The sequence below is a fragment of the Fusobacterium ulcerans genome (genome assembly GCF_003019675.1).
GTDB classification, from domain to species: domain Bacteria; phylum Fusobacteriota; class Fusobacteriia; order Fusobacteriales; family Fusobacteriaceae; genus Fusobacterium_A; species Fusobacterium_A ulcerans.
Map to the genome: position 1 here is coordinate 576,714 of NZ_CP028105.1, position 922,746 is coordinate 1,499,459.

Here is a 922,746-nt window from a genome sequence, read left to right on the forward strand (position 1 = left end):
AAGATATTCACTTGGATATTCTTTAAGTATATTTTTAAATTTTTCATCTGAATTAATTTTCTTTTCTATATCTCTTATTATTCCTGTTATTGTATCATCAAATGGAAGTGAATATTTTTTTATTTTCTCTTTTTTAGCTGCTAATTCTATTATTGAATCCAATAATTCTTCAATCCCAGTTCCTTTCAGAGCTGAAACTGAAATAGCTTTTAATTCTATCAATTGCTGAAACTCTTCCATGTTCAATTTATAGTTCAACTTAGTAAACTCATCATAGAAGTTCAAAGCCATAATAGTTGGTTTTTCTAATTCTTTCAAAAGATAAGTTAAATAAAGATTTCTTTCTAAGTTAGTAGAATCAATTACATTAATAACTACATCTGGATCTTCATCAAGAATAAAATCTCTAGTTATTTTTTCTTCCAGAGTATATGGACTTAAACTATAAACTCCTGGAAGGTCAACAAGTTTTATCTCTTCTCCCTTGTAGTTAAATATTGCTTCTTTCTTTTCTACTGTTACTCCAGGCCAGTTTCCTACTTTAAGTTTTGACCCTGCTATTGCATTGATAAGTGCCGATTTTCCTACGTTCGGATTTCCTGTAAAAGCTAGCTTTATCATCTTCTATCTACCCCTCTATCTTTTCAACTTCTATATTTTTAGCATCTTCTTTTCTTATAGCTATACCTGTAGACTTTATTATGTATTCTTGCGGATCACCTAATGGAGCATTTCTTTCTAATTTTATTATTTCACCTGCTGTTATCCCCATATCTACTAATCTTTTTTTTAGTTCTCCAATTTTTCCGATTTTTACAATCTTTGCTTTCTCTCCATTTTTTAAATCACATAATTTCATAATCTGCCTCCATATATAATAATTAAAAATAGAAATCTTTTGTATATCAAAGTATTTTTTCTAAAGAATAGCAGCCTATATAGGCTGCATGCTTATATTTCTATTTATTTTCCACCAATATTTTATTAGCCAGTCCAAAGTTAAGAGCATATTTACAATTATTAATTTTCACAACAATAGAATCACTGCCATCTCTTAAAACACAGATCTTATTTCCTATACAGAAACCTTTTTCAAGCAGTCTTCCTTTACAGCATCCTGCTCCTTTTATATCTTTTATGATTAATTCTTTATTAGGTTCAGCAAAAGCTAATGGTAACATAACTACCCCTCCCAATGAAACAAAATCCTTCTATCCACATTTTATATAATATATTATACCAAAAAAGAAAAATTTGTCAATAGAAAAGGTTTGATTATTAAAATATGTTTTTAATAAACTATTTTAATTAAAAAAGATCAGATTAAGAACAAAACTTATAATTCTCAAGCTGATCTATATAGAAAATTTAGTATTTTTTTAATATTATCTAAATTATCAAAATTTTTTTATTTGTATAATTCCAAAACTTCTAAATACTCATTCTTTATTTCTTCTCTCAAACTTTTGGGCTCTAATATCTCTGCTTCCTTTGAAAACTGCCTGAAATACAGTTTGGCATTTTCATTTGCCACTTCAAAAAAATATATATCCCCCTCTTTTTTTATAAGCTTGGGACGATAGTTAGTAAAACTTTTTAAAAGGCTGTCTCCCTCTTCTGTCAATCTCACTTTTACTATATTTCCATTTCCTAGAAATGGATCAAAATTCTTACGAACATTTTCTATATATTTTTTATCCTTACCTTTTATTTTTTCATCCAGTATAGAAATTATTTCTAATTCCTTTAATTTAAAGTTAGCATAATTCTTTTTCTCTTCATCATAACAAAAAAGAAAGTTTTCGTCTCCTCTTTCCTCTCTCTTTATAAAATAAGGCTCTACATTGAATACTCTTTTCAGATATTTTATTTTTATTTTCTTTTTTTCCTTTATACCTTCCAATATCATTTTAACTCTGTCTTCAAATATAAATATCTCTCTTTGATATTTGAATTTAGAAGTATATAACTCAAAAAGATCTCTAAAATATTCAGCCTCTATATCTACTTCATTGGCTTTTAATACATCATAATATATTTCTCTGTTAGAAACATTCAAGTCAAACTGAATTATTTTTTTAAGTGGTCTTCCCTGTGTTTCTAAAAGTTTTTCAACATCCATTTTTCTATTATATTTAAATCTTTCAAGGATATAGTTGCAAAGTTTATTATTGTTTATTCCAAATTCTTCAATGTCATTTTTCATAAGACGCCAGATATCTTCTGGTACTGTCACCCTGATTTTCTTCATCTTCCTTTGCTCCTTTTTTAGAATATCTTTAGATATTATACCACAAAGGCAGAAATATGAAAACCAGATAAAATTAATTTCTACAATTCAAAATAGGAGATTGAGTTAATAACCAATCTCCTATTTTATATTTTTTAGTTTATGCTGAAAAAAGTTCACTGTCTTTTAATCCAGCCTCTTTTTTATTGAATATTCTCAATAGCTTTTCAGAAGTAAGATTTTTCTTTTCATCCCCTCTTACATCTATCAATATCTCTCCCTCATGAAGCATAATAAGTCTATTTCCATAATTTATCGCATCTTGCAGATTATGAGTTATCATAAGAGTAGATATATTATTTTTCTCCACTATCTCTTTTGTTTTATCCATTATTATTTTAGATGTCTTAGGATCAAGAGCTGCTGTGTGCTCATCTAAAAGAAGAACTTGCGGTTTATTTAATGTTGCCATTATCAAAGCAAGGCATTGTCTTTGTCCCCCTGATAACGATCCAACTTCAGTATCCATTTGGTCTTCTATTCCTAAATCAAGTTCTTTCAATAATGATCTATAGTATTCTTTTCTCTTTTTATTTAATCCCAATGTGAACCCAAATCTTTTTCCTTTGTTATCTGCCATTGAAAGATTTTCAAATACTGTCATAGATGGAGCTGTTCCCATTGCTGGATTTTGATATACTTTAGAAATGAAGCTTCCTCTTTTATATCTTGGAAGGTTTGTTATATCTTTTCCATCTATATCTATTGTCCCGCTGTCAGGAACAATATTTCCAGTTATAGTATCCAAAAGAGTAGATTTTCCTGCTCCATTACTTCCTATGATAGAGATAAAATCTCCTTTTTCAACATGAAGTTCCAAACCTTTAAATACTCTTTTTATACTTCCAAGCTCAGTCTGGAAACTCTTCTTCACATTATTTATGTTAAGCATTTACAATCCCTCCTTTTAACAAATGTTTTTTCTCTTTCAAGAAGATTATTATTACTACAAGCGCTGAAGTTATAAGTTTTAAGTCACTTGCATTCATTCCTACTTTTAAAGACAGTGCTATTATAGTTCTATAGATTATAGTTCCAAATATTACCATCATTGATATTTTTATTACTTTTTTCTTTCCAAACAACGCATCTCCAATTATTATAGATGCCAGACCTGTGATAATAGTTCCTGTTCCCATTCCTACATCAGCAAATCCTTGGTACTGTGCAAGTACTGCTCCTGAAAGAGCTACAAGACTATTTGCAAGCATAAGTCCATATATCTTCAATGTTTTTTCATTTAATCCCAATGAAATTATAAGGCTTTCATTATCTCCAAGTGCTTTAAGTGCAAAACCAAATTTTGTTTTAAGAAGAAAGTCCATTCCTAATTTTACAATAAGAAGGATAACAGCTACCACAACAATAGCTGAAACATTTCCATTAAATAGATGTTTTACTGAAAATAGAGGTATATTAGATTTTCCCATTATTCTTAAATTTATGCTGTAAAGACCCGTCATAACAATGATACCAGCCAGAAGATTTGTAACTCTCAGCTTTACATGGATCATTCCTGTAATAAATCCTGCTGCTGCTCCTGCTACCATAGCCAGAATAAGTGCCAGTACAGGATTTACCCCCTTTACTATAGAAGCTGCTGCTACTGCTGCTCCTAAAGGAAAGCTCCCATCCACTGTCATATCTGGAAAATCCAGTATCTTGTATGATATATAAACTCCCAATACCATTACTGCAAAAATAAAACTTTGTTCTAATGTTCCTAATAACATCTCTATCTCCTTTTCTTCCTTCATCAATGAAGCATTAATATTGTTTAGCTCCTTCTAAAGCTTTTGATGAAAGATCTACATTATATTTTTCTGCTGCCTTTTTATTTATTATTAATTGAGTATCTTTTAAAGTTTCTATTGGTATAGTATTTGGTGCAGTTCCTTTTAAAACCTGTACAGCAACTTCTCCAGTTTGATATCCCAATTTTTCATAATTTATTGTTTCAGTAACTAAAGCTCCCTGCATAACCTGATCTTCAACACTTCCTATAACTGGTTTTCCTGCTTTATTAGCTTTTTCCAACAAAAGAGGAGTTGATGCAACTACTAAGTTATCTGTTGGTGTATAAAGAACATCTACCTTTGGAAGAAGTGAATCTAGTCCAATAGCCATATCATTTATTGTTGTAATTCCTGTTTCTACTATTTCCAGTCCTAATTTTGCTGCTTCTACTTTTGCCTGTGCTACTTGTACTTGTGAATTTTGTTCACTTGTATTATAGATAATTCCTACTTTTTTAGCATTTGGTAAAAGCTTTGTTATTATTTCAAGCTGCTTGTATATTGGAGCTGCATCACTTGTTCCTGTGATATTGTCTCCAACTAATCCTGCACTTTCAGCATCTGTTACTGCTGTTATAAGGATAGGAATTTTTTTAGTTGCATTATATGCCGCCTGAGCACTTGGTGTAGATATTGCCAGAATAATATCTTTTTTATCTTGAACAAATGAATTTGCTATCATTTGAGCTGTTCCAAAATCTCCCTGTGCATTTTGATAATCTATTTTTGCATCACCATAACCGCCATCTTTAAGTGCTTTGATAAATCCTTCTCTAGCTGAGTCCAAAGCCTGATGTTCCATTATTTGAGTAATTCCTACTTTTATTTTTGCTGGTTCCTTTCCAAAAGCTACCATTGAAAGTCCCATTAATAACATAATTATCTTTTTCATCTTTGCATTCCCCCTGTGAACTAACTTTTATTTCATAGGGTTATAATACCACTAAAACCGTTATTCTTATAGATAACAATTAAAATACTTATTTGTTCCACATTGTATTTCTAAAACCCTTATTTTATAAGGATTTGAAAATATTATTTTCTAAAATCTGTTCGTACTATTCTCCCTTTATGCCAAATTTTTCTGCAACATCTTTATTTATATACATTTCTGACTTCTCCACAACCTCATAAGGAATGTTCTCTATCTTCTCTCCAGACAGATATCTAGCTGCCATTTCTCCTGTCTGATATCCAACTTGATAATCAGATATTCCATCTACTGCCAAAGCTCCCTGATCTGCAAAACTTTTTGTTGCTCCTATTATTGGTTTATTAGCTTTATTGCATTTTTCCACAATAAGAGGATATGTAGAAGCAATTGTATTGTCTATTGAAGTATAAAGAACATCTATTGTTGGTAAAAGTGTATCTAAAGCTGAAGCCATTTCACTTATATTATTTATTCCTTTTATTTTTACTGTATACCCTTCCTCTTCTGCTGCCTTAGTAAATGCATCTGTCAGATAAAAAGAATTTTGTTCGCTTGTATTATATACAATTCCTATATTTTTAGCTTCTGGTAAAAGTTTTTTTATAAGCTGTACCTGTTTTTTAACTGGTGACTTATCACTTACCCCTGTTACATTTTTTCTAAGTATCCCAGCACTTTCTGGATTAGTTATAGCTGAGAAAAATATAGGTTTATCTTTTATATTATTTGCAGCTGCCTGAGCACTTGGTGTAGATATAGCAATTATTATATCACTCTTATTATTAAATTCCTGAGCTATTACCTGTGCTGTTCCAAAATCTCCCTGTGCATTTTTATAATCAATATTTACTTTATTTTCATCATAACCTTTTTCTTTAAGAGCATCTATCACTCCTCTTCTCACATCATCCAATGAAGAATGCTCCACTATTTGAGTAATTCCTATCTCTATCTTTTTCTGCTTTTCTGTTCCACATGCTGTACATAAAATAACTAAAAGTAAAATAAATAATTTTTTCATTTTTTTCCTCCCTGAAATGTATTAAAAATAAAAAGCCCTGTCAAAATCAGACAAGGCTTACTAAACAAATATTTTTTATATAAAATAAAAAACCTGTTCACTTGGAACAGGTTTAAATACATACTAAAATAAATAAAAGTATCTATATTTTAAAATGAACATCTATGACAAAACCTGATCCACCTGTCTGGTATTAAATTTGTGAAGTCTGTTTTGCCACCACCAAGTAAATCTATTCATCATTTTTGTTCACCTCCATTTTTTATTTTTTTTTCTTATAAAAGAGAATACACCATTTTTTTTAGAATGTCAAATTTATTTTTATTGGTTAATAGTTATTCTTGTTCCATCAGACAATTCTATTATTTGAGTTCTTCCATCTGAATAAACTACTTTCCCACTTCTTTGTGGAGCTTGCTGATTGTTGTATCTATTATTATAATTTCCATTATAATTATTATTATATCCACCACTATAATTATTAGCTGTAACTGTGTTTAATCTTGCAGGTACTCCTGAATTTCCATATTTATAACGAGCATTCTGAGCAACTGCCTGTCTTTCATAATCTCTTCTTATATTTGTATCCAACTGATCCAAATCTCTCTGGTGTTTTATCTCACTATTTTGATAACTGTTATTTAATATAAGTGCTGAACCTCCTATGATAGCTGCTCTTGTTCCACCACTCATACTTCCCCACCAGCTCGCATTAGCTATAGCTGATACTGCTAACATTCCTATTATTATTAATTTTTTCATATATATCCCTCCAGTATTTCCAACCATGTATGAAATAAAAAATTATATGCAAACACACAACTGACCACTTGGTCAATTTATTCTACCACATTTTTTTAAGAATGAAAAGATATTATTTTAGGGCAATAAAAATTTCTACCTTACCATCTGGATAATATTTCTCATAATCAACTGTATAAGCTCTGTTTAAAAGTCCTTTTTCTTCCATCTCCCATATTTTCTGCCACGTTTTTACAATTCCATCAGAAGATGAACCCTCTACAGAAAAAATCTGATAATTTTCTTCTTCAATTATTATTTCTTTATGAGAATTTATATTGTCAGCTCCTATGAAAAGTGTGTAATCACCTTTATAATCACTTTCATATTCAGAATAGACAGCATATTTATTCAGGTCCTTTTCAGGGAGCTTCATACTTGTTTCATGCCATAATTTTTGTATTTTGCTGGTAATATCCGGATCTTTAAAATTATTCAATCTTTTTTCTGATACTACACACACTTTTTCCATAAGATAACTCTCCTTTTAATGTAATTTCAATAGCTGAAATATTTTTCCTTTTATATATTTTAATATATTTTTTAAAAAAAGGCAAAAAAAGAAAGCAGCCAAATAACTGCCTTCACTATTTTTCAACTTTTTAATTATTATAATTTCCTTCTAATTCAGCACTTCCAAGAACATGACCTTTCATTTCTCTGTACACTTCATTTAGATAGAATGTTCCATCAATTTTTATCTCTTTATCTAAAGCATATAATCTGAAAATGTATGTATGCTCTTTATCTGGTGGTGCAGGTCCTCCATAGAATGAAGCTTTTTCTCTATCTAATCCACCCATTGATGATACCCAGCTGTTTATTCCCTGCAATATTTTCTTATCATCTCTGCTGGCATTTTCTTTTAATTCTGTATAATCTCCTGGAATTAAAGCTACCCAGTGTATCCATGAAAATCCCGAAACAGGTACTGCATCATAGTCTTCCATTACAAGTACAAAAGATTTTGTTCCTTTTGGCACGTCTTTCCATTTCAAAGGAATTGAAAGAGCTGGCATTCCATCTATAAATTTCTCTCCATGTTGTCCATATTCTACAGAAATATTACCATTTTTTATCCCTTTGCTTTCAAGTGTCATTGCCATAGAATTCACCCCCAATAAAACCATCAAAATTAATATAAATTTTTTCATTTATAACCTCCTCATTTAATCTTCTTGATTAGATTATAAATGTATATCAATTTAATGTAAATAACTCACTTTTTTGTTAGTATTATTCTTCGTCAGAATTTTTATCAAGCAGATATTTAGCTCCAAAGCTCTGCATTTTTTCAAGTATAGGAAGAAGCTCTCTCCCCATTTCAGTCAATAGATATTCACTATGTTTTGGGTATGTATCTTCATGCTCAATCTTTGTTATTAATCCTGTTTTCAAAAGCTCATTAAGATGATCTATGAGCATTTTCTCATTACATCCCTTTATATCTTTTTTAAAATCTCTTATCCTCATTGCCCCTAATCTCAATCTCCAAAGTATCATTGAAACCCATTTTTTCTTTAGTATCTCCTGTGTAAGTTCAAGAGGACATGTTATCACTTTTTTAGCCACTCCTTACTCCTTTACTTCAAATATTTCTACTACTCTATCTAATATTCCTGTGAGCTCTGCTATAATAAGCCCAAAATTAGTTATCTCTGAACATCTTTCTATTCTGCTCATAGTTTCTGCTCGATTGAGCATACATGATCCACAGTGTATAACTAAAGAATAACTCTCTAAATCTTTTGGAAAATCTTTTCCTGAGCAATTTTCTATAATTATTCCTGGTATTTTTTTCTTGAGAAGCATAGGTATTTTCTCTCTTGCTATATCACCTTTCAGCTGGTGATGTGTACAAGCTTCAGCAATCAGAACTTTATCTCCTGATTTTAAATCATTTATTTTTTTTGCACCTGCATAGAGAGTTTTTAAATCCCCCTTTGATCTTGCCATTATTATAGAAAATGATGTCAAAGGAACACTTCTGTCTAATTTTTCATTGACTGTTTTAAATACCTGTGAGTCTGTTATTACTAAATCCGGCTTTCCATTAAATATCTTCAAAGCTTCTTCTAGCTGATTCAATGTAGTCATCACAGGAATTCCACCAAAATCAAGTATATCTCTCAATACCTGTACCTGTGGAAGTATCAGCCTTCCCTTAGGAGCCTGTATATCCTGTGGAGCTACCAGAAGAATTTTATCTCCTGCTTTTATTTTATCTCCAATGAGGATTTCCCCCTCAATAAATTTAGGAGATTTTTCCACTATCTCTTTTTTTAATATATCTACATTAAAAGAATTTTCAGTACTAAGCTGAATGAAATCTATTCCTAATTTTTTTTCTGCTTTTGATGCCTTCTCTTTAAAATCTTCTTTATCTTTAACTATGTCTATTTTATTTAATACAGCTATAAAAGGTTTCTTTTTGTCTTTTATTTTTTTTATCCACTCTTGTTCAAAAGACAAAATTTCATCTTCTAAAATAGTTTCTGCTGATATTACCAAAATAGATATATCCATCTTATCTAAAACTTCTGTGGTCTTTTCAATTCTGAGGGCGCCAATGGCACTTATATCATCTATTCCAGCTGTATCTATAAAGACTACAGGTCCTATGGGCAAAAGCTCCATAGCCTTATACACAGGGTCTGTAGTAGTTCCTTTCACATCAGATACAAGTGATATATTTTGATTGGTTATACAATTTATCAAACTTGATTTACCTGCATTGGTTCTTCCAAATATTGCTATATGGACTCTGTTTCCTCTAGGTGTTTCTACCATTTCTCCCTCCTCTACACTTCATGTCTTCCATCTAAAGCTTTAGAAATAGTTGCAGTGTCTGCAAATTCAATATTTCCTCCTATTGGAATTCCACTTGCTATTTTAGTTATTTTTACTCCAAAAGGTTTTAAAAGCTTTGTGAGATAAAGGGAAGTTGTTTCTCCTTCCAAGTCGGGATTAAGTGCAAGTATCACTTCGTTTATATCTGTTGCTGCCACTCTCTCCAAAAGAGATTTTATATTGAGCTTATCTGGTGTCATCCCATTTAATGGAGCTATTTTTCCATTTAATACATGGTAAGTTCCATTATATTTTCCAGTTTTTTCAAAAGATATTATATCTCTGCTGTCTTCTACAACACATACTATCTCTTTATCTCTTGTTTCATCTGCACATATATTGCATAAATCATTTTCACAAAAATCTCCACATACTGGACATTTTTTAATAGTCTTTTTAACCTCTTTCATAGCTTCTGAAAATTTTTCTACCTGTTCCTCACTCATTTCAAGGATATGGAAAGCTAATCTTGTTGCACTTTTCCTTCCTATTCCAGGAAGTTTATTAAATTCATCAATTAATCTTTCCAAACTTTTAGTTGCCATAAATCCCTCTCCTTACAAAAAAAGCTGGAGTAATCCAGCTTTCCCTTAAATTAATTATTTGTTACAGCTTCTTTAAAAGATTTTTTCAAATCTTTTATAGTTTTATTGATATCTCTTCTTTCTTTTCCTAACTCTGCATTTCTTATGATATAGTCATCTACTCTATCTTCATAATCAGACTGCATATTTTCTACGATATCCATTATTTCTTCATAACTCATATCAGGTTTAAGGTACTCTTTAAGATTCAAAAGAAGTTCTACTCTTTTTCTGTTATCTCTTACTTTTCTGTCATTGTCTTCAATTTCTCTTTTGATTTTATTTTTTCTTCTAGTTTTTCTTACAAGTTCTAATACGCTGTCCATAGTTCCCTCCCTAAAGATTAGAGTTTTTCTACCTCTATATTGTATAATAATATGAAAAAAATTTCAATACCATTGATTATTTTGCTAAAGTTAAAGCTAATTCATAGTCGTCATTTATAGAATAGTTTCTTTCTCCATCCCATGCATAAGATATTGGATGAGTAACAAGCTTGTTGTTTTCAAGTCCTACCATTACTCCACCTTCATCATTTTCAAGAATTTCAATCGCCTTTGCTCCCATTCTTGTAGCCAGCATTCTGTCAAATCCTGATGGTGTTCCACCTCTTTGAACGTGTCCAAGAACTACGCTTCTTACTTCTGTAGTTATTCTCTCTTTTAAAGCTTCTTCTATATCCTGTACTTTTCCTACACCTTCAGCAACTAAAACTATATCATGAAGTTTTCCATGTTTTCTTCTTTCTTTTATCTGCAATGCAAGCAGTTCAATAGGATTATCCATTTCTGGAATAAGTACTCCATCTCCTCCACCTGCTATACAAGCTTGAAGAGCTAAGTCTCCTGCATGTCTTCCCATTACCTCGATAAGAATAGTTCTTTCATGAGAAGTAGCTGTATCTCTGATTTTTGATATAGCATCAAGAATAGTATTAAGACATGTATCAAACCCAAGAGTAAAATCTGTTCCTTTGATGTCATTATCTATTGTACCTGGTATTCCTACTACTTTTATTCCATGCTCTTTAGAAAGTGCATCAGCTCCACGGTATGATCCGTCTCCTCCAATTACTACTATTCCTTCAATTTCTCTTTTTTTAAGATTATGTGCTGCAATAGCTCTAAATTTAGGGTCTTTAAATTCAAGACATCTTGCTGTTAATAAACGAGTTCCTCCTCTGTCTATTATTCCAGATACAAAACGATCATCCATAGGGAAAATTTCATCATTAAGCATTCCAAGATATCCTCTTTGAATCCCATATACTTTTATCCCTTTGCTCATTGCTATTTTAGCCGCAGATCTGATAGCAGCATTCATTCCTGGAGAATCTCCACCGCTTGTCAATATTGCTATTTTTTTCATTATCTATCAATCTCCTTTAAATCTCAGTCCCAATAAAAGAACCCATCTTTCTAAACTTATTATATCTATTTTCTACTAGTTCTTCCACTGATATTTTTTCTAATTCAGAAAATGATGATAAAATGATATTTTTTAGGTTAAGAGCTATACATTTATGATCTCTGTGAGCTCCTCCTAAAGGTTCTTCTATGATACCATCAATAACTCCAAGTTTGAATAAGCTTTGGGCAGATATTTTTAAACTCTCTGCTGCTTCTTCAGCTCTTGAAGCATCTTTATATAATATTGCTGCACATCCTTCTGGAGAAATAACTGAGTATACAGAGTTTTCTAGCATGAATATTTTGTCAGAAACTCCAAGTCCAAGAGCTCCCCCACTTCCACCTTCTCCAATAACTACAGAAATAACAGGAACTTTAAGTCCACTCATCTCCATAAGATTTCTGGCAATGGCTTCTCCCTGTCCATGTTCTTCAGCTTCCAATCCTGGATATGCTCCTGGAGTATCTATAAACGTAAGAATAGGAATCGAGAATCTTTCAGCCATTTTAAAAAGTCTTAACGCCTTTCTATAGCCTTCTGGATTAGCCATTCCAAAATTTCTGTATATTTTTTCATCAGTTGTTCTTCCTTTTTGATGTCCAACTATCAGTACTTTTTTTCCATCAATTTTACAGAATCCTCCAACTATAGCAGGATCATCTTTAAATAATCTGTCTCCATGAAGTTCAAGAAAATCTGTAGTCATATTTTCAATATAATCTAATGTATATGGTCTTTCAGGATGTCTTGCTACAAAGACCTTATCCCATGAACTTAGATTTTTATATATTGTCTTTAATTTTTCATTTCTAGCTGTTTTAAATTTTTCTATCTCTCCAGATAAATCTATACCTTTTTCTTCGGAAAATTTTTGTAATTCCTCTATTTTTTTCTCAATTTCAATTATTTCTTTTTCAAATTCAAATTCCATTTTTCCCTCCTACCTAAGTTTATATTAAATTACTTAGAATAGTATGTAATGTATTTTTCATGTCTTCCCTCTTAGTTATTACATCAACCATTCCGCTTTTTTGTAAAAATTCACTTGTTTGAAACTCATCAGGAAGTTTTTGTTTGATAGTTTGTTCTATAACTCTTTTTCCTGCAAATCCGATCATAGCTTTAGGTTCACTTACTATTATATCTCCAAGCATAGCAAAAGAAGCTGTTACTCCCCCAGTAGTAGGGTTTACAGGAACAGCTATAAAAGGTACTCCAGCCATTCTCAATTTTTCAGCAGCAGCAGAAGTTTTTGCCATCTGCATTAAAGATAATATTCCTTCATGCATTCTTGCTCCACCAGATGTAGCAACAACAATTACAGGAATTCTTTCTTTTAGTCCTCTTTCCATAGCTCTTGTAATTTTTTCTCCAACTACAGAACCCATACTTCCACCCATGAATTTAAAATCCATAGCTGCAATACTTACTCTTATTCCAGAAAGATCCCCAGTTCCAGATATAGCTCCTTCTCTCATATCACATTCATTTCTGGCTTTTCTATTTTTTTCCTCATATCCTGGGAAATTAAGAGGATTTACAGATTCAAGATCTGAATCTTCCTCTTTGAAAGTTCCTTCATCTATTAATAGAGATATTCTTTCTCTTGCTGTCATCTCAAAATAATAATCACAATGACTGCATTTTTTCAAATTTCCTTCTATGTCAACTTTATATAATATTTCCTGACAATGAGGGCATTTTACCCACAAACCTGTTGACTTGTTATCTATATGCTTTGTATCCTTCTGTTCTACTTGATCTTCTGTACTTTCTACTGTTAAAGTTACATATTTTTTTCTGCTTTTATTTAATGAAAAATTCTTTTTATTCAAAGAAAAAAAACCCATTTCTTCCTCCTCGTTCACTTTTCTCTAATAACTAATTTTATAAGATTTTTTGAATTATTTCAATAAATATTTGATTTTACTTTCTTTATATTATAAAATATATAGTAATATATAATCTTCTAACGACTTAAAAATGAATGATAGAGGGAAATTTTAGAATTAAAAATTACAAAAATAATTTTTTGAAAAAATTAAAATTATTTTTTCTCCGGGAGGTTTTTCATGAAAAAAATCAATTTTACACTGTTTTTATTTCTTATTATTTTGGCAACTGGTTGCAGCAGCTTAGATAATGCATTATCTAGTGTACTTCCTAGCAAATCCAATGCTGTTCCTTTAGAATTACAGGAACAAATGGCAACTAGAGTAAATCCTGAACAGGAATTATTTGCTCTTGGATCAGCAGAAGTAGAAACAAGCGGTGCTATTATTGCCCAAGCAAAAGCTAATAAAAATGCTAAAGATCTACTAAAAGGAAAAATAAAAAAAGAAGTGGCTATTCACTTCAATTCTTTTATGCTTAACATGGATTCATATTCAAAAGGGCTGGCATCTCCAGTGCTTCCTGATCTTACTGAATATGCATCTGAACTTATACTTAAAAACGCTTCTCAAAAGGGAGCATGGGAAAATAATAAAAAAGTTTATTCTCTTTTTGTTGTAGAGAGAGATGATGTAGCTGTTCAATCAAAAAATGTATTCTCGACATTCTTAGAAGACATCTCAGGAAGACTTCTGAATACAAAAGATAAATTATCTGAAGGGGAATAATTTATAAAAATAATATCAGGAGTGCGATACTAATGAATATAGAAAAAGTCAATTTAAGCAATCCTTTTGAAAAAAAGGAAGTTGTGGATTTTTTAGCTGGTTTTGATCTTAAATATGATGAAAATATCGACTATACTGTTGTCATCAGAGAAAATGATAAAATTATAGCTACTGCTTCAAAAGGAAAAAATATTATAAAATGTTTTGCCATTGATAAAAATCATCAAGGTGAAGGAATTTCTGGTTCTATTCTTACAAATGTAACTAATAAAATGTTTGATCAGGGATATCTTCACAGTATGGTATTTACAAAAACAAGCAATCAGGACATATTTTCTGGAATAGGTTACAAAGAAGTAGCTCATACTGATAAAGTTATTCTTATGGAAATGGGTATCAACAGTATTGACAAAACTATAAATAAAATAAAAAAAGATTTTGATGTAAAAACTGAAACTCAAAAAGCTATGCTTGTTATGAATTGCAATCCATTTACTTATGGACATCAATTTCTTATAGAAAAGGCTGCTTCAGAAAATGAAGAAGTCCTCATTTTTGTAGTTCAGGAAGATAAATCTGTTTTTCCTTTTAAAACAAGATATAACCTTGTTAAAAAAGGAACTGCTCACCTTGGAAATGTAAAAGTAATTCCTGGAACTGAGTATATAATTTCTTCTGCTACTTTCCCTAATTATTTTCTTCGTAAAGAAGATGATTCTCTTATGGAATATACAAAATTAGATGCTACTATAGCTGGAAAACAGTTTGGAGAAAAACTAAACATAAACAGAAGATATATAGGAGAAGAACCTTATTGCCCTGTAACTAAAAAATATAATGATGCTTTAATGGAAATACTTCCTGAATATGGAATGGAAGTTGTTCTTGTTCCTAGAAAAGAACTGCATCATACAGCAATCAGCGCTTCTATTGTCAGAGAAAAACTAAAAGAGGGTAAAATTGAGGAATTAAAAGAATTTGTTCCTCCTACAACTTTCGAATTTTTAATCAGCCCAGAAGGAAAGGAGATAGAAGAGAAACTGAAAAACAGTAACTCTCCTCATTAATACCAATGTTTGACTTAAATAAATTTTTAGAATTTCGAGAAGAGAGAGTAGAACTTCAAAATTCACTTATTAAAAAATATTCTCTTCCTCTTATTGCTGTGAGGACTAACTATCCAGGAGAAAATAAACTTGAAGCTCTAGCTGTAAGAATAGCTGATATAGCTGCTGGAGAGATGGAAGAATGTTTCTCTGAAAAGATAGTATATCGTGAAACTTTAGAAAATCTTGAAGGAAAAATATATCTTTTTGTAATAGATGAAAAAGCTGAAAATATAAAAAAAACTACTGTATATTTTGAAGAAAACCATATTCTTGGAAGATGTGTAGACATAGATGTCTATGATACAGAGGGAAATGGTCTTTCTCGAAGCCAGTTTGGATATGAAAAAAGAAAATGTCTTATTTGTGATGAAATGGCTTTCATATGCGGAAGAGCCATGAAACATTCTCATCAAGAGATAAAAAATGTCCTCATGGAAAAATATATACAATATGATAATTATATTATCCAAAGAGAAAAAATAGTAAAAAAACTTGGAGATATTGCTGTTGAAGCTATGATATTTGAAGCTGCTACTTCTCCATCTTTTGGTCTTGTTTCTCCTCTTACTCAAGGATCTCATGATGACATGGACTTCTTTACTTTCTTAAAAAGTTCATTCGCTATCAAAGAGGGATTTGAAAAAATGGCAAGAGTTTCATATTCTTACCTTACCCTTGAAAAAGCTTTTTTAAGAACAAGAAAAATAGGAATTGAAACTGAAAAAACTATGTTTGAAGCTACTGAAAATATTAATACCCACAAAGGAATGATCTTCCTTCTTGGTATAGCTGTAGTTACAGCTTCACGAGCATTATATGAAGGAATTTCTTTTAACGATATTCAGCCTATGATAAAAAATATGTGCAAAGATATATTAAAAGATTTTGAAAATATTAAAGACAAAACTAACCTCACTCATGGAGAAAAATTATATAAAAATTATGGCTTCACAGGAGTAAGAGGTGAAGTAAGAGAAGGTCTTGATATAATTTTTAATGGTTCTCTTAATGTTTTTGAAAAATCTATTGAAAAAAGTAATGATATGAATCTTGCATCTCTTCAAACACTTATTTTCCTTATGGGAAAAGTTATGGATAGTACTATTGTTCACAGGCATGATATCCACATGCTCCGCAGAGTAAAAAGAGAAGCAGAGGAATTCTTTGCTGCTGGTGGAGTCTATAGTGAACTAGGAAGAGAAACTGCTGAAAATATTGAAAAGACCTATATAAAAGAAAGAATAAGCCCAGGAGGAAGTGCTGATCTTCTTGCTGTTACAATTTTTCTATATAAATTAAAAAATCTTTTCTTTTGAATATTTTTCTCATATAAATATTCAAATATAAACACAATAAAAACAATATATTATTAAAAGGCATAAATATTTTAAACATTGTTTATCTTTTAAATAGAAATTGAATATATATAATGCTATGATATAATATATGTAGAAATTATTAATGTCTGGAGGTTCAGATTTGGAAAATCATAAGGACTTATACTATGAAGAAATTGTTGATAAATGGGTCAGCATGGATGAAAGTGAAGAAATAGTAAATAAAAGATTCAAATCTCTAAATAAAAAATCAGAGATATTATATAATTTTGTTATTGCTTATACAAATTATATGAATGCAAAAAGAGATTATGGAACTGGTGAAGAGCTGTCTATGACAGAGGCTCATATACTTACTGATATAGTTGATTTTGAAGGTATTACAGTTACTGAGCTTTCAAAAAAATGGAGAAAAACAAGAAGTGCTATCTCACAAACTATAAAGAGTTTATTAAAAAAAGAATATATTTACAGAGTAAATTCTAAGGATGATGCTAAGTTTTTTTATCTTTATCCTTATGATAAAGCAAAAGATTTTGCTCTTGCTCACAAAAGATATGATAATATAGATATAGTTAAAACTAATAAATCACTTTTAGAAAAATTTTCTGTTGATGATCTTGTTACTTTTGATAATATTCTTGAAGAATATACTTCTATTTTATTAAAAGGTGAAACAAAAAAAGAAAATAAAGAATAATTTTTATACAAAAACAGACCTGAAAAAATTTCAGGCCTGTTTTTTTAGGATATTATGACTCAAAAATGATTCAATTCTATTTTGTACAAATATGATTATATACCATATCTAACACTTCTTTGGCTCGGGGAATATCTGCTCCATCTTTTGCATAATGAGAATATATCACCTTATTATTTCCATCTACAATGAACATTGCTGGAAGCTGAAGCTCATTTCCTTCATATTCTCCATGAGAAAGCCCCATACTTTTAGCATCTGCTACTTTTTCAGCTATATTTCCCGCTTTTAATCCCTCTAAAGATTCTGCTGCTTTTATTTCAAATTTTTCATATAATTCCTGTTTAGGATCACATATTATTTCAAATTTCAGTTTTGCTTTTTTATCAGCTTCTTTTATTACATCTGGGGTTGATTGCAGTACTATTTTAATATCTGCTCCCATTTCTTCAAATTTCTCATATAATTTATTAAATTCCATAATATCCAGCTGACATATTGTACAGCCGTAATATCTTAAAAATGCTAACACTCCTATTTTACTTCCTTTGCTTTTAAAATAGTCCTTTCCTATTTCATATGCTGTATTATATACAAAATTCTCAAGAAATTCATTTTTTCTTACTATCATGGCATCACTCCCATATCAAATTATTTTATCTTTTTATTCTACTTTTTCCTCCTCTTCTTTTGTATCTTCAACTTCATAACTTATGTCACATTTTATTTTTCCACTGTTATATCTTACATTTGCATATGTGAAAGCAAAAATTATAACACATCCATTTCCTATTAGTAACGGTAATGATAAGCTTGTTCCAAGAAGTATCGCCTGTACTATAAATATCATTACAGCTGCTGTTACCAAAGCTTTTGCTGCTCCTTCTTTTATATGCAGTGGTGAATTTTCCCATTGTTTAGGAAGTTTTTTTGCTACATTTAATAAACATAAAGCTATCATAGAATTTGTAACACTTTGTACAGTTGTTACTATTTTTGATATTATACTTATATTAAGATTGAAAACTATTGGTAATAATCCTACAAAGAAGAATATTGTCAACAGATACATTGGTGTCTTATAATTTCTATGCAGTGTTGCAAGTTTTGCTGGAAGCCATCCATCATTTGCTGCCTGCATCAATGGTTTTGTTGCAGAAGCAAGCTGTGAATTTAGTGTTGAAATAAGGGCTGCCCATGCTCCACCTATAATAAAGAATACATATAACTGTTTTGGAAGTATCTCTTTAGCCACATGAGTAAGAGGTTCATTAGCTACATGTGCTACTGGAAATACTCCTGCTGCAACTGTTGCCATAAATCCATAGAGAACTGCAACTGCCAGAGTTGATGTTACCATAACTCTAGGAATGTCCCTAGTCGGATTTTTAGCCTCTCCAGATAAGTTAGCTATTACCTGTGCCCCTCCTGTTGCAAAAGTCAATTGAGCAGTAGCTCTAAGCAGTCCTAACCATCCTCCAGTCATAAAGCTTGCTGGATCCATATAGTTAGGATCTATTTTTCCAAATCCATAAACTGTAAACGTAGTAAGTGCAACCACTAAAGAAACTACTATAACATTCTGGAATTTTGCAAACTTATCTATTCCTAAAAAATTTAATCCATATAATATTATCAAAATTCCAATAGCCAAAAGTTTTCTTGGTACAAATGGCAAAAATGGCAATGCATAATCTGCAAATGAAAGACAATACATTGATAATGATATATTTGTTAAAATAAATATTATTATATATGCCCCAGTATATTTTTCCCCAAGAAGTGAACCGATTATTGAATACTGCCCACCTCTAAATCTTGCAGTAGTATTGATAAGAGTTAAAGGATACCATGAAATAAGTACCATCACTGCTGATAATACAAATGCCAGAGGTGCTGATCTTCCAGTCATTCCTATTGCCACCCCAGTCAGAGACATTATTCCAGCTCCTATTATCTGCCCCACAGATGCTCCCATCAAATCCCAAAAGCCAAGTGTTCTTTTTAGTTCTTTTGTTGAAGTCAGATTGCTCATTTTTATACCTCCAAATAATTTATGGAGAAATATTTTAATAAGCTGCCTTTTTCTCTTCCCTCCTGTTGTTTCATATCTTTCTAACCCTTGAAAATATGAATTTTTTACCCCTAAATATTTTTATTTTTAACTATGATTCTAATTGATCTATAATATAATTTCCCACATATTTACTTATAGATTTTTTCTAATGCTTTTCCAAGTCTTTCCAATTCAGCTTCTATTACCCAAGTAGGAGCTGCCAGATTTATTCTTTCATAACCGCTTCCCTCTTCTCCAAAAATATATCCTTCATCAGTAAAGAACTGAGCATCCATATGCATAAATCTTTCTAATTCTTCATCACTAATTTCTAATGCTTTAAAATCCAACCATTGAAGATATGTTCCCTCTATTAATCTGGCCTTGATTTTAGGGAATTTCTTCTCAAAGAATTCTTTTACTACCTTTTGATTAATATCTAATACTGTAATTAATTCTTCAAGCCATTTTTCTCCTTGGTTATATGCTATTTCACATGCTTTAAAACCTAGTATATTTACAGATGAACTTCTCATAATCTGAAGCATTTCTGAATATTTTTCTCTTATTTCCTTGTTCTTTATAATAATACTAGATGTTGCCAATCCAGCAAGATTAAATGTTTTTGAAGGAGCTGTACATGTAATAAGTCTTTCCTCTATCTCTCCACCTAATCTTCCCATCATATAATGCTCATATCCTGGCATAATAAGATCTGCCCAGATTTCATCAGATACTACTACTAAATCATTTTTAACTGATATTTCAGCTACTTTTTCTAATTCTTCCTTTGTCCATACTCTTCCTACTGGATTATGAGGACTACAGAAAATAAGAAGTTTATTCTTAGGATCTTTTGAAATCTCATCAAACTTCTCAAAATCTATAGTATAATATCCGTCATTTTCTATTAAAGGACAATTTATAATATTTCTCTCATTTTTTTCTATTGCCATAGAAAATGGATAATACACTGGTTTGAATATTATTACTCCTTCTCCTGGCTCTGTAAAAGCATTAACTGCTGCATAGAAAGCATTAACTACTCCAGGAGTATTTAATATCCATTCTTTTTCCACCTTGTACTTATGTTTTCTGCCCATCCATGATATTACTGAATCAAGAAAATCTGGATAAGCTTTTGTATATCCCAATATAGCAGTGTCTAAATGTTTTTTTAATCCTTCCACAATTTCAGGAGCTGGTTTAAATTCCATATCTGCCACTGATAAAGGTACTACATCATCTGCCACATTTGGATTCCAGCTGTACATTTGTTCCCACTTTGATGCCCCAGTATTTTTTCTAGATACAAGTGTTGTAAAGTCATAACTCATTTTTATTCCTCCTTTTTTCTAAATATAAGATATTTGTTCTCTATAAAAACTTTTGTAAAATATTTATGTCAACATGAAAAGCAGATAACTGTATACTGCTGTTATTGCTGTAAATATAATCAATATAGGAAAAGTTTTCTTAACTAATTCTATAAAAGATACATCAAATGCTTCCGTCACTATCGCAAGACATATATGAGTTGGAGATACCTGCATTGCTATATAAGTCATACACATGAGAAGTATCATCAATGCAAGTCCTCCATCAGGTATAGTTGCAAAAGCAAGTGGCAAAGCCAGAGCTATTATTGCCTGTGATCCTGCTACTAGAGTTCCTATCACAAATATCAAAGAAAATATTATTGCTGGATGTATTGGAAGTTTTTCAAAATATTCAGGTAATCTTCCTATTACTCCTGTAAAAGTAAGAAGTTCTTTAAATATCATTATCATTACTGTACTTACTATCAATTTTGTTTCAAATGCTGTTTTTACCATAGGAATAAGTTCATCAACTGAAAATTTATTTAAGATCGCTGATACTATTATCACTGGTATAACTGCCATGTATACAGGTATTTTTAATGTCAATATTATAGTTATAGTTACTGCTATTGGCCATAAACTTATTATAAGATTTATTATGTCATCTTTTTTATCTTTTGATTGGCTGATTCCATTAGATTTAGGTATCTTTCTAACATAAAATACATATCCTAGAATAAATAATATTGCTACCATAGGAAGCATTCCAACAACAAATTTCGTCATATCTACTCCTGATAAATCAAGAGCTAGAAGTATTGAGGAATATGTTGGAAGAAAGGCCTCTGATATATGTCTGTAATAACTTGTTACAAAAGTTTGTTCCTCTCTTGTTAAATAATCCCCACTAGCATTTTGAACTATCGGTGCTGCTATAAGTACAGCTCCAGCAGATGGAAGCAGCCCTATAACAAATGGTGCTATCATTGCATTTATTCTTCTGCTGTTGAATATATTATCCAAAGATTTTTCTGCTAATAAAAGATGTCCTCTTTTCTCCATCATTCTCTGCACATATGTTATCGTATAAAAGGCAAGGACCAAAGATATTGTATCTTTGCTGGTACAAGATTTAAATGCAAGCTGAAAAGAAGTTATTATAGGAATTCTATAGAGGATAACACTTATTACTGCTCCAACTAATATAGATATATACAGAGGTTTTTTTAATTTTATGAAAAATACTATCCCTGTAAATATGATAATTAATTTTATAATGTCCAAATTCATCACCCCAATATATTTTATGTTTAATGATTAAGTGTATTAACTATTTAATATCTTATACCACTTATCAACAATTATTTCAAGTTATTTTTCAACTCTTTTTGTTCTATTTTTATATTTTAAGTATTTATAAAGTAAATATAAGTATAAGCAAAATTAATTTTATTAGTTTTGAACACTGGTACGGTTTATACGTAAATAGATAATATTATATAAATAAAAATGAGGCCAACCAAAAAGTAGAGCAATTCTTAACAGTTATTAATTAAAAACTGCCAAAAATTAATTTTACTTACAAGTTAGCCTCATTTAATTTAGTATTATTTATTTTAGATCATAAGATTGACTAAGCAAAGTACTCCTATGAACATTAAAGTAATATTTATTTTTTTGAAATCACCAGTTACTAAGTGAAGAATTATATAAGTAAGAAATCCTAAACTCAATCCTATACTGATACTATATGTTAAAGGCATCATTACAATAATAATAAATGCTGAAAATAAAGATTTCATATCTGTAAAATCTAAATCTTTAACATTTTTAAACATATATCCTCCAACTATGATAAGAGCTGGTGCAGTTGCATATGCAGGAACTACTCCTACTATTGGTGAAAAGAATAATGCCCCTATAAACATCAGAGCTGTAACCACAGAAGCTAGACCAGTTCTTGCACCAACAGCTATTCCTGCTGCTGATTCAACGAAAGTAGTTACTGTACTTGTTCCAAGCATAGATCCAAATATTGTAGCACTTACATCTGTGTAAAGCATTCTTCCAAGACCTTTAATATGTCCTTTCTCATCTACCATTCCTATTTGTTTAGAACAAGAAATAAGAGTTCCCAATGTGTCAAATAAATCAACAAACATAAATGAGAATATTGGTCCTATCAAAGAAAGTTTTAAAGCTGATAATATATCTAACTTCATAGCTATTGGAGCAATACTTGGAGGAAGAGATATTATTTGTTTAGGAACTTCTACATTTCCAGTTATAAAAGCTAGAATAGTAGAAACCATTATTCCGATAAGAATTCCACCTTTTACTTGTTCTATTTCCAATACCATAGCTACAACAAGTCCAACTATTCCTATTATTACAGGAACTGTTATTGGTCCTAGTGCTACTAAAGTTGCTGGACTTGCTACTACTAATCCAAGATTTTTAAGTCCTATCAAAGTAATGAACATTCCAATTCCTCCACCTACTGCTATTTTAAGTGGAAGAGGTATAGCATTTGCAATTCTTTCTCTTATTCCACCTATTGAAAGTAAAAGGAAAAAGAATCCAGAAATAAATACAATACCAAGTGCTGTTTCCCAAGGCACTCCTTTACCTAATACAAGAGTATAAGTAAAAAATGCGTTTAATCCCATTCCAGGAGCCAATGCAAATGGAGCATTTGCCCAAACTCCAGATAATAAAGTTGCTACTGCTGACGCCAGACAAGTTACTGTTATCAAAGCTCCAACATCCATCCCTGCATCCCCAAGTATAGATGGATTTACAAAGATAATATAAGACATTGCCAAAAATGTTGTTACTCCTCCAATGACTTCTTGTCTTATTGTGCTTCCTCTTTCAGATATTTTAAACATTCCTTCTAAAATACCATTGTTTTGTGACATTTTCTTTCCTCCTATGTTAAAATTTAATTACTACCAAGTCTTTTAATATACTCATCTGGAATAGGGAGGTCTATCTCTATTCCGTATTTATTTATTTTTAAGTAGTGAGAAAACAGATACATTATTTTCTCTTTTCCTTTTCCATATTTAGTGTCACCTATTATTGCATTTCCCATATTAGCTAATTGAACTCTTAGCTGGTGTGTTCTTCCACTTCCAAGAGTTCCTTCAAGAAGAGTACAGTCCTTTCCATATTTTTTCACTTTAAAAAAACTTAGGCTTTCCTTTGCTCCCTCTTCAAATTTTTCCACTTCTATTACTTTATCTTCTATTTTTTTCAAATAACTTTTTATAGTAAACTCTTTATCCTTTACTTTTCCTTCTACAAGTATATAATACCTCTTGTCTATATTCCTGTTTCTTATCTCTTCAGCAAGTTCTCTAGCTGTCACCAAAGATTTAGCTCCTATAATCAATCCAGAAGTTGCCTTATCAATTCTATTTACAAAATTAAAATTAGGATTTTTCAAATATCCTTTTAATAGCTCTGATATTCCAAAATCATAACCGCTTCCTTTATGCATGACCATATTATTTTTTTTATTGAAAATAAGAACATTTTCATTTTCATAAACAATAGATTTTTTTATTTTTTCAATTTCTTTATCTTCAACTTCTAGTAATTTTTCTTCTTTTGTTTCTCCGCCTTTGAAGAAAACTTTTATCTCATCATTGAGCTGAAGCCTATAATTTTCTTTGCTTTTCTTACCATTAACTTTTATCTTCCCAGTTCTTATTCCTTTAAAAATTTCAGTTAAAGGTATATCTTCATATTTCTTTCTAAGAAATTTATCCAGCCTTACATCTTCAAACTCTTTATCTACTATATATTCCATATTACTCCTAATCTCTATACATTTTTACACTTTGAACTATTCCAAGCATCATAAAACTTATCAAAAGAGATGTTCCTCCATAGCTCATTAAAAGAAGAGGTTTTCCAGTTACTGGCATTATTCCCATTATCATTCCAACATTTATTATCAGATGGAACAAAAATATAGATGCTATTCCATAACAAACCAGTCTTCCATATTTATCTTCTGTAGTATCTGCTATATAGACTATCTGTAAAATCAGAATAAGATACAGTCCTAATAAAACAATTCCTCCAATAAATCCTCTCTCCTCCAGAAATACTGAACCTATAAAGTCTGTATGTGCTTCTGGAAGGAATCTCAATTTACTTTGAGTACTGTTCAGAAATCCTTTTCCATAAAGACCTCCTGAACCTATAGCTATCATAGACTGTGTAACATTCCAACCACTTCCTAAAAGATCTGCTTCAGGATTTAGAAATGTAAGCACCCTTTGTTTTTGATAATCTTTTAAAAAGAAGAAAAAGGCTGTTGGCACAGAAACTATTCCTGTGATAACCATTATTATTATTGATTTCCAGTCTATTCCATGTATAAATATAAGGACAAAATAAGTCATCATAAGTATCAGAGCTGTTCCCAAATCAGGCTGTTTTAATATCAATAAAAATACTGGAAGAATATGAAGAAATGATATCAAAACACTTTTTAATCCAATAAACCTATCTCTATATTTTGAAACAAGAAATTCTGAAAAAGTCAAGATAACCAGTATCTTTCCAATTTCAGAAGGCTGTATACTTATAGGACCAAGATCTATCCATCTTTGAGCTCCAAGTCTCTTTACTCCAACTACATATACTGAAAGCAGAATTAAAATATTAAGTATGTAGATTAATTTATAATATTTTGCATATTTTCTATAATCTATAAAAGAGAAAAATAGATATACAAATATACCTATGATCCCCCAAAAAGCTTCTCTTTTATAAAAAAGAGTAGTTTTATGTATAGTAGCACTGTAGATTGTCAGTACACTTATCACAACGATAATCACTGCATTAAGCAGAAGAAGATTGTTCATTTTTTTTATCTTTTTTAAAATCAAAGCTGTATCTCTGCTTTTTCCCATATACTGCTACTCCTTACTTTCCTGTATGACCAAATCCCCCTGCTCCTCTTTCAGTTTCATCTAAAGAATCCACTTCTACAAATTCCATTTGTGCAACTTTATTTAAAACAAGCTGTCCTATTCTCTCTTGAGGATTTATTACATATTCATCTTTACTAAGATTTACCATTATTACTTTTAATTCCCCTCTGTAATCGCTGTCGATAGTTCCAGGAGTATTCAAAAGAGTTATTCCATGTTTGATTGCAAGTCCGCTTCTAGGTCTTACCTGTACCTCATATCCTTCTGGTATAGCTATTTTAAGTCCTGTTGGAACTAATACTCTCTCTAGTGAACCCATTACTATTGGTTCCTCTATATTTGCTCTTACATCCATTCCTGCTGATCCTGACGTTTCATATTTAGGAAGTGATACATTTTCTTCTCTTACTACTTTAACTATAACTTTTTCCATTATTAATCTCCTTTATATATCTCCAAGTATCGTGCAAGAATAGAATTCCTCTTGGAATAAATATTCTGCTGTCTTTTTTATATCTTCTAATGTTATATTTTCTATTTTTGATATTATCTCATCAATTTCAGTTACTCTTCCATAGAGCATATAAGTACTTGCCATTCTTGTCATTTTTCCTTTACTGTTTTCAAGGCTGAAAGTAAGCATACTTAAAAATTGATTTTTAGATTTTTGAAGCTCATATGGAGTTATTCCATTTTTCTTTATATCTTCAAATTCATCTTTGATTATATCTATAACTTCCTGATAACTTTCTTTAGTAGTCCCTGCATATATAGTGAAAAGTCCTCCCTCTATAAATGCTGTTCCATAGCTGTAAACTGAATAAGCTAATCCTCTTTCTTCTCTTATCTTTTGAAACAATCTTGAACTCATATTTCCTGCCAGTACACTTGAAATTATAGCTCCTGGATATTTCATATCTTCTATCTGGCTGTTTCCTCTTGTATTAAAACAAAGATGTACTTGATTAGTTTCCCTCTTTATTCTATTTTCTCCATGATTTATTGTAAAAGAGGCATCCATCTCTCTTTTGAAATTACTGTCTCTGAATTTTCCCAAACTTTTATTCAATTCTGCTACTACATGATCAAAATCTATTTTTCCTGCAACAGATACTACTATATTTGATGCCACATACTGTTCATCAAAATATTTTAGAAATTTTTCTCTAGTAATATTATTAAGGCTCTCTATAGTTCCCAATACTATATTTGACTGAACTCCAGTTATTGCATATTTTACATTTTCATCATGTACTATCTCTTCTGGAATATCATCATACATTCTTATCTCTTCTATTATTACATTTCTCTCTTTATCTAAATTTTCCTGTGTAAAAGTAGAATTTAAAAACATATCTGACAATACATCTATACCAGTATCAATTTTACTTGAAAGCATCTGAATATAGTAAGCAGTCATATCTCTGCTTGTATAGGCATTTATTAATCCACCTTCATTATCTATCAACTCAGATATTTCTTTTGCACTTCTAGTTTTTGTCCCTTTGAACATCATATGTTCTATAAAATGAGAAACTCCGCTTTCATCTGGATATTCGTTCCTTGACCCAGTATTAACAAATATCCCTAGACTTACAGTACTTACACTGTCTATATTTTCCATTAAAACAGGTATACCGTTGTCTAATTTTCTTATTTCTATATTCATTTACTCACTCCACTCTTAATATTCTGCTCTATACATAAAATATATTCCAATTCCTAGAAAAATTATGTTAGGAATCCATCCGCTTATAAATGGATTTAAAAATCCATTTATACTTAAAGCTTCAAAAGAAGCCTGTACTATATAATACCCATAACCTAAAGCTACAGACAGTGCCATACTTATTGCTGAAGCTCCTCTTACATATCTGCTTCCAAGAGATAAACCTAAGAAAGAAATTATGAAACTTGAAAATGGAAAAGAATATCTATTTCCTATCTCAACAAGAAGCTCTCTTGTATCTCCACCTATACTTTTTATTTCTCTTACAGATTTTTTTAATTCTTTTATTGTAAGGGTTTTAGGCTCTACACTTTTAGTTATAAATTTTTCTGGTTCATCATCATATTTATTTTCTGTAAAAATCTTAACTTCTTTTGGCTTTTCAAGTTTTTCACCATCATAAATATTGGCATCTTTCAATACCCATACTTTTTTACTAAAATTATATCTTCCTTCTTTTGCAGTTATTATTCTTTCAACTTTATTAAATTCTTCATTTAAATCAACTATCTCTATATTTTCACCAAAACCAGTTTCTCTGTTTATTTTTCCCATGAGATAAACATAATTAGAATTTTCACCTCTCAGAAAAGCATTTTTCTTTTCTACTGGCATCTCTCTTTTTGCTCTTTCTCCATCTTTTATCTCTCTATTTTTTCTTACTGAATATGGATAAAGACTGTCATTTATATAGAACACCATTACAGCTATCACTGCTGAAATACAAATAGGAAACAGCACTATTCTTTTAAAGCTTATTCCAGCTGTTTTCAATGATATTATTTCTAGGTTTGAAGCCATAGAACTCACTGTCATTAATGATCCCAAAAGCACTGCCAGAGGGGCCACATCTATTAATATCTTTGGTATCATTGTAAGAATATAAGTTATAGATTCATTTGCTGAAAATCTTCCGTCACTTACATATCTTATAACCTTAAATAACTGACTTACTAAAAATATTCCTACAAAAGCGATCAAACTAAGGAAAAATGATTTTATAAAATTTTTACTTATGTATTTATCTATTATTTTTATTTTCATTTATATCCCCCTAGATTTTTTCTTATAGAAATAGAAAGTCACTAAAAATAAAATTATATTTGGTGTCCATACTCCTACAAATGGAGGAATTTTACCTCTGTTAGCCATAACCATTCCTATATTCAGGAATGTTATATATGAAAATATTACTACAAGGCTCAAAGCAAAGTTAGCTCCTTTTCCACTTCTGTGATGTCCTATGGAAATAAATACTCCCAATAGAGAAAGCATTATTGTGGATAATGGAAGAGCCAGTTTTCTATTTATTTCTACTTTATATGGTATTTTTTCATTTTGAGGCAGATCTTTCATTTCTTTAAGAAGCATACTTATACTCATAGCTTCAATATCTTTTACTTTTATATCTATTCCATCAAAGTAAGCATCAAGAGGAACTTTTTTATCATCAAATTCTCCTCTCAATTTTTCTTTTCCATCTTTATCAAAATCGTAAAATTTAGAATCTGTTATCACCATTGAAGAATCTTTCCAGTAGGCTTCCTTTCCAACCAACACAGTAGGAAATTCTACATCTTCATTTTTCTGAAATATAAGCACTCCCTGAGCAACTCTGTCTTTTCCTTCTATTCTGTCTATATAGAGATTATATTCCTCAACTTCATCTATAAAAGTTTTCTCTTTTAACTGAAATACAGGATTTTCATAAGCTATCTTAGTAGTTATATATTGTAGTTTACTAAAAGATCTTGGAATTATACTTTCTTGAAGAAAAAATATAAAAAGTGTAGTAGCACAAGCTAATATAAATATAGGTTTTACAATCCCTCTAAGGTCCATACCTATTGAACTCATAGCTGTTGCTTCACTGGTTCTTGTAAATTTTGAAAATGTCAGCATTACCCCTAAAAATATTCCCATAGGAATAGTCTGTGATAAAATAGGAGGAAGATAAAACGACAATATCCTCATTATATCAATTATTGATATCCCTTTTACTATTATATTTTCCATCATAGCCACTATGATATCTATCAGGAAAATAAATGTAAAGAGCGAGATACCAAATAATATTGGCATTTTCACCTCTTCTAAAATATATTTTTCTATTATTTTCATAAATTTCTCCTAAAAAAGTTTATTGACATATCTATTAATTAATTCCAAATTTTTCAATTCCTTTATTTTATCTTGAAAAACTTCAGGTACATATTTTTCTATATTTGGAACCACTTCTAGAAAAATTTCATTTGTATAACTTCCTTTAGAATATTTCTTTAGACTTGTATACATGTCTGTTGAATAATTATAAATTAAAAGAATAAGAACAGAAAGAAGTACTCCTTTTGCTATTCCAATTACTCCTCCTAATACCCTTGTTGCAATTCCTTTGCTCTGATTTTTAAGTATATTTCTCACTAGATGTATCACTATTCCAAGTAAAATATACACTGCCCAGAAAGTTATTATATACGTCACAAAATAACGATCTTTATCTTTTGACAGTCCTAAAAACTCTATTACAGCTGGAGTATATTTTTTAGCAATAATAAAATTTACTACCAGTCCAAAGATAGCCAAAAATTCAACAAACAATCCATTTCTTAATCCATAAAGAAGAGAAAAAACTATTATGATTCCTATTATTATATCTAAATACATCCCCTATCACCTTTCTTTTTTAGTTATCTACTATTTTTACCCATAAAGCTTTTAAATACAAAGTTTCTGGCACATGAAGTATCCATGGGTGATCCTCTGGCTGATAATTTATTCCTATTACTTGAAGAAGTTTTCCATTTTTAGATGCTGCCATTCTTGTTACTTCTATCAAATCTTGAAGAGTTATATGATATGCACAAGTTATTACTCCAAGTATTCCCCCATCATTTAAAAGTTTAAAACTATCATCACAAAGATCAAAGAAAAAATCTCTTCCTCTGTGAATATCTGCTTTTCTTTTTATTAAAGATGGCGGGTCCAATGTAACTACATCAAATTTTTCTCCTCTTCCTACTAGAGTTTTCAGCAGAAGAAAAGCATCTCCTTCCATAGTAACAAAATCTCCTGTAAATTCATTTAAAGCATAGTTTTCTCTGCACAGTTCCAATGCATGAGGTTCTTTGTCTATAGCTGTTACTTTTTTACAGTTTTCTTTCAAAGCAGCCATTGAAAATCCTCCACTGCTTGAAAATACATCTAAAAATTTTGTATCCTTTGTAAGATATTTTCTTATAAATTTTCTTGAATCTCTCTGATCTAGAAAAAATCCAGTTTTTTGTCCATCTATTATATCTATACTATATTTAAGACCATTGTCTTCCATTATAACTCTTTCTGGTATCTCTCCAAAAACAATTCCTGTTTTTTGCTCTACTCCTTCAAGAGTTCTATTTTCAACATCACTTCTTTCATATATACCCCTTGGCTTCATTACTTTTTTGATGCTGTTTATTATATCCTGTCTAAAAGTTTCTACTCCAGAATTTCTAAACTGTACAGATACATACTTATCAAATTTATCTATAATTAAACCTGGGATTCCATCTCCTTCTGAGAAGAAAGCTCTTATACAATTAGTTTCAGTAAAAAGATGTTCTCTTTTTTTATAAGCTTTTCTGATTTTTTCAAGAATAAAATTTTTATCTATTTTTTCATCTTTTGTAGTAAGTACTCTTACAAAAGCTGATGTAGAATCTGTTACGTATCCTCTTCCTACAAAGGTCATATCAGATGAACATACATCTACTATATCTCCAGTTTTTGCCTCTCCTATTATAGTTTTTATCTCATCTTTAAAAACATTGGGATAGAAATTTATTATTTTCTTTTCCTTCCCGCTTATTAATATTATTTTCGTCATTAGCTCTCCTTTTTATCTTGTTATTAAATATGGAGTACCATTCTTTTTGTAGACTCTATATACTCTTCTTCCTATTCCTGTCAGTATATCCCAAGTTGATTTATGTACAGAATTTATTTCTTCTATTATATCATCTCTTATAACAATTGCTTCAGTACCTATATTTATTTTTTTCAAAATTGACTCTGGTATCTTTACCATGCACATATCCATACATATCTCCCCAACTATTGGACATTTTTCTCCTTCGATTAAAGCATATGTTTTATTGGAAAATTCTTTTTTCATACCATCAGCATATCCTATTGCAAGAGTGGCAAATGTTTCCCCCTCTTTCAATTTTACAGTTCTTCCATAAGATATATATGAATCCTCTTCAAGAGTTCTTATAAAAAGTATTCTTGTCTTCATTGTAAAAACCCTTTTGAATCCTGGCATTCTTTCATTTCCCAACATCCCATACATACATATACCAGCTCTTACCAGATTTCCTTTAAATCCATCATTGAATCTAAGGATTCCTCCACTGTTTAAAATATGTATATATTTTATATTTTTATACTCTTCAAATATTTTAAATTTATTTATCTGCTCTTTAGTATAATTATATGCTTCATCACTCATTCCATCTGCATCAGAAAGATGTGAATAAATACCAACTGCTTTTATACCTTTTTCTATACAATAATCTACAGCTTTTTTCCCTTTTTCAGGAGTAAAACCTAATCTTCCCATTCCTGTATCTATTTTAATATGTATTTCTGCATTTATTTTATTAGACTCTAAAAATTCTATCTGTCTCATGCTGCTTATAGTTATTTGAAAATTTTTCTCAGCAGCTATTTCTATTTCATCATTAAAAAGTGAACCTAGTATAAGGATTTCTTCTTCTATTCCTCCCTCTCTCAGTTCCATTGCTTCTTCCAAAGAGGCTACTCCAAAGATTTCTACCCCATTTTTCGAAAGCTCTTTAGCTGTTTCGATAGCTCCAAACCCGTAACTATTAGCTTTTATTACTCCTAATACATTTGTGCCTTGGACCAATTCTTTAATTTTATTCAGATTATATTTTAAATTGTCCATATCGATTTCTAACCAAGCTCTCATTTTTTCTATGCTCCCTTTCCTATTATGAATTAAATTTATAGAGGGCGACTTTAAAATTTTTCATTTTTAGCTGCCCTCTTATATTATATATTATCTTTTATTATTAAACTAATATTTTTTCTTCATTCTTTGACTCTTTCTTTTTTTCCTCTCCAAAAATATGAAGTCCCTTATTTGGTCCTTTTTTATTTTTATCTAGGAAATATACCAATGGTGTTGCAATAAATACTGAACTGTAAGTTCCTGCAAGAATACCGATCAAAAGAGTTACTATAAATGTTTTTAAACTGTCTCCACCAAAAACAAGTATAGCAATGATTGCAAATAATGTAGTCACAGATGTATTGATAGATCTTATCATTACCTGATTTACACTTTTATCCAAACAAGCTTCAAAAGAAATTTTATTCTTACGCTTCATATTTTCTCTTATTCTGTCAAATACAACTATTGTATCATTGATAGAATATCCAAGTATAGTCAATATGGCTGCTATAAATGGTGTATCTACTTCGTAACCTAAAAGTGAAATTACTCCAACAGCTATAATCAGATCATGGAATAATGCTGCTACTGCTGCTACTGCAAATGTAAATTCAAATCTGAAAGTTATGTAAAGGATTATAAGGAAAGCTCCTATTCCTAATGCATATATTGCTGAAGTTTTTAGTTCTTCTCCAACACTTGCTCCTACTTTCTCTTCTTTATTTACATCAAAGTTTCCAATTTTTTTTAAACTGTCTAAAACTTCTGTTTTTTCTGTTTCAGTAAGTTCAGGCGTTCTTATGATAACAGTATTATCTTCAGAAATCTGTACTTTTCTACTGTTAGGATTTACCTGATTTATCTCTTTAGAAATTTCATCTAAATTATTATTAATATCATTTAATGTTATTGGGTTTTCAAATCTCAACTGGAATAAGTTTCCTCCAGAGAAGTCAATACCATAGTTAAGCCCTTTTGTGAAAAAAGCTCCAAGAGAAAGAACAACAATAACTAATGATAGTCCTACAAATTTTTTACTATTTTCTATAATTTTTATTTGCATGCTGTTTTCCCCCTAACTCCAAATAATTCTGGTCTGTTTAATTTAAATACTGTAATGAAAGTAAGTAAAATTATCTTAGTAATTGTGATAGCTGTAAACATAGATGCCAATGTACCTATTGTTAATGTTACAGCAAATCCTTTTACAGGACCAGTTCCAAAAGTAAAAAGAATAACAGTAATTATAAGTGTTGTAAGGTTTGAGTCGAATATAGCCACGAATCCTTTGCTGAATCCTGCATCTATAGCATTACGTACTGTATTTCCCATTCTAAGTTCTTCTTTTATTCTCTCAAAAATTATAACGTTTGCGTCAACTGCCATACCTGCTGACAGGATAAGACCTGCTATACCTGGCAGAGTTAATGTTGCATCAATGAAGTTAAGACATCCAAAAGTTATAAGTCCAAATATTACAAGAGCTATATCAGCAACTATTCCAGGGAGTCTGTAGAATACTATCATAAATACTCCTATAAGCATCATTGCAAATACTCCTGCCTGTTTACTTTGAGCTATTGATTCATCTCCAAGAGATGCTCCAACAGTTCTTGTTTCAACTATTTCAGCTTTTACTGGAAGAGCTCCTGCATTCAGCAATGTAGCTGTTGCTTTTGCTTCTTCTACAGTATAGTTTCCTGTAATTACTCCGTTTCCACTTGGTATTTCTGAATTGATCATAGGAGCTGTCTGTACTTTTCCATCTAGTGTGATAGCAAGTTTTCTTCCTATGTTATTTCTTGTAATCTCAGCAAATCTTACTGCTCCCTCTTGGTTCATTTCAAATTGAATTTGAGGTCTTCCCAAGTTGTCATAAGATACATCTGCTTTCTTTAATGCTCCTCCAGTTAGAAGAGTTTCTCCTAAAGTTCCATCTGGATTTTCAAGTTTAAATTCTAATAGAGCTGTTTTCCCTATCATTTTTATAGCATCTTCTGTATTGCTTATTCCTGGAAGTTCTATTATTACTCTATTGCTTCCTGCTTTTTGTACAAGAGATTCTGCTACCCCTAATCCATTTATTCTTCTGTCCAGAACTTCAATCAGTCTGTTCATTGCTGCATCATCAAGAGTTACCCCTTCGTCTGGTACAGCTTCCAATACTACATACACTCCACCTTTTAAGTCCAGTCCCAGTTTAGTTGGTTTAAAAAAGCTAAGCCATATAGCTCCTATTACCACAACTATAACAAGAGACAATCTCATTAATAATTTTGATCCCATTTCTCCTCCAAAATATTAGTTTATCTTTTTGTATCTAAGAAAGTTTGAAGTATTATAGCAGCAGCTATTTTATCAACTACCTTTCTCTTTTCCAAAGCGCCCTTTTTGTTTGATTCATTCAGCATTCTGTCTGCTGACACAGTAGTAAGTCTTTCATCAACTTCTATTATTTCCAAGCCTTCAATCTCTTTGTTTAATTTAGCTATAAACTCTCTGACTTTCTCTGCCTGTCTTTTTTCAGTTCCATCCAGACTTTTAGGGATACCTACTACTAATGCTTTTGTATTTTCTTGAATACAAAGTTCTTTAATTCTTTTTACTGCTTTTGTTTTTTTTCTGTCTATTACTTCAAGGGGAGTAGCTACTATCCCCATTATATCTGATTTCGCTACTCCTATCCTCACATCTCCCACATCTAAGGAAATATATTTTTTATACATTCATTACCTCTTATAAAGAATTTTTTAAAGTTTCTTTTACTGCATTCATAGCTTCCTGTATTTTAGTTGCATCTTTTCCACCAGCTTGAGCGAAGTCAGGTCTTCCTCCACCATTTCCCCCAGTGATTACAGCAGCTTCTTTTACAAGATTTCCAGCTTTTACTTTAGAAGTAAGTTCTTTAGTTACTCCAGCAGCAAATATAGCTTTATCTGCTCCAGATGCTAAAACTACAACTGTATTAGCCATTTTATCTTTTACATAATCGACCATTTTTCTTAAATCATCAGCTGTTGTAGTTTTAAAAGTTTTCATGATAACTGTTACTCCATTGATAACCTCAGAATTTTCTGCTAAAGCCTGAGCTTCTATTTGAGTAAATCTGCTTTTTAATTCTTCAAGTTCTTTGCTGTTTTCTTTAATTGTTTCTACCATTTTTTCAACTCTGTCCAGAAGATTAGCTTCATCAGACTTTACAACTTTTTCTACATTTTTTAGAAGCATTTCAATGTTTTTAACTGCTTTGTATGCTCCTTTTCCAGTTACAGCTTCAATTCTTCTTATTCCAGCAGCAATACCAGCTTCACTTTCTATTTTAAATAATCCTATCTTACCTATATTATCTATATGAGTTCCTCCACAAAGTTCTATAGAGAATCCTTCTACAGATACTACTCTTACTACATCTCCATATTTGTCTCCAAATAGAGCTGTAGCTCCAGCTTTTTTAGCTTCATCCATACTCATATCAGCAACTGAGACATTTATAGCTTCAGCTATTTTTTCATTTACTAACTCTTCTACTTTTTCAAGCTCTTCACCAGTCATAGCTTCATAATGGTTAAAGTCAAATCTTAATCTTTCCCCATTTACAAATGACCCTGCCTGTTGTACATGAGAACCTAATACTTCTCTCAATGCTTCATGAAGCAGATGAGTTGCTGTATGATTTTTAGCTGTTGCCATTCTGTTAGCTTCATCAACTTCTAAGAAATATTCCTCTCCTTCAATTGGAGTTCCTTTTAATACTTCAACAGTATGTGTAAATATTCCTTTTTGTTTTTGAACATCTATAACTTTACCTTCAAATCCATTTCCAGTAATAATACCAATATCTGCTGCCTGTCCTCCAGACTCACCATAGAATGGAGTTGTATCAAATATCATAAGTTTCTTGCCATCTTTTCCATCTCTTGCACTTAAAAGTTTTCCTGTATCTTTAAGAGTTGTGTATCCAGTAAATTCAGTAGCTCCATATTTATCATAGAACTCCTCGATAAAACTGTCTTGTCCCTTTTCCATTACAACTTCTCTGGCAGCTCTTGCTTTTTCTTTCTGCTCAGTCATTTTTGCTTCAAATTCTTCTTTAGATATTTCTATCTCTTTTTCCTGACATATTTCTTCAGTTAGCTCATATGGGAATCCGTATGTATCATAAAGTTTAAATGTAACTTCTCCATCAAGTTTAGTAATTCCTGCTGCTTTTAATTTTTCAATTTCCTGATTTACAAGCTGCATACCTTGATCAAGAGTACGAGAGAATTTTTCCTCTTCTATTTTTACAACTTTTTTAATATGATCAATATTACTTCTAAGATCTGGATAAGCATTTTCCATCATACTTACTACTTTATCAACCATCTTATATAGGAATAACTCTGATTGTCCTAAAAGTCTTCCATGTCTTACTGCTCTTCTCAATATTCTTCTCAGAACATATCCTCTTCCTTCGTTTGATGGTATAACTCCATCATTGATCAAGAAAGTAACTGCTCTTGAATGGTCTGTTATTACTTTTAATGAGAAGTTTTCTTCCTCATCTCTTCCATATTGCGAGTTAGTAAGTTTTACTGCTTCCTCTACCAATGGGAATAAAAGATCTGTTTCAAAGTTATTTGATTTTCCTTGCACCATAGCAGCTATTCTTTCAAGTCCAGCTCCCGTATCTATATTTTTCTTAGGAAGAGGCTCAAGGCTTCCATCTTCCATTCTGTTCCATTCAGTAAATACAAGGTTCCATATTTCAATAAAACGATTATCTGTTCCTTCATCACCAAGTTTAGAGTTTTCATCTCCACCATAAGCTGGTCCCAAATCCACATGAATTTCTGAACAAGGTCCGCATGATCCAGTAGGTCCTGCTGCCCACCAGTTTTCATCTTCTCCAAGTCTTACAAGTCTTTCTTTTGGAAAATTACATTTTTCTATCCAGATCTGTTCCGCTTCATCATCTGTTGTAAATACTGATACCCAAAGTTTATCTTTATCTATTTTTAATACCTCAGTAACAAACTCCCAAGACCATTCTATCGCTTCTTTTTTGAAATAATCTCCAAAAGAGAAATTTCCAAGCATTTCAAAGAATGTGTGGTGTCTTGCTGTTCTTCCAACATTTTCAAGGTCATTTGTTCTGATACATTTTTGATAAGTAGTTACTCTTGGATATGGTGCTTCCTTCTGTCCTAAAAAATATGGCTTAAAAGGAACCATTCCTGCTACCGTTAGTAATAAAGTTGCATCATCAGGAATAAGTGATGCACTTTCGAAGTGTTTATGATGTTTTGCTTCAAAAAACTCAATAAACTCTTTTCTAATTTGATTTCCTGTTAACATGTTCTCCTCCAACTATTTAAAATTTAATCTAATTTAAACTTTTCACCTAAATAAATTTTTCTTGCTGTTTCATCATTAGATATTTCTTCTGGCGTACCACTGATCAAAACTTTTCCATTTGCCATTATATATGCCTTCTCTGTAATACGCAATGTTTCTCTTACGCTGTGGTCAGTTATCAGTATTCCCAATCCTCTATTTCTCAAATATCTTATTATCTGCTGTATATCTTCAACTGCTATTGGGTCAACCCCAGCAAAGGGTTCATCCAGAAGTATAAAGCTTGGGTTATTTGCTATTGTTCTGGCTATCTCTATTCTTCTTCTTTCTCCTCCAGAGAGTGAATAACCTAAAGATTTTCTTACATGAGTAAGTTTGAACTCTTCCATAAGCTTTTCAATTATTTCCTGTTGTTCTTTAGGAGCTATTCCTTTCATCTCAAGAACTGCTGCTATATTTTCCTCTACTGTAAGATTTCTAAAAACAGATGGCTCCTGTGCCAGATATCCTATTCCAAGATTGGCTCTTTTAAACATAGGATAAGTTGTTACATCAGCATTGTCACAGTAAACTTTACCGCTTTCAGGCTTTATTATTCCTGTTATCATATAGAAAGTAGTCGTTTTTCCTGCTCCGTTAGGTCCAAGAAGCCCCACTATCTCTCCCTTATTTACTTCAAGGCTGACATTATCCACTACTGTTCTTTTTTTATAGCTTTTACAAAGATTTTGAGCTACTAAACTTCTCATTAGCTCCTCCTTAATTATTTTTATGGTTTATAAATACATGTCCTCTTGCTTTTACTTTTCTTGTGTTCATATCATAAGTACCTTCATCTGCTTCTATTATGGAATCTTTATTTTCAATTTTTACATTTCCCATAAGATCAAGTATACCAGTTTTTTGTCTGACTATTCCCTTTTCAGCAGTAATAATAGTTATTCCCTGTTCTGGGTTTTTATTCTCAATATAAACATTTCCTACTAAAGTAGCTATATCTTTATTAATATCTATTTCAGCAGTATCAGAAGTTACAACTGTATTTCCATTTTTAGCATCAGTTACTGTTAATTTTGTATTATCTCTTGAGAAAACAAGATTTCTTTCTATATCTGCTTCAATATAATCAGATTGAAGCTTCTTATCTTCTTGAATAAACACTGCATTTTTTTTGATTTCACTTCTTATTGCTTTGTATCCACCATCATTTTTAAAGTAAACTCTTGCAAAATCTCCTGTAAAATCTGTACGTTTTCCTTGATGCATCATGTTTCCTTTTGCATTCCCTATGAAATCTATTCTCATCTCTCTCATATTTCCATCAGCTATATCTGATTTGAATCTATCTCCAGACTTAGAAGTTATATCTGCATTTGTACTTTTTAATAATCCTTGCTTATTATCAAAAGTTCCTTCACTTCCGATTATAGTAAAATCTCCATAATCTATTGTATATTTTTCAGGAGAAACAACTACTTCAGTCTTAAGATTGTAGTCAAGTCTATTTCCTCTCAATCTGCTTTCTGGAGTTACTATCACAGTATTTTTTCCGAATTCTACCTTATCTTCATTTGTAAAATATTTCATTTTGTCACTTTTTATATCGTTTTCTACATTTTTACCTTTAAAATTATCTCCAGTAAATACTGAAGATTTTACATCAAATACTCCATTTGACATAGTTCCTGATGTAGCTTTATCATGACTTTCAAAATTTATAGTTTCAGGTATATATACTTTTTCATCTTTTAAATTATACTTTCCTCTTGCTGATTTTGCTACTATTTTTTCACTATTTATTACAAGATTTCCAATTAGCTCCATATAATTATCTTTTTGGAATAAGAGTTTATCCCCAGTTACAGTAGTTCCATTTTCTGTATTTTTAAATGAAATTTTACTTTGAAGTTCTCCTGTTCCATTTTTATTATTGTATGTAAGATTCTCTCCACTGGCAACAAAGTTTCTTCCAGCAGCATTTATTGTTCCATTACTTACAAGCTCCCCAGTATTTTCATCATATACAGCTCCAATTCCTGTAAAAGATGTTCCATCTTTTAAAGCTGTCACTTTATATTTATTTGGAGTTTCTACTTTACCAGTAGCTCCATTATATGTTATATCATTGCTTTCTAATCTATAGTCTTGATTCTCAAATACAGCATTTTCTTTTACTTTATATATTTGTGCTTCTGTATTGAAATCCATTCTTTTACCTTTAGCAGTTTGTTTTTTGATTTTGTCATACATAGTTCCATTTACTATATATCCATCTTTTGTTATATCATTAAAATAGAACTTATCTCCAACACTGTCATATTTCTGACTTTTGTAATCATACTTTTTATCAGCAAACATTTCCTTTGTTTCATTGTTATATCTAAATTCCCTGCTTCTTAATTCTCCATTATTTGAAATATACACTGCATCTCTATTTGTTCCATAGGCAGTTATAAATTTAGTAGCATTATTATATACTATTTTATCTGCTATAAGCTCTTCACCTTTTGTTGATGTCATTTTTACATCCCCATAAAAAGTCAGTTCTTCTGTAGCTATATCATATACTGCTTCTTTTCCAGAAAAAGAATATACTCCATTGCTTCCAGTTATTTTTCCAAAAAACTTAACTATATTGCTGTTGGCTTCTCTTTGTATTTTATCAACATATATCTTGTATCCATTAGTTTCTATCATTACATTTTTAGTAATTAAAAACGCCTCTGTACCATCTTGGTACCACAGATTTCCTGCTGATAATTCAGCTCCATTATATGTTACATCATAAGGTTCCCATGCTTCAAGAATTTTATCATTTATTGAATATTTCAAGTTAAGAAAATTTCCAGATATTTTAGCATTTTGCTCATCTGCCCCATCAATAACTATATTTCCTGAAAGAGTAACTATCTTATTAGCATCACTGTATCTCCCAATATCTCCTTTCAGTTTTATTTTCTCATTTTCCAGAACTACATTATCTTTCAATTCTATATAACTCATTTTACTGTCTGTTATGAAATTTTTTCCTGAAATTTTTACTTTTTTCTCATCATTTTCTGCTGTTACTCCAGCATCAGATGTTATTTCATCCTTCAGTTTATCATAATGAGCTGCTTCTGTATTGAATTTCCACCCATTTGGACTAACTCCAAGTATATTATTTTTCAATGCAAGGTTTCTTACTTTATCAATAAATACATTATCCCCACTAAGTACCATATCTTTTACTAGAGCCTTTGCTTTTTCAAAGTTTGTTTCATTATCATCTACATAATCTACCTGCTTATCAGCCTCAACGTGATAATCTTCACTATCATAAGTAACATTAGTAGTTTCTATAGCTTTTTTTACATCTGAAAGATCACTTTCATCTTTAAAATAGTTCAGGTAACCTAATATTATTATAACTGCAAAAATAATTATATAGATTTTCTTTTTATTCATAGTTAACTCCTATTTAATATTTTTTTCAGCTCATTAAGCTTTAATAGTGCTTCCAAAGGTGTCATTCCATTAGGATCCAATTCTTCTAGTACTCTCATAACTATTTTTTGTTCTTTTGTCAGTTCTTTTCCTTTTAAATTATTTTTATCCTCTTCTACTGGTTCTTCTTTTTGAGGAGTTCCAAAAAGTATAAGCTGCTCTCCTTTTAGTTTCTTCTCAATTATCTGTTTTCTATCTTCTAAATTTTTCAGTACAGATTTTGATCTATCAAGTATCTCTTTAGGGAGTCCCGCAAGTCTGGCTACTTCTATTCCATAAGACTTATCTGCTCCGCCTTTTACTATCTCTCTCAAGAAAACTATTTCCTTATCATTTTCTTTTACTTCTATTCTATAGTTTTCAGCTCTGTCCAGTTTATCTTCCAGCTGAGTCAGTTCGTGATAATGTGTAGCGAATATTGTTTTTGCTCCTATTCTTTCATGAATATACTCTGTAATAGCTGTTGCTATTGAAATTCCATCAAATGTAGAAGTCCCTCTTCCTATTTCATCAAGTATGATAAATGATCTGTCAGTTGCACTATTAACTATATTAGCCACTTCACTCATTTCGAGCATAAATGTAGACTGACCTGTAAGAAGATCATCACTTGCACCTATTCTTGTAAATATCTTGTCTACCAATCCTATTTTAGCATAATTTGCTGGTACATAAGATCCCATATGAGCCATGATTATAATCAAAGCTACCTGCTTCATATAAGTAGACTTTCCTGACATATTAGGTCCAGTAAGTATTATCATTTCTTTATTGTCATCAAGCACTATATTATTTTTTACATATTCTCCTGAAGGAATAAGCTTTTCCACTATTGGATGTCTTCCAGCAATTATTTCTATCTCCTTCCCACCATGCATTTCAGGCTGAATATATGAATTTTTAATTGCTATATGTGCCAAATTGCTCATAACATCAAGATATGCTATCTTATATGCCAGATCCTGAAGTATTCCTTTGTGACTTTTTATCTCATAGGATACCTCTTTAAATAACTGATATTCAAGATTTTCTATCTTATCTTTGGCATTTAATACCTTTTCTTCATACTCTTTCAAATCAGGTACTATGTATCTTTCAGCATTAGCAAGAGTCTGCTTTCTGATATAGTCTGCTGGTACTAGATGAGAGTTAGCTCTTGTTACTTCAATAAAATATCCAAATACTTTATTGTATTTTATTTTAAGCCCTTTTATCCCAGTTCTTTCTCTTTCTCTATTTTCTATTTCAAGGATATAGTCCTTTCCATCTTTTGATAAACCATGAAGCTCATCAAGCATTTCATTATATCCCTGTCTTATGATTCCTCCTTCTCTCACTGAGAAAGGGGGCTCATCTACAATAGTTTTTTCTATCAAGTTGTAGATATCAATAAGAGTTTTTACTTCAATAGAAAATATAGAATTTCCCTGTAAAAGCTTTAATATTTCCAATGAATTTTTTATAGAAATTTTTAATGAAATCAGATCTCTTCCATTTTCAGTTTCAAGAACAAGCTTTCCAATTATTCTTTCTATATCATATATATTTTTTAATCTTTCTCTGACCTCTTCTCTGAGAAGTACATTTTCTATAAAGAAAGCTATATCTTTTTGTCTTTCATTTATTTTTTCTATATCAAGAAGAGGATTTTTTATAAATTTTTTCAGGAGTCTGCTTCCCATAGAAGTCATACATTCGTCCATCACCCATAAAAGTGTTCCTGCTCCATTTTTTTCTCTGTAATTATCAACTATATCCAGATTTTTTTGAGTAGTTATATTCAACTCCATAATATTTTCACTGCTAGTGTATAATATATTATTTACAGGAAGCTCTTTTCCCTTTTGCAGTTCTGCTACATAGTTTAAAACAGTCGCTGATATTGTAACAGCCATCTTTTTATCTTTCAGTCCAAAACTTTCCAGTGATATTACCTTAAAATAATCTTTCAAATAATCTTCGCATTTTCTTTTTTCAGTTATTTTACTTATATTTACATCTGATAAAGAATTATGTTTTTTTAATTCATTATAATATTTATCGTAAGTTCTCTCTTCAAGCAATATCTCTTTAGGAGCAGTTTTATTTATCTCTCCCAAAAGCTTAAATATTATATCTTCCCCTTCCAGTTCACTTGCTTTAAATTCACCAGTTGTAATATCCACATAAGCTATCGCCCCTCTATTTCCATCTATTTTTATCCCCATAAGATAGTTGTTGCTTTTTTCATCAAGATAATCAGTATCAATTACTGTACCAGGGGTTATAACTCTTACAACCTCTCTCTTAACTATTCCTTTAACACTTTTAGGATCTTCTACCTGCTCACATATTGCTACTTTATAGCCTTTGTTGACCAGTTTAGCTATATAAGAAGATACTGAATGATAAGGAACTCCTGCAAGGGGGACATCCTGACCTTTTTCTCTGTTTCTGCTTGTCAATGTCAATCCTAGTTCCTTAGAAGCTATCACTGCATCATCAAAAAACATTTCATAAAAATCTCCTAGTCTGAAAAATAGAAGATTATCCTTATTCTGTTCTTTTATTTCTTTGTACTGACTCATTAAAGGCGTATCTCCAGCCACTTTCTCAACTCCTTACATAGTTACTATTTCTGGTTCTGAAAGAAGATTATCTTTCACTCTATTTAAAAGTTCTACTATTTCATTATAATTATCTGTATGATTTATTTTGTCTTTTATTTCAGCAGTATTTCTTATTCCCTTTAAATACCAGCATAAATGTTTTCTAAGTTCAAAAATAAATGGTCTTTCTGGGTGTTCTATCTCAGTTCTTCTAGTGTGTTCAATAGCCATGTCTATTTTTTCAATATCAGTTACTGGATGAAGAATTTTTCCATGTTCAAAGTATTCTCTGATATCTCTTATAAGCCACGGATTTCCAAATATACCTCTGGCAAGCATGATTCCATCTACTCCTGAATAATCTACTCTCTCTTTAGCATCTTCAGCAGTAAATATATCTCCATTTCCTATTACTGGAATATCTACACTTTCCTTTACCTGTTTTATAAGACTCCAGTCAGCTTTTCCAGTATACATCTGCTCTCTTGTTCTTCCATGAACTGTTATATGTTTACATCCAGTTTCCTGAGCTATTTTAGCTATTTCAACAGGATTTTTACTTTCCTTGTAACCTACTCTTATTTTTATAGAGAGGTCAGTCTTATCATCTAAGGCGCTTCTCATTTCAGAAAGCATAGCTCTCACAAGTTCAGGCTGCTCCATAAGAGCTGCTCCATATCCATTGTTGACTATTTTTTTCATAGGACATCCTGAATTTATATCTATATGTTTTACTCCAAGACTCTCTACAAATTTTGCACTTTCTACCATCTTTTTTATATCTTTACCAAAAAGCTGTACAGAATCTCCTTCTCTCAATCTTAAAATAACTTTGAGAGTTTTTTCACAAGCAACCTCCAAAGCATTTATACTTACCATTTCTGTAAATAAAAGATCTGGTTTAAATTCTTTTAAAATTCCTCTATATGTATAATCTGTAACTCCTGCAATAGGAGCAGTATATATTTTTATCATAAATTTTTCTTCCTCCGACATCAAATAAAAAAAGGTATCTCAATCTAAAAATTTTACCATATTTATGATATTTTTTCAATATAACTAGACATATTAGAGTAAAAAAATTATTTTTAAAAAAATAAAAGCCCTGAACAAGTCAAGGCTTTTACTGTGAACTATTTGTCAAATCTTATTTTAGCTTCATCTACAATAATATCTAAGAATTCATCCAGCTTCATAGATTCTTGTTGTTGAGAACCGAATTTTCTTATATTCACTTCTCTGTTTTCAACTTCATTTTTACCTAAAATAAGCTGTACAGGAACTTTATATTTTCCGTTAGCTTCTCTGATTTTATATCCAATAGATTCTGCTCTGTCATCAATTTCTGCTCTGATTCCTCTTTCTTGAAGAGCTTTAAATATCTCTTTAGCATAAGGAACTACTTCATCATTGATAGTTAATATTTTTACTTGAGTAGGTGCCAACCATAATGGGAAAGCTCCTGCAAAGTGTTCAATAAGGATTCCGATAAATCTTTCGATCGAACCATAAACAACTCTGTGAATCATTACTGGTCTATGTTTTTCACCATCTTCTCCAATATAGCTGATATCAAATCTTTCAGGAAGATTGAAGTCTAACTGGATAGTTCCACATTGCCAAGTTCTTCCAATAGCATCTTTGATTTTGAAGTCTAATTTAGGTCCGTAGAAAGCTCCATCTCCAGGATTTAATTTATATGGTTTTCCAATTTTATCAAGAGCTCCAGCAAGTGCAGCTTCTGCTTTTTCCCATATTTCATTTGAACCAATTGCTTTTTCTGGTTTAGTTGATAATTCAATATGATATTCAAATCCGAATAGTTTGCTGTAGAATTTATCTATCAGTTCAACTACTCCAATGATTTCTTCTTCTATTTGATCTGGAGTCATAAATATATGAGCATCATCCTGAGTGAATGATCTTACTCTCATAAGTCCATGTAAAGCTCCTGAAAATTCATGTCTGTGAACTGTTCCTAATTCTCCACATCTGATTGGGAAATCTTTATATGAATGTAATTGATATTTATATGCTAAGATCCCACCTGGGCAGTTCATAGGTTTTATAGCAAATTCAGTCTCATCTATTGTTGAAGTATACATATTTTCTCTATAATTAAACCAGTGACCTGAAATTTCCCATAATTCTTTATTAAGCATTATTGGAGTAGTGATTTCCTGATATCCAGCAAGAGTATGCTCTCTTCTCCAAAGGTCTATAAGAGTATTTCTTATAACCATTCCTTTTGGAAGAAATATTGGGAATCCTGGTCCATATTCGCTTACAAAGAATAAATCTAATTCTTTTCCTAATTTTCTATGGTCTCTTCTTTCCGCTTCTTCTAATAGAGTTAAATAAGCTTTTAATTTAGCTTCATCAGAGAAAGCAAATCCGTATATTCTTTGAAGCATTTTATTGTTAGAGTCTCCTCTCCAATAAGCTCCAGCAACTGATTTTAATTTGAAAGCTTTCAAGTATGATGTAGAAGGTACATGAGGTCCTCTACATAGATCCATAAATTCTCCCTGTTTGTAGAAAGAAAGTATTTCTCCTTGAGCTATTTCTTTTATGATTTCCACTTTATAGATTTCACCTAATTTTTCAAAGTGCTCTATAGCTTCCTCTCTAGTCATCATAACTCTTTCAATTTTTTCATTTTCTTTTACTATTTTCTTCATTTCAGCTTCAATTTTTACTAAATCTTCTTCTGTAAACTGCTCCTTTGGATCAAAGTCATAATAGAATCCATTTTCTATAGCTGGTCCTATTGCTACTTTTGTTCCTGGGAATAATCTGATAACAGCTTGAGCCATCAAGTGAGCTGTTGAGTGTCTTATTACCTCTTCTCCCTCTTCACTGTCAGCTGGTATAAATTCTACTTTTGCATCTCTGTCTAAAATTGTTGCCATATCCATTAGTGTTCCATCTATTTTAACAGCTACTGCTTTTTTTGCTAAAGAGTTGCTGATACTCTTTGCTACTTCAAACATATTAACTTGCCCTTCAAATTCTTTTATATCTCCGCTTGGTAATTCTACTTTCATAATTTCCTCCTATTTATATACATTCAAATTTTTAATCTACTATATCTTGTGGTTTCAATCCATCAAATAAGTAAGTTTGAGGGCTTGTTTTTTGCTTAGCATCTGTATCTGCTCCAAGACCAAATATAGGTTTGTCTGGGAATGCAAGTAATGTAAATTGAAGAGCTACTCTCCACTCATAATCTCTTGTTCCTAGATCATATTCTCTCTCATAAGCTACCGCCCATTCATAATATCCAAACTCTTTACCTATTTCTACTCCTAAACCATCAAGTGAACTTTTTCTTCTGTTCTTACTAGAAGTATCTTTAAAGTTCTCATAAAATTTAGCATAAGTTTTTACATTCCATCCTTCACTTGGTTTCCCAATTTTTGCCATCAGACTTACTTTATGCTCTCTATTCAATCTATCCCAGCTTCCACTGTTCCATCCTGAATTTTCTTCCACTTCGTATCCAAATCCAACTCTATTTTGAGAATAGAATATTCTCGCTTTTACTTCTTCTAGAGAATCCCATAAATCTCCAGTTTTATCATATCTTGCCTCATTTCTCTGCATCATAAGATGTATCTTGAAGTTACGTTTGTAATCTCCAAGACTATTAAATCTATCATACATTATACTGTTAAGATTGAAATTTACACTATTTCTTTCTCTATCTCTCAAGATATCCCTTACTCTGTAAAGTTCTGCCTGTGTCAGCTGATTAGAATCTTTATTAAATTCAAGCTCAGCATATTTTTTTAATTCTTCATCTGTAAATCTTTTATCTCTGTATTCATAGGTAAATGACAATACATCTGAATTATTAATGTTTCTAATTCTTCCATCTGTTAAAAGTACTTTTGCTCCATCTTCTTTATGCTTATAATCTTCATATGTAACTCTATAATAATTTTCTACATCTCCACCATCTAAAAATGAAACTCCATAGATTTTATTATCTACATCTATTTCTTTAAGATCATGTGTATAATTTCTTCTTACATCTGTACCTTGACTGAAATCAAATCCTAGTCTATTGTCTCCAAAAGAATATTGATATGCATATGTATTTGCTCTGATTTTTTCTTTAGCATTATCTACATTTTTCATATCCCATATTTTAGAATCTATTCCCTGATTTTGATAAGATAATCTATGTCCTTCATAGTTATATACTGCTCCATAATTTCTGAAAGTTAAATCATTGTAGTTTCTGTCTCTTTCATTTTCACTTGTGTATTGTCTATCCTGTCCATAGTTCAATGATAGTGATTGTCTATCATCAATTTTAAAGTTTACATCATTTTTAAATGTCTGCCCATTAAGCTCGCTTGTGTCAGCAGGATTTTCTCTTCTCTTATATTCAATGTTATATGCTGTTTCTGTATTGCCTATCATTGCATTGATAGTATCTTTAATTTCATAGATATTATCTTTGTTTTTTAATCTGATATCTTCAGGGTTCATAGTTTTCTTTCTAATATCATTATAGGCAGTACCAAATTTAACATCTCCAGAATCATAATCATATCTTTGATAGAAAAGATTCAAATCATTACTTAAAGCAAAATCCATTTTTCTATTTTTGTTGTCTGTATTATCAAAAAGCTGTATTGTATGATTAAGTTTTAATTGAGTTCTAAGAGTTGAATCTTCCCCATTTGTATAATGTCTAGTATATGGGTTATATCCTTTATCATACTTATCATATCTCACACCACCAAATAGTGCTAATTCTCCAAAAGCTCCAAGAGGTATTTCATTTCTTTCAGCTCCAAATTCATAGAATTTAGACTCATTTACATATTGTCTGTATGAATTAACTGAAAAAGCCGGTTCATAATAGATTCCATCTCTATCCCAGAATTTTTCCTTTGTCTGTCCAGTTGCAAAGGTAAATTTAGTAGTATCATTATAGAAATCTACATATGCTCTTTCTTCTCTGAAATCGCTGTATATTATATTTTCAAATCTATTGTACTCTTTATCTCTTTCATTAGATCCCTTTACAACCTTTTCTCTTAAAGGATCATCCATCAAATCAAGCTTTCTTTCATGTTCATTGATGTTATATCCAGCTTTTATTCTGTAGTCTCCCCAGAAATCATAGTCACCAAAAGATACTCTCAAATCTCTGCTGTCATATTGAGAATATTCTCTGATTGTACTTGGATTATATTTATAGTAGAAGTTTCCTCCTAAAAGACTGTTGTATTGAATCATAGAATCTAAGTTTGGATCTCTCTCCCATAGTCCTAGTTTTCTAAATTTATCCCCATTTTTTTCATCATAGCTAAATCCTATATTATTTTTCTTTTCAAAAAATTCAAATCCAAAATCTTCAGCTCTTGACTGTGTATCTTTTAATGTTGAACCTGGGTCCATGTCATATAAATAATTATAATATCCACCAACTCTGTATCTGCTGTTATCTTTATACAATTCAATCTGTGAATAAAGATCATTATCTATATTACTTCCATAGTCTATATCATCTATATCATCATAGACCATAAGAGCATAAGCTTCCTTATCATCAGTCAATTTTAATCTGGTTTTCAATGTTATATCTTTATCTGGTCCCAATTCCTTTAAGTCTGAATTCATTGAGAAGAAACTTATTGTAGAATCAAGTTTTGGTCTGGTATTATTTAAGAATCTTCCATTTCCCTCATAGTCAGTTATTATATCTTCCAACTTAGGAATCATATTATATGTTCCATTGATAGCATTAAATTGTAAAATTCCCTTTTCACCATTATATTCATGAGAATAATTCAGTCTATATCTTTTATTTTTTTCCTCATAATCAACAGGGTCATTATATTTTTCTTTATTATCAGCTTTTGACCAAATCAGAGCATCATCTATATTTAATTTTGCTGTTCCAAATTTATCTGTTTTATACCAGTTTTCCCATCTTCCTATTAATAGTCCCATTTGATCAGCAAATTTAGGAGCAAATCCTCCTTTAAATTTACTGTCTTTATCTCCATAAAGAACTCCCCATGAAGTCTGCCATCCATAGTAATCTTTTGTTCCCCATTCTGGGAATAAAGGAACTTCTGAATCCTGTCTTATATTAACTCTATACCATGGTATACTGAAAGGAAAAATATCATTATCCCCTAAGTATAGGTCACTCCCTTTTAAAGTAAGCTGTTTATCTGGCTCAACTATTATTTCCTTAGAAAGAAGATGATATCCTGCTTGATTTGGATCTGCTGTTTCAACTACATTGTAGTCAGTTGTCAGCCATCCATTATTTATATAAAGATTTCCATTTGCATATTCAAATACTTTTCCACCAAAATATATTTTATCATTTGGTGCTTCTCCTCCAGTTACCTTTCCAATTTCAAGATATCCAAAGTTATTGTAAAAAACTCCTTGGTCTCCATCTAAAGATACATCTCCATTGGTTGACTCTAATTTAAGTATACCTGTAGGCTGATCTACCTGTGTTATTATGTTCCCTTTAAGATACGCTCTATTTTTTTCTTTATCTCTCTGCATATCAAAAACTTTTAATTTTAAATCTCCATACTTTACATTAACACCACTTTGAGAAGTAACTGTATCATTAAGAAGGTCAACTTCTATCTCATCAGCTCCACCTAATATTCTGTCACTGGTGTTGTTAATATTTCCCGTGGGAACACTACTCATTCCCAGAATATTTAAAGAAATTATAATATATGCTGCTGTAAGATAAATTTTTCTCCTCATAATCTCAATCCTTCTCCTTAATTAATGTTTGAAATAATTATATCACAAATATGAACAAATTAGAATAACAGAGCAATATTTTATTTAAAGAAAAAGAGACTGTCCTTTTAGAAAACAACAGTCTCTTTAAAATATCTAATTAATATGCAGCTAGCTTTTCTTTTATTTCTTCTTTAGGTCTTAATCCAACTACCTGGTCTACTCTTATCCCATTTTCAAAAACTACCATCGTTGGGATACTCTTTATTCCAAATTGTCCTGCCAAGCTTGGATTTTCATCAACATTAACTTTGTATATCTTTACTTTTCCCTCTTCAGAAATTTCTTCTAAAATTGGAGCAAGCACTTTGCAAGGTCCACACCATTCAGCCCAAAAATCCACAATTACAATCCCTTTATTATTTATAACTTCTTCTTTAAAAGTAATCTCATTCAGATTGATTAAACTGCTCACTATTTATCCTCCCTGCTTTAAGAAAATTCTTATCTGCAAATCCATACTATTATATCATACATACTTAATATATTGTACAAATTTATTCAGGAAAAATCAAGTTTTTTTAAGAGTATAGCTTTCCTAAAAGAATGTTCTTTTCAGTGTTTTCTCTGACACTTTTTATTATTGTGATACCTTTTGAAACATCTCCTATCAATATAGCACCTTTTAGCTTATTTTCCTCAAAATATAATTTTTTATAAATACTTTTTTTAGTGTCTATATCTTCAATAAACTCTTCACACTCTTTTCCATTTCCAATCAAACCGATAGAAATAAGTTTGATATTCATTCCATCAAAATTAAGCGGCTGAATTTGTTCCTTATAAACAGCACTATCTCCACTTGCATTTATTCCTGCTGTTTTTCCCTGTTCCATAGCTATCTGCCAAAGTCCTATTACTTTTCCTTCATATTCTGCTGCATCTCCACAAGCATAAATATCTTTTTCAGAAGTTTCCATTTTTTCATTTACGATTATTCCTCTTCCAGTTTGAAGCCCCATATCCACAGCTAGTTGTTTATTAGGAAGTATTCCTGCACTTATAACTACTAAATCTGCCATAATATGTTCTCCTTTTTCAAGAACAACAGAAGATACTTTTCCTTCTCCCTCCAAATGATCAACAACTACACCTTTATATACCTTTACTCCTGAACGCACTATTGCCTGCTCTAATATTTTAGATCCTTTTTCATCTAGCTGTCTAGGTAAAATTCTCTGCATCATTTCTATTACTGAAACTTCCATTCCCAGCTCTTTCAGTCCCCATGCTGCCTCCAGTCCAAGAACTCCTCCACCAATAACAACTGCTCTTTTACATTTCTTTACATATTCTTTTACATTTTCTGTATCTTTCATACTTCTAATAGTAAAAACTCCATCTAAAGAAGCATTTTTTATAGGCGGGATAAAACATTCTGATCCAGTAGCCAATATCAATTTATCATATAAGTACTCTTTTCCGCTTTCTAAAGTTACTTTTTTATCCTTAGCTGATACAGATTTCACTGCATCTCCTATAGTTATCTTTATATTTTTTTCCTCATACCATTTATCTTTTTTTATTTTCAATTTTTCTTCTGGCATATCAGCATAAAGATGCTCTGTCAACATAGTTCTATAATATGGCATTACACTTTCTTTTCCTATAATTTGAATATCTGCCAGTTTATTTTTACTTCTCACAGCATCTGCTGCTGATACTGCGGCTACTCCTCCACCAATTATAATTACTTTTTCCTCTTTATTTAAATTCTCTTCTTTTTTATTTTCTATTTTTATAAAGGCTTCTTTTCCTGCTCCACATACAGGACATACAGCTGGGCACTCTTCTCCATCTATTACTTCACTGCATACTGTACACTTCCAGCTTGTTTCTGAAACTGGTTTAATCTCTATTTCTTCAAAAAGTTCTTTTCCTACTCCACACACAGGACAGGTATCAGGCACTTCACCATCAGGAAATATTTCATCACATACTGTACATTTCCATGCTTTTCCTGAAATAACTTTTTTCTTTTCATCTCTATTTATAGAAGGTGTTGTTTTTTCTTCAGCTTTTACTTCTTCAAAAAATTCACTTCCTACATTGCATACAGGACATACCTCTGGTGGATTCTCTCCTTCAAATTCTTCTCCACATATTGTACATCTCCATTTTTTCATTTCCATATTCTCCTCCCTTTCCTGCTATATACCCTTTTTCTAATTTTAACACATTAAATTCTTTTTTTCAATTGTAATTATTACAAAACTAACATTCATACAATATGAAAAAAGATGACCCATAATTTAGAAATATAATTTTAAAACTTTTTCAGTAGAAATATTTACCATTAATTTTCAAAGCTCTAAAATTTACTCTAACTTTTCAGTCATCTATTTATATTTTAATTATTCTTTTTTTCTCTTTCTTCCTTTTCTCTCTCTGCCTGTGATTTATTTAAATAGAAAGGTTCCAGTGTATATATGTTGTCATCTTCATGATGCAAAGCTATTTGAGCCGCCATAGCTGCTCTTGGTATAGAGTTTGCTTTAGAGAATACAATATTGTCTTCTTCCATAATCTCTTTTATAAGTTCTTGGTTCACTATAGCTCCATCTCCTATAAATACAACCTTTTCTCCTTTTAATTTTTCAAGTATATCTCTTAATTCTCCATCTTTATATTCTTCTTTTCTAACTAATTTTCTATTTTCATATTTATATTGAGAATAGTATACTCTCTCTTTTCTTGCATCAATAAGAGGAACAATTAACCCTTCTCTTTCTTCCCCTGTCTCAGCTAAAACATCTAATTCATTTATTCCAATGATTGGTTTTTCCAAAGAATATGCAAGTCCTTTAGCTATTGCCACTCCTATTCTTATTCCTGTAAAAGATCCAGGCCCTGTTGTTACAGCTATTTTATCAACATCTTTTATAGTATATCCAGATAAATCAAATAGGGAATCTACAGCCTTCATTATGACATTTGAATGGTTCACTTTTACATATAAGTTTATTTCTCCTATTATTCCAGTTTTATCCTCATACAAAGCTACACTTCCTATTTTTGTAGCAGTATCAATTGCTAAAATCAACATACTTCAACATCTCCTTCTCTTTTGCAGGATTTCCCACATAACTCAATTCTATTTCACGAGTTTCATCTCCATGATAGAATAATTTTATTTCAATATATTCTTTTGGAAGCTCGCTTTTTATTATGTCTGCCCATTCTATCAGGACTATTCCTCCACTGTTAAGATAATCCTCATACCCTACCTCATATATTTCTTCTGCTTCAGATAAACGGTACACATCAAAATGATATAGGGGAAGTCTTCCACTGAAATATTCAAGTACATAGTTAAAAGTAGGACTTTTCAGGCTTTCTTCTACACCTAATTTTTTAGCAAAAGTTTTAGTAAATGTAGTTTTTCCTGTACCAAGATCTCCTATGAGAGCTATAGTAGTATTTTCTTCAGCATAATCAGAAAGTTTTTCTGCTAAAGTGTCAAGCTCCTTAAAGCTCATTATTTTTTTCATTTTCTCCTCCATCTTTAAACTGTATCTTATTTACAATATTTGTAGTTGATTTTCCTTCTATAAAAGAAAGAATTCTAACTTCTCCACCATTTTTTTCTACTGTTGAAGTCTCAGGAAGAGTATTTTTATCATAGTCTCCCCCTTTTACATGGATAGATGGTTTTAATTTATCTAATGTCTCTATTGGCGTCAGCTCATCAAATATAACTGTAAAATCTACAGCTTTTAATCCTGAAAGCATTTCAGCTCTGTCTATTTCATTATTTATAGGTCTTGTAGGTCCTTTCAGCTGCTTTACAGAAGCATCTGAATTAACTCCTACTATCAATATATCTCCCTGTCTCTTTGCCTCATTCAAGTATCTCAAATGTCCTACATGAAGGATATCAAAACATCCATTTGTAAATACTACTTTTTTGCCTTGTAATTTTAACTCCTCTATAAGTTTTGCTGCGGTTTCCTTGCTTAAAATCATTTAACTACCTCCATATCTTTTCTCAACATTTTTATAAAATCCAATATGATTTCTGCTGTCATTCCCCAGACTATGTCTCCATGAAAATTATAAAAATATACTTCTCTTGGATTTCCCTGCCAAGGTCCATGATATCTCGTTGGCAGTCCAAGCTCCTCAGATGAAAATTGAGGAACATTTTCTATTCCAATTTTTTCTATTCTAGGCTCATTTTTCAAAAAAAATTCAATTGGTGCAAAGATTACTCTTTCCACTTCATCTTTATTATACTTGATATCTTCTCTATTTTCCAGTCTGACAAATCCTACATATACTTCCAATATCATTCCTGAAGGATTTACAAGTATTCCTAATTTTCCAGATATTTCAATTTTTTCTCTAGGTATTCCTAATTCCTCTATCGTTTCTCTTATTGCTGTTTCTTCAGAATTTTTGTCTTTTTTATCACATTTTCCACCTGGAAGAGAAATCTCTCCTCCCTGCCTTATTTCAATTGCCCTTTTCTCCAGAACTATATATTCTTTTTTATCAAGTTCAGCTATGGCAATAAGGACTGCCGAGTTTACATATCTATCTTGTCCAATTATTCTTTCGTTAGTATTTTTTAATAACTCTACGATTTTTTCTCTCATATCCTTTACACCTCAATAAAAATTATACCATTTTCCAAAAAAAGAGCAACTGAATTAGCAAATTTTTTTTGCTTTCAGATGCTCTTGATAAGGTTTAATTCTTTATAGCTTATTTAGTTCCGAATATTCTGTCTCCACAATCTCCAAGTCCAGGATAAATATATCCCTCTTTTGTTAATCCTTGGTCGATTTTAGCTGTGTAGATAGATACATCTGGATGTTTGTTAAGAAGTTTTGCTATTCCTTCTGGAGCAGCTACCAGACACATAAAGATAATATCTTTAACTCCTTCAGATTTTAAATAGTCTATTGCATAAACTGCTGATCCTCCAGTTGCCAACATTGGATCTACAACAATAACTTTTCTAGATGTTATATCTACAGGAAGTTTGCAATAGTAGTAAACAGGTTCTAATGTCTCCTCATTTCTGTATACTCCAATATGTCCTACTTTTGCAGTTGGGATAAGATCTTGTATCCCGTCTACCATTCCCAATCCAGCTCTTAAAATAGGTACAATAGCAAGTCTGTCTTGAAGTGTATGTCCTATAGTAGACATTAAAGGAGTTGTTACCTCTGTTTCTTCTAGCTTAAGATTTTTTGTTGCTTCATATGTCATAAGTTTTGCTATTTCATTTAGATTCTCTCTAAAATCTTTTGTATCTGTTCCTATATTTCTAAGTATTGTCAGTTTGTGTTGAATTAAGGGATGATTAATTTCTATTACTGCCATTTTTTCCTCCTGTTTTACTAAATTTTTTTCTCATATATTATACCAAAAAACTTAGAGTTTTTCAAAATTAAATTCTGTCATAAAAAAACAGGACTATAAAGTCCTGTTCTGATACGACTATTTATTAATATTGTATCTTTTGTTGAATTTGTCAACTCTACCAGCAGCATCAATAAATTTAGCTTTCCCTGTATAGAATGGGTGGCATTTTGAGCAAACAGCTATTTTAAGTTCGCTCCCTTTAGCATAAGTTGATCTTGTTTCAAATTTTTCTCCACATGTACATTCAACAGTTATAATGTTGTATTGTGGATGAATATTTTTTTTCATTGATTTTCACCTTCCTAACAAAAATTTTCTTAATATCACAAGAGATTTTATCATAAATATATAAGTTTTGCAACTTTTTTTTAAGTGCGTTTATTAAAAATTTTCTATCATTAATTTGTTTATAAAATATATTTCAATAAATATATTTGTAAAATTTCTTTTTATAAGTTAAGATATTCTATATGATTATTTTTTCAGGAGGAATTGTGGGTAAAAAATTTTATGCTTACTTCTTAGAAGATGAAAATATCAAGGGGATGGTTGATAACTGGGATAAATGCAAAAGCCTTGTTCATGGCAAAAAAGCCAGATATAAATCTTTTCCAACAGAAAAAGAAGGAAAGCAGTGGCTTGAAGCAGGAGCTCATTATGAAAAGAAAACAGGTGATCAGGCTCCTAAAGTAAAAAAAGAAAAATTAAAAGAATCACTTGTTGATGGAATATATTTTGACTCTGGTACAGGGCGTGGAATTGGTGTAGAAGTAAGAGTTACTGATCTGAAAGGAACCTCTCTCCTAGAGAAAAATTCTTTTGGACTTTCTGTTAATTCCTATGGAAATATCCATCTTGGTACTGATAAAACAAACAACTATGGAGAACTTCTCGGATTATATCTGGCTATGGATATAGCTTCACAGACTGGAGAAAAAAAAATATTTGGTGACAGCAATCTGGTTATTTTCTTTTGGTCTAAAGGATTATTTCGAAAAGACTCATTAAACGAGGATACAATATCTTTAATCCTCAAAGTTACAGAAAAAAGAAAAAATTTTGAAAAAACAGGTGGGAAAATTGAATATGTCTCTGGGGATATAAACCCTGCTGACTTAGGATTCCACAAATAGGAGGAAAACATGGATACTTTTACACTTTTTAGTACTGAACATTTTTGGTTTATAGGTGGAGGATTTTTAGCAGTATTCGCTTTTATCATTATTGCAGCATTTCTTCCTAGATATAGATTTGCTCAGGTTTCTGCTTTAATAATCCTGATCATAAAAGTCAGTGAGTTAAGTTACAGACATTTTTATTTTGGGGAACCTATCAAAGGTCTTCTTCCTCTTCATTTGTGTAACCTTACATTGATTTTTGCCCTGCTTATGATGTTTACTAAATCACCATCATTATTTCAGGTAACTTATTATTGGAGTTTAGGTGCTATTTTTGCAATCCTTACCCCTGATGTAAAATACTCTTTTCCTCATCCATTGACATTGAGTTTTTACATCACACATTTTTATCTAATATTTGCAGCTATTTACGGAGTAATTTTCTTTGAGTTTAAACCTACCTTCAGAGGCTGGGTAGATTCATTTGTATTCTTAAATGTCCTTGCAGTAATTATATTTTTTATAAATTCAAATCTTGGAACAAATTATCTTTATGTCAATAGAATTCCAGATTTTACTTCTCCACTGGATCATTTTGGAAAGTGGCCATACTACATTGCAGTTGTAGAAGGTATATATTTGATATTGACATATGCAATTTATTTTCCATTTAGAAGAAAGACTTTTAGATACAGCACAAAATATTTTTAGAAATCACAAACCACCACTTCAAGTGGTGGTTTGCTCCACCCTATAAGGGTATGGTACTAGCTTAGGCTTAAGCCTTACTGAATGGTTTGCCAACCGCGTAATTCTTCATTCAGCTACTTAAGTAGCTGGTGTGCTTTAGTTTGTTTTTTCTCCGAAAGGATCTATATACTCTTTCAATGTCAATTGATCATTCGCTATATCTTCTTGCAACTGTTCTCTTATATATTTTGCGATCCTTTCTTTATTTCTTCCTACTGTATCAACATAATATCCTCTACACCAAAAATGTCTATTCCCATATTTATATTTTAAATTTGCATGTTTATCAAATATCATCAATGAACTTTTCCCTTTCAAATATCCCATAAAACTTGATATGCTTATTTTCGGAGGTATACTTACCAACATATGTATATGGTCTTTACAGGCATTAGCCTCTATTATTTCTACTCCTTTAAATTCGCAGAGTTTTCTTAATATCTGCCCTATATCTCCTTTGATTTTTCCATATATTACCTGCCTTCTATATTTTGGTGCGAATATGATATGATATTTACAATTCCATGTTGTATGTGATAGACTATTATTGTCATACATTTTATGACCTCCTTTGATTAGTTAATCGGCCGGCAAACCTAATTAATTATATCAAAGGAGCTTTTATTTTCTAAGCATAGCCTTCCGGCTTTTTTGTACCACTCGCTTAGCAAGTGGTTTTTTTATACAATTATAAAGAGGGCTTGTTGTTCATGCCCTCTTTTTATATTACAATTCAATTATAAGCAGTCCTTTTACTTCTTTCAGAGCTTCAAAAGTTTCAATATTTGTTCTTATTTTATATGTTACTCTCTCATTGAATCCCTTATCTAAATATCCACCATTCAGACTGTCTATTATAGTTTCTACATCACTTATTTTCTCATAAGGAAAATCTATCATATATGTTTTTTTCTCTATATATTCTGCTATTCCAGCTTCCTGTATAGCTAATTTTGCCGTCTTGGCATAATTTCTTACAAGTCCTCCAGCTCCCAGTTTTATTCCGCCAAAATATCTTGTAGCAATCACTACCAGATTGGTAACATCCATATATGTTATTATATCCCCCATTGGCTTTCCTGCTGTTCCACTAGGCTCCCCATCATCATCAGTTTTAAAATATTCCTGCCCATTATCAACAACTTTGTATGCAGTGCAGTTATGAGTTGCATCTCTATGCTTTTCTCTTATTTCAGCTATAAAGTCTTCAGCTTCCTGCTTGCTTCCTATAGGTTTTACATACCCAATAAATTTTGATTTTCTCTCTTCAAATTCTATTGAACATTCTCTTTCTACACTTTTCATTCTTTCCCTGCCTATATCAATTTTTCCAGAATATAAAGTATTCCCGAATATGCTGGAGCAATTATTCTCCATAACACCCCTGTCATATTTAGAAGAAGTATGATTATTATTCCATATCTATCCATATAAAAAATTGTATTTCTTAAATCATCATTTCCTAAAGAAGCTAAAACCCTCGATCCATCTAATGGAGGAATAGGTATAAGGTTAAATACTCCAAGAAGTATATTCAATCTTATCATATAAATCACAGCTGCATAAACATATCTGTTTCCTAAATGAGGTGCTGCATATTTAAAAAGAAATAGTCCTATGGCAGCTAGAATAAAGTTTGAAGCTACTCCTGCTATTGCCACTAAAAATTCTCCCAATCTTCCATATTTTAATCTCCAGTAATTGATTGGAACTGGTTTTGCCCATCCAAATATAAAAGATGAACCAGAAAGTATCAATAAGATAGGAAACAATGTCCCTAATGGATCTAAATGTTTCAGGGGATTCAAACTCAATCTCCCATAATTTTTTGCTGTAGGGTCTCCACATATGTATGCCATTACTCCATGAGCCACTTCATGTATCAAAAGAGACAAAAGAAGTATAGCTATATTTAAAAATATCATTGGATTTGTAAGGATATTCCCTCCAGTTCCAAAAATAAAATATAAAACAATAACTGCTAAAATAATTTTTGTCACATTAGACATTCCGCTATTTAAATATTTTAGTTCTTCCAGAAATCTCTTCATCTTTTTTACCTTCCGTTTTAAATTTATTATAAAATACTATCCCAAATATTATAACATAAAAAATTAAAAATAGGGCATTATCCTTGCTCCCATTATATCTCAAAGTCAACCCTGGAATTTTAGAAAAAATCTCCACTAATTTCATAAATATTTCAAAAACTATATTGGTTATTGGAAAAACAATAAAGCCAAGTCCCAAATTTTCAAGAAAAAGCCCAACAAATGCCAGCAGTATATATAAAGTCCCAACTGGCAGAATAATTAAATTACTAAAGAATGAGAGAAACTGAATAGTTCCAAATTCTTTTATCAATATGGGGGTAAGGAAAAACTGGATAGTTGTAAGAAGTATCAGCTTCTCCACAAATTTAGATTTTCCTTTATATATAACTTTTCTTATTAATGGATATATACATATTATAGCAAATACAGCTAAATATGATAATATAAACGATACTTCATTCATGGATATGGGGCTTATAAATATTCCCCCTATAAATGCTGCCGCCAAAGATTTTGACGCATCTATATCCTCATAAAATATTTTTCCAGCAATAAATATCCCTGCCATTATATAAGCTCTGGTTAGTGATGGTGAATGTTTTACTCCTAAATAATAAATAGTCAATGCTCCCAGCATAAAAATATATCTATTCTTTCTAGAAATAGGAAGTTTTTTAGAAATAAAACCGCATATTGCCAAAATTATTCCTATATGCAGTCCTGAAAGTGCCATAAGATGAGATATTCCCACATAGTTGAATTCTTTTCTCATACTTCTGCTTAACTGCTTTCCTTCACCAAGTATTACCGCTCTGTAAACTCTTTTAAATTCAGGGCTTCCATTGGCAATAAATTTTTTCACATTATTTTCAAAATAGTTTTTAAGCCAACTCTTTTCTATTTTTTCATCTGTTATTTTATTAATATAAAAATACTGCATATCATCTCTATCTTCAATCTTAGCTATCTCTGCTAAAACCATATATTTTCCATCTGGTATCTCTGGAATAAATGTATAACTTTTTATTTTAGGATACCTGTTATCTATTTTTATTATTTTTCCCATTCCATTATTTACTTCTACTTTCATTTTTACTATATCCAGTCTTTCACAATCATTGAAATGCACACAGAAAAGTATTCTTATTACCAGTAGAATTGGAATTATATAAATAAATTTATCTTTTTTCTTAAAAAACAACCATATTCCACTTATTACCATTACAGTTAAAAATATAGAAATCCACAAGGAGAAGATATTAAAAATAGTCATAATTATAAAAACTTCTAAAGCTAGAATATAGATTAGTTCCAAATTTTGCCTCCGATTTTTGAATATTTCTATTCCTCATACTTATAATAAAATATGAATGATATAATAAATGAAATCGTAGACACAATAGAAGTAAGGTATATACCACTCTTTTCCACTCCCTTAGGAGTACCTGTTATCGCTGATAAAATATCTCCATTTCCTGAAACTAAAATTATAGGTAAAATAAGTATTGATACTAAAAATGCCATTTTTAAGAAAAAACCTTGTATTCCAAAACATACTCCTTCTATTCTATGACCTGTTTCATCACTTATCCTGCTTCCTATCTCACTAAGCATAGCTGGTGGGAAAATAAATCCTGCCCCTGCTATTGGTATTCCAATTAGAGCAAATAATATAAATCCAAATTTTGCTGGAATTGCTTTTCCTAAGAAAAATAAAGCTATTGTAAATACTATAAGCATAGCCAGACAGCTGAGCATAACTTTTCTATATCCATATTTTCTTGAAAGAAGATTTGTAGGATAAAAACATATTGCTGACATTCCAAATAGAAGAGCAGATGCTAAAGTTATAGCTCCCTTTCCATATCCCATTATATCTTCTACAAAATAGTTCATAACTGCTCTCAAATTATTAAATCCTATAAAGAAAAATAAAAGTCCTAAAAGATATAATACAAAAGACTTATTTTTAAATAATATTCCCATAGTATCTTTAAAACCTGCATCTGAACTTTGCCCTAAGGAATATTTTCTCTCAGGAACTAAAAACACTGTTATAAAGCCTCCAATTACAGCAATAACGCATAAAGAGATAACCATTCCTCTTACTCCAAAAAGAACATCTCCCTTTCCAATAACTTTTATCAATACTCCAGGAATTATCATTGCCACAGCAGTGTATAAAAGTCTGAAGATAGACTGCCATGTTGATAGGTTGAGTCTTTCTTCCTGTGTTTGCCCTATCTCTGGTATAAGGGCATTATAAGGAGCCCCTACTACTGTATAAAATGAAAAGAACAGAGACCCTACTACTGCAAGATAAATAAATGCTGCTTTTTCATTTCCCATTGGTGGATAAAAAAATGCTGTTGTACATATTGCCAGTGGAATAGTCCCCACTGCTATAAAAGGTATCCTTCTTCCCCACTTTGTATTGACTTTATCTGATAAGAATCCAACTACTGGATCTGTTACCATATCCACAAGTCTTGATATTACAAGTGCCAGTGAAATAAATAATGGTGCCATCACTGGTTTTAATCCTGAGTTTTCAGGTGGAAGATAGAAATATAATATCCATTGTGCAAAAATCTGATCTACAATGGCATAACTTACTCCCAACCCATAAAATATCTGTATACTTAAAGGTATTCTTTTGCTCATCACTCTCTCCTTTTTATTTAGCATTTATTATTATCGGTATTTAAAATTTTCAATTAATTATACCAATATTATTACATTAAATTAATATTGATATTTTTATTTATTTCCCTTTTATCATCAATGGTATCTTTGAATCTTCATAAAAATTCACCATTTTATATATAAGAGAAGCTCTCTCATTAAATTCTACAAGTTCTCTCACATCATCAGAAAATTTATCTTTAATATTTTTCATAGATGTAATAATTTTATTATTTTCTTCTTTTTTTAAATAATTAAGATATTCCCTTCCCTTGTCAGTAAATCCTAATATTTTTATATAAGGTACCTCTTTTTTTACCCTTTGGGTAAGTTCCTGTGTTATTCCAGTCAAAATATGAATTAACACTCTTTGGGTTCTCCCATGAGTAAATCTTTTACTTACTATCTCTTCATAAAATTTTCTAAAATCATAATTTTTTACAGCCATTTCATAGAGTCGGTTCTCATATCCTTTTTCCATATCCTGAATATCAGATAATATATCTTTATTTCTTATTATTTCATATCTTAATAGTGGATAAAAATTTTCTAAATACACCAGTCTATTATTTTCATTCTCTTCTTTTAATATTTTAAAGCTTTCTCCTGGTACCAAATCTGTTATATCTTTATTCTCTTTCAAGAATTTTCTTATAGCTGTAGCACTGGCAAAACCTTCATCTATATTTTCCCCATAATATCCTATTTTTTCTCTTTTTATAAGCAAAGGCTCCATACTGCTGTTCCAATACTTTATAGCCTTTATATATTCCAGTCCTAAAATGTCATTTGAAGCAAAAGTTATATCGTTTCCTTTCAGCTCTTTTAAAGCTCTTGAATGTGCTGTTGGATATGATTCGCCATTGGAAAGATATTCTTTTATTTTATTTTTAAATTCAGCATTCTCTTCTATCTCTGCAATTTCTTTTAAAGCATTTATATTTGAAGTTTCTGATCCAAATATTATATTATTGCATTTTAATTCATTGAGAATTCCCACTGCTCCTATGGCAAAAATTTCTGCACTCTGACATGAATAAAATATTGGAAGCTCTGCTGCTATATCTATTCCATTTTTTAAAGCCATTTCTGCTCTTTTCCATCTGTTAACAACAGCTGGTTCACCTCTCTGGACAAAATCTCCACTCATGACAGCAATCTTTACACTTTCTTTATCTATTTCACACGCCTTTTCCAAATGAAATCTATGTCCATTATGAAAAGGATTATACTCTACAACTAATCCAGATGCTCTCATTCTCTGCTCCTTTCTTTTTCCTATTATAATCATATCAGTTGTTTATTAACAAATCAATCAATATTTATTCCTTTCCTATTGCTTTTTTAAAATTTTAGTTTATAATTAATTATATACAAGATACTAAGGAGGAAATCATATGCTTTTAGCAATTGATATTGGAAACACTCATATAGTTACAGGACTGTTAGATGATGCAGGAAATGTCTTATTGACTTTTAGGGTCGCTTCTAATGATAAATTAACTGAAGATGAATATTTTTCATACTTAAGAAATATTTCAAAATTTAATAAAATAGATATTGAAAAAATAGATGGGATGATAGTTGCATCTGTAGTTCCCAATCTTATTACTATATTTCATTTCCTAGGAAAAAAATATTTTAATATAGAGCCTATGATTGTTAATTCTGAGCTGAAAAAACCTTTTACTTTTGCTTCAAACCTTAATCCAACTGGTTTTGGTGCTGACAGAATAATAGATATAGTACAATCTTTAACTGAATATCCAGATAAAAATCTTGTTATTTTTGACTTTGGAAGTGCCACTACCTATGAAGTACTTGAAAAAAATGTCTATATAGGAGGAGGTATCCTTCCAGGAATAGAAATGTCCATCAACGCTCTATTTGCAAATACAGCAAAATTACCAAAAGTAAAATTCAGTACTCCTGACTCTGTTCTTGGAAAAAATACTATTGAGCAGATTCAAGCTGGTATTTTCTATGGTTATGCTGGACAGATAAAACATATAATAAAAAAAATCAAAGAGTTAGTTGATAATCCATTTATTATTGCAACAGGAGGACTTGGTAAAATTCTCTCTGCTGAAATTGAAGAAATTGATGTCTACTCTCCTGATCTAAGTATAAAAGGTCTTCATACTCTTTATGAATATAATAAAAGTCACAACTAAATCAAAAAGCCTGACTATAAGTTTTATACTTTGTCAGGCTTGATTTTTTAATTTAATACTTTTTTATTTTTCTTTACAAAATCTATTATTTTGAAGTAATCTTCCATTGCAGCATTGATATATGCTTTTTGCCCTACATAGTTATCTGGATAAAGTTTTGCAGCTGATTCTTTAAATATTTCTACAACTTCAGCTGGAACTTTAGAAGAAGCTATCTCCTTAGCCATCTGCTCTTTAGCTGCATTATTTTTCTCTTCAGTCACTACTGCACTTTTCAATGTTTCTACTTTTACTCTTTCTACAAGTTCATTATAGTTTGCTATTTCACTTGGCAATACTTGATATTGTTTTACAAAGTTTGATCCATACATTTGTCTTAATCTTTGCTTTATTCTATCAAATTCTACTGCTGGTATTCCAGACTCTGCTCCCATTTTTTCCATTTTTAAATATGATTCAGTCTGCCATCTTCTAAAAGATATTCTGTCGCTTCCTTCAAATGACTGAGACTCTCTGATTATAGCTTTTTCAATATCCTCTGGTACTTCCTGCTTTATAGCAGCGAAAACTGAAATATTCAAAGCTATCAATCCTAATATTACTGCTTTTTTCATTCTTTCCTCCTCTGATTTACAGACATATTCCATGTCATATTTTATATTTTTTTACTATTCATATACTTTTCTTTGTATTTTACAGGACTCATTCCATCAAGCTTCAACTGTATCCTTTCATTATTATAAAAATGGATATACTCTTTTATCTTTTGAGCTAGATTTTCATATGTCATTCCTCTATCTAATAAGTATATCAGTTCTGCTTTAAAATGTCCAAAGAATATCTCAATAGGTACATTATCCCAACAGTTGCCCCGTCTTGACATAGATTGAATAATTCCTCTCTCTCTTAGCATATCACAATATTTTTCTCCTGTATACTGAAAACCTTGATCAGTATGTAAAATACACTTTTCTTTCAATGGAAATTCAAATATTTTATCCAAAGTTTTTACAACAAGCTCAAAGCCATCAGTGAGTCCTAAGTCATAAGCAATTATTTCATCATTAAAAATATCTTTCACAGCATTCATATACACAGTGAAATTATACATTTTTATCTCTGTAATATCCATACATAACTTTTCCAGAGGGCTACCAGAATTAAAATCCCTGTTCAGTATATTATCAACAACTTTCCCAGCCCAACTCTTCCCTTTGTAGCTTTGATTTCTTATTATTGATTTTACCCCCAGTTCTCTCATTATTCTATATATTCTCTTATGATTTACTTTAAATTCTGTATTGCTGTTTATATATGAACATAACCTTCTTACTCCATATGTCCCATTGTATTTTTCATTTATTTCTATAATCAGTTCTTCTATTTTTCTATTTTCTTCTTCCCTTTGACTTGTACTGCCTTTTCTTTTCTTCCATTTATAATAAGCACTCCTAGAAATTCCTGCAACCCAGCATAAAGACGTTACCGAGTATTCATCTTCCAACATCTCTATAGCTCTGTATTTGATTCTTCCAGTTGCAGAATATACAACTTTTTTAAGTACTCATTCTCCATTCTTAGATATTTATTTTCCTTTTTTATTGATATATTTTTTTCAGTGGAAGCTGTTTTTATCTTTTTTAAAATCACATTTTTACTGATTTTTCTCCTGTCAAAAGCCCTCTCTCCTAATTTTTTGTATTTTTTTACCCAATCCAATATCTGTGTGTCAGATTTAACTCCATATTCTTTTGCTAACATTTCAGCACTTACATTAGATTTTAAATATGTTTTTACAACTGATAATTTTAAATTTTTATCATATCTACTGTACTCTTTGCACATAATAAAACCTCCTGAACAAATTATTTATTTGAAAGATAATATCTGAGATTTTTCAAAAAATTTTTAAGGATGACCTCTCAAGTCATCCTATCTTTACTTAATCTCCTTATTTACCTTAAAAATACTATACTAAAACTGATACACTATTTTTTATATTATACCTTGATTTTTCTCAAAAAAAAAGTGCCTACCTGAGGTAAGCACTAAAAATTTTTTATTTAATTTTTTAAATTTAACTAGAATGTAGATTTAAATCCTACAATTCCAAATGGTTGCCATCTCCAGTTTGATGCTCCACTTTCAGAAGTTTTCATCCAGTTTCTATATTCAGCACCAACAGTTGCATATACTTTGAAAGTTGGTGTTGCAGAATAAGTTAAAGTAACTTGTGGATCAGTTTTTAAACTATAACCTAAATGATCATCATTTTCTTTTACTTTATCTGACCAAGTATAAGAGTCGTATCCTGATTCAGCAAAGAAATCTACTGAAATTTTTTCATTTGAGTATAAATTTGCTCCATAAGTTAAATAAACATTTACTGCTGCATCAGTATTACTATCAGATTTTTTATTACCATTATCCACTCCATGAACTTTATCTCCATATTTGTGGAAACCTAATGTATCTAATTCAACTTGGAACCCAAATCCATATGGTAACTCATTTACAAAGTTTGCATATAATCCTACTTCATTATCATAATTGTCCCCTGAACCTTCTTCACCTTCTCTATTCCATGTATATTCGTAGTAAGGAGCAACTACCATTTCTGTAGTTTTTATAAAGTCATTGTTAAACATATAATCAACAAAATCAAATCTTGCTTCATATCTCAATGCATAACTACTGTCTTTTATATATTGAACTCTTGAAGTAAAGTTAACTTTAGAATCTCCAAGATTTCCATGATTGAAGTTATATCTCAATCTTAATTGATCATCTTTATTAGAAGTAAGATCAGAATTTAAAGAATCATAAGTTCTTAATCTGTACTCAAATGATTGTTTTTCAGTCATGTTAATTTTTCCTTGTAATTGAAGTCTTCCATAATTGTTATTTTTATTCCAATTATCTCCTCCAACTTTATCCTGACCTTCAGTTTCTCCATATACTCTGTATTGAAGATCTACAAAACCGTTAGGTCTGAATCCTTCTTCTTTGTCTCTGTAAACGATAACTTCTTTTTCGATTACTTGAACTGGAGCTTCTTCAACTACAACTGGAGCTGGAACAACTTCTTTTGCAGATGCAGATGCTACAACAAGTAAAGAACCTAGTAAAAGTGCTAATTTTCTCATAATTATCTCCCCTTTTAAAAAGATTTTTTTATACCTTCCCCCTTGCTTCCAAGGAGTTAGATTTCCCATTACCAATGTTATACATTATTTTTGACGTTTTGTAAATACTTTTTTTAAAAAAACTTCACAAAACTTTCATATTCCAATCACAAATCTCCTAAATATAATACTTTAAATCCCCCAATAAAAGAGGATAGAAAAAGGATAGACATACCCCCTTTTAGTAGACAACTTTTTTTTGTGATTATTTGGTGAAGAAGTAAAAATAAAAAGAGGCTGAACTTTTTAGAACAGCCTCAACCTCGGGGAGAGATTTTTTATATAAAATTTTATTATTAGCGTTTCCCTCTTATTGGGAGGGCTCATAAGATTTCTGGGAAAATCTTTTATTTAATGGGGGTATTAACAATTTTACTAGATTCTTTATTATTTTTTATATCTGATATTTAGACTTCTTTTTTTTCTAAAAAGTTTAAATATTTTTTTATTTTTTGTTTTCTCCTCTCTTTTTTATCAGAGAGGAGAACATTTCTTCTGGGGGAGAAAAAATCTTTATTATTTGTTGTTTTATTTCTATGATATTTAGACTCTCAGTTGTTAGAAAAAGTTTAAAAGTTTTTTAATTATTTTATTTTTATTTATTAATTTCATATTTTAATATTTCTCTTGCTAATTCTAAAGCATCTTCTAAGTGATTTTCAATAATTTTTTGTAATATATCTAAACTTATAGCTTGATAGTCATGAACTGCAATATTTCTAAATCCTCCCATTCCTTGAAGATTTTTACTGAGTTCTTTAGAAATAATATTATTTTTTTCTAATATTTGAAATGTTTCTTTGCTGCTTTGAAAAAATCCATATTTATTTATTCTTATTACATGAGTCGCAAGATCTATCTCTGCTTCACATAATCTCTGAATATTTAAAATTATTGAATCCTGTTTTGTACAATTTTTCAAATTTAATGAATCATTTTCATATTCCTCATTTACTCTTTTTATACATTTTTTAATTGTTTCAATTTTATTAATTATAATATCATCTTTCATAATTCCACACCCCCAAAGAATAATTATTTTCAACATAAATATCATAATTATTATATCACAGCTAAAAAAAGTGCCCACAAATGTGAGCACTAAAAATTTTTATTTAATTTTTTAAACCAAACTAGAATGTAGTTCTGAATCCTGCAAATACAGTTGGCTGCCATCTCCAGTTAGTCGCTGAACTTTCATTTTTTATCGCCCAGTTTCTATACTCAGCACCAGCTGCTACATATACTTTTACAGATGGTGTTGCTTGATAGTTAAGTTGAACTGTTGGTAATGCATATAGTGAATAAGATTCATTATCTGTTCCTATTCCCTTAGCTAAGACTTTTTTTCCTGTTAAAGAACTATATGAGTCATTAGCAGCATGATATTCTGCATCATATTTTCCATTACAATAAGGTGTTCCATATTTTTTATTAGATGACCATTCATAAGTATCATATCCACCTTCAAAGTTAAAATCAACTGATACTTTTCCATCTGCACTTGTATAAAGGTTTTGAGTATTGTAAAGGAATGCCTCTACTGATACAGTAAAGTTTTTATCATCCATTTTGTTAGTTCCATTAAAAAACTGATCTTTACCATAGAAGTGTTGATCTGCATACACATTAAGTTCAAATGAGAATCCCCATGGGAACTCGTGCATTGTATATAAATCTACTCCCAATCTATTATCATAATCATCGTCATTTCCCTCTCCCCATACATATTTGTATTTTGGAGCTACCATAAAGTTAGTAGTTTTCACAAAATCATTATTGAACATATATTCAGCAAAATTAAATCTTGCTTGGTATTCTACTTCTTGTGCTCCAGCTACATCCTCTCTATCTCTATAATGAAGTCTTGAAGTTAAATTAACTTTAGAATCTCCAAGATTTCCATGGTTATAGAAATATCTTAATCTTGTGTCTGTTCCATCTTCTCCATTAGCATGAGTTGAAGTACTATTATATTCTCTTATTCTGTATTCTAAAGCTTGTTTTTCAGTTAAATTAATTTTTCCTTGTAATTGGATTCTTGAATAGTTATTTGCTCCATTCCAGTTTCCATTTCCAGCAGTTGTTCCATTGGCTGATTTAAATGCATCTTCCTGACCTTCAGTTTCACCATACCATCTGTATTGTAAATCTACATATCCGTTAGGTCTGAATCCTTCTTCTTTGTCTCTGTAAACGATAACTTCTTTTTCGATTACTTGAACTGGAGCTTCTTCAACAACAACTGGAGCTGGAACAACTTCTTTTGCAGATGCAGATGCTACAACAAGTAAAGAACCTAGTAAAAGTGCTAATTTTCTCATAATTATCTCCCCTTTTAAAAAGATTTTTTTATACCTTCCCCCTTGCTTCCAAGGAGTTAGATTTCCCATTACCAATGGGTAGGGGAGGGTTGACAAATCTTTATATCAGAACCCCAATAAAAGAGGATAGAAAAAGGATAGACATACCCCCTTTTAGTAGACAAAAAAATATTTCAAAAAATTAAAAAAGTTCACTGTAAAAAGCAAACTTTTTCAAATATATTTAATTATATTTTCCAGCCATTCAGGAATATTTTCATTCCATATGATATCACCATTTTCTACAAGAAGACACTCTCTTATATATTCGCTATTATCATATACAGTTATTTTATCACATATCTTAAAAACTTTTTTTAGATTTTCAAATGATTCAACATATCTTTTTTCTATGTCTTTATCTGGTATTCCATGACCACCATTTCTTACTCTTATTCTTACTCTTTCTTTTGCAATTTCTACATTTTTTACTCCAATATAGTGAAGATATATTTTAAAACCTTTTTCTTTAGCTTTTAAAATTCCTTTTAAAACAGTATTCCCTGTTAAAGTAGTCTCTTGATTAAAAGAAATTCCTTTTTCTATAAATTCATTTCTCCATTGAATTCCAATTCTAGCAGCTTTTATCTGATCAGATGAGTTTTTCCATTCTCCAATCTCTTTTACTATTTCATCAGTATTGATTCTTTTTCCTAAATCATTATTCTTTATTATTTCAATATTATATAAAGTTGATTTTCCAGCTCCATTTACTCCTGCAAAAATAGTATATACCTTCATATTAATATATTCCTTCTTCTATAATCTTCTTCTGCTCTTCTTGAAGTAAAAAGTTTCTTGCATTAAAGTAAAATTCCTTTTCTTCTTTTGTTTTAGCTGATTTTATCAATTCAAAGTACTCATCTATTTTTAAAGTTTTAAAATATTCATATATATTTACATTTTTTATTTCCATAATTATGACCTCCATTATTATAGTCTTATTATATATGTTACCCTTTTTTTCAAATAAAATCAATTAATATTTATCTATAAGCAAAAAAAGTGCCCACAAATGTGAGCACTAAAAATTTATTATTTAATTTTTTAAATTTGACTAGAATGAAGTTCTGAATCCAGCACCAACATATGGTTGCCATCTCCAGTTAGAAGCTGTGTTCTCAGTAGTGTTAGTCCAGTTTCTATATTCTCCTCCAACATATCCATAAACTTTTACAGATGGAGTTGCTTGGTAAGAAACAGTTACAGTAGTATCAATATACGCTTCATAGTTTGCATCATCGTATCTTGTAGCTTCGTCTCTAGCATCTAAAGCATATCCATATATATCTTCACTATGCCATTCATAAGTATCGTATCCTCCAGCTGATTTCCAATCTACAGACACTTTATCATTAGCATATAGATTCATTCCATGATATAAATAAGCTCCAACTTGTATTCTGAAATCATCATCAACAGTATCGTTTTTCTTAGTTCCAACTCTTTGATCTTGTCCATACATATTGTATTCAAGTCCATCAATTTCTAATTGAGTACTGAATCCCCATGGTAATTGATGCTCAATATTTACATATAATCCAAATCTATTAACATATGCATCATTATTAGATGACCATTCATAAGTATATCTAGGTGCTACTGTAAAGTCAGTAGTTTTTATATAATCATTGCTGAACATATATTCAACAAAATTAAATGCCGCAAAATATTGGATTTTTTGAGTTCCAGTATATCCATCTTCATACCATACTCTTGAATTAAAATTAACTTTAGAATCTCCAAGATATCCATGATCATATGCATATCTTAATCTTGTTTGAGTTCCCATATCATTTTTTTCAGTTTCTGATGCATTCCAATCATGTCTAGTTCTTACTCTGAAATATAATGATTGATTTTCTGTCATATTAAGATTTCCAACTAATTGAGTTTGTGAATAATCTTGTCTAGTATGCCAATCAGCATAATCATGATTTTCAGTTTTTCCCATAAATTTTAATGAAAGATCAACATACCCGTTAGGTCTGAATCCTTCTTCTTTGTCTCTGTAAACGATAACTTCTTTTTCGATTACTTGAACTGGAGCTTCTTCAACAACAACTGGAGCTGGAACAACTTCTTTTGCAGATGCAGATGCTACAACAAGTAAAGAACCTAGTAAAAGTGCTAATTTTCTCATAATTATCTCCCCTTTTAAAAAGATTTTTTTATACCTTCCCCCTTGCTTCCAAGGAGTTAGATTTCCCATTACCAATGGGTAGGGGAGGGTTGACAAATCTTTATATCAGAACCCCAATAAAAGAGGATAGAAAAAGGATAGACATACCCCCTTTTAGTAGACAACTTTTTTTTGCAAGTAATTTACAAAGAGGATGGCATAAAAAGAAATTTCCCCCTTTATTTTATATTTTTTAATTTTGGAAACATATGAATCTTGTGCTATAATTATCTCATACTAAAAATTAATATAATTATATTTTTAAATAGGAGTATGGTATGAAAATTACGATTGTTGGTGCAGGAAAAATAGGGGAACTGCTCTGCAAAGACCTTGCTATAGAAGGAAATGATATAACGCTTATTGAAGAGGATCCAAAAATATTAGACAGAATTCTTTCATCTTCTGATATTATGGGATTAGTTGGAAACGGAGCTAACTGTGAAGTATTAAGAGAAGCTTCTGTAGAGACAGCAGATATTTTTATAGCTGTTACACATTCTGATGAGATCAATATTATTTCATCAGTAATAGCAAAAAAAATGGGAGCACAATATACAATAGCCAGAGTCAGAAATCCTGAATATTCTTCTCAAATGAAATTTATGAGTGATTCTTTAGGAATAGATATAATGCTGAATCCTGAAGCAGAAGCTGCTTATTTTATAGCTAGAAATCTAGAATTTCCTAATGCTTTAAATGTTGAAACTTTTGCTGGAAATAAAGTGAATCTTGTAGAAGTTCTTGTAGAAAAAGATACCTATTTAGATGGAATAAAGTTAGTAGAATTTAAAAATAAATATTTTGCAAGTATTTTAGTCTGTATTGTAAAAAGAGGACAGGAAGTGTATATTCCAACAGGTAATTTTATCTTACAGGCTGGAGACAGAATCTATGTAACTGGCATTCAAAGTGAACTTTCTAAATTTTACAAGTCTCTTGGACATAAAGAAGAGCGTATAAAATCTGTTGTTATAATTGGTGGTGGGCGTATTACTTACTACTTAACAGAGATACTTTTAGAAAGAATGATGGATGTAAAAATAATTGAAATTGACGAAGAAAAAGCTCAAGAATTGAGCGGTATATATGAAAACGCTGTTGTAGTTCATGGAGATGGAACTGACAGTGAACTTCTTGATGAAGAAAGATTTGGTGAATATGATGCCTGTGTATCTCTTACTGGGATAGATGAAGAAAATATTATTCTCTCTATGTATGCCAATAAATTAGGAATCAAAAAAACTATTACAAAAATAAATGGTATATCTCTATTTAATGTTCTGGAGCTTGTAGGTCTCCAATCTATTGTTACTCCTAAAAAAATAATTGCTGACTATATAGTAAGAATAGTCAGATCATTGGTAAGTTCTCAAGGAGAAAATATTGAAACACTTTACAGACTTGTGGACAACAATGTTGAAGCTATTGAATTTAAAGTTCCTGAAAACAGTAATGTTATTAATATCCCATTGAAAGATTTGGATATAAAAGATAATCTTCTTATTGCCTATATTCTAAGAAAAGGTCAGCTGATATTCCCTGGAGGGCTTGATGTATTAAAACCTCAGGACAGAGTCATTATTGTTACTACTGAAAAATTCTTAGATGATATCAATAAAATACTAAAGTAATGGGGAATGAAATATGAATAATAAAATGGTTAGATATGTAATTGGGCATATTCTAAAAATAGAAACTGGATTTATGCTGATTCCATTGGCATTAAGTTTTTTTTATCATGAAGATATTATAGTCAAAAAAGCTTATTTTTTCACAATAATATTACTTTTATTTTCCAGTATCCTTATTTCTAAGAAAGTTCCTGAAAATCAAAAGATTTATGCTAAAGAAGGACTCGTTATAGTATCAGCTTCATGGATAGCCTTGTCACTCTTTGGTGCTCTTCCTTTTGTATTCAGTAAAAGAATACCTTCTTTTATAGATGCTTTTTTTGAAATAGTAAGTGGTTTTACTACAACAGGAGCCAGCATATTAACTAATGTTGAAGCTCTGGAAAAATCTCTCCTATTTTGGAGAAGTTTTACACATCTTGTAGGAGGAATGGGTGTACTGGTTCTAGCACTAGCTATACTGCCTAAAAATAATAACCAGTCTCTTCACATAATGAAAGCTGAAGTCCCTGGTCCTACATTTGGTAAATTAGTTGCAAAAATGTCTTATAATTCAAGAATTCTTTACATGATATATATTTTTATCACCATTGTTATTACTATATTGTTGAAGCTTGGTGGTATGCCTCTCTTTGATGCTGTGGTTCATGCTTTCGGTACAGTAGGAACTGGAGGATTCGGAATAAAAAACAGCAGTATTGCTTATTATCACAGCTCATATATTGATTATGTTCTTGGAATAGGAATGCTTCTATGTGGTATGAATTTTAACCTTTTCTATGCTTTGCTTTTAAAAAACTATAAGCAAGTATTCAAAAATGAAGAATTAAAATATTATTGCGGTATAGTTGCAATAGCTATAATTGCTATTTCAGTAAATATATCATCTTCATATACAAGTATCAGCCGTTTATTTAGAGATGTATTTTTCACTGTTTCATCAGTAATTACTACAACAGGATATTCTACTGTGGATTTTGATACATGGCCTGTATTTTCTAAAACAGTTCTTCTCCTTCTTATGTTTGTAGGTGGATGTGCTGGTTCTACGGCTGGAGGATTAAAGGTTTCAAGAATAGCAATACTTTTTAAAACAGTTGTTGGAGAATTTAAAAAAATAGGTACTCCCAATAGAGTTACAAATATAAAGATGGATAATAAAGTTATTACAAAAGAACTATCTAGTGGAATAAGTACTTATTTAATGTTGTATATCACTATATTCCTGATAGCTATTTTATTTGTAGCCTGGGATTCTCCCGATTTTCTATCTGCTTTCAGTGCTGTTGCCGCCACATTTAACAACATAGGGCCAGGAATGGGAATAGTTGGACCAACTTCCAATTATGCATCTTTCTCTGCTATCAATAAAGTTATATTGTCTCTGGTAATGCTTTTAGGAAGACTGGAAATTTTCCCTATATTAATACTTTTTTCACCTAGTTTATATGGAAAATCTAATTAGAATAAAATAACTTAAAGCTGGCTGGAAATTTTCTTTCTTGTCAGCTTTTTTAAAATAAAAAGAGGCTGTGTAAATTAGTTTATCACTAACTTGCAGCAACCCCATTTCTCTTTTCTTATTTAATTTTTTTTATCTTTGTTAAAACATGATGTCCATTTGGTCTGAATATAAAGTTAGTTATATTTTTTCTCATTCCTACTAACTCGTTTTTTCTAAGAATAGGTATCAATGGAAGATCTTCTTCCAATATAGCTTGAGCTTCTCTATAGATTTCAGCTCTCTTATCCATATCAGTTTCAAGTCTGCCTTGTTCTGCTAATTTATCATATTCAGGATTGCTGTAAAAACTTCTGTTTCCAGCTGCTCCTCTTGCATCTGTGTGATAAAGTGGATATAAGACAATATCAGAGTCATTAGTTCCTGGGAACCATCCACCTAAAATCAATTCATGTTGTCCAATAGCACTCTTTTCAAGATAAGTTCCCCATTCAACTGGCTCTATTATCAAATCTATTCCTAACTCTTTTAAGTTAGCCTGTATAATCTGAGCAGTCTGAATGTTGGCTGGAGTAGAATCTGTCATTATTTTCATCTCTTTAGGAATATCTCCAACTTTGTTTAAAAGTTCTTTTGCTTTATCTAAATTCAAGCTGATATCCCCTGTTGGTTTTCCTCCTATCATGTTAGGACTTACCATAGAAGTAGCCGGCTCTCCTGCATTGTCATAAACAGCACTCAATATTCCTTCTCTGTCTAAAACATTATTTACAGCCTGTCTAAATTCTTTTTTATTAAATGGAGCTTTTTCAGTATTAAATCCTACATATTCAGTTCTCATAGAAGGTCTGTTTACTAGAGTAAGATCTTTATTTTCCTCTACAAATTTTATGTCAGATGGACTAAGATTATATGCTATATCCACTTCTCCAGTTTCAAGAGCTATAAGTCTGTTGTTCCCTTCAGGTATAACTTTAAATACAAGCTCATCTATTTCAGGTTTTCCCATAAAGCTATCCTCAAATGGCTCAAATCTTAATACATCTCCACTATTCCAATAAGTAAGTCTGAAAGGTCCTGTTCCATTTGGATTTACAGCTATTTCACTTTCTCCTCTTTTCAATGTATCCTCTTTATTTATTATTCCACAAAGAGAAAGAGTCATATTATACAGCAATGGCGAAAATTCACTAGATAAAAGTACTCTCACATGAGTATCATCCACTATTTCAACACCACTTATTTTTTCTAAAAGTATACGAGTTCCAGCTTTTTCTCTCATTCTTTCCACAGAAAAAGCTACATCTTCCACTGTAAGTTCAGCACCATTATGAAATTTTATTCCTTTTTTTATAGTAAAAAGAATAGATTTTGGATTTTCAAATTCCCATTTTTCTGCTATTTCAGGAATAAGATTTCCTTCATCATCTACAGCTAAAAGAGTATTGAATACCTGTCTTGCTACAGTCATAGATGCTACCTGATTAGCAAGAGGCGGATCTAAAGTTTTAGGTTTTGCTGCCTGAGCTACAGTTACAGTTACCTTTTCATTTTTAGTCTCCTTCTTTTCCTCAGTTTTTCCTCCACATCCCAATAAAAATAGTGATAATGTTAATGCTGCTATCTTTTTTATCATATCTTTCCTCCAAGATTTTTTTTATATATCTCTTTATCTTCTACCATTTTTATTCATTTCTGTCCAGATTTTATTTTACATACAATAATTTTAATATCTCTTTTTTACTCAAAACACTCAACTCTTCATTTTGATCTAATATTTCTCTTATTAATTCTTCTTTTCCCTCTTTTATCGTATTTATTTTTTCCTCAATAGTTCCCTTAGCTACCATTTTAAAAACATTTACATTCTTTTTTTGTCCTAATCTATAAGCTCTGGCAGTAGCCTGATCTTCAACTGAGCTATTCCACCATGGATCAAAATGTATTACAGTATCTGCTCCAGTAATATTGAGACCGCTTCCTCCAGCTTTTAACGAGATAATAAACACATCTTCATTTCCCGAATTAAAGTTTTCTACTAATTCTATTCTTTCTTTTGCTTTTGTTTTACCATCTAAATATAAATATGTCATATTTTCAGGCATATTTTTTTTAATTATTTCCAGCATTTCAGTAAATTGAGAAAACACTAATACCCTGTGTCCTCCACTTTTACATTCTTCTAAAAGCTCCAATAGTGCTTCTAATTTTGAACTTTTACCACTATAGTCTTCTAAAAAAAGTTGCGGATGATTGCACAACTGTCTCAATCTTGTAATGTAGAGAAATATTTTCAATGAATTTTTTTCACTAGCAATTTCTCTTTTATATTTTTTTAAATAAGCTAGATAAAGCTTTTTTTCCTCTGTTCCTAATTCAACAATAATATCAGTTTCAATCTTATCTGGCAGTTCACTGAGGACCTCTCTTTTTAGTCTTCTCAAAATAAACGGCGCTATTACTTCTTTTAAACTTTTTAAGTCATTCCTATATTGCCTTTTAAATTTTATATGTTTCCCTAAATATCCAGGAAAAACAAAATCAAAAATACTCCACAATTCCAAAGCATTATTTTCTATTGGAGTTCCTGTTAAAGCTATTCTTATATCTGCTTTTATTTCTTTTACACAACTAGCAGTTTTAGACATATAGTTTTTTATATTCTGAGCTTCATCAATTACCAATGTGTCAATAGAAATATCCTTATAGAAATCCATATCTTTATTTAAAAAACCATATGTACTTATGAGAATATCTCCAGGTTTAGAATTTTCTATTTTTCTTTTTCTTGCTGCTATTTCCCCTTCTATAATCTTTACAGAAAGATGTGGAGCAAATTTTTTAAACTCATTTCTCCAGTTGTACATAAGAGCCTTTGGTGCTATTACGAGTTTTAAGCCTTTTTGTTCTTCTATTGCAGAAAAATATGATATTATCTGTAAAGTTTTTCCAAGCCCCATATCATCTGCTAATATACCTCCCATTCCTAATTCCCTTAAGAATAAAAGCCACTGTAGCCCTAGTTTTTGATATTCTCTTAATATTGGAAAGTTTTTGTCTATGTCTGGATTATTATTTTTTTCCTTACACTGTATAATTTTTTTATAGACAGTTTCAAGATTTTTTGTCTTCTCCATGCTAGTCAACCTATTTAAAAATTTTGCTAAAAAGTATCCATAATTTCTTTCTCTTTTTATTTTTCCTGAAAGTATCTCATCCCTTTTTGCTTCGGTTTTTTCCAACAATTCTGAAAATTCTTCCATATTCTTATTTTCTCCTAAAAAAAGTATATCTCCATTTTTAAGAATATAGTATTTTTTCTTTTCTTTAACAGCTTTTAATACACCTAAAATTTCTTCTTTTGCAATTCCATCTATTTCAAAGTTTATTTCAAAAAGATCAGTTATTTTAGTTGACGCACAATAACTTACTGTTTCATATTTTCTTAATTTAAAATCTTTTGAATAAAAGATTTTATATTTCATATTTAGCTTAGGAATACCTTCTTTTACAAAAAGATAAATTTTATCATGATTATCTAAGACATATTTTTCATTGTCTTTAAAAAATCTATAATTTTCTAATATTTTAACAATGTCTTTTGTTTCTATTTCTTTATCTGATTCTTTATCTAAAATAATAAGTTTATCTATGTTTTTCTTTTCTTTTCCATCATATAATTTTTTTATAGTTAGTTCTATTCCTTTTTTTGCATTTGAATCTATAAATATTCCAATATCCATTAGCTTAGGTTTATATACTCTTTCTTTTAATCTTTTGCTTATATTTACTTTAGCGAATCTTGATATTTTATTCACTATATCTTTCAAGTGCTCTTCCTTTAAACTTAAATTCCAATTTTTCAATTTCATTATTCTTTCAAATTCTCTGAATTCTTCCAATTTTTCTGGAGATACCTTGTATATTTTCACATCAATAATATCTCTATACCCAATATAACTATATCCCATGCTCAGATATTTTATAGGTTCTGAAAAAGTTATATTGATTTTTTCATTATAATAATCTAAATCAACTTTTATAAGTTTTTCTAACTTTTCTTTTTTAATATTTATTTGTTCATTCTTTTCTAATATATTAAGAAGTCTTTCAGCAGATTTTTTTCTTTCAAATATTTTCTCGATAGAAAACTCTTCCCTTTGATTATTAGAAGTATAAAATTCATAAATTTCTTTTAATGAATCAAGAAATTCCTTTTCCCAACCAATGAAATATTCTCTTTGAGGATCATACGTATACAATGCTCCAAATCTCATAGAATTTTCTTCATAATTTTCTAAGAATTCTGAAATCTTCTCATTAAGTTTATATTTTCTTCCACCTATCAAGAGTGTTAAATCTATATCAACACTTGATTCAGTATCATTTTTATTAACTATCCATAAGTCAGCATCTAAACCGATTTTTTCTTTAGGTGCCTTTTCTTTTCTAAAGTATTCTATTATTTCTCTTTCTTTTTCTGTTTCTAATCCCTCTAAAAAATTATTTCCTTCAAATGCCATAGCTACTATATGTTTACATATACTTTTATTTAAATTATAGTAAATACAATTACAATGGTAATCCATAAGTTCATCTTTAGTAAAGTTAATGCTGGGCTTGTATACATCTACACTTCCATTGAATTTTCCTTCCATCTCAAATATAGTTTTACCTTTTTTTTGAGTTTTTTCTATTCGGTAATCAAGGAGCTGCTTATTATCATAGCAATCTCTTCCTTTATCAATTATCTTTTCATTTTTAGTTTTTCTGAATACATTCAGTAAGAATCTTGCCACTTTATATTTAGAATCTTTTTATATTAAAACAGATTCTATCCTCCTTCATATTAATTTATCTACATCTAACCACAAAGAACAGAATCAAAATAATTCAATTCTGTTCTTTAAATTAAAATTTTTTATTGAATAAAAATATATTTTTTCAGAAAAATAATAGCTAATTTCACCATTGTTCTATGAAAGTATATAAAAATAAATATAGTTCCCATGCCAAACAAAATTCCTGTAATAATTCTTCTAATATTATTACTTTCTTTTATTCCTAATGATTGTATTACACCATCAGCTATTAAAGGAAGAAGGATTGAGATAGTAATATATCCCTGTGGAACTTCTGATAAAATACCATATATTATTCCAAGCACCCATCCTAAAAGTATTCCTGTACATCTTGCACATATAGGAAATTGCTCTCCTTTGAAGTAAAAACTTCTCTCTGGTCTCGAATGACACATAAACAGTATTTTTAAAAATTTTCCTGCTTTATGCATTAGCTTGTTGTAGCAATAGTCATTCCTATAATAAAAACAAGAAATATAAAATAAATAACAACAAATACTGCTCCTATAATTGCACTGACCAAAGCTCCTATTCCTACTGCTTTTGCTGTTTTAGGTTTTTCATCTCTCCATACCAGCCATAATATTAAACCAACTATTGGAATACAAAAACCTAGACATCCCCAGGCAAATCCTCCTCTATCTTGATCTTTTCTCTGAATTTTTACTTCTTCTACTATCTCTAATTCATCTTTGTTCTCATCCATTATTATGTATCCCCCTTGGTGCTCTAATGTAGTTATATTTTAACACAGCTATTTAAGTATTTCCAGATTATTTCCTCTTTTTCTTCAAATTTACTACTTTAATATTTATATTTTTGAAAAAATTCTTTTTATAGTTGTGTTTATAAAAGAAATTGCTGTTTTATTTAATAAAATGTGAAATAAAATTATACTTTTTTAAGAAATCATATCTTTAGCATTTTGAATATAAAATTCTAATTTACAAAATATATCTGTAGCTATTTTCACATCATATTCGAAACTATTTCTTCTTTTATTAAGTTCATTTTTTAAATCATTTATAAGCTCTCCTGCTCTATCCATTCCCGTTTTCCTGCATAAATTTTCTATTTGTTCAAGTTTTTCAAAAGTTGCAGGCTGCACTGTATGAAAACCACTTAGAAAAATATCATTCATAATATTTTCTGTATCATTTATTATTGTTTCTACAACATTACTATTTTTCATCTTTTCACCTGCTTAAAAAAATATATTTTTTATCTGACCACTCTGCATTCCACTTAAAAATCTTCCATTCATTATACCGTTTTTTTCACTAATACTTCCAAGTATATATTCAAAATAAAGTCCTGTTTTATTTTTTTCAAAATATTTTATAGCATTTTCCGACACAGAACTATATTTTATATCAAATGTTATAATATTGCCATTTGAATCACAAGAATCAAATTTAAGCTTCTGCTCTATTTTATCATATTCTATATTTTTTATCTCTTCTGCTTTTATTAAAAATATATTTTTAGTTGCTGAATATGGTTCAAAATACTTAAATTTGTGTTTTCTTAACTCTTCTCCTATGAAAGAGTAATCAGAAACTGCTATTTCCTGTACATCCTCTTCTGAAGTTTTTCCTTTTATACTGCAAACTGTAGATTTTGCAGAAGATACTTTTCCAGTAGATAATTTTGCATCTCTTAAAGTCATTTTTGACATGGATACTTCTTTGAAAGAAAGATCGTTTGACCATACCTGTCCCATATTGTACAAAGTCCCCAATTGTGAACTATTTTCATAAGGTCTGAGAGTGCTCATAGATAAAATAGTTTTTATATCCTTACAATAAAAATAAGCTGTTACTAAAAGATCATTTCTTTTAGTCAGTCCTCCAGAAGCTCCCAATCCCATTAATTCAATGTTATCAAGATTAAATTTCTCTTCCTGTCTCTGTCCTGCCAGCATCAGTTTCTTTCTGTTATTTTCTGTCACAAGAAGAGCTGATGTCCTATTATAGACAGAACATAATATATGCATCAATCTTTTATTAGAAAAAGATATATTTTTAGAAAAATAAAATCCCAGTTCACTTGAAAGATTTTTTAATTCATCTGCTGCTGCAAAAAATTTTATTCCATAAGTCTGTATATAGAATTTTTCTGCCTGGCTTATTTCATTTCCAGTTAATCCAGATATTCCTCTATCAAATATAGAACTTATAAAAAGATGGAGATTTTGTATAATTTCTCTCTCCTTTTCTCCTATTTCTATTTTATCATACTCTGTGTCTTCCTCTGTTATTTTTCCTTCCTTTATCAAGTAAGATATCAGAGCATATGCTTTATGTGAACATATTCCTTTTTCTTTACAAGAACACATAGCATTTTCTATAGAGTTTTCCTTTGGAAAATATACTTTTACACTTTGACTGGCAATAGATACAGTAAGCATATCTCCATATTCAAACACTGCTTCATTTCTTATAAAAATTGAATTGATAAGAGAATTATAATTTTTCTTTCCAACTAGTTCTAATACCTTTTCTCCAGTAAGTTTTTTTAATTCCTCATAGAATACTGTTTCATCAATTTCTTCTTTTGCCTCTTCTTTTATCTCTTCAGCTCCATCTTGATTATTATCATAGAATTCCTTTAAATAAAGGAGAGCCATTACAATATGTTTACAGATGCTGGAAGATGGACATGTACATTTACTGTTTTGAATATTTACATTTAACTCCACCACTGCATCTTCTATTTTTACTTCTATGAGCCCAGTATCTTTTACTGCCAATGAAATATTCTCTCTGGCTTTTTCCAAATCTTTTATAGAACGTTTATATATTCCTTTATTTGAAATGCTCACTATAAATTCTTCATTAATAAAAGGAAGAAAAGATTTTATTTCATTTATAATACTATTTTTGCTATCCATTGTGCCAACTCCTTTGGTGTGATAGCTGCCACATCAGCACCTAGATTTGCCATTTTCTGAGCAGCATTTTTATCATAACTTCCCTGAGCACTGTAATCCAAAGCAGGAAGTACAAACATTCTCGCTCCAGTTTCTATGATATCAAATACTCTTTTGTACATCTGTCTATAATCATACCCATCATAGAGGTCACTTACTAATACAACAATAGTTTTTTGAGGCTGTGTTATTTTAGAAGCAGCATAATCAAGTGCCTTTGAAATATCTGTTCCTCCTCCTAGCTGTACACTGAGAAGAGTTTCTACTGGGTCGCTTACATAATCAGTAAGATCTACTACATTTGTATCAAAGACTATGAGCTTTGTATCTATCATAGATAATTTAGAAAATATTCCAGCCATAACAGCACTATATATTACAGAGGAAACCATACTTCCACTCTGATCCACTACTATTATTATATGATATTCATTCTGCTTTTTTATACGAGAAGAAAAATACAATCTTGATGGAACAAGAACTTTTCTTTCTACATCATAATTTTTTAAATTTCTTCTTACAGTTTTTTTAAAATCAAAATTTCTCATTGTACGAAGTACTCCACTTTTATATGGATTTTTCTTTCCATGAAAAGCTTCAATTATCTCTTTTCTTAATTTCTCCTCTATCTCTTTTACTACTTCTCCTATTATGTTTCTAGCAGTCTGAAGCACCTGAGGGCTCATCATTCTTTTAAAAGCCAATATATTTTTTAATAATTCCATATCTGGCTGCATCTGTTTAAGAATTTTTTCATCAGTAAGAAGTTCTGTCAATTTATATTTAGAAATTGCCTGTTTCTGCATTATTTCCACTGTCTCTTCTGGAAAGAGCTCTCTCACTTTTCCTATCCATTCTGGAACAGTAAGGCTTGAACCGCCTCTTCCTCCCTCTTTACGTATTCCTTGTTCTTCTGAATATTCCCTTGAGTAAAGAAAGTCAAGAACAGAATCCATACTGGCATATTGAGGGTCAAGACTCATACTATCCTGAGCAAATTCTCCCAGAACAAGCCTCCACTTATTCAGTGTCTTTTTATCTTCCATCTTCTCCCCCTTTTTCCAGAAGCCATTCATCTAGTTTTCCAGCACAATATTTATCTATATCCAGTGCTTTTTCCATTTCTTTTTGATCAAAAACATCTCCATAGAGCAAAGATTCTCCTGATATATCATAAAATGAAGATACCTGTTTAGCTATTTTATCTGTTTCAAAAGGAAGAAAATATGTAAATGCAAATCTTAAATCTGGAAGTATTTCTAAAAACAGATCTCCATCAGTTTCTTTTAATATGTTGTCTAAAGAGTGAAGCATTCTGTCATCTACAAATACTATATCTTTAGCTATCTTAAAAAATCCTTTAAGAAAAGAAGCTGACATTTTTTTAGAAATATCAGAACCATTAAGATATGAATTAAATTTATTCATAGCTTCTTCCAGAGATATTTTTCCTTTCTTAAAAAGAACTGCACTCCCAGCTCCAGATAAAGCTGTATTAGCTGAGTTATCTTCATATATTGAAAACATACTTTGAATAAAAGATTCCTCTTCCTCTTTATTTATACTGTCTATAAAATAAGTATATAGGAATTTTATTCCATCGCAGATACTGTCTTCATCTTCTTTTTTAGAATTTATAACAGTATATATCAGTGTCAGCATACGAGTCAAACTTAACTCTATTACTTTATCCAGTATTGGAATATCTATTCCAGCAAAACTTGTATTATATGTTTTTACTTCACAAAGATTTTTAAAGCAGTCAGATACACTTAAAAAATCCATATCATTACCTATAATATCCATGAGTTTTTCAAAAATAATTCCATATATAGAATTCAATCCCATACGATTTGCTTGTAAAAGTCTCTCTGAAATCTCTCTGGCATTATTATGTTCAGATGCTATTCCTTTTATTATCAAAGACATACATGCTTCTTCTACAGTTCCACCATATGCAGAATTTGTAATAAGAGCTACCTGTACACCTGGGAAAAAACGATATTCCCAAGTCTCTCTAAGGAGTATCCTTCCTTTTCCTGTATTAGAGTCTTGCCCTTTTAAATAATTACAGAAATTTGTCTCTAAAAAATTCATCTGATGAAAAAATCTGCTCTTCTCTCTATGACTTTCGTTATTAAATACATCCAGCTTTGTTTCCTTTTTCATACTTACTGTTGTAGATATTTTAAACTTTTTACATTTAACAAAAAAATCGTTTACTAAAGGTGGAACTCCACAGTCTGGATCTATTGTCCCCATTTCCATTCCCGTAAGAAGTCTGTAGAGATTCTTTAATGCTGGCTGGTGATATGAATTTATCTCTCCCTTTACAAAAGATGACTTCACTCCATCTATCAGTTCAAATACTCCGCATTCTTTCTTTTCCCTTAGCTCTCCCAGTCCTCTTGCCATATAGTATGACTGCATTTCATCAGCTATTGAAAGGGGCTGTTTTTTTCTCACTGCCCCTGCTGTATTGATAATAAAACGCAGTACTGTCTCTTCAAAAGGCTTCTTTCTCTTTTTACTTATATTTTCCCAGACTTTCTGATAAAAAAATGGAAAGACCATTCCTGATTCATATCCAGAATTTCTGTCAGATTCTTCAAAAGAATATGGCATAAGATAACTTGGTGAATCCTCTTCCTTTATTTTTTCTATTTTAAATGTAGGAAGCTTCTCTGCTGTAATAAGATTTACAAGTTCTATTGTATGAATTCCTCCTGTTACAACTAAAACTTTCTTATATTTTTTCATAGCTTCACGAATATTTTCAGCCATGTAATACTCTCTGATTATATCTCCATGATAAATCAATTCATCTTGAGAAGTATTCTCTCTGCTATAATAGCAATAATAAAAGAGACTTTTTATAAAATTTTCAGTTTCCATATGAAAACCTTCTATTTCAAAAAGCATTTCCCAAAGTTCATTGAAATTTTTGCAGCCCATTTTTTCTACAAGCATTTTGTAATAGCTGCTCTGTAGAAATATTCTGTCATCTTCATAATTTTCTGCTGTTTTCTGTTCTGGGTCAGGAGTATTCAAAAGTTTTTCTCCATAACCAAGATCTATAAACTCACAAGGTGTTCCTCTCTTTGCTCCCTCTTTTAAAGCAGTGAGTTCAGGTGAATAATCCAAGAAGGGATAAAATGCTCTGTATTTTCCCTTCTCTTCATTTATTTTTCCCTGCTTGTCATCATAGCTTAAATATATACAAAAAGGAGTCTTTGTTTTATCAGATACAGCATATTCTATAAGATGACCTGCATTTCTTGGCCCCTCTATCAATATAGCCTCTGGCTGATATTCCTCTATTACTTTTTCCAAATGAAAAGAACAGACAGGACTGTGATGTCTTACAGGAAACAATACGAAATCAGAAGATAAATCATAGCTTCTTTTAAAAAGTTTATCTATTTTTTTTACTTCTTCATCTATTTCAGATTGTTTCTCGCCTCGTAATAATCTATCCATAATGACCCCTCTTTTTCTGCTCTTTTTTTCACTACAGTTCCAAAATAATTTCTAAGTTTTGATAAATCATCTCTATTTTCTTTAATTACTGCTCCTTTAATATTCTGTACAAGTTTATCAGCAGTTATTTTTCCATCACTGTAATAATATGAATCAATAGCAGTCTGGAAATATACTGATACTGCCTCTGCTGTACTCATTACTGAAGATGGAACATCTACTTTTATATTTTCATAAGTTATACCTTCTCTCAATTCTCTAAAAGTTAGAGCCAATATCTCAATAACATTATGATCTATCTTCATTTCTATGTTAGCTTCATTAAACATTTTTTCACATTCCTGCTCTATTATTTTAGCCTCTATAGTTACACTACTCACTGGAAGAACAGTTTCAAAGTTAAATCTTCTCTTTAGTGCACTACTCATCTCGTTAATCCCCTTATCTCTTGTGTTGGCAGTAGCTATCACATTGAATCCAGGTCTTGCATACAGTACAGGTTCTTCTGCAAATTCAGGTATATTAAGCATTTTATCACTCATAACACTTATCATACTGTCCTGCATCTCTAATGGACATCTAGTTATCTCTTCAAAACGAGTTATCATTCCCTCTTTCATTCCAATATACAAAGGAGCTGGAACAAGAGCTTCTCTTACAGGTCCTTTTGCCAAAAGCATTGCATAGTTCCATGAATACTTTATCATATCCTCTGTAGTTCCTGCTGTTCCTTGAATAGTGTTTGTACTTGTTCCGCAAATAGCAGCAGATAAAAGTTCGCTCAACATAGTTTTTGCTGTTCCGGGATCTCCCACCAGCATAAGCCCTCTATTTCCTGCCAGAGTTATTATACTTCTTTCTACAAGAGAATCATCTCCATAAAATTTCTTAGTTATTTTTATTTTTTTCCCATTGTGCTCTATTGCTTTATCGCTTCCAAGGATGAATGTTCTCACTGCCTTTGGAGACATAAGCCAGTTTTCTGGCTTTTTCCCTGTATCTATACTTTTCAATGCTTCTAGCTCTTCAGCGTACTTCATCTCCATAGTAGGTTTTAAAATTTTTACTTCCACAACTATTCCTCCCTGTTTTCAATAGCTTTTTCTGTTATCATCTTTCCTGCAAGATATGCAAGACTTATAAGTTTTTTAGGTACTTTTCTAAGAACTACTTCACTGTTGCTTTCTCTTGAAATAAAGCTTATTTTAAGTATACTTATAATAGTACTGTAATCTCCCGGATAGAAATTATTTGTAGATATGAACATTCTCAAATTACTTGATTCATCTAGGAAAGTACATCCACAGCATTCACCATATTCAGCAAATTCCATATTAAATCCAAGTTTATTTGCTGCACTTTTGAAAGTTGAAGCATATATCTTCTTAGTTTTAAATTCTGATATTTCTTTTTCTTCAAGCTCTTCATCTTTAAGAATATATACAGGAATATTCAGCTGATCTACTGGCTGTACTATTTCATAATCTTCAAGCTGTTCTGTCCATGCTGCCAATTCCTCTTCATTTATATCAGCTGGATGCAGTGGAAGTATATATGTTCCATTTTCCACTTCATACTCTTCTTCTTCTACTGTATTAAAAGTCCCGTCTTCCATATATCTGAAAGTTTTTATAATATTTCCTTTATCATCTGTTTCTTCCCAAACTAATTTTGTTGCAAAACTGTTCATTATAGGATTTTCTATAAACAGTTCTTTCCATTTGTCTATACTCCATTTTCTTCCTACAATAACTGCTTTAGCTATTCTTAATTTTTGAGATTCTACAACAATTTTTATCTGTTTCTTTATATTTTTCAGTTCCTCTTTACATTCTGCTGCCATATCCTCATTGTCGTTATTTTTAGCAGACGCCTTTGGAAGAGATTTTATCTGTTTTCCAGTATTATCAAAAAGTGTTATTTCCATCTTATCATCTAATACTGCTTTAAATTCTCTCTCTCCATAATTGAATATTCTTGTTCTGTCTTTTCCAAAACCTAAATCAGGAACAATTATATCATCAAGTTCATCTCTAGACATTCCCATAGCCTCTGCTGCAATATCCATGGCTTCAAGGGCTGCTCTTTTTACTCTTTTATTTTTATGTTTTCTTGACATACTATCCACAGTAAGAAGTGCCATTTTACTTCCATTCATACATAGAGATTGGATAGCAAAAGTAGCAAGTCCCGGTTTGCTGTTTTCTGCCCAAAAGTCTATCTGTTTTTTAATCATAGGTATTTGAGCTTCTCCAGCTGTAAGAGCCAGAGGAAGCAGGATGTTTCTGTATTTTGTAGTAGAACCTTCAGCTACCCACATATCAAAAATACTTTTCATTAGAAGTCTCAAATCAAAGATATTTACTACTTCCTGTATTCTTTTACATCCCTTTATTATATACAAATCTTTTAAAACTATATATTCTGATACAAAATATTTCATTACTTTTTCTGAAATCTTCTCTTCTGAATCTTTTATTCTCACACTTCCATAATCTATCTCTTTTGCATATGGAGTATTTTTATCATTAGTTTTAGTATATAGGTTTTCTATATATTCTGTTATTTCAGCAATATTTTCTATATTTCTTAAATCTTTTTCTATTTTATCATTATCCCATATTCTTATTAAACGCATAGCTGTATCAGCAGTTATCTTGCTCTTAGCCCCTGCCAGTTCCTCTATCTTAGAACGTACTTCCTTTTCTTTAGACTTAAGCATATCTTCTACCATACTTGTTACACTTTTTATTTTTTTCTCAAATACATTAGTTAACTCTACATAATCAAATCCATTATTTTCTTTATAAAGAACATTGATAAATTTTTTCAAATCTTCTATTTCAAAAGAATTGTCTTTTAATAACTCATAGATTTCTTTTTCATATTTATGAGCAAATTGCAGAAACTCTTTTTTCTCAGTTTCTTCTTCTGAAAATCTATAGTCCAAATATCCCTGACATACATCTTCAAATGAAATTCTCATTTTATCATAAAGTCTTATATAGACATTTTCAGTATTTATAGGACATACACACTTATAATTTATTATAAAATGGAAAAGATATCTCACATATCCTTTTATTTTCAGTGATACTTCTACAGCATTTCTTGCTATTGTAGAGTATTCAATCAATGAAAGTGCTGAAACGTTTATTTTATTTGCTGGAGTTCTATATTTATATGCATTTCCAACTTCAGATATTTTTATCCCATTTAATGCTGCATTTTCATCTCTTAAAAATTCAAAATCCTCCATTCCTATTTCAGGAAATTCATAACTATATACATCTTGATTTGTGTACATTTCTTTGTATGATTTTATTATAAGGTTTTCAGCCTTTCTTAAATATGCTGCCCTTTCTTCTTCAGTCAGATGATTATTTTTTAGAAGAAGGCTTAAAAGTACACTTCCCATTACATCTTCTTCATCTATCTCTCTTTTCATTATAGATTTCACATATTCTGGAGAAGCCTTTATACTTTCTTCTATACTTTTATAAAAATATTTTTCATTATATCTGTAATCGCTTGAAATACGCTCCAGACAGAAGTCCAATTTATATTTATCAGAAAGTTTTAATTCTGCTATATTTTTCATTGTCTGTTCATCATTATTATGAATATAAAGGAATGTTACAGGTTCTGCCATTGCTGCTATCCTAGCCCCTTGAAAAATAATATTTGAAGTCATTTTTATTTCCTTTATTATTCTGCTGATTAAGATAACTTCATGCATTTCAGAGGTAAAAACCAGTTTTATCGGATCAAGTTCATTATAGTATTGATCTATTTGTGGATCTTTTATATCATTTTCAAGAATTCTTTTTATAGCTTTCTCTTTTATTCTTTTCTTTAATATGCTATAAAAAAATCTCTCTAATTTCTCTACTGTTTTTTCTTTTTTTCCAAAGAAAATATTACCTAATTTTTCTATTGGATTGCTGTTTTTTTCATTAATTAATTTTACTATAAGAAGCATTCCTGCTGCAAAAGCTGCATTTCCATTAACTTTATCATATTCATCTATATATTCATCTGCAATATCCTTATAATTTTCAATAAACTTATCTACTGCATCTTTTTCTGTCTGCCACCAGTATCTTGTAGTATATAACAGAGTTTTTTGAAAATCTTCCTTTACAAAAGCCTTACTGAGTCCCATTTTTTTATAAAGGCTGTACTTACCACTAAAAAGTTGAAATTGAGTACTTAATTTATCTGGAGCTTCTTTGTACATCAATTCTGTATATCTTTTTAATACCTCCCCATCTTCATTATCTATGAAATTTTTATTTTCATCAAAACAACTCATATTTTCAAAACCATAAGCTTGATACATTGACATTTTCTGCCTGATATCATTTCCTGATGGAGCTATATTTGTTTCCCCTAATATATAACTCTCCAGCTGCTCTCTTACTTGTGGATCCTTGTAAGAATAAACATTTCTTAAAATAATTTCTGCTACTTCTCTTTTTGCCATTTTTACCCCCTATATTTTATAATAGCTTTATTTTTTTGTTTATCTGAATAGATAAGTATTGATTGTCCTGTTTCTATTATACTTCAAAATTTCAAATAATGAAACAGCCTCCTATATATATTTACAGATAATTTTTTTCGCAACTATAAGTAAACAATTATTATCCTTGCTTTCTACAATGTTTTTAAAAATTAACGCATTTGCTGGTTTCGTAGAAAAAAAGAAGCATTTTAAAAAGAAATAGCATTTTAAAACTTCTCTATCCTTTTTATACAGCTTCTTTGAATTAAAATCTTTAATTTAAAATATGTAAATGCAGTGTTATTAATAAAATAACAGGTGAATTCAATATCAAACTGTCTACACGGTCTAGTATTCCTCCATGTCCTGCAAGTATTGTTCCTGAATCTTTTTTATTTGCTTTTCTTTTAAAATATGAAATTAAAATATCTCCCAAAAATCCAAATATAGATATTATTGGCCCCATCCAGATACCTAACTTGTATCCATAGACCGTATTGAAAAAAAGTATAGTTACAGTAGTCAAAACTACTCCTCCAATTACTCCTTCTAAAGTTTTACTTGGACTTATTCTTGGAACTATCTTTCTTTTTCCAAAAATATTCCCAGTAATATACTGATAAACATCATTTAATTCTATGAGTATAACATATCCTACAATCAATGAAATTCCAGATTTTATATTTACTAGATATGCAATAAAGCTTATCAGGTAAATGCTCAGAAAAAAGCTTACAGCTGTCTCCTTTTTTCTTTTAACAAACATACTTATAGCTATTACCATACATGGAACGAAGAAATAGAAAACATAGAGCATATTTCTATAGATAATAAGATAATTGCTTCCTATTATTAATATACTCAGTATTTTCATCTCAGAAGTTATTTCTATATCAAAAAGTTTAAAAAATTCCATTACTGATAAATATGATATCACAGCAAAGAGAATAAGCATGGATACTCTGTTTATGCTCCCTAAATAAAATATGACAATTATTATAAGCCATGTTTTTATTCTTTCACAAAGATTTATATATCTCTCTTTACTGAATTTATTTTTTAATAAATAAACCAATATATAAGCTCCTATTGCCATAAAAAAGAAAAAAATAAGTATAGGAATTTTTTGAAATATTTCCATATAATATTTTCCTCCTTTATGAAATATTTTTCAAAGAATTTTTTATTCTATTATATATAGTAAGAAGGAGCAACCCTACTCCTAAAATTAGAAGATATTCTATACATCTGCTATCTAATTTAAAAAATACAAAAATTGACAGTAAACTTATAAATAATGCTCTGTCACTTTTCCCCATAGGTCCTTCATAATGTCTTTTCCCATCTACCTGTATAGCTGTGATTCCTGTATATTCTGAAAGTATCCCTAAAAAAATAAACAACATAGATAATACTACATTTATATTTAAAACAGAAAAAAAGCAAAAGTAAAAAACTGTATCTGCAACTATATCTCCAATTTCATTAAGAAAAATTCCCAGATTTGTTTTCTTGTTAAATCTACTGGCAATCATTCCATCTAAAGCATTTAAAGCCATTCTCTTTAAGAAAAACAGAGGAACTATTAAAAATAGTATCCTATATTTAGAAAGCTTATAAAATAACAGAGAAAATACAATGCTTCCAATCATTGTTCCAATAGTTATTTGATTGGGAGTTATTCCTAATAAATTCAGTTTTTTACATAGGGGCATCAATAAGTCCTGAAATTTTTTCTTTAAGTTATATACTGATATATTCATTCCCCTCCCCCTTTCTCAGCTAAAGAAACTGTAAAAATACCAAAATTATCTATAAGCATTTTTCTTTTTCTTAATCCATTATAATTAAAAATGTTATCAAGTTCTTTTTGACTTCTTCTCCTCATTACCCAATCTTTTTCTCTATGATTATTCAGAACAAAAGCTATTTTATGAAGCTGTGGATGCCATGGCTGTCCAGTATATATAATACACCCATCTTTTTCAAGTATTTCACCTGCTCCCTTTACTGCCTCATTTAACATTTCATTATTATTGAACAATTCAAATATTCCAGAAATTATTATTATATCAGGATTAAAATTCAACTCTTTATAAGTTTCAAACTTAAAACAGTCTAAATTACTAAATTTTATATTTTCCCAGCCATTTTCCTCAATAACCTTTTCTCCTGCCTTTATATTTTCCTCTTTAAATTCATTTATTAAAATTTCAGTATCTGGAAATTCTCTTTTGATATCAAAAAGATAATTCCCAACCCCTCCAGCAATATCCAGTATTTTTATACTTTTTTCAGATGATGATATTCTCTCTCTAACCAAGCTCAAAAGATTTTTCTTTCTTTCTCTTATTCCTCTCCACCCTATCTCGTTTAAATAGCATCTGTCCATAAGCTTTCCTATACCTAATTTTCCAGCAGTTTCATTTTTATATACATAATCAAGAGAAGGCCCTGAGTCAAATCCATGTTGTAGGCCTACACTCATTCCTCTGCTCAGCCATCCTAATCTGTTCAGCATAAACTTCTGTATTCCAAAAGATATTTTTTCATGAAAGGGAATCATTTTTAATAAAATACTCTCATATTCCTTTTGGGAAAATTTTTCAGGGAGTATGTCTATAGATTTCTTTTTTACAGCAAAGCTTTTTATAATAAAGTTATCTATTTTTTCATAAACCTCTTCTCTTCCTTCTTCAAACATTATCCCATGATAAAATTCTTTCAACTCTATAAATTCTTTTAACTCAGATTCAAGGTTCAGATAAAACCTTTTCTGTGAATCATTTTTTACTACATAATCTTTTCCAGCAGAAAAGATTAACACAGGAATATCAATAGCAGCAGAATCATCAGCTAATCTTTTTCCAGCATCTAAAAGATCCACAAGAAGTCTGGCATTTATATCTTTAGTTATCAATCTATCTGAATCATACTTTTCCTGCTCCTTTACATCATGAGTCAATACCTTTGATTTTACATAACTTGGAACTTTAGCATTTTTATTGAGTTTTGTTAAAAGTATAATAGATTCCTTGGCAAAAGGAACATACAACTTTATTTCAAATGCAGGAGCGAGGAGTGCCATTCCAGCAATCTCAGGAGCATAATCATGCACCCATGCAGTTAAAATAACTCCCCCTATACTGTTAGCCACCACAAATATATCTTTTTCTGATATTCCATATTCTTTTTTTATAAATTTTACAAAAGCATCTAAGTCTCTCACATAATCCATAAATATTGGAGAACTTTTTTCCTTTGTACATCCATGTCCTCTCAAATCATAAGAAAAAACATTGTACTTTTTAAATTTTTCATCAGATGCAAAATCATTTAACCTTTCTGAATGCTCATGTCCTCTATGAATTACAACTAAAGTTTTTTTATTTTTTTCAAAATTCCAGCTTCTATAAAATATATCTGTATTATCAAAGCTTTTAAAATAATTCATTTCCATAGAATTCTCCTTATTTGAATGCACTAGCATTCTTTGATATTATCCAGTATATAGTCTGGAATTACAGCATTTTTTACTAATTTCTTTATTCTAAAAACAGCCTCCTTGCTTTCAATGTGATAATTCTTTCTTAAAAAAGCACTTCCTAAGGCTGCACTTCTTGAATATCCCATTAAACAGTGTATATATATTTTTTCATTTTCTTTTAAATCCTTATATTTCTCTACTGCTAATTCTAAAGCTGATAAGAATATATCTTCTTTTAAATTGCAGATATCCAAAAGAGGAAAGGAATGATATTCTCTACTCCCTCTTTTTAATATATTATTCTCCTCTGATTCTGCTGCCAGATCTATTACAATGACTTTTTTATCAGAAAGAAAAATCTCTGCCTCTTCATTATTTAATTTCGAACCAATAAAGATATCAGGAGCAATCTCCCTCCAAGGTTCATTCTCATATTTTCTAAAATATCTCCATAAAATATTATAGCAAAGCAGATAAGGTAAATGTATTATTTTATTGTGAAGAGCTATTTTTCCATCTTTCTTCAAAAATTCAGAATTATTCTCTGCATAAGCTTTTCCCACAAGAAAAAAAGATAGAGAGCTCCATAATAATATCCTAGTCCAATTAAAAAATATCAATCCTATTGTAAATAATATAAAACTAAGTAAAAAATATATAAACCCTACTTTTCTATTTCTTTTATTATCTCTTTCAGGAAAAATAAAAATGGTAAAAAGAGTAAGACCCAGAGAAAATATTACATCTATTACATGATGCTGATAAATAAAAATAGTAGATAATCCCAGCAGAAAAAACCAAACACAGAACGGATATTTTGCTTTGCTTTTTATCTCCTTATAAAATACTATTGTAAATATTACTGCATAGCTGATATGCAAAGAGGGGCACTGATTAAAATCTGTATCCATTCTTTCAAGAAACTGAAAAAAGAAATTGAAAAAAATATTTTTTACTTCAGGTTTTTCAAATGCAAATTTCAAAGGAAAAACAAAAAAAGAAACTGCTGACACTATTGTTATAAAATTTATTCGTTTTACTAATGTGTACAGGCTTTCTTTTGTTTTACAGACAAAGAATACACATATAAAAAATATCCCTGAGCTTATATATGGAATTATCATCCATGAAATAAATGGAATATCTTCTTCCCATCTAAAATAAAATGATGGCACTGAGCTCAAAGCAGAACTATACTTTCCAGCCATTTCATAAAGAAATAAAAAAATTATATAACTTAAAGACATCCATAAAAAACTCTGTACTTTCAGATTTATATTTTTATTTTTCATTCTTTTTCCTCAATAATATCATACTTAATATTTTTTTAGGAAACATTGAAAGAATAGATACTGCTATTTTCATTTTCTTTGGAAATATTATTTTATCTCTATTTTCTTCAATACTTTTAATTATAATATCAGCTGCATATTCCTCTGTCATTATAAAAGGTTTTTTAGATACATCATTATTATTCAATTCTCTCAATTTTAAAGTGTCTATATATCCTGGAATAACAGCAGTCACTCCTATTCCAAAATCTGATAAAGCTTCTCTGTATGCTTCACATAAATTTATAACAACTCTCTTTGATTTGCTGTATACAGATGCTCCAGAATATTCCAGCAGAGCTGCCACTGAAGAAATTGCAGCAATATGCCCCTTTCCATTTTTCAGCATAATTTCTCTGGCTATTTCAAAAGCATTTAAAGTTCCAGATATATTCACCTTCAGCATATTTACAGCTTCATCTTGAGTCAGTCTTCCAGTACGGCTGTTTGAATAGCTCCCTGCTGAAGCTATCATTATATCCAGTTCCCCTTTTGAAAAATCTTTTACTGCTGCTTCAAAAGACAGTTTATTATATATATCAAGTCTGTATATTTTCAGTTTTTCATGTTTTTCTATTGCATCTATTTTTTCCTGGCTTCTCCCGCAAACTCCTACTTCATGACCTTGTTCTAAGTATTTTCTGGCAACTGCCAGCCCTATTCCCGATGTTCCCCCTGCAATAAATATTTTCATTATACTCCTCCAGTATTCATTTTTCTCAATGTTTCAGAGGTATTATATATATTTTTGTTTCTCATATTTTCCTTATTATTTTTTTTATTTGATAATGCTTCCACTGTACGTTCATAACCATATTTCCATTGAAGTTCTACATCATTTTTAAATTTTTCATAGTCATCAGGAACAGATAATTCAACTTGTAATTTAAACAGATTCAGTTTAGCTGTTACATAATGTCCTTTCAATTTTTTAGGGACATCAGATGTATCTATCCAATAGTCTCCATAGGAGTCATGTATTTCTCTCAACCTCTCATTTCCACTATATCCTAGAACTGATCTTACAGAAGAATCCTCTACTTTGTCATATTCCTGTTTTAATTCTAAAACTACTTCATCAGCCAATATTTTTGCTAATTCTATTGGTATAAGATCTACTGCTCCCCCAGCAAAATATTCACCATTGTATAATACAGGCTTAGTATAAAACATATCTGATGCAGATATTCTTGCTGCCTTCAATAAATCAACATCAGTCATAACTGCTGTTTTTTCCATTATTGTACTTTTCTGAAAAATCTTAGAGTTTCTATACAGCTCATCTTTTAATAACTTTTCTGTTTTCTTATCAGTAAAAATAATTTTTTGGTAGAGCTTCCTGTTTTCACATTTTTTCCCTGTTTCATCTTTGCTAAACAATATTTTTGAACCAATAATAGCAGTTCCAGTAATAGAATTTTTCTGTCTATTTAATGAAGGAAGATATTTTTCTAAATCTTCAGGTATATCCACTAGATACTTGTCAAAAATATTTTCTATATATAGATTTTTTCTTAATTCTCTTAATTTACAGTCGATTCCTATTCTATAGAGCATTTTCTCTTTTGTGAGTTTTAGCGATTTTATAAAATTATATAATTCCAATGATTTCATATACTCTTTTCTCTCATTATTCGTTTCAAAAGAATTTATAATAGCAGATGCCATTGCCCCACCACAAGTTCCTATAATAAGATCAGGTATATATCCCCTGTCTTCCATTGCAGAAAATATTCCACCATAAATAGCAAATCTGGAACCTCCTCCAGAAAAAATAACTGCTCTTTTATATTTCTGTAATTTTTCCATATATTATTCTCCTCAAAATTTCTGCTTTAGATACAGGATAACTCTTATTAAATTCTACCATATTAATAGTTACTGTGCTATTTATTTATTTACCTAAAAAAAGCCCACTGGTTTTCCAGTGAGCTTTTCTCTACTATTAAATTAATTTTTTTCTTTCATTGATTCAAGTATGCTGTTAACAAAAATATTCATTTCCTCATCTGTGCTTTCATTCATAGAAGAAGCTAATGTAACTCTTTCATTCAGTACTGTCATTTCTCTCATACCTTCTAAGAATTCCTGCATCAATTTACCAGATTCACATGCCCATGAACCATTTTCCAGAATACCAAAAGTTCTCTTTTGTAAATTCAGAGCTTTCATATCCATCAGATAGTTATGCATCAATGGATAAATTCCAAGGTTGTATGTTACTGAAGCCAGTACCACATGGCTGTATTTAAATGTTTCAGATATTAATTGTGATACATGAGTTTTAGAAACATCATACATTACCACATTAGTCATTCCTTTTTCTACAAGCTTAGAAGCTAGTACAGAAACAGCATTTTCTGTATTTCCATACATAGAAGCATATACAATCATTACTCCTTTTTCTTCAGGCTCATATCTGCTCCATTTATCATATTTTTCAAGGAAATATCCTAGATCACTACGCCAAACTGGACCATGCAGTGGACATATGATTTTTATATCTATTCCAGCAGCTTTCTTTAAAAGCGACTGTACATGAGGTCCGTATTTTCCAACTATATTTGTATAATAACGTCTTGCATCATCAAGCCATTCTCTATCAAATTTTACTTCATCATTAAATAGTTTTCCATCTAAAGATCCAAAAGATCCAAAAGCATCTGCACTGAACAATACTCCATTAGTCAGATCAAAACTTACCATAGCTTCTGGCCAGTGAACCATTGGTGCTGCAACAAACAGAATTTCATGTTTTCCAAAAGATATCTTATCTCCCTCTTTTACTTCCTGAGTTTTTGAGCTATCTATATGGAATCCAAATTGATTCATAAGATAAAAAGCTTTTTCATTGCTGATAACTTTAACTTTAGGATAACGAAGCATTACTTCTTCAATCATAGCAGCATGGTCAGGCTCCATATGATTGATAACCATATAGTCCAAAGGTCTTCCATCTAAAACTGCTTGTATATTTTCTATAAATTGACGTCCTATTGACCAGTCTACAGTATCAAATAAAACAGTTTTTTTATCTAATAAAAGGTATGAATTATATGAAACTCCTCTAGGAATGGGATGTATATTTTCAAATAAATGAAGGCGATGATCATCTCCTCCTACCCAATATAAATCTTCAGTTACTTTTCTAACATTATGCATGAATTACTCCTCCTTTATGCTTAAAACAGCTTAAATTTTTTACTCATATCTTAAACTTCAATAAACATATCCTTACTTTCTCCACATATTGGACAGATCCACTCTTCAGGAAGAGCTTCAAAAAGTGTTCCTGGTTTAATATCATTCTCTTCGTCTCCTACAGCTGGATCATATTCATATCCGCATCCATTACAAACGTGACGTTTCCAAGTAGGAATTTCTTTTTTAGGAATTGCTCTCTTCATTTTTTTCATTGGAGGAGCTTCTTTTTTAGGTTCTCCATCATCTAACGCAGCAGTAAGTAAAGGAAGTATTTCTTCTACATTTCCTATTATTCCATAGTCAGCATTTTTAAATATTGGTGCATTTGGATTATTATTAATAGCTACTATTGTTGTAGCATCTTTTATTCCTTTCAGATGCTGTCCTGCTCCTGAAATTCCACAAGCTATATACAAGTTACCATTAAACTTTTGTCCTGACATTCCAACATAACGATTTAATGGAAGATATTTTAAAGTTTCAGCCACTGGTCTAGATGATCCTATTGCAGCTCCAGCTTGTATAGCCAGATTTTTAATAAGCTCCATATTCTCTTTTGGTCCAATTCCTTTTCCAGCACTTACTACACGATCAGCCTGTGATATAGGTGTATCTAAATCTATTCCTACAGTAAAGTCATAACCATCAGCTTTTAACGCTTCTACTAATGCCTCTACTCTCTCTTTCGCACTACCTTCTTTTAATATCATATTTTTACGAATACCTGTTGCATGACCTTTTGATGATGGTTTCTTAGATCCCCCATCGCTCTTAGGCATTTTTCCAATCAAATGAGAAGCTATAACTACTCTTTGTATTTCATTTGTTCCCTCATATATAGTACAGATTTTTGCATCACGATAAGCACGTTCCACTTCCATACCTTTAAGATATCCAGTTCCTCCAAAAATTTGAAGTGCTTCATTTACTATTTCCAGACATACATCTGAAGCATATTGTTTTGCCATAGCAGATTCCATAGCATAATCTTCGTGATTTTCTTTTAATTCAGCAGCACTGTATACTAAGAATCTTGCTGCTCTTAATTTTGTTGCCATATCAGCTAATTTAAAAGAAATTACCTGTTGGAAAGCGATAGGTTTTCCAAACTGTTCTCTTTCTTTTGCATAAGCAAGAGCATTTTCAAAAGCACCCTGAGCGATTCCCAAAGCTTGAGAAGCTATTCCTATTCTTCCACCATCCAGTGTAAACATAGCAATTTTAAATCCTTCTCCCTCTTTCCCTAAAAGGTTTTCTTTCGGCACTTTTACATTATTAAATATCAATTCAGCAGTTGATGATGAACGGATACCCATTTTGTCATAGTGATCTCCAAATGTAAATCCTTCCCATCCTTTTTCAACTATGAAAGCACTTATTCCTCTTGTTCCTATATCAGGAGTTGTAACTGCAAAAACTATATATGTTTCAGCTTTATCAGCATTTGTTATAAATATTTTTCCACCATTAAGAATGTAGTAATCTCCTTCTAATACTGCTGTTGTTTCAGTTCCACCAGCATCACTTCCAGCATTTGGTTCTGTAAGTCCAAAAGCTCCCAATTTTTCACCTTTTGCTAATGGTACCAAGTATTTTTGTTTCTGTTCCTCAGTTCCATAAGCAAAAATAGGATAAGATCCTAAAGAAACATGGGCTGATAAAATTACTCCTGTTCCTCCATCTACTCTTGATAACTCTTCAACAGCGATTGCATAACTGATCATATCCAATCCTGCTCCACCATACTCTTTTGGAAATGGTATTCCAAGCACTCCCATTTCTCCAAGTTTTTTTACAGCTTCTGTTGGAAATTCATTCTCCTTATCTAACATAAAAGCTATCGGCTTTACCTCTGTTTCGGCAAATTCCCTTATCTTCATACGCAAATTTTCATGATCTTCTGTTGTTTTAAAAAACATATACTGCCTCCTTCTGTTTTAATGTTCAAAATAACTCTTAAAACTTTTTTATAATGGATACAAAATTAAATTTAATGTTTTTTTACTATATATTCATAATACCATCGTGGACCTTTAATGTCAACTATATTTTTGTTTTTTAAACGGGAATTTTTATTTTAAATAGAACAGTTTATAATGAATTTTTATTATTTTTATTAAAAATATCCAAAAACTTTTAATAAAAATTTATCTGAACAGATTTATGGTATTCATGAATTATAGTTTGAATAATATTTTGGCTTTATATTATATCTTTACAACATTATACGGTCAGTCCTCTTCATTTCATTTTTTTATTTATAATTTTTTTTAATTATAATAAAAAAACAGCCCTGAAAGACTCAAAGCTGTTTAAAATCATTTATTTTCTTTTATCTGCTGAAAATATTAAATATAATACTTCCTTTTTTAACCTTTCTTTCTTCTTTATCCTCATTATCTAATTTACTTGTTCCTATTTCTGTTATATTAAAAAATAAATTTACTACTAATAAAGCTATTGGAAAGAACAGGTAAGGAATTACTTTAGCCATGTCTACCCCTAAAGTTCCTGCTATAAATATTCCCGGAACACTCCATGGAACAAGAGTTATTCCAACAGTTCCAGTTGCTTCTACTATTCTTGTTATATTTTTATTTTTTAAATTAAATTTCTCAAAAAGTGGAAGAAATATAGATATTGGCAGAATAATTGCTAGAAGCTGTGCCCCTGTTACAAATCCTACTCCAAGAGAAACTAAAAATACTGTTACAGTAAGTTGTCTTGAACTTTTTATTCCCTGCTGTATCTTATTTAAAAGATTATCAAAAGAATGACATTCATTTATTATTCCAACAAGACATCCTATAAATATTATGATTATCACAGTTCCACTTACTTCATTCATTCCCCCTCTGGCAAATAATTTTGTTACTGAAGGATCATTAAATTTCTGATTTACTCCCAATATAGTACTTCTCATTATATCTACTGTTTTAAAATTCTGAAATACAAAACTGCTTAATACTCCCATTATCACTGAGGAGAAAAGAACTATATTTGATGGTATTTTTTTTATCCCTAAAATTATAACAGCAAGTGGAATTAAAAGAAGCGCTGGAGTTACATTAAAAACTGTTTCCATCTCTGTTAAAAATCCATTTATATTATCCATATTTATATTTTCTACTGCTATATTATTTCCAACTATTGTAAATCCTATCATAGCTATAATAAAAGCTGGAATTGTGTCCATAAGCATATATTGTATATGTTCAAAAAGATCAGTTTTTCCAAGAGCAGCAGATATATTTGTTGTATCAGATAAAGGAGACATTTTATCTCCAAGAAAAGCTCCTGATACTATTGCCCCTGCTGTTATTTCAAGAGGAATTCCTACTTGTTTGGCTATTATGATGAATGATACTCCAATAGTTCCAATAGATGTAAAAGATGTTCCTGTTATAATTGCCACAGCACCAGTCATAGCCATAACAATAGGAACAAAAAATCTAAAATCTATCACTTTAAATCCCCAGTAAACCATAGATGGAATTATTCCTCCGATTATCCAGCTGCTGACAATAAGCCCAACCAGAATAACTGTAAGAAGTGCTGGAAATACTCTTTTTACTCCGCTTCCCATTGCATCTTCAATATTTCTAAGAGTTTCTCCTCTCATAAATGCTATTGTTCCAGACACTACTACTCCTGCTAATATAGGAGGAACTACCCCTGTTCTCCATTGAAGTATTGATATTTCTCCAAATACAATAATAAAAATTATTGGAAGAATATCCAAAACCAAGCTGTTCTTAAATTTTTCTCTCATTTTCATCTCTCCTCTTTTTTGCATAAAAAAAGCCTTCCTACATAAAATTGTAAAAAGGCAAAATAATACAAAAAGATATTTCCTGAAAAGGAGATACTTTGATATATCATTAAATTAATTATTTTCCTATCCTACAATCCTACTATTCTACATAATCTTACTTTTTTACTGCTTCTACTATTCTACTATATTACTTGTATATGATTATAAATAATTTAATTCATTTTGTCAAGTCCTATCCTATACCACCATAGATAAGACCCAGAATTATTATTATAACTGTTCCCGGAATAAATATATATCTTCCAAACCATACTATTATACTTCCAGTTTTAAAATTGCTTCCTTTATTAATTTCAGCAATTACTTTATTTTTATCTATGCAGTAAAAATATATTCCTAGAGATATAACTGCCCCTAATGGAATAAGAATAACTGATACAAAATCAGCAAATTTACCAAAGTAATTCATATTTAAATCTAAAACTAATCCTATAGCAAGGGCTACTACCCCTACCACCACAGCAGATTTTTTTCTTGAAAATCCAAATCTGTCCATAACTGATTCTACTGGTACTTCCAGCTGATTGATAGCAGATGAAAGAGCTGCAAATATAACACTTAGGAAAAATATTCCTCCAAGGAATGTTCCCCCTGGAATATGTGAAAATATTGCTGGTATAGTTATAAATAGAAGTGAAGGACCTGCTCCAGCATCTAATCCAAAAGCAAAAGCTGCTGGTATTATTATGAATCCAGCCATAAGAGCTGCCATTGTATCAAGAAAACAAGTCTGTACTACACTTTCAAATATATTTACATCATCACCAAGATAACTTCCATACACCAGAAGTGCTGATCCACTAAGTCCCACTGTGAAAAATGCCTGTCCCAGTGCCATTATCCATGTCATTGGATCTTTAAGCATACTCCAGTCAGGCTGAAGAAGAAAATGAACTCCAGTTATTGCATTTGGCAAAGTAAGAGATCTTACCATAAGCCCTAAAAATATTACAAACATCAAAGGCATTATTATTTTATTTATCTTTTCTATTCCTTTTACAACTCCCAGTGATATAACCACTACACTGAAAACTATCCCTATTACATGCCATGGTATAGATGCTGTCTGCCCTGCAAGCTGTCCAAAATATTCTCCATACTCAACATGATTTATAGCTCCAGTAAGATATGAAAAGAAATATCTTATTACCCATCCAAAAACTATAACATAGAATATAAATACTCCTGTTACTGATATTATAGGAATTACTGGAAGACACTTTTTGAAAGGTATCTTTGTATTTTTTATTATTTCAGGCAATCCAAATATTCCTTTTTTCATCATTCTTCCAAATGATATTTCCCCTACAAGACCAACTACTGCAAATAATGCAATAAATATAAAATATGGTATAAGGAAGGCTGCTCCTCCATATTTTCCTAATTTCCAAGAAAATAACCATATATTTCCAAGTCCAATAGCTGCTCCTACACATGAAAGCATAAACCCTATTTTTCCTGTAAAACTCTCTCTCTTCTCACTCATAGTGTTCCCCCATTTAAAATAAATAGAAAAAGAGGCAGGTCGAAAAATCCATCTGCCTCTTCAACTTCACTTCAATTAATATTTTTTCATCAGTTCTCTTACTGTTGAAACTACATCATCTTTAGATATTTCAAGAGTTTCTCCAGTTCTTCTGATTTTAAGTTCTACTATTCCTTCTCCAGCTCTTTTTCCAGAAACAACTTTGAATGGGAATCCAATAAGATCTGCATCTTTAAATTTGAATCCAGGTCTCTCATCTCTGTCATCTATCATAGAATCTATTCCATCATTTAAAAGAGCTTCATATATTTCTTCTGCTACTTTTACTTGCTCTTCATTTTTTACATTAGCTGGAATTACATCAACAATGTAAGGAGCTAAAGCTGTAGGCCAGATAATTCCAAATTCATCATTATTTTGTTCTATTGCAGAAGCAAGAGTTCTTGATACTCCTATTCCGTAACATCCCATCAACATTACTTTACTTTCTCCCTTATCATCAAGGAAAGTAGCATTCAAAGCTTTAGAATATTTATCTCCAAGTTTGAAGATATGTCCTACTTCTATTCCTCTTGCACTATGAAGTTTTCCTCCACATCTTTCACAAGTTTCTCCAACTTTTACAGTTTTAATATCTGCTACTATGTCAGCTTTGTAATCTCTTCCATAATTTACATTTATGTAGTGAGTATCCATCTTGTTTCCACCAGCTGTATGGTTGTTTATTTCAGTTACAGCAGTGTCTGCTATTACTTTTATATCTCCTAATTCTATTCCATATGGTCCAATAAATCCTTTTATCAATCCATGTTTTTCAAGTTCTTCATCTGTAAGAAGAGCAACTTCTACAGCATTTACTATATTTTTAAGTTTTGTTTCGTTTACTTCATAATCTCCTCTCATTAAAACCATGTATACCTGATCATTTCCCATATCTCTATACATCATAGCTTTTACAGTTTTGCTGTAAGGAATATTAAGGAATTGTACGATATCATCTATTTTAGAAACATTTGGAGTATCTATTAATTCTGCATTTTTAAGTTCTTCCACTGGAGACGCTTCCACTCTGCTCACAGCAGTTTCCACATTTGCAGCATATGAACAAGAATCACAATAGATAATTTCATCTTCTCCAGAATCAGCTAGTACATGAAATTCTTGAGATCCGCTTCCTCCGATTGCTCCTGAATCTGCTTCTACTGGTCTGAATTTAAGTCCGCATCTTGAGAATATTCTTGAATAAGTATCTCTCATATTTAAAAATTCTTCATCTAAAGATTCAGCAGTTGCATGGAAAGAATAAGCATCTTTCATAACAAACTCTCTTCCTCTCATAAGTCCAAATCTTGGTCTTATCTCATCTCTGAATTTAGTTTGAATTTGATAAAGACTCAATGGAAGAGCTTTATATGATGAGATATCATTTCTTATTAAGTCAGTAACAACTTCCTCATGAGTTGGTCCTAATACGAAATCTCTTTTATTTCTATCTTGAAGCTTCATCATTAGAGGCCCCATTACGTCCCATCTTCCGCTTTCTTTCCATAATTCAGCTGGCTGAAGAACTGGCATCAATATTTCCTGTGAACCTGCTCTGTCCATTTCTTCTCTTACTATATTTTCTACTTTTTTCAAAGCTTTATACCCTAGTGGTAAGTATGTATAAACTCCACTTGTAAGTTTTTTTATCATGCTTGCTCTCAATAGAAGTTTATGACTTGCTGTTTCCGCTTCTTTTGGAGTTTCTTTAAGTGTTTTTATATAACTCTTGCTAAATCTCATTTTACCCTCCGAATTTTCTATAATTTACTCTATATTTTATCACATTTTAATTTTTTTTTCTAATTTTCTTTAAATTTTTCTTCAATATCATATTTCAGATATCTATTTTTTATTATCCCTTTATTTTCTTTAAGATAATCTGTACAGATATCCTTTACAAGTTTGATAGTTTTCACATCATGAACTATATCTGTAAATTTAAGATCACTGAATCCACTTTGTTTTGTTCCAAATATCTCTCCTGATTTTCTAAGCTTCAAATCTTCCTCTGCTATTTTAAATCCATCCTGTGTTTCTTCCATTACCTGAAGTCTTGATTTAGAAACGGCATTATCTGTCCTAGACACTAAAAAACAGTATGACTGATATTCTCCTCTTCCTACTCTTCCTCTCAACTGGTGGAGAGCAGAAAGTCCAAATCTTTCAGCATTATTTATTACCATAACTGTAGCATTAGGCACATCTACTCCTACTTCAATAACAGTAGTTGAAACCATTATGTCCAGTTCCTTATTTTTAAATCTGCTCATTACTTCATCTTTTTCAGCATTCTTCATTCTTCCATGAAGTACTCCTATTCTATAATCAGGAAGATATTTGCTCACTTCCTCAAGTAGTTCTTCAGTAGATTTAGCTGCCAGCTTTTCACTTTCTTCTATAAGGGGAGCAACAAAATATGCCTGTCTTCCTTGAGAAAGTTTCTTCCCAATAAATTCATACATAGTTTTTGTTTCATCTATTGTTGCTATCCATTTAGTTTTAATAGGTTTTCTTCCTGGAGGAAGTTCATCTATTACTGATACATCTAAATCTCCGTATATACTTAATGCAAGAGATCTTGGAATAGGTGTTGCACTCATTACCACAAGATTGGCAAGAACTCCCTTATCTCTCAGTAATTTTCTCTGTACTACTCCAAACCTATGTTGCTCATCTATTATTATCAGGCCAAGTCTTTCAAATTCTACGTTCTCTTCTATAAGAGCATGAGTTCCTATAACTATATCCACTTCTCCCTCTTTTATTGAGTCCAGAAGCTTCTGTTTAGCTTTCCCTTTAAAACTTCCTGTAAGAAGTTCCACTCTTACTCCAAGTTTTTCAAATTTATCCTTTACAGAAAGATAGTGCTGTACTGCAAGTATTTCTGTTGGTGCCATCAATACCCCTTGGTATGAATTTTCTACCATGTAAAGCAGAAGTACCATGGACACTATTGTCTTTCCACTTCCAACATCCCCCTGTATAAGTCTATTGATTATTCTTCCATTTGAAAGGTCTCTGTATATTTCTGTTATGACTTTTTTTTGTGCTTTAGTAAGAGAAAATGTCAAATTTTCAAGATACTGTTTTACTAAAGTTTTCTTATCTTCCAGCTCATACTTGCTTGTATTCTGGCTGTCCATTTCAAATCTTTTTTGAAGTATTCCCATTTCCAGTACCAGCAGCTCCTCTATAGCAAATCTTCTCTTTGCTTCTTCAAGATTTTTGCTGTTGCTTGGAAAATGTATCTCTTTCATAGCACGTTCTCTGTCCATTACTTTATATTTTTTCAATATCTCTTCTGGAATATTCTCCTGAAAAATATACAATTTACTTTTCATAGCTTCTTTCATAAGCTTACGAAGAGTATTCTGGGGGATCTCTTTGCTTGTACTGTATATAGGAAGTATTTCTCCAGCCTCAAGTTTTTGTTGATTGCTGCTCAATTTGAATTCTGGATTTACCAGTTGATATACATAACCTCTTTTTATCTGACCAATGAATATATACTCCTCTCCTATCTTCAGAGTTTTTCTGAGATAGGGCATTTGAAACCATACCAGTTCTAATATCCCTGTGTTGTCGGTAGCTGTCGCCTTGACCATCTTCAGCCCCGACCTAGTGGGGGGTGCACTCACTGTAAGAAGTGTTGCTTTAAGAACTACATATTCATCTCCACGAAGGTCTCCTATCTTCATGATATTAGTTCTGTCATCATATGCTCTTGGGAAATAATAGAATAGATCATACAAAGATTTTATTCCCAGTCTTTTCAGCTTATTTGTATTTTTTTCATCGAAATACTTTATTTCAGCATCTTCTATAGGCTGATACATATCTCTGTATTCTTCTTTCCTCATTAAAATTTCCCTCCTTCTATATAAAAATTATGAGGCAGCTCAAAACTAAAATAATCTTGAGCCCCCTCACTATATTTTTTCTAATCTAATTGATCTAATAGTTCATCTGCAATATCAAAGTTAGCATAAACATCTTGAACATCATCAAGATCATCTAGTGCATCATAAAGAACCATTACTTTTTTAGCAGTTTCAAGATCAGTGATCTCAACTTTATTTTCTGGGTTCATTGAAATTTCAGCTTCCTCATAAGCATATCCAGCTGTTTTTAGATTTTCAAGAACAGTTTGGAATTCAGTATAGTCAGTGATAACTTCAAATACTCCATCCTCTTCAGATACATCCTCTGCTCCTGCTTCTAAAGCTGCCATCATAAATTCATCAGGATCTATTCCTTCTGACTTTACAGTGATAACTCCCTGTTTCTTAAACATCCATGCAACAGCACCATCAGTTCCAAGATTTCCACCTTTTCTAGTGAAAGTCATTCTCACTTCTGAAGCTGATCTATTTTTATTGTCTGTAACTACATCAACTATAAAAGCTGTTCCTGCTGGACCATATCCTTCATATCTGATTTCAGAGAATTCTACACCTTCCAATTCTCCAGTTCCTTTTTTAATAGCTCTGTCTAATATATCTTTAGGCATATTTCCAGCTTTTGCTTTCTCTATTGCAAGTCTAAGTCTAGGGTTAAAAGATGGATCTCCTCCACCCTCTTTAGCTGCTATTGTTAATTCTCTTCCAAATTTAGTGAATAATTTTGCTCTTTTTTTATCTTGAGCACCTTTTCTATGTTGGATGTTATTCCATTTACTATGTCCTGACACAAGAAACCTCCTAATTTTTTCTTAATAATATAAAATTTTATCACATTAGCTCAGATTTTTCAATATTTCTTAGCTTCAATCAAATTATTTTTTAAAAAAATGATGTCCACTTTCTTATCATGTTTCTCAGCTTCTATTTTTTCTACTAATTGAAAATCATAAGCTATGGATATTTTCACAGAATCTGAATAATTTTCTAAAAACCTGTCATAATATCCTCTTCCAAATCCTATTCTGTTTCCTTCTTTATCAAAAGCTACCCCTGGAACTATTATCAAATCTATTTTCCCAGTATATTCTTCTCCAATAGGTTCTTCTATTCCCATAGCTCCTCTTTTAAGACCTTTTCCATATTCTACAGCTTCCATTTTTTCTTTTCCTACTGTTCTTGGAAGTATAAGTTTTTTTCCTGAACTCAATACAGCATTATTTATTTCATGAGTATCTATTTCATTTTTAAAGCTCATGTAGCTCATTACTGTTTCAGCTTCCTCAAAATAACTGCTCTTCAATAATGCTTCTGTTATTTTTTCACTTGTTTCTTCCACTTCTGAATATGAAAGGGATTCTCTTTTTTCTCTTATATAATTTCTAATACTCTTCTTCTCCATACCCTTTCGACATCTCCTCTTTCAAAAGTTTAAGATCAGCCCAGAATTCTATAGCTACTTTTGATTTTTTACCACTGTCATTTCTGGATTTTTTTACAAAATTCACATCATAAGTAAGTAAAAGTTTTATTCCTCCAGTCCATTGTATAAACTTTCCTCTTTCCTCTCCTATCTTTACTTCTCTTTTAAGGAGAGCTCTTGCTGCTTCTGGCCCTAAAGCCACAACTATTTCAGGATTTATAAGAGCTATCTGCATATCCAGCATTTCCATCAATTCATTTTGATCATCTTCCATATAGTCTCTGAACTTACAGTCTTTTTTAGCAAGTGTAGTTATGTAATATTCATCTGGAAGTATTCCTTCTATGTCACATAGCTTTATAAGAAATTCTCCACTAGAACCAGAAGCAACTTTCAAATCTTCATTTTGATAAAGATCTGGGTCATCTCCTATGAAAAGAACAGAAGCGTCTTTGTTTCCACTTCCTATAAGAAGTTTTCTGTCAGCTCCCTCTCCATAATTGCTTCCAAGACCTCCAACTTCAAACTTTATCGTCTCCCAAAGTTCTTCTACTTCTTCATTTATCATCATCTACACCTCCTTACAACTCAAAGACATCTGTTACTTTGTCCTGCATAGCTATTTCAAAATCAAGTTTTATGTTATTAGTTAAAAGTTCATCTCTTACAGTATTTTTTACTATGTCGTAATTATTACTGTCTTTACTGATATGAGCAAGATATACTTTTCTCAATCTTTCAGTATACATATCTTTTATAAATTTAGCTGCATCATTATTAGAAAGATGTCCGTTTCTTCCCTTTACCCTTGCTTTCAGATCCCATGGATAACTGCATTTCATCAGCATATTATAGTCATAATTACATTCAATAACCATTATATCCACTTCTTTAAAATATTCTCTCACTGTATTGCTCACATACCCTATATCTGTTGATATAGCCATTCTTTTACCACATTCAGTTTCCAATCTATATCCTATAGTTCTTTCTGCGTCATGCATCACATCAAAAGGACGTACTTTTATCCCATCTTTCAGAAAAAAGTCCTTTGTTATAAGCTTTAGATTTTTATCAGAAATTTTCCCAAGCTTAGTCTCCCCAGCAGCATAACTTTCTGGTGTTATATATATTGGAATGTCATATTTCCTTGATATTATTCCTGCTCCCTGTATATGATCTGTATGTTCATGCGTTATCAACAGAGCATCTATTTCATTTATATTTCTATCTATACATTTTAATTTTTCCTCTATTTTTTTACAGCTGAAACCTGCATCAACCAAAAGTTTGATACCATCATTCTCTACAAAAATAGAGTTTCCACTGCTTCCACTTCCTAAAATTGAAACTTTCATTCGCTATTTCCCTTCTAAAATAAAAAATTATTAACACTTAAATTATATCGTAAATTACTTTTTTATACAACTGTTATTCTTATTGTGAAAATTCTCAGTTAATTTTCCCAATTTTGAAATTTTATTTTTCTCTTTGTAACATTTCTGACACAATTACTTGGTATATTAAATATATAAAATCTTTCCCCAAGATGTTTTATATATAGATGGAAATAGCAGAACAAACTTCCCCAGTTTGCTCTGCTATTTTCATTTTCTCTATTTTTTCTATTTCTCAGATAAATTATATTTATTTTTTATTTCTTTTGATTTATAAAAAAACCTGTCTGTATTTTTAAATAGTTCTTCATAGATTTTTTAATATTTTTCACTAAAGGAAAAAATATTTTTTTCTTTGTAACATTCCTGACACAATTACTTGATATATTAAACATATAAAATCTTTCCCCAAGATGTTTTATATATAGATGAAAATAGCAGAGCAAACTTCCCCGTTTGTTCTGCTATTTTTATTTTACAATTAATTATTTGCTTACATATATTAAACGATGCTCACTTTCAGCATCCAGTATAAATCCTTTTATTGTTTTTTGTAATCCAACATTATCATATGGATATACAAGAACAAGCATAGGAACTTCTTCCTGAACTATATCTTGTGCTTCTTTATAATAGTTGATTCTATCTTCTGGAACTGTACTTTCTCTTCCCATATCCAGAAGCTGATCCATTCTTTGGTTAGTGAAATATGTTCTATTTCCTGAGCTTCCATGATTTTTAGAATGGAATAAAGCATATAGAGCTGAGTCAGCATCTGGACTTGAAGTCCATCCCAGCAAGAACATATCATGTTCCCCTCTTGCTAATCTGTCAAGATATGAACCCCACTCTAATATTTCTATTTGAAGATCTATTCCTACTTGTTTTAATTGATCTTGAAGTATAACAGCTATATCTCTTCTTACTGTATTGTCATTTAACCATATTTTTGTTTTAAATCCATTCGGATATCCAGCCTGTGCCAAAAGTTCCTTAGCCTTAGCCACATTAAAAGAATATTTTTTTGCATCTTTGCTATATCCAAATACGCTAGGAGATACTGGTGAGTTAGCCTCATTAGCTGCTCCTAAATATACTGCATCTATAATACTTTGTCTGTCTACAGCATATGCTATTGCCTGTCTTACAAGTTTATTATCAAAAGGAGCTTTTTTAGTATTAAATCCAAGATAATTAATATTCATTGCTGGTTCTTGAATAAGGTTTAATCCTGAATGTTCTTTCACCATTCTTAAATCCACCGGATCTATATCATAAGCTATATCTGCTTCTTTTGTCTCCAGAGATATTGTTCTATTTACCCCTTCTGGGATAACTCTAAATACTAATGTATCTATCGCTGGTTTTCCCTTGAAATAATTAGGGTTTGCTTTTAAAGTAACTCTGTCTCCTGATCTCCAAGAATCAAATACAAATGGCCCTGTTCCTACTGGATGTTGTCCATAATCATTTCCGGCTGCTTTTACTGCTTTTTCATTTAAAATAGCAGCACCTTTATGAGCTAAGTAATTTGTTAATGGCCCAAAAGGTTTTTTAGTTGTTATTTTAACTGTATTATCATCTACAGCTTCCACTTTATCTACATCATAAAAGAAACTCATCAGACTTGGAGATTCTTTAGCTCTTGTCAAACTAAATACAACGTCTGATGCCTTTAATGGATCTCCATTATGAAATTTAACATCTTTTCTCAAATGCAGTACTAGAGTCAATGGATCAATTTGCTCCCAACTTTCTGCCAATGCTGGAACCAGTTTCATACTTGGATCTCTTTCAATCAAAGTATCATAAATATTAAGATATACTCTGTGAGATGGAACATCATTTGATGCTGTTGGATCCATACTTTTAGCATCTGCATTTTGTGCCACTACAACAGTTGTCTCAGCATATATAGTGTTGAAACTAAATAAAGCAATCATCATAAACATTAAGATTGTAAATATTTTTTTCTTCATAAAACACTCTCCTCCTGATATTTTAATCTCTAACATTATAAGTATACCCCATTAATTCCTAAAATCAAGATTTTTTTTGAAATTTTATTTTTTTCTTTGTAACATTTTTGTCACAATTACTTGGTATATTAAACATATAAAATCTTTCCCCAAGATGTTTTAATATATAATATATAAAAATAGCAGGTAGCTTATACAGCCATCCTGCTATTTTTATATTCTCCTATTTACTTACTGGATAAAGATTATGTTGATTTTCAGGATCAAGTTCAAATCCTTTTATAGTTTTCTGCATTCCAACATTGTTATCTGGATAAACTAATGGAATTAATGGAACCTCATCCATAATTATATCTTGTGCTTCTTTATAACTTTCTATTCTGTCTGCTTCTACAGTAGTCTCTCTTCCTTTATCAAGAAGCTCGTCTACTCTTGCATTTGTATAATAAGTTCTGTTTCCAGCACTTCCATGATTTTTAGAATGAAAAACTGCGTATAGAGCTGAGTCAGCATCTGGACTTGGTGTCCATCCTAATAAAAACATATCATGTTCTTTTCTTATTAATCTGTCTAAGTAAGAACCCCATTCCAAAATTTCTATTGTAGCATCTATTCCTATTTGTTTTAATTGGTCTTGTAAAATAACTGCGGTATCTCTTCTGATTCCATTATCATTAGTCCATATTTTTGCTTTAAATCCATTTGGATATCCAGCCTGTGCCAAAAGTTCTTTAGCTTTAGCTACATTATAATCATATCCTTTAGTATCTTTATTGTATCCGAATACTTCAGGTGATACTGGAGAATTTGCTTTAGAAGCTGCTCCTAAATATACTGCTGCAATCATGCTGTCCATATCTATTGCATAAGCTATTGCCTGTCTTACCTCTTTTTTGTTAAAAGGAGCTTTTTCAGTATTAAATCCTAAATAGTTCATTGTTAAAGCTGATTTTTGAAGAAGAGTAAGATTTGAATGGTGTTTTACCATATCATGATCAATAGGATCTATATCATAAGCAATATCTGCTTCTTTTGTTTCCAGAGCTATTGTTCTATTTACTCCTTCAGGTATAACTCTGAATACTAATGTATCTATTGCAGGCTTTCCTTTGTAATAATCTGGATTTGCTTTTAAAACTATTCTGTCTGCTGATACCCAAGAATCAAACATGAATGGTCCTGTTCCAATTGGATGCTGTCCATAGTTGTCTCCAGCAGCTTTTACTGCTTTTTCACTCATTATTCCTGCACCTTTATGAGCAAGATAATTTACAAGCGGTCCAAAAGGTTTTTTTGTTGTTATTCTTACTGTTTCATCATCAATAGCTTCTATTTTATCTATATCAGAATAAAAACTCATCATGCTTGGAGCATCTTTAGCTTTTTGAAGACTGAATACAACATCTCCAACAGTCATTGGATCTCCATTGTGGAATTTTATATTCTTTCTTATTTTTACATCTAAAGTTAAAGGATCTACCTGTGTCCAGCTCTCTGCCAACCCTGGAACAAGTTTTCCATGATCTCTGTCTACCAGATTATCATATATTTGAAGAGTTACTCTGTGAGAAGGTACATCATTAGATGCTGTAGGATCTAATGTTTTTGCATCTGCATTTTGAGCAACTGTCACAGTTGTTTCAGCATAAATATTTACTGATAATAAAGCCATTACTAATAAAAGAAAAATCATTGATAACTTCTTTTTCATATTTTTTTAACCCCCTGTTTAGTTATGAGCATATTATACTACAAAACTTTCTAAAATTAAAGATTAATTACGAAAATAATACATTTTCATTTAATCGTAAAATGAAAAATATTTTTCGATTTAGTTCCCAAAAATAAAAGACAGCTCAAAATCATATTAAGATTTTAAAAGCTGTCTATAATTTTTATATTCTAAGGCTTCATTAAATTGTTGGGCTTTCTAAAAAAGTTATTGTTTTTCTTTCACAATTTAATTCTGTTGTAATTCCATATGGAATTATTCCAATTGGCTTAGCATGTCCAAAATTTACATTGTAAAAAATTGGGAGATTAAATAATTTTTCCTCATTTACTATAACATGTTTAATTACTTTTTTATATTCTTCATAGAATACTTCACCTTGTGGTTTTCCTACAATAATACCTTTTAGCTCTTTCAATATTCCTTGTGCAGCAAGATTTCTAAAAGTCCATTTGATAAATTCTGGTGATGGTTTATCTTCACTTGTTTCAATAAATAATACTGCGTTTTTCCACTCTTCTAAAGATGGCCAGATTTTTGTAGAATTAGCCATCATAAATACATCAATACATCCACCTAAAAGATGGCCTTTTACAATTCCAGAGCCGTTTATAATTTCATAACCATGCTTATCTTTTTTCATTATATGCGGCGTATCTATATTTTTCTCTTCCCACAAGATATAATCATCTGTCCATTCAGGACTTGGAAGAAGAGAATATTGATTCCATTCACTAAATAATATGTCCTTAACAGCCTTCTCAGTGTAATCAAATATTTTTACATATTCTCCAAACTCACACATTACAGATGGCCCATAAAATGATACAAGCCCTGCCTTATACATCATAAAATGGTTTATTGTGGTGTCAGAATATCCCATAAATATTTTAGGATTATTTTTTATTACTTCTAAATCAATATATGGAAGCGTACGTACTGTATCATCTCCTCCAATAGCACAAAATACAGCTGAAATTGATTTTTCTAGAAATGCACACATCAAATCCTCAGCTCTCAATTCAGGATGGGTTGCTATAAATTCACTTCCTTTTAAAGTATGTGGCATACAAATAACTTCTAGTCCAAAATTCTTTTCTAATCTATTTTTGGCAATATGAAATTTGTGAATGAAATTATCATCCCCTAAGCCACCCCATGAAAGACTGACAATAGCAACTTTATCTCCTTTTTTTAATCGCCTTGGCTTTATCATTTTAGTGTCCTTTCTTTAAAATAAGATAATCAATATATTATTTATATTTCTTACATAATTCTTCAAAATCTTTTAGAAATTCATCCACATGTTCTTTCTTAGTTGCCCAAGATGTTACAAAACGTATAGCAGAATGTTTTTCATCTACTTTTTCCCAGAATTCATATCTGTATTTTTTTCCTATTTCCTCTATCATTTCTACTGGGAATATTGGAAACTGTTGATTTGTATATGAATCTGTTTTTAATTCAAACCCTTTATCTAAAAATGCTTTTTTTAATGTCATAGCCATTTCATTAGAGTGTTTTCCTACTTGATAGTAGTTATCTCCTTTGAATAATTCAGCAAACTGTACTCCTAAAAGTCTTCCTTTTGCTAAAGTAGCCCCTTTTTGTTTTGTGATACGTATAAACTGACTTTTTCTCAATTCTTTATTCACTATAACCAAAGCTTCTCCAAATAAAAGTCCACATTTTGTTCCTCCAATATAGAAAACATCTGAATATTTTGGATAGTCTTCAAGCTGAAGATCATTTTTTTCAGAAGCCAGAGCTGAAGCTAATCTCGCTCCATCAATGTATAAATAAAGATCCCTAGATTTGCAGTATTCATAAAGATCAATAAGTTCCTGTTTACTGTAAAGAGTTCCTATTTCTGTAGGATTTGATATGTACACCATTTTAGGTTGAACCATATGAGTATCTTCATGAAGATCCACTGATTTTCTTACAATCTCCACATTTAATTTTCCGTCTCCAGAAGTTTTTAATTCAATTACTTTATGACCAGTAGCTTCTATTGCTCCACCTTCATGCACACTTATATGTCCTGTATCAGCAGCTATTACCGCCTCATGAGGACGTAAAGAATGAGCTATTGTAAGCAGATTTGTTTGAGTCCCTCCTACTAAAAGACGTACATAACAATCGTCACATTTGATGCTTTTCTTTATTGCTTCTACAGCCTGAGCTGTATACTCATCTTCACCATATCCAACTGTCTGTTCCATATTTGTTTTTAATAAAGCTTCCATTATATATGGCAATGCCCCTTCACTGTAGTCATTCTTAAAACTTATCATTTTATTCCTCCTTATGCAGCCTTTTTATTTTCATAAAAATTCATACCCTACTAAGAAAATTATAGTAAGTTTATTTCCATTTGTAAAGATTTCTTTTCTATATATTTGTTTGTATATTTTGAAATATTTTCTATTATTTTCCATATTAATTAAATTTTTCTAAATTATTTTCAGACATATTTTTCGAAATAATTTATTTTTCTTCACCTCTATCTTATCCTTAAATTCTTTTATTAACAAAAGTATTTTTTAATCATCACTTTCACTAATGCTAATTATTTAAACAATTGTCTTGAATTTTTAGTCAAAATATGGTATTTTTCTTTATAATAAGTAAAGTTTTCTTTGTTCTTTATTTTTTCCTAAAAAACTAAAAACAACAGGAAATTTTTCAAAATCTTTTAATTAAGATTATAAAGGGGGAATTTGTATGGCAATGAACAGTTTACAAGCTTTTATTGTACTGGCTATAGTATATTATGCTGGTGAATTTATTGGAACAAGAACGAAAGCGTGGATACCATCAGTTTTCGTCACTGCATGTTTATTTTTATTTGGATATTGGACATTTTTTCCAAAAAATATAGTTGATATCGCTGGTTTAGGGGCTCCACTTGGAGGATTATTAGCAATCATGCTTTGTATCACTCATATGGGTACTATTATCAGTATTGAGCAGTTGAAATCTCAATGGAAGATTATCTGCGTCACACTTGCTGGACTTTTAGGAATGGTAGTTTTCTGTTGGTTCATCTGCATACCTCTAGTAGGTCGTGCTTTTGTTATTGCTGGTCTTCCATCTCTTACTGGTGGAATCGTGGCTGCTACAATGATGAATCAGGCTGCTGCTGCTAAAGGGTTAAATGTCGCTGCTGTTCTTGCTATTGCAATGTATGCTATTCAAGGATTTGTTGGATATCCATTGACAGCTATTGTATTGAAAAAAGAAGGAAAAATGCTTCTTGAAAGATATCACAAAGGTGAAAGAGGAGTTCTTGGAAACGAAGGTGTAGATGCTGGTACAGGAAATATGGCTGTAAAAGAAGAGACTAAGAAAACACTTATTCCTCCTATGCCTGAAAAATATTCAACTACTGCATTTATCTTATTAAAACTTATGCTTGTTTCTTACCTTTCTACACTTATTTCTGGATGGACTGGTGGAAAGCTTAATGCAGCAGTTATTACTCTTGTTCTAGGTATAGTTTTCACTGAACTTGGATTCTTAGATAAAAACTCGCTTCAAAAATCTGGTTCTTATGGATTCTTGATGTATGTTCTTATGATATTCGTTTTCTCTGGTCTTAAAGATGCTACTCCTGAAATGCTTCTAGAGTGTATTGGACCAATGTTTGTAATAATTGTTGTTGGAGTTATTGGAATGGGTATTCTTTCAATAGCAGTTGGAAAATTCCTTAATGTAAGCTGGAGAATGGCTCTTGCTACTTCACTTACAGCTCTTTATGGATTCCCACCTAACTATATTCTTACTGAAGAAGCTGCAAAAGCTTTGGCACAAACACCAGAAGAAAAACAATTCCTTATGGATAACACTCTTCCTCAAATGATCGTTGGAGGATTTGTAACAGTAACTATTACTTCTGTTATTATAGCTGGAATATTTGTAAACTTAATTTAAACAATTCACATCAATTTTAATAAAAAGGAGATTTTTTCATGGATATAAAAAAACTTGCTGAAAAATATGATGATTATATCATTGAACAAAGAAGATATTTTCATCAACGCCCAGAACTTTCTTTTGAAGAAAAAGAAACTACTCAAGCCTTGAAAAAACAGCTTGAAGATATGGGAATAGAAGTTACTACTTTTGATGATTACTACGGTCTTGTAGGTATGATCCGTGGTGGAAAAAAATCAGGAAAGACTGTAATGCTCAGAGCTGATATAGATGCTCTTCCTATTGAAGAACATGCTGATGTTCCTTTTGCTTCTACAAATGGTAAAATGCACGCCTGCGGACATGACTGCCATATGGCTATGCTGTTAGGAGCTGTTAAAATATTAAATGAAATAAAAGATGAACTTGATGGAGATGTAAAAATATTATTCCAATCAGCAGAAGAATCTTGCTATGGAGCTAAATACTATGTAGAAAAAGGAATTCTTGATGATGTAGATGCTGTATTTGGTATGCACATCTGGGGAACTTTAGATGCTCCATATTTCAATCTGGAAGCTGGTGGAAGAATGGCTTCTTGTGATAACTTTAAAATAACTGTAAAAGGTACAAGTGCTCATGGCTCTGCTCCTCATCTAGGACATGATGCTATTGTAGCTGCTGCTTCAATGATTATGAATCTTCAAACTTTTGTAAGCAGAATGAATGATCCTCTAAATACTCTGGTACTTTCTATTGGTACTTTTAAAGGTGGTCAAAGATTCAATATAATTCCTAACTATGTAGAAATGGAAGGAACTATACGTACTTATTCAAGAGAATTAAGAAAGAAAATGGAAGCAAATATAAAAGCAATTATTGAAAATGTAGCCAATATTTTTGGCTGCCAAGTAGAATTGGAATATGATGCCTTCCCTAACCCTGTTATCAATGAGCACAAAGATTTAAACAGACTTGCTCATGATGCTGCTGTAAAATTATATGGTGAAGAATCTCTTACTACTATGTCTAAACTTACAGGATCAGAAGACTTTGCATATTTTATGGATAAAGTCCCTGGATTTTTTGGATTCTTAGGATGTGCAAATGAAGAGATAGGAGCTTGTTACTCTAACCACAATGACAAATTTAAAGTGGATGAGACTGTACTGCACAGAGGTTCTGCCCTATATGCTCAATTTGCAGTTGATTTCCTTGCTGAAAAATCTAAAAATGAGGGAGGGAATAAATAATGTTAATCAAAGAACTTTCTGAAAAATATAATGACTATATTATAGATCGTAGAAGATATTACCATCAATATCCTGAACTTACTCTTCAAGAAATTGAAACTACAAAGTCTATAATCAAGGACTTAAAAGAAATAGGAATAGAAGATATTAAAACATTTAAAGATTTTCATGGATGTGTAGGAATATTGAAAGGTGGAAAGCCAGGTAAAACTGTTCTTTTACGTGCAGATATTGATGCTCTTCCTGTACTTGAAAAAACTGAGCTTCCTTTTGCTTCAAAAATTGAAGGAAAAATGCATGCTTGTGGTCATGATAATCACATAGCTATGCTGTTGGGAGCTGCTAAAATATTATTTGATATGAAAGATGAAGTAGCTGGAACTGTTAAATTCTTATTCCAGCCAGCAGAAGAACTTGCTGTAGGAGCAAAGGCTGTAGTTGAACAAGGTGTCATGGACGATGTTGATGCCTGCTATGGTATTCATATCTGGTCTATGGTAGATTCTCCAAAAATCAATATGGAAATTGGAGAGAGAATGGCTTCTTGTGACAATTTCAAAGTTACTATTAAAGGATTTGGATCTCACGGATCTGCTCCACATTTAGGACATGACGCTATTGTTGCTGCCAGTGCTGTTATAATGGGACTTCAAACTATTGTCAGCCGTATCAATAATCCATTGAACGCTGCTGTTGTTACTATTGGAGTAGTTGATGCTGGACAAAGATTTAATATAATTGCTGACAAAGCTGTATTAGAAGGAACTGTACGTACTTTCAATAAGAAATTCAGAATGGAAATTGAAGGACTTATCAGACAGATATCTGAAGATATAGCTGCTGGATATCAATGTACTGCTGAAACTGAGTACTCATATCTGACTGGTGCTGTTATCAATGAGGATCAGCATCTAGTTGATTTAGCTCAAAATGCAGTTAAAAAACTATATGGTGAAGATGGATTAGCTGAACTTGAAAAAATGACAGGTTCTGAAGATTTCGCCTACCTTATGGAAAAAGCTCCGGGAGTATATGGTTTCATTGGTGCTAGAAGTGCTGCTATCCCTGGTTCTGAAAAAAGTAACCATCACGAATGTTTCACAGTTGATGAAGCTGCTTTACAAAGAGGAGCAGCTGTTGCTGCACAATTTGCCTTTGACTTCTTAGGTGGAAAATAATAGAGAATAATTTAATAGGGCAGCTGAAATTTTCAGCTGCCTTGTTTTTTTACTTTTTCTTTGCTGATACTAAAAGCATCATAGGACGACGAAGTTCATCTTTCATTTCAGGAATTATTTTCAGCATCTCTTCTGATGGCTGTGCTTCTACAATCCCTGTTATTTCAAATCCTGTTTTTAAAAGTGTATTGAGATAAGTAGTCAATGTCTTATGATATTTTACTACCTTTTCTCCTAAAAAAATCGACTCTCTTTTTCCCTCTAAATAATAGCTGTCTACAGGCCAATGAAGTATATTCCCACTTTCATCACAATACCAGTCTTCCCTACCTTGAGCAGTAAAAACTGGATGTTCAGCAGAAAATATAAATTCCCCACCCTTTACTAGACAGTTATTTACTTTTTTACATATATTTTCAAAAGATTCTACATAATGAAAAGCTAAAGAACTTATCACGACATCAAAAGAATCAGCTTCAAAATTAATATCCTCTATTGGCATTTGTATGTATTCTACATTAGAAAATTTAGTTTTCTTTTTTGCTTCTTCCAACATTTTTGAAGAGATATCTATTCCAACAGCTGAATCTGCCCCCTGCTCCATAGCATATATACAATGCCAGCCAAATCCACATCCTAAATCAAGTACTTTTTTCCCTTTAAAATCAGGAAGCATTTTTTTCAATTCATGCCATTCTCCTGCTCCTGCCAATCCCTTTTTTGATCTATCCATCTGACTGTATTTTTCAAAAAATATTTCATCATCATATTTATTTTCTTTCATTTTTCCTCCAACCATATACTTTTTTCTATTATACTTTACTTCTTCACTGGTTACAAGATAAAAGACTTTTCCATCATAATTTTTATACAGCAATACAAAAAGAGGATGATTATAAATCATCCTCCAAATTTAACCTACTAAAGTTAAAAATTATTTACCAAAGTATCTGTTTAATAACCCAACAAATGCTTTTCCATGTCTAGCTTCATCTTTAGCCATTTCATGAACTGTATCGTGGATAGCATCAAATCCTAACATTTTAGCTCTTTTAGCAAGATCGAATTTTCCTGATGTAGCTCCATATTCAGCTTCAACTCTCTTAGTTAAGTTTTCTTCTGAAGATGCACTTACACATTCTCCTAATAACTCAGCGAATTTAGCAGCATGCTCAGCTTCTTCGAAAGCTATTCTTTTGTAAGCTTCAGCAATTTCTGGATATCCTTCTCTGTCAGCAGCTCTAGACATAGCTAAGTACATTCCAACCTCTGTACATTCTCCTTCAAAGTTAGCTCTTAGACCCATTATGATTTCTTCATCTCCACAAGCTAATCCTTCTCCGATTATATGCTCAGTAGCCCAAACTTTTTCAGTTCCCTCTACTACTAATTCCCATTTGTCTTTTCCTGCTTTACATACTGGACATTTGTCAATACTCTCATCAGTTATAATTTCTCCACATACTTTACATCTGTATTTTGCCATTTTTCATTTCCTCCCTTGATATTACATTATTTAATTTCTACATTTCATTTCTTTTTTGTAACCATTACATTTTTATTACACTATTAATATACTATACTTTACATTTTATGTCAATAGCTTTTTTATTTTTTTTTATTAATTAAATGCCTTTGCGGCTGAAGAGTTATATCTGTCACTACAGTTCCCTCTCTTTGAGATAAAACCATCTCTACAGCTCCTGCTACACATTCAGGAGTAATATAGCTATTTTCATCATCTCCCTGACAAAAATCTAAGTGATTATAGAATGAAGTTTTTGTAATATCTGGATGAATGGTTATAACTTTTACTCCAGTTTTTCTCACTTCATCAAAAAGCCCTTTTGAAAAATGAGATAATCCCGCTTTTGTTGCTGAATAAGCACACCCATAAGTACTTGATTTTTTAGCTGTAATAGATGATATATTTATGATAGTTCCTCTTTTCTTCTTCAATTCCCTCAAAAAAAGCTGTGTAAGAACAAGAGGAGCTTCAAGATTAAGAGTTATCATATTATGTATTTTATTTACATTTATCTCTTCATGAGGACCAAAATACCCAACCCCTGCACAGTTTATAAGGAGTTCTATCTCCCCTTCTTTTTTTATCTCTTTTACAGTTTTTTCTATATCAAAAACTCTTGTGAGATCACACACTATTTTTTTAAATTTCTCATTTGATACTGCCTTGTCAAAATTTCTTCCTATTCCATAGACAGTATACCCCATTTCTATTAATTTTTCTGTTACTGCTAATCCTATTCCTGATGTAGCTCCTGTTACAACAGCATTTTTCATATTCATTCTCCTATCAGATAAATATTTTTCCGTCTTCTATATATTTTCCTGTTTCTTCTTTCATAAAATCTATCATTTTCTTTATATGTTGAGGATAATAGCTATATATCCCCTCTTCACAGAAAAATGGATAAGATAATATTTCAGAATTTTCTCTATATTTTCTCATTCTTTTAAGATATTCCTTAGATATCCTGAATGTTCCTATGCTTACATCTAAAATATTTTCAGAAACAAGTTCATTAAAAGTTCTTTTTACAAGTTCACCATACTCTTTTTCAAAATTTTCTATATATATTACAGGATCAAAACATATTCTTACTTTCCAACCTTTTTCCAGCATTTCCTTTGCGGCTTTCAATCTCTGCTCTAAAGAAACTGCTCCTTTTTCATGTTCTACAGCAAAATTTTCTGGAGAAAGTGTCCAAGCAAGTATAAAATTATCCAGCGGTTTTAGATTTTTTAATGCCTTTATACTGCTGCTTTTGGTTCTCAGCTCTATTTTCAAATTGCGGTTTTTACTCACAAAATCATACCATTGCTCTACTAAGCCTGTAATCCCTTCCAGTGCTAATAGATCTGTGTCATATGAAATGCATATATACATGGACTTTTCTTGAAGAATTTTTTCTATTTCATGAAAACAGTCCTCTATATTTACAAAAATTACTATATTAGCTGAGGTATACACTCCCTGTAAATAACAATACTCACAATTATAAATGCAATTTATTACAGAAGATGTATAATAGAAATTATCATTCCCAAAACTCTCACAAACCTTTGCTCCCTCATAGAGATAATTTTCTTTTTTTACTGCGAGTATAAGTTTAGGCGATTTTTTTTGCATAATAAAATTTTGATTTCCTTTAGAAAAAATTTCTTTGTATGTATCTAATTCTATAATTTTAGAATTAGGAAATTTTTCCAATATTTTTTTAGTGAGAGGATATCCAAAAGCTTCTTTTTCAACATATATATGTGAAAAACTAGAGTTTAATAATTTCTTTTCTAATTCTTTCAAAGTTTATCTTCCCCTCTCTTTTATCTTTTATTTCAATATTGTAATATTTTAAAATTATATCTTCAATACTTTTATTTTTAAGTTTATGATATTTCATAAACTCTATAAATTCATAGTGCATACTTTCAGTGAGCCTTAAATTTTTTTCTACCTTATTTATAGCCTCTTTCTCTTTTAATGTAAAAATTTCTTTATCATTGATATTAATATTTTTTCTCTCATCCAGCCATTCTTTTATTTTAAAGATTGCATTTTCTACAAGCTGGCTGACCTTATTTGGTGTAATCCCTCTGCTGTCAAGATGATCAGATACAATCTTTATTATATTTATCTGATGTTGGGAAAAGAAAAGAGAAGCAGCTTCATATATCCCTGCTCCCTCCATGTCTACCAGTTCTCCTTTTATTTCTGAATCCATACTCTTATCTACTGTGTGAAAGAAACTTTCCAAAGTTCCTTCTTTAAATTTATGTTTAAATAACATATCTGGATAAAAACTTTTTCCATTTCCATTATTAGTAATCTTACTGCACAGAACTATATCTCCTACCTGAAATATATCCCTCACAGCTCCACACACGCCTAAATTAACAAAAATATCCTGTTCCCCTATATTTAGTCTACTCAATACATAGGTTGTTCCTATAGCCCCCTGCATCATTCCTGTTCCAGTTATTATTAATGTAATTTCTTCATTTTTAAATATCTGGTATTTTTTTATCTTATTATCTCTTTTTAGTTTAAAATATGTTATCAATGGTCTGGCTTCTGCTGTTAAAGCTGCCGCTATATATATCATATTCTTTACCTCATTCCTGATTTACTGCCACACACTTTTAAAGTTTTTTATCATAACAATAAAATTCTTTTTCCTTTCCTAAGAAATTCATATTTCCTCTATGAATATACCCAAGCTTCAATAAAAGAGCATTCATTTTTTTATTTATTGAGTATGTATCAGTTTTTATATAGTTTACTCCATTTTCTTTAGCTATTTTTTCTGCAAATTCAATAAGTTTTGTAGCTGTTCCTTGGTTTCTATATTTAGGATTTATTGACATTCTATGAAGTATCAGACACTTTTCATCTAATGCCCATTGAATGTCTTTGTACTCATCAGGCTCTACAAAATTAGCACATATAAATCCATACAGTTCTCCATTTTCCTCATTTACATAAAGAGAAACACTTTCTATATCTCCTGTAAAGTCTTGTTTCTGAGGATAATTTTCATCCCATTGTGTATTTCCATATGTTTTCATTTCAGCTATTGTAGCTTTTATTATCTCCATTATTCTATCTAAATCTTTTGCTTCTGCTTTTCTTATCATTCTTTTCCTCCTTTTACTTTCAGCCAGTCTTTAGCTGCGTTTTCACTCATTTTTTCCAATAAATTCTCCACAATTTCTCTTTCTTTTTTAGTCAGTCCTTCCATACATATATCTATATTCCTATTTTCTTCAGTGATTATTAGTTCATATACTTCTAAGGCTTTCTTAGTTGGATAAAGTTTATACTCCCTCTTATCCTTTTCATCCTGCTCTTTGCTTATATACCCAGCTTCTATTAATTTTTTTACTGCTTTAGTTGTAGTACTTTTATCCACAGTAAGAATTTTAGATAGATCTATAAAATTTATTCCTTGATTTTCACATATTCTTGTAAGAAATATAAACTGGCCTTTTTGTAGAGACAATTCTCTATATTTCATGTCACTTGTGGAATGTATGGCTCTTGAAAGAGTTCCTATTTTTCTCAGTATATGGCTGTTTAATTTTTTTATCTCTTTCACCTCCTTATATTAGTTGAACTTTCAATTATATATTATCTCAATTTAGTTGAACTGTCAACTAAAATTTTGCTCTTTATTTTTGAATAAATATAATTTTCCGGCATAGAGAAACCATTGGAAATAATAAAAAATATTTACTGGCTGAACTGATAAGAAATTATTTATGTATAGAAAAAAGAGTGAAGCATAATTTGATTTTTTTTGCCAAATTATAATTTAAAAATAATTTCTATTTTTATATATTTTAGGGGAAAAAAGTATTAAGACAGGAAATATTTCTAATCTTCCTAATAACATACTAATTGATAATACTATTTTACTTATATTTGAGAGAGAAGAGTAATCAAATGTATCTCCAAGTGTTCCTACTCCTGTTCCTATATTATTAAATGTTGCTGAAACAACACTAAAGGCTGATGTAAAATCAGAAAATTCCATTGATATGAGCAACATAATTCCTAAAAATATAAATATGTATATAACAAGATATGTTGATATCTTAGAAAACATCTCCTCTGGTATCTTTTTTCCATCCATTTTAACTGCAATAACTCTATTGGGAGTTCCTACTTTTTTAACTTCTCCCATTACCTTTTTAAATACAATAACAATTCTTGAAACTTTTATTCCTCCAGTTGTAGAACCAGCACATCCTCCAACAAAAGTTAATATCATAAGAACAGTCTTTGAAAACATAGGCCATGTATTAAAATCTACTGTAGAATATCCTGTTGTTGTAATAATTGAAGAAACTGTAAAAAATACATCTCTCACCATATAAATATTATTTTGATAGAACGGATAAATATTTATACAGATAATTATAATCGACATAAAGATAATTAATAAATAGGCTCTTAACTCCTCATTCCTGTAAACTTGTTTATAATTTTTTAAAATCAAAGCATAAAAAAGATTAAAATTTACAGCACAGAGCAGCATTCCAGTTCCCAGAATAAAATGTATATAAGTACTATTATAAAAACCTACACTACTATTTTTTATATTTGCTCCTCCTGTACTCACTGTACCAAAAGCATGTATAACAGAGTCAAAAAGAGGCATACCTCCCACTCTCAACAAGATAATCATTATAATAGTTATACAAATGTACATTATATATAATATCTTAGAGTTATGAGAAATTTTAGCTACCATCTTTCCAACAGATGGCCCTGGCACTTCAGCTTTCATTATGTAAAGAGATTGATTGCTGCTCTTTGGCAGTATAGCTAGAGCCAGTACCAGTATTCCCATTCCACCTATAAAATGAGAAAATCCAACCCAAAACAGAAGTGATTTCTCTATTATTTCTATATCAGCTATAACACTAGCTCCTGTTGTTGTAAATCCTGCTACTGTTTCAAAAAAAGCATCTATAAAAGAAGGAATCCGTTCACTGAAAACAAAAGGAAGAGATCCAAAAAAAGACAGAGCTATCCATGAAACAGAAACTATAACCATTCCTTCTTGAGTATATATTCTTTGATCTTCTGGTATTTTTCTTGATAAAAGAAAACTTGAAACAATGAGAAGTATGATCGTCAACAAGTATGCTCCATTTAATTTAAATCCTTCTTTATAAAAGAAACTAAGAGCAAGTGGAACAAGCATAAATCCCGCTTCTAATTTAAGAATATATCCTATTACATATTTTACCATTTTGCTATTCATTCTATCCCTCGATGTACATTAATTTTTGTAGTTTATTAATATATCATAATATAAATAAAGGATAAGTCAACAATATAATACTTTTGTATTTCCCACTATATTCTTTTATTTTAAAAAAAATTAAATATTTTTGATAATTACTCAATCTTTGAGGAAGCAATCATGTTTTAAAGGTTTTATTAAAATATTCTATTTATTTTTATGTTTCCAATAAAAAAGTGACACATAAGAAAGAATCTCTTCCAACTTCTGAGTCACTATCTTTTATTTTATTTCCATGAAATTTCTGCTTGTTTTCTAGGTACAGTTCTTCTGAATTTTATATCAGGATATCCCATGAGCATACATGAAATTACCTCTTTTTTATCTATTCCAAGAATTTTTTTAGCTTCCTTACTATTTTTTATAGCTCTCTCAATAAATCCTGTAAATAAAACTCCCAAGCCCTCTGCATTTGCCATAAGTTCAATATTAGATGATGCCAGCCCTCCATTTAATGGAGAAAGAGCTGTAACCACCAAGAGTACTGGTGCCTTAAAGAATAATGTATCTTTCTCTGGATCTTTTTTATAATCTTCATACATCTTTATCCATCTAGGTGCATATGCTCCAATAACACCCTTTTCATTTAAATTTTCCAATGCAAATTCATATAGACTTTCCCATATAACTGGTTTTATTTTCTCTAATGTTTCTTGAATCACTATATAAGATACATCCTGCATATTTGATCCAGTAGCTGTATAACGTCCTGCTTCAATAACTTTTTCCAGCTTCTCTTTTTCTACTGGTTTATTTTTATAGTGACGCACACTTCTTCTGAATTTTATAAAATTCAAAAGTCTCTCAGGAGAAATATTAAATTCCTCTTTGTTATATTCTTCTATTCCTTCCTTTGGATAATTAGTAATAGAAACTGCATTTACTGGACATACTGCTATACAGTGCCCACACTGCATACATCTCCCTTTGATTTCTGCTTTTCCATTTTCTAAAAAGAGATTTTCTGGAAAACAGTCTTCAACACAGGCTCTACAACCTATACACTTTTCCTTGTCAATACTTACCATACCATTCTCCTTATGATAATTTAATTTCTACTATCCTAATTATATACTTTTATAAAAAAAATTTCTATTTTTTATAAAAAAACTTTTTTTTAGATTGCTAGTTGTGGTTTTTTATAAATTCATATCCATTTCTAATATGTTTTGACATAAGTTCAGATACTTTCTTTTCATCTTTTTTCTTTAAATATTTAAGTATATCCAAATGCTCAGCTACTATTTCCTTTCTTCTCACTGAATATCTCCCTGAAATATCTCTATCATAAAGAATAACTACCATAAGCTCATTAAGAAGCTTGCTTAATCTCTCATTTCTTGCTATTCTCAACAGTTCATTATGAAATTCTGTATTTAATTCTATTAGAATTTCTGGTGTTTCTGCATCATTGCATCTCTCCAGTATTCCTTCCAGTATTTCTATATCTTCTTCAGTTATATTTCTAACTGCCAGTTTACCTACCATACCTTCCAAAGCTTCTCTGCATTCATATATTTCCAGCAGATCTTTTTGTTCTATCCCTTTTACAATTACACCTTTCCATGAAGCTACTTCTATAAGCCCATCTGAAGCAAGCCTTCTAAAAGCTTCTCTTACTGGAGTAGGGCTTACATCAAACATTTTAGCTATAGAAGTCTCAGTTATTTTTGTTCCTCTCTCTAATTCTCCATCCATTATAAGCTCTTTTAATCTATCATAGACTTTCTCACTTAAAGTTCTTTTATCATCTAATTTGATAACCTTCATAATTCCCCCTAATAAAACTTTATCTTACAAAGATATTCTACTATATAAAATTAATAAATACAATTTTAAAATAGAATATATTCTACAGAATAAAATTATATTTTAAAATAAAAAAAGATATCCTGCTGTTAGAATATCCTTTTCTCCTAATTCTTTATTTTATTATTCATTCAGTTTTTATTTATCTCAAATAACCCTTTGCTTTTAATTCTTTCTCTATCAGTTCTAAAACCTCTTCACTGTCTGAATAGACTGTATGAAAATGTTTATCATATGTTAAATTTTTTAGTGGAGTTGATTCTCCATTTTCAATAGCTTTTATAAGCTCCTGAACTTTTCTTCTGGAATTAATTCCTAATTCAGCTTTTAAATTCCCATAAATTTCATGCTGAACAAAAACATCATCTACTATTCCACCTAAATCAACAATAGTATTAAGTTCATCTTCTATTTGATTATCAGAATGACATACAGGAAATACCTTACTGAAAAATTTAGTTGCTTTATAAATATATCCTCTTGTTGTTGAAAAAATATCATAATTTTCTGCACGAAGAAGAGCTATATCCTGAACTATTACCTGACGACTCACATCAAATTTTTTAGCTAGTTCAGTTCCGGATATAGGTTCTTTCATTGATTTTATTAAATTTAAAATTTCATAACGTCTTTCTTTTCCAATCATAATATTTCCTCTTTTCACTAATTTTTATAGGACACAAAGATTTTTCAAGGATACATCAAGTATTGGGGCAGAATGAGTAAGAGCTCCACTGGAAATATAGTCAACTCCTGTTTCTATAACAGTTTTTATATTTTCTTTGGTGATATTTCCAGAGCATTCTGTTTCAGCTTTTCTAGCAGCCATAGCCACAGCTTTTTTCATCATTTCAGGAGTCATATTATCAAGCATAATTATATCTGCTCCTGCATCCAAAGCTTCCTTCATCATTTCCAGATTTTCAACCTCTACCTCTATTTTTCTCACAAAAGAAGTATATTCCTTTGCCATTTTTATAGCTTCTGCTACTCCTCCAGCTGCATTTATATGATTATCCTTTAATAGTATTCCATCTGAAAGATTATAACGATGATTATATCCCCCACCCATTTTTACTGCATATTTTTCAAAGATACGCATATTGGGAGTAGTTTTTCTTGTATCCAGAAGTTTTACTGAACTTCCTTCCAGTAATTTTACCACATTATTTGTATAAGTTGCAATACCACTCATACGTTGAAGAAAATTAAGTGCTGTTCTTTCCCCAGAAAGAAGTACTCTTACATCCCCTTCAATTTCTGCAATAATATCTTTATTTTTTACACTGTCTCCATCTTTAAAATACATTTTAACAGAAATATTTTCATCTAAAAGTTCAAAAGTACGTTTGAATATATGAAGTCCAGCAACAATACCATCCTGTTTACATATAAGCTGGACTCTTCCATTTTTCTTTTCTCTCATAACAGAATTGGTAGTTATATCCTCACTTGATATATCTTCTCTAAGAGCCATCAAAATTAACTCATCAACATTTAATTTTGTTGTTATCATATTCATAGATTTTTCTCCTTTTGAATTTTATCTTTTTCTATCTCTTCAAAAATTATCTCTTTATATTCCCTGATTAACTTATCTGTATCTTTATATTTTTTCTCATTAAACTCAAATTTCTCTAATACTGATTCATTTTTCTGAGAGCACACATCTTCTGCTGCTCTTTTTCCAAAGACAAGAGTCTCAAGAAGTGAATTACTTGCAAGACGATTAGCTCCATGTACTCCATTACAGCTTGTTTCTCCTACTGCATACAGATTTTTCATAGATGTCCTGCTGTTTAGATCTACTTCTATTCCTCCCATGAAATAATGCTGGGCAGGGACTACAGGAATACATTCCTTTTCTACATCATAACCTTCTTCCAGACATTTTTTTACAATATTTGGAAATCTCTTTTTAATATCTATTCCTTTTTTTATAACAGGTCTCATATCAAGCCAGACATGATTAGTTCCATCTTTTTCCATTTGTTCCAGTATTTTCTTTGTAAGCTTGTCTCTTGGTATAAGTTCATCAGCAAAACGATTATATTCTTTGTCATATAGAAAAGCCCCTTCTCCTCTTACTGATTCTGAAATCAAAAATTTTCTCTCATGTTTTTTAGAATAAAGAGTTGTTGGATGGATTTGTATATAACTTATATCTTTTAATTTTATATCATTTTTTATTGCTATTCCTAAAGCATCTCCAGTTAAATGAGGAAAATTTGTAGAGTTTTCATATATTCCCCCTAAACCTCCTGTTGCAAGAACTGTATATTTTGAATAAACAGGGAATATTTTTCCCTGTTCATTCTTCAAAACAACTCCCCCGCATATATTATTTTCAGAAATGATATCAACCATCATGATTTTTGTTAAAATTGTAATATTTTTTCTTTCCCTTACTTTTTTCAGTAACTTTTCTGTTATCTCTTTTCCTGTTACATCTTTATGATAGAGTATGCGAGGCTTAGAATGAGCCCCTTCACGAGTATATAAAAGTTCTCCATCTTTATTTGTAAAATCAACCCCAAAGTCTATTAATTCATTTATAATATTTCTAGATGAATTTATCATTAATTTTACAGCATCTTCACTGTTTTTATAGTGTCCTGCTTCCAATGTATCTTCCAGAAAACTTTCAAAATCATCTTTATCTTTTAAAACACATATTCCCCCTTGTGCCAGAAAAGAATCGCTCTCTTCAAGTTCTGATTTTGTAACCATTAAAATATTTTTATCTTCAGGAAAATGAAGAGCTGTAAAACATCCTCCTGCTCCTGTTCCAACAATAACAACATCATAATTATTTTTCATTTCCTGCCTCTCTATTTTGCCAATTCAAGCATTTTTTCTAAACTTTTATTTGCACTTTCTATAAATTTTGAATCAAGATGTACTTGAGGTTCGTTAGTTTCCAATACTTTTATTATTTTATCCAAATCTATTTTTTTCATATTTGAACATATCATTTCTTTTGCTGGTGAATAGAATTTTTTATTAGGGTTATTTTTTTTAAGTTCATACATTATCCCAACTTCTGTACATATTATAAATTCTTCTTTCTGACTCTTCTCAGCATACTTCAATATTCCAGATGTACTTCCTACATAATCTCCCATATCAGCAATTTCTTTTCTGCATTCTGGATGGACTAAAATCTCTGTATTAGGATGTTTTTCCTTTATTTTTTCTACATCTTCCTTTGTTACAGCAGCATGTACATAACAGCATCCATTATTAAAAATAAAATTCTTTTCTGGAATTTGTGAAGCTACATATCTTCCCAAATGTTCGTCTGGTATAAAATAAATATTTTTATTTGGAAGTTTTTTTACTATTTTAAGGGCATTGGCTGAAGTTACACATATATCTGAAGCTGCTTTTAATTCAGCAGTAGAATTTACATAACATACAACAGCTACATCTTCATATTTTTCTCTAACTTCTTTTACTTTATCTATATCTGCCATATGTGCCATGGGGCAGTCTGCATTCTCATCAGGTACAAGGACTGTCTTTTCAGGATTTAAAATTTTTACACTTTCTCCCATGAAAAAAACTCCACACATTACAATTACTTTTTCATCTAATCTTTGGGCTATTTCACTTAAATAATATGAATCCCCTACATAATCTGCAATCTCCTGTACTTCATCATTTACATAATAGTGAGCAAGTATTGCTGCTCCTTTCTCTTTTTTTAATTCAAGAATTTTCTTGATTTTATCTTTCATTTCTCCTCCTGCATTTACATAAACTTTTACAACTGTCTTGTCATTAAAAACAAGTATAACATAAGTAAATATATCTTTCAAGAAATTTTAAAAAAAGAATGTTCAAAAAAAATTAAGACAGCCAGCTTTTTAGTGAAGTAATTTTACTACATCCTTTTTTCTAAATACTGTGAAGTTTTGTCAGCCAAATTAGAACTCTTATTATCTCTCCTCAATATCCCAGTAAATAAGCTTCTAAATAAAGTAATGAAAAGTTTTCTCAAATATAAAAGTGGGAAGTTTTGTCAAAAAAATAGACCCAAAAGATAGATTGATTTTTAGTTAAAAATACTAAATACCATTTCTACTTTTGAGTCTATTTTTGTTTGAGGTTCATATATAGGATGTCGGTTAAATCATTAATTCTCCATCTTTTAGTATAACTACACCATCAGCAGTAAGAGTTGGTTTTGTCATTATAAGATCATAGTGGCAAGCTGCTTTTATTACTCCTCCTAGAGTTATACTTGTTCCTACACCTATATGAAGTGATCCAAATACTCCTTCATCTTCCAGCATACTTCCTGTAAATTTACATTCTGGGTTTAGCCCTACTCCAACCTCAGCTATATTATATACTTCTGGATCTTTTTTATCTATCCAGTCAGCTGCAAGTTTTTTAGCTTCTTCCCCACCAGAAATAGATTCAGGAATTATATATCCGTCTTTTACATCAACTTTTACAGGAGTTTTCAATAATCCTATTCCGATATATGGTATACTGGCATCTGCAACTATTACCCCGTTTGCAGTCCCCTCCACTGGCGATACATTTGCTTCTACAGTAGGGATAGGTCCGAATTTACCTGGTTCTACCAGTCCAGTCATGGCATTTCCTCTTCTTCCTTTTCCAGAAAGTTTAAGGTTAGTTCCCATAGGAGTTGTTATTGTTATAACTTCTGCTCCTGCCATTGCTGCTGCTACTTTTTTGCAATTTTCTGCTGCTTCATAAAAGTTTGCATTTACTCCACCAGTTATCATTTGGTCTTCATTGAACTGTGTAAGCATTACTCCTCTTGAACCAGCTGCACAGGCATCTTTTACAGCATGAGTATGAGTTATTGATGTAAATACTGCTCCTATAAAGGCATCTGACTCTTTCATAGCTGCTGCTATTGTTTTAGGCGGTTCCTGTCCATCTCTTTCTCTAGGTGTCATTATATGTATAGTTGGTTCTGCTCCTGTTGCTATTACTGCTGCTGCAAGAGCTTCTGCTATTCTCATTTGTTTAGGTTCTGTAACTATAACTACATTTTCTCCAGCTTTTACCCCTAAATTTATTTCTACTATTGATCTTGCTCCCTTAGCCATTAGTATTTTTTTCATGTTTACCTCCTAATATTTTATATGTTTCTATGTTATATTTATATTATTTGTATATATTTATGAAAGCTACTATTATTGCTGAGTTGAAAAAGTTTATAAACAAACTTCCTACTAATGGAAGTATAAAGAATGCTGTAGGTGCTGGTCCATATTTTTCTTCAACAGACTGCATATTTGCCATAGCTGTTGGTACTGCTCCAAGTCCAAATCCACAATGTCCTACTGCCATCATTGCAGCTTCATAATTTTTTCCCATCACTTTATATGTTAAGAATACTGCACACAGTCCCATCAATATAGTTTGAGCTATCAGTAGTATTATCATTGGAATTGCAAGATCTGTAAGCTGCCATAATTTTAAACTCATCATAGAGAATGCTAAGAATAGTATCAACGAAATATCTCCTATTATTCTTATTTCAGTTTCTTTTATTTTCAGCCAAGTTGAGTAGTCTGCAATATTTCTTACTATTGCTGCTGCTATCATTGCTCCAACTGATGCTGGGAATGTAAGCCCTGTTTTCTTCAAAAGCATTGATATTATACTTCCAAGAGCCATAGATACTAATAATTGATAAACAGCTGAATATATTCTTTTTTCATCAAGTTTTTCATTTCCCTTTTCAACTTTTTCTATTCCTTCTACTTTTTCTGTTTCCTTACCTGTTATAAGTTTATATTTTTCAATCAGAAACTTACCTGTAGGTCCACCTATTAAACTTCCTGCTACCAGCCCAAATGTAGCTGCTGCTAGAGTTATAGTCAAAGCATTTTGAAGTCCTGCCTCTTCCAATACTGGAGCAAATGCTGCTGATGTTCCATGTCCTCCTGTCATTGGTATAGATGCTGTTGCCAGCCCTACTAAAGGACTTAATCCTAATAGTTTTGCAAGGTATACTCCTAAGAAGTTCTGTAGAATAACTACTATTATAGAAACTATAAGGAATTTTATAACTTTAGGTCCACCTTTTTTCAATAATTTATAGCTTGCAGTAAATCCTATACTTGAATAAAACGCAAGCATAAATACATCACTGAGGGCAAAATTGAGCTTGAATGTAAATAATTGTGTACTGTAACCAATTGATACCAAAATTGTAAAAATAAGTCCTCCAATTACTGGTATAGGTATACAAAACTTTCTAAGTATTTCTACTCTTTTCTTAACAAAATCTCCCACTAATAAAACAATAACAGCCAACGCAGTTGTAAGAAACAAGTTTAAATCGATTACCATAATTTCCTCCTTTATTCTCAGTGAGTTATCTATAGAACTGCCTCTGGCTTATTATAATGTCATAGTCATTTCCCTTTTTCTAAACATTATACATTCTATAGAATATATTATATTTTAAATTTACACTTTTTTATCCAAAAAGTCAATAGAAAATCTTATTTCCCTACATAAAAATAAATGAGCCCAAAAGTTGAATAGCTTTTGAGCTCATTTTGACAAAAATATTTTTTTGAGTTATTTGAGTTAAATACATCTTCCTGTTGTTTCTCCAGTAAATACACCTTTATCTACTGCTATTTTTCCATTGACTATAACATATTCGATTCCTTCTGATTTTATAAAAGGATCTTCAAATCCTGCTCTATCTTCAACTTTTTCATAGTTAAATATAGTTATATCTGCAAAATATCCTTTCTCTATCTTTCCTCTTTCCTTAATAGAAAAGATGTTGGCGGTTTTAGATGTTATTTTATTTACCATTTCCTCAATAGTGAACATATTTTTCTCTCTATTTATTTTTATAAATTTAGGAAAAGTTGCAAAATTCCTTGGATGCGGAATACCAAATTTTTGATTTTTTTCTGCTGGTACAGAACTTCCATCACTTCCAATAACCCCTATGGAAGTCCTCATGAAATTATACATATCCTCTTCTCCAATAGAAAAATATATCGCCTTTGCTCTTCCACCACTTTCTTTTATCAAATAAAGAATTGTCTCTATATCTTCCAGTCCTTTTTCTTCTTTAATTTCTAATACAGTTTTTCCAGAAAATTTATTATCTGGAAGGAAGCTGTTAGATATTAATATATTAGATATTCCCCCCCTTTTATAAACAATATCTATAATCTCTTCTTTTTCTTCCTTTGTAAGAGTGTCTATTCTCTCAATAAATTTTTTTACATCTCCATCAAATATTTTTTCTGGAAGAAGCACCATCAGTGTAGTAGATGTAGCTGTATATGGATATTGATCATATGTTATATCCATCCCTTTTTCTCTTGCCTCTATAATCAAACTTAAAATCTCATCTGATTTTCCCCAGAGTCTTCTGTCCATTATTTTCAAATGAGATATATTTACTCTGCATCTGCTCTTTTCAGTACATTCCAATACTTCTTTTATAGATTCTATAACATATTCTCCCTCATTTCTTATGTGAAATGAAGCTACTTTGTCATATTTAGCTGTAACTTTTAATATTTCTGTTATTTCATCTTTATCCATAAAATTTCCTGGTTGATATACAAGTCCAAAAGATACTCCATATGCCCCCTCCTGAAGCTCTTTTTCTAAAGCTTCAAGCATATTTTTCATCTCTTCTTCATTTAACTTTTTAGTACTGAAACCTACACTATCAATTCTTATACACCCTGTTCCTACCAAGTATGCCTGATTTGTAATAAACCCTTTTTTATTGATTGACTCTTTTAAATCTTTCATACTTTTTATATTTTTCAGTTCAGAATTTTCCTCTGGCAATACAAAATGATCTCTTACATATTGAGCTAATTCTCTATTATACTTCTCTTTTATTGGAGATATTCCTATCCCACAGTTTCCGTTTACTTCTGTAGTTACCCCCTGAAGTATCTTGCTTGTCATCTCCTCAGAAAAAAATGCTGCCAAATCAGAATGGCAATGGGGATCTATAAAGCCTGGTGAAACAATTTTTCCAGAAGCATCTATCACCTTTTTTCCATCTAATTTCTCAAATGATATCTCTGCTATTCTATCTCCAGTTATTCCTATATTTACATTTTCAGCTGCTCTTTCTCCTCCAAAAACAACTTTTCCGTTTTCTATAACTAAATCAAACTCCATTGCTCCTCCAATTCCCTATTTACAATAGTTATCAAAGATTACTTTCCCTATTAAACTATTTATCTTGATTCCATCTTCATTTTTTTCTAAATCCTTTGTAAGAACTATGATATCTACCCATCCTCCATCATAGAACAATCTTCCTGTATCATGTTCTATATACATAAGCTCTCCTGTCTTATGGGCAAAGTCTACTTCTCTTGCAAAATAAAGAGGTATCTTGTTATTGTATGCCTGATTTCTCAGCATATCTAAATCATCTGAATTTTCACATAACATTTCCAATACTCCTAATACATCTTTTGGAGTAGTAAAATTATCCTTTCCAGCTTTTCTAGCTTCTGCATCCATCATTTTTCTTCCAAGTACAGTCCCTGTAAAACCTTTTTCCTTTATACATTCATTTATTTTATCCATTCCAATATAATCTATAAGGATATTTGTTGCAGTATTATCACTGAGGCATATCATGAGATATGCTGCATCTTTTACTGTAAGAGGAAGTCCATCTCCCATCACTTTCAGTATCCCACATCCTCCAACTTTATCTTCTTTTTTTAATTCTATCTTTTTATTATACTCATCTTTATTCAGTGCCATAAGAATAAAAAGCTTAATTATACTGGCTGAAGGAAAAACTACCTCCTCATTTATTGTTATCATTTTTCCAGATGAATCTCTTATTATTACTCCAGTTACACCACTATTTTCTTCTATTATTTTTTTTATTCTCTCTTCCATTATTCAACCCCTCCATATTTTATTTTAAATTGAATAAATAATTGCTCTAGCTATTACATATACTATCATTACTACTGTTATTGTCATTCCATTTCTTATCATACTTTTCAAGTCTTTTGAACGTGCCAGTCCCATCTGCCCTATCATATCCCCTGTTGGATAAGCAAAAGATGTTATCTGTGAACCAATCAAAAGTACAGTTCCCCATATAGTCATAGGTAAATTTATATCCACGACTATATTTTTAAACAAGTCATTTAATACAACTGATTGTGCAACTGCTGCTCCTGATACTCCAAATATTCCTACCAGAGTACTTATTATTATAAATCCTATATCTCCACTTACTTCAATCAATGGTTTCAGCATATCTCCAAGTGTAGTAAATGCTCCTGTCATTGTAACAAATTTCAGGAATGGATCATACAATACAAACATGAAAAACAGCCAGAACATTCTTGTTGCACCTTTTGTAAGGCTTCCTATAATATCCATCATACTTCTTCCAGCTGCAAGTCCAGTAGTAAAAGCTACTGTCAGCATAACTACTATTGCATAAGCTGCTCCTGCTTTTGCATATATTCCATATGCCAGCATTCCTATCATTACCAAAGCAAATACCATTGTTGCTTTATTTATTTCAGGAGTAGATACAAATTCTACATCTTTATCCATATCCTCTGTTGAATACATTTCAATTCCTTCATACTGCTTTTGTACTTTTTTTCCAGTATAATAAGTAGATACAAGTACAAGAGCTGCTACAGGCATCCCTATATTTGCAAGATATGTTCCATATGTAAGACCTGTAAGTCCCATCAATGTAATTACTGGAGGAACAAATGGCCCTAGGAACAATCCACATGCTCCTGCTCCATGAAGAATAACTGCCAATGCATTAGGTGTTAATCCAAAACTTGCAACTATTGGAATCAATATTGGTGCTATCATAGCGTTTGCTCCTGCCAGAGTTCCCAATAAAGAAACCAGCAGAGTTGAAGCTCCCATAGTCACTATTATAGCTTGATTCTGACTTTTTATTCCTACTTTCTTTATCAGTATTTCTACTAGATTTCTAGCAACCTTTGTTTCTGTAAGAACTTCCCCCAATCCTGCTCCCATCATAATGATAAATCCAATAAGTCCTAAAAATGATTTCAGTCCATTTGCTATTTCATTTGACAAGCTTACAGGTGTTTGTCCTGTCAGTACTGCCCCTACTAAAACGCAGATGATAACTGTTGATAGTAGATTTTTCCCTTTAAAAGCAAGGTACAAATAAATAACTAGTGGTAAAAAACCTATTAATGCTGGTAATCCGAATATCATAAAATCCCTCCTCTGTGTTTTATAAATAAAAAAGATCTAAAATTCACACATTCAAAAAAGAAATGGTAGAATTTTAGACCTTACTTACTTAAATGTATAACTGTAAACAAGTGTTTTAATTCTTAGATTTTATATATTTTTTTATCGCATCTTTATATGCTACTATTATCGACTTCTGTGAACTTCCTAAATAAGTTCTTTCTACTTCAGCAATTATTTTATCCTGATCTTTTATAAAATTTTTTCCTACAAATATCTCTCTTACAAAAGAATTAGTTATTTTTAGGATCGATGACATTTCTGTTTCTAATATAATGTCGTCTTTATCTGACACTATAAAAGCTAAAAAAAATTTATTATAATTTTTAGTTATAGGATTGTCTAAGTTAGTTTTAGCATTTCCTACAATATATTTTTTATCCATTTTGCTGTTCTCCAAATAGCTATATATTTTAATTAAGAAATCAATTTGTAATTTATTCTAACACACTAAATTTTAAAAATCAAACTTTTATCCCTATTCCATTATATATATTTTAAATATATCAATCATAAACAACAGATAATTTTTGTATATTATTTGAACTTCAAAAATTTTATTAGTCTTATAGAAAAAATTTGACTAAAAAATGGTCTTAGTTCTTTTTTTAATGTAATTTTATATTCTAAATGCTCTATAATAATTATTATCTTTAAATCCAAATAGTCTTAAATCGATATTTGTATATTCACCTGGAAAAAATAAAAGAACTTTAGTATGATCAAAAATATTCTGTAAATTATTCAAAATGGTGTGAGTTCGTACTATAGGAAATATTTTCCCTACTCCTGTTAAAATTATAAAATTTTTATTTTCACTTTTTTGTTCAATATATTTTACAATAACCTCACTATTAAAACTTTTTTTTAATTTTTCATATAAAAATCTAGTTCCTTTTTTTTCTTCTATTTTAAAAGAAACATCTAAAATATCATCATTTTTCATACTTTCAAGCAGCAATTCAAATATATCTATTTCTACAGTTCTTAATCTTTCATTATTTTCTAAAGACGGTAAAAATTCATTTTTAATAAGATCTCTAACCTCTAACTCAGTTTCTGGAGAATAGTCAAATATATAAAAAGGAACTTCATTCGCTAACCCTTTATTATTATAAAATTCTTCACTTTTTACTTTTTTTATTAATCTTTTAAATTTTTCATTTATATTTTCCATAATTTCCACCATTTCTAATAAAGCATTATTTTTAGTATTGATTTACTCCCATTTTCTTTAATTTCATCTATGACCTCAGAAATAATAAGAGGTTTTAATATTTTATATAATTTCTCCTTCTCCTTTTTAATAAAACCACTCTCTGTTAAAAAATTTTTTAATTTTAAAATTATTTTCTTTTTTGTAGGATCACTCCAATTTTCAATAATTTCTGATTGCTCAGCTTTATTCTCTAAAAATTTTATAAATTCACTATCTTTTAGATAGTAATCATAATTATTATACTTTTCTCTTATTACTTCATCCATAAATTCTGCCACAATTCTTTCATTGCATAAAATGCTATAAAATATTATAAATTTAGTAGTATTAGTATCACTATTTACTAAATAATATTTTAAAATAGATGTCAAAGAATTTAATCTTTTATTAACAGTTTGAAACTTTCTATTAAAATTATTTTTACTAATACAATCTAAGATGTCCCTTTCCTTAAATATTTCCTTTAAATTTTCTGTAATTTGGTTTTCTACTAAAAATTTACCAGCATTTTTCATTTCAGTAAAATAAAAATTTTCTCCAGTTATTGCTCTATATTCCATTTTTACCTCTTTTCAAAATATTATAAAAATCCTAGAGCTTTTTGAACAGCATCAATAGGATCTTGATAAAAAATAAGCTGGACATCTCCTAAGATATCTGGAGGAAGACTCCCCATATCTTTCGCATTTAATATTGGTATTAATGCTTTTTTAGCTCCAGCTTCTCTAGCTATTTGAAGGGTATTTGCTAATTCTGAAACTACTAATACAGAGCCTGAAAGAGCCATTTCACCTAATATAACAGTTTGTCCTAATACTTGTCTATTAAGTGAATTAGAACACATAGATATAAATCCACCTAATGTAAGATTATCAGACAATCCAACATTTTTTTCATCAGAAACAGACAAATAAAATTCTTTCTCTGAAATATTAATAGCTCCACTTATTCTTCTAGAATTTATTTTTAAATAACTAAAAGCATTTTCAAAAGTTTTTCTATATTTATTATCTGAAACTGTAACTCTTCCTTTTCCAGAAGATACTTGACACTCTATTTTATAAAGTCCTTTTATACTACTATTACAAGATGCAATTGTATAGAGAGACCCTACTTTTAATTGACCCTCTGGTATAAGTTTTCCTCCCCCTTGCTCTTTTAAATTAACATATTTTTCTTCACCTATTTCTTTATCAATATAAGAGAAATTAGTTGCAAAAAATTCCATTCCAGCCATTTTTTTAAGTTGTTCTTTGACTCTTCTTCTATATTCTAAAGCTCTTACTAATATCTCCTCTACTTCTTCCTTGCCAAACTCTCCATCTGGATAAATTAATTTAATAAAGGCTGATACCGTTTTTCTTACTGCAATTGTATCCCTTTGATTTAAATCTCTACCTAAAACAAAGTATTTATCTATTGCATCACCATAAGATATCTTCCTAAGTTCCCTAAAAACTTCTGCCATATAATCTACTATCAATCCATATTCTTTTGTAAAACAATGTGGAGAAAGTTTTGGTATTTCCCATCCAGGTATATAACTATGCATCCTATCAAAAAATGCAGAATCATTATTCATTTCTGGAGGAAAATCTACAAGAAGATGTGCTGTTTTTACTAAAACATCTATACTTTGATTTATATTTCCTATAAAAACCATTGATGCATTAGCATTTTTTTCTTCTTTTCCTCTTGCAAAAGAGCCACTTGCCATAAAATCTTTCATTATTTGAATACCATCTTTATCCTTAAATTTAATCCCTGCAATTTCATCAAAAGCTACTACATCCCAATATCCAACTAAGCCAATTTGTTTTTTTGACATGTTATAAAATAAATTGGCAACTGTGGTCTGTCCTCCTGAAAGAAGAATGGAATTTGGACTGATCTCTTTATAAATATAAGATTTTCCTGTTCCTCTTGGTCCTAACTCACAAAGGTTATAATTATTTTCTACTAAAGGGGCCATTCTTCCTAAAAGATGCCAAATTGCATCTTTATCAAAAATTTCTGGTTCCATTCCTGTTGATCTTAACAAAAAATTGATCCATTGATTCTTGGTAAACTTTTTTCTTCCATCATAAACATCTAACATATTTAAATTTGCAATCTGAATAGGTCTTAATTTTTCCAATTTAAATGGTGAATCTCCTACACTTAATTCATCAAATTCATAACTTAGAGTAAGAATACACCATATTCCTCCGCTTAAAAGTTTTTCAAATTCTTTTATATAAGCACCTGGAATTTCTATATTCCCCACTCCTAGATTTGAAAGTTCCCCTTCATATCTATCTTTTTTTTCATTCAATTTTACATTTACTTTATCTATGACAGTATAACTTCCTATTTCTTTTATTTTTGATTTTACCTTTTCAGCTTCATCAGGACGAACATAGTTTTCCGCCAATATTTTTTTTACTTTTTCCATACCTATTTCTATATTTTCTTTATCTATTTGGTTGCAATACATTCCTAATAAATATTCCAATACATATATAGGTACATTGGCCCCACCTTTTATTTTAGAAACTAAGTCTTTCTTTACTATTTTTCCTTCAAAAGCCTCATTTCCAATTTCGTTTATTATATCCATAAACCTTCCTCTCTAAAAATCAAAATCTGATGCAATACCTAAATTTACATTATATTCTTTTGAGTCTAAAATATCTCCACTTTCAATATCTGATATTTTTAAAAATACTTTTTTATGCTCTCCGCTCAAAGTTAATCTAAAATTATATTGAAAATTTTCTTCCGTTGCATTTAATCTAACTTTGAATTCATCACTTACCTTAATCCCAAGCTCTGTATATAAAGCAGCAACAATATCTCTTTCAATGATTTTTCCCTTTATACTTACAGGTTCTAATTGATATATAGTAAATTTTGTTAAATTAGAAGTTATTTTCCACACACTTTCTTTTATTCTAACCCCAACCTTTGAAGATTTTTTAGAATTTACTCCACTTTTATAGTGAATTAATGGAACTATCATTTCTTGTGGACTTATCCCACCATGAACAAACTGTAATCCATTTCCAAGACTCTTTATTCTTTGATTTTTTATGGGAAATATTCCATATAAATCATTTACATTTAAAGTAATACACCCTTTTTCTTCTACATAATTGGAATATAATGCGTATCTCTTCCCTATACTAAAATATTCCTGATTACTTAATTCAATTTTATCATATTCTGCTATCTCTTTTCTCTCATAAAGAAAACCATGGTCACTTGTTATATAAATATTTACAATTCCAAGACTAGAAAGTGTTTTAGACAATCCTGTTATGTCCTCTATGGTTATATGGCATGCTTCAAATGCTCTATTTTCAGTTTTCCCCTTATCTCCAATAGCATCAATGTTATCATGATATATATATATTACTTTTTTACCTTTAATATATTCTTCTTGTTCTCCTCTGCTCTTATTTTTAAACCTATCAAATGTAATAGCAACTGATTCTCCACAACTAAGCTTTAATATTTTTTCTCTATTTTCAGTATTTAAAGTATTTATATTTTTTATGAAAATTTTCTTTTCAATTAAATCAATTTTTTTCTGTGACCCAAATGGAAGAAGATTTGCCATTCCTATTGAAGTTATACTTGGAAGTTCTGTAATCATTGAATTTAAAATTATTTCTTTTGTATTAGCTTCTTTCATTAATTTTTTAGCTATTTCATTTCCCACTTCAAATCTTAGTGCATCAGAAATAATAACTGCAACTCTTGTATCAGCCTTTGTTATATGTTCCTTATAGAAGTTTTTTTGTTGTGGCAATTTTTCCCTTTCACTAATATGATTAGACCAAATTTCTAATAAAATTTCCAAATATTCTTTTTCATAAAAATATGCTATTCTATCTTCAAGTTCGTCTAAAATCCCATATAGTTCATTATTTTTCCCATTATCATAAGAATAATAAAATTCTCTATAATATTTATCTATCATATAATATTCACTTGTATAGTCAATAAATACTTCATTTATATTACTTCTTTCTTTAACCGTTACTGTTTCTTTTAGTCTAAGAATATTTATTGCAGCAAATAATGCTTTATAAAAATAGAAATACTTTTCTCGCCATAAACTATTATCTAACCTTATTTCAATATACTTTTGATATATATCAAATTCTTTAAATCCAAGAGTTAATCTTTCTACAATGTCTTTAATAACAATTTGATCAAAATATTCAATTCCTATCCCTTGAACACTGCTTTCTAATTCTAACTCATCTATTCTATCTTTTATATTTATCTCTAGACTTAGATTATAAAACTCTTCTTTTATCATTTTATTAATTTGATTATTTTGTAATAAAGATTCCACAAAAAGATAAATTTCATTTGTTTTACCTATATAATATTTTTCTAAATTTATATGAGGTTTTTGTTGTATCCCCCTATAGAAGTGTACTACTAAAAGTATTTTTAAAAATTGTTTAAAATTATTTACATCTATATCAAATTTTTTCTTTATTTGATTATATAGATATTTTAGTCCCATCCATTTTTCTACTATTTCTAATTTATTCTTATTTATAATCAAATTCTTCAATATCTCCAGTATCTCTATGCTTTTAGATCCAGAAATACTAGCTAATATAGACATTTTTAATTTATTTTCGTTCATATTATCTATATCATTTATCACTTTTTTTAATTTTTCTTTTCTTTCTTTGCTAGCAAAAAATTCTAAATGGTCTTTAATAATTTTACTTAATTTATAATCTGTTCTATCTAATTTTAATTCCTCTATTATCATTGCAGATTTATCAGCTTCAAAAAATTCTGAATAAAATTCTATATCCAAAAGATAATTTTCATTATCTTTTGGCTTTGGATACTCACTATATATTAAATAATTTGATTCAATATCTGCTATTTCTAATGTATACTTTGTTTTAAATATATTAGTATCAATCATTTCCCCTTTTTTATTCATTTCTTTTGTCAAAATAATGATTTTTATATTTTCTAACCTTAATTCTTCCATTACATCTTTAAATGCTCTATCATTATCATACCAAAAAATTATATGTCTTTTTTTAGGGTATACTGGAGTTAGACTAAATCTATATTCAAGCATCTCTTTTATCTTTTCAATTTCCATGATAATATCCTTTCATCATTTTTTCTATAATTTAGTATATCTAAAACTACAAAAATAAGCAAGGAAAAGAAGCACTTCTAATCACACTTTTTAAAATAAAATAAAACCTAATAGAATAAGAAATTTTCCCTTATTATTAGGTTTTATTTAACAATATAGAATTATTTTTATTGTTTTCTATAATCATTCAAAAGTTTTCCTTCAAAAGTTTTCCATTCAGTCCATCCATTTGCTGATCTTCCTAAAATTAATGCTGCTGCTGCACTTGGTGATGTCATTTTATAATTTTCTTTAAAAATATATTTATTTTCTAAATCTTCTATTATATTTTCTTTTAATAAAGTTTCAATATTTTTTTATTTTGTTTTTCAACTGATTCATAAATTATTTTGCTAATTGTACTTCCTTTTAAAGTTTCTATTAGACAACTATTTTCCTGTTCCTGAAAAATTTACTCCTTTTAATAAAATGATTTATTCAACATCTCCTATTTTTCTCATTTCTGGTCTTCTCCAAATTTGAATTATATCTTTATAAAGATTTTCAAATCTCTCTGCCATTTTTAGAAGATCCCATTCATCTAACTTTCCTAAATATCCATTTAAATATAGTTTGCTATTTTTATATCCATAGATAATATCATCTCTTTTACAAGAAAAGGACTTACTTCTTAGATTAGAGTCACTTCTAATTAAAGTAAGATTTGAAATTGTATCTTTAACTCTTTTCATATATTCAAACTCAGTCTTTGAATATTTTTCTTTCCAATCTTTATTAGGTTTTTGAGGAAATATATGTCCAATTATAATTTTTCCATTATGAAAATCTATTGGTTCATTATGATAATAATTTTCTAATCTTTGAAAAACATAATTTAATTTATCTTTGTCTTTATAGAGTGGTTTTAATTTTAAAGACTGTTTTAACTCTTCATCTGTTGGAAAGCCTTGGTTTAATAAAATACTTTCTAAAACATTATAATACTTTCCATCTTTAGATGTTTTAGAATACATCCCTTGAAATAATTTACTTAAAGCATTTGATGGTTCTCCTGTTATATATCTTCTCCATATATAACTTTGAAGTAGTTTCAGAATATTAATAGTTTCTTTTTTAGATATTTTCTCTTCTTTACAGTCTCTTAGTACCCCTATAAGAAAAGGGGTAATAACTGTTTGATCTAAAATTTTTAAGTATTCTAATTCTTTTCTTAATTGTAAATCTTTTTCTAATTTAGGTTTTCTAATAATAGCATAAAAATATGAATATATTTTTATATCTTCAAGTATATCATCAGTTTTTCCTTGATAGAATTTTTTAAATTCCTCAAATACTTTTGATTTTGTAGGAATTTTACTATTTTTTAATGTCAAATAATCTCTTATAAAGTCAGATATATAACTTATTATTTTGCTTCCATCACTAACTTTACAGTTATTCTCAATAGGTAGCCATATGTCTTTATATATTTTATTTTGCTCAGTTTTTTCTAAATCCATCAATATATAATTTTTAATCAAATCCCCCTGAGATAAATCTAATCCTGTTGAGTTCAAACTTTCAAATATCTTTTGTGGATCGTCCTTTCCCTTTTCCAAAGCTATATCAACATATATCAACTTTTCTATTCCCTTTAAAAAACATTCTATCTCTTCTCCCGATAAATTTTCTACTGAATTTTTAAAAAATATATAATTTTTTAACATATTTCTATCTTGATACTCTTCCAATTCATTAAAAAAATTTTTAGATATTTTATTTAAGATAATTAAATTTTCTTCTGGAGGCAATAATTTTAAATTCATCTCTTTTTCTGAATACTTATTTATTATATATTGCTCATATATTTTATCAGCTGCTCTTTTATTTGTTTCTTTCAATTTATAATAAAGTGCTAAAAATAAAAGAGTTATAGTAGTCATTCTTTGTTGTCCATCAATTACATAAAATTCCTTTTCTCCAATACTATATACTCCATCATGAATGTACACTATACTCCCAATAAAATGAGAACTCACATTCATATCTTTACCTACCTTTAATATATTATCAAAAAGTAGTTGGCAATGTTTTTCTTGCCAATTATAATCTCTTTGATAAACTGGTATAGAAAAAACTGTGTCTACCTCTGAAAATAAATCTATAATCTTTTTTTCACTAGCCTTCATTAAATTTAATCTCCTGTTTTATATTTATTTTATATTTTTCTTAATATTTTTCCAAATTTTTCATAATTAACTTTTACTCCATCGTCTAAATCTAATACAATTTTTTGCTCAGCTATATGTTTTACCTCATTTGCATATTCTCTTAGTTCTTTCAGGTTATTTTCTAATTCTTTTAATTTTTTCTCAGCAATTTTTTTATCCTTTGGAATAGTTTTACCATCTATAACTATTTTTTCATAATAAGATCTTTGATTTTCTATTATTTCTTGATAAGGTGTAAGATAATCAGTTCTCATTCTAGCAATAGTATTTTCTTCATATCTATGTAGATATACAAGACATGAAAAAGAATTTTTCTTACCACTGTTCAGCATCCAATAAATTGGCCTTTTTTTGTATCTTTGAAGATGATCATCATAAAAATCTTTTATAAAGTATTTTCTTAATACTTCTTCAGCTGTTTCATCTTTCTTCTTTCCTAGAGCTTCAGCTATAAATTCAAGATTTTTTTTCAAGTTCTTTTCTCCATATAGAATTTTCACAAATTCTATTACCTTCTTCACAATATCATTTTCAAAAACTTCTTCTTCTGTTACAGGAATAATTCCATAGACATCAGCAAAAAATCTTGATTCCTCTATTTCATGTCTAATTTCTCCATCTGTCCCTTTTATAACGACTTTATTTCCTTCAATAATCAAGTTATCATCGGAATTAGCAATTATAAGTCCAGGTTTATCTATTGAATATCTTCCCATAATACAACCTATAGTATATGATAAAAATTGTTTTACTAATTCTTCTTTATTAAATTCCAGTTCTACTCCTCTATTAAATAGATATCCTTCTGAAGTTTTTTCCATTTCTTCAAATCCTTCTTCTATTTGTATGGAATTAGTAACTATTTTTTTTATAGTTGCCTCTTTTTTTAATAATGTAATATCTTCAAATTCTACTTTCTCATCCATTTCATCTTGTAATTCATATATATTTATAAAAATCCTGTTTAGCTCTTCCTCATTTTTATGCATTTGGACAAATTGATTTCTCCAATAATTACAGTAAGAATCGTATGCTGATTCTAAATTTTCCCCATCAATTAAAGAAAGCTTTTCAAAATCCCAAGAAGTTTCACGAAAGTCCCATTCTTGTTTAGATATATTTATACATTTTTCTGTTAGACAATTAATTTTTTTGAAAACTTCTAAATCTTCAGTAAAATAAATGGGTATTTCTTTAACAGTTCCAGATGTCAAATTTAAAGTAGGTGCTATAAACTCGAAAATTCTTTTCATAATTTTCATATTAAAAAAACTCATTGTATATAAAAAGTTTTTATCCTGTTTAAGAAAAACAGAATCAGCAGCTTGATCAAAAATAAAATCTGGTTTTAAAAGTCTAATTGTATTTACCCCAGAAGTAATCCTTTTCCAACTAAATCCTTTTTTGAAAAAAAATTTCTCGTTTCTTATAACAGCACTTTTTTCATTTTTTACTTCCTTACCGTTATCCTTCCAGTTAATAAGGCTATCCAAGTTACCATACCATTTTCTTGAATCTCCTCCCATTTGATATAAAGCCCATTTTTTATCTCTAAAATCATATCCACTAGGTTTAAAATTTATATTATTTATAGAGACTTCACTCCAATCTCTTGTATAATAAGAATTATTCCCTGTTTGCATTCCTGTTGCGGGATATGATATAGTTTCCATTGTTTCCGAAGATGAAATAATTTTCACTTCTTTTTTACTCAACCAATATCCTAAACGATTTCCTGGGATTTTTTCAAAATCTTTTTGATATGCTTTATATTTATTGAGGGGATTAAAAAATTCATTTTCCTTCCATTCAGCACTATTATAATCTACTAATCTTATATAATTTCCTGATATTTCTGGCATTTTATTCTTACTTACCCAAGCAACAGTTTGAAGTACTTCTCCTCCAATATCTGCAAATGCCCTTGTCCCCAAATGAGTTAAATTTTGTATCTCTGTATTTTCTATAATATTTTTTCTTAAATTTTCAAAGCTACTTAAAAACATCCAAGAGTGCATTGTTATCATTGAGGTATACATATTTTCCTTAGTAAATTCCTCACATTTCTCTATAAATAGAGAGAACATATCACTTTTACTATTCTTATAATTCTTTTCAACATACTTTTTTAATTTTTCATCCATTCCACTACTACTCATATATGGGGGGTTAGTTATAACTACCTCATACTTATCTGCCATTATTTTTTGCTGATGTATCATTCCTTTTATTTTTTTAAAATCTTCATCTATATTTCCATCTAAAATGTCATTTCCTCTGAACATGGATGTTTGACCTTGATTTTTTAATATTTCATTTAAAGATTTAAATTCTTCTTCTAACTTTTTTGTATCTATATCTTCTATTTTTAAAATACTTCCATATTCTTTAGCATCATAAAAATTATCAAGCATTATAGCTAAATTTTTTAATGAATTTTCAGCTATTAATTTTCTTGTTCTTGTAGATATATTATTACTTTCTTTTATCACTAATATGTTTAACTTAAATTTTTCTTCACCATCTAATTTTTCCAATACTTTGAATAGTCTAGGAAACTTTTCTTTTGCCTTCATCATTATTGCAAATGAAGCAAGTTGAGCAGCTCTCTCATCTATTTCTAATCCCAATATATTGTTTTTCATTATAGATAATACTGCATCTTTTTTACTCCAACCAAGATTCTCATATATTTCAAAAAGTATGTCAAAAGAATAAGTAAGCATATGGCCGCTCCCCATCGCTGGATCAAGTATTTTTATATCTTCTATTTTTATTTTTTCAACATTTATATCTTTTTCAGTTTCTATATAGTATTTCCAATTTTTTTTAATTTCTGAGTCTACTCCTAATGATTCTATAGCTAACTTTCCCAATGAATTTTCTACCATATATTTAACTATCCATTTAGGTGTAAATAATTGTGTTGCTGCTGGTATATTCTCCTTTGTTATTTTTTTATTTTTTTTCAATCCCTCAAAAACTTCATTTTTCTTTTCAGAGTTATAATATTGGTACAACCAACCTATTAATTCTATTGGCACCAAACCATTTTCTTTAGATTCCTCTATTTCATATCTTAGTTTTACAAGAACAGAATTATCCATTAATAATCCTGAAGGAAAGAGTATATCAGAATATCCCCCCTTTTTTGAAAATATAAATGGCATAATAGATGAAAGTTCCTCACATTTTTCTTCTACCAATATAGAATACATCTTTTCTAGAGATTCTAGAGTATTTTTATCTTTCAATTCATGTATTTTTTTCTGTTCTTCTCTTTCTAATTTTTGAAAAAAATTAGCTTCAAGATATTCATCTATAATTGCTGGCTCTATTTTTGAGCCATTACTAAATACCATTTTTTCATCTATATATTTATTTGCTTCCATATATGCCAAGGCTATAAGCCTATTGAACCATATATATGCACTTTCCTCTATTAATTCATCATATCCAAGTTCCTTATATTTTTCAATCAACTTATTATAACTTGATTTAGAGTATAGATTTCCTTTTACTTCTACTTGACTTCCTAATATTACTGGAATATCTAAATTATTTTTATTTATTCCAAGTATTTTCAATCTAACTTCCATTTTTCTCATAAGTTCTTTTCTAGCTTCTATAGCAAATATTTTTAGGCTATTCTTATTCACTCTTTCCTCCCAAAAATTGTCATAGCTCTACTATGACAATTTTATTTTATCAATTTATATCTACTATCTTATTTTTTTTAATAGCTTCTAACATTTTAAATTTTAATTCTTCTATTTCTCTTTCTAATTCAGTTATATAAAGTTGTACTTGCTCTTCTGTTTCTAAATTATATTTTGAAGTTACATTTATCCTTCTTAGTTTAATTCTTTCCTTTTTTTTAGCTTTTCCATTACTTTGTTGAATGAATCCATCTTTATCTTTTTTTGCCATTTCTATTATTTTCTCTAAATTTTCTAATTCTTTTTTTTCTACTTCTTCCTTAAAACTATTATATGTTACTTTTATCTCTTTTACAAGTTCTTCTATATCTGTCTTATCTTCTAATATACTAATAAGCTCTTTTTCTATACTATTAATTTCTTCTTTAATACTATTTCTATATTCTGTTTCTATATTAAATATAATATTTTCTAACTTTCTTCCTCTCAAAAAAATATTTGTATCTTTTATTTTATTTATTTCTTCAATAAAATCTTGCAGATTATTGTTAACCCTATTTAAAATAGCATCTCTATCTTTTAATACTTCTGAGAAAAACTCATTTTTTTTCTCTACTTTTTTCTTTAAATTATTTTTTTCATTTTCAATCAATATATTTTCTTCTAAATTTATAGCAGATATCAAATCATCTATTTCTCTTATTCTTGAATACGGATTATTATCCCTAACTATTTCTAAAAGAATATTATAGGCAGAATTATCTTTCAAACTCCCAACAAAATCAATATATTCTTCAATTCTTTTTATTTTATCAAGAGCTTCATCATATTTTCTTTTTTTAGAATTAGTAAAAAAATCTACTACAGTTGATTGCTTTTCATATAAATCATACAACTCTTCTTCCATATCTAAAAAATCTTGTAATACTTTTTCCGCTTTTCCTTTAGAAAAAAGTATCTCTTTTAATAACTCTTTCCATTCTTTCAATTCTTTTTTTCCTGGATAATTTTTTTCGTTATATTCACTTTCATATTTGCTAACACAACCTATTTTTTCCTTAAGAATAACAAATAATTCTTCCTTGGGTGAATTATTGGTAATCTCAACTCCATTTCCAAAAAAACTTTTTAATATATTATTCACTTTTTTTATAAGTTCTATATCTATTTCTTCTTTTAAAGTTATTACCACTCTCTCTAAATTTCTATTTTGAGATTTTATCAAAAGTTCTTTTGCTTCTTTTGCTTCTGTAACTATTACTTTTGATTCTTCTAAATTAATATATTTATATGTCCATAGTTCTGCTATTATTCCATTGATTGAAAATTGATCCCATCCATAAGGTATTTTTGTAAAATAATCAGATAAATCCTTTAATGTTATATTCATCCCTCTTTTTTCTTGTATTGTAATCTTATTTAAAACTTCTTTAATTGCTTCACAATTTACATTAGTCTCTAAATCTTTTTCTATTTTAATAAGTTGATCATTTCCAGAAAAATCATATGTTAATACTTCTTTTATTTTATTTTCATCATATTTTTTTACAATTAATCTTGCATTTTTAAATCTATAATTAGCAGCAGCTTTAAGTGCTTCCTCTATTACTTTCCCAGCATCTTTTGCTTTTATACTGATTTTATGTCCATATATAAATACTTCTGCTTCTTGTAAAGCTATTTCTATATTATTTTGTATTCTTCTTTTTCTATTTTGATTTTCTCTTTGTTTGCTTTCTAGTATTCTAATTACAGCTTCTCTTACATTTTCTCTTTGTTTTCTCTTTATATATGACTCAATTTTTAAAGATTTTTTTATTTCTTCCATATATCCTTCTTGATTTTCTGGAAGCTTAATAATAAGATCATACCCTTCTCTCAAACCAATAAATTCTATATTATTATAATTATCTGCACTAGGGGTAAAAATAACTATATCAATTTGCCCTCCTAGCTTACCAAAAGGATATTCATCTATTTTTCTACTAAAGCTGTATTTATTTCCTGTTTCCTCAATTGAAATATTATTTTTATTAAAAATCTCCTTAAAAATATATGAATCAAGTTCCTTATATATATCATTAAAATCTATTTCTTCTTGATTTACTTCTCTGTTTATATCTTGCTCTTCATTTGTAAGAAAATAATAATTATCTCCATCTTTTTGGATTAATACTTGTTGTTCTAATTTTTCTAAAGCTTTTTTTATTTTTGCTTCAAGATTAATTCTATCACATTCTATTGAATTAATCATAAAACTAGCTAAAGTATTTAAATTGGGTTCTATTCCATTGATTCCTTTTAATAAGAATAATAATTTTAAAACTTCTAATCCGAATTCATCAATACCTCTTTCATTCTTAGCATGAATAATAGGTCTTCTAGCGTTATCTTCTAAAAATTGTTCTATTGATTCATAAAAATAATTAAATGGAACTATTGTTCCCAATGACATATCTTTTACTCTAATTCCTGCTTCTTGAAATGAACTCAATAACGATCTTTCCCCTCTTGACATATGTTGCCCAGAATGTCCCATTTCTCTAACTTTTTCAAATACTTTTTGTAATAAATTAAATTGATACCCTACAAAAGGATAAGTCTCAGCAAAATCAAACTTATCTTTATACAAAGAAAGAGTCATTCCTTTTTTATCAAAACTTATTAAATTTTCAATATCAATTCTCTTTTTTTCGTATAAATTTTCAATATCTTCTCTTTCAATTTCTCTTTTTTCTAATAATCTTTTCTTTATTACTTCATCTATGTTCCCACTTGATAATGGTAAAATAGTTTTAAACCTATCTTGAATTTTTGAAAAATCATTTCTTCTACTATCGTTTGCAGTTAAAATTGTTCCTAAATCTTGTTGTGATGTTACTCCTATCCATACTCTTCCTTGAAATTTTACTCCCAAAGTTTCTACTAAAGTTTGTAAGTTTAACATAAGTTGAGAATTTTCACCTATATATTGCCCTATTTCATCTACCAAAAATACTATTCTTTGCTTAGCTCCTTTTATTTTTAAATATCCTTCTATTAAATCTCTAAAACTTTCTGCACTAACAGATTTTATACTTTCTTTGTCAAGCCATCTCTCTGCACTTTCTCTAGTCATAATCTGCATCTTTTCTATAACATCAAGAAATTCATCAGCATGAAAATCTAAATTTCTACTTCCATCTTTCCAAGTTTTCCCTGATTCTTCTTCAAAAAACTTTTTAAATTCTTCAAATTTTCCTTCTTCCCAAAGCATTCTTTCAAATTCAGCTACTTTTATATCATCTCTTGAAAAGCCTAAATATTCATTAAATTTTTTTAAAAATGCTACTGCAATACTATCTTTATTTTGATAAGTATCCTGATCACTAACATTATCTATATTAAAAAGAATTACATCAGTTGGAACTTCAGATGCTTTTTCTATATTTCCTTGCAATATTGCATCTTTTAATTTACTTTCAAAAAATTCTGTTACTTTTTTCTCTCCATATTTCTTATTTTCTAATATACGACCAATCATTTTTAAAAGATGAGATTTTCCTGATCCAAAAAAACCTGAAATCCATACTCCTATATCTTCAGTTGAACTATTTAAAGAATCTACATATTTATCAAAAAATTTTGTTAAATGTTTTCTTATTTCTTCAGTTACCACATATTCACTTAACTCTGTTATTATAGTTTCTTCTTGATTACTTTCTGCTTTTACTACTCCATTTATTTTTCTTGTAATATCTTTTTGAAGTATATCTTTTATACTCAAATCACTTTTCATAAACATTCTCTCCTTACAAACTTAAGTTATTTTCTTTATATTTTATCATAAACATTTAATTAATTTAATATTAAAATTCCTTTACTAATTTTACTTTTTATTGTTTTCTTTTTAGATATCAAAATCTTAATTTTTATTTTTCTAACTTCTTCACTACTTTTAATTGTATCATTTTTTAAAAAGGATTAATAGTTCTTCTTTACCTTAATTTTAGATATTGTCACAATTTTTATATATTATTTTAAAGCAAAAAAATACTACAGATTTCTCTGTAGCATTCACAATAATATTTTTCACAATAAAAATTCTATTTATAATCTACTAACAAGTTTTTTTTGTAAAAAGCTATACCTATTTTAACTATATCTTTTATTCCTCTTTCTTCTAATATAGCAGTATATTTTTTCTTTTCTATTTGATCCAAAGCTTCTTTTACATGATATTCTAATTTTTCCTCTGATTCTACTTTAGACAACTTAAATTCAAATATATAACCAGTATGATTTTTATGTCTAGGTTCTAATATTATATCTGCTCTTCCATCTCCTGTTTCTGTATTAGAAAGAACTACATATTCTTTTTCCAGTATTACCATCAAACCTAATACAAATCCATGATAAAAAGCTTCTTTGTTATCATAAGAACTCATTGCCACCTGTAGTATTCTTCTTAAATTAGATTCAAATGAATTTTCTCCTATAATTCTTTTTTTCTTTAAATTAGTAATCATATCTTCAAAATATCTTGTATTCTTATTAGAAATTTTTTCTAAGAACACCTTTCTAAAAAATGAATATATTTCTCTATTAGGTATTTTCATAGAAATTTTTTCAGAAGTTATTATTTTATCAAGAGAAAGATATCCAGTGTATAGGAGTAAAGACCATAAACTATTCTGTACAGTCAAATCATCAAACAGTAAATTTTCATCTATATATTGTTCTACACTTTCTCCTGAAAATAATTTTTTTAAATCTTCAAAAATTTCATTGTCAGCTTCTTTTAAAACCTCGTTTATTAAAAAGTTATCTGAGCTATTTACCCAATATGATTTTAATAATCTACTTTCTATATAGTACAAAATTGACCACGGATTATATATTTCTGTATTTCCAAACTTATACCCATTATACCAGTTTCTTACTTCTTCCAATTTATATTCAATTTGATAATATTTTAAAGCTGATTCAACTTCATCTTCTGTAAGCCCAAAATATTGTGAATAGTTATCATCTAATATACTGTAAACCATTAGATTATTCAATCCAGAAAATATTCCTTCTTTGGCTACTCTTAATATTCCTGTCATTACACCAATATAGAGATACTTATTTCCTTTTAAAGTTGAACTATACAATCCTCTAAAAAATTCCATAGCTTCTTTATAGTAACCATTTTCATATGCTGAAACAATAGCTGTATCATATTCATCAATTAAGACAACTACTTTTTTTCCATATTGATCATACAATAATTGTGACAAAAATTTCAAAGAATTAATTGCTTCAACTTCGTTTACCTCTTTTTTTAAATAATTAATAAACAGCTCTTTATCAATTGGATTCAAGTCATCTAAAATATCAATATTTTCTCTGTACACTTCACTTATCAATATTTTAACCTGTTCAAACAATTTTTCATAAGTATTAAATTTAACTTCTTTAAAAGAAATAAATATGACTGGATATTGACCTTGTTCAACCATTGTTGAAGTTTTTTCTATATTTAGACTTTTAAATAATTCTCTATTTTTTTTATTTCCTTTTATATCATAAAAATATTTCAGCATAGACATATTTAAAGTTTTTCCAAATCTTCTTGGTCTTGTAAATAACAGTGTTTTCCCTATATTTTTAGATATCTCTTCAATAAACAGACTCTTATCTGCATAAAAATAATCATTATCTATTATATTTTTAAAATCATCTATTCCTATTGGCAGCTCCTTCATAAATCTACACCTCTCTTTCATCTCATTCTTTTATATTATACCATATCTCTTTCTGCTTTTATATTTAATCTCTAATCTCATTTTCACCTTTTTTTAATTTACAAGTCCCAGTTTATTTTTTTAATATCTTCCTTCATTTTATCAAGAATTAATTCTTGATACCCTGCTCTTTTTTTATTTTTTACTTCTTCTATAAGCTCAATAAAGCAATCACTTTTTATCTTTTCTAATTTTTTCATACTTTCTTCTGAAATAATTTTTTCTGATATATTTAATTTATAATCTTCTATTGTAAAGCACCATGGAATTATTTTACTTCCTCTTCTTTGAATAAGCTTATCTGCTATCTCAATTCCTTCAGGATCAATATCTCCAGAATAATAAAGAGTACATCCTTTTCGACATAACATGTCTATTAAAATTAAAGAAGCTGTTTTTAGCTGACCTGAAGTGCATAATAAAGCTATTTCTTTATCTTTAAAATATTCACATAAGTATGAAAATACCATCTGATTTTCCACAATAAAAACCTTTTTTCTTTTACAGTCAGCTTTTATTACTTTCTTCAAGTTAGACATAGTGATTATATATTCTTCTGATTGTTTTATAAATTCTTCATATGCTTGGTGAATTCCTTTTTCTGTATGAAGACTTATTCCAAAAGCAGTGGTGAAACTAGAGATAGTATCTACTTCTATTCCTGAAATATAGTACAGCTCAAGAACTTTTTCCGCTTCTTTTGTATATTCCATATTATTAATATGAAACAGTAAATTTAAAAGGAGTTGTCCTGCTGGCATACCACGATCAAAATAGTGTGGATTAGAAGTTATTTCAGCTCCTAATATGGCTATTTTTATTCTTTCCTTTGATTTTTTTAAAAAATTTATAGCTTTTATTGTAAAATATATCATATTTTCTGTTTCTGTATTATCAGCATCATGTTTATAAAATGATCCCTTATCCCTAATTATTTTTTCTAATAATTCAGCAGCAGTTTCATTATACTCTTCTGCTATTTTTAATCTCTCTTTTATATTTTGAAAAAAAATTTCCTTAGACATTTCTTTTTCTATCTTTTTTTCTTTTTTAGTAATAATGCTCTCTGAAAAGTATCCCTCTAAAAGATCCATCAGTTCAATTTCTCTAAACCTTGATTCTTTTAAAACTTTTTCAAATTCAGATATTTTAAATTTTATCTTATTTCCTTCCATTACTCTTCCCAGCAATCCTTTTATAGCTTCTACTTCAATTTTTTCTGGATTATCTATTACTATATTTCCAGAAAGTTTCCCATAAGATATATATTTATCTTTTAGTTGCTGAAATATACGTTTATATCCTTTACTTTCTTTGAAATATCTAATACATTCATTCAACATTAACATTTGCTCCTTTTACATCTCTAGAGTTTTTTTCTTTCCATCCCAATAGAAATGATTAACTTTTACCATTTTTAAATCTCTTCTATTTATTAATTCTGCTATTCTTAATTTTTTTACAGTTTCATAACATCCCCATAATATTTGTGAATTCATGATATAATCAAAATCAAGTTTGTCTATCAACTCAAACATACTGCTTATATTTTTATCATCTATTCCTGCAAAAGCTTCGTCTAAAGCTATTATCCTTGGACAATCCTCTTTTGCTTTTTTATACTGAGCAGATGCTGCTGCTAATAAAGGAATATATATTGACATCGCCTTTTCTCCACCACTAAATCTATTAAAAGCATTATTAGTCAGTTCTTTTTTATTCTCCCCTTCTCTATGATAATATATTCTAAATTCAAACCATTCTCTATAGTCTAGAATCTCTCTTATAGAATCTATATAGTTTACTTCTTCGCCTTTAATTTCCATCTCTTCTCTAATTAAATTTAGTTTGCTTTTAAAATGTTCTGATATTTTCTGTAAGTCTTCAGCTGGCAATAACTTTCCATCTTTTCTTAATAATATTTCCAGCTCATTTATTTCTAATTCAGATTCATTAAGTTTTTCTTTAGGTTTCCATTCCATAGAAAATTTCATTTTCATAGATGTTTCCATTTCTGACATTATTTTAGACATTTCTTTTATCCATTTTCTACTCTCATAAATCTGATCATTTAATTTATGTCCTATATTTCCTGATAAAATGTCTACTATAAGCTTTCTATCTTCTCTTTCAATAGCATATTCTCTCTGCTCAATTTCTTCACTAAGAATTTTTTCAAACTCATACAAAGATAATTTTTTACCATTATTAATCATTCTTATATATATTCTCTTCCTACAATACTCATAATCATCTTCAAAAATTTCTTCAGTAGCTGCCATGTATTCATACAATCTACTGCTGTTATCATTAAATTTTTTCATCAGAGATACAGTTATCCCCTCTGTTGTTTTTTCACTATCTTTTACATTTTTGAGAATTTCTTCAAGAAGTTTTTCCTCTTCTCCTTTTTCATATTGCACTACATATCCTAAAGAAAGTTCTTCTTTGTAATATTCAAGTGTTTTTTCTACTGCTCTTTCTTTTGCTTCAACCTTTTTATTTTCAGAATTTAATATTTCTTCTCTTCCTTGAATAGTTGTATCAACTCTAATAATATTTCTATCTGCTTTATCATATTGTTCTTTTAGTTCTAACTTTTCTTCTTTAAGATTTTTTAATTTCTCTGCTGCTGCAACATTTTTAGGACTATTTAAAACTTCTTGCAGTTTTTCTATAGCTTTTTGATATTTTTCTAATTCATTTTTCCCTTTTCTTATTTTATCTCTATAAAAATCTATTAATTCTTCCGATTTTCCTTCCATTTCTTCAGTTCTTATTATTTCATATTTAGAACTTTGATAGTTTCTTAATTGATTTTCAAGTTCATATATACTTTTCAGATATTCTTTTGAAGCTGTTTCTGCTTCTTTATACTCTGCTACCTTTTTCTCAAAAGGAAGTATTCTACATCTAGTTATTACCTTTTGATTCCATTCTCTATATTCGGTTTTAATTCTATTTAATTTATCTTCTCTTATTTCTAATTCATTTTTAATTTTTTGAAAAGCATATTCTATATCTTTTTTTAATTTTATACTTGTATCTAAATCATCATACAGAGGTACATTTTTATATTCTTCAATTAAAGCTGATATTTTATTAGATATATCTTCTATCATAAGATCAAAATTTTCTATTTCATGTAACAACTCTGCACATTTTTCTTCTTTTTCTAAAATATATTTCTGTAATTTTTCTTTTCTTGTTTGAACCCCTATATATGAAGCTTCTTCTTTACTGCTACTGTACCCTTCTAAAACTCCATTTTTAAAATATCCATCTTTTTCTAAAATAATAATATCCTCATTTTTTTCTTGCTCTGATGGAGATATATTCTTAAAAAAGTCTTCTATAACTTCTTTTACATTTTCCCTTATATTTTCAGCAACAAGTTTATTGTATTTAAAATTCTTGTCAGAATTTTTTTTACTAGTGATTATAATATCTGAATATTTACTTATTATGTCCTTTGCTCTTTCTCTCTCTTCGTATGGAATAACTAAGGAATCAAGTATTCCACTATCTTTTAGTTGTGCTTCCAGTGTATTTCTTTCAATCTCAGATAAATTTTCTGCAAAATCTACTGTTTCATAAAAAGCCATAAACTCTATGCCTGCCTTTTTCAAGTCTTTTCTGCATTGAATTACTTCATCTTTTCTCATTGGAACACTATCTTCCATATTCTTTAATTCCTCTAATTCTTTTAGTTCAATTTTATATTCTCTTGTTTTAACTGTTTTTATATGTCCTAACTCTATTTTTTCTTGCTGAAGTTCTTGGTTTTTCAAATTATAGTTTTTCTCTAATATTTTTTTTATTTCTCCAGCTTCTATCAATCCTTCATATTTTTTTATTAATTCAATAATTTTATCCAAATCACTTTTCGAAATTTTTAAAAACTCATTTTTCTCTTTTAAAATATAAAAATTTTCTACTAGATTATCTCTGGCTCTTTCTTCCATTCCTTGAGCCTTTAACATTTCATCTTCTATTCTATCTCTCTCGTTTCTATAACTATTTACTTCTTCCTCTTCTTTCTCTAAATCTTCTGACAATTTTTTCATTTTCTCTAATGCTTCAAGACCTAGATTTATATTTTTTTGATAAACTTCCAAATTATTTTTTATGGACTCTAATTTTTCTGCTATTTCTTTCTGAAATATTTCATTTTCATCTTTTAAATGTCCTTCAAATAAAAGAGTTTCATTTATATCTTTCAATTCCTGATATATTTTTTTTATTTTATACTTTACACTTTCTATTCTATTTTCTTCTTCTCTTTTTCTAATTCCTTGTCTCTTTAGCTCTGTATTGTGTTCTTCTAACTTGTCTTCCTCTTCTTTTATTTCTTTTTCTTTATTTTGAAATTCTCTTTTAGTAATCAACATTTCATTTACAGTTTTTTCTAAGTCAATAGATTCTAAAATTCTATTTTCCTGTTCTATATCTTCAATTCTTTTTTCTATTTTTACTTTAATTTCACTATTATCTTTAGATTCTTTTTCCAATTTTTCTATTTCTTTTATTAATTTATCTATGTTTTTTTTTAATATTTCATACTCTTTCTTTGCTTCAAAATATGTTATAGCTTTCTTCCCTAAAATAAATCTATTATATTTATCGTATTCTTTTTTTATAATATTTATACTTTTCTGAGCTTCTTTTTGCTCTTCATTTCTCTTCTGCATACTATCCATTTTTTCAAGGCTCTCTACAAGTACTCTCAAGTCTCTTTCTTCCAACACTTGTAATGAATCATTCAGTATTTCGTAAACATTCATTGGCTTTATATCTGTAGATAGTTTAGATGTTCTTATTTTCAATAAAAATTTTATAAGCTTTTTATAATAGTTGATATCACTAAAACCAAAAAGTTCTTTATTTATCATATCCATATAATCCCTTTGACCATATGCTATTTTATTCTTATCTCCCAATAATCTTTCTAATTCATTTTTAGATAGAGGGATTCTTTTATTTCCAATTTCTCTGTATAGTTTAAATTTTTCTCCTACTCTTCTTCCATCTGATAAAATAAATCCCCAAAAAGACATCTGCTTTCCTTTTTGTGCTCTCTGCCCTATTCCAATAGTAAGATATTGTTCCACATTTTCTTTTTTTAATTCAAGAAAAATATATCCTGTTTCGTCCTCTTTCTCTCCATCTCCTAAAAAATAGTATTCCATTTTTCTACTAGTAGAACCAAAAGTATCTAATCTTTCAGGGCTTCTATCCCCATCCAATATAAAACTTACCACGCTTTGTGTTGTTATAGATTTTCCAGAACCATTAGTTCCTCTTATTAATATTTTCCCATTTTCCAAATTGAATATTTCTTCATCATATAACCAGAAATTTATAAATCCTATTCTGTTCATTTTCCAACGATTATTCATCTTTTTCCCCTTTTATTGGCTTTAATCTTTTAGAGTATGCTCCTGTTATCTTTCCAACTGCTGGATATATAGCTATCTTTTCTCCCTCTACTTCAGCCAGCATCCAGCTTTCCATATATTCTATAATATTATCAAATATTTTTTCAATTTTCATCTCTCTATATTCTTTGCTCCAATTTATTCCGTATCTATTTTTACATTCTTCCATCATATCTTCCATTTCTTTTTTAGAAATATATACAATATCATTTAATTCTTTTTTCACTTCTTTATTAATTACTTTTTTTCTTACTTCATTACATAGTAAAAGTACTAATTCTGCCAGCATAGTTCCTTTAGGGTGGATTTCTCCAATCTTATCCTTATTATCAAATATCAGAAAAGCTCCATTTTTATGTATATGAAGTTTTCCATTAAAAAATTTACCCAATCCTTTTTCAATAACAGGTTTTTGATTTTTTATATAGATTCTATCCTGATCGTTTGTTTCATTCCAATAGATTGCAGGTGTAGTCAATAGTTTTCTATATACTCTATTAGTTCTAAAATCTCCTCTATTTATATCTATATTTTCATTTCTTTCTATTTCAAAATCTTCATATGAAGTGTATTTCATTATATCTTTTTCGAAATTAACTGAAAAATATCTTGAAAGACCTGTTTTTTCATATAGAACTTCTATTTCTTCATCCTCTCCATATTTTTTTATATTTCCCTCAGTCTTATCTATTACTCTTATTCTTTCAGCATATTCAAAAACTCTTACTAAAGATTTTCTATGTGTAAATTTTGTCCAATCTATCTCTAGCAAATCTTTTAAATAAAATTCTATTCTGTCAGTCATCTCTTTTAAAAGAAATTGTTCTCCATCTTCTCTGTCTTCAAGAAACATCAATAGTCCACATAATATACAATAGTCCATCTTATCTTGAAATTCATTTATTCCCATAAAAGATTCCGCTTTTGCAGGTATTTTTTCTACTTTTATTACCTTTTCAGTAAAAAGTGTTTTCCAACCAGTTCTTTCTATATAGAACTTTTCTATTTCCTTTCTTTCTTTTTTAATTTCAAAATATTCTTCTTTATTTTTATCTCTATCTATCCAAAAATTTTCCAGTAAAAGTCTTATTTCTTTCACTCTAATCCTCCAAAAATTCAAATATATATTTAGACATTTCCAAGTTACCATCTTCACACTTCAATACAAATTTTTCTTTCATTTCTGACATTTTATATTTTTGACCATACTCTGTTCTTCCTGTTTTTTCTACAGATATATTTGCACTTGTTATAAGATTTAATATAAATATTCTGAATTCTGAAGATATATTTTCATCTATTTTTGAAATATCTAAAATTCCATTTTGTAAGTACTTCATTATCATTTCTCTATCTTCTTCTAATTTTTTCTTATAGAGTAATGACAATTCTTCTTTAAGCTTTTTTCTATCTTCAAAACCTGTTTTCTCTATCTTTGGTTTATATGTTCTATTATGCGATTCTAAAATATATTCCATATACTCTTCATCGTAAGCACTATTTTCAGAACTATCTGTACTTCTAGGAATATCCATTCCATAATGTCTTATATTTTGTATTCCAAAAATATGTGCCGAAAGTTTATGAGCTTCATCCATGTCTTCACATTCTATAAACATTTTAATAAATTTTTTATATTCCTCTTTCTTGTTTACTCCCCAATTTTGCTTTTGAGTTATAAAAAAAGCATTTTGAATTATTTTTCCTATTATCTCCTCAGTTATATCCATTACCTGTCTGTATTCACTTTTTCTCATTCCGCTGGATCCAAACCAATTTTTTAACGACTCCCATTTCCCTCTAATATTCTCTCCAATTTCATCTTCAAATTCTTTATCTTTTTTTAATTCTTTGCTCAAATTTAATTCTTGGTTTTTTACCTCATTTTTTATTATATAATCTAAAATTCCCTTTTCCATATCATCTTTTATATTATCTATAGTAGTTTCCATTTTACTGCTGTTTATTTGTAATTCTCTTACAAAATTTCTTAAAATAGATATAAATTTTTCTTTATATACAATAAACTCTATAGTTTTCATTAAATTTTCTGTTTTCTTAGTATAAAATTCTCTTAAATAATCTTGATAATTTTGATTTAATTTTCTAAAATCTTCTTGAAGATTCTCCCAATATTCATAAATTTCATCATAATTTTCTTTTTTATTAAAAAGTAATCTTATTTTTTCTAATGCTTCCTGCATTCTAGGAATATAATTAGTAGATAAATTTCCTGTTTCAAAATAAAGATTTTCTAGACTCACAGTCATTCTTTCTATGATTACTGATTTTTCACTCATAGAATATCTATATTCTCTATTTTTAAATTCTGCTATAGTATAAACTTTTCTAGAATCCTGTATAGCGGTTAAATTTTTCCATTCTACCAATATATCCAAATCTGATTTCAACTCATCTATTGTATAACCATCAAATTCTGAATACTTTTTTATTTCTTCAAAAATATCTTCTTTATATAATTGAAATTTCATTTTTTCGTATTCACGAAAAAATACTCTCATTATTCTTCTGTAATAAATTGTTTTTTGAGTAGAAAGATATGAAGTTTCTTTTATCTGATCTAAAATATCCATTTATTTTCTCCTCTTTACTATAAGCTAATTATTAATCATTATATCATAATTTTATAAATAATACTCTTAATACAAAAAGGCCATAGACAAATTAAATTATCTACAGCCATTAAAAATTTTACTTTTTAATTATATGAAACATAGTCATTTTTATTTTTACTTGAAGCAGTTTCACATTCTACCTTGTTAACTTTGTATCCCTTCTTTATTTCAAGAGCACCTTTCAAGATAGGATCATCAGTCTTTACCTGTTTTTCATACAATACTTTTCTTAACTTTTCCAAAACTTCTTGGTATTTAGAATCATCTGCTAGATTATTTCTTTCTGTTGGATCAAAATAAAGATCAAAAAGTCCTTCTTTGTATTTAATCTTCTCTTTTAATCCATTTTTCATCAAGAAATCTTTTGGTACAGATTCATCCATGTTTGAAAGATTTACTTTATTCCAAGTTTCATCATAGTATTTTATATATTTGTAACGTTTTGTTCTTACACATCTTATAGGCTCATATGATGTATGAAAATTAACTTCAGCAAATATATATTCATCAAGAACAGCTTTGTTATCTGCAAAAGCTTCAGCAAAAGATTTCCCTTCTAAGTATTCAGGTTTATCCAGATTTAGAAGTTCACAAAGTGTAGGAAATACATCTATCTGTGAAACAAGACTATCTACAATCTTTCCATTAGAAGCAGCTTCAGGAACTTTCATTATCAATGATACTCCGATTCCAGTATCAGTAAGATTACATTTGTTAAATGGAACAGCCAGTCCATGATCTGTTGTAAAAATTATAATAGAATTTTCATAAAGATTATTTCTCTTTAAAGCATCTACTATCATTTTTATATTTTCATCTGCATAGTGAGCAGTTGTCATATACTGTGCATGATCATGCCTATTTTCCTCATTGTTAGTAATTGGATAAGGAGGAACTACATATCTTTCATCTATGAAATCAGCTACCTCCATAGGATATGGCCTGTGAGTGCTGTGCATTCCAAAAGACAGAAGAAATGGTTTGTCATTCTCATAGTTATCCAGCCATTTAACTACTTCTACAGCATTATTTCTATCCCACAAATGAAGTTCTTCTTTCTTAAATGGTTTAGAATCAGTTGTAATAATTTCATTATATCCTAAATTATGCAGTCCATTTTTTTCTAAATCAAGATACCATCCATATTCATGCTGTATTCCACATAAACATGTATTATATCCATTATTTTTTAAAAAATTGGCTAAATGCTTCTCTGGATTATAAAGAGAAAATCCTCTTTGAGCCAATCCAAGCATTCCATTTTGATGGGGAAAAATTCCTGTCAAAAGAGCAGCTCTGCTTGGTGAACAAGTAGGTCCTGCACAGAAAGCATTTGTAAAGACTACAGAATCTTCTGCAAGTTTTTTTAAATTTTCAGTAGGAATATCATATCCATAAGGGCTTAACATTCTTCCACTGTCATGTGTATTTATATATATAACATTCATCTGTTACTGATAGCCTCCTTTATTTTACAAATATAGGTGAACTCCATGCAGCTCCACCATCTTTCTGCCACACTCTCACTCTAATATTTGAAACATTAGTAGTATCTATAGTTTTTTCTATTTTTCTTGTGTATCCTGAAACAGGAACAGCTTTAGAAAGTTTTATCTTATATGCATTGTGCCACCAAGGATCAGTTCTGTAATACTCAGTGAAGTTAAAGCTGTCTTTCAAAAGAGCTTCTGCCTCTTCCAATAATGGTATCAGTCTAGAAGATTCAAACAGTTCCTTCACTTCGAGTTTATACTCTTTTCCATCAACTATTAAAGTAACAAAACTATCAATAGGAGCTGATATTTCAAATATAAATCCTTCTGTAGTAACTGCACTAGGCCCCATCCATTTTCCTGTAGCTGTTGTTTTATATGAAGTCAAATCAAATTTACAGCTGTTTTCTGTCACATCATAAAGACGCTGACCGAAGTTGCTCCAACATTTCTCAATAGATAGAATTTTTCCTTCTGTTGAAAGAGAACCTCTCCAGTTTCTTGAATTTATATCAGGAAATATCCTTCTGTCTGGTCCCCATCCAAATTCTGCTTTAAATTTAAATCGAACATTTTTACCAAGAGATTCCTTTTCCCATGTTGAAGTATGAGGAATCATTTCAGTTGTGATGTTGTCTTCTATAATTTCTATTCTATCTATTGCATTTGAAGCTTCTACATTAAGTACAAGTTTAGAGTCTTTTTTTGGAGTTACACTCCCCCCCATAGTAGTATCATCTATTAAAAAATCTACTTTTATTCTATCTTTGCTTACTCCATAGACTCTTTTATTTATAAAGGCATCCCAAATACTTTCTTTTGTATTATCCTCAGCAAGTACAGCAATGTAACCAAAACCATATACTCCAGGAACAGAATGGTTATCACCAGAAGCTATAACTCCAAATTGATGCCCTTTCTCCCATCCTTTTTCTACAGCTGTTACTCCTGTTCTAGGTCCCATATGAATATGTCTGTCCATTGTAAATTGACTTTCATCATTTTCACTTGAACCATGTGATGAGTAAATTTCTACAAATGGCGAAAACTTATCATTATGTGTTTCCCAGTTTTTTCCTCTATGACCAAGTTCATAAGCTAGGTGATGCGGAATAGCTATAGAACTTATTTCTCTGAAGTTTTTTTCAAGCTCTGAATATCTAAGAGGAAAATATGGATTTTGATCATTTCCTAAAAAGAAAACATTATGATCTCCATCTTTTCCAGCTCCCTGCCATTCATACCCCATGAACATAGGAAACCCTTCTTTATTAACTTTTTCAGTAAACTCTCTTATATATTCCCAATCAGCCTGTACTTTATCCATAGGATAAATATCCTCTACTCCCAGTCCACACTCATCTTTTCTCATATAATATGGATAATATGCAAATGGCCAGAAATCAAAAATATCTTTTACCTGTTCAAACCATGCAGGTAATTTATCTATGCTTTCGTGATGCAGATTACTATGCATATCACTCCATAATATTTTGTATTTGTTCATAACTTTTCACCAACCTATCTAGTATTTTAATGGAATTTTTCTTTTATATTTATTCATAATACTTGTAAATCTCAATGTTGTCAGATGAGGTCTTGTGATTGCACTTCCAATTACAACAGCATGAGCTCCAAGATAAAGGCTCTGAATCGCTTCTTCTGGAGAAGAAATTTTTCCTTCCATAATTACAAGTCCAAGTCCTTCACAAGCTTCTACAATTCTTGCTAATTCTTCAAAATCTGGAGAATCAGTAGATTTTGGATTATCATTAAATCTATACAGTGTAGGAGCAACCATATGAGCCCCCATCTTTAATGCCTCTCTTGCTTCTTCAGCATTTCTGATATCTGCAAGTATCAGTAGCTCTGGATATTTTTCTTTTATTTCAGAAATGATTTCATAGGTTTTTTTTCCATAGCTGTTCACCCTATTTGTAGCATCAACTGCTATGATATCAGCTCCAGCTTTTACTATTTCATCTACTTCTCTCATTGTTGGAGTGATAAATACATCTTCTGTTTCAATATTTATCTTCCACAAACCAATAATTGGTTTATTAGTAATTTTTCTTATTTTTGCTATATTTTCAGGTGTATCTATTCTATATCCACAGGCATCTCCCCATTCACCACACATTACCAGTTTTTCAATTATTTCTGGGAGATAAAGTGGGTCAGTCTTTTTTACCTGACAAGATAAAATCAAACCATTTTTTATATCTTCTATTATTTTTTTATTTTTATCATTCATAAGAATCACTATCCTCGTATGTATTATGGATTATAATGTAGCAACATATTCATCAATTTCTGTTCTTATTAAGTTTACTGTCGGTCCATAAATTATTTGAAGATTTTTTCCTCTAGTAACAACATTGTGTGCCCCTGTTTGTTTTAATAGATCAATATTTACTTTATCAAGTTTCTTAACTGATACTCTCAATCTAGTAGCACAGTTATCAAGGTCAGCAATATTTTCCATTCCTCCAAGAGCTTCAATTATAGTTTTTGCTTCTCCAGAAGTATATTTTCCTTTTAGGCTTTTCTCTTGTTCTTCATCATCTTCTCTTCCTGGAGTTTTAGCATTTAATTTTTCTATCAGAAATTTGAATAAGAAATAGTTTACTACAAATATAGGAATTCCTAAGATAAGTATCCATATATAATTAGTTTTCGAATTTCCTTGGAAAACTCCAAATAGTAAGAACTCAACTAATCCAGCTGAGAAAGTAGAACCTATTGTAATCTTAGCTATTGCTGCAATAACGAAAGATATTGCGAAAGATACTGCTTCTGCTACGAAAAGTAAAGGTGACGCAAATAACAGAGCAAATGATATAGGTTCAGTAACTCCAGTTAGGAAACTTGTAAGTCCAATAGAAAGCAGGAATCCAAATGTAGCTTTTCTTTTTGATCCTTTTGGAATTGCTGTATACATAGCTAAACAAATAGCTGGCATTGTGAATATCATATGGAAATATCTTCCACTATTATAAAGAGCAATATTTGAGAAATAACGAACTGTATTGTGGTCTGCTAATTGAGCAAGGAAAATACTCTGCCATCCTTCAATAACTTTTCCACCTACTTCTAAAGTTCCTCCAGCTGCTGTAGTCCAGAATGGAAGATAGAATACATGATGAAGTCCCAGAACATAGAATCCTCTAAGAACCAGTCCATACATAAATGCTCCAAATATTCCTAAACCTTGAGTCATAACTCCAAAATAAGCTATCATGGCAGCTATTGCTGGCCAAACAAAAACCATAATTAAAGATACAAACATAAACACAACAGTATTAACTATAGGAACAAATCTAGCTCCACCAAAGAAAGCTAATACATCAGGAAGTTTAGTCTTGTAGTATTTATTATGAACTACACCAGTTACAATACCAGCAAGAACTCCTCCAAAAACATTCATATTAAGGGTTTTTATTCCAAATTGTACAGCTTGTCCATAAAGACGGATATCTGCCCCAGCAGGAGCTTCCTTTCCAAATATACTGATGAATGCTCCTGTTCCTGTTAAAAGAACAAAATAACCAACAACTGCTGAAAGTCCAGCAGAACCTTTTTCATTTTTTGCTAACCCAGCAGCAATACCCACAGCAAAAATTAATGGCAATGCAGCAAAAACCCCATTTCCTACAGCATTCATCAACTTAAGCAAACCTTGCAGCACTGAATTATCCAAAACAGAATAAGCTTTTATAACCGCTCCAGATGATAGTGCAGCAGAAATTCCAAGTAAAAGCCCTGCTACTGGTAAAATTGAAATAGGCATCATTATTGCCTTACCCAGTTGTTGTCCCAAGTTAAAAAGATTGTCTTTTAAACTAACTTTCCCTTCCATAATCAACCTCCACATTTTATTTATGTACTTCATTTCATTTGTGTACTCTAATTTATTTGATTATAATTCATAAAAAATAACTTGTCAATACAAATTATATGTTGTATTATACATTATATAAAACTTGTATCATTTTTCTAAAAGTTGTAAATAAAAACAAGGAGATAATATTATGGAAGATAAAAAAGTTTCAAAATATCAAATGGTAGAAAGTTACATAGTGGAAGGAATTCAAAGCAATCATTACAAAGTTAATGATATTCTTCCAACAGAGGCAGAATTAGCTGAAAAATTTAATTGTTCCAGAGTTACAGTTCGTCAAGCCCTAAGTAATCTGGCATATAAAGGAATTATATACAGAATACAGGGAAAAGGTTCTTTTGTATCTAAAGAAAATACTCTAAAGCGTTCCCCTCTTTTGAAAAGTTTTACAGAAGATATTCTTGATATGGGAAAAAAACCATGGTCTGTAGTGGAAACTTTTTATATAACAAAAGTTGGAGAGCATATAGGAAGAATAATGGGATTGAAACCTACAGATAAGATTTATTATATTGAAAGAGTCAGATTTGCAGATAATGACCCTATCCTATTTGAAAAAACATATATGGAAATATCTAAACATCCCGAGATTTCTGTTAAAATATTGGAAGGCTCTAAGTATGAATATGCAAAAGAACATGGAATGGAAATAGCTATTTCATATCAAAATATAACTCCTGTATTTCCTCCAGAAAGTATAGCTGAAAAATTAAAAATTTCTGCTAAAACACCTATTTTAAAGCTATCAAATGTTACTTATTTATCTAATGGAGAACTTTTTGATTACAATGAATTATATATGAATACAGAGTTATATCAACTCAATATAGTAAAAAAAGTAGAAAAATAATACCTCTTTTCTATAAAAATAAATTAAATAATAAAAACTCTAAAACCATTTGCCCAGCAAGTGGTTTTTTTATATAGAAATATTTCCTCTGCTCATCTTCTATTTATTTCTTATTTTTTACATACCAATATTCTTAAAAATTATGCTTTATTCAAATTAATTTTATTTATTTTTTTACATACATTTTTTATCTTGCTTTTCAAATATTATTATATTCAAAATATTTGTTGACAAAATAAAATAAAAATATTATTATAAAAAAGATGAAATCAATTTATTCGTTAACATACATATTTAATTCAATTTACAAAATTATAGTCACAAATATGACTAAGGGGAAATTCAGTCTTACTTTATTAAAGTAAGTGTACACACAATTACATAATTTTATAGAAGGAGAAATAAATGAATTTTAAAAGACTAGCTCTACATTCTTTGTTAATTTCAACTACAGTTTTTGCTAATTCAAATTCTGATAATTCTAGTGGAATAAATCTAGGAAATACTGTTATTTATTCCAGTACTGGTTTCGAGACTACTGTAAGGGATGTAGCAAGTAATCCAACTATTGTAGTAAGCGAAACAATTGAAGAAAAACATTATCCATCAATTGAAGATGTTTTGAAAGATGTTCCTACAGTTAATGTTCAGTACCAAATGGGAATGCCTGTAATAGATATGAGAGGACAGGGAATGGCAAAAGCTATGACTAATGTACAGCTTTTAGTTGATGGTATCCGTGCAAATGCTTCAGATACTTCCCATGTAGGGACTCCTGTAAATACTGTTTCTGTCAGCCAGATAGAAAGAATTGAAGTAATTCCTGGTGGTGGAGCAGTTCTCTATGGAAGCGGAACTTCTGGAGGAGTAATAAATGTCATAACTAAAAAACAGACTGGACCAAGAGCAACTGCTGGATATAGTTATGGGAACTATAGAGGAAATACTTATGAAGTTTCTGCTGGACATACAATTGGAAAACTTGATATAGATTTAGGCTATACAAGAAAAGAAGTTAAGGGATACAGAAAGTATAATGAAGAAGATTCAGATTATTTCAGTGGTAAACTTAGATATGATATATCAGATGATCATTCTCTTACTTTTAGATATTCAAAATACAACAGTGATTCTGAAATTCCTAACTCTTTAACTAAAGCTCAGTTAGAAGATAGCAGAAAACAACATGGAAAAAAACCTGGAGATATTGATGAGTGGGATAGAGATAAAGATGAGTTTTCACTAGAATATGCAGGAAAAATAAATGATAATATTGAATTGAACTTAGTAGGATATTTCCAAGATACTGATATGCACTATAAAATGCTCACTGCTGCAACTAACATGAATATGAAAGCTGCCTTTGATGATGAAAAAAAAGGTGCAATAGCAAAGTTAAAATATAAATATGGAAATGACAGCAGTGTTATCTTTGGACTGGAATATATCGATAATGAACTTCACAGAAAACAAAATATGTATATGGAAAGAATGGGTACTACAATCCCTATGGCTAATATCGATCTAAAAGCTACTAAAGAATCTATTAGCGGCTTTGTGTTAAATACATATAAATATCAGGATTTTGAATTTATTCAAGGATTCAGATATGAAAAAGCTGACTATGATATGAAGAGAAAAAGTTTTGGGAATAAATTGGATCTTGATGGTAATACAAAAGATGCAGATAATTTTGCAGTTGAGTTAGCAGTAAATTATCTATACTCTGACACTGGTAATGTATATTTAAAATATGAGAGAGGGTTTACTTCCCCTGCTCCTGCTTTAATCACAAATAGATATGCTACTACTCATCCAGATCCTACAAAAGCTGGTGTATACTACTTTAATGACCTTGATTCTGAAACTTACAATACTTTTGAGTTAGGATTCAGAGATACATTTGGAATTTCAGAATTAAATGGAGCTGTTTTCTATACTCTGACAAATGATGAAATCAGAAGTTCAGGACATGCTTCTAATACTCAGCATTCAATAGAAAATATAAATCTGGATAAAACAGAAAGATATGGTTTTGAACTTTCAGCTAAACAGGAAGTAGGGAAATTTACTTTTAATGAAAGTTATAATTATGTCCATGCAAAAGTAAAAAAAGCTGATGATAATGGAGAAAAATTAGATGGAAAGAGAATTGCTTATGTCCCTAATCATAAACTTTCTTTAGGTGTATTATATTCTTTCAATGAGAGATTCAATATTGGTGGAGATGTTGTTTATAAGAGTGCAACTTATCTAACAAACAATAATGAAGGCGGAAAGAAAAATGCTCATGTTGTAGCTAATATCAGAGCTAACTTTAAAGCAACTGAAAGCCTTAATCTATATGCTGGTGTAAACAATGTATTTGATAAAAAATACTATGATTATGTTTCATATAGTTCTTCTACTAATGAATTTTTATATGACCCTGCATATGAAAGAAATTATTATGTAGGATTTAAATTCCAGTTTTAATAAGATTTTACCCCTTTAATTATAAAATTAATTGTTTATAAAAATAGAATTTATAGAAGAAAAAAATACCTTGTATTGTAAAATACAGGGTATTTTTTTAAATTTATATTTTTTAATTTATATAACTATCTTCCTCATTCATATTAATTTTAACTATTTGCATTTTTTAATTTTATATATCTATTTCTTGTTGCTGCAAGTCCTATGATATATATAACTAAAATCACTCCAAAACCTATTGCACCTTCTGAAATCATTTTATTATTAAATGCAGCAGTTACTAAATATGTTATTGGTGATCCTCCCTGATCCAGTGAAGCTACTTCTATAGTATCTTTTATTCCTGCATTTTCAGCAAGTATAGTATGATACTGAATAGTCTTATTAGATATCCAGATAGTTATGTACATAATAATACTTCCAGAAATTATTGTTCTAAATAGATTTCCTTTATGAACTCCTACTGCCATCGCTACAAAGAATCCTATTGTTGCCAAATCTCCAAATGGAAGTATTCTATTTCCAGGAACAATTAAAGCAATTATCAATGATAAAGGAATAAATAAAAGTCCTGCTGATACAACTGATGGATCTCCCAGTAATAAAGCTGGATCCAATCCGATTAAAAATTCTTCTCCCTTAAATTTAGAAGATAACTTTTTTCTAGCTATTTCAGATACTGGTGCTAAACCTTCCATAATAGGTTTCACTACTTTAGGCATCAAATACATTACAGCTGCTACTTCTACTCCTAACTGAAGTATTCTTTTTACATCATATTTTGCTAAAGCTCCTATTATCATTCCTAATAAAAGTCCTATCATAACTGGCTGTCCAAGTACACCAAATTTTCTTTCTATATCATCTGAATTAAAGTTTATCTTATTAAGTCCTGGTACTTTATCTATAATCATATCTACTAATACAGCAAATGGTCCACAGTAAGCTGATGTTCCATGAGGAACTGCTATTCCTTCCAATTCAAAATATTCTGCTGAATCATAAGAGAACCAATCTCCAAGTTTATATGCTAAAGCCGCATGAATAGCAACTCCTAAAAGCCCAATCCAATAATTACCAGTAGCAATATATGCTATTGCCCCTGTAAATGTCATATGCCAGATATTCCAGATGTCCACATTTACTACTCTTGTCATCTTTGTTACCAACATTACCACATTCACACCTATAGCCAATGGTATAGCAGTCAAAGCAATACTAGATGCCCATGTCATTGGGGAAGCTCCCGGCCACCCTACATCTACAATATCCAATGATAAATTAAAATTATTTGTCATTGCCGCCGCTGCTGGACCTAAGCTTCTCTGCATAAGTCCTACAACAAGTGAAATTCCTACAAATCCTATTCCTATATTTATAGATGTAGAAAAAGATTTTCCAGGCTTAAGTCCTAAAGCAATTCCAAAAAGGAATATTACAAGAGGTAGCATTACTGTTGGCCCTAAATCCAATATATACTTAATAAAATTCATATTTTTCCTCCCTAATTATACTTTATAATTAATTTTTCAAATAATCTTCCAATATACACTTCATCTCTTTTGCATCTTTTGCTGTATAAATCTGTTCCAACAAGTTTTCATCTTGAATTAATCTAGAAATTTGAACTAGAAAATCTATATGTGAATCGTGACTTTTTATGATTATTCCAAAAATTATCTTAGCATTTATATTTCTGTCCTCTTCTGAGTCTTCAAATTCAATTCCATCTTTTGAAGTAATCACATACATTGTATTAGTCTTTGCATATTTTGCATCTACATGTGGAATAGCAACAGCATAAGAAGAAGTAGATATTCCAGTAGGATACAGTTTTTCTCTGTCTTTTATTGCCTCTATATAATCAGAGCTGACATATTTTTTACTTATCAAAACTTTTCCAAATTCTTCAAATAGAGAATTCTGATTTTTAAAATTTGAATTTTTTATAAATAGATCTTGGTCTAAAAAGAAGTTATCTATCATCTTAGTTTTCTCCTTTTAAAACTTTAGTGATTTTTTCTTCTAATGCTTCTACTCCTATTCCAGAAACAAACGGCATTCCATGTAAAAGAGGAATTCCATATTCTTTTCTTACTTTTGAAGTTGTGATTATAAGATCTATGCCATTTAAAAATGCATCTATTTCACTGATTCTGCATTGTACTATTTCTACTGGAATATTTATTTTAGCTGATAATTCTTTTACTTTTTGTCCTGCTATTGTTGATGTTGCTATTGCTCCCCCACATGCTACTATTACTTTTTTCATAATTGACCTCCATTTTTCTTACTATTCACATCAGTTAATTTCTTTAACAATTCTTTTTCTGTTTTACAATTATGGATACTTTTTTCTAGTTTATATTTATCTATCATATTTTTTAAATCAAGAAGTGAGTTACGATGATTCTTTCCATCTGAACTTGCTAACAATATAATATTTTCAATATTCAAAAGATTTTCATCATCTTGTTCCACTATTATTGGTTTTTTAAGTTTTAGAAAACTATATCCTGTCTTTATTACACTTTTAAAATTATCTGAATGAGGCAGTACTGTATTTCCTCCAATAATCATATATGCCCCTTGATCATTAAAAGCTTTTATACAGCTTTTAATATAATCTTCAGTTATATATCCTGATTCTATCAACATTTCTCCAGCAATTTTAATCCCTTCTTCAAAACTGCTGATTTCTTCCATTACTTTAATATTTTTCATATTTATAAAATCTATAAATTCTTTATTTTCTTCACCCATGTTCAGCTTATTTCCCATATTTAACCCTAGTAAGATTGATATTTCCCTCTTCAACTCCTCTTCATTTCTAATATCACAGTTCTTATTTATTATATTCATCAGAGAAGAGTAGTATTCACTTACTTTTAAATCTTTCAGTCCATATTTTTTCAAAAGCTCTATATCCTCTGCTCCCAATAGAGGGCTTACTTTTAAAACAGGAACACTCAGATTTGCATTTTCTAAAGATGTAGTAGTTATTATTAAATCAATTTCATCTTCTATTATTTTTTCTTCTGTCAGTTTATTTTGAGGAAGTGTTTCTATAATTGAAATATTGAATTTATCCTTTAGTCTTGCTTCAAGTACTCTTGATATTCCATAACCAAAGCTGCATACTATTATTGCTCTAGGTATTGAATTAGGATAATGTTTTTTCAATGCCAGTTTAAAGAAAACACATAGATAGCTCAATTCATCATCGTCTACTTTACATTTTATAAAGTTTTCTAAAATTCCAATATTCTTTTTAAGTGATAAAAATATTTTAGGTGACTCTTCTATAATTTCCCTTGTAATAGTATTTTCTAATTTTATCCCTTTTCTTATTCTATAAATCATTGGCTTTATATGATTTAAAACTCCTTCAAATAATTCAGAATCCTTTTGAAAATTTACTTCTAAGTCTTCTCCTATACTTTTTATCAACTTATCTATGATAGATTCTATATGTATCCAGTTTTCATAGAAAGAATACTTAAAATTATATGAGTGGCTTCCTAGCAAATATTCAGTCATATTCAATATTTCTGAAAGATTACTTTTTTTCCTGAATGAGCTGTTAAAATCTTCTAAAACTCTGCTTACTAACTTATATTCCTCAGTACTTTTTAAAAATTCAATATTCTTTATATTTTTTATATCTAGTGGTGACTGTTCTATCCTCTTTAAAGCTATTGCAAGATTAAATTTTATTATATTATATGCATCATCTGACATAGTTATATTTAATTTTCTTGATATTTCTTCCAACAGATTTTCTAAATCATTAAAATTGATTTCTTTAAAATAATTATCAATAAACATATTAATTATTTTATTGGTTAAAATAAGATTATTTGAATTTATTTTATATTTAACAATATTTTTAAGAAGGTTATTTCTTATATTTTCCTCATCTGCTTCCAAGGCTGTATAATATTTACGATTGATTATTTTTATATCTAAATCATCAAATTTCTCTCTCAATAGTTTCCAGTCTTTTTTAAAAGTAGACTCACTTATTCCTACCAAATCTTGATATTCTTCTATCTGGAATTTTTTTTCACTAAAGAACAGCATATTTGTGAGTACTTCTAATCTTTCATCTTGAGAAAAAATATATGAATTAAACTTTGAAAATGTAATTTTATCTAAAAGATTCAAATCTCCAATCATTTCTACTATATTCTTTTTTAGAATAACTTCTATTTCAATTTTTTCATCTTTAAGAAAATCATTCAAATCTTTGATTTTATATCTTATTGATCTTTCAGATAAATTCATAAGTTTTGATAATTCCTCCAAAGTCCTTGGTTTAATAGAAATTTCTTTTAATAAATTTTCTTCTTTTATCCCTATCATTTTCAAAATCACCTCCTAGAAGAATATTATAACATTTTAATTTTCATTTAAATAATCTTAACTTAAAACTCTATAACTACTTTTCCTTGAATTTCTTTATTTTCAAGTTTATTTACTACTTCTGGAAATTCATCCAATGTACATAATTTCGCAATTAATTTATCTATTTTTACTTTATTTTCTTTAAACAATGAATTTGCCATTTCCCATTCTTCCCCTGGAAAAATATTAGAATAATTCATCCATGAACCAGTTAATGTCAATTCTTTTCTATTTATATTTTCAAATTCTACTGGAGTATATTCAACATTTCCATGAGGTGTTCCTATAAACAATACATTTCCCTTATTTCCTGCTATTTCCAATGCCTTTTTAAAATTTTCTGGCACTCCTGAAGTTTCAATAACCAAGTCATAGTCATTTAATTTTCCTGTAGCTTTAAGCGGGTTGTATGTGTTATCAGCTCCTAGTTCTATAGAAAACTCTAACTTCTCATCATTTATGTCCACTGCTGTAATTTCTTTTTGAATAGAAGATTTCACACATTGAAGTACAAGCTGTCCTATTGTTCCCATTCCTAAAATAGCTATTTTCTTATTAACTGGATAATCTAAAAGACTCAATCCATGAAGTGCTACTGTCAATGGTTCAAAGAAGGCTCCTTCCTTTAAGCTTACTCCCTCTGGAAGTTTTACTGCATTTTTAGCTGGAACTGTAACATATTCAGCCCATGCTCCCTGTTTTCTCGACCCTATAAATGAGTAATGCTTACATTGAGAAAAATGCCCTTTTATACAATCGCTGCATTTCATACATGGTTCTAAAGGAGCCACTGCTACTTTATCTCCTACTACAATATTTTCAACTTTACTTCCTACCTTTGTAACAATTCCTGAAAATTCATGTCCAAGTATTATTGGATAAAATCTAGCACCATTATTAAATAGTCTTGGTATGTCTGAACCACATACTCCAGAATATTTTACCTGTACTAAAACATCTTCATCTTTTATTTCTGGCATTTCAATTTCTTGAATCTTTACAACATTATTTTCTTCCAAAATTGCTGCTCTCAATTTTAACCCTCCTTTTTTTATTTTAATTTTCTTAATCTGATTATAATCAAAATAAAAAAAATAAAAAAGTTCTATCTTTTTCATTTTTTTTGAAACATTTCATCCTAAAAAAATACTTTTTTCTGTGATAATATTTCCTTAAAAATAAAATATCCACTATATAGGAGGTAAAGATGGAAGTTTTAATAAGTAATAAAAATCTTGAAGTAAAAATAAACAGCTTTGGTGCTGAACTAATCAGCTTGAAAAATCTAGATAAGAATATTGAGTATATGTGGCAGAAAAACCCTCAATACTGGAATAAATGTTCTCCTATCCTATTCCCTTTTGTAGGAGCAATAAAAAACAATCAATATTTTTATAATGGAGATAAATATTTCTTTTTTCCTAAGCATGGTTTTGCTAGAGATAACGAATTTGAACTTTTAGCTCAACAAAAAGACTGTGCTGAATTTATTTTTAGAGCAAATGAAAATACTAAAAAAATCTATCCCTTTAATTTTAATTTTTACATAAAGTATATTTTAAAAGAGAATTCTCTTCAAATAGAATACAAAATTGAAAATTTAGAAAATAAAAAGATGTATTTTTCTCTTGGAGTACACCCAGCATTCAATACTCCTCTTGATAGTAATACTAAATATTCTGACTATTTTATTGAATTTGAAAATCAGGAAAATGATGATGTATATTTTCTTGAAGATTCTTTGTTCAATACAGATAAAAAGAAAAGTCTTCTTACTAAAAATATTCTTCAGCTTACTGAAAATATCTTTGAAGATGATGTTCTGATTTTAAAAAATACTAACTCTAAAAAAGTATATTTAAAAAACAAAAATGGTAGTTTTGCTTTAGGTTTTAAATTTGAAGGTTTTAAACATTTAGCATTCTGGAACAAACCAAATGCTCCATATATTTGTCTTGAGCCTTGGAATGGCCTTCCAGATTACAAAGAGTGTACAGGAAATCTTGAAGAAAAAGCAGATATTGAAAGTATTGAAGCTAAAGAAACGTACACAAGAAATATAGAAATTGAAGTTTTTTAATAATAATGTGAGGAGGAAATTAATATGATACTGACTATTACTCTAAATCCATCTATTGACATTAGATATAATCTTGCACATTTTAATCTTGGGGAAGTTCATAGAGCTTTAGAATGTGAAAAAACAGCTGGAGGAAAGGGACTTAATGTTGCTAGAGTAATTAATAAATTAGGTACTGATGTTCTGACTACTGGCTTTTTAGGTGGAAAGCTTGGAGAAGATCTAGCTGGGAAACTTAATAATCAAGGAATTAAAAATGATTTTGAAAAAATACAGGGGGAAACTAGAAATTGTATAAATATTCTTCATGAACAAATGAGTACTGAAGTTCTTGAAAGCGGCCCAGTAATTCTTGAAGAAGAATGGGAAAATTTTAAAAAGAAATTCAAAGATTTGACAAAACAATATAAATTTATCAGTGCATCTGGCAGTCTCCCTTCAGGACTAAAAAGTTCAAGTTATTGCGAGTTGATAAAAATAGCTAAAGAAAATGGATGTAAATTTTTTCTTGATACCAGTGGACAGCCTCTAAAGGAAAGTTTAGATTATCCTCCATATTTCATAAAACCTAATCTGGAAGAATTAGAAAAACTTACTGGAAAATCTCTTAAAAATATGGATGAAATTGTTGCAGAAGCTAAAAAATTAAATTCCTCTGGAGTAAATATAGTTGCTGTTACTCTTGGAGCAAAGGGCTCTCTTATTGCCACTGAAAACAAAGTATTTATAGCTAAAATTCCTAAGGTAGAAATCTTGAATACTGTCGGCTGTGGAGATTCTTTTGTTGCTGGATTTATTACAGGTATCTCTAAAGACATGTCCTTAACAGAGGCGTTTAAATTAGCAATTGGATGTAGCATTTCAAATGCTTTGCTCCCTGGAACTGGAAGTATAAATATAGATATAGTTAATGAGTTAATGAAAAAAATAGAAATTACTATAAAAGAATAAATTAATTTTTAAAATATATTAAATATAAAAGGAGAAGATAATTTATGAAAAATTCAAAAGAAATACTTTTAAAAGCTCAGAAAGAGGGATATGCAGTTCCAGCTTTCAACTGTCATAATCTTGAAACAATTCAGGTAATTGCAGAAACAGCAAGTGAATTAAAATCCCCAGTTATAATAGCAGGAACTCCTGGGACATTTGATTATGCAGGAAGGGACTATATTCAATCTATAATTGAAATAGCAGCTAAAAAATACAATGTTCCAATAATTATTCATCTTGATCATCATACAGATATCAATAGTATTAAAGAATCTTTAGAACTTGGAACTAAATCTGTAATGATAGATGCTTCTCACTATTCTTATGAAGAAAATATTAAAATAGTAAGTGATGTTGTAAAATTAGCTCATAGCTATGGAGCAACTGTTGAAGCTGAACTAGGTATGCTTGGAGGACAGGAAGATGATTTGATTGTTGATGAAAAAGACAGCAAGTATACTAACCCTTCACAAGCAGCTGACTTTGTAAAGAGAACTGGAATTGATTCTTTGGCAGTAGCAATAGGAACTGCTCATGGATTATATAAAGAAGAACCAAAACTTGATTTTGAAAGATTGAAAGAAATAAGAGAAGTTGTAGATATTCCATTGGTATTGCATGGAGCTTCAGGAGTTCCAGAGGAATCTGTAAGAAAAGCTATATCTTTAGGAATAACAAAAGTTAATATAGCTACTGAATTGAAGATTCCATTTTCAAATGAATTAAGAAAATATTTAATAGAGCACCCAGAAGCAAATGATCCAAGAAAATATATGGCTGATGCCAAAAAAGCTATGGCTGATGTTGTTAGAGAAAAAATATTAATGTGTATGAGTGAAAATAGATATTAATATAATTTTCTATCAAATCCACATAACTATAAAAGGGACTGTTACAAATTTAAAATAGCCCAATTATAAAAAAAGTTGACTTGAAGTTTTCTTCTTGTCAGCTTTTTCTTTTAAAATAAAAAACATTATCTTTTCACATTCTTAATCTCATTTATTTTGAAAAACGATCTTTATACATAATTTTAAGTTCTCCATAAATTCTTTCCTTATTTTTGAATGTTGAAGCCTTTTTTAACTTCTTTTTTCTTTAATAATCTTCTTGCTGTAATAAATACTCATTCCAATAATCTTCATCTCCCTCATAACTATGTAACCAAATATACATCATTAATATTTCCAGCTGTTTTTTTCGCCCTTTAATAAAAGGTTTATGTGCCAATCTAGCATATAAAATATCTACATTAAATAAATTAGTCTTTCTTTGATAATTATATCTATACTTTTTATCTATGATAGGATATTCTAATTTAATTCTTGTTTTTGCAGGCCATGCCTCTTGATTATCATCAAAAATTTTCAAATAATATTCCAATCCCATAAAAATATTTACATTATATAAATGTAATACATCTTGAAGCCATTTTGAAATTTTTGGTGAAATATCTGGAATAAATGGTGCATGAGTATTTGTTTCTTTTATATGATGTTCTTTGATAAATTTATAAAGCATTTCAGTTTGATTCTTTAAAAATGGATATTGTTTTATCAAGTTGGCATAACAATCATATGACAAAGATCTAAACTCAGATTCTTCATACATAAAAGAAAAATCATCTACTTTTTTTAGAAAATTATCAATAATTCTATTAGTCTGTTTCCCATAAGTATCATAAATTGCTATAATCCATTCACGAATATCAGATGTATAATCTCTCAAAGTTTTTTCATATTTCATTATTTTTTCATTTTCTGCTGTAGTTCTTTTCTCTGCCCCTTGAATAGGTAAATATTGATCAAAATATTCAAAAATATAATTAATACAGCTTCTAATATTGTTCATTTTTTGTGAGTTATCAAACTCATTTATTCCATCTTCCAATTTCCTTTTTTCTATATATTCTTCTAATTTCAGCATATTTACTCCTACTCTCATATTTTTTTATTAAAATCATAGACAAAATACTGCATACAAAGGAATACTTTTTATATTATTTTCAAATCCAAAATTCTTACTTGAAATCTTTACAGCATATTCAGGCTGGTATTTTTTCATATATACATCCAAACTCTTAGCCCTTGTATTATCTGCTGACTTCACTTCTACTGGAATTATCTTGCCCTCTCTCATTATTATAAAATCAACTTCAGCAGTTCCTCTAGGTGCTTTCCAATAATATTGAGTATATTCATTAATATTCAAATGTATATTCACGTAATTTTCTGTCATGCCCCCTTTAAAATCATTCAACTCCATAGATAAATAAAGAATATCCTCTGGTACTATCTCTTTCTTGGCACATAAAAGCCCTATATCAGAAATATATATTTTAAAAGAATCTATATTCTTATAGTTTTCCAATGGTTTTTGTATGTCTTCAAGTCCATAAATTTTTGAAGTAATTCCTGATAATGTCAACCATTCTATTGCATTTTCAAATTCAGCAGCTCTTCCCCCAGATTTTACCAACTTATACTGAAATCTAGTATTCTCTTTAGAAAGTTGTACTGTTATGTTATCATAAACAAGCCTTGTTTTTTTTATCTCATTAGTTATATTATATTTACTCATATCATTTAGGTAGCTCAATAAAATCATATCTTGTGTATGACGGATTAATGTATAGTTCTGTGTTTCTTTAAATTTACTTACACATTCAGGCATTCCACCTACTACCAAATATTTTCTGTAATACTCCATAGCTATATTATGTAAAGCTGATGGCATTGGTAAATTGTCATTAAAAGAATTCTTTATAGCTGTTACCAACTCCTTTTCTCCCATTGCTATCAAAAATTCTTCCATGTCCATAGGATACAAAGTTTTCATATCTACTTTACCAACAGGAAAAGAAAACTTTTGTCTATTTACAGCTATTCCTAATAGACTTCCTGCTACTATTATATGATACTCTGGAGCCTGTTCACAAAAATATTTTAACGACGTTAAAGCTCTTTCACACAACTGTATCTCATCAAAAAAGATAAGAGTTTTTTCTTTAACAATTGTCTGACTAGAAATTCTTGAAAGAATAGGTATCAAATACTCTGGATTTATATTTTCCTCAAAGGTATCTTTTAGTCTAGCATCTGTTTCAAAGTTAAAATATGCTACATTTTCATATTCCTTTTTTCCAAATGCAAGAATAGAATAAGTCTTCCCTACTTGCCTTGCTCCTTGTAAAATGAGAGGTTTTCTATATGGACTATTTTTCCATTCCTTTAAATATTTAAATATTTTTCTGTACACTACATATTCCTCCTTTTTACATTTTCTTTTATTATATCATTTACACCAAAAGGTGTAAATATTTTTATATTTTCAGCACTAATTCAAATGAATTTATTTCATTTTTGCAATTTTTCAACAAAAAATACCACAGATTTCTCTATGGTATTGATAAATCCAACTAATTATCCTTTTGAAAAATAAAAACTTTCCATAAACATATATTCTCACATATAATTACATGTAATTCCTATTCTTATTCTTCAAAAAGACTCAGCAACTTTTTAAAGTCATCTTGTGCAGATAAACAAGTATCTCCCAAATATTCTCTCTCATTTTCATACTCTTTTAATCCTCTATAATAAAAAACTTTATGTTTCTCATCTATTATAAATGGAATTATATTATGTTTTAAGCACTCTTTAAACATTATTAATCTTCCTACTCTACCATTTCCATCTTGGAATGGATGTATGCTTTCAAATCTATAATGAAAATCTATTATATCATCAAAAGTTATATTTTTCTTTTCATTATAATCACTTAATAATTTTTGTACCTCTCCTTTTACTTTTTTAGGAGGGGTAGTTTTCTTATCTCCTACTACATTAGATTTCAATTTATAATCCCCAACTTTAAACCACTCTTTCATACTATCAGAAGTATTAGTCTTTAAAATTTTATGTAACTCTTTTATTAACTCTTCGTTTAAAATATTTACATTCTCTAATATATAGTCAAAACATCTAAAGTGATTTAAGGTTTCATTTATATCATTTAAAGATAATGCTTCTTCCTCGTTTGAAATAATAGAATGTGTTTCATAAATATATCTTGTTTGTTCTTCTGAAAGCTTACTTCCTTCAATGTGATTAGAATTATAAGCAAATTTCACTTGAACCAAGTTATATATTCCACCTTTTAGTTTCATATCTTTTTCTTCTAAAAATTGCTCTAATAATTTATTTTCATTCTCTTTTTTAAACTCAACTATATCTCCAACTTGACAATTTAAATATTGGCATATTTTCTCTAATACCTCTAAAGATAGAGGTTCATTTTTAGAAAGTTTTGCAATAGTTGTTGAAGATAATCCTATATTCTTTTGTAAATCTATTTTTTTTATATTTTTATTTTCCAATACTTTAAAAAGTTTTTCATATGATATAGCCATACTACCTCCAGTAAAATTCTTTATATATATAAATATTATAGCATTTTTCTTTATTTTCATAAAGATATAACGTAAAAATAAAGAAAATATAAATATTTCAATAGAATTTTTAGCAGTTTACTACCATTCAAAAAGATTCTAGCAGCTTAAACTTACTACTAAAATCTTAATAAAATTTTTATTTATTTTTCTATCAACATCATTTAACAAAGAGTTTTTTAAACAAAAAAATACCACAGATTTCTCTGTGGCATTGATAAACAAGTTTTGGTAAATCCAACCAATTATCTTTTTGAGAATTGAGGACTTCTTCTTGCTTTTTTCTTTCCATATTTCTTTCTTTCTACCATTCTTGAGTCTCTAGTTAGGAATCCAGCTTCTCTTAGAGCTGCTTTTAAAGTTTCATCAGAAAGTAGTAAAGCTCTTGCTACACCATGTCTAATAGCTCCAGCTTGTCCAGAGTTTCCTCCTCCAACTACATTAACTCTTACTTCAAATTTGTCTAAAGTTTCAGTTAAAACTAATGGTTGCTCTACTATTCTAGAAAGAATTTGTCTTCCTCCAAAGTATTCAGCCATTGATTTTCCATTTATTTCAATTCCTTTTCCTCCAGGAATTAGTCTTACTCTTGCTACAGAAGTTTTTCTTCTACCAGTTCCTCTATATTGAATCATTTCAGCCACTGTCATTTACCCCCTATTAAAATTCTACCTTTACTGGTTTTTGTGCTGTATGTGCATGCTCTGCACCTGCAAACACTCTTAATCTTGTTAGTTGTTCTCTTCCTAATTTATTTTTTGGAAGCATTCTTTTAACAGCTAGCATTAATAGTTCTTCTGGTTTCTTATCTAAGATTTCTCCTAGTTTTCTTTCTCTTAATCCACCTGGGAATCCAGAGTGATTGTAATATGTTTTATCAGTTAACTTCTTTCCAGTAACCATTATTTTAGCTACATTAGTAACTACTACAAAATCTCCTCCATCAATGTGTGGAGTGAAAGTTAATTTGTCTTTACCCATTAATTTTTTAGCAACTTCAACTGCTAATCTACCTAATATTTGTCCTTCTGCGTCGTAATGATGCCATTCTCTAACAACATCTTCTTTTCTTTGCATAAAAGTATACTTTTTCACTTTAATTTTTCCTCCTCAAATGTTATATCTTCATAATATAACGCAACGGTCCTTTTGTGGGAAAGGTTTAATATACCTAACTATTATATTCATTTTCCCTTACTATGTCAAGCTTTTTCTTTATTTTTCCTCAGTTTTTTCAACATTTTCTTCTTCCTGCTTTTCTGGATCAGCTTCAGGCTGTTTAGGAATAGGATTTCCAAACATCCATTCAATTTGTCTTCTTATTCCAGTAAGATCAAATATCTTATCTCCAACAGTTATTCTGTCATTTTCTGGTATAGCAATATGCCCTTCTTCCAATGGAGCATTTTTATCAAGACTTATTTGAATTTTTACAGGCTCTGCATCTTCAACTGGTTTAAATTCAGTTTTAACAGTTTTGATTACTCCTTCAGCAGCTAGTATATGAGCTATTTCTTCATCAGCAAATCTTCTTTGAGGTGGATAGTCAGCTATAAATAGATCTGCTGTCTCAATAAATTTAACTTTATCTTCTGCTATTTTTTCAAATATATCTATTGTATATTTTCCTCTTTCTGTTATTAAGAATTTTTCTAAATCAAGTATTTTTTTACCTACTCCAAATGGATCTAAGTATACTCCAAATTCTCCTTTTGTAATTAATGTATCATCAGGTGCATTTAATCTTACTTCAAACATTGTTGGTCTTTCTAAATCAGAAAAAGTTAAGACTATTGATAAGTTTGCCATTGGAAATGGAAACATAGGTTGAATCAGATTATCAAAAGCTCCAAATATATCTACCATTCCTGAAACTTGTGGATTTACTTGTGCTTTGTATGCAGTTACAATACTTTTTAATTTTGCCATTTTCTTACCCCTTTTTTTGTTTTTTATTTTTACACTCAACTTTAATATACCATATTTTTATTTATTTTGTAAATAGTAATGGGGATATTTTAAAATATTTCCTTCCTTTAAAATTCCATTAAAGAGAAAAATGAGAAGAGCTTGTTACCTGCCCCTCTCATTTTATTTAATTTTTATTTCTCTTTAGCTGCATTTTCTCCAGCTATTCTACCAAATACAGTTATATCTGTTAAAGCGTTTCCACCAAGTCTGTTAGTTCCATGGATTCCTCCAGTTACTTCTCCAGCTGCATACAGTCCAGGAATTGGATTCCCTTTAGTATTTATTACCTGAGCTTTCTCATTGATTTCTACTCCACCCATAGTATGGTGTACAGTAGGAATACGTGGCCCTGCATAATAAGGTGCTTTATCAAATTTTATACCAAAAAGTTTTCTTCCAAATGGATCTTTTTTAGCATCTACACATTTATTATAGTCTGCAATAGTCTTTTTAAGAGTATCAGCAGGAACTCCTATTTTCTCTGCAAGTTCATCTAATGTATCTGCCTTCACAGCTCTTCCAGCTTTTATTAAATCTCCAATAGGTTCATTAAAATTATTTTTAGTTTCTAATGTAGGATAAACTTTTGAATCTACTATTACCCACATATAGGCATCTTTCTGTTTGAAAAGAGCATTTGTCATAACATCTCTTCTCTCATCTTCTGCCACAAAACGTCTTCCATCTTTATTTACAAATATTCTGTCTTCAACAGTAGTTTCTATATTTCCACTTAAACTTCCAGTCACAGGATCTCCCATAGGAAGAAGTTGAATATCTTCCATCCCTATTAATTTAGCTCCTATTTTCTCAGCCATTTTCACTCCTGATCCATCTCCACCAGGGTGATTAGTTGTAAGAATATTTTCTGTCAAATTAGAATTGAACTGCTGTCTATATTCTACATCTCCAGCAAATCCTCCAGTTGCAAGAATTACAGCTTTTTTAGCATTAAATACAATTTTATTTTTTGCATCTTCAGCTTCTACTCCAGCTACTTTTCCATCTTTTACAATAAAATCTTTTGCTTCAGTTTCATAGAAAATCATTATTCCATTTTGTTCAGCAAAATCTTTATGAGCAATAATCATTCCAGTTCCAACTGGTGTAGTTGGTTTATGACTTCTTGGATAAAGAGCTCCCAATACTGTAAACACTTCATCTTTGAAAGTTACTCCCAAACTTTCTAACCACTCTAATGCTGGATAAGCATTTTCAACAAGTATTCTTACAAGTTTTGGATTTCCTTTCTTATCTCCACCTTCATATGTATGTTGATAGTGAAGATCTACAGAATCCTCTATTCCTTGAGCTTTTTGTCTTTTAGTGTCTACAGCATTATATGCTCCCCCTGCCAGTACTGTATTTCCACCTAATCTAGGCATTTTTTCTATAAGTATAACACTTGCTCCATTTTGTTTAGCTGAAGTAGCAGCAGCAAGTCCTGCTCCTCCACCACCAATAACTACAACATCAGCAATATATTCTCTGTTTCCTTTTTTGATTTCTGGAGCTGGAACTCTTTTTCTAAGTTCTCTTACATCTCCTCCAGCTGCTTTCACTGCATTAGTAATAGCAGTAAGAACTCCTCTGCTGCTCACAGTAGCTCCTGCTACTGTATCTACACCAAGGCTTTGTTTCTCCAATACCATTGCTGGTATTCTTTCAATTGCCACACTTGATATAAATGGCGTCTCTTTGTTAGGAAGAACTTTTATATTCTCTATTCTATCCTTTGACACAGTTACTTCTACCTCTACTTTTCCCCCATAACCAGCAGCTTCCCCTTTATAGCTTCCTGGCTCATAAGAAAATGAAAAGGCTGAAAGAATCATCATAAATACAACTAATAAAATACTTCTTATCTTTCCCATATTCCCTCCTGATATTTTAATATACTCTTCTAATATTATATTAGGTTTAAAATATTTGGTCAAGGATTATTATTGCCCCTTTTTCGTTATTTGGAAATGTAAAATTCAAATGTCGTTCCTTTTCCTTCCTCTGAAACTACAGATATCTTTCCACCGTATTTCTCTATAAGGCTTTTTACAATTGCAAGACCTAATCCTGTTCCGCCAAGATTACTTGTTCTTGCTCTGTCCACTCTATAAAATCTTTCAAAAACTTTATATTGCTCAGCTGCTGGTATTCCTATTCCATTATCTGAAACAGAAAAATTATATCTGTCCTGCCCTTCTGATATTTTTACTTTTATCTCAGGAGTTTCAGACTTGTTATATATAATTCCATTTTCAATAAGATTCTTTAATATCATTGTTATTTTATCAAAATCAACTCTTATATAATTATTTTCATCTAACACATCTATTTCATATTCAATAGAAGCATTTTTCTTTTTAAGAAGCATTTCCATAGTTGAATGAATATTATTTTTTATTTTTTCAATGCTTACCTGTGTTACATTTAATATATTTGAATTTTCAATTTTTGATATGTTCAGGAAATCCAACACTATATTTTCCAGTTTTTCCACATTGCTTTTAATCACACTTAAAAACTTTTCCCTCATAGGATCTGGGGCATCTTCAAGAGCTATCAGATATCCTTTTATATTAGTGAGGGGAGTTTTTAATTCATGACTTACATTGCTGATAAAGTTTTTCTGAACTTCAACTGCTTTTCTCGTACTTGTGATGTCTTTTATAGTAATGAGAACCTGATTACTAAATTCTAACTGTTTCAATGTAACTATAAAATATCTTTTTAATCCCTGCACATAAATTTCTTCTTTTACATTTGTTTTTTCATTGATACCTTTTTTTATTATATCTATTATTTCTATATATCTTATACATTCTAAATATTTCTCTCTAGTTGAGTCTACAAGATAGCTGAGCACATCATTCTTTACAACAAACTTTCCTTCATTGTTTAATAATCCTATAAAAATATCCACTGATGATACCACTAAAGACAGTGTTTTCCTTTCTCTCTCTAATCTCTCAATATTTTTCAGGTTTCTTCCCTGCCACTCTTTCAAAATATCCCAAAATTCAAAAAACCATTTTTCCTCTTTAAGATAGTTGATTTTTTCCTTTTCTCCAACTTCCAGAAATCTTTTCATCTTTTTAATCTTATTGTAAAAATCTCTCTTAATATAGTTCTTATAGAAAAAATGAATAGCAAAATTCAGTGCAAGAAAAAACATTATCTGAACTAATAAAAACTCTCTTATCTGTCTGATTTCCTTTGAATAATCACTGGATGTTCTTATTATATACTTTTCACCAAAATCATTTGTAAAGCTTGTTGTATAATAAGCAAGCTGATATCCTAAAGTTTTGCTTTTTCTAATAGCAAATCCTTCTTCTCCATTGATAGCCTCCTGCACTTCTTCTCTTTTCAAATGGTTGTCCATATGTTCTTCTCTGTCCACATTTTTAGAGTCAAATACAACATTGCCATCATAGTCTATCATTGTAAATCTAAGATCACTTTCTGAAAATACATCTTTGTACTTGTCATGTCTATAATCTTCTGCCAGCCTCTTAATTAAGATATTATCCTGTTTTAAATTCTGCTTCATTCTCTGTTGATAAAGATTTGAAAGAATAGTTGAATTGAGGCCGATAAATATCCCTTCTATAATCAATATCATTATCAAAGTGATTATTTCTTTTCTTCTAATTTGTATCCCACTCCTTTCACTGTCTTTATACATCCAGATAGTTCAGGGATTTTATCCCTCAGTTTTGATATATACACATCCACAGTTCTGTCTCCTGTATAGTAGTTGCTGTTCCAAACTTTATCCAGTATTCTTTCCCTTGTAATAACCAGATCTCTGTTTTTTATGAGAAGTAAAAGCAAATCATATTCTTTTTTAGAAAGTTCTACCTCTTCTCCATTAGCTGTTACCATATGCCTGCTTTCATCAATTTCTATATCTTTAAATCTATATTTTTCATTTTTTATTTCTCTATCTGTTGTTTTAAGGAACTTTTTTATTCTCAAAACAAGTTCTCTAGGGTCAAAAGGTTTTTTCATATAGTCATCTGCCCCTATTTCCAGTCCATCTAATACATCTTCTATCTCTGTTTTGGCAGTAAGCATTATTATCACTGGTTCTCCATATTCAGAAGATATATCTCTCACTATCTTTGTAAAGTTTTTTCCATCTAAATTAGGCAGCATCAAATCTAGGACAACTAAATCATTTTTATTTTCTTTTAAAAGCTTTAGTCCTTCTAATCCATCAGAGGCTCTATCTACTTCATATCCTTCTTTTGTTAAAAAATATGTTATCAGTTCCTGTATCTCTTTATCGTCTTCTACAACTAGAATTCTCATCTGAGTCCCCCTGTTTTATTTTTTATTTCTATCTTAATTATATCATAAAAAAGAGACTAACTAAAAGATAGATTGAGTTTTAGAAATTTGAAAACTAGAGAAATCAATAATAAATATTTCTGCTGGAAAAGTTCTAAAACTTTATTTCTATTTAATAAGTCAGTCTCTTTTATAATAATCTCATTTTTCAGTCAATGCTATTTTACAGGTACAAATCCTTCATTTTTGATTATTTCCTGTCCCTTTGGAGATATTGCATAATCAACTAGGCTTTTTACAACTCCCTCTCTAGCACTGTCAGCATACCAGAAAACTTCTCTAGCTATTGGATATGTTTTATTCAGAACATTTTCTGGAGTAGCTGCTACACCATCTACTGTTACAGCTTCCACTGATGAATCCATATATCCCATACCAATGTATCCTACAGCATATTTATTAGCTTTTACTTCTTGTTTTATTGCTTCGTTAGAAGGCATATACAAAGTTTTAGCTCCATATTCCTGAGTTCCTTTAGAGTTTCCTTCTCTGATTATATGTTCTTTAAAAAATTCATGTGTTCCTGATGAAGAATCTCTTGACAGAACCACTATTTCTGCATCATCTCCACCTAATTCTTTCCAGTTAGTGATTTCCCCTCTGAATACTTTTCCCAGAGTTTTATCATCAATATCTTTTATTGGATTGCTCTTATTAGCTATGATTGTAATTCCATCAAATCCAACTACTATTTCATCTACATTTATTCCTTTAGCCTTAGCCTGTTCAATCTCTTTGTCTTTAATATTTCTTGATGCCATTGCTATATCAGTAGTTTTGTTTATCAAAGCTGATATTCCTACTCCTGATCCTCCACCAGTTACTGCTATTCTTGCTCCTTTGTTCTCACTCATAAATTTTTCTGCTATAGCTTGTGAAGCATTTAATATAGTATCTGATCCTTTTACCTGTACAACACTTGATCTTGCTTCAGCCTTTTGTCCTAATCCCATACCTCCCATAACTATTAAAGCTGCTATTAAACCCTTCTTTAAAAAACTTTTTTTCATAATCTTTACCTCCTCAATATATCTTAAATTAATTTTCTTTCACTTTACAACATCACTATATCTCTCTATTGTTAATCAATTATTAAATTACTGTAAAATTAGCGTAAAATTTTTTTTACACCATTTTTACATTGGATTAATACTGATTTTACACATTGGCTTTAAGATTATTTTAAATGAACAATATTAACTGCATAATGTATGTAAATTTTTTATTCATATAGGAGGTATTATGTTTTCCATAAGAAAGGTCAAAGATTCAGGTATGAGACATGCCTTATTCGGAATAGGAGTCTCAAATATCATAATCATATTCCTTATTTTTCTTTTTATATTTTTAAATGGAATAAAGTTCTTTAAGCACTATCCTCTATCAGAGTTTCTCTTTGGAACAAGATGGATATCACTTTCAGAGTTTTATGGACTGCTTCCATTACTGGCAGGATCTTTCTGGGTAACATTGGTAGCCCTAATGATTTCTATTCCTGTAGGAATTTCTACAGCAGTATATATCTCAGAATATGCCTCTCCTAAAACAAGAACTATGCTAAAAGTAACGATTGAAACAATGTCTGCAATACCATCAGTTGTTCTTGGATTTATAGGCCTATATGTTCTTTCTGGCCCTATAAAGAATCTATTTAATCTAAACAGTGGTCTTACTGCTCTTACTGGTGGAATAATGCTGGCTTTCATGGCAATTCCTACTATAGTAAGTATTGCTGATGATTCATTAAATGCTCTAGATAAATCATATAAAGAAGCTTCTTTAGCTCTTGGAGCAAATAAGATTGAAACTATATTCAATGTTCTTCTTCCTGCTGCTTTTCCAGGTATATTTGCTGGAATAATGCTGGGATTTGGAAGAATAATTGGGGAAACACTGACAGTTTTAATGGTTACAGGAAACTCACCAATACTTGCACTTTCTCCTCTTTCTCCAGTGAGAACTCTTACAGCTACTATTGCAGCTGAAATGGGAGAAGTAGTTCAGGGAAGCACACACTACTATGCTTTATTTGCAATAGGTATTGTCCTGTTCCTGATAAGTTTTATAACTAACAGTGTGGCAGATAATTTTATACAAAAATCTAGAAAAATGAATTAATCACAGAGGAGAAAATTATGCTTATAATTAAAAAAAATGGAGAAAAAATATTTGAAAATATAATAAAAGCAATTGGAATAATTTCTATACTCCCTGTCTTTCTGATTATTGGATATATAATATATAAAGGTATCCCAGCTATTTCTTGGGAATTTCTTACTGAAATGCCCAGAAATGGAATGAGAGAGGGAGGAATCTTTCCAGCTATTATAGGTACAATCTACCTAACTATTGGTACTATTGTTGTTTCAGTTCCCTTCGGAATCTTTACAGGAATATATCTTGTAGAATATGCAAAGGATAATCTTCTTACAAGGATAATAAACCTTACAATCATTAACCTTGCAGGAATACCAAGTATAATATATGGACTTTTTGGAATGGCTCTTTTCGTAATATTTCTGGGATTTGGTGTTTCTATAATCTCTGGTTCTCTTACTCTGGGAATTATGTGTCTCCCTGTAATTATCACTTCTACAAGAGAATCTTTGCTGGCTATTCCTAATCATCTGAGAGAAGCTTCTCTAGCTCTTGGAGCTACAAAATGGGAAACTATTACTAAAGTAGTTCTTCCTGCCGCTCTTCCTGGAATACTTACAGGAGTTATTTTAAGTATATCCAGAGCAGCTGGGGAGACAGCTCCTATAATGTTTACAGCAGTGGCGTTCTATCTTCCTTTTCTCCCAGAAACACCTTGGGATCAGGTAATGGCTCTGCCGTATCACTTATATGTAATCTCTACACAGGTTCCTAATATGCCGGTAAGTTATATGAATGGTACTCTTTTCGTTCTTGTGGTAATAACTATCAGCTTCAATTTGATCGGAGCTGTAATCAGACAGAAATTTAACAACAAATAATCTTTTATAATTCATAAACTTAGGAGGAAAAATATAATATGAGTAACGAAGATATCAGAATACTGGTAAAAGATTTCAATTTCTATTATGGCAGTTTTCAGGCTCTAAAAAATATAAATATGGAAATCAAAAGAAATAAAGTAACTGCACTTATAGGTCCATCAGGATGTGGTAAATCAACTTTTTTAAGATCAATAAACAGGATGAATGACCTAATCACTGGTGCAAAATATGAAGGAGAAATCCTATTTGATGGAAAAAATATTTTTGATAAAGATTATGATATAGTTGAACTTAGAAAAAATATTGGAATGGTATTTCAAAAACCAAATCCATTCCCTAAAACAATATATGAAAATCTTGTATATGCTCCTAAACTTCATGGAGAAAAGGACAAAGATAAACTTGAAGAGATTGTTGAAAGCTCTTTAAAGTCTGTTGCTCTATGGAATGAGGTAAAAGATAAACTTCATCAGTCATCTCTTGGACTTTCTGGAGGACAGCAGCAGAGATTGTGTATAGCCAGAGCTATCTCAGTAAGTCCTGAAATACTTTTGATGGACGAGCCCACATCAGCTCTCGACCCAATTTCAACAGCTAAAATAGAAGAACTTATCAGACAGCTTGAAAAACAATACAGCATAATTATTGTTACACACAATATGCAACAGGCTTCCAGAATATCAGAATATACTGGATTTTTCTATCAGGGAGTGTTGGAAGAATTTGACAAGACAGAAATAATATTTACAGCTCCAAACAACAAAAAAACAGAGGATTATATTACAGGAAAATTTGGATAAAATACTTTCTGATTCCAAATTTATATTTTCTCTATCACAAATCTAACTAGGAGGAATAAAATGAAAAACTTGCAAGAAAGTCTTGAAGGACTTAACCAGCACTACTTGGAACTTTTAAAAAACCTTAACAGAGTACTTGATGTAAATATAGAAATGTTGTATAAACAAAAATTAGATTCTGCTCTATATGGTGAATGTGTAGTGGTGGAAGATGTTATAAATGCTTTTGAAGTAAAATTAAAAGAGGATTCTATAATATCAATAGCTAGATTCCAACCAGCAGCTGGAAATTTAAGACTGCTTATTATGCTTATTAATAGTGCTCGTCTTTTAGAGAGAATGGGTGATCTTCTTAAAGCTAATTTTAAAATAATAAAAGATATTGAAAAAAGTTCTCCACAAGTATCAAAATATCTAAAAGAAACTCTTTACCCTATGGTATTAAAAATTAAAACTATCTATGAAACTTATATCTCCGCTTTTATAAATAGTGATGAAAAAGCTCTTTATCTCCTTCTTACACAAGATGAAGAAATTGATGAAATGGCTGAAAAAAATATGACTACTCTTATTGATTTGATGAAAGCTTCTCCAGATAATGTAGAAGGAGGAACTTATTTAGTACTTCTGAATAAAAAATACGAAAGGTTCTCAGATCATGTTATGCATTTGGCAGTTGACCTTGTATATATTTTAAAAGGAGAAAACCTCAGAAAGCTGGAACTTCTTGAAGAAAAGAAAATAAAAAAATAAAAATTTATTGACAATTATATTTTCATATGATATACCTAAAACAATAAGAAATTAAAAAAAGGGGGAAGTTCAGAATGTTATTTAACAAACTAAGGATAAGGAACAGGAAAAGCAATAAAAATATTGAATACCTTATCTCTTTTGTCTGCTAAACGACATTATGACTTTTTGATGAATAAATTTTAGATCATATCTTGATTATTTTTGAAGATTTGGGCTTATATTTTTTTATATAACCCATGATCATATTTTTTAAATCAATGTCAGTGTAGCATTCATATGTTATACTGACTTTTTATTTTACAAAAAATTATATAAATATAAAATATCAATGGAGGGAAAAATGGAAAACATGTCAGCAAAACTTTCAAAACTTTTTTCAAAATACGCAGAGGAATTTAAAGAATTAAATGAATATCTATATAACAACCCTGAACTGGGATTACAGGAATTCAAAGCTTGTGCAGCTCACACTGAAATGCTTAAAAAACACGGATTTACAGTTGAAACAAACTTTGCAGGACTTCCTACTTCTTTTATGGGAAAATACAGCACTGGTAAACCTGGACCAAAAGTAGCTATTCTTGCTGAATATGATGCTCTTCCTGGAATAGGACATGGATGCGGACATAATATATTTGGTGTTACAAGTGTAGCAGCTGGTATTCTTACTAAAGAGATCATGGGAGATGTAGCTGGTGAAATAATGGTAATAGGTACTCCTGCTGAGGAAACAAACGGAGCTAAAGTTCAAATGGCTGCTCTGGGAGTTTTTGATGATATAGATGTAGCTATGGCTGCTCATCCTACTGGTGAAGCTCATCACAGAAGTGGTACTTCTCAAGCTATGGAAGCTATCCAATTTACATTTAAAGGTAAAACTGCTCATGCTGCTGGAGCTCCTCATGAAGGAATAAATGCTCTTGATGGAGTATTAATACTTTTCAACTCTATCAATGCTCTTAGACAGCAAACTTTAGAAACAGCAAGAATTCATGGAGTAATATCTAATGGTGGAAAAGCTGCTAATATAATTCCTGATTTAGCTGTAGCTAACTTCTATGTAAGAGCTAAAACATTAGACTACTTAAAAGGTCTTGTAGAAAGAGTAAAAAATTGTGCTAAGGGAGCTGCTCTTGCCAGTGGAACTACTTTAGAGATAATAAACTATGAAACTAGCTTTGCTGATCTTGTTACTAATGAAAAACTTTCAGCAGCTTATGAAAAAAATCTAAAATCTTTAGGTGTTACTGACATCAGAAGCAAAGAATCAGGAGGATCGACAGATATGGGAGATGTAAGCCACTGCTGCCCAGCTATACATCCATATTTCCCACTTACAACAGCACACTTGACTGGTCACAGTGTAGAATTTGCAAGTGCATCTATAGCTCCAGAAGCTTACAAAGGAATGGAAGAATCTGCTATATCAATGGCACTTACAGCTATGGATATTTTCACTGATGCTGAATTATTAAAAGAAATAAAAGATGAATTTAACAAAAATGTTAAAAAAATGTAGAGGATAAAATTTAAACTATAAAATCTTGGGAGGAAAATTTATGAAAAAACTTATTATATTATTTATGATGATTTTATCAACACTTTCTTTTGCAGCTAAAAAACTTTATGTGGGAACTAATGCTGAATTTAAGCCTTACGAATATCTTGAAGGAGATAAAATAACTGGATTCGATATTGACTTTATGGATGCTATTGGAAAAGAAATTGGATATGAAGTTCATTGGGTAAATATGGGATTTGACGGACTGCTTCCTGCCCTTCAAATGAAAAAAGTAGATGCTGTTATCGCTGGTATGTCTCAAACTCCTGAAAGACAAAAAGCTGTTGATTTTTCAATGCCATATATGTTCACAAAATCTGAGCACTATGTTATAGTTAATGAAAATAGTCCTATTGTCAAAAAAGAGGAGTTAAAAGATAAAAAAGTAGGAGTTCAGATTGGAACTATTCAGGAAGAATTTACTATTGCATTAGATGGAATACCTCAAATATATAATGCATGGACTGGAGCTTTAATGGATCTTCAACAGGATAAAATCTCTGCTGTCATCATTGCAGATGTATCTGGGAATGCTTATCTTGAAAATATGAAAGGTCTTAAAAAAGTTGACATTGTTATAGACAGTCAGCCTGGAGCTTCTATAGCTTTTAGAAAAGGTGAAACTGACCTTGTAAAAGCTGTAAATGAAGCTATTTTAAAATTAAGAGATGATGGAACTTACCTTCAATTATTAGAAAAGTATTTTCCTGAAAGAGCTGAAGAATTTAAAGAAACATTTAAAAAATAGGGGGATAAAAAATGAAAAAACTTGTACTTATATTTACACTGCTTTTATCAACACTTTCTTTTGCAGCTAAAAAACTTTATGTGGGGACTAACGCTGAATTTAAACCTTATGAATATCTTGAAGATGGTAAAATGGTTGGATTTGATATTGGAGTAATGGATGAACTTGGAAAAAAATTAGGTTATGAAATAGAATGGGTAAACATGTCTTTTGATGGACTGCTTCCTGCCCTTCAAATGAAAAAAATAGATGCTGTTATTGCTGGTATGTCTCAAACTCCTGAAAGACAAAAAGCTGTATCTTTCTCTATACCATATATTTTCTTTACTTCTGAACACTATGTTATAGTTAATGAAAACAGTACTTTTAAAACAAAAGAGGATTTAAAAGGAAAAACTGCTGGAGTTCAAATGGGAAGTATGCAGGAGCAATTTGCTATAAATAATGGAAGTGTTCCTAAATTATATAATACTTTCACTAATGCTTTAATGGACCTTCAAAATGGAAAGGTTGACTGTGTAATTATTGCAGACAACTCTGGAAAAGAATATCTTAACACTATGGACAGAATTAAAAAAATAGATTCTATTATTGATCCTAAACCAGGTGCTTCTATAGCATTTAGAAAATCTGATAAAGAACTTGCAGAAAAATTCAGCGACGCTATAGTTGAATTAAAGACTACTAAAGAATATTCTGACCTTGTAGAAAAATATTTTCCTGAAAGATTTGAAGATTTTAAAGCGCAAAATTTGACAAAATAGGTTATAATATAATTACTGATACGCCTATTCTAATTTTGCTATCATATAAAAAATCCCTCAGCCCTAACTGAGGGGTTTTTTATTTATTCTATATCCAATGGAATTTTTCTGTTAGGAGCAGGAAATTCACTATTTAAAAGCTTCATATCCTCTTCATCTAATTTTATATCCAAGCATTGAATATTTTCTTTCATATGTTTTAATTTTGATGCTTTAGGTATCGATATCATATTTTCCTGACTTAATGTGAAGCAGAGAAGTACCTGAATCGGAGATATTCCATATTTCTCACTTATTTTTGCAACAGATTTTGATCTTAAAAGTTTATCTTTTAGTCTCCCTCCCTGTGCCAGAGGACAATATGCCATTGTTGGAATATTTCTGGAATCAGTAAAAGGTTTTAAAGAATATTCTATACCACGAGAACCTAAGTGGTACAGCACCTGATTTACTTGACATTGATCCCCTTTTGCTGCATGAGTTATTTCAAACATATCATCTATATCCATATTTGATACTCCCCAACGTTTTATTTTCCCTGAAGCTTTTAATTCCTCCATGCACTCAATAGTTTCATCAAGGGGAACTATTCCTCTCCAATGAAGTAGATACATATCTAAATAGTCTGTTCCCAATCTTTTAAGAGTATTCTCACATGACTGAAATATCCTGTTTCTCCCTGCATTGCTCGGAAGAACTTTTGATACAATAAACAAAGAATCCCTGTCATACCCCTTTATAGCTTCTCCTACCAGATATTCACTGTTCCCATTCCCATACATTTCAGCTGTATCTATCAAATTTACTCCATTATCAATAGCATATCTTATGCATTCTATCTCTTCTTTACGAGCTGATGATGAGTCTCCCATATACCAAGTTCCTATCCCCAGATTTCCAGTTATTATTCCATCTGGCAGCATTATCTTTTTTCTCATTTTCTCCCTCCTAAATTATTTTTGAATAATAAAAATAGAGTGACTTGTAAGTAAAATACCTTTTAGTCACTCCTATTTTTATTTAATGATCTCCTCTTAGGAAAAATGCTCTCATAGCCTTTTCTCCTGCAAATTCCAACAACTCTTTTACATCATGAATAGCTCTCTCCAGATTCATTGGTTCATTGATTATATCCATTACCAAATCTATTCCATTTGCATAGATATCATCAAGATTTCTGGCAGAGCTTCCTACTATTGCTATAACAGGAATATCATATTTTTTAGCAGTCTTAGCGATACCTACTGGGGCTTTCCCATTGACAGATTGGTTATCGATTCTTCCTTCTCCAGTAATCACAAGATCTGCATCTTTTATCAGATTTTCAAGCTCTATAAGTTCCATTATTTTAACGATGCCTTCTTTAAATTCTGCCCCGCATATGCTTAGCAATGCATATCCAAGACCTCCAGCAGCACCGCTTCCAGGTTCTTTAGAGAATGACTTTCCTACTATATTATCTATAATATTTCCATAATTTTCAAGAATTTTATCAAGAATTTTTACATCTTCAGGTTTTGCACCTTTTTGAGGTCCGTAAATATACGAAGCTCCATTTTCTCCACACAAACAATTACGTACATCTGATAAAACTGTTATGTGAGCCTCAGATATTCTTGGATCTAATCCAGAAATATCTACTTTAGCCACATTTTTTAATTCTTCAGGTGTATATCCTATTCTTTCCCCAATTGAATTATAGAATTTCACCCCTAATGATGTAAGCATTCCTGCTCCACCATCATTAGTTGCACTCCCTCCCAAACCTATATAGATATCTCTTATTCCCATATCTAATATAGCTTTAAGCATCTCCCCTACTCCATATGTATTTGCCTTGTATGGATTAAGATTTTCACGTTTTACCAGATTCAATCCAGAAGATTCAGCCATTTCAAGAACAGCAGCATTTCCTCGTATCACTCCAAACCTTGCTTTGACTTTATCTCCAAAAGGTCCAGGTACTTCTAAAAATTTGTATTCTCCATTGACAGCTTCAACGATGGCTTCTACTGTTCCTTCTCCGCCATCTGCAATAGAAACTTTTTTTGTAACAATATTATTTCTGTCGAATTTCTTTATACCCTTTTCAATACTTTCTGCAACTTCTCTCGAAGATGCACTTCCCTTAAAAGAATCAACTGCTATAATGACTTTTATCTCTTTCATAAGTTACCTCTTTATTTGACCAGCTTCTGCCATCTTTCCTGCCATAAAATCTACAACAGTTTTACTAGATGGAAGGCTTGGTTTTATAGGTTCCCCTACATTCATCTTATTGATATTTGCCATATCTTTTGTAGCTACAGGGAAACTTGCCTTGTCCATAGACAATCTAACAGGATTAAGCTTGAATTGAAGTTCTAAAGATTCTTTAAGATCTCCTTCTCTATATTTATTGTATATAGATGCTACAAGTTCAGGGAATATATTAGCCGCAGTACATACCCCTCCCACTGCTCCAACTGTAAGTGAAGAGAATAATAGAGTATCTTTTCCACCAAATATTTTAAATTCTATATCTCTTGTTCTTCTTATAAATTCAAGTAATTGATTTATATCTCCACTTGAATCTTTTATCCCAACAATATTTTTTACATTTCTTGCCAGTCTTTCTACTAAGTCAGCAGACAGTGTATATCCTATTCTAGGATTATTATATATCAAAAGCGGAAGTTCTTCAATAGATTCTGCTACTGTTTTATAATGAAGAAATAGTTCTTCCTCTGTAGGTTTTAAAAACATAGGCTGTAAAAGAGCAACTCCATCTACACCTATTCTTTTTCCCATTTGAGCCAATTTTATACATTTAGATGTTCTTATAGCTCCTATCCCCATTATTACTGGAACTCTTCCATTTACTTCTTCAACTATAGTCTTTGTAATAAGTTCATAGTCTTCATCATCAAACATATAGAATTCACTATTGCTTCCATGAGCCAGTATTCCACTGACTCCTCCATCTATTACAAAATTTATCTGCTTTTTTAATTTTTCTATATCTACATTCTCATTCTCATCCATTGGAGTAAGAATTGGAACATATATCCCTTTTAATAAATTTAAATCCATATTGTATTTCCCCCTAATCCCTGTCTAAACAAGGTCTTTTATTATCAAATTTCCAGTCTTTTATTAAATACTGCATAGCCACAGAGTCATCTCTTGCTCCTAAATTTTTCTCTACATATAATTTATGAGCTGCCATAATTTTATCCATATCTATTTCAATTCCAAGACCTGGAACATCTTTAGGGACTGTTATTTCTCCACCAACTATTTTATGAGCGTTTTTAGTTAAATCTTGTCCATCCTGCCATATCCAGTGAGTATCGATAGCTGTAATATTTCCAGGAGCTGCTGCTGCAACATGACTGAACATTGCAAGAGAGATGTCAAAGTGATTGTTTGAGTGTGATCCCCAAGTCAATCCAAATTCATTACACATTTGTGCAACTCTTACAGATCCTTCCATAGTCCAGAAATGAGGATCTGCAAGAGGAATAGAAACACTGTTCAGAGCTATTGAATGCTGCATTTGTCTCCAGTCAGTAGCTATCATATTTGTTGCTGTAGGAAGACCTGTTGCCTTTCTGAATTCAGCCATAACTTCCCTTCCAGAGAATCCATTTTCTGCACCACATGGATCTTCAGCATAAGCAAGTATTCCATGCATATCTTTACATAAAGATATTGCTTCCTTTAGAGACCAAGCTCCATTTGGATCAAGTGTTATCCTTGCTTCTGGAAATGCTTCATGAAGAGCTTTTATAGCTTTAATTTCCTCTGCTCCCTTCAGCACTCCTCCTTTTAATTTAAAGTCTTCAAATCCATATCTCTTGTGAGCTGCTTTTGCTAACTCAACAACAGCTTCTGGTGTCATTGCTTCTTTTCTTCTAACTTTTCCCCAGTCATCTGAATTATCATCATTATCTAAATAAGGAAGATCAGTTTTATCTTTATCTCCTATGTAGAATAGATATCCTAATACTTTTACTTTTTCTCTTTGCTGTCCTTCTCCTAATAATGCTGCTACTGGCACATTTAAGAATTTTCCTAAAAGGTCCAATAGAGGAGCTTCAACTGCTGTCATTACATGAACAGTAGTTCTAAGGTCAAATGTTTGATTTCCTCTTCCAGAAGAATCTCTGTCTTTAAATGTATCATAAATATTTTTTATTATATTTTTATATTCTCCAATACTTTTTCCTACTACTAATTCTTTTGCATCTTCCAAAGTTTTTCTTATTTTTTCCCCACCTGGAACTTCTCCCACTCCGATAGCTCCATTGTCTGCTTTTAAAATAACTACATTTCTTGTGAAGTAAGGCCCATGAGCTCCACTTAGATTAAGCAGCATGCTGTCATATCCAGCTACTGGAATTACATTCATTTCTACAATTTTAGGTATCATATGTACTCTCTCCCTTTTATTATTTTTTTTCTCCAACTGTTACATTGTTTATTTTTTCATAGTAATTCAAGATTGCTGCATGATCTTTCTTTTCTCTTCCATCTATTTTTAAAGCCTGCATTATTTCCATTACTTGAGCAGTTAATGGCAGAGATGCATTTATTGAATGAGATGTATCAAGTGCATTTTGAAGATCTTTTATATGTAATTCAATTCTAAATCCTGGCTCAAAGTTTCTTGATATCATCATAGGAGCTTTTGCATTCATTACAGTACTTCCTGCAAGTCCTCCTTTTATTGCGTCAAATACTAACTGAGGATCTACCCCTGCTTTTTCACAAAGAACAAAAGCTTCACTTAATGCTGCAATATTAAGAGCAACTATCATTTGGTTTGCTAATTTTGTAGTATTTCCTGCTCCTACATTTCCTACTCTTACTACTGATCCTGCCATAGTTTTCATAAGATCATAGTATTTATTAAATATCTCTTCTTTTCCTCCAACCATAACAGATATAGTTCCATCTATTGCTTTTGGCTCTCCTCCTGAAACTGGTGCATCTAAAAGTTCTACTCCTGTTTCAGCTAATTTTGCTGCTATACTTTGGCTTTCTACTGGATTGATAGAACTCATGTCTATAACAGTAGTTCCTGCTTTTAACCCTTCAGCTGCTCCATTTTCATTAAAAAGAACTGCTTTTACATGAGGAGAATTTGGAAGCATTGTTATCAATACATCACAGTTTGCTCCAACCTCTTTAGCTGATCCAGCTGCTTTTGCTCCTGCTGCTGCTACATCATCCAGAGCTGCTTTATTCATATCAAATGCTACTACATCATATCCCGCTTTTAATACATTTTTACACATTGGTCTTCCCATGATACCTAATCCGATAAATCCTACTTTCATTTTTTACCTCCATTTTTATATTTTTAATGTTATTCTTACTTATTCTCTATAATATATTTTAGAATTATTTTCACTGGTAAACAATGTTATATGTGCTAAATTTCCAGCTTATTAATTGTTATATAAAACATCTGTCTTCTGATTATTTTATAAATATACTTGCTATAAGGACTACTGCCAGTGCTGCTCCAGATCCAACAAATGAAATCATTGTCTTAGCCCAGAACTGATCTTTGATATCTTCCAAACCATACAATCCGTTAAATACCCAGAATCCACTGTCATTAAAGTAACTGAATGCAACTCCCCCAGCACATGTAGACATTGCTGCAAGTACAGGACTGATTCCTAATTGTGATAATAGCGGAGCTGTCAAAGTAGCTGCTGTAGTAAGTGCTACTGTTGCTGATCCCAATGCTATTCTCATCAAAGCTGCTATTATGAATGGAATCAGTAATCCAGGAATACCTATGTATATTACTGCATTTCCTAAAGCATTTCCTATTCCTGACTCTCTCACTACAAATCCTAAAGCTCCTCCTGCTCCTGTTATAAGCATGATCATTCCTGTAGATTGAATAGCTTCATTCATAGCATCATGAACTTCTTTTTTAGTCATTTTAGCTCCAAGCCCATAAATAGAGATTAATGTTCCTATTATCAGAGCTGTTATAGGGCTTCCAAATAATTCTACTGCTGTCATGTAGCTTCCTTTTAAACCAATAAATTTAGTTATTGTATTTATAAATATCAAGATTAAAGGAACTATAACTGGTGCAAAAGATAAACCAACTGATGGTAAATTTCTAGCTTTATGAAGTTCTTCAATATTTTCTATTGATTTTAAATACTCTTTTTTGAAATCCATTCTTGTAAATTCATTTTCACCACAAGCTGGATCATCTGATGGTACTTGATAAATTTTTGTTCCCAACCATTTACAATAAAGCATAGAAACTATATAAACTGGTATTGTACATAGAATACCTGCCATTATCATAACTCCAACATCTATTCCCAAGATACCTGCTACTGTTAAAGGTCCAGGTGTAGGTGGAACAAATACATGTGTCAGCTGTAATCCAGTTGCAAGTGCAAGTCCTAGTCCAACTACTGATTTCCCACTAAGTTTAGATAAAGCTTTTGCTATTGGTGTTAAAATAACTAATGCTGAATCTGAGAAAACTGGTATAGATACTATATAACCTGTAAGTCCCAATGCCCATTCCTCTTTATTCTTTCCAATCAGCTTGATTACAGTGAACGCCATTTGCTCTGCTGCTCCTGATTTTTCCAGAATTATCCCCATCATAACTCCAAGACCAATAATTATCCCTGTACTTCCCAATGTGTTTCCAAAACCTGTTGTTATACTTTTCATGACTACTGTAACTTCCATTCCTCCAATTAACCCTGTTACAATAGTTGCTATTATTAAAGCTATAAATGTGTGAATTTTTGTTTTTAATGATAGTGCTATCAATATTCCTATTCCTATTGCTAGTCCAACAAGCATTTGTGTACTGCTTACTGCTCCCATTAAACTTCCTCCTTACAATTTGTTTTATTTTTGATTATATTAATAATATCACTTATTGTTTTAAGTTTCTATGTTACACAAGCTATTATTTTTAAATTTTTTTTTATTTTTTTTGTTCTATGTAATAAAAAACATTTTAAAATTCCAGACTTTAATGGTATAATTAAATAAAATCATGATCTTAGAGAGGGGGAAAAGATGAATATATCAGTGAGTCTGGCAACCAATATTTTAAATAAAATGAAAGAGATAATACATCAGGATTTGAATTATATAGATAAGAGTGGTATTATCATTGCCAGTACAGACCCAAACAGAACTGGTACTTTTCATGCTGCTGCTCTAAAATGTATAAAAGAAAAAGCTCCTCTTATTATCAGCAGTGATGATGAGTTTCAAGGAAGCAGAAAAGGAATCAACATGCCTATTTACTTTAACAATGCAATTATAGGAGTAATAGGAATAACTGGAGATAAAAATGAAGTAGAGAAATATGGTGAAATTATAAGAATGATGACTGAAATTCTTATAAAAGAAGCATGGATAAAAGATTCAGATATAAGAACAAAAGAAATTAACAGAACTTTTATAGAGCGTATTGTTTTAGGATATGATTATGATTTTTTCCCTACAGCAGACTTTACATTTCCTTATGCTGTCATAGTTGGAAAACTTAATAAAAACAGCAGTTTCTTAATGAATGATAAAATTTATGATATCTTAAAAAACTCTCTTTCATACAATAAAAACAATGTTTATACTATATCAAGAAATGAAATTATTATCCTGTATCATTTCCATAAAGATGAAAATATATCTAAAACAATACTTCAGCTTCAAGAAAAACTTTTAGAAAAAACAAAGCTGGATTTTAGATTTGGAATAGGAACAAAAGCACTTGAATACAATGCCTTAAAAGATTCATATAAGGCTGCAAAGGAAATTTTAAACTTTATGATAAAGTTTTCTTTAAAGAAACCTGTCTCTGAATATGAAAAAATGGATCTTGAATTTATATTTTTAAATTTAAAAAAATCAGATATTGATAATTTCACAAATAAAATTTTAAAAAACTTTACTCCAAAAGAGGTAGAGGAATTTTCTACTTTAATGAATTCTTATGAAGAAAATAATGGAAGTATTCTCCACACATCTGAAGATCTTTTCATGCACAAGAATACTCTCCAATATAAACTCAATAAAATAAAACAGCTAAGTGGCTATGATCCCAGACAGCTCAAAGACTTTATTGTTTTAAGTCTGGCTTTTAAACTTCAGAGAACTATTTAGTATTATTTTTCCAATAGTCTTCAGCTAGTTTTATAAAGCTTTTTGCTGCCTTGCTGAGATAGGCTCCCTTTCTATATACTGTGCATAACTCCCATGAAGGAGATTCTGGAAGAGAAAAATAAGTTATCTTGTCATTTTTCTTTGCATATGTTTCAGAAATAAATGTACAAGCTAAATGGCTTGAAGCCATTTGATATAATGTTCTGCTGCTCTTTGTCTCAAATAATATATTTGGAGCAAACCCAGCTTTTTCAAAGAGTGGATCTATTATTTCTCTCATTGTTGTATTTTTAGACAGCAAAACAAAAGTGTCATTTTTAAATAATTTTAAATCTGTTCTCTGAACATTTTTTTCTTTAACTGATTTAGCTAAAGGATGAATAGATGGAACAGCCATTATTATATTTTCTTCAAGGATAGGAATATATGTATTATTTCCTGTCCTTTGTTCTTCTGACAAAGTCATAAATCCAATATCCATCTGCCCATTCTCTATCATTTTCTCCTGCATTTTTACATTCATCTCTACAGGTTCTACAGATACATTTGGAAACATCTCATAAAATTTAGGATATACAGAAGCAAACATCGATATTCCTCTTTCTGGTGTAAGCCCTATTCTTAAATTCCCCTTATGTTTTTCCAGCAGATCATTTATTTGATCATAAGTTTCCTTCTTTATGTTCAATATCTTTTCTGCATTTTTTATATATATTTCCCCTATCTCTGTAAGTTTCCAATTAGTTCTCGAACGATAGAATAACTGGCTTCCAAGCTCTTTCTCCAATTTTAAAAGCTGCTGGTTCAATGCTGATTGTGTAATATACATTTTTTCTGCTGCCTTTGTTACATTTCTCTCTTCTGCTATTTTTACTATATACTCTAACTGTTTTAATTCCATTTCCCCTCCATTACTCTTAAAAAAATTAAGAGAAATCTAATTATAATGAATTTGACTTATTTGTAATTATTTTATACACTAAAATCAATAAGAATACAAGTAATTATTTGAAAGGAGTTGTTTTCATGGGAAAAAATTTATACATTAAAGTCAATGAAAAAGACAATGTAGCAATTGCAGTTGATAAAATATCAGCTGGTGTAGAGATCATGAAGGGAATATTTACAACTGAGGAAATTCCACAAGGTCATAAAATAGCTCTATGCGACATTGCAAAAGATTCTCCTATTATTCGTTATGGTGTAGAATTGGGATATGCCATCAATGATATAAAAAAAGGAGCATGGATTAATGAGCATATGCTAAAACTTCCTACACCCCCTGCTTTAGATGAAATGAAGTTTGGAGTTAATATTGTAACTTCTCTTCCTAAAGCACCTGTCAGAACTTTCGAAGGGTATCGTAATCCAAATGGAGGCTACGCTGGTACTAGAAATATTTTGGGGATAAGTACAACAGTACAATGTGTAACTGGCGTATTAAATGTAGCTGTAAAAAAAATTAAAGAGGAGCTTTTACCAAAATATCCTAATGTAGATGATGTAATTCCCATCAACCATGCTTATGGATGTGGAGTTGCCATCAATGCCCCTGAAGCTGTCATCCCTATACGTGCACTGCGTAATCTTGCTAAACATCCAAATTTTGGCGGTGAACTTATGGTAGTAGCTTTAGGATGTGAAAAATTAACTGTAGAAATGCTTATTGATGAAGCTAATATTTCTCCAGAAAATGTAATCACTCTTCAGGAAATTAAAGGCTTCACTGCAATGATAGATGCTGTTATGAATATGGCAGATAAAAAACTGGCTCGTTTAAATGCAAGAAAAAGAGAAACTCTTCCTTTATCTGATCTTCTTGTGGGAATGCAGTGTGGAGGAAGCGATGCCTTTTCTGGAGTAACTGCTAATCCTAGTGCTGGATATGCTGCTGATATGCTGGTTGAAGGTGGAGCTACTGTCATGTTTTCAGAGGTGACAGAGGTTAGAGATGGAGTACATATGATTGCAGAACGTTGTATCAATGAAGATGTAATGAAAAAATTAGCTTCTGAAATGAAATGGTATGATAATTATTTAGAGAATGGGCAAGTGGACAGAAGTGCTAATCCTACTCCTGGAAATAAGAAGGGGGGACTTTCAAATATAGTAGAAAAAGCTATGGGATCTATTGCAAAGTCTGGTAGCTCTCCAATAGTTGAAGTATTATCTCCTGCTGAAACTCCTACTAAAAAAGGATTGATATATGCTGCTACTCCTGCAAGTGATATTGTATGCGGACCTTGTCAGCTGGCTTCTGGAATTGGGCTTCAAGTATTTATGACAGGAAGAGGTACTCCATATGGACTGGCTCTTGCACCTGTTATCAAAGTATGTTCAAGAAATGATATGAAAGATATGTGGAGTGATCTAATAGATGTAAGTGCAGGGCCTATTGCTGCTGGGGATGCCACTATTAAAGATATAGGTACAGATATTTTTAATATGATAATCGATGTTGCAAGTGGAAGAAAACAACCTTGGGCTGAGAAATACAAACTTCATAATGACTTCTGTATTTTCAATCCAGCACCAATCACATAATTTTATAGGATAAACAAAAAAGAAGTTGATTTATTAAATTAAAATACAGTCTTTAAAATTTTCCAGTAGAAATATTTATTATTGATTTTGCTCATAAAACTAAAAATGGTGAACTCGCTTCACTCAAACAGCACCATTTTTTAAGTTTTACTTGCTTCATCAATTACATAAATTTTTCTAATTTCCAAATTTCAAAAACTTATTTGTTTTTAATCAACTTCTTTTTATTTTAATTATTTATTTCTATTTCCAATATAATCAGCTAACTCTAAAAGAATATTGCTTTTTTCTACACCAAACTTTTCTGCAACTATTGTCTTAGCTTCAGCTATTGTTTCTTTTAAAAGAGCTTTGCTTTCTGCCATTCCAATCAATGCAGGATATGTTGATTTTCCAAGCTCAATATCGCTTCCTACTGGTTTTCCAAGAGTAGAGAAATCTCCTTCAATATCAAGAATATCATCTTTTATTTGGAATGCAAGACCTATAAGGTCAGCAAATTTCACAAGAATCTCTTTTTCCTCTTTATCAGCATCTCCTATTATACAAGCTAATTCTACAGGAAGCTTCATTAATTTTCCTGTCTTGTTAGAATGGATATATTTAAGAGTTTCCAAGTCTATTTTTTTACCCTCACTTGCTATATCTATCATCTGTCCGCCGATCATGCCGTTTATACCTGCATAGCTTGATGTCAGTCTAACTATTTCAATTACTTTTTCAGCTGGAAGATGTTTATTCTTATCTGTAAGTATATAGAAGGCATGTGTTAAAAGAGCATCTCCTATCAATATTCCTTCTGCTTCTCCAAATTTCTTATGAGTAGTAAGTTTTCCTCTTCTGTAGTCATCATTATCAAGAGCTGGAAGATCATCATGTACCAATGAATATGAATGTATCATTTCAATGGCAGCAGCTGAAGCTATTCCATTTTCTTTTTCACACCCGAGTATATCCAATATCATGAAAAGCAGAATAGGTCTTAATCTTTTTCCGCCATTTAAAACTGCATATTTCATTCCTTCGGCTATAACCTCTGGATAGTTAAGCTCACTTAAATATGTATCCATACTTGATTCTATTAACTTTTTATTACTATCTAAATAATTTTTAAAAAACATTTTAGACCTCCTCAGTCAGAATATTGCCACTATCTTCTGTTACTTTTAAAATTTTTCCTTCTGCTTTATTCAATAAATCTGAGGATTTTTTTAAAAGCTTCATAGCATTTTCATATTCTTTTATAGACTCAGTCAGTGTAAGTTCGCCATTTTCCAGTTTTTCTATTATTTCATCTACTTCCAAAAGATTATCTTCAAAACTTCCGCTTCTCTTTACCATCTTATCACCCCAGAAATTTTTATAATTAAAATTATCTTGTATAAAAAGTTATACACTTTTTACCATATTTTCTTTCATCAGCTCTTTTAAACTCTCCGATTTCTTCTTCCAGTTCTTCAAAAACATGATGTTCACTGATAATAAGTCCGCCATCTGCAAGTATCCCGTTTTTTTCTATTGCTTTTATTACTCTGGTACAGATTTCTTCTTTGTAAGGAGGATCCATGAATATTATATCAAATTTTTCCCCTTTTCTTCCTAGTATTTCAATAGCTCTCAAAGCATCATTTTTGTATGCTCTGCATCTATCTTCATATTCTAAGGTATTTACATTTTCTATTATATATTTTAAAGCTTCAGTGTCCTTCTCTATCATTACTGCTCTCTTTGCCCCTCTGCTAAGAGCTTCAAGAGATATACTTCCACTTCCGCTGAAAAGATCTAAAAATACACTGTCAGGTACATATGGTGCTATGATAGAAAAAAGAGATTCCTTCATGCTTCCCAAAGTAGGTCTTGTATCTGTTCCTTTCCTGCTTTTTATTCTCTTATTTTTTGCATCTCCTGCAATTATTTTCATCTATATCAACTCCTAATAGATAAACATAGCATCCCCAAAACTAAAGAAATGATACTCCTCTTTTACAGCTATATCATATACTTTCAACATGAACTCTCTTGATGAAAGTGCTGAAACAAGCATAAGAAGTGTTGACTTAGGAAGATGGAAATTAGTAATGAGGGCATCTATCACTTTAAATTCAAAGCCGGGATAAATAAATATCTCTGTGCTTCCTTTTAGTGCCTTTACCAGTCCATTTTCATCTACAGCAGATTCTAATGCTCTTGTGCTGGTAGTTCCTACTGAAATTATTCTTTTCCCGTTTTTCTTTCCTTCATTGATTATATCAGCTGCTTCCTGAGGTATTTCATATACTTCTTCATGCATCTTGTGTTCCAATACATTTTCAGTTTGTACAGGTCTGAATGTTCCTAACCCTACCTCTAAAAATATATCTACTATCTTTATCCCTTTTTTCTCTATTTTTTCTAAAAGTTCTTTTGTAAAATGAAGTCCAGCAGTAGGGGCTGCAACAGACTCTCCTTTGATAGCATAGACAGTCTGATACCTGTCTTTTTCTTTCAAAGCTTCCACAATATATGGAGGAAGAGGCATTTTTCCCAATCTATCCAGAACTTCTTCAAAAGCTCCCTCATATGTAAATTTTATAATTCTGTTTCCATCATCTTTTATCTCTAAAAGCTCTCCTATCAGCTCATTTCCATGACCAATAAAAAGCTTTTGTCCTACTTTTAACTTTTTAGCTGGCTTCAAAAGACATTCCCAAGTATCAAGATCTATTCTTTTAATAAGAAGTATCTCTAAAACTCCACCTGTTTCTTTATGACCAAAAAGTCTTGCTGGGATAACTTTTGTAGAATTTCTTACTAATATATCCCCTTCATTTAGATAATCTATTATATCATAAAATTTTTTATGTTCTATACTCTCATTTTTTCTATTCACCAGCATAAGTCTCGCATGATCTCTAGGTTCTCTAGGCTGCTGACCAATCAATTTTTCTGGCAGATGATAATCATAATCACTCAATAATGTAGACACTATTTGTCACCACTCTTCTTTCCAATCACTACTCTATCTATTCCTCCATAGTCTTTTACTATAGAAAGAACATCAAATCCATTTTCTTCCATTAATTCTTTAACAACTTCAGCCTGATTATATCCAACTTCAAAAGCTAAGAATCCACCTTCATTTAAATAATCACATGCCTCTTTTGAGATTTTAGAATAGAAATAATATCCATTTCCATTGTCTGTAAGAGCTGATGAAGGTTCATAGTTTAACACTTCAGGCATCAATTCGTTATATTCTTCCAAAGGTATATAAGGAGGATTTGAAACTATCAGATCAAATTTCATGTCTTTAAAAGATGAAAATACATCTGATTTTATAAATTTCACATTCTCAATTTTATTCAGTTCTCCATTTGCCTTAGCTACTTCTAAAGCTCCCTCACTTATATCAGCTCCAGTTATATCACTGTGAGCACATTCTTTTCCAAGGGATATTGCTATTGCACCGCTTCCAGTACCTATATCCAGAACTTTAGGAGCTTCCAGCTCATTTAAAATAATTTTACATTGTTCCACTAATATTTCTGTATCGCTTCTAGGTATTAAAACTCTCTCATCTACCTTAAATGGATATCCATAAAATTCCCATTCTCCAAGAAGATATTGAAGAGGTTTTCTGTTTTTACCTCTAAGCTTTAGATATTCTCTTATTTTTTCTTTTTTTTCTTCTTCTATTTTTTTATTAAAATTTAGAGTCAATGTCAGCCTGTTTACATCTAGTATATGAGCAAATATGTATTCTGCATCCAGCTTTGGACTGGCTACACCATATTTTTTCAGATATTCTGCTGATTTATTAAGAAGCTCTAAATTTTCATCTCTATAGTTTGCAGTTTCAACTTTGATATCTTCACTTTTTAAAAGTTCATCAAATCCTATTCTTTTTCTAGCCATTTCTTTAAGATATGTTTTTACCTTTTCTTTCTGCTCAGAAGAAAGTTCCATATCAAAATAAGCATACAATGTTATCCTATCCAGCTTTAAAACATTAGATATAACCTTTTCACTTTCCAGACGTGGTTTTGAAAAAGAGTATTTTTGCAAATACTCTTTTGAAAAATTCAATATCTCAAGTAAATTCATGATTACTCTTCTGAAACACTTGAAAGCATTTCTGCCTGGCTGAATGTGATTAATGCATCAATCATTTCATCAAGGTCTCCATCTAAATATGCTTCAAGCTGATATACTGTAAATTTTATTCTGTGGTCTGTAATTCTTCCTTGAGGATAGTTGTATGTTCTGATTTTTTCAGATCTGTCTCCAGTTCCTACTTGAAGTCTTCTTTCACTTTCCACTTGGCTTCTTTGTTTTTCACATTCCATTTCAAAAAGCTTTGAAGCTAGATGTTTCATTGCCTTTTCTCTGTTTTTAAGCTGTGATCTCTCATCCTGACATTGAACTATAATACCAGTAGGAAGGTGAGTAATTCTAACTGCTGAGTCAGTCATATTTACGTGCTGTCCTCCTGCTCCTCCTGATCTGTATGTATCTATTTTAAGATCTCTTGGATCAATTTTTACTTCTTTTACATCTTCTACTTCTGGAAGTACTGCTACTGTAGCAGTAGAAGTGTGTACTCTACCAGCTGATTCAGTTTCAGGAACTCTTTGTACTCTGTGTACCCCTGATTCAAATTTTAATCTTGAATAAGCTCCAAATCCATTTATACTGAATACTGCTTCCTTTATTCCACCAATACCCATTTCCTGCTTTTCGATTATTTCCATTTTCCATTTTTTTCTTTCAGCATATCTTGAATACATTCTGAATAAGTTTCCAGCAAAAAGAGCTGCTTCATCTCCTCCTGCTCCTCCTCTTATTTCTATGATAACGTTTTTATCATCATTTTCATCTTTTGGAAGTAAAAGTACTTTTAACTCTTTTTCAAGTTCTGGAATAGATTCTTCAAGTTCTTTTAACTCTTCATGCATCATTTCTCTCATGTCTTGATCTTTTTCAGTTTTAAGATTTTCTTTGATAAAATCAAAATCTTCTACAACCCTTTTATACTCTTTATATTTTTCAACTATTGGAGTTATTTCACTCAATGATTTGTTGCATTCCATCATTTTTTTAGGGTCTGCCAGTACCTCTGGGGAACCGAGCAATTCATTCAATTCATCGAATCTTTTTACTACTTCTTCTAATTTTCCGAACACTATTTCTCATCTCCTTTTTCACACTATAACTTTATAATTATATCATAAACATATAAAAAAATCAATTTTCCTTAGACTATAACATAAAAAAGGACTGATTTTTTTCTCAGTCCATTAGTTTCTAGCTAATTATTATTGGGGAAAATATCCTTTGCTGTTTCTTCATCATTATCATATTGAAATCTTACTATGTCACCATTGTTTTTATAAAATATTCTTTCTTTTATTCTTCCATTCTCATAGAATTTAAAAGCAACTCCAGTTTTTTTACCTTCAGTGAAATGTCCCAATTCCTGTAATCTGGAATTTTTATCAAAGATTATATAATTTCCTTCTTCTTTATCATTATTATACATAACTCTATATTTCAACTGACCATTTTCATAAAAATAGAAATATTCTCCATCTTTCTTATCCTCTTTATATGAAATTTTTTCTTTCATATTTCCATTTTTATAAAATATAAACCAGTCCCCTAATTTTTTATTGTTCTTATAAACTCCTTTTTCATGAACTTTACCATTTGTATAATATGAAAAATATTCTCCTGTAGTCTTATCCCAAGAGACTTTATAGGTTTCTCTTCCAAAAGCAATACTGCTCATAACGAATGAAGCTGCAATGAGTATCGCACATATAATTCTTTTCACTGAAATACACCTCATTCTGGTTATTTGTTGTTTAGTAATCTCTGCTCATCATTTATTCTTCTGATAGCTATATCTCTAGCTTTCATGTATTGCTCCTGAGTTATATATTTCTGCATTTCTATCTGACTTCTTATTCTGTCTTTTAGTATAGAAGCTTCTATTTGTCCCATTTTATCAAAAAGCTTATCTATTTGCTCAATATTGTTTTCTGGTCCTTCCAATACATATTTATTTACTTCTAATTCAAGTTGTTTTTTTTCTAATAGTAACATTTTGTAATTTGTACTTACTTTTCCTACCATTCCTTTTGCTTTCTCTATATTCTCTTGAGAAACTCCAACTTTCTTAAAATCTTCGTCAGATACTATCCCTAATCCATCATTATTTGCAAATACTAGGGAAGAAAAGATAACTACAAACACGCTGCTTAAAAATTTTCTCATTCCTGTCCTCCACTAAATTTGTACTTCTAATCCAAATAAGTCATCTGTATTTAAATCTATTTTTTTATCATCAAAAATTGAATTATTAAAAATATGATCTAATGTAATATCTTCTTTTATTGCTTTATTATCAGCAAAACTTCTATTAACCACATACTTATCCATACCAGTCATAGGAACTTCCTTGAAAAGCATCTGATAAGTTGAACTTGTAAAAATTCCCAATACAAACAAAGATAATGAGAATACTCCCCTTCTCCTGTTTTTCCTTTTTTCCTCTTCTAAAAGAGTTTTATATATATTAGCTCTTACTCTGTCTTTAGGCGTCATTCTAACTTCCTCCCATATCTTTAATAGCTTTATAGTATACTGATTTTACCGTGGATATATTCATATCCTTCATATCAGCTATTTCTTTAAGCTTATAACCATATATGTCTTTTAAAACTACGATCTCTCGTTCCTGGAGAGAGAGTTCTTTAAGCCGTTCCTCTAGTATAAGAGGCGTGTCCACATCTGAATTACATTCAAGGGCAAGTATTTCTTCATTTATATCCAGTTCTACTTTCCTTTTTCTGAAAAAATCATATATTTTGTTGATAGCAATTTTATATATCCAAGTATATATATTACTGTCAGCTCTGAATTTTTTCAGATTTTTGTAAACACTTATAAAGACCTCCTGAGATATATCCTCGGCATCTTCAGGATTCTTTACCACACCTAATATTTTGTAATATATCCTATCAAAATACTGTTCAAAAATCTCATCAAAGTCCATTATATTTTTATCCCTCACAAACTGTTATATTTAATTAGACGACATAAGTTGTAAAAAAGTTTAGTTTTAAAAAGATTTTTTGCTGTTTATTCTTCCGCCTACACTTATTTCAAATTTATTTCCTACCAAATCCACTACTGTATCCTCTTGAACATTTATTATCTTAGTCATAGCCATATTTCTTTCTAAATGACTTCTTCCACTTTCGCTGTCACGATCCCCTTTTCCTCTCCTGAAAGAAAAATCCATAATCCCTCTTACCATTGGAGTTTCAATATATTTAAGCCTGTATTCTCCAAGCTCTACATAATAAGGAACTCCTGAATCTAGGAAAATTCTATTTATTTCTACACTTTGTATTTCACTTCTATCGTAATTTACAATAAGAGTTTTTCTTCCTTCTATTTTATCAAGAGATATTTCATGACTGCTCTTTATTGACGTGCATCCTATTACCAGTATTATAATTAATAGGCTAATCAGATATCTTACCTTCATTTTCTTCATCCTCCATTATTAATTTTTTTAATTCTATCAATATTTCAGACTCTTTTACTTTTTTTACAATCTGCCCTTTTTTGAAAAGTACACCTTCTCCTTTTCCACCAGCTACACCATAATCAGCTTCTCTAGCTTCTCCAGGTCCGTTTACTACACATCCCATAACAGCTATCTTTATTTTACGGTTTTCTTTTTCAAATTCCTTTTCTACTTTTTTAGCAAGACCTATCAAATCTATTTCAGTTCTTCCACAAGTAGGACAAGAAACAATTTCCACTCCTGCTTCCATCAATCCCAACACTTTGAGAATTTCTTTTGCTACTTTTATCTCTTCTACTGGATCTTCTGTCAAAGATACTCTGATTGTATTTCCAATTCCATCTACTAAAAGCGATCCTATCCCAATGGCTGATTTTACTGTTCCCTGAAATGCTGTTCCTGCTTCTGTTACTCCTAAATGAAGTGGATAATTCACTTTTTCACTTATTTTTCTATATGCCTCTACCATCATTTTTACATTGCTTGACTTTAGAGACACAATTATATCATGAAAATCATTTTTTTCCAATAAACCAATATGGTACATTGCACTTTCTACCATAGCATCAGCAGTTGGACTTCCATATTTCTTTAATATTTCTTTTTCCAACGAACCAGAGTTTACTCCTATTCTTATTGGTATATTTTTTTCTTTTGCCTTTTGAACTACTTTTGCTACATTTTCATCAGCACCAATGTTTCCGGGATTTATTCTAAGTTTATCTATTCCATTTTCCATAGCTGCTAAAGCAAGCTTATAATCAAAATGTATATCTGCCGCCAATGGAATTGTTACTTTTTTCTTTATTTCTTTTATAGCCTCTGCTGCTTCCATATTATTTATAGTCATTCTTACAAGCTGGCATCCTGCTTCTTCCAGTCTTTTTATTTGGGCTACAGTAGCTTCTACATCACTTGTCATAGTATTTGTCATAGATTGAATAACAATATTATTCTCTCCACCTATTATTATATTCCCCACTTTTACTGCTCTTGTCTTTTTCATTATTCCATCTCCTAAACAAAGAAGTCCTGTTAAAAAACAGGACTTTTCTTATTTTTATTTTCTTGTTAAGTAACTCATAGGGTTCTCTGTTTTACCATTTTTTCTAACTTCAAAATGAAGGTGAGGTCCTGTCACTCTTCCAGACATTCCTGTTTTCCCTATTAATTCACCTTTATTAACATTCTGCCCAACTTTTACACCAATTTTATCTAAATGAGCATATCTAGTTTCATAACCATTAGAATGTTTCAGTATTATTATTTTTCCATATCCATTCATATATCCAGCATAACTTACTTTTCCAGTTTGAGCTGCACGTAAAGGTACATATCTTGCTTTTAAGTCTACTCCTGCATGGAATATATATCTTTTTAACACTGGATGGAATCTACTTCCATATGGACTGCTTACTCCTTTATATTCAACTGGGAATCTAAATCCTGCACTTGCAGTTACTGTCACTCCACCTCTTCCAGAATTAGCAAGAACTCTTACATCAGGATTTTTCAGGAAAATATCCTGTCCAACTTTAAGACTTTTTGCATCTACATCATTAAAAGCAGTTATATCATCAAGCTTCATTTTAAATTTTGAAGCTATCTTAGATAAAGAATCACCTTTTTGAACTTTATAAAATATTCCATTTTCAGAAACAATAGTTAATTTCTGCCCTATTTTTAAATTTTTTACAGAAACATTAGGGTTATTAGCAAGAAGCATAGTCATAGTCATCCCATTTGCTTCAGCTATTTCAGAAATTGTATCTCCCTGCTTGACTACATATTCGCTTTTTACAGGCAGCTTTTTTTCAGGTGTGACAACCTGATCAATAACTGTTTCTCTAATTCCTTCTTTATCTGTTTCAGAACTTCCTTCATCTTTTTTATCAAAACCTAATGGTTTATATTCATTTGCAAAATTATATTCTTTTTCAAATGTATAAAAACTATCTTTAAGCAGAGCTACTCCACCATTTTGTTCTTCAGTAGCATCATAATAATCTGTAAACTTCTTTAAATCCACCACTTCCTCTTTGAAAGGACTGGCAAGCTCTATTCCAAAATAAAAAACAACTGCTAATATTATAAAAACTTTTATTTTAGATTTCATTTTTAGTCCTCTTCTCCCCTTTTTCATAAAATTCTAAAAGCTTTTTATTGCTTTCTGTATTGAGTATGGTGTCTATAAGTTTTCTCGAAGCTGTGGCCCTGTCATACTGTGCCAAATATCTTCTTATACTCCAGATACTTTCTAATTCATTCTTTGGTATTAGAAGTTCCTCTTTTCTAGTTCCTGAACGCTGAATATCTATGGCTGGAAATATTCTTAATTCAGCTAGATTTCTGTCTAAATGTATATCACAGTTTCCTGTTGACTTAAACTCCTCATATATTATATCGTCCATCTTACTTCCTGTATCTACAAGAACTGTTGCTATAATTGTAAGACTTCCTCCCCCTCTTATATTTCTGGCAGTTCCAAAAAAATTCTTAGGATAATATAATGCTGTTGGGTCTATTCCTCCTGATATTAATTTTCCGCTTGAAGGAATAACTATATTATATGCTCTTGCAAGCCTTGTTAGAGAGTCCATAAGTATAACTATATTTTCTCCGTTTTCTACTTTTCTTTTTGCTCTTTCCAATATCATCTCTGTGACTTTTATATGATTTCTTGGGTCTTCATCAAATGTAGAAGCGAATACCTGTGCTCCTATTACTGATTCTTTTATATCTGTAACTTCTTCTGGTCTTTCATCTATCAGAAGTATCCATACTTCTGTTTCTTTATTCTGCTCTATCATTGAATTTGCTATACTGCTTATAAGCATAGTTTTTCCAGCTTTTGGAGGAGCTATTATCAAAGCTCTCTGCCCTTTTCCTATTGGTGCAACAAGGTCTATTATCCTTCCTGAAACATTTTTTCTGTCAGTCTCCAGAATAAATCTCTCAGTTGGATAAGCTGGTACAAGATCCTCAAATGGTACTCTTGACTCAGCAGCTTCCAGCGTTCCGCTGTTTACTAACAGCACTCTTCTTAGAGCATAGTTTTTTTCATCTCCAGAAGGTTCTCTCACCTCTCCAACTACTATATCTTCAGTTCTTAATTTAAATTTTCTTACTTGCGAGGCTGATACATAGACATCTTTTTCTACACTGGTATTTCTCAAAAATCCATAACCGTCAGGCAGAACTTCCAAGCTTCCCCAAGCAATATCTAATCCTTCTTTTTCTTCAATATCTTTTTCTATCAATTCTTTCAGTTCAGATTTTTTTATTCCATTTTTATATTCTATCCCCAATTGCTTTGCTATTTCTTGAAGTTCTTTTAAAAGAAATCTATCCAACTTATCCATATTCACCTCAGTTAATTTTAGTCTACAATATCACCATATAAAGTCCATGTTTTGCAATCATATATCTTTACATTTACAAAAGTTCCCTCTAAGGCTTTATCTCCTTTAAAAAGAACTATTTTATTAGTTGAAGTTCTTCCAGTAAGAACATCTTTATTCTTTCTGCTTTCTCCTTCTACTAAGATTCTCACTGTTTTACCCATATAAGTTTCACTTTCTGCTAATGAGCAGCTATTTTGAACTTCTATTAATCTCTGAAGTCTCTCTTTTTTAACTTCTGAGTCTATCTGTTCATCCATCTCAGCCGCTTTTGTTCCTTGTCTTATTGAGTACATAAACATAAATGAATTTTCAAATTGTATTCTTTTTACTACATCTAAAGTATCTAAGAAGTCTTCTTCAGTCTCTCCTGGGAATCCAACTATTATATCAGCAGTCAGAGCTACTCCAGGTATTCTTTCTTTTATTTTTTCAGCAAGAGCTATATACTGCTCTTTTGTATATCCTCTGTTCATCATTTTCAAAATTCTTGTAGAACCTGATTGCAATGGAAGATGCAGTGATTTTGCTATCTTATCATTTTTAGCTATAACATCTATTACTTCATCTGAAAAATCTCTTGGGTGAGGAGAAATAAATCTTACTAAGAAATCTCCTTCTACTTTGCATATTTCTTCTAAAAGTTTTGCAAAGTTGTCTCCATTTTTAAAATCTTTTCCATAAGAATTTACATTTTGCCCTAAAAGTATTATCTCTTTATATCCTTTTTCTGCATATTGTTTTACATCGTGTATTATTTCATCTAAAGGTACTGATCTTTCTCTTCCCCTTACATAGGGTACAATACAATATGTACAAAAATTATTGCATCCATAAGTTATTGAAATTGAAGCTGTTTTCTTCGAATCAAAGTCAGCATCCAATCTTGGAGGCAATTCATCTTCACAGTCAGTATAAATGACATGTTTATTTGTTTTATGTTCTATGTCATCTATTGCCTGAGGTATTCTTCCTATATTTTGATTTCCCATTATTATATCTATCTGAGGGAATTTTTTTAGTAGTTCTTTTCCCTGCTCCTGAGCAAAACATCCAGTAATTCCTATGATGCTTCCTCTTCTTTCTTTTATATGTTTTAGTTCTCCTAATTTTCCATATATTTGTGTTGCTGCTCCTTCTCTTACTGTACATGTATTAAGAAAAATTGCGTCTGATTCCTCTATATTTTCAGTTATTTCATATCCTATATTTTGAAAGATTTTCTTTATCTTAGCACTTTCATTTACGTTCATCTGACATCCATATGTTATAATCGATGCTTTTTTCACTCTATTCCTCCTAAAACTATTGCTGCTTATGTCTATTTTTTATTATAACAATTTTTTTACTGTTTTACAAACAATAAAATAAAAAAAGTATTATCTTTTCATAATAATTACTCAGATTTTTTCTGAACAAAAGAATATTAGGACAACCTTTTAAATTTTATCATTTCTTTATGACCTGAATGTGTCAAAAGCTTTTATCAAATAAAAAATTTCTTGAAGATTTAAATAAATATTCTTCAATGTTGTTATGTGCATTATGAATGATATAATATAAAAAAAGGAGATGATAAAAGCATGATTTATCAAGGAAAAATATTTAATAATCGAAAAATTGTAATCAGCCATTTATTAGCATATGGCTTTGTTAAAAAAGATGAACAATATATTTACTCAATAAATTTAATGGAAAACTCTTTTAATTTAAATGTAATTATAAAAGAAACAAATGAAATAGAGATAAAAATTATAGATATAGAAACTAATGATGAGTATACTCCAGTTTATGTCCAAAGTATAAATGGAGGATTTGTTGGAAAAATACGAAAAGAATATGAAGCAATACTTAGTGATATTGTTGAAAAATGTACAATAAAAGATATATTTAAAAGTGATTATGCAAAAAAAATTATAAAATACATTGCAGAAAAATATAAGGATGAACCTGAATACTTATGGGATAAAACTCCAAACAATGCAGTTTTTCGTGAAAAATCAACTGAAAAATGGTATGCAGCTTTATTAGAAGTTGAAAAAAGTAAAATTGGGATAAATGAAGAGGGAAAAATTGAAATTATTGATTTGAAAGCAGCACCAGATAAAATATTTTCTCTTGTGGATAATGTCAATTATCTTCCCGGCTACCACATGAACAAAAAACATTGGTTTACTATTAAATTAGATGGTTCTATTTCAATTAAAACAATTTATACATTGATAGATGAAAGCTTTAATATTATTAAGAAAAAATAAATTTTAATTTTTTTATTAAACTTAATCATCTATAATTTTTGCATTATGGGAAATAATTAAAAGAAAAAATCTCCCTTTTAAATAATTCTAAAAGGGAGACTCATATCAAACCTACTCAATTAAAGTGATAAGATTTTTACATCATCAGCAACTTTTAATTCTGCTCCTGTTGATGCTTTTATATCTTCGATTGAAGAATATGGACTTACTTCAATAAGAAGTAATCCTTCTGGAGTTACTTTTATAACACCTTTTTCAGTGATTATTAAGTTTACTTGTCCAGCAGCTGTTAATGGAAGATCACATTTATCAAGGATTTTTACTGCTCCTTTAGCTGTATGTTCCATAGCAACTATAACTTCTTTAGCTCCAACTACAAGGTCCATAGCTCCACCCATTCCCGGAACCATTTTTCCAGGAACCATCCAGTTTGCTAGGTTTCCTTCTTTATCTACTTGAAGAGCTCCAAGAACAGTAGCATCTACGTGTCCTCCTCTTATGATTCCAAATGAAGTACAAGAATCAAAGAATTGTGCTCCTGGAAGAACAGTTACAAACCCTGCTCCAGCGTTTACTATATCTTTATCTTCTTTTCCAGGTTCTGGAGCTGGTCCTACTCCAATAATTCCATTTTCTGATTGGAACACAACCTCTATTCCTTCTGGTACATAGTTAGCTACTAGAGTAGGAAGTCCTATTCCTAAGTTTACTACATATCCATCTTTAAATTCTTGTGCAACTCTTTTTGCAATATATTCTCTTACTAATTTTTTATCTAATTCCATTTCTTGCTTCACCTCTCCTATTTAACTATGTAGTCTACGAATATTCTAGATGTCATTACATGATCTGGGTCGATTTCTCCCACTTTTACTAATTTTTCTGCAAAAACTATAACTGTATCTGCTGCTGTTGCCATCATTGGGTTAAAGTTTTTAGTTGTTTTAGCATAAATAACATTTCCTAATTCATCAACCACAGAACCGTTTAAAAGTGCTACATCAGCTCTTAGAGGTTTTTCTAAAATATATTTTTTTCCATCTACTGTAATAATTTCTTTTCCTTCTTCAACAATAGTTCCTATTCCTGTTGGTGTTAAGATTCCTCCAAGTCCATTTCCTCCAGCTCTTACTCTTTCAGCTAATGTTCCTTGAGGTGCTAATTCAACTTCCATTTCACCAGTCTGCATTCTTCTTCCAGTTTCTGGGTTTGTTCCGATATGAGAAGCAATTACTTTTTTAACTTGATTGTTAACAACAAGTCTTCCAATTCCTCTGTCTGGGAATCCTGTATCATTACCTATAACAGTAAGGTCTTTTACACCTTTAGCTACTAAAGCATCTATTATTTTTTCTGGTGTTCCTACTCCTAGGAATCCTCCAATAAAAACTGTCATTCCATCTTTTACATGAGATACAGCTTCTTCCATTGAAACTAATTTGTTTTTCATTTTGCCCTCCTAACACTTTTTTTATTTAAATATTTCTCCGGCTTCCTTGTACCATAGAAGTAAATCTAAACTATCCATAGATATATCTATATAATCACAATAAGCTTTCATCTTTTCTTCGATCTCTAAATATAATTTAGGAGTCAGAGATTTGGGAATTTCTTCCAACACTTCTAATTTTACTAAATTTTTCAGGATATGTCTATCTAAAATCGAAATTTTCTTTCCGAATCCGACGTTTCTCAGAAAATGACTGGCTTCTTTATAGGCCATCCCTTTAATATTTTTTACTATCCATTCTCTCTTTTCATTTACATCAGAAATACTTTCGAAAAAATCTTTTGTTACTATTTTTCCGTTTTTATCTTTCATCTGTTCCCTGAGAGTAACAAGATATTTTGCTTTATTATTTTTAAATCTTACTATATTTAAATATTCCACCATCTCTTCAGCAGTTCCATTAAATAAAAGTCCGTTATCTCTAAGAGTTGTAATAGCCTTCCATGCATTTACTGCTTTAGACTGAGGTGTAAGGATACAGAAAGAAAGCTCTGTATGAATCTCCTCATTGCTTCCTTTCTCCCATACATTCTTAAAATCTTTTAATCTTTTTTCTATTTCATCTTTTTTTTCTTCGTATATTTTTTTTATTTCATAAAAATATTCATTTTTTTTCATTCTATACCTAGAACAACAAGAATCCTGCTGAGATAATTACTCCTGAACATAGAAGTACTATCAGACAGTATCCCATGATATCTTTAGCCCCTAGTCCTGCTATACCTAAAGCTGGTAAAGCCCAGAACGGCTGAATCATATTTGTCCAAGCATCTCCCCAAGCAATAGCCATAGCTGATTTTGCTGTAGTTACACCTATAGCAACACCTGCCGGCATTACAATTGGAGCTTGAACTGCCCATTGTCCTCCTCCAGAAGGTACGAAGAAGTTTACTATTCCTGCACTTAAGAATGAGAATAGTGGGAATGTTTTTGGTGTAGAAATATTTACGAAGAAATTAGACATTAATATAGCCAATGATGAACCATCAGCATTTGCTCCTGTCATGATACCCATAATTCCAGCATAGAATGGGAATTGTAAAAGTATTCCTGCTGCCCCTTTAGTTGCTTCACCAAAGGCATTTATGAATTTTCTAGGTGTTCCATGAAGGATGATTCCTGTAAATAGGAATATAAAGTTAACTAGGTTAAGGTTAAGATTGAATCCTTTAGTAACAAAATATTGAAGGATATAAGCCCAACCCATAACTCCTAAAATTATAGAAACAACTTTACTGTTTTCTATTTTTTCAGCTGGAGTCATATTTTCACGAATTAAAACTTTTTCTTCAGGTTCTTCCAATAATTTTGGATCAACAGTAACAACTTCATTTTCAGCTGGATACATAGCTCTGTTTACTAATGGAAGCATTATGATAAGTGCTCCAAGAATAAATAAGTTCATTGGTGAAAATATAGTTAAACTTGTTGGAATATTTTCAGTTACAGCACCAGCAGTTTGTTTAGAAAGAGCTGCAACACTGTCACTTGCCACTTGTAAAGGAATAGATCCAGATAATCCTCCATGCCACACTAAGAATCCTGTGTAAGCTGAAGCTATAAGAAGTCTGTAGTCTACACCTTTTACTTTTTTAGCTATTTCTTTTGCAAAAATAGCTCCTATAACCAATCCAAATCCCCAGTTCAATATACATGCTATAGTAGAAACTAAAGTTACTACAACAATAGCCTGTCTCGGACTAGATAATTTAGATGCCATATTTGATAATATCTTTTTAAATACACTTGAGCTAGCCATTGTATGTCCAGTTACAAGCACTAATGCCATCTGCATTGAGAATGCCAGTAATGACCAGAATCCATTTGTCCAGTGACCAATAACTCTCATTGGTGATTGTTTAGTGAAAATAACTGCTCCTGCAAATACAATAAATGTCAGCATTGCACAGAAAATATATGGATCTGGCAAATACTTTTGCATTAAAGAAACACAGAAAGATGTAAATCTTTTAAATGCTCCTTGTTTAGTTTGTTGATTGTTCATTTCTTTCCTCCCTCATAATCTTTAAATTTGAAACCGAAATTTCCTATTATAAGTATATACTCATCACTATCCAAAGTCAATATATTTAATCACATCTATGACACGATTGGTCCACAATACGTGAAATGCCTCTATTATTTATTTATACTTTCTCTGCTTCCAGTGCTTCATCATCATAAACATCTTTTATATCCTCAGCTTTTTTAGCCAACTCAAACCAGAAGTTTACAACTTTATCTTCAGAAAAATATACTCCAAATTTACTCTTATGATTTTCAAGTATCCCTCTTACAATAGACAGACCTAATCCATGCCCGTCTCTGTCTCTAACTTTATCTAATCTATAGAATGGTGTCCAGATACTGTCCAAATCCCCTTCTGTCAATCGATCTGTTTCATTACTTACAATTATTCTTTCCTTGTTTCCAAGATCTTCTGTACTGATAATTACATCTCTTTCTCCAGAAGAATATTTAAGAGCATTTACCACAAGATTATCCAATACTCTTTCAATATATTTTTCATCACATAAAACAAAAATTTCCTTGCTTCCATTATAAATTATTTTCTTGTATTTAGAAGAATATTTGTCTCTTATATCCTTTATCATAGGATAAAAATTAACTTCCTCTATATCCATTTTAAAATATCCTGATTCCATTTGTGATATAAGCAGAAGCTCTTTAACAAGAGAATCCATTTTCAAACTTTCTTCCATAATGACTTCACAATAGAAATTTTTATCCTCTTCATTTGCAACATTTTCTACCAGTCCCTGAGCATATCCTTGTATTATTGATATAGGTGTTTTCAGTTCATGGCTGACACTTGCTATAAATTCTTTTCTTAATTTATCCAATCTTTTCTCATTTTCAATGTCTATCATAAGCTTCTTATTGACTTTGTTTAGCTCGTCTATACTTTTTTCCAGTGTTTCTCCCATTCGGTTAATAGAATAACCTAGTTCTCCAATTTCATCCTTGCTGTCTTTTTCAAACTTCCTGTTGAAATCAAGTTCTGATATTTTCTGAGTTATCTCTTTTATTTCCAGTATAGGATCAGTCATTTTTTTAGAAAATATAAAGGACATGGATGACCCTATTATCAGAGCCAGTACAATTATTAAAAGGTGATATCTTGTAGATATCTCTAGTCCTTCCTGAATAAAACTTAGAGGCGTTATTATCTCAATATACCTGTCACTTCTGTAAGGCATAAAAAGTATTAGGACTTTTCCTCTATAATCAAGAAGAGTTATTTCTTCAAAAACATATTCGTTACCTTTAAGTTTTTCTGCTATGCTGTCTATTTCACCTTTGGAAAGTATTGATTCTGTCTCCAGTCTGTAAAGTTCTTGATTTTTTTTTATAAGTATGGCAACATTTGAATGCATTTCAAGATTTTGAAAATCTATGACATATTTAGGATCGACAAGTATTTTTCCCAGTTCTACAAGTTTTTCTTTCTTGTTTTTTATATAGAATTTTTCCAGATATATACTATTTGTTACTAATAATCCTAGAATTATCATAACTACTACACTGAACATCAGGAAAAATATCTTCCATCTTATCTTCATTTGTCTCCCTCGAATTTATATCCAAATCCTCTTACTGTCTGAATAAAATTATCTCCTATTTTCTTTCTCAATCTTTTTATATGTGTATCTACAGTTCTTGAATCACCAAAGTAATCCCATCCCCATACTGAGTTCAAAATCTTTTCTCTGGACAGAGCCAGTCCTTTGTTCTCTATAAAGAAATATAAAAGGTCATATTCTTTAGGAGTTAGCTCCAGCACTACATCCCCTAATTTTACTTCTCTCTTAGAAGTATCAATAACAAGATCTCCAAATTCTAAATATGTTTTATCTACTATTTTCCCATCTCTTCTCAGCAAGGCTTTTACTTTTGCTACTAACAATTTAGGATTGAAAGGCTTTATCATATATTCATCAGTTTCAAGTTCAAATCCAAATAACTGATCACTTTCATCAGCTCTAGCTGTAAGCATGATAATAGGAACCTGAGATTCTTCTCTTATTTTTCTGCATACACTCCAACCATCTATTTTCGGCATCATTATATCCAGAATAACAATATCATATGTAGTCTGGAAAAAGAGTTCAAGTCCCTCTTCTCCGTCTCCAGCTTCATCTACACTATATCCTTCTCTCACAAGGTAATCCTTTATGAGCTTTCTTATTTTCCATTCATCATCTACTACGAGTATCTTTTTCATAAAGCCCCCCAATCAAAAATCTTTTCCTTACTTAATCATTTTATTCAAAGTGTATAAAAGTTCTGTGATGACTCTGTCTTCATTTCCTGATTTTATATCCCTTACTATACAATTTTTTATATGTGATTCAAGTACTAATTTTGACACTCCATCAAGTTCTCCTTTTACTAGAGATATCTCATTTAATACTTCGTTGCAATGTTCTTCTTCTACAAGCTCTTTTATCTTTCCTACCTGTATTTCTATCTTTTTTATCATTTCAGGCAGATCTTCCTTTATTTTTTTACTTGTTTTATCAATCATTTTATTTAGTGTCTGTACAAGTTCAGAGATTATTTCATCTTCAGCTCCTGCTTTTATATCATTGACTACACAATTTCTTATGTGAGATTCAAGTATTAATTTTGACACTCCATTTAAGGCAGATTTTACAGATGATATCTGATTAAGAACATCATCACATCCGACTTTATTACCAAGCATTTTTCCTATTCCTCTTATTTGTCCCTCTATCCTGTTTATCCTCGCTTCTAATTTCCTTTTGAATGCTGGACATTCTTTGCTCATACATTCGTCAGATATGCAGGTTCTCTTTAGCTTCTCCATCTTTGATCCCCCTTGTTACTGCTTTTTAAAGTTTTTAAGCCTCAATGCATTAGTTACTACTGAAACAGAACTCATAGCCATTGCTCCTCCTGCTATCATAGGATTCAAAAGATGTCCTGTGAAAGGATAAAGCACTCCAGCAGCTATTGGTATTCCTAAAGTATTGTAAATGAAAGCCCAGAATAAATTTTGCTTTATATTTCTTATAGTAGCATTGCTTAAATCCATTGCTGTAAGTACATCTTTTAGATTTCTCTTCATCAATACAATATCTGCACTTTCCATAGCAATATCAGTTCCGCCTCCTATAGCTATTCCTACATCAGCTTGTACCAAAGCTGGAGAGTCATTTATTCCATCTCCTACCATAGCTACATTATATCCTTCTTCCTGTAATTCTTTTACTTTCAAATATTTATCTTCTGGTGTTACTTCAGCAAATATCATATCTATTCCAACTTGTTTTCCTATTGCTTCAGCTGTTATCTTATTATCTCCAGTAATCATCCCAATTTTATATCCTTTTTCTTTCAATTCTTTGATAGTGTCCACAGCTTCTTCTTTCATTACATCAGCAACTGCTATTATACCTAAGAATTTTCCATCTATAGCCATATACATTGGAGTTTTTCCTTGTGATGCCAGTTCATCCAATTCTTTTTTCATAGTTATTTCTATATTTTTAGCTTTCATCAGTTTGACATTTCCTATCAAAACTTCACTTTCTTCTATTTTACCATATACTCCCTGTCCAGTTATAGAAATAAAATCATTTACTTGTGGAAATATAAGTCCTCTATTTTTTGCCTCTTCTACAATAGCCTCTCCTAATGGGTGCTCTGAGTGTAATTCAAGAGCTCCAGCTATTTGTAAAGTATCATTTTCTTTGTACCCTTCCATAGTCAAAATATCTGTAACTTTTGGTTTTCCTTCTGTCAATGTTCCTGTTTTGTCAAAAACTACAGTATTTACTTTGTGAGCTTTTTCCAGAGCTTCTCCAGATTTTATCAATATTCCCAATTCTGCTCCTCTTCCTGTTCCTACCATTATAGCTGTAGGAGTAGCAAGTCCTAATGAACATGGGCATGCAATTACCATTACAGAAATAAAAATAGTAAGTGCAAAGATAGAAGGAGTATTATTTATTTCTACAATACCACGACTTCCTAGATAATACCAGATAATTCCTGCTGCTGTTGCTATAATCATTACTATTGGAACAAAATAAGCTGATACCTTATCTGCTATTTTAGCAATAGGAGCTTTTGAACCTTGAGCATTTTCTACCAGTTTTATTATTTTAGATATCACAGTATCTTTACCAACTGCTGTTGCCTCTATTTTAAGACTTCCATTTTTGTTGATACTTGCACCATAGACTATATCTCCTGCTGCTTTATCTATTGGAATACTCTCTCCAGTAAGCATAGATTCATCTACTGTACTGTTTCCATCTATTACTTTTCCATCTACTGGGATACTTTCTCCAGGTTTTACTAAAAGAACCTCGCCTTTTTCAACTTCTTCTATATCTACCTGTACTATCTCGCCATTTCTTACAAGGTTGGCTTTTTTGCTTTTTAAACTCATAAGTTTTTTTATAGCCTCTGAAGTTTTTCCTTTACTTACACCTTCCAGATATTTCCCTAAAAGTATAAGAGCAAGAATAACTACTGCTGATTCATAGTATAGAGAATGTACATAATGATAATTCCCTTCTGCTATCTTAAAAGTTCCATAAATACTATAAAGCAAAGCTGATCCTGTTCCTGTAGCTATCAAAGAATCCATACTTGGACTTCTCATAAATAATTGTTTAATTCCTACAGTATAGAATCTTCTTCCTATATATACCACTGGCAGAGCAAGTATAAACTGTATAATTGCAAAATTCAGTGGATTGATATCAGGTGAAATAATAGAAGGAACTGGAAGTCCTACCATTGTTCCCATTGCTATGTAAAAAACAATAGCAGAAAAAACAATTGCTATTTTAAATTCTAAAAACTCCCTTTTTAGATGTTCTTCCTTTTCTTTGTCCTTTAGGTTTTCAGAAGATTCCTCATGCTTTGTTCCAGTATATCCCATTTTTTTCATTACTTCAAGGATTTCTGAAAGTTTAATAACATCTGAATCATAAACAATTTTTCCTCTGCTGTTTGCTAAGTTTACTATTACTGATTTTACTCCATTAAGCTTTGAAACTTTTTTTTCTATTTTATTAACACAGACCTGACAGCTTATTCCGTCTATATCTAGCTCCACATCTTTCAAGTCTGATTCTTCTTCTATTTCATATCCTAATTTTTTTACAACTTCCATTATTGTCTCATCTTTCAATAGAGATTCATCATAATCCACTGAAAGTTTTTCTGTAGAAAGATTTACTACGGCTTCTTTCATTCCATCTAATTTAGATAGTTTCTTTTCTATCTTATTGACACAAACTTGGCAGCTCACGCCGCCAAGCTGATAACTCTTTTTCATTATTCCTCAACCTCATATCCCGCATCATCCAGCGCTTCAACTATTTTTTTAAAATCATATCCCTCTGGGATATCAACAGATGCTTCTCCAATTTTTACATCTAACAATTCTACTCCATCTAATCCCTCTAAAGCTTCCTTTACATGTGCCACACATTTCTGACAACCCATTCCATCTATTTTTATTACTTTTTTCATAAATTATCCCTCCTGATTTTTCATTATAGGGTATACCCCTATTTCATAGTAACTCAATTTTATATAAAAGTCAATATGTTTTAATGAATTTTAACCATATACCCCTATATTAACCTTCAGAAAAAATTAAATTTTATTTTTTCACTATTCTATATTAATTATTTGAAATATGTTGTTATTATCCTCTTATTTTTTTATTTTTATATAAACTTTAATTAAGAAAAATAAATTTTAAAACTTTATTTTTGTTTCAATTTGCTCTATAAATTTTATTTTTATTTTTGACAAATTTGATTCTTTTTGGTACAATTTCAATCATTAAGTATTAATTTAATATGTTGGCGGAGAAAAGTGAAAGCTAAGATAAATCTATGGAAAGCCATGGACTTATTTTAGTTTATTTTTTTTGTAAAAATATTGTAAAAAAACTGGTAAAAATTTGAAAAATATATTATTATCTAAAAGGTGATTTTTAAGAATTGGAGGAAGATAAAATGACAAAGAATTTTGCTCATAGAGGATTTAGTGGAAAATACCCTGAAAATACCATGCTTGCTTTTGAAAAAGCTATAGAAGCTGGTGCTGATGGAATAGAACTTGATGTTCAGCTCACTAAAGATGGAGAGGTAATTATTATCCATGATGAAACAATAGATCGTACTACAGATGGAAAAGGATTAGCAGCAGATTATACTTATGAAGAGTTATGCAGATTTGATGCTTCATTTATCTATCGTGGTCAAATGGGATTTAATAAGATTCCTACACTGAGAGAGTATTTAGAACTTGTAAAAGATAAAAATATTGTAACTAACATTGAACTTAAAACAGGAATTCTTGAATACATTGGTATTGAAGAAAAAGTATGGGAACTTATACAGGAATATAAATTGGAGAAAAAAGTTATAATATCAAGCTTCAACCATTACAGTATCCTTCGTATGAAAAAAATAGCTCCTGATTTAAAATATGGACTTTTATCTGAAACTTGGTTTGTAGATGCTGGTAAATATACTCATGAGCTAGGTATTCAATGCTACCATCCTGTTCACTATAATTTAGTTCCTGAAGTTATAGAGGAAATCAAAAAATATGGAATAGAAATAAATACATATACTGTAAATAAAGAAAAAGATATGCGTTATCTTATTGAAAAAGGAATAGATATTATCATTGGAAATTTTCCTGATCTGGCAGGAAAAATAATTAAAGAATATAAATAAATTTTTATATAAAAACACTGGGAGGAGTTAATATGGACCAATTTGAATTTCTATTGGAGAGAATCAATGGAATAATATGGGGAAAATGGCTTGTTTTTATTTTATTGGGACTTGGAATACTTTATACTTTTACAAATGGTTTTATCCAAGTAAGATACTTTGGGTTTATCATGAAGAAAACACTTATTGAATCTTTTAAATCTAGAAATGAGGAAAAAGGTGAAGGATCTATCCCTTCTTTCAAAGCAATGATGGTAACTCTTGCTGGAAATGTAGGTGGAGGAAATGTTGTTGGTATAGCTACTGCTATCACTGCTGGTGGTATGGGTGCTGTATTCTGGATGTGGGTAGCTGCATTTTTCGGAATGGCTTTGAAATATGGAGAAATCGTTCTTTCTCAGCTGTATCGTGGAAAAGACTCAGAAGGAAATATCTTGAGTGGACCTATGTATTATATCAGAGATGGACTGAAAATGCCTTGGCTTGGAGTAGTTATTGCTGTACTTATGTGTACAAAAATGATGGGAGCAAACCTTGTTCAGTCTAATACTATTGCTGGAATTTTAAATTCTAACTACAATATTCCTACTTATATTACTGGAATAATTTTGATCTGCCTCCTAATGGCTATTACTCTTGGAGGACTAAAAAGAGTTGCTAATATAGCTACTGCTCTTGTTCCAATAATGTCGATTTTCTATATATGTGCTGGAATTTTAGTTATTTTATTAAATGCACATCAGGTTCCTGCTATATTTGCTACTATTTTCAGAGAAGCATTTTCTTTAAAAGCTGCTGCTGGAGGTACTGGTGGATATGTTATGGCAAGAGCTCTTCAATATGGTATCACTCGTGGTATGTATTCTAATGAGGCTGGAGAAGGAACTGCACCTTTTGCCCATGGTTCTGCAATAGTTGAACATCCTTGCAGAGAGGGAATTGCTGGTGTTACAGAAGTTTTCCTAGACACTATCATAGTTTGTACTATCACAGCTCTTATTGTTGGAGTTACTGGACTTTACAAAACAGATACTCCTGGTTCTGTTATGGCTATTGAAGCATTTGGTACTGTATGGTCACCATTGAAGCATGCTGCAACATTATCTTTATTGATTTTCTGTTTCACTACTTTAATGGGACAATGGTTCAATGCTGCTAAAAGTTTTACTTATGCTTTTGGTCCTGAAGTAACTGCTAAATGCAGATATGTGTTCCCTTTCCTATGCATTATTGGATCAATCACTAAAATCAGCCTTGTTTGGACTATTCAAGACTTGGCTATGGGATTAGTTGTTATTCCTAACATGATAGCATTGGTTGTTTTATTCCCTAAAGTTGTTGAGCAGACTAAAGATTATTTCTCAAATCCAAAATTTTATCCGGGAGATAAATAACTAACAATAAAAATGGATGTCTTCTAATATAAACATAATTTAGAAGTCATCCGTTTTTTATTTTATATTTATGTAAAAGAAAAAAGGGCTTAAACCCTTTTTTCAATATACAAAAAGATTATTTTTTTATACTCAGTATGTGATTTACTGCCTTTTCTATTCTCTGTAACCCATCTTCTACTTTTTTAATAGAGCATCCTACATTAAGCCTCAAGAAGTATCTTCCCTCTTCTCCGTAAGTCAGTCCCGGCATTATTGCTACTCCCCCAATATCAATAAGATGCTTTTGAAACTCTTCATTTGAAATCCCTAATCCTGAAAAATCTATCCATGCAAAATATGAACCTTGTGGAATTTCACATTTTAATAATGGAATATTTTTTTCCAGATACTCTTTTACATATTTTATATTATTTTCTGTATATTTTACCAGTTCATCTACCCAGTATCCACACTTGTCATATGCTGCTATTGTAGCTATTACTGCAAGTATTGAAGGTGATGAAAGAGCATCTCTATTTTTTAATATTCTTAAAAATTCATCTCTGTCACTTTGATTTGTTATAAACAGATATGATCCGCACAATGCTGGTATATTAAAAGTTTTTGAAGCTGATGTACATAAAACTATATTATCTATATAATCTCCTGCCTGTGATAAAATAGGTTTATGTTTCCCTCTATAAATTATATCCATATGTATCTCATCTGAAATTATGAAAACATTGTACTTTTTACATATCTCTATCATTTTTTTTAGTTCTTTTTCAGTCCATACTTTACCAGTAGGGTTATGAGGACTACATAAAAGAAATATTTTTGCTTCTTTGCATTTAGATTCAAAATCATCAAAATCTATTTCATATCCATTTTCAACTTTTTTCAATGATGAAGTGAGAAGTTTTCTCTCATTATCTCCTATCACTTTAAAAAATCCGTCATATCCCGGAGTATTTATCAACACTCCATCACCTTTTTTAGACTTCATTTCAATAAATTTTGATACTGCATAGATTACGCTCGGGCTGTATACTATCCACTCTTTATCTATCTGAAAATCAAATCTTCTGTTATACCATCCCTCAATGGAATTTTTAAAATCATCATGATTCCATCTGCTGTATCCAAATATTCTGTGATTTATTCTTTTTATAAGAGCATCTACTATCTCTTCTGGAGATTCCAGATCCATATCTGATATAGTGAAAGGAAGAAGATCATCCTTTCCGAATCTGTCTTTTACATAATCCCATTGAGTACAGTAAGTCCCTCTTCTATCCTTTACTTCATCAAATCTCATTATTCTCACCATTCTGATTATTTTTTCATTAATTTTTCTAATTTATTTTTTACAACATGTACTTGAGGTCCTATTACTACCTGAAGATTTGTATCATCTAATTTTACTACTGCTATTGCTCCAGTTGCTTTTATTTCATCTGAATCTACAACTGACATATCTTTTACAACCATTCTAAGTCTTGTGATACAGTTATCAAGAGAAACAATGTTATCTTTTCCACCTAGAGCTTTTAACATTCTTTCTTCATCATATCCACCTAATTTTACATTATCTCCTTCAGTTATAGCTTCTCTTCCTGGAGTTTTTAAATTAAATTTCAATATTGCATATTTGAATACTGTATAATAAACTGCAAACCACACAGCACCTACTAAAAGAACTAAGTACCATTTTGTTCTTGTTCCCTGTAATACTCCAAATACTATAAAGTCTATAAGGTTTCCATCAGTATTTCCAATTGCTACTTTTAATATTCCCATCATCATAAATCCAAGTCCAACCATGATACAGTGGAAAACATATAAAACTGGTGATAAGAAAAGGAATATAAATTCTAACGGCTCTGTTATTCCACCAATTACACATGCTACAAGTCCAGAAGCAAGAAGTCCTTTTATTTTTTTTCTGTTTTCAGGTCTTGCAGTATTATATATTGCTAAAGCTATTGCTGGAAGTCCAAACATATATGAAGGCATTTTTCCTTGAGAAAGGAATTTTGTTACATTAGGATCAAGTATTCCATCAGCAAACTGTTTGTAGAATATTGTAAGAGCTCCTGAAACAACCTCTCCGTTTACTACTGCCTCTCCACCAGCTGGTGTAAATCTTATCATAGCAACTAATATATGATGTAATCCAAATGGTCTTAGCAACCCTTCTCCAGCTCCAAAAAGGAATGGTCCGAAAGCTCCAGCTTTTCCTATCATTTTTCCTACACCCATAATCATATTATTAAAGAAAGGCCAGATGAATGGAATTAATAAACTGATAACTCCAACTATTACTGCTGTAGCAATAGGTACAAATCTTGCTCCACCAAAGAATGCAAGTGCATCAGGAAGTTTGATTTCGCAGTATCTGTCATGAATTTTATAAACGATTATACCGATTAAAACTCCACCAAGAACTCCTACATCAATACTTTGAATACCAAGAACCATAGACTGCCCTGCTGCTTTCATATTTTCAGGTGTAGCTAAAGTCCCAGTTGCTTTTAAGAAGAAGTTAACTGATAAGCTCGACATAGCAAATCCCACATATCCAGAAAATGCTGCTACCCCTTTATCTTGTCTAGCAAGTCCTAATGGTATAGCCATTGCAAACATAACTGGTAAATTTGAAAATGCAAATGAACCTATTGTTGCCATAAATTCAAAGAATATTTTTAGAATAGGATTCTTTAAAAATGGAAGTATTTCAGCTGTTACTGAACTTGCAAATGAACTTCCTATCCCTAACATGATACCACAAGCTGCTAATAGTGATACTGGCAGCATAAATGTTTTTCCTAATCCTTGAAAAAATTCCCAAAAACTAACTTTTTTATTCATCTTTTCCTCCAAAGTCTTTTATTTTATAGCTATTATATCTCAATAAACTCCTAAAGTTAATATACATACTTTTTCATATTTTTTTGAAAAAAAGTTTTACCATAAAATTATATAAAAAAGAGACAGCTACTACAGATCATTCTAATCTATTTCAGCTGTCTCCTATTTATTTTTTTATTCTTTTAAAAGTTTTTTTATTTTATTTCTTATATCATCAGATTTTTCCAATCCAATTATTTCATTGAGAAGTTTTTTCTTCTCTATCAATCTTATTAATTCAGATATAACTTTCAAATGTTCTATTTTGTTTCTGGCTGCAAGAAGAAATAAGATATCTGCATCTTCCTCTTCATCTACTTTTATTCCTTGTTTTGAAACTATAAGAGTTATTCCCGGCTTCAAACAATTTTCTTTTTCCTTGTCATAACAAAATAATATTCTTTTATCTATGAAGAGATATCTTCCAAATTTTTCTACCATATCCTTTAGATTATATATACTCTTCTCCTTTATACATTTTTCTTTCAATAAAATATTCAGACCAGTTTCTAAAGCTTCACTGAAAGTTATTCTCTCATGGGAAACATATATACGATTTCTTCCTAAAAGTCTTATCAATCCATAGTCTGTCTCTTCTTCTCTGTCATCATCTATAAACATGCCAAATTTTTCTTTTATATCCTCAGCTAAAAGGTCGTCATCTACATCCCTTGCATTTTGCTGTACCAATTTTAAAAGCTCTTTTAAAGATATTTTTTTATTTTTTTTCTGCTCTAAATATTCCTCTATATATTTTGAAACATAGAATATCTCTTCATCTCTCAATGGTTCTTTGAGATGATGCTGGTTTTTCTCTGCAATCTCTTTTACCTTATTAAAAATTTCTATATTTATTTCATTAAAATCAAGAGATTTATTTAAATAAAAATTATTCTTTATTCTATAAATAGCTGGAAGAAGATACTTCAAAAGTTTATCTATTAATTCTCTCTCTTTAAGAAGATTTGTTTTCATTTCCATATCTAGATTTTCCAAAACTTTAGAAATGAATCTTTCCAATATGAGAATATTCTCAGAAAAAGTATCATTATAAAATCCACTCAAAAAATATTCTGTAAGATGGAGCATTTCATATTCTTGATTTTTGTCTATAACTTTTTCAAGAACCTCCTTTATTTTCTTATACTCTTCAAGTTTTCTTAAAAAATCACTGTTATTTTTTTGTGTAATTATATGTCCATTTTTTATTCTTTCAAATGTAGCTATAAAATATATTGCTATTATATTTTTAAATTCGTTGGTAAAGTGAGCTTCAAGTTTTTCCTCTATCTCATCAATTACATCAGCTATTTTTTTTACATCATATCCTTTTACATACTCAGCTATTACTTTTTGCTCCTCTTTCTCACTGAGATACTTTTTCTTTATAAAAGCTATCTCTCTATTTTTTATCTCAATATGATCCAACATTTTTAATAATTTTAAATGTCTTAACTTTTTTTCTTTTCCTGCTATATCCATTTTATTTTCATCTCTATGGAAATAAAGTTCAAATTCAGCAAGATAATTTTCTAAATCTTTGATATCCTTTTTTATAGTGGTTCTGCTGACTTTTAAGTCTGCTTCCATCTCTGATATTTTTACATTATCTCTAAACAGATAATTTATAAGAATATATTCTTCTCTTTCTTCTTGAGAAAAAACATACATACTCATATCTAAAGCCTCTACAAATTTTTCAAGTTCAATATCAGTTATAGAAAATTCAAGATTTCCTTTTTTTATCATTACTTCTGGAAGCTTCATTTTTTTAAGATAAAAATTTATATTTTCTACACTGTATCTTATATTTCGTTCGCTGACATTATATTTTTCTGCCAGAGAACTTATAGGGAAAATATTATTATTTATTTTTTCTAAAAGTTTTATATCTTTTCTATTTAAACTCATATTTTTCCCTCCATTATATAATTTATATCTATATATTAAAGCATTTTTTGAAACTTAGCAAGCTTAAAAAAAAGAAAGAGATTGACTAAAAAACTAAAATAAATTTTAGAAATCTGAAAAAATTCTAAAATTATATTTCTAGTAGTTATAAGTCAATCTCAAATCTTATTTTATTTAACTTTATTTATGATATCAAAACTTGCTGACACTCTCGCTGTTATCTTCATTTCCTGAGCAGTTGAAAATGGTATATCTGTAGAGTCTGAATCTGCTTGACTTACAAAATATTTAGCATTAACTCTGTTTTGATTCATCATAACAGCTGGAGCTGGAACAGGAAGATAATCTCTTCCACTTTGAGTTCTGTCCCAAACAGTTACATCTCCAAGTTCATAACCTCTGTTCTTTATTATAACCTTTGCTTTTTCATACAAATTATTCATAGCTTTTTCATAAGCTTCCATTGTAGCTTTATCCCTTAATTCTTCAGAAATATCATAAGTCATACTTCCCGGATTTTTTATTCTAAGAGTTTCACATTTTTTCAGTAATTTTCCCATATCTACTGATGAACTCATTTTTACTTTAAAAGCATGAGTTATTGTATAAGTTTTTTTCTTCTCAGTTTCCTTTGTTTCCTCTACATTATAGTTGAATATAGACACATCCTGAACTCCTAATTTTTTCAATGATGATTCTATTCTGTCATACTTTTCTTTTGCAAGTTTTCTCGATGTTTCTCTATTTTTATCAAATGATTCTATCACAAAATAGAAGTTTTTCTTGTAGTCGCTGTTTATATTTTTAAGCTCTATAATATTTTCTTTGCTCAGTATATCTGTTGCTGGATAGAATTTATCATTTTCCATAGTAATAATTACCTGAAATGTTGTTTTATATATATTTGATTTTTCATCTTTTAATTTTTCTTCTACCTTTTCTCCTTTAGCATATCTTGAAGTTTCAATATCATTTTCTTTTACTCCTATTGAAAGAAGATATTTTTTCAGATCATTCATAGACTTTGCATTTTCTTCTGAAGCTTTCTCCAATGTATCAGCCTCTGTCATAAGTTCAAAATTTGTAATTATTATATCTGGCTTCACTGTTACTTCTCCCACCCCAGATACATCATTTATCTTTCCAGTTACAATATATTCCTTTCCATACTGTAATCTTTCTCTTTCCAACCCGTTATCTTCTCCCGGAGCTGAATAAACAGCACTAGTTAAAAGAAGAGCAAACAATATCATTAAAGTTTTTTTATACATAACTACCCCCTATTTCAATTCAAAATACAATAAAAATTATCTCAGTCTATTTTTTAAAATTATATCTAAATTTTATCATCTTTATATACATATTACAAATACAATAAATATTATATATAAATAAAAAGGGAAACTACAAAACAAATGAAATGTTTTTAGCTTCCCCAATATTTATTATTTTATATTTTTAAGTATATTTTCTCCAGCTTTCACCTGTTCATCAAGATGTCTGCCGAATTTATAAAGCTGATAATATGTTCCAATAGTAGGAGTTCCTTTTCTTATACTTCCTATATGAAACTCTATCATCTCTTTGGAATTTTTCATTCCATTAGATTTAAAAGCTTTATACATTCCTGTTAATTCTTTTATTTCATTTTTTGTTTCTTCTGATATCTTTTCATCATTCAGAAGAGTATCAAACTTTTCCATATTTTTCTCATAAAATGTAGAATAGTTTTTAAATGATGAGATATTTGCCTGTTTAAAATATGATACTCCTATAAAGTTAATCAAAGCTGCTGCTATAAAAACAGCAGACAGTATAGAAATCAATTTTTTCATCAGATCACTCTCACATAAATATAAAGAACAATACTACTATTCCTAATACTATTCTATATATTCCAAAAGAAACAAAATCTCTTTTTTTGATGTACTGCATAAACCATCTGATAACAAGATATGCCACAACAAAAGAAACTACAGAACCCACTCCTAATAACTGCCATTCAACAGGAGAAAATTTAAGCCCGTTTTTCATAAGCTTTAGCAATGTAGCTCCAAACATAGTTGGTATTGCTAAAAAGAATGAAAATTCTGTTGCTACTCCTCTTGAAAGCCCTAAAAGCAAACTTCCTATGATAGTTGCTCCTGATCTTGAAGTTCCAGGAATCATAGCAAGACATTGGAAAAGTCCAACTGTAAATGCTGTTTTGTATCCCAATTTTTGAAAGGAATCTATATGAGCTGTTCCTGTATAGCATTTCTCTACAACTATAAGTATTATTCCATAAAATATCAGTGTCATAGCTACTACCACTACATTTCCCATAAAATATTCAGAAATATAGTCATCCAAAAGAAGTCCAATTACAGCAGCTGGAAATACTCCAACCACTACCTTTGCCCAAAGTCTGAATCTCTGCACAAATACTTCCTTCTCTCTTACAAAAGGATTTATATCCTTCCAAAAATATATTACCACTGCAAGTATTGCCCCAAGCTGAACTATTATTAAAAAACTATCCATAAAATTTTTAGAGAAAAAACTGCTGTTTATAAATTTTTCCACTAATATCATATGCCCTGTACTGCTTACAGGAAGAAACTCTGTCATCCCTTCTACTATTCCTAGAATTATGACAATCAAAAATGGATTCATCTAATTTTTTCCTCCTATAAGTATGGATCTTCTTTAGCCATATAGTTCTGTACATAATCCTTTACTCCATCTTCTAATGAATGAAATTTTTTTACATATCCTGCTCTTCTTAATTTTTCCATAGTTGCCTGAGTGAAATATTGATATCTTCCTCTCAAATCCTCTGGCATAGGTACAAACTCAATTACTTCTTCCTGAGCAAGTTCAGGATTATTTGATGCTGCTCTCATTGTAGCCATAGATAAATCCAAGAAACTTCTAGCTTCTCCTGTTCCTATATTATATACTCCAGATTCTATTTTTTCTGTCAATAAGAAATACAGAACATCTACTACATCTTTCAAATAAACGAAATCTCTTAGCTGTTCCCCATCTTTATATCCCTCTTTATGCGATTTAAAAAGTTTTACTCCACCATTTTCTTTGTACTGGTTGAATGTATGGAATACCATTGAAGCCATTCTTCCTTTGTGATATTCCTGTGGTCCATATACATTAAAGAATTTAGTTCCTGCCCATTGTTTTGGAGCTATTTTTTGTTTAAATGCCCAGTCGTCAAATATTTTTTTAGAATATCCATATTTATTTAAAGGCATAAGTTTTTTTAACTCTTCAGGTGTTACATCATCATTATATCCAAGTTCTCCAGCTCCATAAGTTGCTGCTGATGAAGCATAGACATAATTTATCTGTCTTGCAGCACAAAATTCCCACAATTTTTTGCTGTATCCATAATTGTTTGACATAAGGTAGTCTCCATCTTTCTCTGTTGTTGCAGAGCAAGCCCCCATATGTACTACTCCTGTTATTTTTTCAGCATTTGCAGGATTTGAAAGCCATTCAAAAAGATCATCTCTATCCACCCAATCAGCATAATCTCTTTTTCTTAAATTAAGCCATTTCTCTTCTGTTCTGAATTTATCAACTACTATAATGTCATTGATTCCCATTTCATTCAGCTTCCAGACAAATGCACTTCCAATCATTCCAGCTGCTCCAGTTACTATAATCATAAGTTCCTCCCATATATTCAAAAAATTATCTGCTGTTTCTTTCTTTTATCAATCTGAATTGTGAATATTCCAATCCAGTGTCTCCTATATCTACACCTTCTCTGTTAGCTCCATGGAAATCTGATCCTCCAGTTACTAAGAGAGAATGTCTTTTTGCCATTTTCTTATATTTTCTTTTTTCTGCTGGAGTGAAAGTACCATAAATTGCTTCCAGTCCTCCAAGCCCCAGTTTTTTAAGTTCTGATATCATATTTTCTAAAAGCCCATCATTTTGTGTAATCAGCTTTGGATGAGCCATAGATATAAAAGCTCCATTTGCATGAAGCATTCTTACTGCTCTCTCTGGTGGAAAATTTTCTTTTGGAATATATGCTGCTTCATTTTTTCCAAGATACTTTTCAAAAGCATCATTTTTAGAAGCAGCTGCCCCTATCTCTACTAGATAGTTTGCTATATGGACTCTGCTAATAATATTTCCAGGTGCCATATTTTTAACCTTTTCCATATCCATCACTATACCACATTTTTCTAATTTTTCCACTACTTTTTTATTTCTATTTTCCCTTGCCTTTTTTAATTCTTCCAGTTCAGCAAGAAATTCCTCATCTTCGAGATTAAGAAAATATCCCAGTATATGCACTTCCAAATTATCAACATTACATGATATTTCTATTCCTTGTATAAATTCTATTCCCACTTCATCAGCAGTTTTTTTACCCTCTGCCAGTCCATCTACTGTATCATGATCTGTTATAGCTATTGTTTTCATACCAAATGATTTTGCTCTTTTTACAACTTCCTCTGGTGTGAAAGTTCCATCAGAAGCTATTGTATGTATATGCATATCCACTTCCATAAACTCTCACCTCTTGTATATTTAGTAAAGAAAGGCGTCTATTTTCCCACAGACGCCCCACCTTTTTGTTATATTATTCTTTTATTTATTAGTTATCCCATTTATCCAATTTTGAGAAATATTCAGGGTAAGCAATATATAATGCTTTAGCATTTATATTATTTTTTTCTATAGCAGTTTTATTATCTTTTGCATTAATATTAGCTATTTTTATCATTCTAGCAGAAACTTCTCTGTTGTACCATACTTCTGTAGAGAAGAATTCATCTCTTTTGATGAATTTGTTAAGAAGTTTTCTTAACTGCTTAGTATCTTTTTCATTTAGATCTGTTTGTTTTGAAAATGCAACTATTTTATTCCACTCATCTTCAGTAGCAACTACATCTTTAATATGATTAGATGGATTTTGCATTCTAACAAATGATTCTCTTACCATTCTATCAACTAATCCTTTTGGATCTTTGATATTTTCATTTTCCAAGAAGAATTTTCTAGGCATTTTTTTATTATATTTTGTTACTAAACCTAAAAATTGATCGTACTCATCATCAGTTATCTCAGTTACATCTTTTTTCTCTAATGACAATAAGAATTGGAAATCCTTTTCACTCATTTTTCCAGTTTTTCTCAAATACATAATAGGATTTTCGTCTCCATACCAGTCTTCAATAAGTGCTTCTCCCTCAATAACGTTGATTATAGTTTTATCCCATTCTTTAGCTGAAGCTTTTGTTATGTTGTATTTTTGTTCTAAAGAGCTTCCTTTTTCCATAGAGCTACAAGAAATAAAAAACATTGAAATCAATAAACCTAAAAATAACTTTTTCATTTAGTTCCTCCTAATTTTTGATTACACTCTTCCACAGCAGTTTTTATGTTTTTTTCCGCTTCCACAAGGACAAGGATCATTTCTTCCTATTTTTTCAGAAGTTCTTGGTTGATTATTATCCTCTTCTTCATCCTCAGTATTATAATTTACTTTACCCAGCGATTCTTCCTTTGGCTTTAATTCTTCCTCTTCTGGACTCTTAATTATAACTTTAAACAGGAATGAAGTTGTTTGTTCCTTTATTGTTTCAAGCATTTGCTCATAAAGTTCTCCAGAAAGAAGTTTATATTCTACTATTGGATCTCTTTGTCCATATGCTCTCAGGTAAATTCCTTCTCTCAATCCATCTAATGATTTCAAATGCTCTCTCCATCTTGAGTCAACTACTTCAAACAGTATATATTTCTCAAGTCTTCTCATTAGATCAGAACCTATTCTATTTTCTTTTTCATCATATTCTTTTACAATATCATTATACAATTTTTCTGCATAATTTTCTATACTTGTAGATTTATATTCAGTTAAATCTGTTATTTCATATCCGTATTTTTCATTTAAGAACTCTGCAAGCCCTATAATATCCCAGTCATCTTTAAATTCTCCAACAAATCTCTCTGTTACTTGTGAATGAATAGTATCTTTAAGCATATGTAAAACTGTTTCTTTAAGATCATCTTTTACCATAGCTTCATTTCTGCTTGCATAGATAGCTCCTCTTTGTTTGTTCATAACATCATCAAACTCAAGAAGATTTTTTCTGATTCCAAAGTTTCTAGATTCTATTTTATTTTGCGCATTAGCTATTGCCTTATTGATCATTGAGTGAGTAATAGGCTCTCCCTCTGGAAGTCCTAATTTTTCCATTACAGTTTTAACTCTGTCTGAACCAAACAATCTCATTAAGTCATCTTCAAGAGATAGATAGAATTCTGATTCTCCAGGGTCTCCCTGTCTACCTGCTCTTCCTCTTAATTGATTATCTATTCTTCTAGATTCATGTCTTTCAGTTCCAAGGATAAATAATCCTCCTTGCTCCATAACTTTTTCTCTTTCTTCTTCACATTGTACTCTGTATTTTTCCAGTACTTCAGCATAATTTTCAGCATCTCTGCTTCCTACTTCTTCTACAGCAAGGAATTCAGGATTTCCTCCAAGCATGATGTCAGTACCTCTACCTGCCATGTTAGTAGCAATAGTTACAGTTCCAAATCTTCCAGCCTGTGCTACTATTTCTGCCTCTTGAGCATGGAATTTAGCATTTAATACATTATGAGGTATTTTTCTTGCTTTAAGAAGTTCAGAAAGATCTTCAGAACTTTTTATTGAAATAGTTCCCACAAGTACTGGCTGTCCTTTTCTATGTAATTCTTCTATTCTATTTATTATTGCATCTATTTTCTCTTTATGTGTCTTGAAAACCAAGTCTGGATGATCTTTTCTCATTACTGGTTTATTTGTAGGGATAACTACAACTTCCAATCCATATGTATGGACAAACTCTGCCGCTTCTGTTTCAGCAGTACCAGTCATTCCAGATAATTTCTCATACATTCTGAAATAGTTTTGAAGTGTGATTGATGCAAGAGTTTGGTTTTCTCCAGCTATGTTCACTCCTTCTTTTGCTTCTATAGCTTGGTGAAGACCATCTGAATATCTTCTTCCTTCCATAGCTCTTCCAGTAAATTCATCTATTATTATTACCTGTCCTTCACCATTTACCAGATAATCTCTGTCTCTTTTGAAAAGTTCTTTAGCTTTTAAAGCCTGATTCAGATAATGAGTAAGTTCTACATTTTCTGGAGAATAAAGGTTGTCTATTTTCAATAGTTTTTCAACTTTTGTTACACCTTTTTCAGTAAGAACAATGTTCTTAGCTTTCTCATCAACTTCATAGTCTCCCCATTTTTCAGGTGGAATATCCATTTCTTTTTTAGCTTTTACATCTTTGATTCCTTCAGTTTCATAGCTTCTGCTTAACATTGAAACTATTTGATAGAACACTTTATACCATTTGATAGATTCAGTAGCAGCACCAGATATAATAAGTGGTGTTCTTGCTTCGTCTATAAGGATAGAGTCAACCTCATCCACTATACAGTAGTTAAGTTCTCTTTGTACTCTCTCTTCTATACTTCCTACCATGTTGTCTCTCAAGTAGTCAAATCCAAATTCTGAGTTTGTACCATATGTAATATCACTGTTATAAGCTTGTTTTCTCTGCTCTGTTGATATACCATTTAATATTACTCCAGAATTTAATCCAAGGAAGTCATAAACTCTTCCCATCATATCTCTGTCTCTTGAAGCAAGATAATCATTTACAGTTATAATATGTACACCTTTTCCAGTAAGGGCATTTAAGTATACAGGACATGTTGCCACAAGAGTTTTTCCTTCTCCTGTTTTCATTTCAGTGATTTTTCCTTCATGAAGTACTATTCCACCAATAAGCTGAACATCGTAATGTCTAAGTCCTAAAACTCTCTTAGATGTTTCTCTTACTGTTGCAAATGCTTCAGGTAGAATATCATCTAAAGTTTCACCTTTAGCTAATCTTTCTTTGAAGTAAGCAGTTTTTGCTTTTAGCTGCTCATCAGTAAGTTTTTCAAAATCAGGCTCAAGCTGATTGATAACATCTACTATCTTCCTTATCCTCTTTATTTCTCTATCGTTTTTAGTACCAAATATCTTTTTTAACAAATCTCCTATCATCTACAATTTTCCTCTCTTTAAATTATTATTCTGACACTTTATCAAGATATATGCTACCATAAATCTTCTCGATAGTCAATTAAAGGTGCCTGTTTTTATATTAATTTTTGTTATTGTTTTTACATATCTCCACAAATTCTTCCTCTGTAAGAATTTTTACAGTCCCTAACTCTTGAGCTTTTTTTAATTTACTTCCAGCTTTCTCTCCAATGATAAGATAATCAAGATTTTTGCTCACTGCTGACAGATTTTTTCCTCCAAGTTTTTCTATCTCTTCTTTTATCTCTTCTCTTTTGAAATTTTTAAGAGTTCCTGTAAAAAGGAAAGTTTTTCCAGAAAAAATCTTTTCTGACTGATCTTCCTCTTCTTTTTCCTCCATAGCGAACTGTAGTCCATGACCTTTTAAAATATTTATAAGCTCAATATTTTCTTCATCTCTAAGGAAATCATATACAGCCTTTGCTCCCTTATCTCCAATTCCATCTATCTCTATTAATTCCTCTATTTCCATTTTCATAAGATTATCTATATTTCTGCTTGCTTCTGCTAAAAGTTTTCCAGAATATTTTCCAATAAAAGGTATTCCTAAAGCATAAATAACTTTTGAGTAATCTCTTTTTTTACTGGCCTCAATAGAATCTAAAAGATTTTCTACACTTCTTTTTCCCATTTTTTCTATGTTTTCAAGATCTTCTTTATGATCTTTCAAATCATATATATCTCCAACATTTTTTATAAAACTTAGTTCCAGCATTTTTTCCACCATTTTGCTTCCAAATCCACCTATATTCATGGCATCTCTTGATACAAAATATTCTATTCTTCCCTTTACTTTTCCGGGACATACTGGGTTGGTACATTTTATATCTACCTGTCCCTCTTCTCTGGCAACTGGACTTCCACATACAGGACATTTATCTGGTTCAGTTATCATCTTTTCACTGCCGTCTCTAAACTCTTTTATAGATTTTACTACCTGCGGTATTATCTCAGCAGCTTTTTCTATAAATACTTTATCTCCTATTCTTATATCTTTTCTTTCTATTTCATGGAAATTATGAAGACTGGCTCTTTTTACCTTGCTTCCAGATAATGCTACCTCTTCAAGTTCAGCAACTGGAGTAACCTTCCCAGTTCTTCCCACCTGCCATGTAATTCCCAATAGAGTAGTTGTTACCTGTTTAGCAGGAAACTTATATGCTATGGCCCATCTAGGACTTTTAGTAGTATTTCCAAGTTCATCCCAAAGATCAAGATTATCTACTTTTATTACCATTCCATCTGTTTCATAGTCCAGTTTCTCTTTTTCCTGTTCCCAGTAATCTATTCTCTTTTTCAAAGCAGAAGCTGTGTCCAGCACCTCACATACTCCTGTAGTTTTTATTCCTAAAGATTCCAGATATTTTATACTTTCACTATGAGTCTGTATTCCATAATTCTTAGCATCTACTATAAAATAAAAATAGCAGTCCAGTCCTCTTTCTTTTATTATACTGGCGTCTATCTGTCTAAGCGTCCCGCTTGCAGCATTTCTTGGATTGGCAAACACTTCCTCTCCAGCTTCCATTCTTCTCTCATTCAGACTTTCAAATCTGCTTATAGGAAGAACTATCTCCCCTCTTATCTCCATATCTAAAGGTTCTTTTAATGTATGAGGAATTGTTTCTATCTCCATTATATTTTCTGTAACATCTTCCCCGATAGCTCCATCTCCTCTGGTTACACCTCTTACCAGCTTTCCTTTTTCATATTGGATGCTTATAGAAAGTCCATCTAGTTTTAATTCAAGAGCATATTTTATGTCCTCTCTTTCAGGAAGAAGTCTTTTTATTCTATCTATAAAATCTCCTATCTCTTCTTCATTATATGTATTAGAAAGACTTAACATAGGTTTTTTATGTGTTACTTTCTGAAACTTATTCTCTCTAAGATTTGAAGCTCCTACTATAACTGTTGGTGAAGCTTCGCTTTTATACTCTGGATATTTTTCCTCCAGCTCTTTAAGTTCATTCATCAGCATGTCATATTCCACATCAGAAATAAGGCTCTCATTATTTGTATAGTAATACTGGTTGTACTTTAAGAGGTCTGCTCTCAGCTTCTCTATTCTCTCCTTATCCTTTTTCATGTCATTCTCCTCAAAAAAATTTAATTTCATCTCTTTCATTATTTCTGCTCCAATTTCTAAATTTAATTATCTACATTTTTCATACTGACATTATATCATTTTTTTCAAAGATTTTTTCCAAAAATATTATTTGTTCATATGATAAAAAAATGTTAATATATTTGAAACAGCAATTTAAGAAAAATAAGGAGGTTTTTTCGAATGGAGCCTATTTTGATTTTTGGACATAGACATCCAGATACAGATTCTATCTGTTCTTCAATTGCCTTAGCTGAACTAAAAAAAGAGATGGGAATAAATGCTATTCCTTACAGACTTGGTGATATAAATAAAGAAACAGAATATGTCTTAAAATATTTTGGTGTAAAAGTTCCTAAACTTTTAAAAACAGTTAGTGCTCAGATATCTGACCTGACTAGAGTGGAAAAAAAGACTTTATCTATAGATGATTCTTTGAGGTCAGCTTTGGATATAATGACAGTGGAAAATTTTTCCAGTCTTCCTGTAGTAGATGACAAAAAACAGCTTAAAGGTATGATTCATATCTCTGATATTGCTAATACTTACCTTAATCTTGAACATTCAGATCTTTTTGGAAAATATAAGACAACATATGAAAACCTGAAAGATGTTCTTGATGGAATAATTGTAAGCGGTACTTATCCAAGTGGTATTATCACTGGAAATCTAAAAGCTGTATCTGAACTGGAAAATGTTACTCAGGGAGATATAGTTGTAACTACATCTATGGTAGATGGTATCGACAGATCAATCAAAGCTGGAGCAAAGGTTATAATCGTTGCTTGTGATGAGGATGATTTTATCAGCCCAAGAGTAACTTCTGACTGTGCTATTATGAGGGTTCACGCTAACCTTTTCAAGACAATAAGTCTTGTAAGCCAGTCGCTTTCATTATCATCTATAATGAATAATACAAAGTTCTATTCATTTAAAAAAGATGATTTTTTACATGATATAAAAGATATAATGAAAGAAGCAACACAGACAAACTTCCCAGTTACTGAAAAAGATGGAACAGTATATGGAACTATTAGAACTAAAAACCTGATTAATTTTACAAGAAAACAGGTTATTTTAGTTGACCATAATGAACTGGCTCATTCAGTAGAGGGATTACAAGATGCAAAAATATTACAGGTTATTGACCACCACAAATTTGGAAATTTCATTACTGATGAACCTGTAAAAATAAATGCTGAAATAGTTGGATGTACTTGTACTATTGTCTATGAATTATTCAGAGAGGCGAGAATTACTCCATCTAAAAAAGCTGCTGGACTTATGATGAGTGCTATTCTTTCAGATACACTTATGTTCAAGTCTCCTACTTGTACTCAGAAAGATATAGATACAGTTAAAGAACTTGCCCTTATCTGTGAAGAGCTTGATTATGAAGAGTATGGAATGAATATGCTTATAGCAGGAACTTCTCTTGCTAACAGATCTCCATATGAAATACTTACTACAGATATGAAGGAATTCTCTATGAATGGAATTAATATGGGAATTGCTCAAGTAAATACTGTAGACGTAGCTGGGCTTTTAAATAAACAGGCTGATTTGGAAAGAGTTATGAAAGAGATAAATAAAAATTCTGAATTCTCAATGTTTATACTTATTATTACAGATATAATAAAATCTGGTTCTTATGCTATGGTAGCTGGAGATTTCCCTGAACTTATAGAGAGAGCTTTTAATGTTCAGCTGGAAAATAACCTTACATGGCTGGAAGGAGTAGTTTCAAGAAAGAAACAGATAGTTCCTTTCCTTATGGCTGCAAGTCAGAGTTTAGATTAATACAAAACAGACTATTATTAAAGAATAGAGATTGATTAAAAAACTAAGATAAATTTTAGAAATTTGGAAATTGGAGGAGTTTGTGTACTTAATGAAGTAAGTAAAATGTAAAAAACAGTATGTCTGAGTGAAAACGAGTTTCCAGTAATTAAGCAGTTAGAATTTTAACTGCTATAATTACTGAGATGCAACAGTGGAACTGTTGTAATCCTTCATCTATTCTTTTATGTTTTATGAACAAAATTAATAACAAACTTCTCCACTGGAAAAGTTCCAAAATTTTTATTTTAGGAATCAATCTCTATATTTTTTTCTCCCCATCTAATGTATATTTTTTCATAAAATCCTTCTTAATTTCAAGAAATTCTTCTATGTCATTAAAAAATTGCAACAATACTGCCCTGCTTTCAAATTCAACTCTGCTCTTTGGAAGAGGCATGCTTTTAAATTTTTCTCTCAATGCCTCCAATTCCTCCAAAGCTTCAAGATAAAGTTTATCTACTCCTATTGAGCTTCCAACTTTTCTTGTAAATTCTGAAACAATAAATGTATGCTCACTACTTATGAAAAAATTATAAAAATGTCTTCTCATTCTCATTAAAACTTTGTATTGAGCTCTTTTCATGTTAAAAACTTCTATCTCATATCTCGAACCATAGAACAAAGCATTATTATAGTCCTTATATGCTAAATCTCTTCCTATGTCCAGTTCTTTTCTCAAATCTTTAAATACTTTATCTTCATCAACAAATATAGCTCCAGTTATCAGTTCATCACTCATATAACTTAGAATTTTTTTCATAAAATTATCTACATTTTCCTGAGTATGCTTTATTTTTTTAGTCACATCAGGCATATATAGATTTAAAACTATAGCTATCACTGCCCCAAGTACTAATATCAATATTTCATTTGAAAGTATTTTTAAGGATATATTTTTTTCTGTCAAAATATGAGTTGCAAGTACTACTGTTACTAAAAATCCTTGAAACAAATTAAATTTTAAACATACTGGCATAAATATCAAGATAAAAAGTCCAAATACAAATGGTGTATATCCCCAGAAATAAAAAAACATTGCTGCTATAAAAAGCCCCACAAGGGAAGCTATAAATCTTTCTATAGCTATTTTCACTGATTCTTTTTTAGTTGTCTGTATACTTATTATTGTAACTATCCCAGCTGTTACTCCATAACTTATTCCCATAACCTGAGCCAGATATATTGCCAAAAATGTCCCCAAAGCAGTTTTTATAACTCTATGATCAAAATAATTCAAAGTATCCCTCCTTTAAATTTTTTTATAATATTTTTATACTTCTGAAACCTTACTTTTCTTTTTTTCTATTTTAACAAAAAAAGGCGGATAGCCGCCTTATCTATTTTTTTCTCTTATATCATTTATTTCCTCAGCTAACTTTTCAGCTTTCAGTCCAATAATAATATGAATCTTTGTATCTGTAAGTTTTATAACTTTATGAGCCCCTAAAACAATTATTCTCTTTTCATCCAACAGAGAACCATCTTTCATTATTACTCTTATTCTTGTCATACATGGGTCTACACTTACTATATTTTTCTCTCCACCTAAAGCTTTGATATATAGTTTCCCCATTCCTGAAAATTTCTTTTCTTCAAGTTTATCCAAATCAACACAATTTACTCTTTTCATTTTAGTGATCAGTTTATATTTTCTGATAATTATTGCTGCTACAACTAGTATAATTATCCCAATTATCCAATATAACCACTTGGTCGATTCCATAACTCCCTCCCTTATTAATTAATCATCACCTATAATATAACGATTTTAACAAAAGTTGTCAAGTTATGATATTATTCCCCCACCTAGTACCAAATTTTTGTAATACAACACCAAATGCTGTCCAGGAGCAGTCTGAGGATTCTCTTCATCAAACTCAAAAAAAAGTTTTTCATTCTCAAATAAAATTTTTCCACTTGCACCAAAGCTAGAAAATCTCGGTCTTCCAATAATTTTTTTATCTAAAATATCAGTTATTTTTACAGATAATTTAAATTTTTTTAGTTCTACTCTTTTTTGGTACAGTTCTTCATATTCTCCGATAGTTATTTCATTTTTTTCTTTATTTATTTTTGTTATAAAATATGCCCTTGGAAGTTTAAGTCCCAGACCTCTTCTTTGACCAATAGTATATAGTTGATACCCTTCATGCTCTCCCATAATATTCCCATTGCTGTCTATGAAATTGCCTTTTTTTATCTTATCTCCTAAATTTTTTCTAAGAAATTCTATATACCCTTCCTTAGCAAAACATATTCCCTGACTGTCTTCTTTATCATGTACTTCCAATCCAATATTCTTCGCTATCTCTCTTATCTGTTTTTTTTCATAAGAATGAAGTGGAAAAAGAAGTCTTGATATTTTATCATTATCCAGTCTGTAAAGCATATAGCTTTGATCTTTTCTGGGATCATATGAAACTTTCAACAGATCTCTTTTGAATTCTTCTGAATATTCTACCGAACTATAATGCCCTGTAGCTACAAAATATGCTCCTTCTTTGTCTGCTGTTTCAAAAAGAACTCTCATTTTTACTCTTTCATCACAGATGACACAGGGAGAAGGAGTTATTCCCTGAGAATATCCCTCAAGGAAATCGTCTATAACTTCCTTTTGAAATAATTCTTCTATATCTATTATTTTATGTTCAATTCCAAGAAAATCACATATCCTTTGAGCAGCTTTTATCTCTTCATTGAGAGATTTTTCTTTTTTATGATTCAGTGTTACACCTATGACTTCATATCCCTGTTCCTTCAAAAGATATGCTCCCACAGAAGAATCTACTCCTCCGCTCATTCCTATGACTGCCTTTTTTCTATTCATTACTCTTTTCTCCTGATTTATCAGTTTCCTTTGTCTTATCTCCATCATCTTTTTGAACTATTTGAAAATTCAGTATTCCTGAACTTAAAGTTATTCCTAGAGAAAAATTCAAAAGGAATATTCCAGTCAGTGCTTCTATTATAACAAAAAATTGTCCCAGAAATTTCAATGGATATATATCTCCATATCCCAAAGTTGTCAAAGTAACAAAGCTGAAATAAATATGTTTAAAGTAGAAATACAAAGTAGTATTTACATCTTCCATTCCATGAAAAGCTGTTCCATCATAATAGATATTTATTACTGAATAAAGTGCACCAAAACTTATCCCTAGAGTTATATATGTCATCAGAGTAATTATTACATCACTGCTTTTTACTTTTCTCTTTCTAAGGATTATATCTGTTACACAATATTTTATAAGAACAATGTGGCTGGTAAAAAGAAGCATTATATTTACAGCAAAAACGAGATAATATACATCTTCATATTCATTCCCTATTTTTCCTATATTAAGCCCAAAAATAACTATTGTAATAGGAATGCATACTATGTAGTAAAGTATCAGAATTATTGCTTTAAATGCTCCATCTTTGAAGATAAGATTTTTTCTTCCTATGACGATTATTGGAAATATACTCACAAATAATACTGGAATCTGTTTGAAAGTCTGGAAATTCAGTTTAAATATATTTATAGATTTCATACTGCACAGCTGTGAAATTATAGGAAGAAAAATAGATATAGCTGCTGTCATCTTTATTAAGAAAATTATAAAATCATAATTTTCACTTTTTCTAGCTATATCTATTATCATCTTCATCTTAGATTTAAAATCAAGATTCTTTTTTACTATCTCCACTACATATCCAAGATCTAAATCCTCAGCCAGCATTTTGAATAACTTATCTTTTATACTATTCAGTTTCATTTTTCATCCTGCTTATATGTACTTCTCCTATATTGAAGAGTTGTTTTATTCCAGATACTTCTACTTCCAATCTTCCATCTTGTGCTATCTCATTCACTATTCCAGCAGCTGTTCCATTTATACTTACAATATCCACTGTTTTCCCTTTGAGATAATTTTTGCTGTTAATTTCATCCAGTATATATTCCCATTCTCCATCACAAAATCTTTTGTAATATTTTTTAAATTCATCTATTACAGTAAATATAATATCTTCAATTATATAACTGTTCTTTGTTTTATTTGTAAGGGATATGGCTGTTTCTTCAGCCAATCCCAATTCTTTATTATTTACATTTATTCCTATTCCTATGATAAAAAAATCATCTACTTTTTCTACAAGTATCCCTGACAATTTTTTATCATCAAGATAGATATCGTTTGTCCATTTAAATTTTAAATCCAGTTCCTCTATTCTTCTGATTCCTCTTAATACAGAAATCCCTGTGACAAGGGGAAGCTTGGAATACTCTTCTATTGAGATATTTTTTTCAGCTTTTAGAGCGAAACTAAAGAGAGCCATTCCCTTGCTTGAAAACCAATTATTTCCTCTTCTGCCTCTTCCCTTAGTCTGAATTTCAGCTATTGCCAGATCATAATTTTCAATATCTTTTTTATTTTTAAGATAATCACTTGTAGAATCTATACTTTCAAATCGGAATATTCGCATATTTCCTCCTCTTTTTTCTACATATATCTTACATATAGATAAATTGTAGCTAATAACAATGTTTGAAAAGCTATAAGTCCTCCAAATTTAAAGAATTTAAAGAAATCTATTTTACATCCAGCTTTAGCAGCAGCTCCTACAGCAACAACATTTGTAGCTGATCCTAGCATAGTTATATTTCCACCTAAACATGATCCAAATGAAAGAGCCCACCAAAAAGCTTTTGGATCTCCTATCTTATCAAATGTAGGTACCATTACTCCAAGTATTTTAGAAACAGTAGCTGCATTGGCAACATTTCCTATTATAGAAGTAAATCCAGCAGAAAGCCAAGTTACAGCTATAACAGCAAGGTCGAATTTACCTGAAGTTATTTTTATAAGTTTATCTCCAATCATGTTTATTATATTCAAATTCTCTATCCCTTTTATCATCATAAACAAACCTATAAAGAAAAACAGAGTTTCCCATTCTACATTCTCAAATATCTCTTTTGGTTTTCTTTTTGCTATAACTACTAAGAATATTGCTCCAGACAGAGATATTATTGCAAGTCCTTTGTTGATGAAGTTATTTAAAATAAATCCTATCAATACAAGAGTAAATATTACTGCTGCTTGTTTCAACAGTTTTGGATCTTTCAAACTTCTTGATGAATCCAATTCCATTATTCTTGCTTTTAATTCATTTGGCACTACCATATGTCTTCCATAAATGAAATAAACATTTGCTATAAGCAATGCCATTGAAAGTACAGCTACTGGTGCTGTATTGAAAAGAAATTCATTGAACCCAAGATTTCCCTCTGCTCCTATGATCAACTGAGTAGGGTCACCAATCAATGTAGCCAGACCACCAATATTAGCAGACATGACCTCTGTTATTATGAATGGAAAAGGATCCAGTTTTAATTGTTTTGCCAACAATATAGATACTGGCGCCATCAAAAGTATAGTTGTAACATTGTCTAAGAACGCAGAGCAAAGAGCTGTCACTATTGCCAGCAGAACTATCAATCTAAAAGGTTCTCCCCTTACCAACTGAGCTACTTTAATAGCAAACCACTGGAACACACCTGTTTCAGATACCAACAGAACTATTATCATCATACCTATCAAAAGAAATAAAATTTCCAGTCTTTCAGAAATAGCTGTCAAAGCATCTTCTTCATTTATTATCCCTACCAGCGCCATAATAAGTCCACCTATCATTGTTGCCCATGGTCCAGGGATTTTATCTGTTATCATCAAATAGAATACTGCAAAAAACACAATTAATCCTATCAGCATATATATCATAATTTTTCCTCCTTATTTTAACTCTCTCCCCAAAGATCGAAATTTTAAATATGAAGTACTTTTTTGATTATATCTGATCTTCTTATCATTCCATAATATTTTCCTTCGTCCAGTACATATAATCTTGTAAGTCCCTTATTAACCATAATAAAACATATCTCCATGATAGGAGTTTTTCTATCTATTTTTACTCTCTCATCTACTCTGTACAATTTTTCAATAGTAGTTGTAGTTTCATTTACTAAATATTCCTCAAAAGGTTCTCCCACTGTCAAAAAGTTAAGATCTCCCATCAATGAAAGATAATCAGGCATACCAAAATCTATAAGCTCTCTCTCAGTTATCTCTCCTAAAAATACTCCATCTTTATCTACAACTGGAAGTCCGCTTATCTGTTCAAGTATAAGTCTCTTTGCTATTTCTTCCAGAGTATTGTCTGGTGTAGCTGGCTCTATATCTGGACTCAACACATCTTCAGCAATTATTCTGTGATCTATTTCGATATTTGATTCTTGGATATATTCCACTATTTTGCTTGGATTTTTTTCCTGCTTTATCTCTTCTAAAAGATTTTTTCTCTTTAAAACCATCTTAGAAACAGCACTCATTACTTTTAATATATTTTTGTTTTTCAATACATCTGAAATAATTAAAAATACAACTTTAACCTTATCTGTTTTATGAGTAGCTGCAATTTCCATCTCTATAGGCTCTTCCAGTACTCCAATAGCAACAACAAAGTCATTAAAATTTTCTATTCTGGCATGTGGTATAGCTATACCATTTCCCATACCAGTAGATATTTCCTCTTCTCTTTTAATTACCGACTTCACAATTACATCTTTTAACTCATTTATCTTCTTATCTTTCAGAGATAATCTATCTATCATCTCTGTGATAATTTCTTCAGGAGTTGTTCCTTTTAAATCAGTAAAAATAAACTGTGGATCTAAATAACTTGAAAACTTCATATATTCCTCCTTTAAAACTTTAATACCTTAGATTAATGTAAATAACGCTTAAAATCATTGATTGAATAACAATCAGTATCCCCAATTTGAAGAAATCCATAAAACTTATTTTTACTCCTGCTTTTTCTGCGATAGATACTCCAACTATATTAGCTGGTGCCCCTACCAATGTCATATTACCTCCAAGACAAGCTCCTAAAGATAATGCCCACCACAGTACATCTGTATGTCCTGTAAAATTTGGTGCTATGTTTGCTATGATTTTCGAGAAAGACAGAGTATATGGTACTGATCCCAGTATTGGAGATAATAGTGACGAAATTAATACCACTACTGTTCCAGTTTTTTCCAGATTTCCATCTGTAAATTTAACTATTGCTTCCCCAAGCTGTGCAATCACTCCAAGTTTGTCTACCCCTTCAACTAAAACAAATAACCCTCCAAAGAAGAATAGAGTTTCCCATTCTACTTTCTTGTATATCTCTTCTGGACTTTTCTTACTTATAGTAAGAAGAATAACTGATCCAGTTATAGAGATAACTGCAAGTCCTATGTTGGTTACCATATTTGTTAGAAATCCAATAAGGATTATTCCAAATAAAGCACATGACTGCATTAGAAGTTTTTTGTTTTTTATACTTCTGTTAGGCTCCAAATCCATTATACTGGCTCTTAATTCTCTGGATACAGTAAACTTTTTTCCAAAAAGAAGTTTAGCTGTAATTAAAAGCACTATCATATTTACTACTACAATAGGTGTCAGATTTATTAGAAATTCATTGAAATCTAAACCTCCAAGACTGGCTATGATAAGATTTGGTGGATCTCCTATCATCGTTGCCGTTCCTCCTATGTTACAGGCAAATATCTGTACCATTATAAATGGAAATGGATCTATCTTCAGCTTTTTAGCCAATAAGATAGTTATGGGTACTATTAGAAGAATAGTTGTAACATTGTCCAGAAAAGCTGAACATACAGCAGTTACTACTGATAACATCATCAATATCTTCATAGGCTCCCCTTTGGCCTGCTGAGCAACTTTTATTGCCACCCATTGAAAAATACCGGTCTCAGACATTATCTCCACTACCATCATTAGTCCCATCAAAAGTAACAAAATCTCTAAATTTCTTCCTATGGATTCCAAAGCCTCTTCCTGATCCATTACTCCTATCAGTACCATTAGACTTCCTCCAATGATAGCTGTAAGCGACTTAGGCTGCTTTCCAAAAAGAATAAAATAAAAAGATACCATGAAAATCAATAAACCTGCAATAAGTTTGATGTTTATCACCTTATGCCCCCTTATATATAAAAAATTTTTAAAACTTTTCACATGGTTTATTTTACCATTTTCAATAAATAGAAATATTTATAAAAAGAAGTAAGGATTCTCTATATAGATATACTAACCTAATAAAGAATCCCCTGCTTTCAATTATCTTATTTTTGACATCATTCCAAAACCAAATACAGGACCTGAATGAGATCCAATAGTAGCTCCTATTTCAAATCTTCCTCTATATTCAACTTTTTTAGAATTGTCACACATATTTTTTATTGCATCAGCTTTAGAAAGTTCCTTATTTGTTCCTCCCCATGCTGTATACAGGATTATACTATTTTTCTTGCTTTCTGTTCTTATTAATTTGTCCATATATGAGAATGCACCTCTGTCACCAAAAGTTTTAGCTTCAATAGTCACTTCTCCATTTTCCAGCTTCAATATAGGTTTTACTTTTAAAAGTCCTCCAATAACAGAAGAAGCTCTTCCTATTCTTCCACCTTTTTCTAAAAATGAAAGGTCATTTACAACAAAGTACAGCTTCATTTTTTCCTGCATCTCATCAAGTCTTTCAAGTATAGTTTCATACTTTGCCCCAGCCTTTACCATTCTTGCTGCTTCCAATACCTGATGTCCAAGTACAAGTGTCACAGCTTTTGAATCTATAATAGCTATGTCATCTGCTCTGTTCAGCATACCCTTTGCCACTCTGGCAGCCTGCTGTGTACCACTTAGTCTGCTTGAAATATGGATAGATATAATTTTTTTGTAACCTTTATTGAAAAGTCTTTCATATAACTCTTTAAACTCAGCTGGTGAAGGCTGAGAAGTTTTTGGTGCTACATTTTCTGTAAGAAGTCTCTTCCAGAATTCTCTTTTAGAAATGTCTATTCCATCTCTATAATAATTGTCATTTAATTTTATTTTTAATGGAATAATATTTATAGATAAATCTCCTATAAATTCTTTAGTTAAATCTGATGTAGAATCAGTAACTATTGCCACTTCCGGCATATCAGGATCTCTATTTTCTATATAGATATAATAGGGATAATTCCCCTGATTTGCTCTAAATTCATTATATCTCAATCCATTAGTTTCTTTTAATGTTTCATCTGCTTCCTCAGTTGATCCATCTCCAATTACAGCAAATATATTCAATGTATTTTCATTTATATATGTTTTATAAACTTCTTTTATAAGAGAAGATAAATCTTTTGATTTTGCTTTTATTTTTCCATTTACAAGAGCTATATAATTCCCCTCTTCTATCTGGATTTCATCAACTTTTGTATTTCTTACAGCTTTTGTTATTTCAATAGAATAGTTTCTAGCTGTCTGCTTCAAAATTTCTTCAATTTTTTCATCTTTATTCTTTATAACATAATGCCCTTCCAACATTGATTTTGTTTCAAGGACCATGATTTCTTTCTTAGATCTTTCTGCTGCTATTTTTGCCGCCGCTATAATATTTTTATTATTTGGAAGAAGAACTACTCTTTCAGCACTTATTCTTTTCAGTCCATCTTCTATATCTGCTACACTTGGATTCTGTGTTTGTCCTCCAATAAGTACAGCAGCTGCTCCATCATCTAGGAATAAATTTCCTAATTCTTTATTATCCACAATAGCATAGAAAGCAACTGGCTCAGCATTTTCACTTCTTACAAATACTTTTTCTGTAGATTCCATCTGATAAGCTTCATTTTCAGAAATAAGAAGATTTTGGTGCTGTATTTCCATATTTTCTATTTTTATATTATTAAGGTTTCCAAGTACTCCAGCAATCTCCAATATCTGACCTGGATGATTTGTATGTATATGTGTCTTTGTCTTTTTAGCAGTTTGTGCACATACAAGAGAATCTCCTAAAGGACTTATTTTCCCTTTATATTCTTCTAAATCAAAACTTCCTGATTCAATTATAAATTCTGTACAATATTTAAACTTTATATCTTCTATTACCTGTGTTGTATTTTCAAGTCTTTCTTTTCTTTTTGCTCTTGATTTTACTATTCTTTCCAGATCTTTCAGCATTTCTGGATCAGTTACAGATTTTTCAAAACCTTCAAGAACATAGAATATTCCTTTTCCCCCAGCATCAACTACCCCTGCTTCTTTTAATTTAGGAAGCTGATTTGGTGTATTTTCCACTGCTTCATAAGCTACATTTTTTAGATGTACAAGAAAAAGGATAAAGTCATCTTTATCTCCTTTATAAGCTACTGCTTCCTCTGCCACTCTTCTGATAACAGTAAGCATTGTTCCCTCTACTGGTTCAGAAACAGCCTGATATGCTTTTTCTTTTGCCAAAACAAAAGCTTGAATAGTATCATCTACTGTAATTTCTTCTTTATCTCTTACTCCATTTAAAAAACCCTGTATAATTTGAGACAGAATAGTTCCCGAATTTCCCCTTGCTCCTAACAAGACAGCCTCTGATACTCTGTCAGCAAGTTCTTTCATACTTGGTTCATGGTTCATTTTTATCAATTCATTTTCCACTGCCTGAAGGGTCATAGACATATTTGTTCCTGTATCACCATCTGGCACTGGATAAACATTTAAATCATTCAATACATCTGCATACTTTGAAAGCCATCTGCTTGCGGCTATTAAAAGTTTAGTTAATCTTATAGAGTTAAGTACCTTTACCTCTATCTTCATATATAATTTACCTCCGAAATCTTCTTTTTATTTTTCTCTAAAATGTTGGAGGATTTACAACCCATATAGCCCTTGTAAGTTTATCCGTGGTATTTTTAAATCTATGTTTCTGGCTAGATTTAAAATACAGGCTATCTCCCTCATTTAAACTATACACAGTTTCATCTATATATACATCCAGTTTTCCTTCAATAATAAAGATGAATTCCTCTCCATTATGAGTATAGAAACTTCTTCCACTCTCACCATTTGGACCTATCTCATAAAGAATAGGCTCCATTGTCTTATCAATATTTGATGTTGTAAGAAGGGCCATTTTAGTATTTGAATCTATACTTTCTATATATTTTCTCTCATCTTTTTTTACAACTTCCATGTTTCTAGTTTCTTCTTCGTCTTCAATAAGGTAGCTTACCTTTACATCTAATGAAGTAGCTATTTTCTTTAAATTTTCAATAGAAGGAGAAGCTTTTCCCTGCTCTATTTGAGATAAAAAACTGGCAGATAAGTCTACTTTTGAAGCTAGCTCTCTCAAAGACAGACCTCTCTCGTTTCTACTTTTCTTTATTCTTTCTCCTATACTACTCATCATTCTCTCCTTTATCTAATATTTTTATCAGACTAAAAAGACTTTGAGAAACTGCTCTTTCTCTGATTTTCATTCTATCCCCATTGAAAAATCTTTTTTCTATATAGACATCATTTCTAACTCTTATTCCTATATAGACAAGTCCTACAGGTTTTTCAGGCGTTCCTCCATCTGGACCTGCTATTCCTGTAGTAGCAATAGCTACATCAGAATCAAGTCCCATGACCATCTCCCTGGCAGTTTCTTCACTTACTGCTCCATATTTTTCCAACGTTTCTTTTTTTACTCCAAGTCTTTTCATCTTAGCATCATTACTATATGAAACTATTCCCTCTTTGAATATCTCTGATACTCCTGGCACATCTATCAAACGACTGGCAATCATACCGCCTGTACATGATTCTGCTGTTGAAATATTCATTCCAAGTTTTTTTACAAGTTCCACTGTTTTCTTCTCTAGTCTGTCGGCATTCTCACCAAACACATAATTACCTATTTTATTATATATCTTTTCTACTATTTTTTCTACTTTATTTTTATTACTCTCTTTACTTTGGAGTCTCACTATTGTTCCATAATTTTTTACAAGAAACTCATAATAAATTCCATCTTCTGTGAAAAAGTCTCTTATTTCCTGATCTAAAAGAGATTCTGCTAATCCGAAAGTGAGTATGTCTCTTATATAAATTTCATCAGTATCAATATTTTTTTCTTTGCTGTACCACTTTAAAAATTTTGGAAGCATATCATATAATTCTTTAGGAACTCCCGGGAAAGCTGCTATTCCATCAATATATACAGCTGGTGCCATTCCAGCATCATTCCTAAAAGTTATAGCTCCCTTTGGTTTTTCTACTTCTTTTACATTTATATCTACAAAATTTATTTTTGCTCTCTGAAATTTTTCTTTTAATTCTGACAATTCATTTTCTTCTACTATAAGGGGTCTGTCCAGATACTTTGCAATAGCTTCTTTTGTTATATCATCTATTGTAGGTCCAAGGCCTCCTGACATTATAATAAGATCGACATTTCTTTTTCCATAATCTATAGTTTTGATGATCTCATCCATAAAATCTCTGATTGTTACTTTAAATTCTATCTCTATTCCATACTTGTTCAGTTCTTCTGCTATATAGAGGCTGTTGGTATCTAGCATACCTCCATTTAAAAGTTCAGTACCTACAAGGATCAAACCTGCTTTCATCTAAATCCCCCTGTTATCTAAAAAAATACACTCCAGATACATACCATTAAAAAATTCCCTATTATTCCAGCTAAAAAATCATCTAATACTACTCCTATACCTCTTTCAAAATGCTGTGATTTATCTATAGGCCCCAGTTTTGTTATATCAAAAAATCTAAATATTACAAATGCAATTACCATAGCTTTTATATTTTGAGATACCCCTACTGGATTTATCAGAAATAGAGTAGTCAAATATCCTAATACCTCATCTATAACAACATTTTGAGGATCTTTTTTCTTAAATATCTCTCTTTCACATATATCACTTACATATACTGCTACAGCGAAAAATGTTATTAAAAACATAAAATAAAAAGAATTATATACCATATTGTTTGGAAAAAACTTTCTTATATAAGAAAGAAGCATAAATACTGGTACTCCTCCTAGTGTTCCAAATGTTCCCGGTGCTTTAGGCATATCTCCAAGTCCAAACCATGTTCCCAGATCTCTTACCCATTTTTTATTTTTATTCATAAGATTAATACACCCCTCTTTCATAGTTAAATGCTCTATATATTCCCGCTCTTGTTTCCATGTTCTCAAGGATTTCTCTTACTTCTTCTGGTGTTTCAATAGTAAATTCTGCAACTATTTCATCAATATGTAGTTTTTTCATTCTGCTCATATCATTCAATATATTTAGAGGTCTTTCAAAGAATATTTCACTGTTCCCTATATTGTTCTGAACAACAGTAAATCTATCACCTTCACTATTTTCTATTGTTTCTCTGCTCCTGTCAAAAAGAGGTATTTCAACATACATTCCCTTTAATCTTGAATATCCCAATATAGCTTTTCTTAAACTTGTTTTACCTATTTCCTTTATTTTTTCAAAACTTATTTCAGGAGAGAGTATTACAGTTTCAGCTTTTCCAAGTTTAGACAATTCTTCAATAGTATATCTATTAGATACATTCAAATTCCAGTTTATAGTTGTATCATTATTTTTATTTTCAATAAGCTGATAGAGGTTTGAAGCAAGTTTATTATTTAAATCTTGCTCTTTCAACATTCCCTCTCTTGCTATATCATATCCTCTTCTGTATATTTTTTCTATTCCATATGATTTCACTGCTTTTTCCTGTGCATCATTTGATACTATTACTGACAGGATAACTTCTCTTTCCTCATCTTCTTCATAAGGAATTTCATACTTTCTTCCTGTTTTTCTTCTGTAGCTTTCCACAAGAAGTTCTTCCAATTCTGCTGCTGCTTCTCTTCTTAAAGATTTTATCACTGATACAGGAAGGAATATTCCCTCTGATATATGACAGTCAACATTTACTATATTAAATGTGCTGTCACCAGATTCTTTCAATTTTTCTACAATATCTTCTGGAGTTGCTGCTCTTTTAGCTGCTGTTTCAATTTCATTTTCTCCTAGTTTTTCCACTCTGATTTTTTTCCCTTGATTGCTCACTGCTTCAAGTATCAATACAGGCTTCTCTCCTAGATTTCCAAAAAACTCTCCTGTTATATCCAATTTTTGATCATATTTCTTCAATTTATTCTCAACATCATCATTTACTTCTTTAGCAAAACTTCTGAATATGTATTTGCTTCCTCTTGGTACATCTTTTAAAAATATAGTCTCTCCAGATTCAGCTGATTTTCTAGCCTCTTTTGAACCCTTCACTTCTATCTTATTCAGATATCCTCCACCAAGTTTTTCATAATCCTTAGAAAGATATATTATTCCATCTCCCAAGACTACCCTGTCTTTAAGCTTTAACTCTCTTCCAAATATTAATCCTATCTCTTTACCTAAATTATATGAATAATTTTTATTAATAAGCGATGAATCTGCTCCATGAAAATACCCTTTGCTGTATCCTCTGTTGAATATTTCAGATACTCTCTCTTCTGCTTTTTCTCCATTTATCATCTGAGAATAGTACCCTACAGTTTCAAATACATAGTTAGGATCTTTCATTCTTCCTTCAACTTTTATACTTTCTATTCCAATCTCTTTTAATTTCTGTATCTCATCATATCCCATCAGCTGATCTTTAGGACTTAAAAGATACCCTTTATTTCCCTTGCTGTCAGTATATTCTTTTCTGCATGGCTGTGCACACATACCTCTATTACCGCTTCTGCTTCCTATAAAACTGCTCATATAGCAGTTGCCAGAATAACATATACATAGTGCTCCTGACACAAATATTTCTAATTCTATGCTTGTATTTTCTCTGATTTTTTTTATCTCTTCAAATGTCATCTCTCTTGGAAGTACCACTCTTTTGAATCCTATTTTTCTAAGATATTCAGCTTCTATATGATTTCCTACTGTCATCTGTGTACTTCCATGATATTCCATATCTGGAAAATTTTCTTTCATATATCTGAAATATCCCAAGTCCTGAACAATAACTGCATCAAGTCCATGTTCATAAAGAGCCTTCAAATTTTCATAAAGAAAATCCATCTCTTTTTCCATCATTATTGTATTTAGTGTAAGAAATATTCTTACTCCTCTTTTATGAGCATAATCAAGCGCTTCTTTGTATTCCTCTAATGTAAAATTTTCAGCATTTCTTCTTGCTCCAAATCCTTTTAGTCCCATATATATCTCTTGGGCTCCTGCTTTTACAGCAGCATAAAATCTCTCCATATTTCCTGCTGGAGCTACTATTTTCATAATTTACCTCACATTTTTATTTTTTGCAGATTACAGTATACCACATTTACCTGATTTTTTAAATCTTCCAGTGTACTATTATTATTTATTACAATATCTGCTCTCTTTACTTTCTCTTCCAAATCCATTTGTGCTTCTATTATTTTTTCTGCCAGTTCTCTGCTGTTATTATCTCTTTCCATTACTCTCTTTGTCTGTAATTCTCTTTCCACATATACTACAATTATTTTATCACATAAATTTTCCATTTCAGCTTCATACAAAAGAGGAATATCAAAAATGACAATAGATTCTTTCGGCGTCTCTTTCTTTTTTTCTACAAATATTTCTATAACCTGTGGATGTATTATTCCATTTAACTTTTTTAACAGCTCTCTGTTTTCAAAAGCTTTTTCTCTCAATTTTTCTCTTATTATTTTACCTTCTCCATCAAGAATGTCCCTTCCAAAAACCTCTGCTATTTTATCAATGGTATCCTTTCTTTGACTGACTTCCTTTACTAATTCATCAGCATCTAATATCTCAAGACCTAATTCCTTAAAAAATTTGCTTACTGTGGATTTTCCACTTGCTATTCCACCTGTCAGACCCACAATCATTCTGTCCACCTCATTTAAATTTCTATGTAAATAATACCATATTTTTCTCTTGAATTTAATTGAATATTAATTATTTTTTTACCTTCCGTTTATTATACTACATTTCATAAATTACAACAATTATAAAAAGGCAGAATGTATAACTCTGCCCTTCCATCATTTTATTATATTTTCCACTCAAACCCCGCAGGGTTGAGGCTTAGTTTAGTAAACTAAGAGATAAATCCATATAACAGCAATAATAATGATTAAGAGAACAGCTATAAAAGTACCTCCCTCAATCTTATTGTTGTTAAAATGAAACTCCAGTTTAAACATACTAAACCTCCTTGTTAAGATAGATTCTACTACTAATAAGAAACGCTAATTACTTATTAGTATGAAAAAAGCTTCCACTAGTGTGAAAGCTTATCTCATAGCGTTTTATCTATCTTAACAAGTACCCTTTCAGGTACTATTATTATACCATATTTTATAGAAAAGTCAATTTTACACTTTTATATCCCTAGACTAATCTAAAAAGTTTTCATTAAAATAAGCTACCAGTGATTTCATCACCTTTTCTGTTCCACCTACTGTATATAGATCTATTCCAGCCACTCCTTTTTCACATTTATATTCTAAGCTTACTATCATCTGTTCATGATAATTTTGAGCTAGAGAAAATTTAGAAAAAGCTATATTTCTGTCTGGATTATAATATACAACTTTTAATTTTTCAACATATGGTGAACATTTCAATGAATTTACTATATTTTCCAACTCATCAGTTACTGGTATACTTCCAGGCATCTCTTTATCTGATGGTGAATGTTTGCTTGTACTTAAAGGAAGATTGCTTGTTGAGGTCATTCTCTTCATGTAAAATTCTCCCATAGCTGAAAATTCTGCATAAACTTCTCCATCTTCCTCATCAAATTCTATAAAATTTTTCAAATAAGGACTTTTTACTAAAATATCCTTAATCTCAGATTCTTTAACTTTTTCTTTTCTTTCTATCAATTTAAAAAATTCTTTATTCTCTAAATAAAAGTCATAATCTATCTTCATTGGCAAAGGAGATATTTCTGTCACTTCATTAAATTCATCAAACATAAAGTATGATTTCAAGTGTAAAAGCTGTGCCATAAGCCCTACTAGAAATATTTCTGCCTTGTATCCTCCCACTGTGCACACACTGACATTTAAACTATTTCCTATTTTATTAACTATGTTTCTTATCTCTTCTGTAAGCCCTTTAAGACCAATAGTTTTAAATTCTTTATGATTTCTTTTGTTCAAATTATGAATAATTCTTTTTTCTACTATTTTAGCTATATTCTTTTTAAGAATGAACTCTTCAAGGACATCTCCAGCCAATTTTCCATTTTCAGTTTCATGAATTATTAAAAATATTCTCTTTCCAGAAAATATTTTTTTCTCTGTAAGATTTTCAAGAGCCATTATTTCTGCTCCATATCTTCTATCTCTTAAGTCATTCATATTTTCTTTTTCATAGTACCCAAGTATATCTTCTTTGGTTATATTTTCTTTCTTTGGGTTGTTAGCAATGTAGTTTTCTACAAGACTAGTTCCCACAGTCATAATAATGTTATCCATTATGAGTTCCTCCATTCTGAATGTTTTTCTACCTAATTTATTACCCTCTTAAAAGTCATTTGTCAATAGTTACTCCTGTATTTTTTTTAATTTCACGAAATAGTGAATCTTTGTATTTTTTAATTTATCAAAAGATCAGAGATTTTTTCTGCTCTTGTTTGCCAGTTCTTGTATGATTATATGCTGAATTTTCAATTTTTGTAATTTCATTTTGTATATGCTAGTATTACCTGATCTTCTCCTGTTTCTATTTTACTTCCCCCTGTGTTTTTTATTTTTCCTAGGAATATAATACCCTTTTGAGAAAAAATAAACCAGTGCACTAATGTGTAGATTTGTGCAAGTTTGTGCATTTAAAATTTATTCCAGTAAAAATCAAGATTTCTGTACAGATTAAAATATTATTTTTATTTTTGAATTTCATACTTTTTCTTACACCCCTGTGTGTGTATTATTTATATCTTTTACTCTTTTATTATCTTCTAAAAGAAACTATCTTCTGATGGCTCCAAAAATCCACTAACGGTTTTGCCATGATTGATTCTTCCATTAATAGTTTTTATCCAAATATTTTTTAATTTATTTTTTATCAAAACTAGTCCGTCATTTTTTTAAATATTTTTACTTGCTTTTTAAAATTCGTTTTTCAATTTAAACGCGAACTTTTTTATTGAAATAAAAAATGGAGAAAAATCTTAAAGATCTTCTCCACTTTTTTCTATGCTATAAGACTTACTACTTTTGATTCTGCTACATCAATAAGTCCTTTATCTGTTATCTTTAATGCTGGTGATACAGGAAGAGACAGAGTACATAGAGACATTATAGGATTATAGTGCTTATATCCAAGAGCTTTCATAGCACCTCTCAATTTCTCTACTTCTTTTCCTAATTCCTCTACACTTTTTTCTGATAATATTCCAGCCACTGGCAATTCAACCTCAGCAAGAATATTTCCATTTTCCACAGCACATATTCCACCTTGAATTTCAATTATTCTGTTGGCAGCTTTAATTATATCTACAGCAGTTTTTCCTATCACCATCAAATTATGATGATCGTGAGCATAAGTTGTTGCTATTGCTCCTTTTTTTATTGAATCTCCAGTCACAAGACCAAAGCCTATATTTCCATTTTTTCCATGTCTTTCAAATACTGCTATCAAGCAATACTCACTGCTTTCCCAATCTAGATATCCATCTTTTACTGGAACAGGTCTGATAAGTTCTTTAGTTCTTGTGCTTCCATCACTTACTTCTATAACTCTGCACATAACTTCTTTTTCAGTAGTTTCTACTGGTATTTTTATATCTTCAGCTTTTATATTTTTTACATGAACACTTCTATAAAAATCCTCTGGAAATCTGTATGTTGTAGGAATATATTTTTTCTCCTCTGAAGAGTTATATACTTCCTTTCCGTCAATAAAAGTATTTTTTATCTCAAATTTTTCCAAATCTTCTACAAATAAAAAGTCTGCTTTTTTTCCAGGTGCTAATACTCCTCTGTCTAAAAGGTGCATTCTTCTAGCTGGAGTATATGTTGCTGAATATATAGCGTCTTCTATTCTAAACCCCTCTTTAACAGCTTTTTTCATAACTACATTTAAGTGCCCTTCATTAAGAAAAGTATCAGCCATTACATCATCAGTTACAAAAGAAAAATGCTCATAAAGATTATTTTCTTTAATGTAGTCTATCAATTCTTTTTCAATAGATTTTGCCTGTATTTCAACAAACATACCATTTTCAAATCTTTGCTTAAATTCTTCCATTGTATGTTCTGTATGATCTCCATTTATTCCAAGATATAGGAATTTTGAAAGTTCAAGATCAAGAAGTTTTGGGCAATGTCCTTCAATAGCATATGTTGGTTTTTCCTTTTTCACATATTCTATAAATCTGCATATCTCCAAAGTATCATCTACTATAACTTTTCTGTAATTCATTACTTCTCCAACACAGATAACATTTGGATTTTCAGCAATTTTCTTCATTCCTTCACAATCAATTACTGCTCCTGTTGTCTCCAATTCCTCAGAAGTAGAGGGAACACTGCTAGGTATTCCATAAAATATACTTGTATCAATATTATCTTCTGCCTTTATCATAGCATATATACCTCTGTCGCCAAAGACATTGGCTATTTCATGAGGTTCAGCTACTATAGTAGTAACTCCGTTCTTTGCAAGCTGATGGCAGAATGGTGCTGGTGTCATCATAGAACTCTCTATGTGCATATGAATATCTATCAAGCCAGGTACCATGTATTGATTTTTTCCATCTATAATTTTTTCAGCATCAAATTCTATCTCTTTTTTAGTATCTACATGAAGTATTTTTTTATCCAATATAGCTACATTGGCTTCTTTAAATTTTTTTAAATATGAATTGTAGATTTTTACATTTTTGATCAATAAATCTATTTTCATTCTTTTCTCCTGTTTTTATTTTCTATATTGTCAATGTATAGAAATAGTAGCAAAGAATTGCTGCAAAAGGATACATAGCTGCTGGTACTTCTTTGCTTCTTCCACTTGCTAATTTTAATATTACATAAACGATTATTGCTGCGGATATACCATTTGCAACGTTAAATGTAAATATTGTTAAAGCCACTGATAAAAATGCTGGTATACATTCTGTAGCATCATCATAATTTATGTTTCTCATTCCGCTAAGCATTTTTACCCCAATAAGCATTAATGTCGGAGCAGTTGCTGCTGCTGGTATCATTAAAGCTAATGGTGTTATCAGGAACATAAGTAAAAATACTACTGATGTAGATATAGAAGTAAGCCCTGTTTTTCCTCCAGCTTCTACTCCACTTGCTGATTCCAAGTATGTAGTCATACATGGCATACAGAAGAAGCTTCCCAATACAGTAGAAATAGAATCTACATAGAAGCATTTTTCTATTCCTGGAAGATTTCCATCTTTATCTAAAAGCCCTGCCTTTGCTCCTACACCTATAACAGTTCCAAAAGTAGAGAAAAAGTCAGGTATGAAAAGAGCAAATAAGAACGGAATATATTTTATATTCAATGCTCCAATTATATCAATATTAAATGCCATTTCTGCAACACTTCCAGGAGCTGCAAAGATAGTAGTAGGTATTTTAGTAACTCCTAAAGGGATTCCTATTATTGTTGTAAGAATTATTGCAAGAATAACTCCTCCATTTACTTTTCTTATCTCTAATACTAAAAGTATAACAAGTCCTATAACTGCAAGAATTGCTGCTGGACTTGTAAGATCTCCAAATCCAAGTACATTCTTCTTCGCATTTGCAACTATTATTCCAGCATTTTTAAATCCAAGGAGAGATATGAATAATCCAATACCTGCACTGATAGATATTTTTATACTCAATGGAATAAGTTTTACAATAAGGTCTCTAAGTCCTACAAATGAAATGATAACAAATAAAATTCCTTCCCAGAATATAACTCCTGAAGCCACTGCTGGAGACATTTCCTCTCCAACTATCATAGTTATTGCATAAACTCCTACACTTCCAAGCCCTGGTCCCAATACAAATGGTCTGTTAGTTACAAGTCCCATTGCTGTAGATGTTACAGCACATAATATGATGACCATAGTAAGAACTGCTGCTTTGCTGAACCCTGCTGCCCCCATCATAGATGGCACAGTTGCCAGTACATATGCCATTGTTGCAAATGTAGTTATTCCCGCTAATATTTCAGTTTTCACATCAGTTCCATGTTCTTTCAGCTTAAATTGCTTCTCTAAAAAATCCATTTTAAAAATTTCCCCCTTAAATTTTATAAATTAATATGAAGTAGTATAACACAAATTCTGGTTTTTTCAAACTATTTTATATACCCAGTCTATACTGTTTATATGCTCATTTTATAGAACTTTTTTAATCTGTTTTCATGTTCTAAAAAACATTGACTTTTTTAATGAAGTATAGTATTCTTTAATTGAACATAGTCGCTAAAAAAACGATTCAAACATTTTTTATGGCAAAGTAATGGAAACATTACGACGCAAAGCTATAGGGCCTGTAAAGTGGCAGCCAGTTGCAATTCTAAAAATACAGAGCTACTCTGTCTTTTTGTGATTGCACTTTTTTTATCTAAATTACTAATTTAGTTATTTATATATTTTGGAGGAAAATTTATGAAAAAAATATTAATTTTTTTAGGAATATTTACATTTTCTATCCTTGCATTTGGTGTGAATGATAAGGACGAAAAAGAAGTAATAGTTACTGCTGAATTTATGGCCCCTATTAGTGTTAATGTAATTCGACATGCCGATTTTGGAACTGTTATAGCACAAAACTATAGTTCTAAAAATAGACCTTCAACAAGTTCTGGGCATCACGGAGAAATAAAAATATCTGGTGATGGAGATATAAAAATACAATGGGCTGATATAACGCAAGGAGAACCACAAGATGTGAAAAATACTCGCAATCTTAAGGTGGTTTTAACTAATGAAAACAATCCAGCTCAACAAATAAATTCAGAATTCATGTTAGTGGAGAATGAAGAGGACTTTAAAAACATTGAAAATTTAAAATTAACAGAAAGTTCTCCTGCAACTCTTTTTGTTACTGGAACTTTAACTGATATTTCATCTAATACTCCTTCTGGAGTTTATAAAGGTTCTATTGTCTTCAGAGTTGAATATACTGATGATGCTAGCAATTAAATATATTTTAAAAAATAAGTTTACAATTTTTTCACAATACTTTTGGTTAAATAATAAAATAATATAAAAATGGTGGTGCTAATGAAAAAACTAATTACAATTTTCTTTGTATTCTTAACCTCTTTTGCTTTTGGGAAAGACTCTTTGACTATAAAGATACCTCTTAATCTTACAGATATGTATCTGTATAAAAATTTAGAAACTGGTAAATATGAGGGTGTTTATGGTGAGTTATTTGAAAAAATCAATGCTGAAAAACTAGATTCTAAATATGATCTGGATTACAAACTGGAAAGTGAAGACCCTGAAATCATGATAAGGGTAGTTGACTCTCATCAAAATGAACATTACAATTACATTCCTACATCTATTACATACAGAGTTGCAATTCTAGTAAAAAGCAACAGCAGTATTAGAAAAGTAAGTGATCTTAATGGATTAAAAATCGCATTTATTCCTAACTCTCGTGGTTTGGCAGAATTTGAAGAAAGATTTTCAAATGTAGCATTTGAAAAAGTTACTGCTCCAAATGAAGATAAAGGATTGGAATATTTGGAAACTGGAGAAGCTGACGCTTTTGTTGTTGTAGACTGGGCTGAAAGCAATTCTTTTGAAAGTCATATAAGAATGATAGAAACGCTTCAATACAGAGAACAGATAGCTGTAAGAGAAGATAAAACTGAAGTATATAATGCTGTAAAAAATTATATAACTTCTCTTCCACCTTCTAATTTTACAGATATTATAAAAAGAAACAGAATAAATTACTATACATATCTTTTGAAAGATACTCCTAATCAAGAAATTGTAAAAAATAAATTTAAAGAAATAAAAGTACAGCTTCCTGATACAAAATATCTGCTTCCTCTTTTCTATGAAAAAGGCGATGGATATAAAGGACTTCTTCCTGATATATTAAAAGATTTAGAAACTATCATTGGAGTTCCTTTTAAAATAACTAAAACTGATGGTGATATAAATGCGTATATCATAAAAAATCAGAGAAAAATGAATGATTATATATTCAGCACTCCATATTATTCAAGTGACATAGGTATAGCAAATAAAAAACTTGATTCATATAGAGCAAGTATAAGTGATTTAGATAATAAAAAAGTATTAGTAGTTGAAAATAGTTATTTTTCTGAATATCTTCCTCATGTAGCTAAAGATGTCATCATTGTTCCTGTAAAATCTGTTCAAGAGGGACTTAAAAAATTAGCCAGTGGAAATGGAGATTATTTTGTTGGATTTTCAAGTGTTATCAGAGGAGCTATAACTAATGAGTTTTTAGATGATGAAGTAAAAATAGCCGGAACTATAAATGAAAATATGGCTATCAGCCTTGGAGTAAAAAAAGGTGATGAAGAATTAAGTCAGCTTGTAAACACTGTAATGAAAAGTTTTGCTGTAGATAAAACTCTTACTGACCCTGAAGCAAACAAGAATATTCTTATAGAAAAGAACTACAAACTAATGATGAAAATAGCTATTCCAACAATAATATTTATCATTATTTTGATAATTGTTCTTATCAAATCTGAAAAGAATAGAAAGAGAGCAGAGGTATTAAGTAATGCTCTGGTAGAAACATTGGAAATGATTAATCAGTTAGATCAAGAAGAAGCTGGAGATCACGCTAAAAGATTATCTCTCTATTCTGAACTTCTTGCTGATAAATCTGGTGTGGATAAAAAACTTGTATCTGAGATCAAAAAGTTTGCTATTCTTCATGACTTAGGTAAAGTTATTGTCCCTAATGAAATACTTAACAAACCAGGAAAATTGACTCCTGAAGAATTTAATAAAATAAAAGAGCATGCTATTGTAGGACACAAACTTGCTGAAAAGTTAGGACTTGGAAAAGCTGCTGAAAATCTTGTTAAATTCCACCATGAAAAATGGAATGGATTAGGTTATCCAATGGGATTAAAAGAAAAAGAAATTCCAATTGAAGGAAGAATTGTAGCTTTAGCAGATACTTACGATACATTGAGACAAGATAAAGCTTATAGACCTGGTTTCTCACATGAACAAGCTGTACAGATCATAGTTGAAGAAAGTGGTATCAGTTTTGATCCTGAATTAGTAAGTATTTTCTTGGCAAACAGCAATCTATTTAAAAAGATTTATGAAGAAAATACAAAGGCTATATATCTTGCTGATGAAATCTATTCAGCTATAAAAAACAAATAAAATACTGCAAGAGGTGAATTTTTTGAGAAAATATTTATTATTATTGATATTTAATTTTTCTTTGATCTTTAGCTTTAGCAGTACTACCAATGATGTAGAAAATATTTTTGCTGATGAATATGGATATCAAAACGAAAAAACTAGTGAGATTCCTGAAACTTTAAATATCCTTCAAGGAATGAGGGTTTCAATTATTGATCCTGCTATGATAAAGGATAACTACTCTAAAAGAGCTATCTCTTTAATATATGATACTCTTTTCACTTTTGATAAAAATGGAGATGTAAAACCTCATCTAGTTAAAAACTATAAATGGCTCAACGAAAGAGAGCTCCTTATAGAATTAAAAAGTGGTATTAAATTTCATGACAAAAGTATTCTAACTGCCAAAGACGTTAAAGATTCATTAGAATATCTAAGAAAAAATGGAACATTAAAAAACTTTTATTCAGAAATCACAGATATAAAAGTTTTGAATAACAAGGAACTGGTAATAAAAATTGCTGAAAAAGACAGTTTGTTTTTAGCATCATTAAGTTATGAAATCAGTTCAATAGCCAAAAGAACTGGAAAGTATACAGTTGGTACTGGTCCATTCTTTGCAAAAAGCTTCAATGGAAAAACTTTAAAATTAGAAAACTTCTCAGATTATTTTGATGGGGCTTCTAATATAAAAAAAGTAAATATTGGAGAAGAAGTTAATGAAACGCAAAGACTTATTGCTCTATTCAATGAAAAAGCAAACATTGCCTTGGATGTAACAGAGAAAGCTTTTAATAGTGCAAAAGAATATGGAATAATTGATGAAGATATCTCTGTTAAAAAAAGTGGAGAAACAGAAACTACTGCACTTATGTTTGGAAAGCAGAAAAATTACTCTATTGAAAGCAGAAGAGCTATAGAGAGTGCTATCCAAAGAACAGCAGATTCTTTCTTCCCAAGCACAATGTTTACTCCAAGACTTTCTAAAGTAGACACTGACTACAGTACTTCAAAAGCTAAAGATAATATAAACAAAGCAGGGTTAAAAAATAGAGAAGTTAATATTATGGTTCTTAATACAAACACTAACATGGAACAGGCTGAAAAAATAAAAGCTTCTCTTGAAAGCACTGGAATGAAAGTAAATATTCTTCCTCATCAGGCAGATTCATATTACATTAAATTCCAGAATAAAGATTTTGATCTTGCTATATTTGATGTAACATTTAATAGAAATTATACTGTATTTAATCTGGGAAAAGTTCTTCTTTACGATATAGGAGATATGGAAATGTACAATGCTTTACAGCCTTTCCTTAAAATCATAAAAGAAGAAAAAGATAAGGAGAAAAGGGATCAGGTATTCGATAAAATAGTTCAGCTTATTTATAAAGAACTTCCATATATCCCTATTTCTCATGGCAGAACTCTCGTAGTGGGAGCCGAAAAATATAAATATATAGAAAGATAAGAGGGAGGGGATTAAAATATATAAGAGACTAAATTTTATAATAGGACTTATGTTTGTTGTATTTTCTTTTTCTTATTCTAGCAGCAATCTTAAAGATGTTTCAGCGAGGGGATTATTTTTAAATGGCGACGTTATTAAAGTTTCAGGTTCAAGTTCAGTAGGATTTGAGATAAATGAAATAACAATAAAAAGAAATGGTGGTGGGGGTCACAAGAATGACTATTTTACTATTTCTGGAGTTGAAGATTCTAATCAAGCTAAAAATAAATTTATTCAAGTAACTGACTTAAAAATCACAAGAGTAGATGTAGGAAGCCAAACTGCTAATGGTGTAGCTTTTTCTGATGGGGATACTATTAAATTTGCTTTAAGTGGCACACTTATATTTAACTGGCCTATATACAACACTAACCCTGATTTCAATATAATTATTGGATATAGAGCCAAAAATGATGAAGTTAATAAAAATCCTATTCCTTTGAATCTTAAAAGTGATATTGAAGTTGTAACACCACTTAATCTTAAAGTTGCTGAAAATATGGATCTTGGAAAGGGAATTGCTGGCAATGCCCTTGATACTTCAAGAGGTGATGGGCACCCTGCAAAAATAGAGGCTACTGGTGAGCGAGGAAAAAATGTTAAATTTAAGATTATAAATCCTAATGATATAAAAATTATAAATTCTAAGGGAAATTCTCTAAATGTAAATGTATGGTTTGAAGAAAATAAACAAGTTGAATTAGTAAGAAATTTACGTGAGAAGTCTACAGGCAACTCTCTTTATGAAGGAAAGGTGTCTGATATAAAAATCCATGGAAGATGCCAATCAGAAACAACTAGCCGTGGAAAATATAGGGGAACATTTATAGTAAGAGCGGAGTATGATGATTAAAAAAAGAAGGGTTCTGCCTTTCTTAATATTTTTAATTCTTATTTCTAAATCTCTTTATTCTGTAGAAAATTATGAAAACTTTGAAGATTCATACATACAGATAAATGCAAAAAAAATCAAAGATGACTTTTTTCTGGTAAAATATGATTATGATAATGAAGAAGTCTACATAGGAATGAATGCTCTATTTTATTTTATGGAGCTCTATGGACTTGAAGTAAATACTGAAAATAAATCTATATCTGGAAAACTCGAGGGGAAAAATATAAACGTTTCTTTTTCAGATGATGAAGCTTATGTCTTAGATGGTGAACTATATGTCAATTCGAAAGCTTTAGAAAAGAAGATGGACTTTACTTCAATAAAATATGATTTTTCATCTTTAAGGTTGAATTTAGAACCAAATTTTACACTGCCTTATGAAGAAAGAGAAAAAGGAAAAGTAGAAAGATTAAGACTGGATAGCAGAAAAGAAGAAGAAGAAGAAAGAAAAATTGACATTGAAGCACCTAGAAAGCTTATAACTCCTGGACTAGTAAAATTAGATTATTCTCAATCTGATATTAAAGGACCTGAGAATCGTCTTTCATACGAATATGCTTCACAGCTCCTGTATGGAGAGCTATATTTATCTGGTGAAATAAGACCTGAATCTGAGCTTACTTATGGTAATCTTACTTATTCAGATATTGTTGGAGATAATGACCTTGTCTTTGGTAATTTCTCCCTTATAACACCTGGATTTCTTAGCATAGACGGTAATATTCTGGGAGTAAGCTTTAACAACGAAGAAACATATGTAACAAAAGATGGTGCTATCACTGTTATTAAAGGGGAAGCTTTTGATGCTGATATCATTGAGCTATATAGAAATGGTATGCTTTTAAGTTATATTTCTCCTCAAACAAAAGATTTTGAATTTAGAATAGATGATGGTATACTTAGTTCTAACTACACATTAAAAATTTACTATAAAAATGGTGGAGTGGAAGAAAGAATAGTTTACTCTCTTTCAGACTCTGAACTATTAAAAAAGGGAAGATACAGATTCTCAGCACAAAGTGGTAAAAATGCTGATAATGGCGACCCTCAAAGTATTGTAAGAACTTTCTATGGACTAGCTAATAATCTTACTATTGGGGTAGGAGGAAATGATCTGATAAGTACTTCTGGAAGAAAATACAGATTTTTAGAAAACACTTTCTTGTGGAGTACAGGACTCAACAGCTTTCCTACTTTGATTAACTATAAGAACTACTACGAAATAGAAAAACAGGAAAACAACTACAATCTGTCAGTGGAGCAAAAACTATTTTCATACAATTTAAGATTTACTGAAAATAAGTATTCTCCATATGTCTATGAAGACACAAATTTAAAGAAATATAATTCATTATCTCTTGGAAAAAGTTTTGATAGAAACTCTTTTGAGTTTGGACTTAATAGATATATTTATTACGATACTGATATAGAAAGCAAAAATATATATGGTACTTGGTACTCTTCAATGCTTAATCCTGTTTCCTTCTCTCTGAGAATGGAAAAAGAATTAACAAAAGGGAGTGAAGGTATATCTTTTTATCCATCCTTTGCTTATTCAGGATTTCAAAGTCTGAATATGATGCTGGATGGTGAAATAAGCAAAAAGAAAACTGATGATGAATATAAGCAGGAATACACATTTAAGGTAAATAAAAGAAACCTGGAATTGATAAAAGATACTCTGTATGCTGATTTTGGAATAGAAGCAAAATATTCCAGTGAAACAGAAAAATTCAGATACGGTATTAGTTTCTCTATTGAACTGGATGACTTTATCTATCTTGAAGTTCCTACTGATATCACTATAGATGAGGATAATAATCGTGAAACAACTACAAGCCTTCATGCCAGCAAGATTATTGATCTCAGCAACCCTCTTAGAAAAATCAAAAGTAATGTTTCTATTACTGGTGCTTGGATACATGGTAAAGTATTCCTTGATAAGAATGGAAATGGTATATTTGATGAGGGAGATATTCCTATCCCTGAAGCTGGAGTTATGGTAAACAACAGAACATTCATAGCTGATGAAGATGGAAATTATGTGGCTGAAGGTGTAGCTACTAACGAGGTTATAGATCTTACAATCAATAGAAAAACTATTGACCCTATGATGAAAAATTCTAAGGGTGCTCTAAAGATTAAAACAAGAAAATCTTCTGGACTTAAAGTTGATGTACCTATTGAAGTTGTTTCAATGGTTACAGGAAATATCTGGAATACATCTGAATTTACAGAAAGACAATTTATACAAGCTGTATCTATGACTACTATAGTCCTTGAAAAAGATGGGCAAGTGCAATATGAAGTCGATCCTGAATTTGATGGAATGTTCTTCTTTGAAGATATCCCACCAGGACAATATAAAATGAAATTTATATATCTTGGTCAGGAAAATTTCGGCTTTACCATCCCTGAATTAGATGTTGATGTTACTCTATCAGATACAGAAACTGGAGAGTATTTTGAAGGTTATGATACTCAGTTAATGAGAACTGCTGTTGAAGAACCAACTCAAACAACACCAACTGATACGGATGAAGATGACATAGATGACATCTTAAATAATTACTAAAAAATCAAAGGAGAAGGGTTATTTTGAAAAAATCGAAGCTATTATTGATAATTATGATTTTATGTTTTAGTATATTCGAACTTTCATACTCTGATGCTAAACGAGTAGAGAAGATTGAAAATAAGCAAATAAAAAATAATATCGTCTATTTCAAAAATGAATCTGTCCCTTTTACTGGTGAATTCAGAGGTCCTGGTATCAATGAAGAATATAAATCAGGTATAAAAGACGGGTTTTTTAAAGGCGTTATTTTAGATGGAGGAAAAAACTTCATCTATGAAGGAAGATATGTAGAAGGAATCAAACATGGACAATGGGTTATCAAATACCCCACTGGAAGCAACAGAGCTATCCTCAGATATAATTATGATAAGCCTCATGGGCAATGGGCATATTTCTATGAAACAAATAAAATAGAGAGTTATGAAAATTTTGAAGATGGTATACTTTCAGGAAGAGTTGTAAGTTATGATCCAAAAGGAAATGTAAAAACACAAGTAACATACAGAAGTGGACTATTGGATGGAGAAGCTGTCTTCTTCCATAGTCCAAACGTATTAGATACTACAACTGTTTTCTCTTATGGAAAACTTAATGGTTCAATAAAAATGTTTTCAACTGACAATATTCCTCTAATAGAGGGGACATATAAAAATAACAGAAGAGAAAATATCTGGAAATTTTTCTACAAAACTGGCGATATCAAAACTACAGTTCCATACAAGAATGGTTTAAAAGATGGAAAAGTCATCATCTATGATAAAGGTGGAGGAGTAGTACTTGTATCTTTATTTAAAAATGGAAATGAAGTTGATGATAAGGGAAATATAATTGAAAAAAGCCAGCCATTTAAAGATGCTATTGTAGAGAGATTTAAGAAATTCAACAGAAATCTAAAATTTGAAAAATATGATAAATTATTATCAGAACTTTAATTTAGGGGTGATCTAGTGAAAAAAATATTTGCATTTTTAATGACTTTCATCATTGGAACTGCTGCTTATGCTCTTAACTTTTCTGTAGCTCCCACAGGTTTCAAAGTTGAACTGCAAAAACCTGTAACTCAGGAAGTGTATATCATCAATAATACTCCAGCTCCACTGAGAATAGAAACTTATATGGAAGCTGCTGAGTCTTTTGAAGATTTTAACTTAAATAATAATATCACTGTATTTCCAAAGATGATATCTATTAAACCAGGTTCTAAGCAGACGATAAGATTCAGAGTAAAACCTGATGCTAATATGACAGATGGAGAATATAGAAGTTTGCTGATATTCAAAGAAGTTCCCCAAGAAATAAAGACAGTAATTGTCAATGATAAAAATAATAAGGGACTTTCTACTGAACTTACTTTTATCACAGAGGTAGCTATAGGAGTATCTGGAATAAAAGGAAAACCTGTAATTGATGGTACAGCACAAAATATAAAAGTATCTTATGCTGAACAAATTCTTTCTCTTAAATGTGATACAACTTCTAAAGGCAACACAGCTATGAGAATAGATTATGTATTGGAAAATGAAAGTGGAAAAGTTATCTCTGAAGGAAGACTTGGAACAAGTGCAAGAACTGGAGAAAAGAAACTTTCAACTAGTATAGAAGCTCCTGAATTAAAAGGAAAAAAAGTAAAACTTATCCTGAAAGATCAAAACAACAAAACAATTTATAGTGGAACAAATTCTTTATAAATTTAAAATAAGGGAAGGAGAAATTAATCTCCTTCCCTTTATTTCTACTGTTCCGTTTTATATTTGATACCTTTTCAATATACTTTTTATATCATGAACAAAAAATATCTTCTATTCGTATTTTTTTCTTGATAAAATAAAAATATTTCATTGACACACATTAATTAATGATGTATAATTATATTACATAAAACTAGTATATTATATCCTTGGCAAAATAACAGAAATGTTATGACGCAAAGCTATAGGGCCTGTAAAATGGCAGCCAGTTGCAATTATTATTTGAGAACATGATTATCAGGATCATGTATTTGAGTAATAGTTGCATTTTTAATATACAGGGGTTATATAAAAAATATTAAGATATTTTTAGGAGGGATAGATATGAAAAAATTATTATTATTAGCAGGATTATTGGTTATAGCTGGTTCAGCTTTTACTGCTGACATTCAAACAGAAGCAAGTGGAGAAGTTGAAATTTTTGCTCAAGTTCTTACTGATTTAAATATTGAGACTGAGCCATTAAATTTTGGTATTCTTGGGTTAAATGATAATAAAACTGTAAATCCAAGTCAGACTGAAGCTGGTAAATTTATTATTAAAGGAGCATCAAATACAAATATTTCTTTGACAATAGAGGATACTATTGATGCAGAGAATAAATTTAAAAATGGTCAAATTACAGCTAGATTATTGAGAGAAGGTGGGTCAAATGGTGCTGCTTATAATGATCGTTTAGTTCCTATTATAAAAATATATGATAATGGTAAACAATTAAGTGATAGTGATCTTTCTTTCAATATAGCTGCTACTGGAAATTTACATGAAGTAAAATCAAAAGAATTTAGGGTTGCAGGAGATATTGAGACTAGACCTGAACAAAATACTGGTAGTTATAAAGGTGCTATAAAAGTTACTGCTAAATATGATTCTTGGCCTGCTGCCACTCCTGCTAAATAACTAGTTCTATAAATCAATAATAAATTTTTACTGGAACAGCAGCATTTATTTGCTGCTGTTTTTTAACTAAATTCTTTGGAGGAACAGCTATGAAAAAACTTTCTTTTTTTACTCTTTTGGTAATACTTTCTGTCATTTCTTATTCTCTTAATTTTTCTGTTATGCCTACTGGTTTTGTAGTAGATTTGGATAAGGTTTCTACCCAAGAAGTCTACATTACTAATAATACTTCTGCACCACTTAGATTAGAAGCATATTTTCAAGGTGATCCTAATTTTGGAGAAAATTTTAACCTTAATTCTAATTCTGTAATATTTCCCAAAATAATTGCTATGAAACCTGGTGCTAAACAAACTATAAGATTTAGAACAAAGCCTGATGCTAATATGAAAGATGGTGAATATAAGAGTTATCTTACTTTCAAAGAAATTCCTCAAGAAATAAAAACTATTCTTAGTGAAGATGGTAGTAATAAAACTGCAATGTCAACTAATTTGCAAATGATTACTGAAATTAGTATAAGTGTATTTGGCCAAAGAGGAAAGCAAATATCAAAAGGAACTTTAAATAATTTGAAACTAAATTATGTTGGAAACGCAATAACTGCTACTGCTGTAACTTCATCTGTAGGAAATGCTTCTATAAAATTCTACTATAATTTAAAAGTTCTAAATTCTGATGTTGAATTAGAAGGAATGCTTGGAATGTCTGCCAGAGAAGGAAAAAAAGATATCAAAGTTTCAATAGACCCTACAATAGATCTAAAGGGTAAAAAAATAAAATTTACAGTGATAGATCAAGATGGAGAAGTATATTATGATAAAATTCATAATTTATAATTACAATTAAAAATTTATAAATCCATATTTTATGAAGGGTTCTATAAAGTAGAACTCTTTTTTTATTCAAATAATATCTTTGAATCGTAAATTTAAGCTTTTTTATATTGACATACATTATTTGCTGGAGTATAATGTATTAAAGAAGTATATATTATAATTTAGCAAAATAACAGAAATGCTATGACGCAAAGCTATAGGGCCTGTAAGATGGCAGCCAGTTGCAATTATTTTTAAAGAGATCGCCTGTCCTTTCACTTTAATAATAGTTGCTTTTTTATTATATAAGTTATTGTTATTATAAAATATTTTATATTCTGGGAGGGATAGATATGAAAAAATTATTATTATTAGCTAGTATCTTAACAGTGTCAGGAGTTGCTGTAGCAGCTGAAGATGGAAAATCAGCTTCAGATGACTTAAAAGTTAAAGCTCAAATTATTAAGCCATTAAAAATCACTACTAAAGAAGTAGATTTTGGAGTAGTAGCAATTGGACAAAGTGCTTCTGCTTCTGATGGAGAAATCTCTATTTCTGGAGAAGCGGGATCAAATTTTTCAATAGAATTTTCTGATTTAAATAATACTACAAATTCTGGTGAATCTTTCACAAGTACAGGGATAGTATTAGTAGAACCAAGTTCTAAAGGTACATTACTGGCAAATTTAGTGATTAGTGATGAGTATGGTACAGGACAATCAGGTAATGCTGGTGGACCTAGTAAATTTGAAGATTTCAAAACAACTGCTATTCCAACAAGTGGGGAATTAAAATATCCTATTTATGGTTATCTTCCTACTGTTCCTGAGGGTACTGCTTCAGGTTTTTATGAAGGAGCTATTAAAGTAACAGCTACATATACTTCATTTCCAGTAGAAGTAAAGTAGAATAAAATATTAAAATAAAAACAGTAGCAAATTGCTACTGTTTTTCAACTTGTTTAATTGGAGGATTTTATGAAAAAATTACTTTTTATCATATTATTATTAAATATCTCAATATTATCATATTCCCTTAATTTCTCAGTAGCTCCTACTGGTTTTTCTGTAGGATTGAATAAAACTTCTACACATGAAATTACAATTTTAAATAATACAACTGAACCACTAAGGTTAAATGCAGTTTTTCACTCTGACCCTACATTTGGAGAAAAATATAACCTTGATTCTAATCTTACTATTTTTCCCAAAACAATATCTTTAAAACCTGCTGCTCAACAAGTCATAAGATTTAGAGTAAAGCCAGATTCTAAGCTTGAAAATGGCGAATATAAAAGTCTGCTCACATTTACAGAAATTCCTGCTGAAATAAAAACTACTGCTAAAAATAATGAAACAGCTTCAAATTTGAAATTTATAACAGAAATCAATATTAGTGTCTATGGATATAAAGGAAATCTTACTCATAAAGGAACTTTATCTGATGTTAAATTAGCTTATAATGGAGTTTCTGCTATTATTTCTGCTTCTTCTTTCTCTGAAGGAAATACATCTTTAAAGTTTTCATATAGTCTGAAAGTTCAAGGTTCTAATGTTGAAGCCTCTGGTCTATTTGGAATATCAGCTAGAGAAGGAAACAAAGAATTAAATTTATCTACTCAATTAGCTCCTAACTTAAAAGGTAAAAAAGCTAAATTAGTAATTACTGATCAAAATGGAAAAGTTTATTACGATAAAGTACACACTTTATAGCAAAAAATTAAATAGAAATTTCTGAGGCTGCTCTTGAAGAGCAGTCTCTTTTTTTAAATTTTTTTTTATCTTTAAATCGCATTTTTCGGTTTGACAATATCTGATTTTGGAGATATACTTGTATTAATATATAAACAGTTAAGTATAAAATCTTTAATTCAAATTTTTATTCTAATAATGAAATAAAATTTAACTTAGAATATAAGGAGTAGTTATGTACAATGCAACTTTAAAAATTTTGTACCCTAATAACTCTCAACTTGACACAGCGATGAATAACTTAAAAATGAGAGAAAATTTTAGTTATGATTTAATCAAATATCATAATTTAAAAGATGAGGATATTGAAAAAGCTAATATTATTCTAGTTCTTCATTCTGATGGTTATGAAGCAGAAAAATTAAAAAAATTTATGAACCCTAATGCAATATTAATCTATATCCTGGAGCATAGTATTCTCACTGACAAAGATGCTCTTTTTAATTTTGTAGATGATATCTGGTTTTCTCCACTATCTGAAATTGAAATACTATTTAGAATAGAAAAAATAATTGATGGAGTAAAGCTGAAAAAAGATAAAAATCTAGCTGAAAATTATCTTAATACACTAATAAATAGTATTCCTGATATGGTATGGTTTAAAGATAATGCTGGTATTCATCTAAAAGTTAATGACGCTTTTTGTAGTATCATAGGAAAATCAAGAGAAAAAATAGAGGGACAAGATCACTTCACTATCTGGGATATTCCAAGACCTGAGTATGAAAAAGGTGGATATATTTGTATGGAAAGCGAAGAAGATGTTCGTAAAGCTGGAAAAACTATTTTACTGTATGAAAAGGTTAAAAATAGAAATGGATTCCGCCGTCTAAATACATATAAATCTCCCTTGTATGATGAAGATGGAGAAATGATGGGGACTGTAGGAATAGCTCATGATATTACAGATCTTGAAAATATAGATATAGAGTTGCAGCTTATTATTAATACTATGCAGTTTGCTATACTGATTTGCAATGAACATGGAGAAATAATTAATGTAAATAACAAATTTGTTGAATATTTTAAAATTGAAAAAGATGTTATTGTCAAGCATAACTACAGAAACTGGTTAAAAGAAAACTTAACTTTAGTCACTATAGTAGATGAAAACGGATGTTTTGAATGTAATAATCAAAAGAATTCAAAACTCCAGGTATTAAATTGTCATGAAAAAATAATTTTAGATACATTCCAAAAAGAAATAGGAAAATTGTGTGTTTTTCGTGATATAACTAAAGAAAGAGAATTAGAAAGTGAGCTCATTCATACTTCTAATACTGATTATCTCACTGGATTATACAATCGTCGTTACTTATATGAATATATGAAGCACTTTACAAAAGTCAATCAAATCATTGTTTTATATATGGATCTTGATAATTTCAAATCTGTAAATGACATATATGGCCATCAAATGGGAGATGAGATATTAGTACTCACATCATCTATTCTTAAAAAAATTTTCCCTGGAGATTTAATAGCTCGTATTGGAGGAGATGAATTTCTCATAGTTTCATTTGGAGAATGGAGTATAGAGGAAATAATGGATAAAGCTTCTCTCTTAATAAAAGACTTGAAAGAAGCTTACATAAATAAAACTAATTTCATTCATTTAAGCTCAAGTATAGGTATAACAGTTGCCTATGATAAAGTAATTGATTTAGATGAACTTATCAAACAAAGTGATATAGCTTTGTATGAAGCAAAAAAAAGAGGAAAGTCGCAAATCTATTTTTTACCATTAGAGTAATTCAGAATAACAAACCTTCCCTTTATTATAGAAAAGAAGCCCTTATTTTTGAGCTTCTTTTTTATTTACTTCTACTTTTTTAGATACATATATACTGTCTGTTATGTAAAATCTCCATGGCTTCAAAGCATCTTCTCCTGCATAATCTATTCCAATTCTAGTAGTTTCAGTTATTTTTTCTGGAATATATCCATCATCTTCTATCCACAGACTTTTTTTATCTGTCAAATCAATACCATTATCTTCTTTAGTTATTCCCAAAGCCTTTGTTAATTTCCCTGGCCCATTAGATATATCTTTTTCTTTCTTCACTTTTCTCTCTGCCATCATCAATTCCCTGTTATCAAGAGGTTCTACACCTCTGATAAGAACAGCCTGAGGATTATCTTTTACAGAAGCTGTCACATTAAAACAGTCATACATTCCATATATCAAAAATACATAGGAATATCCTCCCTCTTTATACATAACTTCTGTTCTGGCAGTTCTCCTGTTATTATGTGAATGACTGGCTTTATCCTCTGCTCCCAGATATGCTTCTACCTCTGTTATTCTCCCCTTAAATAGTTTTCTCCCTCTTTTCTTAACCAATACCTTGCCTAAAAGTTCTTTAGCCACTGTTACAGCATCTCGTGTATAAAATTCTCTATTCAGTATCATCTATTTCTCCTGTTATGCTTTTCTTTAATTATACCAAAACTTTTGCTGGAAAACATTTATTTTTTTAGTAATAAACATAATTTTATATTTATTACAGTATCTATATATTTTATTTATACTTCTGTATACACTCAAATTTTTTTAAAGTATTTATATTTCTATTTTTTAAAACAATTTATGTATTTTTTATTATTAAACTTCTATTAATAAGTATATATATTTTGTATTTTATATAACTTTCATTGATTTACTACAGTTTTTTATATATAATTTAAGTATATTTTATTCTAATTTCAACCAAGGAGGATGTATGTTAAAAAAATCAATTTATACTCTTTTAGCTGGAAGTCTATTTTTAGGAATGAGCTTCAATCTTTCAGCTGAAGCAAAAGTATATCAAGGGCTTGGTAAAGCTGCCAATTTTCGTGTAGGTCCTGGAAAAGACAGCAAAGGAGTAGAAGTCTACAGTCTTAACTATGTAACTGCTTCTGGGCTATTTGATGAAAATGGAAGGATAATCAATATTATAGTAGATGCTCTTGAATTAAGCACACCAAATTATGATGGTGCATCAATGCCTCATTTTTCTGGTTGGCCTGGAACAGCTGGGTACAATGTAACTGATCATGAATCTGGAAATGTTACTGGAATATCTGAAAATACAGTGGAAAATATAACTGCTGAAGTAAATGGATGGAAAACTAAACGTGAACGTGGAAAAGATTATGGAATGAATCCTAGAAACGAATGGGATAAACAAATGAATTTCTATCAGGAATTTTTCAAAGGAAAAACTGTAGCTGAAATAGAAGCATGGTTTGCAAAATCATCATCTGATGTAAATGGAAGACCTTTAAAAGAAAAAAGCAAAAACGAAAAAGACAAAGAAAAATTCAACAAATTGTCTGATTCAGAGAAAAAAGAACTTGTTGATTTAGTGGCTGGAGCTACTATGAGTATAAGAGATGCTCATGGAGATATTCTCGGAGCTATCAAAAATGCTTATGATAATCGTGTAGAAATTACTCTTCCAGCTTCAAAATAATTACAAAAAAAAGATGGTTTTTACGCCATCTTTTTTATTTTCATATGCAATATTGGAAAAGGATTTCCCATGCTGTCAAATTCATCTCTTGATAATACTTCAAATCCCATATGGAGATAAAATTTTAGAGCTTTATCATTTTGCTCATTTACATCTACTTCATCTATTTCTCTATTTTCCATAACATATTTAATAAGAGTTTTTCCAAAAGACATTCCAAAATATTCTGGATCTACAAAAAGCATTTCTATTTTTTTGTCTGCGGTTCCTATAAATCCAGTTATCCTTCCTTCACTGTTTTTAGTACAGTGCATTTCCACTGCATTAAAATACATAGGAATTTCTTTTTTTATATCTTCTATGTTTTTCTCACTAAGAAAATCATGAGTAGCTCTCACAGATTTCTCCCATACTTCTATGAGTTCTCCATGACATTTCTTATCTACCTTAAAAATCATTTTAAACCTCCCTTCCCATTATATAGTTATCATAGTATATTCCATCTATAAGGAGGCATTTTTTTATAGTTCCTTCTTTTTCAAATCCAAACTTTTCATATAGATGAATAGCTTTTTCATTGTCTACTCTTACATCAAGATTTACTTTAGTAAGTCCGCCTTCTTTAGCTTTTTCCAGAACATATTCCATCAAATAATTTCCTACACCAAGCCCCCAAGCTTTCTTTTGAACACATATACCTAAATTTCCCATATGCTTCAATCTTACTCTTTCTTCCCTTGATCCTATGCTGCAACTTGCTATTATTTCTCCATCTATTACAGCTACAAGCATAAAGTTTTTAGGAGTAAATGATTTTATTACTGCTTTTTCCTGTTCAACATTCTTATCATATCCCTCTTTTCCAAATCCAAGAAAATCAGTTTCTCTTCCAGCTTGATTTATATGTATCAAAAGCCCTTCTGCATCTTTTTCTTCAGCCAGTTTTATTACAAGTTTTTTCCCATTTTTCAATATATATTCTTTCATAGTCATTCCTCCAACAATAGTATTAAAAAATCCATACTGAACCCAGCATGGACTTGACTGCGAACTACTCACCACTTTAAGAAGTGGGAGCTTCTTGGGAAGTAGTTAGTAATCTAACTATATTTACCAAGCTCTATGGATAGTCCCTATCCTGACTTTATAGAATAACTAGTATTTAATTAAATTTCCTCAGACAGCTTCCAGATAAGCTCATCCTTCATTTCCTGAAAACCTTTCAGTATTGATATTTTCCAGTTATCTCCATAAAGCTTCACTTCAAAGTTTCTTATTTCTCTTTCAAGATTGCTTTTGGTCACTGCCTTTTTATCAAATAAAAGAGCTCTTTTTTCTTCTTTTCCCTCTATATTAATTAGAAGCATTCCTTTATTATACCCTAATATAGCTACTTCTGATATTTTATCTATAGATTCTTTTTCTATAGCTCTCTCTTTTCTGCTCTCAGCATTTTTTCTTTTATTCTCAGTCAGTCTCTTGAATTTTTTCTCTTCTTCAAGTCTTTTTGCTTTTTTTAATTTTTTATTTTTTGAGTAAGCCAGCCCTTTTGGTTTATCCTTGCTTATTATTTCCATTTTCTTTTCCTCGCTTTATCTTTATATTACTGAATATTATAGCATATCTGTTAAAAAATAGAAATAAAAACTATTATATCCCTTTCAAATACAAAAAGTCAAATTTTTAGAAGATTTCATGGTATTTAAAGGGAAATTAAAAATTTTATAGCTTATTTTCCAGAAATGCTATAAAATACTGTCATATAATATTATGAATAAAAATAATGGGGAGATTTTTAAATGGAAAAAATTAAAATTAAATCGCTTATGTCTTTGACTATACCGATTTTTTTAGAACTTCTGCTGGTAAATATTGTAGGAAACATTGACACTATCATGCTGGGAAAATATAGTGATAAAGCCGTTGGAGCTGTTGGAGGTATCAGTCAGGTACTGAATATTCAAAACGTAATATTTGGTTTTATCTCACTTGCTACCAGTATTCTTATAGCTCAATATATTGGTGCCAGAAACAGAAAAAAAATTAAAGAAGTTATCAGTGTGTCTGTCCTTTTTAATATTGCTTTAGGTATAGTTATGGGGCTTATCTATTTTATATTCTGGAACAGTATCCTAATAAAAATAAAACTCCCTACAGAACTTATTGGCATGGGAAAAACTTATTTTAAACTGGTTGGAGGTCTCTGTGTATTTCAGGCTGTAACTCTTACTTGCGGAGCCATAATGAAAAGTCATGGAAATCCTAAGCCAATGCTTTTTGTAAATATAGGAGTCAATCTGCTGAACATTCTTGGAAATGGTATGTTCATCTTTGGATGGTTTGGAATGCCTATACTTGGAACTACTGGGGTAGGAATATCTACTGTTGTTTCAAGAGGTCTGGGATGTATTGTAGGTCTTGTAGTTATGATGAGATATTGTAAATTCAGATTCAAGAAAAAATATATATCTCCATTTCCATTTACTGTTATAAAAAATCTTCTCTCTATTGGAATACCAACAGCTGGTGAAAACCTTGCATGGAATGTAGGACAGCTTATGATACTTTCTATGGTAAATGCTCTAGGTACAAACTATATAGCTTCTCGTACTTATCTCATGCTTGTGGCTACCTTTGTAATGACTTTCTCCATCTCACTGGGGCAGGGAACTGCAATTCAGGTAGGGCAATTAGTTGGAGCTCATGAACCAGAAGAAGCCTACAAGAAATGCTTTAAAAGTTTAAAACTGTCAATAGTCTTAGCCTTTGTTGTTACTTCTATAGTTGTAATTTTTAAAAGAAATATAATGGGAATTTTTACAAGCGATCCTGCAATACTGGAGATATCTTTAAAAGTATTCCCTTTGATGATAATACTGGAAGTAGGAAGAGTATTCAACATTGTTATAATCAACTCTCTCCACGCTGCTGGAGATATAAAGTTCCCTATGTTCATGGGAATAATATTTATTTTTATTGTTGCCGTCCTTTTCTCATATATACTGGGAATAAAATTAGGATGGGGACTTGTTGGAATCTGGATAGCCAATGCTGCTGATGAATGGTGCCGAGCTATAGCTATGCTCCTTAGATGGAAGAGCAGAAAATGGGAAAGCAAACGTTTTGTATAAGGGGGAAATATGAAACTACTTTTTAGTGATTTTGACAGGACACTTTATGTAAACAGAGATATCACACAGGAAAATCTTGATGCTGTAAACAAATGGCAAAGTGAAGGAAATCTTTTTATCATTACTACTGGAAGACATAAAAGATCTATCATTGAACAGATGAAAAATTTTAATTTAAAGCCTGATTATTATATCTGTAATAATGGAGCTGTAATTCTTGATAAAGAAAAAAATACAATCTTTTCTAAATGTATTTCAAATCAAAAGATAGAAGAAATTGTAAAATATATCTGCGAAAATTATGAAAATTCTTTTGAAATAATAGAGAAAGAAAGAGTAATAAAAATTATGAATGATGCTGGAATTGATAATCACAATCCAGCTGATATTATTTTGGACAAAGCACATATTTCATCTATAAAAGATGTAATTCAGCTTCATAAAAAATTTGATACAGAAAAAAGAGTCACTGAACTTGTAAGCGACCTTAATACCAGATTTCGTAGTTCACTTGCAGCTTATGCAAATGTTCTCAATGTAGATATTGTTTCTAATGGTGTAAATAAATCTACTGGAATAGACTTTGTTTGTAAAGAATTAAATGATATAGATGATATCCTAGTCATTGGAGATTCATACAATGATATAGAGATGGTTCAAAAATATAATGGATTCACTGTGGAACACGGAAATGAAGACATAAAGAAAATAGCCAGAGAGATATTTCCTGATGTTGCCTCTCTATTAAAAAAATATAGCTAACTTTTACTTATTCTAAAAAATCAAAATATAGAAAATTTATTTTTTAGACATTTATAAGAATCATTTAAAAGGGTTAATTCCTGTATTGTATAGAGATTAATCCTTTTAATTTTATCTTTAATAATTTTTATATAAAAATGTGTTGTGAATACACTTTTTATAATTTTACCTTTAAAAAGGAGTGGGGTGGTCAATGACCACCCCTTTATATTATTTTGGTTGTGCAGACTATTTATCTAATTCTTCTCCACATCTTTTAAGAAGTCTTTCCCATTTCAAATCTACATCTTTTTGAATTCTATCTATGATGTGTCTGTTTTGTGGTTTAAATAGATGCTTGAATCTTCCTTGTTTCTTTAAGAACTCTTCTACAGGTAGTTTTACTTTTGGTCTGTAGCTTAATTTCCATTCTCCATCTATTACTTCAAATAGTGGCCAGTAGCAAGTTTCTACTGCTAATTTACACATTTCCATTAGGTCTTCACCTTCATATCTCCATCCTCTTGGGCATGGTGCTAATATGTTTAGGAATGCTGCTCCTTCTGTATAGATTGCCTTTTCTGCTTTCTCATGAAGGTCTTTAAAGTTTCCTATAAATGTTGTCTGTGCAACATATGCTACATTGTGAGCTGATATTACATCTGTAAGATCTTTTCTTCCTTGTGGTTTTCCAGCACTTTCTTTTCCTATTGGAGTTGTAGTTGTATCTGCTCCTATAGGTGTTGCTGATGATCTTTGGATACCTGTATTCATGTATGCTTCGTTATCGTAACATACATAAACCATGTCATGTCCTCTTTCCATTGCTCCAGAAAGTGATTGGAATCCTATGTCATAAGTTCCTCCGTCTCCTCCAAAAGCTATGAATTTATATGACTCGTCTATTTTACCTTTTTTCTTTAATACTTTGTATGCAGTCTGCGCTCCACTTATTGTTGCTGCTGCGTTTTCAAATGCTGAGTGAATAAATGAATCTTTCCATGCTGTATATGGATAAAGGAAAGTTGATACTTCAAGACAGCTTGTTGCACTGCATATTACTGCCTCATCTTCCTCTTTTAATGCTCTTAATACTCCTCTTACTGCTACTGGTGCTCCACACCCTGCACACATTCTGTGTCCTCCAGTAAGTCTTTCAGGTTTTTCCATTTCTTTTTTGAAATTATATGCCATATCCTTTCCTCCTACCCTCTTACACCAAAATGTCTATATGTATCTTTTACTTCTTGATCTTTCTCTGCCAATAGAGTATTAAAGATCTCTTTTATATGATTTACAGTTATATCTCTTCCTCCAAGTCCGTATACATAGTTGATCATTTTAGGTCTTGGGCTACAGTCATAAAGTGCTGATCTTACCTCTGCAAAAACTGGTCCTCCAGCTGCTGAGAATCCTTCACATTTATCCATTACTGCTACCATTTTTACATTTTTAAGCGCTTGTGCTATTTCTTCCATTGGGAATGGTCTGAATACTCTGATTTTTAGAAGTCCAACTTTTTTACCTTCTTTTCTCATTTCTTCTATAGCTGCTTTAGCTGTTCCAGCAGTTGAGTTAATAACTACTATTGCAACTTCTGCATCGTCCAATTTATATTCTTCAAATAGTCCATATTTTCTTCCAGTAAGTTTTTCATATTCTGCTGCTACTTCAAGAATTACTTTTTTAGCATTCATCATAGCATGAGCCTGACTTACTTTATGTTCCATATAGTAAGAAACGATATCATATGGTCCTACTGCTGTAGGTCTTTTTGCATTTAGAAGATAATCTTCTGGGTTGTATTCTCCAACAAAAGCTTTAGCTTTGTCATCTTCTAATAATTCTATATTTTCAACAGCGTGGCTTGTGATAAATCCATCTTGACATACCATTACAGGAAGCTGAACATCTGGATGCTCTCCTATTCTGTTAGCTTGAAGCATATTATCATAAGCTTCTTGGTTTGTTTCACTATATAGCTGAATCCATCCAGCATCTCTTGCACCCATAGAGTCACTATGATCTGCATTGATATTGATAGGTCCTGTAAGGGCTCTGTTTACACAAGCTAAAGTTACAGGTAATCTTGCTGAAGATACTACATAAAGCATTTCCCACATCAATGCAAGTCCGCATGATGAAGTAGCAGTCATAGTTCTTGCTCCTGCTGCCTGTGATCCCATTGCAGCTGACATAGCGCTGTGCTCTGATTCCACTGGAATAAATTCACTGTCTACTGAACCATCAGCAACATATTGAGAGAAATATTGTGGTATTTCTGTCGATGGAGTGATTGGAAAAGCAGGCACTACATCTGGATTTATTTGTCTCATTGCTATTGCAATAGCTTCGTTTCCTGACATTCTTTCTCTTATACTCATTAATTCTACCTCCGAACTACTCTTTTATCAATTCTATTGCTTTGAATGGACATGCTTTAACGCAGATTCCACATCCTTTGCAATGATCCATATCGAAATCTAATCTCTTTCCATCTTTTACAGGTATCGCTGAATCTGGGCAGCAAGGAACACATAAAAGACAGTCAATACATTTATCTCTCAAAAGAACTGGCTTCATTGATCTCCAGTCTCCAGTTCTGAAGTGCTGAGCACTTCCAGCTTCATAAACCACTCCACCAGGAGTTATATCTCTCCAGCTAATATCTTCAGTAATTGGTACACCAGCTTTATTTTTCATTATTCTTTCACCTCATTCATAGAACGTACTAATGCAGCCATATTTCCTTTTAGTACTTCTGGTTTACTTGCAAATTTGTGCGCAAAAGAGTTTTCCATTGCTTCAAGGAAAGCTTTCTCTTCCATAACTCCACTTACTTTTACTACTGCTCCAAGCATAGGAGTGTTAGGGAAGTTCTTACCAAGAGTTTCCTCAGAAATAGTTCTTGCATCACAAGTACATACTCTTCCTTTGTATCCTTTTAAAAGAGCTTTAAATTCAGAAGCAGGTTTAGAACTATTGATAATGATAGCTCCATCCTCTTTAAGACCTTTAGTAACATCTACACTTTCGATAAGAGTTTCATCAACAACAACTACGAAATCAGGTTCATAAATGTTAGAATGAACAGTAACTCTTTCTTTAGAGATACGATTGTAAGCTGTAATAGGAGCACCCATTCTCTCAGGTCCATACTCTGGGAACCCTTGAACGAACATTCCACCACTGAATGCTGCATCTGCCAATAGTAGAGAAGCTGTTTTTGCTCCTTGCCCACCTCTTCCATGCCATCTTATTTCACAAATTTCTTTCATAAATACCCTTCCTTTGCATATTTATTTATTAAGAACGGATTCCATTCTTGATATCTTAATATTTATCCATTTACAAATTTTCTGACAAAATCGTTTTTAGGATTTTTAATAATATTTTCAGGAGTATCATACTGCATTATCTCTCCATTGTTTAAAAGACATATTTTATCAGCTATTTTTACTGCCTCCTGAATATCATGAGTTACAAAAACAATTGTTTTCTCAAGTTTTTTCTGAATAGCTACCAGTTCATCTTGAAGCTGCCTTCTGCTTATTGGATCAACTGCACTAAAGGGTTCATCCATAAGTATTATAGCTGGATCAAGAGCAAAAGCTCTGGCTACTCCCACTCTCTGCTGCTGTCCTCCGCTTAGTTCCAAAGGATATCTTTCAGAGAATTTTTCATAATCAAGATTTATCATTTTCATAAGCTCTCTTGTTCTCATATTCATTTTATTTTTATCTATATTTTCTATTTTAGCTATGAGTTCTATATTTTCTTTTACAGTCATATGTGGAAAAAGTCCTGTCTGCTGTATTACATAGCCTATATTTCTTCTTAATTTAATAGTATCTTTTTGGGAAATATCCTCTCCATCTATATATATTTTACCAGAAGTAGGAATAATAAGCTTATTTATCATTTTTAAAGTTGTAGTCTTTCCACAGCCGCTGGAACCTATTATCACAGTTATTTTTCCTTTTTCTATTTTCATGGAAAGGTTTTTGATTATATGATATTCTCCAAAATTTTTATTTATATCAACGAATTCTATCATTTTATATCCCTTCCTATTTCAAAAGATTATACTCTTCTATGAATTCCAATGCTGCTTCCTTTGGTTTTTTCCCAAGATTTTCTACTTTGTAATTAAGAGAAGATATCACTGTATCATTTAATACATTTTGTAGTTCTTCTATTATAGGTACTATCTCTGGATACTTTTCTATAGTTTCCTCTCTTACAAGAGGGATGGCATAATATGGAGGAAAGAAATGTCTGTCATCTTCCAATACTACTAGATCAAGCTTTTGAAGAAGAGCATCTGTAGTATATACATCTATTACATCACTCTCTTTATTTGTCAAAGCAAGATATTTAGAACTTCCATCTATCCCTATTATTTTTCTAAAATCCAGTTTATATTTTTTATTTAATCCTACAAAACAGTCTTCTCTATTTAAAAACTCAAGGCTTGCTGACAAAGTAAGATTTCTTGCTGCCTTTTCCAGATCGCTTATTGTTTTCAGATTATATTTTTCAGCTGTATCTTTTCTCACTGCTAAAGCATAAGTATTGTTAAACCCCAGCTGCTGTAAAACTTCTATATTATATTTCTCTTTCATATCTTTTTTCACTGTATTATATACCTCTTCCATATCCTGAATAGGTGGATATTTCAAAGTATCTCCATATACAGTTCCTGTATAATCAACATACATATCTATCTCTTTGCTCTTTAGGGCATTAAAACATATTTGAGTTCCCCCTAAAGCAAACCTTCTGTCAACAGATATATCTGTTTTTTCCTCTATCATTACAGCCATTACATTTGCCAGTATCTCTCCTTCAGTAAACTCTTTGCTCCCCATGACAATAACTTTTTCGCTGGAAGGTTTATACATAGTCACCATTCCTGAAAAAATCACTGTAAGAAATATTCCCACAAACATTGCAACAGCCAGTATTCTTTTCTTTTTTCTGTTATTAAAAATAGATCTTTTCTTGTTAAGCTGAATCCCTGTTGGGATAACTGCTTTCTCTAAAACTCCAGTGAGATAGTCTATCAGCAGTGCCAGTATACATGCTGGTATAGCTCCTGCCAGAATCTGATAATTATTTATTGTTCTTATTCCCGAAAATACCAGATAACCTAGTCCCCCTGCTCCTACAAAAGCAGCTATAGTCATAAGTCCCACAGAAGTTACTACTGCTATTCTTACTCCCCCCATTATTACTGGAAGAGCCAGAGGAAGCTGAACTTTCTGTAAAATCTGAAATTTTGTCATTCCTATTCCCTCAGCTGCTTCAATAGTGAGAGGATTTATTCCATCTAAGCCTATGTATGTATTTTTTACTATTGGAAGAAGTGAATAGAGGACAACAATTATTATTGCGGGGAGTTTTCCTATTCCTATGAGGGGAATAAGAAAACCAAAAAGTGCCATGCTTGGTACTGCCTGTATAACATTTGTTGCTCCAAGTATTGTCTTTCTCGCCTTTTGGTAGTAAGTTATGACTATTCCCATTGGTATCCCTATAACCACTGCCATTATAATAGACATAAAAGACAGAAATATATGTTCACAGGAAAAGAAGAAGATCTCTCTATGTATTTTTAAAATATATTCTAAAAACTCCATAATTATTCTCCCCCCTTCCCCTGTTAAACATAGATATAATATCTATTATTGATTTACAATCTCTTCTTTTTTCTCTCTGCTCACTATTCTTAACAATGCATAAGAGGCTATTATTCCTAAAATACTACAAGCTAATGAAAGTGAGAAAACATATTTATATGCTGTATTTCCATATTTATCCAACCAGCTTCCAACTAATGTATAGTAGAAAGCATCTGGAAGGAATCCAATAACTGATACAAATCCTACTACTATTCCTGTTACATTAAGAGGAATATTTGACTCGTCTACAGTTGCGAAATAAATTCCTCTGAAAGCAAACATCAATATTGTAAGAACAAGCATATTTACAAGAGCTACATATACTAATGATGGGTTTCCTGGTGTGATTAAAAATACTGCCTGTGTTATTGTTACTAAAATGAATCCTCCAAAAAGACATTTTGTTGAAGATCCTATTTTATCTGCTATTACCCCAGCCAATGGAGAAGCTATGAATTTTATAACATATGTTCTACCAATAGCAACGAATGAAACCAGTGCCATAGACATTTTAAATACCTCTGTCATATATGGGTTAAGATAAGTCAAACTTGAGAATACCATATACGCTGAGAAGATTATTGCACTTATAAGCCATGCTTTCGGCATTCTTACTGCTTTTATCAAACTTGTAAATTTTACCTGTTCTTTCTTTTCTACTTCTCTTTCTTTTATTGCTATGAAAAGTATAACTCCGCAAATCATTGAACAAACTGAATACATTATAGTAGCTGCTTTAAATCCTTCTACAATGTTTTCAAATTTTGAGAAGAAGTATAGTCCTCCAAATGAAAGTACAGTTCCTGCTACTCCACCAAAACCTTCATAAAGTCCAAATAATCTTCCTTGCTCTGAACTGTCTCCAAGCATTCTTATTACTTTAATTATTGCAGCGAAATATGTAAGAATAGTAGTTATTCCAAAAAGGAAGAATATCATACATAGTATAGGATAACTTGGTGCCATTGCCATCCACATACCCAAAATTCCCGTTGATATCAGTGAAAAAGAAACAAGCTTTTTAGCTGAATACTTGTCAGCAAGCCATCCACCTGGAAAGTATGAAACTGTTGCTACTATTCCATATATACTCAATAAATTTCCCAACTGCTTATGGTTCAAACTTAATGCCTCTCTCATTGGATCATAAAATACTGATTTCATATAAGGTAGGCTATACATAGCTGTTGTTGCAAATCCTATCATAAACACGATCATAATTTTTTTAAATCTATCGTTCATAATTATCTTTCCCCCTCATTCATTTCATTCAATGCATTTCTTAAATCTTCTATCAGATCACTGTCTTTTTCCAGTCCTACTGCTATTCTTACAAGTCCACCATCATATAGAGATATAAGAGTATGTCCCTCTCCCAGACTTGTAGCAATAGTTATTAATTTTACTTTATTTATAAATCTTTTTGTCATAGCCACTGTTTCTTCATCTGTTCCAGTCTTTTTCAATGTGAATGAAAGCATTCCTCCACCCATTCCATTCATTTGCTTTTGACATAATTCATAGTCTGGACTAGATTTTAGCCCTGGATAATTTACTTTTTCAACAAGTGGATGATTCTCTAAGAATTCAGCTATTGCTAAAGCATTTTTACAATGTCTTTCTACTCTCATATCCAGTGTTCTTATTCCTCTAAGGATAAGCCAAGCTGTCATTGGTGCAAGACATGCTCCTGTAAAACAAGGCATAGACGGCCATTTTATTTTATGAATAAGTTCTCTTTTTCCAAGAACTGCTCCTCCTATTGCATCTCCATGTCCATTAAGGAACTTTGTAAGACTGTGAACAACAAGGTCAGCTCCTAATTTTGTTGGATATTGTATAGGATTTGGAGCAAATGTAGAGTCAACTACAAATATAAAGTCTTGTTTTTCCTTTAGTTTTGCAATCTTTTCTATATCTACTAATCTCAATGAAGGGTTCAATGGTGATTCTACATATACTATCTTTGTATTTGGCTTTAAGCATTTCTCTATATTTTTATAATCTGTAGCATCTACGAAATCAGCTTCTACCCCAAAATTCATAAGACATTCTTTTACAAAAAGTGTTGTGTGGGAAAACATTCCATTTGCACAAATTATGTGATCTCCACTTTTTACCTGACTGAAGAACATAGAAGTTACTGCTCCCATTCCAGAAGATGTTACTACCCCAGTTTCACATCCTTCTATTAAGGCAAGAGTTCTTGCAAGTTCATCAGTTGTAGGATTTGATTCTCTGGCATAAACGTGCCCCCAGTTGTAACACAGATCCTCAAAATTTTCCTGACTGACAGCTCCATATGTTGCTGTTTGATATATAGGTGAAGTGAGTGATCTTGTTTCACTGTCTGGAGTATGACATCCATGAGCTAGTTTTGTTTCTAATTCCATTTCTTTTATAGACATATAACCATCTCCCATGATATTTTTATTTATCTTTGAAATAATTATATATCAAATTAACTCCAATAATATCAAAAAAGAACAAAAACAACTATTTATTTCCCAAAAACTTTGTTTTTTTCCCCAGAATTTATTTTTTATTATAATCTGTAAAAATTCTCAAAGTAATTTTCACTTATTTTTTTGAGGATACTTCTTCCCAGATATATCTTCTGTCCACTATTAGTCATTACATATTCCTCTTTATAATCTATTTCCTTTACCTTCTTTATATTGAGAATTATACCTCTTTCAATTCTAATAAAGTCAGAATCTTCCATAAATTTTTCTATCTCTGTAAGTGATTTTTTTAGGAAATAGGGATTTCCATCAATAACAGCAAAAGATTTTTTTTGATTTCTGTCATATGAAAAATATTCAATATCCTCCATAGGAATTATCACATCTTTAAAGCTGTCAGATAATATAACCTTGTTCTTTCTATCCAGCTTCACTTTTTCCTGCTCTGGTGTAAAGAATTTCTCAAAAAATATATACTCGTCTCTTCCATGAAAAGACATCTTATTTATAAAGTCACTGTATCTCTTTAAAAATTTCGTCTCTACTCTGTCTGAATAAATATATATTTTCTTTAAATTTTCAAGGGATATATTTTCCACATTAAAAATATTATTATCTGTTATAAGTATACTTTCTTCTGCAAAGCCATTTTCAAAACTTTCCACTCTTCCAATATCAAAAGTAAAAGTTTCTTTTAAAAGGTAGAAAAACAAATCATCTCCATAAAATAGAAATCTCATTATTTTTCACCTCCACTATCTTCAGTTAATTTTTTCCTGATTATACTTACTATCTCCATTTTTTTTCTGTCATCAACTTTTTCTAAAAGACCAGCCAGTTCTTTTATATAGAACAAATCCTTTTCAAGAACTTCTATCTTTTTATTAAGCTCTTTTTCTATTTTTTTATAGTGATGTATCTGGAGATTTTTCAGCAGAAGATTTTCAATTACAGGAGCCACTTCCAAAGTAAGCTTCTTAAAGTTTTTCAATTTTCTTCTATACAGCAGCATACGAGGATCTTTTATACAGATAAATCCTAAAAGTTTTTTTCTATTCTGTATTTTTATTCTCACATCATATTTTTTTCCTTCAAAAACAGGAGAAAAGGTTATCAGTGGTTCATCCTCATATTCACTGGAATCAAAATCAAGATCGAATACTACCATTTTAAATTCTATAAGTCTAAATATTCTCATATATCCATCTTCTAAGAAAATATAAAATTCATTTAAAGATTCTATTCCCTTTAATTTATTAAGAAAATTATCAAAATTTACCTCTTCCTGCTCTGAAAAAAATAGAAAAACAAAAGAGATAATCTCTACAGATATAATTATTGCAAGCATTCCTGTTACATATCCAGTAAGTATATTTTTCTTAATAAAATAACTTATAGTTATAAAAGTTATCAGTATTCTTATTACATTGAAATTTATAGTTCTAAAAAACTGATTGTCTGTTGTAAGCTTAATATCTTCAAGCTGTACATGAACAAAAAGTATATTAAGCATAAAGTGAGCCATAAATTCAAAGTTTCCATATAAATTAAGCTCGTTATAAATATATATGCTGCATAAAAGCTGTATTGAAAAAAGTATGAAATAGTAAAAAGATTCTTTTTTCTTGTTTTTATTTTTATTGTAGAAAATTGAAATAAAACTGAATATCATTATTATGACAATAAAGCCATTCTTAAAATAATCAAAAAATATCTGAAGTCCCAGAGTAGGACTCATGAAATCTTCAGTGAAATATATAGTATGAAATTCTTTAATAGCAAGGGAAAGAGGAAAAACTGTTGCAATTATAAGAATAAGATTTATTATATTTATTATCTTAGACTGCTTGTTAAACAACAGTTCCCAGAAATATTTTATAAATCTTATATAACCGCAAAATACAAATATCCAGCTCAAAATAGTAAGAAATACTTTAGTATTATCAAATGGCAGTACATAGCTTAAAATTTCCGTTCCTATGGCAAATGAAAAATAAAGAGAGCCTATGTACAATATGCTTTCTTTGCAAGTTTTATGAAAAAGTATAGTAAGAAGTATCAGATATGTCAGATACCCGCTTCCTAAAAATAATATAATATATCTTTTATAGGCATAGATAAGAGACATATTTACATTTTCTGTCACTACATCTACCTTTAAAAGCTGTATTAAATCCGATACTCTTGAATAGTCTGAAAACTCTTCTTTGAGAGGTATATCTCCTATAAAATTTAAACATATAAATGATAAAAAAAGAAAAAATATTATCAGTATTATTTCAGATACATGATTCTTTCTTACTATTTCTATTATTTTCATCTTCCACCAATCCTTATAAATCTTATTTTTTTTTATTATAGCATTTTTTATTAAAAAGTATTTTAAATTTTAAGACTTTTTTCCTTTTCATATTTTCTTCTGTCTTTTTTACTATATAATAATTTAGTAATTCTCTAAAAATTTTTTCTCTGCTTTTTCATTTACAGCTTCAATCTATTCTAAAAATGAATCTCTAGCTTTTCCTATTTTTTAAATTTCAAAAAAACTTTCTTTTTAAAATTATTTTATTTAAAAATATCTTGATTTTCAAAATAAAATGTTTTATAATTCTATTAGCAGAAAAAATAAAATGAAAAAAGGAGAGTTATAATTATGAAAACTGGAATTTTTTATGGAAGCACAACTGGAGTTACTCAAGATATTTCTGAAAGAGTAGGTAAACTATTAAATGCAGATGTTATGCCAGCATCTGATATTGATAAAATAAAAGATTATGATCTAGCTATCCTTGCTACATCTACATGGGGTATGGGAGATCTTCAAGATGACTGGTTTGATCCTCTTGATAAATTAAAAACAATGGATCTTGCTGGAAAGAAAATAGCTTTCATAGGAGTAGGAGACCAAGAAGGATTTGGAGATACTTTTGTTGACGGAATAGGAATAATCTATGATGAAATAAAAGGTAAGGGAATCACTCTTGTAGGAAAAACTTCTACTGATGGATATTCATTCTCAGATTCAAAAGGTGCAGATGATGGCGAGTTCTTAGGACTTGTTATTGATGAAAATAATCAAAGCAACCTTACTGATGAAAGAATAGCTGCATGGGTTGAAAAATTAAAATAATTATATAAATAAAAAAGACTGTAGGATTTATTTTTCATCTACAGTCTTTTTTATTATTTATCTTCTATTTTGTATGCCAAAATCTCCAACTGCTATTCCTTCAGCTATCATGAAATTTCCAGAAATATCTAAATTATATACTCTTCCATTGTACTCAATGCAGCTTATTGAAGCAATTTTATATTTTTCTCCATAAGCAACTAATATTTCATCATCTTCATTTATTTCATCTGCTTTTTTTACTTCTGATACAGTTTTTACAGGGTGGTTTTTAGTAAGTGTAATTTTTGAACCATTTTTCAGTTCTATACACATCATATGTTCCTCCCTTCCCTGCCATACATTCATTACTCTTTGAGTTTTGCCAGAATCACTCATTACTTCTTCTCCTATTCTTATCTCCCTAATAGGTTTTTGTGATCCATCAGCCATAAATATTCTAGTATTTTCTTCTAAGCACATTCCACATCATCCTCCATAAAGTAAATAAAATATGACCCCATTTCCCTTAATACAATTATAACTTATTTCCCGTTATTTTCAAAAGAATAATACTATTTTTTTACAGGTATCTGAATTTCAGTGACATATTCATTTATATTATCGGTAATATGTATCTCTATATGGTAGATTTCAATTATATCTCCTGTCACAGTGAGATTATTTTCCTTTATATACTTTTTTAAAAAAGTATAATGCTCCCTTACTTTTTCATAGCTTCCCTTAAATACAAAAGTAAGATACATTCCTCCTTCTATTATATTTTCTGTTTTATCAGCAGTTATTACAAATGTACTGCTGTAATCAAGATATTTATTATTTTCCCAATTTTCTTTGAGAATAGTAGTTCCAACTTCACTTTCAGTAAAAATAAAATCATTGTCATCTGGAAGTTTCTTTTTAAGTTTTTTAAGTTCAAAGTCTATCTCCCATTCTTCGTGAAAATTTCCCTTTTTATACAGAATATATCTTTTATTTATCTCTCTTAATACAGGTTTTTCATATTCCTGAAAATCTTCAAAATATTCTATATTCTTTTTTTTATCTTCAAGTTCTTTTTTTAATTCAGAAAGCCTTTTCAATTTTTCTTCTATTTTTATAAGCTGAAAATCTATTACCTCTTTTGTTTTTATTAAGCTTCTGTCCTCCATAAAATCTGTTATTTCTTTTAAGCCAACTCCCAAATTTCTTAAATTTCTTATATTATTCAGTTTCCATATCTGTTTTTGAGAATAATATCTGTATCCATTTTCATCTCTTGCATCTGGAATAATCAGACCTATTTTTTCATAATGTCTCAAAATATCACTACTTATATTATACAGTTTGCTTATCTCTCCAATCTTATATAGTTTCTTCATAATAACTCCCTAAAAAAATTTTCTTTTAAACTTTTCTCTCTAATTATACCACATTTCTCTTGACCTTAGAATCGTTCTAAGGTTTAAAATGTATATAACTATTAAAAGGAGTGATTTATATGAAAGAAAAAAAATCGTTAATAAGGACCATACTGAGGTATAGTATACCCTCTGTAATCTCTATGTGGATGTTCACTATTTATACTATGGTAGATGGTATCTTCATTGGAAAATATGTTGGTCCTTTAGGTCTTGCAGGAGTAAATATTACTATGCCTCTTATCAATTTTACATTTGCCATTGGAATAATGATAGCTGTTGGAAGTTCAACAATGATAGCTATACATTTTGGTGAAGGTGACTGAACAGCTGGGAATAAAATATTTACTACAGCAACTTTGTCTTTGGCTGTCTTTGGAATAATCCTCTCTGTTCTTATAACAATATTTATAGAGCCTGTTATCCATTTTTTAGGTGGTGGTGGAGTATTATTCCCATATGTAAAAGATTATATGAGTGTTGTTATTTTATTCTGTACTTGTTATATGGTTGGTTATGCTCTTGAAATATATATAAAAGTAGATGGCAATCCAGTGTATCCCGCTATTTGTGTTATGACTGGAGGTCTTATCAATATAGTTTTAGATTATCTTTTTGTGGTAGTATATCCCTATGGGATAAAAGGAGCTGCTTTTGCTACTGGTATGTCACAGCTTACTTCTACTTCTATGCTTCTTTTTTACATACTATTTAAAACTAAAAAAATAAAATTTGTAAAATTAAAATTCTCATTTAAAGAGTTATTGAAAATTTCCAAGGTAGGTTTTGCTGAATTTCTAGCAGAAGTTTCTACTGGTATTGCTATTTTTGTTTTTAATATTATTATTCTGAGAGAATTAGGAGAAAAGGGAGTATCCGCTTTTGGTATAATTGGATATATCTCATCCTTTGTTGTTATGACTATGATAGGATTCAGTCAAGGAATACAGCCTATTGTCAGTTTTAATCTAGGAGCAAAGAAATATGCCAATGTAATAAAAACATTAAAAATAAGTCTTTTGATGATAATTGCCACTGGAGTTGTTTTTTATGGAAGTATCAATTTCTTCTCCAATAAAATAATTTCTACTTTCTTAAATGATACTGAAACATTTAAGATGACTAAATACGCTCTTGCAGCTTACAGTTTTGCCTATATAATTACTGGACTGAATATAGTTACAGCTGGATATTTTACCGCTGTAAAAAAAGTTAAAATATCTACTATAATAACTATTTTAAGGGGAGTTGTTCTTATAATTGTCTTCCTTGAAATTCTTCCTAAAATATTTGGTACAGCAGGTATTTGGTGGTCTGTTCCTGCTGCTGAATTAGTAACCCTTGCTTCATCAATATACTTCATAAAAAAATATATCCATAAATATGAAGCTCTTAGAGTGTAATTTTTCCTATATACACTCTACTCAAAATATAGACTTTTAGTTCTTAAAGCATTCAATGAAAATTAAATTTTCCCTATATATCAAAATTATTCCAACTTTTCTATTTAGTATGATAAAATAAAGAAAAATTATATGGAAAGGTTGATATAAATGGTAAAACTGATTATTACAGATATGGATGGAACTTTGCTCGATGATAACAATAATATAAATGAAGAGTTCTGGAATATTGAAAAAGAACTTAATAAGAAAGGGATCATCTTTGCTGCTGCAAGTGGAAGACAGTACTACAATCTTCTTCACAGATTTTCTCCTATTAAAGATGATATGCTTTTTATAGCTGAAAATGGTACTTATGTTATGTATAAAAATGAAGAGTTGTACATAAATACTATTCCTAAAGAGGAAGCTGTTGAACTTATAAATGCTTCCAGAGGAATAAAAGAAACACGTGTAGTTCTATGTGGAAAAAAATCTGCATATATAGAGCCTGGAAATGAAAAATTTATGAATGAAGTTAATAAGTACTATACTGAATTAAAAATAGTTGATGATCTTACTAAAGTAGATGATGATATTTTAAAATTAGCTGTATGTGATTTCATTGGTTCAGAAGAAAACAGCTATACTCATTATAAAAAATTTGAAGAAAGATATAAAGTAGTTATTTCAGGAAAAATATGGCTGGATTTAATGATGCCTGATGCTAACAAGGGAAAAGCAGTAGAAATGATTCAGAAAAAACTTGGAATATCATATGATGAAACAATGGTATTTGGAGACTATTTAAATGATTTAGAAATGATGTCTACAGGAAAATACAGTTTTGCCATGAAAAATGCTCATCCTCTTCTGAAAGAGCACTGCAATTTTACAGCTGAGAGCAATAATGATAATGGAGTAATAAAAGCTATAAAAAAATATGTTTTATAAATATTATTATTTCTTTTGTCTGTAACAGAATTGCCATAAAGTAATGGTATATTTTAAACATAAATAAATCTTTCCCCAAGATGTTTTATATATAGATAAAAAAGAGAGCTGTTCATGTTGGAACTGCTCTTTTTTTTATTGTCTTTTATTTTTTACTGCTTTTTATTCTACATTGTTCTTTCTTCTTTGTTACCTTTTTTCTTTGTTATTCTCTCTCTGTTACTCTTTCTTTAAAAGTTTTTTATAACTATAATCTATTGCAAATGCCCCCAATGGAGCAGTTATTAATATAGAAAGAACTGCAACTGTCAAAGTGAGCTCTCCACAAGCAAACCCCATAGCCAGAGGTATTCCTCCAATAGCTGCCTGTACTGTAGCCTTTGGAGTATATGCCATCATTGTAAAAGCTCTTTCTTTTGTATTGAGTCTGCTTCCTAGCAGACAGCAGAAAACTCCTGCCATTCTGAATATCAGTACTCCCAGTATCAATATCACAGCCAGTAATCCTGCTGCAACAGCATATTTTATATCCACAGTTGCTCCGACTAATACAAAAAGAAGTATCTCCGCAGCCACCCATAGTTTTGAAAACTTTGCTGAAAGCCTTTTAGCAAGAACATCATAGTTTTTCAAAATACCTATTCCTATACTCATAACTGCTATCAAGGCAGAGAAAGGAACCTTTTCTCCTATTCTTTTTTCAAGTTCAAGAAGTAAAAATGACATACTCAACAAAATAACTACTTTCACAGAATCTCTCATATGAAACTTTTTAAAAAATTTCACTAAAATATATCCCACAATCAAACCAGTTATTATTCCAACTATTATTGAAACAGGGACATATACCAGTTTTACTGCTGACAGTCCTCCTCCTTTTTCAAATCCCAAAAATGAAGTAAATAATACAATAACAAATACATCATCTACAGAAGCTCCTGCCATTATAAGCTGAGGTATACTTTTTCCTGTTCCCCTTTTTTCCTCTATTAATTTCAGCATTCTGGGAACTACAACTGCTGGAGAGACTGCTGCTATTACGCTTCCTATTATGGCAGCTTCCAATACTGTTATTCCTAAAAGTTTAGGAGCTATAAGTACTGTTCCTGTTATCTCAAAGAGTGCTGGTAAAAAACACATAAGAAGAGCTGGTCTCCCTGCCCTCTTCAGATCTTCTATATTCATTGCCAGCCCTGCTCTTGTAAGTATTATAACCAGAGCTAGCTGTCTAAGGCTTGGAGATATTGAAAGTATTGAATTGTCCAAAAGATTTAAAGCATACGGTCCTAATATTATTCCAGTTAATATCATTCCTAAAAGAGCTGGAAGCTTCAGCTTGGTAAATAAAGCCCCTAATATTAATCCCAATAAAAATATAAATGCCAGACTTGTTAACATTTTTCCTCCTTTAATAAAAAAACTGATGATCTGCATAACAAAAAAATGCAGAAGTCATCAGCTTATAAGCGGTTTTTGTGTTGCCACAAAGGGAGAACCTCATTCCCAAAGTATTAAATTTTCAATTTATCCTATCACTTTTATTTGTTCTTGTCAACTATTCTTATTACAAAGCCAGATGAGCTTGTAATATTCCCATAAGCCCACTGAAAAATATTCTTATTCCTATAGACATAATAAATATCTGCATCACCCTAGAAAGTATATATAGGACAAGAGTTCCAACTATTTTCTCCAGATAATTTCCAATAATAAAAGTAATATATATAAATATAAAAGCTATTAAAATTGAAAAGCTTGTCATCATAACCCCTTTTTCTGCTTTAAGTATAAGGACAGTCGTCAGACTTCCAGGACCTACCATCATAGGAAAAGCCATTGGTATTACAGCTCTTTTTATCTGATCTTCTGGTGAAATTTCTTCAAGGGGGGTATTTTGTTTACCTGATGAAAAGATCAAATTTCTAAAAGCCATTACAACAAGAATCATTCCTCCTGCCATTTTCAATTCTTTCATATCTATTTTATAGAAATTTGTCATTAAAAATTCCCCTACCAGACTGAACAGCCACATTATAAAAAATCCTGTTACAGCAATAGTTTTAAAAAGTTTATCCCTTGTTTCTTTTTCCATATTTGCCGTCATTCCTACAAAAAGAGGAACATTTCCAAATGGATTGAGCACTGCTATAAGCATTAAAGTTTCAGTAAATATCCCATAAATATTCATTTCTCTTCCTCCATTAAAATTAGTCTCTATATAAGTTCTTATATAATTTCCATCTGTTTTCCTTTTTTAATTTACACTTCAAATACTTTCATATTTGGGTTATAATTATAATAATTGTAAGCTGGAGGTAATTATGGGAATAGAAAATTTTAATATAAAAATAGGAGAATTTCCTTCTGGAAAAAATAATCTGATAACTGATGTAGAGGGAATAAAAGTCGGACACACTACTTTAGATGAAGAAAAAATAAAAACAGGAGTTACTGCTCTGATTCCCCATGGTGGAAATATATTCAGAGAAAAGCTTATGTGCTCTTCTTATGTAATAAACGGCTTTGGAAAAAGCTGCGGTCTGGTACAGATTGATGAACTTGGAACTCTGGAAACTCCCATTATTCTCACTAATACTTTGAGTGTTGGAACTGCTTCCACTGCACTTATCAGATATATGCTTGAAAATAATGAAGATATAGGAAAAACTACTGGAACTGTAAATCCTGTTATCTGTGAATGTAATGATGGTTTTCTGAATGATATAAGAGGACTTCATATAAAAGAGGAACATATTTTTCAAGCTATTGAAAATGCTCATATAAAATTTCAAGAAGGAAATGTAGGGGCTGGAACAGGAATGAGTTGTTACCAGTTAAAAGGTGGTATTGGTTCAGCTTCAAGAGTAATAAAATTAGATGATGAAGAATACATAATTGGCGCTCTGGTTCTTTCCAACTGCGGTTTAAAAAAAGATCTTATGGTAGATGGAAAGAAAATAGGAGAAAAGATTATCTCTTTAGAGAATGAAGAGGAGTTGGAAAAGGGATCTATTATAATTATAGTTGCCACTGATATCCCTTTAAGTGAAAGACAATTAAAAAGAATTTCTAAAAGAGTTCCTGTTTCTCTTGCTAGAACTGGTTCACATATTGGAAACGGAAGCGGTGATATTGTTATTACTTTTACCACTGCAAATAAAATTAATCATTATGAAGAAAAAGATATTGTAAATATGAAAATGATCAATGAAAATAAAATAGACACTATCTTCAGAGCTGTCATTGAAACTGTGGAGGAATCCATTCTGAGTTCTCTCCTTCATAGTACTGCAACAACTGGCAGAGATGGGAATACAAGGGAATCATTAAATAAATATATTGATTTTATACTCAAATAATCCCTAGCAATTCTTTAATAAATATGTTAAAATATAAAGTCGTTTAAATTACAATAATTAATTTTTTTATTTTTATAATTTTAAAGGAGAGATGAATGAAGATAGGATTTGATCATAACAAATATCTTGAAGAACAGTCAAAATATATTCTTGAAAGAGTAAATAATTTCGATAAATTATACCTTGAGTTTGGAGGAAAACTTTTGTTTGACCTTCATGCTAAAAGAGTTCTTCCTGGTTTTGATGAAAATGCCAAAATAAAACTATTGCACAGATTAAAAGAAAAAGTAGAAATTGTTATCTGTGTATACTCTGGAGATATAGAGAGAAACAAAATCAGAGGAGACTTTGGAATTACTTATGATATGGATGTCTTCAGATTGATAGATGATCTTAGAGAGTATCAATTAGCAGTAAACAGTGTAGTTATTACAAGATATGATGATCAGCCTGCTACAACTCTATTTATCAATAAATTAGAGCGTAGAGGTATCAAAGTATATAAACACAGATCAACTAAAGGATATCCTACAGATATAGATACTATTGTTAGTGATGAAGGTTATGGAAAAAATCCTTATATAGAAACAACTAAACCTATAGTTGTTGTAACTGCTCCTGGACCTGGAAGTGGAAAGCTTGCCACTTGCCTAAGTCAGTTATACCATGAATACAGAAGAGGAACTTTTGCAGGATACTCAAAATTTGAAACTTTCCCAGTATGGAATGTACCTCTTAAACACCCATTAAACATTGCATATGAAGCTGCTACTGTAGATCTTAAAGATGTAAATATGATTGATCCTTTCCATTTGGAAGCTTATGGAGAAACAGCAGTAAACTACAATCGTGATATTGAAGCTTTTCCTTTGTTAAAAAGAATAATAGAAAAAATAACAGGAAAAGAATCTATGTATAAATCTCCTACAGATATGGGAGTAAACAGAGTAGGTTATGGAATAATTGATGATGAAGTTGTAAAAGAAGCCTCTAAGCAGGAAATAATAAGAAGATATTTTAAAACTGGATGTGAATATAAAAAAGGTTATGTAGATAAAGAGACTTTCCAAAGAACACAAATGATAATGGAATCTCTAAATTTAAAAGAGGAAGACAGAAAAGTTGTATCTGTTGCCAGAGAAAGATTAGCTAAATTAAAAACAGAGCACAATGATAAAAATGGTATCTGTTCTGCTATTGCTTTAGAACTTTCTGATGGAACTATTGTTACTGGAAAGAAATCAGCCTTAATGGATGCTGCTTCTGCTGCTATCCTTAATGCTATTAAACATTTTGCAAATATAAATGATGAGATACTTCTTATCTCTCCAGTTATACTTGAGCCAATTATCAATCTAAAATCTAAAACATTCAAAAGCAAAAATATAGCTCTTGACTGTGAAGAAATATTAATAGCTCTAAGTATCTCTGCTGCAACTAATCCTATGGCTCAGGTAGCTATGGATAAAATACATATGCTCACAGGAGCTCAAGCTCACAGTACTAATATTCTTGGAAGAAATGATGAACAAACTCTAAGAAAATTAGGTATTGATCTTACTTGTGATCAAGTATTCCCAACTGAAAATCTTTATTATAATATTTAGATAAATTTAAAGGATAACCAAAAAGACAGATTAATTTCTTCTTAGAGGTTATCCTCTTTTTATTTTTATTAAAATTTTAATATCTTGGACTCATAATGCAACTATCCTATGACAAAATGGAAAGAAAGATTTCTTGTATTCAAATTAAGTTTATGATATATTTGTTATTACACATATTAACGATCTGAACATCAAGGGGGAAAAAATGAATAGAGAAAAAGCATATTTTTTTGTAGCTGTTTTAGGTATTATTACATTAATGATTATTTTTCTTATTTCAAAACTTATGTCTAAAGTTTTAGAAAATAAAAAATATCCTAAGGATAATTTAATTGAAATATTATTTACAACTTCTAAAGCTGGAGGCAATTCTAAGGGAAATCTAAAAAAATCCTATTCTGGAAAAAATAATTCTATATTGAAGATATTTGAGAATGCTTTGGTTATTTCAGGAAAAGACAGAGAAAAAGTTTATTTCTTTTCTGAAATAGCTCTTATCAGTTCTTTTATAATTATGAACAGCTGGGGAAAAATATATGGTTATGGCTACCATATTTACAATAATAAAGGAATTCTTATTGAAACAATAACTAATAGCGAGAACAATCTTGGAGCTGATACTTCATCTCATACAAGTTTTGAAAATCTGGATGATTTTGAAATTGAACTATTAAAAAATAATAACTGGGTACTTGATATACAATGTCTAAAGCCTCATGATGGAAAATTTAAGCTGCCTTACGCTGCTGTTGATAAAGCTTTTAAACGTCGTGATGAAATGTTAAAAGCTGTAGTTTAGAATTTAAAGCTGTTATAAATTCAAAATAACTCAAAGCTGACTTGAAGTTTTCTTTCTTGTCAGCTTTTTTTAAAAGAAAAAGGCTGTTTAAATTAGTTTATAAATCCCTAATTTGCAACAGCCTCTTTTTATATTTTTCTATAAAATTGTTCCTAGTTTTTTCACTTCACTGCATTTCATTCTAATAAAATGTAAAAAATCTACATAATCACCTGAATAAAATCCATTTTTCTTTAATATAATTCCATTTGTTTTTCCAATCATCAAAATACAAATACCTTTAAGGTTGTATAGAGAAGTTATATCTTCATAATCAAAGTATTCTTTATTTTCACCAATTTTTACTGTTATTCTGTCTGTAAAATCTACCTCTGTTTCTAAAAGTCCTTTTTCTTCTAATGAATTTTTATATATTATCTCACTCTCTAAAGTATAGAGGAAATTTATCAAAGCAAGAAGTACAATCATTCCAATCATACAGATAACAAATTTTGCATCTGCTACTCCAAATTTATTAGCTATAGCCAGACAAAATACAGTCATTATAGTAAGAAATACAATTCCACCATGTAAATATCTATATTTACAGTATTTTACAAACTCTCTAAACATCTGCTGGGTATAAATATATTTATTTTTAAATTCCATTTTTACCCCTCCTTCTGTCCTTTATAGAAAATACTTATTTATATAATTATTCTAGAAAGAGTTAACATTTCTTCTTTTTTTACTAAATTTATCTTATAAAAAAATACCAGATCACCTCTGGTATTTTAATTTCTTATTTAGTTGAGAACAATATTTTATCTCCAACTTTTAATATTACATCTCCTCTTGGAGTTATATCTTCATCTCCACGTCTGATAGATATAATATGCATACTTTTTGGCAGCTGAAGATCCTTTATTCTTTTATCCACATACTCTGAATGCTTGTCCAGATAAAGCTTCTTAATAGAGAGCTCTTCTAATTCTTCTAAATCTATTTCATTTGCTTTATCATCTACTACATCTTCTACTAATCCAAGATATTTTGCAAGGGGCTTCAACGTCATTCCCTGTATCAATACTGAGAAAACAACCAGATAGAATACCATATTAAATATCCCCTGAGAATTATCTATTCCCGCTGTGATTGCTGTTGTAGAAAATATAATTGGCACAGCACCTTTCAGTCCTGCCCATGACATAAAGAATTTCTCCTTTTTACTGTAATTGAATGGTGCCATAAGGGAAAATACAACTGCTGTTCTGGCAACAATAGTTATCATTATTGCTAGAATACTTCCAGTTATCATAACCATTTTTAACTGGCTTGGAAAAACAAGAAGTCCAAGGATAATAAACATTGTTATCTGCATCAGCCATGAAGCTACTCTCATATTTCTGATAGTATTCATCCTGAAATCAAATCTTTCATTTCCTACTATTATTCCCATAAGATATATTGCAAGGAATCCATTTCCTCCAATAAGGTTAGTTGCAGAAAAACATATAAATAACACTGCAATCATATGAATAGTAAGAAATTCTTCTCTCTCTATCCGAAGAAGTCTTCCCATTGGAAGTGTTATTTTACCAAATAATACTCCCATAAGAGCTCCTACTATTATTTGCTGAATAAGGAACAGTATACTCATGAAGATATTTGAATCTCCAGCTTGAAACATAGATAGGACAAAGAGGATTAGTGCATATGCCATAGGGTCATTACTTCCTGATTCTATCTCTATTACTGTTCTTATTCTTTTCTTTAAATTGGAACCTCCCAGCATAGATATAACTGCTGCTGCATCTGTCGAAGAAACTATTGCTCCAAAAAGAAAAGCTTCTTTCAGAGTAAAGTCTGTTATCATATATGCTGCAAAGGCTGCCAGTACTGCTGTAAGAAAAACTCCTGCTGTTGCTAATATACCACTGGGGTAAAGTGCCATCATGGCATCTGATTTTTTAGTTTCCAAAGCTCCTGCAAAAAGAATAAATAATAATGCAAAGTTCCCTATATTCTGAGTTAATCTTGCATCATCAAATTCAATTTTTCCAATTCCTTCTGAACCTGCTGCCATTCCTATAAAAAGGAACATTATCAGCAAAGGTACCTGTACTTTTTTCGTTACTCTTATTGAGAGTAAACTTATTAATAACAAAATTCCACATACTAAAATTTTATAATCCATAGCTCAACTCCTTTAGCTTAAAGGTTTATACTATATTTTATAATATATTTAAAAAACATACAACTTAATTTACTTTATAAACAAAATTACTTGAAATTAGTACGGAAATCGAACCTTATTACTTCTTTTTAAAGATAATACTGAACAAAACAGCAAATATTAAACTTGGCATTACCCATGCAAGTCCAAAAGTTTGCAATGGAAGTTTTATATATATTTTATTCAAAAATTGAAGGTTAATTCCAAGAGTCTGAGTCATTTCAAAAAAACCTATTATCCCTGCTCCTATTACTGCTCCAAGATAAGTTTTATCTGAAGAGATATATTTCTTGAAACAGTTAAGTACTATCAAGACTATTGCTATTGGATAAAGAAATGTAAGTATTGGAGCTGAAACCTTTACTATTGCATCCACTCCAAAACCAGCAAAAACAAAGCTCAATATAACTGTACCTATAACTATCTTTTCATAAGAAACTTTTAAAAGACCACTGAAATAATCTCCAACTGTAGCTGTAAGCCCTATTGCTGTAGTAAGACAGGCTCCTGCTACACATATTCCCAATGCTAGATTTCCTTCTTTACCTAATAATTTATTTACTATATCTGTAAGAAGCTGAGTAGTTCCTGTACTATGAAGCACTCCATAAGATGTCGCTCCTATATATAAAAGTCCTCCATATACAATTGACAATCCACATACTGCTATCATACTTGAATTGCTTAAAAAACTCATCTCTTGTTTTGCAGTGAGGGTTCTTCCATTTCTTATTGCTTTCAATATTATGCTTGAAAAGATTATAGCTGCAAGAGTATCCATGGTCTGATATCCATTATAGAATCCATATCTGAATGTATTGCTTATCTCTTTAGCTGCTGGTTCTCCCATTGGGAAAAATACTCCTTTTACAACAATCACTGCCAATATTATTAATAATATTGGAGTAAGAATCTTTCCTATTCTCTCTATTACTGCATTTGCTTTTATAGAGAATAAAAATACAATTATAAAGTAACAAGCTAAAAAACCATATTTATACATTTCATTATTCCCATCTACATGGGGAAGAAGCATTAATTCAAAAGCTGTGGCTCCTGTTCTGGGAATCGCAAGAAAAGGTCCTATAGCTAAGATTAATACTACATTAAATATTTTACTAAATAGAGGTGATACTTTATCAGCAAAATCATCCAGCTCTTTTCCTGCTAATGCTGAAGACAATATAGCAAGAAGAGGGAATCCTATTCCTGTTATGAAAAAACCTGCTGCTGCTGATACCCATTTATCTCCTACCACATATCCTACCATAGGAGGAAATATAAGGTTTCCTGCTCCAAATAACATTGCAAATAAAGCAAATCCTGTCAATATGACATCTTTCTTCTTATAAATATAAACCACTCCAATCTTAAAAATTATCTTATTCATAAAAAATAGTATGCCTTAAAAGGAATATTTATCTTTTCCACCTGCTTTAAGGCATACTTATTTATTTTTAGTTATTAAATTGTAACATTTTTTATAAAAAAATATCAATGTTTTTTGAAAAAACTAAATATTACTCCACCTAATATTCCTGGAAGTACCCAAGACAGACCAAAACTTTCTAAAGGAAGTTTTGAATAAATAGTATTAAATAATTCAATATTTATTCCCATAGCCTGCATAGCTTCATAAGCACTTACTATTCCAGTTCCCACAACAGTTCCTACATACACATTATCATTCTTTATCATATTTTTCATAAAGTTTAAGAATATAAGAGCAATAGATATTGGATAAATAAATACCAATACAGGTACTGCCAGCTTAACTATAACATCTACTCCAAAGCTTGCAAAAATAAAACTGATTATTACTGTTATTATTGCTAACTTTTCATATGCTATTTTCAGAAGTCCGCTGAAATAATCTGCTACTGTTGCAGTAAGTCCAATAGCTGTAGTCAGACAAGCTCCTGCTACACATATTCCAAGTACGACTTTTCCTATTTTTCCTAAAAGAAGAGTCACTACAGTAGAAAGAAGTTCTGTACTTCCAATTCCCTGTGCTAATACTCCTGTTGCTGTTCCACCAATATATACCAACCCTCCATATACTATTGTAAGTCCCCCAATAGCTATGAAACTTGCTTTTATCAGAAATGAAAACTCTGCTTTAGCACCTAGATTTCTTCCTTTTCTTATTGATTTTAATATAATTTCTGAAAATACTATTGCTGCAAGAGTATCCATTGTCTGATATCCATTAAGAAATCCATATTTAAATGGTGTTGATGTTCCCATTACTTTTGGATCCCCCAGTGGAGAAAATACTCCTTTGAATATTATTATTGCCAATACTACTAAAAGTATTGGAGTAAGAATTGCTCCTACTCTATCTACAACCTTACTTGACTTTAATGAAAACATAATAGTTATTGCAAAGAATACTGTTAAAAATCCAAATTTATACATTTGAAAATTCTCTATATTTTGAGGAACCATCATTTCAAAAGCTGTAGCTCCTGTTCTAGGTAAAGCTAAAAGAGGTCCAATAGATAAAATAAGTGCTATATTGAAAACCTTACTAAACAAAGGAGAAACCCTTGTAGCAAAACTATCAAGATCTTTTCCTGCCACTGCTGCTGCTATTATTGCTAAAAGTGGAAATCCAGCTCCTGTCAATATAAATCCTATAGCTGAAACTATCCAATTATCTCCATTAGTAAATCCTACAACTGGTGGAAATATTAGATTCCCTGCTCCAAACAGCATTGCAAATAAGGCAAATCCTGTCAATATAACATCCTTCTTTTTATACATTTCTTCCTCCTAAAAATTATATATCTTTACTTCAATATATCAAGCCTTTAAATTCCTATCTTCAAGTTTAAATTTTAGACTTAATGGTTAATAAGTGTACTAACAAAAATTATATCAACATTTTTATTCTATGTCAATATAATAATATTAACAGACTATTTTTTTAGTATAAAATTCATATATAATTTTTACTATTTTCTCTTCATTTCTTTAGAGAATATCTGTATATAAATATTAAAATTTGTTGTATAATAGTCGTAGTAAATAAAAACAAATTTTTAAGGAGGATATTTATGTCAGTACTATTTATTAATTACCCTAAATGCAGCACTTGTATCAATGCTAGAAAATGGCTTGAAGAAAATAATATTAAATTTACAAGCAGACATATTGTAGAGGATAATCCAAAAGAAGATGAATTAAAAAAATATATAAAACTAAGTGGACTTCCTGTAAAAAAATTCTTTAATACAAGTGGTATGCTTTACAGAGAAATGAACCTAAAAGAAAAAACTGCTTCAGCTACTGATGATGAAATGATAAAAATACTAGCTACTAATGGTATGCTTGTAAAAAGACCTTTAGTTGTAACTGAGGATGGAGTTTTGATTGGTTTCAAAGCTGATCAATGGAAAGAGTTTTTTAATAAATAATAATAAATTTTGGGGAGTGAAATATGAATATAAAAAAGTTAGCAATTTCCTTTATTGCTGGTACTTTTCTCTTAGCTGGATGCAGCAGCCTTCAATCTAATCCAGATGGGAAATATGAACTTGTTGTCATTCATCTGAATGATGTACATGGAAGAGCTGAAGAGGGAAATTATAATGGAATGGGGTATCCTAAAGTTGCCTCTATAATCAATGAGTACAGAAAAGTTTTAGGACAGGAAAATGTTCTTTATCTTGATGCTGGAGATAATACTCATGGAACTACCTTTGCAACACTTGAAAAAGGTGAATCTATGATAAAACTCTCAAACGAAATGAAACTTAATGCCATGACTCTGGGAAATCATGACTTTAATTATGGAATGGAACAATTGTATAAATTAGAAAATTTGGCAGATTTTAAATTCCTTACATCTAATGTATTGAATAAAAATGGAAAACCTATTGGTGAAAAATATATAATAAAGAAAATTCGTGGTGTAAAAGTTGGAATATTTGGTCTGATTACTCCTGAAACTATGTATAAAGCTAATCCTCAAATTGTTAAAGATTTGACTTTCAGTGGCCCAATAGACACTGCTAAGAAAATAACTGAAGAACTTAAAGGAAAAGGTGTTCAATTTATTATTGCTGTCACTCATCTGGGAGATGATCCTGCTACAAAACATGAATGGCAGAGTATAGGTCTGGCGGAAGCTGTCCCTGCTATAAACCTCATTGTTGATGGACATAGTCATACAGCTTTAAAAGATAAAACTGTAGTCAATGGTGTAACTATAGTACAGACAGGTGAATATGATAAAAATCTTGGCATTGTAAAAATAGATTTTGATGAACTTGCGTATGGAGAAAAGGCTATTTATCCTGTTCTTTTATCTAAAGCTGAAGTAGAGAACGGAAAAGATTTATCTGTAAAAATGGAGTTAAACGAAAAATTTGTAGCTAAAGATGATGCAAAAATAGCTTCACTAATATATGATATAAAAGAGAGACAGGAGAAAATAATATCAGAAGTAATTGGAAAGACACCTGTATTATTAGAAGCAAGCAGAGAACTGGTAAGAACAAGTGAAACTAATCTTGGGAACCTTGTTGCTGATGCTATCCTTGAGAAAAGCGAAGCTGACATAGCTATAACAAGTGGGGGAAGTATAAGAAGCTCTATTGGTGCAGGAGATATAACAGTTGGAAATATCATAAGTGTTCTTCCTTTTGGAAACTATGTTATAGTAAAAGAACTCACTGGAAAACAGGTATGGGATATGTTTGAGAATGGATTCAGTAAATATCCTGAAACTGATGGAAGATTCCCTCAATTCTCTGGAGCTGTAGTTACTTTCAATCCTAAAAAACCAGCTGGTAAGAGAGTAGAGAAAATAACACTGAAAGATGGAACTTCTCTTGATTTAAATAAGACATATAAAGTAGCCAGTGATGACTATATTGCTGTAGGTGGAGATGAATATAATATGTTTATTAATGCCAAAACAATTGCTAATTATCCTGCTCTTTCTGAAATAGTTATAGAAAATATAAAGAAAAATGGTGTAACTAATCTCACAACTGATAATAGATTAATAAGAAAATAGTATTTTCAATTAGAAAATCCCTCTGTAATAATATACAGAAGGGATTTTTTTAGTTTATTTCTAATATTTTTGATTGTACAAATTTTATTGTTTTTTTAGGAACTATTTCTCTTACTTCTTTTGAGGTTGGACTGCCTATTCTTCTCTTTTTTCTTTTTAAAAGTGAAAATATTCCTCTATTTCTAAATTTTACCTCTTCATCCATAGCTATTACTTCTGCTATAAGATTAAATATCTCTTCTATTTCCTCTCTTGCCTCTTCATATTCTACTATTTCATCCTGTTCTTTTCTCAATTTCTTGTAATATGATACAAATTCTCTAGTGTTCATATTCTTCCTCCATTAGAGTATTGAGCTCATTTACTTTATCTATCATTTTCATTCTGGGTCTAAATTTAATAACTTTCTTTTCTTCTGTCACCATCATTTCTCTTGTTGCTAAATTTAATATCTTTCTGGGTTTTACTTCCCTTTTCTCAAATATTCCCCAGTCTTTTATTATTACTTTTTCTTCTTCTTCTAAAACATCAAAAAGAGCTTTCCAGAAAGAATCTAATCTTTCTTTTGCCTCTCTTATGCTTTTTAGATTCCTTCTTTCTTTGTATAAGGTTAAAAACTCTTTTTCTGTCATTTTTCTCTCCTCATCAAAAAAATACTACTCTTTATTTTTAAAATTTTTTCTTAAAAATTTATTTATTATTTCATTTATTATTTTAATTTCAGAAATTTTTAGTTTATATGTTTCTTGTCTATTTTGATTTATCATAGTTAAAAACTCTGCTATTTCATACCTTAAGCCTTCTCCTTGAAAAGAATAAAAATATTTTCTATTCTTACTAAAATTTTCAAATCTTAATTCAAAATATTCTGTTTTCCACCAAGGAGAAGGAGCATATATATATCCTTTTGTTCCTGAAATAATTAACTCTCCTTCTGATTTCACTCCTAATCCAACTTTTGCTACTGGAGTTACTCCATTTTGATATCTTAACAAAATTTTAGTATATAAATCTATTTTTTTCTCTTTATCAATATAGGAATAAAATTTTACATTTTCTGGCTTACCTAATAGCTTTACTATTGCTAAAAGTGGATAGGAGGCTAGCTCTGTCACACTTCCTCCAGATTCTTTACAGCTAAGTTCTCTTATCTCCCCTTCTACTAATTTCGTAAAACAAGCTTCCACATCCTTAATTTCTCCTATTATTCCTGATTTAGCAATACTTATCAATTTTTCAAATCCTGGACAAAATGCTGTTTTTATTGCTTCCAATAATACTAATTTATATTCTTTAGTTATCTCATATAATTCATTAGTTTCTTTTGATGATAATGTGATTGGTTTTTCACAAAGAACATGCTTTTTATTTTCTAAAGATCTTTTTATGTAATAATAATGAGTATTATGAGGAGTCGCTATATATACTGCATCTACTTTTTCTATAAATTCTTCAAAGTTATTTGTATAAAATTCTAATTCAAATTTTTCTGCAAATTTTTTTGAATTCTCTATATTTCTGCTCATTACACCTTCTACATTAACTCCACTAACATATTTAGATTCTGTTACAAATCTCCTTGCTATTCTTCCAGCTCCTATAATTCCAATTTTTAGAATTTTATTTTTATCTTCTCTAATTTGAGTACTGGATATTCCCTTTGTTCTTTCTAAATAAACTACTTCACAAAATTCCTTCAAATAATCAAATTTACCTTTCCAATCTGACCCTATAATAAAAGTATCTATATTATATTTTTGAATATCTTCAACCTTTTGTCCTTCATATTCTTCAATTATTATTTCATCAACATAACCAGTTTTTTTTATATTTTCTATTCTATTAATTATTGAATCATTAACATTTAATTTCCCTCTAGTTTTATCATAAGAATCTGTTGTTACCCCTACTATTAAATAATCTCCATATTCTTTTGCTCTTTTTAATAAGTTAATATGTCCCTGATGTAATAAATCAAAAGTTCCATATGTTATTACTTTTTTCATTTTAATTTCTCCTAGTTAATAATATCTTTATTTTCTTTACTCCTAAACTAATAAAATATTCTCTAAACATTAGTAAAACACTCATATATATAACTCCAAAAACTACTAAAATAAATAAAAATTCAAGGTATATGTCTAAAATTTTACTAAAGTATTTTAAAAAAATGCATATAATAAAAGATAATAATGATGTTATTATATATATACTCCTTTCTTTAGTAAACATGTTATATTCTTTAAAGATCTTTTTTACTTTATAAAATCTAAATATACATACTAAAAATTCTGTTATTAGAGTTGCTGTTCCTGCTCCTAATATTCCATATTTTGGTATCAATAAAAAATTTAATAAAAAATTACTGCCTAATCCTATTAATGAAACTTTAAAAACTATACTTTCTTTATCATATGGAATTAAAATTTGACCAGCACTAAATCCACTTATTGGAATAAATATTATTATTGGTAACATTATTTGCATTGGTAATATTGATTCTAAATATTTTTTCCCTGAAAAAATTAAAACTATATTGTTTGATAAAATAAACAATACACATACCGTAGGTATTGAAATAAAAAATATAAAATTTAAATATAAATCCATGTCTTTTATCAAAGATTCTTTTTCTTTATTTTTTATTTTCTCTATCATCCTAGGAGCAAGAACAAGTCCTAATGAAGTAATCAATGGAATAATTATTTTAGTCATTTTTACTGCTACATTATAATATCCTACTTCTTTATCCCCCTTCATTATTCCTATCATAGTTGAATCTATATTTAGATAAATATTAGTAGATATTACATAGAAAAAAATTACTATCAATGGTTTAATATGTTTTTTTAAAGTTAAATTTTTTATATCAAATAGTAAATATTTTCTTACTGAAATAAAATCTATTATTTTAGCAATTATTTCAGGTAAAGCCATAATCAAAGCAAACTTTAAATAATCTTCTGGTTTTTTAACTAATGAAAATAAAAATATCATTGATATAATTCTTACTATTAATAATCTTATTGTTCTTCTTTTATGATTTTCTATAGTTATAAAAAAATAATCCAATGTTGAAAAAGAAAATATAATAGACATTCCCAGAATTAAAAATAAAACATACTCTTTTTTCAATTTATCAAAATATATTATTGTTATAAAAAAAATAATACTACTTATAAAACTTGAAATAATTGAAATTATTATTATTTCTGTAAAATTTTTTTTGAATTGATTTTCTCCATTAACTTTGCTTCTCGATAATTCTCTAATTCCATATATGGGTATTCCTAAATTAGCAATAGTTACAAAATATGAAATTATAGATAATGCAAAAGTATATTTTCCATAATAGACTGGTGTTAAAATCCTTGATGAATATGGAAAAAATAATACTGGAAATAATATTGAAGTAAAAACAATTCCTACATTATATACATAATTTTCTAAAAGTTTTGATTTCATTTCTTATCCAATCTTAAATATTTAATTATTCTTTCACAAGATTTATTATCTTTATATTTATTATATTTATTTGTAAATTCTCTATTGTTCATATCAATATTTTCATAATTTTCTAAAAATCCTATAAATTTTTCATAAGTATCAATTACTGGATATGGAGAAATATTTATAAAGTCTTCGAATAATAACCCTCTTGTATTTTTATATTCTTCATAATCATGAATAGCAAAAAATATTGGTTTATTCAAAATTTCATAATCAATCCAAACAGATGAATAATCTGTAATCAATGCATCTGTTGTTCCTAGTAAAGGATATAAGTGTTCATCTATATTTTCTAAATCCTCATTTTTTAGAATAATAATATTAGTAAATTCTTTAAATTTTTCTTCTTGTAAGATATCAAATGGATGTAGTTTTAATATTAATAGAAACTGTTTTTTTTCTAATAATTTATTCAAATTACTTAATTTACTAAAAGGTAATATTGAAATATAGTTTTCCACATACTTACCATCTTTAGCCCAACTACTCTCAGAATCAACTATAGATTTTCTAAATGTAGGCATCCACATTAATATTTTTTTAAACTTTTCTTTCTTTAAGTTAATTTTACAAAAAAAATCTGTCTCCTCATAAAGCAAATCATTTCTTGGTTGTCCTGTTATTATAACTTTATTTATATCAATATTAAATGCTTTTGCCATAAAACATTGAAATAATTCAGATGTAGCAATTATCATATCATATTTTGTTTCAATCGTTTTATTGGTACGTTTATCTAGATTTCCTATTGGTTTTAGAGGCATTCCATGCCATAAATTTATTATTTTTCTATTCTTATTTGAAGAAAAATTAGAATATAATCCATGAGTTGTAAAAATATATTTTGATCTTAAAAAATAATATATTCCTGCCAAGCTTATTTTAGGATAAATTTTTGTTCTACTATTTTCTCTCTTATTTGAATTTATACTTTTATTTTCAGTTATCCAGATATATTTATAAGCTGGAAGTTTTTCTTTCAAGTACTTATAGATAGCAAAACTATTATCTGTTAATTCTATAAAACTATTAAAGATAATAATATTACTCTTTGGAATAAATTTATCTAATAAAATCATAAATTTCTTAATAATTTTCATTTTTAACTCCTATTCTTTTTCAGTGAAAATATAATCAGGTATTATAAAATAAATTATATTAAAGTAATAAAATAATGCTGTGCTTTCCATAAAACCAAAAATTAATACTATCGAAAAGATCTTAACTGCTTTATAATCTTTATTTCTAAATAGTATTTTCATTACATAAAAAATTAAAATATTTAATGAGATAAAACCTATTATTCCATTTTCAAATAATGTTCTTAAATAAACATTGTCTAAAGGATATATTTTATAACATTCTATAATTTCCTTATTTCCAAAAATCGTTATTTGAGATTTAGTTAAATAATTGTAAAATAAAATAAGTCTTCCACTAAAAAGTTTATTCAAAAACGTATTTCTAAAATAATATGGAAGAAAAAATGTAAAAAATATAATTATTCCTCCCTCTAATAAAAATATTCTTTTTAATTTTTCTATATATTTTTCATCTACTAAAATAAGAAAAATAAATAATAATATCAATAAAAATGTTGTTCTTGAATAAGTATAATTAAATACTATTTTTCCAATAAGAAAAATAAATATAGAAATTAAAATCTTTACTTTATCATAATATAAATAATATAATAAGAAAAATATTGGTAATAGTAATGACATAGCTGTATTAGGATGAACAAATCCTAAAGTATATCTAAAGACTTTAAAATCTTCAAAGTACCTTATTGCTGATTTGAGATTATTTGTTTCTAAATATCCAAGTTTGTTCAATAGTAATGTCAACAAATAGAAAAATACTGATAAAAATAATAAAAATTTTAATCTTTTATTATTTTTTATAAACTTAGAAATAATTATTATATAAAAAGAAATATAAAATTTGGGTAAAATCAATATAAAGATAATTAAAAAAATTATTATTTTTAAATCTTTTTTCTTAATTTTTTCATCTATAAAAAAAGGTATTAAAGAAAAAAATAATAAAATTACTATGCTAATTAGTTTTATCATTCTATATTCTTCCCATAAATAAATACTAAACATATAAAAATTAAAGAATATTATTAGCAATAAAAAACCACAATTTATTTCATTTAATTTTTTTTTTACCATCTCTTTTTCCTCTTTATATTACTAACAATTTTATTTAAAAATTTTATAAGAAATTTTTTTGGAAAGAGCTTAATAATATTAAATAAAATTATTTTTTTCCATTCTTCATCTTTCAATACTTCATCATACCTGTTGAATATAAAATTATTTTTTTTTATCTCTTTCAAATATTCTTTTAAATATTTATCAAAATTAGAATTTTTATAAAATTTTTCTCCTAGCAACATTCCTATTAGCCTTAAATTTTTCTTTCTGGAAACTAGATTTCTAATCTTCTCTTCATTATTTTTTGTATAAAAGTTTTCCAAATTTTTAAAACAATTAATTGTATCTGTTAAATGTTTTAATTTTATATTATTAAATGAACCATTATTTTTTCCTATTATATAATGGTAAAAAGCTTTATTTATTTTTCCTATTTTTTCAGCAAAATATCCTAATCTTCCCACTACTTCAACATCTTCTAATAAAAAAATTTCTTCATTATAAATAATTTTATTTTTAAAGTACAATTCTCTCTTTATTAATTTATTTACAGTGTATCCTAAAAAATTTTGTGTATAAAATTTTTTTAAATAAGTTATATTACTTATTACATCATTTTCATTAATATTTAAATCTTTTCTATATTCAGTTTTATTTTTATTTAAATAATCAATTTTTATATCTGAAATAGTTATGTCTAGATTATCCTTTTCTGCTCTTTCATATATTGCTTTAAAGTACCCCTGTTCTATCCAATCATCACTATCTATATTTAAGCAATATTTCCCTCTAGCTATTTTTAAAGCAGCATTTCTAGCACTACTTGAGCCTCCATTTTTTTTATTTACTATAACTATTCTTTCATCTTCTTTTTGAAGACTTTCTAATATTTCTAAACTCTTATCTTCAGAACCATCATTAACACATATTATTTCTATATTTTCAAAGTCTTGTTCTATTACACTTCTAATACACTTCTCTAAATGTTTTTCTCTATTATATATTGGTATTATTATACTAATTTCAGGACTTTTTTGTTTTTCTTTAAATAAAAAGTAATCTTCAGGTACTCCTATATCTATAAAGTATCCCTTACTTTCATACGAATACTTTTCTATTTTTTTATCTTCTAATACCTCTTTTTCAAATGAAAAATTTTCTTTCTCCACTCTATTCAATAAATCTTTTTTTATTAGATATATTCCTCCATTTATTTTTCCTTTAGCTTTCTTCTTTTTTTCTTCAAATTCTATTATTTTATTTCCTTTTATTATTAAAGAGCCATATCTATCAAAATTTTCCATTTCTTTTACTGTAACTGTTAAGATACTTTTATTTTCAGTGTGAAATTCTTTCATTCTTTTTAAATCAATATCAAAGAAAGTATCTCCATTAACTATAAAAACATCTTCTTCTTTAGCTAACTTTAAAGCTTTTTTTATAGCTCCTCCTGTTCCTAGAGGAGTTAATTCTTCTGAATATGTTATTTCAATACTTTCATATCTATTTTTAAAATATTCTTTTATTATTTTCTTTTTATAACCAACCGCTAAAATAATATGTCTTATTCCTTTTTCTCCTAAATCTTTTATTAAATATTCTAAGAAAGGCTTTCCATTTACTGGAGCCATCGGTTTAGGAACATCTGATACCACTTCTTTTAATCTTGTTCCAAAACCTCCAGCTAGTACTATAGCTTCCAATTTTTATTCCTCCCCAAACATTTCATTTTCTACTCCTAAACATAGAGTATGGTAAATCGGCAAATGATATTCTTGAATAATATATGTTTCCTCTTCTTCAACATTTATATTTATATCTGATATATCTTTTAATTTTCCACCAAACTTTCCTGTCAACGAAATTATTTTCATCCCTTTAATTTTAGATATTTGCGAAGCATAAATAACATTTTTTGAATTTCCTGATGTACTTATAGCTATTAATATATCTCCTTCATTCCCATAACCTAATACCTGTTGAGCAAAAACAAGTTCAGAATTATTATCATTGCTATAAGCTGTTATCAATGAAATTTCACTTACCAAAGCTATTGCAGGTAATGAGCTCTGTAAGTTATTTATAAAATATTCTGCTTCTTGTGGAAATGTATTTTTAATTTTATCTATATATTTATTTTCTAATTTTCTTGGAAGAACAAAGCTTTTCATGAGTTCTCCTACTATATGTAAAGAATCTGAAGCACTTCCACCGTTGCCACAAATTAGCAATTTCCCTTTATTTTTATAGCAATTTACTATCTCTAATATTGAATTCTCTATTTCTACCTTACAATTAGATAATTTAGGAAATCTTATAATTAAATTCTCTATTAATATATTTGTAGATTTTTTCAATTTTATACACCTCTTATTCATATAAAGTCCAAGCCTGTGCCCCTTTTTCTGAAAATTGTGCCAATATAACTTTCCCTTCTTTTCTTCTTAATTTTTCTATTAGAGCATATCTTTCTTTTGGATCACAAAGTATCATCATAAAACCCCCTCCACCTGCTCCTGATACTTTAGCTGCTTTTCCACCATTATTCATTATAAAATCATAAGTTTCATTTATAAAATTATTAGAAATTGCATTTGACATTTTCTTTTTAGATATCCATCCATTTTTTAGACACTCAGCAAACCTTTTGAAGTCACCTCTTAAAATTGCATTTTTCATCTCAATGGCTGATTCCTTTAATTCATGCATTCCTTCTAAACTTTTTTCAGACTTTTCTTTTACATTTTTGATTTGCTCATCAATTATTTTTGCAGATTCTCTTGAAGTTCCTGTATAATATAGAATAAGTGAACTTTCTATCTCATTTTTTATCCATTTTTTCAATCTTAATGGATTTACTATCACTCTATTTTCTGAATAAAATTCCATAAAGTTAAATCCACCAAATGTAGCAGAAAATTGGTCTTGTTTCCCTCCACTTAAATTCAAATCTATTCTTTCTATCTCATATGCCAAATTAGCTATATCATATTCCCCTAATGGTAAATTTAACCATTCCATATATGCTTTTATTATAGCTACTACCATTGTTGAAGAAGAGCCTAAACCTGAACCTGCTGGAGCATCTGAATAAGTTGTCATTTTAAAAGATAATGGTTTCCCATCATTGTACCTTTTAACGATTTTATTATAGACTCCTTTATGAAGCAAAAGATTATTATCTATTTCTAAATAATCCTTACTCTCTCCTTCAAATATTTCATGTCTATCAGTTGAATTAAAAATTATCCTATTATCAGCAGTAGGCTCAATAGTACAATAGGCATACATATCTACTGTAACATTAAGCACAACTCCTCCATATTCATCACAATATGGAGATACATCTGTTCCTCCTCCAGCAAGTCCTAATCTTAAAGGTGCTTTAGATCGTATTATCATTTGTATTTCCTTTCACTTCTAGTTCTTCAAATAATTTTTTAAATTTTTTTATTGAAGAATTATAGCTATATTTTTCTATAAAAATTTCATTTGTATATTTATTTATTTTAGGCATTCCATTATTTTTCCAATATTTTATATAATTATTTATTTTTTCTATAAATTCTTTTGAAGAATTACAAATACCGCCAACTTTGTCATAATCCATTTCATAACCTTGAAAGGATTCTATAGTTCCAAAGATAGTTTTTCCATAAGATAGCGCTTCTCCAGTTTTTACTTTCATCCCTCCTCCAGCAAAAATAGGAGCTATTACTGCATCAGCATCTAAATAGTAATTATCTAAATTTTCAACTGTTCCAATAACTTTTACTTTTTTATTTAATTTTTCAAATTTTTCTTTATATTTTTCCATTCCCTTGCCTACAATATATAAATCTGCTTCTACTCCTTCTAAAACATTTTTTATAAAAAATTCTACTCCATTTAAATTAGGTTTTAAACTTGCTGTTCCCACAAAAAGTAAATTAAATTCTACTGAATTAAATAATTTCTTTAATTCTTTTTCTATTTTAGGTATAGGTAAAGTTACTTCTATCTCTGCATTAGATTTATACCCATACTCTTTTTCTAATAATTTTGTATCTCTGCTATTAAGAGTTATAATCTTATCTGAATTTTTAAAAGATTTATTTTCATTTATTTTTGCATTAAAGATTTCTTTTTTAGCTTTTAATATTCTAAAAAAGCTTTTTAAATTAAATTTATCTTTTTTATATTCAATAAGTATAGAAGAGAAAAAGCAATAATTAATATCATGGCAAAATATTATTATTTTCTTTTCAGGAAATTTTTTTTTAATTTTTTCTGCTAAATAACCAAATCCACTATTATCTAAAAAAATAATATTATAATTTTCTATTTCTATTTTCTTAATTATTTTATTTTCTATAATTAATGAACTGGATTCTAATCTATTAAAAAAAGTTATACTCACAATTCTTGAAAAAATATTTTTAGATATAACATCATAGATATCAACTTTTTCTTTTCCAAAAATAGTTACTATATTTTCTAAATTTCTTTTAGATCCTAAATAACCTCCACTTTTATTATCTTTTTTTAATCTATTCGTTATAAATAAAATTTCTTTCATTTTCACCTCTTTTTTAACTCTTTTCTTAGAAAGTTTTTATAAATTATTTTTCTTAGCCTATTTCCACAAATTCTTACCCCTGATCTAATTACAATATTTGTTAGATAATAATAAGTATTCATATATCCTTCTTTATAAAACTTTGTTAAAGCTTTTATTTCATTTTTGATATATGAAATCCCTCCTCTTCTGTCATAAACATCCAAATTACTCCTTATGTAAAGTAAATTTTCTTGAATATTATATCCTTTGCCTAACTTCAACATTCTTAAAAATAAATCATAATCTTCAAACCAAAAACAATCATGATAATTTCCTACTTTTATTACATAACTTTTTTTAAAACCTATTCCTGCATGTATAAATGGACATCTTCTTTTTGAAAATTTTAAAATTTCTTCATTCTTTTCAGGTAAAATTCTTTCTGAGATAATATCATTTTTATCTTTATCAAAATCATATCCATTAGTTCCAACTAAGATTAAATCTTTTTTTTCAGTAAAAATTTTTACTTGTTCAAATATTTTCTTAGGATGCATAATATCATCTGTATCCATTCTTATTATTATTTCATTTGAACAATTTAGTACTCCTTCTCTTAATGCTAGTCCTAATCCTTTATTTTTTTCTAAAGGAACTGTTTTCATGTTTATCTTATTTTTATACTCTTTTATTACTTGTTCTAATTCCTCTGTTAAAGGCCCATCTTTTACCAAAACTATTTCATCTGGCAAATAAGTTTGCTCCAATATACTATTCAAACTTTTTCTAAAATACTCAGCTTTTTCTTTAGAGTATATTGACATCAAAACTGATACTTTTGTTTTCTCCATCAATATGCCCCCTTTTTCCCAACAACATTCTTTATTGTTTTCACTGTTATTATTATGTCCAGCCACAATGACCAGTTTCTTATATAGTAAAGATCCAGCGCTATTCTTTCATCATAGTTCTCAACATCTGACCTTCCATTTGCCTGCCACATTCCTGTTATTCCTGGTTTTACTCCAAATATCTTTTTGCTATTTTCTTCCCCATAATATAAATCTACTTCTTTTTGTACTACTGGTCTTGGACCTACAAATGACATTTCTCCTCTTATTACATTTATAAATTGTGGAAACTCATCTAATGATGTCTTTCTTAAAAACTTTCCTACCTCTGTTATTCTTGGATCATCTTTTAACTTAAAGTTCTTATAGAACTCCTCTTTTAGTTTTTTATCTTTAGATAGCATCTCTTCCAATCTTTTCTCTGCATCAGCATACATAGTCCTAAACTTATACATCTTAAAAGTCTTTAGATATTGCCCTATCCTTGTATGGAAAAATATTGCTTTTCCACCATCCTTTTTTATCTTTGGAGCATATATTAAATAGAGCATTCCTAAAACTATGCACCCTACTGTTCCTGTCGCTATATCAAAGCTTCTTTTTAAAAACTTATTAGTTCTTCTATTCATTCCATTGTATGAAGATACAAGCATTATTCCATCATAGTCTTCTATAGTTGCGTTAAAAGTATATGTTCCATTTAACTCTGGTGTAAATTTTATCTTATTTACTTTTCCATCCAATCTATTTATTATCTCTGACATCTGTTTATTATCTGCTAGCGGGAGAGCTATTATTACTTCATTTATTTTATTTTCTTCTATTACTCTCTCAATATCACAGCAGTTCCCCAGTATCTTTTCTTCTTCTACTTTTATACTTTGATTAACTCCCTCTAAAGAATTAGCTGATATATATCCCAGTAAGTTGTACATTGTAAAATTATTTTCTTTTATTACATGAGTTAATTCTCTAGCTGTATTTCCTACTCCTATAATAAGAAGCCTTTTTTCCAATGATTTTCTAAATATATTTCTTATAATTTTTATTATAATTAAGTTAAAGAAAGTAAATGTTATTCCCACTATCAGATGAACTGGTATATACTTGCTTCCCCAGAATGCTGCATCATTTATCAGCATTATTATGAGATATTCTGTATGAACAAAAAGTTGTTTTTTCAGTTCTTCCCATATAAGTATAGTTTTAAAGGAATACATATTCTTAGTAAGATTTAATGCAAGATAGATAAAGAAAGTGTTGTACATAATTCTATCTGGAACTTTAAATATTTTATTTATTAAAAAATAGAATATGAATTGTAATACTATCATTAAAATCTTTGAACTCTGTCTTTTCACTTTCCCCTTGCTCCTTGACTTTTATTTTAAGATGTTTTTTTTTATATTTTTATCCGAATTATTTATTTTATATTTTAAATTTATCTATTTTATATATTTTGTAATATTTTTTATTCAAAATATACATTTAATAGTTTTATTTATAAAAATTAGATTTTTACTTATATTTATTAATCCTTATCTCTTTTATTTCTAATATTTTCTAAATTTTGATTTCTATATTTTTTCCAGCTTTCAAAATTAAATATCAATTTTCAATTTTTGTAAAAATTATTATTTTCAACTAATTTAAAAAAGTTCGCATTATTACAAAAAGGCGTCCTGTAGAAATTTTTTTCAAAAAATTTATTCGTGAAACTTTTTAGAATTATAGATTGGTATAGTGAAATAATACTACTAAAATAGAATATTGTCAATACTAAAAAAACCTATAATTTGACATTTTTAAGAAATCTTAGAACGATTTTATTGAGTTTTGGAAGAGAAAAAGTTCTCATTATTGTAATAATGCGAACATTTACACCTCATAACTTCCCATTTTTTAAGAAGTCATTTTTTTACCTCTCTCTTTTAGACATCTTTCCTTTTCTCTTCTCTTGTGTAATTTTTTTCTTTTTCTACATGTCAATTATTAATTTTTTATATATTGCATCATACTTTATTTGTTTTTCTATATTTCAATTTCTTATTTTTTCTATATCCAGCTCCCATTTATTTAGTCATATTTAAAAATTATTAAATAGTGTCATTTTCTCTATATTTTCTCTTACAATTTTCTTTTTATTTTTATCAATTTTTCTTAGTTTAATATTATAATTAATTTTTTTATACTCTCTTTCAAAAATATATATTATATTTCATCAAAATATATACTTTAAAAATTTTACAAATAAAAAAAGACCAGCTTATATTTCAAAACTGATCTCACTATTATTTCTATTTTCCTCTACATATTTTCTTATTCTTTTCACAGCCTTCTCTAATTTAGGTATATCCACTGTAAGTGATATTCTAAAATATTTTTCTGTCCCAAAAGATATCCCAGGAACTACTGCCACCTGCACCTTTTTCAGCATATCCATTGCAAAGTCAAAAGAATTTAACTCTGAAACTGCTGAATACTCTGCAAATATGTAGAAAGCTCCTTTAGGTTCAACTACATTAAATCCCAGCTCTGTCAGAGCATTTTTCATATACAGAGCTCTTTCTTTATAGATATTCATAAGCTCACTTCTATCTTCAAACTTTTCCAATGCAACTTCTCCTGCTACAATAGACAGAGCCATTGGAGAGCTTAAAGTATACAATGTAGTATTTAAAAAATTTCTTCTATATTCAAGTGGAAAAATAGTATACCCTATTCTCCATCCTGTCATTGAATGAGATTTTGAAAATCCATTTATTACAATGAGCTTATCTTTTATTCTGTCAAAAGAGCTGAAAGAATGAAAATTATAAAATGCAAGCTCACTATATATCTCATCAGCTATGAGAAAAATATCTCTCTTCTCTACAAAATCTACCACTATATTCATCTCTTCAAGAGTCAGCACATTTCCAGTGGGGTTACATGGGTTGCTCAAAAGGATAGCTTTTGCTTTATCAGAATAATTTTCTTCCAACAGTTCTGCTGTTATTTTAAAATCTGTTTTTGTTATATCCATAAAAATAGTTTTGGCATAGCACAGATTTATCATTGGGGGGTATCCCGGATAAAAAGGTGCTGGTATCATTACTTCCTCTTCTGGATTCAATATTGTCCTCAAACATGAAGACAAAGCTTCTGATGCTCCTACATTTATTATCACATTATCAGGTATATAGCTGGAACCATATTTTCTATTATAGTAATCAGCTACTAACAGTCTGATTTTTTCTCCACCCCCAGTAGGAGGATATCGCAGCTGATGTTCTGTTCCATACTGCAATGCCTCTGTTATCAGTTCTTTTGGGGAAGGAATATCTGGCTCTCCTATTGTCAGATCTACTGCATCTGAATATTTCCTTGATTCCTCATTGAGAGCTCTGATAAGGGAATATTGAAGTTTTGATACTTCTCTGCTTATCTCCATTTTTCCCTCCTATTTTCTCAAATCATCTACTAGCTGTGTCTTTCCTAATGTTTTTTCATCTACATTTTTTATTATTCTAGCTGGGTTTCCTGTAACCACTGCTCCAGCAGGCACATCTTCAAGAACTACTGCCCCTGCTCCTACCACTGCTCCTGTTCCTATTCTTACTCCTTCTATAATTACAGCATTAGCTCCCACAAGGACTCCATCTTCTACTACTACTGGCTTAGCTGAAGGTGGCTCTACTACTCCTGCAAGAACTGCCCCTGCTCCTATGTGGCAGTTTTTTCCAACTGTAGCTCTTCCACCAAGGACTGCTCCCATGTCTATCATAGTATTATCTCCAATGACAGCTCCTATATTTATTACTGCTCCCATCATGATAACAGCATTATTTCCTATAGTTACTTTATCTCTTATTACTGCTCCTGGTTCTATTCTTGCATTTATATTTCTATAGTCTAAAGTTGGCACTCCTGAATTTCTTCTGTCATTTTCAATATAGTAATCTGTTATGTCAGATGCATATACTTCTAAAATTCTATTTATTTCATCTGATTCTCCAATCAAAATATATGAGCCGTTTCCTCTAAAAACTTGTGCTGTAGTTTCTAAATTCTCTATATTTCCATTTATATATGCTTTTACTGGCGTCCTTTTTTGTGAATTTTTTATAAAGGCTATTATCTCTTCTGCTGTATTTAAATTTGTCATTTTTCCTCCTTAGATATGTAAATATGAGCTAGTTTTTATATTTACTTTTCTCTTAAAATTATTTTTTCTTTAGGTACTATGTATTAGTTTTTTTCTAATTTCTAAAAATATCTTTCATAGTATATAGCCCAGCTTCTTTTCCAACAAGAAATCTAGCTGCTTTTAAAGCTCCCATAGCAAATATCTTTTTAGACATTGCTGTATGTCTTATCTCTATAATTTCATCTTCTCCACAGAAAAGAACTGAATGTTCTCCAACAATAGTTCCCCCTCTCAATGAATGAATTCCTATCTCATTTTTCTCTCTTTTACTATTCCCTTCTCTTCCATATTGTTCTATCATCTCTTCAGGACAACTTCTCTCTATAGTTTCAACTAAAGTTTTAGCTGTACCACTTGGAGAGTCTACTTTTTTATTATGATGTTTTTCTATTACTTCTATATCATAATTTCCATAGAGTACTGGAACTATTCTTTCGAGAATATCATTTAAAAGATTTACTCCTAAAGACATATTTGAAGATAGAAATATAGGTATTTCCTTGGCAGTCTCTTCCACTTTTCTCAATGTTTCATCTGAATATCCAGTAGTAGCTACAATCAAAGGAATTTTTTTATTCTTTGAATAATCTAAAAGAGTGTCCAGCCTTGAATAATGAGAAAAATCTATTATTATATCTCCTGCTTCATCAGTAAGCTCATCTGTAAAACCTGTAACTTTTATATCTTCATAACCTTCTGCCATTTCCTTCAGCAGTCTTCCCATTGCTCCTGTTCCATGTATTATTATTTCCATCCTGTCACCTCATGAGCAGTTAAGATATCTGTTAATCTTGCTCTATTTGATTCATTCATTGCTCCTAGAGGAAGCCTGCAATTTCCTACTTCATATCCTAGAAAATTCATAGCTTCTTTTACTGGAACTGGATTTGTTTCAAGAAAGAGAGCATTTACAAGATCATTATATTTCAGCTGTAATTCTCTAGCTTTTTTTATATCTCCCTTTAGAAATGAAACTGTCATATCATGACTTATGTCAGGAATTATATTAGCTGATACAGAAATGACTCCCTTTCCTCCCAATGAAAGAACTGGTACCACCATATCATCATTTCCAGAATAAATATCAAGCTCTGGGACTTCTCTTGCTACCTCTGCAACATATGAGATATTCCCACTGGCTTCTTTCAATGCTGTGATATTTTCTATCTGTGCCAATCTTTTCAAAAGCGGTATAGAAAGATTTACCCCTGTTCTTGAAGGAACATTATACAGTATCACAGGAATTTTAACTCCTTCTGCTATTGCTTTGTAATGTTCATATATTCCATTTTCATTTCCCTTGTTATAGTAAGGAGTAACTACTAAAAGTCCATCTACTCCCAATTTCTCTACTCTTTTGCTGAATTCCACAGCATGTCTTGTATCATTTGATCCAGTTCCTGCTATTACAGGTATTCTGCTATTTATTATATCTACTGTAAATTCTATTACTGAAATTTTTTCTTCGTCACTGAGAGTGCTCCCTTCACCAGTAGTCCCAGTTACTATTATTGCATCTGTATGATTTATTACATGAAATTCAAGTATCTCTCTAAGTCTTGAGTAATTTACATCACCATTTTCATCAAAGGGAGTTATGAGGGCAACTCCCGATCCTGTAAACAATTCCATCTATTTCCTCCTAGGTTACATTCTTCTATAATATTGCTCTATTTTCTTCAACAATCACATTTTTCACTCTTCTTTTTTGATCATATTTCCTAATTATATATTTCTGTCTTCCTTTGTAATTAAATTTTTTAATCATATTTTTTCTTTTCTTCCTCACCCATATTTCTCAATTATATCTTTCTTCTTTAGCAATTAAATTTCTTAATTATATTTTCTCTCTTATTCTCCATTAAATTTCTCTATTACATCCCTCTAAAAAGTTCTGCAATTTGAACAGCGTTTGTAGCTGCTCCTTTTCTTATATTATCAGCAACTACCCACAAATTTATTCCTTTTTCTGTGCTGAAATCTCTTCTCACTCTTCCTACCAATACCTTATCCTGTCCAGTAGCATCAGAAGCCAATGGATACTCATTAGAATTTACATCATCTACAAGCACCATTCCAGCAAAATTTCCCAGAGCCTCTTTCAATTCTTCCAAATCAAAATCTCTTTCCAACTCTGCTGTAATAGAAACAGAATGTGAATTCATTACTGGAACTCTTACACAAGTAGCTGTTACAGGAAGGTCTGGTATTCCCAATATCTTTCTTGTTTCATCTATCATTTTTATCTCTTCTTTTGTGTACCCATTCTCCAAAAATTTATCTATGTGTGGAAGGCAGTTATTTACTATTGGGTGAGGATAAGTCTTTGGTTCCTCTCCCCTAAGTCCATTTTCTAAATCTTCTATTCCCTTATGACCGCTTCCAGATACAGCTTGATAAGTACTGTAAATAACTCTTTTTAAACCATATTTTTCTTCTAACACTTTTAGAGGAAGCATACACTGAATAGTCGAACAGTTAGGATTTGCTATTATCCCACTATTTTTAAAGGCTGTCTCAGGATTTACTTCTGGTACTACCAGAGGAACTCCACTTTCCATTCTCCAAGCAGATGAATTATCTATAACTAGCACCCCTTTTTCTGCTGCTATTGGAGCAAATTTCTTACTTATATCTCCCCCAGCTGAAAATAGTGCTATGTCTATATTTCTGTCAAAACTACTCTCTGTAAGTTCTTCCACTGTATATTCTTTACTTTTAAATATCACTTTATTTCCTGCACTTCTCTTTGATGCAAAAAGATAAAGTTCTGTTATATCAAAATCTCTTTCTTCCAATACTTTTAAAAATGTTCCCCCTACTAATCCAGTAGCCCCTACTATAGCTATTCTCATCATTTCCTCCTAAAGTCCAAATTCTACAGCAGCTGACTCTACCGCTCTATTTATTAAATTTCTGTCTACACTGCATGATATACTTATTTCAGAAGTAGTCACCTGATAAAATTCCACTCCAGCACTGCTCAATGCTGAGAAAAATCTTCCTGCTATTCCTGAATTATTTATCATTCCAATTCCCACAACTGATATCATTCCTAAATTATCCTGATACTCTATCTCAATTTCTGGGTATCTGTTTCTTATCTGCTCTACTACCTGATCCAACAGATATTTTTCTCCAAGAGTGCAGCTGAATGATATATCTGTCTTTCTATCTCTGCTTATATTTTGAGTGATCATATTTATATTCAGTCCGCAATTATTTATTGTAGAAAATATCTCTGCTATCTTCTCTGCTGAGTAATCTATATTTGAGATTGTTGTTACAATTATTTCATTTGCTATGCTAAGTCCAGTTACTAATTTTTCTTCTAAAGCACTATTTTTTTCCATGATATATGTTCCTCCTGTTTCACTTAAACTTCTTCCTACAAAAATTGGTATATTAAATTTTTTCCCTAATTCCACTGCTCTTGTTTCCATTACTCCTGCACCAAGGTGTGCCATCTCCATCATCTCCTCATATGAAATTTTATCCAGTAATTTTGCATCTCTATATCTTCTGGGATCTACACTGTATATCCCTTCCACATCTGTATATATTCTGCATTCACACCCTAGAGCAGCTGCCAGAGCCACAGCACTTGTGTCTGACCCTCCTCTCCCTAGAGTTGTTATATCTCCATCGTCATTAACTCCCTGAAAGCCAGTTACTATGACAATCTTCCCATCTTTCAGATGATTTTCTATTCTCTCTACATCTATACTTTTTATCTTACTCTTTGTATGAATCCCCATAGTTTTTACATTTGCCTGAGATCCAGTAAGTGATACTGCCTTTTCTCCTTCTGCATTCAATGCTATAGATAAAAGCGTCACTGTCTGCTGTTCTCCAGTTGATAGTAGAGAATCAAGTTCTCTCTGATCAGGATTTGAAGAAATTTCATTAGCCATCTTTATTAAAGCATCTGTTGTCTTTCCCATTGCTGAAGCAACAACAACGATTTCATCATACTTTTCCCTCTTCAGCTTACTGATATATCCAGAAATCGCTTTTATTTTTTCTATCGTTGCTACACTTGAACCACCATACTTTAATACTACTCTCATAAAAAAATCTCCTTTAAAAAATATTTTGTAATAAAAAAAACCAGCAGATTGCAGTCCGCTGGTCGATATTCATCACAAAAAAATTAAAATAAGGCTACTATTAAAATTTTCCATTAGAAAAAAGACTCAACAGAAAGCACAACATTGGTTCCCCAATGACAGTTATACAGATGTTATCTGCATTCCAAAAATCAATTTGTCAGCCTCACAAAATCGAAATTTCGGCAATCTCCCCTTTCACTGTGTTTCATAGCTGGCTAGCTCCACATAGTTACTCTTGTTGATTGCTCCTCAATCTGTTTATTTATTTAAGTGAGATTTTACAACACAATTTAAAAATTTAATAATTCAAAAAATATATATAAAGAGTATAAAAAATATATTATTATTTTTTCCTAAATTGCTATATACTTCTTTAAATATAACTTAAATAATTTGATAGAGGTGCAGAGAACATCAGTAAAAATACTTAGTCTGGCAAACTGTGAGGTATTTTGAAAGGGAACTTTGCCGAAATGAAGGTATCAAGCCCTGATATTTTTGTTGGCAGTATGGAAAATATTTATACTGTTGTCATTGATTTTTATCAATGGAGTGCTGTCTGGAAATAGATTTTTTTTGATGCTTTTTGTTGTCAAAAATTTTTATCACAGCTCTCATAGCTGTGATTTTTTTATTACATAACTTGGAGGTTAGGAAATGAATTTGAAAAATATTTTTTTTGATGGTATAGAAAATTCTGAACAATGGTTCATAAGTGTGAGAAGAGAGCTTCATGAGCATCCTGAACTGGACTTTGATCTGCCGGAAACTACTGGTATAATATGCAGATATCTTGATGAAATTGGAATTCCATACAAGACAGGTATCGGAAAAAGTGGTATAGTTGCTGATCTTACAGGGAAAAACAGTAATATTACCATAGCATTGAGAGCTGATATTGATGCTCTTCCAATTCTCGAAAATACAGGTTGTGAATATTCATCAAAAAACACTGGAAAAATGCATGCATGCAGTCATGATGTTCATACATCCATTCTTTTAGGTACTGCTAAAATTTTAGCTGATAAAAAAGAAGAACTTCCATGTAATGTGAGATTTATATTCCAGCCTGCTGAGGAAACTACTGGAGGAGCTGTTCCAATGATAGAAGATGGTGTACTTGAAGGGGTAAATTGTATATTTGGACTCCATGTAGATCCTTCTACAGAATCAGGGAAAATAGCTGTTAAATATGGAGCAATGAATGCCTCGGCTACAGATGTAAATATTAAAATTACAGGAAAAAGCTGTCATGGTGCATATCCAAGTGGAGGAGTAGATGCAGTAGTTACAGCTGCTTATGTCATTACAGCATTGCAGAGTATTGTGAGCCGAAATATTGATTCAAGAGATTCTCTTGTATTGACTTTTGGAACTATGCAGAGTGGTACAAAAGAAAATATTGTAGCTCAGGAAGCTTTTTGCTGTGGTACTATGAGAAGTCTTTCAAACTCTGTAAGAGATAAGGCTAAAAAAAGAGTAAATACTATAGTTGAATTGGTAAGTGCTGCCTATGAAGCTAAAGGAGAGGTTTTCTATCGTGACAGTTACAATGCTCTTATTAACCACAATGAGTATATTGATTTGGTTAAATCTAATGGTGAAAATATTCTTGGAATAGACAAGGTAAAAGTAAAAGAACTTCCTGATATGGGAGTAGAGGACTTTGCATATTTCCTTGAAAAAATTCCTGGTGCTTTTTTTAATTTAGGCGTTGGAAACAGAGAGAAGAAAATCACTGCTCCTCTTCATAATGATAAGTTTAATATTGATGAGTCAGCTTTAATTATTGGAGTAAAAATGCAGATAGCTAATATTCTTTCAGCTTATGAAAAATTAAATAAATAGAAAAATTAATTTTTTTAGAAATTGATATTCTTTTTATACAACTCTCTCTTTATTATAAGTTTTTTATAGGAAATATTTGTGATATAATAATTACAAGATAAGACATTAAATAAATATTTTTAAGGGAGATTTTTTATGAAGATACTTTTTGTAGATACAGAAACTGGAGGAATAACTGAAAGATCAGCACTTATTCAACTCTCAGGAATAGTACAGATAGGAAAAGAAGTTGCAGAAGAATTTAATTTCTATATAAAGCCCTTTCCAGGTTCAGAAGTCACAGATGAAGCTTTAAAGATTCAAGGAAGAACCAGAGAAGAAGTTGAAACATACGATTCTGAAGAAGAAGTCTTCATAAAATTTATGAAAATTTTAAATAAACATATTGATAAATACAACAAAGAGGATAAGTTTCTTGTGGGAGGCTATAATGTCAGATTTGATATAGATGTTATAAACAGGTTTCTAAAGAGAAATGGAGAAAAATATCTTTTCAGCTATATTCAGGCAACAACACTGGATCCACTTCAATGGATTGCAGCATTGCAGCTTTTGAAAAAAATTCCTGTACTTAAAGATAACAAGCTTGAAACTTGGTGCAATCATTTTGGAATAGAATTGAAAGCTCATGATTCTTTAGAAGATATTAAGGCAACAAAAGCTCTTACTAAAAAAATGATGTTATTAATGAGATAAAAATAAAAAGGGGGAACCCCCTTTTTATTTTATAATATTTTTTATTGCATTAAATACTCTTACATATACAGCTCTATTATTAAATTTCATAGGCTCAATGTCTGGAAAATAAAGGTACATTCTCACTATCCATACTCCTATAAAAATTATTCCAAGAAGATATATAATCTTTTTATTCTTATACCCAAGTAAAATAAATGGCACACTCCAGAAAAGAGGGTGATAATAAAATGCTCCTCTTATATCTAAATGAGCAAGGGACATATAGGCTCTTGTCATTCCACATGCTGGACATGGTATTCCAAATATATTGATAAAGAGGCATATGCTTTTATTGAAAAAAACTACCACTAAAAAACTTATAACTGCTCCAATTAATATTACTCCTATAAGTTCTCTATTTTTGGACATAATTCATTTTCCTGATGCTGGATAAGAGCCATTGCTATTATTCCAAAACCAAAAAGACTTAAAAGAAGATAAGCTATACCTTCATTTTTTCCTCCTGCTTTTTCTATCTCTTCTCCCATTCTATATATCCATACGAAATAATATATTCCACATGTAATTATGCTTAAAAATATCATCATCCAACCATTTTTTTCTTTCCCATTATGTTCAGCAAAATCATTATTAAGATTTACATTCCAAAATAAACTGTAAATTCCACAAGTTACAAATGTTAAAATTATGCACAAAGCTATGTTTCTATTTTTCACTTTTTCTCTCCTTTTTCTAGTTTTATATTCTAGTATATCGTGTATTCTCAAGGGTTGTCAAATTATTATTTAATGGAATTATTTCCTTCCAAAGCTATAACTCCTATTTTATATCTATATTCCTTCAGATTACCTCTGTTTTTTCTGATAAATCAAAAAGATGGACAAAAGAATTCTTTCTCAGACCTTCTTTTTTATCCATCCTTTTATATAAAACTATTTGTCTTTTTTGCTCATCTCTTTAGATTTGTTTATAGTTTCTATAACTGCTTTAATTATAGCCCCTCTAAATCCATTCTCCTCTAAAGATTTTACCCCAACTATAGTAGTTCCTCCTGGAGAACATACATTGTCCTTTAATTCTCCTGGATGTTTTCCACTTTCAAGAAAAAGCTTTCCACATCCTATAAGAGTCTGTCCTACAAGTTTATAAGCTGCTGCTCTAGGAAGTCCTTCCAATACTGCTGCATCTGCAAGAGCTTCTATAAACATAAACATAAATGCTGGAGATGACCCCGATGCTCCTATTACAGCATCAAAAAGTTCCTCTTTAATCTCTATTGCCATTCCAATTTTTTCAAAAAGTTCCTTAAAGAAATCTTTTTCTTCATCTTCAAGATTCTCATTGAATGAATAAGCTATACATCCTTCCTGTACCATCAATGGAAGGTTAGGCATAGTTCTTACTATTTTGCTGTTTCTATTTTCTGTTTCTTCAAGAATATCTTCCATAGTTATTCCCGGTGCCATTGCTACTAATATTTTGCTGCTGTTGATACTATCTTTGATTTCATCAATTACATCAAAGTAAATATTAGGTTTTACAGCAAGAAAAATTATATCACTGTTGTGAATTACATCAAGATCACTTTCTAGAGACTTCACTCCATACTTATTTTCTATCTCTTTTCCTCTTGCTAAATCATAAACACTTATATCACTTATTTCAACCATGAGAGAATTGATTATTCCTTTCAGAAAAGCTTCTCCCATATTTCCGCAGCCGATAAATCCTACTCTTTTCATTTTCATCTCTCCTATTTTATGTATAAAATTAAACTATTTTAGTTCCCAGTTCAATTTCCTTCTCTGGTGTCAAAAGGATACTTTCTGATGCATCTTCTGTTTCTGCACATAAAAGCATGCATTGAGAAAGTTCTCCTCTCATTTTTGCAGGTTCAAGATTTACTAAAACAACTACTACTTTTCCTAAAAGTTCTTCCTGAGTGTAATAATCTACAAGACTTGTAACAGTTTGGACAGTATTTTCTCTTCCAATATCTATTTGTACTTTATACAATTTATCAGCAGTAGGTACTTTTTCCACATGAACTATTTTTCCAACTCTCATTTCAAGTTTAGCAAAATCTGAATATTTGATTGTCTCCATATCTCATCCCCCACAAATATACTATTTATCTATATATATATTAAATCTGTCAGTGATTTCCTTTAATTTGTCAAATCTATTCATAACATTTTCTTTGTCTTCCATTCCAAGCTTTACTAGAAGGGCATTTATTAAAACTATTCCTGGAACAAAAGTATATGCTTTTTCACCATTTTTAGTAGTCAGTACAAGATCAGATATATTTCCCAGTGTTGAATCTTTTTTATCTGTTACTGTAATTACTTTATTTCCATGTTCCTTGAAGAAGTCTGTTACTTGACATGTAAAATTTGTATATGGATGGAAAGAAATTGTAAACAGTAAATCTTCCTTTTGTGAATAAAGAAGTTTATCAGTAAAATCAGATGCACCTGATATCATCAATTCTACTCCCTCTCTAAATTCTTTCAGCATAAAATAAAGATAATATGCAAGAGCATATGATCCTCTAGCCCCTAATACATATAGTTTTCTACTGCTCTTTATCCATTCTACAGCCTGATCTAAAGATTTTTCCAATTCTACTATATCCATTTCCTGAAGAAGCTCTATATTAGTATCAATAATATCTTTGATTATATTACTTCCAGTAGCTGCCTCTCCTATACTATTTTTAAGACCTTTCATATATGATGTCTCTTTTTCTACTTCCTTTTGGAATATCTTTTGAAAATCCGGATATCCCTTAAACCCAAGATTTTTTGAAAATCTTGTGATAGTAGCCGGACTTGTTTCTGTTTCTATTGCTAATTGATTTATTGAAATGAAAGATATTATACTTTGATTATATTTGATATAATCAGCTATTTTCTTAAAACTTTTACTGAAGCTTTCATAATTTCCATCCAAATAATTTAGTATTTTTTTCTTCATAGTTTTTCCCCTCTTATTTAAATGATTTTATTTTAATTATAAACTATAATTTATATAAAAGCAAAGTAAAATATTATAATTTTTTCACAAACTTAGGTAATTTACCTTTCATTTTTTCTAAGTTTTTTATACATATCAGTCTAATACCAAAAGAAGTACAAAAACTCTTTATAATTTCTTATTAATTTTTTAAATAAATATTTAAAATAAAAAACAGATAGCTCTTAAATAGAAATATAAATTTCTGGCTGCCTGTCCTAGATAATTTTTATTTATGCTTTTGCCTTTTCAAATTTCTGAGCCTCTGCTCCCTCTAAAATTTCTCCTTCACTTTTAGCAATTACTAAAGTACACACAGCATCTCCAGTAACATTTACAGTCGTTCTGAACATGTCCACAAATCTATCTATTCCCATTACAAGACCAATTCCTTCTAGAGGAAGTCCTACCTGCACAAGAACCATTCCAAGCATGATTACCCCTACACCAGGAACTCCAGCTGTTCCTATAGAAGCAAGAGTTGCTGTCAGTATTATAGTTATATAATTTCCCATTGTTAAATCAATGCCATATATCTGAGCTATAAATATTGTAGCCACTCCCTGCATAACTGCTGTTCCATCCATGTTGATTGTATTCCCAAGAGGAATAGTGAAAGATGAAATACTCTTAGATACTCCAAATCCTTCCTGCATACATTTCAAAGAAGATGGAAGACATGCACTGCTTGATGCTGTAGAAAATGCTACCATCATTGTTGGAGAGAATTTTTTAAAGAATTTTATTGGGTTGTATTTTCCTATTAACACAAGTATTCCTTGATAAGTAACCAAACAATGTACAAGAAGAATTATAACAACACCTATGAAATATTTAAATAATGGAAGTATAGCTGAATATCCCATAGTGGCAAAAGTTTTAGAAATCAGCCCATATACCCCCAATGGAGCAAAGAGCATTATTATTTCAACAAGTTTTAAACTTATATTATTTCCTTCTTCAAATAGTTTTTTTATTCCAGCTGCCTTTTCTCCAAGAAGCGATAATGCTACTCCTAAAAGAATTGCAAATACTATTATCTGAAGCATATTTCCTGTTGCCAAAGCTTCAACTGGGTTTATAGGAATCATATCTAAAAGTATATCTACAAATGGTTTGCTCTCAGCAACTTTTACTGACCCTACTGCTATATCTGATACTCTTACACCAAGCCCAGGATTTATTATATTTCCTCCTATCAGTGCCAGAGTTACTGCTGCTGCTGTAGTTCCAAGATAAAAAGTAAGAGTTTTTATTCCTACTCTTCCCAGCTTAGTTATATCTTCTATCCCTGCTGCTCCCACTACAAGAGAGCAAAGAACTAGAGGTACCACTACCATTCTGATTGCTCTTACAAATCCGTTTCCTAAAAAGTGAAATAAAAATCCTATCAAATATGTTTTAACAAAAGCATTTTCCCTCATTGGGTAAAGAATCAGCCCTGTTGCCATTCCTAACAGAAGTGCTATAAATATTTTGTTGGTTAAACTTATTGTTTTGGTACTTTTCATAAAATTCCTCCAGATATATTTAAAATTATTTTTTATTTTTATTTTTTTAGAAAATTTTATTTTAAAAACATTTTAATTATACTACATATTTTCTTTTTTTCAAGTATTTTTTAAATTTTTTTTTCTTTTACGATGAAAATAAAATTATTTTATCATTAAAAATAAAAAAATTACACCTTAATTTTAGCTGTAATATATTTTAGTTATTTTATTTTTATAGATTTTGGTGAAACTTTTGCTCAAACTATCCTATTATAAATACAAAAATCCCCAATAATTGCATATCGGGGATTTTTTAATTTTATTCTTTTTTATGTGAAAAATTTTTTATACTATTGTTGATTTCTTATATGCCCCTTCAGAGCCAAATACATTGATAATTTTAGTTTTGTAATAGGCTTTCATTTCTTCTTTAGCTGCTCCTAAATATTTTTTCAAATCAAATTCTTCTGGTTTTTCTGCTAAAGCTTTTCTCAATGCTCCTGTAAAAGCTAGAGAACCATCTGTACTGACATTAATTTTAGCAACAGCTGATCTTGTAGCTTTTCTTAATTCTGTATCTGGTATTCCAATAGCATCTTTTATTATTCCTCCATATTGTTTTATCATTTCAATATATTGCTTTGGTACTGCTGAAGAACCATGAAGAACTATTGGAAATCCTGGTATCTTTCTTTCAATTTCTGCCAATACCTCTAACTTTAATTTGGGATCATCTCCTGGTTTAAACTTATGAGCTCCATGAGAAGTTCCTATGGCGATGGCAAGAGAATCAACTCCTGTTTGTTTAACAAAATTTTCTACTTCCTCAGGTCTTGTAAATTCATGTTTTTCTACTTTCTTTCCCTCTTCTACTCCTGCTAATACCCCAAGTTCAGCTTCTACTGTGACATTTTTTAAATGAGCATACTCTACAATTTCCTTTGTTTTAGCTATATTTTCATCAAAGGGATAATGAGATCCGTCAAACATTACAGATGAAAAACCAATATCTATACATTTTTTAGTCATTTCAAAGTTTGAACCATGATCTAAATGCAATGCTACTGGAATCTCTGACCCTGATGCTTTTACATAGTCCACTGCCCCTTTTGCTATCAAGGGTATCATTGTTGCTCCTATATATTCTATAACCTCTTTTGAACATTGAAGTATCACTGGCGACCCTGTTTCTGCACAAGCTTCTATTATTGCCAAAGCCTGTTCTAAATTATTAAAATTGAAAGCTGGAACTGCATATCCATTTTCATTAGCTTTCTTAAACATCTCTCTAGTGTTTACCAGCCCTAATTCTTTATAATTATAAGACATTTCCCCTCCTGATTAAATAATTTAGCAATCTTTCTATTTTCTATTTAATAAAATTTCCACAGCTTCTTTTAATGTTGTTACTTCTCCTACATTTCCCGGAAAAATAATATATGGTATCATTGGGAATTTGCTCTCTGCTCCTGTCTGCCAAACTGGTATTCCTGGACATATCTGCCCCAGCACATTAGCTTTTCTTACTTGAAGAGCCTTTGTTCCCACATCACTGGAAGTTATTCCCCCTTTTGCTATTACAAAAGCTGGAGTTACTTTAAGTTTTCCAACTAAAGACTGCACTGCATCAGAAATTTTTACAGAACGTATAAGAGCATCTTCCTTAGTGTCATTTTCCACAACAAGCAATTTTCTTTTTGTATATACTACAACTGTTTTTCCAGAAGATATCAACTCTTCCTCAGTTTTTAGTGTATTCTCTATCTCTTTTTGAAAAGCTGCTTCATCTAGTACCAGATCAGAATCAAATTCCATAAAAACAAGATCCTTCAATTTTTTCAATTCCTCTACCTGACTTGTTGTTTTTTGAGTATGTGAACCAACTACAATTATTCCTCCATTTTTTGTTTCTTTAACTACCATATCTTTTCTTGTAAGAAGAGGTTGATCAGAAATTCCACCAATAACTTTAACAATCGCTGCTGCTACACGAAACATGAAATTCTTCCCTTGTTCCATTGCTTTATACAAAGCTATTACAAAAACTTTTAAGTCGCAGTAGTCCACTGCATTGACTACCACTTTTCCAAAATTTTCCACTTTTAATAGCTTTTCTGTTATTTCATCAATTTTAATTCCACGAAGTTCTTCCAAAGAAATACAAGTTACTTCATCAGCCTGATACTTTCCTTCTGTTTTTTCCTCAATATATTCACATAAATTTGAAGATGTATATCCAAATGTTTTATCCTTAGAAAATTCTGTCTGCCCTGCTGGTACTAAAAGATTTTCATTTTTAACATAGTGAATATTTCCTATGGTAAATCTTCCTCCCTCTTTAAAAAATGGACACATAATCTCACCATCTACATGTTTTGCCTCATCGGCTTCAAACCCTTTACGAAGCAGTTCTGTTTCTAAGGGATAATGCCCTCTTAAAGTGGAGTCTCCTCTACTTATAATCATATATTCTTTCTTAGTTTCTTTAGAAATCTTATTTACATTCTGAATTATCTCTGTATGACATTTTGTAGTCTGCTCCACAGTAAATCCTCTGGAATTAGTTAATATATAGAAGAGTTTCCCAGCTTCATTAAATCCTTCACGAATACTCTCTTCTGACCAGTCTGTATATACAGACACATCATGCACTGTCTGTACTCCAGTAGGATCATCATCTAAAACAATGATTTTTTTCTCATTTTTTTCTACGCATTCTAAAAGCTCTTTATTTAGTTCTTCTTCATTCATTGATTTGTATGAGTCTAATATTTCAATCCCCAGTGCAATCTCTTTCATTCTTTTTCCCCCTACATATTCAGCATTTTTCTTGCTTCATCTGGCGTCATTGCTTCCTTATCCATTGCATGAAGAAGTTTCACTACTTTTTCTACCAATGGAACATTCGTATCTACTCTAGTTTCTGGATCTAAATAGTCGCTGTCTTCAAAACCAATACGTACTGTCTTAGCTCCCAGTCCAAGAGCCCCTGCTATAATTCCAAAATCTTTTCTATGAGCATGTGTAATTCCCCATATTGCATCCTTAGGAATAAAATTTACCATTGCCATTAAAGCTTCTGGTGTTCCTGGAGCTTCCCCAGGATGACCAAGTACGACACTGAATAAAAGCGGCATCTTCATATTATATTCTTTGCAAAGCTCTGTTGTTTGATGTGTATGTCCTATCTCAAATACTTCTATCTCTGGTGTTTTACCTGTTTTTATAATTTCTTCTATACAATATTTTACCTCTGGAATAGGGTTGCAGTAAACTGCATTTCCAAGATTTGTAGATCCTACATTTAAAGAACAAGCTTCAACTTTATCATAGTATAAAGGGGCGCAACGTTCCTCTATAGTGAGATTAGATATTCCACCAGTTGATGCTTGAATAATAATATCTGATTCAGCTCTTATTAATTCTACTGTCTCTTTCAATACAGTAAGATCAGGTGTCAAACTTCCATCTTTCTCACGTACATGAAGGTGAACCATTGCTGCTCCTGCCTTTGCACATTCAATTACATCTTTTGCTATTTTTTTTGGATCTATATGTTTATCCGCAGCGGAAACTGGTGCCACAGAAATTAATACTTTATTTGTCATTTTTTCCTCCTGATCAATTTTTATTCATATAATACTTGAGCTATTACTACTAAGGGTTCCTCTCCCTCGCACGCGCTATACTGTGAGTATCTCCTGGCATTGCTCCGATAATATCTCCAGCTTCTAAATGCTGTATTTCTCCATTGACAATATGTGTAGCTTTCCCTGATACTACCACCATTGTTTCCATTTCTTTTTCATGAGTATGCATTCCTATACTTACTCCTGAATTAAGTGTATGACGTACGTATGCTCTCCCTTTTCCCAGCATTTCATCTGGAGCATTTAAAAGTTTTTCCATCATTACAATTCCTTCTCCACCCATACAATGTTCTATTGGTACAGGTTTTATTTCTTTTGCTTTTCTATAAATCATAATATTCTCCTCTATCCCAAAAATAAAAGCGGACTTCAAGTTAAAGCCCGCTTTCCAGGCCGCATTATTTTCGCGGCTATTTTTTATTTTTCCCAGTATTTATAGTGTTTTTCAACTATTTCATGAATTTTTTCTGCTTGTTTTTCTCTGAACATTTCAATTATTTCTCTATGAAGTGCTATAAAGTCTTCTTGATGCCCATGATCTAAAATATATTCATTTGCAACTATACGACTGGATTTTGTGATTTTATCTACATAATATCCTATGCTTTCCAGAAGACGATTATCTAATATTCCTACAATAACTGCATGGAATTTTACATCAGCTTCAAACATTTCCTGTGATGATGGAGTCTCTTTATTAATCTTTTCCTCCATCTTTGCCAGTTCATCTTCCAGCTGTTTGAAATCTTCTTTAGTCATTCTTTTCATAGCTTCCTGAAAAATTCCCACATCAATTACTTTTCTCAGTTCTACTATCTGCTCTTTAGAATCTTTTTGTAAAATAATTCCATACAAGATTGGATACAGCATCTTATCATCATAACCTTGGCGTATATATGTTCCATCTGCACGTCTTATTTCCAAAACTCCATAAGCTTCTAAAACTTTTATTGCTTCACGTACAGAATTTCTTCCTACACCAAATGATTCACACAGCTCCACTTCAGTAGGGATTTTATCTCCAGGTTTCAATTCTCCATTAATAATTGCATTTGTAATTTGATCAGTTATCCGTTCCACCACTGACTTATTAGCTAATGAAACTGACATAAATTTATTCTCTTTCATTATTATTACTACCCCTTCTATATAACATGCCTATAGTTAAGTATATAACAAACTTAATTTTTGTGCAATTATTATATTAAACATGTTGTCAGCCAAGGAACAAATGTAATAATTAAAAGTGCTACTAAAGACATTATTAACAATGGAACCATCTTACGACAAATTACTTCAAATTTGACCTTACCTATATCAGCCGCGACATAAAGATTTGGTCCTACTGGAGGTGTAACCTGTCCAATTGATAAGTTCAATACTAAAATTACTCCTAAATGAACTAGATTAATATCTAATGCTCTTGCTATTGGAAGAATTATTGGTACAATTATGTAAAGTGCACTTGTGTTATCCATAACACATCCTGCCATTAAGAATACAACGTTTATTATTAGAAGCATTACATATTTATTTGTTGTAAATCCTATTGCCAATTCTGTTAATTGAGTTGCAATTCCCTGTTGTGTCAATATCCAAGAGAAAATTCCTGCATTCATTATAATCAACAGAATAATTCCAGTAGTTTTTGCTGTACTGAATAATGTTTCTCTTAAAGCTCCAAAAGTTAGTTCTTTATATACGAATTTTCCTACAATAAAACTATATATTACAGCTACTGCTGCTGCTTCTGTTGGTGTAAAGAAACCAGAGTAGATACCACCTAGCACAATAACTGGACTTAAAAATCCTGGCAGTGTTCCCCAGAAAATCTTCATAATTTCCTGTCTAGTTGCTTTTGGCTTATCCCCTTTCCAGCCATTCTTTTTAGAATAGATAAACACAGTCAGACAAAGCATCGCTGCAAATATTATTCCTGGAACTATTCCTGAAAGAAACAGATCACTTATAGATTCCCCTGTAATCATTCCATAGATTATAAATGTAATACTTGGTGGAATTACAGTTCCCAATGACCCCGATATTGCTGATAATGCACTTGAAAATCCTTTATCATATCCCTGCTTTACCATTGCTGGTATTAAAATTGATCCCATTGCAGCTACTGTAGCTGTTCCTGATCCTGATATTGCAGCAAAGAACAAAGCACTTATAACTGCTACATACCCAAGACCTCCATGAATAGGACCCATCATACTATCTGCAAGATTAATAAGCCTTTTTGAAATTCCTCCTTTGTCCATCAATACTCCTGCCAGTACAAATAATGGAATTGTAAGCAGTGAGAATTTCTGTACAGTTGCCTGCATCATTGAAGGAATTACTCCTAATGGCGATCCTGTAGCCATCAAAGTCAAAGCACTTGATAGCCCCAAAGAGATAGAGATAGGAATATTTAAAAATATAAAAACCGCTAATGATATAAATAATATTGCTGCTGCCATCTATTTATTCCCCCTTTCTCTTAGCCTGTTCTTCAGGACCTTTACTTATAGCTACCTCATACTGAATCATTCTGATGATAGAAAATACTGCTGATAATGGAATTGCCAGTCCTATCAGCCAGCTTGGCATCTCTAAAACTCCAGTAAGCAGTCCATATTTATATTGTCTATACACCATAACTGTTCCCCAAACGACCCAGATACCATAGTTTGCACAGCAGATAATCAGACGGAACCAGGCATGTACTACTCTTGTGTTTCCTCTAAATTTATCTGTTATATAGGCAAATCCCATATGAGAGTCTGTTTTAAAAGCACTTGCTGCCGCCAGGCAACATACCCATACAAACATTGTTGTTACCAACTCTTGACTGAATGACATATTGAACCAAGTAATTTTACGTGAAAATACATTCATAAATGTTACCACTGCCATTACTACCAGGGCTATGGAACATAAATATTCTTCGAAATTATCCCAAAATTCTTTTAAGAAACCTTGTGATTTACTCATAACAATATCCTCCTCCTATTATTTGCCCTGGAACAAATCGATAACATCTGGTCCTACCACATCTACATACTTAACAAAAATTCCTGCACAGGCTTCTTTAAATTCCTGTCTCTCTTCATCTGTCAATCTTGCAAACTTTGTACCATTCTTTTCCAGATTTTCTATGATTGAAGATTCATTTGCTGCAAGGTAATCATTTCCCCATTGAAGAGCTTCTGCTGCACTTTCTTGAATAATTTTTGCATCTTCAGGTGATAATTTTTCCAATGTCTTATTGCTTATTACCCAAATATTTGTGTCACGAACTCCATCCCACAACAATACATTTGACTGAACCTCAGCAAATTTTGATGAGTTGAAAACTGCAATTGGATTTTCCTGTCCATCAATAGTTTTCTGCTGAAGAGAAGTATATACTTCTGAGAAGTCCATAGCTGTTGGATTTGCCTTAAAGTAATCTCTATACAAGTCTATAAATACATTTGCCCCTGGAACACGAATATTCATTCCTTTTAAATCTTTAGGTGAATGTATCTCTTTATTACTTGAAATCTGTCTAGATCCTGCATTATTTATTCCTAGCATTGTCATTTCCAAATCATTGCACCATTTATTTATTTCATTTTTAGCTCTTTCACTGTTTACAAATCTAACTAGATCCTCTGTTGAATCAAATAGAAATGGAAGCCAGAAAGCATAAAATTTTGGATTATAGTTTGCAATATTTGCTGGTGCACATGCATGAATATCTATATTTCCTGCCTGAACTAATTCAATGGCCTTAGTTAAATCTCCCCCAGAAAGTCCGCAGTTTTGATAAATTTCAATACGAATTCTTCCATCTGATTTTTTATCTACATATTTTTGAAACTCTTTTGCTGTTAAATCACTAATAGATTCTGGCTGTTGTGTATGAGTCATACGAATGATTATTTTCCCATCCTGAGAACTGTCTCCACATCCCATTAAGGAAAAAAGCATTATTCCTGCTGCTGCTATTGAGAAAATCTTTGTTAATTTTTCTTTAAACATTTCTATTTCCTCCTAGTTTTTATTTATTCCCTATTTTATCATTCCTTTTGCTATTAATGCATCTCTCAAAGCTGGAGCTCCATATCTAGGACTTGATGCAACCATTTTACCATATTTTTCTCTGATTATGTCTTCACAATATGCCATAGACCCTTGAGCAAATAGTATAACATCTGCTTCATCAGCTACTTTACCTGCATATTCTGTCATCAATGTTTTAAATTGTTCTTGGTCTAAACCGAATGCTCCGTCTACTAGACAATCTATTAATTCAACATGTTTGTTCATTTCTCTCGCTACACGCTTTATAGTATTTTTTGTAGGTTCAAGTGTTGTAGAAAGCGTTGCCATAACTACAATCTTATTTCCGTTTCTAACTGCATCTCTGCACATTTCTTCATCTATTCTTACAATTGGAATTCCTGTATACTTAGCAACGTCCTGTGCTGAATCTGCTACCTCTCCTACTGAAGAACAAATATTTAAAACTGCATCTGCCCCTGCGCTTACCGCTTCCATATACATCCCTATCAAGCGAGCTGCTGGAGCTGGAGTCACATATCCTGCTGCTCTTACATCTGCTAATATGCTAGGATCCTGATATGATAAAATTTCTGTTCCCTCTGGAAGTACTTTTCCTACTTCTTCCTCTACTAATTCTATTAATTCTGGTGTAGTACTTGTATAAACTAAAGCTACTTTCATATAATCCCCCTGCTTTTTCATCCTTTGTATAACGTAGGATGTTTAATGTTGATAAATGTATTATACTACCTTTTTATTTTTTTGTAAATAGTGTTTTTAAAAAAATATAATTGTACTATTTAAATTCATATAAAACTTTTTTAGCATTAAAATTTTAAAATTATCAAACCTTATCTCCAGGCTATTTTTAGAATACAATTCAAATTAAAATGTTCATTCAATTTAATTATATAAAAAAATGAGAGTGCTATATTAGGATAAATTCCTATTATTTCATCTCTCATTCTTTACTTATTCAATATTGCTTTTGTATTTAACTTTTTCAAGGACAAGTTTTATTCCCTCTATCCTTAGAATTTTTACTTTATCTCCAATTTCTAACTCTTCATCAGACTTTCCAATCCAATGTTTTCCATCAAAATAGATTTCATAGTTTCCATTTGGAGCTATTCCTTTTACTTCAACAACACTTCCAATTATACGGTCTACACTACCATCTTTTCTTTCAAGCATCTTTTTAGAAAATTTTCTAGTTGATGCAAGAAGTACAGCTGATAGTATTACAAAGAAATATCCTTGATATAATCCACTGTCTACTGCCATAGAAAAGAATATGGTAATAGCTGCTGCCAAAGCAAACCAAATAGAAATAAGTCCAGGAACTATAAGTTCCACCACTGCAAAAAACACTGCTCCTGCTAGCCAGTATACTGCCATACGTATCCCCCCTATTCAGCTTTTTGTTGTTCTTCCTCTACACTTTCAGTCTCTTTCTCTTCTACATCTTTTTTAACTTCTTTATCTTTAGTTAAAAGTTTTTCTATTTTCTTTACTCTTCTATCCACTTCATTGATCCTATATTCCAATGAGTTTAAAATCCAAAATTGAAAATGACTTGCTCTCTGTGCTTCATAGAACATCCATATAAGTTTGAATATTCCTAGAAGTACAGCTACTTCTAAAGTTAAAAACAATGTTATCTTTTGAAGTACTACTCCCAAGATAAGAAGAGCTATTATCAATACAACAAACAAAAGGTTTATTATCTTATGTTGTGAATTATTTGCTCCTCCAATTTGCCCAACGATACTTCTGATTCTTTCTTTCTCCTTCTGAAATTCATCTAATTCTTCTCTAAATTGCGCTTCTTTTTTTGGCAATAAAATCACTCCCTCTGTATATAAGATAATTTGCTATACTCCCCAATCTCTAGGATATCTAAATTCCATTCCCATAGTTCTTTTTGATACCTTAGCTATTGTTGGTAGTTTTCTTTTATATTGTGAAAGTTTTATTTTTTTAATTATTTTTTCTACAGTATCTTTTAGAAATCCTTCTTGAATTATCTCTTCTGGAGTCATTCTTTCATCTATAAGTCTGTACAATATTTCATCTGCCATCTTGTATGAAAATCCAAGTTCCTGTTCATCAGTTTGCCCTTCCCAAAGATCAGCACTTGGTTTTTTCTCAATAAGTTCTCTAGGAACTCCCATATGTTTTGATAAGTTCCATACATGAGTCTTGTATAAATCTCCAATAGGATTTACTGCTGAAGCTGAGTCTCCAAATTGTGTACTGTACCCCAGCATTATTTCTGTCTTATTTGAAGTTCCCAGTACTAAAGATTTTTCTTTAGCTGAGTGATCAAAAAGTATAGACATTCTTTCCCTTGCCATTTTATTTCCTTTTCTAAGACTATTCATATCTGGATCTAAAGCAAAGTAAGCATCTACCATAGGTGTTATCTCAATTTTTTTGCTTCTTATTCCAGAAGCTTTTACTACAAGCTCAGCATGTTCTACACTTTCTTTACTTGAAGTTTTATATGGCATCATTATTCCCAAAACATTTTCAGGTCCAAACGCTTTTGCTGCAAGAAATGCTACAAGAGCTGAGTCTATTCCTCCAGACAAGCCTAATACCACTTTATTAAACCCTACTTTTCCTACTTCTTCCCTCAAAAAATTGACTAGTGTTTCCTCTAAAACATTCAAGTCTATATTTAGTTTTTCCATTATTCCTCCATTACTTGTCCAAACCAAATTTGCTCAATCTACAGTTTCTGTAATCTCTAAGGACTGTATATGCTGCCTGCTGTATATTAAGACTTTCCCCTTTATTGAACATTTTATTTCTAAGTGCTATCTTTTCAAGAATTTCTCCCATGATCTCACTTTTATCCTCATCTAAAAGTTTATATCTTTCTTTAAGAATATTCCATAATCCATATTTAATCATTTTTGAAATCAAAATACAAGAAATATCTTCTATAGGAAGTATTTCATCTCTGATTGCTCCAGTTATTGCCAGATTTTGCCCTACTTCATCACTTTCAAATTTAGGCCATAAAATTCCTGGAGTATCTAACAGCTCCAATCCCTCTTTTATTCTTACCCATTGTTTTCCTTTAGTGAAGCCTGGCTTATTTCCAACTCCAGCACTGCTTTTTCCAACAATTCTATTAATAAGTCTAGATTTCCCAACATTTGGTATACCTACTACCATCAGTCTTGTATTTACTTTTCTCAAACCTTTAGCTTTCATTTTTTCTTTTTTTTCAGCTGATACTTTATCTATAATAGAATAAAGTGCTTTTATATTAAAACCTGTTTCAGCACTTATTTCAAGAACTTCATCAGCCAGATTATTTTCTTTAAAATATTTTTTCCAGTATAATATTTCTGATTTTTCTACAAGATCAGATTTATTTAAAACTATAACTCTTTTCTTATTTTTAGCAAAAACTGAGATATCTGGATTTTTACTAGACAGAGGTATTCTTGCATCTACCACTTCTAAAACGATATCTATCAGCTGCATATTTTCTTTTATCAGGTCTTTTGTTTTTTTCATATGACCTGGATACCAGTTTATTTTTGTCATTGACATGATTTACACTACTCCCTTAAATTAATCTTCTTGCCCCTTGATAAGAAGAACTATCTCACCTTTTATTGGATTTTTGGCAAGTCTTTCTATAAGCTCTGTAGTTGTTCCTCTCAATATTTCTTCATAGATCTTTGTAATCTCTCTTATAATTACTACTTCTTTTACTCCCATAAACTGCTCTATATCTCTCAGAGTTTTCTCTATTCTGAAAGGAGATTCATATATTACTATTGTTCTTTCTTCCTCTGCCAGAGCTTTTAAAAGTGTCTGTCTTCCTTTTTTCTTAGGAAGAAAACCTTCAAAACAGAATCTTCTCATAGTTATTCCTGCTGCTGAAGCTGCTGCTGTTAAAGCACTTGCTCCTGGAATAGGGACTACTCTTATTCCCTCATTATGAGCTGCATCTACCAACTCATAACCAGGGTCTGATATACATGGTGTCCCTGCATCTGTTACCAGTGCAATCTCTTTTCCTTCTTTTAATAGATTTATTATATTTGCAATTTGATGCATCTTTGTATGTTCATCATATCTATATACTGTATTTTCTATTTCATAATGATTCAGAAGCTTTCTTGTAACTCTCGTATCCTCAGCAAAGATGTAGTTTACCTCTTTTAGAGTACGAACAGCCCTGAAAGTCATATCCTCAAGATTACCTATTGGAGTTGCTACTATATAAAGCATATTTTTCACCTTTCTACTTACTGTTTTCTTTATTCAGAAGAAGTCCTTTAAGTATTCCTACTGCTGTATCTAATTGTACATCTTTGTGTTGAGCATATTTTTCTGCTTCTTCTTCACCTTTAATTTCTTTTATTATCTCTTTTTTATTTTCTTTTGTTCCAGCTTCATCTATGTTAGTTACCATACTATCAAAAAGCATATATCCTTCTTTTTCTTCTACTACTACATCTGGCTCTATTCCTTTTCCATGGATAGATATTCCACTTGGAGTATAGTATTTAGCAATAGTAAGTTTCATTCCATCTCCATCTGGTAATGGAATAAGAGTTTGTACACTTCCTTTACCAAAAGATTTTTCTCCTACCAGTATACCTCTTTTATTATCTTTTATAGCCCCAGCTACAATCTCAGATGCAGAGGCACTTCCTCCATTGATAAGGATAACAAGTGGGAAATCTCCATAATATTTACCCTCTCTGTTAGATACTTGTTCAGCTCCCTCTTTAGATTTTACGCTTACTACTCTTCCTTCTTTTAGGAACATAGAAGATATTTTTATAGCTTGATCCAATGCTCCACCTGGATTGCTTCTCAAGTCAAACACAAGAGCTTTCATATTATTCTTCTGTAAATCTTCCATAGCTTTTTTCACATCTGGATATACATTTTCTCCAAATTGAGTAAGTCTTAAATAACCAATTTTATCATCAAGCATTCTATGTTTTACATATTTAAGTTCAACAACAGCTCTTTCTATTTCTATATCTTTAGTTTCTTTTGTAGCTTCTCTATACACTGTTACTTTTACTTTTGTATTAGGTTCACCTTTAAGTTTTTTTACACTTTCTTCACTTGTAAGTTTATATGTAGCTTCACCATCAATAGCTATTATTTTATCTTTTGGTTTCACTCCAACTTTAAAAGCTGGTCCATCTTCTATAGGAGATACTACTGTAAGAGGTTCATTAACTCTTTTTTGTACTACCATTCCAACACCTACATAAGTTCCTTTCAAATCTTCTTTGAAACTTTCCAGTTCACTTTTAGTAAAATAATTTGAATGAGGATCATCTAAAGATTCCAACATTCCTTTTACTGCACCTTGAAGGAGGATTTTCTTATCTATTTTCTTTTCACCTACATAATTTTCATTAAGTATATCCATAATATCAGAAAGTTCTTTTAACTCTCTTATGTTTGAAAGAAATCCACTTTTATCTTCATTTGCTGAAAAACAATTAGAGAAAATAATCATTGAAAATAACAGCACTATTACCTTGTTCTTAAACAATTTTTTCATACAGCTCCTCCTAAATTCCTACCATTTTCCACGGTCCCATCTATATCTATATTTTTTTTGTTTTCAACTTTAAGTCCAAATATTGATATATACTCTACATTTCCCTTTGTTCCTGTTATTGGAGAAAAATCTAATCCTTCAATAAAAAAGCCATTCTTTTCTCCCTCTTCAATAACTTTTTTCACAGCTTCTGCATGGTGCTTAGTATCTTTTACTATTCCACCTTTTTCTATATATTCTCTGTCTGTCTCAAATTGAGGCTTGATTAATGCCATGAGTTTAGTCTCAGGGTGACAGAACTTTACCAAATGTTCCAATACCTTTGTTATAGATATAAAGGAAACATCCATTACTATATAATCTACTCTCTTATTCTCCAAATCCTTTTCTGTTAAATCTTTTATATGAGTATTTTCTATTGATTTTACTCTTTTATCATTTCGAATCTTCCAGTCCAGCTGATTAGTTCCAACATCCATCGCATATACAAATTCAGCTCCATTTTGAAGTGAACAGTCTGTAAATCCTCCAGTTGAAGCTCCTACATCCAATATTATCTTCCCAGTGAAATTAAGTTCAAAAACCTGCAAGGCTTTTTCAAGTTTCAAACCTCCTCTGCTCACATATTTAGACATTTCTCCTTTGATTCTTATAACAGGATCTTTATCCAGCTTTATGAGAGTTCCACTCTTGTCTATTTTTTTGTCATCTACTATTACCAGTCCAGCCATTATAGCTCTTTGAGCTTTCTCCTTGCTTTCAAAAAAACCATTTTTCACTAAGAGAATGTCTAATCTCTCTTTCATTTTCCACCTCTAAAAATATCGTCTATTTATCTTCATTTTTTTTGAAAATAACATTGTCATCAAAATATGGAAGAAGAGGACTTTCAAGCATTATATTTTTGAACCCTTTTCTATCTACCATTCTTTTTAATTTTTCTGTTTCTCTTACCCTTTGGATAAAGAAATTATCTCCAATTGGAATTTTTTTATTTTTCTTATAATAATTTATAAGCTGTTTTGTATTTTTTAGATTGAGCTCCTGTTTAGCTCTCTTTAATCTATCTTTTACAACTCCCTGAGTACAATTCAATTTCTCAGCTATCTCTTCAAGCTGAGCTCCCTGAGCCATAAGTTCAAGTATTTTATCAGCACCTATAGGATTTATTCTATGATACTTCGCAGAATACATATCTGCTCTGTGAACTATATGAGCTTCTTTACTGTTTGGCTGTATTTTTCCCCACTTCCCATGGTGAGATAATACTATATGAATTATATTTTTTCTTATAGCATCATTAAGCTCTGCTCCAATAATCTCTTCTACCTCTTTTAATACTCTGTCTGCTTCCTTTGTTATATACTCAGGTTTTTTAAGCATCATCTGTGAATGTGAAAATTTTTCCTCAGTTTTTCTGATACTTCCTTTGCTGAGATCATGGATTATTATTCCCACTGTCATTGCAAAAAAATCTACTCTCTGTTTTGCTTCAGAAAAATTTTTATAGTCTCTTTTGAGTTCATCGATAGATATTTTTAAGACGTCATAGGTATGAGTTGATACTTTCACACCCTGGTCATCAAAAAGTTCCAAATCTTTTACCATTTCTGATTCTAAAAGATTTTCTATGAATTCCAATGCTTTCTTATTTTTTTCCTGCATCTATTTTTTCCTCAATTCTTTTAATTAAATTTTCTCCTTTTAAACCGAACTCTTCCAAAAGTTCTCCCCGCTTTCCATGTGGCACGATTCCATTTTCTATTGCTATTTTATTTATCAGTTTTTTCTTCCCCATTTCATTAATAAAATCTAGTATGCTGCTTCCAAATGAATTTTTTTCGTAAGCTTCTTCCATAACAAAAATATTATCATATTTATCCAGATTGTCCAATAAGTATTTTTCATCAAAAGGTTTTATTGAAGCCGCGCTTACTATTGTTCCATCAATTCCTTTTGATTTTAACTGCTCATCTATACTTAAAATCTCTTTCAGCATACTTCCTGTTGCTATAAAAAGATATTTTTTCCCTTTTTTTATCTCTTTCCATTTACCTATCTGAAACTTTTCATCATTTTCCAACAAAAAAGATATCTCTCTAGGTATTCTTATCATCATAGGTCCATCATTAAAATCTTTTGATATTTCCAGAGCCTCTACAAGTTCATCACAAGTAGTAGGAGCAATGACTGTATAATTAGGTATAGAAGTAAACATAGAAATATCATAAAGTCCATTATGAGTTTTTCCGTCTTCTCCTACAATACCTGCCCTATCTATTATGAATCGAACTGGTAGTTTTTGAATGGAGATATCGTGAATAAGCTGGCTGAATCCTCTCTGCATAAAAGTAGAATAAATTGCTACATATGGTTTTTTCCCCATAGAAGCAAGCCCCCCTGCAAAAGTTACAGCATGTCCTTCAGCAATTCCTACATCTACACCTCTTTTAGGAAATTTTTCAAAAAATTCCCCAAGTCCTGTTCCTTTTACCATTCCAGCTGAAATGGCATAAATATCTTCATCCTCTTCTCCAAGCTTCACCATTTCTTCCCCTAGTATGCTTGAGTAAGTTTTTGTTTTGCAAGGGATAGAACCTGTTTTCATATCAAAAGGTGATATTCCATGAAACTTTTCCTGATCTTTTTCAGCAAACGAATAACCTTTTCCTTTTTGAGTTTTTATATGTATAAAGATTGGTCCTTCCATATCTTTTACTTTATTAAATGTATCAGTCAATTCTTCTATATTGTGTCCATCTATGACTCCCAAAAACTTTAATCCAAGGCTTTCAAGAATACTCAATGGAAGAAAGAAATTTTTTACAGAAAATTCCATTCTTTCAAGTGTATCAGATACTCTGTTTACTATTCTTATCTTATTTATAATGGCTTTTACATCGTCTCTAAAACTCATATATTTTTCACTTACCATTAATTTTCCAAAAAACCTAGAAAGAGATCCCACATTTTTTCCAATAGACATCTCATTATCATTTAATATTATGATAAGGTTTTTAAGTTTAGCGCCAATGTTGTTCAAAGCCTCCAGAGAATGTCCATTAGAGATAGAAGCATCTCCAATAACTACTATTACTTTTTTGCTGGGATCAGCTAATGCTATCCCTGCTGCTGCTGAAAGAGCTGTTCCTGCATGTCCGGATATAAATGGGTCATAAGAACTTTCTTTAGGATCCATAAATGGTCCAATACCATTTCTCTGCCTCAATGTAGAAAATCTTTCCTCTCTCCCTGTCAATATTTTATGTACATATGACTGGTGTCCTACATCAAAAAGCAATTTGTCTTTGGAAAAATCAAAAACTTTATGTAGACATAGAGTAAGTTCTACTACTCCTAGATTCGGACCAAGATGCCCCCCGTTTTTGCTTACGGTCTCTATTAACATTTTTCTTATCTCTTCAGCTCTTTTTTCAATTTCACCTACACTTGCATCTTTCAAATTTTCCATATTCCTTCCTTACCCTTGTAGATATGCTTTAAATATCAATCCAACTATTATTCCAAGAGCACATCCCACTACTACCTCAACAGGTGTATGTCCCAGGAGTTCCTTTAATTTTGCTTCTTTTTCCTTACTAAAATGTTTATTATATTGATCTCTTCCAATAAATAATGGTATTTTTTCTACAAGAGAGTTTATTATCCCTGCCTGTTTTCCAGCTGCTCTTCTTATTCCAGCAGAGTCGTACATAACTATTCCAGAAAAAATAATAGTTATTGCAAAAATATCACTTCTTATACCATAACGTATTGCTATGCATGTAGTCAGACAAGATACTGTAGAACTGTGAGAACTTGGCATTCCTCCAGTATCCCACAGCCTTGTTATATCAAATTTTCTTTTTTTAAATATAGGTGTCAGTACTTTATAAAATTGAGCTATAAACCATGCTATAAATACTACATCTAATACTCGATTATTAAAAATTATTCCGGGACTCATAACTTCCCTCCTAAATACATTTTCTATCTAATGCTTTTTAATTCCAATGAAATAGTTGGCTTATCTTTATTCTCTCTAAATAATATAATAGTTCTTCCAATTATTCCTACAACTTCAAATTCACTGCATTTTGAAAGCTCTTCCAATACTTCATTTTTTTCTTTTTCACAATTTTGAAGTATTTTTACTTTCAATAATTCTCTAGAGTCTATAGCCTCCAATATACTTTGAATAAGGCTGTCAGTTATTCCATCTTTTCCAATTCTTACTAGAGGATCCAATTCATGAGCCTTCTTCTTTAAAAATGCTCTTTGTTTGCTTGTTAATGCCATATTTTTTCTCCTTTTATATTTCCATGATTATCGGTAGTACTACCGGATTTCTTTTTGTTTTATTATAAAAATATTTTGATGCTATATCTCTAGTAGTGTTTTTGAATGTATTCCAGTCTTTTGTTGAATGACCTTCTATGTTGCTTAATTTAGCTTTTATTGCTTCAATAGCTTCTTTTATTATATCATCAGATTCTTTAGAATATACAAATCCTCTTGTTACAATATCAGGACCTGCTATTATTTTACCAGTTTCTTTGCTAGTTGTAAAAACTATTACTACTACTCCATCTTGTGATAATTGCTGTCTGTCTTTTAAAACTATATTTCCTATATCCCCTACACCTAATCCGTCTACAAGTGTAGAACCAGCGTTTACTTTTCCTTTAATTTTTACTGCTGATTTTGTTACTTCTACTTTACTTCCATTTTGAGCAATTATAACATTATTTTTTGGCACTCCTGTTTCTATTGCTGTATCTTTATGAGCTTTCAGCATTTTATGCTCTCCATGTACCGGCATAAAATATCTTGGTTTTATAAGATTAAGCATAAGTTTCTGCTCATCTTTGCTTCCATGTCCTGAAACGTGTATTCCAGCTATTTTCTTAAATACAACTTCAGCATCATATTTCAGAAGATTATTTATATTATTAGAAACAGCTTTCTCATTTCCTGGTATTGGAGTTGCAGAAATTATTACTGTATCTCCCTCTTTTATTTTTATATGCTTATGCATATTTTTAGCTATTCTAGATAGAGCAGCCATTGGCTCTCCCTGTGTTCCTGTACATAAGATAACTACTTTATTATCTTTCAAGCCATCTACTTCTGATAATGCTACCATCATTCCTTCTGGAATTCTAAGATATCCAAGATTAGAAGCTATTTCAAATACTTTTACCAAACTTCTTCCATCAATAGCTATCCTTCTTCCATACTCTTCTGCTGTATTTATTATCTGCTGCAATCTATGAACATGTGATGCAAAAGCTGCCACAATTATTCTTCCTTTAGCTTTTGAGAATTCCTGCTTAAATGCTTCTCCTACACTTCTTTCTGATGGTGTAAATCCTTCTACTTCTGAGTTTGTTGAGTCAGAAAGCATTAAGTCTACTCCCTGCTCTCCTATTTGAGAAAGTCTTGCAAAGTCTACTCCTTCACTGTCCACAGGAGTAAGATCTATTTTAAAGTCTCCTGTATGAAATACTACTCCTGCTGGTGATGATATTGCTAATGAGTAAGCATCAGTTATAGAGTGAGTTACCTTTATAAATTCAACTGTAAAGTATTTTCCTACTTTTACTTTACTTCTTCCTTTTACTTCTTTCATTTTTGGAAGTTCTTTTGAAAATCCTGGGTTATCGAATTTTGATTTAGCTAGAGCTAATGTAAGCTTCCCTCCAAACATTGGAACGCTTTTATCTATTTTTTGATAAAGATATGGAATTGATCCTATATGATCTTCATGTCCATGAGTTATAAAAAGACCTTTTACTTTATCTTTATTATTCTCTATAAATGAAAAGTCAGGTATTACCAAATCTATTCCCAACAAATTATCATCTGGGAAAGTTACCCCTGAATCTATTATTATTATTTCATCTCTATATTGGATGACTGTCATATTTTTTCCTACTTCTTCAAGACCACCTAGAGGAATAACATACATTTTCTCTTCTTTAGTTCCTTTTGTCTCTTTTACTTCAATAGTTTTTTCTGCTTTAACTTCAGCTTTACTTTCTTCTTTATCTTCTTTTAATTCTTTTATTCCAGCTTTTATCGCTTTTAATTTTTCTTTTATATCTTTTACTTCCTTTATTCCACTAGTTTCTGTTTTTTTCTTTTTTGAATATTCTTTTTCTGTATCTTTGTTTCTTCTTATCATCTGTTCTCCTTATTCTAATAGTATTTTTTCTGTACCTCCACTACTTCGAAATTACTATAACACTAAAATATACCTAATTAATTTTCTCTCCATTATTAGTTGGATTTCCATTTATAGCATTATCCCTATCTTTTATCTCTAAATATTTATCTATGAATTTTCTAGCCATAGCCCCACCCATAGCTCCTCCTCCTCCAGCTCCTTCCAGTATAACTGAAAAGACTATCTCAGGATTGTCAGCAGGGAAATAGCCTGCTACCCATGCATGTGTAGTTTTAGAATGAGGGTTCTGTGCCGAACCGCTTTTTGCTGCAACTTTCATCCCAGGAGTTCTAAGTATTTTTGTTGTCCCATTATCCTGTGCAACTGTTGCTATCAAAGCTTCATTTAATTCATCATAATATTTTTTAGGAAATTTTGTTATTTCATGTTTTTCTCCTGTTATTGGAGTTACATTCTTTCCGCTAAAATCCACTAACTCTTTTACTAAATGAGGAGAATACACATATCCTTTATTTGCAATTGTAGCATAAAGAACAGCTATCTGTAGAGGAGTTACTGTAAGATACCCCTGCCCAATTGATAAAAGTATTGTGTCTCCCTTGTACCATCCGCTTCCCATTACTTTCTTTTTCCATTCAGTATCTGGAAGCAGTCCTCTTTTTTCTCCAGGAATATCTATTCCTGTTTTTTCATTAATTCCAAATAAACGAGCTGTATCTACTATCGGCTTATGACCTACTTGATCAGATAGTCTATAGTAGTAAGGGTTGGCTGACTCAACAATAGATTTTTTCATATCAACATATCCGTGTCCCCCAACTTTCCAAGCTCTCCATCTCCATTTACCTATTTCATAATACCCAGTTTTATCTAGATATTTTTCTTTAGGGTCAATTCCGCTGTCAAGAAATGCCATTGCTGACACTACTTTAAATACCGATCCTGGAGGATACTCCCCTGCTATTGCTTTATTAGTCAGCGGCCTTCCCGGATCAGTTATTATTTTTTGCCAGTCCTCATTTAAGATTTGAGAACTAAACATATTTAAAGAGTATGTAGGATAACTTACCATAGTAATTATTCCCCCAGTCTTAGGGTCCATAGCTATAAAAGCTCCTACTCTCCCATCTTCTTTAAATTGCTCTTCCATATATTCTTGAAGTTCCATATCCAATGTCATATATAGATCTTTTCCAGGCACTGGATCTTTTTCTTCTGCAACTCTTCTTTGCACTTTGTTAAAAGCATTTACTTCTATATATTCATATCCATCTTCACCTTGAAGCTGTTTATCATAAGCTCTTTCTATTCCATCTTTACCAACTATATCTCTTGGTGAGTATCCCTCATCTTTCAATTTCTCATACTCTTTTTCTGATATTTTTTTTACATAGCCTATACTGTGAGAAGCTACTGAATCATAAAGATATCTTCTTTTAGAATAAGTCTGTACTTGAAGATATGGATAATCAACTATCTTTTCCATTAATTTATGTGCTGTTTCTTCATCAAGACTTTCTATTAATACATTCTCTCTGGTATAAGGAAATATTTCTCCATTTCTTATTCTTTTCTTTATATAGTCTTCATCGTATCCAGTTACTTCACTGATCTCTCTGACTATTTCAGGATCATTGTCCCTCTCTTTTAAATATACAAGCCTATATCCAGCACCATTTGTTACTACTAATCTCCCATCTCTATCATATATTTTTCCTCTTGGAGATTCTATTTTCTTTAATTTAAATCTATTCTTTTCAGAAAGATATGCATATCTATCCCCTCTTACAAGCTGAAGATACATCATTCTTGAACCAAGTCCTAAAAATACAAGCAAAATAAAAACTTTAAATATCACATCTCTTTTGCTATTATCTGACCCTAATTTTATTTGAATTTTTCCATTTTTCATAGTCATTATCCTCTAGTATTTTTCTTCTTTCGCATAATTGCCACATACAAGTAATTAAATATTACAAACCCAATAAAATTAAATATCAAATAATGTAGGTTATAATTTTTATACACCATTATAAAATACATTCCAAGCTGCACTATAGAAATGCTTAGAATATTTTCTTTGCTATAAACAAAATTTAAAAATATAAAGTTAAACAGATAGTAAAATACTGCCATTATCAAAAACAATCTTACAAAATCATGAGTCTGTAATGAAAGAATTACAGTCATCAAAAATATACAGCTCACTGAACGAATCCTCTTCAAAGTTACTAAATAAGTAAAAAATGGAACCGCTATTATTAATACAGGGCTGTTAAAAGGTAAGCTTGCTTCTATTATTATTCCTAAAAAAGACAATATATAAATCATCAGTCCATCCTCTATTTAGCAAATATCATTATTTTGTTCTTTAGACTATCTTTTTCTATCATATCTTTTATATCAAGCTTTTGAGCTATTTTATATGCTATAAAGTAATCTTCGGAATTATATTCTATTACTGAACTTTCAACTTTTGAATCATTTTTTACATTTTTAATATTTTTATATCCCAATTTTTTTAGTTCTTTTCCCATTTCATCTGCTGTACCAGTATTTCCAACTACTTCTACAGTAAAATCTACGTTTTGCTCTTTTCCTAAAACAACTACTACGTTAGCAAGAGTCGGGATAGATGGAACATCTTTAATTTTAAAATATTTTTCATCTAACTGCATTAAGACTTCCTGTGTTTTTTCTTTAGAAATATCATTCATTATTACATAACTTTCTTCAAGGAATGTCTCATAGTTTGCAGCATTATATTTCATTGAAAGATTTTTCTTTAAAACTTCTCCAGTTTTTCTTGCATAACCTGCTCTTCCATTAGCATTTAATATATCTACTATTATATTTTCATTTACTTCATTAGCTCTGTTAGTGTCTGTGTATAAAGTATCAAACATTGAATATAAACTTGATGTAAGGATATATCTTTTATCCCCTATATTTGTTTCAGGGATATTTTTAGCATTTTTTACATTAAGTTTTATATCTCCAAATTTTATTACTTTATAGTTATCAACCTTTTCAGGAAGAATTTTATTTATTGTTGCCATTATCTCTTCTTTATTTTTATCTTTTACAAGATCTTCCACAGTCTCATCTTTACTGATGTTTATTTCATAAGGTATTTTTACAGCAAGCTTATCCTCATATACAGCTATAAGGTTGCTTTTTCCAATTATAAGATATCTGCTGTTTTTATCTAAATCTCTATTTCCATCATTCATATTTATAACTAAAAAAACTGCTAACGCTATTATTATTCCTACTACAAATATTATTAGTTTTAATTTCCCTATTCCTTTATTCATCAGCTATCAACATCTCCTTTTCTAAAGAATTTATTTTCACATTAATAATACTGTTGAGCTTTATTTCGTTATCTTTAACTTTTACTCTAAGGTAGTTTTCACTATAACCATATAAGTATCCATTTTCTCTTTCTTCCAAGAGAACATTTAAATGTTTTCCTATGTATTTTTCTCTTTCTTTTTCAGCCATTTTCATTTTAAGAGCTTCTAATCTATCAGCTCTCTCTTTTTTTATTTTGGCATCTATTTTATCTGTAAAACTGCTTGCAAGAGTATTTTCTCTATCAGAATACTGAAATATATGAATTCCTGAAAACCCTATTTTTTCTATAAGATCATATGACTTTTGAAACATTTCTTCAGTTTCTCCTGGAAATCCTACTATTACATCAGCTGTATATTCCATATCCTCTACTTTTTCTTTTAATTTCAGAAGTCTATCTTCAATAAGAGAACTTCCATATTTTCTTCTCATTCTTTTTAATACATCATCATCACACGACTGCAAAGAAATATGAAGATGAGGCATAAGTTTTTTATTCTTAAACATATCCATAAATTCATCAGAAATTTTATCAGGATAAACTGATCCTATTCTTACTCTTTCCAATTTATTTATTTCTAATATTGATTTTAAAAGTGATTCAAAATTTTCTCCTTCATCAAGATCTTCTCCATAAGCTCCTAAATTTATCCCTATAAGAATAACCTCTTTGAATCCTTCTTCTACTAATTTTTCTATTTCTTTGATTATATTATATTTCTTCCTTGACCTGCTTTTTCCTCTTGCAAAAGGTATTTTGCAATAAGAACAGAAATTATTACACCCATCTTGAATTTTAACATAGGCTCTAGACATCTCTCTCAATGTTGCAAACTCATATTCTGTATATTCATTATCTAAAAATATATTGTGATTTTTCACTTTTTCCATAGTCCTGTTTTCTATATCTTCTATAAAATTAACTATGGCATTTTTATCACTGTTTCCAATGACATAATCTATTTCTTCCATCTCCAGAAGTTCTTTGCTGTTAGTTTGAGCATAACATCCAGTAACTATTACTATTCCTTCTGGATTTATTTTTTTTGCTCTTCTCAGCATATTTCTTGTTTTTCTGTCTGCTACGCTGGTAACAGTACATGAATTAACTATATAAATATCAGCTTCCTCTTCAAAAGCTGTTTCTGTATACTCTTTTTTTAATAACTGGTTCTTTATACTTTCAGTCTCATACTGATTTACTTTACATCCTAAAGTATAAAAAGCAACTCTTTTATTGAAACTCATTTATTAATATTCCTCCTACTACAATAGAGGCTGTTTCTGCTCTTAGTATCCTTCTTCCTAAAGTAACTATATCTGCTTTTTTACTTTTCAAAAATTCTATTTCTTCTGGGGCAAATCCCCCTTCTGATCCAATTATATATAGAACTCTCTCTGGAAGTTTTTCTCTGTTTCTCAATAAATTTTTAAGTGTATATTCCTCTTCGCATTCATAAGGAACAATCACAAGATCATATTTTTCAAACTCTATCTCTTCAAGTTTTTTCACTTCATCTATCTCAGTAGCTTTAACTGCCTGGCATTGTTTTAAAGCTTCTCTTACTATAAGATCCCACTTATCTTTCTTTTCTGTTATTTTAGCAACACCTCTCTTTACAGATAGAGGTATTATTTTATTAATTCCGATTTCTGTGAGTTTTTGAATAGCAAGATCCATTTTATCATTTTTTAATATTCCTAATGCGGCATCTATTTTTACTTTATGAGAATATCTGTCTTCAAATATCTGTTCTATTTCTAGAATTATCTCTTTTTTATCTATAGAAACAACTTTACAGAAATACTCTTTTTCGCCATCTACAGCTCTTATTTCTTCATCTAGTTTTATTCTGAAAACATTTTTCAAATGATTTATATCGCTTTTTTCATTAACTGTAATCCTGCTTCCGCTAATATTCTCACCTGTTATTATAACACTTATCACTCTAAACTCCTATATCATATCTTTATTTTTTATAAATTCATTTAAAGTAGTTTCTTTTAATATTTTTGTCATAGCACTGTCAAGTTTACTCCATATGCAAGTAGTACCACAAGTTTGTTCGCTGCATGTAGCCTTGTGCTCTTCACTTTCATTGCAATCAATGACTTTGTCCTCTTCGTCAAGTATTTTATATAACTGATGCAGTGTTATTTCAGTTGGTTCCTTTGCCAATCTGTATCCACCGTTAGGTCCTCTTTTACCTTCTATTATATTTTCATTTTTTAATTTAAAAAGAATCTGCTCAAGATATTGTACAGAAATATTCTGATCATCAGCAATCTCTTTTATCCTTACTAATTTTTCTTCTCCGCTTTTCTCAGCTATGTATGCTAAAGCTCTTAGACCATATCTAACTTTTGTGCTTATCTTCATTTTCTCCCAGCTCCTTAACACCTTTAAAATGTTCATATGCTTTTTCAGTTACCATTCTTCCTCTGTTAGTTCTTTTTAGATAACCGATTTTTACCAGATAAGGTTCATAAACCTCTTCCAGAGTTCTTTTGTCTTCTCCTAACATAAGAGAAAGAGTATCTATACCTACAGGACCTCCCCCGTAGTTATCAATGATGGCATTTACTATATCTCTATCTAAATCATCCAGCCCTGCTGAATCTATTCCTAGTATATCCAGCGCCTTTAAAGAAATATCTCTGTCTATAATTCCGTTACCTCTTATTTCACAAAAATCTCTCACTCTCTTCAAAAGACGATTTGCTATTCTTGGAGTTCCTCTGCTTCTGCTTGCAAGCTCCTTTGCTCCATCCAGCTCGATTTTTACTCCCAGTATATTTCCTCCTCTAAGGATAATATCTGTTATTTCTTCTTCACTGTAGTATTCCATTCTGTGAGTCACTCCAAATCTATCTCTCAGTGGAGAACTCAAAAGTCCTGCTCTTGTCGTCGCTCCTATGAGAGTAAAACTTGGAAGCTCTATTCTTATAGAACGTGCAGAAGGTCCTTTACCTATGATGATATCAAGCTCTTTATCTTCCATAGCAGGATACAATATTTCTTCAACAGTGTTGTTCAGTCTATGTATCTCATCTATAAAAAGTATATCATTCTCTTCAAGAGAAGTAAGTATAGCTGCAAGGTCCCCTGCTCTTTCCAGTACAGGTCCTGAAGTTATTTTTAAATTTGCCCCCATCTCTGTAGCTATAACCCCTGCAAGAGTAGTCTTTCCTAACCCCGGAGGCCCGTATAAAAGAATATGATCAATAGATCCTCCTCTTTTTTTGGCAGCTTCTATAGATATCGACATTTTTTCTTTCAGAGAAACCTGTCCAATATACTCTTTAAAACATCTCGGTCTGAGAGTTCTTTGAATTTCTATATCATTCTCCATTTCTGAAGTTGTTATTACTCTATCCACTTTCCTCTCCTTATATAAACAGACTTACTCCAAATTGAAAAAACCCTATTATTCCTCCTAATACAGCTCCTACCACTTCTATATGCTTCAATTCCTTTCTAGCAAGAGAATATGTTATGTCTTCAAGTTTTTCAAGAGAAAATCCATCTACATTTTTTATTATTATCTCTCTGAAATCTACTTTTTCCTCTAAGTAGTTAGAAAACATTTCTATGATAGTATCTTTATTTTCAAGAATAGAAGTTTTTATCATACTTTTTATTTTTCTAAGCATATCATCACTCATAAACATAGCAAGCATAGGAAATTTTTTTACCAATTCCCCTTCTAATTTTGCATCAAGAATTTTATCAATCATATTTCCCATTCTTATTTCTAACTCTTCTCCATCTAAACTGCTTGTTACATCTTTTAAAGAGATGAGTTCTTTTTGTACTGTATCCGCTATGCTTACAGCTATTTCATGTTTTCTTTTGGGAATAAGCCCCTGTATCTTAAATAATCCAAAGTTTATTTCTTTATATGGTCTAAAAAGCATTTTGATGGCTACATAGTTAGTTATCCATCCGATCATTGCTCCTATTCCTACTATAAGAGCTAATTTTATTAACATTGCATTCAATTCTGTCATTGTATTTCACCTTCAAATTTCATTAAAATTTCATTACTTCTCTAGTAAACTATTTTATCATAAATATTGTATTTTTTCAATTATTATAACCATAAACATTACAATTATCATCATTTTTTTCCGCTTTATGTTCAGAAATAAAAAGAAGATGCCTCAAAAAATTTAAAAATAAGATTTTTACTTTTGTGTCATCCCCTAAGTATATTTTATTTTTTTACAGTTTTTTGCAATACACTAATACCATTTTATGATGAATATAGAAAATTGTCAATACAGGCATTCTCTTTTGCTGATTTTTATTTATTTTCTACCAACACCATTTTGCAAATATTCAATCAAAAAAACTCTAGCAGCTTAAATTTACTACTAGAGTCTTAATAAATTTTTTATTTATTTTCCAACAACACCATTTGATAAATGTTTATCATTTCTTATTCAAGAATATATTTTTCCCTTAAATCATTGTATTTATCATATCCTATAATATTTTCTTTTTGTAATCTTCCTACAACTATTCCTGAATGAATATTTATTGATTTAGCAAATCTACAAATTGAATCCTTACTAAAATCAGACTTTAAAACAAAATCTTCATATTCCTCTTTAGAAATTAAAGTATTTTTTGAAAATTCATCAGCTTCATTTTCAAGAGTTTTATCTAAATTTTGCAAAGTTTCTTCAGTATACCCATCAGATAAAATAGTCATAGCAATTTTCTTTTGTAAAACATGTTTTATTTCATGGAAAAGTGAAAACCAAAATATATCTGCAAATTTTCTTCTTACGTTTATAGCTAAAATTACCTTTTCTTTATTTATCCATTTTACTGCACCATTAATTTTAGAATTTTTTAAATGAGGTAATAAAATAAAACTTACTCCGCATTCTTTAAAAATTTCTTTTAGTCTAGGATAAAATACCTTTGGAGATTGTAATGTCATTTTTCTTATTTCAGGAATACTTTTTAATAATTTTTCTTTATCAAAATGTTGACTTATATTTAATTTTACTCCCTCATTAATTGCTGTTTGGACCCAAAGATTTGAATTTATTATATTTTTTTCATAAATTTTTGTATTTTCTTTTCTATAGCTAGTAAAATAATCAATTCTATCAAAACTTTTTAAAGATGCAACATTAAAATAACTGCATAAATTTTCTATTTTTTCTTTTTTTGTTTTTGCTGGCTCTACTAATTTTTGCTCTACAAAAAAATTATAATCAATATAATCTAAAACAACTATTTGTTTTTTAATATCTTCATTTTTTTTTATTTCATTCATTACATCTTCATATTTTCTTTGTAAATTTTTCCACACTTCAACAGATGTCTTATACATAATGGCCAAGCCTATTGCCACTTCATCTGAAAGATTAATTTCTCCATTTAATAATTTGCTTATAGTCTTAGGAGTAGTCCCAATTTTTTTTGCAAATTCTTGCTGTGTTAACTCTTCCTCTTCTATCAATTCTTTAATGTAATATCCAGGATGAAAGGCAATCATATTCTTATATTCTACTATCAAATTATTCATAATGATTGCTCACCTCCAAAATTATTATTATTTTTGTACATTTATATATTAATTGCATATCACTATGATCTTTAATTATATTTTCTTCATCATCTAAAGGTTGTATTATTAGTCTAAAACCTGAAGTTTTTCCTAAATCAATAGCGTATGTTCCTTTTCTATTCCCCATAAGAGGATGCAGTCTATAACTAGGGACATTTGCTATATCAGATAAATTTGCAGCACTCAAAATAAAATTTATAGTAGAATGTAATTTTAATGCCACATTTTGTGAATATTCTTTTTTAGCTTCTTTGAAATCTGTGCATCTTTTTTCTAATTTCTTCCCACTATACTTTATTTTCATTATCTACCTTCTTAATAAAATTACCTTTTTGGTAATTTATTTTATCATATTTGCTATAAAAAGTAAAATATAATTTTACTTTTTATACTTTCAATCACTTCAAAATTCAATTCAATTTTTTATTCAGACTCAAAAACAATTTTTATTTCAGAAAAAAAGCTGACTTGAAGTTTTACTTCTTGTCAGCTTTTTTAAGTAATTGAGCCATTCTAACTTTACAGCAATTACTTTTTATTTTTTTTATATTTTAGTTCTCTTCTCCTGAAGTTCCATATTTACTAAGAAGTTCTTGATTTTCTCTTTTCTCTTCTTCAATTTCTATTTTTTTAATAGATAGTTTGATTCTTTGTTTTTCTTTGTCTATCTCAACTATTTGAGCTTTTACTACTTGACCTACTGTAAATTTATCTTTAAGATTTTTTACGAAATCTTTAGAAGCCATTTGAGCAGGAACAAATCCGTCTATTCCTTTGCTTAGGTTAACAAATAGTCCAAAGTCCATGATGTTTTTGATTTCTTTTTCTACAGTTTCTCCAACTTTGTAAGTTTCAAGAGCTACTTCCCAAGGACTTTTTCTTAAAGCTTTAATGCTTCCTTTGATTTTATTATCTTCAGTATTAAGTTCAATAACTTTAAATTCTACTACATCTCCAGCAGCGAATTTTTTATTTTCTTCTCCTTGCCAGTTGAAGTCAGATTGGTGAATGAATACATCTACTCCTGGTTCTACTTCAGCAAAGATTCCGAAAGGTTTAACTTCAAGAACTTTTCCTTTTAATTCAGTTCCAACAGCATATCTTTCAGCTGCACTGTCCCAAGGATTTGCACTTAATTGTTTTATTCCAAGTTTTAATTTTCTTTCAGCTGGTTGGAATTCGATTATTTTAACTTTTACAGTATCCCCTAATTGAACAAATTCATTTAGGCTTACTCTTTTCTTGTTCCATGTGAAGTCAGACATGTGTACAAGTCCTTCTACCCCATCAGCTATTTCTACAAATACTCCATATGGAAGTATTTTAGTTACTTTTCCTTCTACTACTGAATCAACTGCATATTGCTCAGCTGCTACTTCCCAAGGATTTCTTGTAAGAACTTTTATAGATAATTTAACATTTTTCTTTTCAGGCTCTAAAGAGATTATTTTAGCTTCTACTTTATCTCCTTTTTTGTATTTATCTGTTAATTTATCAAGTTTTTTCCAAGATACTTCAGAAATATGAACGAATCCTCTTAGGTGCTGTAATCTTAAAGAAAGTCCAAAATCTAATACATCTGCAACTTCAGCTTCTACTACATCTCCTACTTTTAATTCAGCAAATTCTTTTTCTTCTTTTTGAAGAGTGATATCTTTCTTAGAGAAAGTGATTTTCTTACCTTTTTTATCTTTATCAGGTTTGATATCTTTTATCATTACTGTGATATCTTGCCCAACTACTTTATCTCCATCTTTCATAGAAATTTCAGATAGAGAGTTAGGAAGAAATCCTTGATGGAACATAGCTTCTACCATATATCCACCTTTTACTCTTTTTACTATTTTTCCAGTTACAGTTTCTTTATTTTCAAATGCGTCTTCTAATTTTTTCCAGTTATCTTCCATATCTATTCTTTTTCTAGAACCGATTATGAATTCTCCTTCGTCAGTTTCTCCAATAAGAAGTACTTCTACTTCGTCTCCTATATTATAGTTTGCTAGTTCTTCACTTCTTACTCTTACACTTGTTGGTTGTCCTGGTACATCTAAGTAAGCAAAGTTTCTATCTACCTGAGATAATACTCCTGTTACCCTTACTTTTGATTTCTCCTCTGTTGGTAAGTACTCGTTCAACAGAGCTTCAAATTCTTCATAATATTCGTTATTAGACATTAAAGATCCCCCTTATTTTATTTTCTATATTAATTACTATTTCTTCTGGTGTTGATGCTCCAGCTGTGATACCTATCTTTTCACAGCCTCTGAACCACTCTTTTTCTACTTCACTCTCATCTTGTACTAAATAAGTGGATTCATTTATTGATTTTGATATATCATATAGTTTTTTAGTATTAGAGCTGTTTTTACCTCCAATAACCAATAATATATCTACATCCTTTGATAATTCCTCTACTGCTTGTTGTCTTACTTGCGTTGCTCCACATACCTTATCTGATATCTTAACATTTGAATAGTGATTTTCCAAGAAACTTTTTATTTTTTCTAAAATTTTTTTATTTAAAGTTGTCTGAGTCAAAAGACAATATTTTTTATCCCTGTCTATTTCAGCATTTGTGATTTCTTCAAGATTTTTAAAAACTCTAATATTTTTTCCAAATGATATTATTCCTTTTACCTCTGGATGCTCTTTGTCTCCCACAAATAAAATTTCATATCCTTTGCTTTCCATTTCTATAAGAGTCTTTCTTATCTGAGTTACAAAAATACAAGTTGCATCATATATTTTTATATTTTTTTTCTTCAATATATTATATACTTTTTCAGATGTTCCATGAGCTCTGATTATAACTATGTCTCCATCTTTTAGTTTGTCTTTTTTCTCTAAAATATCCTCTTCTTCTATTATTTCAAAGCCTTCTTTTTCAAGCTTCTTTACTACATATTCATTATGAACAAGCATTCCAAGAATATATATTTTTTTCTCTGAGTTCTCAGGTTCCTTTAATACATTATAGCATGTTTCAATAGCACCTGATACTCCAAAGCAGAATCCCATATGTTTAGCTCTTATTATCTCCATGATTTATTCCTCATTAAACTTTTCAACTTCAATTAACTTTACTAATGCATCCAGCATCTCATCTTCATCCGGTCCATCAGCAATTAATTCTAATGTTCTTCCCTGCTCAGCTGCAAGGAGCATAAGACCCATTATACTTTTTCCATTTATCTCTTCATCATCACATTTAACTGTTATATCAGAATCATATCCTGTTACTAACTGTACAAATAATGATGAGGGTCTTGCATGGAGTCCTGCCTTGTTTTTTATTTGAACTTTTCTGCTTTTCATAAAAATATCACTTTCCTTATCTTGTTCTATATATATTTTTTTAAAATTTCTTTTATTTTATTTGAATCACTGCATTGAAGAATTTGCTCTTTTACATTTTTTAGAGAAGTGTAGTCAAGACTTCTTACTAAAGCTCTAGCTGCAAGTATTGAACCTCCCACCATACTCAGATTAGTAATTCCCATACTTAAAAATGCTACTATAGCTTTCTGTTCTCCTGCCATTTCTCCACAAATTGATACAGATTTTCCATATTTATCTGCTGCTTGTTTTACAATATATATAGCCCTTAATACAGCTGGATTATAACTGTCATACATATCTGAAACCGTTTCTGATAAACGGTCAGCTGCCAGTATATATTGTGTTAAATCATTTGTTCCTATACTGAAAAAATCAACCTCCTGAGCAAAAGCATCAGCCATCATTACTGCTGAAGGAACTTCAATCATTATTCCTACTTCTATATCATCTTTAAATTTTTTATCTTCCTGTCTCAGTTCCTCTTTCACTTCTTTTAAAAGTTCATTTGCTTCTCTTATTTCATTTATATTAGTAATCATCGGATACATAATTTTTACATTTCTTCCATAAGCTGTTCTTAGTATAGCTCTCAATTGTGTTTTAAATATATTTTTTTCACTTAGAGAAAATCTTATACCCCTTAAACCTAAAAATGAATTTGTCTCATTTTTCATTTGAAAATATGGAAGCTGTTTATCTGCTCCTATGTCTAATGTTCTTATAATAATAGGATCTTTTTCATCAAAATTTTTAATTATATCATTATATGAAGCGATTTGTTCTTCTTCATCAGGAAAGCTGTTATTTTTCATATAAAGAAGTTCTGTCCTTAAAAGTCCTATTCCATCAGGTGTGACAGCATCTATTTCTTCTTTTGTTGTTTTTCCACTGATATTCATATTCAGAGAGACATTTACTCCATCTAATGTTACAGCTGGAAGAAAAGCAGACTTTTCTATTTCCTCTCTTTTACAATTAAACTTTTCTATTTTATCCTTGTATTCTTCTAAAGTTTTTTCATCTGGTTCTATTATAACACAAGAATTCTGTTCAGTAGTATCTAAAATTACATCTTTTTTCCAATCATAACTGAAAATATTTTTTATGCCCATTAAAGTAGGTATTTCCAGAGCTTTTGCAAGAATTGCAAGATGAGAGGTCTCCCCTCCATACTCCATAACTATCCCTTTTAATTTTATATTTTCCTGGCACATATTTAATAATTCAGTTGGAAGTATCTCTTCTGTTATAAGTATTTTTCCATTGAGATCAGCCCATTCATTTTTTTTTGAATTCAAATTTTTAATTATACGTTTTTCTACATCTTTTATATCCAGTACTTTTTGTCTATATATAGGATTTTCCAGCTTATTGAACAAAGAAATATATTTATCTGTGACTATTTTTACAGAATCCTCAGCCTTTGTTCTATTCTTTTGTATATATTTCTCTATATCAGAAATATATACAGGATCATCCAGAATCATAAGATGTGCTGTAATTATTTCAAGATCTTTCTCTCCTATTTTTCCAGCAAGGCTTGTTTTCAGACGTTCTAAAGATTCTTTTGATAATTCTAAACTATCCCTGAATCTTTCGATTTCACCATCTATTTCTCTCTCATCTAAGAGCGCAGTTATCCCCTTGTTAGACAACTCTTTTTTATCTAAAAATATTCTTCCTACTACAATTCCTTCAAAAGCAAAAGTTCCCTTTAAAATTTCCACTTTATACCACTCCCTTGTTATATCTTTAGTGGACTATATTAAATTATATCTCATTTTAATTCATTTTTCAATTTATTTACTTTTTTAAAAAAATTTTTTTAAAAATTTTATTGATTATCATGTTCACTTGTGCTACAATCATAAAATAAAAATTAATACAATAAATTTTATACTCCATATAAATTTAATTCTATATATACAACATATATAATTGTGTACTGGACACATATTTATAGAAAATATTTTTATCTTTTTTAAAGGGGAGGCGTTATAAAAATGAACACTATGCTAGAAGTATTTGGTATCCATTATTTTTCCGAGCTTGAATTAAAGAGCAGAGTACCTAGCTCAATTTTCAAAAAATTTAAATCTGTTCAACTTGGAGAGGCAGAAATGTCTTTAGAGGTAGCAGATATTATTGCCAGCGCCGTAAAAAGCTGGGCAACTGAAAAAGGTGCCACTCACTTCACACACTGGTTCCAGCCACTGACTGAACTTACTGCTGAAAAACACGAATCATTCATTTCTATTACTTCTGATGGGTCTATCATGTCTCAATTTTCTGGAAAAGATCTTATAAAAGGGGAAGCTGATACATCTTCATTCCCAAATGGTGGACTTAGATCTACTTTCGAAGCACGTGGATATACTGCTTGGGATACAAGCTCTCCTATGTTTTTAAAAGGTGAGGGAATATCTAAATCACTATATATTCCTACTGCTTTTGTTGGTTACAATGGTGAAGCTCTGGATAAAAAAGTACCTCTTTTAAAATCTATCAAATCTGTTGAAGCACAAGCTTTAAGAATACAGAGACTTCTTGGTGATGACCAGACTAGACATATCGATGTAACATTAGGTGCTGAACAGGAATACTTCTTAGTGGAAAAAGAGTTCTGGGATAAACGTTTAGATCTTGCTCTTGCTGGAAGAACTCTATTTGGTAACCTCCCTCCAAAAGGTCAGGAAATGAATGACCATTACTATGGAACAATTAAAGAAAGAGTAGAATGTTTCATGGCTGAACTTGATGCTGAACTTTGGAAAGTTGGAGTTATGGCAAAAACTAAACATAATGAAGTTGCTCCTAACCAGTTTGAACTTGCACTTATGTTTACTTCTGCCAATGTAGCTGTAGATCAAAATCATCTGACTATGGATATAATCAAAAAAGTGGCAAACAGACATCATCTTGCTGCTCTTCTTCACGAAAAACCTTTCCAAGGGGTAAACGGTTCTGGAAAACACTGTAACTGGTCTCTTGCAACTGATACAGGAATAAATCTTTTTAACCCTGATAATTTATCTAAAAATAATTTACAATTCCTTCTTTATATGATGGCTGTAGTTGAAGGAATAGATAGATATGCAGACATCCTTAGAGCATGTACTGCTACTCCTGGAAACGACCACAGACTTGGAGGACATGAAGCTCCCCCTGCTGTAATATCTGTATTCCTTGGAGAACAATTACAAGAACTTTTAGAAAATATAGGAAATACTGAATTTAATGAATCTGCTGATGGAGGTACTCTTGATATAGGAGTTCATATTCCTAAAATTGCAAAAGACCTTTCAGACAGAAACAGAACTTCTCCATTTGCATTCACAGGAAACAAATTTGAATTTAGAATGCCTGGATCAAGTGCTTCTGCATCTACACCAGTATTCATGATAAATACTATTGTGGCAGATATTTTAAGAGAGTATGCTGACTATCTTGAAAAAACTGACCCTACAAAACATATAAATAAATATATAATTAAACTTATTAAAGACAGATATCCTAAACATAAAAGAATCATATTCAATGGAAATGGATATGAGAGCACTTGGATTGAAAAAGCAAAAGAACTTGGTCTTTCAAATTTAAAAAACACTATTGAAGGAATTCCTGTATTTATAAGAGAAGAGACTATTGATCTTTTTGAAAGAAATGAAGTTCTATCTAGAAATGAACTTTATTCAAGATTTAAAGTTTATAGTGAAAGATATAACAAACAAACAAATATAGAAATATCTACTGCTATAAGAATGGCAAGAAATGAGATATATCCTTGTATCTCTAGATATATAACTAATATCTCTCAAATGATAAACAGTGTGAGAGAGGCTCTTGGTGAAGAACAATTCATTCAGTATGACAAAGAGCATCTAATTAAAGTAATAGGATATAAAAATCAACTTAAAGATACTATCACTGAATTAAATGAAGGATTGAAAACAGCTGTTGCAATTCCTGATGAATATGAAAGAGCATGCTATTACAACAATGAACTTATACCTGTACTTACTCGTATGAGAACTATTGTAGATGCCCTTGAGTTATTGGTAGAAAAATCTGTTTGGCCTATACCTACTTACTACGATTTATTATTCAGATTATAAAAAAATATACTTCTATAATCCTGAGGAATCTCTGAAAGTCCTAAACTTTCAAGGGATTCCTCTTGTTTTATTTTACATTTCCATGATAGAATATAGCAAAAATACAAAGGGGTAAACAATGAAAAAACTGGATTTTATTATACTTATTTTTCTTTTTATATGCAGCCTGTTGGTTAAATCGTCTTTCGGATTTAGATTCCTCTTTTTATTTTACGCCTCTTTAATAATTTATAAAAATATAGTACTCAAAGCTGATAAAAATAAATTCTTTAAATTTTTAAAAAAAATCTGCAAACTTGGATACTGCTTATTTTTCTTTTCTTTTATTATTGTAGAGGGAATAATCTTAAAAGATATCTTAGTCAACAGAAATAATAGTCCTAAAGTAAAATATCTTATTGTTCTGGGAGCTGGACTAAAAGGGGATATTCCATCAGAAGTATTAAAATATAGACTAAACAAAGCTGTGAAATATTTTAAAGAGAACCCTGACACTATATTTATAGTTTCTGGGGGGCAGGGAAAGGATGAATTAATATCTGAAGCTGAAGCTATGGAAATATATCTTTCAGAAAGAGGAATCCCTATAAAAAATATTATCAAAGAAGATAAATCTACATCTACTTATGAAAATTTAAAATTCTCTGATAAAATAATCAAAGAAAAAGAAATAACTGGAGATATAGCTGTTATGTTCAACAGTTTTCACATGTACAGAGTAAAAATGATATCTAAGAAATTAAATTTTCCTTTAAAAACTGTCTATGCAGAAACTCCAGCAATAGTTTTTCCTAACTATATGCTTAGAGAATATTTTGCTTTCTTCAATGAATATAGAAAAAAAGAGGTTTAGTATGCAAATTAACAGACTATTTGAAATGCTCTATATTTTAATCAACAGAAAACATATAACAGCTAAAGAACTGGCTCTGCATTTTGAAGTATCTGTGCGGACTATATATCGTGATATAGATATTCTCTGCTCCTCTGGCATCCCTGTCTATACTTCTCAAGGGAGCGGTGGTGGAATATTTATAGAAAAAAATTATGTTCTAAACAACTCTGTTTTTACTGATGAGGAGCAGGAAAAAATAATAACATCTCTTCAAAGTATTCCTTCATTAAATGCCACTGATAATTCAAAGCTCATATCTAAATTATCAGGACTTTTTAAAAAAAATTACCTCAACTGGATAGAAATAGATTTTTCCAGATGGGGTGACAGTGACCACGATAACCAGAATTACATCCTCATCAAGAATTCCATCATTGGGCATACTATAATTTCCTTTGCATATATCAGTTCATATGGAGAAGTTACTTTAAGAAAAATTTGTCCTGTAAAACTTTTTTTCAAATCTTCTTCTTGGTATCTACAGGGATTTTGCCTTGATAAAAAAGACTACAGAACATTTAAAATCAGCAGAATGTCTTCTTTGAAAGCAAGTCCAGAAATATTTAATATTAACGAACTTCCTTTGCCTCCATCATTAGAAGTAAAAAGAGAAGATTGTCCATCACTTGTGAACTTAAAATTAGAATTTCCTTCTCATTTAGGCTACAGAGTTTATGACGGCTTTTCCTCTGAAGAAATAGAAAAAACAAAAGATGGAAATTATGTAGTAACTACATCTTTTCCACATGATAAATGGGTATATAGCTTTCTTCTCTCTTTTGGTTCAGATGTGAAAGTTTTAGAACCAGAAGAAATAAGAATAAATCTTCTAAATGAAATAGAAAAAATAAAAAAAATTTATAAAGAGTAATATGACACGCAGTTGTCAGGTTTCAAATGCTACAATGAAATATCTAAAGCATACAGGAGGGATAAATAATGGAAGAGAAATATTGTCAAAGTTGTGGAATGCCTATGGGAAATACTGGCGAATTTTATGGGACTAATGCAGATGGGAGTAAAAATACTGAATATTGCAGCTACTGTTTTGATAGTGGAAAGTTTACTGGTGAGATGACAATGGATGAAATGATTGAATTATGTGTTCCTCATATGGCTGAGGCTCATCCTGAAATGACTGAAGAAAAAGCAAGACAGATGATGAAAGAATTTTTCCCTCATCTAAAGCGTTGGAAAAAAGATTAAAAAATTAAATGAGTGACTAGATGTTAAGTTAATTTCTAGTCACCCATTTTATTAAAATTCTATATCTTCAATATCTATTACTTGTGCAAAACGATTTTTCCAGATATTATTCATATAAAAATCATTCAAGTCCATAGCACTAAATTTTCCATTATCACAAGTAGTTACTGTATCTTTAGGAATAATCAATTCATATCCATATTCAAAAGCTGCTTTGCAAGTGGCATCTATACAATATTCTGTCTGCATTCCTGTGAGAATTATTCTTTCAATTTCCTTGCTTTCAAGATATTCTTTCAATCCTGTTTTTCTCAAAGCACTGTTATAAATTTTATCAAATATTTTTTCATTTTCAGCAGGTTGAATTTTGCTGTATATCTCCCACCCAAAAGTCCCATGCTCTAATTCACTGCCTTTCCCACTGTCATGTCTTACAAAAATAACTTCTATCCCTTTTTTTCTGCACATTTCAATAAGAGAATTGATATTATCTGTTACTTTTTCAGCATCATACATACCATACAAAACCAAAGCTGTCTGAACATCTACTACTAGTAATACTGTTTTTTTCATTTTTCCTCCTAAAAAATTAAAAATACTTTACAAAAGGCCAAATTATTTCCATATAGTATATCATAATTTTTTAGAATTCATCTATTTTTTATCTGAATCTTCCACATATTTCAGATAAAGATTATTTATTATGTAATTTGTTGCTATCTCTTGTATCAAAGGAGATTCAAATTCTTTATACACTTTTGAAGATACCATTAAAAATATCTCATTTATATTTTTAGAATCTTTTTTAGAGGTTATAAATATAGTGTTTATTCTTTTCTCTCTTAAATATTTTTTTATTCTATTCATTTGAAAGTTATTATTTGAAAAACTTATTATAAATGCCAAATCATCTTCTTTTATTTTTTTGACCTCAATATTTTGTGAAGAAGCTGCAAGAGGACATATAGTATTTTTCCCTAATCTCATAAACTTTTCACTAGCATTTTGAGCCAATATATTCGAAAATGAAGTGCCAAAGAAATATATTTTTTTAGATTCTTTAATCAATTTTATTGCCTGGTTATATATTTCTTCATTATTTAATTTTTCAGTTTCTAATAATGAATCATTAAGATCTATAAAATAATTCTTTTTTTCATTTTTTCTATGAACTTCTTTTTCTTTAAGAAAACTATTGTATATTCTACATTCTTCCTTTAATGTTTTAAAATCACTGTCATTTATTCTTCGACAAAATCTTGATACAGTAGATATTGAGGTATTACATTTTTTAGCAAACTCTTTTATAGATATCTCTGGGATAAAGTCATGATTTTCTAATATGTAATTAGCAATTACAACTTCTACACTTGGATACAAATCACTGTTATCTCTACATTTTTTTAGATTTGAAAAAAATGAATACATCTCAACACACCTCTGTAGTTTATTTATTCATGTTTTAAAAATTCTCTAAGTTCTATTTTAAATAAATTAGCCTTATTACCATATATTATCTGAATTCCATTGTCAACAATTATAGCTCCACTTGCCCCCAGTTGTTTTTCAAATATTTTTTGATCTATTATTTTAGAATTATCCTTTAATGTAAGTCTTAATCTTGTAAAACAAGCATCAACTTTTAAAATGTTAGAACTTCCCCCAACATTTTCTACTATCTTTTCAAGTATATCATTAGAAATAGTTTTAGTCGATACTATTTCTGTATCTTCATATTCATCTTCTTCTCTTCCAGGAGTTTTAAGATTTCTTCTTTCAATATACAATTTAAACATATAATAGTAAATTACAAAATATACAGGTCCTACAAAAAGTAAATTATACCAGTGAGAACCTTTATTTGAGTTTAAAATTCCATTAAAAATAAAAGAAAGAAATGGTCCTCCAAAACTTGATGGTCCTGGAATATTTATCTGTAATATATATGTTATAACATAAGCTATCCCTGCTAAAAGTGCATGTAAACAAAATAATATTGGTGAAATAAATAAAAATGAAAATTCCAGTGGTTCAGTAATACCCATCAGCGCACAAGGAAGAACAGCTGCCATCATTAAAGCTGCTACTTTCTTTTTATTTTTAGGCAATGCTGTTTTATATATAGCCAATGCTGCTCCCGGCAGCCCAAACATTGCAAAAAGTACCTTTCCATTCATTACAAATCTTGTTATATTCACATCAAAAACTGCTGTTGGTGAACTTAACATAGCATTATATATATTTACTGCACCTTCTACCATTTTTCCATCAATTTCTACAAGTCCACCTAGCTGAGTAAAAAAGAAAGGAAGATAAATAAAGTGATGAAGTCCAAATGGAAGTAATAACCTCTCTGAAAGTCCATAAAGAAAAGCTCCAGATGCCCCTGTTGAATTAATAATCTCTGATGATTTTATCAACAACCCCTGAACAGATGGAAAAATAAAGGCTAATACTATTCCAAGAAGACTTGAAAAAATTATTGTTAGTGCTGGTATAGATCTTGTTCCATTAAAAATTGATAAAATTGGTGGAAGCTGTATCTTATAAAATTTATTATGTATAGCTGCTACTAAAAATCCTACTAATATACCTCCAAAAACTCCTGTATCTAAAGTTAATACCCCTAACACTTGTTTCTGCCCTATTAAAAGACTTGCAGGGTTAAGTTTATGAGTGTATATTAAAAAACTTCCTAAAATAGTATTCATAGTCATATAACCTAAAAACCCACTTAATGCTGCTGTTGCCTTCTCACTTTTTACAAATCCATATGCTATACAGATTGCGAATATTACTGGTATATTATTATTCACAACATTTCCTGCATCTTTTAAAATATTAAACAGTAATCCAAGATGCTTTAAAAATGGAAATATCTCTGTTATTCTTGGGTTAGTAAATCCACTCCCAACTCCAACTAATATTCCTGCAATGGGTAATATAAGAACTGGAGCCATCAATACTTTTCCCAACTTTTGAAACTCACTAAATACTCTGTTTTTATCCATTATTCCTCCCCAAATATTTCTAATAAGATTTCTTTTCTAATTTTGGCCAATATTCTCCATTTGCTTCTATTAAATCATCTAAGATAGCTTTTGCTATTGAAGTTGATGAAACTGTCTTATTCACTGCTATAGCTTGAAGAGCTTTATCATATGAATTTTCAAAATAAGCATCTACAGCTAACTTTTCTGATGATAATTGATTTTCTATCAACCCTTTATAAAATGATGAAATAGGTTTTCTAGCTACTGGTTCAGGACCCCAACTTCTTAAATATGCTGGAACTTCTACCATTGCATCTGCTGGAAGATTAGGAATAGCTCCATTATTTTCTACAATAACTAAATATCTGTATCCTTTATTATATGCTATTGAAGCCGCTGCATCTACTATAAAGTCTCCGAATACAGTAAATTCTTGTACAGGGCTTTTATAATTATCAGGGTCTGCTAAAAATTTATTGTATTCTTCTTTTAGCTCTTTTTCTCTTCCTTCTATTACCATATCTGCTCTAGTATGAGTTAAGTCCATTTTTTTTACTACATCTGATGAATATAGATAATATTGTAAGTAACTGTTAGGAAGATATTCTGGATAATCTTTTACAATTTCAGCATATTGTTTCCAAGTTTTTTGCCAATCTTTATCTTTATGATGTCTATCACTGCAAGCTTCCATTCCAGTTGATATTATTTTTTCTCTCAATTCTGGCAATCTATCTTTTCCTGTTTGGTCATATAATGCTGTAAACCATCCGAAATGATTTAGTCCAAAATATTCTGGGTCTAATTCTGTCCAATCACTCAATCCCAGCATTTTACTGTAAGAAAGAAGTATTGCTACTGGCATATCACATATATTTAATATTCTTTCATTATTAAATTTTCTTCTTGTTGCTTCTGCTACTACAGCAGCTGGGTTTGAATAATTAAGTATCCAGCAGTCAGGCGAATATTTTTTAGCCTCTTCTATTATTTTTATAACTCCAGGAATTGATCTTATCCCATATGAAATTGAACCTCCAGGTCCACAAGTTTCCTGACCTATAACTCCATATTTTAAAGGTATTTTTTCATCATCCCTTCTCATTTCAAGTCCCCCTTGTCTTATTTGAGCAAAAACAAAATCTACTCCTGTAAAAGCCTCAGCATAATCTAATGTAGCTATAACTTCTAATTCTTTATCATAATTATCTTTTATGAATTGAGTCATTACAGCTTTTACTCTATCTAATCTGTCTTCATCTATATCAAATAAAATTAATTTTTTCAAAGGAAGTGTATCTTTCTTTTGAATTAAACTTTGAATTATTCCTGGAGTATGAGTACTTCCAGCTCCTGCTATTACAACTGTATTCTTTTTCATCTTTTTTCTCCTTTTTAAAATAAAATATCTTTATTACAAGCAAAGTATAGCATATTAAAATTTTTAAAATAAAAATTTTCATTTTTTGAAAATTTTATTTGTTTTTTCATTCAAAATTTAGTTTTTTACACATTTTTAAGAAATAAAAAAATACCTCCCTAACATAAGGTATTTCTTATATTAGAAAGGTATTTATATTTTTGTTAGAATACTGGTACAAATCCGCCTTTAAAAGTTTCATTGATATAGTTTCTTACTTTATCACTTTGGAAATGTTTTACAAAAGTTTTTATATCTTCTCTGTTTTCATCTCCTGCCCTTACAGCTATGATATTGATATATGGTGAGTCTTTATCTTCAAGAAGTATGCTGTCTCTAGTAGGATAGAATCCTGCATTAAGAGCATATCCTCCATTGATAATAGCTGCATCTACATCATCTATTACTCTAGGAAGCTGAGCTGCTTCTAATTGTTTAAATTTTAGCTTCTTTGGATTTTCTACAATATCAAATGCTGTAGCATGAAGATCTGTAGGGTCTTTAAGTTTTATCAGCCCTATTCTATGAAAAAGAAGAAGTGCTCTTCCACTGTTTGTAGGGTCATTAGGTATAGCTATTGTAGCTTTATCAGGAAGTTCCTCTATTGTTTTGTATTTTTTAGAGTAAAGTCCTAATGGAGCTATATATGTTGCCCCTGCTGAAACAAGATCAAGATTTCTATCTTTTTTAAACTGCTCTAAATATGGAAGATGCTGGAAAGAGTTCAGATCAATATCTCCTTCTGCAAGAGCTATATTAGGAGTTACATAGTCATTCATTTCAACTATTTGAAGTTCTATTCCCTCAGCTTTCAGATCATCTTTTATAAGTTCCATAATCTCTGCTCCTGGATAAGAAGTTGTCCCTATCTTCAAAGTTTTCCCAAAACATATTGTCGTTAACAGTATAAACAGTATAAATATTTTTTTCATCTTTTCAGCTCCCCTTATTATTTATGTATTTTCATTAGAATGTAGGTACTACTCCACCTTTATAGTTATTTAAAATATAGTCGCTTACTTTTTTACTTTGAAGTGCTTTTATAAGTTTTACTATATCTTCCTTATTTTCATCTCCAGCTTTTACAGCTATAATATTTGCATATGGAGATTCTTTCCCCTCTAATAGAAGAGAATCTTCTACTGGTGAGAATCCAGCTTCTAGTGCATAGTTTCCATTGATAACTGCTGCATCTACATCTGGCAGAACTCTTGGAAGCTGTGCTGCTTCAATTGGTTTAAATTTTAATTTTTTAGGATTCTTAACTATATCAAACTCTGTAACATATAGATTTGTTGGGTCATTTAAAGTTATTATTCCATTGTTATGTAAAAGAATAAGAGCTCTTCCTCCATTTGATGGGTCACTTGGTATAGCTATTGTTGCTTTATCAGGCAGCTGTCCTATTTCTTTATATTTTTTTGAGAAAACTCCAAGAGGTTCAACATGAATCTTAGCTGCTGATACAAGTTTTAATCCTCTTTCTGTTACAAATTTTTCAAGATATGGATAATGCTGAAAGAAGTTTGCATCTATTTCTCCTTCTGCCAGTGCTAAGTTAGGAGTTACATAATCTGTAAATTCAATAATTTTAAGATCTACTCCTTCTGCTTTCAAATCATCTTTTACAAGATTTAAAAGTTCTGCATGAGGGACAGGTGTTGCTCCGACTTTCAATTCCCCTGCGAATATTGTTGTTCCTACCAATACAAATGCTGCTGCTAATAATGTTTTTAATGATCTTTTCATAAATATTCACTCCCTTTATAATTTAATTTTTTTATCTGTTCTTTTTTGCTCTATATACAAGATAGTTTCCTAATGATTGTAGTACCTGTACCAGAAGAATTATAACGATTACTGAGTATATCATTATATCTGTCTTGAATCTCTGATATCCGAATCTTATAGCCAGATCTCCAAGTCCTCCAGCACCGATAGTTCCTGCCATTGCTGAGAATCCTATCAAGCTTATTACTGTAACTGTTATTCCATGTATGATATGAGGCATAGTTTCAGGAATCATCACTTTCCATATTATTGTAGAATTACTTGCTCCCATACTTGAGCTTGCCTCAATAAGCCCTCTGTCAACTTCATTCAATGCTCCCTCTATCATTCTTGCAACAAATGGTGCTGCTGATATTGATAATGGAACTATTGCTGCTGTACTTCCTATTGTTGTCCCTACTATTATCCTTGAAAGAGGAAACAGACAAATCATTAAAATGATAAAAGGAAATGACCTCAAAGTGTTGATTATAATTTCAAGAACTTTATTTAATTTAGGTTTTTCTAAAATATTTCCCTCTTTAGTAATTACTAAAAGTATTCCTATTGGGAATCCCATGAGCAATGAGAAGAATGTTGAGAAAAATACCATGTACAATGTTTCCAATGTCGAATCTAAAATCATACTAAATACCATTATAAATCACCTCTACTATAACTCCTGATTCATTGAACCATTCTATTGCTTCCTGCTGCTGCTCCATATCTCCTGACAATTCAATAAACAGATGTCCTACTTTCATTGTAGAAAGATGATCTATCGATCCTCCAATTATACTGAAATCTATATCAAATTTTCTCAGTGCCTGTGATATTATTGGTTCTTCTGCTATAGTTCCTAAGAATTTAAGTTTTACTATATACTTTCCTTTTGTTTTCATTATCTCTACTCCTCTTTCTTCTGTGCTTGGAAGATAAGAGATAAGCTCTTTTGTTATTTCTGCCTGAGGGTTTGAAAAGATATGGTGTACTCCCCCTGTTTCGACTATTTCTCCGTCAGACATTACTGCTACTCTGTTACAGATATCTCTGATAACTTCCATCTGGTGAGTTATCATAACTACTGTAAGTCCAAATTTATGCTGGATATTTTTTATAAGTTCCAATATAGAGTTTGTAGTTTTAGGGTCAAGAGCTGATGTAGCCTCATCTGATAAAAGTATATCAGGGTTATTAGCTAAGGCTCTTGCTATTGCCACCCTTTGTTTCTGTCCTCCACTCAACTGACTAGGGTATGAATCTATTTTATCTGAAAGTTCTACTACTTCCAGAAGCTCCCTTACCCTGTCTTTCATTTTCGCTTTATCCCAGCCAGCTATCTCCAGTGCAAATGCCACATTTTCTCCAACTGTTCTTGATGCTAAAAGATTAAAATGCTGGAATATCATTCCTATTTTTTTTCTTCTCTCTAAGAGTTCATCTTTAGAAAGTTTTGTTATATCTACTCCATCTATTACTATACTTCCACTCGTAGGTTCCTCTAATCTGTTTAAAAGTCTGATGAGGGAAGATTTACCTGCTCCGCTTAGACCTATTATCCCAAATATATCCCCTTTTTTTACTTCAAGGCTGACATCTTTTACTGCATGAAAGCCATTAGAGTATACTTTGTTGATTTTTTCTATTTTGATCATTCCTGTGCTCCTCCATATCTATATTTGAGTAAAAAAAAATCTCTACTGCCATCAAGGAATAGAGATAAATTACACTAATTTTATTAGTCTATCCATCTGTCTGGAATTAGCACCACACCATAACGGCAGGTTGCTGAAACATCACAGGGCCAGTCCCTCAGTCTCTCTTGATGGTTGATTCATTTGTTAGGAGTATATTATAACTTTTTTCAATTTATGTCAATACATTTTTTAAAATTTTTATAGACTGGAAAAAAAATTTCATATACAATACTATATAAAGCTAAATAAACTGGAGGAAGTTATGACTTTTAAATATTTTAATATTATAAAAAATGATGTAATAACCATAACAGGAGCAGGTGGAAAAACTTCTCTTCTATTTTTTCTTGCAGAAAAACTTTCTGAATATGGAAAAGTTCTTGTAACTACCACTACAAAAATTTACTGCCCCTTTGAAGAAAAATATGAATCACTTATTATTGGGAATAATATATCTACTGGAAAAAACAAAAATATAACTGTGGCTGGGAGCAGAATAGAAGATGATAAACTTCACTCTCTGCCTTATGGCGAGATAAATAATATGAGAAAAAATTATGATTTTGTTTTAATAGAGGGAGATGGAGCAAAGGAAAAATTATTAAAAGAATGGAATGATTATGAGCCTTGTATTCCTGAATTTTCTACAAAAATAATTGGAGTAATCAATATGGATATACTTGATTTAAATATTTCCGAAGAAAATATTCATAGATTTAAGCTTCTAAAAGAAAAATTTCCAAAGGATATAAATAAAAAAATAACTTCTGATTTTTTACAAAGATATATTTTATCAGCTGATTATTTTAAAAATTCCAGTAAAGATTCAGAAAAATATCTTTTTTTTAATGGAATTGATGGAGAAAATTATCTCTCTAAATTCCAAGCAGCTATAAAAACAGCATATAAATTATCTGAAAATAGTTTTCTGCCAAAAATATTTATAGGAAGTCTTAAAGAAAAAATGATTTATCCTTTTAAAAAATTAGATGCTGTTGTTATGGCTTCTGGTTTTTCTAAAAGAATGGGAAAAAATAAACTGTCTCTCTCATACAAAGGGAGAACTCTTTTAGAAGCAACCTTAGAGAAAATTTCTCATATCCCTTTTAATGAGGTTATTATCTGCGGAAGAGAGGAATGGGTTGAAGATCTTGCTGATAAATATAATTTTAAATATTGCTATAACTCTTTTGCTGATCTTGGGCAGAGTGAAAGTATAAAGCTTGGTACAGAAAATTCTTTTGGAGAGGGGATAGCCTTTTTCCCTGGAGATCAGCCTCTGCTGACTGAGGATACAATTTTAAATCTCTATTATGAATTTCAGAAAACTAATCTTATAACTATCCCAACAGTTGAAGAAGATAGATTTTCCCCTGTATTTTTTCCAGAAGATAAAAAAGCTGAACTATTGAAATTGGAAGGAGACACTGGAGGGAAAACTATTATTAAAAAGACTCCAGTTATCAATCTTGTTAAGTTTTCTTCAAAAGAGGAGTTTAAAGATATTGATACCATCGAAGATTATATGTATATACTTAATAATAAAAAATAATCTAACCTTTTCTTTTATATCTTACTGATTAATCAGTGGTCAAAAGCTAGATTATATTTTGGAAATCAGAAAAATTTTTGTAATTAATAAAGCAGGTAAAATGTAGTTTGAACAAAGCAAATTTCCAGTAATTAAGCAGTTGATTTTTAACTGCTTAATTACTGAGATGAAACAGGGGAGCTTTTATTTAAATATATTATATTTTTTCATTGCCTCTTCCAGCCCTAATTCAATGACGCTATCCCAAAATTCTCCTCTAGTTTCAGGATAAGATATTGGGTAGCTCAATCTCTGCTGATGTTTCACAGATTCTGAACTTTTCCTTTTCTCCATTTCCATATCATTTTTCATTTTATTAAGAATCTCTTCTCCTTTTTCATTGTTGACAATAACTAATGAAAGTCCTCTCTTATCATATTTTTCTGGAGCAAATTCCTCTATTCCAAAATAATCTGCTATTGTTATATCAGAAACTCTAAGAGTGTCAGTAAATCTACATGCTGAACAAGATGGACGGCTTATTGAAAGCAGCCCAAAGAACATTTTATAAAATCTCTCATCTCCTTGGACTTCATTCATTGCAGTTGTAGAAAAATGAAAAGATTTGTTGCTGTTGGTTCTGTTCCAGTCTAATTTTTTAGTTCTAAAATGAACTTCATCAATAGTCCCCCCATTTTCTTTTTCCAGTACTTTTTTCAGTTCTTCCCAAATAAAAGGACTTGTGACACTGTGACATATAAGGTCGCAAATATATAGATTTTCTCTCAATGGTGTATTTCCTATAAAAGCTTTAAGTCCTGCACATTGACATGGAGTTCCAGAAAATAAGACTTTTCTTCCTTCTGCCAATTTCTCTTTTATTTTAGGAAAAATATCACCTAATCTACTCTGTACATACTTGGAAAATCTAAATCTATCTCTTCCTTCTTTTGTTTCTGCCATTTCATGTACTACACAAAAGTTATCATCAAAATCAACTCCACATATTATTCCACCCTCTTTTAAGAAAACATCTGAAATAGCTGTAAATGCTCCTCCAGAGGTAGAATTTTTAAGTGTATCCTCACTTTTGTGCTTTGATAGATAAAAATCTCCTTCTATTTTATTTTTTAGAGATTTTTCATTTATAACAGGGCAGACTTTTTTACATAATTGACAATCTATACACAGTGACTGATCAATTTTAGGATATAGAAATCCCTCTCTGTCAGGTTCCATTTTTATCGCTTCTTTAGGACAGATATTATAACAAGCAGTGCACCCACAGCAATCTTCTTTTTTCTCAAATATGTACTCCATTTAATTCCCTCCTTCTGTTTCTGTATCTCATATATAAATATCCTTCATATGACGCCATAAATATCCAGCCTATTCCCATTCCAACAGCTACTCCTGATATTCCCATATATTTTGTAAGCATGTATGACAAGACTACTCTAATAGGAATTTGAATAAATGTTGCTATAAGAGTCACATCCATTCTTCCGAATCCCCTGAAAAAACCTTGCAGAGTATTGCATAAAGCTGTAAGTATATAGAAGAATGCTATTGTTTTTAAATATGTTCTTCCTAAAAATATAGCTTCTGTTTCTGATGATTCAATAAATATTTTCATTATTGAACCTGAAAAAATAAATATAAGTATTGCAGTTGCAACGCAATAAAGCAATGACATTGTTAAGGCACTTTTAAACCCTTTAAATATTCTTTCATCTTTTCCAGCTCCTCTATTTTGAGAAATAAAAGTAGTAAGAGCTGCTCCCATACTGTCTCCTGGTGTAAGTATAAACCCATCTATTCTGCTTCCAGAATTAAAAGCAGCTATTGAATCGATTCCCAAAGGATTTACTGCTCCCTGTACAAATACAGCTCCTGTAAAAATTATAGTCTGTTGAACTGCATAAGACAAGCTATATGACATAGTTTTTTTCAATAAAGTCAGATCTATCGCAAACTCTTTTAAAGTTAATCTAAGAACAGGCATTCTGAAATAAATATTTAAAAGGGAAATAACAACAGCTGCTATTTGAGATATTACAGTTGCATAAGCTGCACCCTTTACTCCCATTCCTAAATTTTTTATAAAATATATATCTAACTCAATATTTAAAACAACTGCTATTACAAGTATTCCCAATGGCGTCTTTGAATCTCCAACTGCCCTCATCTCAGCAGACAATATATTGTAGAGAAAGGAAAATATCAACCCTATTATTATTATTCTCAAATATCCCTCTGCCATTTCCATTATTTCTATGGGGGTATTCATTAAAATAAGTATATATTTTACGCTGAATAATGCCACAGCAGAAAGTAAAAAAATAAAAACTGCTCCTGCTTTTATTGTTGTAGCTATCTCTTTTTTTAATTTTTCTATATCTTCAGCACCATAAAATTCAGCCATAAGTATAGCAGATCCCAATGAAAACCCAACAACAAAAAATATCAGTATATTCATTATAGGGCCAGCTGTTCCTACTGCGGCTAAGGCTTCTTTTCCACTAAATCTTCCTACTATTACTGCATCAGCAGTATTGTACATCTGCTGAAAAATATTTCCCAGAAATATAGGAATTGTGAAGAAAAAAATATTTTTTGTTACATTTCCCTCTGTCATTTTTTTCATAATTTATCCTTCGTTAGATTTTATATAATCATTATTAATTTTATTTTGGTTTTTCAAAATCATTTTAACACCATAAGATTTCTTTGTCAATAAAATTATCATTGACATTACTCTTTCAGCACTCTAAAATATTGTTATAATAATTCTAACAGGAGTAATCTTATGAAAACTACTATTGAAAATTCTTCATACAAATCTGATCTTACCAATAAAGATAAAATAATATTAGATTATATACTTCGTAATAAGAAAACAGCCTGTTTTCTTACCTCTAACGAAATAGCTGAACTTCTTAATGTCAGCCCTTCATCTGTTGTGAGATTATCAAAAAAAATTGGCTTTGAAAATTTTTCAGCATTTAAAAAAGCTTTACAAATGGAAATAGCTGAGCAGGAACCATCTCTTGATGCAAATGAAATTCCTTATGAAAAGATAGAACAATATGATAAACTTTCTGATATTGAATTGATTAAAGCTTTCCGACAGAATGTATTAAAAAATATTACTGCTGATATCTCCAGTAAAGAAGACAAAAAGTTTATAGAAAGTGCTGATATAATTTCAAAAGCAAAGAGAGTATTCATTGTAGGATATCGTGCTTGTGCAGGGCTTGCCTCTACATTTGGAATAATGCTTTCATGTATAAGACCTGATGTTTTCGTCTTAAATAATAATGGACCTATTGTTGACAGACTCATTGATCTTGGAAAAAATGATGTAGTTGTTGCCATATCTTTTAACCGTTATTCTGGAAATACAAAATTTGCTGTTCAAATAGCAAGGGATGCTGGAGCCAAAATAATATCATTCACTGATTTTTATACTTCTCCAATTGCACAGGGAGTTGATAAGGTTATAATCAACAGTGTAGAAAATTTCAGTTTCTACAATTCATATGCCAGTTCTATGATGAATATAGAGACAATTGTAGCTCTTGTGAGCAAAAAAAACATGGCAGCTAATAAAAAGCGGCTTATGAAAATGGAAACATACTTAGAACAGAATGGAGAATACTAAAAAAAGAGGATAACCCCTAGAGTTAAGATAATTTTAGAAATTTCTAAGATTCTCTTTTCTGCTTTTTGGTTATCCTCTTATATTTTTTTATCTTTACTTATTTTTTCTATCTATGTAATGTGTATGGAAAAGTTTATGTGTCATAACTCCATAAGGTTTTCCTAATGATTCTCTATAAAGATCTATAACATATCTGTTATTATGAGATGTTCTTATTTCTTTATGATAATCTATATTTTGAATAGCTGCTGCTCTTGTCTTAACAATGTCAAAGTTTCCATGATGGTAAGGTTGTCCTCCTCCACCTACACATCCACCTTTACATGCCATTACTTCTACAGCATGGAAATTCTCTTCCCCTGCTTTTATCTTCTCTACAACTTTTCTAGCAGCTCCCAATCCGTGAACTACAGCAAGTCTAAGAACTTCATTTCCAACTTTTACTTCTGCTACTCTCACTTCTTCGAATCCTCTCATAGGAACAAAATCTACATCTTCCAGTTTAGTTCCAGTAGCCCACTCATATAGTGTTCTTGAAGCAGCTTCCATAACTCCTCCAGTTCTACCGAAAATATCAGCAGCTCCTGTAGATTTACCCATAGGTGAGTCAAACTCGCTCTCTTGAAGCGAATTAAAGTCTATATTATATTGTTTTAAAATTCTTCCAAGCTCTCTTGTAGTTAATGAATAATCTACATCTGGATTTTGTTCAACTGTAAACTCTTCTCTTGATGCTTCATATTTTTTAGAAATACAAGGCATTATAGATACACACACAAGATCTTTTTTGTCTATTCCCATTTTTTCAGCCCATACATGTTTAGCTAAAGAACCAAATATTTGCTGAGGTGATCTTGTAGTTGAAAGATTATCCAGTATTTCAGGGAAGTTAAGCTCAGCAAATCTTACCCATGATGGACAACAAGAAGTATACAATGGAAGTTTTACATCTTGCTTTCCAGCTAAATAATCATCTAGTCTATGCTTTAACTCTGTAGCTTCTTCCATTATAGTGATATCTGCTGCAAAGTTTGTATCGAATACTCCATCAAAGCCTAATTTTTTAAGAGCAGTTACCATTTTTCCAGTTGAGTTAGTTCCAGCAGGTATTCCAAAAAGTTCCCCAATAGCTACTCTCACTGCTGGTGCTACTTGAACTATAACTTTTTTATTAGGGTTTATAAGATCACGAGATAATTTAAAACTGTTGTCAGTTTCATATAATGCTCCAACAGGGCATACAGCCACACATTGACCACAGAAAGTACAGTCAGTTTCAATAAGATTTCTATTGAAAGCTGTATTAACTACAACGTTAAATCCTCTGTCTATTCCTGTAAGAATACCACAAGTCTGGATATCTCCACACATAGTTTCACATCTTCTGCACATGATGCATTTTGTAATATCTCTAGTTATAGAGATAGAATGCTGCATATCATGAACTGCCTCTTTTCCTTCAAATCTCATTTCTCTTAATCCGAAAGAAATAGCAAGTTTTTGAAGTTCACATTCTCCATTTTTTCCACATATCAAACAATCTTTCGGATGGTCAGAAAGCATAAGCTCCACTACCATTCTTCTTTTCTGCATTACTTGAAGAGAGTTAGTTACAACTTCCATTCCTTCAACTATTGGAGTAGTACAAGAAGGAAGAAGTCTATTCATTCCTTTTACTTCAACTACACAAACTCTGCATGAAGCACAGTTATTTTTATAGCCTATATCATCCATTTGCATATAGCACAAGTGAGGAATATGTATACCAGCTTTTAATGCTGCATTAAGTATAGTTGTTCCTTCTGGTGCCAATACTATTTTACCATCTATCTTAAGTCTTATCATTCTCATTTTATTCGTTCACCTCATCAGAAATATTATAGTTTTACAATTGCACCGAATTTACAAGTCTCATAACAAGCTCCACATTTTATACAGATCTCATTATCTATTTCATGTCTATGTTTTACAGTACCTGTAATAGCATCTATTGGACATACTCTAGCACAAGCTGTACATCCTATACATTTATCTGTAATAGAGTATGTGATAAGTTTTTGACATGCTCCAGCAGCACATCTCTTATCTACCACGTGCTCAACATATTCATCATAGAATTGAGCTAATGTAGATAGAACTGGGTTAGCTGATGTTTGTCCCAATCCGCATAGAGAAGTTGCTTTAATACCTTCAGATAACTCTTGCAGAAGATGAAGATCTTCTAATGTTCCTCTTCCCTGAGTTATTTTATCAAGCATTTCATAAAGTCTTGTATTTCCGACTCTGCAAGGTGTACATTTTCCACAAGATTCATCAAGAGTAAATTCAAGGAAGAATTTTGCAATGGCAACCATACAGTCATCTTCGTCCATTACTACCATTCCCCCAGATCCCATGATAGAACCTTTTTTACTTAAAGTATCAAAATCTATCGGAGTATCAAGGTCTTTCTCAGTTAGACATCCACCAGATGGTCCTCCTGTTTGTACTGCCTTGAATTTTTTATTATCTTTAATTCCTCCGCCAATTTCAAATATTATTTCTCTTAAGCTTATTCCCATAGGAACTTCAACAAGTCCCACATTATTAATTTTTCCAGCTAGAGCAAATACTTTTGTTCCAGGAGATTTTTCAGTTCCAACTTCTCTGAACCATTCTTTACCGTATAAAAGTATTCCTGGTACATTTACTAAAGTTTCTACGTTGTTTACAACTGTAGGTTTATCCCAGAACCCTTTTTCTGCTGGGTACGGCGGTTTAGAAGTAGGCTCTCCTCTTCTTCCCTCCATTGAATGTATAAGAGCAGTTTCCTCTCCACATACAAATGCTCCTGCACCAAATTTTAGTTCAATATCAAATTCAAAATCAGTTCCTAGTATATTTTTTCCTAAGAAGCCTTTTTTTCTTGCTGCTTCAATAGCAACTGACAATCTGTGAATAGCCAAAGGATATTCAGCTCTGATATATACCAGCCCTTTTGTAGCTCCAATAGCATATCCTGCTATCATCATTCCTTCTATTACTGAATGGGGGTCTCCTTCCAGTATAGATCTATCCATAAATGCTCCTGGGTCTCCCTCGTCAGCATTACATACAATATATTTTTGTTCAGCTTCTATGTTAGAAGCAATCTCCCATTTGATTCCAGTAAAGAATCCTCCTCCACCTCTTCCTCTAAGGCCAGAAGCGAATATTTCTTTTATTACATCTCTATTGCTCATAGTTTTTAAAACTTTTTCAATTCCCTTATATCCATCATTTTTCAAGAAATCTTCTATATTTTCAGGGTCAATCACTCCACAATTTTTAAGAGCTCTTCTTTCTTGCTTTTGATAGAATTCCATATCTTTAGAGTCATGAATACGTTCTTCTGTTTTTGGATCTATGTAAAGTAATCTTTCAATCTTTTCCCCATCTACGATATCAACTTTAATTATTTCTTCTGCATCTTCTGGTTTTACTTCAATATAGAAAGTATTTTCAGGTACTATTTTAACTATTGGTCCTTTCTCACAGAACCCAAAACACCCTGTAAGTACTACTTCTACATCTTTCACATTGTATTCAGCTATATATTTTTCTAAATTTTTCTTTATCTCATCACTTTTAGACGATAAGCAACCTGTTCCACCACATATCAAAATTTTCTTATTGCAGTTCATTAGTCCCTCCTGAATAATTACTTGTATTTCCCAAATTTAAGCGTTTTCTTGTCTTTCCTTTTCCATGTATTCTTCAATTAATTTTTTTACATCAGTTGGTTTTACCTTTCCATGAACTTCTTTACCAACGATAACTACTGGAGCCAGTCCGCATGCCCCAACACATCTTAAACAGTCAAGAGAGAAAAGTCCATCTTTCGTAACTCCTCCCACTTCTATGTTAAGTTCTTTTTCAAGACTTTCTAAGACTTTCCCTGCTCCTCTAACATAACATGCTGTTCCTGTACAAACAGATATTTGATATTTTCCTTTTGGCTCCATAGAAAAGAAGTTATAGAAACTTACTACCCCATATACCTTTGCTACTGGAACTTCTAATTCTTCTGCTATAAACTCTTGAACTTCTGCTGGAATATATCCAAAAATTTCTTGAGCTTTGTGTAAAACTATAATAAGAGAACTCTTTTTATCCTCGAATGTTGATATATAACTCTTTAGTTCTTTAAACCCAATATTATCTTTACATATCATTTTTTTGACCCCTCCTCATTTATATTATGTAAGATTTTAATTCTATTTATATTATAATAACATAGAAACTATTAAAACTAAATAGTTTTTTTACTAATGAACAATACAAATTTTTAATGTTTAAAGAATTCAAATGGCTCTATTAATATCATTCTTCCCTTCTCATTTCAGTAATGGAAAACAGATTTCAAAAAATAAAAAAATTCCAGTAAAATGGAATTCTTTTTTTCATTTATTGAGCAAATTTTTCAATTTTTTTCATATTTCTTCATTTTATATATTATATATTAATAGTTATTATTTCTTTTTTATATAGAAATAAAAAAGCTTAGCGAATTCCTATCCTCCCGGGAGGCTTCCCTCCAAGTACTTTCAGCGTTTATGGGCTTAACTTCTGGGTTCGGAATGGGACCAGGTGTACCTCCATAGCTATCTTCACTAAGCATATATATATAAATTATTTATTTTCAGTTAAAAAGCTTGGCAAGTTCCTATCCTCCCGGGAGGCTTCCCTCCAAGTACTTTCAGCGTTTACGGGCTTAACTTCTGGGTTCGGAATGGGACCAGGTGTACCCCCGCAGCTATTCTTACCAAGCTGTGTGTGTATTATTTCTAATAGACACTTGAAACTATATAGTAGCATACGCTTTCGCGCTTTCAATCTTTAGGTTAAAACTTTGACTTATTAGTATTGGTCAGCTAAAAGCCTCGCAGCTCTTACACCCCCAACCTATCAACCTTCTAGTCTCGAAGGAGTCTTAAAGAATACTTATCTTGAAGCTGGTTTCCCGCTTAGATGCTTTCAGCGGTTATCCGTTCCAAACGTGACTACCCAGCTGTGCCACTGGCGTGACAACTGGTACATCAGAGGTTTGTCCATCCCGGTCCTCTCGTACTAAGGACAGATCTTCTCAATATTCTAACGCCTACAGTGGATAGGGACCGAACTGTCTCACGACGTTCTGAACCCAGCTCACGTACCGCTTTAATGGGCGAACAGCCCAACCCTTGGGACCTTCTCCAGCCCCAGGATGCGATGAGCCGACATCGAGGTGCCAAACTTTGCCGTCGATATGGACTCTCGGGCAAAATCAGCCTGTTATCCCCAGGGTAGCTTTTATCCGTTGAGCGACGACCCTTCCATTCGGAATCGCCGGATCACTATGTCCTGCTTTCGCACCTGCTCGACCCGTCAGTCTCGCAGTTAAGCTCTCTTATGCCATTGCACTCTGCGGTTGATTTCCATCCAACCTGAGAGAACCTTTGAACGCCTCCGTTACTCTTTCGGAGGCGACCGCCCCAGTCAAACTGCCCACCTAGCACTGTTTCCGTGGCTACAAACCACAGATTAGAATTTCGACATTGAATGGTTGGTATTCCACCGACAACTCCAATACAGCTAGCGCCATATCTTCATAGTTTCCCAACTATCCTATACATGCAATGCCAAAACCCAATACCAAGCTACAGTAAAGCTCCATGGGGTCTTTCCGTCCTACTGTAGGTAACCGGTATCTTCACCGGTAGTACAATTTCACCAGGCCTCCCGTCAAGACAGCGCTCAAATCATTACACCATTCGTGCAGGTCGGAACTTACCCGACAAGGAATTTCGCTACCTTAGGACCGTTATAGTTACGGCCGCCGTTCACCGGGGCTTCAATTCGGAGCTCTCACTCCTCCTCTTAACCTTCCGGCACTGGGCAGGTGTCAGCCCATATACATCGCCTTACAGCTTAGCATAGACCTGTGTTTTTGTTAAACAGTTGCTTGAGCCTCTTCACTGCGACCCCCAAATGCTTTACAGCGCGTAGCTGTTAACATCCAGGGGCACCCCTTCTCCCAAAGTTACGGGGCAATTTTGCAGAGTTCCTTAACGAGAGTTAGCCTGTCCGCCTTAGATTTCTCATCCTGACCACCTGTGTCGGTTTCGGGTACGGGCAGTTATACCTTAACGTTAGAAGCTTTTCTCGGCAGCGTGGGATTTGTGCATTCATCTTACGACTATATATCACACCTCAAGTCTAATCTAGCGGATTTTCCTACTAGACCACTCTACATGCTTTTACGGGAACTTCCGTTCTCCCGCGCACATACCCTTCTGCGTCCCTCCATCACAAAATATAACTGGCACAGAAATATTAATCTGTTTTCCATTCGCCTACGCATTTTAGCCTCGGCTTAGGTCCCGGCTTACTCAGGGAAGACAAGCTTTACCCTGAAAACCTTGGTCTTCCGGCGAGGGGGATTCTCGCCCCCTTTCTCGCTACTTATTCCTGCATTCTCACTTCTGATACCTCCAGAGTTGCTTACGCTTCTCCTTCAACGGCCTACAGAACGCTCTCCTACCAATTGCTTACGCAATTCCACAGCTTCGGTTTATAACTTAGCCCCGTTACATTGTCGGCGCAGAGACTCTCGACCAGTGAGCTATTACGCACTCTTTAAAGGTATGGCTGCTTCTAAGCCAACCTCCTGGTTGTTTGTGAATCTCCACCTCCTTTCCCACTTAGTTATAATTAGGGACCTTAGCTGGTGGTCTGGGTTGTTTCCCTTTTGACAATGGAAGTTAATTCCCATAGTCTCACTCCTGAGCTTTGAATTATGGTATTCGGAGTTTGATTGAATTCAGTAAGCAATATGCCCCCTAGTTCATTCAGTGCTCTACCCCCATAATTAAACACTCAAGGCTGCACCTAAATGCATTTCGGAGAGAACGAGCTATCTCCTAGTTCGATTGGCTTTTCACCCCTAAACCTACCTCATCTCCCAACTTTTCAACGGCGGTGAGTTCGGGCCTCCACTGTGTCTTACCACAGCTTCACCCTGGACAGGCTTAGATCACCAGGTTTCGCGTCTACGCCCAGCGACTATGTCGCCCTGTTCAGACTCGGTTTCCCTTCGGCTCCGTTATACTTAACCTCGCCACTGAACGTAACTCGCAGGATCATTCTCCAAAAGGCACGCCATCACTCCGAAGAGCTCTGACCGCTTGTAAGCACACAGTTTCAGGTTCTATTTCACTCCCCTCCCGGGGTTCTTTTCACCTTTCCCTCACGGTACTATACGCTATCGGTTAGTAAGAGTATTTAGCCTTACGAGATATGGTCCTCGCAGATTCACACAGAATTCCTCGTGTTCCATGTTACTTGGGAGAGAACATACATTCTAATGAGTTTACCTGTACAGGATTATCACCTTCTACGATCTAGCTTTCCAACTAGTTCCAGTTCGGTCATTAGATATGTTGAATATCTTACAGTTCTTCAAACGTTCTTCCCACAACCCCATATAAGCAACGGCTGTATCCTTGACACTTATATGGTTTAGGCTCATCCCCGTTCGCTCGCCGCTACTTGGGGAATCGTTTTTACTTTCTTTTCCTCGAGTTACTTAGATGTTTCAGTTCACTCGGTACCCTCTTTCGTGCTAAGACTCCATCTTAGCAGATTGCTCCATTCGGAAATCTTGGGGTTGGCGCTCGTTTGCAGCTAACCCAAGCTTATCGCAGCTTACCACGTCCTTCATCGGCTCTTACTACCTAGGCATTCCCTGTGTGCCCTTAATTATTTTAACCTATTTTGTTTTTGTTTAATTTGATTGACAGCTAACTCTGTTTATATAAACAAGAGTTAAAATTGTATTTAATCTACTATATAGTTTCCAATGTCCATTTGATAAGTTATCCAGCGCTTAATACGCTGTAAGAACATTATCAATAGAATAGAGAAAGAGAAATGATCTCCTTAGAAAGGAGGTGATCCATCCGCACGTTCCCGTACGGATACCTTGTTACGACTTCACCCCAATCGCTAATCACACCCTCGGAACATCCCTCCTTACGGTTAGGCCTGTTACTTCAGGTGCAACCAACTCTCGTGGTGTGACGGGCGGTGTGTACAAGACCCGAGAACGTATTCACCGCAACATAGCTGATTTGCGATTACTAGCGATTCCAACTTCATGTACTCGAGTTGCAGAGTACAATCCGAACTAAGAATAGTTTTATGAGATTAGCTTACCCTCGCAGGTTTGCAGCTCTCTGTACTACCCATTGTAGCACGTGTGTAGCCCAGCGTATAAGGGGCATGATGACTTGACGTCATCCCCACCTTCCTCCTGCTCATCGCAGGCAGTCTCGCATGAGTCCCCAACTTAATGATGGTAACATACGAAAGGGGTTGCGCTCGTTGCGGGACTTAACCCAACATCTCACGACACGAGCTGACGACAGCCATGCACCACCTGTCACCAAGTTCCTCCGAAGAGGCACGAAAACATCTCTGTTAACTTCTTGGGATGTCAAACGCTGGTAAGGTTCCTCGCGTTGCGTCGAATTAAACCACATGCTCCACCGCTTGTGCGGGTCCCCGTCAATTCCTTTGAGTTTCATACTTGCGTACGTACTCCCCAGGCGGATTACTTATCGCGTTAGCTTGGGCGCTGAGGTTCGACCCCCAACACCTAGTAATCATCGTTTACGGCGTGGACTACCAGGGTATCTAATCCTGTTTGCTACCCACGCTTTCGCGCTTTAGCGTCAGTATCTGTCCAGTAGGCTGGCTTCCCCATCGGCATTCCTACAAATATCTACGAATTTCACCTCTACACTTGTAGTTCCGCCTACCTCTCCAGTACTCTAGTTTAGCAGTTTCCAACGCAATACGGGGTTGAGCCCCGCATTTTCACATCAGACTTACTAAGCCGCCTAGACGCGCTTTACGCCCAATAAATCCGGATAACGCTTGCGACATACGTATTACCGCGGCTGCTGGCACGTATTTAGCCGTCGCTTCTTCTGTTGGTACCGTCACTGACTTCTTCCCAACTGAAAGCACTTTACATTCCGAAAAACTTCATCGTGCACACAGAATTGCTGGATCAGACTTTTGGTCCATTGTCCAATATTCCCCACTGCTGCCTCCCGTAGGAGTAAGGGCCGTGTCTCAGTCCCCTTGTGGCCGTTCACCCTCTCAGGCCGGCTACCCATCATCGTCTTGGTGAGCCGTTACCTCACCAACTAACTAATGGGACGCAAAGCTCTCTCACAGCGCATATAGCTTTCATAACCAGATCATGCGACCCAATCATAATATCCGGTATTAGCATTCGTTTCCAAATGTTGTCCCAGTCTGTAAGGCAAGTTCTTTACGCGTTACTCACCCGTCCGCCACCTTCACCCGAAGGATCAAGTAGACTTGCATGTGTTAAGCATTCTGTCAGCGTTCATCCTGAGCCAGGATCAAACTCTTCGTTCAATCTATTTACTCAGTTATATAACTGATTGTTTACACCTATTTATTGTTTGTTGATTTTTTCATCTCTCTCTATTCTGTTGTTAATGTCCTTTTTTATTGTTTTTCTTTTCCGTCCCCTTTTCTCGTGGACAAGGATTATAATACCATAATTAATACTTCTCGTCAACAACTTTTTTTAAATATTTTAAAAATATTTTTTCTGCATTGAAAATCCCTTTATTTTATTGAGCTCTCAATCTATCCATATCAATTATTTTATATCTTCCTTTCTCAATTTTTTCTAAAATATTTTCTTCTAAAAAATTTTTTATTACTCTGGAAAGTGATGGACGACTCACATCAAAATATTCTGCCAAATCTTTTACAGATATTTTCATTTGAAAAAAACCATTTTTTTGATTTTCTAAAATATATTGACTAAATTTTTCTCCAATAGTCTTATTGGTAAAATTATTCCAAAGATGATTAGACAGAAATTGTGCTTTACAACTTATTCCATCTAAAAATTTTTTTAACAGTCTGTCATCTTTTTTCAATAATTGTATAAGTTCATTTTTTTCTATATAAAATACAGATGTAGAAGTTGTTGCATTTAAATCTACAGGAAATCTATTCTTATCACCAAAAATAAATGCTGTAGCTAAGAGAGAAAAACTTTCTATCTCTTCTATTCTCTTTACTTCTCCACTTTCTTTCAACATTTCTGTAGCTGCTTTTCCTTCCAAATTAATATATAGACCTTTTACCTCATCTCCTCTGAAAGCTATATTTTCATCTTGTGAATATTTTTTAATTTCATATTTTATTCCTGTAAAATATTTTTCTATATCTTTTTCTTCTATATCACAAAACAACTCTGTTCTTTTTAATTTTTTTATTATATCTAAGTTCATTATGCCTCCTAGTGACTACTCATACTTATTATTTTTTATCTTATCATATTTTTAAGCTTGAAAACATTATATTTCTCTGTTAAAATTACTACATCAAATAAATTAATTTTAGGGAGATATTATGAAAAAAATAGTTATTGTCTGTCCTTCTTGTCAAAAAAAGATGAAGATATCAGATAAAACAGCTAAATATAAATGTCCACATTGTGGAAACATATATAAATATACTTTTAATAAAAAAATCGTCCATGATGTAAAAGATGTAGCTGTTGGTTTTGTTACTACTTTAAAAGACATCAAGAACAACACAGTCAAAAAATACAATGACACAAAAGCAACTTATAAATATATGAGCCAGCTTAAAAAAAATATGAAAAATGATCCTAACTGGTCAAACTATAGAAAGCAGCAGGAAGAAATGAAGGATGTAACTCCTAAAAGATCATTTAAAGATCTTTTCAAAAAGAAAAAATAATAAAAAACAGGCTGATCAAAAAAGTTGGAATAGTCCTATCTCACTTTTCAGATCAGTCTTTTTATTTTTCAATCAAAAATTTTATTTCCTTTTCTATTAAATTTTTTATATCATTATTCTTTTCAAATGCATCTTCTTCTCTGCTCAGCATTTCCATTAAACTTACTATATTACACAGAACTCCCATTTCTATCCAATTTTCATCAAGGGAAATTTCCGCGTTTCTATTATATTCTTCACAGAATATTTCCATATCCTTTTTTGTAAAATAGTTTTTATATCTGAAAAATAGTCCTATATCAAAATATCTGTTTCCACATCCTAAATATTCCCAATCTGTAACATATATTTTTTCATCTTTATCCATTATTAGATTAGAAGTTTTAAAATCACAATGAACAAGAAAATTCTCTCTTTTTTTCTCTATCTCTTCTTTATATTTTCCTATTACTGCATCTAACTTTTTCATTGAATCTATTCCCATCCTCTTTCTAAGAACAGAATTTTCCATCAACATTTCAAAACATTCTTTTAAACTTGGAAGAGAATTTATTCCTTTCAAACTTAAAATTTTTATATTATGCAGTTCAGCTAAAATGAAAGCTATGTTTTTCAATAATTTTTCTGAAAATCTATTATTTTTTTCTAAATATTCATCTCCAGTTATAGAGTCTATATATTCATATATCATTATCCTCTTTTTTTGGCTTTTTACTATTTGAGAAAAAGTTAAGACAAGTCTTGGCATTGTAATTTTTCCTTTAATATTTTAAAAGCTGCTTCTTCATTCTTGCTCAAATTTTCATCAGCACATATTCTGAGAAAAAGTTTATCTGTTAAAGTATTAACCATATAGTTTGTATTTCGCTGTCCTTTAGATATTAATTTATAACCAGTTATTTTTATATCTTTCTCCATATTTTTCATAATATCTGTTACTTCTCCTATATTTACTTTTTCTACTTTTACAAATCTCTCCCAGTTTTTTTCCATGCTTTCTCCTTATCCTATTGCTCTTCTTTTTAAAAGTTTAGGAAATCTGATGCTGAATACTGTAGCTGTTATTGAAGCTGCTATTATTCCTGCTACTGGTTCTGCCAAAAATACTGCAAAGACTTTATTTTCAAAGAAAAGTGGAAATATTAAAGCAAAGGGAACTAAAAGTATTATTTTCTTTAATAATGAAAGTATAAGAGAAACTTTAGCCTCTCCCAAAGCAACAAATGTCTGCTGACATGGTACTTGAACTCCCATCATAAAAAGTCCTGCTCCATATATATTTAATGCCCAGACAGTAAACTTTATAAGTTCCTGATCTTCTGTAAACATAGTTACAAACATAGCTGGAAATAGAATTTCTATAAGCCATGCTACTGCACAATATCCCATACTCATAAATAAAAGTATTTTATAAGCTTTCTTTACTCTGTCTATATTTCTAGCTCCATAGTTATAACTTACTATTGGCTGAACTCCCTGTGCAAGTCCAAAAACTGGCATTTGAAGTACCTGAATAACACTTCCGCATATAGTCATAGCTCCTACTCCTAAATCTCCTCCAAACTTTTGAAGTGATGAGTTGAGCACTACATTTACTACACTGTTTGTACTCTGCATAACAAATGGAGAGAGCCCAAGTCCTATTATTGGAATTATTACTGATTTTTTTATTTTGAAATATTCTTTTTTTATCTTTATCTTTGTATTTTTTCCTGTTAAAAATTTTGTTACCCAAATTGCTGAAACAGCCTGTGATACAACAGTTGCAATGGCTGCTCCCTGCACTCCCATTTTAAAATAAAAGATTAAAATCGGATCAAGAACTATATTCAATACTGCTCCTATAAGCACAGTAAGCATTCCTGTTCTTGCAAATCCCTGAGCAGTTATAAAACTATTAAGAACTAATGTAGCCTGAACAAAAATTGTCCCGCATACATAGATATTAAGATATTTAAGTCCATATATAACTGTTCTGTCACTTGCACCAAACATCATCAACAAAGGCTTCTGAAATAAAAGAAAGAAAACAGTAAGAATTACTGCCATTACTATCATCCCAGAAAAACAGTTTCCTAATATTTCCTCTGCTGAATCATTGTCCTTTTCTCCCATTTTTATAGCAGCCTTTGGTGCTCCTCCCATTCCCAATAGAGCTCCAAAAGCAGATATAAGCATTACAATTGGAAATGTTACTCCTACCCCTGTAAGAGCTGCACCTCCAACCTCTGGTATTCTTCCAATATATATTCTGTCTACTATATTGTATAAAGCATTTATTAATTGAGCTGTGATTGCTGGAATAGTCAGATTAACTATTAATTTTCCAATACTATCTTTTCCCAGATCATTTTTTTTCATTTGTTCCATTTACTCTCCCCCATTTTGTTTTCTATATTATTCTTAATAATCTGAAGCTTTAAAAGATAATTCTAGTTTTTCTAATTTTGATTCAAGTTTTCTATATTTTACTCCTGCTGCATCCAACATTCTTTTTGATGCCATGTCAGATTTTGTTCCGCAATATTTATCTGAAAGATATACAAGTTCTTTTATTCCACTTTGAATAATAGCTTTGCTGCATTCATGACATGGAAAAAGTGCTACATACAGTGTACAGTTTTTCAATGTTTTTGTGCTGTTCAATATTGCATTTAATTCTGCATGACATACAAATGGGTATTTTGTATCAAGAAATTCCCCTTCTCTCTCCCAAGGAAATTCATCATCACTGCATCCCTTAGGAAGCCCATTATACCCCACACCAATTATCCTTCTTTCTTCATTTACAATACAGGCTCCCACTTGAGTATTAGGGTCTTTACTCCTTTTTGCTGAAAGAAGAGCTACTCCCATAAAATATTCATCCCATTCTATATAATCTTCTCTCTTCATGATCTTCTCCTTATAAAATATTTTTTATCATATATACCAATATATCACAACTGTCTCATTTTTTTCAAAATTTTATTTGTTATATCTGAAATTTTAAAGTAAAATAACCTATAAGTACATTACTAGGAGGCTATTTATGAAAAAAATAATATTTTTATTTCTATGTTTATACAGCTTGGCTTTTGGAATTGTTGATTTTAATGAAGTAAACTGGGGCGACAGCAAGAGCAGTCTTGACCTCATATTTCCAAAATTGAAAGAAGAACCATCTCTTTATCCTGACATGAAAATATATGCTTTTGAAAAACCAAATGCTAATGTCAGTAAATATACTTTCTATCTTACTAATGGAAGACTTTTTAAAATAGAAGTTCTTTTCAATAAAGAAACTGTAGGAAGAAATGAAATCAAGCAAATATATGATGATCTTGTACAAAAAATGGGAAAACCTATTTCAAAAAATCCAATTGACCAAAAATTCAATGGACTTAATTTAAAAGGTAATTCTTTAAAATTTGTCCCTAATATTTCTACTTCAGTTTATTATAAAGGTGTTGATACTGTAGACGACCTTGGAAAAATGATAGATTCTAATCTGATTATAGAATATGTAGATGCTACAAAAGAGTAAAATCAAAAAGCTGACTGAAAATTATAATGCTTTCTAGTCAGCTTTTTTTATTATTTTTTTCATATTACTCTCTTAATTTATGAAAAAATACCCATACTTTTTAAGATTTCAATAGTTATTATAAGAAACGGTATCATTGCTACACTAAATATTGAAGACATTAAAGAGCAGCTTGATGTAAGAACCGGCTCTTTATTAAAATGTATAGTGTATGTTGCAATTACTGTAGCTGCTGGTGTCGCCATCATCAATACAATAGTTGCCAAAGCTATATATGACGTCGTCAATACTCCTGTCATATTCATAATAGTATATAAAGCTACAAGAAATACTGGAATTACAACTACTTTTACAACACTATATCCCCATGATATTTTAGATTTCAATATATCATTAAAAGATACCCCTGCTAAAGTAATCCCTATAGACAGCCAAGACAAAGGTGCATTTAAAGAGGCTAGATACTGCATAGGTTTAAAAAGCCAGTATGCAGTCTTATCTATTCTTAAAAAAGCATATTTTCTTATTATATCTCCTTCAATAACTGATACCTGAAAAAAATAATTTTGAAACATCCACACAAACATTCCTAAAAAAGTTGCTACTATTATTGGATTGCTTATTATTTTACCCATGTTTTCTTTTTTTAATTTTACCCCTGCAATTGTCATATACCCATAAGTATATAAAAGAGCTCTATATGGAATATTAAATACTGAGGCATACATTGCTCCTGTATCCCCATATACAGCTTGTATTACTGGAATTCCAAAGACAGTAGTTGAGCCGAAAATTGTCATCATTCTCAAGACATCATTCCTGTCACCTGAATAATTTTTATAAAATATTTTAGTAAGAAAAATAAGTACCAAATGAATAACAATACCCCAAACAAGTATACTTAAACTTTGCTCCAGTTTCCTGCTGTCTATATCCTGCATAAAAGCATTATATGACAATGTAGGAATAGCCAGATTTAAAATAACCTTGCTCAAACTCCCTGCACAATTAGAAGGAATTACTTTTTTCTTAGTGAAGAAAAAGCCAGCTCCTATTATAACTATAACAGAAGATATTGTTCCTACTATATTATTATTTCTCATGATACTTTCAAGTATTTTTCCTATCTCCATATACATTCCCTCTTAATTTTTATATTCAAGTAAGTTTATCTTAGTTTTTCATAAATTTCAAGGAAAATTTACAAAATATATTCTTTTATATATTAGCTTCAATATTTCTATCTTTTCACTTCATAAGTCCAGTTAAATTTATCTTCTGCTTTTCCCCATTGGATATCTGTCAATGTATCATAAAGTTTTTGAGTAAGTTCTCCAGTTTTAAAATCATTGATCATAGCTATTTCCCCTTTGTAGTTCAACTCTCCTACTGGAGAAATAACAGCTGCTGTCCCTGTTCCAAAAGCTTCCTCTAATTTTCCTTCTCTTGCTGCTTCCATCAGAAAATCAATAGTAAAGTGTTCTTCATGAACTTTGTATCCCCATTCTTTTAAAAGAGCTATACATGAATCACGAGTTACTCCCGGAAGAACTGTTCCATCTATAGGAGCAGTATAGATTTCATTATCTATTTTAAACATTACATTCATCGTTCCAACTTCTTCTACATATTTTCTTTCTACTCCATCCAGCCATAATACTTGAGTATACCCCAGTTTCCCGGCTTTTTCCTGAGCTGCAATACTGGAAGCATAGTTTCCTCCGCATTTTGTAAACCCTGTTCCTCCTTTTGTTGCACGAACATATTCATCTTCAACATATATTTTTATAGGATTTACTCCCTCTGGGTAATAATTTCCTACAGGAGAAAGAATAATAATAAACTTATATGAAATTGCAGGATGTACTCCTACAGCAACTTCAGTAGCAAACATAAATGGACGAATGTACAAAGATGTTCCCTCTAAGTGAGGTATCCATTCCTTTTCATGAGCTACAAGAGTTTCTACTGCCTCAACAAACATTTCTTCTGGAATCTCTGCCATACAAAGTCTTTTATTAGAATTCCTCATTCTTTTTGCATTCATTTCTGGACGAAATAAAAGAATACGATCATCTGGTGTACGATATGCTTTTAACCCTTCAAATGTTTCCTGAGCATAGTGAAGCACCATAGAAGCCGGACTCATAGAAATAGGCCCAAATGGAACTATTCTTGCATCATGCCACCCTTGCCCTTCGTCATAGTCCATAACAAACATATAATCAGTAAAATGTTTTCCAAAGCCAAGTTTATCTTCGTCTGGTTTTACCTTTAACTGTTCTGCTTTTTCTACTCTTATTTTCATGTTTTTTCCCCCTTAAAATATATATTATTTTCTTTGATTTTAAATTTTTTTGTATAAAAAAAACAGCCCGTCAGGCTGTCTCTAATCAACATTATCAAAATATTCACAAAATTATTATAAATAAATATTACTATTTTCCATTTAGAATCTATTCAAATGAAATAAATTTATTCTTTATAACAAGAGGATTGTGGAATAATGTCGCAACTCTTCCTAACATAAATATCTGTATATAGTTTTTTTCTCTGCATATGAGTAGTATATATATGACAAATATTATGTTTATTATCACGAACATCTTTTTTCCTCCTCTTTCTAAAATCTTTTTTATAGGTTTGAGTATAAACCTAAATTTAAAAAAAATCAAGCATTTTTTGAAAAATTTTTTTTATTACATACTTTTTGAAAGATATTTTTCATCTATGATTACTTCATTTTTTTAGAAGCTCTGAATTTTACTGTCTTTTTAGGGTAAATCTCCATCTGCTCCCTTGTTACAGGATTTGACACCATTCGCGGCTGTCTTGTGAGTATTTCAAATATTCCTCTTTCTTGAAATTTTACCCCTCCATCTATAGCTATCGCTTCCTCTACTGTTTCAAGAAACTTTTCTATCTCTTCTCTTGCTTTTGTTATTGTTATTTTTTCTGAACTCATTTTTTGATATAGTTTTGCCAGCTCTTTTCTATTCATCTGCATCACCATTAGCTATTTTTATAAGTCTCTTCCCTGCTCGAAATTTTATTACTTTTTTAGGCTCTGTATATCTTGCCTCTTTCCAAATTGGTACTAATACTTTTCTGGACTTTACTTCTTTTTCTTCAAATACACCCCAGTATTTAAATACTACTTTTTTCTCTTCATCTAAAGCTTTCAGCAGTACATCCCAGAATAAATCTATCTTCTTTTTTACTTCTTTATGGCTTTTGCTTTTATTTCTCTTTTTGTAAAATCTTACGAACTCCCCTTCTGTCATATCTTCCCCTTTAAGTATTATATTTCCAAGTAAAAGACTGGCTATATGAGCCAGCCCTTCACTTGTAATTTAAAATAATTTCTTAGTAATTCGGTAGTTAAAAATTTTCATTATTGTTTTTGCAATTAGAACTTGTAACCTATTCCTGCTCCTACTATCCATTCACCTTTAGTTTTGTTTTTAGCAGAACCATTGTGTGAATCTCTTTCTACTGAATAAGTTCCCTTTACATCAAAGATTACTCCACTTTCAAGCTCCAGGGCATATTTAGCATTTAGCCCTATACTATGTTCATTTTTGTGAGCCACTAAAATATCAAAGTCTGTTGTTGAACCTTTAAATCTTCCTGTGATATATTCCTCATCTGCTCCATCAAGTATTTTAGTATAGCTGACTCCTGCTGAAAGTGTACTCTTTCCTTTTTCATGAGGTATTACTTTTTTCAAGTCTACTCCCACTTTTCCAACTGTATAATCAAATGATTTTGAATCTGTCTCAATAGCTAGAGTTTTATTTCCCTCATTAGCTCCATCTTGGTCTACATATGTATATGACAAAGTTGCATAAGGCTCTAAGAATAAGTTGTCTCCAACTTGATGCGAATATCTTCCATTTAAGTAGATATCGTAAGTCATATCTGAATATTTATCACTGTAGGCATTTCCTAATGTTCTTCTGTCTGCATCATATTCTGAGTACTGTATCCCTGCTCCTGCTTTCAATGTAAGGTTTCCTCTATAGTTTTCAGCAAATGCACCTAAGTACCCGCTATTTCCTTTTACCTTTGCCATATCTAGTTTTGCTTCACTTTTATTTCCTCCAAGTGTTACCCCTAGAGAAAGATTTTCTGAATATCCGTATTTAGCCAGCATATATGCTCCAGTTAGTTTCATATCTGCACTTGTATCTGCTGTTCCTACATCTATTCCATGATAATTCTGTCCATAGTATGTATCTTTAGTTCCTCCATCAGCGTGAGTAAGTCCACCCATTATCATCCATTTATTTGTCTCTGGTCTGAAAATATTATCAACAACTATATCTCTGAACATTCCCACTGATCTTCTTGATAACTCTGAACTATATGAGTAAGGAGTTCCTGTATATATATCATTTAGGTAGCTTAAAAGAATTTTTAACTGGTCTTCTGAAGAACTGTTGTAGTCATAATTTTTTCCAAGGAAAGTCATACCTAATATATCTCTTAACCCATCAAGATTTTTTTCATCTGTACTGTTGTAAATACTTTTATATATCTTATTTAAAGAATTGTATTTATTTACTTTAGGATTTACAATTCCATCTAAATCTGAACCTGCTCCTAAGTATATATATCCTTCATCTTTATATGTATCAAGGTCTACCTTATCTATGATAGAATTTGTCTTGACCTTTATATTATTAAGTTCTATATTTTTCATATTAACTAATACTTTTTTTCCTATTCCATTTGTTATGAAATTCAAAGTTCCTGCTTCTTCTGGAGAGATTCCCTCTATTGTCATTCCATCAGTTCCTGAAAAAGCATGAGTTGCTGTAGATATTGAAGTCGATGAAGCAATAGCTGCTGGTGATAAATCTCCATCTTTCTTCAATCTAAGGCTTAGTACCCCTGATTTCTCCACTGTAACTTTATCTGTTCCTGTTACTTTCATATCTTCAAAGAATGTTACATTATTGTCTATACTTATATCAGTAAAACCAGATATATCATAAAACATATTCATACTTCCATCAGCTTTTCCATAAAGATTAAGAATATTATTTCCTTTAGATTCCATCTTTCCATTTACTATTGCATTTCCCTCTAAGGTAACAGCATTGTCATTTCTATCTACTGTTATAGCAACCCCTTTATCTCTAGTATTTATTACAGAATCTCCTTTTATAGTAAGAGTACTTCCATTTTCAGTTATACTTATTGTTGTACTACCATCTGCAACTCCTCCATTTACTACTGTATTATCAAGAGTAAGCATTGACATTTCTTGATCCATTACAACTGCTGTCTTATATGCATTAACTACACTGTTATTTAATTCATTCTTTCTTCCACTAATTTTAAGAGTATCCTCTATTCCATTTAAAATATATTTTTTATCTGGAGAAATACTTTCCTCTTTATCAGAAGCTCCATTAGAATCATAATATGTTAACTTTCCTTCTTCTAAAGTTAAACTCTTCCAGTTTTTTATTTCTTTGCTAGCAGCATCTACCTCTGCGTCAACATTTATGATATCATAGCTAACTCCATCAATACTTATCTGATGTATTTCCCCAAAATTATTATGATAATCAACAGGAGAGCCACTATCACTGCCCCCTCCAATATATTTATTACTATCTGCTATAAAAGCTAGTCCATAGTTTTTTATTTCGTTATTATTCAGAGTACTACTTGTAGAAGAATCAACTATTGTTAAATTATTTACTACATTCTGAGAAGTATTACTAGATACAAGAAGCCCATAGTTATTTGCATTACTAATTATTTCACTAGAGTCATAGTTAGATATAGCATTAAACTGCCCATAAATTATTCCACTATTTTTTAATTTCCCTATACTACTTGAACTTTCATTGTCAATTCCAGTACTAGCAGATATAGTTCCACTATTTATTATCTCTCCTATACTACTTGAACTAGCGTTATAAATTCCCCTCATACTAGCAGATATACTTCCAGTATTTATTAAACTTGTTATACTGCTTGTACCACCTGAGCTTGAATAATTACCAATTCCATAATTAGAACTAGATATACTTCCACTATTTTTTAAACTTGTTATACTGCTTGTACTTCCTGAGCTTGAATTAGAATTATAAATTGCATAGTAATTACCAAATATCCTTCCTGTATTTGTTATACTTCCTACGCTTCCATCCTTATTATAAATTCCATATCCATACTCAGAATATGCCCCTATTCCTATAGCTGATATTGAACTGTTATTTACAAAACTCAAATTACTTAAATCTCCACTTAATTTCAGCCCATAAACACCTTCATCGCCATTATTCTCAAGAGATATTGTAGTGTTGTTTGTATAAGTTGTTGATCCTACATCCCATTTATTATCGGGATATGTACCTTCATCAATACCTGGTGTAAATGTTATATTGCCATCACTTTCTTTTATTTCCAACCCTACTACATCTGCCCCCATTGCCACTGTACAAGAGAGAAGCATTCCCACTACTGCCCCTATGGTAATATTTCTCCCTCTTTTTTTGTTCCCGCTTTTTACTGCCTTCATAATCTTTTCTATCATCTTTCCCCTCCTCAAAATATTTTTTCATCATTTTAATAAATGCAAGATTCACTAATAATTACTGTGTAGATCCTCTGTAAACTTTTATAAAATTCAGAGCATCTTCTTTCTGTACGCATTTATATACTTTTGCGAATAGTCATTTATTTATTAATTTTAGAGAAGGTTATTTAAATATAAAATATTGACTTTTTTGGGGAAATAATGTATCATCTATCATGTAAGTATAGCGTGTTAAATTATGAGTTAAAGAAATTTTTGGTATAAGCAAAAATGCAAGTGTTCGCCTTTGTATATAAAAGAGAACTTTTTTAAAGTATTCTTAAATTTAAAAATCCCCAGTAAATTTATACTGAGGACTTTTTTATTTTATTCTCTTTTTTTTAAAGAATGAAAATATATATTTATTATTTAATTTTATTTTCACTTTATTTTTTATAATTTCCTAAGAAAAAATAAAAAAACAGCAGTTAAGGTTGATTAGCCTCTTCTGCTGTTTTCTTTCATTTTTATCAATAAATATTTTCAATATTTTTTATTGAAGTTTCATTAACACTCCACCAATAACGAATAATGAACCAAATAGGAAAAGCCATCCTTGGAATTTAATTTGGAATTTTGCCCAAATTCCCCATTCTAATTTAGCAATACCTAATATAGCCATTAAGATTCCTGATGTAGGAACTATAAGGTTAGTGAATCCATCTCCTAATTGGAAGGCAAGAACTGCAACCTGTCTAGGAACTCCAACTAAATCTGATAGGGGAGCCATGATAGGCATTGTTAAAGCTGCTTGTCCAGAACCTGATACAACAAAGAAGTTGAATACAGATTGGAATATATACATTACCCAAGCTGATACAGCTGCTGGCAGCCCTCCAAGTCCGTTTGCAACCCAGTTAAGAACTGTATTAAGAACACTCGGTGTTCCAGCTTCTGTTCCACCTAGTACAAGAACTATTCCTTTAGCCATTCCAACTACTAAAGCTGCTCCGATCAAATCTTCTGCACCTTTTCTAAATGAAGTAGCTATGTCATTTACAGTCATATCATTAAGTTTGAAAACTACACCTATTATTCCTGCTACAATACCCATTATTACAAACTGAGTAGCTATTTCAGGAAGGTAGTAACCAAATACAACAACCCCATATATTATCCAAGCCATTCCTAAAAGAACAACTAATAAAACTAATTTATGTCCAAATTTGAAATCTACATCTTGCTGATCTTCTAATTTGAATTCTTCTCTATAGTATCTGTCAGCTTCATAAGAAATAGAACTTTGCGGATTAGCCTTTACTTTATTTGCATATCTAATAGTATAGAATATTCCAAATGCTGTAAAGAATGTCCACATAACCATTCTGAACCCTGCTGCTGAAAGTACAGGAATTCCTGCTACCCCTTGTGCTATAGCAACACTGAAAGGGTTCATCCAAGATGTTCCAAACCCTATTTGTGTAGAAACATAAGTGATAAGTATCCCTGTTATTCCGTCATACCCCATTCCAATTACTATTGGAATAAGCACCATAGCAAATGGTATCGCCTCTTCTCCCATTCCAAATACTGCTCCCCCTAGAGAGAATACAAAGAATACTATTGGAAGAAGCAGCCACTCTGATCCTTTTGTCTTTTTTATCAAGGCATAAAGTCCTGATTCAACTGCTTTAGTTTTTAATATGATTCCGAAAGATCCCCCAGTGATAAGAATAAACGCGATTACCCCTACTGCTGTACCCCATTTGTCTCCACTAACAATACCTTCAAATACATAGTTTGCTACTCCGACTTCTCCATTTGGCTCAAAGAATTTTATTCCTTTTACCAAAGGCTCTCCTTGTTCATTCAGTTCATAAGCAAAACTTCCTGCCACAGGAACTGTCCTAGTTTTTTCTGCCCCAGTTTCAGTTGTATAAGTTACTTTTTCCATTTGGAATTTACCTACTGGAACCGTATGTGTTAATATCGCAGCCAAAATGACTACAAAAAATATAATTACATAGGTGTCTGGCATGTTAAACTTTTTTTTCATTTTTACCTCCACAAATTTTTAATACTATTATTATACTTTATGTTTTTAATTAAATCAATACTTAATGATATAAACTATATTTAAAAATTTTGAGAGGTATTTCATCTGCCATTTTTTATGAGTATTTACACTAAAATCTTTTTCCCTGACTTATCAATTTTCCGTCTTGACTATAATGTTTATACTCTTTTTCCTTACCATTTTCATAAATATATTCTTCTGATATTTTTCCATTTGTATAAAAAAATCTCTGTACTCCATCTCTTTTTCCAGATTTATAATTTTCTTCAGATATAATAATATCTTTTGAATACTGTACCCATCTTCCTTCTCTCTCATCCATTTGATAGCTTCCCTGTTTATATAATTTTCCATTTGGATAATACTCAGTTACAGTTCCATGACGAAGTCCGTTTTTAAATTCCGACTCTCTTTTAAAATACTCTTTTCTATCAAAATCAGTAGGAGTATATTGAATTTGCTTCCCATCCATTTTACCATTTTCATTGTAATTATAAATAGCTACATTTTTTCCTTTTTCATCAAAAGTATTCCATGTTCCAACTCTCATAGAATCTTTATATGTTCCTGTTGTTTCTACATCTCCCTTTCTTGTATATTTCTTATAGTCTCCTTCTAACCTATCGTTAGAATATGTTTCTTCCACAGATACATTTCCATCTTCATAATAAGTTTTGAATACTCCTTCTTTTTTCCCAGAAACATAATTCAGCCTTCTATATATTTTTCCACTAGGATAATATATTTCTACAGTTCCATCTATTCCTCCGTTTATATAATTTCCCTGCTCTATTTTATTTCCGTTTTTATCATATTTTATGTAAGCTCCATTAAGCACTCCTCCCTGAAAATTTTCTTCCCAGACAAGAGTTCCTTTTCTGCTTATTCCCTGCCATAAACCATCTTTTCTATCTTGAGCATAGCTTCCTTTTACTTCGATATTTCCATCTTGATAGTATTTTACATAGCTTCCATTTTTCTTTCCTTCTTCATAATTTATTTCATATTGAAGATTTTTTCCAAAGTATGTTTTTTCTATTCCCTCTTTTTTTCCATTGACATAGTCTACTTCAAATTTTTTATCTCCATTGGCAGCATACATTGTATATTTCCCATTAAGAATTCCGTTAACATATATTCCTGTTGTTTTTATATTTCCATTTTCATATTTTGAGATATATTCTCCTATTGGTTTATTTTCCCTATATGTTATTTCTTCTTTCAAAAGCCCATTAGTATAGAATTTACTCCATCTTCCATCTCTCGTTCCATCTTTATATTCTCTTTTCTCCTTTATTCTTCCATTTGTATCATAAAGGATCTCTTCTCCATCTTTCTTCCCATCAGTATATGAAGTTTCTGATTTTATACTTCCTCCGCTGTAGTATTCTTTATACACTCCGTTTTTCAGCTCTCTTTTTGCAGTAGTAATTGTAGTAACAGCAGTAGGATAAGTTCTTACCTTGGGAAGTGAAGGCGTCACTGTAGTTTTTGTAGTCTTTGTTGATTTTTTAGATGTTTTTGATAGAATTGCTGCTATTTCCATATTTTTCTTGCTTTCACTAATATTAGCTTCTATTTTTGATTTTATATCTAAGCTCTTTATCTGCTTCTGAGCAAAATATATTCCACCAGCTAATATTCCTGATATAATTAATATTACAACAAACGCTATTAAAAAATTTTTTCCTTTTTCACTCATATCTTTCCCCCATTCTTGTATTTTCACAACTATATTGTACCTTCTTATTCCTTTTATTTCCATAATCTTTTTTATATCTTTTTTTAATTCACAAAACTTGAGAACAATTCTTTAATTTTTTACATTGTAATAGTTCTTTTATTTTTTATCAAAATTCTTTTATATATTTTTATTTATCGTATTTTAAGTTTAAAGAATATTTTTATTTATTTCTCTTTTTATTATTTAATTCTCCTTGAAAAAATAGATGCAGGATAAAAATATCTAAGGTATAATTTTAGTAAGATCATCACTATATATAAAAAGGGGGTTTACATGAAAAAAATATTGTCTATTATTATGACATCTGTTTTATCATTTAGTTTATACGCTGTAAATACAGAATATAAGACTGATGTAGTCATTGTAGGAAGTGGGGGAGCTGGTATGACTGCTGCTCTTTTTGCAGCTGAAAATGGTGCTAATGTAGTTTTATTAGAAAAAACTGGATATATGGGGGGAGCTACTCTTATGTCAGCAGGAATAATACCTGCTACAGGAACTAAACAACAAAAAGATGCTAAAATTGATGATTCCATAGAAAATTTCAAACTGGATATATTCAGAGCTGCAAACTATAGTCAGGATAAAGATATGGTTGAAACTGTTGCTTCTGAAGCTAAATTGACTATTGAATGGCTGGAAAGCATTGGTGTCAAATTCAATCTTATTACTAATGCTTTGTATTATGGACAGTCAAATTATAGAATGCATATAGCTGAAGGTTCTGGAGCTGGTATGACTGCTAAAATCATAGAAGCAGTAAAGAAAAACCCAAAGATTACTGTACTTAATTTTACAGCTGGAACTGGGTTGATAACAGATAAAGAAGGTGTTAATGGAATTAGGGCTAAAAAATCTAATGGAGAAGAAATTGAAATATACGCTTCTAAAGTTATATTAGCAACTAGTGGTTTTGCATCTAATGAAGAAATGTTAAAAAAATATATTCCTGAGATAGTTGATGCTTATCCTTTAACAGCTCCTGGGGCAACTGGTGAAGGAATAGTATGGGGACAGAAACTAGGAGCAGAATTAAAAAACATGCACGCTTATCAAGGACATGCAGTTTTCAATCTTCAAACTAAAGGAAGCATGGATCTTTCTATTCTTTCAAGAGGAGGAATTCTTGTAAATAAAGATGGAAAAAGATTCACTAATGAGATAATGGGATATTCTGAACTTACTCCTCATGTTGTTAATCAAAAAGATGCTACAGCATACATACTATTCAATAAAGAAAATGCTGAAAAAACTGGTAATTTTAAAAATTATACTTCTGCTGGAATAGTTCTTGAAGGAAAGAATATATCTGAAATTGCTAAAGCTATGAAAGTGGATGGAAAAGAACTTGAAAAAACTATTAAAACATATAATGAGGGAATAGAAAAAGGAGAGGATGTTTTCAACAGAACTAAACTTCCTAAAAATTTCCATGGTCCTTATTATGCTATTGAAATAACTGGAGATTTGAGACATACACAGGGAGGTCTTGTTATAACACTTGATGGAGAAGTAAAAAAAGAAAATGGAGATAAAATTCCTAATCTTTATGCTGCTGGTGGTGTAACTGAAGGGTTCTCAGGGGCTGGAGGGCCTAACTATATGTCAGGTAATGGTCTTTTGCAGGCATTCGTTTTTGGTAGAAGAGCTGGTATATCTGCTGCTAAATCAATAACTAATCCTATGGATAAAACTATTATCAATAATATTGCAGCTTTCAAAGATAATAGAATTGTAAAAGATAATAAGTACAAAGATGGAAAATATATAGGTGAAGGAAAAGGGTACAAAGGAAATATAAAAGTAGAAGTTACTGTTAATGGTAATAAAATTACTAAAATAGAAGCTGTTGAATATAAGGATACTGAAATAATATTCAACTCTGCTCTGGAAAAAATATCTGATGATGTGATCTATACTCAAAATACTGATAAAATAGATTCAGTAGCAGGTGCTACAAGTTCTGCAAGAGGTATAGGAACTGCCATAAAAAATGCTGTGAAATCAGCTAAATAACAAAAAGCCCATATTGAATTTAACTATTCTGTATGGGCTTTTATTTTTATTTATTTTTTTTATTTGAAACTCTATCTACTTTATACATTAAAAACCTTATGTAGTCCATTATACTTATTTTCTCTATTTATCAGAGTATGGTTCAAAAATAATTTTTATATTCTTTTCACTTTCTCTGCTGGCTGTTATTATATAGTAATCTCCATTTTTATATACACTATTTGTCTTTTTCATATAAGGTATTATATCAAGTTCATCTTGAGCTGGAGCTTCTGGTATCTTATTTAAAGAATCCATTATTTTATCTTTTAAATCTTTATCAATAATTCCTTCATTTAATTCTTCAACTAAGCTTATCAATCTCTTTTTAAGCTCCACTTGATTTGTTTCTAATTTATAGCACGATACAATTATCCCTATTCCGTAAGGAGTTTCTTTATCTTTTAATAAAATATCTATTTTTTCACTAAGCTTGCCATTTCTTTTTTCAAAAAAATAATATGTATTTTCATCATTAAAAACAAAGCCATCATTTACAAGAATACTTTTTATTTTTTCCAATTCTATCTTTTTTAAAAATAACTCTTTAGAAAAGCTCAAACTAACAACTGCAAAAAATAAAGCCAAGAATAAAATCTTCTTCATAGTCTATCCCCCTTTTAATAAAACATCCTATATTTTTTATTTATTTAAACAATATTCATCTTCATTTGCTAAAAGTCAACTAGAACATGCCAAAAGGCAACCAATACTGTATAGACATATTTCCTCCCAATTGTTATTATAGTATAAAAAAATGGAGGTTTTAATTATGGGATGGTTTTCTTCTAAAAAATGTGAAACAAATATTTATATCATATCAGAAAAAGTAAATGAAAAAGTAAAATTTAATTTTATTTTTTACTCTCTTGATGAAGGATTAAAAAATGATTATGAATTTCTGAAAAAAATCAGAGATAACATAGGAGATTTAAAAGAAAAATTAAAAACACCTGCTTGGGAAAAATTCAGTCTGAAGCTGTGGTATAACTATGGAAAAAGCAGTGGGCCTCTTGGTGCTGTCAATTGTGTTGCTGAACTTCCTCTTGATGTTACTGAAGGAAAAATCCTCTATGCTGCTATTGTAAATCTGAATAAAAAAATAATAATCCCTGAAAATTATATTTTACCAGTTACCATTAAAAACTATGATAATATAAGAAAATCTACAATTATTTTTTAATCTTTTTATTATTTCAAAAAATTTCATAAACTCAATAATTTAAAACGCTTATATAAACATTCTCCTCAAGTTTATATTTTCTTTTTTATAAAAAATTTAATTTTTCAATAAGTTCATATATTTATTCTATTATGGAATATTATTTATATTATAATTCTCTTTTCTCCTTATTTTATCATAATTTTTTTAAGTTATAATTAATATTTTAAACTATACAATTCCATAAGCGTGTGTCACTAAGTTGTTTTTTTCAATAAAAAAGAGCTGCAAATGAATAATCTCATTTACAGCTCTAAATTTTAATCTTTTACTAATATTTTTTCTATTTCAGCTATATAGATAAGGTGATATCCTCCCCCTTCTCCACTTGCACTATTTTTACCACCATACCATTTTCCAGTAAAAGTATCATTTCCTCGAAAATCTTCCTGCCTAAGAGGAGTAGTACATAATTTTCTACATGTAAAACTCATTCTCGCTTCTTCAAAGTATGGAGTTTCTTCATCATGGACTACTGTAAAGCCACATTTAGCTATTTTATCTTCATCTCTTCCTGATATCACTCCACAATACCCCAGCTGCTTTCTATAGCTGTTATCAAATACTGTCAGAGAAAATGTATCTGAAGCTTCTAAAAATTCATAAGTATATCTTTCTGGACGTACTGCTACAAATACTACATTTTTTTTCCACAGCACTCCAAAACCTCCCCACCCTACAGTCATAGTATTAACTTTTCCTTCTTTTTCTGCTGTCATTAAAAACCAGTCTTTGGCAAACAATTTAAAAGTATTCTCATTTAATTCAATTGGTTTAATTTCATGAAATGCCATTATTATGTACTCTCCTTTTATTTTTATATTATTTTTATCCCTCATACAAATATGTTTTAATTTGTTCTAAATTCATTCCAGCTATTCCCAGTTCTTTAGCTTTTCTTCCTGTTGCTCTGCAATCTTGTTCCATAGCTATACTTCCTATTGTAATCAAAGAGTCCATTACAGGAGTTTTTACTCCTATCAGTTCAGCTATTACTGACCACCCTACAAGCCCAAAAGGAATATCTTCTGTATAATATCTATTTTTTAACCCGTCAGGACCTTTAATTTTTCCAAATTGCTCATTTCCAGTAATTGCTTCATAAATATTAGTTTTTACACTTCCAGCTGCTGCTAATGAATCAACTACTGATACTGCCTTATAACCAAATTTTTTAATTATCTCCATTCTTTCTTCATCTAATGCTTCAGTTACTTTTCCAACACATGGAGTTATTCCTTCCTTGTAGAACCAGAATTCTCCCTCCATAAGTTCTATTCTTCCAGCATTCATTATGCAGCCAGGTACATGAACTACAGGGTTTAAAGTAAAAAGTCCACTTTCAATTACACTTTCAGCAGCTTCTACATCATAGAATTTTTTTAATTCCTTTAGCACTTCTGCTGTTTTTTTAGCAGGCATCACTCCTGTTTTTACAGGCTCATGAATTCCCATTACCATAGATTCTCCTAGCCCCATAAGTCTTGTATCATATGGAAGTGTATATGTTTCAGCAAATACCACATCTTTTTTAATTCCTCTCTCTTTCATTTTGTTCCAGAAAATAAGAGAACCAAATGTCCCTGCTAAAATTAATATTATCTGCCCATCTTCCAAATGATCTATCAAAAGATCAGCATAGTAACTATGCCCAAATGCAGGAACTGCCATTATTATATATTTCACACCTTTCACGGCCTCAGCTATATCAGTAGTTACCATAGAAAGTTTTCCTACACCCTCACCTAGAACTCCCTGCTGAACTATCTCTTTAGTTTCAAATACTTTCTGCATTTTCCCAGCAAATTTTTCATCTTCAAACATACGAACTTCAAATCCTCTTCTTGCCATATCTGCTGCTGCTGCGTGTGCACCATTTCCTCCACCTAATATTGTTACTAATTCAGCCATGCCCATTCATCCCCTTTTTTAAAATATATTTTTATATACAAACTTTTTATCTATCTAATCTTTTTTATTTTAACATTGAAAATATTTCCTGTATAATCTATAATTTAGATATCAAGTTATATGATAAAAATATAACTAATCCATAAAAAAGGAGAATTTCATATGAATATGCAGCATCTGAAATATGTACTTGAAGTAAATAAAACCCGTTCAATAAATAGAGCTGCTAAAAATCTTTATATGGGACAGCCTAATCTCAGTGCTGCTATCAAAGATTTAGAAGAGGAAATAGGAATTTCTATTTTTTATCGTACTAAAAAAGGCGTTCAGCCTACTAGAGAAGGAGAAAAATTTCTTACTCAGGCTGCAAAGATAATATCACAAGTAATTGAATTAGAATCTTTCTACAAAACTTCTTCAAAATCACTTGTGTTTTTGAGTATAGCCGCTCATAGAGCTACCTATATTACTATTGCTATTTCTAAATTTATAAATAATCTTGAAAATAAGAAGGATATGAATATTACATTTAATGAAACTAACTCTTTAAATGTAATAAATGAAGTGGCTAACGGTAATGCAGAGATAGGTATTATTCGTTATCAAAATATTCATGAAAGTTACTTTCTTTCATTATTAGAAAGCAAAAATATAGTTTTTGAACCTCTATGGGAATTTGAAATGCTCATAACTTTTTCAGAAAATCATCCTCTTGCTTCCTTAGAAAAAATACCTTTTGAAATGTTATCTGATTATATAGAAATAGTATCAGGAGATACCAAGATCCCAACTGTAAAAGATTTTGAAACTCCTGCTTCTTCTAAGTGTATATATGTTTATGATAGAGGAAGTCATATAAATCTACTCGTAAATGTAAAAGGAGCTTTTATGTGGGTGCCTATGCTTCCTGAACATATACTAAAAATAAATCATCTGGTACAAAAGACATGTACAATTCCTTCAATGATTACTAGAGATATTCTTATTCATTCTTCTGAAAGAATTAAAAGTAGTTATGCACAAGAGTTTATTTTATCTTTGCATGATATTATACAAAACATTTCTGCTTCAAATAATGAATTTCTTCTGTAAAATAGTAAAAGGCTGTAGTCAAAAACCTACAGCCTTAGTTTTTTATATTTTTTCAACTTTTATTATTCATGAACTTTACATTAAAACTTGATATCCACTTCTCCAGAGTTTATACTTTCGTATTATTTACTTTATTTCATTTTCCACTACTACATCTATTTTACTGTCCATAAGTGAAGCAAGAGTTTCTTTAGAAAGATATATCTTTGGAACTAAAACTTTTACTCCATTTACCTCTTCTTCTACATACCAGATAATATCATTTTTAAGATTGTTTATCTGCTCTTTTGTAAGGGCTATTCCAATAGATAAGCTAAAATCTTCCATAGCTTTTACAGAATTATCTAATAGTATCTGCATCTGTTCTTTTTCATTTGCAGCTCCATTTAAATACCTTTTCCCAGTATTTTCAAAAATAGCTCTGTTTACTATTCTCGACTCATAAAAAGCATCTCCCAAAAGTCTGACTTCTCTTTCTGGGTTATATCCTATTTTCCTAAAGAAATAATCTGAACCAAGATAATAGCTCATATCTATAAATTTCACATTTGTTTCTATCAAATATGTAAATTCAGGAATTTTATCATTTAAAACATAGTTGTCTCTACTTAATATTTCTTCTTTTCCTACATCTTTTTTCTCTTCAGCACTTACTAAAATATTTTTTGAATTAATTGAATCTTTTGCTACAACGAACAGTCCTTTATCTCCCTCGGGAATTGTAATATAGCTTTCAATATCGATTGTTCCAGTTTTTTCTATATTACTGCTATTTAAAATTACCTGCTCTATACTCATATACCTGTCGTTTACTACATTTGTTTCAGTTAATAAAATCCCATCTCCTATTTCTATAGCAGATATATTTATATTATTTCCTGCTGATATTTTAGTTATTCTATCAGTTTCATTTCCAGAAAAAGAATATCTATAGTTAGTCAAATTATTGCTCTCACCATCTCGAATATTTCCATTTATCAATTTATATGCTGTTATCTTTATATCTCTTCCTGCTAAAATATTCCCCTCTCTATTTACTACATCTCCTGTAGTCTTTAGAGTAATATCTTTTCCTGATGAAATATATGCCATATTTTTTATATAATTTGCAGAAGTTCCCCCAGCAGCAGAATAATTTACTGTAATTTCTCCTAAATTTTCAATTTGTGCCGCCTCTATATAGATATCTCCTATAGCTTCTATAATTCCTGCATTATTCTGTACTTTCCCTAAAGCTTTTATCTCTATATTATTTCCAGAGTGTACCTCTCCCTTGTTATTGATAAAATCTTCTTTGAGTGTCATCATCATATCATTATTTGAATATATTAACGAATAATTTCCATTCAATATATTTTCTGAATTTAAAGTTAATATATTTCCTGAAGCTATCTGTCCATTATTTATCAAATCTTTTGAGTTTATAGTAAGATTATTCTGTGAAGTTAAATATCCACTGTTATTTATATTTTCAGCAGCTGTTATCATATTATCTCTATTTCCTAGAATAATGCTGCCAAAATTATCCATCTTTCCTGAAAGATCAGCAGTAAAACCTCCTGCACTTCCCAAGGTTTTGTTATTTATTAAATTCATTGCATTTACAGTTATATTATTTCCACTGATAAACTTATTATTATTTAAAAAATCTCCTGACAGGTTAAGGACTATATCTCCTCCGTTTTCTATATCTGTATTTGTACTAAGAGATATTGCTGTTATTTTTAAAAGATTATTTCCTGTATAGTTTCCTTCCAGTGTAAAAGAATTAAAAATATTAAGTTCAAGCTGCCCTTGTGATTGTATTTTGCCATCAACATTTTGAATATTTTCTGCCTGAATGTATAGTACAGAATCATTATCAAATACTTTTATATTTCCCAATTGATTATTGAGAGTTCCAGTATTTTCTATATTTATATTTTTTCCTTCTATTGTTCCAGCGTTGTTATTTAATTCTTTTAATACTATATTCCCTTCAGAAATTATGCTTCCTGTATTAGAGACATTCTCTGCTGCTATATCTCCTTTTATTGAAATAATTCCTTCATTGAGCAATTCTTTTTCAAGGCTCAAATGCTCCCCAAGAATAAGTTTTCCAAAAAGGAAATTCAGCAGTCCTTCTCCTTCAAAACTTTTCATAGCAGAAATAGTTCCACTGTTTCTTGCTTTAGATAACTTTATTTTTTCTTTTGCAAGAAGTTTTCCACTGTTATCTATTTCTTTAAGGGTTATATTATTTCCTTGAATTAAATTAGAATTTTCAATAGAATTATCAGTATCAAATATTAAATCCCCATCTCCTATTATTCTACCGCTATTATTAAAAAATTGAGATGTGATACTCATATTATTTCCCGAGAATATATCTCCTTTATTAATTATATTTTTTGAAATTAAATAGAGATTATTTGAACTTTGAATAAGTTTAGCATTTAAAATCTTATTTCCAGAAATAGTAATACTGCTCTTTCCATAGATAGTTCCATAATTTTCCAGTTCATAAACATTTAAGACTCCATTATCTGAAGTTATCAACCCATTATTCACAAGCTTATTTCCATTAATTAAAAGTTCCAAAGCAGATATCTTGTCATTATTTAAAATATTATCACTTAATAGAACAAGCTTATTCCCACTATTTATATTTTTATTATTAGTTACATTCCCTGTTATCTTCATATTTAGAAGAGACAATATATCTCCGCTATTATCAACATTTCCAATTATATCCAGATTTTCACCGTAGATATACCCAGTGTTTATTATATTTCCAGATATATTCAATTCTTTTTCACTCTTTATATCTTTACTATTATTTACATCTCCAACTATTGCTGCCAAATTTTTTCCTTGAACAGTTCCGCTATTTTCCAAATCAGCATTGATATTCAGTGTATCTTCTCCTGTTATCTCTCCGCTATTTTTAATACTTTTTCCTGTAAGGTTTACCTTGTCTCCCTGTATATTTCCAGCATTATCTCCAATTCCATTTAGAAAAATCTGCCCTCCTGCTATCAGTCCAATATTCTCATTTATATATTTAGAAGCTGTGAGAGTGAGGTGATCTTCTCCATAGAGAGTTCCTTTATTTAATATTTGTTCTGCATTTAATTTAGTTGTTTTCCCTGTTATATTTCCACTATTTTCCAAGTAATCTGTAATTTTTAAAGTTAAAACATCACCTTGAATAACTCCATTATTGTATAGAGATTTTGAAGTTATATCTATTGATAAAGAGACAATATTCTTTTCATTTAAAATATTACCTTCATTTTTTATCTCTATACTTTCCCCTGTAATATTTCCCTTATTTGTAAGATTGGCACTTTCTATTTTTACTTTTTTATTAGCAGCTATTGTCCCTGTATTTTCTATATTTTTTGCTTTAATATTTAAATTCTCTACTGTTTTTAATGATTCATTTTTTAAATTTCCACTTAATGCAATATCTGCATTTTCTGCAATAAGTTCTTTATTATCCATATCTTTTGAAGTTATTACTACATTATCTCCTGATATTTTTCCAGCATTGACAATTTTTTCTTCATTGGATATATTTATATTTTTAGAAGATATATTTCCTTTATTTTCAACATTAGAACTTTTTATTGTTATGTTTTTATTTGAAGATATATTTCCAGTATTTACTATATCCTTTGAATTTATATCAATACTATTTTCTGCAACAGCTCTCTCCTGTATTTTTACATTCTCTGCTTTAATATTTATATCGTTCTTTGCCTGAGCATCTTTCAATATCAGATCTCCATTGACATCTATTTCCAGATCTCCCGACCCTGCCAGCATCTCTCCCTGACTGTTTACTCCAACACCTTTTTCTGTACTTTGAAGATATATTCTTCCAGCATAAAGAGACCCCAATGCTTTTGCATCCAGAGCCACCTTAGGTTTATCTCCCTCTTTTTCTGCCTTAACCTTTACTTCTCTTGTTTTATGGTTATACTCATTTCTTCCCAGAACAACATTTACCTCTTCTCCACCATGTACTGCACCATTGAGCTCTGCTGTTCTTGAAACAATATCTACCATTCTTACATTTTTTCCATCTATTCCCTGCCCACCTACTACTACTGTTCCATCATCTATATCAAAACCTTGGAGATCTCCAAGTTCATCTGTTATAGATTTTCCAGTTGTAAGTATTACTCTAGGGGTATTTATAAACCCTGCTCCATTTAGATATATTCCATTTGGGTTTGCCAGAATATACTCAGCAGATTTCCCAACAATTTCAGTATATCCTTCTATTTTACTTCTATTTACACCAGTAACCTCTGTTAAAATAACATCAGCTTCTCTTCCTTTCAAATTGGAATTTCCTTGAATAATACCTCCCAATTGAGTTTTATTATTTTCTTTACTGCTGTTATTTAATAGTATTCCTTCTTTTCCAACATTATATTCTTCAAAATAGTTATGAGAAACTCCATTTTTATTAGGAGCATTTATATTTACTATAGGAACACCATTTGGTGCTCTTTCTACATTTGTTTGCTGACTTCTATTTTGATCAACTACTGTTGCTGCACCCATTACAGAATGTGTAAAGATACTAAAAAAGACGTAAATATAGATTATTAATCTTTTCAGCAGCTTATTTTTTAATATCTCCATTTTAATTTTCCCCCTTAAAATGTTTAAAATCTTGCACTCATACTAAAATATATCTCATGTGTATTTTTCTTTATATATGCAGGAGCTGTCAAAGGCTTTGAATATGAAAAACTCATATCAAAGTTGTTTAAATACATTCTTACACCAATAGTTGCTCCACTCATTTCACTTCCATTTTTCTCATAATAATCATCTTTATATACATCTTTTACTCTTCCATAATCATATGCTATAAATGGTTCTAAAAATTTATAACTGTATCCAATCTCATTTCTTAAATAAAAACCCTTATCTCCCATTATTGAGTTTTCTTTAAAACCTCTCACAGTAGTATCATCACCTATTCCCAGTTTTTCCGAAGAATAAAGTATATCATCTGAATACTGCCCGCTGAAAGAAACTCTGTATGAGAACCTTTGCTCCTTTATCATAAAAGGTTTATACCAGCTTAAATCCGCTGTATATTTTTGAAATTGAGCTCTTGGAGAATAATCACCTTTATTTTCATCTCTTTCTGCTCCAAATTTTTTTATTCCTTCATGGTAAGTTAAACTTCCATAAAAAACTCCATTGTAAAGCCTTCTATTATGGCTGATATCTGCTTTTAATATTGAAAGTTTTCTTGAACTTGTTATTAATTTTATTCCATCAAAATAGTTCTTAGTTTCTTTATTTGTCAAAGTTACTCCCACAGAAGTTTTTCCATCACTGTTTCTATTTATTATTCTTCTTGCTGAGTAATTTATATTTTTTGAGACTCCTGTTATTTCATAAGTATGAGCAAAAGACTCTATTGTAGAAAGATATTCTGATTGATCCTTTGATATTGAAAATTCCCAGTATTTAATTGGAACTCTATAATAAAAAGAAAAATTCTCATTATCCTTGTATTTTCTATTATTTCCAAGCTTACGCTGATAAGTACTGGCAAAAGAATCGTTTATTCCTAAAACATCATCAAAAATAAGAGAAAATTTTATTCTGTCCTTCCCAGTAGATTTCTGCCCCAAGTCATTATAGTTTATGGCTCCAGATATCTTTTTTGTCTTATGATTATCAATTTCTACAATACTCCCACCTAATTCGTCTCCAGCTGTTATGTCTAGCCTTGCATTGTTGGAAGATACAGAATTAAGGTTGTCTATCCCTTGGTCGAGGTCATTTATATTTAATATTTGCCCTCTGCTTATTGGAAAAGAAGTAAAAATTTTTAATTTGTCCTGATTTTTTTCATCTTTAAATCGGATATCTTCTACATGCCCTTCTATCACCTTTAAAAATATTCTTCCATCTGGTATATTTGATTTCTCCATGTCTATTTTTACTCTGACAGAAATATATCCTTCTTCAAGATATAGATTTTCAAGCTCTTTCATCAAATTCAAAATACTTTTTCCACCTTTTTTTCCTATATATCTTTTTTTTAAAGGTTCAATTTGATTTTTTTTCAAAATAGTATTTTCTTCAATAAAAATATCCCTTATTTCACTTCCCATAGCTTGAATATCTTCTTCTATATCATTTAATTTGACTTCATCTTTTATTTCACTCTTTTCTAATTTCCTTATCTCTTCTGCCTGCTTTCTTCTTTCTTCCCTATTTAACTCTTGTTGGTTGGCATGAACACAGTAACTAAATATTAGAAAAATTCCAAAATAGATCCCCTTGATTTTCATAAAATCTCTCCCAACAAAATCTTTACTATATATTTTTTAATTTTTTTAAAATATATATTTAACTGCTTTTAATTTAAAAAAATCTTTTTTATAGCTTTCATCTTTATTTATATATTTTCTCTCTCATTTTTATATTTTTTTAAATTAATTCTATTTTTATTCTAAATATATACTTTTTAATATATCAAAGAGTACAAACTATATTTTAATCGTATATTTTAAATATTATCATCTTTTGGTTATTTTATATACATAAATATTGAAACGTATACTTTTAAAAGTTATTAATATTCTTGTAACCCAATTTTTTCATATTATACAAATTCTAAATCACTTTAATTATATAAATATATAATTTAAATTGTAGGTTATAAATAAAAAATATAATAAAAACCCCAGAAATACTATCCGAGGCTTCAAAATTTAAAAATATTTATTTTTATAAGACTTTACTACCTAAAAAGATGAAATCAAAGTCATTATATCTTTTACATTTCTATAGCAACAGCTCTAATAGGACATCCATCTATTGCTGTTTTTAAAGGAATACATGAAAAATAAAATTCTTTATTTAAAATATTTTCTAATTCACACAAATTCTCTACTATTATCTTATCAGCTGCTAGAAGGAGTTTATGATTTCCCATTTCTTTAGAATCATAGCTGTCTGGGGAAATACAATCTATTCCAATTCCTTTTAAATGAGAATTTGCTATTTTTTCAACTATTTCTTTTGAAATAATTGGATAGTCTTTAAAATAATCTTCCTTATCCCAATATTTATCCCATCCAGTATAAATCAGTAGATAGTCAATATTTTTAATGAAATCAAAATCAAAGTTTTCTAAATTTTCAAAAGAAATGCATAGCCCTTTTCCCAAAAATGTATCAACTGGAAAATCACAGATATTCCTTCCATTTTCTATTAAATGAAGAGGAACATCTAAATGAGTCCCAAGATGTGAAGTTAGACCTAAACATGTTACATTGAAATTATCTTTTTCATATGAAAAAAGAGGCTTAATGTTTGGTTTTTCTGCATCACAATATGCAGTCATATTATTTTTTATTTCATGTGTTAAGTCATATATTTTCATAAATCCCTCACTATTCTCTCTGAATACAATTATTTTATTACTCAATATTATTATACTAGATTTCATCACTATTTAAAAAATTATTATTGATGTTTTGTAATATATTTCAAACTATTTTCTAAGGTTATAATTCACATTATTCATCTTAATTATTTTTATTTTTTTCTTAGATAAAAATATATAAAGTAAGAAAATATAAAAAGCCCATAAAATTTAGAATATTCATTTCTAAAGATACATGGGCTGAATTTTTTAACTTAATAATAAATTAATATTATTTACAATTTGTCTCTAATTATTTAGAATTTCTTCTTCTGAAATATCTGTATCAGGAGAAATAATTATCTTTTTCCATTCAACAGGCTTTTTCTTTTGCATTATTTTAGCATAAATCCACATAAATATCCCTCCTGAAAAATATATTCCCAGTACTAGAAGACTTCCTGAACTTATTTCTCCAAAGCATGTATAAATAACCCATAGTGTAAAACAACAACTTATCAGTGCAACTAAAGGCCATACTTTTACTTTATATGGTCTGTTCCATTGAGGTTTCTTTATTCTTAATGAAACAAAAGATATTGTAACTATAAAATATACAATTCCAGCCGTAATCCCATAGATTGTATAAATATAATTTACCCATTTATCTGGTGCAAATACAGTAAAAAACATAGCAAGTACTCCAACTGTAATATTTGCATTTATAGGCTGCCCTTCTTTATTAAGAACTCCAAAAAGTCTTGTCATTTGATGCTGTTTAGAAGCTCCATATAAAGTTCTTGAAGCAGACAGCCAAAAGCCTGGAATTGTTGTTATGCACACTAAGCATCCCATAATTACAATAATTATAGCAAGCCAATGTTTTCCTATATAATCTGCTACTCTTGGGTCTACTACATCTGTATTTATTATTTGATTTGTTGTAAATATTCCCCCAACCCCAATTACTGCCATTCCATAGATTAATACAGTAAGTCCGATAGCACCTATAAAAGCTATCCAAAGCTTATTCTTAGGAAAATTTGTTTCTTCAGATAATTGAGGTATCAAGTCAAACCCTATGAATTTCATCATTAACAAGGCTATTGCAGCTGTGAATCCCTTGCTCCCCATAGGGAAGAAAGGCTTCATTACTTCTATACTCCAATTACCATTAAATACAAATATCAAAGAAGCCCCTACTGAAACAACAAGAGTACTCCAATAAAGAATCCCTTGAATTTTTGCCAGAATCTTCAGCTCTCTGTTAGCTAAAAAATATGCTCCTGTTGTCAAAACCACTGCAAGTATTTTAGTCTGCATAAATGATACAGGAAAAAAATATGTCAGCATACTGGCTATCCCATAGGTAACAGTAGGCATAGCCATAATATACAGCAGCAGCAACGCCCAGCAAGTGAAGAAGCCTGCATCCCAATTAAATGCATTAGTTGCCCATATATTAGCTCCCCCAGCATATGGAAGCATTGCAGTCATTTCAGTATAAATAAAGCATAAAGGCAGTATGAGCAATGCACATACTAATAATGCCAAGGCAGATGTGACCCCTGTCAACTCAAACCAATATCTTATTTCCACCATCCATGCAGCAACCATACCACCAGAAGCCATTGCAATCAAACTTGTTAATGATAATTCTTTTTTTAAGCCATTTGTTTCCCCCATGTCTTTCCTCCTTTTAAATTGATTACATATTTTTTTGTAATACTTCTAGCGTTTCATCAGTGGAAAGTACATTACAATAAATTATATTCATTATTCTAAGTTCATCATCATGAAGCTTTATATCTGGAGCTGCACAGCAGTCCTCTACACATATTACCTTAAAACCGGCATCAGCAAGGCTTCTTACAGTTCCAGCTACACATTGATCTGTTACTATTCCAGTAACTACTACTGTTTCTACTCCCATATTGCAGAGCATTCTTTCATAGCTGGTACTATTTAGAACGCTGTCAGTAGTCTTATTTACAACTATTTCTCCTTTTAATGGCTTTAGTTCATCTATCATTTCAGCTTCAACTGAGTCTACATGAAGAAATATACCATTCCACCCCTCAGTTTTTTGAACAGGAGCTCTGTCATCTCCCTTCGGATGAAGACATGCAATACGCCCAAAAGTTACATACATATCGTTTTTTCTAAAAAAATCTAATAATTTTACTGTATTGGGAATTACTATATCATCTAGCCTATCATGAAAAGGAAGCCATCTTTCCCAATCTCCTCTTTCTTTATACACTATTGCTTCCCCTATCTCTCTTGATACAAACTCTTTCTGCATATCTACAATTAACAGAGCTGTTTTCTTAGGGGTTAAAACAATGTCAGGAATTTCTTCCATATCTTGATAATAGAATGACAGATACTTTTTGTTAACTTTCATAAATCTCCTCCTAAATATATTTATTTTTTCCTGATGTTAAAAGCTATATAGATATTAGTTCACTGGCAGAAAAATATGGACAGCTGTTCCTGAACCTTTTATACTTGAGATTTCAATATCTCCATTCATATTTTCTAAGATTTTCTTAGTAATCCACAATCCCAAACCTGTATTTAAAGAATCTGAAGACGTTGTAACAAAAGGGTCAAATATAGTGGCTTTAATCTTATCATCAATTCCAGGTCCATCATCAATAATTGATACAACAATATATTTTTTCCGGTTTCTCATTATATTTTTTCCTTCTATTAATAAATTCCCTCCATTCTTTAGTGCTGTTAATGCATTAGTGAAGATATTTAAAAATACCTGTTTAATTGGCTCAACTTTTCCCTTATAGATAAATGGAGAGTGAGAAAAGTTTCTTTCTATTTTTACATTTATACGAGAACTTTCTTTTCTTGAAATAAATATTATCTGTTCTATTAATTTTTCTATATCAATTTCCCTCTCTTCCAGCTTGGAAATTCTTGAATAGTCAAGAAGATTCATTATTATTTCTTCAGCTTCAGACAATGTTTCATTTATTATATTGAGCTGGTTTTCTATTTTTTTATTTTCTATATTTTTCATATAATTTCTCAGTAAATATACAGAACCCTTTATAACAGCAATTGGAGTTTTTAATTCATGGGCAATAGCTGAAGACAGCTGCCCTATTCCTGCCATTTTTTCTTTTTGAGAAAGTTCTTTTTCTATAATAATTCTTTCAGTTATATCATAGCTGTATACTACAACTTCTCTTGAATTTTTTTCTTTTCCATTAATTGGATAATAGGATATTTCAAATATTTTATCTTTTATTGGAATGATGGAGATATCTTCTCTTCCTTCTTCCATAACTTTTTTTAATTTGCACTCTGGACAGATACAGCTTTGGGCAGCAATCACATCATAGCATTTTTTCCCTACAACCTCTGTCAGGCTTTTTCCTATTAACTGAAGTCCTTTTTCATTGAGCAAAATTATTCTACATTCACTATCAACAATCATTAGAAGTCCGCCTATACTATTAAATATCGTTTTTATTTCTGTGTTTTTCTGTATAAGTTCATCAATATATGCCTTTATACTCAAGCTCATTGAATCAAATGCCATAGACAATTCATTGATCTCATCATAATAGAAATCACTTGCATTTATTTCATAATTACCTTCTGATATTTTTCTCGCTCTTCCTACTAGAGAAAGAACTGGTTTTGAATAATTTTTCAATAAAAAATATGTAAAAAAGAAAAGAAGTATGATAGATAACCCTACTAGATAGAGCAATGACTTCCATGTAAAAATTTTAATTGAAGCAAATTCATTCTGATCAACTTCTACTGCTATTTTCCAAGGGAGCCCCTCTATTGAAGAATATACTATTACATTTTCTGTACTTCCATCTTTGTATCTAACTACTCCGCTCTTGTCTCTTACTACTTTTTCCAGAGCTTTCTTGTATTCAGGACTTAGATTTGTATCCTTTATTATATTGATTCGAGCCAGATCCCCTTTAGTTTTAGAAGAAAGAGGAACCCCAGGATGATATATGATTTCCCCTGAATTATATAAAAGAAAAGAAATTCCTGACTTTCCAAGTCTGAAGTCTTCCATAAAATCTTTTTGAATAGTTTCAAAATTTACATCTATACTTGTAAAACCAATTACCTCATCATTTACATATATCGGATGAGTGCAGGTAATACACCAGCCAGTTCCCATAAAATCAAGATATGGTTCTGACCATATTGATTTTTTGCTGGAACTCTGCTTCAATGCCTCTATATAAAATGGGTCATTCAACTGCATATGTTCTGAAGAATACATATTCATTTCAGAATAAGGATAAACCCTTAAAAATCCATTAAGCATTGGAATAGCTTGCCATGATATGTATGGAATATTTTTAGCAGCCTGCCTAAATTGAACATCTAATTTTTCTGACTGCATAATCATTGAAATCATTTTTTCATCAATTTTCTGATTTTTAGGCAGAAAAACAGATGAACCTTTTTCAAGTCTATTTTTATCTTTCCTGACTAAAACTCCTCTTTCAGATGTATAATACTCATCAGATAATTTTGTAATCTCTTCATCTTCTAAATAATTTTCTGTCCATCTAGCAAGATTTTCTGCTTCATTTTCAATTCTTTCTATAACTAGAGATATTAATTGAGATTTCTCTCTCGCAATTTCATTTAGCGTGTCTTCCAGATTTTCATTTGATTGCTTTCTATCCTGCTGAAATAAAAAATAACTAAATAATATGACAGATATTAAATGAAACAAAATAAATAAAAATAACATTTGCGAAACAAAAGAACGCCTCTTAAGCTTTTTCATAATTTCCTTCCTCAATCTTTATATAGTAGTATATAAGCAAAAAATATGCCAAGATAACAATCTATCCAATTTTCAATATAAAAACTAAAAAAGTATGCAAAATATATTGCATACTTCTTTTAAATTATTTTCTTCCCACAGCTGTATAATTTTTTTCCTATCCCAGGTCAAGATATGTTACACTCTCTTATTTTTAATTCTTTAATCTTTAACTGCAAAGTTTTTCTTGAAATTTTCAGTATCTCAGCAGTTTTAGAAATATTCCAATTATTTTCCTCTAATTTTTTTAAAAGAAAATTGTTTTAATATTTCCATTTTTATAGTAATATTTCCATTCTCCTGTTTGTTCTCCTATTTCCAATATCTCGGCATCTTTTCCACCAAAATTTCCTTCCATCTCAAGACTTCCATCCTCATGAAAATATCTCCATTTATTTATCCTATATCCTTTCCAAATAGTTCCTTCATATTTTAAATTCCCATTTGGATAAAGTTCTCTTGTAGGCTCTTCTTTGAAAATATATTCTTCCTTCTCTTCTTGCATTGGAATACCATCATTTATATCTCTGATTTCTATAAACTTATATCCTTTTAAATCACTCTTTTCTATATATTTTTTAAAATTTTCATTACAATAGATTCCTAAAATAGCACGTTTGAAGTTTCCAACCTCTCTAGCTCTAAAAATATCATTATCTTTTATTTTTGAAAAATCAAGCATATATTGGTCATCTATTTCAGGAGATCCTTTTACATAACATTCTTCACTTTCCATTACATTCATAATATACAATGGAATATTTTTATAATAAACTTCTATATATTCAATATTTTTATCCTTATATTTTTTTTGAATATACTCTTTTGCTTTTTCTGATAATAGTATTGTTTCTCCAAATCCTGCAATATACATCATATCTGGTAATTCAGAAATTTTATCTTCTGTCATTAAATTAATATATATTTTCAAATCACCTATTGACATGTTTCTTCTTTCTCTCATTTTTATTTCCTCCATTAGAGAAAAGTCATTAATATCAATCCAATTTAAAAAATCTACTATTTCTTCTTTTGTAAATTTAGAATTTTCTATTTTAAAATTTTCTTTTGCTCCAAATACAGGTTCATTATTATCAAAACTAAAATCAATTTTATATACTTTCATTTAATTTCCTCCTTATTATTTTGCATTATTTATTTTTAACTTCCCTGTTTGCAAATCATTTTTTATATCATCTATGGCCTTTACTACTTTTTCAGTTATAACCATTATATTCTTATCTTCTACTTTAGGAGGTTCATTTACAAGAGTTCCTGTATCTGGTAAATCTTTAGTTCCTCCATCATGAGCTGTATTTGTCACTGGTGGAATTGGTGGCGTTCCTGGGGACTCATGAATATCTTTATCATGTAACTCTTCTGGCTTTTTTCCAACAAGGATAGGAGGCAATTTAAATTCATCAGGTATCTCCCCTGGAAATGTTAATGTTCCTATCCCCTCTTCAGCCCCTATTATAATATTTTGTTTTGCTAAAAAGGCTTCCATATAAATTTGATGAAATTCAGCATAGGCTATTCCTTTATCTTTAACAGATTCCCATTCCTTCTTTAGCTCTTCTTGAAATTTATTCCAAGTTTCTTTATTTTCTTCAGAGTTTTGTATATAATAATATCCTCCAATAAGTACTACTCCACCTACTAATACTGGAAGCGGAACTGGAACAGCAAATTTTTCCTTATATTCGTCAGGAATTTTATTTTGAAGTTCTATTGCCTTCTCTCCATTTGGTAAGTCTTTATATTTATCTTTCAATTTTTCAAGTTGGCTGTTGTATTCTCCATTTGTTTCACTTGTATTTATAACTACATTTATTTTTTTCTCTATATTTCCTGCTGTTTTTTCATCTTTATCATAAGTATTAAAGTGCCCTAGTTCATGTCCTAATTTGCTTAAAACATCAGAACTATTTAAATCTTCTTTTGTTATAAATATACGTTCATTACCATCATATCTACTATCTACTACCTCTGTTTTTGAACCTATTATCACCTCAGGCATTTTCCCTTCATACTTTCTATCTTTTAAGAAACCAGCGATTAATTCATTAACTACATTTCTTTTATCTATATCAGATAAATTAGGATCTCCTAACATTGCTAGATATTCTTTTTGATTAACTGCATATTTATTAAATAGATTTCCACTGCTGTTGCATTTATATCTTGTCTCTTATCCTGTCCTCCTGTTACTATTGATAAGTTTGGAACTCCTGTTCCTTTTATGGTGATTCCTCCACCACTTACCTTATTTGTCTCTTTATCTTTTAAATGCTCTACTGTTATATTTTCAGCCTTTACTATCAGTTTAAAAGCTATATTTTATTAACATTTGCCTTAAATCTTCAGGAAAATCTTCTGCCCATCCTCTATATAAAGTTTCTTGATCAGTTCCCTTTATATTATTATATTTAATAGTTAAATAAGTTTTCTTGAACAAAATTGGAGGTATTTTCGTTTTAGGTTTTATTATATTGCCCTCTTTATCTAATATCTCTATTTCTCCTATATCTATTATTAAGTCATTATCTTTTGTATTTCGTATATCTATTGGTGGTTCAAAAGGATAAACTAGTCCATCTTTAGAATTAAGTGGATCAATTTTTATTTGCTCTTTAGAAATAATATATTCCTTTCCGTTTATTATAAATTTAATATCATTGTAAAATTTGATATAATGATTTTTAAATCTATTTTCTTTTGTAGGTGCTTCAAGTTGATAATAATGATTAAACATAATTCCATATAATTGATAAATTTTATCTTTAGGAATTCCTATTCTATTTACTTTCCCATCTTCTATTATTCCATAAGCTCTATTTGCATAAATATATGTTGTTATTTTAGGTTTTGCTTCTAATTTTATGTAACTACAAAATATTAAAAGAAGTAATATTAAGTTTAAATTCCTATTTTTCATTTTTTGCATTATTTTATCTAATACATTCTTTCCTTTTTGAACTTTTGTTTGTTCAGTAGGTTCTAGTGCTTGACCTTTTGTGTATCCACTATGATAATCCATAAAATTTTTATTCTCTAATTTTAAAATAGCCTCATCTGTTTCCACATTCCCAGGATTTCCTCCAACTAATGTTCCTACTAAATCATTTATATCAACTCTTTGATCTATATTAGCCATATTTCCATTTTCTTTCATATAGTTTTTAAAATCTTCAACTGGTAATGCTGATCCACTCAATATAATAGTATTAGTTTTTATTTTCCAGTTAATTTTGTTAAATATTTTTTAATATCTTAATAAGTAGCCTAAAATTTTCTTAGGCTACCTATAAAATATTAATTATCTATTTTTCCAAGGAAGTGTTTTTTCTTCTATTGTTAAATCATCTGCATTTTCTGTTACATAGTTGAATATCTTTTCAACTACTGTTAAATTGAAATTAGGAGCATCAAAATAATATTTAAATTTTTCTATATCTTCCTTCCAATTTGGATAGTTTTTTTTATATTCATGCATAAATTCTTTAGTACTTGCTAATATCCCATAATTTTCCATAGTTAATATTATCGCCCAATTTTTTTTTGAAGAATAAATTACGTTTTCAAGGAGTATTTCTAAGTCATTATATTCTTCATAAGAAATATTTTTATTTAAGGAGATTAAGCTATCTTCTTCAGTTAAAATAAATTCATTATTTTTATATCCTTCACTTAAATAAATATAAAAACATTTTTCTCCAAATTGTTTCATTGTTTTTATAAGAGCTTCATATTGTTTCTGTGTTAGATAAAAAGAATATTCATCATCCCCTGATTGAGATAAAATAATTCTTTCTGGAATTAAATTATCATTGAAATTATTTATTTCATCAAAATTTGAAATTCTTATTAATGACTGGTATATTTTTTGTGCCTCCAATGTATTTATTATTTCTTTTTCCATGTAAACTCCTCCGTCTTTTCGATAAATTTTAGTTTTTCTAGTCCTTTTATTCCTTTTATTGTTATGGTAGGAACATAATCTGATTTATATGAAGACATATTTCTGTATGAAAAAATAATTCCATCTTTATTTTTTCCAACAATAGTACCATTTGAAGTTATTTTCACTGTTTCAGGTAATACTTGTGAATCAAAAAACTTTTTAGCATCAGTAGCATTACCTAAAAGTTCCCTATTAACAGTTTGTTTTCCATAAGGAAGATTTTTTATTTCTTCTGCACTCCATTTTCTGTTATAAAGTTCTTTTATTTTTCCATTTTCAATACTTTCTTTAAGTAAATTTTTATCTGAAACTATTTCTTTAAATCCTTTTTCACTTTGTTCTTTAACAATATACTCTACAATATTTCCTGTTTCTTTTTTTACTACTTTTTCTGTTGTCTCTTCTACAACTTCTTTAGATGTTGATTTTACCAAATCTGATAGTTTACCTATTACTTTTCCTGACTTTGAAACAACATATTTTCCACCAGAAGTAGTAATAATCCATTTTCCTCCTATTTTAAGTATAGCTCCTGCTGTCTCTCCTAGAACTGCTCCTTCTATTTGTTCTAATATGAAATCTTTTTGGATAGGAGTTACAACTACTCTCCCATCTTTCATTTCATCTAGTATAATCACTTTATTACCATTATAATAAAGCTGCCCATCTTTTGTCTCTATTTTATTAGTTTCTACTATATCAGGAGCTCCTGCTGTTTGTGATGAAAAACCAAGATCAATAATTAAAGGTAAAAGTCTTTCTTTTTCATTATCAGGAATAGTTGCAAGCCATTCTCTTGTTTCTTCTTCTGTTTTTAAATTCTTATACTCTTCTTTCAAAATTTCTAAGTAGTCATTGTATTTTCCTTGAGTATCTGTTTCTTCTAAAGTCCCCATTTTACCTTCTACTATCTTAGCTGTATCTTCTTTTCCATCATCATATGATACCAGATGTCCTAATTCATGTCCAAGATCTTCTAAGAAAGATAATCCATTAAGTTTTTCTTTACTTATAACTACTTTTCCTCTTGTTGAAAGGCTTTCTTCTCCTATTAGAACATCTACTTTCGGTCCTTTATAACCTCTACTAGTAAGAAATGTATTCACTGCTGCATTTAATACTCTTTGTTTATCTTCTATTGATATATTAGGGTCTCCTAGTAGTCCTTTATACCTTGGATCTTTATTTATATGTGCTTCAAGTAAACGTCCATACTTATGTGCTTTATATGTGTTAAGAACTCCTCCTGAATCAGAACTTACTATTGATTGAATTATTTCTGATAAGTTTACTCCTAAGTCTGCTATCTTTTCTCTTTCTGACTGATTTAATAAATCTGTATGAAGTTCTGCATCTAATACTTTATCTTCATCTTTTGTTATGACTTGGGCTTTATCCAAGTCTGTATTAAATCCTAGCTCTTCAGCAGTTTTATTATCTCCCTTTACTATAAAATCTGTATTTACTGCTGTTGCATTTGTATCTTGCCTCTTATCCTGCCCTCCTGTTACTACTGATAAGTTGGGAGCTCCTGTTCCTTTTATGTTGATTCCTCCACCACTTACTTTATTTGTATCTTTATCTTTTAAATGCTCTACTGTTATATTTTCAGCTTTTACTCACTACTATTGAAAAATACTTTTAATCTCTTAATGAGTAGCCTGAAAATAATTCGGGCTACCTATAAAATATTAAAGTTTTTTACTTTTTTCTCTTTGTTCTAATATTAAAGTTTTTATTGTATCATAATCATTTTTTGATAAATCATATCCAAAACTATAAATATTATTATTAAAAATAAATTTCATCCGTCTATAATTACTACAAGAAAAATTTGATAAATTAGTAATAAAAATTCTTTTTAAATCTATTTTGTCAGTATTATCATATTTTAATTCTAAAATTTTATTATTTAATATTTGTGTCTCTTGAAAAATTTTTCTTATCCCATAATAATTTATATAAATTTTATCTTCTTTTAAAATTATTTCTTCATCTGCAAAAAAAGAAACTATTAACTTCTTAATTTCAACAAAATAAAATAAACCTAAAAAAAGAAAAGTAAGTAAACCTACATTTGTTCCTAAAATTGATAAAAAAATTGGAAAAAAAATACAAGGTAAAAAATCAATTAAATAATATTTAAAATAAATTTTATTCATTTTTTTTATTACAATAAAGTTATCTTTTTTTTCAATTCGCATTTTTTCTTGTATGATAAATATATAAAAATATTTATCCATCCTCCTTTTTTTATTTTTAATTAGAAATATAAAGTTTTTAGATAATTAATTATTCTGTATTATTTATCCAGTTTTTGATTAAATATTATACAAGTTTTTAACTGTTTTAAATTTTTTTATATCAAGTATAGCATAATACATATATTAAAATATGAGCAAAATATAGATAAAAAACTTTGTTAATATTATACAAATAAATTTTCTTCTTTAATATTGATTTAGAAAAAGAATATATTAAAATTAAAAAAAAGCTGAAAAAAATTATTTTTAATATTGTATTTTCTATTGTTCCTATAATTATTACAAAACTCTGAAAAATCAAGTAACTATAACCTAAACAACTTATTAAAACTTGAAAATTTAAAAGTTTATTTTGAAAAATATGTAAAATTATAAAAACCATTATGTAATATTTATATATCATTCGATTTGAAGAGAGTCCAATAAAAACCAAACTTGGCAGAAATAATAACTGAAAAATCATAAAAATAAATGTTGATTTTCTATCAATTATCTTTAATATTTTCAAATAAATTATAGGATATATAATTGCTATAAAAATTATTAATAAATTATGTAATGTCTGATGGAGATTACTATGTAACTTTTTAAATAAAAATAAGTCTCCTATCATAACAGATAATAAAAATATGTCTAATATAAAATAGTTTTTAGTTGTCATTTCGTTTCACCATTCTTCCATACATTTCGATCAAGTTCCTTTTTAGCTCCTGGATCAGTAAATCCTCCACCAAAATTAGAAATATTATTTTGAATATTAGTACTTTCTGATAAATTAAAAAACCATGTATTGCAATTAGGACCAAGGATTTTATAGTTTACAGGAGTATTCTTAGTATTTTTTTGGTAATTTAAAGCAGAATTAAAAACTTGTTTAATCATTTCTGTGTCTGTTTTCCCTAGAATAATTAAATCTTTTGGATTTAGTTTTTCTTTATAAGCATTATTTGCTTCATTTAATATTAAATCTTTAGCTGAATTAATGTCTTCTGTTTCATTAAACTTTACTACTAGATAATTTTTATTTTTTTCTTTACCATTTTCTTGTACTTTTGTTTTATAACTATGACCAGCTAGAGTCCAACCATAATTATCTCCTATTTTTTCTGGTTCAGGATATCCCATGTCTTTATATTTTTGTTTTAATGTTCCATTTTCAAAAAACTCATTTTGATCATCTGGAACTATTATTCCAAATTGGTGTCCAAGATTATTTTTTGCCCAATTTTCTAAAGCTAATCCTCTAATGGCTTGATTAAACTTATATTCTTTCTCATTATCAGGAATAGTTGCAAGCCATTCTCTTGTTTCTTCTTCTGTTTTTAAATTCTTATACTCTTCTTTCAAAATTTCTAAGTAGTCATTGTATTTTCCTTGAGTATCTGTTTCTTCTAAAGTCCCCATTTTACCTTCTACTATCTTAGCTGTATCTTCTTTTCCATCATCATATGATACCAGATGTCCTAATTCATGTCCAAGATCTTCTAAGAAAGATAATCCATTAAGTTTTTCTTTACTTATAACTACTTTTCCTCTTGTTGAAAGGCTTTCTTCTCCTATTAGAACATCTACTTTCGGTCCTTTATAACCTCTACTAGTAAGAAATGTATTCACTGCTGCATTTAATACTCTTTGTTTATCTTCTATTGATATATTAGGGTCTCCTAGTAGTCCTTTATACCTTGGATCTTTATTTATATGTGCTTCAAGTAAACGTCCATACTTATGTGCTTTATATGTGTTAAGAACTCCTCCTGAATCAGAACTTACTATTGATTGAATTATTTCTGATAAGTTTACTCCTAAGTCTGCTATCTTTTCTCTTTCTGACTGATTTAATAAATCTGTATGAAGTTCTGCATCTAATACTTTATCTTCATCTTTTGTTATGACTTGGGCTTTATCCAAGTCTGTATTAAATCCTAGCTCTTCAGCAGTTTTATTATCTCCCTTTACTATAAAATCTGTATTTACTGCTGTTGCATTTGTATCTTGCCTCTTATCCTGCCCTCCTGTTACTACTGATAAGTTTGGAACTCCTGTTCCTTTTATGTTGATTCCTCCACCACTTACTTTATTTGTATCTTTATCTTTTAAATGTTCTACTGTTATATTTTCAGCTTTTACTATCAGTTTATTTTCTTCACTTTCAGAACCTATTATTGCTCCACTGTTAGTAAAATCTTTACTTTCAATTATCCCTCCTTCTTTTGCAATTATAGAAGTCTGGTCACTTACCCACTCTTTTTCTCCATTGCCTTCTCTATGTCCAACATTAATTTCACCAGAAAAACCTGGGGCTCCTGGAGTTACTTTTATACTGCTATTGCTATTTTTGCTGCTTGACTTCTCAGTATCTTTTGAAGAGGCAATTATTACTTCCTCTCCTTTTATCTCCACTCTTCCAGCTTCTACATTGGCTCCTTCATATATTACTTTTTCTCCAGCTTCTACCTTATGTGTTCCTCTTACTTCAAATTTAGAATTTATATTTACAGTTCCTTCACTATTTCCTTTTCCTTTATTTTGAGAAGCTGTTACACTTCCTAATAGAGAAGTTTCAGGGTTAGTTGAAACTGTTAAATCTGCATTCAGACCCTTAGAAGAAGAACTGCTAGATGATGAATATTCATCTTTACTAGATTTTACCACAACATCTTTAGATGCTGATAGATTTAAATCTTTTTCTGTCTTTATATCTGTTCCTTCTATTATTACACTTCCAGCATCAGAGCTGATATTTATATCTCCTTTAGATTCAAGTTTATTTTTTACTGTTGATTCACTTGAAGAATGATATTCAGATTTACTCTTGTTTACTCCAGCACTTACAGTTATATAATTATTTATATCTGTTGAAATTACTTTCATTCCTGTATGGGCTTTATTGTCTTCTTGCTGTCCATCGTTTTTTATTTTTGAAAATGCTTCTGCACCTTCTTTAATAGCTCCTACTAAATCTGATGCTGTATTTGCTATATCATAACTATTTCCACCGAAGTCTGTAAGTTTATCTATATCTCTTACATTATCTATTGTAGTTTTTATTGAGCCTGCTACTCCTACAGATACTCCTATACTGCTTGATTTATGTTTTTCATCTACTGTTGTCTTATCTTTTGCAACAATTAATTCTACACCTTCATGACCTTTGATATCTATTCCTGTTTCTCCATAGATATCTACTGATTTTAATACAGCTTTTCCTTCTGTAGCTTCTATATCTACCTCTCCTTGAGATACTATTGTAGAGGCTGTATTAGTAGTCTGTGTAGTTTTTATCTCATCTTTTGATTTTCCATATGAAAAGCTAGCAGTTCCTCCACTAAATGAGCTGCTGAATCCTTTTTTCTTTTTAATTTCTTCTTGATATGCCTGTGTTTCCACAGGGTTGATAGATACTTCTTTTCCTTTTAAAGTTATATTTCCAGTTGATACAACTGTTACTCCTTCTAAAAGAATTCCATTTCCTGCATCATAACTTGTCCCACCTATTCCTGATATTGTATTTGATTTTACAGCTTCTTCCTTATATTGTTCAGTAGATTTTGAACTTCCTGTAAGCCCTAGAAACCCTGTTTTAGTAGTTTTCTTATAGCTGTAATTTATATCTTTCACAGCTGCCTGTACAATATCTCCACCTGCATTTATTACAGCACTTCCTTCAGGTCCAGCTTGAATATTACTTCCTATTATGACTGTATCTTTACCACTTTCTATACTTACATTTTCTCCAATGAGATTAGCTCCATTATGAGAAGTACTATATTTTACCTCTGTTTTTGATTTTCCTCTTCCAAAACTTTTCTTTTTACTTTCTTGATGCTCATAATAGTCACTGTCTATTGAAGCTGTAAGATTTACATCTTCTCCAGCTTTTAACCTAAGTTCACTGTCAGCAATTATATCTGAACCTTTTATATTAATATTTTTATCTGCTGAAATAGAAATATTTTCTCCTGTTACTGCACTTCCTATATTATTTACTTTTTCTTTTATAGTATAATTTTTTCCACTTCCATTTTTTTCATAAGAATAGTTTTCTACACTTTCTATGTTTATTTCGTTTCCAAGCATAGTAATACTCTTAGTTGATTCTAGATCAGATCCCTTTATTTCTATATTATTATCTGCTACAAGAAGAATATTATTTCCAGAAACAGAACCCCCAATGTTTTCTTTTGTTTCTTTTTGATATTTTTCTTTATTCACACTATTATTTATTTGAATTGTATCTAAAACTATATTATTTGATACAACACCAATATCTTCATTTGCTTCAATTACAGCACCAGTATTTCTTACTGTATCAGCAGCAGCTATAGAAATATTATTCCCCGCCTTTATTTCACCTACATTTTCAAAGCTTCCAATTACTATATCATTTAGATTTGTATTCTCTCTTGATGTACTTGTATTCCATATACTTCCCTTTATAGATTCTAAAGATATATTATTATCTGCTGATATTTCAGCTCCTATATTCTTGATATCATTTACAGAAACTATTTCTATATCATTTCCTGCAATCAATGCTTTGAAATCACCCAATACAGATTTATTCAAAATTTTCTCTGCATTTATAGTAATGCTTCCACTAGATTTTATGTTTCCTGTATTATTAACCTCAACAGCTGATATATTTATTCCATTCCCTGCCATCATTCCAGTTTGATTATTGCCAAGTGATGCAAGAGTTTCTTTAGATAGATATACTTTAGGTACAAGAACATTTACTCCATTAACTTCTTCTTCTACATACCATATGATATCACTTTTAAGGTTATTTATCTGTTCTTTTGTAAGCGCTGTTCCAATAGACAGATTAAAATCTTCCATAGCTTTTATGGAATTATCTAATAATATCTGCATCTGTTCTTTTTCATTTACTGCTCCATTTAGATATCTCTTTCCTGTACTTTCAAGAATAGCTCTGTTTACCACTCTTGATTCATAAAAAGCATCTCCAAGAAGCCTTATATTTTTCTCAGGGTTAAAACCTATTTTTCCAAAGAAATAATCAGAGCCCATGTAATATCCCATATCTGTAAATTTAACATTTGATTCTATTAAATATGAAAAACCTGGAGTTTTATTATTTGAAACTGAATTGTTATTAAATACTACCTCTCCATTTCCTACAGTTATCTTATCTTTTTCAGATACTGAAATTCCACTTGAATTTACTAAATCTTTATTTACAACAAACAGTCCTTTGTCTCCTTCTGGTATTGTAATAAAGTTTTCTGTATTAATAGTTCCAGTTTTTCCAATATTACTGCTGTTTAGTATAACTTGTCCTACATTTATATTTTTAGAATTTACCACATTTGAATCACTTGATTGTACTCCATTTCCTACTTGAACAGCAGATATATTTATATTATTTCCTGCTGATATTTTTGTAGCTTTGTCAGTTCCTACTTTCTGAATAAATGGTTCTATTAGTTTCAAATCTTCATGGTAAACTTTTCTCAAGGCACCACCGCCACCACTTCCTCCATGTTCACTATTGTCTCCTCCATAGTCTCCACCTTCAGAAATAGAATATGTATAATATTTGGATTTCCATTGAGAATTAGTAGTAACATCTACCACAAAATTTTCATTTTTTAAAATATTTGCTGCTATATTTATATCTTTATCTGCTAAAATATTCCCTTCTCTGTTTATTACATCTCCAGTAGTTTTAAGAGTAATATTTTTCCCTGATGAAATATATGCCATTTTACTTGTATAATTACTTTCTATTTCATCTATCCATTCTAATTCCGTTGAATCGAAATAAGCTTTTTCATATTTATCATCTTTTCCTTCATTCATTTCGTCAATTAAATTTAAGAACTTATCTTTTATCTTATCTTTTTCCTGTTGACTTACATTTGTAGTTACAGCTGAAGCAGGAATTTTTCCAGTGATAAAATGACTTCCTGTTACTTCTCCAAGATTTTCTATCTGGGCTGCTTCTATATAGATATCTCCTATAGCCTCTATTGTTGCTGCATTATTCTGTACTTTTCCTAAAACTTTTATTTCTGCATTATTTCCAGAATATATATCTCCTTTATTATTTACAAGATCTTTTTTTGCTGTTATAAACATATTTTCTTTAGAATACAAAAGAGCAAAATTATTATTTGTTATATTATTTGAATTTAAAATAAGGACATTCCCAGAAGCTATCTGTCCATTATTTACTAAATCTTTTGAGTTTACTGTTAAACTATTCTGCGAAGTTAAAAATCCGCTGTTATTTACATTTTCAGCAGTTGTTATTATATTATTTCCATTTCCAAGAATTATACTGTCTAGATTATCTAATTTTCCTGTAAGTACAATATTAAAATTTCCTATACTACCTAAAGTTTTATTATTTATTAAATCTTTTGCAGTTATAGTAATATTATTTCCACTGACAAATTTATTATTATTCAGCAAATCACCAGATAAATTAACTACTATATCTCCAACATTTTCTAGATTAATATTTGAAGTCAAAGAATTTGCAGTTATTTTTAAAAGATTATTTCCTATATAGCTTCCTGTAAGAATTAAGTTTCCAGCTATATTTAAATCAACAGTTCCCTGAGCGTGAACTTCACCAGAATTATTATTAATATCAAGTGCTTTTACATGCAATACTGAATCATTGTCAAAAACTTTTATCTTTCCTGATTGATTATTAAGGATTCCAATATTTATTATGTTAATATTTTTTCCCTCAATAGTCCCACTGTTGTTATTCAATTCTTTTAATACTATATTTTTATCTGAAATTATACTTCCAGTATTAGAAACATTTTTAGCTGTCATATCTCCTTTTACTGAAATGATTCCTTTATTTAAAAGCTCCTCTTCTAAAGTAAGATTTTCTCCTAGAATAGTTTTTCCAAGAAGTAAGTTTGATAATTTATTACTTTTAAGGTTTTTTAAAGCTGAGATTGTTCCATTGTTTTTTATTTCTACAGCTTCAATTTCCTCTTTAGCAACGATTTTCCCACTATTATCTATTCCAGTTACTTTTATATTATTTCCTTGGATAAGATTAGAGTTAGTAAATAAATTGCTAGTATTAAATGTTAAATTTCCATCTCCAATTATTCTTCCGATATTATCTAAAGATATAGCTATCAAAGAAATGTTATTTCTTGCAAATAAATCATCTTTATTTTCTATATTTTGTGAATTTATATATAGATCCTTAGATCCTTGAATAAGTTTATTATTGATAAGATTATTCCCTGTAATAGAAAGAGTATTCTTTCCATAAAGAGTTCCATAATTTTCTATGTCATCAATATTAAATATTCCTTTTTCTCCAGTTATCATTCCTTTATTTACAAGTCTAACTCCTGTAACAGAAAGATCTAAAGCTGATATTCTATCATTATTAAGAATATTACTGCTTAATAGAATAAGTTTATCTCCACTATTTAGATTCTTGTTATTAATTATATTTCCTGATATCTTCATATTTGAGAGTGATAAAATATCTCCACTATTAGTTATATTTCCTACTACATCAGCATTTTCACCATATATATATCCAGTATTTATTACATTTCCAGATATATTTAATACTTTTTCACTCTTTATATTTTTACTGTTATCAATATTTCCAGTAATACTTACTAGATTTTTTCCCTGAATAGTTCCACTATTATTCAAATTAGAAGTAATATGAAGAGTATCCTCTCCTGTGATACTTCCTATATTCTTTATTTCTGTTCCAGTAAATATTACCTTTTCTCCTAATATATTTCCATCATTTTCAATATTACTATTTAAAGTAAGAATTTCACCTGCTGTCACTCCTGAATTTTTATTTGTATATTTATCTGCTGTTATTGTTAAATATTTTTCTCCATATATGGTAGATGTATTTATTACTTTACCAGCATTTAATGTAATATTTTTTCCTAATAAAATTCCATTATTATTAAAAGAATCTAATATTTTTAAATTTAATATCTCTCCCTGAATTTCTTCTTTATTAACTAATGATTTTGAAGTTATATCTACTATAGAAGCTGTTATATTTTTTTCATTTACAACATTATTTTTATTATTTATCTTTATTTCATCAGCACTTATATCTCCTTTATTTGAAATATCAGCACTTTCTATTTGCACTTTTTTATTGGCAGCTATAGTACCAGTATTTTCTATATTTTTTCCTTTTATATTTAAATTTTCAACAGCTTTAATAGATTCTGTTTTTAAGTTGCCCGTTAAATTTATATCAGCATTAACAGCTGTTAATTCCTTATTCTCCATGTCCTTAGAAGAAATCTTTACACTGTCTGCTGATATTTCCCTTATTTTCTATATTAGAACTTTTTACATTTATATTTTTATTTGCTGCTACAGTTCCAGTATTTACTATATCCTTTGTATCAATATTAATATTATTTTCTGTAATTGCTCTCTTTTGAATTTCAACATTCTCTGCTTTTATTTTTATATCATTTTTAGCCTGTGCGTCATTAAGAACTAGTCTTCCATTAACATCTACTTCAAAATCTCCAGCTCCAGCAAGCATCTCCCCCTGGCTGTTTACTCCAACACCTTTTTCTGTACTTTGCAGATATATTCTTCCAGCATAAAGAGACCCTAGTGCTTTTGCATCCAGAGCCACTTTAGGTTTATCTCCTGCTTTATCCGCTTTTGGTGTTACTTTTTTCGTTTGGTGATCATAATCATTTCTCCCCAAGACAACATTTACTTCTTCTCCACCATATACTGCACCATTCAGTTCTGCTGTTCTTGAAATAATATCTACCATTCTTACATTCTTTCCATCTATTCCCTGACTTCCTATTACTACTGTTCCATCATCTATAGAAAAACCTTTTAAATTTCCTAGCTCATCTGTTATAGATTTTCCAGTTGTAAGTATGACTCTTGGAGTATTTATGAATCCTGCCCTATTTAAATATATCCCATTTGGGTTTGCTAAGATATATTCAGCTGATTTTCCAACTATTTCAGTGTATCCTTCTATTCTACTTCTATTTACTCCTGTTACTTCTGTAAGAATTACATTAGCTTCTCTTCCATTAAGGTTGGAATTTCCCTGAATTATTCCACCTATTTGAGTTTTATTAAACTCTTTACTGCTGTTATTAAGAAGAATTCCTTCTTTTCCAACATTATATTCTTTAAAATGGTTATGAGATACTCCATTTTTATTAGGAGCATTGATATTTACTACTGGGACTCCATTAGGTGCTTTCTCTACATTCACCTGTTGATTTCTACTTTGATCTTTAACTACACCTGCTGCAAGAAGCGGCTGTGTAAAAATACTTAAAAAAATGTAGCTGTAAATTATTAATTTTTTGAAAAAATTATTTCGTAACTTTTCCATTTTAATCTTCCCCCTTAAAATGTCTAAAATCTAGCACTCATAGTAAAATATATTTCATGCGTATTCTTCTTTATATATGATGGAGCTGTTAAAGGTTTTGAATATGTAAAACTCATATCAAAATGGTTAAAATACATTCTAAGACCTATTGAAGCCCCACTCATTTCACTGCCATTTTTCTTGTAATACTCATCTTTATATACATCTTTAACTCTTCCATAGTCATAAGCAATAAATGGTTCTAAAAGCTTATAGTTATATCCGATCTCATTTCTCATATAGAAGCCTTTATCACCCATTATTGAATTTTCTTTAAAACCTCTGACTGTAGTATCATCACCTATTCCTAATTTCTCTGAAGAATAAAGTATATCATCTGAATATTGACCACTTAAGGAAACTCTATATGAGAATCTTTGCTCTCCTATATTAAATGGTCTATACCAGCTTATGTCTGCTGTATATTTTTGAAATTGAGCTTTTGGAGAATATTCTCCCTTTTCTCCATCACTTTCTGCACCAAATCTATCTAGTCCTTCATGATAAGTTAGATTTCCATAAAAAACTCCATTAAAGAGTCTCCTATTATGATTTACATCAACTTTTAATACTGACAATTTTCTTGAACTTGTTATTAATTTGATTCCATCAAAATAGTTTTTAGTTTCTTTATTTGTCAAAGTTACTCCAACTGATGTTTTTCCATTACTATTTCTATTAATTATTCTTCTTACTGAATAATTAATATTCTTTGAAATTCCTGTAGATTCATAAGTATGAGCAAATGATCTTATTGTTGAAAGATACTCAGATTGATCCTTAGATACAGAAAACTCCCAATACTTTATTGGAATTCTGTAATAGAAAGAAAAATTTTCATTATCTTTGTATTTTGTACTTGTTCCAAGCTTCTTCTGATACGTTCCTGTAAAAGAATCATTTAACCCTATAATATCTTCAAAGATAAGTGAAGTTTTCAGCCTGTCCCTTCCTGTTGATTTCTGTCCTAAATCATTGTAGTTTATTGCACCAGATATTTTTTTACTTCTCTGATTATCAATCTCGATTATACTGCCACCAAGAGTTTCTCCAGCCAAAATATCAAGTTTGGCATTATTGGAAGATACTGAATTCAAATTATCAATTCCTTGATCTAGGTCATTAATATTTAATACATCTCCTTTTGAAGTAGGAAAAGAGGAAAAAACATTAAGTTTTCCCTTACTTTCATCTTTGAATCTTATCTCTTCAATATGCCCTTCTAAAACTTTTAAAGCTATTTTTCCTTCAGGTATATCTGCTTTATCCATATCCATCTTTACTCTTACTGCAATATACCCTTTAACTAAATATAGGTTCTCAAGTTCTCTCATGAGATTAAGAATATTTTTTCCCCCTATTTTACCAATATACTTCTTTTTCAAGACTTCTATTTCTGAAGCTTTTAAAATGGTATTACCACTTATTTCAAGACTTTTTATTTCATCTCCAATAGCTTCAATATTTTCTTCTAATTCATTTAATTGAATCTCATCCTTTGCTTCTGCTTTTTCTAGTTTTCTTATCTCTTCCTCATGTCTTCTTCTTTCTTCTCTATTAATTTCTTCAGAATTTGAAAAAGATATTGATGATAATACAAAAAAACAATAAACACTATCTTCCATTTCATATATTTTCCTCATTTTATATTATTTTAATGTATTTAATTTTATTATACATTTTTTCACACTAAAATAGTAGCATTTTTTGTTTGTTTAATTATAAAATTATAGAGATTATACTCGATATCAACGAAACAAAGATATTATTTTTATATAATTCATTTTTTATATTTTTCAAATAAACTAACAATATTTGTAAGATCAATATATGAGTTAAAAAGCATAAATGATTAATACTAAAGTATAGAAAGGATAAATTAAGAATTTTTTCTAAGAAGCTAAGTAAAATTAACAAAATATTATAAAAATTTCTAAAAAGGCCAAACAAATTATTAAACTTTCATTTAAACTAAAGAATTTTAGATTATGAATTCAAAATAAAGTGAGCAAAATAGATATAAAAGTATTAAAAATGAAAAAATAAAATATGATGTTACGCCTAACTTTTTAAATAAGCAAAAAATAAAAAATCATCTTTAAATTTAAGTAAATACCTTAAATCTAAAGATGATAATATTGTTAAAAATATATTGAAAACTTTTGTAGAAAAAATTGTTGTATATAGAGATAAAATTCTCTCAACATCCGAATTTTTCCACAATTGTATATGGCTAATGATGGTGGAGATGACGGGAATCGAACCCGTGTCCGAAATTGCCAGCGCCATAGGCTTCTACAAGCTTAGTCTGCTATTAGATTTCGCAGTAGTTAATCCCACAGACAGGGCTAACTAAAGCTATCCTCTGGAATGTCCCCTATAACTTAGAGAAATCATCTAGGGTAATCTGTATTTTAGTGACACCTTGGCTGAACACATTTACAGAAGAATATGTTCAAAGGTGAGCTGACATTAAGCAGCTAAAGCGTAATTTTTATTTCCATCTAAACGATGAGTTGACCTCTCACAGCGGTCACCCTGGCCTGCTACCTATAACCTGAGAACCCCGTCGAAACCTTTGCATCCCCATTATTCAATTTTTATGTTACATTAAAGTATAGCACATTTCTGCTTTTTTTTCAATCCTATCTTTCTTTTGCCATTCTTTGAAGATCTCTTTCAACATCTTTTTTAGCTAAACTTTCTCTCTTATCATAGTTTTTCTTACCTCTTGCCAAAGCTATTTCCAGCTTTACATATCCCTTAGACATGTGAACATTCAAAGGAACAATAGTATATCCTTTTTGAGATACTTTCTCATGAAGTTTTTTTATTTCTTTCTTGTGCAGAAGAAGTTTTCTTACTCTTCTTTCATCTGGGTTATATACACTTCCGAATCCCCATGGAACTATTGACATTCCCATGATAAAAATTTCTCCATTTATTATTCTTATAAAAGATTCTTTTATGCTTATTTTCCCAGCTTTTGCAGACTTTACTTCACTTCCTACTAACTCAATACCGGCTTCAAATTTATCTTCTATGAAATAATCGAAAAATGCTTTCTTATTTCCTGCTAGTATCATTTTTTCCTCCTAAATCTATATTATCTAACATATTATATCAAATTATATAGTTTTCTCCTATATTTAATCTTTATTATACTCCTTTTCTCTTCAAATTCAAAACCTATTTCTTATAGTGGTTTAGAGAATTAATTTTCCTAAATTTTTTTATTTATTCCCTACAAACTTTTCAAAAGAAATGGTAAAATATATGTATAGAAAGATAAAATCATTTTAAAATATATGGGAATGGGAGGAAATACTATGTTTTTTGGTGCAATAGAAGCTGGTGGAACAAAATTCGTATGTGGAATAGGAACTAAATCTGGGGAATTAATAGAGAGAGTTTCTTTTCCTACAGAGCTGCCGCATGAAACAATGAAAAATGTCATCTCTTTTTTCAAAGGAAAAGAGATAGAAGCAATTGGAATAGGGTGTTTTGGCCCTATTGATTTAAACAAAGACTCTAAAACTTATGGTTACATAACTTCCACTCCTAAAACTGCATGGAAAAATTTCAATCTTGTTGGGGAAATTAAAAAGAACTTTGACATCCCTGTATATTTTGATACAGATGTAAATGCTGCTGCTTTTGGTGAATATGTATGGGGAGCTGGAAAAAATTTAAAAAGTTCTATCTACCTTACTGTAGGAACTGGAATAGGTGGTGGAGCTGTAGTTGAAGGAAAACTTGTACATGGAATGCTTCATCCAGAGATGGGACATATCTTTGTCAATAGACATCCTAGAGATAAATTTGTTGGGAACTGTCCATTCCATGGTGGAAACTGCTTAGAAGGTATGGCTTCAGGACCAGCACTTGAGAGAAGATGGGGAATGAAAGGTGTAGATATTCCTGATGATCATCCTGCATGGGAAATGGAAGGGTACTATATTGCTCATGCTCTTGTAAATTATATTCTTGTTCTTTCACCTGAAAAGATAATGCTGGGTGGAGGAGTAATGAGAGAGAAACATCTTTTCCCTATAATCAGAAAAAAAGTGGTTCAGCTTTTAAATGGGTATATTCAAACTGAAAGTATTTTGAAAAATATTGATGAATATATTGTACCTCCAGCTCTTGGAGAGGATGCTGGAATTTTAGGAGCTTTGGCTCTTTGCTTTAAATAGAAAATTAATAAGGATGACTTATAAATGGAAATACAATTTTAGAAATTTTCCAGTAGAAATCTTTGTTATTAATCTTGCTTATAAAACTAAAAATAATAAACTCACTTTGTTCAAACAATATTATTTTTTACGTTTTACTTGCTTCATTAATTACACAAATTTTTCTAATTTCCAAATTTCTAAAATTTAATTTAGCTTTTTAGTCATCCTTATTTTTTACTTCCTATTTTTCACATCTTTCCTGTCAAAAAGTTTTCTTCTCTCTGTAGACTGAATAAAGAGTTTTTTCATTCCTTCCACATCTTCATTTACAAGTTTTTCTCTAAAATTATTCAGCTCTGCTGCAAAATCATCTATCTCCTTTACTAATATTTCCTTATTTAAAAGAAAAAGTTCACTCCACAAAACTTCATTAATTTTAGCTATCCTTGTAAGGTCTCTGAATGAATCTCCAGTATATTCTACAAGATGGGTATTATCGTTGGTATTCATAAGAGATACTGCTATCACATGGGTAAGCTGAGACACAAACCCTATCATTTTATCATGCTCTTCAAGTGACAGCTGGGTAATATTTCTAAACCCAAGTATTTCTCCCAGCTCCCTTGCAAATTTTATTCCTTCAGGTGTATTTTTTTCTGTAGGAGTAATGATGAAGTTGGCTATCTTAAAAATATTCTCATCACTGTTTCTCACACCGCTCACTTCTTTTCCAGCCATGGGATGAGAGCTTATAAATTCAACATCTTCAGATAGAAATCCCTGTACTTTGTCAGCTATTCCTCTTTTTACTCCACTGACATCTGTGATTATACAGCCCTTTTTAAAATATTTTTGATTTTCCCTTAGCCATCCTACCATTGCAGTGGGATAAAGCCCTGATATTATCACATCTGCTTTTTCTATCAACGAATTATAGTCAGAAACTGCTCCTTCATCTATTATATTATTTTCAAGAGCATATTCTATACTGTCTTCATTTATATCAGCAGCATATACAGTATATCCGTTTTTCTTGAGAGCTTTTGCATAAGCTCCTCCCAGAAGCCCTAATCCCACAATGAAAAATTTCATATCTTTATTTATCATAGCACTCAACCTTTACCCCTATTTTTTCTATATCTTCAAAAAAATCAGGATAAGACTTTTCCACTGCCTCTGCTCCATCTATAATGACAGGTTTATTCATAAGGGTAGCTGCTACAGCCATGCTCATAACTATTCTATGATCTTTATGCCCTGATACCTCTATTCCTCCATCATATATCTCTTTTCCAGATATAAAAATCTCATCCTCTGTAGTTTTAATAGATACTCCCAGCTTCAAAAGCTCCTCTTCCATAGCTGCTATTCTGTCGCTTTCCTTGTATCTCAATCTTCCAGCATTATAGATTCTGAAGTCTCCATCTCCATACATTCCCAATACATTGAGTATCGGCCCTAAGTCTGGACAATCTGCAAGGTCTATTTCACAGCCTTTAGGAGTACTTTTATGAATAAAGTATCCTCCCTCTATATTCTCTATATTCACACCACTGCTTCTCAATATCTCTATTACAGCCTTGTCTCCCTGCTTAGAGTCATGATTCAGCCCCAGACATTTAAGATCATTATTCACTGCTCCCAGCACTGCAAAGAACCCTAGCTGTGAAAAATCTCCTTCAATGGTATAGTCACAAGGACTGTATTTCTGATTTCCTCTGATTTTAAAAGTAAGCTCATCTTTTTGAAATATCTCTATTCCAAATCTTTTCAGCATCTCTAAAGTAAGGTCTATATATGAAGCTGATTCAAAAGGAGGTCTTATTTTTATTTCAGAATCTCCCTCCAGCAAAGGAAGGGTAAAAAGAAGTCCGCTGATAAACTGCGAGCTTATATTTCCATCTATCTCATATGTTCCAGCTTTCAGTTTTCCTTCTATCTCCATCTTAGATTCATCATGATAGTAATGTAATTTCTGCTCTTTAAATATATCCTCATATATTTTTTGAGGTCTTTTCAGAAGTCTGTTTTTCCCAAGAAAAGTTATTTTCTTTCCAGTCAGGGAAAATATTGGTATAAAGAATCTCAAAGTTGACCCAGACTCATTACAGTTTATAGTTTCATCTGAAATTTTTGTGATATCTTTTATCCCATCTATAATGAGGGTGCTTCCATTTTCCTCTATGACAGCTCCCAGTTTTCTCATTCCCTCTATTGTAGTTTTTATATCATCAGAATAAGCTGTATTTTTTATTATGCTTCTTCCAGGTGCCATTGATGCACATATTATTGCTCTATGTCCCATGCTTTTAGAAGGGGGGATAACTATCTGCCCACTGCATTTTGATGGATATATTTTTGCTTTCATTTATTTGCTTCCTCCTTCTAATGAGTCTTACATATCTCTTCCAATAACTTTTGCTATTTTTCTTCCCTGCTCTATTAAATGCTTGAATTTTTTAGGTTTCAATGATTGAGCTCCATCACTCCAAGCATGCTCAGGGTCATTATGCACCTCTATAATAAGTCCGTCTGCCCCAGCTGCAATAGCTGCCAATGCCATTGATTCTACATATTCCCAGTTTCCAGTAGCATGAGAAGGATCAATTATTATAGGAAGATGTGTTTTTTGTTTAATGATAGGGATAACGCTAAGATCAAGAGTATTTCTAGTATATTTTTCAAAAGTTCTGATTCCTCTTTCACAAAGTATTACATTTTCATTTCCTCCAGCCATAATATATTCAGCTGACATTATCCATTCTTCTATTGTATTTGATAACCCTCTTTTTAAAAGAATAGGTTTATTTATTTTTCCTACTGCTTTTAACAGATCAAAGTTCTGCATATTTCTTGCCCCTATTTGAATAAGGTCTACATTTTCAACAAATTCATCTATTTTATCTGCACTCATAAGTTCGCTGACTATTGGAAGCCCATAAGTTTCTCTTGCTTTTACTAGACATTGAATTCCTTCACTGGCCATTCCCTGAAAAGCATATGGCGATGTACGAGGTTTGTAAGCTCCTCCTCTCAGCATAGAAGCTCCTGCTTCTTTTACTTCCTTTGCTATCTCCATAACAGAGCACTCTCCCTCTACAGAACAAGGTCCTCCTATTACAGCAATTTTTTGTCCTGCTCCTATTTTGATTCCAGCTACATCAATAATGCTGTCTTCTGGATGGAAAAGTCTGTTGGCTTTTTTATATGGTGCTGCTATTCTAGTTACATCTTCAACATATGGACTTGCCTTCAATGCTTTCTCATCTATTTTTGTAGTATCTCCCACTATACCAAATACATTGTAATTTTCTCCAGATATAAGAGTTACTGCTACATCGTTCTTACTTTCTAAAGCCTCAATCATCTTTTGAATTTCTTCTTGTGGTGTGTTTTTCTTTAAAGTTATTATCATTTTTATTCCCCCTAAGTTTTTATATTTTTGTTTATTTCATATTTTAACTATTCTATATCTTACTTTATTCTATCTTCTCTTTCATTCTATTTTTTATCTGTCATCCACATATAGCCATATCTCATGCAGATGAGATCAAGAAGCCCAAAAGCTGTCATAGAATCTACAACCACTCTTGCTCTGTGTATTATAGCTGGGTCATGTCTTCCTTCTATATTAAATTTTACATTTTCCTTCTTAGCTATATCTACACTTTCCTGCTCCTTATATATTGATGGTGTAGGTTTTACAGCAATCTTCATTATAAGGGGCATAGAGTTAGATATTCCTCCATTAATCCCTCCATTATTATTTGTTTTAGTTTTTACTTCTCCATTTTCATAATAGAAGCTGTCATTTGCTTCACTTCCATACATCTCTGTCACTGCAAATCCAGCTCCAAATTCTATCCCTTTCACTGCTGGTATAGAATATATTAGGTGAGAAAGTACACTTTCTACAGAATTAAAATAAGGTTCTCCTATTCCTGCTGGAAGTCCTGTCACAGCAGTTTCTAGTATTCCTCCTACTGAGTCCAGCTCCTCTCCAGCTTTTTCTATAAGTTTTTTCATTTTCTCTTCAGCAGCTTCCTCTATCACAGGAAAATATTTTGCATTTACTTCCCTTATCTCCTTCAATAACACGCTTTCTTCAGAAGAAAAACTCTTATCTTTCTCATTTCTGCATTTTAATATGTGAGTTCCTATTTCTATTCCTTTAGATCTGAGTACCTGAATAAATATTGCCCCTGCTGCTACCAGAGGTGCTGTTATTCTTCCAGAGAAATGTCCTCCTCCTCTATAGTCCTGATATCCCATATATTTTGCATCTGCTGTATAATCAGCATGAGAAGGCCTCATTATACTCTTAGTTTTCTCATAATCTCTGCTCATTTGTGATTTATTTTCAATTATGAGGCATAATGGTGTTCCTGTTGTATATCCATTGAAATATCCGCTGACTATTTTAAAATCATCTGCTTCGTGTCTTTGAGTAGATATTTTTCCCTTTGGCTTCCTTTTCTCCAGCTGTTCTTGTATAAAGTCAGTATCTAATTTTATTCCCGGAGCTAGCCCATCTATCACGATTCCAATAGCTGTCCCATGTGATTCTCCAAAAAGACTGAGTTTTATACTATTCCCTATTGTACTCTGCATTTTTCCTCCTCTATTTCAGATAATTTTTACATTCCTCCATTGGAACTTTTACCAGTTCAGCTTTTCCCAGCTCTCTTACTTTTACCAGAGTTATCTTATCCTGATCAGCTTTTTTATCTTTGAGCATAAGTTCAAATACTTTATCACAATCATATTTTATCTCTGTATCTATATTCATCTTTTTCAATATATTTTTAGTTCTCTCTCTAAGTTCTTCATTCTCTATCATAGGAAGCATTCCCATAGCCACTCCCTCTCCATGAAGTACATCTTTCAAATGGAAGAACCCTTCTATTCCATGGCCGATAGTATGACCAAAGTTCAATATTTTTCTAAGATTTTCCTCTCTCTCATCTTTTTCAACTACATCTTTTTTTACTAAAAGTGCTCTATAGATTATCTCTTGAAGACTGCTGTCTATATCTTTCTCTTCAAATATTTCAAAGAGTTTTTCATCGTATATAAGCCCAGCTTTCAAAGCTTCAACCAGTCCATTGTAATAGTGCCTTTTAGGAAGAGTCTCTAAAACTTCCGGGTCTATGAATACTCCTTTCGGCTGATAAAAAGCTCCTATTATATTTTTAGTATCTCCCAGATTTATTGCTGTTTTCCCTCCAATAGAGCTGTCTATCTGAGAAAGTGTAGTTGTCGGTATATTTATGAAATCTATTCCTCTCATGTATGAAGCAGCTGAGAATCCTGCAAGATCCCCTACCACTCCCCCTCCCAGAGCTATTACAAGATCTTTTCTATGAAAGCCATATTCAAGGAGTTTTTGACATACTTCTTCAAATACTCTAAAACTCTTTGCTCCCTCTCCCTGTTCTACAATAATTGAATAACCATCAGAACATTGAGCTTTTAATATATCTGTATATTTTTTAGGAACTCCTGTATCTGTCACTATCATAACTTTTCTATTTAAGTCTATATATTCTTTTATTCTATAAAGTATCCCTTTTTCAATATGAATATCATAACTTTTTTCTTTAAGATCTATTCTCAGTTTCATAAAATCCTCCTTTTTATTTTTCTCAGATATAAAAAAAAGCATTCAATTCCTTGAATGCTTCGCCTTGATACAACAAAAGACCATAAGGGCTTTATGGTTGTATCAAGGCTATCTAAAGTAAAATCTGAATACTATGTTATTTGCTTTTTTATTTCTCATAAGTTACCACTCCGAAAAAACGAATTTTACTTATAATAAACCTATATTGAAAATTTTGCAACATTTTTTTTAATTTTTTTGAAATCTCAATATATATATTCCCTAAGACTTCCTATTTCTACAGACTTTAAAGTTCTTATGCAAAAACAAATTTTTTTTATGTAGAATGTATTCAAAAATAGTGCTATAATAATTTCAAAATTCAAAGGGGGAGTAAAATATGAATAAATTGGAAGAAGCCAGAAAGATCATAAATGAAGTAGACAAAGAAGTTGCAGCTCTTTTCCAAAAAAGAATGCAGGCTGTAGAAGATGTCATTTTATACAAACTGGAAAATGATATGCCTATTTTTGACAGTGGAAGAGAAAAACAGGTAATAGAAAAAAACTGTGCTTATATCACAGAGGAAAAATATATTGAATCATACAAGGAATTTATTCAAAATCTTATGGATACTTCTAAGAGATATCAGGCATCTATCATCAACAAAGGTGTTGTTGCATATCAAGGAACTATGGGAGCATTCTCTCATATTGCCTCAAAAAAAGTTTTCCCAGATTCAAAATTAAAGTCATACGCAACTTTTGAAGATGTATTCAAAGCTGTTGCTGATGGGGGAGCAGCATATGGAGTTATTCCTTTTGAAAATTCATATACAGGAGAAGTGGGAGAAGTTCTTGATCTGCTTTCAAAATATGACTGCCATATCTCTGGAATCTATGATTTAAAAATAGATCAAAATTTATTGGGATTAAAAAATGCAGAAATAAAAGATATAGAAAAAGTTTATTCACATCATCAGGCACTGTCACAATGTCAGACGTTCTTAAAAGGAACTAACTTTGAGGCTATTCCTTATCCTAATACTGCCCTTGCAGCTAAATTTGTAAGCGAAGCAGGAGACATCCATAAAGCTGCTATTGCCAGCAGAGAAACTGCTGAACTTTATGGTTTAAAAATTCTTGTTGAAAATATAAATACAAGTACAGAAAACACTACAAGATTTATTATACTGACTAAAAAACTTGAAGAAAAAGGAGATAGATTTAATCTTCTCTTTACTGTTGACCACAACGCTGGACAGCTGGCACACATTATTCAGATAGTAGCTGAGCATGGATTCAATATGGAAAGCATCAGATCTCGTTCTCTTCACAATCTTCCTTGGCAGTATTTCTTCTATGTAGAAATAGTAGGAGATTTGAGAGAACAAAGAACAAAAGATTTAATAGAAGCTATGAGAAAAAATTGTAAAGACCTTAAAATATTAGGAAGTTATTCTGTTAAATAAATAGAATTATATTTCTATTCTATAAACCATTAACTTCCCCCAAAACATTTGATTTTTCTGTGTTTTATTCCAAATACAAGTAGATAAAAAGCATAAATTACTATATAATATTGTGAACCACTTAAAAAGTTTCAAAAAAAATATAAAAGTAATGATGAAATGGGGGAAGGAAATGGAAATATTATTTGAAAATAGATATTACTCTGATAAAAAAGTTCTGCTTGAATATGTAAAAGATGTTCATTGTAAATTTCCCAGAAGACTTGGATTTTTATTTGTGCTTATTGCAGCATTCTATACTTACCTTACATTATTCAAGATGAGCAGTTTACGTTTGGTTATGGCTGTGCTGACTATATTAATATTTATTGTTTCATTGCGATTAATTTTTTATCATTTAGTTTATCTGAAAAATATGAAAAAATCTTCTCTTAATCTACATAATGGACAGATGCCTGAATCTGTTTTGCAATTTACAGATAATGGCATTGCTTTAAAAGAAGGCAAAATTTCAATGGAGTTTGAATATAATCAAATCAAGGAAATAAAAGAATATAAGGTGGCTTATGTCTTAATGATTGGAAAAAAACAAGGAATAATATTAAAAAAAGACAGCTTTTCAATTGGAACTTTTGAAGAGTTTAAAAAATTCATAAATGAAAAAATAAAATAATTTTTACTGTAATAAAAGAGGTTGACTAAGATGAAAAATTTTAGCCAACCTCTTTTTATTTTAATAGCTCCTAAATATTTTTAAATTTAAATCAAGTCTTTTCCTGATTTTATTTTATATCTGTCTTTTACAAATCTTATTCCTATTTGTATAAGCTCCCTCTCAACTTTTACTCTTTTTTCTGTATCCTCAATACTTGTAACTTCCATCACCTTAGAATCGCCCACTACTCTTCTGATGATTTCCATCCCTGCCGACCCTACTGAATCAGCCAATATTTCTCCAAGATACCAGTTTTCAAAGCCTTCATTTACATAAAGAGGATCTTTTACTATCTCCTTATATTTTTTATGGAATTTTACAACAAACATATCAAAAATATTTTCAATAGTCTCAGTAAGCCATTGGATAAATTTCTCTTTCTTTTCTCCATCTTCCATAAGATACTTTCTATTTACCAAAGAGAAGAAAAGATTTCCTATTACGTTTCCAATATCATATCCCATAGGCCCATAGAAAGAAAATTCCGGATCAATTACCTTCATTCCTCTTTCGTTGATAAATATAGACCCTGAATGAAGATCTCCATGTATTAAAGCCTGAGCATTATTCATAAAATTATTTTTAAGTTTTGCTGCTTCAACATGAAGCTCTTTATCTTCATATAAATATTTTTTTACAAACTCCATATTTTCTGGAATAACTATATTTCTATCTCTGTCATTCACATAAGGTTCTGTAAATACAAGACATTCTGATATATCACACAATTCTTTATTTATAAAAGCTTTTACTCTGTCTTTTTTCTCTGCTCTGTCCAGTACCAGATCTGTTGTTGGAAGAAGGGTATCTGCTAGGAAACTGCTTATCTCCTCTGCAAATTTTTCAAATATTTTCCCATCTATAAGCTCTTTTCTTAGATTCTTATATTCAGAAATATCCTCCATTACTATTACACACATGATATCGTCATAACGATATATTTCAGGTACAAATTCAGGAGCATATTCCCCTTCCAGCTTCAATATTTCTGCTTCAATTCTACTTCTGTCCAAATCCAAAGGACGTCCAGATGAACGTAAAAATTTATCTGCCTGTTTCAATACAACAGACTTTCCAGTTTTATCTTCTATGACTCTGAAAATATAGTTTATATTTCCATCTCCAATTTCTTCGCCCCTAAGCTCAGCATCATCTGGAAAAATTCCAAAATATTTTGTATATTCAACAGCATCTGCTGCTGACATACGAAAATGCTCTAAATATTTATTCATAGTCTTCCCTCTCTCTTAATAATATTGTTCTACTTCCTTTTCATAATATTCTGCCAGATTATATGGAGAATATATTCCCTGATCTGTAACAACACCACTGACTAAATAAGGAGGTGTAATATCAAAAGATGGATAATAAGCTTCTACTCCCTCTAAAGTATTTTTTATTCCATTACATGTTAAAACTTCTTCTGGATTTCTTTCCTCTATCACTATATTTTCAAGTTTTTTATCTTCATCAGGAATGCCAGTAACAAAATATGGAATTCCAAAGTATTTTGCAACTATAGCAATCTGCAAAGTCCCCACTTTATTTACTATATGACCATCCATACAGATAGAATCTGCTGCTGAGGTAAATACATCTATTCCTTTAGATTTTATTGTCCATGCAGGCATATTGTCTGTAATCACAGTCACTTTAAATCCCTGATCTTTCAGTACACTTGCTGTAAGACGTGCCCCTTGAAGATATGGTCTTGTTTCTGGGCAGTAGAATTCTATATCTTTATTCTGATTTCTTATCTCTCTTCCCATACAACCTACAATTGTTTCACCAAAACATTGCGTCATTACTTTCCCTTTTTGTGGAAAAAGCTTCACAAGATTTTTAGCTACTTCTGACATTCTTCCATATCTTCTCTCAAGTGAATCAACTGTTCTTTGAAATATTGCCTCTACAGCTGATTTCCCCTGTTCAATAGCTTCTTTTCCAACTTCATAACATGACTCAGTTATAAGCTTCATACGATTTACAGTAGTAGGTCTTGCATGAGATATTACATCAGAAGCTTCTTTTAGGAAAGCTATCTGCTCCTCTTTAGACAACCCCTCTGCCTGATAAGCAGCCAGAGCCATTCCCATTCCTGCTGCTGTATAAGGTCCTGCACTTTGTGTTACCATATCTGTGATAGCTTGTCTCACCTCATGGTAATCACTGCACTCCACAAATTTTACTTCTCTTGGATAAATTCTTCTATCTAAAATTCTCACTTTTCCATTTTCATACCATGCAATATTTTCATACTGAAGCATGAAAGCCAACCCTTGATCCATTCTACTCATATTTATCCCTCTTTTCATTAAAAATACTATGCTTTGCTGTTTTTAAAATTAGGCAGTCCAGTAGCTATAGACAATGCTCCCATTACGATCATCAGCATAGAATACCAAGAATAAGGTACTATTGATGCTGGTGATATCTGAGCCATTCCTGCTGCCATAAGCATTTGTCCTGCATAAGGCATCAACCCTTGAAATGCTGATGAGAACAAGTCAAGAAGTCCAGCTACTCTCTTACGGTCTACACCAAATTTATCTGCTATATCTTTTGCCATAGGCCCTGCTGTAATAATTGATACTGTATTATTTGTAGTTGCCAGATCAAGAAGACTTACAAGAACTGCAATTCCAGTTTCTGCTCCCCTTTTACTCTTTATTCTAGCTGTAAGATTTTCCAGAAGATAAGTAATTCCTCCAAAGTGATTCATGAGGGCAACTACTCCTCCTACTACAATAGCTATTATAGACATATCTTCCATCCAGCCAAGTCCTCTTTGCAGTATTCCAAATATCTCCACAAAAGTAAAACTTCCATGGAAAAGTCCGATTCCAAGTCCTAAAGCTATTCCTATTCCCAATACATTTATTACATTGAGCCCTGTAAGTGCCAGAACAATGATAGAAATATATGGAATTATATTTACAAGATTGTATTCATAAATTTTACCTTCAACTCCGCTTCCTCCCATAAAAGATATCAGTATCATATTGATGATAACTGCTGGAAGCACAATAGCAAAGTTGACTTTGAATTTATCCTTCATTGCTACTTCTTGAGTTCTTGTTGCTGCAATAGTTGTATCAGAAATAAATGACATATTATCTCCAAACATTGCTCCACCTATAACTACCCCGCATACTAAAGGCAGTGCTATACCAGTTTCTCTTGCTATTCCTACAGCTACTGGTGTCAAAGCACTTACAGTTCCCATAGATGTCCCCATTGAGAAGCTAAGTGCACACCCTACAAGGAACAGACCTGGAAGCAGCATTTTAGCTGGAAGTACAGACAACCCCAGATTTACTGTTGAACTAACAGCACCCATTGCATCTGCTACAGAATAAAAAGCTCCTGCCATAAGGAAAATTATGACCATCAGAATCAATGTAGGTTCTCCTGCACCCTTACAGAAAATATTTACCTTTTCATCTAATGTTTCTTTCTTCCCCTCTTTGTTTAAACAAAACGACACTCCCATAGTAATCATAAATGCTGTAAGCAATGGCATATTTCCAAAGCTTCCTGTAAAGATTCCAGCTCCTGCATATAACCCTAAAAATACAATCAATGGAATCAAACCTTTGATATTTCCTTTCTTCTCCATATGTCCCCTCCTAAATATTTTTTATTTAAAATTTTAATCCACCCTAAATTTCTTCATGTTCCTCTGTTCTTTTTCCATAATCTTTAAATCTCTCTATCATATTCTGCATCTCTTTTTCTGATAGAATTTCTGGTTGTCCTACAGTTTTAGCTATAAAGTACAGCTCACAGCAGAATTCTACATTTTCAGCTATATTATAGGCTTCTGACAGGTTGGCCCCTCCTGCCAGCATCCCATGATTGCTTAAAAGTACTGCTTTTGTCCCTTCCATTGCTTTGAAAGCATTTTTAGCTAATTTTACCGTTCCATAAGTTGCATATTCTGCACAAGGTACATCAGTTCCCGCCACTGCCAGAAGATAATGTATTGCTGGTAGTTTTTTATTGATGCATGAATATCCTGCTGCATATTTTGAATGAGTATGTACCATTGCATTTATATCATCTCTATATTTATAAAATATTCTGTGCATGTCTGCTTCACTTGAAGGAACTCTCTTTCCATCTACTATTTTTCCACTTTGTACATCTATAATTACTATATCTTCTGGAACTATTTCAAGATAATCTATCCCGCTTGGAGTAATTGCCATAAGATTCTGTTCTCTGTTAACCAGACTTATATTTCCTCCCGTCCCTTTGGTAAGACCTTCTTTTATCATACGTCTGCCGTATTCCATTACTTCTTTTCTCTCTTTTTCTAATAGCATTTACTTTTACCTTCCTATTTTGACATTTTTAAAATATTTACTATATCTTCTTTTCTTAATTTTTTAAATCTTCCAAGAGTTTCACTTCCAGCAAGAGCTTTTTCAGCCATCACTTCAAAGTTCTCCTCTCCTATTCCTGCCTCTTCCAAAGATGTTTTCATTTTAAGATTTTTGAAAAACTTTTTAAGTTCTATTATTCCTCTTAAAGCTGTTTTTTCTTTGTCTTCATCTTCTTTTATCCCAAAGACTTTTACTGCAAAATCTGAAAATCTTTCTATATCTTCATCTTTCACATATTCCATCCATGCTGGAAATACTATTGCCATTCCTGCTCCATGAGTTATGTCATATATGGCACTTATTTCATGTTCTATTCTATGAGATGCCCAGTCAGCAGCTCTTCCTGCTGCTATCATTCCATTATGTGCCGCAGTGGCTGCCCACATAATTTGAGCACAATTATTATAGCTTTTAGGTTCTTTCATTATTTTAGGTCCAAATTCTACAACTGTTCTCATAGCTGCTTCCAAAAGAGCATCACTCAGCTGTGTGTCTGCTGTACGGCTGAAATATCTCTCCATAAGATGGGACATTATATCTGTTACTCCACACCCCATTAAATAAGACGGTATTGTAAAGCAAACCTGTGGATCTAGTATTGAAAACACTGGAAAATTCTTTTCTGTATCGCATACACATTTCATTGATGTTTTCTCATCACTTATTATGGAACTTTCTGACATCTCTGACCCTGATCCCGGTATTGTAAGAACTACCCCAACATTTAGAGAATTTACAGGTTCATTTTTTCCTGTAAAAAAATCCCATACATCTCCTTCATATACTGCACCAAGGGATATAGCTTTTGCAGAGTCTATTACACTTCCTCCACCTACTGCCAGAATAAAATCTATATTATTTTTTCTGCATATTTCTATTCCTTCATATACCAGAGATAGTCTTGGGTTTGGAACAACTCCTCCAAAATTTACATATTCTATACCATTCTCTTCAAGGGATTTTACTACTTTGTCATATATCCCTAATTTCTTAATCAGGCTTCCATCTCCTTCATAATGCAGCAGAACTTTTTTGCTGTAAGCTTTCACATATTTTCCTGCTTCCTCATGAGTATCTTTTCCAAATATAAGTCTTGTGCTGCTTTTAAAATTAAAATTTTCCAATTTCTATACGCCTCCTTAGAATCATATATATACAATATCTACCTTCAGCTTTTTAAGAGATTCCTCCCATTCATTTGATAGTTTCTGATCTGTTATAATATAATCTATTTTATCTAATCCGCAAATCAGATGAGATTCCAGATTCTCAAATTTTGTTCTGTCCACTATCAAAAATGTTTCTTCTGAATTAGCTATCATTTTTCTTCTGATTTCAGCTTCTCTTTCGCTGTCATCTGTTACTCCAAATTTTCTGTTAACTGCTGTACAGCTTACAAATGCTTTATTTGCATAAAGGGTCTCCAGCTGATTTACTGCCTGACTCCCTATAAACGATTTTGTTCTCTTTCTAAAACTTCCACCAACACATACTATTTTTACCCATTTAGAATCCTGAAATACTTCTACTACTCTTATTGAGTTAGTTATAACAGTAACTTTTTTCTCATACTTATCTACAATTTGGGCTACACATACTGCTGTAGTACTGCTGTCTATCATCAGTGTATCTCCATCTTGAATAAACTCAATAGCTTTATTAGCTATCTCATGTTTTTCTTCCAGATATATCTTTTCTCTTATTTCTAAAGGAACCTGTTTGTCAGTTTCTGATTGAAGATATGCTCCCCCTCTCACTCTTTTTAACACTTTTGTTTTCTCTAATTTATCCAGATCACGTCTTATAGTTTCTTCTGATACATTAAACTGCTTGCTCAGTGTGCTTATTATCACACTTCCTTTTTCATTTAATATCTTTTCAATTTCTTTCAATCTTTGAATCGCCAGCATTTTTTAAATACCTCCTTTGATACAGTTCACATAATATTACATTTTCTCAAAATATGTGTCATTATCTTCAATTATATACTATATCAAAATTTGTATCTATGCATTTTTTTATTTTTCTCAACTTTTTCTCACATTTTACAACATATTTTTTCTTTATAACAACAAGATATCACATCTTCAAAAATTAATCAACAGTTTTTTTAAAAAAATTTGAACTAATTTTGAAACTAAAGATACGGTTCAATACATAAAGATATTTTTCTTACCATTGAATATCCTATAATTACCTGTCTTCACTCTTATCCTTCATTAATTTATTTCATTTTCTTCTCAATTTATCTCCTCATATTTTCCAACATTTTTCCACAAAAAAAGAACGTGATTTCTCACGCTCTTTTTTAAGGATTATTTAGAGTACAAAATTTATGAACAATTTTGTAAGTGGTAGCTATTTTTTAATTCTAATAACTCTTCCTGGCAATATTTCATTTTTCTTGTAGTCTTTAATTGCAAATTCTCCATTTACCATTACATGACTGATTCCTTCTGGGAATTGAATAGGATCTACGAAAGTTCCTTTATCAATAGTTGTATTTTCATCAAATATAACTACGTCTGCAAAGTATCCTTCTTTTAATAGTCCTCTATTGTCTATTTTAAATGTTTTAGCAGGCTTATTTGTCATTTTATAAATTGCTGTTTCCAATGTCATAGCTTTCATTTCTCTTACAAATTTTCCTATAACTCTAGGGAAAGCTCCATATACTCTAGGATGTGGTTTTCCTCCTAAAAGTCCATCTGTACATATATTACTTTCTTCTCTTGTCATGAAAGTAACTACATGCTCATCTTTTCCATAGTAGTCATACATTCCAACAGCATTTTCTTCTTCTTTCAATAGATCGAATACTGCATCAAATTTATCTTTTCCTCTTAATTCAGCTATTTCTATTAGATTTTTTCCTATACAGTCTTCATTAGCTTTTGTTTTTACTGAAGTTACAAATATACCTTCAAACCCAGCAAAATCTATAAAGTTATCCCAACCTGGAATTCCATTGATTATATCATGTTTCATTTTTTCTCTGTCAGCTTTGTTTCCTAATCTTTCTACAAGTTTATCAGTTCCTCCTGCATGTGCCCAAGGTGGAATGATAACTCCAAGCATTGTACTTCCAGCAACATATGGATACTGGTCATAAGATATTTTAATTCCTTCCTCTTTACATTTATCAAGAAGAGCAACTATATCTTTTATTAAATGCCAGTTCTTTTTACCACAGATTTTGAAGTGAGAGAAATGAATTTTTACTCCGCTTTCTCTAGCTATAGTTATAACTTCATTCATAGATTCAATCATTGTATCTGCTTCACTTCTTTGGTGTATAACTAATGGTCTGTCATATTCTGCTGCTACTTTACAGATTTCTACTAATTCTCTAGTATCTGAATAAGCACAAGGTATGTAGATAAGTCCAGTTGAAAGTCCAGCTGCACCTGCTTCCATCTCTCTTCTAGTTATATCTCTCATTTTAGCTAATTCTTCATCTGTTGCTACTCTTGCTTCAAGCCCCATAGCTTCCATTCTGATGTTTCCATGAGGAACTAAGTACATTTCATTAGGTCCTGATCCAGTTTTTGCTATAAGATCAAGATATTTATCAGTTGTTTCCCAGTCCCAAGCTAGAAGATCACTGTCACCATCTAGCCCAGCTAGATTTTTTCTCCAAGAGCTTACAAATTCTTTTGGAAGAGGAGCCATTGAGATTCCGTCTTGACCTAGTATCTCTGTAGTTATTCCTTGACGAAGTTTAGGTTCGATAAATGGTTCTATTAATACTTTTAAGTCTGAGTGGCTGTGAGTATCTATAAATCCTGGAGCAACTATTTTCCCAGTTGCATCTATAACCTCTGCTCCTTCAACATTATCTATTGTTCCTATTTTTTCAATTTTATCTCCATTTATAAGGACATCTGCTTTATATCTTTTTTCACCGCTACCATCAACAACAAAACCATTTTTTATTAATTTCTTCATAATATAATCTCCTCCTTAATAATTGTACTTATATCATTAAATATTTTCAAATTCAATTTCAGGAGCTGGTTTAACACCCATACTTCTTTCAATTGCTGAAACCGCAAAGATTACTATAAACGCTACTATTCCACCAGGAACCATTGCATTTAATCCCCAAGGAGTATTTAGAACATATATCCATATAGCTGCTACAACAGTACCTGCAACGATTGAAACAAATCCTGCATTTCTTGTTACATTTTTGTAGAAGATACCACAGATAAATGCTGCGAAAGGTCCTGCACTTCTAAGGGCAAAGGCTCCCATCATAACACTGATTACATTACTTGCTTCAAGAGCTATGAAAAGCCCTACTCCTCCAACTACCAACATAGCAATTTTTGAAATCCAAATTTCTTTTTTATCTTCTTTAACACCTTTATTGATGTAAGGAACGAATATATCATTTGTAAACATTGTAGCAGTACCAATCATATTTCCAGCAGCACTACTCATAGTAGCTGCAACGATTGCTGCCAGAACTATTCCTGCAATTATAGCAGGGGCAAATGTGATTGTAGCTTGTGCAAGAGCATTCTTTTGAGATCCTCCTAATGCATAACCATCAATACAAACATAAGCTAAAAGTCCGATTATAGCAGGAACTATTGCATAAGCTGCTGATACAACTCCAGCAAGTATAGATCCTAATTTTGCTGATTTACCATCTTTTGCAGAACAGTAAGTTTGAACTATTTCCTGTCCTGTTGGGAAAGTCATGAAATACATAGCTATATACCCTATAATAGTCGTAGCTCCAATTTTTGTCATGCTAAGCATGTCCATATTTGCTCCACTTACACTTTTCATAGCTTCTGCTTTCTCGAATAATGCACCAAATCCTCCAACTTCTTTACTATTTACCATTACAAGCATTGCAATAGTCATTCCTACTGTAATAAACAGAACATGCATAAGATTTGCTGCTGTAACAGATTTAAATCCTCCAACCATTGTGTAAATAATAACAACTATTGTACTCACTATTGCTGCTGTTTTAAAGTCAAACCCTGTAACAACATTGATGATAGAAGCTGTTGCTATGATTTGAGCTCCTGTTGCCATAAATAATGCTAATATTGATGTGATAGCAGTAAATATGTGAGAAGCTTTACCATATCTTTTACTGATTATTTCAGGTACTGTATTTGCCTGTGCTCTTCTAAAATATGGAGCAATAAATGATACAAGGACAAACCCTATACCTCCTGCAATAACATACCATGCTGCTGATAATCCGTATTGAAAAACGTTAGTTGCTATACCAGTTGTACTTGCTCCCCCTGTATTAGCTGCAAATAATGTACCTGCAAGAACTACTGGACCTAAAGATTTACTTGCCATTAAGAAGTCATCATTACTTTGTTTTTCTTCAGCTTTTTTTCTTGAAGCAAAAAGTCCAATAGCAACTGTTGCCGCCATGTAAAGTAAAATGATTACCAAAGCTGTGATTTGTGCTTTATTCATATTCAATTCCCCCTAAATTAATTTAATTTATTACTTTGCCAAATAAGCTTTTAAAATTGCATAATATCCTTCAGTTACATTATATAGACTATCTAATTCTATGTATTCATCTATTGTATGTGCTAAGTTTTCTCTTGATGGTCCATATCCTATTGTTTTTATTCCTGCTTCTCCTGCATAGTGAGATCCATTTGTACAGAAATTATAGTGAGTGATTGTAGGAGTCTGTCCTATTCCCTCTAAAGCTTTTAATGCTTTTTGTACATACTCATCTTTCTCTTCAAATAACCATCCTGGGAAGAATCTCTCTCCTTCTATTGTTGCACCAGTCCAGCATTTTTCTACTCCTCTTGCATATGATACTTTTGCTTTAAGAGTTTCATCTTCTTTTGCCATTTCATCTAGTAATTTTTGAATAGGTGCCAATACACTTTCAGGAGTTTCTCCTACTAGAAGTCTTCTGTCATAAGTTGCTCTGCAATAGTCAGGGACTACTGATGCTCCTGGGTATGGAGATGATTTTACATCTGTTAATTCAAGTATTCCATATCCCAATGTGTCATGGTGAGTCATTGGTAGTTTTTGAATATTTTCAATTATTTTCATCATTTTATATACTGCATTTATTCCTTTTTCTGGGTTAGCTGAGTGAGCAGGTTTTCCAAAAGTTTCTACTACTATTTCCCCTCTTCCTCTTTGTCCTATTTTAAGATTAAGCTGAGAAGCTTCTCCTATTATTACATAATCAGGTTTTACATATTTACTGATCTCTCTTGCTGCTACTCCTTCGAAACACTCTTCATGAACTACACCAGCTATGAATATTTCTCCAGCAAATTCTTTTTTAAGGTCTTGAGCTAAATATGCCCCAGCTAAAAGCATTGCGCACACAGCACCTTTCATGTCAGTAGTTCCTCTACCATATAGTTTACCATCTTCTATATTTCCAGCAAAAGGTTTCTTAGTCCATTTTTCTTCATCTACTGGAACAGTGTCTATATGACCGTCCATAAGTACTTTTGGCCCTTCATATTTTCCTTTTACAGAACCAATAACATTTCCGTACTTGTCTACATGTACAGTATCATACCCTACTTCAAGGCATAATTTTTTAATATATTCTGCTACTTCTTTTTCTTCTCCTGAATAACTTCTTCTTTGAATAAGGTTTTGAAGTACTTCTACTATCTGTTCTTTTCTTTCATTAGTCAACATTTAAATTCCTCCTGAATTTTTTATTTAAAATATGATTTATTTATTTGGATAAGCTCCGTTCCATACTACATTTTTGAACCCTTCTACATCTGTATCTCCTTCAGTGCTGATACATAGTATTCTTGAGTTTTCATCTAATTTAAGTTCTTTCATAAGTTCTTTGTATTCTTCTTTCTTTTCTGAAAGAATAGTGAATAGTCCCAGCCCTACAGCTCCTGATTCCCCAGAAATAACTCTTGTATCTGTTCCAAGAGGACTAGAAAGTACTCTCATTCCTCTAGCTGCAACCTGATCATCACATGATACAGAGAAGTCTGCATTGTCTCTTAATATTTTCCAGCTGATAGTATTTGGTTCTCCACAAGCAAGTCCAGCCATTATAGTAGTAAGATCTCCAGTTACATTATGTGGATTTCCATCATTAGCTTCCATAGATTTATATATACAGTTAGCTCCATGAGGTTCACAGATAACTGTTATTGGTCTGTCATCTCCATAAAGGTGAGCTAAATATCCTTGTACTGCCCCTGCGAATGATCCTACCCCAGCTTGAAGAAATACATGAGTAGGTTTTTCTTCTTTAGCTGCTTCCAGCTGCTCTACTACTTCATTTATTATTGTTGAATATCCCTGCATGATCCATAGAGGAATTTCTTCATATCCGTCCCATGCAGTATCCTGTACCATTATCCATCCATGATCTTGTGCACCTTTATTAGCAAGTCTTACAGCATCATCATAGTTAAGATCAGTTATACTTACATCTGCTCCTTCTTTAGCTATTGCATCAAATCTCATTTGAGCAGAACCTTTAGGCATATATACAACAGATTTTTGTCTAAGTCTTGCAGCCATCCATGCTACACCTCTACCGTGGTTACCATCAGTAGCAGTAACAAAAGTAACATCTCCAAGCTGTTTTTTTACTTCATCAGAGATAAGCACATTGAAAGGAAGATCTTTCATGTCTCTATTAAGTTTTTGACTAAGATATTTCCCTATTGCATATGATCCCCCAAGTACTTTGAAAGCATTCAGTCCGAATCTTTTAGATTCATCCTTCATCCATACTTTTTTAACACCATAGTATGAAGCAAGAGTTTTCAGATCAACTAAAGGAGTTGCCTGATAATCAGGGAGACTTTTATGAAAGTCATAAACCTCTTTCATTTCCTCAGAGCTAAATCCTGAAAGTTCAGATTTTTTATATCCAGCATCTCTGCTTTTTTTATTGTGTACCCATTTTAATAGTTCCAATTTTTTATCCTCCTATCGTTTTATTTTCACAGTATATATAAGCAAAAACCATACCAATTTTTAAAAATATTTTTATGTTTTATTTTAGAACTTTTACGAGAGTTTTCATTCACTTTTAGAAGGAATCCCCCTTTCACCATTTCTCACTTTGAGAATTTTCTATCATTTTGATAATTTTTATCAAAGTCCTATATTTTCTAATTTTCTCTTTTTATTATTTTTTTTCTTTCTCATTTTGAGAAAAAATTGTATAATACATATATAAAATAAAAGGAAGTGGAGATATGGATTTATTAAATAAAATAAAAGATGATATATTAAAATATGCTGAAACTATTTCCCAAGTGATAAATATAGATGTAGAAATCATGAACAAAGAACTTATAAGGATAGCTGGTACTGGAAGACTGAAAGAAAAAGTAGGTCTTGATATGACTGGTGAATCTCATGTTTATGAGCATGTTTTAAAAACTGGTAATACAGAAATTATACTTTCTCCAAGGGAAGAGAAAATATGTCAAACCTGCCCTTCGAGAAATACCTGCACAGAAGTATTGGAAATTTCTACTCCTATTATGTTTAATTCTGAGCCTATTGGAGTTATCGGACTGATTTGTTTTGATGAAAAAAAGAAAGATGAGTTCATATCAAAGCAAGATTCATATATAAAATTTTTGCAGCAGATAGCTTTATTCATTGGTTCGAGAGTATATGAAGCCAATGAAAAAATAATGATAGAAAACAATAATAAGGTTCTTATGAATATAGTTGACAGAATCCCAGACTCTATAATCATAACTAATGATCATGATAAAATAGAGCTTATCAATGAAAAAGGAATATCTCTTTTTAAACTGACTGACTATGAGCATAAATTACTAGTCTCTCCTATTAAAAGCTTTCTTGATAAAAAAGAATTTTCATTATCCTATGCTGATATTTCTCATGATGTTGTAGGAGATATAATATATTTCCCTAAAAATATGGGAAGATTCAGAACTTTGTATATATTTCAGGAATCTCAAAAATTCAGAACATATCTCCATCAATTAAACTATAATTTTTCCAAGGAATTTATTTTTAATTCTCAGGAAATGGAAGCTGTATATTCAAAAATAAGAAAAGTTGCCAAAACTACATCAACTGTTCTCATTACAGGGGAAAGTGGAACTGGAAAGGAAGTTGCTGCAAAAGCTATTCATACAAGCAGCAATAGAGCTGACATGCCTTTTATTGCTGTCAACTGTGGAGCTATTCCTGACACTCTTATGGAAAGTGAATTTTTTGGCTATGTAAAAGGTGCTTTTACTGGAGCAAATCCAAAGGGAAAAATAGGGTTCTTTGAACAGGCTGATAAAGGAACTATATTTTTAGATGAAATTGGTGATATGCCTTTAACACTTCAAGTAAAACTTTTGAGAGTACTTCAGGAAAAAACTATCTCTCCTGTAGGTTCTGATAAGATAAAAGAAATAGACATAAGAATTGTTGCTGCTACCAATAAAAATTTAGAAACCCTTGTAGCTGAAGGAAAATTCAGAGAAGACCTCTATTATAGATTAAATGTCTTTCCAATAGATATCCCAGCTTTAAGAGAAAGACCAAAAGATATAGAAGATCTGACTAACTTCTTTATTGCTAAGTATTCTCAGCTTTTCAATATTCCTATAAGAAGACTTTCAAATGAAGTTATGTTTCTTTTTCTTTCTTACAGCTGGCCTGGAAATATAAGAGAGCTTAAAAATATAACAGAATATATAATAAATGTAATTGAGGAAAGAGATTTGATGATAACTGTAAAACACCTGCCGCCGAAACTTACAAATTCTCTCAATATAAAAGAGATAAAAACTCTGGCAGAAATAGAAAAGGAGGCTATTGAAACTTTTCTTTTAAAATATGGCCGTTCTTCTAAGGATAAAGTTAAAGTAGCCGAAACTCTTGATATAAGTCTTGCTACCCTCTATAGAAAATTAAAATTATATAATTTATAGTCAATTTTTATATCCTTGACATTTAAATTTTAAAGTTATATAATTGTTAGCAAGCTAACAATATTTCAGGAGGAAAATAATGAAAACAGATTTAGGTTTTTATATAAAAAAACTTGAAAATCTTCTTCAGCGACAGGCTTATAAAGCATATCATGGAAAAAATGATAATGACTATTCTCTAATGAATATGTGGATTACAGATTTTCTTACAGATCATGAAAGCAAAGATATTTTCCCAAAAGATATTGAAGAAGAGTTCTTTATCACTCGGGCAACTACTTCTAAAATGCTGGCATTAATGGAAAAGAAAGAGCTAATTGCCAGAGAAAGTGTTCCTGAAGATGGAAGATTAAAAAAAATTGTTTTATTACCAAAAGGAAGAGAGCTTCAAAAGAAGTGCATCCAAATGCGTGATAAAATAGAAGAGAAATTAACTGTGAATCTTACAGAAGAAGAAAAAAAACAATTTCTTATCATATCTAAAAAAATAATTGACGGCATGAGTTAATTCTTTTAACTTAAGCCGTCAATTATTTATTCATATTGTTAGCTAGCATACAATTTTCAGGAGGAAAAATATTTATGAACGACAAAAAATCTTTATTCACTGATGCTCCTATATCAGAAGCAGTCACTAAAATGGCTTTACCTTGTGTAATTTCATCTTTAATTTTAATAATATACAATATGGCAGATACATTTTTTGTAGGACAGACACAAAATGCTTTTCAAGTTGCAGCTGTATCTCTTACTAATCCTGTTTTTGTTCTCTTTATAGCGGCAGCTAATCTTTTAGGGATTGGGGGAAGTGCTATGATCTCTATTTTGCTAGGGCAGAATAAAAAGGAGAAAGTTAAATCTGTTTCATCATTTTGCTGTTATGCTTCTATTATTATTGGTATTTTAAGCTGCTTACTTATTTTAATATTCATGAATCCCTTATTGAAGCTTTTAGGAAGCAGTCCAGATACCTATCAATTTTCAAAAGATTATTTATTCTATATTGCTTTGGGAGGTCCATTTATCTTATTTTCAAATGCTTTTGGGCATATAGTTCGTGGAGAGGGGGCTTCTAATATTTCTATGATTGGCGGTTTGATTGGGACTATAGTTAATATTATTCTAGACCCTATATTTATTCTTACTTTAAATATGGGAACTGCTGGAGCTGCTATTGCTACAGTTATTGGAAATATAGCTGGATGTCTTTATTATCTGTGGTATTTTAACAAGGGGGAATCTTCTCTTTCTCTTAACCCTTGTTATTTAGCTGGAGAGAAAAAAATAATGCTCCAAACAACTAATATTGGAATTCCTTCAGGTATAAATTCTGCATTAATGAGTGTATCTACTATATTATTCAATAATGTAGTTGTCTCTTATGGAGATACTCCCCTTGCAGCTATGGGAATTGTTACAAAGATTTACCTGCTAATTGTTTTTATTCATATGGGAATTTCAAATGGTGTTCAGCCGCTTTTAGGGTATAATTATGGCTGCGGAAATCATAAAAGATTTTTTTCTATATTGAAATTTAGTGCCCTATGCACAGTAGTGCTTGGAACTATTTTATCTGGAGTATGTATTGTATTTCGTTATCCTATTATAAGGCTGTTTATAGATAATACTTCTGTTATTAACTATGGAGCAAAAATGCTGATGGCAACTTCACTGGCTGGTCCTGTTCTTGGAATACTTTTCCTATGTATCACAAGCATACAGGCATTAAACAATCCTTTTTCATCTACTATGCTTAGTGTATGCAGACAGGGAATATTTTTTATTCCATTACTGTATGCTCTTAATTTCCTCTTTGGTTTGACAGGGGTTATTTATACGCAGACTGTTACTGATTATCTTACAGTTATTATATCTGTATTTTTTCTTAAATCTTCTCTAAAGAAAATGAAAAACTTATAATTTTACAAATAATCAAAAAACTAGATTAAATACCTAATAATTACAGCAGTTAATTATTTTAATTGCTGTAATTACTGAAATATAATAGTGAAAATATTATTTTATGAACAAAATAAATAATAAATATCTTTATGAGAACTTTCTAAAATTATATTTCTCTTTAACTATTTATTAATATTTTTTCTTTAACAAAGCTCAGTTTCAAATTTTTCTATAACCACTCCTTCTCCTACCAGATTTTTTCCTTCTAAAATAAAAAATTCTGCCCCTTGTATTAATTTACTATAATCTACAGCCTCTGTATAAATAGGCTGAACAATTCCCAGTATCTCTTTTCCAAAAACAAAATCCTCTCCATCTACAAATTGTACCCCTAGATATTCAGAATCATTTTTTATTACAAAATGGGGTCTATAATTTCCAGCAGAAAATGATATTTTAGTCATTCTTTTTGCTTCAAAAAATTTTATTTTTACATATATACACATTTTATTTTCTCTATAATTCATAAATTTTCCTCCTATAAAAAATATGAGGATGACTCATAAGCAGAATTTTATTCTAACTTTTCAATCATCCTCAACTTAATATTTTTTAGCAAATTATATCAATAATTTTATTAAGATTTTAGTAGTAAATTTAAGCTACTCAACTCTTTTTTTATTATTTCTGAACTATTCACATCTGAGTAGTTACATAGTTTTAATATAATAAAAAACTTTTCTAGACAAATTATAATTTTTCTATTTTTATTCTTTAAAATAATTTTCATATTTTTCAAAAATACTATCTTCATCTTCTTCTAACGCTTCAATTGAAGGAATTTTTTTCAAAATACTTAAATTTTTTCCTAATATTATTTTAATATAAAATCTTAATTTATCTCCTATATATTCAAAATCAGAATCAAAAATTTCCCAATTGTTGTCAAGAGACCTTTTATAAAATTTCATTACATTTCCTAAGGCAGCATTAGAGGCATGCGCTTTACTAATATTTCCTGTTACAACTCTATCCGAAAAATATTTAGCCACTCTGTAACATAATGTAATTAATTTTACATAACTTACTTCTCCTACTAATTCATAAAATTCTGAGCTTGTATTCTCTGTCAACCGTAATTCTAATTTTCTTTCTTTCAATAATCTTTCAAATTTTTCTAATGCGTCTAAATAAACTATTTCTTTTAACATATTTATTTTTTCTTCAGGGGAAACATGTTCAAATAACATTAAAATTTTTTCAGTATCATTAGCAACTTGAATAAGTCCTTCCAAAACTTTAACATTTATATCAAATAAAGCTGAACTTACATGTATAGTACTAGGAAAATTTTCTTTTAAAAATGAATTTACATCTGTTTTAGGAGAGATTGATATTATTTTTTTATTTTCTAACATTCTATAATCTGCTAGCATTTGTCTTTCTTCGTAATCATTCCAATTAGGACTTAGTACATTTTCAATAAAATTATAATTTTTTCTGATAAGATAAACAAGAGCTATTTGTTCTTTAAAAGTTAAGTCTCCAAAACTTATTTTTTTTTCAAATCCATACCATTTTAATATTTCTTGTTTCTTCTTTTCAATTTCTTTATTTTTTTTGTTTTGGCAACCTAAACACTTACATTTTTTTCTAAAAATATTTGTTGAAACTATATGTCCACAATATTCGCAGTAAATATTTTTCTCAGCTAAATCTGAAGCTGATCTCGAAGAAATTTTTTGATATAAATTACTTCCACAATATTCACATTTTTCTTCTATCATAAAAGCTGGTAAAATTTTTATTAATTCAGAATCACTTGTATTTATATTGTATTCAGATAAAATATCAATTATTCTATACTCTTTATTTTTATATTTTTCAATTACTTCTTTAACTTCTTTTTCACTTAAATGTGACAATCTTATATCTATTTTTTCCACAATTTCACCATTCCATTTCAAATAATATTTTCCTTAATAAACAACACTATATTTCTGTAATATTTTTCTGTGAATTAGTATTTTTATTATTCAAATATTTTTGAAATATATTTTTAAATTTATTTTTCTTTTATACTATTAGATATTTCTTTAGTATATTTAATAAAAAAGCATATCACTTCTTTATAATCTATTTTTCTAAAAGTACAACACAGTAAGATTTTACTCCGCTTTCATCTCCCGTGAAGCCTAATTTTTCCTCAGTAGTAGCTTTTACACTTACCTGTTCTACATCTATTTCCAGCACTTCTGCAATTCTTTTTCTCATAGCTTCTATATATGGTTTTACTTTTGGCTTTTGTAAAACTATTATAGAATCAAGATTAATTATTTTATATCCTCTTTCAGCAATTAATTCTTTTACTCTTTTTAAAAGTATAGTACTATCAATATTCTCATATTTCATATCTGTATCTGGAAAATGCTTCCCTATATCTCCAAGAGCCAATGCCCCAAGCATTGCATCCATTACTGCATGAACTAATACATCTCCATCAGAATGTCCCAATACCCCTTTAGTATGAGGTATTTCTACTCCACCAAGCACCAGTTTTCTTCCCTCTGTAAGCACATGGACATCATATCCGTTTCCAATTCTTATCATTATATCACTATTCCCATCTCTCATAAATTCTATTATAGAATTCAAGTATTTCATCTTTAGTTACAGTAGAAGTTCCCATTTTTCCAACTACTACCCCTGCTGCTGTATTTGCTATCTTTGCAGCTTCATGCCAAGATACTCCTGAAGCTCCTGCCAATGTAAATACTGATATTACTGTATCCCCTGCTCCTGTTACATCGTATACTTCCTTTGCAAAAGTTGGTATAGTTACAACTTCATCATTATCTAAGAAAAGGCTCATTCCCTCTTCACTTCTAGTAAGAAGAAGATTATCAAGCTGAAGTTTTGCTTTAAGTTCTTTTCCTACTGCTTCCATATCATCTGATCTTTTCATTCCAAGACATTCTAATGCTTCTTTTCTGTTAGGTGTTATAGATGTAGCCCCTGTATAGTTCACTGCATTTTTAGGTTTAGGATCTACTGTTACTATCTTTCCTTTTTCTCTGCACATTTTTACTATCTCTTTTGCTACCATTGGAGTAAGTACTCCTTTATCATAATCTGAAAGAATTACTGCATCTAATTCATCTATTTTTGATTCTATATTTTTAAGGAGAGCATATTCTAAAAATGTAGATATTGGTGTAATATCTTCCCAGTCTATTCTTAATAGCTGTTGGTTCCCTCCAATTACTCTTCTTTTTACAATAGTAGTTCTATCTTTGCTTCTTATCAAACCAGATACATCAATATGTTTGTCTGCAAAGGCACCCATAAGTCTGTCTCCATTAGAATCACTTCCAATAACACCAAAGCAGATAGTCTGTGCTCCTAGAGAAGCCAGATTATTAACAACGTTTGCTGCTCCTCCCAAGACAAATTTCTCCTCTAATACATTTACCACTGGTACTGGTGCTTCTGGAGATATTCTATCAACACTTCCATAGATATAGTCATCCAGCATTAAATCGCCAACTACTCCTATTTTTATGTTTTTAAAATTATCCAGTATTGTTTTCAAATCAAAGTTATTGTTTTTCTCCATAAAACTCTCCTTGCTTCCTGCTAGAACACAGGATATATTTTTCTCTCTTCTATATCTTTTATTTTTTGATGCAGTTCTGTTTTATCAAAACTGTCTTTTTCCCAACTGTCTTTTTCTATATCAACTTTTAATTTTATATATATGTCGGTTATTTCTCTTTTTACAGATTGATTTTTAAAAAAAATATTTATTACAGGAAGTGTTCCCAGAAAAGGTATTCTGCTGTCTAAATTCTGTACCACTGCTCTTTTGAGCCCACCTATAAAAATGGTCTCCCCATCTTTCATTTTTACAGTAGTCTCTATACTTCTTCCAATTTTAGAACCACCTTCTGAATTGTACGTTCCTCCATCAGAAGATATATTTTCCTGCTCACTTTTTTTCAATCTAAAATTACTTACTTCTATCATTACTTTCAAAAATATTATTCCATTTTCTTTGATCAGAGGTTTTACTTTAAGTATTATTCCTGCTTCTCTAAACAAAGGAGTATATGTAGTTTTTTCTGTATTATCATTTTCTTTTTTCTCTTCTCCTACTATTACCTCTTCTGTTATTTTAAACTCTCCCTCTTCTCCATCTGCTACAAGTATAGACGGCATAGCACTTATTACCAGATCTTGAGTAGCCTGTAAGAGATTTATTCCCAGACCAAGTATATCATTTCCATCATTAAACTGTCTTATGAGATTTATTCCAGAGCCAAAACTTACTCCTGCTCCTTCAACTGCTGCTTTTCCAATCAATGAAATATCCAGCCCTTTATTTTTTTCTATACTTCCACTATTGCTGTACAGCCAATCAAATCCTAGATTTTCAAAGAGATTATCTGTTACATCTAGTATCTGCGAAGTTATTCTCACCTGCTGTATCTCTTTATCTAATTCTTTTACAAGTCTTACAGCTGAAACAGTGCTGTCTTTTTTTCCTACTATTATAATTATATTCATTTTTGGAATAGATGATACCCTTATACTTTCTCCAAAAGAATTTTTTAATATAGCACTTACTTCATCTGCGGATATATTTACCAGTTTTATTCTTTCAGTATAGAATTCTTCCCCATTAATAAAAGTTTTTTCCATAATATCATTGATATCTTTTTCTTCTTTTATCTTTTCAGAATTCTTTTTGTCTCTTTCCATAGAAACTGTAACAATATTTATATTTTTATCAATATTTATTATTTGACCTGATGTAAGAAATCCCTTCTTCTCAAATTTTACCACATATATTCCAGGATTCAAATCATTTATGACAAAGTTTCCTCCATATGTTGTATATGTTGGATTAGAAGAACTTTTTTGAACAGTTATTTTTACTCCTTCTATTCCTTTGTCATACCCTTCTATGAGTACTTTTCCTCCCAAGGCCATTTCCCCAGAAATATTAGAATTTCTTTTTGATAAAACCAACATTTCATTTATAGTGCTTATTTTTAAATTATTAGTTAAGGTAATTCCTTCTAATATATTTTCAAAATTTTCTCCCTTTGCAAAAAAAAGATCCAGAACTATGTCCTTAGCTTTATCATCTGCTATTACAGTCATTCCACTCTCTTTAGAAATCACTGCCAGAGCATCTGAAAGAATAATGTTTTTTAATTCAAGTTCCTGCTCAAGCTTTATTTTCTTTAAAGGAACCTTTTCCATTTTACCATAAATATTATAACAAATAAAAAAAATTAATAAAAGTACAAGATTTTTTTTCACATTTTCTCCCCATTATTTAAAATCGTTTCTTCTAAATACATCTCATTGTCTTCTATTTTTAAAATATACCATTTCCCCTCTTTTTTTATTTTTTCTCCATCAACAAATATCTTTCTTTTGGCATTTTTAAATTTTAATATTATATATGTTTTGTTATTTATTTCAATTATATTTTTTTCTGTTAATATATCTTTTTCATTATATTCATAAAAAATACTTTTTCCTGCCATATTTTTTATATTTTTCTCTTTAGGAGTATCATTAATAATATATCCTGATATTTTCAAATTGAATTTTATATCACTTTCATTTTTTTGCAATTGAAATGGTGCATCTGTAAAGGAGATTAAATTTTCTGATCTTTCCATTTCTCTAATCCAACTAAGGAGATTTTTTTCTTTTCCTGATAAAGAATATGGAATATAAACTTTCCCTCTTTTCTCCTTTCCTGTAGTTCCATTTTTTTCTATTCCCCCTATAATTTCAATAGTTATTCTATTTTCTTTTGACTTTTTATATATAAATTCTTCCATCTCTCCAGAATTTTGAAATCCTTTTTCTAAAATATTTTTCTCATATATTTCATATTCAATTTTTTCTTTTTCATTTTCTTCATATTTCTTTTGATATATTTTTTCTATTTCTTTTAATTCCTTCTCTGCTTTTTTTACTTTTACCTCTAAAGATATTTTCTGCTTTTTTCTGTTTTGAATTTCATTATATGGCTCTACAACTAATTTATATGTTATAATAAGCCAGATACCAATAAAAATAAAAGCTGTTCCCTTCTCTTTCCATTCTGAAAACTGAAAATTACTCATTATTTTCATTCTTCACTCCTATATCCATTTGAAACTCATATTCATTTTGCTGTTTTTTTATATAATCATGATTCAAGTGAATAAAATTATTATTTTTTAAAATAGCTTTTTCAAATTCATAGATATCTTTCTCTTCCAACGATTTCCCAATTATCTTCAATTTATCTTTCCCATTATATTCTATTCCCTCAAAATTTATCTGTGATGATTTACATTTTTTCAGTTCCTCTAATACTTCATATATTTTAAATTTTCCAAAATTCATTTTCTTCATTAATTTGCTTTTTTTCTCTTTAAAGTCCTCAAAATTCTTTATCTCTTGCCTTTTCTTAGCTATTTCTTCTTTAAAGTTTCCCAAGTCTCTTTCATATTTTTTTATATTTTTCATCTCTTTATCTCTTATATTGATTAAAAGAAAAAACAGCAAAAATTCTGCAACCAAAGTTCCAAGCAAAATAGATATTCCATATTTTATATATTTTCTTTGCTCCATTCCTCTTTTACATTCCACTGGAATAAAATCAAAACTTTTATTAAAAGTTATCTCATAATTTTTCCAATTCTCTATAGATATTTCTTTTTCAGAAAGCTCACTATTCTCCAGCAAGTTTTCCAATTTCCTATCTTTTTCATAAATAGTTATTTTTTCTATGTCATCAAAATTTTTCTCTTCAATAGAAAATGTAATTCTTTCTAGCAACTCATTAAATTCTTCTTGTGAATTTAGTATTTCATCTCTTTCTATATCAATAGTTACTATATCTTTCAATATATTATTTTTAAAAATTACAAATGTAGTTCTGGCTAATCCAATATCTAAAAAAATTTCATTTTCTTTATTAAAATCTGAAAGATATTTTAAAAGAAAAATTGGAATTATTCCTTTAAGATCTATTTTTTTATCCTTTACCTTATTTGTTATCTCATATATCTTTTCTCTTTTAATGAGTATTATTACACTCTCTTCCATCCCATCTCTTTTCCCTAAAGAAATCTCTTTTTCAATGTAATCTAATACTTCATAATTTATTATTCTATTTTCTAGCTGCTCCTCTATTTCATATTCTTTTTCTCTCTCATCTAAATCTTCTTCTAATGATATTTTAACTATTTCAAAATATTCACTTTCAAGCACCAGAATTCCCTTTTTTATATCTTGGTTACTTTCTATCTCCTCTAAAGAGAAAAAAATATTCCCTTCTCTTTTCAAAAGTTTATTAAACATTTTCTGATATCACAAACTCCTTTACATATTCAGCATCTGGCTTATCTATATCATCATTTTCAAATTCATATTCTAAATTTATTACAACAGTAAATATCACTTCTAAATCAAGTTCATCAGATTTAATTATTTTCTCGATTTTTACTATAAATTTTCTTTTTTCTACAAAATTACTTTGAAGCTTTTTTGATATTTTTTCATATATATCTCCATTATTATTGGGATATATTGTTTCAGAGTTATTATACAAAATTTTTTGAAGAGTATATCCTCCATAGCTCATCTGAAGAACTTCATTTTTATTTTTCAGCCATATTCTTTTTTTACTGCTGCTCCCAGCAAAAAAATCTATACTATTTTCATATTTTCCTTCATTTATATATCTATCTATTTTATATAGTTCATGATACGCTAAAGTATGTAAAATCTCATTTTTTTCTTTATTTTTCAAACTCTCCAACCTGCTTATTAACTTTTTACTTCTAGTATGAGTCATTCTATATCCCACAAGGAAACTTCCCATTAAAAAAGTAATTAAAAAGATTGTTATTAAAAGCAAAAAAGCCTTTTTATTCATATTTTTTCCCTACAAGTTCATACCCTCTCAGTATTTTTTTTATTTTTCCATTTTCATTTCTTATTTGTAAATTTATTACTATTCCTTTTCCATCCTTTTCGAAATATCCCTCTACTTCTTCCAAAATATTTTCTGCCCTCTCTACAAAAATTTTTTTATTTAACAAGCTGCATTCCATAACTTCCAGACTTCCAGTATAAAATCTATAAATAATATATTTAGAAAAAACCACTTCATTTTTAACATATGGTATTTCTAAAAATATTAGGCTTCCCTTTTCAGCTTTTCTTTTAAAAAACTCTTCCCTCAATGGACTGTTAATATATCCTAAAGGTTCAAATATTTCTTTTCCATTATTTAAATATTCCTTTCCTATATATTCTTTATTTCCAAAACCGCTTTCTCTTATATCTTTCTCAATTATTTCTATTATTCTAGAAGTATTTCTTACTGTATTACTTTCATTTACAAAAAAATTTTCTGTTCTATAGATAATTTTTATAACAGGAAACGAAAGAAGCATAAATATCCCCATTATGCCTAGGGAAGTCATTGTTTCAATAAGAGTTATTCCTTTTACTTTTTTCTTATACATTTTTCTCCTAGTAATATTCATCATATTCAGATATTAATTTTTCTTTTTTTAATATCATGTTTTTGCTGTGAAGTTCTATTTTTAATCTTAAAAATTTTTCTTCTTCAATTTTATTTTTAAATACTACTTTATCTATTGAAAGTAGTATTTTTTTATCCTCTTTATTTTTATATAGAAATTCTATATCACTAAAAACTGAATTAAAATCTTTATTTTTTTCTATTATATATTCATGATTTCCTAGATTTAAAATTAAAAATCGATATCCTTTAGATATTATTTTTCTTTCCAATAAATGAAAATTTTTCTCATTCTGCTCTATCTCCATATATTTTCTATTTGTTTTTAACATTTCTCTGTTAAATTCCATAAGAGGAAGTATGGTTATTAAAAACAGACTCATAGATATAATCACTTCTATAAAAGAAAAAGCCTTATCTCTCATACTTTTCCCATAAAAAAAATATAATAAAAAGATATTAAAAGAAAAGGAGAGAAAGGAATTTCTCCCTTTACTGCTTTTTTCTTTATGATATACCCTATTCCAAAAATAGCTGCTATAACAAAAGCTCCAAGATAATAGATATATACTGTATAAAAATTGCTATATCCAAGTATATATCCAACTCCCATCATAAGTTTTATGTCCCCAAACCCCATAATCTCTTTTCCTGCAATATCTGACCCATAGCCATAAAAAAAGAGCAGAGGAAGAGTGTAAACTCCTGCTCCGATTATCCCGTTTTCTATTTCGTATATATCTATTCCTCTGTAACATACAGCTCCTACAAAAAAGATTATATTTAATGTATTAGGAATATATAGTTTTTTTATATCTATTGCCAATATAAAAAAAGAAACAGCAAGAAGAAAAATTATAAATAAATTTTCCATATTTTTCTCCTTTTAATATTCTATCCATTTATTTCCCTGAACATCATATACCTGCTCTTCTGTAGGAGCAAACCAGATATACACTCCATCTCCTCTTTTAGCTATCTCATCATGATATGGACTTTTAAAAGTAAATTTCATTTCCCCACCAAAAGTTATCTTTCCTTTCTCATCTTTTCTGCTGCCTCCAATTTGTATTTTTCCCTCTCTTAGTATTACTTCTGCTTTAGGATCTAAATAAGGCAATAAATTCTCGATAGCTTTTTTATCATCTGCTTCGCTTGGTTCCACTGTTGTAGTCAAAGCTTCTCCTTTTTCTATATAATATAATTCTGCTGCTGTTCTCATAGCTCCCAGATATGATACGGCTTTTGTGTCCCTTCCTTTTGCTAACTGTACTCTCACTTTAGGTGTTACCAGACTTGATAATATTCCTACCAATGCTACTGCTATTATCAGCTCAATTAATGTAAATCCTCCATTTTTCATTTGCTCTCCTCCAAGTTTTTATATTTTATTTAATTATATCTGATAAATTAAATACGGGAAGGTAAATAGCTATTATTACAGTTCCCAATATCACTCCCAATATGATTATCATTATTGGCTCTACCAAAATCAATATTTTTCCTATATAGTTTTCTAACTCTTCTTGGCATAACTGAGAAATTTTATGAAACATATTTGCCAGCTCTCCACTCTCTTCTCCTATTACTGCCATCTTTTGATATTTATCTGAGTATATTTCTACTTGTTTAAGAGAATCTGCTATTCCCACTCCAGAAATAATACTATATCTCATATCTTTTATATCTTTTTTTACAACAGTATTGTCAAAACTTTCTTCCATAAGTTCTAATATTTCCGTTATTATCATTCCTGATTCCATCATCAGTGCTAGATTTTTTGAAAATCTTATAATTATATTTTTAACTAAAATATAATTATATACTGGTATTTTCATTATAAATTTATCATATCGAAACTTTCCTTCCAGATTACTTTTTATTTTTTTTTTTAAATAAATTATTAATGTCGATATACATATTAATAAAATAGTTATATAGTGAATATTTTTACTTATTTTCATTAAAATCTTAGTAAGAAAAGGGAGTGTTGTTCCACTTTCATTAAACATTTCCACAAAATTAGGAAGTACATAAACCATTAAAAATATTATCACTATCATAGAAAAAACTATTACTATGCAAGGATAAAAAAGTGCCTCAACCATCTTTTTCCTTATTTTATTTTCCAGCTCCAGATTTATAGATATCCTCTCTAGATTTTCAGTAATTTTCCCTGATATTTCTCCCAAATACAATAAATCTACATAAAAGTTTCCAAAAATATTTCTATAATTTTTAAAAGCTTCCCCCATAGAATTCCCATTTAATATATCTTTCCTTATTTCAGATATAATTTCTCCTAATTTACTATTTTCATATTGATTTTCTTGAATTTTCAAAGCTTCTATTATGCTTATTTTACTTTCCAGCATTATTTTTAGCTCTCTAGTAAAAGATAGTATATCTACATAAGATATTTTTTTATTTTTCTTCAATATTTCAAATTTGATCAGTATCATTCTTTTACTTTTTAAAAACTTTCTAAATTCTGCCTCAGTGGAAAATTCCTTTTTTCCTTTGTATTTTTTTCCTCTTATATCATATGCTGTATATTTATATTGCGGCATTTTCTCCCTCTTTTAACACTGTCTCAATATCTCATCTAAAGATGTTATTCTCATCTTCACTTTTTCTATTCCATCTTCTACAAGCTTTTTCATTCCATCATTTAATGCTTCTTTTTCTATTTCCTGAGCCGAATTTCCTTTCTCTATCATTTCCTTTATCTTCTCATTTGGTTCAAATATCTCAAAAATTGCTGTTCTTCCTTTATATCCGCTGTAGTTGCAGCTTTCACAGCCTTTTCCAATATAAAACATATTTTCATGATATTTTTCATAATCGTGTCCTAAAAGTTGTATTTTAGCTTTCCATTTTTCATCTTTTTCCTGACAATGAGGACATAATTTTCGTACTAATCTTTGAGATAAAATAGCTATAAGTGAAGCTGATACCATATATGGCTGTATTCCAATATTTAGAAGCCTATTTATTCCACCTATAGAATCATTTGTATGAATAGTTGAGAGTACAAGATGTCCTGTGATTGCAGCTTTCACTGCTATTTCAGCAGTTTCCTGATCTCTTATCTCTCCTACCATTAAAATATCAGGATCCTGTCTGAGATATGCTCTCAATACAGATGCAAAAGTTCTCCCAATATTATTTTTACATTGCACCTGATTTATTCCATCAATTTCATACTCCACTGGATCTTCCACTGTAGATATATTGACTTCTCCTGTATTAAGTTTTTTAAGCAGAGCATAGAGAGTACTGCTTTTTCCAGAACCTGTAGGTCCACTGATTAAAAATATTCCATTTTTTCTATTTAATTGAAATAATAATCTATCATAATCTGACTTTTCCATTCCTATTTTATCTATTTCAAATTCTATTATCTCTTTATCAAGTATTCTTATTACAGCCTTTTCTCCATTTATTACAGGCATTACAGATACTCTAAAATCTATTTTTCTTTCTCTTATTTCTAAATCAAATCTTCCATCTTGGGGCATTCTTCTCTCTGTAATATCTAAGTTTGATATTATTTTTAATCTTGAAATCATAGGAGATAAAAGTTCCAAAGATATTTTTTCTGTTTCAGTAAGTATTCCATCTATTCTATATCTTATTCTTATATAATCTTTTCCTGGCTCGATGTGGATATCGCTGGCTCCCCTTTCTACCCCTTGAATTATTATTGCACTTAGGCCTTTTACTACTATTGGACTTTCTATTGATAGAGATTTATATATATCTTCACTTTCTCTTTTCTCATTTTTATTTTCTTTTTTTTGAAGCTCTTTAAATATATTTTCAATATCTTCAGTATTTCCATATTTATATATTTTTTTAAATTTTTCTATCCCTATTAAAAAATTCTTTTTATCACAAAATAAAGATATTACTTTTAGCTTGAATTTAATATACAAAATATCTAAAATATCCTTTTTTAAACTCTCAAAAAGTATTAAAATTATCTTTTCTCCATCTGCATAGCATGGAAAAAAATTGTCTTTTATCATATTTTTATCTAAAATATATTGAATAGTTTTATTTTTAAAAAGCTTTTCATCTAAAATATATGTCTCTTTTCTTATGTCCTTTTCTTTTAAGATTTCCAAAAATATTCGATTTTTTTCAAATTTCATATTTTTAACTATGTTTTTCACTTTATCACATCTCTCTCAATATTTTAAACTTTGTAAGCTCAGTTTTATTAGACAGCTGTACATAACTAATATACTCACTGCTTCCTATTTTAACTTTTACTTTTATTAATTCCTGTTTTTTCTGTTCTCCATATATCAATATGCCCCCAAGAAAAAATATTAGCATAAATATTACTTTCATTTTTACTCCTTTTTCCATCCATCTTCTTCATAAGCAAATTTTTCATGATAAGACACTATATTCTCATATTTCACTTTTTTATTTTTCATATTTCTATATATATTTATTTTCATAAATTTCACCATATCAAACCCATAAAAAGATATTCGATATCTAGCTATATCATCATATCCAAAAATATATATGCTAAAAGATGGGGTTATATTGCCGTCTTTTGTTATTTTCACTTCAAATCTCTCTAGATTTTTTTTATCATATACAGTAGCATATTTTAAAGAAAAAGGTAGTTTTATATTTTCTTTTTCTCTTATTAAGTTTTCATACACTATTATTTTCTTTAGAATATAGTCAATTTTTACATTGTATAATTTTTCATTATCAAAAGACATTACTGAATAATCAGTAAAAATATTGACTATCTGCTGCTTCGCTTCTTCTATCTCTCTTTTCTCTTTTAAATTTCGATAATATATTATTCCTACATACATAACACTTAATATTATCAGCGTTGAAACAACTATATTTAGATAAGTATATCCTTTATTTTTAATCAATTTTCTTTTCTCCATTTATAATATGAATATTAAAGTGATTTATATAAATAAAATTATGCTTTATTATATACTTCACGATTAGTTATTTTCCTCTATTTTTCTAACAAATAATTTAAAACCAATATAATATAAATCTTAATTACCAGCACTTTTTCTAACCAATCCTTGAGAAAAAATATTTTTTATAAAAATTGTATTTTCTCCTAAATACGTATATAATTTAAATATGAAAATAATTTAAATTTCATAAATAGAGGGGGAAATAAAATGAAAGAAAGAGAGCTCAGCCAAAAAGCACTGGACATACTTCTTAAAAGTCAAAGAGATGAAGAAACTGACTGTCTAATATATGACTTTATGTCTAAAAAGGAAAAAGATCCAAAAAACAAAAAAATCTTAGCAAAAATGGCTGCTGACGAAAGAGATCATGCAAAAATGTGGAAAAGCCTTACTAAAAAAGAAGTAAACCCTAATTTAAAGCTTGTTTACTGGTATAAATTTCTCACTATAATTATGGGATTTACATTTGTATTAAAACTTATCCAGTCTGGAGAAACTACTGCCAGTTCTAAATATGCTGATATTATAGATGAAGTCCCTGAAGCTAAAAAAGCTTCCGAAGATGAATTAAGACATGAATATGAACTTATTGAAATGCTTGATGAAGAAAGGCTTCAATATGTAGGAGCTATGGTTCTTGGGTTGAATGATGCCCTTGTTGAACTTACTGGAACTATTGCTGGTCTTTCATTTGCCCTTATGAACACTAGAATAGTTGCTCTTTCTGGTATTATCACTGGAATATCTGCAACTCTTTCTATGGCAGCTTCAAACTATCTTGCTGAAAGAGCAGAAAATAATCCTAATGCTATGAAATCAAGTGTTTATACTGGAGTAGCTTATCTTATTACTGTTGCTCTTCTTGTACTTCCATACCTTATATTTCCTGAAGATATGTGGCTTGGTGCTTTAGTTACAATGCTTATTACAGTTATTTTCATTATTCTTTTCTTCAACTACTATATTTCTGTTGCTAAAGACTTGCCGTTTATGAAAAGATTTTTGGAAATGGCAGGAATCAGTCTTTCTGTAGCTGCTATATCTTTTGTAATAGGTATCCTAGTAAAAAAATTCTTGGGAATCGATTTATAATTGTAAAAAATTATTTTAATTACAAAACTATTTGATAAAATTAAAATATAAAGATATTAAAAAAGTTATGAAACAAATTTCATCTCTTTTTTGATATCTTTTTTCTTTATCATCTTCCTCTTCTAATATTTTTTTCTTTCTATAATTTTCTCTTCCAACATATTTTTTCTCTATTCTTCTTTTTATTCTACTTTTTAATTTTATATTTATACTAAAAAAATCTCATTAAACATTCCTGAAGAAAAAAATCTTTATTTCTAAAAAAATAACTCCAAAAACTTTTTTGCGAATAAAATATTTTAATATTCAAATTATTTTTTATTGAAAATAGTTTGATTTGATGATATCATAGACAATATTAATGTCATCAAAGGAGGAATTAGATTTTATGAAAAAAGAAATTTTTAAATTTATTCTTGGAGTAACTGTAATTTCCAGCCTGTTAAGTGGTTGTGGCTCTGATAAAGATAACTCAGCTGCTGTTAAAAATACTACTGCTGAACCTGTAAAAAAAGAGGAATTAACATTCGTTAACTATCGTGATATACGTGATCTTAACCCTCATCTTTATGCTGGAGAAATGTATGCTCAAGAGATGCTTTATGAGACTCTTGTAAATATTACAGAAAAAGGATATGAACCTTGCCTTGCTGAAAGCTGGACTATCAGTGAAGATGGAAAAATATATACATTCAATATCAGAAAGGGAGTAACATTCTCTGATGGAACTGTATGTGATGCAAAAGCTATAAAAGCTAATTTCGATGCAATTATAGAAAATAAAAGCAGACATACATGGCTTGAAATGATGCAGCTTTTAGAGAGTGTAGACCTTATAGATGACTATACTATTCAAATAAAAATGAGCAAGCCCTATCACCCTATGCTTACAGAGCTTGGAGTTACTAGACCTTTTGCTATGATTTCACCAAAGGCTATGAAAGATGGCTCTACAAAAAATGGTGTAAACGCATATATTGGAACTGGGGCATATATTTTAAAAGATTTTGTTACTGATGAATATGCAATATTTGAAGCAAACGAAAATTACTGGGGAAAAGTTCCTGAAATTAAAAAAATTATTGTTAAAGTTATACCAGATAATCAAACTCGTATTCTAGCTTTAGAAAAAGGGGAAATTGATTTGATATTTGGAAAGAATATGATAGATGCTGATGCTATAAATAAATACAAAAGCAGTGAAAAATTTACTACAGCTCTTTCAGAGCCAACTTCTACAAGACAGATTGTATTAAATACTTCAAATGGAATATTGAGAGATAAAAGTGTAAGACACGCTCTTCAATATGCTACTAATAAACAGGCTATATCTGATGGAGTTTTCTATGGGTTGGAAAAGCCAGCTGATACACTTTTTTCTAAAACTATTCCATACAGCAATATAGATTTAAAACCTTATGAATTCAGCATGGAAAAAGCTGCTGAAACTTTAGATCAAGCTGGGTGGCTGAAAAATGATAAAGGTATCCGTGAAAAAGATGGTCAAAAATTACAGCTTTCTCTTCTTTACAACAGTGACAGTGTAACTGAAAAAATAATTTCTGAATATCTTCAGTCAGAATATAAAAAAATAGGTATAGAAATATCTATTGCTGGAGAAGAGGAACAATCTTATCGTGATAAAATGAAAACTGGTAACTTTGATATGGTATTCAATATTTGCTGGGGAACACCTTATGACCCTCAATCTTCTCTTGCTGCTATGCGTCAGCCTGTTTATGGAGACTATGCTGCTCAATTAGGGCTGGAAGATAAGAAAGAAATTGATGAGGCTATAACAAAAATACTTGTGTCAACTGATGAAAAAGAAAGACAGGATTTATATACTTTTGTTCTTACAAGACTTCATGAAGATGCAGTATATATTCCTCTTACTTATGAATGTAATAAAGCAATATACAATTCTGCTTTAAAAGGTGTCAACTTCACTCAAACTCAATATGAAGTGCCTTTCGCAGATATGTATTTTGAAAAATAAATTTTAATGCTGAAAAGGGAGAATGAAAATCTTCTCTTTTCAGCTTTTAGTCTTTTTTAGGAGGAAACATTTTGAAGAACTATATACTAAAACGTATTCTTATGAGTATCCCTCTTCTCCTGTGCATATCTTTTGTCTGTTTTGTTTTTATCAATCTTATTCCTTCAGACCCTGCTGAAGTAGCTCTAAGAGTAAGACAGACTCCCATCATCACAGAAGAAGCTATAATGCAGGTAAGAGAAGAGCTAGGGCTCAATGACCCTTTTCTTTTAAGATATATCAAATGGCTTTTTCAATGTCTGAGACTAGATTTTGGAGTAAGCTACACAAACCCAGCACGTACTGTTCTTGGAGAGATTGGAAGATGCCTTCCAGCTACTTTAAAACTTGCTGGAATGTCTCTTCTTTTTGTAGTGACTCTCAGTCTGCCAATAGGATTCTTTTGTGCAGTGTACAAAGATTCTCTTTTTGACCGTGTAATGAGAGGAATAATTTTTATGACTACTGCCATGCCTGCTTATTGGATTGGTCTGCTTTTAATATGGTTGATCAGTATAAAACTTGATCTGCTTCCTACAAGTGGCGGAGGGGGGCTGAAATATCTTATCCTTCCTTCTTTTACTGTTTCTCTTACATATATCTCTACTTATATTAGACTTATCAGAAACAATATGCTTGAAAATATGAAGGAAGATTATGTTCTTTATGCAAATGTAAGGGGGTTGAAGCAAAAAGATATTCTTAGAAAACATATATTAAAAAATTCTCTCCATACTTGTATCGTTGCTATTGGTATGAGTATTCCTCAGCTTATAGCAGGTACTATTGTTGTAGAGAATGTATTTGCATGGCCTGGTATTGGAAAACTATGTATAACTTCTATTTTCAATAGAGACTACCCTGTAATTCAAGCTTACGTACTTATGGTTGGAACACTTTTTGTAGTTTTCAATCTTATATTTGATATCATTCAATATGTATCTGACCCTAGACTTAGAAAGGAAGTGTGTTAAATGTTTAATAAGCTTTTAAAAAACAAAACTGCTGTCTTCTGTATGGCACTTATACTTCTTCTTTCTGTCATGGGAATATTTGCTCCACTGTTTGCTCCAAATGACCCCTATGAAAATGATATTATGAATAAATTCGCATCTTATTCATTACAGTACCCATTGGGGACTGACCAGTTGGGAAGATGTGTTTTTTCAAGAATGATTTATGGAATAAGACCTACTCTTTTCCTTTCTCTTGTAACTATGCTGGGTACTATTGGTCTTGGAACTCTTATGGGACTTCTGGCTGGATATTTCAAAGGAACTATTGATGAAGTTATAATGAGAATTGTAGATATGATGCTCTCTTTCCCAAGCCAGATTATGATACTTGCTATTGTAGCTCTTCTGGGAGTGGATATAAGGAATGTCATCATTGCAAACATATTTATAAAATGGGCATGGTATGCACGTATGATAAGAACAAATGTTGTAAAATATACAGATAAAAATTTTGTTCTTTTTTCAAGATGTATTGGTTCTGGAGAAAGATTTATTCTCATAAGGCATATGATTCCATGTATAGCTTCTGAAATGGCTGTACTGGCTACTCTTGATATTGGGTGGGCTGTACTTAATATTTCCACCCTGTCATTTCTTGGACTTGGTGTACAGGCTCCTGTTCCTGAATGGGGAGCTATGCTTAATGAAGCTAAAAATGTTATGACAACCAACCCTATTCAGATGATAGCTCCCGGTATTGCAGTGGTTATTCTTGTAGCTTCTTTCAATCTTCTTGGAGACTGCCTGAGAGATGCTTTTGACCCTAAGGAGGCACAGATATGAAAACATTGCTAAAAGTTGAAAATTTGTCTGTTGAAGCAAGAACTAATAAATCATCTGTAAAGCTTGTTGATGATATCTCTTTTTCTTTGAAAGAAGGAGAATGCCTTGGAATACTGGGGGAGTCTGGAAGTGGTAAAAGTATGACTTGTAAAGCAATTATGGGACTTCTTGATAAAAATTTTCACATTGAGGGATTTGCTGTTTATGAAGGTAATAATCTTATTAAAAAAAACAGCGAAGAAATGAGAAAACTAAGAGGAAAGGAAATTGCAATGGTTTTGCAAAACCCCATGACTTGTTTTGATCCTCTATACCCCATTGGCTATCAAATGGCTGAAACATTTGCAGAACATCTCAATCTCTCACAGGAGGAAATAAGAAAGAAATCAATTGAAATATTAAAGCTCATGCAGTTAAAAGATCCAGAAGATATTCTTCATAAATACCCACATCAATTAAGTGGTGGAATGCTGCAAAGAATAATGATTGGTCTGGCTTTAGCTATGGAGCCTAAACTACTAATAGCTGATGAACCGACAACTGCCATAGATGCTGTTACTCAATATGAAATAATGAAAGAATTTATAAAAATAAAAGAAAAATATAAGGTAGCAATAATATTTATCTCTCATGATTTAGGTGTCATTTCAAAAATTGCTGATAATGTTATTGTTATGAGCAATGGAAAAGCTGTAGCTCAAGGAGATAAAAATCATATATTCTCTTCTGAAAAAGAAGAATATACAAAAATGCTCATAGAGAAAAAAATGGCAGTTATGAATAGATACAGAGAAATACTCCATAATGGAAGGAGGAAATCATATGCTCCTAGAAGCTAAAAATATATTTGTTAGTTTTAAAAAAGAAAATCAAACTTCTTTTTTTGGAAAAGAGAGACAGGAAGTAGTAAAAGATGTGTCAATCTCTTTAAAAAAAGGAGAATGTTTAGGTATAATAGGAGAAAGCGGAAGTGGTAAAAGTACTTTTGGAAAAACATTAATAGGCCTTTTAACTCCTGATAAAGGAGATGTAACTGTCAATGGAATAAGCCTTTATGGTAAATCTTCAAGAGATGAAAAAAGAAAAGTAAAACAGGCAGTAAGTGTAGTATTCCAAGATTATACCTCTTCCGCAAATCCAAGATTTCGTATAAAAGATATCATTGGAGAATCTTTAAGAGTTATAGAAAAAAGAGAAAATATAAAAATTGATAAAAAGAAAAGAACTGAAGAGCTTCTTGAATTAGTTGGTCTCAATAAAAATTTTATAGATAGATATCCCCATGAATTAAGTGGAGGTCAGCTGCAAAGAGTATGTATAGCAAGAGCTGTTGCTACAAACCCAGAAATTATTCTTCTTGATGAAGCTATCAGTTCTCTGGATGCTTCTACTCAGACTCAAGTTATGGATCTCTTAAAGAATCTCCAGAAAGAATTTGGATTTTCATATATTTTTATAACTCATGATCTTCCATCAGTGACATATATGTGTGATAGAGTAATATTTTTTTATGATGGTAAAATAGTGGAACAGGTTGATGATATTTATATGCTGTCAGAAGTAAAAAGTTCTTACGCTGCAAAACTTTTACATTCTATTTTAGAAATTGATATACAAAATGAGGAGCAGAGAAGTTATGCAAAACAACAGTCTTACTCATAAAATATATCTTCATATAATGATTCCTTTTATGCTTTCAACTGTGACACAGCCTTTATTAGGAGCAGCTGATATAGCGGTAGTAGGAAGGCTTGGAGATGAAAAATATATTGCTGGTATATCTATTGGAACTCTTATCTTCAATACAATATATTGGGTATTTGGCTTTTTAAGAGTAAGTACTACAGGATTTAGTGCTCAGAGTGCAAAAAATTCTGATATTCAAAAAACTTCAGATACTTTTTTCAGACCTCTTTTTATAGCTATTTTCATCAGTATATTATTTATAATATTTCAAAATACTATATTTAATTTTTCCATGGAGCTAATAGTTCCTGATATAGAAATAAAAAAAGCTGCAAGTGAATACTTTTTTATACTCATATGGGGAGCCCCCTTTGTTTTAATTAACTATGTCATTCTCGGGTGGCTCATGGGACAGGGAAATATAAAAGGTTCTCTTAGTATGCAGATAAGCAGCAATCTTTTAAATATAATTTTAGATGTGATTTTAGTTGTAATTTTTAAGCAGAAAATTGCTGGTGTTGCATATGCTACACTTATATCTCAAATAGTTTCTACTTTAATTGGATTATATTATCTGCTTCCCTATGGTTATACTAAAAATTTATGTTTAAAAAATATTTTCAGAAAGAAAGAGTTAATCTCTATTATGTGTGTAAATAAAGATCTTATGCTGAGAACAGTCTGTCTTGTTGTACATAATAATCTTTTTACAGCTGCAAGCTCTTCTCTTGGAGTGACTATTCTCTCTGCTAATGCTGTTCTTTTTCAAGTACTTTCAATTATTTCATATCTGCTGGATGGTATAGCTAACACTTCCAGTGTTTTTGCTGGAAGAGCAGCAGGGGAAAGAGATAATATTCTTATGAAAAATACATGGAAAAAAACGCTTCAATGGGGATTGATAATGGCAGGAATACTTACAGTTATATATTTAATTTCATATCCAAAAATAATAGAAATATTTACAAATATAACTACTGTAGTTCATACAGCTGAAAGATATGCTTACTGGATAGCTCTCTATCCTATTTTAGCTTTTATAGGGCTGACTTTCTATGGAGTTTTTACTGGTTCATCTGTTACTGCTCCAATTCTTTATTCTACAGCTGGAGCTTTGGCTGGCTTCCTTCTTTCATGGAAATATGTAATTCCAATTTTAAATAATGATGGTATCTGGATATCTTTGCTTCTATTCTATTTTTTAAGAAGTATATTATTGATACCATTTCTCAAAAAAACTTTAAATTAAAAAGGAGATGATTATGAGTTTTGTTTTAGGCAATATAAAATGTGAAAATGGAAAAAAAGAAAAGGGATACTGGAACATAGAAAAAACTAGATATCATATCCCTATTACTGCTATCTGTGGAAAAAAAGAGGGAAAAACTGTTGTCATTTCTTCTGGAGTACATAGTTGTGAATATGTGGGTATCCAAGCAGCTATTGAAACAGCTCAGGAGCTTTCTCCTGAGAATATTTCTGGAACAGTTGTCATTTTGCATCCTGTGAACTATACAGGCTTTTTCAAAAGACTTCCTGCTGTTATTCCTGAAGATAATAAAAACCTCAACAGAGTTTTCCCTGGAGATAAAGATGGCACTCTTTCTGAAAAAATAGCTTATAATTTTTCAAAATATCTTTACCCTAATATAGATTTTTTCTTTGATCTACATGGAGGAGATGTACAGGAAAATGTTACTCCCTTTGTATATTTCTCTGGCTCAGCAGATGAAGAAGTTAAAAAAATATCAATAGAAGCTGCAAAATCACTTTCACTCCCTTACAGAGTAAAATCATCTTCTGTAAATGGTGTATACAGCTCAGCTGCCATGCAAGGAGTCCCATCTCTTCTTGTGGAAAGGGGAGGAAGAGGCCTTTGGAGTAAAGAAGAAGTTGGAGCTTACAAAGAAGATATTCTAAGACTTCTAACTCATTTTAATATTCTAGAAAATAATTTCAGTTTTTCTGATATGACTCAAGCTGAAATAAATAATTCTAAATACCTTGAATCTAGACATAATGGATTCTGGTACCCAGCTTTTGAAGCAGGAGATACATTTAAAAAAGGAGCATTCCTTGGAGAGATAAAAGACTGTTTTGGAAATATTCTTGAAACCTATAAAGCTGAATTTGATGGAATTATTCTTTATGAAACAATATCTCTAGCAATAGCTATTGATGATCCTCTCATTGCTTATGGAGAAATATAATTTCCCTAATCATTTAAGGAAAATTGACTTTTTTTTCTGAATTATGTTATACTTTGTAAATTATAAATCATTTTTTCTTCTATACTAAATGATTTACAATAATATCGCTACAGACATTAAGGGGGAAATATGAATTTTTTTACAATTATTTTAGTTATTCTTTTTATAATTTTAGGAAATCTTTTCATTGTTTTCATGAATACCCGTATAGTTATGAAAGGGAAAAGAACTAAATGCCTAGAAAAACTCTCAAAAGAAAAAGGATACAAGTTTACTAAAAGATGGGATTGTAATTACGCTACAATAGCTATTGATGAAGAGAAAAAAATAATAGCACTTTTAGAACCTGCTTTCTTAGATTTTAAAGCATTTGAAATAAATGGTATCGATATTTCATCTAAAAAAATAGTTATCAACTCTCTTATTCCTGGGTTAGCAACTGGGGTAGAAGTTCTTCTAACTTTAAGAAATGGTGAAGAATATAGTTTAGAAACACTAACACTAAAAAAAGTTTTATTTGGAACTTTCAAGTTTCATCCTATTGTAACTAATGCTATTAAAAATGCTGAAGAAATTGAAGCTATTTTAAATTCATTCTAAATAATAATTTTTTATTTTTATATCACTTTCAAACAATCATAAGAATATTTATGGTTGTTTTTTTATTTTTTGTTTTTTTATATTTTTTTTCCCAAACAAATTTTTTATTTCTTTTCTTCAATTCAAAATATTTAATCTGCATATTTTTTTTAAAAACTTTGCCTAATATTAATTGTATGTTTTTTTGTTTGAAAAGATAAATTTAAATGTTATAATTTAATTATATAAATAAAAACAGTTTACTTTTTAACAGTTTTATTTAAAAATATTTTGTAGTTTTAAAAAGAATTATACAATTTTTTAGAATTTTTGTACGTCAAAAACAAAAATAAAAACAGGGGAATTTATTTTATTATTTTTAATTAAACTACAACATCTTGAAAGCAATTTAATTTTAAGGAGGAAAGAGATATGAAAAAAGTAGTTACTATGTTTCTTTTTCTATCTTGTTTGACAACAGCACTTTATTCACAGGAAGTAAGTGAAAAAGAGGGGAGAAAAGTTCTTGAACAGATAAGAAGAGAAATTCAGGCTGAAGAAAAAGCAAAACTGAAAGCTATTGAAGATGCTGAAAAAGCAAAAGCTGAAGAGGAAAAAGCCAGAATAGCAGCTGAAAAGGCAGAGGAAAAAAAGGGAAAAAAAATACTTGAGGATATTAGAAGAGATATGAATGAATCTCTTGAAGAAAAAGTATTTAGAAGTGACAATAACCCTGAAGCTAGAATAGCAGCAGCTGGAGCAGCTTTTGAAATTGGAAAGGAAAGAATGGCATTTCTGAAAATGGAAGAAGAAGAGATTGTGAAACTTGAAGAAGTTTTGGGGATGGAACCTAATGAAAACAGAGTATTTTTAAGTCAGAAATTTGATGAAGTATATGATCAGTTTAATTCAAATAATAATGAAATTGAATTACTTTTATTAGAAAATGAGAAACTTAATGAATACTTGAGTAGATTAGATAGAATGGAACAGAAAGTAAGAGCAGGAAATTAAATAGGGGGAAGATTTTATGAGAAAAGGTGACATTGAAAAATCTCTAAAGAGGTTTTTGAAAAGAAAAGTCAGTTATTCTCTTTCGCTTTTGATAGCCTTCATGATAACAGGGGGAATATCTTTAGGTGCAGGAATAACAGCAGAGGAAATACAGGAAACTAAAGGGGATCTTTTAACTAGAATTCAAACAGAACGAGAAGAAATAAAAAGAAAAATAGCAGAAAATGAAAGACTCATAGGAGAATATAATTCAGATTTTGTAGAACTTGTAAGAAAGGGAGATTTTTATTCAAAACCTTTATTCAACAGTACACAGATATTTTTTACTTATCAATATTTAGATAATGGAAAAGTGAAAGATAGAACAGATAAGGAATTTTCTGAAACTATAGATGCGATCAATAAACACTATGGAACAAGAAGTGGAAGAAGTCTTCTTAGATCAACTGGAAACATTGGAAAAGACAAGATAATGTCTGGAAATGGAGTAGGAGTTGATAATGAAGTATTTAGGGAAGAAATAGAAGTAGGAGCAAATATCAAACCTATTGAACCTGAGCTTCCAGTAATTAATCCAAGTGTATCAGTAAGTGTATCTGCACCTATTGTAAACCTTGGTGCTTTACCAGGAACAATAAGTCCAACAATGCCAACAATGCCAACAGTAACAGCACCAGTGGTTGCAGTGCCAACAGCACCAAGTGGGGTAAATGTATCAGTTACAACACCAGGCGCTGTAGATAGAATAACAGTAACAGCACCAACAGTAACAACGCCAACAACACCAAGTGATAAAAATATAAATGTAACAGCACCAGCAACACCAACAGGATTTGAGCCAACTACTGTAACGGCACCAACAGCACCAAGTATACCAGTTATTGTGCCGCCAACTATTCCATCATTTGCTTCAAATGTTGTTTCAGGAGGAAATGGAACAGCTAATCATATTGATACTAGAACTTTAAGTAATGGTGTTATAGAAATGGTTGCAATTAAAGGTGGAAATTTTAATTTAGTCAGAAATACTGCTAATACATGGACATATGAATATACTGGATATAGTGGAGCTAATGTTTGGGCTCAAGGTGGAAATGATGCTAAAAGTGATCTTCATGCAGATGTTGGAGCAGGATTAACATGGAGTAGTTTAGCTAGAACTTCTACAGCTTCTAGTGGATCTCAATTAGGGTTTCAAAAATTAGTTGGGTCAGGAACTCAATCAACAATGCTAAGTAATGCAACATTTCTTTATACTAGAGGGATGGAAAATGCAGCTTCTAATCTAGGGGAATTCGTACATTTGGATATTCATGGGGCTGCTGCACCAGCAGGTCAAAGAACAGGATTAGATACTGGAACTAATGGTTTAACTAATAAAACTGCTATTTTAGCTGCTTATGATGATGCTGGAAATAATATTAACTGGACTGGCAGAACTTCTGCTACATCTGATAGATATACTTGGATAAATAGTGGGAAACTAGTTGTAGAAGGAGGGAATACTTCTATAACTAATCACTATGACCATTATGGAGTTATTGATTCTAAGGCAATAGTTATTAATACTGGAGATATTATATTTCAGCCATATTTTAATGGAACTAATTATTATCAAAAATATACTTCTGCATTTGTAATGTCTCTATCTGGAAATACTGTACAACATATAATGTATAATGGTCCAACAGGAAGTATAAAAACATATACTCAAACAGCTTCTATTTTCTTATCTGGTTCAAGTGGTTCAGGAAGACCATTGAGTATAGTAAACAGAGGAACATTAGAAATGTATGGAGAAAATTCAGCTGGAATTTTCCTAAAAACAGGTTCTAATAATGATTTATATTTTGCTACTGATAATTTTGCTTTTAATAGTGCGACTAATACAGTAACAGCAGGTAGTTATAAACCATTGAAGTTATTTGGAGATAAAAGCATAGGTCTATATGGGGCTGCTACAGACGGTTCTACAATTGGAAATTTTGCTGTTGACATTGGAGAAACTGGTAAAGGAAATCAAAACTTTACAACTTCAACAGCTTCTGGGACTACTAATGGAACAAATTTAGTAGATTATAATATCAATCCAAGTGGTGGAACGAATAAAAATATAGAAGGATCTTTTGGAATAATTGCCAATGCACCTATGAATCTTACAAGCCATCAGATAAGAATATATGATAAAACTGAAAATAATGTTGGAGTATATCCTAATGCTGATGTTGCACTTAATCTTGGAGGAGGAGAAATTTCTCTAAATGGTGGAGATACAAATATTGGTATTTTAATTAATGGAAAAGGAAGTGTAACTTCTACAGGTAATATTTCAGTAACTGGTGGAGTAAAAAATATGGCAGTTTATGTCAAAGGAGCTAACTCTGGTCCAGCAGAAGCTGTAACAGTAAATAAAGTAACAGCTACAAATACTGAAGATTCAGTAGTTGTTTATGGAGAAAGTGGAGCAAAAATTACAGTAAATGAATTAAATGTAGTTTCAAAAGTAGGAGCAAATCCGACAACTGTAAATGGAAAAGATACAGGAGCTGCTTTTGCTTCAGGTGCTAATACTGTTATTACAATTAATAGAGCAGCAACTCCAGGAAGTGCTAATATATCTATAACAGGATCAAAATTAGATGATGCAGACAGATATGTTGGATTTGGTGTTATGGCAACAAATGGTGGAGTCGTTAATGCTAAAAACAATTATATAAAAGTAACTAATGGTTCAACAGCAGCAGCATCTATAGGAACAAATTCTAATATAGATTTATCAGGAGGAACAGTAGAATTTGATGGTTCAGGATATGCTGTTTATTCAGATGGAGTAGGAAAAATAAATTTAAGTAATTCTAAAATGATTCTTAAAGGAAAAGCAACAGCATTTGATGTAGATATGCTGGCAGGAACACCACCTGTAACATTAGATGCAAATTCAAGAATACATGTAGAATCTAATGATGTTGTTGTATTTAATCTGAAAAATGCAGCAGGGTTGAGTACAAGTGGATTAGAATCTAGCATAACTACAGCTCTTGGAACAGCTCTTGGAGGAGCAAATCTTTCAGATCTAATAGTTGCAGGGTTAGGTATTGACAAATATAAAATAGCTGCAGTTGATGGTGGAACAATTAGTATTGGAGACTTAGATAAAACAGGAATAGGAGCAGGAGGAGAGACTCAGGCTCAAAAAGATGGAAACTTCTACTATAATAGATTTTTAGGCCAAAGACTTGTAGCAACTGCAACAGGAAGTACTATTTCTGCTGTTCTTGATAATACTCAAGCTTCAAAATTCAATAATCAAGTAGTTGGATTGGAAATGAACTCAAGTAAACTGGCTGTGACTAATGCAGAAGCAGGAATAAATCTAGTTAATTCAACTATTATTGCTGACAGAGATGGCAGTGGATCAGGAGCAATAGGAGCTTTCATAAACTATGGAGTTGTAACAGTAGATGGAACAAGTTCAATAAAAGTTGAAAAAGAAAGCAATGCTGCAAATGCACAGGCAGTAGGTATTTATGGAGTAAATGGAAGTAATATTTCTAATGCTGGAAATATTGAAGTAGGAGGAGAACAATCTATAGGTATTTTAGGAATGGCATATAGAGAAGATTCTTCAAGCACTCCAATAGTTAATGAATTTGGTTCTTTGGCAGTAGGTCAAGGAAAAGCTAATATTACTAACAGTAATAAAATAACTCTTGATGGAACAGGAACTATAGGTATCTATGCATATAACAACAATACTATTGGAACAAAAGCAGATGTTGTTGTAACAAATACGCTGACTGGAGAAATAAAAGTAGGACATTCAAGTGGTTCTAATGCAGCTATTGGTATTTATGGAGAAAAAGCTACAATTTCCAACCTTGGAAAAGTATCAGTAGGAGATGGAGGAGTAGCTATCTATGCTAAAAATGGGACTGAAGTAATAAATCTTGGTACTTTAGATCTTGGAGCAGATGGAGTAGGAGTAATGCTTGATGGAACATCAGATATTACAGCAACTAGTGTAATAGTAACTTCAAACAATACTGGAACTCTTGGAAAGACTGCTATATTCTATAAAGGAACAGGGTCTGAAACTAAAAATATCAATATAGCTGTAAATGCATCAGCACTTGCTAAAGGAACAGCAATATATGCTGAAGATATGAATATTGTATCATCAGGGACATTAGATATTGGAACTTCTGGAATTGGGATATATATTAAAGGAAGTATGACTAATACTGGAACTAATCAAGGTACAATTAATCTTACATCATCAGAAACAGGTGCTGTAGGTATGTATACAAAGACTTCAAATATATTAAATAATACAACTGGAATTATTAATGTAAATGATGTAACTCAAGTTGGAATGTATGCAGAAGGAACTAATGCTAAAGCAATAAACAAAGGAACAATTAACCTGAATGTAGATGGGACTACAGGGATATATGTAAAATCAGGTGCTACAACTGAGTTAGATACTGGAAATACTATAATATTTAATGGAAAATCAAGTGTAGGGGTTTTTGCTGAGAATGCAACAGTAAATATTAAAGACAACCTCACTTTATCGAACAATAATGAAAATAAAAATATATTTGTATATGGTAAAGCGGCAACTGTTGGGATAGACTCTGGAAAAACTGTAACAGTAGATGGACTTGGAACTCCAGCAACACCTGGAAATAAAACAGTTGGAATCTATCTTGAAAATGCTGGTACTGGAAGTACATTTAATGGAGCGTTAGGACAAATTATTGTTCAAAAAGAAGCAGTAGGTATCTATTCAAAAGGAAACAATACTTTAAATGTAAATGTAACAGCTACAGGAGAGAAAACTACAGGAGTATTCATTGATGGTGGATCAACTATAACAGGAACTGTAACTGCCAGAGGAGCATCAGGAGTAGGTGCAGTAGGAGTATATGGAAGTGGCGGTGCTGTAACAATAGGTGCAGGAGGACTAACTCTTAATACAGATACAGATAAAGGAACAGGAATGTACCTTACAGATGGGGCTTCAACAACTGGAGGAACAATAACTGTAAATAATACAGTTGCTGGAACTAAAAACATAGGAGTATATTACAGCAAAGGAACTGCTTCTGGAACTGTTACAAATGGTGCTGATATTTCTCTTGTTGGAAGTGACAGTATAGGAATATATGCAGCAGATGGAATAACTTTAGTAAATAGTACTAATATATCATCAATAGCTGGTCAAAGTCACAGTATAGCTTCATATGTAGGAGGAGGTTCACAGCTGACTTCAAGTGGAGCTATAACTCTAAATGACACAACTGGTGGAATTGGAATCTATGCTGAAGAAGGGAAAGGAATTAACTCTGGAACTATCACACTTAATAGCGCATCAGGTTCAATGGTAGGAATGGTATCAGAAGCTAAATCTGGAAAAACAGCTTCTGTGGAAAATACAAATACAATTGCTGCTGGAAATAATCTTGGAATGTATATAGCAGGTGCTGGCAACAGTTCTGGAAAGAATACAGGGAATATAATTGCTACTGGAACAGGAACAGGAGTATATGTAGATGGTTCAGGAAATAGTTTCAATGGAACTGGAGGAACTATCACATCAAATGCAGTAGGAATCTATCTGAAAGATACAGATACTAATAAAATAACTGCAGGAACATTAAATATTGCTTCAGGAGGAGTAGGAGTATTTGGAGAAAATGCTAAGATAGACTTTGCAGTAAATGTTACAGGAACTGGAGCAGTTGGAGTTGCAGCTAAAGGTACTTCAGTAATATCAGGAAATATAACAACAGGACAGGATTCTGTTGGGGTATACCTTCTTGATGATACAGTAACATTTAATGGAGCAAATATAACAACTGGAACAAATAATTCAGGAACATCAGTAGGAGTACTGTTTGATACAGGAATAACTGGTGCATATACTATGAATAATGTAAGTGTAAATGCAAAAAATGGTGTAGGTATCTATCTAAATGGAACAGGAATGACTCTTAATCACAATGGAACTGTGACTACTGAAAATGGAATTGGAATATATGTTCCTACTGGAACTACTTTAGCTACAGGAACATCAGTTATGAATGTAAATGGAGGAACTGGAGTATACATTCATGGAGGAACAGCTAATCTAGGAACATCAGGAAACCTTACATTTAATTTCCTTGCAGGAGGAGGAATAGGAGTATTTAATAATGGAGGAACTCTTAATCTTGGAAATAATATAACTGTAACTGGTTCAGGATCTCTTGCAGCAACTTCAAATGGAAGTCTTAATTCAACAGGAAATCTGAATATAGGCGAAGGTGCTACGGGAATGCTTGGAACATATGATGCAGCAGTAACAGGAGTACAAAGTATAACAAATAATGGAGGAACTATTACAGCTACATCAGGAGGAATAAGCCTTGCAGCAGTAAAAGGATCAACTAATCCAGGATTTGCTATTACAATAAGAAATACTGGTACTATCAACGCAAGTGGAGTATCAAGTACAAATAATCCTTCTATTGGTATCTTTACAGATGTAGCTAATGTAATAAATACAGGAACTATTAATGTAGGAAATAATGGAATAGGGATTTATTCTAACCACAATGGAGTTCTTACATCAGTACAGAATGATAACATGACTATGACAGGAACAGATGGAATAGGAGTATATCTTAAAGGTACAACAAATGGACTTACATCAAATAATATAAATTCAACAGGATCAAGAAATACAGGGATAGTTCTTGAAGGAGTTACAACAAATATCAATGGTGGAACTATTAATCTAGGAAATGAAAGTGTAGGAATATTAGCAACATCAGGAACAACTTCTACAATAAATGGAACTATCACAGTTGGAGAGTCAAGTGCAACTAAGAGTGCAATAGGAGTAGTAGCAAATGCTGGTTCTAATGTAACTTTAACTGGAACAACAACAATTACAACTGGAAAAGGTGGGATAGGAGTATATGCCCAAGGAGCTGGAACAACAATAACAGTTCCAAATACAGCTAATATTACAGTTGGTGCAGAAGGAATATATATGTATTCTAAAGATGCTACACTGAATTTTACTGGAAATATTACTGCTAACAATCAAATAGGAATAGTAGCCGATGGTGGAACTATCAATGCTATGGGAGCATCAACAATAACAGTTCAAAATGGTGGAATAGGAGCATATGTTAAAGGAGCTGCACCAGCATTTGGAACAACAACAATAGCAGTACAGGCAGGAACATCAGCTGGATACTCTATGGGAGTTTACTATGACGGAGTAGCAGCACTTGGAACAGCGCCAGCGATTACACAAACAGGAAACTATACAATAGGAATGGTGTTAAATAACTCAACAGGAACAACAGCTGGAGGAATTTCTATTGGAGGATCAGGAATAACTAATCAAGTGGGAGTAATGGCAAAAGGAAACTCTGATCTTACAGTAGCAGGAGCTGTAACTGTAAGTGATGGAAATGATAATATTGGTATATATGGAGAAAATAGTGTAATTAAAGTTAATGGGAATATATCAGTTGGTTCAGCTACTTCATTGGCAACATCGTCAATAGGAGTATTTATTGATAAAGGAACATATACAGGAACTACAGGAAATATTTCAGTTGGAAAAAATAGTATTGGAATTTTTGGAAAAGATTTGAATGGAGGATCAATTTCTCAAACTGGTACTACTATGACTGTAGGAGATAGTGGAGTTGGTATATATGGAACTGGAATAGGTAGTGGAACAAAAAATATTAACTTAACAATGACTACAGGAATAACACTTGGAAATAATAATTCTATAGGAGTATATGCTAAAAATATAAATTCATCTGTAACAGGTGATATGTATGTTGGAACAAATACAAGTATAGGAATAGTAAGTGAAGGAACTGGAAATGTAACATATTCAGGAGATTTAACAATAGCAGATAAAGGAACTGGGGAAAAGGATACTGGATCAGTAGGTATCTATAAGAAAGAGGGAGCAGGAACTGTAAATATATTAGCAGGAAACTGGACTGTAGGAAATAATGGATATGGAATTTTCTTGAAACAGGCAGGAGAAAAAGCAACAATTAACAATGCTGCTGATATGACTTTAGGAACAGCAGCTGTAGGAATATTCTCAAGTGGAGAGAACACAATAAATAATACAGGGGATATAACTGTAGGAAAAACTTTCGTTCCAAATGGTGATCATAATAAGGTCCAAGACCATCTTAACTCAGTAGGTATGTATATTACAGGAGGAACTATAGCAACAAATTCTGGAACTATTACTGTAAATCATGATCACTCAGCAGGAGTTTATGCAAGTGGAATAGGGACAAGCTTTACAAATACAGGAACTATGAATATAGATAGTGGTGGTGTTGGTATTATTGTAAGAGATGGAGCAGAAGCCATAAATGCTTTTGGAGCTAACATTAATTTAGGAGGAACACCTCCTCCAGCAGGATGTAATGCTGTAACAGTAGGAATGTCAGCAGGAATGGGATCTAAAATTATAAATAATGGAACTATTACAGTAGATGAAGGTGCTGGAATGCTTGTAGTAACTGGTGCAACATTTGAAAATAATGGAACTATTGTGGTAAATAATGGAGTAGGAATAGAAGGTATTGGAAGTACAGCAAATGCTGGACATATAGTAGTAAATGGTGGATCAGCTGTTGGATCAGGTGGTTTATCTACTGCTAATGTAGGATCTGTTATAATCACACCAGATGGAACTGTAACAATCAATGGAAACTATACTTCTATTGGAGGAACTCTTTCTACAGCAGGAAATATAATAGTAAATGGAGCATATGTAGATGCTACAACAGGAACACCTCTATTTAATGCAAATAGTGTAAGTGGAGAAGTTAAAATTATGTCTAACTTTGCTACAACAGGAAATGGTCGTACATATGAAATGGAAGGCTTTGTAAATACAGCAATGGGAACAATTACAGGAACTAAACTTACTCCTGTAACATCACCTCTGTTTATAGCAAAAGTAACAGACAAAGGAAGCCTTGTTATTGCTAAGAGAGACTATAATGACTTAGTAATAGGAGAACAATTTGCTGCTCTATATAAAGGACTGGATAATATACTTGAAGATAGTAATGGTGAAGGAAGAGATGCAGAGATATTAAAAGGATTGAATAAATACTTAAATGATTTTTCTGGAGAGGAATTTGAAAGAGAAACTTCTAGAACTCTTGCTGAAACAAGAGGAGATATCTATGCAACTATTCAAGGAAGAATGCAGGATATCAACAGAGCTTTTGATAACTCTTTCTATGAACTTGAATCTTCATACAATATGACTAAAGACAGCAGTAAATACAGTGTTATCTATACTGATGGGAATTACAAAGATTCTACATTGGGAATAGATGACTATGATTACAAAGTGATGGGACTTCTATATATGAAGGAAAAAGAAGGAACAGAATATGGAAGTAAATATGGATATACAGTAGGATTTGCAGGATCAAAATTTGACTTTGATGACGGTGGATCAAAAGAAGATGTCTATTCACTAAGAGTAGGAGCACATAGAGTTAAAAATCTAAGTGAGGAACATAAAGTATCATGGCTGTCAAGAATAGAACTTGGATACAATAGACATATTGCTAAGAGAAAGCTTGAACTGGATAAAACTTATGAAAATAAGGGAGAGTACAATACTTACTCTGTAGCATTTGATAACAGACTTACAAAAGTTATCTATACAGATCTTTCTAGACAGTTGGATGTATATGCTGATTTAGATTTAGAGTATGGAAAAATAGATGACTTTAAAGAAAGTGCTGGAAGCAAAGGCGGACTTGAAGTACAGATTAAAGACAATGATTATCTGAGCGCACAGGCAGGAGCTGGAGTGAAGGCATCTCAAAGAATCTATGCAGGAAATGATATCTCGGTAAAAGTAACAGCAGATGTAAAATATGCATATGAATTTGGAGACAACTATGATGGAAACAAAGCAAAACTTAAAAATGGAGAGGAAGGATATTACAGCCTAATTACTCCAGAAGAAAGAGAAGGAAAACTAACAGGAAAAATTGGACTTACAGTAGAAAAAGCGAACCACATGGGAGTAACATTCGAAGTGGAAGCAGCAGATGAAGGACACAAAAAAGATTCATCAATTAAATATGGTGTAAGATTCAATTACAAATTCTAATTAAAGCAATAATTAAAACATTAGACTGCTCTTATTTAAGAGCAGTCTTAACCATACTAAAGGAGGGTTATGTTAGAAAGAAGAAAAAGAGGCCGCCCTTTAGGCAGTGGAGTGAAAAATTACTGTGCTCTTGGGTGCCGTTTTACTGAAAGAGAATATTCATTGATTCAGGAAAATTTAAAAAAACTGAAAGAAGAATATGGATCAAATAATAAGATAATTTTAAATCTTTTCAAAAGATATGGAAAAACTTTAGAAGAGAAGAACGATAAAAATAAGATAAAACTATAACAACTTGGAGGAAAATACTAATGATAAAATTGACAAAAAAAGAATTGGAAGTTCTAGGAGAAAATAAAGATGCAATAGCTCAGCTTTTAGTAAGAAAAGCTATTCTTGAAGAAATGGAAAAGAAAGAATATACAGAAGAGGAAAAAAGATATCTTGAAGAAATGAAGCTTAATATGGAAATTGAATTTTATCTTAATTCAATAGCGCAAAAAACAGTTCAAATTTATGATTATGAACTTTTAGAAGTGTATAAAAACAATACTGAAGCATTAAAGGATAAAAATACTGTAGAAGTATATCCACAATTGCAACAGGCTTTGTTTAATCAAAAACTTGGAGAAGAAAAAGTAAAAGTTATAAATGAACTAGTGGAAAAATATAAAATAAATGAAGTACTAAAAGAATATGTAAAGATAGAAGAACCTGTTGAAAAAACAGAAATTGAAGAATAAAAAAATATAACAATAGGGAGCTGAATTTAGCTCCCTATTTAACATTTATATATTCGATTCTTACTTATTTTAATTAATTAGCTGGTACAGTTGGTATTTCTACTCCTGATACTTCTGCAATAGCTTTTGCCCATTCCTGAGCTTCTTTTATAGCATCTTGATCCCCTTTAGTTGCTTTTTCAGAAAGTTTTTTCATAATCTCTTCATATTCTTTTATAGCTTTTGTATCGCTACTCATAACTTTTTTTGATAGAGCAACTTTATCACTGTATGAATAACTGTCTTTTGCACCTCCACAAGCTGCAAGCAGTCCTATCATTAAAGCTCCTATTACGATTTTTTTCATTTTAAAATCCTCCTTAGATATGTTTTGGTTTTTTATGTTAATTAATTTTAACACAAACCTCATTTTACATACAACCAAGCAGGCTTTTCATTCCAGCAACCAACAATTGCTTTTACATTTTTTTTATATTTTTTACTATTTTTTTACTTTTTTTTATGTTTTTCAAAAATAAAAAAAAGACATATTTATATGTCTTTAACTTTTTAATTTATGGCGGGAGTGACGAGGGTCGAACTCGCGACCTCCTGCGTGACAGGCAGGCGCTCTAACCAACTGAGCTACACCCCCAAAGGTGTATATGGTGGTCACAATAGGACTTGAACCTATGACCCCCTGCTTGTAAGGCAGGTGCTCTCCCAACTGAGCTATGCGACCATATTAGAGTTTTAAAATGGTGCCCAGAGGCGGAATCGAACCACCGACACGGGGATTTTCAGTCCCCTGCTCTACCGACTGAGCTATCTGGGCAAACATTTGAAATACTGGCGGAAGGTCAGAGATTCGAACTCTGAAGTCTTACGACGCCGGTTTTCAAGACCGGTTCCTTACCAGTTAGGATAACCTTCCATAGTGGTACCCCGTAGGGGAATCGAACCCCTGTTGCCAGAGTGAAAATCTGATGTCCTTACCACTGAACGAACGGGGCAAAAAAAATGGTGGATCCAGCTGGAGTTGAACCAGCGACCACTCGGTTATGAGCCGAGTGCTCTAACCAACTGAGCTATGGATCCACAATTAGTTAAAACATGGCGTGTCTGAAGGGATTCGAACCCCTGGCCCACGCCTTAGAAGGGCGTTGCTCTATCCAGCTGAGCTACAGACACATAAATGGTGCGTCATACAGGATTTGAACCTGTGGCAACACGATTAAAAGTCGTGTGCTCTACCAGCTGAGCTAATGACGCATCTTTGGAGCGGGAAACGAGGGTCGAACTCGCGACATTCAGCTTGGAAGGCTGACGCTCTACCAACTGAGCTATTCCCGCATATATTATTAAATTGTTTGGTGGCGGGGGCAAGATTTGAACTTACGACCTTCGGGTTATGAGCCCGACGAGCTACCAGACTGCTCTACCCCGCAACATAATGGTGCCTAGAGCCGGAATCGAACCGGCACGGTACTAAGTACCACGGGATTTTAAGTCCCGTGCGTCTACCTGTTCCGCCATCCAGGCAATCTTCAACTTGTTTTGATAACTCTCACGATTTATCTCTTTCCGTCGAGGACATTTATTATATTATCATAACTAACAAATTATGTCAATAACTTTTTTTATTTTTTTCAAAAAAATTTTTTTTACTCTACAATTATTCCTAAATCTCTTAATATCAATGTTTTAAAACCCTTGATTTCATTGAGTTCTCGCTCTTTTTGATCCTTTGTCATCTTTTTTATATAATATTCAATTTTGGATGCTTCACTTCTTCCATTACATTTAAAGATTATTTCTATTTTTAAAACTCCTTTGGATTTTGTATATTTTGCTCCTGTTCCTTGTTTATGTTCTTTATATCTTCTTTCTACATCTGTAGTTATTCCTGTGTAAAGAGAATTATCTTTGCATCTTATAATATATACATAGTAGTCCATTCCTTTTCCACCTTCTTAAAATATAGCTTATCTTTATTATATTCTAAAATCAAAAAAAATTTGAGTATTTTTTATTTAAGTATAATTTTTTTGTTCAATAATGTATTAAATCCAAAAATATATCGCTATATATAATTTAAATATAATGTATAATTGACTTTTATCTTAAAAAATAATAATATCTAATTAGATATTTTTTTATAAAGGAGGGAAGTGTGGATAATTTTAATAGAAAAAGAATGAGAAAAATAAAAATTTTATCAGGTATTCTAATAGGATTTATTGCTATATGCTTTATTGGATATGTTATTCATGAAAGAGAAAATGTTTTTACAGGAATTTTAAAGATCATTACTTCTCCATCCGTTCTTATCACGGACTTCCTAGTAATAGGAGGAATTGGAGCTTCATTTGTGAATGCCTTTCTAATATTTCTATTTAATTTCACTATCATTAAAATTTTGAAAATTGAAATAAATGGATTGATAATGGCTTCCTTTTTTACTGTTTTTGGATTTTCATTTTTTGGTAAAAATATCTTGAATATATTACCTTTCTATCTTGGAGGAATTCTTTACAGCCTTTATGAACATGTAGATTTTAAAGAAATATTTATTACTATATCTTTTGCCAGTGCTCTTGCTCCATTTGTAAGTGAAGTTGCATTCAGAGTAGACACTACTGACACATCATACCTCAATGCCATAGCCTTAGGAATATTAATAGGATTTATTGTTACTCCTCTTGCTAAAAAAATGGCTTCTTTTCATGAAGGATTCAACTTATATAATCTGGGATTTACTGGTGGTATACTTGGAGCTGTAATTACTTCCATTCTGAAGCTGTATAAATTCCAAATAACCCCGCAGAGAATAATTTCAGTAGAATATGACCTTGCCCTTAAACTAATCTGTTCTGGGGTATTTCTGAGCCTTATAATCATAGGCTACTTTATTAACGGAAGTTCATTTACAGGTTATAAAAAACTTTTAGAAGATACAGGATTAAAAGCAGACTATATTGAGCGTTACGGTTTTGGTCTTACATATATCAACATGGGAATAATGGGATTTGTAGCAATGGGATTTGTTGTTTTGCTTGGCGAAACTTTCAACGGACCTCTTTTAGCTGGTATTCTTACTATAGTAGGATTCTCTGCCTATGGTAAACATTTTGTCAACACTATACCTATTTTGCTTGGGGTATATCTTGCAAAATTTGGAAGCAGTACTGATACATTTACTGTTGCACTTTCTGGTCTTTTTGGTACATCTCTTGCTCCTATATCAGGAGTATATGGAACTTTCTGGGGAATAGTTGCTGGGTGGCTTCACCTTGCTGTAGTACAAAGTATAGGAACTGTTCATGGAGGACTTAATCTGTATAATAATGGATTCTCTGCTGGTATAGTTGCTGGATTCCTTCTTCCTGTAATGGATATGATCAAAAATCATAAAGACAAAGAAAGATTAAAATATCTAAAAAGAAAAAAACAACTTTATGAAGCAATTAATTTAGAAAGAAAAAAGTTTGAAGAATTTAATGAAGAAGAATAAAAAAAATTTACAGCCAAAACTTAAAGAAAGGGATAAAATGAAATTAGAAAAATTGGAGGATTTAAAATTTCTTAAAGTCGCTATTGAAAAACATCCAACTACTGGAATACAATTAGAATACTTAGATAAACCTAATGCTATTGCTGCTTTGGTATTAAATGCAGCTGGAGACAAAGCTCTTCTTGTTAAGCAGTACAGACCAGGATTTCAAGGCTATATGTATGAAATCCCTGCTGGAATAATGGAAGAAGGGGAAGATCCTGTGTACACTCTTGAAAGAGAGATAGAAGAGGAAACTGGATATTTAAAAAATGATTACAATATTATTTACAACCCTAAAAAACCTTTGATACTTTCTCCAGGATACACAAGTGAGTCTTTATATATTTACATCATACAGTTAAAAAATGACTCTATCGTTCCACAAAACTTGAAATTAGACATTGGAGAAGACTTAGTGGATACATGGTTCCCTTTAAGTGAAATTGAAGAGATTACAGCAGATTTTAAAACCATATTCACTCTCCATCTTTACAAAAATATTAAAAATTCATAGTAACAAAAAAGGTGCCCTTTGAGCTGGATTAAATTAATCTTTGCTTAAAAGGTCACCTTTTATTTATAAATTAGCCATATTATGAAGCCTGTGATAAAAACCTTTATTTTCTAAAAGTTCCTTATGTGTTCCTCTCTCCTCTATTCCATTATCTGTAAGAACTATTATCTCATCAGCATTTTGAATAGTTGAAAGTCTATGAGCAACTACTATTGTGGTTCTTCCTTTACATAACTCTTCAAGAGATTTCTGAATAAGTCTCTCTGTAATATTATCAAGTGCAGAAGTTGCTTCATCAAGTATTAATATCGGCGGATTTTTAAGGAATATTCTGGCAATTGCTATTCTTTGTTTTTGCCCTCCAGAAAGTTTTACCCCTCTCTCTCCAACATAAGTATTATAGCCATCTGGCATTTCCATTATCAAATCATGAATATTTGCTTTTTTAGCAGCAATCATCACTTCATCATCTGATGCCTCACTATTTCCAACTAAAATATTTTCTTTTATTGTCCCTGTAAACAGGAATACATCCTGTTGTACTATTCCTATATTTTTTCTTAGAGATTCCAGTTTTACATCATAAATACTTTTTCCATCTATTTTGATATCTCCATCATCAATGGTATAAAATCTTGGAATAAGATTACACAATGTTGTTTTTCCTCCACCAGAAGGTCCTACAAGTGCAAGCATTTTTCCTTTTGGTATTTTCAATGAAATATTTTTTAGAACTTCTTTATCCTCATGCTTAAATGAAACATTTTGGAAGTCTATTTCTCCTTCTACTTTTCCTATTTCACTTGCATTAGCTCTATCATTCTCTTCCTCTTCAGAAATAATATCCAAAAATCTTTTAAAGCCACTCATTCCATTTTGATATTGCTCTACGAAAGCTATCAATCTTTTTATTGGCTGAGTAAATATTTTTATATAAAGAAGATAAGCAAGAAAATCTCCTATGTTGATTTTCCCCATATATGCAAATATTCCTCCAAAAATAAGAACAGCGTAGTCTAGAAGGTCAGTAAGAAATCCTACCCCTGCTCCATATTCCGCCATTATCTTATATGATTTGCTTCTTGCATCTACAAATCTTTGATTGTCTTCCTCAAATCTTTCTCTTTCATTTTCATTAATAACAAAAGCTTTTGATACTCTTATTCCTGAAATACTATTTTGCAGTCTGGCATTAATATCTCCCGTTTTTTCTCTTGTCTTTACAAATGCAGCCAACATTCTTTTTCTTTGGAACAAGCTGTAGATTATAATAAGTGGCAGAAGACAGAATATTATAATTGTTAGCCCTACATTTATTCTAATCAGTACTAAGAATGATCCCATGATCATAAAGAAAGATATAAACAGATCCTCAGGTCCATGATGTGCAAGCTCAGATATATCCTGCAAATCATTTACTATTCTTGACATTATACTTCCTGTTTGAGTATTGTCAAAATATCTGATAGGAAGATTTTGAAGGTGGCTGTACACATCTCTTCTCATATCTGCCTGCATTCCTACACCTACAAGATGCCCCCAATACTGCATAAAATATGCACAGAACATCTTTATGATATATATTACCAGCAATACCCCTGCAAATACTCCAATGGCTCTAAATTCCCTGTTAGGAATTGTATGATTGGCTATTTCTCTAGTTATCATTGGGTATACCAGATCACATAATGCTGAAATGGTTGCCACAAGCAAGTCTAGAAAAAACATTTTTTTATACGGTTTATAGTAACTTACAAATTTTTTAAACATTTCTTCCCCCTTGATTATTCTTGATTAATAAGTAGTATTATATCATATAATTCATATTATTTGGATGAGAAAAATTATCTCTATAATTAAAAATAAGTTTTAGAACTTTTTCAATAGAATTATTTGTTCCACCAACTGTACAAATTCTTCTAATTTCCAAAATTCTAAAACTTATTTTATATTTTTAAATTATTTTTCATCTACATATCCTAATTCTTTTAAGAATGGTTTTTTCTTTCTCCAATCATCTTTTACTTTTACCCAAAGTGTTAGATAGATAGGCTCACCTAGAAGTGTCTCTATATCCTTTCTAGCTTCTGTTCCTATTTCTTTTAACAACTTTCCATTTTTTCCTATGATGATACCTTTCTGTGAATCTCTCTCCACATAGATATTTACATCAAATTTATCTCTTCCCTTTTCTCTTTTAGCTACATCTAATATTTCAATAGCTACTGAATGAGGTATTTCATCTCTTGTTTTAAGAAGTATTTTTTCTCTCACTATTTCAGTTATTATCTTATAAACAGACATATCTGTATACATGTCATCAGGATAGTATTTTATTCCTTCTTCCATAAATGGTTCAATAGCTTCTAATAATCTAGGGAGCCCAAAAGCATACTGCCCAGATATTTCTACTATTCCATCAAATTCTCCAAGTTTTTCTTTTACTTCCTCTCTTTTAGCAGCAAGCTGTTCATCAGAAAGTTTATCTATTTTATTTATTACTAAAATTCTTGGAGTTTTTTTTGCTTCCATTACTCTTTCCATAACAAATTGATCCCCAGTGCTTATTTCTTGTGATCCATCCAAAAGAAAAAGTATAACATCAACATCTTTCAACACTCTGATAGCACTATTTGTCATATACTCACCTAAAAGATGTTTTGCTTTATGTATTCCAGGAGTATCTATGAAGATGTACTGATTGTTATTCAAATTTAGTATCCCTTTTATGTTATCCCTTGTTGTTCCTGCTTTATCTGAAACTATTGCTACTTTTTCAGATACAAGTTTATTTATCAATGTAGATTTCCCAACATTGGGTCTTCCTACAACTGCTATAAATCCTGCTTTCATTTATTAATCATCTCCTATGCCTATTTTCATATAGACTTCTCTCATTTTTTCTATAAAAGATACATCATCATTTTCAATTTTATCTTTTATCTCTATACTTATTCTTTTTATCATACTAGGAGAGATTTCCTGTTTTATCCCTGCTTTTTTTCCATATGATATAAATCTTGCTCTGAATCCTTGTCTTGAAAGTTGTCCAAACACTCTTTTTTCTTCAGTATTACCCAACATTTCTATATAATTTTTTAAATCAGAACCTAATTTTTCACTTATTGGCTCTGAATATATTCTTTTCCCCCTTGTTGCAGTTATGTTTTTATACTCATAAGTTTCAAGGGTATCTTTTTCGATTTCCAGAATATCGTTTATTTTCAAGCCTGTTTCACACAAAAGTCTTATCACCAGACTGTCTCTTTTACCCTCAAAAGTGTCTCCACACTGTTCCAGCACTCTGTTCAACTCTTGAAGTTCCAAAATCCTTACAGGAGCTTTTTGGAGCTTTGGAAGTTCTATCTCTCCCATAGGCATGAAATCTATTATTCTTTTTTGTAAAAGATATCTGTAAAAACTTTTTAAAGAACTTACTTTTCTATATATAGATCTGTCACTATATTTTTTTTTGAGTTCTTCTATATATTTCAGTATATCTTCATTGCTAACATCCAGCCATTCTTTTTCTCCAAGAAACTCTTTGAAATCTTTTAAATCTCTTTGATACATTTCATGAGTAGTATCTGTGATTTTTCCATTTTCTTTTGATGTCTCTAAAAATTCTTTGACAAAATCCATATTTACTCCTCATTTAAAAGTTCTTCTGCATGTTTACGTACTGCTTCTGTAACATTTTCTCCTGCCAGCATTCTTGCAATCTCTTCTATTCTTCCTTTAGCATCTAACTTTTTAACTGTAGTAGAAGTATTATTGTTCACTGTTTCCTTTTTTATATAAAATTGCTGATGGGCTCTTGCTGCTATAGCTGGTGAGTGAGTTATAGATACAACTTGGGCATGATCTCCTATTTCTCTCATTTTATTAGCTATTTTTCTGACAGTTTCTCCTCCTACTCCTGTATCTATTTCATCAAAAATAAGGATAGGAATATTATCTACTCTTGAAAATATAACCTTCAGTGCAAGCATTATTCTGCTTACTTCTCCACCAGAAGCTATCTTCCACAGAGGTTTCATATCCTGTCCCACATTTGTTGATATGAGGAATTCTACATTATCAGAACCATTTATTCCCATGGCCTCCATTTTTTCCACAACAATATGAAACTTAGCATCTCCCATTTTTAAGAATTTAAGTTCATTCTCTAATTCTTTTTCTATTTCAAGAGCTTTTTTCAATCTCAGTTTTCTCAATTCTCCAGCATCTTTCCAGTAACTTTTTTCAGCATCTTCTTTAAGTTTGAGCAGTCTCTTTATCTCAAAGTTATTTTCGTCTAAAAGTTCCACTTTTTCTGCTATACTATTTCTAAATTCTATAATTTCTTCTATTGTAGCACCATACTTGCTTTTCATTTTATTGATAGCATCCAGTCTGTCTACTACTTTTTGCAGTCTTGTTTCATCTATGTCAATATCCTGATCTATAGTATCTAATATATCCACACAATCTTCAAGTTCATAATAGACCTTTTCCAACTTTTCTAAAAGCTCCTGAAATTCATCTCCATATCTGCACAAGCTCTCTATATTTTTTCTTGAATTATATATAAAGTGCAGTGCATTAAATTCACCATCTCTTAATTGAATATTTGAATCAAGTATCTTATCTTTTATCTTTCCAGCATTAAAAAGTTTTTTATACTCTTCCTCTAATTTAACATCTTCTTCAAGTTGAGGATTTACTCTATCAATTTCAGCAAGCTGGAATTCATAAAATTCTCTTTTTTCAATAGCTTCCTGTCTGTTTTTTTCAATATTATCTATCTGAGAAACTACATCTCTGCATTCATTATATTTTTTAGCAATATTTTCTCTTAAAGCTTTTCCCTCTTCTCCTAAAAATTTATCAAGAAGTCTGATGTGATTATTTTTATTAAGAAGCATTTGATGAGAATGCTGTCCTACTATATCTACAAGAGTCCCCATAACATCTTTAAGACTGTTGAGAGATACTCTGATATTATTTACAAAGGCTTTTCCCTTTCCATTTTTATCTAGATATCTTCTCACAATTACTTCATTATCTTCTGTTTCTATGCCAAAATGGGCAGAGAGTTCCTCTGCCTGTTCATCATTTATTTCAAAAACTCCTTGAGCAAGAAGATGATCTTCACCACTTCTTATCATATCTACAGAAGCTTTCTCTCCTATAAGAAGATTTATCCCACTTAGAATAATAGATTTTCCTGCTCCTGTTTCTCCTGTGAGAACTATAAGCCCATTGGCAAATTCTAAATCAAGTTCATCAATTATAGCCAGATTTTCTATTTTAAGCTCTCTTAACATAGATTATCTCCCCATTTTAATTTTTCTCTAAGGACACTATAATAGTTTCTATCCTTAGGTATTACAAGGTTTAGAGTCATATTTGAATATTCAATATCTATTATACTTTCACTGTTGACTTTTGTGTTTACTTGTCCATCTACCACTATCTGCCCTGTTCTATCTGTATCTTCCATTTGTATCTGTAGTTTTTCCTCTCCACTGATTACAATAGGTCTTGTGTTTAGGTTATGAGGTGCTAGAGGAGTTATTATCATAGCTTTCATATTAGATTTTACTATGGGTCCTCCTGCTGACATTGAGTATGCTGTTGACCCTGTAGGAGTAGATATAATTACTCCATCTCCTTTATATGTACACATATACTCATTATCAGAAGAGAATTTAACCCTTAATACTTTTGAAGTTATACCCCCTTTAGATATAACAATTTCATTTAGTGCATAATATTTCTTTTGATTTATTCTTATTTCCAGTATGTATCTTTTTTCATATTTAAAAGATCCAGCCAGAAAATTATCATACTCTTCAAATACCTTTTCTTTTTTTATTTCAGTTAGAAATCCCAGACTTCCAGCATTTATTGCAATGACATATATTTCAGATCTGAATATAAAGTGTTTGAATGATCTCAGCAGAGTTCCATCTCCTCCTATGACCACGGCAAAATCAGCCTCTGTACTTCTATCTCCAGCGACTACTTCTATATTCCTTTTATTAAAGTATTCAATACTTTCTTTGTATATTTCTTTTGCTATTTTTTTTTCAAAATTATAAATGATGCACACCTTTTTCATCTACTCTGCCTCCCAAGTTTAAAACATTGGAACAGGGTCTATCGGTTTCAGATTGAACCTCAGCTCATAATAAAGATTTGGTTTTCCCTCTGTAGAAAGTCCAAGTACCCCTATTTCTGCACCTTTTCCTACTGTCTGATTTAATTTTACATTAGTAGATATAAGGTTTCCATAAACACCAATCATATTATATCCATAATCTATCATTACCACTTTTCCAAGTCCCTGGAAGTTATCTGAATAAATTACCTTTCCACCAGAAGAAGCTATTACTTTCCTTCCCATTTGTGCAAGTATCTCTATTCCATTACTTGTTACTCCTTGTTCTTTTTCCTGTTCAAAAGCTACTACTATTCTTCCTTCTACAGGTCTTAAAACTTTTCCTAATTTAGAATAAGCCTGGCTTTTATTTACTACCTGCTTATCTTCTTTACTTCTGGCAACTATAATCTGCTTGATTTGTTTTTCTATTCTTTGTTTCTCTTTTTGAAGTTTACTTATAGTTTTTACATGAGTAGTTTTCTCATTATTTAATCTTGCTATAAGAGAATTTTTTTCTTTTTTCATTCTATCTATATTTTTCAAATTTTGAGCAAGTTTATTTCTAAGAGTACTCAGTTTTGATTTTTCATTTTCAATATCTTTTTTTACTTTCTTTATATCCACTTGTACTGACTGAATATAATCCATCTTTTTCAAATCTCCATTTAAAAGATTTTTAAAGTTTTTTCTTAAAAGAGCTTCTGTTATCAGTTCTTCATCTTTGTCATAAACATATCTGTTCCATGCTATAAGCTTAGCTTTATATTCAAGTTTCTTTCTTTTCATTTCATCAGAACTTATAGCCAGATTTTTTTCTCCATATTCTATATTTTTTGAAACAGTTTTTATCTCTTCAACTATTTTTTCTCTTTCCTTTTCTATGTTTACAATATCTTTTTCAATATCTTTTATCTGTTTAGCTATTTTTTGTTTTTCCACATCAATAGTCTTTATTCTAGTGTTTTTTTGATTTATTTGACGTTCTATATTTTTTACTTTCTTTTCCATATCTGATACAGAGTCTGAAAAAGATAAAACACTAAAAAACATAAAAAACAGAACTACCTTTTTCAAGATTCCTCCCTAAAAACTTTTTTCAGTTTTAAAGGGTTAACCCAAATAAGGATATTTATCATAAGTATAATAAGTCCTTCTATAAGAATTATTTCACCTAAACTCAGTATCAGATACTTACTGCTTATTTTAAGCATTTGTTCCCTGATATAGATATATCCATTAAAAAATATAAGGGTTCCTACTATAGATGCTGCTGTAAATGGCAGTAAATTTACTTTCTTAGATCTTGCTGCATTCACTCTTTCATCATGAATTATATCCACATTATTAAGAAATTCTATGGATACTGCATTATAGAAAATATAATATATCATAGCCATTGAAGGAAGAGTCATTCCTAAAATTACACTTACCAGTATCAATTTATAAAATTTCATTTCTCTCTCTTTATATGCTATAAAATTTGCATCTATAAAAACTTCCTTGATATTTTGATTATTTTCTAAGTTTTCTTGTATTTTTTCCAGTCTTGCTGGACTATCGAAATAAATCAACAGCGAATCTGATAAAGGATTTTCTCCTTTTGGAATTGCTATATCCAATTGAAATTGGAGATTTTTAAAAGCTTCCTCTTTAGACAGATATCTGACCTTTTTTACTCCCTCAATGTTCAAAACTTCTACTTCTGTCTTATTTTTTTCTTCTTCGTTAAGATTGCTTCTCAAATCTGCTGTAAAAAAATAACTATTTTCAATTTTTTTAGTAGTAGAAGAAATATTGATCACAAAAGATAAGAAAAAATTTAAAATGACAAAGGAAATAACCAAAAGGATAAATGTTTTTTTCTTCAACTGTATTCTATTTTTAGTATAATTTTTTTCTATTTTTAATAAGTTATTCATACCCACCTCATCATAAAAATTTTTTCACTATGATTAAAGGCTGACCTAATCAGAATAATAAACTTTTTGGTCAGCCTACCTTTTCATTTTTACATGTTTTCTTTAACCATTGATACTAATTTAGCTGCTGTAAGTTCATATTTTTCTAGAAGTTCATTTGCTTTTCCACTTTGTCCAAACTTATCATAGATCCCAAGTTTTTTAACTTTAGTAGGATGTACTTCTGATAAGAACTCAGATACTGCTGAACCAAGTCCTCCTATTACAGAGTGCTCTTCTGCTGTGATTATAAATTTAGTTTCCTGTGCTGCTTTTAATATAGTTTCTCCATCAAGAGGCTTGATAGTTCCTACATTTATAACTCTTACAGATATTCCCTCTTGTGCAAGAATATCAGCAGCTTTGATAGCTTCATAAGTCATAAGACCTGTTGCAGCTATTGTCACATCATTTCCTTCTCTCACTGTATTAGCTATTCCTATTTGAAAGTCATAATTTTCTTCATCAAATATTGTTTCTACATCTAGTCTTCCCATTCTGATATATACAGGCCCTTCATATTCTGCTGCTGCAAATATCATTTTTTTAGTTTCAACAGCATCAGCTGGAGAAAGTACTATCATTCCTGGAATAGATCTCATTAAAGCGATATCTTCTATTGATTCGTGAGATCCTCCATCTTCTCCTACAGATATTCCTGCATGAGTAGGAGCAATTTTGACATTTAGTTTTGGATAAGCTATTGTATTTCTTATTTGCTCAAATGCTCTACCTGCTGCAAACATTGCAAATGTAGAAGCAAAAGGAATTTTTCCACAAGTAGCAAATCCTGCTGCTGTTCCCATAAGGTCAGCTTCAGCGATCCCTACATTGAAGTGTCTATCAGGAAATTCCTTTTGGAACATACTAGTTTTTGTAGATTTAGTTAAATCTGCATCTAATACTACGATATCTTTATTTATTTTTCCAAGCTCTACTAAAGCTTCTCCATAAGCTTGTCTTGTAGCCTTTTTACTCATTTATTTTTCCCTCCTGGATTCTTTTAGATTGATTATTTACTGTTTAATTCTGCCAATGCTTTTTCAGTTTCTTCTTTAGTAGGTGCTACTCCATGGAATCCACAAACATTTTCCATGAAAGATACTCCTTTACCTTTTACAGTTTTTGCTATTACTATAGTTGGTTTTCCTTTTGCTTCTTTTGCTTTATCTAAAGCAGAAAGAATTTCTTCAAAGTTATGTCCATCTATTTTAATAACATTCCATCCGAAAGCTTCCCATTTTGCATCAACAGGCTCAACACCCATAATTTTATCTACATTTCCATCTATTTGAAGATTATTGAAGTCTAAGAATGCACATACATTATCAAGTTTGTAATGTGCTGCTGTCATTGCAGCTTCCCAAATTTGCCCTTCTTGTAATTCTCCATCTCCCAGGATAATATATGTTCTGTAAGATTCTCCAGAAAGTTTAGCATTTAGTGCCATACCATTTGCTACTGATAGTCCTTGTCCTAATGATCCAGTAGAGATTTCTACTCCTGGAACTTTTTTCATATCAGGATGTCCTTGTAATATTGATCCATATTGTCTTAAAGTTTTTAAGATATCTTTATCAAAATATCCTCTTTCTGCAAGTGTAGCATATAATGCTGGAGCTGCATGTCCTTTTGATAATACAAATCTGTCTCTACCTGCCATTTTAGGATTAGCTGGATCTATATTCATTTCTGAAAAATATAGAGCTGTTAAAATATCTGTTGCTGACAGCGATCCTCCTGGATGACCTGACTTTGCTTCACAGATCATTTTTACAATAGATTTTCTTATACTAGTAGCTTTTTCTTCTAGAGTTTTGATATCTTTCATTTATTTCTCCTTTCAAATATTTATATTCTCTCTAAATTATATTATTTTATACATAATATTGTCAAGAAAAGGTATTTTTTTAAACTAAAAAAACATGCTTACCCTTTTAAAAGCTAAGTCTATACCGCTTTCTAAAAATTTGAATATATCCTTGTATTTGATACATCCTATAACTAAAAGGAAAAAAGAATAGGAAAATAAAGGCCTTATCAGCTTTCCTTCTTTTTTCATATTTTTGAGGATAGTAAATATCCCCAAAGAAAACAGATACAAAAATTCCATACTATTTTTAGTATAAGCTACAGCTATAATAGAGCTTAAAGCTATAAAAAATATTAACAAAGTCTTTGTTATCTGTGGATTACAGCTTATTCCTACAACTGGTATTTTGAGAAGTGCTCCTCCTTCCCAGCCTTTAGGATACAAATCAAAAATAAAATGAAGAGATAATGCCAGTGCAAAACCTATAAGAAAGTATCTAAAAGTATCATTACTATCTCTTTCATAAAATCTTATTAACATAAGAAGAATTAAAGGACTGTGTGTAAGGATACTCCTGTGCTTCAAATTAAATTTAAAATCCCAATCAGGAAATCTTATCCCTAAAAAGTAAGCTGTGAAAGAAACTACTATTCCTGCAAAACTTACTTTATCAAAAAATTTTATCAGAAAATCCATTTTTTCTCCCTTGCTCTGAAAAAAAAGGAGCAGAAATTATCTGCTCCTTCTGCCTTTTATGTAAGGTTAATTACTTTAAATATTACTATTTAGTAATTTCAGCAACTACTCCAGAAGCTACTGTTCTTCCACCCTCTCTGATGGCGAATCTTAATCCAGTTTCCATTGCGATTGGGTGTATTAATTCTACTCTCATCTCAATGTTGTCTCCTGGCATTACCATTTCTACTCCCTCAGGTAATGTTACTGCTCCTGTTATATCTGTAGTTCTGAAGTAGAATTGTGGTCTGTATCCTGAGAAGAATGGAGTATGTCTTCCTCCCTCTTCTTTAGTTAGTACGTATACTTCTGATCTGAATCCTGTATGTGGTAGGATTGATCCTGGTTTTGCTAGTACTTGTCCTCTTTCTACGTCTTCTTTTTTAGTTCCTCTTAATAGAGCTCCAATGTTATCTCCTGCTTGACCTTGATCAAGAAGTTTTCTAAACATTTCTACTCCTGTACATGTTGTTTTTGATGTAGGTTTGATTCCAATTATTTCTAATTCTTCTCCTACTTTTACTATTCCTCTTTCTACTCTACCAGTTACAACTGTTCCTCTTCCTGTTATTGTGAACACGTCTTCTATTGGCATCAAGAATGGTTGGTCTACTGCTCTTTCTGGAGTTGGGATATACTCATCTACTGCGTTCATTAGCGCCATAATTTGATCTACCCATTTTTGCTCTCCATTTAGTGCTCCTAGTGATGATCCTGTTACTACTGGAATATCATCTCCTGGGAATCCATATTCTGTTAATAATTCTCTTACTTCCATTTCTACTAGTTCTAGTAATTCTGGATCGTCTACCATATCTGCTTTATTTAAATATACTACTATGTAAGGTACTCCAACCTGTCTAGATAGTAGAATGTGTTCTCTTGTTTGTGGCATAGGTCCATCTGCTGCTGATACAACTAAGATAGCTCCATCCATTTGAGCTGCTCCTGTGATCATGTTTTTTACGTAGTCAGCATGTCCTGGACAGTCAACGTGAGCATAGTGTCTTTTTACAGTTTCATACTCAATATGAGATGTATTGATAGTGATTCCTCTTTCTCTTTCTTCTGGAGCTACGTCAATTTTATCAAAATCAACTTTTTTAGCTAGTCCTAAGTCTGATAAAACTTTAGAAATAGCTGCTGTTGTAGTTGTTTTTCCGTGGTCAACGTGTCCAATTGTTCCAATGTTTACATGGGGTTTGCTTCTTTCGAATTTCTCTTTAGCCATTTAAATTCTCCTCCTAATTTTTATATTTTATTTTTTATGGTTGGTACTTATAGTACCAACCCTTTATAAAGTTACTATATGTAAGAAAGACTATTTTCCTCTTTCTTCTTGAATTCCTTTTTGGATAGAAGCTGGTACTTGAATGTATTCAGCAAATTCCATAGAGTAAGTTGCTCTTCCTTGAGATTTAGATCTTAAGTCAGTTGCATATCCAAACATTTCAGATAATGGAACTTTAGCATCAATGATTTTAGCACCATTTCTGTCTGTCATTCCACCTATCATTCCCCTTCTTGAGTTAAGGTCTCCTATGATATCTCCCATGTATTCTTCTGGAGTAGTTACTTCTACTTTGAATACTGGTTCAAGGATTATTGGATTAGATTTAGCAGCAGCTTGTTTAACAGCCATTGATCCTGCAAGTTTAAACGCCATTTCTGATGAGTCAACTTCATGGTATGATCCATCATAAAGAGTTACTTTTACATCAACAACTGGGTATCCAGCTACAACTCCACTTTCTAGAGCTTCTCTACATCCTTTTTCTACTGCTGGAATATATTCTCTAGGAATAACTCCTCCAGTAATTTTGTTAACAAATTCAAAACCTTTTCCTGGATTTGGTTCAAGGATAATTTTAACGTGTCCGTATTGTCCTTTACCTCCAGATTGTTTTGCATATTTAACTTCATGATCTGTAGTTCCAAGAATTGTCTCTCTGTAAGCAACTTGTGGTTTTCCTACTGTAGATTCAACTTTGAATTCTCTTTTCATTCTGTCAACAATGATTTCAAGGTGAAGTTCTCCCATTCCTGAAATGATTGTTTGTCCAGTTTCTTCATCAGACTTAACTTTGAAAGTAGGGTCTTCCTCAGCAAGTTTTGATAAAGCAATTCCCATTTTCTCTTGGTCAGCTTTTGTTTTTGGTTCAACAGCAACTGAGATAACTGGATCTGGGAATTCCATTTTTTCAAGAACTATTGGAGCATTATCTGCACAAAGAGTGTCTCCAGTAGTAGTTTCTTTCAATCCTACTGCTGCTGCGATATCTCCACAGTAAACTGCTTCAATTTCTTCTCTTTTATTAGCATGCATTTGAAGAATTCTTCCCATTCTTTCTTTTTTACCTTTTGTAGAGTTAAGAACATAAGTTCCTTTTTCTACAACACCAGAGTATACTCTGAAGAATGTTAATTTTCCAACAAATGGGTCTGTCATAACTTTAAATGCTAGAGCTGCAAATGGAGCATCATCTGACATTTCTCTTTCTATTTCTATAGAAGAATCTTTCATATCAGTTCCTTTTACCATTGCAACGTCTGTAGGCGCTGGCATATAATCAACAATGGCATCAAGTAATGATTGGATTCCTTTATTTTTAAATGCTGTTCCACATGTTACTGGAACGATCATGTTAGCGATAGTTGCTTTTCTAAGAGCACCTTTAATTTCTTCTTCAGTGATTTCTTCTCCACCAAAAAATTTTTCCATTAATTCATCACTTGTTTCAACAACTGATTCTAACATGAATTGTCTTGCATCTTCAGCTTTTTCAACTAATTCTGCTCTAATATCTTTTACTTCAAATTTTTGTCCATTATCTGAATCGATAGGCCAAATAATTTCTTTCATAGTAATTAGATCGATTACTCCTTCGAAGTAATCTTCTGCACCGATTGGTAATTGAATAGGTACAGGATTTGATCCTAATTTATCTTTAATATCTCCAACACACATGCTGAAGTCAGCACCGATTCTATCCATCTTGTTAAAGAATGCGATTCTTGGTACTTGATATTTATCAGCTTGTCTCCAAACAGTTTCTGATTGAGGCTGAACCCCATCAACTGCTGAGAATACTGCAACTGCTCCATCTAGAACTCTTAGAGATCTTTCAACCTCAACTGTAAAGTCCACGTGTCCTGGTGTGTCTATTATATTTACCCTATGTTCTCTCCAGAAACAAGTTGTTGCAGCAGAAGTGATAGTGATACCTCTTTCTTGCTCTTGTTCCATCCAGTCCATTGTAGCTCCACCTTCATGAACTTCTCCTAGCTTATGCTCTACTCCTGTATAGAATAGAATTCTTTCAGTAGTAGTAGTTTTTCCTGCATCGATATGAGCCATAATTCCAACGTTTCTAGTCATATCTAAAGAAACTTTCCTAGCCATTAAGTATTTCCTCCTCAAAAAAAATGAATAAAGTTAATCTTTGCCGTCTATAAAAAACTAGATTTTATAATGTGCGAAAGCTCTGTTTGCTTCTGCCATTTTATAAGTATCTTCTTTTTTCTTTATAGTTGCTCCATCATTATTAGCTGCTGCGATTAATTCTGCTGCTAATTTTTCGATCATACCATATTCTTTTCTTTGTCTTGTATAAAGTGTTAACCATCTGATTGCTAAAGTTTGTTGTCTTTCAACTCTTACTTCAACTGGAACTTGGTATGTAGCTCCTCCGATTCTTCTTGATCTAACTTCGATTTGAGGTTTGATATTATCTAATGCTTGTTTAAATATATCGTACCCCTCTTGACCAGTTTTCTCTTTTATTAAATCCATTGCTGAGTAGAATATTCCTTCAGCTATAGCTTTCTTTCCATCCAACATGATTGAATTGATAACTTTAGTAACTACTTTATCTGAGTATCTAGAATCAGGTAGTACATCTCTTTTTATTGCTGCTCTTCTTCTTGACATTTTTAACTGTTCACCTCCCTATAATTACGCTTTTTTAGCTCCGTATTTAGATCTTGATTGTTTTCTTTTTGCAACTCCAGCTGTATCCAAAGCTCCTCTGATAACTTTGTATCTAACCCCTGGTAAGTCTTTTGTTCTTCCACCTCTTACAAGTACGATTGAGTGTTCTTGTAAATTGTGTCCTTCTCCTGGAATGTAGCAAGTAACTTCGATTCCATTAGTTAATTTTACTCTGGCAACCTTTCTCAAAGCTGAGTTTGGTTTCTTAGGTGTAGTTGTATAAACTCTTACACAAACTCCTCTTCTTTGTGGGTTTCCTTGTAATGCTGGTGATTTTTTCTTTTCTAGTAAAGTGTCTCTTCCATTTTTTACTAATTGACTTAAAGTAGGCATTTTACCCTCCTTCCTATTAATTTAAAATAATTTTTATATATTATAACTTAAATATTATAATCACTTTGTTTCAAAAAGTCAATATAAAGCTAAGGTTATATTTATAAATCTTTACAATTATATCACACTTTATCAAATTTAGAAAGTATTTTTTAAAGTTTTTAATTCATTTTCTAAATTTTCCCATTCTTCCATCAATGAAAGTATCTCCATGTCTAATTCTTCAAGCTCTTTCTGTATATCCATAAGTTTATCTACATTATTTTCTATTCCTGCTTTATTATATTCTTCTTCTTTAGCAGATTTTTTTTCTTCAAATTTTTCTACATCTGCCTCAGCTTTTATTATTTTTTTCTCAAGAGATGATATTCTGTTTTTATTTTTTTTCTGCTCCTCAAAATTAAGAGAAGCTTTAACATCTTTTTCTTTTACTTCTTCTCTTTGATTTAAATAAGAATTGTAATCTCCTTTAAAAAGTACTGCTCCATCTTTTTTCACTTCATATATATTATTAACAACACAATCTAAAAAATTTCTGTCATGTGATACTACTAATATTGTACCTGTATATTCTTCCAGAGATTCAGATAATATCTCTCTTGAGTAAATATCCAAATGGTTAGTAGGCTCATCCAATATCAGAAAATTAGGTTTTTCCAGCATAAGCTTCATAAATGCCACTCTTGCCTTTTCTCCTCCACTTAAACTAGATATCTCCTTATATACATCATCTTCTGTAAAAAGAAATCCTCCACATATATTTCTTGCTTCCTCTTCACTCAGTACAAAATGATACATTAACTCTTCCAGTACAGTTCTTTTAGGATTCAGCCCTTGGTGATTTTGATCATAGTATCCAATCTTTACTCTGTCCCCTATTTTAAAATCTCCCTTGCTTTGTTTCTCCATACCATTTATTATTTTTAACAGAGTAGATTTTCCTACACCATTTTTACCAATTACTCCAACTCTATCTCCTCTATATATATCAAGATTCAAATTCGAAAATATTTCTTTACCATCAAAAGATTTAGCTAAATCTTTTATTCTCAACACTAAATCTACACTTGTAGTATCTGTTTCAAATTTAAGCTTTATCTTTTTAGTTGTAATAACAGGATTTTCCATTTTATCCATTCTGTTAAGTATCTTTTCTCTTCCTCTTGCCTGTTTAGATTTTACTCCGGCTTTGTATCTTCTGATAAATTCTTCCATTTTTCTTAATTTATCCTGCTCTTTATCAAATGCCTTCACAGTACCAGACAGATAAGCTTCTTTCTGAATAGTAAAATCTGTATAATTTCCATTATATGTTTTTAAAGTTTTTCCTTCTATTTCAAATACTCTATTTACTACATTATCTAAGAAATAAACATCATGTGAAATAAGAATAAAAGCTTTTTTATAATCTTTTAATATTCTTTCCAGCCATTCAATAGCATTTAAATCTAAATGGTTAGTAGGCTCATCTAATATCAAGAGTTCCGGTTCCTCCAAAAGTATCTTTCCTAAAGCTACTCTTGAAAGCTGTCCTCCAGATAAATCACTTATTTTAGAAACCCACAAAGATTCTGCCAGAGTAAGCCCATTCAATATCTGCTTTACTTTGTACTCAATAGCATATCCCTCATTCTGTTCATATCTTGCTGTTACAGTCCCCAACTCTTCCATAGTTTTATCAAAATCTTCAAGATTTTCTGCCAGAATAACATTTAATTCTTGTATTCTATGGTAATCATTTTGTACATTAGAAAAAACTGTCATTAGTTCTTCAAAGACAGTATTATCAGGGTTAAGATCAGGATGCTGTGAAAGATACCCTATTTTCAATCCACCCTTTTTTGAAACAGTTCCCCTTTGATTCGTCTCAGGATCTACTTCATCATATTCCAATCCTAAAAGTATTTTAATAAGGGTACTTTTTCCTGCTCCATTTACCCCTATCATTCCTATTTTATCTCTCTCATCTATTGAGAAGCTTATATTTTTAAACAGAGTCTCCCCTGTGAATCCCATAAACAAATTATTTACTTGCAGAAGTGCCATTTTCTATCTCTCCTAATTTCTTCCATATATTTTCCATCTAAAATCTTAACACATTCATAATTTATTGTAAAGGTCAAAGTATTTACAAAAATTTTCCTTACTCCTTTCACTATTTTATGATAAAATTATATGTTAATAACTTTACTCAGGGAGATGCACTATTATGATAAGAAAATTCTTGATTCTTCACCTCTTTATTTTCATATTTTCTTTCTCATTTTCTGATGGGGTTCAATCTAAAGCCTATAAAGTAGATGCCATCAACAAAGCAATAGAAGAATTAAAAATGCAGCAGGCTCACTTAGAGCTTTTAAAAGAAAAAATAGAAAGTACAGATACAGATGTTACAAAAAAAGCTCCTACTTCTGAAGAAAGACCAAAGATAGCTCTTGTTTTAAGCGGTGGTGGGGCAAAAGGAGCTGCTCATATAGGAGTTCTTAAAGTACTTGAAAAATATCAGATTCCTGTTGATATAATAATAGGAACAAGTGTGGGAAGTATAGTTGGAGGAATGTATTCCATTGGGTATTCTCCAGATGAAATAGAGACTACTGTCCTCAATTTAAAATTTACATCACTTCTTACAAACTCAAAAGACAGAAATTTAAAAAATATTGAAGATAAAATAGAAAATGATAAATACCCTTTTACTGTAAGTATAGATAAGAATCTTAAACTTTCATTCCCTATGGGATTTTTAAATGGAGAAAATATCTACCTACAATTAAAAGAAATATTTAATAGAGCAGAAAATATAAAAAACTTCAATGATCTTCCTATTCAGTACAGAGCTATAACTACTGACCTCCAAACTGGAAAAGAAGTTGTCCTTCGAGATGGTGATCTTGCTCTTGCTACATTTAAAAGTATGGCTATTCCTAGTTTTCTTGAGCCTATTGAAGATAATGGAAAATTCTATGTAGATGGAGGAGTTGTTAATAATTTTCCTATAGATGTGGCTCATTCATTAGGGGCAGATATAATCATTGCTGTGGATATTTCAGCAGAGGCTTCCAATATAAATGAAAAGTCAAATCTTATAACTATTTTAGATAAACTCGCTACATACAATGGAAACAGAAAAGTTGATCTCCATAAAAGACTGGCTGATATTCTCATCGTTCCAGATGTAAAAGACCATGATACTATAGATTTCAGCGATCTTTCAAGCCTTGTAACAGAAGGAGAAAAAGCAACTGAAAAATATGCATATATTTTAAAAAATCTAAGTTATCCTCAAGAATTTCAAGAGATCAAAGCAAAGAGCTTTAAAGAAAAGCCGATAGAAATAAATAATATAAAACTTGTAGGAAATGAAATTCTTACTGAAAATAAAGTTAGAAATCTCATGCCTAGTGTCTCAGGAAATAAATTTACTAAATCTGATCTCAATGACTGGACAAAAAGAGTGTATTCAGTGAGCTATATAGAAAGAGCTTTCTATGAAGTAAATGGAGATACTATTACATTTAAGGTAAAAGAAAAAGATGGAATAAATATAAATGCTTCTCTTAATTATGCCTCAAACTATGGTGGATCCATGAATATATCTGCTACTATGCCTAACTTTGGACTTTGGACAAGAAACTATACTGTAAAAGCAGAAGCATCAAGTTATCCTAAAATAGCTTTAAACAATCTTTCATTTTATGAACTAGGAAAAATAAAAATTTTAACTGCTGCAAGTATAGGTTATGAAGTAGATCCATTATTTATTTTTAATGATGGAAAAAAAGTTTCTACATATGAATCAAATACTTTTAAAACTACTTTATCTCTTGGTACTGCAATATCTAATAATGTGGTTACAGGTTTAACTTTAGGATATCAAAGTTCAGATAATAAATATTCAAGTGGAAGCAGATCTTACAAAGATTTTAATGAGAACTATCAGACTATTTCTACTGGTACCTATCTATATATTGATACTCTAAATAGAAAAAATTTCCCTTCAAAAGGAAATGTCCTGCGTTTTGAAGGATTCAATACTCAAGGTGTGGACAGCAAGGATATCAACTATAATGGATTTATGTTTTCAACTGACTTTTATCTTCCTGTAACTGAAAAGTTCTCTATGAATTTAGGGTTATCTGGAGGAAAAACAGCTGGAGAAAATGTCCCTGACAGTAGCCTTTTCAAAATAGGTGGATTGAGAGATAATGATTTAGCATTTTCATTTATAGGTCTTCCTATGATGGGTAGATATACTGATGAATTTTATATGATTCGTGGTGGTTTGCAGTATAGACTTACTGATACTTTCTATCTTATAGGAAAATATAATATGATGACTTATTCATCTGATGGATTATCTTTCCAAAAATCTTATGATATAGGAGACAGAAGATATCATGGATATGGAGGAGGAATAGGTTGGGATACATTCCTTGGACCTATATCTCTGATGTTGTCTAATGATTTAGATTCATCTTCTCCATTATTTGAAGTATATATGGGTTACACATTCTAACAAAAATTAAAATAGATTATAAAATTTAAAACAAATCAGGGGGATAATTAAAAAGTGAAAAATGTAGTAAGAGTTTTTATTTATTGTATTGGTTTATTTATAATGGCTGTTGGAGTAACATTTTCAGTAAAATCTAACTTAGGAGTTTCTCCAGTAAATTCAATTCCCTATGTCATAAGTATCATAGCTGGATTAGATCAAGGTTTATGTGTTTCTCTTATATTTTTCTCATATATTGCGTTACAGTTTTTTATCTTAAAGAAAGAATTTAAATTTCAAAACCTTTTACAAATTATATGTGCAAGTTTATTTGGATATTTTGTATCTTTCTCAAATATGTTTTTTTGCTTTGAGCCTTCATCTAATTATCTTGTAAGAATGATATATATGGCTGTTAGTATTATTTTTATAGGGATAGGAGTATTTCTTTATCTTGAAGCAGAATTGATTCCACTTCCAGCTGAAGGAGTCATGCTGGCTTTTAAAAAGAAAACAGCTTTTGAGTTTCACAATATAAAAATAGGTTTTGACCTCATAACTGTAATAGCAGCAGTTCTCTTATCGGTTATATTTTTAGAAAGTATTTACGGAATAAGAGAAGGAACATTTATTGCCGCTTTCCTAGTTGGAAAAGTTGTAGGACTTATTCCTAAGCTCTTTAAAAAAGAAGTAAAAAAATTAAAATCATTTATAGACTAAAAAATCACAAACCACCACTTCAAGTGGTGGTTTGCTCCACCCTATAAGGGTATGGTACTAGCTTAGGCTTAAGCCTTACTGAATGGTTTGCCAACCGCGTAATTCTTCATTCAGCTACTTAAGTAGCTGGTGTGCTTTAGTTTGTTTTTTCTCCGAAAGGATCTATATACTCTTTCAATGTCAATTGATCATTCGCTATATCTTCTTGCAACTGTTCTCTTATATATTTTGCGATCCTTTCTTTATTTCTTCCTACTGTATCAACATAATATCCTCTACACCAAAAATGTCTATTCCCATATTTATATTTTAAATTTGCATGTTTATCAAATATCATCAATGAACTTTTCCCTTTCAAATATCCCATAAAACTTGATATGCTTATTTTCGGCGGTATACTTACCAACATATGTATATGGTCTTTACAGGCATTAGCCTCTATTATTTCTACTCCTTTAAATTCGCATAGTTTCCTTAATATCTGCCCTATATCTCCTTTGATTTTTCCATATATTATCTGCCTTCTATATTTTGGTGCGAATATGATATGATATTTACAATTCCATGTTGTATGTGATAGACTATTATTGTCATACATTTTATGACCTCCTTTGATTAGTTAATTGGCCGGCAAACCTAATTAATTATATCAAAGGAGCTTTTATTTTCTAAGCATAGCCTTCCGGCTTTTTTGCACCACTCGCTTAGCAAGTGGTTTTTTTATTAGTTATTTTTTAAATTTTTTGATACTCTAAACTTTATCGTTTTCTTTGGATAGATTTTCATAGGTTCTTTTGTTACTGGATTAGCTATTATCCTTGAATGTCTTTTCAGTATTTCAAATGTTCCTATTTCTTTAAACTTTATTTTTCCATCTATTAATATTGCTTCTTGTATCACCTCTATAAATTCATCTATCTCTTCTTGTGCTTTTTTTAATGATATCTCTTCTTTACTTATTTCTCTATATATTTTTCTAAGCTTCCTTTTATCCATATTCACCTTTTTTCTTTATTTATTTTATTCTCAAATCCTTTTCCTGCCCTAAATTTTATCACTTCCTTATTTTCTGTCATATTATCTATTCCTAATGATGCCAGAATATATCTTCTTGCCCCATGTTTTCTTTTTTCAAAAACTCCCCAGTCTTTAAAAGTTACTTTTCCATCTATTTCTAATGCTTTAAATATGGTCTTCCAAAATGTATCTATTCTTTCTTGGACTTCTTTTACATTTCTTAATTTTATTTTCTTTTTATAGAATCTTATAAATTCTGTTTCTGTCATAGTTCCTCCCTGTACAATTAGAATTTATATCCTATTCCTACTCCAGCTATCCATTCACTTTCAGTTTTATTCTTACTAGAATTATGGTGTGAATCTTTTTCCAATATATAAGTTCCTTTTATATCAAATAGAATTCCATTTTCAAGTTCCAAATTATATTTTACATTTATTCCTACATTATCTTCATTTTTGTGTGCTACAAGAATATCAAAATCTGATCCATCTTCAAATCTTCCTGTGATATATCCTTCCTCTGCTCCATCAAGTATTTTTGTATAGCTTACTCCTGCTGACAGAGTAGTCTTTCCTTTTCCATGTGGTATTACTTTTTTAAGATCTATTCCCACTTTTCCTACAGTGTAGTCAAATGATTTTGAATCAGTTTTTATAGCCAAATCTCCACTTCCTTCATCAGCACCTTTTTGATCTACATATGTATATGACAAAGTTGCATAAGGTTCTAGGAATAGATTATCTCCTATTGAATCAGAATATCTTCCATTTAAATAAATATCATATGCCATATCAGAATATTTATCACTGTAATTATATCCTCTTATTGTTCCTCTGTCTGCATCATATTTTGAATACTGTGCTCCTGCTCCTGCTTTCAATGTTAGATTTCCTCTGTAGTTTTCTGCAAATACACCAACATATCCACTGTTTCCTTTTACTTTTGACATAGATAGTTCAGCTTCACTTCTAGCTCCACCAATAGTCAATCCTAAAGATGTATTTTCTGAATATCCATATTTAGCCAGCATATATGCCCCTACTAATTTCATATCCGCATCTGTATCTGATGTTCCTATATCAAATTTATGGTAATTTCTACCATAGTAAGTATCTGTAGTTCCTCCATCAGCATCATTAGTAATTCCACCCATTATAAGCCATTTATCTACATTTGGTCTAAATTGATTATCTATCACTATATCTCTGAACATTCCCATTGATCTTCTTGATAATTCAGAACTATATGAATAAGGGCTAGCTGTGTATATTTTTTCTAAATAAGATAAAAGTCTTGACATTTGTTCTCTATCACTTACTGATGTATAATCTCCTTTTTTCTGTAGCTCCTTACTTAAAGTAAGAATATCTTTTAAAGCAATAAAATTTCCATCTGCACTTGAATATATTCCTTTATATATTTCATTTAATTTCAGGTATCTTTGAGTATCTTCAGTTGGAGTATCTGTACCTGTACCTCCTCCACTTCCACCTCCATCTTCTATTTTATCTATAGTAAATAAATCTTTCGCAGCCCCTATTTTTATATCACCTTTTAGGGCATCTTCTTCTTTTTCATTTAAAACTATCGCTTTATCTAATATAGAATTAGTTTTTACAAATAAGTTACTTTGATTTAAAGTTATTCCATTCATAGCTATTATTGAATTTTTACTCAATCCATTTGTTATAAGGTTTAAAACTCCAATATTATTATAATCTACATGTGGATCTGTTTCATCTATAGTTTGTTTCTCTTTTTCCTGATTCATACCTCCAGTGATTTCCAACTTTCCCTCATCTCTAGTTGCATCATATAATGCATGTCCTATATATCTTCCTGCTGTATCTGCTTTTGTACTATCTATTCTTAAATTAAGAATTCCTCCAGCTTCTATATTTATAGTATTTACTCCTGATACATGTAAATCAGCTAACTTTCCATCACTGTCTATAGTTTTATCATATAGAGTAACATCAGTTCCACTCTCTACATTAATATTTTCAAAATTAGATATATCATGAAGAATATTTATTTCCTTTGTTTCTGGGACTGTAAAATCACCATTTGAACTTACTTCCATTCCAAAATTAAGTATATCTGTATCATATCCCCCATCCATATTTCCATTGATTATAGTTCCATTTCCTACAGTTACAGTATCATTTCCATCTCCCATTTGTATGTCTCCATTGATTATTGTATCTTGAATTTCATTATTTCCATTTGTATAAGTAATATTTCCTGATTGAAGTATTAGTGTATCTGCATTCCCACTTCCTAATATAATAGTCTTACTTGCATCTATTCCACCATTTACAATAGTTCCTGCTAAAGTAAGATCTGTATCATCACCATTAAATACAACTGCTGTTCCATAGGCATTGATTATAGAGCCTGTAACTTCATCATTATTAGTTGTAACTTTATAGGTATTTGTTACAGCATTTAATATTGAATTTTCTTTCTTTCCATTAAATGGATTCTTTCCTGATTTATTATCATTATTTTCTATATTCATCTCTCTAAATAATTCATTTTCAGCTGCATCATATCCTGCCAATACATGTGGGTTTTCTACAGATCCAGCTTCTACTTCTATTTCCCCTCCTACCTTTGTAATATAAAGTCCATAATTATTTTCACTTTTTATCTTCCTATTCTTAGGCCATCCTTTATCTATAATTGAATTTTGGCTTGTTACAAGTATTCCATAGTTATTTAAAGTTGTTATTTCTCTTGAATCAAAATTATCTCCAAATTTTATAGCAGCATCTTTTCCATATATTACACCAGTATTTTCTAATGTTCCTACTTTCCCATTAGTTATATACATTCCATAACCATTATCATTACCACTTATTATTCCTCCATTTCTTAAAGTTGTTATATTTCCTTTATAAGTAACTGTAGTATCACCTAAATTTATTCCATAACTTCCACCAGAAGTATTGCTACTTATTATCCCTATATTGTCTAGTACTTGCATATTCCCGTTATATAAGTCTATTCCATAAGTTTCGTCATTATTTCCATTACCACTTATTATCCCTATATTTTTTAAAGTTGTTATATTTCCTCCAGAAGTATTACCTATATTTATTCCATAACTTTTAGTAGATTCTCCACTGCTAGTTCCATTTATTATTCCTATATTATCTAATTTATCTATTGTTCCTTTAGATAGATTTATTCCATAAGCATAAGAAGTAAGTGTTCCTCCTGAAATACTTCCATTTATAAGACCTGTATTTTTCAGTATTTTCATTTCTTTACTCTGAAGTATTCCTAATTTTATTCCTGATCCAGAATTAAGTCCTTTACCTCCACCTATACCATTTATCAATCCTTCATTGTTCAATGTTGTTACTAGTGCATTATCTATATTTATTCCATATGCTGACTTAGAAGCTTCGTTAGTAGTTCCTTCTATAGTGCCTTTATTTATAAAACCCAAACCTGTCACATCAATTAATTTTAAACCAAATCCATTACCATTATCGTTAGTAGTTCCAGATAGAAGTATATTATTTGTATAAACATCATCTTCCCAAGTATTCCATTCCAAATATGGATTCTTACTTTGAAGTCTACTTTCATTTTCAGTACTAAATTGTGTAGTACCTTTATCTTTTTTTATTATCAAATAATTTTTACCATTATTAGCCCCTGCTGCTAAGGTGCATGATAATAAAAATCCAACTGCCACTCCTATTGTTATATTTCTTCCTCTTTTCTTATTATTGCTCTTCATCGCTTTCATTATTTTTTCAATCATAAATTTCCCCTCCTACACATCTTTAAATCCAAATAAAGGAAACTGTTCTCTTTTATGTATAAAAGCGAACTTTTAGAGGCCTAAAATGCCTGTTTTTAAAGAAGCTATGTTTTTAGATGTGCATTCCTTGATTGTTTTCATGTTAGTTGACTTTTTCAATTTTTAAGACTATACTCGACATAATAGACCCATAAAAAGAGTTCGCTTTTATACATAAAGACGAACTTTTGAACGATAAAATGATTTAAAGCTATTCTTTGCTCACTATATTTTTAAAATGATTTATTTTATTCTGTATTTATTAAACTATATCAAACTTCTTCTTAATACTTTATCTTCATTCTCTTTTTTTATCTGTATATTGTTATTTTTCATATAAAAAATATTATTTTATAGATATATAATTTTTTCTTATAGATGTTTATTTTATAAACTGTAAACTAAAAAAACTTCCAACAGAATATAACTCTGTCAGAAGTTTTTTTAGTTAAATGTGTAATTTAATTAATACTGGAAAAAAATTTTATATTTATTTTATATCTCTTTTTCATGGCGTTCGTGTTACAAATAAAATACTTTTTATTGCAATAAGCAATATCTTACAAGAAAAAAATTCAAAGTTATGTTAAAATATTCCTAATACACAGGAGGACATTATGAAAAAAGAGAGCAGAACTATTATATTTGATAATGAATTAAATATAGAAGCGTACAGTTTTAAAGGTGTAATGCAAAAATTTCCAAATCATTTTCATAAACATTATGTAATTGGTTTTATTGAAAGAGGAGAAAGAAAACTTTCATGCCTTAATAAAGAATATATAGTTGGAAGTGGGGATATTACAATTTTTAATCCTTATGATGTCCATACCTGCGAACAAATAAATGAGCTCCCTCTTGATTACAGATGTCTTAATATTTCTGAAGAAATCATGGAGAAAATTATAACGAATATTACAGAAACAATAGTTAATATCAATTTTTCTTCAACAGTTATAACTAATCTTTATCTATCTTCTTTAATAAAAGAGCTTCATTCATTAATAACAGAAAAATCTAAAGAATTTAGAAAAGAGGAAGTTTTTATACTTATTATAGAATATCTAATAAAATACTACTCTATTTCTGTTGAAAATAATTATCCTATAAAACAAAGTAAAAATATAAAGAAAGTTTGTGAGTTTTTAGAAAAAAACTTTGATAAAAATATTTCACTTGATATACTTACTTCTCTTACAGATTTTAGTAAATACCATCTTCTTCGCTCTTTTACTAAAGAAACTGGTATTACTCCTTACGGATATCTTGAAACTATAAGAATTGAAAAAGCTAAAAATTTTCTTGAGAGAAAAATATCTCCAGCTGAAACAGCTTTCCTTACAGGATTCAGTGATCAAAGTCACTTCAGTAATTTTTTTAAAAAGTTCATAGGACTGACACCTAAACAGTACCAAAATATTTTTATTAACAAAAATAAACCTTTGGAGGAAATACATGAATAATAAAAACACTTTAGGACATATTTCTGCTATTCTTACAGTACTTATATGGGGAACAACTTTCATTTCTACTAAAGTTCTTCTTACACATTTTACACCAATTGAGATACTATTTTTTCGTTTCACTCTAGGATTTGTTGCTCTGCTTATTATATACCCACACAGACTGATTCTTACAGATAAAAAACAGGAAAAATTATTTATGTTGGCTGGGTTGTGTGGAGTTACATTATATTTTCTCTTTGAAAATATAGCTTTGACTTATTCCTTTGCTTCTAATATAGGAGTTATTGTTTCTATCTCTCCATTTATTACAGGAATACTTACTCATTTTTTTCTAAAGCAGGAAAAGTTAAAACTGACTTTCTTTCTTGGGTTTCTTGTGTCTATAACAGGAGTAGCTCTTATCAGCTTTAATGGAAGCACAGTTTTAAAACTTAACCCAATAGGAGATATTCTTGCTGTACTAGCAGCAGCTACATGGTCTGTTTATTCTATAGTTACAAAAAAAATAAGTGATTATCAATACAACACAATACAAGCAACAAGAAGAATATTTTTCTATGGATTGATATTTATGCTTCCAGGTCTTTTCTTTTTTGATTTCCGTTTAGGAGCAGAAAGATTTAGAGATCCTCTTGTTCTTTTTAATATATTATTTTTAGGATTTGGAGCTTCTGCTGTATGTTTTGTTACTTGGAATCTATCTTTAAAACTTTTAGGAGTATTAAAAACAAGTGTATATATTTATGCTGTTCCAGTTATAACAGTGGCTTTTTCAGCTCTTATACTTAAAGAAAAAATAACTCCTATTGCTATGTTTGGAACTTTTCTTACACTAGCAGGATTGTTTATTTCAGAAAATAGACTTACTTTGAAAAAAGAAAAAAACAAATAATAATCTTTGGTCTATCGTTCCATTAAATATAGCAATGAAATTTAAAGAAACCTCCCCAATAAAAATATCAAGATTTAACTGTTCAATTCCTAAAAAAACAATATATAAAATATTAAATAGAAAATCAAATCCAGCAGCTGAATCATCTATTCGAATTTTTGAACAAGAATTAGAAGAATTTATTAAAAATAACAACTATATCCATAAAATCATTTAGATAAAAAAAGTACACTTTCAATATTGGTTTTTTCAATAGTTAAGTGTACTTTTCAGTCTATTTAATTTTTATTATTTTCTACCATCTCTTTATACTTTTTAGAAAGCTCTTTCTTTCCTTGATCTGAATAGAAAAGCCCTAAGTTGTACTGAGCATCTTTTAATCCATCATCTGCTGCCATTTTATAATATTTCTCTGCTAAATCATATTTTTTCTGTTCTTCATAAAGTATACCAAGGTTATTTTGAGCTTCTAAATCTCCTTGATCTGAAGCAATTTTCCAATATTTTTCTGCCTGGGTATATTTTTTCTGATTTTTATATAGAAGTCCCAAGTTGTACTGAGCATCCATATCTCCCTGATCAGCAGACATTTTATAATACTTTTCTGCTAAATCATATTTTTTCAGCTCATCATACAAACATCCTAAATTATATTGAGCTCCTTTATCTCCCTGTATTGCCGCCATTTTGTAATATTTCTCTGCCTCATTAAAATTTTTCTGTTCATCATACAAACATCCAAGATTATATTGAGCATCTTTATCTCCCTGTATTGCTGCCATTTTATAATATTTTTCTGCTTCAGCAAATTTTTTCTGATCATCATATAGAACTCCCAAATTATATTGAGCATCCTTATCCCCTTGTATTGCTGCCATTTTATAATATTTTTCAGAAAAATCAGTTCTTCCAGTATCTTCATACAATATTCCCAGAGCATATTGAGCCTCTATGTCTCCCTGATCTGCTGCCATTTTCCAATATTTTTCTGCCATGTCATAATTTCCTTCTTCATAATAGAAATTTCCTTGATTTACTTGATCCTTTATATTTCCTGTTGCAAAAACAATATTTCCTAAACTTAATAATAAAATAACTACATAAAAAACAAGTTTAAATCTATTTTTTAATTCCAAATAAATCCCTCCTTTATTCATCTTACTTTAATTCTACATTTTTTCAAAAAAAATTACAATCTTTCTTTAAGCTTATAAAAAAGCAGTACTATTTATACTGCCTTTTACTTTTTTATATTTTTACATTTTCTCTCTATAAATTGTTTGAATTTATGGAATGTTCCTACAGAGAAACTGTCTTTTCTTACAATTATCCCATTCTGCTTTCCAATCATTAACACATAGAGCTTTTTCAAATCATGTATTTTTTTTATTTGATTATAATCAAACTCCATAAAAATTTTTCCTTCCTCCAGAGTTATTACATCCTCTCCAAAGCGAAAAATACTTTCTGTATGTACTCCATTATGGATAGCAAGAGCATTTTTCAGCATATCCTTACTTACTTTCATATGGATAAAATATATAGCTAATGAAAAGAAAAACATGATGACAAATACAAGTATCTCAAAACTGCTTCTTCTTCTCATAATATTTAAATATGTTACAAAAAAACATATTACTGCAAGAATAACTCCACATATTCTTAAACGTTTCATAATTATCCCTTTCAGATACTCTATAAAAATATTTTTAGTGACATAGTATCTGTTTTCAAATAAAAGTTCTATATCTATCCCCTCACTTTCTCTTTTATATCAATTATATCATATATTTTAAACTAAAAAAATTTTCACTTTTCTCTTTATAGAAAGTTTTATGTTTTGAAGATAGCTACTGTTTTTATTTTCCCATTAAAAAAACCGGCATTTTCAGCCGGTTCTCATAAATATATTATTTTAAACTATTTTGAAAGGTTATAGAAAACGTCAAGTCCTTTGTATTGAGCAGTAGATCCTAATTCATCTTCTATTCTTAGTAATTGGTTATATTTAGCCATTCTGTCAGTTCTAGAAGTTGAACCAGTTTTGATTTGTCCTGCATTTGTTGCAACAGCTATATCAGCTATTGTAGCATCTTCAGTTTCACCAGATCTGTGAGAAACAACAGCAGTCATTCCAGCTCTTTTTGCCATTTCAATAGCATCTAGAGTTTCAGTTAATGATCCGATTTGATTTAATTTGATAAGAATAGAGTTAGCAGATTTTAATTCTATTCCTTTTTTAAGTCTTTCAGTATTAGTTACAAATAAGTCGTCTCCAACTATTTGAACTCTGTCTCCAATTGCAGCAGTTAATTTTGCCCAACCAACCCAGTCATCTTCTCCTAATCCATCTTCGATAGATTTAATTGGATATTTATTTACTAATTTTGTGTACCATTCTACCATTTCTTCAGAAGTTCTAGTTACTCCACCTTCTCTTTTGAAGTGATATTCGAATTTTCCTGGTGCTACTTCTTTACAGAATTCGCTTGATGCAGCATCTATTGCGAAAGTGATATCTTTTCCTGGCTCATATCCAGATTTTTTGATAGCTTCGATCATAAGATCTAAAGCTCCTTCAGTTCCGTTTATTTTAGCAGGAGCATATCCTCCTTCGTTTCCTACGTTTGTAGAATCTCCATTAGCTTTAAGAAGTTTTCCTAGGTTGTGGAATATTTCACATCCCATTCTCATAGCTTCTTTGAAACTTTTTGCTCCAACTGGTTGAATCATAAATTCTTGAACGTCTACAGCTGAGTCAGCATGAGATCCTCCGTTAAGAATGTTCATCATTGGAAGAGGTAATTCTTTAGTATTTACTCCTCCTAAGTATTTATATAGAGGCATTCCTAATGCTTCTGCTGCTGCTTTAGCTAGTGCTAAAGATACACCAAGTATAGCATTTGCTCCTAATCTTCCTTTGTTTGGAGTACCATCTAATTCGATCATAGCAGTGTCAATTCCTACTTGATCTAATGCATCCATTCCTAAGATAGCTTCTTTAATTTCAGTGTTTACATTGTTTACAGCTGTAAGAACACCTTTTCCTAAGTATCTTGATTTGTCATTATCTCTTAATTCAACAGCCTCATAAGCTCCTGTTGAAGCTCCTGATGGAACTGCTGCTCTTCCTTTTGCTCCACATTCTAGTACTACATCTACTTCTACTGTAGGATTTCCTCTTGAGTCAAGTATTTCTCTTGCTACTACATCTACTATTCTTGTCATTTAAAAAAACCTCCTAATAAATTATATCTTTAATCTATCATTATCATTATACCATAGTTTAAAAAATATTTAAATTAATTTACCCTTATTTTACTTCAATTACTTTTACAGAGTTAGTAGTTCCTCTTTTGAATACACTTTCTCCACAGATAGCAACTACTATATCTCCTCTTGTTACTAATCCTAACTCAACTGTTACTCTTTCAGCTAAAGCAAAGAATGAATCAAGAGTTTCTGAATTTCCATCTACATATGGAATAACTCCTCTAGAAAGCATTAATTGGTTTGCTGTTCTTTCATTATTAGTTATTGCAAGTATAGTAGCTGTTGGAAAATATCTTCTGATATCTCTTGCCGCTCTTCCTGATTCTGTTCCCACAACTATTACTTTTGCTCCTAAAGCTTCACTTACTTCGGCAGTTCCTTTTGCAACAGCTGAAGTTATTGTTACAGTTTCATTTTTACATTTATTTCTTGGAGTTACTAATGGATCCATTTTTTCTGCTATTTTAGCCATTACTGAAACAGCTTCTATTGGATATTTTCCTTTTGCTGATTCTCCAGAAAGCATTACACAGTCTGTTCCATCAAGGATTGCATTAGCAACATCATTTACTTCTGCTCTTGTAGGTCTTGGGTTTTTGATCATAGAATCAAGCATTTGAGTAGCTGTAATAACTACTTTTCCAACTGCATTACATCTATCAATCATCATTTTTTGTGCTACTGGTACATCTTCTACAGGAATTTCTACTCCAAGATCTCCTCTTGCTACCATGATACCATCAGATAGTTCAAGAATTTCTTCAAAGTTGTCTACTCCTTCTTGGTTTTCTATTTTAGAAATGATTTGAACGTCTTTTCCACCATTCTCATCAAGTACTCTTCTTACTTCTCTTACATCATCAGCTTTTCTGATAAATGAAGCTGCAACATAGTCGATTCCTTGCTGACATCCAAATATCATGTCATTTACGTCTTTTTCTGATAATGCTGGAAGATTAACTGCAACATTTGGAAGGTTAACACCTTTATTTTCTCCTAATTCTCCATTGTTTACAGCAACACATCTTACTTCGTTTCCTACTACTTCTTTAACAGTGAACTCAAGAAGTCCATCATCAATAAGTACAGTATCTCCAGCTTTAAGGTCAGTTGTAAGTCCTTCATAAGTAACAGCAACTATTTTATTGTTTCCTATTACAGTTTTATCAGTAGTGATTGTGAAATCTTGACCTGCAACTATTACAGCATCTTTTCCACCTTCAAGTTTGATAGTTCTAATTTCTGGCCCTTTGTTATCTAATAATAAAGCTGCTCTGATTCCAGTTTCTGCTTTTGCTTGTCTAAAGTTTTGTATTCTTTTTCCATGTTCTTCATGATCTCCATGAGAAAAGTTTAATCTCATCATGTTCATTCCAGTTCTTAATAATTCTTTTAAAGTTTCAACAGATTCAGTTTTTGGTCCAATTGTACAAACAATTTTCGTCTTTTTCAAAATTCTCACCTCAAATATTATTTTTAAAATTTAAATATTATAAACAGTTTGTTTTCCCCACTCATCTTTCTCTCAATAAATGAAATTTATCTACTATGAAGTTTATATTATATAATGTAATTTATCAAGAAAATTATCGTGTATTTTTTGACCTTTTTATGTTTAATTTTTACTTCTACTTTTTTTAAAATTCAATTCTTTTCATCTCTTTTTCTCAAGAGATTTCAAGGTTGAATAAGGCATTTTTTTACAGATACTTTTTCCTTTTCTTATGTATTTAAAAAACACACTATCTAGGTATTTCATACTGTCATATCTATATCTTTCTTTTCTTTTGAAAGATTTCAATCTCACTTATATATCTCTTATTTAATTAATATTCAAGAAAACTCCTCTTTCTCTTTTAAATAAATATGAAAAATTTATCATGAATTTTTTTAATAGTACTATTAGAAATAAAGAAAGTGGCCTGAAATTTCAGACCACTGATATATTTTTATTTTGTTTTAAAGACAGAATTAATTTTCTTCACATAGAAATTTTTCATTTCATTTCTAGCATAATCAAGATATTTTTTTAAATCCATCTCTTTAGGATTTTCAGCAAAATATTCTCTCAATGCACTTGTGAATACAAGTCTTCCATCTGTATCTACGTTTATTTTTGTAACTATTGACTTAGATGCTTTTTTAAGTTCTTCATCAGGTATTCCTATTGCATCTTTTACTTCTCCGCCAAATTCTTTGAATTTTTTAATGTAATCTTGAGGTACTGAAGATGATCCATGAAGAACTATTGGAAAACTTCCTATCTCTTTTTTAATAGCTTCAAGTATATCAAGTCTTAATTTAGGAGCTTCTCCTACTTTGAATTTATGCGCTCCATGAGCAGTTCCTATTGCAATAGCAAGAGAATCTACTCCTGTTCTTTTTATAAATTCCACTGCTTCAGCAGGTTTTGTAAATGCACTTTCATCAGCAGAATGTTCATCTTCTGTTCCATGAATAACACCAATTTCTCCCTCTACAGAAGCATCATAATCTTTTGCAAGTTCTACTATTTCTTTAGTTAATTCTATATTTTTTTCAAAATCATATTTTGAAGCATCTATCATTACAGATGAAAATCCATAATCAAGGCAGTCTTTGATCAATTCATGACCCTTACCATGATCAAGATTTAGGGCTACTGCTATTTTTGATCCCTTCGCTCTTATTTCATCTATTGCTCCTTTTACTAAAAGAGGAAGCTGTTCTTTTCCTATATATGTTCTTGCACTTGCTGATATTTGAATTATAACGTCACTTTCAGCTTCTGTACATGCATCCAGTATAGCTTGAAGCTGCTCTAAATTTGCAAAGTTAAATGCTGGTATTGAATATCCATTTTCATTGGCTCTTTTGAACATATCTCTTGTATTTTCAAGCCCAAGTTCTTTGAAACTATATTTTTTCATCTCTATTATCCTCTCTTTATTCTTTTTTCAACTTCATCTAATTCAGGTATTGAGTTACGTCCCCCAAGTTTTTCCACTGACAGTGAAGCACATGCTGAAGCAAACTCTATATTTTTCTCAATTGAAAATTCATTGCTCAATCCATAAACGAATGCCCCATGAAAAATATCTCCTGCTCCAGTAGTATCTACTGCTTTAGTTTTGAAAGCTTTGAATTTCAATAACTCTCCATCTTTTTTCATTATAGAACCTCTTTCCCCTAAAGTTACTATAATAGTATTCTTATTCAACTCTTCCAATTTTTCAAGAACATATTTAAAATCTTTCTCTTCTATCTTATCCATTTTACAGTAATCTTTTGCAAAGTCTTCTGAACACACTAGATAATCTACAAATTTTCCTATGACTAAAGTTCCTTCTTTATATGTTCCAGCATCTAATACTGACACAGCATTTGGAAATTCTTTATGTACTTTTAAAGCTATATCCAATTCATGACCATCAAAAAGTATTATTTCTGGTGCTTTTTCATATGTCATTTTAAAATCATCTATAGGCTTTTCTTCTCTGTAGTTTATTATTGTTCTTGAACCACTTTCTTCATTGGCTATTATTATACTGCATGGTGTAACTAGTTTGTTTGATACAACTATATTTTTAGTATCTACTCCTACTTCATTGAGATCTTCCAATATTTTTTTTCCATAGAAGTCATTTCCTAAAGCTGTTATATATGAAACTTTCTCTCCATATTTACCTAAGAGGTAAGCAGCATTCCCTGCTGGTCCTCCACTTACCATTATTCTATCTTTAGCTTTGTATTTTCTATTTTCTACTGGAAAATGAGGAAGCAGATATGTTATATCATATGCTGAATGCCCTACACAAAGTATCTTTTTCATAAAACATCATCCTTTCATAATGATTTTAATATTCATCTTTTGCATTGATAACGTTTGTTTTTGTTTTTATGAAGCTAGGAATAATAAGAACAGCAAGAAGAACTGCCACTATTATATATATTCCAGCTGTACCAATAGATGATGTTGATTTTCCTATTAAAATTCCCAATACTCCAAAGTCAAAATCTCCAAATGTTGTATTTTGGAATCCGATATTTCCTAGTACAGGAAGAAGCATTGCTGGTAAGAATGATAATAAAAGTCCATTAACAAATGATCCAACTATAGCTCCTTTTTTTCCTCCAGTAGCATTTCCATAGATTCCTGCTGTTGCTCCACAGAAGAAGTGAGGTACAAGACCAGGTATAATAAGAACTGCTCCTACTGCTCCAAGTATAACCATTCCAATTACTCCACCTATGAATGAAGAGATAAATCCGATTAATACTGCATTTGGTGCATAAGTAAAGAACACTGCACAGTCAACTGCTGGTATTGCATTAGGAATAAGTTTTTGTGAAATTCCTTGGAATGCTGGAATAAGTTCAGAAAGTATCATTCTTACACCATTATATACAATTGTAACTCCAACAGCAAAGCTTAAAGCTGATGTAAGAGCGAAAACTATATAGTTTTTTCCACCAGATAAAGTTTCTGTATATTCAGGTCCTGCTGCAATAGCTGCAATAAGATAGAATACAATCATAGTTATAGCTGTTGATATAGTACTGTCTCTTAGGAAGTTTACTTTCTCAGGGATAACTATATTTTCTGTACTATTTTCTTTATCTCCAATTTTTTCTCCAATGAATGCTGATAGATAATATCCTAAAGAACCAAAGTGTCCCATAGCTATTCCATCATCATCAGTTACAAGATCTGTATATCTTTGCCCAATACTTGGAGATATAGCTGACCAAGCTCCTAATAAAATTCCACCTATAAGAATAAGTGTAGTTCCTTTCATTCCAGAAGTAGAAAGAACTGCTGAGAACATACAAGCCATGAAGAAGCTGTGGTGTCCTGTTAAAAATATATATTTAAATTTAGTTACTCTTGCTATTATTATATTGATAATAAGTCCTGCAACTAATATGAACATTGTTTCTTTACCAAGAATATTTTGAGCAATTGAAACTATTGCTTCGTTGTTTGGCACTACCCCTGTAATTCCAAATCCTTGCTCTATCATTTTCCCTAATGGATCAAGATTTTTAACGATGAAATCTGCTCCAGCTCCAAGCATTATATATCCTAGTATTGGCTTCAACGTTCCAGTTATAAGTTTATTAAATGGTTTTTTCAAAGCTATTAATCCTACAAGTGACATAAGTCCTAATAAGAACGCCGGGTTAGTAAGTATATCATTTCCTATAACGTTTAAAAAATTCATTCTTTTCCCTCCTAAATATTTTTTATATAAATTTTATTTTACTAATTCCTTAATTTTATCAAGTACATCTTCTTTGATTTTTTTCTTATTTGTGTAACTTCTGATTTCTGCTACATTGTATCCAGAAAGTTGATCTGCAAGTTGTTTTACAGTTACTATTAAATCTGCTCCTTTTCCTGATACAGAGTTAAAATCTGATGATGATACATCTGCTTCGATTCCTTCTTCTTTACATATTTCTTCAATCTTCATAGCACACATTAAGCTGCTTCCGATTCCATTTCCACATACTGTTAATATTTTTATCATTATTACCACTCCTTCATAATATTTATCTTTTAAATTTAAATTAAATCCATTATTTCTTGAACATTTCCTGCTTCAATAATTTCATCTATCTTCTCTTCATCTTCTATCAACTCCATAAGTTCCATAAGAGTTTCTATATGAGAATCACTGTTTACTGCTCCCAATACAAAGAATACATAGACTTTTTCCTCTTCTCCTTCAAAAAGAACCCCTTCATTTACCTTCAGCAAAGATACGCAATTTTTATTCACTCCATCTTCTGGTCTAGAGTGTGGCATAGCTACTTTTGGTGCAATTACTATATATGTTCCAAACTTATTTACATTGGCTATCATTGCATCTATATATGAATTTTCAACACTTCCATCTTCTACTAATGGCTTTGCTGCTAAAGTTATTGCTTCTTTCCAGTCATTTACATTTTCTACTATATTTACCCTTCCCTTAACTGCATTTTTCAACATCTTAATATCTCCTTTTGATCTTGTTAAGATAATTGTACTCCTTCCAATAATTATTTTAAAGATTCTATTTTATTCAAAAAAAATGACTGGTCTGCTGACCAGTCACTCTAGTTAGTTAAATATTTTATTACATCTTTTGCTGTTTTACTTCTTCTTATTTTTTCTTCCAGATTATTTTCTTCAATTTTTTCTACAATTTCTATCAGACTATCCAGATGTTCTCTTTCATCTTTTACGCAGAAACATATTACCAGTCCAATTTTTTCTTCATCTATAAAATCTATTCTTTTATCATAAGTAACTATAGAAAATGCTGTTTTTTTCACCAGATCTTTTGACTTTGTATGAGGAAAGATAACATTTGGAATAAGCATTATATAATTTCCAAAATCATCTACCAGCTTTATCATATTGTCAATGTATTCCTCTTCTATACAGCCATCTTTCAACAGTAGTTCTCCAGCTTCTCTTATAGCTTCTCTCCAGTTTGCAGCTTTTCCTTTTAACTTTATTCTTTTTTCTGACAGCAGGTCAGAGATTGTAATTTTTTTATGAAAAAGATCGTCTATCAGCTTACTGTCCAGAAAAGTTTTTAAAGCTCCCAACAGTTTTTCATCTGCTTTTATCTTGCTGTTTTTTTCAATCACTTCTATCAATTCAGAAAATATTATCTTTTTACTGTCTCTTGATATTGGGTAATTATCCAGTTTGAACATATCCTCTTTATTTAAAATTGGATTTACTTTTATAATAGTTTTATCAGTATCAAAATCATCTAATGGAATAGTAGTCAGTATCAAATCTATATCAGTTCTCTTATTTACTTTTTCCAGAAGATACCTTGGAATAGTATCTATAATTTCTACCCTATACATATCCTTTAGCTGCTGTGCCAGAAGTTTTGAACTTCCATACCCTGAACCGCACACAACTAACACTTTTACTTTTTCACGTTTCTTTTTTATATTTCTGTCTATTGCAGCTTTAAAATGTATTGTAATAAAAGCTATTTCATCATTTGTAAATTTATTATTTATGAAATCTTCAAGCTCTCCTACACTTCCCTTTATCAATGAAAAAAGGTTTGGATAGCTTTCTACAACTTCCTCATAAATAGTATTTTCCAGTTCTATTCCATTTTTCAGTCTATAAATAGTTGGCTTTATATGATTTACCAGCCCTGTCATAAGAGTTTCATCTGCTGATATATCTACATCTAACTTTTCATTTATCTTATTTATAAAGTTCTTCACTATCATTTCTATCTCTACCCAGTTTTCATAATAAGAGTAAGAGATATTATATGTATGGCTCCCTAAAAAATAATCTGTTATCTTTAGATACTCTTCTTCTGAAAGCTCTATCTCATAGAATCCTTCTAAAAGTGCTCTTGATTTTTCCACGCATTCAAACTCTGAAGTATTTTTTAAAAAATTATAATTTTTTATACTTGTAATTTTATACCCTTTTTTATTAAAGTATATTGCAAGTATCAAATACTTAGATATTATATCAAAAGCTTCATCTGAAACTATTTTATTCATAAGTTTCTGACAATAATTTATAAAAAGTTTTACCCCTTCTATATCTATCTCTTCCAAATAATCATCCAGTATATTTTTTAAGAAACTGCTGTTGGATTTTTTTACCATATTCATAATCTTTAAAGTACATTGACGAATTTTTTCCTCTTCTCCTGTTACTCCAAGACCTTTTTTATGCAAAAGCTCCAACTCTAAATTGTATTCATCCAGCACTTTTTTTATATCTCTCAGGTGAACTTTTATAGTACTTCTGCTTGTATCAAGCTCTTCTGATATTACATTTTGATTAATCTCTCTTTCAAAGCATATCTTCAACAATATATATATTTCTCTCTCTTTTGGAGAAAAAATATAGTCCTGCCTACTCTCATTAAGATATTTTTCTAATGCTGTATAGTCATCAACAAAGCATTCACCTTTAGAAATAATGAATTCAAATCCATCTTTTGCTGAAAGCTCTTTTTGTATCTTTTCTATTTCATATCTTATGCTTCTTTCACTTAATTCAAAATGATCTGAAAGTTCTTTCAAAGATACATTCCTCTTTTCTTTAAGTAAAAAATGCAGCAAATCTATTGATTTTCTTGACAGCATATTTCCCTCCTTATATCTGACTAAAAAAATTATACCCTAAAAATCTTCAATATGCAATTTAAAAAGAAGCCATAATTATATATGGCTCCTCAAATCATTAATTTTTTAAAGCTTTTTTAACTGCTGATCTTACAGCTCTGCTTGATACAGTAGCTCCTGTAACCATATCTACATCAGATGTCTGATTGTATATCATAGCAGGGATCATTTCATTTTCTACACCTTTAAAAATCATTTCTGTTTCTTTTGATTCCACTGCTTTTATACTGTCTATAAATCCATCTTTTACAACAACTTCAACAGTGATATCTCCATTATGTCCCTTGGATGTAGCTTTATAAGTTCCATCTTTATATTGTGCTTTCAATTCTGGATTAACTTTTACTGCTGTTTCAGATTTTTCAACATTTTTATTACCCATTAATTTGTCTTTACCAATATATTCAACTGATTGTTTTGCTGCTTGGCGACCAAAGATAATTATATCAGCAACAGCATTTCCACCAAGTCTGTTAGCTCCATGTACTCCACCAGTTACTTCTCCAGCTGCATAAAGACCTTTTATCGCTTTATTATCTTTTCCTAAAACTTCAGTTTTTGAATTAATTTTGATTCCACCCATAGTATGGTGAACTCCTGGTGCCACTGGAATTGCATAGAATGGTCCTTTTTCTAAAACAAATTTCATTCCTGTTGTTCTTCCAAACTCTTCATCTTTTCCATTTTTTACATAACCATTCCACTTAGCCACTGAATCTTCCAACACTTTAGGCTCTACAGAAATTTTTGCTGCAAGCTCTTTAAGATCTTTTCCAGTTATTAATATACCTATCTGATCCATTTCCTCTACAGCTTTCATTCTCTCTCTAAGTCCTTGATCAAATATTATATATACATATTCTTCAGGTTGCTCAAGAATAACTGCTGAAAGTTTATCTCTAGTTTCCATTTCACTAATGAAACGTACTCCTTTTTTATTTACAAATATAGCTCCATTACCTCTTACAGATTCAGAAATAACTTCAGCTTTAGACTGTTCAACAGTTGGATTAGTTTGAATATATTCCATATCTACTAATTCTGCCCCTGCTTTTTCAGCCATTACTATTCCGCTTCCATCTGCTCCTGGGTGATTAGTTGTTATAAATCCTTTTAAATCTTTACGATATTTTGTATATAACTCCTCATTAGCAGCAAATCCACCAGTAGCTATTACCACAGCTTTAGAAGAAATTTCAAGATCTTCATTTCTAACTAAATCTTTAGCTTTTACTCCTTCAACTTTTCCATCATTTATTACAAGGCTTTGAGCTTCAGTTCTATAAAGAACTGTTATATTTCTTTTTTCAACATTTCCTGCTAAAGTTTTAACAAGAACTCCACCTATACTTATTCCACCAGTTGGTCTATGCATACGAGGATTCTTCGCCCCTGCTCCTGCTCCAACATCATTTAAGTCCATTCCTATACCTTTTAACCATTCTACAGTTTCAGCAGAATTTTCAGTAAAATATTTTACTACTTCAGGATCATTTATATTTTTTCCACCTTTCATAGTATCTTCATAAAAATCTTTAACGCTGTCTGTTATCTTCATCTCTTTCTGAGTAGAAGTTTCTGCTGCATTTAATCCACCCTTTGATCTTACTGTATTTCCACCAGGAAAAGCCATTTTTTCAAGTAAGATAACATTAGCTCCAGCATCAAAAGCTTCAATAGCAGCTGTCATTCCAGCTCCACCAGCACCTATTATTACTACATCAGTTTCATATTTTTTTGTTTCCCCAAAAATAGTTGTACACAAAATTAGAATTCCAAAAAGTATTCCTATTTTCTTCATCTATTCCTCCTTAATTTTTAGTTTTGTACTTTATGATACCATTATATATCTTTTCAGTCAACATAAAAACTAATTTTTTAGAACAGTTACACCGCTTTTACGACCTTTTTTGCGTTTTTTAGCTAGAATTTAAAATATACTTTATTTTTAATTTAATATTCTGTTTAATGTTCCTCTATCAATTCCCAATCTGATTGCCGTTTTAGTCTTATTATTTCCTTCTTCTTCAAGTATTTCTTTTACTATTTTTTTTTCAATCTCTCTAAGTGTCATATTTGAAAATTCATCTTTTTTTCTTTCCTGTTTTCCTAATGGAAGAAGATTTAATATCTTATCATCTGAAAGTTTTAAATTTATTTTTAAAACTACTACTCTTTTTATTATATTTTCAAGTTCCCTTACATTTCCAGGAAAAGAATATTCAGATAATTTTTCCAATATATTTGTAAATCTTTCTGCTTCAAAAAGGTTCAACCCAAGAAGTTCTTTTTCCAATATGTGCTTCCCTGTGATAACAATATCTTCTTTTCTTTTTCTCAATGGAATAGTTTCTACTTCTAATACATTTAATCTATAAAAAAGATCTGTTCTGAACTCTCCTTTATCACACAATAAAGAAAGATCTTTATTAGTTGCAGCTATAACTCTCACATCTACATATATAGTATCTTCCCCTCCGACTCTTCTAAAACATTTTTCTTGAAGTACTCTTAAAAATTTATTTTGAAGATGATATGGAATTTCTGATATTTCATCTAAAAATATAGTTCCTTTATCTGCAAGTTCAAATAAACCTTTTTTCCCTCTTCTCCTTGCTCCTGTAAACGCTCCTTCTTCATATCCAAAAAGCTCACTCTCTATGAGATTTTCTGAAATATTAGCACAGTTAAATGCCACAAAAGATTCTCCTCTTCTTCTGCTTTCATTATGGATACTTTGAGCAAAAAGTTCTTTTCCCGTTCCACTTTCTCCTGTTATCAATATAGTATTTTCTGTTTCAGCATAATGCTTAGCAATCTTTTTTACCTCTTCAAAATTTTTATTACAAGTTACCAAATCTTTCCAAGTATGTTTAGCTGAAAATTCTACATTAACTAAAGATTTTCTTAAAATGTTTGCTGATTCTTCAATATTTTTAAATCTTCTAAATATGAATAAAAAACTATTTTTATTTTCTGACTGCTGTACAGGAGTTATATCCATAGAAACTTTCTCTTTTTTAGTATCAATCAATATATTCTTTACTTCATTTCTCAATTCTAATATAAATTTTCTATCCACTTCTTGTACAAGATCAAAAATATTATCATCAATATACACTTTATTACTAAATAATCTATTTCCCATAGAGTTATAATGACTTATTTTTCCCTCACTATCTGTATATATCATTCCACAATCAGTATTATTAAGAATAGCTGTTAAATATCTATTTTTTATTTTTTCATTTTCTTTAAATTCCAGCATTTTTTTAGCTTCCTCAAAAGCCTTTTGAATAGAATTATATTCTGATTTTATAAGATAAAAATCTATATAATATGATTTTTTTTCTAAAGTATTTAAAAGAACTGTATCTCCTATGAAAATTTTTACCTTTTTTTCATATATAAGTTCTTCAAGAGTATTTAAATATTTATCATAATTCTGTTCTTCATCAAATATTACTTCATATGTTTCCTTGAATCCAACTATATTAGCAAGATAACTGCATTTAGACACTGCATTTCTATATCCTACTATTCCTAAAGGTGCATCTGTTTTTTCTATTTTTTTCAAAGTCTTTAGTATTTCTATACTAGATATTTCTATTTCTATCACTGTAAGTGAGGTATTTTCTCTTATTATTTTGGCTGTTCCACCTCTGGTTATAACTATTTCTCCATCATTATTCTGAAAATCCTTAGCTACTTTTACAGCTTCTGTCAAATTTGCATATTTTTTTATTAAAAATTTATCTCTTTCTTCATGTTCCAAAAAATCTTTATATGGTGCAAGCAAACATATCCTTTTCATTTTTCCTCCAAGCTGAAATTTACAGCAGTAAAATACATCGTTTTATAAATATAATTAATATTATATCATTATTTTTTTATTTTTATAATACTATGAACTAAATTTATTCAATAGTTCCAATTATTTTTTATTTTTTTCAAAATTATGGCATAAAAATTGCTTTATATATTTGTGACAGATAACGAAATTCAAGGAGGATTAAAATGGAAAAACAAGGTGTTATAGTAACAAAAAATGACTCTTTAGCTACTGCTACTGTCGATTTAAAAAAAGGAGATATTGCTAAAATGTTTCTGGGAGATGAAATAATCGAGGTAGTTATGAAAGAAGATGTTAAATTTGGTCACAAGTTTGCTATCAAAGATATTAAAAAAGGGGAGCATGTTATAAAGTACAGTGAAAGTATCGGAACTGCAACTAAGGACATTTCTGTGGGAGAGCACGTTCATGTTCATAATGTAGAAAGTGACAGAGGAAGAGGAGATAAAAAACACTAATAAATATTCTAAATATAGAAATTAAAAAATCAGGAGGAAATTATTATGAAATTCATGGGATACAGAAGAAATGATGGAAAAGTAGGAATAAGAAATTATGTACTTATTTTAGCAACGAGTGTATGTTCTAACAAGTTAGCAGAAGATATTTCAAATGCTGTTGAAGGAAGTACTCATATCAATAACACTTTTGGCTGTTGTCAATTAGGTGGAGATGCCAGACTTACATTAAAAACAGTTGTTAATACAGGAATTCACCCAAATGTAGGAGCTGTTTTAGTTGTTGGACTTGGATGTGAAGGAACAGAACCTTTAGAGGTATACAACGAAATCAAAAAAACTGGAAAGCCAGTAGAAATGATAACTATCCAAGGAGAAGGTGGAACACTTAAAGCCTATGCAAAAGGAGTTTCTATTTCTAGAAAATTTGCTCAAGAACTTTCATTAGAGAAAAAAGTAGAATGTGATATATCAGAACTTATACTAGGAATGGAATGTGGAGGTTCTGACACTACATCAGGATTAGCTTCAAATCCTACTTGTGGAGTTGCATCTGATATACTTGTAGGAATGGGAGGAACTAGTATTCTATCTGAAACTACAGAATTTATTGGAGCTGAACATGTAGTAGCAAGAAGAGGTATAAATGAAAAAGTTTCTCAGGAAATCCTAGATTTAGTAAGAGGATGTGAAGAGAGAGCAATGGCATTAGGAGAAGATATCAGAGGTGGACAGCCTACGCCAGGAAATATTGAAGGAGGACTTACTTCTATAGAAGAAAAATCTCTTGGATGTATTCATAAGTCTGGAACTGCACCATTCAAAGGTGTACTTCAGTATGCAGATATACCATCTGAAAAAGGACTTTTCATCATGGATACTCCAGGACAAGATATTGAATCTATAACAGGAATGGTAGCTGGTGGAGCTCAGGTAGTTATATTTACAACAGGTAGAGGAACTCCTACTGGAAATCCTTTAGCACCTGTAATTAAACTTACTGGTAACTATCATACATTTAAAAATATGGAAGACAATATAGACTTTGATGTATCTGAAATAGTTTCTGGCCACAAGACTATAAAAGAAATGGGAGAACAGTTATTTGAAGAAATAGTGGAAGTATGTAATGGAAAAATTACTAAAGCTGAAGCTTTAAAACATAGAGAATTCTGTATTTATAAAATAGCACCAACATTCTAATAATATAAGGGGCGAGTTATATGAAAATAAAAAAAAGTATTGAAAGAATTCCTGGTGGAATGATGGTAGTACCTCTTATAATTGGTGCTGTAATGAATACATTCTGCCCACAGATTTTGGATATAGGTAGTTTTACTACCAACTTAGCTAGAGGTGCAATGCCTATATTGGCAGTTTTCTTAGTATGTATGGGAGCTGAAATAAATCTTAAAGCAGCTCCGCAAGTTATAAAAAAAGGATCTGTTATTACAATTTCTAAATTTATAATTGGAGCTTTAATTGGTATTCTTGTAAGTAAATTTTTAGGACCTAATGGATTATTTGGTCTTTCAGCATTAGCTATAATATCTGCAATGACAAATAGTAATGGTGGACTTTATGCTGCTCTTACTGGTGAATTTGGAGATGCTACTGACACTGGAGCTATCGCGATAGTTTCATTAAATGATGGCCCTTTCCTTACTATGATAGCTCTTGGAAGTGCTGGAGTTGCTGCAATTCCCTTCTCTATCTTAATTGGAGCAATCATTCCTATTCTTTTGGGAGCTTTGCTTGGAAATCTTGATGAAGATATGAAGGAATTCCTAGTAAAAGCAGGTGGTGTTATGATTCCTTTCTTTGCTTTTGGACTTGGATGTGGAATAAATCTTTCTATGCTTGTAAAAGCTGGTTTTCCGGGATTAATCTTAGGGCTTATGACTGTAGTTATCGGAGGGATATTCAATATATTCTTTGACAAAATCACTGGAGGAAGTGGAATAGCTGGTGCTGCAATTTCCAGCACATCAGGTAACGCTGTAGCTACTCCTTTGGCAATAGCAGCTATGGATCCAAGACTTCTGGAAACAGCTAAAATAGCTACTGCTCAGGTTGCTGCTTCAACTATACTCACAGCATTCTTAGTTCCTGTTTTGACCACTTATGTTTATAAGTATAACCAAAAGAAAAAGAAAGCTGTTAAAGTTTAAATAAATTGTAAAAGGCTGATTATTAAATCAGCCTTTTATATTATAATATTTAATTTCAAATTCTTCCACTGGCATAGGTCTGTCATAAATATAGCCCTGAACCATATCGCAATTTACACTCTTTAAAAATTCCAATTGTTCCAAAGTTTCTACGCCCTCTGCAACAGTCTTCATTTTCAATTCACTTGCCATATTTATAACATTTCTAATAATTATATCTCCTCTTTTATTATTCTCCAGATTTTCAAAAAACAATCTATCAATTTTCAAAACTCCTAGAGATACATCTTTTAGTAGATTTAACGAAGAATATCCTGAGCCAAAGTCATCTATTGAACATATATATCCATACTTTGTTAATTTTTTTACAATTCCAGATATCACTTCATATTTTTCAAAGAAAATACTTTCAGTAAATTCTAATTCCACTGTATTATCTGGCAGATCATATTTATTCTTTGTTTCAATATATTCTTCTGCAAAATTTGGATTATACAGCTGTCTCTTTGAAACATTTACTGAAATAGGAAATACTTTTAATCCTCTATCCAGCCATTTTCTTTGGAGCTTACATACCTCTTCATGCATATATTTATCTATGCTTACAATAAAATCATTCTTTTCAAATAATGGTATAAATTCGCCAGGAGAAATATATCCCTCATTGGTTTTCCATCTTACCAGGGCTTCTCCTCCTTCAGCTTTTCCTGATTCTAAAGAATATTTCGGCTGTATAAATACAATAAATTCTCCATTTTTTAAAGCTTCCTCTTTTCTAAGCTCCATATCCTGCTCTCTAATTAAAAGTTCACCCATAATTTTATTATAGAAAACAAGTTTTTTAGTTTTACTGTCTTTTGCATGTTTACGAGCCATATTAGCTCTATCCAACATTGTATTTACATCATTTTTTTCACAATCTTCTCTACAACACACCCCACCATAGATATCTAAATGATATTCCATGTCTCGTACATAACTATTACTGCTCATTTTTTTGATTATGTCATTCAATTCCTCTTCAAGTACATCTTTATCTTGATACTCAAGCATTACTACAAAATTATCTGCACTTACTCTTGCCACCAAAGACTCTTTATTGAAAGAGTATCTAAGTTCCTCTGCTATTCCTTGTATTATCTTATCTCCAGTTTTATAACTGAATACATCATTTATCATTTTAAAATTTCTGATATCCATATAAAAAACAGCAAATTTTTTCAATGGTCTATCTTTTAAAAGCCTGTTTCCTTCTATTTTAAATTTAACAAAATTCATAAGTCCTGTAAGAGAGTCATTGTATGCTATTTTTTCTATTTCTTTCTCATATTTTGTTCTTGAAAACAGATAAAGCCATGTTCCTATTCCCACTACAAGTATAATGAAAAGACATAAAAACAATGCTCTTGCTACTATATTATTTGAAGCTTTTTCTACTGCTGAAAGAGGAATTACTGAAACTACATACCAGTCTTCTACATTTTTTACTGGAACATAACTTATAACCCTTTCCATTCCTCTATATTCCATTATTTTTATTCCAGCTTTATCTTCCAACAAATCTTTTCTAACTTTATCTGTCTCTTCTTGAGTATTTTCCTTACATAAAATATCAAAAAAATTATTTATATCTTTGCTGCTGTTTATATTTTTAGGTCTGAATAAAAGGTCTCCATAAGCATTTACAACATAAGAATACCCTACCCCATCATAAAAAGAAAGCTCATATTCATCATACAGTGTTTCTACATCTCTGCTTTTCATAAGAAGAGCTTCTCTATCTCCATAAATATTTATTTTTTTATAAATATTTACTTCTCTTCTTCCTGTTATTGTATTATATCTTGGTCCTTCTACTCCTCTTTTTGTATATGCTCCCATGTCTATTGAGTCTAATTGTTTTTTCCATGTTTTTTTACTTCTTTTATCAAACTTATACATTTCTCCATTATCTAAGATAACCATAAACGACGTTTTATATTTCTCATAAAGTCTATTTAATACTGTTGATATATCTTCTTCTGAAAATCCATCTCTCAATTCTATTTCCATTATACAGTCAGCAGCTTCAACTTTTACTCTATCAGCTTCTAAGAATAAAGCAAACTTATCTGCACTTTGAATTGTTATTTCAGATATATTCCCTAAAGTATCAGAAAGTATAGAATCTTTTACTTTATTAACAAACGAAAAAGAAAGAGCTGCTATAAATATCACCGCTCCTACAGCTAATAATGTTATTAGTTCCCTTATTCCACTTTTTCTTTCTTCTCCCATATTTCTCTCCAAAGACATCTCATCTTTTTAAATATATCTCTTTATTTTCAAGTAAATTCTAAAGTTGTTTTTTGCTTTGCAGTTTAATCATTTTATTAAGTAAAAATATTCTTTAATATCAATAACAGTTTAGCTTATATACTGTCTAAAGTCAAGAAATTAAGAAATATTTCATATATTGAAAAGAGGATCTTAAACTGACCCTCTGTTTCTTATATTTTATTTTTCGCTTCCAATAGTTCTATTAAATCTTTTTCTGGCATAGGCTTAGCATAATAGAATCCCTGAATATAGTCTACACCAAAGGAAGCAACTTTTTTCTGTTCCTCTTCTTCCTCTATTCCCTCTACTACTACTTTCATATTATTTATCTCTGCCATTTCTATTATAGACTTCAATATCAAAAGCTGTTTTGGAGAAGTTACAATATTTTTTACTAATGACTTATCTACTTTGATAACATCTACAGGAAGATTTGATAGATAATTTAAACTACTGTATCCTTTTCCAAAATCATCAAGTGCAATAGATATATCAGATTTTTTTAATTCCAATATAATAGAATTCATCTTATCTAAAGAACTCATTAATAAAGTTTCTGTTATTTCCAATGAAATATTATTTGGAGAAATTTTATTTTTGTTTATTATTTTCAATATATTATCAACACAGTCTTCTACTAAAAATTGCTGTATAGAAGTATTTACTCCAATACTATCCAAACCAAAATCTCTTCCAAAATCTCTCATAAATTTACATACATGTTCTAATACATAGTTTCCTATTTTTTCTACTACTCCATTTTTCTCAGCAATTTCAATTACCTGAATAGCTGGAAAATATCCACCATTACCATCTTTTAATCTTATTAAAGCTTCTGCTGAAGTAAAAGTATTCTTTTTAATATTCCAAATAGGCTGATACCAAACTTCCAGTTCCCCATTTACCAGTTTTTCTTCTAAAAGTCGTAAAATATTTTTTTCTTTAGAAATTAGATCATCTATTGTCTCATCATACATTACTGCTTTAGCCATTTGATAATTTTTTGCGTATCTCAATGAAATTTGAACTTTTTCAAGAAGTTTTTCAGAAGTATTTCCATGAATTGGATATATACATATTCCAATATTAACTTTCAATATAAACTTCAAGCCATTTACATAAATTGGCTCAGTAAGTTTTTCTCTTATATTTCCCACAATTTCATCATGTGTTTTTTTAGAGAAAGATATTCCAAGAAATACATCCCCATTTATACGATATGTGTAGTCACCAAATAATTTTACCAGTCTCTTAGAAGTTTCTTTAAGTATTTCATCTCCTGTCTCTATATTAAATAATTCATTATATCTGCTGAATGAACATATATCTATACAGAATATTGTGAACTTCCTTTTTTTATTGTAAGCAATCAGTATATCAGAATCTCTTTGACATTTCAAACGATTCCCTATATTAAAGATTGGATCATAATATGCAATTCGCTCCATCTGTTTACGATATTTATTCAATACCATAGACAATTCCAACATTTCTTGATTGTCTGCTTCATCAAATACTACATTAGATTTTCCCTCTAGTAATTCATTAAATTTCTTTGTAAGAAGAGTAATTGGCGATTTTTTTGTTTTTTCTGAATAATATTCTTCAACAATCTTTCTTATACATTCTAGTGGATTTTCTTCCTCTTTTTCTACTTTTAAATATCTGTAATAAGTATTTAAAAATACCTTTTTATCATTTAATCTTACTTTCCAGATCAATTCCAATGAAAGCCCTTTGGTTATATCAGCCATTGCTTGTTCTTCCATATTCTCAAAAACAGCTATCACAAAGTTACTTTCACCAATATGACCTATAATATATTCACTTTTAATGTATTCTTCTATTATTTTAGAAATATTTCTAAAAAATTCATTTTTCTGCTCTTCTCCCGCTAATTGTGAAATAGAGTTAAAATCTTCTATTACAAAATAAAATAATGCAAAAGTTTCTCTTCTTTTTTCAGTCTTCCAGTTAACTCTTTTACAAATCCTTTATAGCTATAGAGGCCAGTTGAAAGTTCCATAAAGCTAAGATCCTCAAATTTTTTATTCGTTTTTTGTATTTTAACCAATAATAAAAACTTCCTAATAAAAGTATTTCTACTAAAATACAAGTTATTATTATTCTGAAAAAAGTATTAACAGACATCCACCCAGCAGTTGGTATTATACTTAAAGTCCATTGTGTTGGAAGAAAGAAAGACGCCTTTGCTCCATGAGAAAAGTCTCTTTGACTATCTGATACTGCTACCATATTTTTTCTTCCATTTTGTGAATTTATGTGCCAAAGTTCAAATTCATAACCTTTGCTTTTTAAGTATTCCAAGTCCATTTGCTTCAATACAAAATCTTCATCTAAAGCAACTACAACTTCCTCCCAATATTTTCCTTTATACATAATTGGATTTAAGAAAAGATATCCCTTTTTATCAATTCCTTGCAAAGAAATAGGTCCTTCTACTACTGGTTCTCCTAAAAGTTTTGTCAAAGTATAAACATAAGACATTTCATTTAAAGTTTTTCCTAGATTTTTGTCAAATTCTTTTGGAAATACACGTTTTATTGTATTTTCTTTAATAAAATACATAAATAAAATCTCATCTCGTCCAGACACACTCTCGAATTTCTCTTCAAGCCAGTCTATTTTCTCTGGATTTATAGCAATCATTTCTGCCAGACTTTTTGAAAAGTTTAAACGTTCTTTTATTTCTAATACTATTTTTTCATTATAAAATTTTAAGATAGTTTCAGCATCTTGTTTACGTACTTCTACAGCTTTTTTATAGAAAAGTGAGCCTGACATACATACAATTACTGATGTTATTAATACAAATGCCACTTCAAGTATTTTCTTATATTTACTTTTCATTTCCATAAAGTTTTTCACCTCTGGCATATTTTGAAATCGCCCTTCCCATTCTGTTTCACAAAATAAAGAGCCTCATCTGCATCAGTGATAAGCTTATCAATACTCATATTTTGCTTCCATATTGAAACTCCAACACTGCAACGTACAGAAATAGCTTTTGTTCCATCTTTAATATCAAAATGCAGTCTTAAAGTCATTTCGCTCAATACTTCCTCTAACTCTTTATCATCTTCCAAATCAGTAAGTAGAAGAACAAACTCATCTCCTCCGTACCTTCCCACTATTCCATCATACTTCTTCTCATATTCACGTAAAACATATCCAATATTCTTTAATGCTATATCTCCTAGTTTATGCCCATATGTATCATTAATAATTTTCAAATCATCTAAATCAATAAAACAGAAAGCTGTTATCTTTTCTGGAGCTATCTTTTTAAGCTGTCCTTGTAGCTGATTCATAAATACTGTACGAGTAACTACTCCTGTAAGTCCATCAGAAAGTCCAGTACTAGTAAGTCTAAGTATCTCTTGAAAATCTGGATTATCTGGGTTTTCATCTTGATATATTTTCTTTTCCAGTTCCTGAACTGAATGAACCAGTGTATCTACTGCTTTCATCTGGCTTTCAATATATCTTTTTATAAACCATAGTGTTATTCCACAGAATAAAATACATAAAAATATAATTGGGACAAATCTTCCAAATACTGCTTTATATGTATCCCAGAAATAACTTCTAACTATAATATTCCAATTTGTATTTTTAACATCTGTATATTCCCCATAGATGATGTCTCCATCTTCAATTCCCCAATAATGCTTTGTATCCTTTTCTAATAATCCCTTTTGAATCTTATCACTTGTTGTTGTTAATAACTTTGTTTTTCTAATGCTGTCTAAAAATAATTCTCCATAATTTTCATTTCCAATGGAAGACATTATTTGATTTTTTCTTCCAATAAGAGTTATATCAACCTTATCACTGTGAGCTGATTCTTTTAATAAATTGACTATTTCATCAAAATAAAGTGCACAAAAAATAGCTCCCACTATTTTATTATCTTGGATCAAAGGAACTGCTATAGTATAGTTTAAAGTTTTTCCATCAGCTCCAGCTGCAAAACTATCAGTAACCTGAACTTCTCTTGTAGAAAAAAGTCTCTGCATATAATCACGACTGGCCAAACTTGAAGCCCCTCTTTGAGAATAAACATTCACATCAGAATCTACATAACGAATCATTAAATAGCCGTAATATGTATTTAGCATATCCAATTCTGCTATCTTTTCTTCTATTGGCACTTTAGGATCATAGTACCTTTTTTGTGATGCCAAAGATTTTAAAAATCTAATTGATTGATCAATTCTATACTCTATATCTCTGTCTGTTTTTAATAAAATTTCATAAGTCGAGTTTTTCATATTTTGAATTGTAAAAATAGCTACGCCAAAAATAATTATAAGCACTGTCATAATACATAGAATAATATTATATTTTAATATTGGCAGAAATGATATACCCCACTTCTTATCTCCACTTTTATTATTTTTATTTTTCATTCTTTTTCCCCCTAAATACTATTCTATGTAAAGCATATCATTTTAATACATAGTATAACCCAAGTATCATTTTATTTCATGCTTTTTATTTGCTTTTAAGAGCATATTTGTCTTCTTGTTATATATTACATTAGTATCCTTAATATTTCAAGTAATATTATCATTATCTTTAAAACTTATTTTTTTAATTAAAATTATTAAATTCGACTAAATGCAAAAAAGAGCTGATAAACAACTCTTTTTCATATTTTAAATTTTATTTTTCCATCTCTGTCACAAATTTCTTTGTAATCTGTTGAGGTCTAGTTATAGCTCCTCCTACTACCACTGCATAAGCTCCTATTTCAAGAGCTTTTTTAGCTTTTATTGGAGTATCTATATTTCCTTCACCTATTACAGGAACTTTTACTGCTTTTATTACTTTTTCTAATTCTGCCAGAGGATCATTTCCTTTAGTATATTCTGTATACCCTACCAAAGTAGTTCCTACTATATCAAATCCAACTCTTTCAGCTTCTATAGCTTCTTCTACAGAAGATATATCTGCCATAAATAATTGATTTGGATATTTTCTTTTAGCTTCCTTCATTAGATTTTCAAGAGTATTTCCATCAGGTCTCTCTCTTTTTGTTCCATCCAGAGCTATGATGTCCACACCTTCAACTGCCAGAGCATCTATCTCATTCATTGTAGGTGTTATATATACTTGATTGTCTCCATATTGCTTTTTTATTATTCCTATTATTGGAAGTTCTACATTTTTTTTAATTTCCTGTATATCAGATACAGTGTTTGCCCTGATTCCAGAAGCTCCTCCTGTTAAAGCTGCATAAGCCATTCTTCCCATTATGAAAGAACTGTGAAGAGGTTCATCTTCTAAAGCCTGACAAGAAACTATAAGCTTCCCTTTCACTTTTTCTAATCTATTCATTACAATGCCGCCTCTCTTTAAATACAGTGATTACTTAGCAAGGTATTTATCAAAAAGAACTTTAGCTCCAGCTACCTGCTCAGGAGTAACTTTTGCCATAGGTCTTCTGCAATATCCAGCATCTACACCTTGAAGTTTCATTATTTCTTTGATAGTTCCATATAATCCATTTGAAAGGATTCCTTCAATAAGATCATTTGTTACATGTTGAATTTCTAAAGCTTCAGCAATTTTTCCTTCTTTTGCTAATCTGAAAATTTCTTTTGCTCTCAATCCGTTTACGTTATAAGTACTTCCAATAGCTCCATCAATTCCAAGAACCGCTGCTGGAAGAAGCATTTCATCAAATCCTGCAAGGATTAATTTATTTGGATAAGCTTTTCTCATTCTTTCTAATAAGAAGAAGTCTCCAGCTGTAAATTTAACTCCAATTATTTTTTCATTAGCAAACAGTTCTCCAAATTGAGCAACTGACATATTTACTCCTGTTAAGAAAGGAATTGAGTAAATAATCATGTTATTTCCAGTTTCTCTTACAATTGTGAAATAGTATTCTTTAATTTCTTCAAAGCTGAATTTATAGTAAAACGGAGTTACAGCTGAAAGACATTTATATCCTAATTCAGTTGCATATTTTCCTAACTCTACAGATTCAAATACATTGATGCTTCCTACTTGTGCTATAAGCTGTACTTGATCTTTAGCTTCATCAATAGCTATTTCAAATACTCTTTTCTTTTCTTCAGTAGAGATCATGAAGTTTTCTCCAGTACTTCCACCTACATATAATCCATCAACTTTCATATTATCAATATTATGTCTTACTATCTCTCTTAATCCTTTTTCATTTATAGATCCATCCTCATTATATGGTACCATTAAAGCTGAAAATATTCCTTTCATTTGTTCCTCCTAATATATTTTTATTTTTTATTAATCACTAAAAATTAAGCCAAGAAATTAAACCAACACTTTGTATATTACCTTTGTTATCTCTTTTATTTCTCCAACTTTAAGTAATGCCATGTGAGGTTCATCTGGAAAAAACATTATAAACCTATCTTCTGTTACATGAAATACATTTTTTAATTCTCCATCATATAATTCGTAGTCTCCCTCAGAATCATATTCCTGCTTCATCGTTACTTCTGAACGAGGAGTATATCCCAAGTTCTCTTCTCCTGATATGACTATATGTATATCTATATATTTTTTATGTCCTTCAAAGAAGCCATCTTCTATTTCTTTTGTCATTGCACAGCTTGGATAATTAAAATAAAGATTATCTCCATCTATGACATTTTTCCCTGGAGTACCTTTTTTATACTCTCCATTAACTATATATTCTATTGCTCTGTCAAGATTTTCAGATATTCCCTTATACTGATTTAGGTCTTTTATTTCACCATATATCATTTTTATCTTCCTTTCAATCTTTTGTTCTCGTGAACATTTTATTTTAATTTATACCTTTTTAGGTGTTTTGTCAATCTTTTTTTATTTTTATTATTGAAGCTTCCCTGTCTTTTTAAGCAAAAGATATACTGCTCCCAACATTCCAGCATTATTTCCAAGTTCTGCAAATCTTATAGAAAGATTCTTTTTGTAATTTACTCCAATTTTTGATGTGAGACTTTTATTTACTCTTTCAAGAAGATAGTCTCCCTGCTTTGTAACTCCTCCACCAATAACTATAAGAGATGGATTGAAAATATATGTAATAGTACTTAAACCATCTGTAAGATAATCTATCCATTCTTCTACTATCTCTTTAAATACAGTTTCTCCTGCTCTCTCTCTTGCAAATATCTCTTTTCCATTTAATTTAAGTCCTGTTTTTTCTCTGATCATTCTGACTAAAGCTGTAGCTGAAGCATATCTCTCGTAGCACCCTTTTTTTCCACACATACATTCAAGTCCATTCTTTATTATCTGTATATGTCCAAATTCTCCTGCTACACAAGTATCTCCTCTCAGGATATCCTCATTCATGATAATCCCTCCTCCTACACCTGTTCCAATAGTTACACATATAAAATCTTTTTTGCCTCTTCCTGCTCCCAGCCATTTTTCACCAAGGGCTGCACAGTTTACATCATTTTCTAAAACTGCTGGAAGAGAAAATTTTTGTTCCAATTTTTCTACTAAATTAGTTCCTATCCACCCAGGAATGATATCATTCCCTCCTATAACTTTTCCAATACTTCCATCTATCTGACCAGTACCAGAAACAGCTATTCCTAAAAGTTCCTCTTTTGAATAAAGTTCCACTATATCAGATATTTTCTGGAATAGATTATCTACACCTTTTTCAGCTTCTGTAGGTATTTCTCCTCCAGCAGATATCTCTCCATTTAGAGATATCAGTCCATATTTTATCATTGTTCCACCAATATCTATACCTGCTATCTTCAATTTTTTCTCCTTGTTTCTAATCATTCAAAAGTTCCATAGCCCATTTTATATTTTCATCCTGTAATCCATTGAGCATATCCTCATGTCCATACTCTGGAAATATCAAATGTTTTTTTCTGCATAGTAATTTATTATATACAGCAAATTGGGTAGATGGAGGACATACTTTATCCATAAGTCCAGTTGTCATTACAACATCAGCTTTTATCCAGTGAGCCATATTCTGAATATCAATATATCCCAGATTATTAAAAAATTCCTCTTCTCTTTTATGCTGTGGATCTCTCTGCCTGAAGTAATCTTTTATTTCTTCATAAGCAGCTCCTGTATCCATATTCCAGCATCTCTTATAGTCACTTAAAAATGGATATACAGCAAAAACTTTTCTTATATTTTTATTTAAAGCTGCTAGAGCTAAGGCTATTCCTCCACCTTGAGAATAGCCCATTGCTCCAATTTTTTCAGTATCTATATAATCAAATTCCATTACAATATCTGCCAGAGTGAGAGCATCTAAAAATACTTTTTTATAATACAGATCCTCTGGTTTCATAACTCCTCTTATGAGATTACAGTTTCTAAAATGATTCTCAGCACCAAAACTATCTGTAGAATCTCCCATCTGACCTCTGCATTCCATAGAAAATACTGCTATTCCACAAGCTACATAGGGAAGTTTGTAAGTCCAATCTTTACTGCAACCTCCATAACCATGAAATTCTATTATTCCAGGAATTTTTCCCAATATATTTTTAGGCTTCAAAACTTTCACATGTATAATTGCTTCCTCTTCTCCTTGAAAAAACATGTCATAACATTTACAAAAAGGAGTTTCAAATTCATTTTTTTCTATTCTTACATTAACAGGAAGTTTCTTCCTCTTTTTTAGTATATCTGACCAGTATTCATCAAAATTTTCAGGTCTTTTACTGCTTCCGTGATATTTTTTTAATTGCTCTAATGGCATATCTACACTTAATGGCATTTTGAATTACCTCTCTTTTACTATCCACCCATTATTAAATTAGGAAGGAATGTTATTATTCCAGGGAATATAGTTATAAATACCAGTGTTATAAATATTGGTATCAAGAATGGAAGTACACCTTTAGTTACAGTACTTACAGACATTTTTCCTACCTGTGCTACCACAAACAAAGCCATTCCCATAGGAGGAGTAAGTATTCCTATCATCATATTCAGTGTTGTCATCACTCCAAAGAATACTAAGTCTATTCCCACTTTATCTGCTACTGGAATAAGCATAGGAAGTACTAGGAATTGAAGAGCCAGTGCATCAATAAACATTCCTAGGAACAGTAATAATAGATTTATCATTACTAATACTGTCAATGGAGAACTTGCATATTTCATAAATCCTGCTGCTATTTTCATAGCTATCTGTTCTCTGGCAATCATATCCCCAAAGAATGTAACTGTTATTATCATTAAAACTGTAACTCCACTGATTGCCATAGCTTCAACACAATGTTTGAAGAAAGATCTCACAGTAAGCTCTTTATAAATAAAAGCTCCCAAGAAAACTGAATAAGCTGCTGCAACTACTGCTGCTTCTGTAGGAGTAAATAACCCCGAAAATATTCCTCCAATAATAATGAAAGGAGTCATTAAAGCCCAGAAAGATTTTTTAAAAGCTTCTACTTGTTCTTTAAAAGTTGCCTTTTTAGCTTTTTTATACCCTCTTTTTTTACATACAAAATAGTTCATTACCATTAAAGCTATTGTTGTAAGTACTCCTGGAACAAACCCTGCTAAAAATAATTTTGCGATAGATTGATTTGCAATTACTCCATATACTATCATACTGATACTTGGAGGAACCAGAGGTCCTATTATACAAGATGCTGCTGTTATTCCACCACAGATATCATCATCATATCCTTCATCTCTCATAGCTTTTATTTCCAATTGTCCAAGTCCACCAGCATCTGCTATAGCTGACCCTGACATTCCTGAGAAAATAAGAGAAGCAGCTACATTTACATGTCCCATCCCTCCAGTAAAATGTCCTAGAAGAGCTTTAGCAAAATTAAATATCCTTTCTGTAATTCCAGCCCCATTCATCAGTATTCCTGTTAATACAAAGAAAGGTACACTCAAAAGGCTGAAACTATTAAGACTATCTACTAATTTCGCAGAAGCAAAATATATTACATTCCACTTAGTAATTGAAAAGTAGAATATTGTTGCTGCCATAAGAGACCATCCTACTGGCACTCCCATAAAAATCATTACCAACCACACTGCAATAGTCACATATCCTGCTATTGGTCCAAACTTATAGTAATTAGCAAGTCTGAATAATCTAAATACTTTAGGATCGTATATTATCAATCCTATTATAATTATTAATGCAACTAAGAAAACTCCTGGATGTAGAACCACTTTTTTATTGTCATAATTTTCTTTATATGCTTGAAAGAAACGTATCATCATTAATACTGCTACAATAGGAAGAGCTATATACATCCACCCTGCTGATATTTTTAATGATACTAGCTCAAATATCCACTTTTTCTTATAAAGACTATTACCTAAATAACCCATAAAAATTATAGATATGAAAATTATTATCTGTACAATAGTGAAAGCTACTCTTTGCATTTTAGGAGAAAATCTGCTGCAAAGAAAATCTATAAGTACATGCTGTTGATTTCTTATTCCCATGCTGATTCCTAACATTCCTACATATACAAACAGCAGACTTGACAATTCTTCACTCCACATCAAAGGGGTTCCCAAAATTTGTCTTGCTGTTATCTGCATTACAAGTATTATAAACATACAGACAAAAAGTGTCCCACCTATCCATTCTTCTAATTTATTAAAAATTTTCATCTATTTTCCCACCTTGTCTCTTTATTACACATTTACTTTCCAGCTGCTGTTATTTCATCTACCGCCTGTTGACCAAGTTTTCCATTTTTCTTAATAAATTCGTCATAAACAGGTTGCATTTTAGCTTTGAAATCATCCAAGTTTGGTTCAGTTATTTTTACCCCATTCTTTACAAAGAAATCTTTCAAACTAGCTTCTTCATCTACGAATAATTTTGTATGATATTCTGCTGCTTCCTCAGCTGCATTTTTAACTACTTTTTGAAGATCTTCAGGAAGACTTTCTAAAGTTTCATTTCCAATTACATATAATTGGTCATTTAATATATGATTAGTCATTGCCAAATATGGCTGAACTTCATAGAATTTTTGAGCTCTTACTGCTGACAATGGATTTTCCTGTCCATCTACTGAATTTGTTTGAAGAGCAAGGTACACTTCTGAGAAAGCCATCGGTGTAGGAGCTGCTCCACTATATTTTGCAAAGTTTAAGTTAGAAGCTGCATTTGGAACTCTTAATTTCAATCCCTTCATATCCTCAATTGAGTTTATAGCTTTATTGGAAGTAGTTTGTCTAGTTCCATTATATGCTTGTGATAAAATAGTTATTCCCAAGTCATCATGTATTTTACTTATTAGATTTTTTCCAAATGTAGTATCAAAAGTTGCTTTGTGCACGTGGTCAAAATCTTTGATCATGTAAGGCAATACATATACTTCAGCCTCTGGAAAGAATATTGCAAATCTTCCAATCTCAGTAAATGAGAAATCTAAAGCTCCTCCTGAAACTTGTTCAAGCATACTTCTGTCATCTCCCAGCTGTCCATTTGGAAAAAGTGCTATCTCTATTCTTCCATTTGATTCTTCTTTTATTTTATTTGCAAAATATTCTGCTGCTTTATATTCATTAGATGCAGTACCTGGAACCATTCCCATTTTTAAATTATATTCTGCCGCAAATGCTGCTGTTGTCATTACTCCAAATAACATTGTTCCTAGTCCTAAAACTTTTAGTGTGTTTTTCATAAATTGAAACCTCCTGTTTTTGATTTATTTTTAATTTATGTTTTTAATCATTTAAGTTCTCATAAAAGATAATATGTGATTTTGAAATTTCCCAATTTCCTGTTTTTATATCTTCTTTATACAAAATATCAAACATTTTTTTTCCAGCATTGTATCCTTCAGTTGCTATTTCTTCCATTACTGTTGCTGTTATTATCTTATTCTTTATCATTCTTTTAATATTTTTTCCAATTCCATTTGTCACTATCATTTTATCATTTAGTGTTTTTTTAGATAATTTTTCAAAAATATCTTGTGCATATCTATTTATATATATTCCTTTTATCTCTTCTTTTTCACAAACTTCCTGTAAAAGTTTTATACTTTTTTCTATTCCATTTCCTTTTAAAGGCCCCACTATATCTATTTCTGTTTCCTTTACTCTTTCCAAAAATCCAGCAAGATACAATTTTGAAGATATTTTGTCATCTCCATTATCTACAATCAGAAGTTTTTCTCCTTTTCTAAGAAGCGCACTCATTATCCCTCCTGCTATTTTTCCCTGTTTCAAATGGTCAGGCCCTACATGAGGTATATCTTCATGAAGTCTTATTCCTAAAGAAATCACATTAGTTTTTTCCAAATGTGGTTTTAACATTTCATAAACTTTCTCTTTAGCCAAAGGTGTGATTATTAATCCATCCATATCTCCTGTTTTAAGAACTTTTTTTAGCTCTTCTAATTGACTCTCTGGATCATTGATATCACTAGTTATTATTTCTAATTGATAATTATATGCTTTAAATTCTTTTTCTGCTTCTGACAATCCTCTTATTATTTCCTGAGTATAGAATACATTTTTAGAATTGATAACTAAACAATAAACTTTTTTTGCTCTTTTTCCAGCAAGAGAACTTCCTATATAATTTTTCTCATAGTTCATTTCTTTTACCAATTCAAGTATTTTATTTTTAGTTTCTTCCTTTATTAGTGAACTTCCATTTATGGCTCTGGCAACTGTTGTTCTGCTGATTCCCAATTTTTCTGCTATTTCCTTTTGTGTAATCATAATAAAAATCACCTTCCTCAAAAATGTTCTCGTGTTCATTAATATAAATATAACTTTTATTCTTAAGTTTGTCAATGATTTTTTTAAGTTTTTTTAATACTATTTCAAAACAAAAAGTTCTTTATATAATCTGAATTCATTAGTGTATCCCAACTTATATGGGTTATTTATTAGAAATATTTATATTTTTCAACAAAAAAAGAAGAGAAAATTTAAGTAAAAAATAGATTCAATTTTAGAAATTTTTTAATAAAAAATTTATTAATATTTTCTAATTTTTTTCTTTTTTATCACTTAACTAGATTCTCTTCTTAAAATTTTCAACTATTTTTTTATTATAGTCCCTGTATACATCCTGTCAGTTCTTACACCTGGTTTTATTTCCCCATTTATTGAGAACACCTTATTTCCAACTAAAACCAATCCTTCTCCACATGGAGCATCAAATGGTAACTGCCCTATTGATTTCCATGAATCGCTATCTGAATTATAGATAAGTACTTCTCTATTCCAGTTAAATTCAGCAGGATCTGCTCCAAAATATCCAGCTTTGAATTTTGCTAGCTCCTCTCCTTTTAAAGAACCTAAGTTGGCTACTGCATTATCATACACCTCTTTATTAAATCCTCCAATTACCATCATCTCTTTCTCGTTTAATTTTACTGAAGATGCCCCAAGAAGAGATATTCCTTTTCCATTTAATTCTACAGATGCAGCTGGAGTCCATTCATTAGTTATAAAATCATATTTATATCCATCAGTATATGCAGTTGCGTCTCCTCCACTGAATACATATAACTTACCATCAAGTATCTGAGATACAGCTTGTGTTCTAGTAGCTGCTCCTGGTACAGGTGCTAATTCTCTTGACTGCTCTGTTGCAATATCATATTCATACATTTTATTTGTCGCTTTTCCATTTTGTTTTCCAGTTATAACATATAGTTTTCCATCTTTTTCCACTGCTGTTCCATTTTGTAAAGTGAAAGGTAAATCTCCTACTTTTTCTACATTTAATTTTCCCTTTTTCATACTTAAAAATAGTATATCATTATCTGCTTCTGTAGTAGCTGCTCCTCCAATATAATAAACTCCATCTTTAACCGTTACTGAGGCTCCATAACCAATTTCATTATTCAAATTAATATGTTCTACTACTTCTAATTTTCCATCTTTTTCTTTCAAAAGATATACATCAGAATAAAGTTTCTTCGCTCCTCCATTTAATACTGTATCATATGGAAAATTTGCTCCTCCACCAACTACTACATATTTTTCTTCAAGAACTCCTGATAATACCCCAGCAGTTCCTATATTTTTCTCAAATCCTTTTTGTGCAGGTAAATTACCAGCATGTTCCCAAGTTATTTTTCTTTCTACACCTGGCATCTTTACTTCAGTTGAAGTACATCCTCCTAACACTAATGCAGATAATATTGCTGCAAAAACAAATTTTTTCATCATAAACCTCCCACTTTATTTATGAAAATATCGTTCACTAACTGTATGTTAATCTAAAATTTAAAATTGTACTCGTGCTCATTAGTTGATAATAACTTTTTATTTTTATTTTGTCAACGTTTTTTTATTTTTTAGAACATAAGTGATTAAAATCGTACCATTTTTCTCAATATCTATTAAAAAAATATATATGTTTTCATCTGTTGAGTTTATTGAACTTTTCCTATACTATTTTATTTCATCAAAAGAAAAAAACAATCTTTTTATATACATTTTATATGATTTATTTTATAAAAAAGACTTTATTTTTTCTTAAAAATACTTTATTATTTCAATTTCAAAATTTTAAGGCAATAATCATTCTTTACAAACATATAAAAGTTTTTTTATTTGTTTAAATTTTTATAAAAAACATATAATTTTCTGAAAGGAAATTTGTGAAAAAATTAACACTTTTAAATCCCCCATTATTAAAATCGTTTTCTATTTTGAAATTTTCACAAATAAAAAAAGAGCCCTTTAAGAGCTCTCATTTTCTATTTATCTATACTACTTTTTGCAACTACTAATATATATATATTTTCTACATTCATATCATCTTTTAACAATGCACAAAGGCTTTTTAAAGTAGTTCCTGTGCTGTATAGATCATCTATAAGAAGGACACTCCCTTTTCTAGTAAGGTCTCTATTTTTTCTTATACTATTTTTAAAAAGATCTAATTTTTTTTCTACAGGAAGATTTTTTATTTCCTCTGGAGTTAGTTTGCTAAAAAAATCAAGAGATATTGGCTTGTTTACTTTTTCTCCTACCAATTTTACCAATTGAAATAATGGCTGTATTATTCTAGGCTTTGATGGTGGTACAGCAATTATCCCATCTATTTTATCAAGAAGACTCCATTCATCAGTTATATATCCAGCTACTTCATCCGCTATTTCCACTGCTTTAAGATAATCTTTATGATATTTCAATTCATTTAATGCTTTTCCTATTTCACTATATGTTACATCAAATTCTGGATATCCAAATATATCCTCACCCTTATATTCACTTTTAGTAGTAAAATAATCCAGAGCATATCCTTCATTCCATACCCCGTCTAATTTTATAGGATTTAACTTCATACCTGATGACCTCCTAAATACTTTTTATCTTATATATATTCTATCATATTTATTAAATAATTTGAACATGAGGTATACTTTTCATATAAATAAAAAAGAAGGACAACCATTCGGTTGTCCCCAAAGCATTTTATTTATTATAACATAATTACATAAATTTTACAAATAATGGTACTAGAACTAGTGAAACAATACTCATTAATTTGATAAGAATGTTAAGAGATGGTCCAGATGTATCTTTAAATGGATCTCCAACTGTATCTCCAACAACTGCTGCTTTATGTCTGTCAGATCCTTTTCCGTCTCCTTTGTATCCAGCTTCAATTTGTTTCTTAGCGTTATCCCATGCTCCACCAGCGTTAGCCATCATTATAGCCATTAATACACCAGTAACTAGAGATCCTGCTAATAATCCTCCAAGAGCTTCTACTGACCAGATTCCTACTGCTACTGGAACAACTATTGCAAGTATTCCAGGAAGTATCATTTCTCTTAATGAAGAATGAGTAGATATTTCAACACATCTTTTGTAATCAGGTTTTCCTTTTCCTTCCATGATTCCTGGGATTTCTCTGAACTGTCTTCTTACTTCTTCAACCATTTCCATAGCTGCTTTACCAACTGCTGTCATTGTAAGAGCAGAGAATAGGAAAGTAAGCATTCCTCCAATAAATAGACCTGCTATTACTTCTGGGTTTGTTACTTCAATAATGAAGTCAAATCCTGGAGTTGAAGTTTGTACTGCTTCTTTATAAGCTGCAAATAGAGATAGAGCTGTAAGAGCTGCTGATCCAATTGCAAATCCTTTTCCAACTGCTGCTGTTGAGTTACCAACTGCATCAAGTTTATCTGTACATTCTCTAACTTCATGTGGAAGCTCTGCCATTTCAGCAATTCCTCCAGCATTGTCAGCTACTGGTCCATAAGCATCAACTGCTACTACCATTCCTGTACTTGCAAGCATTCCAACTGCTGCTACAGAAATTCCATAGATTCCAGATACATCTTTAGAAGCCATATAAGCAACAATTATAGCTAAAGCAATAATAATTATAGGTGCAACTGTAGATTCCATTCCAACTGCTAATCCTTCAATTATAGTAGTAGCTGGTCCTGTTTTAGCAGCATCAGAAATTCTATTAACTGCTTTTTTACCAGTATCTGTATATAGTCCTGTGAAGTAAGCTATAACTAATCCTGCAACTAATCCTGCAACAATAGCATAGAATATTCCCATTTCTAATCCTAAATATTTAATTATTCCAAATGAAGCAACTAGTGAAAGGATTCCAGCTATTCTAGTTCCATTTTCTAATTTGTGATAAACTTCATCTGGATTATCAGTTTTAACTGTTAATGTAGCTAAGATAGAAGTAATAATTCCTAGTGCTGCTATTAGTACAGGGGCAATTAGGTATCCAAAGTTACCAGTTGCATGTGTTATAGTAGCTCCTATAGTCATTGCAGCTATAATAGATCCAACATAAGATTCAAATAAGTCTGCTCCCATTCCAGCAACGTCTCCAACGTTATCTCCAACATTGTCAGCGATTGTAGCTGGGTTTCTAGGGTCATCTTCAGGAATTCCTGCTTCTACTTTACCAACAAGGTCTGCTCCAACGTCAGCAGCTTTAGTGTAGATTCCTCCACCAACTCTTGCAAATAAAGCTATTGATGAAGCTCCCATTCCAAATCCAGTAACAATACTCATATCCCAATTGAATATGATTATCATGATAGATAATAAAAGCATTCCAAGTCCAACAACTGCAAGACCCATAACTGCTCCACCAGCAAATGCTACATCAAGAGCTTTTGAAAGCCCTCCTTCTTTAGCAGCTATTGAAGTTCTTCCATTAGCTTTAGTTGCTATTCTCATTCCAACATTTCCTGCTACAGCTGATGTTACAGCTCCACATATAAATGTTATTGCAACTTTAACATCTAAGAAAACTCCTAATAATACAGCTACTATTACTACGAAGTATACCAATATTTTGTATTCTGCTAGTAAGAAAGCCATAGCTCCCTCTCTGATAGCGTCTGTTATTTCCGCTACTCTTGGAATGTTAATTTGATAACTCTCCACTTTTTTAGAATAACCAAAGGCAGCAATCAATGCAAGTATCCCAGCAATTATTCCAACATAGATCAATGAATGTTCCATTACTTAATCCTCCTATATTAATTTAAATTACACACTACATTATATTTGAAAACTTAATTTATTACAAGCATTTTTATTTAAAAAGTGCTCTTATTTTTTAAAAAAATCAAGATTTTTTGTTTTTAATATATTCATATCTTTATCTACAACTAAAACCTTCATTTTTTTATCACTTTCAGCAAATTTCATAACTTTTTCTACTGGCATAGTAAAGAAAGCTGTTGAATATAAATCAGCTAAGAAAGCATCTTCACAGATAACTACTACCATCTTTTTATCTCTCACTGGAAATCCAGTAGTTTTATCCAAGATATGATGATATCTTTTTCCATTTATCTCTACATAAGTTTGATAATCTCCTGACACACCCATACCTTCATCATTAAGTTCTATAATTCCAAGTATTTCTTCTGGATTTTCAGGATTTTGTACACCTATTCTCCAAGGCTTATTTTCTGGTTTTGTATTTATTACATCTATACTTGATATAGTGGTTATAAAGGCACTAGTTATTCCAGCATCTTCCATTAATTTTTTAGCTCTCGCTACTGCATATCCTTTCAAAAAAGATCCTGTATCTATTTCATTTACAGGAGGTTCCATATATATCTTGTTGCCTTCTATTTTTACTTTATCAAAGTCTATTTCCTTAAGTGCCTGAGCTAAACATTCTTTTGATGGAATAGATATTTCACCAACCTCACCAAATCCCCACGCTTTCAATAAAGGACCTATAGTTATATCATATTTTTTATCTGAAAGTTCATATACTTCTCTCACCTTAGAAAAAAGCATAAGTCCTTCATCATCAAGTTCTACTGGAACAGTAGGATCTGAGTTTAATTTTCCTATTATACTAGTTTTTATTTTACTATTAAATTTATTGTCCAGTCGTTCTATTTCATTAAATGCTTCTTCCATTCCTGTTTTGGCTAATTTTTCATCTTTATCATAAATTGTTATTTTTACATAAGTTCCAAAGAGGAATTTTTCACTTTCGAATTTCTGCACTTTTTTTTCTGTACATCCTATAAAAATAAGTGGAAGCAGCAAAATCATCAAAAGTCTTTTTATCACACTATTCACCAGCTTCTTCTTCACCAAATTCATAACCTATTTTTCCATCAGCAATTTCTCTGAAGGCTTTTTTAATATCAGTGTCCTTTTTACTGCATTTAGTTAAGAGTGTTGCTCCCTTTCCTATTTCTCTGGCTCTTTGTCCACTGATTATTGTTAGTATATATTTGTTAGGTATCTTATCAAGTAATTCATCATAAACTATATCTTTTTTCATGTTAGCCTCCTATTTATTTACTTTTTTCTTCTATTATTTTTTTTAATTCATTACATGCTTGCTCTACAGTATGATTTATTATTGTTATATCATATTCTTTCTCATATTCCAACTCTTTTATTGAATTTGCAAGTCTAAGCTGAATAGTTTCTTCACTATCTGTTTTTCTTCCTCTTAATCTTGCTTCAAGATCATTCTCAGTTGGTGTTTTAAAGAAAATAAGATTTGCTCCAGGATATTGATCTCTTACTTGAAGACCACCTTGTACATCAATTTCCAATATTACATTTTCACCTTTTGCCATTCTATTTTCCACTTCTGATTTTAAAGTTCCATAATAATTTCCATGAACTGTTGCAGTTTCTAGAAAATCTCCATTTTCTCTTTTCTTAAGAAACTCTTCTTTGGTAAGAAAATAGTAATCTCTTCCATCTACTTCTCCTGTTCTTGGTTCTCTTGTAGTTGCAGAAGTAGCAAGGTTTATTCCAAGCATTTTACGTACAAGTCTACAGATAGTAGATTTTCCAGCACCACTAGGTCCCGATACTACATATAGATTTCCTTTTGGCATTTTATTCTCCTTTCTCAATTCTAGCTGATATCGTCTCTGGATTTATAGCTGACATTATAACATGATTTGAATCTGTTATTATTAAGGTTTTTGTTTTCCTTCCTAAAGTTGCGTCTATAAGTCTATTTTGAAGTTTAGCTTCCTCTCGCAATCTCTTACTTGGAGCTGAGTCAGGATTTATGACAGCAATTATCCTCACATCCATTACCATATTATTAAATCCAATATTAATGGGTCTCATAGATCCTCCTATTCGATATTCATAGCTTGTTCTCTAATTTTTTCCAATTCATTTTTACATTCTACTATAAGCTTTGAAATATCATACAGATTACACTTTACTCCTGTAGTATTCAATTCTCTGAATATTTCCTGAAGAATAAAATCCATCTTCTTTCCTACTGCTGTATCATTATTTTCCATCTCTTTCCTTAACTGTTCCATATGACTGTCAAGCCTTGAGATTTCTTCTGATATATCTGACTTATCAGTAAAAAGAAGTATTTCTTTAAGAATATCTTCATCTTTAAAATCTATAGTTCCTCTGATTTTATCAAGTCTCTCCATAAGTTTTTCTTTATAGTTTTCAACTACTATTTCTTTATATTTTTTTATTTCAGTTATTTTTTCTTCAAGAACATCTATTCTTTCCAGGAAATAAGCTTTTAATCTATCTCCTTCATCCTCTCTGGTTTGAATAAATGGAATGAGCAGCTCATTTACTTTCCCTAATACAAAAGCTGAATACTCACTTTCATCAATCTCAAAATCATTTTTTTGTATAACATTTAAATTTCTAACTAAAATATCCATTTTATTTGTGAATTTTTCATTAAAATCATTTTCCATCTCTTTAAGTACATTCATATAAGCTGAGCTTAAATTTCTATCATAATCAAAAAGTTTTCCAAGTTCTCTCTTATCTTCAAATTCTATTTTTAGATCTAAAGAGCCTCTGCTGATTTTTGAAGCAACTTCCGTTCTTATTGCTCCTTCTAAAAAATTTAAATTATATGGAAGTTTTATTTTCAAATTTAAATTTTTATTATTTACACTTTTAAGTTCCATGTTGATAGCAAAACTTTCATCTTGGTATGTAAGTTTTGAATATCCTGTCATACTTCTCATAATTTTTTCCTCCAGGAAAGATGAAACAAATACAGGAATAGGCGACCTTGTCGCCTATTCCTATTATATTATTCTTCTTCTAATTCTAATTCTTGCTCTTCCAGTTCAACTGCTTTTACATTTTTATATGCATTAAATCCAGTTCCTGCTGGAATCTTTTTACCTATGATTACATTTTCTTTTAATCCTTCTAAGTAGTCAATTTTACCTTCTATTGCCGCATTAGAAAGAACTTTTGTAGTTTCTTGGAATGAAGCAGCTGATATAAAGCTTCCTGTATTAACAGCAGCTTTAGTAATACCTTGAATGATTGGCTCATACTTGATTAAAGGTTTTCCTAAATCTTTTAATCTTGCATTTTCCATATCAACAACTCTTTTCTCAACAACCTCATCTTCTAGGAATAAAGATACTCCAGAATCAACGATTCTTACTTTCTTAAACATCTGCTTAACGATGATCTCGATATGTTTATCATTAACTCCAACTCCCTGGTCTCTATACACTTGCTGTACTGACTCAAGTATAAACTGCTCAGCAGCTACAAGTCCCTTGATGTTCAATACGTCAAATGGAGAAATAGCTCCCTCAGTTATCTTATCTCCAGCTTTAACAAGCATACCGTCAGTTACTACCAGACGTTCTCCAACTGGTACTAAATATTCTCTGAAGTCTTTTGCATCAGTTGTAGATTTTACAATGATAACTCTCATACCTTTCTTTTTCTTACCAGTTACTTCTATTTTTCCTTCTATGTCAGTAAGCATTGCTTTACCTTTAGGATTTCTTGCTTCAAATAGCTCTTGTACTCTTGGAAGACCTCCAGTGATGTCTTTTGTTCCAGCACCTTCTTTAATGATCTTAGCTATTGTTTGTCCTTTTTTAACTTCTTCTCCCTCTCTTACCATTAAGTAAGCTCCAAATGGGATAGTGTAGCTTCCTTTTGTATTCCCTTCATTATCGAATATTACAACTCTTGGGTTAATATCTCCTGATTCAACTGGTTTAATAGCCATATACTCAGTAACATCATATTTTTCGTCGTAATTTTCTTTTACATAAAGTTCTCTATACTCTATTCTACCATCTTGGTCAGCTATAATAGGGATATGGAATGGATCGAATGTTACTAGTGTAGTACCTATCTCAACTTTTTCTCCCTCTTTTACTTTAAGTATTGATCCTGATGGAATTTCATAGTCATAGTTTCCAATGATTATTTTAGCAGACTGACTTACTACTGTTTGTTCCCCAGTAGTATCGTTTTCAAGAATTTTTATATCTCTATAAACAACTTTTCCAGCATTTTCTGCTCTTATTCCACTTATTACAGTAGCTGCTGTTGCAACTCCTCCAGTATGGAATGTTCTCATTGTAAGCTGTGTACCAGGTTCCCCGATTGATTGAGCTGCAATAACTCCAACCGCTTCTCCTAAAAGTATTTCTCTATGGTTAGATAAGTCCATACCATAACATTTTTTACATACTCCTTTTTCAAGAGAACAAGTCAATGGAGATCTGATTTTTACTTTTCTGATACCTAATTCGCTTATTTTATCTATAAGTTCTTTTCCAATCATAGTATTTCTAGTGGCAATCACTTCACCTTCATGTACTAAATCTTCTGCAAGAACTCTTCCTCTGATTCTTTCTTCTAATTTCTCAATAACTTTACCTTCTGATACAAGTTCTCCAACTTCAATTCCTTGCTCACTTCCACAATCTTCAGCATTTACTATAACTTCATGTGAAATATCAACAAGTCTTCTTGTTAAATATCCTGAATCGGCAGTTCTTAGGGCAGTATCTGCCAGTCCTTTTCTTGCTCCATGCGATGACATGAAGAATTCCAATACTGTTAGTCCTTCACGGAAGTTCGCTTTAATAGGAACCTCAATGATTCTTCCTTGCGTATCGGCCATGTTACCCCTCATAGCAGCTAGCTGTCTCATCTGAGAAATGTTACCTCTGGCTCCTGAGTTCGCCATCATATAAACTGGGTTGAATTGATCTAGTCCATCCATCATTGCCTTTGTTACAGCTTCAGTAGCTTCAGACCAAACAGCGATAGTTTTTCTATATCTTTCTTCGTTAATGATTTTTCCTGATTTATAATCAGCATCTATTTGAGCAACTTCATCATCTGCTTTTGCAAGAATTTCTTTTTTAGCTTCTGGAATTTCCAAATCTTCTATACCTACTGAAACTCCTGCCATAGCACCATAGTGATATCCAAAGTCTTTAATTTTATTAATAAGCTCTGCTGTTTCAGCAAATCCATGCTCATCATATAATCTAGCAATAAGTTTTTTAAGTTGTGATTTACCAAATGTTACATGATATTGCTTATCCACTTCAGGAAGCATTTCATTGAACATAATTCTTCCAGGAGTAGTTTCTACCATTTCATCTTTGATTCTTACTTTAATAATAGCATGAGTATCTAATACTCCATTATTATAAGCTGTAAGAGCTTGATCTATATTTGAGAAGCATTTTCCTTCACCTTTTGATCCTGGTCTGTCTTTAGTCATATAGAAACATCCCATAACCATGTCTTGAGAAGGTACTGCTATTGGTTCTCCATTTGATGGAGAAATAATATTGTTTGGAGCTAGCATTAGAAGTTTTGCTTCCATTATAGCTTCTGGTGACAACATTAAGTGAACAGCCATTTGGTCTCCGTCAAAGTCAGCATTAAATGCTGAACATACTAATGGGTGAAGTCTAATAGCCTTACCTTCTATTAGTACAGGTTCAAATGCTTGTATAGATAATCTATGAAGAGTCGGAGCTCTGTTAAGTAATACTGGGTGATCTTGAATTACATCTTCAATTACATCCCATACTTTATCATCTGCATCTTCAACTAATTTTTTAGCTGTTTTGATATTTGAAGCAAGTTCTCTTTTTACAAGCTCTCTCATAATAAAAGGTTTGTAAAGTTCAAGAGCCATTTTCTTAGGAATTCCACATTGATTCATTTTCAATGATGGTCCAACAACGATAACCGATCTTGCTGAGTAGTCAACCCTTTTTCCAAGTAGGTTCTGTCTAAATCTACCTTGTTTTCCTTTTAGCATATCAGAAAGAGATTTTAATTCTCTATTGTTTTGAGCAACAACTGGTTTTCCTCTTCTTCCATTGTCAATAAGGGCATCTACAGCTTCCTGAAGCATTCTTTTTTCATTTTTTACAACAATTTCAGGAGCTTTTATTTCTAAAAGTTTTTTAAGTCTGTTGTTTCTATTAATAACTCTTCTGTAAAGATCATTCAAGTCAGAAGTAGCAAATCTTCCTCCATCTAATTGAACCATTGGTCTTAAGTCAGCTGGAATTACTGGAACATTTTTCAGTATCATCCATTCAGGCTTATTATTAGAAGAGATAAAATCTCTAACTATTTTAAGTCTTTTAACTACTTTCTTTCTTTTTTGTGAAGAAGTTACATCTTCCAATTCTTTTTCTAATTCATCTCTTAAAGACTCAAGATGAGTTTTTTCAAGAAGCTTTAATACAGCTTCTGCTCCCATAAGAGCTTCAAACTTATTTCCGTATAATTGTTTATACAATTTATACTCTTTTTCAGTAAGGATTTTTCCTTCTTTCAGGTTACTTTCTCCAGCTTCTGTAACTATATATCTTGCAAAATATAATACAGATTCCAATTCCTTTGGAGATAGTCCAATGATAAGTGACATTTTATTTGGAGTTCCTTTAGAATACCAAATATGAGATACTGGAGCAGCCAAAGAAATATGACCCATTCTCTCTCTTCTTACTTTAGATCTAGTTACTTCTACCTCACACTTTTCACAAACAAGACCTTTATATCTCATTCTCTTATACTTACCACAAGCACATTCCCAGTCTTTAGTTGGTCCAAATATTTTTTCACAAAACAGACCATCTCTTTCTGGATTTAAAGTTCTATAGTTGATAGTTTCAGGTTTTGTAATTTCCCCGTATGACCATTCTTCAATCTTTTCAGGGGATGCTAATCTAATTCTTATTTTCTCAAAACTTCTTATTCCCATTAAATGCAAAGCCTCCTTAATTGAGATAAAGCTACATATAATTTATCTATATGGATGATAAAATGGGTTATTTGTTACATATAACCCATGTTTATCCCTAACAGTTCATTTTATTTAATTGTTTAATCTTTGAATTCAGCTAAAGGAGAATATTCAGTAGTTATATCCTCTTTATTTAATTCTTCATCTACATTTATAACATTATCTTCTTGGTCAAATAACTCAACATCAAGTGCTAATGCTTGGAATTCTTTCAACAATACTTTGAAAGATTCTGGTAGATCTGGCTCAGGCATTTCTTCACCTTTGATTATAGCCTCATAAGTTTTTGTTCTTCCTGTAACATCATCCGATTTTACAGTAAGCATCTCTTGAAGTATGTTTGAAGCTCCATATGCTTCTAGTGCCCAAACTTCCATTTCTCCAAGTCTTTGTCCTCCAAATTGAGCTTTTCCTCCCAATGGCTGTTGTGTTACCAAAGAATAAGGTCCAATTGCTCTAGCATGCATTTTATCTTCTACCAAGTGATGAAGTTTAAGCATGTACATTCTTCCAACTGTTACTGGATTATCAAACTTCTCACCAGTTCTTCCATCATAAAGATCAACTTTACCACTTCTAGGGAATCCTAGTTTTTCAAGATAATCTTTAACTTGGTCTTCAGACGCTCCATCAAATACTGGTGTAGCAATATGAGTCCCACCATTATAGTTACCCATAGCCATACCTAAGTGAACCTCAAGTACCTGTCCAATATTCATACGTGAAGGCACTCCTAGTGGGTTAAGTACAACATCCAGATGTGTTCCATCAGCTAGGAACGGCATATCTTCAGCAGGAAGTACTCTTGATACAACCCCTTTATTTCCATGACGTCCAGACATTTTATCTCCAACAGTTATCTTTCTTTTTTCAGCAACTAGTACTCTTATAGCTTTATTAACCCCAGCTTTAAGTTCATCTCCATTTTCTCTAGAAAGCTCCAGAATTTCTACTACAGTTCCTTTTGATCCGTGAGGCATTCTAAGCGATGTATCTCTTACATCTCTAGCTTTTTCTCCAAAGATAGCTCTCAATAACTTTTCTTCAGCAGGTGGTTCAGTTTCCCCTTTAGGAGCTGTCTTACCTACAAGTATATCTCCTGGCCCAACTTCAGAACCTATAGTTATTATTCCTTTAGAATCTAGTTTTCTCAATGCTTCCTCAGAAATATTAGGTATTTCTCTTGTTATTTCTTCATCTCCAAGTTTAGTATTTCTAGCTTCTATTTCATATTCTTCCACATGGATAGATGTAAATACATCATCCTTTCTTAATCTATCAGATATTAGAATCGCATCTTCGTAATTATATCCTTCCCAAGGCATGAATGCCATTAGAATATTTCTTCCAAGTGCTAAGTCTCCACCTCTTGTAGCAGGTCCATCAGCTATTACTCCTCCAGCTTTTACTTCCTCTCCAGGAGAAACAAGTGGTGTTTGATGTAAACACATAGATTGGTTAGATCTTTCAAAATTAAGCATTCTATATTTATGCTCTTTTCCTTCTGGATCTTCTATAACTATCTTTTGTGCATCTACATATACAACTTTACCATCAGTTTTAGAAATAACAACTGCTCCAGAATCTACGGCAACTTTTCTTTCTAATCCTGTTCCTATATATGGAGCTTCAGTTCTTAACAATGGTACAGCCTGTCTTTGCATGTTTGATCCCATCAGTGCTCTGTTGGCGTCATCGTGTTCTAAGAATGGAATTAATCCAGCAGATACAGATACCACTTGTTTAGGTGATATATCTAGATAATCAACTTTTTCACCACTAATACCTACAATTTCATGACCAAATCTACATACAACATCACCAAGAAGTGATCCATCTTCTCCAATTTTTGTATCAGCTTGTGCAATAAATAATCCTTCTTCTTCATCAGCTGCAAGATAATCTATTTGGTTAAAGTCAGCTTTACCATCTATAACTTTTACATATGGAGTTTCAATAAATCCATATTTATTTATTTTTGCATATATTGCCAATGAACCAATAAGACCGATATTTGGTCCCTCTGGTGTTTCTATTGGACAGATTCTTCCATAGTGAGAATCGTGAACGTCTCTTACTTCGAATCCTGCTCTTTCTCTCGAAAGTCCTCCAGGTCCTAGAGCTGATATTCTTCTCTTATGAGTTAATTCCGCTAATGGGTTAGACTGGTCCATGAACTGAGACAATTGTCCTGATCCAAAGAAGTCTAAGATAAGTGCATTTAATGGTCTTGTATTAAGTAATGATTGAGAAGTTAAAGTTTCAGAATCCTGAACTGTCATTTTCTCTTTTACCATTTTACCCATTTTAGAAAGTCCCGCTTTGATTTGCATCAATAACAGCTCTCCTACACCTCTCACACGTCTATTAGATAAGTTATCTATATCATCAGTATGTCCATTTCCATTATTTAGATTAATTACATATTTCATTGTTCCAATAATATCATCTTTAGTCAATAATATTTCATCTTCAGGAACATTAAGCTTTAATCTTTTATTCATTTTGTATCTTCCAACTGGCTCAAGATCATATCTTTGAGGATTGAAAAACATTTGCCTGATAAGTGATCTTGCAGACTCTACAGTCACTAAATCTCCTGGTCTTAATTTCTTGAATACTTCTGTTACTGCTTCCTCTTTTGTAAGTGTACTATCATTCAAAACAGTATTAGCTAAAAGTTTATCTTCTGGTTTTACTTCCCAATAAGTAACTTTTTCTATTTTGAATTCTATCATTTTCTCTATTAACGCTTCATCTATAACCGCATCTGCTTCAGCTATAACCTCACCAGTTTCATCATCATAGATATCTTCTTTAATAAAGCTTCCTTCAAATCTTGTTCTGATTACACTTAAAAGTTCATCTTTGTTTTTATATTTTTGGAATATTGAGGCTAAATCTAATTCTTTAGTTTCTAAGAAATAGTCTTTTATCTCTGTATTGTTGTTGAAAAAATCAATAGCCTTTAGGAATACAGTAGCTAATACCTTTTTCTTTCTATCTATTTTTATACTCAAGAAATCGTTTTTATCTGTTTCAAACTCAAGCCAAGTTCCTTTATATGGAATAATTTTTCCAGAAAAAAGGTCCTTTCCTGTTTGAATATTGATCTCTTTGTTGAATGAAACTCCTGGAGATCTATGTAACTGTGATACAACAACTCTTTCAGCACCATTGATTATAAATGTACCTCTTTCAGTCATCATTGGAACTTCTCCAAAGTAGACTAAAGACTCTTGTATCTCGTTTCCACTTTTCTTATTGATAAGTCTTAATCTTACTTTCAAAGAAGTAGAATAAGTTTTTCCTCTCTTTTTACACTCAAGCTCATCATTTAATGGTGGCTCTGCTTCATGTAATTCATAAGAAACATACTCCAACTTGATATCTCCATTAGAAGATTCAACAGGGAAAATTTCTCTAAAAGCTGATTCTAACCCCTTATCTTTTCTATTATTTGGAGCCTCTTTAGCTTGTAGAAAATCTTCATAGGAATCCAATTGGAACTCAAGAAAATGAGGCATTGTTCCTCTTTCTTTTATCCTTCCAAAATTCAATCTTTCAACGAGTTTCCCCATTAATTCACACCCCTTACTAATTCTTTAAAGTTTAATACCTAATCACTTGAAAATAAAAGGCTAAAATCTATTTCCAAATGATTAATTATCACTGTTCCAAAACAAAAATTTACATCACGATGTAATACAAATCATACTTTTAAGTTATCCTTAATAATTAGTAAAAAGGCACTCTGATTAAGAGTGCCTTTTTTTTTTAATTAAATAAGATTTTTAGTTCAAAATTAAAAGTCCAATCAATTATTTAACTTCTACTGTAGCTCCTGCTGCAGTTAATTTCTCTTTTACAGATTCAGCTTCTTCTTTAGAAACTGCTTCTTTAAGTTTTCCACCATTATCAACTAATTCTTTAGCTTCTTTTAATCCTAATCCAGTAATTCCTCTTACTTCTTTGATTACTGCAATTTTGTTAGGTCCTGCTGCAGTTAACACTACATCAAATTCAGTTTTTTCTTCAGCAGCTTCTGCTACTGCTGGTCCTGCTACTGCTACTGGAGCTGCTGCAGTTACACCGAAGTGCTCTTCTAATGCGCTTACTAAATCTTTTAATTCTAAAACTGTCATAGCTTCTAATTCAGCTATAAATTTTTCTCTATCGAATGCCATTTATTGTTTCCTCCTTAGTTTTTATACACAAATTTGTGATTTATTATAATTATTATTTTATTTCATTAATTAAACCAATTGAATTCTTAAATTATTCAGCTGCTGCTTCTTTTTTATCAGCGATAGCGACAGTTGCATAAGCAAGTTTTCTGATTGGTCCAAGCATTGAGTTAAGTAACATAGAAAGTAATTGATCTCTTGAAGGTAATTTAGCTAGAGCTTCAACTCCTTCAGCTTCAACTCTTTTTCCTGTTAAAACTCCACCTTTTATTTTGAAAATATTTTGTTTTGCTTTAGCCTTATCTTTTGCTAAATCAAAAACAATTTTTGCAGGAGCTACTGGATCATTATATCCAAAAGCGAAAGCTGTAGTTCCTTCCAAAATATCTTCAAAAGAATCCTCAACACCTGCTTCTTTAAGAGCTATTTTGAATAATCTGTTTTTAGTTACAAGATATTCAGCACCAGCTTCTCTCATTTTTCTTCTCAATGCAGTTTCGTCATTAACACTGATTCCTTGATAATCAACTAATACTACTGATTGAGCTTTTTTAATTTTTTCTACTAGTTCAGCTACGTGATCTATTTTTGCTTGAGTTGCCATTTATTTTTCACCTCCTCTTTTCTTAAAAATTACCTCCGTGCCAAAGAATGGAACGGAGGTTGAAATCACACTATGAGGCTAGCGAAACCTGCTTCCAACCTCGGTAGGGTAATTAAGGTTAAACCACCTACGGTCTTTGGTTTGGATCTATATTAAATTATTTATCCAACATATTTAGCTACTAATGCAGGGTCCATTTTGATTCCTGGTCCCATTGTTAGTGATACAGCAACAGTTCTTAAGTATTGTCCTTTAGATGATGCTGGTTTTAGTCTTGTGATTTGATCTAAGAAAGCTTTGAAGTTTTCTTCAATTTTCTCAGGAGCAAAATCTGCTTTACCAATTGGTACATGAATTGATCCTAATTTATCTACTCTGAATGCTAATTTACCTTTTTTGAATTCAGAAACAGCACTAGCGATATCTGGAGTTACAGTTCCAGATTTTGGATTTGGCATTAATCCTTTAGTTCCCAATATTTTTCCTAGTCTTCCTAGTTTAGGCATCATGTCTGGTGTAGCGATAACTAAATCGAAATCTAACCAACCTTGTTGAATTTGAGCAATATATTCATCAGAACCTGCATAATCAGCTCCAGCTTCTAAAGCTTTCTCTACATTAGCTCCTGAAGTGATAGCTAATACTTTTACAGTTTTCCCAGTTCCGTGAGGAAGAACAACTGTTCCTCTAACTTGCTGGTCAGCATGTCTTGGATCTACTCCAAGTCTTAATGCAACTTCTACAGTTTCTGTAAATTTAGCAGTTTTTGTTTTTAAAACTAATTCTAAAGCTTCTTTTACTTCATAAAGCTTTCCAATTTCTATTAACTTAGCAATTTCTAAGTATTTTTTTCCTCTATGTTTTGCCATTTTTTTAATTTCCTCCCTTTGTGGTGATGCGGAATTAATTCCTACCACTTAATATAACCATGGTACTTTGTACCATATACAACAGATTAATTAGCTTACTATTAACTAGTCTACTATTTTGATTCCCATAGATCTTGCTGATCCAGCTATGATTCTCATAGCAGCTTCTACTGATCCTGCATTTAAGTCAGGCATTTTAGTTTCTGCAAGTTCTCTTAATTTTGCTGTTGTTATTTGTCCAGCAACTTCTTTTTTAGAGTTTTTAGCTGCTGATTGGATTCCTGCTGCTTTCTTTAATAAGTCAGATGCAGGTGGAGTTTTAAGTATGAATGTGAAAGATCTGTCATTATATACAGAAATTTCTACTGGAATTACCCATCCAGCTTTATCTTGAGTTTTTGCATTGAACGCTTTACAGAATTCCATAATGTTAACTCCGTGTTGTCCTAATGCTGGTCCAACTGGTGGAGCTGGATTAGCTTTACCTGCTGGTAATTGTAGTTTTATTATCTTAATTACTTCTTTTGCCATTTTATTTAATTACACCTCCATAAATTGTGTGGTAATGACGGTGTCATCTCCCACTAAAAAGACATAACTTACTATGCCTTCTCAACACTGTTAAAATCTACCTCTACAGGAGTCATTCTCCCGAACATTTCGATCATAACTTTTACTTTCTTTTGTTCCATATCTATTTCTGCTACTTTTCCCTCATGACCTGCAAAGCCTCCTCCGAGAATCTTTACAAATTCACCAAGGCCAAAGTTAATTTTTACAACTTCTTTATTTTCTTTTTCTTCCTCTGGAATATCATATCCAATAACTCTGAAGATATTTAAAACTTCATCATCTTCCATAGGAATAGGATCAGAACCAACACCAACGAATCCTGTTACACCATTTGTGTTTCTTACTACATACCAAGCATTAGAATCAACTCTAAAGTTTATTCCATCTTCACTTTCCTCTCTTGTTGCTACCATTTCTAGCATAACATATCCTGGAAATATTTTTCTGGCTACAGTTTTCTTTTTTCCTCTAACCTCTTCAATAGTTTCTTCTTCAGGAACTAGTACTTTTGTAACTATATCTCCTATACCAAGTGTTTCTATTTTTTGTTCAAGGTCAGTTTTAACTTTTTTTTCATACCCTGAATAGGTATGAATCATAAACCATTTTTTAACTAATGTTTTTTCCATTATATTATCCTCCAAAGAGAGATACCAATACTTTCAATAGTCTAGAAGCAATTAAATCAAAAACTCCCAAATAAACGCTTAAAACTAAGCTCATAACAATTACCCAAAGAGTTGAATTCACAATCTCTTCTTTCTTAGGCCATTGAACCTTGGAATATTCCATTTTTATTCCTTGAAACAGATTCATAAAATCACCTTTATTTTCGACTTAATAAAAAAAATGGCAGGTCAAGAGGGACTCGAACCCCCAACCCTCGGTTTTGGAGACCGATGCTCTACCAATTGAGCCATTGACCTGCATGTTGTAAACTTACGTTAAAAAACTATTTTTTAGTTTCTTTGTGTAAAGTAACTTTTTTGTCCCACTTACAGTATTTATTAATTTCTAATCTTTCAGTAGTGTTCTTTTTATTTTTTGATGTACTATAGTTTCTTCTTTTACACTCTGTACATTCTAATTGAATATTTACTCTCAATTTTACACCTCCACTCATTAACGGTATCTTTGCGATCCTCCCATATTAAATTATAATATGGTGAAAAAGAGTTTACTCTATCTTGCTTTCTAAGACATAGAATATGATATCAGATTTTCTTAACTTTGTCAAATATTTTTATTAAAATATTTTAAAAATTTTAATTTTTTTTAACAAAGAAAAAAGCTTGGCAAGTTCCTATCCTCCCGGGAGGCTTCCCTCCAAGTACTTTCAGCGTTTACGGGCTTAACTTCTGGGTTCGGAATGGGACCAGGTGTACCCCCGCAGCTATTCTTACCAAGCTGTGTGTGTATTATTTCTAATAGACACTTGAAACTATATAGTAGCATACGCTTTCGCGCTTTCAATCTTTAGGTTAAAACTTTGACTTATTAGTATTGGTCAGCTAAAAGCCTCGCAGCTCTTACACCCCCAACCTATCAACCTTCTAGTCTCGAAGGAGTCTTAAAGAATACTTATCTTGAAGCTGGTTTCCCGCTTAGATGCTTTCAGCGGTTATCCGTTCCAAACGTGACTACCCAGCTGTGCCACTGGCGTGACAACTGGTACATCAGAGGTTTGTCCATCCCGGTCCTCTCGTACTAAGGACAGATCTTCTCAATATTCTAACGCCTACAGTGGATAGGGACCGAACTGTCTCACGACGTTCTGAACCCAGCTCACGTACCGCTTTAATGGGCGAACAGCCCAACCCTTGGGACCTTCTCCAGCCCCAGGATGCGATGAGCCGACATCGAGGTGCCAAACTTTGCCGTCGATATGGACTCTCGGGCAAAATCAGCCTGTTATCCCCAGGGTAGCTTTTATCCGTTGAGCGACGACCCTTCCATTCGGAATCGCCGGATCACTATGTCCTGCTTTCGCACCTGCTCGACCCGTCAGTCTCGCAGTTAAGCTCTCTTATGCCATTGCACTCTGCGGTTGATTTCCATCCAACCTGAGAGAACCTTTGAACGCCTCCGTTACTCTTTCGGAGGCGACCGCCCCAGTCAAACTGCCCACCTAGCACTGTTTCCGTGGCTACAAACCACAGATTAGAATTTCGACATTGAATGGTTGGTATTCCACCGACAACTCCAATACAGCTAGCGCCATATCTTCATAGTTTCCCAACTATCCTATACATGCAATGCCAAAACCCAATACCAAGCTACAGTAAAGCTCCATGGGGTCTTTCCGTCCTACTGTAGGTAACCGGTATCTTCACCGGTAGTACAATTTCACCAGGCCTCCCGTCAAGACAGCGCTCAAATCATTACACCATTCGTGCAGGTCGGAACTTACCCGACAAGGAATTTCGCTACCTTAGGACCGTTATAGTTACGGCCGCCGTTCACCGGGGCTTCAATTCGGAGCTCTCACTCCTCCTCTTAACCTTCCGGCACTGGGCAGGTGTCAGCCCATATACATCGCCTTACAGCTTAGCATAGACCTGTGTTTTTGTTAAACAGTTGCTTGAGCCTCTTCACTGCGACCCCCAAATGCTTTACAGCGCGTAGCTGTTAACATCCAGGGGCACCCCTTCTCCCAAAGTTACGGGGCAATTTTGCAGAGTTCCTTAACGAGAGTTAGCCTGTCCGCCTTAGATTTCTCATCCTGACCACCTGTGTCGGTTTCGGGTACGGGCAGTTATACCTTAACGTTAGAAGCTTTTCTCGGCAGCGTGGGATTTGTGCATTCATCTTACGACTATATATCACACCTCAAGTCTAATCTAGCGGATTTTCCTACTAGACCACTCTACATGCTTTTACGGGAACTTCCGTTCTCCCGCGCACATACCCTTCTGCGTCCCTCCATCACAAAATATAACTGGCACAGAAATATTAATCTGTTTTCCATTCGCCTACGCATTTTAGCCTCGGCTTAGGTCCCGGCTTACTCAGGGAAGACAAGCTTTACCCTGAAAACCTTGGTCTTCCGGCGAGGGGGATTCTCGCCCCCTTTCTCGCTACTTATTCCTGCATTCTCACTTCTGATACCTCCAGAGTTGCTTACGCTTCTCCTTCAACGGCCTACAGAACGCTCTCCTACCAATTGCTTACGCAATTCCACAGCTTCGGTTTATAACTTAGCCCCGTTACATTGTCGGCGCAGAGACTCTCGACCAGTGAGCTATTACGCACTCTTTAAAGGTATGGCTGCTTCTAAGCCAACCTCCTGGTTGTTTGTGAATCTCCACCTCCTTTCCCACTTAGTTATAATTAGGGACCTTAGCTGGTGGTCTGGGTTGTTTCCCTTTTGACAATGGAAGTTAATTCCCATAGTCTCACTCCTGAGCTTTGAATTATGGTATTCGGAGTTTGATTGAATTCAGTAAGCAATATGCCCCCTAGTTCATTCAGTGCTCTACCCCCATAATTAAACACTCAAGGCTGCACCTAAATGCATTTCGGAGAGAACGAGCTATCTCCTAGTTCGATTGGCTTTTCACCCCTAAACCTACCTCATCTCCCAACTTTTCAACGGCGGTGAGTTCGGGCCTCCACTGTGTCTTACCACAGCTTCACCCTGGACAGGCTTAGATCACCAGGTTTCGCGTCTACGCCCAGCGACTATGTCGCCCTGTTCAGACTCGGTTTCCCTTCGGCTCCGTTATACTTAACCTCGCCACTGAACGTAACTCGCAGGATCATTCTCCAAAAGGCACGCCATCACTCCGAAGAGCTCTGACCGCTTGTAAGCACACAGTTTCAGGTTCTATTTCACTCCCCTCCCGGGGTTCTTTTCACCTTTCCCTCACGGTACTATACGCTATCGGTTAGTAAGAGTATTTAGCCTTACGAGATATGGTCCTCGCAGATTCACACAGAATTCCTCGTGTTCCATGTTACTTGGGAGAGAACATACATTCTAATGAGTTTACCTGTACAGGATTATCACCTTCTACGATCTAGCTTTCCAACTAGTTCCAGTTCGGTCATTAGATATGTTGAATATCTTACAGTTCTTCAAACGTTCTTCCCACAACCCCATATAAGCAACGGCTGTATCCTTGACACTTATATGGTTTAGGCTCATCCCCGTTCGCTCGCCGCTACTTGGGGAATCGTTTTTACTTTCTTTTCCTCGAGTTACTTAGATGTTTCAGTTCACTCGGTACCCTCTTTCGTGCTAAGACTCCATCTTAGCAGATTGCTCCATTCGGAAATCTTGGGGTTGGCGCTCGTTTGCAGCTAACCCAAGCTTATCGCAGCTTACCACGTCCTTCATCGGCTCTTACTACCTAGGCATTCCCTGTGTGCCCTTAATTATTTTAACCTATTTTGTTTTTGTTTAATTTGATTGACAGCTAACTCTGTTTATATAAACAAGAGTTAAAATTGTATTTAATCTACTATATAGTTTCCAATGTCCATTTGATAAGTTATCCAGCGCTTAATACGCTGTAAGAACATTATCAATAGAATAGAGAAAGAGAAATGATCTCCTTAGAAAGGAGGTGATCCATCCGCACGTTCCCGTACGGATACCTTGTTACGACTTCACCCCAATCGCTAATCACACCCTCGGAACATCCCTCCTTACGGTTAGGCCTGTTACTTCAGGTGCAACCAACTCTCGTGGTGTGACGGGCGGTGTGTACAAGACCCGAGAACGTATTCACCGCAACATAGCTGATTTGCGATTACTAGCGATTCCAACTTCATGTACTCGAGTTGCAGAGTACAATCCGAACTAAGAATAGTTTTATGAGATTAGCTTACCCTCGCAGGTTTGCAGCTCTCTGTACTACCCATTGTAGCACGTGTGTAGCCCAGCGTATAAGGGGCATGATGACTTGACGTCATCCCCACCTTCCTCCTGCTCATCGCAGGCAGTCTCGCATGAGTCCCCAACTTAATGATGGTAACATACGAAAGGGGTTGCGCTCGTTGCGGGACTTAACCCAACATCTCACGACACGAGCTGACGACAGCCATGCACCACCTGTCACCAAGTTCCTCCGAAGAGGCACGAAAACATCTCTGTTAACTTCTTGGGATGTCAAACGCTGGTAAGGTTCCTCGCGTTGCGTCGAATTAAACCACATGCTCCACCGCTTGTGCGGGTCCCCGTCAATTCCTTTGAGTTTCATACTTGCGTACGTACTCCCCAGGCGGATTACTTATCGCGTTAGCTTGGGCGCTGAGGTTCGACCCCCAACACCTAGTAATCATCGTTTACGGCGTGGACTACCAGGGTATCTAATCCTGTTTGCTACCCACGCTTTCGCGCTTTAGCGTCAGTATCTGTCCAGTAGGCTGGCTTCCCCATCGGCATTCCTACAAATATCTACGAATTTCACCTCTACACTTGTAGTTCCGCCTACCTCTCCAGTACTCTAGTTTAGCAGTTTCCAACGCAATACGGGGTTGAGCCCCGCATTTTCACATCAGACTTACTAAGCCGCCTAGACGCGCTTTACGCCCAATAAATCCGGATAACGCTTGCGACATACGTATTACCGCGGCTGCTGGCACGTATTTAGCCGTCGCTTCTTCTGTTGGTACCGTCACTGACTTCTTCCCAACTGAAAGCACTTTACATTCCGAAAAACTTCATCGTGCACACAGAATTGCTGGATCAGACTTTTGGTCCATTGTCCAATATTCCCCACTGCTGCCTCCCGTAGGAGTAAGGGCCGTGTCTCAGTCCCCTTGTGGCCGTTCACCCTCTCAGGCCGGCTACCCATCATCGTCTTGGTGAGCCGTTACCTCACCAACTAACTAATGGGACGCAAAGCTCTCTCACAGCGCATATAGCTTTCATAACCAGATCATGCGACCCAATCATAATATCCGGTATTAGCATTCGTTTCCAAATGTTGTCCCAGTCTGTAAGGCAAGTTCTTTACGCGTTACTCACCCGTCCGCCACCTTCACCCGAAGGATCAAGTAGACTTGCATGTGTTAAGCATTCTGTCAGCGTTCATCCTGAGCCAGGATCAAACTCTTCGTTCAATCTATTTACTCAGTTATATAACTGATTGTTTACACCTATTTATTGTTTGTTGATTTTTTCATCTCTCTCTATTCTGTTGTTAATGTCCTTATTTTCTTTATTTAATTTGTTTCATGTTTTGTTCCGCTTTCCTGCGGCACATTGATTATAATATCACAAATACTAATTCCCGTCAACAACTTTTTTTCAATTATTTTCAAATATTTTTTATTCTTTTAAAGAACCCTTTATTTTACTGGATTTTAAAAGGATAAAAAAATTTAAATAAATTAAAAAGGGCTGTCTGATATTCATAACTTATCAAACAGCCCCCTATCTTATCTCTTCTGTGTTCAAAAATTCCTCCCATTTTTTATAGCTATCTATATCAATTTTATTTCACATATCCTTAAATTTTTATTATTACTTTCAAAGAAATTATCTACACATTTCTTAGAAGATCACTAGTTCTTCCAAATGTTAAAAATTTCTTATACTACAATAAATCTTATAAATTAATTTGTTTCCTCAGATATTTTTTATTATTAAATCCTTGATTTTATTTAGTAAAAAATAATTTAACTAGATATAATCCTTTAATAATTTTATATTCATCTGCAATTTTATTCTTTAGATAAGAATCTCTTAAACTCTTAAAATTATATTTCTCTATAAACTGATTCTATTCTCTATATATTTCTACCAAATATAAAAGGTTAAATATAATTTTGGTTTCTGTATTCTTCTCTAATTTTTAAAAATTTTATTAAATTAATTATCTCCAAATAAGTTTTTTAGTTTTATAAAACCTCTTTCTATTTCTTTTAGTAATATTTATCCTATTCACAACTAAGAAATAAAAATTAATTTCTATAAAAGTCCTAAAATAACTTCTTTAATTATAAGGATAGTGATTTATTCTAAAGATTTTTTTAAATATCTTTTATGATAAAGATATTTAAAGGTAAATATACTAAAATTTTTACTTTTATTATAACCTTCTGAAAAAAGCTCTTAATTTGATTTAAGTTCTTTTTCCTTTACCTTTTATTTCATTGGTCTCCCCTCCTTTAGATACAATTTATTGTCTAGACTCATGTATCTTTTCTTGATATATTATTACCTCATAAAATTCATTTTGTCAATAGCTGAAACTGAAAAAAATTTCATTTTTTTAAATTTCAAAATTAATTTTTCAAAAAGAAATATTAATTCATACAATTATTATCTTAAATTCTAAAATATAATCTATAAAAATATAAAAAGGCTCAAAAAGTAAATAAGTTTCAAAAACTTTTTTTACTCTTGAGCCAATTTTTTTTAATTATTTTACTACTATATTAACTATTTTTTCAGGAACAACTATAACCTTTGCTAAAGTTTTTCCTTCCATATGTTTCTTAACATTTTCTATTTCTAGAGCTAATTTTTCAACAACTTCTTTTGAAGTTCCTCTTTCCACTTCTACAGTTCCTCTTACTTTTCCATTTACCTGTACAGCTATAACAACATCTGAAGATATTGTAAGCTCTTCTTTATAAGTAGGCCACGCTTCATTGAAAAGATATCCTTTATTTCCCATTTCTTCCCATAGATCATCACAGAAATGTGGTGTAAAAGGTGAAAGCATTAGTATTATATTTCTTACTACTTCACCAAATATTTTTTTAGATTCAGAAGTAGATTTTCCTGCTTCTATTATATTTGTTTTGAAATCTTGAGTTTCATTAATAAGTTCCATAGTAGCTGCTATAGAAGTATTGAAATGATAATCATTTTCTATAGATTCAGTTACTTTTTTAATAGTTTGATTTAATTTGATAATAAGAGCTTTATCTTCTCTGCTTACGACAGTAAGATTTATTTCTCCAAACTCCATATTTTCTTTGTGCTCCATTACCAGTCTCCAGATCTTAGTAAGGAATCTATATGCTCCTGCCAGACCATTTTCATTCCATTCAAGCTCTTTTTCAGGTGGCGCAGCAAACATTATAAATAATCTAGTAGTGTCTGCTCCATATTTTTCTACCATTTCTTCTGGATCTACTCCATTATTTTTTGATTTAGACATTTTCTCTATTTTACTGATAAGTTCCTCTCCAGTTTTTTTTGAGTATGCCTTTTCTCCTTTAACTTCTACTTCTTCTGCATAAAGGAATCTATTCTCATTATTTGAATAATAAGAAGCTCCTAATACCATTCCTTGTGTTAAAAGTCTTTTAAATGGTTCATTTGATGAAAGCAATCCCATATCTCTCAATACTTTATGAAAAAATCTTGCATAAAGCAGATGCATTACTGCATGCTCTATTCCACCTATATATTGATCTACAGGGAACCATCCATCTACAATATTTTTATCAAATGGCAATTCTATATTTTTAGGATCACAATATCTTAAGAAATACCAAGATGAGTCTACAAATGTATCCATTGTATCAGTATCTCTTCTTGCAGGTCCACCACAAACTGGACATACTGCGTGTTTGAAACTTTCAGAAGTCTCAAGTGGATTTCCTGTTCCAGAAAATGAAACATCTTCAGGAAGTTTTACTGGAAGGTTTTCATCTTTTTCCATAACAGTTCCACATTTTTCACAATATAATGCAGGAATAGGTGTTCCCCAATATCTTTGTCTAGATACTCCCCAATCTTTTAATCTGTATTTTACAGTTCTTGTTCCATATCCATTTTCTTCTACAAAAACAGCTATATCTGTAAGTGCTTTTTTAGAAGGGATTCCATTAAATTCTCCAGAATTTGTCATTATTCCCATTTCTGTAAATGCTTCTGTCATTTTATCTGCTTCTAAAATCACTTCTTTTTTAGTTTCTTTATCTATAGGATTTATTACTACTTTTAATGGAAGATTATATTTTTTAGCAAAAGCAAAGTCTCTTTCGTCATGACAAGGAACTGCCATAACTGCTCCTGTTCCATAATTCATAAGAACATAATCAGCTACCCATAATTGTACTTTTTCTTTTGTTACAGGATTAATTACATGCCATCCTGTAAATACTCCTCTTTTTTCTCTTCCTTCTGCTGATCTTTCTATTAAATCAGTATTTTTCATTTCCTGTACTGCTGCTTTTATTTCTGAATTTGTTTTCAATATCTCAGAAACAATTGGATGTTCAGGTGCTACAACACAATAAGAAACTCCGTATATAGTATCTATTCTAGTTGTAAACATTGGAAGCTTTTCTCCTGTTTCTTCTACTGTAAATACTATCTCAGTTCCATAAGATTTTCCAATCCAGTTCTTTTGCATTGTAAGAACTTTTTCTGGCCATCCATCTTTTATTTCTTTATGTCCTTCTAGTAATTCATCTGCATAATCTGTTATTTTAAAGAACCATTGCTCTAACTCTTTTTGAATAACTGAAGTTTTACTGTGTCTCCAGCATTTTCCATCTTCAACTTGTTCATTTGCCAAAACTGTATTACAATCTGGACACCAGTTAACAAGTGATTTCTTTTTATATATCAATCCTTTTTCATATAATCTTTTGAATATCCATTGATTCCATCTATAATATTCAGGTGTATATGATGCTATCTCTCTCTCCCAGTCATATGAAAACCCAAGCATTTTCAATTGTCTTTTCATATTTTCAATGTTAGATTTAGTCCATACTGCTGGATGTGCTCCATTTTGAATGGCTGCATTTTCTGCTGGCAGTCCAAAAGAATCCCATCCCATAGGATGAAGTACATTGTAACCTTTCATTCTTTTATATCTAGATATAACATCTCCAATAGTATAGTTTCTGGCATGTCCCACATGAAGTTTTCCAGAAGGATAAGGCAGCATCTCGAGCACATAATAATTCTCTTTTCCTGGAACACTGTTCTCAGTTCTGAAAATATTTCCATCTACCCATTTTTTTTGCCACTTAGCTTCTACTTCTTTAAAATCATACTCTCTCAAAAATCTCACCTCTGCCATTTACTTTTATATATTCCAATTCAATATATCATATTTAAATCTCTATAACAATAGAAAATTTAATTATCCATGTTTTTCTTGATAACTACTTATCCATAGTTCACTTTTTCTCTTTATTCTCTGAAAACTGTTATCTATTGTTTTCAAACTTTTGTCCATCTCATTTGCTATTTCTCTATAAGAATAACCTTTTATCATATAATCAAAAACCTCTTTTTCAAAAGAACTAAAGTTTTCATTTACAAAAGATCTAAAATTATTGAGCTTTTCTTTAGTAAGAAATATCTCTTCAGGGTCATAATTTACATATGATTGCAACCCCTTGCTATATTCTATTTCTTTTCCTCCATCACACTCTATATAGTTTCCTGATGCAAGATTTAAGGCTGTATTTTTTTGTGTATTTGATGCCTTCACCGCTGTTAATATCTGTCTTCTTATACAGATCATCGCAAAAGTCTTGAATGATGATTTTCCTTTTTGATAAGCTTTCAATGCTTTAAGCAATCCAATAGTCCCTTCTTGTAGAAGGTCATCCTGCTCTGCTCCTATTATAAAATAATTTCTTACATTAAGATAAATAAGATTTCTATATTCTCTTAATATTATGTTAATTGATTCCTGATCGCCCAGCTGAGCTTGCTTTATCACATCTTCATTTACCAACTCAATAGCCATTTCTTTCCCTCTCTTGTATGTCTTATTTAGAATGATTTTACTATTTCAGAAAGAATTATTCCTCCAGCTACTGATACATTCAAAGAGTTTATCTTTCCATACATAGGTATTTTTATCAAGACATCACAATTCTCTTTTACTTTTTTTCTTATACCGTTTCCTTCACTTCCAAGTACAAGAGCTGTTCTGCTTGGGTATTTCTCCTTTGAATAATCTTTGCTTCCTTCTCCCTCTGCTCCATATACCCAGTAATCTAATTTTTTCAATTTAAGTAAAGCTTCTGAAATATTTGTTACTTTCACTATATCTACATGTTCTATTGCTCCTGTAGAAGTTTTTACAACTGTTTCATTTACTCTTACTGCATTTCTCTCTGGAATTATTATTCCTTTTACTCCAAATACTTCTGCACTTCTTATTAGAGCTCCAAAATTTCTTGGATCTTGTATTTCATCTAAAATGAGGACAATAGATTTTTCCATTGGAGCTATTTTTTCTAAAAATTCCCCAAATTCTACATAGTAATCATATTCACTAATATATACAGCAACTCCTTGTGAATTTTCTATTTTTTTATCTGTATAAAATATCTTGATATTTCTTTCAGATGCAATTTTTTTTATTTTATTAAGTTTTTCATCTTTATTTCCTTTAAACATTTCTAATTTTTCAATATTTTTTTCTTTGTTCTGTAATACTTCTATTACAGGGTTGACTCCTATGATTCTCTCCATTTATCCTCCAAATTTTATTATATTTCTGCTTTTATTCTTTCTATATCTGCACCAATTTTTTTAAGTTTCAAATCAAGATTTTCATACCCTCTGTCCACATGGTATATTCTGTTTATAATACTTACTCCATCAGCTTTTAGTGCTGCAAGTATTAAGCTGGCTCCAGCTCTTAGATCACTTGCCATTACCTCTGCTGAAGAAAAGTTTCCAACTCCAGCTATTGTAGCTGAACTGCTGCTTATATCTATTTTTGCTCCCATTCTATTTAATTCAGGGACATGCATAAATCTATTTTCAAATATAGTCTCTTTTATTTCACTTGTTCCATTTGCTAAAGACATTAAAGTCATTATAGGTGATTGAAGGTCTGTTGCAAATCCTGGATGAGGCATAGTTGTTACTTTTACAGGTTTCAAATCAGAAAGCTTAGAAAGTACTCTCAATCTGTCTCCCTCTATATCAAATTTTACACCCATTTCATCTAATTTCATAAGAAAACTTCCAAGGTGTTCTTTAACTACACCTTTTACCTCTATCTTCCCATCAAACATTACAGAAGCTATTATAAATGTTCCTGCTACTATTCTATCTGGAATTATTGTATGTTCACATGGAAATAACTTTTCAACCCCTTCTATTTCCAGTCTGCTTGTCCCTATTCCAGTTATTTTAGCCCCCATATCATTTAAGAAATAGCAAAGGTCCTCTATCTCTGGTTCTCTTGCTGCATTTTCTAGAATAGTTTTCCCAGTAGCCTTTACAGCAGCCATTATTATATTTTCTGTAGCTCCTACACTTGGAAAATCAAGAATTATTATTCCTCCTTTTAATTCCTCTGCTTCAGCATCCACATATCCATGATCTATTGTAAGTTTTACTCCAAGAGATTCAAATCCTTTTAAATGAAGATCCACAGGTCTGGCTCCAATAGCACATCCTCCTGGAAGAGATACCCTTGCCTTTTTTTCATGTGCAAGCATAGCTCCCATTACTAAAAAAGAAGCTCTCATTTTTTTTACAAGTTCATATCCTGCTACTAGATTTGTAAGTCCATTATTTACAATTTTATATGAATGATCATCTAATTTTTCTATTTCCAGCCCAAGACTTTCTAATAATTTAACTAATGTTCTTATATCCATTAAATTAGGTACATTTTTTAAAACATATGTCCCTTTCTCTATAAGTGTTGCAATCATTATAGGAAGAGCTGCATTTTTTGATCCTTCTACTTCCAATACTCCTGAAATTTCTTTTCCGCCTATTACTCTGAATGCTTCTACCATCGATTTAATCCTTCTCCTTTTCTTCTTTACATATAGGACATGTTCTTCCTAATAATCTGTCTAATAAATTAAGTTCTTCAAACTTGCCTTTGTATGATGGCATCTTTTCAGAAAGCAATTTGTAATGTTTTGAACATAGCTTTTTCCCTAAACATTTAGGGTATTCTCCACTTAAACCTACTTTTCTGAATTTTTCCTCCTCATCTTCCACTATTACTTCTCTATCTGTATTATCTATAGCTTCTTTTGAAACAACAACTAAAACTATATCCCCCTTCATATCCAAAGCATCTACTAATGTGTACTGAATACCTGCTTTTTCTGCCTCCATTATATAGGGATTAAAATCTTTAAGAGGAACATCTCTTCTCATTTTTATACCTGCTGTTCCTTCCTTTTTCATCTCATCTATAACTTCAGTGTAAATTATCCCAGACATAATTTGTTTTTTTGTAAGAGCAAGTATTACATTTTCTTTAAACTCATCAAGATACAGGCTTTTTTCACCTAGAGTTTTTAAAAAATTAATTTTTGTGCTATTTTTTTTATCTATAATATTCTCACTCATTTTCTTCTCCTTGATAATACACTTTTACTTGTGATTATATCATATATCTAATACTTTTTAAATACAAAACGATTAAAAGAAAAAAACTTTAAGTTTAGAATAATATAAAAAAATGCTATAATAAATTCATTCAAAGTACTTATTCAAATAAAATATTTTTTGAACATACATTATTACATAAAATTATATTTATGGAGGAAAACATGCTGAAATTAACATCTTTTTTTCTTTTGCTTATTTTAACAATTAATTCTTTTTCTAAAGATATTTCTATAAAATTTAATACATTAAAAGGTAATGTAAAATATTATAAACCTGGAGATAAAGAAGTTAAAAGTATAGATTTTTTTAATGGAGAAATTAAATTTTCCTTAAAAGATGGAGAATATATTTTTTTATTCACTTCCCCAGAGTATGCTCCTATTGAAAAGAACATTAACACTAAAAAAGAAAATAATTTTTCTATAGAATTTTCAAAAGCTGATACTGTTGTGGTAAATGGCACTGTTCAAGCTGATAATATGAATATTGGTGGTGCTGAAATCTCTTTTGTTAACAGTAGAAATAAAAGCTACACTGTTACAACAGATTTTTTAGGAAAATTTACTGCTTATATTCCTAAAGGAGATTATAGAATAAAAACTAACAGATTTGGATATTCTCTAGACAAAAAAAATGCTCTTGTATATGAATTACATTCAACAGGAAAGCCTTATAATATCATTATAAACCTCCATGAAATATCAAGTTTTATTGAAGGCAGAGTAATTGATGAAAAGGGAAATCCAGTGGCTAAAGCTGATATAACTGTTAAGAATGGTACTGAAACTTCTAAAATAGAAACTGATGAATTTGGAAAATTCAGAAAAAGAGTAGAAGCTGGAATAGTTACTCTTATCTGTAAAAAAGATGGATTTATACAAAATGGGCTTATAAGAAAAATAGATCGACAGTCTTCTATTACTAATTTGGAAATCGTATTAAATAAATCTAAATTTAATGTACAAGGTATAGTAACTGATGGAGTAAAAGCTCTGATAAATATTCCAGTAACTATACATGATGAAGATATTAATAAAATTTCTACTGTTTTATCCAATGAAAATGGATATTATGAATTTGATGGCATAGATGGGGATAAGGATGTGTTTATCTCTGTATCTGATCCTAATTATAAAAGGTATAAAACACCATTATTTAGACTTGATAAAAATATAACAGATAATAATTTAATTTTAGAAAAAAATTAAAAAATTTGACATAATTTTATTTTCTTATTATAATTTAAACAATTAAATAACTTTAGAAATATTTTTCTACGGCGTCCAAAGTACTCGTCAGGTTTAAACCAATCTTAACTATGGGCGAATTGTAATTAAAAACCAGCCCAAAAGGCTGGTTATTTTTATATATAAAGGGAGGATTTATGAAAAAATTATCATTATTATTTTTAGTTGCTGCTTTATCCATTTCAGCCTTCTCAGCAGAAAAAGCTGATGCTAAAGCTGGAGCTTCTGTTACAGAATCTAAAAAAGTTGATATGGCAAATATCGATGCTATTACTTCTGCTTCTATTGTTCCTGCTGCTATTGTAAAAGAATATATTCCAAAAGGATTTACTGATTCAAAAGCTAAAAAAGCTTTATTTATAATAGGAGATCCAAGACATAACAGTGTAACTTTTGATATGGCTTATACTGCTATGAAATTTTTTGAAGAAAATGGGATAGAGGTAACTCTTCGTGATCTCTATGCTATGAAATGAAATCCAGTTCTTTCATTCGATGAATTCTATTATCAAAAAGATGGAATAGGAACTCCTACCCAAGATGTGGCTGAGGAACAAAAACTTGTAACTCAAGCTGATTATATTATTTTTATATATCCTAACTGGCATGATAGTGCTACTTCTATTGTAAAAGGATATCAAGAAAGAGTATTTGCTAAAGAATTTGCTTATACAGCAGATAATAATGGATTGAGAGGTCTATTAAAAGGAAAAGGTCTTTTTACCATGATGAATTGTGGCTTCCTTGGTGGCGGAAGAGGATTTATTGGAAATGGTGTTGGAATATCTGATGAGAAGTGGGATTCATATATGAAGGCTTATAAAGTTTTTGATGATGATCTTGCTGACTGGTGGGGAATGGATAACTATGGAAGATTTATGAACGACAGATATCCAAAAAACCTTTCTGAAAACTATCCTAAGGAAATTGAAAAATTAAGAAATGACCTTAAAGCTTCACTTCAAAAAACTTTTATTGATAAAAAATAACTAATTATATTAAGGAAGGTAAATTTTACCTTCCTTGTATTTTATCAATTTATTAAATTACCATTTGAATAAAACTATAAAATAATTTTATTCCATAAAATATTATAACTGCCCCACATACTATGTTTATTATCCTCAGTACTTTTTCTGTAATCTTACTGCTAAAACATGTTATAAATATTGTCATTCCTATAAACCACATACAAGAAGCAAAAGCTACCCCTGATATAAATTTCATCCCTTCACCTGGCGGAAGAGAAGCTCTAAATGCTCCTAACATCATACTTCCATCAATAATTGCTTGTGGATTAAACCATGTAACAACACAAGCTGTAGTTACAACCTTTATCAAAGGAATATTTACTTCTGTAGAATTATTGAGAGAACCTTTTGCTTTTACAAGACCTATTCCTATATAAATAACAATAAAGCTTCCTACAAGAAGTATTCCTCTTTCTAGAAGTTTTGACTTTTCCATTATGCTTCCTATTCCAAAGAAACATGCCAACGCAAGAGTTACATCAAAAAATATAACAATAAATGCTGTTATAAATGCTCTGCTTCTCTTTTGAGTAAGAGCTGTATTTATAACAAATAAATTTTGCAGTCCTATAGGAGCTACATATGCCAACCCCATTGTCAGACCTTGTAATAAATATTTCATTTTCTTTTCCCCTTAATATTTTTTATTTTTATCTTTCTCTATATCTTACCATTTTTTTAAACTTCCTTTTTCAAATAACCATTCAGGAGTTACAAGCTTCTCATCTTCTATTTTATACCATGGAGAAATATCAAAAATACTTTTTAAAATATGAAGTTCCTGAGATGGCATATAACTTTGAGCCAGCATCATAATTTTTTCTCCTGTTTTTCTATTTACAGCAATATCTACTACTATTACAGCATGTCCTGGAGATCCACCTTGAATAAATACATCTCCTATTTTTATATCTTTTATATCTGCTTTATTCAATTCTCTTGACAATGAAAGGGTTCCTGCATATGTATATATAAATTTCAGATATTCATCAAATACTTCTCTTCCATGTCCCGTTTTATATTTCCCTTTTATCCATACAGTTTTATTCCCACTGACTTTAATTCTTTCCCCATTCACAAATTTTGAAAATGGAACTTTCATACCATTTGTCAAATCAAAAGATATTTCATCATATTTTTTTTGACTATATAAATATTCAGCCCTCAGCTTTATAATTGCATCAGCACACTGAATTAGATCTTGAGGTAAGATAGGCATATCTATTACTGAAATATAAGATTGCACAAATTTTTCTCTTCCATCATATAAAAGTACTGGTGCTCCCATCTCTTTAAGTTTCAAGCTTCTTAAGTAAGTACCAAAAGAGTCTTCTGGATAATACTCTCTCTCATATTCTGATGGAACAAGAAATCTGCTGCTTATAGTTTCTCCATCTTTAACTATCAAATTTTTAGAAAATGTCATTGCATGCAATATAAAAAGTATAAAAACTACTATTTTTTCATTATGTATCTCCCTTTTCAGATGACCTTTTATTTATTTTAATCCACACTAACTTTGAAACAACATTTTTTTGCTCCACTTAAGACAGTTTCAATAATCTCTACATTTATATTCTTATCTGGCAATAAGTTTTCAAGAATATATAATATGCTTTGCTTCGAACATTCACAATGTGATATATCATTTATTTTTCCTGATAATACTTCTGGACAAACACATTTAGGATAACCAATTTCATAAATATGACCTGCTTCAATTATATTTGCAAAAAATGCCTCTGTGTTTCCATATTTTTTATATTGTTCATCTAAATTACAACCGCATTCTTCAAATTGTCTTTTTTGTTCCAATAAAACTGTATCTTTTACACAATTTATTGCTTTGTTTTTATAATCCATTGCTCCTCCTCAGATGTTATTTTTTTGTAATTTAAACCACCCCTAGATTTATTATAGCATACTTTCTTTTTCTTATCCTTAGTTATAGAGTTTCATAACTATTTCCATCTTTTTCTCAACTATAAAAAACAGCTCTTTATAATTTTATTTCATCATAAAAAGCTGTTTTTATTTTGGGCTATCTAAAATTTGAGAGTTAAATTATTTTTTATTTTTCACCATTATATTTTATCATTAATATCGAACCAGGATTTTGTAATTTAGTAGTTGGTTTTAAATCCATGTCTCTTGCTGATCCTTCACTATCAGTAAGAATATAAAATGTTTTTCCATCTGGGCTTACAGCTATATCACGATAACGATTTGGTGTATGGAAAAATGTTGCTATCTCTCCCTGAACATTATCTTTTTGATTATTTAATTTTATTCTAAAAAGAGTCCCTGCTTTTAAAGTAGTCATTAAAATACTGTTATCCCATCCTTTCATAGGTCCACCAGCATAATAATTTATGCTAGATGGCGCCACTGTTGGCCATTCAACATAAGAAATATCTCCATAGATATCTCCATCATGATAATTATATCCTTCTCTGACTGTATAGAAAGTTTTTATAGGATCTTTATAGTTTGCTGGTGCTTTCCAATCTGATTCTAATTGTACTTTTACACGAGGATCAGGTACATTAGGATCTACTGCTGCATCTTTAGGAGCTGTTGACCAGTCTATAAATTTATATGATTGATTGTCTTGAAATCCTGCAACATATGGCCATCCGTAGTTTCCTCCACTTACAAGAATATTCAATTCATCATCTGAAGAAGGTCCATGTTCACTAGAGAAAATCTTATTTTCTACAACGACAATCCCTTGTGGATTTCTGTGCCCATATGTAAATATATGACTTTTTACTCCATTGAGAACAGGGTTGTCTTCTGGAATAGATCCATCTGGGTTCATTCTTAAAACTTTTCCTACATAAGCATCATGATTTCCTTCCTGAATTTCTTTTGCTGTTGGTAATCTTTGAGCTTCATTTTTTTTGAAAGCATTTTTACCTTGGTTATGACCTAACTCACCAAGAGTCAAATACAATTTACCATCAGGACCAAAAGTTATTCTACCTCCATTATGGTCATCTCCAGCTGGAATTTTATCTATAATAACTGTTGGATTTTTTAAAGTTTCAGATTTTGTATCATATTGATACCTTACAAGTTTTTTATAACCAAATTCTGTAGTATTATCTTTAGGAACATATGTATAGAATACATATACATAATTTTGACTATCTTTTTGTAAAAAGTCTGGGGCTAATGCCATTCCTAAAACACCAAAGTGCTGCCCTTCAGCTCTTGCCTCATCTATAGTTAATGCTACTTTTTTTGCTCCTGTTTCAGGGTTTACTCTTACTATACGCTTCCCTGTTCTTTCTGTAACCCAAAGCATATTATCAGGACCATAACGTACATTCCAAGGATTAGATAATCCTTCAGTTAATACCTGCCCTGTAAATGGTTCTTCTACTTTAACAGGCTTGAGTTTGGCTAAAGCCATATTTCCTGAAGCCAAGAATGTAAAAGCAAATGTAAAAAATGAAATCATAATTTTCTTCATAATATACCTCCTTTAAAAAATTTATCTAAAATATGTCTATAAACTTAATTAATATAATTATTCCAGCATAAAGTTAGATTCCTTCTTTTTCTTCAAAAGAATTTTTAAAACAAAATTAGATGTTTTTTTATTAAATTTTATATTTTTTATAAGCCATCAATAATTTTCTAAAATATTTCAAATAATAATTCCTATTAATTAAGTATTATTATTTTATAAAATAAAAAAGTTCGTGCTTAGATAAAAACACGAACTTTAATTCAATTTAAAAATAATTTTATATTTTTGCTATTTATGTTGTTTTAGTTACTCTCTATATTTTTACTTTTTTACATTATTTTATACTAAATATTTTTTCACTAGCTCCATAAAATTCTCATTTTTTTCAGTTATATATTTTCTATAATCCATATTACTTTTTTCAAGTTCTATTGCAAGTTCTCCTATAAACTCTGGTATCTGACTCATAAGCATAGTCCCAAGTTTTGTTCCTAATATTGTTTTTTCTCTGCTTACCATACCTCCAATATAGATATCAAAAACATCTTCAATTTTATCTCCTACTCTTTTCTTTCCTCCTGCAAATCCCATATCTCCAACTTGATGTCTTCCACATGAATTTTGACATCCTGAAACATATACTGATGGAAGATTTTCTTCAGAAATATTATTTTTTTGAATATATTCAAGAATATTTTTAACTAAAGTTTGGCTTTGTTCTATTCCTATCTGGCAAGTAGGAATTCCCACACAACTCATACTTTGTTGTATTTTTGTTTTTTGTCTAAATTTATCTGTAATTTCTAAAAGAACTTTAGCTTGCTCCTCATTAAGATTTCTCACATACATACTTTCAGTCATACTCAATCTAGCTTCTGCATTTTTATTTTCTTTTATAAATACTGCTACTTTCTCAAAATCCTTTGATGAAATCTGTCCATTTAAGGGATGAATAATTACTGTATATAATCCATCCTGTCTTTGATGCACCAATGAAAGATTTTCTTCCAAATTGTGAGAGTACTCTTCTTGAGTCTCTGATAATACAGCTTTTATATCTAAATCAAGATTTTTTTCCTCTTTTACTTTTATCAAATGTTTTTCATAAGCTGCTAAAAATTCAGCTATTCCCATTCTTCTTGGAATATATCTTGTTCTTGCTTTTGCTCTATTATTGTAATCTCCTTCTGCTATAAAAAGATTTATCATTGCTTCTATATAATAAAGTATTTCTTTAGGAGCTACTTTTTTGTCATAAGGTATTGATATTCCTGGATTATTTCCAAGTCCCCCTGCCAAATACATTCTAAAGAATGGTTCTCCATTTTCTTGTGCGGCTATAAATCCTAGATCATTAATTGTTGCTCCAGCAGCATCTCTATCACTTGATGACAGAGCTACCTTCAATTTTCTTGGAAGTTTGTATTCTGTTATTCTATTCATAAAATATTCACTTATCTTCAAAGCAAATTCTGTTACATCAAATATTTCTCCCTTTTCTACTCCTGACATTGGAGAAATAGCTACATTTCTAGGATAATTCCCTCCACCACCACGAGTATATAGTTTGTGTTCCAAAGCTGTTTCCATAATATCACATATGTCATCTATTTTTAAATGATGCAGTTGTATTGCTTGTCTTGTAGTAAAATGAATATCTTCTATTTCATATTTTTCAGTAAAGTTTTTTATTAACTCAAGATGATCTATTGACATCAAGCCAGAGTTTGTTCTAAACCTTATCATAAAGTCCTGTCCACCACGTTGGGCATATACTCCCATTCCACCAGATATTCCTTTAAAATCCCCTACAGAGATCTCTTTATTTACAAATTTGTGTCCTGCTTCACGTAATTTACTTATTTCTAATTTTAATATTTCATCTTGTTTATTCACTTTTTACTCCTTTATTTTTAAATTTTAATTTTATTTTTAATTTTTTCAAAACCTTTTTTAGAGTATCATCTTTTCTTTATAATTAAAAATAAAAATATATTATCTATATATAATAAAAAATTATACTTGCATTATAATATTCTCTTTTTCATATTCTTTTTTATTTTAGGTTATACCACAAAAATTTTAATTTCCTGTTTAATATTTCTTTATTTTTATTTTTTAAATATTATTAGTGACTATTTTATTTCATATTAAAGAAACTAACTGCTTCTATATTCAGTTTTTCAATTAAAAAATTAGGAATTTATTCTTTTTAAATGGTATAATTTTTTCAATCCAGTATATATTTATTTAAATTTTAAAATAGCAATGAGGTGAAAAGATGATACTGATAGTAGAAGATACTGCACATATAAGAAAGTTAATAAAAGCAGTCCTAAAAGATGAAAACATAGAAATTGAAGAAGCTGTTACTGGGGAGGAAGCAATTGATAAAATTCAACAGGGAAAAAAATATGAACTCATTCTTATGGATATAATGCTTCCTAAAATAGATGGCATCAGTACAACTCAAAAAATAAGAGAAATAACAGAAACTCCAGTAATCTTTTTAACTGCACTCTCAGATGAAAAAAATCAGATTATTGCCTATGAATCTGGAGCTGATGGATATATAACCAAACCTTTCTCTAAAGAAATATTAAAATCTATTGTTAGAAGATATGTCTTTAAAAGCGGTGTAATAAAAAAATATGGAGATTTAGAAATAAATAAAAAAAGTGGAAAGGTTCTATTGAATAAAGAAGAAATAACTTTAACTATAAAAGAAAGAGATATCCTATTTTATCTGGAAGAAAATAAAGGTATAGTGAAAACCAGAGAACAGATAATTTCAGGGGTATGGGGTTATGATTTCATCGGAACAGATCGTACTGTGGACAAGCATTTAACAAGATTAAGAGAAAAATTAAACAGCTGTTCTAAATATATAAAAACTGTAAAGGCTATTGGTTATAAATTTGAGGAGTAACTATGAAAATAAAAAATAAATTAATTTTAACTCTATCTCTTATCCTTATGATTTTATTAGCAGCAGAAGTTATTTTAGGAGAATTTTATTTTGAAAAATATTTTAGATACAGCAAGATGAAAGAATTAGAAAATATAAATTTTATTGTAAATAATAAAATAAACTATGATCTTTTAAAGAAATATCAAGAAGATAATAAAGGATTTGCATTGATAATAAAAGATAATGAAATTCTTACACTAAATAATTTTTTTCATTTAACTTCAATTGATGAAAAAACTGGTGATAAAAAAGTCTTTTTATTAGATGAATTATTGGATAATCTCTATTCTGAAGAAAAATTTGATATAAAAGAGGAAGATAGTCTAGCTATAACCAGTATTCAAATTTTGGGGAATTACTATATTCCTCTAACTATAAAAAAAGGAAAAGAGGATTTTATAGATTACAAAAATATACATAGAAATCTTAATGTAGAAAATTTTCAAGGAGTTGTAAAAGAAGTTGGCATTCCTAACACTATTTTTTCTCAAGCAGATGATTTCCTAGAATTTTTAATAGCCAAAAATATTAACGAGGTTATAACTGATGACTATATTGATGATGATGGTGATGATGAATTTAGAATAATAAATAAAATGATTGAAGACTATAGAGTTATAATTTTTTATTCTTATGAGGATATGAAGGATATCTTTCCTACTATAAAATCTTATTTTTATTTTAAAGGTATCATTATGATAATTATCGTTATTATTATAGGGAGAATTCTTGGAAAAAATATAGTTGACCCTATTGAAAAGCTTTCATTAATGGCTAAAAATATAGGTAAACTAAATTTTGAAAAGAAAGGTTATCGAAAAAGTAAAGATGAAATTGAGGAACTATATAAAGAGATATACAGAATGAGTGATAATCTTGAAGGTATAATTAATCTCTATAAAAAAGAATTAGAAGAAAATAAAAATATCAAAAAAAATATTGAAGAAAAAGTAAGGTATTTTACTCATGAAATAAAAACTCCTTTATCCGCTATTATTGGCTTTAGTGAACTGCTCTATGAAAGGGATAAAAGTGAAGAAATAGAAATAATAAATACTGAAGGAAAAAGATTATTAAAGTTGACTAATGAGCTTATTAAAAATGATAACTTTAATAATGAAAATTATATGAAATTTGAAACTTTTAATCTTTCCCAAACTCTACAGATGATATTAAAAATATATGAAAAAGAATTGAAAAACTTTATTGTCCATATAAATTACCATGAAAATATAAGAGTAATAGGAAATAAAAATAAAATAGAACAAGTTATCTTTAATTTTTTAACCAATAGTATCCAACATGCAGAAAAAGAAATGACTATATCTGTAGAAGAATTTAAAAAAGAAGTAAAAATAAATATTGAAAATGATGGAAAAAAAATAAAAAAAGAAAATTTAAATAAAATATGGAAAAAATATTTTACAACAAAGAAAAATGGAACTGGCTTAGGATTGTATGTATGCAAAGAAATTTTAGATGCTCATTCTTCCAAATATAATATAGAAAATACTTCAGCCGGAGTTAGAGCAACTTTCACTTTAAAAAAATATACTAATGAGACATAGAATAGATATTGGGGTGTTATTATTTTATATAATCATAAAATAATAACACTCTTTTTTATTTTAAGTATAGTTTTTAAGGAGAAATATATGAAAATACTTATAGTACGTTTTAAACAAATTGGAGACTCTATTTTAAGCTCTGTTATATGTAATACTCTCAAAAAAAGTTTTCCAAAAGCTGAAATTGATTATGTAGTGTATGAGCATATTGTTCCTCTATTTGAAAATCACCCATATATTGATAATATTATTCCCATAACAAAAGAGGAACAAAAAAATCCTTTCAAATATTTAGCTAAAGTCTGGAAAGTAACAAGAAAAAAATATGATATAGTTATTGATATTATGTCTACTCCTAAAAGTGAATTTTTCACTCTCTTTTCATTAGGAAGCAAATATAGAATAGGAAGAAAAAAAGAATACAGAGGGATAACATATACTCATAAAATTTCAGAACCTTTAAACTCAAAAGATAAGGTTGATAAATTTTTAAAAATGCTAGTTCCATTAGAAGAGAAATATAAAATAATATATGATAATAACTACACTACTCATATAACTGAAGACGAAAAAGAATATATGAAAAATAAAATGCTGAAAGCTGGAATAGATTTTAAAAAGCCTATCTTCATTTGTGCTGCCACTTCAAGAAGGCCAGAAAAAATTTATCCTATTATAAAAATGGAAAAGACTATAAATAAAGTTGTTGAAGAATTTAATGCCCAAGTAATATTGTTTTACTCTCCAGATGAAAAGAATTTCATTAAAAATCTTCATAAACAACTTAATAGCAAAAATATTTTTGCAAATATAGAAACGAAATCAATAAGAGAGTTAGCTGCACTTATTTCAAATTGTGATATGTTTTTTGGAAATGAAGGGGGTCCTAGACATATAGCTCAAAGTCTAGATATTCCAAGCTTTGCTATTTTTAGCCCTAAGAGCAGTAAAAAGGAATGGCTTGGAAACTTTAACGAAAAGCATCAAGGGGTAGAGCCTAAAGATATTTATCCTGATTGCAGTTCATTAAGCTATAAAGATTCCTATTTATTAATTCAGCCAGATTATATTCTTAGCAAAATAAAAGAAATTTATTCTCAGTTTATAGAAAACAAGGAGGAAGAAAAAAATGAAAAATCTTCTATTTATACTAATAATAGGTATGTATAGTTTAACTTTTACAAGTGATAAATATGATATTCTTGAAGATAGAATAGAAAATAATCTTGAGTATAACTTCAGATCTTTAGATGATGGAAAAAAGAAATTAAAAGTTAAAGAATATGATGTTGATATTTTTGAAGATTATGTAAATTTAAAAGCTGAAATTAATTCTACAGTTAAAAACTTTGATTTTGATAAAGCTTTTATTCCGATTAGAGAAGAAATAAAAAATGAAATGAAATCAAATCCTGAAATTAATATTATAGTAGAATTAGAAAAAGTTTTAGGAGAAGATAAAATAATTTATAATAAAACTCTTTAAAAATAAAATAGCATTTTTTAGAAGATTATAAATAATTAAGATGACAAATTATCTTTTTAATTATTTTTAATCTTCTTTTTTATCTACACTTTTTTAACTTTTTCATGTATATTATATAAGTAACTAATATGCAAGGAGGAAAATTTAAAAATGGTAGGAATCAATATAGGTAATATTAAAAATGAAAGTCTAAATACTCTAAAAAATAACTGGGGAACTGGAGTATTAATACATATTTGCTTCTTTTTAATTTCTCTTCTTTTAGAAGTATTAAATTCTTTGGAGGAATTAGTTTTCAACCAAGTAGAAAATAGTTTATTGTTACTTTTAATTTTTCTTGTTATCTTTATTATTATGAATATTTCTCTTACAAATGCAAATGTTATGGGAAGCCTTAAATGTTTTCTTGAATTAGCTAAAGGAAATAAATTAGAAGTTAAACATTATTCTTTCGGTTTTAATTACATGTTTACTGCTTTTAGAGTAGGTGGAGCTTTTTGTTTATTTACATTTTTATGGTCTCTCCTTCTTGTTATTCCTGGAATTATAAAAAGCATTAGCTACTCTATGTCACTTCTTATAGCAATTGAATATCCTGAAATTTCAGGAAGAGAAGCTTTGAAATTAAGCATGAAAATAACAGATGGATATAAATGGGATATTTTCCTTTTAGGTTTATCTTTTATAGGATGGATTATTTTATGTGTTCTAACTTTAGGTATTGGTTTCCTATGGCTTAGTTCATATATCGATACTGCTTATTGTATTCTCTACTTAAAATTAAAACGTAATAGAATGGAATTGTTTGAAGAATTGGATTCAGAAAAAGAAATTTATCTTTAATCATATTAAGCAAAAAGTGGAAAGCCTTTAGTCAGCTTTCCACTTATTCTTTTAATATAAATCTTTAGTTACATCTAATGTTGCTATTCCATTTAGCTCAAGCCCTGCAAAGCAGTCCTCTTTTTTCTCAGCACATTTAAGTTTAAAGTATGCTGCCTCTGCTATCATAGCTGCATTATCTGTACAAAGCTTCATTGATGGATAATAAACTTTTATTCCAAGTCTTGCCCCCTGCTCTGTGAGTTGACTTCTCAATAGAGAATTTGCTGCAACTCCACCTGCAAGTATTATAGTCTTAACATTCTTATCTTTAGCTGCTTTTAAAGTTTTTTTACAAAGAATATCTACTACTTTTCCTAAAAATGAAGCTGCAAGATCTTCTTTTTTAAACTCTTCATTTTTCATATTCATCTTATTTACAAAGTTGATAACAGCAGTTTTTATTCCTGAAAAACTAAAATCATATTCTCCTACTTTTGGTTCAGTTATATGAAGAAAATTTCTGTCTCCTTGGTAATACATTTTATCTACAATTGGTCCTCCTGGATATCCCAATCCAAGTACTCTTGCCACTTTGTCACAGCTTTCTCCTACTGCGTCATCAAGAGTTCCACCCATATTTATAAATTTATGATTTTCATCCATATACACTATATTAGTATGACCTCCAGATACAACAAGAGCTATACATGGAAGCTCTATATCATGCTCTAAAAAATTAGCATACATATGCCCTTTTATATGGTGTACTGGTATGATTGGAATATTATGGGCATAAGAAAGCCCCTTTGCAAAAGATACCCCTACTAAAAGGGCTCCTATCAAGCCTGGTGCATAAGTTACTGCTATATAATCAACATCATCAAGAGTTATTTTTGCTTCTTCTAATGCCTCATCTAATATGGCAGCAATATTTTTTATATGCTGTCTTGAAGCTATTTCAGGTACTACTCCTCCATATTCTTTATGTATCTCTATTTGAGAAGATATCTTATTAGTTAATATATCTTTTCCATCTCTTAATATAGCTATCGAAGTTTCGTCACAAGAACTCTCTATTCCTAAAATTATCATTTAGTTCCTCCTTTTTTCTTCTTTCATCTACTGATTATTATATCACTTTTACAAGAAAAAAGCAGTTTTTTCCTAATTAACTTTCAAATTATATTTTTTAAAGATAGAGATCGCATTTTCCAATCTTTCTTTAGAAAGTTCCTCTACCCCTTCCAGAGCATATTTCATTCCCAGTTCTTTATATTTAAACTCTCCAAGTCTATGATATGGAAGCAATTCAACTTTTTCTACATTACCTAAAGCGGATACATATTCAGCTAATCTATTTAAAAGTTTATCATCATCTGTAATTCTAGGAACTACTACATGTCTTATCCAGACTTTTTTCCCTTTCTCCTTCAAATACTGGGCAAATTTCAATGTATTTTCCAGTTCTACCCCTGTGAGCTCTTTATATACTTTTTCATCAATAGCTTTTATATCTAAAAGTACTAAGTCAGTATACTCCAATACCTCTTTTACTTTTTCATTAAATATATATCCTGAAGTATCCACCACAGTATTTATTCCATCTTCTTTACATAATTTAAAAAGTTCAAGAACAAAATCAGCCTGAAGAAGGGGTTCCCCTCCAGTTACTGTAAGCCCACCTTTTTTTCCGAAATATCCCTTATATTTTCTTACTTTTTCAAAAGTTTCTGTTGCTTCCTCTTTTATTTTTTCTTCTGACATATTCCATGTATCAGGGTTGTGACAAAATTTACATCTCAAGGGACACCCTTGGAGGAAAAGTACAAATCTTATTCCAGGACCATCTACTGTACCAAAGCTTTCATATGAATGTATATTTCCAATCTTACTCATATTTCCATCTCCTTTAAGAAATATTTGATTATTTCTTCAATTCTTTTTTCAATTTTAATTTTACATTTTCTATATCCTCATCACATAATACAGGAAGAAATTTTATCAACCTTTCTTTATCGAAATTCCACCATTTTAATTTTAATAGAATATTAACAAATTCATCATCAAATCTTTTTTTCAATACCCTTGCAGGATTTCCTCCTACAACAGTATACGGTTCTACATCCTTTGCCACTACTGAATAAGCAGCAATTATTGCCCCATCTCCAATTTTTACTCCTGGCATAATAACACTTTCTCTTCCTAACCACACATCATTGCCTATTATGGTATCTCCTTTAAATGGAAGCTGTGATAGATGAGAAGGAGTCTTTTCTTCCCATATACCTCCAAATACATTAAAAGGGTATGTACTTATACTTGTTATTCTGTGATTTGCTGATCCCATAATTATTTTTGTTCCTTGAGCTATTGAGCAAAATTTTCCAATAATTAGTTTATCTCCAAACTCTGGATAATTAAAAAGTATATTGTTTTTTTCAAAATTTACAGAATCATTTTCATCAGAATAGTATGTATAATCTCCTATTTCTATATTAGATGCCTTCACCTCATTTTTGATATAGCACATGTTCTTATATTCACATGGAAAAATCTCATTTGGATCAGGTATTATTTTTCTTCTTTTTTCTTTTATATTCATTTTTAATTTATTCTCCTTTTTTATTAGTTTTTACCACCTCCATACAGTCATTTTTATCCGTAATTACCATTCTCTTTTTCCTTAATTCACTCATTATTCTCACCTTTATTTAATTCAAACTTTTATTTTAGTATATCATATATTTAAAGAAAAGACTGATCCAAAATTGAAAGTCTCTTCCCAAGTTTGAATCAGCCTCTTTAATTTATTTTATATTATTTCAAATTACATTCTTCCATTAATTGTTCTTGATAATACATCTAATTGTTGTTCTCTTGTTAATCTTACAAAGTTTACTGCATACCCAGATACTCTGATTGTAAGTTGTGGATATTTTTCAGGATTTTCCATTGCATCTTCTAACAATTCTCTGTCAAAAACATTGACATTAAGATGTTGTCCTCCTTCTGGAGTGAAGTATCCATCCATCATAGAAACAAGATTTTCTACTCTGTCTTCTTGAGTTTTTCCTAATGCTCCTGGAGCTATTGCAAATGTATATGATATTCCATCATTTGAATGGTGGAATGGTAATTTTGCAACTGATGCAAGGGAAGCTATTGCTCCTCTAGTATCTCTTCCATTCATTGGGTTTGCTCCTGGTGCAAATGGAGTTCCTGCTCTTCTTCCATCTGGAGTATTTCCTGTTTTCTTACCATATACAACGTTTGAAGTTATAGTAAGGATAGACTGAGTTGCTCTTGAATGTCTGTAAGTTTCATGTGTTCTTAAATAATTCATGAATTTCTCAGTAACTTTTACAGCAAGTTCATCTGTAGATTCTTCATTATTTCCATAAGGAATATAGTCTCCTTCTCTTTCAAAATCTACAATTAATCCCTCTTCATTTCTTATCACTTTTACTTTTGTATCTCTTATAGCTGCAAGTGAGTCAGCAACTATTGAAAGTCCTGCTATACCTGTAGCTTGAGTTCTTTCAATATCAAGATCATGTAACCCCATTTCAAATGCTTCATATGCATATTTATCATGCATATAGTGAATTATTTTTAAAGCATTTACATACACACCTGCAAGCCATTTCATCATTTGTTCAAATTTTTCAACTACTTCATCAAATTCTAAATAATCTCCAGTTACAGGTTCAAATTTAGGTGCCACTTGAACTCCTGTTTTCTCGTCTTTTCCACCATTTAATGCATAAAGAAGAGTTTTAGCAAGATTTGCTCTAGCTCCAAAGAACTGCATTCCTTTTCCTATTTTCATAGGAGATACACAACAAGCTATTCCATAGTCATCTCCAAATTCTGGTCTCATTAAATCATCATTTTCATATTGAATAGAAGATGTATCTATTGATACTTTTGCACAATAGTTTTTCCAGTTTTCTGGAGAATTTACTGACCAAAGAACTGTTAAATTTGGTTCTGGAGCTGGTCCTAGGTTATATAGAGTATGAAGATATCTGAAAGATGTCTTAGTTACAAGAGTTCTTCCATCTACACCTTGTCCTCCCAATGATTCAGTAGTCCATGTAGGATCTCCTGAGAATAGTGCATCATATTCAGGTGTTCTTAAGAATCTGATTATTCTTAGCTTTATTATAAATTGGTCTATAAGCTCCTGAGCTTCTTCTTCAGTTATAAGTCCAGCTTCAAGATCTCTTTGAATATAAATATCTAAGAAAGTCGAAGTTCTTCCTAATGACATAGCAGCTCCATCTTGATCTTTAGTTGCTGCAAGATATCCAAAGTATACAAATTGTACAGCTTCTTTTGCATTTTCTGCTGGTCTTGTAACGTCAAAACCATAAGAAGCACACATTTTTACAAATCTTTTTAATGCTTGAATTTGCTCATGAGTTTCTTCTCTTCTTCTGATAGTTTCATCATCCATTTCAGGAATTTCTAATATTTTCATTTGATTTTTCTTATCTTCTATTAGTCTATCTATTCCATAAAGAGCTACTCTTCTGTAATCCCCTATTATTCTTCCTCTTCCATAAGCATCAGGAAGTCCAGTTATAATCCCATATTTTCTTGCTGCTTTCATTTCATCAGTATATGCAGAGAAAACTCCTTCATTATGAGTTTTTCTATATTTTGTAAATATTTCTTCTGTCATTGGATCAATTTTATATCCAAAAGCTTCTAGAGAATTTTTTACCATTCTAAGTCCACCTTTTGGATAGATTCCTCTTTTTAGAGGAGCATCAGTTTGAAGTCCAACAATAGCCTCAGCATCTTTTTCAATATATCCAGGTCCATAAGCATCAATTGCTTGAGGTTTTTTTGTTTCAGCATCATAGATACCTTTTTCCCTTTCCTCTTTAAACATTTCAGTAAGCTTATCCCATACTTTCTTGGTATTTTCAGTGGATTTAACTAAAAAAGATTCATCTCCTTCATACGGAGTGTAGTTGCATTGTATAAAATCTCTTACATTTATCTCTTTTTGCCAAAGGTCCCCTTTAAAACCATTCCAATATTTCATTATGATACCTCCTCATAAAATAAAAACTTAATATTTAAAAGCTGAATGATATCAGTTTTACTAACTGTTTAAAATATTTATACTTTTCATTGATCCTTTTTATATATTTTTATTTTATCATTCCTTATAAATTAAGTCAACAATTATATTTGATATTTTTTTATTATCTTTTCCTAAAAAAATGTATAAAAAAAACCGACAATCTAGGCTTGTTCGCCCAGACGGTCGGCATTGTCATCGTTATACTTCATGTGGTTAATTCCACGTTCCGTCAGTCATATAACTGATATAATATTAACATTTTACAATCTTCTTGTCAATAAAAATATAGGTTTTTGTAGTATAAATTACACTACAAACATTTATATTGCTTCAAAGTTCCTAACTATGATATCTCTCACTTTGATATTCAAATTTTTTAGTTCTTCCTTAGGAATATCTTCTACAAAAATTGGTTCATCTACAACTAAAGTTACTAGTTTCCCTCTATTCATTTTAAGAGTTCCTCTTTTTTGAATATCATATGTCCCTTTTAATGTAAGTGGAACAATAATTCCTTTAGTTTCAGTAGCTAATTTAAAGCTCCCTTTTTTAAAGCTTAACACATTTCCATTGATTGTCCTTTCTCCCTCTGGAAAAATTACAGTAGGATACCCTTTTTTTATAAGTTCTACAGCTTTTTTCATATCTTTAATTCCTTCTCTTGGATTTTCTCTATTGAGAAAAACACAGTTGCTTTTCTTCATCCAAGTCCCAAAAAAAGGCCAAGATTTCATCTCATGTTTTGCTACAAATCCTACATCCATATGTAATGCTGTAACTATTGCTGGTATATCAAGATTGCTTTGATGATTACATACAAAAATTATCCCTTTAGTTTTATCTAAAGAATTTATTGCTCTTCTATTCTTGTATTTTACTCTTAATTTTACATTTAGACTTCCTAATACCATCTTTGAAAGCCATTTTAATTTTCTTCTTGAGTATTCTACTCTTTTTCTTTCACTTAAAAAATGAATCCTTGGAAGGTAAAATATACTTATAAATATAAACAAAAAGAAACCTGTTGATGAAGCTAAAATCAAACCTAACATTTTATCCTCCACATTACTCCAGCTCTGACACTGCTTTTTTTATGTCCTGATATTCAAAGCCCTTTCTCATCAAAGAAAGTATCTTTTTTTCTTTTTCTTTATCCCCAAGTCTGATCCATAATTTTTTTATCTCTTCTAATTCTTTTACAGAATTTTCTCTTATGATTTCTTTTATTATCTCTTGAGAAACTCCTTTTTGAAAAAGCATGAATTCCATCTTTTTCTTTCCATAATTATGATTTCTTACATAACTTCTTCCATATTCGTAGTCATCTAAATAGTTTTTTTCCCTAAATTCTTCTATAATTTTATCTATTATATTCTTTTCTCTATATTTTAGCAATAGTTTAGTTTTTAATTCCTTGATTGAATAATCTTGTTTTGATAAAAGGAAATACCCCATACTTAAAGCTCTTAATCTGATAAGTGCCTCATATTCTTCATCTGTAAGGAACTCCTTATTCTTCAAATCAAATTCTGTTATAGTATTTTTATTCAAATCTATATAGAATATCTCATCAAAATATATCTTATTGCCTTTTAAATTAAACTTCTTCAAAACTTAATACTCCCTCTTTGGCCTCCGGTTTCTCAGTTTCTATTTCTTCTTTTTTTTCTGATTTTATAGCTTTTTTTACTTCTTCTTCTATTTTTTCAAGAAGTTCTACTTCAGTTTCAAGTCTTACTTTTACATTTTCTTTTCCCTGTCCAAGTCTAATATCTCCAAAACTAAACCAAGCCCCTGATTTTGCAACTATATCCTTTTCAATAGCCATATCAAGTATTTCTCCCACTCTTGATATTCCTTTTCCATACATTATTTGGAATGCTGCTTCTTTAAATGGTGGAGCTATTTTATTTTTAGTTACTTTAACAACAGTTTCATTCCCAATTACCTCATCACCTTGTTTTACTGACCCTATTCTTTTTACTTCCATTCTTACTGATGAATAAAATTTTAAAGCTTTTCCTCCAGTAGTTGTAGTTTGAGGTCCAAATCCAAATCCACCTATTTTATCTCTGATTTGGTTTATAAATATCATTGTAGTTTTTGATTTATTTAATGTAGCAGTAAGTTTTCTTAAAGCTTTTGACATAAGTCTAGCTTGAAGTCCCATCTGCTGATCTCCCATTTCTCCATCTATTTCTACTTTTGGTACAAGTGCAGCTACTGAGTCTACAATTATAGCATCTACAGCTCCTGATCTTACCAGCATATCTGCTATTTCTAAAGCTTGTTCTCCATAGTCTGGCTGTGATATAAGAAGTTCATCTACATCTACTCCTAAAGCCTTAGCATATACAGGATCCAAAGCATGCTCTGCATCTATAAAAGCTACTATTCCCCCTGCTTTTTGTGCTTCTGCTGCTATATGAAGTGCTATTGTTGTTTTTCCTGAACTTTCAGCCCCATATATTTCAACTACTCTTCCTCTTGGCACTCCTCCCAAACCTAATGCTGCATCTAGGTTTATACTTCCAGTTGAGATAACCTCTATATTCATTTCCTGATTGTCACCAAGTTTCATTATAGATCCTTCACCAAAATCTTTTTTTATCTGTTTCATTGCAAGTTCTAATGCTTTTTCTTTTTCACTCACTTCACGGTTTTTTTCTGTATTCTTTGCTTTTGCCATCTCTTATTCACCACTTCCTTCATATTTTTACACTATTTTCTATTGTTTCAAAAACTTCTTTTCCTGTTATCTGCCTCATACAATTAAAATGACCTTTAGGGCATTCTTTATCTCCATGCAGACTGCAAGGAGAGCATTTTATATTCTTATCTATTAATACAGTATTATTACCAAAGTCAAACATTTCTGGACTTGTAGGTCCGAATATTACAAATGTTTTACATTTTACTCCTCTTGCTATATGAAAAGGTCCTGAGTCATTTGTAACAAGAAAAGAAGCTCTTGATAAAAGTGCTCCACTCTCTTTAAGAGAAAGCTTTCCAGCCATATTGATTGTATGACCTCCACTTATTTTATCTATTTCATTACAAAGTTCTTCATCTTCTTTTCCACCAATAAGGACAGTTTCTTTCCCATATTTTTCATAAATTAGATTTGCAAGTTCTCCAAATCCTTCTTTTGTCCATTTTTTAGTATTTTTTGAAGCCCCTGGTGCCATTACAGGTAAACCCTCATATTCTTTATGTGTCTCATCTTTTTCAGAAAAAGCAAAGCTTATGTCTTCACCTTTATATTCAATTCCAAAATCTTTAAATGCACCAAAATAGTTTTTAACTATTGTATTATCAACTTTATATTTTATCAATCTCATTTTTACAAGAAGAGTTTTCCACCAGCTTCTTTTTCTGTAAGTGAAAGTTTTTACTCCAATGTTTTTTGAAATAACTTTTGATCTTATTTTAGAATGAAGATCAAATATATAGTCATATCCATTTTTTTTCAGTTCTTTACCAAATTTCTCCATATTATGAAGTCCATCATTCTTTTCCTTATTGAACACTATAACATTATCAATATATGGAACTCCCTCTATAGAATCCTTAAATTTGTCCAAAACCAAAAAATCTATAGATGCTTCTGGATATTTTTCTTTAAATGCTTTCAATACAGGGGTAGTCAATATGATATCTCCTATTGAGCTCAGCCTGATAACCAGTATTTTCACTTTTTTCTTCTCCTAATACTCTTTAATTTCATCTTGAACTTTGAAAGCAGTGTCAAGTACCCCCTTAACATCTTAGCTCCTTTAAAATAGATATTATCCTTATCAAAATCTATTTTTTTAGGACAGCTTTCTTCAAGATACATAAATTCAAAACTCTTTCCAAAATTTCCATATTTATTTTTTTCTAACTTTGTGTCTATAAGATAAACTTCATTATCTTTTATTAAAAAATTGTTCAAGTGAGAATCTCCATGAAGAAAACCTAACTCATGTATTTTTTTTAATTCATAACTTATTAACTCTATATCTCTAAAATTGCTTTCTCTCCCATCAATATATGAATAGATAAGATATGAATCTACTACAGCTAATCCTTCTTTTTTTTCTACAGCCAGTCTAGGTTCAGCTCCATTTAATCCAACTTCTCTTATTTTTTCTATATTTTGAAATTCTCTCCTACTTTCACTTCCTCTAAATATAGAAAGGAATCTCTGCCATTTTCTACTGTTTTTTTCAATAGGATGTTTATACACAAGCCTTTCTTCATCTATTTCTATAAGTGCTACATAGCTCCTTTGATCATCTTTTAGTATTTTTATAATTTTATATTCCTTATTTTCAATTCTTTCATACAGTTTCCTGTCTTTTTTTTCTTTGTAGTATAAAAAAATATTCCCCAGTTTTTCTTTATCCATAAAATCAGACTCTCTCTATTATTTTCAGTATTTCATTCAATACTATTTCTGGTCTTATATCCAACATACATTTGAAATGTTTTTGAGGGCATTTATCTCCTCCATGAAGTGAACATGGTCTACATGGCAGCCCTTCTGTTTCAAATATCACACTATTTTTAGACCATGGAAAAAATCCCAGTTCTTTTACAGTAGGACCAAATATTGCAAGTATTTTAACATCCTTCCATGCTGAAGCTATGTGTATAGGAGATGAATCATTTGTTACAACCAGCTCTGATCTCTTTATAAGTTCTGCAAGTTCCAAGAGAGAAGTTTTCCCTCTGAAATCAACTACATTTCCACCAGTTACAATATTCAGAGCTAACTCATCTGCTCCACCTATTATCCCAGTTATTATATCTTCTCTATTCTTTAATTGCCCAATTATTTCATTAAAATATTCAAGAGGCCATTTTTTAGTAAACCACTTACTGCCAGGTGCCAGCAGTATAAGTTTTTTCCCTTCATATTCTTTTAGCATTTCATTTATTTTTTTTACATCTTGTTCATTTGGATATAATTCTATTTCATACCTTTTATTTTCTTTTCCAGAAACAAAAGATAATAGTTTTTCTACCTCATGTTTCTTTTTGTCATAAGGAATTTTTTCTGTATATAGAAAAGAAGCTGCTGCATTTTTATATCCTTTTCTTACAGGAGAACCTGTCAACCACGACAAAACAGAACTTCTCAAATATCTATGAGGAGTTATTACCAGATTAAAATTTTCATATTTTAACCTTTTCCCCAGCTGATATATTCCTTTCAATCCTTTATGTTTTCCTCTTTTATCATACTCTATTATCTCACTTATATTAGGATTATTCCTCAATATAGAAGCTCCTGCTGGTGTTGTAACATAAGTTATATCACTCCAGGGATACACTTCTTTCAGCTTTTTTACCAATGGTGTAGAGAGGACTATATCTCCTATAAAAGCTGTGTGTATTATTAATATTCTAATTTTTACCACCTTCCTCAAGCTTCAAGGCTCTTTCTAAGGCCAAAATCAGCTCAAGTTCCATATTTTTATCATACTTATCAAAGTATGGATTATTATAGTCTTCTGATGGATTATTCTGATCTGGTATTAGATAAAATACTTTATCATTTCCAAGAATTCCCCATCTTGTAGGACTTTGTGTTTTTTTAGCTGGATAAATCGCAACTATTCTTTTTTTCAATGCTCCTGCTATATGAGTAGGCCCTGTTGAAGCTCCAAAATATACATCTGCTCTGTCTATTATTGCTGCTATATTTAAAAGTTCTCCACCATTAGCATATAAATATACACCTTTTTCCAAAGAATCTTTTACAAGTTTTTCTCCTCTTTCTTCTTCAGAAATATGACATGTAATTATAACAGCTACCTCTGGATTCCTTCTTTTAAAATTCATAATAAGATTTGCATACTCTTCATCTTTTATATTCTTTGCAGACCCGCCAATAAATGGATTTATCACTAAGGCCTGCCCATTTATATCATTCATTTTAAAGAAAAGTTCTGCTGCATTTCTATGTTTTTCTTCATAATTCATCTTAGTATTTAATTCATATACTTTTTGATAAAGTTCTTTATCTAATTTTCTAACAAGATCAAGATTATATTTTCCCTCATTTTTTATAGATTTTGACCTTTTCTGCCATACTCCCTTGTTGAAAGTAAAAATAGATGAAAGTTTAGATATAGGTCCTATTTTAACTTTTGCTTTACTTGCTCTTGCCAGTTTTGCTACAAAAGAGTCATTATACAATGCAATAAATACATCTGCCTTAAAATATGCTATTTTTTCTATAAGTTCACTTTGAGAATATTCATCTATTTTCAGAATTCTATCTATATAAGGAAGATTTTTTACAATCTCATAGTTATATTTTCTTACTAAAACTACCAGTTCTGCATTAGGGTACATTTTTTTTATCATAAAAAAACTAGGAATAGACAATATTAAATCCCCTATTTTATCAGTTCTGGAAACTATTATTCTTTTTATATCCATTGTCAGCTCCCTCTATCAGTTTTTCTTATTTATGTAACTTCCATTCTTATATATTTCTCTGAGCTTAAAATATTTTACCATTGAGTACATAGAACTTGTACTTGCTAAGAGAAATCCCTCTACTCCATCTAAAAATCCAAGTCTTATAATATACATTCTTATAAATTTATACATTGGATTAAAAATTATCTGTCCTATACTTGCTTTTTTTCCTTTTTTGTAGTATTCCAAAGCACCTTCAGTAGTATAACGATTGAATTTAGAAAAATAATCCTCTAAAGTCAGATAACTATGGTGATATATATCTTCTTTTATTTTATATACTTCTTCTTGTGTCACAAAACTTTCATGTACTGTATTATCATTAAATCTTCCTGCTGTTTTCAAAAAAAGTCTTACAGCATAAGATGTTCCCCATCCTCCATGTTTTATTTGTTTTCCAAAACACACAGAGAGCCTGTTTATTTCATATACTTTTTTATCTTCATTTCCATTTATTATTTCTAATATTTTCTGTTTCAATTCAGGAGAAAGTTCTTCATCTGCATCTACTGCTAATATCCATTTTCCATTACAGCTTTCTATTGAAGTATTTCTTTGTTTTCCATATCCAAGCCATGGCTGATGTATAAATCTAGCTTTATAATTTTCAGCAATCTCTTTAGTTCTATCAGTAGAGCCACTATCTACAATAACTATCTCATCACATATATCAGCTAAAGCCTTCAAAGTTCTCTCTAAGTTTCTTTCTTCATTGAAAGTCATTATTGCCGCTGATAATTTCATACAATTCCTCCCAAAAACTTTTATATCAATACACTAATTATATCAAATATCACTTCTTTTTCAAAGCAAATATCTTTGTTCAAAAAAAGAAAAAAGATGAACCGGCCAAGCTCATCTTCTTCCATAAAAATATTTAGGGTTAGACTACAACATATGAATCTAAAAAGTGGGGTTTAAAAAAATTATTTGGAATATGGTGCCTAGAAATGGATTCGAACCATCGACCGTACGGGTATGAACCGTATGCTCTAGCCAACTGAGCTATCTAGGCATATGATTATTAATAGTACACTACTTTTTATCTTTTGTCAATATTTTTTTGTTTTTATGTTGTAAAAAAGACACGCCTATTGTGACGTGTCCTTTTTTAAGACTTTTTCACTTAGATTGCTTCAAATTCGTCTTTTTCTGCTGAACATAAAGGACATACCCAATCCTCTGGAAGATCTTCGAAAGCAGTTCCAGGTGCTACTCCATTATCTGGATCTCCATCTACTGGATCATAAATATATCCACAAACCTTACATTCATATTTTTTCATTATGTTTCCTCCTGGTTTTTTACTGATTTTATTTTAATCTTATCTTAAATTATCTGTCTTTCCATAATCCATGAATATTGCAATATTCAAATGCTACAACTTCTTTTCCTTTTGGTACTTCAAAGAAAGCCTCTGGCTCTTCTCCAGGTTTTAGATATTTTCTATAAAGTTTGTCTCCATCTACTATAATTTCAATAAATTCTATATAGTGAGCTTCAAGCATAGGGTGTTTTGTGTCTTTCCCAACTTTTACAAGATATCCATTTTCTTTCTCTTCTACATAAGGAACATGTTTCTCAGTTGAAGCATCTTGAGTTTTAGCTTCTAATTTTTCTACCTTGTCGTTACCAGCAGCAGTTGAGCATCCTTTTCCTTCAGAAACTACCTCAAATACCATATCACAATCTTTACATTTAAAAAATTCATTTTTTGTCATAATAACACCTCCATAATAATTTCATGTTATTTTAATTATTCAAGCAGTTTTTGCAAATTCCTTTAAAATAAAGATGATGTTCTTTAATTTCACATGCATCTAATTCTTTAGAGCTCAATAATTCTTTATTTACATCTAGATCGTATATCTTTCCACATTGCTCACATTTAAAATGACCATGTATACTCATATCTATATCATATCTAGTTTCATTTTCCTCTATTACTATCACATTAGCTATTTCTTTTTCTATAAAAAGATTTAATGTATTGTAAACAGTTGTTTTTGATAATGTTGGTATTTCAGTGCAAAGGGCTTTATATATCATATCTACTGTTGGATGGTTTCTTTCTTCATACAGATATTGAAATACTTTCATTCTTTGGTATGATGGTTTTATTGAATGACATTTCAAATATTCACCAATATTCTCTATTTCTATTCCCATTATTCTCCCCTCCTTAACCAATCTAAGTCAAAATTGTAATCATTATATATTTAATGATATAACGATTTTCGAATTATGTCAAGTTAGTTTTCAAATCACTAATATTTTTTTCATAAGATATCTATGAATTCCATTTCCATATTCATTTTCTTGATATTCTACTATTTCATATCCTAAGTGCTTATACATCTCAATAGCTATTTTATTTTCTGGGTCTACTGTTAAAGATATAGCCTCATACCCTTTTTCCTTAAGATACTTTTCACTTTCATTCATTATCTTTTTTGCATTTCCCATATGCCTAAATTCTCTCAATGTACATATACCATAAAGAAATACTTCTTTTTTATCAAAGCACTGCATATATTCTACTATCGAAATTATTTTTTCTTCTTTTTCCAAAACAAATACTTTTCCATATCTAAGAAGAGCTTTCAATATCCAAAGATCTACTCCACCCTTTCCTCCAAAAGCTTCTTCTTCTAATTCTACTATTTCGCTTATGAGAGGTAAATCTGCTCTGTTCAATTCTTTTAAAATCATTTTTTTCTCCTATCTATCAATAATTAACTTCTGAAAGATAAAGCCCATAGGGGTCTGCAACTTTTTTTATAAAATCCTTATTAGGATTTTTCAACATATTCTTCAAATAATTTTCATCACGATTTCCAAAATACACATCTAATGCTGTTCCCATCATTATTCTTATTTGAGATTTCAAAAAAGAATTTCCTTTTATATTTATAATTAACTTATTTTCTTTTTCTTCTGCTGTTATGCTGTATATCTCTCGTATAGATGTTTTACTGCCACAGTCACTAAGTCTGAAATTATTAAAATCATTAACTCCCACTAAAGGCTCCAGTATTTTAACAAAATTATTCTTATCTATTTTTTCATTAACTAATGTCACATATCTGCTTTCAAAAGGATTCTTTATCCAGCTTATTACATATCTGTATGCCCTATCTTTTGCCATAAATCTAGAGTTAAAATCTATATCTGCATCTTCCACTTCAAATATTTCTATATCTAAAGGCAATCCTTTATTAAGAGCATGTTTCAGTTTTTCAACTGGTATAGGAGAACTTGTTAGAAAATTAGAGACTTGTTCTAAAGCGTGAACTCCTCTGTCTGTTCTGCCAGCAGATATCATATTTACTTTTTCTCTTAAAACTATATCTAAAAGTTTTTCTATTTCTCCCTGTACAGTTCTTTTTCCTGGCTGTCTTTGAAATCCATAGAACATGCTTCCATCAAATCTGTATCTGATTTTTATGTTTCTCATTTTTCTTCTCCATATCTCAGTGTTTCAAAAAATATAAAAAAGAGATTCTTTTTAGAATCTCTTATCAGCAAAGTGGTGCGAAGAGAGAGACTTGAACTCTCACGTCTGGGACACTAGATCCTAAGTCTAGCGCGTCTGCCAATTCCGCCATCCTCGCACGATGGTGCGTCATACAAGATTTGAACTTGTGGCAACACGATTAAAAGTCGTGTGCTCTACCAGCTGAGCTAATGACGCATATTAAATTTTAATGGGGTGATCGACGAGGCTTGAACTCGCGACAACCAGTGCCACAAACTGGCGCTCTACCAACTGAACTACGATCACCATATCTAAATCATAAATCTGTAATTTGGATAGTGGCGTATCTGAAGGGATTCGAACCCCTGACCCACGCCTTAGAAGGGCGTTGCTCTATCCAGCTGAGCTACAGATACACTCAGTAGTCTTAAATGGAGCGGGAAACGAGGGTCGAACTCGCGACATTCAGCTTGGAAGGCTGACGCTCTACCAACTGAGCTATTCCCGCATAGATGGTCGGAATAGCAAGATTCGAACTTGCGGCCCTCTGCTCCCAAGGCAGATGCGCTACCGGACTGCGCTATATTCCGAGGCCTTTCTTTCAAGACAAGAATGATTATATCATTTATACAAAAACATGTCAACACTTTTTTTCAAAATATTTCAAAAAATTTTTTTAATCATTTCAAAGAATTGTAGAACCTTTATAAAACCTAGTAAATTTGGGATTGTATTTTGTTAAAATTAATAATATAATATTAAATATATAAAGGAATTTATTCTTACTTCTCGAAAATTACATTAATAACAGAGAAAAAATTTTTTGATTTTTTATTCTGAATCAAAAAATTATTTTTTATCATAAGGAGGATTTAAATATGAATACAAAAAAAGCTATGTCTAGTCTTTTACTAGCTTTAATAATTACAGGTTGTACATCTTCACCTTTCTTAGATGAAACTGGTTCTGTAAGTGGTAAAACTAAAGGAACTGCTGGAGGTGCAGCAGCAGGAGCTTTAATAGGACAGCTTATAGGTAAAGATACAAAAGGAACTCTTATAGGAGCTGGTGTTGGTGCTCTTGCAGGATTAGGATGGGGAGCATATAGAGACCGTCAAGAGCAAGAACTTAGAGAACGTTTAAAAAATACTGAAGTACAAGTTAGCCAAAATGGAGATAATCTAAACTTAAATCTTCCTGGAGGAGTTACTTTTGCTACTGACAGTTCTAATATAGTTTCAAGTTTCTATGGTCCATTAAATTCTATAGCAACTGTACTTGTTCAATACCCAGAAACTAGAATCATAGTTAATGGTTATACTGATAATGTAGGAAGTGCAAGCTATAATGTCAGCCTATCAGAAAGAAGAGCTGCAAGTGTTAGAAATTATCTTATCCAACAAGGTGTTTCTGCTAGAAGAATATCTTATGTAGGATATGGAATGGAAAATCCTAGAGCTACTAACAGTACAGCTGCTGGAAGAGCTGAAAACAGAAGAGTAGAACTAGAAATATTACCTATGAGCAACTAATATTTGAAGCTTAAGCAAAAAAGAGTGTAAAAATTTTTTATACTCTTTTTTTATTTTATTTTTTTCTATTTTAAGACTTCTTTTTTATTTTTTAAATATTTTATTTTCATTTCGAAATTTTTAGAAAATATTTTTTCGTTTTTCTTGACATGAATGTTCTATAATGATATGATGTAAAAATCAAAGTTCAAGGGGGAGATTTTTTATGATTAACACAAGAAAAATAGGTATCATAGGAGCTGGACATGTAGGAAGTCATTGTGCTTTTTCCTTGATATTACAAGGAGTATGTGATGATATAACTTTTGTAGATGTTAATAAAGAAAAAGCTGTATCTCAAGCTTTTGATTGTATGGACACTCTCGCTTTTCTACCACATAGAGCAGTTATAAAAAGTGGAGAAATAAAAGACTTAGGTGATAAAGATATCATAATAATATGTGTAGGTACTATCGATAATATATCAAAAGATCGTCTTTGTGAACTTGATCACTCTTTAAAGATAATAAAATCATTCATTCCTGAAATAATGAAAACTGGATTTAATGGTTACTTTATAGTTATAACAAATCCTGTAGATATAATTACATACTATGTCCAACAACTTTCAGGACTTCCATATAATAAAGTTATAGGAACTGGTACTGGGCTTGACTCTGCAAGACTTCGTAGAATATTAAGTGTTGAAACTGAAATAGATGCAAGATCAATCCAAGCATATATGCTTGGAGAACATGGAGATTCTCAAGTAGCTGTATTTTCATGTGCTACAGTAAATGGAAAACTTCTTCCTGAACTTATAGCAGAAAAACCAGAAAAATTTTCTAAAATAGACTTTGAAGCTATTGAAAAGAAAACCACAGAAACTGGATGGGATATTCTTTGTGGTAAAGGCAGTACTGAATTTGGAATTGCTTGCACATGTACTGAAGTAGTAAAAGCTATTTTTCATGATGAAAAAAAAGTTATGCCTTGCAGTGCTTTTCTTCAAGGAGAATATGGAACTTTTGATATATATGCTGGAGTTCCAGCTGTTATTGGAAAAGAAGGTATAGAATATATAATCGAACTTCCATTAAATGAAAGAGAAAAGAAAAAACTTTCTAATACTTTTGATATTATTAAACATCATGTAGAAATAGGCAGAGAGTCTGTCAAAAATTAAATTAACCTCACTAAAAACATAAAGGTTGATTAGAGTAAAACTTTACTCTTAATCAACCTTTTCATTATAATTTTTAAATTATTTTCATTTTTCAAATTCTGTTCTGTATTTTTCTAAAAATTTCTCTCCATCTATAAATCCTTGGCGATATGCAACAAGGAGCTTATCTTTATTTTTTTCAAATCTATCTATAACAAGAGGTTTCTCAGGAGCTATTACCCAAGCCTTCCCCTCTTTTTCCAATCTGGCTACTTCCTTTTGATTTTCTCTATACACTATATGATGTCTTTTTAGTAGATCCATCATTGCTGGATACTTTCTCATTACTAAAGAACAAAAAGTTTGAAATCTTACAGCAGGCTTTATAAATTTTCTATGACGTGTAAGTATTACAATAAGCTTATCACACCCGTCTCTCAAGGCCTCATTTACTGGTATAGGGCTTGATGTTCCTCCATCCAGATATTTTCTTCCTTTATATTCTACAACAGGTGCTACAAGGGGAATAGATGCTGAAGCTTTAAGTACAGTGCTTCCATCTCTTAAAGAATCTTTTCCATAAAACTCTGCTTCACCAGTTTCAGCATTTGTCACTCCAACTTTAAAATCACAAGGATTAGCAAAAAAAGAATCATAATCGAATGGATCTATCGTTTTAGGAAGTTCATCATAGAGAAAATCCATTCCAAAAAGAGATCCTTTCGTCAGCAGATTATAAAAACTTAAATATCTTTTATCATTTATATACTCAGTGTTTGTACGAAGAGCTCTTCCTTTTTGCCCTGATATATATGAAACTCCATTGGAAGCTCCTGCTGATACTCCAATTAAATAATCCGGTATAAAATTATGTTTAGTAAAGGCATCCAGTACTCCTACTGTATATACCCCTCTCATTCCACCGCCTTCTAATACTAGTCCTGTCTTCATGATATCCCACCTTCATTATAAGTATTCATATTTATTTTACTTTATTTTCTCCAATTTTCCTATAAGAAAATATTTTCATACCTATATTTATTTAATTTTTTTATCTTTTTCTTTTCAATAAAAAAAGATCAGGCTCTATAATATATAGTTACTGATCCTTTTTATATTAGGGTTATCTAATTGTTATTATTTTTGAAATAATCCATTTAATAATTTTTCCATTTCAGTTCTCAATTCTGTACGTTCTCCGTTCCAGTGGTTGACTATAATAGCAAAAGCATATCTTTTATTGTCTTTTTCTAAGTATCCTGCATAAGATTGAATTCCACCCATACTTCCACTTTTAATTCTTGCCTTTTCATTTAGAGGTGTATTTTTAAGAAAACTTGCTACTGTTCCCTCTTTTCCTGCTACTGGAAATAATTCTTCAAATTTAAGTTCTTTTTTATTATCCATATACATAATAACATCTGTCAATAATTTAGTTGAAAGAGTATCTCCACGAGAAAGACCACTTCCATCTCTCATAGTTAATGAATCTACATCTAGTCCTTTTTCTTTCCAAAATTCTACAACATTTACTCCTTCAACTTTTTCTAAAATCTGGAATAAATGTTCAGCATAATGATTATCACTTCTAGTTAGTAATACTTTTATAATTTCAGAAACAGGAGCTGATTTAGTTACAGCAATTACTACAGTATTTTTAGGTCTTTTTGCTGTTAACCTGGCAGTAGTTACTTTTCCATTAAACTTTATTCCATTTTTTTTCATATAATCAGAAAAATATTGTCCTAGGAAAAGTCCTGGATCTGGTATATCACTCTTTATTGTAATTTCTTTCTTATCTTGAGGAACTATTCCATAGAATCCTCTTCTATTTTCAAAAGGCACTCCTCTTACATAAATATCTCTTTTCCCATCTGGTGATACAACAGCCTGATTGTCAAAAGTTAAATCTTTCATTTCAGGTTTAGTTCCAATAATTTTAGGAGTAGTTCCTGGTGCTCCTGAACTTAAATATAGAGTATATATATTATCAAAAATACTTATTCCATAAGTTCCTGGTGCATAGTCAGTTCCCATGTCTTCCCAAAGCCATTTTCCAGGTATCCCATCATATCCAAAGAGATCATCTAAAACTATAATATCTCCATTTACAGAAGTTATTCCAGCTTTTTTCATCTCTTTAACCCAATCTGCCAAAAAAGCTTCTGGAGCTGCTGAAATTCCATCAGAACCCAAAGTTGGATCTCCTCCACCTTGAATATATAAAGTACCCTTTAATATCCCATCTTTATTAATGTTTCCTTCATACATAAGTTTAGTTTCAAAAGTTTTATCTCCCCCCATAACTTCAAGAGCTGCTGCTGAAGTAATTATCTTCATAACTGAAGCAGGAACTAATGCACTTTTTCCTCTATGATCTGCCACAACTTTTCCCGTTTTTAAATCAACTGCATAAAAACTTAAATCTCCATGTTCTACAATTTCAGCTTTAACAAATTCTTTTACAACTTTTGGCTGACTAGATAATTCTCCAGATGACACAGGTAATTTTGTACAACTACTTAGAAAAATTCCTAAAAGCACAATCCACAAACAAGCTCTTTTTTTCATAAAACACCTCTTTTTTAAAATATTTACACTTCTTTATATACCCTATTATTTTTTGAAAAACAAATATTTCTTTTCTATATGTTCAATGTTATCTCTATATATCATTTAAAAAAAATTTACTTTATATATATAAAACAGATGTATTTATCTATCTTAAAAACTATTATATATTCAGTAAACTAAATTAATATTTTTATATAATATTTTTATAAAAAGCATTCTTTATTTCCATATACAAAAAAGACTCAGAATAAAATCTGAGCCTCTTTTATATCAAATTCTTATTTTATTTTTGAACATGCATCTTTTAATGCATCAATAAATCCTTCAGAAGTATAAGTAGCTCCTGCAACAGTATCAAGAGATTCTATATCCTGTGTAGATTTAATTGTAGCTATCAAACTTTCAACAGCAGGACCTGCAATAGCTTCAGTATCTCCATGAGTACATATTATTTCAGAGATTCTAAGCTCCCCTTTACCATTTTTCTTAGCTAATATTTCAACTTTTACATCACTGTCAAATCCTTCAGCAGTCCCTATATATTTTTTAGGCCCTTGTGATTTTTCAACAAATATACAAGCTAATCCTACTACTATAAACCCTATTACACAATACTTTCTTATTTTTTCTACCCTGCTTTCCATCTTGTCCCCCTCATTAATATTTTGTTATTTTTTAGCCATGCACTTTATTTTTATTTTTTTAATGTCCTATATATTTTAAATTAATTATCATTTTTTTTCAATATTTTTTTGAATTTTTTACTTTAATAATTGAATTATAGCTGTACTAACTCTAAAATATTTCTTTTATATCCTATTCTTTTCTTCAAATAAAATAAAAATATCTACAAAAAAAGAAAAAATCCCTTTTTCTCAGAGAGGGATTTTTCTTTTATCTATATATTAAAACATCTTGGGGAAAGATTTTATATGTTTAATATACCAAGGCTTTGTGAAATTATTGTGAAATTTCTAGTAATTATTTTTCTTATATTCTTCTCCCCATATAAACATTGAATCTAATATTTTTTTCAGACTATAACCAGTATCTGTAAGAGTATATTCAACTCTAGGAGGAACCTCAGCAAAAACTTTTCTTTCTAATAATCCATCTTCCTCCATGGATCTCAGATTTTGTGTAAGAACTTTTTGGGTTACACTTCCAATAGATTTTCTTAATTCACCAAATCTTTTTGTTCCTTCAATTAAATCCCTTAATATTAAGACTTTCCATTTATTTCCTATAAGTTCCAGAGTTATTTCCACAGGACATGATGACAGATTCCTTTTTTTCATTTTCTCTCCTTTTAAACTCTTATTTTACTTAATAGTATCTTTTTGGTGCTTATATAACTTTAAAGTGCTTACTTTACAAAATATATCTATATGTTTATTATATACATAAGGAAATAAAATTACAAGTTATCAAGGAGGAAAATTATGAATGAAGTATTAAACTTTTTAAAAAGTAATCCTGTACAATTTTTTGCTACTGTGGGTTTAGATAATAAACCAAAAGTTCGTCCATTCCAATTTATGCTGGAAAAAGATGGAAAATTATTTTTTTGCACTTCAAATGAAAAAGAAGTTTATAAAGAAATTAAAAGTAATCCCTATGTAGAACTATGCTCATCCTCTCTAGAGTCAGTATGGGTAAGACTTCATGGAAAAGTTGTTTTTAAAAATGATCCAGATATAAAATCAAAAATATTAGAAAATAATCCTCTTATAAAATCAATTTATCAGACTCCTGATAATCCTATTTTTGAAATTTTTTATTTAGAAGGTGCAGAGGCTGTATTTTATGACTTCTCTGGAAATCCACCTAAAGAATATTCTTTATAAAAGTTTCAAAAAAGAAAAAATCCCTTTTTCTTAGAGAGGGATTTTTCTTTTATCTATATATTAAAACATCTTGGGGAAAGATTTTATATGTTTAATATACCAAGACTTTGTGAAATTATTGTGAACTTTCCAGTACATTTTTTTACTAGTTCTTTTTTGTTAAGAACTTCCATTTAGTTTCTTGTGTAACTATTGCTACAAAAACCAACATACATCCTATCCCCATTTGAAAGGTCATCCTCTCATTAAGATACCATACAGCAAAAATAGCTCCAAAAACTGACTGAAGAGTTAATATTAAAGCTGTGCTGGTAGAAGAGATATATCTTTGGGCAATTGTCTGTATAGCAAAAGAAATAACTGTACTTATAACTACCAAATATCCTAATGTCCATTTTATTTTAGGAAGGATTGAAAAATCATATCCCTCAAAATATCCCACAAGAATAATAAATATTCCTGCTGTTACTATAAATTGAATTACTGTTATAAGTATAGGATCAGAATCTCTTCCATATTTCTCAATAGCTATCATATGTGCTGCAAAGAAAAATGAACAGCATCCTGCCACCATGTCCCAGATATTAAAAGCTACTCCTTTTTCGATAGTGAGGAAGCCCAATCCAACTGTTGCTAAAAAAGCTCCTATTACAGCATATTTATCAGGTCTTTTCTTGTTTATTATCCATGCAAGAAATGGAACTATTAGTACATATGCTCCTATTATAAAAGATACTTTTGATGCTGTAGTATTTTTTATACTAATTATCATAAAATAAAATGCAAGAAACATAAATATTCCTATTATACTTCCATTTTTTATGTCTTTCATTTTTGCTTTCTTTATCTTTCCTATATAAATAACAAAAAGAAGCAAGGCTGAAAAACCAAATCTAAACATCATAAGTGAAAAAGGCTGAACGATACTCAAAGTGTCTTTTAATACAGCAAATGTAGTCCCCCATACCAAAGCTACAATTGCTAACGTTACAGAAGATGCCATCTTTAATTTTTCATTTTTATTATTTTTCATCTATCCCCCTCTAAGTATCATCTCCAGCTAAATTATTTTATTTCTATTACAGGGAATCTATCTGGAATTACTATTCCAGCTTTAGCCATAACTTTTTTATTCTGTATTTTAACTTTTTCAAGAAGATCTTTTTCATCAAGGAAAAGAATTTCTCTGTTTTTCATTAGCCATTTACCATTGCACATATTAGATTCTACATTTTCACTGCTCATGGCATATACAATATTTGCCACAGGATCAATCACTGGAAGAGAATGAATAGTATCTGGATTTAAAATAATAAGATCAGCTTTTTTCCCAACTTCCAGACTTCCAATTTCTTTTTCCATCAATGCACATCTAGCTCCATTTATTGTAGCCATTTCCAGCACCTGCTCTGCTGATACTGTTTTAGGATTTAAAGTTCTCCCTTTATGAATAAGTGAAGTAAGATACATATCTCTCATCATATCCATTCTATTATTTGATGGAGCTCCATCTGTTCCAATAGACACAGCTATTCCTTTTTCCAACATTTCTGGTATTTTAGCAAATCCAAGAACTACTTTCATTGCTGCGCCAGGGTTATGTGATACCTTTACATCATACAATCTAAATAGAGCTATTTCTCTTTCTGTCAGCCATACGGTATGAGCCGCTACAAGATTAGGACCAAGAGCTCCAAGCCTATTCATATGTTCAACTGTTGTCTCTCCTCTTGTGGCTCTTGTGTAATCCATTTCCTCTTTTACTTCAAGAACATGCATGTGAATACCTGTATTATACTTATCTGCTAATGTTTTTGTTCCTTTTATTAACTCATCAGAGTTGTTAAATATAGTCCTTAGTCCAAACCAGATTTTTATTCTTCCATCTGCTGTATCATTATATTTTTTAAATAACTCCTCCTGAAAATCAAGTTCTTCCTGAGTTGTTTTCTGCCATGCTTTTGGCAGCCCCTCTCCCTCATCCATTGTAGATTTAGAAAGACAAGCTCTTAATCCACACTTTTCTACAGCTTCAGCCATAGCATCTACATATTGTCCTCCAGCTTCCAGAAAAGTTGTCACTCCTGTTTTTATAAGCTCTACACAACAAGCAGTAGAAGAGATAAGAGAGTCTTCATAATTGAAGCTGCTTTCATATGGCCATACCCTTTCTCTCAGCCAAGTAAGAAGAACCACATCATCTGCTACTCCTCTTCCCAATTGCTGCGAAAGATGTACATGAGTATTCACAAGCCCAGGAAGAATAATTTTTCCTTGTACATCATAAATTTCTGCATCAGCATTTACAAGAGAGGGTTCAACTTTTCCCACAGCTTTTATTTTATCATCTTCTATTAAGACAGAGCCATTTTTAAATATCTCTCTGTTTTTATTCATAGAGATTACATATCCATTTTTTATCAAAATTTGAGACATATTTTCCTCCCTCTTATTATACAATTAAGTTTATTATAGAAAGTGTTCCTATTACCCAAAGAATAGGACTTATTTTATTATATTCTTTAGCTATTACATGCATTATAATATATGATATGAAACCAAAACTTAATCCTATGCTGATACTGTAAGTTAATGGCATAAATATTATAGTTATAAATGCTGGCACAGATATTTTAGTATCATTTAAATCTAAAGCTTTTACACTTTTAAACATAAATACTCCTACCATAACTAATGATGGTGCAGCGGCAAACATAGGAACTATTCCCACTATTGGAGTTATCAGAAGAGCTGCAAGAAACAGTATTCCTGTTACAAAAGAAGCAAGTCCAGTTTTTGCTCCAGCAGCTATCCCCGCAGCTGATTCTCCAAATGTTGTAACTGTACTGGTTCCTAAAAATGCTCCTATTATAGTAGAAGAAACATCTGCAAACATCATTTTTCCAAGTCCTTTATAATGTCCATTTTCATCTTCCAGTCCTATTTCTTTAAAACAAGCAATCAAAAACCCAAGTGAATCAAATAAATCTATAAACATAAACGAAAATATTGATCCTAAAAGAGATATTTTCAAAGCTCCAAATATATTAAGTTTAAAAGCTATAGGTGCAATACTTGGCGGCATAGCTATTACTGCATCTGGCATAGTAACAAGCCCACATACCATTCCTAGTAGAGTAGTTATTACTATACTTATCAGTATTCCTCCTCTTACTTTCTTCATTTCAAATCCAGCCATCATCATAAGTCCTCCCACTGAAAGAACTACAGGAAGATTAAATTTACCAAGTGCCACAAGAGTAGCCTCATTCCCAACTATTATCCCCATATTTTTTAACCCTATGAATGCTATAAACAGACCTATTCCAGCAGTTGAAGCTGTTGTTATTGGTGCTGGTATTGCATTGGCAAGTTTTTCTCTAAATCCTAATGCTGCAAGAATAAAAAAGAATGTTCCTGATAAAAATACAACTCCAAGAGCATCCTGCCAAGATACCCCTTTTCCCATTACAAGAGTGAATGTAAAAAATGCATTCAATCCCATTCCAGGAGCCATAGCTATTGGTACATTTCCCATAAACGCTGCTAAAAATGTTCCTATTGCAGTAGCAAGACAAGTAACTGTTATCAATGCTCCCTTATCCATTCCAGACATAGAAAGAATAGCTGGGTTGACAAATATTATATATGCCATTGCCAAAAATGTTGTTATTCCTCCTATTACTTCTGTTTTCACACTGCTGTTTCTTTCTTTAATTTTAAATACTTTTTCTAAAAATAACTCTTTAGACAAAACCTTTCCTCCTTAAATTTCTATATATTTTAAATTATTTGTGACTAAAGAATAAAAAGGATATTAAAAATACCCTCTCAGTTATTATATTTTTTACCCAATAAATATTTTCCCTAAAATAGGTAAAAGAACAGGGACAGAAAATGTTAATATAATTCCTGTTATAAGAGTAACCAATCCTAGTTCTGCTCCTACAAATTTAGTAATAGGTATAAGCATTGTATCCATATTCCCAGCCCCACCAGATGCAATAGCACTTCCTTTACTTATTTTGATTAATATAGGAAGAAAAAATACAGTAAAAAACTCCCTCATTATATTTACAATAAAGCCATAAGTTCCAGCTTCTATTCCAAATTTACTGGTCATAAATGCTCCAGTCAGACTGTAATACCCCATTCCGCCAGCTGAAATAACAGAAATATTTTCAGGAACACCTAATATTTTCCCAGCTACAGCTCCTCCTAAAAGACTTCCCATTAATATAGCCAAAGATATCAGGACAATTTTTACCCCTATTACTTTTACATATTCCAATATTTTCAAATTACTTCCAAGAAATATTCCTACTCCTGTATATAATATTATTAAAGAGATAACCAAAGAATAATTCAAAATTATCTCATAAGATTTATCCATAAAAAAAACACCAATAATTACACCTAATATTACACTTATTGGAATAATTATAGTAAGCGGAGATTTCCCCGCTTCTACTTCTTCATCTCTCCTATTTTCATAATTTTTAAGTTCTAATTGCTTTTTTATCTTTTCTAAAGGAAGGATAGTTTTTTCCAATATTATAGTTAAAATTACACTGAATAATATCCCAAAAATAGAAATAACAGCACAGTTCCATCCTATTTTTCCAAGTTCTGATATAATTTCTTCATTAATACCTGTATTCATTCCAATAGTAGTCATTAAAATTACTATAACTATATTTATTACCATATCTATTTTTTTCATAATCTCTTTTGAAAGATTTCTGATTCCTATTATGATTCCAAAAAAAAGACAGATAAAAGGCATTATTGTCATTTTTTAACTCCTTTTGGTGCTTTTATAAAATCATTCTTTATTCTATCATCTTTTTTGAAAGATTACAATTTAAAGATACTATCATATAAGGGATAAAATATTAAATTGAATGTAAATAAAAAATTATTTCTACATAATTTTAATCATCACATCAAAAAAGGAGCTCAGTAAGAACTCCTTCTTTAAAATACATTTATTCTTTTAATTAAATCTAATTTTTCAATTTTTTATCCAAATGTTTTTTGCCTAATATTACTGCTCCCAGGCTTCCAATTAAAGCTGTCAATTCTCCTGGAATAGGAAGACTATATATTTCAACTCCCATAAAAGCAGTTAAATAAGGAGTTATTATGTGATGAAATATTACTAATATACTATACACATAAAACAGATGCAGAATCCCTCCTCTTTCAAGGAATTTTGAAAACACCTGTAGTCTTTCCTTTTCCACATCAGCCATTATTTGATCCACTTCTTCTGGCTGTAAATATTTTCTTAATATATCTGGTAAAAAACTGCTTACTACATTTAATACAGTTTTTTGAAACATTAATATCACCTCTCTTATTTCCAATTGTTCTCTATGTTCAAATATCTTCTTTTTATATCTTGAGGTGCTTTTTTACCCCATTTCAAACCCAGTTTAAAATCATAGATATCATGGGATTTTAAAATTTTTTTAGTTTTTATAAAATTATGCATAAGTCCATTTTTACTAATATTAAACTGATTATGATAATCTACTAAGTGGACAAAAGTTTTTTCATCTTCCAGTTCTGGCAGTTCATTGAGATTGGCTACATAATTTACCATTTCTTCAATGTGCTTTTTGTCCAGTTCATCTATATCTTCTCTATGATTTTTTAATTTATTATTAAGATCACTTATTTCTTTATCTAATCTTAACAATCTATCAAGATCACTTTTTGTAAATCCACATTTTTCTTTTAAAAAATCTCTAGCTTTTGAATTATGCTTTACATCAAACTGGCTTCTGCCAAAGCTATATCCAGATATTCCCCTGGCATAACTGAATTTACAAATTACATTTTCATTTCCTGAAATTTCATTTAAAGCTATTACATACATAATTTTATTTAAATCAATATTTTTTATTATTTCTTTTATATTTATAAATATCACTCCTTTCATTTAAAAGTTTTATAGTGTTTCTACTTTTTTTCCTAAATATATTTGTCTTTTTAAATTTTGTTCAACAGGAAAGTTTTGGATCCAATTTGCCATATCTGAAACACCCACATTTTGAATCCAATATGGTGGGAACCGTAGAAAAAAATATGGTGCTATATCAGCTGTTTCAAAATTAGTTGGAGTTTTTCTCCATAATTCTATTTTAAATACCTCCATATTCAAACAATTATTATTAGTTCCAATTTCAATTCCAATAGCAGTTGTATCTTTTTCTCCATTGCCAGTTTGCATATAATTATCTAAATACCCTTGTGGATACTGCATTGTATTCATTTGCATTCCATAAAGATCATAATATTTATTTTTATCCTGCTCCTCTGTTTGAATATAAACATTTTCACTTGCTCTTGCTAACTGCATATTATTTACAAGATTGTAATATCCTGTACTTGTATCAAACCATTGCCAGATCATAAAGTCATCTGTATTTCTAGCCCAAGCATTTATTCTAACATGAAAAATACAAAGTATTTTGTCGTTATTTCTTATGGCTTCTTCTACTAATTTCCCTGAAAACTTTATAATTAATGGATATGAAATATTATTAGGCTGTTCTTGAGGTATAGAAGAAGAAAATGGAAAATTCACATAATTATTATCTTTTTGAGTTCCACCATTTATAGCATCTATTAATGGGGTAATATCCATATCAGTTTTAACTGGGACTTGGGAATTATACGAATCAAAATATCTCATTTCTACTTTAAAATCTTCATTATTATTAGCAGATGTTATTTGAGGATTCAATCTTTCCCATTTCTCATATTTCCACTTTACTTTCCCTTCTAATTCTGGATAATTTTCTCTATATATTGGCCTATAGTTTTCAAGAGATAGCCAGTCTTCTGGAGTTTCTACTGTCCTAGTCAAAGTCTCGACAATATCTCCTGCTGTTGCTCCTGTTCCTGAAATACCCGCTTCTCCTTTCCAAGTTGACCACTGAAATTCAGATCCATCATCATATATAAATTTATAATATACTTTTTCATTATCTTCTCTTACAAATTGAGTCCTTACTATTCCATTTCCTTTTCTTCCCTGTTCTCCTTGTTCACCCTTTTCTCCAATATCTCCTTTATCTCCTTTTGGAAGTACAAAATTTAATACTTGTTCTGGACTTTCACCATTTATTATTACTTGTGCTTGTTCTCCTTTTTCAACATTTCCAACAGAAAGAATATTTCCAGGCCCTATATCCCCACGATCTCCCTTTTCTCCTTTTAGGTTATCACTATATTGGTATTCTGTTTCTCCCTCTACTCTTACTCCTAGTTTATTTTCTTCCCAATTGAATTCTAGCCCTCTTCCTACAAGAGATAACAGCCATTCTTCTTCTGTCCCTCCATAACCATTTTTTACTGCTACTTGATATGCATTATACCCATCTTCAACAGTGAACTCTCCTCTTCCTCCATCTGTATAAAGTATCTCATAATAATTAATTTCACCTATTTCACTTTTTTTAGTAACACTTGATATCCCTCTTCCAGTATCTCCCTTTTCTCCTGTATTTCCTTTTTCTCCTTTTTTAGCTGTTATTTCCCCTATAACATTATTATCTTCTCTTATTATCTCATAAACATTGCTTCCATCAACTAAAGTTTCTTTATATTTTACTTCTTTTATAGAAAAACCTCTTGGCCCTTCTATTACATCAGCATTTATATTTAAAGAAATATTTCCTTTTTTCATAATCAAGCCTCCTTTTTATCTCACATATATAGCTCTAAGTGTATGTTTATCTCTTCTTTGTTTTATTCTAGTCACTGTATTAGAAATTCTTGTTACATAGCTATCATAATCCCTATCCCCATCTTCTCCTCCTCTTTGTACCATAGTCACCTGATTATATGTTAGCCAAGCATCTATTGGAGTACTCAAAGAAATAACTCTTTCATTATATCCTGTCCATATAAATAAAATCTCATTATATCCTGATATATCATTGTGTGTTATATCCCCCTGTTGAGAGCCACTCCATATTTTTGTCCAACTTATTAACTTCTGTACTTCTATCCAATTTTGAAATTTTCCTTTATCATTACAAAATTGAATATATCCATTATTATCTTTATAAGCTATTTGAGGTACAAAGTTATTTGTAGCTGCTGTTGATGTTATTACATTTCCACAATACACATCTCCCACTTTTATTCCACCACTTGTACCCCTCTGAACTAGTTTACTTCCTACATTCTCCATTGACATATCTTCTTTATATATTGTTTCTTTCAAAAAATCTTTTATCACTTTATATGAATTTACAATATTGTCCCAGTTAATATTTAAAGCATGCCCTGCTGGAACATCTGCCATAGGTTTATTTATTTCTGTTTTCAATTTTGAATAAACCTCAGGGTCATACATCAAAGCTATTGCTGTTGCTATTTCTTCTAATCTTCCTTTATCAAGTGCCATTTCTCCTCCTTATACTATAATTATCTCTTTATCATCTTTTATTTTGCTGTCATTATACAGCCATTCATTAAGTTTATATTGAATCTTTCCTCCTCCTGTAATAACAGTATTACATTGAAGTTCTCCTATATCATCTACTGATATTACATGTTCTATTGAATACGCTCTCAAAAATAGTGGTCTCTCTGTTAAATTTTCATGAATATACCACAGTTCATCATTGAGTTTCAATTTAGGCATTAAGGTTGTTTCAATTGTATAATTTACCACTGGATCTTTTAAATCTTTCAATGCCTGAGTTGCTAATTTCATAGCCATATCATTTGTAGTTATTATATTTTCTGTTAAATCAAGTCCTAAAGTTAATCTGTTTTCTCTATATCTAAGTATTGAATCCTCATCTTTAAGTTCTATTGTTTTTACTTTATTACTATCATTCTGATCTTTATATACTACTGACACAATATTTCTCACTCTTGTTAAATCTCCTATATAGCTAAATTCTCCAACTACATCTCCTCTAAGAAGCTGATAAGTTATATAGCTTGCTGAAATTGTATCTTCAAAAATCAACACCTGTTTATTTTTAGTTCTGTCATATCTAAAGTACAAACTCCATCCTTTTGAGAGTGCAAGTTTTTGTATTGAGTCCCATATAGTTGTATCTTCAATAGAATAATCTTCTGTCAAAGTAGCTGTATTATATGGATCATACAAAAATTCAATATCTTCTCTTTTATTATCAATTAATATCTGTTTTATTGCATCTTCAAATGTCATTCCTTTAGAATAGGTTTTATTTATTGCCATTACATCAAGATCATAGGAAAAATCCTGACATTCCAAAGAGACATTATGATAACCTCTTCCTTCATATCTTCTTATTTTTCCATCAAATATTATGATGTCTTCAGCTGCATTAAAGAATAATCCAATTACCATTCTTTCGTTTACTGGAAGTTCTGTATTCAATCTTACTTTTATTCCATCTCTTTCTCTAGTAATATTTTCTATATAATATGGAAAATTATCTGGATCATCCTCTTTAGCAAAATAGAGATATTCTACTCCATATGTATCTGAAAAATATTTTCTTGAAAAATATCCAATAGCCCATGGCAAATATGAATATTTATAATATCCTAAAATCTCAACAATATCTGGATCTACATTTGGAATAAAATATTCTCTTGCTCCTGTCCCTTCAAATTCTGCTCTATCAGCATCTAAATCGCTTGCTGTTGTTATTATTAAAAAACCTACTTTTTCATACTGTCTTACTACTCTGTTAAAATATACATATAGACCATTTGCCATTTGAGAAGTATTTTCTATTTTTAAATCAGCCTCTAAAGGTGATAACGAACATTCCTCATTATAGACACTAACCAAATCTATTTCTTCTACTCCTCTTATATTTTTTAAAAGGATATATGTTTTATCTTCACCAGTTAAATTTAAATTGTAGTGATTTGCAGATTTTGCTGTCCTTACTTTTATTCTTACTCTTCTTCCTAGTTGAAATTGATTAGTTGATAAAATAGGCCCTGTTGTAAGTTTTTTATTCTTATCATTATGGATGGTAAGATTAGCAAACTTTTTTAAACTGTCTATTCCAAAATCTTCACTTCCAACTTCAGCTATATTTCCAAGATTTATAGTTGTAGTCCCTACAACCTGCTCTGTAAAGTCTTTCCATAATCCTTCATTATCAAGGAATTCATATTTAACTAGAAATTTTCTCATTATCTATACCTCCTCTAAACTGAAAGAATAGATTTTGCAATTTTTTACCATTCCATCAATTACTGCTGTTTGTGAATTCTCATTCACCTCATCTTTCAAAATAACTGTGTAGTCTTTCCCTGATAATGTAAATGTTTTATACCCCCCTATATCGCTGTATAGAACTTTTTCAAACTCTTCTATGGTATTGCAATAAATATCTGAGTAAAGCATATATTCCACATCTGCTAATGGCACTGTTGTTATATTAAATCTTTTTTTTCTTTGAGTATCAAATGTAGTGGAAATAATTAGGTTTCCTTGATGATTTCTTGTACTATTCAACATAGTAGCAAAATTAGCATTATCAATACTTGCTATACAATTTAATCTTATCCCATTCATAATTATTCCATTATCTTTTAGTGCTTGCGAAATGTATTTGAATCCTCCCTTATATTCATCTGATGTTTTACAAACAAATATCAATTCTTTATATCCTTTTATTCTTGCTAAAAGATTATATAGAATATCCCTTGTTCCTGTATCATCAGCTTTAAGTACAAAACCTCCTTCAAATTCATACTCCTCTTCTTTTCCCATAGCCCATAAAGGAAGAGTGAACCGAGGAGCTACTTCAGGAACAAGTTCAAAATCAAATTCTATTGTTATTTCTTCTTCTTTTTTTGTTATTGTTATTACATGATTACTGTTGTCTGCTTTTATAATTTCTCTTCTCATTAAAACTTATTCCTCCTTGCTTTTCTTATGCTGTCACTTGTTATTTTTATTATCCTCTTATCTAATAATTGATCTCCAAGAGTTATAGGTATCTCAATCTCAAATATGCCATTAAATTCACTTGTCACTTTTTGTCCTAAATTGTATTTCCATAAATTTGTAGACATTCCTTGAACTGCATTTTTACTCATATTTTTATTCAGATTATTCATACTTCCTGTCAAATTATCCACATTCAATCCTAGTTCTCTAAATAATTCTTCCAGTTTCTCATTAGAAATTTCTGTATATTTTTTAATAAGCTCCATATATTGTGTAAGTGATAAATTTTCTAAATCTCCTGTTTCAAGATCAATTCCAAGGTTACTATCCTTTACAAACATTTCTTTTACTACATCTGATACTTTATCTGACATTCCATTGAATAAAACTTTTGACATTTCAGTATTAATAAAAGCATTTTTCAAACTTTCAGCAAGCATACCTTCAATATCATTTCCAAGATCTTCTATACCACCAAAAAAACCTTTTTTAACAACTGCTGCTAAACTATCCGCTGAGAAATTTATAATTCCCTTAATTGTTGCTTTAAGTGTTTTTTCAAGATCTCTATTAGCATTTGTTACTTGTTTTGCAAGTTCTCCAATATCAATAGCTCCATACTTTCCTTCCCCTGTACTTAAAATATCTCCTTTCAGTACTGCTCCACCAGTCAAAGATTTAAACCAATCCATTATCTGTTGTTCATTATACTGAGGCATCAATTGTTTCAATGTAGTCATACTTACTCCATCAGAACCTGATTTTGCTCCATTAAGACTTGAGAGTACATTATCATAATCAGTATTTGCAGAAACCTTATCATAAAGATCTATATAACTTCCTGTCCCCAATTTTAAAAGGTCTTCATTATATGCTTCAACAACATCATCCCATTTGTACTTTCCAGATATTAATCCTCTTTGTAATCTTTCCTGAGCAGCCTTTCGTTTTCTTTCTTCTTTCTTTTTTTTCTTCTTGCTTTTTCTTCCTAATAAACTACCTCCAATACTTCCTAATACCCCTCCTACTTTACTTCCTACAGCTCCTCCAACAATAGAACCTAGTCCACTTCCAATCATACTTCCTAGTTTTCCTTCAGAACCTCCATCAAGGAATGAACTTACTGTATCTCCTATTTTTTGCCCCTCTTGAAATTTTTCAAAAGTAGGAATTGGCTTATTTTCAATAATTTCGACTAATTTTTTAGGAGCTATATCTCTTATTACATTTAAAGTTTTTTTGGCAATTTTAGATCCAAAAAATTTCTCTAATTTTTCTGGAGTTAAGGCACCTATTTTTTCAGATATATTTTTTATAGAATCTTTTTCTGTGATATCTCCAACTAATTTAAACATACTCGAAAGATTCTTTATCCCTGTTTTTAAATTTTCACTATCTTTTTCTTGCATTTGATTAAAAATATTATTATTCTTTTCTTTTGCTTCTTCTGCTTCTGTCCATTCTATTTTAAAAAGTTCATTTTCTGTTATTCTTGGATTTAGTTTTTGAAAATTACGAAGTTTTATTCTATGAATTTCTTCTTCTTTTTTTATTTCCATTTCATAGTTTTTTTTAGTTAACTTAGCTTCTTTTATATTTTTTTCATCTAAGAGTTCTTTAGTTTTTTTATTAAATTCTTTAGTTTTTTCAAGTTTTTCTCTGTTATATTTATTAATAATCTCAAGTTCTTTTTTTTCATATTGTTCCATATTATATTCTGTAATAGCAAAATTTTCACTTTTTATATTAAAAGCTGTTTCTAAAATCTCTAGATTTTCACTCTCTTTATCTAATGTTTTTTTCTTTCCTTCCAAGGTATCATTATATTCTAAAATACCAGTTTTTCCTTCTTTAAAGCTTTTAAATTTATCAACAACTTCTTTATCAAGTATATTAAATTCATTTAAAACTTTATCTAATTCTTTTTCTTCTTCATTACTTAAAATAGTTTTACGCCCTAGATTTTCCAATACTTGAATATTATTTTTCATTCTTAAATTTAATTTTTTTAACAATTTTATCTCTTCATTCTTTTTAGTAAATATTTTCGTAGTTTTCTCTTCTTCTAAATTAGAAGTTATATTCTTATTTCCTATTAAATTCATATTTGATGAAATATCTCCCTGATCTCTATCAAATATTCCTTCACTAATTATTTCATTCATCTTCTCCCTCCTTCCAAATATTAATTTATTCTCTTCTTATCCAACAATATTCCTATCTCATGAAATGTTGAATAATCTCTATATTCTTCTTTTTTCTTTCTCTCAAGAATATCTATTGTTTCTTTGCTTCCAACTATCCCAGCTATTGTATTAATTAATGCATTAGTATGGAATACCTCTCTTTCCAGATGCTTATAGTCAGCTTCAAATATGAGATTTATATCCCAATAAGTCATATCCAATACCTCTTCCTGCTTATATCCTTTGCTCATCACTGTAATAATAAGCTCTCTAAAATCAATTTTCTCTGATTTTTTTTCCTCAATTTTTATATCTGATTTTTCTTTAATCTCTATATTTAAAGGATTGCCTGCATCTTCTATCAATTTTTGAAAAACTTTGTAAAACATCTCATAGCTTTCTTTGATATCAGGATAACTTTCCAGAAATTCTTCATAAGAAAGTTGAGATCCCTGAAGTGAACAATAGATTATCTTAGTAATAATTTCTAAATTTCCCATTCCTGCTTTTTTATACATTTCAATCTCATCTGGATAATATTTTGAAAGTTTTATTCTTGTTCTTAAATTAAGTTTTAATTTATATTCTTTATCATTTATTTCTACTCTCATTTAGCCTCCCATCTTATTTTTTTAAATCAAAATATTCCAATATTTTCATTTAAAAGAACAAGGGAAAGGGGATTCCTCCCCTATTCTCCTTATTGAAATACTTTCTTTTCTATCATTCCTGATTGAAGTTTTAAACTTGCTGTATAAGACAGTGCACTTCCACCATCTAGAGTTCCTGAATGTGTAAATTCTGCGACTTTATAAACTCCTTCAATATATGGAGTATTTCTTTGTTTTAATGCTCCATGTCTTGCTTTAATAGTATATTCTCCATCAAATGCAAAGTTTATTGTAGCAACAGATGGAAAATCTGGATGATAATATCCTTGAATTCCATCAATAGAAGATGTTTTTAATCCTCCTATTGCACTTTCATATCCATTTGAATGTTTGTTGTTTGTACTTATTTCTGCCTGTTGCTCAGTAGATGAAAAATCTGTTATTTGAGCTACATCAATATATCCATCATTTTCAAGTAAAACAGCATTTATAAAAGCTGAATTTACAGGTTCATTTGCTAACGTAATTGAACTTGCAGTTGTTGCAGTTACTTTTACTATTTCAACAAGATTAGGGTTTGCCATTCCTTTAAAATTTTCAGCAGTTGCCAATCCAGCTAATTCAGATTTATCAAATAGAGCTACTACAACATTTTTAGGTGCTGCCATTACTTCTACTGTTCCTGTTGTGACTGTAAACTCTTTTCCAGCTAGTGTTCCTGTTAAAAGTTCCATTTTTGGAATTATAGTTTTCATTGAATCTGTATATTCACTTTCATTCTTTATAGCCTCATATGCCTGCATTCCAATGTAAAGTCCAGCACCATTAGGCTGTACCTCTAAAAATCTTTCCTTGCTGTTATGTACTACTTCTTTTATATTTACCACTTTGTATACCTCCTGTATTTTTTTGTTTTAGGCCCTCATGTTAAATTCTCCAGAATTTTCAATTACTTATTTTCATATCTGCAAATGTTAAATTAAAGTTTTTATTTCTTACATAAAAGATTTTGTTCATCCTAATATTAAAATATTGATGCTCTGATAAATTAATTTAACTTTTTATACTTTTTTGTATAATAAGTTTTTAAAAAAATATTAAAAATAAATAACCATAGTCCTTGAAAATTAACATAAGAACCAAGGAAAACATTGTTTACCTTAATTATTGAATCTGTTTTTAATAGGTTTTAGATATTTCATGAAATCATCTTAAAATTATTATACAATTTTGTATAATAAAAGTCAATAAAAACTTTTATATTATTTTTCTTTCATTTTAAAATATTCTCTTTTGCTGTTTATTTAGTTTCTTTTTTCTTTTCGATTAGTCCTTTAAGCATACTTTCTATCATTTCTCTTTCATTCATATCTAGTTTGTCTATATATGACATCAACGGATCTTTTCTTCTCTTAGTTGTATTATTTATTATCTGGATAACTTTTCCATAGGCTGTTATATCACTATTTTCTATTCTTAAATCTTCATATTCCTTATTATCACTTTCTAGTACATACTCACCATTTTTATATTTTAATCTTTTTACCAATCCATCAGCATGATCGCTTCCTTTAGTCAAAAATACACCTATTTCCCCAATCTCTGGCATCAATTCTGTATTTACAACAACAATAGACCCATCCAAAATAGTATCTTCCATAGAATTTCCTTGTACTAAAATAGCAACTACATTATTCCCAGCTGTCTTTGGTATTGAAATAAAATCTATAGGTTCAGCAATAGTTTCTCTCCCCAGTCCAGCAGAAACACTTGAAAATAGTGGAACCTCCATCAATTTTATTGGTTTTACATTTTTCAGTTCAAGAATATTATCTTTAATTACTTCTGGTGTTCTATCAATAGCTATTGCCATTGTAATTTCATTTTTTTCTTGAGAATTTAAATTAAAACCAGAAACAAATTTATCAATAAAGTCATTTTTAGGAGTTCTTCTTCCTGTTTTATAATGCCCTATTGTAGCTACAGGGATTCCTGTTTCTCTTGAAATTTGTTCTAAATTATATCCATTTTTTCTCATAAAATTTTCAAGATATTTTGAAAATTCCTTTTTTTTCTCCATCTCACTCCCACCTTTCTATATTAATTTATTTCTATTATATCTTTTTTATACAAATTTGTAAAATATTTTATCTAAATTTGTATAATTTTGATTTTTATTAATAGATATATAATCCCGAACTTAAAATTTATAGAATATTCTTTTATAAAAACAAAGAGCCCTGATTTCTCAAGACTCCTTACATAATATATTAAGATAATTGATTGTATACTTACTTTTTTTCTATATCTTTCATGAAAAGTTTAAATCCAATATCATCATATGTAAATTCTGCTCTTTTGAACATTGTTAATGATGGTATATTATCTGATTTAACCAATCCAGTCAGTATTTCAAGACCATTCTCTATAGCTTTTTCCTCTGCATATTTCAAAAGTTTTTTCCCTATAGCTCTATTTTGAAAAGTTTTTCTTACAGCTATAAGATCTACCCACATTCCATCATAATGAAGATTGCTTACATAAAGCAGACCTAGATAGGCTACTGGAATATTCTCTTCATAATATACAAATACTTTATAATGGTCATTCTTTTTTATCTTTTCACATAGCATTTCAGAAGTATATGGTATATCATGAAAAGATTCACTATCTATCTATCAATAGCAATTCCTCTGCCATTTTCAAAGAACCATCAAATTCTTTTATCATAATATCACACTCCCTGCTGTTATGAAAATATATTTATTACTTATTAGAAATAGATTCTACTCCTGGCAATTTTTTACCTTCTAAATATTCCAGAGAAGCTCCTCCACCTGTAGAGATGTGAGTAAATTTATCAGCATATCCTAAACTTATAGCTGCTGCTGCTGAATCTCCTCCTCCTATGATAGTAGTTGCTCCTTTAAGATTAGCTATAGCTTCACATACTCCTATAGTTCCTTTTGCATAACTAGGCATTTCAAATACACCCATTGGTCCATTCCATACTACTGTTTTAGCTCCAGTGATTTCTTTTGTAAATAATTCAACTGTTCCAGCTCCAACATCTAGTCCCATTTCATCAGATGGAATTTCATCTACTGATACAGTTTTATGAGGTGCATCATTATTAAATTCTTTTGCTACTACAGCATCTATTGGAAGTATTAATTTTCCATTTGATTTAGCTAGTAATTCTTTTGCTAATTCAACTTTATCTTCTTCAACTAATGAAGTTCCTGTATTTTTTCCTAAAGCTTTTAAGAAAGTGAACATCATAGCTCCACCAACTAAAACTTTATCAGCTTTAACTAGTAAATTTTCTATAACTCCAATTTTGTCAGAAACTTTAGCTCCTCCTAGTATTGCTACTAGAGGTCTTTCTGGAGCATCAACAGCCCCTCCTATAAATTTTATTTCTTTTTCCATTAAGAATCCTGCTGCTGTTTTTCCTTCTCCAATGTTTGCTGCTATTCCTACATTTGAAGCATGTGCTCTGTGAGCAGTTCCAAACGCATCATTTACAAAAACATCTCCTAAAGAAGCCCAATATTTTCCTAACTCAGGATCATTTTTAGATTCTTTTTTGCCATCAAGATCTTCGAATCTTGTATTTTCGAACATCATGATTTCTCCATCTTTCAATCCAGCAACTGCTGCTTCTAATTCAGCACCTCTTGTTGCTGGTACAAATTTAACTGGCTGTCCTAAAAGCTCAGCTAATCTTTCAGAAACTGCTTTTAGAGATTTTTTAGCTAAATCCTCTTCAGTTTTTACTTTTCCTAAATGAGAAAAAGCTATTACTTTTCCTCCATTTTCAAGTACATATTTGATAGTTGGAAGAGCTGCAACTATTCTGTTGTCATCAGTTATTTTTCCATCTTTCATAGGTACATTGAAGTCTACTCTCATTAATACTTTTTTACCTTTAACATCTAAATCTGTTACTATCTTTTTAGCCATTATTTTCATTCCTCCAAATTTGTTTTTAAAAATAGCGGAACCTTCAAGTTCCGCTATTCATTTCTATTTAGTTATTCCAAATTCAGTAATTATTTAGATAATTCTACGAATTTTTTAAGAGTTCTTATTAATTGAGAAGTGTAAGACATTTCGTTGTCATACCAAGCAACAGTTTTAACTAATTGTTTGTCTCCTACTGTCATTACTCTTGTTTGAGTTGCATCAAATAGAGATCCATAGTGAATTCCAATGATATCGCTAGATACTAATTCTTCTTCAGTATATCCGAAAGATTCGTTAGCAGCAGCTTTCATTGCAGCATTTATTTCTTCTACAGTTACTGGTTTGTTAAGAACTGTTACAAGTTCAGTTAATGATCCAGTAATTACAGGAACTCTTTGTGCAGCTCCATCTAATTTTCCTTTTAAAGCTGGGATTACTAGACCAATAGCTTTTGCAGCTCCAGTTGTGTTAGGAACGATGTTAGCAGCAGCAGCTCTTGCTCTTCTAAGATCTCCTTTTTTATGTGGTCCATCAAGTGTGTTTTGGTCATTTGTATAAGCATGGATAGTAGTCATTAATCCTTCTACAATTCCATATTTGTCTTCTAATACTTTAGCCATAGGTGCTAAACAGTTAGTAGTACAAGAAGCTCCAGAGATAACTGTTTCTGTTCCATCAAGGATATTATCATTTACATTGTAAACTACAGTTTTAAGATCTCCAGTTGCTGGTGCAGAGATAACAACTTTTTTAGCTCCTGCTTTAATATGATCTTCTGCTTTTTCTTTTTTAGTGAAGAATCCAGTACACTCAAGAACTACATCTACTCCTAGATCTCCCCATGGTAAGTTTTTAGGATCAGCTTGTGCAAAAGTTTTGATTGTATGTCCATTAACTACGAAAGCATCTTCTTGAACTTCAATAGTTCCATTGAATCTTCCTTGTGCTGAGTCATATTTAAATAAGTGTGCTAACATGTGTGCATCTGTTAAGTCATTGATTGCTACAACATCAAATTCTGGGTTCTCAACCATTAATCTTAATGCTAATCTTCCAATTCTTCCAAATCCGTTAATTGCTACTTTAACTGCCATTTGTATTCCTCCTAAAATTTATTATTTTTTTATTTTTATAGTAATATAGTTTTTTGCTTATTTTCTATATTAACTATATAATATGTTTGCCTCTTTGTCAATTAATATGACAGAACTAATTTTAATCTTTTTGCGATTAGTTTTTTATCATGTAGTTTGTTTATTTTCTGCTTTCATATCTCTTGTTTTATAGTTTTTAACCTTTTCTGTATTTAGTTTTCTGTTTCTGTATCCTTTTTGTTCATCAGCTGGCTTTCCTTATAGCTGTTCATTATCTGATGATGGTGAATAATTCATTGGGCTCCCTTAAGATCTTTTTCATATCATCTGGGATATCTATTTCCACTGTTTTTAGTTGTCCTGTCTCTACATCTGAAAATTGTGTTTTGTATGAATGGAGCATCTGTCTTTTAGCTCTTTTGTCTTCTCCACCATAAAGCTCATCTCCTAAGAGAGGATACCCTTCCAGAGCCATATGAGCCCTGATTTGATGTGTCCTTCCTGTAAGAAGTTCTGCTTCTATCAAAGTAAGATCTTTAAACCTTTTTATTACTTTTATTTTAGTTTGAGCTTCCTGACCTCCATCTTCTACAGATATCTCTCTTCTTCTCAAATCATCTCCTATTTTTCCAATAGGTCGGTCTATAAGGAATTCATCTTTTTCTACTGTTCCTTTTACTATAGCCTTATAGAATTTATTTACTATTCCTTTTTCTTGAAGAAAAGATTGAGCAAAAGAATTTTTAGCTACTATGATAAGACCTGAGGTATTCATATCCAATCTGTTGTAAAATCTTGGCACCATTATCTTTCCAGTTGTTTTTAGAAAATAATTTACCACTCCATTAGCAAGTGTTTTATCTACTTTCTTTTGAGTCGGATGTACTATTATATATGGTTCCTTATCTATGAGAAGTACATTCTTATCTTCATAAGCTACCTTGATAGGTATCTCCATAGGTATTATTCCAGTTTCCTTGTCTTTTTCCTTTATTAAAAGTCTGTTTAACTTCCTTACTTTCTTGCTATTATTTTTTACTCTTTTTCCGTTGAGATATATTTCTATATTTCTCAATCCTCTTCCAGAATATCCCTTTGTTTCTTTTAAATATGTTCCTATTTCATAACCATCATATTCTGGTTCTATTATAAATTTTTTCATTAGTTCCTCTCAATTCTCAAGAATTTTTATGCTTATACTTATATTTTACTATAATTATCAAAAAAAGTTAATCAATATATTTTTAAATTCCAATTTATTCAGTATTATTTCTTTTATATATTTTATCCATTTATACATTATATTAATATCGTTATAAAATCATTGTTTTATCTACTTTATATATAGAAATAATATATATCTTAAATTTAAAATTTGAATAAGGTTATTCCTAAAAGAATATAATAAAAGTTAATTTTTCTTCTATAATATTATATAATATAAGGAGCGAAAGTTAATTTATATACAGTGCTACACACAAGGAGTAAAAAAATGAATTTAGATGAACTTGTTGTCTTTGGTATATCCCATAAAGAATTAAGTATGTCTGAACGTGAAGAATTTCTCTATCAGAATCCTGAGGAAATTATACATTCTCTCCTATCTCAAAAAAAGATAGATGGCTATGTTAATCTTTCAACTTGTCTGAGAGTAGAATTCTATCTTCAAGTTGCAGAAAATTTTTCAACTGAAGAACTTTTGGAATGTTTTTCATTCAAAAAAGGGATATTTATAAAAACAGGAGAAGAAGCTGCTGAATATCTTTTTAAAGTAAGCTGTGGTTTTTACTCTGTCATAAAAGGGGAGGATCAGATACTGGCTCAGATAAAAAAAGCTCATTCACTTGCCATGGAAAATAATACCTCTTCTAAAATACTTAATATTGTATTTAATAAAGCTATTGAGCTTGGAAAAAAATTCAGAACGGAAAGCAAAATATGCCATAACGCTCTTTCTCTTGAAGCTATTTCTTTAAAATTTATCAAGGAATCTATTGGCTTTCTTTCAGATAAAAAAGTTCTTATTCTTGGAGTAGGAGATCTAGCTCAGGCTATTCTTTATCTGTTAGTAAAAGAAAATGTAAAAAATATAACAATAACTAACAGAACTCATCATAAAGCTCTGGAAGTACAGAGTATTTTTGATGTAGATGTTATTAGTTTTGAACATAAAAATACTGCTGCTGTAGAAAGCGATGTAATAATAAGTGCTACTTCTGCACCTCATCTAGTACTTAAATCTGAAGAGATAGTTCCTTATCTCCATAGCGATAAAAAATATACATTCCTTGATCTCGCTGTTCCTAGAGATATAGAAGATACAATAGGTACTCCTGAAAATGTATCTCTTTTTAACCTTGATGATATCTGGAGTGTGTATAACAAAAATTTAGAGACAAGAGACTCTCTAATGAATAGTTACAGTTATCTGGTTGACAAACAAATGATAAATCTAAAAAAATGGTTTCAATATTATGAAGAAAGGACTATATAAAATGAAAAAAAAGATTGTAATTGGAAGCAGAGGAAGTATTCTGGCAATGGCTCAAAGCGAAATGATAAAAAAAATGCTGGAAAATAATTTTCCTGAATTGGAATTTGAAATAAAAAAAATTGTTACAAGTGGAGATACTGATCTTGTAAGCAACTGGAACAATAGTGATAAATCTCTCAAAAGTTTTTTTACAAAGGAAATAGAAGTTGAACTTCTAAATGGAACAATAGATCTTGCAGTACACTCTATGAAGGATATGCCAGTTGTATCTCCTGAAGGGTTAATATGTGGAGCTGTTCCTGACAGAGAGGATTCTAGAGACGTTCTTGTATCTAAGTCTGGAAAAACTCTTATGGAACTTCCAGCAGGAGCTATAGTTGGTACAAGTTCTCTTAGAAGAACAATGAATCTTAAAAATCTTAGGAGTGATCTTGAAATAAAGCAATTGAGAGGTAATATTCATACAAGATTAAACAAATTAAAGAATGAAGATTATGATGCTATTCTTCTTGCTGCTGCTGGTTTAAAAAGAGTTGGATTAGAAAAAGAGATAACAGAGTATCTTGATCCTGAAAAATTTCTTCCTGCTCCTGCTCAGGGAGTTCTTCATATTCAATGCAGAGAAAATGATGATGAAGTAAAAAAAATATTGAAATCTATTCATAATGAAGATATAGAAAAAGTGGTAGTTATAGAGAGAGAATTTTCTAAAATATTTGATGGAGGATGTCACACTCCTATGGGATGTCATTGTATCTTAGATGGAGATAAAATTACTCTTACAGGTATCTATTTTAAAGGAGAAAATGGATATTCAGCTTCTATCACTGAAGATGCTGCTTTAGGAATAAAAACTGCTCAAAAACTTGCAGATATCATAAAGGAGAAAATAAATGACTAACAAAGGTAAAGTTTACATAATGGGGGCTGGTCCAGGTGACCTTGAATTGCTTACTCTAAAGGGAAAAAGAGCTGTAGAGGAAGCTGACTGTATAGTTTATGACAGACTTATCAATCCAAGAATACTGAATTTTGCAAAAAAAGATGCTGAAATGATTTATCTAGGTAAAGGAAATACTGAAGGTGGAGTCATTCAAGATGAAATAAACAGAACAATTGTAGAAAAAGCTTTAGAAGGAAAAATAGTTGCAAGAGTAAAAGGTGGAGATCCTTTTGTTTTTGGAAGAGGAGGAGAGGAAATCCAATCTCTTTATGACAATAATATTCCTTTTGAAATTATACCTGGAATAACTTCTTCTATATCAGTACCTGCATATGCTGGTATTCCTGTAACTCATAGAGGAGTAGCAAGATCATTTCATGTATTTACTGGTCATACTATGGAAGATGGAACTTGGCATAATTTTGAGGCAATAGCTAAACTTGAAGGAACTCTTGTCTTTCTTATGGGAATAAAGACTCTTCCTATTATAGTGGGAGATCTTATCTCTAATGGTAAATGTTCTGATACTCCTGTTGCAATAATAGAAAAAGGAGCTACATCAGATCAGAGAGTAACTGTTGGAACTTTAAAAACTATTGTTGATATAGCAAAAGAAAGAAAAATAGTTCCTCCTGCTATTACAATAATTGGTGAAGTAGTCAACTTAAGAGAAACTTTCAAATGGTTTGAAGAAAAAAATCTTTTTGGTAAAAAAATTCTTGTAACAAGAGATAAAAAACAAGCTGGAGAATTTTCAGATAAAATAGAAAAAATGGGAGGAATAGCTGTGGAACTTCCTTTCATAGAAATTGAATCTACATTGGGAACAGTTTCAAAAGATATGCTTCAGGATTATTCAGCTGTACTTTTTAATTCTCCTAATGGTGTAAGAGAATTTATGAGTAAAATAGATGATATAAGAATTCTTGCTCATTTGAAAATAGGAGCAGTAGGAAGTAAAACTAAAGAAATTCTTGAAAGCTATAAATTAAAAGCTGATTTCATGCCTGATGAATATTTAGTTTCTAAACTTGCTGAATTATCTCTTGATTATACAAAATCTGGAGATAAAATTTTAATAATAACATCAGATATATCACCTTGTAATGCTGACAAATTCAACTCTATCTATGATAGAGAATTTCATAAAATGGTAGCTTATAACACAAAGAAAATTGTAAGAAATAAAGAGGAAGTTTTAAAAACTTTATCAAAAATAGAAATAGTTACTTTTTTAAGTTCGTCTACTGTTGATGCTTTTTATGAAAGTATAAATGGAGATATTGAAGCTGTAAAAAATATGAAATTTGCTTCTATCGGTCCTGTAACAAGTGATACAATGAAAAAATATGGTTTTTCTGTAAATTATGAAGCTACTGTTTATGATGTAAATGGCGTTTTAGAAGCTGTTAAATAGGAGGAATATTTATGTTTACTCGAACTAGAAGGCTTAGAAGTTCTAAAGCCTTAAGAGATATGGTAAGGAATGTAACAATTAATCTTAGTGATTTTATATATCCACTTTTTATGGAAGAGGGAGAAAATATAAAAGAAGAAATATCATCTATGCCTGGACAATACAGATGGTCAATTGACAGAGTAGGAGAAGAGCTTACGGAGTTAAAAGAGCTTGGTGTAACTTCTATTCTTCTTTTTGGTATTCCAAAGCACAAAGATTCTCTAGGATCAGAAGCATATAATGATAAAGGAATTGTGCAGGAAGCTGTGAGATATATCAAGAAAAATTTCCCAGAATTTCTTATAGTTACTGATGTATGTATGTGTGAATATACTTCTCATGGACATTGTGGAATCCTTAATGGATGTGAAGTTTTAAATGATGAAACTCTTAAATATATAGCCCAAACTGCCCTTTCTCATGTAAAAGCTGGAGCTGATATAGTTGCTCCTTCAGATATGATGGATGGAAGAATATTAGCTATTAGAGAAACTTTAGATGAAAATGGATATGTAAATACTCCTATCATGGCATATAGTGCAAAATATTCTTCAAATTACTATGGCCCTTTTAGAGAAGCGGCTGATTCTGCTCCTAGTTTTGGAGATAGAAAAAGTTATCAGATGGACTACAGAAATTCTAAAGAATATTTTAGAGAAGTTGAAGCTGATATGGCTGAAGGAGCTGACTTTATAATGGTAAAACCTGCTCTTGCTTATCTTGATGTTATCAATGCTGTATCCAACATTGATCTTCCCATTGTTGCCTATAATGTAAGTGGTGAATATTCTATGGTAAAAGCTGCTGCTCAAAATGGATGGATAGATGAAAAAGGTATTGTTATGGAAAATATGTTTGCTATGAAAAGAGCTGGGGTAAATATAATAATAACTTATCATGCTAAAGATATAGCAAGATGGTATAAAAATGGTGAAGTTGCTTTCTAAGAATTATACAAGGAGGAAAAATGGAGCATAAAATTTCAACTGAAATTTTCAAAAAAGCTGAAAAATATATTCCTGGAGGGGTAAATAGCCCTGTAAGAGCTTTTAAATCTGTTAATAGAAAAGCTCCTATCTTTGCATGTAAAGGAAAAGGTGCAAAGATATGGGATGAAGATGGGAATGAATATATAGACTATATCTGTTCTTGGGGTCCATTAATTCTGGGGCATAACCCTGAAAATGTAATAAATGGAGTTAGAGAAGCTATAGAAATGGGAAGTTCTTTTGGTCTTCCTACTAAAATGGAAGTAGAACTTGCTGAACTTATTACTAAATGCTGTCCTTCTATTGAAAAAGTTAGACTTACTACTTCTGGTACAGAAGCTACTATGTCTGCTGTAAGAGTAGCAAGAGCATATACAAATAGAAATAAAATATTAAAATTTGAAGGTTGTTATCATGGTCATTCTGATTCACTTTTAGTAAAATCTGGATCAGGACTTCTTACTGACGGATATCAAGACAGCAACGGAATTACAGATGGAGTATTAAAAGATACTCTTACTGTACCTTTTGGAAATATTTCTGCTATTAAAACTGTTCTTGAAAAAAAAGATGTGGCTTGCCTTATCATGGAGCCTGTTCCTGCTAACATGGGTATGATTTACCCAGATGTAAAATTTTTAAAGGAAGTAAGAGAACTGTGTACTTCTACTGGAACTATTCTAATATTTGATGAAGTTATATCTGGATTCAGATTAGCTCTTGGAGGAGCACAGGAATTCTTTGGCATCACTCCTGACATGACTACTCTCGGAAAAATAATAGGAGGAGGATATCCTGTTGGAGCATTTGGTGGTAAAGCTGAAATAATGGAACTTATTGCTCCTGTTGGAAGAGTGTATCACGCTGGAACTCTTTCTGGAAATCCTGTATCTGTAAGGGCTGGATATGAAACTATAAGTTATCTGTATAACAACAGAGAAACTTTATATAAAACTTTAGAGGAAAAAACTCAATATCTTGTAAATAATATAAAAGAGCTTGCTGCAAAATATAATGTTCCTGCATGTGTAAATACAATAGGTTCTCTTTTTACTATATTCTTTACTGAGAGACCTGAAGTAAATAATCTTGAAGATGCTCTTTCTTCTAATACTGAAAATTTTGCAATCTATTTCAATACAATGCTTGAAGATGGAATTGTTTGCCCTCCATCTCAATTTGAAGCTCACTTCATTTCAATGGCTCACACTAAAGAAGATTTGGATAAAACTCTTCTATCTATAGAAAAAGCCTTTAAAGTTATTGGAGAAAAGAACAATGGAAAATAATTTTTTCCCTGTATTTCTAAATATGCGGAATAAAAAAGTCCTTATAATAGGAGCTGGAAAAATAGCCTTTAGAAAAGCCGAAACTCTTTTGAGTTATGGTGCAAAAATTAAGGTTATTGCAAAGGATATAAAAGAAGAAAAATTTAAAGAACTGGAGAATATTGAATTATCTTTGGAAGATTTTAAAGAAGATATGCTGGAAAATGTATTTATGGTAATTGCTGCTACTGATGATTTTACATTTAATAAATATATTTTTAATTTATGTGATAAAAAAAATATACTTACAAATAATATAACTTCTAAAACAGAAATGAACTGCCGTTTTTCAAGTATTTATGAAAATGATGAATACCAAATCGCTATCTCTGCAAAGGGAGATCCTAAAAAATCAAAAACTCTTAAAGAAAAAATAAGTAAACTTTTTAATGATTAATATACTAGGAGGTAGTAATGAAAAAAATTATCCATACTGAAAAAGCCCCTGCTGCTTTAGGACCATATTCACAAGCTGTGGAAGTCAATGGAACTCTTTTTGTATCTGGTCAGATACCCTTTGTTCCTGAAACTATGGATTTGATATCTGAAGATATCCAAGACCAGACCAAACAATCTCTTGAAAATGTGAAAGCTATCCTTGAAGCTGCTGGATACACTTTTAAAAATGTGATAAAAGCTACTGTCTTTATAAAAAATATGGAAGATTTTGCTCTTATGAATGAGGTATATAATGAATACCTTGGAAATATAAAACCTGCAAGAGCATGTGTAGAAGTTGCAAGACTTCCTAAAGATGTAAAAGTAGAAATAGAAGTTATTGCTGTAAAATAACAAAAAAAGGTCAGTAAAATTTTGGTACTGACCTTTTATATTTCATATTACTTTGCTGTTTTTACTTTAGTTGGAATAAATTTTACTATTGGTAAAGGATAAATTGTCATTCTTTCTCTTGTTTTTGGATTGCTGATTACTCTAGGTTTTCTTTTAAGAAGAGAAAAAGTTCCTACTCCTTTAAATTTTATACTTCCAGCTTCAACAATATTATCTTCTATTAGATTTAGAAATGCTTCTACATCTTTTTTAGCATCTGCATTAGTAATTCTTTTCTCATAATTTTCTTTATATTTCTTTATAAATTGTAATTTATCCATCTATCTTCCCCTCTTCAATCTTATTGTTTATAGATTTTATAAGACCTTTTCCAGAACTGAATTTCATTTTTCTGCTTCCAGGGATTGTCATGTCTCTTTTTGTTTTAAGCTCTATTATTCTTCTAGGTCTAACATCTTTCATCTCAAAATTTCCCCAGTCTTTGAATTTAACTTTTTCCCCCTTTTCAAGAGACTCTTTCACAGTTTTCCAAAAAATATTAACTTTTTCTTTAGCCTCTTCTAAATTTTTTAACCCTCTTTCTTTCATATACAGTTTTAAAAACTCTTTTTCTCCCATTCCAGCTCCTTTTAAAACTAATTTTATTTCCCCGTGATTCTAAAAAAACTAAACTTGTCATGTGACATTTTATTAAACTCTTAAAAGCACATGTATTTAAACTGTTTATTATTATTTTAGCGTTTAAATATGTTTATGTCAATATAATTTATTAATTTTATCCATATTTTAAAAAATATCGTGTATATTTTAGTATTTAACCTATTTTTTTATACAAAAAAAAGACGACTATAAATTTCAAATTAATTCCATAAATACTATTAATTTCTGAATTTTAATTTATTTTAGCCGTCTTTATTATTTTTTATTTCATTTCTATATATTCACTTGGCTGCTTTTTTTGATTTCTTCCCTCAAAATATGAACTCTCTTCCAAGATCAGTTTAGAACTTATTATATCTCCTACTACTTTACTATTAGTTAATATTTCTACAATATCAGCCTCCAGTTCCCCTTTACATATACCACTTACAATTATCTTGTATGCTTTAATTTTTCCATTTACTCTTCCACTTGTACCTATTGTCACTACAGCATTTGAAATAATATTACCTGTAATCACCCCATCTATGTGAAGATTACACTCATTAGTAATATCCCCTACTACTGTACTCCCTTTTGAGATAGCGGTCATTCCCTTTGCTGAAAAATCTATCTCTACTTCTTTATTGCTTCTGCTAAACAATCCCATACCTCCCCCCTTTTTAAATTTATTTATTAATATTCAGTTTTATCTCTTTAGATTTTACTCTTTTATTATTTGCTCTATGTCTTATAGATTATATGTTTTTTCACCTTGTGTCAAACTTTTTTTCTTTTTAAAATTTTTATCTTATCTTATATTTTATCAAAAAAATTATTTGCTTCTATAATCCTAATTATATTTTTTATTTTTTCGTTTATAAAACATTTGTTTTTAAAATTCTTCTCACAAGTTTTAACTTGTGACAATATGTACAAAATATTGTTTTACTTTCTTCACAAACTTCTGTTATAATACAAATATAAAAGAACAAGATTGGTAATAAAACAATCAAGAGTTTTTGTGCTAATTTTGGGAACATTTATTATTTTATTTTTAACATCTTAATTGTACTGGAGGTAAATATCATGAAAAAAGAATTAATGAACAAAGAAATAACAAACTTGGATATACTTGAAAAACTTTATAAACATAGCAAATCAACAGAAAATAGAGATAAACTAGCTGAAATGAAAGATGAGCTTACTATGCTTGATGATTATTTTCTAAGATATGCTAAATAATTAAAATTGACCTTGAAATATTTTTGATTTTATACCCGAAAAAAAGACTGTGGAAATTACTCCACAGTCTTTTTTTATCTTTCATCTCTTGACAAATCCTCTTTCAATTCGTATAATAATCATAATATTGCACTGATGCATTCTCTTATAGGAATACTTACAGTACAGACTGATCAGGTCATATGACTGGGCTGTTAAAAAACGGCAGCAGATGAAATCAACAGCATCTGTGGGACAAGTGTGTTCCATAGGTGCTTTTTTTATACTAAAATAATTTTTGGAGGTCAAAATTCATGAAAACTTTAACAAACGAACAGACTGCTATGAAAGTTTCCTTTGTTTCAATTATATGGAATATCATTCTATCTGTTTTTAAACTTTTTGCTGGAGTAGTTGCTCATTCAGGAGCTATGATTTCAGACGCTGTCCATTCAGCTTCTGATGTTTTAAGTACTTTTATAGTCATCATTGGAGTAAAGATTGCAAATAAAGAATCTGATAAAACACATCCTTATGGTCACGAAAGAATGGAATGTGTAGCTGCTATATTGTTATCTGCTATTCTTTTTGCTACTGGGTTAGGTATAGGATATAAGGGAGTTATTATTATTTCCTCAAATGATTACAGTCATTTAACAGTTCCAGGAGTTCTTGCCCTGGCTGCTGCTGTAATATCTATAGGAGTAAAAGAAGGAATGTATTGGTATACAAGAGCTGCTGCCAAAAAAATAAATTCTGGTGCACTTATGGCTGATGCATGGCATCACCGTTCAGATGCTCTTTCATCTGTAGGAAGTTTTGCTGGTATACTTGGAGCAAGACTTGGTTATCCAATATTTGATCCTATTGCCAGTGTTATCATTTGTATTTTTATTTTAAAAGCAGCTTTTGAAATATTTATGGATTCTATAAATAAGATGACTGACAAAGCTTGTGATGATGAGACTATTGAAGTAATCAAATCTCTTATTTTGAAACAAAAAGGAGTTCTTGGAATAGACCAGATCAAAACCAGATTATTTGGAGATAGAATATATGTTGATGTAGAAATTCAGGCAGATGGAAATATTTCTCTTAAACAGGCACACGACATAGCTCATTATGTTCATGATTCCATTGAAAATAATATTCCTAAAATAAAGCATTGTATGGTTCATGTAAATCCAGTGAATAAATAGAAAGAAGAAGCTGACTTTCGTCAGCTTCTATTTTAATTACATTCTATTTTTTTCTTATAATCATCCCAATAGTATCGAAGTATTTTCCACCTTCTGCCTTCATCATACCAATATCATGGTGAGCATATTCATTATCACATTCCAGCCATTCTTTCCAAGCCTCATCATGACATTTCAATGATTCACATTTTTCAATAGTAATTCCTTCATTTTTAGAAAAAAGTTCATACCACCAATATTTAGTATAAAAATTCATATTATCCTGCCAGAAAGGGCGAAGTTCCTTAGGTATCTCCCCATTTTCAAACTCTTCTTTCAATCCAGGTATAGCCATTATAAACACCCCATTTTCCTTCAATAAAGGAAGTATATGTTCTCCAAAAAATTCCTCTGTATTTCCAAAATAATGGTAAGAATCTATTGTTACTATTACATCAAAAAATCCATGAGCAAAAGGAAGTTGATGAGCTTCAGCTTTCAAAGGAATTATCTCTTCTTCCAAATCTACTTTTTTAAATCTCTCATAATTTTCTGTAGGATCAATCCATAAATCAGCAGCAAATACGCTTGAATCATATTTTTCAGCTAAAAATATAGATGTTATCCCTTTTCCACATCCTAAATCTAGTATTCTTGATCCTGTTTCAATTTTTATTCCATTTGTAATTTCTTCGATTATTCTGAAGCTGTTAGGCCCCATCATATTCTCCATCAAAAACTTTTTGCTATATTTTATATTCATTATTTTCTCCTGTTATTTATCTTTCAAAAAATTTCTCCACAAAGACTCCTACTCCATTTTCATCATTGGTAACAGTTCTTTTGTATTCAGTTTTTTTCAATTCTTCTGCTGCATTAGCCATAATTACAGGACAGCCAGCAGTATCCAACATAGAAAGGTCATTTTCATTATCTCCAAATGCCATTGTCTGCCCTACATCTATTCCTATATCCTCTGCTACCAGTTTCAGAGCTGTTCCCTTCCCGCATTGAATATTCACTATATCCATAACCCCATCTCCTGACCCAAAAATATTCAGTTCTTTTTCATATTTGGCAGTTACATATTTTCTAAGTTTTTTAAATCTTTCTGCATCTCCTACAAATACCATTTTTTCAAATTCTCTTCCCAATGGTTTTCCATCAGTTATATGAAAAAATTCAAGTTCTTTGTTTGTTCCATATTCTTTTACATACTCAGGATCTATTTTTGTAAAATGAACTTCTTTTCCAGCTGTAGCACTATAATTTAACCCCATTTCTACAGCTCTTTCAAGAATGTCAAGGCAGATACCTCTATCCATTGATTTAGAATAAATCAATTCTCTATTTTTATATATTTTTGCTCCATTAAAGCAGATATGATATTTAACATTTAAACATCCTGTCAAATCAACTATACTATATAAATCTCTTCCTGAAGCTATAACTAATTCTATTCCTTCATTACTTTTTCTATTTAATATATCTCTATTGAAATCTGACACTCTCTTATCTTTAGTCAGGAGAGTTCCATCCAGATCCATTGCTATTAGTTTCATCTATTCTCCTTTACTTCTTTTTTTAAATAAACGATACCTTTTTTATTGTACTTTGTCAATAGAGTTATTTACAAATACAGAAATTGGAGATATAATCAAATTAGGAAATGTGTGTAGAAATTAAATTTTTGAGGAGTGATTTTATGGAATGTAATGTAAAATGTGGAAATACTCATGTAGCCGAGTGTACTTGTCCTAAAGATTGTCCTAATCATGGAAAATGTTGTGATTGTGTAATGCATCATAAAAATGATATAGGAAATCTTCCTTTCTGCCTTAGACCAAAAGAATAATATCTATACAAAAAAGAAGCTGAATATCTAACTTACAATCAGCTTCTCTTTTTTATTATCTCAATTTTTTTATAAAATCTTCTGCTAATTTTTCTCTTATCCCTTCATATTTCTCAGGAATTGGATATCCTTTCAATCTTATATGAGGTTTATTTTTTCCATGAAAATCACTTCCAAAAGTCATAAGAAGATTATTCTTTTCTGCTTTATTATAGAAATATTCTATCTGTTCTGGAGAATGATATGTACTGAATACCTCAAGCCCATCTATTCCTTCTTCTATTATATCATCTACTATTTCCAGACAATTCTTAAAATTATTTCCTGGATGAGCTAATACAGCCAACCCTCCACTTTCTTTTATCAACTTTACTATATCAACCATAGGTCTGAACTCAACAGGTACATAAGCTATTTTCCCTTGTGAGAAAAAATCCCAATAGAAATGTACAAAAGGCATATCACTCTTTGCTCCGTTATCAAAATATTCCTTTAACAATGGATTATTTTTATTTTTCTCCTCTTCCAGTACCACTTCTCCTATTATTTCTCCAGTAACTATATTCCCAGCAGCTATTTTAAATATTTTCTCTTCATTTACTATAAGATCTGTATTTTCTTTAAGCTTCTCTATTTTTATTTTAGCTATTGCCATTTCTTTTTCAAATATCTCATTTTCTATTTCAAGAAATTCTTTTCTTTTATGATCTATTCCATAGCCAATCATATGAAGATTTATACCTTTATATACACAATCTATCTCCACTCCGCTTATCACTTTTATTCCTGCTTTTTTTCCATACTCTGTCATTTCATCTACTCCTTTTACTGAGTTATGATCTGTAAGAGCCATTATTTCCATTTCCTCTTTTTTCCCTATAGCAATTATCTCTTCTGGCGAAAATTCTCCATCATCACTATATAGAGAATGCATATGTAAATCTATATTTTTACTCATACCCTACCCCCTTATTTCTAATTATCTCTATTTTATCAGAAAAAGAAAAAGTATTCTTCTCTTTTCTATAATTTATATTAATTTTCTTTACCCTTATTTTTTAAAGCATCAAAAATATCCATTAATTAATAATTTTGATAAATAAAAATTAATATTGTCCAAAATGTTTTTGAAAATAAAAGAGAGTGATTTTTTCTGTCACTCTCCTGAATATTTTTTATTCTTTTACAAATACTTTTTCTATTTCTCCCACATACATTATGTGATAATCTTTATCAGGATAACATTCTTTATCAGAGTCTTTATCTATAAAAAATTGCTCTTCTAAAGGCTGGGCATAAAGCTTTCTGCATATAATAACTGTTTCTGCCTCCTTAAATACTGGAATTCCATCTTCATGTTCCACAGTAAGTCCTGCTTTTTCTATCTTATTTTCATCTCTTCCAGAAGCTGTTCCCAAATATCCCAACTGTTTTCTATAACTTTCATTAAAGAAAGTAAGTGAAAATCTTTCAGCTTCATCTACAAATCCTTTAGTAAAACGTTGAGGACGAATAAAAATAAAAGCTACATTCTTTCTCCAGAGAACTCCAAGTCCTCCCCATGAAGCAGTCATAGTATTTACCTCTCCACTGCTTTTTTCAGCAGTTATAAGCATCCATTTCTTTCCTATCATCTCAAAAGTGTTTTCATTTATTTCTTCAGCCTTGATCTCTTTAAAATTTTTCATATGATACCTCCTGCTCTTTATTTTTTGCATTTTCCTCATATTTGAATTATAATATAGATACTGAATAAAGTACAGAATTTTCAATAATATCCATCATAAGGAGAGGTTATGAATAAAATACATTATTTAAAAGGAGATGCTGTATATCCCCAAGCAAGAGGGAATATCATCATCACTCATATATGTAATGATATAGGAGTATGGGGAAGAGGATTTGTAATTGCTCTTTCTGCTAGATGGATGGCTCCTGAAATTGAATTTCTCATATGGCGTAAAGAAGGAAATGACTTTTCCCTTGGTAATGTCCAATTTGTAAAAGTTACTCCTACTATAACTGTTGCTAATATGATAGCTCAACACGATATTATCTCAAAAAATGGAGTGCCCCCTATCAGATATGAAGCACTTGAAGAATGTTTAGAAAAAACAGCTCAAAAAGCTGTAGAACTTGAAGCTTCTATACATATGCCTAGAATAGGGTGTGGATTTGCAGGAGGAAGTTGGAAAACTATTGAAGATATTATTCTTAAAACTATTATCTCAAAAAATATTGAAGTTTATGTATACGACCTATAGGAGAAAGGGGGAGTTATGGAAATATCCCTGTTAGATATAAAAGAACATGTAAAAAAGTATGCAAGTGCTATATCAAGTCTGATAAATGTTGATGTTGGTATAGTTGACAAAAATATGGTCAGAGTCACTGGAACTGGACTGTATAAAAATATTGAGGGAGTATATGCCTTAGGAAGTGTATATAAAAACTCTCTGGAAACTGGAAAAACTAATATAATTGAAAATCCAAGACAGCATGATCTATGCACTGAATGTTTGGATAAAAATAAATGCAGAGAAAAACTTGAAATAGCTACTCCTATTTATTGTCGTGATGAAATAGTAGGAGTTATTGGTCTTGTCTGTTTCAGTGATGAGCAGAAAAAAAAGATTCTTTCTGATATTGATTCTTATCTGAGTTTTACAAAACAGATAGCAGAATTTATAGGAATAAAATTTTATGAATATCAGGAAAACCTTATGCAGAAAGACAGAGAATCTACTCTTAACACAATCATAGACAATATCAGTAAGGGTGTTATTATCAGTGACTGTAACGATGTTATCATTAACATAAATAATATTGCTTCAGCTAAATTGAAGCTAAAATCAGGTGTTTTAGGAAAAACTATGAAACTTGTGAGCCAGAATGACTATCTTATGAACGAAGAAGTATTTAATATGGTGATAGAAAATGAAGAATATAATGTAGCAGGAAAAATAATTCCACTGAAATCTTTCAATAAAACAAGAAGTAATGCTTTTGTTTTTGAAGATGTAAAAAAAATCAGCAGAAATATTCTTGAAATGACAAGCAGTGACAATATGATTACTCTGGAAAATATTTATGGAACTTCTGCTGCTACACAATCTCTCAAAGAAAATATTCAAAAAATAGCTAATACAAATTCTACTGTTTTGATTACAGGAGAAAGTGGAACTGGGAAAGAACTTGTAGCTCGTTCTCTTCATTCTCATGGCAACAGAAGAAACAAGCCTTTTGTTGTAATAAACTGTTCTGCTATTCCTGACACTCTCCTGGAAAGTGAACTTTTCGGATATGTGAAAGGAGCTTTTACTGGTGCCAGCCAAAACGGACGTATGGGAAAATTTGAACTTGCCAATACAGGGGTTATATTCCTAGATGAAATAGGAGATATGCCTCTTTATCTTCAAGCTAAAATATTGAGAGTAATTCAAGAGAAGAAAATAGAACGTATAGGTTCTAATAAGAGTATTGATTTAGATATAAAAATAATTGCTGCTACCAATGTGGATCTTGAAAAAAAGATAATGGAACAGAAATTCAGAGGCGATTTGTATTACAGACTGAATGTTATTCCTATTAAGCTTCTTCCATTGAGAGAAAGAAAAGAAGATATCATTCCTATTATTAACAGTTTAATAGACAAATATAACAGACTTTCTGATAAATATGTTCACTCTATAGATGAAGATGTAAAAAAAGCTCTTATCAACTATGAATGGCCTGGAAATGTAAGAGAACTGGAAAATGTCATGGAACTTATGATAAGTATGAGTGGAAGTAATGGAATAATATCTTCAGACCTTCTTCCTGATAACATACTTCATCATTTTGATACTGCCCCTTCTTCAGTAGAAGAATTGATACTTAATGATAAATCTGAATTGGAAGATTTTGAAAAAATAGAAAAAGTCTATATAGAAAAATCTCTTGAAAAATATGGAGATGACACTGAAAGTAAAAAATACATAGCTGATAAAATGAGCATTGGACTTACTACTCTATATAGAAAAATGAAAAAATATAATATAAAGTAATTGGAGGAATCTATGAAAAACCTAAATCTTCTAATAAAGCCTGCTTCCAGCAGCTGCAATCTTAGATGCAGATACTGTTTTTACCATGATGTAGCAGATAACAGGAAGATACCAAATTATGGAATAATGAATGACACTACCCTTGAAAATATGGTGAAAAACGCTTTTCAAACTGCTGAAAATTCTGTTAATTTTGCCTTTCAAGGAGGAGAACCAACTTGTGCAGGTGTAGATTTTTTTAAAAGATTTCATGAATTTGTAGAAAAACATAATACTAAAAATATAACTGTAAATTTTTCTCTTCAGACAAATGGTACATTAATAAATAAAGAATGGATATCACTGTTTAAAAAATATAATTATCTTGTTGGTTTATCAATAGATGGAAACAGAGAAATTCATGATAAATTCAGACTAGATGCTGAAGGAAATGGTACTTTCAGAAAGGTATTGAAAACTGCCAAAGATTTTTCAAAAGCTGGAGTTGAATTTAATGTGCTTTGTGTAATAAATAAGGTTGCTGCTGAAAATGGCAGACTTATCTATAATTTTTTTAAAAATAATGGATTCCGATATTTTCAGTTTATTCCATGTCTAGATAGTTTTGAAGGAGGAGAAGAGGATTTCTCTCTAACTGCTGACGACTATGGAAAATTTCTTGATGAAACTTTTGATGAATGGTACAAAGATATTATCTCTGGTAAAAAAGTAAGTATAAGATATTTTGACAACCTTATAAGAATGGTTCTTGGACAGGAGCCAGAAGCTTGTGATATGGTAGGTCACTGTAATTTAAATGGCATCATAGAAGCAGATGGAAGTATATATCCTTGTGATTTTTACGTTTTAGATAAATATAAACTGGGAAACGTAAATGATACTTCCATCGAAGAGCTATTCAAAAGTGATGTAGAAAAAAGCTTTTTACAAAGTTCTATCAATACAAATTCTAAATGTAAAATGTGCAAGTATCTAAAATTATGCAGAAGTGGATGCAGAAGGCATAAGGAAATGAATTCAGAAGGTGTATGGGAAAATAGATTCTGTTCAAGCTATATGAGTTTCTTTGACAAGAATCTGCCTAAAATGATTAAAATAGCAGAATTTCTTTTAAAAAATCAATAAAAAATATTTGAGAAGTCTTTCAGTAGTTATTCTCTTCAAATAATTAATATTTATTTTATATCTCTCTATTTATAATTTTAACATTTTGTGTTATAATCTTCTATATCATTGAAATTTAAGGGGAGATTTTTATGAAAAAAATTATGTCATTTTTCTTTTTATTATTTATTTTTGGATGTTCTAATAATATAAAGATAGAAGAACAACCTAAACCAAAAATAAATTATTATTCAAATATAAAAAATAAAAACATAGAATTTTTAGGTTTAAAAAATAATTCTCGTTTTATAAACCAATATGGATATTCCTATTTTACAGAAGATATTGCTTTCGTCCTTGAAAAGCAAGGCCTCGCATTAGATAGAGCTGGTTTTATAGTTGACAATATCACTCTTGATAATTTAAACACTTATAAAACAGATAATCGTTATCTTTTATTTGGTGAAGTAAAAGACTATGATACTTTATTCATTGATAACAAAGAAGATGTTGGAACTTCATCTAAAGTAATTGTTGGTCTTTTAACCTATGGTATAGGAGCTGGATTACTTGAAGCTTATGATAATACAAATAGAAAAACTTTTGTCAATTGTAAAATAGATATAAATTTCTATCTTTATGACAAAAAAGAAAATAAAATAATTAAAAAAATTCCTATTTCTATTGAAGATAAAGATATAATCGAAGGCTCTTGGTCTAATACATCTGTACAAGACCAAGATAAGATATATACTTTATATTTTATTAAAATTTTTAATCAAATTGGAGATAAACTATTTTTAGAATTAAATTAATTTTTTAAAAAATTTTATAATAAAAGCTACCAATAGGTAGTTTTTTTTTCTCTTCTATTTTTTTAAATTTATTTTGAGCTTTTTAATTATTAGTATTATATTTTTTGAGTGAAAAAATTTTTTAATACCAATTTCTTTTCTAAAATTATAATAAATTTATATCATTTTCCTATGTCAAACATATTTTTTCTGATATACTAATAATATTGAAATAAAAAATAAAAAATTTATATATAAAGGAGAATTTAATTTTTATGAGTATCTTAGATGTAAGCAATGTCAGCCATGGATTTGGATCAAGAAAAATCCTTGAAGATGCATCTTTCCGTCTTCTTAAAGGAGAGCATATTGGATTGGTAGGAGCCAATGGAGAGGGAAAAACTACCTTTTTAAATATAATAACTGGAAAACTTCTCCCTGATGAAGGAAAAATAACATGGTGCAACCATATTACTACTGGATATCTTGATCAATACAGTACCCTTGAAAAAGGAAAAACTATTCGTGATATTCTTCGTTCAGCCTTTGCCCATATGTATGATCTGGAAAAGGAAATGATAGCTGCTTATGATAAGATGACTGACTGTACACCTGAAGAAATGGAAGTCCTTATCGAAGATGCAGGAGAAATACAAAGTATTCTGGAAAGTGGTGATTTCTACTCACTGGACTCTAAAATAGAAGAATATGCAAGTGGTCTTGGACTGGTTGATATAGGTCTTGATCGTGATGTTTCTGAATTATCAGGAGGACAGAGAGCAAAGATACTTCTTGCTAAAGTTCTTCTGGAAAATCCCATGATACTGATACTGGATGAGCCTACAAACTTCCTTGATGAAAACCATATTATATGGCTGAAAAATTTCCTTCAGAATTATGAAAATGCTTTTATTCTTGTTTCTCATGACATTCCATTCCTTAATGATGTTGTAAATGTCATTTATCATGTAGAAAATGCCATACTTACTCGTTATTCTGGAGATTATTATCAATTCAGAGAAATGTATGAATTGAAAAAAAGACAGATAGAGCAGGCATTTAAAAAACAACAAAAAGAAATAGCTCATCTGAAAGATTTCATTGCCCGTAATAAGGCAAGGGTAGCTACTACAAATATGGCAAAAGACCGTCAGAAAAAATTGGATAAAATGGACATAATTGAAATAGCTAAAGAAAAAATCAAGCCTTCATTTGAATTTACATCAGCTCGTACTCCAAGCCGTGAAGTTATTACTGCTGTAAATCTTGTAATAGGTTATGATGAACCTTTAACAAAACCTTTAAACTTTACATTAGAGCGTAACCAGAAGATAGCCATAAAAGGGGTTAATGGATTAGGAAAATCTACTCTGTTAAAAACACTTCTTGGTATTATAAAACCAGTATCTGGAGAAGTTGAACATGGACAATTCCTTGAAATAGGATATTTTGAACAAGAAGAAAAATCTACTAATGTCACTGCTTTAGATGAAATTTGGAATGAATATCCAAGCATGACAAATAGAGAGGTAAGAGCAGCTCTTGCTAAGTGTGGATTGACTACTGATCATATCACAAGTCAGATGCAGGTACTTTCTGGAGGAGAAAATGCCAAAGTACGTATATGCAAGCTTATGCTTAGAGATATAAACCTATTGGTAATGGATGAGCCTACTAATCATTTGGATATAGATGCTAAAGAGGAACTAAAAAAAGCTATAAGAGAATTTAAAGGAACTGTCCTTCTAGTTAGTCATGAACCTGATTTCTACATGGATGTAGTTACTGATGTATGGAATGTTGAAGATTGGACGACTAAGATAGTATAATTATAAATTTTCATTTTGAAAAAAATACAAATAAATTATTTTCATTTTGAAAATTTTTTCATTTTGAAAAAAATATAAATCTCTCATATTGTAGTTATACTACTGATTGAGAGATTTTTTTATTGGCATAATTCTTGCTTATTATTACAGTGAGAAAAGTCTGTCTAAAGTAATCAGATAGATAAATTAAAATGTAAATTTAAAATTGGGAAATATAACTTTAAACAAATTTAAAATTATCATGGGAGGAAAAAATATTATGGAAAAAACAATTGAAAAAATAATGAGTATCTTGGCTGAGGAAATAGTACCTGCTGAAGGATGTACTGAACCAATAGCAATAGCCTATGCTGCAAGTAAACTTACAAGTGTATTAGGAAACGTACCTGAAAAAATAGATGCTTACCTTTCTGGAAATATAATCAAAAACGTTAAAAGCGTGAAAATACCTAATTCAAATGGAATGGTAGGAATAGAAGCTTCTGTAGCTATGGGAGCTATCTTAGGAGAATGTGAAAGAGAACTTATGGTAATCTCTCATGTTGATACTAGCCGTCTTCCTGAAGTTCAAAAATTTCTTGATGATAACAGAATAAATGTTTTCCTTAATGACAGTGATGTGAAACTTTATATCAGATTAGAAGGAACTTGTGGAAATGATACAGCTTCTGTTGAAATTCAAAATTACCATACTAATATCACTAAAATTACAAAAAATGGAGAAGAGGTTAAAGGATGTCTTTGTGATGACTGTACATCAGCAGACGTTATGACTGACAGAACATTTCTTACTGTAGAACTTATCCATGATTTAGCTAAAAATATAGATTTATCTCTTATAGAACCTGTTTTCAAACAAGTTATTGATTATAATACTGCAATAGCAAAAGAAGGTCTTTCTAACTACTATGGTCTTTCTATTGGAAAACTAATGAAAGAAGGTATGGAAGAAGGAGTTTATGGAAATGATGTAAGAAATAATATGGCAAGCTTTGCAAGTGCTGGAAGTGACGCAAGAATGAATGGATGCTCTCTTCCTGTAATGACTACAAGTGGAAGTGGAAACCAAGGAATGACTTGTTCTCTTCCTGTAATCAAATTCTGTGAAATGAAAAATATTCCATATGAGCAATTAATCAGAGGGCTTTTCTTCTCTCATATGACAACTATACATATCAAAAGCAATATAGGAAGATTATCAGCTTATTGTGGAGCTGTATGTGCAAGTGGAGGAGTAGCAGGAGCTATATCTTTCCTTTCTGGATTCTCTCCAGCCCAAATAGATTCAGCTATTGAAACAACTCTTGCAACTCTTTCTGGAGTAGTATGTGATGGAGCAAAGAGTTCATGTGCTACAAAAATAGCAAGTGGAGTAGCTGCTGCATTTGATGGTTACTATGCTGCAAGTAAAAATAGAAAATTTGAATTTGGTGAAGGAATAGTTGGAAGAAATATTGAATCTACTATTAAAAATGTAGGAACTCTTGGACAGGTTGGAATGAAAATAACTGACGATGTTATCCTTGATATCATGATAAAAAATAAATAGATAAAAGTTAAAAATTAAATGCCTCATATTTTTGAGGCATTTTTTATTTGTTTTATAAAAATAAATTGTAAAATACTTTTATCCAGTATATACTTTAATAGATGATTATTAATGTTAATAGACAAAGGAGAAGAACATGAAAACAAAGCTATTTTTTTTACTACTTTTTTTATCTGCTTTTACAAATATTTTAGCCGAAAATCTTCAAACAAAAAAAGTTCATATCTCCTTTAAGTATGAAAAGCAGTTTAAACTATCTTCAAATCAATTTGCTGTATGGATAGAAAATGAAAATAATGAACTAATAAAAAATATATTTGTTACAAGATTTACAGCCACCAATGGTTATTCAACGAGAAAAGAAGCTCTTCCCATCTGGGTAAAACATTCAAATATTAAAAATTATTCAAAAGAAAGAGTAGATGCTATATCTGGAGCTACTCCAAAAAGCAGTCATCTTTCATATATTTGGGATTGTACTGATCAAAATGGAAACCCTGTTCCAGCAGGCACATATATTTTTTTTATTGAAGGAAGCACTCACTGGAAAGATGGAATTCTTTTTGAAGGAACTATAACTTTAGGTGATCATCCCTATATTGTAGGTCCGTTTATAAAAGATTTTACCAGAGAAGCTCTGAATAGTAAAATGATAACAGATGTAAATGCTGAAATAAAATAAGGAGATAATCTTATGGAAGTAGATCATATTTATATATGCACTGATTATAAAGCTCCCGTTGGAGACTTGTTGAAAGAATTTGGACTTATTGAAGGAACATCAAATATTCATCCTGGCCAGGGAACTGCTAATAGAAGATTTTTCTTTCATAACTTCATGCTTGAACTGTTGTGGATAGAAAACTTAAAAGAAGTAAAAAGTGATTTAACTAAACCTATGAGACTTTTTGAAAGATGCAGTAAAAAAGATAAAAACATCTCTCCTTTCGGGATAGGATTTAGGTCAACAACTGAAAAAAATGAGAAAGCTCTTTTTCCTGTTTGGGATTATTATCCTATTTATCTTCCTGATTTTTTAAAAATACAAGTAGCTGATAGTACTCCTCTTAATGAGCCTATGTTTTTCTATCTCTCTTTTGCAGGAAGACAGGACAAGTATCCATTAGAAAAATTGGAGAATATGAAACATAAACTACCTCTAAAAGAGGTTACTGAAGTAAAAATGCATATAAATAAAAAAGAAAATTTTTCTGAAGCTGCTGAAATAATAAATAAAACGAATAGCCTTATATTAATAAAAGATAATGAAAACTATCTTGAACTTACTTTTGATAATCATATCTTAAAAAAAGAAAAAGATTTCAGACCTAATATTCCATTGATAATAAGGTGGTAATAAATACTTTGCCCAAATTCAGTATACATGATATACTTTAATAGAATAACTAAAAAACATTTAAAATAACTATTTAATATATACTTTTTACAGGAGGGAAAAAATGAAAACAGAATATATAGAGACTGCTGGATGGGATGCTATTACAAGAGCTTTTGAAAAACTATATCCTGAACAGACTGATCCTATTCACTATGCCCCTATAATATCTTGGCGTTTAGGTGGAGAAGATCCTTTAGATGGCATTAGTGTCTATGATGGAGGAGACTACTATCATTTTGTCACTTATGGTCTTTCTGAACTGTATGATAAGGAATCTGAAGATTTTGACTACAGTGGATATGGATTTGAACTTACATTAAAATTAAAAAAATCTTCTTTAAAAAACGATGAAGAAGAATTAAATTGTATATGTGGAATTTTACAAACACTTGGAAGAATAACTTTTGAAAATGGAGATATATTCCAACCTTTCGAATACATCTACACTGGTCAAAAAACTGGTATGGATTCTAAATCAGTATCTAATATTACAGGTTTTGTAACTGTTCCTGATGAAGCTGGAGAAATAAATACTCCAAATGGACTATTACAATTTGTACAACTTGTAGGTATGACTGATGCAGAATTAAAAGCTGTTGCAGATAAAAAAAATACTGTTGAAGAAATGGTGGAAAAACTTGGTCACACTTTGACTGATTTTAAAAGAAAAAGTTTAGTGTAATATGTATATAGTCAATAATAATTTTTTCTCAGGTGATATATATGATCCAATTAAAGAAAATAACAGGAAATAAAAAAATCTATCTTGATTTATTACTCTTAGCCGACCCAGAAGAGAAAGCTATTGATAAATACATCAATAATAGTGAAGTTTTTTCTCTTATTGAAAATGAAAAAGTTTTAGGACAGTGTGCTGTCACTGAAATAGACAAACATAAATGTGAAATAAAGAATATAGCTATTAATGAAGATATTCACAAGAAAGGCTATGGAAGAAAATTCATCAATCTCATATGTGATTACTATAAAGATAAATATACTTCTATATTAGTAGGAACTGCTGATGCTGGAGTAGAATTCTATGAAAAGTGCGGATTTAAAATTTCTCACAGAATAAAGAATTTCTTTATAGATAATTATGATGAAGAAATTTTTGATAATGGAATTCAATGTGTAGATATGATTTATTTAGAGAAGAAGATAAAATAAGGGTGGCATAGCCACCCTTATTTTTATAGAAGTCCTGCGTCCTTCATAACTGCTTTTATTTGTTCAGTTTGTTCTTCAGTTGCTGGTAAGAAAGGTTTTGTACAATACTCTTTCATTTCTACTCCATGAAGTATCATAGCTTTTTTCATAATAGGGATAAATGGAGTTCCTATTGGATAAAGATCCATTAATTTATCTACTATTTTTTGAATTCTAGCAACTTCATCCATATTTTTTGCATTTATTGCTTTTACCCAGTCAGCAAAAAGTTCTGGACATAAGTTTGAAAGTCCTCCAATACATCCACTTCCTCCACATAAAATATTATGAACAAAGTTTTCGTCAAATCCTGATAATACTATAAAATCAGGAAATTCTTTCAATACTGTAGTCATAAGTTTTCTAGTATGTCCCATTTCACTTACAGTATCTTTAAACCCGACTATATTTTTATGTTTTCTAAGAAGATTTAATGTAACTTCTGGAGTTAAATCATGTCCTGTTCTGTCAGGGAAGTTATATAAATAGATATCTCCTTTTACAGCTTCTGCTACTTTATCATAGAAAAATTCTACACTTTCATTAGAAAGAGCAAAGTAATATGGACTGATTATCATTACAGCATCTGCTCCAGTTTCTATTGCAAAATTTGAAAGTTCAACTGTATCTTCTACTGTCATGCAGCTAGTTCCAATATATACTTTTGTTCTTTTATTTACATGTTCTACTACTAATTTAATAAGTTCTTTCTTTTGCTCAGTAGTCATAGAGAAAAATTCTCCAGTACTTCCCATAATTACAAGTCCATCTACTCCACCTTTAATAAGGTGATCCCATACATTTTTATTACCTTGAATATCCAGATTTCCATTTTCATCAAATGCAGTTACTACTGGAGTCAAAAAATTTGCTTTTTTCATAATTATTCTCCTTTTATATATTTTAAATAGTTGCTCTTTATTCTATAATGTTGACAAGTTTTCCTATTTCTGGAATTTCACAAGTCACTGTATCTCCCTTTTTCATAAATCCTTGAGGTTTCATTCCCATTCCTACCCCAGAAGGTGTTCCAGTTATTATTATATCTCCAGGTTCAAGAGTTATTCCCGCTGATATTTCAGATATTATCTGAGGAATATCCGCTAAAAATAATTTTGTGTTTGAAGACTGTCTCAATTCATCATTAACATAACTTTTCACATCTACCTCTAACGGAAATGGAAGTGCTGTTTTATATAGTATACATGGTCCCATAGATGAATAAGTATCCAGACTTTTTCCTCTGTACCACTGAAGATGTGACTGCTGTAATATTCTAGCAGATACATCATTGAATACTGAATACCCAAAAATATACTCCTCAACATCTTCTTTTGCTATATCTGATCCTTTTTTACCTATAATAACTGCCAGCTCTACCTCGTAGTCTAAATGTGTATCCAGGTCCATTCTACTTTTTACTGCATCCCCTGATCCTATTATTTCACAAGCTCTTTTGGAAAAATATACTGTTTTTGCAGGTTCAGTGAAATCTTCTTTAAAACTTTCTTTAGTTTCTTCCAGATGATCTTTATAATTTACCCCTACACAGATGATATCATGGATAGGCCTTTTAATTGGTGAGCATATTTTGACTTTTGAAACATCATGTTGAACATAGCCAGAAATCTTTCCCCCAAAAGTTTTCTGAAGCTGTTCAAGTTCCTCTTCAGTGATATTTTCTATAAGATCAATCATTGAAGAAAACTTTCTGCCATTTAACACAGAAGATATCTCAATGATTTTTGATTCATCATTATTGAAAATACCCAATTTCTCATTGTTTTCACTTTTAAATCTTATAAATTTCATTTTTCACCTTCTGAGTTTTAGGCTTATATAAAGTTAGTAAGCAGAGAAAGAGCTTTTTCTCCGCTTACTATGATAACCTTTATATCTACATTTTATACATAGTTACATAATCTTGCAATAGCCATTTCTGTATACCCTAAAGTTTCTGCTTTAGTTTGTTTTCCATTAGCTACTTCTATTACTTCTTGTAAGAACTCTTCTCCAAGTTCTTTAAGTGTTTGTGGTCCATAAATAACTGGGCTTGCATCTATATCAATATTATCTGACATATTAGCAAATGTTATTTTATTTCCAGTAATTTTAATTACTGGTGAAATAGGGTTTCCTGTAGGAGTTCCTCTACCTGTAGAGAATACTATAACTTGAGCTCCTCCTGCTACCATTCCTGCTACTGATGAAGGGTCATTTCCTGGAGTATCCATTACTACAAGTCCTTTTTCTTCTACTTGTTTTCCATAATCATATACTGCTGTAACTTCTGTATGTCCACCTTTATGAATACATCCAAGAGATTTTTCTTCAAGAGTTGTAATTCCTCCTGCTATATTTCCTGGTGATGGATTTCCGTCTCTTACTTCCTCTCCAACTAATTGAAGAGCTTTTTCATATCTATGTACAATTTCATATATTCTTTCTTTTATTTCTGGAGTTTTAGCACGAGCTGCAAGGATATGCTCTGCTCCTATAAATTCTGTAGTTTCAGAAAGAATAGAAGTAGATCCAAGTGCTACTAAACGATCACTTAGTTCTCCTATAAGTACGTTTGATGCAAGACCACTTGTAGGGTCTGATCCTCCGCATTCAGTTCCAACTATAAGTTCAGATATTGGGAATTCTTCTCTTTGAAGTTTTGAAGCTTCCTGTGCCATTTTTCTTCCAGCACGAACTGCTCTCTCTATTGTTGTTATAGTTCCACCATTTTCTTGAATAATGAATGTTTCCATTGGTTTGTTTGTTCTTTCTCTTATTGCATCTACAACTAGATCCATTTGACAGTTTTCACATCCAAGAGAAACAACTATTATTCCATATACATTTGGGTTAGCTGCCATTCCAGCCATAACATCCATAGTAAGCTGTTGGTCTCCTGCTACTTGTGAACATCCATTCTGATTATTAAATGTTACTGCTCCTTCTATTTGAGAAGCTATTATTCTAGTAGTATCTGATGCACAAACACTTGCTGGTAAAATAAATATTTTGTTTCTTACTCCAACTCTTCCATCTGGTCTTCTATATCCTAAAAAATTCATATTACATTCCCTCCCTATTCTATAAGTTCTCTCTGTGACTTTCTACATTATGAGTATGTACATGTGCTCCAGCTTTTATATCCTCAGATGCAATTCCTATATGCTCTCCATATTTAACTACTGGTTCACCTTTAGCTATATCTCTAGTTGCAAATTTATGATATATTTGAATATCTCCAAGAGCTGTAAGTGTTAAAACTTTATCTCCAGCTTTATAGCTTATCTCTGTTCCTTTAGCAATTTGTTCAATAGCTACTCCCACACTGTCTTTCACATCAATTATTAAAGCATTGATCATAACATTCCTCCTTAAAGATTTTAGTATTCTGTATTTTAAAAGTTTTATTTTGCTGTTTTCAATTCTGCTTGTGCTGCTTGTAAAGCTTCAGATTGTGGACATCCATATTTTTTAGCCCACCAGTTAGTTATTAATGGAACTAAGATAGCTGTAACTACTACTGATGCTGCTACTTGAGTAGTTGCTTCTCCTACATATGGAGCCCAAGCTGGGTCAATAAGTCCTACTGCTGCTGGTACTGCAACTGCATTTCCTGCTGTTGTTGCAACTGCCCATCCTGCATATCCAGGTCTTCTTCCTATGATTTTATCACAGAAAACTATGAAACATCCTCCTACAAATACTGTTATAAGTCCTAAAATTATTCCTGGAACTCCTCCTTTTACAACGTTGCTTAGGTTGATTCCTGCTCCAAGAGTAAGTCCAACAAAAGGAATCATAATGTTTCCTGCTGGTTCTAGGAAAGTCTGCATCTCTTTATCTATATTTCCAATTATCATCCCAACTATGATAGGGATAACTGTTGCTACAAGTGCCATGAATGGAACATTTGCAAGTCCAGAAGCACCAAGAGCTATAAGTGTAAATAATGGTCCGTCATTAAGAGCCAAAAGAGCCATAGCTGCACAGTCAGTTGTATCTCCATAAGTTTTCATAAGAGCAAGATATACACTTCCATTACTATTAGTAACTGCACTAATAATCGCTAATGTTGTAAGACCGCATACCCCTGCAAGACCAAACATTTTTCCAATAACTATTCCAATAGTTGCTCCAATTATAAATTTAGAAATAAGTAGAATTCCTCCACGTTTTACTACTTTAGGCATGTCTCTCAACTGTAAAGTAGTACCAAGACAGAATAACTGTATCCCCATTGCTGTTGCTGCCCCTGCACTAGAAAATGTTGCTGTTGTAAATGATCCTATTTTCAATGCTGCTGGGAAAAATGTATTCATAAAAGCTCCTATAAGTAAAGGAACAATCATCATACCAGCAGGTACTCTTTTCAAAAATCTCATAATCATAATTCTTTTCCTCCTGACATCTTATTTTCTGCTATATTTGGTGGCCTTCAAATTCAGCTTTTTTATTTTTATTCGTATATGCGAATCAAGTTTTCATATACGAATTATTATAAATCAATAATAGCATTCTTTTATATATAAGTCAATATGTTCTATTAAAAAATTTTTATCATTATTTTCAATCACCATTTTAAGAAGATTTCATAATAAAAAAATTTTTTCTAGGCTTTATTATTCTTTATTCATCTGTATTCTTTGTATGTATATACAAACTGTTGAAAATCTGGTATAATCAAGTTATTAATATTTAGGAGGTGCCTCTTCATGGCAAAAACTGAGCATAGACCTACATCCCGTGTACTCGATATTCTTGAGTTGCTGGCTAATAATCAGGAAGGTCTGAGTTTAACAGAAATTGCTGAGGCTATTGACGCACCTAAAAGCAGCATTCTGCCTTTGATGCATACTATGGCTCAGCGTAAATTTATATTTTTTAATGCACATACTTATAAGTATAGTATAGGTATAGGTTCTTTTTGTGTTGGTTCCGCTTACACAAGTAATATGAATGCTCTTCAGTTTATAAAATCTGAAATGAAATATATTGTAAAAAAGACTAATGAAATCTGCCAAATGGGAATATTTGACAGAGGGCAGGTACTATATGTAGCAAAAGTAGATTCTGATGATCCTATCCGTATCATTTCATATGTAGGAAAAAGGCTTCCCGCTTATTGTACTGCTCTGGGAAAAGCTCTTCTTTGTCAAAAGAATATTGATGATTTAAGAGAACTTTACCCTGATGGACTTAAAGAATATACTCCAAATACAATAACTGATTTTGAAGTGCTTGCTGAACAACTTAAAGTAGTAAGAAAAACTATGGTAGCAACTGAAAATGGCGAAGCAAATGAACAATCTTATTGCTTGAGTGTTCCACTCTTTAAAGGAGATGATATTCTAGCTGCTATAAGTGTTAGCATCCCTTCATTTAGAATGACTGATGAAAAAACTGAACTTATAAAATCACTGCTTTTGGAAACTAAAGTTAAAATAGAAACTTTCTTCCGTGAACATGATATAGATAGTACTCAGCTTACACTTTCTAGCTAGAAACAAATATATTTCAAGGAGAATTATGAATAAACTGATAGTTTTAAATATAGATTTTGCTTCAAAAACTGGTGATAAAAATTTTATTCATCCTGTAATTATTCAAAGTGATAAAGAAAATATTCTCATTGATTGTGGAAATCTTGGTTTTCTTCCTTTGTTAGAAAAAGAAGCTAAAAAATATAATTTTGATTTTTCTCAACTTACAAAGATAATCATAACTCATCATGACCATGATCATATAGGAGCTCTTTATGAAATAAAGGAAAAATATCCACATATACAAGTTGCTTCTTCACTTGTGGAAAAACCATATATTGAGGGAAAGAAAAAATCTCTAAGACTGGAACAGGCAGAAAGAATATATTCTACTCTTTCTGAAGAAGAAAAAGTAAATACAGAGTACTTTCATAATATGCTGAAAGCTATAAAGCATGTGCCCATAGATATAACTATAGATGAGAATACTAAAATAGATTGGTGTGAAGAATTGAAAATAATTGCCACTCCTGGACATATGCCAGGACATATTTCTATTTATTTAGAAAAATTTAAAACACTTATAACTGGAGATGCCATGGTAGCTGAAAATGGAAATCTCCTTTTAGCTAATCCTCAATTTACTCTTGATATGAATGAGGCTATTAATTCTATAAGAAAATTTCTAAATTATGATATTCAGCAAGTTGTCTGTTATCATGGTGGTGTAATAACAGGAGATGTTACTTCCATCTTAAAAAATCTCTTAAAATAACAGGAGGTATTATGAATATTTCTCAAAATATGCTTAATAATATACTTTTAAATTTTGAAAAAAGAAATATGAAGGGATATTTTGTTGAAGATATACCTCAACTGATAAAGTTAATAAAAGAACTGGTTCCTGAAAACTCAATTGTTGGCTGTGGTGATTCAATAACTCTTGAAGAAGCTGGAATATATAGTATCTTTAGAAATGGTAATTTTATTTTTCTGGATAAATATAAAAAAAGTTTAACAAAAAAGGAGAAAAGAGAAATCTATATTAAAAATTTTTCTGCTGATACTTTTATCAGTGGTGCTAATGCAATAACAGAAGATGGTAAAATATTTAATATCGATGGAAATGGAAGCAGAGTAGCTCCTATTATATATGGCCCTGAACAAGTAATAATTGTAGCTGGAATAAATAAAATAGTTCCTGACATGGACCATGCTGTTCACAGAGCCAGACAGACTGCTGCTCCTCTTGATGCTGTACGTCTTGGAAAAACTACACCTTGTGCAAAACTTGGGTATTGTATAGATTGCCGTCATCCTGAAAGAATATGTAATTCTTTTGTTGCTATTGAAGGACAGTTTATAAAAGATAGAATAAAAATTATTATTGTTGATATGAATATGGGATTTTAATATAAAAAGAAGCTGACTGAAAAAATATTGAGACAGCTTCTCTTTTTTATTTAAAATTTTTCTTAAAATATTGTTGCTAAAAATAGTTTAGAGATTTATAAAATTTTTGATTATCTGTTTTTTACTATTTCCATAGTCTAACTATAAAATACTGACTTAGCAATTAAAAAAATATTATTATCCATATACATATAAAAAACCAGCAGAATCTGCTGGTTTCTTTTTATTTTATTGTTTATTTTAGCTGCCTGCCTTCTTTAGAGTAGATTTTCTTTTCTTGATATATAAGTTGATTTGTCAAAGCTGTTTTTTTATTTTTTAGCAAAAACTACTCTATAAATAATTCCACCCAGTATTGCTCCTATAATTGGTGCCACCCAAAACAGCCACAATTGTGACATTGCTCCTGTTTCAGCAAAAATTGCTGCTGCTGTACTTCTTGCAGGATTTACAGAAGTATTTGTTATTGGTATACTTATCAAATGTATAAGTGTTAATCCCAATCCTATAGCTAGTGGAGCAAAACCTTTAGGTGCTCTTTCATCTGTTGATCCTATTATAATAAGTAAAAACATCATTGTCATTACAATCTCTGAAACAAATGCTGCTGTTAATGAATATCCTCCTGGTGATAGTAATCCATATCCATTACTTGCAAATCCTCCAACAACAAATCCCTCTGTTCCTGTTGCTATTACATATAGAACTGCTGCTCCTGCTATTCCTCCCAATACCTGACTTACAATATAAGGAATAAGTTCTTTTTTATTAAAACGACCTGCTGCATATAACCCTATTGAAACTGCCGGATTTAAATGACATCCTGATATATGCCCTATTGCATATGCCATAGTTAATACTGTTAATCCAAAAGCAAATGCTACCCCTACAAATTTTATTCCTAAATCTGGAAATCCAGCTGCTAAAACTGCACTTCCACATCCTCCTAGTACCAACCAAAAAGTCCCTATAAATTCTGCTGTTAACTTTTTAAACATTTTTCCTCCTTAAATATCTGTAAATTGTATATCTACAACCGTAATTATACCTCTTTAATTAAAAAAGTCAATTATTTTTATCAACAAATATTTATATAGTTTCAAATTAATTAAATTCATTTAATTACAAAGAAAAAAATCAACTACATATAAACAGTATACATATAGAGAAAAGCCTCTGATTACTCAGAGACTTCTCTAAAATATATATTAAATTAAAGGGTCGACCTATTAGTCTTTTAAAAATTTATCATAATATTTTGCAAGACCACCTGTTGAAGTCTCTTTATATGAAGAACACATATCACTTCCTGTTTCTTTCATAGTTATAACTACTTGATCAAAACTTATTGTATGTTCTCCATTTGTTGAAAGTGCATAATCTGCTGTATTCAATGCTCTTACTGCTACTATTGCATTTCTTTCTATACAAGGTATTTGTACATATCCACCAACAGGATCACAAGTCATCCCTAAGTGATGTTCCATTCCCATTTCTGCTGCATATTCTATTTGATCAATAGTTCCACCTAGTATATATACTGCCATACCTGCTGCCATAGAACAAGCTGAACCTATTTCTGCCTGACATCCTGCTTCTGCACCAGATATTGTTGCGTTTTCTTTAATAAGGTTCCCTATAAGCCCTGCTACTGCAAGAGCTCTAAGTGATGTAGTTTCATCTAATTCATATTCTTCTATCAATGCTCTTAGAAGTCCTGGAATAACTCCTGCGGCACCACATGTAGGAGCTGTAACAATAGTTCCTGCACTGCTGTTTTCTTCTGATACTGCTAATGCATAAGCAAATATTTTCTTAGTTATTACTAGATAATTTTTCTTTTTATCTATTTTATCATATATCTCTTTAGCTTTTCTTGGATATCTTAATTTTCCTGGAAGGACACCATCTTTTTTGATTCCTCTGCTTACAGCATCATTCATAGTATCAAGAATATCTTTTAAATGATTCCATATTTCTTTTCCTTCACAGTGTTCTACATATTCCCAAAGCTCTTTATTATTTTCTTTACACCATTTTATAATATCATCCATTTTAGAAAGAGTATAAGTTCTTCCTGATCCATTTCTCTTATCAGAAAGTTCCTTTATTGTTCCTCCACCTACTGAAAATACAAGCCAGTCCTTAATTAGATTTCCATTTTCATCAAGAGCTTCAAACTTCATTCCATTAGTATGATACTCATGGATAAATTCAGGCATCCATACTATCTCTGTTTTTTTGGGTTTAAGAGTCTCTTCTATTATCCAGTCTGTAAGATGTCCTTTTCCAGTAGCTGCAAGACTTCCATAAAGTTCTACTCTATATGAATGTGCATTTTCTGTTTCTGTTTTAAATCTTTTGGCTGCTCTCTCAGGCCCCATTGTATGTGAACTAGATGGACCACAACCTATTTTAAACAATTCTTTTAAACTATCCAAAACTGCTTCCCTCCAATTACTTAGTTTCCTCTTATCTCATCAACTGTTTTAATTTTATAATTTTTAAATATTATTGAGCCTAAATATCCTGCTGCCGCTCCTGCTAATGCACACATAAGTGCAACTTTTGTAACTACTATTGCATCATTAAATCCATACATTACCATAAGACCTGCTATTGGTGTTGCTGTTCCAGTTGCATTATTTACCAGTCCAAACAGTGATACTATAACTCCTGCTGCTGCTCCTCCAATAAAATTAGTAACATATACAGGAATAGGGTTTGCAGATATAATATCTGCCTGAGTTAAAGGTTCTACTGCTACTGCTATTGTCGTTTTTCTATCTCCAAATCCCATTCTGTGGAAGAAAACTCCATTCATAAATGATGATCCCATTACTGCAAGAGCTCCAATAGCCATTGGAATTCCAGTTAAACCTAACATAGCTGTAAGTGCCATTGATGAAAGAGGTGCTGTAGCTACTACAGTTATTATTCCACCAAGAACAATTCCCATTAGTATAGGATTAGAGTGAGAAGCACTTTCCAGTATTCCTCCTATATTTAAAAGAGTTGAGTTAACAACTGGATTTGATACAGTTGCTATAAATCTCGCCAATGGAGCAATTAAACATATTATTACTATAAGGTCTACTCCTTGAGGTATTTTTTGCTCTAACTTAGGTACTACAAATGAAAGTATATACCCTGCTAAGAATCCTGGCAGAATTCCATATCCTGCTACAGATACTCCAATCAGTATAGCATAAGTAGGATTTACTCCAAGAGCTATTGGTACTAATGCTCCTGCTGCTACTCCACCCATAGATCCAGCTGCCTGACCTACACCTTTTAAGAATTCAAAACCTAGCAAATCTCCACCTACATAAAGTTGAAAAGCTTCTACAAGAAAACTAGCTGTTGCTGCTCCTGCTAATGCTCCCATCGCTTTCATACCTTTAGGCATTTTTAAACTAAATAGAGAAAAGCCTGCCAAAACCACAAGTAATAATGCTATTCCTTTAATCATTTCCATTTTAAAGATCTCCTTCTTTCTTTGTACATTTTAATTTTACGTTTTGTTTGATATAATTTAACAATAGTTTTCGTTCTTTTTACGAATATTATTGTTTTTTTACATACATGAAAAAAGTATAACACATGAGTTGAATTATTTCAACAATTTTTTCCACTATTTTGAAATATAATCTGAATTTTTTCGATTGTATACGTTTTTATTTAGTAATTTTTTCTATCTTTTCTTAAATTAAGCTTGTTTTTTCAGTATTTTTTTAATATAATTTTTAAAAAACTGAAATTCCAGCATAGTGATATTATTTTAATTTTTTTAGTTAATGTGGTATAATATATAAAATTAACAGTGTGGAGGCTATAACTAATGACACTAGGGGAGAAAATAAAAATAATTAGAAAAAGAAAAAATTACACTTTAAAAGATCTGTCAGATATGACTAAACTTTCTATAGGTTTTTTAAGTAATATAGAAAGAGATCTTAATAGTCCGTCTATCAGTAATCTACAGCAGATATGTCAGGCTCTTGCTGTAAACTTAATGGAAATATTAGATCCTACTGATACTCATTCACCAGTTACTAGAAAAGAGGAAAGAGAGGAGATTCTTGAAAATCCTGAAGTTCATGTAAAAATAGAAAGTCTTCTCAATGGAAAATCAAATCTTAATGGTATTGCTATCACTATTGAAAAAGGGGATAACTTTAGTGATATGTCATGGGGACATCTATATGATGAAATAGGAATTGTTATAAAAGGAGAGCTGGAAATTGAAATAGATAAAGAACTTTTCTATCTTCATGAAGGTGATTCAATAGTAATAAAACATGGTTCTGCTCACAGATATAAAAATCCTAAAAATAGTCCATCTGTAGTTTATTGGTTTTCTGCAAAAAAATAATCTTCCACTATAATGAAATTCCAATATAGTGAATTCTTAATTATAAAGGTATGGTGCAAACTTGAAAATAACTACTTTAATAGAAAATGAAGCTAACTCTAACCCTGAATTAAAATATGAATTTGGTCTGTCTTTATTTATTGAAGATGAGGACATATCTGTACTTTTTGACACTGGTAAAAGTGGAGATTTCACTAAGAATGCACAAAAACTTCAAGTACCATTAAGCAATATCAAACATGTGGTATTAAGTCACAGTCATTTTGATCATACAGGAGGAATAAGAGAACTTTTAGATAATTTTAATAATTCTTTTACTCTTCATATCAGTAAAACATTTTTTGAGGAAAAGCATAGAATAACTGGAATTATTCATGAATTTCTAGGAAACAACTTCAATGAAAAATATATATTGGATAAAGGAGTAAAAATAAATTATATAAACAGCAGCGAATACAAGCTTTCTAAAAATATAACTCTCTTTACAGATTTTAAACCTGTAAATGACTTTGAAACTCCTACCAGATATTATTTTAGAAAAATATATGATAACTATATCCTTGATAATATGGAGGATGAAATCGTTCTTGGAATTGATACCTCTAAAGGACTTCTTGTAGTTTGTGGTTGCTCACACATAGGAATAGCTAATATAATCAAAAATATAAAAAGACGTACCGGAAAGAAAATATATGGTATTATGGGAGGGCTTCATCTGTCAAAAGCCAGTGATGACAGAATAGAGAAAGTTCTCAAGTATTTCGATGAATGTAATATAGAATTTTTTGGAGTTTCTCATTGTACAGGAGAAAAGGTTACTAAAATATTGAAAGAAACTAAAAAGGATTTTGTTTATAACAATACTGGGAATATAATTACTATAGATTAATATCAGGGAGGGCACTATGATTCAATCAAGATGTGGTATACTTTGTGAAAAATGTCACTATAAAGAAGAATTAGGCTGCAACGGTTGTGTTAATATCAATAAACCTTTTTGGGGAGAAAGCTGCCCTGTAAAATCATGCTGTGAAAATAAAAATCTTGCTCATTGTGGACAATGTGATATATTCCCATGTGAACTTCTTATGCAATTTGCATATGATAAAGAACAGGGAGATGAAGGAAAACGTATAGAGCAATGCAGATGTTGGCAGAGTTAATCAAAATAAAGAAAAGAGTAGTTCAAATTTTTTAATAAGAACTGCTCTTTTTTATTCTTTGTTTCTTTATTTTTTCTAAAAATTATATTATATTTCTAAATTTTAGAAATATGAGAATGACTTGTAATTAAATATATAATTTAGTTTTTTAGTCACTCTCATTTTCTTAATTGATATTTTTAGAATCTATACATTAGATTTACTCCATATCTAGTTGCATCTATGCTTCCTTCCTGTCTTGTTACTTCAAATCCTATACTGTGTCCTTCTCTTGTCTCATATTTAAGTTCTGCACCTATTTTTATTATCTCTTTTACTTTCTTTGGTTTTTCTAAGTCATAGTATCCTGCATCTGTATTTTTGATTTTCGCCTTGTTTGCTCCATCATATACTTTTCCCAGTTCATACTCTGCTGTTGCTTTTCCTATCAGACTATATTTTCCTGACTGTGCATATTTATTGAAAGCTATATCTGCTCCTACTCCTGGTCTTACTATGTACATATCTCTTGACTCTATATCCAGTTCTATTCCATCTCCACTTTCTTTGAAATCTTCAAACTTTCCATATCCTAAGTTGAATGTTCCAAATACTCCAAGATTTATTTTTTCACTATCCAATGGGATGTCATATCTTAATTTATTTTTCCATTCCACTGTTCCTGACCAGAATTTTCCTGTATTCTCATATGTTCCACTGCTCAAATGTATCTTTCTGTCTGTCTCATGATGATTTACACTTATCTCTCCTCTTGTGTAGTATTTCAAATTTTTACTATCTTTTATATAGTCTTCAAATCCTACTCCTGCATTTAGTGAGTAAACTGTTTCTTTTGATCCAGGGTCAAAATCAAATTTAGTCTGTGTAAATCCTACACTCCAGTTAGATATTCTTCCATATTTCATATGATCATACTCTTTTAATATCATTGTTCCAAGAGATTTAGATTCATAATCTTCCACTCCTGCTCTTTTGCTCTTTGTTTCTCCTCCAGTCATGATAGCTCCTATCTTCAGAGTTTCTCTTGAATAAAGTCTGTTATTTTTTAAATTTTCATATGATGTAGTGAATACTTCGTTAATATCCAACATTCTAGTTTGGATGTTTGCATATACATTTCCTCTAAGTTCATTATCAAATGTTGCTCCAAGTTCATCTTTATCTGATATCATATCCAGCGCATCAAACATTTCAAGTTCTTTATTTGCTGCTCCAGCATATATTTCATCCAATCCTTTTCCAAACTCTATAGCTTCTGTTCCTGAAAGAAGTTTCTTATATGGTATCTTTACCATTACTATTCTTATTAGATTAGGATCAGTATCATCTTTTTGTACATCTGCTATAAATGAAACTGAATGAGATATTGCTGTTATAGATCCATGATTTGGTACATTTGTAATTCCATTTAGATATTGTACTGTATACATATCATGATTGCTTCCTTGAGTTACATTTGGAAGAACTATGAACTGCCCTTTATTAAATGATTCAGCATTTATTGTTCCTATATGTCCTGCTGTACTTCCTAAAGTTATAGTTCCAAAATCAAGCGCTCCATTTACTGTTATTGTTCCTGTATTTGTAATAGTTACTCCATCTATTGAAGCTGTTGGTCCATTGATAGTTATATCTCCAACATTTGTCAGACTTCCACTACCTTCTACTACTCCTTCTCCTCCTGATATGTTTATAGTTCCTTTATTAAGAAGAACTCCATCAGTACCTAAATATATTCCTGTTCTTCCTGCTCCATTTACATTTATTGTTCCATAGTTTTCAACTGTTGCTTTATAGTCTGCATAGATTCCTTCACTGTCTGCTCCATTTACTGTAATAGTTCCTGTAGTATGGTTTCTTACTATTGAATTATCAGTAGCTGCCATTCCTCTTGAATTTGCTCCATCTACTGTAATTAATCCATAGTTTTCCAATGTTGAATACTTAGTTGCCTGCATTCCATAAGCAAGTTTTCCATCTACTTGAATAGTTCCTCTATTTATTCCATGGCCTCCATCATTTGCTACCATTCCTACTCCATGGTCATCAGGTACATATATATATCCCAAAGAAGAATTTTCTACAATTCCTGTTTCTGTTGCCATTCCTACAGAAATTTTTGGAGGCAGTCCTGATACTACAGTTGATTTTCCTACTGTTATATTAGCATTATTTATCATAGTTCCTGACTTTGTATACATCCCTATACTATGATCGCTTAATGACAGATTAGTATTATTTGTTCCTGTTCCTGAAGCAGAATAGATATATGATGAATCTGTTCCTACATTGATAACAGCGCCATTTGCTACTGTTATATTTCCATTTTCTGTAGCTATTCCAACAGATTCTTTTCCAGCAGTTATTGTTCCACTGTTATGATTTACTGAAGTAGTTCCTGCTCCATAGATTCCAGCTGAATTAGTATTTCCCACTGTTATATTTCCTGTATTTGTTATCAGAGTTCCATTCTTTACAAATATACCATTAGAACTATCTCCTAATACTATACTTCCAGTATTTGATGCACTTCCCTGAAGTCCATAGATTCCTGTACTCTTTGCTCCTGTACTTTGAATAAAATTGCTGTTTGTTACAACAGTATTTTCTCCAAATATACCTACTGCATCTTTTCCTATTTCTATATTTCCAGTGTTTGATACAGAAGTTACATTTTTACCATACATAGCCACTGCTGAATTAAGTACCAGTCCTGTATAAGCTCCATTTCCTACTTCTATTGATGAGTTGTTTATCATAGTTCCATTTTCGCTATACATACCTATACTTGAATCTCCCATAAGCTTCATAGTTCCACTATTTACAGTAGTTCCTGTACCTGTATTAATTATTCCTTTATTTTTTACAGTTGATGAGTCTATATTTCCAGAATAGTTTATATTTCCATTATTTGTAGTAAATACTCCTATAGCTTCTGTTCCTGTAAGGTCTATCTTTATTCCTGTATTCAATGCTACATTATTGTCCATAAATATTCCAGTTGATTTATTTGATACATTTAATTTATCAAGGTTTGTCACTTTAGAAATATCTCCTGTTCCTGTAAGAAATATTCCTGTTCCCTCTGTCCCAGTTGTCACTTCTCTGTTGTTGAAATCTACCAAAGAAGCTGAATCTGAAAGTGTAAGAGCTATACTTTTATTGCTCATAACTATATCAGCACCTGTGTAGTTGATTGTTCCTCCAGCGCCAAATAGTAAAGTTGAGTCTTCTCCAACTGAAGCTGTTCCGCTTATATTCATAGTTCCATCAGTTCCAACATAGTATGCTGCTGATTTATCTCCTACTGATACATGTCCTGTTGATGTTCCAACAGCAAAATTTTCAGTATACATTCCTATTGATGTATTCCCAGTAAGATTTATTGTTCCAGCATTTGTAAGAGTAGTTCCCACTCCTGTTCCTACCATAGCTTTTGCATTTATTACATTTCCATTGATAGTTCCAAGGTTAGAGTTAGTTATTGTTGCTCCGCTGTCTCCTTGCAGTCCACTTGTTCCTACAGTTATAGCAGTGTCATTAAGTATATTTCCTAGTGCCCCTGATACTATTACATTGGCAAAATTAATATTTACAGGAGTTCCTGATGTAAAATGAAGATTTCCATTATCCAAATATGCAAAGATACCTGCTGCTGTATTTGTTACTGTTCCTCCTGCTACATTAAGATTAGCTCCATTTTTAACATAGAATCCCATGTTATTTGTTCCGCCTATATCTACTTTTCCGCCAGCACCTAAAGTAAATGTGCTTCCCTGTTCAAGTAAAGCTCCTATTCCTTTGTTTGCTGTACTTGAAGATGTAATATTAAGTTCTCCATTGTATGTTATATTTGCTGCTACTCCTAGGTTTTCAGCAAGATATATACCTAATGCATCTTCTCCTGTCACATTTATTTTTGCTCCAAGAGTTCCAGTAATAGATGGATCTACATATATCCCTATTGTTCTGTTTGCTGCTGTAGAATCTCCTGTTACTGACATAGTTCCTGTATAGCTTACAGCATTATTTTTCAGATAGATTCCTATTCCTCCATCAATATCAAAGTTATATGCTGTATTTCCTGTTATATCTCCACTATTTACATAAACTCCTATCTTATTTCCTACAATTGATGGAGTTCCTGTTATAGTTCCCATATTTGTTACTGTAGAACTTGCTCCATCTAAATAGATACCTATTGTATCATCTCCAGATAAAGCCAATGTTCCTTGATTAGAAACTGCTGCTCCATTGTCTCCATATATTCCTATTCCATCAGTATTGATAGTTTGAGCTGCTGTATTTGTAAGAGATATTCCATCAGTAAATATACTTACAAGATTATCTCCTGTATGGTTTACTGTTATATTATTTGTTACTGGATTTGTTCCTGCGTAGTAAATTCCTACTCCCTTGGCAGTATTAGTATAGTTTACATTTAATGTTCCAGAAGACAGTGCTGAATCCTTAGAGTACATAGCTATTCCCTGATTTCCCATAGCAATAGTTCCACTGTATCCTGCTAGATTTACTAAACTGTTTTCTGCATATACACCTGTTCCACCTGCTCCTACAGATATATTTCCACTTGTTAATGTTGAACTTCCACTATCTAATACTATACCTACTGTTCCAGAACCAGTCTGAGATATATTTGTTCCATTTAGATCTACTATACCAGTATTTTTTCCAACTACTGATGTAGTAATATTAGCAGTTCCTGTTATAGTTCCTCCATTAAGATTAACTACTGAACTTCCTCCATCAGCAAGTATTCCTACACCGCTATTGACAGTCAGTGTTCCAGATGTATAGTTGATAGTTGAAGCATCTTTTCCATATAGTCCAAGATAATGAGAACCTATTGTTCCTGTATTCTCTATTGTAGATCCTTTAGCAAAGGCTCCTATACTTCCTCCTGCAAGAGTAGAATTCAGAGTTCCTGCATTTGTAAATGTAGCTCCATTTTCTGCATACACCCCAATTGATGATGAACCTCCAGAATTTATTATTCCTCCTGTACTATTTGTAAATGAAGAACCTGCCTTAGTTACAATAACCCCTACAGAATTATTTCCTGTTGATGTTATAGTACCTGTTGATGAAGAGTCTCCTCCTTTGAAGTACATTCCATATCCATCAGCTATATTTACTGTTACATTTCCACTATTTGCTACATCTGTATCTATGAAGTACGCTCCTATTCCTTTAGCATTTAATGTTATATTTCCGCTGTTAGTAAACGGCGCCAAAGTTGAACCATACATTCCTATGATTTCATCACTTCCTGATACAATTTCTATATCAGTTTTATTTTGTGCAGAACCTGTTCCATAGTATAGCCCAATAGGTCTTACTGGATCTGATCCACTTAGCGCTGTAGACGTGCTGCTTAGTTTCATTGTTCCTGTATCTGCAAAAGCGCCGCCTTTATAGTAAGCTCCTATCCCCATTTTACCACCTGTATCAGATGAAAGAGAAAGATTCATAAGCCCACTTGTTTTTGAAGTATTATCTCCATCCATATATATTCCAACAGCATTAGGAGCTGCTGTTATATTGCTTGGAGCTATTGAAGATACTGTTATATTATTTCCTGATGCATATATTCCTAATGGAATATTTCCATCAGCAAGACTTGCTGCTGTTACAACTATAGTTCCTCCATTTAATTCAATCATCCCCTGATGAGCTCCTGTTGTTTTAGCAGAGATACCTATATTTGATACTCCATTTACATTTATCGTTCCAGAGTTACTAAATGTAAAGTTTCCATTATCTGTTACATTGTGAACTCCTATATTTTCTGTTCCAGCTTCATTATGTACAACATTTATTGTTCCACTGTTTTTAAGTATAGAATCTTTACTGTAAATACCTATATTATTTTTCCCTACATTTACTATTCCACTTGTTTCATTCAATGTATTTTTAGTATTTGTCATAAATATTCCAAATCTTCTGTCTGCTGTTGATAAAGAATCTCCCAAAGTTATATTTGATGAGTTATTCAATCTTAAAGCTGTTCCAATAGTATCCTCTACATATATTCCTATTCCAGCTTTTCCTGCAACACTCATTGGAGCAGACCCATTAGTAACTTTTATCTCTCTATTTCCTGCAATACTGCTCTTTGCATATATTCCAATAGGATGTACACTTGTTGAACTGTCTCCATTTCCCTCTATTACAATATCTTTTCCAACAGTATCTACAGATGCATCCTTAGCATAAATACCTATTGCTCCACTTACTGGGGCTAAGCTGTCTCCTACTGTTACAACTCCAGTATTTACTACATTTACACCTTCAGAAATTATTCCATAAGATCCTGTAGATTTGGCTGTTATATCTCCAGAGTTTGTAAGTGTTCCTGCTCCTGTTCCGTAGATACCTACTATTGTTTCTGCACCACTAGTATTTAATACTTCCATATTCATATTATTATTAAAAGTATTTCCTGTTGTTCCTTTGAAAGCTATTCCTATAGCTGTATTCCCTGCTCCTGAAGTTCCAGCATAGTCCACTGTAAGTTTATCTGCTGCATTAGTATGAGATATGATTGTATTCCCTTCTGATTGAAGAGCTACTCCTCCCTCTTGGATTTCTATTCCATAATTTCCATTCATTTTTACATCAGAACCTTGAGCATATATTCCAACACCATTTTTACCTACTTTGATATCTCTTCCACTTCCAGAATCTTTAAGAGTAAGAGTTCCTCCAGCTCCAGTGGTATTAGTGCTTCTTATTACAATACCTTTTCCATCATCTCCAAGTGTAATAGGAGCTTCATTATGCATAGTCATCTGACTTTTAGCAGCACTATTATGATTATTTTCCATATAGATACCTATTCCATGAGTTCCAGTTATACCAATAGTTCCCTTATTGATAACCTCTCCCCATAGTCCAGCTTTTCCTGCATTTTTTCCATAAGTATCTGGTGTTCCAGACTTATTAGTAGCAAGTGATAAAATTCCAATAGATTGATTTGTTGAATCTGAATCTGCCAGTTCTATTTTTCCACCAGCTTTATTTTCTATCTTAGTTCCATTGATTCCATATGCTCCTACTCCTTTTGATACTTTTACAACTCCACCACTATCCACATTTATATGTCCATAACTTGTATAAATTCCAACAGCCTCATTTATGCCATCTGATATATCTACTGTTCCTTTAATAGTATATCCAGACTCATTATTAGATATTGCAGTAGTATTTGAACCAAGATATAGACCTCTTCCTGCTACAGAACTTACATTTTTTCCAGCGTTTAAAGTAACAGCTTTTCTTTCCATTACTATATCGTTAAATCCATCTCCAACTGTTCCACCCACTGATATATTATCTCTATTAACATCAGTATTTATATCAAGTGTTCCTCCATCCAGACTACTTTTATACCAATGTCCATTAGGATCAATAGCTGCTGCTTTAGGGATATTTACTAATCCATTTGTTGGATTATTTAAATAATTTGGTGTTCCATCCCATATAGCATTTATATTTTTAAATACTCCTAGATTCACTCCATTTCCTGTTAAATTAACTGTTAAATTTCCCATTCCATTGTATAATGAAGTTCCAGCTCCAGAAGTAAAATTAGAAGATTCTCCGTAGAAAACTACTCCCTTACTTATATTTAAAATTGTAGCTCCTGTAAAAGTAAGCTTTGAATTTCCTGTTGCTGATGAATAAAAGGCCAATTGATCATCTACTCCATGAGTTATAGTTCCACCTTTAAATTCAAGCTGTCCTCCATTTAAAGCTACTAAAGCTCCATCTGCTCCAGATGTAAGAGTACTCCCTGCCCCATTTATTGCTATTTTTGACTTTGCTCCATCTACATAAACTCCAAGACCCTCTACATTTAGCTTTCCTGTTACAGTTATTTGGGCTCCATCTCCTGTTGCTCCACTCATGGCAACAACACCTTTATTCTTATCTCCATTTACAAGAACTATATCTCCAGCAATATTGATAACTGAAGGAGCTGCTGTTCCTCCACCATGAGCTATTGAACTCTCTAAGTTTTCTGTAGCCCATATTTTATGTCCAGAAGCAAAAGCTCCAGTAGATTCAGCCCCATAAATAGTTATACTTTTTGTTTCTATCTTTGCCCCATCTTTAGCAAATACTGCTACAGCTTTTTTACTTCCTAAAGCTATATTCTGTGAAATAAGAACTGAAGAACCATATTGTGGCACATATTTTTGCCCAGCTCTTCCATCAGTCACCACTGGCTGCCCAGGAGCTGTTATTAACCCTCCATTATTGGCTCCAATTACAGCTGGTCTTGGATTGAACCATACCCCTTCTGCAAAAGCAATTATTGTCCCTTCTGCTCTATCTGCATCTGGTGTAGCTGAAGTTTGTCCATCTGTTATTATTGAAGCTGTAGATAATTCGACAACACTTCCATTTCTTGCCACAATTGCTATATTATTTTTAGAATACTTTCCAAACACTGCACTGTAGTTATCTATTTTAAGATTTTGTATAGCATGAGCTGCTGCAGTTAACTCTGGATACCCTACCTGTGTTCCTGCTGAAGTTCCAATTCCTGTTCCATATTTATTTGTATTGTTATAAGCTTTTAAATTAGTAGTTGCTGGAAAATATCCATTGGCTACAGTTAATTCTTTTCTCTGTCCAGAAGCAACATAAAGAGCCACATTTCCACTTGATTTTGTTACATCCCCATCTTTATTTCCAGCAGTTATTTGAGAAGTTCCACTAGCTCCATTTAATGAAGTTCCTATTTTAAAATCTATAGGTAACGTTCCCTGAAATATTCCATAATAATCAGGTCTATTCCTAGCTTGGTGTTCTGCTAGATAAATTCCAACATTCCCATCTCCTGTCATGTATACTTCACCTAAATCTATAATAGGGGCTTCAGTTCCAGGTAAGCCATATCCATATTTAGTTCTGTCTGGAACATATTTTTGCACCCATGTTCCTACATTCCCTGATCCATTAAAGTAGAATGTTCCTTTATTTCCACCAGAATCTTTATTTTCATATCTTACTCTTCCCATAAGTGGAGTATATACCAACAAAGCCTCTGGATTAGCTATATGGCTGTGTATTGCTGTAGTTCCATCTGATAAAACTGTATTTCCTCCATTATATCCATTCCATCTGTATGAACTACTGGCTGAAATATAATAAATAGTATTAGTACTTGTATCTATTCCCATTGTAGTTTTTCCAAATACTCCCTGTTTTCCTAACCCATTATCTTGTCTAGGTCTTCCCCAATCTACAACTTTAGAATTTATATCAACAGTAGACCATGTCCCTTGATCTGAATAAGGTACATTATTAAAAAGAGTATTTTGATCTCCAGTTATCTTTATAGTAACATTTTCTAATTCTAAAGATGTCAGATAATTTGCTCCCCAATGAAGAATATCTGTACTTATTGTAGATTTTCCCATAAGTTCTATTGTTGAATCTTTTATTTTCATACTGCTATCATTTCTTATCAGCAGAACTCCAGCTTCTCCATACTTTGCTGCATCTCCTGGCTGCATTCCCACAGTTCCAGGTACTCCATCTGCTCCACCTATTTTAAAATCTATGTTTTGTACCACTGTTCCTGCCCAATGATTATGCATTATCCATCTGTTTTTCTGTCCTATTATTTCTCCATTTAGAACTGTTCCAGAAGTATATCCAGGTCTTTGAGCACTTCCAGATATTGCCAAAAATGATCCGCCATGTGTTGCACTATAATAATATGGAGTATATGCAGCAACAGCTGTTGTACTTGTTATATTTTTATAACCAGTTTTTGCACCGCTTGCATCTCTATAAGCATATATTTCTCCTCTTACTGCTCCATTACCATTTAAGTTCATTCCTCCAAAAAGTGGCATAGAAGTATCTGTTAATCTTCTAACTTGTCCTATTCCAAGATTTCCTGCTGTTCCATTTGATTGTAAAGCTGTAGTAGAAGCTGCCAAAACATTTGAATTAAAATTATTATATCCCCTTAATCCATGTCCTACTGGTCCTCCTTCTCCACTCATATTCAGCCAAGTTCCTCCTGGAGCTACATATGAAGTAAAAGTAGGAGCTGAAGGTGCTATTGGTGTAGACACGCTTGGTGATGGCGGTATAATTGAAGGTGGTGCCACAGGGTTCAAAGAAATCACTATATTAGGCGTAACTAAATTAGGTATATTTAATACCCCTGGTCCAGCTACATTTATTGTCCCTATATTTACATTTATATTTGGTTCATTTACTGTTACTATTATATCCCCTGGTGCTGTTGGTGTTGTTGGCAGTGTCACAGTTGGAGTTACAACTGTTGGAGCTGTTATATTTACCGCTCCTACTGTTATTGAAGCTATTGCTGGTGATGTCACTGGTATCACTGTTGGAGCTGTGGGCACTGTAAACGCTACATTTGGCACTGTTGGTTCTATTACTACTGGTGCTTTTACCACTGGCAGAATGAATAACTTTGCCTCTGCATCATATACATTTGTATTTGAATGATAATTTCCACTCATATTTATCCAACCGCTTGAAGCATATCCACTTGCTTTATTATTATGTGTATATTGTGCTGCTCCCAGAAGTGTTCCCTTCTCTCCTGTTTCTGCTGATGTTCCATGTACTTCGTTAAATCTTTTTCTTAATTTATCCATAGAAGTGTCTCCTCTTACACTTCCTTTCCAGTCTTTACTTACACTATCAGCTTTTTTAAAGCCTCCTATCATTGAAAATCCATATGCTGGTGCTGTTGGTTTAGAATAAAAATCAGCTTCTTTCAAAAGAATCCTTGAATCCAAATTTAGTGTTTTCATCTTACTTTGATTTTCTAATAATTTTTGCTTTATGGCTTCTCTTTCTTCTTGAATCTTAATTAATAAATCCCCTTTTGTTTCATGAATCTCTTCTGCTGTTATTCCTGCTCCCAAGGCTATTCCACCTGTTATCATAAAAGCTATCAAAAGTGAAAAGGAATAACTGACTCTTCTCTTTAAAAATCTCTTCAGAGATTTTTCAATATCATTCTTTCTCATAAAATCTCCCCCCTTAATTTCCAGTTCTTATCTTCTGTTCAATGTTATTAAGTTTACTCAAGTATTCATTTAGTTTCTTATTTTCAATTGAAATAGATTCAATCTCATTTTTATTGAAATTGAACTCCTTGTGTATTTCATCAAATTTTTGACTTAAAAATACTCTGTTTTCATTTGCTTCCATCCCCAAAATTTCTTCAAATTCCATAATTTCTTTTTCTTCCATTTTTAAAAATGCCATTCTTTCTTTTCCTGTTTCAAAAGCTGCTTCCCCTGATGCTGTTCTAGTTTCAATAGTATTTTTGCTTCTAAATACTTTTTCTTCAAGGGATTCATTGAGATCTCTTCTTATGTCCTCAATTACTTTTTTTCCCTCTTTTTCACTTATTTCTTGTGATAAAAGAATTGTGCTCAAACAAGATAAAAAAAGAAGTACCCAAAGTACTTTTTTCATATTTCCTCCTTGATGTTTTAAAATTCAACTTATATATATTCTGTATACTTTTTTAAATTTGACAAACAATTATTTTTAAAGTATGGCATTATACACTTTAATAATTGCTATTTTATAGAATTTTTATATACTGTATAAGTTTATATTTAAATTATAACATATTAATTTTCAGTACACAAACTAAAAAAACCTCTTATTATAGTTCTGTTTTTTCATTATGACATCTTAATTAGATTTATAGATTTCATTCATTAAAAAAATACTTTAAAACTTGTATTGTTATTTTTATAATGATATGTTTTTTTATAAAAAGTTCTATAAAATAAGATAAAAGAACAGTAACACATGTTACCGTTCTCTATAAAAATCTGTAGTATAATATTTATATAATTTAGAAAAGAAAATTTTATATTAATTAGGAGGGAAAAAATGGAACTAAATATCTTAAAAAATATTCCTCACGAAGAAGTTACACTTTTAAAAGATCTTGTTAAAATACAAGATGGGCAGGTAGTGAGTAAAACTCTTGCTCAAAATAGTGCAGTAAGTATAACTGTATTTGCATTTGATAAAAATGAAGAAATAGGAACACATGATTCTTCTGGAGATGCTATGGTTACAGTTTTAGAAGGAATAGGAGCTTTTATGGTAGATGGAAAAGAATATATTCTAAATCAAGGTGAAACTCTTGTAATGCCTGCAAATAAACCACATTCAGTTTTTGCAAAAGAGGCTTTTAAAATGCTGCTTATAGTTGTATTTCCACAAAATAAATAAAATAATTAAAAAAAGCTGATATCATTGAGATAAAAATAGTTTTAAAAATCTAAAAAGATTTTAAAATATATTTATTCTATGAGTCAGCTTTTTATTTATATTCCTATTCCCATTGATACCAAAAGGAAAGTAATTATTGTTATACTTATGATTATCGATGCTGAACTTGTAAATCCAGCTATTCCCACATCTCCATCACATTTTTCAGTAAATACTGCTGATAATGCTGAAACTGGAGCAAAGACTGCTATTACTAATACCTGACGAATCTCCAGTGGAAAAGGCATGAATTTATAAAATATAAATGCCAGTATTCCAGAAGCTAGATATCTAACTGCAAGTATAAATCCAGCTTTTGAAAGGTAATCATACCTGAATTTTATCTCAAACATCATTCCTATCATCAACATAGAAACAAATCCATTAGCTGCCCCTATCACAGATGTAAGAGAAATTATTTCTTTAGGTATGTGTATATTCAGCAATGCTAATATTAACATTCCAGTATAAGTGACAAAAGGCACAGAAGAAAAAAGTTTTTTAATAGATTGAGCAAAAGAAGCCTTTTCTCCACTTCCTATTACTGCTGATGTCACTGCATAAGAACCTCCAGTACAACTTATAGAATTTCCTATATCAAACATACATACTGCCACCACTCCAAAAGCTCCTAAAAAATTTTGTACAAACGGCAATGTAAAAGCCCCTATATTATATCCTGATAAATTAAGCATATACAAAGCCCTTAACTTATCTCCCTTTTTATCTGAAAGAATATATCCTATGAGTATCATTACCATATTACATCCTAATCCAAGAAGAACAAGAATAAAAAGCGAATCATCTTTTTGAAAACTTCCAAAGCTATTTATTATAGCTGCTGGAAGGGTTATATTTATAACTATTTTCGTCACTATCCTATAATCATCTGGTGCAAAAAAACCTCTTTTTTTCAGTACATATCCCATTATTATAATAAAAACAAAAGCTGATGCTTTCATCAAGACCTGCTCCATAAAACTTTCCCCCTGTTATCTGATTTTTAATATTTGATATTATATACCTTTTTTCTTCATTTAACTATACTTATGTAAAAAACTACTTCAAAGCTTTTTTAGAAATATAAAATATATACTTTCTGTTTTTTTATGAATCATTCTTTTAATTGTAAAATACTAAAATTAAGTATATACTTTTAAGTAAAGGTGGTTATATAACATATTAAATTATAAGTGAGGTTGATAAAATATGCTAGAGTTACTTTACGAAAAGCCAGAAATATATAGAATGTTAATTCCATTACCAGAAAATCCATTAAAAACTTTAAATTCTTACTTGATAAAATTAGAAAATAGAAATCTATTAATTGATACTGGTTTTAATCGTCCTGAATGTCATGAAGCACTTATAGAAAATTTAAAGGAACTTAATGTGGATATGGAAAAAACAGATATTTTTCTAACTCATCTCCACTCTGATCATACTGGACTGATAAATAAAATTGCTCATAAAAGTAGTAAAGTCTACATTGGAAAAATTGATTATGAGTATATGTTTGAAAATTTAGAAGGTTTTAATTGGGAAGAATCAGAAAAGAGATTTGCTTCAGAAGGTTTTCCTTATGAAATCATCGAGAGATTAAGAGATACCAATCAAGCAAAAATCTTTGCTCCTGATGGAATGTTTGAATCAATTTTAGTTGAAGATGGATATAAATTTAATGTGGATAAACTGGAATTTACAGTTATTCTTACTTCAGGGCATACTCCTGGACACACATGCCTTTACCTTGAAAAAGAAAAACTTTTATTTTCTGGAGATCATATACTTTTTGATATAACTCCTAATATAACTTCTTGGCTTAGGGTAAAAGATTCTCTAAGAAACTATATTGAAAGCCTTGAAAAAATAAAAAAACTTGAAATAACAAAAACATTTCCAGGGCATAGAGCAACTTCTGATGATGTTTATAGCAGAATAGATGAAATAATAGAGCATCATAAATCAAGATTAACAGATACTCTTGAAGTAATCAAAGAAAAATCTGCTAAAGAAGGACTGACAGCATATGAAATAGCATCATTTATGAAATGGAATATGAGAGGAAAATCATGGACAGAATTTCCAGATAACCAAAAATGGTTTGCTGTTGGAGAAACATTATCTCATTTAGATTATCTGTTTAATGAAAATAAAATTGAAAAGTTTAAAGATAATGATATGTATAAATATAAACTAACATAAAATTAAATGTTCTAAAAAAACTAGTTGTAAAGTATATTTTTATACTATTTTCAACTAGTTTTTTCTTTATTTATGTTATTTTTGATTTTACTTAAAATTATTTATCAGTTTTAAATCTTCAAGGAGTTCATTTTTAGAGGTCACAGCAGAATATTCCAATACAAGATTTGCATCTGGTGTTTTTTCATGAACATATTTCAGTATTTTTTTTAAATCAAATTTACCATTAAAGACAGATTGATGCATGTCCCTTTCTCCATCATTATTATGAAGATGATATCCTATTATCTCATCTTTCAATGCTCCTATTAAATTTTCCACATTCCAGTTATTTAATAAAGCATGCCCTATATCAATAAGAGAATAAAATTTATATTTTTTTATAAATTCAATATATTCTTCTTGATTATACAGCATATTTTTACTGATTCCCACATTTTCTACTGCTATTTTTACCGATTTTTCCTTAGCTTTTTTTACTATTTCTTCTATTCTTCTTTCTATTATATTTTTATTAACTTTCTCTTCCAAAACTTCATTAGTATGGAGAACTAAAAATTCTCCTCTATATTTTCGAGTTATATCAATAGCCTTTTCAAAGTCTTCAAGTGCCTCTTTCCATTTTTCTTCTGGCACTGTAAGTTTAAAATATCTGTATGGTCCATGAAATGAAAGATTTTCTATTGAATAATTTTCAAGAATTTTATTCAGCTTCTTGCTATGCTTTTCATCATATGGCTCTATAAAAAATTCTATGTTTTTTATTTTATTTTCTTCTAAAAAATTTATTGTTTCTTCATAACTATCACTTGCACATATGAGATCACTTATATATATTCTATTCATATTTTTTCCATTCTCCTTAATTACTTCATAAGTTTCAGAATTTCATTTTGTGCATCTTCAAGAGCTTTATCCGCAGGTTTTTCTCCACTTAATATAATATCTCTTGCATCTATAAGTATCTGCTCAGCCTTTAATCCATTGCTTCCTGAAAAACTTGCCCATTGTCCCATATCAGGCATTTGACTTGCAGCTACACTCATCAATTTATTTTCAGTAAGAAATTTATCTATTCCTGTTCCCTTTTCTACTATTGTAGGTGGAAGATATCCTGTTCCTTTAGTCCATTTTTCAGTAGAATTAGAACTTAAAAGAAACTTCATAAATCTCCATGCTGCTTTTTGGTCCTCTGGAGATTTTGCCATTATCATAAGCATATTTCCTCCAGCAGGAAGCTTTCTCTCTTTTCCTTCAAATAATGGAAATTTTACTCCTCTCAAATCAAATTTAGCACTTGATTCAAAATTTTCTCTTTTTCCAATTGTTGTAACTACCATTCCCAATTTTCCATTAAGAAAAGTCTGAAATCCTTCATCATTGCTTGCATGTATTGCTGATTTGTTCTTTATCATATCTGCTGTTAGTTGATAAGCCTCTGCTGATTCTTTTGATGAAAATGTAGGTATTGTAATTCCATTTTCTACTTTTAGCATCTGCCCCCCATTTCCTTCTAACAAAGCTTGTTGAGCCCAGTTATCAGCATATTCCTGCATAAAGAACCCTGGATTTCCTGTCTTCATTTTTATTGTCATTGCTGCTTCTGCTACCTCTTTCCAAGTTTTTGGAGGATTTGCTGAATCAAGTCCTGCTTCTTTAAATAAATCAGCATTAATATACATAATAGGATTACTTATAGAGTAAGGTATTCCTACCTGTTCACCATCTACCTGCCCTAGTTCAAGAATATTAGGAAGAAAATTCTCAGTAAGAAATTCTTTATCCTCTGGAAAATATTCATTTATAACTTCTTGAGCTGTTGTATACTCAAAATTATCCTTTGCATAATTAAGATAAGAATACCCCATTTGAACTATTGCAGGATATTTATTTGAAGCTATTGATACCTGAAGATTTTGAGTAAGCCCTTTATACATATCTGGATTAAATTTTTCAATTACCTGTATATCTTGATTCTGATTATTAAATTCTTTAATTAATTCTTTTATAGCTCCTCCACCAAAAGTTTCTGAAGCTACATGCCAGTATTCTATTTGAACTGGCTTTTTCTCCTGTACTGTACTTCCTGCTGCTTCCTTTTCTCCTTGTGAACATGCAGCTGTAAATAACATTGTTCCTACTATTAACCCATTTTTTAAATTTACTTTCAAATTTTTCCTCCTATTAAATATTTATTTAAATTTTTATTATTCCATCTCTATATTCTGTTCTGTAGCTATATCAAAGAAAAGCATATTTTTCTTTGATAATGTTATATACACATCTTCATATCTTTTAAAATCACTGTCATTTGGTACAGATGCCATTATTTTTTCTTCACCGTTTATTGTTATTAAGAGACATTTCTGGCTTCCATAATTTTCTATTTTTGATATATTTCCCTTTATATTATTTTCAGATTTTTCTCTACCAACTTTTACATACTCTGGTCTAATACCTAAATATACCTCTCTTCTTTTTTCAATAAATTTCCTTTTTTCATCAGATATTTTTATTCTATTATTTTTCAATAATAGCTCTCCTTCATTTATATTTACTCTTATTATATTTATTTGAGGTATTCCTATAAATTTAGCAACAAATACATTTACTGGATTATTGTATATTTTTTCTGGAGTGTCTATCTGCTGCAAATATCCTTTATTTAAAACTGCTATTCTATGTCCAATAGTCATAGCTTCTATCTGATCATGTGTTACATATACAAACGTAGGTCTATAGAGGTTATGTAATTTTACAAGTTCTTCTCTTGAAGTATTTCTCAGCTGTACATCAAGATTTGATAGAGGCTCATCTAGGAGAAAGAACGGAGATTGCTTTACTACAGCTCTGCATAGTGCCACTCTCTGCCTTTGCCCTCCTGAAAGTTCCTTGGAATATCTTTTCTCTAGCCCTTCAAGATTTAATATTTTCAAAGCTTCTCTAGCTCTTTTTTCTATCTCTTCTCTTTCCACTTTATTCATTCTAAGTCCAAATGTTATATTATCCCAGACAGTCATATGAGGATAAAGAGCATAATTTTGAAATACCATTGCTACATTTCTATCTCCAGATTCTATATCATTCATCACTTTATCTCCAAAGTACAATTCTCCTGATGTTATTTTTTCAAGTCCTGCTATCATTCTCAATGTAGTACTTTTTCCACATCCTGATGGTCCCAGCAGAACAAGTCTTTCCCCTGGATTAATTTCTAAATTAAGATTTTTTACTACTTGTGTATTCCCATAATTCTTACATACATTTTTAAATACTATACTGCTCATTTTTTCTCCTTTTAGTTATCCTTTTATTCCCGATTTAACAAAACTTGTCATTATCATTCTCTGGCAAAATATATAGAGAATTATTGGAAAAATTATTGTCATTCCTGCTATTGCCATAGTTATTCCCCAGTTATTCCCCCCTTCTGAACTTATGAACATCTGTAAAGCAAGAGATAACGTATAGTTTTCTTTACTGCTTAATATTATCAAAGGCCAGAAATATTCATTCCATGAGTTGATAAAAAATAATATTCCCATTGCTATTATAGAATTTTTTATCATAGGTATTATAAGATGTATTAAAGTTCTTGTTTCAGATATATTATCTATTTTTGCCACTTCTAAAAGTGATTTTGGTATTCCTCTCATATTCTGCATCATAAGAAGTATTCCCAAAGCATCTCCTAATTGTGGAAGAATCACTCCAAAACTTGTATCCAGTATTCCTAACTTTGACACTGTTAAATAGTTTGGAATCATTGTTACTGTAAAAGGGATAAATAAAGTAACTAATATCATTGAATATATTATTTTCTTTCCCTTAAAGTCCTTGTATGTCATTACATAAGCTGCCATAATGCTTGTAATTATTTTTCCAAAAGTGACCATTGCAGAAATAAAGAAAGTATTCCATATATATTTGATTATTGGAACGTTCTTCCAGATATGCTTATAGTTTTCAAATGTAATTACTGATGGAATAAGTTTCAAAGGTTCAGAAAATACCTGATCCATGCTCTTTAATGATATAGAAAGCATATATATCAATGGAAATATCTGTAACAAAATTATTATAAAAAATAGTATATGCCATTTTCTTTCTTTAGTTTTCATAATAAACTCCCTTTTCCAATATTTTTATTTTCAGACTTATTAATATAAAGAAAAACAGAGTTGTAATTATAGCAAGTGCTGAAGCTCTTCCTGTCTGAAAGAAAGTAAAAGCATATTGATATATACTATATACCAGATTGGTACTTCCATTATTCGGTCCTCCCTGAGTAAGAACATTTATGGGAACAAAGACCTGCTGAAGTCCATATACCACTGTCATTATTGACACATATAAAGCTGTAGAAGATGTCATAGGAAGTACTATATATATAAATATCTGAAAGTTAGAAAGTTTATCTATTTTTGCACTTTCTATCAGCTCAGCAGGAACTTCAAGTATCCCTGCTAAAAGAAGTATCAGATTGTACCCAAATATCTTCCATGCTGTTATTATACTTACCAAAAGAATTACTAACCCATTAGTTTTCAACCAAAATGGAGATTCTATTCCAAATATCTCATAGACCTTTGATATAGGTCCTGACATAGGATTAAAAAGCCATAAAAATATTAAAGATGCTACCACCAGAGAAATTATACTTGGAAAAAATATCATTGCTCGATAAAAACTTTTCAATTTGCTGATAAGTAAGGCTAGGGCATAGGCAAATATATAAGGTAATATAAAATTAAATATCCCTAAAAATATTATGTATAAAAATGTATTTCCCAGTGATTTATATATAACTGGATCAGTCAATATACCTGTATAGTTATCCAGCATCACAAATTTTTTATTCCTGCTTATCATATTCCAATCAAAGAAACTAAGATAGATAGTTCTCAATATGGGCCAGAAAACAAATACAGTAAAAATACTCATAGCTGGAACTAAAAGTATAATCATATAATTATCTTTTTTTATTTTCAACTAAATCTCCCCTTATATTTAATATTTATTATTTTTATATTGAAATTTTAGCAACCATATGTAAATAGAATATAAAATTAATGTATAATAAGAGTAAAAACTTTAGTTACATTTAAATTAGTCTTTGAAATAAAAAAGAGACTGAAGTATTCATCAATCTCTTTTTTCATATATTTTTTATCAGTTGATATCTGGTATTAAATTTTCTCCTACCACCCAGTTACCAATAAATTATTAGCTGCTTTCTTACTGCATTTTTGATATTTTGAGTAAGCTAATGCACCTCTTTCTCTTATCTTTTCATTATCCTCATTATTTAAATATCCATTTATTGCATCATGTATAGTATAAGCTTCTGGAGCCATTCGCCCTGTTGTCCACAATAAGGGATTAACATTTGCTGACTTTAAATGTTTAGGAAAATAAAGTTTGCTGTAACATGCAAGTGTAATAACATCTCTTTTTTTCTTATCTTTATTTATATACTTATTTCTAATATTAAAATCCATAAGTCCATTATGACCAATATATGATATTAACTCTGCATTTCCATCTGTTCCAATAGTTTTATCATTTATTTTGATTTTACTTTTGGTTATTCCAGAACTGGCACTTAAAAAATCTTTTGTACATTCTTTTATATATTTTCCATCATAGGCATCTGCAATTATATAGTAATTTTTTGTTTTATGTTTAAATATAACCCTTTCTAAAATCACTGAGTCTGATTTTTCTGTTTTTAGAAGTTTCCATTCTTTGCTTCTTTTAAAATATGTTTTTATTCCATAAGCACAGCCCCAGTAAAGATTATTTTCTGGATCCTGTCCATTTCCTATTTTCTCTGGAACTTTTACTATCCCCTGATTTTTATTATCACAAAGAGCTACAAATATATGTATTGTTTTAACTTCTTTATCTATTTCCTGACTGTTTATTTTTAAATTAAAGCTGCAAAATATCAGAAAAATAAAGAGTATTTTAATCTTTTTCATAGTTTCCTCATTTCTTGATATTTTCAAAGTGCTGTCCCTTTAGTAGGAACAAAAAAGTGTGATGTATCAACCTTTTCAAGTTCTAATAATTTAATCTTTTTATCAATCCCACCAGCATATCCTGTTAAACTTCCATTTTTACCTACAACACGATGACATGGTATAATGATAGAAATAGGATTATGCCCCACTGCCCCTCCAACTGCCTGACTGGACATTCTTTCTTTTCCCATTTTCTTAGTTGCCTTCTCTGCTATTTCTCCATAAGTTATAGTTTTTCCATAAGGAATTTCAGATAAAATATCCCATATAATTTTTCTGAATTCTCCTCCTTTAGGAGATAAGGGAATTTCCGAAATATTTGGTTCTTCTCCATTGAAATATCTATCCAACCACTTCTTTGTAATATTAAATACTGGAAGTTGTGAATTATCTGCTATATTTTCTTTGATAGTAGCAGCATAATATTTTTGTTCCTCAAACCATAATCCAATAAGATTATTCCCATCACTTGCTAATAAAATTTTTCCTAAAGGCGATATATAATTCGTTGAATAGTACATTTTTCCTCCTCATTCCCTCATAATGAATTCCATAAATTAACCACTGCATAACTTCTCCAAGGACGCCATGCTTCTGCTAAAGTCAATATTTCTTTTGGAGTATATGATGGCAGTGCTTTTTTTACTCCATAATCTGTCTCTAAAAATGCATCAGTCAATCCCATAGCACGCATAGCAATATATTGTGCTGTCCAGTTTCCTATTCCTGAAATCTTCATCAATTTTTTTATTTCCTCTTCTGGATGAATACAAAAATTAAAATCTATCTCCTTATTTACAAATGCTGAAGCAAGTTCTAAAATTGTTTTTGCTCTTGTTTTAATTATTCCTAATTCTCCAAGAGAATCAGTAATTTTATCTTTCAACTTATAAATATCCTCTGGTTCTGGAAAAATATGAGTCAATCCTTCTATTCCAGTTTCAATAGTTACACCAAATTTTTCTGTAATTCTTGCTGCCAGTGTTTTTGCTGCCTTTATAGTAATTTGCTGCCCTAAAACTGCTCTCACTGACATTTCAAAAGGATCGAAACATCCAGGAACACGAATGCCTAAGGTACAGATATTAGGCTGTATATTATTCATTTTCATCAGTCCTTCATATACTGCATATGGATCACAGGATAAATCAAATAAATTCCTAACTTTAGCTAGTACTTGTGACAGCACAGGTAGAAGTTCAGCTGGCATTGTAACTGCTATAGTATTTTTCTCTGGTTGATTTTCTGCCTGTATCCAGCTGTATATATGTTTTTCTCCATTTAGAAAATGTACAGTGCGATAATATTTTCCCTCTTTTACTGTTTCAACTCCAGGAATAGCACGTAAAGCAAGAAAATTTAATATATGTTCCCATTGATAAGGAGGGCGATATCCTAATGCTAAAGTTATTTCATCTGTTTGTTTCTTTTTATTTCCTCCTTGTTTTCGTAAGGCTGTAGGCACAAGCTTATATTGTTTTTTAAAGACATCATTAAAACGTCTTAAACTACCGAAGCCAGAAGATATTGCAACTTCAAGAACCGACAAATTTGTATCAGTAAGCAGACTTTTTGCAAGAAGCAGCCTACAGGTTTGTAAATATTGTGTTGGTGTCACATTATATTCTGTTGCAAATGCCCTCCGAAGATGACGAGATGTACATCCAAGATGACTGGCAGTTTCCTCTATACTGTCTCCATTTCCACATTCTTTTTCTAATGTTTTTACTGCTCGCTGTAAAAGAGAAGCTGTTGCATCTGTAACAGAAGTTCCTGGTGCAAGCTCAGGTCTGCATATCAGACATGGACGATATCCCGCCTGTTCTGCTTCTGCTGCTGTTGAATAAAAAGTACAATTTTCAAACTTTGGCATTTTTGCTCTACATACTGGACGGCAATATACCTTTGTAGATGATACGCCTACAAAAAAACGTCCATCAAACCTGACATCTTTTGCTTTAAATGCCATATACCATGCATATTTTTTATCTTTCAGCATCACTTCACCTCCTTTTTTATAATTATATCATTCTTTCCTAAAAAAAATCAGCTGTTTTCGGACATGAATTTTTTATACTTTAAATTTTATTTAGTTATTTCTAGTAATAAAGATATATTATAATTTTTTTTATTCTTAGTTTTAAAATAAGCTCTGACATATTCAAGTCATAATTATCTGTTATTATTACTGCATAAAGAAAAAACTTATAGGAGTGATAAATATGAAAAAATTAGCTGTTGTTGGAGTTATGTTATTGGCTTTAGGAGCTACTTCATTTGCAAGAGGACATAAAAATTGGAATGATTCTGATGGAAGAATGCATAATTTTGGAAATAGTTCTTGTCAAACATCTTCAAATCATATGAATTTTAAAAGAAGTCCTGAATTTGAAAAAAGCAGTATTCTTATTGAAGAAAAAAGATTAGAAATAAAAAAAGAACTGCTTAAAGACAGTCCTGACTGGAATAAAGTTGAAAAACTTAACACAGAAATAAGTACTGAAAGAGGAAAAATGAGAACTGCTGGAATGAAAGCCAGATTTGAATATAATAAAACTCTTCCTAATCAAAATCAATTATAAAAATATAAAAGCAGAAATTTCGTACTATACACAAAATTTCTGCTTTTTATTAATTTTTTATTCAATATTTCTATTTTAAACTTTATATTAATATATTTTTAAAATTTTAATTTTTTCAATAAAATACTACTTCTTTAATGTAAAATTTATTAGTCCAGAAAATATTTAATTAACTATTTTATTAATAAAATCAATTTCAGTTCTAACTTCTGCATGAGGGTCATTCCATAATCCTTTTGTTAAAGAAATACGCAATAAACATGTATTTGAATCTTCATCATTATTTGCTTCATTATACCAAGCAGCAAATATTTCTCTCAGCTTTGTCATCATTTCTACATTTTTTTCATCACATACCCAGCCTAAGTTTTCTCCAATACCATCAGCTGTAAAGTTTTCTACAATGACACAAATGGCTACTTCAGGATTTTTTAATAATTCCAACATCTTATTTGAAGTTGCATAAGTAACAATATAAAAAGCTCCATCTTCATAGTATGCATCTACAATACGAGAAGCAGGTTTACTTCTTCCATCAATTCCTGTTTCTAACGAAATAGTAGAAAGAGTTATTAATCCATCTTTATTCCCTACTTGCTTCTCTAATAATTTCATAGCTTCCTCATATTTATTCATTTTTCCCCCTCCTAAAATTGATTTATAATTTACTTTGTCTTGATTGTTCTTTACCACCTCCATCTAATTATATATAATTATAATTAGAATAACACGTTTTTTTTATTTTTACAACTATTACTTTTTAATTCAAACACATTTTTCAAAAATATTATACTTTATTAGTTATAAAAAAACAAATAAAGGCAATAACCATTAAATAACTATTCTTGATTATTATATAAAAAAATGAATCTGAACTACCATATTTCATCCAATAGTTTAGATTCATTTCAATTAATTTATTTTAATCAGGTTTATATACTCCACTATTTACAGCATTCTGCATTGCAGCCCTTATTTTAGTACCTCTTACAGAAGCTCCTGCCACTTCTATCTCCTCTGGTTTATAAAGTTTTTCTAAAACCTCTTTCAGTTTTTTTCCTTCTGTAAATTTTAGAATATTTTCATATTTTTCTTTTTGATCAGCTACTGATTTTTCCTTCAAATAATCTGTTCCTTTATATGCAAGTGTTCTATACTTAGGATTCTTCACAGTATCATCTTTTAAATTAAACTGCACTTCAACCTGTGTTTCCTGTCCTGATACAAATACTCCTCTATAAAGTCCATCTCTAAATTCTGCACTATATGAAATAATACTGCTCATTATTGTAAGTATTAATAAACTTTTTCTCATTATGCCACCTCCAAGTTGTTTTATTAATTATAGTTTATTAAAGCTTTCTAAACATTCTTTTATAAGCTCTTTCTTTTCATCTCTAGGAACATAAATGGCAAATATCTCTTTCTCATCTTCTCCATAAAATTTAATTGAACAGCTTTTTCTTCCATACATCATATCTTCTACAACAAATATTTCTTTTATCTTAGAAGCTGATAAATGTCCACCTATTGAAGAGGTTTCATCATGAAAATTTAAAAATCCATGAGAATAGAACCCCTTTGGAAATTTATCTTTTATTTCTAAAACAAAACTAGGTGTTACAACTAATAAAAATACTTTTTCCCAACTTCTTAATATATCAAAAAGTTCATCTAGTTTTGATACATCATATTTTCTTACAGTTGGTGCTGGTGCCTGTCTCAATACTTCTATAAATGATATCCCCAAGTCTTTAGAAATTTTGGCTAAAGATACTCCTTCTTCAGTTTTCAATATTTCTTCAATTTTTTCTCTCATAAATTCCTCCTAGTATAATTTGATTATAGAAATATATTATAATACAAATATCTTTATAATCCAATCTTTTTTTGAAAATTTACGATTAATTATTTTTAATATTAAAAAGCTGCATCTGTTCATCTTTCTCTATTTCTTTAAGTATTATTGAAGACTTCTTTCCTCTATAATTTAATCCTGATTTTTCTGCCTGTTCCTTTTGTAATTTTTTAGGTATATGATATTTTTTTCCATTTTTTATAAAATATTCTCCTGTTTCAAAAAAATTAAAAGTTGTATCATATAAGCTACACTGTTCATAAAGATTTTTTATCCAATCATAGTCACAAGACCTGGCTCCAGCATAATTTTCTCCACTAGCACTTACATCATTTATTATCCCAGTTTTTAGATATTTTTCTATATTTATACTTCCTAAAATAGGAGCTGCTACCACTCCTTTATATTTAAAAGGAAGTTCCAAAAGAATAGGTATCCTCTCATCTGCTCTTTTTTGATTTTCCACTGTAACATTGATACATACATTGTCCCACCCCTCTCCCCAGTCAGATGGAAGGGCCTCTTCTATTCGTTCAGGTCTTTTTGTAAGTATCCAGAAAATCACATCAGTTCGGATCCTAATCATATCCCATATCTCTTTTCTCCATTCATCAGCTTCCTCAAGAAAAAAATCTGAAGTCATACATGTATAGAGAAGAGTTCCTTTCTTTATCTTATAGTTTCCTTTTCTATCTTTTTTCAAGGGAAAGTTAAAATTATTTTTTACTTTATATATTACATCGCTCCTCTGTCCTCTCTGAGCATCCAGATAGTACATATAGCAGTTTAAGCAACCTTCACTTTTCTTATAACAGCCATGCCAGGGATTCCATATTTCACTCATTTTTTCTCCTGTATAAAATTTTTCTCTTCTTTATCTGCATAATAACATTTTTATTCTTTGATTTCAAATTTATATCTTTGAACTTCACATTTTAGTTATAAATCTAATCTATGTTAAAAAGATAAAAATTTAAATTATTGCAAAAATAGCATATTATTTAATTGATAAAAAAGTTTTATAAAGAGAAAAGTTTCTATTATCTTTAAACTGATGTAGCTGATATTGAAAAAAATCTTCATTTTTTATTACATACTTCTACAGTATTGTAAATATAGTTCTTTAATTTTGTCAACAACATAGTCTGGCTTAATTAACGAATAACAATCTTTATAACTTAGAAGATGACACTCTGGATAAATGTCTCTAGGTTCTACACCTTGATGTTTTTTACTTGGATTAGCCAGCCACTCTTTTTTACTGCTTTTAGAACTAAAGATAGCAAAACTTGGAATATCTAAACTTTGGGCTATATGTCTTGGCCCACCTTCGTTTCCAAAAAATATGTCACAATTTGAGATAAGCATTGCTAGTTCTCTTATTGAAGCAGTTTCTATATTTGAAAAGATATTTTTGCTGTCAGCTAATCTAGAATGAAAGTTTTTGGCAAACTCTTTCTCTGATGGAGAATAAAATAATATAATTTGTGGATTCAGTTCTTCTATTACTTTTTTAATAACACATTCCATTTTATTAAGAGGATAAACTTTTTCTGAACGCCTTGAATTTATAGCACATATAAAGATTGGATTAGAAAAATTTATTCCTGATTCTTCCATTTTTTTTCTCATATATTCCTTTTCTTTTTCCTCTATCTGGATTACATAATTATTATCATATAAAATTTTATAATTTTCTGCTAATGGATCCAGCATTTTTAAAAATTTATCAACTTTATCTTTTGAATCAATAGGTTCAGAAATTTTATGAGTATATGTAAAACCTCTATACATTTTTCTTCTCCCTATTCTATATTTACTTTTTAAAGAAAACAAAGTAAAAAATTCACTTTTGGGAGTAGACATTATATCTATTATTATGTCATATTTTTTTCTTGTTACTTTCCATACTTTGATTATATATTTAAAAAAGTTTTTCTGTTCTTCTTTAGTTATTGAAATAACATTATCAATATATGGATGATTTTTAAATAAAGGAGCAATATGCTCATATACTACATAATCAATTTCAGCATCAGGAAAACTCTTTTTAAGGGTGTTACATATAACTGAACTTAAAACAGCATCTCCTATTTGTTTAAAACGTATTATAAGTATTTTCATTATCTTCTCCTTTAAATTTATTCAAAATATCTCTTTCAATATTGTCAAGAAGCCTATATCTTTTTTGATATTGATTTCTTTTTTTACTTGGTATTTCTTCCAGAGATTTTCTTTTTATAGATTCAGTAAAATACCACAGTTTATTTTTTTCTTGAAAAGCATTTAATGATTTCCAAAACGAATCATAATCAGAGAGAATTTTTCTTCTTGAAGTATATCTTTCAGATGTATATATATGAGTAAAATTACCTGTTGCTGCTTTCATAAAATTAGTTTTTAGAGTTTTCTCTAAAAAACAAAGAACTTCAAATAAAAGCTTTTTAGGAAATAAACCATACATATTTTTAGTACAGTTTTTTATATATTCTTCATTCAGTTCTTTTGAAGCTCCTTGTAATCCCCCAATCAAGATTGTCTTTTTCTCTTTCTGTTTTATAATACCAAAAGTTAGAGTTCCAATTATATTTTCATATGAATCTGCTAATTTTATATTAATTTCTCCTTCTTTATCAAAATTGGTATATATACAAAGGTATATTTTAAAGAAAGAGTCATCTTTGACAGAAAAACTACTTAACAAAAGTTTTCCTTTTTCATATAATTCATGGCTCAATTTAGCAGGAAAAAAATCATCTATAAAATTATAACTTTCTATAATACTCTCTGCTTTTTCATGTGAATTTAGACCTTTAATCAAATATGGGCGATGCACCTTACTAACCAACATTGGATAATTAAAAATATTATCTTTTAATTCTTTATGCTTTAGTATAAATTCTCCTACTTTCAAAGAAGAAGGAAGATAAACTATTGTCCTAAAAATAAATTTTATTTGCTTTTTTAATGTATTTATCTCCCCCTTACCTTTTCCATTTTTTATAATATTAAAATATAGCTGTAATATTTGTATAGTAAAACTAAGCTGCAACTCTTCTCCTCCATCTATTTATTTATAAAAGTTAAAAATTAAATCTATATCCTATTGATAATGTAATTCTTTGTGAATCATAATCTCTTTTATCTGATTCTCCATCTATTTTTATCTTGAATTTATTTATTTCATACATTAAATCTATTAGAAAATTTTTATATTCTACTCCTCCTCCCATTCCTAAATAAACTCCATTATCTGCTTTTACTTTATGTGAGTAATCTTTTTTTAATCCTGTATTTATATCTGTCATTTTTCCTTTGAAATCATCTTTAAATTTATTGAAAGAGTACCCAATATTCCATTTTAAATATGGTCTCCAGTTTCCAATTCTATCAAAATTATATTTTGTCACTAAATAAATTGGTACTGATTTATAATCTGGCATTTGTTGTTCTAGGGACACTTTGTTTCCAGAATAACGTCTTGTATCTGTCAGTGACTTATCAAAATACTGTGCTCCTATCCCTATTCCTATTTCAAATTCTTCTGAAATTTCCTTTGTGACTTCTACTGCAAAACTTACTACAGCAGCTTCAGCATTTTTATCTCCTATTTGATATCCTTTGTCATTATAAGTTTTATATTTTTCATATACACTTCCTCCTAATCTTAAATATACATTAGTATCATCTTTTTCTGCAAAAACTTGACTGCTTATAAACATAATTCCTGTTACCCCTAATAAAGTTTTACTGATTTTCATTATTTTTCCTCCTCGATATTTAATTTAATAATTTTTATTTTTATAAATCACATATTTTAATCCTAATATTATAAAAATTATATTTATGCTTACTTTACTATTTTTGTATTTATATGTTTTAAAATACTTTTTCTAATTATAACTCAATATGAAGCCAAATTTCCTTTCAACACACAAACTTATCACTTTTTCGCACAAAAAACATTGTACAAAAATAAAAAAAGTATTTTAATTTTCAATATATACCTTTAAGATGAAATATTTTAAAGATATCGTCATTTATACAGTTAACATTTCAAAAAAAACTTTACTTATTTATAATAAGTTGATATAACTAATTAAGATTATTAATTATTCCATGTTAAAGGAGAATTAAGATGTATAAAAAAATATTGGTATTCATAATTATTTTGGTTGCTTCTCTAAGCATATTTTTAAAATTTATTTCTCACAATGAAAAAGACTTTATATATGTAGTCCCTAAGATAAAATATATTGAAGTTTTAGATAGAAATATTGGTGAATATTCTATTCTTTCTCCTGATGGCGAGAAGATGAATTTTGAAATGAGAAATTTTTTAAATGGAAAAATTTTTTTCAATGTTCCTAATGGAGAATACATATTAGAAATCAATTATGACAATCAAGAAAAATATGTATCTTTTATAAAAGATGATAATTGGAAAAAAATAATAATAACTCTTCAAGGAGATACCTTTTCAAAGAAACAGAAAATAGCATTAAATCTTATCACTCTGACACTTATAATTTTAAATATTTTTATTTATATAAAAACAAATAAAGAAATAAAAAAAGATAAAATACTTAATTCAGCTTTTTTTATCTTGATTTTAAAAATATTATTTAGTTTCAGAGGTAATTTTCAAACTGATTTTATAAAATTCCTGGAGTTTTTTATATCTGCTGCATTAGGTTTTTTAATAATTTTTTATATTTTAAATAACCGCATGAATAAAAAATATAAAAAAATAAAATACCTTGTTTATGTATTAACTGCTCTTTCTTTTGTTTATTATACGCTTATAGCAATAAACTTATTATCTCCACAAATTTATACATATATATTAAGTACTCATGAAATTTTATTAACTTTTCTAAGAAAGATGTATCAGTTTATTAATTTGAGAAGAATTATTCTATTGGTTATTATGCTTAATTTATTAATAAATAAAAGATTTACTGTTTCCCCATATAAATTTTATTATTTTTCAGTTATATTTTTATATTTATTTATGGAATTTTTTTATATTGCTTTTCCTAAATTTATTAATCTGTACTCTTTTATTAAATTAATAGAATATATGTGTATATACTGGGGGTTGGTATTTGTAAGCTTAAAAATATACACTCCTAATATAAGTAGAGTTGTTCGATATCTTTTGGGATTTACAATCGCCTATATAACCCTATTTTATTTCAAAACTTTATTGGAACCTGGAATTATTTTAATAACCATATTTATTCTGGATTTCTATACAATGACATTTGAAAAAATACTCTTTGTAAAGACTGAAATACTTGAAAAATCTTACACCAAATTATGTCTGGTACAAAATAGATCCGAATTTGAAGAAGAACTTGAAAAAGAACTTAAAAAAAATTTGAAAGTCAAATCAGTGCTGGTTAAAATTTTTATCGATGAAAAAGAAATTCTTGAATATTTAACTAGTTTAGATCTTTGTGAAAATAATTTATTTATAAAAAAGGAAAATATAAGAAAAGAAAATTATTCTACTGGAATAAGATTAGCTTTTAATGGAAATCCTTATGTTGGTGCTATATTTATTGAAGAATATGAATATGAAATGGATATTGAAAATATAAAATATCTAATAGGAATATCTGAAAAAGTTGCAGGTATAGCCAATAATATAAAACTTAATTCCATTTACAAGGAGTTGAGTTTTGATGATTAAAATAGGGGTAGATATAGATGAAAAGCTTATTATTCTTTTAAAGGAGATGCTGGATTATGAATTTATAAATACTAAACGTGAAAGTAGCAGCTTTGAAATATTTATAATAGATATCGACACCGAAAATATTACAGATAAAATAAAAGCTAATTATAAAAAGGGAATTCCTGTTATAGTTGTTTTAGGAAAAAATAATATTAAAGAAATGAGAACTTTATTCTTATCAAATTATGTTGCAGATTGTATTTTAAAACATGAGATCTATGAAATTGAAAAATCTATTGAAAAATTAATTTATTCCAAACAAAAATATACTCAATTCTATCTAAATGATAATCAGAAAAAAGGAATCATTGACTTTTCAGAAGTAACATATATAAGTTATTGCAGAACAACACGAAGAATTCAATTTCACTTAACTAATAAAGAAGTCTTTACCTTGAAAGAAAATTTTTCTATCATTGAAGAAAAACTAGAAACAATAAATAGTTTTTATAAAATTGAAAGAGGGACCATAATTAACACAAGCTTAATTAGATACATAGATTATAAAGAGGAAACTATAATTTTTAGAGATTTCTCTATATTATATGTGAGCAAAATAAAATTAAAAAAAATAGAAGAAGATCTAAATTTAACTAAAAATAGATTATATTTATAGATAAAAAATGGTTGAAAGATGCTTTCTTTCAACCATTTGACTTTTTTTATTTTATTAATGCCCCAAGTTTTAATATAGCTCTTGCATATATTTCCATTCCCTGTTTCAACATATCCAAGTCCATGCATTCATCAAAGCTGTGAGGTTTTCCATTATATTCTTTGAAATTAGGTCCAAATGCTACTGTATTTGGCATCAGCTTAGCATAAGTCCCTCCTCCTAATGCAGCAGGTTCCTCATCCCTTCCTGTTACATTTACATATATCTCTTGTAATTCTTTTACTAATGGATGAGTTTTCTCAAAATAAAGAGGTGCATTATGATTTTCTTTAAAAAATACAATACCTCCCTTTTTTCCTGCTGTTTTCAATCTTAAATCAAGAGTTTTTTCATCTATAGATGCTGGATATCTTATATTAAATTTTACAAACAATTCATCATTTAGAATATTTGTTATTCCTGCACTTATAGTGAGATTTCCTACTTCTTCATTGACAGTTTTAATCCCTAGTTTTTCTCCATCTGAACTTTCACCAATATAACCTGAAATAAATGATATAAATCCTTTTGCTGCATCCTCTTTCCCAATGATCAGATTAAGGAATTTATACATTCCCAAAAGAGCATTAACTCCTTTATGAGGTGAACTAGCATGAGCAGAGACTCCTGTACAGATAATTTCTGTAGTATCTCCTTCATAGTTCACAGTATATTCAGCTTTAGTTAAAGATCTCATCTTTTTAAGAGCTGTTTCTACAGTCTCTTTAGATATATTTCTTACCTTAGCTATACACTTTTCTGGTACTATATTTGATCTTGTTCCTGCTTTTATTTCTACAATCTTTGAATCTTTCCATTGAATTTTTTTTCTAAATGAAAATGTATATATCCCCTTTTCAGAAAATATCACTGGAAATCTTCCATCTGGTGTAAAAGCATATTTTGGTTCTTTTTCTCTTGCAAGATAATATTTGATATCCTCATCTCCGCTCTCTTCGTTAGTTCCAAATATTATTCTTACTCTTTTATTAAATTCTGGATGAGTATCTACTACCGCTTTCAAAGAATACAAAGCTGATATGATAGGAGCTTTATTATCAATAGCTCCTCTTGCTGTTAGCTGATTATTCACTACACATCCTTCATATGGAGGTACACTCCAACTAGCTTCATCCCCTTCAGGAACTACGTCTATATGACCTAATATGGCAATGTATTCTTCTCCCTCTCCATATTCTGCATAACCAATATAGTTATCCAGATTTTTTACTTTAAAACCAAGCCCTTGAGCAATTTCCAACACCTTGTTAAGTCCTTTTTTTAGTTCCTCTCCATAAGGTGCATCTCCTGCTCTATCTGCTTTTACTGTTTTTATTCTTATAATTTCAATGATACTTTTCAATACTTCATCAAAATGTGTATCGATATATTTTTTTATATCCATAGTTTTCTCCTGTAATGGAATTAGTCAATTAAAGAAAGAGCAAGGTCTAAAACTTTATCCCCTTTCATCATACCATAATCCATAGTATTAATGATCTCTACTTTTTTTCCTACTGTTTCAGCTACTGCTGCTAATTCAGCTTTTTTATATTTTACTTGTGGTCCTAATAGAAATACATCATAGTTACCAAGATTTTCTTGAAACTTTGCTATACTTAAAGCATTAATTTCAACTTCTATTCCTTTTTTTACAGCTGCTTCTTTCATTTTTTTAACCATAAGACTTGTTGACATTCCTGCATCACATAATAATAATATTTTTTTCATAGTTTTCCTCCTGAATATTTACTTTAAATTTTTAATTATTTTCCTTCATTTTCCATTTGTTCTAATCTTTCCATTTCATCTTCCTCTTTTTTACTTGCCTTATCTATTATTCTAAGGAATGGAAGATAAATCATTGCTCCAATGATAAGATTTACTATTTGAATAAGTGCTCCTGAAATATCCCCTACTGTAATAAATCCACTGATTATTGCTGGTGTAGGCCATGGGAAAGCTATCCCTAAAGGTTTTGATACAATTCCAAGATTCATTGTTATATATTGAGTAGTTACCATTACCATAGCTACCAGATTAAATGGTATAAGCATAATAGGGTTAAGGATTATTGGAAGTCCAAACAGGATTGGTTCATTGATATTGAATATTCCTGGAATAGTTCCAATAGCTCCAACACTTCTTATATGTTTACTTTTTGCAAAGATTAATATAGCTATAAGCAGAGAAAGAGTAACTCCTGCTCCTCCCATCCATACCATGTCAAAGAACTGTTCAGTTATTACATGAGGAAGAGGCTGTCCAGCTTGTAATGCAGCTATATTTTCTACCTGATTTTCCAACCAGAAAGGTCTTACAAATCCATTTACCATTGAACCACTGTTTATTCCAACAGACCAAAGAATTGATATAGCAAAAACTGTAAATATAGAACCTATATATGAAGTTCCAAGAGATTTTAACGGCAAAGCCAGCATTTTATATACAAAGTCATGTATTGTTCCATAGTCTGTCTGCATCATAAGAAGTCTTAGAAGAAGAGCTGCTCCAAGGATAACTGTTCCTGGAATAAGAGCCTCAAATGATTTTATAACTTCAGGTGGTACACCATCAGGCATTTTTACAAGAATATTTCTATTAACGAAAAACTGAAATATTTTTACTGTTAATACTCCAATAACCATAGCCACAAACATTCCCTTACTTCCAAGCCAGTCAAATGTAATAACTGCTCCATGTTCAGTAGAATGTCCCAATGGAGTAAGTATCAAGAATGAAGCTAGAGACAGAAGTCCTACTGCAATACTGTCAAGTTCAAATTGTTTAGCAAGCTGCTGAGCTACTAAGAAAGCTACATACAGAGCTATAAGTGAAAATGTAGCACTTACAGGGATATCAAGAATATCCTTCCATCCTTCACCAAATAAACTAGTCATACCTCTTTGATATGCTGGTAGTGGAAAAGCTGAAATCATCAAAAATATAGATCCAATCATTAAAAGAGGCATCATCATTATAAATGCTCTTCTTATTCCATTGATATATTTGTTCTGTGCTATCCATGCAGCTACAGGAACAAGTTTGTCTTCTAGTATCGTTATAACTTTGCTCATCATCGTCTCCTTTTATATTTCTTCCAGTGGTTTTTGTATATTTCTTTTGTAATTTTCCATATATTCCTTTGAAGCTATCTCTATTTTTACCTCATTGCTTCCTTCTATAGGATTTGCAAGATATACTTTAGGTTCATTATCTGGGTCTGCTGCGACAAATGAAAACTCTACATTTGTTCCAATTCCCCATTCTCCTTTATTATTCATAGCCACAACAGATATAGCTCCTGCATGCCCTCTTCTTTTTTTCAGCTGTTCAGCAAATTCTGTAACTGCTGATTGAGCAGCTTCTGTAGGGGACATTCCTCTTTTCATTCTTTGAACTGTTTCGTAAGAAAGACACCCTTTCATTATATCTTCTCCAAGTCCAGTAGCTGCTGCCCCACCAGCTTCATTATCTACATAGAATCCTGAACCAGATACAGGAGAATCTCCTACTCTTCCTCTTTTTTTCATAAACAATCCGCTTGTAGAAGTAGCTGCTGCCATATCTTTTTCTGAATCTATACTTATCATGCATACTGTATCATGACCATCATAAGGGGAAAGATTTTTTTCAGTTATCTCTTTCATTCTCAATTCCCAAGTTTTTTTAGCTCTTTCAGTAAGCATATTCTGTCTTACAAAACCATTCTTATGAGCGTAAGCCTCTGCTCCCTCTCCCACAAGAAATATATTGAATCTGTCTGCACTAAGTTTTCTTGCTATACACACAGGATTTTTATAATCTTTTATTCCAGCTACTGCACCTATAGAAAGTGTCTTTCCATCCATAAAAGCAGCATCCAATTCAACTTCACATACTTCATTTGGAAGTCCTCCATATCCTACTGATTTATAGAATGGATAATCTTCAACTTCCATTATTGCTCTTTCTACAGCATCTTGGCATTTTCCACCATTTTTTAATATATCAGCTCCTAGAGTTACACCTTCAACAGCCATTCTCCAAGTAGCTATCATAGCCCACTTCTTCATTATTTTTCCACTCCTACTCTTCTATATAAGTCTATTAGCTCTTCTACTAATTCTCTAGCAAGAATTGAGTTCATAAGGTGGTCTTGAGCATGGACCATAAGAAGGTTCATAGCTATTCCATTCCCATCTGCTTCATTACATATAAGTTCTGTCTGCATCCCATGAGCTACAAGTGATTTCTCTCTTGATTCTTTTAAAAGTTCCTCTGCTTTATCAAAATTTCCAGTTTTAGCTTCTCTAAGTGCTTCATAAGCCAAACTTCTTGCCTCACCAGCGTTACCTACTATTGTCATTGCTACTTCTTCTAAATCTAAATCCATGTTCATTACCTCCTTAGATATTTTTGATTTTTTAAGGTTACACCTATATTAGCACTAGTCAAATAAAATGTCAAAAATCACATTTTTATGCCCGTATATCGTTTTTAAAGTTCTAATTTAATTATTATTCTTGAAATAAAATATAGTATATGGTATGATTTAGTAGATATGACGAAAATAAAATAATTGTATTTCGTTTAACTTTCAGAAAAAAAATATTCAAAAATATAAAAAAATTTTTAAAAAGGGGATTTTTATGAGTTTTGATATACTTCAGAAAGATATTCAGGTAGAATTTTCCAAACATCTCAATAGAAAAGAAAGAAACCTTATCAAATTTTTGTCAATAAAAGATAAAAATGTAACTCTTCCTTTTAAAGAATTTTTAAAATATCTAGATTTTGAAACACAGGAAGAAGGAATAAAATTTCTTAATTTATTTATGAATAAATATATTATTCTTTCATCAAATAACTCTAAGTATCTTGCATATTTAAATATACTTCAATCTTTCTATATATCTGGTGATGATATAACATTGATATTTCCTGACGAAATAGCCAGTTCTTTTAAAAAAGGAACTAATTATGAAAAGCTTGGAGTCAATAGAGTTCTTACATTCAGAGAAAAATTTTCATATCGTCTATACCAATATGTAAAAAGAGCTCCAGAAGACAGTGTATATATCCCTATGGAAATTTTAAGAAGTCTTCTTGAAATCAAAGAATCATATAAAAGATATTATGATATTGAAAAAAATCTCCTGATTCCAGTATTGAAAGATCTTGAAGATAATGGAGACCTTCCTCTTTTATACACTAAAAATAAAAGTGGAGATTACAAAAGTGCAAAAATTTTGGGAATTACTCTTGAAAAACAGATAGTAGAAAATAGTAATACTATTATAATTAATGATATTATGACGAAAATAGGGAAAGAGGTTAAAAATTTTACTGAAATATACTCTATAATATTAAAAGCTCTAGCTGAACATGGAGAGGAATATGTTAGGACTAATACAGAATATGCTCTAAAAAATTTCACTGGAAATTTTGACATTTTTCTAGAACAGCTTTTATTAAAAAATACTCCTGTAGAAAAAGCATATCTTACAGTTAAAAAGAAATTCAAAACATTATTTGAACTTCATATGGAAGTAATGAAGGTAGCACAGAAAGAAAGCCAGTATCCTTCTAATTTAAAATTTCTTATCAAAATATATTCTTTGAAAGATGGAGAATCTACTGTATGTGATGGAAAAGATATTTCAATGAAAATATCATATAACAAAAATGATTTTTCATATATAGAAGTGTTCAGACAAAAAATAAAAGAAGAAAATCCAAATGGAGAAAAATATAAAAAGGAAGCTGATTAGAGCTTCCTTTTTTTTTATTTATAGTATTTTTAATTTGTAAAATATCAAATTAATAAGCTACTTCATATAATCCTAAGATATCTTCTAAAACTACATCTTTTGGATTTCCTCCAATACATGTATCTGTAAGGATATCTTTAGTTAACTATGGTTTTCAATATTTTTATTATCAATTTTTAAATAACTCTCCCAATCTTCTGGAAATCCTATACAACTTATATCAATAACTTCTAAAAATTCATTAAAAGTGTTCTTTATATCTTTTAAAATTTTATTATTCCATTCTTCTTTATCTCTAATTAATATTCTCATTACTAAAACATAATCAAAAATTTTATAAGTAGTTATTGGAAATTCTTTAGTTTTAGCTGGTGTTGAAACCACTTTATAATTATAAAGTCTCATATCATGTGCCAACATATTTCTAAATCTTCTCATTGCTTCAATCCAATTTCCAAACTGTATTTTGCTGTACCCATATTCTTTTGCAATTTTTTTCTGAACACTATTATCAAGCAATACATAAAAATTTTCTAAATTTCCTAAAGTAAACAATTCTATTGCAACCCATATAGGATAATAGCCTTGATAATTTAATTTATGATGCTGAATAAAAGGCAATTCTTCATTATCTCTAATATTTTTATTAATAAAGGAAATAAATTTTGAATGTTTATCCTTATCCTTAAAATCTCTGCTAAACATGTAAGAAATATTTCCTTCTGAGTAACTGTGTGCAAAATTATATGAAATGGAAGTTTTTAAATCTCTTTCAATAATTTCCATTCCATATAAAAATATATTTCTAATTCTCATATCAAATTTTATAATTTTATAAATATAATCAAAAGTTAATTCTTTGGGATAACAGTCATTTGCTAAATCTTTAAAGTCATGTAAATATCCTGTAAAATGGTAATAGTTAATTCTTTTTAAAACTTCTTTAGCAAAATTCTCGTTTTCTATAACTAGATTTCTATTCTTTAATTTATTAATTTGTTCATCAAATGTTGTTGGAGGCTTTAATTGTGAACTAATAAATTTAATAAACTTATCATTTTCAATATTCATGTATGACTCCTTATAAAAAAAATCGACCCTTGCATGGGCCACATAACAAAAATAAAGTTAGAGGTGTGCAAAGGTCTGTATCATACTAAAATAATATCATATTAGTAAAAGAAAGTCAATAATATAGATATTCATTTATTCCTAGTTCTCTGTAAAATTTATCATTTGTTGTATGAATATATGGCCTCTTAGTAATTTATACTACATAATCTTCTCCTCTATACTTTTAATAAAAATTCCACTTTTTTAAAAATTTAATTAAATTTTACCAGTTTTATTTCTGTTGTTTTCTTTCAGCTTTAGCTATATAATATTCTAAAGAGGTGAGCCTATGATATTGAGAAAATATAATCCTGATGATTGTATTAAATTATTAAAACTCTTCTATGATACAGTTAGGAATGTAAATAAAAAAGACTATAATGATGAGCAGCTTTCTGTATGGGCTCCTGATAACTATATAGAAGAAAAATATGCCCTCTGGCAAAAGTCTCTTTCTGAAAATTTTACTATTGTTGCTGAAATCAATGGAGAGATTGTAGGTTTTGGAGATATAGAAAAAACTGGCTATCTCAATAGGTTATTTATTCACAAGGATTATCAGAATATGGGAATTGCATCAGCTATAGTTAAGGAACTTGAAAAATATGCAGAGAAAATATGTATATGCACAATAATAACAGAGGCTTCAATCACAGCTAAACCCTTCTTTGAAAGGCTGGGATATACATTGGTAAAAAAACAGCAGGTAGAGAGAATAGGAATTTCTCTTACTAACTATGTTATGGAAAAAAATATATCGAGATAAGGTTCATTTATAAAAAATCTAAATTCTAATATATTATTTCTATTTTAAATTATATGACAAAATAATATGTATATGGTCAATAATAATTTTGCTGGCAGGTACCAGATAAGGAGCTGAAATGATTAGAAAAGCTAAAAAAACTGATATAGAAATTATTTCGAAAATCTATATAGACAGTCGTAGAAAAACATATAAAAATATTCTTCCAGATGATTATCTCAATTCTCTAACTTATGCACAAGCAGAGAAAAAATGGGAAGAGTATTTAGAAAATGATAATAATGTTATTTTTCTTCATTTAGATGACAAAGGAACTATTACATCTCTTGCAGCAAGTAAACCTTACAGACATCTCAAAAAATGTCTCTATTTAGATTCACTTCATGTGTCTCCTGAATTTCAAAGTAAGGGAATAGGAAAATCTCTTATCTTAAAAACTGCTGAATTTGCTTTGGAAAATGGCTATGACACTATGACTATCTCTATTCTTAGAGGAAATGACAAAGCTGAAAAAATTTATCAATATTTAGGAGCTGTATATCTTAATGATTTTATCAATTATTTTGACAATACTTCAGCTATGTCTACAGTATTTATATGGAAAGATTTACCCAAATTAATAAGCAAGCATAGTAAATAGTATATAAAAAGAAGCTGATATGAGATAAATTTTTATTACTCTATATCAGCTTTTTATTTATTAGATTCTCATTTCCATTATGATTTCTCCATCTTCATCCATTTCTCCTGTCTCTTTAAATCCACAGGCTGAGTACAGCTTCATAGCCAATATATTTTCTGGTTCAAAAGATAGATTTATTTTTCTGATTTTTTCTTTTCTAAAAAAATCAATTATCTCTTTCATAGCTTTTTTTCCATAACCTCTTTTTTGATAGTTTCTATCTATCATAAAACGACATATCCAATACTCATCTTTATCTTTTTCCATATTAAGCATAACAAAACCTATAAGCATCTCTTCTGCATATATTCCAAATAACTTAACTGTTTCCCTGTAGATATATGCCTGTGCTATGGAATAGATATTTGAAGCAACAAAAGCACTCTGTTCCTCATTAACTTCCAACTTAATACATTCATCATAATTATCTTCATTGATTTCTCTTAAAGTAATTACTTGATTTGATTCACTCATTTAATTCCTCCTGATTTAATCTAATTTTCTCCAAAAATATATATGATTTTCTATCTATTTTTTTTATTTTCATAATAATTCCCCCTTTTTCTTACAACTTTTATCTTATTAAATTGTAGCAGATCAATCAAATATTTACAATTTTTTATATATTATCTAAAATTTTTATTTATATTATTAATCCTCTTTCATTCTATTTTTTTTATACAATTATCTTAAAAAAAAGTTTTTCTTACAAACTTTAAAAAAAATTTATCTTGACTTTACTACATTTTTAAATTATAAATATAGTAACTACTACATTGGCTAAATTTAATAACTTTTATCTAAAATCAAGGAGGGCAAAATTATGGAGTACGGAATTTTATCTGTCATCCCACCGCTGGTAGCTATTATACTGGCATTGGTGACAAAGCAAACAGTTTTTTCACTTTTTTTAGGTCTGTGGATCGGTACTACAATCATCTCTGATTGGAACCCAATAATTGGATTTCCAAAAATGATTTCTGATTTTTTTATTCCGCTGATTGGGAACAGCTGGAATGCAGGAATGATAATGCTTATTGTTTCTTGTGGGGGATTTGTATATCTTATAAAAGTTTCTGGTGCAGCTAAAGCATTTGGGGATTATGCTTCTAAGAGAGTAAAAACAAGAAAAGGTGCTCAGCTTACAGCTTATTTTGCAGCATTTGCTTTTATTTTTACAGAGCCAACTCTTACACTTGGAGCTATCATGAGACCAATTACTGAAAGACTTAGAATATCAAGAGTAAAGCTTGCATACATATGTGACGTTATGGGGTGTCCATTTGCAACACTTTCTCCAATTACAAGCTACAGTACTTATGCTATTGGATTAATAGCTACTCAGTTTGCTATGCTGGGGATAACTGATAATCCTTGGACTACATATCTGAAATCTATACCATACAATTTCTATGCTATGTTTGGTATGCTTGCTTTGTTCTTTGTTATCATATTTAATCTGGATATAGGACCTATGTATAAAGCTGAAAAGAGAGCTATTGAAACTGGAGAGCTTATAGGAGAAACAGATAACCCAATGGGAAAATATGATCTTGATGAAGAGACTTTATTTAAAGATTCAAATATAACACTGGCTAGTTTTGTTATTCCACTTCTTGCATTATTTGCTACATTGATAGCTATGATACTATGGACTGGAAAAGCTGGTGAAAATGGTATAGGAGGGGCTTTTGTTAATTCAAATATATCTCTTTCTATCACTACTGGGTTCTTAGTTGCTTCGATAGCTGCTGGAATAATGGGTGCAAAATCTAAAATATTTAAATATGGTGACATTGTTCCTATGTTCTGTAAAGGAGTTGCTTTAAACTCTGACATTCCAATTATTTTAGTATTAGCATGGTCTATTGGTTCATTGACAGGGGTTATGGATCTTAAAGGTTATTTAATAAATATAGTTGCACACTACAATATAGCTGCTGGTCTTATGCCTGCATTCCTGTTTGTAGTTGGAGCTTTCGTTGGATTCTCTACTGGAAGTTCTTGGGGTGTATGGGCTATAATTATGCCGATATCTCTTCCAATAGCTCACACATTTGGAGTACCAATGGAACTTATGATAGGGGCTTCTTTGAGCGGGGGAGTATTTGGAGATCACTGTTCTCCTATATCAGATACTACTATACTTGCATCTACAGCAGCTGGTTCTGACCATGTAGAGCATGTAAAAACACAGCTTCCTTACAGTATGACTGTTGGAATATCTTCAATCATAGGTTTCCTAGTAGGAGGACTTATCTCTCCAATACTTGGACTTATAGTTACAGCAATATCAATAGTAACAGCTCTCTTCATATTCTCTAAGATAGCTGAAAAAAGAAATGGTAAAATTTTAGGAGGAGTACAATGATGAATAAATCGAAAATATATTTTCCAGACTATATCTTCTATAATGGAAATGTTCATACAGTAGATGCAGAAGATAATATTTATGAAGCTGCTGCTGTATCAGGAAATAAAATAGCTGCTGTTGGAAGTAATGATGAAATAATGGCTATGAAAACTGACAAAACTGTATTGATAGATTTAAATGGAAGAAGTCTTATCCCAGGGATTAATGATGCTCACAATCATGCATGGGAAACTGGTTTAATGCTTGAGGGAATAGTACTTTTCGGTATCGACAGCATGAAAATGCTTCAGGAAAAAATCATAGAAAGAATAAATGAAGTTCCAGAAGGGACATGGATACAAGGAGGAAGCTGGATAGAATCTCAATTTGAAGAAAATAGAGCTCCAAATCGTTATGATTTAGATGCTGCCTCTCCTCATAATGCAGTTGTATTAGAAAGAATATTTGGTGCATGTTCTGTAAATTCCAAAGCACTGGAACTGGCTGGTATAAATAAAGACACTCTGGATCCTCCAAAAGGACATATAGAAAAAGATGAAAATGGAGAGCCTACTGGTGTTCTTCATGGAAATGCTGTTCTTTTAGTAAGAAAAGTTATGCCTGGACCTTTTGGAAGTGACGATTTTGGAGCAGGAGAAGGGGAACCTTCTATTCCAGTATTAGAAAAATCTATATCTCTTGCAATAAACGAATACAATAAATATGGAATTACAAGTATAACAGAACCAGGAGTAAGTTCTGGTGTATGCAAAGCCTATCATGATTTATTAAAGAAAAATGAACTTAGATGCAGAATAAATCTTATGCCTAACTGGCATGGTTTCACGTTGCAGCAAAATGAAAAAGAGCTGGATCAACTTCTTAATGATTACGATTTCTCATCTGGTTACGGAAATGACTGGATACGTTACTCTTCATTAAAAATGGCAATAGATGGAGGGCTTACATCTATGACAGCTCTAAAATCTTGGAATTACAAAGGGGAGGATTCATTGAGAGAATTTCCATTGAGATTGGATATCACTAAACTTGATGAATATATAAAGTCAGCTCATGATTCTGGATGGGATATAGGTATTCATGTAATGGGAGACGTTGCTATAGATAAAGCTGTAGATGCTATCTACAAAGCTGTTAAAGCTAACCCTAGAAAACATCAGCACTCTATAATTCATGCTTATTACCCAAGTGAAGAAACTCTTAAAAAAATGAGTGAAGTAGGAATAATGGTAGCTGCTCAGGCAAGTTTCATATATGTAGAAGCAGATGGCTATGATTCTCTGCTCCCTAGGGATAAGCAAACAAGTTTTACTCCATTAAAAACTTACAAGGATAATGGAATTGTAGTTTCTCTTACTACTGATATGCCTTGTTCAAATTTGAATCCATTTATAAATATGTATGCAGCTGTAACTAGAAAAGGTTCTAGAGGTTATTCTCTTGGAGATGAAGAAAAAATAAATAAAACTGAAGCTTTGAGAATGATGACATATAATGGTGCTGTACTAAATGGAGAAGAGAATTTCAAAGGAAGTATAGAGGCTGATAAACTGGCAGATCTCGTTATTATTGACAGAAATCTTTCTCAGGTGCCAGATGAAGAGATAAAAAATATCAAAGTTGATTTCACTATGCTTGATGGAAAAATCATCTATCAAAGATAGGGAAGTCGAGGAAGTGAATAGATGCTGTATCTGATCATAGCAGTTTTATCAAATACCTTTATGACTTTTATTATAAGACTGTCAGAAAAGGAAAAAAGCAATCGTTTTAATGTAAATACTTTTAACTATCTTTTTGGAGGTATATTGGCATATTTTGTTATTAGAAAGGAAAGTATATTCTCATTTGATGGAGATTACAAATATACACTTTTCCTCGCAGTGATAAATGCCGTTTTATACATTACCTGTCTTTATCTTATGCAGGTAAATATGAAGAAAAATGGAGCTCCTCTCACTACTACATACAACAGACTGGGGCTCCTTATCCCTATCCTTGTATCTGTCATACTGTTTAAGGAATATCCTAATCAAATGCAGATAATTGGATGTATTTTAGCTATCTTTTCTATCTATTACATCAACAAAAAAGATAAGAAAGATGAAAAAAGCAAGGTTTCTCCCTTACTTCTTATAGCTCTTTTTATGGCTGGAGGTATGGTAGACACTTTAGCAAAGATATATGGATATTATGGAAATTCAAATCTGCAAGGGCATTTTATTTTCTATACTTTTGTTTTTTCCTTTATATTCAGCCTTATACTTAGCATCAAAAGCATTAAAAATCTGAGTAAAAAAGAAATACTTATTGGTTTCTTTATAGGTATTCCCAATCAGATTACTACTCTGGCTCAACTAAAAGCTGTAGCTGTGCTTCCTGCTTATCTGGTATTTCCAGCATACAGTATTTCGGTTATACTTTTAGTCAATCTTGTGAATTTTCTTTTCTTTAAAGAAAAGCTCACAATGCGTCAGTATGTGGGAACAGGTATCATCATTTCAGCTCTTATATGCATGAATGTCTAGAAATATTCCTTGCTTTTATTATTAAATTATTTTATGATAAAAGAAAAGAAACGTGAGGTATGATTCATGACTGGAATTGCAAAGCTGTACAGGAAAAACTATAATAACCTGACTAAAGCTGAAAAACAAATAGCAGAATATATCTGTGGTAACCCTAAAAAAGTTATCATGATGACTTCCTTAGACCTTGGAAAAGAGCTCAATGTCAGTGATGCAACAGTGTTGAGATTTTCTAAGAAAATAGGATTTTCTAAATATAATGAACTTAAAGAATATCTTGCAGAAGAATTGGAAGCAAGAAAAAGTGTCATTGATAAAATGCTAGATAACTGGAACAATGACAGAGAGGATAATAACAGTGTTAAGAAAATGATAAATGCTGATATTAAAAATATGCAGAAACTTTACATGGATTTAGATTTAGAAGAAATAGATAATGTAGTAAAGCTTATGCAGACATCAAAAAAAATATTTGTTATTGGGGTAGGAAGCAGCAGAGCTGTTGCTGAAATGCTTGGATGGCATTGCATGGTTTTAGGTCTGGAAGCTGTAACAATATCTGAAGGAGGATATGGATTATTTGAAAAAATAGCCCATGTGACAAAAGATGACTGTGTAATATTTTTCAGTGTTCCTAAATATCTGAAAGATGAAGTACAGATGATGGAGCTTCTCCATACTAAAAAAGTTCCTTCAGTTGTTATTACAAATAATCTTTTCTCTAAAATTGCTTCTTATGCTTCTATATTTATCCCAGTTGAAACAGATAATACAAGTTTTTTTAATTCTTTTATACTTCATGCAGAGGTATGTAATGTTATTCTTCTAAAACTTTTTGAAGGAGACAGAAACAGATATTTTCAATATTTCAAACAAAATGAGAAGGATCAAAGCTTCCTTTACGAAGATGAGGAGCCTTCTTCTACATATTAAAACAAGAAGCTGTCTTATTAATCAGAACTATAATCTGACTTTTTAGACAGCTTCTTCTTTTTGATTATATTTCATTATCTATTAGAATCATAACTAAGTACCTTATCTTAGAATTTTCTTTAAACAGAGTGTATTCCTCTTCAAAAAAGACAAAGATATTCTGAGAAATTAAAATATCTTTTAATTCAGCCCATTTTTGAACTCTCTCTATACTGTTGGATATATCCTCTTTCTTAAAAAGACTTTCACTCCACATACAAATATAGCTCCCTTTATTTAAAACAACAGATTTATTCTCCCTGTTTTTAAAAGAAATATATAAGTGGGATCCTTTTATTTCTTCTTGTAAATCATTTTTAAGAAATTTAAATCCAAAATACTTATATTCAAACTTAAGAGGAAATCTTTCAAAGATTTTCTCTTCTGGGGAAATCTCTGTTCCTTTTATATCTTCAAACCCTTTTATAAAGGGGATGTCTAATTCTATATTCTTACCTGTTTTATGATTCATCAAGTGCTTTTCTAAAATTTTTTTCTGGTTTTTTAAACATACAATTTTATTTTGAACTTCAGAAATTATTTCTTTCAATATCTTTTCAAACTTATCCTCTTCTTTAGTAAAGATATATTCTTTTATCTGCTCCAGAGATATTCCCAGATTTCTTATATAGTTTATCAATTTTAAATTAAAAATCTGTTCTAAAGAATAATAATTATAGTTATTGCTTTTATCTCTAAAAGCAGGAGTAACTAAGTTTTCATTGCTATAGTATCTCAATGTAGAAACTGGGATTTCTGTTATTTTTGAGACTTCATTTATTAAATAATATTCCTTCATTACTCCTCCTTTTCTTTAAAATATATCTATTTTACTTTATGTTTTTCTTTTAATCTTGCTAAAAGTTCCCCATCAGGAATTATATCTTCATTAAGAAAATCTATAATTATTCTATCTACAGGAATCACTCCTGCTGTCATAACTACTCCATATGGAAGTGACATTCTGAACGTCTTCAAATTTTTCAGCATTTTATCCAGATTTCTTTCTGGTACAGTAAGGATAAAGGTACAGTCTGTTCCTGGCCATGTAAGAGTATCTTTATGTTTCACTTTAGCATCCCATACACTTTCTATTTTCTTTTGAATAGTGTAATAATAGAATTTTATTTCATCAAAAAATTCTTCCAACCTTCTTTTTTGTGATTCATTTATATTTACGAATATCATCTTGTAGTTGTAATGTCCATCAGTCATTTCTTATCCTCCCCTCTACTTTCTTCCAGTTAACTTCTTAGGTAAAAGCATTTTAATTCTAATAATTGTTCTCTTGATAAATCTCAAGACAGCATTATTCATGTCCTCGATCATTGTATATAGTATTGGAATTACAACCAATGTCAGAAGTGTTGAGAATGTAAGTCCAAACATAACTGTAATAGCCATACCTCTATATATTTCTGCTCCCTCTCCTATTCCCAATGATAATGGCAGCATTCCAAGTACTGTTGTCATAGTTGTCATAAGGATAGGTCTAAGCCTCGTTCTACAAGATTCTATTACTGCTTCCTGTCTCTCACTTCCTCTTTCTCTGGTCATTTTGATAAAGTCAATCAGTACAATGGCATTGTTTACAACCACCCCTGCCAGAAGTATAACTCCTATCATAACCATAATATTTACAGCCTGATTTGTAAGAATAAGTCCCCATAATACTCCAATCAATGCAAGTGGTATTGATCCTATAATTATCACTGGAAGCACAAAGTTCTCAAATTGGGATGCCAAAAGTGCATATATCAAGAAAATTGCTATTCCCAATGCAAGTCCCAACTGACTTACTGTATCCCCTAAACTTTCAGAATCTCCACTCCATCTATAACTGATGGACTTTGGAGGATTAGTTGAATTGTAAGCTTCCACAAGCTTATTTTGAATAGCATTTATTCCCACTCCTCCATCATTTGCAGAAACTGTTACACTGTATATTCTATCTGTTTTATTTATTTCTGATGATCCCTCTGCCATTACTATTTCTGCAACGTCAGATAATTTTATAAATTTTCCACTGCCTATTTTTATATTAATATTTTTTAAAGCATTAATATCATTTCTTTTATTCTTAGGGAGTCTTACCATAACATCTATCTCTTCTATTCCAGTTTTAACAGTTACTGTATCTGATCTGTCTCCTCCCAATATTGAATAACTTAGTGTTTTAGCAATTACAGATGGGCTGATTCCGTAACTTTTAATTTTATCTCTGTCAAGTACTACTCTTGCCTCAACGTTTCCTGGATCCAATGTTGATTTTACGTCAACTGCTCCTGGATATTTTTTGATTTCTTCAAGTACCTTTGCTCCAACTTCTTTAATCTCTTCGAGATTAGCTCCAACAATATCAAACTGAACATCTCTCTGCTGTGATCCCATTGCAAAATCTTCTGATAAATTTGTTCTTGTATCAGGGATTTTTTCAACAATTGGTCTCAACTTATTGATTATTTCAAATACAGAAGTTTTTCTTGTATCTTTTTTTCCTATGTCAACATTAATAGAAAAACTGTCCTTTTGAACAATAGTAAAATAGCTTTGAGTATTAGGTTCATTTTTAATTATCTCTTCTATTTCCTTAGCCATTGCTCCAGATTTTTCAATATCCAATCCTTTACCTAGTTCTGCAACTATTGAATATCTTCCTTGATCCTGCTTAGGCATAAATTCCATTTTTAAAAGTTTAGGAGTTGTCATTATTGTAAACATAAATATAACTAATGTTGTTCCTACTGTTTTCCATCTGTTTTTTACAGCCCAGTTTATTATTTTCAAATAGTTGCTTTTTACTGCTCCAAAAAATTTTCCTTCTTTTGTAATATCTGTTTTATTTGTAAGAAATCTGCTGGCAAGCATAGGTATCAAAGTAAGTGAAACTATTATAGCTGCAAGGTTTGAAAATATAATGGAATAGGCCAGATCTCTATTTATTTCTCTTGCTATCCCTGGAATAAACAGTATAGGGATAAATACAACCATTGTTGTCAAAGCTGATGCTATAACTGACATAGTTACTTCTGTAGTTCCATTATCAGCAGCCTCCATTACTGGAGCTTTAAGTTCTGTCATATGTCTGTATATATTATCCACAACAACTACTGAGTTGTCTGTCAGCATTCCCACTCCTATTGATAATCCCATTAGAGATATCAAGTTCAAAGATGTTCCATTTAATGCAAGGAATGCAAATGTAAATATAACCGCTACTGGAAGAGCTGCTGATACCAATAGTGTTGCTCTTATATTTTTCAAGAACAAATATAATACTATTGTTGCAAGAATAAGTCCTTGCACTGCTGTTCCACTAACATTTGAAATAGATTTATTAATATCTTCTGAAGTATCCAAAAGTATACTGTATTCAGTATTTGGAGGCATAATAGGTTTTAATACTTCTAAAGCATCTAAAGCTTTATTGTTAAGATCTATTGTGCTTCCATCTGATGATTTTTCAACTACTACTGCTATTGATTCTTTTCCTGAAAGATATGATATATCCTCTGGATCTTCTGTAGTCAATACAACATTAGCTACATCTTTAAGCCTTAAAGTATTTCCATTACTATTTAAAATCATATCTTCAAAAGTATCTATATAGTTTAATTCTCCCATAAATCTAACAATTACATCTTTAGATCCTGTACTTATTGTTCCCAAAGGCAGATTTAAGCTCGATACTCTTATCATTTCATAAAGTTCTGTAGGAGAAAGATCATAAGCTGCAAGCTTGTCACTGTCTATTTGAATCTGCACCTGTTTATCAGGATTTCCATAAACATTTACTTCTCCTATACCAGGCAAACTTTCAAATTTAGGTTTCAGATATTCCTCAACAAAACTACTTAACTCTGTCTTGTTAGGAGCACTCAGCATTATTACCAAAGTCAGATTTCCTGATCCTACTTCAACTTTCTTCGCTACAGGAGTGTCAGCATCACTAGGAAGATCATTTGTTATCTTTGATAATTCTCTTTGTATCTCTGTTACTTTATCATCTGCATCAATTCCATAGTCAAATTTTACTGATATTGTTGACTGACCATAAGTTGATGTTGATTCTATTTTATCTATTCCTTCAACGTTAGGAAGTATTTCCTCTATTTTTTTAGTAACCTGTGTCTCTACATCTTCTGCTACTGCCCCCTGCCATGTTGTTCTAACTGTAACAACTGGGATATTCATATTTGGTAAAAGCTCTGATTTCATAGAAAACATTGCCATTAATCCAATGAACATAACAGATACCATAAGCATTGTTGTAGCAACTGGTCTACGTATTGATAAACCTGCTAAAGTCATTTATTTATTCACCTCATTATTTTCTTTTAACTCTTATTATTCTTCAATTATTACTTTGCTTCTGTATTTTCCTCTACTTCATTTCCTTCTTCTAATCCGAAGATACCTTTAACTACTATTCTGTCTCCTTCTTTTATATTGTCTGAAGAAATTTCAGTATATGGAAGATTTGTAGCTCCTGTTTTTACCTCTACTCTTTTTGCCACTCCATCTTCTGCTTTAAATACATAGCTTAGCAAGTTTCTTACAAATATTGCTTCATCTGAAACTGACAGTACATCAATTTCTCCTACTGGAATAGTTACATATGAATACATTCCATCTTTTATAGCTCTATCAGGATTATCAACCGCTATTTTTATCATATATTTTTTAGTTGCTGAATCTGCAATTGGGTTTATTTCTAAGATTTTTCCAACAAATTTCTTACCTAATGCTCCTACTTCAACTTCCAGATCCTGTCCTACTTTTATTTGAGTAAGCCACTCTGCTGGGAATCCTACATAAGTTTCCATAGATTTATCATTTACCACTGTGAATATAATTTCACTTGATGATATTTCATTTCCTTCTTTTCCAAAAAGGTTTCCTACAATTCCATCTATTTCAGCTTTCCTGAATAATTTATCATAGTCGCTTTTTGCATTTTCATAAGATGCTTTAGCTGCTTCATAATTTCCTTTTGCACTTACATAAGTATTTTCATAACCTATATATTCAAGGTAAGATACTAACTCTTTCTCATAAAGGCTCTCAAATTTTTGATAGTTGTTCTTTGCAATATTAAGTGAAGACAGTGCTGATGTATAGTTAGCTTTTGCTGTGAAATAACTTGATTCTGTAGCAGCATCTGAAAGTTCCATTACAAGCTCGCCTTTTTTTACTGTGTCTCCATTTCTTTTAAGTATTTTCTCTATCGTTCCACCTTTTTCAGTCTGATGATTAACCTTGTTTTTAGGTTCCAGTACAGCATCTGATTTAAATACCTGATTCATTTTTCTCATTGTTGCAGGTTCTGTGATAACATATTTAACTTTTTTCTCTATCACTTCTTCTTGTTTTTTCCCACAACCTGTCATAACTAATATTAAAAATAATATTAAATAACCTGCTTTTTTCATTCTTGTTCCTCCTAAAATCCCTGATGATTAATTTCAATATTTATATAAACTAAATAAGCAATGATCTATATTTTTCAAATGCATATAGATAATCTATTACTATTTGATTGTATGCTACTTTTGCCTCTCTTTCCTGTGATTCAGACAATAGATAATCTACTGCTGAAATTAATCCTGCATCGTATCTTTCCTGATCCATTCTGAAGTTCTCTATAGCTGCTTCCATTGCTCTCTCTTTAGAATCTCTCTCTTTTTCCATTCTGATTAATTCCAAATAAGCATCTGTTACACTTATATCAATACTATCTTTTGATATTTTCTCTCTCAACATTTCCTGTTCTTTTCCTATTGCTGCTACTTTATAGCTGTCATAGTTCTTTCCAAATTCAAATACATTCCATGTTACCTGTACTCCGCCTCTCCATTCAGCTTCATCTATTGTTGGATTATATTTTGTTCTTTCTGATGTTCCATAACTTGCAAAAGCATTTACCTTAGGAAGCATATCTGCTCTTGACACCATTTTTGAAGCATCTGCTGCTTCTACATAGTTCTTAGCTACTAAAGCATTTATACTCTCATTCATAGCTTGATCTAAATCTGCTTTGAAGTTTATATTTCTACTTAAATACATAGGAACATTAAAATCTACCACTGTTACATCTTCCTGTTTAGGTATTCCTGTTTTTATTTTAAGATTTTCTTTTTCAATAGTTATTCCATTTTTTGTTCCAATGATTTGTGACTCAACTTCTAAAAGTGAATATTCTGTTTTTAACAGATCTGTTTTTGTGATAAGTCTTAAATCCAACTGTGCTTTCTGTTTATTATATCTTGTTTGCAGTTCTCTTTTAGAAGATTCCAAAGCCTCTAAATCTTTCTCATATTTAACTATATTAGAATAATTTTGAATTGTACTCAATCTCACGTCTCTTCTTTCACCTAAATACAAAAGATTAGCTATACTTTTGTAAGCTTTAGCTCCTTTTATTCCACCAAGAACAGCTCCACCTTGGAATAATGGCTGTGATATAGATATAGTCTGAGTATATCCACCCTTTCTGTCTACCTGATTTTCCCATCCATGTTTATACATTTGACGTTCAGATTCACTTCTTGTATATGTTCCACTATATACCACACTTGGCAGTGCATCTTTAAATGCAATTCCTACATTTAATTTTGCTACTTCAACATCCTTCTCAGAAATTTTAATTTCTTTACTATTCTCCAGTGACATCTGTATAGCTTGATCTAGAGTAATCTCTCTAGCAAATAGTGAACTACTTAATATTAAAAGTAATCCCAATATTTTTTTCATTGTTACCTCCTGAATATTTTTATTCTCAATATAAAAAATTATTAGAAAATTATTTTTAAAATTGTTATTATATAAGATATACAATTTTAAATTTTTTATTTTATATATACACTTATTTTTACAATTTCTATTCTAAACTTTAAAGTAAGTTTAAAGTTGAAAATATTTAAATTATCTTAAAATTGTCATTATACATATTTTAGAGTCTAAAATATTTTTCTTTTTTATTCACAAGTCTTATTATAAACTTTAAAGCTACTTTAAAGTCAAGATTTTTTAAAACTATTTTTTAATAAATATATTCGGAGGGTAACAGATGGAAAAATATCTTTCTATTGGTGAAATTTCTAAAATTACAAAAGTCCCTACTTCAAAATTAAGATTTTATGATAAGGAAGGCTTACTTTCACCTCAACTAAAAAAAGAAAGCAGATACAGATATTATTCTAGTGAACAATTAATACTTATAAAAAAAATTGTTACACTTAGAGATTTAGGCTTTACAATAAAGGAAATTAAAGAGTTTTTAGGAAATGAAAAAAATAATGAAAAAGATATAGAGATGATAAAAAATGTTCTGAACAGAGTTCAGGAAGAGATAAAAAAACTAAAATCAATAGAGAAAGAATTACTGACAGATTTAAATAAGAAACCAAGAAAAATTGGAATACCTTTTTTAGAAGAAGTTGAAGAAAAAAAAGGTGTTAGAATTCTCAAAGAAGTTAATATTTCAAAGGAAGAAAATTTGCTTAGTATGATTAAAAATGTAATAAAGCATGAGGAAAAAGGATATAAAATCCTCTCCCATACAATTAGAAAAAAGATAGAAGATTTACCTAATGAAAACTCTTTAGAAAATGGGTATATAACTACTGATAATCCAGAACTTCATAATTCTATTATTTTAAAAAAAGGAAAGTATGCTTCTATTTTAGGTAAAGGAAGTTTTGAGAACAGTACTGTTTTAACTGAACTTTTTAATTGGATAAAAGAAAATAATTTGAAAATAATAGATGAATATGCTAATATATTTTTCAATCCTGAGGGAATAGGGGTTAAAAGTAAAAAAGATGTCCCTTACGAAATTAAAATATTAGTTGAATAATCTCAGCAAAAATGAAACTAAATACTAAAGAAAAAATATTATTTTAATAAACTCATTAATAGAGGTATTTTCAAATTTTATTTATCTTTTAAATTAGTTTCTTTTTTATTTATTATAAATAGTTTTAAAAAAATAACGTCTCTGTTTCAGATAAAATTATATTATAAAATTTTTAGGATATTGCATTTTATAATTTTATTACATGTATATAATCAATAATAAAACTATAGAAAGTGTGAAAAATAAGAGTATAAAAAATTTTTGCAAATCATAACTTTCTGTGATAAAAATTAATCTCTTATATAAAATACTTTTTCAGAAAAAATTTTATATCAACTAATCTATAATTAAAAAGCATAGTATCAAAAAAGGTGTTAATACTGTTTTTACTATCAGCACCAAATATTTACAGCCATATTATACATCCCAAATTTTATACAATTATATATTCACAAAAAAAGACACTCAATTTTAATGAGTGTCTCTTATTATTGTTTATATAACAATTAGTCTCTTCTTTCGATTACATTCATTTTGATAGCTTTTAATTTACATTTATCAAAACATAATCCACAACCTATGCATTTTTCTTGATCTATTTTATGTTTAGCTTTAAGTTCTCCCTCAACAGCACCTACTGGACAAACTTTAGCACATAGAGTACATCCAACACATTTTTCTTCTATAATTTCAGCTTTTTTAATTTCCTTTATTTCGCTTTTTATCGCATTTGTAGGACATTTAGCAGCACATAAACCACATTGGATACATTTCTCTGGATCTATTTTAGCAAGATTGTTTTCAACTGTAATAGCATCTACTGGACATGCTTTTTTACATAATCCACATCCTATACAAGCTGTAGAACAAGCTTTTCTAGCTGTAGCACCTTTTTCTTTAGAAGAACAAAGTACTGTAACTTTTTTATTTTGAGGAAGCATAGAGATAACTTTCTTAGGACATGCTTTTTGACATAGTCCACAAGATATACATTTATCTTCATCCACTTCAGCAATACCTTTATCATTTACTTTAATTGCATTAACTGGACATACTCTTTCACAGTCCCCATGTCCTAAACATGAGTAAACACATGATTTATCTCCACCTGCATAAAGCATCATTGCAGCACAAGTTTGAAGTTCTCCATCAAACTCATATATTTTAGTAGTTCTTGTATTATCTCCTTGGCATAATACTTTAGCAACTATTTTTTCATCAGATACTTCTACTGTAGCTCCCATGATCTGCCCAATTCCTTCAGCTACACTAGCTCCTCCAGGGGCACATAGTGACATTCCTGCACCTTCATTTACAACTGCTGATGCATATCCAGCACATCCAGGAAATCCACATCCTCCACAGTTTGCACCAGGAAGAATACCCATTATTTGTTCTATTTTTGGGTCCACTTCAACTTCGAACTTCTTCGAAGCAAAGGCCAAGAACAACCCCATAGCAAGACCTGTTAGTCCTAAAACCAGTACAGGCATTATTACTGCGTTCATATTAACCTCCAAAATATTTATATTTGCATTCCACTAAATCCCATAAACGCCATAGCAAGAAGTCCAGCTGATATAAATGCAATTGGTACTCCTTTAAATGGTGCTGGAATAGCTGAGTATTCTATTCTTTCTCTAATACCAGCAAGTAATACTAATGCTAGTGAGAATCCTACTGCAACAGAAAATCCATTTACTAATGTTTCAATAAAGTTAAATCCTTCTTGGATATTTATAATTGCTACCCCTAGTACCGCACAGTTAGTTGTGATAAGAGGAAGAAATACTCCAAGAGCTTTGTAAAGACTTGGTGAAGTCTTAGCAATAGCCATTTCAACAAATTGAACTAGAGCTGCTATAATTAATATAAAAGCTATTGTTTGTAAATAGTCTAATCCAAATGGAGCAAGTAAAAAATGATATACAAGCCATGTTATCCCTGAAGCTAGAGTTATTACGAAAGTTACTGCCATTCCCATTCCCAATGAAGCATCTATTTTTTTAGATACCCCCATGAAAGGACAACATCCCAAGAACTTAGCAAAGATAACGTTGTTTATAAATATAGAACCTACTATAATACTAAAAATACTTCCAAAAGTCACTTTCTATCCCTCCTTACTCTTTTTCATCTTTAGATAATTAAGAGTTGCTATTATACATCCAATTGTAAGGAAAGCTCCAGGTGCAAGTATAAATATAAGTGCAGGAGTGAAGCTTGTAGGGGCAAAGTTGATACCGAATACAGATCCGTTACCAAGAGCCTCTCTGATAGCACCCAATACTGTAAGAGACAGAGTGAATCCAAGTCCTGTTCCTACTCCATCAACTAGAGATGCCAGTACACCATTTTTTGATGCAAAACTTTCTGCTCTTCCCAATACTATACAGTTAACAACTATAAGAGGAATAAATAATCCCAATACTTTATAAAGATCAGGAGTATATGCCTTCATAATCATTTCAACAATTGTAACCAATGAAGCTATGATCATGATAAATGCTGGAATTCTAACTTGATCTGGAATTAATTTCTTAAATGCAGAGATTAAAACGTTTGAACAAGCAAGAACAGCTACAACAGCTAGTCCCATTGACATACCATTTATTGCTGAACTTGTAACTCCAAGTGTAGGACATAGTCCCAATAGAAGGATAAATACAGGGTTTCCTGTGAATATACCCTCAAAGAATATTTTTCCGTAGTTATTTTTCTCCACTATTTTCTCACCTCTTTGTCATACACTGTCAATGCTCTCATCATTCCAGTATAAACTGCTGTTGGAGATATAGTAGCACCAGCAAATGCATCTGTAGATTTATTGAAAGTATATGATGAATCTCTTCCTATCCAGATAGCCTGCCATGCTTTATCCATAACTTTAGCTCCAAGTCCTGGAGTCTCTTGACTTCCTATTATATCCAATCCTGCAATTTTACCATCTTTATCAATTCCTAAAACAAAGTTGATATCAGCAGCATATCCACCTTGAGCAACAGATACAACATAACCTGTAAGCTCTCCAGCTGCATTATACCCTGGTATAAACTCTAACCCTTCAGCTTTTACTGACTCTTCAGGTTTAAATGTATCAGCAGAAGATAGAACATTCTTTCTTGCTAAGTTTACAGCTGCAATTTCATTATTTTCTATTACAGTTTTAGTTAGATTATTTACTACAGCCAATATTCCAGCTGATACAGCAGCGATTATAAAAAGAACTGCTCCATAATGTACAAATCTATTTTTCATTAGACTTCACCTCACCAAATTTTTTAGGTGCAGTATATCTATTAATTAATGGAACAACTCCATTCATGATAAGGATAGAGTAAGCAACTCCCTCTGGATATCCACCTTTCATTCTAATTAAAGATATAAGTAGTCCTAATCCCAATGCAAATATTACTTTTCCTTTTGGTGTATATGGACTTGTTACCATATCTGTTGCCATATAAAAAGCTCCTAAAAACAATCCTCCTGAAAGGATTTGCATTACAGGATCTCCTCCCATTGCCCAAGTAAGAACAAATACTGTACCTATTATTAAAGCAGGCATTTTCCAGTCTATCTGTCCTCTATAGATAAGATATATTCCTCCAATAAGAAGAGCTAAAGCTGAAGTTTCTCCTAAACATCCACCCATTCTACCTATAAAAGCCTGAGCATATTGGTTTCCACCTTCTATTAAAGCTCCATCTAGAGGAAGTCCTCTTTTCATAGCATCCAATACTGTAGCTCCTGCTTTTCCATCTAGAGCAAAAGTAGTGATAGCCACTGGCCAAGACGCTTGAACAAATGCTCTACCTACTAATGCAGGGTTAAATATATTATGTCCAAGTCCTCCAAATACCATTTTACCAAGAGCGATAGAAACTATCGATCCTATAATTACATAAATAAGAGACATATTTACTGGTATAACGAAAGAAAATAATATACCTGTAAGAATAGCACTTCCGTCAAATACAGATATATCTTGCTTCATTATTTTTTGACAAACAAATTCTGTAACAATACATGATAATACAGCAACTGAAGTAACTATAAATGCTCTTATTCCAAAAACATATACAGCAACTAAAAATGCTGGTATTAAAGATATTATTACATCATACATTACTTTTTCAACTGTTTCTGATGTTCTTATATGAGGTGATGGCCCCATCTTCAAAATATTAGTCACTTGTACCCTCCTAATAACTTAATAACTTTACTGTATGTTATTTTTTCATTGCTCTTAATTTTGACTTACCTATTTTAATAGCTTCTGTCAATGGTCTGTTAGCTGGACATATGTAAGCACATGATCCACATTCAATACAATCCATCAGGTTGTATTTTCCAATTTCTTCCCATTGTTCAAAAGCAGCAAGTCTTGCAAACATAATAGGTTCAAGAAGCATTGGACATGCTCCTATACATTTTCCACATCCTATACAAGCTTTTGGTTTATAAGGATTTGTTTCCTCTTTTGTAAGAGCTAATAATCCAGAAGTTCCTTTGATTACTGGAGCTTCTTCTGAGAATTGAGCCATTCCCATCATCGGTCCACCCATTACTAATTTATCCATTATATCTCTGTTTACTCCACATTGATCAAGGATATAAGAAAATGGTGTTCCAATAGCTATTTTTATATTTTTAGGATTTGCTATTGCTTTTCCTGAAACTGTAACAACTTTTTCAATTAGAGGAGTACCATTTACTAATCCTTCATAAATAGCAGCAGCTGTTCCTGTATTTTGAACTACTACTCCTACTGCTGATGGAAGCTTACCAGATGGAACCTCTCTATCTAAAACAGCTTTAATTAATTGTTTTTCTCCCCCTTGAGGATATTTTGTTTTTAGAGGAGCTATCTCTATTCCTGTACCTTCAGCAGCCTTTTTCATAGAAGCTATTGCTTCAGGCTTATTTTCTTCAATACCTATAATAGCAGTTTCTACTCCTAAAACTTTTTTGATGATTTTGATACCTTCAATTATAGTTTCTGGATGCTCAAGCATAAGTCTATTGTCTGAGTTAAGATAAGGTTCGCACTCTGCACCATTTAATAGCAAAGTATCAATCTTTACATCAGCAGGTGGATTAAGTTTTACATGAGTAGGAAAACTTGCTCCTCCAATACCTACAATTCCTTTTTCTCTAATCATTGCCAATAAATCTTTCTTGTCAGCAGTTTCCCAATTTTCTATCTTAGTTAATTCTGCCCAAGTTTCTTCCCCATCATTTTCAATCATGATAGTTTTGATTCTTCCCATTAATGGAAATACATGTTCTTCAATTTTTTTAACCGTACCACTCACTGGTGAGTGTATAGGAGATGTTAAAAATGCTTGAGAGTCAGCTATTTTCTGACCTTTAAGTACCTTATCTCCAATAGCTATAATTGGATCTAGTGGTGATCCTATATGTTGTAATAAAGATATATACAACATTTTTGGTGCTGCTAGTTTTTCTACTGGCATATTTTCTGTCTGTAGTTTATTTTCAGGCGGATGCACTCCACCTCTGAAACCAAAAAATCTCATACGAATCTCCTTTCATAAAGTTAATTTCTACTAATCAGTTTACCACATTTATATCTATTTAACAATATCTTTTCGTTATTTTTTTCCATCGGAAGTCATTACTTTTTGTTATATTTCTGCATTATTCTGCCTAATTCAACATCACGTACCAAATCTAAAGCACAATTAGATGCATTCTCTATCATTTTATCAACTGTTTCTTGTTCACTTTTATCAAACTGACCAAGCACAAAATCTATGGTGTCATCTTTACTCTTTCCTATACCACATTTAATACGCAAAAACTCATCACCTAGATGAGAAATAATAGATTTTATACCATTATGACCTCCTGAACTTCCCTTCTCTTTGACTCTCAATTTCCCAACTGGAAGATCCATATCATCATAGATCACTATCATATCATTTTTAGCATCTATCTTATAAAAATTTATAACAGCAGCTATCGAATTTCCACTGAGGTTCATAAATGTTTGAGGTTTTAAAAATAAAACTTTTTCTCCATCTATATTTTTTTCACTTAGAAGTCCTTGAAATTTATCCTTTTCCCCTATTATATTTAAATCTTTTTGTAATTTATTGATAACTTCAAATCCTATATTATGTCTTGTCTTAGCATATTTATCTCCTGGATTGCCAAGGCCTACAATTAGTTTCATACCTTTTTCCTTTCTTTTAAGCTTTTAAATTCTGTATTTTTACTCCATATTCTATAAAAAGTTTAAGAGGCGGCTCAAAAAATTATATAATTCTTTGAGACTGCCTCTTGATATATTTTTATAAACTTATTTTAACACTCAGCATTAAATCTGAATTTTGCAAGTCCTCCTAATGATGTTTCCTTATACTCACTCTTCAAATCTTTTCCTGTCTCTCCCATAGTTATAACTACTTGATCGAAAGAAATAGTATGTTTTCCATCGGTATAAAGGCTATATGCTGCTGAATCCAATGCTCTTGCAGAGGCTGCTGCATTTCTCTCTATACAAGGAATCTGTACATATCCACCTACTGGATCACAAGTAAGTCCCAAATGATGTTCCAATGCCATTTCTGAAGCATATTCTATCTGATCCAGTGATCCTCCTAAAAGAAAACATGCCATACCTGCTGCCATTGCACATGCTGTTCCTACTTCTGCCTGACATCCACCTTCAGCTCCTGATATAGTAGCATTTTCTTTTACTATATTTCCTATTAACCCAGCTATTGCCAATCCTTTAAGAAGTTCTTTTTCAGATATATCATACTCTTCTCTGAGTGCATATAAAAGTCCTGGAATGATTCCAGAAGCTCCACATGTTGGGGCAGTTACCACCCTTCCACCAGCTCCATTTTCTTCAGATACTGCCAATGTATAAGCAAATATTCTTCCTAGAAATCCTCCTCTTCCATGATTATTTCTTGCCTTTCTATAAAATCCTTGAGCTCTTCTAGATAACTTTAAAGTTCCTGGAAGCACACCTGTTTTCTCTATTCCTCTTTCTACAGCTGTTGCCATTGCATCCCATATCTCTTTAAGAAAGATAAATATCTCTTCACCTTCATGCTCTACAACATATTCCCAATACTCTTTTTTTCCTTCTTCACACCATTTTTTAATATCATCCATCTTTGAATATGGATAAATTTTTGAAGGTCCTCTTCTTTCTTGATCCAATTCCATAATAGTTCCTCCACCCACTGAGAAAACTACCCATTCTTCTGTTACATTTCCATCATTGTCTAAAGCTTTAAATTTCATCCCATTAGTATGATAGTCATAAACTACCTCTGGCATCCATACAATTTTAGTTTCAGCTGGTTTTAAAGTTTCTGTTATTATCCAATCAGTAAGGTGTCCCTTTCCTGTTAGAGCCAGAGACCCATACAGTTCCACTACATATTTTTCTGTATTAGGTGTTCTCTCTTTAAATTTTTTAGCTGCTCTTTCTGGCCCAATTGTATGTGAGCTTGAAGGCCCATTTCCTATCTTAAATAACTCTTTTAAGGAATCCATCTTAACCCTCCTAAATATTTATTGTCTTATCTCTCCATTATAATTTTTAGAGATAGTGTTTAACACTTTTTCAATAACATTATTTATTTCTTTTTCAGTAAGAGTTTTTTTCTTGTCTCTAAGTATTATACTTATAGCTACTGATTTTTTATCTCCATCTATTTTTTCTCCTTCATATACATCAAATATATCTATTTTTTCAATTAAAGGAGAAACTTTTTTCAGATCATCTATCATATTTCCTACAAGTACAGTTTTATCAAGTACGATGGCTAAATCTCTAGTTACTTCTGGATATTTTACTACTCTTTCATACTTTACAGCATTTTTCATGTATTTTAATGCTCTAGTTAAATCTATGTCAGCAACATAAACTCTTTCTCTTTTTATATCCATAGCTTCCTGAACATCTGGATGTATCTCACCAAAAGTTCCAATAATATCATTTCCTATTCTTATATCAGCACTTCTACCTGGATGGAATATATCTTTAGTACTTCTTTCAAGTTTATATCTGCTGATTCCTGTATATTCAAGAAGTTTCTCTACATATCCTTTTATTGTATAGAAATTATATGATTCTGGTTTTGGATTCCATAAAGTTCTTTCAGGCTTTCCTGCTATTGCTATACATATTCTCAAATCCTCTTTTGCTAGTTCTTCAGCTGGTGCAAATACTTTTGATACCTCATAAAATCTTAAATTAAACTGATTTCTATTAAGATTATCTCTAATGTTTGCAAGAAGACTGTATATTAAAGTAGGCCTTACTATCGACATATCTTCGCTTAAAGGATTGCTGATTTCAATTGCCTTTTCTTTTATATGAAGTATATCTAAAGCTTCCTTAGGAATAAATGTATAGTTTATAACTTCATGCAGCCCTATCTCTTTTAGTATCTCTTTTAAATTATCAGCAACTGATATTTTAACATCTTTCAATCCAGATCCAATATCTTCTACTGGCATTATCGCTTCTATATTTTCAAATCCATACATTCTTATTACTTCTTCATATAGATCTTCTGGTCTAGTTAGGTCTTGTCTATAAGCAGGAGGTGTTACCACAAGAGTATCTTGAGACAAAGTTTTGATCCCAAGCCCTAAATTTGTAAATATTCTTCCCACTTGATCAAATTCTAATTTTTTTCCTATAAAATTATTAAGTTTATTAATATTTAAAGGGATTTCAAATTTTTGAGGTTTCTCTATATACTTATCTATTACTTCATCTAAAACTTCTCCAGAAGCAACTTCTGCCATTAAAGCAGCAGCTCTGTCTATAACCTCACTGATATTTTCAATATCAAGCCCTCTTTCATTTCTATATCCAGAATCAGTTACAATTCCAAGTCTTTTAGCTGATTTTCTAATATTTTCAGGAGTAAAATATGCCACTTCCAAGAATATATTTTTAGTTTCTTGTTCAATTTGAGTAGCTTGTCCCCCGATAATACCAGCAATAGCTATCGGTTTCACTTCGTCAGCTATTACAAGTTCTCCATTATTAAGCTCTCTCTCTACTCCATCCAATGTAGTAATTCTTTCTCCAGTTTCTGCTGCTCTTATTACTACAGTTTGGTTTTCTAATTTATCCAAATCAAAAGCATGCATAGGTTGATTATACTCAAACATTACAAAATTTGTAACGTCAACAATATTATTGATAGGCTTTAATCCCATTGCTCTTATTCTCTTTTTAAGCCATTCAGGTGATTCTGAAATAGTTACATTTTTTATAACTCTTCCCATGTATCTTTTACATCTCTCTTTATCTTCTACTCTTACTTTTGCATAGTTATTAGTTGATTCTATAACTTCATTCAAAGCATAAGAGGGATATTTCACTTTTCTTCCATAATAAGCAGCTACTTCTCTAGCTATTCCTATGTGAGAAAGACAATCTGGTCTGTTTGGAGTTATTTCAAGCTCAAATATAACATCATCCATTCCTGCGTATTTTCTATATTCTTCACCTATTGGAGCATCTTCAGGAAGGATTATTATTCCATCTTTATCTTCTCCTATTCCTAACTCAACTTGTGAACAAAGCATACCACAAGATTCAACATCTCTTATTTTACTTTTTTTGATTTTAAAGTCTCCAGGAAGCACAGCTCCAATTTTAGCTACTACTACCTTATCTCCTAATTTATGATTTGGTGCTCCACAAATTATTTGTAGTTTTTCTTCTTCTCCAATATCAACTTTTAAAAGAGTAAGTTTATCTGAATTTGGATGTTTTCCATATTCAATTATCTGCCCTATAACTACATTGTTAAGGTCCTTACCTTGAACATCTATAGCTTCTACTTCCTGCCCAATCATAGTCAGTGCATTTTCCAGTTGATTTATATCTTCTTTTATGTCTACATACTGTTTCAACCAGTCTAAAGAAATTAACATTGTTCCCTCCAGAATTATTTAAATTGTTTTAAAAATCTTATATCATTTTCAAAAAATGCTCTAAGATCATCTATTCCATGTCTCAGCATAGTTACCCTTTCTATCCCAACTCCAAAAGCAAATCCACTTACTTCATTAGGATCATAACCTACTGCTTTCAATACCTCTGGGTCTACCATTCCGCATCCCATTATTTCCAACCATCCACTATCTTTACATACTCTGCATCCTTTACCCTTACATACAGCGCATTGTACATCCATTTCAGCACTTGGCTCTGTAAATGGAAAGAAGTGAGGTCTGAATCTTACTTCTGTTTCACCAAAGACTTTTTTAACAAAATGAGTCAATATTCCTTTAAGATTAGCAAAAGAAATATTTTCACCTATCATCAATCCTTCCATTTGGTGGAACATTGGTGTATGAGATACATCATAGTCAGGTCTATAAACTTTTCCAGGACATATCATTCTGAAAGGTGGTTTGTGTTCAAGCATATATCTTACTTGTACTGGCGATGTCTGTGTTCTCAATACTACATTATCAGAAATATAAAAAGTATCTGTTATGTCTCTTGATGGATGTGTTTCTGGAATATTTAAAGCATCAAAGTTATATTCAACTTTTTCTATTTCTGGTCCATCAGCAACATCAAATCCCATTTCAATAAATATATCTTTCATAAAATTCATTGTTTCTGTGATAGGATGAGTTGTTCCTAATTCAACCTCTTCTCCTGGAAGAGTAATATCAAGAATTTCCTGCTCTAGTCTTGCTCTTTTTTCTTTTTCTTTTAGTTGGTTATTTTTTTCATCTAGTATTTGGCTGATAAATTCTCTAGTTTCATTTACCAACTGACCAATAACAGATCTTTCTTCTGGAGAAAGAGTTTTCATTCCTTTAGAAATCTCTGTTAGTTCCCCTTTTTTTCCTAGCAGGCTGACTCTTATCTCTTCAAGTTCTTGTAAAGAAGCAGCGCTTTCTATGCTAGATTGTGCTTGTTCCTTTAATTGTGCTACCTTTTCCTTCATTTTTCCTCCCTATGTCAAAGGCTAAAAATCTTCTATATATCTAACTATTTTAAATTCTTTTTAGAAGAAAATCAATACTTTCTTTATTTATTTTTATTATTCCATAATCATTTCCCAGTACAGCCCCTGGATTAAATAGGGTTATACCTTTCTTCTTTTCAAGATATGGCCTATGAGTATGGCCAAATATAACCACATCACATCCCAATTCTCTTCCTCTTTTTTCTATTGTCTCATATTCAAGTTTTACCCTGTAATGATGACCATGAGCTAGAAAGACTTTATGTCCCCCTAGCTCAAGAATCATCTCATCACTTCTTTGCATATCATAATAGTCGCAGTTTCCTTTAACTATATGATAAATATTTTCTGGAAAAACATAAGAAAGTTCCTCTGCATCATCACTAAAATCTCCTGCACATATTACCATATCAGGCTTTTCTCTCTCATATACAGAAATCAACTTTTCCAGTCTACCATGTGAATCTGATATAACCAATATTTTCATGATTTATTCCTATCTAAAAACTATCCTATAAATATAGGTGTTTTACTTTTTTCTAATAATTTTATACCATTTTTACCAATTATTTTTTCAAAGAAATAACTTCTGCTCAAATTTCCCATTACAAAGAAATCACACTCATTTATTTTTTCAAGAACTTCATCATAATCTGCTGTATTCAGTACTTCATGTTTTATAGTTTTTTCTTTTCCTTCAAGATAACCTATAAGATGATTTTCTTCAATTTCTTTATTGATTACAAATGAAATAAACTCTTTAACTTCTGGGAAAAGATTAGTAAACTGGTAACAACTTCTGTTAATTTTTACTCCATCATCATTGGCAATAATTACTTTATCCATTCCCTTTAAAGGCTTTTCCCCTACAAATATTATAGATTTATAATTTCCTTTTAAAATACTTACTATTCTCTCAGTAATAGCTTCATTTTTTCCAATAAGAAGAGTATCACAACTTTTCATTCTATCAGTAACTATCTCAGGAACAAGTCCAATATCTACTTCAAGTTCTGTTTTAATTCCCTTTGATTTAAGAATTTTTTCAATATCTTCTATCTCCTGTTTTTCCATGTCAGCCCAACCTTGCATAATAAAAGGTGATCTTCCACTCATCATCATTCCATCAGTAGAAGCAGCTATTATTTTGTCTCTAGACATATCTTTAATGTAAAGAGGCATGATTTTAAAGCCTAAACTGTTTTGTAAATAAACTGCACTTTCAATAAGATTATCTCTTTCCATTTCATTTCCAAATAATAGTAAAGCTTTTCTCATATATACCACCCCATTTTTAAAATATTAGTCTTCCTTTGTTTCAACTATTTCCACTTCTTCTATGTTAGTTTCATCTTCAATAGAATTAAGCTCTGATATTTCTTCTTCTTCTTCAGATTTTACTCTAGTTATTGATACTACTTTTTCAGCTCCATCAACTTTCATTATGATTACTCCCTGAGTAGCTCTTCCATAAAGCGCAATGGTATCAAGAGGCATTCTTATAACTATACCTGATGATGTAATAGCCATTAACTCTTCACCTTCAGTTACTGGAAGCACTGATACAACTGCTCCTGTTTTAGCATTACATCTTATATTTATTACTCCCTTACCTGATCTTGCTTGTAATGGATATTCATCTATTCTTGTTCTCTTTCCATATCCATTTTCTGTTACTGTAAGAATACTTCCTTCTTCATCTTTAATTAAAAGTGCTGATACAATTGAGTCTCCTGGTCTTAAAGTTATTGATTTAACTCCCATAGTATCTCTTCCTGTAGGTCTTACATTATCGCTATTGAATCTAATAGAATATCCTTGTTTTGTAGCAATAAATACCTGCTCCTGATCAATCTTCTCTATTAGTCCTACATATATTATATCATCTTCTTCTTTTAATTTGATAGCTTTTAATCCAGAATTATTAATATTTTTAAATTCATCTAGATTAGTCTTCTTAATTAGTCCTTCTTTAGTAACAAATACAACTTCATTTTCTTTAGAGAAATCTCTTGTTTTAATGACAGCTCTTATCTTTTCATCTTCTCTTGTTCTGATAATATTGCTCATAAGTTTTCCTCTTGACTGTTTAGAAGTCTCTGGAATCTCATAAACTTTTATATTAAATACTCTTCCTTGATTTGTAAATATCATAAGGGTATCTAAATTAGAAGCTGATTCTATACTTTCAACAAAGTCATCTTCTATGGTATTTTGGCTTGCTACCCCTTTTCCTCCCCTTTTTTGAGCTTTATATTTACTTACTTCCATTCTCTTTACATATCCTTTATTAGTAAGAGTAAGTATTACATTTTCGTCTTTTATAAGATCTTCTGGGAGTATTTCCATTCTCTCATTTTCAATAAGAGTTCTTCTGTTATCATTATATTTTTCTTTTAGATAAAGAAGTTCTTCTTTAATTATTTCATATATCTTAGAATCATGAGAAAGTATCTCTCTCAATTCTGCTATATATTTTTCAATTTCTTCATATTCAGCATCAATTTTTCCTCTTTCCAAACCTGTAAGTCTTTGTAGTTTCATATCTAGTATAGCTCTGGCTTGAACATCTGAGAAAGCATATTTTTCTATTAAAAGTTCTCTTGCCTGATTTCCATCTGATGATCCTCTGATGATTTCAATTATTCTGTCAATATTATCAAGAGCTATTCTATAACCTTGTAATATATGTGCTCTTTTTTCAGCTTTATCCAAATCAAATTTAGTTCTTCTAGTTACTACTTCAAATCTATGTTTTATATATTCATGAAGTATTTCTTTTAGGTTAAGTACTCTTGGTGCATTATTTACAAGAGCCAGCATAATTATACCAAATGTATTTTGAAGTTCTGTATATTTATATAATTTATTTAGTATAAGCTCTGGTTCTTCGCCTTTTTTGACTTCTATAACCACTCTGATTCCATGTCTGTCAGATTCATCTCTCAAATCTGTTATTCCAGTTACTCTTTTATCTTTTACAAGATCAGCTATTCTTTCTATAAGAGTAGATTTATTCAACTGATATGGAATTTCTTTGATTATAATAGAAGCTTTTCCATTTTTCTGTTCTTCTATCTCTACTTTACCTCTTACTCTTACCTTACCTCTTCCTGTCATATAGGCATCTCTGATACCCTTTTGACCATCGATTATACCTCCAGTTGGAAAATCTGGCCCTTTTATATACTCCATTAAATCTAAAGGTGTAAGTTCAGGATTATCTATAAGAGCAAGTATTCCATCTATAAGTTCCCCAAGATTATGTGGAGGAATATTGGTAGCCATTCCTACCGCAATTCCTGTTGCACCATTAAGAAGTAAATTTGGCAGTTTTGCCGGAAGAACTGTTGGCTCATCTAATGAATCATCAAAGTTTTTTCTAAAATCAATAGTATTCTTATCAATATCATCTATAAGCTCATTACTGATTTTTGCCATTCTTGCTTCTGTATATCTCATAGCTGCTGCGGAATCTCCATCTATTGATCCAAAGTTTCCGTGACCATCTACAAGTAAATATCTGTAGTTAAAATCTTGAGCCATTCTTACCATTGTTCCATATACTGCTGAGTCTCCATGTGGATGGTACTTACCTAGAACTTCTCCAACGATTCTAGCAGATTTTTTATATGCTTTATCATAGGTCATTCCAAGTTCACTCATAGCAAAAAGTATTCTTCTATGAACTGGTTTCATTCCATCTCTTACATCTGGAAGTGCTCTGCTGACAATTACACTCATGGAATAGTCGAGATATGATTCTTTCATCTCATCTTCTATATATCTATTATTAACATTTGACATTATTAATCCTCCTAAAATTTCTCAACTTCTAAAGCAGAATATATATATTCAATCTTTGATTCTAAAAATTTTTTATATATTAATATTTTATTATTATTCATATACATATTAATTAGATATCAAGATTTTTTACATATACTGCATTCTCTTCTATAAACTCTCTTCTAGGATCTACTTTATCTCCCATCAATTTATCAAACAACATATCTGCTGCTCTTGCATCGTCTATAGTCACCTGTAGAAGTGTTCTTGTATCAGGGTTCATAGTTGTATCCCAAAGCTGTTCAGGATTCATCTCTCCCAGCCCTTTATATCTTTGCAGAGTATATTTTCTGTCATCCCCTTCAAAAACATCTGTTATCTCTTTAAGTTCTTTATCTGTATAAGCATATCTTATTTGCTTACCTGTAGTTATCTTATATAGAGGCGGCTGTGCAATATATACATTCCCGTTATAAATAAGATCTACCATAAATCTATAAATGAAAGTAAGAAGCAGTGTTCTAATGTGAGCTCCATCTACATCGGCATCTGTCATAAGTATTATCTTCCCATATCTAAGTTTTTCTATATTGAAACTGTCTCCAATACTTGTACCAAAAGCTGTTATCATAGCCCTTACTTCATTATTCTCAAGTGATTTATGAAGTCCTGCTTTTTCCACATTAAGTATTTTACCTCTCAAAGGCAGTATAGCTTGATGTGATCTATCTCTTCCTTGCTTTGCTGATCCTCCTGCTGAATCTCCCTCAACTATATAAATTTCACATTCATCAGGATTTTTAGATGAACAGTCAGCAAGTTTACCAGGAAGTGATCCAACTTCAAGAACTGATTTTCTAAGTACTAATTCTCTAGCTTTTTGAGCTGCTTCTCTGGCTTTTTTAGAATTAAGTATTTTTTCTATTATTATTTTAGTATCATTAGGATTATCTTCCAGAACTATTTTCAGATTAGTTCCTACCAAAGTTGATACTATACCTGTAACCTCAGAATTTCCAAGCTTTGTTTTAGTCTGTCCTTCAAATTGAGGCTGAGGAACTTTTACAGATACAATTGCTGTAACTCCCTCTCTGATATCATTTCCTTGAAGTTTTCCATCTTTTTCCTTCAGATATCCCTGAGCCTTTCCTACATCATTTATTACTCTTGTCAAAGCAGTTCTAAATCCACTTACATGAGTTCCTCCCTCATGAGTATTGATGTTATTTACAAATGAGTATATAACCTCTGCTTGATTCACTGTATAGAGAAAAGCTATATCCACAGTTACATTATCTACTTCTCCTGACATATATATTGGTTCTGGTATAAGCTTTTCAGTTTCCTCTGTTATCTCTTTAAGGAAATCTACTATACCCCCCTCAAATTTAAATTCCTCTTTTTTATATGGCTCTTTTCTGCTGTCACTAAGGTGTATTTCTAAACCTTTATTCAAATAAGCTAACTCTTTTAATCTATTCTTTAAAGTATTGTAATCATAAATAAGAGTTTCAAATATCTCATGGTCTGCTTTAAATCTTACTGATGTTCCATGGTCTGTTGTCACTCCAATCTCTTTTACATCCTCTTCAGGTATTCCTCTGTTATATTTTTGATACCAAATTTTTCCATCTGTTTTTACAGTTACATCTGTCCATTCTGAAAGAGCATTTACTACTGATACCCCTACTCCATGAAGTCCTCCTGATACTTTGTAGTTGTCATTTTCAAATTTTCCTCCTGCATGCAATACAGTAAGTACTATTTCTAGAGCCGATTTATTGTATTTTGGATGTATGCCAACTGGTATTCCTCTTCCATTATCAATTACTTCTATAATGTTATCTGGAAGTATGTTTACTATAATTTTATCACAATATCCTGCAAGAGCTTCGTCTACAGCATTGTCCACTATTTCCCATACAAGATGGTGAAGTCCTCTTTCAGAAGTGGTCCCTATATACATTCCAGGCCTTTTTCTTACAGCCTCCAGTCCTTCAAGGACCGTAATATTTTCCGCTTGATAATTATTACTCATTACTATTACTACCTCCGCTTATTCTAATATACTCGTTTCCTCGGCTCATCAAAGTTGATAGTGCATATGAAGTAAAATATATTTTACTATCAGTTATCACTGCACTTTTTTCAGCTTCTGGAGCTAAATTTATTATTTTTTTTATTTTTATTTCATTATTATAAAATTCAAAGTTATTACTGCTTTTTAAATGTATATAGTCAATAATAATTACTATATCCTTTGCCGATAATACTAATTCATTTTCTAAATAAATATACATGTTTCATCCTCTGCCTTTTTTATCTTGGCATATTTTACACATATCTTTTGGACTTTTGAAATACGCTCCACATTCTGGACATTTTTTATACCCTGCCTTTAATAAACGCTGCTCTTTTTTTTCAGCAGATTTTTTCAAATACTCTATTTTTTGAAATATATTCATTTCATTTAAATCTATATCTAAATATTTATCTTCAGAAACTTCCTCTTCTGATAAATTATTATTGGCTGTATACACATCATTATATATCTCTTCTTCTTTTATTTTAGAGATGCGAAATGACATATTATTTATTATATTGGCATTTAATATTTCATTAACTTTATCTATATATTTTTTCTTGTTCATTTCCATAAAATGAAGCACTGATGAACTTTCCACAACAATATAGAGCATGTTCTCTTTTATGTAAAGAACCTGGCTTTTTTCTGAAAGTTTTCCTGTTATATCTTTCCACTGAGCTTTAAGAATGCCTTCTTTTAGCTTTCTACTTTTCTCAATTGCCCTTTCTATCATTCTCCCTATATTCTCTATCTCTATCATAGCTAATTTCACCTTTTTCCACATAGAAATCCTTAGTATCTATTCCAAGTCCTCCTGTTGAACTTATAAAGACCTGTATATTTCTTTTTTCCAGATAGTTCAATATACTATCCTTTCTATTAGAATCAAAATAGGAAGATATATCATCAATTATAAGAATTGGGCTCTCTTTTTTCTCTCTTAACACCATATCTATTTCTGAAAGTTTCAAAGAAAAAATAATTGATTTTTTTTCCCCTTGAGATGCTGTTGATTTAGCTTCATAAGAATTTAAAAAAAATAAAAAATCATCTTTTTGAGGTCCAGAAAGTGAAAAACCATATCTTAATTCTTGTCCTAATTTTTCTTCTATTCTTTTTCTAAGAGCATCTTCTATCTCTTTTAAAGTCATTTTTTTTACATTTCCAAGATGACATTGATATTGAAGACTCAACTCTTTTTTATCATCAAAAAGTTTTCTGTAGTTCAGATTAAGTATAATGGATATTTTTTTTACATACTCCATTCTTTTTTCTATAACCTTAGCTCCATACTTCACAAATTCATCTTGATAGATAGCGAATTCAGGTTCTTTATGTTTTTTCTCTTTAAGATATTTATTTCTTATTTTTAATATCTTATTAAAATTTTTTAATTCCTGAAAATATTCACTACTAGTTTGAGCTATCTCACCATCAAAAAAATTCCTTCTGACAGAAGGAGAACCTGTTATCAGTACTATGTCTTCAGGAATATATGTTACTACATTGAGTTTTCCATAAAATTCATCATATTGGACCTTTTTCCCATTATAGCTATATTCTTTTTTATCTTCATTATTGAATTTTACAGTAAGAGTCTTTTCTCCTATATTATCTTTGTAAACTACATAAACCCCTGTCCGTTTATAGCCATATTTCATCATTTCACTACTTTTATTAGTTCTAAAGCTTTTACCTGTAGAATTGAAATACAATGCTTCCAGGAGACTCGTCTTTCCTTGACCATTTTTTCCATAGAAAAGATTTAGTTTAGGAAAAAATTTTACATTTCCATCTTGAAGATTTCTAAAATTCACATAATTTATTTCTAGTATTTCCAACCCTTTCACCTCAGGCCAATCAATATCTCATAATTATTTCACTATGAAAACCTTTCCCTCAGCTTCAACTTTATCACCTGGGTAAAGTTTTTTACCTCTTCTTATCTCTAATTCTCCATTAACTTTTACATTTCCTTCAGTTATAAAAAATTTAGCATCTACTCCAGTATCACATACCCCAGTCCATTTTAAAAATTGATCCAGTTTTATAAATTCAGTAGATATTTTTACTTCTTCCATTTTTCCCCCTTAAAAAAATTATACTCAAGCAATACGATGCCACTATATATAATACCATATTTTTTGAGATTTTAATAGTTTTAATATTTCATAAATATGTATATGAATAATAATAAAAATGAATATTTTAATAAAAAAACTGATCAGAATATTTATTTGATATATTTCTGATCAGTTTTTTTAATTATTCATCTTTTATTACTCTTTCAATGTATCTTTTTATGGTATTTAAATATATATTCTTAGATTTTGATTTCATAGTAAGAAGAAAATTAACATCTATCCCTTCTTCTTGTGAACATATCTTCAACGCCTTTTCCTCTATCTTCAATTTTTCAAATTCATCATAACTATTATATTCAGCCATTAAATCCTTTGGTATGTCAGTATCAGTTATTATATCTTTTATACTGCTTATAACAGGTTTTTTAACACTTCTTCTAGCTTGATTAATTTTTTTCTTACTTTTCAACCCTTTTTCTTTTACTATATTATTGAAAAGAGTGAGATTTTGTTTATTACTGCTATTCTCATCAGCAGAAATATTTTTTAGTATTCCATTAATATATTGTACAAGAGTTGTTTTTATATTGCCATTAAGATTTTTATACAGTATAGACAGAACTTCTTTTGCTGTTGCTTCTCCCTCTTCTCTGCATATTTTCTTTATTTTATTATCAGTTCTTCTGTCCCATGCCCTTTGCACATAGATATTCCTTTTAGCTTTCTGTACCTTTTCCATTACATCTCCTGGAAACTCTATAGCTGGCTCTTTATGCTTAGTTTCTGGTCTAGGAGTTTTTTCAATTGAACCATACTCAACCACTTCAGCCTCTTCTATGTCTAAATTATTTTTAGCTGCAAGGGATGCTGGTCTTTTTCTTCCCATATCCTTACCAGTTTTATTTTCAAGAAATGAAGACACATGACATTCTCCATCTTTTTCTTTATTAAAAATATAATCAATATAGTAATTATCCTCTTCTTTTATATAATCTGAATTGTATTTTATAATATATCCCATTTCTACAAGAACATCAAAAGCTTTTTCAATTCTCTTCAATACTTGTTTAACTCTACATAAAATATATTGTTTTGTTTCACCATTTTTATTTATTCTTTCAGTAACTTGCTCTGTTTTCAGAGGAATTATTGCTGCAAGAGTTCTAAGATTAATTCTTCCATCCATACTTTCATATCTTATTTTACTTATATATTTATATATTCTCCCTGCAATAGGGTCCTTTGTCAATATTTCAAGAAGTGATTTAGAATTATACTTTATATATCTTTTATCTTTTATCTTTTGCCTTATATTTTTATTCAAGGTAACTCTATAATATATTTTTTTTCCTTTTTTAAGCTTTTGATATGTAAGGAGTTTAAACTCTTCATCTTCAAATTTATATTTTCCAAGCTTTGTATGATTTGAAACTATAAACTGATACTCTGTATTTTTTAAATTTTTTAAAGCTTGCTCCACTTTTGAGTAGTAAGTTCTGTTCATTTTATTTCCAAGAAAACTTACTATAAAATCTGAAATTTCAAATTCTATATACTCATCTGAATCTTCTATCTCTTTTTTTATTTCATACATCGAAATAAGATATGTATATATTTTTTCCTCAAATGTTGAAGGTTGAAAAACTTTATCAGCATTATCTTTTGCTACAAGAGTACAATACATTGTAACTCCTAGATCTTCGAATGAATATTGAAAATTTACCCTTTTATTTTGTTTTTGTGGAGTAAAAAAAGGAAATACAATCATTTCAACAGGAATATTAATAATATTCTCTTTAAGATTTAAAAAATTTCCTGTTTCTTTGATAACCACTTCTCTTACTTCTATATCAGGAACAGTATTAAGTTTTATTTCAACATTCCTTATATCTTCTACTAGTGATCCACTTTGTGATATTTTGAAACTATCTAAAATTTCAAAATCATTATCTATAGAGTCATCTTTTTTCATAAATTAATCTCTCCTCTAAATCGTAAGTAAATATATAAGGTATACTCCAAATAAAATGTATATAATCAATAATATAACATTTTTTATGTATATCCACAATAATATTTTTTATATCATAAGTATATTAAATTTGTATAAAGACAAGCTCTTGATTTTTAAGGATTTCTAACATACACTCTAAGTAGGAAGATTTTTTTTAATTATTCATAACTTCTTAAAAATCAAGGTTTTTATCTTTTGTATATACTCAATAATAAACAACGGAATTTTATTTTAACATAAAATTCAAATAAAATAAAGATTAAAAATGTATATGAATAATAATATTTTTTTAAATTCATTGAAAATACTGGTTTACCTCATGTGTATATTGATAATAATATTTTTTGATATTTTTATTCCCAGCTTTTTTGAGGAGTCTTAGACTTTTTATTTTTTTCAGTCATTGAATTTACTGGAATACTTAATGTGTATATCAATAAAAATAAAATACATATCTTTTTTGAATATGTTCTCAATGATATCAATGGTTTTTTGATAATGAATTTTTTATATTGGTCATTACATTAAACAAAAAAACAAAAAAACAAAATAACAACTAATATATTTTTTGATGTTGGTCTCTTTATTTTTTTATTTAAAAAAATTGAAGAAATATCAGCTTAAAATTTAGCTGTAGCTATCTAAAATAACCACTTTTCATTTATATGTATATAAGTAATAATAATAAAATTCAATTTTTTTTTGAAAAAATTCTTTAGAAATTTATTAAATTTTCTAATAATTACTTGACAAAACAAGAATTTTCCTTTAAAATTACTATCTGAAATATAGAATTTTTTTGGAGGTGAAAAAATGAAAAGAACATTCCAACCTAATCAAGCTAAAAGAAAGAAAGATCACGGGTTCAGAGCTAGAATGGCTACTAAAAACGGAAGAAAAGTTTTAAAAAGAAGAAGAGCTAGAGGAAGACAAGTATTATCAGCATAGAACCCGGTGTTTTAAACCACCGGGTTTTTACAAGAGATAGTTATCGTGAAATATATAATTCAAAATTATCGGGAGTTTTAATACTATGAATAATTTAAAAAAAGACAGAGAGTTTCAAATAATCTACAATTCTGGAAGAAAAAGTTTTGGTTATTACTCTCTTATTTTTTTTAAAAAGAATGAAGAAAATTTGAAGAGATGCGGTTTCGTTGTAAGTAAAAAAACTGGAAATGCGGTTTGTCGGAATAGGCTTAAAAGATTATTTAGGGAGTATTATCGTAAATTTGAAAATCAGCTCAAGGACGGATATGATATCATTTTCGTAGCCAAGAGGACAGCTGGAGAGAAAGTGAAAACTCTCAAGTATCAGGATATGGAAAAAGATCTCATGAAAGTTATGAAGAGCAGCAAGCTTTTTAAAAGTCAGGAAAGTTAAATATGAAAAAAATTATACTTTGTATGATAAGATTCTACCAAAAGTATATATCAATATTTTTAGGAAAAAACTGTAGGTTTATTCCTACATGTTCAGCCTATACATATGAGGCTGTTGAGAAATTCGGTGTTGTAAAAGGTGTATATCTGGGAATTAAAAGGATTATAAAATGTCACCCATTTAACCCAGGAGGGTTTGACCCTGTACCTGAAAAGAAAGAAAAGAAAAAATTTCGGGAGGATAAATGAAATATATTAGTGGTATTTATGGATTATTAAAGGGAGTCATAGAAGCTATGCTGGTTTTTATGCATCATCTTACAGGAAATTTTGGACTTGCTATTATCGGAGTAACTATTTTAATGAAAATAATACTTCTTCCATTAACTTTAAAACAAGATAAATCTATGAAGAGTATGAAGAAATTACAACCTGAATTGGATAAATTAAAAGAAAAGTATAAAGGCGATCCTAAAATGCTTAATCAGAAAACAATGGAACTTTATCAACAACACAAAGTTAATCCTGCTGGGGGATGTCTTCCTCTATTGGTTCAATTACCAATATTATGGGCGTTGTTTGGAGTATTAAGAGGTGGAATTGTACCTCAAGATTCAACATTCTTATGGATGGAACTTGTTAAACCAGATCCTTTTTATATCCTTCCAGTATTAAACGGGGTTGTATCATTTGTACAGCAGAAAGTGATGGGATCATCAGATAATCCTCAAATGAAAAATATGATGTATATGTTCCCTATCATGATGGTATTTATTTCTTATAAAATGCCAGCTGGATTACAAATTTATTGGTTAACATCAAGTTTGGCAGGAGTTATTCAGCAGTATCTGATTATGAAAAGAGGGGAGTAATTTTATGAGTAATGTTATAGAAATCAAAGCCATGAATAAGGAACAAGCTATAACTAGAGCTTTAAAAATATTAGAGGCGTCACCAGAACATGTAGTAAGAGTAAAAGAAAAGCAGAAAAGCCTATCTTTTCTAGGATTATTTAATAGAGAAGGTATTTATGAAATAGAAATTGATAAAGAATTAAAAAAAGAAACGATAAAACCTGAACCTAAAAAAGAGGTTAAAGAAGAAATAAAAGAACATAAGAAAAAAGAGACTAAAGAAGTTAAAGAAAAACAGCATAAAGAAATAGTAAAAGAAAAATTGGAAGAAGCAGTAGATGCAAGCGATCTTGTAGAAGCTAAAGCAAAAGAGCTTCTTGAGTATATAGGGCTTAACCTTCGTGTAGATGTAAATAAAGTCCATGACAGAACTTATCTTGTTAATCTCTATGGAGAAGATAATGGGATAATAATAGGAAAAAAAGGAAAGACTTTAAATAGTTTTGAATACCTATTGAACTCTCTATTGAAAGAGTACAGAATAGAGGTGGATGTAGAAGGATTTAAAGAAAAAAGAAATCAGACTTTAAGAGAATTAGGTAAGAAAATGGCTGAAAAAGCATTAAAAACTAATAAAGCTGTAAGACTTAATCCAATGCCTCCTAGAGAAAGAAAAGTAATACATGAAGTTGTAAACAAATATCCAGAACTGGATACATTCAGTGAAGGTAGAGACCCTAAGAGATATATAGTTATCAAGAGGAAAAAATAGGGAGGAACCATGCTTTTCGATACAATAGCAGCTATTTCCACTCCACGTGGTGAAGGTGGTATAGGAATAGTTAGAATCTCAGGAAATAATGCTTTAGAAATACTTGGAAAAATATTTAAACCAAAATCTAAAAAAAATATTGAAGAGTTGAAAAATTTTAGTATAAATTATGGACATCTTTATGATGGAAAAAATTTAGTGGATGAAGTCCTTGTTTCAATAATGAAGGCACCAAATACATATACAAAAGAAGATATAGTAGAAATAAACTGCCATGGAGGTTTTGTAATCACTGAAAAAGTACTGGAAACAGTATTAAAAAATGGTGCAAGAATTTCAGAAAGTGGAGAATTTACTAGAAGAGCTTTTTTAAATGGAAGACTGGATCTGACACAGGCAGAAGCAGTAATGGATATAATTCATGGAAAAACAGAAAAATCTGTATCTCTCTCATTGGATCAATTGAGAGGAGATTTAAAAGAGCAGATAGGACACTTAAAAAAACTTGTGTTGGATGTTGCTGCTCATATAAATGTGGTACTTGATTATCCAGAAGAAGGAATAGATGATCCTCTTCCAGAAAATCTTGTAGGTAATTTAAGAGAGGTAATGGATACTACAGATATTCTTATCAGATCATATGATAAGGGAAAAATGATAAAAGAAGGTATAAAAACTGCAATAGTTGGAAAACCTAATGTTGGTAAATCAAGCATACTTAACTCTGTATTGAAAGAGGAGAGGGCAATAGTAACTCATGTAGCTGGAACTACAAGGGATGTAATAGAAGAAGTGGTAAATCTGAAAGGAATACCTCTTGTATTGGTAGATACTGCTGGTATCAGAAAAACAGATGACCTTGTGGAAAATATCGGAGTGGAAAAATCTAAACAACTTATTGAAAGTGCAGATCTAATACTATTTGTAGTAGATGGTTCAAGAGCTTTAGATGAGGAAGATATGAGAATACATGAAGCTATAAAAGCTGAAAAAGTTATAGGGATACTGAACAAGATAGATATAAGAGAAGATATAGATCTTTCACCTTTGACTAAGATAAATAAATGGCTGGAAATATCAGCTATAAAAAATCAAGGGATAGATGAGATGGAAGAAGAGATATATAACCATATCATTGAAGAAAATGTAGAAGACAGTTCTCAAAAGATAACAATAACAAATATAAGACATAAATCTGCTCTGGAAAAAACAAAGCAATCTATTGAAAATATATTTGAAACTATAGAGAACGGACTTCCTATGGATCTAATGGCAGTTGATATCAAAGGAGCTTTGGATTCACTATCTGAAGTAACAGGAGAGATATCGAGTGAAGATCTGCTGGATCACATATTCAGTAATTTCTGTGTAGGGAAATAATAAATGAGAGTGGCTTAAAATTAGTCACTCTCTTCTTACTTTTAATACCTAAAATTCGGAGGAAACAAAAATGGAAATGAAACAATATGAAGTGATAGTAGTAGGAGGAGGACATGGGGGAGTAGAAGCAAGTCTAGCAGCAGCAAGACTTGGAAAGAAAACAGCTATGTTTACTCTATATCTTGATACTATTGCTATGATGTCATGCAACCCTTCAATAGGAGGACCAGGAAAAAGCAATCTTGTTGCTGAAATGGACATACTTGGTGGAGAGATGGGAAGACATACTGATAAGTTTAATCTTCAGCTAAAACATTTAAATGAAAGCAAAGGACCAGCTGCAAGGATAACAAGAGGACAGGCTGATAAATATCTCTATAGAACAGAGATGAGAAAACTTCTTGAACATACAGACAATCTTGAAATAATTCAGGACTGTGTAGATGAAATTATAGTTGAAGATGGAAAAGTAAAAGGGATAATAACAAGACTTGGAATAAAATATTATGCTCAATGTGTAGTTCTTGCTACTGGTACATTCTTAAAAGGAAAAATAGTAATAGGGGATGTAGCTTATTCTGCTGGAAGACAGGGAGAAAACTCTGCTGAAAAACTTTCTGACAGTTTGAGAGAGCATGGAATAACTATTGAGAGATATCAGACTGCAACACCTCCAAGACTTGATAAAAGAAGCATAGATTTTAGTAAAATGAAGGAACTGAAAGGGGAAGAATACCCAAGATATTTCTCTATATTCACTGATAAAGAGAGAAATAATGTAATTCCGACATGGCTTACTTATACAACTGAAAAGACTATTGAAGTAGCAAAAGAGATGTTACAATATTCACCAATAGTAAGCGGAATAATAAAAACTCATGGACCTAGACATTGTCCATCATTAGACAGAAAAGTAATAAATTTTCCAGATAAATCTAATCATCAGATATTTTTAGAGCTAGAATCAGCAGAATCAGAGGAAGTATATGTAAATGGACTTACCACTGCAATGCCTCCATTTGCTCAAGAAGCTATGATGAGAACTATAGCAGGACTGGAAAATGCAAGAGTAATGAGATATGGTTATGCTGTAGAATATGACTATGCTCCAGCAGCTCAGCTTTATCCAAGTTTGGAGAGTAAAAAAGTAGAAGGACTTTACTTTGCTGGACAGATAAATGGAACTTCTGGTTATGAAGAAGCTGCATGTCAAGGGTTTATAGCTGGGGTAAATGCTGCCAGAAAGGCAGATGGAAAGGAACCAGTTATTATAGACAGAAGTGAAGGATACATAGGAGTCCTTATAGATGACATTATTCATAAGAAGACACCAGAGCCTTATAGAGTCCTTCCATCAAGATCTGAATATAGATTAACCCTAAGGTTTGACAATGCCTTTATGAGGCTTTTTACAAAGGCTAAGGAGATAGGAATACTGTCTTCGGAAAAACTTGATTACTTAGAAAATTCTATAAAAATAGTAAATGATGAAATAGCAAGATTGAAAGAGATAAGTGTTCCAATGGTACAGGCTAATGCACTTCTTGAAAAGCTTGGTTCAGATCAGAAATTAACAAAAGGTGTAAAAATAGGAGATCTTTTAAAGATAAAAGAGGTTACTTATGACAGCTTAAAAGATATAACAGAGATAAGTGATTATCCTGGGTTTATAAAAAACCAAATAGAAACAATGATAAAATATGAGATATTTATTCAAAGAGAAAATGAACAGATTGAAAAGTTCAAAAGATTGGAAGAGGTAAGAATACCTGCTGATTTTGATTTCTCTGAAGTAAAAGGAATATCTAATATAGCTAGATGCGGACTGGAAGAGATAAAACCACTTTCAATAGGAGAGGCATCTAGAATAAGTGGAGTTACAGGAAATGATATAGCTCTTTTAGTGGGATATTTAAAATAAAAATAAATATTTTATTATTATGTATATACATATTAATAAAAAATTCTCTGTTACTTTAATGGAGGTGGAAAAATGAAGCTTTGCATTGTTTTTTCTGGAGTAGTTTTAAAATAGATCAAATTTTAAAAGGAGATTACTATGACTATTCCAGATATAAATAAAATATATCCTAGAACAAATGATAAACAGATAATATATTTAAAAAATGTAATTACAAATTCTAATATTCAAATTGGAGATTATACAATTTATAACGATTTTTATAATGATCCAACTGAGTTTCAAAAAAATAATGTGTTGTATCATTATCCAATAAATCAAGATAAACTTATTATTGGAAAATTCTGTTCCATTGCTTGTGGAGCTAAATTCTTAATGAACTGTGGTAATCATACACTGAACTCCTTATCTACTTATACTTTTCCATTATTTGGAGAGGAATGGGGATATAAAATGAATGTAAAAGATTCATGGGATAACAAAGGAAATATCACAATTGGAAATGATGTATGGATTGGCTATGAGGCTGTGATATTATCAGGAGTAACTATAGGAGATGGAGCTATTATAGGAACAAGATCAGTTGTAACTAAAGATGTTCCACCTTATACAATTGTTGGAGGAGCTCCAGCTAGAGTAATTAAGAAACGATTTTCAGATGATGTTATAGAGAAATTACTTAAAATAAAATGGTGGAATTGGCCAGTGGAGAAAATTGCTGGAAGCTTGGAGTATATACAGACTGGGAATCTATCTGAATTAGAAAAAGTATAATAAGAATAGAGCATTTTAAATTATAGGGAGAGTGGCTAATCAAGTAAAAAGAGTTTTTAGCCACTCTTTTTTTAGAGAATGAGGGAGAATAAACTATGATTATATTGATTGGAGGAAGTTCACATACTGGAAAAACACTCATGGCACAAAAATTATTAGAAAAATATAAATTTCCCTATCTTTCTATTGATCATTTGAAAATGGGATTGATAAGAAGTGGAAAAACTAATCTTACTCCTGAGAATGATGAGGAACTGACTGATTATCTTTGGCCCATTGTCAGAGAAATGATAAAGACAGCAGTTGAAAATAGACAAAATCTTATAGTAGAAGGATGTTATATACCATTTGACTGGAAGAAAGATTTTGAAGATAAATATTTGGAACATATGAGATACTTTTGTCTTATTATGGCAGAGAAATATATTCAAAAAAATTTTTCTAAGATTAAAGGATATGCAAATATTATTGAAAAAAGAGTTGATGATTCAGCTTGCACAAAGGAAATGATGATAGAAGAAAATATTAAAAATTTTGAAATGTGTCAGAAATATGATTGTGACTATATATTAATAGATGATGAATATGTGATAGAAATCTAATTGACAGAGAGTAAGAAAACAGCCATCAAAGTTAATTTGACAGCTGTTTATTTTTTTGTTATTTTTTTGTAACTGGTGCAAGATAGTGTGTTCCCTCTGGGTGGAAAACAAATCCTTCCACATTTTTCTGCATTCCTGTAATTTCATCAGGATAAACAAGTGCAAACATAGGAAGATCTTCCTGAACTATATCCTGAATCTCTTTATAATATTTGATTCTTTCTTCAGGAACTGTACTTTCTCTTGCTTTATCAAGAAGTTCGTCAACTTTTGGGTTTTTATAGAAAGTTCTGTTTCCAGCTCCACCTAAGTTTTTAGAGTGGAATAAAGCATACATAGCTGAGTCAGAGTCAGCACTAGAAGACCATCCAAGTATAAACATATCATGTTCTCCTTTGGCAACTCTATCTAAGTAAGAACCCCATTCAAGAACTTCAATTTGTACATCTATACCGATTTGTTTAAGTTGATCTTGAAGGATAACTGCTGTATCTTTTCTTACACTTTTATCATTTGTCCATATTCTAGCTTTAAACCCATTAGGATATCCAGCTTTAGCAAGCAATTCTTTTGCTTTAGCTATATTTTGAGTATAAAGCTTAGCATCTTTGTTGTACCCAAATACATTAGGTGATACAGGTGAATTAGCTTTTTTAGCAGCTTTTAAGAAAACAGCATCAATGATACTATCAACATCAGTTGCATAAGCTATAGCTTGTCTAACTTCTTTTTTATCAAAAGGAGGTCTCTGAGTATTAAAACCAAGATATGTCATACTCATAGCAGAATTCTGATCAACTTTTAGTTTTGGGTTATTTTTTACCATATCCATATCAATAGGATCTATATCATAGGCTATATCAGCTTCCTGAGTTTCAAGAGCTATTGTTCTGTTTGTTCCCTCTGGAATAACTCTGAATATCAATGAATCTACCCCTGGTTTCCCTTTGTAATAATTAGGGTTAGCTTTTAAAACTATTCTGTCTCCAGAAGTCCAAGATACAAACATGAATGGCCCAGTTCCTACTGGATGTTGTCCATAGTCACTTCCACCAGCTTTTACAGCTTTTTCACTCATTATACCAGCACCTACATGGGCTAAGTAGTTAACAAGAGGTCCATAAGGGACTTTAGTTGTTATTTTAACTGTATTTTCATCAATAGCTTCTATTTTATCAAGGTCACCAAAATATGCCATTAAAGAAGGAGCTTCTGTAGCCTGTTTTAAACTGAATACTACATCTCCAACTGTAAGAGGATCTCCATTATGGAATTTAACCCCTTTTCTTATTTTTAATACAAGAGTAAGAGGGTCTACCTGTTCCCAGCTTTCAGCCAATCCAGGTACTAAATTCATGTCTTTATCCTTTTCAATAAGTCTGTCATAGATATTTATATTTACTCTATGAGTAGGAATATCATTTGAAACCTGAGGGTTTAGACTTTTTGCATCTGAGTTTTGTGCAACTACAAGTTTTGTTTCTTTTGCTTGAAGAGTAAAGCTTGATAATGTGAGGACTGTTATTGTGAGCAGAGTAAGTAGTTTTTTATTCATTGGTTGTTCCCCCTTTATTATTTTGTTAATTACATTTTTTGAAAAAATATTTTCTTTTTAAATTATAATGAAACAATAATTTTTATTGTTTGATTATATTATGTTTTTTTACATTTGTAAAGGAAAAAAATAAATATATATGCTTAGTTTGGAAGATAATGAAAATTAATAAAAAGATAACTTATTATTGAACATATACATATGATAAAGGAGTATTTTTTAAAATATTGAAAGAGAAATATTTTTTCGCTATGAAAAGTTGAAAATACAGAGTAAAATATATACATGAAAAAATAAACTTACGGAGTGAGTCATGATAACAGAATATAGAGGAAGGATACCTTTCCTGCTCAAAGACATAAAAGGAAACATAGTATATCTATGCTCATCCAACAAGAACATTGAGGATTATTATAATACCCTCAGTGATTTTTATGATGGAAAAATTTTAAAAATTGAAAGCAGTTATGAAAATGAGGAATTTGAAAAACTTAATTATGACCTTCTTAAACTTTTAAAATCTAAAAATAAATTTGCTATACTCATATCTTTAGAAGCATTTCTCAGAGACTATGCACTAGAGGGAGATAAACTTTCTTTTAAAAAAGGGAAGGAGATGAGCATAGCTAAAATACAGGAAGATCTTGTAAGAAATAAATATGATAAAGTATATATGATTGAAAAAAGAATGCAGTACAGTGTAAGAGGGGATATTTTAGATATCTTTTCAAGTGATGGAGACTATCCTGTAAGAATTGAATTTTTTGGAGATGAGATAGAGAGAATAGCATATTTTGATCTTGAAAGCCAAAAGAGTATAGAAATACTTGATAGTATCAATGTGTATATAAACAATAATAAGAATGGAAAAATATCTTTTTTTGATTTGGTTAAAAACAGCAAAACAAAAGGTTTAAAGATATATTTTGAAAATAATGAATTGTTGAGATATAAATTAGAAGAAAATATAATTAGAGAGAGAGAAGAAGAAGAAAAGTTTCGAGGAAGATTTAATGAACTTCTGGAAACAGGTGAGGAAGTAGAGATAAAAAGATTCTCAGAGGAAGAGATAAAGAAATTTGAGGACTATGATTATATAAAAAAATTGAGTCAGAAAGAAAATATACTTCTGATGTCAGAAGAGGAAAAGAGATATAAAGAAATATTTGAAAATTATAATATTGAGATAGAGAGATATCCTCACTATGAAGGATATAGAGAAAAAGACAGACTGATTCTCACTGACAGAGAGCTAAAAGGAATCAAGGTAAAAAGAGAAGCAAAGGAAAAGGTAAATTTAAAATATAAAGATGTATCTCAAATCAGAGAAAATGACTTTATAATTCATGAAAATTATGGAGTAGGTATCTATCAAGGGATAGAAACTATGAATGGACAGGATTATTTAAAGATAAAGTATGCTGATGAAGATAAGCTTTTTGTACCAGTTGAAGGCATAAATAAAATTGAAAAGTATGTATCTACTCCTGGAGTAATTCCTGATATATATCAATTAGGGAGAAGAGGGTTTAAAAGAAAAAGACAGAAGCTGGAAGAGGAAATGGTAGCTTTTGCTAAAGAAATCATTGAGATACAGGCAAAGAGAGCTTTTGAAAAGGGATATGCTTTTTCTCATGATACAGTGTGGCAGGAGGAATTTGAAGAAAGTTTTCCATATAAAGAGACAGCTTCACAATTAAAAGCTATAGAAGATGTCAAAAGAGATATGGAATCAGATAGAATAATGGATAGGGTAGTCTGTGGAGATGTGGGATATGGTAAGACAGAGATAGCTTTGAGAGCAGCTTTTAAAGCGTCCATAGATGGGAAACAGGTAGTTGTTATGGTGCCTACCACAGTACTTGCACAACAGCATTATGAGAGATTTACAGAAAGATTCAAAAACTATCCTGTAAGTATTGAAATATTGAGCAGATTAAAAAGTGAAAAAGAGCAGAAAGAGGTACTTAAAAAAATATCAGCAGGAACTATTGATATAGTAATAGGTACTCACAGAATACTTTCATCAGATGTAAAATTTAAAGATTTAGGTCTTGTGGTAATAGACGAAGAACAGAAATTTGGTGTAAAAGCTAAGGAACAGCTGAAAAAACTGAAAAATAAAATAGATATGATAACCCTTACAGCGACACCTATTCCAAGAACATTGAACCTTTCATTGTTGGGAATAAGAGATCTTTCTGTAATAGATACACCTCCAGAAGGAAGAAAGCCTATTGAGACAATGTTTATAGATAAAGATGATAAAAAACTAAAAGAGATAATCATGAGTGAAATAGCCAGAGAAGGTCAGGTTTTCTATATATTCAATTCTGTGAAAAATATAGAAAAGAAGACTCATGAGCTTAGAAAACTTCTTCCAAATTATCTGAAACTGGACTATATTCATGGACAGATGCTTCCAAAAGAGATAAAAAACAAGATAAAAGATTTTGAAAATGGGGATATAGATATGCTCATATCCACTACTATAATTGAAAATGGTATAGATATAGAAAATGCAAATACTATGATAATAGATGGAGTGGAAAAACTGGGATTGTCACAGATATATCAGCTGAGAGGGCGTATAGGAAGAGGAAGGAGAAAGGGATACTGCTATCTTCTTACTAAAGAGCATCAGACAAAGAAAGCTAAAGAAAGAGAAGAATCTATTAAAAATCTGGGAGATTCAGGTGGAGGATTCCAGCTATCTCTTGAAGATATGAGAATAAGGGGAGCTGGAGAGATACTTGGAGACAAGCAGCATGGAGCTCTTGAGACTTTCGGATATAACTTGTATATAAAAATGCTGAATGAAGAGATACAGCGTATCAAAGGAAATGCTCCAGAAGAAGAGGTAGAGATGGAGATAAAAATAGATATGCCAGCATTTATTCCTGATGAATATATAGAAAAAGATGAAAAGATAGTGATTTACAGAAGAGCAGCTGAATTAAAAACTCAAGAGGAATTAAAAGAACTTGAGTCTGAAGTAAGGGATAGATTTGGAAATCCTCCAAGAGAGGTAGTAAATCTTTTCTACTATATAGGAGTTAAGATTAAAGCTAGAGAGCTGGGAATTTCTGTAATAAGACAGGAAAAAAATGGGTTCTTTGTAAGATTTTTAAGTGAAAAAGTAAATATAGAAAAAATATCTCAAATGATGACAATGGGAAATCTAAAATATCTCAATAGAGAGGAAGGGGTATTCTATAGAGGGAATATCAATAGATTTTTTAATGAGTATGAGGGAGTGATGTAACAGTGAAAGAATTTGACAGACTTGTGGAAATAATAAAGAGATTGAGAGGAGAAGGGGGATGTCCATGGGACAGAGAACAAACCCTTGAAACTCTTAAACCCTGCCTTATGGAAGAAACTTGTGAGGTATTAGAAGCTATGGACGAAGGGGGAGAAGAGCTGAAAGGGGAACTTGGAGACCTTTTGATGAATGTGGTATTTCAGGCTGATATATGTGAAGATGAAGGAAAATTTTCAATAGAAGATGTAGCCAGAGGGATAAATGAAAAAATGATAAGAAGACACCCTCATGTATTTAAAGAGAAGGATAATTCATTAACTTCAGATGAAGTACTGGTAAACTGGGAAGAAATAAAGAAAACAGAGAAGATCCATGAAAAAAGAGAATCAGCATTAGATGGTGTTCCTATATATCTTCCACCACTTGCTAAAGCTGAAAAAATACAGAAAAAAGCTGCTAAAGTAGGATTTGACTGGGACAATATTGAAGATGTAATGGCTAAAGTAGAAGAGGAGCTGGGAGAGCTGAAGCAGGCTATCAGCAATAATGATCAAGAAAATATGAAAGAGGAACTTGGAGATCTTCTTTTTTCCATTGTAAATCTTTCAAGATTTTTGAATGTAAATTCAACTGATGCTTTGGAGAAGACAATAAAAAAATTTGATACAAGATTTAGGTATGTAGAAAAGAACTGCGATTTAACAACTTCTTCACTAGATACAATGGAAAAATTTTGGAATGAAGCAAAAAATAAGCATTGACATATGAAAAAAATATAGTATATATAAATAATAAGATAGGAGGTTTGAACATAACGTATGAGATTGGACAAGTTTTTAAAAGTAAGCAGAATAATTAAGAGAAGACCTATCGCTAAAATAGTTGTAGATGGTGGAAAAGCTAAGCTAGATGGTAAAGTAGCAAAGGCTGGAACAGAGGTAAAAGTAGGACAAATTCTTGAGTTGGAATATTTTAATAAATATTTTAAATTTGAGATATTAGAGGTGCCTGCTGGAAATGTAGCTAAAGAAAAGACTTCTGAGCTTATAAAAGTATTGGACAGCAGAGGTATAAAGATAGATCTAGACAGTGAGGAGGATATTTTCTAGTGAAATTTTCTTTGAATTCCAATGGAAAAATAAATATAGGTTTAAATGTAACTGGCAGATGTGAGAATGGATATCATCTTCTGGATATGGTAATGGTACCTATCAGTCTGAGTGATACTATGACTGGAGAGATAACAGATGCTAAAGGGACATTGACTATAGAGACTAATAAGAAAGATATACCAACAGGAAAAGAAAATATCCTGTATAAGATATATGATAAATTTTATGATGAAAGTGCCTTAGAAAGAAAAAAAGTATATGTGTATCTTGAAAAAAGAATACCACATCAAGCTGGGCTTGGGGGAGGAAGTTCCAATGGAGCATTCCTGCTTAAACTTTTAAATAGCTTTCATGATAATCATTTCTCTATGGAAAAAATGATAGAGATAGGAAAAAGTGTAGGAGCAGACATACCATTTTTTCTGATAAATAAATCTGCAAGAGTTACAGGTATAGGAGAAAATATTGAAATAATAGAAAATAATCTGGACAGTGCATTGATAATTATAAAGCCAGATTTTGGAGTTTCTACTGGAAAAGCATATAAGAATATGTATATGCTCAATAATAAAAGAGATGCTGATATAGATAAAATAGTTCTGGGACTAAAGGAAAACAGCCTATCTACAGTGGAAAACAGTATAGAAAATCATCTTGAGCAAGGACTTTTGCTTGAAGATGAAAACATAATAGATTTCAGAAAAAGATTAGCAGCTTTAAATAATATGAAATTCTTTATGTCAGGAAGCGGAAGTGCATATTATACTTTTGCTGATAAAAATGAAAAAGAGAATATATATAAAATATTAAAAGAGCATTTTAAAAACTGTGAAGTACATCTTTGCGGTTCTTTATAGATGATACTAAAATAAGGGAAGGTGCATTAATTATGAAAATCACAGATGTTAGACTAAGGGCAGTAAAGAATGAGAATGAGTTAAAGTTGAAGGCTTATGCTGATGTAACATTTGATGAGTGCTTTGTTATCCATGGTCTAAAAATAATCGATGGTCAAAAGGGGATGTTTGTGGCTATGCCATCAAGAAAAATGCCTGATGGGGAATACAAAGATATAGCTCATCCAATCACTCCTGAATTAAGAAAAGAGATAACTGACTCAGTTATAGCTAGATACAATGAAATGGATCTAGAAGAAGAAGCTGTAGAAGCAGTGGAAGAATAGTTAAACTAAATAATCTGGGGATAAACAGCCTGAAACCTTAAGTGGTTTCAGGTTGTTTTTTTTGTACAGTTATGCTAATATATGAAAAATGAATTAAGGAGGGGAAAGTCTATGTTAATTAAATTTGATGAAATGGAAATAACTATGTTGGAAAAGTTTTATGGGGGAGAAAAAAGTGTAGAAGCTCGTATGTTTGTAGATGAAAGAAATCGTATTATGTACAGCAAACTTGAGCCTGGAGCATCTATTGGATATCATAAACATGAAAATGGAAGTGAAATGATATATATTTTACAAGGAAAAGGAAAAGCTTTATATGATGACAGAGAAGAGGAACTTTATGCAGGAGGTTGTCATTATTGCCCAAAAGGGCATTCTCACAGTGTTATAAATAATAGCGATGAAGATTTGATTTTCTTTGCAGTGGTGCCGCAGCAATAATTTAGGTATGAAAAAGAGCAGCTATAATCAGCTGCTCTAATATTTTATTCTTTAAAAATTTCTTTTAACGAGCCTCTGAGCATCTTCTTTAGATCAAATCTTTCTGCTTTTAACTTCATTTCCAAAAGAGTGAAAGCTGCTAAAGGATCTAGCATATCTCCACAGGTAAATAAATCAACAGCAGCATATTTATATTCTGGCCATGTATGAATAGTTAAGTGAGATTCCTCAATAACAATTACCCCGCTGACACCCCATGGGTTAAATGTGTGAAATACACTTTTTACTATTGTAGCTTTGGCGGCTTCAGCAGCTTCTATCATATATTTTTCAATTAATAATGTATTTTTTAATGTCTCAACATCACAGTCATAATATTCGACTAAGAGATGTTTTCCTAATTGGTTTAATTTAAACATAATTCTCCTTAATTTTAAATAGTTATATTTTTTCTTTGAAGTAAATCAAATATTTTATTATTACATTTGCAACATCCTGTATTTTTTAGAATTTCAATATTTTTTATTTTTTCAGAATTACCTATCTTTGTTATTTTCCCACATTTTTTACATTTATAAAAACGTATTGTTTTTGTAAATTCTCCAGTATACAAAAGGTTTTTGTAAGTACTCTTTATTAATGGCTTTGTTATATCAGTAGTTTTAAGTACTATCATCTGTCCTGTATTTCCAATGATGCTAGCTCCTTCATAAGTGTTGAATTTGAGAGTTACAGTTGAAATAGCAAGACCCATAGTTAGAAAATTTTTCTGCATATTTAATTGATAAATTGAAGATTTATGTGCAAAAGAAAAATAAATATTTAAGTCACTATGACTTTTTAAAGTCTCTATTCCCCTTGAAAGGAAAAGATTCATTCCTTCTAATGTATAGGGAGGATCTGTAAAAAAGCAGTCAAATCTATTTTTAAATTTATTAGACAGTGAATTTCTTAAATCTGCATATTCACACTTGATAGGAAGAGATTCTTTCATTGCTATATCATTTATGTATTCAATAATTCTTTTATCAATATCAATTACAATAATCTTAGTATTTTGATAAAAAGTGTGTGGGAAAAGTTTTTTTAATAAAAAACCTAATGCGATACTGACTAAATCATCATCTCCTAGACATAAAATGTTTTTTCCAATGAGATCATAATTTTTAAGGCACAGCATAGCTCTTTTCAAAGAAGTATCTACACTGGATTTAGATTGATCTAAAGTGACATCTGCCTGAGGTCGACATTGAAAGATATTATGAATTTCTTCTTTTATTTCAGTAATTTCTTTATACTCTTCTTGAGTATTTGTAAGTAATTTGATATAAAGTTCTTTATTTATATTTTTAAATCCTAACTCCTTTTCTACAAAGAATATTCCATTGGAAGTCAGTCTTGTTCCTCTATCTTGAATAACCAATTTTTCTTTGATAAATTCTTTTTTTATAGCAGCAGTAATAGGAAGAGGCAAGAAATTTCTTCTTGCTAATTCCTTAGTAGATATACCTTCAACAAGATATATTGTTATTAATATATTTTCTATGATTTTACTGCCTTCTTCTAAATTTATATTTTTTTTAATTTTTTCTATACAATTAAGCATTGTTTATTATCCTCCATTTTTAATTGAACTAAAAAAGAAAGATGGATAAAATAAAAAAAGGTTATAATAACACTAAAGTCACTATAACCTTTTATAACTTAAATTAAATGGCGAATATAATGGACACTAAGTTTAATAAATCAATTTTAAAATATATTAAAAATTTTAAAATTATTATTCCCTAAGTATCTAATTAATTTATAATAAAGTTCGGTTTAATGATATCCATGTTTCTTAACTATTTTTAAAAAGACAACACAAAAAATCCTCCCTGCTAACTAGGAACGGAAGCTTTTTAAAAAACAACTTTTTATTTAGTTGATTGAGTTAGAAACATTTAAGGACATCAAATCCTCCCCTTTTTTTTAATTTATATTAACAATATTATTTAATAATAACATATTAAGATAATTATTTCAAGATGGTCTCTCAATAGTATTATTTTATTATGCAAAAACAGCTGAAGTCATTTTAAGACCTCAACTGTTTTGTTAGTTTTATTCTGTTATTTTGTCAAGCAATCCTATAATACTGCTTACAAATCTCTGTGAAAGAGAAGATACATCTAATATCATATTATCTTTTATATCATCAAGAGGTTCTCCATCTTCTGGCAGACGGCAGAAAGCAACTTCTTTTATACTTATTTGTTCTTCAAAATCCTGCCCCATATACATATCATCAACATTAATGTGGACATAAATATTAAGAAATTTATCAACAATATGGTAGCAGAAGAAAGAACCACCATCAAGAACTTCTCCACGAATAAATTCATATTTTTTTGCAGCTGAATTCATTTTGCCAACAGAGATATATTTATCAGAGTAACGGATTATTTTCTTTCCAGTGATATCTTTTTCAGCAAGCTCAATCACAGAAATATCCAATTGTTCTATTGGTTGAATTATCTCATAATCATCCAGCTGAGTTTTCCAAGAAGAAGTAAGTTCCTCTCCCAGATCTGCTGGATGTGCAAGAGTAATTTGAGCATTTTCAGGAAGAGTGAATTCTTCTTCATCAACTGTATTGAAAGTGCCATCTTCCATATATCTGAATGATTGTATTATTTTATTATTTTCATATACACCCCAAATAAGTCCAATAGCAAACTGGTGCATTATAGGATTTTCTACAAATAGGGTATTCCAGCTTTTACTGCTCCAGTAACGTCCATTCATAAGAACTTTTTTCAATCTGCTAGATTGAGTTTGTACTACTGCTTTTATTTGTTTTTTAAGTTCAGAAAATTCTTTTTTAGCTGTTTCAGCTTTTACAGGGTCATCTTCACTAGTTGGTTTAGGAAGAGATTTAACAAATTTTTCCTTTCCATTATCATAGATTGAAAGTACAAAATCAGGTGTTAAACTAAGTGTAAAAGTATGAACTCCAAAATCAAGAACCTTTTTACCAGCTTTATCAAATCCAAGAGAAGGAATAATTCGATCTGAAAGTACATCTTCTGGAAGATCAAGTATCTTAGCAGCTGTAGAAAAAGCCATCTTAGCAGCTTTTTTTACCTGGTTGTTAGGAAACTTTCCAGATATGCTGTCCACCATCATAAGAGCTACACTTCCACCATTTAATGCAGCAACAGATACAGCAAATGCTGCAAGAGCTCCACGAGAAGCCTCTGCCCATTTGAGAAGCTGTTTATTTAACTGAAGTATCTGTGTATCAGAAGCAAAAACACAATAAGGAAGTAAAATCATTTTAAGTTTTGTATCAGCTCCATTATTTAACCAGGTATTATATACTCCTTCCAGAGTTTTTTGAATATCTTGCACATTTAGTATCTCTGCAACTTTATCAGCTGCTTTTACACGATATGGTGCAGCCAGAGACATATATTCAACAAGGATAAACTCCATTATTACAGCAGGAGCTGTTCCACTCATATCAGCAAAACGTACTCCAGAAAGGATACCTTCTGGTAACCATGAAATAACTTTAGTATTGGCTGTATCAAAGTTTTCTGTACAAAATTTTATTGCTGATTCATTTGTAAAAGAAAATCCATCATGGAAAAGATGTTCATTATTCCAGAACTTCATAATACGATTTATTATTTGGAGTGTTTCACCTTTTGCCTTAGTTTTGACAGATTCAAGTAGATTTTCAGTTTCTTCTTTATGTCTTGTAATTATCTCTTCAGCTTTTTTCTTAATAACTTTTGACTTATGATTAATCATTTCTACAAGTAGAGAATAATCAGGAATATCACTTTTATCAAATAAAAGTTCCATAAGTCTTGTTTGATAAGTTGTTTCATCACTTGAACATTTTTCAAGTTTTTTCCATTCATCAAGGAGTTCCAGAGCTTCATTTTCATGACCTTTTATGATTTCCACAGCATCAGCCATGTTGATATTTTCTCCATTCCAGCTTTCATCTCCAGCCATACAATAGATAGCAAGTATCTTTTTAAATGGAAATCCATATTTTATTAAAACTTCAGCACTGTCTATTGGAGATTTAGCAAGCCATTTCTCTCTTCCATCAATGAAATAGTTATATATTCTTATTTCATTTGAGTGATAAGTGTCTTTTTCAGCAAGCTCCATATAGATATCCAAGAGTTTTCTTGCAGTTGAGCTGTGAGTATACATAGAGGCAACAGCAGTATAAAAATGTTCTACCATATGCAGATTGCCATTTACATATTGTTTTAATACCTCTTCTTTAGAAATATTTCCTTTTAAATATTCTAAAACATTAGTATTTTTATTTTTAAATCCATATTCCATATATCTAATTATATCAGCATTTATTTCTTCTTCTTTTAACTTCTCTTCCTTATCATTGTTTTTTATCATAACAGCAAGGAGGAAAAGAGCTTTGACAGAGTTAAGTTTATCAGATAATCTAGAGTAAACTTTCATAAATTCTTCTCTATTTTCTTGATATGCTTCTGTAAAATATTGAACAATTTTCTTTGTATCACTTTTGTACTCATTCATTACTTCAAGAATAAGGAGCAAAAGTGGATAAGATTCTGGAATATTTTTATCATCACAGAATTTTTTTAATTTTTTAAAATCTCTATGGAAACCAAATTTATATATATTTACTCTAGCCCCTTCATTTTCCACTATCAATTTAACAAGGAGAGCCTCTGCTTCTTTTGAAACAGGATAAATTTTAGATAAAATCATACATGTAGAGATATCAGCAAATTTTTCTGCATAATCTATTATAGGTTTAAGATATCTTTCGTATTTTACTGGGTCTTTCTTGTAAAGAAGAGAACCAGTGATTAAAAGAGTAAAAAACATATGACTTTCATTTTTCTTTTCTATGAGAGTATCTATATTACTTTTAAAAAGATTGTCAGCAAATTTTGCAAAATCTTCATCAGTATAGTATTTCCATAATTTTTCAAGAATAGGCTCTATAGAATCAACAGAAAGATTTTTTTTGAATCTAATAATAGACTCTTCAATAATATTAGGAAGAGAGTAACCAATTTTTACTGCAATATCTATGTCATCAAACATATAGTAGTAATCGACTATAACTCCTTCTCTTCTCCATTGTGAAATAACAAAAAGTATTCTTTTAGCAATAGATTCATTTTCTGTTCCTATCTCTTTAAGTAACACTAGAGGATATTTAGCAGACCAAGATGTTTGTCTTTTTTCAATAGTACTGTTAATGCCATTTATATATTCTTCAGCTTCTTTTACATATTCAACAGGAAGGGGTTTCCTAGAATATGTATTTCCTTGTTTTGCAAGTTCCCAAATTTCCCACAATTCATTTTTAGTCATAATCTTTCCTTTCTAAATTTATTTAAAGTATTACTCAAAATATATCATCTTTATAGTTTAAAAACAAGAAAGAGAAGTTGAAACTTTGTAAATCATTAGTTGCAACTAAGGTAAAATCTATAAGAAGATAAAATATTTTAGTTTTTTTACAAGCTTTTTAAAAAGAGATATTCTTTTTTTATAATTTTTTAAAAATTTTATTGACAAACAAAGCTAAATTTGATACTATTATACTGTTGTTGGGCTGTCGCCAAGCGGTAAGGCAACGGACTTTGACTCCGTCATGCGCTGGTTCGAATCCAGCCAGCCCAGCCACCAATAAGAAATTAAGCTGTCTTAGATAAGGCAGTTTTTTTATTTTTTGACAACAATTTTTTTCTGTAGTAAGATATTCTTAGTGATATGAGAAAATATTCTATTTGAGGTGAGGTAGTCCAACATACTTGATATTATACAATCAGTAATATGAGAATGTCGTGGAAATGAAGGGTAAATCATAATTGAACAAAATTTTTAAGCTGTTAATATCAGCTTTTTTGCGTTCATATGATTTCAGCCATTTATTTCACACTGGGTATAATGATTTTCCAGCTGTGGGTAAAACCATAGCTTTTTTTATTCTCATATCACTAGAATAATTCAAAAGGGAGACATATCATGAATAAAAAAATAATGAAATACCTCAAAGGAATACATGTAGAATATACACCAAGCAGTAAAAAGTTTTGGGATGATGAGCATATATCTAAATTTATGTTGGAAGCTCATATTAATCCAGATATAGAAAATGCTTCAAGGAATCATAGATTTATAGAAAAATCAGTAGAATGGATAACTTCTTTGATACCAGATATGAAGGGAAAGAAGATTCTTGATTTAGGATGCGGTCCTGGAATATATGCAGAAAAGTTTTATGAAAAAGGATTTGAAGTGACAGGAATAGATTTTTCAAAGAGATCAATAGAGTATGCTGTAAACTCAGCAGCAGAAAAAAATATGAAGATAGAATATAAATATATGAACTATTTGGAAATAGATTATGAGAATGAATTTGATATGGCAGTTTTGATATACTGTGATTTTGGAGTACTTTCTCCAGAGGAAAGAAAAATTCTATTAGATAAAATATGCAAAGCTTTGAAATTTGGAGGAATACTAATTTTAGATGTATTTACAGAGGTCTTCTTTAGAGAGTTTGAAGAAAAAGTAGAGATAACATATGCAGATAGAGGATTTTGGAGTGAAATACCATATTCATGTATTCAGAGAAATAAAATATACAAAGATACATTGACATCTTTAGAGCAATATATAATTATAACAGAGAATGATTGTGAGTGTTATAATATTTGGAATCATATCTTTGATAAGGAATCTGTAAGTATAGAATTAAAAGTAGGAGGTTTTTCAGAAATTAGATTTTTTAATAATGTAGCAGGAGAAAAGGGAAAAGAAGAAAGTCCAGAATTTTGTATTTATGCTAAAAAAATATAATTACTTATAAAAGCATATATTTCTTGACTTATTACTTATAAATACTTATAATAAAAAGAAAAAGTTAAGGAGTATCTTATGTATCAAGAAGAAAGAATATATGAAATATTGAAAATGCTGAAGAATAAAAAAACATTATCTATTCATGAAATAATAAGTATATTTGAAATATCAAGAGATACTGCCAGAAGAGATATTGTAAAACTTGTAAATGAAGGGTTAGCTTTGAGAACCCATGGAGGGATAACCATACCAGAGTTTCAGACAGAAATATATTCTTACCAAAAAAGAATTCCTGAAAACATTGAAATAAAAAGTCTTCTTGCAGAAAAAGCAGCAATGTACATAGAAAATAAAAAAATATGTTTTTTAGATGTATCAACCACTATTGAAGGTATGTGCAGCTATATACCAGAAAATATTCATGTTTATACACATTCACTAGATAATATGGATAGACTTTCAGAGAAACAGTGTGCTGTACATATATTTGGTGGAACATTGAACAAAGAAAATAGATTTTTTTATGGAAATGATACTTTGGAACAGATCAAAAGAGTGCATTTTGATGCCGCTTTTTTAGGTGGAGCTGCCATTCATTCTGATGGAGTGTATGTGGAAGATAATGAAGATGCTGCTATAAAAAATATAGTTTCTCAAAGAGCAGATTTTGTATGTGTTTTAGTGGACAATAGTAAGTTTTTTAAAAAAAGCCATTTTAAAGGGATAGAATTTGAAAATATAGATATGATTATGACAAATGGAGATATTCCTAAAGAAATAGCTGGAAAGATAGAAAAATATGGTATTGAGATTCGAATAGTTCATATAGGGGGAAAAGATGAAAAAATATAAGATGATATTCAGCGATATAGATGGAACTCTTCTGGACTCAACACATCAAGTAAGAGAAAATACAAAGAAAAAAATAAAGGAAATAGAAAAAAAAGGAATACCCTTTATTTTAGTATCAGCAAGAATGCCAGAGGGAATATATACAATACAGAAGGCTGCTGATTTAGAATCGCCAATAGTTGCATATAGCGGAGGACTGGTATTAGATACAGACAGAAAAATTATCAAAAGTAATGGAATGAGTCAAAAAAAAGCTGATGAGATAACAGGATATATTAAAGAGAAATGGAATAATATGTGTATAAGTATTTATTCAGGAAGTTTGTGGATATCTTTTAATAGAAGCGACTGCTGGATAAGGCAAGAAGAAGAGATAACTACGCTGAAATGTATTGAGGGTAACTTTATAGATATTCTTGAAAATAATACTGATGTACATAAAATAATGTGTATGGGCGACCCTGAAAAGATAGCTGAAATAGAAAATATATTAAAGATAAAATACCCTGAACTTTCAGTGTACAGATCAAAAGATACATATTTAGAGATAATGGATGGAAAAACTTTAAAATCTAATGCTGTAAAAGTATTATGTGAGATAAAAAATATTTCTATTGAAGAGACAATCTCTTTTGGAGATAATTTCAACGATATAGATATGCTTACAGCAACTGGAATGGGTGTAGCTATGGGCAATGCTCCTGACGAGGTAAAAAAATATGCTGATAAAATAACTTTGGATAATGACAGTGAGGGACTTTTACATATGCTTGAAAAACTTGGAATGTAAAGGTATAATTAAATAATAAGAATATGTATATGCTCAGTAATAAAATTAGTGTAGATTAATTTTACATAGGGAGGGAAATGTTATGACAGTAAAGGAAATGAGAGATTCTCTACGTGGAGAGCAGTTAGTCAAAGCTTTGAAATCAAGAAATATGGAGGCATATCTTGTAGACACAAAAGAAGATGCTTTGAAAAAAGCTCTTGAACTTATCCCAGAAGGAAGCAGTATAGGCTGGGGAGGATCAGCAAGTATAGAGGAAATAGGTTTGAAATCTGCTGTAAAGAATGGAAAATATGCTGTAATTGACAGAGAGCAGAGTTCTTCTAAAGAGGAAGCTGAAAAACTTATGCGTGATATTTTCTTTTGTGATTACTTTCTTGCCAGCAGTAATGCTGTTTCAGAAGATGGGATTCTGGTTAATATAGATGGAAATTCAAATAGAGTAGCAGCTCTATGCTATGGACCAAAGCATGTGGTGATGATAATAGGAATGAACAAGGTTGTAAAAAGTGTAGAAGATGCAATGTCTCGTGCAAGAAATACGGCTGCACCCCTTAATGCTCAGAGATTTGATATAGACACTCCTTGTAAAAAAACTGGATGCTGCTACGACTGTAAAAAACCAGATACAGTATGCTGCCAGATATTAATTACACGTTACAGCAGACATGTAGGAAGAATAAAAGTAATTTTAGTAAAAGAAGATTTAGGATTTTAAATAATTGCAGCACCCTTCAAATAATGAGGGGTGTTTTTTATTGAAAAATTTATGAAGTTATATTTATGATTCTTAATTATTTTATCAAAATAATATCTCTGCTTATATGTATATGAATAATAATAAAATATAAAATAATAATTTTTAACATAATAAGTTGCTCATTTCTATAAGTGGTGCGATGAATTGTTGAATTGATTTTTAGATAATATAGTGATAAAATAAAAGCAATATATATCTTAAAATGTATAGAAGAGTAATTCGAAATAATAAAAAATTTTAAGTGGTGAGAGATTAACAAGAGCAGGGAGTGTTAAAGAAGTAAGCTTCTTTTTAGGAAGAAAATATAAAAGGAGAAAAATGATGCCGATGAAAAAAATGGTGTTGGTAATTGATGACAACTATATGAACCGGTTAATACTAAAAAATATATTAGATTCTGAATATAGAGTTTTGCAGGCAGAAAATGGAGAAGAAGCTCTGGAAATACTGAGAAAGGAAAAGGACAACATTTCAGCAGTGCTTCTTGATACTGTTATGCCAGTAATGGATGGCTATGCTTTTTTATCTGAAAAATTAAAAGATGAAGAATTAGTTCATATTCCTGTAATAGTGACAGCACAGTATGAGGATGAAGCCTTGGAAGTGGAAGCTTTATCAAGAGGGGCCTCAGATTTTTTGGCAAAGCCTTATAGACCAGCTATTATTCTTCATAGATTAGCTAATATCATTAAAATAAGGGAATCATCATCTTTTATAAATAAAATAGAAAAAGATAGTCTGACAGGTATATATAATAAAGATTTCTTTTATTTTAAATGTACTAATTTTTTTAAAGACATTCCACAAAAAAATTATTATATAGTTTTTGCTGATATAGAAAGATTTAAACTTGTAAATGATATATATGGAAGTAAACAGGGAGATGCCCTTCTTAAATATACAGCAGATGTAATCAGAGATGAAATAGGGGAAAACGGAATCTGTGGAAGGTCAGAGGCAGATCATTTTCTTATGTGCATTGTAGATGTATCAAATATAAAAGAACTTTTAAATAATATATCTAAAAGAGTATCAGAGTTTAATAAAAATATGAATATTGTTATACACTATGGAATATATCAAGTGGAGGATAAAAATATTTCCATTGAACTTATGTGTGACAGAGCTATAATTGCTGCAAGTATGGTAAAAAACAGATATAATATCAAGTATTCATATTATGATGATTCTATTCGTAAAAAACTTCTTCAAGAGCAGATAATGATAAATGATATGAGGCCATCTCTTGCTGAAAAAAGATTTAAGGTATATTATCAGCCTAAATATGATTTTAAAACTGAAAAAATAGTAGGAGTAGAAGCTCTGGTAAGATGGGATCATCCTCAATTGGGAATGATATCTCCAGGAATATTTATAGAACTTTTTGAAAAGAGTGGGTTTATCACAGAGATAGATCATTTTGTGTGGGAGGAAGCTTGTAAAAAGTTAAAAGAATGGAAAGAAAGGAAATATGAAAACTTATCAATTTCAGTAAATGTATCTCGTATAAATCTATATAACAACAATCTTCCTGAAATATTGATAGATATGGTAAAAAAATATAATATATCTCCCCATTCTCTACATCTTGAAATAACAGAGTCAGCTTATACAGAAAATTCAGAGCAGATAATAGAAGGAGTGAAAAGACTTAAAAAAATTGGATTTATCATAGAAATGGATGATTTTGGAACTGGGTATTCCTCTTTGAATATGCTATCAAAGCTTCCTATCGATATCTTAAAATTAGATATGAGCTTTGTACACAGCATAGAAAAAGATAAAAATAGTAAAATAATGCTTAAAGTAATAATGAATCTGGCTAAAGAGCTCAATCTGGTGGTGGTAGCAGAGGGAGTGGAAACAGAAAAACAGGTGGATACTCTTTAAAGGTATGGGATGTCAGTATGCACAGGGGTATTATTATTCTCCTCCTGTATCAGAAGAAAAATTAGATCAGATGTTTATTGAAGATAAGACTATCATTTCTTCAGGGAAAATAGAGGATCTTTTAAATTTAGATGATAAAGAATTAGTTAAAGTAGTAGGTTCAGAAGGAATTGATTTGAATATAAAAAATATGATTTTTGATTTAAAATATCATTCACAGCACGATCCACTCACTGGACTGTTGAATAGAAGAGAGATGAAATCAAGAGTGAACAAGCTATTGGAAAATGGCGATGTAGAAGGAACTTTTATTATAATTGATGTTGATAATTTCAAAAAAATAAATGATGTGCAAGGGCATGTAAAGGGAGATGAAATTCTTAAAAAGATAGCAGAAAGTTTGAGAAAAAGCTTTTTGGAAATAGATGATATCTCAAGGATAGGTGGAGATGAATTTGTGGTATTTGCTCTGGGAGATATATCTAAAGAAAAATTAGAAGAAAAGATGAATAAATTTTTTGAACTGATAAAAGATGCAGAGATAACATGTTCGGCTGGAGTATGTAAAACTTCCCATAGAGATGACTATGATTCACTGTACTACAATGCAGATATGGCATTGATATCAGCTAAGATTTCAGGAAAGAATAAATATAAAGTATTTACAGAGGGAATGCAAAAATATTCTCCTATCAACCATTTAAAAAATGTAGAATGGATGCTGGATCAAATTTTTGATATGGTCTTTATATCTGATGCAGAGACTTCTGAAATAATGTATATCAATCAACCTGCTTGTGAAAAATTTGGAAAGAAAAGAGAAGAGTGCTTGGGAGAAAAATGTCATACTCTTATGTGGCATTCTCCAACACCATGTGGAAGATGCTCTAAAATAAGTAATTGTAAAAATGGATTCTACAATGAAGAAACAGAACTTAATGATGGAACACCAGTTCAAATTAAAGCTAAAGTAGTTGAATGGGGAGGAAATAAATATAAGATTCATTATTTGAATAAAAAAATATGAGGGAGTAATTATGAATTATAAAGAGGTATTGAAGGAGCATGGAACTGATATTGAGGTGACATTGCTAAGATTTTGTCAAGATGAAAAGCTTTATAAAAGATTTTTAGAAAGATTTTTTAGAGGAGAAAATGTAGAAAGAATAAGAGAAATCTATAAAGATGAAAAATATCAAGAATTAGAAATAGCAACTCATACATATAAAGGAGTCTGTGGAAATTTAGGGTTATCTAAACTTCAGAAATATTTTGAAGAAATTAGAGAAAAAATTCGTAAGGAAAATTATGAAAATCTAGAGGAGTTAATAGAAAAAGCTTTAAAAGAAAAGAAAGAGTTGGGAGAAGCATTAGAAAAATCAAGAGATTGGTATTAAATATTAAAAGCAGAGAAGGTTTTGTCTAGTGAGTGTACTAGACTTAAAATTTCTGCTTTTTTTATATTTTAAAGAAAAAAATTACTTTAAGAAATAATTTAAAACGGACAGTTCTCATTTGTATAAGAAAGCGAACATTAACAGACTTTAAGTCCTTATTTTTTCAGTACTTGTTTTTTGACACTATTAAAAATTACATTTATTTTTTAAGTTGATATTTTTAATATTAAAGAGTATAATAAGATGGAAAAATACTTTTTAAAAGTTCGCTTTTTTATACAAATGAGAACACTTGCATAATTATTTGGATTATAGAATATTTTCGAAGTGTGAAACAGAGATTAAAATATAAATATATAAAAGAGAATAATTATAGAGAAAAATTAAAATATAATTCTATTGGAGGAAAAATGACAGAGACAGAATTTATTAAATTTTATAAAGAAAGAAATGGACTTAAAAGTAAGAAAGAAGCGAAAGAAAAAATAGATAATTTCTGGAAGGCATTATTTAAAGCTATAGATGAAGATAAAAAAGTAGTATTTAAGAATTGGGGAATATTTGAAGAAAAAGATGTAAAATCAAGAAAAATAGTGATTCCAAAGCATCCAAAAGAGATATATACTCAACCTAAAAAAGTATTAAAATTTAGAGCAGGAGAAGGATTAAAAAACTCAGTGAGCAGAAGAGGTGAAAGCAGTGAATAAAAGAAGATTTGCAAAAGTATACAGGGACTTGAGCAATGAAAAGATTGATATAAATCGGGCATTAAAAGAGATAGAGAATTTTTTAAAAACAATAGAAGAAGCTTTGATAGCTGATGGAAAAATAAAGTTTATAGAAAAAGGAACTTTTGAAATATTGGAAAGAAAGCCAAGAATAATATCAAATCCACTAACAAGAGAATTGATGACAATATATCCCAAGAAAAGTGTAAAATTTACTTCTTCAAAAAAATTAAACAAAAAAGAAGCTGACTAAAATTATTTGTTTTAGCTAGCTTTAGATAAGTATGTATTGTTTATTGAATAAGTTTAAGGAAGATTTTTTGATTTTAATAAAAATACAATAGAATGAAAAATAGTATATTAAAAAAAGCTGAATATCAGCTTTTTTTAATATGTATATAGATAATAATAAAATATTTATTTTAGCCTTCTTCCAATTTCTTTTAATTCTTTGATTCTTTCAATTTGTTTAGCCATATCTCCTATATCGCCAGCAGAGATAGCTTCATTTATAACAAGGTTCCAGTCTAAATATTCGCAGATACATTTGAATTGTCTGCTGATAAGATCATACTGTTCCCCATTTACTTCATCAGCTCCAACTGCTACTATTCCTATATTTTTCTTTTGTTTAGGAAGAATTGCATTTTTGAAATACATTTTATCAATGAGCATTTTAAGCTGAGCAGTTATTCCCCACCAGTAAACAGCTGAACCAAATATTACAGTATCAGCTTCACATATTTTTTCTACCAGAGGAATACAATCATCTTTTATAATACAAGTTCCACCATTAGTATGACAGCTGTTACATCCTGTACACCCACTCAATTTGTATTTTGTTATATCTACAAATTCTACTTGATTAGATAAAGTATCTATTCCAGATTCAATAGCTTTTAGAGCAGTTCTAGTATTTCCATTCATTCTTGGACTTCCATTTAATATCAAAACTTTCATAAAAATTACCTCCTGTATTTAAATTTAACCTATCTTGATTATACTGTATTTAAATGTTTTTTTATAGTAAAAGATTATAGAAATAATTGTATATTAAAAAGGGATGCTTTATTTTATGAAAAAAATAATGTAAACTATATTTAAAGAAAAAATATTGAAAAAGAGAATAAAACAATAGAAAAGATATACTTAAAAGGAATAAACTAAAATTTAAGATTAAATTTTTTTGGAGGGGAAGATGGAAAATATAAGAAAATATTTGAATGCAGAGTTGGAAGAAAGAATTGATATACTTTGGGATGATAATGGAATTTTATGGGTAGATTGGCGTGAATATGATGAGGAAATAATAAAATGTTGTGAGAAGTTTCTTAAGACAGGAGATTTAGATGGAGAAGCAAGAGAGTCAGAAAATGATATGGGTTTTGATATAATTATAAAATTTAAAGGAAAAGAACATATCATAGAATACAAGAAAGAGGGAACAGATAGAGATACTACTATTAAAACATTGAATAAGGTATTAAGTCCTGATTATGAAATTCGTTTTTGGATGGATTCAATAGGAAGTGATACATTAGGATTTTTTCCCAAGACATCAAAATTCTGGAAGGAATTAGAAGATGAGTTTGGGGCAGAAAAAGTAAGAAAATATTTTTCTATTATAGACGAAAATAGTAGAATGTTTGATATGAATATGAATGAAATTTTTAAATTAATGGAAGAATTAAAAAAATAGTATATAATTAGATAGTGAAAGAGTTGTTACAAGGTTAAAGCAGGAGGACCAAATATGAGAGATATAGATTATGCCTTTTTTAGTCAAATGAGTTATTTGAATTGGGAAAATCTAAATAAAGAAAATATAAGAAAGGCTGAATCTAGTGATTTAGTGACAAACATATTAAATACAAAAGAATTATGGGGTATATTGAGTCCAAGTACAAATTTAAAGAAAAAAAAAGTAAGTGAATATACAGGAAATGATAAAAGGCTTTTTATGAAGTATAGATTAGAAGGTAGAAAAGGACCTTTTTTTGATTTTTCAGAATGGAAATTTCTCTTAGGTGTAAGATACAGTGATATATGTAAATTATATTTAAAAGAAAATGAAAAAATTTTAAATAATAAATATAAAGGAAGTTTTAAAGGAACCGTTTTTAAAAGAAAAAATAAAATAATTATTGCATTTAATGGTGGAGAAAAACTCATAAGTATCAAAAAAGATGTTATTACAGTTGATGATATGAAAATGTATGAGAGAAATTATGCACCTCTTGTAGCTGGATATTGGCTTTATAAATATGTAAAAGAAAATTATGCTGAAGAGGGAGATGAAATACATTTAACAGGAAATAAATATGGGGGATTTATTGCACAATATGTATATATGGCAACAGGAGGAAAGGACAGAACTGTTTTGTGGAATCCTATTGGTTCTGGAATAAATTCAGAAATGAAAGAAGCTGATAAGCCCCATAGAGAACTTACAGGATTGAAAAATATTGTAGGTTATACAGAATTTACTAAAGAAATAATAAAGAGAATATATTCAAAATTTATATTGGAAAATGGGGGGGTATCTCCTGCCATATTAGAGGAGGATGCAAAAGATAAAATATTTCAGATATTTGAAGAAGTTGACAATGAAGCAGATAAGATTTCAAAGAAATCTTTAGTAAAGCTTAGTGAACCAATGGAGGTATTGTATTGTATTCTTCTTACAACATATTTGTACAATGATGATTATGAAAGAAAAAGAAAACAGAGCCTTATGTATACATATTTAATTGAAGATGAATGGGCAGTACATGCTATAAACAGAATAGGAGCAGTAATAGATATAGCAACTGGAATTAGAACTGAAAGAAGAAGAGTGGAAAGGAAAATAGCTCCTCCTTATGAACTTCCTTTTCTGACTTCAGAGCTTAACGATGTAATTATGTTTATGAATGACCAAGGAAATTTGGAATATGGAAAAATGAGAAGAGAATTTGCAAGGAATAGTCTAAAAAGTGTAATTAAAGCTCAAATGAAAATATTAATAGAAAATAATATAATTATAAAAAATGAAGCAAGAATGGAGATAAAAAGAGAAACACTTGAAGAATTTGATATTAAATATTATTCAGCAGGAGTTCTTTATAGTGGAAGAAAATTTGGTTTGGAAAGAAAGTTAGATTTAAAGATATTCAGATATATAAAAACTATGAGAGATAATATTCTTTTTTCAAAGGAACCATATAAAATAATTTCATGTAAAGAAAAGGGAGAAAAAAGTAAAGAATATATAGAACTTGGAGACTATATAAATATAAGATCTTTAGGTGATATTAAATGTGGAGCTCCAATTAAAATATATATAATAGAGTAAAAATTATTATTGAGTATATACATATTAAAAAATAAAATATTTTATTGAAGAATTTATGTAAATGGAAAGAAAGATGAATAAAATGCAAAAAAAGCACGATAATTCATCGTGCTTTCTTTATCATTTCATAAGAATATCTCCAATATAAGTAATATGTTCTAAAATATACTTTTTACATTTCTTTACATTGCGCTCTTCTAATGATTTTATAATATTAAAATGCTGTGCAATTTGAGCTTTTTTAAATTTCTGTTTTTCTGATAATAGAATTTTTTTCCAGTTATCATTTGATATGTATGTAATGTATGTAACGCTCATATTATATACAAAAGAAATTAATTCATTATCAATGGAATTTACATAAATGGAATGAATTAATATATCATTTTTACTTGCTTCCATATAATCATCTGTATTTTTAATATTTTCAATTGCTTCATACATTTTATTAATATCTTCTGTGGTTATTTGCTGTATAACTTTTTCTACTATTCCTATTTCAATAATTCTTCTAAAATCTAATGTTTGTAAAGGATCACCTTCTAGTAAAAATGCTAATATACACAAAGGAGAATTCAAAACACTGTTATCTACCTGTTTTAAATAAGTTCCTTTTCCATGAATACATTCAAGTATTCCCATACATTCTAAAGCTGTATACACTTCATGTACCATAGAACGATTTATGCCAAGTTTATGGGCAATAAAATTTTCAGAATATAATTTTTGTGAAGCTTTAAATTTTCTTTCTTTAATTAAATTAATTAAAAATTTCATAACATCTTTTCTAGTTAAATTTTCTTTATCATTATCATACAAATTAACCACTCCATTAATTATTCTACAACAGCTCCTTTATTTGCAGATGATACCATTCTAGAATATCTTACTAAATAACCTTTTTTGACTTTTAGAACTGGTTTTTTCCAATTTTTTATTCTTTCTTTTATTATATCATCTTTAACTTCTAGATTTATACTTCTATTTTTAATATCTATAGTAATAATATCTCCATCTTCAATAATAGAGAAGACACCTCCTTCCATAGCTTCAGGAGAAATATGACCTATTGCAGCTCCTCTTGTTGCACCTGAAAATCTTCCATCTGTAATTAAAGCGACATCTTTGTCTAAATGCATTCCTACAATTGCAGCTGTTGGGCTAAGCATTTCTCTCATTCCAGGACCACCTTTAGGGCCTTCATATTTTATTACAACAATATTACCTTTTTTTACATCCCCATTAAAAATACTTTCAGCTGCTCCTTCCATACTTGTATAAACTTTGGCAGGACCTGTGTGTATCATCATTTCAGGACAAACAGCTGCGGCTTTAACGACACAACCATCAGGAGCAATATTTCCTTTTAATATAGCTATTCCTCCTTCAATATTATAAGGATTATTAATATCTCTTATAACATCATAATCCTTAACAGATATTGATTTTATATTTTCTCCTAAAGTTTTTCCATTTACATTAATTGTATTACAATTTAATAGATTTTTCTTATTTAATTCATTCATTACTGCTGGAATGCCTCCAGCGATGTAAAAATCAAACATAAAACTATCTCCAGATGGACTTATATGACATAAATTTGGAGTTTTTTTAGATATCTCATCAAATAGTTCTAAACTAATTTCAATATCAGCTTCATGAGCGATTGCAGGTAAGTGGAGAGTAGTGTTAGTTGATCCAGCAATTGCCATATCAACAGTTATAGCGTTGTAGAAAGATTCTTTGCTGACAATATCTCTAGGTTTTATATCTTCTTTGACAAGATCAACAACTCTTTCCCCACTAAGTTTTGCTAAAGCTATTCTTTCACCGTAATATGAAGGAATAGTTCCGTTTCCTGGTAATGCAAGACCTAATACTTCAGATAGACAGTTCATACTATTTGCTGTAAACATTCCAGCACATGAACCACATGAAGGACATGCTGAGTGTGCATATTCTTCCATTTCACTTTCATCCATTTCTCCAAGTTTATATGATGCTATTTTTTCTATACATGTGCTGTAGTCTGCTGGTTTTCCTCTATAATGACCTGTTGCCATTGGACCTCCACTTACTAAAATAGCGGGGATATTAAGTCTTAAAGCAGCCATCATCATGGCAGGAACAATTTTATCACAGTTTGCTATCAATACAAGCCCATCTAAACCGTGTGCTAGTGTCATAGCTTCAATACTATCTGCTATAAGTTCTCTTGAAGCTAATGGGTATCTCATTCCTTCATGACTCATTGCTATTCCATCACATATTGCTATTGCAGGAAATTCAACTGGAATTCCTCCTGCTGATGCTACTCCTAGTTTAGCAGCTTCTGCTATTGTTCTTAAATGAAAATGTCCAGGAACTATTTCATTAAATGAATTAACTACTCCAATTAAAGGTTTTTTTCCAACTTCTTTTTCTAATTTTCCTGTTGCATATAATAGAGCTCTTGCCTCTATTCTATTAGGACCTTCATAAACTTTTTTACTACGCATTTTATCTATCCTCCCTTATAAGAAAAAACTAAAAATAAATACTATAAAACAACCTGTTATACTCATGACAAAAGTAGTAGTACTCCAAGCTTTTAAACCAACTTTTACATCCATTCCAGAGAATTTTGTAACAACCCAGAAATAACTATCATTAATAATTGATGCACACTGTGCTCCAACACATATTGCTAGAGTTGTTATTAATGGTGAAATACCTAGCCCAGAAATCATTGGTGATAAAATTGATGCTGTTGTTATCATAGCTACTGTTCCACTTCCTTGTGATAATTTAAGTAGTGATGACATTATCATAGGCAAAAGAATAGGTGGAAAACTTGATGAGGCAATTATATTTGCAACATAATCTCCTATTCCAGAAGTTCTTAATACTGAACCTAAAGCCCCCCCTGCCCCAGTTATACATATAATCAGTCCAGCATCTGCTAGTGATGCTTCTAGTGTTCTTACTACTTCATCTCTTGAAACGCTAGCAGTTAAACCATATATAGCAAGAAGAGTACCAATTAAAATTGCAGTTATAGGATTACCAACAATAGAGATTATAGGATTATTAATTCCTTTTGCTGTACTTACTGTATTAATAAGAATTAAAATAACAGGAACGATTATTGGTAAAAAAGACATAAGACCATTAGGTAAATTTTCATCTGTAAATTTTACTTCACTTGTTGATTCAGGAATTATATCTGGAAGTTTATTTGATATATATTTAGAATAAATAAGGGCAACAGGCATCATTAACACTGAAACTATAGTTCCCCATATAATTAATTGACCAACATCAACACCTAGAATTGCAGCAACACCAAGTGGACCAGGTGTTGGAGGAACTAAGTGATGTGTTAAATATAACCCAGCTCCAAGACAGCAACCTAATTTAACCATTGATTTTTTTGTATTACGTGAAAATTCTTTTGCTAATTCTGATAATATAACAAAACCAGAGTCACAAAATACAGGAATAGAAATTAGCCATCCAGATAGTAATAAAACTACTTCAGTTCTTTTGATTCCTACTAACTTTAAGATTACAGAAGCCATTTTTTTTGCTCCACCTGTAACTTCAAGAATTTTTCCCATCATAACACCAAGGCCGATAACTATTCCTATACTTGATAATGTTCCACCAAACCCTGATGATATAGAAGCCATTATCTCGTTAGTTGGCATACCTGCAAGTAACCCTATAAATATAGCACTTATAAGTAATGCTGGAAATGCTTGAATTTTAGTTTTAAGTATAAAAAAGATAACAAGAGCCAATCCTAATAATAAAGCTATTACTAATTGCATATTCAACCTCCTTTGTATAATCAATAATTATTCAAAATTTAAAAATTTTAGATTCATATGATTTTTAATAACTAGTTTTTATTTTCATATATTCAAAGTATACTATCTGAAAAATTAAACTTCAATCTTGTCAACAACTTTATTGTCCTATTATGGAAAAAAATATCCTTAAATTGAGTAAACTGTGGATAAATACCAACACTTATTTTACAAAAGAAGAAGAGATAAGAGGGAATTTAAAAGTTAAATTTATAATGATATATTTTAATGGCTTATGATAAATAGAAATTTTTTTACCTTGATTTTCGTTGTCAGCAAGAGGGCATTGTGATATACTGAAAGTAGAGCGTTTCTATTTAAAATAATTTTTAAATAGGTAGATTATTCAGAAATTATACAGGAAGAGGTGAGGGAAAATTAAGGTTTTGAAAAAAATATTAATAATTAACTTTATGATTTTCAACATAGGATTTGCTGCTTTAGGTTATGAAGATCTTAACAAAGAGCATTGGGCTTATTCCTCAGTAGAAAATCTTGTAAAAAAAGGAATAATAAAAGAAAATTCATATAAATTCAATGGAGGAGATCCTGTATCTAGATATGAGTTTGCTTATGATCTTTCAAAAGTACTAGACAAAGTAGATCTTGAAAAGGCCAATAAAGAAGATTTGAATATACTTGAAGCTTTAATTCTTGAGTTTTCAAAAGAACTGAACAAAATAGGATTTGATACAGAGACTTATAATTCAAAAATAGATAATATAAATGAAACTGTAGAATTGTTAAAAAGAAGAGTAAATGAAAATGAAATAATAATAGATCAGCTTAAGGTAAGGATAGAAAAGTTAGAAAATAAGAAATAGATAAGGTAATAAACAGGGAGGAAACAAAATGGAAAAACTGTCATTGGATTATTCAAAAGCATTGGGATTTTTTAACGAAGCTGAACTGTCTATGATGAAAGAACAGGTAGCTGTGGCTGAGAAATTTTTAAATGAAAAAACAGGAGCTGGAAATGACTATCTAGGGTGGATAGAGCTTCCTACTAATTATGACAAAGAGGAATTTCAAAAAATAAAAGCAGCAGCTGAAAAAATCAAGGGAGACTCAGATGTATTGCTTGTAGTAGGTATAGGGGGATCATATTTAGGAGCAAGAGCAGCTATAGATTTTCTTTCTCATACTTTCTATAATAGCCTTTCAAAAGAAAAAAGAAATGCACCTGAAATTTACTATGTAGGAAATAATATTTCTGGAACATACCTTTCTCATCTTTTAGATATATTAGAAGGGAAAGACTTCTCGATCAATGTTATTTCTAAATCAGGAACTACTACAGAGCCTGCAATAGCTTTTAGAGTATTGAAAAAACATATTGAAGAAAAATATGGAAAAGCAGGAGCAAAGGATAGAATATACGCTACTACTGACAAAGCTAAGGGAGCATTAAAAAAACTTGCTGATGAGGAAGGGTATGAAACATTTGTTATCCCTGATGATGTAGGAGGAAGATTCTCTGTACTTACACCAGTAGGGCTTCTGCCAATTGCTTGCAGTGGAGTAAATATAGATGAATTAATGGAAGGAGCAAGAGCAGCTCAAAAAGCATATACAGCCCCATTTGAAGAAAATGATTGTTATAAATATGCTGCTATTAGAAATATTCTTAATAGAAAAGGAAAAAATATTGAAATGTTGATCAACTATGAGCCAAGACTACATTATCTTGGAGAATGGTGGAAACAATTATTCGGAGAATCAGAAGGTAAAGATGGAAAAGGGCTTTTCCCAGCAGCAGCAGATTTCAGTACTGATCTTCATTCAATGGGACAATATATACAAGATGGAAGAAGAGAATTGTTTGAAACAGCTGTACTGATAGGAAATCCAGAAAAAGATATAACTATAGAAGAGGAAGCAGTAGACTTAGATGGACTTAACTATTTAAGTGGAAAAGGAATGGACTTTGTAAATAAGAAAGCATCACAAGGAACACTTCTAGCTCATGTAGATGGTGGAGTACCAAATCTAGTAGTAAGTATACCAAAAGCTACTCCTTTCAATCTTGGATACCTGTTCTACTTCTTTGAAAAAGCATGTGGAATCAGCGGATATCTTCTAGGGGTAAATCCTTTCAATCAGCCAGGAGTAGAGTCTTACAAAGCTAATATGTTTGCTCTTCTTGGAAAAAAAGGCTATGAAAAAGAAGCTGAAATATTAAATAAAAGATTAGAAAATAAATAGTATAAAAATTTGAGGATAGGAAGTTTCTTATCCTCTTTTTTAGTATTAAATAATAAAAGATATTTTAATATTTTTCTAAATATCAAATTTATAGATAGAAAAATATTCTAAAAAGGTATATTTCTAAATAAGTTCTTGCTAAGAGTAATCAAATAAAGATATAATAAATTAAAAGCTGAAAACATAGGGGGTTGTACTGCAATGAAAGAGATCAGAAGATGTGAGTGGGCAAAAGGGGAACTGGATATAAAATACCATGATGAAGAGTGGGGAAAACCAGAATTTAATGATGAAAAACTTTTTGAGATATTTATTCTGGAAACTATGCAGGCAGGTTTGAGCTGGAGTACTATCTTGAAAAAAAGAGAAAATATGAGAAAAGCTTTTGATAAATTTAACTATAAAGTAATTGCTGAATATGATGATAAAAAGAAAAAATCTCTTTTGGAAAATGAGGGGATAATTCGTAACAGACTAAAAATAGACGCTTTGATTTCTAATGCTAAGGCTTTTATGAAGATACAGGAAGAGTATGGAAGTTTCAGTAAATATATATGGGAATTTACTGATAATAAGCCAATAGTAAATAAATGGGAAAATATTTCTGAGGTTCCAGCTAAGACAGAAATATCTGATAAGATGAGCAAGGAATTGAAGAAAAAAGGATTTAAATTTGCAGGGTCAACTATCTGCTATGCCTTTATGCAGGCCACTGGAATGGTAAATGATCATATGGTCTGGTGTGAAGAGTATAAGGAATCAAAAGCCAAATAGAGCAACACCACTTAAATTGTATAAAAATTAACATAATAAGTACTTGTCAAAATTTAAAAAGAGATATATAATAACCTTCTATGTCATATTTGAATTTAAAAAATTTATATAAATATTTAATCTGATACAGGAGGAAAAATGCATAACAAAAGTAAAGAAGTTCTAGCAACAGAACAAATGATAAATGAAGATATGCTGGAGCAGCTGACATTATGGGCAGATGCAGAGATGGCAAAATAGAATGAAGAAAACAGCAAGGAAAGAGGAAGTGTAGAAAACTATAACTTTCTCTTTTTTATTTTTTAGATAAAAAGCTTAAAGAGTAACTAACGAATTAAAAAGGAAGTATACTTTAGAAAAAAATTATGTTATGATATTTAATATCAATATTAATTTATTATGAAAATATTTGTTTTTTATTTTAAAGTACACTTAATATTAAAATACATAATAGTAACTGAAAAGTTTTTAAATATATTAATTTGTTATGAATATATTATGAATAGAATAATAACTAAAAGTTTTAAAATAATTTGTGTACTTTATTAAAAAATAGTGTTATTATAAATACATAATAACATCAATATTAATTTGTTATGATTAAATTTTTAGAGATGGAATATAATTTTGGGAGGAAAAACAATGAAGACTAGATTAGCAGAAAAGAGAATAGTAGAAGAAAGAGAGTATAGCTTAAAAGTACAAGTCCTATTAGGAATAGGGTTATCTGTAAAAATAAATGCTATATTTAAAGGATGTATAATTAAATATTAATAAAAGTGGTTTCTTTTTTATAGATAGTTATCTCTTCCCTATTTAGAAAAGCTCTAATATATGGTATACTGTAGGAGTAAGATAACATCTAAAAAGGAGGACGGTAGAAGTGAATTACAAAAAAGAAAATGGATGGAATTGTATCGACAGCAGAGAGGCAGTATTTGATTTCTCTGAGGGATATAAGAAATTTCTGGATGGAGCAAAAACTGAAAGAGAATTCGTAACTGAAGGAATAAAACTTGTTGAGAAAAATGGATTTGTAAATGCTGAAAAAAAAGATAAATTAACAGTTGGAGATAAAGTATATTATGTAAATAGAGGTAAAAATCTCGTTCTTGCTGTTATAGGTAAAGAAGATATAGAAAATGGAATAAATTATGTAGTATCTCATGTAGATTCTCCAAGACTGGACTTAAAAGGAAATCCTCTATATGAAGATCTTGATCTTGCATATATGAAAACTCACTACTATGGAGGAATAAAGAAATATCAATGGGCTTCTCTTCCGTTAGCTTTACACGGAGTAGTAGTATTAGCTTCAGGAGAAAAAGTTGAAATAACTATTGGAGAAAAGGATGAAGATCCTGTATTTACTATTCCCGATATATTACCTCATCTTTCTGCTAAAATACAGGGAGATAGAAAAACTGGAGAGGTAATAAAAGGGGAAGAACTTCAAATAATAGTTGGAAGTATTCCATCTTCTATAGAAGATAAAGATGTAAAAGAAAAAATAAAATATACAGTTCTTGAAATATTAAACAGAGATTATGGAATGATAGAAGAAGACTTTATTTCTGCTGAATTGGAATTAGTTCCAGCTGGAAGATGCAGAGATTTAGGATTTGATAGATCAATGATAGGTGGATATGGACAGGACGACAGAATATGTGGTTATACTTCTATGATGGCTATAATAGATCTTAAAGAAATTCCAGAGAGAACAGCAGTATGTTTCCTAGCTGATAAAGAAGAAATAGGTTCTACAGGAAGTACAGGGCTTAAATCAGACTATATCAACTATGTTACAGGAGATATGATATATAAGCTAAAAGGAAACTTTAATGAAATGATGCTGAGAAAAACATTGTGGAATTCAAATGCAATGTCATCAGATGTAAATGCAGGGATAGACCCTATATTCAGAAGTGTACATGATGCACAGAATGCTGCTAAAATAGGATATGGAGTAGTAGTTACAAAATATACTGGAGCAAGAGGGAAAAGTGGAACTAATGACGCTGATGCAGAATATGTAGGGAAGATAAGAAAAATGCTTAATGATGCTAAAGTTAACTGGCAGATAGGAGAGCTTGGAAAAGTAGATGAAGGTGGAGGAGGAACAGTTGCTATGTACCTTGCTCATTTAGGTATCAATACCATTGATATAGGGCCAGCTCTGCTAGCTATGCACTCACCTTTTGAAGTTTCATCTAAACTAGATGTATATGAAACTTACAGAGCCTACAAAGTATTTTTTAGAAACTAAGGTGATAAAGTGGAATATGGAGAAGTAAGTTTTAGAAAAGGTGTAAGAGATGATGTGGAAACTGTTGTAGAGCTGCTGAGAGAAAGATGCAGATGGATGGACAGAAAAGGTATACAGCAGTGGAACAATGAAGGGTATCTGAGTTTCTATAATCAGAATTATTTTTCCAGCAAAGCAGATAATGGAGAATTGTATGTAGCTGAAATAGGAGAAAAAATAGTTGGAATGTTTGTTCTTCTAGAGAAAGACAAGAGATGGGATGATGATATTTCAGCTTACTATCTTCATAATTTTACTACTGATCCAGAGATAAGAGGGCTTGGAGGAATAATACTTAAATATTGTGAGGAAAAAGCTATTCAAGATGGAAAAGAAAGATTCCGTTTAGATTGCAGTGTGAAAAGCAAAGAATTAAATGATTACTATGCAAGTAAAGGTTTTGTTTTTGCTGGAATATGTGATGAAAGCCCTTATTATATAGGGAACAAAAGAGAGAAAAAATTAAGTTAAAATAATTTTTAAATATAATTGGTGGGAGGCTGATAAGTCCCCCACTTTTTTACATTTATTTTACAAAAAAGAAAAACTCCTTTAACATTCTGAGGTTAGAATACCTTTGAAAACAAGAATAAAATATCAAGGAGGAAATGATAATGAATAGAAAAAAAATGGTTTTGGCAGGTATGCTTCTTATGGCAGCTACAAGTTTTGCACAGGCAAAATATATATTCTACTTTATAGGTGATGGTATGGGAGCTGCTCAAAGACAGATTACAGAAGAGTACAAAAAAGGAGTAATGAAAGAGGATGGAAAACTTCTTATGAACTCACTTCCATTTTCAGCAATAACTACTACTTATTCAGCAGATACTCTTATTACAGACTCAGCAGCAGCAGGAACAGCACTGGCTACAGGACATAAAACAAACAATGGATACATAGCAAAGGATACAAAGGGAAATGATTTGAAGACTCTGCTTGAAATGGCTCAGGAAGAGGGAAGAGCAACAGGACTGGTAACAACAACAAGAATCACTCATGCTACACCAGCAGTGTTTGCTTCTCATAATATAGATAGAGATGATGAAAATGGAATAGCATCAGATTATGTAAAAAGCAATGTTGATTACTTTGCAGGTGGAGGATACAGACATTTTACTTCTAAAGATGGAGAACTTGCAAGCAAAAGAAAAGATGATAGAAATCTTGTAAAAGAATTCCAAGATAAAGGATACAAAACATTTGTAGGACAAAACTCAGCAAAAGATTTTAAAAAGTGGGTTCCTAAAGATGGAGAAAAGGCATTTGCAGCCTTTGAAGCTTCTCATATGCCTTACGAAATAGATAGAAAATCTGACAGTCCAAGTCTTAGTGTGATGACTGAAAAAGGTATAGAGTTATTGAAAAAAGATAAGGATGGATTCTTCATGATGGTAGAAGGAGGAAGAATCGACCACGCTTCTCATGCTAATGATGTTATGGGAACTATCTATGACACCATAGCCTTTGATGATGCTCTTAAAACAGCCTACAAATTCTATAAAGAAAATCCAAATGATACTTTGATAGTAGTAGCAGCAGACCATGAAACTGGAGGTATGGGGCTTGGATTTGGAGCAAACTATTTTCTGAAACTTGATGAGCTTAAAAATGTAAAAGTTTCTGTTGAAGATGTTCTGCAAAAAGCTTATACAGGTGACAGAGATAAATTCTTTGAATATATTGGAAAAAATATGGGACTTGTAAAACTTACAGCAGATGAAAAAGATAAAATAGTTAAAGCTATGGATCTTCAAGATAAAAATAAGAATGCAAGTGAACTATATGGAGGATACAGTCCAGTAGCTATTGCAGTGACTCATATAGTTTCTGAAAGATCAGGAATGCAATGGACATCTTATGCACATACAGCTGTACAAGTACCTTTAGCAGCAATTGGAAAAGATTCTCAAAAATTCATTGGATTTAAAGACAACACAGAGGTGGCGAAACTTATTGGGAAAAGCATGGGAAAAGAGATAAAATAACCTCAGGGGGATAAAAAGGTGAAGAAAATAGGAATAGGAGTAGTAATGACATTCCTTGCCCTTCTAGTTTTCAGTGGGAAGCTGGAGGGGTATTTCTTTAAAAAAGAAAATATAGGAAGAGTTCTTACAGTTGATAACAGTGATGCAATAGTTCAGGGAATATCTAAAGTAGGGTGTCAGCATCTTACTGTGGAGGTCCTTACTGGAAAATTTAAGGGGAAAATATTAGAGGTAAATAATCTTTTGAGCGGAAGTATGGAGTATGATGAATTTTATACAGAAAAAGATAAAGTTCTTATGGCAGTTATGGAAAATGATGAAAAAATAGATGGGAAAGTATTATCTCTTTTAAGAATAGAGAAAATAGCTGCACTAGGCCTTATATTTGTTGCTCTTCTTGTTGCTTATGCAGGGAAAGTAGGCTTGAAATCTCTTCTTTCTTTTGCAGGAAGTATTGTAATAATCTGGGAATATCTTATACCTGCTTTAAGAAAAGGCGAAAATATATTTGCTGTAACAGTATCTGCTCTTGTTCTCTTGTCAGCTTTAATAATATTTTTAGTAGCTGGGTTTACTAAAAAGGGTTTCAGTGCTTTTCTTGGAACTATGTCAGGACTTTTTGTCACTGCTGCTCTTACATTTCTTTTTGGAGATACCTTCAGAATAGATGGAATGAACCAGCCTCTTGCTCAAAGTGTAGTATTTTCTAGTTTTATGAGTATAAATATTCTCGATATTTTCTATGCAGCAATAGTAATAGGGGCAAGTGGGGCAGCTATGGATATAGCCATGGATATGACAGCAACTATTGAAGAACTGAAACTTCACAATCCAGATATTTCCAGAAAATCTTTGATAAAATCAGGATTCAATGTTGGAAGATCAGTTATAGGAACTATGACAACTACTCTTTTACTTGCATATTCAGGAGGCTTTCTTACTTTGATGATACTATTTATGGAGAGGAATACAACTATACTTCAAATATTGAATATGAAAATGGTAACCTCTGAAGTTATTAAAATAATAATAGGAAGCATAGGACTTGTGGTAGTTGCTCCAATTACTACTTACATAGCTTCGTTCATTTACTCTGCAAAAGAAAAGAGTTCAGAAAAGAAGATTTTTAATATAGGAATGTTTTGTAAAAAACAACAAGAGTTTTAGCTTTTATCTCAATTTAAAATATTATTAAAAGAATTTTCTAAGCTTTTATATTAAATTTAGATTTTAAAATACTACATAGGTGACTAATAGGTGAAAATATTTCTTGGAGATTACAACAGTTTTGCTTTTATATCTAAATTAATCACAGCAGATAAAATTACTGATTGTTTAATCATAGGAAATTCAATTTATCTTTTTAGTTGCCTATTTTTTATTTTTTTTATAATTTTTGTAAAATTTTTAAAATATTTTTCAGATAATTTTTCAACATTTAAGATAAAAACAAAATGAAAATAAATATTTTTTCAAACTCTATCCTATTGAGAGCCTAATAAAATAAAGGGTTCTTTAAAAGAATAAAAAATATTTGAAAATAATTGAAAAAAAGTTGTTGACGGGAATTAGTATTTGTGATATTATAATCAATGTGCCGCAGGAAAGCGGAACAAAACATGAAACAAATTAAATAAAGAAAATAAGGACATTAACAACAGAATAGAGAGAGATGAAAAAATCAACAAACAATAAATAGGTGTAAACAATCAGTTATATAACTGAGTAAATAGATTGAACGAAGAGTTTGATCCTGGCTCAGGATGAACGCTGACAGAATGCTTAACACATGCAAGTCTACTTGATCCTTCGGGTGAAGGTGGCGGACGGGTGAGTAACGCGTAAAGAACTTGCCTTACAGACTGGGACAACATTTGGAAACGAATGCTAATACCGGATATTATGATTGGGTCGCATGATCTGGTTATGAAAGCTATATGCGCTGTGAGAGAGCTTTGCGTCCCATTAGTTAGTTGGTGAGGTAACGGCTCACCAAGACGATGATGGGTAGCCGGCCTGAGAGGGTGAACGGCCACAAGGGGACTGAGACACGGCCCTTACTCCTACGGGAGGCAGCAGTGGGGAATATTGGACAATGGACCAAAAGTCTGATCCAGCAATTCTGTGTGCACGATGAAGTTTTTCGGAATGTAAAGTGCTTTCAGTTGGGAAGAAGTCAGTGACGGTACCAACAGAAGAAGCGACGGCTAAATACGTGCCAGCAGCCGCGGTAATACGTATGTCGCAAGCGTTATCCGGATTTATTGGGCGTAAAGCGCGTCTAGGCGGCTTAGTAAGTCTGATGTGAAAATGCGGGGCTCAACCCCGTATTGCGTTGGAAACTGCTAAACTAGAGTACTGGAGAGGTAGGCGGAACTACAAGTGTAGAGGTGAAATTCGTAGATATTTGTAGGAATGCCGATGGGGAAGCCAGCCTACTGGACAGATACTGACGCTAAAGCGCGAAAGCGTGGGTAGCAAACAGGATTAGATACCCTGGTAGTCCACGCCGTAAACGATGATTACTAGGTGTTGGGGGTCGAACCTCAGCGCCCAAGCTAACGCGATAAGTAATCCGCCTGGGGAGTACGTACGCAAGTATGAAACTCAAAGGAATTGACGGGGACCCGCACAAGCGGTGGAGCATGTGGTTTAATTCGACGCAACGCGAGGAACCTTACCAGCGTTTGACATCCCAAGAAGTTAACAGAGATGTTTTCGTGCCTCTTCGGAGGAACTTGGTGACAGGTGGTGCATGGCTGTCGTCAGCTCGTGTCGTGAGATGTTGGGTTAAGTCCCGCAACGAGCGCAACCCCTTTCGTATGTTACCATCATTAAGTTGGGGACTCATGCGAGACTGCCTGCGATGAGCAGGAGGAAGGTGGGGATGACGTCAAGTCATCATGCCCCTTATACGCTGGGCTACACACGTGCTACAATGGGTAGTACAGAGAGCTGCAAACCTGCGAGGGTAAGCTAATCTCATAAAACTATTCTTAGTTCGGATTGTACTCTGCAACTCGAGTACATGAAGTTGGAATCGCTAGTAATCGCAAATCAGCTATGTTGCGGTGAATACGTTCTCGGGTCTTGTACACACCGCCCGTCACACCACGAGAGTTGGTTGCACCTGAAGTAACAGGCCTAACCGTAAGGAGGGATGTTCCGAGGGTGTGATTAGCGATTGGGGTGAAGTCGTAACAAGGTATCCGTACGGGAACGTGCGGATGGATCACCTCCTTTCTAAGGAGATCATTTCTCTTTCTCTATTCTATTGATAATGTTCTTACAGCGTATTAAGCGCTGGATAACTTATCAAATGGACATTGGAAACTATATAGTAGATTAAATACAATTTTAACTCTTGTTTATATAAACAGAGTTAGCTGTCAATCAAATTAAACAAAAACAAAATAGGTTAAAATAATTAAGGGCACACAGGGAATGCCTAGGTAGTAAGAGCCGATGAAGGACGTGGTAAGCTGCGATAAGCTTGGGTTAGCTGCAAACGAGCGCCAACCCCAAGATTTCCGAATGGAGCAATCTGCTAAGATGGAGTCTTAGCACGAAAGAGGGTACCGAGTGAACTGAAACATCTAAGTAACTCGAGGAAAAGAAAGTAAAAACGATTCCCCAAGTAGCGGCGAGCGAACGGGGATGAGCCTAAACCATATAAGTGTCAAGGATACAGCCGTTGCTTATATGGGGTTGTGGGAAGAACGTTTGAAGAACTGTAAGATATTCAACATATCTAATGACCGAACTGGAACTAGTTGGAAAGCTAGATCGTAGAAGGTGATAATCCTGTACAGGTAAACTCATTAGAATGTATGTTCTCTCCCAAGTAACATGGAACACGAGGAATTCTGTGTGAATCTGCGAGGACCATATCTCGTAAGGCTAAATACTCTTACTAACCGATAGCGTATAGTACCGTGAGGGAAAGGTGAAAAGAACCCCGGGAGGGGAGTGAAATAGAACCTGAAACTGTGTGCTTACAAGCGGTCAGAGCTCTTCGGAGTGATGGCGTGCCTTTTGGAGAATGATCCTGCGAGTTACGTTCAGTGGCGAGGTTAAGTATAACGGAGCCGAAGGGAAACCGAGTCTGAACAGGGCGACATAGTCGCTGGGCGTAGACGCGAAACCTGGTGATCTAAGCCTGTCCAGGGTGAAGCTGTGGTAAGACACAGTGGAGGCCCGAACTCACCGCCGTTGAAAAGTTGGGAGATGAGGTAGGTTTAGGGGTGAAAAGCCAATCGAACTAGGAGATAGCTCGTTCTCTCCGAAATGCATTTAGGTGCAGCCTTGAGTGTTTAATTATGGGGGTAGAGCACTGAATGAACTAGGGGGCATATTGCTTACTGAATTCAATCAAACTCCGAATACCATAATTCAAAGCTCAGGAGTGAGACTATGGGAATTAACTTCCATTGTCAAAAGGGAAACAACCCAGACCACCAGCTAAGGTCCCTAATTATAACTAAGTGGGAAAGGAGGTGGAGATTCACAAACAACCAGGAGGTTGGCTTAGAAGCAGCCATACCTTTAAAGAGTGCGTAATAGCTCACTGGTCGAGAGTCTCTGCGCCGACAATGTAACGGGGCTAAGTTATAAACCGAAGCTGTGGAATTGCGTAAGCAATTGGTAGGAGAGCGTTCTGTAGGCCGTTGAAGGAGAAGCGTAAGCAACTCTGGAGGTATCAGAAGTGAGAATGCAGGAATAAGTAGCGAGAAAGGGGGCGAGAATCCCCCTCGCCGGAAGACCAAGGTTTTCAGGGTAAAGCTTGTCTTCCCTGAGTAAGCCGGGACCTAAGCCGAGGCTAAAATGCGTAGGCGAATGGAAAACAGATTAATATTTCTGTGCCAGTTATATTTTGTGATGGAGGGACGCAGAAGGGTATGTGCGCGGGAGAACGGAAGTTCCCGTAAAAGCATGTAGAGTGGTCTAGTAGGAAAATCCGCTAGATTAGACTTGAGGTGTGATATATAGTCGTAAGATGAATGCACAAATCCCACGCTGCCGAGAAAAGCTTCTAACGTTAAGGTATAACTGCCCGTACCCGAAACCGACACAGGTGGTCAGGATGAGAAATCTAAGGCGGACAGGCTAACTCTCGTTAAGGAACTCTGCAAAATTGCCCCGTAACTTTGGGAGAAGGGGTGCCCCTGGATGTTAACAGCTACGCGCTGTAAAGCATTTGGGGGTCGCAGTGAAGAGGCTCAAGCAACTGTTTAACAAAAACACAGGTCTATGCTAAGCTGTAAGGCGATGTATATGGGCTGACACCTGCCCAGTGCCGGAAGGTTAAGAGGAGGAGTGAGAGCTCCGAATTGAAGCCCCGGTGAACGGCGGCCGTAACTATAACGGTCCTAAGGTAGCGAAATTCCTTGTCGGGTAAGTTCCGACCTGCACGAATGGTGTAATGATTTGAGCGCTGTCTTGACGGGAGGCCTGGTGAAATTGTACTACCGGTGAAGATACCGGTTACCTACAGTAGGACGGAAAGACCCCATGGAGCTTTACTGTAGCTTGGTATTGGGTTTTGGCATTGCATGTATAGGATAGTTGGGAAACTATGAAGATATGGCGCTAGCTGTATTGGAGTTGTCGGTGGAATACCAACCATTCAATGTCGAAATTCTAATCTGTGGTTTGTAGCCACGGAAACAGTGCTAGGTGGGCAGTTTGACTGGGGCGGTCGCCTCCGAAAGAGTAACGGAGGCGTTCAAAGGTTCTCTCAGGTTGGATGGAAATCAACCGCAGAGTGCAATGGCATAAGAGAGCTTAACTGCGAGACTGACGGGTCGAGCAGGTGCGAAAGCAGGACATAGTGATCCGGCGATTCCGAATGGAAGGGTCGTCGCTCAACGGATAAAAGCTACCCTGGGGATAACAGGCTGATTTTGCCCGAGAGTCCATATCGACGGCAAAGTTTGGCACCTCGATGTCGGCTCATCGCATCCTGGGGCTGGAGAAGGTCCCAAGGGTTGGGCTGTTCGCCCATTAAAGCGGTACGTGAGCTGGGTTCAGAACGTCGTGAGACAGTTCGGTCCCTATCCACTGTAGGCGTTAGAATATTGAGAAGATCTGTCCTTAGTACGAGAGGACCGGGATGGACAAACCTCTGATGTACCAGTTGTCACGCCAGTGGCACAGCTGGGTAGTCACGTTTGGAACGGATAACCGCTGAAAGCATCTAAGCGGGAAACCAGCTTCAAGATAAGTATTCTTTAAGACTCCTTCGAGACTAGAAGGTTGATAGGTTGGGGGTGTAAGAGCTGCGAGGCTTTTAGCTGACCAATACTAATAAGTCAAAGTTTTAACCTAAAGATTGAAAGCGCGAAAGCGTATGCTACTATATAGTTTCAAGTGTCTATTAGAAATAATACACACACAGCTTGGTAAGAATAGCTGCGGGGGTACACCTGGTCCCATTCCGAACCCAGAAGTTAAGCCCGTAAACGCTGAAAGTACTTGGAGGGAAGCCTCCCGGGAGGATAAGAACTTGCCAAGCTTTTTTTTATTTTTTGAAAAAAATTATGTACAAACATTAAAATATAAGGTATATTTTAAGTGGTTGTTTTTTTACTGAAAGAGAGAATAATATATTCAGAAAATCTGCCAAAAAATATAAAAAAATGAAATAAAGGATGTTATAAATGAAAAAAGCAATTTTACTGGATAGAGATGGAACTATAAATGTAGAAAAAGATTATCTTCATAGGATAGAAGACTTTGAATTTGAAAAAAATGTGGTGGAGGCTCTAAAGATATTTTCTTCTCTTGGATATACAATGGCAGTTGTAACTAATCAGTCTGGTATAGCAAGGGGATATTATACAGAAGAGGATCTTCAAAAATTAAATGAACATATAAAAAAAGAACTGGAAAAAAATGGAGTAATAATAGAAAAATTCTACTACTGCCCTCATCATCCAGAAAAAGGTGTAGGAAAATACAAAACTGATTGTATATGCAGAAAGCCAAATACTGGAATGCTGGATGCTGCAATAAAAGAGTTTGATATAGATACAGCAGTGTCTTTTATGGTAGGAGATACTCTTGCAGATATAGATGCAGGACAAAAAGCTGGTCTTACTCCTATTCTAGTAAAAACAGGTCATGGTATGGAGACATTGGAAAAACTTGGAGATAGAAAAATAGATATTTTTACTTCTCTTTATGATTTTGCATTGAGCTTGAAATAATTGTGAAAATCCTTGTATACAAAAGTTTTTAATGATAAAATAAAGGTATTTAAAAGGAAAAGGAATGATAAAATGAAAATACTTTTTAATATTCTGGATAAAATATTTGGAATAAAGAGTGTAGTTGAAAAAAATGAAATAGGTCATGTAGTTATGGACAGCAGAAAAGTCCAAAAAGGGGATCTGTTTTTTGCTATAAATAATGGGAACAGCTATATAGATGATGTACTTGAAAAAGGTGCAGCCTTAGTAATAGCTGATAATTACAAAGGAAATGATAAAAGAGTAATTAAAGTAGAGGATACTATAAAGTGTATGCAGGAGCTTGCTAAAAAATACAGACATACTCTTGATGTAAAAGTTATTGCTATAACTGGAAGCAATGGGAAAACTACTACAAAAGATATGATATATTCTGTATTGTCCCAAAAATATGTAACTGCTAAAACTATGGGAAATCTTAATAATCATATAGGAGTCCCATTTACAATTCTGCAATTAGATGAAAAATGTGAAGCAGCAGTTCTTGAATTAGGAATGAGCGGCTTTGGAGAGATAGACTTATTATCTAGTATAGTTGAACCTGATATTGGGGTTATAACTAATATAGGAGACTCTCACTTGGAGTTCCTGAAAACTAGAGAAAATGTTTTTAAAGCAAAAACTGAATTAGTAAAATATGTTTCAGCAGAAAATTTAATTGTATTTGGAGATGATCCATTTCTTAAAGATCTTAATGGAATAAAAGTAGGTTATGAAAATAATAATAACTATCAAATTAAAAATTTTACTGACAGTGATGAGGGGCTGTCTTTTGAGATGGAAGAGAAAAAATATACTGTATCTCTAAATGGAAAACATAACTGTATAAATACAGCTATGGCAATAGTAATAGGAAAGAAAATGGGAGTATCTTATGAAGAAATAAGTAATGGATTGAAAAATCTTGAGCTTACTCCAATGAGATTTCAAAAAATAGAGAAAGAAAATATTATTTATATAAATGATGCATATAATGCCAGCCCGATATCGGTAAGCTTCTCTCTTGAAACTTTTGATAAACTGTATAATGATGCCTTAAAAATAACAGTTTTGGGAGATATGTTGGAACTTGGAGAAAAAGAGATAGAATATCATGAAAATATTATAGAAAAAGCTTTAATTATCCATACTGATAAGATATACTTATATGGAGAGAGAATGGCAAAAGCTTTAAAAGTTATACAGGGAAACAAAGAAAAAATAACTCATTTCACAAATAAAGAAGATATAAAAAATATTCTTGAGAAAGAACATGGAAAAACTGCTGTTCTTTTAAAAGGGTCTCGTGGAATGAAACTTGAAGAGATAATAAGATAATTGAAAATATAAAATCAGAAAAAATATTGTGAGGAGATTAATAATAGAATGTTATATATAATAGGGGAGTACTTTGAGAGCCTTGCTTTCTTGAAGTCTATGTATTTAAGAGGATTCATAAGTTTTACACTATCTTTTGTTTTAGTTTTGATCTTAGGAAAACCATTCATAAACTATCTTAAAGTTAAAAAATTTGGGGAAAAAATCAGAGATGATGGTCCTGCTTCACACCTTTCTAAAAAAGGAACGCCTACAATGGGTGGAGTTCTTATAGTTGTAGTAATGCTGGTAACAAATCTCCTTGTATCAGATATTTCCAATGTTTTTATAGATGTACTTCTTGTTGCTATGATGGGATTTGCCTCTATAGGATTTATTGATGATTATAAAAAATTTACTGTCAATAAAAAGGGCCTTTCTGGAAAGAAAAAACTTTTAGGTCAGGCTTTGATAGCTATTTTAGTATGGCTTTTTGTAACTCACATAGGTTTGACAGGGGACAGGGCATTTGATCTCTCTATAATAAATCCTCTAGTTTCTGGAAGTATGTTTTACATAGGAAGTATAGGTATGCTGATTTTCATTCTTATAATTCTTATGGGAACATCTAATGCAGTAAATATAACAGATGGACTAGATGGACTGGCTATAATGCCAATGATAATATGTTCTACTATCCTTGGAGCAATTTCTTACTTCACAGGAAATGTAAATATGAGTGAACACTTGAAACTTTTCTATATACCAGGTTCAGGAGAGATGTCTGTATTCCTTGCTACTATATGTGGATCAGGACTTGGATTTCTATGGTATAACTTCTATCCAGCCCAGATATTTATGGGAGATACTGGTTCTCTTACTCTAGGTGGAGTATTGGGAGTAGTTGCTATTCTTTTGAAGCAGGAACTAATTCTTCCAATAATTGGAGGCGTATTTGTAATGGAAGCTCTTTCAGTTATACTTCAAGTAGGATCTTTCAAGCTGAGAGGAAAAAGAATATTCAAGATGGCACCTATTCATCATCACTTTGAACTCAGTGGTCTAGCTGAAACAAAGGTGACAATGAGATTCTGGATAACTACTTTAATATTCGGAATGGTAGCACTTGGAATAATAAGATTAAGAGGAATTCTCTAATAAAAGAACCACGGAACCCCCGTGGTTTTCCGTCTATATAGGAAACAGGAAAAAAGGAAGGGATATGTTATGAAAAAAGCAATGGTCTTCGGAGCTGGTGTAAGCGGTCTTGGAGCTGAACATCTGCTAAAAAATATGGGATATGAAGTAATATTAGTTGATGATAAAAAGGGAATATCTTCTAAAGAAGGAATGGAACATCTGAATGAAATAGAGGTTTTTGTAAAAAGTCCAGGAGTGCCATACAATGAACTTGTAATGAAAGCTAAAGAAAAAAAAATAAAATTGATAGATGAAATTGAATTAAGTTATGAATATATGGTACAATATGGAATAAAAAGTAAAATAATAGCTGTGACAGGGACAAATGGAAAGACTACTACTACCTCTAAAATCACAGAATTGCTTCAATATGCTGGATATAAAGCTGAGTATGCAGGAAATATAGGTGTTTCCTATGCAGAACTGCTTTTAAAATATCAAGATCTGGACTATATTGTTTTAGAGTTAAGTTCATATCAACTTGAAAATCTTCTTGATTTTAAACCTTGGATAACTATGGTTATAAATCTTACTCCTGACCATCTTTCTAGATATAAGGATATAGATGATTATTATAAAACAAAATTCAATATTGGTAAAAATCAAACTGAGGATGATTATTTTATCTTTAATCTTGATTCTAAAGAAGTGGTAGAAAGAGAAGCGCTTGTATTGGGTAAAAAGATAAAAATATCTCAGAATATCAGTGAAAAATGTGATTTCTGGGCGGAAAATGGAAAGCTCTATGGAAAAGATGGAGAGATATTGGAATGCTCTAAACTTTCATTAAAAGGAAAACATAATCTTGAAAATGTGCTTTTTATTACAGCGACAGCTGAAATAGTAGGAATATCAAATGAGAAGATAAGAGAGTTTCTATACAATACAGAAACTATTGAACATAGAATGGAAGACTTTTTTGATTATGGAAAAGTAAAATTCATAAATGATTCTAAGGGAACAAATATTGATTCAACAAAATTTGCAGTGGAGGCTTTTGATCAGTGCATTCTTATTTGCGGAGGATTTGACAAAAAGCTTGACTGGGTTCCTCTGGCAGACCTGATAAAGATTCATGCAAAAGAGACATATCTCATAGGTGAAACTGCTGAAGATATTAACAGGATACTTTTAGAAAAAGGTTATGACAGCAGCAAGATATTTCTTCTTAGAGATTTAAGAAGCTGTTTATTAAATATGAAGGAAAGATTTAACCCAGAAGAACATCAAGTGGTACTTCTTTCCCCAGCAACTTCCAGCTTTGATCAGTTTAAAAGTTATGAACACAGAGGGGAAGTATTCAAGGAATTAGTAAGAGAAATCTTTGGTAGGTGAGAAATTTGAAAAAAATTATTTTAACGACTGGAGGAACAGGAGGGCATATTTATCCTGCTCTAGCTGTAGCAGAAGGTCTTAAATTAAAAAATATAGATGTCCTTTTTGTAGGAACAAGTATTAGAATGGAAAAAGAAATAGTTCCAGAAGCAGGATTTAGATTTATTGGTCTGGATATAAAACCTCCTAAAAATATAAAAAGTATATTTAAATATTTAAAAGGAGTATGGCAGGGGATAAAGATAGTTGCAAAGGAAAAACCTGATGCAATAATAGGGTTTGGAAACTATATTTCTGTTCCTGCTATAATTGGAGGAATACTTCTTAGAAAAAAAGTTTATCTTCAAGAGCAGAATGCTAATTTGGGATGGACAAATAAAGTATTATATAAATTTGCTGAAAAAACATTTCTTGCATTTGATAAAACATACGATGATATACCTTTAAAATATCAAAAGAGATTTGATGTAACTGGAAATCCTTTAAGAGAAGAAATCAATTATGTAAATGAAAATGAAGAAAGAGAAAGACTAAAACTGGAAGAGGATGAAAAAGTAATCCTTATAACTGGAGGAAGTCTGGGAGCAAAAGATATAAATGATGCAGTAATAAAAAGCTGGGACAAGTTTCTTGAAGATAAAAAACTGAGAGTTTATTGGGCGACTGGAGAGAACAACTTTGAAGATATCACTAAAAGAATAGTGAAAACTAAGATGTCTGATACAGTAAAACCATATTTTAATAACATGATAAATATTATGGCTGCTGCTGACCTGATAATATGTCGTGCAGGGGCTTTGACGATTTCTGAAATAATAGAACTAGAGAAACCATCAATTATTATTCCATATAATTCTTTAAAAGTTGGACAATATGACAATGCAAAGATATTAGAAGAAAATAATTCTGCTCTTGTATATACCAATACAGAGGCAGACACTGCAATTGAAAAGGCTCTTGAGTTAGTAAAAAATGAGGAAGCATTGAAGTCTATGAGAGTAAGGATAAGATCCTTAAAAAAATCCAACGCTGTAGAAAAAATTATAAATGATTTAGATATTTGGAGGAATTAATTGATGAAAAAGATTTACTTTATTGGTATAAATGGTATAGGAATGAGCGGTCTTGCTAAAATAATGAAAACAAAAGGTTATGAAGTAAATGGGGCTGACTTAAACAGAGGATATGTTACAGAAGAATTAGAAAATATGGGAATAACTGTCTACAATACTCATGAAGGAGAACATGTTAAAGGGTGTGACATGGTGATAGCTTCAAGTGCCATAAAACATGATAATCCTGAGTATAAATATGCAGTGGATAATGGAATAAAAATAGTAAAAAGAGGAGAGCTTTTAGCTATGCTTCTAAATGATGAAACTGGAATAGCAGTAGCAGGAACACATGGAAAAACTACTACAAGCTCTATGATGTCATCAGTTATGCTTGACCTTGATCCTACTATTGTAGTAGGAGGAATACTTCCAGAGATAGGTTCAAATGCAAAGCCTGGAAAGTCAGAGTATTTTGTAGCTGAAGCTGATGAAAGTGACAATTCTTTTCTATTTATGAAGCCATCATATGCTGTGATAACCAATGTAGAGGAAGATCATCTAGATACTCATGGATGTCTTGAAAATATAAACAAATCTTTTTCTCAATTTATTGATCAAACTAAAAATGAAGTAGTTGTGTGTATAGACTGTGAAAATCTAAAAAAATTAATTGAAAAGAAAGAAAAAGAAAAAATAGTAACATACAGTATAAGGGATAGAGAAGCAGATATATTTGCTTATGATATTCAGATAGAAAATGGGAAAACAAGTTATAACATAGCAATAAGAGGTAAGAATGCAGGAAGATATACAATATCTATTCCTGGATATCATAATATTCTTAACTCTCTGCCAGTTATTTATTATGCTAAAAAATTCGGAGTAAATGAAGAATTTTTGAAAAAAGCTTTAGAAAACTTCAAAGGTTCAAAAAGAAGATATGATATTCTTTACTGCAATGAAGATAAAGGAATAAAAATAATAGATGACTATGCACATCATCCAACAGAAATCAAAGCAACTCTACAAGGAGCGAAATCTATAGAACATGAAAAACTTACTATAATATTTCAGCCTCATCGTTACAGCAGAGTTAAGTTCCTTCTTCAAAATTTTAAAGATGCATTTGATGGAGCTGAAGAGGTACTTCTTCTTCCTATATATAGTGCTGGAGAAAAAGATGAATTTGGAGTAACTGTAGAGGATCTTGGAAATATATTAAAAAATGAGAAAGTAGTAATTGAAAAAAACAGTGAAAAAATAGATGAAAGAATATTAAACTGCCAAGGGCATGAAGTGTTTATGTTTATGGGAGCAGGAGATATCTCTAAAGTAGCTCACAGGATAGCTGATAAATTAGAAGGGAAAAACAGATAATGAAGATACTTGAAAATCATGAAATGAAGCTGCATTCTAATATGAAAGTAGGAGGAACAGCTAAAAAATTTATAACTGTAGAAGATAAAAATGAACTTAAGGAGATATTTGAAAAAAATAGTAATATTTTCCTCATAGGAAATGGGACAAATACCCTGATAGATGAAGGAAATTTAGATATGACCTTTGTTTCTCTGAAAGAATTTGATAATGTAAGAGAATTGGAAAGAGGTCTGGTAGAAGTAGAAGCTGGATTGGATTTTAATAAGCTTATTGCTTATATGAACAAAAATAATTACAGTGGACTTGAAAATCTTGCTGGAATCCCTGGAAGTGTAGGGGGACTTGTCTACATGAATGGAGGAGCTTATGGAAGTGAAATATTTGACTGCATAAGTGAGATAGAGATATTTGATGAAAATCATGAGATAAGAAGAATAAAAAAAGAGGATTTAGATTTTTCATATAGAAGAACTGAGATACAAAGTAAAAAATGGATAATAATAAGTGCTGTATTTAAGTTCAAAGATGGATTTGATCTTCAAAAAGTTGTAGAAATACAGACTATGAGAGAAAGTAAGCAGCCTCTTGATCTTCCTAACCTTGGAAGTACTTTCAAAAACCCAGCAGGAGATTTTTCAGCAAGACTTATATCAGAGGCAGGACTGAAAGGAACTGTTATAGGAGGAGCTCAAATATCAGAAAAACATCCTAACTTTATAGTTAATAGAGGTACTGCTACATTCAAGGATATTTCTGAAATATTAAAACTTGTGAAAAAGACTATAAGTGAAAAATATGGAATAAACCTTGAAGAAGAAATAATAATAATTAAAAATTCGGATAAATAGGGGGAATAATTTTGAAGATAGCAGTATTTATGGGAGGAATATCTTCTGAAAGAGAAGTGTCTCTCAATAGTGGAAAAGCAATTTTAGAAAGCCTTTTAAAGCAGGGCTATGATGCATATGGAATTGATGTTACAAAAGAAAATCTGGTTTCAGCCTTCATTGATAATGAATATGATTTTGCATATCTTGCATTTCATGGAGGATTTGGAGAGGATGGAAGAGTACAGGGACTTCTTGATATGCTTGGAAAGCCATACACTGGTTCAGGAGCAGAGGCAAGCGGAATAGCTATGGATAAAGTTATTACTAAAAAACTTGCTGAAAGTGCAGGAGTGAGAGTTGCAAAAAATTATGACAAAGTATCTGATATAGATTCGTATCCTGTTGTAATTAAACCAGCTCTTGAGGGTTCAAGTGTAGGAATATTCTTCTGCCATAATAGAGAAGAAGCAGAAAAAGCAGCAGGAGAACTTGTTGGGAAAAAAATAGTCATAGAAGAGATGATAACTGGAGATGAACTTACAGTTGGAGTAATCAATGGAGAAGGAATTGGAGTACTTAGAATAATTCCCAAAAATGAATTTTATGATTATGAATCAAAGTATGCTGAAGGTGGATCGGTACATGAATACCCTGCTAAAATAGATAAAAAAGCATATGATGAAGCACTTGAAAATGCTGTGAAAGTACATAATGTACTTGGACTTGCAGGAATATCAAGAAGCGATTTCATTCTTAAAGATGATAAAGTATATTTCCTTGAAGTAAATACGCTTCCTGGAATGACAAAAACAAGTCTTATTCCAGATCTAGCAACTTTAAAAGGATATACATATGATGATGTTGTAAGAATAATGGTGGAAACATTTAAAAGATAGATCAAATCTAAAAGTGAGGAGATTTTTTTGAAATTTATAATAAGACTTTTCACAATATTAGGAATAAGTTTTTTAGTTTTCTCTATTCCTTCAAAATTCTTAAAGCTGGATTTCTTTAAGATAAAGAGGGTTAATATAAAAGGAGAACCAAAATTATTATTAAGGGAATTGACAGAACTAGGGAAAACAACATATAATAAGAACATATGGGACTTAGATTTTAAGAGTATAGAAGATGCATTAAAAAAAGATGTCAGAGTAAAAGATGCCAGTATAAAAAATAATGCATTGGGAGAACTCACTATAAGTGTAGAAGAAAAAGAGCTATATTACTACGCCCAAATCAAGGATAAAATATATTTAGTGGATTCAGAAGGGATAGTCTTTGGAACTTTCAATGAAAAAGAAAAGAAGGATATTCCTCTTATTTCAGTAAATAAAGAAGAGGATATAAAAAGTCTGCTGAATGTTTTAGTCTTGATGGATGACTACATATTAAAAGAATTAGTGTCTCAAATCTACATAAAAGATAAAAATTGCATTGAAATAATCCTTGTAGATGGTACAATATTAAAAACCAATGAAGAGATAAAGAGAGAAAAATATAAGGTTGTAGAAACTTTATATTCGGAACTTATCAAAAGCAAAAAAGTAGAGTATATAGATTTGAGATTCAATGACTTTATAGTAAAAAGTTTGGGGGATAAAAGCGATGACAGATAATAAAGATAGTATAATAAAAACAGCAGTAGATATGGGAAATATGAAAATAAAAGCTGTCACTGGAGAATTATCTGCTGACGGTGAACATTTAAAAATATTAGGATATGTTGAAGTACCAAGTCGTGGGATAAAAAAGTCAGTTGTGGAAAATCCAGAAGAATTAAGTCACTGTCTAGCTTACGCGTTAGGACAGTTAAGAGAACAGACTGGTATCCCTATTGAAAAAGTATCTATAGGAATAAGTGGAGAAGCTATTAAATCAAGAACTACTAATGTAAGATATTCTTTTGATGAAAAAGAAATTGGTGAAAAAGAGGTAGATACACTGATAAGAATGGCTGAACATGAACTTCTTACAGGAAAAGAAAGAGTGCTAAAAAGAGAAATATACAATATCAGAGTAAATAATTCAGGGATAATCAAAAATCCAATAGGTGTTACTGGAAAAGAGATGCAGGGAGATGTCCATCTGATATATATAGACGAAGCAGAAGCGGAAAAACTAGTAGAAGTAGTGAATAGGATAGGACTGGAAGCAGAAAATGTCCTTTTAAATGCTTATGCATCTGCTAAAGCTTCTCTTGATGACGAAGATAGAAGAATGGGAGTTGCCTTGATTGATATTGGTGAAGGCTCAACAGATATAATTCTGTTTAAAAATGATAAACTCATCTATTCTAAATCACTTCCTTTAGGTGGAATGCACTATGTCAATGACATAAGTTATCTATTCCAGATATCTAAACAGGAAGCTTTTGAGATATTATCAAAATTGAAAGATAAAGATATACATGAAGAGCATATATTTTGTGGTGATACTAAAAAGGTATCAGTAGCAGATATAAAAAATATAATAGATGCAAGAACAGAAGATATAATCAGCTTTATTACTCAAACTATTGAGGAATCTGGATTTAACGGATACCTTGGAAAAGGTTTGGTTTTAACAGGAGGAGCCATTGTTATTGATGGTCTTCTTGAAAAAATAAATAAAAAAACAGGATATGTTGTGAGAAAGGTACTTCCTCATGCTTTTCGAGGTCTGGAGGATGTAGATGCCAGTATGGCTACAGTTATAGGAATCTTTAGTGAAATAATGGAAGAGGAATATAATAGAATGCAGTCAGGTTTTTATTCGCAGCAGAATGAATCTGAAGCCCCTTCAAAAAATACAATGGAAGAGACAGAAGAGGACGACTTGGATAAATTACTAGAAGATGATAAAGATAACAGCAAAAAGAAAAGTGGAACACTCAGCAGTATAAAAAACTGGTTTTCTAATTTTATTTAAATTCAGAATGAAATGATAAAAGGGGGTATTATGTTGATAGATCAAGATTTAGTTAAGATAAAGGTATTAGGAGCTGGAGGAGCTGGAGGAAATGCGATCAATGATATGATCGAATCTGGAGTAGGAGGAGTAGAATATATTGCGGCCAACACAGATGCTCAAGATTTAAATAAATCTCTGGCTGACATAAGAATCCAACTTGGAGAAAAATTAACAAGAGGACTTGGAGCTGGAGCTGATCCTGAAATAGGAAGACAGGCAGCAGAAGAGGATGTAGAGAAAATCAAAAATCTTTTAGAAGAAACAGATATGCTTTTCATAACAGCAGGAATGGGAGGAGGAACTGGAACAGGAGCTGCACCAGTAATTGCTAAAGTAGCAAAGGAGCTAGGAGTATTAACTGTAGCAGTTGTAACAAGACCATTCTCATTTGAAGGAAAGAAAAGAAAAAATAATGCTGATATAGGTGTTGAAAATCTTAAAAAGGCTGTAGATGCTTTAGTAATAATACCAAATGATAAGCTTTTTGAATTACCTGATAAAACAATAACTTTACAAAATGCATTTAAAGAAGCAAATAATATCCTAAAAATAGGTATCAGAGGGGTAGCAGACCTTATGATAGGTAATGGACTTATCAATCTGGACTTTGCTGATATTAAAGCAACAATGATGAATTCTGGTGTAGCTGTACTCGGATTCGGAGAAGGAGAAGGAGAAAACAGAGCTGTAAAAGCTACTGAGAAAGCTTTATTATCTCCATTACTTGAAAAATCTATACTGGGAGCAAGCAAAATACTTATTAATATAACTGGAGCACCAGATATAACTCTTATGGAAGCTCAGACTATTTCTGATATGATCAGAGATGCAGCTGGAAAAACTGCTGATGATGTTATGTTCGGACTTGTTATCGATCCAGAAGTTGGAGACAGAGTACAGGTTACTATTATAGCTAACAACTTTGTAAATGAGCAGGAAAAAAGTGAGCCGTTTATTAATGTTGATGCTAAAAAACCTGTAACAGTAGTTACTCCTGAAGAAGCAGATGTAAAGAGATCTGAACTTGATCTTCCACCTTGGATAAGAAGTTCTAAAAAATAATAAATAAATACTTGAAAAAATCATCAAAAGATGGTATAGTATTTAGTGCCCTGCTCAAAATCAACGTGTTTTGGGCTAAAACCATAGGGAGGAGGTTAAAAAATGAAAAAATATGAAATTATGTACATCATCAACCCAACAATTTTAGAAGAGGGTAGAGATGCAGTAGTTGAAAAAGTAACAGGAATTTTAACTGCCGCTGGAGCTACAGTAGCTAAAAGTGAAAAATGGGGAGAAAGAAAATTAGCTTATCCTATTGATAAGAAAAAAACTGGATTCTATGTACTAGCAACTTTTGATATTGATGGAACTCAATTATCAGCAGTTGAAGGAAAGCTTAACATTACTGAAGAAGTAATAAGATATATCATCGTTAAGCAAGACTAATTATTTTAGAATGTAGTTAAAATCAAGAGGAGGTTATAAAAATGGCAGAATTCAGAAGAAGAAGAGCTAAATTAAGAGTTAAAGCTGAAGAAATTGATTATAAAAATGTAGACCTTTTAAAAAGATTTGTATCTGATAAAGGAAAAATCAATCCTTCTAGAGTAACTGGAGCTAATGCTAAGTTACAAAGAAGAATAGCTAAAGCTATAAAAAGAGCTAGAAACATCGCTTTGATTCCTTATACAAGAATTGAAAAATAGTTTCTTATAGGCTGGACATTAAAAGTTCAGCCTTTTTTCTTTTTTTGAAAAACTTAAAAGAACTAAAAAATTCATTTTAAAGAATATTATTGCAAATTAATTATAGACTTTTAAATTTATATATGATAAACTTGGGTAACAACTAAAATAGAAAAATTAATCTTATTGTTGTATATTGTGGACAAAATGAGGTAATCAAAATGGGAAAGATGATGAGAAAAAAAGAGGATCCACTACACTGGTATAAATTTTTAGTAATAGCAGCAATAGAACTGCTTTTAGCATTTTCATCTTTTGGATATATTATTATAAAGCCTTTAGCTATAACTATGATGCCTATTCCTGTAATTATTGGAGCATTTTTCTTAGGTCCTTTAGAAGGAATGGCATTGGGAGGAATATTTGGGCTTACTAGTATGTGGAAGGCATCTATATCTGGAGTCTCATATGTTGACAGCATATTTTCTCCTTTTAATAGCGGAGCTCCATTTTCAAGTGTGATTCTCAGTGTAGGAACAAGAATGGCATTTGGGTTTTTAGCGGGTATTATATTCAAAAGTGTTGAATGGAGTAAATATAAGAAACTAGCAGTATCTGTAGCTGCTTTTTTAAGTGACATGGTACATTCTTTTTTGGTTTATACAGCTCTATATTTTCTTTTTCCAGAACTTGGATTCAGTCCTTTAAATACATTTGAAGACATGATTAAGTTAAACAGTATAGTAAATAGATTAGGGACTATACTGATAATTCTTGCTATTTATATAATAAGCACTAATAAGAAAGTAAAGGAATTTAAAAGGCAGATAGAGGTCATAGAAATATCTGAAAAAAAGGAAAAAAGTGGACGAATATTGATTGTTTTTGCAGGAGTAGTTACTGCTTTGGTTATGAGTCTTGGATATCATTTTTTTACTAGAATCAAGATACTTCTCCTTGAAGGGGGAATTGTTTTAGACTCACATTTATTAGGAGAATTTGTGCATATAGGATTGCAGTTCTTTATATCATCTATTTCCTTGATATTTTTAATAATGGTAGTATTAATATTTATAAGAAAATATTCTAATGAAATGGAATTGAAATCAGAGTTAGATATAATGACAGGGATATATAATAAAGGAACTGTTATTTCATACATAAAAGAAAAATTAAAAAAATCAGAGGTTGATTCTTCAGGATTTTTTATCATACTGGATATAGATTATTTTAAAATTATTAATGATAAATATGGGCATCTTTTTGGGGATACAGTATTGATAAAAGTAGCAGAAATTCTTATGAATTCTTTTAGAAAAAAAGGGATAGTAGGAAGATTTGGGGGAGATGAATTTTGTATTCTAACCTATGAACCTTTTTCTGTAGAATATTTAGAAGATAAAATAAATAAGTTGAGGCATCAGATAAATAAGATAGAAATCCCAGATAAAGAAGCAAGAAATATAACATGCAGTATAGGAATATCTCACTGGCAAGGGAATGAAAAAACTTTTGAGGAACTTTATCACGAAGCTGACACTGCTCTATATACAGTGAAAAATAAAGGAAGAGATGGATACGCTTTTTGGGAAGAATAATAATATATAAAATTAAGACCAACTGTGATTTTTAGTTGGTCTTTTCTTTTTTTAATAATGAATATATTTTTTTAAATCATATTTTTTAATTTTATGGTTGAGGAGTTGCCTTGATATTTTTAATGCATCAGCTAACTCTGAAAAAGAAGAAGTATTTTGAGAAGCTTCAATTATATAGCTTTTTTCAAAGTTTTCAATAGCAGTATTTAGAGACTCGTTTTCAGAGGACTTATAAATAGAATTATTACAGTAATTAGGTTTATTGTTAGCAGTTAAAATATAGTCAGGAACATCATCTAATTTAATAGTATTAGATGATGTAAAGTTAAATGCAGTTTCAATTACATTTTTCAGTTCTCTGACGTTTCCAGGCCATGGATATTTATAGAAAAGATCTAGAACATTTTTTGAAATATCTGAGATATTCATATTCATTTTTTTATTGTAGAATTCAATGAAAAACTGAGCTAGCTTTTCTATGTCATTTTTTCTTTCAGTTAAAGAAGGAGTCTTTATCTGAACACTGGACAATCTGTAAAAAAGGTCAGGACGGATTCTTTTTTCAGCAAGGCATGCTTCTGGAGTCTGATTGATTGCTGCAATTATTCTCACATCAACCTCTTTAGTTTCTATTCCTCCAATTCTTGTTATTTTTTTATCCTCTATTATTCTTAAAAGCTTTGCCTGCATATTGAGATTCATAGAATTAATCTCATCTAAAAAAATTGTTCCCCCATCTGCCATTTCAAAGATTCCAGGTCTGTTTATGGCATCAGTATAGCTTCCTTTTGTAGTTCCAAAAAGAATACTTTCCAGAAGATTGTCAGGAATAGCAGCACAGTTCTGAGAAATAAATATTTTGTTTTTTCTAGCACTGTTGCTGTGAATAGATTGAGCCACCATCTCTTTTCCAGTTCCAGTTTCTCCGTAAATAAATATATTTGAATTAGTTCTGGAAACTTTAGATATCTTCTTTTTTAAATTTATTATCTCTTCAGAAGCACCTATTATATCTTCAATTGAATAAAGTTCATTAGAACATGGAGCAAGTATATTTGAATGATTGGTAAAATTATTCTTTTTAAAATTGCTGACAAATCTTACTGTATTTACAGCTCCTATAATTTTTCCATCAGCAATAATGGGGATTGTACTGTCAACTATAGGTTCTTTTTTCCCATTGGCATAGACGATAATTTGCGTATTATTTAAAATAGTTTCTCCATATTTTACTGCTCTATAGAAAGTAGAAGTTTCTTGATCAATATTTGCAAAAATATCTAGAGGAGTTTTTCCAATAGCTGTTTTTACATCAACACTTCCAAGTCCAGAAGCAGAAAAGTATCGGCAGTACCTAACTATGAGATTTTCATCTACAACCATTATTCCATCAAAAGAATTATCTATCGTTTTTATTAAATCAATATAGCTTTCGATCATTTTAATCCCTCCTTGAATTACTTTAACATATTCAAAATAGATTTGTAAAATATTTTTTACAAGCTTATAAAAAATTTTATGATTTCTTAAATAGATTGAAAAAGGAATAAAGATAAAAGTTATATATTTTAGAGGAAATTGGTACATGGGGGAATTTTGGCACAAAACTTGCTTTTAATTAGAGCAATGAAATTTAAGGAGGGGAACAAAATGACTTTAGATACGTTATTATATAATGGGGAGTTTCATTCAATGGATGATACCAACTCTATTTATGAAGCAATGGGAATAAAAGATGGGAAGATATCTTTTATTGGAAAAGATAAGGAAGCTGGAGAGATAGAAGCAAAAGAAAAAATAGATATGAAAGGTAAATTAGTTCTTCCAGGGTTTGTGGATACCCATCTTCATGCTATGGATTATGCAGAAACAAAAAAATTTATAAGGCTCAATGGTTCAAATTCGGTAGATGAAGTTATTAAGAGAGGGAAAGAACATTATAGTAAGCATGGGCTATATAAAGGATGGTTAATAGGTTGGGGATGGAATCAAGCAGACTTTGAAGATGGAAATGAGTTTATTTATAAAAAGGATTTAGATAAAATATCTACAGATTATCCAATAATTTTAGTGAGAGTATGTGGCCATGTTGCAGTGACAAATTCAAAGGCCATGGAATTGATAATTAAAAATGGAGTTCCAGAAGAAGATATGGAATATATAGATACAGAAAAAGGAATATTGAGAGAATCAGCAGTAACAATCTACAGAAAAATTTTAGAAAAACCGACTGTTGAAAATATTAAAGATATGATTCTTACAGTACAGGAAGATTTTTTGAAAGAGGGAATAACACAAGTACATAGTGCTGACTACTTCTCAGCAGTTCCAGAAGAAGATTGGGAAAAAGTAATAATAGCATATACAGAACTTGAAAAAGCAGGAAAATTAAAAGTAAGAACTTATGAACAATGTATGTTTTTTGTTTATGAAAATTTTGAAGAATTTATAGATAAAGGGTATAGAACAGGGCAAGGTGGAGAATATTTTAAAATCGGACCTTTGAAAGTTATATCAGATGGGTCACTAGGAGCTAGAACAGCATATATGAATGAGCCATATAGTGATGACCCAAGTACTCGTGGAATACAGGTTTTAGATGAAAAACAATTGAGAAAATTCTTTACAAAAGCTAAAGAAAAAAATATGCAGGTAGCAGTACATGGTATAGGAGATGGAGCTATTGAAATAGCAGCAGATATTTTGAATGAAGTAAATAAAGACGATCTTTCTAATCCTATGAGAAACGGAATAGTGCATGCTCAAATTACAAATGAAAGAATATTAGACAAAATGGTAAAAGGAAATATAACTGCCTATATACAGCCAGTTTTTATAGAAGATGATATGGAAGTAGCAGAAGTAAGACTTGGAAAGGAAAGAGTAGCTACATCATATGTCTGGAAAACAATGCTGGATAAGGGAATTCATATATCAGGGGGATCAGATTCTCCAGTTGTAAGCTTTAGTATTATGGAAAATATATATTTTGCAGTAACAAGCAAAAATAAAAAAGGACTTCCAAAAGAGGGATGGATGCCAGCTCAAAGATTGAGTATAGATGAAGCAGTAAGATTATTTACAATAAATGCTGCATATCAGTCTTTTGAAGAAAATATTAAAGGTACACTAGAAATTGGAAAGTATGCAGATATAGTAGGATTAGAAAAAAATATTTATAATATTCCAAAAGATGAGATAAAAGATGTAAAAATTTCTTTCACAATGGTCAATGGAGAAACTGTATATAAAAAAGATTAAATTACAAAATAAATAAAAAGAGGAGAGGAAAAATTTATGGACAGTAAAGTGATTAAGAAAGGAATTATTGTAGGGTTTGCTCTTTTTTCAACTTTTTTCGGAGCAGGGAATCTAATATTTCCTCCTGGAATAGGAGCAGCAAGTGGAACACAATGGGTAGCAGGAGCTTTGGGGTTATTTTGTTCAGGAATACTGCTTCCAGTAATTGCTGTAATTGCAGTAAATAACTCAGGGGGAGATGTTAAAAATATTTTGAATCCCGTTACCCCTTGGTTTTATAACTTTTTTTATCTGATAATGGTATTGATACTAGCTACTACTTCAACTATGCCTAAATTAGCAGCTACAACACATGAAATGGGAGTTCGTGCCCTGACAGATAAAGTTCCAATGCCAGTAACAATACTAATATTCTTTCTGATTATATTTTTTATATCAAAAGATGCTAGTTCAGTAGTAGATAAAATTGGGAAATATCTTACGCCAGTACTTTTAGTTGCATTGTTAATAATAGTTGCAGCAGCAGTGATTACTCCAATAGGAGCACCAGTTCCTACAGGAATAGAAAAACCATTTGTTGGAGCTCTCATAACAGGATACAATACTGGAGATCTGACTTTAGGCTTGATGTGTGCCTCACTGTTTTTTAATGCCTTGAGAGATGGAGAGATAAAGAAAAGTCAGATAAATGCAGGAATATATATTACAGCTTTAGTAGCTATAATAGGTCTTACAATTATCTATGTGGGGTTGTTGTATTTAGGAGCAACAGGGAATGAATATGTAACAACAGATATGTCTATGGCAACAATGTTGATAATATTAGTAGAACAGCTTCTTGGAAAAATTGGTTCAGGAGTTCTGGCAATTATTGTTATGCTTGCATGTATTACTACTGGAGTAGGAATAGCAACTATTGGTGCAGAATTTGTAGAGGAATTTACAAAGGGAAGAATAAAATATACAACATGGCTGATAGTTGTATGCATATTAGGAGGGTGCCTGGGGATTCTTGGAGTTAATAGAATAGTTGGGTATGCATCATTTATGTTTGCAGTAATTTATCCAATATGTATAGTGCTGACTTTCTTAGGGCTGATAAAGAAATTTCTTCTAAATGATGGTCCTTTTAAAGGTGGAGTTTTAATGGCTTTTCTCTTTAGTTTAATGGAGACTTTAGTGAATGCAGGGTTAAATATTTCTATATTTAAAATAATTTTAAGTAAAATGCCTTTAGCTGAATATGGCTTTTCATGGCTAGTTCCATCAATAGTAGGAATGATAATAGGAGCTTTTATAATAAAGACAAAAGTTCCAGACGTAATTGAATAAAAAATGTAAGGGAAATTTAGATTATTCAAAAGTAATATTTTTAGTAAGATATAAATTAACTTCTAGTTAAAACAAAATGAGAATAGTAGAAGGGACAATGACTTCACTATTCTCATTTCTTTATGCCATATATCTATTTTCTCTCAACAGGTATCCATAGTTCACAAAATATATTTTCATTATTTTCATAATAATATTCTAAATCAGCCTGTTCAGTCATTTTGTAAGGAGAAGTGGGCAGGAATTCACTAAATATCCTTTCCCACATATCAGCTATACATTGGCCATCATTTCCAACGCACTTAAAAACAGCCCACATAGATGGTTTTACTGTCCATATTTCAAAATTTTCTACATTGTTGTGAATATCAGTGCTTTTTACTCCAATTCCATATTTAAAGCTATCAGATTCTTTAGATACAGGAAGGCATAAGCCATATATTCCACTATCAACAGAATTTTTTTTCAATGTTTCTATAGTTCCATTTTTAAAAGATTTAGTCCAGAAATCAGAAACTTCTCGATTCCCCTTTTCATTTATTATCTCATTCAGAAAACTTTTAGATGCAGTTAAAAATTTCATAGAACCTTTTTCTTCAATTTTGTAATCCATAATTTTACCCCCTTCAACTTTTACTTTAATAGAAAAACGAGAGAATTTTTTTAGAGATGTTCCAGACTTCTTGGCATCACTTGGATTAAATCCATGAAATCGGCTAAAAGCTTTTGAAAAACTTTCTGGAGTTTCATAGCCATATTTAAATGCAATATCTATGATTTTAGCATTGGACATAGAAAGTTCTTCTCCAGCCATAGACAATCTTCTCTTACGAATATATTCATTTGCTGTCATTCCTGCAAGTAGAGCAAAAGTCCTATGAAAATGAAAATTAGAAAAACCAATTCGTTTTGCTACATCATTGTAATCAATTGATTCAAGAAGATTATCTTCTATATAATCAATAGCATTCTGCATATAAAATATCCAATCCATAACATCCCACCTCTCAGTTAAAGTATATCTTAAAAGTAAAATAAATTCCTGTTCATTGTTGTTGTCATTTGTCAGGGTAAAAAAAGATATAAAAAAAAGACATGCTTTTTTCAAGCTGTCTTTTTTTATTAAAGGTATCCCATTGTTAAGATTAAGACTATTTGCTCAAGAATTTAGCAAGTCTAGCACTTAAAGTAGAAGCATTAGCTTTTAAAATATTCATAACTTCAACTTCACTGGCACCTCTTAAAGTTTTTAAAGTTCTTGAACAAACTTTAACTTTAACTGGAGATCCGTTTACAACGATAGTAGTAACTTGTAAGTTTGGTTTCCATACTCTTCTAGTAAGTCTATGAGAGTGAGAAATTTGGTTACCACTGATAATTCCAGTTCCTGTGATTTCACATCTTTGCATCTTTGTCACCTCTTTCCTGATTGCAATTGAACACACAATTGCAAATAATTGTATCATTAAATAAAGAAAATATCAAGTTTTTTTTAAATTTCTTCAACTTTCTTTAAGAAAAATAGAGATTTGTGATATAATAAAATGAACGTAAATATATAACAAGGTGGTAAAAATGAATAGACATAGTTATACAGTTTTGGAATTTGATAAGCTAAGAGAAGAAATTTCAAATTATAGTGCTATAGAAGAGAACCATTATAAAATATTGGGGCTTGAACCTTTCAAAGACTTCAGCTCTTTAAATAGAGAACTTGATGTGTTGAGAGATTTTACAGATTTTTTGAAATTTGATGGGGGATTAGAAACTGCTGGAATGAAAGATATTTGCAAGCTGACAAAGAAATCACAGCTGATAGGGACATATCTGGATGTAGAAGATTTGTGGGATATCAATCATAACCTAAGACTTTTCAGAGTATTTAAAAACAGATTGGAAGATTTAAATAAATACAAAGATTTAAGAGATAAATTTAATGATGTTCCTATTTTGAGAGGAATAGAAGATATTATAAACAAGGCTATTGATAATAACAAAGAGATAAAAGATGATGCTTCTCTTGACTTGAGAGATATCAGAATACATAAGAAGACTCTCGCTATGAATATCAAGAGAAAATTTGATGAACTTTTTAATGAACCTCAGTTTGCTAAAGTATTTCAGGAAAAGATAATTACTGAAAGAGATGGAAGAAGTGTAGTTCCTGTAAAAGCAGATTTCAAAGGGCAGATAAAAGGTATCGAACATGACAGATCATCAAGTGGGCAGACAGTATTTATTGAGCCATTATCAATAGTTGCTTTGAATAATAAAAACAGAGAATTGGAGATAAAAGAAAAAGAAGAGATAAGAAAAATACTTCTTAGAATAACTGACTATATAAGAAACAGCAAAGATGATATAGACAGAGTTGGGGAAGCAGTTATCACACTGGACATACTTAATGCAAGAGCCATGTATGGGATAGAGAAAAAATGTGTAGTTCCTAATATCAATAATAGAGAGATACTGACACTGGTAGACGCGAGACATCCCTTTATACCAGTTTCCTCAGTTGTTCCTCTTACATTTGAAATAGGAAAAGATTATAACACTCTCCTTATAACAGGGCCAAATACAGGAGGAAAGACTGTTGCACTAAAAACAGCTGGGCTTCTTACATTGATGGCATTGAGCGGAATACCTATTCCTGCTCATGAACATTCAAGTATTGGATTTTTTACAGGAGTTTATGCTGATATAGGAGATGAGCAAAGCATTGAACAGTCTCTGTCTTCATTCTCAGCTCACTTAAAAAATGTTCAGGAAATACTTGAAAATGTAACTAGAGCTTCTCTTGTATTATTAGATGAATTAGGATCAGGAACAGACCCTGCTGAAGGGTCAGCTTTTGCTATGGCAGTTATAGATTATCTGAAAGATAAAAAATGTAAATCAATAATAACTACTCACTATAGTGAAGTAAAAGCTCATGGATATAATGAAGAGGGAATAGAAACAGCATCAATGGAATTTAATGTTGAAACTCTTTCTCCTACTTACAGACTATTGATAGGGATACCTGGAGAAAGTAATGCTCTTACTATTGCCAGAAGACTTGGAGTATCTGAAGAGGTAATCAACAAGGCAAAGAGCTACATAAGTGATGACAATAAAAAAATAGAGAAAATGATAAGCAATATCAAGGATAAAGCAGATGAACTCGATATAATGAAAAGACAAGTAGAGTTCTTGAAAGAAGCTGCCCAAAGAGATAAAGAAGCCTTTGAGGAGAAACTTAGAGTTCTGGAAAAGGAAAAAAATGATATCTTGAAGGAAGCTTATGAAAAAGCAGACAGAATGATGAAAGAGATGCAGTCTAAGGCAGCAGCTCTAGTTGAGAAGATACAAAAAGAAGATAATAAAAAAGAAGATATTAAGAATGTTCAGAAAAGTCTAAATATGCTTAGATCGGCTTTACAGGATGATAAAACTAAAACTGTTGCAGAAAAACCAAAAGTTGCAAGAAAAGTTGATTTTAAAGTGGGAGAAAGATTGTTTGTAAACAGTCTTAACCAGTTTGCAAATGTATTAAAGATAAATCTTTCTAAAGAAACAGTACAGGTACAGGCAGGAATATTAAAGCTGGAAGTATCTTTAGACGATGTGAAAGTAGTTGAAGAGAAAAAACAGAAAGTATATAATTCATTCTCTCATAAGAAAACAGCTGTAAGAAGTGAAATAGATTTGAGAGGGAAAATGGTGGATGAAGCAGTTTATGAACTGGAGACTTATCTGGACAGAGCTGTTATGAATTCATATAATGAAGTTTATGTGATACACGGAAAGGGTACTGGAGCACTTAGAGAGGGAATACTTAACTACCTGAAAAAATGTCCTTATGTAAAAGAATATAGAATAGGAGGACATGGAGAGGGAGGATTAGGATGTACAGTAGTGACTCTGAAATAAAAAAGAAGAAAATAACGCTAATATTGGCAGCAGCTGGAATAGGAAAAAGAATGGGGCTGGATTATCCAAAACAGTTCTTTGAGCATAATGGGAAGCCTCTGTTTATTTTTCCCTTAGAGACAGCAGAAAATTCTTCTTTGATAGATGAAATAATTATTGTAACTAATGAAAATAATATTGACTTAGTGAAAAAACAATGTAATAAATATAATATAAAAAAAGTTAGGAAAATTCTTGCAGGAGGAAAAGAGAGACAAGACTCTATTTATAACGCTCTGAAAGAAGATGAGGGGAGCACATACATACTAGTACAGGATGGAGTGAGACCTTTTATGAAGGAAAAATATATAAAAATGACTTGTGAAGCGCTGGATAATGATAAAACTCTTGCTGGAGCAGTGATAGGAGTACCTGTAAAGGATACTATAAAAGTAGTGGGAATAGATGGAGAAATACTTGCTACTCCAAACAGAGCAGGGCTTGTAGCTGTTCATACACCTCAGACATTCAGAGGAGATATATTAAAGGAAGCGTATAAAAAAGCAGAGGCAGAAAAATTTCTTGGAACAGATGATTCTTCTCTTGTAGAAAGAGCAGGAGAAAAGGTAAAAATAATTACAGGAGATTATGATAATATAAAGATAACTACATTAGAAGATTTGTTATCTCTTAAATAGGGGGAGTTATGAATATTCGTATAGAACAAATGAAGCCTGTATTAGGAAGTACAGAGCAGAACTTATTGAAAATGGTAGAGTCAATAGAAAAGGGAATAGAAGCTGGAGATGATATCATAGTATTTCCTGAACTGGCATTAAATGGATATATGCTGGAAGATATAGTCTTTGAAACAGCTATGAGAGATGTTCCAGAAATACTGTTGGAGAAAAGTAAAGAGATAAGTATAATATTTGGTATGGCAGAGTTGGGAGAAGAGGAATATCCATATAATACAGCTTATTATCTGGAAGATGAAAAAGTTATACACAAACATAGAAAAGTTTATCTTCCTGACTATGGTATGTTTTCTGAAGGAAGATATTTTGCAGCTGGAGAAAAAATAAGGGCATTTGATACAAAGTTTGGAAGAATGGGAATGCTTATATGCGAAGATGCATGGCATCAGTCAGCTCACTACATTCTTGCACAAGATGGAGCTAAGTATATATTCTCAATAGCTAATGCACCAGCAAAGCTTGGAGTAAATAAAGCTTCTGTATCAGCTACATGGAAAGCTTTGTTAAAGAGCAGTTCCATATCTAATGGGGTATTTAATATAATGACAAATAGAACAGGAGTAGAAGATGGGATAACATTCTTTGGAAATTCTGTTGTAATAGATCCTACTGGAGAGGTTGTAAAAGAAGCAGGGTATTTTAATGAGGAAACTTTATGTTGCTGTATTAATCCATGCTGTATAAGGAGAGCAAGAACAAGTGCTCCAGTATTCAAAGCTGAAAAACTTGATCTGACTATTAGAGAGTTAAAAAGAATACAAAAAAATAGATTTGAGTAAGGAGAAAAGCTTATGAAAAAAAGATATATACTGCTTTTTGTTATAATTGTTTTTGTCGGTTTTCTAGCGGGATATAGATTTGGATATAAAGTATCTCCAAGAGATTTTATAGGGGAAGATACAAAGATAATATATGCAAATGAAGGTATAGCAGATAAGGATTTTAAAGAGGTAATGCCTTTGATAAATGCAGCTGGAAAAGAAGCTGACTATAAGAAATTTGAAGAAACAAAAAAATATATTTCGAAAATATATGCTTTTTCTGATTCGGATTTCTATAATAAGGATATAAAAAGTGCAGTAGTTGTAGATACAGGATACTGGTATTTCTTTATATTAAAAGACAGTGTAAAATACTTTGATAAAGATGGAGAATTTTACAGACTAAAAAGCAAATATATGGAAAAATATGGATTAAAAAGAGATATATACATGTGTTTCCATAGAGGTTTAATAATTTTTTCTGAAAATAAATCAGTTTTGAAAAAAATAATTAACAAAAAAGGGACTTATAATGCTAAAATAGAAAATATAATAGATGAAACAAGAGATAATCTTCTAGGAACTCTTATATATAATAATGTGAAAACTAAAGATCTTGGAATTGAAGCTGTATCTCTTACAGGAACTATAGATAAAGATGTAGTAAAATTACAGGGGAAAATTATTGGAGATAAGGATGTATTTGCTGCATTCAATGATCAGCCAGAAGAGAGAAAGCTATTGAAATACACTGGAAAAAATACTATATATCTTTCAATGAAGGATTTTTCAAAGCTGGAAAAACTTGTATTTAACTCATATACTCTTGGAAATAATAAAGATTTAATACTGGCTATGTGGCAGGGATTTATTGGAACAAAACCGTCAGATCTTCTTAAAGAGATAGATGGAGAGATAATAGCTGACACTAATAATGCAACTATGATGATACCATTGAAAAATGCTGAAAAAGTAAAAAAAGCTTTAAGTATGTTCAAGACAGAAGATGGATATAGAATTTCAAACAGAGCAAGGTTGTTTTTTAAAGATGAAAATACACTTGTTTATGGAAAGGATAGTTTTGTAGAAAATCCTCATCCAGCAGTGTTGGTAAGAGGACAATTCCTATATGGGTCTCTGGATATTTACAGCAATTTTGGTATAGAGGAATTACAGGGAACAGATTTGAATATAGCAGGAATTGGTAATGAAGTAACTTTTGAAGCAGAAATTAATTCTAAAAATATAGAAAGACTATTAAGGAGGGTAAAATGATAAAGATATATAACACGCTTAGTGGAAAAGTTGATGAATTCAAACCTGTAAGAGAAGGGGAAGTGTCAATGTATGTCTGCGGGCCTACAGTATATAACTATATTCATATTGGAAATGCCAGACCAGCTATTTTCTTTGATACAGTAAGAAGATATTTTGAATATAGAGGATACAAAGTAAAGTATGTACAAAACTTTACTGACGTAGATGATAAAATGATAAGAAGAGCTAATGAAGAGGGAGTTTCTCTTAAAGATATAGCTGAAAAATATATAAAAGCATATTTTGAGGATACTTCAAAAGTAAACCTTAAAGAAGCTGGAATGATAAGACCTAAAGCGACTGAACATATTGGAGATATGATAGAAATAATCCAAAACCTTATAGAAAAAGGATATGCTTATGAAGCAGAGGGAGATGTATACTTCAATGTAGAGAAATACAAAGATGGATATGGAGCTCTTTCTAAACAAAATGTAGATGATCTTAAAAGCGGTGCAAGAATAGAAGTTGCAGATATAAAAAAATCACCTGTGGATTTTGCTCTTTGGAAAGCTGCAAAAGAGGGAGAGCCAAGTTGGGAATCGCCTTGGGGAAAAGGGAGACCAGGATGGCATATAGAATGTTCAGCAATGTCTCATAGATATTTAGGAGACACTTTTGATATACATGGTGGAGGACAGGATTTAATATTCCCACATCATGAAAATGAAATAGCACAATCTAAATGTTCTTGTGGAGGAGAATTTGCAAGATACTGGATGCACAATGGATACATCAATATCAATGGAGAAAAAATGTCTAAGTCAGGAACATTTATGCTTCTTAGACAAGTATTGGATCAATTTGAAGGAAGAGTAATAAGATTATTCATACTTGGAGCTCATTACAGAAAACCTATGGATTTCTCTAACTATGAATTAAATCAAGCTAAGTCATCACTGGAAAGAATAGAAAATGCTTTATTAAGAGCTAAAGATGCACTGGCAGCAGATACAAAAGAGGATGGAGCAGACTGCGCTGAGCTGGCAGAAGTACTAAAATCTTCAAGTGAAAAATTTGTAACTGCTATGGATGATGACTTTAATACTGCACAAGGGCTTGGAGCTATATTTGAACTTATTAAAGAATTAAACAAAGCTCTTGAGGAAGATAAACTAAGTGCAAAAGGAAAAGAAACTGTAAAAGAAACTGTGGACTATGTAGTTAATATAATGCAGGAAGTTTTAGGAGTTATACTTAAACTTGATAATGAAGTTGGAAATCTAACTTCAGAGCTTGTTGAATTTATTCTTGAATTAAGAAGAGAAGCAAGAGCTGACAAGAACTGGGCTATGTCTGACAAAATCAGAGACAGATTGGCAGAGATAGGTATAAAAATCAAGGATGGAAAGGATACAACTACATGGAGCATGTAGATTTGAAGGAAACAAGTGGAGTAGTATTGGCATACCTTGGAGATGCTGTCTGGGAACTCTGTATAAGAAAATATTGGATAAGTAAAGGACTGAATCTCCAGAACCTCAATAAAAGAGTTAAGGAGTGTGTCAATGCCAAAAGACAGAGTGTATTATACAAGGAGATAGTTCCTCTATTAGAGGAAAAATATCAGATGCTGGGAAACAGGGCAAAAAATGGAAATATAAAGACATTTCCTAAATCATGCTCAGTTTTGGAATATAAAGAAGCAACAGCTTTTGAAGCACTTATAGCTGGATTTTATGTTGATGGAAGAGAAGATTTGATTGAATTAGCAATAAAAAAATGTATAGAGGGTGAAAAGCGATGAGATTATTCCCAAGTTTTAGATTGAATAGAAGTATAGGAATCGATTTAGGAACGGCAAATACACTGGTTTATAGTAAAAAACATAAGAAAATAGTTCTAAATGAACCATCAGTAGTGGCGGTAGAAAGAGAAAGTAGAAAAGTATTGGCAGTAGGAAATGAAGCCAAAGAAATGCTTGGAAAAACTCCAGATACAATTGTAGCTGTAAAACCACTTAGTGAGGGAGTTATAGCTGACTATGATATTACTGAAGCTATGATAAAATATTTTATTAAAAAGGTTTTTGGGTCATATAATTTTATTATGCCTGAAATTATGATATGTGTTCCTATTGATGTAACAGGGGTAGAAAAAAGAGCTGTATTGGAAGCTGCTATATCTGCTGGAGCAAAGAGAGCATATCTTATAGAAGAAGCAAGAGCAGCAGCTCTTGGATCAGGGCTTGATATAGCTGTGCCTGAAGGAAATATGATAATAGATATCGGAGGAGGGTCTACTGACGTAGCTGTCATCTCTCTGGGTGGAACAGTAGTAAGTAAAACTATAAGAACTGCTGGAAATAACTTTGATAATGATATCATTAAATATGTAAAGAAAACTCATAATCTTCTTATAGGAGATAAGACAGCTGAAGAAATAAAAATAAGAATAGGAACAGCATTGCCTTTAGAGGAAGAGGAAAAAATGACTATAAAAGGTAGAGACCTAATAATTGGACTTCCTAAAACAGTGGAGATAACTTCTGAAGAAGTAAGAGAAGCTATAAATGATTCTCTTATGGAAGTTGTAGATTGTGTAAAATATGTTCTTGAAAGAACTCCACCTGAACTTGCAGCTGATATAGTTGATAAGGGAATAGTTATGGCTGGAGGAGGTTCTCTTATTAGAAACTTCCCAGAAATGATAGCTAAATATACTAACCTAAATGTAAAATTAGCTGAAAATCCTCTTGAAAGTGTAGTAAAAGGGGCTGGACTGGCTCTTGATCAGTTAAATATCCTTAGAAAGATAGAGAAGGCTGAAAGATAATGATAAAAGATATCGTTTCTAATGAAGAGGTTAAAACTTTTTTTAGAAATGAACTTAAAGCAGAAAAAAAATCAGGAACATATCTTTTTTATGGAAGCGATTCAGAACAACTTATGGAGTTTGCTCTTTATTTTACCAAAGGACTATGTTGTGAAACTTTGGAAGGAGATTTTTGTGATACATGCAGTGTATGCAGAAAGATAGATAAGCTTATCTACAGTGATTTGGAAGTGCTTGATGATTCAAGTGGAATAAAAGTAGATGCTGTAAGAGAGCTTGCATATAAGTCTTCATCCAGTTCTTATGAAGGCGGAAGAAAGATATTCATACTGAAAGATATACAGAAAATGAAAAAAGAGGCAGGAAACTCTCTTTTAAAACTTATAGAGGAACCTAATGAAGGAAGTTTTTTTATTCTTCTCAGCAGTAGCTTAAATATACTTCCTACAATTAAATCAAGAAGTATATTGGTGAAGATAAAGAAGAGAAATGCACAAGAATTAAATGTAGATGACTTTACATATTCATTTTATATGGGAAACAGTGAAGATATTAAGGGATTTAAAGATTCTGAACTAGATTTAAATAAATCAGAATTTTATGGAAATATAGGGAATTTTCTTAAAAAATATACTGAAACTAAAGAATTGGAATATAAAACTGGAATATATAAGTGCATAAGGGATTTTATTAAAGGAAAATACTATATATCACCTCAGGAAAAGATATTTTTTGTAGAGGAGATAACGAGAGGAACTTCCGACAAAGAGATTTATCGAAAAATAATAGAGTATACTATCTATGTATTAGGAGATATGAAAGGTCTGGAAGAGAGACTTACTTTAAAAGGAATGTTAAGATATCCAATCAACATGAAGCTTGTGCTTTTGGAATTATTTTTAAAAATTTAAAAATTAAAATTATTTTTATGACTTTTCATTAAAATGGAATTGATAAAAAAATAGAATTTTAAAAAGACTCTGGCATTGAAATTAAATTGTTGGAGTCTTTTTTCATTGTAAAATATTTATTTTTTGTACTAAAAAGTTTAGAATACTAAAATAATTTTTTGATAATTTTATCAGAAAAACTGAAAAGAAAATACTTTGTATAGATATCTATTTTCATTCTAAGGCAAAAGTGATATAATCAAAATATCTACTAAATAAGGGGGAAATATGATGAAAGAGTGGAATAATGATAAGGAACTTTTTGAGCTTGTAAAGAGAGAGCTTTACACACCAGTAATTGGAGATATATTAGATGGAATGGGGTATTACCATCAAATTCTATTTCCAGAAATACAGCCTGCACTTTTAGATATGAAGATAGCAGGAAGAGCTATGCCAGTAAATATGATAGATGTATATGGAGAGCAAAGTGAGCCTTTTGGAAAATTAACTGAGGCATTGGATCAACTGCAAGAGGGAGATGTATACATAGCTCATGGAGGAAATATGAGATGTGCTTACTGGGGAGAAATACTTACAGCAACAGCTAAAAAAAGAGGAGCAGCAGGGGCTGTAATAAATGGATACCACAGAGATACTAAAATGATGCTTGAACAAAATTTTCCAGTATTCAGTAGAGGAAGATTTGCACAGGATTCATCAGTAAGAACTAAAATAGTTGATTACAGATGTCCTATTGAAATAGGAGCTGTATGGATAAATCCAGGTGATTTAGTAGTTGCAGATATGGATGGAGTACTTATTGTTCCTAAAAATATAGAGGAAGAAGTAATAGTTAAATCATTGGAAAAAGTAAGAGCAGAAAAGAAAGTAAGAGAAGAGATAGAAAATGGAATGTCTAGTACAGATGCATTTAAAAAATATGGAGTATTATAGAATTTATGGATAAAGATAGAAAAGATATGGAAAAAAATATACTTACAGACTATACAGAGGATATCTTTTCTCAAAGAGAAAATGATGAATATCATATATCTATCCGTTATGAAAGAGAACTTATGGATGCTGTAAAATGTGGAGATGTAGAAAGACTGAAAAAGATTTCTCTGAAAAAATATCAGGGAAATGTTGGAAGATTATCAGATGATCCAATAAAAAATTTTAGATATTTTGCAATCTGCTGTGTGACTCTTTTTACTAGGGCAGCTATGGAGGGAGGAGTCTCTCCTGAAAATGCTTTTGCTCTGAGTGATGCTTGTATCAGAAAACTTGATAAAAGTACCACAGAGGAAGAGATACAAAAGAGTATGGACTATGCCAAAGAAAAATTTGGACAATTGGTAAATGAGAGCAACAGCCAGAAAGGGAATAGCAAAATACTGGAAAAGATTAAAAGATACATATTCAAACATCTTCATAAAAAAATAAGTGTAGAAGAAATGGCACGTGAACTTGGAATGAACAAGGAATATCTTTCTCATATTTTTCATAAGCTGGAAGGAAAAACGATTGTGAACTATATTCAGCAGGAAAAAATTAGAGAGGGAGAGAATCTCTTGAAATATTCAGAACATGAAGTAGCAACTATCAGCAGCTATTTAGGATTTAGTTCTCAAAGCTATTTTAATACAGTATTTAAAAAATACACTGGAATGACACCAGCAAAATATAGGGCAGTTCATCAGAGAGAAATTTATTAAAAACAAAGAATATTAAAAAGATGCAAAGAAAATTGAAATATTTCTGCATCTTTTTTTTATATAATAGAAGTATTAATATGAAAAAAGGAGGACTTCTATGAATAAAGGTTTTCAAAAAGATTTTCTATGGGGTGGAGCAGTCGCAGCTCATCAGGTGGAAGGTGGTTATAATAAAGGTGGGAAAGGTATCAGCATAGCAGATGTAATGACAGGAGGAAGTGTATCACATCCTAGAAAAATAACTGATGGAATATTGAAAAATGAATATTATCCAAATCATGAAGCAGTAGATTTTTATGGACATTATAAGGAAGATATAAAACTTTTTGCTGAGATGGGGTTTAAATGTTTTCGTACATCTATAGGCTGGACCAGAATTTTTCCAAAGGGAGATGAAGATGCTCCAAATGAAGAAGGGTTGAAATTTTATGACTCTCTTTTTGATGAACTTTTAAAATATGGAATAGAACCTGTGGTGACACTTTCACACTTTGAAATGCCATATTATCTAGTAAAGAAATATGGAGGGTGGAGAAACCGTAAACTTATAGATTTTTTTGAAAAATACAGCAGAATAGTTTTGGAAAGATACAAAAATAAGGTAAAATACTGGATGACATTTAATGAAATAAATAATCAGACAGATATTTCTAACCCTATTTTTGGTTTTGTAAATTCAGGAGTACTGTATAAAGAGAGAGAAGAGGCAAAAAAGGTAATGTATCAAGCCGCTCATTATGAGTTAGTAGCAAGTGCTAGAGCAGTAAAGGCAGCCAGAGAGATAAATCCAGATTTTCAAATGGGCTGTATGATTGGATTTGTTCCAATGTACCCTTATTCATGTAATCCTGAAGATGTCATGAAAACACAGGAAAAAATGCGTGAAAGATATATTTTTTCAGATGTTCATGTGAGAGGACATTATCCTTCATATATAGAAAAAGAATGGGAAAGAGCAGGATATACTTTAGATATTACAGAAGAAGATAGAGGAATATTGGAACAAGGAACTGTTGATTATATAGGAATAAGTTATTATATGTCAGTAGTTGTAAAAGCTGAAATGGAAAATGCAGAAGAACAATCAGATTATATATTCAGTGGGTTTGTAAAAAATCCATATGTAAAAGCTACTGATTGGGGATGGCAGATAGACCCAGAAGGACTTCGTTATTCTTTAAATCTTCTTTATGAAAGATATGAGAAGCCTATATTTATTGTGGAAAATGGCTTTGGAGCTATGGATAAAATAGAAGAAGACGGAATGATACGTGATAATTATAGAATAGCCTATCTCAAAGCTCATATTGAAGAAATGAAAAAAGCAGTGGTATTAGATGGGGTAAAAGTTATAGGATATACACCATGGGGCTGTCTAGATTGTGTATCATTTACTACTGGAGAAATGAAAAAAAGATATGGGTTTATTTATGTAGATAAAGATAATGAAGGAAGAGAAACTTTAAACAGAAGCAGAAAAGAGTCTTTTTATTGGTATAAAAAAGTTATTGAGTCTAATGGAGAAAAATTATAGAGCAATAAATAAATTAAATTGGTTATTAAAAATAGGAGATAAAAAGTTAGATTAAATTTTATATTTCTGCTTTTAAGGTCTCCTTTTTTTAATAAAGGAAGAAATTTTATGAGTATGCTAAAATAGCTAGTTAGGAGAAATGAAGAATAATTTGAATAAAAAAACTTGCAACGTTCTATTAGATATATTATAATGGAAATGTTCTGTTTTTAAGCTGTAAATTGTTTTTTTTATGTAGGGTAGATATAAAGATATTCATGAAGTAACTAAAAATTAATATAAAATCAGAAAATTTAAATTTAGAAGACTGTGAAGATATAGCAAGGGAGATACTGTAAAAAAGAGAATATTATATAAGATTATAGTATTTTTGGGGGAGGAGTGTGAAGAGAATAGATTTTTTAAAGAAAAAAATATTTTTTGGAGTTATTCCAATTTTTATTATATTATTTGCTTTGCTTTTCATTTTAATGAAGACATTTATTTTAGAAAAACCAGTTAATAATAAAATAATTGCTAAAAATATTTTTAAAAGAACAATGATAGTAGTTGCAGATATTGATTATGAACCTTATTCTTTTATAAGCGAACAGGGGTGTCCTTCAGGACATGATATTGAATTGGTAAATGCTCTTGCTAATAAAATGGAGTATAATTTAGAGATTAGATTAATGAAATGGAAAGATTGCATTGAAACAGTAATTGCTGGAAGAGCAGATATGATTCTTGGGTTAGATTATAAACCAAAAGATTTTCCAGAATTAGCTTTGTCAGCTGCTATATCAAGTGATCCTTTTGTTTGTTTTGGAAAAAAACATTATAAATCTATTCATGAACTTCATGAGAAAAAATTAGCATCCCTTGAAAATAGTGGATGTAAATCAGAATTTTTAGAGCCATATGAATTAGTAGAGAATACAAAAGAGTATGGAACTTATACAGAAGTATTACAATCAGTTATTTCTGGAGAAAATGATTATGCTCTTGTAAGATATTCAGTAGGAAGACGCATACTGGCAAAACAGGGAATTCACTCTGTCTCAGCAGTAGGACCTAAGATGACAAATACTTCTATGTGTATAGGAGTTAGTAGGAAAAGTTCGATTTCTATTGAAGAGGTTAATAAAAATTTAAGGGAATTGATGCATAATGGAGTTGTAGAGGAACTATCAAAAAAATGGTTAGGTCATTATGTAGAGCTTATTGAATTTAAAGATTTTATAAAAGAATATTGGTATATAGGTTTTATAGCTGTGAGTTTGATATTGCTTTATTTAGCATTTTCTATGCTGTATTTCTACAGAAAAAAATCTGAAATAATACTGAATAAAAATGAAAGTATGAAAAGAGTTCAAGAGTATCAGAATTTTATGATTGATGCAACTCAGGGATTGTATGAAAATATTTATGAGCTTGATATAACTCATAACTGTGCTGGTAGTGATGAAACAAAAAGATATTTTGAACGTCTGGGAATGTCTGGAGATATTTCTTACGATGAAGCTTTATCTGAAATTGCAAGGCAACAGATAAAGGATGAGTTTGTACAAGGATATCTGGATACCTTTAATACTAAAAATGTAATAAAATCATTTAAAGAAGGGATCAATAATCTATCATATGATTTTATGATTACTGCAAATGGAAAAGATTATTATTGGCTTAGGATTTCAGCACGTATTTTTTATTGGAAATATGATAACTCTGTTCGTATGCTTACTTTTAGAGAAAATATTGATAAGAGAAAGAGAATGGAATTTGAAGCAAAGATGGATGTTTTAACAGGACTTTATAATAAAAAATCATTAGAAGCTCTTATTAAAAAAAGACTTAAAGATGAAAGAAATGAGAATAAAGAGTGTGCTTTTATTATTATTGATGTGGATCATTTTAAGTTAGCTAATGATTATTGGGGACATGCTTTTGGAGATAAAGTGCTTTTAAAGATAGCTGAAAAAATTAAAAATTACTTTAGAAATACAGATATTTTAGGGCGTTTTGGTGGAGATGAATTTGTGGTATTTGTTCAAGATTTTTCTTCTGCTGAATGGCTTAAAAGAAAATTGAATGGATTAAATGAAATTTTAATTGAAGAACTCAAGTCAGAAGGGAAGACTTGTAAAATATCAGCTAGTATAGGAGCAGCGGTCTATCCTAAAACAGCAGCTTTATATGAAAATATGTTTGAAAAAGCTGATAAGGAACTCTACAAAGTTAAACGTAGTGGAAGAAATGGTAACAGTATTTTTATCTATAAAGAAAAAGAAAAGCAAGAGATAATTTAAGGTAGGAAATATAAAAGCAGCATAGTTGATTTCAATTATGCTGCTTTTGATTTTATAAGATAAAAGATATTGAAAATTAATAAGTAAGGGGTTGGAATTAGACCAGCAATATCAAGGGTTAGTAAAAGAATTGCCAAATTATAGGTAAATTCAGAGGAAAAAATATATTTTTTTATAAAATGAAGATAATAGAAGGATTTTATCCAAATAACAAAATAATTCAATATAATAAGGAATAAAGTCTAATAATTCAAATTGCTTTATTGAATAAAATGAGGTATTATAATTAAGCACAGTTAAAGAAATGGTCGCATAGCTCAGTTGGGAGAGCACCTGCCTTACAAGCAGGGGGTCATAGGTTCAAGTCCTATTGTGACCACCATTATGCTGGGGGTGTAGCTCAGTTGGTTAGAGCGCCTGCCTGTCACGCAGGAGGTCGCGAGTTCGACCCTCGTCACTCCCGCCATTTTTATTTCTTACTGACTGTTAGATGCCCAGATAGCTCAGTCGGTAGAGCAGGGGACTGAAAATCCCCGTGTCGGTGGTTCGATTCCGCCTCTGGGCACCACTAAAATTTTATAACGGCGACGTCGCCAAGCGGTAAGGCAGAGGTCTGCAAAATCTCCACCACCAGTTCAAATCTGGTCGTCGCCTCCAAGTGAGGATAAAAGCAATCATAAATTGGTTGCTTTTTTTTATGTTTAAAAAAATAAAATTAGCTTTCTAAAATTCTTTCTGCTTTAAAATTAAGATTAAAGATATTTTTTGTCAATTAAAAAAAATTTTGATATAATTGAGTGAGAAAATAATAGAATATTTAATCGAACATGGAGGGGGATTTTGAAAGTAAAGGCTGAAACACTCTTATTTTTGAGTATTAAAAAAATAATTTTAGGAGTGGCTGTATTAATAATTGCAATAGGAGCAACTGCAATTAAATATAATAGAAATGCTGTAAATCAAGAGATTAGAAGGTATCTTTATGAATTATCTGTACAAGCAAAGGGAAAAGTTGATACTAGAATCATTTCGAATTTTACAATACTGGATACTATATCTAAGGATGTAAAAGAGAAACAACTTACAGTTGAAGAAATTGATAATTATGTTAAATATTTAGGATATGCTTACCCTTTTAATTGGATTGGGTATAGCGACAGTAAAGGAAATATTAAAATATCTAAAAGAAAAAAATATAGAAGATAATATGGAGCATGCACTGGAAAATAATGAGTTTATAGTATATTTTCAGCCAAAAGTTGAGTTAAAAACTAATAAAATAGCTGGAGCAGAAGCTTTAGTGCGTTGGCAAGATCCTAAAAAAGGATTGATTCCACCAGATGAGTTTATTCCAATATTTGAAAAAAATGGATTTATAACAAAATTAGATATATATGTTTTTGAAGAAGTGTGTAAGACTATAAGAAAATGGTTAAATGAAGGAATTAATCCTATTCCTGTTTCTGTTAATTTATCTCGAATGCATTTACAAAACCCTAATTTTTTAAAAAAATATAAAGAAATTCAGGAGAAATATGAGGTTCCTGCTGATCTTTTGGAAATAGAATTAACAGAAACCTTAGTATTTGAAAACTTTGAACAACTAAAAAAGGTTATTGATGATATACACCAAATGGGATTCAGCTGTTCTATAGATGATTTTGGGAGCGGGTATTCTTCTCTGAATCTACTTAAAGAAATACCAGTAGATATTTTAAAACTAGATAGGATATTTTTCAGCAAAAAAAATGATAAAAGAGGAAATAGTGTCATAGAATCCATTATTTCATTAGCTAAAAAATTAAATATGACAACAATATCTGAAGGGGTTGAAACAATATCACAAGTAGAATTTTTAAGGAAAGCAGATTGTGATTTGGTTCAAGGATATGTATATTCAAAACCCTTAGCTAAAGATGATTTTGAAATAACTTTCTTAAAAAATGAGAATATACAGGTGAAAAAATATAAAGAAAAAAAATAAGAAAATAAAGAGAAAGCAGTCTAAATAATTAGGTTGCTTTTTTTTTATTTTCGAGGGATAATTAACTAAGAAACAGTGGGAGGTACTTGATATGGATAAGAAACCCAAAGTTGTTGTTATAGGAGGAGGAAGTGGTATTTCAGTAGTATTAAGAGGATTGAAATATCTTCCAGTAGATTTGACAGCTATAGTGACTGTGGCAGATGATGGAGGAAGTAGTGGACTTTTGAGAAAAGAGTTTGATGTTCCTGCTCCTGGAGATCTTAGAAATGTAATGGTAGCATTAAGTGATGTAGAACCTTTGATAGAAGAGGTGTTTCAATATAGATTTAAAAAAGATAGTTTTTTAGGTGGACATCCATTAGGAAATCTTCTGATAATAGCGATGAAGGAACTTACAGGAGATATAAGAAGTGCTGTAGATAATCTCAGAAAACTATTTAATATAAAAGGAAAAATTCTTCCAGCAACAAGTGAGAAAGTTGTTCTTATGGCTGAAAAAGAAGATGGAAAGATAATAGAGGGAGAATCAAATATTCCAGTTTTAGGAGAAAAAATAAAAAGAGTATTTTATAAAGAATCAGTGGAAGCCCCAAAAGAGAATCTCGAGGCTTTGGAAGATGCTGATCTTGTAATATTTGGAATAGGAAGTCTTTATACGAGCATAATACCTAATCTTCTTTTAAATGGAATAAAAGAAAGTTTGAAGAAATGTAAAGGGAAGAGAGTATATATATGTAATGCTATGCAGCAACCAGGAGAAACAGAAGGTTATACAGTGTCAGATCATATAAAGGCTATAAATAAAAATGTTGAGGAAGGGATAATTGATGAAGTTATTGTAGATTCTAGAGAAATTCCAAAGGAAATCCTTGAAAGATATAGAATGATGAATAGTGACAGAGTAATACTGGATAGGGATGAATTGGAAGAGTGCAAGATAAAAGTGATAGATAGAGATATTCTTGAAATAGATTCTAAAGGGATGGTAAGACATCATCCATATAAACTTGCAGCAACTATTTATTCTTTAATTGAAAATTGGGAGGAATTCTATGTATAAACATGTTTTTGGACCAGTGCCATCAAGAAGATTAGGAATATCTTTGGGAGTGGACTTGGTAAAACCTAAAAGCTGTAATATGAACTGTGTATTTTGTGAATGTGGAGCAACTCCAAAACTTGCAGAGAAAAGAGAAAGCTTTAAAGACATAAGAGAAGTGGAAAATGAGATAAGATCAGTTCTAAAAGATGTTAAACCTGATTATATAACATTTTCAGGAAATGGTGAACCAACTCTTAGTAAAGATCTAGGAAAGATAATTAACTGGATAAAAGATAATACAGATGTGAAAGTATGTCTAATAACTAACAGTCTTCTTTTAAATGATGATGAAGTTATAAAGGAAGTACAAAGAGCAGACCTTATAATTCCTACATTAAATAGTGTGGATGATGAAATATTTCATAAAATAAACAGGCCTTCAAATAATATCCATATATCTATGCTTATGTCTGGATTAAAAAAACTTTCTGCTGTATATAATGGAAAAGTTTATTTAGAAACTTTTATAATAGAAGGTTTAAATGATGGAGAAGACCATATTAAAAGAATGGCTGCATTTCTAAAAACTATAAAATTTACTAAATTACAGCTTAATTCATTAGCAAGAAGAGGAGCTGAAAACTGGGTGAAACCTGCATCTATAGAAGCTCTTAATAATGTAAAAAGGCTATTTGCAGAAAATGGAATTGAAAATGTAGAAATAGTAAAAGAACTTTCAGAAAGAAAAGAAAAAATTGAAATGGAAGAAGATTTGATAGAAAATATGAAATCAATAAGAGAATATAGTGAAGAAGAAATGAAAAAAATTTTTAAAACTAAAGATAATGAAAAGCATTGAAAATATTAAGGTTGTAGCGGTCTTTGAAAAAAAATAAAAAAAATAAGAAAAAAAAGTTTGACAAAAAATGAAAAATATTGTAATATAACAAATGTCCGAGAGAACAAGAAGGACACAAAAACAATGATATGAAATGCCGCTTTAGCTCATCTGGTAGAGCAACTGACTTGTAATCAGTAGGTGATTGGTTCGATTCCGATAAGCGGCACCATATATGATGCCCCGTTCGTTCAGTGGTAAGGACATCAGATTTTCACTCTGGCAACAGGGGTTCGATTCCCCTACGGGGTACCACTACAACAATATAATAATCGGTGAGGTTCCCGAGCGGCCAAAGGGATCAGACTGTAAATCTGACGGCTCTGCCTTCGAAGGTTCGAATCCTTCCCTCACCACCATTATTACTACACTAGAATGCAAAAGCATATTGTGTGGATTTTTTTTTAAATAAGTAAGGCAATATAAACTTAAAATAATAAATGAGATATTTCGGAGGTAAGAAAAGGATGGCTAAAGAGAAATTCGAAAGAAGCAAACCCCATGTAAACATTGGAACAATTGGACACGTTGACCACGGAAAAACAACTACAACAGCAGCTATTTCTAAAGTTTTATCAGACTTAGGACTAGCTAAAAAAGTTGATTTTGATAAAATTGACGTAGCTCCAGAAGAAAGAGAAAGAGGAATCACTATCAATACATCTCATATTGAGTATGAAACTGTAAAAAGACACTATGCTCACGTTGACTGTCCAGGACATGCTGACTACGTAAAAAACATGATCACAGGAGCAGCTCAAATGGATGGAGCTATCTTAGTTGTATCAGCAGCAGATGGACCTATGCCACAAACAAGAGAACACATTCTACTATCTAGACAGGTTGGAGTACCTTACATAGTAGTATATTTAAATAAAGCAGATATGGTAGACGATCCAGAATTACTAGAACTAGTAGAAATGGAAGTAAGAGAATTATTAACAGAATATGGATTCCCAGGAGATGATATTCCAGTAGTAACAGGATCATCACTAGGAGCACTAAATGGAGAGCAAAAATGGGTAGATCAAATTATGGCGCTAATGAACGCAGTAGATGAGTATATCCCAACTCCAGAAAGAGCAGTAGACCAACCATTCTTGATGCCAATAGAAGACGTGTTCACAATAACAGGAAGAGGAACAGTTGTAACTGGTAGAGTAGAAAGAGGAATAGTAAAAGTAGGAGAAGAATTAGAAATAATTGGAATCAAACCTACATCAAAAACAACATGTACAGGAGTAGAAATGTTTAGAAAACTTCTTGATCAAGGTCAAGCAGGAGATAACATTGGAGCTCTATTAAGAGGAACTAAAAAAGAAGACGTAGAAAGAGGACAAGTACTAGCAAAACCAGGATCAATCCTACCACATACAGGATTCAGATCAGAAGTATACGTACTAACTAAAGAAGAGGGAGGAAGACATACTCCATTCTTCTCAGGATACAGACCACAATTCTACTTCAGAACTACAGATATAACAGGAGCAGTAACATTACCTGAGGGAGTAGAAATGGTAATGCCAGGAGACAACATTGAGATGAGAGTAGAATTAATACACCCAATCGCAATGGAAACTGGATTAAGATTCGCCATCAGAGAGGGTGGAAGAACAGTAGCTTCTGGAGTAGTTGCTGAAATTACTAAATAATAGTTAGCTAAATCCAAAAATCAAAATATTGAGATCAGCTTTGTGCTGGTCTCTTTTTTTACAGAAATTGAAAGGAAGAAAGCTTGATGGAAAAAAGAGAATATGGATTATTTACTGCTATTGCAATGATAGTAGGCATAGTTATAGGTTCGGGTATATTTTTTAAAAGTGATAATATTCTTATATATACTGGTGGAAGTATAATAAAGGGAGTATTAGTGTTTTCAATAGCAGCAGTTGGAATAATATTTGGAAGTCTTTCTATAAGTATATTGGCTTCTAAAACAACAAAAGCAGGAGGGCTTATAACCTATGCTGATGAATATTCAGGAAGGAAGACAGCGTGTGCTTTTGGATGGTTTCAGGTTTTTATATATTATCCATCTTTAGTAGGAGTACTTTCATGGGTAGCAGCAGTGTATGTATGTATGCTTTTTAATATACCAAATACTTCAGAAATTCTTGGCATGATAGGAGCTTTAGCGGCAGCCTTTTGTTTTGTAATGAATATTTTATCATCGGCTATGGGAGGATATTTTCAAAATACTTCTACAATAATAAAGATGATTCCTTTAGGAGCTATAGCGATAGCTGGATTTCTCTATGGAGATCCTCATATGGTGACAACAGCAGAAAAAACAATGGAAATAACATCTTCTGCAACATGGTTGGCAGCTCTGGCACCAGTAGCATTTTCATATGATGGATGGGTAGTTTCCACTTCTATAGCTCATGAATTGAAAAACTCTAAAAGAAATCTTCCTCTTGCATTGACAATAGGGCCAATATTTGTTCTTGTAGCTTATATATTATATTTTGTAGGAATAAGTATAATGGTAGGTCCTGAAAATATAATGAAACAGGGAGATAATCATGTAAATATTGCAGCTATTAAAATTTTTGGAGCAAATGGAGCTAAGATAGTGCTGACGTTTATAGTTATATCAGTAATGGGCACTCTTAATGGTTTTATATTAGGCTTCATACGTCTGCCTTATTCTTTGGCATTGAGAGAGATGCTTCCAATGTCAGAGAAACTTAAAATAGTAAGTAAAAAAACTAACACTCCAGTGTATTCAGCAGGAATTGCAATAATAGTTAGTATTATTTGGAGTTGGATAAATTATATGGTCCAGAAAAACAATCTAATTCCTAATTCAGATGTGTCTGAAATTCCTATAGTAGCAAGTTATATTATATACATAATACTTTATGTCCATGTGATAAAGCTTTATAGAAAAGGTGAAGTGCAAGGGATTGTAAAAGGCGTAATAATACCTATATTAGCAATGATAGGCTCAGCCATTATTATAATAGGTGGATTGCAAAATCCTCGTACATTGATATATATAGGAATATGTGTGGCAGTTATAATAGGAGCTTTAATATTTTTAAGGAAAAAAGATAAAATGATATAAAAATATAAAAAAGAGATAAAGTTAAAATTTATTTTTTGATAAATGTCTCTTTTTTTTATGAAAAATTAAATCTAATATTGAAAAAAGTTAAGCTTTAAGATGGAAAAAAATAAAAAATGAAAGTAACTATTTTAAATATTACATAGATTTAGTAAAAAGTCTTTTGGATATGGTAAAATAGGATGTTACTAAAAATAGAGATACTAGGAGGAAAAAGATGAAAAAACCACTTTTAATGAGAGGAATTGGATTAATAATTGTAATAGCAGCAGTTTTAAAACTTTTAGCAGGAATAACGATTATGCTTTTTCCACTAAATATGGAGGATATTCCTGAAATAAATTTATATGGAAGGGTAATATTTTCATTGGAATATATACTAGGAAGTCTTCTATATATTATAGCAGGAGTATTTTTAATTTTAGGAAAGAAAAGAGCAAGAGAAATGTTTCTTTTTAGCATCATATTTTCTCTTGTAGTGACTCTTCTTCCGGGAATGATAATAACTATAGAAGAGATGGTAGTTTTTACTATATTTTTCATATTGCTTTGTATAGTTAAAAGTGTAAAAGAATATTTTCAAAAATTTAATATAAAATATGAAAAAAGAGGATAGATTTTTTAAAAAAGATGTTTTTGAAGCAGAAATTTTCTGGGGAAAAATATCATGAAATTACCAATTGAACTTGTGTTAAGAAAAATATAAAAAAATATTTAAAAAATTAAAAAAAAGCTTTGCTTTTTCTTATAACTGTGATATAATCCTTAGAGTGTATAAGGATATTTGATCCTTAAAGATGATTTTGAAGGAGGTGTAAAGAATAGATGGCTTCTAACAAATTAAGAATCTACTTAAAGGCTTATGACCACACTTTATTAGATCAATCAGCTAAAAGAATAGCGGAGGTTGCTAAAAAGTCTGGAGCAGAGATTGCAGGACCTATGCCATTACCTACTAAAATTAAAAAGTACACTGTTTTAAGATCAGTGCATGTAAACAAGGATTCAAGAGAACAATTTGAAATGAGAGTACACAGAAGAATGGTAGAAATTAATAATTCTACACAAAAGACAATCGCTTCGTTAACAGCAGTTAACTTGCCAGCTGGTGTCGGAATAGAAATCAAACAAATCTAATGATTGATGGTTTCTTCAAAAAGCACTCACGGTTTTAATTCGGGTAATTTGATTGTGCTTGATAAGATGGTTATCGAAATCCAAATTATCCTTACAGAATAATACAAGTTGACGCTTTTTTTAAAGCTAGACAGTAGAACCACGAGGTCAAGTTGTCAACCAATATATTATTTGATGGAGGTAAAAACAATGTCAGGAATTTTAGCAAAGAAAATTGGAATGACTCAAATATTTGAGGATGGAAAATTCATTCCAGTAACAGTTGTTGAAGCTGGTCCTAACTATGTTCTTCAAAAGAAGACTGTAGAAAACGACGGATATACAGCTTTACAATTAGGATTTGATGAAAAAAAGGAAAAAAACACTACTAAACCAATTATGGGAATCTTCAAAAAAGCAGGAGTTAACCCTCAAAGATTTGTAAAAGAATTAAGAGTGGATTCTGTTGAAGGTTTTGAACTTGGACAAGAGATCAAAGCTGATGTCTTAGCTGAAGTAGAGTACGTAGATATTACTGGTACTTCAAAAGGTAAAGGAACAGCTGGGGTTATGAAAAGACATAATTTCGCTGGAAACAGAGCGTCTCACGGGGTTTCTAGAAACCACAGACTTGGAGGTTCTATCGGAATGTCATCTTGGCCAGGAAAAGTTCTTAGAGGTAAGAAAATGGCTGGACAATACGGAAATGCAACTGTAACTGTTCAAAACTTAAAAGTAGTGAAAGTAGATGTTGAAAACAATCTACTATTGATCAAAGGTGCAGTACCTGGATCAAAAAACAGTTATATAGTAGTTAAACCAGCAGTAAAAAAATAATAGGTTAGTAGATGTGGAAGGAGGAAAATAATGGCAGTTTTAAACATATATGACTTGACAGGAACTCAAACTGGAACTGTTGAAGTTAAAGATACAGTGTTTGGGATTGAACCTAATCAAGCAGTACTTCATGAAGTATTGACTGCAGAATTAGCAGCTGCTAGACAAGGAACTGCAGCTACTAAGACTAGAGCAATGGTTAGAGGAGGGGGAAGAAAACCTTTCAAACAAAAAGGAACTGGTAGAGCAAGACAAGGTACTATCAGAGCTCCACATATGGTAGGAGGAGGAGTTACATTTGGTCCTCACCCAAGATCATATGAGAAAAAAGTTAACAAAAAAGTAAGAAACCTAGCTCTAAGATCAGCTTTATCAGCTAAAGTAGCTAACGGAGATATCCTTGTACTTGATGGTACAATTGATACACCAAAAACAAAAACAATAATAGCTTTAACAAATGCAGTAAATGCAACTACAAAGCAATTATTCGTAGTAAACGATCTTGCTGAACAAGCAGATTACAACTTATACTTATCAGTAAGAAACCTTGAAAATGCAGTTGTATTACAACCAAATGAAATTGGTGTATACTGGCTTCTAAAACAAGAAAAAGTAATTCTTACTAAAGAGGCACTAACTACAATAGAGGAGGTGCTTGGATAATGACATCATACGATATAGTAAAGAAACCTGTAATAACTGAGAAAACTGAAACACTTAGAAGAGAGTACAACAAGTACACTTTCGAAGTGAGCCCAAAAGCTAACAAGATTCAAATCAAAAAGGCAATTGAGGAATTATTTAATGTAAAGGTTGAAACAGTATCAACTCTTAACAGTAAACCTGTTACTAAAAGACACGGAATGAAACTTTACAAAACTCAAGCTAAAAAGAAGGCAATCGTTAAATTAGCTCAAGGAAATACAATAACTTACTTTAAAGAAGTATAAAAACTGTAAAACGGCTAAAGATATATATAGGTCTAAACGGAGGTTAAGCAAAAATGGCTATTAGAAAAATGAAAGCAATGACTAATGGAACAAGACACATGTCTAGATTAGTCAATGAAGATTTAGATAATGTAAGACCTGAAAAGTCTTTAACTGTACCTTTAAAATCTGCTTATGGTAGAGACAACTATGGACACAGAACTTGTAGAGACAGACAAAAAGGACACAAAAGACTTTACAGAATTATCGACTTCAAAAGAAACAAACTTGATGTACCTGCTAGAGTAGAATCTATCGAGTACGATCCAAACAGAACTGCTAATATTGCTCTTCTATTCTATGTAGATGGAGAGAAAAGATATATACTAGCACCTAAAGGATTGAAAAAGGGCGACATGGTTATGGCAGGATCTCAAGCTGAGATTAAACCAGGAAACGCACTAAAAATAAAAGACATGCCAGTAGGGGTTCAAATTCATAATATTGAACTACAAAGAGGAAAGGGTGGACAATTAGTAAGATCCGCAGGAACAGCAGCAAGACTTGTTGCTAAAGAAGGAACTTACTGTCACATAGAGTTACCATCAGGTGAACTAAGATTAATTCACGGTGAATGTATGGCAACTATCGGAGAAGTAGGAAATTCTGAACATAGCTTAGTTCAAATCGGTAAAGCTGGAAGAAACAGAAATATGGGTAAAAGACCTCATGTAAGAGGATCTGTAATGAACCCTGTTGATCACCCTCATGGAGGAGGAGAAGGTAAGAATCCAGTAGGTAGAAAAGCTCCTTTAACACCTTGGGGTAAACCTGCAATGGGTGTTAAAACTAGAGGTAAGAAAACTACAGATAAATTTATCGTAAGAAGAAGAAACGATAAATAATTTTCGAGAGGAGGTTAATAGGTAATGGCTAGATCATTAAAAAAAGGACCTTTCTGTGACCACCACTTAATGAAGAAAGTTGAAGATGCAGTAGCAACTGAAAACTTGAAAGCAGTAATTAAAACTTGGTCAAGAAGATCGACTATATTCCCTAATTTCATTGGAATCACTTTTGGTGTGTACAATGGTAAAAAGCACATACCTGTTCATGTAACTGAGCAAATGGTTGGACACAAACTAGGTGAGTTTGCACCAACTAGAACTTACTACGGACACGGTGTGGATAAAAAGAAGAAAAAATAATAATATAAAATACTAAATTTTATTGATGTATGATATAAAGGAGGTTGGACTAGTGGAAGCTAGAGCAATAACTAGATTCGTAAGATTGTCTCCTAGAAAAGCTAGGTTAGTAGCTGACTTAGTAAGAGGAAAATCAGCGCTAGAAGCATTAGATATTCTAGAGTTTACAAACAAAAAAGCAGCTAGAATAATAAAGAAAACATTAGCATCAGCTGTTGCTAATGCAACTAACAACTTCAAGATGGATGAAGATAAGTTAGTAGTTTCAACAATAATGATCAATGATGGACCAGCTCTTAAAAGAATAATGCCTAGAGCTATGGGAAGAGCGGATATAATCAGAAAACCAACAGCTCACATTGTAGTGGCAGTTTCTGAAAAGTAGTTTAAGGAGGTAAGACTGTGGGACAAAAAGTAGACCCTAGAGGACTAAGATTAGGAATAACAAGATCTTGGGATTCTAACTGGTATGCAGATAAGAAGGAATACGCTAAGTACTTCCATGAAGATGTAAAAATCAGAGAACTTATCAAGAAGAACTACTTCCATGCAGGGATATCGAAGGTAAAGATCGAAAGAACTTCTCCTTCTAATGTAGTTGTTCTTGTTTATACTGCAAAAGCAGGTATAATCATAGGAAGAAAAGGTGCTGAGATAGATAATCTTAGAGTATCACTTGAGAAATTAACTGGTAAAAAAGTAACAGTTAAAGTTCAAGAAGTAAAAGAATTCAATAAAGATGCTGTACTTGTTGCAGAAAACATTGCTACTTCAATTGAGAAAAGGGTAGCATATAAAAGAGCTGTAAGCCAAGCTATTATGAGAGCTATGAGAGCTGGAGCTAAAGGAATCAAAGTTATGGTTTCTGGAAGACTAAATGGAGCAGAAATTGCCAGAGCTGAATGGGTAGTTGAAGGTAAAGTTCCTTTACATACACTAAGAGCTGATATTGATTATGCAGTAGCAACAGCTCACACTACTTATGGAGCTCTAGGAATTAAAGTATGGGTTTTCCATGGTGAAGTTCTTCCAACTAAAAGGGAAGGAGGAGAAGCGTAGTCATGTTAATGCCAAAAAGAACAAAACATAGAAAAATGTTTAGAGGTAGAATGAAAGGTACTGCTCAAAGAGGAAATACTGTAGCATTCGGAGATTACGGACTACAAGCTCTTGAGCCACATTGGATTACTAATAGACAAATAGAATCATGCAGGGTTGCTATCAACAGAACTTTCAAAAGAGAAGGAAAAACTTTTATCAGAATATTCCCAGACAAACCAATCACAGCTAGACCAGCTGGAGTGAGAATGGGTAAAGGTAAAGGAAATGTTGAAGGTTGGGTAGCAGTTGTAAAACCTGGAAGAATCATGTTTGAAGTTTCAGGAGTAACTGAAGAAAGAGCATTAGTAGCTTTAAGAAAAGCTGCAATGAAACTTCCAATCAGTTGTAAAATCGTAAAGAAAGAGAATGGTGGTGAAAACTAATGAGAGCTAAGGAAATAAGAGAAATGTCTACTGAAGACTTAGTTGTTAAGTGTAAAGAGCTTAAGGAAGAATTATTCAACCTAAAGTTCCAACTTTCATTAGGTCAACTTACTAACACTGCTAAAATTAGAGAAGTTAGAAGAGAAATTGCTAGAATTAACACAATCTTAAATGAAAGATAATCTCGTTCAGTTTATAGATGTTTGATTCTTAGGAAGAGGAGGTTAATGTCTTGAGAAACGAAAGAAAAGTTAGAGAAGGAATAGTTGTTTCTGACAAGATGGATAAAACAATTGTTATTGCAATAGAAACAATGACTTTGCATCCTATCTATAAAAAGAGAGTAAAAAGTACTACTAAGTTTAAAGCTCACGATGAAAATAATGTAGCTCAAACTGGAGATAAAGTAAGAATTATGGAAACTAGACCATTATCGAGAGATAAAAGATGGAGACTAGTAGAGATTGTCGAGAAAGCTAGATAATTCCAATTATTGTGAGAGGAGGATATTTTAATGGTACAACAACAAACTATCCTTAATGTTGCTGACAACTCTGGAGCTAAGAAACTTATGATTATAAGAGTTCTTGGTGGATCTAAAAAAAGATTCGGAAGAATTGGTGACATCGTTGTCGCATCAGTTAAGGAAGCAATCCCTGGTGGAAACGTTAAAAAAGGTGACGTAGTAAAAGCTGTAATAGTAAGAACAAGAAAAGAATTAAGAAGAGAAGATGGATCATATATAAAATTTGATGATAACGCAGGAGTTATAATCAATACTAACAATGAACCAAAAGCAACAAGAATATTTGGACCAGTTGCAAGAGAGCTAAGAGCTAAAAACTTTATGAAAATAGTATCTCTAGCTCCTGAAGTAATTTAATAAGAGAGGAGGCTAATAGTCGTGGCTAAACCTAAGATCAAATTTGTACCTGAATCATTACATGTAAAGACTGGAGATCTAGTATATGTTATCTCTGGAAAAGACAAAGGTAAGACAGGTAAAGTTGTAAAAGTATTCCCAAATAAAGGGAAGGTAGTAGTTGAAGGAATAAACATGATTACTAAACATATGAAGCCAACTCCAATAAACCCACAAGGTGGAGTTGTAAGTAAGGAAGCTGCTATATTCTCATCAAAAGTTATGCTTTTTGATGAAAAAGCAGGAAAACCTACAAGAGTTGGTCATAAAATAGTAGATGGTAAGAAAGTAAGATACTCTAAAGTATCTGGAGAAGTTCTATAAGAAGGGAGGAAAACGTAAGTGTCTAAATACGTTTCTAGATATCATAAATTGTATAACGATGTTATAATTCCAGCTCTTATGAAAGACTTAGGAATCAATAACATTATGGAATGTCCAAAACTAGAAAAAATAGTTGTAAACATGGGAGTAGGAGAAGCTACTCAAAATGTTAAATTAATAGATGCAGCTATGGGAGATTTAACTATCATCTCTGGACAAAAACCACTAGTAAGAAAAGCTAAAAAATCTGAAGCTGGATTTAAGTTAAGAGAAGGAATGCCAATCGGAGCAAAAGTTACTTTAAGAAAAGAAAGAATGTACGACTTTTTAGATAGATTAGTGAATGTAGTTCTTCCAAGAGTAAGAGACTTCGAAGGAGTTCCAGCTGACGCATTTGATGGAAGAGGAAACTACTCTCTAGGATTAAGAGATCAATTAGTTTTCCCTGAAATTGAATTCGATAAAGTTGATAAACTTTTAGGAATGTCTATCACTATGGTTTCTTCTGCAAAAGATGACGAAGAAGGAAGAGCTTTACTTAAGGCGTTTGGAATGCCTTTCAAAAAGTAATAGTGAGGAGGGTAAGGAATAGATGGCAAAGAAGTCAATGATCGCTAGAGATGCGAAAAGAGCTGAACTATGTGATAAATATGCTGAAAAAAGAGCAGAACTTAAAAAGAGAGTTGCAGAGGGAGACATGGAAGCTATGTTTGAATTAAACAAACTTCCAAAAGACTCTTCAGCAGTTAGAAAAAGAAATAGATGTCAGTTAGACGGAAGACCAAGAGGATTCATGAGAGAATTTGGAATTTCAAGAGTAAAATTCAGACAGCTTGCAGGAGCTGGAGTTATACCAGGAGTTAAAAAATCATCTTGGTAATTTGATAGGAAGGAGGATTTTCGTAGATGTATTTAACAGATCCAATCGCTGATATGTTGACAAGAATCAGAAATGCAAATGCAGTAATGCATGAAAAAGTAGATATACCTCATTCAACTTTAAAAGACAAAATAGCTGAAATTCTTAAAGAAGAAGGTTACATTGCAAACTATAAAGTTGTTACTGATGGGAACAAAAAAAGTATAAGAGTGTACTTAAAATATGATGGTAAAGACAGAATTATCAAAGGAATCAAAAGAATTTCTAAACCAGGTAGAAGAGTATATTCTTCAGTAGAAGATATGCCAAGAGTTTTATCAGGACTAGGAATTGCAATCGTATCCACTTCTAAGGGAATTGTTACTGACAGAGTAGCTAGAAGAGAAAACGTAGGTGGAGAAGTACTTGCATTTGTTTGGTAATTAAAACTTAGGAGGTGTCTAGTAAATGTCAAGAGTAGGTAAAAAACCTATTGTTGTGCCTTCTGGAGTTGAAGTTACAGTTAATGGAAATGAAGTTACTGTAAAAGGTCCTAAAGGTACTTTAAAGAAAGAATTTAACAAAGAATTAGTAATAAAACATACAAAAGAAGAAAAGCATCATGAAAGTTTGAACGAAATCGTTATTGAAAGACCTAATGATTTACCAGAAGTTAGAGCTATACACGGAACAACTAGAGCTCTATTACACAATATGGTATTAGGAGTTTCAGAAGGATTCAAAAAAACTTTAAACCTAGTAGGGGTTGGATACAGAGCTGCTGAAAAAGGAAAAGGATTGGAATTATCTTTAGGATATTCTCATCCTGTTATCATTGATGAGATTCCTGGAATCAAATTCACTGTAGAAAAAAATACTACTATTCATATCGAAGGAATCGAGAAAGAAGTAGTAGGTCAAGTAGCAGCTAATATCAGAGCTAAAAGACCACCTGAACCATACAAAGGAAAAGGTGTTAAATATTCTGATGAAGTTATTAGAAGAAAAGAAGGTAAAAAGTCGTAAGGTAGCTTAACTATAAGGAGGTAAGACAGTTGTTTAAGAAGGTAGATAGACAAGCTGTAAGAACAAGAAAGCATTTATCAATCAGAAATAAAATTTCTGGTACAGCTGATAGACCAAGACTTTCTGTATATAGATCAAACAACAATATCTTTGCTCAATTAATCGACGATGTGAATGGAGTAACATTAGTTTCTGCATCTACAATAGATAAAGAATTAAAAGCAAATATTGCAAATGGTGGAAATGTTGAAGCTGCAAAAACTGTTGGTAAAGCACTTGCAGAAAGAGCAACAGGAAAAGGGATAACAGCTATAGTATTTGATAGATCTGGGTATAAATACACAGGAAGAATAGCCGCTCTTGCAGAAGCAGCTAGAGAAGCAGGATTAAGCTTCTAAATCTTTAGAGAGAGGAGGATTTCACTTGTCTAAGTTAGCAAATAGAGAAGAAAAACAATATCAAGAAAAATTATTGAAAATTTCAAGAGTTTCTAAGACAACTAAAGGAGGAAGAACAATATCTTTCTCAGTTTTAGCAGCAATTGGAGATGGAGAAGGAAAGATCGGATTAGGATTAGGGAAAGCAAATGGTGTACCTGATGCTATAAAGAAAGCTATCGCTTCTGCAAAAAAGAACATGGTAGAGGTTTCTTTAAAAGGAAAAACTATTCCTCATGAAATCACTGGAAAATGGGGTGCAACAGCTTTATGGATGGCACCTGCATATGAAGGAACTGGAGTAATTGCTGGTTCAGCAGCAAGAGAAATATTAGAACTTGTAGGAGTTCATGATATTTTAACAAAAATCAAAGGTTCTAGAAATAAGCACAACGTAGCAAGAGCTACTGTTGAAGCATTGAAAATGTTAAGATCAGCTGAGAAAATAGCTGCTCAAAGAGGAAAAGAAGTTAAAGATATCTTAAGCTAGGAGGGAATTTAGATGGTAAAGCTTAGAATAGAGCTTGTGAAAAGCATAATCGGAAGAAAGCCTAACCACATAGCAACTGTAAAGTCGCTAGGGCTTAAGAAGATGAACGATGTAGTGGAGCATGTAGAAACTCCTGAGTTAAAAGGAAAACTAGCTCAAGTTTCTTACTTACTTAAAGTAGAGGAGGTGCAAGCATAAGATGAAATTAAATGAATTAATGCCTTCTGTACCTAGAAAAGCAAGAAAAAGAGTTGGAAGAGGAGAATCTTCTGGATTAGGTAAAACATCTGGAAAAGGAAGTAACGGACAAAACTCGAGAGCGGGTGGAGGAGTTAAAACTTACTTCGAAGGTGGACAAATGCCTATCTATAGAAGAGTTCCAAAAAGAGGTTTCTCAAATGCTATATTCAAGAAAGAATATGCTTTAATAAGCTTGGATTTATTGAATAAATTTGAAGATGGAGCAGTAGTTACTCCTGAAGTTTTATTCGAAAGTGGATTAGTAAGAGACTTAAAAGATGGAATCAAAGTGCTAGGAAATGGATCACTTGATAAAAAAGTAACTGTTAAAGCTCATAAAGTTTCTGGATCAGCTAAGGTTGCTATTGAAGCAAAAGGTGGATCTGTAGAAATACTAGAAGTTAAAACATTTGCTGATGTTGCTGGAAACAACAAATAGTTTTATTGTTAGTTTGAGAAGCGAGGTGAAGTTGTTTTGACTTTGATGGAAAAATTTTATGCAAAATTGAGTAGCATTAGGAGAATTCCTGAGCTAAGAGATAGAATTATCTTCACCTTGATAATGTTCTTAGTTGCTAGAGTTGGAACATATATTCCAGCTCCTGGCATAGATGTAGATAGACTTGCAACTATGACAGCACAAAGCGATATATTGGGATACATTAATATGTTTTCAGGTGGAGCTTTTAAAAGAGTTTCTATCTTTGCTCTAGGGATTGTTCCTTATATTAACGCTTCAATCGTTTTCAGCCTTTTGGCTGTAATCATTCCTAAAATTGAAGAAATTCAAAAAGATGGAGAAGCAGGAAGAAACAGAATCAATCAATGGACGAGATACTTGACAATAGCTATTGCTGTAGTTCAAGGTTTTGGAGTATGTATGTGGCTTCAGTCTGTAGGACTGGTTACTACACCAGGAACATTATTCTTCTTGACAACAGTAGTTACACTGACTGCTGGTACTGTTTTTCTTATGTGGATAGGAGAACAGATATCAATAAAAGGAATTGGAAATGGGGTTTCATTACTTATCTTCTTGAATGTAATATCTGGAGGACCTTCTAGTGTTGTTCAGACTATACAAACAATGAAGGGAAGTAAATTCCTTATACCAGTACTTATCCTTATAGCAGGTGCAGCGATACTTACAGTAGCAGGGATAGTAATTTTCCAATTAGGACAAAGAAAAATACCTATTCACTATGTAGGAAAAGGATTTAGTGGAAAAGGAGGTATGGGTCAAAACTCATATATACCTTTAAAACTTAACAGTGCAGGAGTAATGCCTGTTATCTTTGCATCAGTAGTTATGATGATACCATCAGTAATTATAAATGCAATACCTTCACAATATACTTTTAAAACTACATTAGCAATGGTATTTAGCCAAAAGCATCCAGTATATATGATAGTATATGCTATAGTAATTATATTTTTCTCATTCTTTTATACTGCTATAGTTTTTGATCCTGAAAAGGTTGCAGATAACTTGAAACAGGGTGGAGGAACAATTCCAGGAATAAGACCTGGGAATGAAACAGTTGAGTATTTAGAAGGTGTTGTAACAAGGATAACTTGGGGTGGTGCTTTCTTCTTAGCGATTATATCTATACTTCCATATACAATTTTTACTACTTTCAATCTTCCAGTATTCTTTGGAGGAACAGGTATAATAATCGTAGTTGGAGTTGCTATAGATACTGTTCAGCAAATCAATGCTCATCTTGTTATGAGAGAATACAAAGGGTTTATATAAAGCTTTATATAAATAAAGACACAACTTTAAAGGTTGTGCCTTTTTTTATTTTTTGAATATTTGACATAAAAGGAAATTTAAAATATAATAAAAAAAAGATATGTGAGTGGGGTTAGAAATGGTAAAATTTACAAATAAAGATAAAGAATTTATAAACGAGAATTTTGATGAGGCTTATGATATAATTAATATGTATGATGTAGAAGAAGTTCTGATAACTATTGCCAAATTTATAGCAGCTTATTGTTATGATGATGAATATGAACTGACAGAACTAGGAGAGATAGCTCAGGAAGTTTATACAAGAATATATGAAAATAATAGAGAAATATTAGAAAAATAACTTTTGAGATAGAGAGTAACTGTATAAGTTGTTCTCTCTTTTTTATTGATAGTTATATTACAGGGTGGAATATTTATTTTGAAAAGGAAGGAAGATATATAACAACTTGGAAGTATCTTTATATCATTCCTTTTGATATTAGAAATGACTACTTCGATTTAATTAATGTAAGATTTGAAAATGATAATATTGAAGTTTTAGGCAAGGAAAGAACTTTTGTGAAAGAAGAAAAGATACAATGTAATCCTAAAAAAGATATAGCAAGTATAATAATAGGAGATCCTAAAGGAAGAAGAAAATTTATAATTGAAAAAATAGCTGGAGGTTGTGGAAAAAAAGATGACAGCAACCCTTTTGCTCTAGAGCAGGAGAGAGAATTTAATGAGTTTATAAAACTTTATATCTTAATTTTAAATATTGGAATATTTGGGAGAAGACTCTTTTTCTATAATATAAAAAAGGAATAGGAAATTATTTACGAAAAATTCTATAAAAGAAAATGTAACTATGACACAAATAATATAGAAAATGGAGGTAGATATGAAAATCTTATTTTATGATACAAAATCTTATGATAAAGAGTTCTTTAATAGATATAATAAAGATTATGGATTTGATATAAAATATCTGGCAGGGAAACTTACAGAGGAAAGTGCTGATTTGGCAAAAGGATATGATGTTGTATCGATTTTTGTAAATGATACGGTTGATAAGAAAGTAGTAGATATTCTTGTAGAATGTGGAGTAAAACTGATAGCTATGAGATGTGCAGGATACAATAATGTATCTTTGAAGGATATAGATGGAAGAATAAAAATAGTGAGAGTTCCAGCTTATTCTCCATATTCCATTGCTGAATATACTATGGGAATGATAATGACATTAAACAGAAAAATACATAAAGCGTATATTCGTACTAGAGAGGGGAATTTTTCTATAACAGGGCTTATGGGATATGATCTGCATGAAAAGACAGCAGGAATAATAGGAGCTGGAAAAATTGCACAGATATTAATTAAGATATTGAAGGGATTTGGAATGAGAGTTATAGCATATGATCCATATCCAGATTATGAAAAGGCAAAAGAATTAGGATTTGAATTTACTGATTTAGATACTCTATATGAAGAATCAGATATAATATCATTAAATTGTCCTCTAACTAAGGAAACTAGATATATGATTAACAGAAACTCTATGAATAAGATGAAAGATGGAGTTATGATAGTAAATACTGGAAGGGGAATGCTAATTGATACAGTGGATTTGATAGAAGCTTTAAAAGATAAAAAGATAGGAGCAGCAGCATTAGATGTGTATGAAGAAGAGGCAGATTACTTCTTTGAAGATCATTCAAATATGGTGATAGAAGATGATATTCTTGGAAGACTTCTTTCATTTAATAATGTACTTGTAACATCACACCAAGCATTCTTTACAAAAGAAGCTGTAGAAGAGATAACTAGAGTAACTATGGAAAATATAAAAAGATTTCAAGATGGAAAACCTTTAGAAAATGAAGTAAATTATATAGGAAAATAAAATAAAGCTCTATGAAGCTTCAGAATTATTTCAATAAAATAAATTCTGAAGCTTTTTTGTATAAAACAGTTTTATTTAAATTTTTTGTATATTTTTTTGTCATTATATTTCATAAATAATTCTCTGAATTCTGTTATTTCATTTATATCATTAAAGGCTCTCTTAGGAATCAAAGTATACATCTCTTTTGAATGAATTATATAGAAAAAATTTTCATTTTCCCATAATGCTTCATAAAAATTCCATTCTAATTCAGAGCTTATATCATCAGTTTTGAATAGTATTTTATTATCAATAAATTCAAGATGATACTGCTACTTAAATTTATCTATTCTATCATAAAACATTCCAGGTTGGAAAATATATAGTATTATAAGAATAGCAGAAATTATAAATAAAAGTATTGTAAGAACAATTGTTAGTGTAGAAAAGCCATTATTCATAAAAAAGTATAAAGTTAAAAGTATTAAAAATACAATTAATGCCAAGTCTAATTTTTTTATTGTCTTATTCAAAAAAAGATAGTTTCTTCGAGATTTCACATATTCATCTCTAGTATATTTGAAGTTAAGTATCATAAATCTCCCCTTTTATATAATATAATTATATGCTATCATATTATGAAAAATATGTATATGAATAATAATAAAAAATAAGATTGGTTGAATTTACAAGAGAACTGCTATATAATTAAAAAAAAGTAAAAGGGGAGATTATGGAAAATAAGAAAGAAATAAGAAGCTGTATAAATAGATTTGGATTTTTCTGGACAATGTGTTTGGGGACATGTCCATTTATACTTTTAATTTTTGGAATAAAAAGCAGAATCTGGGAAGCAGGAATTTCCATAGTGACTAAAGTTTTATTTGTAGTACTGGTAATATGGTGGATGGTCCCATTAATAAAATATTTAGAAAAATATCAGCAAATAACAATAGATGAGGAAAGTATAGAATCTGATAGAGTATTTAAAAGAAAGAAAACTACTATAAGAAAAGATAGAATATCTTCTGTAACTATTGGAAGTCTCACTATGGGAAAGAAAGTTTATAATGTATTTACAATAAAAAGCAAGGATGGTGAAGAAATAGTACTGTCTGGATTTGAAATTAAAAACATTGGAGAATTAGCAAGAGCTATTGGTAAAAAACTGCCATTATCAAAAATAGAAAAAGCTGAAAGAGATATAATGTAAAAATAGTGAACAGACAAAAATAGAATATTTTTAATATACCATACAAAGAAAATGAAGTATCTGTTTTATAAAATAGTGCATTTTTTGCTTAATTATTGTATAATAGTAAGGTAATGAAAAAATATTTTAAGGAGATGTTGTATATGAATATTATGTTATTTGGAGCACCAGGTGCAGGAAAAGGAACACAGGCTAAGTTCCTTATTGAAAAATATGGAATCCCTCAAATTTCTACTGGAGATATCTTGAGAGCGGCTATAAAAGAAGGAACTGCTATGGGACTTGAAGCAAAAAAATTCATGGATGATGGGAAACTAGTTCCAGATTCTACAATCATTGGTATTATTAAAGACAGATTATCAGAAGATGACTGTAAAAAAGGATTTATACTTGATGGATTCCCAAGAACTCTAGCTCAAGCTGAAGCTTTGGAAGTTTTAATGAAAGAAATGAATATAAAATTAGATAAAGTTATTTCTTTAAATGTACCAGATGAGCTTATACTTGGAAGAATTGTTGGAAGAAAAGTATGTCCAGTATGTGGAGCTTCATTCCATGTTGAATTCAATCCGCCAAAAGTAGAAGGAAAATGTGATCTTTGCGGTGCAGATTTAATTACAAGAAAAGATGATAATGCAGAAACTGTAACAAAAAGATTGACTGAATATCACTCTCAAACAGCTCCATTATTTGACTTCTATCAATCAAGAGGAGTGCTTGTTGATATAGATGGAACTAAAAAAATGGAAGATATAACAAAAGAGATATTTGATATTCTAGGATAGTGTTTATTTTATTTTAGAAAGGAAGTTGAGATGTCACTTATAAAAAGTTTAGATGATATAGAGCAGATAAAAAAATCTAATCAGATCATAGCAAGACTGTATAGAGATGTTCTGCCAAAATATATCAAAGCAGGTATATCTACTAGAGAAATAAATGAAATAGTAGAAGATTACATAAGATCGCAAGGAGCCAGACCTGCATGTATTGGAGTAGAAGGGTTATATACTCCATTTCCAGCAGGGACTTGTATCTCTGTCAATGAAGAGGTTGTTCATGGAATACCGGGAGATAGAATTCTTCAAGAAGGAGATATAGTAAGCATAGACACAGTTACCGAACTAAATGGATTTTATGGAGATTCAGCAATAACATTTCCAGTAGGAGAAATAGATGAAGAGTCTAAAAAACTTTTGGAAATTACAGAAAAATCAAGAGAAATTGGGATCGAAATGGCTGTAGCTGGTAATAGAATAGGAGATATCGGACATGCTGTTCAGAGTTATGTGGAGAAAAATGGATTCACAGTGGTGAAGGATTTTGCTGGACATGGAGTAGGACATGCTATGCACGAAGATCCAATAGTGGCTAACTTTGGAAGAAAAGGTAGAGGAATCAAAATTGAGAATGGAATGGTTCTTGCAATAGAGCCAATGGTTAATGTGGGTACATACAAAATCAATGTAAAAGAGGATGGATGGACAATAGTAACTAAAGATGGAAAAAGGTCTGCGCATTTCGAACACTCAGTAGCAATCGTTGATGGAAAACCGATTATATTAAGCGAGCTGGATTAAGAAAAAAAGCTAAGAAAATACTAGACTTTTTATATTTTTAGTGATATAATAATTTGAAGTTCTGTTCGATAGGAGGAATTATGTCGAAAAAAGATGTTATCGAATTAGAAGGTACTATTTTAGAGGCCCTTCCAAATGCAATGTTTAAAGTTGAATTAGAAAATGGGCATACTATTTTAGGCCACATTTCTGGTAAGATGAGAATGAACTATATCAAAATTTTACCTGGAGATGGAGTAACTGTACAAATCTCTCCTTATGACTTGTCTAGGGGTAGAATCGTATACAGGAAAAAAAATTAATTAATCACGAAAGGAGGCAGATTAATGAAAGTAAGAGTATCAGTTAAACCTATTTGTGACAAGTGCAAAGTTATCAAAAGACATGGAAAAGTAAGAGTGATTTGTGACAATCCTAAACACAAACAAGTTCAAGGGTAATTTTGTAAAAAGAAGAGTTTGTTTAAAAAAAGTACTGATAATGGAGTGCTGTAAAGATATGGTGAGCTGTAGAGCCATCCCCAAAATAGGAATTGGGACATATCGAGGAAAGTATTTAGTTGGTTAATATACCAGCAAAATATATAAATTTTCGAAAGAGGAGGAAATAATTTTGGCTAGAATAGCAGGAGTAGATATCCCAAGAAATAAGAGAGTTGAGATAGCTCTAACTTACATTTATGGAATTGGAAAACCAACTTCACAAAGAGTATTGACTGAAGCTGGAGTTAACTTTGACACAAGAGTTAAAGATTTAACTGAAGAAGAAGTAAATAAGATCAGAGCCATTGTAGAAACTGTTAAGGTAGAGGGAGATCTTAGAAAAGACGTAAGACTTTCTATTAAAAGACTTATGGATATCAAATGTTACAGAGGATTAAGACACAAAATGAATCTACCTGTAAGAGGACAAAGTTCAAAAACTAATGCAAGAACTGTTAAAGGTCCTAAAAAACCAATCAAAAGATAATTAGAGCATTTTAGAAAATTATAGATTAAGTTTATAATTTATTAGCAAGGGAGGTAGCTTAAGTTGGCTAAAAAGAAAGTAGCTAAGATTAAAAAGAAATTGAAAAATATTCCTAACGGAGTTGCCCATATACATTCAACTTTTAACAACACAATAGTTGCTATTACTGACGCAGAAGGTAAAGTTGTAAGTTGGAGATCAGGAGGAACTTCTGGTTTCAAAGGTACTAAGAAAGGAACTCCATTTGCAGCTCAAATTGCAGCTGAACAAGCAGCAAATATAGCTATGGAAAATGGAATGAAAAAAGTAGAAGTTAAAGTGAAAGGTCCAGGTTCTGGAAGAGAAGCTTGTATCAGATCTTTACAAGCAGCTGGTTTAGAAGTAACAAAAATTACTGATGTTACTCCAGTTCCACACAATGGTTGTAGACCACCAAAAAGAAGAAGAGTGTAGTCTCACTTTATTTTGAAAAAAAGTATTGTGGCAAATTGAATACAAAGGAGGAATATTTAAAAAATGGCAAGAAATAGACAGCCTGTATTGAAGAAATGTAGAGCTCTAGGAATTGATCCAGTAGTTTTAGGAGTTAATAAATCTTCTAAAAGAGGGCCAAGACCAAACGCTAACAAAAAACCTACAGAGTACGCAATTCAATTAAGAGAAAAACAAAAAGCTAAATTTATATATAACGTAATGGAAAAACAATTTAGAAAAATATACGAGGAAGCAGCTAGAAAACTTGGAGTTACTGGTTTGACTTTAATCGAATATTTAGAGAGAAGACTTGAAAATGTAGTTTACAGACTTGGTTTTGCTAAAACTAGAAGACAAGCTAGACAAGTTGTGTCTCATGGACATGTAGCTGTAAACGGAAGAAGAGTTAACATTGCTTCTTACAGAGTAAAAGTAGGAGATGTTGTATCTGTTATAGAAAATTCTAAAAACTTAGACATCATCAAAACTGCTGTTGAAGATTCAAGAGTTCCAGCTTGGCTAGAACTTGATAAAGCAGCATTCTCTGGTAAAGTTATTCAAAATCCAACTAAAGATGATTTAGATTTCGATCTAAACGAATCATTAATAGTTGAATTCTACTCTAGATAATAAGCCCTTTTAATAGGAGTTGATTTAATGTTAAAAATTGAAAAACATGCAAGGGGTATTAATATTACCGAAGTAAAAGAGAGTGAATTTAAAGGACAATATATTGTTGAACCTTTATATAGAGGCTATGGGCATACTGTTGGTAATGCTTTGAGAAGAGTTTTACTTTCTTCTATCCCAGGAGCTGCTATTAAAGGAGTAAGAATTGATGGTGTTTTAAGCGAATTTTCTGTTATGGATGGAATAAAAGAAGCTGTAACTGAAATAATCCTTAATATCAAGGAAATCGTTGTTAAAGCCGAGAGTACTGGAGAGAGAAAAATGACTCTTTCTGTTAAAGGACCAAAAATAGTAACAGCCGCTGATATAATACCTGATGTAGGAATAGAAATAGTAAATCCTGAGCAAGTTATTTGTACAATAACTACAGATAGAGAACTTGACATGGAATTTTTAGTTGATACTGGAGAAGGATTTGTAGTATCAGAAGAAATAGAAAGAAAAGATTGGGCTGTAGATTATATAGCAGTTGATGCTATATATACTCCAATTAGAAAAGTTTCTTACAGTGTACAAGATACAATGGTAGGAAGAATGACTGATTTTGATAAACTTACTTTAGACATTGAAACTGATGGAAGTATTGAAATCAGAGATGCACTATCTTATGCAGTAGAATTATTAAAATTACATTTTGATCCATTCTTAGAATTAGGAAACAAAATGGAAAATCTAAGAGTAGAAGCTGAAGAGGAAGAAGAAAATCCTGTAAGCCATGCAAAAGATGACAATATTCTTAATACAAAGATAGAAGAACTTGATTTAACAGTTAGATCTTTCAACTGTTTAAAGAAAGCTGGAATAGAGGAAGTTAGTCAGTTGGCTAAATTGTCACTTAACGAACTTCTAAAAATTAAAAATCTGGGAAGAAAATCTTTAGATGAGATCCTAGAAAAAATGAAAGAATTAGGATATGATCTATCTCAGAATGGATCTCCTGAGTAATTAAGATAAGGAGGATAGCTAACTAATGAATCACAATAAGTCATATAGAAAGTTAGGAAGAAGAGCTGACCACAGAAAAGCTATGCTAAAAAACTTAACTATATCTTTACTAAGTGCTGAAAAGATAGAAACTACTGTTACTAGAGCGAAAGAATTAAGAAAATTTGCTGAAAGAATGATAACTTTTGGTAAGAAAAATACTTTAGCTTCTAGAAGAAACGCTTTTGCTTTCCTAAGAAATGAAGAAGTTGTTGCTAAAATATTCAATGAACTAGCTCCAAAATATGCTGAGAGAAATGGTGGATACACTAGAATTATCAAAACATCTGTTAGAAAAGGTGACTCAGCTGAAATGGCTATAATTGAATTAGTTTAATAAGCAATTTATTAGATTAATAGAAATAAGAGGAACTATTTAAGGTTCCTCTTTTTTGCTTATGAATAAAAAGTGCTTGATAATATTGGATGTGTAGGGTATAATCTAATTAATTGTTCATGGTTACTGATTGTTTAAAAATTGTAGAGCCTTCTCTATGGTTTTCTATCTTCAACGCTGAACGAGAATTTTTTGATTTTTTGGAGGTTATAAAATGCTAAAAGGTACAGTTAAATGGTTTAACAAAGAAAAAGGATTTGGATTTTTGACAAGTGAAGATGGAGCAGATTACTTTGTACACTTCACAGGAATCGTTGGAGAAGGGTTCAGAACTTTAGAAGAAGGTCAAGAAGTAACTTTTGAAGTATCAGAAGGGAAAAAAGGACCTATGGCAGTAGAGGTTTCTGCTAAATAGGTTATATCAATATTGATCTGAAAAAAGAGGTCTTTTTAAAAGGCCTCTTTTTCTTGGTTAAATAATATGCATATAGATAATAATAAGATTAGAATATATCATTATATTCTGCTAGAATATCTCTTGCTGTAATAGCTATATGGAGTTTATTTCCATTTTCAGCTGTATAAGTAAGAGATTTTTTCATATTTTCCATATCTCCAAGTTCTTCATACCATACTGCCTGATAATATTTGCAATATGATTTTATATATTTATTATCAGTTCTATTAAATTTTTTTTCATATAGTTCAATAGCTTCTTGATATTTTTTATCTTTTAATTCCAAAAGGGTAATAAGTTCTTCCAGCATAATATTTATTTCTTCTATATTTTTTGTTGGAAAATATTCTGGCTGTTTTTTCTCTGAAATGTATACTACTATATTTTTTCCATCTTTAGTAACTGGAGACTTTTTAAGAAGTTCAACATAATCTTTTAATTTATTGATAAAAACTTCTGCTGTATTCCAATGCTCTTCGCTTATATAAAATGAAGCCATGTTATATAAATAGACAATCTTTAGATAATGATTTTTCTCTATCTCATCTTCAGATATTTCTCTTGCTGTTTCTACTGCTTTATTAACATTTCCTTGAGCAAAATATCCAACAGCCATATTAAGAACCACAAAAGAATATTCATTAGTACTTTTTAAAAAAGGCTTTAGCAAAAGAGCCGCAGATTTTTCTAAAAAGAGTTGAGGATCACACTGTTCATTGAGTATAGGGAGCATATTTTTTATAATATTAGCTGTATATATTGGGCGCCATAATTTTATTAAAAGTAAAAATGAAGCAAGTATTACTATTATATATAAGATAGTTTCAAGAGATATTTTAAAAATACTGTGGGCAATAATTACTGATAAAACTCCGAATAGACTAGGGAAAATTTTAAAAATAATTTTGTCTTTTCTCATACAGTTTTACTGCTAATTATAACAGCACCTCTATCTTTCATCTCGTTTACAGCTTTTTCAGAATCATCAGGAAATATGTTTACTCCTCTGCATCCATCTTCTATTAAATATACTTTATATCCTAGTTCAAGAGCATCTAGTACAGTAAATTTTACACAATAATCAGTAGCAAGTCCCATTATATATAGAGTATCTATATTGTTTTTTTTCAATAACTCATCAAGAGATGTTTTATATTTTTTACCATTATCGAAAAAAGCACTGTATGAATCAACTTCAGGATTTTCTCCTTTATATATTATACTTTCTATTGGGCGAAGCTCTACATGGAATTTAGAGCCATTTTTATTTTGAACACAATGAACAGGCCACCATACTTGAGGAAGTCCATTCAATTTACCAATTTCACCTATTTTTCCATTTGAGTTTACAGCAAAACTTTTGTGAGAAGCAGGATGCCAGTCTTTTGTTCCTATGATCATGTCTCCTTTTTCTTTAAAAACATCTATCAGTTTATTTGCAACAGGAACTACCATATCCCCATTTTTTACTTCTAAGGCTCCATTTTTACAAAAATCTTTTTGTATATCTACTAAAATTAAAGCTTTCATTGTCTCACCCCACATGATATCCTTTTACATATTATATTATAAAGAAGAAGATAAATAAACATAAAAATATTTTAATAGAAAAAAGGTTATTTCACCTCTTAATCTCCTTGAAAATATTGACATTTATTAAAAAGTGTGATAAAATAAACCGTTGTTTAAATACACACACTAGTTATTTCTAGGCAGGGTGTCTTTCGAGATGGCTTAGTTTTAAGACTAGTGGAAGAAAAAAACCAAAATTTAGGAGGAAAAAATGGCAGTAATAACAATGAAACAATTATTAGAAGCTGGAGTTCACTTCGGACACCAAGCAAAAAGATGGAATCCAAAAATGGCTAAATACATCTTCACTGAAAGAAATGGGATCCATGTAATCGATTTACACAAATCTTTAAAGAAAATTGAGGAAGCTTATGCAGTTATCAGAGAAATCGCTGAAAACGGTGGAAAAGTTCTATTTGTAGGAACTAAAAAACAAGCTCAAGAAGCTGTAAAAGAACAAGCTGAAAGATCTGGAATGTACTATGTAAACAACAGATGGCTTGGTGGAATGTTAACTAACTTCGCTACTATCAAAACAAGAATCGAAAGATTAAAAGAATTAGAAAAAATGGAAGCAGATGGAACTTTAGATACTGCTTACACTAAAAAAGAAGCAGCTAATTTCAGAAAAGAATTAGTAAAACTTTCTAAAAACCTTTCTGGAATCAAAGATATGAAAGATGTTCCACAAGCTATATTCATCGTGGACTGTAAAAAAGAAACTTTAGCAATCGTTGAAGCAGCTAACTTAGGAATTCCTGTATTCGCTATGATCGATACAAACGTAGATCCTGATTTAGTAACTTATCCAATCCCAGCTAACGATGACGCTATAAGATCAGTAAAACTTATCTCTTCAGTTATTGCTAACGCAATTATCGAAGGAAATCAAGGTAAAGAAGTTAAAGAAGTAGCTTCTGAAGAAATCAATGTAGAAGAAGGATCAGCTGAGTAATTATAATCAACTGAGATACAATTATAGAAGATTTAATAAAAACTATTTTTATTAGGAGGAAGACATGGCAGAAATAACAGCTAGCTTAGTTAAAGAACTAAGAGAGAGAACTGGTGCTGGAATGATGGATTGTAAGAAAGCACTAATGGAAATGAATGGGGATATGGATAAAGCCATAGACTATTTAAGAGAAAAAGGAATTGCGAAAGCAGTTAAAAAAGCAGGAAGAATTGCAGCAGAAGGATTAGTATTTGATGGTGTATCAGCTGACCACAAAATGGCAGTATTAATTGAATTCAACTCTGAAACTGACTTCGTTGCTAAAAACGTTGAATTTAAAGAATTTGGTAAAAGATTAACTCAAATAGCTATAGATAATAGAGCAACTACTGTAGATGCTTTAAATGCAGCTGAATTTGCACCAGGAAAAACTGTTGCTGTAGCAGTAACTGATTTAATTGCTAAAATCGGAGAAAACATGAACATCAGAAGAATTCACGAAACTATCGCTAAAGATGGATTCGTTGCAACATACAGCCACCTAGGAGGAAAACTAGGAGTTATTGTTGAAATGACTGGTGAGCCTACTGAAGAAAACCTAACTAAAGCTAAGGATATAGCTATGCATGCAGCAGCTATGGACCCTAAATATTTAGATTCATCTGAAGTTACAACTACAGATTTAGAGCATGAAAAAGAAATTGCTAGAAAACAATTAGAAGCTGAAGGAAAACCAGCTCAAATCATAGAAAAAATATTAGTTGGAAAAATGAATAAATTCTATGAAGAAAACTGTTTAGTAGATCAAATCTATGTAAGAGCAGAAAATAAAGAAACTGTTGCTAAATTTGCAGCACCTCTTAAAGTTGTATCTTTTGCTAGATATAAAGTTGGAGATGGAATCGAGAAAAAAGAAGAAGATTTCGCAGCAGAAGTTGCAGCTCAAATCAAAGGATAATATCAACAAAAGCATAAGGGGATGCATCAGCATCCCCATTTTTTTAAAAAAATATAAATTGTAGGAGGAGAGATGGAGAAGCCTTTTTATAAGAGAGTTTTGTTAAAACTTAGTGGAGAAGCTCTAATGGGAGATCAAGAATTTGGAATATCTTCAGATGTAATAAATTCATATGCAAAACAAATAAAAGAAATTGTTGATCTTGGGGTAGAAGTTTCAATAGTTATTGGTGGAGGAAACATATTCAGAGGAATATCAGGGGCTACTCAGGGAGTAGACAGGGTTACTGGGGATCATATGGGTATGCTTGCTACAGTTATAAACTCACTCGCTTTACAAAATGCAATAGAGAAGCTTGGAGTACCTACAAGAGTACAAACAGCCATAGAGATGCCTAAAATCGCTGAACCTTTCATCAAAAGAAAAGCTCAAAGACACCTGGAAAAAGGAAGAGTTGTAATATTTGGAGCAGGAACAGGAAATCCTTATTTTACAACTGATACAGCAGCAGCTTTGAGAGCTATAGAGATGAATACTGAAGCAGTTTTGAAAGCTACAAAAGTTGATGGTATTTATGATAAAGATCCTGTAAAATATGCAGATGCAGTTAAATATGACGTTGTAACTTATACAGAAGTTTTAAACAAAGACTTAAAGGTAATGGATGCTACAGCTATTTCTCTTTGCAGAGAAAATAAATTACCAATTGTTGTTTTTAATTCTCTTGAAGAAGGGAATATAAAGAAAGTTATAATGGGAGAAAAAATAGGAACAGTCGTAGTGACTGATTAAATCAGGAGGGAAAAGATATGACAGGACAAGATGTAGTTAAATCGTGTAATGAAAAAATGGGAAAAGCAATAGAAGCAACAAAACATAAATTCACTTCTATTAGAGCTGGAAGAGCTAGTGTTTCTATGCTTGATAGTGTAAAAGTTGAACAATATGGATCTGATATGCCTTTAAATCAAGTTGGATCAGTTTCTGCTCCAGAAGCTAGATTACTAGTTATTGATCCATGGGATAAATCTCTTATCTCTAAAATAGAAAAAGCTATTATGGCTGCAAATCTAGGGCTTACACCAAACAATGATGGTAAAGTTATCAGACTTGTAATGCCTGAACTTACTGCTGAAAGAAGAAAAGAATATGTTAAAATGGCTAAAACAGAAGCTGAAAATGGAAAAGTAGCAGTAAGAAATATCAGAAAAGATGGAAATAATGATCTTAAAAAACTTTCTAAAGATAAAGAAAGTCCAATTTCTGAAGATGAAGTAAAAACTTTAGAAGCTGAAATTCAAAAATTAACTGATGCTCATATAAAAGCTATAGACGATCTTTTTGCTAAAAAAGAAAAAGAAATTACAACTGTTTAATAAAACAAATAATTTAAAAAGTTGAAGAATGAGGCGGTTTTCCCTCATTCTTTTTTATATTGTATAGAAAAATTTCAATAAATATGGTAAAATTTACTGAATATATCAATGAGGTGATAGATAGTGGAGTCAAAAATTCCAAATCATATAGCAATAATCATGGATGGAAATGGTAGATGGGCAGAGAAAAGAGGACTGCCTAGAACACTAGGACATAAAGAAGGCGCTAATGCATTGAGGAAGATAATAACTTATGCAGGAAAGATTGGAGTTAAGTATCTTACTGTTTATGCTTTTTCGACTGAAAACTGGAAGAGAAGCAAAGATGAAGTTGATGCTTTGATGTTTCTCTTTAAAACATATTTGAAAAATGAAGAAAAAAGTATAATGAAGAATAATGTGAGATTTTTGGTATCTGGAAGAAAAGATGATGTGAGCCCTTCACTTCTGAAAGCTATAAAAAAGCTTGAAGATAAAAGCAAAAATAATACAGGTCTTACATTGAATATAGCATTTAATTATGGAGGCAGGGCTGAGATAGTAGATGCTGTAAATTCTATTCTTAAGTCAGGGATAGATAATTTAGCTGAAGAAGATTTTTCAAAATATTTGTATAATAACATACCAGATCCCGAATTATTAGTAAGGACAAGTGGAGAATTAAGAATATCAAACTTTTTATTGTGGCAGATAGCATATTCAGAAATATATATTACTGATGCTCTATGGCCAGATTTTGATGAGAAAGAGTTAGATAAAGCTATAGAGAGTTATAATGGAAGAGACAGAAGATTTGGAGGAGTAAAAAATGCTTAGTAGAATAATGGTAGCCATAGTGGGGATACCACTGCTTATCTACATATTATATCATGGAGGTTTTCCTTTGCTTCTCTTTGTAAATGTGATTGTAGGTATGGGAGCTTATGAATTTTATAACATGGCAGAAATGGGAGGGAAAAAGCCTCACAAAGCAGCAGGGATAGTTGGAGCTCTTCTTATTCCTAATGTGTTGTTTTTTAATGAGTTAGGAACATTATCAATAGATGTAGCAGGGTTATTAGCTTTTTTTGTCATATTCCTTATAGGATATAGAGTACTGGAAAATAAAGTAGAAAATGCAAGTGTTGATATAGGAGAAACTATTTTAGGTGCACTATATATTTCAGTGCTTTTTTCTCATGTAATCTTAATAAGCTTCCTTCCAAATGGAGGAAAATGGCTTTTAACAGCTCAAATAATGGTTTGGGTATGTGACAGTTTTGCGTATTTTACAGGAATGGCTATTGGAAGAAAGATATTTAACAGAGGGTTCAGTAGTATAAGTCCAAAAAAATCTATTGAGGGATCAATAGGAGGAACTGTATTTACAATAATTTCTTTGTATTTTCTTGAAAAATATTTCCATCTTCTTAACAATAGAGAACTTGGAATGTCTAATATAATAATAATAGGAATATTTATCAGTGTAATAGCTCAAATTGGAGATTTAGGAGAGTCTATGTTTAAAAGAGAGTTCAAGGTAAAGGATTCAGGAACTATTCTTAAAGGACATGGAGGAATATTGGACAGATTTGACAGTATGCTTTTTGTAGCACCTACTGTATATTATCTTCTAAAATTTATAGTGTTGTAATATAATATCATTGGGTGAAAGGATATTTCTATTCGCCCAATTTTTTTCATAGGAGGAATTTAAAAAGTGAAAAGAATAGTTGTATTAGGATCTACTGGAAGTATAGGGACTAATGCTTTGGAAGTAATAAAAAATGCAGAAGGGAAGTTTAAAGTGATAGCTCTAAGTGGGCATAGAAATCATAAACTTCTTTTGGAACAGATAAGGGAATTTACTCCAGAATGTGTAGCAGTAGGAACAGAAGAAGGATATAAAGAGATTAAAGCAGAGTTTCCTAATATGAGGGTATATTTAGGAGATGAAGGATTAAAAGAACTTGCAATGCTGAAAGATTATGATATACTTCTTACTGCTGTCAGTGGAGCAGTAGGAATAGAAGCAACTGTTGAAGGAATAAAAAATAGTAAAAGAATAGCTCTTGCCAATAAAGAAACTATGGTAGCTGCTGGGTCGTATATAAATCGTCTTTTAACAGAGTATCCAAAATCTGAAATAATTCCTGTAGACAGTGAGCATTCAGCTATATTTCAATCTTTATTAGGTGGAAAGAAAAAAGAAGTTGAAAAGATAATAATAACTGCTAGTGGAGGAACTTTCAGAGGAAAGAAAAAAGAAGAGCTGGAAAAAGTAAAAGTGGAAGACGCTTTAAAACATCCAAACTGGTCTATGGGTAAAAAAATAACTATAGACTCATCATCACTTGTAAATAAAGGACTTGAAGTAATAGAAGCTCATGAACTTTTTGGAGTTGATTATGATCATATAGATGTTTTAGTACATCCTCAAAGTGTAATACATTCAATGGTACAGTTTAAAGATAAAGCTGTAATAGCACAGCTTGGAGCACCAGATATGAAGCTGCCAATACAGTATGCTTTTACATATCCAAAGAGAGAGTCAAATTCTGTATTTGAAACACTTGATTTTATGAAAATGTCTACTCTTACATTTGAAAAGGTGGATAATGAGACTTTTAAAGGGGTAGAGCTTGCTTATAGAGCAGGGAGAACTGGAAAATCTATGCCAGCTGTATTTAATGCAGCTAATGAAGTGGCAGTAGAACTGTTTATGAAAGGGAAAATAGGATTCCTTACTATATATGAAATAATAGAAGGAGCTATGGACAGGCATGAGCCAGTGGAAATCAACAGTGTAGAAACAGTTAAGACTGTAGATGGAGAAACAAGAAACTGGGTATATACAGAGTATGGAAAATAGAAAGGAGAACTGAAATGGGAAAACTTATAGTTATAGAGGGAACAGATTCCAGCGGAAAAGAAACACAAACAAAAAAGTTGTTTGAAAGACTTCTGGCAGAAAAATATAATGTAAAAAAAATATCATTTCCAAACTATGACAGCCCTGCATGTGAACCAGTGAAAATGTATCTGGCAGGAAAATTTGGAGAAGATGCAATGAAAGTAAATCCTTATCCTGTATCAATGATGTATGCCATAGATAGATATGCTTCTTATAAAATGGATTGGGAAAAGTTCTATAAAGAAGAAGGGATAATAGTAACAGACAGATATGTTACATCTAATATGGTACATCAGGCATCTAAGATAGCAACTGAAGATGAAAAGTCTGTATATTTAGATTGGCTAGATGAGTTGGAATATGACAAAATGGATATTCCAAGACCTGACCTTATTATATTTCTGAATATGCCTACAGAGATGGCATTAAAACTTATGGAAGAAAGAAATAATAAAATAACTGGAGAACAGAAAAAAGATATTCATGAAAGAGATGCAGCTTATCTGGAAAAATCTCATGCAAATGCTTGCAGCATAGCAGAGAAATATGGATGGAAAGAGATAAAATGTACAGATGGAGACAGACTGAAAACTATTGATGAAATAGGAGAAGAGGTATATAAATTAGTCAGAAATATCATCTGATAGACGGAGGAAATAATGAACATATTAATAGCTATTCTGGTCTTGGGGATAATAATATTTATACATGAACTTGGACATTTTCTTACAGCTAAATTTTTCAAAATGCCTGTAAGTGAATTTTCAATTGGAATGGGACCACAAGTGTACTCATACGAGACAATGAAAACAACATATTCCTTCAGAGCTATTCCTCTTGGAGGATTTGTAAATATAGAAGGAATGGAAGTAGGAAGTGAAGTAGAAGATGGATTTAACAGCAAACCACCTTTAGCGAGATTTGTAGTGCTTTTTGCAGGAGTTTTTATGAATTTTCTTCTTGCGTTTATATTAATTTTCACTATGATTTATTCAAATGGAAAGTATATTCAGAACAAAGAACCTGTAATAGGAAATGTGCTTTCAGAAAGTAAAGGAAGCAAAGTTATTTTTCCTAAAGATAAGATATTGAAAATAGATGGAGTAAATATTAAAGAGTGGAACGATATAAGTAAGGCACTTGCTGAAAAGGATCCAAAGACACCTATACAAGTGGAGTTGGAAAGAGCAGGAGAAATAAAAAATGTAGATCTTGAATTAACAGAAGATCCAGAGAGTAAGAGATATATAGTAGGAATACTTCCTGAATATACTATAGAAAAATATGGAGCATTGGAAGCAGCAAGAATGAGTCTTTTTAGTTTTGAAAAAATATTTTCTGATACTCTTGGAGGACTTAAACTTATTGTAAGCGGAAAAGTAAAATCAGAGGAAATAAGTGGTCCTATTGGTATAATAAAAGTAGTAGGAGATGCATCTAAAGAAGGTGTAGGAATATTGGTATGGTTGACTGCACTTTTATCAGTAAATGTAGGAATTTTAAACCTTATGCCCTTACCAGCTTTGGACGGTGGAAGGATACTTTTTGTTATTTTAGAACTAATAGGCATGAAAGTAAATAAAAAGTTTGAAGAAAGATTACACACTGCGGGAATGCTAATTCTTTTTGCATTTATTTTTTACATAACAGCCAATGATATTTTTAATTTGACAAGATAGCTGTAATTCAGGGGTCTAACATAATATACTATAAATTATAAAAAATAGTCTTGAAAAAATACAGATTATCTATTATAATACATTATAATAGAAAATCATAAATTGTGAATTATTTTTGAAAGATATATAAAATAGGGAGGCCAAAATATGAAGAATGCTATATTAGCTATTTCAGAAAGAAAAGAAACTTTAAAACAAATAAGAAAAGAACTTTCAGAACAATATGAGATCATAACATTCAATAATCTTCTAGATGCACTAGATATGCTGAGAGAGAGTGATTTTGATATCGTTTTATTGGACGAATATCTAACATGGTTCAATTTTGCAGAGGCAAAAAGAAAATTGAATGGAATTGGAAAAGATTTTGTTGTTGTAGGATTATTAGACGATGAAACTGAAGAAGTACTTCAAGAATTAAGAAATGCAGATATTTACAACTATTTAATGAAACCAGTAGAATTAAGAGAAATGAACAGAATTATAATGCCAGCTCTTAAAAATCTGGAAATATTGAAGGAAAAAAGAAAACTTGAAGAGAAACTATTAAGCACAGAAGAAGAAAGTGAAATAGTAGGACAATCTTCAAGAATTAAGGATGTAAAAAATCTTATAGAAAAAGTGGCTGAAAGTGATCTTACAGTTCTTATTACAGGTGAGAACGGAATTGGAAAAGAGCTTGTAGCTAAAGAAATATACAAGAAAAGCGACAGAAGAAAAAATAACTATATAGTAGTAAGCTGTGCATCTATGCCAGAAGAAACTATGGAAAGAGAACTTTTCGGATTTGAAAGAGGGGCATTTACAGGAGCTAACTCTAGTAAAAAAGGACTATTAGAAGAAGCAGATGGAGGAACTATGTTCCTTGATGATATTTCAGCTATGGATATCAAAACTCAAGCTAAACTTTTAAGAGTAATTGAATATGGAGAATTAAGAAGAGTTGGAGGAAATAAGACTAGAAGAGTGGATGTAAGATTCATTGTAGCTAGTGATAAAGATCTTAAAGATGAGACTGAAAAAGGAAAATTCAGAAAAGATCTATACCATAGATTGACTGTATTCCCAATTGAAGTTCCACCATTAAGAGACAGAAAAGAAGATGTACCTCTTCTTGCTAACTACTTCTTAAATAAAATAGTAAGAGAACTTCATAGAGATACTCCAGTTATTTCAGGAGAAGCTATGAAATATTTAATGGAATATTCATATCCTGGAAATATCAGAGAACTTAGAAATATGATAGAAAGAATGGTAATTCTTTCTACTGATAAAATAATAGGTGTAGAAGATCTTCCTCTTGAAATAAAAATGAAATCTGATACAGTTGAAAATAAAACAGTAGTAGGAGTAGGACCATTAAAAGATATTCTTGAACAAGAAATCTATAGTCTTGCAGATGTTGAGAAAGTTGTTATAGCTATAGCTCTTCAAAAAACTAGATGGAATAAACAAGAAACTTCTAAACTTCTTGGAATTGGAAGAACTACTCTTTATGAAAAAATTAGAAAATATGGTTTAGATTTTAAATAGAGAGCAATGAAATAGACAACAGTAAAGAACTAACTAAAAGAAGGGGGAAAATTATCAGTTTTGACTGGTAATACATTGATTATGGCAATTAGAAAATTTCGTAAACAAATGAAACCTATTATCTGGTTGGTAACTATCCTTATGGTATTAGGTGGAGGATATGCTACTTTATCAAGTATCATAGGAAGCATGAGCAATGGTCATTCAAACTATGCTTTTAAGCTGAATGGAAATAAAATATCTAAATTTGAGGTAGAAAAAACAAAAGCTACTATGATTGATGGATATTCTAGATATCTAGGGGATAAAGTGGATAGAAGTCTTATAGATATTTTAGCTTTTGATGAAGTTGTAAATAAAAATCTTACATTAGAAATGGCTGACAAATTAAAAGTTAAAGTTTCTAATGGAGATGTAAATGATCAATATGATAAAATAGAAAATTCTATAGGAAATAGAGATCAGTTTAAAAGAATGCTTCAGGTACAGGGATACACTAAGAATACTTTCAAAAAAGAATTGAAAGATAATCTTACTGTAGAGCAAACTCTTGCAAAGATTCAAGAGGGAATTAATCCTACTGATGAAGAAATTAATAAATATTATGAAGATAATCTATATACTAGATTTTCTGGAAAACCTTTGTCTGATGTAAAAAATGAAGTAATAACTGATTTAAAACAAACTAAGGGAATAGAAGAATATGTTCTTCTTCTTGATAAAGCTAGAAAAAATATGAAACTGGAAAATGTTTCACAAGAATATAAAGCATATGTTGAAAGAAATGAAATGGAAGAGGATGGATTTGCAGTATCTAATATAGAGATGGCAAAAAGAACTCTAAATAATCTTTTTATTACTAATGGTGATAGAGATAAAGCCAGAGAATTGTCTAAAGAATATTACAGAGCTCAAATAAAATTGGCTAAAATAGCTATAGAGAGAGGAATAACAGTGGATGAAACACTTCCTCTTGATTATAAATTCGAAGAATATAAAAAAGGACTTTTTGAAAATATAAAAAATTCATTAAATCCTAGTGATGCTCAGTTAAAAGAATACTTTGAAAAAAATAAGCTCGTTTATGATACTTTTCCAAGTTCTGATTCATATATAGCTATTTTAAAAGTTGATGCTTCAGCAGAAGATAAAGCAGCAGCAAAAGCAAAGGCAGAAGAACTTTTAAAAACTCTTACTCCTGAAAATTTTGCAGAGGTAGCTAAAAAGAATTCTGATGGACCAAGTTCACCAAATGGTGGAGATTTAGGATGGTTTTCTAAAAAAGACATGGTTGAACCTTTTCAAAAAGCTGTATTCTCAGGAGAAGTTGGAAAAATATATCCACAACCTGTAGAAACTATATTTGGAGAGCATTTGATATATATAGAAGATAGAAAAGATGATGAAGAAAGAGCAAAAGCAAGTCATATTCTTATTGTTCCTAAAGTATCAGAAGCAACTATTAATATCAAAAAAGCTGAAATAGAAGCAGTAAAAGAAAAACTGGCAAATGGAACAGTTAATTTTGAAACTCTTTCTAAAGAAAATAAGGATGTACTTCAAAGCAGTTTATTTTCTAAGATAGATGATACTGGGTATATTCCAGGATTGGGATATAATGAAGCACTTACAAAATTAATATTTGATGCTCCTTTAAATAAAGTTCAAACAGCTCTTATTGAGGATAAATTCTATATCTTCAAAAAAACAAATGAAGTAAAATACAAAGCAGCTGATTTTAATGAACTTAAAGACAGAGTTAAAGATGATTATCTGAATTCAAAAACTCAAGAAGAGCTTAAAAAGCTTATTTAGGTAATTGATATACAAAAAGAGAATGACCTAAAACTTTATTTTGGGTTACTCTCTTTTTTATATTCTTAAGGAAAAAAATTTGATTATTTCTAAAAAATGTATTATACTAAAGAATAACGGAAAAATATTTTCTGTATTTTTAACGAATATACAACTTTTTATTTTCAGAATAAGGATATATAAAAAAGGGAGATTACCATGAGGAAATTGAAAATTGAGCATAAGAATGAAAATGAAACAGTGATTACAAGTGAGATATAAGTCTGAAGACATAGATATGCTGATAGAAAGCCTCAGAATAGAAGAGGTAGTCGGCGAATTTGTAGAACTGAAAAAATCAGGCTCAAGTTATAAGGGGCTTTGCCCTTTTCATCAAGATACCTCTCCTTCTTTTATGGTCAGCCCAAGCAAAAATATATGCAAATGTTTTGTTTGTGGAGCTGGTGGAAATCCTATAAAATTTTATTCTGAATATAAAAAGATAAGTTTTATAGAAGCTGTTGAAGAACTTTCTAAAAAATATGGAATACCAATAAAAGGTACCAGAAATAGCAAAAAAAATAATGAGAATTATGATAAATATTATAAAATAATGGAAGATGCCCACAATTTTTTTAAAGAATATATCTTTTCCAATGGTGGAAGAGAAGCTATGGAATATCTGGCAGCTAGAAAACTCAATCCAAAGATCATAAAAGATAATGAACTGGGCTTTGCCCCAAATAAGTGGAATGAACTTAATGATCATCTTATCAGCAAGGGATATGAATTAAAAGATCTCATTGCATTAGGTCTTGTGAAAGAGAGTGAAAATGGGCAGTATGATGTATTCAGGAATAGGATTATATTTCCAATCTACTCTCCAACTGGAAAAATAATAGCCTTTGGAGGAAGAACTCTTGAAAATAATAAAGAGGTTCCTAAATATATAAACTCACCAGATACACCTATCTTTAAAAAAGGTAAGAATTTATATGGACTAGAACGTGGAAGCATGATTAAGAAAAAAAATTATGCTATGCTCATGGAAGGTTATATGGATGTACTGTCAGGGTATTTATATGGATTTGATGTAGCCCTGGCTCCTTTGGGAACAGCATTAACTGAGGAACAAGGAAAACTTCTAAAAAGATATACTTCTAATATAATACTTTCTTTTGATTCAGATGCAGCAGGGCAGTCAGCAACGGAAAGATCTGGAATGATACTAAAAACGTTAGGTTTTAATATCAGAGTTCTGGTTCTTGAAGGAGCGAAGGATCCTGATGAATATTTAAAGCTGTATGGAAAAGAAAGCTTTTTAAAGTGTGTGAAAAATTCTGTTGAAATATTTGATTTTTTATTTAAATATTATTCAAAAGAATACGATCTAAGCAACATGATGTCTAAGCAGAATTTTATAAACAGATTTAAAGAATTTTTTCAAAGTGTAGATACAGATCTTGAGAAAAGTTTGTACTTAGACAAATTGTCTAAACAGTTAAATATTGAAAAAGATATACTTAAAGAGACTTTGATAGATAAAAATAGAAAAAAATCAAGGAAAATAGAAGAAGTTTCAGAAAATATAAGTATATCAAGAGAAGAAGCAGCAAGTAAATTAGAAGAGCTTACACTTGGACTTATACTGGCTAAAAATGAATATTTTGAATATTTTAAAAATAAAAATATAAAAGGATCTTTGACTAGAAAAGTTTTTCAATATCTTAAAGAAAGAGATGAAGAATCAAATATAGTGAGAGAGCTTAAAGATAACGTTGAATTGACAAAAGCTGAAACAGATGAGTGGGAAATTGTAATCTGTATGGCTATAAATGATTTTTCTAGTGAAGAGAGAACAAATAAGTTATTAGAGGAGATATTTATCTCTTGGTTTAGAATAGAATTGAAAGAAAAACAAAGGAATAGAGAAAATATTAGTAAAACGATAGGGCTTAAAAGCATTGAATTAAAATTGAATGCAGCTGATGGTTTCTCAAAAATACTGGATATATATAAAGAATATGAAGAAATAGTTAATCTATAATTTTTTTAGAGGAGGCTTCAAATAATGAGAGAGTTTATAAAAAATGAGAAGGTTCTTTCTTTAGTCAGAAAAGCGATGGAAAATAAGTTTATAACTTATGAAGAGATAAATGAGGAATTAAAAAGTGATTTTCCAGTAGAAAAAATTGAGCAGCTGATAACAGGAATGATGGAACAAGGGATCGAGATTGTAAGACAAGAAGATCTGGAAAAAGAAAAGAAACTTGCAGCATCTTTGAAAAAAGATAAAGATAAGGACAAAGATAAAGATGAAGAACCTATTTCAAAAACTCAAGATAAAGAGGAATTTCCTGATGAAGATGAAATAGATGACCTTTTAGAAGAGAGAACAGAAGATTTAGATGACTTTGAACATTTCAACCCAGAAGAATTGGAGGAAATAAATGAAGATGAACTTGTAAGTGATGATTTGTTTAATCTTTCAGGGGATATGAAAGTAGATGAACCTATTAAAATGTATCTTCGTGAAATAGGACAGATTCCACTTCTTAGTCATGATGAAGAATTAGAATATGCTAAGAGAGCATTAGAAGGAGACGACTGGGCAAGTAAACAGCTGATAGAGGCAAACCTTAGACTAGTTGTAAGTATAGCTAAAAAACATACTAATAGAGGTCTTAAACTTCTTGATCTGATTCAAGAGGGAAATATAGGGCTGATGAAAGCAGTTGAAAAATTTGAATACAGTAAAGGATATAAATTTTCTACATATGCTACTTGGTGGATAAGACAAGCTATAACAAGAGCTATTGCTGACCAGGGTAGAACAATAAGAATACCAGTACACATGATAGAAACTATCAACAAGATAAAAAAAGAAGCAAGAATTTATTTGCAAGAAACAGGTAAAGATGCTACTCCAGAAGTTTTAGGTGAAAGATTGGGAATGGAAGTAGACAAGGTAAAAGCTATTCAGGAAATGAACCAAGATCCGATATCTCTTGAAACTCCAGTAGGAAGTGAAGAAGATAGTGAATTAGGAGACTTTGTTGAAGATCATAAAATGCTTAATCCATACGAACTTACAAATAGATCTCTTCTTAGAGAGCAGCTTAATGGGGTATTAAATACTCTTAGCAGCAGAGAAGAAAGAGTATTGAGATATAGATATGGTCTAGATGATGGATCACCAAAAACTCTGGAAGAAGTAGGAAAAATATTTAAAGTAACAAGAGAGAGAATAAGACAGATAGAAGTCAAAGCCTTGAGAAAACTTAGACATCCAAGCAGAAGAAAAAAACTGGAAGACTTTAAAGTGTAATAATTTGAGGGAGCCCCAAAAGATAAATAAAATTTATTTGGGGATTCCCTCATTTTTGACTGCAAATATTATGGAGGGAACATGCAGGTATTAAGTATCAAAGAATTAGAAAAAGATATAATAACTAATTTAAGAGAAGAAGATGATTTTAGAGAATTTTTAAATGAAAATTCAAATAAAGAGTTAAAATTTGATAATCATTATACTGGATCAAAAGAACTTGAAGAAATGGATGAATTTGCAGAAGAAACTGTTATTGATTACTTAGAAGAACTTTCTAATATGGAAGTAATAAGTGATGAAGATGAGAATAATTATCTAAAAGATTTAAGAGAGGCTGATAAAGAAAAAGTAATAGTGAAAAATCTTAATGAAGTGGCATCTATAGCTTTTAATTATGTAAAGAATGGAATAGCGTATATGGATGTAGTGCAAGAGGGAACAGTAGGGCTTATAAAAGCTGTTGATTATTTTGATCCTGATAGAAATGGAGATTTTAAAAATTATTCAAAATATTGGATAGCTAGAGAAATAGTTCTGTATATTGAAAATAAAGTAGCAGATATTAGAAATGAATTTAAGAATTTTTTCAAAAATAAAAAAGAAAATTTTGGAAAAGAACATCATCATGAACATGAAGAAGAAATGCATCATGATGAAGTGTACTTGAAAGAAGAAGACCTTCTTCCTACTGTTGAAGCTATTGAAAAAAGAGAAAAAATGGTAGAAAAAAGAATAGACTTTTTCTCTTTGGAAAATAGATTGAGTGAAAGACAGATAGAAGTACTAAACTATTATTTTGGATTTGGAAAAGATAAAAGATATTCTATCTTTGAAATAGAAGATGTGTTAAAATTAGAGAGTGGACAGGGAGAAAATTTGTTTCAAAGTGCTCTTTTGATACTTTCAACAGTAGAAGGGAAGATGTTTTTATGATAACTAAAGATATAATCAACTTTCTGGAGGAAAAATATCCTAGAAGTAATGCAGAAGAATGGGATAATGTAGGTTTGCTAGTAGGAAATAATAAAAAAGATGTAAAAAAAATACAGTTGTCTATAGATGCTACAGAAAAAGCTGTAGATTATGCAGCTCAAAATAATGTGGATATGATAGTAACTCATCATCCTCTAATATTCAAGCCGTTAAAATCTATTGTAATGTCTGAACTTTCTGGGAGAAAAATTATTAAACTTATAGAAAATGGGCTAAATCTATATTCTATACATACTAATTTGGATTCCTCAAAAGATGGATTAAATGATTATATTCTTGAACTGTTGGAAGTAAAAAAATATAAGATAATAGACATAAATGCAAATGATGAAACAGCTGGAATAGGAAGGATGTATACACTGGAAGAAAAAATAACTATTTTGGAATATGCTGATTTTATTAAAACAAAAATGAAAATAAAAAATGTAAGAGTAATAAGTAATGATCTAAAGTCAAAAGTGAAAAAAATAGCTTTAATCAATGGTTCAGGAATGAGTTATTGGAGAAAAGTTAAATCTTTGGGAGCAGATCTTTTTATAACTGGAGATATAGGTTATCATGATGCTTTAGATGCTAAAGAAAGTGGACTGCATCTTATAGATATTGGACACTTTGAAAGTGAAAATTGTTTCTCAGAACTTTTAAAAAAGAATTTAGAGGAGATAGGATTGGAAGTGTTAATATTTAATGATGGTCCTGTTTTTGAAAATTATTAAGGAGAAAACCGTGAAAAAGACTTTTTTTATAATAGGACTACTAACAATATTTAATATTTCTTTTGCCAAACTCAATGACAATTTAAAGATTTTTTCTCAAGATGAAAAAATAAAAGTAGAAAGTAAAATAACTGAATTGGAAGATAAAAGAAAACTTCATATATATGTAAATACACTTCCAACTGATGAGGGATTCAGTGTAGCAGATCCAGAAAAAATTATTATATTAAATATAAAAAAAGATGATTCTGGAAAGAGTAAAATTGAATTAAGTTTTTCGAAAGATATAAATGTAGAAGAATGTCAAGAAGGAATAAATCTTGTTTTAGAAAATGCTGAAAATACTCTGTCTAAAGGAGAAGCGGGAAATTATGCTGTAGAGGTTTTAGATGGAATTGATGGAGTATTAGATAAAATTGATGTAGAAGAACCAATAGTTGTAGAAGAAGAAATTGTAGATGGAGAAAAAAATACATTTTTTATAGGAATGGGTATTGCATTTTTTATAATATTTGCTATTATATTAAGAGTGCTCTTTGTAAAGAAAAAAAGAGATAGTCAAAAAGAAAAATCAAAATAGAAAACAAATTTTTTAAGGTATTAGAGTTGATCGCTGCTTGAGTAATCAAGGAGAGGAAAGTCCGGGCTCCGCAGAGCAAGAGGGCAGTTAACGACTGCTAAAGGTAACTTTAAGGAAAGTGCCACAGAAAATAAACCGCCATATTTATATGGTAAGGGTGAAAAGGCGGTGTAAGAGACCACCAGTTCCTCAGGAGACTAAGGAAGCTAGGTAAACCCCCTCTGGAGCAAGGCTAAATAGGAAAGTATAAAGGGCTGCTCGTCCTCTTTCAGGGTAAGCTGCTTGATACCATAAGTAATTATGGGGCTAGATAAATGATCATCAAATACAAAACCCGGCTTATTTAATGCCTTAAAAATTTTTTTAAAAAAAGTAAAAAAAATGTTGACGGAATCTAAAAATTATGGTATTATAATTCTTGTCCACGAGAAAAGGGGACGGAAAAGAAAAACAATAAAAAAGGACATTAACAACAGAATAGAGAGAGATGAAAAAATCAACAAACAATAAATAAGTGTAAACAATCAGTTATATAACTGAGTAAATAGATTGAACGAAGAGTTTGATCCTGGCTCAGGATGAACGCTGACAGAATGCTTAACACATGCAAGTCTACTTGATCCTTCGGGTGAAGGTGGCGGACGGGTGAGTAACGCGTAAAGAACTTGCCTTACAGACTGGGACAACATTTGGAAACGAATGCTAATACCGGATATTATGATTGGGTCGCATGATCTGGTTATGAAAGCTATATGCGCTGTGAGAGAGCTTTGCGTCCCATTAGTTAGTTGGTGAGGTAACGGCTCACCAAGACGATGATGGGTAGCCGGCCTGAGAGGGTGAACGGCCACAAGGGGACTGAGACACGGCCCTTACTCCTACGGGAGGCAGCAGTGGGGAATATTGGACAATGGACCAAAAGTCTGATCCAGCAATTCTGTGTGCACGATGAAGTTTTTCGGAATGTAAAGTGCTTTCAGTTGGGAAGAAGTCAGTGACGGTACCAACAGAAGAAGCGACGGCTAAATACGTGCCAGCAGCCGCGGTAATACGTATGTCGCAAGCGTTATCCGGATTTATTGGGCGTAAAGCGCGTCTAGGCGGCTTAGTAAGTCTGATGTGAAAATGCGGGGCTCAACCCCGTATTGCGTTGGAAACTGCTAAACTAGAGTACTGGAGAGGTAGGCGGAACTACAAGTGTAGAGGTGAAATTCGTAGATATTTGTAGGAATGCCGATGGGGAAGCCAGCCTACTGGACAGATACTGACGCTAAAGCGCGAAAGCGTGGGTAGCAAACAGGATTAGATACCCTGGTAGTCCACGCCGTAAACGATGATTACTAGGTGTTGGGGGTCGAACCTCAGCGCCCAAGCTAACGCGATAAGTAATCCGCCTGGGGAGTACGTACGCAAGTATGAAACTCAAAGGAATTGACGGGGACCCGCACAAGCGGTGGAGCATGTGGTTTAATTCGACGCAACGCGAGGAACCTTACCAGCGTTTGACATCCCAAGAAGTTAACAGAGATGTTTTCGTGCCTCTTCGGAGGAACTTGGTGACAGGTGGTGCATGGCTGTCGTCAGCTCGTGTCGTGAGATGTTGGGTTAAGTCCCGCAACGAGCGCAACCCCTTTCGTATGTTACCATCATTAAGTTGGGGACTCATGCGAGACTGCCTGCGATGAGCAGGAGGAAGGTGGGGATGACGTCAAGTCATCATGCCCCTTATACGCTGGGCTACACACGTGCTACAATGGGTAGTACAGAGAGCTGCAAACCTGCGAGGGTAAGCTAATCTCATAAAACTATTCTTAGTTCGGATTGTACTCTGCAACTCGAGTACATGAAGTTGGAATCGCTAGTAATCGCAAATCAGCTATGTTGCGGTGAATACGTTCTCGGGTCTTGTACACACCGCCCGTCACACCACGAGAGTTGGTTGCACCTGAAGTAACAGGCCTAACCGTAAGGAGGGATGTTCCGAGGGTGTGATTAGCGATTGGGGTGAAGTCGTAACAAGGTATCCGTACGGGAACGTGCGGATGGATCACCTCCTTTCTAAGGAGATCATTTCTCTTTCTCTATTCTATTGATAATGTTCTTACAGCGTATTAAGCGCTGGATAACTTATCAAATGGACATTGGAAACTATATAGTAGATTAAATACAATTTTAACTCTTGTTTATATAAACAGAGTTAGCTGTCAATCAAATTAAACAAAAACAAAATAGGTTAAAATAATTAAGGGCACACAGGGAATGCCTAGGTAGTAAGAGCCGATGAAGGACGTGGTAAGCTGCGATAAGCTTGGGTTAGCTGCAAACGAGCGCCAACCCCAAGATTTCCGAATGGAGCAATCTGCTAAGATGGAGTCTTAGCACGAAAGAGGGTACCGAGTGAACTGAAACATCTAAGTAACTCGAGGAAAAGAAAGTAAAAACGATTCCCCAAGTAGCGGCGAGCGAACGGGGATGAGCCTAAACCATATAAGTGTCAAGGATACAGCCGTTGCTTATATGGGGTTGTGGGAAGAACGTTTGAAGAACTGTAAGATATTCAACATATCTAATGACCGAACTGGAACTAGTTGGAAAGCTAGATCGTAGAAGGTGATAATCCTGTACAGGTAAACTCATTAGAATGTATGTTCTCTCCCAAGTAACATGGAACACGAGGAATTCTGTGTGAATCTGCGAGGACCATATCTCGTAAGGCTAAATACTCTTACTAACCGATAGCGTATAGTACCGTGAGGGAAAGGTGAAAAGAACCCCGGGAGGGGAGTGAAATAGAACCTGAAACTGTGTGCTTACAAGCGGTCAGAGCTCTTCGGAGTGATGGCGTGCCTTTTGGAGAATGATCCTGCGAGTTACGTTCAGTGGCGAGGTTAAGTATAACGGAGCCGAAGGGAAACCGAGTCTGAACAGGGCGACATAGTCGCTGGGCGTAGACGCGAAACCTGGTGATCTAAGCCTGTCCAGGGTGAAGCTGTGGTAAGACACAGTGGAGGCCCGAACTCACCGCCGTTGAAAAGTTGGGAGATGAGGTAGGTTTAGGGGTGAAAAGCCAATCGAACTAGGAGATAGCTCGTTCTCTCCGAAATGCATTTAGGTGCAGCCTTGAGTGTTTAATTATGGGGGTAGAGCACTGAATGAACTAGGGGGCATATTGCTTACTGAATTCAATCAAACTCCGAATACCATAATTCAAAGCTCAGGAGTGAGACTATGGGAATTAACTTCCATTGTCAAAAGGGAAACAACCCAGACCACCAGCTAAGGTCCCTAATTATAACTAAGTGGGAAAGGAGGTGGAGATTCACAAACAACCAGGAGGTTGGCTTAGAAGCAGCCATACCTTTAAAGAGTGCGTAATAGCTCACTGGTCGAGAGTCTCTGCGCCGACAATGTAACGGGGCTAAGTTATAAACCGAAGCTGTGGAATTGCGTAAGCAATTGGTAGGAGAGCGTTCTGTAGGCCGTTGAAGGAGAAGCGTAAGCAACTCTGGAGGTATCAGAAGTGAGAATGCAGGAATAAGTAGCGAGAAAGGGGGCGAGAATCCCCCTCGCCGGAAGACCAAGGTTTTCAGGGTAAAGCTTGTCTTCCCTGAGTAAGCCGGGACCTAAGCCGAGGCTAAAATGCGTAGGCGAATGGAAAACAGATTAATATTTCTGTGCCAGTTATATTTTGTGATGGAGGGACGCAGAAGGGTATGTGCGCGGGAGAACGGAAGTTCCCGTAAAAGCATGTAGAGTGGTCTAGTAGGAAAATCCGCTAGATTAGACTTGAGGTGTGATATATAGTCGTAAGATGAATGCACAAATCCCACGCTGCCGAGAAAAGCTTCTAACGTTAAGGTATAACTGCCCGTACCCGAAACCGACACAGGTGGTCAGGATGAGAAATCTAAGGCGGACAGGCTAACTCTCGTTAAGGAACTCTGCAAAATTGCCCCGTAACTTTGGGAGAAGGGGTGCCCCTGGATGTTAACAGCTACGCGCTGTAAAGCATTTGGGGGTCGCAGTGAAGAGGCTCAAGCAACTGTTTAACAAAAACACAGGTCTATGCTAAGCTGTAAGGCGATGTATATGGGCTGACACCTGCCCAGTGCCGGAAGGTTAAGAGGAGGAGTGAGAGCTCCGAATTGAAGCCCCGGTGAACGGCGGCCGTAACTATAACGGTCCTAAGGTAGCGAAATTCCTTGTCGGGTAAGTTCCGACCTGCACGAATGGTGTAATGATTTGAGCGCTGTCTTGACGGGAGGCCTGGTGAAATTGTACTACCGGTGAAGATACCGGTTACCTACAGTAGGACGGAAAGACCCCATGGAGCTTTACTGTAGCTTGGTATTGGGTTTTGGCATTGCATGTATAGGATAGTTGGGAAACTATGAAGATATGGCGCTAGCTGTATTGGAGTTGTCGGTGGAATACCAACCATTCAATGTCGAAATTCTAATCTGTGGTTTGTAGCCACGGAAACAGTGCTAGGTGGGCAGTTTGACTGGGGCGGTCGCCTCCGAAAGAGTAACGGAGGCGTTCAAAGGTTCTCTCAGGTTGGATGGAAATCAACCGCAGAGTGCAATGGCATAAGAGAGCTTAACTGCGAGACTGACGGGTCGAGCAGGTGCGAAAGCAGGACATAGTGATCCGGCGATTCCGAATGGAAGGGTCGTCGCTCAACGGATAAAAGCTACCCTGGGGATAACAGGCTGATTTTGCCCGAGAGTCCATATCGACGGCAAAGTTTGGCACCTCGATGTCGGCTCATCGCATCCTGGGGCTGGAGAAGGTCCCAAGGGTTGGGCTGTTCGCCCATTAAAGCGGTACGTGAGCTGGGTTCAGAACGTCGTGAGACAGTTCGGTCCCTATCCACTGTAGGCGTTAGAATATTGAGAAGATCTGTCCTTAGTACGAGAGGACCGGGATGGACAAACCTCTGATGTACCAGTTGTCACGCCAGTGGCACAGCTGGGTAGTCACGTTTGGAACGGATAACCGCTGAAAGCATCTAAGCGGGAAACCAGCTTCAAGATAAGTATTCTTTAAGACTCCTTCGAGACTAGAAGGTTGATAGGTTGGGGGTGTAAGAGCTGCGAGGCTTTTAGCTGACCAATACTAATAAGTCAAAGTTTTAACCTAAAGATTGAAAGCGCGAAAGCGTATGCTACTATATAGTTTCAAGTGTCTATTAGAAATAATACACACACAGCTTGGTAAGAATAGCTGCGGGGGTACACCTGGTCCCATTCCGAACCCAGAAGTTAAGCCCGTAAACGCTGAAAGTACTTGGAGGGAAGCCTCCTGGGAGGATAGGAACTTGCCAAGCACAAATGTGTGCTTCCTTAGCTCAGTCGGTAGAGCATGCGGCTGTTAACCGCAGTGTCAATGGTTCAAGTCCATTAGGAAGCGCCATTTTTTTATTTTTTGGAAAATTTTTTATAAAGTATAAAATAAGCTATTTCATTCAATATGATATAATATATAGAGAAATATCACAAAGGAGGAATAGTAATGAGTATAATCTCTTGTATCAATGAAAGAAGAAGTATTCGTTCATATAAAGATGAACCAATATCTGAAAAAATAATAAATGAACTTTTAGAATTAGGAACAAAAGCAGCTACAGGATCTGCTATGGAACCATGGGGTTTTGTTGTTATACAAGATAAAGAAGAAATAAAAAAATTATCTGAAGAGATAAAAAAACATCTTGTTGAAAATTTTGATGAATTTCCATATTTGAAGCAATATAAAAACTGGGTAGAAAATCCTAAATACAATGTATTTTATGATGCAGGAACTCTAGTAATAATATATGGGAATACAGATTCGCACTGTAATATTTATGATTGTTCCCTTGTGGCAGGAAATATAATGCTGGGCGCTTATGAAATGGGGATAGGAAGCTGTTGGATAGGTTTTGGCGAATACATACTCAATACAAAAGAATTTAAAGAAAAATATGGAGTACCAGAGAATTATCATGTGGTTTGTCCTTTGACATTAGGTTATATGAAAATAAAACTAAAACCACCTGTAAGAAAGTCTCCTGTAATATTTAATAAAAAATAAATTGAAAGAAGCTATCTAAAATTTTTAGACAGCTTCTTTTTTTAGTTAATCACATTCTATAGAAACAAAAACCATACTTCTTGGATAATATGTAACTTTTATATCTGGAATATCCTGTATATCAAGTTCAGAAGAATAAATTGATACATCAGAATCCTCTTTAAATGATTCCAGGATCTTTTGAGTATTCCAAACAGTATTATTTATAATGAATTTTTTAGATAATGGTTCAATTAAGCGTGAATTTCTGTTTTCTAGTTTTAATATAATATAATTTGCAGAAGAATCACTTTTTAACAGCCATAGGTTAAAATATGGTTTAGTATATATTATATGGTTGTAATTTCTTTGATAGTGTATTGAACTAAAGGAAAGAGATTCAGTAACAGGTCCTTTTATAAGGTCTGATATAGCATGAATGGGTCCCTCTTCTTGAGTAAAAATCATTAAACACCATGGAATACAACACAGGCATCCTAATAAGGTTATAATTTTTTGTGTAAAGGATATTTTCCCGTTTTTTTCTTTTTCCTGATGTAGAAATTCATGTAATCCCAGATATACAAAAACAGTGGGGAATAATGCCATTTCAAATGGAAGAATTATTTTATTCCAAATTAATCCCAGTATTCCAGAATAAATAGGGTATAAAAATAGAGTAATAATAATAATTCCAATAGTAAAAAACAGCAATAACCATAAAATAGTATAAACACTTTTTTTTCTATTATTTTTTAACATATGTATCACCAAGGCTTTTTTATTTTTATTGTTCTTCTATAAATTCTTCGAAAATAAAGTTATTTTCCTCTGTATCATATTTTAATATATAATTTTTTTCAGCTTCTGCTTCAACTTCTATTTTTATTGGACCAGTAGTGGTGGTAGTAGTTTTGGTAAGACCTTTTCTTGTCCAAGAAGCTTCAGCTTCTATAATATTTTTTCCAGGGCGAAGAAAATATCCTAATTTTCTCTTTGCATAGAAATGAACTGGAGCTTCATTATTAATATAGATGATAACTAAAGCATCAGAAAGGTTGCCAAAGGCCAGTCGTGTACTTATCATCATTTTAGCTGAATCAGGATTTTCTTCTAAATAAGATTTAGCTTTTGCTTTATTTTTCTTTAGATATAACATTGTTAATGGGAGACCTATTAAAAGATATACAACACATATTATAAGAATATATCTTCCAGGTCCAGTCAGAAATGTAGAAAAAGAATTTTCCATAAAAACCTGCCTTTCATAATTTGGTATTAAAGTTAAATTAATAAATACTAATTTTTTTATTTATTTCTTTTTGTTGTAGAGATATTTACAGGTTCCTGATCATTGAAACCAAGTGCATCTAATAGTTGCAGATAACGTCCTCTTCCCAGCATACTGCAATCAATAGTTGTTCCATAATCGTTCTCATGAGTTTTAATAGTAAGATCACAAGAACTGTCTCCAGTAGTAGAACGTATCAGAGAATGAAAAGAACATTCACTTATTGTAAAGCTATGAGTTTCCTTTTTGCCACGATAGAAAGTGAGCTTGTCACCATCTATAACAACTCTGATGTTATCAAGAACTACAGCGAAATATGTTCCCCCAAGAAACACTAATGCCCCAAGACCTTTAGAAATAGTTGGAGAAAGGAAAAAATTTGCTATAATTGCTAAAACAAAACCTGCACAAACAGCAAAGAGAACATTCTTCAAAATAACTAAAGGGTTACTTTTAAATTCTTTCATACAGCACCTCCATGTTAGTATAACCTAGTTAGTAGCCATTTTAGCATAAAAAAATTTCTAAAACCACAATAAAATTTTGAAAAGTATACTGTAATATGTTAACTTTATAAAGTTAAAGATATATATTGTGTTATAAAAAAATATTTTAATTAAACATAAATTCTTGATAAAATATTCATAATAGATATTTTCAAAAAGTAAGAAATTGGATTGACATTATCCTGCTAATATGATAAACTATCTAAGTTAAAATGGATATTCCGCTTTAATCAAAATAATTAAATGAATATCTCAAGGAGGAGAAATAATGAAAGAAAAATTAATTCAATTAGTAGAACAAAACTACTTAAGAACTGACATCCCTTCATTTAAAGCTGGAGATACTATTGCAGTATACTACAAAGTAAAAGAAGGAAACAAAGAAAGAGTTCAGTTATTTGAAGGTGTAGTTATCAGAGTAAACGGTGGAGGAATTGCAAAAACTTTCACAGTTAGAAAAGTAACTTCAGGAATAGGAATAGAAAGAATAATTCCTATGAACTCTCCAATGATCGATAAGATCGAAGTATTAAAAATCGGAAGAGTTAGAAGATCTAAACTTTATTACCTTAGAGGACTTTCTGGTAAAAAAGCTAGAATCAAAGAAATCAGAAAATAATAACAGAAGCCAAGGATTTATCCTTGGCTTTTTTCTTTATTTAGGTATTTTTTTTTTTAGATTTATGATAAAATGATTGTATTGGGGAAAAATAAAATTGGAGTGATTGTAGATGGAGAAAAGTAAAATAATACTGAATGGTATTTTCTATGTGATACTGACAGCAATATTTGTGTATATTTTTGTTAAAGAAAAAGCTTTGACAGATACCATAAAAATATATAGAGATAAATTTGCTGACAAGGTCATCATGGTACTTAATATAAAAGGAAAAGTGTTGAGTAAAGGAATCAGATCAACTATAAATTTGGTAGAAACAATAGGAACAGCTCTTATTTTAGTTCTTATCATACAAAAATTTTATCTTGGAAATTTCCTTGTACCTACAGGTTCTATGATACCAACAATAATGCCGAAAGACAGACTTTTTGGTAATATGCTTATTTATAAATTTAGAAAACCTAAAAGAGAAGAGATTATTGTCTTTAAAGAACCTATTCAAAATAAGGTACTTTATACTAAGAGAGTAATGGGACTTCCTGGAGAAACAGTAAATATAAAAAATAACCATCTCTATGTAAATGGTGAAGAGATAACAACTAGAGAGTATACAAATATTGGAGAAATAGGAAATGAGAAATGGATAGTACCTAAAAAAGGTGACACTGTAGAGATAATTCCTGGAAAAGATTATTCAAAATTATTTAGAGAAAATATGATAAATGTTGGAGAAGTACAAAAGTACCTTGTAGATAATCCAGGAGCAGTTGGAGAGATACTTCCAGATCTTGAATTTAGAGTAAATGGAGAAAAAACAGGAATGCTTTTGGATTTGATACATGATTCTAAATATGTAAACAGAATACTTAAAGGTGAAAATGTAGCATTAATATCAGAAA

Annotated in this window: 820 protein-coding genes, 28 tRNA genes, 13 rRNA genes, 2 other RNA genes, 4 pseudogenes, 9 riboswitches and 1 other annotated feature (2 of these 877 running past the window's edge); of the genes and pseudogenes, 285 read left to right on the forward strand and 582 right to left on the reverse strand. The window is 30.9% G+C overall.

The window, feature by feature from the left end; all coding sequences use genetic code 11:
* The 18 genes from feoB to accD all read right to left on the reverse strand — a co-directional run.
* Nucleotides 1-621, reverse strand: partial view of a ferrous iron transport protein B gene (gene feoB, locus C4N20_RS02670; protein WP_005981146.1) — the start only. The gene continues 1,575 nt to the left of window position 1, outside the view; 621 of the gene's 2,196 nt are visible here — the first part of the coding sequence; the start codon lies at nt 619-621; its stop codon lies beyond the left edge, outside the window.
* A 7-nt stretch (nt 622-628) separates the two neighbouring features.
* Nucleotides 629-859 (reverse strand): FeoA family protein, encoded by a 231-nt coding sequence (locus tag C4N20_RS02675; RefSeq protein WP_005981144.1) that lies wholly within the window; start codon nt 857-859, stop codon nt 629-631.
* Between the two features lie 100 nt (nt 860-959).
* Nucleotides 960-1,181, reverse strand: a complete 222-nt coding sequence (locus tag C4N20_RS02680) for a FeoA family protein (RefSeq protein WP_005981142.1) — start codon at nt 1,179-1,181, stop codon at nt 960-962.
* A 227-nt stretch (nt 1,182-1,408) separates the two neighbouring features.
* A complete protein-coding gene (locus C4N20_RS02685; protein WP_005981140.1) occupies nt 1,409-2,251 on the reverse strand; it encodes a WYL domain-containing protein in 843 nt (280 codons plus the stop codon).
* A gap of 139 nt (nt 2,252-2,390) precedes the next feature.
* Complete coding sequence (locus C4N20_RS02690; RefSeq protein WP_005981138.1) at nt 2,391-3,182, reverse strand: ABC transporter ATP-binding protein; 792 nt, start codon at nt 3,180-3,182, stop codon at nt 2,391-2,393.
* Nucleotides 3,175-4,023: an ABC transporter permease gene (locus C4N20_RS02695; protein ID WP_005981136.1), complete on the reverse strand. Its 849-nt coding sequence runs from the start codon at nt 4,021-4,023 to the stop codon at nt 3,175-3,177. The genes C4N20_RS02690 and C4N20_RS02695 overlap by 8 nt, the downstream gene beginning before the upstream one ends.
* Before the next feature lie 34 nt (nt 4,024-4,057).
* Nucleotides 4,058-4,978 carry an ABC transporter substrate-binding protein gene (locus C4N20_RS02700; protein ID WP_005981134.1) on the reverse strand — a complete coding sequence of 307 codons (921 nt, stop codon included), beginning with the start codon at nt 4,976-4,978 and terminating at the stop codon, nt 4,058-4,060.
* A 166-nt stretch (nt 4,979-5,144) separates the two neighbouring features.
* On the reverse strand, nt 5,145-6,041 hold the full coding sequence (locus tag C4N20_RS02705; RefSeq protein WP_005981132.1) for an ABC transporter substrate-binding protein: 897 nt from the start codon (nt 6,039-6,041) through the stop codon (nt 5,145-5,147).
* Between the two features lie 321 nt (nt 6,042-6,362).
* Nucleotides 6,363-6,803 carry a hypothetical protein gene (locus tag C4N20_RS02710; protein WP_005981129.1) on the reverse strand — a complete coding sequence of 147 codons (441 nt, stop codon included), beginning with the start codon at nt 6,801-6,803 and terminating at the stop codon, nt 6,363-6,365.
* A 112-nt stretch (nt 6,804-6,915) separates the two neighbouring features.
* Nucleotides 6,916-7,314 carry a GyrI-like domain-containing protein gene (locus tag C4N20_RS02715; protein WP_005981126.1) on the reverse strand — a complete coding sequence of 133 codons (399 nt, stop codon included), beginning with the start codon at nt 7,312-7,314 and terminating at the stop codon, nt 6,916-6,918.
* A gap of 130 nt (nt 7,315-7,444) precedes the next feature.
* Nucleotides 7,445-7,996, reverse strand: a complete 552-nt coding sequence (locus tag C4N20_RS02720; protein ID WP_005981124.1) for a YbhB/YbcL family Raf kinase inhibitor-like protein — start codon at nt 7,994-7,996, stop codon at nt 7,445-7,447.
* A gap of 82 nt (nt 7,997-8,078) precedes the next feature.
* A complete protein-coding gene (locus C4N20_RS02725) occupies nt 8,079-8,414 on the reverse strand; it encodes a winged helix-turn-helix transcriptional regulator (protein WP_005981121.1) in 336 nt (111 codons plus the stop codon).
* 3 nt (nt 8,415-8,417) lie between these two features.
* Nucleotides 8,418-9,632 carry a [FeFe] hydrogenase H-cluster maturation GTPase HydF gene (hydF, locus tag C4N20_RS02730; RefSeq protein ID WP_005981119.1) on the reverse strand — a complete coding sequence of 405 codons (1,215 nt, stop codon included), beginning with the start codon at nt 9,630-9,632 and terminating at the stop codon, nt 8,418-8,420.
* 11 nt (nt 9,633-9,643) lie between these two features.
* Complete coding sequence (gene recR / locus C4N20_RS02735) at nt 9,644-10,237, reverse strand: recombination mediator RecR (protein WP_005981115.1); 594 nt, start codon at nt 10,235-10,237, stop codon at nt 9,644-9,646.
* 50 nt (nt 10,238-10,287) lie between these two features.
* A complete protein-coding gene (locus tag C4N20_RS02740) occupies nt 10,288-10,602 on the reverse strand; it encodes a DUF496 family protein (RefSeq protein ID WP_005981114.1) in 315 nt (104 codons plus the stop codon).
* Between the two features lie 76 nt (nt 10,603-10,678).
* A complete protein-coding gene (gene pfkA, locus C4N20_RS02745; protein ID WP_172453961.1) occupies nt 10,679-11,647 on the reverse strand; it encodes a 6-phosphofructokinase in 969 nt (322 codons plus the stop codon).
* 13 nt (nt 11,648-11,660) lie between these two features.
* Nucleotides 11,661-12,617 carry an acetyl-CoA carboxylase carboxyltransferase subunit alpha gene (locus tag C4N20_RS02750; RefSeq protein ID WP_005981110.1) on the reverse strand — a complete coding sequence of 319 codons (957 nt, stop codon included), beginning with the start codon at nt 12,615-12,617 and terminating at the stop codon, nt 11,661-11,663.
* 19 nt (nt 12,618-12,636) lie between these two features.
* Nucleotides 12,637-13,536, reverse strand: coding sequence for an acetyl-CoA carboxylase, carboxyltransferase subunit beta (accD, locus tag C4N20_RS02755; protein ID WP_005981108.1), 900 nt, complete (start codon nt 13,534-13,536; stop codon nt 12,637-12,639).
* 222 nt (nt 13,537-13,758) lie between these two features.
* Between accD and C4N20_RS02760 the strand changes: the two genes are divergently transcribed.
* From C4N20_RS02760 to C4N20_RS02775, 4 genes are all read left to right on the forward strand, one after another.
* Entirely contained in the window at nt 13,759-14,307 is a 549-nt protein-coding gene (locus C4N20_RS02760; protein ID WP_005981105.1) for a hypothetical protein, read from the forward strand.
* Between the two features lie 32 nt (nt 14,308-14,339).
* Nucleotides 14,340-15,374 (forward strand): [citrate (pro-3S)-lyase] ligase, encoded by a 1,035-nt coding sequence (citC, locus tag C4N20_RS02765; protein WP_005981103.1) that lies wholly within the window; start codon nt 14,340-14,342, stop codon nt 15,372-15,374.
* A 5-nt stretch (nt 15,375-15,379) separates the two neighbouring features.
* Nucleotides 15,380-16,732, forward strand: coding sequence for a citrate lyase holo-[acyl-carrier protein] synthase (citX, locus tag C4N20_RS02770; protein ID WP_005981101.1), 1,353 nt, complete (start codon nt 15,380-15,382; stop codon nt 16,730-16,732).
* Between the two features lie 163 nt (nt 16,733-16,895).
* Nucleotides 16,896-17,453 carry a MarR family winged helix-turn-helix transcriptional regulator gene (locus C4N20_RS02775; protein ID WP_005981099.1) on the forward strand — a complete coding sequence of 186 codons (558 nt, stop codon included), beginning with the start codon at nt 16,896-16,898 and terminating at the stop codon, nt 17,451-17,453.
* Nucleotides 17,454-17,529: 76 nt separating this feature from the next.
* On the opposite strand, the gene C4N20_RS02780 is transcribed toward C4N20_RS02775, so the two are convergent.
* The 32 genes from C4N20_RS02780 to rpmE form a co-directional block, all read right to left on the reverse strand.
* On the reverse strand, nt 17,530-18,084 hold the full coding sequence (locus tag C4N20_RS02780) for a peroxiredoxin-like family protein (protein WP_005981097.1): 555 nt from the start codon (nt 18,082-18,084) through the stop codon (nt 17,530-17,532).
* Between the two features lie 33 nt (nt 18,085-18,117).
* Entirely contained in the window at nt 18,118-19,488 is a 1,371-nt protein-coding gene (locus C4N20_RS02785; protein WP_005981094.1) for an APC family permease, read from the reverse strand.
* Nucleotides 19,489-19,658: 170 nt separating this feature from the next.
* Complete coding sequence (locus C4N20_RS02790; RefSeq protein ID WP_005981092.1) at nt 19,659-20,846, reverse strand: MalY/PatB family protein; 1,188 nt, start codon at nt 20,844-20,846, stop codon at nt 19,659-19,661.
* 63 nt (nt 20,847-20,909) lie between these two features.
* Complete coding sequence (locus tag C4N20_RS02795) at nt 20,910-22,121, reverse strand: DUF401 family protein (RefSeq protein WP_005981090.1); 1,212 nt, start codon at nt 22,119-22,121, stop codon at nt 20,910-20,912.
* 326 nt (nt 22,122-22,447) lie between these two features.
* The gene (locus tag C4N20_RS02800) at nt 22,448-23,752 is read right to left on the reverse strand and encodes an NCS2 family permease (protein WP_005981087.1); all 1,305 of its coding nucleotides are present in this window, start codon (nt 23,750-23,752) and stop codon (nt 22,448-22,450) included.
* A gap of 23 nt (nt 23,753-23,775) precedes the next feature.
* On the reverse strand, nt 23,776-24,648 hold the full coding sequence (locus C4N20_RS02805; RefSeq protein ID WP_005981085.1) for an RluA family pseudouridine synthase: 873 nt from the start codon (nt 24,646-24,648) through the stop codon (nt 23,776-23,778).
* A gap of 7 nt (nt 24,649-24,655) precedes the next feature.
* Nucleotides 24,656-25,762 carry a rod shape-determining protein RodA gene (gene rodA / locus C4N20_RS02810; RefSeq protein WP_005981083.1) on the reverse strand — a complete coding sequence of 369 codons (1,107 nt, stop codon included), beginning with the start codon at nt 25,760-25,762 and terminating at the stop codon, nt 24,656-24,658.
* 13 nt (nt 25,763-25,775) lie between these two features.
* Nucleotides 25,776-26,216: a dUTP diphosphatase gene (dut, locus tag C4N20_RS02815; protein WP_005981081.1), complete on the reverse strand. Its 441-nt coding sequence runs from the start codon at nt 26,214-26,216 to the stop codon at nt 25,776-25,778.
* A 12-nt stretch (nt 26,217-26,228) separates the two neighbouring features.
* The gene (locus C4N20_RS02820; RefSeq protein ID WP_005981079.1) at nt 26,229-27,452 is read right to left on the reverse strand and encodes a M16 family metallopeptidase; all 1,224 of its coding nucleotides are present in this window, start codon (nt 27,450-27,452) and stop codon (nt 26,229-26,231) included.
* Nucleotides 27,453-27,467: 15 nt separating this feature from the next.
* Entirely contained in the window at nt 27,468-28,556 is a 1,089-nt protein-coding gene (locus C4N20_RS02825) for an LptF/LptG family permease (protein WP_005981077.1), read from the reverse strand.
* A complete protein-coding gene (locus tag C4N20_RS02830; RefSeq protein ID WP_005981075.1) occupies nt 28,557-29,633 on the reverse strand; it encodes an LptF/LptG family permease in 1,077 nt (358 codons plus the stop codon).
* A 9-nt stretch (nt 29,634-29,642) separates the two neighbouring features.
* Nucleotides 29,643-30,176 carry a CvpA family protein gene (locus C4N20_RS02835; RefSeq protein ID WP_005981074.1) on the reverse strand — a complete coding sequence of 178 codons (534 nt, stop codon included), beginning with the start codon at nt 30,174-30,176 and terminating at the stop codon, nt 29,643-29,645.
* 19 nt (nt 30,177-30,195) lie between these two features.
* Nucleotides 30,196-31,377 (reverse strand): class I SAM-dependent rRNA methyltransferase, encoded by a 1,182-nt coding sequence (locus C4N20_RS02840; RefSeq protein WP_005981072.1) that lies wholly within the window; start codon nt 31,375-31,377, stop codon nt 30,196-30,198.
* A gap of 12 nt (nt 31,378-31,389) precedes the next feature.
* Nucleotides 31,390-32,484, reverse strand: a complete 1,095-nt coding sequence (gene alr, locus C4N20_RS02845) for an alanine racemase (protein ID WP_005981070.1) — start codon at nt 32,482-32,484, stop codon at nt 31,390-31,392.
* Between the two features lie 103 nt (nt 32,485-32,587).
* A complete protein-coding gene (gene secF / locus C4N20_RS02850; RefSeq protein WP_005981068.1) occupies nt 32,588-33,532 on the reverse strand; it encodes a protein translocase subunit SecF in 945 nt (314 codons plus the stop codon).
* Nucleotides 33,523-34,755, reverse strand: coding sequence for a protein translocase subunit SecD (gene secD / locus C4N20_RS02855; protein WP_005981067.1), 1,233 nt, complete (start codon nt 34,753-34,755; stop codon nt 33,523-33,525). The genes secF and secD overlap by 10 nt, the downstream gene beginning before the upstream one ends.
* A 20-nt stretch (nt 34,756-34,775) precedes the next feature.
* Entirely contained in the window at nt 34,776-35,195 is a 420-nt protein-coding gene (gene ruvX / locus C4N20_RS02860; RefSeq protein ID WP_005981065.1) for a Holliday junction resolvase RuvX, read from the reverse strand.
* Between the two features lie 10 nt (nt 35,196-35,205).
* On the reverse strand, nt 35,206-37,806 hold the full coding sequence (gene alaS / locus C4N20_RS02865) for an alanine--tRNA ligase (RefSeq protein WP_005981063.1): 2,601 nt from the start codon (nt 37,804-37,806) through the stop codon (nt 35,206-35,208).
* A 23-nt stretch (nt 37,807-37,829) separates the two neighbouring features.
* The gene (gene lptB, locus C4N20_RS02870) at nt 37,830-38,555 is read right to left on the reverse strand and encodes an LPS export ABC transporter ATP-binding protein (RefSeq protein WP_005981061.1); all 726 of its coding nucleotides are present in this window, start codon (nt 38,553-38,555) and stop codon (nt 37,830-37,832) included.
* A 10-nt stretch (nt 38,556-38,565) separates the two neighbouring features.
* A complete protein-coding gene (locus C4N20_RS02875) occupies nt 38,566-41,253 on the reverse strand; it encodes an LptA/OstA family protein (protein WP_005981059.1) in 2,688 nt (895 codons plus the stop codon).
* Nucleotides 41,254-41,255: 2 nt separating this feature from the next.
* A complete protein-coding gene (gene mutS, locus C4N20_RS02880) occupies nt 41,256-43,880 on the reverse strand; it encodes a DNA mismatch repair protein MutS (RefSeq protein WP_005981057.1) in 2,625 nt (874 codons plus the stop codon).
* Between the two features lie 12 nt (nt 43,881-43,892).
* Nucleotides 43,893-44,855: a tRNA dihydrouridine synthase DusB gene (gene dusB, locus C4N20_RS02885; RefSeq protein WP_005981055.1), complete on the reverse strand. Its 963-nt coding sequence runs from the start codon at nt 44,853-44,855 to the stop codon at nt 43,893-43,895.
* Between the two features lie 158 nt (nt 44,856-45,013).
* Nucleotides 45,014-46,927, reverse strand: coding sequence for a threonine--tRNA ligase (gene thrS / locus C4N20_RS02890; protein WP_005981053.1), 1,914 nt, complete (start codon nt 46,925-46,927; stop codon nt 45,014-45,016).
* Nucleotides 46,928-46,958: 31 nt separating this feature from the next.
* Nucleotides 46,959-50,642 (reverse strand): LPS-assembly protein LptD, encoded by a 3,684-nt coding sequence (locus C4N20_RS02895; protein WP_005981052.1) that lies wholly within the window; start codon nt 50,640-50,642, stop codon nt 46,959-46,961.
* 139 nt (nt 50,643-50,781) lie between these two features.
* A complete protein-coding gene (gene trxA, locus C4N20_RS02900) occupies nt 50,782-51,096 on the reverse strand; it encodes a thioredoxin (protein ID WP_005981050.1) in 315 nt (104 codons plus the stop codon).
* Between the two features lie 106 nt (nt 51,097-51,202).
* On the reverse strand, nt 51,203-52,813 hold the full coding sequence (locus C4N20_RS02905; RefSeq protein WP_005981048.1) for an FAD-dependent oxidoreductase: 1,611 nt from the start codon (nt 52,811-52,813) through the stop codon (nt 51,203-51,205).
* Nucleotides 52,814-53,031: 218 nt separating this feature from the next.
* A complete protein-coding gene (tsaB, locus tag C4N20_RS02910) occupies nt 53,032-53,727 on the reverse strand; it encodes a tRNA (adenosine(37)-N6)-threonylcarbamoyltransferase complex dimerization subunit type 1 TsaB (RefSeq protein ID WP_005981046.1) in 696 nt (231 codons plus the stop codon).
* Entirely contained in the window at nt 53,708-54,172 is a 465-nt protein-coding gene (gene tsaE / locus C4N20_RS02915; RefSeq protein WP_005981044.1) for a tRNA (adenosine(37)-N6)-threonylcarbamoyltransferase complex ATPase subunit type 1 TsaE, read from the reverse strand. Before tsaE ends, tsaB begins: the two co-directional genes overlap by 20 nt.
* Nucleotides 54,150-54,647 carry a D-glycero-beta-D-manno-heptose 1-phosphate adenylyltransferase gene (gene rfaE2 / locus C4N20_RS02920; RefSeq protein WP_005981042.1) on the reverse strand — a complete coding sequence of 166 codons (498 nt, stop codon included), beginning with the start codon at nt 54,645-54,647 and terminating at the stop codon, nt 54,150-54,152. The genes tsaE and rfaE2 overlap by 23 nt, the downstream gene beginning before the upstream one ends.
* Nucleotides 54,644-55,279: an NUDIX hydrolase gene (locus C4N20_RS02925; RefSeq protein WP_005981040.1), complete on the reverse strand. Its 636-nt coding sequence runs from the start codon at nt 55,277-55,279 to the stop codon at nt 54,644-54,646. Before C4N20_RS02925 ends, rfaE2 begins: the two co-directional genes overlap by 4 nt.
* Before the next feature lie 109 nt (nt 55,280-55,388).
* Complete coding sequence (upp, locus tag C4N20_RS02930; RefSeq protein WP_005981038.1) at nt 55,389-56,012, reverse strand: uracil phosphoribosyltransferase; 624 nt, start codon at nt 56,010-56,012, stop codon at nt 55,389-55,391.
* Between the two features lie 117 nt (nt 56,013-56,129).
* Nucleotides 56,130-56,342 (reverse strand): 50S ribosomal protein L31, encoded by a 213-nt coding sequence (gene rpmE / locus C4N20_RS02935; protein WP_005981036.1) that lies wholly within the window; start codon nt 56,340-56,342, stop codon nt 56,130-56,132.
* A 206-nt stretch (nt 56,343-56,548) separates the two neighbouring features.
* Here rpmE and C4N20_RS02940 point away from each other — a divergent pair, with 206 nt between their 5' ends.
* Entirely contained in the window at nt 56,549-57,187 is a 639-nt protein-coding gene (locus C4N20_RS02940; protein ID WP_005981034.1) for a ribonuclease H family protein, read from the forward strand.
* A gap of 9 nt (nt 57,188-57,196) precedes the next feature.
* On the forward strand, nt 57,197-57,883 hold the full coding sequence (locus tag C4N20_RS02945; protein ID WP_005981033.1) for a YwaF family protein: 687 nt from the start codon (nt 57,197-57,199) through the stop codon (nt 57,881-57,883).
* A 135-nt stretch (nt 57,884-58,018) separates the two neighbouring features.
* Here the strand turns inward: C4N20_RS02945 and tnpA (C4N20_RS02950) are convergent, their stop codons facing one another.
* The 6 genes from tnpA (C4N20_RS02950) to C4N20_RS02975 form a co-directional block, all read right to left on the reverse strand.
* On the reverse strand, nt 58,019-58,480 hold the full coding sequence (gene tnpA / locus C4N20_RS02950; protein ID WP_005981031.1) for an IS200/IS605 family transposase: 462 nt from the start codon (nt 58,478-58,480) through the stop codon (nt 58,019-58,021).
* Nucleotides 58,481-58,648: 168 nt separating this feature from the next.
* Complete coding sequence (locus C4N20_RS02955; RefSeq protein ID WP_005981029.1) at nt 58,649-59,227, reverse strand: IMPACT family protein; 579 nt, start codon at nt 59,225-59,227, stop codon at nt 58,649-58,651.
* 11 nt (nt 59,228-59,238) lie between these two features.
* A complete protein-coding gene (locus C4N20_RS02960) occupies nt 59,239-59,973 on the reverse strand; it encodes a site-2 protease family protein (RefSeq protein WP_005981027.1) in 735 nt (244 codons plus the stop codon).
* Nucleotides 59,936-61,291 carry a ComEC/Rec2 family competence protein gene (locus tag C4N20_RS02965; RefSeq protein WP_005981025.1) on the reverse strand — a complete coding sequence of 452 codons (1,356 nt, stop codon included), beginning with the start codon at nt 61,289-61,291 and terminating at the stop codon, nt 59,936-59,938. Before C4N20_RS02965 ends, C4N20_RS02960 begins: the two co-directional genes overlap by 38 nt.
* A gap of 26 nt (nt 61,292-61,317) precedes the next feature.
* On the reverse strand, nt 61,318-62,640 hold the full coding sequence (locus tag C4N20_RS02970) for an MFS transporter (RefSeq protein WP_005981023.1): 1,323 nt from the start codon (nt 62,638-62,640) through the stop codon (nt 61,318-61,320).
* A gap of 100 nt (nt 62,641-62,740) precedes the next feature.
* Entirely contained in the window at nt 62,741-63,919 is a 1,179-nt protein-coding gene (locus tag C4N20_RS02975) for a nucleotidyltransferase (protein WP_005981020.1), read from the reverse strand.
* Between the two features lie 139 nt (nt 63,920-64,058).
* On the opposite strand from C4N20_RS02975, the gene C4N20_RS02980 reads away from it, so the two are divergent.
* Nucleotides 64,059-64,835: a type III pantothenate kinase gene (locus tag C4N20_RS02980; protein WP_005981018.1), complete on the forward strand. Its 777-nt coding sequence runs from the start codon at nt 64,059-64,061 to the stop codon at nt 64,833-64,835.
* A 47-nt stretch (nt 64,836-64,882) separates the two neighbouring features.
* Here the strand turns inward: C4N20_RS02980 and C4N20_RS02985 are convergent, their stop codons facing one another.
* The 9 genes from C4N20_RS02985 to fomA (C4N20_RS03020) all read right to left on the reverse strand — a co-directional run bounded on the left by C4N20_RS02985 (nt 64,883) and on the right by fomA (C4N20_RS03020) (nt 72,526).
* Nucleotides 64,883-65,449 carry a hypothetical protein gene (locus C4N20_RS02985; protein ID WP_005981016.1) on the reverse strand — a complete coding sequence of 189 codons (567 nt, stop codon included), beginning with the start codon at nt 65,447-65,449 and terminating at the stop codon, nt 64,883-64,885.
* Between the two features lie 41 nt (nt 65,450-65,490).
* On the reverse strand, nt 65,491-66,342 hold the full coding sequence (locus tag C4N20_RS02990; protein WP_005981014.1) for an IS3 family transposase: 852 nt from the start codon (nt 66,340-66,342) through the stop codon (nt 65,491-65,493).
* Nucleotides 66,343-66,344: 2 nt separating this feature from the next.
* Entirely contained in the window at nt 66,345-66,680 is a 336-nt protein-coding gene (locus C4N20_RS02995; protein ID WP_005981012.1) for a transposase, read from the reverse strand.
* A gap of 236 nt (nt 66,681-66,916) precedes the next feature.
* Nucleotides 66,917-67,981 (reverse strand): major outer membrane protein FomA, encoded by a 1,065-nt coding sequence (gene fomA / locus C4N20_RS03000; RefSeq protein ID WP_005981010.1) that lies wholly within the window; start codon nt 67,979-67,981, stop codon nt 66,917-66,919.
* A gap of 634 nt (nt 67,982-68,615) precedes the next feature.
* On the reverse strand, nt 68,616-69,032 hold the full coding sequence (gene hepT / locus C4N20_RS03005) for a type VII toxin-antitoxin system HepT family RNase toxin (RefSeq protein ID WP_005981008.1): 417 nt from the start codon (nt 69,030-69,032) through the stop codon (nt 68,616-68,618).
* Between the two features lie 121 nt (nt 69,033-69,153).
* A complete protein-coding gene (gene fomA / locus C4N20_RS03010; protein ID WP_005981006.1) occupies nt 69,154-70,344 on the reverse strand; it encodes a major outer membrane protein FomA in 1,191 nt (396 codons plus the stop codon).
* Between the two features lie 213 nt (nt 70,345-70,557).
* Nucleotides 70,558-71,124, reverse strand: a complete 567-nt coding sequence (locus tag C4N20_RS03015) for an ATPase (RefSeq protein ID WP_005981004.1) — start codon at nt 71,122-71,124, stop codon at nt 70,558-70,560.
* A 1-nt stretch (nt 71,125) separates the two neighbouring features.
* Nucleotides 71,126-71,299 carry a hypothetical protein gene (locus C4N20_RS16465; RefSeq protein ID WP_005981002.1) on the reverse strand — a complete coding sequence of 58 codons (174 nt, stop codon included), beginning with the start codon at nt 71,297-71,299 and terminating at the stop codon, nt 71,126-71,128.
* Between the two features lie 141 nt (nt 71,300-71,440).
* Nucleotides 71,441-72,526 (reverse strand): major outer membrane protein FomA, encoded by a 1,086-nt coding sequence (gene fomA / locus C4N20_RS03020; protein ID WP_005981000.1) that lies wholly within the window; start codon nt 72,524-72,526, stop codon nt 71,441-71,443.
* A 317-nt stretch (nt 72,527-72,843) separates the two neighbouring features.
* On the opposite strand from fomA (C4N20_RS03020), the gene trkA reads away from it, so the two are divergent.
* Both trkA and C4N20_RS03030 read left to right on the forward strand, forming a co-directional pair.
* The gene (trkA, locus tag C4N20_RS03025) at nt 72,844-74,199 is read left to right on the forward strand and encodes a Trk system potassium transporter TrkA (protein ID WP_005980998.1); all 1,356 of its coding nucleotides are present in this window, start codon (nt 72,844-72,846) and stop codon (nt 74,197-74,199) included.
* Nucleotides 74,200-74,212: 13 nt separating this feature from the next.
* On the forward strand, nt 74,213-75,664 hold the full coding sequence (locus C4N20_RS03030; RefSeq protein ID WP_005980996.1) for a TrkH family potassium uptake protein: 1,452 nt from the start codon (nt 74,213-74,215) through the stop codon (nt 75,662-75,664).
* A 115-nt stretch (nt 75,665-75,779) separates the two neighbouring features.
* Here C4N20_RS03030 and C4N20_RS03035 read toward each other — a convergent pair whose 3' ends face one another.
* The 30 genes from C4N20_RS03035 to C4N20_RS03180 form a co-directional block, all read right to left on the reverse strand.
* Nucleotides 75,780-77,297 (reverse strand): ABC transporter substrate-binding protein, encoded by a 1,518-nt coding sequence (locus tag C4N20_RS03035; protein WP_005980995.1) that lies wholly within the window; start codon nt 77,295-77,297, stop codon nt 75,780-75,782.
* 70 nt (nt 77,298-77,367) lie between these two features.
* Nucleotides 77,368-80,460: a DEAD/DEAH box helicase gene (locus C4N20_RS03040; RefSeq protein WP_005980993.1), complete on the reverse strand. Its 3,093-nt coding sequence runs from the start codon at nt 80,458-80,460 to the stop codon at nt 77,368-77,370.
* Nucleotides 80,461-80,582: 122 nt separating this feature from the next.
* Nucleotides 80,583-80,954 (reverse strand): DUF2085 domain-containing protein, encoded by a 372-nt coding sequence (locus C4N20_RS03045; protein WP_005980992.1) that lies wholly within the window; start codon nt 80,952-80,954, stop codon nt 80,583-80,585.
* A complete protein-coding gene (locus tag C4N20_RS03050) occupies nt 80,954-81,229 on the reverse strand; it encodes a hypothetical protein (protein ID WP_005980990.1) in 276 nt (91 codons plus the stop codon). The genes C4N20_RS03045 and C4N20_RS03050 overlap by 1 nt, the downstream gene beginning before the upstream one ends.
* 195 nt (nt 81,230-81,424) lie before the next feature.
* A complete protein-coding gene (locus C4N20_RS03055; RefSeq protein WP_005980989.1) occupies nt 81,425-81,715 on the reverse strand; it encodes a hypothetical protein in 291 nt (96 codons plus the stop codon).
* Nucleotides 81,716-81,727: 12 nt separating this feature from the next.
* Nucleotides 81,728-83,416, reverse strand: coding sequence for an SWIM zinc finger family protein (locus C4N20_RS03060; protein ID WP_005980987.1), 1,689 nt, complete (start codon nt 83,414-83,416; stop codon nt 81,728-81,730).
* Complete coding sequence (locus C4N20_RS03065) at nt 83,392-84,501, reverse strand: VWA domain-containing protein (protein ID WP_005980984.1); 1,110 nt, start codon at nt 84,499-84,501, stop codon at nt 83,392-83,394. The genes C4N20_RS03060 and C4N20_RS03065 overlap by 25 nt, the downstream gene beginning before the upstream one ends.
* Nucleotides 84,491-86,935: a DUF5682 family protein gene (locus tag C4N20_RS03070; protein ID WP_005980981.1), complete on the reverse strand. Its 2,445-nt coding sequence runs from the start codon at nt 86,933-86,935 to the stop codon at nt 84,491-84,493. Before C4N20_RS03070 ends, C4N20_RS03065 begins: the two co-directional genes overlap by 11 nt.
* Nucleotides 86,896-88,008, reverse strand: coding sequence for an ATP-binding protein (locus C4N20_RS03075; protein ID WP_005980978.1), 1,113 nt, complete (start codon nt 88,006-88,008; stop codon nt 86,896-86,898). The genes C4N20_RS03070 and C4N20_RS03075 overlap by 40 nt, the downstream gene beginning before the upstream one ends.
* A 2-nt stretch (nt 88,009-88,010) precedes the next feature.
* Nucleotides 88,011-91,421 (reverse strand): DUF4132 domain-containing protein, encoded by a 3,411-nt coding sequence (locus C4N20_RS03080; protein WP_005980976.1) that lies wholly within the window; start codon nt 91,419-91,421, stop codon nt 88,011-88,013.
* 295 nt (nt 91,422-91,716) lie between these two features.
* Nucleotides 91,717-92,583: a phosphatidate cytidylyltransferase gene (locus C4N20_RS03085; RefSeq protein WP_005980973.1), complete on the reverse strand. Its 867-nt coding sequence runs from the start codon at nt 92,581-92,583 to the stop codon at nt 91,717-91,719.
* A 16-nt stretch (nt 92,584-92,599) separates the two neighbouring features.
* Nucleotides 92,600-93,205 (reverse strand): CDP-alcohol phosphatidyltransferase family protein, encoded by a 606-nt coding sequence (locus C4N20_RS03090; RefSeq protein ID WP_005980971.1) that lies wholly within the window; start codon nt 93,203-93,205, stop codon nt 92,600-92,602.
* A complete protein-coding gene (locus C4N20_RS03095) occupies nt 93,202-94,902 on the reverse strand; it encodes a bifunctional alpha/beta hydrolase/class I SAM-dependent methyltransferase (RefSeq protein ID WP_005980970.1) in 1,701 nt (566 codons plus the stop codon). The genes C4N20_RS03090 and C4N20_RS03095 overlap by 4 nt, the downstream gene beginning before the upstream one ends.
* A gap of 23 nt (nt 94,903-94,925) precedes the next feature.
* Entirely contained in the window at nt 94,926-96,221 is a 1,296-nt protein-coding gene (locus C4N20_RS03100) for a dual specificity protein phosphatase family protein (RefSeq protein WP_005980968.1), read from the reverse strand.
* Nucleotides 96,211-96,954 carry an SDR family NAD(P)-dependent oxidoreductase gene (locus C4N20_RS03105; RefSeq protein ID WP_005980966.1) on the reverse strand — a complete coding sequence of 248 codons (744 nt, stop codon included), beginning with the start codon at nt 96,952-96,954 and terminating at the stop codon, nt 96,211-96,213. The genes C4N20_RS03100 and C4N20_RS03105 overlap by 11 nt, the downstream gene beginning before the upstream one ends.
* Nucleotides 96,954-98,069, reverse strand: a complete 1,116-nt coding sequence (locus C4N20_RS03110) for a patatin-like phospholipase family protein (protein WP_005980964.1) — start codon at nt 98,067-98,069, stop codon at nt 96,954-96,956. Before C4N20_RS03110 ends, C4N20_RS03105 begins: the two co-directional genes overlap by 1 nt.
* A 141-nt stretch (nt 98,070-98,210) precedes the next feature.
* Entirely contained in the window at nt 98,211-99,422 is a 1,212-nt protein-coding gene (locus C4N20_RS03115) for an FprA family A-type flavoprotein (protein ID WP_005980962.1), read from the reverse strand.
* 50 nt (nt 99,423-99,472) lie between these two features.
* A complete protein-coding gene (locus tag C4N20_RS03120; RefSeq protein WP_005980960.1) occupies nt 99,473-101,383 on the reverse strand; it encodes an acyl-CoA dehydrogenase family protein in 1,911 nt (636 codons plus the stop codon).
* A gap of 413 nt (nt 101,384-101,796) precedes the next feature.
* Entirely contained in the window at nt 101,797-103,236 is a 1,440-nt protein-coding gene (locus tag C4N20_RS03125; protein WP_005980958.1) for a Na+/H+ antiporter NhaC family protein, read from the reverse strand.
* 235 nt (nt 103,237-103,471) lie between these two features.
* The gene (locus C4N20_RS03130; protein ID WP_005980956.1) at nt 103,472-104,785 is read right to left on the reverse strand and encodes a sodium-dependent transporter; all 1,314 of its coding nucleotides are present in this window, start codon (nt 104,783-104,785) and stop codon (nt 103,472-103,474) included.
* Nucleotides 104,786-104,860: 75 nt separating this feature from the next.
* On the reverse strand, nt 104,861-106,570 hold the full coding sequence (locus C4N20_RS03135; RefSeq protein ID WP_005980954.1) for a proline--tRNA ligase: 1,710 nt from the start codon (nt 106,568-106,570) through the stop codon (nt 104,861-104,863).
* Between the two features lie 59 nt (nt 106,571-106,629).
* A complete protein-coding gene (gene recG / locus C4N20_RS03140; RefSeq protein ID WP_005980952.1) occupies nt 106,630-108,690 on the reverse strand; it encodes an ATP-dependent DNA helicase RecG in 2,061 nt (686 codons plus the stop codon).
* A gap of 80 nt (nt 108,691-108,770) precedes the next feature.
* The gene (locus C4N20_RS03145) at nt 108,771-109,520 is read right to left on the reverse strand and encodes a YebC/PmpR family DNA-binding transcriptional regulator (RefSeq protein ID WP_005980950.1); all 750 of its coding nucleotides are present in this window, start codon (nt 109,518-109,520) and stop codon (nt 108,771-108,773) included.
* Nucleotides 109,521-109,579: 59 nt separating this feature from the next.
* Nucleotides 109,580-110,131 (reverse strand): 5-formyltetrahydrofolate cyclo-ligase, encoded by a 552-nt coding sequence (locus C4N20_RS03150; RefSeq protein ID WP_005980948.1) that lies wholly within the window; start codon nt 110,129-110,131, stop codon nt 109,580-109,582.
* Entirely contained in the window at nt 110,112-110,723 is a 612-nt protein-coding gene (locus tag C4N20_RS03155; RefSeq protein WP_005980946.1) for a uracil-DNA glycosylase, read from the reverse strand. Before C4N20_RS03155 ends, C4N20_RS03150 begins: the two co-directional genes overlap by 20 nt.
* 10 nt (nt 110,724-110,733) lie before the next feature.
* Complete coding sequence (locus tag C4N20_RS03160; RefSeq protein ID WP_005980944.1) at nt 110,734-111,510, reverse strand: MBL fold metallo-hydrolase; 777 nt, start codon at nt 111,508-111,510, stop codon at nt 110,734-110,736.
* A gap of 524 nt (nt 111,511-112,034) precedes the next feature.
* On the reverse strand, nt 112,035-113,528 hold the full coding sequence (locus C4N20_RS03165) for a glutathione ABC transporter substrate-binding protein (protein ID WP_005980942.1): 1,494 nt from the start codon (nt 113,526-113,528) through the stop codon (nt 112,035-112,037).
* Between the two features lie 223 nt (nt 113,529-113,751).
* A complete protein-coding gene (locus tag C4N20_RS03170; RefSeq protein ID WP_005980940.1) occupies nt 113,752-115,239 on the reverse strand; it encodes a glutathione ABC transporter substrate-binding protein in 1,488 nt (495 codons plus the stop codon).
* Nucleotides 115,240-115,441: 202 nt separating this feature from the next.
* Nucleotides 115,442-116,476 carry a S66 family peptidase gene (locus tag C4N20_RS03175; protein WP_005980937.1) on the reverse strand — a complete coding sequence of 345 codons (1,035 nt, stop codon included), beginning with the start codon at nt 116,474-116,476 and terminating at the stop codon, nt 115,442-115,444.
* 37 nt (nt 116,477-116,513) lie between these two features.
* Entirely contained in the window at nt 116,514-117,557 is a 1,044-nt protein-coding gene (locus tag C4N20_RS03180; protein WP_005980935.1) for a threonine aldolase family protein, read from the reverse strand.
* A gap of 430 nt (nt 117,558-117,987) precedes the next feature.
* On the opposite strand from C4N20_RS03180, the gene C4N20_RS03185 reads away from it, so the two are divergent.
* Genes C4N20_RS03185 through C4N20_RS03195 form a run of 3 tightly spaced genes read left to right on the forward strand, consistent with a single transcriptional unit; the run spans nt 117,988 to nt 121,609 of the window.
* Nucleotides 117,988-119,196, forward strand: a complete 1,209-nt coding sequence (locus C4N20_RS03185; protein ID WP_005980933.1) for a hypothetical protein — start codon at nt 117,988-117,990, stop codon at nt 119,194-119,196.
* 38 nt (nt 119,197-119,234) lie between these two features.
* Nucleotides 119,235-120,431: an amidohydrolase gene (locus C4N20_RS03190; protein ID WP_005980932.1), complete on the forward strand. Its 1,197-nt coding sequence runs from the start codon at nt 119,235-119,237 to the stop codon at nt 120,429-120,431.
* On the forward strand, nt 120,431-121,609 hold the full coding sequence (locus C4N20_RS03195; RefSeq protein ID WP_005980930.1) for an amidohydrolase: 1,179 nt from the start codon (nt 120,431-120,433) through the stop codon (nt 121,607-121,609). Before C4N20_RS03190 ends, C4N20_RS03195 begins: the two co-directional genes overlap by 1 nt.
* A 49-nt stretch (nt 121,610-121,658) precedes the next feature.
* Here C4N20_RS03195 and C4N20_RS03200 read toward each other — a convergent pair whose 3' ends face one another.
* From C4N20_RS03200 to C4N20_RS03375, 36 genes and pseudogenes are all read right to left on the reverse strand, one after another.
* Nucleotides 121,659-122,513: a class I SAM-dependent methyltransferase gene (locus tag C4N20_RS03200; protein ID WP_425268524.1), complete on the reverse strand. Its 855-nt coding sequence runs from the start codon at nt 122,511-122,513 to the stop codon at nt 121,659-121,661.
* Between the two features lie 30 nt (nt 122,514-122,543).
* The gene (locus C4N20_RS03205) at nt 122,544-123,095 is read right to left on the reverse strand and encodes a ferritin family protein (protein ID WP_005980926.1); all 552 of its coding nucleotides are present in this window, start codon (nt 123,093-123,095) and stop codon (nt 122,544-122,546) included.
* Nucleotides 123,096-123,217: 122 nt separating this feature from the next.
* On the reverse strand, nt 123,218-123,910 hold the full coding sequence (locus C4N20_RS03210) for an SDR family NAD(P)-dependent oxidoreductase (RefSeq protein WP_005980924.1): 693 nt from the start codon (nt 123,908-123,910) through the stop codon (nt 123,218-123,220).
* A gap of 13 nt (nt 123,911-123,923) precedes the next feature.
* On the reverse strand, nt 123,924-124,934 hold the full coding sequence (locus C4N20_RS16655; RefSeq protein ID WP_040490871.1) for an SPL family radical SAM protein: 1,011 nt from the start codon (nt 124,932-124,934) through the stop codon (nt 123,924-123,926).
* The gene (locus C4N20_RS16660; protein ID WP_040490870.1) at nt 124,900-125,733 is read right to left on the reverse strand and encodes a 5'-methylthioadenosine/S-adenosylhomocysteine nucleosidase family protein; all 834 of its coding nucleotides are present in this window, start codon (nt 125,731-125,733) and stop codon (nt 124,900-124,902) included. Before C4N20_RS16660 ends, C4N20_RS16655 begins: the two co-directional genes overlap by 35 nt.
* Before the next feature lie 37 nt (nt 125,734-125,770).
* Nucleotides 125,771-126,265: a GNAT family N-acetyltransferase gene (locus C4N20_RS03225; RefSeq protein WP_005980922.1), complete on the reverse strand. Its 495-nt coding sequence runs from the start codon at nt 126,263-126,265 to the stop codon at nt 125,771-125,773.
* Nucleotides 126,262-126,726: a MarR family winged helix-turn-helix transcriptional regulator gene (locus C4N20_RS03230; protein ID WP_005980920.1), complete on the reverse strand. Its 465-nt coding sequence runs from the start codon at nt 126,724-126,726 to the stop codon at nt 126,262-126,264. The genes C4N20_RS03225 and C4N20_RS03230 overlap by 4 nt, the downstream gene beginning before the upstream one ends.
* A 216-nt stretch (nt 126,727-126,942) precedes the next feature.
* Entirely contained in the window at nt 126,943-128,400 is a 1,458-nt protein-coding gene (locus C4N20_RS03235; RefSeq protein WP_005980918.1) for a TrkH family potassium uptake protein, read from the reverse strand.
* Between the two features lie 269 nt (nt 128,401-128,669).
* On the reverse strand, nt 128,670-129,470 hold the full coding sequence (locus C4N20_RS03240) for a nitroreductase family protein (protein ID WP_005980916.1): 801 nt from the start codon (nt 129,468-129,470) through the stop codon (nt 128,670-128,672).
* A gap of 97 nt (nt 129,471-129,567) precedes the next feature.
* Nucleotides 129,568-130,212 (reverse strand): GntR family transcriptional regulator, encoded by a 645-nt coding sequence (locus C4N20_RS03245; RefSeq protein ID WP_005980914.1) that lies wholly within the window; start codon nt 130,210-130,212, stop codon nt 129,568-129,570.
* 181 nt (nt 130,213-130,393) lie between these two features.
* Complete coding sequence (locus tag C4N20_RS03250) at nt 130,394-130,897, reverse strand: transcription repressor NadR (protein ID WP_005980912.1); 504 nt, start codon at nt 130,895-130,897, stop codon at nt 130,394-130,396.
* Between the two features lie 24 nt (nt 130,898-130,921).
* Entirely contained in the window at nt 130,922-131,773 is an 852-nt protein-coding gene (gene nadC / locus C4N20_RS03255) for a carboxylating nicotinate-nucleotide diphosphorylase (RefSeq protein ID WP_005980910.1), read from the reverse strand.
* Entirely contained in the window at nt 131,770-133,071 is a 1,302-nt protein-coding gene (locus tag C4N20_RS03260) for an L-aspartate oxidase (protein ID WP_005980908.1), read from the reverse strand. The genes nadC and C4N20_RS03260 overlap by 4 nt, the downstream gene beginning before the upstream one ends.
* A gap of 11 nt (nt 133,072-133,082) precedes the next feature.
* A complete protein-coding gene (nadA, locus tag C4N20_RS03265; protein ID WP_005980906.1) occupies nt 133,083-133,991 on the reverse strand; it encodes a quinolinate synthase NadA in 909 nt (302 codons plus the stop codon).
* A 390-nt stretch (nt 133,992-134,381) separates the two neighbouring features.
* Complete coding sequence (locus C4N20_RS03270; RefSeq protein ID WP_005980904.1) at nt 134,382-135,356, reverse strand: aminopeptidase; 975 nt, start codon at nt 135,354-135,356, stop codon at nt 134,382-134,384.
* Nucleotides 135,357-135,399: 43 nt separating this feature from the next.
* Nucleotides 135,400-136,593, reverse strand: a complete 1,194-nt coding sequence (gltS, locus tag C4N20_RS03275; RefSeq protein ID WP_005980902.1) for a sodium/glutamate symporter — start codon at nt 136,591-136,593, stop codon at nt 135,400-135,402.
* A 243-nt stretch (nt 136,594-136,836) separates the two neighbouring features.
* Entirely contained in the window at nt 136,837-138,417 is a 1,581-nt protein-coding gene (locus C4N20_RS03280; RefSeq protein ID WP_005980901.1) for an N-acyl-D-amino-acid deacylase family protein, read from the reverse strand.
* 15 nt (nt 138,418-138,432) lie between these two features.
* Nucleotides 138,433-139,158, reverse strand: a complete 726-nt coding sequence (locus tag C4N20_RS03285; protein ID WP_005980899.1) for a serine hydrolase — start codon at nt 139,156-139,158, stop codon at nt 138,433-138,435.
* Between the two features lie 24 nt (nt 139,159-139,182).
* The gene (locus C4N20_RS03290; RefSeq protein WP_005980896.1) at nt 139,183-140,487 is read right to left on the reverse strand and encodes a GntT/GntP/DsdX family permease; all 1,305 of its coding nucleotides are present in this window, start codon (nt 140,485-140,487) and stop codon (nt 139,183-139,185) included.
* A 115-nt stretch (nt 140,488-140,602) separates the two neighbouring features.
* The gene (locus C4N20_RS03295) at nt 140,603-140,911 is read right to left on the reverse strand and encodes a DUF3870 domain-containing protein (RefSeq protein ID WP_005980894.1); all 309 of its coding nucleotides are present in this window, start codon (nt 140,909-140,911) and stop codon (nt 140,603-140,605) included.
* 234 nt (nt 140,912-141,145) lie between these two features.
* The gene (locus C4N20_RS03300) at nt 141,146-141,703 is read right to left on the reverse strand and encodes a DUF1788 domain-containing protein (protein ID WP_005980892.1); all 558 of its coding nucleotides are present in this window, start codon (nt 141,701-141,703) and stop codon (nt 141,146-141,148) included.
* 14 nt (nt 141,704-141,717) lie between these two features.
* Entirely contained in the window at nt 141,718-142,305 is a 588-nt protein-coding gene (locus tag C4N20_RS03305) for a BrxA family protein (RefSeq protein WP_005980890.1), read from the reverse strand.
* Between the two features lie 20 nt (nt 142,306-142,325).
* The gene (gene brxL / locus C4N20_RS03310) at nt 142,326-144,344 is read right to left on the reverse strand and encodes a protease Lon-related BREX system protein BrxL (RefSeq protein ID WP_005980888.1); all 2,019 of its coding nucleotides are present in this window, start codon (nt 144,342-144,344) and stop codon (nt 142,326-142,328) included.
* Nucleotides 144,345-144,356: 12 nt separating this feature from the next.
* A complete protein-coding gene (gene pglZ / locus C4N20_RS03315; protein ID WP_005980887.1) occupies nt 144,357-146,873 on the reverse strand; it encodes a BREX-1 system phosphatase PglZ type A in 2,517 nt (838 codons plus the stop codon).
* 167 nt (nt 146,874-147,040) lie between these two features.
* A pseudogene (locus C4N20_RS03320) lies at nt 147,041-149,041 on the reverse strand (DUF4357 domain-containing protein).
* A gap of 29 nt (nt 149,042-149,070) precedes the next feature.
* Nucleotides 149,071-152,742 carry a BREX-1 system adenine-specific DNA-methyltransferase PglX gene (pglX, locus tag C4N20_RS03325; protein ID WP_005980885.1) on the reverse strand — a complete coding sequence of 1,224 codons (3,672 nt, stop codon included), beginning with the start codon at nt 152,740-152,742 and terminating at the stop codon, nt 149,071-149,073.
* Between the two features lie 49 nt (nt 152,743-152,791).
* On the reverse strand, nt 152,792-156,520 hold the full coding sequence (brxC, locus tag C4N20_RS03330) for a BREX system P-loop protein BrxC (RefSeq protein WP_005980883.1): 3,729 nt from the start codon (nt 156,518-156,520) through the stop codon (nt 152,792-152,794).
* 307 nt (nt 156,521-156,827) lie between these two features.
* Nucleotides 156,828-158,471 carry an AAA family ATPase gene (locus C4N20_RS03335; protein ID WP_005980881.1) on the reverse strand — a complete coding sequence of 548 codons (1,644 nt, stop codon included), beginning with the start codon at nt 158,469-158,471 and terminating at the stop codon, nt 156,828-156,830.
* Between the two features lie 98 nt (nt 158,472-158,569).
* Nucleotides 158,570-159,853 carry a TIGR02679 domain-containing protein gene (locus C4N20_RS03340; protein ID WP_005980879.1) on the reverse strand — a complete coding sequence of 428 codons (1,284 nt, stop codon included), beginning with the start codon at nt 159,851-159,853 and terminating at the stop codon, nt 158,570-158,572.
* Between the two features lie 15 nt (nt 159,854-159,868).
* Complete coding sequence (locus C4N20_RS03345) at nt 159,869-163,909, reverse strand: TIGR02680 family protein (protein ID WP_005980877.1); 4,041 nt, start codon at nt 163,907-163,909, stop codon at nt 159,869-159,871.
* Entirely contained in the window at nt 163,902-165,047 is a 1,146-nt protein-coding gene (locus C4N20_RS03350) for a TIGR02678 family protein (RefSeq protein ID WP_005980875.1), read from the reverse strand. Before C4N20_RS03350 ends, C4N20_RS03345 begins: the two co-directional genes overlap by 8 nt.
* 1 nt (nt 165,048) lies before the next feature.
* Complete coding sequence (locus C4N20_RS03355; protein ID WP_005980874.1) at nt 165,049-166,542, reverse strand: TIGR02677 family protein; 1,494 nt, start codon at nt 166,540-166,542, stop codon at nt 165,049-165,051.
* Nucleotides 166,543-166,667: 125 nt separating this feature from the next.
* Nucleotides 166,668-168,032: an N-sulfoglucosamine sulfohydrolase gene (locus tag C4N20_RS03360; protein ID WP_005980872.1), complete on the reverse strand. Its 1,365-nt coding sequence runs from the start codon at nt 168,030-168,032 to the stop codon at nt 166,668-166,670.
* Between the two features lie 19 nt (nt 168,033-168,051).
* The gene (locus C4N20_RS03365; protein ID WP_231940478.1) at nt 168,052-169,584 is read right to left on the reverse strand and encodes a DUF3604 domain-containing protein; all 1,533 of its coding nucleotides are present in this window, start codon (nt 169,582-169,584) and stop codon (nt 168,052-168,054) included.
* 18 nt (nt 169,585-169,602) lie between these two features.
* Complete coding sequence (locus tag C4N20_RS03370) at nt 169,603-170,331, reverse strand: N-acetylmannosamine-6-phosphate 2-epimerase (protein ID WP_005980868.1); 729 nt, start codon at nt 170,329-170,331, stop codon at nt 169,603-169,605.
* 30 nt (nt 170,332-170,361) lie between these two features.
* Nucleotides 170,362-171,936: a PTS transporter subunit EIIC gene (locus C4N20_RS03375; protein WP_005980866.1), complete on the reverse strand. Its 1,575-nt coding sequence runs from the start codon at nt 171,934-171,936 to the stop codon at nt 170,362-170,364.
* Between the two features lie 172 nt (nt 171,937-172,108).
* Here C4N20_RS03375 and C4N20_RS03380 point away from each other — a divergent pair, with 172 nt between their 5' ends.
* The gene (locus C4N20_RS03380) at nt 172,109-172,828 is read left to right on the forward strand and encodes a GntR family transcriptional regulator (RefSeq protein WP_005980865.1); all 720 of its coding nucleotides are present in this window, start codon (nt 172,109-172,111) and stop codon (nt 172,826-172,828) included.
* Between the two features lie 405 nt (nt 172,829-173,233).
* Nucleotides 173,234-175,303, forward strand: a complete 2,070-nt coding sequence (locus C4N20_RS03385) for a TonB-dependent receptor (RefSeq protein ID WP_005980862.1) — start codon at nt 173,234-173,236, stop codon at nt 175,301-175,303.
* 149 nt (nt 175,304-175,452) lie between these two features.
* Here the strand turns inward: C4N20_RS03385 and C4N20_RS03390 are convergent, their stop codons facing one another.
* The 5 genes from C4N20_RS03390 to C4N20_RS03410 form a co-directional block, all read right to left on the reverse strand.
* Nucleotides 175,453-176,796, reverse strand: coding sequence for a PTS galactitol transporter subunit IIC (locus C4N20_RS03390; protein ID WP_005980860.1), 1,344 nt, complete (start codon nt 176,794-176,796; stop codon nt 175,453-175,455).
* Between the two features lie 28 nt (nt 176,797-176,824).
* Complete coding sequence (locus C4N20_RS03395; protein WP_005980858.1) at nt 176,825-177,289, reverse strand: PTS sugar transporter subunit IIA; 465 nt, start codon at nt 177,287-177,289, stop codon at nt 176,825-176,827.
* A gap of 1 nt (nt 177,290) precedes the next feature.
* Nucleotides 177,291-177,575 (reverse strand): PTS galactitol transporter subunit IIB, encoded by a 285-nt coding sequence (gene gatB, locus C4N20_RS03400; protein WP_005980856.1) that lies wholly within the window; start codon nt 177,573-177,575, stop codon nt 177,291-177,293.
* On the reverse strand, nt 177,572-179,668 hold the full coding sequence (locus tag C4N20_RS03405; RefSeq protein ID WP_005980855.1) for a BglG family transcription antiterminator: 2,097 nt from the start codon (nt 179,666-179,668) through the stop codon (nt 177,572-177,574). The genes gatB and C4N20_RS03405 overlap by 4 nt, the downstream gene beginning before the upstream one ends.
* A 62-nt stretch (nt 179,669-179,730) precedes the next feature.
* Nucleotides 179,731-180,744, reverse strand: a complete 1,014-nt coding sequence (locus C4N20_RS03410; RefSeq protein WP_005980853.1) for a galactitol-1-phosphate 5-dehydrogenase — start codon at nt 180,742-180,744, stop codon at nt 179,731-179,733.
* A gap of 173 nt (nt 180,745-180,917) precedes the next feature.
* On the opposite strand from C4N20_RS03410, the gene C4N20_RS03415 reads away from it, so the two are divergent.
* The 3 genes from C4N20_RS03415 to C4N20_RS03425 are packed head-to-tail and all read left to right on the forward strand — an operon-like array spanning nt 180,918 to nt 183,634.
* Entirely contained in the window at nt 180,918-181,790 is an 873-nt protein-coding gene (locus tag C4N20_RS03415) for an aldose 1-epimerase family protein (protein ID WP_005980851.1), read from the forward strand.
* Nucleotides 181,791-181,814: 24 nt separating this feature from the next.
* Nucleotides 181,815-182,741, forward strand: a complete 927-nt coding sequence (gene pfkB / locus C4N20_RS03420; RefSeq protein WP_005980849.1) for a 1-phosphofructokinase — start codon at nt 181,815-181,817, stop codon at nt 182,739-182,741.
* Between the two features lie 44 nt (nt 182,742-182,785).
* Nucleotides 182,786-183,634 (forward strand): tagatose bisphosphate family class II aldolase, encoded by an 849-nt coding sequence (locus C4N20_RS03425; RefSeq protein ID WP_005980847.1) that lies wholly within the window; start codon nt 182,786-182,788, stop codon nt 183,632-183,634.
* Nucleotides 183,635-183,881: 247 nt separating this feature from the next.
* Here C4N20_RS03425 and C4N20_RS03430 read toward each other — a convergent pair whose 3' ends face one another.
* From C4N20_RS03430 to C4N20_RS03475, 11 genes and pseudogenes are all read right to left on the reverse strand, one after another.
* A complete protein-coding gene (locus C4N20_RS03430; protein ID WP_005980845.1) occupies nt 183,882-184,709 on the reverse strand; it encodes a hypothetical protein in 828 nt (275 codons plus the stop codon).
* Nucleotides 184,710-184,742: 33 nt separating this feature from the next.
* Nucleotides 184,743-186,041 (reverse strand): ATP-binding protein, encoded by a 1,299-nt coding sequence (locus C4N20_RS03435; RefSeq protein WP_005980843.1) that lies wholly within the window; start codon nt 186,039-186,041, stop codon nt 184,743-184,745.
* A 235-nt stretch (nt 186,042-186,276) separates the two neighbouring features.
* Nucleotides 186,277-186,951, reverse strand: coding sequence for a Fic family protein (locus C4N20_RS03440; RefSeq protein ID WP_231940524.1), 675 nt, complete (start codon nt 186,949-186,951; stop codon nt 186,277-186,279).
* 102 nt (nt 186,952-187,053) lie between these two features.
* Nucleotides 187,054-187,254 (reverse strand): annotated as a pseudogene (locus C4N20_RS16670) (helix-turn-helix domain-containing protein); the annotation flags it as partial.
* A gap of 224 nt (nt 187,255-187,478) precedes the next feature.
* Nucleotides 187,479-187,877 carry a 30S ribosomal protein S9 gene (gene rpsI, locus C4N20_RS03445; protein WP_005980838.1) on the reverse strand — a complete coding sequence of 133 codons (399 nt, stop codon included), beginning with the start codon at nt 187,875-187,877 and terminating at the stop codon, nt 187,479-187,481.
* 16 nt (nt 187,878-187,893) lie between these two features.
* Complete coding sequence (rplM, locus tag C4N20_RS03450; RefSeq protein ID WP_005980835.1) at nt 187,894-188,328, reverse strand: 50S ribosomal protein L13; 435 nt, start codon at nt 188,326-188,328, stop codon at nt 187,894-187,896.
* A gap of 120 nt (nt 188,329-188,448) precedes the next feature.
* A complete protein-coding gene (locus tag C4N20_RS03455) occupies nt 188,449-189,162 on the reverse strand; it encodes a DUF6941 family protein (protein WP_005980834.1) in 714 nt (237 codons plus the stop codon).
* 173 nt (nt 189,163-189,335) lie between these two features.
* Nucleotides 189,336-191,078, reverse strand: coding sequence for a flavocytochrome c (locus C4N20_RS03460; protein WP_005980832.1), 1,743 nt, complete (start codon nt 191,076-191,078; stop codon nt 189,336-189,338).
* An 86-nt stretch (nt 191,079-191,164) separates the two neighbouring features.
* Nucleotides 191,165-192,826, reverse strand: coding sequence for a sensor histidine kinase (locus C4N20_RS03465; RefSeq protein ID WP_231940525.1), 1,662 nt, complete (start codon nt 192,824-192,826; stop codon nt 191,165-191,167).
* A gap of 11 nt (nt 192,827-192,837) precedes the next feature.
* Nucleotides 192,838-193,518 (reverse strand): response regulator transcription factor, encoded by a 681-nt coding sequence (locus C4N20_RS03470; protein ID WP_005980830.1) that lies wholly within the window; start codon nt 193,516-193,518, stop codon nt 192,838-192,840.
* Between the two features lie 197 nt (nt 193,519-193,715).
* On the reverse strand, nt 193,716-194,567 hold the full coding sequence (locus C4N20_RS03475) for a PstS family phosphate ABC transporter substrate-binding protein (RefSeq protein ID WP_005980829.1): 852 nt from the start codon (nt 194,565-194,567) through the stop codon (nt 193,716-193,718).
* Nucleotides 194,568-194,799: 232 nt separating this feature from the next.
* On the opposite strand from C4N20_RS03475, the gene pstC reads away from it, so the two are divergent.
* From pstC to C4N20_RS03510, 7 genes are all read left to right on the forward strand, one after another.
* The gene (gene pstC / locus C4N20_RS03480; protein WP_005980828.1) at nt 194,800-195,675 is read left to right on the forward strand and encodes a phosphate ABC transporter permease subunit PstC; all 876 of its coding nucleotides are present in this window, start codon (nt 194,800-194,802) and stop codon (nt 195,673-195,675) included.
* Between the two features lie 17 nt (nt 195,676-195,692).
* Nucleotides 195,693-196,535, forward strand: coding sequence for a phosphate ABC transporter permease PstA (gene pstA, locus C4N20_RS03485; RefSeq protein WP_005980827.1), 843 nt, complete (start codon nt 195,693-195,695; stop codon nt 196,533-196,535).
* Between the two features lie 38 nt (nt 196,536-196,573).
* Nucleotides 196,574-197,338 carry a phosphate ABC transporter ATP-binding protein PstB gene (gene pstB, locus C4N20_RS03490; protein WP_005980826.1) on the forward strand — a complete coding sequence of 255 codons (765 nt, stop codon included), beginning with the start codon at nt 196,574-196,576 and terminating at the stop codon, nt 197,336-197,338.
* 60 nt (nt 197,339-197,398) lie between these two features.
* Complete coding sequence (locus C4N20_RS03495) at nt 197,399-198,091, forward strand: phosphate signaling complex PhoU family protein (RefSeq protein ID WP_005980825.1); 693 nt, start codon at nt 197,399-197,401, stop codon at nt 198,089-198,091.
* A gap of 343 nt (nt 198,092-198,434) precedes the next feature.
* Nucleotides 198,435-199,613, forward strand: a complete 1,179-nt coding sequence (locus C4N20_RS03500; RefSeq protein ID WP_005980824.1) for a M20 family metallopeptidase — start codon at nt 198,435-198,437, stop codon at nt 199,611-199,613.
* A gap of 40 nt (nt 199,614-199,653) precedes the next feature.
* A complete protein-coding gene (locus C4N20_RS03505) occupies nt 199,654-200,403 on the forward strand; it encodes a transporter substrate-binding domain-containing protein (RefSeq protein ID WP_005980823.1) in 750 nt (249 codons plus the stop codon).
* Between the two features lie 11 nt (nt 200,404-200,414).
* Nucleotides 200,415-201,167: a basic amino acid ABC transporter substrate-binding protein gene (locus C4N20_RS03510; RefSeq protein WP_005980822.1), complete on the forward strand. Its 753-nt coding sequence runs from the start codon at nt 200,415-200,417 to the stop codon at nt 201,165-201,167.
* Nucleotides 201,168-201,250: 83 nt separating this feature from the next.
* Here the strand turns inward: C4N20_RS03510 and C4N20_RS03515 are convergent, their stop codons facing one another.
* The 6 genes from C4N20_RS03515 to C4N20_RS03540 form a co-directional block, all read right to left on the reverse strand.
* Nucleotides 201,251-202,105, reverse strand: coding sequence for an aldo/keto reductase (locus tag C4N20_RS03515; protein WP_005980821.1), 855 nt, complete (start codon nt 202,103-202,105; stop codon nt 201,251-201,253).
* An 82-nt stretch (nt 202,106-202,187) separates the two neighbouring features.
* Nucleotides 202,188-203,336, reverse strand: coding sequence for a glycerate kinase (locus C4N20_RS03520; protein WP_005980820.1), 1,149 nt, complete (start codon nt 203,334-203,336; stop codon nt 202,188-202,190).
* Nucleotides 203,337-203,339: 3 nt separating this feature from the next.
* A complete protein-coding gene (locus C4N20_RS03525) occupies nt 203,340-204,239 on the reverse strand; it encodes a dihydrodipicolinate synthase family protein (protein ID WP_005980818.1) in 900 nt (299 codons plus the stop codon).
* A gap of 13 nt (nt 204,240-204,252) precedes the next feature.
* Nucleotides 204,253-205,581 carry an enolase C-terminal domain-like protein gene (locus C4N20_RS03530; protein WP_040490891.1) on the reverse strand — a complete coding sequence of 443 codons (1,329 nt, stop codon included), beginning with the start codon at nt 205,579-205,581 and terminating at the stop codon, nt 204,253-204,255.
* Nucleotides 205,582-205,600: 19 nt separating this feature from the next.
* Nucleotides 205,601-206,491 (reverse strand): 2-hydroxy-3-oxopropionate reductase, encoded by an 891-nt coding sequence (garR, locus tag C4N20_RS03535; protein WP_106878552.1) that lies wholly within the window; start codon nt 206,489-206,491, stop codon nt 205,601-205,603.
* A gap of 142 nt (nt 206,492-206,633) precedes the next feature.
* Complete coding sequence (locus C4N20_RS03540) at nt 206,634-208,031, reverse strand: GntP family permease (RefSeq protein ID WP_005980814.1); 1,398 nt, start codon at nt 208,029-208,031, stop codon at nt 206,634-206,636.
* A 198-nt stretch (nt 208,032-208,229) separates the two neighbouring features.
* Between C4N20_RS03540 and C4N20_RS03545 the strand changes: the two genes are divergently transcribed.
* Nucleotides 208,230-209,321, forward strand: coding sequence for a CdaR family transcriptional regulator (locus C4N20_RS03545; RefSeq protein WP_005980812.1), 1,092 nt, complete (start codon nt 208,230-208,232; stop codon nt 209,319-209,321).
* Here C4N20_RS03545 and C4N20_RS03550 read toward each other — a convergent pair.
* Nucleotides 209,314-210,222 (reverse strand): LysR family transcriptional regulator, encoded by a 909-nt coding sequence (locus C4N20_RS03550; RefSeq protein WP_005980811.1) that lies wholly within the window; start codon nt 210,220-210,222, stop codon nt 209,314-209,316. The two genes, C4N20_RS03545 and C4N20_RS03550, sit on opposite strands and share 8 nt — an antisense overlap.
* A gap of 125 nt (nt 210,223-210,347) precedes the next feature.
* On the opposite strand from C4N20_RS03550, the gene garD reads away from it, so the two are divergent.
* Nucleotides 210,348-211,865, forward strand: coding sequence for a galactarate dehydratase (gene garD, locus C4N20_RS03555; RefSeq protein WP_005980809.1), 1,518 nt, complete (start codon nt 210,348-210,350; stop codon nt 211,863-211,865).
* A 233-nt stretch (nt 211,866-212,098) separates the two neighbouring features.
* On the opposite strand, the gene C4N20_RS03560 is transcribed toward garD, so the two are convergent.
* The 15 genes from C4N20_RS03560 to miaB all read right to left on the reverse strand — a co-directional run bounded on the left by C4N20_RS03560 (nt 212,099) and on the right by miaB (nt 224,131).
* Nucleotides 212,099-212,986, reverse strand: coding sequence for a polyprenyl synthetase family protein (locus C4N20_RS03560; protein WP_005980807.1), 888 nt, complete (start codon nt 212,984-212,986; stop codon nt 212,099-212,101).
* Nucleotide 212,987: 1 nt separating this feature from the next.
* A complete protein-coding gene (xseB, locus tag C4N20_RS03565) occupies nt 212,988-213,206 on the reverse strand; it encodes an exodeoxyribonuclease VII small subunit (RefSeq protein ID WP_005980805.1) in 219 nt (72 codons plus the stop codon).
* Between the two features lie 31 nt (nt 213,207-213,237).
* Nucleotides 213,238-213,786 carry a 16S rRNA (guanine(966)-N(2))-methyltransferase RsmD gene (rsmD, locus tag C4N20_RS03570; RefSeq protein WP_005980803.1) on the reverse strand — a complete coding sequence of 183 codons (549 nt, stop codon included), beginning with the start codon at nt 213,784-213,786 and terminating at the stop codon, nt 213,238-213,240.
* Between the two features lie 12 nt (nt 213,787-213,798).
* Nucleotides 213,799-214,830: a tRNA preQ1(34) S-adenosylmethionine ribosyltransferase-isomerase QueA gene (queA, locus tag C4N20_RS03575; RefSeq protein ID WP_005980800.1), complete on the reverse strand. Its 1,032-nt coding sequence runs from the start codon at nt 214,828-214,830 to the stop codon at nt 213,799-213,801.
* A complete protein-coding gene (gene prmC, locus C4N20_RS03580) occupies nt 214,830-215,948 on the reverse strand; it encodes a peptide chain release factor N(5)-glutamine methyltransferase (protein WP_005980799.1) in 1,119 nt (372 codons plus the stop codon). Before prmC ends, queA begins: the two co-directional genes overlap by 1 nt.
* Nucleotides 215,949-215,950: 2 nt before the next feature.
* Nucleotides 215,951-217,027, reverse strand: a complete 1,077-nt coding sequence (gene prfA / locus C4N20_RS03585; protein WP_005980797.1) for a peptide chain release factor 1 — start codon at nt 217,025-217,027, stop codon at nt 215,951-215,953.
* A gap of 125 nt (nt 217,028-217,152) precedes the next feature.
* Nucleotides 217,153-217,677 (reverse strand): toxin-antitoxin system YwqK family antitoxin, encoded by a 525-nt coding sequence (locus tag C4N20_RS03590; RefSeq protein WP_005980795.1) that lies wholly within the window; start codon nt 217,675-217,677, stop codon nt 217,153-217,155.
* Nucleotides 217,678-217,697: 20 nt separating this feature from the next.
* Entirely contained in the window at nt 217,698-218,120 is a 423-nt protein-coding gene (locus C4N20_RS03595; protein ID WP_005980793.1) for a hypothetical protein, read from the reverse strand.
* Between the two features lie 12 nt (nt 218,121-218,132).
* Nucleotides 218,133-218,450: a hypothetical protein gene (locus tag C4N20_RS03600; protein ID WP_005980790.1), complete on the reverse strand. Its 318-nt coding sequence runs from the start codon at nt 218,448-218,450 to the stop codon at nt 218,133-218,135.
* A gap of 1 nt (nt 218,451) precedes the next feature.
* A complete protein-coding gene (locus C4N20_RS03605; RefSeq protein ID WP_005980787.1) occupies nt 218,452-218,901 on the reverse strand; it encodes an RNA polymerase sigma factor in 450 nt (149 codons plus the stop codon).
* Nucleotides 218,902-218,967: 66 nt separating this feature from the next.
* Nucleotides 218,968-219,399: a hypothetical protein gene (locus tag C4N20_RS03610; RefSeq protein WP_005980785.1), complete on the reverse strand. Its 432-nt coding sequence runs from the start codon at nt 219,397-219,399 to the stop codon at nt 218,968-218,970.
* Entirely contained in the window at nt 219,377-220,447 is a 1,071-nt protein-coding gene (gene ispG / locus C4N20_RS03615) for a flavodoxin-dependent (E)-4-hydroxy-3-methylbut-2-enyl-diphosphate synthase (RefSeq protein ID WP_005980783.1), read from the reverse strand. The genes C4N20_RS03610 and ispG overlap by 23 nt, the downstream gene beginning before the upstream one ends.
* 54 nt (nt 220,448-220,501) lie before the next feature.
* Complete coding sequence (locus tag C4N20_RS03620; RefSeq protein ID WP_005980781.1) at nt 220,502-221,557, reverse strand: M23 family metallopeptidase; 1,056 nt, start codon at nt 221,555-221,557, stop codon at nt 220,502-220,504.
* Nucleotides 221,547-222,803 (reverse strand): transcription termination factor Rho, encoded by a 1,257-nt coding sequence (rho, locus tag C4N20_RS03625; RefSeq protein WP_005980779.1) that lies wholly within the window; start codon nt 222,801-222,803, stop codon nt 221,547-221,549. The genes C4N20_RS03620 and rho overlap by 11 nt, the downstream gene beginning before the upstream one ends.
* A 17-nt stretch (nt 222,804-222,820) precedes the next feature.
* Nucleotides 222,821-224,131 (reverse strand): tRNA (N6-isopentenyl adenosine(37)-C2)-methylthiotransferase MiaB, encoded by a 1,311-nt coding sequence (gene miaB / locus C4N20_RS03630; RefSeq protein ID WP_005980777.1) that lies wholly within the window; start codon nt 224,129-224,131, stop codon nt 222,821-222,823.
* A 294-nt stretch (nt 224,132-224,425) separates the two neighbouring features.
* Between miaB and C4N20_RS03635 the strand changes: the two genes are divergently transcribed.
* Nucleotides 224,426-225,100: an MmcQ/YjbR family DNA-binding protein gene (locus C4N20_RS03635; RefSeq protein WP_005980775.1), complete on the forward strand. Its 675-nt coding sequence runs from the start codon at nt 224,426-224,428 to the stop codon at nt 225,098-225,100.
* Between the two features lie 119 nt (nt 225,101-225,219).
* Here the strand turns inward: C4N20_RS03635 and C4N20_RS03640 are convergent, their stop codons facing one another.
* The 9 genes from C4N20_RS03640 to C4N20_RS03680 form a co-directional block, all read right to left on the reverse strand.
* Nucleotides 225,220-225,885 (reverse strand): 3-oxoacid CoA-transferase subunit B, encoded by a 666-nt coding sequence (locus C4N20_RS03640; RefSeq protein ID WP_005980773.1) that lies wholly within the window; start codon nt 225,883-225,885, stop codon nt 225,220-225,222.
* A 17-nt stretch (nt 225,886-225,902) separates the two neighbouring features.
* A complete protein-coding gene (gene atoD / locus C4N20_RS03645; protein WP_005980771.1) occupies nt 225,903-226,550 on the reverse strand; it encodes an acetate CoA-transferase subunit alpha in 648 nt (215 codons plus the stop codon).
* A gap of 21 nt (nt 226,551-226,571) precedes the next feature.
* A complete protein-coding gene (locus tag C4N20_RS03650; RefSeq protein ID WP_005980769.1) occupies nt 226,572-227,228 on the reverse strand; it encodes an N-glycosylase/DNA lyase in 657 nt (218 codons plus the stop codon).
* Between the two features lie 7 nt (nt 227,229-227,235).
* On the reverse strand, nt 227,236-228,615 hold the full coding sequence (locus C4N20_RS03655; protein WP_005980767.1) for a short-chain fatty acid transporter: 1,380 nt from the start codon (nt 228,613-228,615) through the stop codon (nt 227,236-227,238).
* Nucleotides 228,616-228,757: 142 nt separating this feature from the next.
* Nucleotides 228,758-230,194 carry a sensor histidine kinase gene (locus tag C4N20_RS03660; protein WP_005980765.1) on the reverse strand — a complete coding sequence of 479 codons (1,437 nt, stop codon included), beginning with the start codon at nt 230,192-230,194 and terminating at the stop codon, nt 228,758-228,760.
* The gene (locus tag C4N20_RS03665) at nt 230,191-230,856 is read right to left on the reverse strand and encodes a response regulator transcription factor (protein WP_005980763.1); all 666 of its coding nucleotides are present in this window, start codon (nt 230,854-230,856) and stop codon (nt 230,191-230,193) included. Before C4N20_RS03665 ends, C4N20_RS03660 begins: the two co-directional genes overlap by 4 nt.
* A gap of 27 nt (nt 230,857-230,883) precedes the next feature.
* The gene (locus tag C4N20_RS03670) at nt 230,884-231,462 is read right to left on the reverse strand and encodes a metal-sensing transcriptional repressor (RefSeq protein ID WP_005980762.1); all 579 of its coding nucleotides are present in this window, start codon (nt 231,460-231,462) and stop codon (nt 230,884-230,886) included.
* Nucleotides 231,463-231,477: 15 nt separating this feature from the next.
* Nucleotides 231,478-233,949 (reverse strand): heavy metal translocating P-type ATPase, encoded by a 2,472-nt coding sequence (locus C4N20_RS03675; RefSeq protein ID WP_005980760.1) that lies wholly within the window; start codon nt 233,947-233,949, stop codon nt 231,478-231,480.
* Entirely contained in the window at nt 233,949-234,146 is a 198-nt protein-coding gene (locus C4N20_RS03680; protein ID WP_005980758.1) for a heavy-metal-associated domain-containing protein, read from the reverse strand. Before C4N20_RS03680 ends, C4N20_RS03675 begins: the two co-directional genes overlap by 1 nt.
* 494 nt (nt 234,147-234,640) lie before the next feature.
* Here C4N20_RS03680 and C4N20_RS03685 point away from each other — a divergent pair, with 494 nt between their 5' ends.
* Together C4N20_RS03685 and C4N20_RS03690 are read left to right on the forward strand one after the other, a co-directional pair.
* A complete protein-coding gene (locus C4N20_RS03685; protein WP_005980755.1) occupies nt 234,641-235,369 on the forward strand; it encodes a glycerophosphodiester phosphodiesterase in 729 nt (242 codons plus the stop codon).
* A 32-nt stretch (nt 235,370-235,401) separates the two neighbouring features.
* On the forward strand, nt 235,402-236,763 hold the full coding sequence (locus C4N20_RS03690; RefSeq protein WP_005980753.1) for an alanine/glycine:cation symporter family protein: 1,362 nt from the start codon (nt 235,402-235,404) through the stop codon (nt 236,761-236,763).
* Between the two features lie 118 nt (nt 236,764-236,881).
* On the opposite strand, the gene C4N20_RS03695 is transcribed toward C4N20_RS03690, so the two are convergent.
* The 11 genes from C4N20_RS03695 to ligA form a co-directional block, all read right to left on the reverse strand.
* Nucleotides 236,882-238,063, reverse strand: coding sequence for a MalY/PatB family protein (locus C4N20_RS03695; RefSeq protein WP_005980749.1), 1,182 nt, complete (start codon nt 238,061-238,063; stop codon nt 236,882-236,884).
* A gap of 17 nt (nt 238,064-238,080) precedes the next feature.
* Nucleotides 238,081-239,616: a maltose/glucose-specific PTS transporter subunit IIBC gene (malX, locus tag C4N20_RS03700; RefSeq protein WP_005980747.1), complete on the reverse strand. Its 1,536-nt coding sequence runs from the start codon at nt 239,614-239,616 to the stop codon at nt 238,081-238,083.
* 174 nt (nt 239,617-239,790) lie between these two features.
* The gene (locus tag C4N20_RS03705; RefSeq protein WP_005980745.1) at nt 239,791-241,566 is read right to left on the reverse strand and encodes a BglG family transcription antiterminator; all 1,776 of its coding nucleotides are present in this window, start codon (nt 241,564-241,566) and stop codon (nt 239,791-239,793) included.
* Nucleotides 241,567-241,736: 170 nt separating this feature from the next.
* On the reverse strand, nt 241,737-242,837 hold the full coding sequence (locus tag C4N20_RS03710; RefSeq protein ID WP_005980743.1) for an SIMPL domain-containing protein: 1,101 nt from the start codon (nt 242,835-242,837) through the stop codon (nt 241,737-241,739).
* Nucleotides 242,838-243,011: 174 nt separating this feature from the next.
* Nucleotides 243,012-243,401, reverse strand: a complete 390-nt coding sequence (locus C4N20_RS03715) for a hypothetical protein (protein WP_005980741.1) — start codon at nt 243,399-243,401, stop codon at nt 243,012-243,014.
* A 10-nt stretch (nt 243,402-243,411) separates the two neighbouring features.
* Nucleotides 243,412-244,221, reverse strand: a complete 810-nt coding sequence (locus C4N20_RS03720) for an undecaprenyl-diphosphate phosphatase (RefSeq protein ID WP_005980739.1) — start codon at nt 244,219-244,221, stop codon at nt 243,412-243,414.
* Between the two features lie 14 nt (nt 244,222-244,235).
* Nucleotides 244,236-245,234 carry an ADP-glyceromanno-heptose 6-epimerase gene (gene rfaD, locus C4N20_RS03725; protein WP_005980737.1) on the reverse strand — a complete coding sequence of 333 codons (999 nt, stop codon included), beginning with the start codon at nt 245,232-245,234 and terminating at the stop codon, nt 244,236-244,238.
* 25 nt (nt 245,235-245,259) lie between these two features.
* Nucleotides 245,260-246,090: a PHP domain-containing protein gene (locus C4N20_RS03730; protein ID WP_005980735.1), complete on the reverse strand. Its 831-nt coding sequence runs from the start codon at nt 246,088-246,090 to the stop codon at nt 245,260-245,262.
* Between the two features lie 88 nt (nt 246,091-246,178).
* The gene (locus C4N20_RS03735) at nt 246,179-246,919 is read right to left on the reverse strand and encodes a hypothetical protein (protein ID WP_005980733.1); all 741 of its coding nucleotides are present in this window, start codon (nt 246,917-246,919) and stop codon (nt 246,179-246,181) included.
* A gap of 21 nt (nt 246,920-246,940) precedes the next feature.
* A complete protein-coding gene (gene secA, locus C4N20_RS03740) occupies nt 246,941-249,631 on the reverse strand; it encodes a preprotein translocase subunit SecA (RefSeq protein WP_005980732.1) in 2,691 nt (896 codons plus the stop codon).
* Between the two features lie 100 nt (nt 249,632-249,731).
* Complete coding sequence (ligA, locus tag C4N20_RS03745; RefSeq protein WP_005980730.1) at nt 249,732-251,798, reverse strand: NAD-dependent DNA ligase LigA; 2,067 nt, start codon at nt 251,796-251,798, stop codon at nt 249,732-249,734.
* A gap of 162 nt (nt 251,799-251,960) precedes the next feature.
* Here ligA and C4N20_RS03750 point away from each other — a divergent pair, with 162 nt between their 5' ends.
* On the forward strand, nt 251,961-253,577 hold the full coding sequence (locus C4N20_RS03750) for a putative manganese-dependent inorganic diphosphatase (protein ID WP_005980727.1): 1,617 nt from the start codon (nt 251,961-251,963) through the stop codon (nt 253,575-253,577).
* Between the two features lie 301 nt (nt 253,578-253,878).
* Here C4N20_RS03750 and C4N20_RS03755 read toward each other — a convergent pair whose 3' ends face one another.
* From C4N20_RS03755 to C4N20_RS03835, 17 genes are all read right to left on the reverse strand, one after another.
* Nucleotides 253,879-254,856 (reverse strand): aromatic acid exporter family protein, encoded by a 978-nt coding sequence (locus C4N20_RS03755; protein ID WP_005980725.1) that lies wholly within the window; start codon nt 254,854-254,856, stop codon nt 253,879-253,881.
* Between the two features lie 96 nt (nt 254,857-254,952).
* A complete protein-coding gene (locus C4N20_RS03760; RefSeq protein WP_005980723.1) occupies nt 254,953-255,342 on the reverse strand; it encodes a PTS sugar transporter subunit IIB in 390 nt (129 codons plus the stop codon).
* A 63-nt stretch (nt 255,343-255,405) separates the two neighbouring features.
* Nucleotides 255,406-256,446, reverse strand: a complete 1,041-nt coding sequence (gene mnmA, locus C4N20_RS03765; protein ID WP_005980720.1) for a tRNA 2-thiouridine(34) synthase MnmA — start codon at nt 256,444-256,446, stop codon at nt 255,406-255,408.
* The gene (locus C4N20_RS03770; protein WP_005980717.1) at nt 256,439-257,377 is read right to left on the reverse strand and encodes a potassium channel family protein; all 939 of its coding nucleotides are present in this window, start codon (nt 257,375-257,377) and stop codon (nt 256,439-256,441) included. Before C4N20_RS03770 ends, mnmA begins: the two co-directional genes overlap by 8 nt.
* On the reverse strand, nt 257,364-258,086 hold the full coding sequence (locus C4N20_RS03775; protein ID WP_005980715.1) for a biotin--[acetyl-CoA-carboxylase] ligase: 723 nt from the start codon (nt 258,084-258,086) through the stop codon (nt 257,364-257,366). The genes C4N20_RS03770 and C4N20_RS03775 overlap by 14 nt, the downstream gene beginning before the upstream one ends.
* Before the next feature lie 17 nt (nt 258,087-258,103).
* Nucleotides 258,104-259,384, reverse strand: coding sequence for an ArsB/NhaD family transporter (locus C4N20_RS03780; RefSeq protein WP_005980713.1), 1,281 nt, complete (start codon nt 259,382-259,384; stop codon nt 258,104-258,106).
* A gap of 44 nt (nt 259,385-259,428) precedes the next feature.
* Complete coding sequence (locus C4N20_RS03785) at nt 259,429-260,355, reverse strand: PTS sugar transporter subunit IIA (RefSeq protein WP_005980711.1); 927 nt, start codon at nt 260,353-260,355, stop codon at nt 259,429-259,431.
* Between the two features lie 19 nt (nt 260,356-260,374).
* Nucleotides 260,375-261,694: an ArsB/NhaD family transporter gene (locus C4N20_RS03790; RefSeq protein ID WP_106878554.1), complete on the reverse strand. Its 1,320-nt coding sequence runs from the start codon at nt 261,692-261,694 to the stop codon at nt 260,375-260,377.
* A 102-nt stretch (nt 261,695-261,796) separates the two neighbouring features.
* Nucleotides 261,797-264,310 (reverse strand): DegV family protein, encoded by a 2,514-nt coding sequence (locus tag C4N20_RS03795; protein WP_005980707.1) that lies wholly within the window; start codon nt 264,308-264,310, stop codon nt 261,797-261,799.
* Between the two features lie 37 nt (nt 264,311-264,347).
* Nucleotides 264,348-264,899, reverse strand: coding sequence for a helix-turn-helix domain-containing protein (locus tag C4N20_RS03800; protein ID WP_005980705.1), 552 nt, complete (start codon nt 264,897-264,899; stop codon nt 264,348-264,350).
* On the reverse strand, nt 264,892-266,106 hold the full coding sequence (locus C4N20_RS03805) for a CinA family nicotinamide mononucleotide deamidase-related protein (RefSeq protein WP_005980703.1): 1,215 nt from the start codon (nt 266,104-266,106) through the stop codon (nt 264,892-264,894). The genes C4N20_RS03800 and C4N20_RS03805 overlap by 8 nt, the downstream gene beginning before the upstream one ends.
* A gap of 17 nt (nt 266,107-266,123) precedes the next feature.
* Complete coding sequence (locus C4N20_RS03810) at nt 266,124-266,627, reverse strand: phosphatidylglycerophosphatase A family protein (RefSeq protein ID WP_231940479.1); 504 nt, start codon at nt 266,625-266,627, stop codon at nt 266,124-266,126.
* 4 nt (nt 266,628-266,631) lie between these two features.
* A complete protein-coding gene (locus C4N20_RS03815; RefSeq protein ID WP_005980698.1) occupies nt 266,632-268,794 on the reverse strand; it encodes a peptidase U32 family protein in 2,163 nt (720 codons plus the stop codon).
* An 8-nt stretch (nt 268,795-268,802) separates the two neighbouring features.
* Nucleotides 268,803-269,393 (reverse strand): dephospho-CoA kinase, encoded by a 591-nt coding sequence (coaE, locus tag C4N20_RS03820; protein ID WP_005980697.1) that lies wholly within the window; start codon nt 269,391-269,393, stop codon nt 268,803-268,805.
* Nucleotides 269,394-269,903: 510 nt separating this feature from the next.
* Entirely contained in the window at nt 269,904-270,992 is a 1,089-nt protein-coding gene (locus C4N20_RS03825) for an antitoxin (protein WP_005980696.1), read from the reverse strand.
* A 718-nt stretch (nt 270,993-271,710) separates the two neighbouring features.
* A complete protein-coding gene (locus C4N20_RS03830) occupies nt 271,711-273,423 on the reverse strand; it encodes an adenine deaminase (protein WP_005980694.1) in 1,713 nt (570 codons plus the stop codon).
* Nucleotides 273,424-273,445: 22 nt separating this feature from the next.
* Nucleotides 273,446-274,753 (reverse strand): NCS2 family permease, encoded by a 1,308-nt coding sequence (locus C4N20_RS03835; protein ID WP_005980692.1) that lies wholly within the window; start codon nt 274,751-274,753, stop codon nt 273,446-273,448.
* 216 nt (nt 274,754-274,969) lie between these two features.
* Nucleotides 274,970-275,045, forward strand: a riboswitch (cyclic di-GMP riboswitch).
* Between the two features lie 92 nt (nt 275,046-275,137).
* On the opposite strand from C4N20_RS03835, the gene C4N20_RS03840 reads away from it, so the two are divergent.
* The 12 genes from C4N20_RS03840 (at nt 275,138) to C4N20_RS03895 (ending at nt 289,805) form a co-directional block, all read left to right on the forward strand.
* On the forward strand, nt 275,138-275,674 hold the full coding sequence (locus tag C4N20_RS03840) for a hypothetical protein (RefSeq protein ID WP_005980691.1): 537 nt from the start codon (nt 275,138-275,140) through the stop codon (nt 275,672-275,674).
* An 81-nt stretch (nt 275,675-275,755) separates the two neighbouring features.
* The gene (locus C4N20_RS03845) at nt 275,756-277,870 is read left to right on the forward strand and encodes an HD domain-containing phosphohydrolase (protein WP_005980689.1); all 2,115 of its coding nucleotides are present in this window, start codon (nt 275,756-275,758) and stop codon (nt 277,868-277,870) included.
* A 13-nt stretch (nt 277,871-277,883) separates the two neighbouring features.
* Entirely contained in the window at nt 277,884-279,323 is a 1,440-nt protein-coding gene (locus C4N20_RS03850) for an ABC transporter substrate-binding protein (RefSeq protein WP_231940480.1), read from the forward strand.
* Nucleotides 279,324-279,372: 49 nt separating this feature from the next.
* The gene (locus C4N20_RS03855) at nt 279,373-280,215 is read left to right on the forward strand and encodes a hypothetical protein (protein ID WP_005980686.1); all 843 of its coding nucleotides are present in this window, start codon (nt 279,373-279,375) and stop codon (nt 280,213-280,215) included.
* Nucleotides 280,205-282,832 carry a hypothetical protein gene (locus C4N20_RS03860; RefSeq protein ID WP_231940481.1) on the forward strand — a complete coding sequence of 876 codons (2,628 nt, stop codon included), beginning with the start codon at nt 280,205-280,207 and terminating at the stop codon, nt 282,830-282,832. Before C4N20_RS03855 ends, C4N20_RS03860 begins: the two co-directional genes overlap by 11 nt.
* Before the next feature lie 23 nt (nt 282,833-282,855).
* Nucleotides 282,856-283,767: a toxin-antitoxin system YwqK family antitoxin gene (locus C4N20_RS03865; protein WP_005980682.1), complete on the forward strand. Its 912-nt coding sequence runs from the start codon at nt 282,856-282,858 to the stop codon at nt 283,765-283,767.
* A gap of 15 nt (nt 283,768-283,782) precedes the next feature.
* A complete protein-coding gene (locus C4N20_RS03870; protein ID WP_005980681.1) occupies nt 283,783-284,523 on the forward strand; it encodes a fimbria/pilus periplasmic chaperone in 741 nt (246 codons plus the stop codon).
* Nucleotides 284,524-284,724: 201 nt separating this feature from the next.
* A riboswitch (cyclic di-GMP riboswitch) is annotated at nt 284,725-284,800 on the forward strand.
* A gap of 107 nt (nt 284,801-284,907) precedes the next feature.
* Entirely contained in the window at nt 284,908-285,483 is a 576-nt protein-coding gene (locus tag C4N20_RS03875) for a DUF4402 domain-containing protein (RefSeq protein ID WP_005980679.1), read from the forward strand.
* Between the two features lie 89 nt (nt 285,484-285,572).
* The gene (locus C4N20_RS03880) at nt 285,573-286,322 is read left to right on the forward strand and encodes a fimbrial biogenesis chaperone (protein ID WP_005980677.1); all 750 of its coding nucleotides are present in this window, start codon (nt 285,573-285,575) and stop codon (nt 286,320-286,322) included.
* 153 nt (nt 286,323-286,475) lie between these two features.
* Nucleotides 286,476-286,551: riboswitch (cyclic di-GMP riboswitch) on the forward strand.
* A 103-nt stretch (nt 286,552-286,654) separates the two neighbouring features.
* On the forward strand, nt 286,655-287,209 hold the full coding sequence (locus tag C4N20_RS03885; RefSeq protein WP_005980676.1) for a hypothetical protein: 555 nt from the start codon (nt 286,655-286,657) through the stop codon (nt 287,207-287,209).
* 69 nt (nt 287,210-287,278) lie between these two features.
* Nucleotides 287,279-288,013, forward strand: a complete 735-nt coding sequence (locus C4N20_RS03890) for a fimbria/pilus periplasmic chaperone (RefSeq protein WP_005980674.1) — start codon at nt 287,279-287,281, stop codon at nt 288,011-288,013.
* 214 nt (nt 288,014-288,227) lie between these two features.
* Nucleotides 288,228-289,805 carry a sensor domain-containing diguanylate cyclase gene (locus C4N20_RS03895; RefSeq protein WP_005980673.1) on the forward strand — a complete coding sequence of 526 codons (1,578 nt, stop codon included), beginning with the start codon at nt 288,228-288,230 and terminating at the stop codon, nt 289,803-289,805.
* Between the two features lie 42 nt (nt 289,806-289,847).
* Here C4N20_RS03895 and C4N20_RS03900 read toward each other — a convergent pair whose 3' ends face one another.
* Nucleotides 289,848-290,465 carry a DNA-3-methyladenine glycosylase gene (locus C4N20_RS03900; RefSeq protein WP_005980672.1) on the reverse strand — a complete coding sequence of 206 codons (618 nt, stop codon included), beginning with the start codon at nt 290,463-290,465 and terminating at the stop codon, nt 289,848-289,850.
* A gap of 310 nt (nt 290,466-290,775) precedes the next feature.
* Between C4N20_RS03900 and C4N20_RS03905 the strand changes: the two genes are divergently transcribed.
* Entirely contained in the window at nt 290,776-291,510 is a 735-nt protein-coding gene (locus tag C4N20_RS03905) for a hypothetical protein (protein ID WP_005980671.1), read from the forward strand.
* 20 nt (nt 291,511-291,530) lie between these two features.
* On the opposite strand, the gene C4N20_RS03910 is transcribed toward C4N20_RS03905, so the two are convergent.
* From C4N20_RS03910 to C4N20_RS03920, 3 genes are all read right to left on the reverse strand, one after another.
* Nucleotides 291,531-291,968, reverse strand: a complete 438-nt coding sequence (locus tag C4N20_RS03910) for a GNAT family N-acetyltransferase (RefSeq protein ID WP_005980670.1) — start codon at nt 291,966-291,968, stop codon at nt 291,531-291,533.
* A gap of 1 nt (nt 291,969) precedes the next feature.
* On the reverse strand, nt 291,970-292,497 hold the full coding sequence (locus C4N20_RS03915) for a GNAT family N-acetyltransferase (protein ID WP_005980669.1): 528 nt from the start codon (nt 292,495-292,497) through the stop codon (nt 291,970-291,972).
* A 179-nt stretch (nt 292,498-292,676) separates the two neighbouring features.
* Nucleotides 292,677-293,087, reverse strand: a complete 411-nt coding sequence (locus C4N20_RS03920; RefSeq protein WP_005980668.1) for a hypothetical protein — start codon at nt 293,085-293,087, stop codon at nt 292,677-292,679.
* Between the two features lie 222 nt (nt 293,088-293,309).
* Between C4N20_RS03920 and C4N20_RS03925 the strand changes: the two genes are divergently transcribed.
* The gene (locus tag C4N20_RS03925; protein WP_005980665.1) at nt 293,310-294,641 is read left to right on the forward strand and encodes an MATE family efflux transporter; all 1,332 of its coding nucleotides are present in this window, start codon (nt 293,310-293,312) and stop codon (nt 294,639-294,641) included.
* 9 nt (nt 294,642-294,650) lie between these two features.
* The gene (locus tag C4N20_RS03930; RefSeq protein ID WP_005980663.1) at nt 294,651-295,403 is read left to right on the forward strand and encodes an HAD family hydrolase; all 753 of its coding nucleotides are present in this window, start codon (nt 294,651-294,653) and stop codon (nt 295,401-295,403) included.
* 228 nt (nt 295,404-295,631) lie between these two features.
* On the opposite strand, the gene C4N20_RS03935 is transcribed toward C4N20_RS03930, so the two are convergent.
* From C4N20_RS03935 to C4N20_RS03980, 10 genes are all read right to left on the reverse strand, one after another.
* On the reverse strand, nt 295,632-296,576 hold the full coding sequence (locus tag C4N20_RS03935; RefSeq protein WP_005980661.1) for a thiamine pyrophosphate-dependent enzyme: 945 nt from the start codon (nt 296,574-296,576) through the stop codon (nt 295,632-295,634).
* A gap of 11 nt (nt 296,577-296,587) precedes the next feature.
* Nucleotides 296,588-297,766 (reverse strand): 2-ketoisovalerate ferredoxin oxidoreductase subunit alpha, encoded by a 1,179-nt coding sequence (gene porA, locus C4N20_RS03940; RefSeq protein WP_005978268.1) that lies wholly within the window; start codon nt 297,764-297,766, stop codon nt 296,588-296,590.
* Nucleotides 297,767-297,782: 16 nt separating this feature from the next.
* Nucleotides 297,783-298,085 (reverse strand): 4Fe-4S binding protein, encoded by a 303-nt coding sequence (locus tag C4N20_RS03945; protein ID WP_005978265.1) that lies wholly within the window; start codon nt 298,083-298,085, stop codon nt 297,783-297,785.
* The gene (locus tag C4N20_RS03950; RefSeq protein WP_016361658.1) at nt 298,085-298,660 is read right to left on the reverse strand and encodes a 2-oxoacid:acceptor oxidoreductase subunit gamma family protein; all 576 of its coding nucleotides are present in this window, start codon (nt 298,658-298,660) and stop codon (nt 298,085-298,087) included. Before C4N20_RS03950 ends, C4N20_RS03945 begins: the two co-directional genes overlap by 1 nt.
* Nucleotides 298,661-298,722: 62 nt before the next feature.
* Nucleotides 298,723-299,439, reverse strand: coding sequence for an ABC transporter ATP-binding protein (locus C4N20_RS03955; RefSeq protein ID WP_005980653.1), 717 nt, complete (start codon nt 299,437-299,439; stop codon nt 298,723-298,725).
* Between the two features lie 13 nt (nt 299,440-299,452).
* Nucleotides 299,453-301,024, reverse strand: a complete 1,572-nt coding sequence (locus tag C4N20_RS03960) for an ABC transporter permease/substrate-binding protein (RefSeq protein ID WP_005980651.1) — start codon at nt 301,022-301,024, stop codon at nt 299,453-299,455.
* 45 nt (nt 301,025-301,069) lie between these two features.
* Complete coding sequence (locus C4N20_RS03965) at nt 301,070-302,308, reverse strand: MFS transporter (RefSeq protein WP_005980649.1); 1,239 nt, start codon at nt 302,306-302,308, stop codon at nt 301,070-301,072.
* 2 nt (nt 302,309-302,310) lie between these two features.
* Nucleotides 302,311-303,474 carry a trans-sulfuration enzyme family protein gene (locus tag C4N20_RS03970; protein ID WP_005980646.1) on the reverse strand — a complete coding sequence of 388 codons (1,164 nt, stop codon included), beginning with the start codon at nt 303,472-303,474 and terminating at the stop codon, nt 302,311-302,313.
* Between the two features lie 137 nt (nt 303,475-303,611).
* On the reverse strand, nt 303,612-304,271 hold the full coding sequence (locus C4N20_RS03975; protein ID WP_005980644.1) for a LytTR family DNA-binding domain-containing protein: 660 nt from the start codon (nt 304,269-304,271) through the stop codon (nt 303,612-303,614).
* The gene (locus tag C4N20_RS03980) at nt 304,271-305,851 is read right to left on the reverse strand and encodes a hypothetical protein (RefSeq protein ID WP_005980642.1); all 1,581 of its coding nucleotides are present in this window, start codon (nt 305,849-305,851) and stop codon (nt 304,271-304,273) included. The genes C4N20_RS03975 and C4N20_RS03980 overlap by 1 nt, the downstream gene beginning before the upstream one ends.
* A 333-nt stretch (nt 305,852-306,184) precedes the next feature.
* On the opposite strand from C4N20_RS03980, the gene C4N20_RS03985 reads away from it, so the two are divergent.
* On the forward strand, nt 306,185-306,661 hold the full coding sequence (locus C4N20_RS03985) for a flavodoxin (protein WP_005980640.1): 477 nt from the start codon (nt 306,185-306,187) through the stop codon (nt 306,659-306,661).
* A gap of 57 nt (nt 306,662-306,718) precedes the next feature.
* On the opposite strand, the gene C4N20_RS03990 is transcribed toward C4N20_RS03985, so the two are convergent.
* Nucleotides 306,719-307,123: a Hint domain-containing protein gene (locus C4N20_RS03990; RefSeq protein ID WP_005980638.1), complete on the reverse strand. Its 405-nt coding sequence runs from the start codon at nt 307,121-307,123 to the stop codon at nt 306,719-306,721.
* Nucleotides 307,124-307,215: 92 nt separating this feature from the next.
* Nucleotides 307,216-308,022: a MerR family transcriptional regulator gene (locus C4N20_RS03995; protein ID WP_005980636.1), complete on the reverse strand. Its 807-nt coding sequence runs from the start codon at nt 308,020-308,022 to the stop codon at nt 307,216-307,218.
* A gap of 206 nt (nt 308,023-308,228) precedes the next feature.
* On the opposite strand from C4N20_RS03995, the pseudogene C4N20_RS16675 reads away from it, so the two are divergent.
* From C4N20_RS16675 to C4N20_RS04010, 3 genes and pseudogenes are all read left to right on the forward strand, one after another.
* Nucleotides 308,229-308,615, forward strand: a pseudogene (locus C4N20_RS16675) (MATE family efflux transporter); the annotation flags it as partial.
* 135 nt (nt 308,616-308,750) lie between these two features.
* Complete coding sequence (locus C4N20_RS16680) at nt 308,751-309,464, forward strand: MATE family efflux transporter (RefSeq protein ID WP_231940526.1); 714 nt, start codon at nt 308,751-308,753, stop codon at nt 309,462-309,464.
* Nucleotides 309,465-309,614: 150 nt separating this feature from the next.
* Nucleotides 309,615-310,397, forward strand: a complete 783-nt coding sequence (locus C4N20_RS04010; protein WP_005980634.1) for an HAD family hydrolase — start codon at nt 309,615-309,617, stop codon at nt 310,395-310,397.
* 219 nt (nt 310,398-310,616) lie between these two features.
* Here the strand turns inward: C4N20_RS04010 and C4N20_RS04015 are convergent, their stop codons facing one another.
* Entirely contained in the window at nt 310,617-311,795 is a 1,179-nt protein-coding gene (locus C4N20_RS04015; protein ID WP_005980632.1) for a cation:proton antiporter, read from the reverse strand.
* A gap of 41 nt (nt 311,796-311,836) precedes the next feature.
* Nucleotides 311,837-311,911, reverse strand: a riboswitch (Fluoride riboswitch).
* A gap of 50 nt (nt 311,912-311,961) precedes the next feature.
* Nucleotides 311,962-312,585, reverse strand: a complete 624-nt coding sequence (locus C4N20_RS04020) for a MarC family protein (protein ID WP_005980630.1) — start codon at nt 312,583-312,585, stop codon at nt 311,962-311,964.
* Between the two features lie 133 nt (nt 312,586-312,718).
* Between C4N20_RS04020 and C4N20_RS04025 the strand changes: the two genes are divergently transcribed.
* The 3 genes from C4N20_RS04025 to C4N20_RS04035 all read left to right on the forward strand — a co-directional run bounded on the left by C4N20_RS04025 (nt 312,719) and on the right by C4N20_RS04035 (nt 316,162).
* Nucleotides 312,719-313,756 carry a DmpA family aminopeptidase gene (locus C4N20_RS04025; protein ID WP_005980628.1) on the forward strand — a complete coding sequence of 346 codons (1,038 nt, stop codon included), beginning with the start codon at nt 312,719-312,721 and terminating at the stop codon, nt 313,754-313,756.
* 95 nt (nt 313,757-313,851) lie between these two features.
* Nucleotides 313,852-315,363 carry a DUF1846 domain-containing protein gene (locus C4N20_RS04030; RefSeq protein ID WP_005980626.1) on the forward strand — a complete coding sequence of 504 codons (1,512 nt, stop codon included), beginning with the start codon at nt 313,852-313,854 and terminating at the stop codon, nt 315,361-315,363.
* Between the two features lie 205 nt (nt 315,364-315,568).
* Nucleotides 315,569-316,162, forward strand: a complete 594-nt coding sequence (locus C4N20_RS04035; protein ID WP_005980624.1) for a hypothetical protein — start codon at nt 315,569-315,571, stop codon at nt 316,160-316,162.
* 138 nt (nt 316,163-316,300) lie between these two features.
* Here C4N20_RS04035 and C4N20_RS04040 read toward each other — a convergent pair whose 3' ends face one another.
* The 4 genes from C4N20_RS04040 to brnQ (C4N20_RS04055) form a co-directional block, all read right to left on the reverse strand.
* A complete protein-coding gene (locus C4N20_RS04040) occupies nt 316,301-316,810 on the reverse strand; it encodes a YcxB family protein (RefSeq protein WP_005980622.1) in 510 nt (169 codons plus the stop codon).
* 133 nt (nt 316,811-316,943) lie between these two features.
* Nucleotides 316,944-318,338: a potassium/proton antiporter gene (locus C4N20_RS04045; protein ID WP_005980620.1), complete on the reverse strand. Its 1,395-nt coding sequence runs from the start codon at nt 318,336-318,338 to the stop codon at nt 316,944-316,946.
* A gap of 118 nt (nt 318,339-318,456) precedes the next feature.
* Nucleotides 318,457-319,767, reverse strand: a complete 1,311-nt coding sequence (brnQ, locus tag C4N20_RS04050; protein ID WP_005980618.1) for a branched-chain amino acid transport system II carrier protein — start codon at nt 319,765-319,767, stop codon at nt 318,457-318,459.
* 104 nt (nt 319,768-319,871) lie between these two features.
* A complete protein-coding gene (brnQ, locus tag C4N20_RS04055) occupies nt 319,872-321,143 on the reverse strand; it encodes a branched-chain amino acid transport system II carrier protein (RefSeq protein ID WP_005980616.1) in 1,272 nt (423 codons plus the stop codon).
* A 293-nt stretch (nt 321,144-321,436) separates the two neighbouring features.
* Between brnQ (C4N20_RS04055) and C4N20_RS04060 the strand changes: the two genes are divergently transcribed.
* The gene (locus C4N20_RS04060; RefSeq protein ID WP_005980614.1) at nt 321,437-321,796 is read left to right on the forward strand and encodes an arsenate reductase family protein; all 360 of its coding nucleotides are present in this window, start codon (nt 321,437-321,439) and stop codon (nt 321,794-321,796) included.
* A 23-nt stretch (nt 321,797-321,819) separates the two neighbouring features.
* Nucleotides 321,820-323,403 carry a bifunctional metallophosphatase/5'-nucleotidase gene (locus tag C4N20_RS04065; protein WP_005980612.1) on the forward strand — a complete coding sequence of 528 codons (1,584 nt, stop codon included), beginning with the start codon at nt 321,820-321,822 and terminating at the stop codon, nt 323,401-323,403.
* A gap of 49 nt (nt 323,404-323,452) precedes the next feature.
* Here the strand turns inward: C4N20_RS04065 and C4N20_RS04070 are convergent, their stop codons facing one another.
* From C4N20_RS04070 to C4N20_RS04155, 17 genes are all read right to left on the reverse strand, one after another.
* Entirely contained in the window at nt 323,453-323,734 is a 282-nt protein-coding gene (locus C4N20_RS04070) for an HU family DNA-binding protein (RefSeq protein ID WP_005980610.1), read from the reverse strand.
* The gene (locus tag C4N20_RS04075) at nt 323,724-324,035 is read right to left on the reverse strand and encodes an HU family DNA-binding protein (protein ID WP_005980608.1); all 312 of its coding nucleotides are present in this window, start codon (nt 324,033-324,035) and stop codon (nt 323,724-323,726) included. The genes C4N20_RS04070 and C4N20_RS04075 overlap by 11 nt, the downstream gene beginning before the upstream one ends.
* 24 nt (nt 324,036-324,059) lie before the next feature.
* Nucleotides 324,060-325,409: a Gfo/Idh/MocA family oxidoreductase gene (locus tag C4N20_RS04080; protein WP_005980606.1), complete on the reverse strand. Its 1,350-nt coding sequence runs from the start codon at nt 325,407-325,409 to the stop codon at nt 324,060-324,062.
* Nucleotide 325,410: 1 nt separating this feature from the next.
* The gene (locus C4N20_RS04085) at nt 325,411-326,868 is read right to left on the reverse strand and encodes a flippase (RefSeq protein ID WP_005980604.1); all 1,458 of its coding nucleotides are present in this window, start codon (nt 326,866-326,868) and stop codon (nt 325,411-325,413) included.
* On the reverse strand, nt 326,865-328,013 hold the full coding sequence (locus C4N20_RS04090) for a CDP-glycerol glycerophosphotransferase family protein (RefSeq protein WP_005980602.1): 1,149 nt from the start codon (nt 328,011-328,013) through the stop codon (nt 326,865-326,867). Before C4N20_RS04090 ends, C4N20_RS04085 begins: the two co-directional genes overlap by 4 nt.
* Nucleotides 328,014-329,083: 1,070 nt before the next feature.
* Nucleotides 329,084-330,778: a glycosyltransferase gene (locus tag C4N20_RS04100; RefSeq protein ID WP_005980599.1), complete on the reverse strand. Its 1,695-nt coding sequence runs from the start codon at nt 330,776-330,778 to the stop codon at nt 329,084-329,086.
* A gap of 3 nt (nt 330,779-330,781) precedes the next feature.
* The gene (locus C4N20_RS04105) at nt 330,782-331,432 is read right to left on the reverse strand and encodes a D-sedoheptulose-7-phosphate isomerase (RefSeq protein ID WP_005980597.1); all 651 of its coding nucleotides are present in this window, start codon (nt 331,430-331,432) and stop codon (nt 330,782-330,784) included.
* A gap of 13 nt (nt 331,433-331,445) precedes the next feature.
* A complete protein-coding gene (locus tag C4N20_RS04110) occupies nt 331,446-332,477 on the reverse strand; it encodes a GHMP family kinase ATP-binding protein (RefSeq protein WP_005980596.1) in 1,032 nt (343 codons plus the stop codon).
* Nucleotides 332,461-333,633, reverse strand: coding sequence for a glycosyltransferase family 4 protein (locus tag C4N20_RS04115; protein WP_005980594.1), 1,173 nt, complete (start codon nt 333,631-333,633; stop codon nt 332,461-332,463). The genes C4N20_RS04110 and C4N20_RS04115 overlap by 17 nt, the downstream gene beginning before the upstream one ends.
* A 2-nt stretch (nt 333,634-333,635) precedes the next feature.
* On the reverse strand, nt 333,636-334,466 hold the full coding sequence (locus C4N20_RS04120; protein WP_005980593.1) for a glycosyltransferase: 831 nt from the start codon (nt 334,464-334,466) through the stop codon (nt 333,636-333,638).
* Nucleotides 334,466-335,827: a sugar transferase gene (locus C4N20_RS04125; protein WP_005980591.1), complete on the reverse strand. Its 1,362-nt coding sequence runs from the start codon at nt 335,825-335,827 to the stop codon at nt 334,466-334,468. Before C4N20_RS04125 ends, C4N20_RS04120 begins: the two co-directional genes overlap by 1 nt.
* Before the next feature lie 905 nt (nt 335,828-336,732).
* Complete coding sequence (locus tag C4N20_RS04130) at nt 336,733-337,899, reverse strand: pyridoxal phosphate-dependent aminotransferase (protein WP_005980589.1); 1,167 nt, start codon at nt 337,897-337,899, stop codon at nt 336,733-336,735.
* Nucleotides 337,900-337,908: 9 nt separating this feature from the next.
* A complete protein-coding gene (gene dapD / locus C4N20_RS04135; RefSeq protein WP_005980587.1) occupies nt 337,909-338,613 on the reverse strand; it encodes a 2,3,4,5-tetrahydropyridine-2,6-dicarboxylate N-acetyltransferase in 705 nt (234 codons plus the stop codon).
* Nucleotides 338,614-338,707: 94 nt separating this feature from the next.
* Nucleotides 338,708-339,409 (reverse strand): 4-hydroxy-tetrahydrodipicolinate reductase, encoded by a 702-nt coding sequence (gene dapB, locus C4N20_RS04140; protein ID WP_005980585.1) that lies wholly within the window; start codon nt 339,407-339,409, stop codon nt 338,708-338,710.
* Nucleotides 339,400-340,287, reverse strand: coding sequence for a 4-hydroxy-tetrahydrodipicolinate synthase (dapA, locus tag C4N20_RS04145; protein WP_005980582.1), 888 nt, complete (start codon nt 340,285-340,287; stop codon nt 339,400-339,402). The genes dapB and dapA overlap by 10 nt, the downstream gene beginning before the upstream one ends.
* A gap of 242 nt (nt 340,288-340,529) precedes the next feature.
* Nucleotides 340,530-341,510: an aspartate-semialdehyde dehydrogenase gene (locus C4N20_RS04150; protein ID WP_005980580.1), complete on the reverse strand. Its 981-nt coding sequence runs from the start codon at nt 341,508-341,510 to the stop codon at nt 340,530-340,532.
* A gap of 9 nt (nt 341,511-341,519) precedes the next feature.
* Nucleotides 341,520-342,725, reverse strand: coding sequence for an aspartate kinase (locus tag C4N20_RS04155; RefSeq protein ID WP_005980577.1), 1,206 nt, complete (start codon nt 342,723-342,725; stop codon nt 341,520-341,522).
* A gap of 126 nt (nt 342,726-342,851) precedes the next feature.
* A riboswitch (Lysine riboswitch) is annotated at nt 342,852-343,028 on the reverse strand.
* Between the two features lie 128 nt (nt 343,029-343,156).
* A riboswitch (Lysine riboswitch) is annotated at nt 343,157-343,333 on the forward strand.
* A 91-nt stretch (nt 343,334-343,424) separates the two neighbouring features.
* Here C4N20_RS04155 and C4N20_RS04160 point away from each other — a divergent pair.
* Nucleotides 343,425-344,615 (forward strand): M20 metallopeptidase family protein, encoded by a 1,191-nt coding sequence (locus tag C4N20_RS04160; RefSeq protein WP_005980575.1) that lies wholly within the window; start codon nt 343,425-343,427, stop codon nt 344,613-344,615.
* A 135-nt stretch (nt 344,616-344,750) separates the two neighbouring features.
* Complete coding sequence (locus C4N20_RS04165) at nt 344,751-345,311, forward strand: 3'-5' exonuclease (RefSeq protein WP_005980573.1); 561 nt, start codon at nt 344,751-344,753, stop codon at nt 345,309-345,311.
* Between the two features lie 24 nt (nt 345,312-345,335).
* On the opposite strand, the gene C4N20_RS04170 is transcribed toward C4N20_RS04165, so the two are convergent.
* From C4N20_RS04170 to ptsP, 41 genes are all read right to left on the reverse strand, one after another.
* On the reverse strand, nt 345,336-345,722 hold the full coding sequence (locus C4N20_RS04170; protein WP_005980571.1) for a DUF2752 domain-containing protein: 387 nt from the start codon (nt 345,720-345,722) through the stop codon (nt 345,336-345,338).
* Nucleotides 345,698-346,030: a DUF4234 domain-containing protein gene (locus C4N20_RS04175; RefSeq protein WP_005980569.1), complete on the reverse strand. Its 333-nt coding sequence runs from the start codon at nt 346,028-346,030 to the stop codon at nt 345,698-345,700. Before C4N20_RS04175 ends, C4N20_RS04170 begins: the two co-directional genes overlap by 25 nt.
* 216 nt (nt 346,031-346,246) lie before the next feature.
* Entirely contained in the window at nt 346,247-347,056 is an 810-nt protein-coding gene (gene proC, locus C4N20_RS04180; protein WP_005980567.1) for a pyrroline-5-carboxylate reductase, read from the reverse strand.
* Nucleotides 347,057-347,084: 28 nt separating this feature from the next.
* Entirely contained in the window at nt 347,085-347,420 is a 336-nt protein-coding gene (locus C4N20_RS04185) for a tRNA-binding protein (protein WP_005980565.1), read from the reverse strand.
* Nucleotides 347,421-347,441: 21 nt separating this feature from the next.
* On the reverse strand, nt 347,442-348,293 hold the full coding sequence (locus C4N20_RS04190) for a MurR/RpiR family transcriptional regulator (protein WP_005980563.1): 852 nt from the start codon (nt 348,291-348,293) through the stop codon (nt 347,442-347,444).
* A 272-nt stretch (nt 348,294-348,565) separates the two neighbouring features.
* Nucleotides 348,566-349,843: a dicarboxylate/amino acid:cation symporter gene (locus C4N20_RS04195; protein ID WP_005980561.1), complete on the reverse strand. Its 1,278-nt coding sequence runs from the start codon at nt 349,841-349,843 to the stop codon at nt 348,566-348,568.
* A 327-nt stretch (nt 349,844-350,170) separates the two neighbouring features.
* The gene (locus C4N20_RS04200) at nt 350,171-351,154 is read right to left on the reverse strand and encodes a ketose-bisphosphate aldolase (protein ID WP_005980559.1); all 984 of its coding nucleotides are present in this window, start codon (nt 351,152-351,154) and stop codon (nt 350,171-350,173) included.
* Nucleotides 351,155-351,187: 33 nt separating this feature from the next.
* Nucleotides 351,188-352,624, reverse strand: a complete 1,437-nt coding sequence (locus C4N20_RS04205; protein WP_005980558.1) for a four-carbon acid sugar kinase family protein — start codon at nt 352,622-352,624, stop codon at nt 351,188-351,190.
* A gap of 11 nt (nt 352,625-352,635) precedes the next feature.
* Entirely contained in the window at nt 352,636-353,433 is a 798-nt protein-coding gene (locus C4N20_RS04210; protein ID WP_005980556.1) for a beta-keto acid cleavage family enzyme, read from the reverse strand.
* 49 nt (nt 353,434-353,482) lie between these two features.
* A complete protein-coding gene (locus tag C4N20_RS04215; RefSeq protein WP_005980554.1) occupies nt 353,483-353,809 on the reverse strand; it encodes a cupin domain-containing protein in 327 nt (108 codons plus the stop codon).
* Nucleotides 353,810-353,892: 83 nt separating this feature from the next.
* On the reverse strand, nt 353,893-354,603 hold the full coding sequence (locus C4N20_RS04220) for a FadR/GntR family transcriptional regulator (protein WP_172453941.1): 711 nt from the start codon (nt 354,601-354,603) through the stop codon (nt 353,893-353,895).
* Nucleotides 354,604-354,674: 71 nt separating this feature from the next.
* Nucleotides 354,675-355,940, reverse strand: a complete 1,266-nt coding sequence (locus tag C4N20_RS04225) for a TRAP transporter large permease (RefSeq protein WP_005980550.1) — start codon at nt 355,938-355,940, stop codon at nt 354,675-354,677.
* Between the two features lie 4 nt (nt 355,941-355,944).
* Nucleotides 355,945-356,454, reverse strand: a complete 510-nt coding sequence (locus tag C4N20_RS04230; protein WP_005980548.1) for a TRAP transporter small permease — start codon at nt 356,452-356,454, stop codon at nt 355,945-355,947.
* 18 nt (nt 356,455-356,472) lie between these two features.
* Nucleotides 356,473-357,486: a DctP family TRAP transporter solute-binding subunit gene (locus C4N20_RS04235; RefSeq protein ID WP_005980546.1), complete on the reverse strand. Its 1,014-nt coding sequence runs from the start codon at nt 357,484-357,486 to the stop codon at nt 356,473-356,475.
* Nucleotides 357,487-357,516: 30 nt separating this feature from the next.
* On the reverse strand, nt 357,517-358,191 hold the full coding sequence (locus C4N20_RS04240) for an aspartate/glutamate racemase family protein (RefSeq protein WP_005980544.1): 675 nt from the start codon (nt 358,189-358,191) through the stop codon (nt 357,517-357,519).
* A gap of 291 nt (nt 358,192-358,482) precedes the next feature.
* On the reverse strand, nt 358,483-358,908 hold the full coding sequence (locus C4N20_RS04245; protein ID WP_005980543.1) for an NfeD family protein: 426 nt from the start codon (nt 358,906-358,908) through the stop codon (nt 358,483-358,485).
* A gap of 11 nt (nt 358,909-358,919) precedes the next feature.
* Nucleotides 358,920-359,351, reverse strand: coding sequence for a hypothetical protein (locus tag C4N20_RS04250; protein WP_005980541.1), 432 nt, complete (start codon nt 359,349-359,351; stop codon nt 358,920-358,922).
* Nucleotides 359,352-359,384: 33 nt separating this feature from the next.
* Nucleotides 359,385-360,206 (reverse strand): NAD+ synthase, encoded by an 822-nt coding sequence (locus C4N20_RS04255; protein ID WP_005980538.1) that lies wholly within the window; start codon nt 360,204-360,206, stop codon nt 359,385-359,387.
* 10 nt (nt 360,207-360,216) lie between these two features.
* Nucleotides 360,217-361,080 carry a ribosome biogenesis GTPase YlqF gene (gene ylqF / locus C4N20_RS04260; RefSeq protein ID WP_005980536.1) on the reverse strand — a complete coding sequence of 288 codons (864 nt, stop codon included), beginning with the start codon at nt 361,078-361,080 and terminating at the stop codon, nt 360,217-360,219.
* A 21-nt stretch (nt 361,081-361,101) separates the two neighbouring features.
* Nucleotides 361,102-361,767: a 16S rRNA (cytidine(1402)-2'-O)-methyltransferase gene (rsmI, locus tag C4N20_RS04265; protein WP_005980534.1), complete on the reverse strand. Its 666-nt coding sequence runs from the start codon at nt 361,765-361,767 to the stop codon at nt 361,102-361,104.
* A 13-nt stretch (nt 361,768-361,780) separates the two neighbouring features.
* Complete coding sequence (locus tag C4N20_RS04270) at nt 361,781-363,067, reverse strand: S41 family peptidase (protein ID WP_005980533.1); 1,287 nt, start codon at nt 363,065-363,067, stop codon at nt 361,781-361,783.
* Complete coding sequence (locus C4N20_RS04275; protein WP_005980531.1) at nt 363,064-363,873, reverse strand: TlyA family RNA methyltransferase; 810 nt, start codon at nt 363,871-363,873, stop codon at nt 363,064-363,066. Before C4N20_RS04275 ends, C4N20_RS04270 begins: the two co-directional genes overlap by 4 nt.
* 22 nt (nt 363,874-363,895) lie before the next feature.
* Nucleotides 363,896-364,732 carry an HD domain-containing protein gene (locus tag C4N20_RS04280; protein ID WP_005980529.1) on the reverse strand — a complete coding sequence of 279 codons (837 nt, stop codon included), beginning with the start codon at nt 364,730-364,732 and terminating at the stop codon, nt 363,896-363,898.
* Nucleotides 364,716-366,539, reverse strand: coding sequence for a 1-deoxy-D-xylulose-5-phosphate synthase (dxs, locus tag C4N20_RS04285; RefSeq protein ID WP_005980527.1), 1,824 nt, complete (start codon nt 366,537-366,539; stop codon nt 364,716-364,718). The genes C4N20_RS04280 and dxs overlap by 17 nt, the downstream gene beginning before the upstream one ends.
* A 9-nt stretch (nt 366,540-366,548) precedes the next feature.
* Entirely contained in the window at nt 366,549-367,034 is a 486-nt protein-coding gene (locus tag C4N20_RS04290) for a divergent PAP2 family protein (protein WP_005980525.1), read from the reverse strand.
* Between the two features lie 23 nt (nt 367,035-367,057).
* Entirely contained in the window at nt 367,058-367,366 is a 309-nt protein-coding gene (gene yhbY / locus C4N20_RS04295; RefSeq protein ID WP_005980523.1) for a ribosome assembly RNA-binding protein YhbY, read from the reverse strand.
* A gap of 13 nt (nt 367,367-367,379) precedes the next feature.
* Entirely contained in the window at nt 367,380-369,254 is a 1,875-nt protein-coding gene (locus C4N20_RS04300) for a ribonuclease J (RefSeq protein WP_005980522.1), read from the reverse strand.
* Nucleotides 369,255-369,327: 73 nt separating this feature from the next.
* Nucleotides 369,328-371,169, reverse strand: coding sequence for a penicillin-binding protein 2 (gene mrdA / locus C4N20_RS04305; RefSeq protein ID WP_005980520.1), 1,842 nt, complete (start codon nt 371,167-371,169; stop codon nt 369,328-369,330).
* Between the two features lie 5 nt (nt 371,170-371,174).
* Entirely contained in the window at nt 371,175-371,588 is a 414-nt protein-coding gene (locus C4N20_RS04310; RefSeq protein ID WP_005980518.1) for a hypothetical protein, read from the reverse strand.
* 11 nt (nt 371,589-371,599) lie between these two features.
* Complete coding sequence (locus C4N20_RS04315) at nt 371,600-372,574, reverse strand: LytR C-terminal domain-containing protein (protein WP_005980516.1); 975 nt, start codon at nt 372,572-372,574, stop codon at nt 371,600-371,602.
* On the reverse strand, nt 372,567-373,865 hold the full coding sequence (mtaB, locus tag C4N20_RS04320; protein ID WP_005980513.1) for a tRNA (N(6)-L-threonylcarbamoyladenosine(37)-C(2))-methylthiotransferase MtaB: 1,299 nt from the start codon (nt 373,863-373,865) through the stop codon (nt 372,567-372,569). Before mtaB ends, C4N20_RS04315 begins: the two co-directional genes overlap by 8 nt.
* Nucleotides 373,852-374,565, reverse strand: coding sequence for an RsmE family RNA methyltransferase (locus C4N20_RS04325; protein WP_005980511.1), 714 nt, complete (start codon nt 374,563-374,565; stop codon nt 373,852-373,854). Before C4N20_RS04325 ends, mtaB begins: the two co-directional genes overlap by 14 nt.
* Nucleotides 374,566-374,574: 9 nt before the next feature.
* Nucleotides 374,575-374,997: an RrF2 family transcriptional regulator gene (locus C4N20_RS04330; protein WP_005980509.1), complete on the reverse strand. Its 423-nt coding sequence runs from the start codon at nt 374,995-374,997 to the stop codon at nt 374,575-374,577.
* The gene (gene ruvB, locus C4N20_RS04335; RefSeq protein ID WP_005980507.1) at nt 374,975-375,997 is read right to left on the reverse strand and encodes a Holliday junction branch migration DNA helicase RuvB; all 1,023 of its coding nucleotides are present in this window, start codon (nt 375,995-375,997) and stop codon (nt 374,975-374,977) included. The genes C4N20_RS04330 and ruvB overlap by 23 nt, the downstream gene beginning before the upstream one ends.
* A gap of 10 nt (nt 375,998-376,007) precedes the next feature.
* Nucleotides 376,008-376,628 carry a DUF445 domain-containing protein gene (locus C4N20_RS04340; RefSeq protein ID WP_005980505.1) on the reverse strand — a complete coding sequence of 207 codons (621 nt, stop codon included), beginning with the start codon at nt 376,626-376,628 and terminating at the stop codon, nt 376,008-376,010.
* A 431-nt stretch (nt 376,629-377,059) separates the two neighbouring features.
* Nucleotides 377,060-378,163 (reverse strand): helix-turn-helix domain-containing protein, encoded by a 1,104-nt coding sequence (locus C4N20_RS04345; protein ID WP_005980503.1) that lies wholly within the window; start codon nt 378,161-378,163, stop codon nt 377,060-377,062.
* Nucleotides 378,156-378,509: a type II toxin-antitoxin system RelE/ParE family toxin gene (locus tag C4N20_RS04350; RefSeq protein WP_005980501.1), complete on the reverse strand. Its 354-nt coding sequence runs from the start codon at nt 378,507-378,509 to the stop codon at nt 378,156-378,158. The genes C4N20_RS04345 and C4N20_RS04350 overlap by 8 nt, the downstream gene beginning before the upstream one ends.
* 247 nt (nt 378,510-378,756) lie before the next feature.
* A complete protein-coding gene (locus C4N20_RS04355) occupies nt 378,757-380,379 on the reverse strand; it encodes a 30S ribosomal protein S1 (protein ID WP_040490867.1) in 1,623 nt (540 codons plus the stop codon).
* Nucleotides 380,372-381,247 (reverse strand): 4-hydroxy-3-methylbut-2-enyl diphosphate reductase, encoded by an 876-nt coding sequence (ispH, locus tag C4N20_RS04360; RefSeq protein ID WP_016361652.1) that lies wholly within the window; start codon nt 381,245-381,247, stop codon nt 380,372-380,374. The genes C4N20_RS04355 and ispH overlap by 8 nt, the downstream gene beginning before the upstream one ends.
* Nucleotides 381,248-381,250: 3 nt before the next feature.
* Entirely contained in the window at nt 381,251-381,520 is a 270-nt protein-coding gene (locus tag C4N20_RS04365) for an HPr family phosphocarrier protein (RefSeq protein WP_005980499.1), read from the reverse strand.
* Nucleotides 381,521-381,546: 26 nt separating this feature from the next.
* On the reverse strand, nt 381,547-383,271 hold the full coding sequence (ptsP, locus tag C4N20_RS04370; protein WP_005980497.1) for a phosphoenolpyruvate--protein phosphotransferase: 1,725 nt from the start codon (nt 383,269-383,271) through the stop codon (nt 381,547-381,549).
* A 276-nt stretch (nt 383,272-383,547) separates the two neighbouring features.
* Between ptsP and C4N20_RS04375 the strand changes: the two genes are divergently transcribed.
* The 4 genes from C4N20_RS04375 (at nt 383,548) to C4N20_RS04390 (ending at nt 387,760) form a co-directional block, all read left to right on the forward strand.
* On the forward strand, nt 383,548-385,659 hold the full coding sequence (locus C4N20_RS04375; RefSeq protein ID WP_005980496.1) for a glutamine synthetase III family protein: 2,112 nt from the start codon (nt 383,548-383,550) through the stop codon (nt 385,657-385,659).
* A gap of 118 nt (nt 385,660-385,777) precedes the next feature.
* Nucleotides 385,778-386,512, forward strand: coding sequence for a YdcF family protein (locus C4N20_RS04380; protein WP_005980494.1), 735 nt, complete (start codon nt 385,778-385,780; stop codon nt 386,510-386,512).
* 1 nt (nt 386,513) lies between these two features.
* Nucleotides 386,514-387,425, forward strand: a complete 912-nt coding sequence (locus C4N20_RS04385) for a helix-turn-helix transcriptional regulator (RefSeq protein WP_005980492.1) — start codon at nt 386,514-386,516, stop codon at nt 387,423-387,425.
* Between the two features lie 68 nt (nt 387,426-387,493).
* Nucleotides 387,494-387,760 (forward strand): zinc ribbon domain-containing protein, encoded by a 267-nt coding sequence (locus tag C4N20_RS04390; RefSeq protein ID WP_005980490.1) that lies wholly within the window; start codon nt 387,494-387,496, stop codon nt 387,758-387,760.
* A gap of 51 nt (nt 387,761-387,811) precedes the next feature.
* Here C4N20_RS04390 and C4N20_RS04395 read toward each other — a convergent pair whose 3' ends face one another.
* The 8 genes from C4N20_RS04395 to C4N20_RS04430 form a co-directional block, all read right to left on the reverse strand.
* Complete coding sequence (locus C4N20_RS04395; RefSeq protein WP_005980489.1) at nt 387,812-388,333, reverse strand: cysteine hydrolase family protein; 522 nt, start codon at nt 388,331-388,333, stop codon at nt 387,812-387,814.
* A gap of 81 nt (nt 388,334-388,414) precedes the next feature.
* Entirely contained in the window at nt 388,415-389,188 is a 774-nt protein-coding gene (locus C4N20_RS04400) for a MurR/RpiR family transcriptional regulator (protein WP_005980487.1), read from the reverse strand.
* A 23-nt stretch (nt 389,189-389,211) separates the two neighbouring features.
* Entirely contained in the window at nt 389,212-390,771 is a 1,560-nt protein-coding gene (locus C4N20_RS04405; protein WP_005980485.1) for a PTS transporter subunit EIIC, read from the reverse strand.
* Between the two features lie 19 nt (nt 390,772-390,790).
* Nucleotides 390,791-392,134 (reverse strand): family 4 glycosyl hydrolase, encoded by a 1,344-nt coding sequence (locus tag C4N20_RS04410; protein ID WP_005980483.1) that lies wholly within the window; start codon nt 392,132-392,134, stop codon nt 390,791-390,793.
* A gap of 203 nt (nt 392,135-392,337) precedes the next feature.
* Nucleotides 392,338-393,105, reverse strand: coding sequence for a MetQ/NlpA family ABC transporter substrate-binding protein (locus C4N20_RS04415; protein WP_005980480.1), 768 nt, complete (start codon nt 393,103-393,105; stop codon nt 392,338-392,340).
* 34 nt (nt 393,106-393,139) lie between these two features.
* Entirely contained in the window at nt 393,140-393,922 is a 783-nt protein-coding gene (locus tag C4N20_RS04420; RefSeq protein ID WP_005980478.1) for a MetQ/NlpA family ABC transporter substrate-binding protein, read from the reverse strand.
* A gap of 31 nt (nt 393,923-393,953) precedes the next feature.
* A complete protein-coding gene (locus C4N20_RS04425; protein ID WP_005980474.1) occupies nt 393,954-394,601 on the reverse strand; it encodes a methionine ABC transporter permease in 648 nt (215 codons plus the stop codon).
* Nucleotides 394,591-395,598, reverse strand: a complete 1,008-nt coding sequence (locus C4N20_RS04430) for a methionine ABC transporter ATP-binding protein (RefSeq protein ID WP_005980473.1) — start codon at nt 395,596-395,598, stop codon at nt 394,591-394,593. Before C4N20_RS04430 ends, C4N20_RS04425 begins: the two co-directional genes overlap by 11 nt.
* A gap of 89 nt (nt 395,599-395,687) precedes the next feature.
* A riboswitch (SAM riboswitch) is annotated at nt 395,688-395,775 on the reverse strand.
* A gap of 127 nt (nt 395,776-395,902) precedes the next feature.
* Here C4N20_RS04430 and yqeC point away from each other — a divergent pair.
* Nucleotides 395,903-397,192: a selenium cofactor biosynthesis protein YqeC gene (gene yqeC / locus C4N20_RS04435; protein ID WP_005980470.1), complete on the forward strand. Its 1,290-nt coding sequence runs from the start codon at nt 395,903-395,905 to the stop codon at nt 397,190-397,192.
* Nucleotides 397,193-397,375: 183 nt separating this feature from the next.
* On the opposite strand, the gene C4N20_RS04440 is transcribed toward yqeC, so the two are convergent.
* Entirely contained in the window at nt 397,376-398,491 is a 1,116-nt protein-coding gene (locus C4N20_RS04440) for a Coenzyme F420 hydrogenase/dehydrogenase, beta subunit C-terminal domain (RefSeq protein WP_005980468.1), read from the reverse strand.
* On the reverse strand, nt 398,475-399,818 hold the full coding sequence (locus tag C4N20_RS04445) for an MATE family efflux transporter (protein WP_005980466.1): 1,344 nt from the start codon (nt 399,816-399,818) through the stop codon (nt 398,475-398,477). The genes C4N20_RS04440 and C4N20_RS04445 overlap by 17 nt, the downstream gene beginning before the upstream one ends.
* Before the next feature lie 162 nt (nt 399,819-399,980).
* On the opposite strand from C4N20_RS04445, the gene C4N20_RS04450 reads away from it, so the two are divergent.
* A complete protein-coding gene (locus tag C4N20_RS04450; protein ID WP_005980464.1) occupies nt 399,981-400,835 on the forward strand; it encodes a MurR/RpiR family transcriptional regulator in 855 nt (284 codons plus the stop codon).
* 93 nt (nt 400,836-400,928) lie between these two features.
* Here C4N20_RS04450 and C4N20_RS04455 read toward each other — a convergent pair whose 3' ends face one another.
* The 8 genes from C4N20_RS04455 to C4N20_RS04490 all read right to left on the reverse strand — a co-directional run bounded on the left by C4N20_RS04455 (nt 400,929) and on the right by C4N20_RS04490 (nt 411,178).
* Nucleotides 400,929-402,686 (reverse strand): NADH-dependent [FeFe] hydrogenase, group A6, encoded by a 1,758-nt coding sequence (locus C4N20_RS04455; RefSeq protein WP_005980462.1) that lies wholly within the window; start codon nt 402,684-402,686, stop codon nt 400,929-400,931.
* A gap of 26 nt (nt 402,687-402,712) precedes the next feature.
* Nucleotides 402,713-404,497: an NADH-quinone oxidoreductase subunit NuoF gene (locus C4N20_RS04460; RefSeq protein ID WP_005980460.1), complete on the reverse strand. Its 1,785-nt coding sequence runs from the start codon at nt 404,495-404,497 to the stop codon at nt 402,713-402,715.
* Between the two features lie 36 nt (nt 404,498-404,533).
* Nucleotides 404,534-405,028 (reverse strand): NADH-quinone oxidoreductase subunit NuoE family protein, encoded by a 495-nt coding sequence (locus tag C4N20_RS04465; RefSeq protein WP_005980458.1) that lies wholly within the window; start codon nt 405,026-405,028, stop codon nt 404,534-404,536.
* 326 nt (nt 405,029-405,354) lie between these two features.
* Nucleotides 405,355-405,471: ribosomal RNA gene (gene rrf / locus C4N20_RS04470) — 5S ribosomal RNA — on the reverse strand.
* A gap of 35 nt (nt 405,472-405,506) precedes the next feature.
* A 5S ribosomal RNA gene (rrf, locus tag C4N20_RS04475) occupies nt 405,507-405,623 on the reverse strand.
* A gap of 70 nt (nt 405,624-405,693) precedes the next feature.
* Nucleotides 405,694-408,604 (reverse strand): 23S ribosomal RNA (locus C4N20_RS04480).
* Nucleotides 408,605-408,777: 173 nt separating this feature from the next.
* Nucleotides 408,778-410,285: ribosomal RNA gene (locus C4N20_RS04485) — 16S ribosomal RNA — on the reverse strand.
* Nucleotides 410,286-410,506: 221 nt separating this feature from the next.
* On the reverse strand, nt 410,507-411,178 hold the full coding sequence (locus C4N20_RS04490) for a Crp/Fnr family transcriptional regulator (RefSeq protein ID WP_005980456.1): 672 nt from the start codon (nt 411,176-411,178) through the stop codon (nt 410,507-410,509).
* A 121-nt stretch (nt 411,179-411,299) separates the two neighbouring features.
* On the opposite strand from C4N20_RS04490, the gene C4N20_RS04495 reads away from it, so the two are divergent.
* A complete protein-coding gene (locus C4N20_RS04495) occupies nt 411,300-411,653 on the forward strand; it encodes a hypothetical protein (RefSeq protein ID WP_005980454.1) in 354 nt (117 codons plus the stop codon).
* A gap of 61 nt (nt 411,654-411,714) precedes the next feature.
* On the opposite strand, the gene C4N20_RS04500 is transcribed toward C4N20_RS04495, so the two are convergent.
* The 4 genes from C4N20_RS04500 to C4N20_RS04515 are packed head-to-tail and all read right to left on the reverse strand — an operon-like array spanning nt 411,715 to nt 414,548.
* Nucleotides 411,715-412,344 (reverse strand): phosphotransferase, encoded by a 630-nt coding sequence (locus C4N20_RS04500; protein ID WP_167537216.1) that lies wholly within the window; start codon nt 412,342-412,344, stop codon nt 411,715-411,717.
* Between the two features lie 38 nt (nt 412,345-412,382).
* Entirely contained in the window at nt 412,383-412,646 is a 264-nt protein-coding gene (locus C4N20_RS04505) for a hypothetical protein (RefSeq protein WP_005980450.1), read from the reverse strand.
* A 9-nt stretch (nt 412,647-412,655) separates the two neighbouring features.
* Entirely contained in the window at nt 412,656-414,023 is a 1,368-nt protein-coding gene (locus C4N20_RS04510; RefSeq protein WP_005980448.1) for an MATE family efflux transporter, read from the reverse strand.
* Nucleotides 414,024-414,056: 33 nt separating this feature from the next.
* The gene (locus C4N20_RS04515) at nt 414,057-414,548 is read right to left on the reverse strand and encodes a deoxycytidylate deaminase (RefSeq protein WP_005980445.1); all 492 of its coding nucleotides are present in this window, start codon (nt 414,546-414,548) and stop codon (nt 414,057-414,059) included.
* A 136-nt stretch (nt 414,549-414,684) separates the two neighbouring features.
* On the opposite strand from C4N20_RS04515, the gene C4N20_RS04520 reads away from it, so the two are divergent.
* Nucleotides 414,685-415,179: a hypothetical protein gene (locus tag C4N20_RS04520; protein WP_005980443.1), complete on the forward strand. Its 495-nt coding sequence runs from the start codon at nt 414,685-414,687 to the stop codon at nt 415,177-415,179.
* Nucleotides 415,180-415,256: 77 nt separating this feature from the next.
* Here the strand turns inward: C4N20_RS04520 and C4N20_RS04525 are convergent, their stop codons facing one another.
* The 8 genes from C4N20_RS04525 to C4N20_RS04555 form a co-directional block, all read right to left on the reverse strand.
* Nucleotides 415,257-416,312, reverse strand: coding sequence for an AEC family transporter (locus tag C4N20_RS04525; RefSeq protein ID WP_005980441.1), 1,056 nt, complete (start codon nt 416,310-416,312; stop codon nt 415,257-415,259).
* A 107-nt stretch (nt 416,313-416,419) separates the two neighbouring features.
* Nucleotides 416,420-417,487, reverse strand: a complete 1,068-nt coding sequence (locus C4N20_RS04530; RefSeq protein WP_005980440.1) for a branched-chain amino acid aminotransferase — start codon at nt 417,485-417,487, stop codon at nt 416,420-416,422.
* 148 nt (nt 417,488-417,635) lie between these two features.
* The gene (locus tag C4N20_RS16475) at nt 417,636-417,785 is read right to left on the reverse strand and encodes a hypothetical protein (RefSeq protein WP_005980438.1); all 150 of its coding nucleotides are present in this window, start codon (nt 417,783-417,785) and stop codon (nt 417,636-417,638) included.
* A 128-nt stretch (nt 417,786-417,913) separates the two neighbouring features.
* Nucleotides 417,914-418,180 (reverse strand): HU family DNA-binding protein, encoded by a 267-nt coding sequence (locus tag C4N20_RS04535; protein WP_005980436.1) that lies wholly within the window; start codon nt 418,178-418,180, stop codon nt 417,914-417,916.
* Entirely contained in the window at nt 418,173-418,463 is a 291-nt protein-coding gene (locus tag C4N20_RS04540; RefSeq protein WP_005980435.1) for an HU family DNA-binding protein, read from the reverse strand. The genes C4N20_RS04535 and C4N20_RS04540 overlap by 8 nt, the downstream gene beginning before the upstream one ends.
* 125 nt (nt 418,464-418,588) lie before the next feature.
* A complete protein-coding gene (locus C4N20_RS04545; RefSeq protein WP_005980434.1) occupies nt 418,589-421,735 on the reverse strand; it encodes an autotransporter family protein in 3,147 nt (1,048 codons plus the stop codon).
* A 535-nt stretch (nt 421,736-422,270) separates the two neighbouring features.
* Entirely contained in the window at nt 422,271-423,773 is a 1,503-nt protein-coding gene (gene yfcC, locus C4N20_RS04550) for a putative basic amino acid antiporter YfcC (RefSeq protein ID WP_005980432.1), read from the reverse strand.
* A gap of 130 nt (nt 423,774-423,903) precedes the next feature.
* Nucleotides 423,904-425,496, reverse strand: coding sequence for a toxin-antitoxin system YwqK family antitoxin (locus tag C4N20_RS04555; RefSeq protein WP_231940483.1), 1,593 nt, complete (start codon nt 425,494-425,496; stop codon nt 423,904-423,906).
* 315 nt (nt 425,497-425,811) lie between these two features.
* Between C4N20_RS04555 and C4N20_RS04560 the strand changes: the two genes are divergently transcribed.
* Complete coding sequence (locus tag C4N20_RS04560) at nt 425,812-427,554, forward strand: flavocytochrome c (protein ID WP_005980428.1); 1,743 nt, start codon at nt 425,812-425,814, stop codon at nt 427,552-427,554.
* A gap of 123 nt (nt 427,555-427,677) precedes the next feature.
* Here the strand turns inward: C4N20_RS04560 and C4N20_RS04565 are convergent, their stop codons facing one another.
* Nucleotides 427,678-428,199: a hypothetical protein gene (locus C4N20_RS04565; RefSeq protein WP_005980426.1), complete on the reverse strand. Its 522-nt coding sequence runs from the start codon at nt 428,197-428,199 to the stop codon at nt 427,678-427,680.
* A gap of 166 nt (nt 428,200-428,365) precedes the next feature.
* On the opposite strand from C4N20_RS04565, the gene C4N20_RS04570 reads away from it, so the two are divergent.
* Nucleotides 428,366-428,776, forward strand: coding sequence for a hypothetical protein (locus C4N20_RS04570; protein ID WP_005980424.1), 411 nt, complete (start codon nt 428,366-428,368; stop codon nt 428,774-428,776).
* 299 nt (nt 428,777-429,075) lie between these two features.
* Here the strand turns inward: C4N20_RS04570 and C4N20_RS04575 are convergent, their stop codons facing one another.
* Both C4N20_RS04575 and C4N20_RS04580 read right to left on the reverse strand, forming a co-directional pair.
* Nucleotides 429,076-429,609, reverse strand: a complete 534-nt coding sequence (locus tag C4N20_RS04575) for a flavin reductase family protein (protein ID WP_005980422.1) — start codon at nt 429,607-429,609, stop codon at nt 429,076-429,078.
* Nucleotides 429,610-429,643: 34 nt separating this feature from the next.
* Nucleotides 429,644-430,726 carry an NAD/NADP octopine/nopaline dehydrogenase family protein gene (locus C4N20_RS04580; protein ID WP_005980420.1) on the reverse strand — a complete coding sequence of 361 codons (1,083 nt, stop codon included), beginning with the start codon at nt 430,724-430,726 and terminating at the stop codon, nt 429,644-429,646.
* Nucleotides 430,727-430,888: 162 nt separating this feature from the next.
* Between C4N20_RS04580 and C4N20_RS04585 the strand changes: the two genes are divergently transcribed.
* A complete protein-coding gene (locus C4N20_RS04585) occupies nt 430,889-431,818 on the forward strand; it encodes a LysR family transcriptional regulator (protein WP_005980418.1) in 930 nt (309 codons plus the stop codon).
* A gap of 126 nt (nt 431,819-431,944) precedes the next feature.
* On the opposite strand, the gene C4N20_RS04590 is transcribed toward C4N20_RS04585, so the two are convergent.
* The 17 genes and pseudogenes from C4N20_RS04590 to smpB form a co-directional block, all read right to left on the reverse strand.
* Nucleotides 431,945-436,456: a two-partner secretion domain-containing protein gene (locus C4N20_RS04590; protein ID WP_005980416.1), complete on the reverse strand. Its 4,512-nt coding sequence runs from the start codon at nt 436,454-436,456 to the stop codon at nt 431,945-431,947.
* Between the two features lie 23 nt (nt 436,457-436,479).
* Nucleotides 436,480-438,132 (reverse strand): ShlB/FhaC/HecB family hemolysin secretion/activation protein, encoded by a 1,653-nt coding sequence (locus C4N20_RS04595; RefSeq protein ID WP_005980414.1) that lies wholly within the window; start codon nt 438,130-438,132, stop codon nt 436,480-436,482.
* 488 nt (nt 438,133-438,620) lie between these two features.
* Nucleotides 438,621-439,229 carry a cyclase family protein gene (locus C4N20_RS04600; RefSeq protein ID WP_040490866.1) on the reverse strand — a complete coding sequence of 203 codons (609 nt, stop codon included), beginning with the start codon at nt 439,227-439,229 and terminating at the stop codon, nt 438,621-438,623.
* Between the two features lie 291 nt (nt 439,230-439,520).
* Complete coding sequence (locus C4N20_RS04605) at nt 439,521-440,897, reverse strand: APC family permease (RefSeq protein WP_005980411.1); 1,377 nt, start codon at nt 440,895-440,897, stop codon at nt 439,521-439,523.
* A gap of 22 nt (nt 440,898-440,919) precedes the next feature.
* Entirely contained in the window at nt 440,920-441,618 is a 699-nt protein-coding gene (locus C4N20_RS04610; protein ID WP_005980408.1) for a cysteine hydrolase family protein, read from the reverse strand.
* Nucleotides 441,619-441,672: 54 nt separating this feature from the next.
* Nucleotides 441,673-444,006 carry an ATP-binding protein gene (locus tag C4N20_RS04615; protein ID WP_005980405.1) on the reverse strand — a complete coding sequence of 778 codons (2,334 nt, stop codon included), beginning with the start codon at nt 444,004-444,006 and terminating at the stop codon, nt 441,673-441,675.
* Nucleotides 444,007-444,173: 167 nt separating this feature from the next.
* On the reverse strand, nt 444,174-444,266 hold the full coding sequence (locus C4N20_RS16830) for a helix-turn-helix domain-containing protein (RefSeq protein WP_081583140.1): 93 nt from the start codon (nt 444,264-444,266) through the stop codon (nt 444,174-444,176).
* Nucleotides 444,267-444,292: 26 nt separating this feature from the next.
* Complete coding sequence (locus C4N20_RS04625) at nt 444,293-445,171, reverse strand: toxin-antitoxin system YwqK family antitoxin (protein WP_005980403.1); 879 nt, start codon at nt 445,169-445,171, stop codon at nt 444,293-444,295.
* 15 nt (nt 445,172-445,186) lie between these two features.
* Nucleotides 445,187-446,161, reverse strand: a complete 975-nt coding sequence (locus C4N20_RS04630; RefSeq protein ID WP_005980401.1) for a membrane protein insertase YidC — start codon at nt 446,159-446,161, stop codon at nt 445,187-445,189.
* 210 nt (nt 446,162-446,371) lie between these two features.
* Nucleotides 446,372-447,220, reverse strand: a complete 849-nt coding sequence (locus C4N20_RS04635; protein WP_145959526.1) for a hypothetical protein — start codon at nt 447,218-447,220, stop codon at nt 446,372-446,374.
* Nucleotides 447,221-447,364: 144 nt separating this feature from the next.
* A complete protein-coding gene (locus tag C4N20_RS04640; protein ID WP_005980397.1) occupies nt 447,365-447,967 on the reverse strand; it encodes a hypothetical protein in 603 nt (200 codons plus the stop codon).
* On the reverse strand, nt 447,952-449,409 hold the full coding sequence (locus C4N20_RS04645) for a hypothetical protein (protein WP_106878556.1): 1,458 nt from the start codon (nt 449,407-449,409) through the stop codon (nt 447,952-447,954). The genes C4N20_RS04640 and C4N20_RS04645 overlap by 16 nt, the downstream gene beginning before the upstream one ends.
* Before the next feature lie 291 nt (nt 449,410-449,700).
* Nucleotides 449,701-450,252, reverse strand: coding sequence for a hypothetical protein (locus C4N20_RS04655; RefSeq protein ID WP_040490864.1), 552 nt, complete (start codon nt 450,250-450,252; stop codon nt 449,701-449,703).
* Between the two features lie 678 nt (nt 450,253-450,930).
* Nucleotides 450,931-459,643, reverse strand: a pseudogene (locus C4N20_RS04665) (two-partner secretion domain-containing protein).
* 23 nt (nt 459,644-459,666) lie between these two features.
* Nucleotides 459,667-461,307, reverse strand: coding sequence for a ShlB/FhaC/HecB family hemolysin secretion/activation protein (locus C4N20_RS04670; protein WP_005980388.1), 1,641 nt, complete (start codon nt 461,305-461,307; stop codon nt 459,667-459,669).
* 615 nt (nt 461,308-461,922) lie between these two features.
* Nucleotides 461,923-462,270: a transfer-messenger RNA gene (gene ssrA, locus C4N20_RS04675) on the reverse strand.
* A gap of 57 nt (nt 462,271-462,327) precedes the next feature.
* Nucleotides 462,328-462,768, reverse strand: coding sequence for an SsrA-binding protein SmpB (smpB, locus tag C4N20_RS04680; RefSeq protein WP_005980386.1), 441 nt, complete (start codon nt 462,766-462,768; stop codon nt 462,328-462,330).
* Between the two features lie 243 nt (nt 462,769-463,011).
* Here smpB and C4N20_RS04685 point away from each other — a divergent pair, with 243 nt between their 5' ends.
* On the forward strand, nt 463,012-463,878 hold the full coding sequence (locus tag C4N20_RS04685; RefSeq protein WP_005980384.1) for an ROK family protein: 867 nt from the start codon (nt 463,012-463,014) through the stop codon (nt 463,876-463,878).
* Nucleotides 463,879-464,094: 216 nt separating this feature from the next.
* Here the strand turns inward: C4N20_RS04685 and C4N20_RS04690 are convergent, their stop codons facing one another.
* The 5 genes from C4N20_RS04690 to aroB form a co-directional block, all read right to left on the reverse strand.
* Complete coding sequence (locus tag C4N20_RS04690; RefSeq protein ID WP_005980382.1) at nt 464,095-464,967, reverse strand: prephenate dehydrogenase; 873 nt, start codon at nt 464,965-464,967, stop codon at nt 464,095-464,097.
* Nucleotides 464,957-466,228 (reverse strand): 3-phosphoshikimate 1-carboxyvinyltransferase, encoded by a 1,272-nt coding sequence (gene aroA, locus C4N20_RS04695; protein ID WP_005980380.1) that lies wholly within the window; start codon nt 466,226-466,228, stop codon nt 464,957-464,959. Before aroA ends, C4N20_RS04690 begins: the two co-directional genes overlap by 11 nt.
* A gap of 27 nt (nt 466,229-466,255) precedes the next feature.
* The gene (gene aroF / locus C4N20_RS04700; RefSeq protein ID WP_005980378.1) at nt 466,256-467,275 is read right to left on the reverse strand and encodes a 3-deoxy-7-phosphoheptulonate synthase; all 1,020 of its coding nucleotides are present in this window, start codon (nt 467,273-467,275) and stop codon (nt 466,256-466,258) included.
* 86 nt (nt 467,276-467,361) lie between these two features.
* Nucleotides 467,362-468,471 (reverse strand): chorismate synthase, encoded by a 1,110-nt coding sequence (gene aroC, locus C4N20_RS04705; protein ID WP_005980376.1) that lies wholly within the window; start codon nt 468,469-468,471, stop codon nt 467,362-467,364.
* A 10-nt stretch (nt 468,472-468,481) separates the two neighbouring features.
* Nucleotides 468,482-469,483 carry a 3-dehydroquinate synthase gene (aroB, locus tag C4N20_RS04710; protein WP_005980374.1) on the reverse strand — a complete coding sequence of 334 codons (1,002 nt, stop codon included), beginning with the start codon at nt 469,481-469,483 and terminating at the stop codon, nt 468,482-468,484.
* A 379-nt stretch (nt 469,484-469,862) separates the two neighbouring features.
* On the opposite strand from aroB, the gene C4N20_RS04715 reads away from it, so the two are divergent.
* Together C4N20_RS04715 and C4N20_RS04720 are read left to right on the forward strand one after the other, a co-directional pair.
* The gene (locus C4N20_RS04715; RefSeq protein WP_005980372.1) at nt 469,863-470,933 is read left to right on the forward strand and encodes a chorismate mutase; all 1,071 of its coding nucleotides are present in this window, start codon (nt 469,863-469,865) and stop codon (nt 470,931-470,933) included.
* A gap of 172 nt (nt 470,934-471,105) precedes the next feature.
* Nucleotides 471,106-471,606 carry a YcxB family protein gene (locus C4N20_RS04720; protein WP_005980370.1) on the forward strand — a complete coding sequence of 167 codons (501 nt, stop codon included), beginning with the start codon at nt 471,106-471,108 and terminating at the stop codon, nt 471,604-471,606.
* Between the two features lie 86 nt (nt 471,607-471,692).
* Here C4N20_RS04720 and mtnK read toward each other — a convergent pair whose 3' ends face one another.
* The 10 genes from mtnK to dpaL all read right to left on the reverse strand — a co-directional run bounded on the left by mtnK (nt 471,693) and on the right by dpaL (nt 483,965).
* Nucleotides 471,693-472,880 (reverse strand): S-methyl-5-thioribose kinase, encoded by a 1,188-nt coding sequence (gene mtnK, locus C4N20_RS04725; RefSeq protein ID WP_005980368.1) that lies wholly within the window; start codon nt 472,878-472,880, stop codon nt 471,693-471,695.
* A gap of 15 nt (nt 472,881-472,895) precedes the next feature.
* Complete coding sequence (locus C4N20_RS04730) at nt 472,896-473,945, reverse strand: S-methyl-5-thioribose-1-phosphate isomerase (RefSeq protein WP_005980366.1); 1,050 nt, start codon at nt 473,943-473,945, stop codon at nt 472,896-472,898.
* 26 nt (nt 473,946-473,971) lie between these two features.
* Nucleotides 473,972-475,267 (reverse strand): Na+/H+ antiporter NhaC family protein, encoded by a 1,296-nt coding sequence (locus C4N20_RS04735; protein ID WP_005980364.1) that lies wholly within the window; start codon nt 475,265-475,267, stop codon nt 473,972-473,974.
* A gap of 43 nt (nt 475,268-475,310) precedes the next feature.
* Nucleotides 475,311-475,976, reverse strand: a complete 666-nt coding sequence (locus C4N20_RS04740) for an L-fuculose-phosphate aldolase (protein WP_005980363.1) — start codon at nt 475,974-475,976, stop codon at nt 475,311-475,313.
* Between the two features lie 14 nt (nt 475,977-475,990).
* Complete coding sequence (locus C4N20_RS04745) at nt 475,991-477,160, reverse strand: iron-containing alcohol dehydrogenase (RefSeq protein ID WP_005980360.1); 1,170 nt, start codon at nt 477,158-477,160, stop codon at nt 475,991-475,993.
* A 21-nt stretch (nt 477,161-477,181) separates the two neighbouring features.
* Complete coding sequence (locus C4N20_RS04750; protein ID WP_005980358.1) at nt 477,182-477,946, reverse strand: DeoR/GlpR family DNA-binding transcription regulator; 765 nt, start codon at nt 477,944-477,946, stop codon at nt 477,182-477,184.
* A gap of 448 nt (nt 477,947-478,394) precedes the next feature.
* Nucleotides 478,395-479,984 carry an N-acyl-D-amino-acid deacylase family protein gene (locus tag C4N20_RS04755; protein WP_005980356.1) on the reverse strand — a complete coding sequence of 530 codons (1,590 nt, stop codon included), beginning with the start codon at nt 479,982-479,984 and terminating at the stop codon, nt 478,395-478,397.
* Nucleotides 479,985-480,020: 36 nt separating this feature from the next.
* Nucleotides 480,021-481,493: a sodium:solute symporter family protein gene (locus C4N20_RS04760; RefSeq protein ID WP_005980354.1), complete on the reverse strand. Its 1,473-nt coding sequence runs from the start codon at nt 481,491-481,493 to the stop codon at nt 480,021-480,023.
* A gap of 30 nt (nt 481,494-481,523) precedes the next feature.
* Nucleotides 481,524-482,708, reverse strand: a complete 1,185-nt coding sequence (locus C4N20_RS04765) for a YgeY family selenium metabolism-linked hydrolase (RefSeq protein WP_008698683.1) — start codon at nt 482,706-482,708, stop codon at nt 481,524-481,526.
* A 36-nt stretch (nt 482,709-482,744) separates the two neighbouring features.
* Nucleotides 482,745-483,965: a diaminopropionate ammonia-lyase gene (dpaL, locus tag C4N20_RS04770; RefSeq protein WP_106878557.1), complete on the reverse strand. Its 1,221-nt coding sequence runs from the start codon at nt 483,963-483,965 to the stop codon at nt 482,745-482,747.
* 284 nt (nt 483,966-484,249) lie between these two features.
* Here dpaL and C4N20_RS04775 point away from each other — a divergent pair, with 284 nt between their 5' ends.
* The 3 genes from C4N20_RS04775 (at nt 484,250) to C4N20_RS04785 (ending at nt 487,879) form a co-directional block, all read left to right on the forward strand.
* Nucleotides 484,250-485,959 carry a sigma-54 interaction domain-containing protein gene (locus tag C4N20_RS04775; protein ID WP_005979510.1) on the forward strand — a complete coding sequence of 570 codons (1,710 nt, stop codon included), beginning with the start codon at nt 484,250-484,252 and terminating at the stop codon, nt 485,957-485,959.
* A gap of 79 nt (nt 485,960-486,038) precedes the next feature.
* Entirely contained in the window at nt 486,039-486,467 is a 429-nt protein-coding gene (locus C4N20_RS04780) for a MarR family winged helix-turn-helix transcriptional regulator (RefSeq protein ID WP_005979512.1), read from the forward strand.
* Nucleotides 486,468-486,541: 74 nt separating this feature from the next.
* Nucleotides 486,542-487,879 carry an MATE family efflux transporter gene (locus tag C4N20_RS04785; RefSeq protein ID WP_005979514.1) on the forward strand — a complete coding sequence of 446 codons (1,338 nt, stop codon included), beginning with the start codon at nt 486,542-486,544 and terminating at the stop codon, nt 487,877-487,879.
* Between the two features lie 185 nt (nt 487,880-488,064).
* On the opposite strand, the gene C4N20_RS04790 is transcribed toward C4N20_RS04785, so the two are convergent.
* From C4N20_RS04790 to C4N20_RS04865, 16 genes are all read right to left on the reverse strand, one after another.
* The gene (locus C4N20_RS04790) at nt 488,065-488,388 is read right to left on the reverse strand and encodes a hypothetical protein (protein ID WP_005979516.1); all 324 of its coding nucleotides are present in this window, start codon (nt 488,386-488,388) and stop codon (nt 488,065-488,067) included.
* A gap of 240 nt (nt 488,389-488,628) precedes the next feature.
* Nucleotides 488,629-489,807, reverse strand: a complete 1,179-nt coding sequence (locus C4N20_RS04795; RefSeq protein ID WP_145959527.1) for a hypothetical protein — start codon at nt 489,805-489,807, stop codon at nt 488,629-488,631.
* Between the two features lie 190 nt (nt 489,808-489,997).
* A complete protein-coding gene (ispF, locus tag C4N20_RS04800) occupies nt 489,998-490,471 on the reverse strand; it encodes a 2-C-methyl-D-erythritol 2,4-cyclodiphosphate synthase (RefSeq protein WP_167537215.1) in 474 nt (157 codons plus the stop codon).
* A 7-nt stretch (nt 490,472-490,478) separates the two neighbouring features.
* On the reverse strand, nt 490,479-491,477 hold the full coding sequence (rfaE1, locus tag C4N20_RS04805) for a D-glycero-beta-D-manno-heptose-7-phosphate kinase (protein WP_005979522.1): 999 nt from the start codon (nt 491,475-491,477) through the stop codon (nt 490,479-490,481).
* Between the two features lie 20 nt (nt 491,478-491,497).
* Complete coding sequence (locus tag C4N20_RS04810) at nt 491,498-493,189, reverse strand: secretin N-terminal domain-containing protein (protein ID WP_005979524.1); 1,692 nt, start codon at nt 493,187-493,189, stop codon at nt 491,498-491,500.
* Nucleotides 493,186-494,019 carry a hypothetical protein gene (locus tag C4N20_RS04815; RefSeq protein ID WP_005979526.1) on the reverse strand — a complete coding sequence of 278 codons (834 nt, stop codon included), beginning with the start codon at nt 494,017-494,019 and terminating at the stop codon, nt 493,186-493,188. Before C4N20_RS04815 ends, C4N20_RS04810 begins: the two co-directional genes overlap by 4 nt.
* Nucleotides 494,003-495,235, reverse strand: coding sequence for a hypothetical protein (locus C4N20_RS04820; RefSeq protein WP_005979527.1), 1,233 nt, complete (start codon nt 495,233-495,235; stop codon nt 494,003-494,005). The genes C4N20_RS04815 and C4N20_RS04820 overlap by 17 nt, the downstream gene beginning before the upstream one ends.
* Complete coding sequence (locus C4N20_RS04825) at nt 495,228-495,743, reverse strand: hypothetical protein (RefSeq protein ID WP_231940486.1); 516 nt, start codon at nt 495,741-495,743, stop codon at nt 495,228-495,230. Before C4N20_RS04825 ends, C4N20_RS04820 begins: the two co-directional genes overlap by 8 nt.
* 61 nt (nt 495,744-495,804) lie before the next feature.
* The gene (locus tag C4N20_RS04830; protein WP_005979531.1) at nt 495,805-496,407 is read right to left on the reverse strand and encodes a PulJ/GspJ family protein; all 603 of its coding nucleotides are present in this window, start codon (nt 496,405-496,407) and stop codon (nt 495,805-495,807) included.
* A 7-nt stretch (nt 496,408-496,414) separates the two neighbouring features.
* Complete coding sequence (locus C4N20_RS04835; RefSeq protein ID WP_005979533.1) at nt 496,415-496,852, reverse strand: type IV pilus modification PilV family protein; 438 nt, start codon at nt 496,850-496,852, stop codon at nt 496,415-496,417.
* Nucleotides 496,849-497,301, reverse strand: a complete 453-nt coding sequence (locus C4N20_RS04840; protein WP_005979535.1) for a prepilin peptidase — start codon at nt 497,299-497,301, stop codon at nt 496,849-496,851. The genes C4N20_RS04835 and C4N20_RS04840 overlap by 4 nt, the downstream gene beginning before the upstream one ends.
* Nucleotides 497,302-497,313: 12 nt before the next feature.
* Nucleotides 497,314-497,790: a type II secretion system protein gene (locus C4N20_RS04845; protein WP_005979537.1), complete on the reverse strand. Its 477-nt coding sequence runs from the start codon at nt 497,788-497,790 to the stop codon at nt 497,314-497,316.
* Nucleotides 497,791-497,815: 25 nt separating this feature from the next.
* Nucleotides 497,816-498,997 carry a type II secretion system F family protein gene (locus C4N20_RS04850; protein WP_106878558.1) on the reverse strand — a complete coding sequence of 394 codons (1,182 nt, stop codon included), beginning with the start codon at nt 498,995-498,997 and terminating at the stop codon, nt 497,816-497,818.
* 12 nt (nt 498,998-499,009) lie between these two features.
* On the reverse strand, nt 499,010-500,605 hold the full coding sequence (locus C4N20_RS04855) for a GspE/PulE family protein (RefSeq protein ID WP_005979544.1): 1,596 nt from the start codon (nt 500,603-500,605) through the stop codon (nt 499,010-499,012).
* A gap of 4 nt (nt 500,606-500,609) precedes the next feature.
* Complete coding sequence (locus C4N20_RS16480; RefSeq protein ID WP_005979546.1) at nt 500,610-500,786, reverse strand: hypothetical protein; 177 nt, start codon at nt 500,784-500,786, stop codon at nt 500,610-500,612.
* 2 nt (nt 500,787-500,788) lie between these two features.
* A complete protein-coding gene (locus C4N20_RS04865) occupies nt 500,789-501,340 on the reverse strand; it encodes a hypothetical protein (protein ID WP_005979548.1) in 552 nt (183 codons plus the stop codon).
* 267 nt (nt 501,341-501,607) lie between these two features.
* Between C4N20_RS04865 and C4N20_RS04870 the strand changes: the two genes are divergently transcribed.
* The 13 genes from C4N20_RS04870 (at nt 501,608) to C4N20_RS04930 (ending at nt 522,741) form a co-directional block, all read left to right on the forward strand.
* Nucleotides 501,608-502,492, forward strand: coding sequence for a VIT1/CCC1 transporter family protein (locus C4N20_RS04870; RefSeq protein WP_005979550.1), 885 nt, complete (start codon nt 501,608-501,610; stop codon nt 502,490-502,492).
* 388 nt (nt 502,493-502,880) lie between these two features.
* On the forward strand, nt 502,881-504,491 hold the full coding sequence (nikA, locus tag C4N20_RS04875; RefSeq protein ID WP_005979551.1) for a nickel ABC transporter substrate-binding protein: 1,611 nt from the start codon (nt 502,881-502,883) through the stop codon (nt 504,489-504,491).
* 71 nt (nt 504,492-504,562) lie between these two features.
* The gene (gene opp1B, locus C4N20_RS04880) at nt 504,563-505,504 is read left to right on the forward strand and encodes a nickel/cobalt ABC transporter permease (protein WP_005979553.1); all 942 of its coding nucleotides are present in this window, start codon (nt 504,563-504,565) and stop codon (nt 505,502-505,504) included.
* On the forward strand, nt 505,505-506,329 hold the full coding sequence (gene opp1C, locus C4N20_RS04885; protein WP_005979554.1) for a nickel/cobalt ABC transporter permease: 825 nt from the start codon (nt 505,505-505,507) through the stop codon (nt 506,327-506,329).
* Nucleotides 506,326-507,168, forward strand: a complete 843-nt coding sequence (locus C4N20_RS04890) for an ABC transporter ATP-binding protein (protein ID WP_005979555.1) — start codon at nt 506,326-506,328, stop codon at nt 507,166-507,168. Before opp1C ends, C4N20_RS04890 begins: the two co-directional genes overlap by 4 nt.
* On the forward strand, nt 507,152-507,991 hold the full coding sequence (locus C4N20_RS04895; RefSeq protein WP_005979556.1) for an ABC transporter ATP-binding protein: 840 nt from the start codon (nt 507,152-507,154) through the stop codon (nt 507,989-507,991). Before C4N20_RS04890 ends, C4N20_RS04895 begins: the two co-directional genes overlap by 17 nt.
* Nucleotides 507,966-509,264, forward strand: coding sequence for an MATE family efflux transporter (locus C4N20_RS04900; protein WP_005979557.1), 1,299 nt, complete (start codon nt 507,966-507,968; stop codon nt 509,262-509,264). Before C4N20_RS04895 ends, C4N20_RS04900 begins: the two co-directional genes overlap by 26 nt.
* Before the next feature lie 13 nt (nt 509,265-509,277).
* A complete protein-coding gene (locus C4N20_RS04905; protein ID WP_005979558.1) occupies nt 509,278-510,225 on the forward strand; it encodes a M14 family metallopeptidase in 948 nt (315 codons plus the stop codon).
* Between the two features lie 129 nt (nt 510,226-510,354).
* Nucleotides 510,355-510,825 carry a hypothetical protein gene (locus C4N20_RS04910; RefSeq protein WP_005979559.1) on the forward strand — a complete coding sequence of 157 codons (471 nt, stop codon included), beginning with the start codon at nt 510,355-510,357 and terminating at the stop codon, nt 510,823-510,825.
* Nucleotides 510,826-511,236: 411 nt separating this feature from the next.
* Nucleotides 511,237-511,818, forward strand: coding sequence for a hypothetical protein (locus C4N20_RS04915; protein WP_005979560.1), 582 nt, complete (start codon nt 511,237-511,239; stop codon nt 511,816-511,818).
* A 16-nt stretch (nt 511,819-511,834) separates the two neighbouring features.
* Entirely contained in the window at nt 511,835-521,998 is a 10,164-nt protein-coding gene (locus C4N20_RS04920) for an autotransporter-associated N-terminal domain-containing protein (RefSeq protein WP_106878559.1), read from the forward strand.
* Between the two features lie 69 nt (nt 521,999-522,067).
* Entirely contained in the window at nt 522,068-522,289 is a 222-nt protein-coding gene (locus C4N20_RS04925; RefSeq protein WP_005978661.1) for a hypothetical protein, read from the forward strand.
* Nucleotides 522,290-522,309: 20 nt separating this feature from the next.
* Complete coding sequence (locus C4N20_RS04930; protein WP_005979562.1) at nt 522,310-522,741, forward strand: hypothetical protein; 432 nt, start codon at nt 522,310-522,312, stop codon at nt 522,739-522,741.
* A gap of 73 nt (nt 522,742-522,814) precedes the next feature.
* Here C4N20_RS04930 and C4N20_RS04935 read toward each other — a convergent pair whose 3' ends face one another.
* From C4N20_RS04935 to C4N20_RS04995, 13 genes are all read right to left on the reverse strand, one after another.
* Complete coding sequence (locus tag C4N20_RS04935; protein ID WP_005979564.1) at nt 522,815-523,087, reverse strand: hypothetical protein; 273 nt, start codon at nt 523,085-523,087, stop codon at nt 522,815-522,817.
* A 211-nt stretch (nt 523,088-523,298) separates the two neighbouring features.
* A tRNA-Asp gene (locus C4N20_RS04940) sits at nt 523,299-523,375 on the reverse strand.
* Between the two features lie 11 nt (nt 523,376-523,386).
* Nucleotides 523,387-523,462, reverse strand: a tRNA-Val gene (locus C4N20_RS04945).
* A gap of 17 nt (nt 523,463-523,479) precedes the next feature.
* Nucleotides 523,480-523,555, reverse strand: a tRNA-Phe gene (locus C4N20_RS04950).
* 15 nt (nt 523,556-523,570) lie between these two features.
* Nucleotides 523,571-523,654: transfer RNA gene (locus tag C4N20_RS04955), tRNA-Ser, on the reverse strand.
* Nucleotides 523,655-523,658: 4 nt separating this feature from the next.
* Nucleotides 523,659-523,733, reverse strand: a tRNA-Glu gene (locus C4N20_RS04960).
* A gap of 8 nt (nt 523,734-523,741) precedes the next feature.
* Nucleotides 523,742-523,818 (reverse strand) — tRNA-Ile (locus tag C4N20_RS04965).
* A gap of 16 nt (nt 523,819-523,834) precedes the next feature.
* Nucleotides 523,835-523,911, reverse strand: a tRNA-Arg gene (locus tag C4N20_RS04970).
* Nucleotides 523,912-523,916: 5 nt separating this feature from the next.
* A tRNA-Lys gene (locus C4N20_RS04975) sits at nt 523,917-523,992 on the reverse strand.
* Between the two features lie 5 nt (nt 523,993-523,997).
* Nucleotides 523,998-524,073: transfer RNA gene (locus C4N20_RS04980), tRNA-Gly, on the reverse strand.
* Between the two features lie 18 nt (nt 524,074-524,091).
* Nucleotides 524,092-524,168, reverse strand: a tRNA-Met gene (locus C4N20_RS04985).
* Nucleotides 524,169-524,174: 6 nt separating this feature from the next.
* Nucleotides 524,175-524,262, reverse strand: a tRNA-Leu gene (locus C4N20_RS04990).
* Between the two features lie 122 nt (nt 524,263-524,384).
* Complete coding sequence (locus C4N20_RS04995) at nt 524,385-524,678, reverse strand: GIY-YIG nuclease family protein (protein ID WP_005979566.1); 294 nt, start codon at nt 524,676-524,678, stop codon at nt 524,385-524,387.
* Nucleotides 524,679-524,893: 215 nt separating this feature from the next.
* Between C4N20_RS04995 and C4N20_RS05000 the strand changes: the two genes are divergently transcribed.
* On the forward strand, nt 524,894-526,234 hold the full coding sequence (locus C4N20_RS05000; protein WP_005979568.1) for a DUF1576 domain-containing protein: 1,341 nt from the start codon (nt 524,894-524,896) through the stop codon (nt 526,232-526,234).
* A 37-nt stretch (nt 526,235-526,271) separates the two neighbouring features.
* Nucleotides 526,272-526,790, forward strand: coding sequence for an NUDIX hydrolase (locus C4N20_RS05005; RefSeq protein WP_005979570.1), 519 nt, complete (start codon nt 526,272-526,274; stop codon nt 526,788-526,790).
* Between the two features lie 63 nt (nt 526,791-526,853).
* On the opposite strand, the gene C4N20_RS05010 is transcribed toward C4N20_RS05005, so the two are convergent.
* The 15 genes from C4N20_RS05010 to C4N20_RS05080 form a co-directional block, all read right to left on the reverse strand.
* Complete coding sequence (locus C4N20_RS05010; protein ID WP_005979572.1) at nt 526,854-528,560, reverse strand: ABC transporter ATP-binding protein; 1,707 nt, start codon at nt 528,558-528,560, stop codon at nt 526,854-526,856.
* 189 nt (nt 528,561-528,749) lie between these two features.
* Nucleotides 528,750-529,643, reverse strand: a complete 894-nt coding sequence (gene era / locus C4N20_RS05015) for a GTPase Era (RefSeq protein WP_005979574.1) — start codon at nt 529,641-529,643, stop codon at nt 528,750-528,752.
* Between the two features lie 3 nt (nt 529,644-529,646).
* Complete coding sequence (locus tag C4N20_RS05020; RefSeq protein WP_005979577.1) at nt 529,647-530,432, reverse strand: tyrosine-type recombinase/integrase; 786 nt, start codon at nt 530,430-530,432, stop codon at nt 529,647-529,649.
* Between the two features lie 2 nt (nt 530,433-530,434).
* Nucleotides 530,435-532,099 (reverse strand): DNA repair protein RecN, encoded by a 1,665-nt coding sequence (gene recN, locus C4N20_RS05025; RefSeq protein ID WP_005979578.1) that lies wholly within the window; start codon nt 532,097-532,099, stop codon nt 530,435-530,437.
* Complete coding sequence (locus C4N20_RS05030) at nt 532,093-532,896, reverse strand: NAD(+)/NADH kinase (protein WP_008698738.1); 804 nt, start codon at nt 532,894-532,896, stop codon at nt 532,093-532,095. Before C4N20_RS05030 ends, recN begins: the two co-directional genes overlap by 7 nt.
* A gap of 18 nt (nt 532,897-532,914) precedes the next feature.
* A complete protein-coding gene (locus C4N20_RS05035; RefSeq protein ID WP_005979580.1) occupies nt 532,915-534,012 on the reverse strand; it encodes a murein hydrolase activator EnvC family protein in 1,098 nt (365 codons plus the stop codon).
* Nucleotides 534,009-534,857 carry a cell division protein FtsX gene (locus C4N20_RS05040; protein ID WP_005979581.1) on the reverse strand — a complete coding sequence of 283 codons (849 nt, stop codon included), beginning with the start codon at nt 534,855-534,857 and terminating at the stop codon, nt 534,009-534,011. Before C4N20_RS05040 ends, C4N20_RS05035 begins: the two co-directional genes overlap by 4 nt.
* An 89-nt stretch (nt 534,858-534,946) precedes the next feature.
* Nucleotides 534,947-535,876, reverse strand: a complete 930-nt coding sequence (locus C4N20_RS05045; protein WP_005979583.1) for a transketolase family protein — start codon at nt 535,874-535,876, stop codon at nt 534,947-534,949.
* A gap of 32 nt (nt 535,877-535,908) precedes the next feature.
* A complete protein-coding gene (locus tag C4N20_RS05050; protein WP_005979585.1) occupies nt 535,909-536,727 on the reverse strand; it encodes a transketolase in 819 nt (272 codons plus the stop codon).
* Nucleotides 536,728-536,811: 84 nt separating this feature from the next.
* Nucleotides 536,812-537,405 (reverse strand): hypothetical protein, encoded by a 594-nt coding sequence (locus C4N20_RS05055; RefSeq protein ID WP_005979587.1) that lies wholly within the window; start codon nt 537,403-537,405, stop codon nt 536,812-536,814.
* A gap of 85 nt (nt 537,406-537,490) precedes the next feature.
* The gene (gene tuf, locus C4N20_RS05060) at nt 537,491-538,675 is read right to left on the reverse strand and encodes an elongation factor Tu (protein WP_005979589.1); all 1,185 of its coding nucleotides are present in this window, start codon (nt 538,673-538,675) and stop codon (nt 537,491-537,493) included.
* Between the two features lie 90 nt (nt 538,676-538,765).
* On the reverse strand, nt 538,766-540,847 hold the full coding sequence (gene fusA, locus C4N20_RS05065) for an elongation factor G (RefSeq protein ID WP_005979591.1): 2,082 nt from the start codon (nt 540,845-540,847) through the stop codon (nt 538,766-538,768).
* Between the two features lie 57 nt (nt 540,848-540,904).
* Nucleotides 540,905-541,375: a 30S ribosomal protein S7 gene (gene rpsG / locus C4N20_RS05070; protein WP_005979593.1), complete on the reverse strand. Its 471-nt coding sequence runs from the start codon at nt 541,373-541,375 to the stop codon at nt 540,905-540,907.
* 24 nt (nt 541,376-541,399) lie between these two features.
* Complete coding sequence (gene rpsL / locus C4N20_RS05075) at nt 541,400-541,768, reverse strand: 30S ribosomal protein S12 (protein ID WP_005948786.1); 369 nt, start codon at nt 541,766-541,768, stop codon at nt 541,400-541,402.
* Nucleotides 541,769-541,906: 138 nt separating this feature from the next.
* Nucleotides 541,907-543,814: an ABC-F family ATP-binding cassette domain-containing protein gene (locus tag C4N20_RS05080; RefSeq protein ID WP_005979595.1), complete on the reverse strand. Its 1,908-nt coding sequence runs from the start codon at nt 543,812-543,814 to the stop codon at nt 541,907-541,909.
* Between the two features lie 163 nt (nt 543,815-543,977).
* On the opposite strand from C4N20_RS05080, the gene C4N20_RS05085 reads away from it, so the two are divergent.
* On the forward strand, nt 543,978-546,284 hold the full coding sequence (locus C4N20_RS05085; RefSeq protein ID WP_005979597.1) for a patatin-like phospholipase family protein: 2,307 nt from the start codon (nt 543,978-543,980) through the stop codon (nt 546,282-546,284).
* 54 nt (nt 546,285-546,338) lie between these two features.
* Entirely contained in the window at nt 546,339-546,983 is a 645-nt protein-coding gene (locus C4N20_RS05090) for a YczE/YyaS/YitT family protein (protein ID WP_005979599.1), read from the forward strand.
* Nucleotides 546,984-547,119: 136 nt separating this feature from the next.
* Here C4N20_RS05090 and tnpA (C4N20_RS05095) read toward each other — a convergent pair whose 3' ends face one another.
* The 4 genes from tnpA (C4N20_RS05095) to C4N20_RS05110 form a co-directional block, all read right to left on the reverse strand.
* Complete coding sequence (tnpA, locus tag C4N20_RS05095; RefSeq protein ID WP_008699860.1) at nt 547,120-547,581, reverse strand: IS200/IS605 family transposase; 462 nt, start codon at nt 547,579-547,581, stop codon at nt 547,120-547,122.
* A 125-nt stretch (nt 547,582-547,706) separates the two neighbouring features.
* On the reverse strand, nt 547,707-547,979 hold the full coding sequence (locus C4N20_RS05100) for an HU family DNA-binding protein (RefSeq protein ID WP_005979601.1): 273 nt from the start codon (nt 547,977-547,979) through the stop codon (nt 547,707-547,709).
* 2 nt (nt 547,980-547,981) lie between these two features.
* Nucleotides 547,982-548,269 (reverse strand): HU family DNA-binding protein, encoded by a 288-nt coding sequence (locus tag C4N20_RS05105; protein ID WP_005979603.1) that lies wholly within the window; start codon nt 548,267-548,269, stop codon nt 547,982-547,984.
* A gap of 17 nt (nt 548,270-548,286) precedes the next feature.
* On the reverse strand, nt 548,287-551,781 hold the full coding sequence (locus C4N20_RS05110) for an autotransporter outer membrane beta-barrel domain-containing protein (protein WP_005979605.1): 3,495 nt from the start codon (nt 551,779-551,781) through the stop codon (nt 548,287-548,289).
* A 656-nt stretch (nt 551,782-552,437) separates the two neighbouring features.
* Between C4N20_RS05110 and C4N20_RS05115 the strand changes: the two genes are divergently transcribed.
* Together C4N20_RS05115 and C4N20_RS05120 are read left to right on the forward strand one after the other, a co-directional pair.
* On the forward strand, nt 552,438-553,283 hold the full coding sequence (locus C4N20_RS05115) for an AraC family transcriptional regulator (protein ID WP_005979607.1): 846 nt from the start codon (nt 552,438-552,440) through the stop codon (nt 553,281-553,283).
* Complete coding sequence (locus C4N20_RS05120; protein ID WP_005979609.1) at nt 553,276-554,178, forward strand: DMT family transporter; 903 nt, start codon at nt 553,276-553,278, stop codon at nt 554,176-554,178. The genes C4N20_RS05115 and C4N20_RS05120 overlap by 8 nt, the downstream gene beginning before the upstream one ends.
* Before the next feature lie 278 nt (nt 554,179-554,456).
* Here C4N20_RS05120 and C4N20_RS05125 read toward each other — a convergent pair whose 3' ends face one another.
* The 12 genes from C4N20_RS05125 to C4N20_RS05180 form a co-directional block, all read right to left on the reverse strand.
* Nucleotides 554,457-555,314 carry a tetratricopeptide repeat protein gene (locus C4N20_RS05125; protein WP_005979610.1) on the reverse strand — a complete coding sequence of 286 codons (858 nt, stop codon included), beginning with the start codon at nt 555,312-555,314 and terminating at the stop codon, nt 554,457-554,459.
* 104 nt (nt 555,315-555,418) lie between these two features.
* On the reverse strand, nt 555,419-555,853 hold the full coding sequence (locus C4N20_RS05130) for a YcxB family protein (RefSeq protein WP_005979612.1): 435 nt from the start codon (nt 555,851-555,853) through the stop codon (nt 555,419-555,421).
* Nucleotides 555,854-556,098: 245 nt separating this feature from the next.
* Nucleotides 556,099-557,406 (reverse strand): phosphopyruvate hydratase, encoded by a 1,308-nt coding sequence (eno, locus tag C4N20_RS05135; RefSeq protein ID WP_005979613.1) that lies wholly within the window; start codon nt 557,404-557,406, stop codon nt 556,099-556,101.
* Nucleotides 557,407-557,491: 85 nt separating this feature from the next.
* A complete protein-coding gene (gene pykF, locus C4N20_RS05140; RefSeq protein ID WP_005979615.1) occupies nt 557,492-558,904 on the reverse strand; it encodes a pyruvate kinase PykF in 1,413 nt (470 codons plus the stop codon).
* Between the two features lie 496 nt (nt 558,905-559,400).
* Nucleotides 559,401-560,360, reverse strand: coding sequence for a ketose-bisphosphate aldolase (locus tag C4N20_RS05145; RefSeq protein WP_005979617.1), 960 nt, complete (start codon nt 560,358-560,360; stop codon nt 559,401-559,403).
* Between the two features lie 5 nt (nt 560,361-560,365).
* The gene (locus C4N20_RS05150) at nt 560,366-561,262 is read right to left on the reverse strand and encodes a carbohydrate kinase family protein (protein WP_005979619.1); all 897 of its coding nucleotides are present in this window, start codon (nt 561,260-561,262) and stop codon (nt 560,366-560,368) included.
* Nucleotides 561,263-561,287: 25 nt separating this feature from the next.
* Nucleotides 561,288-562,655, reverse strand: a complete 1,368-nt coding sequence (locus C4N20_RS05155) for a PTS ascorbate transporter subunit IIC (RefSeq protein WP_005979621.1) — start codon at nt 562,653-562,655, stop codon at nt 561,288-561,290.
* Nucleotides 562,656-562,688: 33 nt separating this feature from the next.
* Nucleotides 562,689-562,964 (reverse strand): PTS sugar transporter subunit IIB, encoded by a 276-nt coding sequence (locus C4N20_RS05160; RefSeq protein WP_005979622.1) that lies wholly within the window; start codon nt 562,962-562,964, stop codon nt 562,689-562,691.
* Between the two features lie 35 nt (nt 562,965-562,999).
* The gene (locus tag C4N20_RS05165; RefSeq protein WP_005979624.1) at nt 563,000-563,428 is read right to left on the reverse strand and encodes a PTS sugar transporter subunit IIA; all 429 of its coding nucleotides are present in this window, start codon (nt 563,426-563,428) and stop codon (nt 563,000-563,002) included.
* Nucleotides 563,429-563,535: 107 nt separating this feature from the next.
* Nucleotides 563,536-565,566 (reverse strand): BglG family transcription antiterminator, encoded by a 2,031-nt coding sequence (locus C4N20_RS05170; protein WP_005979626.1) that lies wholly within the window; start codon nt 565,564-565,566, stop codon nt 563,536-563,538.
* A gap of 97 nt (nt 565,567-565,663) precedes the next feature.
* Complete coding sequence (locus C4N20_RS05175) at nt 565,664-567,406, reverse strand: flavocytochrome c (RefSeq protein WP_005979628.1); 1,743 nt, start codon at nt 567,404-567,406, stop codon at nt 565,664-565,666.
* Between the two features lie 147 nt (nt 567,407-567,553).
* Nucleotides 567,554-569,419 (reverse strand): sigma 54-interacting transcriptional regulator, encoded by a 1,866-nt coding sequence (locus C4N20_RS05180; protein WP_005979630.1) that lies wholly within the window; start codon nt 569,417-569,419, stop codon nt 567,554-567,556.
* A 203-nt stretch (nt 569,420-569,622) separates the two neighbouring features.
* On the opposite strand from C4N20_RS05180, the gene C4N20_RS05185 reads away from it, so the two are divergent.
* Genes C4N20_RS05185 through C4N20_RS05195 form a run of 3 tightly spaced genes read left to right on the forward strand, consistent with a single transcriptional unit; the run spans nt 569,623 to nt 572,087 of the window.
* Nucleotides 569,623-569,916: a UxaA family hydrolase gene (locus tag C4N20_RS05185; RefSeq protein WP_005979632.1), complete on the forward strand. Its 294-nt coding sequence runs from the start codon at nt 569,623-569,625 to the stop codon at nt 569,914-569,916.
* A gap of 45 nt (nt 569,917-569,961) precedes the next feature.
* Nucleotides 569,962-571,119 (forward strand): UxaA family hydrolase, encoded by a 1,158-nt coding sequence (locus C4N20_RS05190; protein ID WP_005979634.1) that lies wholly within the window; start codon nt 569,962-569,964, stop codon nt 571,117-571,119.
* Nucleotides 571,120-571,139: 20 nt separating this feature from the next.
* A complete protein-coding gene (locus tag C4N20_RS05195) occupies nt 571,140-572,087 on the forward strand; it encodes a 2-keto-3-deoxygluconate permease (protein WP_005979636.1) in 948 nt (315 codons plus the stop codon).
* Nucleotides 572,088-572,114: 27 nt separating this feature from the next.
* Here C4N20_RS05195 and C4N20_RS05200 read toward each other — a convergent pair whose 3' ends face one another.
* From C4N20_RS05200 to C4N20_RS05385, 38 genes are all read right to left on the reverse strand, one after another.
* Complete coding sequence (locus C4N20_RS05200; RefSeq protein WP_005979638.1) at nt 572,115-574,364, reverse strand: bifunctional diguanylate cyclase/phosphodiesterase; 2,250 nt, start codon at nt 574,362-574,364, stop codon at nt 572,115-572,117.
* A 212-nt stretch (nt 574,365-574,576) separates the two neighbouring features.
* Nucleotides 574,577-576,397: a bifunctional diguanylate cyclase/phosphodiesterase gene (locus C4N20_RS05205; RefSeq protein WP_261797873.1), complete on the reverse strand. Its 1,821-nt coding sequence runs from the start codon at nt 576,395-576,397 to the stop codon at nt 574,577-574,579.
* Entirely contained in the window at nt 576,390-577,283 is an 894-nt protein-coding gene (locus C4N20_RS05210) for a hypothetical protein (RefSeq protein ID WP_040490826.1), read from the reverse strand. Before C4N20_RS05210 ends, C4N20_RS05205 begins: the two co-directional genes overlap by 8 nt.
* A gap of 8 nt (nt 577,284-577,291) precedes the next feature.
* Nucleotides 577,292-578,839: a sensor domain-containing diguanylate cyclase gene (locus C4N20_RS05215; protein ID WP_005979640.1), complete on the reverse strand. Its 1,548-nt coding sequence runs from the start codon at nt 578,837-578,839 to the stop codon at nt 577,292-577,294.
* Nucleotides 578,840-579,095: 256 nt separating this feature from the next.
* Nucleotides 579,096-579,770, reverse strand: coding sequence for an N-acetylmannosamine-6-phosphate 2-epimerase (locus C4N20_RS05220; RefSeq protein WP_005979642.1), 675 nt, complete (start codon nt 579,768-579,770; stop codon nt 579,096-579,098).
* A 30-nt stretch (nt 579,771-579,800) separates the two neighbouring features.
* A complete protein-coding gene (gene nanA, locus C4N20_RS05225) occupies nt 579,801-580,673 on the reverse strand; it encodes an N-acetylneuraminate lyase (protein WP_005979644.1) in 873 nt (290 codons plus the stop codon).
* Nucleotides 580,674-580,730: 57 nt separating this feature from the next.
* On the reverse strand, nt 580,731-581,186 hold the full coding sequence (locus C4N20_RS05230; RefSeq protein WP_005979646.1) for a NanQ anomerase/TabA/YiaL family protein: 456 nt from the start codon (nt 581,184-581,186) through the stop codon (nt 580,731-580,733).
* A gap of 90 nt (nt 581,187-581,276) precedes the next feature.
* Nucleotides 581,277-582,185 carry an ROK family protein gene (locus C4N20_RS05235; RefSeq protein WP_005979648.1) on the reverse strand — a complete coding sequence of 303 codons (909 nt, stop codon included), beginning with the start codon at nt 582,183-582,185 and terminating at the stop codon, nt 581,277-581,279.
* 16 nt (nt 582,186-582,201) lie between these two features.
* Complete coding sequence (locus tag C4N20_RS05240) at nt 582,202-583,170, reverse strand: acetylxylan esterase (RefSeq protein WP_005979650.1); 969 nt, start codon at nt 583,168-583,170, stop codon at nt 582,202-582,204.
* A 20-nt stretch (nt 583,171-583,190) separates the two neighbouring features.
* The gene (locus C4N20_RS05245) at nt 583,191-585,044 is read right to left on the reverse strand and encodes a TRAP transporter large permease (protein WP_005979652.1); all 1,854 of its coding nucleotides are present in this window, start codon (nt 585,042-585,044) and stop codon (nt 583,191-583,193) included.
* Nucleotides 585,045-585,076: 32 nt separating this feature from the next.
* Nucleotides 585,077-586,069 (reverse strand): sialic acid TRAP transporter substrate-binding protein SiaP, encoded by a 993-nt coding sequence (locus C4N20_RS05250; protein WP_005979653.1) that lies wholly within the window; start codon nt 586,067-586,069, stop codon nt 585,077-585,079.
* A gap of 43 nt (nt 586,070-586,112) precedes the next feature.
* Nucleotides 586,113-587,117: a substrate-binding domain-containing protein gene (locus tag C4N20_RS05255; RefSeq protein ID WP_005979655.1), complete on the reverse strand. Its 1,005-nt coding sequence runs from the start codon at nt 587,115-587,117 to the stop codon at nt 586,113-586,115.
* Nucleotides 587,118-587,441: 324 nt separating this feature from the next.
* Entirely contained in the window at nt 587,442-588,578 is a 1,137-nt protein-coding gene (locus C4N20_RS05260) for a cyclically-permuted mutarotase family protein (protein WP_005979657.1), read from the reverse strand.
* A gap of 536 nt (nt 588,579-589,114) precedes the next feature.
* Nucleotides 589,115-589,705, reverse strand: coding sequence for a ComF family protein (locus C4N20_RS05265; protein ID WP_005979659.1), 591 nt, complete (start codon nt 589,703-589,705; stop codon nt 589,115-589,117).
* Nucleotides 589,706-589,853: 148 nt separating this feature from the next.
* On the reverse strand, nt 589,854-591,872 hold the full coding sequence (locus tag C4N20_RS05270) for a sodium-translocating pyrophosphatase (protein WP_005979661.1): 2,019 nt from the start codon (nt 591,870-591,872) through the stop codon (nt 589,854-589,856).
* A gap of 90 nt (nt 591,873-591,962) precedes the next feature.
* Nucleotides 591,963-592,982, reverse strand: a complete 1,020-nt coding sequence (locus C4N20_RS05275; RefSeq protein ID WP_005979664.1) for an FAD:protein FMN transferase — start codon at nt 592,980-592,982, stop codon at nt 591,963-591,965.
* A complete protein-coding gene (rpoZ, locus tag C4N20_RS05280; RefSeq protein ID WP_005979666.1) occupies nt 592,951-593,166 on the reverse strand; it encodes a DNA-directed RNA polymerase subunit omega in 216 nt (71 codons plus the stop codon). Before rpoZ ends, C4N20_RS05275 begins: the two co-directional genes overlap by 32 nt.
* A gap of 13 nt (nt 593,167-593,179) precedes the next feature.
* On the reverse strand, nt 593,180-593,737 hold the full coding sequence (gene gmk / locus C4N20_RS05285; protein WP_005979668.1) for a guanylate kinase: 558 nt from the start codon (nt 593,735-593,737) through the stop codon (nt 593,180-593,182).
* A gap of 1 nt (nt 593,738) precedes the next feature.
* Nucleotides 593,739-593,978: an extracellular matrix/biofilm biosynthesis regulator RemA family protein gene (locus C4N20_RS05290; RefSeq protein WP_005979671.1), complete on the reverse strand. Its 240-nt coding sequence runs from the start codon at nt 593,976-593,978 to the stop codon at nt 593,739-593,741.
* Nucleotides 593,979-593,986: 8 nt separating this feature from the next.
* Nucleotides 593,987-594,865, reverse strand: a complete 879-nt coding sequence (locus tag C4N20_RS05295; RefSeq protein ID WP_005979674.1) for a YicC/YloC family endoribonuclease — start codon at nt 594,863-594,865, stop codon at nt 593,987-593,989.
* 68 nt (nt 594,866-594,933) lie between these two features.
* Complete coding sequence (gene rpoC / locus C4N20_RS05300; RefSeq protein ID WP_005979675.1) at nt 594,934-598,902, reverse strand: DNA-directed RNA polymerase subunit beta'; 3,969 nt, start codon at nt 598,900-598,902, stop codon at nt 594,934-594,936.
* Between the two features lie 122 nt (nt 598,903-599,024).
* Nucleotides 599,025-602,525, reverse strand: a complete 3,501-nt coding sequence (rpoB, locus tag C4N20_RS05305) for a DNA-directed RNA polymerase subunit beta (protein WP_005979677.1) — start codon at nt 602,523-602,525, stop codon at nt 599,025-599,027.
* A 240-nt stretch (nt 602,526-602,765) separates the two neighbouring features.
* Nucleotides 602,766-603,131, reverse strand: coding sequence for a 50S ribosomal protein L7/L12 (gene rplL / locus C4N20_RS05310; protein WP_005979679.1), 366 nt, complete (start codon nt 603,129-603,131; stop codon nt 602,766-602,768).
* 91 nt (nt 603,132-603,222) lie between these two features.
* On the reverse strand, nt 603,223-603,735 hold the full coding sequence (gene rplJ, locus C4N20_RS05315; protein WP_005979681.1) for a 50S ribosomal protein L10: 513 nt from the start codon (nt 603,733-603,735) through the stop codon (nt 603,223-603,225).
* A 17-nt stretch (nt 603,736-603,752) separates the two neighbouring features.
* Nucleotides 603,753-603,893: a sequence feature (ribosomal protein L10 leader region), on the reverse strand.
* A gap of 3 nt (nt 603,894-603,896) precedes the next feature.
* Nucleotides 603,897-604,604 (reverse strand): 50S ribosomal protein L1, encoded by a 708-nt coding sequence (gene rplA, locus C4N20_RS05320; RefSeq protein WP_005979682.1) that lies wholly within the window; start codon nt 604,602-604,604, stop codon nt 603,897-603,899.
* A 105-nt stretch (nt 604,605-604,709) separates the two neighbouring features.
* Nucleotides 604,710-605,135, reverse strand: coding sequence for a 50S ribosomal protein L11 (rplK, locus tag C4N20_RS05325; protein ID WP_005979684.1), 426 nt, complete (start codon nt 605,133-605,135; stop codon nt 604,710-604,712).
* Nucleotides 605,136-605,206: 71 nt separating this feature from the next.
* Nucleotides 605,207-605,806 (reverse strand): transcription termination/antitermination protein NusG, encoded by a 600-nt coding sequence (gene nusG / locus C4N20_RS05330; RefSeq protein WP_005979687.1) that lies wholly within the window; start codon nt 605,804-605,806, stop codon nt 605,207-605,209.
* 4 nt (nt 605,807-605,810) lie between these two features.
* Nucleotides 605,811-605,993: a preprotein translocase subunit SecE gene (secE, locus tag C4N20_RS05335; RefSeq protein WP_081462973.1), complete on the reverse strand. Its 183-nt coding sequence runs from the start codon at nt 605,991-605,993 to the stop codon at nt 605,811-605,813.
* Nucleotides 605,994-606,027: 34 nt separating this feature from the next.
* A tRNA-Trp gene (locus C4N20_RS05340) sits at nt 606,028-606,103 on the reverse strand.
* 26 nt (nt 606,104-606,129) lie between these two features.
* A complete protein-coding gene (gene rpmG, locus C4N20_RS05345; RefSeq protein ID WP_035960606.1) occupies nt 606,130-606,282 on the reverse strand; it encodes a 50S ribosomal protein L33 in 153 nt (50 codons plus the stop codon).
* A gap of 185 nt (nt 606,283-606,467) precedes the next feature.
* Nucleotides 606,468-606,584, reverse strand: a 5S ribosomal RNA gene (rrf, locus tag C4N20_RS05350).
* A 70-nt stretch (nt 606,585-606,654) separates the two neighbouring features.
* Nucleotides 606,655-609,565: ribosomal RNA gene (locus C4N20_RS05355) — 23S ribosomal RNA — on the reverse strand.
* 173 nt (nt 609,566-609,738) lie between these two features.
* A 16S ribosomal RNA gene (locus C4N20_RS05360) occupies nt 609,739-611,246 on the reverse strand.
* Nucleotides 611,247-612,550: 1,304 nt separating this feature from the next.
* Nucleotides 612,551-615,178: a leucine--tRNA ligase gene (gene leuS, locus C4N20_RS05365; RefSeq protein ID WP_390621148.1), complete on the reverse strand. Its 2,628-nt coding sequence runs from the start codon at nt 615,176-615,178 to the stop codon at nt 612,551-612,553.
* 63 nt (nt 615,179-615,241) lie between these two features.
* The gene (locus C4N20_RS05370; protein WP_005979691.1) at nt 615,242-615,856 is read right to left on the reverse strand and encodes a sigma-70 family RNA polymerase sigma factor; all 615 of its coding nucleotides are present in this window, start codon (nt 615,854-615,856) and stop codon (nt 615,242-615,244) included.
* A gap of 26 nt (nt 615,857-615,882) precedes the next feature.
* A complete protein-coding gene (gene rlmB / locus C4N20_RS05375; RefSeq protein WP_005979693.1) occupies nt 615,883-616,590 on the reverse strand; it encodes a 23S rRNA (guanosine(2251)-2'-O)-methyltransferase RlmB in 708 nt (235 codons plus the stop codon).
* Nucleotides 616,591-616,607: 17 nt separating this feature from the next.
* Nucleotides 616,608-617,876 carry a UDP-N-acetylglucosamine 1-carboxyvinyltransferase gene (murA, locus tag C4N20_RS05380; RefSeq protein WP_005979695.1) on the reverse strand — a complete coding sequence of 423 codons (1,269 nt, stop codon included), beginning with the start codon at nt 617,874-617,876 and terminating at the stop codon, nt 616,608-616,610.
* Nucleotides 617,877-617,880: 4 nt separating this feature from the next.
* A complete protein-coding gene (locus tag C4N20_RS05385; RefSeq protein WP_005979697.1) occupies nt 617,881-618,444 on the reverse strand; it encodes a DUF1694 domain-containing protein in 564 nt (187 codons plus the stop codon).
* A 203-nt stretch (nt 618,445-618,647) separates the two neighbouring features.
* Between C4N20_RS05385 and C4N20_RS05390 the strand changes: the two genes are divergently transcribed.
* The 3 genes from C4N20_RS05390 to C4N20_RS16695 all read left to right on the forward strand — a co-directional run bounded on the left by C4N20_RS05390 (nt 618,648) and on the right by C4N20_RS16695 (nt 620,722).
* Nucleotides 618,648-619,694: a carboxypeptidase-like regulatory domain-containing protein gene (locus C4N20_RS05390; RefSeq protein WP_005979699.1), complete on the forward strand. Its 1,047-nt coding sequence runs from the start codon at nt 618,648-618,650 to the stop codon at nt 619,692-619,694.
* A 176-nt stretch (nt 619,695-619,870) separates the two neighbouring features.
* The gene (locus C4N20_RS16690; protein ID WP_005979701.1) at nt 619,871-620,209 is read left to right on the forward strand and encodes an NADPH-dependent FMN reductase family protein; all 339 of its coding nucleotides are present in this window, start codon (nt 619,871-619,873) and stop codon (nt 620,207-620,209) included.
* Nucleotides 620,210-620,275: 66 nt separating this feature from the next.
* On the forward strand, nt 620,276-620,722 hold the full coding sequence (locus tag C4N20_RS16695; protein ID WP_005979703.1) for an NAD(P)H-dependent oxidoreductase: 447 nt from the start codon (nt 620,276-620,278) through the stop codon (nt 620,720-620,722).
* A 52-nt stretch (nt 620,723-620,774) separates the two neighbouring features.
* Here C4N20_RS16695 and C4N20_RS05400 read toward each other — a convergent pair whose 3' ends face one another.
* The 5 genes from C4N20_RS05400 to C4N20_RS05420 all read right to left on the reverse strand — a co-directional run bounded on the left by C4N20_RS05400 (nt 620,775) and on the right by C4N20_RS05420 (nt 626,138).
* Nucleotides 620,775-621,386 carry a LysE/ArgO family amino acid transporter gene (locus C4N20_RS05400; protein ID WP_005979705.1) on the reverse strand — a complete coding sequence of 204 codons (612 nt, stop codon included), beginning with the start codon at nt 621,384-621,386 and terminating at the stop codon, nt 620,775-620,777.
* A 45-nt stretch (nt 621,387-621,431) separates the two neighbouring features.
* Nucleotides 621,432-622,190, reverse strand: a complete 759-nt coding sequence (locus C4N20_RS05405; protein WP_005979707.1) for a DUF4846 domain-containing protein — start codon at nt 622,188-622,190, stop codon at nt 621,432-621,434.
* A 77-nt stretch (nt 622,191-622,267) separates the two neighbouring features.
* Nucleotides 622,268-622,627: a hypothetical protein gene (locus C4N20_RS05410; RefSeq protein WP_005979709.1), complete on the reverse strand. Its 360-nt coding sequence runs from the start codon at nt 622,625-622,627 to the stop codon at nt 622,268-622,270.
* A gap of 208 nt (nt 622,628-622,835) precedes the next feature.
* A complete protein-coding gene (locus tag C4N20_RS05415; RefSeq protein ID WP_005979711.1) occupies nt 622,836-624,242 on the reverse strand; it encodes a glucose/sorbosone family PQQ-dependent dehydrogenase in 1,407 nt (468 codons plus the stop codon).
* A 339-nt stretch (nt 624,243-624,581) separates the two neighbouring features.
* Nucleotides 624,582-626,138 carry a nitrite/sulfite reductase gene (locus C4N20_RS05420; protein ID WP_005979713.1) on the reverse strand — a complete coding sequence of 519 codons (1,557 nt, stop codon included), beginning with the start codon at nt 626,136-626,138 and terminating at the stop codon, nt 624,582-624,584.
* 385 nt (nt 626,139-626,523) lie between these two features.
* On the opposite strand from C4N20_RS05420, the gene C4N20_RS05425 reads away from it, so the two are divergent.
* The 5 genes from C4N20_RS05425 to C4N20_RS05445 all read left to right on the forward strand — a co-directional run bounded on the left by C4N20_RS05425 (nt 626,524) and on the right by C4N20_RS05445 (nt 631,110).
* Complete coding sequence (locus C4N20_RS05425; protein WP_005979715.1) at nt 626,524-627,171, forward strand: response regulator transcription factor; 648 nt, start codon at nt 626,524-626,526, stop codon at nt 627,169-627,171.
* Nucleotides 627,172-627,173: 2 nt separating this feature from the next.
* On the forward strand, nt 627,174-628,781 hold the full coding sequence (locus tag C4N20_RS05430) for a HAMP domain-containing sensor histidine kinase (RefSeq protein WP_005979717.1): 1,608 nt from the start codon (nt 627,174-627,176) through the stop codon (nt 628,779-628,781).
* Between the two features lie 87 nt (nt 628,782-628,868).
* Complete coding sequence (locus C4N20_RS05435; RefSeq protein WP_005979719.1) at nt 628,869-629,951, forward strand: glycosyltransferase family 9 protein; 1,083 nt, start codon at nt 628,869-628,871, stop codon at nt 629,949-629,951.
* Entirely contained in the window at nt 629,911-630,267 is a 357-nt protein-coding gene (locus C4N20_RS05440; RefSeq protein ID WP_005979721.1) for a hypothetical protein, read from the forward strand. Before C4N20_RS05435 ends, C4N20_RS05440 begins: the two co-directional genes overlap by 41 nt.
* Before the next feature lie 150 nt (nt 630,268-630,417).
* On the forward strand, nt 630,418-631,110 hold the full coding sequence (locus C4N20_RS05445) for a DUF975 family protein (protein WP_005979723.1): 693 nt from the start codon (nt 630,418-630,420) through the stop codon (nt 631,108-631,110).
* 51 nt (nt 631,111-631,161) lie between these two features.
* Here C4N20_RS05445 and tsaD read toward each other — a convergent pair whose 3' ends face one another.
* From tsaD to C4N20_RS05565, 24 genes are all read right to left on the reverse strand, one after another.
* Nucleotides 631,162-632,184, reverse strand: coding sequence for a tRNA (adenosine(37)-N6)-threonylcarbamoyltransferase complex transferase subunit TsaD (gene tsaD, locus C4N20_RS05450; protein WP_005979725.1), 1,023 nt, complete (start codon nt 632,182-632,184; stop codon nt 631,162-631,164).
* A 72-nt stretch (nt 632,185-632,256) separates the two neighbouring features.
* On the reverse strand, nt 632,257-632,988 hold the full coding sequence (pflA, locus tag C4N20_RS05455) for a pyruvate formate-lyase-activating protein (protein ID WP_005979727.1): 732 nt from the start codon (nt 632,986-632,988) through the stop codon (nt 632,257-632,259).
* A 28-nt stretch (nt 632,989-633,016) separates the two neighbouring features.
* Nucleotides 633,017-633,694 carry a CatB-related O-acetyltransferase gene (locus C4N20_RS05460; protein ID WP_005979729.1) on the reverse strand — a complete coding sequence of 226 codons (678 nt, stop codon included), beginning with the start codon at nt 633,692-633,694 and terminating at the stop codon, nt 633,017-633,019.
* Between the two features lie 225 nt (nt 633,695-633,919).
* Nucleotides 633,920-636,148 carry a formate C-acetyltransferase gene (gene pflB / locus C4N20_RS05465; protein WP_005979731.1) on the reverse strand — a complete coding sequence of 743 codons (2,229 nt, stop codon included), beginning with the start codon at nt 636,146-636,148 and terminating at the stop codon, nt 633,920-633,922.
* Between the two features lie 208 nt (nt 636,149-636,356).
* A riboswitch (ZMP/ZTP riboswitch) is annotated at nt 636,357-636,437 on the reverse strand.
* 73 nt (nt 636,438-636,510) lie between these two features.
* Nucleotides 636,511-637,242: a lysophospholipid acyltransferase family protein gene (locus C4N20_RS05470; RefSeq protein WP_005979733.1), complete on the reverse strand. Its 732-nt coding sequence runs from the start codon at nt 637,240-637,242 to the stop codon at nt 636,511-636,513.
* 13 nt (nt 637,243-637,255) lie between these two features.
* The gene (locus C4N20_RS05475; protein ID WP_005979734.1) at nt 637,256-637,801 is read right to left on the reverse strand and encodes a regulatory protein RecX; all 546 of its coding nucleotides are present in this window, start codon (nt 637,799-637,801) and stop codon (nt 637,256-637,258) included.
* Nucleotides 637,788-638,879: a recombinase RecA gene (gene recA / locus C4N20_RS05480; protein ID WP_005979736.1), complete on the reverse strand. Its 1,092-nt coding sequence runs from the start codon at nt 638,877-638,879 to the stop codon at nt 637,788-637,790. The genes C4N20_RS05475 and recA overlap by 14 nt, the downstream gene beginning before the upstream one ends.
* Nucleotides 638,880-638,898: 19 nt before the next feature.
* Nucleotides 638,899-639,885: a glycosyltransferase family 9 protein gene (locus C4N20_RS05485; RefSeq protein ID WP_005979738.1), complete on the reverse strand. Its 987-nt coding sequence runs from the start codon at nt 639,883-639,885 to the stop codon at nt 638,899-638,901.
* Nucleotides 639,882-640,580, reverse strand: a complete 699-nt coding sequence (locus C4N20_RS05490) for a lipopolysaccharide core heptose(II) kinase RfaY (protein ID WP_005979740.1) — start codon at nt 640,578-640,580, stop codon at nt 639,882-639,884. Before C4N20_RS05490 ends, C4N20_RS05485 begins: the two co-directional genes overlap by 4 nt.
* A gap of 4 nt (nt 640,581-640,584) precedes the next feature.
* Nucleotides 640,585-641,586 (reverse strand): glycosyltransferase family 9 protein, encoded by a 1,002-nt coding sequence (locus C4N20_RS05495; RefSeq protein WP_172453962.1) that lies wholly within the window; start codon nt 641,584-641,586, stop codon nt 640,585-640,587.
* The gene (locus C4N20_RS05500) at nt 641,582-642,622 is read right to left on the reverse strand and encodes a glycosyltransferase family 9 protein (protein ID WP_005979744.1); all 1,041 of its coding nucleotides are present in this window, start codon (nt 642,620-642,622) and stop codon (nt 641,582-641,584) included. Before C4N20_RS05500 ends, C4N20_RS05495 begins: the two co-directional genes overlap by 5 nt.
* Nucleotides 642,623-642,637: 15 nt before the next feature.
* Complete coding sequence (locus C4N20_RS05505) at nt 642,638-643,408, reverse strand: glycosyltransferase family 2 protein (RefSeq protein ID WP_005979746.1); 771 nt, start codon at nt 643,406-643,408, stop codon at nt 642,638-642,640.
* Nucleotides 643,409-643,602: 194 nt separating this feature from the next.
* Nucleotides 643,603-643,679, reverse strand: a tRNA-Met gene (locus C4N20_RS05510).
* A gap of 111 nt (nt 643,680-643,790) precedes the next feature.
* Nucleotides 643,791-643,949, reverse strand: coding sequence for a rubredoxin (gene rd, locus C4N20_RS05515; protein ID WP_005979749.1), 159 nt, complete (start codon nt 643,947-643,949; stop codon nt 643,791-643,793).
* Between the two features lie 49 nt (nt 643,950-643,998).
* Complete coding sequence (locus C4N20_RS05520) at nt 643,999-644,385, reverse strand: desulfoferrodoxin family protein (protein WP_005979750.1); 387 nt, start codon at nt 644,383-644,385, stop codon at nt 643,999-644,001.
* Nucleotides 644,386-644,416: 31 nt separating this feature from the next.
* Nucleotides 644,417-644,833, reverse strand: a complete 417-nt coding sequence (locus C4N20_RS05525) for a Fur family transcriptional regulator (RefSeq protein ID WP_005979752.1) — start codon at nt 644,831-644,833, stop codon at nt 644,417-644,419.
* A 90-nt stretch (nt 644,834-644,923) separates the two neighbouring features.
* Nucleotides 644,924-645,376, reverse strand: coding sequence for a GNAT family N-acetyltransferase (locus tag C4N20_RS05530; protein WP_005979754.1), 453 nt, complete (start codon nt 645,374-645,376; stop codon nt 644,924-644,926).
* A gap of 16 nt (nt 645,377-645,392) precedes the next feature.
* The gene (truA, locus tag C4N20_RS05535) at nt 645,393-646,121 is read right to left on the reverse strand and encodes a tRNA pseudouridine(38-40) synthase TruA (RefSeq protein ID WP_005979756.1); all 729 of its coding nucleotides are present in this window, start codon (nt 646,119-646,121) and stop codon (nt 645,393-645,395) included.
* Nucleotides 646,122-646,194: 73 nt separating this feature from the next.
* Nucleotides 646,195-646,278 (reverse strand) — tRNA-Leu (locus C4N20_RS05540).
* Between the two features lie 4 nt (nt 646,279-646,282).
* A tRNA-Lys gene (locus C4N20_RS05545) sits at nt 646,283-646,358 on the reverse strand.
* 14 nt (nt 646,359-646,372) lie between these two features.
* Nucleotides 646,373-646,448: transfer RNA gene (locus tag C4N20_RS05550), tRNA-His, on the reverse strand.
* 33 nt (nt 646,449-646,481) lie between these two features.
* A tRNA-Arg gene (locus tag C4N20_RS05555) sits at nt 646,482-646,558 on the reverse strand.
* 16 nt (nt 646,559-646,574) lie between these two features.
* A tRNA-Gly gene (locus C4N20_RS05560) sits at nt 646,575-646,650 on the reverse strand.
* Between the two features lie 5 nt (nt 646,651-646,655).
* Nucleotides 646,656-646,732: transfer RNA gene (locus C4N20_RS05565), tRNA-Pro, on the reverse strand.
* Nucleotides 646,733-647,020: 288 nt separating this feature from the next.
* Between C4N20_RS05565 and C4N20_RS05570 the strand changes: the two genes are divergently transcribed.
* Together C4N20_RS05570 and C4N20_RS05575 are read left to right on the forward strand one after the other, a co-directional pair.
* Nucleotides 647,021-647,674 carry a YiaD family glycine zipper/OmpA-like lipoprotein gene (locus C4N20_RS05570; protein WP_005979758.1) on the forward strand — a complete coding sequence of 218 codons (654 nt, stop codon included), beginning with the start codon at nt 647,021-647,023 and terminating at the stop codon, nt 647,672-647,674.
* A 205-nt stretch (nt 647,675-647,879) separates the two neighbouring features.
* Nucleotides 647,880-648,839, forward strand: a complete 960-nt coding sequence (locus tag C4N20_RS05575) for an L-lactate dehydrogenase (protein WP_005979760.1) — start codon at nt 647,880-647,882, stop codon at nt 648,837-648,839.
* An 84-nt stretch (nt 648,840-648,923) separates the two neighbouring features.
* Here C4N20_RS05575 and C4N20_RS05580 read toward each other — a convergent pair whose 3' ends face one another.
* The 4 genes from C4N20_RS05580 to C4N20_RS05595 form a co-directional block, all read right to left on the reverse strand.
* A complete protein-coding gene (locus tag C4N20_RS05580; RefSeq protein ID WP_005979762.1) occupies nt 648,924-649,769 on the reverse strand; it encodes a patatin-like phospholipase family protein in 846 nt (281 codons plus the stop codon).
* A gap of 186 nt (nt 649,770-649,955) precedes the next feature.
* The gene (gene dacB / locus C4N20_RS05585; protein ID WP_005979764.1) at nt 649,956-651,389 is read right to left on the reverse strand and encodes a D-alanyl-D-alanine carboxypeptidase/D-alanyl-D-alanine endopeptidase; all 1,434 of its coding nucleotides are present in this window, start codon (nt 651,387-651,389) and stop codon (nt 649,956-649,958) included.
* Between the two features lie 281 nt (nt 651,390-651,670).
* Complete coding sequence (locus C4N20_RS05590; protein WP_005979766.1) at nt 651,671-652,036, reverse strand: FMN-binding protein; 366 nt, start codon at nt 652,034-652,036, stop codon at nt 651,671-651,673.
* A 330-nt stretch (nt 652,037-652,366) separates the two neighbouring features.
* The gene (locus tag C4N20_RS05595) at nt 652,367-652,690 is read right to left on the reverse strand and encodes a winged helix-turn-helix transcriptional regulator (RefSeq protein WP_005979768.1); all 324 of its coding nucleotides are present in this window, start codon (nt 652,688-652,690) and stop codon (nt 652,367-652,369) included.
* Between the two features lie 144 nt (nt 652,691-652,834).
* Here C4N20_RS05595 and C4N20_RS05600 point away from each other — a divergent pair, with 144 nt between their 5' ends.
* Entirely contained in the window at nt 652,835-653,239 is a 405-nt protein-coding gene (locus C4N20_RS05600) for a pyridoxamine 5'-phosphate oxidase family protein (protein WP_005979771.1), read from the forward strand.
* Nucleotides 653,240-653,384: 145 nt separating this feature from the next.
* Here the strand turns inward: C4N20_RS05600 and C4N20_RS05605 are convergent, their stop codons facing one another.
* From C4N20_RS05605 to C4N20_RS05690, 18 genes are all read right to left on the reverse strand, one after another.
* Nucleotides 653,385-654,272 (reverse strand): DMT family transporter, encoded by an 888-nt coding sequence (locus C4N20_RS05605; RefSeq protein WP_005979772.1) that lies wholly within the window; start codon nt 654,270-654,272, stop codon nt 653,385-653,387.
* A 32-nt stretch (nt 654,273-654,304) separates the two neighbouring features.
* Nucleotides 654,305-655,675, reverse strand: coding sequence for an amidohydrolase (locus C4N20_RS05610; RefSeq protein ID WP_005979774.1), 1,371 nt, complete (start codon nt 655,673-655,675; stop codon nt 654,305-654,307).
* A 16-nt stretch (nt 655,676-655,691) separates the two neighbouring features.
* Nucleotides 655,692-656,993 (reverse strand): NCS2 family permease, encoded by a 1,302-nt coding sequence (locus tag C4N20_RS05615; protein WP_005979777.1) that lies wholly within the window; start codon nt 656,991-656,993, stop codon nt 655,692-655,694.
* Between the two features lie 93 nt (nt 656,994-657,086).
* Nucleotides 657,087-658,034, reverse strand: a complete 948-nt coding sequence (locus C4N20_RS05620) for a LysO family transporter (protein ID WP_005979779.1) — start codon at nt 658,032-658,034, stop codon at nt 657,087-657,089.
* 211 nt (nt 658,035-658,245) lie between these two features.
* A complete protein-coding gene (locus C4N20_RS05625; RefSeq protein ID WP_005979781.1) occupies nt 658,246-658,584 on the reverse strand; it encodes a hypothetical protein in 339 nt (112 codons plus the stop codon).
* A gap of 14 nt (nt 658,585-658,598) precedes the next feature.
* Nucleotides 658,599-659,186, reverse strand: coding sequence for a hypothetical protein (locus tag C4N20_RS05630; RefSeq protein WP_005979783.1), 588 nt, complete (start codon nt 659,184-659,186; stop codon nt 658,599-658,601).
* Between the two features lie 9 nt (nt 659,187-659,195).
* Nucleotides 659,196-660,938, reverse strand: coding sequence for a hypothetical protein (locus tag C4N20_RS05635; protein WP_005979785.1), 1,743 nt, complete (start codon nt 660,936-660,938; stop codon nt 659,196-659,198).
* Between the two features lie 15 nt (nt 660,939-660,953).
* The gene (locus tag C4N20_RS05640) at nt 660,954-661,664 is read right to left on the reverse strand and encodes a hypothetical protein (RefSeq protein WP_005979787.1); all 711 of its coding nucleotides are present in this window, start codon (nt 661,662-661,664) and stop codon (nt 660,954-660,956) included.
* A 9-nt stretch (nt 661,665-661,673) separates the two neighbouring features.
* Nucleotides 661,674-663,410, reverse strand: coding sequence for a hypothetical protein (locus C4N20_RS05645; RefSeq protein ID WP_005979789.1), 1,737 nt, complete (start codon nt 663,408-663,410; stop codon nt 661,674-661,676).
* Between the two features lie 3 nt (nt 663,411-663,413).
* The gene (locus C4N20_RS05650; protein WP_005979791.1) at nt 663,414-664,130 is read right to left on the reverse strand and encodes a hypothetical protein; all 717 of its coding nucleotides are present in this window, start codon (nt 664,128-664,130) and stop codon (nt 663,414-663,416) included.
* A complete protein-coding gene (locus tag C4N20_RS05655) occupies nt 664,130-666,337 on the reverse strand; it encodes a hypothetical protein (RefSeq protein WP_005979792.1) in 2,208 nt (735 codons plus the stop codon). Before C4N20_RS05655 ends, C4N20_RS05650 begins: the two co-directional genes overlap by 1 nt.
* A gap of 20 nt (nt 666,338-666,357) precedes the next feature.
* Nucleotides 666,358-666,969, reverse strand: coding sequence for a hypothetical protein (locus C4N20_RS05660; RefSeq protein ID WP_005979794.1), 612 nt, complete (start codon nt 666,967-666,969; stop codon nt 666,358-666,360).
* Between the two features lie 89 nt (nt 666,970-667,058).
* A complete protein-coding gene (locus tag C4N20_RS05665; RefSeq protein WP_005979796.1) occupies nt 667,059-667,856 on the reverse strand; it encodes a hypothetical protein in 798 nt (265 codons plus the stop codon).
* Nucleotides 667,857-668,269: 413 nt separating this feature from the next.
* Nucleotides 668,270-669,049 (reverse strand): LexA family protein, encoded by a 780-nt coding sequence (locus tag C4N20_RS05670; RefSeq protein WP_005979798.1) that lies wholly within the window; start codon nt 669,047-669,049, stop codon nt 668,270-668,272.
* 211 nt (nt 669,050-669,260) lie between these two features.
* Nucleotides 669,261-669,602 carry a GNAT family N-acetyltransferase gene (locus tag C4N20_RS05675; RefSeq protein ID WP_005979800.1) on the reverse strand — a complete coding sequence of 114 codons (342 nt, stop codon included), beginning with the start codon at nt 669,600-669,602 and terminating at the stop codon, nt 669,261-669,263.
* Between the two features lie 133 nt (nt 669,603-669,735).
* Entirely contained in the window at nt 669,736-670,935 is a 1,200-nt protein-coding gene (locus tag C4N20_RS05680; protein ID WP_005979802.1) for a phosphoglycerate kinase, read from the reverse strand.
* A gap of 89 nt (nt 670,936-671,024) precedes the next feature.
* Nucleotides 671,025-672,032 carry a type I glyceraldehyde-3-phosphate dehydrogenase gene (gap, locus tag C4N20_RS05685; protein ID WP_005979804.1) on the reverse strand — a complete coding sequence of 336 codons (1,008 nt, stop codon included), beginning with the start codon at nt 672,030-672,032 and terminating at the stop codon, nt 671,025-671,027.
* Between the two features lie 271 nt (nt 672,033-672,303).
* On the reverse strand, nt 672,304-673,194 hold the full coding sequence (locus tag C4N20_RS05690) for an RluA family pseudouridine synthase (RefSeq protein WP_005979806.1): 891 nt from the start codon (nt 673,192-673,194) through the stop codon (nt 672,304-672,306).
* A gap of 330 nt (nt 673,195-673,524) precedes the next feature.
* Between C4N20_RS05690 and hemA the strand changes: the two genes are divergently transcribed.
* From hemA to C4N20_RS05725, 7 genes are read left to right on the forward strand one after another with little or no spacing between them, the layout of a single operon-like run.
* A complete protein-coding gene (hemA, locus tag C4N20_RS05695; RefSeq protein WP_005979807.1) occupies nt 673,525-674,526 on the forward strand; it encodes a glutamyl-tRNA reductase in 1,002 nt (333 codons plus the stop codon).
* Between the two features lies 1 nt (nt 674,527).
* On the forward strand, nt 674,528-675,427 hold the full coding sequence (gene hemC, locus C4N20_RS05700; RefSeq protein WP_005979810.1) for a hydroxymethylbilane synthase: 900 nt from the start codon (nt 674,528-674,530) through the stop codon (nt 675,425-675,427).
* Nucleotides 675,420-676,886, forward strand: coding sequence for a uroporphyrinogen-III C-methyltransferase (gene cobA / locus C4N20_RS05705; RefSeq protein WP_005979812.1), 1,467 nt, complete (start codon nt 675,420-675,422; stop codon nt 676,884-676,886). Before hemC ends, cobA begins: the two co-directional genes overlap by 8 nt.
* Before the next feature lie 11 nt (nt 676,887-676,897).
* Nucleotides 676,898-677,875, forward strand: coding sequence for a porphobilinogen synthase (gene hemB / locus C4N20_RS05710; protein ID WP_005979813.1), 978 nt, complete (start codon nt 676,898-676,900; stop codon nt 677,873-677,875).
* Between the two features lie 20 nt (nt 677,876-677,895).
* Entirely contained in the window at nt 677,896-679,206 is a 1,311-nt protein-coding gene (hemL, locus tag C4N20_RS05715; RefSeq protein WP_005979816.1) for a glutamate-1-semialdehyde 2,1-aminomutase, read from the forward strand.
* On the forward strand, nt 679,196-679,642 hold the full coding sequence (locus C4N20_RS05720; RefSeq protein ID WP_005979818.1) for a precorrin-2 dehydrogenase/sirohydrochlorin ferrochelatase family protein: 447 nt from the start codon (nt 679,196-679,198) through the stop codon (nt 679,640-679,642). Before hemL ends, C4N20_RS05720 begins: the two co-directional genes overlap by 11 nt.
* A 17-nt stretch (nt 679,643-679,659) precedes the next feature.
* Nucleotides 679,660-680,037, forward strand: a complete 378-nt coding sequence (locus tag C4N20_RS05725) for a RidA family protein (protein WP_005979820.1) — start codon at nt 679,660-679,662, stop codon at nt 680,035-680,037.
* A gap of 47 nt (nt 680,038-680,084) precedes the next feature.
* Here the strand turns inward: C4N20_RS05725 and C4N20_RS05730 are convergent, their stop codons facing one another.
* The 3 genes from C4N20_RS05730 to C4N20_RS05740 all read right to left on the reverse strand — a co-directional run bounded on the left by C4N20_RS05730 (nt 680,085) and on the right by C4N20_RS05740 (nt 681,346).
* Entirely contained in the window at nt 680,085-680,357 is a 273-nt protein-coding gene (locus tag C4N20_RS05730) for an HU family DNA-binding protein (RefSeq protein ID WP_005979822.1), read from the reverse strand.
* Nucleotides 680,350-680,655 carry an HU family DNA-binding protein gene (locus tag C4N20_RS05735; RefSeq protein WP_005979824.1) on the reverse strand — a complete coding sequence of 102 codons (306 nt, stop codon included), beginning with the start codon at nt 680,653-680,655 and terminating at the stop codon, nt 680,350-680,352. The genes C4N20_RS05730 and C4N20_RS05735 overlap by 8 nt, the downstream gene beginning before the upstream one ends.
* 304 nt (nt 680,656-680,959) lie before the next feature.
* A complete protein-coding gene (locus C4N20_RS05740; protein ID WP_005979826.1) occupies nt 680,960-681,346 on the reverse strand; it encodes a bactofilin family protein in 387 nt (128 codons plus the stop codon).
* 419 nt (nt 681,347-681,765) lie between these two features.
* Here C4N20_RS05740 and C4N20_RS16485 point away from each other — a divergent pair, with 419 nt between their 5' ends.
* On the forward strand, nt 681,766-681,921 hold the full coding sequence (locus tag C4N20_RS16485; protein ID WP_005979828.1) for a hypothetical protein: 156 nt from the start codon (nt 681,766-681,768) through the stop codon (nt 681,919-681,921).
* A gap of 159 nt (nt 681,922-682,080) precedes the next feature.
* Nucleotides 682,081-682,162: riboswitch (NiCo riboswitch) on the forward strand.
* 52 nt (nt 682,163-682,214) lie between these two features.
* A complete protein-coding gene (locus C4N20_RS05745; RefSeq protein ID WP_005979829.1) occupies nt 682,215-683,099 on the forward strand; it encodes a cation diffusion facilitator family transporter in 885 nt (294 codons plus the stop codon).
* 43 nt (nt 683,100-683,142) lie between these two features.
* Here C4N20_RS05745 and C4N20_RS05750 read toward each other — a convergent pair whose 3' ends face one another.
* Together C4N20_RS05750 and C4N20_RS05755 are read right to left on the reverse strand one after the other, a co-directional pair.
* Entirely contained in the window at nt 683,143-683,841 is a 699-nt protein-coding gene (locus C4N20_RS05750; RefSeq protein WP_005979831.1) for an SAM-dependent methyltransferase, read from the reverse strand.
* Nucleotides 683,842-683,857: 16 nt separating this feature from the next.
* Nucleotides 683,858-684,640, reverse strand: coding sequence for a Cof-type HAD-IIB family hydrolase (locus tag C4N20_RS05755; protein WP_005979833.1), 783 nt, complete (start codon nt 684,638-684,640; stop codon nt 683,858-683,860).
* A 143-nt stretch (nt 684,641-684,783) separates the two neighbouring features.
* Between C4N20_RS05755 and C4N20_RS16490 the strand changes: the two genes are divergently transcribed.
* Nucleotides 684,784-684,933 carry a hypothetical protein gene (locus C4N20_RS16490; protein ID WP_005979835.1) on the forward strand — a complete coding sequence of 50 codons (150 nt, stop codon included), beginning with the start codon at nt 684,784-684,786 and terminating at the stop codon, nt 684,931-684,933.
* Nucleotides 684,934-684,988: 55 nt separating this feature from the next.
* Here the strand turns inward: C4N20_RS16490 and C4N20_RS05760 are convergent, their stop codons facing one another.
* Both C4N20_RS05760 and C4N20_RS05765 read right to left on the reverse strand, forming a co-directional pair.
* Complete coding sequence (locus C4N20_RS05760; protein ID WP_005979837.1) at nt 684,989-685,891, reverse strand: PHP domain-containing protein; 903 nt, start codon at nt 685,889-685,891, stop codon at nt 684,989-684,991.
* A 217-nt stretch (nt 685,892-686,108) separates the two neighbouring features.
* Nucleotides 686,109-686,621 carry a flavin reductase family protein gene (locus C4N20_RS05765; RefSeq protein WP_005979839.1) on the reverse strand — a complete coding sequence of 171 codons (513 nt, stop codon included), beginning with the start codon at nt 686,619-686,621 and terminating at the stop codon, nt 686,109-686,111.
* A gap of 108 nt (nt 686,622-686,729) precedes the next feature.
* On the opposite strand from C4N20_RS05765, the gene C4N20_RS05770 reads away from it, so the two are divergent.
* The 10 genes from C4N20_RS05770 to C4N20_RS05815 all read left to right on the forward strand — a co-directional run bounded on the left by C4N20_RS05770 (nt 686,730) and on the right by C4N20_RS05815 (nt 696,824).
* Entirely contained in the window at nt 686,730-687,197 is a 468-nt protein-coding gene (locus C4N20_RS05770; RefSeq protein ID WP_005979841.1) for a macro domain-containing protein, read from the forward strand.
* Between the two features lie 15 nt (nt 687,198-687,212).
* Complete coding sequence (locus C4N20_RS05775) at nt 687,213-688,979, forward strand: sigma-54 interaction domain-containing protein (RefSeq protein ID WP_005979842.1); 1,767 nt, start codon at nt 687,213-687,215, stop codon at nt 688,977-688,979.
* A 12-nt stretch (nt 688,980-688,991) separates the two neighbouring features.
* The gene (locus tag C4N20_RS05780; RefSeq protein WP_005979844.1) at nt 688,992-690,104 is read left to right on the forward strand and encodes an anaerobic sulfatase maturase; all 1,113 of its coding nucleotides are present in this window, start codon (nt 688,992-688,994) and stop codon (nt 690,102-690,104) included.
* 131 nt (nt 690,105-690,235) lie between these two features.
* On the forward strand, nt 690,236-690,898 hold the full coding sequence (locus tag C4N20_RS05785) for a hypothetical protein (RefSeq protein ID WP_005979846.1): 663 nt from the start codon (nt 690,236-690,238) through the stop codon (nt 690,896-690,898).
* A 254-nt stretch (nt 690,899-691,152) separates the two neighbouring features.
* Entirely contained in the window at nt 691,153-692,706 is a 1,554-nt protein-coding gene (locus C4N20_RS05790) for an ABC-F family ATP-binding cassette domain-containing protein (protein WP_005979848.1), read from the forward strand.
* Nucleotides 692,707-692,965: 259 nt separating this feature from the next.
* Nucleotides 692,966-694,255: an L-cysteine desulfidase family protein gene (locus tag C4N20_RS05795; RefSeq protein ID WP_005979850.1), complete on the forward strand. Its 1,290-nt coding sequence runs from the start codon at nt 692,966-692,968 to the stop codon at nt 694,253-694,255.
* 136 nt (nt 694,256-694,391) lie between these two features.
* A complete protein-coding gene (locus C4N20_RS05800) occupies nt 694,392-694,937 on the forward strand; it encodes a DUF2271 domain-containing protein (protein ID WP_005979852.1) in 546 nt (181 codons plus the stop codon).
* 12 nt (nt 694,938-694,949) lie between these two features.
* Complete coding sequence (locus tag C4N20_RS05805) at nt 694,950-695,612, forward strand: hypothetical protein (protein ID WP_005979854.1); 663 nt, start codon at nt 694,950-694,952, stop codon at nt 695,610-695,612.
* A 103-nt stretch (nt 695,613-695,715) separates the two neighbouring features.
* Nucleotides 695,716-696,336, forward strand: coding sequence for a suppressor of fused domain protein (locus C4N20_RS05810; protein ID WP_005979856.1), 621 nt, complete (start codon nt 695,716-695,718; stop codon nt 696,334-696,336).
* 41 nt (nt 696,337-696,377) lie between these two features.
* Nucleotides 696,378-696,824 carry a GNAT family N-acetyltransferase gene (locus C4N20_RS05815; RefSeq protein WP_005979858.1) on the forward strand — a complete coding sequence of 149 codons (447 nt, stop codon included), beginning with the start codon at nt 696,378-696,380 and terminating at the stop codon, nt 696,822-696,824.
* A gap of 23 nt (nt 696,825-696,847) precedes the next feature.
* Here the strand turns inward: C4N20_RS05815 and C4N20_RS05820 are convergent, their stop codons facing one another.
* The 5 genes from C4N20_RS05820 to C4N20_RS05840 all read right to left on the reverse strand — a co-directional run bounded on the left by C4N20_RS05820 (nt 696,848) and on the right by C4N20_RS05840 (nt 701,254).
* The gene (locus C4N20_RS05820) at nt 696,848-697,744 is read right to left on the reverse strand and encodes a dihydrodipicolinate synthase family protein (RefSeq protein ID WP_005979860.1); all 897 of its coding nucleotides are present in this window, start codon (nt 697,742-697,744) and stop codon (nt 696,848-696,850) included.
* A gap of 37 nt (nt 697,745-697,781) precedes the next feature.
* A complete protein-coding gene (locus C4N20_RS05825; protein ID WP_005979862.1) occupies nt 697,782-698,675 on the reverse strand; it encodes a fumarylacetoacetate hydrolase family protein in 894 nt (297 codons plus the stop codon).
* Nucleotides 698,676-698,767: 92 nt separating this feature from the next.
* A complete protein-coding gene (locus C4N20_RS05830; protein ID WP_005979864.1) occupies nt 698,768-699,928 on the reverse strand; it encodes a UxaA family hydrolase in 1,161 nt (386 codons plus the stop codon).
* 19 nt (nt 699,929-699,947) lie between these two features.
* On the reverse strand, nt 699,948-700,226 hold the full coding sequence (locus C4N20_RS05835) for a UxaA family hydrolase (protein WP_005979865.1): 279 nt from the start codon (nt 700,224-700,226) through the stop codon (nt 699,948-699,950).
* 44 nt (nt 700,227-700,270) lie between these two features.
* Complete coding sequence (locus C4N20_RS05840) at nt 700,271-701,254, reverse strand: 2-keto-3-deoxygluconate permease (protein WP_005979868.1); 984 nt, start codon at nt 701,252-701,254, stop codon at nt 700,271-700,273.
* A 324-nt stretch (nt 701,255-701,578) separates the two neighbouring features.
* Here C4N20_RS05840 and C4N20_RS05845 point away from each other — a divergent pair, with 324 nt between their 5' ends.
* Genes C4N20_RS05845 through C4N20_RS05855 form a run of 3 tightly spaced genes read left to right on the forward strand, consistent with a single transcriptional unit; the run spans nt 701,579 to nt 703,759 of the window.
* A complete protein-coding gene (locus C4N20_RS05845; RefSeq protein WP_005979870.1) occupies nt 701,579-702,367 on the forward strand; it encodes an IclR family transcriptional regulator in 789 nt (262 codons plus the stop codon).
* A 25-nt stretch (nt 702,368-702,392) separates the two neighbouring features.
* The gene (locus C4N20_RS05850) at nt 702,393-703,121 is read left to right on the forward strand and encodes an MBL fold metallo-hydrolase (RefSeq protein WP_005979873.1); all 729 of its coding nucleotides are present in this window, start codon (nt 702,393-702,395) and stop codon (nt 703,119-703,121) included.
* A gap of 11 nt (nt 703,122-703,132) precedes the next feature.
* On the forward strand, nt 703,133-703,759 hold the full coding sequence (locus tag C4N20_RS05855) for a lactate utilization protein (RefSeq protein ID WP_005979875.1): 627 nt from the start codon (nt 703,133-703,135) through the stop codon (nt 703,757-703,759).
* Nucleotides 703,760-704,070: 311 nt separating this feature from the next.
* Here C4N20_RS05855 and aqpZ read toward each other — a convergent pair whose 3' ends face one another.
* The 3 genes from aqpZ to C4N20_RS05870 all read right to left on the reverse strand — a co-directional run bounded on the left by aqpZ (nt 704,071) and on the right by C4N20_RS05870 (nt 707,237).
* Nucleotides 704,071-704,757: an aquaporin Z gene (aqpZ, locus tag C4N20_RS05860; RefSeq protein WP_005979877.1), complete on the reverse strand. Its 687-nt coding sequence runs from the start codon at nt 704,755-704,757 to the stop codon at nt 704,071-704,073.
* A 231-nt stretch (nt 704,758-704,988) separates the two neighbouring features.
* Nucleotides 704,989-706,200 carry an L-serine ammonia-lyase gene (locus C4N20_RS05865; protein WP_005979879.1) on the reverse strand — a complete coding sequence of 404 codons (1,212 nt, stop codon included), beginning with the start codon at nt 706,198-706,200 and terminating at the stop codon, nt 704,989-704,991.
* Between the two features lie 20 nt (nt 706,201-706,220).
* Nucleotides 706,221-707,237 (reverse strand): PTS sugar transporter subunit IIC, encoded by a 1,017-nt coding sequence (locus C4N20_RS05870; RefSeq protein ID WP_005979881.1) that lies wholly within the window; start codon nt 707,235-707,237, stop codon nt 706,221-706,223.
* A 363-nt stretch (nt 707,238-707,600) separates the two neighbouring features.
* On the opposite strand from C4N20_RS05870, the gene C4N20_RS05875 reads away from it, so the two are divergent.
* From C4N20_RS05875 to C4N20_RS05885, 3 genes are all read left to right on the forward strand, one after another.
* Entirely contained in the window at nt 707,601-708,134 is a 534-nt protein-coding gene (locus C4N20_RS05875; protein ID WP_005979884.1) for a helix-turn-helix domain-containing protein, read from the forward strand.
* 61 nt (nt 708,135-708,195) lie between these two features.
* A complete protein-coding gene (locus C4N20_RS05880; protein ID WP_005979885.1) occupies nt 708,196-709,023 on the forward strand; it encodes an MBL fold metallo-hydrolase in 828 nt (275 codons plus the stop codon).
* A 16-nt stretch (nt 709,024-709,039) separates the two neighbouring features.
* Nucleotides 709,040-709,297 (forward strand): DUF3795 domain-containing protein, encoded by a 258-nt coding sequence (locus tag C4N20_RS05885; RefSeq protein ID WP_005979886.1) that lies wholly within the window; start codon nt 709,040-709,042, stop codon nt 709,295-709,297.
* Nucleotides 709,298-709,476: 179 nt separating this feature from the next.
* Here the strand turns inward: C4N20_RS05885 and C4N20_RS05890 are convergent, their stop codons facing one another.
* On the reverse strand, nt 709,477-720,348 hold the full coding sequence (locus tag C4N20_RS05890) for an autotransporter-associated N-terminal domain-containing protein (protein WP_106878560.1): 10,872 nt from the start codon (nt 720,346-720,348) through the stop codon (nt 709,477-709,479).
* A gap of 13 nt (nt 720,349-720,361) precedes the next feature.
* Nucleotides 720,362-720,802 carry a hypothetical protein gene (locus C4N20_RS05895; RefSeq protein ID WP_005978416.1) on the reverse strand — a complete coding sequence of 147 codons (441 nt, stop codon included), beginning with the start codon at nt 720,800-720,802 and terminating at the stop codon, nt 720,362-720,364.
* A gap of 429 nt (nt 720,803-721,231) precedes the next feature.
* Here C4N20_RS05895 and C4N20_RS05900 point away from each other — a divergent pair, with 429 nt between their 5' ends.
* Nucleotides 721,232-721,579 (forward strand): cupin domain-containing protein, encoded by a 348-nt coding sequence (locus C4N20_RS05900; RefSeq protein ID WP_005978418.1) that lies wholly within the window; start codon nt 721,232-721,234, stop codon nt 721,577-721,579.
* Between the two features lie 95 nt (nt 721,580-721,674).
* Here C4N20_RS05900 and C4N20_RS05905 read toward each other — a convergent pair whose 3' ends face one another.
* On the reverse strand, nt 721,675-722,595 hold the full coding sequence (locus C4N20_RS05905; protein ID WP_005978420.1) for an AEC family transporter: 921 nt from the start codon (nt 722,593-722,595) through the stop codon (nt 721,675-721,677).
* A gap of 232 nt (nt 722,596-722,827) precedes the next feature.
* Here C4N20_RS05905 and C4N20_RS05910 point away from each other — a divergent pair, with 232 nt between their 5' ends.
* Nucleotides 722,828-723,823, forward strand: coding sequence for an MBL fold metallo-hydrolase (locus tag C4N20_RS05910; protein ID WP_005978422.1), 996 nt, complete (start codon nt 722,828-722,830; stop codon nt 723,821-723,823).
* 87 nt (nt 723,824-723,910) lie between these two features.
* Here C4N20_RS05910 and C4N20_RS05915 read toward each other — a convergent pair whose 3' ends face one another.
* The 8 genes from C4N20_RS05915 to C4N20_RS05950 form a co-directional block, all read right to left on the reverse strand.
* Nucleotides 723,911-724,669, reverse strand: a complete 759-nt coding sequence (locus C4N20_RS05915; RefSeq protein ID WP_005978423.1) for a sugar phosphate isomerase/epimerase family protein — start codon at nt 724,667-724,669, stop codon at nt 723,911-723,913.
* A 20-nt stretch (nt 724,670-724,689) separates the two neighbouring features.
* Nucleotides 724,690-725,994, reverse strand: coding sequence for an ABC transporter substrate-binding protein (locus C4N20_RS05920; RefSeq protein WP_005978424.1), 1,305 nt, complete (start codon nt 725,992-725,994; stop codon nt 724,690-724,692).
* A gap of 36 nt (nt 725,995-726,030) precedes the next feature.
* Nucleotides 726,031-727,110, reverse strand: coding sequence for an ABC transporter ATP-binding protein (locus C4N20_RS05925; RefSeq protein WP_005978426.1), 1,080 nt, complete (start codon nt 727,108-727,110; stop codon nt 726,031-726,033).
* A 15-nt stretch (nt 727,111-727,125) separates the two neighbouring features.
* A complete protein-coding gene (locus tag C4N20_RS05930) occupies nt 727,126-727,944 on the reverse strand; it encodes a carbohydrate ABC transporter permease (RefSeq protein ID WP_005978427.1) in 819 nt (272 codons plus the stop codon).
* Complete coding sequence (locus tag C4N20_RS05935; RefSeq protein ID WP_005978429.1) at nt 727,934-728,815, reverse strand: carbohydrate ABC transporter permease; 882 nt, start codon at nt 728,813-728,815, stop codon at nt 727,934-727,936. The genes C4N20_RS05930 and C4N20_RS05935 overlap by 11 nt, the downstream gene beginning before the upstream one ends.
* 209 nt (nt 728,816-729,024) lie before the next feature.
* Entirely contained in the window at nt 729,025-729,807 is a 783-nt protein-coding gene (locus C4N20_RS05940) for a hypothetical protein (protein ID WP_005978432.1), read from the reverse strand.
* 23 nt (nt 729,808-729,830) lie between these two features.
* On the reverse strand, nt 729,831-730,370 hold the full coding sequence (locus tag C4N20_RS05945) for a methylated-DNA--[protein]-cysteine S-methyltransferase (protein WP_005978435.1): 540 nt from the start codon (nt 730,368-730,370) through the stop codon (nt 729,831-729,833).
* Nucleotides 730,371-730,387: 17 nt separating this feature from the next.
* A complete protein-coding gene (locus C4N20_RS05950; protein WP_005978438.1) occupies nt 730,388-731,848 on the reverse strand; it encodes a DNA-3-methyladenine glycosylase 2 family protein in 1,461 nt (486 codons plus the stop codon).
* 223 nt (nt 731,849-732,071) lie between these two features.
* Between C4N20_RS05950 and C4N20_RS05955 the strand changes: the two genes are divergently transcribed.
* A complete protein-coding gene (locus C4N20_RS05955) occupies nt 732,072-732,431 on the forward strand; it encodes a hypothetical protein (protein ID WP_005978441.1) in 360 nt (119 codons plus the stop codon).
* Nucleotides 732,432-732,596: 165 nt separating this feature from the next.
* Here the strand turns inward: C4N20_RS05955 and C4N20_RS05960 are convergent, their stop codons facing one another.
* The 7 genes from C4N20_RS05960 to C4N20_RS05990 form a co-directional block, all read right to left on the reverse strand.
* Nucleotides 732,597-733,067, reverse strand: coding sequence for a pyridoxamine 5'-phosphate oxidase family protein (locus tag C4N20_RS05960; protein WP_005978444.1), 471 nt, complete (start codon nt 733,065-733,067; stop codon nt 732,597-732,599).
* A 286-nt stretch (nt 733,068-733,353) separates the two neighbouring features.
* Nucleotides 733,354-733,746, reverse strand: coding sequence for a hypothetical protein (locus C4N20_RS05965; protein WP_005978447.1), 393 nt, complete (start codon nt 733,744-733,746; stop codon nt 733,354-733,356).
* 27 nt (nt 733,747-733,773) lie between these two features.
* Nucleotides 733,774-734,250, reverse strand: coding sequence for a heme utilization cystosolic carrier protein HutX (gene hutX, locus C4N20_RS05970; protein WP_005978451.1), 477 nt, complete (start codon nt 734,248-734,250; stop codon nt 733,774-733,776).
* A gap of 85 nt (nt 734,251-734,335) precedes the next feature.
* Nucleotides 734,336-735,133 carry a DUF5131 family protein gene (locus tag C4N20_RS05975; RefSeq protein ID WP_005978453.1) on the reverse strand — a complete coding sequence of 266 codons (798 nt, stop codon included), beginning with the start codon at nt 735,131-735,133 and terminating at the stop codon, nt 734,336-734,338.
* A 245-nt stretch (nt 735,134-735,378) separates the two neighbouring features.
* A complete protein-coding gene (locus C4N20_RS05980; RefSeq protein ID WP_005978456.1) occupies nt 735,379-736,413 on the reverse strand; it encodes a glycosyltransferase family 9 protein in 1,035 nt (344 codons plus the stop codon).
* Nucleotides 736,388-737,341 carry a VirK/YbjX family protein gene (locus C4N20_RS05985; RefSeq protein WP_005978458.1) on the reverse strand — a complete coding sequence of 318 codons (954 nt, stop codon included), beginning with the start codon at nt 737,339-737,341 and terminating at the stop codon, nt 736,388-736,390. The genes C4N20_RS05980 and C4N20_RS05985 overlap by 26 nt, the downstream gene beginning before the upstream one ends.
* Nucleotides 737,342-737,372: 31 nt before the next feature.
* Nucleotides 737,373-738,050, reverse strand: coding sequence for an outer membrane beta-barrel protein (locus C4N20_RS05990; protein ID WP_005978461.1), 678 nt, complete (start codon nt 738,048-738,050; stop codon nt 737,373-737,375).
* Between the two features lie 377 nt (nt 738,051-738,427).
* On the opposite strand from C4N20_RS05990, the gene C4N20_RS05995 reads away from it, so the two are divergent.
* Complete coding sequence (locus C4N20_RS05995) at nt 738,428-739,987, forward strand: hypothetical protein (RefSeq protein ID WP_005978464.1); 1,560 nt, start codon at nt 738,428-738,430, stop codon at nt 739,985-739,987.
* On the forward strand, nt 739,980-740,648 hold the full coding sequence (locus C4N20_RS06000) for a LytTR family transcriptional regulator DNA-binding domain-containing protein (RefSeq protein WP_005978467.1): 669 nt from the start codon (nt 739,980-739,982) through the stop codon (nt 740,646-740,648). The genes C4N20_RS05995 and C4N20_RS06000 overlap by 8 nt, the downstream gene beginning before the upstream one ends.
* Nucleotides 740,649-740,694: 46 nt before the next feature.
* On the opposite strand, the gene pepV is transcribed toward C4N20_RS06000, so the two are convergent.
* The 5 genes from pepV to C4N20_RS06025 are packed head-to-tail and all read right to left on the reverse strand — an operon-like array spanning nt 740,695 to nt 745,062.
* Nucleotides 740,695-742,092 (reverse strand): dipeptidase PepV, encoded by a 1,398-nt coding sequence (gene pepV, locus C4N20_RS06005; protein WP_005978470.1) that lies wholly within the window; start codon nt 742,090-742,092, stop codon nt 740,695-740,697.
* A gap of 20 nt (nt 742,093-742,112) precedes the next feature.
* Nucleotides 742,113-742,418 (reverse strand): PTS sugar transporter subunit IIB, encoded by a 306-nt coding sequence (locus C4N20_RS06010; protein ID WP_005978473.1) that lies wholly within the window; start codon nt 742,416-742,418, stop codon nt 742,113-742,115.
* A 35-nt stretch (nt 742,419-742,453) separates the two neighbouring features.
* Entirely contained in the window at nt 742,454-743,764 is a 1,311-nt protein-coding gene (locus C4N20_RS06015) for a PTS sugar transporter subunit IIC (protein ID WP_005978476.1), read from the reverse strand.
* A gap of 12 nt (nt 743,765-743,776) precedes the next feature.
* Nucleotides 743,777-744,742 carry a glycosylasparaginase gene (locus C4N20_RS06020; protein ID WP_005978478.1) on the reverse strand — a complete coding sequence of 322 codons (966 nt, stop codon included), beginning with the start codon at nt 744,740-744,742 and terminating at the stop codon, nt 743,777-743,779.
* Nucleotides 744,742-745,062: a PTS lactose/cellobiose transporter subunit IIA gene (locus C4N20_RS06025; protein ID WP_005978481.1), complete on the reverse strand. Its 321-nt coding sequence runs from the start codon at nt 745,060-745,062 to the stop codon at nt 744,742-744,744. Before C4N20_RS06025 ends, C4N20_RS06020 begins: the two co-directional genes overlap by 1 nt.
* A gap of 256 nt (nt 745,063-745,318) precedes the next feature.
* On the opposite strand from C4N20_RS06025, the gene C4N20_RS06030 reads away from it, so the two are divergent.
* Entirely contained in the window at nt 745,319-746,440 is a 1,122-nt protein-coding gene (locus tag C4N20_RS06030; RefSeq protein ID WP_005978484.1) for a replication initiation protein, read from the forward strand.
* Between the two features lie 141 nt (nt 746,441-746,581).
* Here the strand turns inward: C4N20_RS06030 and C4N20_RS06035 are convergent, their stop codons facing one another.
* On the reverse strand, nt 746,582-747,511 hold the full coding sequence (locus C4N20_RS06035; RefSeq protein WP_005978487.1) for an Abi family protein: 930 nt from the start codon (nt 747,509-747,511) through the stop codon (nt 746,582-746,584).
* 331 nt (nt 747,512-747,842) lie between these two features.
* On the opposite strand from C4N20_RS06035, the gene C4N20_RS06040 reads away from it, so the two are divergent.
* Both C4N20_RS06040 and C4N20_RS06045 read left to right on the forward strand, forming a co-directional pair.
* Nucleotides 747,843-748,319 (forward strand): GNAT family N-acetyltransferase, encoded by a 477-nt coding sequence (locus tag C4N20_RS06040; protein ID WP_005978490.1) that lies wholly within the window; start codon nt 747,843-747,845, stop codon nt 748,317-748,319.
* A gap of 118 nt (nt 748,320-748,437) precedes the next feature.
* Nucleotides 748,438-748,959 carry a GNAT family N-acetyltransferase gene (locus C4N20_RS06045; protein WP_005978492.1) on the forward strand — a complete coding sequence of 174 codons (522 nt, stop codon included), beginning with the start codon at nt 748,438-748,440 and terminating at the stop codon, nt 748,957-748,959.
* 60 nt (nt 748,960-749,019) lie between these two features.
* Here the strand turns inward: C4N20_RS06045 and C4N20_RS06050 are convergent, their stop codons facing one another.
* Nucleotides 749,020-749,475 (reverse strand): GNAT family N-acetyltransferase, encoded by a 456-nt coding sequence (locus tag C4N20_RS06050; RefSeq protein ID WP_005978494.1) that lies wholly within the window; start codon nt 749,473-749,475, stop codon nt 749,020-749,022.
* A 349-nt stretch (nt 749,476-749,824) separates the two neighbouring features.
* On the opposite strand from C4N20_RS06050, the gene C4N20_RS06055 reads away from it, so the two are divergent.
* From C4N20_RS06055 to C4N20_RS06070, 4 genes are all read left to right on the forward strand, one after another.
* Entirely contained in the window at nt 749,825-751,372 is a 1,548-nt protein-coding gene (locus C4N20_RS06055; protein ID WP_005978497.1) for a Na+/H+ antiporter NhaC family protein, read from the forward strand.
* Complete coding sequence (locus C4N20_RS06060; RefSeq protein ID WP_005978499.1) at nt 751,369-753,039, forward strand: amidohydrolase; 1,671 nt, start codon at nt 751,369-751,371, stop codon at nt 753,037-753,039. The genes C4N20_RS06055 and C4N20_RS06060 overlap by 4 nt, the downstream gene beginning before the upstream one ends.
* Nucleotides 753,040-753,060: 21 nt before the next feature.
* The gene (locus C4N20_RS06065) at nt 753,061-753,903 is read left to right on the forward strand and encodes a DMT family transporter (RefSeq protein ID WP_005978501.1); all 843 of its coding nucleotides are present in this window, start codon (nt 753,061-753,063) and stop codon (nt 753,901-753,903) included.
* 66 nt (nt 753,904-753,969) lie between these two features.
* The gene (locus tag C4N20_RS06070; protein ID WP_005978503.1) at nt 753,970-754,836 is read left to right on the forward strand and encodes a MurR/RpiR family transcriptional regulator; all 867 of its coding nucleotides are present in this window, start codon (nt 753,970-753,972) and stop codon (nt 754,834-754,836) included.
* 64 nt (nt 754,837-754,900) lie between these two features.
* On the opposite strand, the gene C4N20_RS06075 is transcribed toward C4N20_RS06070, so the two are convergent.
* Genes C4N20_RS06075 through C4N20_RS06095 form a run of 5 tightly spaced genes read right to left on the reverse strand, consistent with a single transcriptional unit; the run spans nt 754,901 to nt 761,628 of the window.
* Nucleotides 754,901-755,674: a MerR family transcriptional regulator gene (locus C4N20_RS06075; RefSeq protein WP_005978505.1), complete on the reverse strand. Its 774-nt coding sequence runs from the start codon at nt 755,672-755,674 to the stop codon at nt 754,901-754,903.
* Nucleotides 755,675-755,700: 26 nt separating this feature from the next.
* Nucleotides 755,701-756,090 (reverse strand): PG0541 family transporter-associated protein, encoded by a 390-nt coding sequence (locus C4N20_RS06080; protein ID WP_005978506.1) that lies wholly within the window; start codon nt 756,088-756,090, stop codon nt 755,701-755,703.
* Nucleotides 756,091-756,105: 15 nt separating this feature from the next.
* Nucleotides 756,106-759,186 (reverse strand): efflux RND transporter permease subunit, encoded by a 3,081-nt coding sequence (locus C4N20_RS06085; RefSeq protein WP_005978508.1) that lies wholly within the window; start codon nt 759,184-759,186, stop codon nt 756,106-756,108.
* Between the two features lie 50 nt (nt 759,187-759,236).
* A complete protein-coding gene (locus C4N20_RS06090) occupies nt 759,237-760,307 on the reverse strand; it encodes an efflux RND transporter periplasmic adaptor subunit (RefSeq protein ID WP_005978510.1) in 1,071 nt (356 codons plus the stop codon).
* Between the two features lie 49 nt (nt 760,308-760,356).
* On the reverse strand, nt 760,357-761,628 hold the full coding sequence (locus tag C4N20_RS06095) for a TolC family protein (protein WP_106878561.1): 1,272 nt from the start codon (nt 761,626-761,628) through the stop codon (nt 760,357-760,359).
* Nucleotides 761,629-761,944: 316 nt separating this feature from the next.
* Here C4N20_RS06095 and C4N20_RS06100 point away from each other — a divergent pair, with 316 nt between their 5' ends.
* Nucleotides 761,945-762,733, forward strand: a complete 789-nt coding sequence (locus C4N20_RS06100; RefSeq protein WP_005978516.1) for a helix-turn-helix domain-containing protein — start codon at nt 761,945-761,947, stop codon at nt 762,731-762,733.
* 506 nt (nt 762,734-763,239) lie between these two features.
* On the opposite strand, the gene C4N20_RS06105 is transcribed toward C4N20_RS06100, so the two are convergent.
* The 19 genes from C4N20_RS06105 to C4N20_RS06195 form a co-directional block, all read right to left on the reverse strand.
* Nucleotides 763,240-764,241, reverse strand: coding sequence for an RnfABCDGE type electron transport complex subunit B (locus tag C4N20_RS06105; RefSeq protein WP_005978518.1), 1,002 nt, complete (start codon nt 764,239-764,241; stop codon nt 763,240-763,242).
* A 17-nt stretch (nt 764,242-764,258) separates the two neighbouring features.
* On the reverse strand, nt 764,259-764,843 hold the full coding sequence (rsxA, locus tag C4N20_RS06110; RefSeq protein WP_005978520.1) for an electron transport complex subunit RsxA: 585 nt from the start codon (nt 764,841-764,843) through the stop codon (nt 764,259-764,261).
* Nucleotides 764,844-764,846: 3 nt separating this feature from the next.
* Nucleotides 764,847-765,458, reverse strand: a complete 612-nt coding sequence (gene rsxE, locus C4N20_RS06115) for an electron transport complex subunit RsxE (RefSeq protein ID WP_005978522.1) — start codon at nt 765,456-765,458, stop codon at nt 764,847-764,849.
* A complete protein-coding gene (locus tag C4N20_RS06120; protein WP_005978524.1) occupies nt 765,458-765,991 on the reverse strand; it encodes an RnfABCDGE type electron transport complex subunit G in 534 nt (177 codons plus the stop codon). The genes rsxE and C4N20_RS06120 overlap by 1 nt, the downstream gene beginning before the upstream one ends.
* Nucleotides 765,981-766,925, reverse strand: a complete 945-nt coding sequence (locus C4N20_RS06125; RefSeq protein WP_005978526.1) for an RnfABCDGE type electron transport complex subunit D — start codon at nt 766,923-766,925, stop codon at nt 765,981-765,983. The genes C4N20_RS06120 and C4N20_RS06125 overlap by 11 nt, the downstream gene beginning before the upstream one ends.
* 37 nt (nt 766,926-766,962) lie before the next feature.
* Nucleotides 766,963-768,273, reverse strand: a complete 1,311-nt coding sequence (rsxC, locus tag C4N20_RS06130) for an electron transport complex subunit RsxC (protein WP_005978528.1) — start codon at nt 768,271-768,273, stop codon at nt 766,963-766,965.
* Between the two features lie 98 nt (nt 768,274-768,371).
* Nucleotides 768,372-768,932, reverse strand: a complete 561-nt coding sequence (gene pth, locus C4N20_RS06135; RefSeq protein ID WP_005978530.1) for an aminoacyl-tRNA hydrolase — start codon at nt 768,930-768,932, stop codon at nt 768,372-768,374.
* A 131-nt stretch (nt 768,933-769,063) separates the two neighbouring features.
* Complete coding sequence (locus C4N20_RS06140; RefSeq protein WP_005978532.1) at nt 769,064-770,272, reverse strand: L-serine ammonia-lyase, iron-sulfur-dependent, subunit alpha; 1,209 nt, start codon at nt 770,270-770,272, stop codon at nt 769,064-769,066.
* Between the two features lie 18 nt (nt 770,273-770,290).
* The gene (gene pheT, locus C4N20_RS06145; protein ID WP_005978534.1) at nt 770,291-772,678 is read right to left on the reverse strand and encodes a phenylalanine--tRNA ligase subunit beta; all 2,388 of its coding nucleotides are present in this window, start codon (nt 772,676-772,678) and stop codon (nt 770,291-770,293) included.
* A gap of 14 nt (nt 772,679-772,692) precedes the next feature.
* Nucleotides 772,693-773,709, reverse strand: coding sequence for a phenylalanine--tRNA ligase subunit alpha (gene pheS / locus C4N20_RS06150; protein WP_005978535.1), 1,017 nt, complete (start codon nt 773,707-773,709; stop codon nt 772,693-772,695).
* A gap of 49 nt (nt 773,710-773,758) precedes the next feature.
* Complete coding sequence (locus tag C4N20_RS06155; RefSeq protein ID WP_005978538.1) at nt 773,759-774,217, reverse strand: YfcE family phosphodiesterase; 459 nt, start codon at nt 774,215-774,217, stop codon at nt 773,759-773,761.
* Nucleotides 774,218-774,237: 20 nt separating this feature from the next.
* Complete coding sequence (locus tag C4N20_RS06160) at nt 774,238-775,008, reverse strand: hypothetical protein (protein WP_005978540.1); 771 nt, start codon at nt 775,006-775,008, stop codon at nt 774,238-774,240.
* 24 nt (nt 775,009-775,032) lie between these two features.
* On the reverse strand, nt 775,033-777,537 hold the full coding sequence (gene gyrA, locus C4N20_RS06165) for a DNA gyrase subunit A (RefSeq protein WP_005978542.1): 2,505 nt from the start codon (nt 777,535-777,537) through the stop codon (nt 775,033-775,035).
* 112 nt (nt 777,538-777,649) lie between these two features.
* Nucleotides 777,650-779,557 carry a DNA topoisomerase (ATP-hydrolyzing) subunit B gene (gyrB, locus tag C4N20_RS06170; RefSeq protein ID WP_005978544.1) on the reverse strand — a complete coding sequence of 636 codons (1,908 nt, stop codon included), beginning with the start codon at nt 779,555-779,557 and terminating at the stop codon, nt 777,650-777,652.
* On the reverse strand, nt 779,550-779,819 hold the full coding sequence (gene remB / locus C4N20_RS06175; RefSeq protein ID WP_005978546.1) for an extracellular matrix regulator RemB: 270 nt from the start codon (nt 779,817-779,819) through the stop codon (nt 779,550-779,552). The genes gyrB and remB overlap by 8 nt, the downstream gene beginning before the upstream one ends.
* Before the next feature lie 3 nt (nt 779,820-779,822).
* Nucleotides 779,823-780,365, reverse strand: a complete 543-nt coding sequence (locus C4N20_RS06180) for a DciA family protein (RefSeq protein ID WP_005978549.1) — start codon at nt 780,363-780,365, stop codon at nt 779,823-779,825.
* Nucleotides 780,319-781,446, reverse strand: a complete 1,128-nt coding sequence (gene recF / locus C4N20_RS06185) for a DNA replication/repair protein RecF (protein WP_005978551.1) — start codon at nt 781,444-781,446, stop codon at nt 780,319-780,321. The genes C4N20_RS06180 and recF overlap by 47 nt, the downstream gene beginning before the upstream one ends.
* Before the next feature lie 33 nt (nt 781,447-781,479).
* Nucleotides 781,480-781,686: a S4 domain-containing protein YaaA gene (gene yaaA, locus C4N20_RS06190; protein ID WP_005978553.1), complete on the reverse strand. Its 207-nt coding sequence runs from the start codon at nt 781,684-781,686 to the stop codon at nt 781,480-781,482.
* Between the two features lie 184 nt (nt 781,687-781,870).
* The gene (locus C4N20_RS06195; RefSeq protein ID WP_005978555.1) at nt 781,871-783,661 is read right to left on the reverse strand and encodes a replication initiator protein A; all 1,791 of its coding nucleotides are present in this window, start codon (nt 783,659-783,661) and stop codon (nt 781,871-781,873) included.
* 855 nt (nt 783,662-784,516) lie between these two features.
* On the opposite strand from C4N20_RS06195, the gene rpmH reads away from it, so the two are divergent.
* The 9 genes from rpmH to C4N20_RS06240 all read left to right on the forward strand — a co-directional run bounded on the left by rpmH (nt 784,517) and on the right by C4N20_RS06240 (nt 791,389).
* Nucleotides 784,517-784,651, forward strand: a complete 135-nt coding sequence (gene rpmH / locus C4N20_RS06200; protein WP_005978558.1) for a 50S ribosomal protein L34 — start codon at nt 784,517-784,519, stop codon at nt 784,649-784,651.
* 85 nt (nt 784,652-784,736) lie between these two features.
* Nucleotides 784,737-785,087, forward strand: coding sequence for a ribonuclease P protein component (rnpA, locus tag C4N20_RS06205; RefSeq protein WP_005978560.1), 351 nt, complete (start codon nt 784,737-784,739; stop codon nt 785,085-785,087).
* Nucleotides 785,088-785,089: 2 nt separating this feature from the next.
* Nucleotides 785,090-785,335, forward strand: a complete 246-nt coding sequence (gene yidD, locus C4N20_RS06210) for a membrane protein insertion efficiency factor YidD (RefSeq protein ID WP_005978562.1) — start codon at nt 785,090-785,092, stop codon at nt 785,333-785,335.
* Nucleotides 785,332-785,958: a YidC/Oxa1 family membrane protein insertase gene (locus C4N20_RS06215; RefSeq protein ID WP_005978565.1), complete on the forward strand. Its 627-nt coding sequence runs from the start codon at nt 785,332-785,334 to the stop codon at nt 785,956-785,958. The genes yidD and C4N20_RS06215 overlap by 4 nt, the downstream gene beginning before the upstream one ends.
* Before the next feature lie 4 nt (nt 785,959-785,962).
* Nucleotides 785,963-786,712: a Jag family protein gene (locus C4N20_RS06220; RefSeq protein WP_005978569.1), complete on the forward strand. Its 750-nt coding sequence runs from the start codon at nt 785,963-785,965 to the stop codon at nt 786,710-786,712.
* Between the two features lie 9 nt (nt 786,713-786,721).
* Nucleotides 786,722-788,092 carry a tRNA uridine-5-carboxymethylaminomethyl(34) synthesis GTPase MnmE gene (gene mnmE / locus C4N20_RS06225; RefSeq protein ID WP_005978571.1) on the forward strand — a complete coding sequence of 457 codons (1,371 nt, stop codon included), beginning with the start codon at nt 786,722-786,724 and terminating at the stop codon, nt 788,090-788,092.
* A 70-nt stretch (nt 788,093-788,162) separates the two neighbouring features.
* A complete protein-coding gene (gene mnmG, locus C4N20_RS06230; protein ID WP_005978573.1) occupies nt 788,163-790,013 on the forward strand; it encodes a tRNA uridine-5-carboxymethylaminomethyl(34) synthesis enzyme MnmG in 1,851 nt (616 codons plus the stop codon).
* A 138-nt stretch (nt 790,014-790,151) separates the two neighbouring features.
* Nucleotides 790,152-790,787 carry a CatB-related O-acetyltransferase gene (locus C4N20_RS06235; protein WP_005978575.1) on the forward strand — a complete coding sequence of 212 codons (636 nt, stop codon included), beginning with the start codon at nt 790,152-790,154 and terminating at the stop codon, nt 790,785-790,787.
* Between the two features lie 95 nt (nt 790,788-790,882).
* Nucleotides 790,883-791,389, forward strand: a complete 507-nt coding sequence (locus C4N20_RS06240) for an adenylate kinase (protein ID WP_005978577.1) — start codon at nt 790,883-790,885, stop codon at nt 791,387-791,389.
* Between the two features lie 58 nt (nt 791,390-791,447).
* Here C4N20_RS06240 and C4N20_RS06245 read toward each other — a convergent pair whose 3' ends face one another.
* Nucleotides 791,448-792,944: a glutathione ABC transporter substrate-binding protein gene (locus C4N20_RS06245; RefSeq protein WP_005978579.1), complete on the reverse strand. Its 1,497-nt coding sequence runs from the start codon at nt 792,942-792,944 to the stop codon at nt 791,448-791,450.
* A gap of 313 nt (nt 792,945-793,257) precedes the next feature.
* On the opposite strand from C4N20_RS06245, the gene mfd reads away from it, so the two are divergent.
* From mfd to C4N20_RS06275, 6 genes are all read left to right on the forward strand, one after another.
* On the forward strand, nt 793,258-796,209 hold the full coding sequence (mfd, locus tag C4N20_RS06250) for a transcription-repair coupling factor (RefSeq protein WP_005978581.1): 2,952 nt from the start codon (nt 793,258-793,260) through the stop codon (nt 796,207-796,209).
* A 2-nt stretch (nt 796,210-796,211) separates the two neighbouring features.
* Nucleotides 796,212-796,970, forward strand: a complete 759-nt coding sequence (gene mazG / locus C4N20_RS06255) for a nucleoside triphosphate pyrophosphohydrolase (protein ID WP_005978584.1) — start codon at nt 796,212-796,214, stop codon at nt 796,968-796,970.
* Between the two features lie 57 nt (nt 796,971-797,027).
* Nucleotides 797,028-797,318: an RNA-binding S4 domain-containing protein gene (locus C4N20_RS06260; RefSeq protein ID WP_005978586.1), complete on the forward strand. Its 291-nt coding sequence runs from the start codon at nt 797,028-797,030 to the stop codon at nt 797,316-797,318.
* On the forward strand, nt 797,318-798,178 hold the full coding sequence (gene ispE / locus C4N20_RS06265) for a 4-(cytidine 5'-diphospho)-2-C-methyl-D-erythritol kinase (protein ID WP_005978587.1): 861 nt from the start codon (nt 797,318-797,320) through the stop codon (nt 798,176-798,178). The genes C4N20_RS06260 and ispE overlap by 1 nt, the downstream gene beginning before the upstream one ends.
* Before the next feature lie 32 nt (nt 798,179-798,210).
* Nucleotides 798,211-798,504, forward strand: a complete 294-nt coding sequence (spoVG, locus tag C4N20_RS06270) for a septation regulator SpoVG (protein WP_005978589.1) — start codon at nt 798,211-798,213, stop codon at nt 798,502-798,504.
* A gap of 111 nt (nt 798,505-798,615) precedes the next feature.
* The gene (locus C4N20_RS06275; RefSeq protein WP_005978591.1) at nt 798,616-798,945 is read left to right on the forward strand and encodes a cupin domain-containing protein; all 330 of its coding nucleotides are present in this window, start codon (nt 798,616-798,618) and stop codon (nt 798,943-798,945) included.
* A gap of 44 nt (nt 798,946-798,989) precedes the next feature.
* On the opposite strand, the gene speD is transcribed toward C4N20_RS06275, so the two are convergent.
* The 3 genes from speD to C4N20_RS06290 form a co-directional block, all read right to left on the reverse strand.
* Complete coding sequence (gene speD, locus C4N20_RS06280; protein ID WP_005978592.1) at nt 798,990-799,364, reverse strand: adenosylmethionine decarboxylase; 375 nt, start codon at nt 799,362-799,364, stop codon at nt 798,990-798,992.
* Between the two features lie 14 nt (nt 799,365-799,378).
* The gene (locus C4N20_RS06285) at nt 799,379-800,551 is read right to left on the reverse strand and encodes a bis-aminopropyl spermidine synthase family protein (protein ID WP_005978594.1); all 1,173 of its coding nucleotides are present in this window, start codon (nt 800,549-800,551) and stop codon (nt 799,379-799,381) included.
* Nucleotides 800,552-801,048: 497 nt separating this feature from the next.
* On the reverse strand, nt 801,049-804,321 hold the full coding sequence (locus C4N20_RS06290) for a DUF4132 domain-containing protein (RefSeq protein WP_005978596.1): 3,273 nt from the start codon (nt 804,319-804,321) through the stop codon (nt 801,049-801,051).
* Nucleotides 804,322-804,561: 240 nt separating this feature from the next.
* Between C4N20_RS06290 and C4N20_RS06295 the strand changes: the two genes are divergently transcribed.
* The 10 genes from C4N20_RS06295 to C4N20_RS06335 all read left to right on the forward strand — a co-directional run bounded on the left by C4N20_RS06295 (nt 804,562) and on the right by C4N20_RS06335 (nt 812,488).
* A tRNA-Gln gene (locus C4N20_RS06295) sits at nt 804,562-804,636 on the forward strand.
* Between the two features lie 342 nt (nt 804,637-804,978).
* Nucleotides 804,979-805,815: a class I SAM-dependent methyltransferase gene (locus tag C4N20_RS06300; RefSeq protein ID WP_005978598.1), complete on the forward strand. Its 837-nt coding sequence runs from the start codon at nt 804,979-804,981 to the stop codon at nt 805,813-805,815.
* A 78-nt stretch (nt 805,816-805,893) separates the two neighbouring features.
* A complete protein-coding gene (locus tag C4N20_RS06305; RefSeq protein WP_005978600.1) occupies nt 805,894-806,670 on the forward strand; it encodes a DeoR/GlpR family DNA-binding transcription regulator in 777 nt (258 codons plus the stop codon).
* Nucleotides 806,657-807,460 (forward strand): Cof-type HAD-IIB family hydrolase, encoded by an 804-nt coding sequence (locus tag C4N20_RS06310; protein WP_005978601.1) that lies wholly within the window; start codon nt 806,657-806,659, stop codon nt 807,458-807,460. The genes C4N20_RS06305 and C4N20_RS06310 overlap by 14 nt, the downstream gene beginning before the upstream one ends.
* A gap of 82 nt (nt 807,461-807,542) precedes the next feature.
* Nucleotides 807,543-808,178: a lactate utilization protein gene (locus C4N20_RS06315; protein WP_005978603.1), complete on the forward strand. Its 636-nt coding sequence runs from the start codon at nt 807,543-807,545 to the stop codon at nt 808,176-808,178.
* A gap of 363 nt (nt 808,179-808,541) precedes the next feature.
* Nucleotides 808,542-810,110 (forward strand): two-component system response regulator, encoded by a 1,569-nt coding sequence (locus C4N20_RS16700; protein WP_005978606.1) that lies wholly within the window; start codon nt 808,542-808,544, stop codon nt 810,108-810,110.
* Between the two features lie 4 nt (nt 810,111-810,114).
* Entirely contained in the window at nt 810,115-811,137 is a 1,023-nt protein-coding gene (locus C4N20_RS16705) for a diguanylate cyclase (protein ID WP_005978607.1), read from the forward strand.
* A 10-nt stretch (nt 811,138-811,147) separates the two neighbouring features.
* Nucleotides 811,148-811,507: an Hpt domain-containing protein gene (locus C4N20_RS06325; protein ID WP_005978609.1), complete on the forward strand. Its 360-nt coding sequence runs from the start codon at nt 811,148-811,150 to the stop codon at nt 811,505-811,507.
* A gap of 410 nt (nt 811,508-811,917) precedes the next feature.
* Complete coding sequence (locus tag C4N20_RS06330) at nt 811,918-812,214, forward strand: HU family DNA-binding protein (RefSeq protein WP_005978611.1); 297 nt, start codon at nt 811,918-811,920, stop codon at nt 812,212-812,214.
* Nucleotides 812,207-812,488, forward strand: coding sequence for an HU family DNA-binding protein (locus C4N20_RS06335; RefSeq protein ID WP_005978613.1), 282 nt, complete (start codon nt 812,207-812,209; stop codon nt 812,486-812,488). Before C4N20_RS06330 ends, C4N20_RS06335 begins: the two co-directional genes overlap by 8 nt.
* 164 nt (nt 812,489-812,652) lie before the next feature.
* Here C4N20_RS06335 and C4N20_RS06340 read toward each other — a convergent pair whose 3' ends face one another.
* Nucleotides 812,653-813,195 (reverse strand): flavodoxin family protein, encoded by a 543-nt coding sequence (locus tag C4N20_RS06340; protein WP_005978615.1) that lies wholly within the window; start codon nt 813,193-813,195, stop codon nt 812,653-812,655.
* Nucleotides 813,196-813,433: 238 nt separating this feature from the next.
* Between C4N20_RS06340 and C4N20_RS06345 the strand changes: the two genes are divergently transcribed.
* On the forward strand, nt 813,434-813,934 hold the full coding sequence (locus C4N20_RS06345) for a hypothetical protein (protein WP_005978616.1): 501 nt from the start codon (nt 813,434-813,436) through the stop codon (nt 813,932-813,934).
* A gap of 54 nt (nt 813,935-813,988) precedes the next feature.
* Entirely contained in the window at nt 813,989-815,569 is a 1,581-nt protein-coding gene (locus C4N20_RS06350; protein WP_005978618.1) for a hypothetical protein, read from the forward strand.
* 120 nt (nt 815,570-815,689) lie between these two features.
* On the opposite strand, the gene C4N20_RS06355 is transcribed toward C4N20_RS06350, so the two are convergent.
* The 3 genes from C4N20_RS06355 to C4N20_RS06365 are packed head-to-tail and all read right to left on the reverse strand — an operon-like array spanning nt 815,690 to nt 819,381.
* The gene (locus C4N20_RS06355; protein ID WP_005978620.1) at nt 815,690-816,388 is read right to left on the reverse strand and encodes a FadR/GntR family transcriptional regulator; all 699 of its coding nucleotides are present in this window, start codon (nt 816,386-816,388) and stop codon (nt 815,690-815,692) included.
* A 17-nt stretch (nt 816,389-816,405) separates the two neighbouring features.
* Entirely contained in the window at nt 816,406-818,067 is a 1,662-nt protein-coding gene (gene ilvD, locus C4N20_RS06360) for a dihydroxy-acid dehydratase (RefSeq protein ID WP_005978622.1), read from the reverse strand.
* A gap of 15 nt (nt 818,068-818,082) precedes the next feature.
* Nucleotides 818,083-819,381: a GntP family permease gene (locus C4N20_RS06365; protein ID WP_005978624.1), complete on the reverse strand. Its 1,299-nt coding sequence runs from the start codon at nt 819,379-819,381 to the stop codon at nt 818,083-818,085.
* Nucleotides 819,382-819,806: 425 nt separating this feature from the next.
* Here C4N20_RS06365 and C4N20_RS06370 point away from each other — a divergent pair, with 425 nt between their 5' ends.
* From C4N20_RS06370 to C4N20_RS06490, 25 genes are all read left to right on the forward strand, one after another.
* Nucleotides 819,807-820,244, forward strand: a complete 438-nt coding sequence (locus C4N20_RS06370) for an S-layer homology domain-containing protein (RefSeq protein ID WP_371417945.1) — start codon at nt 819,807-819,809, stop codon at nt 820,242-820,244.
* Between the two features lie 28 nt (nt 820,245-820,272).
* Nucleotides 820,273-821,625 (forward strand): glucose-6-phosphate isomerase, encoded by a 1,353-nt coding sequence (locus C4N20_RS06375; protein WP_005978628.1) that lies wholly within the window; start codon nt 820,273-820,275, stop codon nt 821,623-821,625.
* A gap of 201 nt (nt 821,626-821,826) precedes the next feature.
* Nucleotides 821,827-822,399, forward strand: coding sequence for a DNA-3-methyladenine glycosylase I (locus C4N20_RS06380; RefSeq protein ID WP_005978631.1), 573 nt, complete (start codon nt 821,827-821,829; stop codon nt 822,397-822,399).
* 642 nt (nt 822,400-823,041) lie between these two features.
* Nucleotides 823,042-823,173: a hypothetical protein gene (locus C4N20_RS16785; RefSeq protein ID WP_005978635.1), complete on the forward strand. Its 132-nt coding sequence runs from the start codon at nt 823,042-823,044 to the stop codon at nt 823,171-823,173.
* Between the two features lie 109 nt (nt 823,174-823,282).
* On the forward strand, nt 823,283-824,665 hold the full coding sequence (locus C4N20_RS06385; protein WP_005978637.1) for an aminopeptidase: 1,383 nt from the start codon (nt 823,283-823,285) through the stop codon (nt 824,663-824,665).
* A 9-nt stretch (nt 824,666-824,674) separates the two neighbouring features.
* On the forward strand, nt 824,675-825,175 hold the full coding sequence (locus C4N20_RS06390; protein WP_005978639.1) for a GNAT family N-acetyltransferase: 501 nt from the start codon (nt 824,675-824,677) through the stop codon (nt 825,173-825,175).
* Nucleotides 825,176-825,318: 143 nt separating this feature from the next.
* Complete coding sequence (locus C4N20_RS06395; protein ID WP_005978641.1) at nt 825,319-826,692, forward strand: alkaline phosphatase; 1,374 nt, start codon at nt 825,319-825,321, stop codon at nt 826,690-826,692.
* Nucleotides 826,693-826,710: 18 nt separating this feature from the next.
* Nucleotides 826,711-827,859: a YibE/F family protein gene (locus C4N20_RS06400; protein WP_005978643.1), complete on the forward strand. Its 1,149-nt coding sequence runs from the start codon at nt 826,711-826,713 to the stop codon at nt 827,857-827,859.
* Nucleotides 827,860-828,427: 568 nt separating this feature from the next.
* Nucleotides 828,428-829,935 (forward strand): 16S ribosomal RNA (locus C4N20_RS06410).
* Nucleotides 829,936-830,108: 173 nt separating this feature from the next.
* A 23S ribosomal RNA gene (locus C4N20_RS06415) occupies nt 830,109-833,019 on the forward strand.
* 70 nt (nt 833,020-833,089) lie between these two features.
* Nucleotides 833,090-833,206: ribosomal RNA gene (gene rrf, locus C4N20_RS06420) — 5S ribosomal RNA — on the forward strand.
* A 145-nt stretch (nt 833,207-833,351) separates the two neighbouring features.
* A complete protein-coding gene (gene gmhB, locus C4N20_RS06425; RefSeq protein WP_040490927.1) occupies nt 833,352-833,900 on the forward strand; it encodes a D-glycero-beta-D-manno-heptose 1,7-bisphosphate 7-phosphatase in 549 nt (182 codons plus the stop codon).
* Between the two features lie 72 nt (nt 833,901-833,972).
* The gene (locus tag C4N20_RS06430; protein ID WP_040490928.1) at nt 833,973-835,259 is read left to right on the forward strand and encodes a UDP-N-acetylmuramoyl-tripeptide--D-alanyl-D-alanine ligase; all 1,287 of its coding nucleotides are present in this window, start codon (nt 833,973-833,975) and stop codon (nt 835,257-835,259) included.
* A 48-nt stretch (nt 835,260-835,307) separates the two neighbouring features.
* The gene (gene mraY, locus C4N20_RS06435) at nt 835,308-836,396 is read left to right on the forward strand and encodes a phospho-N-acetylmuramoyl-pentapeptide-transferase (RefSeq protein ID WP_005982353.1); all 1,089 of its coding nucleotides are present in this window, start codon (nt 835,308-835,310) and stop codon (nt 836,394-836,396) included.
* A 69-nt stretch (nt 836,397-836,465) separates the two neighbouring features.
* On the forward strand, nt 836,466-837,773 hold the full coding sequence (gene murD / locus C4N20_RS06440; RefSeq protein ID WP_005982355.1) for a UDP-N-acetylmuramoyl-L-alanine--D-glutamate ligase: 1,308 nt from the start codon (nt 836,466-836,468) through the stop codon (nt 837,771-837,773).
* Nucleotides 837,770-838,846 carry an undecaprenyldiphospho-muramoylpentapeptide beta-N-acetylglucosaminyltransferase gene (gene murG / locus C4N20_RS06445; protein ID WP_005982357.1) on the forward strand — a complete coding sequence of 359 codons (1,077 nt, stop codon included), beginning with the start codon at nt 837,770-837,772 and terminating at the stop codon, nt 838,844-838,846. Before murD ends, murG begins: the two co-directional genes overlap by 4 nt.
* 3 nt (nt 838,847-838,849) lie before the next feature.
* On the forward strand, nt 838,850-840,205 hold the full coding sequence (murC, locus tag C4N20_RS06450) for a UDP-N-acetylmuramate--L-alanine ligase (protein WP_005982359.1): 1,356 nt from the start codon (nt 838,850-838,852) through the stop codon (nt 840,203-840,205).
* On the forward strand, nt 840,205-841,056 hold the full coding sequence (murB, locus tag C4N20_RS06455) for a UDP-N-acetylmuramate dehydrogenase (RefSeq protein WP_005982361.1): 852 nt from the start codon (nt 840,205-840,207) through the stop codon (nt 841,054-841,056). Before murC ends, murB begins: the two co-directional genes overlap by 1 nt.
* Before the next feature lie 11 nt (nt 841,057-841,067).
* Nucleotides 841,068-841,934, forward strand: a complete 867-nt coding sequence (locus C4N20_RS06460) for a D-alanine--D-alanine ligase (protein WP_005982363.1) — start codon at nt 841,068-841,070, stop codon at nt 841,932-841,934.
* A 27-nt stretch (nt 841,935-841,961) separates the two neighbouring features.
* The gene (locus C4N20_RS06465; RefSeq protein WP_005982365.1) at nt 841,962-842,657 is read left to right on the forward strand and encodes a cell division protein FtsQ/DivIB; all 696 of its coding nucleotides are present in this window, start codon (nt 841,962-841,964) and stop codon (nt 842,655-842,657) included.
* Nucleotides 842,647-843,948: a cell division protein FtsA gene (gene ftsA / locus C4N20_RS06470; protein WP_005982367.1), complete on the forward strand. Its 1,302-nt coding sequence runs from the start codon at nt 842,647-842,649 to the stop codon at nt 843,946-843,948. Before C4N20_RS06465 ends, ftsA begins: the two co-directional genes overlap by 11 nt.
* Before the next feature lie 30 nt (nt 843,949-843,978).
* Nucleotides 843,979-845,052 (forward strand): cell division protein FtsZ, encoded by a 1,074-nt coding sequence (ftsZ, locus tag C4N20_RS06475; protein WP_005982369.1) that lies wholly within the window; start codon nt 843,979-843,981, stop codon nt 845,050-845,052.
* Between the two features lie 102 nt (nt 845,053-845,154).
* Nucleotides 845,155-845,439 (forward strand): 30S ribosomal protein S6, encoded by a 285-nt coding sequence (rpsF, locus tag C4N20_RS06480; protein WP_005982371.1) that lies wholly within the window; start codon nt 845,155-845,157, stop codon nt 845,437-845,439.
* A 41-nt stretch (nt 845,440-845,480) separates the two neighbouring features.
* On the forward strand, nt 845,481-845,699 hold the full coding sequence (rpsR, locus tag C4N20_RS06485) for a 30S ribosomal protein S18 (protein WP_005950253.1): 219 nt from the start codon (nt 845,481-845,483) through the stop codon (nt 845,697-845,699).
* Nucleotides 845,700-845,899: 200 nt separating this feature from the next.
* Nucleotides 845,900-847,276 (forward strand): ECF transporter S component, encoded by a 1,377-nt coding sequence (locus C4N20_RS06490; protein ID WP_005982373.1) that lies wholly within the window; start codon nt 845,900-845,902, stop codon nt 847,274-847,276.
* Nucleotides 847,277-847,327: 51 nt separating this feature from the next.
* Here the strand turns inward: C4N20_RS06490 and C4N20_RS06495 are convergent, their stop codons facing one another.
* On the reverse strand, nt 847,328-848,716 hold the full coding sequence (locus C4N20_RS06495) for a sigma-54 interaction domain-containing protein (RefSeq protein ID WP_005982375.1): 1,389 nt from the start codon (nt 848,714-848,716) through the stop codon (nt 847,328-847,330).
* Between the two features lie 210 nt (nt 848,717-848,926).
* Between C4N20_RS06495 and C4N20_RS06500 the strand changes: the two genes are divergently transcribed.
* The gene (locus C4N20_RS06500) at nt 848,927-850,537 is read left to right on the forward strand and encodes an amidohydrolase (RefSeq protein WP_005982376.1); all 1,611 of its coding nucleotides are present in this window, start codon (nt 848,927-848,929) and stop codon (nt 850,535-850,537) included.
* A 36-nt stretch (nt 850,538-850,573) separates the two neighbouring features.
* Nucleotides 850,574-851,869 (forward strand): branched-chain amino acid transport system II carrier protein, encoded by a 1,296-nt coding sequence (locus C4N20_RS06505; RefSeq protein WP_005982378.1) that lies wholly within the window; start codon nt 850,574-850,576, stop codon nt 851,867-851,869.
* 133 nt (nt 851,870-852,002) lie between these two features.
* On the opposite strand, the gene C4N20_RS06510 is transcribed toward C4N20_RS06505, so the two are convergent.
* Entirely contained in the window at nt 852,003-852,863 is an 861-nt protein-coding gene (locus C4N20_RS06510) for an AraC family transcriptional regulator (RefSeq protein WP_005982380.1), read from the reverse strand.
* A 157-nt stretch (nt 852,864-853,020) separates the two neighbouring features.
* The gene (gene rpmB, locus C4N20_RS06515; protein ID WP_005950264.1) at nt 853,021-853,278 is read right to left on the reverse strand and encodes a 50S ribosomal protein L28; all 258 of its coding nucleotides are present in this window, start codon (nt 853,276-853,278) and stop codon (nt 853,021-853,023) included.
* Between the two features lie 166 nt (nt 853,279-853,444).
* Between rpmB and C4N20_RS06520 the strand changes: the two genes are divergently transcribed.
* The 51 genes from C4N20_RS06520 (at nt 853,445) to C4N20_RS06770 (ending at nt 888,311) form a co-directional block, all read left to right on the forward strand.
* A complete protein-coding gene (locus tag C4N20_RS06520) occupies nt 853,445-855,781 on the forward strand; it encodes an endonuclease MutS2 (RefSeq protein ID WP_005982382.1) in 2,337 nt (778 codons plus the stop codon).
* Nucleotides 855,757-856,458 carry a 2-C-methyl-D-erythritol 4-phosphate cytidylyltransferase gene (gene ispD, locus C4N20_RS06525; protein ID WP_005982384.1) on the forward strand — a complete coding sequence of 234 codons (702 nt, stop codon included), beginning with the start codon at nt 855,757-855,759 and terminating at the stop codon, nt 856,456-856,458. The genes C4N20_RS06520 and ispD overlap by 25 nt, the downstream gene beginning before the upstream one ends.
* A gap of 8 nt (nt 856,459-856,466) precedes the next feature.
* On the forward strand, nt 856,467-857,297 hold the full coding sequence (locus C4N20_RS06530) for a nitrilase-related carbon-nitrogen hydrolase (RefSeq protein ID WP_005982386.1): 831 nt from the start codon (nt 856,467-856,469) through the stop codon (nt 857,295-857,297).
* 12 nt (nt 857,298-857,309) lie between these two features.
* Nucleotides 857,310-858,554, forward strand: coding sequence for a hypothetical protein (locus C4N20_RS06535; RefSeq protein ID WP_005982388.1), 1,245 nt, complete (start codon nt 857,310-857,312; stop codon nt 858,552-858,554).
* On the forward strand, nt 858,551-859,972 hold the full coding sequence (gene cysS / locus C4N20_RS06540) for a cysteine--tRNA ligase (protein WP_005982390.1): 1,422 nt from the start codon (nt 858,551-858,553) through the stop codon (nt 859,970-859,972). Before C4N20_RS06535 ends, cysS begins: the two co-directional genes overlap by 4 nt.
* Nucleotides 859,960-860,343 carry a ribonuclease III domain-containing protein gene (locus C4N20_RS06545; protein WP_005982392.1) on the forward strand — a complete coding sequence of 128 codons (384 nt, stop codon included), beginning with the start codon at nt 859,960-859,962 and terminating at the stop codon, nt 860,341-860,343. The genes cysS and C4N20_RS06545 overlap by 13 nt, the downstream gene beginning before the upstream one ends.
* Nucleotides 860,340-861,371 (forward strand): rod shape-determining protein, encoded by a 1,032-nt coding sequence (gene mreB, locus C4N20_RS06550; RefSeq protein WP_005982395.1) that lies wholly within the window; start codon nt 860,340-860,342, stop codon nt 861,369-861,371. Before C4N20_RS06545 ends, mreB begins: the two co-directional genes overlap by 4 nt.
* Nucleotides 861,371-862,282 (forward strand): ATPase, encoded by a 912-nt coding sequence (locus C4N20_RS06555; protein ID WP_005982397.1) that lies wholly within the window; start codon nt 861,371-861,373, stop codon nt 862,280-862,282. The genes mreB and C4N20_RS06555 overlap by 1 nt, the downstream gene beginning before the upstream one ends.
* 270 nt (nt 862,283-862,552) lie before the next feature.
* The gene (locus C4N20_RS06560) at nt 862,553-863,218 is read left to right on the forward strand and encodes an RraA family protein (RefSeq protein ID WP_005982399.1); all 666 of its coding nucleotides are present in this window, start codon (nt 862,553-862,555) and stop codon (nt 863,216-863,218) included.
* A 5-nt stretch (nt 863,219-863,223) separates the two neighbouring features.
* Nucleotides 863,224-863,982 carry an AraC family transcriptional regulator gene (locus C4N20_RS06565; RefSeq protein ID WP_005982401.1) on the forward strand — a complete coding sequence of 253 codons (759 nt, stop codon included), beginning with the start codon at nt 863,224-863,226 and terminating at the stop codon, nt 863,980-863,982.
* Nucleotides 863,983-864,079: 97 nt separating this feature from the next.
* Nucleotides 864,080-865,516, forward strand: a complete 1,437-nt coding sequence (locus C4N20_RS06570; protein WP_005982403.1) for a 6-phospho-beta-glucosidase — start codon at nt 864,080-864,082, stop codon at nt 865,514-865,516.
* Nucleotides 865,517-865,899: 383 nt separating this feature from the next.
* A complete protein-coding gene (locus C4N20_RS06575; RefSeq protein WP_005982405.1) occupies nt 865,900-867,801 on the forward strand; it encodes a transporter substrate-binding domain-containing diguanylate cyclase in 1,902 nt (633 codons plus the stop codon).
* Between the two features lie 306 nt (nt 867,802-868,107).
* Nucleotides 868,108-868,183: transfer RNA gene (locus C4N20_RS06580), tRNA-Val, on the forward strand.
* A 7-nt stretch (nt 868,184-868,190) separates the two neighbouring features.
* Nucleotides 868,191-868,267: transfer RNA gene (locus C4N20_RS06585), tRNA-Asp, on the forward strand.
* A gap of 26 nt (nt 868,268-868,293) precedes the next feature.
* Nucleotides 868,294-868,369 (forward strand) — tRNA-Phe (locus C4N20_RS06590).
* Nucleotides 868,370-868,384: 15 nt separating this feature from the next.
* Nucleotides 868,385-868,458: transfer RNA gene (locus C4N20_RS06595), tRNA-Cys, on the forward strand.
* A 183-nt stretch (nt 868,459-868,641) separates the two neighbouring features.
* Nucleotides 868,642-869,007 (forward strand): hypothetical protein, encoded by a 366-nt coding sequence (locus C4N20_RS06600; RefSeq protein WP_005982407.1) that lies wholly within the window; start codon nt 868,642-868,644, stop codon nt 869,005-869,007.
* Between the two features lies 1 nt (nt 869,008).
* Nucleotides 869,009-869,785 (forward strand): putative bifunctional diguanylate cyclase/phosphodiesterase, encoded by a 777-nt coding sequence (locus C4N20_RS06605; protein WP_231940487.1) that lies wholly within the window; start codon nt 869,009-869,011, stop codon nt 869,783-869,785.
* A 91-nt stretch (nt 869,786-869,876) separates the two neighbouring features.
* Nucleotides 869,877-870,848: a gluconeogenesis factor YvcK family protein gene (locus tag C4N20_RS06610; protein ID WP_005982411.1), complete on the forward strand. Its 972-nt coding sequence runs from the start codon at nt 869,877-869,879 to the stop codon at nt 870,846-870,848.
* Entirely contained in the window at nt 870,841-871,689 is an 849-nt protein-coding gene (locus C4N20_RS06615; protein WP_005982414.1) for a radical SAM protein, read from the forward strand. The genes C4N20_RS06610 and C4N20_RS06615 overlap by 8 nt, the downstream gene beginning before the upstream one ends.
* Before the next feature lie 135 nt (nt 871,690-871,824).
* Nucleotides 871,825-871,900, forward strand: a tRNA-Thr gene (locus tag C4N20_RS06620).
* 8 nt (nt 871,901-871,908) lie between these two features.
* Nucleotides 871,909-871,983 (forward strand) — tRNA-Glu (locus C4N20_RS06625).
* Nucleotides 871,984-872,002: 19 nt separating this feature from the next.
* Nucleotides 872,003-872,087, forward strand: a tRNA-Tyr gene (locus C4N20_RS06630).
* 108 nt (nt 872,088-872,195) lie between these two features.
* Complete coding sequence (gene tuf / locus C4N20_RS06635; protein ID WP_005979589.1) at nt 872,196-873,380, forward strand: elongation factor Tu; 1,185 nt, start codon at nt 872,196-872,198, stop codon at nt 873,378-873,380.
* A gap of 86 nt (nt 873,381-873,466) precedes the next feature.
* Nucleotides 873,467-874,798, forward strand: a complete 1,332-nt coding sequence (locus C4N20_RS06640) for an APC family permease (RefSeq protein ID WP_005982419.1) — start codon at nt 873,467-873,469, stop codon at nt 874,796-874,798.
* Between the two features lie 217 nt (nt 874,799-875,015).
* Nucleotides 875,016-875,414: a hypothetical protein gene (locus C4N20_RS06645; RefSeq protein WP_005982420.1), complete on the forward strand. Its 399-nt coding sequence runs from the start codon at nt 875,016-875,018 to the stop codon at nt 875,412-875,414.
* Between the two features lie 209 nt (nt 875,415-875,623).
* Nucleotides 875,624-875,935, forward strand: a complete 312-nt coding sequence (gene rpsJ, locus C4N20_RS06650) for a 30S ribosomal protein S10 (protein WP_005950298.1) — start codon at nt 875,624-875,626, stop codon at nt 875,933-875,935.
* A 189-nt stretch (nt 875,936-876,124) separates the two neighbouring features.
* Complete coding sequence (rplC, locus tag C4N20_RS06655; protein ID WP_005982421.1) at nt 876,125-876,751, forward strand: 50S ribosomal protein L3; 627 nt, start codon at nt 876,125-876,127, stop codon at nt 876,749-876,751.
* Between the two features lie 30 nt (nt 876,752-876,781).
* Nucleotides 876,782-877,414 carry a 50S ribosomal protein L4 gene (rplD, locus tag C4N20_RS06660; RefSeq protein WP_005982422.1) on the forward strand — a complete coding sequence of 211 codons (633 nt, stop codon included), beginning with the start codon at nt 876,782-876,784 and terminating at the stop codon, nt 877,412-877,414.
* The gene (rplW, locus tag C4N20_RS06665) at nt 877,414-877,701 is read left to right on the forward strand and encodes a 50S ribosomal protein L23 (protein ID WP_005982423.1); all 288 of its coding nucleotides are present in this window, start codon (nt 877,414-877,416) and stop codon (nt 877,699-877,701) included. The genes rplD and rplW overlap by 1 nt, the downstream gene beginning before the upstream one ends.
* A 53-nt stretch (nt 877,702-877,754) precedes the next feature.
* The gene (gene rplB / locus C4N20_RS06670) at nt 877,755-878,585 is read left to right on the forward strand and encodes a 50S ribosomal protein L2 (protein WP_005950305.1); all 831 of its coding nucleotides are present in this window, start codon (nt 877,755-877,757) and stop codon (nt 878,583-878,585) included.
* A gap of 24 nt (nt 878,586-878,609) precedes the next feature.
* A complete protein-coding gene (gene rpsS, locus C4N20_RS06675; protein WP_005950307.1) occupies nt 878,610-878,888 on the forward strand; it encodes a 30S ribosomal protein S19 in 279 nt (92 codons plus the stop codon).
* Between the two features lie 52 nt (nt 878,889-878,940).
* Entirely contained in the window at nt 878,941-879,273 is a 333-nt protein-coding gene (rplV, locus tag C4N20_RS06680) for a 50S ribosomal protein L22 (RefSeq protein ID WP_005982424.1), read from the forward strand.
* 17 nt (nt 879,274-879,290) lie between these two features.
* Nucleotides 879,291-879,947, forward strand: a complete 657-nt coding sequence (gene rpsC / locus C4N20_RS06685) for a 30S ribosomal protein S3 (protein WP_005982425.1) — start codon at nt 879,291-879,293, stop codon at nt 879,945-879,947.
* Nucleotides 879,948-879,949: 2 nt separating this feature from the next.
* A complete protein-coding gene (gene rplP / locus C4N20_RS06690; protein WP_005950314.1) occupies nt 879,950-880,372 on the forward strand; it encodes a 50S ribosomal protein L16 in 423 nt (140 codons plus the stop codon).
* Nucleotides 880,372-880,554 carry a 50S ribosomal protein L29 gene (gene rpmC / locus C4N20_RS06695; RefSeq protein ID WP_005885895.1) on the forward strand — a complete coding sequence of 61 codons (183 nt, stop codon included), beginning with the start codon at nt 880,372-880,374 and terminating at the stop codon, nt 880,552-880,554. Before rplP ends, rpmC begins: the two co-directional genes overlap by 1 nt.
* A gap of 50 nt (nt 880,555-880,604) precedes the next feature.
* Nucleotides 880,605-880,856, forward strand: coding sequence for a 30S ribosomal protein S17 (gene rpsQ / locus C4N20_RS06700; protein ID WP_005982426.1), 252 nt, complete (start codon nt 880,605-880,607; stop codon nt 880,854-880,856).
* 30 nt (nt 880,857-880,886) lie between these two features.
* Entirely contained in the window at nt 880,887-881,255 is a 369-nt protein-coding gene (gene rplN, locus C4N20_RS06705; protein WP_005950319.1) for a 50S ribosomal protein L14, read from the forward strand.
* A gap of 21 nt (nt 881,256-881,276) precedes the next feature.
* Nucleotides 881,277-881,618, forward strand: a complete 342-nt coding sequence (rplX, locus tag C4N20_RS06710; protein WP_005982427.1) for a 50S ribosomal protein L24 — start codon at nt 881,277-881,279, stop codon at nt 881,616-881,618.
* 18 nt (nt 881,619-881,636) lie between these two features.
* On the forward strand, nt 881,637-882,188 hold the full coding sequence (gene rplE, locus C4N20_RS06715; protein WP_005982428.1) for a 50S ribosomal protein L5: 552 nt from the start codon (nt 881,637-881,639) through the stop codon (nt 882,186-882,188).
* A 22-nt stretch (nt 882,189-882,210) separates the two neighbouring features.
* On the forward strand, nt 882,211-882,498 hold the full coding sequence (gene rpsN, locus C4N20_RS06720; RefSeq protein ID WP_005950325.1) for a 30S ribosomal protein S14: 288 nt from the start codon (nt 882,211-882,213) through the stop codon (nt 882,496-882,498).
* A 26-nt stretch (nt 882,499-882,524) separates the two neighbouring features.
* On the forward strand, nt 882,525-882,920 hold the full coding sequence (gene rpsH / locus C4N20_RS06725) for a 30S ribosomal protein S8 (RefSeq protein WP_005982429.1): 396 nt from the start codon (nt 882,525-882,527) through the stop codon (nt 882,918-882,920).
* Between the two features lie 25 nt (nt 882,921-882,945).
* Nucleotides 882,946-883,503, forward strand: a complete 558-nt coding sequence (gene rplF / locus C4N20_RS06730) for a 50S ribosomal protein L6 (RefSeq protein WP_005982430.1) — start codon at nt 882,946-882,948, stop codon at nt 883,501-883,503.
* A 29-nt stretch (nt 883,504-883,532) separates the two neighbouring features.
* A complete protein-coding gene (gene rplR / locus C4N20_RS06735) occupies nt 883,533-883,901 on the forward strand; it encodes a 50S ribosomal protein L18 (RefSeq protein ID WP_005982431.1) in 369 nt (122 codons plus the stop codon).
* A 25-nt stretch (nt 883,902-883,926) separates the two neighbouring features.
* Nucleotides 883,927-884,430, forward strand: a complete 504-nt coding sequence (rpsE, locus tag C4N20_RS06740; RefSeq protein ID WP_005982432.1) for a 30S ribosomal protein S5 — start codon at nt 883,927-883,929, stop codon at nt 884,428-884,430.
* Between the two features lie 12 nt (nt 884,431-884,442).
* Nucleotides 884,443-884,628, forward strand: a complete 186-nt coding sequence (gene rpmD / locus C4N20_RS06745) for a 50S ribosomal protein L30 (RefSeq protein WP_005885913.1) — start codon at nt 884,443-884,445, stop codon at nt 884,626-884,628.
* Between the two features lies 1 nt (nt 884,629).
* Complete coding sequence (gene rplO / locus C4N20_RS06750) at nt 884,630-885,109, forward strand: 50S ribosomal protein L15 (protein ID WP_005982433.1); 480 nt, start codon at nt 884,630-884,632, stop codon at nt 885,107-885,109.
* 36 nt (nt 885,110-885,145) lie between these two features.
* The gene (gene secY, locus C4N20_RS06755) at nt 885,146-886,426 is read left to right on the forward strand and encodes a preprotein translocase subunit SecY (RefSeq protein WP_005982434.1); all 1,281 of its coding nucleotides are present in this window, start codon (nt 885,146-885,148) and stop codon (nt 886,424-886,426) included.
* A gap of 118 nt (nt 886,427-886,544) precedes the next feature.
* Complete coding sequence (locus tag C4N20_RS06760; protein ID WP_005982435.1) at nt 886,545-886,769, forward strand: hypothetical protein; 225 nt, start codon at nt 886,545-886,547, stop codon at nt 886,767-886,769.
* Nucleotides 886,770-886,987: 218 nt separating this feature from the next.
* Nucleotides 886,988-887,236, forward strand: coding sequence for a hypothetical protein (locus tag C4N20_RS06765; protein WP_005982436.1), 249 nt, complete (start codon nt 886,988-886,990; stop codon nt 887,234-887,236).
* A gap of 73 nt (nt 887,237-887,309) precedes the next feature.
* Complete coding sequence (locus C4N20_RS06770; protein ID WP_005982437.1) at nt 887,310-888,311, forward strand: 2-hydroxyacid dehydrogenase; 1,002 nt, start codon at nt 887,310-887,312, stop codon at nt 888,309-888,311.
* 71 nt (nt 888,312-888,382) lie between these two features.
* Here the strand turns inward: C4N20_RS06770 and C4N20_RS16710 are convergent, their stop codons facing one another.
* Both C4N20_RS16710 and C4N20_RS16715 read right to left on the reverse strand, forming a co-directional pair.
* Nucleotides 888,383-888,607 (reverse strand): YcxB family protein, encoded by a 225-nt coding sequence (locus C4N20_RS16710; RefSeq protein ID WP_315968832.1) that lies wholly within the window; start codon nt 888,605-888,607, stop codon nt 888,383-888,385.
* A gap of 18 nt (nt 888,608-888,625) precedes the next feature.
* Nucleotides 888,626-888,889: a hypothetical protein gene (locus tag C4N20_RS16715; protein ID WP_231940488.1), complete on the reverse strand. Its 264-nt coding sequence runs from the start codon at nt 888,887-888,889 to the stop codon at nt 888,626-888,628.
* A gap of 137 nt (nt 888,890-889,026) precedes the next feature.
* Here C4N20_RS16715 and C4N20_RS06780 point away from each other — a divergent pair, with 137 nt between their 5' ends.
* The 11 genes from C4N20_RS06780 to C4N20_RS06830 all read left to right on the forward strand — a co-directional run bounded on the left by C4N20_RS06780 (nt 889,027) and on the right by C4N20_RS06830 (nt 894,955).
* Nucleotides 889,027-889,506 carry a hypothetical protein gene (locus C4N20_RS06780; RefSeq protein ID WP_005982438.1) on the forward strand — a complete coding sequence of 160 codons (480 nt, stop codon included), beginning with the start codon at nt 889,027-889,029 and terminating at the stop codon, nt 889,504-889,506.
* Nucleotides 889,507-889,649: 143 nt separating this feature from the next.
* The gene (locus C4N20_RS06785; RefSeq protein WP_005982439.1) at nt 889,650-890,291 is read left to right on the forward strand and encodes an adenylate kinase; all 642 of its coding nucleotides are present in this window, start codon (nt 889,650-889,652) and stop codon (nt 890,289-890,291) included.
* 30 nt (nt 890,292-890,321) lie between these two features.
* The gene (gene map, locus C4N20_RS06790; RefSeq protein ID WP_005982440.1) at nt 890,322-891,086 is read left to right on the forward strand and encodes a type I methionyl aminopeptidase; all 765 of its coding nucleotides are present in this window, start codon (nt 890,322-890,324) and stop codon (nt 891,084-891,086) included.
* An 80-nt stretch (nt 891,087-891,166) separates the two neighbouring features.
* A complete protein-coding gene (infA, locus tag C4N20_RS06795) occupies nt 891,167-891,388 on the forward strand; it encodes a translation initiation factor IF-1 (RefSeq protein WP_005885934.1) in 222 nt (73 codons plus the stop codon).
* 24 nt (nt 891,389-891,412) lie between these two features.
* Complete coding sequence (gene rpmJ, locus C4N20_RS06800; RefSeq protein WP_005950352.1) at nt 891,413-891,526, forward strand: 50S ribosomal protein L36; 114 nt, start codon at nt 891,413-891,415, stop codon at nt 891,524-891,526.
* A 172-nt stretch (nt 891,527-891,698) separates the two neighbouring features.
* Nucleotides 891,699-892,055 carry a 30S ribosomal protein S13 gene (rpsM, locus tag C4N20_RS06805; protein ID WP_005982443.1) on the forward strand — a complete coding sequence of 119 codons (357 nt, stop codon included), beginning with the start codon at nt 891,699-891,701 and terminating at the stop codon, nt 892,053-892,055.
* Between the two features lie 63 nt (nt 892,056-892,118).
* Nucleotides 892,119-892,508: a 30S ribosomal protein S11 gene (gene rpsK, locus C4N20_RS06810; RefSeq protein WP_005950356.1), complete on the forward strand. Its 390-nt coding sequence runs from the start codon at nt 892,119-892,121 to the stop codon at nt 892,506-892,508.
* 63 nt (nt 892,509-892,571) lie between these two features.
* A complete protein-coding gene (gene rpsD, locus C4N20_RS06815; RefSeq protein WP_005982445.1) occupies nt 892,572-893,159 on the forward strand; it encodes a 30S ribosomal protein S4 in 588 nt (195 codons plus the stop codon).
* 27 nt (nt 893,160-893,186) lie between these two features.
* Complete coding sequence (locus tag C4N20_RS06820) at nt 893,187-894,164, forward strand: DNA-directed RNA polymerase subunit alpha (protein WP_005982447.1); 978 nt, start codon at nt 893,187-893,189, stop codon at nt 894,162-894,164.
* Between the two features lie 25 nt (nt 894,165-894,189).
* Nucleotides 894,190-894,540, forward strand: coding sequence for a 50S ribosomal protein L17 (gene rplQ / locus C4N20_RS06825; protein ID WP_005950362.1), 351 nt, complete (start codon nt 894,190-894,192; stop codon nt 894,538-894,540).
* A 214-nt stretch (nt 894,541-894,754) separates the two neighbouring features.
* Nucleotides 894,755-894,955, forward strand: coding sequence for a cold-shock protein (locus tag C4N20_RS06830; protein ID WP_005950364.1), 201 nt, complete (start codon nt 894,755-894,757; stop codon nt 894,953-894,955).
* An 88-nt stretch (nt 894,956-895,043) separates the two neighbouring features.
* Here C4N20_RS06830 and C4N20_RS06835 read toward each other — a convergent pair whose 3' ends face one another.
* Together C4N20_RS06835 and pncA are read right to left on the reverse strand one after the other, a co-directional pair.
* Nucleotides 895,044-895,916 (reverse strand): tetratricopeptide repeat protein, encoded by an 873-nt coding sequence (locus C4N20_RS06835; RefSeq protein WP_005982450.1) that lies wholly within the window; start codon nt 895,914-895,916, stop codon nt 895,044-895,046.
* The gene (gene pncA / locus C4N20_RS06840; protein WP_005982452.1) at nt 895,913-896,542 is read right to left on the reverse strand and encodes a bifunctional nicotinamidase/pyrazinamidase; all 630 of its coding nucleotides are present in this window, start codon (nt 896,540-896,542) and stop codon (nt 895,913-895,915) included. The genes C4N20_RS06835 and pncA overlap by 4 nt, the downstream gene beginning before the upstream one ends.
* A 238-nt stretch (nt 896,543-896,780) precedes the next feature.
* Here pncA and rpsB point away from each other — a divergent pair, with 238 nt between their 5' ends.
* The 22 genes from rpsB to C4N20_RS06950 all read left to right on the forward strand — a co-directional run bounded on the left by rpsB (nt 896,781) and on the right by C4N20_RS06950 (nt 919,452).
* Nucleotides 896,781-897,524 carry a 30S ribosomal protein S2 gene (gene rpsB / locus C4N20_RS06845; protein ID WP_005982453.1) on the forward strand — a complete coding sequence of 248 codons (744 nt, stop codon included), beginning with the start codon at nt 896,781-896,783 and terminating at the stop codon, nt 897,522-897,524.
* 64 nt (nt 897,525-897,588) lie between these two features.
* Nucleotides 897,589-898,482: a translation elongation factor Ts gene (tsf, locus tag C4N20_RS06850; RefSeq protein WP_005982454.1), complete on the forward strand. Its 894-nt coding sequence runs from the start codon at nt 897,589-897,591 to the stop codon at nt 898,480-898,482.
* Nucleotides 898,483-898,554: 72 nt separating this feature from the next.
* The gene (pyrH, locus tag C4N20_RS06855) at nt 898,555-899,274 is read left to right on the forward strand and encodes a UMP kinase (protein ID WP_005982455.1); all 720 of its coding nucleotides are present in this window, start codon (nt 898,555-898,557) and stop codon (nt 899,272-899,274) included.
* A 17-nt stretch (nt 899,275-899,291) separates the two neighbouring features.
* Nucleotides 899,292-899,858, forward strand: a complete 567-nt coding sequence (gene frr / locus C4N20_RS06860; protein WP_005982456.1) for a ribosome recycling factor — start codon at nt 899,292-899,294, stop codon at nt 899,856-899,858.
* 123 nt (nt 899,859-899,981) lie between these two features.
* Entirely contained in the window at nt 899,982-900,674 is a 693-nt protein-coding gene (locus C4N20_RS06865; RefSeq protein WP_005982457.1) for an undecaprenyl pyrophosphate synthase, read from the forward strand.
* Nucleotides 900,667-901,491, forward strand: a complete 825-nt coding sequence (locus C4N20_RS06870; protein ID WP_005982458.1) for a phosphatidate cytidylyltransferase — start codon at nt 900,667-900,669, stop codon at nt 901,489-901,491. Before C4N20_RS06865 ends, C4N20_RS06870 begins: the two co-directional genes overlap by 8 nt.
* 66 nt (nt 901,492-901,557) lie before the next feature.
* Nucleotides 901,558-902,709 (forward strand): 1-deoxy-D-xylulose-5-phosphate reductoisomerase, encoded by a 1,152-nt coding sequence (gene dxr / locus C4N20_RS06875; RefSeq protein ID WP_005982459.1) that lies wholly within the window; start codon nt 901,558-901,560, stop codon nt 902,707-902,709.
* A gap of 14 nt (nt 902,710-902,723) precedes the next feature.
* The gene (locus C4N20_RS06880; protein ID WP_005982460.1) at nt 902,724-903,395 is read left to right on the forward strand and encodes a dTMP kinase; all 672 of its coding nucleotides are present in this window, start codon (nt 902,724-902,726) and stop codon (nt 903,393-903,395) included.
* A gap of 15 nt (nt 903,396-903,410) precedes the next feature.
* A complete protein-coding gene (locus tag C4N20_RS06885; protein WP_005982461.1) occupies nt 903,411-904,430 on the forward strand; it encodes a M50 family metallopeptidase in 1,020 nt (339 codons plus the stop codon).
* Nucleotides 904,431-904,577: 147 nt separating this feature from the next.
* Nucleotides 904,578-905,963, forward strand: coding sequence for a sigma-54-dependent transcriptional regulator (locus tag C4N20_RS06890; protein WP_005982463.1), 1,386 nt, complete (start codon nt 904,578-904,580; stop codon nt 905,961-905,963).
* Nucleotides 905,964-906,023: 60 nt separating this feature from the next.
* On the forward strand, nt 906,024-907,778 hold the full coding sequence (locus C4N20_RS06895; RefSeq protein WP_005982465.1) for a peptidylprolyl isomerase: 1,755 nt from the start codon (nt 906,024-906,026) through the stop codon (nt 907,776-907,778).
* 250 nt (nt 907,779-908,028) lie between these two features.
* Nucleotides 908,029-909,804 (forward strand): DNA primase, encoded by a 1,776-nt coding sequence (gene dnaG, locus C4N20_RS06900; protein ID WP_005982468.1) that lies wholly within the window; start codon nt 908,029-908,031, stop codon nt 909,802-909,804.
* Between the two features lie 24 nt (nt 909,805-909,828).
* A complete protein-coding gene (gene rpoD, locus C4N20_RS06905) occupies nt 909,829-911,085 on the forward strand; it encodes an RNA polymerase sigma factor RpoD (RefSeq protein ID WP_005982470.1) in 1,257 nt (418 codons plus the stop codon).
* Between the two features lie 81 nt (nt 911,086-911,166).
* The gene (locus C4N20_RS06910; protein ID WP_005982472.1) at nt 911,167-912,021 is read left to right on the forward strand and encodes a sigma-70 family RNA polymerase sigma factor; all 855 of its coding nucleotides are present in this window, start codon (nt 911,167-911,169) and stop codon (nt 912,019-912,021) included.
* Nucleotides 912,018-912,797 (forward strand): Nif3-like dinuclear metal center hexameric protein, encoded by a 780-nt coding sequence (locus tag C4N20_RS06915; RefSeq protein ID WP_005982474.1) that lies wholly within the window; start codon nt 912,018-912,020, stop codon nt 912,795-912,797. The genes C4N20_RS06910 and C4N20_RS06915 overlap by 4 nt, the downstream gene beginning before the upstream one ends.
* Before the next feature lie 10 nt (nt 912,798-912,807).
* Nucleotides 912,808-913,377, forward strand: a complete 570-nt coding sequence (locus tag C4N20_RS06920) for a hypothetical protein (protein WP_005982476.1) — start codon at nt 912,808-912,810, stop codon at nt 913,375-913,377.
* Between the two features lie 13 nt (nt 913,378-913,390).
* Nucleotides 913,391-913,735, forward strand: an RNA gene (gene rnpB / locus C4N20_RS06925) — RNase P RNA component class A.
* A 192-nt stretch (nt 913,736-913,927) separates the two neighbouring features.
* Nucleotides 913,928-915,435, forward strand: a 16S ribosomal RNA gene (locus C4N20_RS06930).
* 173 nt (nt 915,436-915,608) lie between these two features.
* Nucleotides 915,609-918,519: ribosomal RNA gene (locus tag C4N20_RS06935) — 23S ribosomal RNA — on the forward strand.
* Nucleotides 918,520-918,589: 70 nt separating this feature from the next.
* Nucleotides 918,590-918,706, forward strand: a 5S ribosomal RNA gene (gene rrf / locus C4N20_RS06940).
* A gap of 10 nt (nt 918,707-918,716) precedes the next feature.
* Nucleotides 918,717-918,792 (forward strand) — tRNA-Asn (locus C4N20_RS06945).
* Between the two features lie 99 nt (nt 918,793-918,891).
* Nucleotides 918,892-919,452, forward strand: coding sequence for a nitroreductase family protein (locus tag C4N20_RS06950; RefSeq protein ID WP_005982491.1), 561 nt, complete (start codon nt 918,892-918,894; stop codon nt 919,450-919,452).
* Nucleotides 919,453-919,497: 45 nt separating this feature from the next.
* Here the strand turns inward: C4N20_RS06950 and C4N20_RS06955 are convergent, their stop codons facing one another.
* Genes C4N20_RS06955 through C4N20_RS06965 form a run of 3 tightly spaced genes read right to left on the reverse strand, consistent with a single transcriptional unit; the run spans nt 919,498 to nt 921,189 of the window.
* Entirely contained in the window at nt 919,498-920,193 is a 696-nt protein-coding gene (locus C4N20_RS06955; protein ID WP_005982494.1) for a hypothetical protein, read from the reverse strand.
* Nucleotides 920,194-920,218: 25 nt separating this feature from the next.
* The gene (locus tag C4N20_RS06960) at nt 920,219-920,683 is read right to left on the reverse strand and encodes a hypothetical protein (protein WP_005982496.1); all 465 of its coding nucleotides are present in this window, start codon (nt 920,681-920,683) and stop codon (nt 920,219-920,221) included.
* 56 nt (nt 920,684-920,739) lie between these two features.
* A complete protein-coding gene (locus C4N20_RS06965) occupies nt 920,740-921,189 on the reverse strand; it encodes a hypothetical protein (protein ID WP_005982498.1) in 450 nt (149 codons plus the stop codon).
* Between the two features lie 307 nt (nt 921,190-921,496).
* On the opposite strand from C4N20_RS06965, the gene rplS reads away from it, so the two are divergent.
* Together rplS and lepB are read left to right on the forward strand one after the other, a co-directional pair.
* Nucleotides 921,497-921,847 (forward strand): 50S ribosomal protein L19, encoded by a 351-nt coding sequence (gene rplS, locus C4N20_RS06970; RefSeq protein ID WP_005982500.1) that lies wholly within the window; start codon nt 921,497-921,499, stop codon nt 921,845-921,847.
* 112 nt (nt 921,848-921,959) lie between these two features.
* Nucleotides 921,960-922,746, forward strand: partial view of a signal peptidase I gene (gene lepB / locus C4N20_RS06975; RefSeq protein ID WP_005982502.1) — the 5' portion only. Its footprint extends 140 nt past the window's final position; only the first 787 of its 927 coding nucleotides appear in the window; the start codon lies at nt 921,960-921,962; the stop codon falls past the right edge of the window.

What these genes read in the sequence shown, in the direction of transcription:
- C4N20_RS02675 (WP_005981144.1), bottom strand. Translation starts at nt 859, where the DNA reads ATGAAATTATGTGATTTAAAAAATGGAGAGAAAGCAAAGATTGTAAAA.
- C4N20_RS02680 (WP_005981142.1), bottom strand. Translation starts at nt 1,181, where the DNA reads ATGTTACCATTAGCTTTTGCTGAACCTAATAAAGAATTAATCATAAAA.
- C4N20_RS02685 (WP_005981140.1), bottom strand. Translation starts at nt 2,251, where the DNA reads ATGAAGAAAATCAGGGTGACAGTACCAGAAGATATCTGGCGTCTTATG.
- C4N20_RS02690 (WP_005981138.1), bottom strand. Translation starts at nt 3,182, where the DNA reads ATGCTTAACATAAATAATGTGAAGAAGAGTTTCCAGACTGAGCTTGGA.
- C4N20_RS02695 (WP_005981136.1), bottom strand. Translation starts at nt 4,023, where the DNA reads ATGTTATTAGGAACATTAGAACAAAGTTTTATTTTTGCAGTAATGGTA.
- C4N20_RS02700 (WP_005981134.1), bottom strand. Translation starts at nt 4,978, where the DNA reads ATGAAAAAGATAATTATGTTATTAATGGGACTTTCAATGGTAGCTTTT.
- C4N20_RS02705 (WP_005981132.1), bottom strand. Translation starts at nt 6,041, where the DNA reads ATGAAAAAATTATTTATTTTACTTTTAGTTATTTTATGTACAGCATGT.
- C4N20_RS02710 (WP_005981129.1), bottom strand. Translation starts at nt 6,803, where the DNA reads ATGAAAAAATTAATAATAATAGGAATGTTAGCAGTATCAGCTATAGCT.
- C4N20_RS02715 (WP_005981126.1), bottom strand. Translation starts at nt 7,314, where the DNA reads ATGGAAAAAGTGTGTGTAGTATCAGAAAAAAGATTGAATAATTTTAAA.
- C4N20_RS02720 (WP_005981124.1), bottom strand. Translation starts at nt 7,996, where the DNA reads ATGAAAAAATTTATATTAATTTTGATGGTTTTATTGGGGGTGAATTCT.
- hydF (WP_005981119.1), bottom strand. Translation starts at nt 9,632, where the DNA reads ATGGTAGAAACACCTAGAGGAAACAGAGTCCATATAGCAATATTTGGA.
- recR (WP_005981115.1), bottom strand. Translation starts at nt 10,237, where the DNA reads ATGGCAACTAAAAGTTTGGAAAGATTAATTGATGAATTTAATAAACTT.
- C4N20_RS02740 (WP_005981114.1), bottom strand. Translation starts at nt 10,602, where the DNA reads ATGGACAGCGTATTAGAACTTGTAAGAAAAACTAGAAGAAAAAATAAA.
- C4N20_RS02750 (WP_005981110.1), bottom strand. Translation starts at nt 12,617, where the DNA reads ATGGAATTTGAATTTGAAAAAGAAATAATTGAAATTGAGAAAAAAATA.
- accD (WP_005981108.1), bottom strand. Translation starts at nt 13,536, where the DNA reads ATGGGTTTTTTTTCTTTGAATAAAAAGAATTTTTCATTAAATAAAAGC.
- C4N20_RS02760 (WP_005981105.1), top strand. Translation starts at nt 13,759, where the DNA reads ATGAAAAAAATCAATTTTACACTGTTTTTATTTCTTATTATTTTGGCA.
- citC (WP_005981103.1), top strand. Translation starts at nt 14,340, where the DNA reads ATGAATATAGAAAAAGTCAATTTAAGCAATCCTTTTGAAAAAAAGGAA.
- citX (WP_005981101.1), top strand. Translation starts at nt 15,380, where the DNA reads ATGTTTGACTTAAATAAATTTTTAGAATTTCGAGAAGAGAGAGTAGAA.
- C4N20_RS02780 (WP_005981097.1), bottom strand. Translation starts at nt 18,084, where the DNA reads ATGATAGTAAGAAAAAATGAATTTCTTGAGAATTTTGTATATAATACA.
- C4N20_RS02785 (WP_005981094.1), bottom strand. Translation starts at nt 19,488, where the DNA reads ATGAGCAATCTGACTTCAACAAAAGAACTAAAAAGAACACTTGGCTTT.
- C4N20_RS02790 (WP_005981092.1), bottom strand. Translation starts at nt 20,846, where the DNA reads ATGAGTTATGACTTTACAACACTTGTATCTAGAAAAAATACTGGGGCA.
- C4N20_RS02795 (WP_005981090.1), bottom strand. Translation starts at nt 22,121, where the DNA reads ATGAATTTGGACATTATAAAATTAATTATCATATTTACAGGGATAGTA.
- C4N20_RS02800 (WP_005981087.1), bottom strand. Translation starts at nt 23,752, where the DNA reads ATGTCACAAAACAATGGTATTTTAGAAGGAATGTTTAAAATATCTGAA.
- C4N20_RS02805 (WP_005981085.1), bottom strand. Translation starts at nt 24,648, where the DNA reads ATGGAATATATAGTAGATAAAGAGTTTGAAGATGTAAGGCTGGATAAA.
- rodA (WP_005981083.1), bottom strand. Translation starts at nt 25,762, where the DNA reads ATGGGAAAAAGCAGAGATACAGCTTTGATTTTAAAAAAGATAAAAAAA.
- dut (WP_005981081.1), bottom strand. Translation starts at nt 26,216, where the DNA reads ATGGAAAAAGTTATAGTTAAAGTAGTAAGAGAAGAAAATGTATCACTT.
- C4N20_RS02820 (WP_005981079.1), bottom strand. Translation starts at nt 27,452, where the DNA reads ATGAATATAGAAATAAGAAAATTAGACAACGGTATACCTGTTTTAATG.
- C4N20_RS02825 (WP_005981077.1), bottom strand. Translation starts at nt 28,556, where the DNA reads ATGAAAATAAAAATAATAGATAAATACATAAGTAAAAATTTTATAAAA.
- C4N20_RS02830 (WP_005981075.1), bottom strand. Translation starts at nt 29,633, where the DNA reads ATGAAAATAATAGAAAAATATATTTTAGAAGAGGTGAAAATGCCAATA.
- C4N20_RS02835 (WP_005981074.1), bottom strand. Translation starts at nt 30,176, where the DNA reads ATGTATTTAGATATAATAATAGGAATCATAATAGTTTTTTCTCTTCTT.
- C4N20_RS02840 (WP_005981072.1), bottom strand. Translation starts at nt 31,377, where the DNA reads ATGACGAAAATAATATTAATAAGCGGGAAGGAAAAGAAAATAATAAAT.
- alr (WP_005981070.1), bottom strand. Translation starts at nt 32,484, where the DNA reads ATGAGAGCTTGGTTAGAAATCGATATGGACAATTTAAAATATAATCTG.
- secF (WP_005981068.1), bottom strand. Translation starts at nt 33,532, where the DNA reads ATGCAAATAAAAATTATAGAAAATAGTAAAAAATTTGTAGGACTATCA.
- secD (WP_005981067.1), bottom strand. Translation starts at nt 34,755, where the DNA reads ATGGGATCAAAATTATTAATGAGATTGTCTCTTGTTATAGTTGTGGTA.
- ruvX (WP_005981065.1), bottom strand. Translation starts at nt 35,195, where the DNA reads ATGTATAAAAAATATATTTCCTTAGATGTGGGAGATGTGAGGATAGGA.
- alaS (WP_005981063.1), bottom strand. Translation starts at nt 37,806, where the DNA reads ATGTTAACAGGAAATCAAATTAGAAAAGAGTTTATTGAGTTTTTTGAA.
- lptB (WP_005981061.1), bottom strand. Translation starts at nt 38,555, where the DNA reads ATGAGAAGTTTAGTAGCTCAAAATCTTTGTAAAAGCTATAAAAAAAGA.
- C4N20_RS02875 (WP_005981059.1), bottom strand. Translation starts at nt 41,253, where the DNA reads ATGAATAAAAAGAAAATCTATATAATTATTTTTGCAGTTATAATAATA.
- dusB (WP_005981055.1), bottom strand. Translation starts at nt 44,855, where the DNA reads ATGATAAAAATATATACTGCTCCTATTGCAGGAGTTACAGATTATACA.
- thrS (WP_005981053.1), bottom strand. Translation starts at nt 46,927, where the DNA reads ATGAAAGTAGAATTACCAAGCGGAGATATAAAAGAATTTGAAGGGCAA.
- C4N20_RS02895 (WP_005981052.1), bottom strand. Translation starts at nt 50,642, where the DNA reads ATGAGGAGAAAAATTTATCTTACAGCAGCATATATTATAATTTCTTTA.
- C4N20_RS02905 (WP_005981048.1), bottom strand. Translation starts at nt 52,813, where the DNA reads ATGGAAATGAAAAAATGGAGATGTACAATATGTGGAGAAGAATTTGAA.
- tsaB (WP_005981046.1), bottom strand. Translation starts at nt 53,727, where the DNA reads ATGTTGATTTTAGCAATTGATACTGCTACAAAAATAGGAAGTGTAGCT.
- tsaE (WP_005981044.1), bottom strand. Translation starts at nt 54,172, where the DNA reads ATGAAAAAAATAATGAGCTTTAAGGAGCTTGACACTTTAGCAGAAAAA.
- rfaE2 (WP_005981042.1), bottom strand. Translation starts at nt 54,647, where the DNA reads ATGATTTTAAGCAAGGAAACCGCAGCAAAACTTATAGAGGAGTTAAAA.
- C4N20_RS02925 (WP_005981040.1), bottom strand. Translation starts at nt 55,279, where the DNA reads ATGAGAGAAAAAATCGTAGAGTTATTAAAAAATACTAACGAAAGAATA.
- upp (WP_005981038.1), bottom strand. Translation starts at nt 56,012, where the DNA reads ATGGCAGTAATAGAAATTAATCATCCCTTAATTCAACACAAACTGACA.
- rpmE (WP_005981036.1), bottom strand. Translation starts at nt 56,342, where the DNA reads ATGAAAAAAAATATTCATCCACAATACAACATTATAACTGTTGAATGT.
- C4N20_RS02945 (WP_005981033.1), top strand. Translation starts at nt 57,197, where the DNA reads ATGGATACTTTTACACTTTTTAGTACTGAACATTTTTGGTTTATAGGT.
- tnpA (WP_005981031.1), bottom strand. Translation starts at nt 58,480, where the DNA reads ATGTATGACAATAATAGTCTATCACATACAACATGGAATTGTAAATAT.
- C4N20_RS02955 (WP_005981029.1), bottom strand. Translation starts at nt 59,227, where the DNA reads ATGAAAAGTGTAGAAAGAGAATGTTCAATAGAATTTGAAGAGAGAAAA.
- C4N20_RS02960 (WP_005981027.1), bottom strand. Translation starts at nt 59,973, where the DNA reads ATGAAGAGATTTCTGGAAGAACTAAAATATTTAAATAGCGGAATGTCT.
- C4N20_RS02970 (WP_005981023.1), bottom strand. Translation starts at nt 62,640, where the DNA reads ATGAGCAAAAGAATACCTTTAAGTATACAGATATTTTATGGGTTGGGA.
- C4N20_RS02975 (WP_005981020.1), bottom strand. Translation starts at nt 63,919, where the DNA reads ATGAGAGCATCTGGATTAGTTGTAGAGTATAATCCTTTTCATAATGGA.
- C4N20_RS02980 (WP_005981018.1), top strand. Translation starts at nt 64,059, where the DNA reads ATGCTTTTAGCAATTGATATTGGAAACACTCATATAGTTACAGGACTG.
- C4N20_RS02985 (WP_005981016.1), bottom strand. Translation starts at nt 65,449, where the DNA reads ATGAAAAAAGCAGTAATATTAGGATTGATAGCTTTGAATATTTCAGTT.
- C4N20_RS02990 (WP_005981014.1), bottom strand. Translation starts at nt 66,342, where the DNA reads ATGTTGGAAGATGAATACTCGGTAACGTCTTTATGCTGGGTTGCAGGA.
- C4N20_RS02995 (WP_005981012.1), bottom strand. Translation starts at nt 66,680, where the DNA reads ATGTGCAAAGAGTACAGTAGATATGATAAAAATTTAAAATTATCAGTT.
- fomA (WP_005981010.1), bottom strand. Translation starts at nt 67,981, where the DNA reads ATGAGAAAATTAGCACTTTTACTAGGTTCTTTACTTGTTGTAGCATCT.
- hepT (WP_005981008.1), bottom strand. Translation starts at nt 69,032, where the DNA reads ATGAAAGATGATATTATAATTAATAAAATTGAAACAATTAAAAAATGT.
- fomA (WP_005981006.1), bottom strand. Translation starts at nt 70,344, where the DNA reads ATGAGAAAATTAGCACTTTTACTAGGTTCTTTACTTGTTGTAGCATCT.
- C4N20_RS03015 (WP_005981004.1), bottom strand. Translation starts at nt 71,124, where the DNA reads ATGAAGGTATATACTATTTTTGCAGGAGTAAATGGAGCTGGAAAATCA.
- C4N20_RS16465 (WP_005981002.1), bottom strand. Translation starts at nt 71,299, where the DNA reads ATGGAAATAAAAAATGTAAATATATATGAATATTTTAAAACTTTAAAA.
- fomA (WP_005981000.1), bottom strand. Translation starts at nt 72,526, where the DNA reads ATGAGAAAATTAGCACTTTTACTAGGTTCTTTACTTGTTGTAGCATCT.
- trkA (WP_005980998.1), top strand. Translation starts at nt 72,844, where the DNA reads ATGAAAATTACGATTGTTGGTGCAGGAAAAATAGGGGAACTGCTCTGC.
- C4N20_RS03030 (WP_005980996.1), top strand. Translation starts at nt 74,213, where the DNA reads ATGAATAATAAAATGGTTAGATATGTAATTGGGCATATTCTAAAAATA.
- C4N20_RS03035 (WP_005980995.1), bottom strand. Translation starts at nt 77,297, where the DNA reads ATGATAAAAAAGATAGCAGCATTAACATTATCACTATTTTTATTGGGA.
- C4N20_RS03045 (WP_005980992.1), bottom strand. Translation starts at nt 80,954, where the DNA reads ATGCATAAAGCAGGAAAATTTTTAAAAATACTGTTTATGTGTCATTCG.
- C4N20_RS03050 (WP_005980990.1), bottom strand. Translation starts at nt 81,229, where the DNA reads ATGGATGAGAACAAAGATGAATTAGAGATAGTAGAAGAAGTAAAAATT.
- C4N20_RS03055 (WP_005980989.1), bottom strand. Translation starts at nt 81,715, where the DNA reads ATGAAAAATAGTAATGTTGTAGAAACAATAATAAATGATACAGAAAAT.
- C4N20_RS03060 (WP_005980987.1), bottom strand. Translation starts at nt 83,416, where the DNA reads ATGGATAGCAAAAATAGTATTATAAATGAAATAAAATCTTTTCTTCCT.
- C4N20_RS03065 (WP_005980984.1), bottom strand. Translation starts at nt 84,501, where the DNA reads ATGGAAGATAAAAAGACACTGAATAAGTGGAGGCTTGTTCTGGGAGAA.
- C4N20_RS03070 (WP_005980981.1), bottom strand. Translation starts at nt 86,935, where the DNA reads ATGGATAGATTATTACGAGGCGAGAAACAATCTGAAATAGATGAAGAA.
- C4N20_RS03080 (WP_005980976.1), bottom strand. Translation starts at nt 91,421, where the DNA reads ATGGCAAAAAGAGAAGTAGCAGAAATTATTTTAAGAAATGTTTATTCT.
- C4N20_RS03085 (WP_005980973.1), bottom strand. Translation starts at nt 92,583, where the DNA reads ATGGAAATATTTCAAAAAATTCCTATACTTATTTTTTTCTTTTTTATG.
- C4N20_RS03090 (WP_005980971.1), bottom strand. Translation starts at nt 93,205, where the DNA reads ATGAATATATCAGTATATAACTTAAAGAAAAAATTTCAGGACTTATTG.
- C4N20_RS03095 (WP_005980970.1), bottom strand. Translation starts at nt 94,902, where the DNA reads ATGGAAATGAATTATTTTAAAAGCTTTGATAATACAGATATATTTTAT.
- C4N20_RS03100 (WP_005980968.1), bottom strand. Translation starts at nt 96,221, where the DNA reads ATGAAAAATAAAAATATAAATCTGAAAGTACAGAGTTTTTTATGGATG.
- C4N20_RS03105 (WP_005980966.1), bottom strand. Translation starts at nt 96,954, where the DNA reads ATGAAAATATTTATTGCAGGGGGAACATCGGGAATAGGGCTGGCAGTT.
- C4N20_RS03110 (WP_005980964.1), bottom strand. Translation starts at nt 98,069, where the DNA reads ATGGAAAAATTACAGAAATATAAAAGAGCAGTTATTTTTTCTGGAGGA.
- C4N20_RS03115 (WP_005980962.1), bottom strand. Translation starts at nt 99,422, where the DNA reads ATGCATAATGTTAGAAAAGTAACTGAAGATTTATATTGGGTAGGAGGA.
- C4N20_RS03120 (WP_005980960.1), bottom strand. Translation starts at nt 101,383, where the DNA reads ATGTTTTTTAAAACAACAGAAGATCATGAAAATTTGCGTATGAAGATA.
- C4N20_RS03125 (WP_005980958.1), bottom strand. Translation starts at nt 103,236, where the DNA reads ATGAGAGAAAAATTTAAGAACAGCTTGGTTTTGGATATTCTTCCAATA.
- C4N20_RS03130 (WP_005980956.1), bottom strand. Translation starts at nt 104,785, where the DNA reads ATGAGTGAGAAGAGAGAGAGTTTTACAGGAAAAATAGGGTTTATGCTT.
- C4N20_RS03135 (WP_005980954.1), bottom strand. Translation starts at nt 106,570, where the DNA reads ATGAGATTTAGCAAGAGTTATATAAAAACACTTAAAGAAACTCCAAAA.
- recG (WP_005980952.1), bottom strand. Translation starts at nt 108,690, where the DNA reads ATGAGGAAAGAAGAATACAGAGATATGTATCAGCCTATAGAAGATGCT.
- C4N20_RS03150 (WP_005980948.1), bottom strand. Translation starts at nt 110,131, where the DNA reads ATGGAGAAGAAGAGTATTAGAAATTATATAAGAGAAAAAAGAGAATCC.
- C4N20_RS03155 (WP_005980946.1), bottom strand. Translation starts at nt 110,723, where the DNA reads ATGATGATAAATGAAGAAGTAGAAGAACTTTGGGAGACGATAAAGTTT.
- C4N20_RS03160 (WP_005980944.1), bottom strand. Translation starts at nt 111,510, where the DNA reads ATGAAAGTTTCAATTTTAGGAAGTGGAAGCAGTGGAAACTCTATTTTT.
- C4N20_RS03165 (WP_005980942.1), bottom strand. Translation starts at nt 113,528, where the DNA reads ATGAAGAAAAAAATATTTACAATCTTAATGTTTATGATGATTGCTTTA.
- C4N20_RS03170 (WP_005980940.1), bottom strand. Translation starts at nt 115,239, where the DNA reads ATGAAAAAGAAGTTATCAATGATTTTTCTTTTATTAGTAATGGCTTTA.
- C4N20_RS03175 (WP_005980937.1), bottom strand. Translation starts at nt 116,476, where the DNA reads ATGATAAAGCCAAGGCGATTAAAAAAAGGAGATAAAGTTGCTATTGTC.
- C4N20_RS03180 (WP_005980935.1), bottom strand. Translation starts at nt 117,557, where the DNA reads ATGATAAGTTTTAAGAATGACTACAGTGAAGGGGCATTGCCATATATA.
- C4N20_RS03185 (WP_005980933.1), top strand. Translation starts at nt 117,988, where the DNA reads ATGGCAATGAACAGTTTACAAGCTTTTATTGTACTGGCTATAGTATAT.
- C4N20_RS03190 (WP_005980932.1), top strand. Translation starts at nt 119,235, where the DNA reads ATGGATATAAAAAAACTTGCTGAAAAATATGATGATTATATCATTGAA.
- C4N20_RS03195 (WP_005980930.1), top strand. Translation starts at nt 120,431, where the DNA reads ATGTTAATCAAAGAACTTTCTGAAAAATATAATGACTATATTATAGAT.
- C4N20_RS03200 (WP_425268524.1), bottom strand. Translation starts at nt 122,513, where the DNA reads ATGATTTATAATCATCCTCTTTTTGTATTGCTGTATAAAAATTATGAT.
- C4N20_RS03205 (WP_005980926.1), bottom strand. Translation starts at nt 123,095, where the DNA reads ATGGCAAAATACAGATGTAAAGTATGTGGAGAAATTATAACTGATGAG.
- C4N20_RS03210 (WP_005980924.1), bottom strand. Translation starts at nt 123,910, where the DNA reads ATGAAAAATGCTGTTGTAACAGGAGCTACATCAGGAATAGGATTAGCA.
- C4N20_RS16660 (WP_040490870.1), bottom strand. Translation starts at nt 125,733, where the DNA reads ATGATATATATAGCGGCAGCTTTAACAGCAGAAGCCAGACCATTGATA.
- C4N20_RS03225 (WP_005980922.1), bottom strand. Translation starts at nt 126,265, where the DNA reads ATGATAAGAAAAGCAGAAGCAAAAGATTTAGATAGAATAATGGAGATA.
- C4N20_RS03235 (WP_005980918.1), bottom strand. Translation starts at nt 128,400, where the DNA reads ATGAATAGCAAAATGGTAAAATATGTAATAGGATATATTCTTAAATTA.
- C4N20_RS03240 (WP_005980916.1), bottom strand. Translation starts at nt 129,470, where the DNA reads ATGGTAAGTATTGACAAGGAAAAGTGTATAGGTTGTAGAGCCTGTGTT.
- C4N20_RS03245 (WP_005980914.1), bottom strand. Translation starts at nt 130,212, where the DNA reads ATGAAGGTTATCAAATTAGATGATAAAAGAACTTTAAGTGAGAAAGTC.
- C4N20_RS03250 (WP_005980912.1), bottom strand. Translation starts at nt 130,897, where the DNA reads ATGATTGGAAAAGAAAGACGTTATGAAATTTTAAATTTAATAAAATCA.
- nadC (WP_005980910.1), bottom strand. Translation starts at nt 131,773, where the DNA reads ATGAATATGATAACAACAAAATTAAATGTTGATGAGTTAATTTTGATG.
- C4N20_RS03260 (WP_005980908.1), bottom strand. Translation starts at nt 133,071, where the DNA reads ATGAAAAATAATTATGATGTTGTTATTGTTGGAACAGGAGCAGGAGGA.
- nadA (WP_005980906.1), bottom strand. Translation starts at nt 133,991, where the DNA reads ATGAAAGATAAAATCAAGAAAATTCTTGAATTAAAAAAAGAGAAAGGA.
- C4N20_RS03270 (WP_005980904.1), bottom strand. Translation starts at nt 135,356, where the DNA reads ATGAAAAAAATACTAATGGCTAAGGGAGCAAGATCAATAGTAGAAATA.
- gltS (WP_005980902.1), bottom strand. Translation starts at nt 136,593, where the DNA reads ATGGTAATCGATTTAAACTTGTTTCTTACAACTGCGTTGGCTGTTATT.
- C4N20_RS03280 (WP_005980901.1), bottom strand. Translation starts at nt 138,417, where the DNA reads ATGGAGTTTGATTTAGTTATAGAAAACGGAAAAGTTGTTTTTGGAGGA.
- C4N20_RS03285 (WP_005980899.1), bottom strand. Translation starts at nt 139,158, where the DNA reads ATGGAAGAGAGAATAAAAAAAATAATAGAAGAAAATAGTGGTGTAACT.
- C4N20_RS03290 (WP_005980896.1), bottom strand. Translation starts at nt 140,487, where the DNA reads ATGATATTCGGATTACCAGCATTAATAGGTTTTTTACCACTAGTTATT.
- C4N20_RS03295 (WP_005980894.1), bottom strand. Translation starts at nt 140,911, where the DNA reads ATGGATAAAAAATATATTGTAGGAAATGCTAAAACTAACTTAGACAAT.
- C4N20_RS03300 (WP_005980892.1), bottom strand. Translation starts at nt 141,703, where the DNA reads ATGGAAAATATAAATGAAAAATTTAAAAGATTAATAAAAAAAGTAAAA.
- C4N20_RS03305 (WP_005980890.1), bottom strand. Translation starts at nt 142,305, where the DNA reads ATGGAATATAGAGCAATAACTGGAGAAAATTTTTATTTTACTGAAATG.
- brxL (WP_005980888.1), bottom strand. Translation starts at nt 144,344, where the DNA reads ATGGATATAATAAACGAAATTGGAAATGAGGCTTTTGAAGGAAAAATA.
- pglZ (WP_005980887.1), bottom strand. Translation starts at nt 146,873, where the DNA reads ATGGAAATTGAAAAGATAAAAGAGATGCTTGAATATAGATTTAGTCTA.
- brxC (WP_005980883.1), bottom strand. Translation starts at nt 156,520, where the DNA reads ATGAAAAGTGATTTGAGTATAAAAGATATACTTCAAAAAGATATTACA.
- C4N20_RS03335 (WP_005980881.1), bottom strand. Translation starts at nt 158,471, where the DNA reads ATGAAGGAGCTGCCAATAGGAATAGATGATTTTAAAAATATAATAGAT.
- C4N20_RS03340 (WP_005980879.1), bottom strand. Translation starts at nt 159,853, where the DNA reads ATGTTGAATGAATGTATTAGATATTTCAAAGAAAGTAAAGGATATAAA.
- C4N20_RS03345 (WP_005980877.1), bottom strand. Translation starts at nt 163,909, where the DNA reads ATGAATAATCGTTGGAAAATGAACAGAATAGGATTTATAAATTTCTGG.
- C4N20_RS03355 (WP_005980874.1), bottom strand. Translation starts at nt 166,542, where the DNA reads ATGGATATTTTAGATCAGATAAAAGAAACTTCATATCTTTCTACTCAA.
- C4N20_RS03360 (WP_005980872.1), bottom strand. Translation starts at nt 168,032, where the DNA reads ATGAATGTTATATATATAAATACACATGACAGTGGAAGAATGTTAAGC.
- C4N20_RS03365 (WP_231940478.1), bottom strand. Translation starts at nt 169,584, where the DNA reads ATGAACAAATACAAAATATTATGGAGTGATATGCATAGTAATCTGCAT.
- C4N20_RS03370 (WP_005980868.1), bottom strand. Translation starts at nt 170,331, where the DNA reads ATGAATGATAAAAATAAAAAAATAATAGAAGATATAAAAAATGGTTTG.
- C4N20_RS03375 (WP_005980866.1), bottom strand. Translation starts at nt 171,936, where the DNA reads ATGGAAGGGAAAGTTAGTTTAAAAGACAATCTTTTTAACTTGGGACAA.
- C4N20_RS03380 (WP_005980865.1), top strand. Translation starts at nt 172,109, where the DNA reads ATGGAAGATAAAAAAGTTTCAAAATATCAAATGGTAGAAAGTTACATA.
- C4N20_RS03385 (WP_005980862.1), top strand. Translation starts at nt 173,234, where the DNA reads ATGAATTTTAAAAGACTAGCTCTACATTCTTTGTTAATTTCAACTACA.
- C4N20_RS03390 (WP_005980860.1), bottom strand. Translation starts at nt 176,796, where the DNA reads ATGAATTTTATTAAGTATATATTGGATTTAGGGCCAACAGTAATGCTA.
- C4N20_RS03395 (WP_005980858.1), bottom strand. Translation starts at nt 177,289, where the DNA reads ATGATAGATAACTTCTTTTTAGACCAAGATCTATTTATAAAAAATTCA.
- gatB (WP_005980856.1), bottom strand. Translation starts at nt 177,575, where the DNA reads ATGAAAAAAGTAATAGTAGCATGTGGGGGAGCAATAGCAACATCAACA.
- C4N20_RS03405 (WP_005980855.1), bottom strand. Translation starts at nt 179,668, where the DNA reads ATGATAGGGATAAAAGAAGAAAATTTATTAAAAGAAATTTCTATTAAA.
- C4N20_RS03415 (WP_005980851.1), top strand. Translation starts at nt 180,918, where the DNA reads ATGGAAGTTTTAATAAGTAATAAAAATCTTGAAGTAAAAATAAACAGC.
- pfkB (WP_005980849.1), top strand. Translation starts at nt 181,815, where the DNA reads ATGATACTGACTATTACTCTAAATCCATCTATTGACATTAGATATAAT.
- C4N20_RS03425 (WP_005980847.1), top strand. Translation starts at nt 182,786, where the DNA reads ATGAAAAATTCAAAAGAAATACTTTTAAAAGCTCAGAAAGAGGGATAT.
- C4N20_RS03430 (WP_005980845.1), bottom strand. Translation starts at nt 184,709, where the DNA reads ATGCTGAAATTAGAAGAATATATAGAAAAAAGGAAATTGGAAGATGGA.
- C4N20_RS03440 (WP_231940524.1), bottom strand. Translation starts at nt 186,951, where the DNA reads ATGAAACTAAAAGGTGGAATATATAACTTGGTTCAAGTGAAATTTGCT.
- C4N20_RS03455 (WP_005980834.1), bottom strand. Translation starts at nt 189,162, where the DNA reads ATGGCAAAATTAAAAAGTATTGTAACTGCATACAAAGCACAAGTAAAT.
- C4N20_RS03460 (WP_005980832.1), bottom strand. Translation starts at nt 191,078, where the DNA reads ATGGGAAAGATAAGAAGTATTTTATTAGTTGTATTTATGATGATTCTT.
- C4N20_RS03465 (WP_231940525.1), bottom strand. Translation starts at nt 192,826, where the DNA reads ATGATATTGATTATAGAAGGGATATTTATCGGCCTCAATTCAACTATT.
- C4N20_RS03470 (WP_005980830.1), bottom strand. Translation starts at nt 193,518, where the DNA reads ATGAGAATTCTAGTTGTAGAAGACGATAAAGAGATACAGGAACTGATA.
- C4N20_RS03475 (WP_005980829.1), bottom strand. Translation starts at nt 194,567, where the DNA reads ATGAAAAAAAGTTTTTTAAAGAAGGGTTTAATAGCAGCTTTAATAGTT.
- pstC (WP_005980828.1), top strand. Translation starts at nt 194,800, where the DNA reads ATGTTTTCCATAAGAAAGGTCAAAGATTCAGGTATGAGACATGCCTTA.
- pstA (WP_005980827.1), top strand. Translation starts at nt 195,693, where the DNA reads ATGCTTATAATTAAAAAAAATGGAGAAAAAATATTTGAAAATATAATA.
- pstB (WP_005980826.1), top strand. Translation starts at nt 196,574, where the DNA reads ATGAGTAACGAAGATATCAGAATACTGGTAAAAGATTTCAATTTCTAT.
- C4N20_RS03495 (WP_005980825.1), top strand. Translation starts at nt 197,399, where the DNA reads ATGAAAAACTTGCAAGAAAGTCTTGAAGGACTTAACCAGCACTACTTG.
- C4N20_RS03500 (WP_005980824.1), top strand. Translation starts at nt 198,435, where the DNA reads ATGGAAAACATGTCAGCAAAACTTTCAAAACTTTTTTCAAAATACGCA.
- C4N20_RS03505 (WP_005980823.1), top strand. Translation starts at nt 199,654, where the DNA reads ATGAAAAAACTTATTATATTATTTATGATGATTTTATCAACACTTTCT.
- C4N20_RS03510 (WP_005980822.1), top strand. Translation starts at nt 200,415, where the DNA reads ATGAAAAAACTTGTACTTATATTTACACTGCTTTTATCAACACTTTCT.
- C4N20_RS03515 (WP_005980821.1), bottom strand. Translation starts at nt 202,105, where the DNA reads ATGAGAAAAAAGATAATGCTGCCAGATGGAATAATAACTGGAAATCTG.
- C4N20_RS03520 (WP_005980820.1), bottom strand. Translation starts at nt 203,336, where the DNA reads ATGAAAGAGATAAAAGTCATTATAGCAGTTGATTCTTTTAAGGGAAGT.
- C4N20_RS03525 (WP_005980818.1), bottom strand. Translation starts at nt 204,239, where the DNA reads ATGGATTTAAATTTATTAAAAGGGATATATGTTCCAATTCTTACTCCA.
- C4N20_RS03530 (WP_040490891.1), bottom strand. Translation starts at nt 205,581, where the DNA reads ATGATACCTAAAATTGTAGAAATGAATGTAATTCCAGTAGCTGGATAT.
- garR (WP_106878552.1), bottom strand. Translation starts at nt 206,491, where the DNA reads ATGAAAGTAGGATTTATCGGATTAGGTATCATGGGAAGACCAATGTGT.
- C4N20_RS03540 (WP_005980814.1), bottom strand. Translation starts at nt 208,031, where the DNA reads ATGGGAGCAGTAAGCAGTACACAAATGCTTGTTGGACTAGCAATAGGA.
- C4N20_RS03545 (WP_005980812.1), top strand. Translation starts at nt 208,230, where the DNA reads ATGAATATATCAGTGAGTCTGGCAACCAATATTTTAAATAAAATGAAA.
- C4N20_RS03550 (WP_005980811.1), bottom strand. Translation starts at nt 210,222, where the DNA reads ATGGAATTAAAACAGTTAGAGTATATAGTAAAAATAGCAGAAGAGAGA.
- garD (WP_005980809.1), top strand. Translation starts at nt 210,348, where the DNA reads ATGGGAAAAAATTTATACATTAAAGTCAATGAAAAAGACAATGTAGCA.
- C4N20_RS03560 (WP_005980807.1), bottom strand. Translation starts at nt 212,986, where the DNA reads ATGTTTTTTAAAAATTATTTAGATAGTAATAAAAAGTTAATAGAATCA.
- xseB (WP_005980805.1), bottom strand. Translation starts at nt 213,206, where the DNA reads ATGGTAAAGAGAAGCGGAAGTTTTGAAGATAATCTTTTGGAAGTAGAT.
- rsmD (WP_005980803.1), bottom strand. Translation starts at nt 213,786, where the DNA reads ATGAAAATAATTGCAGGAGATGCAAAAAATAAGAGAATAAAAAGCAGG.
- prmC (WP_005980799.1), bottom strand. Translation starts at nt 215,948, where the DNA reads ATGAATTTACTTGAGATATTGAATTTTTCAAAAGAGTATTTGCAAAAA.
- C4N20_RS03595 (WP_005980793.1), bottom strand. Translation starts at nt 218,120, where the DNA reads ATGAGAAAATTTTTAAGCAGCGTGTTTGTAGTTATCTTTTCTTCCCTA.
- C4N20_RS03600 (WP_005980790.1), bottom strand. Translation starts at nt 218,450, where the DNA reads ATGACGCCTAAAGACAGAGTAAGAGCTAATATATATAAAACTCTTTTA.
- C4N20_RS03605 (WP_005980787.1), bottom strand. Translation starts at nt 218,901, where the DNA reads ATGGACTTTGATGAGATTTTTGAACAGTATTTTGATAGGATATATTAC.
- C4N20_RS03610 (WP_005980785.1), bottom strand. Translation starts at nt 219,399, where the DNA reads ATGAAGGTAAGATATCTGATTAGCCTATTAATTATAATACTGGTAATA.
- ispG (WP_005980783.1), bottom strand. Translation starts at nt 220,447, where the DNA reads ATGAAAAAGACAAGAGCAGTAAAAGTGGGGAATATAATAATAGGTGGA.
- C4N20_RS03620 (WP_005980781.1), bottom strand. Translation starts at nt 221,557, where the DNA reads ATGAAATCTAAAATAAAAGTTTTTATAATATTAGCAGTTGTTTTTTAT.
- rho (WP_005980779.1), bottom strand. Translation starts at nt 222,803, where the DNA reads ATGGATAAGTTGGATAGATTTCTTTTAAAAGAACTTCAAGAAATAGCA.
- C4N20_RS03635 (WP_005980775.1), top strand. Translation starts at nt 224,426, where the DNA reads ATGATTTATCAAGGAAAAATATTTAATAATCGAAAAATTGTAATCAGC.
- C4N20_RS03640 (WP_005980773.1), bottom strand. Translation starts at nt 225,885, where the DNA reads ATGGAATTAGATAAAAAATTAGTAAGAGAATATATTGCAAAAAGAGTT.
- atoD (WP_005980771.1), bottom strand. Translation starts at nt 226,550, where the DNA reads ATGAAAAACAAATTAGTTTCAATGGAAGAAGCTGTATCTCATGTAAAA.
- C4N20_RS03650 (WP_005980769.1), bottom strand. Translation starts at nt 227,228, where the DNA reads ATGAAAAAAAATGAATATTTTTATGAAATAAAAAAAATATACGAAGAA.
- C4N20_RS03655 (WP_005980767.1), bottom strand. Translation starts at nt 228,615, where the DNA reads ATGAACAATCAACAAACTAAACAAGGAGCATTTAAAAGATTTACATCT.
- C4N20_RS03660 (WP_005980765.1), bottom strand. Translation starts at nt 230,194, where the DNA reads ATGAAGATAAGATGGAAGATATTTTTCCTGATGTTCAGTGTAGTAGTT.
- C4N20_RS03665 (WP_005980763.1), bottom strand. Translation starts at nt 230,856, where the DNA reads ATGAAAAAGATACTCGTAGTAGATGATGAATGGAAAATAAGAAAGCTC.
- C4N20_RS03670 (WP_005980762.1), bottom strand. Translation starts at nt 231,462, where the DNA reads ATGGAGAAGCTAAAGAGAACCTGCATATCTGACGAATGTATGAGCAAA.
- C4N20_RS03675 (WP_005980760.1), bottom strand. Translation starts at nt 233,949, where the DNA reads ATGAAAAAGAGTTATCAGCTTGGCGGCGTGAGCTGCCAAGTTTGTGTC.
- C4N20_RS03680 (WP_005980758.1), bottom strand. Translation starts at nt 234,146, where the DNA reads ATGAAAAAAGTAATAAAAATAGATGGAATGGGTTGTCAGAAATGTGTG.
- C4N20_RS03685 (WP_005980755.1), top strand. Translation starts at nt 234,641, where the DNA reads ATGACAAAGAATTTTGCTCATAGAGGATTTAGTGGAAAATACCCTGAA.
- C4N20_RS03690 (WP_005980753.1), top strand. Translation starts at nt 235,402, where the DNA reads ATGGACCAATTTGAATTTCTATTGGAGAGAATCAATGGAATAATATGG.
- C4N20_RS03695 (WP_005980749.1), bottom strand. Translation starts at nt 238,063, where the DNA reads ATGAGATTTGATGAAGTAAAGGATAGAAGAGGGACTTACTGTACTCAA.
- malX (WP_005980747.1), bottom strand. Translation starts at nt 239,616, where the DNA reads ATGAATAAAAAAGTTAGTTTTTGGGAATTTTTTCAAGGATTAGGAAAA.
- C4N20_RS03705 (WP_005980745.1), bottom strand. Translation starts at nt 241,566, where the DNA reads ATGAGTTTAAATAGAAAAGATATAAAACTTTTAGAAAAAATAAATAAT.
- C4N20_RS03710 (WP_005980743.1), bottom strand. Translation starts at nt 242,837, where the DNA reads ATGTATAAAAAAACTTTAATGATATTGTTTGCTCTTCTTTTAACTAGT.
- C4N20_RS03715 (WP_005980741.1), bottom strand. Translation starts at nt 243,401, where the DNA reads ATGAAAAAATTGATTTCTATACTGTCTGCTGTTTTTATAGCAGCAGCT.
- C4N20_RS03720 (WP_005980739.1), bottom strand. Translation starts at nt 244,221, where the DNA reads ATGAATCCATTTTTGATTGTCATAATTCTAGGAATAGTAGAAGGGATG.
- rfaD (WP_005980737.1), bottom strand. Translation starts at nt 245,234, where the DNA reads ATGATTATAGTAACTGGAGCAGCTGGAATGATTGGAAGTGCATTTGTC.
- C4N20_RS03730 (WP_005980735.1), bottom strand. Translation starts at nt 246,090, where the DNA reads ATGGAAGTGGATATGCATATACATACAATAGCTTCTGATGGAACTTTC.
- C4N20_RS03735 (WP_005980733.1), bottom strand. Translation starts at nt 246,919, where the DNA reads ATGAAAAAGTTATTTTTAGGTTTATTGATTTCAATGTTTTTTATTTCT.
- secA (WP_005980732.1), bottom strand. Translation starts at nt 249,631, where the DNA reads ATGATAGGAGATTTGTTAAAAAAGATATTTGGTACTAAAAACGATAGA.
- ligA (WP_005980730.1), bottom strand. Translation starts at nt 251,798, where the DNA reads ATGAAAGAGATGAAATTAAATTTTTTTGAGGAGAATGACATGAAAAAG.
- C4N20_RS03750 (WP_005980727.1), top strand. Translation starts at nt 251,961, where the DNA reads ATGGAGCCTATTTTGATTTTTGGACATAGACATCCAGATACAGATTCT.
- C4N20_RS03760 (WP_005980723.1), bottom strand. Translation starts at nt 255,342, where the DNA reads ATGGAATCGACCAAGTGGTTATATTGGATAATTGGGATAATTATACTA.
- mnmA (WP_005980720.1), bottom strand. Translation starts at nt 256,446, where the DNA reads ATGAATAGAAAAAAGGCAGTCATAGGAATGAGCGGAGGAGTAGATTCT.
- C4N20_RS03770 (WP_005980717.1), bottom strand. Translation starts at nt 257,377, where the DNA reads ATGAAACTGAATAGTATAAAAGATAAGTTATTCAAAATGCTGGCTGAG.
- C4N20_RS03775 (WP_005980715.1), bottom strand. Translation starts at nt 258,086, where the DNA reads ATGCGAATATTCCGATTTGAAAGTATAGATTCTACAAGTGATTATCTT.
- C4N20_RS03780 (WP_005980713.1), bottom strand. Translation starts at nt 259,384, where the DNA reads ATGATATATATGCTGATAGGATTAATTGTGTTTTTTGCAGTATTCTAT.
- C4N20_RS03785 (WP_005980711.1), bottom strand. Translation starts at nt 260,355, where the DNA reads ATGAAGTTTTCAAGTTATTTAGATCCACAGTTTATTTTTACTGATTTA.
- C4N20_RS03795 (WP_005980707.1), bottom strand. Translation starts at nt 264,310, where the DNA reads ATGAAGATAGAGGTAAAGGTACTTAACTCTATAAGATTAACTAAACTT.
- C4N20_RS03800 (WP_005980705.1), bottom strand. Translation starts at nt 264,899, where the DNA reads ATGAGTAGTATAGGAGAAAGAATAAAGAAAAGTAGAAACGAGAGAGGT.
- C4N20_RS03805 (WP_005980703.1), bottom strand. Translation starts at nt 266,106, where the DNA reads ATGAAAGCAGGTTTGATCCTTGTAGGTACTGAACTTTTAAATGGAGGT.
- C4N20_RS03810 (WP_231940479.1), bottom strand. Translation starts at nt 266,627, where the DNA reads ATGAATAAAAATAAAAAATGGGTAAGAGATCTGGGAACATGGTTTGGA.
- C4N20_RS03815 (WP_005980698.1), bottom strand. Translation starts at nt 268,794, where the DNA reads ATGAAAATAGTAGCTCCAGCAGGAAATATGGAGAGATTTTATGCTGCT.
- coaE (WP_005980697.1), bottom strand. Translation starts at nt 269,393, where the DNA reads ATGATTGTGGGTCTGACAGGTGGAATAGCAAGTGGAAAATCCACAGTA.
- C4N20_RS03825 (WP_005980696.1), bottom strand. Translation starts at nt 270,992, where the DNA reads ATGGATAACATTATTATGACTGTGGGAACTAGTCTTGTAGAAAACTAC.
- C4N20_RS03830 (WP_005980694.1), bottom strand. Translation starts at nt 273,423, where the DNA reads ATGAAAATAGATTTATTGATCAAAAATGTAAAAATCTACAATTCATAT.
- C4N20_RS03835 (WP_005980692.1), bottom strand. Translation starts at nt 274,753, where the DNA reads ATGGATTTTTTAGAGAAGCAATTTAAGCTGAAAGAACATGGAACTGAT.
- C4N20_RS03840 (WP_005980691.1), top strand. Translation starts at nt 275,138, where the DNA reads ATGAAAAAAATATTAATTTTTTTAGGAATATTTACATTTTCTATCCTT.
- C4N20_RS03845 (WP_005980689.1), top strand. Translation starts at nt 275,756, where the DNA reads ATGAAAAAACTAATTACAATTTTCTTTGTATTCTTAACCTCTTTTGCT.
- C4N20_RS03855 (WP_005980686.1), top strand. Translation starts at nt 279,373, where the DNA reads ATGTTTGTTGTATTTTCTTTTTCTTATTCTAGCAGCAATCTTAAAGAT.
- C4N20_RS03860 (WP_231940481.1), top strand. Translation starts at nt 280,205, where the DNA reads ATGATGATTAAAAAAAGAAGGGTTCTGCCTTTCTTAATATTTTTAATT.
- C4N20_RS03875 (WP_005980679.1), top strand. Translation starts at nt 284,908, where the DNA reads ATGAAAAAATTATTATTATTAGCAGGATTATTGGTTATAGCTGGTTCA.
- C4N20_RS03880 (WP_005980677.1), top strand. Translation starts at nt 285,573, where the DNA reads ATGAAAAAACTTTCTTTTTTTACTCTTTTGGTAATACTTTCTGTCATT.
- C4N20_RS03885 (WP_005980676.1), top strand. Translation starts at nt 286,655, where the DNA reads ATGAAAAAATTATTATTATTAGCTAGTATCTTAACAGTGTCAGGAGTT.
- C4N20_RS03890 (WP_005980674.1), top strand. Translation starts at nt 287,279, where the DNA reads ATGAAAAAATTACTTTTTATCATATTATTATTAAATATCTCAATATTA.
- C4N20_RS03895 (WP_005980673.1), top strand. Translation starts at nt 288,228, where the DNA reads ATGTACAATGCAACTTTAAAAATTTTGTACCCTAATAACTCTCAACTT.
- C4N20_RS03900 (WP_005980672.1), bottom strand. Translation starts at nt 290,465, where the DNA reads ATGATACTGAATAGAGAATTTTATACACGAGATGCTGTAACAGTGGCT.
- C4N20_RS03905 (WP_005980671.1), top strand. Translation starts at nt 290,776, where the DNA reads ATGTTAAAAAAATCAATTTATACTCTTTTAGCTGGAAGTCTATTTTTA.
- C4N20_RS03910 (WP_005980670.1), bottom strand. Translation starts at nt 291,968, where the DNA reads ATGATTTTTAAGGTAGATAAGAAATGTCATGGAGAACTCATAGAAGTA.
- C4N20_RS03915 (WP_005980669.1), bottom strand. Translation starts at nt 292,497, where the DNA reads ATGAAAGAATATATATTGAAAAATGGGAAAAAACTTGTAATAAAACTG.
- C4N20_RS03920 (WP_005980668.1), bottom strand. Translation starts at nt 293,087, where the DNA reads ATGGAAATAATAAGCAAGGATAAACCAAAAGGGCTGGCTTACTCAAAA.
- C4N20_RS03925 (WP_005980665.1), top strand. Translation starts at nt 293,310, where the DNA reads ATGGAAAAAATTAAAATTAAATCGCTTATGTCTTTGACTATACCGATT.
- C4N20_RS03930 (WP_005980663.1), top strand. Translation starts at nt 294,651, where the DNA reads ATGAAACTACTTTTTAGTGATTTTGACAGGACACTTTATGTAAACAGA.
- C4N20_RS03935 (WP_005980661.1), bottom strand. Translation starts at nt 296,576, where the DNA reads ATGGCATATAATTTCAAAAAAGAAATGGAAAAACCTGAAAGACTTACT.
- porA (WP_005978268.1), bottom strand. Translation starts at nt 297,766, where the DNA reads ATGAGTATAAGAGAAAGAATGTCAGGAAACGAAGCTATTGCAATAGCA.
- C4N20_RS03945 (WP_005978265.1), bottom strand. Translation starts at nt 298,085, where the DNA reads ATGAAAAATAAAGCTGGTGTACCAATTACTGAAGATATTAGCTGGAGA.
- C4N20_RS03950 (WP_016361658.1), bottom strand. Translation starts at nt 298,660, where the DNA reads ATGAAAGAAATTTGTGAAATAAGATGGCATGGAAGAGGTGGGCAAGGA.
- C4N20_RS03955 (WP_005980653.1), bottom strand. Translation starts at nt 299,439, where the DNA reads ATGATAGAATTCGTTGATATAAATAAAAATTTTGGAGAATATCATATA.
- C4N20_RS03960 (WP_005980651.1), bottom strand. Translation starts at nt 301,024, where the DNA reads ATGGAGTTTTTAGAATATATTTTAAAAATACATAGAGAGATCTTCTTC.
- C4N20_RS03965 (WP_005980649.1), bottom strand. Translation starts at nt 302,308, where the DNA reads ATGAACGATAGATTTAAAAAAATTATGATCGTGTTTATGATAGGATTT.
- C4N20_RS03970 (WP_005980646.1), bottom strand. Translation starts at nt 303,474, where the DNA reads ATGTCTATAAAAGAAATGGAATTAGAAACAAAACTAGCTCATGGATGT.
- C4N20_RS03975 (WP_005980644.1), bottom strand. Translation starts at nt 304,271, where the DNA reads ATGAGATTTCTATTTTATGGAGATGATTTGTTTTTCTACCTTTTAAAA.
- C4N20_RS03980 (WP_005980642.1), bottom strand. Translation starts at nt 305,851, where the DNA reads ATGAAAATAATAGAAATAGTAAGAAAGAATCATGTATCTGAAATAATA.
- C4N20_RS03985 (WP_005980640.1), top strand. Translation starts at nt 306,185, where the DNA reads ATGAAAACTGGAATTTTTTATGGAAGCACAACTGGAGTTACTCAAGAT.
- C4N20_RS03990 (WP_005980638.1), bottom strand. Translation starts at nt 307,123, where the DNA reads ATGTGCTTAGAAGAAAATACTAGAATATTTATGGCTGATGGATCACAA.
- C4N20_RS03995 (WP_005980636.1), bottom strand. Translation starts at nt 308,022, where the DNA reads ATGAAGAAACTATATAAGATTGGAGAGATAAGCAAACTGTATAATATA.
- C4N20_RS16680 (WP_231940526.1), top strand. Translation starts at nt 308,751, where the DNA reads ATGCTTCTTTTTTACATACTATTTAAAACTAAAAAAATAAAATTTGTA.
- C4N20_RS04010 (WP_005980634.1), top strand. Translation starts at nt 309,615, where the DNA reads ATGGTAAAACTGATTATTACAGATATGGATGGAACTTTGCTCGATGAT.
- C4N20_RS04015 (WP_005980632.1), bottom strand. Translation starts at nt 311,795, where the DNA reads ATGTTAACAAGTCTGGCATTTATATTTTTATTGGGATTAATATTAGGG.
- C4N20_RS04020 (WP_005980630.1), bottom strand. Translation starts at nt 312,585, where the DNA reads ATGAATATTTATGGGATATTTACTGAAACTTTAATGCTTATAGCAGTG.
- C4N20_RS04025 (WP_005980628.1), top strand. Translation starts at nt 312,719, where the DNA reads ATGGGAATAGAAAATTTTAATATAAAAATAGGAGAATTTCCTTCTGGA.
- C4N20_RS04030 (WP_005980626.1), top strand. Translation starts at nt 313,852, where the DNA reads ATGAAGATAGGATTTGATCATAACAAATATCTTGAAGAACAGTCAAAA.
- C4N20_RS04035 (WP_005980624.1), top strand. Translation starts at nt 315,569, where the DNA reads ATGAATAGAGAAAAAGCATATTTTTTTGTAGCTGTTTTAGGTATTATT.
- C4N20_RS04040 (WP_005980622.1), bottom strand. Translation starts at nt 316,810, where the DNA reads ATGGAATTTAAAAATAAATATATTTATACCCAGCAGATGTTTAGAGAG.
- C4N20_RS04045 (WP_005980620.1), bottom strand. Translation starts at nt 318,338, where the DNA reads ATGGATTATAAAATTTTAGTATGTGGAATTTTGTTATTAATAAGTTTA.
- brnQ (WP_005980618.1), bottom strand. Translation starts at nt 319,767, where the DNA reads ATGAATAAGATAATTTTTAAGATTGGAGTGGTTTATATTTATAAGAAG.
- brnQ (WP_005980616.1), bottom strand. Translation starts at nt 321,143, where the DNA reads ATGTATAAAAAGAAGGATGTTATATTGACAGGATTTGCCTTATTTGCA.
- C4N20_RS04060 (WP_005980614.1), top strand. Translation starts at nt 321,437, where the DNA reads ATGTCAGTACTATTTATTAATTACCCTAAATGCAGCACTTGTATCAAT.
- C4N20_RS04065 (WP_005980612.1), top strand. Translation starts at nt 321,820, where the DNA reads ATGAATATAAAAAAGTTAGCAATTTCCTTTATTGCTGGTACTTTTCTC.
- C4N20_RS04070 (WP_005980610.1), bottom strand. Translation starts at nt 323,734, where the DNA reads ATGAACACTAGAGAATTTGTATCATATTACAAGAAATTGAGAAAAGAA.
- C4N20_RS04075 (WP_005980608.1), bottom strand. Translation starts at nt 324,035, where the DNA reads ATGACAGAAAAAGAGTTTTTAACCTTATACAAAGAAAGAAGGAATCTA.
- C4N20_RS04080 (WP_005980606.1), bottom strand. Translation starts at nt 325,409, where the DNA reads ATGAAAAAAGTAATAACATATGGAACTTTTGATTTATTACATCAGGGA.
- C4N20_RS04085 (WP_005980604.1), bottom strand. Translation starts at nt 326,868, where the DNA reads ATGAAATCAAAACTTTTAGAAAATTATGTATATAATGTAGGAATTGTT.
- C4N20_RS04090 (WP_005980602.1), bottom strand. Translation starts at nt 328,013, where the DNA reads ATGAAAATTATTAAGAAATTTATGATTTTATTAGATAAATTTATTCCA.
- C4N20_RS04110 (WP_005980596.1), bottom strand. Translation starts at nt 332,477, where the DNA reads ATGATAATACGATCTAAAGCACCTTTAAGATTAGGACTTGCTGGAGGA.
- C4N20_RS04115 (WP_005980594.1), bottom strand. Translation starts at nt 333,633, where the DNA reads ATGAAAGAAATTTTATTTATAACGAATAGATTAAAAAAAGATAATAAA.
- C4N20_RS04120 (WP_005980593.1), bottom strand. Translation starts at nt 334,466, where the DNA reads ATGGAGAAAACAAAAGTATCAGTTTTGATGTCAATATACTCTAAAGAA.
- C4N20_RS04130 (WP_005980589.1), bottom strand. Translation starts at nt 337,899, where the DNA reads ATGGAGATAAGCAGAGAAGTATCAAAACTTCAATATTCCCTTATCAGA.
- dapD (WP_005980587.1), bottom strand. Translation starts at nt 338,613, where the DNA reads ATGACAAATTTAAATACAGCAGAAGAGATAATAGCCTTTATAAAAAAT.
- dapB (WP_005980585.1), bottom strand. Translation starts at nt 339,409, where the DNA reads ATGGAAATAATAATACATGGAACAGGAGCAATGGGAAGACTGCTGAAG.
- dapA (WP_005980582.1), bottom strand. Translation starts at nt 340,287, where the DNA reads ATGGAATTGTTTACAGGATCGGGAGTTGCCCTCATAACTCCCTTTGAT.
- C4N20_RS04150 (WP_005980580.1), bottom strand. Translation starts at nt 341,510, where the DNA reads ATGAGAATAGCTATAGTAGGGGCTACTGGATTAGTAGGGGGAACATTT.
- C4N20_RS04155 (WP_005980577.1), bottom strand. Translation starts at nt 342,725, where the DNA reads ATGAGAGTAGTATTAAAGTATGGTGGTTCAAGTGTAGCAACGATAGAA.
- C4N20_RS04160 (WP_005980575.1), top strand. Translation starts at nt 343,425, where the DNA reads ATGAATTTGAAAAATATTTTTTTTGATGGTATAGAAAATTCTGAACAA.
- C4N20_RS04165 (WP_005980573.1), top strand. Translation starts at nt 344,751, where the DNA reads ATGAAGATACTTTTTGTAGATACAGAAACTGGAGGAATAACTGAAAGA.
- C4N20_RS04170 (WP_005980571.1), bottom strand. Translation starts at nt 345,722, where the DNA reads ATGTCCAAAAATAGAGAACTTATAGGAGTAATATTAATTGGAGCAGTT.
- proC (WP_005980567.1), bottom strand. Translation starts at nt 347,056, where the DNA reads ATGAAAAGAGTAGGATTTATCGGCTGCGGAAATATGGGAGAAGCTTTT.
- C4N20_RS04185 (WP_005980565.1), bottom strand. Translation starts at nt 347,420, where the DNA reads ATGGAGACAATCAAATATTCAGATTTTGCTAAACTTGAAATGAGAGTT.
- C4N20_RS04190 (WP_005980563.1), bottom strand. Translation starts at nt 348,293, where the DNA reads ATGAAGAAAAAAATACTAAATTATTTGGATGGAAATTATGAAAGCTTC.
- C4N20_RS04195 (WP_005980561.1), bottom strand. Translation starts at nt 349,843, where the DNA reads ATGAAAAGTACCAAAACAATAAGTTTAACCAACAAAATATTTATAGCA.
- C4N20_RS04200 (WP_005980559.1), bottom strand. Translation starts at nt 351,154, where the DNA reads ATGTCTTATAATTATAAAGAATTAGGGCTGGTAAACACTAGAGAGATG.
- C4N20_RS04205 (WP_005980558.1), bottom strand. Translation starts at nt 352,624, where the DNA reads ATGAAAGAGATTGCACTGGGGATTGAAATATTAGACTCATACAAATCA.
- C4N20_RS04210 (WP_005980556.1), bottom strand. Translation starts at nt 353,433, where the DNA reads ATGACAAATAAAGTATTAATTTCTGTGGCACCAGTTTCCGCTGCGGAT.
- C4N20_RS04215 (WP_005980554.1), bottom strand. Translation starts at nt 353,809, where the DNA reads ATGATTTATAGAAAAGCAAAAGAAATAAAACCTGTACCAATAGAACAT.
- C4N20_RS04220 (WP_172453941.1), bottom strand. Translation starts at nt 354,603, where the DNA reads ATGAAAGAGAATAAATTTATGTCAGTTTCATTAGCTAATAAGTCAGTG.
- C4N20_RS04225 (WP_005980550.1), bottom strand. Translation starts at nt 355,940, where the DNA reads ATGGCAGCAGCAATATTATTTATATCATTAGCGGTTTTTATATTTTTA.
- C4N20_RS04230 (WP_005980548.1), bottom strand. Translation starts at nt 356,454, where the DNA reads ATGAGTAAATCACAAGGTTTCTTAAAAGAATTTTGGGATAATTTCGAA.
- C4N20_RS04235 (WP_005980546.1), bottom strand. Translation starts at nt 357,486, where the DNA reads ATGTTTAAAGAAAAATTAACAAAGATTTTCTCAATAGCAGCAGCAGGA.
- C4N20_RS04240 (WP_005980544.1), bottom strand. Translation starts at nt 358,191, where the DNA reads ATGAAAGTAGCTTTAGTTTATACAAGTACTACACCAGAATTAATAGAA.
- C4N20_RS04245 (WP_005980543.1), bottom strand. Translation starts at nt 358,908, where the DNA reads ATGGCAGTATACTGGCTAGCAGGAGCAGTGTTTTTTGCAGTGGTGGAA.
- C4N20_RS04255 (WP_005980538.1), bottom strand. Translation starts at nt 360,206, where the DNA reads ATGGAAAAACTAAATATAGACTTGAATGTTTTAGAGGAAACACTAGTC.
- ylqF (WP_005980536.1), bottom strand. Translation starts at nt 361,080, where the DNA reads ATGTCAATGACAAAAATAAACTGGTATCCAGGTCATATGAAAAAAACA.
- rsmI (WP_005980534.1), bottom strand. Translation starts at nt 361,767, where the DNA reads ATGCTTTATATAGTAGCAACTCCAATAGGTAATCTTGAGGATATGACT.
- C4N20_RS04270 (WP_005980533.1), bottom strand. Translation starts at nt 363,067, where the DNA reads ATGAAAAAATTGTTTAAGAACAAGGTAATAGTGCTGTTATTTTCAATG.
- C4N20_RS04275 (WP_005980531.1), bottom strand. Translation starts at nt 363,873, where the DNA reads ATGAAAGAGAGATTAGACATTCTCTTAGTGAAAAATGGTTTTTTTGAA.
- C4N20_RS04280 (WP_005980529.1), bottom strand. Translation starts at nt 364,732, where the DNA reads ATGCAGGAAAAAAATAAGAAAGCATTGGAATTCATAGAAAATCTTTTA.
- dxs (WP_005980527.1), bottom strand. Translation starts at nt 366,539, where the DNA reads ATGGAAAATTTGAAAGATGCAAGTGTAGGTGAAATTGAAAAAAGAGCT.
- C4N20_RS04290 (WP_005980525.1), bottom strand. Translation starts at nt 367,034, where the DNA reads ATGAGTCCCGGAATAATTTTTAATAATCGAGTATTAGATGTAGTATTT.
- yhbY (WP_005980523.1), bottom strand. Translation starts at nt 367,366, where the DNA reads ATGGCATTAACAAGCAAACAAAGAGCATTTTTAAAGAAGAAGGCTCAT.
- C4N20_RS04300 (WP_005980522.1), bottom strand. Translation starts at nt 369,254, where the DNA reads ATGATAAGAAGAAACAAAGATACAGAAAAAGAATATTCAAAAAAGAAA.
- mrdA (WP_005980520.1), bottom strand. Translation starts at nt 371,169, where the DNA reads ATGAAAAATGGAAAAATTCAAATAAAATTAGGGTCAGATAATAGCAAA.
- C4N20_RS04310 (WP_005980518.1), bottom strand. Translation starts at nt 371,588, where the DNA reads ATGATTTATATATTGTCTTTTTTAGGAATAATAATAGAAGCAAGCTTA.
- C4N20_RS04315 (WP_005980516.1), bottom strand. Translation starts at nt 372,574, where the DNA reads ATGAATAAAGGAATAGGGAAATTAAAACTAATAATATTTGTAGTAGGA.
- mtaB (WP_005980513.1), bottom strand. Translation starts at nt 373,865, where the DNA reads ATGAGTTTCAATAAAAGAGTTGCTTTTTATACTTTAGGATGTAAAGTA.
- C4N20_RS04330 (WP_005980509.1), bottom strand. Translation starts at nt 374,997, where the DNA reads ATGAAGATAAGCACAAAAGTTAGATATGGTCTAAGAGCTTTAGCATAC.
- C4N20_RS04340 (WP_005980505.1), bottom strand. Translation starts at nt 376,628, where the DNA reads ATGACAGAATTGAATGCAATGTTAATAAAATTAGCTCTTATAGTAGGA.
- C4N20_RS04345 (WP_005980503.1), bottom strand. Translation starts at nt 378,163, where the DNA reads ATGAATAATTTGATAGTAGAATATAAGAATATGATTGCCTTTCATCCT.
- C4N20_RS04350 (WP_005980501.1), bottom strand. Translation starts at nt 378,509, where the DNA reads ATGAAAATAAAGTATAGTGGGAAGAAATTAGAAAAAAGATGCACAGAT.
- C4N20_RS04355 (WP_040490867.1), bottom strand. Translation starts at nt 380,379, where the DNA reads ATGTCTAATAACGAATATTATGAAGAATTTGAAGCTCTGTTGAACGAG.
- ispH (WP_016361652.1), bottom strand. Translation starts at nt 381,247, where the DNA reads ATGGAGATAATAAGAGCTAAACATATGGGATTCTGCTTTGGAGTATCA.
- C4N20_RS04365 (WP_005980499.1), bottom strand. Translation starts at nt 381,520, where the DNA reads ATGAAAAGCAGAAAAGTTCAAATAAAAAACAAGGCAGGACTCCATGCA.
- C4N20_RS04375 (WP_005980496.1), top strand. Translation starts at nt 383,548, where the DNA reads ATGAACACTATGCTAGAAGTATTTGGTATCCATTATTTTTCCGAGCTT.
- C4N20_RS04380 (WP_005980494.1), top strand. Translation starts at nt 385,778, where the DNA reads ATGAAAAAACTGGATTTTATTATACTTATTTTTCTTTTTATATGCAGC.
- C4N20_RS04385 (WP_005980492.1), top strand. Translation starts at nt 386,514, where the DNA reads ATGCAAATTAACAGACTATTTGAAATGCTCTATATTTTAATCAACAGA.
- C4N20_RS04390 (WP_005980490.1), top strand. Translation starts at nt 387,494, where the DNA reads ATGGAAGAGAAATATTGTCAAAGTTGTGGAATGCCTATGGGAAATACT.
- C4N20_RS04395 (WP_005980489.1), bottom strand. Translation starts at nt 388,333, where the DNA reads ATGAAAAAAACAGTATTACTAGTAGTAGATGTTCAGACAGCTTTGGTT.
- C4N20_RS04400 (WP_005980487.1), bottom strand. Translation starts at nt 389,188, where the DNA reads ATGTATTCATTTTTTTCAAATCTAAAAAAATGTAGAGATAACAGTGAT.
- C4N20_RS04405 (WP_005980485.1), bottom strand. Translation starts at nt 390,771, where the DNA reads ATGGATAAAAACAGAGTATTTAGTGAGTTTCAAAAGTTGGGAAAAGTA.
- C4N20_RS04410 (WP_005980483.1), bottom strand. Translation starts at nt 392,134, where the DNA reads ATGAAAAAGAATACAGTTGTAATAGCAGGAGCTGGAAGTACTCATACT.
- C4N20_RS04415 (WP_005980480.1), bottom strand. Translation starts at nt 393,105, where the DNA reads ATGAAAAAAATATTTATACTGTTTATACTGTTAACGACAATATGTTTT.
- C4N20_RS04420 (WP_005980478.1), bottom strand. Translation starts at nt 393,922, where the DNA reads ATGAAAAGATCATTAAAAACATTATTAGCAGCAGCATTTGTATTGGTA.
- C4N20_RS04425 (WP_005980474.1), bottom strand. Translation starts at nt 394,601, where the DNA reads ATGGTATTTAGTATGATTTTAGATTCGACATTGGAAACATTGTACATG.
- C4N20_RS04430 (WP_005980473.1), bottom strand. Translation starts at nt 395,598, where the DNA reads ATGATCAAAATAGAAAAAATCAACAAAGTATACTCTAATGGCTTTCAT.
- yqeC (WP_005980470.1), top strand. Translation starts at nt 395,903, where the DNA reads ATGACTTTTAAATATTTTAATATTATAAAAAATGATGTAATAACCATA.
- C4N20_RS04440 (WP_005980468.1), bottom strand. Translation starts at nt 398,491, where the DNA reads ATGGAGTACATATTTGAGAAAAAAGAAGATTGCTGTGGGTGCACTGCT.
- C4N20_RS04445 (WP_005980466.1), bottom strand. Translation starts at nt 399,818, where the DNA reads ATGAAAAAAATGACAGAGGGAAATGTAACAAAAAATATTTTTTTCTTC.
- C4N20_RS04450 (WP_005980464.1), top strand. Translation starts at nt 399,981, where the DNA reads ATGAAAACTACTATTGAAAATTCTTCATACAAATCTGATCTTACCAAT.
- C4N20_RS04455 (WP_005980462.1), bottom strand. Translation starts at nt 402,686, where the DNA reads ATGAGAATGATAAGACTTAAGATAGATGGTAAAATAGTATTGGCACCA.
- C4N20_RS04460 (WP_005980460.1), bottom strand. Translation starts at nt 404,497, where the DNA reads ATGAACTGCAATAAGAAAATTTTGATATGTGGTGGAACAGGTTGCTTA.
- C4N20_RS04465 (WP_005980458.1), bottom strand. Translation starts at nt 405,028, where the DNA reads ATGATATGTAAAGATAATATTGGGTTTAAAGAACTAAAGAGTTATATA.
- C4N20_RS04490 (WP_005980456.1), bottom strand. Translation starts at nt 411,178, where the DNA reads ATGAACTTAGATATAATAAAAAAATTAAAAAGAACAGAGTTGTTTTGT.
- C4N20_RS04495 (WP_005980454.1), top strand. Translation starts at nt 411,300, where the DNA reads ATGAAAAAAATAGTTATTGTCTGTCCTTCTTGTCAAAAAAAGATGAAG.
- C4N20_RS04500 (WP_167537216.1), bottom strand. Translation starts at nt 412,344, where the DNA reads ATGATATATGAATATATAGACTCTATAACTGGAGATGAATATTTAGAA.
- C4N20_RS04505 (WP_005980450.1), bottom strand. Translation starts at nt 412,646, where the DNA reads ATGGAAAAAAACTGGGAGAGATTTGTAAAAGTAGAAAAAGTAAATATA.
- C4N20_RS04510 (WP_005980448.1), bottom strand. Translation starts at nt 414,023, where the DNA reads ATGGAACAAATGAAAAAAAATGATCTGGGAAAAGATAGTATTGGAAAA.
- C4N20_RS04515 (WP_005980445.1), bottom strand. Translation starts at nt 414,548, where the DNA reads ATGAAGAGAGAAGATTATATAGAATGGGATGAATATTTTATGGGAGTA.
- C4N20_RS04520 (WP_005980443.1), top strand. Translation starts at nt 414,685, where the DNA reads ATGAAAAAAATAATATTTTTATTTCTATGTTTATACAGCTTGGCTTTT.
- C4N20_RS04525 (WP_005980441.1), bottom strand. Translation starts at nt 416,312, where the DNA reads ATGGAGATAGGAAAAATACTTGAAAGTATCATGAGAAATAATAATATA.
- C4N20_RS04530 (WP_005980440.1), bottom strand. Translation starts at nt 417,487, where the DNA reads ATGAAAATAAGAGTAGAAAAAGCAGAACAGTTAAAGGTAAAACCAGAC.
- C4N20_RS16475 (WP_005980438.1), bottom strand. Translation starts at nt 417,785, where the DNA reads ATGTTCGTGATAATAAACATAATATTTGTCATATATATACTACTCATA.
- C4N20_RS04535 (WP_005980436.1), bottom strand. Translation starts at nt 418,180, where the DNA reads ATGAATAGAAAAGAGCTGGCAAAACTATATCAAAAAATGAGTTCAGAA.
- C4N20_RS04540 (WP_005980435.1), bottom strand. Translation starts at nt 418,463, where the DNA reads ATGACAGAAGGGGAGTTCGTAAGATTTTACAAAAAGAGAAATAAAAGC.
- C4N20_RS04545 (WP_005980434.1), bottom strand. Translation starts at nt 421,735, where the DNA reads ATGATAGAAAAGATTATGAAGGCAGTAAAAAGCGGGAACAAAAAAAGA.
- yfcC (WP_005980432.1), bottom strand. Translation starts at nt 423,773, where the DNA reads ATGAAAAAAAAGTTTAACATGCCAGACACCTATGTAATTATATTTTTT.
- C4N20_RS04555 (WP_231940483.1), bottom strand. Translation starts at nt 425,496, where the DNA reads ATGAGTGAAAAAGGAAAAAATTTTTTAATAGCGTTTGTTGTAATATTA.
- C4N20_RS04560 (WP_005980428.1), top strand. Translation starts at nt 425,812, where the DNA reads ATGAAAAAAATATTGTCTATTATTATGACATCTGTTTTATCATTTAGT.
- C4N20_RS04565 (WP_005980426.1), bottom strand. Translation starts at nt 428,199, where the DNA reads ATGAAGAAGATTTTATTCTTGGCTTTATTTTTTGCAGTTGTTAGTTTG.
- C4N20_RS04570 (WP_005980424.1), top strand. Translation starts at nt 428,366, where the DNA reads ATGGGATGGTTTTCTTCTAAAAAATGTGAAACAAATATTTATATCATA.
- C4N20_RS04575 (WP_005980422.1), bottom strand. Translation starts at nt 429,609, where the DNA reads ATGGCATTTCATGAAATTAAACCAATTGAATTAAATGAGAATACTTTT.
- C4N20_RS04580 (WP_005980420.1), bottom strand. Translation starts at nt 430,726, where the DNA reads ATGGCTGAATTAGTAACAATATTAGGTGGAGGAAATGGTGCACACGCA.
- C4N20_RS04585 (WP_005980418.1), top strand. Translation starts at nt 430,889, where the DNA reads ATGAATATGCAGCATCTGAAATATGTACTTGAAGTAAATAAAACCCGT.
- C4N20_RS04590 (WP_005980416.1), bottom strand. Translation starts at nt 436,456, where the DNA reads ATGGAGATATTAAAAAATAAGCTGCTGAAAAGATTAATAATCTATATT.
- C4N20_RS04595 (WP_005980414.1), bottom strand. Translation starts at nt 438,132, where the DNA reads ATGAAAATCAAGGGGATCTATTTTGGAATTTTTCTAATATTTAGTTAC.
- C4N20_RS04600 (WP_040490866.1), bottom strand. Translation starts at nt 439,229, where the DNA reads ATGAAAATATATGACTTAACACATGAAATAAAAAATAATATGACTGCA.
- C4N20_RS04605 (WP_005980411.1), bottom strand. Translation starts at nt 440,897, where the DNA reads ATGGGGGAAACAAATGGCTTAAAAAAAGAATTATCATTAACAAGTTTG.
- C4N20_RS04610 (WP_005980408.1), bottom strand. Translation starts at nt 441,618, where the DNA reads ATGAAAGTTAACAAAAAGTATCTGTCATTCTATTATCAAGATATGGAA.
- C4N20_RS04615 (WP_005980405.1), bottom strand. Translation starts at nt 444,006, where the DNA reads ATGAAAAAGCTTAAGAGGCGTTCTTTTGTTTCGCAAATGTTATTTTTA.
- C4N20_RS04625 (WP_005980403.1), bottom strand. Translation starts at nt 445,171, where the DNA reads ATGAAAGTATATAAAATTGATTTTAGTTTTGATAATAATGAACCTGTA.
- C4N20_RS04630 (WP_005980401.1), bottom strand. Translation starts at nt 446,161, where the DNA reads ATGTTAGGAGATCCTAATTTATCTGATATAGATAAAAGAAATGTAGTT.
- C4N20_RS04635 (WP_145959526.1), bottom strand. Translation starts at nt 447,220, where the DNA reads ATGAAAGAAAATGGAAATATGGCTAATATAGATCAAAGAGTTGATATA.
- C4N20_RS04640 (WP_005980397.1), bottom strand. Translation starts at nt 447,967, where the DNA reads ATGGAAAAAGAAATAATAAATACATTGGAGGCACAAAAAATATACCAG.
- C4N20_RS04655 (WP_040490864.1), bottom strand. Translation starts at nt 450,252, where the DNA reads ATGGATAAATATTTTTATATATTTATCATACAAGAAAAAATGCGAATT.
- C4N20_RS04670 (WP_005980388.1), bottom strand. Translation starts at nt 461,307, where the DNA reads ATGGAAGATAGTGTTTATTGTTTTTTTGTATTATCATCAATATCTTTT.
- smpB (WP_005980386.1), bottom strand. Translation starts at nt 462,768, where the DNA reads ATGATACTAGCAGGAAATAAGAAAGCATTTTTCGATTATTTCATAGAA.
- C4N20_RS04685 (WP_005980384.1), top strand. Translation starts at nt 463,012, where the DNA reads ATGTTTTTTGGTGCAATAGAAGCTGGTGGAACAAAATTCGTATGTGGA.
- C4N20_RS04690 (WP_005980382.1), bottom strand. Translation starts at nt 464,967, where the DNA reads ATGATAAATAAAGATATGAAATTTTTCATTGTGGGATTAGGGCTTCTG.
- aroA (WP_005980380.1), bottom strand. Translation starts at nt 466,228, where the DNA reads ATGAAAGCAAAAATATATCCATCAAAATGCAGTGGGCAGATAGTTATC.
- aroF (WP_005980378.1), bottom strand. Translation starts at nt 467,275, where the DNA reads ATGATAATAACTTTAAAGAAAAACACACCACAAGAAGAAATTCAAAAG.
- aroC (WP_005980376.1), bottom strand. Translation starts at nt 468,471, where the DNA reads ATGCAGAGTACAATAGGGAATAGTATAAAACTCAGTCTTTTTGGAGAA.
- aroB (WP_005980374.1), bottom strand. Translation starts at nt 469,483, where the DNA reads ATGAAACTGAGAATAGATCTTAAAGAAAAAAGTTATGATATTCATATT.
- C4N20_RS04715 (WP_005980372.1), top strand. Translation starts at nt 469,863, where the DNA reads ATGAATAAATTGGAAGAAGCCAGAAAGATCATAAATGAAGTAGACAAA.
- C4N20_RS04720 (WP_005980370.1), top strand. Translation starts at nt 471,106, where the DNA reads ATGGAAATATTATTTGAAAATAGATATTACTCTGATAAAAAAGTTCTG.
- mtnK (WP_005980368.1), bottom strand. Translation starts at nt 472,880, where the DNA reads ATGAATAAATATTTAGAGCATTTTCGTATGTCAGCAGCAGATGCTGTT.
- C4N20_RS04730 (WP_005980366.1), bottom strand. Translation starts at nt 473,945, where the DNA reads ATGAGTAGAATGGATCAAGGGTTGGCTTTCATGCTTCAGTATGAAAAT.
- C4N20_RS04735 (WP_005980364.1), bottom strand. Translation starts at nt 475,267, where the DNA reads ATGGAGAAGAAAGGAAATATCAAAGGTTTGATTCCATTGATTGTATTT.
- C4N20_RS04740 (WP_005980363.1), bottom strand. Translation starts at nt 475,976, where the DNA reads ATGCTATTAGAAAAAGAGAGAAAAGAAGTAATGGAATACGGCAGACGT.
- C4N20_RS04750 (WP_005980358.1), bottom strand. Translation starts at nt 477,946, where the DNA reads ATGCTGGCGATTCAAAGATTGAAAGAAATTGAAAAGATATTAAATGAA.
- C4N20_RS04755 (WP_005980356.1), bottom strand. Translation starts at nt 479,984, where the DNA reads ATGAAGAAATTAATAAAAAATGGTTTTGTTGTTGATGGTAGCGGTGAA.
- C4N20_RS04760 (WP_005980354.1), bottom strand. Translation starts at nt 481,493, where the DNA reads ATGAATAAAGCACAAATCACAGCTTTGGTAATCATTTTACTTTACATG.
- C4N20_RS04765 (WP_008698683.1), bottom strand. Translation starts at nt 482,708, where the DNA reads ATGTTGACTAATGAAAGAAAAGAACAGATAGTAGAAGTACTTCAAAAC.
- C4N20_RS04775 (WP_005979510.1), top strand. Translation starts at nt 484,250, where the DNA reads ATGGATTTATTAAATAAAATAAAAGATGATATATTAAAATATGCTGAA.
- C4N20_RS04780 (WP_005979512.1), top strand. Translation starts at nt 486,039, where the DNA reads ATGAAAACAGATTTAGGTTTTTATATAAAAAAACTTGAAAATCTTCTT.
- C4N20_RS04785 (WP_005979514.1), top strand. Translation starts at nt 486,542, where the DNA reads ATGAACGACAAAAAATCTTTATTCACTGATGCTCCTATATCAGAAGCA.
- C4N20_RS04790 (WP_005979516.1), bottom strand. Translation starts at nt 488,388, where the DNA reads ATGAATTATAGAGAAAATAAAATGTGTATATATGTAAAAATAAAATTT.
- ispF (WP_167537215.1), bottom strand. Translation starts at nt 490,471, where the DNA reads ATGATAAGAATTGGAAACGGATATGATGTCCATGTGCTTACAGAGGGA.
- rfaE1 (WP_005979522.1), bottom strand. Translation starts at nt 491,477, where the DNA reads ATGGAGAAAAACAATAACTTTGATTTGAAAACAATACTGGATAATTTT.
- C4N20_RS04815 (WP_005979526.1), bottom strand. Translation starts at nt 494,019, where the DNA reads ATGAAAATAATGAGTAATTTTCAGTTTTCAGAATGGAAAGAGAAGGGA.
- C4N20_RS04820 (WP_005979527.1), bottom strand. Translation starts at nt 495,235, where the DNA reads ATGTTTAATAAACTTTTGAAAAGAGAAGGGAATATTTTTTTCTCTTTA.
- C4N20_RS04830 (WP_005979531.1), bottom strand. Translation starts at nt 496,407, where the DNA reads ATGTATAAGAAAAAAGTAAAAGGAATAACTCTTATTGAAACAATGACT.
- C4N20_RS04835 (WP_005979533.1), bottom strand. Translation starts at nt 496,852, where the DNA reads ATGAGAGATAAGGCTTTTTCTTTTATAGAAGTGATTATATCTATGAGT.
- C4N20_RS04840 (WP_005979535.1), bottom strand. Translation starts at nt 497,301, where the DNA reads ATGGAAAATTTATTTATAATTTTTCTTCTTGCTGTTTCTTTTTTTATA.
- C4N20_RS04845 (WP_005979537.1), bottom strand. Translation starts at nt 497,790, where the DNA reads ATGAAAAATGGAGGATTTACATTAATTGAGCTGATAATAGCAGTAGCA.
- C4N20_RS04850 (WP_106878558.1), bottom strand. Translation starts at nt 498,997, where the DNA reads ATGCCGCAATATAAATATACAGCATATGATATAAGAGGAAAAAAATAC.
- C4N20_RS16480 (WP_005979546.1), bottom strand. Translation starts at nt 500,786, where the DNA reads ATGAAAGTAATATTTATGCTAATATTTTTTCTTGGGGGCATATTGATA.
- C4N20_RS04870 (WP_005979550.1), top strand. Translation starts at nt 501,608, where the DNA reads ATGAAAGAAAGAGAGCTCAGCCAAAAAGCACTGGACATACTTCTTAAA.
- nikA (WP_005979551.1), top strand. Translation starts at nt 502,881, where the DNA reads ATGAAAAAAGAAATTTTTAAATTTATTCTTGGAGTAACTGTAATTTCC.
- opp1C (WP_005979554.1), top strand. Translation starts at nt 505,505, where the DNA reads ATGTTTAATAAGCTTTTAAAAAACAAAACTGCTGTCTTCTGTATGGCA.
- C4N20_RS04890 (WP_005979555.1), top strand. Translation starts at nt 506,326, where the DNA reads ATGAAAACATTGCTAAAAGTTGAAAATTTGTCTGTTGAAGCAAGAACT.
- C4N20_RS04895 (WP_005979556.1), top strand. Translation starts at nt 507,152, where the DNA reads ATGCTCCTAGAAGCTAAAAATATATTTGTTAGTTTTAAAAAAGAAAAT.
- C4N20_RS04900 (WP_005979557.1), top strand. Translation starts at nt 507,966, where the DNA reads ATGCAAAACAACAGTCTTACTCATAAAATATATCTTCATATAATGATT.
- C4N20_RS04905 (WP_005979558.1), top strand. Translation starts at nt 509,278, where the DNA reads ATGAGTTTTGTTTTAGGCAATATAAAATGTGAAAATGGAAAAAAAGAA.
- C4N20_RS04910 (WP_005979559.1), top strand. Translation starts at nt 510,355, where the DNA reads ATGAATTTTTTTACAATTATTTTAGTTATTCTTTTTATAATTTTAGGA.
- C4N20_RS04915 (WP_005979560.1), top strand. Translation starts at nt 511,237, where the DNA reads ATGAAAAAAGTAGTTACTATGTTTCTTTTTCTATCTTGTTTGACAACA.
- C4N20_RS04920 (WP_106878559.1), top strand. Translation starts at nt 511,835, where the DNA reads ATGAGAAAAGGTGACATTGAAAAATCTCTAAAGAGGTTTTTGAAAAGA.
- C4N20_RS04925 (WP_005978661.1), top strand. Translation starts at nt 522,068, where the DNA reads ATGTTAGAAAGAAGAAAAAGAGGCCGCCCTTTAGGCAGTGGAGTGAAA.
- C4N20_RS04930 (WP_005979562.1), top strand. Translation starts at nt 522,310, where the DNA reads ATGATAAAATTGACAAAAAAAGAATTGGAAGTTCTAGGAGAAAATAAA.
- C4N20_RS04935 (WP_005979564.1), bottom strand. Translation starts at nt 523,087, where the DNA reads ATGAAAAAAATCGTAATAGGAGCTTTAATGATAGGACTGCTTGCAGCT.
- C4N20_RS04995 (WP_005979566.1), bottom strand. Translation starts at nt 524,678, where the DNA reads ATGGACTACTATGTATATATTATAAGATGCAAAGATAATTCTCTTTAC.
- C4N20_RS05005 (WP_005979570.1), top strand. Translation starts at nt 526,272, where the DNA reads ATGAAATTAGAAAAATTGGAGGATTTAAAATTTCTTAAAGTCGCTATT.
- C4N20_RS05010 (WP_005979572.1), bottom strand. Translation starts at nt 528,560, where the DNA reads ATGTTTAAAAAATTTGTAAGTTACTATAAACCGTATAAAAAAATGTTT.
- era (WP_005979574.1), bottom strand. Translation starts at nt 529,643, where the DNA reads ATGAAAGCAGGATTTATAGCAGTTGTAGGAAGACCCAATGTTGGGAAA.
- C4N20_RS05020 (WP_005979577.1), bottom strand. Translation starts at nt 530,432, where the DNA reads ATGGATTTTGTCAAAGAATTTTTAGAGACATCAAAAGAAAATGGAAAA.
- recN (WP_005979578.1), bottom strand. Translation starts at nt 532,099, where the DNA reads ATGTTAAGAGAGCTTAAAATAGAAAATCTGGCTATAATTGATGAACTT.
- C4N20_RS05030 (WP_008698738.1), bottom strand. Translation starts at nt 532,896, where the DNA reads ATGAAAAAGGTGTGCATCATTTATAATTTTGAAAAAAAAATAGCAAAA.
- C4N20_RS05040 (WP_005979581.1), bottom strand. Translation starts at nt 534,857, where the DNA reads ATGAATAACTTATTAAAAATAGAAAAAAATTATACTAAAAATAGAATA.
- C4N20_RS05045 (WP_005979583.1), bottom strand. Translation starts at nt 535,876, where the DNA reads ATGAGTAAAAAGGCTACAAGACAAGCTTATGGAGAAGCTTTAGTAGAG.
- C4N20_RS05050 (WP_005979585.1), bottom strand. Translation starts at nt 536,727, where the DNA reads ATGAAAGATATCAAAACTCTAGAAGAAAAAGCTACTAGTATAAGAAAA.
- C4N20_RS05055 (WP_005979587.1), bottom strand. Translation starts at nt 537,405, where the DNA reads ATGGATTTTCTGATAAAATTTTTTGATAAAGTAAGTTTTGCAGGAATA.
- tuf (WP_005979589.1), bottom strand. Translation starts at nt 538,675, where the DNA reads ATGGCTAAAGAGAAATTCGAAAGAAGCAAACCCCATGTAAACATTGGA.
- fusA (WP_005979591.1), bottom strand. Translation starts at nt 540,847, where the DNA reads ATGGCTAGGAAAGTTTCTTTAGATATGACTAGAAACGTTGGAATTATG.
- rpsG (WP_005979593.1), bottom strand. Translation starts at nt 541,375, where the DNA reads ATGTCAAGAAGAAGAGCAGCAATAAAAAGAGATGTACTACCTGATTCT.
- rpsL (WP_005948786.1), bottom strand. Translation starts at nt 541,768, where the DNA reads ATGCCTACTTTAAGTCAATTAGTAAAAAATGGAAGAGACACTTTACTA.
- C4N20_RS05080 (WP_005979595.1), bottom strand. Translation starts at nt 543,814, where the DNA reads ATGGCACTTCTGCAAGTAAATAATTTGTTTATGGGATTCACAGGGGAG.
- C4N20_RS05085 (WP_005979597.1), top strand. Translation starts at nt 543,978, where the DNA reads ATGATAAGAAAATTCTTGATTCTTCACCTCTTTATTTTCATATTTTCT.
- tnpA (WP_008699860.1), bottom strand. Translation starts at nt 547,581, where the DNA reads ATGTATGACAATAATAGTCTATCACATACAACATGGAATTGTAAATAT.
- C4N20_RS05100 (WP_005979601.1), bottom strand. Translation starts at nt 547,979, where the DNA reads ATGGATAAAAGGAAGCTTAGAAAAATATATAGAGAAATAAGTAAAGAA.
- C4N20_RS05105 (WP_005979603.1), bottom strand. Translation starts at nt 548,269, where the DNA reads ATGACAGAAACAGAATTTATAAGATTCTATAAAAAGAAAATAAAATTA.
- C4N20_RS05110 (WP_005979605.1), bottom strand. Translation starts at nt 551,781, where the DNA reads ATGATTGAAAAAATAATGAAAGCGATGAAGAGCAATAATAAGAAAAGA.
- C4N20_RS05115 (WP_005979607.1), top strand. Translation starts at nt 552,438, where the DNA reads ATGAAAAAAGAGAGCAGAACTATTATATTTGATAATGAATTAAATATA.
- C4N20_RS05120 (WP_005979609.1), top strand. Translation starts at nt 553,276, where the DNA reads ATGAATAATAAAAACACTTTAGGACATATTTCTGCTATTCTTACAGTA.
- C4N20_RS05130 (WP_005979612.1), bottom strand. Translation starts at nt 555,853, where the DNA reads ATGAAACGTTTAAGAATATGTGGAGTTATTCTTGCAGTAATATGTTTT.
- eno (WP_005979613.1), bottom strand. Translation starts at nt 557,406, where the DNA reads ATGACAAGAATAGTAGATGTAGTAGCAAGAGAAATACTTGACTCAAGA.
- C4N20_RS05145 (WP_005979617.1), bottom strand. Translation starts at nt 560,360, where the DNA reads ATGAAAAAATATAGTTTCAAAGAACTTGGGCTTGAAAATACAAGAGAT.
- C4N20_RS05150 (WP_005979619.1), bottom strand. Translation starts at nt 561,262, where the DNA reads ATGAAAAAGATACTTTGTGTAGGGCATTCAGCATATGATATAACATAT.
- C4N20_RS05155 (WP_005979621.1), bottom strand. Translation starts at nt 562,655, where the DNA reads ATGAATTTTTTAAACGTTATAGGAAATGATATACTTACTAACCCGGCG.
- C4N20_RS05160 (WP_005979622.1), bottom strand. Translation starts at nt 562,964, where the DNA reads ATGATAAAAATATTAACAGTATGTGGAAATGGAATCGGAAGCAGCTTA.
- C4N20_RS05165 (WP_005979624.1), bottom strand. Translation starts at nt 563,428, where the DNA reads ATGTTGAAAAATGCAGTTAAGGGAAGGGTAAATATAGTAGAAAATGTA.
- C4N20_RS05170 (WP_005979626.1), bottom strand. Translation starts at nt 565,566, where the DNA reads ATGCTGTCAAGAAAATCAATAGATTTGCTGCATTTTTTACTTAAAGAA.
- C4N20_RS05175 (WP_005979628.1), bottom strand. Translation starts at nt 567,406, where the DNA reads ATGAAGAAAATAGGAATACTTTTTGGAATTCTAATTTTGTGTACAACT.
- C4N20_RS05180 (WP_005979630.1), bottom strand. Translation starts at nt 569,419, where the DNA reads ATGAAAAGGATATGTTTGCTTGCACCATATAAAGATTTTTTGGAACAT.
- C4N20_RS05185 (WP_005979632.1), top strand. Translation starts at nt 569,623, where the DNA reads ATGGAAAAACAAGGTGTTATAGTAACAAAAAATGACTCTTTAGCTACT.
- C4N20_RS05190 (WP_005979634.1), top strand. Translation starts at nt 569,962, where the DNA reads ATGAAATTCATGGGATACAGAAGAAATGATGGAAAAGTAGGAATAAGA.
- C4N20_RS05195 (WP_005979636.1), top strand. Translation starts at nt 571,140, where the DNA reads ATGAAAATAAAAAAAAGTATTGAAAGAATTCCTGGTGGAATGATGGTA.
- C4N20_RS05200 (WP_005979638.1), bottom strand. Translation starts at nt 574,364, where the DNA reads ATGGGAGAAGAAAGAAAAAGTGGAATAAGGGAACTAATAACATTATTA.
- C4N20_RS05210 (WP_040490826.1), bottom strand. Translation starts at nt 577,283, where the DNA reads ATGGAAATGAAAAGTAAATATAAGAAAATACTTGAAGTGGCATTTGTA.
- C4N20_RS05215 (WP_005979640.1), bottom strand. Translation starts at nt 578,839, where the DNA reads ATGAAAAATAAAAATAATAAAAGTGGAGATAAGAAGTGGGGTATATCA.
- C4N20_RS05220 (WP_005979642.1), bottom strand. Translation starts at nt 579,770, where the DNA reads ATGAATAGATTAGAAAAAGTGAAAGGGAAGCTTATAGTTTCTTGTCAG.
- nanA (WP_005979644.1), bottom strand. Translation starts at nt 580,673, where the DNA reads ATGAAAGGAATATTTTCAGCTTTAATGGTACCATATAATGAGGATGGA.
- C4N20_RS05230 (WP_005979646.1), bottom strand. Translation starts at nt 581,186, where the DNA reads ATGATATATGGTGAAATAAAAGACCTAAATCAGTATAAGGGAATATCT.
- C4N20_RS05240 (WP_005979650.1), bottom strand. Translation starts at nt 583,170, where the DNA reads ATGCCATTAAGTGTAGATATGCCATTAGAGCAATTAAAAAAATATCAC.
- C4N20_RS05245 (WP_005979652.1), bottom strand. Translation starts at nt 585,044, where the DNA reads ATGAAAATTTTTAATAAATTAGAAGAATGGATAGGTGGGACACTTTTT.
- C4N20_RS05250 (WP_005979653.1), bottom strand. Translation starts at nt 586,069, where the DNA reads ATGAAAAACACACTAAAAGTTTTAGGACTAGGAACAATGTTATTTGGA.
- C4N20_RS05255 (WP_005979655.1), bottom strand. Translation starts at nt 587,117, where the DNA reads ATGATTACACAAAAGGAAATAGCAGAAAAATTGGGAATCAGCAGAACA.
- C4N20_RS05260 (WP_005979657.1), bottom strand. Translation starts at nt 588,578, where the DNA reads ATGAAAAAATTTGTTTTTGCAGCAATATTATCTGCATTAGTGTTAGGA.
- C4N20_RS05265 (WP_005979659.1), bottom strand. Translation starts at nt 589,705, where the DNA reads ATGAAGTTAAATCCTATAAAATTAGACGGGGTATGGAATGAAGGATAT.
- C4N20_RS05270 (WP_005979661.1), bottom strand. Translation starts at nt 591,872, where the DNA reads ATGGAACATTCATTGATCTATGTTGGAATAATTGCTGGGATACTTGCA.
- C4N20_RS05275 (WP_005979664.1), bottom strand. Translation starts at nt 592,982, where the DNA reads ATGAATTTGGTGAAGAAGAAGCTGGTGAATAGTGTGATAAAAAGACTT.
- rpoZ (WP_005979666.1), bottom strand. Translation starts at nt 593,166, where the DNA reads ATGAAAAAAGATATAGTTTATGATGAATTACTTGATAAGATACCTAAC.
- gmk (WP_005979668.1), bottom strand. Translation starts at nt 593,737, where the DNA reads ATGCCAAAAGGAAATCTATATGTAGTATCGGGACCTAGTGGTGCTGGA.
- C4N20_RS05290 (WP_005979671.1), bottom strand. Translation starts at nt 593,978, where the DNA reads ATGAGACCCATTAATATTGGATTTAATAATATGGTAATGGATGTGAGG.
- C4N20_RS05295 (WP_005979674.1), bottom strand. Translation starts at nt 594,865, where the DNA reads ATGAGAAGTATGACAGGATATTCAAAACTTACATACCAAGATGAAAGT.
- rpoC (WP_005979675.1), bottom strand. Translation starts at nt 598,902, where the DNA reads ATGGGAATAAGAAGTTTTGAGAAAATAAGAATTAGATTAGCATCCCCT.
- rpoB (WP_005979677.1), bottom strand. Translation starts at nt 602,525, where the DNA reads ATGGGGAAACTCGTTGAAAGATTGAATTTTGGAAGGATAAAAGAAAGA.
- rplL (WP_005979679.1), bottom strand. Translation starts at nt 603,131, where the DNA reads ATGGCATTCGATAGAGAAAAATTTATAGCTGAATTAGAAGCTATGACA.
- rplJ (WP_005979681.1), bottom strand. Translation starts at nt 603,735, where the DNA reads ATGGCAACTCAAGCAAAAATAGATCACGTAGCTGAACTAGTAGAAAAA.
- rplA (WP_005979682.1), bottom strand. Translation starts at nt 604,604, where the DNA reads ATGGCAAAACATAGAGGAAAAAAATACTTAGAAATTGCTAAGTTAATA.
- rplK (WP_005979684.1), bottom strand. Translation starts at nt 605,135, where the DNA reads ATGGCAAAAGAAGTAATTAAGATAATAAAACTACAATTACCAGCAGGT.
- nusG (WP_005979687.1), bottom strand. Translation starts at nt 605,806, where the DNA reads ATGGAAAAAACATTAGTTAAAAAATGGTTTATGATTCATACCTATTCA.
- secE (WP_081462973.1), bottom strand. Translation starts at nt 605,993, where the DNA reads ATGAATCTGTTTCAAGGAATAAAAATGGAATATTCCAAGGTTCAATGG.
- leuS (WP_390621148.1), bottom strand. Translation starts at nt 615,178, where the DNA reads ATGGCAGAGGTGAGATTTTTGAGAGAGTATGATTTTAAAGAAGTAGAA.
- C4N20_RS05370 (WP_005979691.1), bottom strand. Translation starts at nt 615,856, where the DNA reads ATGGCTATTGAGTTGGTAAATGAAGATGTGATAAAGCAAGCTCAGCTG.
- rlmB (WP_005979693.1), bottom strand. Translation starts at nt 616,590, where the DNA reads ATGGAGAGAATCATAGGAGTCAACCCTGTAATAGAAGTATTACAGAAC.
- murA (WP_005979695.1), bottom strand. Translation starts at nt 617,876, where the DNA reads ATGGTAGAAGCATTCAGAGTAATAGGCGGAAAAGAAATTTCAGGAGTA.
- C4N20_RS05385 (WP_005979697.1), bottom strand. Translation starts at nt 618,444, where the DNA reads ATGAGTGAGAATATTATAGATAAAAAAAATAGCACAAAAATTAATTTT.
- C4N20_RS05390 (WP_005979699.1), top strand. Translation starts at nt 618,648, where the DNA reads ATGCTGAAATTAACATCTTTTTTTCTTTTGCTTATTTTAACAATTAAT.
- C4N20_RS16690 (WP_005979701.1), top strand. Translation starts at nt 619,871, where the DNA reads ATGAAAAAATTATCATTATTATTTTTAGTTGCTGCTTTATCCATTTCA.
- C4N20_RS05400 (WP_005979705.1), bottom strand. Translation starts at nt 621,386, where the DNA reads ATGAAATATTTATTACAAGGTCTGACAATGGGGTTGGCATATGTAGCT.
- C4N20_RS05405 (WP_005979707.1), bottom strand. Translation starts at nt 622,190, where the DNA reads ATGACATTTTCTAAAAATTTGATAGTTAAAGATGGAGAAACTATAAGC.
- C4N20_RS05410 (WP_005979709.1), bottom strand. Translation starts at nt 622,627, where the DNA reads ATGGATTATAAAAACAAAGCAATAAATTGTGTAAAAGATACAGTTTTA.
- C4N20_RS05415 (WP_005979711.1), bottom strand. Translation starts at nt 624,242, where the DNA reads ATGAAGAAAATTATGATTTCATTTTTTACATTTGCTTTTACATTCTTG.
- C4N20_RS05425 (WP_005979715.1), top strand. Translation starts at nt 626,524, where the DNA reads ATGATACTGATAGTAGAAGATACTGCACATATAAGAAAGTTAATAAAA.
- C4N20_RS05430 (WP_005979717.1), top strand. Translation starts at nt 627,174, where the DNA reads ATGAAAATAAAAAATAAATTAATTTTAACTCTATCTCTTATCCTTATG.
- C4N20_RS05435 (WP_005979719.1), top strand. Translation starts at nt 628,869, where the DNA reads ATGAAAATACTTATAGTACGTTTTAAACAAATTGGAGACTCTATTTTA.
- C4N20_RS05440 (WP_005979721.1), top strand. Translation starts at nt 629,911, where the DNA reads ATGAAAAATCTTCTATTTATACTAATAATAGGTATGTATAGTTTAACT.
- C4N20_RS05445 (WP_005979723.1), top strand. Translation starts at nt 630,418, where the DNA reads ATGGTAGGAATCAATATAGGTAATATTAAAAATGAAAGTCTAAATACT.
- tsaD (WP_005979725.1), bottom strand. Translation starts at nt 632,184, where the DNA reads ATGATAATTTTAGGAATAGAGAGTTCTTGTGACGAAACTTCGATAGCT.
- pflA (WP_005979727.1), bottom strand. Translation starts at nt 632,988, where the DNA reads ATGAGTAAGATTGGAAATATACATTCATATGAAAGCTTTGGTACAGTA.
- C4N20_RS05460 (WP_005979729.1), bottom strand. Translation starts at nt 633,694, where the DNA reads ATGAATATAAAAGAAAAAAGAAGAAAAATAATACCTGATCCAAATGAG.
- pflB (WP_005979731.1), bottom strand. Translation starts at nt 636,148, where the DNA reads ATGAAATATTGGAATGGTTTTAAAGGGGACCTTTGGCAAAAAGAGATA.
- C4N20_RS05470 (WP_005979733.1), bottom strand. Translation starts at nt 637,242, where the DNA reads ATGTTAGGTTTGATTTTAGCTTCATCAACAGGTTTCTTTTTGTTTATA.
- recA (WP_005979736.1), bottom strand. Translation starts at nt 638,879, where the DNA reads ATGGCAAAAGCAAAGAATACAGAAAAAAACCGTGAAGTGAGTGAAAAA.
- C4N20_RS05490 (WP_005979740.1), bottom strand. Translation starts at nt 640,580, where the DNA reads ATGGATAAAGAAAAACTGGGGAATATTTTTTTATACTACAAAGAAAAA.
- C4N20_RS05500 (WP_005979744.1), bottom strand. Translation starts at nt 642,622, where the DNA reads ATGGATATAAAAAGAATAATAGTTTCCAGAACTGATAAAATAGGGGAT.
- C4N20_RS05505 (WP_005979746.1), bottom strand. Translation starts at nt 643,408, where the DNA reads ATGAAATTATCAGCGGCAATAATGACTTTCAATGAAGAAAGAAACTTA.
- rd (WP_005979749.1), bottom strand. Translation starts at nt 643,949, where the DNA reads ATGAAAAAATATGAATGTAAGGTTTGTGGATATATTTATGATCCAGTA.
- C4N20_RS05520 (WP_005979750.1), bottom strand. Translation starts at nt 644,385, where the DNA reads ATGACAAAAAATGAATTTTTTAAATGTAAAGATTGTGATATGGTATTT.
- C4N20_RS05525 (WP_005979752.1), bottom strand. Translation starts at nt 644,833, where the DNA reads ATGGGAATAGAAATAGAGAATATTGGTGAATATTTGAAATGTCATTCA.
- C4N20_RS05530 (WP_005979754.1), bottom strand. Translation starts at nt 645,376, where the DNA reads ATGATTTTAAAAGAATTGAACAGAGCAGATTTACCTCTCATAAGCGAA.
- truA (WP_005979756.1), bottom strand. Translation starts at nt 646,121, where the DNA reads ATGAGAAACATAAAAATCAGATACAGATTTGATGGAAGCATGTTCTAT.
- C4N20_RS05570 (WP_005979758.1), top strand. Translation starts at nt 647,021, where the DNA reads ATGAATACAAAAAAAGCTATGTCTAGTCTTTTACTAGCTTTAATAATT.
- C4N20_RS05575 (WP_005979760.1), top strand. Translation starts at nt 647,880, where the DNA reads ATGATTAACACAAGAAAAATAGGTATCATAGGAGCTGGACATGTAGGA.
- C4N20_RS05580 (WP_005979762.1), bottom strand. Translation starts at nt 649,769, where the DNA reads ATGAAGACAGGACTAGTATTAGAAGGCGGTGGAATGAGAGGGGTATAT.
- dacB (WP_005979764.1), bottom strand. Translation starts at nt 651,389, where the DNA reads ATGAAAAAAAGAGCTTGTTTGTGGATTGTGCTTTTAGGAATTTTTCTA.
- C4N20_RS05590 (WP_005979766.1), bottom strand. Translation starts at nt 652,036, where the DNA reads ATGGAAAGCAGGGTAGAAAAAATAAGAAAGTATTGTGTAATAGGGTTT.
- C4N20_RS05595 (WP_005979768.1), bottom strand. Translation starts at nt 652,690, where the DNA reads ATGAAAAAAAGGAATCTGTCATCATGTCCTGTGGAAATAACTCTGGAA.
- C4N20_RS05600 (WP_005979771.1), top strand. Translation starts at nt 652,835, where the DNA reads ATGAATGAAGTATTAAACTTTTTAAAAAGTAATCCTGTACAATTTTTT.
- C4N20_RS05605 (WP_005979772.1), bottom strand. Translation starts at nt 654,272, where the DNA reads ATGAAAAATAATAAAAATGAAAAATTAAAGATGGCATCTTCTGTAACG.
- C4N20_RS05610 (WP_005979774.1), bottom strand. Translation starts at nt 655,675, where the DNA reads ATGTCTCAAATTTTGATAAAAAATGGATATGTAATCTCTATGAATAAA.
- C4N20_RS05620 (WP_005979779.1), bottom strand. Translation starts at nt 658,034, where the DNA reads ATGACAATAATGCCTTTTATCTGTCTTTTTTTTGGAATCATAATAGGA.
- C4N20_RS05625 (WP_005979781.1), bottom strand. Translation starts at nt 658,584, where the DNA reads ATGTTTCAAAAAACTGTATTAAATGTAGTAAGCAGTTTTTTACCAGAT.
- C4N20_RS05630 (WP_005979783.1), bottom strand. Translation starts at nt 659,186, where the DNA reads ATGAAAGGAGTGATATTTATAAATATAAAAGAAATAATAAAAAATATT.
- C4N20_RS05635 (WP_005979785.1), bottom strand. Translation starts at nt 660,938, where the DNA reads ATGAAAAAAGGAAATATTTCTTTAAATATAAATGCTGATGTAATAGAA.
- C4N20_RS05640 (WP_005979787.1), bottom strand. Translation starts at nt 661,664, where the DNA reads ATGGCACTTGATAAAGGAAGATTAGAAGAAATAGCAACAGCAATAGCT.
- C4N20_RS05645 (WP_005979789.1), bottom strand. Translation starts at nt 663,410, where the DNA reads ATGAGAAAATTTCTAGTTAAATATGAATTCCTTGATAATGAAGGATTA.
- C4N20_RS05650 (WP_005979791.1), bottom strand. Translation starts at nt 664,130, where the DNA reads ATGAGAAGAGAAATTATAAAAGCAGACAACAGTAATCATGTAATAACA.
- C4N20_RS05655 (WP_005979792.1), bottom strand. Translation starts at nt 666,337, where the DNA reads ATGAATGAAATAATTAGTGAAGGAATATTTGATAGAGATCAGGGAGAT.
- C4N20_RS05660 (WP_005979794.1), bottom strand. Translation starts at nt 666,969, where the DNA reads ATGAGAGTAGAAATAAATGATAAAGAATATAAATTAAAACTTAATTTA.
- C4N20_RS05670 (WP_005979798.1), bottom strand. Translation starts at nt 669,049, where the DNA reads ATGGAGAAAAAAAAGGAATTTTCAAAATATCTTGAAAATTTTATGAGA.
- C4N20_RS05675 (WP_005979800.1), bottom strand. Translation starts at nt 669,602, where the DNA reads ATGCTATGTGAAAAGATAAAAAAGAATGACCATTATAAAGTATTTGTA.
- C4N20_RS05680 (WP_005979802.1), bottom strand. Translation starts at nt 670,935, where the DNA reads ATGGCTAAAAAGATAGTAACAGATTTAGATGTTAAAGGTAAAAAAGTA.
- gap (WP_005979804.1), bottom strand. Translation starts at nt 672,032, where the DNA reads ATGGCAGTTAAAGTAGCAATTAACGGATTTGGAAGAATTGGAAGATTA.
- C4N20_RS05690 (WP_005979806.1), bottom strand. Translation starts at nt 673,194, where the DNA reads ATGAAAAAATTTATAATAGAACCAGAATATGATGGTTATGAAATAGGA.
- hemA (WP_005979807.1), top strand. Translation starts at nt 673,525, where the DNA reads ATGAATTTAGATGAACTTGTTGTCTTTGGTATATCCCATAAAGAATTA.
- hemC (WP_005979810.1), top strand. Translation starts at nt 674,528, where the DNA reads ATGAAAAAAAAGATTGTAATTGGAAGCAGAGGAAGTATTCTGGCAATG.
- cobA (WP_005979812.1), top strand. Translation starts at nt 675,420, where the DNA reads ATGACTAACAAAGGTAAAGTTTACATAATGGGGGCTGGTCCAGGTGAC.
- hemB (WP_005979813.1), top strand. Translation starts at nt 676,898, where the DNA reads ATGTTTACTCGAACTAGAAGGCTTAGAAGTTCTAAAGCCTTAAGAGAT.
- hemL (WP_005979816.1), top strand. Translation starts at nt 677,896, where the DNA reads ATGGAGCATAAAATTTCAACTGAAATTTTCAAAAAAGCTGAAAAATAT.
- C4N20_RS05720 (WP_005979818.1), top strand. Translation starts at nt 679,196, where the DNA reads ATGGAAAATAATTTTTTCCCTGTATTTCTAAATATGCGGAATAAAAAA.
- C4N20_RS05725 (WP_005979820.1), top strand. Translation starts at nt 679,660, where the DNA reads ATGAAAAAAATTATCCATACTGAAAAAGCCCCTGCTGCTTTAGGACCA.
- C4N20_RS05730 (WP_005979822.1), bottom strand. Translation starts at nt 680,357, where the DNA reads ATGGATAAATTACAATTTATAAAGAAATATAAAGAAAATTATGAGAAA.
- C4N20_RS05735 (WP_005979824.1), bottom strand. Translation starts at nt 680,655, where the DNA reads ATGGGAGAAAAAGAGTTTTTAAAACTGTATATGAAAGAAAGAGGGTTA.
- C4N20_RS05740 (WP_005979826.1), bottom strand. Translation starts at nt 681,346, where the DNA reads ATGGGATTGTTTAGCAGAAGCAATAAAGAAGTAGAGATAGATTTTTCA.
- C4N20_RS16485 (WP_005979828.1), top strand. Translation starts at nt 681,766, where the DNA reads ATGAAAAAAGAATTAATGAACAAAGAAATAACAAACTTGGATATACTT.
- C4N20_RS05745 (WP_005979829.1), top strand. Translation starts at nt 682,215, where the DNA reads ATGAAAACTTTAACAAACGAACAGACTGCTATGAAAGTTTCCTTTGTT.
- C4N20_RS05750 (WP_005979831.1), bottom strand. Translation starts at nt 683,841, where the DNA reads ATGAATATAAAATATAGCAAAAAGTTTTTGATGGAGAATATGATGGGG.
- C4N20_RS05755 (WP_005979833.1), bottom strand. Translation starts at nt 684,640, where the DNA reads ATGAAACTAATAGCAATGGATCTGGATGGAACTCTCCTGACTAAAGAT.
- C4N20_RS16490 (WP_005979835.1), top strand. Translation starts at nt 684,784, where the DNA reads ATGGAATGTAATGTAAAATGTGGAAATACTCATGTAGCCGAGTGTACT.
- C4N20_RS05760 (WP_005979837.1), bottom strand. Translation starts at nt 685,891, where the DNA reads ATGAGTAAAAATATAGATTTACATATGCATTCTCTATATAGTGATGAT.
- C4N20_RS05765 (WP_005979839.1), bottom strand. Translation starts at nt 686,621, where the DNA reads ATGAAAAATTTTAAAGAGATCAAGGCTGAAGAAATAAATGAAAACACT.
- C4N20_RS05770 (WP_005979841.1), top strand. Translation starts at nt 686,730, where the DNA reads ATGAATAAAATACATTATTTAAAAGGAGATGCTGTATATCCCCAAGCA.
- C4N20_RS05775 (WP_005979842.1), top strand. Translation starts at nt 687,213, where the DNA reads ATGGAAATATCCCTGTTAGATATAAAAGAACATGTAAAAAAGTATGCA.
- C4N20_RS05780 (WP_005979844.1), top strand. Translation starts at nt 688,992, where the DNA reads ATGAAAAACCTAAATCTTCTAATAAAGCCTGCTTCCAGCAGCTGCAAT.
- C4N20_RS05785 (WP_005979846.1), top strand. Translation starts at nt 690,236, where the DNA reads ATGAAAAAAATTATGTCATTTTTCTTTTTATTATTTATTTTTGGATGT.
- C4N20_RS05790 (WP_005979848.1), top strand. Translation starts at nt 691,153, where the DNA reads ATGAGTATCTTAGATGTAAGCAATGTCAGCCATGGATTTGGATCAAGA.
- C4N20_RS05795 (WP_005979850.1), top strand. Translation starts at nt 692,966, where the DNA reads ATGGAAAAAACAATTGAAAAAATAATGAGTATCTTGGCTGAGGAAATA.
- C4N20_RS05800 (WP_005979852.1), top strand. Translation starts at nt 694,392, where the DNA reads ATGAAAACAAAGCTATTTTTTTTACTACTTTTTTTATCTGCTTTTACA.
- C4N20_RS05805 (WP_005979854.1), top strand. Translation starts at nt 694,950, where the DNA reads ATGGAAGTAGATCATATTTATATATGCACTGATTATAAAGCTCCCGTT.
- C4N20_RS05810 (WP_005979856.1), top strand. Translation starts at nt 695,716, where the DNA reads ATGAAAACAGAATATATAGAGACTGCTGGATGGGATGCTATTACAAGA.
- C4N20_RS05815 (WP_005979858.1), top strand. Translation starts at nt 696,378, where the DNA reads ATGATCCAATTAAAGAAAATAACAGGAAATAAAAAAATCTATCTTGAT.
- C4N20_RS05820 (WP_005979860.1), bottom strand. Translation starts at nt 697,744, where the DNA reads ATGAAAAAAGCAAATTTTTTGACTCCAGTAGTAACTGCATTTGATGAA.
- C4N20_RS05825 (WP_005979862.1), bottom strand. Translation starts at nt 698,675, where the DNA reads ATGAAATTTATAAGATTTAAAAGTGAAAACAATGAGAAATTGGGTATT.
- C4N20_RS05830 (WP_005979864.1), bottom strand. Translation starts at nt 699,928, where the DNA reads ATGAATTTTTTAGGATATAGAAGACCAGATGGAAGAGTTGGAGTAAGA.
- C4N20_RS05835 (WP_005979865.1), bottom strand. Translation starts at nt 700,226, where the DNA reads ATGATCAATGCTTTAATAATTGATGTGAAAGACAGTGTGGGAGTAGCT.
- C4N20_RS05840 (WP_005979868.1), bottom strand. Translation starts at nt 701,254, where the DNA reads ATGATTATGAGATTTTTGAAAAGAGTACCTGCTGGTATGATGATTGTT.
- C4N20_RS05845 (WP_005979870.1), top strand. Translation starts at nt 701,579, where the DNA reads ATGGCAAAAACTGAGCATAGACCTACATCCCGTGTACTCGATATTCTT.
- C4N20_RS05850 (WP_005979873.1), top strand. Translation starts at nt 702,393, where the DNA reads ATGAATAAACTGATAGTTTTAAATATAGATTTTGCTTCAAAAACTGGT.
- C4N20_RS05855 (WP_005979875.1), top strand. Translation starts at nt 703,133, where the DNA reads ATGAATATTTCTCAAAATATGCTTAATAATATACTTTTAAATTTTGAA.
- aqpZ (WP_005979877.1), bottom strand. Translation starts at nt 704,757, where the DNA reads ATGTTTAAAAAGTTAACAGCAGAATTTATAGGGACTTTTTGGTTGGTA.
- C4N20_RS05870 (WP_005979881.1), bottom strand. Translation starts at nt 707,237, where the DNA reads ATGGAAATGATTAAAGGAATAGCATTATTACTTGTGGTTTTGGCAGGC.
- C4N20_RS05875 (WP_005979884.1), top strand. Translation starts at nt 707,601, where the DNA reads ATGACACTAGGGGAGAAAATAAAAATAATTAGAAAAAGAAAAAATTAC.
- C4N20_RS05885 (WP_005979886.1), top strand. Translation starts at nt 709,040, where the DNA reads ATGATTCAATCAAGATGTGGTATACTTTGTGAAAAATGTCACTATAAA.
- C4N20_RS05890 (WP_106878560.1), bottom strand. Translation starts at nt 720,348, where the DNA reads ATGAGAAAGAATGATATTGAAAAATCTCTGAAGAGATTTTTAAAGAGA.
- C4N20_RS05895 (WP_005978416.1), bottom strand. Translation starts at nt 720,802, where the DNA reads ATGAAAAAAGTACTTTGGGTACTTCTTTTTTTATCTTGTTTGAGCACA.
- C4N20_RS05900 (WP_005978418.1), top strand. Translation starts at nt 721,232, where the DNA reads ATGGAACTAAATATCTTAAAAAATATTCCTCACGAAGAAGTTACACTT.
- C4N20_RS05905 (WP_005978420.1), bottom strand. Translation starts at nt 722,595, where the DNA reads ATGGAGCAGGTCTTGATGAAAGCATCAGCTTTTGTTTTTATTATAATA.
- C4N20_RS05910 (WP_005978422.1), top strand. Translation starts at nt 722,828, where the DNA reads ATGCTAGAGTTACTTTACGAAAAGCCAGAAATATATAGAATGTTAATT.
- C4N20_RS05915 (WP_005978423.1), bottom strand. Translation starts at nt 724,669, where the DNA reads ATGAATAGAATATATATAAGTGATCTCATATGTGCAAGTGATAGTTAT.
- C4N20_RS05925 (WP_005978426.1), bottom strand. Translation starts at nt 727,110, where the DNA reads ATGAGCAGTATAGTATTTAAAAATGTATGTAAGAATTATGGGAATACA.
- C4N20_RS05930 (WP_005978427.1), bottom strand. Translation starts at nt 727,944, where the DNA reads ATGAAAACTAAAGAAAGAAAATGGCATATACTATTTTTTATAATAATT.
- C4N20_RS05940 (WP_005978432.1), bottom strand. Translation starts at nt 729,807, where the DNA reads ATGAAAAAGATTAAAATACTCTTTATTTTTCTGATATTTTGCAGCTTT.
- C4N20_RS05945 (WP_005978435.1), bottom strand. Translation starts at nt 730,370, where the DNA reads ATGTACTATTCAACGAATTATATATCGCCTTTAGGAAAAATTTTATTA.
- C4N20_RS05950 (WP_005978438.1), bottom strand. Translation starts at nt 731,848, where the DNA reads ATGCTGAAAGATAAAAAATATGCATGGTATATGGCATTTAAAGCAAAA.
- C4N20_RS05955 (WP_005978441.1), top strand. Translation starts at nt 732,072, where the DNA reads ATGAAAAAATTAGCTGTTGTTGGAGTTATGTTATTGGCTTTAGGAGCT.
- C4N20_RS05960 (WP_005978444.1), bottom strand. Translation starts at nt 733,067, where the DNA reads ATGAATAAATATGAGGAAGCTATGAAATTATTAGAGAAGCAAGTAGGG.
- C4N20_RS05965 (WP_005978447.1), bottom strand. Translation starts at nt 733,746, where the DNA reads ATGAGAAAAAGTTTATTAATACTTACAATAATGAGCAGTATTATTTCA.
- hutX (WP_005978451.1), bottom strand. Translation starts at nt 734,250, where the DNA reads ATGAGAGAAAAAATTGAAGAAATATTGAAAACTGAAGAAGGAGTATCT.
- C4N20_RS05975 (WP_005978453.1), bottom strand. Translation starts at nt 735,133, where the DNA reads ATGAGTGAAATATGGAATCCCTGGCATGGCTGTTATAAGAAAAGTGAA.
- C4N20_RS05980 (WP_005978456.1), bottom strand. Translation starts at nt 736,413, where the DNA reads ATGAAAATACTTATAATACGTTTTAAACAAATAGGAGATGCTGTTTTA.
- C4N20_RS05990 (WP_005978461.1), bottom strand. Translation starts at nt 738,050, where the DNA reads ATGAAAATCAGTAAAACTTTATTAGGGGTAACAGGAATTATGTTTATA.
- C4N20_RS05995 (WP_005978464.1), top strand. Translation starts at nt 738,428, where the DNA reads ATGTATAAAAAAATATTGGTATTCATAATTATTTTGGTTGCTTCTCTA.
- C4N20_RS06000 (WP_005978467.1), top strand. Translation starts at nt 739,980, where the DNA reads ATGATTAAAATAGGGGTAGATATAGATGAAAAGCTTATTATTCTTTTA.
- pepV (WP_005978470.1), bottom strand. Translation starts at nt 742,092, where the DNA reads ATGGATATAAAAAAATATATCGATACACATTTTGATGAAGTATTGAAA.
- C4N20_RS06010 (WP_005978473.1), bottom strand. Translation starts at nt 742,418, where the DNA reads ATGAAAAAAATATTATTATTATGTGATGCAGGAATGTCAACAAGTCTT.
- C4N20_RS06015 (WP_005978476.1), bottom strand. Translation starts at nt 743,764, where the DNA reads ATGAGCAAAGTTATAACGATACTAGAAGACAAACTTGTTCCTGTAGCT.
- C4N20_RS06020 (WP_005978478.1), bottom strand. Translation starts at nt 744,742, where the DNA reads ATGAAGAAGTGGGCTATGATAGCTACTTGGAGAATGGCTGTTGAAGGT.
- C4N20_RS06025 (WP_005978481.1), bottom strand. Translation starts at nt 745,062, where the DNA reads ATGGATTTAGATTTAGAAGAAGTAGCAATGACAATAGTAGGTAACGCT.
- C4N20_RS06030 (WP_005978484.1), top strand. Translation starts at nt 745,319, where the DNA reads ATGAGTTTTGATATACTTCAGAAAGATATTCAGGTAGAATTTTCCAAA.
- C4N20_RS06035 (WP_005978487.1), bottom strand. Translation starts at nt 747,511, where the DNA reads ATGAATATTGAAAATGATAAGTTTATTAAATTTATTAGTTCACAATTA.
- C4N20_RS06040 (WP_005978490.1), top strand. Translation starts at nt 747,843, where the DNA reads ATGATATTGAGAAAATATAATCCTGATGATTGTATTAAATTATTAAAA.
- C4N20_RS06045 (WP_005978492.1), top strand. Translation starts at nt 748,438, where the DNA reads ATGATTAGAAAAGCTAAAAAAACTGATATAGAAATTATTTCGAAAATC.
- C4N20_RS06050 (WP_005978494.1), bottom strand. Translation starts at nt 749,475, where the DNA reads ATGAGTGAATCAAATCAAGTAATTACTTTAAGAGAAATCAATGAAGAT.
- C4N20_RS06055 (WP_005978497.1), top strand. Translation starts at nt 749,825, where the DNA reads ATGGAGTACGGAATTTTATCTGTCATCCCACCGCTGGTAGCTATTATA.
- C4N20_RS06060 (WP_005978499.1), top strand. Translation starts at nt 751,369, where the DNA reads ATGATGAATAAATCGAAAATATATTTTCCAGACTATATCTTCTATAAT.
- C4N20_RS06065 (WP_005978501.1), top strand. Translation starts at nt 753,061, where the DNA reads ATGCTGTATCTGATCATAGCAGTTTTATCAAATACCTTTATGACTTTT.
- C4N20_RS06070 (WP_005978503.1), top strand. Translation starts at nt 753,970, where the DNA reads ATGACTGGAATTGCAAAGCTGTACAGGAAAAACTATAATAACCTGACT.
- C4N20_RS06075 (WP_005978505.1), bottom strand. Translation starts at nt 755,674, where the DNA reads ATGAAGGAATATTATTTAATAAATGAAGTCTCAAAAATAACAGAAATC.
- C4N20_RS06080 (WP_005978506.1), bottom strand. Translation starts at nt 756,090, where the DNA reads ATGACTGATGGACATTACAACTACAAGATGATATTCGTAAATATAAAT.
- C4N20_RS06085 (WP_005978508.1), bottom strand. Translation starts at nt 759,186, where the DNA reads ATGACTTTAGCAGGTTTATCAATACGTAGACCAGTTGCTACAACAATG.
- C4N20_RS06090 (WP_005978510.1), bottom strand. Translation starts at nt 760,307, where the DNA reads ATGAAAAAAGCAGGTTATTTAATATTATTTTTAATATTAGTTATGACA.
- C4N20_RS06095 (WP_106878561.1), bottom strand. Translation starts at nt 761,628, where the DNA reads ATGAAAAAAATATTGGGATTACTTTTAATATTAAGTAGTTCACTATTT.
- C4N20_RS06100 (WP_005978516.1), top strand. Translation starts at nt 761,945, where the DNA reads ATGGAAAAATATCTTTCTATTGGTGAAATTTCTAAAATTACAAAAGTC.
- C4N20_RS06105 (WP_005978518.1), bottom strand. Translation starts at nt 764,241, where the DNA reads ATGAACGCAGTAATAATGCCTGTACTGGTTTTAGGACTAACAGGTCTT.
- C4N20_RS06120 (WP_005978524.1), bottom strand. Translation starts at nt 765,991, where the DNA reads ATGAAAAATAGATTTGTACATTATGGAGCAGTTCTTTTTATAATCGCT.
- rsxC (WP_005978528.1), bottom strand. Translation starts at nt 768,273, where the DNA reads ATGAGATTTTTTGGTTTCAGAGGTGGAGTGCATCCGCCTGAAAATAAA.
- pth (WP_005978530.1), bottom strand. Translation starts at nt 768,932, where the DNA reads ATGAAACTAATTGTAGGCCTTGGCAATCCAGGAGATAAATATGCTAAG.
- C4N20_RS06140 (WP_005978532.1), bottom strand. Translation starts at nt 770,272, where the DNA reads ATGGATTCCTTAAAAGAGTTATTTAAGATAGGAAATGGGCCTTCAAGC.
- pheT (WP_005978534.1), bottom strand. Translation starts at nt 772,678, where the DNA reads ATGTTAATTTCTTTAGACTGGTTGAAACAGTATGTAGACATAAAAGAA.
- pheS (WP_005978535.1), bottom strand. Translation starts at nt 773,709, where the DNA reads ATGAAGGAAAAGGTAGCACAATTAAAGGAACAAGCACAATCTAGCATA.
- C4N20_RS06155 (WP_005978538.1), bottom strand. Translation starts at nt 774,217, where the DNA reads ATGAAAATATTGGTTATATCAGATTCACATGGTAGACTGGAAAAGTTG.
- C4N20_RS06160 (WP_005978540.1), bottom strand. Translation starts at nt 775,008, where the DNA reads ATGAGAAAAGCTTTACTATTATTTGGAAATGAAATGGAAAGAGATAAT.
- gyrA (WP_005978542.1), bottom strand. Translation starts at nt 777,537, where the DNA reads ATGTCAAATGTTAATAATAGATATATAGAAGATGAGATGAAAGAATCA.
- gyrB (WP_005978544.1), bottom strand. Translation starts at nt 779,557, where the DNA reads ATGAGTAATAATTATCAAGCGGAAAATATTACGGTCCTTGAAGGACTG.
- remB (WP_005978546.1), bottom strand. Translation starts at nt 779,819, where the DNA reads ATGTATATTTATTTAGAAAATGAATTAGTATTATCGGCAAAGGATATA.
- C4N20_RS06180 (WP_005978549.1), bottom strand. Translation starts at nt 780,365, where the DNA reads ATGATAGAGATAGAGAATATAGGGAGAATGATAGAAAGGGCAATTGAG.
- yaaA (WP_005978553.1), bottom strand. Translation starts at nt 781,686, where the DNA reads ATGGAAGAAGTAAAAATATCTACTGAATTTATAAAACTGGATCAATTT.
- C4N20_RS06195 (WP_005978555.1), bottom strand. Translation starts at nt 783,661, where the DNA reads ATGAAAAAAGATGACTCTATAGATAATGATTTTGAAATTTTAGATAGT.
- rpmH (WP_005978558.1), top strand. Translation starts at nt 784,517, where the DNA reads ATGAAAAGAACATTCCAACCTAATCAAGCTAAAAGAAAGAAAGATCAC.
- rnpA (WP_005978560.1), top strand. Translation starts at nt 784,737, where the DNA reads ATGAATAATTTAAAAAAAGACAGAGAGTTTCAAATAATCTACAATTCT.
- yidD (WP_005978562.1), top strand. Translation starts at nt 785,090, where the DNA reads ATGAAAAAAATTATACTTTGTATGATAAGATTCTACCAAAAGTATATA.
- C4N20_RS06215 (WP_005978565.1), top strand. Translation starts at nt 785,332, where the DNA reads ATGAAATATATTAGTGGTATTTATGGATTATTAAAGGGAGTCATAGAA.
- C4N20_RS06220 (WP_005978569.1), top strand. Translation starts at nt 785,963, where the DNA reads ATGAGTAATGTTATAGAAATCAAAGCCATGAATAAGGAACAAGCTATA.
- mnmE (WP_005978571.1), top strand. Translation starts at nt 786,722, where the DNA reads ATGCTTTTCGATACAATAGCAGCTATTTCCACTCCACGTGGTGAAGGT.
- mnmG (WP_005978573.1), top strand. Translation starts at nt 788,163, where the DNA reads ATGGAAATGAAACAATATGAAGTGATAGTAGTAGGAGGAGGACATGGG.
- C4N20_RS06235 (WP_005978575.1), top strand. Translation starts at nt 790,152, where the DNA reads ATGACTATTCCAGATATAAATAAAATATATCCTAGAACAAATGATAAA.
- C4N20_RS06240 (WP_005978577.1), top strand. Translation starts at nt 790,883, where the DNA reads ATGATTATATTGATTGGAGGAAGTTCACATACTGGAAAAACACTCATG.
- C4N20_RS06245 (WP_005978579.1), bottom strand. Translation starts at nt 792,944, where the DNA reads ATGAATAAAAAACTACTTACTCTGCTCACAATAACAGTCCTCACATTA.
- mfd (WP_005978581.1), top strand. Translation starts at nt 793,258, where the DNA reads ATGATAACAGAATATAGAGGAAGGATACCTTTCCTGCTCAAAGACATA.
- C4N20_RS06260 (WP_005978586.1), top strand. Translation starts at nt 797,028, where the DNA reads ATGAGATTGGACAAGTTTTTAAAAGTAAGCAGAATAATTAAGAGAAGA.
- spoVG (WP_005978589.1), top strand. Translation starts at nt 798,211, where the DNA reads ATGAAAATCACAGATGTTAGACTAAGGGCAGTAAAGAATGAGAATGAG.
- C4N20_RS06275 (WP_005978591.1), top strand. Translation starts at nt 798,616, where the DNA reads ATGTTAATTAAATTTGATGAAATGGAAATAACTATGTTGGAAAAGTTT.
- speD (WP_005978592.1), bottom strand. Translation starts at nt 799,364, where the DNA reads ATGTTTAAATTAAACCAATTAGGAAAACATCTCTTAGTCGAATATTAT.
- C4N20_RS06285 (WP_005978594.1), bottom strand. Translation starts at nt 800,551, where the DNA reads ATGCTTAATTGTATAGAAAAAATTAAAAAAAATATAAATTTAGAAGAA.
- C4N20_RS06290 (WP_005978596.1), bottom strand. Translation starts at nt 804,321, where the DNA reads ATGACTAAAAATGAATTGTGGGAAATTTGGGAACTTGCAAAACAAGGA.
- C4N20_RS06300 (WP_005978598.1), top strand. Translation starts at nt 804,979, where the DNA reads ATGAATAAAAAAATAATGAAATACCTCAAAGGAATACATGTAGAATAT.
- C4N20_RS06305 (WP_005978600.1), top strand. Translation starts at nt 805,894, where the DNA reads ATGTATCAAGAAGAAAGAATATATGAAATATTGAAAATGCTGAAGAAT.
- C4N20_RS06310 (WP_005978601.1), top strand. Translation starts at nt 806,657, where the DNA reads ATGAAAAAATATAAGATGATATTCAGCGATATAGATGGAACTCTTCTG.
- C4N20_RS06315 (WP_005978603.1), top strand. Translation starts at nt 807,543, where the DNA reads ATGACAGTAAAGGAAATGAGAGATTCTCTACGTGGAGAGCAGTTAGTC.
- C4N20_RS16700 (WP_005978606.1), top strand. Translation starts at nt 808,542, where the DNA reads ATGCCGATGAAAAAAATGGTGTTGGTAATTGATGACAACTATATGAAC.
- C4N20_RS16705 (WP_005978607.1), top strand. Translation starts at nt 810,115, where the DNA reads ATGGGATGTCAGTATGCACAGGGGTATTATTATTCTCCTCCTGTATCA.
- C4N20_RS06325 (WP_005978609.1), top strand. Translation starts at nt 811,148, where the DNA reads ATGAATTATAAAGAGGTATTGAAGGAGCATGGAACTGATATTGAGGTG.
- C4N20_RS06330 (WP_005978611.1), top strand. Translation starts at nt 811,918, where the DNA reads ATGACAGAGACAGAATTTATTAAATTTTATAAAGAAAGAAATGGACTT.
- C4N20_RS06340 (WP_005978615.1), bottom strand. Translation starts at nt 813,195, where the DNA reads ATGAAAGTTTTGATATTAAATGGAAGTCCAAGAATGAATGGAAATACT.
- C4N20_RS06345 (WP_005978616.1), top strand. Translation starts at nt 813,434, where the DNA reads ATGGAAAATATAAGAAAATATTTGAATGCAGAGTTGGAAGAAAGAATT.
- C4N20_RS06350 (WP_005978618.1), top strand. Translation starts at nt 813,989, where the DNA reads ATGAGAGATATAGATTATGCCTTTTTTAGTCAAATGAGTTATTTGAAT.
- ilvD (WP_005978622.1), bottom strand. Translation starts at nt 818,067, where the DNA reads ATGCGTAGTAAAAAAGTTTATGAAGGTCCTAATAGAATAGAGGCAAGA.
- C4N20_RS06365 (WP_005978624.1), bottom strand. Translation starts at nt 819,381, where the DNA reads ATGCAATTAGTAATAGCTTTATTATTAGGATTGGCTCTTGTTATCTTT.
- C4N20_RS06375 (WP_005978628.1), top strand. Translation starts at nt 820,273, where the DNA reads ATGGAAAAACTGTCATTGGATTATTCAAAAGCATTGGGATTTTTTAAC.
- C4N20_RS06380 (WP_005978631.1), top strand. Translation starts at nt 821,827, where the DNA reads ATGAAAGAGATCAGAAGATGTGAGTGGGCAAAAGGGGAACTGGATATA.
- C4N20_RS16785 (WP_005978635.1), top strand. Translation starts at nt 823,042, where the DNA reads ATGAAGACTAGATTAGCAGAAAAGAGAATAGTAGAAGAAAGAGAGTAT.
- C4N20_RS06395 (WP_005978641.1), top strand. Translation starts at nt 825,319, where the DNA reads ATGAATAGAAAAAAAATGGTTTTGGCAGGTATGCTTCTTATGGCAGCT.
- gmhB (WP_040490927.1), top strand. Translation starts at nt 833,352, where the DNA reads ATGAAAAAAGCAATTTTACTGGATAGAGATGGAACTATAAATGTAGAA.
- C4N20_RS06430 (WP_040490928.1), top strand. Translation starts at nt 833,973, where the DNA reads ATGAAAATACTTTTTAATATTCTGGATAAAATATTTGGAATAAAGAGT.
- mraY (WP_005982353.1), top strand. Translation starts at nt 835,308, where the DNA reads ATGTTATATATAATAGGGGAGTACTTTGAGAGCCTTGCTTTCTTGAAG.
- murD (WP_005982355.1), top strand. Translation starts at nt 836,466, where the DNA reads ATGAAAAAAGCAATGGTCTTCGGAGCTGGTGTAAGCGGTCTTGGAGCT.
- murC (WP_005982359.1), top strand. Translation starts at nt 838,850, where the DNA reads ATGAAAAAGATTTACTTTATTGGTATAAATGGTATAGGAATGAGCGGT.
- murB (WP_005982361.1), top strand. Translation starts at nt 840,205, where the DNA reads ATGAAGATACTTGAAAATCATGAAATGAAGCTGCATTCTAATATGAAA.
- ftsA (WP_005982367.1), top strand. Translation starts at nt 842,647, where the DNA reads ATGACAGATAATAAAGATAGTATAATAAAAACAGCAGTAGATATGGGA.
- ftsZ (WP_005982369.1), top strand. Translation starts at nt 843,979, where the DNA reads ATGTTGATAGATCAAGATTTAGTTAAGATAAAGGTATTAGGAGCTGGA.
- rpsF (WP_005982371.1), top strand. Translation starts at nt 845,155, where the DNA reads ATGAAAAAATATGAAATTATGTACATCATCAACCCAACAATTTTAGAA.
- rpsR (WP_005950253.1), top strand. Translation starts at nt 845,481, where the DNA reads ATGGCAGAATTCAGAAGAAGAAGAGCTAAATTAAGAGTTAAAGCTGAA.
- C4N20_RS06490 (WP_005982373.1), top strand. Translation starts at nt 845,900, where the DNA reads ATGGGAAAGATGATGAGAAAAAAAGAGGATCCACTACACTGGTATAAA.
- C4N20_RS06495 (WP_005982375.1), bottom strand. Translation starts at nt 848,716, where the DNA reads ATGATCGAAAGCTATATTGATTTAATAAAAACGATAGATAATTCTTTT.
- C4N20_RS06500 (WP_005982376.1), top strand. Translation starts at nt 848,927, where the DNA reads ATGACTTTAGATACGTTATTATATAATGGGGAGTTTCATTCAATGGAT.
- C4N20_RS06505 (WP_005982378.1), top strand. Translation starts at nt 850,574, where the DNA reads ATGGACAGTAAAGTGATTAAGAAAGGAATTATTGTAGGGTTTGCTCTT.
- C4N20_RS06510 (WP_005982380.1), bottom strand. Translation starts at nt 852,863, where the DNA reads ATGGATTGGATATTTTATATGCAGAATGCTATTGATTATATAGAAGAT.
- rpmB (WP_005950264.1), bottom strand. Translation starts at nt 853,278, where the DNA reads ATGCAAAGATGTGAAATCACAGGAACTGGAATTATCAGTGGTAACCAA.
- C4N20_RS06520 (WP_005982382.1), top strand. Translation starts at nt 853,445, where the DNA reads ATGAATAGACATAGTTATACAGTTTTGGAATTTGATAAGCTAAGAGAA.
- ispD (WP_005982384.1), top strand. Translation starts at nt 855,757, where the DNA reads ATGTACAGTAGTGACTCTGAAATAAAAAAGAAGAAAATAACGCTAATA.
- C4N20_RS06530 (WP_005982386.1), top strand. Translation starts at nt 856,467, where the DNA reads ATGAATATTCGTATAGAACAAATGAAGCCTGTATTAGGAAGTACAGAG.
- C4N20_RS06535 (WP_005982388.1), top strand. Translation starts at nt 857,310, where the DNA reads ATGAAAAAAAGATATATACTGCTTTTTGTTATAATTGTTTTTGTCGGT.
- cysS (WP_005982390.1), top strand. Translation starts at nt 858,551, where the DNA reads ATGATAAAGATATATAACACGCTTAGTGGAAAAGTTGATGAATTCAAA.
- C4N20_RS06545 (WP_005982392.1), top strand. Translation starts at nt 859,960, where the DNA reads ATGGAGCATGTAGATTTGAAGGAAACAAGTGGAGTAGTATTGGCATAC.
- mreB (WP_005982395.1), top strand. Translation starts at nt 860,340, where the DNA reads ATGAGATTATTCCCAAGTTTTAGATTGAATAGAAGTATAGGAATCGAT.
- C4N20_RS06555 (WP_005982397.1), top strand. Translation starts at nt 861,371, where the DNA reads ATGATAAAAGATATCGTTTCTAATGAAGAGGTTAAAACTTTTTTTAGA.
- C4N20_RS06560 (WP_005982399.1), top strand. Translation starts at nt 862,553, where the DNA reads ATGAAAGAGTGGAATAATGATAAGGAACTTTTTGAGCTTGTAAAGAGA.
- C4N20_RS06565 (WP_005982401.1), top strand. Translation starts at nt 863,224, where the DNA reads ATGGATAAAGATAGAAAAGATATGGAAAAAAATATACTTACAGACTAT.
- C4N20_RS06570 (WP_005982403.1), top strand. Translation starts at nt 864,080, where the DNA reads ATGAATAAAGGTTTTCAAAAAGATTTTCTATGGGGTGGAGCAGTCGCA.
- C4N20_RS06605 (WP_231940487.1), top strand. Translation starts at nt 869,009, where the DNA reads ATGGAGCATGCACTGGAAAATAATGAGTTTATAGTATATTTTCAGCCA.
- C4N20_RS06610 (WP_005982411.1), top strand. Translation starts at nt 869,877, where the DNA reads ATGGATAAGAAACCCAAAGTTGTTGTTATAGGAGGAGGAAGTGGTATT.
- C4N20_RS06615 (WP_005982414.1), top strand. Translation starts at nt 870,841, where the DNA reads ATGTATAAACATGTTTTTGGACCAGTGCCATCAAGAAGATTAGGAATA.
- tuf (WP_005979589.1), top strand. Translation starts at nt 872,196, where the DNA reads ATGGCTAAAGAGAAATTCGAAAGAAGCAAACCCCATGTAAACATTGGA.
- C4N20_RS06640 (WP_005982419.1), top strand. Translation starts at nt 873,467, where the DNA reads ATGGAAAAAAGAGAATATGGATTATTTACTGCTATTGCAATGATAGTA.
- C4N20_RS06645 (WP_005982420.1), top strand. Translation starts at nt 875,016, where the DNA reads ATGAAAAAACCACTTTTAATGAGAGGAATTGGATTAATAATTGTAATA.
- rpsJ (WP_005950298.1), top strand. Translation starts at nt 875,624, where the DNA reads ATGGCTTCTAACAAATTAAGAATCTACTTAAAGGCTTATGACCACACT.
- rplC (WP_005982421.1), top strand. Translation starts at nt 876,125, where the DNA reads ATGTCAGGAATTTTAGCAAAGAAAATTGGAATGACTCAAATATTTGAG.
- rplD (WP_005982422.1), top strand. Translation starts at nt 876,782, where the DNA reads ATGGCAGTTTTAAACATATATGACTTGACAGGAACTCAAACTGGAACT.
- rplW (WP_005982423.1), top strand. Translation starts at nt 877,414, where the DNA reads ATGACATCATACGATATAGTAAAGAAACCTGTAATAACTGAGAAAACT.
- rplB (WP_005950305.1), top strand. Translation starts at nt 877,755, where the DNA reads ATGGCTATTAGAAAAATGAAAGCAATGACTAATGGAACAAGACACATG.
- rpsS (WP_005950307.1), top strand. Translation starts at nt 878,610, where the DNA reads ATGGCTAGATCATTAAAAAAAGGACCTTTCTGTGACCACCACTTAATG.
- rplP (WP_005950314.1), top strand. Translation starts at nt 879,950, where the DNA reads ATGTTAATGCCAAAAAGAACAAAACATAGAAAAATGTTTAGAGGTAGA.
- rpmC (WP_005885895.1), top strand. Translation starts at nt 880,372, where the DNA reads ATGAGAGCTAAGGAAATAAGAGAAATGTCTACTGAAGACTTAGTTGTT.
- rplN (WP_005950319.1), top strand. Translation starts at nt 880,887, where the DNA reads ATGGTACAACAACAAACTATCCTTAATGTTGCTGACAACTCTGGAGCT.
- rpsN (WP_005950325.1), top strand. Translation starts at nt 882,211, where the DNA reads ATGGCAAAGAAGTCAATGATCGCTAGAGATGCGAAAAGAGCTGAACTA.
- rpsH (WP_005982429.1), top strand. Translation starts at nt 882,525, where the DNA reads ATGTATTTAACAGATCCAATCGCTGATATGTTGACAAGAATCAGAAAT.
- rplF (WP_005982430.1), top strand. Translation starts at nt 882,946, where the DNA reads ATGTCAAGAGTAGGTAAAAAACCTATTGTTGTGCCTTCTGGAGTTGAA.
- rpmD (WP_005885913.1), top strand. Translation starts at nt 884,443, where the DNA reads ATGGTAAAGCTTAGAATAGAGCTTGTGAAAAGCATAATCGGAAGAAAG.
- rplO (WP_005982433.1), top strand. Translation starts at nt 884,630, where the DNA reads ATGAAATTAAATGAATTAATGCCTTCTGTACCTAGAAAAGCAAGAAAA.
- C4N20_RS06760 (WP_005982435.1), top strand. Translation starts at nt 886,545, where the DNA reads ATGGTAAAATTTACAAATAAAGATAAAGAATTTATAAACGAGAATTTT.
- C4N20_RS06770 (WP_005982437.1), top strand. Translation starts at nt 887,310, where the DNA reads ATGAAAATCTTATTTTATGATACAAAATCTTATGATAAAGAGTTCTTT.
- C4N20_RS16715 (WP_231940488.1), bottom strand. Translation starts at nt 888,889, where the DNA reads ATGATACTTAACTTCAAATATACTAGAGATGAATATGTGAAATCTCGA.
- C4N20_RS06780 (WP_005982438.1), top strand. Translation starts at nt 889,027, where the DNA reads ATGGAAAATAAGAAAGAAATAAGAAGCTGTATAAATAGATTTGGATTT.
- C4N20_RS06785 (WP_005982439.1), top strand. Translation starts at nt 889,650, where the DNA reads ATGAATATTATGTTATTTGGAGCACCAGGTGCAGGAAAAGGAACACAG.
- map (WP_005982440.1), top strand. Translation starts at nt 890,322, where the DNA reads ATGTCACTTATAAAAAGTTTAGATGATATAGAGCAGATAAAAAAATCT.
- infA (WP_005885934.1), top strand. Translation starts at nt 891,167, where the DNA reads ATGTCGAAAAAAGATGTTATCGAATTAGAAGGTACTATTTTAGAGGCC.
- rpmJ (WP_005950352.1), top strand. Translation starts at nt 891,413, where the DNA reads ATGAAAGTAAGAGTATCAGTTAAACCTATTTGTGACAAGTGCAAAGTT.
- rpsD (WP_005982445.1), top strand. Translation starts at nt 892,572, where the DNA reads ATGGCAAGAAATAGACAGCCTGTATTGAAGAAATGTAGAGCTCTAGGA.
- C4N20_RS06820 (WP_005982447.1), top strand. Translation starts at nt 893,187, where the DNA reads ATGTTAAAAATTGAAAAACATGCAAGGGGTATTAATATTACCGAAGTA.
- rplQ (WP_005950362.1), top strand. Translation starts at nt 894,190, where the DNA reads ATGAATCACAATAAGTCATATAGAAAGTTAGGAAGAAGAGCTGACCAC.
- C4N20_RS06830 (WP_005950364.1), top strand. Translation starts at nt 894,755, where the DNA reads ATGCTAAAAGGTACAGTTAAATGGTTTAACAAAGAAAAAGGATTTGGA.
- C4N20_RS06835 (WP_005982450.1), bottom strand. Translation starts at nt 895,916, where the DNA reads ATGAGAAAAGACAAAATTATTTTTAAAATTTTCCCTAGTCTATTCGGA.
- pncA (WP_005982452.1), bottom strand. Translation starts at nt 896,542, where the DNA reads ATGTGGGGTGAGACAATGAAAGCTTTAATTTTAGTAGATATACAAAAA.
- rpsB (WP_005982453.1), top strand. Translation starts at nt 896,781, where the DNA reads ATGGCAGTAATAACAATGAAACAATTATTAGAAGCTGGAGTTCACTTC.
- tsf (WP_005982454.1), top strand. Translation starts at nt 897,589, where the DNA reads ATGGCAGAAATAACAGCTAGCTTAGTTAAAGAACTAAGAGAGAGAACT.
- pyrH (WP_005982455.1), top strand. Translation starts at nt 898,555, where the DNA reads ATGGAGAAGCCTTTTTATAAGAGAGTTTTGTTAAAACTTAGTGGAGAA.
- frr (WP_005982456.1), top strand. Translation starts at nt 899,292, where the DNA reads ATGACAGGACAAGATGTAGTTAAATCGTGTAATGAAAAAATGGGAAAA.
- C4N20_RS06870 (WP_005982458.1), top strand. Translation starts at nt 900,667, where the DNA reads ATGCTTAGTAGAATAATGGTAGCCATAGTGGGGATACCACTGCTTATC.
- C4N20_RS06880 (WP_005982460.1), top strand. Translation starts at nt 902,724, where the DNA reads ATGGGAAAACTTATAGTTATAGAGGGAACAGATTCCAGCGGAAAAGAA.
- C4N20_RS06885 (WP_005982461.1), top strand. Translation starts at nt 903,411, where the DNA reads ATGAACATATTAATAGCTATTCTGGTCTTGGGGATAATAATATTTATA.
- C4N20_RS06890 (WP_005982463.1), top strand. Translation starts at nt 904,578, where the DNA reads ATGAAGAATGCTATATTAGCTATTTCAGAAAGAAAAGAAACTTTAAAA.
- rpoD (WP_005982470.1), top strand. Translation starts at nt 909,829, where the DNA reads ATGAGAGAGTTTATAAAAAATGAGAAGGTTCTTTCTTTAGTCAGAAAA.
- C4N20_RS06910 (WP_005982472.1), top strand. Translation starts at nt 911,167, where the DNA reads ATGCAGGTATTAAGTATCAAAGAATTAGAAAAAGATATAATAACTAAT.
- C4N20_RS06915 (WP_005982474.1), top strand. Translation starts at nt 912,018, where the DNA reads ATGATAACTAAAGATATAATCAACTTTCTGGAGGAAAAATATCCTAGA.
- C4N20_RS06950 (WP_005982491.1), top strand. Translation starts at nt 918,892, where the DNA reads ATGAGTATAATCTCTTGTATCAATGAAAGAAGAAGTATTCGTTCATAT.
- C4N20_RS06955 (WP_005982494.1), bottom strand. Translation starts at nt 920,193, where the DNA reads ATGTTAAAAAATAATAGAAAAAAAAGTGTTTATACTATTTTATGGTTA.
- C4N20_RS06960 (WP_005982496.1), bottom strand. Translation starts at nt 920,683, where the DNA reads ATGGAAAATTCTTTTTCTACATTTCTGACTGGACCTGGAAGATATATT.
- C4N20_RS06965 (WP_005982498.1), bottom strand. Translation starts at nt 921,189, where the DNA reads ATGAAAGAATTTAAAAGTAACCCTTTAGTTATTTTGAAGAATGTTCTC.
- rplS (WP_005982500.1), top strand. Translation starts at nt 921,497, where the DNA reads ATGAAAGAAAAATTAATTCAATTAGTAGAACAAAACTACTTAAGAACT.